This window comes from Pseudomonas sp. LBUM1676 (assembly GCF_059695605.1).
Genome location: NZ_CP166777.1, coordinates 3,734,703 through 4,650,091, shown reverse-complemented (window position 1 = coordinate 4,650,091; position 915,389 = coordinate 3,734,703). Strand labels below are relative to the sequence as shown.

Genomic DNA, 915,389 nt, shown 5'->3' with positions numbered 1-915,389 from the left:
ATCGACAAGGGTTACGCCTACGCTCCGGGCAATGGCGATGTGTATTACCGCGTCGCCAAGTTCATGGGCTACGGCAAGCTCTCGCGCAAGAAGATCGAAGACCTGCGCATCGGCGCGCGGATCGAAGTCGACGAGTCGAAACAGGACCCGCTGGACTTCGTGCTGTGGAAAGGTGCCAAGCCGGGCGAACCGAGCTGGCCTTCGCCGTGGGGCGACGGTCGTCCGGGCTGGCACATCGAGTGCTCGGTGATGTCCACCTGCTGCCTGGGCGAGACCTTCGACATTCATGGCGGCGGCAGCGACCTCGAGTTCCCGCACCACGAAAACGAAATCGCCCAGAGCGAAGCGGCCACCGGCAAGACCTACGCCAACGCGTGGATGCATTGCGGCATGATTCGCATCAATGGCGAGAAGATGTCCAAGTCCTTGAACAACTTCTTCACCATTCGCGACGTGCTGGAAAAGTACCACCCGGAAGTCGTACGTTACTTGCTGGTGTCGAGCCACTACCGCAGCGCGATCAACTATTCGGAAGACAACCTCAAGGACGCCAAGGGTGCGCTCGAGCGTTTCTACCACGCGTTGAAAGGCCTGCCGAGCGTGGCGCCGGCTGGCGGCGAAGCCTTTGTCGAGCGTTTCACCCAGGTGATGAACGACGACTTCGGCACGCCGGAAGCCTGCGCGGTGCTGTTCGAGATGGTGCGCGAGATCAACCGTCTGCGCGAGAGCGATCTCGATGCGGCGGCGGGTCTGGCGGCGCGCTTGAAGGAACTGGCCAGTGTGCTGGGTGTGTTGCAGCTGGAGGCGGGTGACTTCCTGCAGGCGGGCGCTGAAGGGCGGGTTGATGCGGCTGAAGTTGATGCCTTGATCGCTGCACGTCTGGCGGCTCGTGCCGGGAAAGACTGGGCTGAGTCCGACCGTATCCGCGACCAGTTGACCGCGATGGGCGTGGTGCTGGAAGACGGCAAGGGTGGGACGACCTGGCGTCTGGCTGACTGATTGCCTGGTTCGTTACAAACAAAACCCGCCTTGTGCGGGTTTTTGTTTATGGGGTAGACGCAACATTTGCGGTGTCAATACTGGCGTCATCGCGAGCAGGCTCGCTCCCACATTGGATCTTCGCTGTTTTTGAGTTCTGTGTTCGTCACAAATCCCCTGTGGGAGCGAGCCTGCTCGTGATGGTCTCAAGCCGGGCAGAGCCAGTGCGGTTTACTTGTCATTCCGACTGGCGCAACCGTTTGTACAAGGTATTGCGACTAACCCCGAGCCGCCGGGACAGGTGCGAAATATTCCCCCCCACCAACTGCAACTGCCGATTCAATTCCTCCACATCATTCAAATCAACCGCCAAGGGTTCATCCACCTCGACCGGCTCCATCTCCAGATCCACAAAAAAATCATCCGGCAAATGCTCCGGCCGCACCGGCTGCTCCTCGGCCATGGCCAACGCCACCTGCATTACGCTGCTGACCTGCCTTAAATTCCCCGGCCACGGATGGCGGCCGAACAACTCCAGCACCTCACGGCTCAACCCGGCCCACTGGCTCGGCTCACGATGCTGCTCCCACAGGCGCTTGAACAATGCCTGCTTGTCACTGCGTTCGCGCAGGGGCGGCAGTTCGAGGGTCAAACCGCCGATCCGGTAATACAGATCTTCCCGAAACCGCCCCAACTGCACCTGCTCGCGCAAGGAGCGGTTGGTCGCGGAAATGATGCGGATATCCACCGGGAACAGCTCGCTGCTGCCCACCGGTTGCACGCAGCGCTCCTGCAGGACCCGAAGCAACCGGGCCTGGGTCGGCAGCGGCATGTCGCCGATTTCATCAAGGAACAGCGTGCCTTTGTCGGCCTTGCGGATCAGCCCGATGCTGCCTTTCTGGTTGGCCCCGGTGAACGCGCCTTTCTCGTAGCCGAACAGCTCGGATTCCACCAGTTCGGCGGGGATCGCCGCGCAGTTGACGGCAATGAACGGTTGTTTGCTGCGGGAGCTGGCCTGATGCAGGGCTTTGACGAACACTTCCTTGCCGACCCCGGTTTCGCCGTGGATCAGCAGCGGAATGTCTTTTTCCAGCAAGCGTTCGGCCTGGCGCACGGCTTTTTCCACGCGGCTGTCGCCAAAATGCAGGGTGCCGAGGCTGATCGCAGCCGCAGCGGCCACCGAGGGTTCGTTGCCCTTGGGTTCAGAGAACAGCCGCGCCTTGATCGGCACCTGTATCGGCCGCTTCAACAGGCATTGGAAGCGGTTGCGTCCGGAGGCTTGCAGGGCAAACGGCACCGCTTCGGGCTGGTTCAGCAGTTCCAGCAGCGACACCTTGAACAGGCTTTCAACACTGACCCGCGACAGGCTGAGGCCCAGCAGGTTGTCGGCCCGGCGGTTGGCCGACAGCACCTGACCGCTCTCATCGAAAATCAACAGCCCGGCCCATTGGCTGTCGAGGTTGTTCAACCCCGTGTTGAACGTAAGCTGGAAATGCTGACCCTGAAACAGGTTGAGGATCAGCCGGTTTTCAACGGTCTGGCTCATCATCTTGACCATGCCCAGGGTGTGGGACGGCGGCAGGTAGCTGTCGCTGGAGACATCGAGCACCGCGATCACTTTGCGTTCGGCATCGAAAATCGGTGCGGCGGAACCGGTCATGAAGCGGTTGGCCTTGAGGAAATGTTCATCGTGTTCGATATGCACCGCCTGCTCGCAGGCCAGGGCGGTGCCGATCGCATTGGTGCCGCTGCAGCGTTCCATCCAGCTGGCGCCGGCGCTGAAACCGCGGGTCAAGCTCGGTTCGATAAACCGCTGGGTACCCCAGGACGTCAACACCTGGCCCTGATTGTCGGCGAGCATGATCAGGCAGTTGGAGTTGCTCAGGATGTTCTCGTAATACGGCAGCACTTCCTGGTGGGTGGTCTGCACCAGTGAATGCTGGCTCTCCAGCAACCGGGCGATGCCTTCGGCCGGCAACTGATCGAACGCCGGCGCGCTCTGATGATCGAGACCGAACGCGCGGCAACGGGACCAGGAGTCCTGGATGATGGCGTCGTGGGAGAGCGGCAGGGCGGGTGCGGCCATGGCAGTCGATCTCTGAATGACACTTTTATTATTGTTATAGGTCGTCCCTGTGGGAGCGAGCCTGCTCGCGAAGGCGGTGGTTCAGTCGACATCAATGCTGAATGAAAGATCGCTTTCGCGAGCAGGCTCGCTCCCACAGGTTCCGAAATTCTGGCCTTGCCTTCAGGGAAGGCGAAAAAGCATCCATAGAGTGTTGTTCACTATTGTTCATTGTCAACCGCCCGACTGTTCAATCGTTCAGTTCCGGTTGTTCATTTCTGTTCAGCAACGAACGCGCGTTCGCTGCTGTTTCAAGAATTTTGAAGCGGGATCAACGGCTTGCGATTTCTGGCATGGAACTCGCTCTACAGCCTGGGTCGCTTGACTCCAATAATAAAAAGGCCGAGCCATGTCATTAACCCTGGAGCACGTCAGCCGCACCGTCGAGGGCCAGACCTGGATCGATGATGCGTGCCTTAGTTTCAAACCCGGATCCTTCAACGTCTTGCTCGGCCGTACGCTGTCCGGCAAAACCAGTCTCATGCGCCTGATGGCCGGTCTGGACAAGCCGGACAGCGGCCGCATCCTGATGAACGGGGTCGACGTCACCCAGCGTCCGGTACGTTTGCGCAACGTGTCGATGGTCTATCAGCAGTTCATTAATTACCCGACCATGACGGTGTTCGAGAACATTGCTTCGCCGTTGCGCCAGGGCGGCGCTTCCAACGAACTGATCCAGAGCAAGGTGCTGGAAACCGCGAAGATGCTGCGCATCGAGAAATTCCTCCAACGCTATCCGCTGGAACTCTCCGGCGGCCAGCAACAGCGCACGGCCATGGCCCGGGCGCTGGTCAAGGATGCCGAGCTGATCCTGTTCGACGAGCCATTGGTCAACCTCGACTACAAACTGCGCGAAGAGCTGCGCCAGGAGATGCGCGAGCTGTTCAAGGCGCATCACACCATCGCCATCTACGCCACCACCGAGCCCAATGAAGCCCTGGCCCTGGGCGGCACCACCACCATCCTGCATCAAGGCCGGGTGATCCAGAGCGGCAAATCCTCCGAGGTCTACCACCAGCCGCAAAGCGTTCTGGCCGCCGAACTGTTCAGCGAGCCGCCGATCAACCTGATGCCCGGCCGTATTGCCGGTAATGAAGTGAGTTTCGCCAATTTCGTGCACTTTCCATTGAACGTGGACCTGCGGCCGGTGGGCGAGGGCGAGTTCCGCTTCGGAGTGCGGCCCAGCCACATTTCGCTGGTACCCAGCAACGATGACGACCTGGAACTGGCGGTGACCGTCGAAGTGGCCGAGATCAGCGGTTCGGAAACCTTCCTGCACGTGCGCAACGAACATTTCCTGCTGGTGCTGCACTTGCCCGGCGTCCATGAATACGACGTCGATGCACCGATTCGGGTCTATATCCCGACCCATAAACTGTTTGTGTTCGATCCCCAGGGGCGGCTGGTCCAGGCCCCCGGTCGCCGTATCGCGAGGGTCGCCTGATGGCCGAAATCCGCTTGCAGAACCTCGCCCACAGTTACGTTCGCGCGCCGACCGGCCCCGACGACTACGCGATCCGCGCGATGGACCACGTCTGGGAACAGGGCGGTGCCTACGCCTTGCTCGGGCCTTCGGGTTGCGGCAAGTCGACCTTGCTCAACATCATTTCCGGCTTGCTCAGTCCGTCCCAGGGCCAGGTGCTGTTCGACAGCAAAGTGGTCAACGAGCTGACCCCGGAGAAACGCAATATCGCCCAGGTTTTCCAGTTTCCGGTGGTCTACGACACCATGACGGTGTTCGACAACCTGGCCTTCCCGCTACGCAATCAGGGCATGGCCGAGGCGAAAATTCACAGCAAGGTGCAGGAGATTGCCGAAGTCCTCGACCTTCAGCCGCTGTTGAGCAAGAAGGCGCGTAACCTTACCGCCGATGAAAAACAGAAAGTCTCCATGGGCCGCGGGCTGGTGCGCGATGACGTCTCGGCGATCCTGTTCGACGAACCGCTGACGGTGATCGACCCGCACCTGAAGTGGAAGCTGCGGCGCAAGCTCAAGCAGATCCATGAGCAATTCAACATCACCATGGTCTACGTGACCCACGATCAACTGGAGGCTTCGACCTTCGCCGACAAGATCGCGGTGATGTACGGCGGGCAGATCGTGCAGTTCGGTACGCCTCGGGAATTGTTCGAGCGGCCGAGCCACACCTTTGTCGGCTATTTCATCGGCAGCCCGGGGATGAACCTGATCGAGGTGCAGCCGCAGCCGGGGGGCGTCGGTTTCGCCTCGACTCACTTGCCGCTGTCCGAGGCGCAGCAGCAACGCATCGCCGAGTCCGAGTGGCACACCCTGAAGGTCGGCATCCGTCCGGAGTTCATCCATGTGTGGGACGAACCCTTTGATGACGCGATGCAGGCACAGGTCGTACACGTCGAAGACCTGGGCACCTACAAGATCATGACCCTGAACCTCGACGGCGCGCCGTTGAAGGTGCGCCTGGCCGAAGACAAACCGGTGCCGGAAGGTACGGCCTATATCAGTTTTCCGGCGCAATGGTTGATGGTGTATGCGGACGACTATCTGCTGGAGGCACAGCCATGAACAAGGTCTACAACAACAAGGCCTGGTGGCTGGTATTGCCGGTGTTTTTGCTGGTGGCGTTCAGTGCGGTGATCCCGATGATGACCGTGGTCAACTACTCGGTACAGGACATCTTCGACCAGTCCAGCCGCTACTTCGTTGGTGCCGACTGGTACCGCCAGGTGTTGCTCGATCCGCGCTTGCACGACTCGCTGCTGCGCCAGTTCATCTATTCCGGGTGCGTGCTGCTGATCGAAATTCCGCTGGGCATCGCCATCGCCCTGACCATGCCGACCAAGGGCCGGTGGTCGTCGCTGGTACTGATCATTCTGGCAATACCGCTGCTGATCCCGTGGAACGTGGTCGGCACCATCTGGCAGATTTTCGGTCGGGCGGATATCGGCCTGCTCGGTTCGAGCCTCAATGCCATGGGCATCAGCTACAACTATGCGGCCAATACCATGGACGCCTGGGTCACGGTGCTGGTGATGGACGTCTGGCACTGGACGTCGTTGGTGGCGCTGTTGTGTTTCTCCGGCCTGCGGGCGATTCCGGACGTGTACTACCAGGCGGCGCGGATCGATCGGGCATCGGCCTGGGCGGTGTTCCGGCACATCCAGCTGCCTAAGCTCAAGAGTGTGCTGCTGATCGCGGTGATGCTGCGGTTCATGGACAGCTTCATGATCTACACCGAGCCGTTCGTGTTGACCGGTGGCGGTCCGGGTAATGCCACGACGTTCCTGAGTCAGACGTTGACTCAAATGGCCGTAGGGCAATTCGACCTGGGGCCCGCTGCTGCTTTCTCCCTGGTGTATTTCCTGATCATTTTGTTGGTGTCCTGGCTGTTCTACACCGCCATGACGCACTCTGACGCCAACCGCTGAGGTCCGCCATGAGTAAGAGAAAGCTCATTCCGCTGCTGATCTACATCCTGTTCCTGCTCGTGCCGATCTACTGGCTGCTGAACATGTCCTTCAAGAGCAATGGCGAAATCCTCGGTGGCCTGACGCTGTTTCCCCAGGATTTCACCTTCGCCAACTACAAGGTGATCTTCACCGACCCGAGTTGGTACACCGGCTACCTCAACTCGCTGTACTACGTGAGCCTGAACACGGTGATCTCCCTGAGCGTGGCGTTGCCGGCGGCCTATGCGTTTTCGCGCTATCGTTTCCTTGGCGACAAGCACCTGTTCTTCTGGCTGCTGACCAACCGCATGGCGCCGCCGGCGGTGTTTCTGCTGCCGTTCTTCCAGCTGTATTCCTCGATCGGTCTGTTCGATACCCACATCGCCGTGGCGCTGGCTCACTGCCTGTTCAACGTGCCGTTGGCGGTGTGGATCCTCGAAGGCTTCATGTCTGGTGTTCCGAAGGAGATCGACGAAACCGCCTACATCGACGGCTACAGTTTCCCCAAGTTCTTCGTCAAGATTTTCGTCCCGCTGATCGGCTCCGGGATCGGTGTCACGGCGTTTTTCTGCTTCATGTTTTCCTGGGTCGAATTGCTGCTGGCGCGAACCCTGACCTCGGTGAACGCCAAGCCCATCGCGGCGGTGATGACCCGCACGGTCTCGGCGTCGGGCATCGATTGGGGCGTGCTGGCAGCGGCGGGGGTGTTGACCATCCTGCCGGGCATGCTGGTGATCTGGTTTGTTCGCAACCACGTGGCCAAGGGCTTTGCCCTGGGCCGGGTATGAGGAACCAATGATGGAATGGATGAGTTGGACCTTCCCCACCGCGGCGTTTTTCTGCGCCATTGCCTTGATCCTGGTGGGCATGACGACTTGGGAATTACGTTCGCCGAGTGTCCCTCGGCGGGGCTTCTTGCCGATTGCCACCACCCGTGGCGATCGGTTGTTTATCGGTCTTCTCGGCAGTGCCTACCTGCATTTGCTGGTAATCGGCGCTACTGAATGGAGCATCTGGGTCGCGTTCGCGGTGTCCCTGGTGTGGCTGTTGGCTGTGATGCGTTGGGGCTAGTCGAAATCGATCGGCAACCTTGCTCCGAAACCTAAACAGGAGGTCTCTATGTTCGACAAAAACAATAAGCTGCGACATAGCGTTTCATTGGCAGTCATGCTGGCGTTCAGCGGTTTGAGCGCTGCGGCCTGGGCCGATGCCTATGAAGACGCCGCCAAGAAATGGATAGGCAGCGAGTTCAAACCGTCCACCCTGACCGAAGCTCAGCAGCTGGAAGAGCTGAAGTGGTTCATCAAGGCGTCCGAGCCGTTTCGGGGGATGAACATCAAGGTGGTCTCCGAAACCATCGCCACCCACGAATATGAATCCAAGGTGCTGGCCAAGGCCTTTACCGAAATCACCGGGATCAAGCTGACCCACGACCTGCTGCAGGAAGGCGACGTTGTGGAAAAACTGCAGACCCAGATGCAATCGGACAAGAACATCTATGACGGCTGGGTCAACGACTCGGACTTGATCGGTACGCACTTTCGCTACGGCAAGACCGAATCCATCACCGACCTGATGGCCAATGAAGGCAAGAACTTCACTTCGCCGACCCTGGACATCAAGGACTTCATCGGCATTTCCTTCACCACCGCGCCGGACGGCAAGATCTATCAGCTGCCCGACCAGCAGTTCGCCAACTTGTACTGGTTCCGCGCCGACTGGTTCGAGCGGGCGGACCTCAAGGCCAAGTTCAAGGAAAAGTACGGTTATGAGTTGGGCGTGCCGGTGAACTGGTCGGCCTATGAAGACATCGCCAAATTCTTCAGCGAAGACGTCAAGGAAATCGACGGCAAACGCATCTACGGGCACATGGACTACGGCAAGAAAGACCCGTCCCTGGGCTGGCGCTTCACCGATGCCTGGTTCTCCATGGCCGGCGCTGGCGACAAAGGCATCCCCAACGGCCTGCCGGTGGATGAGTGGGGCATCCGTGTCGAGGACTGCCATCCGGTCGGTTCCAGCGTAACCCGCGGCGGCGACACCAACGGCCCGGCGGCGGTCTATGCCACCACCAAATACGTCGACTGGCTGAAGAAATATGCACCACCGGAAGCGGCGGGCATGACCTTCTCCGAGTCCGGCCCGGTACCTTCCCAGGGCAACATCGCCCAGCAGATCTTCTGGTACACCGCGTTTACCGCCGACATGACCAAACCGGGCCTGGCGGTGATGAACTCCGACGGCACACCGAAATGGCGCATGGCACCCTCGCCGAAAGGTCCGTATTGGGAGGAGGGCATGAAGCTCGGTTACCAGGACGCCGGTTCCTGGACCTTCCTCAAGTCCACGCCCGAGAAGCAACGACTGGCGGCCTGGCTCTACGCACAGTTCGTGACCTCGAAAACCGTCTCCCTGAAAAAAACCATCGTCGGCCTGACCCCGATCCGCGAATCGGACATCAACTCCCAGGCCATGACCGACCTGGCACCGAAACTCGGTGGTCTGGTGGAGTTCTACCGCAGCCCGGCCCGCGTGCAATGGACCCCGACCGGGACCAACGTGCCCGACTATCCGCGCCTGGCGCAACTGTGGTGGAGCCACATCGCCGAAGCCGCCAGTGGCGAGAAGACCCCGCAGCAGGCGCTGGACGGCCTGGCCAAGGATCAGGACGCGATCCTGACCCGACTGGAGCGTTCGAAGGCGCAAGCGACTTGCGCACCGAAAATGAATCCTGAGCGGGATGCGCAGTACTGGTTCGATCAGCCGGGCGCACCGAAGCCGAAACTGGCGAACGAGAAGCCTAAAGGTGAAACCGTGAGTTATGCCGAACTGCTGAAATCGTGGGAGGCGGCGCGTAAGTAAACAGCTGGACCGTATGAAGCAAACGGCACCGAGAGGTGCCGTTTTTGTTTGTGCCAGATGCATTGCTTTCGCGAGCAGGTCGAATCGTCGCCCCCACAGTAGTCTGTGGTGTTCACAAATGTGATGACCGACGCGAGACCGGTGGGAGCGAGCCTGCTCGCGAATGCGGCAGAACTCCAACATTGAGATCTACCGATCGACGCCATTGCGGGCAAGTCCGCCCTACATTGCAATGTCGGCTTTTGGAAACTCCAGCCGAAACACCGTCATCGTCCCTGGCATACTTTTAACCTCGGCCACCCCCTGATGCAGGCTCATGATCGATCGCACGATAGCCAGGCCCAAGCCGGTGCTGCCCTGCGTGCGCGAGCGGCTGCTGTCGACCCGATAAAAGCGGTCGAACAAATACGGCAGATGCTGTGCTTCGATACCCGCTCCCGGATTACTGACCAGCAATGAAACCTGTGCCGCCCCCTGTTCAATGAGCAGAGAAATCGTGTGTCCGGTCGGGCAGTGGCGTAGTGCATTGGACAACAGGTTGGAGATCGCCCGTTGAATCATCAACCGATCGCCCTGCACACGTGCGCTGCCGACCACGTCTAGTTTGATCTGCTTGTCTTGCGCCGACAGGGAAAACAGATCGGCGACTTTCAGCACTTCTTCTTCCAGTGCAATCGACTCGAACGGCGCAAGCGCCTCCTGATGGCTGACCTGTGCCAGAAATAGCATGTCCGAGACAATTCGTGCGACACGTTCCAGTTCTTCGGTGCAGGAAACCAACACGTTTTTGTACTCTTCAGTCGTTCGCTCCCGGGACAGCGTCACTTGAGCCTTTCCCATCAGGTTGTTGATCGGCGAGCGAAGTTCGTGGGCCAGGTCGTCGGAGAACTGCGACAACTGCTGAACACCACTGTCAAGGCGGTGCAGCATGAAGTTGATGCCCTGCGCCAGTTCGCTCAGTTCCTGGGGCATCCGGACTACCGAGAGCCGATGGCTGAGGTCTTGCGCCGAGACCATCGCCGCCACTTTGCGAAACTCCCGCAACGGCGCCAGCCCCCGCTGCACAACGGCCCAGGCACTGAGGCCGATGAGGATCAGCAACAGCGGCAGAGCAATGAGCGTCGAGTGCAGATAGGCGCTGAGCAACGCCTGATCGTTGGCATTGTCCATCGACAGCAGCACCGGAACGCTGGTGCCGTCCTTTATGCGGATCAGCCGGGAGACGGTCAGAAACTGCCCACCCTTCTCGTCGGTGTTACGGGAGAATTCCAACTGATCCGTGGTCCCTCGCACCACCTTCAGTTCAAGACGCGGGTCGGACATGCCGGTGCCGGATTTCAGCAGCGACGTGCGCAGATTAGCCCGGTCGTAAATGGTCAGGGTGAGGTTGTCATGCCCCATGACTTGATCAAGCAAGATGTGTGGCTTCGAACGGATTTCGTCGACATTGGTGTACAGCGACAGGCTGTGATCAACCTGCTCCATCTTCTTGGCCAGGCTGTCCCGCGATAGCGCGTTCAATTCGTGGGTCAGGGCAAAGTAGGCCAGCACCGCGAGGAACACCACCAGCAGGGCGCCGAGGATGCTGACGGTCAGACCAAGCCGCAACGACAGGCTCGCCGGCTTCATTCCCGCGCCTCCAGAACGTAGCCGACACCGCGTAGGGTATGGATCAGTTTGTTGTCGAACGGGTCGTCGATTTTCGCCCGCAGTCGGCGGATCGACACTTCCACCACGTTGGTGTCGCAGTCGAAGTTCATGTCCCACACCAGCGAGATGATCTGAGTGCGGGTGAGCACTTCGCCTGACTGGCGCATCAGCAGATGCAAAAGGGCGAATTCCTTGGTCGTCAGGTCGATGCGCTGCTCGCCGCGAAACGCGCGATGACGGCCCGGATCGAGTTCTAGATCCGCGACCTTGAGTACTTGGGGCACCGGGATCTGTTCGCTGCGGCGCAGCAGGGAGCGCACGCGTGCCAGCAATTCCGGAAACTCGAACGGTTTGACCAGATAGTCATCGGCCCCCAGGTCCAGGCCACGGATCTTGTCGGCCAGGCGGCCGCGCGCGGTCAGCATCATCACGCGGGTGGCGCGTGTGCGACGCAGTTGTTCCAGTACGCCCCAACCATCCAGTTCCGGCAGATTGACATCAAGTATCACCAGGTCATAGACCTGTTGTTGCGCCAGATGAAGTCCGTCGGCGCCGGTGGCTGCACGATCAACGATATAGCCACTTTCTGTCAGCCCTTGATGCAAGTATTCGGCAGTTTTAAGCTCGTCCTCAACGACAAGGATTCGCATGATCAATCACCACTTTTATTTAATGGATAAGTAATTAGGGTGGTCGGGAAAGTTGTTGTTTTTGTAGGGCCTTCCGAACGGATTTTAATAACAGTCAAATGATCTGGTTGTGCTTTCCTACAGAGATTTCTTCGGGTGAAGGCGTGCAGGGTAAAGTCTGTAGTAGCTACAGAGTCAAGCGCAGGCCTCGGGCTTGAGCCATAAAAACGCTGTACTGCGACAGCTTGTTGCAAAAATGGGCACTGGTAATCCTTCTACCTCATGGGAAATTAGTTTGGACAAGTACTGTTCGGCGGATAAATAGGTGGCATTTGTTTCTTTGTATTGCTGTATCGGCTTTTGCACGTTGCATGCTAGAGCAAAATAACTCGCGAGTACCGTTGATAACGTATTTGTAATGTTCTAGTCACCTTGTCGATAAGTTCAAAACCCTACCGTGGCGGCATCGAAGATTCTTGATTTAAAAAGGAAGTATTCAATTGCCCGGGCTTAGAGAACTGACGGCGCGATCACGCCTGAAAACCACTGTGCAGGTGGTGAGTTGCACCTGCTTTTTATTGCTGGCTGGCCCTGGTGTTGCGGCGGTTTCGTCGGCATCGACCCTGACCCTGGATCAAGCCCTGCAAACCGCGTTCACCAGCAATCCAGAATTGGCGGCGGCACAGTGGGACATCGGTATTGCAGAAGGCGACCGTCGCCAGGCCAGCTTGATCCCCAACCCCGAGGTGTCCTGGGAGGCCGAGGATACTCGACGCAATTCGCGAACCACCACGGTGATGATCAACCAGCCGATTGAGCTGGGCGGCAAGCGCGGCGCGCGGATCGATGTCGCCAGCCGCGCGCAGGATGCCGCCGGAATCGAGCTGGAGCGTAAGCGCAATGCGCTGCGGGCGGACGTGATTCAAGCGTATTCCAGTTCACAGACCGCGCAGCAGCGGTTGTTGTTGTCCCGTCAGTCGATGCAATTGGCCGAGCACGGTGTGCGCGTGGCGCAAGGGCGTATCGAGGCAGGCAAATCGTCCCCGGTCGAAGGCACGCGGGCGCAGGTGCAATTGTCGCAAGTGCGTTTGGAAGTGAGTCGTGCCGAGCGCGATCAAGCCAACGCGTATCAGCAATTGGCGCAGGTCATGGGCGAGCCGTTGTCGACGTTGGTCAGCGTGCAGGTTGCCGCTCAAGGCATGCCCGTCGCGCCGCCTCCGATCCAATTGCTCGAGCGTCTGGATGAGACCGCCGAGTTGCGTCTGGCCAGATTGCAGATTGATCAGCGCGAAGCATCATTGGGGCTGGAGAAGGCGCAACGGATTCCTGATCTCACGGTAAGTGTCGGCAGTCAGTACAGCGAACTGGAACGCGAGCGGGTGAATGTCGTCGGGCTATCGATGCCGATTCCACTGTTCAATCGCAATCAGGGCAATGTGCTGGCGGCTGCCCGGCGTACCGATCAGGCCCGGGATCTGCGAAATGCCACAGAACTGCGTTTGCGCACGCAAATCCAGACCACGCTAGCGCAGTGGCAGACCGCCAACGGCGAAGTCAAAGCGTTCAATCAAACCATCCTGCCTGCCGCACAGAGTGCGGTCGACAGTGCCACTCGCGGTTTCGAAATGGGCAAGTTCGGTTTTCTGGATGTGCTCGACGCCCAGCGAACCCTGATCAGTGCCCGCACCCAATACATCCAGGCTGTCGCCGAGGCAACGGACGCGCGGGTACGCATCGAGCGCATTTTCGGTGATGTCGGCGCGTTCGGCGTCAGCCCCTGAATTTCATCTTTTAGAGTACTGCGCGGCCGAGTCGATGGCGTGATGCAGAGGAGTTTTCATGGATAAAAAACTGATGGTTGTCGCTGTGGCGACGTTGACCCTGGGCATCGGTATTGGCTCGTTGTGGACGGCCAACTCGTCCATTGACGCCCACGCCGATGAAGCGACGGAGCATGCTGATCATGCCGAAAAAGGCACCTCAGCCGGTGGCGAACATGTCGAAGGTGAAAGCGAGGAAGGGCACCTGACCCTCAGCGCCGAGCAAATCGCGGCGGCGGGCATTCAACTGGCCGAAGCTCGCGCGCAGAACATCAGCCTCGAGTTGACCTTCCCGGGTGAGGTTCGATTTGACGAAGACCGCACGGCACACGTGGTGCCGCGAGTGCCAGGCGTGGTCGAGTCGGTGTCGGTCAACCTGGGACAGTCGGTGAAGAAAGGCCAGTTGCTGGCGGTGATCGCCAGTCAGCAAATTTCCGATCAGCGCAGCGAGCAGGTTGCTGCGCAACGGCGTTTGGCGCTGGCGCGCACCACTTACGAGCGTGAGCGCAAGTTGTGGCAGGACAAAATCTCCGCCGAACAGGATTTCCTCCAGGCCCGGCAAGCGCTGGAAGAAGCCGAAATCGCCCTGAACAATGCCCGGCAAAAAATCAGCGCACTCAGTGGCAGCGTGGTCGCCAGCGGTGGCAATCGCTATGAGTTGCGCGCGCCATTCGACGGCGTCGTCGTGGAAAAACACTTGACGCCGGGGGAGGTGGTCGACGAAACCAGTAATGCCTTCACGCTCTCGGACCTGTCACAGGTGTGGGTGACCTTCGGCGTTTCGCCCAAGGATCTAAATAAGGTGCAAGTGGGCAAACCGGTCACGGTCAGTGCCCCGGAACTGAACGCTGAAGTTGCCGGCACCGTGTCCTACGTCGGCAGTTTGCTGGGAGAACAGACGCGCACCGCGACGGTTCGGGTGACCCTGGCCAACCCGCAAGGCGCGTGGCGTCCCGGGTTGTTCGTGACCGCACTGGTCGCGACCGACAGCCGACAAGCGCGGGTCGCTGTGCCCGAAACCGCGATCCAGACCGTGGAGGACAAGCCCACGGTATTCGTGCGCACTGCCGACGGCTTCAAGGCGCAGCCGGTGGAGTTGGGCAGTCGCGCGGCCGGTCACGTGGAAATCACCCAAGGGTTGGAATCCGGTATGCAAGTCGCCGGCGCCGGCAGCTTCATCCTCAAATCGGAACTGGGTAAAGCCTCGGCTGAACATTCCCACTGATCCGCAATCTCGACGAGAAGGTTCTCATGTTCGAACGCCTGATCCAGTTTGCCATCGAGCAGCGCATCATCGTGCTGCTCGCCGTTTTGCTAATGGCCGGTCTCGGCATCGCCAGCTATCAAAAGTTGCCGATCGACGCCGTGCCGGACATCACCAACGTCCAGGTGCAAATCAACACCGGCGCGGCCGGATTCTCACCGCTGGAAACCGAGCAGCGCATCACGTTCCCGATTGAAACCGCGATGGCCGGTTTGCCGGCGCTGGAGCAGACCCGTTCGCTGTCACGTTCGGGGTTGTCGCAGGTCACGGTGATTTTCAAGGACGGTACCGATCTGTTTTTTGCCCGGCAGTTGGTCAACGAACGATTGCAGATCGCCAAAGAGCAATTGCCCGAAGGCGTGGAAGCGCTGATGGGGCCGATCTCCACGGGCTTGGGCGAGATTTTCCTGTGGACAGTCGAAGCACAGGGGGGCGCGCTGAAGGACAACGGCAGTGCCTACACTCCCACCGATCTGCGGGTGATTCAGGACTGGATCATCAAGCCGCAGTTGCGCAATGTGCCAGGGGTGGCCGAGATCAACACCATTGGCGGTTTTGCCAAGGAGTACCAGATTGCGCCCGATCCAAAACGGCTGGCCGCCTACAAGCTGACGCTTACCGACCTGGTGACGGCGCTGGAGCGCAATAATGCCAACGTCGGTGCCGGTTACATCGAACGCAGCGGTGAACAACTGCTGATTCGCGCGCCCGGTCAGGTGACAAGCACCGAGGACATCGCCAATATCGTCATGGCCAACGTCGATGGCACGCCGATCCGCATCAAGAACGTGGCGACCGTGGACATCGGCCGCGAACTGCGCAGCGGTGCCGCGACCGAGAACGGTCGGGAAGTGGTGCTCGGTACGGTGTTCATGCTGATTGGCGAAAACAGTCGCACGGTCTCCCGGGCGGTGGCTGCCAAACTCGAGCAAATCAACCGCTCCCTGCCCAAAGGCGTGATCGCGGTTCCTGTGTATGACCGCACGCACCTGGTGGACAAGGCGATCGCCACGGTGAAGAAGAACCTGGTGGAAGGCGCGATTCTGGTCATTGCGATTCTGTTCCTGTTTCTGGGCAATATTCGCGCGGCGCTGATCACGGCGATGGTGATCCCGTTGTCGATGCTGTTCACCTTTACCGGCATGTTCAGCAACAAGGTCAGCGCCAACCTGATGAGCCTCGGCGCGCTCGACTTCGGCATCATTGTCGACGGCGCAGTGGTGATCGTCGAAAACACTCTTCGGCGTCTGGCCCATGCGCAGCAACATCACGGGCGCTTGTTGACCCGCTCTGAACGCTTTCACGAAGTGTTCGCCGCGGCCAAAGAAGCGCGACGGCCGCTGATTTTCGGCCAGTTGATCATCATGGTCGTGTACCTGCCGATCTTCGCCCTGAGCGGTGTCGAAGGGAAAATGTTTCACCCGATGGCCTTCACGGTGGTGATCGCGCTGTTGGGCGCCATGCTGTTGTCGGTGACATTTGTCCCGGCCGCCATTGCCATGTTTGTCACCGGCAAGGTTCAGGAGCAGGAAGGCCTGGTGATGCGCGGTGCGCGGCGGGTGTATGCGCCGGCGCTGGCCTGGGTGATGAGTCACCGGTCGCTGGCCGTGGCCATGGCGCTGGGGGTGATTGCGCTCAGTGGCGTAGTAACCAGCCGCATGGGCAGCGAGTTTGTGCCGAGTCTCAGCGAGGGCGATTTTGCCTTGCAGGCGTTGCGAGTGCCCGGGACCAGCCTGACGCAATCGGTCGATATGCAGCAGCGTCTGGAAATCCTGATTCTCGACAAAGTGCCGGAGGTGGAGCGCGTGTTTGCCCGCACCGGGACCGCCGAGATCGCTTCCGACCCGATGCCACCGAACATTTCCGACAGCTACGTGATGCTCAAGCCCAAAGAGCAATGGCCGGACCCGGGAAAATCCCGCGAAACGCTGATGGCTGAACTGCAACAAGCCGCCGCAACGTTGCCTGGCAGCAACTATGAACTATCCCAGCCGATTCAGTTGCGCTTCAATGAATTGATTTCCGGCGTGCGCAGTGACGTGGCGGTCAAAGTGTTCGGTGATGACATGGCTGTACTCAACGCCACGGCAGCAAAGATCGCCGCTGCCATGCAGAAAGTGAATGGCGCGTCCGAGGTCAAGGTCGAGCAAACCACAGGTCTACCGGTGCTGACCATCAACATCGACCGCGACAAGGCTGCGCGCTATGGGCTCAACGTCGGCGACGTGCAAGACACCCTTGCGGTGGCGGTCGGTGGGCGGCAGGCGGGCACGCTGTATGAAGGTGACCGGCGTTTCGACATGGTGGTGCGTCTGTCCGATGCCATGCGCAAGGACATCGAGGGGTTGTCGACACTGCTGATTCCGGTGCCGGCGCTGCTCAATGGCAATGCCGACCAGATCGGCTTCATCGACCTCAAGGAAGTTGCCAGCCTGGATCTGGTACTGGGGCCAAATCAGGTCAGCCGCGAGAACGGCAAGCGTCTGGTGATTGTCAGTGCCAATGTGCGTGGGCGGGACATTGGTTCCTTTGTCAACGAGGCCGGCGACGCGATCGAGCGAGAGGTCGAGATTCCGGCCGGTTATTGGACCAGTTGGGGCGGGCAGTTTGAGCAATTGCAGTCGGCGGCCAAACGGTTGCAGATTGTGGTGCCGGTGGCCCTGTTATTGGTGTTCGGCCTGCTGTTCATGATGTTTAACAACCTCAAGGACGGCCTGTTGGTGTTCACCGGGATTCCTTTCGCCTTGACCGGCGGCGTCATGGCGTTGTGGTTGCGTGACATTCCGCTGTCGATTTCGGCGGGCGTCGGATTCATTGCGCTGTCGGGCGTGGCGGTGCTCAACGGTTTGGTGATGATCGCGTTCATTCGCAATCTGCGCGAGGAGGGGCGCTCACTCACCGACGCAATCAACGAAGGTGCACTCACACGCCTGCGGCCGGTATTGATGACCGCACTGGTGGCGTCATTGGGCTTCATTCCAATGGCCTTGGCGACGGGTACAGGGGCGGAGGTGCAGCGTCCGCTGGCGACCGTGGTGATTGGTGGAATTCTTTCTTCGACCATCCTGACGCTGCTGATATTGCCCGCGCTGTATCAGTTGGCTCATCGCCGTGAGGAGGACGTAACACCCGCTACATAGTTCTCCCACAGGTTTACTGCTTCCACATAACGGATATGTAATTTCCCCGCCACCGTGACGATAGGTTCGGATTGTTACCCTGATTCCGTTAGTTAATTAAACGGGGAATCAATATGAAATTTGCACAATTGAGTACGTTTGCAGCGGCGTTGCTGATGTCTTCTCTGGCCATGGCTGAAGGCGGCGGCGACAGAACCTTCGAAAAAATGATGGCGTCCAATCACCGCTCGATGGAGCTGTTTGTCGCCAAGGAGCAGGCGCGTGATCCCGTCGTCGTGAATGAAAAAAAGGACGACAAGAACCAAGACTTGTAAGCGTGCCGCACTTGAACAAGCCCGTCATCGAGTGCCGATGGTGGGCTTTTTTATGAGTTATGTTTTGAAGGTAAAGGCTATGAAATTGATTAAGTCGATTGCGTTCTCCGGGGTGATGGCGATGTCCCTGAACGTGTTTGCTGAAGGGGGCGGTGACAAGACGTTCGAGAAGATGCTGAGCGCCAACACCACAGCCATGGAGCAATACGCCGCCGACCGGGGCAAGCGCGCTCCGGAGGTTAAAGACTATGAATACGGGATGAAACTTGATGTGGTCAAGGTGGTGAGCGTTGTGCGGCCGGCGGTGGCGTGTGCTGTGGTACCTACCGCCATGACTTATGAGGACTCACAGGGGGAACTGAATACGATCAAGTACAGCGTGGCGGGGGATTGCCGTCAGCGCGGTGGTTGAGAAATGTGATAGTCGAGTAGCCCGGCTCATGTTGAATGAGTCGGGTTTTTTATTGGGTTGTTTTGCGGGGTCATAAAAAAGGCGCCCCGAAGGACGCCAAAGGATTCACCTCTTACCAAAGGAGCAAGGAGCTTCTAAAGGTGAATTTGCATCAACAGCGCAGTTAGAGAATGGCGAACGGGTATTCGACAATCACTCGCACTTCATCCAGGTCCGACTCGAACGCTGTGGCGCGGGTATTGGCCTGACGCAGGCGCAATGACAGATCTTTCAGTGGGCCGGTCTGGACCACGTATTTGACTTCGATGTCGCGTTCCCAGCGTTTCTGGTCTGTTAACGGGTTGCCCTCGGCATCGCGGCGCATGTAAACGGCATTGGCGTTGGAATAGTCGGCATCGGTGCCACGGGCGTAACGGGTCATGAACGACAACCCCGGCACGCCATAGCTGCTCATGTCGAGGTCATACCGCACCATCCAGGAACGTTCCTTGGGTGAGTTGAAGTCGCTGTACTGGATGGAGTTGTCGAGGAAGATCGAATCGGATTGGCGCAGATAATCAAAGTCGTCATTGCCGTTGTTGCGCTGATGCGAAAGAGCAACGGAGTGCGCGCCGAATTTCACCCCGACCCGGCCGCTCCAGATGTTGTTGTCGAACTCGCCGAGCAGCTGTTTGCCTTCGTCGACCGCCTTGTAATAGTTCAGGCCACCAAACAGCGACAGGTCATCCGACAGCGGGTAAGTCCACGCGCTGCCTGCGTAATATTGATTCCAGGCATCCTTGAGACGGCTGGAGTACAGGCTGAAGCTGAGGTTGTTGTTGAGTGCGTAGTCGCCACCGAAGTAGCCAATCCACGGCGAATTGACCGGGCCCGCGTAGAACGTCGCGAAGTTTTCGCGCATGTCGCTGGAAACCGGTTGGCTCATCGCATGCAGGCGACCGCCCTGGACTGACAGGCCTTCGATACTGGTATTGGTGGCCGTGACACCCCGGAAGCTTTCCGGCAAAAGCCTGGAGTCACCCGCCGCGACGACCGGATTGGAGGGAAATACATCGCCAACTTTAACCACCGTATCAAAGGCCCGCACTTTCGCGGCGCCCCCGACCTTGGTGTATTCGTCCCGCGCCTGGCCTTCACTGTTGACCGGCAGTACGTCGAACGAACTGCGGCCTCCGTTGCGGCCATCACCGGTATCAAGCTTTAACCCGATCATCGCAAACGCATCGACACCCACCCCGAAGGTGCCCTGGGTAAACCCGGATTCAAACTTGCTGATGATCGCGTGCGCCCAGGCCTCGGAATAACCATTGCCGGTCGGACTGGACTGGCCGTTACGGTGATCGCGATTGAAGTAGTAGTTACGGTTGAGCACGGTCAGGCTACTGCCCTCGATAAACCCCTCGGCTTTATCTTCCGCAAACACCATGGTCGGCCCCGAACCGACCACAACGGCTAAAGCCGCCATCGACATTTTTGTATTGTTAACCATCAAGCACTCCTTGGGATCGGCAGAACTGGAACGTTCTTCGGCGTGGGTTTTATTGTTCGGCGGGAGGGCAGGGCCCACCCGCGTGGTCGCCGGGTGACATCGTTGCAATCTGCGGATAACGCCAAGGTGATGGGGTTATTACAATTTCGTCATGTGCGTGGGTACGTCACGTGGTGTGAACAAGTCTGGTACGCGCGAGCCCGAAGGCCAGGCCGGCCCACAGTCCGCTTTCGCGAGCAGGCTCGCTCCCACAGGGATCAGTGTGCATCTGCGAGAGACAGGTCTGCTGCAAGGTCGCCTTGCTTTTGCTTTGCTTTGCTTTGCTTTGCTTTGCTTTGCTTTGCTTTGCTTTGCTTTGCTTTGCTTTGCTTTGCTTTGCTTTGCTTTGCTTTGCTTTGCTTTGCTTTGCTTTGCTTTGCTTTGCTTTGCTTTGCTTTGCTTTGCTTTGCTTTGCTTTGCTTTGGCTTTTGATCTTCTTGCCCCCTCACGCCCTGAGCCTGTCCGTCAACCTGTGAGTGCCTCCATCGGCGCCTCTACCAACGTTGATCCGCGCCGCGTTAAAGCCTGCAAGTAAGCCTTTTCGTCATAGACGGTGCTGGTTTTCCAGCACCGATAGACGATTCTGATCCACTTAAAAGCGAGTGCTCTCAGGGCCGCCTGGTAGATGCGATCGCCCTTGCTGGTCTGCTTAAGTGTCAGCCATTTGCCGGCAGGACATTGATATCGATCCTGCGCTGCATCGTAGGTAAACACGGTTCGGTCGAAGAACGCCTGTTCCTTGCCGCTGGAGTTACTTGACCGATTCGGCGGTACATAAACCGTGATGTTCTCATCCTCACAAGCCTGGAACTGCTTGCCATTCGAGTAGCCCGCATCGGCAGTGACCGTCAACTCATCTTGCGACAGTTGTTCCTTGGCGGCCTTGACCGTAGGCTCAAGTTGCTTGCGATCATCGCTGTCCTGAGTAATTTCATGATGCAGGATCAGGCAATGCTCAGCGTCTACGGCGGTTTGCACGTTGTACGCGACCCGTGGCCCTTTATGCGTTCGCATCATTCGGGCATCGCTTTCGTGGGTATTGAATTGTTCAAGCTCCATTGATTTCATCAGTGCCTGGCACGTCAGGTTATTGGAGTGCCTGACTTCAAGTTGCGCCAAAGCCGTCTTGACCGCACTGCGGTCAACCACCTCATTGGATTCGGATCTATCTGCCTCATCCAGCTCAGCCAGGTATTGGGCAATGCGTTTATCCAGTTTCTGCTCCTGGTGCTTGAGCCGCTTCAAATTCATATGGCGCCGCGAGGAAGCAACCGCCTGAAACTTGCTGCCATCGATGGCCACAAGCTCGCCTGCGATGAGACCCACCGTGCGGCAAAACTGGACGAAGGCACGACAGGTAGCGATAAACGCAGCTTTGTTGTTTTTGCGAAAGTCGGCGATGGTCTTGAAGTCGGGTTTGAGCCGGTTGATCAACCACATCACTTCGATGTTGCTGGCACTCGGCTTCGAGCCGCCGGGATGAGCGAATCCGTTGGAAATAGCCGTAGAGAAACAGCTTGAGCTGGTCGGCAGGATCGTAAGAGGGGCGCCCGGTACCTTTTGGTAAGGCTTTATCGAAACCCGAACGCACAAGATCGAGCTTGGCGACGTAGGTGTCGATAACACGAACGAGGTGATCCTCGGGGATCAACTCTTCCAGCTAGACCGGGAACAGGCTGGTCTGGCTGCGGGACTCTCCTTGGATGTAGGCCATAACGAAAAATGCTCCGTATCTTTCGATACGGAGCATTTTCTTTGATCACCAGGCAGATTGCTAGGTTTTCACACAGTCTGGAAAGGTGCCGTTTTTGTAGGGGGTTGTGCCACCGCTATCGCCAGCAAGCCGGCTCCTACAGGTTTTGCGTTGCGCCACAATTCGTTCATCCAGCAATAATCCCTGCGCCGCGCCACAATGCATTCGTCCAGCCACAATCCCCTGTAGGAGCTGGCTTGCCAGCGAAGAGGCCATCCCAGACAACAAAGCTCTCCAGCCTGAACGCAATCATCAGCACAACAGGTCACCTGTGCCTGTGCCAGGGTACTTGAGGAAAGGATGCTCTTCAGGGTTGAGGCTTATTAAGCCGACCATCCAGGCCAAAAGGCTCTTGCAGCACCAGCTCGTATAAGCCATTAGCCTTTTGCGGGTTCATCAGCAAATTCCAGCTATGCGGCGACACGCTGGAAGGCACCAATACAAAGGGATGCTGGTTCAGCAGGTCAGCACCGAACTGTTGCTGGCTGCGGCTAGGCGTGCCGGGTACCAACCAATTAGGGTTTGCAATGCCGTCGGGCTGCACCACATAAATCCTCGACGGGTCCAGCACACGGGCCTGCGTCAGGCGATGGGGCTTGCAGTCCAACGCATCGAAATCCTTGTGTACGGCCACCTCAAGAATCGCCGTAGAGGCATCCAGGCTGGCATATACCGTGGCCATGCCTTTAGGGTTCCAGCGTCCACCCACCTTTTCTGCTCCCACACCCAAATGCCAGGTGGGGGCATACTCAGCAGCGTCAAGGCGCCAGAAGTGAATCTCACTGCTCAAAGGGTCTTTAGCCATCAATAGACCCCGTACTCGATGCGCGTCAGAAAGTCAGTCACCAGCTCATAACCCACCGAGTTGGAAATCAACTCAATGGGCATCTCACCATCCAGGCCGCGAGCAGGTTTGACCATCCATTGCTCGGCCAGCTCACGCGAGCCCAACACATCGGTGGCCTTCTCCAACACCTCGGCATAATAGAGTGCGCGCGTGCTTTGCTCGGAGGTCAAGACTTCTTCCGGGGATTTCAACCGTCGGGCCAGCGTGCGATCAGATGCGCCCACGATCCTCGACAGCACGCCATGACGTTTGTAAACGTCACTGTGTTCAATCATGTCAATCACCGACTGAAGCGGGAAGCCGTTTCTTACGGCCCGATAAATCTCCATACGATCATCACTCACGTCGCCGTGGAGCAATATCGCAACCATGTGTGTGGAGCGAGGTGTATCAGTCAATGCCACCGCAGGCTGGTTGTTTTTCAAACGCGCCAAGGCCGCTTCAGCGTTGCGCGATTTAGCTGTACCGACTCGATCGACTCTTACGCGGGCCCCATCGGTTGGTTCGATTTTCTTCTTGGCACTCATGGTAGCCTCCGGCGTACAGACATCTGGCATTTACTATAATGCCAAATGGCAGAAAACACCTAGATCTTCATTGACCAGCATTGAGAACCCCAATGCTTACCAATGAAGTACTACGACAAATACTGAACACAGTTTTGCCTCGTCACCATGGGTGCAAACACCACAGATCCCTGTGGGAGCTGGCTTGCCAGCGAAGAGGCCATCCCGGACCACAAAGCTCTCCAGCCCTTTGCACCGCTGAATTACTGGTATAGGGATCGCAAAGAGCCTTCAAAAGCATCAAGCATTTCGTTGGATAATGGCGCGTCGAAGTCTGCGGGAATCACCCGTTTTACTTTCATTGCTCCAATGCGTTGGTAACTGGGTTCAGCATCACTCAGACGCTCAACAGCCAACCCATCAAAGCCTTCTGCCGGTTCAAAAAAGCTGTCACGTTTCATTTTCGTTCTCGCGTTGATTTTGTGACAGTTAGCCGAAGCCACTGCGGCCGGGACTATTCAATCGGGTCAAGCCGATCCAGCGCCCGGTTCACCGCCAGCTCACCCAGCATGATGACTTGCGCGATGCCTAATAGGGTATTGCGCCTGGGCCCATCCGTGTGGTCCGCCAAATCCATCGTCATGACATTGGCCGAGGCCAGCGACTCGCAGGCATGGGCCAGCAGGGTTCCGGTATCGAGTTCCGGGTTGACGATGAACATGGTGCCGGGAGTGCGCGGGTTGTCCATGATGGGGACGTCCGGCTTTGGGTGATAGTCGAGGGCGTGCTCGGCGGCGTCGAGGGTTTCGTACGGAGATGCCGGATCGGTGTCCGGCGGGTTGGGTGTGACTTTGAACATGGCAAATCCTCGTTTACTGGTGAGGCTGCCACATTCGTTTCCAAGCGAAGGGGTGGCAGCTGTACGCAGGTTGGAAAACCAGGGTAAACGAGCCCGGCAGACCCAGAAGGTCTCCCACGCACAGCCGCCATAACGAAATGCACATAGTGCGAAAGAGTACGTTATGAAGAGTGCCTTAGTGTCGTTTACCCGTCGGGTTTCCAAGCCCGGCCGCTAAATGTTCAGCGGCGCGGAAACGATAGAACCAAGGCTCACGGCGCACAAGCCGGCGGATTCTGTCTTACCTGTAGGTAACGCCGCAAGATGTTGTGGCTTTTCACGAAGTAATTTTCGAAACGATTAAACAGGCGTGTTTAAATTTCTTTGAACGCCGCACAGGTCAGTAGGGTATTCACACAGTCTGGGAAGGTGTCGTTGTTTAGTCTATCAATCGGGCTGCGCTCTCTCGTGAAAGAAACACCACAGACACCGCGCTTACATTTCACGGAAAGTTACATTTTGAAACTTCCGCTGTAGGAAATTGGTTGTCTGTTATTACGAAAATTCCTATTCGTTCATTTGGCTGTGCCATTGGATTGCTTTCAGCACGCGTTTCACCGTCTTATTCGTCGTCGTCCAATATTCTCTCTGTTCAGCGCTTCTGACGAGATGAGAAGGGAAGGCAATTCAAATCGATGACGATAAGGACGTTTGCAAATGAATGCCCCTCTGCACCCCTTGTATACCAACGAAGTTTCTCCTGAATTTCTCCGCAGTCTGAACGACTCGCCGTTCACGGAACAGCAAGTTGCGCAATTCGGCGAACAGGCCCAGGCAATCATCCGTCAGCAGCAGGATTACGCTATCGCTCATCCTCCCGTCGCTGTTTACCGGTGGGCAACCGAGGGCAGTCAAACCCGTAACGGCGGAGTGGTCCAACAAGCGACAGCGCCGATGGAGTTCAGGTTGGATAACGGTCAACAAGTGCGCGTAGCGCAGAAAGGCGATTACGTCATGTATGCCGATGGCAGTGCGGCGCAGATCGTAACAGCCTCAGGAGAAGGATTTGGCCATTTAGCGCTGGTTGGCAGCCGTCTCAGCAACGGCGACGAGATCATCAATACGCCGCAAGGCAGTGGCTTGGTCATTTCGCGTGACGGGGTGCCGATGGCAGAGGACTTTCTGCCATCTATCGAGGGCTGATTTATGAGGCATGACGCTGCTCTTTTAATGTGTCGCGCTCTCACAAATATTCTCAACGCTGACGGTCGCAATCTACGGTCGAAAACATCCTGAACTCAGTCGCATGAAATGGAGAAGTACATCAATGAATGAAGGTTATTTTATTGGCTTGGATGACAAGACCACCTGCGGTGGCAAAGTCCTGGATGGCGATACCAGAGTCATGATGTATGGCCTCGCTCATGCTCGCGAAGGCGATCGGGTCACTTGTGGAGAGGACGGGAAGACTTATCGAATCGTCGGTGGCATTTCGCACATGATCAGTCATGGCAAGCACGTGGCTGGCACGCTGGACAGCTACAGCAATTGTCCCTGTAAAGCGCAACTGATCCCTTCGGTATTCACGGCCACCTATCAGAATGAAGCACGTCCTGCGCGGAATGCCACACATAGCGCCGCTCAACCGAACTCTCCTATGGCGGCACGGCATTCGGTAGCGCCGCGTCAATCCGGTTTCGTCCCTTCAAGCCCTCCAGCACCAGCGGTATTCAACAGCGCAGAGCCTCAGGAACCTGGCTTCTATGTCGTGCCCAAAAGCATGACCCGCGAAGCATTGGAAGCGACGCTGTTCCCCACGCGCAACCCGGCCGTGATGAGCAAGTTTCAGGCGCTCAACCCCCGGTCAGGCGACATCAAAGCAGGTTCGATGATCGTGCTGAGCGATCCGGATAACACCTCCTGCACCTATCAGGAAGCGCTGCTGATGCAGACTGCTCAACAGGTCAAGGCTGACCTTGATCCACTGACACCGGAGGAAGCCGATTTCATGTTCCGTCACGCTGCTGAAATCGCCAGTTTTACCGGTCGGACCTCGACCTGGCTTGGCGTCAGCGCGATGGTGATGGAAAAACACCTGACCAGCCTGCGCGATACCCTTCAAGCCATGGAGCGCCTGCATCAGGACACCTATCGCCAACACGGCCACCTCAGATCGCCGCAGTTCTTCGCCGAGCGGCAGCGTCTGCTCGCCCAGCTGGATGCACATCTGCTGAATTCCACTCGCCTGCGTGGGCAGACGACCTTGGGTGATCATCCCAAATTGAAGACGGCTCTCGGTATTTCCAGTCGCAGCTTGGTGCATCACTGGGACAAGGCCGGGGGGCCGGGCCAGATACCAGGTTATGCCACCCATGTGAATGCAACCAGCCGTGCAGCCAAATACATGCAGAGTGGTGGTTACATCGGCATTGGCATCGGTGGGGTGTCTTCTCTGTTGAGTATTCAGGAGGTTTGTAATACCGGCTCTGCAGAGGCTTGTGAAAAGGTAAAGTTTACTGAAGGGGGTAAATTTTTTGGGTCTACCGGTGGTGGCATTGCGGGTGGCGAGATAGCTCGACATGCCAGTGGTCCGATCTGCTTGGCGCTTGGAGTCTCTACAGGAGTTGGAGGAGTTATCTGCGTAGCGGCTGTGATAGGTGTTGGCGCATGGGTGGGTACGACTTATGTTGGTACGGGAGGTGAGAGAGCTGGTGAAATTTTGTATGAGAAAACACATCAGTGATAGGGGAGGGATTTTGGACAACTTGGTTAGCTTTCTGGCTTCTAGCAGGCCCAATTCTGCTGATTTATGTACATATTGTATTCAGTCTATACCTGAGTCGGCGTCATCTAGACGCCATGATGCAAGCCTTAAAGAACAGTCGTTACATTTATATTTGGGGCCCCGGCCTGCGGAATCAGGGTTGGTTTGGAGGGTACGTACTAATCAATAAGATTGCCGGGATGGTGGTGTGGCCTAGGGCGTATATCCGCATCGGCGATGTGGACCCCGTCGATATCGAAAATTTCCCTCCTCATCTCAAACGACTTCTACAAACAGACGTAGCGATGCTTGTTGCTAGTGCAATTTGGGTATTGGTTGGCTATGTGCTGATGAAGTTTGAGTAATTTTATGGGTGATCACCCCAAGTTAAAGACGGCCCTCGGCATTTTCAGCCGTAGTCTGGTGCACCATTGGGACAAGGCAGGACTACCGGGGTATTCCACTCATGTGAATGCGATCAGTCGGGCTGCCAAGTACATGAGCACCGGTGGTTACATCGGCATTGGTATTGGTGGAGTTTCTTTGCTGTTGGCCATTCAGGAGGTTTGTAATAGTGGCTCTGGGGCCGCGTGCGAGAAGGTCAGGTATACGGAAGGAGGGAAGTTTGTCGGATCCACCTTTGGTGGTGTTGCGGGTGCAGAGATAGGTAAATATGTCAGTGGACCTATCTGTCTGGCGCTTGGAGTCTCTACAGAAATTGGGGGAGTTGTCTGCGCCGCGACCTTGATAGGTACTGGAGCATGGGTGGGTACGACTTATATGGGTGATGGCGGTGAGTTAATGGGTGAAATTTTATACGAGAAAACCCAGCCATGATGGGAAAGGATTTTTGGATGTCCTGGCTAGCTTTTTGGCTTCTAGCCGGTCCGATTTTGCTGGCCATTGCGAGCACTGCATACAGTCTGTACCTCAGATGGCGTTACCTGGACGCCATGCTGGAGGCCTTGAAAAATAGTCGTTATGTCCAAACCTGGGGTCCAGGTTTGCGGCAGCAGGGGTGGTTTGGGGGCCTCTTGCTGATAGCAAAAATCGCCGGGATGGTGACTATGCCAAGGGTTTCAATGCGTATTGGCGAGCTGGACCCCGAGGATAATAAAAACTTTCCCCCACATTTAAAGCGTCTTTTGAAAATCAAAGCGGTGATGCTGGTTGGCATTGCTGTTTGGGGATTCATTGCGTATGGGCTGATGAAGTTGGAGTGATTTTTGGTGCTTCACCTCAAGCTTAAAACGGCACCCGGCATTTCCAGTCGAAGCCTGGCGCACCACTGGAAGTTAGGTGCGTCAGCGCAGGTGCCAGGCTATGTCACCTATGTAATGTGCCGCCAAGTACAGGCAGGCTGTAACATCGGTATCGGCTTAGCACTTATTCAACTGGTGGGGTCAGTGGCGAGACAAATATGGATGAAGTGCTTGCAGGTAATCCTTCTGGTTGGGAGGAAGGTATAAATGTCCACCAATGCAAATAAAGGGCGTCGCTTTTATGTTAGGCGCGGACTGCTAACACTATTGCTACTGACATATCTTGTCTGGTATGTCGCTGTCCCGAGGGTCAAAGTCTATTTCTCAGATGAAGGAAGTGGTAAATTGGAATTTGTTCTAAATACTCAGAACGATATCTTTAGAGGGGAGATCTTTCCCGGCGAATCTACAGGAGGGCCTGGTCACCTTTTTCCCGATGATAATTTCTTTATGCGGCTTGACTGGACTGTATCGAATAAAAGTCATTGTATAATGATAAATCCTAACTGGCCGACGACCAATATCTACATTGCAGCGGATGGAACTCTCGACAAAAGTTCCAGCAGCGGAACAGACTTAGAGCAATTAGATAAATGCCCGTAGTCAGCGGGATGCGCAGTATTGGTTTGACCAGTCGGGTGCGCCGAAGCCGAAACTGGCGAATGAGAAGCCTTAGGGGGAGACCGTGAGCTATGCCGCAGTGCTGAAATCGTGGGAGGCGGCGCGTAAGTAAACGGCTGGACCTTGAAATACGAACAGGACCGTAAGGCGCCGTTTTGTAGGGGCCTGTCTCATCGCCATCGCGGGCAAGCCCGCTCCCACAGGGATCTGTGGTGTACGCACCTGGTGTGACGGACGCAAAACGTGTGGGAGCGTGCTTGGTCCGGGCGGCGTTCCGACGAAGAGGCCATCCCTCACGACAGAGATCCCCCGCCTGAAACCTCAGTGCATCGCACCCTCAATCGCAGGAAACCCCAGCCGAAACTCCGTCATCGTCCCCGGGGGACATTGTTGCAATCTGCGGATAACGCCAAGGTGATGGGGTCATTACAATTTCGTAATGTGCGTGTGGTGCAGCCTCTACCGATCAGGTCAGGGCGGCGAGCTGCTCGATGGTTTGTGGAAAGCGTTCAACCAGGCGGATCAGTGTCGTGGCTTGGGCATTTGGCGTTGCCCGTCCCTGTTCCCAGTTTTCGAGGGTTCGGGTGTTGGTGCGCAGATACATGGCGAACACCGACCGGGAAAGGTTGAGTTGTAGGCGGATGGCTACCACTTCCTCGGCAGTGATGGGTACCAGTTTTGGCAGCTGAACCTTGTGGGTCCGCAGCGTGATCTTGCCTTGGCGCTCGTCGGCCAAGGCTTCGAGGCCTTCCATCAGTTCGGAAAAAATGTCACGTTTCATTGTGGGTTCTCGTGTTGATTTCTCTATCCAGCGTTTGGTCTCCAAGGTAGTACCAAGTGCTTGATTCTGGCTGTAGGACGAAACGGACAATTCGGCGAGAGCTTTCGGGGATTGCAGAAGGAGGGCAGGGCAGCGGTAAAAAATCCCACAAACGCAAAAACGGCACCCGAAGGTGCCGTTTCTATTTACTACCGAGTACCGCCTAAACGATCAACCCGCCAACCCCGCCTGCTGAACCAGGTTCAGCAATGGCTGCGGATACAGCCCAAGGAAGAACGCCAGTGCGGCAATCGCCAGCAGCATCACGCCGCCCGCACGTTGTTCCCAATGCAGTTGCGCATCGTGGCGACGCAGGTTCGGTTCCATCAGGTACAGGGTGACCATCACGCGCAGGTAGTAGAAGACGCCGATGGCGCTGCCCAGTACCAGGGAGCCGACCAGCCACCATTGGTGCGACTCGACACCGGTGGCGATGATGTAGAACTTGCCGATGAAGCCCGCGGTCAGCGGGATGCCGGCCAGGGACAGCATCATCACGGTCAGGACGGCGGTCAGGTACGGACGGCGCCAGAACAGGCCGCGGTATTCGTACAGGGCATCCGCGTCACGGCCGTTGTACGGCGAGGACATCAGGGTGATCACGCCGAAAGCGCCGAGGCTGGTGATCACGTAGGTGACCAGGTACACGCCGATGGCTTCCACGGCCAGACCCTTGCTCGCCACCAGGGCGATCAGCAGGTAACCGAAGTGGGCGATGGACGAGTAACCCAGCAGACGCTTGAGGTTGCTCTGGGTCAGTGCCAGCAGGTTACCGAACAGGATCGACGCGATGGCGATGATGGTCAGCACGTCGCTCAGCACACCGCTGCTTGCAGCCGGCGAGATCTGGAACAGACGCACCATCACCGCGAACACGGCGACTTTCGACGCGGTGGCCAGGAACGCCGCCACCGGTGCCGGAGCACCTTCGTAAACGTCCGGGGTCCAGAGGTGGAAGGGCACCAGCGACAGCTTGAACGCCAGGCCGATCAGCATCATGCCCAGGCCCAGTTGCGCCAGCGAACTTGGCAGGCCGGTGGCCGCCAGGGCCTGGCCGATGCCGTTGAAGCTCAGGCTGCCGGAGTCGGCATACAGCAGGGCCATACCGAACAACAGGAACGCGGAACCGGCGGCCGACAGCACCATGTACTTGATGCCGGCTTCCAGCGAACGCTTGTTGAAGAAGGCGTAAGCCACCAGACCGTAGACCGGCACCGACAACAGTTCCAGACCGATGAACAACCCGGCCAGGTGCTGCGCGCTGACCAGCACCAGGCCACCGGCGGCGGCCATCAGGATCAGCAGGTACAGTTCTTCACGGTTGCCCGGGTAACCCGAACCGCCATCGCCGAGGTAGGCGTGGGCGAGGGTCACACAGGCGAGGGTGGCGACCAGGATCAGCGCCATGTACAAGCAGGCGAAGCTATCGATCTGCAGCAGTGGAGTCACAGCCAACGGTGCGACTTTCAGGGCTGGCAGGATCGACAGCAGCGCCAGGTTCAGACCTGCCACGGAAATCAGGAAGGTCTGCGAGTGGTTGCGGCGCCAGGCAATCGCCAGCATCACCACGATGATCGTGGCGCTGGTGATCAACAACGGCGCTAGCGCGATAAAGTGTTGAGTCGTGAATTCCATAGCGCTCTTACCGGGCCGAAGCGAGTTGAGTGAAGGCGGTGCCGAGCCATTGCTGCACGCCATGCATCGTAGCGGCAGAGGTATCGAGGAACGGTTGCGGGTACACGCCGATGTAGATCAGCAGCGCCGCCAGACCGACCACCATGATCATTTCGCGACCGTCCATGCCATGAAGCACCGCGTCCGATTTGGCCGGGCCGAAGTACGCACGGTGGATCATGATCAGCGAGTAGACCGAACCGAACACCAGACCGGACGTCGCGATGATGGTGATCCATGGGGCGCTCGGGAACGTGCCGATCAGGATCAGGAACTCACCGACGAAGTTACCGGTACCCGGCAGACCCAGGGACGCGGCGGCGAAGAACAGGCTAAGGGCCGGCAGGTAAGCGATCTTCGACCACAGGCCACCCATTTCACGCATGTCGCGGGTGTGGGTGCGCTCGTACAGCTGACCACTCAGGATAAAGAGTGCCGCGGCCGACAGACCGTGCGCCAGCATCTGCATCACTGCACCCTGCAGCGCCAGTTGGCTGCCGGAGTAGATGCCGATCAGCACGAAGCCCATGTGGGAAACGGACGAGAAGGCAATCAGACGCTTGATGTCGGTTTGCGCGAAGGCCAGGAACGCACCGTAGAAGATCCCGATCAGACCCAGGGTCATGGCGATCGGCGCAAACTCGGCCGAAGCATTCGGGAACAGCGGCAGGGCGAAACGCAGCAGACCATACGCAGCGGTCTTCAACAAGATACCGGCCAGGTCGACCGAACCCGCGGTCGGCGCCTGGGCGTGAGCGTCAGGCAGCCAGGAGTGGAACGGCACCACGGGCAGCTTCACCGCGAAGGCGATGAAGAAGCCGAGCATCAGGATGTACTCGGTGGTCAGCGACATCTTGGTCTTCAACAGGTCGGCGTAGTTGAAGGTAATCACGCCGGTGTCGTTGAAGTTGACCAGTACCAGGCCCAGGATCGCCACCAGCATGATCAGGCCGGAAGCCTGAGTGAAGATGAAGAACTTGGTTGCTGCGTAGATCCGGGTTTTCTTGCCGTCCGAAGAACTGTGACCCCAGAGCGCGATGAGGAAGTACATCGGCACCAGCATCATTTCCCAGAAGAAGAAGAACATGAACAGGTCGAGGGCGAGGAACACGCCGACCACGCCGCCCAGGATCCACATCAGGTTCAGGTGGAAGAAGCCAACGTGACGCTGGATCTCTTTCCACGAGCAGAGTACCGAGAGGACACCCAGCAGACCGGTCAGCATGATCATCAGCAGCGACAGGCCGTCGAGGGCCAGGTGCACGCTGATGCCGAAGCGCTCGATCCAGATGTGCTTGAACTCCCGCACCCAGGTCGGGTCGGCGCCAGGCGCCGGGGCGAATGAATAATCACCGTTGGCCCACAGCCAGAGGCCGAGAGCGAGCAACAGGGACATGGTGATCAGCGCAATCCAGCGGGGGAGGGTAGCGCCGAAGCGCTCACCCATCCAGCACAGCAGGCCGCCGATGAAGGGGATCAGGATTAGCCAAGGCAGAATCATGACGGGCTCAATTCCTTTCGCAAGTTCGCAAGGTTCATATTCAGACCGCTACCAGCACGATGGCGCCGATGACCAGCACGGAGCCGGCTGCCATCGATGCCGCGTACCAACGCAGTTGACCGGTTTCGGTACGGCTCAGGGCGGAGTGACCGCCTTTGGCCATACGCGGGATCAGACCGATGGTCTGGTCCAGCGGGTCTTTGCGCAGTACGTGGCTGATCGCAAGGTATGGCTTGACGAACAGTTTGTCGTAGATCCAGTCGAAGCCCCAGGCAGCGAACCACCAGGCCGAAAGGAAGCGGCCGATGCCGCTGTTGGCAATGGCCGTGACGAAACGCCGCTTGCCGAGGAACAGCAGCGCGGCCAGCAGGATACCGGCTAGGGCGATGGCGCCCGAGGCGATTTCCAGACTGTGCTTGGCGTCGCCGCCAGCATGACCGACGCTTTGTGGCAGCACACCGTGCAGGGGCGGAACGATCATCGCGCCGATGGCGGTGGACAATACGATCAGCACCGACAGTGGCAGCCAGTGAGCGATGCCGTGACCGGCGTGCGCTTCGGTCTTCGCTTCACCGTGGAACGCGATGAAGATCAGGCGGAAGGTGTACAGCGAGGTCATGAACGCACCGACCAGACCTGCATACAGCAGACCCTGGTTGCCGCTGGCGAACGCTTCCCAGAGGATTTCGTCCTTGGAGTAGAAGCCCGCGGTCACCAGTGGCAGGGCCGCCAGGGCCGCACCGCCGACGATGAAGCTGGCGTAGGCCAGTGGCAGTTTTTTCCACAGGCCGCCCATCTTGAAGATGTTCTGCTCGTGATGGCAGGCCACGATCACCGCACCGGACGCAAGGAACAGCAGCGCCTTGAAGAAGGCGTGGGTCATCAGGTGGAAGATCGCGCCATCCCAGGCACCGACGCCCAGGGCCAGGAACATGTAGCCGATCTGGCTCATGGTCGAGTAGGCGAGGATACGTTTGATGTCGGTCTGCACCAGCGCGGCGAAACCGGCCAGCACCAAGGTCACACCGCCGACGATTCCCACCAGATGCAGGATCTCCGGCGCCAGGGTGAACAGACCGTGGGTACGGGCGATCAGGTAGACACCGGCGGTCACCATGGTCGCGGCGTGGATCAGTGCCGAAACCGGAGTAGGACCGGCCATCGCATCCGCCAGCCAGGTTTGCAGCGGCAGTTGTGCGGATTTACCGACAGCACCGCCCAGCAGCATCAGGGTGGCCATGACCATCCAGAAGTCACCGGCCTGGAATTTCTGCGGCGCCAGCACCAGCAGTTCCTGAATGTTCAGCGTGCCCAGTTGCGCGAACAGAATGAACAGGCCGATGGCCATGAACACGTCGCCGATCCGGGTGACGATGAAGGCTTTCAGTGCCGCGTTACCGTTGTTGCGGTTGCTGTAGTAGAAACCGATCAACAGGTACGAGCACAGGCCCACGCCTTCCCAGCCGAAGTACAGGAACAACAGGTTATCGCCCAGCACCAGGAACAGCATGCTGGCGATAAACAGGTTGGTGTAGGCGAAGAAGCGCGAGTAACCGGCTTCACCGCGCATGTACCAGGACGCGAACAGGTGGATCAGGAAGCCGACGCCGACCACCACACCGAGCATGGTCAGGGACAGACCATCCAGGTACAGCGCGAAGTTCGGCGTAAAGCCTTCCACCGCCATCCACTGCCACAGCACTTGCGTGTAGTGGCCGCCTTCGGGTGGGGCGACGTTGAACTGCCAGATCACATAGGCCGTGACGATGGCAGACAGGCCAATGGAACCGACGCCGATCAGCGCGGCAAGGTTTTCCGAGATGCGTCCTCGGGAGAACGACAGCAGCAGGAAACCTATGAGAGGGAATACGAAAGTCAGATAGAGAAGATTCATCCGCGCATCTCGCTGGCAGCGTCGATATCGAGAGTGTGGAAGCGGCGATACAGCTGCAACAGAATCGCCAGGCCGATACTGGCCTCGGCGGCTGCCAGGCTGATCACCAGGATGAACATGATCTGTCCATCCGGCTGACCCCAGCGGCTACCGGCAACGATGAACGCCAAAGCGGAGGCATTCATCATGACCTCCAGGCTCATCAGCACGAAGAGAATGTTGCGCCGGACCATCAGGCCGACCAGACCGAGGCAGAACAGGATGCCGGCAACCGCCAGACCATGCTCCAAAGGGATAGCAGGCATCGTCATTGCTCCTTGGCTTCGTTGCGGCCCAAGTGGAACGCCGTGACGGCTGCGGCTAGCAGTAGCATCGAGGCGAGTTCGACCACCAGCAGATAAGGACCGAACAGGCTGATGCCCACGGCCTTGGCGTCTACGGTGGTGTGGCCGATGGCCTGGCCGCTGGCGTCGCTGAACAGCACGTACAGCAGTTCAACCAGCAGCAAGGTGCCGAGGGCGACCGGGCCGAGCCAGATGCCGGGCTTGAGCCAGACGCGCTCTTGCTGAACCGAGGCCGGGCCCAGGTTCAGCATCATCACCACGAACACGAACAGCACCATGATGGCGCCAGCGTAGGCGATCACTTCCAGCACACCGGCAAACGGTGCGCCAAGGGCGAAGAACGTCATCGCCACGGCAATCAGCGAAATGATCAGGTAGAGCAGGGCGTGCACGGGGTTGGTGTTGGTGATCACGCGAAGCGTGGACACCACAGCGATACCCGATGCGAAATAGAAAGCGAATTCCATCTTTCTTCCTTAAGGCAGCAAGCTCTTCACGTTGATCGGTTCGGCTTCATTCTGCGCGGAGCCTTTTGGCTTACCGGCAATCGCCATACCTGCAACACGATAGAAGTTGTAATCAGGGTTTTTGCCGGGGCCGGAGATCAGCAGATCTTCTTTCTCGTACACCAGGTCCTGACGTTTGAACTCGGCCATCTCGAAATCCGGTGTCAGCTGGATCGCGGTGGTCGGGCAGGCTTCCTCGCAGAGGCCGCAGAAAATGCAGCGCGAGAAGTTGATACGGAAAAACTCCGGGTACCAGCGACCGTCATCGGTTTCAGCTTTCTGCAGCGAGATGCAACCGACCGGGCACGCCACGGCGCACAGGTTGCAGGCTACACAACGCTCTTCGCCATCAGGGTCGCGGGTCAGCACGATACGCCCACGAAAGCGCGGCGGCAGGTACACGGCTTCTTCCGGGTATTGCAGCGTGTCGCGCTTGCGGAAGGCATGGCCGAAGATCATCACCAGGCTGCGAAGCTGGGTGAAGAAGCCATGCACGATGTCAAAAATGTACTTCATGATTCTCTATCCTCACTGAGCCGCGACGGCGGGCGTGTTGAGCAACACGATCGCAGCGGTCACCAGCATGTTGACGAGGGTCAGCGGCAGGCAGAACTTCCAGCTGAAATCCATCACTTGGTCATACCGTGGGCGCGGAATCGAGGCGCGCAGCAGGATGAAGAACATGATGAAGAACGCAGTTTTCAGCGCGAACCAGATGAACGGGATCTGCGGCAGAATGCCGAACGGGCCGTGCCAGCCACCGAAGAACAAGGTCACCAGCAGCGCCGAAATCAACACGATGCCGATGTACTCGCCGACAAAGAACATGCCCCATTTCATGCCGGCGTATTCAATGTGGTAACCGTCGGCCAGTTCCTGCTCCGCTTCCGGCTGGTCGAACGGGTGACGGTGAGTCACGGCGACGCCAGCGATGAAGAAGGTCAGGAAACCGAAGATCTGCGGAATCACGAACCACAGGTTCTGCGCTTGATATTCAACGATGTCGCGCATGTTGAACGAGCCGACCTGGATCACGATGCCCATCAGCGACAGGCCCATGAACACTTCGTACGACACGGTTTGCGCCGAGGCCCGCAAGCTGCCCAGCAGGGCGAACTTGTTGTTGCTCGACCAGCCGGCGAACAGCACCGCGTAGACCGACAGACCGGCCATGGCGAAGAAGAACAGGATGCCGATGTTGATGTCCGCCACACCCCAGGTCGGGGTGATCGGGATGATCGCGAAGGCAATCAGCAAGGCGCTCATGGCCACGACCGGCGCCAAGGTGAAGATCACCTTGTCGGCGAACGGCGGCGTCCAGTCTTCCTTGAAGAACATCTTGATCATGTCGGCCGCGATCTGGAACGCGCCGAACGGACCTACGCGGTTCGGGCCGTAGCGGTCCTGCCAGAGGGCGAGCAGACGACGCTCGACCCAGCTCAGCAGGGCGCCGCACACCACAACGGCGAGCAGAATCACCACGGCCTTGAGGACCGCGATGATCACATCGATCACTTCAGGAGTGAACCAGGTCATTGAGCTGCCTCCTGCAGACCGTCAACGGATTTGCCAAAGATCGCTGGCGGAATACCGGCGATACCGGCCGGCAAGGCGACCAGGCCGGCACCCAGCTCTTCGTTGATGCGCAGCGGCAGACGCAGGGTCTGGCCAGCAACGCTCAAGCTGAGCATGGCACCGTCATTGACACCCAGGCGGTCGGCTTCGGATTTAGCCAAGGCGACGTAAGCGGCCGGAATGCGTTCCTGAACCGGTGCGGCTTTGGAAGAGTTCTCTTCGCTGCCGAACAGGTGGAAGAACGGCACAACCTGCCAGGTGCCTGGAGCCGGGTTGAACGCACGCGGAACACTGGCGAACCAGTTCAGCGAATCACCGGTGCTTTCGATCAGGCGGGTGCCCGGGTCGCCAGCACGAATGTGACCACCGACTTCGTCCTGGAACTTGTTCCAGGCTTGCGGCGAGTTCCAGCCCGGAGACCAGGCGAATGGCACTTGCTGACGCGGTTCGACCGAGCCCGAGTAACCTTCCATCGAGAACGAAAACGCGGTGTCTTTGTCCTGGGAGGTACGCGGTTCGTGCACGCTGATGTCGGCGCGCATGGCGGTCCGGCCACTGTAACGCAACGGTTCGCGGGCCAGTTTCAGACCCTTGATGCGGAACGCGGCGGACGGTGCGGCGTCGACGATGCGTGCCAGTTGCGGCGTGCTTGCGGCAACGGCAGCGGTGACGTGGTCCAGTTGGGTCCAGTCGATCGGCCGGTTCAGCAAGGTCGCGCGCAGGGCGTGTAGCCAGCGCCAGCCTTCGTGGACCAGGATGCTCGCGTCGAGGTAAGTCGGGTCGAAGACCTGGAAGAAGCGCTGGGCGCGGCCTTCCTGGCTGACCAGCGTACCGTCGCCTTCAGCGAAGCTGGCGGCTGGCAGGACCAGGTGCGCGCGATCGCTGGTAGCGGTTTTCTGATGGTCGGCCACGATCACCACTTTCGCGGCGGTCAGGGCGGCGTCGACACGGGCTTTGTCAGTGCGGGTGTACAGATCGTTTTCGAGCACGACGATGGCGTCGGCACGGCCAGAGATTACCGCTTGCAGCGCTTCGTCGACCGAGTTGCCACCGAGCATGGCCAGGCCGAGGCTGTTGGCCTCTGGCACGATCAGGCTGATGGAACCGTTCTTCTCGCGCAGCTTCAAGGCTTTGGCGATGTTCGCCGCGGCCTCGATCAGCGCTTTGGAACCCAGCGAGGTACCGGCAATGATCAGCGGACGCTTGGCCGCGAGCAGGGCGTCGGCAATGCGCTTGGCCAGTTCGAGGGCTTCAGTGTCCAGGCCTTCAACGGCAGGGGCGCTGGCGTCGAGGGCGTGAGCCACGGCGAAACCGATGCGGGCCAGGTCGTCTGGCGCGGCGTGAACACATTCTTCAGCGATGTCGTCGAGCTTGGTTTCTGCCAGGCTGGCGATGAACAGCGGGTTCAGAGCGTTCTGGCCGATGTTCTTCACCGCAGCGTCGAGCCAGGGCTGAACGCGCATGGCGTCGGCCATGTCTTCGGCCTTGCCCTTGACCGATTGACGCAGGGACAGCGCCACACGGGCGGCGGTCTGGGTCAGGTCTTCGCCGAGGACGAAGATGGCGTCGTGGTCTTCGATGTCGCGCATGTTCGGGATCGGCAGCGGGCTGTCTTTCAACACCTGCATCACCAGACGAATGCGTTCCAGCTCGGAGGCTTCGATACCCGAGTAGAAGTGTTCGGCTCCCACCAGCTCGCGCAACGCATAGTTGCTTTCGAGGCTGGCGCGGGGCGAACCGATACCGACGATGTTGCGCCCGCGCAGCAGGTCGGCGGCTTTATCCAGCGCTTCGTCGAGGGTCAGCTTGGCGCCGTTGGCCAGCAGTGGCTGACGCGGGCGATCCTTGCGGTTGACGTAGCCGTAGCCGAAACGGCCACGGTCGCACAGGAAGTACTGGTTCACCGAACCGTTGAAACGGTTTTCGATGCGACGCAGTTCGCCGTAGCGCTCGCCCGGGGAGATGTTGCAACCGCTGGAGCAGCCATGGCAGATGCTCGGCGAGAACTGCATGTCCCACTTGCGGTTGTAGCGCTCGGAGTGAGTCTTGTCGGTGAACACACCGGTCGGGCAGACCTCGGTGAGGTTGCCGGAGAACTCGCTTTCCAGGGTGCCGTCTTCAACGCGACCGAAGTACACGTTGTCGTGGGCGCCGAACACACCGAGGTCGGTGCCGCCGGCGTAGTCCTTGTAGAAGCGCACGCAACGGTAGCAAGCGATGCAGCGGTTCATCTCGTGGGAAATGAACGGGCCCAGTTGCTGATTCTGGTGAGTGCGCTTGGTGAAGCGATAACGGCGCTCGTTGTGGCCGGTCATCACCGTCATGTCTTGCAGGTGGCAGTGACCGCCTTCTTCACAGACCGGGCAGTCGTGAGGGTGGTTGGTCATCAGCCATTCGACGACGCTGGCGCGAAACACTTTCGCTTCTTCGTCGTCGATGGAGATCCAGCTGCCGTCGGTGGCGGGGGTCATGCAGGACATGACGATCCGACCACGCTTGTCGTTCTCGTCGGTGTACTGCTTGACCGCGCACTGGCGGCAAGCGCCAACGCTGCCAAGGGCGGGGTGCCAGCAGAAATAAGGGATATCGAGGCCTAGCGACAGACATGCCTGTAACAGGTTGTCTGCCCCATCGACTTCGAGCTCTTTGCCGTCTACGTGGATAGTGGCCATGGTTCAAAGGTCTTCGTTGGCCCGGTGTCAGCGGGCGTGGCTAATGGAATCTTGTTATCCGCGCGAATCTACACAGCCGCTTACGGCGTCATCGCACGAAAAGCGAAGGGCACGGACCCTTCGCCTTTTTTAAAGCGTTAAGCGCCGACTACGATCGGCCTTGCCAGAGGCGGGACGACGGCGCTGGTAGGCGCGATGCCGGCTTCGAACTCATGGCGGAAGTATTTGATTGCGCTGCCCAACGGCTCCACGGCACCCGGTGCGTGCGCACAGAAGGTCTTGCCCGGGCCGAGGAAGCCGACCAGACCCAGCAGGGTCTCGATGTCGCCGGCTTGCCCTTCACCGTTCTCGATGGCGCGCAGCAGCTTGACGCTCCACGGCAGACCGTCACGGCACGGCGTGCAGAAACCGCACGACTCGCGGGAGAAGAACTCTTCCATGTTGCGCAGCAGGGACACCATGTTGACGCTGTCGTCCACCGCCATGGCCAGGCCGGTACCCATACGGGTGCCCACCTTGGCGATGCCGCCGGCGTACATTTGAGCGTCCAGGTGTTCCGGCAACAGGAAACCGGTACCGGCGCCCCCTGGCTGCCAGCACTTGAGCGTGTAACCGTCGCGCATGCCGCCGGCGTAGTCTTCGAACAACTCGCGACCGGTGACGCCGAACGGCAACTCCCACAGGCCCGGGTTCTTGACCTTGCCGGAGAAGCCCATGAGCTTGGTGCCCATGTCTTCGCTGCCTTCGCGGGCCAACGATTTGTACCAGTCCACGCCGTCGGCAATGATCGCCGGCACGTTGCACAGGGTCTCGACGTTGTTCACGCAGGTCGGCTTGCCCCACACGCCCACGGCGGCCGGGAAGGGCGGCTTGGAGCGCGGGTTGGCACGGCGGCCTTCGAGGGAGTTGATCAGTGCGGTTTCTTCACCGCAGATGTAACGCCCGGCGCCGGTGTGGACGAACAGCTCGAAATCGAAGCCGCTGCCCAGGATGTTCTTGCCCAGCAGGCCTGCAGCCTTGGCTTCTTCCACGGCACGGTTCAGGTGCTTGGCAGCGGTGGTGTATTCGCCACGCAGGAAGATGTAGCCACGGTAGGTTTTCAGCGCGCGAGCACTGATCAGCATGCCTTCGATCAGCAGATGGGGCAGTTGCTCCATCAGCATGCGGTCTTTCCAGGTGTTCGGTTCCATCTCGTCCGCGTTGCACAGCAGGTAGCGGATGTTGATGGATTCGTCTTTGGGCATCAGGCCCCACTTCACACCCGTGGGGAAGCCGGCACCGCCGCGACCTTTCAAGCCCGAGTCTTTCACAGTCTGGACGATGTCGTCCTGGGCCATGTCGGCGAAGGCTTTGCGCGCAGCGGCGTAACCGTTCTTGGCCTGGTACTCGTCGAGCCAGACAGCTTCGCCGTCGTCACGCAGACGCCAGGTGAGCGGGTGAGTCTCTGCGTCACGCTTGATGCGGTTGGCAGGACCGAAGGAAGTCAGGGTCATACGTAGCCCTCGAGCAATTTGGCAACGCCGGCAGGCTGCACATCACCGAATGTGTCGTCGTCGATCATCAACGCCGGCGCCTTGTCGCAGTTGCCGAGGCAGCAGACCGGCAGCAGGGTGAAACGACCGTCGGCGGTGGTCTGGCCCAGGCCGATGCCCAGATTGCTCTGGAGTTCGCTGACCACGGACTCATGGCCGCCGATGTAGCAGACCATGCTGTCGCAGACGCGAATGATGTGGCGACCGACCGGTTGACGGAAGATCTGACTATAGAAGGTCGCAACGCCTTCGACGTCGCTCGCCGGAATGCCGAGGATCTCGCCGATGGCGTACAGAGCGCCGTCAGGCACCCAGCCACGTTCCTTCTGGACGATCTTCAGGGCTTCGATCGACGCCGCGCGCGGGTCTTCGTAGTGATGCAGCTCGTGCTCGATGGCCGAGCGCTCGGTTTCGCTCAGGGCGAAACGGTCTGTCTGGATAAGCGTGCTATTCATGCTTAGCGGTCCACGTCGGCCATAACGAAATCGATACTACCCAAGTACGCAATCAAGTCCGCGACCATGCTGCCTTTGATCACCGAAGGGATCTGCTGCAGGTGCGGGAAGCTTGGAGTGCGAATCCGGGTGCGGTAGCTCATGGTGCCGCCATCGCTCGTCAGGTAATAACTGTTGATGCCCTTGGTCGCTTCGATCATCTGGAAGGATTCGTTGGCCGGCATCACCGGGCCCCACGAAACTTGCAGGAAGTGCGTGATCAGGGTCTCGATGTGCTGCAGGGTGCGCTCTTTCGGTGGCGGCGTGGTCAGCGGGTGATCCGCCTTGTACGGGCCTTCCGGCATGTTGCGCATGCACTGCTCGATGATCTTGATGCTCTGGCGCATTTCTTCGACGCGCACGATGCAACGATCGTAGGCATCGCCATTGACGGCCAGCGGTACTTCGAACTCGAAATTCTCGTAGCCGGAGTACGGGCGCGCCTTACGCAGGTCGAAGTCGCAACCGGTCGAACGCAAGCCTGCACCGGTGACGCCCCATTCGAAGGCTTCTTTGGTGTTGTAGGCGGCGACACCGATGGTCCGGCCTTTGAGGATGCTGTTGTCCAGCGCGGCTTTCTGGTATTCGTCCAGACGCTTTGGCATCCACTCGACGAAGTCTTTCACCAGTTTTTCCCAGCCGCGCGGCAGGTCGTGAGCGACGCCACCGATGCGGTACCAGGCCGGGTGCAGACGGAAACCGGTAATGGCTTCGATCACCGTGTACGCCTTCTGACGGTCGGTGAACGTGAAGAACACCGGGGTCATGGCGCCGACGTCCTGGATGTAAGTCCCCAGGAACAGCAGGTGGCTGGTGATCCGGAAGAACTCGGCCATCATGATGCGGATGACGTCGACTTTCTCGGGCACCTTGATGCCGGCCAGCTTCTCGACCGAGAGCACGTACGGCAGGTTGTTCATCACGCCGCCGAGGTAGTCGATACGGTCGGTGTACGGAATGAAGCTGTGCCAGGACTGACGCTCGGCCATCTTCTCGGCACCACGGTGGTGGTAACCGACGTCCGGCACGCAGTCGACGATCTCTTCACCGTCCAGCTGCAGAATGATGCGGAAAGCACCGTGCGCGGAAGGGTGGTTAGGACCGAGGTTGAGGAACATGTAGTCCTCATTCGCACCGGAACGCTTCATGCCCCAGTCTTCAGGCTTGAAGCGCGCGGCTTCTTCCTCAAGCTGTTGCTTGGCCAGGGTCAGGGTGAACGGATCGAACTCGGTGGCACGGGCCGGGAAGTCCTTGCGCAGCGGGTGACCTTCCCAGGTGGGCGGCATCATGATGCGGGTCAGGTGCGGGTGACCTTTGAAGTCGATGCCGTACATGTCCCACACTTCACGCTCGTACCAGTTGGCGTTCGGCCAGATGCCGGTCACGGTCGGCACGCTGAGGTCGCTCTCGGACAAGGCGACCTTGATCATTACGTCACTATTACGTTCGATCGACATCAAGTGATAGAACACGGTGAAGTCGGCGCCGCTTGGCAGCCCTTGACGCTTGGTGCGCAGGCGCTCGTCCACGCCGTGCAGGTCATAGAGCATGACGTACGGCTTGGGCAGGTTGCGCAGGAAGGTCAGGACTTCGACGAGTTTGGCACGGGCAACCCAAAGCACCGGCATGCCGGTGCGGGTAGGCTGGGCGGTGAACGCCTCGGGGCCAAAACGGTTGTTCAGTTCGACGACCACATCCTGGTCGTCTGCCTTATAAGGCGGGATGTACAGAGCACTGCCTGTAGTCATGGTTATTTATCGCTTTCGGTCAACGTAAAGAATGAAGCCAGTGTCTCGTTCTATAAAAGAAGCAGATCTGGATCAGACTTCGTCGGGGCTGCGCAGGTTGGTTACCTGAATACGCTGTTCGCGGCGCTTTTCCTTCTCCGAAGGCATCTCGGCGCGATACACGCCTTGATCGCCGACGACCCAGGAAAGTGGGCGACGCTCCTGGCCAATCGACTCCTGCAACAGCATCAAGCCTTGCAGGAAAGCCTCGGGGCGGGGCGGGCAGCCAGGCACGTAGACGTCCACGGGCAGGAACTTGTCCACCCCTTGAACGACGGAGTAGATGTCGTACATGCCACCGGAGTTGGCGCACGAACCCATGGAGATGACCCATTTAGGTTCGAGCATTTGCTCGTAGAGACGCTGAATGATCGGCGCCATCTTGATGAAGCAGGTACCGGCGATAACCATGAAATCCGCCTGACGCGGCGATGCCCGGATAACCTCGGCGCCAAAGCGCGCGATGTCGTGGGGCGCCGTGAAGGCGGTGGTCATTTCCACGTAGCAGCACGAAAGACCGAAGTTGTACGGCCACAGGGAGTTCTTGCGCCCCCAGTTGATCGTGCCGTTAAGCACGTCTTCGAGCTTGCCCATGAAGATGTTTTTGTGGACTTGATCTTCTAACGGATCGGAAACGGTTTCCCGCTCGCCAATCGGATACTGCTCGTTAGGAGCATCGGGGTCGATCCTGGTGAGATTGTATTGCATTGCCAAAGCCTCATTGTTTCAGCTTCGCTTGCCGCTTGCGACGAGCTTCCGGAGCCCAGTCAAGGGCGCCCACTCGGAACAGGTAGACAAGACCTGCCAACAGAATTGCTATGAAAACGAGAGCTTCGACGAATCCGGTCCAGCCGCTTTCGCGGACGGACACAGACCAGGCAAAGAGAAAAAGGGCTTCGATATCGAAGATCACGAAGAGCATCGCGACCAGATAGAATTTGGCTGAGAGCCGCAAGCGGGCGCCACCTGTAGGTAGCATGCCGGACTCGAACGGTTCGTTTTTGCTGCGGCCCCAGGCTTTTGACCCGAGGAGGCTGGAGACGCCGAGCATGAAGGCGCACAGGCCGACAACGCCCAGAAGGAAAATGGCAAAGCCCCAGTTGTGGGCCATGAGTCCTGTCGCTTCGGGCATGCTGGAAATCCTTAACAGAGAGCAAAGGTCTCTGAGCTTGAAATAGAAACAACGCAGTGACGATATGTCGCAGCAATCGATCCCGCTGATTTTATGGCTAAACAGACAGCAAGTAAAATTCAGATAGCGAAATTATTGGGCGGAATAAGGACATGGCGAGCCCCGAAAAGCCTGCGGCCCATGCGTTGCGGGCATTAGCCGGCATTTGGCGAATTATGTTTTGTAGGAAATGTAACGAACATAGTTTTGGCTAAATGATAATCAATATTGTTTGGGTGGCTTTTATAACTTTGAAACGGGGTAGTGAGTGGGAAGTTGTCTTATATGCGCGTTACTGTATGTAGTGGGCGGGGGGGGTTTACCTTGTTCTTCTGAGCGAGAAACTGCTGTGGATCAATGATTTTTCCTGAATCACCACCGACCCCTGTGGGAGCGAGCCTGCTCGCGAAAGCGTCGGATCAGCCACCATCGCCGGTGAATGATAAATCGCTTTCGCGAGCAGCTCGCTCCCACAGGTTTTTTCAGCGCACGGTAAATCCCGGGCAAAAAAACGCCCCGAACCAGTCGGGGCGTCAGATGTGCGACGTTGCGGTTAGCTTTCTACTCGGTCCGCAACGGCCGTTTGCTCAGATCAGTGGAACTGTTCTTCTTCAGTCGAACCGGTCAGCGCGGTGACCGAAGACGAGCCGCCCTGGATCACGGTGGTCATGTCGTCGAAGTAGCCGGTGCCCACTTCCTGCTGGTGAGCCACAAAGGTGTAACCCTTGGCGGCGTCGGCGAATTCCTGCTCCTGCAGCTTCACGTAGGCAGTCATGTCGTTGCGGGCGTAGTCGTGCGCCAGGTTGAACATGCTGTGCCACATGTTGTGAATGCCGGCCAGGGTGATGAACTGGTGCTTGTAACCCATGGCGGACAGTTCGCGCTGGAACTTGGCGATGGTCGCGTCGTCCAGGTTTTTCTTCCAGTTGAAGGAAGGCGAGCAGTTGTACGACAGCAGTTGGTCCGGGTATTCCTTTTTGATCGCTTCAGCGAAGCGACGAGCCTCGTCCAGATCCGGCTTGGCGGTTTCGCACCAGATCAGGTCGGCGTACGGCGCGTAGGCCAGGCCGCGAGCGATGGCCTGGTCGAGACCGGCGCGCACTTTGTAGAAGCCTTCCTGGGTACGTTCGCCAGTCACGAACGGCTGGTCGTACGGGTCGCAGTCGGAAGTCAGCAGGTCAGCCGCGTTGGCGTCGGTACGAGCCAGGATGATGGTCGGCGTACCGGCCACGTCAGCTGCCAGACGAGCAGCGGTCAGCTTCTGTACGGCTTCCTGGGTAGGAACCAGTACCTTGCCGCCCATGTGCCCGCATTTTTTCACGGAAGCCAGTTGGTCTTCGAAGTGAACGCCGGCGGCGCCTGCTTCGATCATGCTTTTCATCAGCTCGTAGGCGTTCAGTACGCCGCCGAAACCGGCTTCGGCGTCAGCCACGATCGGAGCGAAGTAGTCGATGTAACCTTCGTCGCCCGGGCCTTTGCCGGCTTTCCACTGGATCTGGTCGGCACGACGGAACGAGTTGTTGATGCGCTTGACCACGGTTGGAACCGAGTCCACCGGGTACAGCGACTGGTCCGGGTACATCGATTCGGCGGAGTTGTTGTCCGCGGCGACTTGCCAGCCCGACAGGTAGATGGCCTGGATGCCGGCTTTGACTTGTTGTACCGCCTGGCCGCCAGTCAGGGCGCCCATGCAGTTGACGAAATCTTTCTCAGGACGGAAGGACGGCTTGGCGCCCTGGGTCACCAGGTTCCACAGCTTCTCGGCGCCCAGTTTTGCAAAGGTGTGCTCAGGTTGAACCGAGCCACGCAGGCGGACGACGTCAGCAGCGGAGTAAGCGCGTGTCACGCCTTTCCAGCGTGGGTTTTCAGCCCAATCTTTTTCGAGGGCTGCAATTTGCTGTTCGCGTGTCAGTGCCATGGAGATAAACCTCGTCGCGTCTTTTACGGAAAGTTGTTCTGCGGTGAAAAACTCATGCTCGCTGACCAGAAGCTTAGGTGGTCAAGTCGGATTCGGCGGGGATGGCGACGGGATGAACGATGGGCTCGAGGGGGAAGTGAGCAGGTAAGGGCAAACTGGCGAGCGCATTCGGGCGTCGTGGGCCTTTATACAAACTTCAGTGTGGAGCCGGGTTACCTAATTACGCTTCCGTCCCTCGGGACAACTTCGTTCCAGTCGGCAACCTCGTCAAACACACCTTGTGGGCGGTACAGACACGAAGCGGCTCGCGGGGTAATAGCGAGCTACGCTTCGAAGGCCCTTGCCAGGGCCCCTGATTAGCGGGAGCGAGGCCATCATGCCTTTGCTTTTTTGTATCGTCAAACGTTTTGTAGTGCTTTTTTTATGGCACTACATCTTTGGTCTAATACGACTAATCAGTCAGTTTTCGGTGATTCAGTCCAAAGTATCGACTTTCACCCGCAGGGTCATGTCATCCCGGCCCTGAGTCGAGTAGCCGCGGGTCAGGCCCTGTTTATCGGCCTGGGTCTGGCGATTCACGCCGGCCAGGGTGATCCACTCGCCCAGGCGGCCCGTGACAGTTGTGTCGGTACTTTGCACGTTCACTACATCGGGACGTTCCTGGCTGATGCGGTCACGATTGGTGCTGATCGCCAGGTGAACGGTTTCGCCGGTGACGCTGGCGGTGACGTAGAAGCCTTGGGTGACGTTGCGGTACTCGGTCTGGCTGCGCAGGTCGCCGTAAGCGTCGGTCTGGGTGCTGGTCAGCGGCACGCTCTGACCAACCTGGATCAACGCCGGTGCGCCTTCGCTGGCCTGGATTTGCTGGATACCACCGTCCCGGCTGTCGGTGCTGCGATTGATGATGCGGGTCTGGCCCGGCTGGGCGCCGTTTACCGAGTAACCCTGGTGATCCTGGAAGTTGTTTTCGCTGGTGTCGACGGTGATCAGCAGGCGCTTGGGTGCGGTGTCGAGTTGGGCGATTAGGGCTTTAAGTTCGTCGATCTTGCGCTGATCGGCGTTGACGATCAATTGGTTGCCGTAGGCGCTGACCTGGCCGTCCTTGCCGATGAAATCCTGGGCCATCGGCAGCATGTCGGCGCTGGTGTGGTAGTTCAGGGGCACGATCTCGGTGGCGGCCATGACCGAAACACTGCAGGTCAGTAGCAGCGTGGTGAGCAGGGTGCGTAGGGACATCTCCGTTATCTCCGACATCATGATGGGTTGATATTGCCAGTTTGTCGGCCTGGGGTGGGGCAAGTTGAATCGTAGACAGCAAAACGCCCCGGCATCCGAGGATGGCGGGGCGTTTTGGGGTGTTCTTTCGGGCTTTTGTGGCGAGGGAGCAAGCTCCCTCGCCACAGGGTCTCAAGCCGAATGCCGCACCATGTCCACATGCGGAATCCCTGCTTCCAGGAATTCCTCACTGACCAGGCTGAAACCCAGGCGCTCATAGAACGCCGTGGCCTGCACCTGGGCGCTCAACTTCTGCTGCTTCAGCCCGCGCTTCTCGGCTTCGCCGATCACCGCTTGCATCAGCGCATCGCCGACTTTCAAGCCGCGCCAGTCCTTGAGCACCGACACCCGGCCGACGTGACCGTCAGGCAGCAGGCGGGCGGTGCCAATTGGAAAGTCGCCTTCGAAGGCCAGAAAATGCACCGCTGTTGCGTCATCGGCATCCCATTCCAGCTCAGGCGGAACGGATTGCTCGGCGATGAACACCGTCTCACGAATGCGCCGGATCTCGGCGTTGTCCTTTTGCCAGTCTGCGACACGTACGTGAATCTTATTCATCGGCAAACCCCAGGCTTCCTTGCTTGATCAGCTCGCACAGCAGGCCGCGACCGTCTTCGTCGCTCAGCCACTCGCCCAAGTTGTCGACGTGCAACGCGTCGGCGGCGCAAATCAGCTTCAGCAGCTCGCGCAGTTTGCCCGGCAGGTAACGGCTCTGGCCGCTGGCGAACAGCAGCAGGTCGTCATCGACTTCGGACCAGGCCAGGCGCGCGCTCGGGTTGCGGATCAGCACCGCGCCTTGCTCGAGGCTGGCAAGCAGATCGTCTTCTTCGATTTCTTCCGGGCCGACCACCAGTTCCGGGTAGCGCGGCTCGGTCATGAACTGGCCGAACCAGGTCAGCAGCAGACGCTCATCGCTCATGTGCTCGGCCAGCAGGCCTTTCAAGCGATCGAGGGCGTCATGCTGGATCTGATGTGGATCGACCGCAGGCAGGGCGTCGGCGTCGGTGTAGCGCTCTTCGTCCGGCAGGAACTGGCTGAGGAAGTCGGTGAAGTGGGTCAGCACTTCTGCGGCACTCGGCGCGCGGAAACCTACGGAGTAGGTCAGGCAGTCGTCGACGGCCACACCGCAGTGAGCCAGGCGCGGTGGCAGGTAGAGCATGTCGCCCGGTTCCAGCACCCACTCATCGGTGGCTTCGAAATCCGCGAGGATGCGCAGGTCGGCGTGTTGCAGCAGCTTGCTCTCGGAATCGCACATCTGGCCGATTTTCCAGTTGCGCTTGCCGTGGCCTTGCAGCAGGAACACGTCGTAGTTGTCGAAGTGCGGACCGACGCTGCCACCCGGGGCGGCGAAACTGATCATCACGTCGTCGATGCGCCAGCTCGGCAGGAAGCGGAAGTTCTCCAGCAGCTCGGCGACTTCCGGTACGAACTGGTCCACGGCCTGAACCAGCAGGGTCCAGTCACGTTCCGGCAGCTTGCTGAACTCGTCTTCGGCGAACGGGCCGCGACGCAATTCCCAGGGGCGCTCGCCGTTCTCGATGATCAGGCGCGACTCAACTTCTTCTTCCAGCGCCAGGCCGGCCAGTTCGTCGGCGTCGATCGGACTTTCGAATTCAGGAATCGCCTGGCGGATCAGCAGGGGTTTTTTCTGCCAGTAGTCGCGCAGGAACTCGCGCGCCGTGATGCCACCCAGAAGTTGAAGAGGAATGTCAGGATTCATGTGTAACCTATTGAAAAAAAGCACTTTTCAGACGGGAATAAAAACGCCCGGCGCTGCCGGGCGTCTCAAACGGGTACAACGGTCGATCAGATGCGTTTGGCTTGCTCTACAGCGTTGCCGATGTAGTTCGCCGGGGTGAGCAGTTTCAGCTCGGCCTTGGCCGCGGCTGGCATGTCCAGGCCGTCGATGAAAGTTTGCAGTGCTTCAGGGCTGATGCCCTTGCCACGGGTCAACTCTTTGAGCTTTTCGTACGGGTTTTCGATGTTGTAGCGACGCATGACGGTCTGGATCGGCTCGGCCAATACTTCCCAGCACGCGTCCAGGTCGGCAGCGATTTTCTGGGCGTTGAGCTCCAGCTTGCTGATGCCTTTGAGGCTGGCTTCGTAGGCGATCACGCTGTGGGCGAAGCCGACACCGAGGTTGCGCAGTACGGTGGAGTCGGTCAGGTCGCGCTGCCAGCGGGAGATCGGCAGCTTGCTCGCCAGGTGCTGGAACAATGCGTTGGCGATACCCAGGTTGCCTTCGGAGTTTTCGAAGTCGATCGGGTTGACCTTGTGCGGCATGGTCGAGGAACCGATTTCGCCAGCGATAGTGCGCTGTTTGAAATAACCCAGGGAGATGTAGCCCCAGATGTCGCGATCGAAGTCGATCAGAATGGTGTTGAAGCGCGCGATCGCGTCGAACAGCTCGGCGATGTAGTCGTGGGGTTCGATCTGCGTGGTGTACGGGTTGAAGCCCAGGCCCAGCTCGTCTTCGATGAAGGCGCGGGCGTTTTCTTCCCAGTCGATCTCAGGGTAGGCCGACAGGTGAGCGTTGTAGTTGCCGACGGCGCCGTTGATCTTGCCCAGCAGCGGAACGGCAGCGACCTGGGCGATTTGACGCTCCAGACGGTAAACCACGTTCGCCAGTTCTTTGCCCAGGGTGGTCGGCGAAGCCGGTTGGCCGTGGGTGCGCGACAGCATCGGCACGTCGGCGAAACGGATCGCCAGTTCGCGGATGGCTTGGGCAGTCTGGCGCATCAGCGGCAGCATTACGTCATCACGGCCTTCGCGCAGCATCAGGGCGTGGGACAGGTTGTTGATGTCCTCGCTGGTGCAGGCAAAGTGGATGAATTCGCTGACCTTGGCCAATTCCGGCAGCTTGGCCGCTTGCTCTTTGAGCAGGTATTCGATGGCCTTGACGTCGTGGTTGGTGGTGCGCTCGATCTCTTTCACACGCTCGGCGTGTTCCAGGGCGAAGTTGTCCGCCAGGGTATTCAACACCGCGTTGGCTTCGGCGGAGAACGCCGGCACTTCGCTGATGCCAGGGTGAGCGGCCAGGCGCTGGAGCCAGCGCACTTCAACCAGGACGCGAGCACGGATCAGGCCGTATTCGCTGAAAATCGGGCGCAGGGCCTGGGTTTTGCCGGCGTAGCGGCCGTCAACAGGGGAAACCGCAGTGAGCGAAGAAAGCTGCATGGGGTGTTCTCGGACAGTCGGGCAACGAAATGGGGCGCGTATCATACATGAAAAAATCCGCCGGTCCGTTGCCAACTGACCGGCGTATTACGCGTTACAAATTACCAATAGGTGTTGCGGGCGCGGTTCAGCTGCTGCGCATCAGCGGGTAAAGCTCTTTGAGCAACTTGCGACGGCTGATCACCAACTGCCAGCGATGGCCGCCCAATTGGCGCCACAGGCGTGCCGAGCGAATCCCGGCCAGCAGCAGGGCGCGGATTTTCGAGGCATTGCTCGGTTGCTGCAGGTTGCGCATATCACCGTGGACCTGGATCCGCTGGCGCAGGGTGCTCAAGGTGTCCTGATACAGCGCGCCGCAGGCGGCAATCACGTTTTCGTGGGCTGCACCAAAGTGTTCGACCTGGGACTGGATCTGCGGCAGCCGCTTGCCGATCTCGTCCAGCATGTCGCCGCGTTTGGCCAACTGACGCTCCAGACCCAGCATCGCCAGTGCATAACGCAGCGGTTCGCGCTGAAGGGTGCTGGGATCACGCTCCAGGGCACCGATCAGCGCCCGGTAGCCTTCACGCAGATTGAGGTCGTCGCCGCCGTAGACTTCAAGGGTGTCCTTGGGATCGCGAATCAGCAGGCTGCCGAGCATGCAGGTCAGGCCGGCTTCGGTGGTCTGGCCGGTCTTGGCGATCTTGTCGACCAGCACCGCGGCGAGAAACACGCCGCCCAGTGCCGTCAATTGTTCCTGGGTCGGGTTCATTGGGCTTGGCCCTTGCTGGTGCTCTTGCTCGTCCAGGGTTCGGCGACTTCGATCACACCGCCGCCGAGGCAGATTTCACCGTCGTAGAACACCACCGATTGTCCCGGGGTGACCGCGCGTTGCGGGTCATCGAAGGTCGCGCGGTAGCCGGTGGCGGTCTTTTCCAGCGTGCAGGGCTGATCGCTCTGGCGGTAACGGACCTTGGCGGTCAGCTTGCGCGGCTCGGTCAGGTCGATCGGGTTGACCCAATAGATATCCGAGGCCAGCAGGGCGCGGGAAAACAGATAAGGGTGGTCATTGCCCTGGCCAACGATCAGCTCGTTGTGCTCCAGGTCTTTGATCAGCACGTACCAGGGTTCGTCGCTGGCGTCTTTCAAGCCGCCGATACCAAGGCCCTGACGCTGGCCGATGGTGTGGTACATCAAGCCGTGGTGACGGCCGATGACTTCGCCTTCGGTGGTCTTGATCTCGCCCGGCTGGGCCGGCAGGTACTGCTTGAGGAAGTCGCTGAAGCGGCGTTCGCCGATAAAGCAGATCCCGGTGGAATCCTTTTTCTTCGCCGTGGCAAGCTGGTGTTTCTCGGCGATCGCGCGCACTTCGGGTTTTTCCAGCTCGCCGACCGGGAACAGGGTCTTGGCGATCTGTTCACCGCCGACGGCGTGCAGGAAGTAGCTCTGGTCCTTGTTCGGGTCCAGGCCCTTGAGCAGCTCGGTGCGGCCATCGATGTCGCGGCGGCGCACGTAGTGGCCGGTGGCGATCAGGTCGGCGCCGAGCATCATGGCGTAGTCGAGGAACGCCTTGAACTTGATCTCGCGGTTGCACAGGATGTCCGGGTTCGGCGTGCGACCGGCCTTGTATTCGGCCAGGAAGTGCTCGAACACGTTGTCCCAGTACTCGGCGGCGAAGTTGGCGGTGTGCAGCTTGATGCCAATCCTGTCGCACACGGCCTGGGCGTCCGCCAGGTCGTCCATGGCGGTGCAGTATTCGGTTCCATCGTCTTCTTCCCAGTTCTTCATGAACAGGCCTTCCACCTCATAACCCTGCTCGATCAGCAGGAGAGCGGAAACGGAAGAGTCCACGCCGCCGGACATGCCGACAATGACGCGCTTCTTTTGTGTGTCAGAAGGGGCTGGATCACGCATAGGGATTCAATGAGTGTCTTGAAAAAGGACGCGATTCTAGCAGGCCGCAGCCCACAAGGCTAAAGAGAAGGGCGGATCAATTCGAGTCCGAAGTGTTGGCCGTCCAGATAATCATCGATACAGCGGATGATCAGCTCACTGCGCCAGTTTGCGCGCTGTGCCAGCAATTCGTCACGCGTCAGCCACTTGGCGCCGACGATGCCGTCGTCCAGCTGATAGTCCGGGTGATGTTTGAGCGCTTTGGCGCTGAAGCAGACCCGCTGGTAAGTCACGCCGTTGCTGGGGGCGGTGTAGAGGTAAATGCCCACCACACCGGTCGGCTCGACGTCCCAACCGGTTTCTTCGAGGGTTTCGCGCACGGCGGCGTCGATCAGGGTTTCGTCCGGGTCGAGGTGACCGGCGGGCTGGTTGAGTACCGTTCGTCCGTGCTTGAGTTCTTCGACCATCAGGAAGCGGCCGTTGTCTTCGACGATGGTCGCGACGGTGATGTGGGGTAGCCAATCCATAAAGCTTCCTCGAGTTCCAAAGGTTGAAACACTATCCCTGTGGGAGCTGGCCTGCCAGCGATTGCGATTAGTCAGTCACCATCAATGTTGAATTGAATGATAAGCCGCTATCGCTGCGATGCGGCGTTCCGACAGGCCAGCTCCCACAGGGTTTTGCGTTGTCTTCAAAAACACAAACCCCGGCACAGGGCCGGGGCTTGTGATGTTCCCTTACAACCTTAAACCAACGCGGCAATCGCGGTGTTGAAAGTGTTGCTCGGGCGCATGGCCTTGCTGATCAGCTCGGCATTGGCGTGGTAGTAACCGCCGATGTCCACTGGCTTGCCCTGAACGGCGTTGAGCTCGGCGACGATGGTCGCTTCGTTCTCGGTCAGGGTCTTGGCCAGCTGGCCGAACTGCGCCTGCAGTGCAGTGTCTTCGGTCTGGGCGGCCAGGGCTTGAGCCCAGTACAGCGCCAGGTAGAAGTGGCTGCCGCGGTTGTCGATGTTGCCGACTTTGCGCGATGGCGACTTGTTGTTGTCCAGGAACTGGCCGGTAGCCTGATCCAGGGTCTTGGCCAGCACCAGCGCCTTAGGGTTGTCGTAAGTCACGCCCAGGTGCTCGAGGGAAGCGGCCAGGGCCAGGAACTCGCCCAGGGAATCCCAGCGCAGGAAGTTTTCTTCCACCAGCTGCTGAACGTGCTTCGGTGCCGAACCGCCAGCGCCGGTTTCGAACAGACCGCCGCCATTCATCAGCGGCACGATCGACAGCATCTTGGCGCTGGTGCCCAGTTCCATGATCGGGAACAGGTCGGTCAGGTAGTCGCGCAATACGTTGCCGGTCACCGAAATGGTGTCCTTGCCTGCGCGAGTGCGGTCCAGGGTGAACTTCATCGCGTCGACTGGCGCCATGATGCGGATGTCCAGGCCTGCGGTGTCGTGATCCTTCAGGTAAGCCTGAACTTTCTCGATCACTACGCCGTCGTGGGCGCGCATCGGGTCCAGCCAGAAAATCGCTGGCGTGGCGCTTGCGCGAGCACGGTTGACGGCCAGTTTGACCCAGTCCTGGATCGGCGCGTCTTTGGTCTGGCACATGCGGAAGATGTCGCCGGCTTCAACCGGTTGCTCCAGCAGCAGGCCGCCTTTGCTGTCGGTAACGCGGACAACGCCGTTGGCCTTGATCTGGAACGTCTTGTCGTGGGAGCCGTACTCTTCGGCTTTTTTCGCCATCAGGCCAACGTTTGGCACGCTGCCCATGGTGGTCGGGTCGAAGGCGCCGTGCAGCTTGCAGTCTTCGATCACCGCCTGGTAGATGGTGGCGTAGCAGCGATCCGGGATCACCGCCTTGGTGTCGTGCAGCTGACCGTCGGTGCCCCACATCTTGCCGGAGTCACGGATCATCGCTGGCATCGAGGCGTCGACGATGACGTCGCTCGGCACGTGCAGGTTGGTGATGCCTTTGTCGGAGTTGACCATGGCCAACGACGGACGAACGGCATAGACCGCCTGGATGTCGGCTTCGATCTGCGCTTGTTGCTCGGCCGGCAAGGCCTTGATGCGAGCGTACAGGTCGCCGATGCCGTTGTTCAGGTTGAAGCCGATCTGTGCCAGCACGTCAGCGTGCTTGGCCAGTGCTTCTTTGTAGAACTCGGCAACGATCTGGCCGAACATGATCGGGTCGGAGACCTTCATCATGGTGGCTTTGAGGTGAACCGACAGCAGCACGCCCTTGGCTTTGGCGTCTTCGATCTCGGCAGCGATGAAGCTGCGCAGAGCGTTTTTGCTCATGACCGCGCAATCGAGGATCTCACCGGCTTGCACGGTGGTCTTTTCTTTCAGGACGGTGGTGGTGCCGTCCTGGGCGATCAGTTCGATTTTGACGGCATCAGCGGCGTCGATCAGGGCCGCTTTTTCGCTGCCGTAGAAATCGCCGGTGCTCATGTGCGCGATGTGGGACTTGGAGTCTTTGGCCCAGGCGCCCATTTTGTGCGGGTGCTTGCGCGCGTAATTCTTGACCGACAGCGGAGCACGACGATCGGAGTTGCCTTCGCGCAGGACCGGGTTGACGGCGCTGCCCTTGATCTTGTCGTAGCGCGACCTGGCGAGTTTGTCGGCGTCGCTGGTCACGGTTTCCGGGTAGTCCGGCACTGCGAAGCCCTGGGCTTGCAGTTCCTTGATCGCGGCTTGCAGTTGCGGAACCGAGGCGCTGATGTTCGGCAGCTTGATGATGTTGGCTTCAGGCGTAACGGCCAGGTCGCCCAGTTCGGCGAGGTGGTCGGCTACGGCCTTGTCACCCAGTTGCTCGGGGAAGCTGGCCAGGATGCGCCCTGCAAGAGAGATATCGCGGGTTTCCACGGCGATATCAGCGGAGGCGGTGAAGGCCTCTACGATAGGCAACAGTGAATAGGTGGCGAGGGCGGGGGCTTCGTCGGTGAAGGTATAGATGATCTTCGAGCGGGTGGGCATATTCGGATTAACTCTCTCTTCTTTGCTAAAGCGTGCGCAGAAAAACTCGAGGGGCGCCGGGTAAGCGCGTTCGTTCAAAGTCATCCATGAGCCGAATGTCGAGATTTGTGCGCGGTGATGTTGGGTGCATCAGTCGAGCGTCAAGCGGGTGGATTGCGGTAACAATCCTGCTTTTTCGGGCCCCAAGCCTTGTAGTTGAAAGGTCGGCCGTCGTGACTCTATGGTCAGCGGGCGGCATTATACATAGGTAGCTGGCAATCTGCCGATGGTTCATACACAACGAATGTCGTCCATTGGTCTAAAGGTCGCAGGGGAGTACGGGGCGTAGAGTCTCGCACCGTGCTTGAGTTTGGCGCTTTTCCCTTTTCTTTCAGGCTTGTAGATCCCGCGCCGCGCAGCTTTGCGGCAGATGGATGGAACATAGGGTTTGCGCGCCGAATTAACTGGGGTACGCTCGAACCAAGCCAGATGTTCAATCCAAACAATGGAGTTCAGCATGGGATACAAGAAGATTCAGGTTCCAGCCGTCGGCGAAAAAATCACCGTCAATGCGGACCATTCTCTCAATGTTCCTAACAACCCGATCATCCCCTTCATCGAAGGCGATGGTATTGGCGTTGATATCAGCCCGGTCATGATCAAGGTTGTCGATGCTGCTGTGAAAAAGGCTTACGGCGGCGAGCGCAAAATTTCCTGGATGGAAGTCTACGCCGGGGAAAAAGCGACTCAGGTTTACGATCAGGACACCTGGCTACCCCAGGAAACCCTGGACGCGGTCAAGGATTACGTGGTTTCCATCAAGGGCCCTCTGACCACCCCGGTCGGCGGCGGCATCCGTTCCCTGAACGTGGCCCTGCGTCAGCAACTCGACCTTTACGTTTGCCTGCGCCCGGTGCGCTGGTTCGAAGGCGTGCCTAGCCCGGTCAAGAAGCCAGGCGACGTCGACATGACCATCTTCCGCGAAAACTCGGAAGACATTTATGCCGGTATCGAATGGAAGGCCGGTTCGCCGGAAGCCACCAAGGTCATCAAGTTCCTCAAAGAAGAAATGGGCGTCACCAAGATCCGTTTCGACGAAAACTGCGGCATCGGCGTCAAGCCGGTTTCGCTGCAAGGCACCAAGCGTCTGGCGCGCAAGGCCCTGCAGTATGTGGTCGATAACGACCGCGACTCGCTGACCATCGTGCACAAAGGCAACATCATGAAGTTCACCGAAGGTGCCTTCAAGGAATGGGCCTACGAAGTGGCGGCTGAAGAATTCGGCGCGACCCTGCTCGACGGCGGTCCGTGGATGCAGTTCAAGAACCCGAAAACCGGCAAGAACGTCATCGTCAAGGATGCCATCGCCGACGCCATGCTCCAGCAGATCCTGCTGCGCCCGGCCGAGTACGATGTGATCGCGACCCTGAACCTCAATGGCGACTACCTCTCCGACGCCCTGGCGGCCGAAGTGGGCGGTATCGGTATCGCGCCGGGTGCCAACCTGTCCGACACCATTGCAATGTTCGAAGCGACCCACGGTACTGCGCCTAAATACGCCGGCAAGGACCAGGTCAACCCGGGTTCGCTGATCCTGTCCGCAGAGATGATGCTGCGTCACATGGGCTGGACCGAAGCGGCCGATCTGATCATCAAGGGCACCAATGGCGCGATTTCCGCCAAGACCGTGACCTATGACTTCCACCGTTTGATGGAAGGCGCGAAACTGCTGTCTTCTTCGGCGTTTGGCGATGCGCTGATTTCGCATATGTAAGCGAAGATGTAACAAAAAACCGCCCGACTCAAGCGATTGAGTCGGGCGGTTTTTTATGACTGAATGATTGGTCGCGTCAGTTCATGCGGTTTCTTGAGAGGTGGCGGTGGGGGTGGGCGTCGTGACGACGTTGGCATCGTGGATTTCGATCGCATGCAGGCCCTTGGGGCCCTGGATGATCTCGAATGTCACGGCTTGTCCCGCTTTCAGGGTTCTGTAACCGTCCATCTTGATGGCCGAGTAGTGGGCAAAGAGGTCTTCGCTCTTGCCTTCCTCATTGATGAAGCCGTAACCCTTGGCGTTGTTGAACCATTTGACCTTGCCGCTGACCTTGACACCTGCCATACCCATATCCCTCTGCTACAGACTCCATCACTGGAGTATCATCCAGTACATCCGCAGTCATTTCCTGGAAATAAGGTTGACTCCACGGACCTTTTTTACCCACTGTGGGCTCTATTGGTTGTAACACCGTTTTGCCGATAGTCAAGGTGACCAGGCAGTCGGAGTTGAAATCGACGATGGCCGCCCCCACCACTGTATTCGCACAACTGACGAACCTTTCTTTCCATGCATGCAATCAGCCAGATTCGACTAACATTCAATCAGGATCGCCCGACTCTCCAAAAGGATCGCCCGGAGGAACACGACGACGATTCAGCAGGCATTGCTGTTCAGGAGGCAAAGCCTGCTTTACAGGCGCCGCCGATGTACAAGGTGGTTTTGTTCAACGATGACTACACACCGATGGATTTCGTCGTCGAAGTGCTCGAGGTGTTTTTTAACCTGAATCGCGAGCTGGCGACCAAGGTCATGCTGGCCGTCCACACAGAAGGACGGGCAGTATGTGGAGTGTTTACCCGCGACATCGCCGAGACTAAGGCCATGCAGGTCAACCAGTACGCCAGGGAAAGCCAGCATCCGCTACTCTGTGAAATCGAGAAGGACGGTTAATCGCCGACCACTTGGGTATGAGGTGAAGCTATGTTAAACCGCGAGCTCGAAGTCACCCTCAATCTTGCCTTCAAGGAGGCTCGTTCGAAGCGTCATGAATTCATGACCGTCGAGCACCTCCTGCTGGCCCTATTGGACAATGAGGCTGCCGCCACCGTTTTGCGTGCCTGCGGCGCAAACCTCGACAAACTCAAGCATGATCTGCAGGAGTTCATCGACTCGACCACGCCATTGATCCCCGTCCATGACGAGGATCGTGAAACCCAGCCAACCCTGGGCTTCCAGCGTGTTCTGCAGCGTGCTGTCTTTCACGTACAGAGCTCGGGCAAACGCGAAGTGACTGGCGCCAACGTACTGGTCGCGATCTTCAGTGAGCAAGAGAGTCAGGCAGTGTTCCTGCTGAAACAGCAGAGCGTTGCGCGCATCGATGTCGTCAACTACATCGCCCATGGCATTTCCAAAGTGCCAGGGCACGGCGATCACTCTGAAGGTGAGCAAGATATGCAGGACGACGAGGGCGGTGAGTCTTCTTCTTCAGGCAATCCTCTGGATGCTTATGCCAGCAACCTCAACGAACTCGCGCGCCAGGGTCGTATCGATCCGTTGGTAGGCCGTGAGCTGGAAGTCGAGCGTGTCGCGCAGATCCTGGCGCGTCGGCGCAAGAACAATCCGCTGCTGGTGGGCGAGGCGGGCGTGGGTAAAACCGCGATTGCCGAAGGCCTGGCCAAGCGTATTGTCGACAACCAGGTGCCGGATCTGCTGGCCAACAGCGTGGTGTATTCCCTCGACCTGGGTGCACTGCTGGCCGGAACCAAATACCGCGGCGATTTCGAGAAGCGCTTCAAGGCGCTGCTCAATGAGCTGAAAAAACGTCCGCAGGCGATCTTGTTCATCGACGAAATCCATACCATCATCGGTGCGGGTGCCGCGTCCGGTGGCGTCATGGATGCCTCGAACCTGCTCAAGCCGCTGCTGTCCTCCGGTGATATCCGTTGCATCGGCTCGACCACGTTCCAGGAATTCCGCGGGATCTTCGAGAAGGACCGTGCCTTGGCCCGGCGCTTCCAGAAGGTCGATGTGTCGGAGCCTTCGGTAGAAGACACCATCGGCATCCTGCGCGGCCTGAAAGGTCGGTTCGAAGCGCACCACAACATCGAATACAGCGATGAAGCGTTGCGTGCGGCGGCTGAACTGGCTTCCCGTTATATCAATGACCGGCACATGCCGGACAAGGCCATCGACGTGATCGACGAAGCGGGCGCCTACCAGCGTCTGCAGCCGATCGAGAAACGCGTGAAACGCATCGAAGTGCCTCAGGTCGAGGACATCGTCGCGAAAATCGCGCGGATTCCGCCTAAACACGTCACCAGCTCCGACAAAGAGCTGCTGCGTAACCTTGAGCGTGACCTGAAGCTGACGGTATTTGGCCAGGATGCCGCGATCGACTCGCTGTCGACCGCGATCAAACTGTCCCGTGCCGGCCTCAAGTCGCCTGACAAGCCTGTCGGTTCGTTCCTGTTCGCAGGGCCTACCGGTGTCGGTAAGACCGAAGCGGCGCGTCAGCTGGCCAAGGCGTTGGGCATCGAGCTGGTTCGTTTCGACATGTCCGAGTACATGGAGCGCCACACCGTATCGCGTCTGATCGGTGCGCCTCCAGGCTATGTCGGGTTCGACCAGGGCGGCCTGCTGACCGAAGCCATCACCAAGCAGCCTCACTGCGTGCTGTTGCTCGATGAGATCGAGAAGGCGCATCCGGAAGTCTTCAACCTGCTGTTGCAGGTCATGGACCACGGTACGCTGACCGATAACAACGGGCGCAAGGCGGATTTCCGTAACGTGATCGTCATCATGACGACCAACGCCGGTGCCGAGACTGCAGCTCGCGCTTCGATCGGTTTCACCCATCAGGACCACTCGTCCGATGCGATGGAAGTGATCAAGAAGAGCTTCACGCCAGAGTTCCGCAACCGCCTGGACACCATTATCCAGTTTGGTCGCCTCAGCCATGAGGTTATCAAAAGCGTGGTGGACAAGTTCCTTACCGAGCTTCAGGCGCAGCTGGAAGACAAGCGCGTGCAGCTGGAAGTGACGGATGCGGCACGCAGCTGGCTGGCAGCAGGCGGCTACGACTCGGCAATGGGCGCTCGACCAATGGCGCGTTTGATCCAGGACAAGATCAAGCGTCCGCTGGCCGAAGAGATCCTCTTTGGCGAACTGGCCGACCACGGTGGAGTGGTGCACATCGACCTCAAGGATGGCGAGCTGACCTTCGAGTTCGAAACCACGGCTGAAATGGCCTGACGTTTATCGCAACAAAGCAAAAGGCGCCGAAAGGCGCCTTTTTGCTGTCTGCCAGATATACCCCCCGCTCCCTGTGGGAGCGGGCTTGCTCGCGAAGAGGTCGGCACATCCAACATCCATGCAGGCTGACCCACCGCATTCGCGAGCAAGCCCGCTCCCACATGGGTCTGTTGTGCACCCGCGAATCCCGCGCACACAAAAACGCCCGGCATAAACCGGGCGTCTTGTATTGACTTGATTAACGAGCGCGGTAAGTGATGCGCCCTTTGCTCAAGTCATAGGGCGTCAGCTCGACGCGCACTTTGTCACCGGTAAGAATACGAATGTAGTTCTTGCGCATCTTGCCGGAGATATGCGCGGTTACGACGTGCCCATTTTCCAACTCCACGCGAAACATGGTGTTGGGCAGGGTGTCGACGACAGTGCCTTCCATTTCGAAGCTGTCTTCTTTCGACATGCAGTAAAGCCCTCGGTGTCCAATGAATGGCCCGGTGCAACTGCGCCAGGCAAAAGCGGCGTGCATTGTGCCCGAAAAATGGGGTTTAAGCCAAGGGGTTTAGGGCTTGCTCTAGTTCAGGATGACCCAGCGCTGATTAATCAGCAGTTCGATGGGGCGATATTGAGTCTTGTAGCTCATTTTTTTGCAGTTCTTGATCCAGTAGCCGAGGTAGACCGCTTCCAGTCCCAGTCGCCGGGCCTCGGTGATCTGCCAGAGGATCGCGTAACGCCCCAGGCTGCGACGCTCTTCGTCAGGTTCGTAGAAGGTGTAGACCGCCGACAGGCCATTGGGCAGCAAGTCGGTGACCGCCACTGCCAGCAACCGGCCTTCGAGACGGAATTCATAGAACCGGGAAAACGGCAGGTCCCGGATCAGGAACGTCGAAAACTGATCGCGGCTCGGCGGGTACATGTCGCCATCGGCATGACGCTGCTCGATATAGCGCTGATAGAGGTCGAAATACTCTTCGCTGAACTGGGGCTTGGCCGGACGCACTTGCAGATCGGCATTGCGCTTGAAAATGCGTTTCTGCTGACGATTCGGTGAAAACTGCGCCACAGGAATCCGCGCCGGTACGCACGCATTGCAATTCTGGCAATGGGGCCGGTACAGATGATCGCCGCTGCGACGAAAACCCATTTCCGACAGGTCTGCGTAGACATGCACATCCATGGGCTGGCTAGGGTCGAGGAACAGGGTGGTGGCCTGCTCCTCGGGCAGATAGCTGCAAGAGTGGGGCTGAGTGGCATAGAACTTCAAGCGCGCCAACTCGGTCATGATCAACCCTCGAATAAGCTTTTGATAAGTGTAAGCCACGCGCGCGAAAGTCGCTCAGCAAACCCAGGTGGCGCGGCCGGGTTGGTCCAGGTGCCGCGCCAGGTAGCGGGCGAACTCGCTACGGGGAATCGCCCGCGCGCCAAGGCTGTGCAGATGGTCGGTCGGCATCTGGCAGTCGATCAGCACGAAACCTGAGTCTTCCAGATGTCGCACCAGTGTGGCAAAGCCATATTTGGAGGCATTGTCGGCGCGGCTGAACATCGACTCGCCGAAAAACAATTGCCCCATGGCCAGGCCATACAGCCCGCCGACCAGTTCGCCCTGGTCCCACACTTCCACCGAATGCGCGTAACCACGCCTGTGCAGCTCGAGGTAGGCATCCTGCATCGCTTCGGTGATCCAGGTGCCGTCGGCGTACTCCCGTGGCGCGGCGCAGGCGCGGATGACCGCGGCAAAATCCCGATCGAAGGTCACTTGATAGCGCTGTTGGCGCAGCAGCTTGTTCAGGCTGCGCGAGACATGCAGCTCGTCGGGAAATAACACCGTGCGCGGGTCTGGCGACCACCAGAGTATCGGCTGGCCCTCCGAGAACCATGGAAAACAGCCATGGCGATAAGCCTTGATCAGGCGATCGGCGGACAGGTCGCCGCCCGCCGCCAACAACCCGTTGGGGTCACGCATGGCCTTATCCAGCGGCGGGAAGGTCAGGGTATTGCGTTGTAACCAAGTCAGCATGGCATCCGGGCTTGCAGAAGGGGAGGGCAGTGGTGGGTTGTCAGGCCCACCGTGAAGTGTGCCGTCAAACGGTCGGAATGTCGTCGAGGTATTTCTCTGCGTCCAGTGCGGCCATGCAGCCGGCCCCGGCGGAAGTGACGGCCTGGCGATAAACGTGGTCGGCCACGTCGCCGGCGGCAAACACGCCGGGGATCGCGGTGGCGGTGGCATCGCCTTCGCTGCCGCCCTTGACCAGCAGATAACCGTCACGCATTTCCAGTTGCCCCTGGAACAGGTCGGTATTGGGCTTGTGCCCGATGGCAATGAACACCCCGGCCAGTGGCAATTCGCTGGTTTCGCCGCTATGGCTGTCCCGCAGGCGGGCGCCGGTCACGCCGCTGGCATCGCCCAGCACTTCATCCAGTTGCTGATTCCAGTGCAGGCGGATATTGCCGCTGGCGGCTTTTTCGAAGAGCTTGTCCTGAAGAATCTTCTCGGCGCGCAACTTGTCGCGTCGGTGGATCAGATGGACTTCACTGGCGATGTTCGACAGGTACAGGGCCTCCTCGACCGCCGTATTGCCGCCCCCGACCACCGCGACCACCTGTTTGCGGTAGAAAAAACCGTCGCAGGTCGCGCAGGCCGACACCCCTTTGCCGGCAAAGGCTTCTTCCGAGGGCAGCCCCAGGTATTGGGCCGAGGCGCCGGTGGCGATAATCAGTGCATCGCAAGTGTAAGTACCGCTGTCGCCGGTGAGTTCGAACGGGCGCTGTTGCAACTTGGCCGTGTGGATGTGGTCGTAAACAATCTCTGTGGCAAAGCGTTCGGCGTGTTTTTGCATGCGTTCCATCAGCACCGGGCCGGTGAGTCCTTCGACATCGCCGGGCCAGTTATCGACTTCGACGGTGGTGGTGAGCTGGCCACCTGCCTGTATGCCGGTAATGACAACGGGTTTGAGGTTGGCGCGGGCGGCATAAACGGCCGCGCTGTAACCGGCAGGACCGGAACCCAGAATGATCAGGCGGGAATGCTTAGCTTCGCTCATAAAAACACCTCATAAGCCTTTGTCACAAAAGAGAATGCATGCTCAAATTGAACCGCATGCAAGTCCCGTTGACTATGCTATACCCGGGATTGCAAGCATGGCATCGGACGAACAAACCCGTACAATGCCTGCTGTCGGCGTGCTTGTAACAAAATAAGCATTGCGAGCCGTGTTTAAAAAAACCGGCGTGCAGTGTTAAAAGTAGTCCCAGTTACGCCTGTTAACTTTTTTACCTGCCTGGATCGGGCAGTTTTTATAGTCACTCCACAGATGGACGCGCCATGGGCGCAGGAAAAGAAGCGTTTTGAAGAAATCCACCGCAGCACCTAAACCAGCCGTCGTTCCGCTCTGGCGCCAGCAATTGCACTACCGACTCAAGGAAGGTGCGTTGATCGCCGTCGGTGCCTTGTGCCTGTTCCTGATGATGGCCTTGCTGACCTATGGCAAGGACGATCCGGGCTGGAGCCACAACAGCAAGATCGACGACGTGCAGAACTTCGGCGGTCCGGCCGGCTCCTACAGCGCCGATATCCTGTTCATGGTGCTGGGTTACTTCGCCTACATCTTCCCGCTGCTGCTGGCGGTCAAGGCCTGGCAGATCTTCCGTCAGCGCCACCAGCCATGGGAATGGAGCGGCTGGCTGTTCTCCTGGCGCCTGATCGGCCTGGTGTTCCTGGTGTTGTCCGGCGCGGCCCTGGCCCATATCCATTTTCACGCGGCGACCGGTCTGCCAGCCGGCGCTGGCGGCGCGTTGGGCGAAAGCCTCGGCGACGTGGCCAGGAATGCGTTGAACATCCAGGGCAGCACCTTGCTGCTCATCGCCCTGTTCCTGTTCGGCCTGACGGTGTTCACCGACCTGTCGTGGTTCAAGGTGATGGACGTCACCGGCAAGATCACCCTTGACCTGTTCGAACTGTTCCAGGGCGCGGCCAACCGCTGGTGGGCCGCCCGTGTCGAGCGCAAGCAGCTGGTCGCGCAATTGCGTGAAGTCGACGAGCGCGTGCATGACGTGGTCGCGCCGAGCGTCACCGACAAGCGCGAGCAGGCCAAGGTCAAGGAACGCCTGATCGAGCGCGAACAAGCCCTCAGCAAGCATATGTCGGACCGCGAGAAGCAGGTGCCGCCGGTCATCGCGCCAGCGCCGCCCAAGCCTGCAGCGCCCAGCAAACGCGTGGAAAAAGAGAAGCAGGCGCCGCTGTTCGTCGACAGCGCGGTCGAGGGCACCTTGCCGCCGATTTCGATTCTCGACCCTGCGGAAAAGAAACAACTCAATTATTCGCCTGAGTCCCTGGCCGCGGTGGGCCATTTGCTGGAAATCAAGCTCAAGGAATTCGGCGTCGAAGTCTCGGTGGATTCGATCCACCCGGGCCCGGTCATTACCCGTTACGAAATCCAGCCAGCGGCCGGCGTCAAGGTCAGCCGCATCTCCAACCTGGCCAAAGACCTGGCCCGTTCCCTGGCCGTGACCAGCGTGCGGGTGGTGGAAGTGATTCCGGGCAAGACCACCGTCGGTATCGAAATTCCCAATGAAGACCGGCAGATCGTGCGCTTCTCCGAAGTGCTGTCGACCCCTGAGTACGATAATTTCAAGTCGCCGGTCACCCTGGCCCTGGGCCACGATATCGGCGGCAAGCCGGTGATCACCGACCTGGCGAAAATGCCGCACTTGCTGGTGGCCGGTACCACCGGTTCCGGTAAGTCCGTGGGTGTGAACGCGATGATCCTGTCGATCCTGTTCAAATCCGGCCCGGAAGACGCCAAGCTGATCATGATCGACCCGAAAATGCTCGAACTGTCGATCTACGAAGGCATTCCGCACCTGCTGTGCCCGGTCGTGACCGACATGAAGGATGCGGCCAACGCCCTGCGCTGGAGCGTGGCGGAGATGGAGCGTCGCTACAAACTGATGGCGAAGATGGGCGTGCGCAACTTGTCGGGCTTCAATGCCAAGGTCAAGGAAGCCCAAGACGCCGGCGAGCCGCTGACCGATCCGTTGTACAAGCGCGAAAGCATTCACGACGAAGCGCCGCTGCTGACCAAGCTGCCGACCATTGTCGTGGTGGTCGACGAATTCGCCGACATGATGATGATCGTCGGCAAGAAGGTTGAAGAACTGATCGCCCGTATCGCCCAGAAGGCCCGTGCCGCCGGTATCCACTTGATCCTCGCAACCCAGCGTCCGTCGGTCGACGTGATCACCGGTCTGATCAAGGCGAACATCCCGACGCGCATGGCGTTCCAGGTATCGAGCAAGATCGACTCGCGAACCATCATCGACCAGGGCGGCGCCGAACAGCTGCTGGGTCACGGTGACATGCTCTACATGCCACCGGGCACCAGCCTGCCGATCCGTGTCCACGGTGCCTTCGTCTCCGATGAAGAGGTTCATCGGGTGGTTGAAGCCTGGAAACTGCGCGGTGCGCCGGAATACAACGACGAGATCCTCGCCGGTGTCGAAGAGCCGGGTAGCGGTTTCGAAGGCGGCAGCGGTGGTGGTGACGATGATGCCGAAACCGATGCGCTTTACGACGAAGCGGTGCAATTCGTCCTGGAAAGCCGTCGTGCGTCCATTTCCGCGGTCCAGCGCAAGCTGAAAATCGGCTACAACCGCGCCGCGCGCATGATCGAAGCCATGGAAATGGCCGGGGTCGTGACGTCGATGAACACCAACGGTTCCCGTGAAGTCCTGGCACCTGGCCCGGTGCGCGAGTGATTTGAATATGCCCCTGAATTAAAAAGCGCTGGGCGCAGGAATGCGCCTCGCACTCCCCACGAATATCAAGAGGACTCCCATGCGTCTTATCCGCATGCTGTTGCTGCCGGTTCTGGCTTTGACCACGCTCTCGGCCCACGCCGATGACAAGGACGTGGCACGCCTGACCCAATTGCTGGAAAAATCCCAGACCCTGACCGCACGTTTCTCCCAGCTGACCCTCGATGGTGGCGGCACCCAGTTGCAGGAAACGGCCGGTGAAATGTCGTTGCAGCGCCCGGGCCTGTTCTACTGGCACACCGACGCGCCGGCCGAGCAAACCATGGTCTCTGACGGCAAGAAGGTGACCCTGTGGGACCCGGACCTGGAACAGGTCACCATCAAGACCCTCGACCTGCGCCTGACCCAGACCCCGGCACTGCTGCTGTCCGGTGACGTGTCCAAGATCAGCCAGAGCTTCGACATCAGTGCCAAGGAAGCCGGTGGCGTGATCGACTTCACCCTGAAGCCGAAAACCAAGGACACCCTGTTCGACAGCCTGCGCCTGTCGTTCCGCAACGGCCTGGTCAATGATATGCAACTGATCGACAGCGTCGGTCAGCGTACCAACATCCTGTTCACCGGCGTGAAAGCCAACGAGCCGATCGCGGCGTCCAAGTTCAAGTTTGTGATCCCTAAAGGGGCGGACGTCATTCAGGAGTAAGACGCAGAACCTGTGGGAGCGGGCTTGTGTGGCGAGGGAGCTTGCTCCCGCTGGACTGCGCAGCAGTCCCCTTCTTTTTAGGGATAAGCGGGGGCGCTTCGCGCCCCAGCGGGAGCAAGCTCCCTCGCCACGGGATTTCGCCAGACTTGAGAACTACGTAATAAAGCGAGGTTTCAACCGCACGTGATGGACCTGTTTCGCAGTGCCCCGATTGCTCAGCCCCTGGCCGCCCGTTTGCGTGCGGTCAATCTGGACGAGTACGTCGGTCAGGAACACTTGCTCGCCCGCGGCAAGCCATTGCGCGAAGCCCTGGAGCAGGGTGCCCTGCACTCGATGATTTTCTGGGGGCCGCCGGGTGTGGGCAAGACCACCCTGGCGCGGCTGCTGGCGGAAGTCTCGGATGCACACTTCGAAACGGTCTCGGCGGTACTGGCCGGTGTGAAGGAAATCCGCCAGGCGGTGGAAATCGCCAAACAGCAGGCCGGGCAGTACGGCAAACGCACCATCCTGTTCGTCGACGAAGTGCATCGCTTCAACAAGTCCCAGCAGGATGCGTTCCTGCCGTATGTCGAAGACGGCACGCTGATCTTCATCGGCGCGACCACCGAAAACCCCTCGTTCGAACTCAACAACGCCTTGCTGTCCCGGGCCCGCGTCTACGTGCTCAAAAGCCTCGACGAAGCGGCCCTGCGCAAGCTGGTGCAGCGCGCGCTCGGCGAAGAGCGTGGCCTGGGCAAGCGCCAGCTGACCCTCAGCGATGAAGGCTTCCAGATGCTGCTGTCGGCCGCCGATGGCGATGGCCGCCGGTTGCTCAACCTGCTGGAAAACGCCTCGGACCTGGCCGAAGACAACAGCGAGATCGGCGTCGATCTGCTGCAAAGCCTGTTGGGCGATACCCGTCGCCGTTTCGACAAGGGCGGCGAAGCGTTCTACGACCAGATTTCCGCGCTGCATAAATCGGTGCGCGGCTCGAATCCCGACGGTGCCTTGTACTGGTTCGCGCGGATGATCGACGGCGGTTGCGATCCGTTGTACCTGGCCCGGCGCGTGGTGCGCATGGCCAGCGAGGACATCGGCAACGCCGACCCGCGCGCCCTGAGCCTGTGCCTGGCCGCGTGGGAAGTGCAGGAGCGCCTCGGCAGCCCCGAAGGCGAGTTGGCGGTGGCCCAGGCCATCACCTATCTGGCATGCGCGCCAAAAAGCAACGCGGTGTACATGGGCTTCAAGGCCGCGATGCGCAGCGCCACCGAACACGGTTCGCTGGAAGTGCCGCTGCACCTGCGTAATGCGCCGACCAAGCTGATGAAACAGCTGGGTTATGGCGACGAATACCGTTACGCCCACGATGAACCGGACGCTTACGCCGCCGGCGAAGACTACTTCCCGCAAGAACTCGAGCCGCAACCCTTCTATCAGCCGGTGCCCCGGGGCCTGGAGCTGAAGATCGGCGAGAAACTCAATCACCTCGCGCAACTGGACCGACTCAGCCCCCGGCAGCGGAGAAAATAGTGCTCCCATTGATCGTCGCGGTTTCCCTGGGTGGTGTCGCCGGCACGCTGTTGCGCTTCGCCACCGGTAACTGGATCAACGCTAATTGGCCGCGGCACTTCTATACCGCGACGCTGGCCGTTAATATCGTGGGCTGTCTGCTGATCGGCGTTCTATACGGTCTGTTTTTGATACGCCCGGAGGTGCCCATCGAGGTGCGCGCCGGGTTGATGGTCGGCTTCCTCGGGGGGCTGACGACTTTTTCATCCTTTTCACTGGATACGGTGCGCCTGCTGGAAACCGGGCAAATGCCGCTGGCCATAGGCTATGCGGCGATCAGCGTATTCGGCGGGCTGCTTGCCACCTGGGCCGGCCTGTCCTTGACCAAACTTTGATAAACGAGAAACCGACATGCTCGATTCCAAACTGTTACGTAGCAACCTTCAGGACGTAGCGGACCGCCTGGCATCCCGTGGCTACACCCTGGATGTCGCGCGCATCGAAGCGCTGGAAGAACAGCGCAAGACCGTCCAGACCCGCACCGAAGCACTGCAGGCTGAACGTAATGCGCGCTCCAAGTCCATCGGTCAGGCCAAGCAGCGCGGTGAAGACATCGCGCCGCTGATGGCCGACGTCGAGCGCATGGCGAACGAATTGAGTGCCGGTAAAGTCGAGCTGGACGCGATCCAGACCGATCTGGACTCGATCCTGCTCGGCATTCCCAACCTGCCCCACGAATCGGTGCCGATCGGCGACGACGAAGAAGGCAACGTTGAAGTGCGCCGCTGGGGCACGCCGAAGGCTTTCGATTTCCCGGTTCAGGACCACGTCGCCCTGGGCGAGAAATTCGGCTGGCTGGACTTCGAAACCGCCGCCAAGCTGTCCGGCGCGCGTTTCGCCCTGCTGCGCGGCCCGATCGCCCGTCTGCACCGCGCCCTGGCGCAGTTCATGATCAACCTGCACACCAGCGAACACGGCTACGAAGAGGCCTACACGCCTTATCTGGTCCAGGCACCGGCCCTGCAAGGCACCGGTCAGCTGCCGAAGTTCGAAGAAGACTTGTTCAAGATCGCTCGCGAAGGCGAAGCCGATCTGTACCTGATCCCGACTGCCGAAGTGTCGCTGACCAACATCGTCGCTGGCGAAATCGTCGACTCGAAACTGCTGCCGATCAAGTTCGTCGCCCACACGCCATGCTTTCGCAGTGAAGCCGGTGCGTCGGGTCGTGACACCCGCGGCATGATCCGCCAGCACCAGTTCGACAAGGTCGAGATGGTGCAGATCGTTGAGCCGTCGACTTCGATGGACGCGCTGGAAGGCCTGACCGCCAACGCCGAGAAAGTCTTGCAACTGCTGGAACTGCCTTACCGCACCCTGGCGCTGTGCACCGGCGACATGGGCTTCAGCGCGGTCAAGACCTACGACCTGGAAGTGTGGATCCCGAGCCAGGACAAGTACCGCGAGATTTCCTCGTGCTCCAACTGCGGCGATTTCCAGGCCCGTCGGATGCAAGCGCGTTTCCGTAACCCGGAAACCGGCAAGCCTGAGCTGGTTCACACCTTGAACGGTTCCGGCCTGGCAGTCGGTCGTACCCTGGTGGCGGTGCTGGAAAACTACCAGCAGGCCGACGGTTCGATCCGTGTGCCTGAGGTGCTGAAACCGTACATGGGTGGCATCGAGGTCATCGGCTAAATGGACTATCTGCCGCTGTTTCATAACCTTCGCGGCAGTCGTGTGTTGGTCGTCGGCGGCGGGGAAATTGCCTTGCGCAAATCCCGCCTGCTGGCCGAAGCCGGTGCGCTGCTGCGGGTGGTCGCGCCCGATATCGAACCGCAACTGCGCGAACTGGTGGCCGGCAGCGGTGGCGAATGCCTGTTGCGCGGTTACCTCGACAGCGATCTGGACGGTTGCGGGCTGATCATCGCCGCCACCGATGACGAACCGCTCAACGCACAAGTGTCCGCCGATGCCCATCGGCGTTGCGTGCCGGTCAACGTGGTGGATGCGCCAGCCCTGTGCAGCGTGATCTTCCCGGCGATCGTCGACCGTTCGCCGTTGATCATCGCGGTGTCCAGCGGCGGCGATGCGCCGGTGCTCGCGCGGTTGATCCGGGCCAAGCTGGAAACCTGGATTCCTTCCACTTACGGGCAACTGGCCGGTCTGGCGGCGCGTTTTCGCAGCCAGGTCAAAGGCCTGTTCCCGGATGTGCAGCAGCGTCGGGCGTTCTGGGAAGACGTGTTCCAGGGCCCGATTGCCGACCGCCAACTGGCCGGGCAGGGCGCCGAAGCCGAGCGCTTGATGCTGGCGAAGATCAGCGGTGAAGCACCTGTAGCCACTGGCGAAGTGTATCTGGTGGGCGCCGGGCCGGGTGATCCCGACCTGCTGACCTTCCGCGCCTTGCGCCTGATGCAGCAAGCCGATGTGGTGCTGTATGACCGTTTGGTGGCGCCGGCGATCCTCGATTTGTGCCGTCGCGATGCCGAGCGTATCTACGTCGGCAAGCGTCGCGCCGATCACGCGGTACCCCAGGATCAGATCAACCAGCGCTTGGTGGATTTGGCCAGGCAGGGCAAGCGAGTGGTGCGTCTGAAGGGCGGCGATCCGTTCATCTTCGGCCGCGGTGGTGAAGAAATCGAAGAACTGGCGGCCCATGGCATCCCGTTCCAGGTCGTACCGGGAATCACGGCGGCCAGTGGTTGTGCGGCGTATGCCGGGATTCCGCTGACCCATCGCGATTACGCACAGTCGGTACGGTTCGTCACCGGGCACCTCAAGGACGGTTCCACGGATTTGCCCTGGGCCGACCTGGTCGCGCCGGCACAGACCCTGGTGTTCTACATGGGGTTGGTGGGCTTGCCGATCATCTGCGAGCAGTTGATCAAGCATGGCCGCGCGGCGGATACCCCGGCGGCTCTGATTCAGCAGGGCACGACGGTGAATCAGCGGGTGTTTACCGGTACGTTGGCGGATTTGCCACAGCTGGTGGCGGAGCATGAAGTGCATGCGCCGACGCTGGTGATTGTCGGGGAAGTGGTGCAACTGCGCGAGAAACTGGCGTGGTTTGAAGGGGCTCAGGGGCAGGTTTAGAAACCGCGTCGGTCCCATCGCTAGCAGGCTAGCTCCCACAGGGGATTTGTGAACGACACAAATCCAGTGTGGGAGCTAGCCTGCTAGCGATTGGGGCCCTCAAAAACGGCACAAACCTCAGGCCTTGCGCCAAACCCCTTTCCCACTCAACCGCTCCCGATCATGGGCCAAGGTGAAATCCTGCGCCGGCCCTTTCGGCACAATCCCTGTCGGATTAATGGTCTTGTGACTGCCATAGTAGTGATGCTTGATGTGCTGAAAATCCACCGTCCCGGCAATCCCCGGCCACTGGTAAATCTCCCGCAGCCAGTTCGACAGATTCGGATAATCGGCAATCCGCCGCAGATTGCACTTGAAGTGCCCGTAATACACCGCGTCAAAGCGAATCATCGTCGTGAACAGCCGGATGTCCGCTTCCGTCAGGTATTCACCCGTCAGGTAACGATTGGCGCCCAGCAACTGCTCCAGTCGATCCAGTTCGGCAAATAATTCATCGAACGCCTGTTCATACGCCTGCTGCGACGTGGCAAACCCGGCACGGTACACGCCGTTGTTCACCGCTGGATAAACCCGCTCGTTCAACGCATCGATCTCGCTGCGCAACGGTGCCGGGTAGAGATCCAGGTCATTGCCGGTCAAATCATCAAACGCGCTGTTGAACATGCGGATGATCTCCGCCGATTCATTGTTGACGATGCGATTCTGCTGTTTGTCCCAGAGCACCGGCACCGTGACGCGGCCGGTGTAGTCAGCAGTGTCGGCGGTATAGCGCTGGTGCATGAAGTCGAAGTGATCGAGTTTGTCGCCGCTGGAGCCCAGGTCCTGGTCGAAGGTCCAGCCGTTTTCCAGCATCAGCCAACTGACCACGGACACGTCGATCAGGCTTTCCAGGCCTTTGAGTTTGCGTAGGATCAGCGTGCGATGCGCCCAGGGACAGGCGAGGGACACGTAGAGGTGATAGCGCCCGGCTTCGGCCGCAAAACCACCGACACCCGTAGGGCCTGGCTTGCCATCGGCCGTTAGCCAATGGCGGCGTTGCGCCTGTTCACGCTGGAACGCGCCGTCCTTGCTGCTTTCATACCACTGGTCGTGCCAGCGGCCTTCGACTAACAAACCCATTTCCAGACTCCTCGAGCAATAAGCGTTGGAGAGGAGTCTATTCGGATAGGTTCGAACAAATAGCGCAAAGGTTGGGCAGATATGATCGATTAAATCGATCTGTCCCGCGCATCCCAATACTGCTGGGCGGTCTCGAAGGCTTGTTCACGGCTCTGGCCAAGGCCGCGCAAGGCCAGGGCCATGGTCGAAACCAGGGCCATTTGCGGGTAACTGTCGACCACGTCGCCGCGCCAGACGGCTTTCAAATGTTCGGGGTCCAGGCTGGCCGGTTTGACGTGGCGCTGGGCCGACCGTTGCGGCCATTCCTCGTCCCAGCTGGCGCCACCGGTGGTGCCGTACAAGTGGCTGTCGGCGTCGGGGTTGATCTCGATTTCCCCGCCATCGCCCTTGACCACGATCGCGGTGTCGCCGAGCAGGCCGCTGGCATCGCGATGCACCGCCTGGTAGCCCGGGTGGAAAATGCTTTGCAGGCCACAGCGAGCGCCCAGCGGGTTGAGGATCCGCGCCAGGGAGTGGATCGGCGAACGCAGGCCCAGGGTATTGCGCAGATCGATCATGCGTTGCAGCTGCGGTGCCCAATCCATCAGCGGCATGAACGCCAGGCCGCCGTTATCGAGTGCCGAGCCGACCTGCTGCCAGTTGCGGCACAACGGGATCTGCAAAGTTGCGAGCAACTGTTCGCTGTACAGCCGACCCGCCGTGTGCGCGCCGCCACCGTGCATGAAGATCCGCACACCATTTTGCGCCAGGCACTTGGCGGCCAGCAGATACCACGGCAGATGACGTTTCTTGCCGGCGTAGGTCGGCCAGTCCAGATCGACATTCAACGCCGGTGCCTGCAAGCGTGCACGCAAGGCTTCGGTAAAGCCGGCCATCTCCTCCGCGCTTTCTTCCTTGTGCCGTAGCAGCATAAGGAATGCGCCGAGCTGGGTGTCCTCGACCTTGTCGTCGAGCACCATGCCCATGGCCTCGCGGGCCTCTACCCGGGTCAGGTCGCGGGCGCCACGCTTGCCTTTGCCGAGGATGCGCACGAACTGGGCGAACGGGTGTTCGGCGGGCGTTTCGAGGGTCAGCGCTGGGTAGTCGGTCATAAGCAATTCGTCGGTTTGGGCAGGCCCGCCAGTTTCGCGGCGAGTTTGGCAGGGGTGCCTTTGAACAGTCGGTTAAGGTGCAGGCTGTTGCCTTTTTCCGGGCCGAGCTTCAATGCGGTGTATTTGATCAGCGGCCGGGTGGCCGGGGACAGCTGGAATTCGCTGTAGAAACTGCGCAGCAATTCGAGAATCTCCCAGTGTTCCGGGCTCAACTCGATGTCTTCCGCGGCGGCGAGGGCGCTGGCGACCTCAAGGGACCAGTCGCTCAGTTCGACCAGGAACCCGTCCTTGTCCAGCTCGATGGCGCGGGCGCCGACCGTCAGGGCATTCATAGCCAACTGTTGACCTTGTCGTAGTGAATCGATAGTTCGACGAAGGCCGGGTAATCGATGGCCTTGGCCCAGTCCGGGATTTGCAGGGATCGAGCCTGGGCATCCTCGGCCAGCACGAACAATTTCAGGCTGCGGGCATTCAGCGCGGTGAACGGCGCAGTGCCGGGCTGCAAGCCATAGACCGCGTCGCCGCTCAGCAGCAGCGCATCCTCAGCGCCGATCACGCGCAGGCAACTGCCCAGGCGATCGTCGCCGAACGGGGAATGAGACAACACATGCAAAGTCGACATCAGAGAGTGATCACCTGGTGGTAACGGTCAATAAGGGCGGTGATTTCGCTGGCGGTCAGCACCCGGGCTTCTTCGAGCGATAACGCCTTGGGGTCCAGGCCGCGTTCGGCCGCGCTGTCGCCACAGACGAACAGGTCTTCGACACCGAACATCGGCAGGGCCTGCAGGTTGGCACTCAGGTCTTTTTGTTGCAGGGCTTTGGCGTCCTGTTTCGCGGCGAGCTGGAACACGCCGTCGTCGAGAAACAGCAGGCCGATCGGCAGATCGAACGCACCGCCGGCCAGGACGATGTCCAGCGCTTCGCGCGCACTCGGCCCGGACCAGGGGGACTGACGGCTGATAATCAGCAAGGATCTGGGCATTTCACGCGCCTCCGAAACAGATCAGGCGGTCGGCATCCTGCACGGCGTCGTGCAACTGGCCCAGACCGGACAATTCCCATGGCGCTGCGACGGCAACCGCTTCGCGCTGATAACGCCCGGCTTCTTCGGCGTTCAATACGCCACGGCGCAGGGCGGCGGCAATGCACACTACGCCATCGAGCTGATGTTCAGAGACGAAGTTGCGCCATTGTTTGGGCAGGTCCTGCTCATCCTGCGGCGTGACTACGCTACCGGAGGCGTTATAGACGCCGTCCTGGTAGAAAAACAGCCGGACAATCTCATGCCCGCCGGCCAACGCGGCCTGGGCGAACAGCAAGGCGCGGCGCGAGGAGGGCGCGTGGGCGGCGGAAAACAGCGCGATGGCGAACTTCATGACGGACTCGATCAGCGAAACTGCGGCCATGATAAAGCTTTATCGGCGGGGCGGCGAAGGGGGTTTTCGGGGAGACCGAGTCACCCCCTTCGCGAGCAGGCTCGCTCCCACAAGGAATTTGTGTCCTGCATGACTTGAAATCCACCACAGAACCCTGTGGGAGCGAGCCTGCTCGCGAAAGCGGCCTGAAAGGCGACATCTATGTTAAATGTGATGACCCGATCAGCGCGGCATGTACCCCAACTGCCACCGCCGCGGAATCTTCAGCGACAGCAACCCGATCGCCCCCGCCAGCAACCCGCTGACAAACAACGCCCTGAGCCCCAGATGATGCTCCAGCACCGCACCCAGCACCGCGCCGGCAAACATCCCGGTCCAGGGGATCAACTGCACCCGCCAGCCATTGCGTCGTTCGCCCAGCATCCAGCGCCCCAGGCCGCGACCGAAACGCGACAGGGCGCCGGTGACATAGGTCAGGCCGACCGGCAGGCCGTTCACTTCTTCCACCGCGGCATTGAGCATGCCCATGGCGATGATCGCCGCCAGCAGTGCCGGTAATTGCTGGTCATAAGGCCAGGCGGCGGAACCGCAGAGCAGGGTGGCGATGCACAACAGCAAGGGCAGCGCCCGCCGCCCGCCAAGGCGGCTGACGACGATGCCCAGGGCGTTGCCGAGTATGAAGGTGGTGACCAGTATCAGCAGGCGCAGGGTCAGGCCCATGTCGCCGTCGCTGATGGCCACGGCGAGACGGGTGGTGTTGCCGCTCATGAACGAGACGAAGTCGCCGCTGGCCATGAAGCCGATGGCGTCGGTCATGCCGGCAAGGACCGAGAGTGCGGCCACCAGGGACATGCCGATACGTCCGCGCCATTTCTGGATATGCAGATGCCCCGGGCTGGCTCGGGAAGTCGAGAGGGATGGCAGCATCGGCGAAGGTCTTCCTCAGGCAGCGACCGTCAGGGTCACTTGGTCAATCCATATAACTCGCAATATTCCAGCCAGTCCATCCCGGCCATCTCGGCCACTTCCTTGTGCACTTCCATGCGTTGCGCCCGGTAGTCCTCAGGCGTGGCGGCGGTCAGCTGCAGGGTCAGTTCCCAGGCAAACAACCCGAGACGCTCGGCTTCGGCCTCGAAGGCTTCATGCAGGCGCTCGTCGCGGTACTGTGCCTGGGTCTCGCCCTTGGCCTGGGCCAGCAGCGGGTTGAGGTTGTCGAGTTCGGCGCGCAGTTCGGGGCGCTCATCGAGAAACGTGTTCAGCGCCTGTTCGTGTTGCTGTTCGGTTGCCGCCATGGTCGCTCCTTGGGAATGGATTACGAGGTCTGCTTCTTGCTCGCCTTGGCTGCTGCCGCCAGGCATTCGAGGGCAAACTGCTCGGGATACGTCATCTGGATCGGCGTGGTTTCGCCCTTGACGGTTCTTTCGCCGTCGAGGATGTAGCGAATCCGCTTGTCGGTGACGCCGATTCGCTTGGCGATCCAGGAAGGCGTCTGGCCGATCTGGCTGATCAGCTTGTCGGCATATTCAGCGGTCGGTTTGTAGTATTCGGCGTTGGGTGTCATTTGGCTTTCCGGAAAAATGTGCGTTGCAGCGTTAATGGCGCGACAGGGTGCGCGAATCATCACGCGGTGTCGCGGTATAAATGAAGTAAAGCAGAACGATACGCCGTGCCACGGTGATACAGTCCGCTTTTTCTTGATGAGCGAACGCAATGCGAATTCTGATGGTGGCGCTGGCCGTATCCTTGCTGGCCGGATGCGCGGGCTCGGTGATGAACGATGCCCGCACTGGAACCCCGTACAAGACCCTGACCTCGAACAAGCCGGAAAAAGTCGTCGCCCAGTGCGTCCAGTTTTCCTGGCAGGACGAGGCGGTGTTCGGGGTCGATGCCGGTGCGTATCTGCAGCCGGGCAAGAAGGGCGGGTCCACTGTCTACACGCGCTCGGTGGAGTCCTTTGTGGACGTGACGACCGATGCATCCGGCACGCAGTTGAGTTACTACGCGCAGAAAGATGACTTTGTCGCCAAGCGCCGTCTGGCGGCGTTGGCGACCTGTCTCTGACCTTACAGGCAACGCACATCCCCTGTGGGAGCGAGCCTGCTCGCGAAAGCGGTTTTTCATTCAACATTGATGTTGACTGACCCGCCGCATTCGCGAGCAGGCTCGCTCCCACAGTTGTCCGGTGCCGATCACATGATCGGGGCTGTCTCTACAGGGGCTATGCGAGACGCTTCTGGAAAAAGAAGCGCTTATGCCCCGGCGGGTAGTCAGCGATCTGCCCCAATTCGCTGTAGCCCAGCTTCCTGTAGAACTCCGGCGCCTGGAAGTCGAAGGTGTCGAGCCAGACCCCGATGCATGCCTTCTCCCGCGCCAGGTCTTCGGCCATCAGCATCAGCTTCGTGCCCATGCCTGACCCTCGGGCCTGTTCCGGCACCGACAGCAACTCGACGTACAACCATTTGAAAAAAACCCGGCCATACAGACCGCCAAGAATCTCGCCGTTTTCGTCGCGGACCAGCAAGGCGATCGGCTCCGGGACAGTGGCACCGGCCTTGGCCGCGTTGTAGGCGCGCAACGGCAGGAGGAGCGCCTGACGCTCTTCATCCGTGGGGTTTTGCGACTGTTCGATCCGCAGGTTCATCAGCTATTTCCTTATGGCCAGGGTGAAAAACAATCCCAAGCCTATCGCGCTACCCGGTCGTTGTTCCAGTCCTCCGGTGGAACCGTCGCACGCGGGCAGGTGTCTAGCCTAGACAGCGTCATTCCAGAGCGCAGCCTATGAGGACAACCCGTGAATATTTTTGAAGCCTTGCGTGAAAGCCACGAACGCCAACGCACCTACGCCGATGCGCTGATCCAGACCAGCGGCGACACCCCGGAGCGGGTCGAGGCCTACAAGCAGCTCAAGTCTGAACTTCAGGCCCACGAAACCGCTGAAGAGCGGCATTTCTACATCCCGCTGATGGAATTCGACAACGGCGTCGACCTCAGCCGCCATGCGATTTCCGAACATCACGAGATGGACGAGATGATGGAAGAACTCGACGAGACCGAGATGTCCAGCCCGGCCTGGCTGGCGACCGCGAAGAAGCTCTCGGAGAAGGTTCATCACCATCTGAAGGAAGAAGAACAGAAGTTCTTCCAGCAAGCCGGCAAGCTGCTCGACGACAAGCAGAAAGAGACGCTGGCAGAGCAGTACCTGAAGGAGTACAAGGCCCAGCTTGTCTGAGGGCGTTTTCGTCTACCATGGGCGCCTTTTGACGAACAAGGGATAGGTTGCATGTCGAACACAGCCGAGCGGGTCAACATCATCGAGTCTCAGGTGTTGTCCCACGACTGGTACCTGCTGAAGAAAATGACCTTCGATTACCGGCGCAACAACGGCGAATGGCAACGCCAGACCCGCGAGGTCTACGACCGTGGCAACGGCGCGGCGATTCTGCTGTTCAATCGTGAACGCAAAACCGTGGTGCTGACCCGGCAGTTCCGCCTGCCGGTGTTCGTCAATGGTCATGATGGGCTGCTGATCGAAGTGGCGGCCGGATTACTTGAAGGGGCCGCGCCTGAAGAACGCATCCGCGATGAAGCGGAAGAGGAAACCGGCTATCGCGTGCACCATGTGCAGAAGGTGTTCGAGGCCTACATGAGCCCGGGCTCGGTAACTGAAAAGCTGCACTTCTTCATCGCCGAGTACGACGCTTCATCGAAAGTCAGCGAGGGTGGCGGGCTGGAGGAGGAGACCGAGGAGCTGGAAGTGCTGGAGTGGTCGTTCGAAGAGGCACTTGCGGCGTTCGATCGCGGGGAGATCTGCGATGCGAAGACCATCATGCTGTTGCAGTATGCGGCGATGAAAAACATTCTCTCAGCGTGAGTCATCCCTGTGGCGAGCGAGCTTGCTCGCGCTGGGCTGCGAAGCGGCCCCAAAATCTCCAGCCTTACTCGGGATTTTGCCAGTGCTGCGCACTGGAGCGGGAGCAAGCTCCCTCGCCACAAAGGGTTGGTTAACTTGAAAACAAGTCGTCCATCCTATTGATCCCCGACCACTCGCATCCTTCCAGCGTCAATAACCACTCCTTGGCCTCAAGCCCCCCGGCAAACCCCGTCAGCTTCCCCGACGCACCAATCACCCGATGACAGGGCGCCACAATCGAAATCGGATTCTTGCCATTCGCCGCACCCACCGCCCGCACTGCACTGGGATTACCGATCTGCACGGCAATCTGGCTATAACTGCGGGTCTCGCCGAACGGAATGGTCAGCAGCGCCGCCCACACCTTCTTCTGAAATTCGGTCCCGACAAAATCCAGCTCCAGCTCGAAACAGTTGCGCGTGCCGGCGAAGTACTCCTTCAGCTGTTGAGCGGTGCGCACGAGGACCGGGTTGTGCGGGTCTTCGCTCATCGGCCCCAGCAGCACCCGGTTCGGCTTGTCGTTTTCCCAGAGAATGGCCGCCAGTCGTGAGCCATTCGCCACCAGCTTCAGCTCGCCGACCGGGGACGCCATGGTCATGCAGGTGTAAGTCATGCAGGCAGACTCCGCAAAAGTGCCGATCAGGGGCCAAGCATACTGCCTCGACGGGGAGGCGCAATACGCAATCCCAGCCATACTGGACTACTGCCATTGAAGCGTTTTCCTACTTAAGAAAAAGAAGAGACCGACTCATGAAGTTCGAACCTTTTGCCAAATCGCTCATTGCGACCTCGTTGGCGCTGAGCTGCCTGATGGCCCACGCCGCCTCCGTGGCCCCGGTTGCCGCCGAAAACGGCATGGTGGTCACCGCCCAGCATCTGGCCAGCCATGTCGGCGTCGATGTGCTCAAGAATGGCGGCAACGCCGTCGATGCCGCGGTCGCGGTGGGGTATGCGCTGGCGGTGGTGTATCCCGCCGCGGGTAACCTCGGCGGCGGTGGCTTCATGACCATTCAACTGGCCGACGGGCGCAAGACCTTCCTCGACTTCCGTGAAAAAGCGCCGCTGGCGGCCACCGCCGACATGTACCTCGACAAGGAAGGCAATGTCATCCCGGACCTCAGTACCCGTGGCCACCTGGCCGTCGGCGTGCCGGGCACCGTGTCCGGCATGGAGCTGGCCCTGCAAAAGTACGGCACCAAACCGCGCAAGGAAGTGATCGCCCCGGCGATCAAGCTCGCTGAAGACGGTTTTGTGCTGGAACAAGGCGATGTCGAATTGCTGGAATACGCAACCGACGTGTTCAAGAAGGACATTAAGGATTCCGGCTCGATCTTCCTGAGTAATGGCGAGCCGATGCAGGTCGGGCAGAGGCTGGTGCAGAAGGACCTGGGCAAAACCCTGCGGGAAATCTCCGAGAAGGGCGCCGACGGTTTCTATAAAGGCTGGGTCGCGGACGCCATCGTCACCTCCAGCCAGGCCAACAAGGGCATCATCGCCCAGGCTGATCTCGACAAGTACAAGACCCGCGAACTGGCGCCGATCGAATGCGATTACCGCGGCTACCACGTGGTTTCGGCGCCACCGCCAAGCTCCGGCGGGGTGGTGATCTGCGAGATCCTGAACATTCTCGAAGGCTACCCGATGAAAGACCTGGGCTACCACTCGGCCCAGGGCATGCACTACCAGATCGAAGCGATGCGTCACGCCTACGTGGACCGCAACAGCTACCTCGGCGACCCGGACTTCGTGAAAAACCCGATCGCCCATCTGCTGGATAAAAACTACGCGACCAAGATCCGCGCCGCCATCGCCCCGCAAAAGGCCGGTGTATCCCGCGAACTCAAACCCGGCGTAGCGCCCCACGAAGGCAGCAACACCACCCACTACTCCATTGTCGACAAGTGGGGCAACGCGGTCTCGGTGACCTACACCTTGAACGACTGGTTCGGCGCCGGCGTCATGGCCAGCAAGACCGGGGTCATTCTCAACGACGAAATGGACGACTTCACCTCGAAAATCGGCGTGCCGAACATGTACGGCCTGGTGCAAGGGGAGGCCAACGCCATCGCCCCCGGCAAGGCACCGCTGTCGTCCATGAGCCCGACCATCGTCACCAAGGATGGCAAAGTGGTGATGGTCGTCGGCACCCCCGGCGGCAGCCGCATCATCACCGCGACCCTGCTGACCATGCTCAACGTGATCGACTACGGCATGAACATCCAGGAAGCGGTCGACGCCCCGCGTTTCCACCAGCAATGGTTGCCGGAAGAGACCAACCTGGAAACCTTCACCACCAGCCCGGACACGGTGAAGATGCTAGAAAGCTGGGGCCACAAGTTTGCCGGTCCCCAGGACGCCAACCACCTGGCGGCGATCCTGGTCGGCGCGCCTTCGCTGGAGGGCAAGCCGGTAGGCAAGAACCGTTTCTACGGGGCGAACGATCCGCGGCGCAATACCGGGTTGTCGCTCGGTTACTGAGGATCGTTTTCAAAAGGGGACGGATCTGTTTTTCCGTTCCCTGAACCCACTGACATCTCAAGGAAGTCACCCATGACCACTGCACTGCTGATCATCGACGTCCAACGTTTGCTGTGCGTCGGCGAGTACGAATGCTTCGAGATCAGTCGTGTCATCGGTCTCATCAACGGCCTGAGCGCCAGGGCACGCGTAGCAGGCATCCCGGTCATCCTGATTCAGCATGAAGAAAAGGGCAGCCTGCTGCAGCAGGGTGGCGAAGGCTGGCAGCTGGCCGAGGCCCTGGAAACGTCACCCCAGGACCTGCGTGTACGAAAAACCACCCGGGATTCTTTTTACCAGACCCCGCTGCTGCAGATGCTGCAACAGTGGGACGTCCAGCGCTTGATCATCTGCGGCCTGCAAACCGACTATTGCGTCAATGCCACCGTGCGCCAGGCACTGAAACTGGGCTATGACGTGGTGCTCGCCGCCGACGCCCATTCCACAGTCGACACCGACAATATGGCCGCCGATGACATCATTGCCGAGCACAATACCCGCCTCGCACGCCTGAGCAGTCCGGTGTCCCGGATCGATGTCATCCCGACCCGGGAAATACGCATCAGGAACCGAAAATCTCGATCAACTCGGTCAGGAATGCACTGACCAGGTCGCGCTGACGCGCCGAATGCCGAACCGCCGCATGAAAGCCAACCTCATAGCGCAGCAGCTCGGGATTCAGCGGATGCAGCTGCCCGAGCTGTTCATGTTTATCCGCATAGTGCTGCGGCAGAAAACCGAGGTGCTGGCCGGAGAGGATGAGCAGGGCGGCGCCGTCCATGCTGTCGGTTAACACCGTCAGACGTTCGATCGCGGCGGGAGCCGGCATTTCCGGCAAGGGGTGGCTGGGCCATACCCAGTCGTAGCGGCTGACATCATCCCGGGTCAGCGCACCCACTTGCTCGAACAGCGGGTGAGACGGAGCGCAATAGGCGATCTGGGTCTCCTGGAACAAAGGGAAGTAATCGATATTGGGCAAGCGGTGCCAGAAATAACCGATCGCCAGATCGATATGGCTGTTGATGATCTTTTCTTCCAGCAGAGATGATGACAGCTCGGTGAAGTGGAAATACAACCCCTCATGTCGGGCCCTTAAACGCGCAATGGCCAAAGCGATTTTCTTGTTGGCCAGCGGATCGATCTGACCGAGCAGGCCGATGTTGATGTTGCCCGAGACTTTGCGATTGATGTGCTGCACTTCCACCCGGAAACCTTCGGCAGCCGCCAGCAATCGGCGGGCCGCTTCGACAAACTGGCCGCCCTTTGGCGTCACTGCAAAGCCTGCGCGCCCGCGTTCGCAAAGGCGAAATCCCACGCGCGCCTCCAGCGTGGCCAATTGTGCGCTGATGGTCGGCTGCGTGGTGTTGAGCGCGGTTTGCGCGGCGGAGATTCCCCCGGCTTCCACCACGGTCAGAAATACCCGGATCAAGCGTAGATCCAGCTCCGATACAGTTCCCAGCATGCGTGCTCCGATGCTCACTCACATAGACATGGATCTATGTGAACAGTGTGTCTGCGATATTTAACAGCCCTGATCAACGCCCTACATTGCAATGAAACCGGCGCTTTGCCCATAAAAACAACAATTCACTGCATAGGAACAATCATATGTCAGGGTCCCCACAGTCTGCGCACGCGATCGAAGCGAACAACGGGTTGGCCATCGAAGGCCGCTCGATCGATTACATTCCGGAAAATGAACGACACGCCAAACTCGCCAGCCAGGGGCCTTTCTGGTTTCTGGGCAACTTCCACTTCTTCACCATCTCCATCGGATTTGTCGGGCCGAGCCTCGGACTGTCGGCCCTATGGACCATGCTCGCCGGTGCGTTGGGCATCATGTTCGGCACCATTTTCATGGCCTTCCACGGCTCGCAGGGGCCGGAAATGGGCCTGCCGCAGATGATCCAGTCCCGTGCCCAGTTCGGTTATCGCGGGGTGATCCTGGCCCTGATGGCGACGATGTTTGTATTCGTCGGTTTCAACGTGGTGAACATTTCGCTGATCATGAACGGCCTCGAGCATGTGTTTGGCATCGACCCGACCCTTGTCGCCATTGCAGTGGTGCTGATCGGCGCGCTGCTTTCGATCTACGGCCACGACCTGATGCACAAAGCCTTCAAGTGGGCGTTGCTGGCGACCTTGCCGCTTTATGCTTTGGTTACCATCGCCTTGATGTTCGGTGCCGGGCAGGAGGGTGTCACCCCGGCGACCGACCTGGGGTTCAGCTGGATTGCCTTCGCCACCCTGTTTGCCATCGGTGCCAGCTACAACATTTCCTATGCGCCCTACGTCTCGGACTATTCCCGTTACCTGCCGAAAAACACCAGCCGGCCGAAACTGATTGCCGCGGTATTCATCGGTGCGTCGTTGTCGGGCAGCTGGATGATCGGCCTCGGCGCCTGGCTTGCGCAGCAATTACAAGCAACGGACGCGCTGGTGGCGCTGAACCAGGTTGGCTCTTCTGTGATGCCAGGCCTGGGCAATGTGCTGGTGATCGTCTCGGTGGCGGGCTTTCTGCCCATCATCGCGCTCAACACCTACAGCGCCATGCTCACGTTATTGACGGGCGTCGACTCGATCAAAAAAATCACACCGACACCCCGCGCCCGGGTGATGTCGATCTCCGTTATCAGCGTCATTCTGTTGACCTGTGTACTGTCGATCAAAGGCGACGGTATCGCGCTGCTGAACACCTTCCTGGTACTGCTTCTGTATTTCCTCGTACCCTGGACCGCGGTCAACCTGGTGGACTATTTCCTTGTGCGCAAAGGTCGCTACGCCATCCCGCACTTCTTCACGCCCAAGGGTATCTATGGTGCCTGGCAATTTCGCGGGATCGTCTCGTACCTGATTGGCTTCGCCGCAATGGTGCCGTTTTTCTACATCTTCGATGCGGCCGCTGGCAAAGAGGTTTTCGTCGGGCCGATGGCGCGCATGCTTGAAGGCGTGGACATTGCCTGGTTGGTGGGGTTGGTCGTTTCGGGCCTGACTTATTACCTCCTCAGCCGTTCGATCGACCTGGCGTATGAACGCCGGATCATTGATTCGATGACCGAGCGCGACATTGTTGCCATGACCCATCTGTCCGTGGAGGAAGTGCGTTGAACACTGCCAGAAATATCGTGGTCGCCTGCTGCCAGTTGGCACCGAAAATAGGCGACCTGGCTTACAACCGGAAACTGACCGAGCGAGCGATCCGCTCGGCTGCCCACCAGGGCGCCCAGGTGGTGGTGTTGCCTGAACTGGCTCAGAGCGGCTACCTGTTCGCCGACCGCAACGAAGCCCTGTTCCTGTCGGAAACCGCAGAGGGGCCGACGTTGCGCCTGTGGTCGCAACTCGCCCGCGAACTGAACATTGTCGTGGTCGGCGGGTTCTGCGAGCGCCTGGAAGGCGATGAACTGGGTAACAGCGCGGCGCTGATCGATGCCCAGGGTCTGCGCGCCGTGTATCGCAAGGCGCACCTGTGGGATGGCGAAACTGAAATCTTCAGCGCCGGCCATGCCGCGCCGCCGGTGATCGATACGGTGTATGGACGCATCGGCATGCTGATCTGCTACGACCTGGAATTCCCTGAATGGGTGCGACTTCCGGCACTGGCCGGCGCCGACCTGCTCTGTGCGCCGGTCAATTGGCCCGACGGCCCGCGGCCGCAAACCGAGCGCCCGGCTGAAGTCGTGCGGGTCCAGGCCAATGCGTCGGTGAACCGGATGTTCATCGCCGCCTGTGACCGCCATGGTCACGAGCGCGGGGTCGGCTGGGTGCAAGGTTCGGTGATCGTCGACGCCGACGGCTATCCGCTAGCAGGGCCGGCAGAGCAGAGGGGCGAGCAGATTCTGCTGGCGACGCTGAACCTGGTCGAGGCGCGTAACAAACGCATCAGTGCGCGTAATGATCTGCATCGGGATCGGCGGCCGCAGTTGTACGGTTGAGACCGTCAATCCATGTCATCACCTCTGCAGCGCCGCGGCCGGTCACCGTGACTGGACGCGATTATTGCGCCGTGGCAAGGTCGCATCTCAGGTCATTTTGCAGACGGGATCAGAACGATGGAGGAGGGTGATGAGGTCGGCGCCAAGGCGTCGATGGCGACACTGCAGGCGTTTAATCTTTGCGTGCTCCAGCTGGGGCGCCTGGCTCGGGATCGCGGTGCGTCGCAATTTATCGCCGAGGGGCTGCAGGCCTTCCGTCAACTGGTGCCCTTCGCTTCGGCCTGGTGGGGCGAGATGTCGGCGTCAGGCGCCAGTGCGCCGCCCAAAAGCTGGATGCACGGGCGAATCGATCTGCCCGAATCCTTTGCCGCCGAATGGCACAAGAGTGCCGGCAACGACAAATTCTCCCATGACACCTTGAGTCGACCCGGTGAGGTGGTGCGCGACAGCGGGTTCACCGACCCTGATGAAGAAGTGGACGCGTTCGCCCGGCGCCACGAGCTCTACCATCTGATGTGCATCACCTTCGAGTTGCCCGAAAGCGGCTTGATGTTCTTCGTCTGCCTCTACCGTGGCAGCGGTGCTCCTGCATTCAATGACAGCGAAGCCGGGTTGTTCTCGGCGTTCTGCGACCATCTGTTGCAGTTGTGGCGCTTCCAGGTGCAGGACATGATTCGCTTCGACACGGGCAACGGGGCGACTGACTTTGGGGTCGCTCGCATGGACGGCAGTCTGCTGTATGTGGGCGCCAGTCTGTGCGCCGCCATTCAGCGCGAGTTGCCCGGGTGGAGTGGTTCGATGCTTCCCGCGCAGGTCATCGCGCAACTGCAAAAGGCGCCGTGTGTGATGCGCCTGGGTCGTTGTGCGCTGACCCTGAGTCCCAACGCCGAACATGTCATCCTGTCGCTCCAAACACAGTCGCGCGCGGCGGTGCTGGCACCTCGCGAGCGCACGGCGGCGATGCTGTTCGCCGCCGGTCATTCCTATAAGGAAATTGCCAAAATCCTGGCATTGAGTCCTGCCACCGTGCGCACCTATCTGCGCAACTGCTACTTGCAGCTCGGCGTCAAAAGCAAGGTGGAGCTCGGTTCTGCCTTGCGCTCGCCAACCCCGCTTGCAGAGGGCGCCCGTCGGGATTAGTCGCGGCGCCGCTGATTTTTCACATAAAACCGCCTTACCCCTCCTCATTTGTGGAGGTCCGGATTTCTGCTGCCCTCTATAAGGTGTGCCTTGCATTCAGGGGTTGCACGGCAGCGTGTTCGGGCCACTTCGACAACTATAAAAAAAGAGGTGAGGCAGTTGAAATTTTCCAGGCTATTTATCGCCGTTGCCGCGACCACGGCCATTTCCGGCATGGCGCTGGTGGGGTGTCAGACCCAGGGTTCCACAGGCGCCGACATGGTGTTGCGCAACGGCTATGTCTACACCGTCGACGGCAAGAATTCGGTGCAGCAGGCGGTCGCCGTCACGGCGGGCAAGATCGTTTATGTCGGCAGTGATGCAGGGGTTTCCTCCTACATCGGCAAGCAGACACAGCTGATCGATCTGGCCGGCCGCATGCTGATGCCGGGCTTCATCGATGCGCACATGCATCCGGGGGACGGCGGACGCGCCATGACCTTGTGCGACCTGAAATACCAGACGATGACCCGCAAGGTGTTCCAGGAAACCATTCAGGCGTGCCTGGATGCCGACAAGGGCAAAGGCCCCGATGTCTGGCTGGAAGTGGGCAGCTGGGATCGCATGGGCATGGACGGACTTGACGGTGACCCGGACAAATCGACGCTGGATGCGCTCAAGACCGATCGCCCGATCCAGGTCCGGTCCACGGATTTCCATACCGTGCTGACCAACTCTCGCGGCCTGGAAGTAGCGGGCATCAACAAGCACACGGCCAACCCGGGTGATGGCAAGTACGTGCGCGACAGCGCCGGCAACCCGACCGGTATCTGCGAAGACGGAGCCGCCGATGCCATGGCCGCCGTGGTGCCGCCCGCCACCGACGCAGAGAAACTCAATCAGATCCGTGCGGCGCTCGATGCCATGCGCCAGCAAGGCATCACCAGTTTCTTCGATGCCTTGTCGGGGGCCGAAAATGGCAAGGCGTTGACGACCCTGCAGCAGTCGGGTGAGCTGACGGCGCGGGCGTTGCTGGCGATCAAACTGGACCCTGCGGCCGCCATGGCAGACCCGGCGAAAACTATTGCCGAGGCCAAGGCATTGGCCACTGCCTATGACCAGGGCGAAGCGAAAGTCGCGCCGGGCGTGAGCATGCGCCACGTCAAATTGTTCATGGACGGCATCATCAACGCGCCGGCCGACACCGGTGCAATGTTGGCGCCATACCTGCGCAATGCCGGCACCGATACGGCGCCGAAGTGGACAACCGGCAAGAACACCGGTGAGCTTTACTTCCCGCCGCAGGTGCTCAAGCCGCTGCTGCTCGAGGCCGTCCAGGCCGGTCTCGACCCGCACCTGCACGCCACCGGAGATCGGGCGGTGCGTGATTCGCTGAACGGCATTGAATACGTGCGCCAGCAACTGCCGGGTAACGGCTTTCGTCCAGCCATTACGCACAACGAGTCGGTGGACCCTGCCGACTATGCACGCTTCAAGGCGCTCGACGTGACCGCCAACATGTCCTTCCAGTGGGCGCAGCAGGCACCCTCTACGGTCGACGGTACCAACGAGCATCTGGGGCCGACGCGTTTTGCCCGCATGGAACCCTCCGGCAGCATCGCGCGTGCCGGCGGCCGTGTGGCCTATGGCAGCGACTGGCCCGTCGACCCGCTCGATGAGTTCCTGGCGCTGAAGATCGGTGTCACCCGCTCGGGCGATCCGCTGAACCCGCACAGCTACGGCCCCAAGTATGCGGGCAGGCTCAATGCCGACCCGGCCCTGTCGCGCACTGAAGTGCTGCGCACCATCACCATCAACGCCGCCGAGCAACTGAAGCTGGACGCTGTCGTCGGTTCGGTCGAGGTCGGCAAGTTCGCCGACCTGATCGTTCTGGACAAGAACTTCATGCAGGTGCCCGAGGAGGCGTTGGCCCGCAACGAAGTGCTGCTGACCGTGGCAGGCGGCAAGGTGGTGTGGGCCAAGGCGCCGTTCGCGAGCCTTGAGCCGAAGGCGTTGTCCCAGGCATCCATTTCCCGATCCGCCCAATAAAAACAAGAGAGCGTTCCGATGCAACGATTTATTCCCAACCTGCTGGCCGCCGCCCTGGCTTTTTCCTCGGTGCAGGCCATGGCCGCCGCTGACCTGGTGTTGTTCAACGGCAAGGTATTCACCGCTGAGCCCGGTCTGGGACTGGTCCAGGCGGTGGCGGTGCAAGACGGCAAGATTCTAAAAGCGGGCAGTAATGCCCAGATCAACGCCCTGGCCGATGCCCGCACGCAACGTATCGATCTGGCGGGCAAGGTGCTGATGCCGGGAATGATTGATACCCATAGTCACCCGGTGGTTGCGGCCTTCAACAGCATGGGCGCCAACCTGCTGGATGAAGTCAAACCCTTGCCGGAACTTGAGCAGTGGATTATCGAACAGGATCAGGCCGGCATTGCGCGTGCCGGTGACGTGATCAGCGTTGCCGGGGTGAGTTCGGCCTATTGGGACAAAAGCCGTGAGCTCGGCCAGCGCTTCAATCAAGGGCGCTGGGCCGATCAACCGCTGGTTCTCAGCGGGATTGACGGGCATACCGGATGGGCCAACAACGCCATGCTCAAGCGCCTGAAGATCGACGCGGCACTGGTCAAAGGCCTGTCGGAACAGGATCGCAGCTTTGTGGGGCACGACGCCGATTTCACCCCCAATGGCTATTTTGCCGAGTCTCGCTGGGACCAGGTTCGCAGCCAGATCCCCGCGCCCAGCGACGAGGTCATGCTCAAAGCCGCCCGTGAGGCGGTGAAGGTCAACAATCAATATGGCGTCACCGCCTGGATGGACGCGGCGGCGAATGCCGGTAGTGGCGATTCGCTGTTTGATTTCCAGGCCACCGAGCAGAGCTACGGTGTGCTGCCGCTGTACCGCGAACTGGCACAGAAGGGTGAACTCAGCGCCCACGTGGCCGCGCTGCTGCTGGCCAATCCAAAAAGCCGACCGGCCGACCTGGAAGTGCTGGCCAAGGTGATGAAGAAATTCGAGGGCGTACCCAACCTGAGCTTTCCTGGGATCAAGGTCTTCGCTGATGGCGTTCTCGAGTTTCCAGGGCAGACGGCAGCAGTCATCGAACCCTTCACCAACAGCCACAAAAACGGCCAACTGCTGATCGACCCCAAGCACTTCGGCGAATTGGTGGTGGCGGCGGAAAAGCGCGACTGGATCGTGCACATGCATGCGGTCGGCGACCGCGGCGTCCGTGAAGCACTCAATGGTGTTGCCTATGCGCGCACACTCAACCCGACACCGGTGGCCCATAGCATCAGCCACCTGCAACTGGTCAACCCCAAGGAGTTTGCACGCTTCAAGCAGCTTGGCGTGATCGCCTCGATGCAGCTGCTGTGGGCCACCGGCGAGAGTTACACCGTCGAACTGGTCAAACCCTATATCAGCGCGTTTGCCTACGGTTACCAGTACCCCGCCAGGTCCCTGCATAACGCCGGCGCCGTCGTCGCCGGCGGCAGTGACTGGCCGGTGTCCAGCCCCAACCCGTGGAATGCCATTGCCCAGGCCAGCACTCGCAAAGGGCCGCTGGGTGTGCTGAACGCCAAGGAAAGTATCGATCGCCAGAGCATGTTCTACGCCTACACCTTGAATGCCGCCAAAGCCCTGCGCCTGGACCGGCAGATCGGCTCGCTGGCACCCGGCAAGCAGGCGGATCTGATCATTCTCGATCGCGACGTGTTCAAGGTCAGCGATGACGAACTGTTCGACACCAAAGTCCTGAAGACCTTCTTCGCCGGTAAAGAGGTTTACGCGCCCGCGTCCTGACCGATACCCCAGCCGCAGCACCCGAAAAAATGCCCGGCTCCTCGTCCTGCGAGGGGTTCGGCATCGCCATGCCCGACATTTTCCGCACCTTCATAAAAATAAGAGATTTGTATGAACGCACGCTCAGTCTTCACCCTGGCCAGTCTGGTATTGGCACCGTTGACCACCCAGGCACTGCCCCTCAATGACGACTTCAGCCTGGACATGACCCTGGGTGTATTCAGCGACTACCGCACCCGTGGCATTTCGCAAACCCTGGGTGATCCGGCGGCCCAGGCCAGCGCCACGCTGGTGCACAGTAGCGGCCTGTACATCGGCGCCTGGACCTCGAATGTCGATTTCGGCGGCGAGTTCAAGACCCGGCAGGAACTCGAGTACTACGCCGGCTACTACTGGCAGGCGACCGAGGCCATCAGTCTCGACCTGGGGTACATCAAGTACGACTATCCCAAGGAGGGCCAATTCAACCTGAGCGAGGTCTACGCCATCCTTGACGTGCATGGCGTGAAGCTCGGCGCCCACTATTCGAACGATACGCCGAACGTCTTTGGCGAAGACCAGGACACTCTGTACACCTACCTCAGCTACCAGATCGCCTTGCCGGCCGAGCTGGGCCTGAACTTGCGCGTGGGGCGCGGCGATGTCAAAGACCCGGCGTACTGGTCCACCAACGGCGATAGTCGCGATGCCTACTACGAGTGGGAAGCCAAGCTGACTCGTGATTTCGTGGGCGTGACCTGGGGTCTGAGCTACATCGATACCGACCTGTCGAAAAGTGAATGTGCGGGTTGGTATGGATATGGAGACCTGTGCACGGCGACGGTGGTTGCCAGTGCAAGCAAGACGTTCTAAGCCTGCAAGCCCACCCAATAACAACAAGCGCCTCCAAGGAATACACCGCAATGACCAAGGTCAGCGATAAACAGCAGCGCAGTACCCTGATCGAGACACGTTCGATCGATTTCATTCCCGAGGCCGAGCGTCATGGCAGCCTCTACAGCCAGTTCACTTTGTGGCTCGGCGCCAACCTGCAGATCACCGCGATTGTCACCGGCGCGCTGGCGGTGGTGCTGGGCGGCGATGTGTTCTGGTCGCTCATCGGCTTGCTGATCGGCCAGGTGCTGGGCGGCGCGGTGGTGGCCTTGCACGCCGCCCAGGGGCCGAAACTCGGGCTGCCGCAGATGATCTCCAGTCGCGTGCAGTTCGGGGTCTATGGTGCGGCGATCCCGATCGTGCTGGTGTGCCTGATGTACCTCGGGTTCAGCGCCACCGGCGCGGTGCTGTCGGGGCAGGCCATTGCCCAGTTGATCGATGTCAGCGACAGCGCCGGCATCCTGATTTTTGCCTCCTGTATCGCTTTTCTGACGATGTTCGGCTATCGGGTCATCCACTTGGTCGGCAAGGTGGCAAGCGTGTTGGGGATCATCGCCTTTGTGTATCTGTTCACCCGGCTCTTGACCCTCAACGATGTCGGCCTGTTGCTGGAAAACCGTCACTTTGGCTGGAGTACTTTCCTGTTGGCGGTGTCCCTGTCCGCGTCCTGGCAGATCGCTTTTGGGCCCTACGTCGCCGACTACTCGCGCTACCTGCCGAGCAGGACATCGTCCTGGAAGACCTTCACCGCCGTTGGCCTGGGCACGGTGCTTGGCGCCCAGGCGTCCATGGTGCTGGGGGTGTTTGCCGCGGCCCTGGCCGGCGCGAATTTTCGCGGGCATGAAGTCGCGACCATCGTCGGTCTGGGCAGTACCGGCGTCATGGCCTCGCTGCTGTATTTGAGCGTGGTGTTCGGCAAGGTCACCGTGTCCACCCTCAACGCCTATGGCAGCTTCATGTGCGTGGCGACCATCATCAGTGGCTTTCGCAGTCGCCTGGATATCAGCGCCAGGCAGCGCATGCTGTTCGTGCTGCTGATTGTCGCGGCATCCACCACGCTCGCGTTGCTGGGGCAGCATTCGTTCCTCAATACCTTCAAGTACTTCATTCTGTTTTTGCTGACGTTCTTTACGCCATGGAGTGCGATCAACCTGGTGGATTATTACTTCATCAACAAGGAACGTTACGACATTGCGGCGCTGTCCGATCCGGCTGGGCGCTACGGGCGCTGGAATTTGTTGGGTATTGGCGTGTATGCCGTCGGGGTGTTGGTCCAGTTGCCTTTTGTCGACACCAAGTTCTACTCGGGGCCGATGGTTGCGCAGTTGGGCGGGGTCGATATTTCCTGGATCGTGGGGTTGGTGGTGCCGGGGATTCTTTATTACGCGCTGGCCCGGGGGACGGCGCTGGCGGTGGTTCCTGAGCGGAGTTAAGGCCTGGGGATGTGGGTGAGCCCGAAAGATCGCAGCCCATCTGCCGCAGGCTGCGATCTTTTGATCTACATTTGCCGTTTATCAAATCATCCGCACGGAGACGATCAACATGGCACTCCAGGCCCTGCGCGCCGATCCATCCCACCTCGACAAGATCGCCAGCCTCTTCGATGCCTATCGCGGCTTCTACGGCCAGCCGTCGAACCTGACGCAGTCTCGCGACTTCATCGCCGAGCGCATCGCCCGGGACGAATCCGTGATTTTCTTCGTCGAGGACGACACGGGTGAAGCGCTGGGGTTCGTCCAGTTGTACCCGACGTTTTCCTCCATCGACGCCCACCGCACCTGGCTGCTCAGCGATCTCTTCACCACCCCGGCAGCCCGTGGTCGCGGAGTCGGGACCTTGCTGATGAACACCGCCCGAGCCTTTGCGCTGCTGACCGGGGCCAAAGGCTTGGTGCTGGAGACGGCCACGGACAACTTCGGGGCGCAACGCTTGTATGAGTCGTTGGGTTATATGCGCGACACGGGTTACTACACCTATTGCCTGGATTTGAAACAGGGCTGAGTCAGGCGCCGCTTTTTGGCGACGCAGTGCTATTGCGCAGGGTCAGCTCGAACGGCAGCACCACATGCCGCTGCGGGATAGGGGTTTTCTCGATGAGGGCAATCAGCATTTCGACGGCCTTCTGGCCAAAGACTTCAGCCGGTTGCGCGATGGTGGTCAACGGTGGGTCGCAATAGGCGGCGAAGGGAATGTCGTCGAAGCCCACCAGGGAAATATCCTCGGGCACCCGCAAACCCTGTTGCTTGATGCGCTTCAACGCACCGATGGCCATTTCATCGTTTTCGCAGAACAGGGCAGTGGGGGGCTCGGCCAGTTGCAGCAGCGCTCCCGCCCCATCGAAACCGGCGGTCAGCGTGAAATCGCCGTGGCAGACCAGCGCCGGGTCGCAGGCAATCCCGGCCTGGCGCAGCGCGTGCTGATAGCCGGCCACACGCTCCCGTGTCAGCGGGCTGCTTTTCGGACCTTTGACCAGCCCGATCCGGCGGTGACCCAGCCCGATCAGATGCTCGGTCATGGCCCGGGCGGCTGCGCGGTTATCCAGGCTGATGGTGGGATGACGTCCGCCCTGGATCACTTCGCAGGCATTGACCATGGGCGGGGATTCGCCATGGGCAAAGGGCGATTCAAAAGGGTCGTAGGCGCGCAACTGAATCACGCCGTCGGCCTGATGCGCGTGCACCAGTGCGGCGAATTCCCGTTCGACTTCCTCGCGACCCTGGGTGTCGCACAGCAGCAGTCGGTAGCCGGCTGTTTGTGCCGCCTGCTGGGCGCCGCTGATGACCCGGGCGAAAAACGTGTTGGCAATGGCCGGGACCAGAATCACCAGGTTACCGGTCCTGCGCGAACGAAACTGCACGGCCATCAGGTTCGGCCGGTAACCGGCCTGTTCCACCGCCGCATTGACCTTGTCCCGGGTTTCGGGGAGTACGCGTTCGGGCGATTTCAGCGTCCTGGACACGGTAGCCACCGAGACGCCGGCCAGCCGGGCAACTTCACGGATATTGGACAAGACAACCTCGTTATGAAACGGCAAATGTCAGCGCGGCCGGCGAGCTTACCGCAGCAGGGCCGTGCGGTGAAATCACCGTCATGACCGATCCGGGTTTGACACCTCGGGCAACTGAGCCTAAATTCCGACATGATGTAACCGGTTACATCATAGTCTATCCTGAGGGTGAACCCGCCCCGAACAAGAGAAATTCGCGATGAATGCTGTGACGGCAAAAATAAGAATGGGCTTTGTCGGGGGCGGCGAGGGCGCCTTCATCGGCAAAGCCCACCGCCAGGCCGCCGGGCTCGATGGTGGTTTTGAACTGGTGTGTGGCGCGTTCAGTCGAGACGCGCGCAACAATCAGGACAGCGGTGCAGCGCTGGGTTTGCCCCCGTCGCGCTGCTACAACGACTGGCAGCAGATGTTGGATGCCGAACGCGCGCTGCCCGCCGACCAGCGCATGGAACTGCTGGTGATCGTCACCCCCAATCACTTGCACGCCCCGATCGCCAGCCAGGCGCTGAGCGCGGGTTTCCATGTGTTCAGCGAGAAACCCGCGGCACTCAGTCTGTCCGAACTGCTGGCGCTCAAAGCCGTGCTCAAAAGCAGCGACCGCCTCTATGGCCTGGCCCATACCTACCTCGGTTATCCGTTGGTCTGGCAGGCGCGCAAGATGGTGCGTACCGGGGTGATCGGCGCGGTGCGCAAGGTCATGGTCGAATATCCCCAGGGCTGGTTGAGCCGGGACGTGGCGGGGCAGGGCAACAAGCAGGCCGGCTGGCGCGATCAGCCCGAGCAGTCAGGGCTCGGCGGCTGCATTGGCGATATCGGCACCCATGCTTTTTCCCTGGCCGAATTCGTTGCGGATCAGCCCATCGAGCAGATCTGCGCGACCCTGGGTGTGCACATCGCCGGGCGGCAACTGGACGATGACGCGGCGATGCTGTTCAAGATGGCAGCCGGCGCCACCGGCGTGTTGATCGCCAGCCAGGTCTGCGCCGGCGAAGAGAACCCGTTGAAGATCCGGGTCTACGGCGACAAAGGTGGGCTGGAATGGCGCCAAGAAGAACCGTCGAGCCTGATCCACCGTTCCCTCGATCAACCGATGCGCATCCTGCGTTCCGGTGTCGGTCAACCCTGGTTGTGTGAGGCCGCGACCAAGCGCATGCGGCTGCCCGCCGGGCACCCCGAAGGTTATCTGGAAGCCATGGCCAACCTCTACGGCGACTTCGCCAGCGCGATCCGCAACAAGGTCGAGGGCCACGACGCCCCCGGCGTGCCGGGCATCGACGTCGGGCTGCGCGGCATGGCCTTCATCGAAGCCGCGATTGCCAACCATCGCGGCGACGCGAAGTGGACCGCCCTGGTCTGCCATCCATGAACCCGGAGAACCCACCCGTGAACCCTACTTCCCAAGCACCGACCGGCCTGCGCGGCCCGGGGATTTTCCTCGCGCAGTTCATGGCCGCCGAAGCGCCCTTCGATACTCTGGCCAATATTGCCCGCTGGGCGGCGTCCCAGGGCTACAAGGCCATTCAATTACCCACCCTGGGCACGCAATACATCGACCTGGCGCGTGCCGCCGAAAGTCAGAGTTACTGCGACGAATTGAAAGCCGTCTGCGCTGAGGCAGGCGTCGAAATCAGCGAGTTGTCGACCCACCTGCAAGGCCAGTTGGTGGCGGTGCATCCGGCGTTCGATGCCTTGTTCGATGACTTCGCCCCCGCGCATTTACGTGGCCAGCCCCAGGCACGCACCGAATGGGCCATCGACCAGTTGAAACTGGCCGCCCGCGCCAGCCAGCGCCTGGGATTGACCGCCCACGCGACGTTTTCCGGCGCGTTGTTGTGGCCCTACATCTACCCGTGGCCACAACGTCCGAGCGGCCTGGTCGAGCAGGGCTTTGAAGAACTGGCCAGGCGCTGGCGGCCGATCCTCGATTGCTTCGAAGAGGCCGGCGTCGATCTCTGCTATGAAATCCATCCCGGCGAAGACCTGCACGACGGCGCCTCGTTCGAGCGCTTCCTCGAGGCCGTCGATCACCACCCACGCGCCACGATCCTCTACGACCCGAGCCATCTGCTGCTGCAACAAATGGACTACCTGGGCTTCATCGACCGCTATCACGAGCGCATCCGCATGTTTCACGTCAAGGACGCCGAATTCCGTCCCGACGCCCGTTCCGGCGTCTATGGCGGTTACCAGGGTTGGGTGGATCGGCCGGGCCGGTTCCGTTCGCTGGGTGATGGCCAGATCGATTTCAAATCGATTTTCAGCAAGCTGACCCAGTACGACTTTGCCGGCTGGGCGGTGCTGGAGTGGGAGTGTTGCCTGAAAGACTCAGAGCAGGGCGCGGCAGAAGGGGCGGCGTTCATCCGCCAGCACATGATCAGCAAGACCCGAAAGGCCTTTGACGACTTCGCCAGCGTGACATCCGACGAGGGTTTCAATCGGCGGCTGCTGGGGTTGCCCGAGGCCTGAGCAATCTGTTTACGGCTTCTTTGCAGACAATAAAAACAACAAGGTAACTGTCCATGACCACGATGAGTGCGCGATTGAGCGCAATGATGTTCCTGCAGTTTTTTATCTGGGGTGGCTGGTTCGTCACCCTCGGCACCTTCCTCTCCAGTAACCTGGGGGCCAGTGGCGGGCAGATCGGCATGGCGTTCTCTACCCAATCCTGGGGCGCAATTATCGCGCCTTTCGTCATCGGGTTGATTGCCGACCGCTTCTTCAATGCCGAGCGTATCCTGGCGGTGCTGCATCTGATCGGCGCCGTGCTGCTGTTCCAGCTCTATCGAGCGGCTGACTTCAGCGCGTTTTATCCATTCGTGCTGGCCTACATGATGATCTACATGCCGACGCTGGCGCTGGTCAACTCGGTGGCCTTCCGGCAGATGCGCGACCCGGCGCTGGAATTCTCGCGAATCCGGGTGTGGGGCACGATCGGCTGGATTGTCGCGGGTGTGGTCATCAGCTTTGTGTTTGCCTGGGATTCGCAACAGGCGATCTCCTCCGGCGGCTTGCGCAACACCTTCCTGATGTCCGCCATCGCCTCCCTCGCGCTGGGAATCTACAGCTTCACCTTGCCCCGTACCGCACCGCTGCCGCGCGAACCGGGCAACGGCGGTCTCAAGCAAATGCTCGGGCTGGACGCCTTGGGCTTGCTCAAGGACCGCAGCTACCTGGTGTTTTTCATCGCCTCGATCCTGATCTGCATTCCATTGGCTTTCTATTATCAGAATGCCAACCCGTTCCTGGCTGAAATCGGTGTCACCAATCCCACGGCGAAGATGGCCATCGGGCAGGTGTCCGAAGTGCTGTTCATGCTGCTCCTGCCACTGTTCATCCAGCGTTTCGGGATCAAGCTTGCGTTGCTGGTGGGGATGCTGGCGTGGGCCTTGCGCTACCTGTTGTTCGCCTACGGCAACAACGGCGACCTGGCCTTCATGCTGTTCACCGGCATCGCGCTGCACGGCATCTGTTATGACTTCTTCTTTGTGTCGGGGCAGATCTACACCGATGCAAAAGCCTCGGAGCGCTTTAGAAGCTCAGCGCAAGGATTGATCACGCTGGCGACCTATGGCCTGGGCATGCTCATTGGATTCTGGGTGGCGGGGCAGGTGACCGATCACTATGCGACGGCGGACAGCCACGATTGGAAAAGCATCTGGTTGTTCCCGGCGGGTTTTGCGCTGGCGATCTTTTTCTGCTTCTCGTTGGCCTTCAACGGCCGGCAAACCCAAGGCATGAAATCGAGTGCCTGAAGCCAGAACGGGCGCCCGAAAGGCGCCCGTTGCCATGCCGCTGACCGCTACGACTGATTGCCAAACACCGGCCGGAAAAAAGACCGCTCGTAGCTGAGGATGCATTTAGTGTCCTCTGCATACTTGAACGCCGCGATGCAGTCCGGATCGTTCATGGAGTCTTGCCGATACTGCTCGTACGCCGAAAGGCTCGGGAAGCTGAACATCGCCAAGGCAATGTTATTGGCGCCCTCGGACGGCAGGAAGTAGCCGTGATGCTGACCACCGAATTTTTCAACCAGTGGAATCCACAGCGTCGCGTAGTGTTCGAATGCTTTGATCTGGTAGGGATCCAGCACATATCTCAGATAACAAGTGACCACTTTTTTTCTCTCTCTTGGGTGGGTGGTGTTGATTTCGGGCCGCTGCGACAGCCGTGCTGTCCTATCTGAATGACCCGCGTAGCAGATCAATGACTTGATCGGTTGAAGGCCCTTGAATGGACGGTGGCTCAGGGCTTTCCCCGAATTCGCGCCAGATGAACAGCGTCAATTCCGCGCCGTCAGTAAGCGACGTTGCGTTTTCGTTTGTCGCGAAGGTCTCCAGCAGCCTGTATCTCTTATCTTTCCAGAATAGATCTTCGACCCAGTGGTACACCGGGATGAAGTGGAAATGGATAGGGTGGCCGGGGTCATGGCCGAATCGACTGATGTAGAGCCATTTCGGTTTCAACTGCGACTCAATGGTTTTCTGAACATTGGCGAGCAGGCCACCCAGTTCCGCCAGCGCACCGTCGGGCAGTTCTGCCAGCGAGTTGACGTGAGTCCTTGAGCCAAGCATCAGATAGCCGGGAAGCGCAGACGACATGTGATGATTGAGTATCCAATGGGCGGTTTCATGAATGATGAACCGGGGGGCTACTTCCATGTGCGGGTGTCCAGGGTGGATCGGCTGCACAGAATATCAAGGCATCACAACCCTGTCCGGGTCTGGCCGATTTCTGCAGCACGTGATCGCTTATTTTTTGATTTTATGCGGGGCAGGCCGGAGCGTGGGGAGGTGGCTGTAGGAATTGTCTGAGTTGTAGGCAGGAGGCTACATCGTCTTGCGCCGATGCCTACGCCTAAGACAGAATCCGCCGGCTTGTGCGCCTTGAGCCTGCCTTCTATCGTCTGCGGGTCGCTGAAAATCAGCGATCGGGTTTCGCAGCCCGGGTCAATCAAGGCGCTCAGCGCCACCGTTTCCATTCAGTGGCGCTTTTTTCGTCTACTGCAATGCGTTATGGCGGCTGTGCGCGGGAGATCTTCGGGTCTGCCGGGTTCCTTGATTCCCGGTCTGCGAACCTGCGTACAGCTGCCACCTTTCGTTTCGCAGCGAACCGTGGCCGCTCCATCAATCAAGGAGCTTCACTGTGATCAGATCAACTCCCAGCCCTCCCGAATCAGCAGACGCAAGCGAATCTGCCGACTTTGCCAGCGACCCTCAGTACACTCGCCGAATCCTTAAAAACGCCATCCCACCGCACAAACCCAGCACGATGTTCGTCATCGCCCCCGATATCGACACCGAATCCCTGTTGGCCCACGCCTGTGAATCCCTGGCCTCGGCAAGTGTCATGGCCAGTGACTTCGCGGCGTTTCTGGAGGGCTCGCAGCGCAACACGATGCTGGGCATCCAGCAGGTCATCATGCTGGCCGAACTGGCGGTGAATCGAGCACTGGATAATGTTGATCCGCAGGATTGACCCAGCTGATCGGTCCCATGCTGCGCGTGGGAGTGCAGCCCGAGATGCTCTGCGTTCCATGCGGATGCAGAGCGTCCGGTGACGCATTCGCGACGCAAATGAAATGATGGGGTCAGCGTATCCCGTGACCTCTCATGCGTTTACGATTGGACGACCATAGCTCGCGAGGAACTCAAAATGGATTGTCAGGTTCGTCTCGCAACCAGCGAGGATGCAGAAGCGATCAGTCACGTGGTGATCAACGCGCTACGTGAGTCCAATGCGCAGGACTATCCGCCCGATGTCATCGCGCGGGTAGAGCAGGGCTTCTCTGCGCAGGGGATTACTCAGCTGATGACACAGCGTCGGGTTTATGTGGCAACGGTCGATCAGCGTGTTGTTGCAACCGCCGGCCTGGATGGGGGCGTTGTTAGAAGCGTCTTTGTCGACCCGCAGCATCAGGGCGGCGGAATCGGCCGACAACTTATGACGATCATTCATTCGACGGCTCTTGAACTGGGACTTGATGTTCTGCACGTGCCGTCTTCAATCACCGCAGAGGGCTTTTATGCTGCGCTTGGGTTTCAAAAAGTACGAGATGAGTTCCACGGTGCCGAGCGCACCATCATCATGCAGAAGCTGTTAGGCCATAGCGGATCCTGATCCGAATCCGCCTGGGCTATGTGCTTGCGCCGATCGTGCATCATCAGCGTCGACCAGTAGCTTGGCGCAACCAGAAACGGATACGTACACGGTCAACAACCCCATCACCCATCAGGCCGCCATCGCAGGCAAGCCAGCTCCCACAGGGAATCGGGGCGTACACAAATCCCGAGTCCGGCAAAGATCCATTGTGGGAGCGAGCCTGCTCGCGAATGCGGACTGACATCCAGCATCGATGTCGACTGACACGGCCTCTTCGCGAGCAGGCTCGCTCCCACAGGTAATCGGGGTCGTACACAAATCCTGTGACCGGCGAAGATTCACTGTGGGAGCGAGCTTGCTCGCGAATGCGGACTGACATTCGGCATCGAAGTCGACTGACACGCCGCCTTCAGGCAAGCCTGCAGTCAAACCAAAGACAGCCCGGTCCCGCTACTTCGAAAACCGCCTCGCCCCCGCCACACAAAGAATCACCGCCACCGTCACCCCCAACATGCCAATGCTCACCTGCTCATGCAGCAACGTCGCCGCCAGCGCCAACCCAAAAAACGGTTGCAGCAACTGCAACTGGCCGACTGCGGCAATCCCGCCCTGGGCCAGCCCGCGATACCAGAAGACGAAACCGACCAGCATGCTGAACACCGATACATAAGCCAGGCACACCCACGCAGACACCGTAATGCCCGAGAACGAAGGCGGGGCCAGGTACCAGGTCAACGGGACCATGACCGGCAGCGACAGCACCAAAGCCCAGGAGATCACCTGCCAGCCGCCCAAGGTCCTGGACAGCTTCGCACCTTCGGCATAACCCAGGCCGCAGGCGAGAATCGCCAGCAGCATCAGAATGTCCCCCGTCGGCGACGCGGTCAGGCCCTGGGAGAGCGCAAACCCCACCACCAGCGCACTGCCCAGCACCGAGAAGAACCAGAACACCGGCCGTGGCCGCTCGCCACCGCGCAGTACGCCGAACGCTGCGGTGGCGAGCGGCAGCAGGCCAACGAAAACGATCGAATGCGCCGATGTCATGTACTGCAGCGCCAGCGCCGTCAGCAGCGGGAACCCCACCACAACCCCCAGTGCCACGATCGCCAGGGGCAGCAGATCACCTCGGGCCGGACGCTTTTCCTTGAACAGCACCAGCATGCACAGCGCCAAAAGCCCCGCGATGGTGGCGCGGGCAACCGTCAGAAACACCGGGTCGAATTCCAGCACGGCCAGCCGCGTGGCGGGCAACGAACCGCTGAAAATCAGCACGCCAATGAACCCGTTGAGCCAGCCGCTGGCGGTCTTTTCCAGCGCTGAATTTTGCAGCTTCGATGCCCGTTCCATTTCGTTCGCACTCAAAAAGTTTGCACAGATCCATCCTATGATCGAAGATCAATACAATCAAAATATTGTCATGGATACATCCGCCCATGCCTCGCTCTCGATACAAGTCACTGGTCGATACCTTCGCCGCGGACATCCGTTCCGGACGCTTGCAGCCGGGCACTCGCCTGCCGACCCACCGCCAACTGGCAACGACCGAAGGCCTGGCGCTGGTGACGGCCAGCCGGGTCTATGCAGAACTCGAGGCCATGGGCCTGGTCAGCGGCGAAACCGGGCGCGGCACCTTCGTCAGGGAAACTGCGCTGGCGCCGGGTTCGGGCATCGACCAGAAAGACGTGGCCGTCGGCATGATCGATCTCAACTTCAATTATCCGTCGCTGCCCGGGCAGGCAGAACTGTTGCGCAGTGCGCTGCGTCAGCTGGCATCAGGTGGCGACCTGGAGGCGTTACTGCGCTATCAGCCACATGCCGGGCGACTGCATGAGCGGGCGTCCGTGGCACGGCATCTGCGCGCTCGCGGATTGACGGTGGAGGCCGGGCAAGTGTTGATCGTCAATGGCGCTCAGCAGGGGCTGGCCGTGACCATGATGGCGCTGCTCAAGCCCGGCGATGTGATTGCCGCCGATGCGCTGACCTACTCGGGTTTCAAGGTGCTCGCCGAAGCCCTGCACCTCGAAATCGTGCCCATTCCCGTGACCGAGCAGGGGCCGGATCTCGCTGCCCTGGAAAAGCTCTGCCGGAGCCGACGCGTGCGGGCGGTGTACAGCATGCCGACGCTGCACAATCCGCTGGGCTGGGTGATGAGTGCCGGGCAGCGCGCGCACCTGGTGACGATTGCACGCCGTCATGAGTTGCTCATCATCGAAGACGCCGCATACGCCTTCCTGGCTGAAAACCCGCCGCCACCGATCGCCGATCTCGCTCCTGAGTGCACGGTTTATGTGTCCGGTTTATCCAAGAGTGTCGCCACCGGCTTGCGTGTAGGTTTCATCGCTGCGCCCCTGGATAAGGTGCCCGCCCTGGAGCGAACGATCAGGGCCACCACCTGGAATACCCCGGGCGTGCTGACAGCGATTGCGAGCACGTGGCTCGACGATGGCACCGTCATGCAGCTGGAAGCGGAAAAACGCAAGGACGCGCAGGCCAGGCAAGCCATCGCCGCGCAAGTACTGACGGGCCTGCGCTACATCAGCCATCCCTCATCGTATTTTCTGTGGCTGCCGCTGCCGGAAGACGCACGGGCCGACCAGATCGCCATGGAGCTGATGCGCGAACAGGTGGCGGTCTCGATCGCCGAGCCTTTCGCGATCTCCGTGCATGTACCCCATGCGATCCGTTTGGCGTTGGGGTCGGTGGATCTGGACACGCTGCGCCAGGCGTTGGTGAGCGTGAAGAGGGTGGTAGGGGCTTATGTGTAGCGGCGGATCCCCGACGTGATGTCACTCACGCCGGGGGTGGTGTCGGATTAACAGGCCTTCCAGTCAACACTCTGCTCGAAGGCATAGGCCGCGCAGTAGATATCGCTTTCGGCAAAGTGTTTGCCCACCAGTTGCAAGCCGATCGGCAAACCATCGCTTGAGGCACAGGGCAGTGACAGGGCCGGGTGCCCGGTGACGTCGAAGCCGCAGGTGTTGGCCAGCATCTCGAAACAGCGGCCCAGATAGTCTGCCAACGGCGCATCGGCCGGCGGTAGCGGGGTGGCTTTGAGAGGAAGTGTCGGCATGAGCAGCAGGTCGTGACGGGTCAGGACTTCGTCATAGGCTAGGCGCAATTTACGCCCGAGGTTCTGCGCCTTGCCGTAATAACGGCCATGGTATTTGCGACTCAAATACTCGCCAAGGATCATCGTGGTCTTGACCGTATCGGGCAGCTCGTCCGCACGCTCTCGCCAGCGCGCATGGTGCTCCATCATGTCGGTCAGGTAGAGCCCGCGCCAGTTGAAACCGTGGCTGTTGCCTTGCATCATTTGCCAGGTGGCGCCTTCGGCCGCGATCGCCAGCCAGATGGCCGGGCCCAGCAGGTGCATGGGGATCGACACTTGCTCGACAATCGCGCCTTGGGCCTGAAGTACTTCGCACGCCTGACGCACTGCCTGGTCGACATCCCGCTCGGAGTTGGCGTGACCAAAGCCCTCCTTGAGCACCGCTATCTTCAGCCCGGCAACGCCCCGCGACAATCCCTCGGTATAGCGCGCCGTCCTGGTCCCGGCCAATTGACGCGGATCCAGCCCATCGACCCCGGCCAGTACTTCGAGCATCAGGGCGTTGTCGCGCACAGTGCGGGTGATCGGCCCCAGATGGTCAAGGGTGCTTTCTATGGGCATGGCGCCGGTATAAGGCACCAGGCCGTGGGTCGGTTTCATGCCATACACGCCACAGAACGAGGCGGGAATCCGAACCGATCCGCCCTGATCGCTGCCCACCGCCAGGTCGACCTCGCCCGCTGCAACCAACGCCGCGCAACCGGAGGACGAGCCGCCGGCGGAGTAGCCCTGGCGCAGCGGGTTGTGCACCGGGCCGCTGGCCGAAGTGTGCGAGCCCCCGGAGAAACACAGGGCTTCACAGACAGCCTTGCCCATGACGCTCGCACCGGCATCCAGCAGGCGAGTGACGACGGTCGCATCCACCGCGGGCCGATAGCCGTCCAGGGTGAAGGAGCCATTGAGCATCGGCAGGCCGGCGACGGCGATGTTGTCCTTGATGACCACGGTTTTTCCGGACAGCGGACCCGTGTCATTACCCTTTATGTTCGACTGGCACTGCCAGGCGCCGAGCGGGTTTTGCGCCGCACTCGGGGCATGGCCGGCTGATCGTGGATAAGTCACTTCAGGGAGGAAATCCGCCTGCTGATCCAGCACGTCATAGGCATCGAAGTTGGCCTGCAATACGGCCTGGTAATCATCAAGTTGTTTGGGCGTCAGGCTAATGCCAAGGCTGTTGGCGATTGCCCCGAGTTCGTCGGTGTTGGGTCGAATGACAGACATTTTGCATTCTCACTGTAAAAAGGGTCTTGATGGCTGAGTCTTCAGGCCTTGAGCAGGTAGCTGCCAAACAGGTCGACCACCACAGTGCCCGCGTCCGCGGCATCGCCCCACAGTTCCTGGGTGGTGAACAGCACGTGGTAGGTGGGTTCGCTGCCACTCGGCAGGCCATGCCCGACCGTGTCGGGGAACGGCCACTCATGGGTGGTGCGGTGCACGACGACCCCGCATTTACCACGGACATAGCCGGGCATGCGGACATGACCGTCGACGTGCTCGTCACGCACGCGCACCCGATCGCCGTTCTGGAACGGGATGCGTGGCGGATTGGCCGCGCGTCCAACCCCGAGCGGCAGCGCCAGCGGGTAGGCCCCGGCGACCAGTTCCGCAAGACGCTCATGAGTGACTGCGCCTTTTTCGACGAACAGTGAAGCGACCCCCACGACGATTCGATCGTAATAGCTGGAGGTGAGGTATTGCCTCGGCTCCATCCGCTCGATCGCATGCCGCAGTTCGTCCACATTGAACATGCCCAGCTCCCCCGCACCGAGGAACAGCAGGCTGTACCCAAGGTGTTCCCAGTCTTCATGGAACACCGGTGTGTAGTTCAGTGAGTTGGCGCTGTGCTGCATGCGGCCGAAACCCTGGACACCACCCAAATCATGTATGCCATCCATCATTGATTCACTCGCTGCGCAAGGGTGTGAGATTCGGGACGTGCGATGCCGATCAGCACATCCTTGGTCACGAGCGAGGCCAGCTGTTCCTCAGCCCAGTCTTCGGTACCGGACGGACGGAATGGCAGGACCATGTAGCGGGTTTCCGCGCTCGTATCCCATACCCGGATGTCGACTTCTTGCGGCAGGTCCAGGCCCATCTCGCGCAGAACCGTTCGCGATTCGCGCACGACGCGGGAGCGGTATTCGAAACTTTTGTACCAGTCCGGCGGCAGGCCGAGGACCGGCCAGGCGGTGCAGGAGCACAGCGTGCAAACGATGACGTTCTGAAGGGTCGGCGTGTTTTCCAGGGCGACGATATATTCGCCCTGCACGCCGGTGTAACCGAACTGCGCGCAGGCGACAGTGCCATCGGTCAGCAGCAGTTGGCGGAAGGTCGGATCGACCCAGGCCCTGGCGACAACGCGTGCGCCATTGGCCGGGTCGAAATCGTTTTCCATGATCTCGGTGAATTTCTCGATATACCCTTCGGGAACCAATGCTTGTTCCTCCAGGGCCTTTTTAAGGGCGAAAGCGCGGTCCGATGCGGACACCACGGTGTTCATGGAATGGTCGTTCATGATCGCTATCCTCTGGACGATAGGGGGGTGTCAGCTGCGCTGCATCAGGCCGGTCCCGGCATGGCAATTGATGTATTCGTAGTGCTGGTCTTCGGCGCGCAGCACGCTGACCTCGTGATAGCCCTTCCACTTGAGCTCACCCCCCAGTTGCTGGACGATCTTCATGAAAGTGCCGAATATCTCGATGTGAGTCGGATGGGATTCCGACCAGCGCTCCAGGTGCGCGAGGGAGCGCCAGTGACTCACGGAAAACGTCTTTTCCAAGCGTTGCCCGTTGGCGTTCAGATGCTGCATATAGCGGTTGCTGTAGCAGCCCACGGGCAGGCCGTCGTCGCGCAGGAACTCCATGCCGGCCCGCAGCGCCGGTTCCATCTGGTTCAGGTACAGGTCACGTTCCGTACCCTCGGTTTCGCTCCAGTCCTGGCCGGAGCGGATGACCACCAGGTTTTCATGGCCCTTGATCACTTTGCGTCGCGCATCCGAGGTGGCTTCAAGTTGCCCGCGAGGGGACATGGGGTCGGTCTGGGACAGAGGGATCCGGTCGCGCATCGAGCCCCAGTACCCGTGTTCCTGGATTTCGTCACTGCGCGAACCCATCACCACGCCGATGCCTTCCAGGTCGTTGGGCATGGCGTAGAAGGTTTCAAAGCGTTCGACGCCCGGGGTCAGGATTTCCCGGAAATAACCCAGTCCGTCGTTGCCCAGCTCCCGGCAGTTCCACCCTTGAGCCACCGGTTCACTGGATTGCCAGCGCAGGAAGGACTGGGGAGTGTCCCAGTAGGCGATGGCGATCATGTTGTCGTAGCCGGCGGCGTCGACGTAGTGGGTGATATCGTGGTGCCCCGGGCCGTCGACGAGGTCGAAACCCTGCATGATCTTGCGCAGTGCCGCACAGGCAGCGCCCAGGTAATGCTCGCCCTTGGACTGAACGCCGAAATAACCCATCACCACTTGCTCGACCGAGCCATCGGCGCGACCCACCCAGCCCGGGTAAGGCGGGGTGTAGTCATCTTCAATTCTGCGGTCGCGGGAGCGCGGGCACATCAGGTGTTTATCGATCGCGGATTCCATAGGTTCTTCTCTTTTTTATCCAGGCCAATGGCATCCCTGCCGCACGCAACGGGTGCAGGAGGGCGGGTTCTTGTAAGGAAAGTGCTGGGCTTCAAAACACCCGCGCATAACGCAGGTTCATGCGAAAGTCCTCTTTGGGACCGTTCTCGACCGAAAGATCACGGCCCAACTGAAGCTGGAACTGATCCTGGGGCGTGACGAACCTGGTGGCGGTCAATCGGATGTTGGTGGTGCGCATGGCGTCATCGCGATCGACTTGATCGACCTCGGTTTCCCCGCCCCGGATATGGCCAAATCCCACCGCAAAAGAGGTGGCGGGGTCAGGCATGTAGCGGGTCATGACCTGCGCGCTGTAGGAGGTTTTCTGCTTGAGTACGGCGGAGCCGGGGCCGAATGCATCGTTATCGCCATACCAGATCACATCACCGACCAAGTCCACCGCCCACTTGTCGAGAAAGTGCTTGATGTAGGCACCCTGGAAGTCGACTTTCCAGCGGTTTTCGCCCAGGTTGAGCGGGTCGTTCTTGTCGTAGCTGCCGCTGGGGACATAGAGGTAGGCGTTGGCGCTGAGGGTGTCGCGGGCGCTGTTGAGGAGTACCTTGATCGGTGCAGTCAGGATCAGGTCGCCGGTGCCGGTGGTGTCACCCAGCGCCGAGGCGCTGCCATGGCCGGAAAGCTTGCCGAACGGCAGCAGGAACTGCGGATCGATGGTGACCGATTCGCTCAGCTGAAACACGTGCAGCAGCCGGAGTATCCCGATGTCGGAGGTCAGGTTGAAATCCGAACTCGCCTGCCGGCCATTGGCTCGCCAGGCGTCGGTGGTTGCATGTTGGTAATAGACGGCCCCGATCGTTGCCCCTATCGGGTATTGCTCATAGTCACCGGGTGCCACTTCCACCGCCATGGTGGAGAACGATGTACCGATCAGGATCAGTCCAAGCAAAACGGACTTTTTCTGTTGCACCAGCCACGCCTTGAGTTTGCTCATTATCTGTCGCCTTATGGGATTGTCCCTTCGTAGGGGGACATTTCAGGAACTTGACCTGCGTGAAGTTCGCCAGCCCGGGCTGGCGAGTAGCGACGACTGATGGCAGGGCTTGCAGCCACTGCCGTTCGGCGCTGGCTCAAGGATGCGGCGCGGCTCAATTGGCTTCTTGGCTGTGGCGGAACAAAAAGTTTTCTCAGACGGCCCTTTGATCGCTAACAGTGGCAAAGCCAATGGGGAGTGAGGTAAGAAGGGTTCCTGGATTGAAAAAAACCGGGGCTTCGCATATGAGCAGTCAATCGCAGAGAGGCTTCGAGGGAGCAGAGGCAGGCACAGCCGGGCTTTCTGTCGGCAGTCGGGCGCCGGTGACCAACTGGTCCGGCGAGAACATCGACGTTGCCACCGAAAGCGGTTCAGCTTCCGAGCGGGTCGATTACTGGCGGGAAATGATTCTGCGGTTGTTTGCCGACGTCGAAATCGGCGCTGTTCCAAACCCCGGCTTTTTTGGAAAAGTCAGGTCGCAGAAGTGCGAGTTGCTGCGCATCAGTGACGTCAGTGCGGCGGCCCAGGCGGTCAACCGTCGACACCTGCAACCCAGGTCCCGGGACGAAGACAAGTATTTCGCGGTGTTGATGCTGGAGGGCACCGAGCATCTGGAGCAGGACGGCAACAGGGCGATCATCATGCCGGGGGATTTCGCCATCTATGATGCGACACGCCCGCATTCGCTGAGCTTTACCAACGATTGGCGACAGATCATCGTGAGCCTGCCAAGGTCCAGCCTGAACCAGTTGGTCGTGGGCATGGAAAGCCGGATGGCCACGCGCGTCTCCATGGACAATCCGGTCGGCCGCGTCATGCGCATGTTCCTGGAGAGCGTGACCTCGCAAATCAGCCAGTTTTCGGCGGCCGAGATGGTCAGGTTGTCCGAGTCGGCGACCAATCTTATCGCCCTGACCCTTGGCAACCTGCAACCGCTGGACCCTGAACACTCACGCTGTCAGGCCCTGACTTTGATGAGGGTGAAGGTTTTTGTGAACGACAACCTTCGCGATCCGACACTCAACGCACAGCATGTAGCCTTGGGGACAGGTCTTTCTGCGCGGTACATCAACAAGCTGTTCGAACCTGAGGGTTCTTCGCTGATGCGCTATATCTTGCGTCGGCGTCTGGAGCGCTGCAGCAGCGATCTGTTGAACCCGGCCAACGCCCCGTTGCGGGTATCGGATATCGCTTTCCGTTGGGGTTTCAACGACCTCTCGCATTTCAGCCGGGTATTTCGCAGCTGCTACGGTTGCGCCCCCAGGGACTGGCGCGAAGCCCAGCTTCGGCAGTAGCTATGTGAAACGGCCATACCTGCTGCCCTCACCGTGGAGGCGCAGCCCCAAGGCGATCAACTGGCGTTCGCCGCCAAGGCCGGGGAGGGCGTTTTTGCATTTAAGTTTTGGTGTCGCAGCCGTCCATGATGAAATAGCCGCCCGCTTTTGCTGTGAACGACACCTGGAACCGACATGAAGAACACTGCCGTACTGACCTTCGCCCTGCTGCTCAACGCAGGGCTCTGCAGCGCCCAGGCCGAAGCGTCCGGGGATGTTGAGGCAGGCGGCAAACTGTTCAAGCGGATCTGCGGTGGCTGCCATCAGGTCGGGGAGTCGGCGCGCGGCTCTTTTGGCCCGCAGCTCAACGGGATTTTCGGTCGCCCTTCAGCCAGCACGACGGACTACCTGTACTCCGACGCGATGAAAGCGGCCGGCATCGTCTGGACTCGCGAAACACTGACCGCGTACCTCGAAAACCCGAAGGGAGTGGTCCCCGGAACCCGGATGATTTTCTGGGGGCTCAGCGATCCGGAAAAGGTCGAAGACGTGCTGGTTTATCTTCAGACCTTTCAGTCGCAGTAATCAGGTTTTACTGGCCGCCAGGTAGGCACCAAGGCGTTGTCCCATTTGCTCGCCCAAGGCTTGCAAGGCACTGAAGGGGCGGACCATCACCTCGAACTCGACAATTTTCCCCTGTTCATTGAAGCGGATCATGTCGATGCCCTTTAACGCCTTTCCGTCGACGTTGGCGCTGAATTCCAGCACGACGCTCAAGCCGTCTGCGGTCGCCAGTTCCCGGTGATAGACAAAGTCCTCGAACACCTCGATGACCGTGTTGAGAATCTTCGAGACCACGACCGCTCCCGGGTAAGGCTTGTGCGCCATCGGCGAGCGGAATATCGCCTGTGGGTCCAACAGTTCGGGCAAGGCGCTCAAGTCACCCTTGCGGATCATGTCGTGCCACTGCTTCAGGGAGGCTGCGGCTTCGGGATGCAGTTTCAGTCCAGACATCTTCAACTCCTGTATTTTTATTGTTGGCCTTGCGGCGGCGTTGGCATTGCCCGTCGAGTATAAGAGGCCCTGCGTGGGCGGCATGCATCCAGGGTCTACCGATCAGCGCTACACAGCTCGCCAGTGGCGCGTATCAATGCCTGGCCATGCAAACCGTCCTTGATCAGGCCGGATCGCGCCGTGGCCAGCCAGTCCTGGCAGTTCGGGTCGGTGCGATAGGGCGCGAAGGCGGCGTATTGCTGCAACAGACGATTCTGCAGCTCATCCAGCCGAGGCCTGATTTGCTTGGCGAGGTCCGGCCGTGGCGTGTCAGGCGCCTTGCCCGCCGCATGCCATTGAGCGATCAGGCCGTACTGCACCAGTTTGTTGGCTTCTATTTGAGCGGCGACCATTTCGGCGACCTCGTCCGGGTCCAATTTGCGCGCAACGGCCATTTTCCTCGCGTCAACGATGACCTGCGCTTCCCGGACACTGTCCTGGATCGGCTTGCCACTGTCCCATTTGGTCAGCGCCACCAGATCGGCAATGTTCAGGCGCTCGCTCATCGTCGCCAGCAGCGGTTGCAGGCTATCGGGCGCCAGTACGGGCGCGGCGGCCTGTGCGCCGCCAGCGAACAAGCCGAGCAGGGCGCAGGTCAGCAGCTGCGGTAAGCGTGGGGAGTGGGGCATTGGCAAACCTCATTGGACGCGGGATTCACAGGCAGGTGATGTGTAACACAGGTGTGGGAGGCGCGTTAAGGGTGGCGGATCCATTTGCGCAGGCAGCAACGAAAGTCGGGTCGCATAATGGCGCTAGGGCTTTTTGCGCTTGTGCAGGTAGCATGAACGCTTTACCGGCGCGCCAAGCGACAGGCTGTTTAACGTAAACGAGTGGGTCGAACCTTGATCGAACGACGTCAATTCAGCGGAGGCATGAAGGGTAAAAACCTCCGCTATCTGAATGAAAACCCTGGCCAGCCTGCTCAGATGACTCGAGCGGGCTTTTTGCTGCTCGAACACTTCTCCTTGCCGGCGTTCACCCAGGCACTGGATACCATTGTCACCGCCAATCTGCTGCGTCCCGGGTTGTTCTCCTCGCGAACCTTTGGCCTTACTGATGACGAGGTCGTCAGCGATCTGGGGCTGGTCATCCGCCCGGATGCCCGCTTCGATACTGCCGCTGTCCACGACCTCGATCTGCTGGTCATCTGCGGCGGCTACCGGACAGAACTGAAGGCCAACGAAGAGTTCATCAACCTGTTGCGAGCGGCGACAGACCAGGGCATCACGCTGGCCGGATTGTGGAACGGTGCATGGTTCATCGGCAGGGCAGGCCTGCTCGACGGCTATCGCTGTGCAATCCACCCCGAACATCGCCCCGCACTCGCCGAAATCGCCAAGGCGACCCAGGTCAGCAGCGAGCCCTACGTCATCGATCGCGACCGGCTCACGGCGTCCAGCCCCTCCGGGGCATTCCATATGGCGCTGGACTGGATCAAGGGCCTGCACGACAAAGCCCTGGTCGAGGGCATCGAAGACATCCTGGCGTTCGAGGAGTCGCGCTACCGGCGCATCAAGCCTACGGAAAATATCTGCGTCAGCGCGCCCTTGCGCGAAGTGGTGAAGCTGATGGACGCCAACCTCGAAGAGCCGCTGGAGCTGGAGCAACTGGCCGTCTACGCCGGCCGCTCACGTCGCCAACTCGAGCGCCTGTTCAAGGAACAACTGGGCACCACGCCGCAGCGCTATTACATGGAACTGCGGATCACCGAAGCCCGTCGACTGCTGCAGCACACGGAACTGTCCCAGGTCGACGTGCTGGTGGCCTGCGGGTTCGTTTCGCCCAGCCATTTCAGCAAATGCTACAGCTCGTATTTTGGCTACAGGCCTTCAAAGGAAAAGCGGCTGGTGAAGTAAAGCCGCGCTCCGAAAATAGCCAGTGCACTGTCTTCATCGTTGCGACAAAATGGGTCAGGCTCATCGAAGGGCCGCAATGGAATATCTCGACTAAAGGACGCGACATTTATGGAAATCCCTTTTTCGCAAATCAGCGAGCGCTTGAACAATCGCCGATTTACCGTAGCGAACAACACCCACGGGCTATCCGGTGCAGGCACCGTGTTTCATTACCATGTCGAGGGAAATGCCATTTCCGGCACTTACCAAGGCGGCCGGATCCGCATGGGGCATCAAGTCGGACGCGCGACAGGCCCCGATACCATTGAGCTTCTTTACCACTGCTTGACCATGGAGGGTGAGATGCTCGCCGGCTGGTCCCGTGGCACGGTAGGCGTTGATCACGCAGGACGTACCACGCTGACCTTCGTATGGGGTTGGTTGTCGGGTGCGACTGGAGGTGGGGAGTCGAGCTACGTCGAGCTGGCTAAGTAGCGGTCAAGGAGTTTTTGATCCCGACTGGATCAAACTCATGATCGCAGCCACACGTTGCCACTGCGTCACGCGCCTGTGAACAGTCATTCACCAATGATCGCCTTGATCAATTCGATATGGGCCTTGCGGGTGTCGCGGGGGGAGATCAAGTGAATATAGGCTGCCGTCCTTCCAGAGGCCGCCAATAGCGTGGTGTTGAGGAGCTGATCGTTGCCCAGTGTTCCGTAGGCATCAATCTCGAGAACGCCAAGACCGTTCTTCTTGACCACCTCTTTTTCACGCAGAATCCTGAAGTCCTTGTAACCGCTTTCATGCTTGCTGATGGTGCCGTTTGCCAATCCGAGCAGAAACTCCTCATCGTTATCCCCCTCAATCGATCCTTCCGGCACCGGGGTCTCAGTCACCACCACCATGCGTTTTTGCGCGGCGTTGACATACAACGTGCCCGTCATGCCTCCAGCTCTGGCCTTCGCATCAAGCTCTGGCAACTCGCGTTCGACATAACCTTGCGGCAATGTGTAAGTCAGTTTGCCCGCGAGCACGGAAATCCTTTGGGGAGTACTGGCCTCATTCGCTGGCTGTTCCGTCGCAGCCTGAACCCCTGCAACGCCTTGAATCGAGAACGCCAAACACATCATGACTAGCTTGCAGCTGGACAATCGCATCGTAATTCCTTTTAGTGAATCCCTGAATGATCCTGCAAGTGTGCCTGAAACCGAGGATCATGCATGAGATCCGATTGGCTTGAGCCTGCTTTGGAGCCCTGAATGAAAGTTGGCGTGATCTCCGATACCCATGGCTTGCTCCGCGCCGAAGCCGTCGCTGCCCTGGAAGGTTGTGAACGAATCATCCACGCCGGCGACATCGGTAAACTCGAGATCCTCGAGCAACTGGCGGCAATTGCCCCGCTGCACGTAGTACGCGGGAACAATGACCTGGGCGCGCCTTGGGCCGACACTCTCGCCGACCAGCTGTGTTTTGATCTGAATGGATGGCAGACCTTGCTGGTGCATGACATTGCCGATGTTCCGGCGGAGCTGGATGCCTGGATAAAGCTGGTGGTTACCGGCCATTCGCATAAGCCACGCATTGAATGGCGCGGCGAACGGCTATACCTCAATCCAGGCAGCGCGGGGCGGCGCAGATTCAAACTACCGGTGACGCTGGCGCTGCTTGAAGTGCTTGATGGTTCGATTGAGCCGCGGCTGGTTTCGTTATTGGAATGACCATCTGCTGAAAAGCGGTCCCCAAAAAAGAGACCGCTGCACAGCCAGCGTCGCCGGCTCGTTCGCCTACGCGTGACCGAAAAGGGACCGAAAAGGGGGCGGATCTATTTTCCAGATCTATTTTCCAAAAAGGGACGGAAAAATAGATCCATCGGGCTTGAACATGCCGTTGGCTGTCATCGGTGCGGGCTCTTCATCGCCGTGCTACTGGCTGAGGAATTCGCGTATCACTTCGGCGGTTCGCCTGGCGCTGGTCACCACGAAAAAATGCCCCTCGCCCTGCAGGACGTGCAGTTCGGCACGGCGAATGGTGCGGTGCAGGATGTGCGCGTTGTACAGCCGCACCAGGGTGTCGCGTTCGCCGGTGAGGATCAGCGTGCGCTGGCGCAGACGGAACAGCCGCAGCAGGCTGGTCCAGCCGACCAAGGCGGTGAGCTGGTGGTAATAGGTTCGCGGGTTGACCGTGAGCATGCCGTTCACCACACCGAAGCGCAGCAGCGTCTGTATCGAATTGCGCGAGCCTTCTTGCTTGCGCGGTTTGGCGCTTTTGCTCCTGCCAAAAAAATCCAGGATGTCGGCGGGCTTCACCAGCATCGCCGGGCCGGCCGAGGTCGCCGCGAGGATCAGCCGGCGCACCATGCTCGGGTAACGCAGGGCGAATTCTTGCGCCAACGCACCGCCCCAACTGACGCCGAACACATCGACCTGGTCGATTCCCAATTGCTTGAGCATCTCGGCGATCAGGTCGGCATGGCGCGGCAGACGCATCGGCCAGCGGGGCATTTGCGATTTGCCGACCCCGGGCACGTCCAACGTAATGGTCCTGTAGTCCATAAGTTCATCGCGCAGGGGATCGAAGGTACGGATCAAACCACCCAGGCCGTTGAGCAAGAGCAGCGGTGAGCCTTGGCCGCGGATAGAAACGTTCAACTGCAAGTCTTTAATGGTTAATTTGTGCGTTGTCATGGTTTCCCCCCTTGGCCTACCCGCTGTTAAGACAGCGTCTGGCGCCAAACGACTGCTTTTGGCTGTGGATTCAACCGGTCGACGCAACAGATTGGCTAAATCGCCCCCCGGCAGCACGTTCTGAACGATTGCCACCAACCACACTCAAACCCAATTCCCACCCCACGGGATGACTGGACCCCCAGTCGGCAATAACCTCAACCGGCGCCGTGTTCATCGGCGAGGCCAGCCTGGATTCGGCGCGCCTTCTGTCACTCTTACAAGGAAGCAAGAACCTCATGCAACATTCCCCATCTCCGTCTACGCCGGCCGCCGGCGAATTGATTGCAACCTACCGTCACGGCAAGGGCTTTCTGGTATTCACCCTGATTTTCGGTTTCATCATGTTGGGTCTGGCAGGTTTCGTGTTGTATCTGGGCACGATTCTGCCCGCGGGCAATTCCGGGTCTTCCAGCCTGACGACGAGCCGTGGCCTGACGCTGGATTTCTCCAGTCCGCAGGTGCTGATCTATGCCGTCAGTGCGTTCCTGGCCGTGATCGCCGTGGTCCTGTTTGGCATTCATCTGTGGCACAAGCGACAGCGCCAGGCCAGTTATGAAGTCTATGAACAGGGCATCACTCACATTAACGGGGCGACGAAGGATTACGTTCCTTTTGCCGATATCGAGGACCTTTACCTGTTCAGTTCCGGGCAGACGGCGATCTCTGGCCTGATCACCAACCTGGCTTACCGGCGGAATGCCAATGAGCCTTTTCATCGGGTCATTGAATCGCTCAAGGGCTTTCAGGACTTTCAGCAGAAGGTGCGTGAGTTGCATGTGCGTGCGCGTCTGCCGGAGGTGTTGGATACGCTTGCCGCGGGCGGTTCGGTGACCTTCAAGTACTTGGGCAGCGGTGCGGTCTGGGGTAAGCGGATGAGTGGCAAGTTCCTTGATGTGACGACTCAGCCGATTCTGGTGACGCGCGGTTTTCTGGCGGTGGATGGGCGGAAGGTGCCGATGTCGGCTTTGCGCTCGGTGGATTTGAGTGCGTGGTCTGAGAAGGTGGTGATCAAGGATGAGACCGGGAACGTAGTGCTGTCGACTGTCGGTACCGGGATTTTGAGTCATGATCTGTTTCTCAATACGCTGGACTCGATTCTTGAGGTTGAAGAGGCGGCGCGCGGGGAGGGTGCCCAGGTTCTGATCTGAGGATTGTCGGGTACTGGCCGATGCAGGCGTCGGCCAGTTTCCTATTGTCTAAAAACCACCGCCTTTAGCCAGTAAGCGCGCGTTATCGTTGACGTCCATCGCGAGCAAGCTCGCTCCTACGGTTTTGTTCATTCTCTCGACAACAAAATTACGCCATCTCCCCAACGGGCGGCACACCTGTTGATCGAAGCCCGGCTGTTTTCTCTCGATGATGCAGCTCTGGAAGCCGCGTAGCAGAGGCGCTACGGCAAATCTCAGTCATGCAATTGCTGGCGGTCGTTCCCCAATCCAGGCTGCCCATACCTTCGCACATGGCGAAATTTTGATACTACACGTCGAGTTGGCGGGAGCGACGGAGCACTGACGACGATTATTGTTTTCGCACAAAAGCAGGAAACAATAATCATGCTGCCGCTGACCAAAAGAACAGACAGTCACGTTCATTTCTACACGTCGCAAGACCTGCGCCGAGTGGCTGATTCGTTGCCTTACGCATTACCCAAGCCACACCCGCTGACGGCCTATCTGGATACATTGATCGATGCCGGAATTGCCCCGACGCTGATCAATAACGTCCATTTGAGTATCCTGCCGGACTCGGAAAACGTATTCGCTTCCTTCGAGGAGCTGCGCAATCTGCAGGCCGCGAATCCTCTGCGTTATGGCGACGTCAGACTGGTAGGGACGATCAAGGCCGACCCTGCTTACGCCACCCGGGAACGTCTCGCGCATCCCCAGGTGATTGGCGCCCGAATCGTTCTGCACGACGCACCACCGCACACGATCTCCGATACGCGCTTCAGCGATGGCCAATGGTCGGCGTTTTATGCGCGCCTGCTCGCGCATCAGCATCTGCATATTTACGCCAGGGAAGCCGAGACGAATCTGCGCGTGCTGCGCCAGATCCCGGGCGATGTGCGGGTCATCATCGACCACTTGGGCACCTGCCACAGCGAACGAGACATTACCGAGCCGGCTTACATCAAGCTGCTCACTGCCGCGCGCGAGCGAGGCAATGTGTGGTTCAAGGGCCCTGGTTATCGCACTTCCATGCATCCCGAGGAAACGGCTCGCTTCGTGATGCAGATTGTTTGCGCCGTCGGTGCCGACAAGATCCTTCTGGAGGCCACCGATGCCCCCCATGTCGGAACGGACAACCAGGGTGTGGCGTATGCCCGCCTGTTTGATTTGAACAAGGCGTTCAACTTCGTTGATGCCGTTGCACAGCATGTTTCCAAAGAAACCCGAATTCCGGTTGACCAACTGCTCCGAGGAGCCATTGGTCAATTGGAACCTTGATCTACGCCCACGCTTCCACTGCGAGATAACCTGCGATGACGAACATTACAACAAAAGAAATCAACTTCAGCGTCAAGTACGCCGACGAGACCCTGAGCCTCAAAGGCACGGTATTTCAGCCGGAACAACTGGACGCTGCGGCGCAACAACTGCCGCCGGTCATTTTCAACTCCGGGTTCACTGGCGGGGTAACGATGTACGGCCAGCTGTTCGGTCGCGCGCTGGCGGCTCGCGGTTATCGCGTCATGACCTACGACGTGGCGGGCTTTTTCTCCAACAAGCAGATTCGCAATACCCTTGAGTCGGGCGACAAGGTCCTCACCCATGTCATTCTTGAGGACCAGAAGGACGAAGTGCTGGGTGCCGTTGCCTGGGCGCGCGAGCATTTCGGTGAAATGCCGGTAGTCGCATCGTGGGCGATGGGCTCGGTCGCGAGCCTTGGCGCAGTGGCTGAGCTGGCCGCCGCAGGTGGTGAACAGATCCGCTTCTGGGTGCCGATGAGCTACACCAACATCCGCAAGCTGCAAGGCTTGCGCGCCGACAGGAATGCCGCCGACGCTGCCATCCTGCAACTCGCCGATGACGCGCCGATCCCGCCGTTCGACACCGGCACCGACGCGACCCGCCTCGGCTACTACCCGCTGGACCCCGAGACCCAGGCCTATGTCGATCAGCAACTGGGCGGCTACACTGAAGCGGGTGGCGCGGACCGTTGGCCTGGTTGCACCTATGTGACGGCGAAGTCGTACAAGTCCTATGTGGCGTATGACCCGGAGCAATCCATCGAAGGGGCCAAGGGCTTCCCGCCGGCATTGATCATCCACGGTGCCGACAACACGTTGCACATGCCGTCCGAGTCGGTGCGTCTGCACCAGAACTACCCGGGCGATGCAGGCCCGAGCGCGCTGATCATCGCGCACATGCAGCATGGCCAGCAGAATCAGGTCGACAGCCCGGTGTTCCAGTCGATGATCCAGAGCATCGATGAGGCCATCCGCACCCGCGGCTGATTCCCGCCATCCCCTTGCAAGACCTCGGTTACCGGGGTCTCGCAGCGATCTCCCGCGTCGGGCGTTTGCCCCGAGCGGCGTTTTCCCTGTCGTTCCGATCCGTCGCACTGCGCCGGGTTGGCCGTACGCGGTGCCGAATATCCATTTGGCCGAATGCGTGCCCAGGCCCTAACATAGCGTGTCCAAAGCCATTCCTTCGAGCTGACCTGAGCCGGTTGCTTCAACGGCTGGAACCACCCATGACAAGGATCTGGCGATGACCGCCCCCAGTGAATCAGCGACGTCTGTGAATACCTGCACAACCAAGCGTATCGGGCTGCTCATTCTCCCTGAGTTTTCCATGATGGCCCTGGCGGGAGCCAGCGAGCCTTTGCGCGCGGCCAATCGGTTGTCTGGCAAGACGCTGTATGAGTGGACCCTGCTCACGGAATCGGGCGGGCCGGTCAGCTCCAGCAGCGGCATCGAGATCCAGACGCTGCCGGTGGATCAGGCGCCGGAACTGGATCGCGTTTTTGTCCTGGCGAGCCTGGACATCGAACATCAGAACCCCCCAAAAATGCTGCGTTTTCTACAGCGCGCAGCCGCCCGGGGAAAAACCGTCGGCGCCCTGAGTACCGGCACGTTCATCCTGGCGCGCGCCGGATTGCTCGAAGGCAAGCGCTGCACCTTGCACTGGGAGTGCATCGGGCAATTTTCGGAAGAATTTCCAACGATCGAAGTCACCAAAGACCTGTACGTCAACCACGACAACCGCTGGACCTGTGGCGGCGGGACGGCGGCCATCGATCTGATGCTGGCGCAAATCGCCTTGGATTTCGGCAACCAGCTCGCCGCCAGTGTTGCCGAGCAATTCCTGCACGCCCGGATCAGAGCCCCGGAAGAACACCAGCGGATGTCGATTCAGTGGCGGTTCGGGATTCATGACCGGCGGCTGACGGCGGCCATCGCCTTCATGGAGAACAACCTGGAAAACATCGTCGGCATCGAAGAGATTGCCGACCGCTGCAACCTGTCCCACCGTCAGCTGGAACGGTTGTGGCATCAGCACTTCGGCATGACGCCGAAGAAGTTTTATCTGGAACTGCGGCTCAACGAGGCGCGGCGCCTGTTGCGTGAAAGCACCCAGCCCATTGCTTCCATCGCGTACACCTGCGGGTTCGTCTCGGCGTCGCATCTGGGCGCCGCTTATCGGCGGATCTGGGGATGCACTCCTGGGCAAGAGCGGCGGAAATTTGATGATGCCCATTCCTGATCGCGGCCCCTGGAAGGCCCGGCCACCGGGTATCGACCCGGCAAAAAAAGCCTGAATCGACTCCCCCGGGCAAAGCGCATAGCAAGCTAATGACCTAGCCCGACAAGCGGTGTACGCCGGCGAGCCTTGGTTGTTGAGCCATCCCGCATACTCTTTCTTTAAATAGATGGTTCACCTTGCACTGCGTGCGAGCGTGTCGCGTGACGTCGGTTTTTTGATAGAAATCGTCGGACTGAAAGCTAAGGCTCTGGCCGGTAGCGCGGTAATGTTTCCCCCAGATGCGGCGTTCACTTCCAGATGAACCGCCGAAAAAAACAACAATGACGCACAGAAGGCACAACCACCATGGAAACCTTGAGTTTCATTCTGGAAAACGGCGGGCTGATCAGCCTGCTCCTCGGGCAGCACCTTCTCATCGTGGCGGTGGCGGTGGGTCTGGCGATTCTGACCGGCGTGCCCGTCGGCATCGCGATCTCCCAGCACCCCAGAACCCGCCGCTGGGTATTGGCCTTCGCCGCCGTCCTGATGACCATTCCCTCGGCCGCGCTGTTCGGGTTGATGATTCCGGCCCTGTCGCTGATTGGCTATGGCATCGGCGTCGTGCCGGCGGTGATCGCGCTGTTCCTGTATTCCCAATTGCCCATCATTCGAAACACCACCACCGCGATCTCCAACATCGATCCTGCCCTGCGCGAAGCGGCGATCGGTATGGGCATGTCCACCTGGCAGCGGCTGCGCAAGGTCGAGCTGCCAATCGCGGTGCCGCTGATCATGGCGGGCGTGAGGATGGCGACCGTCATCAACATCGGCATCGCCGCCATCGCGGCTTACATCGGCGCCGGCGGCCTGGGCAGTCTCATCATTCGCGGCATCGCCCAGTCCGATACCCGGCAGCTGTTGGCCGGCGCGATCGTCATCAGTGTCATTGCCATTGCGGCCGATTATGCGTTGTACGGTTTGCAGCGCGTCCTGACGCCAAAAGGCTTGAACAAGAACAAAGTGGCCACTGGCCGAATGAAGGAAGCTACGACGTGATCCAGATCGAAAATTTAAACAAGAAATTCGGCTCAATCACTGCAGTAGAAGATGTCTCATTCAATGTTGAAGAGGGGCAGATCTGCGTACTGCTTGGGCCGTCGGGCTGTGGCAAAACCACGACGCTGAAAATGATCAACAGACTGATCACGCCCACTTCAGGCACGATCCGCATTGGCGGGCGCGACACGTCCGAACTGGACAGCGTCACCCTCAAACGCTCGATCGGCTACGTGATCCAGCAAGTCGGCCTGTTCCCGAACATGACCGTCGAGGAAAACATTTGCGTCGTGCCCAATCTTCTCGGCTGGGACAAAACCAGGAGCCGCAAGCGCGCCGCCGAACTGCTGGAAGTGGTCGCGCTGGATCCGTCGAAATTTCTCAAACGCTATCCTTGCGAACTTTCCGGTGGCCAGCAGCAGCGGGTCGGCGTGGCCCGGGCGTTGGCGGCGGATCCGCCGGTGATGCTGATGGATGAGCCCTTTGGCGCCATCGACCCGATCAACCGCGAGGTGATCCAGGACGAGTTCATGCGCATTCAGCGCCTCGTCAACAAGACCGTATTGTTCGTCAGTCACGACATCGATGAAGCGGTGAAAATGGCGGACTGCGTGGCGCTGTTCCACAACCGCAAAATCCAGCAATTCGGCAGTTCGGACGATCTGCTGGCCCGGCCCAACAGCGAGTTCGTGGCGAACTTCATGGGCGGCGATCGCATCATGAAACGCTTGCGTCTGCTGCGCGCGGCTGACGTCGCCAGCATGGTTGCGCCACGGGAACACATGCAGATCGTGGGCGGTAACAGCGGGGTGACTTCGCACACGCACCTGATCGTCAAGCCCGGGGATGACCTGCGCCAGGTACTCTCGCAACTGCTGGGTCGCGGCCAGGACTGGGCGGTGTGCAACGACAGCGACGGACGCTTTATCGGCTATGTCCACCAGTCCGACATCCTCGCGCGACTGGTTGAAAACATCACTCCGGCGGTGCACTGACGATGTCTGACTTACTCGGCAGATTGTGGCAAGGGCTCCAGTTTTACTGGGGCGACATCAGTTACCTGACGGTCCAGCACTTGCAGATCGTCGCGGTCAGCGGGGCGCTGGCGCTGATCATCGCGCTGCCCCTGGGCGTGTGGATGAGCCGGCCGGCGAACCAGCGTTACGCCATGGCCAGCATGCAGGTGCTCAATGTCGGGCAGGCGATCCCCAAGCTCGCGTTACTGGCCCTGGCCATGAGTTTGATTGGCGTCGGCAGCGGCGCGGCGATCATCGGCTTGTTTGTCGCCACGTTGTTGCCGGTGGCGGTCAACACCTATGAAGGTTTGCGCGCAGTACCCCAGCACTTGATCGAAGCGGCGGAGGCCATGGGCATGACGCCGCGGGAAACCCTGTGGAAAGTCGAAATCCCCAATGCGATGAACGTGATTTTCGCCGGTATTCGCACGGCGCTCGCCATCAACGTCGGCACCGCGCCGCTGGCCTTCCTGGTCGGTGGTGGCGGGCTGGGGGAGTTGATCTTTACCGGAATCGACCTGAATGACTTCGGCATGATGCTCGCCGGTGCCGCATCGACCGCTCTGTTGGCCATTGCCGTCGATCTGGGCTGCGGATTGATCCAGACCGTTGCAGTGTCCCGGGGCTTGAGGCTCGCCGGGCGTGAATGAATGTGCAGACCCTGGACATAAACTAATAATACGAGGTGCATGATGATTCATCGAATGCTATCCAGCCTGATCGTTACGCTTGGTCTTGTTCTGAGTTTCGTGGGTAACGCTGCTGCCGAGGGCACAATCGTGGTCGGCGGCAAAAAGTTCACCGAGCAGCAACTGGTGGCGGAGATGACCGCTCAATTGCTGCGCGCCAATGGCTACAGTGTCGACAAGCGCCCGGACCTTGGCTCGTCGGTATTGCGCGCCGCGCAAGAGAACGGTCAGGTCGACGTGTATTGGGAATACACCGGCACTTCGCTGATCACTTACAACAAAGTCACGGACAAACTCGACGCCGACGCAACGTACAAGAAGATCAGCGAACTTGACGGGCAGAAGGGCATCACCTGGTTGAACCCTTCCAAAGCCAATAACACTTACGCATTCGCCATGCGCAAGGCAGAGGCCGAGAAGGAGGGCATCGTCTCGCTCAGCGATCTGGCGAAGAACATCGAAGCGGGAAAGTCCTATAAGTTCGCCTCGAATGCCGAGTTCTTTTCGCGACCCGATGGCCTGCGTCCCCTGCAGGAAACCTACAAGTTTGAATTCGAGCGCAAGAACATCGTGCGTATGGACGGCGGGCTGACTTACCAGGCGCTCAGGGACGGTCAGGTCGACCTGGCCCTGGTCCTGTCGACTGACGGGCGCATACCGGCCTTCGGTTTTGTGGTGCTCAAAGACGATAAAGGTTTTTTCCCCAGCTACGCGCTGACGCCAGTGATCCGTACCGAAGTCTTCAAGGCGAATCCGAAGGTGGGTGAATTGCTCAACGCATTGTCGTCCAAACTCGATGACGACACCATCGCCGGTCTCAATTCCCGGGTCGACGTCGGGCGTGAGTCCATCGAAAGCGTGTCCAAGGAATTTTTGCAGAAGAATCAGTTGCTCTAGTTAATCCGCGCTGGCGTCGACGCCACTGAGTTGCACCATGACTGTCGAGGCCAGCGGAATGTCGCTGGCCTCTTTTTATCCGGCTTGTTTGCAACGCTCACTCCAATCGCTTGGGGTGTGAGCTCATTTCGTTTGCCTGTCATTCCCTAGGAGACTTATCGATGCAGTTGCATAAAAAAATCGTGGCATGCTCGTTACTGGTAGTGGCAGCAAGTGCTCAGGCGGACAACGGTATCGAGCGCATGACCCTCACCGATATGCGTCATGGATTGGATAGCGGGCGCATCAGTTCCGAGCAACTGGTGAGGCACTATCTGGATAATATTCTCGCGAACAATCACCAGGGCAAACACATCAACGCGTTGGTCAGCGTCAATGAACAGGCCATCGATCAGGCTCGCCAGTGGGATGCCGAACGGGCGAAAAACCCCAAGGCCAATTACCCGGCGCTGGCCGGTATTCCGTTCGTGGTGAAAGACAACTTCGACACCGCAGGTATGGTCACCTCCGGTGGCGCCTACGTGCTGCGCGCGTCGGTGCCGAGCCAGGATGCCTTCACCGTCAAGAAGCTGCTCGACGGGCAGGCGATACTACTTGGCAAAGCCAACCTGTCGGAGCTGGCGGCGTCCTTCGGCTGGTTTGGCTACAGTTCGTTGGGCGGCCAGACGCTCAATCCAAGAAACACCAAGCGCGATGCTTCCGGCTCCAGCAGCGGTTCTGCGGCTGCGGTGGCGGCTGCGTTCGCGCCGTTTGCATTGGGGTCGGATACCAGCGGGTCAATCCGCGCGCCGGCCAGCGTCACCGGCACGGTGGGGTTCCGACCGTCGTTAGGGCTGATCAGTCGCAGCGGCATTATTCCGCTGTCGCTCACCTTCGATACCGGTGGTGTCATTACTAACAGCGTGCTGGATCAGGCCATCGTGCTTGATGCGATCAAGGGCCGGGACAACACTGATCCGGCCACCCTGGATCTGGCCACCGACACCATACAATTCGAGCAGGCTCTGAGCCGTTCCACTCTGCAAGGCAAAACCATCGGGGTGATCACCAATTTCAACGGCGCCAACCCGGAAGTGGACGCGGTGTTCAAGTCGGCGCAGGAAACCCTGGGCAAGCGCGGGGCACGGGTGGTCTCCATCGAGCTACCGAAGGACTTTGAAACCCTGTGGGGCGATGTGCTCGGCCCGGTGGGAGAAAGCGAATTCAAGCCGCAATTCGAACGTTATCTGGCAACCCTCAACCCGAGCCAACCACGAACCCTCGCGCAGTTTCTCGACCTGGCCAGGAAAAACCAGGCTGAAAACGGACCGCACGCCATGAACCCGGCGCGCCTGGCTGGACTGGAAGCGGTTTCGAATGTCCGTAGCACCGATTCGCCGCTGTATATCTCCATCCTGTCCAGGAAGATCCCGCAGTTGCGCGTGCAGTTGGTGGACATCATGAAGAACAACCAGGTGGACAGTCTGTTCTTCGCCACCATCAATTGCCCGGCGTCGGTGGTTCACGGTGTGACCGATGACAGTTACGTGTGCCAATCCGCCGATACCTACGCGTCGTCGTACATTGCTTCCGCCACAGGATTTCCCGAGATCACGGTTCCGGCGGGCAGTATCAAGGGCAATCTGCCGGTCGGCGTGTCATTCCTGGGCGGTTATGGCGAGGACGCCAAGATCGTCGGTTTTGGCTACGCGTTTCTCGGGCGCTGATCAGTTGGGCGGGGTAGGCCAGGTAGTCACTGCGCTGACTGGCGAAGGGCTGGTCGAGGCTGATCAGCTCGGCGTTGGCCAATTCGTCGGCCGCCAGAAGGGGACGGAAAAATAAATCGGGCGGAAAAATAGATCCGTCCCCTTTTTGCCTCTTTTTGCCTTATCGAAAGGGCGCGTTAATTGATCTGCACAATGACCGGACCTTCCGTTACGATCGGCGGGTCCGCGTGGATATTTGATGCATTTTTCTGAATCCACTCACGTGCGACTTTCAAGCTCGCATCGCTGCCGGCCTTGTCCGTGCAAACAGTTACCGACGTACCACCATCACCGGTATTCAGCAGTGTGTAGCTCACGAGGCCAGGCACTGTCCGCAGGGTAGCTTCGACGTCGGTTTTGCGCTCTTCCAAAAGCCCGAAAAGCTGCTTTGCTCCAGTACCCAAGTAGGTTCTTATAACCGCATACATAGTCGTCTCCTTTGGCAGCAGCGTCTTGATGCCTATCCAGATCCGCTGATAGCCGCTATCACCCAAGATTCAATTCAGCCCGATTTATTAAGCTTAGCCACACGCCGGCGACAAGTGAAATGCAACGACCACCGGCCGCTTTTGGCCGAAGCAGCTATTCGCGACCGACCGCTTCCCGCCAACGAGCAAAAAGGAGCAAAAAAAGGACGGGTTTATTTTCCCCTTTTGTCTCGAAAAATTAAAAATTTGCGCCTGCCGCCACAGGCGGGCGAGTCGGTGTTGCAGCGCGAGGGGGCCAAGGATTAGCACAGGACGGCTGGAGTGCGTGGCGCTCAACTTGGCAGCGCGTTTGCGGGGCATCCCGTGGTTGGCGCACTGAGTTGAAGCATGGGATCGCGCATTCCAGAGCCCTGCGCAGCCCCAGGGGCAATGGTTAGGGTGCTTACGAACTGGCCTGGTATTTGCTACTGACTTCCCATCTGAATGCCGTGTCGGGGAAGTGGAATGTCGCTATCAAGTAATGCCATGCAGCTATCCCCTGGCGAGAAAAGCTGGTTACCCTGGTTCGGCAAAACCGGAAAAATGGCCATGGGCTGGTCCTGCCGGCTCAATCGCTCGGCGTACCCGGTGATCGAACAGACCTTCGAAGCCATTGCTGAAACCCGCGTGCAGTTGCTGCACAACTGGACCCGCGAGCAGTGGGAACACCTGGCTGAACTGGCCGACAATCTCGGCCGTGATTTCGCCCATCTGGACCGTACGACCTTGATCGACAAGCTGCGCCAGGCGGAAGATTTTTCCGAGTTGTTCGTGGTTGATGTCGCCGGCAGCGTCCTCGTCTCGACCTGGAATCAGCGGGACACAACCCGACTCGAGCAAAGCCGTGCCTTGGCAGAAGGATTGAAGGCGCCGTTTCTGCATGGCCCTTACCGCGATCCACTGACCTTGCCCATCGGCCCATCGTCTTCACGCTTCCACGATGAAGTGACCTTGATGTTCTATCAACCGCTGAAGATCGATGGAAAAGTCCTTGGCTGCCTCTGTGGTCGCGTGCCCAACGATGTGCTGGGCGATCTTATCCAGCGCGAGGCCGGGCACATTTTTGCCGAGTCCGGCGACAACTACCTGTTCATGGCGCAATCGCGTTTCGATCCCGCTATCGAGCCGGGAACCGCCTTGTCGCGCTCACGTTTCGAGGACGGTACGTTCACCCACGGCGAAAACCTGAAAAGCGGCGTCCACACGCCGTGGAAGACCGTGCAGATCCAAAGGCACACCGAACTGGAACTGCGCTTTACCGACCCGGCGACCCAGCAACTGCACCCCGGCGTACGCGAGACCATCCGCACCGGTTTCAACCTGTTCGTGACCTATCCCGGTTACTCGGACTACCGGCACATTCCGGTGGTGGGCAAGGGCGTGACCTTCCAGTTGCCAGGTTCGCCTGACCGCTGGGGCATGATGTGCGAAGCCGACCTGGAGGAGGTCTACCGTCGGCGCTCGCTCAGCCATGGCTTGATGAAACCTTATCTGGCGACCATGACCGGACTGTTCGCCTGCAACTTCCTGGTCCAGCATTACAGCGGCCTGAGCCAGGGGCTGATCGATACCGTCGAAGTCGCGAGCATGGTCGGCGCCACGGTCCTGTTCAGCCTGCTGGGGCCCAAGCGTCTGGCGAACCGATTGAACGACATGACGAATGTGATCAGGACCATCGCCGAGGGCGAGGGCAACCTTCGTCAGCGCCTGGACACCACGACCATGGCCAACGATGAGACCGGTGACATGGGGCGCTGGATCAACAGCTTCATCGACCATCTGGACTCGGTGGTCGGGCAAGTGGTGAAGGCCAGCCGCAACGTCGGCGCCACCAATCAGATGATGCTCGGCCGCAGTCAGGAAGCCGGCATCACCTCCACCGAGGTCGCCGACGCGGTGCATCGCATGATGATCATTGTCGAAGATCAACTGGGCGAGATCCAGCAAGCCTCCGCCAGCGCCGAACAGATGAAGCAGGCGATGGACGAAGTCGTCACTCGCGCCCGCGAGCAATTTCTCGCGGTGCAGGCCGGCACCCAGTCGATTCGGGATGTGGTCGAGCGCTCGTCTTCGAGCGTGCAGTTGCTCGACAGCCGGATGACGCAAATCGGCAACATCACCGGCCTGATCAGCGCCATCACCAACCAGACCAATCTGCTGGCGCTCAACGCCGCCATCGAGGCCGCGCGCGCCGGGGAGCATGGGCGAGGTTTTGCGGTGGTGGCCGATGAGGTACGTAGTCTCGCCTTGCGCACGTCACGGGCCGCCGACGATATTCGGCAGATGGTCGAAGGCCTGCAGAACGAAACGCAGAACGCCGTCAGCTTCATGGAGGAGGGGGTCAAGGACGTCGATAACAGCCTGCGTCTGGCCGAAGATGCCTCCTCGGAAAACGTGCAATTGCATCAAGCCGTGGAAAGCATGTTTGCGATCATCCAGCAGCTCAACAAACGCAGCCTCGATTATGGCAAGACGATCAGGCAGGTCGACCAGTCTTCCACCGAAATGCGCCAGACGGTGGTGGTGCTGCAAAGCAGTGCCGAAACCGTGAGGCTCAATGCCAACAAGCTGCAGAAACTGGTGGGGCAGTTCGAAGTGAGCAGCAACGGCGAACGGGTTGCGGCGGCTTGAAGGTGGGCGAGGTGGACAGGGGATCGAGTAGGGGCGAAATGGGTGGGGCGGCTGTCAGGACGTCTTCGCGGGCAAGCCTCGCTCCTACAGGTAATTGGGGTGTACACAAATACCGTGTCCGGCACAGATCCAGTGTGGGAGCGAGCCTGCTCGCGAAGGCGTCCTGACATCCGGCATCGATGTCGACTGACACGGCCTCTTCGCGAGCAGGCTCGCTCCCACAATTTGGAGTGCATGCGGATCAGAGAATCAGGTCGGCTGTCAGGCCGACTCGCTTTGGCTGCCTCGCTGCCGCTTCTAACCCGCCAATGGCGGCGTCCGCGGCGGAATCAAGCGCTTGGCCCCCGTCGCTTCAAACGCCGCAGCCAGACGCAGCAACGTCGAATCGTCATAAGCACGACCCGCAAACGTCAGCCCGACCGGCATCCCGATATCGGGCATGACACCCATCGGCACCGTGACCGTAGGCACCCCCAGATGGCGGATGGCAAGGTTGCCGTTAGCCACCCAGATCCCGTTACTCCAGGCGATATCCGCCGACTGCGGATCGACGTCGGCGTTCGCCGGCGCGACGTCCGCCACCGTCGGGAAAATCACCGCATCGAGCCCCAGCCGGTCCATCCAGTGCTCCAGGTCGATCCGCCGCGTCTGTTCCAGCCCGCGCAAACCATCCGGCACCGTGGTGATCTGGTCCCAGGGCGTAATACCGCGCTCGGCCATCCGCACATACTCGTCCATGCCCGCCACCAGGTCGCCCTCGCGGTTAGGCAGGGTCCCCGGGTCGTGGGGGAAAATCAGCGGGCCGTCGACATCGACCAGACGATTCAGCTTCGGATCGCCGTTGGCTTGCAGGAAATCATCGAACGCCCAGGCCGTCAGATCCCACAACTCATGGTGCAGGAACTCCTTGGACACCAGGCCCCGGGTAAACACCGTCGGTGCACCCGGACGATCACCCTCGCAATTGGTGACCATCGGGAAATCGACCTCGAGCACTTCGGCCCCGGCGGCTTCGAGGGCCTGGCGAGCTTGTTCCCAGAGCCCGATCACCGAGGCGCGGGTGTTGATGCGCTGCCCGGTCGGGCCGCCGATGCCCGGCGCAGCCGCGGTGCCCGCCTCGGGGTCGGCATTGATGTACATGCGCGGAACGCCAAAGCGCTTGCCGGCGAGCGCCTCGCTGTTCGCCGCAAGCGATCCATAGGCGTCAGGACGCACCGAGGCGACACTCGGAATCGGCACCCAGGGTTGCATCCGCCACAGATCGCCGCGGGTGTCGGGATCCTCCGCGACCACCACGTCGAGTACTTCGAGCAGGTCCGCCATGGTGCGGGCAAACGGCACCACCACGTCCATGGTCGGGGTCAACGGCCAGTTGCCGCGCACCGAGATCACCCCGCGCGACGGCGTATAAGCGCACAGGCCATTGTTCGACGCCGGCCCGCGCCCGCTCGACCAGGTTTCTTCAGCCAGGCCGAACGCGGCGAAACTGGCCGCGGTGGCTGTCCCCGCACCGTTCGACGAGCCCGAGGCGAAGGGCGCAGTGAGGTAGTCGGCGTTGTATGGACTCTCCGCGCGGCCATAGACCCCGCGCTGCATGCCGCCGTTGGCCATGGGCGGCATATTGGTCTTGCCCAGGCAGATCGCACCCGCGGCGCGCAGCCGCTCGATGGTGAACGCATCGCGATAAGCGACCAGGTTGGCGAATGCCGGACTGCCCGAGGCTGCCGTCAGCCCCTTGACCAGATAACTGTCCTTGGCCGTATAGGGGATGCCATCGAGCGGACCCAGGCACTCGCCTTTGGCCCGACGGGCATCCGACGCCCGGGCCTCTTCGAGTGCCTGGGGATTGCGCACCACGACAGCATTGAGGGCGGTGGGCGTGTCGGGGCCGTCATAGGCATCGATCCTGGCGAGATAGGCCTGGACCAGCTCGACCGCCGTGGTCCGGCCTGATTCGAGCGCCGCACGCAGATCGGCAATGGAGACTTCAGTGACCTCGATCATGCTGTTACCACCGGCTTCTGAAGGGAGAGGCGATCACGCCGGATCCTGGAGGCACGGACATTACTGTTGTCAAAATGGCTGCTCATAACGGTTCTCGTTGCATTGCATTACGCGACAGGGGCTGGGCTTACGACCTGAGCGTTCTATTTAACACCAAGCCCGGGAATCGGTGTAACGCTTCGGTGCCGGTGTGCACCGCTGGCTGAAAAAAATACGCGGCGGGCAAGTAACTGCTGATGGCGAGTGGATATCTGCGCGAAGCCGATTATGCTTCAGGAAACCTTGCAGCAATGCGAGGCCGTCAACCTGTGTGCATGCTTTGCGCAATCCGTAATCCGATGGAATCAGCCCTAGGGCCTGGGTGCGGCAAAATGGTAGTGGGGTACTCCGGCCTGATAAATAACAAAAAAGACGGAGAAGACTTATGGCCGCAATCGACAATACAACCACGGGCAGCGCGTCCCGTCACGGGCTCACCAAGGAGGAGCGCAAGGTCATTTTTGCCTCGTCCTTGGGCACCGTGTTCGAGTGGTACGACTTTTACCTTTACGGCTCGCTTGCAGCGATCATCGCCAAGCATTTCTTCGCCGGGGTCAACGAGACAACCTCGTTTATCTTTGCGCTGCTGGCATTCGCCGCGGGCTTCGCCGTACGCCCCTTCGGTGCCATCGTGTTCGGTCGCCTGGGGGACATGATCGGACGCAAGCACACCTTCCTCATCACCATCGTGATCATGGGTATCTCCACGGCCATCGTCGGCTTCCTGCCCGGGTACGCGACGATCGGCGTGGCAGCGCCGATCATCCTGATCACCCTGCGCCTGTTGCAAGGCCTGGCCCTGGGCGGTGAGTACGGCGGGGCGGCGACCTACGTGGCCGAACATGCACCCAAGGGCAAGCGCGGCTATTTCACTTCGTGGATCCAGACCACCGCGACCCTTGGCCTGTTCCTGTCGCTGCTGGTGATCCTCGCCTGCCGCACCATCCTCGGCACCGAAGCCTTCGAGGCCTGGGGCTGGCGGATTCCGTTCCTGCTGTCGATCCTGTTGCTGATCATCTCGGTCTACATCCGCCTGCAACTCAGCGAGTCGCCGGTGTTCCTGAAAATGAAGGCCGAAGGCAAGTCCTCCAAGGCGCCGCTGACCGAATCCTTCGCTCGCTGGGACAACCTCAAGATCGTCATCATGGCGCTGCTCGGCGGTACGGCCGGCCAGGCCGTGGTCTGGTACACCGGGCAGTTCTACGCGCTGTTCTTCCTGCTGCAGACACTCAAGATCGAAGCGCAGACCGCCAACCTGCTGATCGCCGGCTCGCTGCTGATCGGTACGCCGTTCTTCGTCATATTCGGTAGCCTGTCCGACCGCATCGGGCGCAAGGGCATCATCATGGCCGGCTGCATCCTCGCGGCGCTGACCTACTTCCCGATCTTCCATGGGTTGACCCAGTACGGTAACCCCGACGTGTTCCTCGCGCAGGAGAAGAATCCGGTCCGGGTGATCGCCGATCCCGACCAGTGCTCGTTCCAGTTCGACCCGGTGGGCAAGGCCAAATTCACCAGCTCCTGCGACCTGGCCAAGACCGTGTTGGCCAAGCGGGCCATACCCTATGAGAACGTGAAGGCCGAGCCGGGCACCGTTGCCCAGGTGCGCATCGGCGATAAAGTCATCCAGAGCTTCGAGGGCACCGGCATGCCGGCCGCCGACTTCAAGGCCAAGAACGACGCCTTCGTCGCCACCCTCGGTTCTTCGCTCAAGGAAGCCGGCTACCCCGAGAAGGCCGACCCGGCCAAGACCAACTACCCGATGGTGCTGTTGCTCCTGACCATCCTGGTGATCTACGTGACCATGGTCTATGGCCCGATCGCCGCCTGGCTGGTGGAACTGTTCCCGGCGCGCATCCGCTACACCTCGATGTCGCTGCCGTACCACATCGGCAACGGCTGGTTCGGCGGCTTCCTGCCCACGGTGGCATTCGCCATGGTCGCGGCCACGGGTGATATCTACTACGGGCTGTGGTACCCGATCGTCATTGCGGTGATGACGGCCATCCTGGGGATTTTCTTCATGCCGGAAACCAAGGATCGGGACATTCGTCACACCTGAGATTGGCGGTTGCCCTCTCCCGCGGGGGAGAGGGCATCACGCTTCAGAAGTAGTAGCCGATGTTGATGTTGGTCCGGTAGTACCACTCGTTGCTGCCGATCGAACTGGTATTGGTAAAGCCGGTGCCGTTTTCCGCGCCGCCGTAGGGGTTGGCGTTTTTCGCCCAGGTCAGATCGACCCACGCCATGATCGGCATCGCCAGGAACTGCGCGCCGACGGTGTACATCTGCGAGTCATCCCAACCGCTCTGGTCTTTCATCATGCGACTGTAGTCGTTGTACAGTTTGATCTTCTTCAATTGCCCCAGCTTGGGCGTTGGAATGTCATAGCCCACGTTCAGCGAGGCAACGGTGGCCTTGGACGCAATCAGGTACGCCGGTGTCAGGCCGTTGCCGCCCATCAGCACCGAATCGTTTCTGACGCCGGCCGGATTTTTCGGGTCGTACTCGTAGCGGATTGCCTGGGTGCTGACGGTCCATTGGCCGGCATTGATGACGGCATGAATGCCACCGGCCCAATAGTCACCATCATCCCGGGTCGTGGCGTTGTACAGCTGGGCAGCGGCCACCGATGCCCCGACCTCGGCTTTCCAGCCGTCGTTGACAAAAGTCCGCGCGACGCGGGCGTTGATCTGGTTGTGCTTCTCGTTGTCCTGGCGCGACTGGGTGAAGGGGATCGCGTTGTCCTTGAGGTCGGCGTAGCGGCCGACTTCCGGCGAGTAGCGGATGTCCGAGGGCATCATGCGTGGGAAGTAGCCGATTTGCAGATCCCAGTCCTTGTCCTTGTAGCTGTACTTCAAGCCCGCACCGGCGCTGACGCCATAACCCATGAAGAACGGCAGGTGATAACTCCAGCCGAATTGCGGGTAGGGTTCCAGGCCAAACGGCTTGAACGGCGCGCCCAGTTGCAGGTTTGAATTGCTGTTAAAGCGGTAGCCAACGAAGCCGCGATCGATGGAGCGTTTGCCGTCGTCCTGGAACCAGTAACCGACATCGCTGAACAGGTTCTTGTAGGTCGCCTGGACATCGATGCGGAAAGTGTCGAAGAGAAAGCGGCCATTGTTTTCGGTCGTGTCCCAATGCTCGTCACGGTAGTTGGTGCGCAAGGCGCCGCCGATATCCAGACTGCTTTGGCCATCGTCGCTGCGCCAGGCGATGTGCGGGAAGGGCTTTTTACCGGGAGTCGATGTCACGGGCGCAGCAGGGCCGGGTTCGCCGGCGAAACTGACGCAGCTGCTCATCATCAGCCCCAGGCATATCACGTAATTCTTCATGCTCACTTCCCCTGCAAATGTTGAGCGCTACAAAGTGACCGGCAACACTTTTCCGCTTGCCTTGAAAGTGGCAATGGGCGAGTGACTGCGAGTGTTGCGGTATTGGAGTGCGTTTTTGTTTTAACTGTTTCGTAGGTAATACGGCGTCTGACCCATGAACTTGTTGTAGATAGAGCAGAAACTATGCCAACTCCGGGATGGTGCTTGGAGGTCGAATAAAATCCAGTGAAAACAATTGTTTATATGGGAAACGCATTTCCGTGTATTGCCCGTGAAACGTAGGCGTCAGGGAGTAACGAAACTGCACGTTATATGTGCGTCCTTACTCCACGCGCATAAAAAAAGGCCGACAAAACTGTCGGCCCGTTTAATAGATGAAATAGCACGGCGGTTATAAGTCGAGAACCAACCGCCGACTCTTGCAACCCGATACACAGACCATCATCGATTTATTCGCCGCACGCTCGGCCTTGGTCAGCACCCCGTCACGATGATCGACATCACCTCCCAGAACCCGTGTTTCGCACGAACCACACACGCCCTCGCGACAGCTGTATTCAATGTCACAACCCGCCTCGAGCAACACGTCAAGCAAACTCAAACCCGGCTCGATCGACAGGGTCTTGCCGGTTTTTTTCAGCTCGACGCTGTAACTGCTCTGCGCATCTTCGGACGGCGGCAACTCCGCCGCCGCGAAGCGCTCGATATGCGCATGAGGATAACCGAGGCCTTCGCAGGTGCTTTCGAAGGCATCGAGCATCGGAGTCGGCCCGCAGCAATAAAAGTGCGTATCACCCGGTTGACCCGCCAGGTAGGCACTCAAGTCCGGCGGCATGCCTTTTTCATCGTTGAAGTGGTAAAGCACTTTCGCGCTCAGGCCGCTGAGCTCTTCGACCAACGCCGCTTCCTGCCGCGAACGGGCGCAATAGATCAGCTCGGCGGATTTTCCCAGCGCCAGCAGTTGGCGGAACATGCAGTAGATCGGCGTGATGCCGATGCCACCGGCCACCAACACGCTGTGCTTGGCGCCCAGGTCGAGCTGGAAGTTATTGCGCGGGGACGAAATCGGCAGCTGCATGCCGACCCGCAATTGCCCATGAACGAATTCCGAGCCGCCACGGCTGTTGCGATCGCGCAGGATGCCGACCACGTAACGGCCGCGATCGCTCGGCGAATTGAGCAACGAGTAGCTGCGCACCAGGCCGTTGGGCAGGTGCAGGTCAATGTGCGAGCCGGCTTCGAAGGGGGGAAACACGGTGTCGCCATACGGCCGCAATTCGACGCTGATGATGCCTTCGGCTTCGTAGCGCAGGGTATGCACGAGCGCGGTGAGGGGGGAGGAATTGGACATCGGTCACCTCTTTTCGACAGTTCGCAAATCGAGATCGAGACGCGCGCCGGCCTCGATCTCCACCCGCAGTTCGGGAAACACCAGCGCGCTCACTTCCACCAGCGTGGAGGTCGGGAACAGCGCCTGGCCGGCGAAGAAGTCACGCCGGGCGCGACCCACTTCATCCTTGTCGGCGATGGCCGTGACATACACCGTCAGCCGGTAAATGTTGCCGACATGCCCACCCGCGGCTTCGACCAGCGCCCGAATCTTGTTCAACACCAGCAGCGTCTGCGCATAGGCATCAAGCGGCGCGCCAGCCTCCACGGCCTGGCGCGTGGCGGGATGACCGGTCATGCCGGACATCACTACCTCGTTGCCGACCAGCAAGGCATTGGACCAGGTGCTGGCGGCCGACTCGCTCAACGAATCGGCCTGAACACGTTGCACGGCTGCGTTCATGGCAACTGCTTCGCATCAATAAACTCAAGCTGGGCCTTGGCCGCATTTTTCAGGTAGCGGCGCAGACGCACCACCCCGAGGTCATGCTGGTACAGGTTTTCCCGCTGGTTGGCGTCCGGTTCCATGAATTCGAGCAGCACCCGATCCTGTTCCAGCACGGCCCAGTGCCGGGCTTCCAGACGGTTCTTGTAGAGGAAGCGCCAGGTGTCGCGCTGCCAGCCGGTCAATGGACGGCAACGCCAGTGGAACACCGCCGACAAGGCACGGCTGCTCGGCGTGTAGCTGCCGATGATGGTGAAGTTGCCGCCCGGGCCGCCGGTTTTCGGGTAGGGGATTTCCAGGCGCAGCCAGTGGCAGCTGTTGTCCATGAATTCGGTCCAGTCGAAATTCACCCCGCGCTGGCCTTCCTTCTCGAAGAAGAAACCGTGGTCGGTGTCGCGGGTGACGAACTTGGCCGTGGCTTCGCCCTCGCTCATGGAGTGCGACATCTTGTGCAGGTAGGTGCCGTGCATCGGGTCCATGACGTTGTCGATGACGTAGCGGTAATCGCCTTTCCACTCGGCGTAGCACAGGAAGCTGCTCCATTCGGGAGAGGTCAGTTGCTCCGGCAATACCAGCTCCGGCGGGGTGTCCACGTGCGGGTCGACGGCGTTGTAGAGAAAGATCGCGCCGGCCGCTTCACGGGTGTGGAACATCCGCGTCGGGCGGCTGCCTTCGAGTTTGCACCCCGGGCTGCCGGGGACTTTGGTGACGGTGCCATCGCAGCGCACTTCGACGCCGTGATAAGGGCACTGCAAGCGGTCACCCAGCACCGGGCCCTGGGACAACGGCGCGCCGCGATGCGGGCAGTGATCTTCCAGGGCATGCACGCTGCCGTCATTGTCGCGCCACAGCGCAATCTTGTAGCCCAGGCGGCGGATCGAGACGGGTTTTTCGCCCAGCTGATCGGAAGGCAGCACCGGGAACCACAGGTTCTTCAAGCCGTTGGCCAAGAGGTTTTCAACAGGATCGACGGTTGTATTCATGTTCATTTCTTATTTACCTCCGGCGGGTCATTCGCCCAGCCGAGCCATCAGGGTTTTATAGGCGTCCGTGGTCCACTCGCCGCTGGTCAGCGGGCAGGGCGGCCCGGCCAGGTTCAAGTGCGCAAGCAGGTCGGGCAGCTCGGTCACGCCATTGCCGAAAGCGCGTTCGATGGAGTCGCCGAGCAACTCTTCGAACTGGGTGTTGGGGCGTTTGCGGGCCTGATGGGGCTCCAGGTAGGGTTCGGTATTGCTCATCTCATTGACCTCCATTGCGTACCCGTTCGCGGATCATTTCGCGCACGGGAATAAAGTCATACGTGGGGAAAACCTCGGTGCTGAACACACCCCAGGCCGAGCGTTCGAGCTCGACGTTGAGGGCCGGCAGCAGGCTCGGCGGCAAACGCAGGGTGACGATCTGGCCCAGGCCCATGGCCACGGTCCAGGACACCACCTCGACGCCTTGCGGGGGAAACCGCTCCCACCAGTCCTGCTGTTTCATGTGCCGCTGAATGTCTTCCAGGTTCTTCGATTGGTCGTGCTTGAGCAGCACGGTCACCAGCAGGGATTCGCTCATGGTCGTGTCCTGGTTCAGGCCGCGGCTGATGTCGGCACGGTCCAGGCGTCGTAGCCGTAGACCCAGTCGGCGTTGCCGCCGTCCTTGAGCCATTGGTTGCCGCGCGAGCCGATCTGGATCTGGCTGGTGCGTTGCAGCCGTGCCTGCTGGTAAGCGAGCAGTGCATCAGCGACCTGCGAAGGGCTGGTCAGGTCTTGCAAATGGCGAGCGAGCACCACCGCATCCTCGATCGCCTGGCCGGCACCTTGCGCCATGAACGGCATCATCGGATGGCAGGCATCGCCCAGCAGGGTCATCGCGCCCTTGGACCAGAACGGCAGCGGATCGCGTTCATACAGCGCGGTCTTGAGCACCTCGTTGCACGCCTCCAGCAGGGCGCGAGCATCCGGGTGGAAGTCCTGATAATGGCTGCGCAACTCATCGGCATCGCCGGCGCTGGTCCAGGACTCTTCATGCCAGCTGTCCTGAGCGGTGGTGGCGAAGATGAAGATGTCCCGGCCCTGGTTCAGCGGAAAGGTCACGATCTGGCTTTCGGGGGTAGGGCCCCACCATTTGGTGAACGCCTGGATGTTCGGCACATGGGCCACGCTTTCGGCGGGTACCACGGCACGGTAAGCGACCACACCGGTAAAGCGCGGTTGCTCGTCGCCGAACAGCGCCTTGCGCACCACCGAATGAATGCCATCGGCGCCGATCAACAGGTCGGTGACGTGGCGGCTGCCATCCTTGAAGCGCAACTCGATGCCGTCGGCGGTTTGCACGACTTGCTCGGCGCGTTTAGCAAACTGCACCTGTGCGGCAGGGAAGACATCCGCCAGCGCGGCAAGCAGGTCGGCACGATGGATGGTCAGTTGCGGTGCGCCGTATTTCTGCTCGGCGGCATCGGACATCTCCAGGCGCGATGTTTCCTCGCCGCTGTCCCACATACGGCTGATCCGATGCGTCGGACGCGCCGCCGGGATTCGCACCGCGGCGCCAACGCCCAGACCGTCCAGGGCGCGTACGGCATTGGGTGTCAGGTTGATATCGGCACCGACCCGCAAGAAGGCTTTCGACTGTTCGAATACGGTGACGTGATGGCCCGCACGCAGCAGGGCAATGGCGGCGGTCAGGCCACCGATACCGGCACCGGCAATCGCGATATTGAGTGAAGACATGGGTAACTCCTGCTCAGGATTTCGGCTTGTCGGTAAGGAATTTGCCCTGGGGCGCTTCGACATGTTGCTGGCGGCGGGTATTGCCATCGATGCCGCCGGCGATCGCCCACTCGGCGAAGACCGTCGGGCCGGGTTCGAAGGTGCGTGGCTGCCATTCGCCGGTCAGTTGGTCTTCGTCGGCGTAGTACTCGACCAGCGCGCCGGCCGGGTTCTTGAAGTACCAAAAGAACGCCGACGACACCGGGTGCCGACCGGGGCCGATTTCCGTGGCCCAGCCGCTGCGGGAAATGTGCATGCCGCCGCCGAACACTTCGTGCACATCGCGCACGGTGAAGGCGACGTGGTTCAGGCCGGCGCGAGGGGCGGGCAGCTGCAGCATGAACAGGTCATGGTGGCCGCCTTCCTCGGCGGTGCGCAGGAACGCGCCGCGGTCCGGATAGCGGTCCGAGGCCTGGAAGCCGAAACGCTCGTGGTAGAAGGCTTCGCAGGCATTGACGTCCTTGACGAAGAACACCACGTGCCCGACTTCGATCGGCGTGGCGCGGTCGTAGATCGGCGCGGCCTTGTTGATCCGGCCTTTGGTTTGCCAGGTGTTGTGGCCGCTGCACTCGATGTCCAGCTCACGCTTGCGGGTCACTTGCAGACGGATCGCCAGGCCATTGGGATCGGTGCAACCGATACGCCCGTTGGCCTCTATGAAGCCCGGATCGTTGGCGATTCGCTCGCTGTACAGCTTCAGATCGGCATCGCTTTCGACGCCCCAGACCACTTCGCGCACGGTCGAGCCGGCTTCGATGGCTGGCGGCAGGCCGGCCTTGTTGATGTCGGCCAGCACCACGCGGCAGCCGTTGAGGGTTTCGAAGATCACCTCGTCAGGCTGCTCGCTGACCTTGCTCAGGCCCCAGTCGCTGAAGAACCGCACGCTGGTCTCGAGGTCCTCGACGCCGTAGGTGACTTCATCAATACCCAAGACGCTCATAATCCAACCTCCCGTTGCACACCGGCCCAGGCCAGTGGCTGTTCATTCATGCCCCAATAGAGGCTCTTCTGTTCCATGTACTGCAGGATGCCGAGGCGGCCTTTTTCCCGGCCCAGGCCGCTGTCGCGCCAGCCGCCGAACGGGGTGGAAATCGAGAACTGCTTGTAGGTGTTGATCCACACCGTACCGGCCTGGATTTTCCGACCCAGGGCCCAGGCGCGTTTGTAGTCGCCGGTCCAGATCCCGGCAGCGAGGGCGTACAGGCTGTCGTTGGCTTGCTCAAGCAATTGCGCTTCGTCATCGAACGGCATGGCCACCAGCACCGGGCCGAAGATCTCTTCCTGGCACACCTGTTGGCTGTTGTTCAGGCCTTCGAGGATGGTCGGCGGGTAGTAGTAACCCTGGTCGTAAATACCGCCGCTCGGGCGTTGACCTCCGAGCAGCAGACGTCCGCCTTCGGCCAGTCCCAGCGCGACATAACGCTCTACCGACTCACGGTGACCGGCGCTGATCAGCGGACCCATTTGCGTGCGCTCGTCCGCCGGATCACCGACCCGCAACTCGGCCGCCGCCGCCACCAGACGCGCCATGAACGGTTCGTACAGCGCACGGGCGACAAACAACCGCGAGCCGGCAATGCAGGCTTCGCCCGAAGAGCTGAAGATGCCGTACAGCACACCGGCCACGGCGTGGTCGAGGTCGGCGTCGTCGAGGACGATGGTCGGCGATTTGCCGCCCAGTTCCAGCGACACCGGCATCATCTTGTCGGCGGCGATGTGGGCAATGTGTTTGCCGGTTTTGGTGCCGCCGGTGAACGACACGCGCTTGACCAGCGGGTGGCGGGTCAATGCATCACCGAGCAGCGAACCCTTGCCCGGCAGCACACTGAGCAGCCCTTTGGGCAACCCGGCCTCTTCGCAGATGCGCGCCAGTTGCAGCGCCATCAATGGGGTGATTTCCGCCGGTTTGATCACCACTGCGTTGCCCGCCGCCAGGGCCGGAGCGACCTTCTGCGCTTCGCTGGCAATCGGCGAGTTCCACGGGGTGATCGCGGCGATCACGCCCATAGGCTCGTAGACGCTCATGCTGACGAAGTCACCGCGGGAGGGCGTGATGGTTTCCTCAAGGGTTTCACAGGCCGCGGCGAAGAACTGGAAGGTGCCGGCCGCGCTGGCCACCAGGGCACGGGTTTCGTTGATCGGTTTGCCGTTGTCCTGGCGTTGCAACTGCGCCAGTTCTTCACTGCGTGCGCGGATCAGTTCGGCGATGCGGTACAGCACACTGGCTCGCTCGTGGGGTTTGCGCTGCGCCCAGCCGCTGTGTAGAAACGCCTGATGCGCCCCTTGCACGGCGTCTTCCACGTCTCCGACGCTGGCGGCATTGAGCCAGGCAATGGCTTCGCCGGTGGCGGGGTAGCAGCTGGCGTAGCGCTCGCCGCGCCCCAGGCGCCACTCGCCGGCAATGCAGATTGGTAAAGTCTGTTCGAGAGTCATCGACTGTCCCCTAAATCGAAATCGCGTGGGCATGGTTGCCCAAGGCGCGGACGACGCTGTAAACGGTCAGCGCCGAGGTCTTCGGGTTGGCCAGCAGCGGCTTGCCACGCAAGCTCAGTTCGAAACCGCCAAAGGCACCGCGGGCTTCGAAGTGATGAACGTTTTCCTCGCTCAGCGGGTCGGCGATCAGGGTCACGTGGGTGCGATCCAGGCCGAGTCCGGCCAGCGACAGGGTCGCGGCGACGTTGGCGTTTTTCGGGTAGAGGCGGGCCGCTTCCCGGGCGCTGCCCTGAAAGATCACCGTGGCTTCGGTAATACCGTCCAGATCACAGGCCTGTTCGGCCGGGGTGTTCTTCCAGGCGCGTGCCGGCTTGCGTCCGGTGTAGTTGACCGAGTCCAGTCCGCCGACCTTGGCCGCCGACAAGGCATCGATGCCGCCGATGGCGCCGGGCAGCAATTCGATGCGGGTCTGGCCGCGTTCGGCCGCCGCTTCCAGGCGTTCGACCAGGCCGACTTCGGACAGCGCACCGACCGAGACGATCAGGCAGGCGATGCCACGTTCCAGGGCCGGCAACACATGTTCCTCGATGGCGCGATGGCCGGCGCACTCGACCAACAGGTCCGGGCGCGCATCCGCCGGCAACGCCGTCAGCACTTGCGGAGGTTGCTTGAAACTGGCCAGCCTTTGACGAACAAGCTCTTCCGAGCCGGCCGAGGCGATGACGTAATCGACGCACAGCTGCGGGTCTTTCTCCAGCAGTTCGAGCACGCCGACGCCAATGGCGCCGCAGCCGATCATGGTGATGTGCAACATGACGAAGTCCTCAAGCCGTGGCTTTCTGCGCTTTGGTTTCGCTGTTGGGCGGACCGGCGAACTGGGTGGCGAAGCTGCCGACACTGAGCATGTCGACTTCCAGCAGGAACGGACCGGGTTGCGCCAATGCGCCGTCGACCACGCGCCCGAATTCCTTCAGGTCGGTGACCAGGCCGTGGCGCAGGTTCAGCGATTCGGCCAGCTTGGAATAATCCGGGGTGTGCAGGTCGACGTAGCAGTGACGGCTGCCGTAGACCGCGTCCTGAATATTGCGGATCACGCCGTAGCGTTGATCGTTCATCAGCAGGATCACCACGTTGGCGTTCTCTTGCACCAGGGTCGCCAGCTCACCGAGGTTGAGAATGAAACCGCCGTCACCGGCCAGGGCGAAGACCTTGCGCTCAGGCGCGGTTTCCGCTGCGGCCACCGCCGCGCCGATGCCCATCGACAGGCCCTGGCCAATGCCGCCGCCGAGGGCATGCACGCCGGCGCGTGGGTGGTACAACGTCAGCAGGCGGTTGCCCCAGATGCTGTTGGACAGCGTGACATCGCGCACCCAGCTGAAATTGCGCCCGGTGATGGCTTGCAGCTGTTCGACCATCGCCGAGTACGGGCCGAGGTCGGCGATCAGTTGCGTGCGGGATTTTTCGCGAACGGCCTTGAGCTCGGCGAGGAATGTCGGGTCGATCTGCAAACGACCTTCGAGACGATCAGCCAGGCCTTCGAGGGCCAGCGCCGAATCACCGCAGATGAACAGCTCGCTGTTGTAGCTGCGGCCTTCGATGGCCGGGTTGGCGTCGATGCGCAAGGTGTTGCGCGGCAACTTCAGCGCGTACTTGAAGGTCTCGTTGCTGCGCAGGCGGGAACCGGCGATCAGCAGCGCATCGCAGCTTTGCAGGAACTGCTCGACCAGCTTGTTTTGCGAAAACGCGCCAAGGCAGTGCTCATCATCTTCGTTGACCACGCCGCGACCCTGGGTCGAAGTGATCACGCCGACACCCATGTCCAGCAGGCGTTTGACTTGCGGGCCGGCATGCCGCGCGCCGCCGCCCAGCCACAGCAGGGGCCGGGTGGCACTGGCCAGGCGCTCGGCGACCAGGTCCAGCGCTTCAGGCGCGGGCACGGCTACCGGGATCGGCAGCGGCGAGAGGTCGGTCGGCATCGGAATGAAGGTCGACTGGATGTCGATCGGGATCTCCACGCTGACCGGTCCGGTGGGCGCAGTCAGTGCGGTTTGCACCGCCAGCTTCAGGGTGCTGAGGGCGGTTTCGACGCTGCGCACGCGGAACGCGGCCTTCGACACGGCCTTGAGCATGGTCAGTTGATCGCGGGCTTCGTGGATGTAGGCGAATTCCTGATCCAGGTACGGCGTTTCGATCTGCCCGGTGATGTGCAGCAGCGGCGTGCCGGCGGTCAGTGCTTCGACCATGGCGCCTGCGGCGTTACCGGCGGCGGTGCCGGTGGACGTCAGGCACACGCCCAGGCCACCGGTGGTGCGGGCATAGGCATCGGCCATGTTGGTGGCGCCGGCTTCGCCCCGGGCCATGACGAAACGGATGTTGCCGCGCACGGCGAACGCATCGAGGATCGGCATGTTGTGGATCGAGATCACACCGAACGCGGCCTTGACGTCGCACTGCTCGAGAAACGCGGTGATGGCGGCGCCAACGGTGACAGTATTTTCATTACGCATGGCGGGACAGGCCTCCAGAAACATCGATATGGCTGCCTGTGGTGTAAGCCGACAGAGGCGAGGCCAGAAACAGGATCGCGCGGGCCGCTTCAATCGGCAGGCCCAGACGCCCCAAGGGAATGTGTTTGTGTTGCGCGAGTCGGGCGGTCCATTGGCTCCAGTCCAGATCCCGTTCTTCGCGGGCTTCGAAACGGCGGCGCCACTGCCCGGACTCGACCAGGCCGATGAGGATGCCGTTGACCCGGATGCCATCGGCGGCAAATTCGGTGGCCATCGAACGCACCAGGTTCATCACCCCGGCACGCGCGGCCGAGGTGGCGACCATGTGCGGCTCTGGCTGGCTGGCCAGCAGCGAATTGACGCAGACGATGGCCGCGTTCGGTTCACCTTGCAGCTGCGCCTTGAAGGCGCGAACCGGGTTGATCACCGAGAAAAATTTCAGGTTCAGCTCTTCGGTCCAGGCGCTGTCGGTGGTGTCGGCGAAGGTCGACACGCGGCCTTGTCCGGCGTTGTTGATCAACACGCTGGCCGGTCCCAGCGCTGCCAGGCTGGCGGCAGCAAAGACGTTGACCGACGCTGCATCGAGCACGTTGCACACCTGGGCCAGCAACTTCGCCGCGGGGAAGCGTTGGCGCAACTCGGCTTCGGCGCTGCGCAGGCGGTCTTCGTCGCGACCGCAGAAGGCCACGGCGGCGCCGGCTTCGAGCAGCAATTCGACACAGGCCAGGCCAATCCCCGAGGAGCCGCCGGTCACGATGGCGGTGCTGTCTTGCAGTTGATAGAGACTCATCTCAATCCCTCATCAAGGCGGTCACGCGGTGCTGGCCGTCGTGGCCGGCAGCGCTGTTGTAATCGAGCAACCGCGACAGCTCGTCGGCGCTGCGACGCACTTGCAGGAGCAATTCGTTGAAGTTGACGTGGGCGATCTGCGTGGTCGGAATGGTCACGCCCAGGGCGGCGACGATCTGCCCGGATTGATCGCGCACCGGTGCGGCGACGGTCGAAATGGCTGATTCGAAGAAACCCTCGCCGCTGACAAAACCGCGCTGACGGTCGGCCTGGACCATGTCGAACAGCTCCATCACGGTTTTCGGCGTGCAGGGCGAGAACTGCTCCAGGTGATCTTCCGGGTACAGCTCGCGCAACTCGGCCAGCGACAGGTCTTCGAGCAGAATGCGCCCCAGGACCGTGGCGTGGGCGGGTAGGCGGGTGCCGACATTCACCGCGCTGGAGAACACCGACGGCGGCGAGACCTTGGCCACGTAGACAATCGAGCGCCCGTCGCGCACCACCAGGTTGCTCGGGTAGTTGAGGCGGTCGCACAGGCGGGCCAGCAGCGGCTGGCCGAGTTCGGTCAGTTCCAGGGAGGCCAGGTATTCGAAGCCCAGGCGCAGCACCGACATGCCCAGGCGATATTCATTGCCGCTGCGGGTGACGAAACCCATGGTTTCCAGGGTCGTCAGCAAGCGGAAGATCGTCGAGCGCGGCAGCGCCAGGCGCCGGGCCAGTTCCGGCGCGGTCAGCGTGCGATTGCGCCGGCTGAACTCGCAGAGCAGCAGCAGGCCGCGCTCCAGGCCCGGCACGATGTATTTGTCCTGAGCGTCCTTCAGCAGATCAGAATCGTTCATAGCGATGCACCTGTCAGGGATTCTTTGATGGCACAGGCCAAACGGCCCGCCACCACACAAGGTTGTTCGATGGGGCTGGCGTGCCCGGCATCGGCAATAAGGTTGAACGTGCCGCCCAGGGCCTTGGCCAGGGTCAGGCAGCTTTCCGGCGCGGTGATGCCGTCGGCTTCGCCGCAATGCACTTCGCAGGGCATCGACAGCGGGGCGTGCCGCAGCAGGTCATCGCCGCACAGCAATTCGATGGCCTGGCGATAGCCGTCGGGGTTGAGCCGGGCCATGTTCCATTGCACCCAGGCCTGTGCCTTCGGGCTGGCGCCTGGCGCCAGCATGTAGGCGCTGCGTTGCTCGGCCATGCGCGGGATGCCCAGTTGCTCCAGGGCGCGCAGGCGCTTGCTGCGCACTTCCTGGCGCTGCACGGCGCGCGATGGATGGCCGTAGCCCTGGGCGGGGCTGATCAACACCAGTCGACTGACCCGCTGCTGATGCACGCCGCTGGCGAACGCCGTGGCAGTCATCGCGCCCAGAGAATGCCCCACCAGCACACAACGCTGGATGTCGAGCGCGTCGAGCATCTGCAGCAACCGCTCGGCGTAGTCCGAAGCGTCCGGGGCCAACGCTCTCAGCGGTGTGGAATCACCGTAGCCGGGAGCGTCCCAGGCAATTACCCGGGCACTGCGGCCCAGTTCGCGCGCCACCTCCAGCCACGATGCCGAACCCGAGCCGATCCCGTGCAGCAACACGATGGCCGGCCCGGTCCCGCATTCGCGCACGGCCTGGCGGGCGCCGGCGAGCTCCAGGAGGCGCTGGGGAAAGTCCAGCGCCAGTTGGGCCTGGAGATCAGCCGTGAGCGATGGGACGAAATGGTCGATGGCGTGCAACATGGGCTTATCCGCGCTTGATCGAGGCCAGGGGGTGTTCTGGCGGGTAGGTTGGGGTAACCGGTTTTTTCGCGCCGAGCATCACGCACATCAACGCGTCTTCATCGCCGATGTTGATCTCTTCGCGGTATACGCCAGGCGGCACGGAAATCACGTCGCGGTCGGTGAGAATGGTTTCGAAACGCTCGCCGTCCTTTTCGATCACCACTTTGAGTTTGCCGCGCAGCACGAAGAACACTTCTTCAACGTCGGTGTGCAGGTGCGGCGGGCCTTCGTGACCGGCCGGAATCACCATGGTGGAGAAGGTGAAGTTCTCCGAAGGAATGGTGTTCATGTCGTTGCTCACGCCGGTGCCGCCAGTGCCGATGTAGCGCATTTGCGCGCGGCGGAATTTGGGGTCGTAGTCGGCCTGGAATTTCAGCGCGTTCCAGTCGTACTTGCGCGTTTCATAGCGGGCGATGCGGGTCTGCATCCAGCTTTCAAGGTCGCTGCCGGCGGGTTGTTCCCAGCTTTTCGGGGTATTTTGCTCTGAAGAAAAGTGTGCGGATAGATCGGTCATGGCTATCTCCTGATCAAGGCATGACGAACCCGCCGTTGACCGGCAGGGTTTGTCCAGTGATGAAACGGGCGAGGTCGGACAGCGCGAACAGCACGGCGCCGCTGACGTCTTCGGGAAGTTGTGGGCGCTGAATCGCCCGCTGGTCGTTGTACAAACGGTGGCGCGCTTCGGGCACGTAGGCAGTGGCTTCGACCAGCACCAGGCCGGGGGCGATGGCATTGACCGTGATGTTGTCGGCACCCAGTTCGCGGGCCAGGCTGCGGGTCATGGCGATGATTGCGCCTTTGCTCGCGACATAGGCCAGCAGGTTCGGCGCGCCCCACAGCGGGGTGTCGGACGCCAGGTTGACGATGGCGCCATGGCCACTGGCGCGCAGGGCCGGCAGACAGGCCTTGGTCATCAGCCAGGTGCCGCGCACGTTGACCTGCATCACCTGATCCCAGGTGTCGAGGCTCAGCTCTTCGCAGGTCTTGCCGCCGGAATTGGTGATCGACGCGTTGTTGACCAAGCCGTCGATCCCGCCGAGTAAACGGGTGGTCTCAGCGACGCAGGTGTCGATCGAATCCGGTTGTGCCAGATCAATGCTCACGCCATAAACGGTCAGGCCTTCAGCGACCAGTTCGGCGGCCGATTGCTGGACGCGCTCGGCGAGTATGTCAGCGATCACCACCTGGGCACCGGCGCGGCCGATGGCCTGGGCGAAGGCGTAACCCAGGCCGCGGGCGCCACCGGTGACCAGCACGCGACGGCCTTCGAGCAAACGAGTGAGGGCCGTCATCATTGAGTACTCAGCATGGCTTTGGGCATGTAGTGCAGAACGCGTTTCTCGGCCCAAACCACCGCGCCGTAAGCGAGTACACCAATCAGCGTCAGCATGACGATCGCGACGAACACACCGGCGGTGTTGCCCTGGCCTTCGGCATCCACCAGCAGGAAGCCCAGGCCCTGGTTGCCGCCGACCAGCTCACCGACGGTGACGCCGATCACGGCCAGGGTCGAGGCGATGCGCAAGCCGGAAAACAACGCGGCCATGGCCGACGGAAATTCCACCAGGCGAAAGATCTGCCAGCGGCTGGCGTTCATCGTCCGTACCAGGTTGATCATGTCCGGGTCCACGGTGCGGATCGCCGACAGCACGTTGATCATCACCGGGAAGAACACGATCAGGATCGCGATCAGGATCTTCGGGTAGATGGTGTAGCCCAGCCACATGACGAACAGTGGGGCGAAGGCAACTTTCGGCGCAATCTGCAGCGCCAGAATGTACGGCGACAGCATGGCTTCCGCTGCGGGCGAGAGGCCCAGCGAGACACCGATCGCCACGCCGAGCAGGGCACCCAGGCCGAAGCCGACGATGATCTCGAACGCGGTGATCAAGGTGTGCTGCAACAGGCCGCCGGTCTGCCACATCACCACGCTTTCCTGGGCCACCCGGCTCAGTTGCGGCATGACGAATTCGGGCATGCCGAGCAGTCCCGGGCCCCATTGCCAGAGCACCAGGAACAGGACCAGCAGGGCGGCGCTGCCGAGCATGGAATTATTGAGGTTTTTCATCGTGTCGTTACCTTGTTGTCACTGGCCGTCATTGCGCGGCTGTTTGGGTGTCGATGAACTGGTTGGTGTACAGGTCGTCGAGCTTCGGCTCCTGGGTGACGATGCCTTCGCTGACATAGAACTGGCGGACCGTCTCCAGCCGCGCCGGATCGATGCGCCCCGGTACGACCTGGTTGGCGTAGACGTGCTCGACGTACAGCTTGAAGACCTTCTCCAGCGACGCTTCCTTGCCGGCATAGGCGGGAACGGCCTTGGCGAAAGTGGCCGCGGCGGCTTTCGGGTCTTCAATGATGTCGCGCATGCCTTGCAGGGTGGCCTGGACCACGCTGCGCACGATCTCGGGATGGTTCTTGATGGCGTCGTCGGAGGCGAGGATCGCCTGGGCCATGCTGTCGAAAATCTGCGCTTGCGGGATCAGCTTGATCTTCACCCCGGCTTCTTCGGCGTTGACCACCCAGTCCGGCACGCCGGCCATCGCCTGGGCTTTATCGGCCGAGAACAACTGCCAGACGCCCGACGGCCCGGCGGCCTGAATGTTCACGTCGGTTTTGCTCAGGCCGGCTTTGCGCAGCGAGGCGAGCAGGGCGTAGTAGGTGGTGTCGGAGTAGGACATCACCGTCATCGTCTTGCCTTTGAGGTCGGTGATCGAGTTGATGTTTTCCGCCGCGTTGGTGGCAATCATGGTCACGCCACCGGCGCCCAGCACCGCGACCGCACGCACTGGAATGCCGTTGGCCCGCACCACGATCGGGGTATCGCCGATGGCGCCGCCGAGCATGGCGTTACCGGCACCGATCTGTTTGGCCACATCCACACCGCCCTTGGCGGCGATGAAGGTCATGTTCAGGTTGTTCGCGGTGTAGTAGCCCTTTTGCTGGGCGATGATCCACGGGGCGAACGCCGGCGAGTTCGGCGGCGCCGGCAACAGGTACGTCACGTCGGTCGACTGCGCATGGACCGCGAATGCCATGCCCAGGCCGAGCGCGAGGGCGCCGGCCTGGCTGAAGCGTTGAAACAGAGACTTGAGCATGGATACTCCTGAATCGGTTGATGGCCACAAGGGCGATGGATCAATGCAGTTCGGTGTTTTCGCTGACTTGCAGCAACTCCATCAGGCGACCGACCAGCGGGCCGATTTCCGGCAGCTTGCGGCGCTCCAGCGGGTTGTCGCGAAACGGCAGATCAATCTCGATTTCTTCGATGATGGTGCCGGGGCGGGCGCTCATGACCAGCAAGCGATCGGACATGGCGATGCCTTCGATCAGGTCATGGGTGATGAACAGGGCGGTTTTCTTTTCATCGAACAGCATCCGCGCCATGTCCTGTTGCAGGATCATCTTGGTCTGCGCATCCAGGGCCGAAAACGGTTCGTCGAGGAACAACACCTGCGGATCGATCGCCAGGGTGCGAGCCAGGGCCGCACGCTGGCGCATGCCACCCGACAGCTGGAAGGGGTAGTGGTCGGCAAAACCTTGCAGGTGGCAGCGATCGAGCAGATCTTTGGCCACGGCCTGGCGCGTGGCCGCCGGCACACCCTGGATTTCCAGGCCCAGCTCGACGTTGCGGCGAATGCTGCGCCACGGCATCAGCAGGTCTTTTTGCAGCATGAACGCGACCTGACGGACCGGACCGGTAACGGCTTCACCGCCGACGAAGACTTCGCCTTCGCTAGGGCGATACAGCCCGGAACCCATATTGAGGATGGTGCTCTTGCCACACCCGGAAGGGCCGATGATCGACACCACTTCACCGCGGCGAATCTTGAAGTTCACCTCGCGAATGGCAAACGGCGCTTCGGACTTTCCCTTGGCCGGGAAGCATTTGCCGACATTACGGAATTCAATTTCGGTGGGCTCCGGATTGTCCTTGGGAGCGGGCTTATTCCATTGAGGGGCGACGGCGTACATCTCTTTCACAGCCATTGGGAAGGGTCTCTGGTCTGTTTTATAGGTGATACGCCGTTTAGTGCATGAACAATGCCAGAGCGGTAATGGATTTAAATTTTGTTAAAAAATCCTTATTTTTTAATTGTTTACGGAGATTTCAGGGTTTTTTGCTCGTTTCATATATGAAACATGGTTTCTTATCTGGCACGAAATTGCACATCAAATGTGCGACGCTCGGAAAATTGCGAGCGCGCAGTGCCTTTTTAGGTAACGTCGTATGTCGGGAAACAGCAGATTTGTTTCGAGGATGAAACGTCGGTGGGAATGTTCATCCACCGACCCGGATCTGCGGGGTGACGGACATGCCGACCCGCAGCTTCGCCGCCCCGGGCTGATCGGGATCGATGCGAATGCGCACCGGCAAACGCTGGACGATCTTGGTGAAGTTACCCGTGGCATTGTGCGGCGCTACCGCGGAGTAGCTGACGCCGCTGGCCGGTCCCAGGCTTTCCACCGTTCCTTTGAGCGTCTCGCCTGGCAAGGCATCCACTTCGATGTCCACCGCTTGACCGGTCTGTACCCGCGCCAGTTGCGTCTCCCGGAAGTTGGCGGTGATGTAGACCTCGTCCAGCGGAACGATCGCCAGCAAGGGTTTGCCGACATTGACGAAAGCCCCGACCCGTACAGATTTCTGCCCGATCGTGCCGCTGATCGGTGCCGTGATACGGGGATAGGACAGCTTCAGCTCGGACGCGGATACCGCGTTGTCCTGGGCGGAGAAAGCAGTACGGGACTTGCCGGATTTCATGTTGGCCATCTCCGTCCTCGCGGCGAGCCATGCGTTGGCCGGACGGCTGACCGAGGCGCAACGTGCGGCACAGCATTTGCGCCAGCTCGATCTGGCGTTGCATTTGTCCAACCTCACCGATTGGCTACCGATCCACCGCCCGGAGAATCTCGCCACCCTTGTGGATGGTCTGCGCAGGGCGGGGTTGCCGGAGTAAAGGAGTTTACAGGCCGGGTGTGGATGTTGAAGGTTGGATTGAATGTCGTTTCTGGCCGAATGCGGGCTTTCATCGAGGGCAGTTATCGACCCAAAGCGGAAGTTGACCATTTCCTCAAGCGCACTGGTTCTCCGCGTACACGGTGCGGCCGGAAATCTCTCTGGCCAGAATCATCCGAGTTTGCTGGCCATGCGTGGCTGGGGCTGCTGATCATTCCGTCAGTCGTTAGCTGGCTTTAAAACATTTTTTACCGCTCGACGGGGCAGTCACCAGATGTCCTGCCCGAAGCCTCACTGATTACCGCAGCCAGGCGTTTTACATTGTCTTGGTGAGCTATCACCAAGTCATCGATGGTAGGGCCGGATGGCGAGCGAAGGGTCGTTCGGCAAGTCATCAGCGAGTTATTGACTTCACCTGTTGTGCGCAGGCGCCATTTCACGTCGAGCAAGGCGAACTGATCGGGAATCGAGTCAAAGCGCTGCACGTCCAGCCGCACCGACAGTTTGCGCTGGGGCGTGCTGTTGGTCAGTTGATCGACCAGCGCACTGCGCAATTCATCTACCAGACTCGCGGCCCACCATTGGGTTTCCAGAATGGCCATGCCACTGTTGCCTTGGCGGATGACAATCTGCGGACGATCGACCTGGGGCGGCACGCTGATGCCTTCGATCCGGATATCCGCGGCGCCGGACTTTGAACTGCCGCTCAGTTGGGCCGGCATCAGGGTGTGAAATTGAATCGGATCACTGCGGCAAGCGGCGAGCAGCAACAATGCAGTGACCAAGCTGATCTTCAGCGGAAAAACCATGAGTGTTGCTCCTGTAGTCAGTTGCGCGGTGGGGCCTTCAGATCCATCGGCGCGGCATTTTCGGGACGACCGCGGAGTAGCGACTCCGGATTGCGGCCGAGGTAGTCCGAGAGTTCTCGCAAGGAGCGCGACATGCGTCCGAGTTCGTCGAGGGTCTGGGTCAACTGCTCCCGTTGCGGCGAATCTTCGGCGAGTGTCGAATTGGCCGATTGCAAGGTTTTGCTGACGTCCGCCAAGGTGGTCTGCACGCTTGGCAGGGTCTTGGCGTTGAATTGAACGAGACCTTTACGCAGTTCGACAAGGTTGCTGTCGAGATTGCCGGCAATGCGTTCGATCGGCAGATCGTTGATTTTGGTAACCATGTTTTCGAGTTTTTCCTGCAACTGCTCAAGGCTGCCAGGAATGGTCGGGATTGTGACGGGCCGAGCGGTCGGGTTGAACACGACCTTCTCGGCTTTCGGGTAGAAGTCGAGCGAGATGTACAGCTGACCGGTCAACAGGTTGCCGCTGCGGGCCTGAGCGCGCAGACCATTCTCAATGAACGTTCCCATCAGACGAACGCCAGCGGCTTCGTCATTGGGGTCATGCTTCAAGACCTCAAGCATTTTGACGTGGGCCTGACCCAGACGTTGCGGGTAGGCCACGATGCCGACGTTGACCGGGAAGCTGCGTTTCTTGGCGTCGAAATCCAGATTGACCGAGACCACCCTGCCAACCTCGATGCCGAGGAGTTCCACCGGCGCACCGACCTTGAGCCCGCGCAAGGCCTGATCGAAACGCAAACTCAGGTATTGCGCCTTGCCGTTGGGCGGGGCGAGGGCGGTTTGTTGATCATCGAACAGGTCGAAAGTTTTTTCTTCGGGGGCGGGTACATCGTTGGGGCTGTACTCCGGGGCGCGGAAGGCGATGCCGCCGACCAATATGGAGGACAGCGACTCGGTCTTCACTGAAAAACCATTGGCGCCGACATTCACATCAATTCCGCTGGCGTTCCAGAATCGGGTGTTTTCGGTGACGTAGGTATCGTTGGGTGAATGAATGAAGACTTCGATGTTCACCCCTTTGCCGTCGGCATCCAGGGCATAGGCGACCACCTGGCCGACCGGAATCTTGCGGTAGTAAACGGGGGAGCCAATGTCCAGCGAGCCCAGGTTCTGGGTGCGCAGGGTGAAGCGTTTGCCCGGCTCGCCATAGGTGATGGGCGGCGGGTTTTCCAGACCGATGAAATTCTTGGCGCGGGCATTGGACTGGCCGATATCGGCGCCAATGTAGTCACCGGAGAGCAGGGTATCGATGCCCGACACGCCGCCGGCACCGATACGTGGTCGGACCACCCAGAATTGCGAATCCTTACGGGTGAAGCTTTCCGCCTGCTTGTCCAGTTTGATGGTTGCGTTGACGCTCTTCTGATCGTCACTCAATTCCACGTCGGACACTGTTCCGATCACCACGTTGCGGTACTTGACCACGGTTTTGTGGGCAGTCAGACCGCTGCCGGTCTTGAAGTTCAGAGTGATGGTCGGTCCTTCCTGCATCAGGCTGTGTACCACCAGCGATATCCCCACCAGCACCGCAACGATCGGCACGATCCACACCAGCGAAACGCTGAAGCGACGGGTTTTGATGGGGGCTTTGCCCGGGATTTTTGGCCCGTCAGTGGCTTGCAGTGTCATCCATTTGCTCCTTGGTTTGTGGGTTATCCCAGATCAGGCGTGGATCGAAACTCATCGCCGACAGCATGGTGAATATCACCACCAGGCCAAAAAATAGAATGCCCATGCGCGGCTCGATATCGCCCAGCGCCTGGAACTTCACCAACGCTGCCACCAGCGCGACGACAATCACGTCGAGCATGGACCAATAGCCGATCAGCTCGACGAAACGATACAGTTTTGATCGTTCCTTGCGCGCCCATTGGCTGTTGCGTTGCACGGTCACCAGCAGCAACGTCAGGGCGACGAATTTGATACCCGGTACGGCGATGCTGGCGATGAAAATAATCAGGGCAATATCCCAGGCACCGTGCTGCCAGAAATCCAGCACACCGCTCATGATGGTGCTGTCGGCTCCGGAGCCGAGCATGGTTGTGTTCATCACCGGCAGCAGATTGGCCGGGATATAAAACACCAGCGACGCCAGCAAGTAAGCCCAGGTTCGGGATAGAGAATTGATTTTTCGCTCGTGCAGCGGAGCGTCACATCGCTCGCATTGATGCGCACGATTGCTCAAGTCGCAGGCCCGGCCGCAGGTATGACACAAGCAAAGGTTGAGTTCGCTGGAGGTCGGTGGCGCATTCATAGGATGTCCCACAATTCTCGAATATCACGCCCGGCAAGGCGGATCATCATCAGGCTGAGCACGGCCAGGGCAAACAGGCCGATACCGGGCATTACCTCGAGCAAGCCTGCGAGTTTGAACACCGCCACCATCGCCCCCAGCAGGCAAACTTCCAGCATGCTCCAGGGCCGGAGGGTTTCCAGACAGCGCATACACAGCTTGAACGCCGGCGAACGTCTGTTCGCCACTGCGAAACTCAAGACCCACATTAATAAAAGCAGCTGAAAAATTGGCGCGATGATGATGGCAATCGCCGCCACCATGGCAATAAACGTGATCGGTCCTATGCTGAGGGCCAGTACCGAATCCCATAACGTGGCGCTACTTTTCAGACCTTGCAGGTTGATGCTCATGACCGGATAGAAATTGGCGAAAACCCACAGCACTGCCGCAGTAAAGGTCAACGCTAAACGCTGCTCTATCGACAGGCCGTTAAAGCGCTGAAGCACGCCATCGCAACGCGAACAATAGGAAGTTTGATAGTTGACGAGGGTAACTTTTTCATACACGCAGTCACAATGCTCGCAGATGACCAAGTGGTCACAATTTGCCATAGATCTTACTCGTCAAAAAACCGATGAATACTGAAGGTGAGCCAATACAAAGAGGTTAGAAAAATGCACAAATTTTATTAAATAAAATGGCTTAATTCTGTGAGTCGACCCAAGATCTGCTCAGCATTTTTGCTTTACATCTGTACCGTTTAGGTACTGAGTCGTCAAAAATCAAACTCATGATCTTTTTATTTAACTGCATTGGTAATTCTTTGGTCTGGTGGAAATAGTCGATAAAGCGTCCGTCGCTGACGTTACACGACGCTCAATCCAGGCCGCGACCCGTATTTTCGGGGCGCGATCATGAAACGATTCATTGAAGGTGACGGTACCTGCAAATCGCACGGTATATTCTCGAATGGGTTGTCGCCGACAACTCACGAACAACCGCGAAAGTGTTCGCAGCAGTTGGTGCAAAGGGAGGCTTGCAAAAGTGGACTCCATTAAAAAAGAAGTCCTGTTCAATAGTACCGATAGGTGGCCTGCACTGAAACTCCATTCGCACGGTTGTCGTAATGGGCACTGTTCCGGTTGCAGGCCGGAGTTGTTTTATCCAGTCTAATCAATTACGCGCTCAGTCGAGAGGCGGAAGTGCCGGCAGTTCTATTGTCGCCAATGCACGCGCCTCCTCGGGCGGTGCACCGAATGCCCGCAGCATCAGTTCAGCGGTGTCGGAGACCGATTCGCGCCACGTTCTGTGACCTTCCAGTACGAGGGTAATCGAGTCGAGGACACTGCTCGATATCAGCGTCAGCACTGAGAGCAATTGCTCCTGATGAAACGTAGACCGCCCGCCCGAAAGCCCGCTCAGAAGATCCGTGGTCTCCTGGCTGCTAAACATTTCGCGCAGCGAAGGCAAGGTCGAGGATGTTCACCTGCGAGGTGCCTCTTTCAGCGAACAGGCGAAAGGCAGCTAGATGAATGCGGCATTGTGTCGGGTTTAGGGAATTCCACAGGTTCTTCTCCAGGGTTATCTCGATAATCAATTGAACACGCATGTTCATTTTTAGTCAACCAGATTTTTTGCTTCATAAACCGTCGTACCGGAAAAATCAACATAAGTCCTTGAAAAAAAAGAATTTATTGAATGATACAGTAATGCATGTGGAGGGCCTCAGGTTTCTACTTTGACTTTAACTGAACGCAGGTGTTCAGGTGCATAACGTTTCCGGCTTGCCCATTCGGTAGGGCCTGATCAGTCATCAGGTAAGCCACATCGTCATTTAACGCATTTGCACGACATTCATTGAAGCTCAGGCGCTCTACAGATAAGGCGACTGGCGATGCTCCCCAGCAGGCAGCGCGGTCAGGTTGACCGGCAACGCCTGGTCATCGAGCCCCTTCAACGCAAGTGCGATGCGCACCCGATAGGACCCGCATTACATTGGGACTCGTTCATGAAGGAGGGGCCGCGGGGCGTTAGATGATGCCTATAACTGCCGTGGTCGCATGATGGCGAACCAGCTTATGCAGCAAGCGAGAACTGATGTGTATTCTTGGTCCGTTTTCAACGGCGCTTGTGCATTCTTTTCGCGTCACACCTTGGACGGCAACGAATGAACCTAACACTCCATAAGACAGCTAATGGTCATCTGGCACTTGATTTTAACGAGTCGTCAGACGCATGTTGGCTATTGATCGCTGAAGAGTTGATCAAACACCAGGTGTCAGTCATCCGTTTCGCGGATTGGGAGTGCGTGCTGAGAATTTGCGAATGGCTGCAATGGGTTGTGGATTCAACCGGTCGCCATCGTCAGCTTGGGTCGATCCAAGTCATACAGCCGCCAATCATCCGCCCCGTGAAAGGCTTCGTTGGAAACCTTTTCTGATAGCGCTGAAGGGTGCACGTGTCAGTAGGCTTAGTTAACCATCACCTCGTCCAGTGCCTGCTCGAGGGTGCTGACCGTGCGCTCGATATTGTGCAGCTTTTCGAGTCCGAACAGACCGATGCGGAAGGTCTGGAAGTCGGCCGGCTCGTCGCATTGCAACGGCACTCCGGCGGCGATCTGTAGGCCGTGGTCGGCAAATTTCTTGCCGCTCTTGATGTCGGCATCATCGGTGTAGCTCACCACTACGCCAGGGGCCTGAAAGCCGGCTGCGGCCACGCTTTTGATGCCTTTGCCGGTCAACATTGCGCGCACCCGATCGCCCAGAGCCTGTTGTTCGCCGCGGACCTTGTCGAAACCGTAGGCTTGCGTCTCTTTCATCACTTCGTTAAACCGCGCGAGGGAATCGCTGGGCATGGTCGCATGGTAGGCATGTCCGCCCTGTTCGTAGGCCTGCATGATCTGAAGCCACTTTTTCAGGTCGCAGGCGAAGCTGCTGCTATGCGTCTGTTCGATGCGCTCGAGGGCCAAAGAACTGAGCATCACCAAGGCGCAGCAAGGGGAGGCGCTCCAGCCTTTCTGCGGTGCGCTGATCAGCAGGTCGACTGCGCATTTGTGCATATCAACCCAAAGCGTGCCTGAGGCGATGCAGTCCAGCACGAACAGGCCACCCACCGCATGCACGGCGTCGCCGACGGCCCGCAGGTACTCGTCGGGCAGGATAATCCCTGATGAGGTTTCAACGTGGGGGGCGAAGACAATCTGCGGCTTCTGCGCCTGAATGGCTGCCAGCACTTCGTCCAGAGGGGGTGGGGCGTAGGCAGCCTGGCGACCAGTGTCGACCGGTCGGGCTTTCAGCACCGTGGTGGCCGCCGGGATGTTGCCCATCTCAAGGATCTGGCTCCAGCGATAACTGAACCAGCCGTTGCGTATCACCAGGCATTGCTGGTCGGTGGCAAACTGTCGCGCCACCGCTTCCATGCCGAATGTGCCGCTGCCCGGGACCACCGCAACAGCCTGGGCGTTGTAGACCTGTTTCAGGGTCCTGGAAATGTTCTTCATCACGCCTTGAAATGACTGCGACATATGGTTGAGCGAGCGGTCGGTGTAGACCACTGAGTACTCGACCAGCCCCTCGGGATCGATACTGGGATATAGCTTTGACATGGGTGACTCCTTTGGCAGAGATCTCAGTGGTATCGACCCTGCCCTAAGCCTTGGCAAATGACAAGATTGCTCGGGATTGAATTGCGACTTCTGTCGAGCGGCTGGCATCATCAGATCGATTACTGGACGTAGCAATGCTCGCAGGTGGCTGCTGAGTTGTGGGAGGGTGGGCCTTAAAGGTTCCTACCTCCTTACGTTCGGTCGATAACGACTAGTTACGAAGGGCAGCAGCCGACCCATAGCTGCCGGTCAGCATTGGCTAAAATTGGCCGATTTCTGCCATCTATTGGATGCTTACACTAAAAAATCCCTCAAAGTACCTTATTGTATTTGAACAAAATCTATTGTCGCCAAGGTGGTTGCGGCCGGAACTGATCCTGGAGGTAACGCAAAAAATTGAGCGTTCGCGCGGGCAACCCCTCGCGTTGATGCGTCAGCGCAACAATATTGACATCTGGCGGTTTCCAACCAGGCAGTAGTCGTATCAACGTCCCCTCCGCCAGAGCATCGGCAACATCCCATTCAGAACGCATGATGATGCCGTGCCCTTCGCACGCCCATTGCCGAATAACACTTCCATCGTTGCAGCTCAACGCTGGGCGGATGCGCACACTCAGTGTTTTACGTGCGCGCGTGAAATGCCAGAGGGTGACGTCTTCGTTGTTTTCCCGCAATGCAATGCAGGGCAGGGTAGCCAACTGGTCGGGATGTTCCGGCAGACCGTGCTGTTCAACAAAGGCGGGTGAGGCGCATACGTAGCGACGGTTGGGGGCAATGGAATGGCCCACCAGGTTGGAGGCGCGCAGTTCCCCAATATGGATAACGACATCAAATCGATCAGTCGCTTCGACCATCGGCTGTTCGGACAAACTCAATGCTATTTCTACGTCTGGATGCAGACGCTGGAAAGTCGCCACCGCGGGCGCCACGTGCAGGCGCCCAAATCCGAACGGTGCGTTGACTTTCAACTTGCCAACGAAGCCACTGCGTCGCTCATGCAGGTCCGCCAGCAGAGTATCGAACTGCTCGACCAGCTCGGCCCCACGCAGACACAAGAATTCGCCCTCATCGGTAAAGCGCAGCTGCCGTGCTGACCGATCCAGCAATCGAATCGACAGTTTTTTCTCCATTTGCTGAAGTCGCTGGGTCACGGCCGAGGGCGTCAGACCCAGCTTGCGTGACGCGGCCAACAAACTCTCGCTTTCCCGGACGACCAGGAGAAAGCGGATATCAAATGTCTCGTTCATTAAGAATCACTGAATATTAGAATTAATATTATTAAATTTTAATCTGAAATCGGAAGCTTAGAATAGCGCTATTCCAGGAGACCAGACATGTCCGCACTCACTCATATCGAAACCCCCGCCTTACTGCTCGATCGCGATCGACTCGATGCCAACATCCAACGGATGCGCAATAAGCTGGCAGCATTCAATGTGGTATTGCGTCCACACGTGAAGACCAACAAGTCGCTGGAAGTCACCGAGCGCCTGTTTGCAGGTGGGCGCGGGCCCATCACTGTTTCAACCCTGCGTGAGGCCGATTTCTTTTTCGAGGCCGGGTTTACCGACATCTTGTATGGCGTTGGCATTGCGCCTAACAAATTCGCTCACGCCGCCACGTTGATCAGCAAAGGTGCGCAGCTCAAACTGGTACTCGACAATCTGGACACTGCCAGATTATTGGCCGACTTTGCCCAAACGTCGGGTCATGTTTTTGATGTCCTGCTGGAAATCGATTGCGACGGCCACCGCTCCGGTCTCGGCCCGCAATCGCCGCTGTTGGTGGAAATCGCGCAATTGTTGAGCACCAATGGCGTCAGGCTCAGCGGCTTGATGACACACGCCGGCAAGTCCTACGACAGTCAGTCGATCGCTGAAATCGAGGCCTGCGCCCGGCAGGAACGCGCGGCGATTATCGATGCCAGCCAAATGCTCGCCGCTGCGGGTTTCAACATGACGATCATCAGTATCGGTTCGACACCCACGGCACTTTTTACTAAGGATTTAACCGGAGTAACTGAAGTTCGTGCGGGGGTGTTCGCCTTCTTCGATCTGGTCATGGCGGGCTTGGGTGTCTGCGAGGTGCAGGATATTGCGGTCTCGGTTCTGACGACCGTCATTGGTCATCAGGCTGAGAAAGGCTGGATCATTACGGATGCGGGATGGATGGCACTTTCCCGCGATCGTGGTACCGCCAGGCAAGCGGTTGATCAGGGATATGGCGTCGTGTGTGACGCCGCCGGCCAACCTATTGGTGACCTGATTGTCAGCTCCACGAATCAGGAACACGGGATCATTTCATCGCGGGCCGGAACGCTTGAGCCCGCGAGCTTGCTGCCGTTGGGTACGCTTCTGCGGATCTTGCCGAATCACGTCTGCGCCACGTCGGCGCAGCACGGTGGTTATCACGTTCTCAGTGAGGGACGCAGTCTTGGTTTCTGGCCGCGCATCACGGGTTGGTAATTAATCCATTCACCAGAACTTACAACTTTGATCGGTCGAGGTGGGCACATGAAGTTGATTACAGCAGAGAAGCTGCCTGTACCGGGTGGGCATTACTCACACGGTGCAATGGCAGGGAAACTTCTATTCATTTCCGGGCAGTTGCCGTTTCCACCGGATGCTCAGGAATTTCCTGATGGAATAGAAGCCCAGACTCTTCAGGCAATGGCCAATATAGAAGCTGTGCTTCAGGCCGCTGGTGCGTCGTTGAGTCATTTGGTCAGCGTGCTTATCTACATCGTTGATGTTGCCTATTGGCCGATCGTCAATTTGGCTTATTCAACGCTGATGGGGGCGCACCGTCCCGCAAGAGTGATTATCCCGTGTGGTCCGCTCCATCATGGGGCTTTGGTGGAAATTTCAGCAGTTGCTGAACTTGCATGACTTTAAAGAAGGGCAGTCGTTATGAATTCAATTGAAAACAATGATCAGCAGGTTCCAGTCAAACTCGTCCTGTTCGATTTGCTCACAGCTTTGCTGGACTCGTGGACGCTTTGGAATTCAGTTGCAGGCTCCGCTGAAATGGGGCGCACCTGGCGCATGGCTTATTTGAAGGCGACTTACGGCTGTGGCGCTTACCGGCCTTATGAAACGCTGGTCGAAGAAGCTGCGATCAGTGTAGGACTGGGTAAAGAGGCCGCGCAAAATCTGGAGGCACGCTGGACCGAGTTGCAACCTTGGCCAGAGGCTAAACGCGTGCTGACCGAGTTGGCGCCCCATTACAAACTGGGTGTGGTTACCAACTGTTCAGAGAAGTTGGGACGCATCGCGGCGGACCTTCTCGGAGTGCCGTTCGACGTGATTGTCACTTCTGAACAGGCTGGTTTTTATAAACCCGATCCGCAACCTTACAGGCTCGCCCTGCAAGTAGCCGGTGTAGAGCCTGCTAACGCCTTATTCGTAGCGGGTTCGGCCTACGATCTGTTTGGGACGGAGAAAGTCGGCTTGCCAACCTTTTGGCACAACAGAATAGGGCTCGACGCGCCCGACGGTGCGCCTGATCCATTAATCATGCGTCCGACCCTCGATAGCCTGCTTGAGGATATTAAAAACCTGAGCAAGAAATAACCGGGGTGCTGCTGATCACCGTCCTGCGGCGAGTCACTCTGTAAATCTATACCCGCAGGGGGGGCTTACAAAGGCGACTCCGCCGGGCTCTTGCAATAGGCCGCCAACGCACGCGATTGTTCCTGGTTTGAGGCGGAGTTAATGCACTTCGTCCAACTCAGCGGACTTTAACTTCAAAACAAATTCTTCCATCAAAGGAAGGTGTCTGTAACGGGTGCTGTGGTCCGAGGACTACGCACGCGTCCCAAGCGAGGTTCCGCCATGTCTGCTGAAACCCATATCCGCAAACCGTTCTACAAGATTCTGTATCTCCAGGTCTTGTTCGCGATCGCAATCGGCATCCTGATTGGCCATTTCTATCCGGAAACCGGCACCACGTTAAAACCGCTTGGTGATGGCTTTATCAAGCTGATCAAAATGGTAATCGCCCCTATCATTTTCTGTACGGTGGTCACGGGTATCGCCGGTATGCAAAGCATGAAAGCGGTCGGAAAGACCGGTGGCTTTGCGCTTCTTTACTTCGAGCTCGTTTCAACAATTGCGCTGTTGATCGGGCTGGCCGTGGTCAACGTCGTTCAGCCGGGCGCGGGTATGCATATCGATCCGTCCACGCTCGATGCGTCGGGGATTGCTGCGTACGCCGCCGCAGGAGAAAAACAGAGTACGATCCAGTTCCTGCTGAACATCATTCCCAATACGATTGTTGGCGCGTTTGCTGAGGGTGAGATCCTGCAGGTGTTGTTCTTCTCCGTACTGTTTGGTTACGCGCTGCATCGCATCGGTAACTATGGCCGTCGGGTGTTCGAGCTCATCGAGAGCATCTCCCAGGTGTTGTTCAGCATCATGGGCGTGGTGATGAAAGTCGCGCCAATCGGTGCGCTGGGTGCGATGGCGTTCACAATCGGTAAGTACGGAGTAGGTTCTTTAGTCCAGTTGGGCTACCTGATGCTGTGCTTTTACTTCACCTGCGTGGTATTCGTACTGGGAATATTGGGCACGATCGCACGTGTCCACGGGTTCAGCATCTTCAAGTTCATCAAGTACATCCGTGAAGAACTACTGATCGTCCTGGGTACTTCGTCTTCCGAAACAGCGCTGCCACTGATGATCGTAAAGATGCAAAAACTCGGTGCGCATAAGTCCGTCGTCGGCCTAGTCATCCCGACCGGTTATTCCTTCAACCTCGATGGCACTTCCATTTACCTGACCATGGCGGCGGTTTTCCTTGCCCAAGCCACTGATACGCCCATGGACATCACGCATCAAATCACTTTGTTGCTGGTCTTGCTCATTACATCAAAAGGCGCGGCAGGTGTGACGGGCAGTGGCTTCATCGTATTGGCGGCTACGCTGTCGTCCGTAGGGCATGTACCGGTTGCGGCGCTGGCCTTGATTTTGGGTATCGACCGCTTTATGTCCGAAGCGCGGGCGTTGACCAATCTGATCGGCAACGGCGTAGCGACAATCGTGGTCGCCAAGTGGTGTGGGCAGTTGGACGAAAAGGTGCTTCAAAAAGGTCTAGAAGAAGGCCCAGGAGTAGCGGCTATCGCTTCGCCGGCAACACGAGTTCCCGAAAAACCTGTGCGTACTTGATCTAGCCATGTGAAGAAGGCATATCCTTGCGACGGGTTTTTGCATATTTCGTAAAGCCGTTACGGGAACCTGGCTGTCAAATGCCAATCAAGCCGGGCGTTATGCACCGCCAGGCGGCCATCCCGTATGCTCAACATTATCAAGGTCCGCTTCTGGCCGATTCTGTTGAAAAAGTCGGATTTTCAAATGGCCTGAACTCAGGCACGACCACCACCGGAGAACCTACTCACCACATTGAGTGGTTTTTCGGCCCTTCGGTGACCTTTGCTGCTCTGTTAGTGGGTTAATTTGAGGTTTTTTGCTTGGTGCAGGCGCACCTATCCCGTGACTGGTGGCCCTTGAGATGAAAATTTGGCCAGCCGTCGCAGGTTCTGCACCGCAGCGGCCAGCGTGAATTCATCGGTCGCGCCACTCATGCCACGTAGCCGCAGGCGATCCAATTTCAGGATGCGCTTGAGGTGGGCAAACAACATTTCGACCTTTTTACGTTCGTGGCGAGAGCGCTGATATGCCGGCGTTGCTGCAATGCGCCGAGCCACATCGCGAGCGGCTTCATGGACGCTGCGAGCGATCTTGCGGAACGCTGTGTTCGGGCAGCACTTGGCTTTCATCGGACACGTAGCGCAGTCGGTCTGCCGGGATCGGAAGATGATGGTGTTGGCTTTGGTGACGTGTGAACGCTCGTTCTTGAAGGCTCGCCATTCACTGCGTAATACGTTGCCGGCTGGGCAGCGGTATTCCTCAGCCTCTTCATTCCAGTGGAAATCGTTACTCGAAAAGCTGTCGTTCTTGCGCTCGGTTTTGTCCCACACCGGCACATGCGGTTCGATGTCTTTTTCCTCCACCATCCAGGCCAGCATCGGCGCTGTGCCGTAAGCGGTGTCGCCAATGAGGCGCTCTGGCTTGATGTCGAACTGCGCTTCGACCCGATTGATCATCATCTTGGTGCTCTCGACTTCTGCGGTTCGATGAGCCGGTGTGGGTTCCACATCCATGATCACGCCGTGCTCGGTATCGATCAGATAATTCGTGGAGTAAGCGTAGAAAGCTGGGCCGCCTGGAGCAGCGGTCCAGCGGGCTTGAGGATCCGTCAGCGACAGGCGCTTGGGTAGTGTTTCGGCCAAAGCCTCTTCATCGAGGCCTTCAAGGTACTCACGCACGGCGCGGGTGCTCAGGGCCGGATCGCTCCAGTTGACCGGTTCATCACCCGGTACGCCGCGCTGCCGACTCGCATCCGCTTTGATGATGCTGGCGTCCACGGCAAAGCCTTCGCCCTTGACCAGACCGGCGTCCATGCAGCGACGCAGCACTTCATTGAACAACCAGCGAAACAGATCACTGTCTCGAAAACGGCCGTGTCGATTTTTCGAAAAGGTCGAGTGGTTGGGGACTTCATCTTCAAGGCTCAACCGGCAGAACCAGCGATACGCCAGGTTCAAATGGGCCTCTTCGCACAACCGCCGTTCGGAGCGGATGCCATAGCAGTAGCCGACGATCAGCATGCGGATCATCAGTTCAGGATCAATCGACGGACGCCCAATCGGGCTATAGAAATCGGCGAGGTAATGGCGCAGGTCGCTCAGATCGAGACACCGATCAATGCTGCTCAGAAGGTGCTTGGCTGGAATGTGATCTTCAAGGTTGAACGAGTAAAACAGCCGCTCCTGCCCACTCGATAACTGTCCCATCATGCTGCGTGCTTCCCTGCTGGCCAATGCAGAGATTTTGCCGCAGGCCAGACAGGGGAGCTACTTTTTCAACAGAATCGGCCGATTGCAGCCCCTGAGAGCAACTGAGATCACCGCATGAGTAGTCGAAGCCCGCAGCCATCAACGGCTGTTGCTGGAAAGACCATCATCCAGCATGGCACCCACCATCCGGCCTTCGCGGGCTTCGATCACTCTCGATTCAACTTCACTTCGCTATTTGAATTCCTGCGCCGTCACAAGCGGCGATGACAATGAGCACGAGAAAACACACCAACTGCATGCAATAGAAGGTAAACCGAACCGCCACGAACGCATCGGTTTGCACATGGCAGACGTGAAACAGCGACTGGCACACGCGAGCGACCAGGACGGCGATGCACAAGTAGCTGACTGCAGGGCCGTCGACACCAAGGGCTGAAATCACGAACACAATGGCGCCAAAGACAGGCAGGTTTTTCACACAGTTCGCGTGTGCTCTTGCCCCGCGCCGATACCAGTCTTCGCCTTCGAGCTGATCGCTTCGGAAAGAGCCAATCGGAACATTCGAGAACAGGATTCTGACCCAGCGATACACTCCGACGGTTGCCATCAGCAGCAGTAGAGTCCAGGCCGCAAATCCAAGCAGCATCCACATCGGTGTTGTCACGGCCGCCATCCTCAATCAATGAGCTTTCCCCTCCAGTTCATCGAGCACGACGTGCCGGCTTTCATCCATCCAGTGGAATTTGAAAACATCCTTGAACAGTGGGCACAACTCCTCGCGCGGGGCGATGCTTTGCTTGTAGTGCGTTTGCACAAACAGTTCGATATGACAGGTCAGCGCCAGCACCGACCAGCTGCTGGCCGCAAGCACCGCGCGCGCCACATCGTTTGGATCGGCCACTTGGCGATATCCCGCGGGCAATTGCGAACCCATCATCGCTTCTATGCGCCGGAACAGTTCCTGGTGCTTGATTTCGTCATTGGAAAAGCGCACCAGCGCTTCGAGCGCGAGTTGGTCGTCATAGACATGGGCCCGACCCTGGTCGAGCATTTTGGCACTGATAAAACGCTCGACGAGGCCAAAAATATACGCGTAGGTTCGGCCCTGAATCTGACTGAGCAGGCGCGCCTCGTCCGCGGTGAGAAAGGTCAGGCCGTCGATCCGCGAGAGGCCGTCGGGCAGGAATTTGCGCGAGAAGTCGAAACGCCGGTCCTGGAGCAAATCGCGATCGATATGCCATTCCGTTTTCTGGCGCAGACAATCAGCATGAGAAAGCCCGCTGGACGGTAAACAGGGTGCTGGGAGTGCGCGCAGTAGCTTTGATGTCGACAGTCGAGGGGAGTGGAAGTCGAGGGCGCGTTCGGCGGCTTCGTTGAGTTTGTTTGAATCAGATTCGTATGGGGATACCGGATCGGTGTCCGGCGTGCTGCGTTGCTGAGCCTGCCAGGATCGCCGTGGCGATCGGCTAAGCTGGGGAAAGGGCTTGCGGCACGAGATCTAAGCGGCTGGATATCTTATCTTGGGTGGGTCAAAAGGAGGTGGGTGTGTCCAAGGTTATTAAGGTGCTGTCAGTCCTGCTTATGTGGTGTATCGCCAATACGTCACCTACGTACCCACCCCAGGAGACTCCCATGAATTTAGCCGGGGTTGCTGGTGAGTCAATGCTCGATTTCACGATCAGAGAAGAGGACGATTATGCAGTGGAGCTCAGCTATTTTTTTGATGCTAAAGATTCATCGAATCGTGAACAGGTATGGAAAGCAGCGGGTGGGAGCTTGCGTCTAGGGCCTGGAAATTGGGCAGCGGAAGGCGCACCGTTTGATCTTGAAACGATAATCACCGACGCAAAATCCGGAATGGAAGTGCATCGATCATCAATATCGCATCCCAAGCTCACTTCTATTGGAGGAGGCGCTTTGTATGCTGAAACTTGCAGAGTTGTTTTGAAGGAAGGTAGGTACAAGCTACTGGTACGTCGCAGTGGTAGCGCCGGTGATCTGGAAAAAACGGGTATAAATATAAGCGTCATTGAGGCCTATCATGGGAAATAGGAGGGGTTCACGCCCTCACTGCATTAAATAATTAAATTGCAATTCGTGAGCTGTTATTAAAAATATCGGCAAACACTTTTTAGGCCATAGACAGCTTAATCAGGCGGAGCTCGTTCTGAGTGCTGACGGCACCAGTAGCTGCGGCTTAGGTCCAATAGAATCCACGGCATACGTATGAGAGGGTGCGCGAAAAGGTTGAAAAATATATTTTGGATTTTCGTCGTTTACGGCCCTGATTATCCTCAATTAGTTGTTGTTGAATGCGAATAATGCTGCGCAGCATTTATCGAATATCCAAGTTTTATTTCGTTTCTCAACTAAGCTTGAGGTTTGGTGGATATTGCCAAATAAGAATGGAAGCAGCCACGTCTACACGAGGTAGCGCATGAGCAATTTACCGCCAGCAAGTCCGGAACACCCTGAAGTCTTCGCACCTCAGATCGTTGTGCCCAAGCTTATGCGCTGGAGCAGCATAATACCCAGCCGGTGGGCTCGCCATGGTCTGGTCGCCGTGCTGCTGGCAATCAGCGGCTTTGCGGTATGGTCTGCAGTTGCCACCGGACGCCTGGGGCAAGAGGCGATCGCCTCAAGCGTTCTGTCTGACCACTACACAGCGGCGGCGACTGCCGTGCTGGCCGCCGAGTCTTTGGAGCATAAGTATCGGCTGGATCCCGCGCCGAACATATTGCGTAATTTCAACGATGTCTTGGCGCAACTTGACGCTGCCCTGGAGCACGTTCACCGCTCCGGAACGCGTGCCGATCATCTGCTTGTCGAGGATGTTCGCACTTCAGTGGTTCCCTATCTGGAAAGCATCTACAAGATGTTCGACGCCGTAGATCATGGAGATCCCTTGAAGGCGCGCCGGATTGACAACGAGGAGGCCGACCCGCTGTTCGAAAAGATTGAAAACGTCGTCCTGCGAGCAGCGGCCGCTCACCACCAGAAGTCGATAGTGGCGCTGGAAAAGCTGCGTACACGGGAGTCGTTCAACGCCAATACCACGCCCATCGTTTTTATCGCAGGACTGCTGCTCGCTGGCTTGTTCGCCGAAGTGCTGCGGCGCACACGTGTCGAGCTCGACAGTCAACGCAAGGACGCCTTGCACGCTTCGCTGCATGACAAGCTCACAGGGCTGGCCAACCGGACACTGCTGGCGGACCGTTTCGAGCAAGCGCTGCGCCTTAGCCGTCGCCAGGGGGGAACTACGGGCCTGTTGCTGATTGACCTTGATCGGTTCAAGGATGTCAACGACACCTTGGGGCATCACTATGGGGACCGCCTGCTCGACCAGATCGGCAAGCGGCTGACCAACGAAGCGCGGGAAATCGACACGGTCGCCCGGTTGGGTGGTGATGAGTTTGCAATTCTGCTTCCCGCCGTCGAAGGCCTGGAGGGAGCCTTGATAGCGGCGAGACGGCTGCACACGGCGATTACCGCAGCGTTCGAAATCGATGGGGTCGAACTGGATGTCGAGGCCAGCTTTGGGGTCGTGGTTTCCGGGTTGCACGGTGACGATCCAGTAACGCTAATGCAGCGCGCCGACATCGCGATGTATGCCGCCAAAAAACAGGGCAATGGCGTACTCGCCTACGACCAGGGAGCGGATCGGCGTTCTCCGGAACGCCTGGCAATGCTTGGCGAACTACGGCGAGGTCTGGAGCGCGGCGAATTGTTCCTGGAGTACCAGCCCAAGATCAGCCTGAGCACAGGGAAAGTTACCGGTGTCGAAGCCTTGGTGCGCTGGCAGCATCCAGTCCGAGGCCTGGTGAGTCCGGATGAGTTCATTCCGTTTGCCGAATTGACCGGGATCATCGGCACCCTGACTCGATATGTGCTGAACCTCGCATTGTCTCAGGCGCGGGCCTGGACTGACGCGGGGCTATGCATACCGATTGCCGTGAACATTTCTGCACGCAACCTGCTGGACGACAAGTTGGTGGCCCAGATCTTCGATCTGCTTGAACACTACAATTTGACACCGAACATCCTCATGCTCGAAGTGACCGAGTCCGCGATCATGCTCGATTCCTATGCGGCGCGTACCATCCTCAGGCAGTTACATGCGATGGGCATCCATATCGCCATCGATGATTTCGGCGTCGGTTACACGAGCCTGGCTCAATTAAAGGATTTGCCCATCAGCGAACTCAAGATCGACAAATCCTTCGTACTGGCCATGCAGAGTAATCATGCAAACGAACTTATCGTACGAAGCGTCGTCGATCTGGGGCATAACCTTGGTATGGCGGTCATTGCCGAAGGCGTGGAAACAGCCGACGTGCTCGATGCGCTGGGCGACTACCACTGCGATATGGCCCAGGGGTTTCACGTCTGCCGACCGGTAAGTGCCGAAGCGTTCATACAGTGGTATGAAGAGCGCGAGCAGCTGAATAATAGATAAAGGCCGGTGCCTGACCACTGGCGCGATCGAGCACGCCGTGCAGGCTCGGTCCCATCAGATTCTCGACCAGGTTCTCCGGCAAGGTCGCGCAGTTGAGTGCCATCAGCGGCATGTGCAGCCGGGAACTGGCCTGGTACAGCGTACGGGCGAATAACCCTGCACCGTCTGCTACCGAGGATGGTTACGCAGCCAGCGCAGCACGCATGATGATGGCGCCGAGCACGCCATAGAGCAGGACACGGCGCTGCAACTCTGGCGGCACGGCGAAGTAGCCGAAGCGTATAGTGATAGTGTCGATCCAGGTAGTTGAGGCGATAAGGGATCGCCAATGGTGGGACAAGCGAGAGTGCTGGGGGCGCTAGCGGATAACCCAGAACGTTTGGAGGTGCCACATGAAGCAGTATCAACGACTCTTTCTGATAGCAGGTCCAACCATGCGTCACTCGCCGGCGATGGAGCGGGCAATCGCACTTGCCGATGCCACAGGCGCAGCGCTGCATATCGCGGTGTTCATCGAAGACTTCGACCTTATGCGGTTAATGAGCCAGAGTGAACAACTTCGTGAGAGTTGCCGGCAGGAGAACCAGCAGTGGTTAACGGATGAGGCCGAACTCATGCGCAGGAAGGGTATCAATGTGACCACCGAAGTTGCTTTGACCCGCGACCCGCTGCAAGAGATCCTTAAGCATGTGGCTGAAATGCAGCCGGACCTGATTATTAAGGACGTACATCATGAATCAGCGCTCAAACGCGTATTCGTCACGCCTTTGGATTGGCAGTTGTTGCGCGAATGTCCGACCCCTATACATCTGGTAAGCGAAGTCAGGTGTCCGCTTCCTCGGGTGATAGTGGCGGCGGTTGATCCATCGCATCCAGAGGGTCAGATCAGCGGAATCAACGACAGCATCATTCAGGCGGCGAACGAATTGGCGGCGCAATGTGATGCTGAGTTGCACATGTTGTATGCCTATGAACTGACACACACACATTTCTCTGATGCAGGTGCTGGCGCCGTGACGATGCCAGGCTTCAGTAACGATGTGCGCCGGTCACTTGAAAAGTGCTTCGTTGCCTTGGCTGGACGCTACCACGTGCCACCTGAGCGACAACACTTCATTGCAGGGCCGCCAACCAAAGCGATGGCCGACTTTGCGACTCATACTCGAGCGGATGTCTTCGTAATGGGAAATACCCATCACAAAGGGGTGGACAAGCTGGTTGGCAGTACCACGGAGCATGTTCTGTATCAGGTCCCCTGTAGCGTTTTGGCCATCAAGGGAGAAGCGGATCAATGAATGAAAAACCCGCCCACGATTTCAGCCGGCTGTTGGTGCTGATGCGGTTTTGACCCAAGCTGCCGACTTAAGCTGACCCTTAGGCGGTCTGTGAAGTCACGCCTAAGACCGCTCGGCGAGGTGTTTGTCGCCTCGGCTTTACCAAACTGCCAATGTGTAACTAAGGATCAGCCGTGTTTCATCCAGGTCATTGCCGAAGTTCGATCGGACCGTGGCATTTCGGACTTTGACCCCAAAATTCTTCAGCGAACCGCTTTGGACCACGTAACCGATATCGGTATTGCGCTCCCACTCTTTCCCCGAATGACTGCCCGCTACCTGCACATTGTCGCCGTTGACGTAACGAGTCATGAAGGTCAGCCCGGGAATACCCAGCGCGGCGAAGTTGTAGTCATAGCGCACTTGCCATGAGCGCTCCTCAGTGTTGGCAAAGTCGTTGATCTGCACAAAGTTGACCAGGTAGGGGTCGCTATTGGCGATGTACGGGAACGGGTCATCACCGCTCATTCTGGACTTGCCCCTACAAAACCGGACACCAACTCCCCATTAAATGGATGCCGCTGCCAAGCGCCTGAACTCTCTCGGTGAGCGATAGTTCAAAGCGCTGTGCGGATGCTGCTCGTTGTAATGCTCAAAGGCAATTGCCAGGTTACGCAGCGCCGTTTCTCGATCCGGCTTGGGCATGTGCGCCACATAATCCCGCTTGATCGTCTTCACGAAGCTCTCGGCCATGCCGTTGCTCTGCGGGCTGCGCACTGGGGTGGTCACCGGCTGCAAACCGATCTGCCGAGCAAATAGGCGCGTCTGTTCGGCGGTGTACGCCGAGCCGTTGTCGCTTAGCCACTGCACCGGCATGGCGGGCAGTTGATCACCGAAACGCTTCTCCACACTTTCCAGCATCAAGTCGCGGATATCATCGCCGCTGTACCCGGTCGGGCTCGCGACCCAGCCGATGGCTTCGCGATCACAGCAGTCCAGGGCGAAGGTCACGCTCAGTTTGGCGCCGTCCTCGCAACGGAACTCAAAGCCGTCCGAGCACCAACGTGTATCGCTGGTTTCCACCGCAATTCGGCCTTCGTGCCGACGCGGCACGCCGGGCTGTTTGATTCGGCGCTCAAGCAGCAAGTTGTGATCACGCATGACCCGGTAAACCCGCTTCACGTTGATCGCGGGCAGCAACTGGGTTTCACGGGCGCGACGCAGCAATCCCCAGACACGACGGTAGCCATAGCTGGGCAATTCGCTGACCTGTTGCTGGATTTCGGCCACCAACTCCGCGTCGTTCACAGGCCTGCTTCGCCGTACTTTGGGCGATACCGATTGCTTGATTCGAACCGTTAATTGCGAGCGCGCCACACCGAGACATTCGCTGACCAGCTTCACTGGTCGTCCCCCGGCAACAAGGGTGAGTGCGCAATCCATTTTCGCGACCGGGCGATCTCCACGGCCTCTTTGAGGATTTCTGCTTCCATCGTCTTCTTGCCCAGCATCCGTTGCAGTTCACGGATCTGCTTGAGTGCATCGCTCAGCTCAGAGGCCGGCACCACGGCTTCACCCGCGCTGACCGCCGACAGGCTGCCGTCCTGATAGAGCTTGCGCCACAGGAACAACTGGTTGGCATTGATGCCGTTGCGCCGAGCGACCACCGACACACTTTGTCCTGGCTCAAGGCTCTCGCGAACCATGGCCAGCTTTTGCTCCGGGCTCCAGCGGCGCCGCCGCTCCTGACCCAAAAGCTCCCCACTCTTATCGTTGCTGTTAGTCATAAACATAACCGTTTGCCTATCCCTTATCGTAAGGGGGAAACGGTGTCCTGTCTTTCATGGGGCTCGTACACATTCGCTGATAGGCGCCTGTAAATACGCTGGAGCCCAGGGTATAGGACACTTGCCCGTTCGCTGCCCGGTTATCGAGAGGGCGGAAATTACCGTCATCGGTACTTTTCGAATAGCGCAGGTCGAACTTCAGTGACTGTTGCGCGGCGAGGGGAATTTCATAAATTACACCGCCAAAGTACTGGCGATAGACATTTTCCAGATTGCCGTAAAACAGGCTTGTGCTCAGGGCTTTATTAAAACTGTAGGTGCCACCGGCAAAACGGAAGTCATCACTGACGCCGCCGATGCGGTGACCGGTGAAATCCTGATAGTTTGAAGAATTGTTAAACTTGATTTGCTGCAGTTTGCCCCCTTGCAGGGCCAATTTGTCGATATCTTTTGAGGTCAGGAGTGCACCTTCGAAGGTGGAGGGCAACAGGCGCGTGTCATTGCTCGACACCACTGGCGTACGGAAAGCCAATGAGCCGACCTTCAGTTCCGTTGCAGAGACCTTCGCCTTGGCCGTCAGGCCCAGCTTGGAGTACTCGCTTTGGGAGCCGCGGCCGTTCTTCGAGCTGAGGTCAGCGGGCAACAGGCCAGTGCCACCGGACCCATCACCGCCGTCGAGCTTGATGCCGAACATGCCGATGGCGTCGAGGCCGAAGCCAATGGTGCCCGCGGTATAACCCGACTCGACGCGCAATATCGCACCCTGCGCCCACTCTGCTGCAGCGTCACGTTGTGCCGTGGGCGGGCCGTTACGAAAGTCACGATTGAAGTAGAAGTTGCGCAGTTCCACACTTGCCTTGCTGTCGGCAATAAAGTCGGCAGAGGCTATTGGTGGAAAAACCAGCGCGCAGGTTCCCGCAATAGCGAAAGCCTTGTTGATTGGCATGCTCTTTATTCTCCGGATAAACGGCAGATTTAATGATCAGGTTTTATTGTTGTTTTTCATGAAAAATCATATCTACATTTTCTGCGGGCAACACGCGGCAACTGGGTTGTTAACCCGTTGCGCGTCAGACCTGCAAAAAGAAAAGCGTTTAACTCAATTGAGGGTCTTGATGCGGCCAATCACAGAGCCGGCTTCAAAATAGTCGCCTGCCTGTTTGGCGATCTGCACCTGACCTTCACAAGGTGCAAGGACGGAAGTTTCCATTTTCATGGCTTCTACAACCGCGATCACTTGCCCGGCACTCACCGACTCGCCGTCTTCGACGACCCAGGTATGCAGATTCCCCGCCACGGGCGTCAGTACCGCCTGCGGATCAGTGACCTCGGAGGGTGCCGTGCTTTCGCTGGCGGTGCCCGCTGCATTCAGGCTGACGCCTCGCAGCAGCGCAGCCGGAAGGCCCAGTTCGTGGCGTTTGCCGTCGATCTCGACAAATGTGCGCAGGATGCCAGGGTCGGCCGATACAGCAGCACGTGGGGCGAGCGTGATCTGTTCGGCGAAATCGGTCTCGATCCAGCGCGTGTGTACGGCGAATTTATCGGCACCGGTGAAGTCGTCATGGTCCATCACGGCTCGGTGGAAAGGCAGTACCGAGGCGATGCCCTCAATGTTGAATTCAGCCAAGGCGCGCCGGGCGCGGACGATAGCCTGTTCGCGGGTGGCGCCGGTGACGATCAGTTTGGCCATCATCGAATCGAAGGTGCTGGGAACTCGCGAGCCGCTGATCACGCCGCTGTCCAGACGCACACCCGGGCCAGACGGTGGCAGGAAATCAGTGATCTGACCGGGGGTGGGCAGAAAGCCCTTGCCCGGGTCTTCCGCGTTGATGCGAAATTCGAAGCTGTGGCCACGCGGGGTCGGCGTCTCATTGAAGGACAACGGTAAACCGTCGGCGATCCGCAGTTGTTCGATCACCAGATCAACCCCCGTGGTCTCTTCGGTCACCGGGTGCTCGACCTGCAAGCGGGTATTGACCTCGAGGAACGACAGGGTGCCATCCTGGCTGAGCAGGAACTCCACAGTGCCGGCACCGACGTAGCCGGCTTTGGCGCAAATATCCTGAGCAGACTGATGAATACGCTGGCGCTGTTCGTCGCTGATAAAGGGCGCAGGCGCTTCCTCCACCAGTTTCTGATTGCGCCGCTGCAAGGAGCAGTCACGCGTGCCGACGACGACGACCTTGCCGTGTTTGTCGGCGAGAATTTGCGCTTCGATGTGCCGGGGACGGTCGAGGAACTGTTCGACGTAGCATTCGCCACGACCAAAGGCCGCTTGCGCTTCGCGTACGGCGGAGGCGAACAATTCAGCCACTTCATCCATGCGCCAGGCGACTTTCATGCCGCGTCCGCCGCCGCCAAAGGCAGCTTTGATGGCAATTGGCAGGCCGTGCTGTTCGGCAAAGGCCAGTACTTCGTTGGCGCTTTCGACCGGGCCAGGCGTACCGGCCACCAGAGGCGCACCGACCAGGTGGGCAATTTTTCGCGCCTCGACCTTGTCGCCGAGCACATCGATGGTCTCTGGGTTGGGACCGACCCAGATCAGCCCGGCCTCGATCACCGCCCGGGCGAAGTCGGCCCTTTCAGACAGAAAACCATAGCCGGGGTGCACGGCATCGGCACCGCTGCGTTTGGCGACGGCGATAAGTTTGCCGATATCCAGGTAGGTTTCGGCCGGGCGCTGGCCATTCAGTGAGTAGGCTTCGTCGGCTTGGCGCACGTGCAGGGCGTCGATGTCCGCGTCGGCATAGACCGCGACAGACTGCACGCCATAGTCGCGGCAGGCGCGGGCGATGCGAACGGCAATTTCACCACGGTTGGCAATCAGTAATTTTTTCATGGAAGTTTTTTCACATCGGCAGTTGAAGAAGAGGCTTCCGTAATGGGTTGAATCTCTTTGAAGCCGCCCAAAGGGTTGAAGCGAATCTGCGCATTGACAGGTATCTGGCCAGCCAGATCGAGGTGGTAGCTGGCGACTGCGGCGATCACCGGATAGCCGCCGGTCAACGGGTGATCGGCGAGAAACAGCACCGGTTGGCCGCTGGCCGGAACCTGAATGGCGCCGACGGAAGTGCCTTCGCTGGGCAACTCTTGGTGGTTGCTGCGCTCCAGCGGCGTTTCACCGGCCAGACGAATACCGACACGGTTGGATTGTGAGGTGACGCGCCAGAGCTGGCTGCTCAGACGCTGGATGGCGTCTTCGGTAAACCAGTCAGTGCGCGGCCCCATGACTACGTCGAGGGTCACGACGTTGGCCGTAGTGGGCAGATCAAAGGCGGGTGCTTCGTTCAGCGATACGCTGGTGCCTGTCGTAAGCGCCGTAAAACCCAGTCGGTCACCGGCCGCGAGAGCAGGGGGGCCGACCTGGGCGAGGGTATCTGTCGACAGACTGCCGAGCACCGGAGCGACCTCAAAGCCGCCGCGAATCGACAAGTAGCTGCGCAACCCTGCCGAAGGTGAACCCAGGCTGACCTTGTCACCGGGCTCCAGTTCTATGGGCTGGTAGTTGCCGGCAGGCCATTGCAGGCCACTGGCATTGGTGATGATGATCGGGGTTTGCGCGCCGGTGATTGCTATCACCGCACGGCCATGACAGACGAAGCTCAAGCCGCCGAGTACCGCTTCTACACAGGCCATGTCCGAGGGATTGCCGACCGCGCGGTTGGCCGCCCGCAGGGCGCCGAGGTCCAGCGCGCCGGAACGGGATACGCCTTGGCCGGTCTGGCCGGGACGGCCCATATCCTGCAAGACACTGTGCAAACCGGGCGTGATGATTTCCAGATGGGCACCGCTGGGCGCGGCGGCACTTGCAGGCACCGTGGGGGCGGGCAGACCGCCTGCCGGGAGCGGGCCGGCATCGGTAAAACGCACTTTATAGCCGGGACGCAGCAGGGCCGATTCAGCGCGGTTCAGGTCCCACATCTGCAAAGGCGTGACGCCGATGATCTGCCACCCACCGGGGCTGGCTTGCGGATAAACACCGCTGAATTCCCCCGCCAAGGCAACCGCACCTGCGGGTATGCGGGTGCGGGGATTTTGCCTTCGAGGCACCTGGAAACCCGCACCGCCGGTCAGGTAGGCGAAGCCCGGTGCGAATCCGCAGAAGGCCACGCTGTAGTCATGGGCGGTGTGGCGCTGGACCACCTCGGCGCGGCTGATTCCCAGCAGCGTGGCGACCTCGTCGAGGTCTTCACCATTGTAGTGAACGGGAATTTCCACCCGGCGATGCTCGATCGCGCGGCGCTGGCTCAGGTCCTGGCCAGCGATACGATTGACGAGCGCCTGCTGCGCAATGGCGCTGGGGCGGAATTGGATCAGCAGGGTTCGTGCGGCAGGAATGATTTCTTCCACGCCCGCAATAGGCTCCGCCGTCAGGGCGTCGAACAATGCCAGAGTCTCGTCCAGGTCGTTCAATTCGACGAGCAGGGCGTCCAGGTTGACCGGTAAAAAACGCACAGCAGACTCCTAGACGTGGTACGTGCTGTCAGGCACATCGGTGATGAACATATGGCCGGGCGAATGGGTGATTGCGAAGGGCACGCCCGAGGCCATGACCGCCGCCTGAGGCGTTACTCCGCAAGCCCAAAACACCGGGATCTCTCCCGGCTCGATGCGTACGGCGTCGCCGAAGTCGGGTCGAGCCAAGTCCTGGATGCCAAGCAACGCAGGCTCGCCGATGTGCACCGGGGCGCCATGGACTGAGGGGTAGCGCCCGGAGATACCGCAGGCTTCGGCCACGCGATCGGCGGGGATCGGTCGCATGGAAACCACCATGTCACCTTTCAGACGTCCGGCCGGACGGCAGGCACGGTTGGTCAGGTACATCGGTACGTTGCAGCCATCGGCGATATGCCGCACTTCAATGCCGGCCTCTTGCAGGGCCGTTTCAAAGGTAAAACTGCAGCCGATCAGAAAGGTCACCATGTCGTCGTGTTCGGCCCAGGCTTTCGTGGCGTCGCTGACTTCCTCCACCAGTTTCCCGTCACGCCAGATGCGGTACAGGGGCAGATCAGTTCGCAGATCAGCGCCTTCAGCCAGCAGGGTGCTTGGGCTTCCGGCATCGGTGACGTCAAGGATCGGACACGCTTTCGGGTTGCGTTGGGCATACAGCAGGAAGTCATAGGCCCAGTCACGCGGCAAGGCAATCAGGTTCGCTTGAGTCATGCCCGGTGCGATACCGGCGGTGGGGGTGACCAGACCGCCACGGTAGGTGGAGCGTGCTTCACGACCAGCGGCGATGGCCAGCTGACGAGCGCGATCAAGAGCGTTCATCGACGACCTCCGGCAAAGGGTTGCAAGGACATGTTGGCCTGTTCCAGCACGCGGCGCAGCTCGCGAGCCATTTCCACCGCTGCCGGGCTGTCGCCATGGACGCAGATCGAGTCGGCCTGGATTCTGGTCAGGCTGCCATCGATCGCTTCGATGGTGCCGTCTTCAACGAGGCGCAGCATACGTTGGGCGACGAGCTTGGGATCGTGCAGTACGGCGCCTGGTTCGCGGCGAGAGACGAGGGTGCCCTGCGGCGTATAGGCACGGTCAGCGAACGCTTCGGCGATACACTGCAAACCCTCGTTACGGGCCAGTTCAATCAGGCTTGAGCCTGCCAAGGCAACCAATATGAGGTTGGAGTCGATCGCGCGGATGGCTTCGATCACGGCCAGCGCCTGACGGCGATCGTGAGCAATGGTGTTGTACAAGGCGCCATGGGGCTTCACATAGCGCACGCAGGTGCCGGCGGCCTTGGCCAGGCCCTGCAGCGCGCCGATCTGGTAGATCACGTCGGCAGTCAGCTCATCGCTGGCCACGTCCATGTTTCGTCGGCCAAAGCCCACTTTGTCCGGGTAAGCGACATGGGCACCAATGGTGACGTTTTTTGCCGCTGCAGCTTTCAGTGTCAGCAGGATGCCGGCCGGGTCGCCGGCGTGAAAACCGCAGGCGACATTGGCGCTGGTCACGACATCGAGCATCGCGGCATCGTCGCCCATGCTCCAAGCGCCAAAGCTTTCACCCAGGTCGCTGTTGATATCTATCGTTGGCATTAACGTGACTCCTTGTTCGTTATCGGGCTCAGGCGACGTTGAGGAAGGCAAAGATCGGTACGACGGAGTTGATTGCCATGTACCAGGTCAGCAGGCAGGTCAGGGCGCCCAGCACCAGCAGCCAGCGTGGGTAATGGTAACCGCCCATGAGGTCGGGCCGGCGCCAGCCGACGTAGATAAAGATGCTCAGGCCGATTGGCAGTATCAGGCCGTTGAAACCGCCCGCGAACAGCAGCAGTGCAGCAGGAGCAGTACCCATCAGGACAAAGATCAGCAGCGATAGGGCGATGAACACTGTGGTGGCGCGGTTGCGACCCTGCTCAGTGATGTTTGGCTTGAACACGGTGATGAAGGAAATGGAGGTGTAAGCGGCGCCGATCACGCTGGTGATACTGGCGGCCCAGAGGATGAGACCGAAGACGCGCAGGCCGATCTGCCCGGCCGCTGCCTGGAAGGCTTGTGCGGCCGGATTGGCGCCCTGACCCGAGGTGTCGATGACTACGCCGCTGGCAACAACGCCGAGGATGGCGAGAAACAGGATGTAGCGCATGAGACCGGTGACCATGATGCCGCTCAGGGCTGCTTTGGTCACTGCCTCGAGATTTTCTACCCCGGTAGTACCGCGATCCAGCAGTTTGTGAGCCCCCGCATAGGTGATGTAACCGCCGACCGTGCCTCCGACAATGGTGGTAATGGTGGCGAAGTTGATCTGGTCCGGAAGTACGGTCTGGTAGAGGGCTTCACCCAGTGGCGGGTTAGAGGCAAAGGCCACGAACAGCGTCATGCCAATCATCACCAGACCCAGCACGACGATCAGCCGGTCGACGGCCAATCCGGCGCGGTGGGAGAGGAAGATGCCGATGGCCAGCAGGGCGCTTAGACTGCCGCCCCATTTTGCATCAAGCCCCATCAGCGCGTTCAGACCCAGCCCGGCACCGGCGATGTTGCCGACGTTGAACACCAGCCCGCCGAAGATCACCAGCACCGCGAGCAGATAACCACTGCCTGGAATCGCTTTGTTGGCCAGATCTGCGGCACGCATTCGGGTCAGGGAGACGATACGCCAGACGTTAAGTTGAACCACGAAGTCGATCAGAATCGACGCCAGGATACCGAACGCAAATGCCGCACCCATCTTGGCCGTGAACGTGGCGGTCTGGGTGATGAATCCAGGGCCGATGGCAGAAGTCGCCATCATGAAAATTGCGGCGATCAGGGAAGAGCGTCGCGCCTTTGTAAAATCTTGCGCTGTCTGTGTCACGGCTGTCTGTGTCACGGCATCATTCCTACGGTTGGAGATAATTTGATTGAGCAATGAGCGTGCCAAGATTCAAGCATTGGGCTGAAAGTGTTGATACATAGCTGTTTGATTGTTGAACAATGATCAGGTCATGGGTCGACAATGTGCACCAGTTTGTAACCTTATCACTCCTGCATGTTACTTAATGATGCACACGGCACCCTTGCTTCTTGCCATGCGCTGAGCTCTGATGGAACATCAAAATGACTTTCTCTGACTCTGGATCGCATATGAACGACGTTTCACCTTCCCTTCCTCGCTCGCTGGGAGAGTCCATTACCCAGAAGGTCCGCAGAATGCTGGTCGAAGGTGAATTGGTTCCAGGCCAGCGTCTGTCCGAAGCGGCCCTGGCCGAAAGCCTGCAGATTTCACGCAACACCTTGAGAGAAGCGTTCAGGGTCCTGACACGTGAGGGATTGCTCAAGCATGAGCCCAATCGAGGGGTGACCGTGGCGGAACCTGATATGGCGTCGATCATTGACATCTATCGTGTACGCCGTTTTATCGAATGCAAGGCCATTGCCCAGGGTTACCCGCTGCACCCGGGAACACTGCATATGCGTGAAGCAGTGGAGGTAGGCAGGCGAGCGCGTGAAGCCAAGGATTGGATGGCAGTCGGCACCGCTAACATGATGTTCCACAAGGCTATTGTCGAGTTGGCCGACAGCCCGAGATTGGTGGTCTTCTATGGGCAGATATCTGCCGAACTGCGGTTGGCCTTCGGACTGCTCGATGATCCCGAATTCCTGCATATGCCTTACGTCGACATGAACGCTTCAATCCTGCGCTGTATAGAAGAGGGGCGACCAGAGGAGGCAACCCAGATGCTCGAAGCCTATCTGGTGCAATCGGAGCGCACCGTTCTGGCAGCCTACGAACGCAGCAGGAATCGATAGCTTCCGAGGAGCGCTACGAACTCTTCAGAAACTAAAGTCAAACCGGTGCATCGCCGGGGCCAGCACGCGGGCGCCGGTTTTTGTTAAGAGAATTCTGCTGGCCGCGGAAAGTTCGAGTGGCTCAACATCACCCCTCACCCCTCACCCCTCACGCTGAATGCGGAACTGCTTCGGTGACAGCCCCGTGCCGCGCTTGAAAAAGCGCGAGAAGTAAGCCGGCTCGGAAAAGCCCAGGCTGTCGGACACCTGATTGATGGTCATGGTGGTGTAGACCAGGTCGCGCTTGGCCTCCAGCAACAGGCGCTGGTTGATCATTTGCAAGGCCGATTGCCCCGAAAGGCGCCGGCACAGCGCATTGAGGTGCGCGCCGCTGATCCCCAGCGTTGCCGCATAGTGCTCGATGGGCAGATGCTCGCGAAAGCGCAGTTCCAGCGTCCGGCTGAAGTCCTTCAAATACTCGCGACCCCGGTCAAGCTGCACGGCGTCCGGTAACGACTGTTCCAGATTGCGGCGACTGAGCCAGATCGACAGCACCGTGATCAACGATTGCAGCATCGGATCACGAGCGGGCTGGGGCTGGCTGTATTCCTGGGTGATGGCGGAAAACAGCGTGTCCAGATACAGGTGCGCGGAACCGATCGGGTAACAGGCAGCGGTAGTCAGCACGGGACTGTTGAGCGAGGCGCCGAGCTGCTCGGCCAGGGGCTGCGCCAGGCTCAGCACGTGACCTTGAATATCCTCGGAGAACTTGAAGGTGTGCACGCTCAGCGCGGGCACGACCTGCAGCGAAGGTGAATCGATGTGGTTGATCACGTCTTCGACTTTCAGCGTCGCCTGCCCCGACTGCACATATAAAAGCTGCACCAGATCACTGTGCCGATGGGGTTTTATTTCCCAGCCGTGCAGTTTGCTGCGCTCGGGAATCGACTCGCAATGAATCAGATCCGGTGTCGGCCAGGCGCCGGTCTCACCGTACAGTTTGAACACCGGAACCGGCGTAGCGAGTGATTTCGACATTTTCCCTCCCTTGCGACGATCCACGAAAAGTCCATGGAATGCATCAGATAGTGCCTTCTTATCCCTGCTTCATCCACTAAAAATACAGGAACAAAAACAAACAGACTGCGAGGCGTCACGCCTTCAGTCGCACAAGACAGGATTGCCAACATGAAAACCCAGGTCGCCATTATCGGTTCCGGCCCGTCCGGCCTCTTGCTCGGTCAACTGCTGCATCGCGCCGGCATCGACAACGTCATCGTCGAACGCCAGACGCCGGACTACATCCTCAGCCGTATTCGTGCCGGTGTGCTCGAGCAAGGCACAATCGACCTGCTGCGCGAAGCCGGCGTCCACGAACGCATGGATGCCGAAGGCCTGGTCCACGAGGGTGTCGAGTTGCAGGTGGCGGGCAAGCGCATCCATGTCGACCTGAAGACGCTCACCGGCGGCAAGACAGTCATGGTGTATGGCCAGACCGAACTCACCCGTGACTTGATGGAGGCCCGAACCGCTAACGGCGCCCCGGCCATCTACTCGGCCGAGAACGTGCAGCCGCACGACATGAAGGGTGAAAGCCCTTACGTCACCTACGAAAAAAATGGCGAAACCCATCGGATCGATTGCGACTACATCGCCGGTTGCGACGGCTTCCACGGTGTCGCACGACAGAGCATCCCGGCAGACGTGCTCACGCACTACGAGCGAGTCTATCCGTTCGGCTGGCTGGGCCTGTTGTCAGATACCCCACCGGTCAACCATGAACTGATTTATGCCCACCACGACCGCGGTTTCGTCCTGTGCAGCCAGCGCTCGCTGACCCGTAGCCGCTACTACCTGCAAGTGCCGCTGACCGACAAGGTCGAACAGTGGTCCGATGAGCGCTTCTGGGATGAGCTCAAGGCCCGCCTGCCGCAAGACGTGGCCGACAGACTGGTGACCGGTCCTTCGCTGGAAAAGAGCATCGCGCCGCTGCGCAGCTTGGTGGTCGAGCCGATGCAGTACGGCAAGCTGTTCCTGGTCGGCGACGCCGCGCACATCGTGCCACCGACCGGCGCCAAAGGCTTAAACCTGGCCGCCTCCGACGTGCACTACCTGTATCGCATCCTGGTCAAGGTCTACAAGGAAGGCCGCACCGACTTGCTGGAGAAATACTCCGGACTGGCACTGCGCCGTGTCTGGAAAGGCGAGCGTTTCAGCTGGTTCATGACCAACCTGCTGCACGACTTCGGCGACCATAAAGACGCGTGGGACCAGAAGATGCAACAGGCCGATCGTGAGTACTTTTTCAACTCGCACGCTGGGTTGGTCAACATTGCGGAGAACTATGTGGGGTTGCCTTACGAGGATGTCGAGTAAGCAGCCGATAGGGTGGGGGTGCTTGATAGTTCGATGAACCGCGGCTGGTTTGGTTAGTGGAATGGCCCTCCGGTGAAATGCGGTCCCCGATAAAAAAGGGACCGCTGCACAGCCCGCATCGCGGACGCGTTTGCCTCAAGCGGGTGGATCGATCTGATCCAGCATCCGGTTCGCCGTGATTTCCATCTAGCTTTAGCCCTTCATCTGGAAAAAGCCTCGCTGATCGACACGGCGAGACGTGTGAACTGCGGCAAGCGGCGTTCCAACAGGCCATCCGTCTCACCAGGGTCTGTTGACGTTTAGCTCCGAACCGCCGCGTTCAGGGAAACGCGACCGCCGCCGCGAGATACAGCAGCAACGCCAGTAGCAACACCACGGTGAAGCCCAGGTGGATCGCCAGCAGGGTCGCCAGCACGGCCGCCACCACCGATACGCTGGCGTTGACGGCCCAGGCGATCGGCACCAGTGCCTCGGCGCGCGCGGAAACGCGCCCGAGTCCGAGCGGAAACGGCATGCCCATGGCGAACGCCAGCGGCGCTACCAGCGCGGCGCAGATGCCGAACCTGGCGAGGGTCTGCACTGGCGCCAGCAGCTGGAACAACGGGGGCAGGGCGATCAGGTAGAGCAGGGCGATCGCGCAGATCGCCAGGACTGGCCGCGCGAGCGGATGACGGGGCCCCACGCCAGTTCCAATGTCTCCCCGCCGCCGGCCGGAGTAACGGCTGCCGAGGCCAGCGAAGATCAGGAACGCGCTGAGCGTTACCGCCACCGCATACAACGGATGGCTGAGGAAAAGGGTGAACTTCTGGATGAAGGCGATTTCCACGAACATGAAGGCGAAGCCGATGGCGGCGAAGTAGGACACGACCCGAAGTTCGAACCTGGCCAAAGCCGCATTCCGAGAGCGCCGCTGGCGCCTGCGCGCCACCCATAGCGGCGCCAGGATCAGCAGCACGGCGGCCACGCTGGACTGCAGCAGCGTGGCGATCAGCACCGGATAGCCCCACTCCAGCATTGACAGGCCGCCCTGCGCCTTCAGCGCCAGCAGTTCCGGCAGCGAGCGCCACTTGAAGAAGTGGAAGAAATACGGCCGGTCATCCATGGTCGGACGCACGTCGAACTTGTAGCGTGCCAGGAACTCCGCGCGCTCGCCGGACAGCAGGGCCTGCGCCGCTTCGAAGAACCAGGGCCGGTCGAGCAGGTTGTAGCGGTTCGCCTCGGCCACGGTCATCCCGGGGTAGTAGGCCAGGTCGAAGGAGCGCGCCCGGCAGAACTCCCGCAGCACGGCGATGCCGGCGTCGTCAAAATCCCTGTTGCTGACCAGCAGCGTCGCGGTCTTCCAGCCGCGGATCATGACGATGCGGCGCGCCGCGCTGGCCTGCCCGTCGCGCTCGATGGCCGCGGCCGCGGTGGCCAGCAGCCTGGGAACATCGCGCGGCGGCAGGGTGACCCAGCGGGTGATGGCCAACAGGCCGCCGGGTGCGAGATGGCGCAGGTACTCGGCGAAGGCATCCACCGTGTACAGGTAGTTCTCGGACAGCGCATGCAGGCCGCCCGAGGCGGTGCCGAAGGAGTCCAGCAGGGCGATCTGGATCAGGTCGTAAGGCTCGCTGCGCGAAGCCACCAGGCCGCGCGCCTCGCCGATCAGCACACGGACGTTGGGCGCGCTGTACGGCTTGCCGGAGAAGTCGGCGAAGCGGCGCTGGACCAGATCGATCACCTGCGGATTCAGTTCGATGGCATCCACGGCGCTGGCGCCGTGGTACATCGCCTGCAGCACATCGGCGCCGGCGCCGCTGCCCAGCACCAGCACGCGGGGTTGCCGCAGCAGGTGATAGGGCAGAGCCGAGGTCAGGTAGTCCAGGTAGGCGATCGGCTCGCGGCGCCCGTCATAGCGGTTCAGCACGGAAAGGCCGTCGCCGTCGGTGAAGATGGCCAGTTGTGCGGGCGGTTCCTGCGTCGCGTTGAGGCTCAGGCCCGGCGCGTGGCGCAGGGGAATGGTCGGGCTGTCGACGACCGTGAGCAGGCCTAGCGGACTCCAGGTCTGGGCGATTGCGCGCGCATCCTTGATACGCAGCGTCTGGCTCAGTTCCTTGTACTCGGAGGGCGACAGGGCGATCCAGCGCTCGGGCACGCCGGCCGGCACCGCGACCGCCGCCGCCAACAGCAACGGCACGAGCCAGTGCCTATGCCCCGTGCACGCCATGCCGGCCAGCGCCGCGGCAGCGATGCCGGTGCCGCCCAGCAGTCGTAGCGCATCGACGGGCGTCAGCGCGAACAGCGCGGCGACGATCGCCAGGCTGCCCACGCCGGCGCCGAGAATGTCGAAGGCGTAGATTCGGTGAATCTGTTCCTGAAAGCAGGTGAAGGTCAGGCAGATGCACACCGCCGCGCAGAAGAACGGCACGAACAGCAGCAGGTAGATCATCAGCAGGCGCGCCGACTGCCGCGCGTCCCAGAGGATCTCGAGGGGATTGAACGGAACCTGCTGGGCCAGGCTGAAGCAGGCGATCGCGCTCAGCCCGAACAGCACCGCGCCGCCGATGAACACGCTGTGGAAGCGCGGCGCCAGCACAGGCCGCGCCAGCGCCACGGCGGTGCCGGCAGCGCCGTAGCCGAGCAGCGCGACGCTGATCATCATGTAGGCGAAATGGTGCCACTGGATGATCGAAAGCAGTCGCAGCAGCAGCACCTCATAGCCGAGCGCGGAGGCAGACAGCAGCGCCAGGGCGAGCAACGGCGGCGAATGCATGCTTAACCGCCTGCGACCAGCGGCACGAAGCGCACAGGCAGCACCTGCCGGGTGGACACACTGCCATCGCCGGCCTTCTCGATCAGCAGCAGGTACTGGATCATGAATGGCGCGCCGACCGGGATTACCATCCGTCCGCCTGCCTTGAGCTGGGCGATCAGTGGCGGCGGCACATGGCTGGCGGCGGCGGTGACGAGGATAGCGTCGTAAGGCCCGTGCTCGGGCCAGCCGTGGTAGCCATCGCCCAGCCGGGCCTGCACCTTCGCATATCCCAGCCGGCCCAGGCGCTCCCCGGCCTGCACTACCAGCGGCTCGATGATCTCCATCGTGTAGACCGCCTGCGCCAGCTCGGCGAGGATCGCAGCCTGGTAGCCCGAGCCAGTGCCGATCTCGAGTACCACGTCGCCGGGCCCGACCTGCGTCAGGTCGGTCATCAAGGCGACGATGTAGGGCTGGGAGATGGTCTGGCCGTAGCCGATCGGCAGCGGGCGGTTCTCGTAGGCGTAGGGCACCTCGTCGGGCGGGACGAACTTATGGCGTGGCACCCTTGCCATCGCGGCCATCACCGGCGCGGCAAACTCGGCCCTGCGGGTTTCGTCGCGGGTGACGGACGACATGGCGGCGATCTCCCGCACCATGGCGTCGCGCAACGGCGCGAACGGGTCGTCGGCATGCAGGCCGGCGGATGCCAGCGCCAGAGCGATGGCAGGCGCCAGGATGCGCGTCAGAAACATCACCGGCTTCACAATGACTCCTCCGCCTGAGGAATAGTCGAATCGTATGGCCGGCGGGCTGGCTAGGCAAGCCGGGGGTGCCGGCGACCAAACCAGGCTGCGGCGACTTCACCCTAATCTTATGCGCGGTTAGCGGGAGCAATATCCGCTCGCTGACAGGTTTAAGGCACAGCCGGTATTGCCGCTGGCAATCCATTCGAAAGCATCACTCGTCCTGACGACGGGTGTAATGCAACAGCCGATCGGTTTCGGTCTTGACCACCAGGTAGCACTCGCAGCTGAGCCGTTCAAGGCGCGCTCTATCCAGAACCGTGATCTGGCCCCGGCTGTACTCGATGACGCCTTGACGCTGCAGTTTGCCCGCCGCTTCCGTGACGCCTTCGCGGCGCACTCCCAGCATGTTGGCGATCAGCTCCTGGGTCATGTTCAGGCGATTGCCGTGCAGGCGATCCAGCGACAACAGCAGCCATCGACACAGTTGCTGATCGATCGAATGGTGGCGATTGCACAAGGCGGTCTGTGACATCTGCGTGATCAGCGCCTGGGTGTAACGCAGCATCAGCAGGAGCAGATCGCCATGACGGTTGAACTCTTTCTTGAGTTTTTGCCCAGGCAGGCGAAATGCACCACCGGCACTTTGCACCACCGCCCGACTGGAGGTGCTTTCGCCGCCCATGAACAGCGCAATGCCGATCAAACCCTCGTTTCCGACCACGGCGATTTCTGCTGACGAGCCGTTTTCCGTGACATGCAGCAGGGAGACGATGGCGTCGGTCGGGAAGTAAACGTGCCGCAAGGTGTCCCCCGGTTCATGCAGCACATCCCCCAGCGCCAGACTGACCTGCTCCAGGTGCGGAACAAGACGCTGGAGGTCAACGGCCGGGAGCGCCGCCAGTAAATGATTGTGGCTTGGATCGGGGGAGGCATGCATGGCAGAGCATCCGTGGCAAAACAGGGGCGTGCCCGCTAGGGTACTCCCATGCATGCCATGGCTGGTGATCAATGTCTATCCATCGGAGGCATGCTCGAATTCCAGCGCCTGAGGCCTGGGTGACCGGGCGCGACAATCTACCCGGACCCAATGCTCCAGACCGCCGTCATCCAGTGGCAGCGCAGCGTCACTCAATGGCTGGCCGTCGAGGGTCATGGAGGTGAATGTCGAACTGCCCTGACGCACATCAAAGTGGTAGAGGGTTTTGCCGAAACGGTAGTGCAAGATGAAGCCCGGCCAGTCGACGGGTATCAGCGGTTCGATTCTGAGCGTGCGGCCGCTGCGTTGTACGCCCAGCAACGACTCGACAATCAGCCGGTACATCCAGCCCGCAGAACCGGTGTACCAGGTCCAGCCACCTCGGCCGGCATGGGGCGCAGCGCCGTAGACATCCGCGGCCATGACATAGGGCTCGACCTTATAGGTGTCGATTTGAGCGTTGTTGGCAGGGGCGGCGGGGTTGATCAGATTCAGCAGTTCCCAGGCTTTGCCGGCTTCACCCAACTGCGCAAACGCCATGCCCGCCCATACGGCAGCATGGGTGTACTGACCTCCGTTCTCGCGCACGCCTGGCACGTAGCCCTTGATGTAGCCGGGGTCCAGGGCGCCCTTGTCAAACGGGGGATCCAGCAGCAACACGGCGCGGATGTCACGTTTGATCAGATGCTCATCCAATGACTGCATGGCCTTGATCTGGCGGACGGTAGAGCCGGCCTTCGACAGCACTGACCAGCTTTGAGCAATGGAATCGATACGGCATTCTTCATTGCTCGCCGAGCCGAGCATTTGTCCGTCATCGAACCAGGCGCGGCGATACCAGGCGCCGTCCCAGGCCGTTTGATCGAGGTTGCGTTGCAGTGTCACCGCGCTGTCGCTGCAGCGTTTGGCAAATGCGTGATCACCGTGCAGGCGAGCGGTCACCGCAAATTGCTCCAGCACCTGATAGCTGAAGAAGCCCAGCCAGACACTTTCACCTGCACCCAGGTGGCCGACGCGATTCATGCCGTCGTTCCAATCCCCGGAGCCCATCAGCGGCAACCCGTGATGACCGCGGCGCAGGCTGTGTTCGATGGCACGCACGCAGTGTTGATACAGGGACTCTCGCAGGGGCGATTCACCGGGGAGGTCATAGTAGGACTCTTCGCCGGCCACCAGTTGGCGTCCTTCCAGGTATCCGGCGACTTCTTCCAGCACACCCACGTCTGCGGTCATTTCGACATAGCGGTTGGTGGCGGCCACCAGCCACCAAAAGTCGTCGGAGCAAGCGGTGCGAACCCCTCGATTCATCGGCGGGTGCCACCAGTGTTGCACATCGCCTTCCACATACTGATGGCCGGCGCACAGCAACAGGTGCGCGCGCACGGCTGCAGGATCGGCATGGATCATCGCCATGCTGTCCTGTAGCTGATCGCGAAAACCGATGGCGCCACCTGACTGGTAGTAGCCGCTTCGGGCCTGGAAACGGCACGCGATGACCTGATACATCAACCAGCCGTTGACCATGACGTCGACCGCAGGCGCGCCCGTTTCAATACGAATCGCCCCGAGCAATGAGCGCCAGTGTTCGCGTACTTTATGCAATTCCTCGGCGGCCACCAGGCTACCCCGATAACGCTGCACCAGCTGGGTGGCGGCGTTACTGGAAGACGCTGCCCCCAGACGCAGAATGACTTCCCGAGTATCGCCATCGCCGAGTTCGATCGACACTTGCAGGGCGGCACAAGGGTCCATACCGCCGCCCATGCGCCCGGACAGACCGGCGTGCTTCATCGCTGCCGGTGAGGCGAGGGTGCCAATGCGGCCAATGAATTCAGTACGGTCACCGCTGACACCGTGATCGATCGTGTCGGTGTCAAAGAACGCCACCCGCTCGGAAAACTCCACCGAGTAGGCGTTGCGGGCGAAGAAGGCCCCGCTGGCGGGATCCGATTGGGTGACCACATGCATCGCCGATTTGCTGCGCAGATCGCCCAGCACCCATTCCACATACCCTGTGACCGACAATGACCGGTGGCGTCCCGAGCGGTTGCTCAACACTAGCCGCGAGAATTTGATCGGCGCATCCAGCGCCACGTAGATCCACAGCTCGCTGTAAATACCGTCTTCTTCATGTTCGAACACGCTGTAACCGAAACCGTGACGGGTCTGGTACGGGCCTTGCCCGGGGCAGGGTTGAGGCGCTGCAGACCAGAAGTGCCCGGTCTCTTCATCACGCAGGTAAATGGCTTCGCCGCTGCGATCGGTGACCGGGTCGTTGTGCCAGGGCGTCAGGCGAAATTCATGGGCGTTTTCGGCCCAGGTATAGGCACTGCCGGCTTCCGAGACCACCGTGCCGAGATGTGCATTGGCGATCACGTTGACCCAGGGCGCGGGTGTCGGATCGGGCGCGAGCCCGGTGATGATGTACTCACCGCCATCGGCGCTGAAGCCGCCATATTCGTTGCTCAGCAGCAGGAAGGGACGGTTCGGTCGTACCGATGCCGGCCGAGCCTGAAAATGCCGGGTCGCCACAAACGGTGCGTGCATCGGTGATACTTTGCGGCGATGAATCTGTTCGGCCAGGCTGCCCAGATCTTCGCTCAGCACCAGCCTGGCAACCGAGAGGAACAGCACGCGATCTTCATTCGACATCTGCTGCGCGGGGCGCACAAAAATCCCGCCCGGACGATCCAGTAGAGTGGCTTCACTGCCTGAGGTGATAAGGCCCAGGATCGTGTCCTGCAGTTGCTGGCGATAACCCGCCTGATCTTCGTTCCAGATCAACAAATCGACCACCAACCCTTTTTGCCGCCAGTAGGCGTGGGCCTGAATCAATTGCTGCACCAGGGCGATGTTGTCCAGGCTCTGGATTTGCAGCAACACGATGGGCAGGTCGCCGGAGATGGCCTGGCCCCAGAGCCCCGGCTGATTGCGGCGATTGGCAATCAGCACCGCATGGTTGGCGCGCATCGAGGCGTTCGCGTAGAGCAACGACGAGGCCATCTGCTCGAACAGACGGGCATCGGACAACGAGGCGTTGAGCTGACGCAGAAGCACCTGGCTATGGGTCCAGGACAGGTCGAACACGCGGTCGGCGAGGTGGCGGTCACGGTATTTGTTGATGAGGTAAAGGCAGTCATCACGGCTGTCGGCGACACCGGTTACCAGGTCGATGGTGGCCTGTTGGCCAGGTTGCAGGGTAATCCTGCAGCGAATCGCGATCACCGGATCGAGCACCGGGCCTGCACTGCCTGACAAGCGCTGGCAATCGGCATCAAGGGCGGCAGGTGACACAAGGCTGCGTCCTCGGCCAATGAACCGGGCGCGATCGGTTTCGTACGAGATCGCATCGATGTCCACCCCGTGTGCCGCCAGCAAATGACACATCCACGGCGTCGGTTCATCGCTGGCCCGGGGGCGGCGGCTACAGATAATGGCCTGCAGCGCAGGCAGTAATTCAGTCTGCACGAACAGCTTGCTGAACGCCGGGTGCATCGCGTCGTTGACCGGGGTTGTCAGCACGACTTCGGCGTAGGTGGTGATCTCCAGTGTCTTGGCCGAGGACGCACGGTTGGTGACATGCAGGCGGCGCAGTTCGATGTCGTCTTCAGGCGAGACAACAATCTCCAGGTGTGTGTCGAAATCCTGGTTGCGCGCACGGAACTCTGCACGGGAATCGCAGAAGATCGCCTCGTGGCTCTCTGGTTGATACATAGTCGGTTGATGCGCAGCCGACCAGACCGTGTTGCTCTGGACATCGCGCAGGTAGCAGAACATCCCCCAATTGTCCTGTGAGGTGTCCTCCTGCCAACGGGTGATCGCCATTTCATTACGGCGGCTGTAACCACCGCCGCCGCTGGTCAGCATGACGTGGTAGCGACCGTTGGAGAGCAACTGCACGGCCGGACGCTTGCGTCCCGGATCAGAGAACACCCGAAGCCCCGTATCCTGGCCTTGGCCGACATCGCCGAGTACCGGCGACTGTGCGGTTTGCAGGTACGGCGCGGCGGATTTCGGCACCCGCTCCTGTAGCAGCAGCAGGGCTGATCGCAGCGCCGGGTCGGCCTCGAATCGCTGTTGCATGGGTTGATCGAGCAGTCGGCTGGTCAAGGCCAGCAAGCTCATGCCCTGGTGATGAGCCATGAACGACCGGACCACGACGAAGTGTTGGCCGCGCGGTAAGCGGGCCTCGGTGTAATCCACGGCTTCATACAGACCGAAACGTCCGGCAGAGCCCTGCAGGGCGAGGCGTTGCAGGTTCTTGCAGGCCGCATCGGCATCGACCATCAACGCCAGGGCGCTGGCGTAGGGCGCTATCACGACGTCATTGCTCAGCCCGCGCTGGAGCCCCAGGGCCTGAACGCCGAAGGCGCGGTATTGATAATTGAAGTGCGCGTCGACGGTGGAGTAACCCGACTCCGAAACGCCCCACGGAATGCCCAGCCTGTTGCCCTGTTCGATCTGCACCGTCACGGCGGCGCGGCAAGTCTGGTCCAGCAGACTGCCCTCGAAGTTGGGCATCACCAGCATCGGCATCAGGTATTCGAACATCGAACCCGACCAGGACAGCAACGTCGGTACGCCCGCGTTTTCACTCAGCAGCCTTCCCAGGGTGAACCAGGCGCGTTGGGGGATTTGTCCTTGAGCGATGGCCACGTAATTGGTCAGCCGCACCTCGGACGCCAGCAGGTCGTAGTAACCGGTGTCGAGCCTGCGCTCATCGGCGTTGTAACCGATGACAAACAGGTCACGCTGGTTGTCGTAAAGCAACGAGAAATCCATCTGCGCCAGCGACGTGGCCAATAACGTCAGACGCTTCAGGGTTTCCAGACGCTGCGCGGCGTCACTGCGGACCCGCTCGATTTCAGGATGATGCTCGGTGGCCCAGTCGGTGGGGTTCAGGTCGGCCAGTTGACGCAAGGTGCGAGGCGATTCAATCGTAACCAAGGGGGCAGGGAGGTGATAACGCTGCAGTTCTTCTGCCCAGTCGATGCATTGACGGGTAAACGCTTCTCGCCAGTAGAGGCTTTCCTCGTCGGTGTCCGCTGGCTGGCTGGTGACCATGATGCGAGCCGTGTGCAGCAGGTCTGCCAGCGCCTCAGGGGTCGCAATTTGCGAGACTGGTTCAAGGCCTTTTCTCAGTGACAGGGCGTATTCATTCGCCCCCGAGGCGCGTTGGGAATCTGCAAGGATGTCCAGGGTATCGCGCAGGCCCTTGATCACGGCAGGGCCGAACATCGGGGCGTCTGCCAGCTGCGCAATGCCGGTGCTCAAGGTCAACAGCAGGCCCGCCAGGTTGCCGCTGTCGACGGTGGAGACGTAATGCGGACGCAGCGGCTCGAGGGTCTGCGTGTCGTACCAGTTATAGAAATGCTGTTGATAACGCTCCAGACCGTCCATGCTGTCCAGCGACGCCGCAAGCCGGGCCAGCAGCCGTTCAGTGCTCAAGTAAGCGAAATCGTGAGCGGCCAGGTGGGCGAGCAGCGACATGCCCATATTGGTCGGCGAGGTGCGATGGGCAATGGCAGGCCTGGGGTGTTCCTGCACGTTGTCCGGTGGCAGCCAGTGATCAGCGGGCCCGACGTATTGATCGAAGAACGCCCAGGTCTTGCGCGCCAGCAACCGCAGGAAGCGCAAATCATCCGGCGACGGTGCGAACACCGACTGCTTGGGTACCGAACTGAGCCACCAAGCGATCGAGGGGCCCACTAACCACGACAGCAGCAGCGGACTGGCGATGGCCAGCGTCTGCGGATCCTTCACCAGCAGGGCCAGTGAGATCAGGGCCGATACCGGCTCGATCCACATCTGGCGATAGAGGCCGGACAGCCGGTTTTCGGTGGTGCGCTCCACCTCGCGCGAGGGCTGCCATTGCAACAGCCGGCGTCTGCTGAAGCCGATTCGCCAGAGCGAGCGCAGGATGGCGTCGGCGCTGTAGAACATCTCGAAGGGCAGCCAGGCGAGCGTCAGACCAGCCCGGGCGAGGTCTTGTGCCAGATCATCCAGCAGTGCCCTGAGGTATTGTCCATAGGGCACATTTGCGGGGGGCTGCATCAGATCGGTCACCGCTCGCAGCAACGGTTGAATCACCATCAACCCGATGACTGTGAGTGTCCAGTTCATTGGCTGACTGCTGGCAAACCAGCCCCATGCGAACATCAGCAACAGCGCCAGCGGTTCCAGGCTGCGTCGCAGATTGTCCAGAATCTTCCAGCGTGCCATGACGCTCAGCCTGTTGCGCACCCACTTGCCGTCGGCGTTGCGCGCCCAGGGCAATGTCCACGGCAGCAGTTGCCAGTCGCCGCGAACCCAGCGATGCCGTCGTTTGACATCGGCACCGTAGCGCGAGGGGTATTGCTCGTAGACTTGCACGTCGCTGAGCAGGCCGGATCGTGCATAACACCCTTCGATCAGGTCGTGACTGAGAATCTGGTTATCCGGCAAGCAACCTTGCAGGGCGCAGGTGAACGCGTCCACGTCGTAGATGCCCTTGCCAATGAAGGAACCTTGCTGGAACAGATCCTGGTAAACGTCCGATACCGTCCGGGTGTAGGGATCGACGCCGGCATCACTGCCAAACAGCCGGGCGTAGATCGATCGCGTGGCGCTGGTCAGGCTGATGCCCACTCGCGGTTGCAACACCGCGTAGCCGGAAATGATCTGCTCGCCGTCACTGTCGAACAACGGACGATTCAACGGGTGCATCATGGCCGCCACGCATTGGCGAGCGACATCGCGCGGTAGCAGGGTGTCGGTGTCCAGCGTGATCACGTAACGCACCCCGCGCAATGGCGTGATGTCGCCGACGATGGCGTTGAAGCGTTCCTCTCCATGGCCACGCAACAGGGCGTTGAGTTCAATCAGCTTGCCGCGTTTTCGCTCGTGGCCCATCCACACACGTTCGCTCGCATTCCAGCGACGCGGCCGATGCAGCAGAAAGAATCGGTCGCTGAGTCCGTCCGCGTATTTTCGGTTGAGCAGGGTGATTGCACGGGAGGCTTGTGTGAGCAGCTCGGCATCTTGCGGCTGAGACTCTTCAGGCGCATCCAGAAAATCACTGAGCAACGCGAAATACAGGTTGCTGTCGCGGTTGGCGAGAAACCGCACTTCAAGACCTTCCACCAGTTCGTCCACGTCTGCCAGGCTGGCGATCAGCGTCGGGATCACCACCAGGCTTCGCGCGCCATCGGGAATACCGCTGGCAAAATCCATTTTCGGCAGCGTCGTCGGCAACAGACTGAACGTCACCAACCAGTTGATCAGGCTGATTGCCAGTCGGCTGGTCATGATCAGGCAGGGAATTGCCATCATCAGAAGCGCTGCATCGGGCATCCCGTCGCGCTGCGCGGAGGCCAGTAAAGGCCAGGCGAAGATGAGCGTCAGAACAGCCACCGGCGCCAGATAAAACATCAGCGGCGACTGCTGCAACAACCGTTTCCAGCGCTCATGAAGCGGCACCCTGGCATTGAGTCGTCGCTCCAGCGTCGGCAGCCCTGCGCTGATCAGGTAATACCCGACATGGCGCGCCAGTAGTTCGCAGGGGACTGAGGCGGTTCCGGCCGCGGCGAGATTGATCGCGGTGCGGGCGACCTGGATTTCCGAGTGCTGGGGGCTTCTTCGGGCAAGGCGTTCTATGACATGCCGGTAGCTGTCGCGGGTACTGAAATCCATCGCCCGGTAAATTTCTGCCGGGTCTTCATTGAGAATCTGCTCGACATGACTCATCGACTCGACAAACTCGCGCCAGTCCGTGGCGGACAGGAGGCGCAAACTGCCGATGCTGTTGCCAATCGACACCTGATCCGCTGCCTGTTGTTGCGCATCGAGCTGCACCTGGCGTTCGATGCTGGAGCCTGTCTCACTCAGCGTCTGCTCCATCCAGTTCAGCGCCAGGGCCAGTGCCGCGCTCTGGCCCTGCAGGCGGCGGGTGAATTCGGCGACAAAGGCGGCAGTCATCGGCGGTGCGGAGCGGGCCATGTCGGCAACGGTCAGCACCACGCTTTTGATGTCTCGTTCCGAGGTTTCGATCAGGTGTTCGGCCCAGTCATCCGCCAGATTGCGCTCGTCGGCGTTGGCCATGACCCTGGAGGCCACTCGCCGCAGGTTTTCGATCAACGCCAGACGCAGCATGATCGGTATCGCCCACAGTTCGCCGAGCGCAAGCGGCATCACTGTCTGATAGGAAAAAATGAAGCGGCTCAGGCTTTCCTCATCGACTCGACCGTCGCCATGGGAGATGGTCTCCAGCGCGATGTCATAGACGCGAGGCAGCCCCGCCGACGGGCCGTTGATCAGGCGTGGCAACTCACGGCTATAGCCTTTGGGCAGGTGCGTTCTGGCGGTGCGAATGTTTTCCTCGATCAGATAGTAATTGTCCAGCAGCCATTCCGCTGCCGGCGTCACTGGTCGGCTGGACACTTGTGCGTTGGCCAGCGCCGTGCTGCTGCGTTTGAGCAACTCCTCGTTGTCATCGAGCCTGTGCAGCATCGAGTCCCGTGCGGACAGCGTGGTCAGGCGATGCTGCCCGGCCAGGGCGATGCCGTGACTGGCCATCTGATCGGCGCTGAAAAGCTCCGAGCGCAATATGGGCTCGTATTTGAATCGGGGTGAAGGAAACAGACGGTTTCGCCAAAAACCGGACGAGCGAGAAAATACCTTCTGTAGGCGTGTCCATATGCTGTTCATAAGGTCCTGAGCCTGAAACGCATCAATAAAATTGCGTGCATTTTTATAGGTGCGCCAACGCATTGCGCCAGCACCGAGCAGCGCTTGGTGGACGTAGCTTTTCAACTTGAGTGTGGAGACTTGGAGGGCTGTTCGTCTGTTCGCTGGCGAACATAGCCAGCGCTCCTTGGATGCGGTGCACATTGCAGGCGGCATTGCTCGGACGCGGGGAGGGATTTATCCAGTCTCTGCGCGTCTTGTCGACCCCGCATTGGTGGCTAGTGAACCGCAGGGCTCATTTTGGGCTTTGCCGGCCTGATACGGCTATCAGCGCAGGCGGAGTAATTCATCGCCTATGAACGTTGAGACGCCTTTATAAATTTCCCAACAGTGGCCGGTCTTGATAATGCCGTCTGATGACTGAGCAATGTGATTGGCTGCTTTTGGCCGATAGGGTCAAACCAAGTTTAACTCTGCCTCCGGGCAGATTTGTATCCCCAATGGCTGTCGCCTTTGAAGCTTCCCGTATCGCTATCTTACCTAGTGGCCAAAAATAAGAAGAATTAAGAGTATTTTGCTCTGACGCATGCGTAGAATCTAGTAATTGAGACATTTGTGTCTGATGCAATTAAGTGTCAAGGCCTTAGTTTTTTTATCATGTCTTGTATCGTTTTAAATGCTTCAGTCTCTCGGCCTTCATTGAGTTCAACAAAAAAGTTGCTGTAAGCTTCTGAAAATTCTCGATGATCACGAAGGTTTGAGTCTTCCATGATTCGATGACCTGGGATTTCCCTTGCTTCCATTTTTTGTAGGATGTCACCGCGCTCAGCTGCTGTAATTAAATCTTCAAGCTGATTGTATAAGGCCATTGCCGCAGGATCTGTGGGCTTGTAAAAATTCAGCTGTTTGGAAGCTCTATCGCAGCGTCTTTTAGGGCTAAAATATTCATTTGTTTTCCTAATTATTTATTTCGCCAATAAGTTTTGCCGCTGACCACTCCTTCCGGTTGGGAAACAAGTATTGCGCAGCTCCTCCCGTTCTCGTGAGCTTACCTCCAAGCGATGGAGATGTTGACCGCTTTTGACCAGAGTGTGTAAAAACGCCAGATTGGGTTTTCTATATTGACGCTAGGAGACCGTGCTCACGTTTCGCAAACTGATCAAGACCATAACGTTTCCAGGAACAGTTAAACGGCTCAGCAGCCTTTTAAAGCCATTTGGACGGGGTAAAAAAGGCCGGCTTTTACGTCGTTAACGCTTTCATCAAGCCAGTGGTGCCGATGATTTTCATGACCCGTTTCAGGTTGTAAGCGAGCACATTCAGGCTCATCTATGCACTTTCCTTAAGCTTTCGGGTCAGGAAGTGTGTCGTGCCCAACCATTGCTTGAGCGTCCCGAAGGGATGCTCAACCGTCCGTTTTCGGATCCTCATCATCTCCGGGGCGTTGCTCAACCGGTTCTGCATTTCCTCAAGTATTGCTTCATGCTCCCAGCGTCGAACCTGCCGTTGCGTGCTCGGGGTGCACTGCGGTTTCATTGCGCAGCCCCGGCATTTCGAACGCCAGTAACGGTGGGCGCTGCAACTGAGTAATTGCACACACTTGCCCACCAATTTGCATTCACCCTGAACAACTAGGTGTTTCAGATTTTACACCCGCTTCGTGGCTATGACCCGGCAGAGAACGGCCAACAGGGGACGGTCGCCGCCACCTACTCAGGCATCGGTGTAAGAACCTCAGGAGCTGCAATCTAATTTACCAAAGCCGCTCCTGCACTCGCCTTTCAATTCCATTCGCTAAGACGTGGTCAGGGATGAGTCCGCTTTTCCCATATCAATCAATTTCCCGACACTGAGATAGCTGAGGGCGGCAAGCGTCTGCTCTTCACTTTCTGGCTCGAGAATATCATAAGTATGCCAATGCATTGGGATCTCGCCTTCTGCAATGCGATGAATGTTCTGGATTTCCTTAAGCGACGCAGCGTGCACCTCAACAATCGTTGGAGACATTGCATAACTCATGAATGCTTGCTCTGCTTCTTCTAGACTTTCGTACAAAACAATTGCATATCGGTAGTCCGAGGAACTTGTAGCAAGAAACTTCGCTCTACCATCCTTGAGGAAGTGTTTGAGCAGATGTTCGTCCAGCACTGGGGTATTGTCAAAAGGGAAGCCAGCATGGAACTGGTCATTGATGACCACAAGGGGATGCACCACCACATCATCCAGACAGTCACTCAAGTTAGGGTAGTGCTCTGCACAGAATCTCAACAAGTGATTCTGAACATACTGCGCCTTTCTTTTGGCTTGGTCTGCCTTTTTGTGGATTCCACTCTCCTTTTCATGCAGGGCATTGTGATAGTCCAGTGGAGTAATCGGGATTCTGCGACTACGTAGTTCTACCACGACGATGGTTTTACCGAAGCTGAACGTAAGATCGACTTCCTCTTCCTTCCCACCATATTTGAGATCGATCGCGTCGGTCCACTTCAAGTGTTCACAGATAGGGCCGCTTCCAGCTTTGCACTCCTCCATCACCCTCACCATGTGCTTCTCAAAATGGCGGCCACGGAGATGCGCTTTGGGGTCTACCAGCGGGAGCCACATGTCCACATTCCTGCGAAGGCTGGCGGAGAGCAGCGCACCGATGGATAACGCTACCTCTCCCTCAATGGCGAGCAGGGGCTTCAGCCAAAGATCATCTTGGAGGCATGCGGCTTCGTAAGTGAGGAAGCTCAGTATCGAAGCTATCAAAGATTCATCAAATGCAGTGACCTCAGCCAGTACCATGGTCAACTCTGCGCGATTGAGCCAAATGCAATATTCTAGAAGCTCCATCAGGCCGCTGGGCGAGGAATCGCCTTTTTGATCAGATATTTGATGAGCAATTAATGTTAGATGGAACCATACAAGCAAGATATCTCGCACTGAGTAGCTTTGCCCTTGGGTGTCTTCAGGGCATTTCACTTCCATAATACTAAACAGATGCTCCTCAATCCCTAAGAACTGCTCAACCCATCGACCCCTTACATAACGCCTAAACATCTCATCAAACTGATCAGCCTCATGAATTGTTAACGACCCACCCTCACCAAACCTAATAAATTTTTTCGGTGCAGCGGAACCCATTACAAAGTTTGGATTATGAACTAAGTGATTAGCTTGAAGTGACGTAGTGCCGTTATGATGATCCCTGCGATAGTCGCAGATGGCTTTCATCCTACCCAAATCATTCTGCTTAGATACAAAAATAATTTTTTTGTCCGGAATAAACGCAAAATATGCATCCCCAAAGAGTATTTCCTGCCAAATAACCGACCCATTATGGTACAACTGAGAACAGTTCAGCTCACTCAACATAAAAGTCGATTTATCAAGCCCTGATGGATTTTCTCCGAAAGTCTTGTACGTCTCCGCCAAGTTATCTTTATTTTTTAAAGCATCATAAATTGCCGGACAGATGCTATCGAGCCTCATCATTACGAGTTGGTTAGCATGTACTCTTGTACCGTCTTGAGTGAGATCCGTCTTGTAGCCAATCATTTTCTCAAGAGATAGATCGTCTTCAGGATTGAGTTCACGCATTTGCTGCGCTGAGACTTGCGCATATCCAAGGTTAGCTGCTGCTAGATGAACATGAAGAATATCCTTCAGAACTAGACTCTCATCCTTCCTCAACTTATGATGCTCACGAGTAAAGGATATCCGTTGGAAATGAACGCCCAACCAGCTAGCGGCTTCTGCTATTGAACGATCAATTGGGTTGTTGTCCGTCAGACCTTCAAAGACATTCCGCCACTGCTGGACATCCAAACCAGTTTCGGATGTCGGATGGGAAAGCTGGCGCTTTCGCGCCATATTCAACATCGTACTTTGATGCAATCTCATACTTACTCCATGTAAAAAAACGTCGATACTGGCATAGAATCTAAAGGTACCGGCCGAAAATGCGAGCCCTTAAGTCGAGACGCCTCCACGCCAACCACTAATCGTCGCTCCCCCGCTGAGCATATCCAGTCGGTACGACTGGCCGTCCACCTAGCGTTTTACCATGCGCAATTGCGCCCGTGAGCGTTTGCATAGAACTTATGATAGGCAGACTCTTTGGGTCGATTACGTTGAAAAAATCGACATCGCTTGGCCAGCCAAAGATTTCGCCCGCAGCTTGACTGAGTCTGCCGCTCACGAATGACCGCTTTCGGCCAAATTTAGCCTATTGCCGACAGGCAGCTAAGGGTCGGATAGCGACGGATTTAGCATCGACCGTCGCTAGAGATGGTCAGACTTCCGTCTGTTCCGTCTGTTCCGCCATTTCCAAGGCATCATCGCTCGATTCCCAGGTATCTGACGATGCTTTCAAGCTTCGTATGACCAAGCAGGAGTTCAAAAAAATAAATCCGTCCCCTTTGTTTCCGTCCCCTTTGTTTCCTTTGTTTTCCAGCGTTCCATTGGGGCGATGAAACCGAAGATGAGACGAGCCTTCCCCGCTGGATACCCGCGTATAGCCCGATGCTATGTGCGGTCGGGGGGCCGAGAGCCTGTCCCAATCGGATTCATGCCGCGGCTCCCACTTCTTCATGCGCACGCGATCGACCCAGCAAGGCGAACACTAGTAACGCAGTCAGTGCCGAAGATGCAGCCAGGATGTACAAGACCCAGCGGAATGCCTGTTCGTAGGTCGCCAGCAGCAAGGCGCGCTCGCCGCTGACCAGGGCACTGGCATGCGCCAGATCGCCGAGCGCGGCGCGATTGGCGGCCTCGATCAAAACGGCTGGATCGGCCGCGGCTAAAGTGCCGAGCAATCCGCCCTGAATTAAGAACGCCAGCAGCGCGCCCGCCACCGCGATGGCAATCCCGTCGGCCGAAACACGCACGCAGTTGAAGATGCCGGTCGCCATGCCTGCACGTTCTGTCTCCACCACGCTCACGGCCATGCCATCCATCAGCCCCCAAGGCAGGCCGATGCCTGCGCCGATCAGCGCCAGCGGCGCTACCAGCGCAGGGCCGGCCCCGCCGGACAACAGCTGGCCCACCCAGACCAGTCCGGCCGCCACCAGCAGTAGCCCGACGCCAGACAGCATGCCGGAGGTGAACCAGCGCGACAACAATGCGGCAAGGAACGGCACGACCAGCAACGGCGCCGCCAGGGCGATCATCATTTGGCCCGCTTCCAATGCGCTCAGTCCGTCGATGCCGATGAAGCGGCCCGGCAGCATCACGATCAGTGTGACAAAGAAGAAGGCCGGCGATGCGGCCAACACCTGCACGCCGACGAAGCGGCCACTGCCGAATAACGACAGGTCGAGCATCGGGCGCGCGACGCGGCGTTCGATGCGTACGAATGCGATGAATAGCACGACTGAGGTCAACAGCGTGCCGAGTACCGAAGCGCTGCGCCAGCCCTCTTCCGGCGCCAGCAGGATTCCGTAGGTGAACAAGCTCAGCGCGGCTGTGAAGCTGAGGGCGCCGGGCCAGTCCAGGCTGGTAGAGTCTGGGTCTCGGGACTCCGTGGCGCTGACCCACACCAGCAGGAAACCGGCCACGCCGATCAGTGCTGTCGCCAGGAACACCCAGCGCCAACCCGCCACCTCCACCAGCCAGCCTGCCGCCAGCGGCCCGAAGGCCAAGCCGATGCCAAACGTGGTGCCGAGCAGGCTGAACACACGTGTACGGATCGGGCCGTGGAAGGTCTGTGCCAGCGAGGACATGGCGCCCGCGAAGGCCGCTGCGCCGCCCAGCCCTTGCGCCAGGCGCAGTCCGTCGATCCAGCCGACCGTCGGCGCCAGCGGGATTAAGAACGTCATCAGCACGAATAGCGCCAGGCCGACCAGCCACACGCGCTTGCGGCCATAGGTGTCGGTCAGGCTGCCGGCTGCCATCATGGCGCTACCGTAGGTCAGGATGTAGCCGTTGACCACCCAGTTCAGTTGCACCGCCGTCCCGCCCAGTTCCTGACTGATGGACGGCAGCACGACGGCTGGCCCGGTGAAGCACAGCGGGATCAGGATACCGGTAAGGCAGGCGGCAAGCAGTTGCAGCCAGTCGCGTCCGGTGGTACCGCTTTTGGCGGTCAGGGCTTGTGTCATGGGAAACATCCGCAAAGAGTCATTAGAGGGTCAGGCAGCCGTCCCATATCTCGAAAGCCAAGCAGACAGCCGGATCCAACCTGTGCAGCCGTCAGCGTAAGTGCGGGGCCGATTAAGAAAAATAGGCTAAGGTTCCGAACATATCGGACAAATTTTCTTATAACGGTGAAGAATGGACTCCCTCAACGGCATCGCGTTCTTCGTGCAGGCGGCGCAAGACCGTAGCTTTTCGCAAGCCGGGCGCGTGCTCGGCGTCTCGTCTTCCGCCGTGGGCAAGAGCGTGGCCCGGCTGGAGGAGCGGCTGGGCGTGCGCCTGCTCCACCGCAGCACGCGCAGCATCACGCTGACCGCCGAGGGAACGCTGTTCCTGGAGCGTTGCCGGCGCATCCTCTGCGAGGTCGAGGCGGCGGAATTGGAACTGTCGCAAACCCGGCAGGCGCCCCAAGGCAAGCTGCGCGTGAGCATTCCGCTGGTCAGCAGCTTGGTCATGCCGGCGCTGACGGCCTTCATGCACCGCTACCCCGCCATCGAACTGGACGTGGATTTCTCGGATCGGCTGGTCGATGTAATCGAGGACGGATTCGATGCCGTCATTCGCACCGGAGAACCGACTGATTCCCGGTTGATGTCCCGTGCACTGGGCACCTTCAAGCTGCTGCTAGTTGCCTCGCCCCGATATTTCGCCGCGCGCGGCACTCCGCGCGTGCCCGCCGACCTGACGGGCCACGCCGGCCTGCAACATAAGTTCCCGAGTACCGGCAAGTTAGAGTCGTGGCCCTTGTGCAGACCGGAGGGCGAGGCAGAACCCGTCCTCTTGGCCTCGATGGTATGCAACACCACCGAGGCCCTGCTTCACGTCGCCCGCGATGGCCTTGGAATCGCCTGCCTGCCGGACTTCATGGTGCGTGATGCCATTGCGGCCGGCGAACTGGTGACGGTGCTGGACGACTTCAACCAGCATCAGGGCACTTTCCGCATGCTTTGGCCATCGAGCAAGCACCGGGCGCCGAAGCTGCGCGCGTTCATCGACTTCATGGGCGCGGAGCTTTTCAAAACCTGATCCGGACTGGGCCACGTAGGCGCCGATGCCCATCACCTCTTCAAAAAGGGGACCAAAAAGGGACCCCAAAAAGGCAAAAAGGGGACGGATTTATTTTCCATTTTTGTCTCTGTCCCGTCCTGAATAAGGTTTACACCTTCTGATCTGTTTTTCAGGAGGACGTAATGGAATCAACAACAAGGGCCTCGCAGGGCCCTTTTGCTGTACGGGGAGGGAGATTGTGTCTAATCGTCTTTTAACTTATCTGAAGCAAAAACTGAATTGTTACGAGCTCACGCTGAGAGGTAATCGTCCACAGATTTAACGGTGCCGTAGCCGAACTCAAAAGCTGCCATCATCGCCGCATGCGCTTGAGCGGCAGGCACGTTCACACCGCGAAATGTGAGATCCAGGGCGGCGCAGGCGTCATGCAGCACAGTAACCGGATAACCCATGTCCGCCGCAGCACGTACTACAGCGTCGATGCACATGTGGCTCATCGCACCTATGACCACAATTTCCTGGACATCAGCGGCTTCCAACTGCTGCTTCAGATCAGTTTCCCTGAAGGCGTTAATGTGTTTTTTTACGATTACAGGTTCATTACCTTGTGGAGCTACATCTGGTTGAATTTCCGCACCAGTGGATCCCTTTGCAAAGATTGGAGCGCCTTCAGCGGACTCATGCCGTATGTGGAAAACAGGAAATCCCGTATCACGGGCGTGGCTGATCACCCGGATAGCATTCTCGACAGCGGTGTCGATGCCGGTCAAAGGCAGCTTGCCAGTGGGTAGGTATTCGTTTTGCAGGTCAACTACAACGAGACCTCGCTTCATGAATAATCTCCAGTCAAATTATCAACGTGACGTTGTAGAGGGCCGAGCTTTCGCGGGTAGATAAGCCAGCGTCATCTAAGGCCCAATTAATCAGAATTCCAGCGAAGTGCCGTCTTCCGGAATATCGACTTGGCTTTCGATACCGTGCTTCTTGACGTAGGTGCGCAGCTCTTCACGGGTCAGGGACATGTGGTTGATTGCGTCCATGTGCACGGCAACAATTTTCGCGTCTTTCGCAGACTTTGAGGCGCGTAGTACGTCTTCCTCGCCCATGATGATCGACCCCTTATACCCGGTCATCATTGCTTTCCCGGCGTTGAGTACAATGACTTCTGGATGATATTTCTCGATGGTCCGATCGACCTCTTTACGCCAGACAGTATCGCCAGCAAGGTAAAGGGTCTTGTAGCCTGGCGCTTGGAAGACCACGCCCATGGCTTCACCTAGCGGTTTAGCGAGTGCTGGCACGGCATACATTTCGTCTGTGCCATGTTGACCACCAGTCTTGGTGATTTTGACACCGCCGAATTCAGCTTCATCAGTCAGTACGCGCACATTCTTGAAACCTTGGGAGCGAATCAGCTGCGCATCTTCTTCATGCTGAGCGAACAGAGGGATGTCTTTAGGCAGTGCTTTCTGTGCGGCATCGTCCCAGTGGTCAAGATGCGTATGAGTGACGATGACAGCGTCGACACCAGAGATCACTTTTTCGGGCGACTCGGTCAGGTCAACCATTGGATTGCGAAGGTTGCTACGGTAGGTATTTTCAAATCCTGGGTATGCACCCTTTTTTGCCAGCATCGGGTCGATCAGAAAGGTCGTACCGCCATAGGTGATTTTTGCCGTTGCGTTACGCACTTGCTGCAAATCCACTTTATGAGATGCGTCAGGCGCTACGGCGGCGCTTGTAGCCGCGAACGCCGGTGTAGTGGCTGCAATGCTAATGGCAAGAGTCAGAGTTCTGAGTTTCATCGGATTAATCCTGTTGATTCATCAAGGACACCATTCTTGCCGAACGCTTACGTGCCTGAAAGTGGCCTGAATGACATATTTCGATATAATTGGGCCAATCGATGAGCATTCTCTGTGGACGCTGATGGTGGTCGACGTGTCCCTTTCATCCGTGAAAATGCGTCCGCTTTAGCGGTCGTCCATAATTCCTGTGTGCGATAGGCTTGAGCCATACAGGGTGAATCTGAGGCTGACAGATGCAATCCATACGTGTTGCTGTTCTAGCGTTCAACGGCGTAAGCCTGTTCCATCTCTCTGTGCCGGGAGTCGTGCTAGGTGCAGCTCAATCCGCGCCTGATGAACCTCGTTACGAGATCAATTACTGTGCTGAGGTGCCGGGACTGGTGAGCAGTGACCAAGGCATCGGACTGGCGGTAACCCACGGCCTAGAACTGATGGAGGGATCTGATGTAATTGTCATACCAGCGTGGGGCGATCAATCGGTCGCTGCATCTGCACAGCTTGTGAAGGCGCTACAGGTCGCCAATTCCAAAGGCAAGCTGATAGTAGGGTTATGCCTAGGTGCATTTGTGCTCGGCGATGCCGGGCTACTTGATGGGAAAGAGGCTACGACTCACTGGGTGGCCCGTGACGAGTTTGCGCGACGTTTCCCTGAGGTTCGTTTTCGGCCTGAGGTGCTCTATGTAAGTGCTGGCAATATAATGACCTCTGCGGGAACCGTGGCGGCAATCGATTGTTGCCTGCATCTGGTACGCCAGCGGCTCGGTGCTGATGTGGCGAATCGCACCGCGAAGATGCTGGTGACACCGCCGCATAGGCAGGGAGGCCAAGCTCAATACGTAGAGCATCCTGTGCCGCAGCTATCTAGCGAGACTCATTTGTCTGATGTACTAGCGTGGGCCCGCATAAACCTGGCCGGTAATTTGTCGCTCGACGTCCTGGCAGACATGGCGAAAATGAGTAGGCGCACCTTTACTCGTCGGTTTAAGGAGGCCACCGGCACTACCGTGTCCAAATGGTTAAACGCTGAACGAGTTGTCAGAGCGCAGGAGCTACTAGAAACGACTGAATTACCGATTGAATGCATCGCGGGTGAAGTAGGTTTTGGAACGCCCCTATCTTTAAGACAACAATTTGGCGCTCATCTAGGTACATCGCCATCTGACTATCGGAAGATGTTTTGTCTCGGAATGAATCCAAAAACTGAGCGAAAGAGTGACAGCGTTTTGTCAAATCGCATATTAGATCTCATTCCATAGGCGCCGAGATGAAAGGATGCCGAACCTGACACGTTGACCTTCCGTAAGCGTCCGGCGAAGTCACCTACCCGATCCCAACGATAAGGGCGATGTTGTCCACTTAAAAATACGTGGACACTATCGCCCCTATCATCAGGATTGCCATGCGCCAAAGAACCTCTTATCCCAAACCCTTTAAAGCCCAGATCGTCCAAGAATGCCTGCAACCGCGTGTCGATGGCCAGCGTGGCCCTGCGTCACGGCATTAACGCCAACCTGGTTCGAAAGTGGATACCTGCTTATCAAAAAGGGGACGGATTTATTTTCCATTTTTGTCTCGAAAAATTAAATCCGTCCCCTTTTTCCGCTAGTCCCTTTTTCCGCTCCTTTTTCCGCTTTTTCCGCCATAAACCCCACCTGCACATGAAGCGCCGATTCAAGGATGCTGAGCTCCCATTTCTCGCTCGGATCGACCGATCCCTCGGACGGTCTGTTAGTCGTTACGTGTCTGTTCAAGCCGCTTATCAAGCTCGCTTGGCGGCAAGTTCGGCGTCGAGTGAAGCGTCAGCCAGACGGCCCGCAGAATGTTGATCGCGGCCATGTTCAGGTGTTGTTCGGCGGCGTGCAGGGCCAGTTCGGCTGCCAGGCGCTTGTCGGCAGCACTGAGGTGCGCCGTTTTGTGGGTCATGTCCGCATCGACGTTGGCCAACAGCCCCTGGAGTTCCTGCACCGCCTGATCCGATGCCTGACGCATGTCCGCCAGCAGGCGGCTGGCTTCGGCAGGCGTCATGGCCAAGGCGCGGACGCTTCGAAAAGTCAGGCGGGCGGGCAAGGTGGCCAAACTGAAACCCGTCGAAATTAACTTGCCAATCATGCGAACAACTCCTGTAAACGAGTGTTTCAGCAGCGTATCAGAGTAAATCGCAAAAAAAATGTCTGTTCATCGCTTGCCAGAATCAACTCTCCGCCTTTTTGCTGATTCCATTACGTCCTCCTGAAAAACAGATCAGAAGGTGTAAACCTTATTCAGGACGGGACACCCCTTTTTCTCTTTTATGGTCTTGATCAGTTTGCGAAACGTGAGCACGGTCTCCTAGGCGTCGATATAGAAAACCCAATCTGGCGTTTTTACACACTCTGGGCCAAAAGCGGACATTGAAATGCTCAGATTTCGCGCTACGCAACATCAGTTGCTCAGGCTACTGCATGAGGCTCGACGGCTCTGAACCCCAAGCTTTCAGTGAACCTCAACAGATAGCCATCTGGATCAAGCACCAAGAAATTAAGCTCGCCGTGCAGGCGCTCGTTATCTCGGTACCAGCACTCTTCAATGGGTCTGCGCAGTTCAATACCAGCGTCTTCGATGGCTTTAGCCAATGCCTTGCTATCCGAGCACTGAATCGAAAGATTCATCCCTCGGCCATAGGGTGACAATAGAGGGCCAACGCGCCATGGAGACTCTCGCAAATCATCCTGTTCCAGCATCAATTGACTGCCTTGAAAAGACAGGAAAGTGAATCTGTCTTCAGGCCTTTCGTATTCGACCTGGAACCCCAGAACCCGGCAATAAAACTCCAGGCTTCGTTGCAAGTCAGAGACAATCATCTCTGGAACCAACGTGTTCATCTTCATGAACGGACTCCTTGTCGTTGATTTAACATCCTCAAGGATCGAGACGGCTGTCCGTCTCGGCCTGGTACTGTTTGTACCACGATTGGGCTTCTGGCCTCTTTCTCCTTTTTCAACTGACCGGTTTGGATCGGTTGCAGCCCGTCGCCACGCGCAGCCATCGGCCAGAAACGGACGTGCAGCAATGAAAATAAGAGGCTGCCCAATACGCCTTTACATCACTTTCTCGTCGACGCACGTTCTCTGCATCAGCCTCTCGAATCCCTGTCGGCAAAGGGCTGATTATTTTCTGGGGAGCGATGCGATCATTTGATCAAAGACCGCTACCGAACATCTTTCCTCAAGCTTTTCTACGTTGGGCGTTTTGGAAGGAAGCCCGAATCGCACACATCGACAGACACAGACAATCGACTATTACGGCATACAGCGCTCAACCCCTGACGGGTAATCGAATGGCTATACTCGGGATGAAAGGATCTCCGCCTTCCCAAACCGCCAGGACAGCCAGCGGCCTATACTCAGCCCCCAAACTAATAACGCAATTAAACCAGTGCTTAGCAGCATGCCGCTTATCCCGGTGGAGCTGATCAGCTTGCCAGCGATGAACGGGAAGCCGAATACACCGATGAAGTACGACAGGCTGAAGAGCAAAAGCGCCTGGGCTGTCAGCTCCGTGGGCGCCTCATTGGCCGCCAGACCATTGATCACCGAGTAATTCAGCCCGTACCCGACGCCGAGGAGTGCAGCGGTGAGTAAGTAGCTGGTGCTATCGTGAACCCATTCGCCAAAGCCCACCACGGCAATCAGCATGAGCGTCGTCAACAGGCAGGAGGCCGACAACTGATTGCGCTTGACCACCCATCCGGCTATCAACAAACGACAAGCGATGGCCGCTCCCATAAAGCCGATGAAAAACAAAGAGTAATCGAGCCCGAGGCTGGCTGCGTAGCTGGTCTGAAAACTACCCATCCCGCCAAATATTGCGCCCCCAAGGCCAACCATAACAATCGAGAACGCTGACCGTGACCGCAATACACACGACGCAGCTCTCAGGCTGATCTGCGGCTGGCCGACGGGTTGTAGCCGAGTGGCGCGCGCGCCTGCTCCTATTCGCAAGAAGTACAGCCCACCCAGTGCAGCCGCTACTGCTGCACAGAAAAATGCTGCCTGCACAGGCATGCCTAGATAGCCTGATAGTTTGCCCATCAGTGGGCCGCTGCCTATGCCTGTCAACATGCTGCCTGATAAAAGCGCGAAACAATGAGTGCGTCGGGCTGGCTCGACCATCGCCGCAACCATGATGGGGCCGATTGTGTAAAAGAGTCCCCAGCCTAATCCCAAGATGAAGCCGCACGCCATCAAAGCAATGCCCAGACCTGGCACGAGCGCGAAACCTAATGATGCAGCGACCAGGCATACAGCTCCAAGGACAATGCAGTGACACGCCCCGACGCGTTGCATAACATGCCCCGAGCCAACGACAGCCACTAGAGTGCTGATCATGGCTACTGCAAATACCTGGCCTGCATCACGCTCATTGCCTCCAAAAGACTCCACCAGCAGCGATAAAAGGAAGGTTGCCCCATAGGAAATGGAGATGAAGAAACAGGCAACACAAAACGTTCCGAATCGAGTGATACGAGAATCACCAAGTGATGAATTCATGGAGCCCACCATGTTGTATTCAAACGACTTTGTACTACGGCTACGCTTTGCAATAGTTATGAGCATATTGGAGTCAAGATATAAAAATCTGAACGTATCCAAGAGTGCTGCCTGACAACGGGCAGTCGCGTAAGAAAAAGTAAGATGCCTTGGGCAGGTGGCTACTCCGTAGATTTGTTTGAAGGACGTCCTCAAGCGCCCGCGGACGCAGCGGGCGAGTGATAGGGTGCCTACTGCTGCTACAAAGGTGGCGACCGGCTTAGCTATTCAACGGAATGTTCCATTTAAAAGATTTCTGCCTCGGGCGCACGGAAGGCCTTACTGTAGTAGCCGGACTGGTCGAAGCAGCAAACGTGTTTCTTGCCGGATGCAAGCATATCGCAGGCATCACCAATTCGTTTTGCACGCGTCTTGAGTTGCTTGGCTGAAGTAATCCAGTGTATCCAGTCAACTCGTGCGATGGTCGTCGTATTGTTCCAGACTTTACGAGCCTCAGGAGCGGCTGCGAGTGCCTCCTGAAAATCTGCTGGGATGTCAGGCTCAGGTTCCTTCTTCACAGGGGTTAGCTCCAGCGTAACGATATCCCCAGCGACCGAGCCTGCGACTTCGAGTAACGCTCTGCTTACCTGCAGCCAATGGCTCAGCTGACCATCCGGCTCAAGGGTTGCCTGGAACGGGTGCCCATTGATTGTGCCTTCAACTGTCGTCCTTCCTCGCCTCGGGAGCTGTTCACTCACGTCTCTTGGCAGTACTGCGAACGCCCAACATGCATCATTACCAGGCTTTGCCGGGCGAAGAAGCTTTGCTTCGAATCGGGATTTCACATCGATTGTTGTCATTGCAACTCCTCCAACTCATACGCCTGACTACTCTATCAGCCACTAGTCTGTCCAGCGGCTGCATATGGCCGAATTCTGCCTGTTCGCGAAGGCTCGCTACTGAAAAAAGGGGTGTCTAGTCCTGAAATAGGTTTACACCTGTTTTCACCCCAACGCCCGATGCATCGCATCGGACGTTTTGTATTTCAAAGACAGGTGCGGACGCTCGCTGACCCGTAGCCATTACTACCTGCAAGTGTCGCTGACCGACAAGGTCGACAGTGGTCCGATGAGCGCTTCTGGGATGAGCTCAAGGTACGCCTGCCGCAAGACGTGGCCGACAGGCTGGTGACCGGCCCTTCGCTGGAAAAGAGCATCGCGCCGCTGCGCAGCTCTGTGGTCGAGCCGATGCAGTACGGCAAACTGTTCCTGGTCGGCGACGCCGCGCACATCGTGCCGCCAACCGGCGCCAAAGGCTTGAACCTGGCCGCCTCGGACCTGCATTACCTGTATCGCATCCTGGTCAAGGTCTACAAGGAAGGCCGCACCGATTTGCTGGAGAAATACTCCGAACTGGCGCTGGTTCATGACCAACCTGCTGCAGGACTTCGGCGACCACAAAGATGCGTGGGACCAGAAGATGCAACAGGCCGATCGTGAGTACTTCTTCAATTCCCATGCTGGGTTGGTCAACATTGCGGAGAACTATGTGGGGTTGCCTTACGAGGATGTCGAGTAAGCAGCCGATAGGGTAGGGGTGCTTGATAGTTCGATAGAACCGCGGCTGGTTTCGTTAGTGGAATGAGCCTGCTGAAATGCGGTCCCCCAATAAAAAGGGACCGCTGCATAGCCCGCATCGCGGACGCGTTTACCTCAAGCAGGTGGATCGATCTGATCCAGCATTCTGTTCGCCGTGATCTCCGCCAGCATGATGCTGTTGGAAATACCCAGCAGGGCACTGCGCGACCCGCCGTCCAGATGATCCACCAGGTGATGAACCATCACGTCGACCGAGGCCAGCGTCTCGACCAGATAAACAGCGAGGGTTTCGGTCGTGGCCTGCGGGTCGACGGTGAACAAGGTGCTGGGTGTGCGCGGGGTGGCTTTGATGTCGGCAGTCGAGGGGAAGTGGAGGTCGAGGGCGCGTTCGGTGGCTTCGTTGAGTTTGTTTGAGTCGGGTTCGTAGGGGGATGCCGGATCGGTGTCTGGCGGATTGGGTGAAGGTTTGATCATTATTTTGGTACTCCAAGCAGTTGGAGCCGTCACCTATCGCTGCTAAACGATGGGTGGCAGCTGTGCGCAGGTTAGCAGACCGGGGAGTACCAAACCGGCGCGCCCGAAGGCGCCCTACGCACAGCTACCATGAAGTGCAGGCCTGAAATAACCTGACTGTCTGGATGCAAATGCGCTTCAGTACTCGACGGGCTGCTAAACCCGATCACTGATGGGCAGTGACGGGAATCAAGTTACCGAGCGGGCCAGAGGCGCACAAGCCGGCGGATTCTGGCGTAACCGTAGGCAACGGCGCAAGGTCTTGTAGCTTTCAGGAAGTAATCAGTAGGACGCTTAAACACGCGCCTTTCGCGGATGTTTAATTTGCTTGATCGAACATTGCTGCACGCCTGATTTCTGCACTCGGGCTAGCGCCATGTGACGAGTTTCCGGTGGGACACCGGAGATGGTAACGGGCGATACAATTACGAATCTGTCGGGTAGAACCCGGCAGGATAGCCTCCGCAGGTCCACGCTTTGGCTGAGCGTTCGCGCAAGTGGCTAATGCCGATCAAATGGACTCAGTTCCACCGGGGAATTTTACGCAAACTTTACGGGTAGCCATGTTGAGTCAATTGATACTGTGCGGTGCTCATCAGCCAGGCGTTTTTTATGTCCATTGCAGTACTGCGGCTTATCGGATTTATCCTGGGTATTTTTTTGATCACGTTGGCCGTGAGCATGGTGATTCCCATGTTTACACTGGTGGTTTATGACCGCAGGGATGATCTGTCGGCGTTTCTCTGGTCGAGCCTGATCACGTTCGTCTGTGGGCTGGCGCTGATTATTCGCGGGCGTCCAGAGGTTGCCCAACTTCGTCCACGAGATATGTACCTGTTGACCACGGCCAGTTGGGTTGTCGTCTGCGCCTTTGCGGCTTTGCCGATGGTGCTCATCCATCACATCAGCTATACCGATGCATTTTTTGAAACGATGTCCGGCATCACCACCACCGGCTCGACGATTTTGACGGGGCTGGATACCGCGTCACCAGGATTACTGATTTGGCGCTCGATGCTGCACTGGCTCGGGGGAATTGGTTTTATCGGCATGGCTGTGGCGATTTTGCCTTTGTTGCGAGTCGGCGGCATGCGTTTGTTTCAGACAGAATCTTCAGACTGGTCAGAGAAAGTGACACCACGCTCTCACGTCGCGGCGAAATATATTCTGGTGCTCTACCTCGGGCTGACCGGGGTGTCCGCTCTGGCGCTATGGGTAGCGGGCATGACGCCTTTCGAAGCGATCAATCATGCGATGTCATTTATTTCAACGGGCGGCTTTTCAACCTCGGATGCATCCCTGGCGCACTGGCCTCAACCGGCAATTCATTGGGTATCCGTGGTCGTCATGATACTCGGCAGCCTGCCTTTCACCTTGTATGTCGCCACACTACGGGGCAACAGAAGTGCATTATTAAAAGACCATCAGGTGCGAGGGTTCATTGGGTTTCTGGTGAGTACCTGGCTGCTATTTGGTACGTGGTTGTGCTTTAACAGTGATTACAGCTGGTGGGAAGCGTTTCGTATAGTGGCCGTCAATGTAACCTCGGTGGTCACGACCACGGGTTTAGCCCTCGGGGATTACACCTTATGGGGCAGCTTTTCTGTTTTGCTGTTTTTCTATTTGACCTTCGTCGGCGGCTGCTCTGGGTCTACGGCGGGAGGGCTTAAAATATTCCGCTTTCAGGTCGCCTCCTCATTGCTGACGGGCAGCCTGAATCAACTGATTCATCCTCGCGCGGTGATTCGGAAAAAATACAACGGCCATTTCATCGACGAAGACATCGCACGTTCACTGCTGACCTTTTCATTCTTTTTCACCATCACCATCGGTGGCATTGCCCTAGGGTTGGCGCTGATCGGTCTTGATTGGACGACAGCCTTGAGCGGTGCTGCCACCGCAGTATGCAACGTGGGTCCCGGACTGGGCACGATCATTGGTCCAGCAGGCAACTTCTCGACCTTGCCGGATGCGGCAAAATGGCTGCTAACGGTCGGCATGCTCTTGGGAAGGCTGGAAATTTTGACCGTGCTGGTGCTGCTCACACCAGTCTTTTGGAGGTACTAATTGGGTTGGTATCGACCCAACCGCAGTTCCCCCTAAAACCACGTTGCCCTATTCGTCGTAGGTGGCTAGAAATCTACAATCAAAATTATGCGATTAGCCGCACGCTTATTCCATGCCCGTAGAATGTAGGGGTGGCTCGGAATCCATCTCGGTTGTAATTCCATACGAATAATTCCACCAGTCAGTGGCGTATTGACGGGCATTCATGCAATAAGTTTGTGAGGACGAGTATTAACTGGCAACCTAATTTTGAAGTAAGGTAGTGGGAGTTCCGATTAATGCCACTGACGCTTTATTTCCCCCCACTGGATGTCTGATAACCACTTATCTGCCACCGGAAAGAAAATGTTCTCCTCGGCATCCATATGATCGTAGTATTTCTTTATAAAGTCATCGATAGCGTCAGCGACTACTCTAGTCTCCTGAGTTGAGTTCTCCAACATTTTGAGCTGTCCAGCAATACGCTCAAATGCTTGATGATCTCGCTCGATGTCCTTGACCCGTTGGTGGATCGGTGCCTCAGTCGCTAGCAAGGCCCGCCGAATAAGCTCTTCATTTTCATGATGGTGTCGCTCTGTATCACCATGCAAGGCTTCCAGCAGCTCAAACAACCGCTTGCAGTCATCGGCACCAGCGGACTCATGCCTGACCCTCCCCAGCAATCCTTTGATCTGAGTAATTTTGATAGCCACCTCATGATGATAGGCGTGCAGTTCTTTCAACAGGATATTCATATAAAACCTCACCACCACACCAAGCCAATACGGATTAAATGTTATTAATCACCAGTATCCAAGGATGGTCACACATAGTAATTCCTATAGTTTCTAATGCCTTCTAAAAAAACACGCCAGTGCATATTTAATCTTTTCATTATAGTCTTGCGCAAAACTTTCGCCCCAGGATATTTGCCACCCTTGGATGAATTTGAAATATAAAGTGAATGTTTATATGCGCTATCTACTTAAAGAGACGTTAAAAAATAACCAACCGCTGCTTTGGGTCGCCGAGCACCGTCAACCAGCCACCTTGGTTCGCTACGGCAGTCGAGGGGACATTCCATTTGTGTAGGCAATAACTCTTTGTGGGAACGGCGCGATCTCGAAACGCCGCCCCACAGCTCTGACGGGGTGCCGAGTGATAGACAGGCGGATTGCCTCTTATCGGTATCGATTGGGCCAAGTAGTGACCGTCCGATTGTGGCCGATTACTGCCGTCGCCACAGGCAGTAATCGGCCGATTCTGTTGAAAAAGTCGGATTTTCAAATGGCCTGAACTCAGGCACGACCACCACCGGAGAACCTACTCACCACATTGAGTGGTTTTTCGGCCCTTCGGTGACCTTTGCTGCTCTGTTAGTGGGTTAATTTGAGGTTTTTTGCTTGGTGCAGGCGCACCTATCCCGTGACTGGTGGCCCTTGAGATGAAAATTTGGCCAGCCGTCGCAGGTTCTGCACCGCAGCGGCCAGCGTGAATTCATCGGTCGCGCCACTCATGCCACGTAGCCGCAGGCGATCCAATTTCAGGATGCGCTTGAGGTGGGCAAACAACATTTCGACCTTTTTACGTTCGTGGCGAGAGCGCTGATATGCCGGCGTTGCTGCAATGCGCCGAGCCACATCGCGAGCGGCTTCATGGACGCTGCGAGCGATCTTGCGGAACGCTGTGTTCGGGCAGCACTTGGCTTTCATCGGACACGTAGCGCAGTCGGTCTGCCGGGATCGGAAGATGATGGTGTTGGCTTTGGTGACGTGTGAACGCTCGTTCTTGAAGGCTCGCCATTCACTGCGTAATACGTTGCCGGCTGGGCAGCGGTATTCCTCAGCCTCTTCATTCCAGTGGAAATCGTTACTCGAAAAGCTGTCGTTCTTGCGCTCGGTTTTGTCCCACACCGGCACATGCGGTTCGATGTCTTTTTCCTCCACCATCCAGGCCAGCATCGGCGCTGTGCCGTAAGCGGTGTCGCCAATGAGGCGCTCTGGCTTGATGTCGAACTGCGCTTCGACCCGATTGATCATCATCTTGGTGCTCTCGACTTCTGCGGTTCGATGAGCCGGTGTGGGTTCCACATCCATGATCACGCCGTGCTCGGTATCGATCAGATAATTCGTGGAGTAAGCGTAGAAAGCTGGGCCGCCTGGAGCAGCGGTCCAGCGGGCTTGAGGATCCGTCAGCGACAGGCGCTTGGGTAGTGTTTCGGCCAAAGCCTCTTCATCGAGGCCTTCAAGGTACTCACGCACGGCGCGGGTGCTCAGGGCCGGATCGCTCCAGTTGACCGGTTCATCACCCGGTACGCCGCGCTGCCGACTCGCATCCGCTTTGATGATGCTGGCGTCCACGGCAAAGCCTTCGCCCTTGACCAGACCGGCGTCCATGCAGCGACGCAGCACTTCATTGAACAACCAGCGAAACAGATCACTGTCTCGAAAACGGCCGTGTCGATTTTTCGAAAAGGTCGAGTGGTTGGGGACTTCATCTTCAAGGCTCAACCGGCAGAACCAGCGATACGCCAGGTTCAAATGGGCCTCTTCGCACAACCGCCGTTCGGAGCGGATGCCATAGCAGTAGCCGACGATCAGCATGCGGATCATCAGTTCAGGATCAATCGACGGACGCCCAATCGGGCTATAGAAATCGGCGAGGTAATGGCGCAGGTCGCTCAGATCGAGACACCGATCAATGCTGCGCAGAAGGTGCTTGGCTGGAATGTGATCTTCAAGGTTGAACGAGTAAAACAGCCGCTCCTGCCCACTCGATAACTGTCCCATCATGCTGCGTGCTTCCCTGCTGGCCAATGCAGAGATTTTGCCGCAGGCCAGACAGGGGAGCTACTTTTTCAACAGAATCGGCCAGAAGCAGTCATTGGGATGTGTCTACGAAAACCAACAAGGAGACACGAGGATCAAATGGATTTTATCTTGGATGTGGTAGCTCATCGCATTGGCGTTTACGTGCTGGGCTTGCTGAGTGGCGGCCGTTTCAAAGGAGAAAGTGGTTTGCCTGGGGTTGGGCAGTCGCTGTCGGCGGCTTGATACCGCTCTCTCTATTCGCGGCTTTCGTAGCCTGGCTCATCTACACTAGTTGTAACGGCCTGCATTTGAAAACGCCCAAGCCTGCAATCAAGACGCTTTTCGACCAGGATTAACTGCGATTGTCAGGTCCTGCAAACCAGCATTAACTGCGAATGAACCTGCATTGATCCGTGCCGACCTGCATTCCATTGTTGCAAACCAGCATTAGTTGCAACGGTAATCCCTGGAGCACTTGTGCGCCATATTGGGATCATGCCTGCGGATTCCATGACCATCTAGACATCTATCTACTCAATGACAGCACAAGCCCGGCCACACTGCCGCTAGACTCCTGCCCCCAGTTTTTTTCTACGCCCGCCTTCGTCAGGCGCCAAACCTTTAGATATGGATGGTTTCTACGAGCTCTCGGTCTCTGAAAAGTCACGCATTGAGGACGGCTTTTGTGCCAAATATGGTCTCGTGCGGAAGCATGAGGCGGCAGGAAATCACCTCCTAGTTGAGGCAAGAACCGGCCGAGCTATGCCAACTACAACTTTTACCAACGCTAGGGTTATATTAGCGCCGGGCATCAGCCCACCACCGCCAAACCACGCCAGTGGCAAGGCAAAACCCACAAGCTTTGGATTATATGCCATGAGCCTGCAAATGATTGACCGGAGGATTTTCTATGATCACAGCGGTAAAGAAGCACGAAAACGATGTACCTAAGTAAAAATTTCGGTAATGACAGAAATTCACCCTTCCGTCTTGGCGCAACCATCATCGGCACAGGTCGGATCGATCGGGTTGCACCGCATTGCGCAAATCAAAATCGGTTTCCTCGACCCCATTCTTTGTCAGCGATATCCAATGAATTGAAGAGGGATTTCGCATCAATCCGAGGCTCCCGATATAGGACCAAGTCAGCGGCGAGCGCTGCACAGCTTTCAGCTTGATTGAAGAGGGTGTGAGCTCCAGGTGCAGAAGGCGGTTGTCTTGCGAAGGCGTATAGGCGATATTCTCGCTGGCGACAACATCGGCTCCCCTCACAGTTGCCGGCATGCATTCCAATGTCGCGCTGACTTTGCCGTCGTTGTCGATCAAGTACGCAAAACCTTTACCGTTCACCGTTGTACCGGTCACGAGAAAACGATCGATCAATGGAATATATTTGGCTTTGTAGGTGTAGTAATTCAAGCCGGATCTCAGGATCTTATGGGCGGAGAGTTTCCCGGTCTCAGGATCGAGTACCGTTATCTTCAAATTTGCAGAGGTTTGATCAGGTACGAATTGTTGCCAGACCAGTAGCGCGCGATTGCTGGAACCAGCAATCATCGGCCACCATTCACGCCGCTGGGGTGCGACATCGGACGTACTGAGCAGGTGGCCGTGACTATCGAAGACCTTTGCATATACACCATTGCCGGTACCGAGATCATCGACACCGCCACCGTTGACCCAGTCCTCGGAATACAACACGACGAAATGCTTTCCTGCCGCGGCAACATGGCCGGAATGTCCGCCGGTCGCAACGACGCGCGGATACGGCGCGATCGGTCGCAGCTTCGCATCGTAAACGCCATAACGTTGATTGACTTCGTTCGTGGTATTCCAGCCGTCTTCAAACGAAAGCATGACATTGCCGTCAGTTGTTTGGGCGACCGACACCGGTTCTTGCGCTTCCCGCTTTTGGATGAATAGTGTGGGCGGACTGATCCGCGTATCATTGATTCCCCATTTCGAAAGGTAGATGTCGTGCGGCCAGTTGCCGTTTTCGTCCTCGCCTTTTGGTGGAATTCCGGAACTGCTAATGAAAATCAAAAAACGGCCGTCGGCCCCTTTGACCGCTTCGATGCCATGCATATAGGAGCGCAAATCTTCCTGGTCGTGCGGCCGTGCTTGCGCATTTGCCGCGCTTAAGCAGAGCGCACCAGCGCATAACGCGGCGCGTGCCAAAGAGTGAGCGAACCGCTGATGTGGGTTACTGTTCATGTGTGTGTTTTCCCATCCCACAATATCCCTCACCAGCGCTACACCGTGGACCTTGTCGAGTGTCGCAATGCTGTGCGGTATCGACTTCTCGCCAGTTAATAAAATCCTCATTTGTTGTTCGCGCCGATCGTATATTTTCCATACATGCCGATCCAAGGTTTTCCGGGGACTGAAGCCAAAAATCCAGGTTTTTGAGCAGCCGATAATTTTCAGATTTCGCATAGGCGCGCAAAAATTCAATTTGACGAAGTTTTTACACACTCTAAGTCCAAAGCGGCCAATACGCGTCGTCGACAAGCGACCAACGGCTAGACCTGCTGGCCTAGAGTGCTTCAGGTGCTATGGAAGGACTGATAATGGGGCTGATTAAAATCGCGGCGGGCGAGTTGAGCCGGCGCCATGAGGCTCTGAGTCACGCTGCATTGCCCGCGCCGGATCGGGTATGTCCGAGTTTATGCTTGAATAGTCGGCCTTTGCCTCCAGTCTGGAAGCCTTTTTTCTAACCTCGTTGATGTCGACGGGACTCAACGTGGTTAGGCGCTGCCGACGCGGAAGGTTGCGGGGATGCCTTCCTTATTAAACTCAAGACGTTTTACGCTGCCTACGGCGAACCATCCATCAGCGCGCAGTGCTTTTTCCAGAGCCTCGCGCTCTTTTGGTTGAAATTCCAGGCGAATGGATCGATAGGTCAGTTTCTCCAGTGCCACACCCGCGATCTTGGGGCTTCCCATAGGATCCGCCACGCTGGCAAAGTTGTCGGTGACATCCAGTGTTATTTCAGCGCTATTGGCCGTTGCGCCAAAAATGACCATCGGCTTGCTGCGTGTGCACGATAGGTAGTTTTGGAAATCAATACACTCTGTAAATTCTTGCGCTTTCCCCAGCGCCTGGGTACCGGGAACGGAGAGTCCCGACACCTGAACGGTTTTCAGTCGTTCAGCAGAATGGGCGCTACCTGCCACGAGTAGAAGAAAAATCACGCCCAGCTTGTTCATATCACGGCTCCCGTCGATTATTGAGTTTGGAATGAGTCATGGATCGCCTGCCGATCTCTAGTGCTCTACTCGCTATACCGTGCTGGCAATTTACTCACGTGGGGATGTTAGCCATTAAAGTTACTTGAGGTTGTTACGTGACACATTTGTTCAGAATCTGCACTGTTTCTGAAGCAGCAGGGGTGCGGAATGGGTATGAGGGGTGAGACAAATTGTGAGATTGAGCGAATGTTGAGTTGTTCGCCTTGCTCGTCATAGCGCTCAATCAGATCGTCCTTGAAGTGACTGGTAAGGCGAACCTGTTCTGAGTCCCTATCGCCACCTTCGAGAGGTGTACGTCATCCCTTCGACGTAGTGCAAGCAGGAAAACGACAATTCAACGTCTGCTTTTGGCCGGAAGCTGCCTGTCGCTAAGGGTTGCTACAGACCCATAGCGGTCACTCGAGCAATCATCAGGCAGCTCCTAAAAGGAGCTAGCGCCTTCAGCACCCTGTTTTAAGGCTTGCATCAATCTTCGAACGACGAGGGCTTCGACGGCGCCTTCACTGGCGTCCCTCTCAAAAGCAGCGCAACAAGCCGATGCGTTGCCATCGCAGATACGGTAAACGGCAATGACACTGCCAGGTCCGCAACCTGTGTGTCCGCTTAGAGTAAAACCACCTTCAATCGAACCCTGCATCACACCAAGGCCATATCCCGGGGTTATCCATGGACGTCCGGGAATCGGGCCGCCCAATGTTTTTGCTGTCTGCATTTCCTGGAGCAAGCCCGGGGGGAGAAGGTGTCCCGCGAGAAGTTGATCCAGAAATAGTGCTGCTTGCGAAATGGGGCCGATTAACAAGCCGTGATATACCCAGGCAGGGTCATAATTTGATGTATTTCCAAGGTGGGAATCTTGTAAGTCTGCTCGTGTTTTAGCGAAGCGAACGCTCGACAGGCCCAAAGGCGTCAGTGCGCGTCGACTTACTGCCTCTTCAAGCGCGAGATCAGTCACCCGTTCAATAAGCCTTCCTATGAGAAAGTAACCAACATTCGAGTAACGCCAGCCGGTTCCGGGGCCATATCGAAGTCGAGCTCCATCAAGGCGTTGCATCATTTCATCTGCCGACCAAGCTGCCTCATTGTTAGCGACGGCGGCGTGATAATCCGCAAGTTCGCCATAATCGGCAAGCCCTGCCTCGTGCCGCAGTAGCTGGCGCAACGTGAAGAGTTGATCACGGATCGGGTCGTCCAATCCGACCAGCCCATCACGCACCAATGATAGGGCGGTCGCGGCTAAGGCTGTTTTTGTAAAGCTCCACCATGGGGCCATCAGTTCTGATCGGTCAGGTGTTAGTGACTGGCCATTCGATATAAGTGAGCTCAGCATTGACTTCCCTGGAATTTTGAACGGATCCACAGTTCAACAAGATATCCCACTCAGTCATATCCTGAGACTGCTGGGCCTTTTGTACTGTTTTTAAGAAATGCAGCAATCTGCCGGGCACCGCACAAATTCACCGTAGGAATCTGCGGCCCTACAGCCAACCGCACCGCCTCAATACCCGGACGATAACCACGATCGAAATTCCACACAAATTTCAGAAAGGTCAAAAACGCCCGGTCAATCTTCTCCGTACAACCCGCTGCAAGATCAGAGCGAGGCCGGTTCATTACGCTGCGCAGAATCACCCGGGTGAAACAAGTAAGCCGCGGCGTATCGAGCCAGATAATCAAGTCGGCACAGGGCAGGCGAAGATCGAATGTACGCCGGGCATAGTTGCCTTCACAAATCCAGGCATCCGGAGCGATCGCTTCCCTGACCCGTGCGCGGAACTGCTCAGCCTCGGGTTCGACCCAGTCGGGCTCCCAGAACAGCGTGTCCAGGTGCACCACGGGCAGGCCAAGGCGCCTGCCGAGGGCGCGGGCGAGGGTGGATTTGCCGCTACCGGCGTTGCCCAGAATGACAATCCTTTGCATGGTCGGACTTCCTGTCGAGAAAAAGCCGGCAATTGTGCAGGTTTCGTGGCCTCAGTTAAAGATTGATGGGGGACGAGCGCACCACGGGAATGGGTTTTTGATTGTCTGCTGCGCTATGTGCAGATGAGAGCAAGATGTCAGCAATCCCGGCGTGTCGACACCCTCACGTTCCGAGGGCCTTTTAACTTTAAAGCCCTCCACCGAACCGATATTGCCAGACGATGCCAACGGCATCGTATTTGCTGCCCGTGCGGGTATGCCCGCCATTACTCGCACTCAGCTTTAACGAGTGGTTCCGGTTCAACGGGAGCGTGAGGGTGAATCCATAGCGTGTTTTTTCCTGAAAGTCATGGTTACCGACCCCATCGACCGAGGTACTCCCGCCAGTCAACCAGGTGGTATCCAGCGACGCCCAAACACCGTTGCTGAAGGCATAGATCAGATGCCCCTGGACCTGGTAAATCGGGTCCTGGGACAGTACGTGGTCGCCGAGCAGCTCGTCATTATCGGTGTAGAAGGTTACCGCGCCGGATAATTCCAGGGTCACTTGCCCCAGGCGCTTGGAAATTCCAAGTTCAGGCTTGAATGACCAGCGATTGTTGCCCAGGTTTATCAGCCTGCCAGTGTCGTATTGGCCGAGCGGCGCCGTGATCGCCAGGCTGGCGCCGATAATCACATCCTGTCGATAGCTGGGGAACTCAGCCAGGGACATCGCCGGGGCACCGTACAAGTTGACCGAGAAGCGCAATCTTGGATCGATCAACCCGGTCACCTCACGCTCCCTAGGTTCTCCGGCGAGCAGGGCAGAGCCCGTCAATTTTGCCCGCGGCACGACGATATCGAACTTCCCGGAGCGGCCCCAGACGTCCAAGGATCTGGCATAGGCAAACACCACAGTCTTTATGTTGAGCTTGGCATCCTCGAGCGGGACTGACGGGTTGGCCGTCACGTTGCCGTCGAGATCGCTATAGCCCATGAGCAGGAAGTTGATGCCGACTGGCGTATTGGCGTAGGACCTGGGTTCGAGATCCTCTGCGACTGCACCGGGGGCTACTACGATGAGCGAAGCGGATGCGAACCGAATTAACCTGACGACGCAGAGGTTGTGTTTCATCCACATTCGCTCGCTTCCTGTGACGACCCCGGAGTTCTATGTATTGTTGTAGCGCATCTGCATTCTCGCTACTGAAGAAGTTCGTCATGCTGATAGAATCGTACTCGCTACTCATAACATCCCTCCGAGAATCGGCATGAACCCAGAATTAACTGAAGAAGAAATGCGCCGGGCGCTGTTCGGTGCTGACGAGCCGGTTGCGCAGGACACTGCGCCTGCAGTGCAAGAGCCTGTCGCGGAAATCGTGATCGCGCCATCGCCGAAGGTGCCAGAGAAAAAGAAGGTCGCGAAAGCATTTACACCCAGGCTGAGAGTCACGCTTCGGGTGGGCAATGAGTTTGAAGGCAAGATGCACGAGATAGTGCATGAGGCCGATACGTTGAGCACCCTCCTGGCTGAGCAGGAAGCGACCAAGTTGGCCAGGAAAAAATTCCGGTTTGTGGAAGTGGTTTCGATCAAATCGATGTAGGTGGATTTTCACCAGGCTGGCGGGCCAGGTGTTGAAGGGATTTCATTTGTTGGCTAACCCGAACGACCTCATGCAGCCCTGCCATACTGTTCTGCATGACCAGTGCAACCTTTCGTTTCTACGAGGAGCTCAACGATTTCCTGCCGGCGGAACGGCGGCGGCAGTCCTTTACCTGCGAGTGCGCTCGAGGGGCGACGGTCAAGCACATGATCGAGGCGCTCGGGATACCGCACACTGAGGTCGAGCTGGTGCTGCTCAACGGCGAGTCGGTGGGCTTCGAGCGGGTGATCTTCGACGGTGACCGGCTGGCGGTGTATCCCAAGTTCGAAGCGCTGGACATCAGCCCGCTGCTCAAGGTTCGTACGCAACCTTTACGCGTGCTGCGCTTCGTCGCCGATGCGCACCTTGGCGGGCTGGCCAGCCTGCTGCGCATGAGCGGCTTCGACACTCTCTACGACAATGGTTTCGAGGATGGCGAGATCGCCGAGATCGCTGCGCATCAAGGGCGCATCGTGCTCACCCGCGACCGCGAACTGCTCAAGCGGCGGATCATCAGCCACGGTTGTTACGTGCATGCCCTCAAACCGTCGCTGCAGCTGCGCGAAATATACGAGCGCCTCGACCTGGCGCGTAGCGCGCGGCCATTCAGCCTGTGCCTTCATTGCAACCTGCCGCTGCACGAGATCAGCCCGGAACTGGCTCGGCAGCAGGTGCCTCCACGCATTGGCGCCCTCTATTCGCACTTCCTGCGCTGCGACGCCTGCCAACGGATTTACTGGGAGGGTTCGCACTGGCGCGGGATGTGCGCATTGCTGGCACCTTTGCTGAACCGATAATCGCGCGCGTCGGGTCGGCTGCGTTGCCTCGACCGCGCATGGGGAGCAGCGACCGTATTGTTCTCCCGGCCTACCAAGTGCGAATATCCCGTTTCGTGTACTAAAACAACATGGGGGCTTCGCACGTGAGCGCTACTTCTTCGATCTGGTTTTTTGTCGTGCCATTCGCGATTGCTGCAGCAATCCCCGGCCCCGCTCAGGGAGCCCTTTTAGGGCAAGTGGTGTCGCGCGGCGCAAGGTCTACGATACCCTTCATCGCAGGCATGGTTCTGGGCAATGCTGTCTGGCTGTTGGTCGCCACCCTCGGTCTGGCAGCACTGGCATTGCAGTTCGAGCATGTGTTCATTGCGGTGAAATGGCTTGGTGTTGCCTTCATCCTGTTCATCGCATGGAACTTGTGGTCCAAGAACACCGAACAACTTCAAGAACCTCCAAAACGCTCGGCAGGCCGTGGCCTTCTTGCAGGAGCCGTGCTGACTCTGAGTAATCCCAAGGCAGTCGTTTTTTTCGGCGCGGTGTTGCCTCATGCGTTTGATTTGACGGCTTTGTCCTGGCCAGAAGTCATCTTGATTACTGCGCTCGGCATTGGGATCGATCTCACCATCCAATCGGCTTACCTGGTTACCGCATCGCGAATCAAGCGCGCCATCCAGTCACCAAAGGCCATGAAGCGTCTAAACAGAACGTCAGCCGGCGTAATGACTGGTTGTGCGGGTTGGATGGCCGTTTCGCACTGATCTCCTCCTCGGGCTGGTCCCGATCTTCTGCTGCGCTCTTTAGTTGTTTGCGAGAAGCATCGTGGAGCGGGTGAAGTAACCCATCGAATCGCTTCTGGGCCATCGCTAGCGTGGATAGTCAGCGCTAGCGATGGCTGAGTTTAATTTATATGATTGAGCGCTTCCGACATTGGGTTATTGGCTGGCAAGGGCATGGAGCGCGACCCGCGAAGCGGCCAGGTCCCAAGCCGCGGTTCCAACGCTTTTAAATACAATGGGTCGTGACGAATCGATTGGGCCGCGAATGGCTGCGGCCAGCGATCTGACTTGAGACCAATCCACACCTGCCCGCAACAGGTCGCCTGCTTCGTGCTGCGCACCGGCAGTATCGTCAGCATAAAGAACGCTACCGTCCAGAGTGACTTTGCCAAGCTCCGCCATCTCTGGCTTGAAAGCACCTACACCAATAATCAATCGACCAGGTTTGGCTAGCTCGTTGTAGACCGGCTCTGTGCTGGTGGTTACGGTGATTACCACATCCACGTCGGGAATGCTGTCACCGCAAGATTGCAAATACTCGTGCAGGTCTCGATTGTTGTTGCAGAAGTCTGCCGTCGCTTGCGCGTCAATTCCTCGAACCCACAGCTTGCATTGTGGGTAAAGGGCATTGATAGCTTGTACGTGATGACGTGCTTGTGCGCCCGTCCCGAACAGTAAGATCTGTTTCGGTTCACGCTTCAACAGCGTCCGAATCGCCAGGAGGGTTACTGCCGCAGTACGACGCCCTGTGACCTCCGGGCCGTCGAGCAAGCACTTTATTTGTCCGGTTACGGCATCACATACGGTTACCGTGCCGTTGATCGTGGGCAGCTGACGCTGCACATTCCCCGGCTGGACGTTAACCAGTTTGTGGATGCCGATGTCCTGGGCGGTGGCGGGCATGCTCAGCAAAACACCGCCGTCACCCAAGGGTACAACCAAGCGCTCAGGGCTCAGAATTGAACCTGCTTCCAGTTCGGTTGCGGCTTGGGCAATAGCGTCAACGAGTTTTTTGAAATCTAGCAGTGCCGCTGTCTGCGCTTGATCACAGACGGTAACCGAAAGGTTTTTCGGGGCGGCATTATTCGCCAGCATATTAGTCATTGAATATTCCTTTTGCTGAGATCAGTAGTGGCGGATGTCGGAAAGAAACTGCTGTGCGCGCAAGTGCGTTGATAAACGGCCTACGCCTGGCGTATGGACGGCACAGCCATCGCAGGCAAGCCGTGCTCGTATGTGGCCTCAGTGTAAAATTTGCGCAAGAAAGGCCTTGGCCCGCGCGCTGTTCGGGGCGCTGAAGAAGTCCTGAGGCGGTGCGTCCTCAATGATCTTGCCGCCGTCGAGAAACAGCACGCGCTCGGCCACTTGCCGGGCAAAGCCCATTTCGTGGGTCACGCAGAGCATGGTCATACCGCTGCCGGCCAAGTTGACCATCACATCCAACACTTCACTTACCATCTCCGGGTCGAGCGCCGAGGTGGGTTCGTCGAACAGCATGATTTTAGGTTCCATGCATAACGCCCGCGCGATGGCTACGCGCTGTTGCTGGCCCCCCGAGAGCTGGCTGGGGTACTTGCCGGCCTGGCTGGCGATACCGACTTTTTGCAGGAAGTGCTGGGCCAGTTCCTCGGCCTTCTTGCGGCTCAGGCCACGCACCGAAATCGGGGCCAGGGTGCAGTTATCGAGCACGCTCATGTGCGGGAACAGATTGAAATGCTGGAACACCATGCCTATTTCACTGCGGACCTTGGCGGCCTCGCGGTTGGTCTGGGCCAAGTCGGTGTCGTTGACCAGAATGCGGCCTTTTTCGGCGATTTCCAGGCGGTTGATGCAGCGGATCAGCGTCGATTTTCCGGAGCCGGAAGGCCCACAGAGCACGATGCGCTCGCCTTCGCGCACTTTCAGATCGATGTTGTGCAGCACATGGAAGGCGCCGTAGAACTTGTTCAGGCCGGCGATATCAACCACCACCTTACGGGTGTCCGGGCTTGCGGCGAGCGGAGTGTCTACACGGGCAGAGAGGGCATGCATGGTCTTGTCTCCGGCAATCAGTGAAAGCGCTCGGCGCTGTACGGGGCAGGATTGGTAAAGGGGGTGGCACCGGTCATCAACTCGGCCAGCAGACGGCCGCAGACCGGGCCAAGGGTCAGGCCATGGTGGGCATGCCCGAAGTTGAACCACAAACCTTTGTGTCGTGGTGCTGGGCCGATCACCGGGCACATGTCCGGCAAGCATGGACGGCGTCCCAGCCAAGGCTCGGCATCCAAGCGTTCGCCCAGCGGGTAGAAGGCGCGCGCTAGCTCTTCGCAGCGACGTAGCTGGATTTCGTTGACCGGGTCCTGGCTGTCGGCGAACTCGATCCCGGTGGTCAGGCGAATGCCGCCGACCATCGGTGCCAGGACATAACCGCCCAGCGGGTCAAGCAGCGGTTGTTGCAAGCGCGTGCCCGGCAGGGCGGCATAGTGCATGTGATAACCGCGCTTGATCGCCAGTGGAATGTCATACCCTAGTGGCTCGAAAATGCCCCGGGCTTGCGGGCCGAGGGCGACCACGGCTTCGTCTGCAATCACAAGGCCCTGTTCGCTCTGCACTTCCCATTTACCCACGCGCTGGCGCAAGGATAGGGCGTCACCAAGGACGAACACGCCGCCGCGTTTAACGAACAGTTCGGCATAACCGCGTGTCAGGCCGCCGGGGTCGCTAACGGTCTTGGGGTCCAGCCAGTGAATGCCGCCGACCACGCTGCTGTGCAAGCCCGGTTGACGGGCATGCATCTGGTCGCGGTCGAGCACTTCGTAATTCAGGCCATAGTCCATGAGCGCAGCAGCGTCGCGTTGGGCCTTGGCAAACGCCGGTGGAGAATTGTAGGCCTCGACCCAGCCACTGGCCTGGATCAAGTGATCCATGCCAGCCGGAGCAGAGAGCAGGTCGTGTTCGCTAACGCAGTGCTCCACCAACGGCAGCATGGCCCGGGTTGCGACGGCTAAGCCCTTGGTCCCGGAGTGCCGCCAGTACTGCAGCAGCCATGGACTGGCCTTGGGCAGGTACTTCAGGCTGTAGCGCACGTCCGACTGCTGGTTGCACGCGTAGCGCAACAGGCTCGATAGCTGGCGCGGAAACGCGTACGGAATTACGCTGGCGCGCTCGATCAGCCCGGCATTGCCGTGGCTGGTGCCGTTACCCGGCTGCTGGCGATCGATGAGCACGACCTTGCGGCCACGGGCCTGTAACTGGAGTGCGGTACTGACGCCGACAATCCCTGCGCCCAGAACGATGGTTTCGCAATGCATGGTATATCCCTGATGCAGGGGCGCGCACGGCAGCCCGAGTAAATTTGGTTTACTGCAGGTGACGGCCGAGGCGGCCCTCGAGCGCTTTCAGGCTGCGCCGCACGACTTCCACAATCAGCAGATAGAGCACGGCGGCCCAGAGGTAGATCTGGAAGTCGAAACTGCGCGAGAAGGCCAGCTTGGTCACTCCCATCAAGTCGTAGATGGTCACCAGCGAGGCAATGGCGCTGGCCTTGATCATCAGGATCAGTTCATTGCCCAGCGGGCCAATGGCGACCAGCAGGGATTGCGGCAGGATGACTTTGCGAAAGGTGGTCCAGCGCGACAGGCTGAGGGCCTTCGAGGCCTCGCGCTGGCCTTGGGTCACGGCCAGGATGCTCCCGCGCAAAATCTCGGCCTGATAGGCCGCGGTGTTCAGGGTGAAGGCCAGCAGCGTGCAGAACCAGGCGTCACGGAAGAACCACCACATACCCACGTCCTGCCAGAAACCTTTGAACGAACCCAGGCCGTAATAGAGCATGAACAGCTGTGCCAGCAGTGGCGAACCGCGGAAGAAATACACGTAGACGCCGGTAAACCGGCTGATAAAGCGGTTACTCGACAACCGGCCCAGGGCGATCAGCAGACCGAGCAGGGCGCCAAGGGTGAAGGAAATGGCCACCAGCTTGGCAGTCACCAACAGACCTTCGATAAAGCGGGGACCGTAACGCTCCAACAAGTCAGGGCTGAGGAACAGATTTTGCAATTCATCGAAGCTCATGGGCGAGCGCTCCGTTGATGGCGGCTGAAATACTGCTCGAGGAACTGGAACAGGCGGCCGGAAATGGCCGAGAAAAACAGGTAGCCAAGGCAGGCCACGGTGTAGAACAGCATCGGTTCCTTGGTGACGCTGACCGCCAGGTTGGTCTGACGCATCAAATCGACCAGGGAGATAGTCGACACCAGCGAGGTGTCCTTGAGCAGCGACAGCCAGTTATTCGACAGGCCCGGTAAAGCAATGCGTACCAATTGCGGCAGTACCACCTTGGTAAAGGTTGTGCGTCGGGACAGGCCCAGGGCGGCTGCAGCTTCGAACTGGCCCTTGGGCACGGTTTTGAAGGCGCCCAACCAGATCTGGCTGGAAAACGCGGCGAACACCAGACTGAAGGCGATCATCGCGGCGACGAAGGGGTTGATCGCGACTTCGGCCTCGTAGCCCATCGCTGCCAACAGTTTCTGCACACCGATCTGGCAGCCGTAATAGATTATCAGCAGGGTCAGCAGCTCGGGCAGCCCGCGGAACACGGTGGCAAACACCGTGCTCATGGAGCGCAACCAGCGACGTCGGGAACGGGCGGCCAAGGCCAGGCCCAGGCCTAGTGGCAGGCCAATCGGCAGGCAGCTCAGGGCCAGGACAATGGTCACCAGAGCGCCGGCCAGCAAGGCTGAACCCCAGCCGCCGCTGGCGAAGGATAGCAATGACAGGTTTTCGAACATGCTCGAACCCTCTCGGTAAATTAAACTCGCACGCCCTCACCGCACCCGTGTATGGGTGCGGTGCAACATGTCGGCAAATAACGCCCCTCAGGCGCGCCTGAGGGCTCGGGGGATCAATAGATATCGAAGGCGAAGTAGCGACTGGAGATCTTCTTGTAGGTGCCGTCGGCCACGATTTCATCCAGCGCCTTGTTGAAGCGCTCGCGCAGGACATCGTCACCTTTGCGCACTGCGATCGAGGCATCGGCGGTGGTGCCGTTGACGTCGCCGATGATCTTGCAGCAGTCCTTGCCAGCGCTGTCGACCCAGGCCAGCAGCGGGAATTTGTCGGCAATCACCCCGTCGATCCGACCAGTCGCCAAGTCGCTGTTGGCTTCATCGAGGGTAGGGTAGAGCTTCACGTCGGCGCCGGCTGGGCCGTAATGATCTTCGGCAAAGATGGCTTGGGTCGAGGATGCCTGGGCACCGACCGTGCGGCCCTTGAAGTTCGTCTGGGCGTCAGTGATGTCCGAGTCCTTGGATACCGCCACGGACAGGGGGGTACGGTAGTAGTGCCTGGTGAAATCGATTTTCTGCTTGCGCTCATCGGTGGCGATCATCGACGCCACGACCGCATCGTATTTCTTCGCCATTAGCGCCGGGATAATCCCTTCCCAGTCCTGGGCGACGATGCTGCACTGCACGTTCATGCGTTCGCACAGCGCGTTGGCGATATCCACATCGAAACCGTGCAGCTTGTTGTCCGAGTCAACGTAGTTGAACGGCGGGTAAGCGCCTTCGGTAGCAATCTTCAGTACTTCAGCCTGCGCGCTGGTGGCCCCGGCCAAGACCATTGCGCATACACCGGCAAAGCGAATGACGTGTTTCATCCAGCACCTCGTTTTATTATTTTGAGTTTGGTGACGATGTGTATCCAACGAACTCGTTGTGTAAGGCCGCGATGGCTTCAAGACGCTTTTCGACCTCGGGACCCAGCTGTTTGCAGACGTCGTTGACCAGCAGGTGGACCAGCGACAGCATCGCCGCTGTCGATTCCCAGAACAGGTTGAACTCGGTGGGCACGCGGAACACTTCATCAGCGTTCTGTTCGGCCCAGTCGCAAAAGGTGTCGGTGATCAGCGTCACAGGGATTCCGGCTTCGCGGGCCTTGCGGCACAGGGTCAGGGCGTGGCGGGAATAGCGGCGGGCTTCGAACACCACCAGCGCACTGTCTTCGGGGGCACTGAGCAACACGTCGGCGTAATGCCCGGCGGCACCGTCGACCCAGTGTGTGTCATCGCGCAGGTACTGCAACAGATGCACCATGGATGCCGCGATGCCACGCTCTGTCTGGAACCCGGCGACGAACACCTTGCGTCGGGTGGCCAGGCGCTGGCTGACGCTGTGCCAGGTCGGGGTGAGGCTATATTCGTAAACCTTAACCAGGGCCGCGACTTCCAACTCGAAACTGCGCGGCAGGCCTTGCGGGCCCTGGCTGGCTTGATGGCGAAACTCCTGCAAGCGATCGCCCACCAGCCATGGGCCATCGCCCAGGTCGACCTTGAGGTCGTTTTTCAGGTCTTTGAAGTGGCTATATCCGAGGGAGCGACAGAAGCGCCCCACACTGGATTCACTGACGTTCAATTTCGCGGCAATATCCGCGGCAGTCTGGAACGGCAGTTCATAGAGGTTGGCCAGCATATAGTTAGCAATCACCCGGCCAGAGGCGGCGGCGGTTGAAAGACTGCTTTCAAGGCGTTGTTTGATGGGCTGGCTCAAGGCTGCTTCCTGTTGTTTTTCAGCGCTTATGAAAGAGAATGCGTATTTTCTGTCATTAAGTCAATACATGACAGATAGCTGTCACAATCGATGGTCGTCACGCTGGTACGCGAGTGCGAACCAGCTGCGCGCCTGCCGTGCAAATCTCAGTTGATGTGTTTGCCCACTACTTCGACAATTCGCTGGGCAATATGCTCGACGTGGGTCTCCAGCGCGAAGTGGCCGGTATCCAGCAACTCGACCACCGCATTCGGGTTGTCACGCTTATAGGCCTCGGCGCCTGGCGGAATGAAGAATGGATCGCCTTTGCCCCAGATCGCCAGCGTTGGCACTTGGGTATCGCGAAAGAACTGTTGGAACGCCGGATACAGCTTCAGGTTGTTCTGATAGTCAAAGAACAGATCAAGCTGGATGTCCTTGAGCTGATCCTCGGAGTCTTTTACCGCATCGCCCGGCAGCACCCCGATGCCCAGGCGACGGGGAAGGTAAGGGTATCGAGCGAGACCCGATAAGTCATCCGCCTGGCGTTTATGTCCGGCGCAATCCGGTCGCTGGATACCACTGGACAGGCCGATGATCACGGCACTGACCAACCTTCGGCCCGCTCCGGCGGGCTGGGCAGACCCGCTTGGCGCGACGTACGGACACTCACTATTTAGCGACGACAGCCGATACCTTGATAGGCAAATGACTTGCCTCATCGACTAGCGGGAATGTATGCCTAACGATCTCCCCACTATCTTCTTTTCTCCAGCCGATCGCTCAAGCGTGGCCCTGACCCGCGCTTCACTGTTCAAGTTTGTTGGTCTTTTGGCGGGGGTGTTCTTACTCGCCTGCTGTTCACTTGTTTATGTTGCGCAAAATTTAGATCGAGCGGAGGAGGTCGACAGTGCGTTCTACACGAAGAAAGCCGTGGAATCGTTGGAAAAATCGCTGCGCTCGACCGTCAAGGATTACGCATTTTGGGGTGATGCTTACAAGCACTTGCATATTGAAGTAGACGCGGATTGGGCGTACGTACGACAAAATGTCGGGACGACACTTTTCACAGACTTTGGATTTCGGGGAGTGTTTGTCGTCAACGATGTCAATCGCACCGTTTATTCCCTGGTCAAGGGTGAGATGGCGTCAGTTGAAGTCGAACAATGGCTCGAGCAGTCCATCGACGCGATTCTCGAAAAGGCCCGGGAGGGCGCGGAAACCGAAACACCGACGACTACGTTCATCAATGTTGGAGGGATACCAGCCCTCGTCGCTGCAGCTGCGATTACGCCGGGAACCGATCCGACGGTCATGGCGGATGACAGGTCGGCGTCGGTGTTGATTTTCGTCGACATTTTGGACAGCGCCAAGCTCGCTGCGATAGGCCGGGATTTCGGGGTAAATGACCTGCACATGGCCACTCCCGACGAAATCCCCTTGGTGTCTGTTTACCCCTTGGGCGAGACCGGTGCAGCAGGCAGTCTGCGCTGGAGAGCAAACAAACCAGGTCTGCAATTATTGGCGCTGGGGTTGCCCTTGGTGGGAATCGCTGCGCTGTTGGTGTGCCTGATGACGTGGGTCATCTTGCGTCGTACGACCGCCGCTGCGCAGGCGCTGGACGCCAGCTATTCATCGCTGCGAAGCAGTCAGGCCGACCTCGCCACCAGTGAGGCGCGCTTTCGCGATGTGGTTGAGGCCAGCTCGGATTGGGTATGGGAAATGGACGGTGACTGGTGTTTCACTTATCTGTCCGAGCGGTTTGAAGATGTCACGGGCCTTTCCAGGGAGGCATGGATCGGTGCGGCGATGGATGATCTGCTGCGCACTGAGTTAGGCACATTATCTCAGTGGCTCAGTATTCCAAACCGTCGTCCGGATATCAGTGTTCAGTGTCGCTACGTCGATACCAATGGCCAGGAGCGAATCACCCGTCTTTCGGCGCGAGCAATGGCGAGTGGAGGATTCCGGGGGACAGCCACCGACGTCACGGAGGAAGTTGAAGCCCGTCGGCGAATCGAATTCCTTTCACAACATGATGCCCTGACCGGACTTCCCAACAGGACACGACTACAGGAGTTTCTTGATGGCAAACTCAAAGCGTTGCCGACAGTGGAACAACCCTTGGTCATGCTCAGTCTGGACCTTGATCGATTCAAGCCGGTGAATGACCTGCTAGGGCATGCTGCAGGTGATCTGGTGCTCAACCAGGTGTCGAGCCGCCTGGCAGAATGTGTTCGCCACGGAGATCTTGTCGCTCGGATTGGCGGGGACGAGTTTGTCCTGATACTCACCGATGTCAGTTCCCAGGAGGAAGTCGAGGCGCTTTGTCGCCGTCTGATCGAGTCCATCGAGCAGCCGATACAGATCAATGAACAAGAAGTGTTTGTCAGCGCCAGTATTGGCATCGCCATGGCGCCAAATGACGCTTGCGAGGCGGCCGAGCTGCTACGTTACGCAGATATCGCGTTGTACGAAGCAAAGGCTGGAGGCCGTAATACCTGGCGTTTCTATGCGGGTGATATGAACGCCAGGATTATTGAGCGGCGTCGTCTGGAAAGTGATCTTCGCTTCGCAATCAAGCATGGAGAACTTCGACTGCATTTCCAACCGCGTTATCGTATCTCAGACGGGCAGATGGTCGGCGCCGAAGCGTTGGTGCGGTGGCAACATCCTGAGCGCGGTTTAATACCTCCCGATACCTTCATCCCCATTGCTGAAGAATCCGGGCTGATTCTTTCCTTGAGTGACTGGGTAATCGATACCGCCTGCCGTTGCGCCGCACGGTGGCCGGAACATTTGTTTGTATCGGTCAATCTTTCACCTAGCGAATTCAAACGAGGCAATTTGGTAGAGCGCGTGCAGAAAGCACTTCACGACTCGGGAATTGCTCCTGCACGGGTAGAGTTGGAGATTACTGAAAACGTCATGCTCGAAGATGCCCCCGGCGCGCTGGAGCTCATGCGTACATTGAAGCGCCTTGGGGTGCGCATCTCCATGGATGACTTCGGCACGGGGTATTCTTCACTGAGTTATTTGCGTACTTTTCCCTTCGATGGCCTGAAGATAGACCGGAGCTTTCTAAACAAACTGGTTGAAAGTGATGATGAGTCCATCATCCAGGCGATCGTGGGCTTGGGCCGCGCGTTATCACTCACTGTTACGGCAGAAGGGATTGAAACTGCCGAACACTTGAAGTTGCTCAAAGCGGTGTCGTGCGATGAAGGCCAAGGCTTTTTTCTAAGTCAGCCACTTGATATTGACGCCTTTAACTTGTTGGTGAAAGCCAGAAAAAATACCGACACCAAGAGCATGGTTTGAAGGGAATCCATCCTTGTCTCTCGACTGCCACACTTCTCAGGATATCCACGACCGGCCTGTTCACTGTCATACGGCCAGAGGAAGCTAGGGCGTAAAGCCCTAGCAGACAGCAGATGTCACTTTTTCTTTTTCGCCGGCTTTTCTGCCTTCTCTGATTTCTTAGCCTTTGCTGGCTTGCTATCAGCTTTTTTTGCAGATTTCTTTGGTTCGGCATCTTTTTTCTTGTCTTTCTTATCGGAAGATTTCGACAGAGCCGAGGCCGCAGCTGATTTCTTTGCCGGTGATGACTTCTTGTCTTTCAATTCCTTGCTGGCTTTCGAAGCTTCACCTTTGCTTTTCTTCTCGTCTTTAGCCACGTTGATCACCTCTCGGAGTATGCCGGTATTGGCACATTGCCTGTGCGATTATCCACAAGCTGATCATTAGGCGAGCGCGTCCAGAAGCGGTTCAAATTTTTTTTTGATTCGTGGAGATAGGCTTGGGTGAATGACTGCCATTGGCCAGTAGCGTCGTTATTGTTCCAGCCAGTCAGGATGAATCTGCGCAAAGCGCGCTTGCAGCCATTCGATAAAAACCTGCACCTGCGGTGCCAGGTGCGTCCGGCTTGGGTACAGCAGCGACACAGGGCGAGGGGCTGGCCGATAGGACCTTTGAATCTCCACCAAAACGCCGCTATCCAGATACTCGGCCACGGTGATGCCAGGCGCCTGGATTATTCCAAAGCCCGACACGCCGCACTGGACGTACGCATTCGACTCGGTGACTGTGATGCCGGCGTTACTCACAAACGCCGTGGCGCCACGCTCATCGTTCGACCGGATGAATGCATTCCTCAACGAACACAAGATTCGTCCTGTGATCGATCAGGTGTATCCGTTCGAGAAAGCACGAGAAGCTTACGAGCATCTTGCAAAGGGAGCATGCGGAAAGGTTGTAATCAAAATCGCTTGATACCAATAAGGCGCCAATCTGGCGCCTTTTTGCATCTCTTTAAACCCGATGGATTGCCGCGAAGGGTTCGTGGTCAATAATTTGAGAGGACAGGCACGTAACGGCTCAGGGAGGAACTACAATGATCGAAGATTTGAAAGTCCGGGAACGAGCTTACGAGTTGTGGGAAAAGGATGGTCGTCCGCAAGGATCTGAAGCGCTCTATTGGCGTCTCGCGCAAGAACAGCTTGAGGCAGAAGCCGCGCCGGTCCCTACCGAATGGGAAACCGGCTTGGATCAAGCATCTGCACCTGAAGATATCGAACGGGATACTGATAGTGAGTGGCCCGCGAAAGGTGAAGCCAGCCGCGTTGATCGCTGAGAAGAGTAGTGCGGCGTGCAGTCGTAGCGTTCGCGGCTTATCGCCAGGCAGGAACCGACGTCCCTGACCGATGCAGCGAGCAGGTGCTCGCTTGCTTGTCAGATTTGAAAATTCTGACGGACACGTTTAAGCGAATCTGCGCTGTACACCTATAGGCCACAGCTCTATGAACGATTCGGATTCTTCGCCTCCCGTCCCGGAACCCGGCCGGATTGCACGCCGGGATACCAGCGACAAAACCGGCTGGGGCCGCTGGCTTCCTGGACTTCGCACGCTGCGCGGGTACCAGGTTGCCTGGTTGCGTCACGACATCATGGCCGGGCTGGTGCTCACCACGATGTTGGTGCCCGTCGGCATCGCCTACGCCGTGGCATCGGGCGTACCCGGCATCTATGGCCTCTACGCGACCATTATTCCGCTACTCGCTTACGCATTATTCGGGCCTAGCCGGATTCTGGTGCTGGGCCCGGATTCCTCACTGGCCGCCGTTATCCTGGCTGTCGTCCTGCCCCTGTCGGGCGGCGACCCGCATCGCGCCGTCGCCCTTGCGGGCATGATGGCGATCGTTTCAGGAACCGTCTGCATCCTGGCGGGCGTCATGCGTTTGGGCTTCATTACGGAGTTGCTTTCCAAACCGATCCGCTACGGGTACATGAACGGCATTGCGCTGACCGTATTGATCAGCCAACTGCCCAAGTTTTTCGGCTTTTCGATCGAGTCCGACGGCCCGCTGAGAAACATATGGGCTATCGTCACCGCGGTGATGGATGGAAAGACCAACTGGACCGCGTTCATGATCGGCGCAACCACCCTGGTCGTGATCCTGCTGCTCAAGGACTTCAAGCGCGTGCCAGGCATCTTGATCGCCGTGGCAGGCGCGACCGTCGCCGTCGGTGTGCTGGACCTTGGCACGCGCGCAGGGGTATCGGTTCTCGGTGCTCTTCCACAAGGTTTACCTGCGTTTGCCATCCCCTGGATCACCCGCGCCGATATTGTCCCCGTGCTCATCGGCGGTTGCGCCGTCGCGCTGGTGTCGTTCGCCGACACCAGCGTGCTCTCGCGTGTCTATGCGGCACGGACCCGCACCTACGTGGACCCGAACCAGGAGATGGCGGGGCTCGGTTTTGCCAATCTGGCGGCGGGTTTTTTCCAGGGCTTTCCAATCAGTAGCAGTTCTTCGCGTACCCCCGTGGCCGAAGCCGCAGGCGCCAAAACCCAGTTGACCGGCGTTGTCGGCGCGTTGGCCGTTGCCCTGTTGCTGGTGGTGGCGCCGAACCTGTTGCAGAGTTTGCCCAGCAGCGCACTGGCAGCGGTCGTGATTGCCTCGGCCATCGGCCTGATTGAAGTCGCCGACCTGCGACGCATTTATCGCATCCAGCGCTGGGAGTTCTGGTTGTCGATCGTCTGCACCGTCGGTGTGGCCGTGTTCGGTGCGATCGAGGGCATCGGCCTGGCCATCGTGATCGCTGTCATCGAATTTCTGTGGGATGGCTGGCGGCCGTATTCCGCGGTGCTGGGGCAAGCCAAGGGGGTCAAGGGTTACCACGACATCCAGCGTTATCCCGACGCGAGCCTTATCCCCGGCCTGGTCCTGTTTCGCTGGGATGCGCCGTTGTTTTTCGCCAACGCCGAACTGTTCAATGACCGAGTGCTTGCCGCAGTGGCGGCGTCGCCTACGCCCGTGCGCTGGTTGGTCGTTGCGGCAGAACCGGTCACCAGTGTGGACGTGACCTCTGCCGACGTGTTGGCTGAACTGGACGACACCTTGCACGCGGCAGGCATCAAGTTGTGTGTCGCCGAGATGAAGGACCCGGTCAAGGACAAGCTGAAGCGATTCGGGCTGTTCGCGCGACTTGGCGAATCGGCGTTTTTTCCAACTATAGACGATGCAGTCAGCAGTTATCTCGTGATTCATCCCGTGGATTGGCCGGGTCGCCAGGACGAGCCGCGCTGAGTGGCATTGGCGTCACTCGTTGGAAGTTAAGGGGACTGGAAGTTAAGGGGACGTTAGCGTCCATTTTGCCGGTCAAATAGCCTTCGCCCAGCGGCGCCCATGGGACGAAACCGATCCCCAACGCTTCACATGCCGCGAGTACCCCGTTGTGCTCCGGGTCTCGATGGAAGAATGAGTATTCCGTCGGGATCGCAGACACAGGCTGCACTGCGTGCGCGCGGCGAATGGTTTTGGCACTGGCTTCAGACAAACCAAAATGCAGGATTTTGCCTTCTGCGATCAGATCCTTGATAGCGCCTGCTACGTCTTCAATGGGCACGTTGGGGTCGACACGATGCTGGTAGTAGAGATCAATACGGTCGGTCTGCAAGCGAAGCCGGGGAGCGCTTGATAGGCTCTATAGGTCCCCACTTTGAAGGCATCGAAGCTGGGCTGGCGGATCTGTCCGAGTTGAGCGCAAAGCCAGCAGGCACCTTACGGATAACCTCGGTGGAACACGCCTCGGCAACGATCCTGACTCCCGCAGTCAGCAGGCTCATGCTGGATTACCCAGAGGTACGGGTCGAAATCAACAATGACTATGGCTTGGTCGATATCGTCGAGCAACGGTACGACGCCGGGATTCGTTTGGGCGAGCAGGTGGCCAAGGACATGATCGGGGTTCGTATAGGTCCGGACTTTCGGCAGGCCGTGGTCGGTTCTCCTTCATACTTCGAGCGCAGGGCCAAACCTGTTACGCCTCATGATCTGACAGCCCATATCGGAATCAACCTGCGCCTGCCGACGTCAGGTGGACTCTGGTCCTGGCCGTTTGCAAAGGAGGGGCGGGAGGTAAAAGTCCGGGCGGAGGGCCAAATGGTGTGCAACACGGTGCCTCTGATGCTGGAATTTGCGCTTGCTGGCGTCGGACTTGCTCATCTCCCGGAGGACGTCGTTGAGCCTCACATAGTGGAAGGCCGTCTGTTGCGCGTACTAGACGACTGGTGCCCCTTGGTGATGGGGTATCACCTGTATTACCCGAGCCGAAGACAACCCAAGCCAGCGTTCAGGCTTTTGCTGGATTTGTTGCGCTCAAGCATCTGAGTGCAAGGCTTAAAGCTTTTGTAAATCCGCTTCTTATAAATAGACCTGCCAATTTAAACGGTGAGCTGGCGCAGTGTCGAATGACGGCTTCTGGCCGATTCTGTTGAAAAAGTAGCTCCCCTGTCTGGCCTGCGGCAAAATCTCTGCATTGGCCAGCAGGGAAGCACGCAGCATGATGGGACAGTTATCGAGTGGGCAGGAGCGGCTGTTTTACTCGTTCAACCTTGAAGATCACATTCCAGCCAAGCACCTTCTGCGCAGCATTGATCGGTGTCTCGATCTGAGCGACCTGCGCCATTACCTCGCCGATTTCTATAGCCCGATTGGGCGTCCGTCGATTGATCCTGAACTGATGATCCGCATGCTGATCGTCGGCTACTGCTATGGCATCCGCTCCGAACGGCGGTTGTGCGAAGAGGCCCATTTGAACCTGGCGTATCGCTGGTTCTGCCGGTTGAGCCTTGAAGATGAAGTCCCCAACCACTCGACCTTTTCGAAAAATCGACACGGCCGTTTTCGAGACAGTGATCTGTTTCGCTGGTTGTTCAATGAAGTGCTGCGTCGCTGCATGGACGCCGGTCTGGTCAAGGGCGAAGGCTTTGCCGTGGACGCCAGCATCATCAAAGCGGATGCGAGTCGGCAGCGCGGCGTACCGGGTGATGAACCGGTCAACTGGAGCGATCCGGCCCTGAGCACCCGCGCCGTGCGTGAGTACCTTGAAGGCCTCGATGAAGAGGCTTTGGCCGAAACACTACCCAAGCGCCTGTCGCTGACGGATCCTCAAGCCCGCTGGACCGCTGCTCCAGGCGGCCCAGCTTTCTACGCTTACTCCACGAATTATCTGATCGATACCGAGCACGGCGTGATCATGGATGTGGAACCCACACCGGCTCATCGAACCGCAGAAGTCGAGAGCACCAAGATGATGATCAATCGGGTCGAAGCGCAGTTCGACATCAAGCCAGAGCGCCTCATTGGCGACACCGCTTACGGCACAGCGCCGATGCTGGCCTGGATGGTGGAGGAAAAAGACATCGAACCGCATGTGCCGGTGTGGGACAAAACCGAGCGCAAGAACGACAGCTTTTCGAGTAACGATTTCCACTGGAATGAAGAGGCTGAGGAATACCGCTGCCCAGCCGGCAACGTATTACGCAGTGAATGGCGAGCCTTCAAGAACGAGCGTTCACACGTCACCAAAGCCAACACCATCATCTTCCGATCCCGGCAGACCGACTGCGCTACGTGTCCGATGAAAGCCAAGTGCTGCCCGAACACAGCGTTCCGCAAGATCGCTCGCAGCGTCCATGAAGCCGCTCGCGATGTGGCTCGGCGCATTGCAGCAACGCCGGCATATCAGCGCTCTCGCCACGAACGTAAAAAGGTCGAAATGTTGTTTGCCCACCTCAAGCGCATCCTGAAATTGGATCGCCTGCGGCTACGTGGCATGAGTGGCGCGACCGATGAATTCACGCTGGCCGCTGCGGTGCAGAACCTGCGACGGCTGGCCAAATTTTCATCTCAAGGGCCACCAGTCACGGGATAGGTGCGCCTGCACCAAGCAAAAAACCTCAAATTAACCCACTAACAGAGCAGCAAAGGTCACCGAAGGGCCGAAAAACCACTCAATGTGGTGAGTAGGTTCTCCGGTGGTGGTCGTGCCTGAGTTCAGGCCATTTGAAAATCCGACTTTTTCAACAGAATCGGCCGTTTTCTGCCTGTCGCCACCGTCGGCTTTGGGTCGATTCTGTTGAAAAAATCGGCCGTGTTTTCTAAAGCAGAAAAGTACGCGTCGGAGATTGAAATCCTGAATGTCCGCAGAGCCTTTCAGGCTGGGATTTCACGTAGAGGCGTGCTGAAGAGGCGCTTTCACCTATCCAATCCCACCGCATTCTGAAAAACCGACTTTTTCAACAGAATCGGTCGACAGCGGCCCGTCGCGAAGGCCGCGTTCGACTCGATACTCAGGAGGAAAAAGCTTCAAAGCGTTTTTGCGCCGCAACCTTGTGTCTGAGCGGTTGCTGCCAGGCTAGCTGTGCCTGGACTTCAGCTGCTGCGTCCAGGACTCTCTGCGCCCAGTTCTCATCATCCGGGCGTACTACGACGACGCGGAAACCGTGATCATGGCCTTCAATCTGCACTCCCTCGGAATCATCGACATGCAGGTCGATATCGAATGCTGGCGGAAATTTCGAGGGGGAGTTCGAAAGCCCATGTACCGTCAGGGCACGGTTATGCCGGACACTGTTGACCACTCCGTCAACGTGGATACCGTACAGCAAGAGCCAGCGCCTGATGTAGGAGGGGGTCCGACCGGACGAGGTGTAGACCCAGATGCTGCAACCCTGGCGACGTAATTCTCGGGTCAGGGAGCGTGTGCCAATGCGCAACGGCTCGCCCAGCCAGCGATGAACAAATACCGGCAGCCTGCTGTGCTCGGTTGCACAGTGGTGGCGCTGGCAGGCCAACGTGTCATCAATATCAAACGAGATACGTATTTGCGGACGCCCGGACAAGCGCATTGGGACAAGACGCTTGATGGCTTGCCATGCCTGACTGCTGGAAGCCCGGTATTTGTCGAGCGTCGGATACTTTCTCATCAAGCGCTCCCCTGATAGACGGGCACTGGTTTGTCGCTCAGAAAAAACTCCTTTGGATCAGGGGCCTGTTCTTCCAGGTAGGCTGCGTATTTTTTCTTGATCTTGGGCAGTTCGTACAACGCCTTGACACCATGTTTGGCGGAGTTGCGAATGACCGATGACGGGTTGAAATAGCCCTCGGCGTTCTCCAGCGTCAGCACGAACGGCGGATGCCCGGCGCGCATCAGCAGATAGGAGACGATGAGCGATCCACTGCGGTTATTGCCTTCAATGAACAATTGCGGCTTGCTGAGGATTCGAACATAAACACCGGCTGCACGCTTCCAGACTGACTCACTGCGATACGCGCAGTACCAATTGAACAAGTCCTTGATTCCACCCTCCACGTTGTTGAAGAAGTGTTCCTCGGTGGCAGCAAGGTGTTGAGCGAATTCCAGCCGGCGCGCCGGGTCTCGGCCGCAGAGGACAGTGGCATTGATTTCCAGCATCAGATTCAACTGCTGAAGATCAAACAGGTCGACACCGCGTGCGACGTAGTCGTCGATCAGGGCATAGCCATCCAGCACATTCTGCAGCACTTCGTCCGTCAAGGAATCACGCGGTTCGGTGAAGTGCCTGCTGAGCTCGGCGAATCGACTTTGCACCTCGCGCAGTGCACGTTCGATCGCTGGCAAATCAAGACGATGCTTTGCAGGCATTGGCAATCCTGATGAAAGAGGTGTGAGAAGGTAAACGACCGAATGCACGCCAATGTCATTTAGCGCTTGGCTGCATTCGGTCTTGATCGGACGGTTGTTGGTTAGCTGAATTTGCCGCTGATGTAATCGCTCGTCATTTGCTCGCGCGGATTGTCGAATATCTGGGCAGTTGGGCCCATCTCAACCAGATAGCCGGTGCGCGTGCCCTGCGAAATATCCACCGAGAAAAATGCCGTCGTGTCAGCGACACGGATCGCCTGCTGCATATTGTGGGTGACCAGAGCGATGGTGTAATCCTTCTTCAACTCGACCATCAATTCCTCGACACGGCGGGTGGCAATCGGGTCGAGTGCCGAGCACGGCTCATCCAGCAACAGAACTTCCGGTTCGGTGGCGATGGCGCGGGCGATACAGAGTCGTTGCTGCTGGCCCCCTGAGAGGGACAGACCGCTGACCTTGAGCTTGTCCTTGACTTCATCCCACAACGCCGCGCCCTGCAGGGCGTGCTTGACGCGGTCACCCAGGTCGCCCTGGTAGCGATTAAGGCGCAGGCCAAACGCGACGTTATCGAAAATGCTCATCGAGAACGGGTTCGGCTGTTGGAACACCATCCCGATATAGCGACGCACGACCACTGGATCGACGCCCTTGCCATAGACGTCTTGCCCGAGGAAATGCACATGGCCCTCGAAACGAAAGCCCTTTACCAGGTCATTCATCCGATTGAGGCTGCGCAGTACGGTGCTCTTGCCGCAGCCGGAAGGACCGATGAATCCGGTGATCTTGTTTTTTTCGATGGGCACATGGCTGTCACGTACCGCCATGAAGTTGCCGTAGAAAATCTTGTCCAGCTTGCAGTCCATGACCACAGGTACCTGGGCCTCGAGGGGGGCAACTTTTTGCGCAGATAATACGTTCACACTATTTGCTCCCATTCTCAAAACTTTGGCTTGCCGAAAATACGGCTGACGATATTCACGATTAGCACGATCATCACCAACACCAGCGAGGCCGCCCATGCGAGCTCGAGTTGGTTGTCGAACGGCATGCCGGAGAAGTTGTAGATCAGTACGGCCAGCGACGCCGTCGGATTCATGACCGCCAGGCTGCCGTCGTGGTAGATCCAGTAGTTGCTGAACAGGGCGGTAAACAGCAACGGCGCGGTTTCGCCGGCTGCGCGCGCCACCGCCAGCATCACGCCGGTCAGGATCGCCGGCATACCGGTAGGCAATACGATTTTCCAGATCACCTGCGATCGGGTGCAGCCCATGCCGTAGGCGGCATCCTTCATTATCTTGGGCACCATCCGCATCGACTCTTCAGCGGTAAGCACGACGATAGGCAGCATCAGTACCGCCAGTGCCACGCCGCCCGCCGGTGCCGAGTAGGTACCGGTGGTCATCACCACCAGGGCGTAGGCGAAAACCCCGGCCAGAATCGATGGCAGACCCGTGAGCATCTTGGCGGCGAAGCGCGCGGCGTTCGCCAGCTTGCTGTCCGGTCCCAGTTCCGCCAGGAAGATGGCCGCCATGATGCCGACCGGAACCGCGATCGCGGCCGCGATACCGACCATGACAAAGGTGCCCGCCATCGCGTTGCCGAAGCCGCCGCCCGTCTCGAATCCGGTCGGCGGTAGCTCGGTGAACACCTCCAGGCTGAGGCGAGCACCACCACGGGTGATCAGCATGTAGAGCACGGAAATCAGGGGTACGCTGGCCAGCAGGGCGCCGCCCCAGACCAGCGTAGTCAGTACCAGGCTGCGCAGGGCGCGGCCTTCGAATTTGCGCTGCAGACTTGGCAGCGCGGTTGCGGAAGACGTGAGGTCAGTCATCATTTAGTACCACGCTGGGCATAGACCATGATCATGGAGCCGATGATGTTCACTATCAGGGTGATCAACATCAGGACCAGTGCGGCATACATCAGAACTTCAATCTCGGTCGGCCCCGCTTCGGGGAAATTCAGCGCTAACAAAGCCGCCAGCGTATTGGCCGGTGCAAACAGAGAAAGGGAGATGTTGTTCGAGTTGCCTACCAGCATGGCCAGGGCCATGGTTTCACCCAAGGCCCGACCAAGGCCCAGCACCAGTGAGCCGAAAATGCCGGTGGCAGCCGATGGCACCATCACCTTGAGAATCGCTTCCCAGTGGGTGGTCCCCATGCCATACGCGGCCTGCTTGGTTTTCATTGGTACGCCGGTGAGGGCGTCCTGCGAAACGGCGGCAATCGTCGGCAGGATCATGATGGCAAGCACCAAGGCTGCAGGTAACAGTCCCGGTCCGCTCAAGGTCGTACCGAAAAAGGGTATCCAGCCAAGTTCGCTGTTTAACCAGTCCGTGAGGGGTCGAATTGCCGGAATCACCACGTAGATTCCCCACAGGCCGTAAACGACGCTGGGAATGGCCGCGAGCAATTCGACAATGGTGCGGAAAATGGCGGCAAGCTGGGCAGGCAGGAAATCCTGGGTCAGGAAAATCGCCATGCTGACGCCGAAAAAGCCTGCGATCACCAACGCGATCAGGGCGCTGTAGAGCGTGCCCCAAATGGCCGGTAGAATGCCGTACTTGCCTTGGTTCACATCCCAGACGGTACCCAAAAGGACGTCCAGACCGTGTTTCTCCATGCCTGGAAGTGCCTTGCGTCCCACCTCGAATACTAAGGCAAATACCAGCGCCAGAACGAGAACCACACCTATGCGCGCAAGGGCGCGAAAGGTGCGATCAACCAGGAAATCTTTCGCAGAAGGAGGCTGGCAAGCAGAGCCCGGATTAACCGGTACGACAAATGGCTTGTTCATGGGCTAATTCCGGAGCGTGGGAGAAATCTCTTCGGCGAGGCTGATAGCACACGCCGAAAGAGGCCTCGCGAGTGTCACTGGATGTTGGCGGAAGCCTTGCGAACCTGATCGACGACCGATTGCGGTAGGGGGATGTAACCCATCGAATCGGCAATTTTCTGACCTTCAGTCAGACTGTATTCGACCATTTCGCGCATGGCTTTGGCCTTGGCTGGGTTCTCGTTCTGCTTGCGGAAAATCATCCAGGTGTAGGAAGTGATCGGGTAGGACTTGGCACCGTCCGGATCAGGCAACCAGGCCACCAGGCTTTCCGGCATCTTCACCGCAGCCAGGGCCTCTGCACCGCTTTCCGCGTTCGGCACAACGTAAGCGCCGGCCTTGTTCTGCAGTTGGGCAAAATCGACCTTGGCCAGCTTGGCGAAGCCGTATTCGATGTAACCGATGGCGCCCGGTGTCTGGCGTACGGTGGCTGTCACACCATCGTTCTTGGGCGACTTGATGAATTTGTCGCTGGCCGGCCAGTTGACCGTGTTGCCTTCACCTAACGCCTTATTGAACTCAGGATTAATTGCCGCCATGTGCTTGGTGAATACCGCGGTAGTACCGCTGGAGTCTGCACGTACGACAACCGTGATCGGCATATCGGGCAGTTTCAGCTCTGGGTTGGCGGCGACGATCTGTGGATCGTTCCATCGAGTGATCTTGCCCAGGAAAACATTGGAGTAAACGTCGCGTGGCAATTTAAGCCCTTTGGGACTGCCCGGCAGGTTATAAGCCAGCACGATTTCACCCGCAGTCATCGGTAGCAACTGCGCGCCCTCGGCAACCTTTGCAATGTCTTCGTCTTTCATTGCCGAGTCACTGGCCGCGAAATCAACGGTTTTGTTCAGAAAGTCCTGCACTCCCGCACCGCTGCCCTTGGATTGGTAATCCACTGTGATACCAGCGGTTTTTTTGCTGAAATCCTTGAACCAGGTTAGGTAGATCGGTGCCGGAAAACTGGCGCCGGAACCTGTCAGACGGATGCTTTCCTCAGCAAAGGACACCGAAGTGGCACAAAGAGAAACCGTAATGGCGAGCGCAGCAGATTTCATCAAACTTTTCATCGTAGGAACTCTTTGTGATAACGGGCTTCAGCACTTTGCAGCAGTTTTGTTACGTTTTTATGAGAGTGCGATGGCGTGGGAACTCGATGACTTGACTAGTCTGTCCAGGCAGCTATCGCCTGGCGCTGGTGGCCCCGCACCTATGAGGCCGGCCTCAAATCACCCATTGATGTAATTACTTCGTAACAAGTTACGACTAACACTTTGCGACGCCATCCACGACGCGAGTTTCTCCCATGCCCTCAACCGAAGACACCTTGATACAACGCATTCACCGTGAGCTGCTTGATCACAGTGACGAAGAGCTGGAGCTGGAATTATCCGAAGATGGCACTGACCTAAATGCGCTGTTTGATGGGCACGTTGAGGAAGGAAGTGAAAAGGCCGCTCGAAGAGTTTATTTCAGCGAACTATTCCGCCTGCAAGGCGAACTGGTGAAGCTACAAAGCTGGGTGGTCAAGACGGGCCACAAAGTAGTGATCCTGTTCGAAGGACGTGATGCAGCCGGCAAAGGTGGAGTTATCAAGCGCATTACCCAACGACTCAATCCTCGAGTCTGTCGGGTCGCCGCGCTGCCTGCACCCAATGACCGCGAACGTACTCAATGGTACTTCCAGCGCTACGTCTCGCACCTGCCTGCAGCGGGTGAGATCGTGCTCTTCGACCGTAGTTGGTACAACCGTGCAGGGGTCGAACAAGTCATGGGCTTTTGCAACGCCGATCAGTACGAAGAGTTCTTCCGTACCGTGCCGGAGTTCGAACGTATGCTTGCACGCTCCGGCATTCAGCTCATTAAATACTGGTTCTCCATTTCCGACCAGGAACAGCATCTGCGCTTTCTCAGTCGCATTCACGACCCGCTCAAGCAGTGGAAACTCAGCCCCATGGACCTGGAGTCCCGTCGGCGCTGGGAAGCCTATACAAAGGCCAAGGAAATCATGCTTGAGCGAACCCACATCGACGAAGCGCCATGGTGGGTGGTGCAAGCCGATGACAAGAAGAAAGCCAGACTCAACTGCATCCACCACCTTCTCGGGCAGATGCCCTATGAAGAAGTGGAGCTGCCAGTGATCGAACTGCCGCAGCGCGTCAGGCAGGAGGATTACTCCCGTAGTCCGACGCCACCGGAACTCATCGTGCCTCAAGTCTACTAAGACAGGCCGAATTGGGGCGTCCTGCACCTGGCACCCCAATTTCACATATTCCATGAACCATAACGATCCAGACCTTGCCACGCGTTCATCGAATTCATCCTCCCACGGTGAGCGGTTGCCCGAATTCGCCATCGTTATGAATAAATCGTCCCTCGATTGGAAAGCAGCATTTGAGCCTGGATAGCCTGCACGTCCGCCCAAAAAGTTGGGCCGTCTGTTTTTGGCGGACGACGCTATCCGGCCGGTTATGCAAGAGCATGGCATTCCTGGCATGGCGGTGGCCGTAACACTCCATGGGAAGCAGTATTACTTTAACTACGGTGTCATCTCCATGGAGGAGGGGAGTCCGAAGGTCACCGAGGAGACGATTTTCGAGATCGGCTCGATCAGTAAAATCTTCACGGCGACCCTCGCATCCTACGCGCAGGAAATCGGAAAGCTCTCCCTGTCTGATCCCGCAAGCCAATACCTGCCTTCGCTGCGTGGCAGCAGTCTCGACAACATCAGCCTGCTCGATCTTGGAACCTACACGGCCGGCGGTCTGCCACTGCGGTTTCCGGGCTATGTGGACAGTCACGAAATGATGATCGGTTATTACAAAGACTGGCAGCCAAACTATGCCGCCGGAACAATCAGGCTCTACTCGAACCCGAGCATCGGTCTGCTCGGCTTTCTGACCGCCGAGAGCATGGGGGAGCCTTTCGAAGATCTACTGGAAAAGAGGCTGTTTCCGATGCTCGGCCTAAAGCACAGTTACGTCAGGGTCCCTCAAGCGCAGATGAGTCATTACGCGTACGGCTATACCAAAGAGGGCGCACCGGCCAGGATGGTCCCAGGTGTTCTGTATGCCGAGGGTTATGGCGTGACATCCACCTCGGCGGACATGATTCATTTCGTCGAGGCAAACATGCAGGAGGTGGATCTGGAGGAGCCTCTGCAACGTGCGATCACTGCAACGCATACAGGCTACTACAAGGTCGCCGATATGACGCAGGGCTTGGGATGGGAGTTTTACCCTTATCCAATAGAGCTCGACCGCTTGCTCGCGGGCAACTCGTACCCAATGATCCTTGAGGCCCATGAAATTACCCGGCTCAACCCTCCGCTGCCACCGCAGGGTAACGTGCTCATTAACAAGCCAGGCATGACGGACGGTTTCGGCGCTTACGTGGCCTTTGTTCCAGCCAAGGGCATGGGCATCGTGTCGCTGGCGAACAAGAACTATCCCCTCCCTGCGAAGGTGAAAGCCGCCCATGAAGTATTGACGGCCCTGGATATTCGGATTGGATCGAGTACACGTCATTGAGCGCTTGAAACTTTACGCACCTTAGCGAGGTAGCGTGGACGAGGATTGGTGGGCAATGCTTTTTTGTCCAATCGACCCATAGCAGCCTGTCGCGACTCCTAAGCGTCAGGCGCCAGCCCCGAGAATGTCGTCAAAATACAAGTGTCAGTGGTGGATCATAAAGAAGAATACGTCGGCTATATCCAGTCCGAGATAAAAAAACTGTTTGGGGTGTATCTCCCTGCCAGCACATCAATCCCTATCCCTGGATTGGCCAGCAGCCGTTCAAGCCTGCCTGGAAAAGGCGACTCAATTCATCGCGCCCGGCACCGGCCGCTCTTGCTCCAGCCAGTCGAGGAACTCGGAAAACCCGCTTGAACGCTTCACGCGCTTTGGATAGACCAGCGTGTAGCGTCCGCCGGTAATGATGCTGCCAGAATGCACTCGCACCAGTTGCTGAGCGAGCAACTCATCGCGTGTGAGAACGGCGTCGACGAGCGCTATGCCCTGACCGCATTTCACGGCGACGATGGCGGACTCCAGCGTATCAAACGTCAGATGTGCGTTATCGGGGCCGGTTGAACCTGGGTAGTATTCTTCCCATCGGCGCCAGTCCAGGCGATCCATGCTTGCGTCCACAAGCCGAGCGGTCTTGAGTACTTCTTCCGGGGTTGTCCCGGCGAGCAATGCCGGCGAGCACACCGGAATCAGTTGCTCTTCCCACAGTTCCAGCGCTTCGAAGTCGGGCCATGTGGCTGTGCCGTACGCGATCATGGCGTCGATCGATTCAAACGCAAAGTCTGGAAAACGGTGATACACCGTGTCGACACTGACGGTCACCTCCGGATGCAGGCGATAGAAGCCCGTAAGCCGAGGAATCAGCCACCGCGCCGCCATGGTCGGATGCGCGCGCAGGCTGACACTTCTTCCCACTGTTGCGAGCATATGCGATGCATCCGACAGCAGGCCGATGACCTGTTCGGCAACCGGCACCAGTGATTTGCCTTCGTCAGTGAGCACGATCTTGCGCGTGTGGCGCTCGAACAGGCGGGTTTCCAGACGCGCCTCCAGTTGCGCGACCTGCCGACTGACCGCGCTCTGGCTCAGGTTGAGCTGCTCACCGGCCTTGCCAAAGTTGCCCGTCTTCGCAACCGTCAGAAATGCCTGCAAAAGCTCGATGGATGGCAGTTGACGACTCATGTTTCTATGCGCTCCTCGCATGGGATTAATGCAGATACATCACTGTTCTTTCACCGGGTCGGGGCACATTCTTAGCTGAAATAAAGACGCTGCGCTACGCGTCATTCTCAACCTGACGGTTTTCCTCATGAACATTCCAGAAGCGGCATTGGCCAACGTGTTGGCGTCCCGGGACAACCCTCTGCCTCGTGAAGTCGACGTGGCGATCATAGGTGGCGGCCTGATGGGTTGTGCGTGCGCGTATTACCTTGGCAAAGCGGGCGCAAAGGTTCTTCTACTCGACAAAAGCGTGATCGCCGGTCAGCAATCGTCTCGCGCGTGGGGCTTTGTTCGCCAGCAATCGCGTGACGAAGCCGAAGTGCCGCTGATGCAAGCCAGCATCGAGATCTGGCGCTCGCTTGAGCACGAACTCCAGACCGACCTTGGATGGCGCAACGACGGCTGTCTTTTCGTCGCGGGCAATGAGGCCGAGCGTGACGGATACGAATCGTGGCTGAGCGTCGCGCACAGCTTTTCGGTGGATACCGTGATGCTTTCGCCGCGCGAGGTGGTTAAAAAATTGCCGGGTTACGCCGTTCCGCAAATGGGTGGCTTGTTTACCGCCAGCGACGGTCAAGCGGAGCCCACACTCGTGGCTCGCGCCTTCGCGATGCGTGCCCGCGAGCTTGGCGCGCACATCGTCGAAAATTGTGGTGCCAGGGGCATCGACGTCGCCGCCGGCCAGGTCGTGGGCGTTGACACCGAGCGGGGCTACGTGAAGGCGAAAACGGTGGTGTGCGCCGCTGGCGTCACGACGTTCCGCCTGCTGAAGATGCTCGGCATTTCACTGCCGCAGCAGCTGGTGCGGGGAACGGTGGCGCGGACCACATCCGGGCCAACGCTGAGCGGCATTTCCACGATCGCAAACGGCGTGGGCTTCCGGCAAAGGCTGGATGGCAGCTTCAACATCGCCGACGACGCCCATGTCGACGTCGACATGACGCTCGGCCATCTGCGCGCACTGCATTGGTATGCACCTTCGCTTTGGGCGCATCGCAAATCGTTTCGCTTCAATCTGAACGGTGCGTGCCTGACGGATCTGCACCAGCGCATGCCGTGGTCGGAATCGTCGCGGCTGGGCGCGGGGATTCACCAGCGCAATCCCCTTATCCCACCGAATAACAGAGGTCTGGGAACGGCCATGGCCGCACTCAAGGACGCGTTCCCCGGGCAGGTGGATACTCAGATCGTCGACCGCTGGGCTGGCACCATCGATGTCTTGCCGGATGGCATTCCCGTCATCGACGCACACACGTCGCCGCGCGGCTTGGCCGTAGCCACCGGATTCTGCGGCCACGGCTTTGCCATGGGCCCGATCGTGGGCAAGACCCTGGCGGACTGGATTGACTCTGGCGATCCGGGACTGGATATGCACCAGCTCCGTCTGTCGCGATTCGCCGAGGGCGACGTCAAGCCGCCTTCTTCGCTGTTCTAGTCGATACCCACATGTCAACGCTCATGCGCCAGCGCTCACGCGCATACCTCACGGGGGAAACACGGTGACCACACAAGACATCTACTACGATCCCGCCTCAGTGGCAGGCAAAGCCCCGCCGATCAGCGACGAAACCGATATTCTCATCGTGGGTGCGGGCCCGGCCGGGCTCGCTGCTGCATTGACCGCCGCCGGGCATGGCCTGCGCGTCACCCTGGTTGACGAAAACCCGGTCCCCATTGAAACCATGGGCGAAGAGGTGCCGCTGCATTTCGGAGGAAGGATGGGCGCTGCGGTTTCCAACCGCAACAGCGTGCTGCAGACCCTTCTTGATGCCCGCCCGGAAGTTTCCGAGGCGCTTGAAGCCGGTGTCGACGTGCGACTCGGCACGGCGGTATGGGGTCTGTTCCCACAACGACCCACCGCGGCGTGGATCGACGGCGCCGTTGCTGGCCTCGCCGATGACCAAAATGCCTGGCTGCTGCGCTTCAAGCAGGTGATCGTCGCCGCCGGAAGGCGCGACATGGGCCTCGCGTTTGACGGGTGGGATCGCCTTGGCGTCATGGGCGTCAGCGCCGCTCATCGCCTTGCGATTGTTTACGAGGCGCTGGAATGCAAACACGCCGTGCTGGTTGGCAGTGATACGCAAGCACTGGCGTCCGCCCATGCGCTGATCGGCAAGGGCGTGCATATTGCAGCGATCATTGAACAGGCCGGCCAGGTGATCGGCGATCCAGCGCTGCTCGACCTGCTTGTCGAGCAAGGCGCTCAGGTTTTGACGGGGCATGTCATTTGCGAGACGGCCGGGGATGCATTCGGCGTCAAACGCATTACCGCTGTCGCTGTCGACACGGCGGGCAGCCATGTTCACGGATCTTCGAAGGAGATCGAATGCGACACCGTGCTGCTTGGCGTGGCAGCCATTCCCGCGATCGAACTGGTCGAGGCAACAGGCTGTAGCACGTCATTCCAGGCCGAACGCGGTGGCCACGTCCCCGACACGGATTCTTTGCTGCGCACGTCGTTGCCATTCGTTTTGGTGGCCGGCGACTGCGCCGGCGTCTGGGCGTCGAAAAGCCTCGACGACAACATTTCCCGGCGCGAAGGCCGGATCGCCGCGCACACCGCGCTTGTCGCGCTGGGTGTCGGCATCGCTCAGAGCGACAACGTTCAGAATGGCAAGGCGCCGATACCCGACGAACCTCTCTGCGATGTTGCCGCCAGTCGCACGGCATGGGTGCGCGCGTCCACCGTTCATGCACAGAACGAACCTTTCGTTTGTCTGTGCGAAGAGGTGACGGCCAGCGAAATTCTGGCGCTCCAGCCGCCGCGTTATCTCGACTGGACACCCGCCGATGAAGCGTTGGAAAACGCGATGACGGCGCAGCAAAACGGCTCGCCCAACCCGGATGTGACAAAGCGTCTCACTCGGGCTTGCATGGGCCCGTGCCAGGGACGTCGTTGCCGCGAACAGGTGGCGACCTTGCTCGGCATCGGCGCGGGCGTGAGTGTCGACGACATTGCGCTGGCCTCGTTTCGTCCGCCTGTGCGCCCGTTGTCACTGCAACAGGCTGGTCAGATCGAGGAAACGGCGCAGATGCGCAGCCGCTGGGATGCATGGTTTGACATGCCGTCGCAGTGGACGCCGTTCTGGCTGTGCACCGGGCAGCAGACCGTCGCCAAGCGCCCGCAAGACACCGCGCGTCCAACCAACCCACCGCGAAATGAGGGCTGACACCATGCAGGGACTTAAGAAATCGTCCACCCGTGCGTCCGTTGTCATCATTGGTGGCGGCGTGACCGGATTGAGCGCCGCCTGGTGGCTGGCACGCGATGGCATCGATGTGCTTGTTCTCGAAGCAGGCTTGATTGGCTGGGGCGCCTCGGGCCGTAACGGAGGCGGATGCTCGCATCACCACAGTCCGCTCTTTCTCGAAGAACAGCGGCTCTGGCCGATGATGGACGAACTGCTCGGTTATCCGACCGAGTATCGCCCGGATCGCATCAGTATCGATCTCGATGAACACCAGGTTTCGCTCGATAAAAAAGTCGTGAATGAAGCCGCTTACTACGGATTGCGCGTCGACGAGCTGGACCCTCAGCAGGTACGGGAACTCGTGCCCTTTGCCGGCGATAACGTGCTGGCTGGCTACTACTACCATTTCGGCGGCCACGCCAACCCGCACCGCACCCTGCAGGCCTATGCGTGGGCACTGCAGAACCTCGGCGGGCGCGTTCTCGAGAACACCCCCGTCGTCGAAATCGTCCAGGACGGCGACCGGGTGACTGGCGTGCGCACCGCACAAGACCTGATCACCTGCGACCACCTGGTGATTGCCGCAGGCCCGCATACCGGTGAATTGGCGGCTAAAATCGGCGTAGATATTCCGCTGGTCACCGCGCGCGCCGAAATGATCGTGACCGAACCGCTGCCGTTGATCGAGGTCGGCGGTGTGGATGGCAATGGTTTGTACGGGCGGCAAACCCTGCGCGGCAACCTGGCGTATGGTGGCGGTCCGCACGAATGGGTCGACCTCGCCGATCTGCGCGACACTCGTGCGCAGTCGACACCCCTGCAATGCAATATCGCCAAACGGCTCGCCGAGCTGTTCCCCAAGATCGCTCACAAACGCGTGATTCGCAGTTGGGCAGGGTTCATCGAAAACACGCCGGACGGTCGCCCCGTCATCGATCGTCCCGCCGGGCTGGATAACGTCACCGTCGCGACCATGTCCGGTGTCGGTTTCGGACTTTCGCCGGCGAGTGGTCATGCCATTCGCGATCTCGTCGTCGACGGGACATGCAGTTTCGCCGACCTGTCCAGTTGCTCGCTCTCACGTTTTGCGTCCCTCGAGTCTGACTGGCAAGCCATCCAGGGATGGTTGCCGTTACCAGCATCCGGGGCGTAGAAAGGTTTATTTAATCCGCACGCAATCGGACCGAACTGGTTCCACCTTTCCTCCCTAATAAAAAGGATCGACCATGAAACGAATGCTCCGCAATCTCACTTTTCTGGCCTCTCTCGGTCTGACGTTGTGTTCCTTTACGGCCCCCGCCAGTGCAGCGCAGGAGAAGCTGCGTTTTGGTGTTGCCGCGGAGCCTTATCCGCCGTTTCTGGTCAAGACACCCAGCGGGCAATTCACCGGCTTCGAGCCCGACCTCATCCGTGCGCTCTGCGAGCAGATGAAAGCCGAGTGCGAAATCAAGGAGGTGGCATGGGACGGCATTATTCCGGCGCTGATCGCCAACAAGTTCGACGTGCTCTTCAACTCGATGGGGATCAGCCCGGAACGTCAGAAGGTCATTGCCTTCTCGCGCCCTTATTATGAGACGTCGGGAATCTTCGTCGCCGCGAAAGACGTCAATCCGACGCTCACACCTGAAGGTCTGAAAGGTAAAGCAATCGGCGTGCAGGGCTCGACGACTAACGCCGAGTTCATCCGGACCGCTTACGGCAAAACCTCGGAAATCCGCATTTACAATACGCAGGATGACTGCAATGCCGATTTGGTGGCTGGCCGTATCGACGTCATGTTCCTCGACAAACTCGGCGACATAGCATTTCTGGAGTCCAAGGACGGGGCGGCGTTCGAAGAAAAAGGGACGGGCAGCGTCAAGATGGACCCGTTGCAATATGGTCTTGGAGTAGGGGCGGGTATGCGCAAGAGTGACACCGCACTCAAGGCGCGAATCGACCAGGCGCTCACGCAATTGCATGAATCGGGCAAGTACACGCAAATATCGCAAAAGTACTTCCCGATCGATCTGTGGCCACAATGAAGTCTGAATAAAGAAGTTAGAAGGTCGGCGGGGTAATTACCCAGATCACCACCGCATCCACATCGCCGGGGTTGCCGTAGCGGTGCTGTTTCTGGCTGGAGAAACTGAAGCTATCGCCTTCGTTGAGTTGAAAATAGCGCTCGTCCACCCACAACTCGAAACTGCCCGACAACAGATAACCGGCTTCTTCGCCTTCGTGGCTGTAGCTTTGCTGGCTGTACGTGCCCGGCGGGAAGCGCGAGTGGAGCATTTCCAGGTGACGGTTGGGCGGCGGGGTCAGCAACTGGTCGACGATACCGTCCTCGTAATGCACGCTCAGGCGACTGTTCTTGCGCACCACCACACCGTCGTCTTCGGGATTGGTGTTGGCTTCGCTGGCGAAGAACCACTGGATGGTCACCCCGAGGCTGCGGGCGATATTGAACAGCGCCGGGATCGACGGATAGGCGAGGTTGCGTTCCAGTTGGCTGATGTAGCCGGCGGTCAGCTCGCTCAAGTTAGCCAGTTCCGTCAGGGTCATGCCCCGACGTTTGCGCAGGCTGCGAATGCGTGAGCCGAGAAAGTGTTGTTCGGCGGTGCCGGTTGCGGGCTGCGTCGTGCTGTTGTTGCTCATGGTGATTTCCGAACCGGGAAGGGGCTTGAGCTAATTTGCACAATCCCTGTGGGAGCGAGCCTGCTCGCTCCCACAGGTTTGGTGTTAACCGTCAAAGTCCCGGAGTATAAACAGCCTTAAAGCTCCCACGCGACTTTCAATCCTTCGTATATCGCTTCTTCAGCGGTGCGCGGTGCCAGGCAATCGCCGATGCGCCGAAACTCCACCAGTCCTTGCAACTCGGCGCCCAACGTGTCCACCGGTTGATGCCCTTGGCACAACACCAGCGTATCAATGTTTTCCAGCAGCATCGGCTCGCCACTGGCGCAGTGTTGCAGGTAGACGGTGTTGTCGTCGCAGCCGTACAAGCGCGCATAAGGGGTGATGGGAATACCGAGTTTGTGCAATTCGCCGGCCAGTTGATCGCGCACGTACAGCGGCAGGTTTTCCCCGCAATGGGTGCCGTTGACCGCCAGTTGCACCTGATGCCCGGCGCGGGTCAGGCGCTCGGCTATGCCGGGGCCGATCCAGTCGCAACGCCAGTCCACTACCACCACGGAGCGGCCGATTTGCACCTCGTCGCGCAGCACTTGCCAGGCATCCACCACCTGCAGTTCGCCGCCGCGTTCGAAGTGCGGCCAGTACGGCTCAGCACCGGTGGCGACAATCACCAGGTCCGGTTTTTCCTGTTCCACCAAAGCGCGGTCGACCCGGGTGTTGCGCACCACGCGCACCCCGGCCAACTCCATTTCCCGTTGCAGGTTGGTGCTGGCACCGCCGAACTCGCTGCGCCGTGGCAGCAATTGCGCGAGCAATACCTGACCGCCGAGTTGCGAACTGGCTTCGTACAGCGTTACGTCATGGCCGCGTTGCGCCGCCACAGCAGCCGCTTTCATCCCGGCGGGACCACCGCCGGCAATCATGATGCGTTTGCGGTTTGTCGCCGGTTGCCGCTGGCCAAAGATCAGCTCACGACCGGTTTCCGGGTGCTGGATGCAGGAAATCGGCAAGCCCTTGTGGAAGTGCCCGATGCACGCCTGATTGCACGCAATGCACGCGCGCACATCTTCGACGTGGCCGGTATCGGTCTTGTTGGGCATTTGCGGATCGCAGATCAGCGCCCGGGTCATGCCACACACGTCGGCTTGCCCACGGGCGATGATCAGCTCGGCTTCCTGGGGCTGGTTGATGCGGCCGGTGACGAACAATGGAATGTTCAGGCTGGCCTTGAACGTCCCGGCCTCCTTGGCCAGGTAAGCCGCTTCAATCGCCATCGGCGGCACGATGTGCACCGCGCCACCCAGCGACGCCGAGGTGCCGGCGACGATGTGCACGTAATCCAGTTGCGCTTGCAGCGACTGCACGGCGGCGAGTGATTCGTCTTCGGTCAGGCCTTCAGGGTCACGTTCGTCTGCCGAGATGCGCAGGCCGATGATGAACTGCTCATCGGTCGCGGCACGGATGGCGGCGATGATTTCACGCAAAAAGCGCAGGCGCTGTTCCAGTTCACCGTTGTAGCCATCGGTACGGCGATTAACCCGCGGGTTGATGAATTGCGCCGGCAGATAGCCGTGGCTGGCAACTACCTCGACGCCATCGATCCCGGCCTGATGCAGGCGCCGGGCGGCAGCGGCATAGCCGGCGACAATCTCATCGATCATCGTCTGATCCAGCGCTCGTGGCATCACCCTGAAACGCTCATTGGGCACCGCCGAGGCGGAGTAGGCCACGGCCAGCAGACCATCGCTGGACTCCATGATTTCCCGCCCCGGATGGAACACTTGCGACAGCACCAGGGTGCCGTGGGCATGGCAGGTTTGCGCCAGTTTGCGATAGCCGTCGATGCAGGCGTCGTCGGTGGCCATCAGTACATGAGAGGTGTACCGCGCGCTGTCATGCACGCCTGCCACTTGCAACACGATCAGCCCGGCACCGCCTTCGGCACGCGCACGGTGATAGGCGATCAACTGCTCGTTGACCAGATTATCAGTGGGCATCGAGGTGTCGTGACCGCTGGACATAATGCGGTTTTTCAGGCGCTTGCCTCGTATCTGCAAGGGTTCGAACAGGTGGGCAAAGGCAGGTGTCGGGTTCGACATGGTGCAGGTACTCCAGTCAGTCTGACGCCGAAAGCTCGGGTCGTTGTTATTATTGCCCTATAGAAATTTACCTTCAGTAAAAAATCAACTGGTTTTTTTACTATGGCGTGCACTAGTTAGGTTTTTACCATGGCGAACATCTGGAGAAACGCTGACTGGAGACTGATCACACACTTGCTGTACAGTCGTTCAGCTCGCAAGTACAACGCGGGCCCCATGATTGAATCCAGGAGCGTGTCGTCATGAATCAGGAAGCCCGTTTTTCTCGCATGGAACCGGAGTTGCGCAAGGCCAATCTGATCGAGGCGACGTTGGTGTGTCTCAAGCGCCATGGCTTCCAGGGCGCTTCAATCCGCAAGATTTCCGCTGAGGCAGGTGTGTCGGTCGGCTTGATCAGCCATCACTATTCCGGCAAGGACGAACTGGTGGCCGAGGCCTACAGGGCGATCACCGGGCGCGTCATGACCCTGCTGCGCGAGTCCATGGAACAGGCGGCGCCCAATGCCCGCGAACGGTTGTCGGCGTTCTTCCGAGGTTCGTTTTCCGCCGAATTGCTCGACCCGCAGCTGATCGATGCCTGGCTGGCATTCTGGGGCGCAGTGAAAACTGCCGAGGTGATCAACCAGGCTCACGATCAGTCCTATGGCGAGTACCGCGGTATCTTGCGCAAAGTGCTGATGGAACTGGCGCTGGAAGAGGGATGGGAGAATTTCGACGCCGATCTCGCCGCGATCGGCCTCAGTGCCTTGCTCGATGGTTTGTGGCTGGAGTCCGGACTCAACGCCGGCACCTTTACCCCGGAGCAGGGTGTCCAGATCTGCGAGGCCTGGGTCGACGGTTTGCAGGCCGGCGGACGGCAGCGTTTTTGTGTGCAGACGAGCAGTTGTTGATCACTTGTTCAACAGTGGATACTCTGGCGCAGATGCAACAAAACATTCTAATAAGAAACACGCCTTCGGGCCTGTGCAGGACACCAAGCAATGACTCCTCGGGTACTGATCGTCGATGACGATCCGCTGATTCGCGAACTCTTGCAGGCCTATCTTTCCCAGGAAGGCTACGAGGTACATTGTGCCGCCACGGCAGAACTGGCCGAAACCTTCCTCGCCAGTCAGACCGTGGACCTGGTCATGCTCGATATCCGTTTGCCCGGCAAGGATGGCTTGACCCTGACCCGGGAGCTGCGGGTGCGTTCGGAGGTGGGGATCATCCTGATCACCGGGCGCAATGACGAAATCGACCGCATCGTCGGCCTCGAATGCGGCGCCGATGACTACGTGATCAAACCCCTCAATCCACGGGAACTGGTGTCCCGGGCGAAAAACCTGATTCGCCGGGTTCGGCATGCGCAATCACCGCAGCCCGTGGCGGCTGTGTCCAAACCGGTCAAACAGTTCGCCGATTGGGCGCTGGATACCGATCGCCGGCGCCTGATCGATCCGACCGGCAGTGAAACCCTGCTGACCCACGGCGAATACCAGTTGCTCAGCGTGTTCCTGCGCAACAGTGGCCACACCCTGAGCCGCGACCAGTTGATGGACCAGATCCGCAACCGCGAATGGGTGCCCAACGACCGCTCCATCGATGTGCTGGTTGGCCGCTTGCGCCGCAAGTTGCACGACGATCCCGCCGAACCGCAGCTGATCATCACCATCCACGGCGCCGGTTACCTGTTCACTGCCAGCCTGGCCGCGTGACGGTTGTGAGGCGACTGCTTTGGCTGATGCTGGCGCTGGTGGCCGACAGTACCCTGGCGGCCGAAAAGGTCCGTTATTGCGATTACCCGGTATACCCGCCGATTTCCTGGAGCGACGGCAAACAGGTTCGGGGCCTGGCGCCAAGCGTGGTGAAAAAGCTGTTCAGTCAATTGGGCTACGAGGTCGAGATCGTGGTGCTGGGCAACTGGAAGCGCTGCCTGCTGGATGCCGCTGAAGGCAGGGTCGACGTGGTGCTGGCCTACAGCAACGCGCAACGAGAACAGAGCATGCTGTTTTCCACAGTGCCGGTGCTGCGCGAAGAAGTGGCCTTGTTCATCAATCGTCAGCACCCGGTGAAATTCGAACGACTGCAAGATCTGGCTAAATACCGTGGCGGCTTGCTGTTCGGTGAAAGCTACGGCGTGGAGTTCGATAGCATGGTCGCGCAAAACAACAACATCGAATGGGTCTCCGACAATCGCCAGAACTTCGGCAAGCTGATTCGCGGGCGCATCGATTTCATTACTCAAGAGCGTCGCACCGGTCAGTTGTACGTCGCCAACCTGCCCGGCGCGCAAGACATCGTTGCCTTGCCCGATGTATTGAGCGTGGACTACCTGCGGGTGGCCGTTTCGCGTCTTTCGCCGCTGGCAACGCATATGCCGCAAATCAATGCGCAACTGCAGCGCATGGTCGATGCCGGTGATATCGATCGTCTGCTCAATGAAAGCGAAGTCACCTACCGCGACATGATTAACCTGCCGGCCAACTCACAATGATCCGCGCCCGCCCCGGTGGACTATTGCGGCGTCTGCTGCTGTTCATTCTGTTGTTCAGCCTGTGCTTCACCGTGCTGGCTAGCAGCGTGCAGCTGTACATCGAATACCGTCGGGAAATGCGCGAGATCGACACGCGCATGGAGTTGATCCGCACCGGTTATCTGGCGAGCCTGGAGCGCAGTCTGTGGGATCTGAACCAGGAGCAGTTGAACGTGCAATTGCGCGGCCTGGTGGGCTTTTCCGACGTGGCGCGGGTGCACCTGACCAGTCCGGACTACGACTTGCTACAAAGCAACCCCAACCCGGTGGGGCCGTTGCGCATCGAGCGTTTTGCCCTGGACTATCAACCGCCATCCGGCCCGTTGCGCCAGCTCGGCGAACTGCAAGTCAGCACTGATCTTGGCGCGGTGTATGAGCGCCTGTACGCCACCGGGTTGACCAGTTTGTTGTGGATGGGCGTATTTCTCTGCGGTTTGGCGGTGGCGCTGTCCGGCTTGTTCTATCGATTGGTCACCCGCCACCTGCGCGTCATGGCCGAATTTGCCCGGCGCATCGCCGCCGGTAAATGGCACGAGCCGTTACGCCTGGACAAGCGGCGCAACGCTCAAGAAGATGAAATCGACACCGTGGCCAACGCCCTGGATGACATGCGCCGGGCGATCCTCATTGATATCGACCGCCGGGAAACCGACCGCCTGGCCTTGCAGGACAATCGCGATGAATTGCTGCGCAGGGTCGAGCGGCGCACCGCCAGTTTGATGCGCGCCAAGGACGAAGCCGAAGCGGCCAACCAGGCCAAGTCGCGGTTTCTGGCGACCATGAGTCACGAGCTGCGCACGCCGCTCAACGGCATTCTCGGCATGGCCGAGTTGTTGCGCGGCGCCAGCTTGAACCAGCAGGACAGCAAGCGCCTGGATGCCTTGCACAAGGCCGGTGAGGGCTTGCTGGCCATCCTTAATGAAGTGCTGTATTTCGCCAAGCTGGAGGAGGGCGCGAGCCTGCCAGAGCCGGTGGATTTCTCGATTCGCCAATTGCTCGACGAAGTGCTGACCCTGGTGGAACCCAAGGCGCTGAACAACGACACGATTCTCACTTGTCGGGTCGATCAGCGGGTGGCCGAACAACACCACGGCGCGGAACAATTTTTGCGGCAGGTCTTGAGCAACCTGTTGGCCAATGCGATCAAGTTCACCGAAGGCGGCGAGGTCAGCGTTGAAGTGGGGTTGCTCGCTCAGGTTGAAGGGCAGAGCGGGCAGCACTTGCGGGTGAGTGTCACCGATGACGGCATCGGCATTGCCCCGGCGATGCAGGCGAAGATTTTCGAGCGCTTCACCCAGGCCAGCGAGGAAGTGGCGCAGCGCTTTGGCGGCACCGGGTTGGGGTTGGCGATCTGTAAACATCTGGTGGAGCACATGGGCGGTTGTATCGGTGTCAGCAGCGAAGTCGGGCACGGCAGTTGTTTCTGGTTCGAACTTCCCCTGCAGCCGGCCAACGATGTCATCAACGTAGCGCCGCTTCCCGAGGTGGGCCCGGCACTGGACATTCTGGTGGTCGAGGATGTGGCGCTTAATCGTGAAGTGGCCGAGGGACTGCTGCTACGGGATGGGCATCAGGTGTGGCTGGCCATCGATGCTCAACAGGCGTTGTTGCAGTGTACGACGCGGACTTTCGATCTGATTCTGTTGGATGTGCATTTGCCGGGGATGAGCGGCGTCGAGCTGTGCTCACAAATCCGTAGCACCGACGGGCCTAATTGCCAGACCCGCATTTTCGCCCTGACCGCCAGCGTACAACCGGCGTTGGTACGCGGTTACCTGGACGCCGGCATGGACGGCATTCTGGCCAAACCGCTGAAGCTGGACAGCCTGCGCCAGGTGCTGGCGGGGCAGACGATCGTCAAAAAACCCTTGGTGGCTGGCGGGACGATGGACTGGGCGTTGCTGCAAACCCATCGCACCTTGCTCGGTGAGCAAAAGGTGCAGGGCCTGCTGGCGTTGCTGCACGACTCGATCCTTCAGCACCGAGAAGCGCTGGACGAGGCTATTGAAGCCGACGATTGCACCGAGGTCGCGCAACTGGCGCACCGCCTGGCCGGCAGCTGCGATTCATTGGGTTTTCGTGGATTGGCCGAGGTATTGCGAAGGCTGGAAACAGCGGCGCTGGGCAACGACGAACCGGCGATCCGTGAGCTGGCGCCGACCGTTCAAGCGCAGATACAACGGGCGCAGCAAACCCTGGAAGATCTGTTGCAGCACAGATGAACAAGCCGCTCTTACAATATCGTTACGATTTGCTACAACTTAGATCGCTGCGTACAACGCGACCTTACATGGCGTTCCAATAATCGACGCAGCCGCTGCAGCGCGGCCTTCGAAGCTTATTGGAGATAATAATAATGAATTGCCGTAAAGCTGGTCCTTCCCCGCGCCATGATCTCCTGTCATGCGCCGCACACCTCACTGACTGCTGAGGTGCCGACATGAACGAAAGCACAGATCGCAAAGGCATCCAATTGACCCGGGCCCTAAAAAGCCGGCACATTTTCATGCTGTCTCTGGGCGGCGTGATCGGCACCGGGCTGTTCATGGGCTCCGGGGTGATCATTAACCAGGGCGGTCCGGTGGGGGCGATTCTGGCGTACCTCGTCGCCGGTTTCCTGATGTACCTGGTGATGGTCTGCCTGGGCGAACTGTCGGTGCACATGCCGGTATCCGGTTCGTTCCAGACCCACGCCACCCAATACATCGGCCCGGCCACCGGGTTCATGATCGGCTGGGTGTACTGGATGAGCTGGGCCACAACGGTCGGCCTGGAATTCACCGCAGCCGGGATGCTGATGACCCGCTGGTTTCCGCAGGTGCCGATCTGGTATTGGTCGGCGCTGTTCGTGGTGGTCCTGTTCGGCCTCAACGCCCTGGCGACCCGCGCCTTCGGTGAGGCGGAATACTGGTTTTCCGGGATCAAGGTCGCGGCGATTCTCGGGTTCATCGTGGTCGGCGTGCTGGTGATCTTTGGCGCGATCCCGCTGAGCAGTGGCGCACCCGCGCCGATGATGAGCAACCTGATCGGCGACTCGTTGTTCCCTCACGGCCTGTCGGCGGTGTTCGCGGTGATGATGACCGTGGTCTACGCCTTCCAGGGCTGCGAGATCATGGGCGTGGCCGCTGGTGAAACCGACCAGCCGGAAAAAAGCATCCCGCGCGCCGTGCGCAACGTGGTGTTCCGGGTGCTGATTTTCTATGTGCTGGCGATTATCGTGCTGTCGGCCATCGTGCCGTGGCAGCAGGCGGGGTTGATGGAAAGTCCATTCGTGCAGGTGTTCGACATGGTCGGCATCCCGTACGCCGCTGACGTGATGAACTTTGTGATCCTCACGGCGATTTTGTCGGTGGGCAACTCCGGCCTTTACGCGTCGACCCGCATCCTCTGGGCCATGTCGAAAACCGGCATGGCGCCCAAAGGCCTGTCGGTGCTGAGCAAACGCGGCGTGCCGTTGCGCGCCCTGAGCATCACCTTGTGTTTTGCCCTGGTGTCGCTGATGACCAGTTTCGTAGCGGCGGACACGCTGTTCATGGTGCTGATGGCGGTGAGTGGCATGTCTGGCACCGTGACCTGGATTGTCATCGCCCTGGCGCAATACAAGTTCCGCAAAGCCTACCTGCGCGATGGCGGCAAACTCAGCGACCTGAAGTACCGCGCCCCGTGGTTCCCGGTGCTGCCATTGATGTGCATCACGCTGTGCTGCTCGTTGTTCGTGTTCCTGGCACTGGACGAAACCCAGCGCCCGTCGCTGTATTGGGGCTTTGGTTTTATTGCGCTGTGTTATGGCGCGTATTTCGTGTTCCACCGCAAGCGCGAGGCGGTGTTGGCGCCGAGTTTGCCGTAAGCCCAAGGCAAAAAACCAAACCCTGTGGGAGCGAGCTTGCTCGCGATGGCGGTGGATCAGTCAGCAGAGATGTTGAATGTGATACCGCTATCGCGAGCAAGCTCGCTCCCACAGTTGTTTTGCGGTGGACCAATGATCAGTGGCGTTCGCAAATGTTGTAGGAGAACACAGCGGTGTAGACAGTTGTTCGAAGTTGTAACAGCCGCACCCACCCCAACTCGCTCTTCAACAAACAAATCAATAAAAACAATACGTTATAGGTTCTTTACACCTGTTACAGCGCATTTCATTTCCGATTGCCGCCTTACTGAACACTCGTTTAGTATGGCCTCAAGTCGCATCACCTCACGCCAAACACAATAATTCGAGGACTCGCATGACTACTCACGATTCGCTGCTCAGTCAGGTGGAAGCAGGCGTCGCCCGGATCACCCTTAATCGCACCGCTCAGCGCAACGCGCTGGACATCCCGACGCTGAAAAGCCTGCACGCCTTGCTCGACACGTACAACGCCGACCCTGCGGTGCGCGTTGTGGTGCTGACCGGCAGCGGACGCAGTTTCTGTTCCGGTGCCGATCTGGACGAATGGGCCGCCGCCGAAGCCCGTGGCGCGCTGGAAAGCTACGGCTGGACCGAAACCGCCCACGCCCTGATGACCCGTCTGTACAGCCTGGAAAAGCCTACCGTGGCCGCAATCAACGGCACCGCCGTCGGCGGGGGCATGGACCTGACCCTGTGCTGCGACTTGCGTATCGCCGCACAGTCGGCACGGTTCAAGGCCGGCTACACCAGCATGGCCTACTCGCCGGACGCCGGCGCCAGTTGGCACCTGCCACGGCTGATCGGCGCCGAGCAGGCCAAGCGTCTGTTGTTCCTCGACGAATTGTGGGGCGCCGACCGTGCCCTGGCCGCCGGCCTGGTCAGCGAAGTCTGCCCTGACGATCAACTGCAAACCGTCACCAGCGAACTCGCCACACGCTTGGCCGCAGGGCCGACCTTTGCCTTTGCCCAGACCAAAAAACTCATGCGCGAAGGCGCCGACCGTAGCTTGCCCGAGCAACTGCAAGCGGAACTGGCCGCCGGCCTGTTGTGCGGTCGCAGCGAAGACGGCAACGAAGCCCTGCGCGCGGCCCTGGAAAAACGCCCGGCACGCTTTATCGGCCGTTGAGCCTCGGCACACCTCTATCAGCACACGAACAACAGGTAGCACCATGAATTTCCAACTTACCCAAGAACAAGAAATGTTGGTGGACGCAGTACGCAGTTTCGTCGCCAAGGAACTGCTGCCCTATGAAGATGAAGTCGATCGCGCCGACGAAGTCTCACCGGAGCTGGCGGCGCAGATTCGCGGCAAGGCGATCGCCGCCGGTTTCTACGCCTTCAACATGCCGGAAGAAGTCGGCGGTGGTGGTCTGGATTACCTGTCCCAGGCGCTGATCGAGCGTGAGCTTTCCAAGGTGTCCTGGGCGCTGCATGTCTTCGTTGCGCGGCCATCGAAAATTCTCATGGCCTGCACCGGCGATCAGATCGACGACTACCTGTTGCCGTGCATCCAGGGCGAGAAGATCGACTGCTTCGCATTGACCGAACCGGGCGCCGGTTCCGATGCCAATGCAATCCAGACCCGTGCCGTGCGTGACGGTGACGACTTTGTTCTCAACGGCAGCAAACACTTCATCAGCCACGCCGGCCACGCCGACTTCGCTATTGTCTTCGCTGTCACCGACACCTACGAACACAACGGCCGCAAGCGCAACGCCGTGACCTCGTTCCTGGTCGACCGCGACACTCCGGGCATGACCATTCGCCGTGGCCCCAAGTGCGTGAGCAACCGTGGTTATCACACCTTCGAAATGTTCTTCGACGACTGCCGTGTCCCGGCCTCCAAAGTGTTGGGCGAAGTCGGCAAAGGCTGGGAAGTGGCCAACGCCTGGCTGACTGCCGGCCGGGTAATGGTCGCCGCCAACTGCGTCGGTCAGGCGCAACGAGCGCTGGACGTGTCGCTGCAATGGGCGGCGGATCGCAAGCAATTCGGCCAGCCGATCGGCACCTATCAAGGGGTGTCGTTCAAACTGGCGGATATGGCCACGCAGATCCGCGCAGCGGAACTGCTGACCCTGCATACCGCCTGGAAAATGGACCAGGACACCATGACCGATGGCGACGCCGGCATGGCCAAGCTGTTTGCCAGCGAAGTGCTGGGGCGCGCGGCCGATGAGGCGGTGCAGATTTTTGGCGGCATGGGCCTGATGGACGAAGGTCCGGTGGAACGTATCTGGCGTAATGCGCGGATCGAACGGATCTGGGAAGGCACCTCGGAAATCCAGCGCCACATCATTTCCCGCGAGCTGCTGCGGCCACTGCTGCGCTGATCGCCCCGGAGAACTCCCATGTCGCCAACGATTCGTGACAACCTCAAACGCATGCTCGCCCCGCGCCACGTGGCGTTTGTCGGTGGCCGCAGCATGGCCCGCGCGCTCAAGAGCTGTGCCGACGGCGGTTACCCAGGGCAAATGTGGCTGGTCAATCCGCAGCACGACAGCCTTGAAGGCGTACCCTGCTTGCGCAGCATTGCCGACTTGCCGTGCGGCCCGGACGCGGTGTTTATCGCGACCAACCGTGAACTGACCCTGACCTGCGTCGCCGAACTCGCCGCCGTCGGTACGGGTGGCGCGATCTGCTACGCCTCGGGTTTTGCCGAGACCGGCGCCGAAGGCCAGGCCCTGCAACAACAACTGCTCGAAGCCGCTGGCGACATGGCGTTGCTCGGCCCCAACTGCTACGGCCTGCTCGACTACCTGCACAGCTCCGCGTTGTGGCCGGTGGCCCACGGCGGCAAAGCGGTGGAGAAGGGCGTGGCCGTCCTGACCCAGAGCGGCAACTTCGCCTACAACCTGTCCATGAGTGACCGCTCGCTGCCGGTGGCCTACATGGCCTCGGTCGGCAATCAGGCGCAACTGGGCGTGGCCGAATTGATGGACGTGTTGCTCGATGAGCCACGGGTCACCGCCATCGGCCTGCATATGGAAGGCTTGAAAAACGTACCGGGTTTCGCCCGCGCCGCGCACAAGGCACTGGAGAAGGGCATTCCGATCATTGCTCTGAAAACCGGCGTGTCGCAGATCGGCGCCGAACTGGCCCTGAGTCACACCAGTTCGTTGTCCGGTTCCGATGCGCTGTACGACGCTTTGTTCGCAAGGCTCGGAGTGATTCGCGTCAGTGGTCCGGTGAGTTTTGTCGAAACCCTGAAAGCCGCGGCCTGCGGCAACCTGCCAGCGGGCAACAGCCTGATCGCGCTGGCCTGTTCCGGTGGCGACGCCGGGTTGATTGCCGACTACTCCGAACGCAATGAATTGAGCCTGCCAAAACTCGACGAAGAACAAGTCGGCGAGCTGGCCCAGGTACTGCCGAGCTACGCCAACCTGGTCAACCCGCTGGACTTCACCACGGCGATCTGGGGCGACGGCGAAGCCTTGAACCGCATGCTCGACAGCGCTCTGCGCACTGAAGCGGATGCGGCGATGCTGGTGCTCGATTACCCGGCGCAATTTACCGGCGAGCGCAAGGAATGTGACCTGCTGCTGGATCTGTACTGCGAGGCGCTGGTGCGTCACGGCAAGACCGGTTTTGTCACCTCGGCCTTCCCCGAGTTGCTGCCGGCTCATGCCCGCGAGCGTTTGCACGTGCAAGGTGTGGCGGCGTTGCAGGGTGTCGAAGACGGTTTGGCGGCCTGGGGCCGTATCGCCGGTTATCAGCGCAATCGTCAGGCGTTGCTGGCATTGGGCGAATCGGCTCTGGTGCCACTCTGTCCGCAGGCGCTGGAAGGTGAAGGGCAGTTGCTCAATGAATGGGATTCCAAGCAGGCCCTGCGCGAGTTTGGCCTGCCGACGCCCAACGGTGTACTGAGCACGCCAGACAAAGCACTGAAGGCCGCCGAAGCGTTGGGCTATCCATTGGTGCTCAAAGCGGTCAGCGCGCAGTTGCCGCACAAGACCGAAGCCGGTGCCGTGGCACTGAACCTCAAGGATGGTGCCGCGTTAAGCGCTGCCCTGGAAAAAATGCGCGCCAGCGTCGCCGCTTACGCGCCTGGCGTGCCTTTCGATCAGTTGCTGCTGGAACCGATGGCCAAGCCGCCGCTGGCGGAGCTGATTGTCGGCATCAAGCGCGAAAACGATTTCGGCCTGGCTTTGGTGATTGGCGCCGGCGGCATTCTGGTGGAGTTGCTCAAGGACAGTCGCAGCCTGTTGCTGCCGACCACCGACGGGGCGATTCGCCAGGCCTTGCTGAGCCTGCGTAGCGCCGCATTGCTGCAAGGTTTTCGGGGTCGCGAAGCGGCGGATCTGGACGCCTTGGTGGCGGCGATCGGTGCGGTAGCCGAATACGCCTGCGAGAACGCCGGACAATTGCTGGAACTTGATGTGAACCCATTGTTGGTCGGCGCCGATGGCACGACTGCGGTCGATGCGTTGATTCGCATCGCACATGCGTGAGGACCTGAACATGCAAAGCAAAACCTTGACAGGTGGCCAGGCGCTGGTGCGTCTGCTGGCCAACTACGGTGTCGACACTGTGTTCGGCATTCCCGGTGTACACACCCTGGAGCTGTATCGCGGCTTGCCCGGCAGCGGCATTCGCCACGTATTGACCCGCCATGAGCAGGGCGCCAGTTTCATGGCCGACGGCTATGCGCGAGTGAGCGGCAAACCCGGCGTGTGCTTCATCATTACCGGCCCCGGCGTGACCAACGCCGCCACCGGCATCGGCCAGGCCTACGCCGATTCGATTCCGATGCTGGTGATTTCCAGCGTCAACCACAGCGCCAGCCTCGGCAAGGGCTGGGGTTGCCTGCACGAAACCCAGGATCAGCGTGCGATGACCGCGCCAATCACCGCGTTCTCGGCGGTGGCGTTGACCACCGAAGACTTGCCGGAACTGATCGCCCGCGCTTATGCGGTGTTCGACAGTGAGCGTCCGCGCCCGGTGCACATTTCGGTGCCGCTGGATGTGCTGTCGGCACCGATTGCCCGCGACTGGAGCAACGACGTCGTGCGTCGTCCGGGTCGCGGCACGCCAGCTGCCACTGTGCTGGACGAAGCGGTAGCCAAGCTGCATGGCGCGAAACGGCCGATGATCATCGCGGGCGGCGGCGCATTGAATGCCGCATCGCAGTTGCAAGAACTCAGCACCCGCCTGGCCGCGCCGCTGTTCACCAGTGTCGCCGGTAAAGGCCTGCTGCCACCGGACGCACCGCTCAATGCCGGTTCGTCGCTGTGCGTGGAACCGGGCTGGAACCTGATCGCCGAGGCCGATGTGGTGCTGGCGGTCGGCACCGAAATGGCCGACACCGATTTCTGGCGCGAACGCCTGCCGCTCAATGCCCAATTGCTGCGGGTGGACATCGATCCGCGCAAGTTCAACGATTTCTATCCGAGCGCCGTGGCGTTGCACGGTGATTCGCAACAGACTCTGGCGGCGCTGCTGGAACGCCTGTCGCCTGACGAGCGTGATGCCAGCGCGGCGATTGCCTCGGTAGCGGCGCTGCGTGAGGCAGTGAAAAACGGTCACGGTCCGTTGCAGTCGATCCATCAGGCGATTCTGCAGCGCATTGCTGCCGAACTGCCGGCCAACGCTTTCATCAGCACCGACATGACCCAGCTGGCCTACACCGGCAACTACGCCTTCGATTCACTGGCGCCACGCAGTTGGTTGCACCCGACCGGTTACGGCACCTTGGGTTACGGCTTGCCCGCCGGCATCGGCGCCAAGTTTGGTGCGCCGCAACGTCCGGGGCTGGTGCTGGTGGGTGACGGCGGTTTCCTCTACACCGCGCAGGAACTGGCGACGGCGGTCGAGGAACTGGACAGCCCGCTGGTGGTGTTGCTGTGGAATAACGACGCCTTGGGGCAGATCCGCGACGACATGCTCGGCCTGGACATCGAACCGATCGGCGTGCTGCCGCGCAACCCGGACTTCGCCGCCCTCGGTCGCGCTTTCGGTTGCACCGTGAACCAACCGCAAAGCCTGGCCGAGTTGCAAACTGATCTGCGCCACGGTTTCAAACGAAACGGTGTGACCCTGATCGAACTCAAGCATGCCTGTGCGAACTGATTTTCACCTTTGTTGGGCGGGGCTTTTTTAAAGGGGCTTCTTTTGAGGGACTTCTTTTGAGGAAACAGGACCATGCGCTTTTCCGATCTGACTCAACGTATCGCCGGTGACGGCGCTGCCGCCTGGGATATTCATTACCGCGCACTGGCAATGCGCGAGCAGGGCAAAGACATCTTGCTGCTGTCGGTGGGCGACCCGGACTTCGATACGCCGCCGCCCATCGTGCAGGGTGCCATCGACAGTTTGTTGTCCGGCAATACTCACTACGCCGAGGTGCGTGGCAAGCGCGCCTTGCGTGAAGCCATCGCCAAACGCCACGGGCAACGCAGTGGGCAACGGGTGACGGCGGACGAGGTCACGGTGCTGGCCGGCGCGCAGTGCGCACTGTTCAGTGTGGCCCAGTGCGTGCTCAATCCGGGTGATGAAGTGATCGTCGCCGAACCGATGTACGTCACCTACGAAGCGGTGTTCGGTGCCTGCGGCGCCGTAGTGGTGCCCGTGCCGGTGCGTTCGGAAAACGGTTTTCGCGTGCTGCCCGAAGACGTCGCCAGCCGTATCACCCCGCGTACCCGCGCCCTGGTGCTGAACAGCCCGCACAACCCATCGGGGGCGAGCCTGCCGCGCAGCACCTGGCAGGCCCTGGCCGAATTGTGCATTGCCCACGACCTGTGGCTGATTTCCGATGAGGTTTACAGCGAGCTGCTGTTTGAAGGCGAACACGTCAGCCCGGCGAGTTTGCCGGGCATGGCCGAACGCACCGCGACGCTCAACAGCCTGTCGAAATCCCACGCCATGACCGGCTGGCGCGTCGGCTGGGTGGTGGCGCCATCCTCGTTGTCCGCGCATCTGGACAACCTGGCGCTGTGCATGCTCTACGGTTCGCCCGATTTCATCCAGGACGCCGCCGTGGTGGCGCTGGAAAGCCAGCTGCCGGAACTGGACGCCATGCGCGAAGCCTATCGCCAACGTCGCGATCTGGTCTGCGAAAGCCTGGGCGACTGCCCCGGCGTGCGCGCCTTGAAACCCGATGGCGGGATGTTCGTGATGGTCGATATCCGCGAAACCGGGCTCAGCGCCCAAGCGTTCGCTGATCGTTTGCTCGATCGCCATGGCGTCTCGGTCCTGGCCGGCGAAGCCTTCGGTCCGAGCGCGGCCGGTCACATCCGAATCGGGTTGGTGGTGGGGGCCGCGCCATTGCGTGATGCCTGCCAGCGCATCGCCCGTTGTGCTCACGAATTGATGGAGGTTCAGGTCCATGCTTAATCACCAATCACTGTTCATTGACGGACGCTGGCAAACCCCGTCCGGGCAAGGCGTCGCCGAGGTGATCAACCCGGCCACCGAGGAAGTCGCCGGCAGCGTGCCGCTGGGCGATGAACGCGATGTCGACCTCGCTGTGGCGGCGGCGCGCAAGGCCTTCGGACCCTGGTCACGCACGCCATCGAGCGTGCGCGCCGGGTACATCCGTGCACTATCCGAACAACTGCAAACTCGTGCCGACGAAATGGCGGCGGTGATCACCACCGAACTGGGCATGCCGGTGCAATGGAGCCGTTCGGTACAAGTGGACGGGCCGATCATCGGCCTGGAGCAGTACGTCGAACTCGCCGGTTTGATGGACGAAGTGCGCGAGGTCGGCAACTCGCTGGTGATCCGCGAAGCGGTAGGCGTCTGCGCGTTCATCAACCCGTGGAACTATCCGCTGCACCAACTGATCGGCAAGCTCGGCCCGGCACTGGCCGCCGGTTGCACGGTGGTGGTAAAGCCAAGTCAGGAAACCCCGCTGCATGCGTTTTTGCTGGCGCAGATGATCGAGGATATCGGCTTGCCCGCCGGTGTATTCAACCTGGTCAGCGGGCCGGGCGCGAAGGTCGGCGAAGCGCTGGCCAAACACCCGGACGTGGACATGGTGTCGTTCACCGGTTCCACCGGCGCGGGTGTGCGCGTTGCGCAAGCGGCGGCGCCTTCGGTGAAACGGGTATGCCTGGAACTCGGTGGCAAGTCGGCGCTGCTGATCGCCGAGGATGCGGATCTGGACGCCGCCGTGCGCTACGGCGTGCAGGACGTGATGATCAACTCAGGGCAAACCTGCACCGCGTTGACCCGCATGCTGCTGCCCGCCAGCCGTTATGCCGAAGCGGTTGAAATTGCGTTGGAGGAAACCCTGAGTCTGCGCATGGGCGATCCGCTCGATCCGCAGAGCTTCCTTGGCCCGATGTGTTCGGCGGGGCAACGGCGCACCGTGCTCGATTACATCAAGGTCGGTCAGGAGGAAGGCGCGCGTCTGTTGTGCGGGGGCGATTCGACGCAGGCGTTCGAGCGTGGCTATTACGTCAGCCCGACACTGTTCGCGGACGTCGACAACAGCATGCGCATCGCTCAGGAAGAGATCTTCGGCCCGGTGCTGTGCCTGATCCCCTATGCCGATGAGGCGCAGGCGATCCAGATCGCCAACGACTCGCCATTCGGCCTGTCCAGCGGCGTCTGGGCCGGCAGCACCGAGCGTGCCTTGCAACTGGGGCGACAATTGCGGGCGGGCCAGTGTTTTCTCAATGGTGCGGCGTTCAACTATCAGGCGCCGTTCGGGGGCTACAAACAATCCGGCAACGGACGTGAATGGGGGGAAGAAGGGCTAAACGAATTCGTCGAAATGAAGGCGATCCAGGTGTGACGGGTGGCGATTTGAACGATTTACGCACCGGGCCATGGCCCGGTGCCTTGCGTGGTTTTAAAGGGCTATTTCATTAGCTTTCGATCAGGGGTAATGCAATGAGCGATAACAAAAACAAGATTACTCAAGCGAACCAGGAATCAAGTTTCCCGCGCCGGGATTTTCTTATAGGGAGCTTGAAGTACAGCGCAACCGCCGCTGCGGTGGCCGGGGCGTTCTCCATGGGCCTGCCGTTGGGTGCCTTCGCCGAGGATGCAACACCAAAACCCGGTGGTGTGTTGCGGCTTGGCTTGGCCGGTGGCAGCACAACCGACTCGAAAGACCCCGGCTCCTGGGTCGATACCTTCACCTTTGTCGGTTTCTCGGCGATCTATAACACCCTGACCGAAATTGCTGTCGACGGCACGGCGATTCCCGAACTGGCCGAAAGCTGGATGTCGACCCCGGACGCACGCGTCTGGACCTTCAAATTGCGCCAGGGTGTGACCTTCCACAACGGCAAGACCCTGACCGCCGACGACGTGGTCGCCTCGATCCAGCATCACCTCGGGGATAAATCCAGCTCGGCGGCCAAAACCGTGTTGGGCGATGTGGCCAAGGTCAGCGCCAACGGCAGCGACAGCGTGGTGTTCGAACTGCATTCGGGCAACGCTGACTTCACCTACGTGGTCGCCGATTACCATCTGGTGATCATGCCGAGCAAGGACGGGGTGCCAGTCTGGCAGGCCGGTGTCGGCACCGGCGGTTATCGCCTCAAGGACTTCGAACCGGGCGTGCGCATGACTCTGGAACGCAGTCCGGACTACTGGAAACCGGGCCGCGCGCACTTCGCCAGCGCCGAACTGATCGGGATCGCCGATGGCGCCGCGCGAATCAATGCGTTGGTCACCGGGCAAGTGGACGTGATCAACAAGGTCGACCTGAAAACCGTGGCGCTGCTCAAGCGCAATCCGAACCTGGTCATCGAAGAAACCAAGGGCGCCCAGCACTACACCTTCCCGATGCTCACTGACAGCCAGGTGTTCCAGAACAACGACGTGCGCATGGCGATGAAGCACGCGATCAACCGCGAAACCCTGCTCGCTTCGGTGCTGTACGGTTACGGTCTGGTGGGCAACGATCACCCGATCCAGCCGGGCAGCCGCTTCATCAACACTGCGCTGGAGCAACGCAGCTACGATCCGGACAAGTCGCGTTTCTACCTGAAAAAGGCCGGCCTGGATTCGCTCAAGGTGCGCCTGCAAGCCTCCGATGCGGCGTACACCGGCGCTGTCGATGCCTCGGTGCTGTTCAAGGAGCAGGCACGTGCGGCGGGGATCGACATCGATGTGGTGCGCGAGCCCGCCGACGGTTATTTCTCCAATGTCTGGATGAAGCAGCCCTTCACCACCTCGTTCTGGTACAGCAGCCTGACCGCCGACCGCATGTTCAGCATTGGCTACGCCAAGGGCGCGGCCTGGAACGAAACCCATTGGGACAACCCGCGTTTCAACCAATTGCTCAACGCCGCACGGGGCGAGATGAACGACCCGCTACGCCGCGAGATGTACAACGAAATGCAGGCGCTTTGCCGCGATGACGGCGGGGCGATCGTGCCACTGTTTGCCAGCTCCGTGGCGGCCCGTTCCAACCGCGTCAGTCACGGCGGGCAGACTGCGCCGTATGGCGAGCTGGATGGTTTGCGCGTGATCGAACGGTGGTGGCAGGCGTAATCGGGATAGTCAAAACACTGAAGATCAATTGTGGGAGCGAGCCTGCTCGCGAATGCGGTGTGTCAAACAACATCAATGTTGACTGAGATGACGCATTCGCGAGCAGGCTCGCTCCCACAGTAGTTGTGATGGTCTTCACCAGCGTGCCCATTTCAAGGAACTGCACGATGAAGAGTATTTTCAAGCTGCTGTTGCAGCGTTTGGCATTGGGGCTGTTGTCGCTGTTTGCGGTGTCAGTGATCATTTTTCTCGCGGTCGGCATGCTGCCGGGCGACATCGCCCAAGCCATGCTCGGCCAGTCCGCCACTGCGCAAACCGTGTCGGCGTTCCGTGCGCAACTGGGTCTGGACCTGCCGCCGCTGACCCGTTTCGGGCACTGGATCTGGAACCTGCTGCAAGGTGACCTCGGCGCGTCGCTGGCCAACCAGCGGCCGATCGCCGAACTGGTCGGCACACGCCTGGGCAACACTTTCAGCCTGGCGTTGCTGGCGGCGCTGGTGTCGGTGCCGCTGGCCTTGATGTTGGGGATGCTCGCGGCGTTGTATCGCAACAGCTGGTTCGACCGTTTGCTCAATACCTCGGCCCTGAGCGCGGTGTCGTTCCCCGAGTTCTTCGTCGCCTACCTCCTGATCCTGGTGTTCGCGGTGAAGCTCAACTGGTTTCCGAGCATTTCCAACCTGTCGCCGGATGCCTCCCTCGGCACGGTACTGGAACGTTCAGTACTGCCGGTCGCCACCCTGAGCCTGGTGGTGATCGCGCAGATGATGCGCATGACTCGCGCCTCGCTGATCAACCTGCTGGCCAGCCCGTACATCGAAATGGCCCGGCTCAAGGGCATCAGCCAGTCGCGGATCATCTTCCGTCATGCCTTGCCCAATGCCCTGGCACCGATCGTCAATGTGGTGGCACTGAACCTGGCGTACCTGGTGGTCGGTGTGGTGGTGGTCGAAGTGGTGTTTGTTTATCCCGGACTCGGCCAGTTGCTGGTGGACTCGGTGGCCAAGCGCGATATCCCGGTGGTGCAGGCCTGCAGCCTGATCTTCGCCGCGACGTACATCCTGCTCAATACCAGCGCCGATGTACTGTCCATCGCCAGCAACCCACGCCTGATGCATCCGAAGGGGTAAGCCATGAGCCTGTTCAAACAATTAGTGCAAGCGCCGCTGAGCGCGAAATTCGGCCTATTGGTGATCGTGGTCTACATCCTGGTGGCTTTGCTTGCGCCGGTATTGGCGCCGTTCGGCGAAACCCAAGTGGTGGGCGAGGGCTTCGCGCCGTGGGGTGGGCAGTTCCTGTTGGGCACCGATAATCTGGGGCGAGACATGTTCAGCCGCCTGGTCTACGGCGCACGCAACACCTTGGGCATTGCCTTCCTGACCACGGTGCTGGCGTTTTTGCTCGGTGGCCTCGGCGGGTTGATCGCGGCAATCAAGGGCGGCGCGATTGATCAGGGTTTGTCGCGGGTGGTGGATATCCTGATGGCCATTCCGCAACTGATTTTTGCCTTGCTGATCCTCAGCGTGGTCGGCACCACGGCGACTTCGCTGGTGTTGGTGATTGCGCTGCTGGATGCGACCCGGGTGTTTCGTCTCTCGAGGGCGGTGGCGATGAACGTGGTGGTGCAGGATTTCGTCGAAGCCGCGCGCCTGCGGGGTGAAGGCCTGTGGTGGCTGGTCACCCGCGAAGTGCTGCCAAACGCAGCGGCGCCGTTGATTGCCGAATTCGGCCTGCGGTTCTGCTTCGTGTTCCTGTTCATCAGTGCGCTGTCGTTCCTCGGCCTGGGCATTCAACCGCCCACCGCCGACTGGGGCAGCATGGTGCGCGACAACGCCGTGCTGATCACCTTTGGCGACATCAGCCCGTTGCTGCCCGCCCTGGCCGTGGCGTTGATCACGGTCAGCGTCAATTTCGTCGTCGACTGGATGCTGCACAAATCCAGCGGCCTCAAGGAATGCTGAGCATGACGACATCCAAACCTTTGCTGGAAATCCGCGACCTGCACATCGAAGGTCACTACGAAGACGCCTGGCATCCGCTGATCAAGGGCATTGACCTGACCCTGCTACGGGGCGAAGTGCTGGGACTGATCGGTGAGTCTGGCGCGGGCAAGTCGACTCTCGGCCTGTCGGCCATGGGCTACACCCGCGATGGCTGCCGGATCACTGGCGGTTCGGTGCATTTCGACGGTTTCGACCTGCTCAAGGCCAAACCCGAAGCCCTGCGCAAATTACGCGGCTTGCGCATTGCCTACGTTGCGCAGAGCGCGGCGGCCTCGTTCAACCCGGCCCATCGGCTGATTGATCAGCACGTGGAAACCGCGGTGAAAAACGGCGGCATGAGCCGGGCCCAGGCCATGAGTGAAGCGGTGGAACTGTATCGAGTGCTGCGCCTGCCCAATCCCGAGCAGATTGGCCAGCGTTACCCGCATCAGGTGTCGGGTGGCCAGTTGCAGCGGGTCATGACCGCGATGGCCATGGCCTGTCATCCGGACCTGATTATCTTCGACGAGCCGACCACCGCGCTGGACGTCACCACCCAGATCGAAGTGCTGGCGGCGATTCGCGATGCCGTGAAAACCTACGGCAGCGCGGCGATCTACATCAGCCACGACCTGGCGGTGGTGGCGCAGATGGCCGACCGCATCATGGTGCTGCGCCACGGCAAACTGGTGGAAGAGGCCGAAACCCGCAAGATGCTCCGCGACCCGCAGGAGGACTACACAAAGTCATTGTGGGCGGTGCGCAGTTTTCGCACGGAACCCAAGGCATGCCCGCAGCAGGAAAAACCACTGCTGGAATTGCGCGACAGCTGCGCCAGCTACGGTCATCAACCGGTGCTGCACGATGTTTCGTTGAAGCTCTACCGTGGCCAGACATTGGCGGTGATCGGCGAGTCCGGCAGCGGTAAAAGTTCGACGGCGCGTCTGATCACCGGTTTGCTGCCGCCGACGGCCGGCCAGGTGCTGTATGACGGCGAGCCACAGCCAGCGGACTTTCGTCAGCGCAGCAAGGAGCAACTGCGGCGCATCCAGATGATCTACCAGATCCCCGATACGGCGCTCAATCCACGCCAGCGCATCGTCGACATTATCGGCCGTCCGCTGACGTTCTATCTGGGGCTCAAGGGCAAGGCCATGCGGGCGCGTGTCGCCGAGCTGCTGGAAATGATCGAACTGGACCCGGCGACGTTCATGGAGCGTCAACCCCGTGAACTGTCCGGAGGCCAGAAACAGCGGGTCTGCATCGCCCGGGCGCTGGCGGCCGATCCACAGCTGATCATTTGCGACGAAGTCACCTCGGCACTGGATCAGCTGGTGGCCGAAGGCGTGCTCAAGTTGCTCAACCGTATTCAACAGCAACTGGGCGTCGCCTACCTGTTCATCACCCACGATGTCGCCACCGTGCGCGCGATTGCCGATGAGGTGCTGGTGATGCAACGGGGCAGGGTGGTGGACCACGGTTCGCGCAGCGCGATCTTCACCCCGCCGCACCAGAACTACACCGGGCTGCTGTTCTCATCGGAACCGCAAATGGACCCCGACTGGCTCGACCGCTTGCTGGCCAGTCGCGCCGCCACGAATTCAAACCCTACGCTGGAAAAAGTCTAAGGAATCGCCATGAAAGTACTGATCGTCCACGCTCATCCCGAGCCAAAATCCTTCACCGCGGCCCTGCGTGATCAGGCTGTCGCCACCCTTGAAGCCCAGGGCCATGAGGTGCAGGTCAGTGACCTGTACAAGATGAACTGGAACCCGGTGGCCAGCGCCGACGACTTCTCGTCGCGGGAAAATCCCGAGTACCTGGTGTATGCGCTTGAGCAACGTTTGGGCGTGAAAAGCCAATCGTTGGCGGCGGATATCCACGCTGAACTGGACAAACTGTTGTGGGCCGACCTGTTGATCCTCAACTTCCCGATTTTCTGGTTCTCCGCCCCGGCCATGCTCAAGGGCTGGATCGACCGGGTGCTGGTGTCCGGCATCTGCTACGGCGGCAAGCGCTTCTACGATCAGGGTGGCATGAGCGGCAAGACGGCGCTGGTCACCGTCACCTTGGGCGGTCGCGACCACATGTTCGGCGACGACGCTATTCACGGTCCGCTGGAGGACATGCTGCGGCCGATCCTGCGCGGCACCCTGGCGTACGTCGGTTTTGATGTGCTGGAACCTTTTGTCGCCTGGCATGTGCCGTACATCAGCGACGAGGCGCGCAAAGACTTCCTTTTGGACTATGCCAAGCGCCTGGAACACCTGAATGACGAGCAACCCTTGGTGTTTCCGAAGCTGTCACAGTTCGATGAAAAGCTCTATCCACTACAAAAACTGGCCACTGGCGATGCCTGATTAACACCACAAACCCCTTGTGGGAGCGGGCTTGCCCGCGAAAGCGTCGGCACTATCAGTATTGATGTTGGCTGACCCACCGCAATCGCGGGCAAGCCTTGCTGGCGGGAGCGAGCCTGCTCGCGAAAACGTCGGCACTATTAATCAACCCGCTACGCAAAAACGCCACGACTGTCGTAAAAACGACCTGTTTACGCTGAACGCGAAGCCTGAGAATTTTTCTGTTGAACGAGTGTTCAGCTTGGTCTATGTTCGTTTCACATCTCTCTCCCGGTTGGTTGCGGGCTTGCGTTTCTTCACTTTGAACGAGGCACTGGCATGCGGTTTTCACCCTTTGTTGAGCGAATCTCAGGGCAAGGCGTTGCTGCCTGGGATATTCATTACGCCGCGTTTGAAGCACGACGCCGTGGCGAGGATGTCATCATTCTTAGCGTCGGTGATCCGGATTTCCCCACGCCCGACTTCATCACCGATGCCGCCATCCAGGCCCTGCGTGAAGGTGACACTCACTACACCGAAATCGCCGGTCGCATGGCCTTGCGCGAAGCCATCGCCGCGCGTTATGGCAAGCTGTTCGATCGTGCGTTGCAAGCGTCAAACGTCATCGTCGCGGCCGGGGCGCAAAACGCACTGTTTGCAGCTTCGATGTGCCTGCTCACTGCCGGCGATGAGGTCATCGCCCTCGATCCGATGTACGTGACCTACGAAGCAACGCTCAAGGCCTCCGGCGCCACGCTGGTGCGGGTGGCCTGCTCGGCGGATGATGATTTTCGCGTCGATGCCGCCATGCTGGCCAAGGCAATCACCCCGAAGACCCGGGCCATGTTCTTCTCCAACCCGAACAATCCCACGGGCGTGGTGATGAACCGCGAAGAGCTGCAAGCTATCGCCGACCTTGCCATAGCCAATGACCTGTGGGTCGTGGTCGACGAAGTCTATGAAAGCCTGACGTTCGAGCGCGACCATCTGAGCCTGGCGGCGTTGCCCGGCATGGCCGAGCGTTGCGTGGTGATTGGCAGTCTGTCGAAATCCCACGCCATGACCGGCTGGCGCATTGGCTGGATCGTCGCCAATCAGGCATTGGTCGCGCATGCCGAAACCCTGGTGTTGAGCATGTTGTACGGTTTGCCGGGGTTTGCCATGGAGGCCGCGCTCAAGGCCGTGCAGGCCCATGAAGAAGTGACTCACGGCATGCGCGATATCTATCGTCGTCGACGTGATCTGGTGATGGCAGGTCTATCGGATTGCCCGGGGATTTCAGTGCTCAAACCCGATGCCGGCATGTTTGTGCTGATTGATGTGCGCGGCACCGGTCTGACCTCGCTGGAGTTCGCCTGGCGGCTGTTGCGCGAGGCGCGCGTCTCGGTGCTGGACGCTGCCGCCTTCGGCGAACCCGCACAAGGTTTTGTGCGCCTTTCGTTCACCCTCGGTGAAGAGCGGCTGGCCGAGGCCTGTCAGCGTATCCGTGATTTCATCCTGGTGCTCAACGGCGAAGCGCCACGGCCCGTCATTGCACGCGTGACCCGTGAAGCCGTGGCGGCGCCCGTTGCGGCCCGGACCATGATCGAGGTCGAGCAACTGCACAAACGCTTTGGCAATATCGAGGTGCTCAAGGGCGTGTCCCTGACCGCCCGCGAAGGTGAGGTGATCTCGCTGATCGGCGCCAGCGGTTCGGGTAAAAGTACCTTGCTGCGCTGCATCAACATGCTCGAAGTGCCGGACCAGGGGCGCATTCTGGTGGACGGCGAAAGCATCCACCTCAACCAAACCCGCCCCGGCCTGCCGCTGGTGTCCGACGCCAAGCAGCTTGTGCGCATAAGGTCGAGCCTGGGCATGGTGTTCCAGAACTTTAACCTCTGGCCCCATCGCACGGTGCTGGAGAACCTTATCGAAGCGCCGACCCAAGTCCTGCGTGAAAGCCGTGCCGAAGCCACTGAACGGGCCGAAGCCTTGCTCGAACGTGTCGGGCTTGCAGCCAAGCGTAACGAGTACCCGGCGTTCCTTTCCGGGGGACAGCAACAACGGGTGGCCATCGCCCGTGCCTTGGCCATGCGGCCCAAGGTCATGCTGTTCGATGAACCCACCTCGGCACTCGACCCGGAACTGGTCGGCGAAGTGCTGCGGGTGATCCGCTCTCTCGCCGAAGAAGGCCGGACCATGATCCTGGTGACCCATGAAATGGCCTTCGCACGTGATGTCTCTTCCAAAGTTGCCTTTTTGCATCAAGGGCTGATCGAGGAAACCGGTTCGCCGGATGAAGTGTTCGTACACCCACGCAGCGAACGTTGCCGACAGTTCGTCAACGCTCATCAGACTCGCTAATCCATCATAAAAAGACGGGAAAAAAATCATGGGGAATCGACGATTTGCAAACTGGTTTACCGGCGTGGCCTGCGTATTGCTGGCCAGCATGAGCGCGGCACAGGCTCAGCCGATCAGGTTCGCGGTGGCGGCCGAACCCTATCCGCCGTACACCGAGAAACAGGCCAACGGTGAGTGGAAGGGCTTTGAGGTCGACCTGATCCACAAGCTGTGCAGTGAAATGAAAGCCGAGTGCGAGATCAAGGAAGTGGCATGGGATGGGATCATTCCATCGCTGCTGGCGAAGAAGATCGACGTGATTTTCTCCTCAATGTCGGTGACCGAAGAGCGGGAAAAACAGATCGCTTTCAGCAAGGCCTACTACGATTCGGTGATCGCTATTGTCGGGCCGAAGGATGCTTCGGTTAAAAAATACCCCGACGACCTCAAGGGCAAGACCATCGGCGTGCAGAACTCGACGGTGAGCGCCAGCTACCTGAAGACTTACTACGAAAAAATTGCCGACGTTAAGTATTACGACACTCAGGACTCGGCCAACGCCGACATGATTGCCGGTCGCATCGACCTGATGATGGCCGACGGCACGGCCATGGCGTCATTCGTCAAGACTGCGGACGCGAAAGACCTGGCCTACCTCGGCGCCGTCCCGTACGACCCGATCTTCGGCAAGGGCGTGGGCGCCGGTCTGCGCAAGGGTGACACCGAACTCAAGGCCAAACTCGACAAGGCGATCAAGACCTTGCTGGCGAGCAAGGACTATGACGACTTGTCCCAGAGCTACTTCGGTACCAGTGTGAAGCCGACGTTCTGACAGCAGAAGCGCACAACATCCCTTGTGGGAGCGAGCCTGCTCGCGAAAGCGGTGGGTCAGCTTGCATCGACGTTAGATATTCGGACGTCTTCGCGAGCAGGCTCGCTCCCACAGGATCGCGTCAAGTTGATGTGAGCTAAGCGGAGACTGAAATGCCAACGATGTTCGAGATGATCGGTTTCAGCGAACAAGGATGGGGCGGGGCGCTGCTGAAGGGGCTCCTGATGACCCTGCAGATATCGGCCGGGGCCTTTGTGGTCGGGCTGATCGTCGGATTGATCGTAGCCTGCCTCAAATTGGGTGCGCCCAAGCCGATTGCGGTACTGGCGCGTGGTTACACCACGTTGTTCCGCGCCGTACCAGAGTTGTTGATGATCCTGTTGCTGTTCTATGTCGGTTCCATGCTCCTCAATTCGTTGATGGAGTGGTTGGGTTACGGCGCAGTGAATGTCAGCGGGCCACTGGCGGCGATTGTGGTGCTGGGATTGGTACAGGGCGCGTACGCGTCGGAAATTTTCCGGGCGGCGATACAGGCGATTCCTTATGGCCAGATCGAAGCCGGGAAGGCGTTTGGCCTGCACGGCTTAGGGCTGTTTCGGCGTGTGACGCTGCCGATCATGGCGCCTTATGCAATGGCGGGGATGTCGAACCTGTGGATCAACCTGATCAAGGACAGTGCGTTGATCAGCGTGGTCGGCACCAACGAGTTGTTGTACACCGCCAAGCAAGCGGCGGGGTCGACACGCCAATATCTGTTGTTCTACCTCACGGCTGCGGCGCTGTACTACGCAGTGACTCTGGTGTCCAACTATCTGTCGGGACGGCTAGAGCGACGTATTCGTCGCTGGATGCCTCTTGTTGACTAAACCGGCTGAGTGAATGAAATGATTCCAGCGTGGACAGTTGAATACGCATCGTTGTTGATTCGAGGGTTGCAAACAACCATCGAAATTCTGTTGATTTCCTCTGTGTTCGGTTTCGTGCTGGCGGTTCTTGTGGCGCTGGCGCGGATTTCGAAAAACAAAGTGATTGCCAAGGTCAGTCAGTTCTATACCAGCGTGACGCGCGGTACACCGTTGCTGATCCAGATCTACATTTTCTACTACGGTCTGGGCAGCCTGTTTGCGCAGTTTCCGCTGATACGGGGCAGTTTTTTCTGGCCTTATCTGCGCGACGGTTACTGGTACATCGTGTTCGCCCTGGTGATTTCGGTGGGTGCGTACGTTGGCGAAGTGATTCGCGGTGGCCTGCTGGCGGTGCCCAAAGGCGAAATGGAAGCCGCTTCGGCGTTTGGCATGACTGCGAGTCAGGCTCTGTTGCGGGTGCGTTTGCCTCGGGCGCTGCGCTTGCTGTTGCCGACCCTGGCCGGGGAAACCGTGATGCTGCTCAAATCCACGGCTCTGGCATCGACCATTGCAGTGATCGACTTGCTGGGCGCGGCCAACGTGGTGCGGGCCCAGACGCTGCAAGTGTATGAACCGTTGCTGCTGGTGGCCGGCGTGTACGTCTGCCTGACGTTCCTGATCGAGGCGTTGTTTGCGTTTGCCGAACGGCGGGGAACGCCGGTACGCAGGTCCGCATGATGAATAAGCCACGGGTTGACCGCTCGCTACAAGGCATTGGCCTGTGCACTTTGGGCTACGCGTTTCTGTCCTTGCAGGACGCGGGCATCAAGTGGCTGGTGGACGATTATTCGGTGTTCACGATCCTGTTCTGGCGCGCGGTTGTGGTGGCGGTCGCTTGTTTGCTGGTGGGCCGCCTGCCATTGGTCCAGCGAGCATGGCGTTCGTCCAGTCGGCGTTTGCTGGTGGTGCGCGGCTTGCTGTCGATCGCCGCCTGGCTGATGTATTACACAGCGGCCAGGGACCTGACGCTGGCGGAAATGACCACCCTGTACTTCTCGGCACCGATCATGGTGACGGTGCTGGCGACGGTGATTCTCAAGGAGCGCGTCACCGGTTGGCAGTGGTTCGCCCTGATTATCGGGTTTGTCGGCGTGGTGATTGCCTGTCGCCCCAATAACATGGCCGATCCGTTGCCGATTGTTCTGACGCTATTGGCGGCGATGTGCTGGGCGTTTACCTACATCCAGTTACGCCAGGTGGACGACCAGACCTCGGTGCTGGAACAGATGCTGATCACCAATGTGGTGTTTGTCATCTGCATGACGGTGGCCTTGCCCTGGACCTTCACCCCGACACCGACTCCCGCCTGGTCAGGCATGATCGGCGCAGGGCTGATGGGCGGTATCGGGCAGTTCCTGTTGTTCGCCAGTTTCCAGCGCGCCACCGCGACCGTGCTGGCGCCGTTCGAGTACACCGGGCTGATCTGGGCGTTCCTGTTGTCGAGCCTGATCTGGGGCACGCTGATGGATGTGTCGCTGATGATCGGCGCCGGTCTGATCGCGGTCAGCGGCACCCTGGCGATGATCTTCGGTCGGCACCCGTCACAGGACGTCGTCGGCTCCGAATGCTCCGTGTCGCAGCCCCTTTATCCAGCAGCGGCAGATGTGGAGGCCGTTGGCGGGGCTGAAGGTCTCGGGGTTGAGGCACCACTCGATCCAGAGACCGTCGAGCATCGCCGATAAACCGATGGCGGCGGCGATCAGCGCATCGATGCTGCCGAAATGGTGATTGAGCAGGCCAACGGACACTCCAGCCTCGGTAGCGATGCGCCGTACGGAAATCCCGGCGTGGCCATCGCGAACCAGACAACGCAAGGTCGCGGCAACCAGCAGTTCGCGGCGTTCGTCGGGATCGGCGCGGCGGTTTTTCGGGGCGATGGTAGTCACAAAAAATTCCTTGAAGTAGCTGCTCGTTGGCGAGCTTAGTTGAACAGACGTTCAATCTCCAGTATCGGCAGCGACGATGTTTAACAGTCATGACGGGAGGGCAAACGCATGGTCCAGGATGTTTCGTTCGACGTACTCAACAATAACGGCGACGCGGTTCAGGTCGGTGCCTGGCGTTTCGTGGGCGATGGCCATGGGCCGACGGTGCATTTGCAGGCCGGGGTGCATGCCGACGAAATCGCCGGAATGCTGGTCTTGCATGTGTTGATGCAACGTCTTTACGTGGCTCAGGCACAGGGCCGGTTCAAGGGCAGTGTGACCGTGGTGCCACAGGCCAATCCCCTGGGCGCCGGGCAGTTTTCCCAGGGGCGGATCCTCGGGCGACATCACGATGCGACCGGACAGAACTTCAATCGCGGATTCGACCGGTCGGCGGCGATGGAACGACCTTCAACCAACGTTCAGCAGTGGCAAAAAAAACTGGTGCAGCTGGCGGCGTCGGCGGACCTGATGCTCGACCTGCACACCGATGACGAAGCGCTGCCATACCTCTATGTACACCGCAGTTTCTGGCCCCGTGGCCGCGAACTGGCGGCGGCGATGAAGATGGACGTGGCGATCATCTGGGACGACGGTGGCGATGGCTCCTTCGAGGAGACCATCATTGCGCCGTGGCTGCGCGACGGCACCACCGATCAGCACATGGCCGCGACCCTGGAGCTGCGGGGACAGGGCGACGTCAGCGATCGATTCGCCGAGCAGGATGCCGAGGGCCTGTATGCCTGGCTGTGCGCAAATGGGGTCATCGACGATGCGGTGTCAACGACTGACTGGCCCGTTGAAGCCGTGGACATGGGACACATGGAGACCATTCTTGCACCGCAACCGGGGGTGCTGATCTTTGAAAAGGAACTGGGCGATGTCGTCGAAGAAGGACAGCGTTTTGCGCGAATCTTGCGTCGACCGGGTGATCCGAGCTCCGAAGTGGTGCTGTTCGCCGAGCAAACCGGGCGCCTGGTCACATGCTCTCGGGATCGTTTCATTTCCCAGGGCATGGGGGTGGCGAAGTTCACTGGCACTCGCTTGTCGCGGAACTGGAGCGGAGGGTTGCTGGACCCGAACTAGTTGGCCGGCTGTCACATTCCGGCTGACATATTGTTGAGCGAAACATGGGGCGACGTTCACTACGGTGAATCATGCACCCCGGTTTTTGCTCCTTTTACTGTCCGATCGAGAGGTCAGGAGGCACAATCGCACCACCCTTCATCACCACGGGGAGGGTCTCAAGAATCGAAATATCAGCAATCGGATCGCCGTCGACCGCGATCATGTCGGCGTAGCGACCCGCGCTGACGGCGCCGACATCCTCCTGCCAATTGAGCAAGTCGGCAGCGACCACAGTGGCGGACTGGATCGCCTGCATCGGTGTCATTCCGAACTTCACCATGTAGGTGAATTGTTTGGCATTCGTGCCAATTGGATAAACACCCGCGTCGGTGCCATAGGCAATCTTCACCCCAGCCTTGACCGCTTTGCGAAATGCCTGACGCTGTACGTCAGTGGTCTCGGTGTTCTTGCGCAAGTAATCCTCCGGCCAGTTTTCCTTGCGACCGACCTCATCGATGTAGTCACCGTTATAGATATCCATCACCAGGTAGGTGCCTTTTTCTTTCGCCATTTTGATGCCTTCGTCATCCAGCAGCGAGGCATGTTCAACAGATTTTACGCCGGCACGGATAGCCGCCTTGATGCCTTCGGCACCATGGGCATGCACGGTGGCGTAGCTTTTGTGAATCTTGGCTTCCTCCACCACCGCGCGCATTTCTTCTTCGGTCATTTCCATTTGACCCGGTTCGGTCCCTTCGGCCAGTACCGAGCCGGTGGCCATCATCTTGATAGTGTCCACGCCGTGCTGGAACAGGTAACGGGTTTTCGCTTTCGCATCATTGGCATCACGATAAACCCCGACTCGCATATCCGCCGGAATCTCCACACCTGGCGCAAATCCTGTTACCTCCCCACCACCGCCCGCAACGGTGATGTACGCGCCGACCACGTTCATTCTTGGCCCCAGCACCCGGTTAGCGTTGATCGCATCACGCAGCGCGACATCGGTAAAAGCGCGGTAGGTGCCAAGGTCATGCACGGTTGTGAAACCCGCGCGCAACGTTTGATAGGCGTGTTTCGCGCCAATCAGCGCGACATCCTGAGGCGAATGCAGGAGCGGCTCGGCGACATTGTTGGTCATGTCCCAATCGGAGATATGCGTGTGCATATCGATCAGACCTGGCAACACGGTTTTGCTCGACCAATCGATGACTTTGCTATTGGCCGGTGGTGCACTCCAGGGCTCCACGGCAACGATGCGCTCGCCTTCCACCTTGATGCGTTGATCGGTCAACATCTTACTCCGCTCGACATCCACCAGACGGCCGGCGTGGATGTAGACCGTGTCGGCTTGAGCTGTTAATGCCATCGACGACAGTGTTACGGCTAACGCAATGCACTTTACTGAAAAGTTTTTCATGCAAGACCTCTTATTTTAAACGCAGGGACGTTTCTTCAAAACAGATCCAAAGGGAATTCTGTAATTATTCTCAGTTGCTTCACACTATCGCCGGTAAATGCATGTTCGGCATAGCGCACTCGCACGGACAGATCCTTGAGCGCACCCGTTTCAACAACGGTTTTCAGGTCGATATCGCGTTCTATCTGTTTATCGGCATGAGCGAAGTAGGCGTATAGGCCGTCCGGGTCGACTTTCTCATTATCGATATCGAACCCATAGACATAACGCAGCCCAAGTGTTGTGCGCAATCCGCCATGACTTCCGAAGTCATAGGCATAACCGAGACCGACTGACTTTTCTCCGGGGCCATTGAAATCCCCATATTGCGAAGAGTTCGCCAGGTAGATGGAGTCCATGTAAGTGCCATCTGAGCCCATCAAATAGTCGAACGGTTGCCTGCCGTGTATTTTTTGCAAGGACAACGTGTAAGTGTGCGGGCCGTTTCCATAAGCGGTCGCTAACGACCAGGCCGTGACGTTTATTGCACCGGCATTGGCCTTCCCTTCATCGAGTGAGCGATAGAGGTTGAAATCAAAGCTCAGTGTTTGTTCTGCTTCCAGAGGGAAGGTGTAATTGGCATTAACGTAGAACTGACGCCACAGATCTTCTGCACGAGATGCATAAAAGGCGACGCTACCCTCATCGACGGGCTGGTACGTCAACCCGGCGTAGTCCACGTCGCCGGCGTCCACCCCAGCGTACCCGGCCATGAACCCCTCGTTGTGATTTGTGGTTGTATAACCTCGGGAGGAATAAAAATGCCCGATATCGATACTGATCTTGTCGATATCATCACTTAATAATTGAAAGCCCCTTGTGGTCATCGGCATCAATCTCAAGTCGGGCGTTGCGAACACAGGATTATAAGGACGCAGATCGCCATACTTTATAACGGTGTTCGACCATTTCATCTTTATCGACGCATTTAGCGTAGAGGACTCTGTTCTTTCTCCCTCACCATCGGCGGGGAACATTCCCGTGCCCACCGTGCCACGCCCACCGTCCAGCTTGTAAGCGGTGTAGGCACTTGCATCAACACCGAATCCGATATCGCCTTGGGTGAAACCGGATTGATAGTCCAACTGGAAACCCTGTCCCCACCCTCGGGAATCGGGATAATCAGACAATGAGTTTCGATTGAAATACATATTGCGCGCAATCAACTTGGCGGCTCCACCTTCGACAAAACCTTCTTGGGTTTCATCAGCCTGCGCTTGCAAAGAACTTGCGGACATCGAAAATATAAACAGACCCAACAGTGGACGCTTCTTCATTGGAGGCCTCTGGGTTTTGATTCTTATTGTTTTATAGACCCGCCTGTACAACTCAGTGGTAATCAGTCTCCTGAAATCAAGCCATACCGAAATGTCTGGAATTAGTGATCATTTCTACGGTGAGCGATAGCGTGAAGTTTTGAATTCGTGCCGCTTGCAGAAGCGAAAAAAGAAGGGTGAGGCCGGCCCGACAAAGGCTGGCCTCGTACCGGGCTTAAACGGGTTTGAAGCAATAGGCAGCCAGTTTGTTGCCGTCCGGATCACGGGCATACGCAGCGTAGGCGTTCGGCGCCCAGCCACGTGGCCCAGGGAGGCCTTCACACGTACCGCCAGCGGCCAATGCTGCGGCATGAAACGCGTCGATTGCGACACGCGTCGGTGCCTCGAAACTGACGGTCACACCATTCCCGACGCTGGCGGGTGCGCCGTCAGCCGGTTTTAGAACGAAAAAAGCAGGTGCATCTTCGCCCCAGATAGAACCGTTGTCTGCGAGGTCTGCGATACGTTTATGGCCAAGTTTGCCCAGCACGTTGTCGTAGAAGCTGCGGGCTTTATTCAAATCATTGGTGCCAACTGTAACGTGAGTAAAGACACTCATTTTTTAGCTCTCTTTGGTAGAAACGAGGTGGGTCGATGTTGGCGCTAAGAATGTGCCCCGTTCCTCTGAAATTACAGTGATGTATCTGCATTAATCCCATGTGAAGAGCGCATAGAAAACATGAGCTGCCGACGGCTAACCATCGAGCTAAGGTTGGCACTGTCAGAGGAGCCAGGTGCAGCGACTGGCTACGCGCGCCGCGGCAGATTTGAAGGACTGTTTTTGGCCGATTCTGTTGAAAAAGTAGCTCCCCTGTCTGGCCTGCGGCAAAATCTCTGCATTGGCCAGCAGGGAAGCACGCAGCATGATGGGACAGTTATCGAGTGGGCAGGAGCGGCTGTTTTACTCGTTCAACCTTGAAGATCACATTCCAGCCAAGCACCTTCTGAGCAGCATTGATCGGTGTCTCGATCTGAGCGACCTGCGCCATTACCTCGCCGATTTCTATAGCCCGATTGGGCGTCCGTCGATTGATCCTGAACTGATGATCCGCATGCTGATCGTCGGCTACTGCTATGGCATCCGCTCCGAACGGCGGTTGTGCGAAGAGGCCCATTTGAACCTGGCGTATCGCTGGTTCTGCCGGTTGAGCCTTGAAGATGAAGTCCCCAACCACTCGACCTTTTCGAAAAATCGACACGGCCGTTTTCGAGACAGTGATCTGTTTCGCTGGTTGTTCAATGAAGTGCTGCGTCGCTGCATGGACGCCGGTCTGGTCAAGGGCGAAGGCTTTGCCGTGGACGCCAGCATCATCAAAGCGGATGCGAGTCGGCAGCGCGGCGTACCGGGTGATGAACCGGTCAACTGGAGCGATCCGGCCCTGAGCACCCGCGCCGTGCGTGAGTACCTTGAAGGCCTCGATGAAGAGGCTTTGGCCGAAACACTACCCAAGCGCCTGTCGCTGACGGATCCTCAAGCCCGCTGGACCGCTGCTCCAGGCGGCCCAGCTTTCTACGCTTACTCCACGAATTATCTGATCGATACCGAGCACGGCGTGATCATGGATGTGGAACCCACACCGGCTCATCGAACCGCAGAAGTCGAGAGCACCAAGATGATGATCAATCGGGTCGAAGCGCAGTTCGACATCAAGCCAGAGCGCCTCATTGGCGACACCGCTTACGGCACAGCGCCGATGCTGGCCTGGATGGTGGAGGAAAAAGACATCGAACCGCATGTGCCGGTGTGGGACAAAACCGAGCGCAAGAACGACAGCTTTTCGAGTAACGATTTCCACTGGAATGAAGAGGCTGAGGAATACCGCTGCCCAGCCGGCAACGTATTACGCAGTGAATGGCGAGCCTTCAAGAACGAGCGTTCACACGTCACCAAAGCCAACACCATCATCTTCCGATCCCGGCAGACCGACTGCGCTACGTGTCCGATGAAAGCCAAGTGCTGCCCGAACACAGCGTTCCGCAAGATCGCTCGCAGCGTCCATGAAGCCGCTCGCGATGTGGCTCGGCGCATTGCAGCAACGCCGGCATATCAGCGCTCTCGCCACGAACGTAAAAAGGTCGAAATGTTGTTTGCCCACCTCAAGCGCATCCTGAAATTGGATCGCCTGCGGCTACGTGGCATGAGTGGCGCGACCGATGAATTCACGCTGGCCGCTGCGGTGCAGAACCTGCGACGGCTGGCCAAATTTTCATCTCAAGGGCCACCAGTCACGGGATAGGTGCGCCTGCACCAAGCAAAAAACCTCAAATTAACCCACTAACAGAGCAGCAAAGGTCACCGAAGGGCCGAAAAACCACTCAATGTGGTGAGTAGGTTCTCCGGTGGTGGTCGTGCCTGAGTTCAGGCCATTTGAAAATCCGACTTTTTCAACAGAATCGGCCAAAATCAGTCAGTCATGCGATTTGTATAGCTAAGGGGAGGGTGGCGGCTACGGAAAGCTACCAGTGCGATCACCGTTAGCTCTGCTGAGGATGAGAAGGGAATATACACAGGCCGAGCATGAGCAACTCCGGAAGGCGGGCAGAAGAGGGGCAGCCGCACGCAGGGAGCGTCCGGCCAAGGGCTCAGAGCGCGTAGTGGGCCAGCTCGCGGGCGATCAGCAGGCGCTGGACCTCGCTGGTGCCTTCGTAGATCTGGGTAATGCGCGCATCGCGGTAGTAGCGCTCCACCGGGTAATCCTCCAGGTAGCCATAACCACCATGGATCTGCATGGCGCTGGAGCACACGCGCTCAGCCATTTCCGAGGCGAACAGCTTGGCCTGCGAAGCTTCTGACAGGCACGGTAGCCCGGCGCTTTTCAGGCGCGCGGCATGCAGCACCAGCAGGCGGGTCGCATTGAGCCGGGTGTGCATATCAGCGAGCAGGTTGGACACGCTTTGGTGTTCGATGATCGGCTTGCCGAACTGGATGCGTTCACGGGCATACCCAAGCGCAGCCTCGAAGGCGGCACGGGCAATGCCCAAGGCCTGGGCGGCGATGCCGATCCGACCGCCTTCCAGGTTGGACAGGGCAATAGCCAGGCCCTTGCCGCGCTCACCCAGCAAATGGTCGTGGGGGATCGTGCAGTTGTCCAGGGTGACCGCGCAGGTATCGGAGGCCTTGATGCCCATCTTGTGTTCGCTGCGGTCGACCACGAATCCGGGATTGTCGGTCGGCACCAGGAAGGCCGACAGACCCTTCTTGCCCAGTTCCGGATCGGTGACGGCAAAGACAATGGCCAGCCTGGCGCGCTTGCCGTTGCTGACGAACTGCTTGGCGCCATTAAGTACCCACTGGCCGTCGCGCAGTTCGGCGCGAGTGCGCAAGTTGTGTGCTTCGGTGCCGGCCTGTGGCTCGGTCAAGCAGAAACAGCCAATGGCCTGGCCGCTGGCCAGAAGCGGCAGCCAGCTGTCTTGCTGGGATGGGCTGCCATATTTCAGCAGAGGCCCGCAGCCCACTGAATTGTGGATGCTCATCAATGCCCCGAGGGCACCATCGCCGGCCGAGATTTCCTCCACGGCCAGGGCGTAGGCCACATAGTCGGTGTAGCTGCCACCCCAAGTGTCCGGCACGACCATGCCCAGCAGGCCCAGTTCACCCATCTGCGCCACCACGGCGTCATCGATCCAGCTGGCTTTTTCCCAGGCCTGGGCATGCGGGACGACTTCGCTGCGGGCAAAGTCGCGCGCCATGTCGCGGATCATGCGTTGTTCTTCGGTCAATTCGATATCGTGCATTGCGAGTCTCCTGGCGATCAGGCGGTGCGAAGGGGGTTGGCGGAGGCCGGACGGAAGCCGCTGAAAAAGGATTGCACCCGCGGTGGTGCCAGTTCCGCCAGGGTTGGCGGGTTCCAGCGTGGGGTCTTGTCCTTGTCGATGATCAGTGCGCGCACGCCCTCCATCAGGTCGCCTTTGTCGAACCACTGATAGTCCAAGTGCAACTCCAGGGCAAAACAGTCGGCCAGGCTCAGGTATCGACCGCGACGCAACAGCTCCAGTGTCGCGGCCATTGCCAGCGGCGAGCGGCTGTCGAGCAGCTCGACCGTCTGTTCGGCCCAGTCGCGCAGCTCGGGACGCTGCTCGCGCTGCAGCGCGTTGCGAATCGCCGATACATCAGGCAGGGCGAAATATTCATCGATCACCTGACGATAAGCCTTGAGTTCCGACCCGGCGATACGCTCGGTGGCCAGGCCGGCAAGCAGGTCTTGCAAGTCTTCGTCGGGCGCACCGGTCCAGTTCAAGTGATCAAGCGCGGCATCCAGTTCGGCCAGCCGCTCGCTGGGCAGATAGTAGTCGGCCAGCTTGGCATAGAGCGCATCGGCAGCTCGTACCTGGCAGCCTGTGACCCCCAGATAGATACCCAACTCACCCGGGAGGCGCGGCAGGAAATAGCTGCCACCGACATCGGGGAAAAAGCCGATGCCGACTTCCGGCATACCCATCCGCGTGCGCTCGGTGATCACCCGCAGCGAGGCAGCCTGTGCCAGCCCCATGCCGCCGCCCAGGACGAAACCATCCAGCAGCGCCAGCACCGGTTTGGAGTAGCCATGCAGGTACTCGTCAAGGGCGTACTCTTGCTCGAGAAACAGCTCGTGCAGGTTGTCGCCCGCCTTATGACTGTCGTACAGCATGCGGATGTCGCCACCGGCACAGAAGGCTTTTCCCCCGGCGCCACGGATGGTCACGGCGACGATCTCCGGGTCCTGTTCCCAGACCCACAGGTGCCGGCACAACAGTTTCACCATGGGCAGGTCCAGGGTGTTCAATGCGCCAGGCCGATTCAGCGTCAGGTGGCCGATGCGGTTGCGCACACTGGCCAGCACCGGGGCTTGCTGCTCGCTCATGCTTGGGCTTCCCCACGGAACAGTTTGATGATGGCGGAGAAGTCCAGGCCGCCGTTACCTTGCAGGCTGAAGGTCTGGTACAGCTGCTGAGCGGCAGCACCGAGCACCACTGGCTGACGCGCATGTTTGGCTGCTTCGGTGGCCAGGCCGAGATCCTTGAGCATCAGGTCGGTGCCAAAGCCGCCACTGTAACCACGCGAGGCCGGAGCATTTTCCAGCACGCCCGGGAACGGATTGTTGATCTCCGAGCTCCAGCAGCGACCGGTGGAGGTGCCGATGACACCGGCCAGCACCTTGGCGTCCATGCCCAAGGCCACACCCAGGGCCATGGCCTCGGCGACGCCGACCATGGAGATGCCGAGCAGCATGTTGTTGGCGATCTTGGCCACCTGGCCGTTACCTGCTGCGCCGCAGTGCACGATGTTCCTGCCCATGGCTGAGAGGATCGGCAAGGCCTGGTCGTACACGCTGACCGGGCCGCCGACCATAAACGTCAGGGTGCCTGCCGTCGCGCCGCCGGTGCCGCCGGATACCGGCGCGTCGAGCATCGGGTTGCCCTGGGCAAGGGCGAATTTGGCCACCTCGCGGGCACTTAGCGGGTCGATGGTCGAACTGTCGATCAACAGCACGCCCTGGCCAATATTGGCCAACAGGCCGTCCTTGCCGCGATAGACCTGCTTCACGTGGTCTGCGGTTGGCAGCATGGTGATGACCACTTCAACCCCGGTTTTGGCCACGCCGGCGGGCGAATCAGCGGCGTTGGCACCGGCCTCGACCAGGGCGGCGACCGCCTGCGGGAAGGGATCGAAGACGGTCAGGCTGTGGCCAGCCTTGAGCAGGTTGCGGGCCATTGGGCCGCCCATGTTGCCGAGGCCGAGAAATCCGATATGCATGATGACTACCTTTTGCGAATTGGGGACGCGCTGTCGCACATCGACCACTAATGTCTTGTATTGCCCGTTCGGTCGTGATCGGCCGACGCTGGGCGCCGGCCGGCCGAGATCATTTCAGGGTGATGGTGGTGTTCACCGAACCACCGGTGTCATCCTCGTCGAACCAGCGCTGGGTGACCGTCTTGGTCTGGGTGTAGAAGGTCACCACTTGCTTGCCGTAAGGACCCAGGTCGCCGAGCTTGGAGGCGCGCGAACCGGAGAAGGAGAACAGCGGCACCGGTACCGGGATTGGCACGTTGATGCCCACCTGGCCGACATCGATTTCTTCCTGGAAGTGACGGGCAGCCGCGCCGGAGCGGGTGAACAGGGCGGTGCCGTTGCCATTCGGGTTGGCGTTGATGATCTCGATCGCATCGCTCAGGCTCGCGGCATGCATGACACACAGCACCGGGCCGAAGATTTCCTCGCGGTACACGGACATTTGCGCAGTGACATTGGAGAAGATGGTCGGGCCAACGAAGTTGCCGTCTTGATAGCCAGGCACGCTTGGGTTGCGTCCATCCAGTTCAAGCCGGGCACCTTCTTCGATGCCACTGGCGATCAGGCTGTTGACGCGATCCAGGGCCGCGCAGGAGATCACCGGGCCGATGTCGGTACCAGGTTCGGTGCCGCCATTGATCTTGAGAGTTTTGGTCCGCTCGATCAGGTCCGGCAGCCAGGTCTGCGCTTCACCCACCAGGATCACCACCGGCAGGGCCATGCAGCGCTGACCAGCTGCGCCGAACGAGGCGCCCAGCAGGTTGTTCAACGTCTGCTGCTTGTTGGCATCGGGCAGGACGATGGCGTGGTTCTTCGCGCCCATCATGCACTGTGCGCGTTTGCCGTTCTGGGTGGCGCGGTTGTAGACATGGGTACCGACCTTGGTCGAACCCACAAAGGACACGGCCTTGATGTCCGGGTGGTCACAGATCAGGTTCACCGCATCGACGCCGCCGTGGATGACGTTGAGCACCCCCTTGGGCACACCGGCCTCCAAAGCCAGTTCCACCAGGCGCATGGTCACCAGCGGGTCTTGCTCGGACGGCTTGAGAATGAAGGTGTTGCCGGTGGCGATGGCCATCGGGAACATCCACAGCGGAATCATCGCCGGGAAGTTGAACGGGGTGATGCCGGCGCACACGCCCAGCGGCTGCATCAGGGTGTAGGTGTCAACGCCGTTGGCGACGTTGTTGGCCAACTCGCCCATCTGCAGGTTGCCGATGGACGTAGCGTGCTCGACCACTTCCAAGCCGCGGAACACATCACCTTCGGCATCGGGAAGGGTTTTACCCTGTTCGGCGGTGAGCAGGGCCGCCAGTTCCTTGATGTTCTCGCGGATCAGTTGTTGGTATTTGAAGAAGATCCGGGAGCGGGCGCCAATCGGCGTCTTGCGCCAGGTCTTGAAGGCTTCCTTGGCGCTGGCCACGGCGGTGTCCATTTCTTCGGCGGTGGCGAAGGGCACGCGAGCCAGGACTTCCTGGGTGGCCGGGTTGACCACGTCGCGCCACTCGGTGGTGCGCGATTCGACGAATTCGCCGTTGATGAGGAGCTTGACGCTTGGAATGCTGGAAGAGGTCATTTTCAGTTCTGCCTACTTTCTTTGGGTCGAGTTAAGCCACTCGGCCTGGGTGGCCGAGCGGTCGGATTTGAATTCAGGAAGGCCGGCGTACCGGCCCGGGTTCAGCCCTTGAGCTGCGGGAAGTCTTCTTCGAAGTACTCTTGCGAGCCGCGTGCATCACTCTGCCGGCGCTGCACTTCCATCTGTCGCAGTTCCACCCGGCGGATCTTTCCGGAGATGGTCTTGGGCAGTTCGCTGACGAATTCGATGCGTCGCACCCGCTTGTAAGGCGCCAGGTGCTCGCGGGCGAAGGCGAGGATATTGCCGGCCAGTTCGGCGCTCCCGGGTTCGTCATGGGCCAGGATCAGAAACGCCTTGGGCACGGCCAGGCGCAGCGGGTCAGGGCTGGGGACCACGGCCACTTCCATCACCGCCGGGTGCTCGATCAGCGCGCTTTCCAGCTCGAAGGGACTGATGCGGTAGTCGGAAGCTTTGAACACGTCGTCGGCGCGGCCGACAAAGGTGATGTAGCCCTCCGTGTCGATCTGCGCGGTGTCGCCGGTGCGGTAGTATCCATCGCGCATTACTTCGGCGGTTTTTTCCGGACTGTCCTCATAGCACAGCATCAGGCCCAGTGGACGCACGTCCAGCGGCAGGGCTACTTCACCCTCATCGCCGGGTACGCCGTCGGGATCAAGCATCGTCACCCGATAACCCGGCAGCGGACGGCCCATGGAACCGGGCTTGAGCAGTTGGCCGGGCGTGTTGCCGACCAGGGCGGTGGTTTCCGACTGGCCGAAGCCGTCGCGCAGCGGGAGGTTCCAGGCATGCAGGATCTGCTCGATGATTTCCGGGTTGAGCGGCTCACCGGCACCCACCAGTTCGCGAAGGCACAGGCGCTCCTTGTAACTGGCCAAGTCCTCCTGGATCAGCATGCGCCACACGGTGGGCGGAGCGCACAGGCTGGTGACGCCGTAGCGCTCCAGGGCGCCGAGCAGGGCCGGGGCGCTGAAGCGCGCGACGTTGTGGATGAAGATGCAGGCGCCGGCGTTCCACGGTGCGAAGAGGCAGCTCCAGGCATGCTTGGCCCAACCCGGTGACGAGATGTTCAAGTGCAGGTCACCCGGCTGCAGGCCGATCCAGTACATGGTCGACAAGTGGCCGACCGGGTAGCTCTGGTGGCTGTGCAGCACCATCTTCGGTTTGGAGGTCGTACCGGAGGTGAAGTACAGAAGCATCGGATCGGTGGCCAGGGTGCGCCCCTCGATGTCGAACTGCTCGGAATACTCGCTGGCGGCGCTGTGCGGTGTCCAGCCGGCGGGCGCCGGGCCGACGCAGATGCGGCTGCAGCCTTCACCCAGGCCGTCGAACTTGTCGACATGGGCGGCACCGACCACCAGGTGACGAACCTGGCCGCGCTCGATACGGTCGCCCAGGTCATCGGGGGTCAGCAGGGCGGTGGCGGGGATGACCACGGCGCCGAGCTTGAAGGCGGCGAGCATGGTTTCCCACAGGGCGACGTCGTTACCGAGCATCAGCAGGATGCGCTCGCCACGGCGTACGCCAAGGGCTCGCAGGTGGTTGGCCACCTGGTTGGAGCGCGAGGCCAGTTGCTGGAAGCTGTAGCGCTGTTCGCTGCCGTCTTCTTCAACAATCCACAGGGCGTTGGCCTGGTTGCCTTCGGCCATCGGATCGAAGTAGTCCAGTGCCCAGTTGAACTCGTCCAGCTGCGGCCAGCGGAAGTCACGCACGGCGGTCGCGTAGTCGGTACGGTGGGCCAGCAGGAAGTCGCGAGCGGCAAGGAAGGGTTGGCAGTTGCTGTTCATTGAAGTCTCCATCGATCGCGAGGGCGATCGGCGCGGTAGCGGGTACGGGATGGTCAAGCGGCGAGTGGGGCTTCGCTGCGGGCAGCAATGCGTACGGGACGCGTGCAGGTACCTGAAAGCGGGGAGACGATGGCAAGCATGGATGTCTTCACGGTGTATGCCCTTGTTTGTTTTTGTTGGGTCTGGCCCGGTTCAAGACCAGGCGCTTGAGCCCAGTATATGCATGCAAAAATCAATTAAAAATGCTCATAAAAACCGGTACGTTGTGCAAAAAAATCATAGCTGTGGCGCGTTGGATGGAAGGCCGCTCGCACCGTCAGGCGACGCGAGCGGCCCCCGTCTGAGGGGGATTTACCAGAGCGCCAAGGAATAGCTGAGGATCAGGCGGTTTTCATCCAGATCACTGCCGAAATGGGTCGAGCGCACCGTCGCGTTGCGCCACTTCACCCCGACATTTTTCAGCGGTCCGCTCTGTACGACATAGCCAATGTCGGTATCACGTTCCCATTCCTTGCCTTCCGGGCGGTTGCGGCCCAGATCGATATTGTCGCCGGTGAGGTAGCGGGTCATGAAGGTCAGGCCCGGAACGCCGATGGCCGCAAAGTTGTAGTCGTAGCGAGCCTGCCAGGACTGTTCGTCCTTGCTGGCGAAGTCGCCGATCTGCACGAAGTTCACCAGGAAGGCGTCGGTGCCGTTGACGTAGGCGTAGCCGGTGTCGCCGCTCATGCCTTGATAACCCAGGCCCAACGCATGCCCGCCGAGGCTGTAGGTAAACATGGCGCCGATGGCATTGTTATCGACATTGCTGCCGCCATCGTCCGTTGAACGGGCGAAGCGCAGATCCGTCTTCAACGACTGGCCGGTTGTGACTGGCAGCACGTAGGTCAGGTTGACCAGGTGCTGGCTGTAGAAGTTGTCGAGGTGACCGTAGCTGTAGCCGGTGGCGAGGTTGCCGGTCCATTTGTAGTTCAGGCTGGCGAAATCGAAGCTGTCGCTATCGGCATGACGTGTGGTGATGCCCTTGGCGCCGGTGCGGGTGATGCCCATGTCCTCGTAGTCCGAGGAGTCACGCTGGTTGACCTGCGTCAGACGCCCGGCATCCACGGTCAAGCCTTCGATTTCCAGCGACGTCAACTGGCCGCCCTTGAACGTTTGTGGCAACAGCCGTGAATCGTTGGCCAGTATCGTCGGCAGTTTCGGCAGCAGGGTGCCGAGTTTCAGCGTGCTTTTGGAGGCGCGCACTTTGGCGGTCAGGCCCAGTTCGCCGTACTCGTCCTGCGCACCTTTGCTCGTATCGCGATGGCGTTTAAGCAGGCCGGAGCCTGCGCGATCAGGGCTGGAGTCGAGCTTGACGCCGACCAGTCCGATGGCATCGAAACCGACACCGATCAAACCTTGGGTGAATCCCGATTCATAGCGCAGCAGGAAGCCCTGGGCCCATTCCTCCTGTTTGGATTGGGGGGCGTTGTCCTGACGATAATCTCGGTTGAAGTAAAAGTTGCGCAGTTCCAGGCTGGCCTTGCTGTCTGCGAGGAAGTCCGCATGGACCTGGGTGGCAAGGCTGCTGCCTGCCAGGAACAGGGTGAACAGGGTGGGTTTCATTGCTTGTCTCTTGTTTTTATGAGCAGTGTTGTTATGAGCAAGCCGATCCCGCACTGGCCGGGGCCAGTGGAGGGAAGGCTCGTTGAAGGTGCCCAGCGCGGGGCGGCGCAGGGCGGGAGTAAAAAGCGCGACGCTAAGGGGCGAATCGCGCTCGGGGCATAAACCCCGTAAAACTGCAGCGTTAGTGACTGCTGGCCATGGCAGCGCCCAGGCCGGTCTGTGCGCGGACGAACTGATCGGCATAGGCAGCGCGCTCGCGGTCGGCGCGCTCGCTACGGTCCAGTTTGGACGCCACCACGATGACCAGAAAGGCCAAAGGCATGGAGAACAGCGCCGGCTGGTCGTAGGGGAAAAGCGCCTGGGCATGGCCCAACACTCCGACCCACACCGACGGCGAACCGATGACCAGCGCCAGGGCGCTGACCAGGCCGGTCAGGCCGCCGTAGAGGGCGCCACGGGTGGTCAGGCCACCCCAGTACATGGCCATGATCAGCACAGGGAAATTTGCAGAGGCGGCTATGCCGAACGTCAGGCCGACCAGGAAGGCGATGTTCTGGCCCTCGAACACAATGCCCAGAGAAATCGCGACGATGCCCAGACAGACAGTGGCGATGCGCGACACGCGCATTTCCTGCTTCTCGTCGGCCTTGCCCTTCTTCAATACCGAGGCATAAAGATCGTGAGAGATGGCCGAGGCGCCGGCCAGGGCCAGGCCGGCCACCACTGCAAGGATGGTGGCGAAGGCTACGGCGGAGAGGAATCCGAGAAAAAGGTTTCCGCCCACCGCTTTAGCCAGGTGCATGGCCACCATGTTGCCGCCGAGCTTACCGTCGACGTAGTACTGCGGATCTGTGCCGACGATGACGATGGCGGTGTAGCCCAGGATGCAGACCACGAGGAAGAAGAAACCGATGAACACTGTGGCGAATAGCACCGATTTACGGGCTTCCTTGGCATTGGGCACGGTGAAGAAACGCATCAGGATGTGCGGCAAACCGGCGATGCCAAAGACGAGGCCGAGGGACAGGGACACCGCGTTGATCGGGTCTGCCAGCAACGTGCCCGGGCCCATGATCTGCACGCCGCTGGCGTGCACCGCCACGGCTTGGGCAGCCAGCGTCTCGAAGCTGAAGCCGAAGCGGCTCAGGGACATCAGCATCAGGGTCGTGCCGCCAGCCAGCAGCAGGACTGCCTTGGTGATCTGCACCCAGGTGGTGGCGAGCATGCCGCCGAAGATCACGTAGACCAGCATCAGCAGGCCGACCACCACCACCGCCGTGCGATAGTCGAGGCCGAACAGCAGCTTGATCAACTGGCCGGCGCCGACCATCTGCACCACGAGGTAGCAGCACACCACCGTCAACGAGCCGAGGGCGGCGAAGCTGCGCACGCGAGTCTGATCCAGGCGGAATGAGACGATGTCGGCGAAGGTGTAGCGGCCCAGGTTGCGCAGGCGCTCGGCCATCAGAAAGGTGACGATGGGCCAGCCGACGAAGAAGCCAATGATATAGATGAAGCCGTCATAGCCCCTGGTGAACACCAGGCTCGAGAGGCCCAGCAAAGTGGCCGCCGACATATAGTCACCGGCGATCGCCAGGCCATTCTGAAAACCCGTGATACCGCCACCGGCGCTGTAGAAATCGGCGGCAGAGCGCGTGCGACGGGACGCCCACCAAGTGATCAGCAGGGTGGCAAGAACGAAGACGAAGAACATGCCGATGGCATGCACATTGAGCGGTTGTTTCTCTGCGGTGATGGGGGCGGCGTTGGCTAGCAGGGGGAATAGGGCGAGAAGGGCGGGTAGGCGTTTCATGCGCGGGTCTCCTGGAGGATCTGCGCGCCGAGCACGTCGAAGCGGGTGTTGGCGGTGTGCACGTACCAGGCGGTGAGCAACCAGGACAGCAGGATAATTGCCACGCCAATCGGCATGCCGAGACTCAGGTGACTGCCGTCGTACAGTGGCAGGTGCAGCCAGGCAGGTGCAAAGGCCACCACCATGATGAAGCTGTAGTAGACAGCCAGGACCGCACCGCTCAGTGACCAGGCCAGCAGTGCGCGCTGGCGGGTGAGGCGCTGGAACTTGGGATTGGCCCTGACCTGGTCGCAGGTCTGGGCGTGGTTCGGATGGTCGGTCGTCATAGTGAGGCTCCGCTTTTAGTTGTTGTTGTTTGCCGGCCTTTTGAGGGGCGTACGGGTACCCGGGCGACGTCCCGAAGCGGGCCATCACCTGAATGCTGCTGGAGTCTTTGTTGCCCTGGCGATCTTCCGGAGGCGAGGGGAGGTTGAAATGCCATAGGTGTGGCGCCGAAAGGGAACCCGCCGTATGAGCCCTCGGCGGGCGCGAATGTGGCAGTGATTGCGCTGCCGCGCAGATGCCTTTTTTTCGGCTTGAAAGCAGTGTTTTTACCCTGCATTCATACCGTTGGCCCTGTTTGAAATCGGGGCTTTTCCGGTTGAGAAACGATGCTGGTCAAGCCAGGCTGAATGCGAGTATATGTTGGCTAATTTCCAATAAGAATCGGCGGAAAAGCCTGATGAATATGCAAAAACGCACAACGCAAACGCACGTGAATTGGGACGATATGCGTTTCTTCCTCGAGGTCGCCCGTGCTCGCACCGCCAGTGGCGCAGCACGCCGTTTGGGGGTGGACTACACCACGGTGTCGCGGCGCATCCGCGCCCTTGAGCAAAGCCTTGGCGCGCTGCTTTTCGAGAAGTCCCGAGCCTCGGGTTTCGTCATGACGGTCGAGGGGCAGCGTCTGATCGGTCATGCTGAAACACTGGAAAGTACGCTGCTGGCAGCTTGCGGGGAGGTTTCCGGAACCACCGGGGGGCTGGCCGGGCACCTGCGCATCGGCTGTACCGAAGCCTTCGGATCCTGCTTCATCACCACGCAGATGAGTCACTTCATCATTCACTATCCGCACATCTCAGTGGACATTTTGCCGGTCCCGCACTTCGTCAACCTGTCACGGCGCGAGGCGGACATTGCCATCACCCTGGAGCGGCCTGAGCGCGGTCCATACGTGTGTTCGCGGCTGTGCGACTATCGCTTGCGCCTGTATGCGACACCGGAGTACCTGGCCAATCATCCGCCGATCACCAGTAGCGAGGATTTGGCGAGTCACCCGTTCGTGACCTATGTCGAGGATCTGGCCTTCAGTTTCAAGCTGCTCTACCTGAACGACCTGCTGCCCGGCGCGCAAAGCCGCCTGCGCAGCACCAGCGTAGTCTCCCAGTATCATGCGGCGCTGGAAGGGCGCGCGCTGGCCATCCTTCCCTGCTTTCTCGCAGGTCCCGACCCGCGCCTGTGTGAAGTCCTGCCGGATCAGGTGGAGGTCACTCGACAGTTCTGGATGTACTACAGCGAGGATCTGCGCAAGCTCAAGCGGATCACCTTGGTAGCCGACTACCTGCGTGCCTGCGCGGAGCTCAATCATCCGCTGTTGATGGGCGAGTCCCGCGCGATGGCCTATCTGCCGTCACCCTGAGGTTGCAATCAGCCGTAGTTCGGTCAGCGAGCTGCTGGCAGCCTCCTGCCAACTGGCCCGGCGGGCGAAGCTGACGTAGGCGTCGACGGCGAAACGCACGCCGGGCAGCACCAGTTCCTGGGAGCGCAATTGGTCCGGGTCGAGGCCGACGGCCTGGCCCAGGCGCAGCCAGGCTTCAATGCCGCCGTCTTCGCCGGGGGCGCCGTCATGGTCGAGCAGGCGTTGGTGGATTTTGTGGTGTCTGGACCGGCCTCATCGCCAGCAGGCTGGCTCCCACAGTTGATCGCATTCCCCTGTGGGAGCCAGCCTGCTGGCGATAGACCGCATAGCGGTCTCGATGCCCTACAACACAATACTCATGCCGTCATACGCCACCTCGACATCGCGCCGATCCAGCTCGGCATCCGTGCGCTCCACGCTAACCACGCCAAAGGGTTAGCGGTTGGCGAAGTACATGGTGACTTCGAAGCCAATGCGCAGGTCGGTGTAGGCAGGTTTGGTCCACATAATCGAGTTCCTCATTATTTCTGGGTGGTTGGATTCAAAAGCTGATTGGGCATCCTTGCCACCTTTGCGCTACCTCTGCGTAATCATGGCGTGGCCTTGGCCGCAACCGGTTGCTGGGCCTTGAGGTATTCGGCGTACTCCTGGCTCATTACGTAGTGCTTAATCTTCTCGACATCGGCGGGCTCGAGGCTGTCCTTGAAGGAGGGCATGCCCAGAGGCCGGAGTATCCCGTCCAGAACGATCTGCTGGAACAGGTTGCGGCGGGATTCGTCGGACTTGCGCAGATCGGGGATCAAGCCACCACTGAGCGCGCCCACACCGTGGCAGACGGAGCAGTAGGCGCCGTACAGCTGTTGGCCTGCGGCAATATCCGCGGCGGGAGCGTCGACCGGTTTTGGCGTGCGGTTTACCGCCACCACTGTTTTTTCTGGTAGCGGCGGCAGAGAGGCCTTGCCGTCGAGTTTGAACACCAGCAGGCGACTGACGTTACCGGCCCCCGGCGCCAAGGCGGCATCGCCTCCGATCAGCGGGGCGACACCACCCCAGCCGGCCATCACGGCGATGTACTGCTCACCCTCCAGGCTGTAGGTCATGGGGGCGGCGACGATGCCGGTCTGTGCGCCGAACGACCAGAGCTTTTTGCCCTTGTCTGCCGAGTAAGCGATGAAGTTGCCGTCGGCCGTGCCCTGGAACACCAGGTTGCCGGCGGTGCTCAGGGTGCCGCCGTTCCAGTAGTGAGCGTAGGGCACGCGCCAGGCTTCCTTCTGCTTGACCGGGTCCCAGGCCAGCAGGGCACCGGAAACGGCCTCGCGGGGAATCTCGGTGGCGTCGGAGAAGCCCGCGCCGGTGTTGAAGCCCTTGCGCGTGACGAAGTCCTTGCCTTCGTTGCGATAGACCCCTGGAATCTCCTGATAGGGGATATAAACCAGGCCGGTTTGCGGGTTGAACGACATCGAATGCCAGCCGTGCGCGCCGAAGGGGCTCGGCCACATGACGATAGGCTCTTTCTCGTAGCGCACACCGGGCGCCTCCACCGGCTTGCCGGTAGCCAGATCGATCTTCTCGGCCCAGGTTACCTTGCCGAACTTTTCGGCAGAGAGCAGCTCGCCGGTCTGGCGGTCGATGACATAGAAGAAGCCGTTCTTCGGCGCTTGCATCAGCACCTTGCGCGGCTTACCGCCGATCTCCAGGGTAGCCAGGGTAATCTGCTGGGTGGCGGTGAAGTCCCAGGAGTCGCCCGGGGTCACCTGATAGTGCCAGGCCAGCCGGCCGCTGTCCGGGTTGAGCGCGAGGATCGAGGACAAGTAAAGGTTGCCGCCGCCACCGGGGCTGCGCAGCTCGCGGTTCCACGGCGAACCGTTGCCGGTGCCGACGTACAGCAGGTTCAGTTCAGGGTCATAGGCCATGCCGTCCCACACCGTGCCGCCGCCGCCGAGCTTCCAGTACTCGTCACCCTTCCAGGTCTTGGCCGCTTCGGCCAGCTCTGGGTGTTCGTAGGGCTTGTTCGGGTCGCCGGGCACCGTGTAGAAACGCCAGGCCATCTCGCCGCTCTCGGCATCGTAGGCGGAGAAGTAGCCACGCACGCCGTACTCGGCGCCGCCGTTGCCGATGATGACCTTGCCCTTCACCACACGCGGCGCACCGGTGATGGTGTAGGGCTTGCTGTTGTCGGTGGTCTGCTGACTCCACACCTGCTTGCCGGTTTTTGCGTCGAGGGCAATCAGTCGGCCGTCCAGGGTGCCAATGAAGACTTTGCCGTTCCACAGCGCGACACCGCGGTTGACCGCGTCACAGCATGCGTCACGGGCCTTGTCGCGAGCGATCTGCGGATCGAAGGTCCAGAGCGTCTTGCCGGTGCGCGCATCCACCGCGATCGCGCGGCTCCAGGACAGCGATGCATAGAGCACGCCGTCGGCGAATAGCGGCGTGGCTTCCAGGCCGCGGTGGTTATCCAGGTCGAGGGACCAGGCCAGGCCCAGCTTGCCGGCGTTCTTCGCGGTGATCTGGTCCAGTGGGCTGAAGCGCTGTTCGTCATAGGTGCGGCCATGGCTGAGCCATTGGCTACCGTCTTGCTTGCTGGCAATGATGGCGGCCTGGTCGACCTGTGTGGCGACGGCCAGCGGCGCCAGCAAGGCGAAGGCCAGGCCAGCGAGAATTCGGGATGCAGACTGCGTGTTCATAGACGCAGGACTCCTGTTATTTAATTGGAATGAGACCCTGGCGAGCGGCAGTGGCTAGAACAGCTGAAGGATGCGCAAGTTGATGCGGCTGTCCTCCTCGAAGCCGTTGTCCACCGCGATGTCTTGACCGTAATTGACCATCAACTGGGTGCCAGGGGTGACGAAGTACGACGTGCCGACCGTGAATTTGCTGGTGCCGGGCTTGTCATCCATGTCCAGGTCACTGATGTTGCTTTCGCCGCCCCAGAGCTTCGAAATGCCAGCGCGCACATCGAAACGCTCGGTGAAGTTGTAGCGCAGGAAAGCCTGGCCTTGATAGAGCGGGTCCTGCTTCTGGGTGACGCTGGCGCTACCGAAGTCATCGTTGTCGCCGAAGAAGGTCACGTCGCCGACCAGATCGAGGGTCAGCTTTTCGGTCAGGCCGGTTATGTAGCCGGCTTGCAGGGCGAACTTCCAGCGGTTCTCGCCAAGGTTGATCGCGTGGTCCTTGTCGTAGCTGCCGGTGGGCACGTAGAGGAACGGGGTGATGCCGAAGTAACGGCGCTTATCCGGTTCATTCAGCAGCCAGACGGTGGCGGCGAGGATCAGGTCGCCAGTGCCGCTGTCGTTGCCCAGGTCTTGCAGATCATCCCTGGCTCGCACGTTGCCGAACGGCAAAAGGAACTGAGGGTCGACGATGTAATCGCCGATCCTGGTGAAGTGCACGCCGCGCAGGATACCGATATCGGAATCCAGACCGGCATTGATTGGTACCTTGTGGCCGTCGGCGTAAAGGGCATTGCGCTCGGCATGCTGGTAATAGACCAGGCCCAGGTTGGTGCCTTCGGGCAAGGCGGTGTAATCGCCGGCATCGACGTCCACGGCCGTGGCGCTGCAAGAGAAACCGGCCAGCAGGCCGAATAGCGAAGCGTGCATCAGATTGACTGGCCGGCGCTCGTGTGGCGGCCAGCCCGGGCTGCGACGAGCCGGCTCCGTGCTCATTTTCATGACATTACCTTTATTGTTTTTGTTTATGATCAACTTAGTGCCGGAACGCTAATCCGGACTAACGTGAAGTCATTGAGCAGAGCTTGTGCCAGCTTTTTCTTGTTTTGAACAAATGATTTAAAATCAATGGCTTGACTGATAATAAGAGTTGTCGAAGCAAGCACGGGAATTGTCCCGCTGTATCGCTGGCTCAAATTGAGACAGTGGCTTGGGGTCGAGCTGGCCCACTTCGAGACATTCGGCCGCGAGACGCATGCCATGCCCAAATTCAACAGCCCCGCGACACCCCCTTCGCGCAAGCGTTTCGTCGATTCCCAAGTGGTCGAGAGATCCTGGCAGCGCTCGCAGAATTACGGCCTGTGCCAGCGCGACAGTTTGCTGTTTGACGCTCCGGTGGTCGCCAGTGGCGCGCAGATCGCCGAAAGCAATCGCCTGTTGCTTGCCTGCGCCACCCCGGAAATGGAGCAGCTGCACGCCGCCCTGTCACCGAAGGACTGGGTGCTGGCCTGCATCGATCTGGAAGGCGTGGTGCTCAGCAGCCTTGGCCGACTCAGCTCAGACAACCGCGAGTTGAATCAGGTGTTCCGTGTCGGTGCGCAGATTTCCGAAGAAAACGTGGGCACCACCGCGCCGAGTTGCGTGCTGACAGAGCGCGACTCGGTGTTTTTTGTCGGTGAGGAGCATTACCTGGAGGAGGCACGCCAGTTCTCCTGTCTGGCCACGCCGATCTTCGGCCTGGACGGCGGCATAGTCGGGGTACTGGACGCCAGCAGCAAACATGGCATGCCCTCGGTCTACACTCTGGATTGCCTGGTGTTCGCCGCTCGTGCCATCGAAAACCGCATGTTCGCCCAGCTCGGCGACGTGCTGCTGGTGCACCTGCACCATCGCCTGGACATCCTCGGCACGCCACTGGAAGGGCTGCTGGCCTTCGACCCGGCCGGCAAACTGCGCTACGCAAATCGCATTGCCGGTCAGTTGTTAAAACTCGGCGAGATCCAGGCCGGACTGGACTTCGCCGAGTTGTTCGACATGCCCTTCGTCCATGCCACCTGTTACTGCCGCCACGACCTCAGCGCGCCGTTGCGCCTGCGCAGTCACCACCGCGGCGAACTGTATGCTTGCATCACCCTCGGCCCCGACCAGAAACCGGCGCGGGGGCAGCGTCCGCTACCCTTGCCTGCGAGTACCGCCGAGCCGCTGCCACCGCCGCCATCCGGCCCCTGCCTGCAGGATCCGGCCCTGCAGGACGCTCTGGCCCGCGCACGCAAAGCCTTCGCCCGCGACATCCCGGTGTTGATCAACGGTGAAACCGGCACGGGCAAGGAGGTCTTCGCCCGTCTGTTGCACGAAGGCAGCAGTCGCGCCGGCGAAGCCTTCGTTGCGATCAACTGCTCGTCCATCCCGGCCAGCCTGATCGAGTCGGAATTGTTCGGTCACGCCGAAGGTGCCTTTACCGGCAGCCGCAAGGGCGGCGCCAGCGGCAAGATCGAACAGGCGCACAAGGGCACCCTGTTCCTCGACGAGATCGGCGACATGCCCCTGGAGCTGCAGGGTCGCCTGCTGCGTGTGCTGCAGGAGCGTAGCCTGACCCGTCTTGGCAGCAGCCAGGTGATCAAGGTGGACTGCGCGCTGATCTGCGCCACCCACCGCGACCTCAAGCAGCTCAGCGCCAACCATGGTTTTCGCGAGGATCTCTACTACCGCATCAACGGCCTGCGCGTGACCCTGCCAGCGTTGCGCGAACGCCACGACCTCGCCGCGCTGATCCAGCACCTGTTGTGCGCCGAAGCCACCGCGCACCCATCGCCCAGGCTGAGCAAATTGGCGCTGCAGGCGCTGTTGGCGTACCGCTGGCCGGGCAATGTCCGTCAGCTTTACCAGACTCTGCGCCTGGCCGCCGCCCTGGCCGAGAATGAAGAGGAAATCGGCCTGCAGCACCTGCCGGACGATGTGTTGGAGGATGGGGATACGCCGGTCGAGTCAGCGGCAGGCACGCCGCAGCCGAAGTCGCAGGCGGGGGATACCCTGCAGGCCTCGAAGCAGCGCGCGATCAGGGCGGCGGTGGAAGCGAGCGGCGGCAACCTTTCGGCTGCCGCTCGCAGCCTGGGGATCGGGCGAGCGACCCTGTATCGCAAGCTCAAGGGAATGAAGGAGGGTTAATGCTGGAGGGCGATGACGCATCACCCAAGATAAAAAGGCAGAGGCCGCGCGGGTCGGCCCCAGCCTGAAAGGGGTTACAGCTTGATCATCACCGTCTTCAGTTCGGTGTAGTGGTCGATGGCCGCCGCACCCAATTCGCGGCCGACGCCGGAGAGCTTGTAGCCGCCGAAGGGCAGTACCGGGTCGAGGGCGCTGTGGCAGTTGACCCAGACCGAGCCGGACTTGATGCGCGGGATCATGCGGTGCACCGCGCTCATGTCGTTGGACCAGATGCTGGCGCCTAGGCCGTAGCTATTGTCGTTGGCCAGGTGCACGGCTTCGTCAAGGTCGTCGAAGGGCATGGCCACCAGCACCGGGCCGAAGATCTCCTCCTGCACCAGGCGATGCTTCTGGTCGACGTCGACGATCACCGTGGGTTGGACGAAGTAGCCGGGACCGAACTTCCCGCCGCCGCAGGCGATGGTGGCGCCCAGTTCGCGGCCCATCTCGATGTAGTTGTGCACCCGATCCTGTTGCTTGGCGGAGATCAGCGGACCCATGGCCACGCTGGGGTCGAGGCCGTTACCGAGCTTCATGCCATTGGCGATATCGACGATGTCGCCCACCACCCGGTCTAAGTGCTTGCGGTGCACGTACAGACGCGAGCCGGCGCAGCACACCTGGCCCTGGTTGAAGAAGATGGCGCTGGCGGCACCCGCGGCGGCCACCTGCAGGTCGGCGTCGGCCAGGACGATTGTTGGCGACTTGCCGCCCAACTCCAGGGTGACGCGGGTCATGTTGTCCATGGCCGCTTTGCCGATCTGCTTGCCCACTTCGGTGGAGCCGGTGAAGGTCAGCTTGTCCACGCCTGGGTGGCTGGTCAGCGCCGCGCCAGCGTTGAGGCCGGTGCCGGTGACCACGTTGAACACGCCGGTGGGGTAGCCGGCCTCCAGCACCAGTTCGGCCAGCTTGAGGGCACTCAGCGGTGTTTCGTCCGCCGGCTTGAGTACCAGGCTGCAACCGGTGGCCAAGGCCGGGCCGAGTTTCCAGCATGCCAGCATGAACGGAAAGTTCCAGGCAACGATGGCGCCGACCACACCCACTGCCTCGCGGCGGATGAAGGCGTGGAATTCGCTGTCCGGCATCAGCGGCAGGGACGGATCCACTGTGCTGCCCGAGAGCTTGGTGGCCCAGCCGGCCATGTAGCGCAGGGAGTCGATGGAAAGTTGTACGTCCACCAGGCGGGCCATCTGCACGCTCTTGCCGTTGTTCAGGCATTCCAGCTCGGCGATCACCTGGGTATCGCGCTCGATCAGGTCGGCCAGCCGCCACAGCAGGTTCTGCCGCTCGCGTGGGCGCATGCGGCTCCAGGCGGAGTCATCGAAGGCGCGCCGCGCGGCCTGCACGGCGCGGTCTACATCGACATGGTTGGCGGACGGCACTTCCAGCAGGAGGTTGCCGGTGGCCGGGTTGCGCACGGCCAGGGTCGCGCCGCTGGCGGCGTGCGTCCATTCGGCGCCGATCAGCATACGCGGTTGTCTGGAGAGGAATTCGACGGTCTTGGGATGCAGCGGCAGGTTTTCCATGGGCGAGGCCTCGTTGTTGTGGGTCTTGTACCTGACCCTGGAGCAACGCCTGTGCCAGCCCCGACTAAAGCACCGCGGGCGCTGGGCGCCCGGCCTTACCGGTGGGCAATCCGGACAGGAGCGACGAAGGGAGGGCTGTATCGAACCCGTACAACTGTCTCAGAACGGGACAGTAGCGCCCCCGCTGAGGCGACCAGGCCAGCACAAAGGCCCGGTTCATGGCGCACGTCAGCCGGGGAAATGACTGGTCGTGCGGGCTGGATGGCAGGTTATTCCCCAGCACTCTATCGACTGTGAGAAAACGTACTAGCTCATGGTCTTGATTATCGTCGGATAGCCCCACTAGCCTAGGTTTTTAAGGACCGGCGCGCAGCGCCACAAAGACAGGAGACCGCTAATGAACGACCGAAGCAATGCTGCGATGTTGAGCTTTGATCCAGCGTTTGCGTCGTTGCGCGATGGCCTTTCGGTCGCTCAGCAGATTGGCGACACACTTTGGGTGGCCAACGACGAAACCACGAGCCTGGAATGCCTGAAAATCCAGGATGCTGCGCCCGGCGAGGTCGTAACGTGCGATGGGCACCAATCGTTTCAGCTCCTGGAATATCTGGATCTGCCCCTACCTAAACAAGACGCCGAGATCGATATCGAGGGCTTGGCCTACGTCCCTGACAGTGGTTACCTCTGGGTGGTGGGCTCCCATAGCCTGAAGCGAAAGAAGGCCGAGGCTGGCACTCCGGCACGCAAGAATATCAAGCGCCTGTCGACAGTCGAGGCGAAGGGCAATCGCTTTCTGCTGGCGCGCATCCCTGTGGTACGGCAGAACGACGGCTATGCACTCGCCAGGAAGGTGGATGCCGACGGACGTACCGCGGCGCAGCTACATGGCAACGAGGTCAGCAACGACCTGACCACGGCAATTGCTGAAGATCCTCAGCTACGCGACTTCCTGAGTATCCCGGGTAAAGACAACGGCTTCGATATCGAAGGATTGGTGGTGATCGGCTCGCGTCTTCTGCTAGGGCTGCGCGGACCGGTCCTTCGCGGCTGGGCTGTGTTGCTGGAGATAGAACCTGAGCTGAGCGACGCCTCGACTGACACGCTGGTGCTTAAGAAGATCGGTCCGGATGGATGCCGCTACCGCAAGCACTTCTTCGCGCTAAATGGCCTGGGCTTGCGAGACCTGTGCACTAGCGGTGACGATCTGCTGATCCTGGCGGGTCCCACTATGGATCAGGACGGTCCGGTAACGGTCTTTCGCTGGCGCGGCGGTTTCGCGTCAGACGAGGAAAGCGTGATCTTTACCGATCAATTGGAGAAGGTGCTGGACGTGCCGTTCGGGCAAGGCAACGATCACGCTGAGGGCATGTGTCTGTTCGAATCGGGCGAGCAGCTTGGGGAGGTTTTGCTGATCCTCTACGACTCCGCGGCGCAGAGTCGTAAACACGGCGATACGGATGTGGAAGGGGACCTGTTCATCCTGAACTGAGCCACGCACCCTGACTTCTGCGCCGGCGTCCCGATGTGCTCGCCGCCGAGCGCAGACTGGCTTGCGCTACGCAAGATACTGGTGTGGCCACCGCCGACCCGTTGCCCCGAGTGAGCTTGAGCGGATTCCTCGGTTTCACCGCCGGCGGTGGTTCGCAGATTGGCTCCAGTGCTGCCGGGAGCATAGTGCCCCCGGCACTCATCACTCAGGCGCGAACGCGGCGTCACTCCTCACCTGTTGGGTGTCAGCAGCCGTCTGGCGATCCACCTTGAACCATGCGGCGTACAACGCCGGGACGAAGAAAATCGTCAGCAGCGTCGCCATGGTAAGGCCGCCCATGATCGCAATTGCCATCGGACCCCAGAACACACTGCGCGTTAGCGGGATCATTGCAAGCACGGTGGCCAGTGCCGTCAGCATCACCGGACGGGCTCGGTGAATGGCGGCATCCAGTACAGCGTTCCACGGGTCGCGCCCTTCGGCGATCTCGATTTGCACTTGATCGATCAGGATCACCGCGTTCCGCATGATCATGCCACCCAGTGCGATGATGCCCAGGATGGCGACGAAGCCCAGCGGCGACTGGAACACCAGCAGCGCCGGCACCACACCGATCAGGCCCAGCGGAGCGGTCAGCACTACCATCCACATGCGGGAGAAGTTCTGCAATTGCAGCATCAGCAACAGCAAAATGGTGATCAGCATCAGTGGGGCCACCGCGAGCAGCGCCTTGTTGGCCTTGTCGCTTTCCTCAACGGCTCCCCCCACATCGATGCGGTAACCGGTCGGCAGCTTGGCTTCGATGTCCTTAAGCAACGGCTGGATTTCCTGCGTCACCGATACTCCCTGCTCACCATCCTTCACATCGGCACGCACCGTGATCGCCATGTCGCGGTTGCGGCGCCACAGTACCGGCTCTTCCAGTTCCGAGCGCACCTGTGCGACTTGCGACAGCGGCACCACTGTGCCCTGGCGTGTGTAAAGGTTGATGTTTTTCAGAGTGTCGACGTTCAGGCGTTCCTCTGGCACGGCACGGGCCACGATGTCGATCAGGTCCTCGCGCTCACGCAGCTGCGACAGGGTTGCGCCGTTCATCACGGTCTGTGTCGCCAATGACACGTCGGCTGGCGTGAGGCCAAGCGCGCTCGCCTTGTCCTGATCAAGCTCCACTTTCAGCGCACGCACCGGGTCGTTCCAGTCGAGCTGGAGGTCGCGTACCTTTTGGTTGGACGCCACCACCTTCTCCACATCGCGGGCGATCTTGCGCACCACCTGGGTATCGGGGCCTACGACGCGGAACTGCACCGGGTAGCCGACAGGTGGCCCCAACTCGAGCCGGGTCACGCGTACCCATGCCTGTGGGAATTGTTGGTCAACCGAGGCCACCAGCCGCGCACGTACTCGCTCGCGTGCATCCAGATCTTTGGTCATCACAACGAACTGGGCAAAACCCGGATTGGGCAGCTCGGGGTTGAGCGAGAGATAGAAGCGCGGTGCGCCAGCGCCGGTGTAGGCGGTATAGAAACGTACGTCCTCGTCCTTCGCCAGTATCTCCTCCATGTGCTTGACCTGTTCGGTCGTCGCGGTGAACGAGGAGCCTTCCTTTACACGCAGGTCAATGACCAGTTCAGGACGGGAACTGTTGGGGAAGAATTGCTGCGGCACCAGCTTGATACAGGCCAGAGCGAGCACCAGAGCGCCAACCGTTGCACCGATGACCACCCAGCGGCGCTCGATGGCGGCGTCGATCAGGCGGCGCAGGCTGCGGTAGAATCTGGTGTCGTGCGGATCGGCGTGCTGGTGCGTGCCCAAGTCGTTGGGCAGCATCTTGACCGCCAGGTACGGTGTGAAGATACCGGAACAGATCCACGAGAACAGCACCGCGGCGCCAACGATCCAGAAAATGCCACCCGCGTACTCGCCGGTGGTGGACTTCGAGAGGCCGATCGGCAGGAAGCCTACGACGGTGATCAGCGCGCCGGTCAGGCGCGGCATGGCGGTGGACTGATAGGAAAAAGCGGCCGCCTTCACGCGGTCCATGCCGGTTTCCATCTTCGCCACCATCATCTCGATGGCGATGATGGCGTCATCCACCAGCAGTCCCAACGCGATAATCAGTGAGCCGAGCGAGATGCGTTCGAGGTTCCAGCCCATCGCCAGCATCACCAGCGCCACGCCGCCCAGCACCAGCGGCACCGTGGCCGCGACCACGAGGCCGGCGCGCCAGCCCAGGCTGGCCAGGCTCACCGCGATCACGATGATCAACGCCTCGGCCAGCGCGCGCCCGAAGTCCAGGATTGCATCCTTCACCGTGGTCGGCTGGTCGGCCACCAGCTCCAGCTCCACGCCGTGCGGCAGCTCGGACTGGATCTTGGCGACGGCCGTGTCCATCGCCTTGCCAAGGTCCACGATGTTGCCGTCGCTGGTCATTGTGATGCCGAGCATCAGCACTGGCTGCCCGTTGTGGCGTACCGTGTAGGTCGGCGGATCCTCGAAGCCACGGGCAACGGTCGCGATGTCGCCGAGCTTGATCAGCCGGCCGCCCGCAGAGATGGGCACGTTGCGAATAGCCTCTTCGCTGGCGAATTGGCCACTCACACGCACCATGACGCGGTCGCCGCGGGTGTCGATCTGGCCTGCGGGCAGCATTGCGTTCTGGCTCTTGAGGCTTTCGGCGATGGCCAGCGGGGTAATGCCCAGCGCTGCCAGGCGTTCGTGCGAGAACTCGACGTAGACACGCTTGGCCTGCTTGCCAACGACGTCGATTTTCTTGACCATCGGCACCTTCAGCATGCGGCGCTTGATGTCCTCGGCTGCGTCCGACAGGTCGGCGTGGCCGACGCCGTCACCCTTGACCGCGTACATCAAGCCATACACATCGCCGTACTCGTCGTTCAGGATCGGGCCGATCACGCCGTCAGGCATCTCCAGGCTCAGGTCATTGAGCTTCTTGCGCGCCTGATACCAGGCCTCGCGCTGGTCAGCCTTGGAGATGCCGCCGCGCACGGTGAGTGTCATGCCCGCGTAGCCTTGCCGCGCGTAGGTGACCACCGTTTCGAAGTTGTCGATCTGCTCGAATTTCTTCTCCATGCGATTGAGGACCTGGTCCTGCAACTGCTGGGCGGTGGCGCCCGGCCAGATGACCATGGCGGTCATGGAGGGCACGGAAAAGTTCGGATCCTCGAGCTGACCGAGCCTGGTGAAGCTGAAGGCGCCGGCCACCGCGACAATGAGGAGCATGAACAGGACGACGGCGCGATGGCGCAGCGCCCAGTCGGTGAGGTTGAGGTTGTTCATCGGGCGGCCTGCTGCATGGTATTCGCGTCAACGATCGCCGCATCGGGGAGCGCGACCTTCAGTCCGGACGTCATCTTCTGGACGCCGGCGGTAACGACCAATACGCCAGCCTGCGGCCCGGAGACGAGCACCTCGTCATTGCGGTAGCCCAAAACTGTCACAGGCTCCAGATCGACGATGCCTGCCGGATCATTGCCCGTGGGCGTGACCACCCACAGCGCCGGCTGACCGTCACGCTGCGTCAATGCCGTGGCTGGCACTGCCGCCACAGAGACACTTGTCATGACTCGCTCGGCTACCACCGTGGCGGTGGCGCCCAGCGGCAGCGCCTGTAACGGCTTAAGCCGCGCGCGATAGGTGCGCGTCTGCGCCGCGGCCTGCGGCGACAGCTCGCGCAGCGTGACATCGAAGGTTTCGTTCGGCGCACTGGCCAGCGAGGCCTTGAAACGCGCGTCCTTGAAGACGGCTAGCTGATCCTCGGGCACGTCGATGACGATCTCGGATTCATCCGGGTTCGCGATCGAGACAACCGGTTGACCCTCCGGCACGACCTGCCCGGACTCAAAGCGCACAGCCGTGACGACGCCGCTGCGCGAGGCGCGCAGCACGGTGTACTTGAGGCGGTTGCGCGCGAGTTCGAGCTTTCGAGCCTCGGCCTCGGCGGTCGCATGCGCGGTTTGGGCATTGGTCTGCGCGCGCTCGGCGTCGGCCGCACTGACCGAGCCGTCAGCCTTCAACGCGGTCAGGCGCTGGCGGTCCGAATCCGCTTGGCGTGACTGCTCGACAGCAACTGACCACTGTTGTCGCGACGATTCTTCAGCGAGGCGGTAGTCGCTGTCGTCCAGCACAGCCAGGATGTCGCCTTCACGCACAAACTGGCCTACCTCGACCTTGCGCTGAGCTACCTTGCCACCCACGCGGAAGGCCTGGTCGACTTCATGTCGCGACTGTACGGTGCCCACATAGCGACTGCTGTCGCGGGCATTGTCGTAGCTGATTGCAACGGTGCGCACCGGTCGTGGTGCCTGCACGGTGGGCTGGTCGGGGCTACACGCGCAAAGCATGACGGCTACAGCCAGGGCGCCGGCCGCAGTAAGGGAGGTTTTCAAGGCAGTTCCTCTTTGTAAAACGAAAATTCTCAGGAAAGTGGTGGCCGGTCGGCTGCGGTGGCTGCTGTGGGCGTGGCGGGTTGTTCGAACACTTGCCAGCCTCCGCCCAGGGCCTTGTAGAGCTGTACGCTATCGAGCAGTAGACGGGTGTTGCTGTCGTTGGCACTCAGGCGCACCGCCAGGCGCGCCCGTTGCGCGTCCAGCAGCGGCAACAAGTCGATCTGTCCCCTGTCATAGAGGGACTGCGCGTGGCTCAACGCAGCCTCCGCGGACTCGGCGGCCGACTGCAGCGACGCAGCGCGCTGGCGTTCTTGCGCTTGTGTGACGAGCGCGTTTTCCACGTCCTCGAGCGCACGCACAATGCCGTCCTCGGCACGCAGCAGCGCCTCACGCTGGCCGCTCTCGGCGACCTCGTTGATCGCGCGTGTGCGCCCGGCGTTGAAGATCGGCATGGTGAGCAGAGCGGCCACGTTGGTGAAGCGTGCGGCGCCCATATCCAGCCCGTTCAGCTCAAGGCCCTGGCGGCCGTAGGATGCACCGAGGAACAGCCGCGGAAACCACTCGGCCGCGGCTTCTTTACGGCGCGCATTGGCGGCATCGAGTTGCGCCATCAGCGCCAGTACATCAGGCCGACGTTGCAGCAGGGTGGCGGGCTGCCCCTGCCGGGCCTCGGGCGCCACCACGTTGCCGGGGGAGGGCTGGATGCTCGCAGCGTTAAAGGCCTGGTCACCGATCAATACCGCGATGCGGTGCCGCGCCACAGCAGTCAGGGTTTCCAGCGGAGGGATCTGCGCGCGCGCCGAAGCGGCATCGGTCTGTGCGCGCTCGACGTCGAAGGCGGTTGCCAGTCCTACACGGTGGCGCGCGTTAACCAGGCGCAGTGTCTCGTCCTGCGCCTTAGAGATCGCGCGTAATGTTTCGGCCTGGCGCAGCGCACCGACCAGCGTGAAATAGTTGCTGGCCACATCGCTCATTACCAGCAGACGCACGCCGCGTACGCCGTCCTCTGCGGCCAGTGCTTCGGCTTCGGCGGCATCCGCGCCAGCGCGCAGGCGTCCGCTCAGGTCGAGTTCCCACGAAACGTCCAGGCCTGCACTCGCGGTCCTGGTATCTGGATAACCCTGCTTCTTGGCCGTGCTGTAGCCGCTGCTACGGTCGGAGCCGGAGGCGGACATTCCGACACTCGGGAAGAGCCAGGAGCTACTGATCGTCTCACCGGCGCGAGCGGCGCGCACGCGCTCGGCGGCTATCTTGATGTCACGATTCTCGTCCATCGCGCGGCGCACCAGATCCGTCAACACCGGGTCGTTGAAAGTCTTCCACCACACGGTTTCGGGTTCCATCTCGGAGGCCGTGCTTGCGGCGAACCTGGCCGGCACGTCTACCGATGGCTTAAGGACCACCGTGGAGCAACCGGTCAGGATCAGGGCGATGGACGCGGCGAGCGCCGCACCCTTTACGACACCGATTACGCGTTCGGCATGTTGCAGGGGCGTCTGCCCGGTGTTGCGGGTCAACAGGTGGAAAGTTGGAAATCGCGGCATCGGATTGGGCTCGTGAAGATTCGAGGTGGCATCAGCGTAGGGCTCGGTGTGCGCGAAGTCGTCAGCGAAGGGTCGCCGTTCGGTCGCCATATCGAGCACTCGTTCGTGATGGAGGCGTCACTCGTCGCCGGCATCGGCCGTGTGCTCGCCGGTTGCCAACGCGAGGTCCGAGGCAATCGACTCCAGCAGCTCTTCGGCGCAGGAAAACTCGCGCTGTCGCCCGGTGACCAGGTTTTCGAGGCGGCCCACCAGGGCCCCCGGCGCGGCGTCGCTACGCAGCTTCACGACGTAAGAGCGGCGGCTCGGGTATTTGGATTCAGGGTTCAGGATCATCGCAGACCAGGGGGGCAAGAAAGTTCGACGACAGCGTAAGCGGCCCCCTGGGGCGAGTCGTAAGCGAAAGGTCAGACTTCGGTCGGGACAGGTTAAGGCCTTGAACACCGCAGCCCCTGTGGGAGCGAGCTTGCTCGCGATAGCGGCGGGTCAGACAATAATGATGCTGAATGTACCGCCGTCATCGCGAGCAGGCTCGCTCCCACAAGTTTTCGCCCTTAACTCTTCAAATCGACGGTGCAGCGTGAATCAGCGAGCGCGCACGGTGCGCCAGATCGGTTACGTCCGTTTCGGGTGACTGGTCAACCAACGTGGCCAATGCCTGTTGGTCCTCGGCCGTAGCGTCAGGGAGCTCGCACAGTTCGACCAGCGCTTGGAGCTCCAGCCACGGTGCTTCCTGGGCGCGAGCTTCTTCAACCGCGCGCCGCACCGCAGCGATGCCGGCGTCGGGCTGACCCTGTGCTCGCGAGATCGCTGCTTCCAGCAGCAATAGCTGCGGCAGGTATACGCGCTCGCCCAGTTCCTCGCCCACCCGAAGTGCTTCCTGTAGCTCGACTTGCGCTGCGTTGCATTCGCCTGCCAGCAGCAGCGCCTCAGCGGCGTAGCCAAGTACCTCGCTGGCTCCGGAGCGCATGCCGAGTCCGGTGTGTTCTTCGTAGGCTTCGCGGATGCGACGGTAGCCGTCGCTCGGGGAGCCGCTGCGCGCGTCGGCCCAACCGTGCCACCAGCGGCAAGCCGTACGCCCCAGTGCGAGCGAATATTCATCGACTAACTTTTGCATGTCGTCAGCCAGCGCTGCTACACGCACAGGGTTTCCCATCCTCACCTCGATCAATACCTCGTGCCAGGCGGCGACCAGCCAGGTCATGGGCTGGCGCAACGCCTGCGCGCGAACCCGGGCCTGCTGCCTGTGGACTCGGGCTTGCTCAACCAGACCAGAACGCAAGAGTTCTATAGCCAGCATGCCGTGCAGCATGACCTGAGGATCAGCCGCAAAAATCTCGTTCGTCCCGATGTCCAGCGGCTCGGCGATCGCGAGGGCGCGTTCCAGCCAACGGCGAGTCGTTTTTGTGCGTCCCTGGAGGTGATGCACCTCGCCCTGGACGATGCATGCCGCCAGCATGAGCTCTTGATCATTTGCTTCGCAGGAGAGGGCTTCAGCACGCTCCGCCACCTCGAGCGCCAGCGCATAGTCGCCGCGCAGACCAAGCAGATAGCCGAATCCGTGTAGCAGACGACCACGCATGGGGTGTTCGGGGACATCCGCCAACAGCCTGTATGCACGTTCGAAGGCGCTTTTTGCTTCGCTGCCGACACCGAACATGTGGAAAGCCGAAACCCCCTGCAGCGTAGCCAGGGTAATTTCGAGCGCATTGCGCTCCGTCCCTTCGGGTGCCTGCATCAACAGGACCAAGGCGCGCCCAGTGAGGCCGTAGCTCAAGTCCGGGCTGAAGTGCAGCAGCGCAGCTTCTGCGGCCTCGGCGTAGTAACGCAGCGCAATCATCGGCTGTCGGGCGCGGTCGAAGTGCATCGCCAGCTCCGAGGCCGCAACCGGTACGCCGACTGCGCGCTCGCGTTCGAGGGCAGCGCCGACCTGACGATGGAGTTGAGTGCGCAATGAGCGCGGCGTGCGGTCGTACAACACTTGGCGGAAGAGAGCATGTCGGAAAAAGTGGGGTGGCTCTACCGTCTCTTCAACTTCTGTGGCCCGCGATCGTATGAGCCATACCTGTTCGCGTATCAGCTCTTCACAGGCGTGGGCCACCGAAGCGAGGTCGCGCTCGAGGGCCAGCGAAACCGTCTCGATTCGAAATTCAACCCCGCATACCGCTGCGGCCGAGAGGAGGGTACGTTGCTCCGGACCCAGCCTGGCGATGTAGTGATCAATGATGGCTGCGAGGTTTTCGGGAACCGCCAGATCCGCAAGCCGAGCCTCGATGGTGGTTTTGTCGTCCTTTGGGTCCATCACTTCACTGGTGATTGACGAAACGAACAACGGCACACCGTCGGTCCGATCATGCAGGGCGCGCACGAAGGCTTCATCGCGAGCCAGCGAGGTCGAGCGCAGCGCAACATAGTCAGCGACCTCGGTTTCCGAGAACGGGTCCAGCACCACCTCCTCGCACAGACGTTGCAGGCGCAGTTCGTGGCGCAACGAGCTAAGGGGATGATCGAGCGCAACCACCTCGGCGAGGCGGAAGCTCGACAGCCACATCAGCCGCGTGCGGCCACGTCGCCGTGCCACATAGTTGATGAGCTGGACCGTCGCCCGATCGCTCCAATGCAGGTCTTCGGTCACCAGCAACAGCGGTCGCTGCTCCGTGCAGCGGTCCAGCAATTCGCCCATTTCCCGGAGCATGCGGTCCGGGCCGATGCCGGCAAGCTCGCGCCGCAACGCGTCTCGCTCTTGCGCGGTACTCAGCCACGGGAGTTGCAGCAGCCACGCCGGTGCCACGGCGCGCATCAGCGCCGGCAGGGTGGGGTCGCTGCGGCACAGATCGGCTAACGCCTCCAGCACCGGCAGATACGGCTCGCCGGCGCCATAGTGCTCCACGCAATGGCCGCGTGCGCAGGCGATGTCGCCAAGGCCAGTGAGGAAATGTTCGATCAGCGTGGTCTTGCCAATTCCCGGCTCGCCGGCGAGCCAGACCACTGCGCGCTGGCCGTCATTCGCCCGCTCCCAGGCCTTTTGCAGCCTCGCGACCTCGTCAGTGCGACCGATGAATGACGGTGACGAAGGTGTGCCGGTCGCTGTAATCGTCGCGGATGCAGGCGGCATCGAAAGTGCGGAGGAGGGTGGGGCGATGAAGCGATAGCCGCGCCGCGACACCGTTTCGATGAAGCGAGGATCCCTGGGGTCGTCGCCCAGTACCTTGCGCAGATCGCTGATGGCCGTTTTCAGGACCGAATCGCTGACGAACCGATGCCCCCACACAGCATCAAGCAAGGCATCCTTGGTTACCAGCGACCCTGGCTGGCGTGCCAGCACGCATAACAACGTGAAAGGCGTCGGTGCCACTGCAACGGTTTCCCCATTACGCAACAAGCAGGCGTTGGACTCGTCGAGCTCGAATTCGAAGAAGCAGAGCAAGACTGGATCTGGATGGGGCTGCGGACGTGCCACGGTTGATTCCTAAAGACTAAAAACAGGGTTGTGCGCCGCGAAGCTTCACAGGGGGTTGGATACTGAAAACCGATGTGCCCGACTTCCCTGTCGACCAGCCTTTTCAATCAACGGCTCTCCAGCCTTGGCAGTCTTAGCCATTGCTCCAATGACAACGCTGATCGGCGCTGAAGCCAAGCGTCGCCGGTCGGAAAATGCCATATGCGCAAAATCGGTTCACGCCGCGCAATTCAGCTCGCCCCTTGTCCCATCGCGGGTTGAGCATGATCCCAAAAAATTAATGACAAAAACATCAATATTGAAATATCTCTCAATATTGAATACCTTGACCTTGCCTGACGATGAGACCTCGCGTCTCACGACTTCAATCACAACAAGGGCCCGAGATGAACAACAACAAGAAAGTTTGCGAATTGCCTCCCGCCGCCGTCGACGTGCTGGTTATCGGTTATGGTCCGGTAGGTGCGACCATCGCTGCGCTGCTCGGCCGCTATGGGGTCACGACCCTGGTACTGGACAAGGTCCATGACGTCGTACTGATGCCGCGTGCCATTGCTCTGGACAACGAGGCGCTGCGCATCCTGCAACAAGCCGGTTTGTCGGAAGACGCTTTCGAGAAGATCGTTATCCCTGAAGTGAGGATGCACTCCCCGGTACTCGGGCAGTTCGGTCGAGCCAATACCGAGGGGTGCGTCGACGGCCATTCGAAACTCGTGACGTTCTATCAACCCGACCTCGAGCACGCGATGCGCGGCGAGGTTTCCCGGCTAAAAACCGTGACCAGCCTGGGTGGCTTCGAGCTGGAGAGCCTGGATGAGGTGTCAGACTGCGTCTTCGCTTCCGTACGGGATGAGAATGGGCAGTCGCATTCCGTTCGCGCCCAGTACCTGATCGGAGCGGATGGCGCTAGCTCCAGGGTCAGAGGGCTGATTGGCCAGGAGTTCGAAGGGCAGACCTATGCGGAGGATTGGCTGATTGTCGATGTCAAGAACCGGCATAAGTCAGCGATTGATCACGTTGAGTTTATCTGTAATCCGCGCCGCCCGACGCCGCACATGCCTGCACCCGGCGGCAGGGAGCGTTGGGAGTTCATGCTGCAACCCGGCGAGTCCCGGGAAGAGCTGGAAAGCCCGGAAAGCATAGCCCGGCTGATCGCGCCCTGGATCAACCCGCAGGAGCTGGAAATCGAACGAAAGGCGGTGTATCGATTCCACGCGCGCTGCTGCAACAGATTCAGCAAGGGGCGCGTCTTTCTCGCCGGCGACGCAGCGCACATCACCCCTCCTTTTGTCGGGCAAGGCCTTGTAGCGGGACTTCGAGATGGCGCCAACCTTGCCTGGAAACTGGCCTGGGTCCTTCGTGGCCATGCCGCGCCTTCAATACTCGATTCCTATGACGTAGAGCGTCGCCCCCATGCCCAGGCGATGATCAATCTGGCGAAACTCATGGGCCGCCTGGTGATGCCCAAGAACAAGATCGCAGCGTTCTTTATCCACGGCCTGATGCGCATGCTGGCATTGACTCCCGCTACCAGGAGGTACTTCGAACAGTTGGACATCAAGCCGAAGAACACCTTCAAACACGGCTTGTTCGTGCAGCATCGCCGGGGCGACAAGCTGGTACGTGGCAGCCTGTTTCCCCAGGCCTGGACCCGCAACCTGCAAAAGCAGATCAAACTGAGCGACGATGCTCTGGGGGATAGCCTGACCCTGGTTGGATTCGGTGTTGACCCGTTGTCACTGCTCACCCCTGATCAGGTCGTTTCCTGGGAAAAAATGGGCGGCCACTTTTTAGAGATCAGAGCACGCGGCCAACGCTCCGGCGGCAGCTGTGACTTCATCGAAGACATGAACCATGAGATCCTGCCGCTGGCTGCCAAGGGAACGCTCGTCGCGGTTCGCCCCGACCGTATCATCATGCACCACGCCCCTGGCTCAGAGGCCGGCAGCCTTCTTCGAGACTGCAGGAACCTGCTGGCTAGCGAAGGCGCCACTGCGGACAGCGTTTCCATTACCATCAACGAGCCCATTAGATTACGAGCTTGATCATGCATTCCCCCACACTTCCTTTAGAAGCTGATGCGCCAGAACCTCTCACGAGAGGTCACAAGAAGCGTGAGCGCACCCGTCGCGGCCTGGTGGACGCGGCGTTGCGCCTTATCGCGCGTAAGGAAGTGGGGGAGATCGCACTGCTCGAGGTAGCTGCGGAAGCCGCAGTATCCAACGGCACCATCTACAACTATTTTCGAACTCGCGACGAAGTGCTGGAGGCGGTTGGCATCGCCATGGCCGCCGAGTTCTCCGATGCCATTTCCGCCATGAGCAGGGACGTGCACTGCGGCGCACAGCGACTTTCGATCGGCGTGCGCATGTTTGTGTGCCGGGCTGCGGCCGACCACCAATGGGCGAATGCGCTGCTGCGCATCATCCATTTCGACCAGGCCATGCGCTCGCGTCTGGCTGACCATGTACTGGGCGACCTGCGTGAGGGACTGCGTGCGGGCATGTTTGCTTACGCGGACGAAGGGGTTGCCCTGGATATCGTACTGTCATGCACAACCGGAGCAATGCGCTCGGTTGTCGAGGGGCGTGCGGTGGCGGAGCACGACCTGCGGGTTGCCGAAATGATTCTCCAGGCTCTGGGCGTCACGCCTGCCAGAGCCAGGAAAATCGCCGGCAAGCAGCTACCGGCCTGATCCTCTATCTGGTTTGATCAATCCATTGCCGATAGTTCTTGGCCTGGCGACGAGCCTTCAGTTGATTGCCGATCAATGCCATGAGTGGCGACGTCCCGGGTTTTGTCCGTTTCCCCTGACTCAGCAAGCCGAGCTGCTTCTTGATCACCGACGCCACTGCCAGCGATGCCAGCGTCTTGTTCTTCCAGCGCACGACGATGGGCTCCACCCTGATGTCCCGACCTGCCATCCACTGCCTCGGCAGGGCTGGCTCGATCGCTAATGCTGTGGCAAGTCCGACCATCGACACCGAGCCGCTCACCACTCGCTCCGCGACCTCCTTTCTACGCACGCCGCCGGTGACCATCAGCGGCATGCGAGCAATTTCTCCTATTTTCTCCGCGAATTCGAGAAAGTAGGCCTCTCGAGCCAGGCTGCTGCCATCGCGGGTCTGCCCCTGCATGGCCGGGCTTTCGTAGCTGCCACCCGACAACTCGACCAGATCGACCGCCTTGGCGTTAAGCATTTCCACTACGCGAGCCGCATCCGCGGCATCGAACCCGCCGCGCTGAAAGTCCGCGGAGTTGAGCTTCACGGCGACGCAAAAGATCGGTGCCACTCGCTGGCGAATGGCGTCGATGGTTTTCAATAGAATTTGCGCACGATTTTCCAGGCTACCGCCCCAGCGGTCATCACGCCGATTGGTCAAGGGCGAAAGGAATTGGCTGAACAGGTAGCCATGCGCGGCATGAATTTCCACGCCGGTGAATCCGGCACGCTCGGCCAGCACCGCCGCTTGGGTATAGCGCTCAATCAGCTCTTCGATCTCCTGCTCCTCCAAAGCTCTGGGCGGCACAAAAGCTTTTGAAAGGCCGGGGATATCGACCGCCACTGCGGAGGGGCCTCTTGCCGATTGCCCCATTGAAGCCAGCAACTGCCGTCCGGGATGATTGATTTGCATCCAGGCCTGGGCTCCGCGGCTGCGGCAAGCATCGGCCCATAGCTTGAATTTGCCCAGGTTCCGATCGTCCTCAAGCACTACGCCAGCGGGTCCGGTCAAGGCGTGACGGTCAACCATGACGTTGCCAGTGATGATCAGACCGGCACCACCCTCCGCCCAACTCCGATAGAGCTTGACCAACGCTTCCCCTGGAGCGTGATCCTCATTGGCAAGGTTCTCCTCCATGGCAGCCTTGGCGATCCGGTTTGGAATCACCGTGCCGTTGGGCAATCGAAGCGGTTTGAAGAGATTTGAGCCGGTCATGTTCTGTCCTCCAGCTGATAAAAGTCGGCCAGCATAATTGAACACGTGTGTTCAATTATGTCAATGTGCAGTGCTTTTATTGATTTGGCGACCTCGGTCAGAGTTTCCAGATTATTAGGTTTCAGGCCGGTTTTCAGACAGAAGAACCAACAGACCAAAAAAATATGGTTGACGCGAAATGAACACAAGTGTTCAATCGGTCCATAAGGTAATCCTGGAGAGAGAACCGTGGAATCCCTGAATCCAACACAGCGCCGCATCCATCAAGCTGCCTTTCGCCTGTTTGCCGAGAGAGGCACCTCACAAGTGAATATCCTCGACCTCGCGCAAGAGGCAGGAGTGGCGCGCGGAACGGTCTATAGCAACATCGACAGCATGGAAAGCCTGTTCGAGGCGGTCGCCAGCCATCTCGCGAGGGAGATGCATGAGCGCGTCAACAAGAGCTTCGATTCCCTCTCGGACCCGGCTCATCGGCTTGCCAATGGCATTCGATTCTTCATTCGTCGAGCGCACGAAGACTCCCAGTGGGGCGCGTTCATCCATAAATTCGCCATGAGCAATTCGGCGTTGCGCGAAATGTTCAGCAGCCAGGCGACGAAGGATCTTCTGGGCGGGCTTACCACTGGGCGCTATACGTTTCAGCAGGAGCAATTGCTCTCAGTACTGACGCTGATATCGAGCAGCGTGCTCGGCTCGATTTTCCTGGTGCTGGAAGGTCACAAAACGTGGCGCGAATCGGGCTCTGATACCGCCGAACTGGTGCTGCGGGCATTGGGTGTGCCGCCAGAGGAGGCGCGTGCGTTGGCGACCGTAGAGTTGCCGGCACTTCCGTCTCTCGAATGAGCACCTGACTGACTCCAACTAGACAACACCCCTGGTTTTCAGGGGTGCGGGACAGCTTTGCCCTAAAAACCCGGAAAACAAGAACAATGAACAACAGAAATGAATTGTACCGGTTGGCCACACCACAACCCGCCCGGCATCCGCAGCCGACAGTGAAGGCCCAGGCACTGACTCACCTGATCTTCCAACGGCCGGACTTGAATGAGGCGGCGCGTTTCCTGACTGATTTCGGCCTGACGGTAAGTCGGCAGGACGCCGAGACGTTGTATCTGCGCGGCACTGAGCCAACTGCCTATTGTTATCGCGTGCACCGTTCAGAAAAGGCAGGCTTTGTAGGTTTCGGCCTGGAAGTCCAATCGCTCAAGGATCTGGAAAAGCTGACGCGAATCCCGGGTGCGTCATCGGTAGAGAAGTCGGAACATCCTGGCAAAGGGTTTTACGTCAGACTGACCGATCCATCCGGATTTATCGTCGAAGCCGTTTACGACCAGGCGCGCGATAAAACTCTGGCACACAGGGCTCCTCTTCCTTGGAATCTGGCGCAAGAGCAGCCGCGAATCAATGCCACACAGCGTCCGCCAATTGCTCCGCCTGAAGTCATCAGACTGGGCCACATCGTCATCGAAGTGGCCGACTATCAGGCGACCTGTGGCTGGTATACGCAGCATTTCGGGCTTATTCCCAGTGATGTGCAAGTACTTCCCGATGGCACACCCATCGTCTCCTTCATGCGCCTTGACCTCGGTGAGATGCCCACGGCTCACCATACGCTGGCGATTGCGCAAGGGTTCATGGCGACTTATAGCCATAGCGCCTATGAGGTCGTCGATGCAGACGCCGTGGGAATGGGACAGCGCGTCCTGCGCGAGCGCGGTTGGGAGCACTCATGGGGCATCGGTCGACACATTCTGGGCAGTCAGATCTTCGATTACTGGCAAGACCCTTGGGGCGATAAGCACGAGCATTACTGCGACGGGGATGTTTTCACGGCCACCCGGCCTACGGGCATTCATCCGGTGAGCCCCGAGGCAATGGCGCAGTGGGGGCAGCGCATGCCCAAGAGCTTTACGAAACCCAAGATGAGCGTGGCCAATCTGATTCTGCTGATCCGCAACCTGCGACGCAGCCCGGACCTGACCCTGCGCAAGTTGGTAACACTCATGCGGATGTTCGGGTAGAGCTGCCGCCATGTCGGACAACTCAACCCGGTTTGGCCGGCGGGACGTGCTTAAAGCCGGCGCTTTGATTGCTGGCAGTGCGTGGGTCTACACCGTTGCCAGCCCCCCCTCAGAACAACACCACAGTTCCCACGCCACCGAGCGCGGGACAAACGCCGCTCCAGGAGTACCTTCAATGTCTGCTGTACACGTAGTCCGCTTTGAATTTCAGAACGGTATCCACTGGGGCGTGCTTCGCCAGGGCCGTATCACGGTTGTCCCAGGTGTTTTTGAAACCACTGGTGACTTCATTCGCCAGAACAGTATCGACGACCTCGCTCAACTCAAAGGCACGGAGCTTGCGCAGGGCGAAGTAAAACTGCTGTCGCCGGTGACCCGTAACCAGCAGTTCGTCTGCCAGGGTGCCAATTACCGTCAGCACATGATCGAGTCGGGCATGGACCCGGATGCGAAGAAATTCAACATGATCTTCACCAAGGCGACGAGTTGCCTGGTGGCGGCTGACAGCGACCTGATCAAGCCGCGCCACGTGCGCTTCCTTGACTACGAGATCGAACTGGGCCTGGTGATGAAGCGCTCGATCACCGGCGCTGTTGCGGTCACCGACGCCAATCTGCATGAGTTCATTGCCGGCGTCGTCATCGTCAATGATTACTCGGCGCGTGACATTCAGATTCCCCAGATGCAGTTCTACAAGGGTAAGAGCTACCGCACTTTCGGCCCGGTCGGGCCGTACCTCTGCCTGCTGGATGCCACGAACATTCATTACCTGAAAGAACTGCAGCTGCGCCTGACGGTCAACGATCAGGTGCGACAGAACGACAGCACGGCCAACCTGGTTTACGGCCCCGCGGAAACCCTGACCGAACTCAGCGCCTTGCAAGATCTCGACGTTGGAGACCTGATCGCCACCGGTACGCCTGCCGGCTGCGCTCTAACGATCCCTTCGCCTGGCAAAATGCGCATTGCAGCCCTTTTGCCAGAAGCCACCAAGTGGAAGCTTTTCCTCAAGGCGCAAGAAGGCCGGACCCAGTATCTCAAGGCCGGTGACGTGGTCGAGGCGCGTATTCGCAGCGCCGACGGTGTAATCGATCTCGGCGTGCAACGCAACCGGGTCGTGGGAGAAGCCTGATGGTTGTGCAGAGCCTGAATGACATCGAAAGTTTTGAACGAGTCCCCTTGTCGGAGCGTGGGCTGGCTTGCAGCACTTATGAAGCGCTGCGTCTGGCGGCCGAGCGCACCCCCCAGGCTCCGGCGCTAAGCTTCTTCGCCGATGCCGCCGATTTCAAGCGCACCCACGAGTGGAACTACTCCCAGCTCTTGGCGGATATCACCCGCGCGGCAAATGCCTTCGATGACCTGGGCATAAAACCGGGCGAGGTGATTGCCTTTGTTTTGCCCAATCTGCCGCAAACCCATTTCACGATATGGGGCGGGGAGGCGGCGGGGATCGTCATGGCGATCAATCCTCTGCTTGAGGCCAAGCAGATGGCGGGCTTGCTCAATGCGGCGAAGGCATCCGTGGTGGTGACACTCGCGCCGACTCCAGGCAGTGATCTGTGGCCCAAACTGGCTTCACAACTGGATGACTTACTCGGGATCAAGTCTGTCGTTTGGGTCAGCATGGAGCCCTATGTCGCCGAACCTGTGCGTGGGGCGCTGAAAGCCGCGGCACTGAAGGAGCGAGACTTACACAGCGGTATCGCGATCCACGATTGGCAATCGCTGATGAATGCTCAACCGTCAACGCACCTGAAAAGCGGTCGGCACATCCGCCCGGATGAATGCTCCTCCTACATCTGTACGGGCGGCACCACCGGACTGCCCAAGATCGCCGCGCGTACGCATGGCTCGGAAATCTTCAACGCATGGGCCATCGCCGCTCACATGCAGCCACGCAGTGGTGTCCAGGTTATGTTTTGTGGCCTGCCGCTGTTTCATGTCAATGGACAACTGGTGACCGGCCTGATGCCTTGGACTCAAGGCGATCATGTGATCCTCGGGACGCCTCAAGGGTATCGTGGCGAGGGAGTGATCCCACGATTCTGGGAAATGGTCGAGCACTTCGGTATCAACCTCTTTTCCGGCGTGCCCACTGTCTATGCCGCACTTCTGCAAAATGAATGGCAGGGCCGCGACCTCTCCAGTCTTCGCTATGCAATCTGTGGCGCCGCACCCATGCCGGCTGAGCTGTTCCGCGAGTTCGAGCGCCGTACCGGAGTGAAAATCCTTGAAGGTTACGGCCTCACCGAGGGCGCCTGCGTTTCCTCAATCAATCCGCCCCATGGTGAGCGCCATATCGGCTCCATCGGGATACGGATCGCCTACCAGAATATGCGCGCGGTCTTGCTCGATGATTCGGGAGAGTACTTGCGCGACGCCAACGCGGATGAGATCGGCCTCATCACGATCAGCGGTCCGAACCTCTTCGAAGGCTATCTGGATGAGCGCCATAACCAGGGCCTCTGGATCGATATCGACGGTCAGCGCTGGTTGAATACAGGCGACTTGGGTCGCCAGGATGCGCAGGGTTATTTCTGGCTGACCGGACGCAAGAAGGAATTGATCATCCGCGGCGGCCACAACATCGATCCCAAGCAAATCGAGGAGGCGCTTCAGGCGCATCCCGCTGTCGCCTTGGCCGCTGCAATCGGCAGTCCCGATGCCTACTCGGGCGAGGTGCCGGTTGCCTACGTTCAACTACGCCCCGGGCAAGCCTGCAGCGCCGAAGAACTTGAGGCATTCGCTCAGCGCAACATCAGCGAGCGGGCAGCTGTTCCCAAGCGCATTGAAATTCTTGAAGCGTTGCCACTGACGGCCGTGGGCAAGATATTCAAGCCCGCCTTGCAGCAGCGCGAAATTGCCAAAGTAATCCAGCAGGAAGTGGAACGTCTGGGGCTTTCGGATATAGCTGTTGAAGTAGTGCAGGACAATCGCCGAGGGTTTGTCGCCTGCATTAGAGCCGGAACTGGCCAGGAAGTCCTGGCTCCGCTCCTGGGGCGTTATAGCTTTCAAACCGAGTGGCTTAATTGAGTTCCTGAATTCACATCTGTAAGTCCAGCAATCATGCCCTGGTGCTGTTCAGCCAGGGCTTTTTACACAACATCGATCAACTCCAACCGGCACTGAGAAGTGCACAGGACGGCGAAGCCTTGCCTGCGTGCAATCAACAAAAACAATAAACAAGAGGTGGAAAATGAAACTGAATAGCCGCGTGATTCCGTGTCTCTCTGTTCAGCAAAAGTGTGCTATCTGGATTAAGTTCAGCAGTGCCATCGCACTCCTCAGCGCCTCTACAATGGCAGGCGCCAATGGCATCGGTCTGAATGAACAAAGTGCAAGCAGTGCAGGGACTGCTTACGCGGGAAGGTCGTCTTCGGCGCTGGACGCCAGCACCATTTATGGAAACCCCGCCGGCTTGACCAAGTTGAAGCGCAGTGAGATTTCCGGCGGTGCCTCGGTCGTCTCGGCCAACATCGACATCAGTGATGCGCAGAGCAGTGTCGCAGGGACGAATGAGGGGGACTCGGTACCTTTGGGGGTGGTGCCCTTCGCTTATATGTCGACGCCGCTTGACGATCGATTTTCGATTGGTGTGGGCCTCTATGCGCCGAGTGGTCTGATCAATGATTACGAGAGCAGTTTTCAGGGCCGCTACCATGGCTCCTATAGCACGACCAAGGAAATAACCCTGCAGCCCACCATTGCCTATCGGATCAATGATCACGTGTCCATTGGTGGCGGACCGACCATAAACCGTTTCAATGCCAAGCTTCAGAATTATATGGCCACCGGCGCCCTGAACAATGGCGAGGATACACTGGTCACCATCAAAGGCGATGACACGGCCATTGGCTACAACCTTGGCCTGCTGGTTGACTTTAATGAGGCAACCCGTTGGGGAATTACTTACCACTCGAAGGTGAGCTATCACCTCAAAGGGCATACGGAAGTTTCCGGCTCCCCGAGCGCTGTCATGGACGGAAATTATGACAACAAAGTAGACATTACTATGCCCGAATCAGTGGATACGTCCATCACCCATCGATTCAATAGTCGCTGGACCGGATACCTGGGAGCCACCTGGACACGTTGGAGCCGGATCCAGGAGGTCAAGGCAATCAACAGCGGTGTTTCCCCCGTGGGCCAGGCGGTTGGCATGGAGACCATGACCGAACTAATGAACTGGCACGACACGTGGAGCACCGCGGTGGGCGCATCCTATCAATTGAACCCCCAATGGCTGCTCCGCGCAGGCTACGCCTATGATCCCTCGCCAGTGGGAAATGAGGATCGCAGCGTACGCGTTCCGGTTGGCAACCGCCAGGCCGTGACCTTGGGTGGCGCTTATTCGCCGAGTTCCGATCTGACGATAGACCTTGCTTATGGTTATCTCTGGGATTCCAAAGTTTCCGTCAATCAGGAGAACAAATCCGGTCTTCAACCTGCCTACAGTGCCAACTACGACAACAGTGCGCATGGCGTTTCAGTACAGGCAACCTATCGGTACTAATCGACAGGACTTCTTTTTTTAATGGAGTCCATGTTCAATCCAGAGGACGACGGGGTCCTCTTTGCAACGTAGCTATCTACACTGAGTGGACCGGCATTCGACGATGCCTGGTAGGGCTTGTCTCTCCCAGGCTTTTTCATTTTGTAGAGACATCCGGATTTCAATTGAACACAATTGAATGGATCAAGATTTCGACTTTGCAATCGTGTTGAGGTCCGGCACAGGCAATCTGGCCAGCGCAGCTGCTTCATCGGCAGAAATTCCGTACATTCTCAAAAGTAATTCCGACGTTTCGCGAGCCGCCTCCTTGCTTGCGCGTCCTTCGAGGATTTCTCGCGTCACACCAACCATCGAGCTAAGAGTGATACTAACTGCACTCTCAAGACAGCTTTCGCAATTAAAACGGTTGGCTTGTATCCCAAGCAGGATATCGCTTCTTGCGCGCTCTCTGAAGGTTTCTTCATTTTGACGAAGGCTGAACTCGGCATGAATGACGAACCACCCCCAAACTGGATCTGCCAATGCGCGTTCGATGTATGTCCGCTGGATAAAGGCAATTGCGCATGCCGGGTCCTGGACAACTTCCCCTATCAAATCGAAGGCCTTGCCTAGCTCCTCAGCCCGGCGGGCGAACACCGCTTTGGCGAGTTCCTCCTTGGTTCTGAAATGGTTGTAAAAGGTGCCGGCGGCAAGCTCCGCCTCCTAAAGAAGCGGATCGTCGAGATTTCGCTTTCCGAAATGGCCTGGTTCCGCCGCCTCCGCCTTTTCCAATCCTTCGCAGCGGTCTTATTGACCTGGGCCCGCAAGCTCATCCTGTATCCGGTCAGCTCGGGCCGCAGGGGAATGTCGAGGTTAATGGGGAGCGAGGACGCTGCGACGATATTCTAGGTGTCGGTTGGCAGTTGATCAGCGATTTTGATGTGCTTCTATCGCAGGAGTCTTTGGCCCTGCTTGCACACTTGTCAGTCAAGAAAGTCCAAGCGATACCAATCGCTTTAGGGGGCAAATGTTGGAGCCGGTAAGGTTGTTGACCTTGACGGAACCTATCGTGATTACTTCGAGAATAATGGCGTACGCGCCGTGCTGGTTCGTCCTGACTTCTATGTATACGGTGGAGCAAATGGACCGGAGGATCTAGATGCGATGATTGCTCGGTTGGGTGTCGCGCTCCATAAATATCAAGACTGATACCACCCGTTGTCTAACATCCGGTACTGGTCTCTGGCTGGTACCGGCACTCTCCAATCCAACAATCTGGTCTCTAGCGGAAGATGCCGCTGGCGGCGCTAGATACCCGAAGAAACAGAGGTTTGTGCAGACTCCCTTAAAGCGCGCTCATCGAACGCTACTCGCGCCGCCTGGATCTCATCGAGATGGGCAAAGGCCCAGCGCCCTAGCGCTTCTACCGGTTTGCTGAGCGAATGCCCTAAAGGGGTCAGTTCGTACTCAACGCGAGGTGGCGTCGTTGGGTACACGGTTCGCTTGACCAGGCCGTCTCGCTCCAATCCTCGCAGCGTCATTGTCAGCATGCGCTGGGAAACCCCATTGATCATGCGCTTGAGTTCGTTGAACCGGCGCGGGCCATCCTGTAACAGGATCACCACCAGCACGCTCCACTTGTCACCGACACGCGACAGCACCTCGCTCACCCGCTGGCAGCTGTCAGAGAGCAGAGCCACTTCACCACCAATGGTTTCCAAAATGTGCCCAGGTATCATTCATGTGCCTTCTTGCGTGGGGTAATTTAGTTTCTTAGTATCAAATCTATACCACAGGAGGTCCCATGTCCAAAAACCTGCTCCATCTCGATTCCAGCATTCTTGGCTCCCACTCTGTAAGCCGCTCCCTGTCTGCAAAAGTTGCGGACCGCTTGGTGCAGGCCGACCCGCAGCTACGGGTAACGTATCGGGACTTGGCTGCGAATCCCATACCCCACCTCACGGGCGCTTACGTTGCGGTCTCACGCAATCTACTGGAGGCACCACAAAATCCGGAGCTGCTTGAGGACTTGGCGCTGGGAGAGCAACTCATGCAGGAGTTCCTTGCAGCTGACATCGTGGTCATTGGCGTCGGTTTCTACAACTTCACCATCCCCAGCCAGCTCAAAACGTGGATTGACCGCATTGCCATTGCCGGCAAGACATTCCAATACATCGAAGGTAGGCCAGTAGGCTTGGCGGGTAACAAGCGGGTTTACTTGACCATCTCGCGAGGCGGTTTCTACGGCGCAGGTTCGCCCGCGCAGGTGATGGAGCATGCTGAAACCTACCTGCGGGGCGCCTTTGCCTTCTTGGGCATCAAAGAGCTCGAAGTAGTAGTCGCAGAGGGTGTCAACGCTGGGCCGGAGCAACGCCAGGTAGCAATCGCCCAGGCAGAGCAGCACATCGCCGCGATCATCGAAGCGTAAGTTAGTCATTGGAGAATGATGCAGTGACCCTCTCAATCCAAAAGGTACAGCGCGCGGGTGGGCCTCAGGTTCGAGCCACTAACCACCGGGCCCGCCTGGTGATCTCGCCCGACGACGCGGTCGAAAACAGCCCATTCCTTTTGCTGGTCGAGGACTGGTTCGCACCGCCCGCCGGGTTTCCCACCCACCCGCACCGCGGCATGGAGACGGTAACTTTCGTGATTGATGGGCAGTTGCTGCATGAGGACCATACCGGCACCAGCGGAATGCTCGGTCCCGGTGCCGCGCAGTTTATGACTGCTGGCGGTGGAGTAATGCATAGCGAGATGCCTGGACCGCAGGGAGTGCACCTTTTTCAATTGTGGCTGAACCTCCCTGCACGGCTCAAATCAACAACTGCTCGCTATACCGACCTCCAGATGAAAGACGTACATGTTCATCGCGAGCCAGGTGTTGAGGCGCGTATCTACGCAGGCCAGTTGGGTCAGGTCTGTGTGCCGCACGGATCGACCTGGCCGCTTACATTGATAGAGTTGAAACTGGATACAGGAACGAGCTTCGAGCTCCCAATTCCTGCGGGACAGCGTGCATTTACATATCTGCTGGGTGGCGATGCCTTGCTTGGCATCGGCGATCGATCCGTGACAGCGGGTGACTTAGCCTGGCCGGAGATTGCGCCAGCGGATCAAACGTCCACACTGAAAATAACCTCGCTGACCTCTTTGCGGTTACTCGTCTACGCCAGTCCCATTTTCGATGAGCCAATCGCGGTGGGCGGGCCGTTTGTGATGAACACCGAGGAGGAAATCGCCCAGGCATTCATGGATTTACAAACCGGTAAATTCATTCCGACTTGAGTTCCGATTCAGAAGTGCTCACCTACCAAGCCCTCTTAGAAACGCTCTAGGGGGCCCAAGCCAAAATACCTGGGGTCACAACCTCCAAAGGATCATTGCCATGACTCAATACACCGCCTTCAGCGTTGAGCTGGCCAACAACATCGCCCATGTGCAAATCAACCGCCCGGAAAAGATCAATTCGATGAACGCCGCGTTCTGGAACGAGATCATCGAGATCTTCCAGTGGGTCGAGGACACCGACGAAGTCCGGGTGGTGGTGCTCAGTGGTGCCGGCAAGCATTTCTCGTCCGGCATCGACCTGATGATGCTGGCCGGGGTGGCCAATGAACTGGGCAAGGATGTCGGCCGTAATGCGCGTCTGCTGCGACGCAAGATCCTCGCCCTGCAAGCGTCCTCAATGCCGTCGACCACTGCCGCAAGCCGGTGCTGGCGGCAATCCAGGGCTATTGCCTGGGGGGCGCCATCGACCTGATTGCCGCCTGCGACATGCGTTACGCCGCCGCCGATGCGCAATTCTCGATCAAGGAAATCGACATCGGCATGGCTGCCGACGTTGGCACCTTGCAACGCTTGCCGCGGATCATCGGTGACGGCATGCTGCGTGAACTGGCTTACACTGGTCGCGGCTTTGGCGCCGAAGAAGCGCGTGGCATGGGCCTGGTCAATCGCGTCTACAGCGACGCTGCCAGCCTGCTCGATGGAGTAATGGGCATTGCCCGCGAGATCGCCGGCAAGTCGCCGATCGCCATCACCGGCACCAAGGAGATGATCAGCTACATGCGCGACCATCGCATTGACGACGGCCTCGAATACGTCGCCACCTGGAACGCCGCCATGTTGCAATCCACTGATCTGCGCGTGGCCATGGCCGCCCATATGAGCAAACAGAAACCCGAATTTCTGGATTGATTGACCAGGTGCTTAAAATCGAGGCGCGCGCGTAGAGCCGGCTCCTCGAGGCTCTGAGTCAAGCAGCATTGACCGCGCCGGATCGGGTGCATTTGAGGTATTGCTCGAATGGATGGACTTTGCCTCCAGTCTGGAAGCCATTTTTCTAACCTCGTTGATATCGACAGGACTCAACGTGGTATAGGCGCTGGTGACACGGAAGGTTGCAGGTACGCCCGTCTTATAAAACTCGAGGCGTTTTTCGCTGCCTACTGCGAACCATCCGTCAGCGCGCAATGCTTTTTCCAGAGCCTCGCGCTCTTGCGGCTGAAATTCCAGGCGAATGGAGCGGTAGGTCAGTTTCTCCAGTGCCACTCCCATGATCTTGCTGCCTCCCATGGGATCTGTCTCACTGGAAAAGTTGTCTGTGACATCAAGCGTTATTTCAGCGCTGCTGGCCGTTGCGCCAAAAATGGCCATTGGCTGGCTACGCGTACACGACAGGTAGTTAGAGTAATCAACGCACTCCGTGAATCCTTGCGCTTTCCCCAGCGCTTGGGTGCCGGGGACAGAGAGCCCCGAAACCTGGACGGTTGACAGGCGTTCAGCAGACTGGGCCGTACCTGCAACCAGCAGAAGAACGATCGCTCCCAGCTTGTTCATATCACGGCTCCTACAAATCGATTGAGTTTGAAATGAATCATGGCTCGCCTGCCGATCTCTACCGCTATACCGGAACCGTGCTGGCAACTCCTCACGAGGGGATGGTAGCCGTTTTATGGGCTTGCGATGGTTGCGTGAACATTAGTTCAGAATTTGCGCGGTCCTGCCATGCTAGTGAAGCTGCCCGTGGGTCGAAGGGCTCCTTCGGGCCACCTGCACCGGCGCCGGTGGCGAACGGCCCACTCCTTCGATTCGACTCGGTCTAAGAGACGATCCTTGAGCCGGCAAGATGGAACTGAACGGTCATCATATCGACATCTTCGTCGCGCACTCTGGTCGCAGAGTTACTGATGGTGCTTGACCTACCTATTCAATAATAAAACGGAAGGTTTCACTCATGGGTGCAACGGTAGCCGTGACCGAGCAGCACAAGGATCTGAAAAGACGTGCGACAGTAATTTATCGCCGGGATAAAGAGATTCTTTTTGTGCGAAAACGCAACGCGAAGTGGAACCTGCCCGGCGGTCGCGTCGAGCGAGGCGAGACGCCCCTGCAAGCTGCCGTGCGTGAAATGGCGGAAGAGACCGGCTTAATCTTTGACCAGCTCTCTTACGTCTCCGAGTACGAGCAGGACAGAGTTATCCATTTTCTCTTCGAAGCGCAGAGGGCAGGGCAGCGCAAACCCCGCCCTTGTAACGAGATCGATGACTGCCGCTGGTTTTCAGCGAACGACTTGGACAAGCGTAACGTTCGAGGTTCGATCAGGACATTGCTCAAGCGCTGCTCATCCGACTCGGCGACCAGATCAGCGGTAAACATCGCAGTTTAGGCACGCGGTGATGGCCATGCCTATGCTGATGATGCGGCGCAGGGTATAGCATTTTCCGATGCGTCAAATGTATTGGACGCTTTACGACAAGGCTTTCAATGGGTCTTCAATCGTTAATCCTTTGACTTTTCCAGGTCTTTCTCAAGGTGATCAAGCAGCGAGGCCAATTTCAGCTCAGCATCAGCCAACGCTTTTTCTGACGCGATTTCCCATAGCGGCGCGACGTTGAGCAGGTCAGCTTCTGTCTCGGCCCGCAGACACCACTGATGATGATCGTGCCATGACCCGAGTGACGACTGCACTGACTTCAGTTGAGCTTTGGATTTTGCCCTGAGAGGCGACAGTGTTGGAAAGGCATCGGTGAGATATCTAGCATTTTTCACGATGATCCTCAGCTCGTGCCGGTCAAAATCTTTGTTCCGCAGCCCAGCGACCAACTGATTGATTCTTTTCTTCAGGGCCTTCTGTATCTGTCTTTTGATATCGGCAAGATCGCCGGCTCTCTCGGCAGCTCTAAACGAATCAGTCCATCGATCCAGTTCCTCAAACAGCTTGTCGAGTGCCGAGCTGTTGGCGATCTTGCGATGATTCTTTTTCAGAGTGCCGATTCGGCTTGCTGCCTGGCGCGCATACCCCATCGTCTGCAGTTCATGAATGATGACCTCCAGATCCCTAGTTGGGGTCGTCGTTCTACCGACTTCAGTTGCAGCCTGGTTCAACGCCACAATTTCAGGCAGGTTGCGCAGCGGACGCAAAAGGCTGCGTATTTTCCGAACCGCGATCCGCAGGTCATGGAGGGCCTCGCTGTCACTGCTGGCAGCCAGGCGAGCGCGCGAGTGATAGAGGGACACTTCCAGAGAAATGATCTGGGCCACATAATCATCAATAAAAGACATCGTCGTCCTCGCGTGGGGTGCATGTGACGTCAGCGTAGCAGACCTGTTGATCGTTACATCCATGGCACGGGCTTTCGTCCGACGCCTGCCGGTGGCGTTCCGTGCGCTGTATTCCATCGACTTGACAGGAGGCCGCTCACAAACGCTGCTTTAATGACCTGTGTCGTATTTTAAAACACTATCCCGGAAGGCTGAGAATTGAGGGAAAGGTATGGCTGACAAACTCCGCGTGCTGTTCGTCTGCGCCAAAAATGACGTTCGCTCAGTGATGGCAGAAGCTCTTCTTCGCCACACGGATTCCTCACACTTCGAAGCCTACAGTGCTGGTATTGAGGCCGGTGAGATCGACTCACGCACACTGGAATCTCTTGATCATATAGGTGTCGATACCACCGGCTTGCATAGCAAGACCTTTGATGAGTTTGATGGACAGCCGTTCCACTATGTCATCACCCTCTGTGACAAGTCCTCCGAAGAAGCTGCATGGATGCCTTCCTCCGGCGAGATAATGGTGTGGAGCTTTGAAGATCCTGTATCCAGTGAGAGGCATGAGCCATTTCGTCATACTCTCCAGGAGATTCATGACCGTATTAAAATGTTCGTCACTGTAAAAACCAGGTAGTGAATATCATAAGCCTTAGGATTTATACAGCCAGCGTTAACGATTTCGGCCGATTGTTTCTGGCCGTTTTCTGCCAGTTTCGAAGGGCCTCAAACGACCGATTCTGTTGAAAAAATCGGCCGTGTTTTCTAAAGCAGAAAAGTACGCGTCGGAGATTGAAATCCTGAATGTCCGCAGAGCCTTTCAGGCTGGGATTTCACGTAGAGGCGTGCTGAAGAGGCGCTTTCACCTATCCAATCCCACCGCATTCTCAAAAACCGACTTTTTCAACAGAATCGACCCATTGCAGTCATTGAGCCTGTGGCCACTGATCATGAATTTCACAGCCGAAAGCGGTTCGTCCGCTCTTGGCCAACAGCCCCCGATAACGGCCGTTTTAGCTCTGCCGACTGTGTCTCTGGCAACGTAGGATTGCCCCACGTCCGGCAACCCTGCACACAGAGCAAGCTGCCAACAGCGACATGCCTCAACCCCGCAAAACCCTCAAAGCAACCGTTCAATGGCAGAATCTACTGAACTTGATTGTTTTGGAGACCACCATGCTTGGAGCATTTGAACGAAGGCTCGACCCCTTTCCTCCTGACGAGGTACCACCGCCACCCGAGGGCCTGGCTCGGTTCCTGTGGGCGTGCACACGGGGCGCCCGCGGCTATATTCTTGCGTTTGCGCTGCTGAGTGCCGCTGTGTCGATATACGAAGCCTGGCTGTTTGCTTTCCTCGGTCAGGTCGTGGATCTACTCTCGATCTGGCAGGCAGGCGGGGATGCGGCTGCGCAGGAAAGTCGCGTGTTGTGGGGCATGGGCATAGTCATGGCGTCCAGTGTCGCACTGGTGGCGTTGCGCACCATGGTGCAGCACCAGATTTTGGCGATCAACCTGCCGTTGCGGCTGCGTTGGGACTTCCACCGTTTGATGCTACGGCAAAGCCTTTCGTTCTTTTCCGATGAGTTTTCCGGCCGGGTCACCACCAAGGTGATGCAGACTGCGCTGGCCGTGCGCGACGTGCTGTTCACCCTTATTGAGATCGCACCCGGAATCGGGGTGTATTTCATCGCGATCATTGCGCTGGCCGGCGGCTTCGCACTGAAACTGATGCTGCCTTTCATTGCCTGGATCCTGTTGTTCGGGCTAGCCATGCGCTACTTCGTACCCCGCTTGGGGAAAGTGGGGCAGGAACAGGCGCATGCGCGCTCCTCGATGACCGGACGTATCTCGGACGCCTATACCAACATCACGACAGTGAAGCTGTTCTCCCATTCCAATCGTGAAGCGCACTTCGCGCGTGCGGCCATGGAGGATTTCAAGCAGACCGGCTTTCGCCAGATGCGCCTCGTCAGCCAGTTCGAGATCGTCAACCAGGCATTGGTGGTGGCCTTGATCATGGCAGCCGGTGGTTATGCCCTGTGGCTATGGCACCAAGGTGAGGTCGGCGCAGGTGCCGTGGCGGCAATCACCGCCATGGCGTTGCGTATCAATGGCATGTCGCACTGGATCATGTGGCAAATGACCTCGCTGTTCGAGAGCATCGGCACCGTGCAGGATGGCATGGCAACACTGACCCGCGGCCCCAAGGTGCAGGATGCGCCGGACGCGGGTGTGCTGGTGACCTCCGGCGGGGCGGTAACCTTCGACAATGTCAGCTTCAACTACAACGGCGAACGCCAGGTGCTCGATGGCCTGAGCCTGGACATTCGCCCGGGCGAAAAAATCGGTCTGGTTGGCCGCTCTGGCGCCGGCAAATCCACGCTGATCAACCTGCTGCTGCGCTTTTACGACGTCGACAGCGGGGAGATTCGCATTGACGGGCAAAACATCGCGCACGTCACGCAAGACAGCTTGCGCAGCGCCATCGGCATGGTCACCCAGGATACTTCCCTGTTGCACCGATCCATTCGCGACAATATCGCCTACGGCCGCCCCGATGCGAGCGACGCGCAAATCCGCAGTGCGGCGGCCAATGCTCAGGCCGATGAGTTCATCAGCCAACTGAGTGACCGACAAGGCCACAGCGGCTACGACACCTTGGTAGGCGAGCGCGGCATCAAGCTTTCGGGCGGCCAGCGCCAGCGCGTCGCGATTGCCCGAGTGATGCTCAAGAACGCCCCGATCCTGCTGCTTGACGAGGCTACCAGCGCGCTGGATTCGGAAGTCGAAGTGGCCATTCAGGAAAGCCTCGATGAAATGATGCAGGGCAAGACCGTGATCGCTATCGCCCATCGGTTGTCCACGATTGCGGCAATGGATCGACTTATTGTCATGGATGACGGACGCATCATCGAACAGGGCACCCACAGCGAATTGCTCGCAAAGAACGGCATCTATGCGCGGCTGTGGCACCACCAGAGTGGCGGGTTTCTGGGTGAGGATCGGGGGGTGGCCGAGGTTATGGATCAGGTATGAGCGTGAACGGCTCTGGGGGCTGCGGGCGGCTGCTTTGGGTCGGATAGCGACGGTCTGGCGTAGACCGTCGCAGTGGATGGTCAGACTTCTGTCTGCTCTGCCATTTCCAGGGCATCATCGACCTCGATGCCCAAGTACCTGACGGTGCTTTCGGCAGCCTGACCAGTCAATTAAAAGACCCGGATTCGTTTGCCTCGCAGCTGAAGAAAATCCTTGCTGCTCGGCGTTCCTACGATATTGCGGCCAGTCGCCAGATTCTGATTCCGGACGTCGAGCATCCGGGGCTGCTGATCATGGTCCACGAGTTGCCAGCCGGCAAAGGCACACAAATCACCGCGTTGAACTTCGGCTCGACACCGATCACCGAAACCCTGCACCTGCCAAATATTGCACCAGGGCCGGTGGTCGACATCATTAATGAGGGGGTCGAAGGCGATCTCACGCCTGAGGGTGAGTTCACCATCACGCTGGATACCTATGAAGGATTGGCACTGCGTGTGGTCAGTAGCTCGCCGATGATCTAGGCACTGCGCCGGAGAGTTTGACGGCCCTGTCAGGCTCTCTTCGCGGACTGTTTTACGGTTGCGACAGGTTTAGGCGTACGCATCAGCAGCGGGCCAAATGTCGCGAGCAAGCCGAGCATGATCAACGGGAAAAACATCAGCGTACTCAATCCGAAATTGCTGACGATCACGGTGATGACGGCAGGGCCCACGAGCATCCCGGAAAACCCGATGCAGTTAACGATGCCGATGTTACGACCTGCATGTTTAGGGTCTCTGCGCCCTGCGGCGGAGATCATCAGGGGAGCGATACACGACAGCCCGAGGCCAAACAGCGCGAAGCCGATAATGCCGGTTACCGCAGTGCCGCCGACGATGGTGATGATCATGCCAAGGACACACACCGTTCCGCATCCGAACACCACTTGCGAATTACCAAACGCCGCAGCCAGCCGGTCACCGAATAGACGTCCGACGAAGGCCGCGCCAACGAAGATGGAAACCGCCATGCCGGCCGTCGAGGTCGTCGTCGAGAACTCGCGACGAATATATTCCTGGCCCCAGTCTGCAATCGCATTTTCCCCCATCATGCTGCCCAGCAGCAGGACGCCGAGTGCGATCATGACCAGCAGCGTTTTTGCCGATGGACCCTTGCCCACTTCATCATGCGACTGGGCGCCTGTTTGCCAATCGCTGGATGACGGCTCGGGAACATCATGTTTGCCCAGCAGCCATCGGCTGAAAAAACAACCCACGATAAACAGCGCCCCGCCAAGCACGGTGTAGGGCACTTGCACGCTGTCGGTGTAGAAGCCGCTCAGCCAACTGCACACCATCCCCAACAGAAAGCCGCCCAATGAATAAAACGCGTGAAAGCCAGACATGATCGAGCGCTGGTAGAAGCGTTCGACTTGCACTCCATGCGCATTCAAAGCGGTGTCCAGCGCGCCTCGCAGTAACCCGAGCACGACGCCGAAGCACAAGGCGAACCAGAAACCGCTGACGAAACCCAGCGGGATAATGGAAAGGGGATACGCGAGTGCGCACATCGTGATAACCGGCTTCGCACCAAAAGTGTCGAGCAAGCGACCCACCCATAGCGCACCTGTTGCGGAACCCACGCCGACCCCGAGTGCGATCAAACCGAAGTTCGCATCTCCCAGTTCGCCGGTAAAACCCAGTTGCGCTCTGAAGACGCTCACACCCGTCGACCAGATGTACATCATGGCGCCGATCATCATGAAACCCAGGAAAGTCGCGATACGCGCCTTGCGAATGCGGGAGGGGATCTGTGTTCGTTGAAGATTGTTCATCACGGTGCATCGTCCCTTTTGTTGTTTTTGGGTGTTCATGCAATTGGAAGGCGAAATCATTTGAGTTATACGTATAACTTAATAAAAGTAACATTGGTAGCAGACTGGCTGTCAACTTATTTCAGGTTCATGGCCTTTAAAGGAGGTCATTTATTCAATTCTTTGCGCGGTGCAGCCATCCTGATTTGCGAAGACTCATTGGCCTAACGAATTATTTTAGGTTATACGTATAACTTTCGTGGCCCAAACACAGAGGTTTCCGTGTCGTCTCAAGTATTGGTACTGCCGTGCGCCACACCTGATATGGCGGCCTACAGGCTGACGTTTCTGATGTCAGGACTGTGCATGGGCGCCTGGGCACCGCTGGTTCCTTATGCGCGTAGTCGAGCAGGGGTTGACGACGGTGCGTTAGGCATTCTTTTGCTCTGTCTTGGCTTGGGCTCACTGGTGATGATGCCGCTCGCAGGCGTACTGAATGCCAGGAAAGGTTGCCGCTTTACCATGCACATCGGTATCGCACTGGTATTGCTGACATTACCGCTGCTAGCGACGACGCATTCGTTCGCAGGCTTGATGCTGGCCCTGACGGTATTCGGTGCCGGCTGCGGATCAGTCGACGTGACGATGAATGTGCAAGGGGTGATGGTAGAACGCGCCACCGGCCGATCACTCATGTCCGGCTTTCATGGACTGTTCAGCCTGGGAACAATTGTCAGTGCTGCGGGTATGACCGGATTACTATGGCTCGGCACTACACCCCTTTTGGCAAGCAGTGCCGTGATGGCGGCACTGGTCGCCTTTGTCCTGACCTACGGGCGTCAGATGCTGGGGCGAAGCGGCGATGAAGGGAGCCCGATATTTGTCAGGCCTACTCGAAAAGTCTTGCTGCTGGGCTTGCTCTGCCTGTTCGCCTTTCTTGCTGAAGGCGCCATTCTCGACTGGAGTGCAGTGTTTCTTGCTGAGGTACGCGGTGTTCAACACTCGATTGCGGGCCTTGGCTACGCGGCGTTCGCCGTAATGATGGCCTTGGGACGATTGAGTGGCGACCGGATTCTGCTGAAGCTCGGTTCGCGCGCGGTGCTCATCGGTGGCGGCCTTATTGTCATACTGGGATTCATCATGGTCGTGCTGGCGACGAACTGGCTGCTGAACCTGGTGGGGTTCGCTGTCATCGGCATTGGTTTGGCGAACATTGCGCCGGTGTACTTATCGCTGGCAGGTGCTCAAAAGACGATGCCAGGTGAGTTGGCCATTGCCGCTGCAACCAGTCTCGGTTACCTCGGCATTTTGATGGGGCCGGCAGTCATTGGACTCTTCGCCCACGCCACCAGTCTGTCTGCGGCACTGCTCGCGGTCGCCTCATTAATGATTGCGATCATGGTCAGCGCAACTCGACTGGTTCCGAAGGTTTGCCGTCAACAGTTACACTGAGTGCATGTTTTTTCACGGACCTCGTATGAGGTTTTCAAAAGATTGGGAAGCAAGCGATGGCATCCGTTTCAATGAAAGATGTAGCTCTGGCGGCGGGAGTGTCTCAGCCTGCGGTGTCTTACGCTTACAATCGCCCCTCTAAACTGTCGCAAGCCCAGCGTGAGCATATCCTTGAGGTAGCCGCCTCGCTGGGCTATCCAGGCCCCAACGTTTTGGGGCGAAGCCTTCGCTCGGGCAAGATCGGGGCGATAGGGTTGATGATGATGGACAAATTGTCCCTGGCGTTCGCCGATCCCTGCACCATCGCCCTGTTACGCGGGATCAGTGAAGTGGGCGAGCTGGAGAACGTCGCTCTGACGTTGTTCCCGCTCAATAACAACCGGCTTGTCGGCCGCGGCCAAGCAGTCAATCACGGCAGCCTAGCACTGCGGGGGCTGGTGGATGGCTTGATCATCTCGACCCTGCCCGATGATCACCCGGCCGTATTGGCCGTGGTGAAACAGAACATTCCGTTTGTGGTGATCGATTCGCCTCTGGTGGAAGGCTCTTTCTTTGTCGGGATCGATGATCGAGGCGCCGCCCGCACCCAGATGCAACATATGCTGGATCTGGGGCACCGCAAGATAGGCGTCATCATTGACCGGCTCAATCCCGACGGTTATCGCGGTCCGATTGATCAGTCGCGTTTCAAAAGTGCCAGTGAGCGCATTGTCAGGGAGCGGCTGAGCGGATACTTAGAAGCGGCGTGCGCGGCCGGCCTGGCATTCGAGGACCTGAGTATTATCGAAGCCGGCGGGCTGGATTCGACGTCGGGGCAAGCAGCGGCATTCACGCTGTTGACGTCCAACGACGTCACAGCGGTGGTTGCCTGTTCGGACGTCATGGCGATCGCTTGCATGAAAACCGCTCACGCGCTCAATCGCAACGTTCCGCAAGCCCTTTCGGTGATTGGCTTTGACGATATTCCCGAGGCTGTCCAGCTCGGCTTGACCACCATAGGCCAGCCGATGGTGGAGAAGGGTGTATACGCCGCACGGCTTCTGACAGAGCAACTGAATGCACCGTCCGGCACCCGACTCGAACCCCAGCAGAAGATTTTCGCCACGAAACTGATTGTGCGGACGTCGACACTCAACGTGCAGCCAACCGGCGCCTGAGAAATTGTCACAAGGCTGCGGTGTAACACTACACCGCGGCCTTTTTCAGGTTGGTTTTTCGCCGCTCAACTCGCTAAGTGCTTGAAATTCTCCGCAACCCGCAGGGCATTGGCAGCGATGGTGAGCGCCGGATTGACTGCAGCCGATGACGGAAAGAAAGAGCTGTCTACCACCCAGACGTTATCCAGGTCATGCAGCTTGCAATTTACATCCAGTACGCTGGAAGTGGGGTCTTTGCCCATGACGGCGGTGCCACACTGATGCGAGTTGGTGGCGATTCCCATGCGCGCTTTCAGGATCACTGGATAGCCAGCCTCACGCATGACTTTGCTGGTCTTGCTCACCAAGCCTTCATGAGCCTTGAGATTGTTTGGCGTCCAGTGGACTTTGATCGCGCCACGCGACTTGTCGTACGTGACCCGGTTTTCCTGCGTCGGTAGATCCTCCGAAGTCAGATACAAGTCGATGCTGTGGTCGGTGATGTATCGCGACGCAAACTTTGGCAGCCATGGGCGCATCGAGGTGATCATGGGCTCGCGGATTTTTCCAAGCATCTGCACGTTGCCCAGAGGAAACGAATTGTGCGGGCTGGCGCTGTACCAATCATTGATTGCGAGGGTTTTCTGGAAGATCACTTTGTTCTTGCGCCGTGGGTCCACCGCCAGCATGAACGTACTGTTGTGCACCATGTAGTTGCGACCCAATTGCCCTGAACTGTTGCCAAGGCCTTCAGGGTGCTGACTGTTCGCTGACTTGAACAACAGTGCTGCGCTGTTCACCGCGCCGCATGCCAGGACAAATCGTTTGGCTCGAAGCGTCACGTTCCGGCCATTGATGAGACCGTGAGCTTCGGTCACTGTTCGGCCGTCAGCGCTGGTGATCAATTGTATGATCGTGGTGCGGGTCATCAGCCTGATCATTGCGCTACGCAGCGCCGGTCTCAAAGCCGACACTTCAGCGTCAGCCTTGGCATCAACCAGACAAGGATAGCCATCGCAGGTTGAACACAACACACAGTCACCGCCGTCGCCATAATCCACCGCAGCAGGCATTACGAAGGGTTTGAGCCCGGATCGGCGCATACTTTGTTCAAGAGGAATCAGTGCTGGGTCATGTTTCAGCGCAGGTTGCGGAAAAGGGCTAGAGCGCCACGGCTCGCTGGGATCGGAACCCGCCAGGCCATGAACCCGGTAGAGCTTTTCCGCTTCGGCGTACCAGGGTTCCAGTTCCGCATAGCTGATTGGCCAGGCGGGAGATACGCCTTCGGCGTGCTGAATTTCACTAAAGTCCTCTTCGCGAAACCGCGGGAGCATAGCGCCGTAGAATTTGGTGTTGCCTCCGACATAATAAAACACGCCCGGGGAAAACGGTTGATTACCTTCATCCAGCCACTGCTCGGCATTTCGATAGCGGCCTTCGGCGAACACCGATTCGGCGCTCCAGTTCTGTATTTCACGGGGCAGAAAATCCCCCCGTTCGACGATAACGATGTCCAGCCCGCTATCGCGCAGCGCATGGGCAAAAGTCGAACCACCCATGCCCGAGCCGATAATCACTACATCACAGTTGATATTGCCATCTGCATCAGGTGTCACCACGTCGAGGGCGCGCTGCTCGCGCGGCGCCCCCGGTTGTGGATTCAGCTCTGCATGATGCGAAATCAATGCATCACTCATTTGAGCCGCTCCAGTTCTTATAGGTGCTGTTCGGAGTTACGCAGTTCCTGGTATTCGTCCTGACGTTCATCCGTGATGTAGGCAGGAATCGGGAAGTCCCACCAGCCCGGCACCCAAGGGCCCGCGGCGTCGCGATCGGTCGGGATTTCGATCAGTACCGGGACGTTCAGGTCCAGGGCTTCCTGCAGGATCGGCTCGAGATCTTCCGGGCGCTCCACACGGTAGGATTTCAGGCCGAAGGCTTCGCCGACCGCTTTGAAGTCCGGGCTGTAGGGCGTGCCATCCGGATGGTTGAACTCGGTGCCGATATGGCGACTGGTTTGCTTGCGTTGGCCACCGCGAATCGACATGTACCCGGCGTTGTTCTGGATCATGAACACAACAGGAATGTTGTTGGTCACGCAGATCGCAATTTCCTGGGAGGTCATCAGGAAATCGCCATCGCCGAGGATGCACACCACCGGTTGGTTCGGTGCCGCCAGTTTGGCACCGATAGCGGCCGGGACTGCCCAACCCATGGACGAGAACCCGCCAGATGTCAGGTGCGTACGCGGCGTATACACCGGGAAGGTTTGTTTGACCGCACCTTGGGTGTTGCCGGACCCGACCACCACGATGGTGTCACGCGGGAAAATCTTGCGCAGCGCGCCCAGCGGACGTTGCGAGGTAAACGGAAAGCGATCGGAGTCACGACGGCCAGCCAGTTTGGTTTCCCATTCGTCCTGATAGCCGCGCAGGTCGCTCAGGTACTCTTCGCGATCAACCGTCTGGCCTTTCAAGCCTTCGACGATATGCGCCAGTGCGTACTTCGCGTCGGCACAAATGCCCACGGTCACCGGGTAGTTCTTGCCGATTTCGTGCGGGTCGATGTCGATGTGGATCAACTTCGATGGCGGAATGGCAAAGGTCACACCTTTGGCATAACTGGACGACGACCAGTCGGTGAAGCGACAGCCCACGGCGATAATCACATCGGCGGTGGAGGCCACTTTGTTACCGCACATCGTGCCGGTTTGACCGACACTGCCGGCGAACAACGGGTGATCTTCCGGGAAGCCGCTTTTGCCGTTCCAGGTAGTGACTACAGGGATTTTCCAGGCTTCGGCTAGGGCGAGCACTTCGGCGCTTGCCTCACCGGTGATGACGCCGCCGCCGATCACCAGCACCGGGCGTTTGCAGCCTTTCAGCTCTTCAACCGCACGCGACGTCGCCGCCGGGTCCGGGAAGCACTTGCCGATCGGGGTGCGTTCTTCCAGGGCGTGAAGGGTCACTTCAGCCGCTTCAGCTTGAACGTCCATCGGGATTTCAAGGTGAACCGGGCCTGGGCGGCCAGTGACCATCGCGCTCCACGCCCGATGCATCATGAACGGCAGTTCTTCAACGCGAGTCGCAACCCAGTGGCGCTTGGTGACGGCTTCGGCGATTTTAGGGAAATCGTTGTCGGTGTAGCGTTCCAGCTCCTGCAACAAGCCGTGACCGCGCATGTGCGTGGGTGGCCCGCCGGTGATCAGCATCAGGCTGGTGGAGTCGGTGAAGGCCGTGGCCATGCCGATCACCGTGTTGGCTGCACCGGCACCGATAGAGGTGACAGCGGCCATCGGCTTGCCGGACACCCGGTAGTAACCATCCGCCAAGTGAACCGCGCTCTGCTCGTGGAAGACCTGGATGAATTTGAGTTTCGAGTCTTCTTCGAGGAAGGCGTCGGTGAGTGTCCAGATCCCGTGGCCGGGGATGCCGGCGACATATTCGACGCCGTAGTTTTTCAGGGTTTGAGCCACGATCTGGCTGCCGGTCAATTTAGTCATGACAGGACTCCTTGGGTTGATGAAAGTGCGGTGGATACGGCGGATTTACCGGTGCTTGCTGCGCGCCCGCGGGTCGCCCAGTTCAGGCCCTGTTTGGTCAGGCGACGGATATTCGGGTCGGCCAGGTTACTGGTGTCGTGTCCGATCGAGTGGTAGAACACTCGTCCCTCGCCCCACTGACGAACCCAGGCGACCGGGCTTCGATGGCCCTTTATCCAGGGGAGTGGATTGCCATCGAACGTGGTTTCGGCCAGTACGTGGATGTTCGGGTCAACCTGCATGTAGTACTGCTCGGACCGCACCTCGAAATCCTCGACGCCTTGGGTGACTTCGTGGCTGTGGTCGATGATGTTGACCTGGTACGGATGGGGAAAACCTTCGCCCATCGGGTGCTCGAGAAACGAGCCGCCCAGCACCCAGTGATACTTGAGGCTGGCGCGAAATGCGGCGCCCGCGCCATGCCAACCCACCAGCCCGGTGCCGCTTTCGATGGCTTCGAGCAGGCGGTTTTCCTGGGAGACGGTCAGCGTTTCCGTGGTGACGGCGTTGTTCCAGCCGATCACGATCAGGTCGTAACCGGTCAAGTCCCTGTCCAGTGTGAAGATGTCGGTGGACTCTTCGACGTCGAAATCCAGTTCCTGGAAAACGGTCCGAGCCCATGCAGCAATTTCGTAGGGGTAATGGCCGGGCCAGCCACCGTATAGATACAAGACTCGACTCACGGTTTGTCACCTCTTCAAGTTGGGTGTGATTATTAAGTTATACGTATAACCGCTTATTTAAGCTATCACTCCGAATTGCTAAGTCAATGCCTTCGTTGTTTTTTTATGGCTGATGGCTTGTAGCCCTTGTTTTATGGGCTTTAAAGCCGTGCGGGCCGCAGTTTGTAAATAACCCGTAGTTCTGAGAACGATCAGGTTGGAGGAGTTTGTTAATAAGCGGTTATACGAATAACAGTAGTTGCCGCTGTCAGTGCTTCAGCATTGCGTCTGTGCTGCGTCAGATCGCGTCATCAATCAGGAGCCTGCGAAATTGCCCGGGGCAGGGGGGTGAGAAAAGATGGTCGCCAATGCTGAGTGCATGTGGCGTGCCCTCAAGAACCACCTGGAGCAAGTTGATGATTCGTTATCTGAAGAAAAGTAAGCCTGTCGAAGCTCAGGCCGAGATTGCGTCCCAAGTCCGCGAGACGGTTGAGCAGATCATCGCCAACATCGCCAGGAACGGTGACGCCGCCGTGCGTGAATACTCGAAGCAATTTGATAAATGGGAACCCGTGTCCTTCCGCCTGACCGACGCAGAAATCGCGGCGTGTGTCGCCAGTCTGTCGGAGCAGGAAATCGGCGATATAAAATTCGCCCAAGCGCAAGTCCGCCGGTTTGCCGAAGTGCAAAAAGCCTCCATGCACGACGTCGAAGTCGAAACCCTGCCGGGGGTGATCCTCGGGCACCGCAACATTCCGGTGAACTCGGTGGCCTGCTACATCCCCGGCGGCAAATACCCGTTGCTGGCCTCGGCGCACATGAGCGTGCTGACCGCCAAGGTGGCGGGCGTGAAACGCGTGGTCGCCGCAGCGCCACCCTTTGACGGCAACCCCCATCCGGCGATCGTCACCGCGATGTACCTGGCCGGTGCCGATGAGATCTATTGCGTCGGCGGCGTACAGGCGATTGCCGCGTTTGCCCTGGGCACCGACACCTTCAAAGCGGTGGACATGATCGTCGGGCCAGGTAACGCTTATGTCGCGGAAGCCAAGCGGCAACTGTTCGGCAAAATCGGTATCGACCTGATCGCCGGCCCGACCGAAACCCTGGTGATTGCCGATGACAGTTCCGATGTTGAAATTATCGCCGCCGACTTGCTAGGCCAGGCTGAGCATGGCGTCAACTCGCCTGCGGTGTTCCTGACCAACAGCACGGCACTGGCAGAAACCCTGCCGGCCGAAATCGAGCGCCAGTTGGCCATTCTCTCGACCGCGCCCGTCGCCTCGGTTGCCTGGCGTGATTATGGCGAAATCATCCTGTGCGACACCGTCGACGAGCTGGTGCAGGAAGCCGACCGGATTGCCTCCGAGCACGTCCAGGTGATGACTCGCGAGCCGCTGTATTTCCTGGAGCACATGACCAACTACGGCGCGCTGTTCCTCGGTGAACGGACCAACGTCTCCTACGGCGACAAGGTGATCGGCACCAACCACACCCTGCCTACCACCGGCACCGCGCGTTACACCGGCGGGCTGTGGGTCGGCAAGTTCATCAAGACCTGCACTTATCAACGCGTGCTGACGGACGAAGCGTCGGTGCTGGTCGGCGAATACTGCTCGCGCTTGTGCGGCATGGAAGGCTTCGCCGGGCACAAGGAGCAGGCGGATATTCGCATTCGTCGCTACAAGAAACACGCGTGAGGGTTGTTGCTCAGTTGCAGCACTTGGCAAGCGGGTAGCGAGAAAAAGGGTCGTTTCTCTCTGCTGTTGGTCACTCTCACCGTCTTTCCAAGTGTTTTCAGGCTCTCCGTATGGGGAGCTTTTTTTTTGAAGCGCTCGAAAGAACTCGTTGTTCCAGGCTGGATTTTAGTGAGGCGATGCGATGGGAACCTTGTCGATTAAAACAAGAATTACACTGGCTGCCGGGAGTTGCCTGTTTGTCATGGTGCTCTGCCTGGTGGGGTTTTCGATTCAACAGATGCGCGACACCTCGGCGGTGGTCAGCGAGTCCAGTACCCAGGCGCTGTCCCAAGCGTCCATGCAATACCTGGAGGCGACGGGATTCTTGCAGGCCAACGGGGTTGAGAAGCGCTTTCTCAGCAGCCTGATGTTCACCCGTTCCCTGGCCACCCAAGTCGTGATGATGCGTCGCCAGGCCAAGCAAAATGGCTTGGCCCCGGCGCAGCTGCGTGGCGATCTTTATCGCTTGATTCGCGCGCAAGTGGCAACCACACCGGAGATCCTCGGCGTCGGCATTTCCTTTGAACCGAATGCCCTGGACGGTGCCGACGGGAGCGCCATCAATGGCGCCGATTTCACCGGCAACGCCAAGGGCCGGTTTGCGGTATACGTCTCGTCGATGCAGAACTTCGTCCTCGACGAAAAGGAAATGCTGGACGACGGTGACCCTGGGAAAGCCTGGTGGAATTGCCCGAAGAAAGCCCGCAAGGCCTGTCTGATCGAGCCCTATACCTTCCAGCTCAACGGTGTGGCGACCCTGACCTCGAGCATCGCGATACCGTTGCTGGACGGCGGCAAATTCATTGGCGTGGTCAGCATCGACCTGCCGTTGAGCAGCTTGCAAAACATTGCGCAGAAAGCCAGTACCTCGCTGTTCGACGGCCAGGGCCAACTGACGTTTGTCAGCGCCGCCGGTGCCGTCATGGGTAAAAGCGGCGACCCTGCGGCGTTGGGCAAATCCATCAAGGACCTCTACCCACGACAGGTTGCTGACATGTTCGAGGGCGCGAAGTCGGGGAAAACTTTGGTCCTCGATGAGCCAAACAGCGCCAACGTGATGCTCGTCGTGCCGTTCTCCCCGATCCCGAACGCCAGCCAGTGGATGACCGTCATCGAAGTGCCGCGCGCGGAGCTGATGGCCTCGGTCGCGGCGATGCAGCAGATCATGGAGCAATCCAATCGGCGGTCGATCATGGTGCAAGTGGCCACCGGAATCGGAGTCACCGTGGCCGGTACGTTGTTGATGGGGTTGTTGGCGGTCAGCGTGACGCGGCCTATTCGTCGGGTGTCCGCCATGCTGGAAGCCATCGCCAATGGCGAGGGCGACCTGACTCGCAGGTTGAGCGCCGAGCGTCGGGACGAAATGGGCGCGCTGGTGGGCTGGTTCAATCGCTTCCTCGATAAGCTGCAGCCCATCATTGCCGAGGTCAGTCTGAGCGTTCTGAAGACCCGATCCACCGCTGACCAGGCGTCGTCGATTGCCACCCGGACCAGCAGTGGCATGCAGCAACAACTGCGCGAGGTCGAGCAAGTCGCCACCGCCGCCCATGAGATGAGCGCCACCTCTCAAGACGTCGCGCGCAATGCGTCCATGGCCGCGACTGCCGCGCGCAATGGCGATGTCGCTGCGCAGTCCTGCAAAGGTACGATCGAGACGGCGGCGCACTCCATTCAGTCCCTGGCCGATCACATGAGCGGCGCCATGACCGGGGTCCGCCAGCTCGCCGACAGCAGTGAGAAAATCGGCAGCGTTCTCGACGTGATTCGCACCATCGCACAGCAGACCAATCTGTTGGCGCTCAACGCTGCGATCGAAGCGGCGAGGGCAGGGGAGACGGGCCGGGGATTTGCGGTGGTGGCGGATGAGGTTCGTCATCTGGCCCAGCGCACCCAGGATTCCGTGAGTGAGATCCAGGGCGTGATCGAAAGCCTGCAATGCGGTACGCGCGAGGTGGTGAATGCCATGCAGAGCCAGCACCGCCAGGCAGACGCCAGCGCCGCCCAGGCACTGGAGGCGGTCGGCGCGCTGGCCCATGTCAGCCAGAACATCGAGATCATGACGGACATGAACCTGCAAATCGCCAGTGCGGCGGAAGAGCAGAGTGCGGTGACCGAAGAAGTGAACCGCAATGTCTCGGCGATCAGGGACGTGACGGGCGCGCTGGTGGAACAGGCCGATCAATCGGCCCGGATCAGCCAATCCCTGAACGACCTGGCGAACCAGCAACAGGTGCTGATGAACAACTTCAGGGTCTGACCCTTCCACTCTGGACAGGTGTCGTTCACAAGTCCTGGGCCCGGCAAAGATCACCTGTGGGAGCGAGCTTGCTCGTGATGACGGCGGCACATTCAACATCAATGTCGCCTGTTACACCGCTATCGCGAGCAAGCTTGCTCCCACAGGGGGGCTGTGTAGTGCTTGCTAATGAGCGTGCTGGATATGATCCGCCGCTTTCTCGCCGATCATGATCGCCAGTGCGTTGGTATTGCTGGAGCACAAACTCGGTGCAATGGAGTTGTCGGCGACTCGCAGGCCTTCGATCCCGTGTACGCGCAACCTGTTGTCCACCACCGCCATCTCGTCCACACCCATTTTGCAGGTGCCGACCGGGTGCAGCGCGGCGTGGGCCTGTTGGCGCACGAACTTTCGGTAATCGTCGTGGGTGCGCAAGGGTTCGGCGGGGACGTGCTCGCGCAGAATGTGCCCGGCCATGGCGCTCTGGGACATGATGTGGCGGCCGAACTCGGTCGCTTGCACCATGCACTCCAGATCGAAAGGATCGGTCAGGTAGTTGGGTTCAATCGACGGCAAGTCCATCGGGTTGGCGCTGCGCAATTGCACGGAACCAGTCGAGCGCGGGCGGGTCTGGCACACGTTCAAGGTGCAGCCATTGCCGCCAGGGACGGAACCGACGCCCGCCTCGACGCCGGCGCCGGCCATGAAGCAGTACTGCGCATCCGCACGGTTCTGCGCCACCGACGTGCGCCAGAACGCGCCGCCTTCGACCACGTTGGACGTCACCGGGCCTTCCCGAAACAACGCGTACTGCAAGCCTGCGGCGAGTTTCCAGTGCGGCTTTTTGTACTTGTCGTAGCTCAAAGGGCGCCGCAGTTCATTGATCAAGGACACTTCGATGTGGTCCTGCAAGTTCTGCCCGACTCCAGGCAGGTCATGCATCACCTTGATCCCTTTTTCGTGCAGGTGACTGGCCGGGCCAATGCCCGACAGCATCAACAGTTTCGGCGAGTTGATCGCACCGGCGCTGACGATGATCTCGCCATCAGTCCTGAGTACTCGGTGCTGATTTTTCTCCATGTATTCAACGCCCGTCGCGCGCCCCTTTTCGATGAGGATGCGCAAGACCCGGCAGTTGGCTTTAACCGTCAGGTTCGGTCGCTTGCGCGCAGGCTTCAGGTACGCACTGGAGGTGCTCGATCTCAGGCCGTTTTTTGTGTTGATTTGATACAACCCGCAGCCATCCTGTACCCCGGAATTGAAATCGGCGTTATACGCCAGCCCGGCTTGTTGGCAGGCTTGCAGCCAGAGCTTGGTCAAGGGGTGGGTATAACGCTGATCGCTGACGCCGAGCGGGCCATCGGTGCCGTGTGCGTCGTTGCTGAAGCGGTCGTTGATCTCGCACTTCTTGAAGAAGGGTAGGACGTCCTGGTAGGCCCAGCCCTGGGCACCTCCGACGGCCCAACTGTCGTAATCGGCGGGTTGCCCGCGCAGATACACCATGGCGTTGACCGAACTGCCGCCGCCAAGCACGCGCGCCTGCACCATGGTGGGATTCGCAGCGCCGATATAGTCCGCTGTCGGCTCCCAGGGGTAATGCTCGACCAGGTTGCCCTGGCTGGTCTTGTAGAAACCGACCGGCAGATGAATAAACGGGTGGCTGTCTCTCGGACCTTCTTCGAGGAGGATCACTGAAGCCTGCGGATTTTCGCTCAAACGTGCTGCAATCACGCACCCGGCTGACCCGCCCCCGACCACGATATAGTCGACCATTGTTGTGTGCCCGTGAGTGACGTCGATCAATTGAGGAAAAGATGCGGCAAACACAAAGCGTTGTGGCGAGGGGGCTCGCCACAGGTACTGTGTAATGCCTTGCTGAGTGACGTTTACGCCGGTATCACCACAAAACTGTCCGGCTTGCAGGTAAGCGCCACATCGGACCCGGGCGCCAGCGTGTGACTACCCGGTGTAGGCAGTTGCTGGCATTTGAGGTCGATGGTGCCGCCGGCCACCGCCACCCGGTAAATAACCCGGTTGCCGATGAACGATGTGTCCTTCACCTTTCCGGCAAAGGCGCCGTCAGCCAGTGTTGCGCCTAAAGCGGGCTCAAGCCCGATAGTTTCAGGACGGATCGACACATTGACCGGCCCGGCACCGAGACTGTTCTTGGCCGTGTGTGCATAGCGACCGAACGGCAGATCGACAAAGCCATTGCTGGTATCGCCCAGCCAGTACGTGCCGTTGACGATGTTGGTGTCGCCGAAAAACTTCGCGGCGAACAGTGTGCGCGGCGACCAATACATCTCTTGCGGGCCACCGATCTGTTCGATGCCGCCCTTGTTCAGCAACACGACGCGGTCAGACAGGATCATCGCTTCGTCCTGGTCATGGGTGACATACACGAAGGTGGTCGAAGTCTCTTCGTGGATCCGTTTGATCTCGTTGAGCATATGGTGGCGAATCTTCAGGTCCAGCGCCGCCAACGGTTCGTCGAGCAACAACACGGCAGGGCGATTCACTAGCGCCCGGGCCAGGGCGACCCGTTGCGCCTGGCCGCCGCTGAGCTCGGAGATCCAGCGATTCTTGAAGCCTTCCAACTGCACCAGCTCCAGCGCCTTGGTCACTTCACGCTTGATCTCATCCTTCGGTTTCTTCTTCAGGCGCAGGCCGAACGCGACGTTATCGAAGACATCGAGGTGCGGGAACAGCGCGTATTTCTGGAACACCATGTTCACCGGACGCTGCTCGGGCGGCAGGGACGTGGAGTCCTTGCCGTCGATCACGACCTTGCCGGTGGTGGGTTCTTCGAAGCCCGCGATGATGCGCATCAGGGTGGTCTTGCCGCAGCCGCTGGGGCCGAGCAAGGTCAGGATTTCGTTGCGTTTTACGGTCAGGTCGACTTTGCCCAGGGCGGTCAGGCCACCGTAGCTTTTGGAGATTCCGGTCAGTTCAATACTGTTGGTCATGGTGATTACTCTGCAGTTTCAGCACGTTCAAGTTCGAGACGACGACGGCGCAAGGTCATGACCAGGCCGGCGATGACGATGATTGCGATGGTCACGACCAGCATGAATACCGAGGCGGCATTGATGGTTGGGCTGACGGCGCGGCGCATCATCGAAAGAATCATGAGGGGCAGCGTGGTGTCGCTGCCGGTGACGAACACGGTGATGAGGAATTCGTCCATGGACAGCGCCACTGCGAGGATCGCGGCGCCGGCAATCGTCGGGCCGATGATCGGCAGCGTCACCAGCCAGAACGCCTTGAGCGGTGTGGCGCCCAGGTCCCGCGCCGCTTCTTCGAACGACAGATCGAAGTACTCCAGGCGTGAACGCACGGACTCGACGAAAAACGGAAAGGTGAACAACGTATGGCCGATGACCACGGTCAGCAGCGAGCGCGGCAGGCCGATCAACGAGAAGAAAATCACCAGCGCGATACCGAGGAACAGGCCGGGCAGGGCGATGGGGGCGAAGTTCATGAAGGCGAAGACCGATTTGACCCGGCCTTTCATACGCATCAGCGCCAGTGCCGAAAACGTGCCCAGCAGGGTGGTGAGCACGGTCGAGCCCGCGGCGACGATGGCGCTGTTGGTCAGGGCCGTCATGAAGTCCGAACTGCTGAACAGCGCCTCATACCATTGAGTGGAAAAGCCCTCGAACGGGAACGACAACGAGGCCGACGAGTGAAAGCTGAACAGCGTGATAATCGCGATCGGCGCGTAGAGAAACAGCATGTAAACGTAAGTGAAGAGTCTGATCATGGCGGTCACCTTGCATTGTTATGGGCGGCATTCAGTCGTGGTAACGCTTGCCGGGCGCCAGGTTGGCCGCCCGCAACACACCCAGCAGCAGCGCATAGACCAGCATGAAGACAATCAACAGCAGGTAGGCCATCGCCGCACCCAGTGGCCAGTTACCCACCGAGCGGAACTGGTTGGCGATCACCAGGCCCGTGGTCATGGCGTCTCGACCGCCCAACAACTGCGGTGTGACGTAGTCACTGGCGGCGAGGACGAAGGTAAACATGAACGAGCTGACGATGCTCTTGTGCGCCATCGGAATGATCACCCGCCACAAAATAGTGGCGCCGCTGGCGCCCAGGTCGGCGGCCGCTTCGAGGTAATCCTTCTTGATGTCGCGCAGGCCCGACACCAACAGCAAAAGGGTGAACGGCAACATGATGTGGACCAGGGTCAACACCACGGAAAACTTGCTGAACACCAGCCAGTCCAGTGGTTGATCGATCAGCCCCAGGTGCAGCAAGGTGGAGTTGATCACGCCGTTGGTGCCCAGGATCGAGCGCCAGGCGTAGACCCGCACCAGGTAGCTGGAAAACCACGAGATCAACGCCAGGTACAGCACGGCGTTGGAGCGCGTTCGATAAACGATGTAATAGGCCACCGGGGCGCTGATCACCGTTGACAGCACGGCGGTCCAGAAACCGTTTTGCAGCGCGATCCAGAGCGAGTTGTAAAACCCGCTGGCGCCAAGGGCCTTGGCATAGTTGGCCAGCGTGGCGGCCGGTTCCATGCTGAAGGTCTTGGCGGTCCAAAAACTGGCGACCAGCAGCAGCACCGACGGGATGAGAAAGAACACAACCAGGAAAAACAGGGGAGGCGACGCCAGCAAATAACCGCTCAGGGTTTTTTTGTCGATTTTCACGTGTTTACCGGCCTGCGAATCCCGTTCATCAAGAAGGATGGGCTCGCTGTTGTTGACTACGTTCATGATTAGGGTGCCTTTACTTTTTTTATCGATAACGAGGGCGCTTTGGCGAGCGCATGCACGGCGTAACGTGTGCTGTTTCCGGGCGCTGCGAATGGCGTCGACAGGCCATTGCATCGCCCTCATCAAACGGAGCAGCGCGTGCCCGTAGACACGCGATCTCCGGTTACCGTCCGTTCAAACCAACCTTCCACTACACCGGGTTGCCGGCCGCTCTAGAACGAGCCTTTGAAGTTCGCCCACTGATCGATCCATTCAGCATAGGTCACATACTTGTCGGAGCTCAGGGGTGGCTGGCCGTAGAGTTTCGACTTCTCGAAAAAGCTGTCGAGGTTCGCGTAGTCGAAGGTGTTTCGCAGGTCTTCGGGCAGCAGCGGCACGGCTTTCTGGTTGACCACGCCCGAGAACATGGTGGTAGCCATCTTGGCCTGGGTTTCCGCCTCGAGCGTCTTGTTGATGAACTCCAGCGCCAGGGGCACGTCTTTGGCGGTTTTCGGGATAAACAGGGCATCGCACCAGAGCGCCGCGCCTTCCTTGGGAACGGACAGCGCGGTGGTCACGCCGCGCTTGACGGTTTCGCTCGGGGTGTTGGCGGACGCCGAGAACACCGCGTCGACTTCGCCCGACACCAGCAGGGACACCGCGTCACCCGAAGAGGCGGCAAAGACGCGGCATTGATCGCGATACGGTTTGAGTTTTTCGAAGGCGTCGTCGAACTCGGCACGGGTCAGGTTGGGGAACTTGTCGCCGTAGCCGGCAATGATCGCGATGAGTGACCAGTTCGAGGTGCCGTCATCGACGAAGGTCAGCTTGCCTTTCAGTTTCGGGTCCAGCAGGTTCTTATACTCGGTAGGCTTTTTCACGTTTTTCGGGTTGTAGACAATGGTGTTCATGCCCCACAGCAGCGGCACGCCCCACTGTTTGCCATCCCAGAACCAGCGTTTGCCCTTGTAGAACAGCGGGACGGTATTTTCCTGCGAGTAGTTGGGGATCTTCGAGGTGTCGATGGCCTTAAGCAGGCCCATTTCCTGGTAGATGGTCTCGTAACCCAACGCGTACATGGTCAGGTCAAGTTGCACGGGATCGGAACCGGCCAACCGCGCGGTAATGTCGTCTTGATTACTGGCATAGCTGGAGCGCACGGTGATGCCACGCTGTTTGCGCCATTCGGCCAGTTCCGCGTCACCGGTTTCACCTTCCCAGCCTAGAATCTCCAAATGCCCGCCCGACGCGGCGAACGCACTGGGCACAAAAGAACCCACGTACAACCCCACGGCAGAGGCGGCGGCCCCGAGCAAAAACGTGCGCCGTTTCAAGCTGATCGAATCCAGGTCAACGCCGGTCAAGCCATAACCCGTCTCTGTTTCTTTTTTCATTTCGAGTTCCTGCCTAGGGTGGTTGTTAGCAAACGCTTTGCGACTAGCAATGTCTGTAGATCGGCAGTGTTATGGCCAGCATGGGTCCTTTGCAGCTGGGGAGGCGGGCGGCGCGAAAATGCCTGGTGCAACGGGCATTGCGCGGTAGACCTCCACTGATCCGATTGACTCTTACTTGGCTGGGCTGCGCCGCTTTCCTCGGGTTGCAAGGTCAAGACTTGAAGCGGCGCACCCAGCACTTGATAGGCTCGGCTTGTTGTTTTCATGGATCGAGTATTGGCCTGGCAGGCAGAGCACTCAATTTCGCAGCATCTTTAAAAGCGACGCACTCTGACGCATCAAAGTGACCTAATCGGCGCAGCAGACCCTCCCTAACCATAGTTCTCCCTGAACGGGTGAGGGGGATCGATGAGCTGCGTCAACCTGCGTCTCTTTTGCCGGGTGTGCGAAATTGAGCCGGGACGGCGGTGGGCGAATACTCCAATCGTGATCCTGAGGTTTTGATTGGAGTGTCCTGTGAAACTCACTGGCGGCCAGATTGTGGCGAAAGCGCTGAAAGCGAACGGTGTCGACTATGTGGCCGGCATGCCCGGTGACGGCTCGTGGGCATTGGTGGAAGCGTTGCTGACGGCCGGTACCGATATCCCGTTCATTCAAGTGATGCAGGAGCAAAGCTCGGTGCATCTGGCCGATGGCTATTTCCGCGCCTGCGGTCGTCCCATGGCGGTCCTGCTGCCCGTCCCGCCGGCTATTTCGAAAGCCTTGGGTGCGATGGCGGCCGCGTTGGCGGATTCATCGGCGATGCTGGTCATCAGTGGTGACAGCGCTGTTCAGCGTCCGGCCACTTTGGCCCCCGGCATTACCAAAGAGCATGTGCAGGTCTCGGCGATTGAACAGCTGCCGCGCGCCCTGCGTCAGGCGTTCGATACGATGTTGAGTGGCCGCGTCGGCCCGGTCAGCCTGGAGATTGCGCACTCGGTGCAGACCGCCTCGCTGGACGTCAGCCTGGCGCCCGCCACGTTACGAGCGAGCAGCGAAGTGCAACGGCCAGATCCCCGATTGAAAACAGTCGGGCCAGATGAACATCCAGCGGCGCGCTGGGTTGAAGACAGCGCCAGTGACGCCCCGGCCTTGACCGTTCACAAACCCTTGGCTGAATTGCGCGAGGTGCTGGAAAGCGATGCGATGCTGGTCATCGGCGCGGGGGGTATCCGGGCCATCGCACGGGAGATGTTCCCCCTCGACAATCCCGGCAACCATCTGTGCACCGGTCGTGTCAGCACGCTGGGTTGGGCGGTGCCGGCGGCGATCGGCGCGAAGCTCGCCATGCCGGCGCGTCAGGTGGTGTGCGCCGTAGGCGATGGGGATTTCCTGCAGTCGATGCAGGAGATGGCGGTGTGCGTGATGCACAGCATTCCCGTGGTGTTCCTGGTGTTTAACAACAGTGGTTACGTGTCATTGAGCGATGTGCAGGTCCCGGTGGTCGAGCAGCACCGCGCCGGCGAATTCAATTTGCCGGACGGCAAACCGTACTCGCCGGATTTTGCCGGCATTGCCAGGAATTTCGGGCTTGAAGCGTGGCGGGTCGAGCACGCTTCACAACTCAATCCAACCTTTATCAAGGCCCTGAACAGCAAGGGGCCGTCGTTGGTCGAGGTGATCACGACGCGCGGTTCGCGGGTGAATTAATCAACGGGTCTGCAGAGGAATCATGCAATGGGCATTTTGGACTGGAAGCACTGGATCGTCATTCTGGTGGTGGTTGTGCTGGTTTTCGGCACCAAGAAGTTGAAGAACCTTGGCACGGATGTCGGTGAATCCATCAAGGGCTTTCGCAAAGCCATGAATGACGATGAGCAGGGCAGCGCACACCCGCCAACGCCGGTGCCCCACGCCAGCACGGCGGTGGATGCGCCGTCGATCATCGACGGGCAGCATCACAAGGTCTGAACATCAACGAGGTGGTTTATCAGCCGCCTCAGTCCTGGCCGCCCCACACGATTGTCGCGTTGTCGCCAGTCATGTATTCGCGCACTTCCAACGGTAAGGACTGGTCGCTGGGCAGGACGGCGGTGGCGTTGCGCAGGTGATGTTTGCGGATCTTGCCTTTGTCCACCAGCCCCAGCGCCATTCGGGTAGAGAAGGGCTGGCGGAAAGACGAAGACGCAACGCCGGTCACCAAGCCATACAGGAAGCGGATAGGTCGGCGATGCTGTGGGGTCAGGATCGAAAATGTCATCTCGTTGCGTTGCTTGCCTTCAAAGTCCACCAGGAACAAACGGTCTCCGAGCAACAAACAAAAGCCGTGATAGGTGAACGAGTAGCCGATCTTGCCGCTGCCATCGAGCAACGGGAAACGTTCTACCGTGACGTGCTGCACCATCGAATCGGCTCGATACAGGCAGGTGACCGAGCGCAGTATCCGGCCCTTGTAGATCGAGGAGTTGTGGTAGCGGTAATAGACGCCCAGATAGTCCTCGAGCAAATCGGCCGACTGCTTGGCCAGCGGCAGGAAATGATTGAATTGCGCCGAGGCGCGCAAGTCCGTGGGCAGTTCGTTTTCATACCCTTCATAAAACTTCTTGAACTCGGCGGGCGGGCGAAACAGGTCCTCGGCTTCCATCATGAAATAGCGGCCGATCTTCTGCAGGATCTTCTGCGAAGGAACATGCTGGCCCACCAAGTACTTGTTGAACTGCTGGCGATTGACGTCGACCTTGCGGCACATATCGGCCACCGACCGGCAGGACTCCACCAGCGTACTCAGGTTCTTTTGCACATTGGCCTGCAAGTCACTGCGAACCTGCTGTCGCTCGGGATGCGAGGTGGCTGCAGTCAACGACATGGGGGGCTGATCTCCTCGGCTGGGCATTGTTATCTCGATGGGGTCTGGTTAATTAAGTGGCAGGTTATAAAAGTTATAGCGCAGTTATCGAAATAACCCATTTGCTTAACCACAAGTGCTTGAATTTGTTGTTATTAATCCAAGCATGTTTTGTGCCGGTTTATTCAATTCACAGGGTTCTTTTGTCAGCAAGCGAATGCAGGGTGTTTGCGCCTTGAGTGGCGCGGATAACCCCTTGGAAAATGTTGGACCAACGTGGGCAGACGGGCCTGTCCAAAGCCTTCGGGTTACTCCCGACCACAGTCAGTAACACATTGATTTTCGGTGGGTAACACCCGATGTTGCTTCGCCTGAAAGATACTGTTTGGCGGCCCGGGTGCTTCAGTGCGCGTCATGTATCGAAGTGGTGCGAAATGGAGAATAAAACTATCGCCATTGATACTCATGGGATGCACCTAAGCGTCCTCTAGTGGAGTCTTTAAGCGATGGCAAGATTAACCGGTGATATTCCAGGGCAAAGGCGTTTCAAGGTCGGCATGGTCGGCGGTGGACAGGGCGCTTATTTCGCCAGCTATCATAGAGCGGCCATGCGTTTGTGCAATCGCTTCGAGATTGTCGCCGGCGCCTTCTCTTCGGACGCGGATAAATGCCGTGAGGCCGGGGCGGCGTTCAATCTTGAGCAAGACAGGATTTACCTGTCATTCGCGGAAATGGCCGCCGCCGAATCCCGTCGGCCTGACCCCATCGATGCGGTGGTCATTGTCACGCCCAATCACCTGCATTTCGAACCGTGCCGACTGTTTCTCCAGGTGGGGATCCCGGTCATTTGCGACAAGCCATTGGTCAATGACCCGCAAGAAGCCTACGGGTTGGCCAGCATTGCCGAGCGGCACAATACGTTTTTCGCGGTGACTTACACCTATCAGGGCTATCCCATGGTCCGGGATGCCCGCAGTCGCATCCAGTCCGGGGAATTGGGTGAGATCCGCTTCATGTATGTCGAGTATTTGCTGGAATGGCTGGCGCCGGGCGTGGAAGGACTGAGCAAAAGCCTCGCGTGGCGCGGCGACCCTGCGAAGGCCGGCCCGACCGGCGCGTTGGGCGATGTCGGGACCCACGCGTTCAATATGCTCGAGTTTCTTTCCGGGCAACGCTGCGTGAGTTTGAACGCCAAGTTGACCACGGTCGTGCCCGGTTGGGGGCTGGACGACACCTGTGTGGTCCAGCTTGAATTTGCAGGCGGCGCGGACGGCTTGCTGTGGGCCAGTTTCGCCGCGCCGGGGCATCGCAACGGGTTGCGGTTCAAAATCATTGGCAGCAAGGCGTCGCTTGAGTGGTGCCAGGAATCACCGGAAACCCTGTTGTTTACGCCAATCGATGGCGCCGACCGCATCTACCGTCGCGGCCAGAGCGACAACGCGGCCCAGACGTTGACCTTCACCAGCCTGCCCGCAGGCAATACCGAGGGTTACCTGGAAGCGCTGGCGGTTTTGTATGCCGATTTCGCCGAAGCCCTCGATGCCGGGGCAGGGTGGCGAACGGCGACGACCGTGCCATTGCCGGATATTCACGAGGGCGTGCGCGGCGTTGTGTTGTCCCAGGCCTGTGTCGAATCCAGTCAACGGCGGGCCTGGGTGGCTTTCCCAGATCAGTAAATCCGTTGGCTCAAGACGCGACCACGATGTTTGAAACCTTGGCCTGAATCGGGCCAAGGCGTTCGGCCGGGGCGTCTTTTTCCACCACCAGCACACCCAGTTCCTCGCAGGACGCGACCTGGTAATGCGCGATGCTCGACAGTTTTTCATTGGTCGCAGCCACCACAATCTGGCCGCTGCGAGACACCACCGTGCGCTTGAATTCCGCATCGTCCATGTCGAACGCCGTCACGCCCTTGACCGCATCAATCGCGCAGGCGCCCAAGAAGCACAGGTCGAAATTGAAGTTCGACAACTGCTGAATCGCCGTCAGCCCCACGGTGCTGCCGGTCGCCTTGTGCAGGCGCCCACCGAGCAAGATCACATCGGCCAGCGGCAGCTTTTCCATTTCCAGGGCAATGGCTGGCGAGTTTGTGGTGATTGAAACTGCGATGTTGTGATCGATTGCGCTCGCAATCGAAGCGTTGGTGGTGCCGCCGTCGATGAAAATATGTTGGCCGGACCTGATCAGTGCCGCAGCGGCCAGCCCCAGTGAGCTTTTGCGGTCAGCCTGTGCATGGTCGCCGCCGCGTACCGGTGCTACGGAAATAGCCCCGCCGTAGACGCGTTTGCAGATGCCTGCTTCCGCCAGTGCCGCCAGATCGCGGCGGATCGAGTGCTCGGAAACATTGAATTCCTGGGCCAGATCGCCCGCCAGCACCCGACCATGGGTCGCCAGCCGTTCCGCGATCAGGTTCTGCCGTTCCCCGGGGAAAGCTTCATGAGTGAGCATTGACTAAATCGATTCCCTGTGTAGATTGAGCGCAATCGAGCATTTGGTGTGCGTTTTGTGCTCGAAGTTGATCGATATCATGCGTGGCACTTCGTCATGCGTCAATAAAGTGGAGCGTTCTGCTCAAAAACGGTGTTGAGGAAAAGCGATGTCAAGCGAACTGCATCAAGCTGCGTATTCGGTCCTGCTGCCCGCGTTCGGGGATTTGCACCTGGACGACAACGTCCGTCGTTACTTGAGCCATGGCGGCGTTTCCATTTTGCTCGGTGAAACCCGGGATGAGTACGTCAGCCGTGACATGAGCCCGGCGCGCAAGGGCGCTGAGACCCAGGCCGACTTTATCGCGATCGCCGCAGAGGCGGCAGCATTGGCCGGGGCGCCCGTGCTGATTGCGGTGGACCAGGAACTCGGAGGCATCGAGCGCCTGCACCAACTGGTGCCGCCCATTGCGTCTAGAGAACAGCTCAAGGACCTCAGTGCTCAAGACATCGAGCAACGCTGCTTTGAGATGGCCACCGTGGCACGGGGCTTGGGTGTTAACCTGTTCCTGGCGCCGATCGTCGATGTGGTCACGGGCGCCAACCCGTGGTTGCACCACCGGCATTTGGGGGCCGACCCCGTCGAAGTCAGTCGGGTTTCCTGTGCCTTTATCCGCGGAGTTCAGCGCGCCGGGGTCATCGCCACTGCCAAACATTTTCCCGGTCATTACGTCACCGAGCAGGATCCGGCAATCGCTGAGGCCACGGTTCCCGGGCCGCTGGAATTGCTCAATGACAACCTCGACGTGTTCAAGCACGTCATTGCCACTGGTGTGCAAGCGGTGATGCCGGGGCCTGCGGTTTTCTCTGCCATCGACCCTGATCACTCCGCCTCGACCTCGGCCAAAGTCATCGGGGTTTTGCGTGACCCCCTCGGCTTCGATGGCTTGATCATTTCCGATGATCTGGATGCGGTTTCCATCCTCAGGGGCAACGCCATCACCGACACCGCTGTCGCTTCGCTGGCGGCCGGCGCGCACCTGTTGCTGGTGTCCAGCGAGTCGGGCCTGGATGCCATCGCCGAGGCAATTGTCGCGGCTGTCCACGAAGGCGTTCTGGATTGTCAGATTCTGTTGGACGCGGCCACCAAGGTTCGCGAACTGGCAGCGGCCAATCACAACCAGCACATCTCCCGTCGGGGTTGATCATGAGCACCCTTGAAAGCAAGGCATTCAGCGTGCTGTTTCCGGTGTTGCTCGATCTGGACATGAATGACGGCGTGCGTCGTTTTCTCGGCAGTGGCGGGCGCAGCCTACTCTTCGGCGAGACCGCGCAGGAGTATGTCAGCGGCAAAATGAGCGAGAGCCGCCTGCAAGCGGAAACCCTGGAAAAGTGGCAACGATTCACCGGCACGGCCAAGGAACTGGGCGGTCCGTTGCTGCTCGCGGCCGATGCGGACATCTCCGCCGTGCACCGTTTGCAAGGGATAGCGCCGGCGCTGCCCGAGCCCGAGCGGGCCAGGGCGATGGGCATCGTTGAACTTGAAGAGGCGTGCTTTCAAGTCGCGACAGCCGTGCGCAACGCCGGAGTGAATCTGCTGCTGTCGCCGACCGCCGACGTGGTGGGCGGCACCAACGTCTGGTTACAGGGGCGCACACTTAGCGATGATGTCGACCGCGCCGCAGCTATGGTTGGGGCTTATGTGCGCGGTGTACGTCGGGCCGGGCTGGCCAGCACGCTGAAGCATTTCCCCGGGCATCCGGTGCTGTTGCAGCTACCGGCCACGGAAGTGGCGGTGGTCAACGAGTCGCTGGATCAACTGCGTGCCTACTGGCCTGCGTTTCAAGCCGGGGTGAATGCCGGGGTCGACGCGGTCATGATGGGTCCGGCGATTTTTTCGGCGTGCGAGCCGCCGGTTGCCGCCTCGGTGTCACCCGAGCTGATCGGTTTGCTGCGCCAAGAACTGGGGTTCAAGGGCCTGGTCATGACCATTGACCTCGACCACCGCTCAACCATCGGAGACTTATCGCTCGGCGAAGTGGCGGTTTCGGCGCTGAACGCGGGGGCGGATCTGTTGCTGGTTTCCGCCAAGGCGATGCCTGAGATTCCACAGATTGTTCGCGACATCACCGCGGCTATCACTCAGGGAAGGTTGTCGCAGGAGCGACTTGAGGCGGCTGCAATGGCCGTCACCACCTTGGCCAACCGTCTCGCGGGTTGAATGACCCGTTGCCACAACCTGACGCAGAAACTGCGTCAGGTTGCGCCGCATTTGCCGTGAGTGCGAAATAACCGCCGAAACCCTATCGCTCTACACTGGATGTCAACGGTAGGAGCCTTATATGCACACTCAAAACAACATCCTGGCCTTGCATTCCACAGTCGCCAAACATTCGACGCTGGCGATAGACATCGACATCGCAAAGACCGTCGGTTTCGATGCGCTGGAAATCTACAGCGGCAAACTGGAAGCCTATTTGCAGGCCGGTCATTCCGAGTCGGAACTCAAAGCCCTGCTGAGCAAAACCCACGTCACGGGAATCGGCTACCTGAGAGATATCGAACGCCAGGGCGCCGAACGCGATGATCTGTTGAAGGAAGCGGAACGGCTTTTTCAACTGGCCAACCTGGCCGGCGCCAAAGGTGTGCAAGTGCTCACTGGGCCGATCAATGTTCAAGCGGTGATCGATTTCCAAATGCACGGCACGAGTGCTCATTACAGCGGTTTGCTGGGGCACGATGAAGCGGAACAATTGGCGTTAACTGCCAGCAATCTCGCGCTGCTGGCGGACCTGGCCAAGCAATACGACGTCCTGCTTTATCTGGAAGCGTTGTCCTGGACGCCGTTGAACACCCTGGCGCACCAACTGCAGCTCATCGATCGCACCGAACGCAGCAACGTCAAAATGGTGATCGATTACTGGCATTGCTTTACCTCCGGCGTTAAACCCGAAGACATCGCGCGCATGGATAGAGACGTGATCTACGGCGTGCATGTGTGTGACTCGCTGCCGTTTGCCGGTGGCATTCCCAATGAAGAAATCCTCCGGGATATACCGACCGGGAGCGGGATCTTGAACCTCGCCGAGTGGACGGACGCGGTGAAGGCCACCGGTTACGACGGTTGGTGGAGTTGCGAGTTGTTTTGCAAGAAACAGCAGCAGCAAAACAGCTATGAGGTCGCGAAAGAGCTGAAGGCGCTGTTAGTCAGCCTCGTTGCTCGATAAAGCGCCGTTCACCCGGTTTCACAACTTCCGTTCTTACACGCGTTACCTCATAAAAGGTCTTAAGTCGTCATGGTGGATTTCATCGTAATCGGAGGCGGCTCGACGGGCTGCACGGTGGCATCGAGACTCAGCGAAGATACGTCTGCGTCCGTGGTGTTGTTTGAAGAGGGGCCTCGCGACCGCAACCCCTACATCCATATTCCCGGCGCCTACTACAAGACGGCGCAAGGTCCGCTGCTCAAGCGCTATGCCTGGGAGCCCACCGAAGACCAACGCCGGACCGAAACGCCGACCATGGTCCAGGCCAGCGTGTTGGGTGGCGGGAGTTCGGTCAATGCGATGATTTACATACGCGGCGTACCCGCCGACTACGACGGCTGGGTCGAGCAGGGGGCAACGGGCTGGTCTTATAAAGACGTATTGCCGTACTTCAAAAAAGCCGAGGATAACGAACGTTTCTGTAACGACGTTCATGGCGTCGGCGGACCATTGGGTGTTTCTGATCCCATCAACATCCACCCACTGACCAAAGTGTGGCTGCGCGCTTGCCAGCAGTACGGCCTGCCGTACAACGAGGATTTCAACTCGGGCAAGCCTGAAGGCTGCGGGCTTTATCAAATCACTGCTAAAAATGGTTTTCGAAGCAGTGCGGCGGTGGCCTATCTGGCGCCCGCCAAGTCACGCGAAAACCTGAAGGTGAAGACTGGTTGTCGCGTCATCCGGATTTTGACCCAAGGCAACAAAGCCATTGGCGTTGAATACATCGAGAATGGCGTGCGCCACATCATGCACGCCGAAAAAGAGATTGTTTTATCGGCCGGCGCCATCAACTCACCCCGATTATTGATGTTGTCGGGTATTGGTCCTGCCGCGCAGCTTGAGAAACATGGCATCAAGGTCATCAAGGATTTGCCCGGAGTAGGTCAGAACCTTCAGGACCATATCGAAGTGTCGCTCGTCTATGAACTGACGGGACCCCACAGCTACGACAAGTACAAAAAGTGGCATTGGAAAATGATGGCGGGCTTGCAGTACGCCCTGTTCAGACAAGGCCCGGCGGCGTCCAACCTGATTGAAGGCGGTGCTTTCTGGTGGGGAGACAAGACTGCAACCAATCCCGATATCCAGTATTTCATGGTCGTCGGCGCGGGCATCGAAGAGGGCGTGGATTCTGTTCCAGGGGGCAATGGTTGCACCTTGAACCTGGGCCAGATCCGTCCCAGGTCCAGGGGATATGTCGAACTGTACTCAGCAGACCCGCTGTCGCCTCCGCGCATCGTGCCCAATTACTTCTCTGACCCTTATGACATTGAGAGCCTGGTTGATGGTTGCCTGGTGGGTGAGGAGATCATGTCCCAAGCCGCTTTCAAACCCTACCTTGCAAGGCGTCATGTGCCGGATGCGGCTGTGAAGTCTCGAGAAGCCATGAAAAAGTTCTGCCACGAAGAAGCCCATGCGGCGCTGCATCCGTCCGGTACCTGCCGCATGGGTGTGGATGAGCAATCGGTTGTTGCTCCAGATCTCAAGGTGCATGGCATAGATGGGCTGCGCGTTGCCGACGCATCGATAATGCCGACACTGATTTCAGGGAACCCCAACTCGGTATGCATCATGATTGGCGAAAGGGCCGCCGACATGATCAGAAGTGGCCAATAGGTCGACATCCTGCCAAGCATTCAATAGCGCTCGATCAAGGCGTGGCACTAACAGATGCATAACCTGTTACTGCCGCGCTTTTTTGGTTCAGGCATAGCTGCCGATCCACCACAGCGCACAGGAAGTACTCAGTGCCAACAGCAAAAGCCCGCTGCAAATTTTCGCTTGATGTTCAAGTGTGGAAGACCTCGACTCAATGGGTTTATCCATTGAATCAACAGGCCGTACGCGGACTCTGGTCAGATGACTTGTCGCATAAAGCATGCTGTGCATGGCATGTACCTCTTTGGGTCGTTTCTGCTCAAGTAAAGGCTGATCAGCGCCTCTTTCCTGGTCATAGGCAATCTTCATGCCACGACTTTCCTCGGAGTTCGTCAGCGTGAGGTTTTGATTTCCAGTACTTCGGTGTAGGTGGCGTCGACCGTCTGACCGACCTTGAGGTTCTTCATGCGGGCCTGGAGCTCGGGGTCCTCGACCTTGACAACTTTCACTTTTCCTTCTGGAGGAAGCAAGGTCACTTCATGCTTTTTCAAGTCAATCTGGGTGATCTTCGACGTGACCTTGACCTGACGAAACGCCTCACCGCCCGGATTAGGGTTGTCCTTGTTGGCGCGGGTAATCGCTGATTTGGTGCTGACACCTCTATCGCTATTAACATCAGTGTCGAGCGTGTAGGCAACCGAGCGGATAACATATATATCGACCTTATCGCCGACCTTCAGGTTGTGCAGGGCCTTGGCCTGGTCGGTGAGCTGGATGGGTACCTGGCTTTTGTCGGGACCTTCCACAGTGACCCGATAGTTCGCCGCATCGACAGCCAGTACGTGCGTAATGATATGACTCTCCAGAGCAGTACTGCCCAGCGGCACATCGGCTGCATGGGCCGCAAAGCTGGCGGTGGACATGAGTGAGGCGAGGGCAACAGCGGGAGCAAAAGAGCGGATCGGTTTCATAGACCTGCTTTCCATGTGATGGCCGAAGGAGCAACGCAGTGAGCGCGTTGCTGCCGCGAAAGCATAGTCGGCTCCGAGGGCATCTGCCGCCCGCGCGGTTGAGTTCACTGACCGCTAGTCACTTGGTAGCAAAAGTCTTCACCCTTCGGATCGGCGTGCCAACGGTAGTGACCTAAAGCGACTTAATGTTGTGTTGGATCTCCAGCATCCTGAACGTCACTTTTCCACCCTCGGTGGGATAGCCGGTGTTGTCCTGCACATACGCACCCGCTTTGAAATACAGTGGTTTGGTCTTCCAGCTCGGGTCGATGGTGGTTCTCCAGTTGTATCCTGCTGCGCTGATGCCCAGCGCGCCCTTCGGGCTGAGGTGGAGCTGGTAGGAAAAGTTGCGGTCGAGCGGCACACCCGTCGCAATTGTAATGACCTGGCCCTCTTCATCGTCGGGGCGCATGCGCACCTTGGCGACAATGTTTCCCGTCGAAGCCGACTTTTTGTATTGGTATTCCAGCTTCACCATGGGGCTGTTGCTGTCCTTGTTGTGAATCTGACCAATCACGATCTTGCCGGTGCTGGGCACCTGATTGACGGTCAGACTCGCCCGCAGAATGTTATCCGCCGCTGAATACTGCCAGTTGCGCAGCCTTCCATCGCTATAGGTTTCCCGCAACTCGCTGCGCGGGTAAATAGCGTTGGCCGTCCTGGAACCGGTTACAGGTGCCCAGAAGGAAAGGGTAGCGGCTTCAGAACTGAAATACTGGCCCTTGAAGCCTTGCGCCAGTCGAGGCGTTTCTATGGTAGCCGGTGGGCTGCCTTCAGGGATGCTTAAATTCCAGGTGGCGAGGTCGATCATGTCAATAATCCTGTATGCGGGGAATGTTGCGGCCACAGTTGCGCTCGAACCGACGCTATTGAGCTGTGTCAATTGGGTCTGCTGATCAGGAAATCGGTATGGCGGTAGATTGACGTCAAATGATCGTCGAGGTGGTTATTGCAGGCTTTGTGCCTGCGGGGGTTACCGTTGGTCGGCTATTTGGAAGTTGATGGAACTAATTCGAGTTGCTTGGCAGCTGCAGCGAAGGGACCTAAGCCATCAGCGGTGGACGGGGCGGCCTGGGTGGTGGGCTCCCATAGCCTGAAGCGAAAGAAGGCCGAGGCTGGCACTCTTGCACGGAAGAATATCAAGCGCCTGTCGACAGTCGAGGCGAAGGGCAATCGCTTTCTGCTGGCGCGCATCCCTGTGGTACGGCAGAACGACGGCTATGCACTCGCTGAAATGCGGTCCCAACTGAAGGGACCGCTGTACAGCCTGCATTGTCGACGCGTTCGCTTTAAGCGGGTGGATCGATCTGATCCAGCATCCGGTTCGCCGCGATTTCCGCCAGCATGATGCTGTTGGAAATACCCAGCAGGGCACTGCGCGATCCGCCGTCCAGATGATCCACCAGGTGATGAACCATCACATCGACCGAGGCCAGCGTCTCGACCAGATAAACTGCCAGGGTTTCGGTCGTAGCCCCTGGGTCGACGGTAAACAGGGTGCTGGGTGTGCGCGGTGTGGCCTTGATGTCGGCAGTCGAGGGGAAGTGAGAGGCGAGGGTGCGTTCGGCGTCTTCGTTGAGTTTGTTTGAATCGGGTTCATATGGGGATACCGGATCGGTGTCCGGCGGGTTTGGTGAAGGCTTTATCATTCACTAGGTCCTTACATGGAGCGCCACCACTCTTGCTGCTAAACGAAAGTGGAGGCAGCTGTACGCAGGTTAGCAGACCGGGAACCTAGCAAACCGGCGCGCCCGAAGGCGCCCTGCGCACAGCTACCATCAAGTGCAGGCATGGTGATGCCTGGCTGAAAGAGCTTGTGCACTTCACTAGGAAACTACGGGCTGCTAAACCCGATCACTGATGGGCAGTGACGCGAATCAAGTTACCGAGCGGCCCCAAGGCGCACAAGCCGGCGGATTCTGGCGTAACCGTAGGCAACGGCGCAAGGTCTTGTAGCTTTCAGGAAGTAATCGGTAGGGCGCTTAAACACGCGCCTTTCGCGGATGTTTAATTTGAATGAACGGAACATTTCCGCACGCCTGATTTCTGCATTCAACCGGCGTCATTTGGCAGGTGTCCGACGTGCTGCCGGACCGTCTCAAATTCCTGGACACGTCTGACTGACAGCTGTTGGGCCGATAGTTGGCCTTCGTGAGAGGCCGCTTGCGACCGATTCTGTTGAAAAAATCGGCCGTGTTTTCTAAAGCAGAAAAGTACGCGTCGGAGATTGAAATTCTGAATGTCCGCAGAGCCTTTCAGGCTGGGATTTCACGTAGAGGCGTGCTGAAGAGGCGCTTTCACCTATCCAATCCCACCGCATTCTGAAAAACCGACTTTTTCAACAGAATCGACCCATTGCAGTCATTGGACCTGTGGCCACCGATCCTGAATTTCATACCAGGACGCCGTGGAGGCCACTTCGATATGTCGCTGTTTGTCGGATGTAAAGAACGTGTCCACGGTGCCCAACGCTATGGATATCCAGTCAGCGTATTCACCTCGGCTTTTCGACCAGAACAACGACGAACCGCATTGGCTGCAAAACTGCCGAAGTACTGATTCAGAAGAGCGGTAAGCAGTGATGAACTCTGCACCTTGGATGAGGTGCAAATCAGTGCGCGGTACGCTTGCATAGCTGGCAAACGCCGCCCCATGGCCTTTGCGACATTGACTGCAATGGCAATGTGAAAGAGCTTTGGGGCGTGATTTGATTTCGTATCTGACTGTGCAGCAGAGACAGCTGCCTTGGAACGTTCCGGTCATTGGTTATGCCGCCTGATAACTAGACCTGCCAATTTAACGGTGAGCAGGCGTCGTGTCGAATTGCTGTCTGTCACGAAGAGTGCAAACGACCCGGCAACCTGTTTCTATCGACTTAGCCATTAGAAAGCGTGTGATAGAGCATCCGTGTAAATTCCCATAAAAGTCCTCTCTACCGGTCCAGTGAGATAGACAGTTCCCACGCCATCCCATTGAACTGTAACTGTTCCGCCATCGCATTCAACCTCAACACAATCGTCTAACAAGCCACGGCGAATGCCGTTAACAACAGCGCCACAAGAGCAGGAGCCCGAACCCAGCGGTATCCCTCCCCAGCGCTCCCAAATTCGCAACCGAATGTGCTTTCGGTCAATGATCTGGACGAAATGCACGTTTGTCCTGAGGGGGAAAAGGGGGTTTGTTTCAATGGCCGGTCCAGTTGTCGCTATATCAATAGCTGTTAGATCTTCCACAAAAAAGGTGCAGTGCGGATTCCCCATGCTGCAAGCTGCTGGGGCACCCGCCAGTGGTAAAACAGCAGTATCCATTGCCTGAGCCAGAGGGACAGTCGACCAGTCGAAAAGCGGCTCTCCCATGTCGACGGAAATTGCGCCGGTTGAGGTTCGTTCGCAAGTGAGCAAGCCACGGTTAGTTCGAAGCGTTGTCGACGTACTGTTTGATTCGCGCATCAATATATCCGCGACACCCCGCGTTGCGCTGCCACAAACGTCCAGCGTGGAGCCATCTGCATTCCAAAACATCAAGCGCGCATCTGCATCATCGTCATCGAGCACAACCGCGAGTTGATTGAACCCTACGCCTCGGTTCCTGTCACCCATTCGCCGAGCCATGTTGTCTGTCATTGAGTTGGACGAGTTACGCGAGTCGACGACAACGAAGTCGTCGCCGTTAGCGTGCATCTTTTGAAACCTCAGCGGCATATATTGACCCTGACAATGAAAAATGGGGTGAGTTGAGTTTAAAGTTGATCTATCCTCAATTGCCTGATCTTTGCAAGCTGTGTGAGAACTCGAAAGCGAGACGTATCTGACAGGCAATGACGTTGCAGAGTCCGCTTTTGGCCGAATGCTGCCCTTCGTGACAGGCAGCGATCGGCCATTTAAAGACAGTCATTGCATCGCGGATGACAACCTACAAACGTTGTCGCCAAGTCACCGCAGTTTGCCGCAGGCCTGCAAAACCTAACTCAGCACTTCAGGCTCTGGGTCACCTCAGCGGCGGTTTGTTGCCATACTGCTGCCAGTTCACTGCAGCAAATCACGGCGGGCCCGACGATTATGGTCAGGGTCGGGTGGTGGGAAAGCAATAGCCAGCCAAGCAGACTGGCGTACACCTTCTGGTAATAGCTGATCGACACCGGAAAGCGGGGCGCTAATGGTAATTGGGGGCCCATGTTCATAGTAAAAAGCTTCGCGGGACCTAAGTCAGCCGCGCGAGCAATTGAAGGGTTTTACTCAATGCCATCTCCGCCCGGTCCAGCCCACTCACGCCCTGCTCCAGCAGTTTCGCGGTGGGAATCTCCAGACTCAAAGGAATGTTAGCCGGCAGACACCGCAACAGCCCTGGCAGATCACAATCGCCATCGCCTGGAAAACGCCGTTCATTACGCGCCTGCCGTAAGATCTCGGCCATGTCTGCAGGCCTGGGACCCGCTACGTCACACAACTGCGCGTACCGCAACCGCGAGGGGGCAACCCTGGCCAGATCTTCCAGCCGTGACCCAGAGCGATCGAAGTGAAACGCGTCGACCAGCACTGCTGCGTTTTCACGTTCGGCCTTTTCAACGATGCGCACGGCTTGCTGCAGATCACGCGCGTCGGTCCAGGGCATGAACTCCAAGTGCGGATGCAGTCCGTAGGGCGCTGACAGATCACATAGCCGGGCAAAGTTTTCTGTCAGCCGCTCCTCGTCAGGATCGTTACCAGCCACCAGCAACTCACTGGCACCGAATTCGGCTCCCACTGCCAGCACCCGCTCGAAATCATCAACAACGGTGTCCGGTTTAAGCCGAAGGATTTCAATGTCCAAGACACGAATGCCGGTATCGCGCAGACGTGCCAGGGTTTGGCGCCGCAGATCGGCATCGGCCACCAACGCAAAATGGTGTTCCTCTGGCGTCGCCGGCACCAGGCGCAAGCCGACATGACTGTAACCGGCCCGCGCCGCAACTTCGACCATGTCCGGCGGTGACAACTCCAGCACAGTCAGACTGGCCAGGGAAAAAATTCGTACACTCATGGTCAACCCTCGATCAATGCGGGTGCGCAGGCGCGCCCGGTTTCAGCGGCTTGGCGAATCGCTTCGACCAGCGCCAGGGTACGGGCTGCATCGGCGGCACTGACCAGCGGTTCGACCTCTCCACGCGCAACGCGCACGAAGTGCTGCAACTGCAAGCGCAGCGCTTGATCGACACTGCAAGGCTCGTCAGTCGGCACCAAGGGTTGATGCCATCCACCGTCCGCTTGCGTGTAGTGCCAGCGTTTGAGCTGCGGGATGCTCAGCGCTCCCGCAGTGCCCGCAAGCAAATAGCACGGTTGGTCGGCTTGGCGTGGATATACCGGGTTCTCCCCGGTACCCAGCTCCCAGCTCCAGGGTGCCGCCACCGCATCGGACCCGGTCAGACTGCCCAGCGCACCGTTTTCGAATTGCAGCAGCACGGCCGCGCAATCCTCGTTGGCAAACCCACGCACGGCGTTACTGGTGATGGCCTGCACCTGGCGAACTTCGCCGCACAGATGCCTGAGCACATCGAGATCATGGATCAGGTTAGTCAACAACATGCCCGCACCGGGCTCGCGGCGCCAGGCTGTCTCGAAATAACTATCGGGTTTGCGCAATTGCCAGAGCGCGGTCACGGTGCTCAACCGCCCCAACGCGCCGCTGTGGACAAGTTCATGGGCGCGCACGATCAAGGGATTGTGGCGTCGATGATGGCCGACCAACACCGCAACGCCGCTCGACTTCGAGGCAGTCACCAGCTCACGGGCCTCATCCAGGTGCACGCCCACCGGCTTTTCCAGCAACACCGGGACGCCGGCAGCCAGGCAATCGAGCGCGGTGCTGACGTGCAGCGCATTCGGGTTGGCGACAATGACGGCAGCAGGCTTTGCCTGCACCAGCATCTGACGATGATCGGCGAAATATTCCACACCCCACTCCTTCGCGAGACCCGGTGCTTGGGGGCCGGGGTCGGCCACTGCACACAAGGTCGCTTCAGTCAGGTTTTTCAGATGCTGGTAATGCTGCTGGCCCATGGTGCCAGCACCGATAAGGGCTATTCGAAGGGGCAAACTCATGCAGCGGTCCTCTTGTGGTTGTTGTTGGAAGTTGAATTTCAACAATTTAGAACCTGATTCCAGTTTCTTACACAAGCGTGCTTTGAAAGTGTTCGAACAGCGCACAACTTTGAGAGGGCCAACGCCTATCAAATGTGTGTGGGACTTGCTCGCGAATGCGGTGGGTCATTCAACTTAAATGTCGACTGACACGCCCTCTTCGCGAGCAAGCCCGGTTCCACGAGGGATTTTCGTAGGCCTTAGGGAAACAACTCCGACGCCAGACTCGCGGCCGACAACTCATCGGTAAACGCCAACAGCAACGGCGCCAATTCATGCAGCCGCGCCCCTTGTATCCGTGCACTCGGTCCGGCGATGCTGAGCACGCCGATTACCCGGCCATCACCTGGATGACGCACCACCGCGGCAATCGCCGAAGTGCCTACAGCCGAACTTTCCTCGACACAGGCGTAGCCCTGATCCCGTGCCAAGCGCAAGCGCTCTAGGAATTCAATGTTGGATCTTGGGGCATTCGGGCCTAGCTCCAGCGGCCGGTCCGCCGCTTGGCGTTCCACCAACGACAAGGCGTCGGCATCGCTCATGCACGCCAGCCAGGCGTGACCGGAGGCGGTGTAGAACAGCGGTGCATCTCGACCCATGTCCGGGTCATAGCGCAGCCCCGAACGAGCCCCCTGGGACTTGGCTATCCAGGTCTGGCGCTCGCCTTCGATGACCCCCAGGCGTACCAGTTCGCCGGTTTCCTGAGCCAGCCGATCGAGCACCGGTTGGGCGATATCGGCGCCGCTGTTCGACAGATACCGGTAACCCATCGCCACCAGCCTGGTCGACAACTGATAACGCAAATTGTCCGGGTTTTGCCGCACATAGCCGAGCCTGATCAGCTCGGCGAGTAACCGGTGTGTGGCACTTTTTGGGATGCCCAGTTGCTCCGCCAGCACCTGCATCGGCAGGCCCCGAGGGTCGCTGGAGAGACTTTCAAGCGCACTGAAAACACGTTCGATCTGACTGCCCGCCATGAAGATATCCACGCAAAATTTTCTCGATTCTAGAGACATCATAAAAAATGCGAAATCTGGAACTGTCTGTCCGATAACCGCCCATTTTGCGCATCAGCGACTTGCCGCCCCGTTCCGGCTTAATATATTTTTCGGAATCCAATTCCAATAAATAAGCGTCGGAGCTCAAACCATGCGTGTCCAACCGTACTGCCTCCCCGACATCGACTGCGATGTGCTGATCGTCGGTTCCGGTGCAGCCGGCCTGGCAACGGCCGTGACGGCGGCATGGCATGGCCTGAAAGTGATAGTGGTGGAAAAAGACCCGGTTTTCGGCGGCGCCACAGCTTGGTCCGGTGGCTGGGCGTGGGTACCGTGCAATCCCTTGGCCCGACGGGCCGGCATCGTTGAAGACGTTGAACAACCGCGCACTTACTTAGAACATGAACTGGGCGATCGGTATGACCCGGCGATGATCGATGCCTTCCTTGAGGCCGCACCGCGCATGGTGGCGTTCTTCGAACAACACACCTCGCTGCAATTCGCCGACGGCAACGCGATTGCCGACATTCATGGGGACACGCCGGGGGCCGGTACCGGCGGGCGTTCGGTGATCGCCGCGCCCTATGACGCGCGCAACGTCGGCAAGCTGCTCAAGCGCCTGCGCAAAACCATGCGCGAAACAGCCTTCATGGGCATGCCGATCATGGCGGGCGCAGACCTTACCGCGTTTCTCAACCTGACCCGCTCTTGGTCGGCGGCCTGGCACGTTACACGGCGTTTCACTCGCCATTTGCTAGACCTCGCCGTGCATGGTCGGGCGATGCAACTGGTCAACGGCGTGGCGCTGGTAGCGCGCCTGGCGAAATCCGCCGACGATCTTGGCGTGCTGCTGTGGGAATCGGCACCGGTTACCGAGTTGTTGCGCGAGAACAATCAGGTTCAGGGCGCTGTGGTTCGCACCGCCAAAGGTTCGATTCGCATCAAGGCTCGCAGGGCGGTGGTGCTCGCGGCCGGCGGTTTCGCCAATGACATCGAACGGCGCAAGGCCCTGTTCCCCCGCACACCGACCGGACACGAACACTTGGCACTGCCGCCCCTCGGCGTGTCTGGCGATGGCCTGCGGCTGGGCGAGAGCGCTGGCGCCCGAGTCGACACCCAGCAGGTGTCGCCTGTGGCCTGGGCACCGGTTTCACGAGTGCCACACCGCGATGGCAGCAGCGGCCATTTTCCGCACATCATCGAGCGCGGCAAGCCGGGGATCATCGGTGTGCTTAGCAACGGTCAGCGCTTCGTCAACGAAGCCAATGGCTACTACGACTATGTGACGGCCATGGTCGCCTGCTCCCCGCCCGGCGAAGCAGTGGCCTCTTGGCTAATCTGCAGTCATGGCTTTCAGCGACGTTATGGCTTGGGTATTTCTCGGCCGTTTCCGGTACCGCTGTCATCCTTCATCCGCAGCGGTTATCTGAAAAGCGGCAAGACCCTGGAGGAATTGGCACTGGCCTGCGGCATCGACCCAGTTGGCTTGCGCACCACCATGTCGGACTACAACCGCCACGCGCGCAATGGCCAGGACCCGCAGTTCGGCCGAGGCTCGACGCCCTACAACCGCAAACAGGGTGATGCGCTGCAGCACCCCAACCCCTGCGTCGCGCCTATTGAACAAGGGCCGTTCTATGCCGTGAAAGTCGAACCGGGTTGTTTCGGCACCTTCGCCGGGCTCAAGGTCAATCAACACGCCCAGGTCCTCGACGACTCGGGCCGGGCCATCACCGGCCTGTATGCGGCGGGAGGTGACATGGCCAGCATCATGGGCGGCCACTACCCCGCTGGCGGTATCAACCTGGGGCCGGCGCTGACTTTCGGCTACATCGCCGCGCGCCATATCGCCGGCATCACTACTTATGAATAGGAGATCGACCATGACGCACATCGTTAATGCCCAGGGTTTGAACATGCCCAAGCTCGGCCTCGGCACCTGGCCGATGCTCGGTGAAGAGTGCACACGAGCCGTGGAACAGGCCTTGGCGCGGGGATATCGACACATCGATACCGCTGCGGCCTACAACAATGAGGACGCTGTCGGTCAGGCGCTGGTGAATAGCCCGACACCCCGCGAAGATGTCCATGTCACCAGCAAAGTCTGGTGGGACCAACTGCAACCCGACGCCATGCGCCATTCCATGGACCGCAGCCTCAAGTCTTTGCGCAGCGATTACGTCGACCTCTTCATGATCCATTGGCCCAGCAACGATTGGGACTTGCCGAGTACGATCGAAACCCTGGTGTCATTCAAGGAACAGGGGCTGGCGCGCAATATCGGCGTGGCGAATTTCCCGCTGCGTCTGCTGCGAACGGTAGTCGAGGAATTGGGCGCGCCACTGTCAGCCATTCAGGTCGAGTACCACGTGCTGCTTGGCCAAAACGCGCTGCTGGACTACGCCCGTCAACGCGATCTGGCACTGACGGCCTATTCGCCGCTAGCACGCAACAAGGTGTCGGATGTTCCGGTTATCCAGCACATCGCCGCCAAACATGGGGTACTGCCGACCCAAGTCGCACTCAAATGGCTGTTGGATCAATCGAATGTGGCTGCTATACCCAAGGCCAGCAGCGAGGCCAACCAATTGGCCAATCTGGCAGCGTTCACTGTCAACCTGGATGATCAGGATCGCGCGCTGATCGCCGGCCTGTCCAAGCGAGAGCGTCTAGTCAGTCCGGACTTTGCGCCGGTGTGGGACGCGTTCAATCGATAACCGCGAAAGAGCCACTCTTGATGGGGACAGCCATAAAACTGACTGTGGTCTTACCAGACCTGACACGTTTCACCCATCCGACAGCGAATACTCGTTCGACACTGCTTCGACTCCTTCGAGAAAGCCCTAGAATAGTAAACGTCATCGACGGCGTCACAAGCTGACTGGAAGCTCACCCACCAACGGTGGTTCTCAAGATCATTGCATAGCCGTTTATTTGCTAGAAAAAATCAGCAACCACGAGCGTTTTTTCCGTCGCAAAAGTTGACTCGTATATTGCTTCATGTGGGGCTCCACGAGCCAACCAAGCGCTAGCGTTATAGACACGTGCCTTGCTGAAAAACGATAGGTGCATCTCGTCTCCGCGCTCAAACAGTTTGAATTGCTGCTCCTCCATTTCGGCGAAAAGGTCGTCGAATAGCTCTGGGTCTCTTTTTGAGAGTGCGACAACTATATCGGCCCTGTTTAGGCCAGCTTCATTTGCTGCCCACAAGACGATACGAGTTGCCACATCCATTTTTTTGCTTGGGATGCTCGCGTCCAATGCATGTTGGACATCTGGGTAGCTGGACGCCAAGCGTGAAGGCATTGCCTTGCTAGGTGTATTTTTCATTGCAGACTCCCGATAATTTTTCTTGATCACTTCGCATACGCTCATCTACCCCGGCGATTTTTTCTGCCTTGGAAAAGCTCATGTCGACCGGCTGATTTCCGTCGTCTGCCTGACCGGCAAGAACTCTTGCGGCGATGTAACCGAAGGTCATTCCAGGACCGAGCGTGATGCCGCCGCTTGGGTAATGGCCGTTCATGATGCTGTTCATGTCATTGCCTACGGCAAATAGCCCCGGGATCGGCGCGCCGTGTTCGTCTAATGCGCGGGCACAGGCATCGGTGTTCAGACCGGCGAAGGTGCCGAGGCTGCCGGGCACCAGCTTCACCGCGTAGAACGGCCCTCTGCGCAGACTGCCGAGGGACGGGTTTGGCCCATGTAAAACTTCCCCCTGTGCTCTGTTGTACAACGATTCACCACGCTGGAATAGTGGGTCGTGACCGAGTTCCGCGCCAAGGTTGAAAGCGCTAACGGTCTCTTCGAGCTGCTGCGCATCGATGCCACATTGGCGTGCCAGTTCGACCAACGTCGGGGCCTTGAACAGATAGCTCTCGCGTACATACCTGGCAGTCGGAAACGGAAAGGGTTTGGACCAGCCCAGGCCATAGCGACGTTGGGTGCGGTGATATCGCAGATCAGCCAGGACACTGGGGATTCTCCAGGTTCCGTGGCCTCAAACAGCGCGCACATGAAGTCGTGGTAGGAGTCGGCCTCGTTGACAAAGCGTTGACCATTTTGGCGCACGGCGATGAATCCGGGTTTGGCTCGTTCCATCAGGTGCGGAAAACCGCTGAAACCGCCATCTTCACGCGGCACTCGGGACACCGGTGCCCACGCGGCGGCATGGGTCAAGTCGGATGCCACGCATGCCCCGACGCTTTCGCCAAGGCGCAAGCCATCGCCGGTATTGCCTTTGGGCGCTGCGCTCAAATGTTCGGTGCCATTGGGGGCATGCCGGAACAGGCGGGCGATGCGCTGCTGGTCGTGGGGGAAACCACCGCAAGCGAGCACCACGCCTCGTCGAGCGCGGATCTCGATCAGGCGCCCGGCAGATTCGACACGAGCTCCGAGCACGCGCTCACCGTCACGCAGCAGTTCGCGTACGGGCGTGTCGGTCAGCAGGCGAACTTTACGATCCAGCGCGCTTTTCAGCAGGCGGGCAACCAGTGCGTTGCCGTTCACCAGGTGCAGGCCCCGGCCATGAAACAGCAGGTCGCGGGCGTGGCGCAACAGGCGCTTGCCGGCGTAGAGCAATGAGGACGGCGACTGGCGGGCGTTGAGAAAATGATTGAGGTCGGCACCGCCGGCGATGCCCATTCCCGCGAGGCTGATCACGTCGAGCGGGCGTCGGAGTTTGTTGATCCAAGGGCCCAGGCGACGACCGTCAAATGGTTGCGCACAGACCGAGCGGCCACCTTTTACATGGCCTTCGCTGGCGTGAAAATCAGGCATTTTGCTGCCGGAGAAAAACTGCACCTCGGTATGGCGTTGAAAAAAGTCGATCATCGTCGGTCCTTGTTCGAGGAACGTTTCTACGCGCGGGTCGAGCACTTCGCCGCGTAGTTCATGACGCAGGTAAATCCTCGACTGTTCCAGGTCTTCAACGATACCGTCGGCGATGGCCAATGGGTTGCGCGGAATCCACAGCCAACCGCCCGACCAGGCGCTGGTGCCGCCTAGCTGCGGCTCCTTCTCCACAACGATGACGTCGAGGTTCAGTTGTGCAGCAGTCACCGCCGCTGCCAGGCCAGAGGCACCAGAGCCGACGACCAGAACATCACAAAGCAGGGGATCGCTGATGTACATAAGAATTACCACGAGAGGGAATGAGGTTGGCCGCTCCCGATCAGAAGCAGCGCAACGCGGCGAAAAGGTTATTTGAGCGGGAAAAAGTCGGTCGGACGCAGCAGTCGTGAATCCAGCGTCACCACGGCGTCCAGTTCCTTGTTCTGCCGCGCGAAGTCCTGCCAGCGTGGATCGGCCGCCATGGCATTGCGGCGTGTCATGCGGTCGTCAAGGCTGGCGTAGCCCCAGATGTGCACCACTTGATTGACTTCACCCATTTCGGTGGTGAAGAAGCCGACCAGGTTGCCCAAGTATTCTTGCTGCACGGCCAATGCGGCGCTTTTGTACAGGGCCAGCCAGTCGCCGAGCTTGGTTGGTTTAATCGTGTAGGTGCGCAGTTCGTAGTACATGGTCTTCTCCAGTGCTGGATGGTTGTGCAGTGCTGTGGTCGAGCCGGCGAGCGATATCGCTGGCGGCGAGGTAACCGAAAGTGATGCCTGGGCCAAGGGTGATTCCGGGACCAGGGTAAGTACCGTCCATGATTGAATTCATTTCATTGCCAGCAGCGTAGAGGCCGGGGATCGGCGCTCCGCTGCGATTCAGCACGTTGGCCTGGCCATTGGTGACCAGGCCACGGGCTGAACCGAGATCGCCGGTAAATAAACGCACCGCGTAGAACGGCGCCTTGCTCAGGGGTTTCAGGCATGGATTGGGTTGACGCAGTGGATCACCCATGTAGCGGTTGTAGGCCGTACTTCCCTTGCCGAACTGTTGGTCGACGCCTCGTTCGGCATCGTCGTTGTATTGCGCCAGGGTTTGCTCCAGAGAATGCGCATCCAGGACGGCCATGCGCGCCAGTTCGGCGAGGCTGTCGGCACGCAACAGATAACCGGCGTCGATCAGTGCGCTGTTGTCGACGGGTCGCGGACGCGCCAAACCCATGCCGTAGTTGTTCAGTGCTTCGCTGTCACAGATCAGCCAGCAGGGAGCATTGGCGCCGCCTTCGGCGAACATGGCTTCGACGAAACAGTGATAGGAATTGGATTCATTTACGAAACGCCGCCCGGCACGGTTGACCGCGATGACACCGGGTTTAGCGCGGTCGGTGACCAGATGCGGAAAGCGTTCCACGCTGCCGTCGGTCTTGTGCAGCACCGAAACCGGGGCCCAGAAGAAATTCGCCGACAGGTTGTCGCCAATTGCCGCGTCGACCGAGCCGGCCAAGCGTTGCCCATCACCGACGTTGGCAGGCGGTGACATGCTCCAATGCTCCGAATCAGTGGAAGGCCGCTGTTCTGCGGCTTGTGCCCCGGCGGCAAAACCACCCATGGCCAGCACCACACCGCCACGAGCGAACACGGAACGGGGCACTCCGCCCATGGAAATCTGCACACCTTTGACCGAGCCCTGCTCGACGATCAGCACCTCGGCCGTCGCTTGCAGCCATAGATCGACGCCGTTGGCCATAGCGCTGGTGGCCAGGCGCGCGATCAAGGCATTGCCCACGGTCAGGCGGGTGCCGCGTGGGTGGCTGAGGCGGTCGACGGCGTAGCGTCCGATCAGTTTAAGGCAGTGCCAGAGGGATTTCGGCGAACGCTTGAAGCTGAGGAAGTGCTGGATGTCGACACGATTGACCATCATGCCGCCGAAAAGCAGCATGCCATCCGGGGGGCGCTTGAGGTCTTTGAAATGCTCGCCGAGGCGACGACCGTCGTACTCGTCGATTTCTAGCGCTCGACCTGTTTGCGTGCCACCCGGCAAGTCCGGGTAGTAGTCGGGCGACAACGGTCGCAGGCTGTACTTGAGTTCGCTGTGGGTTTCCAGGTACCGCAGGGCTTCGCGACCTTGCTCGATGAAGGCATCAATCAATTGCGGGTTGTAGCCGTTACCGATCACCTCTTTCAGGTAAATGCGCATCTGTTCGGCGGGCAGGTGATGCCCGGCAGCACGGGCCTGGTCGGTATCGTGCAGCCACACCGCACCACCGGAAATCGCCGACGTACCGCCGAAGGCCTCGGTCTTTTCCACCAATAGAACTTTAAGGCCGCGGCAACTGGCAGTCACCGCTGCAGCGAAACCGGCTGCGCCGCTGCCCAGGACGATCACATCATAAGTCAGCTCGGCATTGGCAGAATGCAGGAAAGTCGTAGTGTTCATTGTTATCGCCTGTCAAGGACGCGCCGGAGGGTCAGATCTCCAGCGGCGTCACACCCATGAAGTGACCGAGGTTACCCAACTGCGCCAACGCCATTTCCGGCCCGGTCTGAATCGGGCAGCCCAGTCTTCGGGCCAAGGCGAGAAAAGGTGTCACCGCGGGTGATGTCACGACATCGGCCACCAGGGTTTTAGCGTTAAGGGTTTGCATCAGCGCGGTCGGCAACGGCATCGGGCCGTCATCACTGGTTGCACTCATGCCGACTGGCGAGGCGTTGACGACAAGGTCGAAGTGATTAAGTGAGTCCGGTGCTGCGCTGATCGCAATTTCCGGGAAAGCTTTGCGCAGAAGGTCGCCGAGCACCTCGACGCGCTCGTGGCTGATGTCGCTGATGGCCAAGTGGCTGACCCCGGCCTGGCACAACGAATACGCAATCGCGCTGCCGACGCCGCCGGTGCCGATCACCAGAACCTGTTTGTCCTCGGGGCTGAAACCGTGTTTGCGCGTAGCGTTGAGAAACCCCTCGCCGTCAACGATATCGCCCACCAGTCGACCGTCGGCTTCGCGGCGTATCACATTGACCGAGCGTAGCGCCGCCGAGCGTTCACTGACGCTATCCAGGCAGGTGGCCAACAGTTGTTTGTAAGGGACGGTGACCACACATCCGCGCAAGTTTTGCCAGCCGCGCAGGGTCTGAACGAAGTCATCCAGGGCGGTCTGTGCAAGGTCAATGGCGAGCATGGAGACGTCCTGCTGGTGGTCGGCGAACCAGCGATTGAAATTCTCCGGCGATTTCACCTGGGTTACAGGCGAGCCGACGATGGCGACTAGTTCAGTGGAACCCTGAATCATGGGAGGTACCCGCTTATTGGCTTTGTTGTAAGGCCGATACTGCAAGCGGTGAACGCGGCGAACAATCGAGCTTGTGCATGATTCGGTTGATAATCGCATCGCCAGTGCGATAATCGCAGTCTATGTGCGATAAAGAGTCCAAGTGATGAAGCAACCTACGATCCACCCGCGGGATTTGATCGTCGGCCTGCAAAAAGGCTTGGCGCTGTTGCAGTTGTTTTCCCAGGAGCATCCGCGCCTGAGCGTACCGGAAGTGGCGCGAATGGCCGATATGACCCAGAGCGCCGCCCGGCGTTTTCTGCTGACCCTGGTGCATGACGACTTTGCGCAGACCGACGGCCGCCATTACTGGCTGACCGCCAAGACCTTGCGTATCGGCCAGGCTTATGTCGATTCCGCGGTGCTGCCGCGCATGCTGAGGCCCATCGTCGAACAGGTGGCACGAACCACCCAGGAGCATGTATCGGTAGGTGTTCGCGACGGTGATGACATTGTGCATGTGGTGCGTAGTCGCTATAGCCACATCACCTCGATGTCGATCCGCCCTGGTTCACGAGTGCCGATGTATTGCACCGGCAGCGGACGGTTGTGGTTGGCGAGTTTTTCGCAGGAGGCGCTTTCCGCATACTTCAAACGCAACCCGCCCCGGGCCATTACGCCTTATACGCTCACCGACGAAGCACTGATCTGCCGCGAAATCGTCTTGGCGGGCGAGCGTGGTTACGTGATGGTGGATCAGGAATATGAAGTAGGCATGCGGGTGTTGAGCGTGCCTCTGATTGATTGGAAAGGGCAATTACAGGCAACGCTGACGCTGACTACTCACGCATCGCGCATGACTGTTGAGGACATGCGCGAGCGGTATCTGTCGGCGCTGTACGAAGGGCAGGCGCTGCTGCGGCCGATCATGACGCGTTGAATCTCAAGGGCTGGTGGTCAGGCTTGCGTGGGAGACTCACTGAGGCGGTTCAGCGGCGCTTTTAGATGTGGCAGCCATTTACTATTGGCGGAAATCACTCCGAGCAATTAAATGGTGAAAGTCCGCTTTTGGCCGATTCTGTTGAAAAAATCGGCCGTGTTTTCTAAAGCAGAAAAGTACGCGTCGGAGATTGAAATCCTGAATGTCCGCAGAGCCTTTCAGGCTGGGATTTCACGTAGAGGCGTGCTGAAGAGGCGCTTTCACCTATCCAATCCCACCGCATTCTGAAAAACCGACTTTTCAACAGAATCGGCCGATTTCTGCCTTTCACAAAGGGCTGAAAACGACCCGGAGTGGACGGATCGGCCCTGACGTGGACCGGTCCGTCGATGGCGGTTAGAAACACCAGTCCTCAGCGTTTACGACACGACAGAATGGACCCGCGAGGGTCGCATTGTGATGAGCGACAATTTCTTCGGCCTTCAGCGCAGAGGTGTCCGTGCAGGTATGACCATCGGCGATCAGCACCGCATCGAAACCATGGTCTCGTGCGGCGCGGCAGGTGCTGTCGACACAGTATTGGGTCTTCATTCCGGCAATGACCACACCCTGAGCACCACAAGCCCGCAGCTGATCGGCCAGAACTGTCTTGGTGAAGGCGTTGGGTCGACTTTTTTCGAAAATCACTTCGTCGCCCTGCAGCACCAGGTCCTGCACCAGCTGCGTCAACGGGCTTCCAGGCTCGATTGGCGAACCAGGTGGACCAATATGGCGGGCGAGAAAAATGGGGGCGCCCGCACTTCGGGCTTTATTCAACAGATTGTTCAACGTGTCTACCAGAGCTTCGCCAGCCCATGGCGTATCCGCGCCATGAAACAATCCAACCTGCATATCGAGAATCAACAGTGCATACATAGTGCTTTTCCTTGCGTTTTTAGCCAGCGACACAAGGGCAAAAGAAAAGGCCCTGTCCATCACTGGCGGGCCTTTGAAGTTCGTGCGTTATCGGCTCACGACACCTCTCACGACCCGCCTTTGGCGGTCGTGGTAGTCGTGGTCAAGGTAATTGGTAGTTGATTCATAGGGCTGACAGTAGCTGCGCGGTACTGGGTTGGCAAGTCAGCGCTACGAGCGTGAAGACTGATCGTAGTATCGATCGTTGTTCGCTTTTGGCCGATTGCTACCTCTCGCGATGCGCCGCACCCCGAAGCTGATATTCAACAAATTCTCAGCAGTGTGCAGAAGCAGGGCTCCACTTATTGTGGCCACTGTTCAAGGAGTATCGAAACAAACTTTTCCGCTGCCGGGGAAAGAGAAGCGCCTCGTCGATAGACCAGCCCTCCGGATGACTGCTACCACATCGAGTCCAGGTCCCGTGCGGCGCGGCAGGTAATTTGCTCAGGAGCTTTCGCGGGAAGGCTCGGCATCCTCGATAATCCCGGTCTGCTCGGGCATGCCGCGCGGGTTCGGCGCAGGGAAGGGGCACGTTGGGTGCCCCTTTATTGCTGAAGGATGAATCAACGCACCAGACAAGGTTGCTTGTTGTTGAAGCTCCAGCCTGGAATCAAAAACTGCATCGCGACACTGTCGTCCCGAGCGCCGAGCCCCATGCCTTTGTACACTTCGTGCGCCATGGCCACGGCGTCCATGTCGATCTCTACGCCCAGGCCATGTCTGGTCGGAACCTTGATGTAGCCGCCTTCAATTTTCAGCGGTTCCTTGGTCAGGCGCTGGCCGTCCTGCCAGATCCAATGCGTGTCTATTGCAGTGATCTCTCCCGGTGCGGCGGCTGCTACCTGGGTGAACATGGCCAGGGAAATATCGAAGTGGTTGTTGGAGTGCGAACCCCAGGTCAGGCCCCATTCGTGACACATCTGGGCAACACGGACCGAGCCCTGCATCGTCCAGAAGTGCGGGTCGGCGAGCGGGATGTCGACCGATTGCAGCTGGATGGCGTGGCCCATTTCGCGCCAGTCGGTCGCGATCATGTTGGTCGCGGTTTTCAGCCCGGTGGCGCGGCGGAATTCAGCCATGACTTCGCGGCCGGAGTATCCGTTTTCCGCACCGCACGGGTCTTCGGCGTAGGCGAGGACGTGATGCTGATCGCGGCACAAGCGGATGGCTTCTTTAAGCGACCAGGCACCATTCGGGTCGAGGGTGATTCGCGCATCAGGGAAGCGTTCAGCCAACGCGGTGACCGCTTCGATTTCCTCATCGCCGCTCAACACACCGCCCTTGAGCTTGAAGTCGTTGAAGCCATACTTTGCCTTGGCTGCCTCAGCCAGACGCACGACCGCTTCGGCCGTCATGGCTTTCTCATGACGTACCCGGAACCAGTCGTCTTCAGCGTCGGGCTCGTTACGGTAAGCCAGATCAGTGACATTGCGGTCGCCGATGTAGAACAGGTAGCCGAGCATTTTCACCGCATCGCGTTGCTGCCCTTCACCCAGCAATGCAGCCACCGGAACCTCGAGGAATTGACCCAGCAGATCGAGCAGCGCGGCTTCCATCGCGGTCACCGCATGAATCGTGATCCGCAGGTCAAAGGTTTGCAGGCCGCGACCAGCCGCATCACGGGAGGCAAAGGTGGTGCGCATCTGATTGAGGATGCGTTGGTATTGGCCGATGGGCTGGCCGATCACCAGGCCGCGAGCGTCTTCGAGCGTCTCCCGGATGCGTTCACCGCCCGGTACTTCGCCCACGCCGGTGTTGCCGGCACTGTCCTTGAGAATGACGATGTTGCGGGTGAAGAACGGCCCGTGAGCGCCGCTCAGGTTCAGCAACATGCTGTCGTGGCCCGCTACGGGCACCACTTGAAAACTGGTAACGACAGGCGACTTGGTGGTGTTGGCACTATGTTCAGCGTTCATGGCAAGTTCCTACAAATAAGGTCGTTCAGCGAGCGATGGGGTCAGTGGGATTTGCTGACTGTCGCACCTGTTGGAGCGGCGTTCGGCGGCGTCAGCAGGGGCGAGGCTTTTGGCGAAGTCTTGGCAAAGAACACCAGTATCGCGGCGAGCACCGAGGTGCCGGCCAGGCCATAGAGGCCACCCTGGATCGACCCGGTTGTCTGTTCCAGGAATCCGAAAGTCGTCGGCGCCACGAAACCACCCAGGTTGCCGATCGAGTTGATCAGTGCAATGACGGCGGCAGCGATTCGGGCATCCAGGTAGCCCTGAGGAATTGGCCAGAACAGCGAAGAGGCGGACTTGAAGCCGATCGCCGCGAAGCAGATGGCGACAAAGGCAAAGATCGGCCCACCGGTGGTGGACAGGAACATGCCGGCCGCTGCAATCAACAGAGCCGTTGCGACCCAGGCTTGCTGGAATTTGAACTTGCCGGACAGCGCAGCGAAGGTGTACATGGCGATGATCGAGATCAGCCAGGGAATCGAATTGAAAAACCCTACCTGCACATCGCTCAGGTCACCCATCTTCTTGATGATGCTGGGCAGCCAGAAGGTGGCTGCATAAATCGTCAACTGGATGCAGAAGTACAGCGCGCAAAACAGCAGGATTTGACGATCTCTGAGGAGCTTGCCAATGGTCGGTTTGACGGTGGTCAGGGCTTCACGCTCACGTTGTTCCTGATCGATAGCGCCGACAAGTGCATCTTGCTCTTCGCGAGTCATCCACTTTGCGTCGTGGGGTTTGGAGTCAAGCCAGAACCAGACAAAACCGCCAATAACGACAGAGGCCAGGCCTTCGATGGCAAACATCCATTGCCAGCCGTGAAAGCCAAATCCTTCGATCTGCAAAAGGACACCCGACAGCGGGCCTGAAATCAGCGATGCAACGGCGGAACCACTGAGGAAAATGGCAATGGCCTTACCGCGCTCCACCCCAGGCAACCAACGGGTGAAGTAGTAGATCACGCCAGGGAAGAAGCCGGCTTCGGCAACACCCAACAGAAAGCGCAAGATGTAGAAATGGGTTTCGTTCTGGATGAACGCCATCATCGTGGCGACGATGCCCCAGGTGAACATGATGCGGGTCAGCCAGATACGGGCACCGACTTTTTGCAGCAGCATGTTGGAAGGCACTTCGAAGAGCGCGTAGCCGATGAAGAAGAGGCCTGCACCCAGTCCATAGGCGGCAGCGCCGATACCGAGGTCATGTTCCATGTGCGTGCGCACGAAACCGATGTTGACCCGGTCGATGTAGTTGAGGATGAACATGATCACGAAAAGCGGGAGTACATGTCTCTTCACTTTGCTCACGGCGCGCGCGAGAACCGAATCATCTTCTGGCACGACAGATGCGTTGCTTGAATTGTTCACAATTCAAATCTCCCACTGATTATTTTTATGCGGGTTTGAGCGTGACGCCGGCGGCCAGGCCGCCGGTTGCAGCTGTCGGATTACTGGGCGCCGAGCTTCTTGATCAGGGCGTCCAGTTCTTCCATTTCATTGGGCAGCAGGTCGGTCAGTGGTGCGCGCACCGGGCCGGCATCGTGGCCAACTAGCTCGGTCAACGGAAAAGACAGGAGGCCTTCAGAAAGGATGGCCTTGAGTTCTTGAGGATTCATGTGGTTCGCCTGCATCGCTGGTTTTTGTTGAGATGGCTTGTGTGCGTCATGTTGATAGACATCATACAAGTGCGGTTTCTGGTTCGCAATGCAGTGGTCTGCGTTTTGTTTTCATAATAAGAGTGATCAGATGAAGGTGTTGGTTATTTGGCCTCGTGTTTATTGGGTTTTAAGGCAGTGTGGAGAGTGGGTTTTTTACGGTTTGATGGGTCGATCGAGGAGAGGGGTATCGTTTCATTTGAGGCTTATAGATGTGTTGTCATACAAGATGGGGCCGAATTACGATTCGGCACAGCGGAGTGCATCGGCATTTCGCCAGGGAGTCTCTGGCGGGTGTTAAGCTCTCTGAAGCAAAATTCTGTGGACTCAAACCTATGCAAATTGAAAGCGGAACCCCTGTCCGTAGACGATCCAACAATCTGGCTCAGGGCGTGGTTGAAGCACTGACCCAACGCATTTTGCTCGGACAATTGAAGCCAGGCGAAAAACTGCCTTCGGAATCCACCATCGTTCTCGAACATGGCGTGAGCCGTACCGTTGTCCGGGAGGCTATCTCCAAGCTGCAAGCTTCGGGTCTGGTGGAAACACGACACGGAATCGGGACCTTTGTGTTGGAGCAGCAATCGCAGCCAGGGCTGCGCCTCCACGTGGATACGGTGGCCAGTGTCAGAAGCATGCTGGAACTGAGATTGGGGCTGGAGGTGCAGGCTGTTGCGCTGGCCGCTGTTCGCCGAACTGACGATCAGCTCGCTCGCATGCGCCAGGCCTTGAGTGATTACCAGGCTTCGCTGGCCAACAACGACAGTTGCGTCGAGGAGGACAAGCGCTTTCACCAGTTGATTGCCGAGGCTACCGGCAATACATTTTTCACGGAAATCATGCAGCACTTGGGCAATGCCATGATTCCTCGTACCCAGTTGAAGATCGACGAACGTGGAGGCGCCGACTTTTCGCAATTGGGGCATCTGGCGAACCTGGAGCATGAAGCGATTTTCAACGCTATCAAGCGCCAAGACCCCGACGCAGCACGGGCTGCGATGGTGCTGCACCTGACAAATAGCCGGGATCGGTTTTCGGGAAGTTGAATGGTTGCCGTGGCAGCCATTACAGATGTCGTCACTGACCGCTTGCAAGTGATCGGCGTAACGTGCACAGGGGTGATGTCAGCCGCACCCTCGCACCGTCCGGTCAGGCGGAGCGAGTTGCGCGATGTGGCTATTGCAAATCACCCTTAGTACGTCTGACAATGCGAGTCATTATCACTCGCGAATTATTCCATCGTCATGTCCGCCAACGATTTATCCCTGCGTAGCGCCGTCAATGATCTGTATTGCGACCATCACGGTTGGCTCAATGGCTGGCTACGCAAGCGTCTGGGCAATGCTTTCGATGCGGCAGACCTGGCGCAGGACACCTTCGTGCGGGTCATCAAGGCGCGAAACGCGCTAGAGATTCGCGAGCCGCGACCTTACCTGTCGATGATCGCCAAGGGCTTGCTGATCGATCTGTTTCGCCGACGCTCGTTGGAACAGTCTTATCTGGAAGCCTTGGCCGCCATGCCCGAATGGCAACAGCCTTCGTTGGAAGAACAGGCGATCCTGTTGCAAGCCCTGATGGAAATCGACCGCCTGCTGCAAGGATTGGGGGCGAAGGTCAAGCAGACGTTCATCCTGTCCCAGTTCGACGGTCTGACCTACCCGCAGATTGCCGAACGCTTGAATATCAGTACCCGCACGGTCAACAACTACATGGCCAAGGCCATGGAGCATTGCTGTCTGATGCAGATTCAGTTGCAACTGGCATGAGCCTTTCGCCCGCTGAGTCAAAGGCGATTGGCGTCGCCGCCCGGTGGTACGCCCGGCTTCGGTCGGGTGTTGCCACCGATTCGGATCGGGCAGCCTGGAACGACTGGCTGGCTGCCGATCCGGCCCATCGCCAAGCCTGGCAACGTATGGTCGACGTCGGCGAGCAGATGGCAAGTGTGCCGGGCGCCCTGGCGTCGCCAGCGTTGCGCGGCGCTGATCGATCCCGGCGTCAGGTGTTGCGCAGTGTGTTGCTACTCGCCTCAGCCGGTTCGCTGGGCTGGTTGGGCTGGCGCAGTGAAACCTCCCAGAACCTGTTTGCCGATTTTCGCACCGCAGTGGGTGAGCGCCGTGAGTTTCGGTTGGCGGATGGCAGCTCGTTGCTGCTGAACACCGATACGTCGGTCAACCTTCGTTTCGACGGTCGTCAACGAGTACTCGAACTGTTGCGGGGCGAGATACGGGTGACGACCGCTGTCGATCCCTTGCAGCGGCCGTTCAAGGTGCTCACCCGTCGTGCAGAGGTGCTGGCGCTCGGGACGCGTTTTATCGTCCGGTCCCATGAGCAGGGCGGTGGGGTGGCGGTGCTCGAGAAGGCGGTAGAGGTCCGTTCGGCTGGCGGTGGCTCGACGGTGCGCGTGGAGGCCGGCCAGTCCCTGGACTTCGATGGCCGCTCATTGGGGGGTATACGGCGCAATGATGCTTCGGTCGGTGCCTGGCAGCAGGGCAGCATCATTGCCATCAATCGGCCCTTGGCCGAGTTGCTGGCCGACCTTTCGCGTTATCGCACAGGCGTGCTGCGCTGTGATCCGCGGATTGCCCAACTGAAGGTGTCCGGCGCTTTTCCCATTGATGACACTGACCTGGCGCTGGCTGCGCTGGAGAGTGGGTTCTCGCTGCGGATCACCCGGTACAGCCGATATTGGGTCGACGTGTCGAGCGCTGGTTTGAACTGAATGTGGGGCTTGCTCGCGAGAGCGCAAGAACAGCCTGCATCGACATCGGCGACCACTGCGTCATCGCCATCAGGCGCGCTCCCACGGTGAACGGAAAATAATCTTCCTGCCTTTGCACTTTTCATGCGCATCGTTCGGCTCATCCCTCAATGAGCTTTTATTGAGCGTTTTTGGGGGAGGGTAAGCATGTCTCGAGTGTACAAGCCTGGTCGTCTGGCGACCGCAGTGAAGGTCGGGGTATTGGCGGCAACGACGGCCGGCGTCTGGCCGACGGCAACGGTTGCGGCATCGGTGCCGGGGCAACAGCAGAGTTCGGTGCGATCCTTCGACATCGCCGGGGGCAGCCTGACCGAAGTCCTCAGCCACTTCGCCAGCGCGGCGGGTGCGGCCATTTCGTTTGATGCGCGACAAACCGATGGGCTGAAATCCCCCGGACTCAAAGGTGCGTTCGGCGTCAGCGAAGGGTTTGCGCGGATTCTGGGTGGCAGCGGCCTGCAGGCGGAACCCCAGGCCAATGGTACTTATGTGCTGCGGCCAGTACCGGCGGCCGGCTCGGCGCTGGAACTGGGTGCTACCAACATCAATGGGCAAATGCTGGGCGCGACCACCGAGAACAGCGGCTCCTACACCACGGGTGCGGTCACCATCGGCAAGGGTGAGCATTCGCTCAAGGAGACGCCGCAATCGGTCACGGTGATGACGCGCAAAATGCTTGATGACCAGAATCTGAACACCATCGACCAGGTCATGGAAAAGACCCCGGGCATCACCGTCTACGACTCGACCATGGGCGGCAAGTACTTCTATTCGCGTGGTTTCCGCATGTCGGGCCAGTATCAGTACGACGGTGTGCCTCTGGACATGGGCAACCTCTATGTTCAGGCCGACAGTTTCAGCGGTGACATGGCGTATTACGACCGGGTCGAAATTCTTCGCGGCGCAGCGGGAATGATGAAGGGCGCCGGTGGCACCGCCGGCGGGGTCAATTTCGTGCGCAAACGCGGCCAGACTGCCGCGCACACAGACATCACGCTGTCCGGTGGCAGCTGGGACAACTATCGCGCACAGGTCGACACCGGTGGCCCGCTGAACGAATCCGGCACCCTGCGGGGACGGGCCGTGGTCGCCGAGCAGAGCCGGCATTATTTCGTCGACGACGCCAGTCGCAAGGATCAGGTGTATTACGGCGCGCTCGACGTCGACCTGAGCCCCGACACCACGCTGGGGTTGGGCATTGCCTATGAAGACGTGGATGCCAGCCCTTGCTGGGGTGGCCTGCCGCGCTACCGGGACCACAGCGACTTGAAGCTCAGCCGCTCGACCTGTCTTGATCCTTCGTGGAACACCTGGCGCAGCCAGCGCACCACGGTTTTCAGTGACCTGAATCACCGGATCAACGACGACTGGACCTTGAAGGTCGCCAGTGTCTATACAAAAAACACCCAGGACATCAAGTACGCATTCGCTTCCGGCGCGGTGACGCCCGGCACCAATACCACCGGCATGCTGGGCAGCATGTATGACTACGATCAGGTCGATTACGGTCTGGACGCCTACGTGGATGGCAAGTTCGACGCGTTCGGCCAGCAACATGAATTAGTCGTGGGCTTCAACGCCAGCCGTTCGAAAAAGGACGACTTCTACTCGGTGGCGTTTCTGCCGCAACGGCAGAACGTGTTCAACCCCGACAAGCATATTCCGCAGCCGGATGACAGCTACTTCATCGATAACTCGTCTCGCGGCGGGCCGGTCAATTCAGTGACTAAACAGAAGGGCGTTTACTCGACACTGCGTTTGAAACTGGCGGATCCGCTGACTTTTGTCGTCGGCAGTCGGGTGAGCTGGTACAACTCCGATACCGACTCCGACTTCATCAACACGGGCACCTCGGAACACTCCAGCACCACAGAGACCGGGCAGGTCACGCCGTTTGCCGGTGTGCTGCTGGACCTGAACGAGAACCTGACGGCCTACGCCAGCTACTCGGATATCTTTACCCCGCAAGGCAACTTCCGCTCGGAAGACGGTTCGGCGCTCAAGCCGCTGGTGGGCCAGAGCTACGAGCTGGGGATCAAGGGCGCCTGGTTCGACGGTCGCCTGAACAGCGCCTTCAACCTGTTCCGTACGATCCAGAAAGATCAGGCGCAGACTGACTTCAACTCGTCCTGCCCGTCATCCGATGGTTATTGCTACGCCAACGCCGGCAAGGTTCGCGCCCAGGGTTTCGAGGCCGAGATCAGCGGTGAGGTCATTGAACGCCTGCAAGTGCTGGCGGGTTACACCTACACCCAGACCAAAACCCTCGACGACATCGACACCAGCCTGAACGGCGCAGCGTTCAACAGTTATGTGCCTCGGCATATGGTGCGTGTGTGGGGCGATTACGCCTTGAGCGGGTCGCTCGAGCGATTCACGATCGGTGCTGGCGTCAACGCGCAAAGCGATAACTTCCGGGTTTCACCCGCCAGTGGCGAGAAAATCAGCCAGTCGGGTTACGCGATCTGGAACGGCCGCATCGGCTACCGCATCGATGACACCTGGTCGGTTGCGCTCAACGGCAACAACCTGTTCGACAAGCGCTACTACGCCACGATCGGTACTGAGAACTTCGGTAATTACTACGGTGATCCACGCAACTTCATGGTGTCGGTCAAGGCGAGCTTCTAACGCCGACGGCCTTGAAAACGCCGCGCAGTCGGTGAATGAAATGCCCGGATCGCAGGATACGGGCATTTTTTTTTAACGCAGGGACCCCTGTTCGTCGGATAGCCGAAAAAGGATCAGGCTGCCGCCGCGACTATCCGCTACTACTTCAATCAGCATTCAAGTTATCGATGGAGTGCCCAATGCTCCCAAGATTCGTGGTGGTCCCTGCGATACCCAAGGACGCGGCGGCCAAGCGTCGCGGCATACACCCTTACCGCCAAATCGAACCGAGATGTTTCGACATCTATGACAATCAGCAAAAAAGAAGACTTGAAGTCGGCTATGCGAGCTGTGAGGAAGCCGAAAAGGAATGTCAGCGTCTGAACACCTTCAGTGATGCCCGCTATCGATTGAAGCCTACCCGTTGAGGTAATCCGGCCACTGCGCGCAGACGAGGATCAGCTCAACGTGCTGACCTTTCTTTCCACAACCCTGAAACTCAAGTGCACTGACGTTCCCTGTTGTTCATGGCTGGTCAGGCTGACTTCTCCGCCAAAACTCTCCATGATCTGCTTCACCATGATCAGGCCGATACCCAGCCTGCCTTGCCTGGTGGTGTAGAAGGATTTGTAGGCCATCATTTCCTGCTGCCGTGACGTTCCTTCCCCACTGTCATTGATGGTCAGGTGCAGCCATTGGTGCGCTTCATCCGCACGGGCCTGGATGGTCAATTTCCCGCCTTCCGGCATCGCCTCTATGGCATTGGCAATGACGCTATTGAGAATCTGAGACAGCAAAAGCGGATTACTGATTATCCTGGGGGTGGGCTCATCTTTGAATTCGACCTGGATTCTGGATTGAGTCAGTTGTGCGTTGAAACTGGTCAGTGTGGCCAGTACCACCGCCATCGGCTCCACCAGCTCTGCCTCTCCTCGGATCGGGCGCAGGCAGAGCAGCAATTCATGCACCCACTGCGACATCCGATCCACCTGACTGACAATATCGTCGATGTTCTTCTTCGCGGGCTGACCGTCCATGTCGTTCGCCAGTTCTGCGCTCGTGCGAATGCAGGCCAGAGGGTTACGAAGACTGTGAGCGACCGCCGTGGACATCTCGACCAGACCCACGTAGGTCTTGTTGGCGACGAGTTGCGCTTCCTGCGACGTCAGCTGGATCGATGCTCGTCGGACAATCCAATACAGTGCGACGTACAAGAGCAGGCCGCCCGCGGCCGTGGATAGCCAGATAATCCAGTGGCCACGATCAAGCCGTTCGATCAGATCCACTGGCTCTTTGTAAATCTCCACCACCGCCAAAGTATTTCCCAGGTCATCCACCAGGGGGATGTAGCTCTCGATGAAGAACATTTTGGGAGGATGCAGGAATTGCTGTTCGGGACGGATTTCATCAGCGTTGCTGTATTTGGTGGAAACCCTGTCTTTAGAGCTGAATGCCGCCTCCAGCGCCTCGTCGTTCAGAAACTTTTGTCCGATAAGCTGCGCATTGGTCGACCACATTACTGTCCGAAGCGGAGAGTAGATGCTGATCAGGAGTGAGTCGGGGAGGTGCGAAAGGTGGTCGAGGAACTCAGAGCGTGCGCGTTGCCTGTTCTGCGTCATTTCTTCCGACAGCATTCCATACTGGGTGGCGGCCAGCACATCGCCCATCCGCATACCGGCCAGCCCGTGATGGCGTATCTCCCCCTTGGCGATGGTCTGGATAAACTGCGCTGACAACAGGGCGTCGCGCTCCAGACTTTCGGTGACCAGAAAACGGGTCGACACTGAGCCCAGCCCGACAGCTATCGCGCTGATAAGGAGGAAACTGATGATCGAGAACCATCGCAGGAGGTTAAACGGCTTGGTAGGGGTAATCGAGTCAGCCGCACCCCGATGCAAACGCCTGAACACAGCTGATAGTGCCTGCATGGGGAGAGTCCTTTATCTGTTGCTTATCCCGTAGTAGCCGCTTGAATCACTCAATACAGCCTAGATGAATTCCCGGCATTCTCTATGCCAGACGGCTTGGCAAATTTCCGAAGCCAACATAATCCGGTCGTCCAGGACGGCGCATTCGTTCCGTTCGACGCATCAGCGACCGGCGGACCTCAGATTGAACGCTGGTTTACCCGAGCCATGAGTTGCTCGGCGGTCTCCTTGCGTTCCGAGTAGCGATCCACCAGAAACTCTTGGCGATCGCGCAGGAGTTGGGTGAACTTCACCAGTTCTTCCATCACATCGACGACCCGGTCGTAGTACGCCGAGGGCTTCATCCGACCGGCCTCGTCGAATTCCATATAGGCCTTTGGCACCGACGATTGATTGGGAATGGTGAACATGCGCATCCAACGACCCAACACGCGCAGCTGATTGACCACGTTGAAGGACTGCGAACCCCCGCAGACTTGCATCACCGCCAACGTCTTGCCCTGGGTCGGGCGAACGGCACCGAGTGCGAGCGGAATCCAGTCGATCTGTGCCTTGAACACCGCCGACATCGCGCCATGCCGTTCCGGCGAACACCAGACCTGACCTTCCGACCACAGCACCAGGTTGCGCAGCTCCTGTACCTGAGGATGCTCGATGGGGGCATCATCCGGCAGTGGCAGTCCGGATGGATTGAAAATGCGGGTCTCTGCGCCGAAGTGTTGCAAAAGGCGAGCGGCTTCTTCTACCAGCAGGCGGCTGAACGAACGCTCTCGGGTCGATCCGTAGAGCAGCAGGATGCGCGGTTTGTGATCGCTTGGGCGGGGCGCAATCTGCGTGTCATCGAACAGCGAGAGGTCAAGGTTGGGAAGATGCTCTGACATATGTTCTCCTGCTCAGAGAGCGCCGATTCGATCCAGCTCGCGTTTGAGTTCATCGCGGCTGAGACGGTTGAAGGAAAGGTCGAGAAACGCTTTGCAGCGCTGCTCGATGCGCATCAGTGTGGCGCGAAAGGCGGCATCAACAGTCGCTTCGTCACTCGCTAACTCGGAGGGATCTTCCAGGCCCCAATGGGCTTTCAGCGCCGGCCCGAAATACACCGGGCAGCTTTCACCCGCAGCCTTGTCGCACACGGTAATGACGATATCCGGCGGGTTGTCCTCGAAATCGTCATTGCCTTTGCTGCTCAAGCCTTCGATGGAGATGCCGGCCTGCTCCAGGGTGGTCAGGCTGCGCGGCAGCACTTGCCCCTTGGGAAAGCTCCCGGAACTCACCGCTTCGAATCCTTGCGGCGCCAGGTGATTGAACATGGCTTCTGAAAGAATGCTGCGGCAGCTATTGGCCGTGCACATGAACAGGACTCGCATGGATGACTCCTTTGCGCGTGGGGGACTTAAAAGGCTCAGGCGCAGGGCCGAGCGGGTGATCGACGGAACCGCAAGGGTCAGCAGCACGCCGCGTCACGAACAGGACGTCCGTCCATGTTCTGCAGGCGGTAGGCGTTGTTTTGCAGCCAGTCGGCATTAGCCAGCGATGTCACCTGCAGAATCTCATGCACCCAGGCGGGGAGATCCGGATTCAGGCGGTAATAGACCCACTGCCCCTGACGGCGATCGAGCAGCAGTCCGCTGCTACGCAGTTGGGCGAGATGGCGACTGATCTTCGGCTGACTGTCGTCGAGGGCGCACATCAGCTCGCAGACACACAGCTCACCCTGGTCAGCGATCAGCAGGGTGGCACGGACGCGGGTCTCGTCGGCCAGGCTCTTGAATACCTCGGGAGGCGTGATCATGGGAAATGCCTTTACATATGGATAATCGAATATACGGATATCAATATGTAAATGGCAAGCCCCAAGTTGGGCGTGGTAACCATTGAGCTGGTTGCTGCAGTGGCCTTTGCAATCCACGAACCCATGTCCCATTCAAAAGTATTTAAGCCAGCCGATATCGCGACGGCGCGCCTTCAATGCGGCGAACCAACGCACAGGCAGATACAAGCTTGCAGCCAGAAGCACCGCCGTCAGCCACACCGCCCAGATGCTGTCGAAACCGAAGTGGCTGCCTTGATTCATGCCGAACACTGCCACGCTGACCAGATACATCACTTTCAGGACGTACAGGTGGAGCAAGTAGAAGAACATCGGCGCCGCGCCAAATACCGCCAGGGTGCTGATCCATTTGCGTTGCTGGGCCCGCTCAAAGCCAAGCAGCAGCAACAGGCCCACCCCTAGCGTCAGCGAAAGGAAGAGCAGGGAAGGGGGGTATTTGGTGATGTTGAAGAAACTCATCACGGTTTGCAGGGTGCTTTCATAGGTCACCCAATGAGCCTCGCCATAACCATTGACCAGGCGCAGAGCAACGAAGCCGGTCAGCGCGCCGGCCCCGGCCATTAACAGACAGCGCTGACGCACGGTGGTGGAGGCGGAGCGAGTGAACCAGGGGCCGATGCAGTAACCCAGGGCGATCACACCGATCCACGGCAGGACAGGGTAAGAACTGCGCAGGCGCAAACTGTCGGAGAATTCGAGCCAGCCGCGATCATGCAGGATTGCCCAAGGGATGTGCATCGCCGATCCGACCGGGAAGTGCAGGGGATCGAGCAGGTTGTGCCCGGCGATGATGACCAAGCCCAAGACACAGAGAACTGGCCGAGGTAGCCAGACCAGTGCGGCGAGGGCAATCATGCTGACGCCAATCGCCCAGATCACTTGCAGGTAGATCACCGTGGGCGGGAACTGGAATGTCCAGGCGAAATTCACCAGGGTGAACTCCAGCAGCACGAGGAACAGGCCTCGCTTGAACAGGAAGGTTGATACGTCGTGCTTGCCCTGGTGCTTTTCGCCGTACAGGTAAGCGGACAGTCCAGTGAGCAAGACGAACACCGGCGCACATAAATGGGCGAGCGTCCGGCTGAAAAATAACGTCGGTTCAGTGGTGTCGATGGCCATCGGGTCGGTCACTTGGCGGTGCAGGAGGAACGTCTCGCGCACGTGATCCAGCAGCATGAATAGGATCACCAGGCCCCTGAGGGCATCGATGGACATCAGGCGTTGACTGACGCTCGTGGTGGGCGGGATTTGAATTAAGTGGGTCATGGAAAGTCGCAGGCAGGGAGTGAATAGCGCTGCCGGTAGACAACCGACAGCTCATATGTTGTTATCATATAACATACCGTATGACCCTGTCTTTGTCGGCGCGGATTCCTGCTTGAGCAAGCTGTCGTCGTGCTGCAAAAGCAGAAAGCACAACACCGGCGCCAGGCCGGTGTTGTGGTTTTTCTTCGTCACGTTTACCTCGGCTAGCCGAGCGCAACGCCACCCAATCGGGTGACTTAGAAGCGGTACTTCGCCGAAGCCGTAATACTGCGCGGTGCACCGTAGGTCAGGGCGCCGTAGGCGTCGAAGATATCGAAGTACTTCTGGTCGGTGATGTTGTCGGCATTCACCTGGGCCGAGAGGTTTTCGGTGATTTCGTAGCGGGCCATCAGGTTGACCAGCGCGTAGGCGTCCTGCTGGATCTTCTCGGAGTTGCCTGCCGGGTTGATGGCGTAGGTGTAGATCGAGTCCTGCCAGTTGACGCCGCCGCCGATGGTGAGCTTGTTGAAAGCTCCGGGCAGGCGGTAGGTGGTGAAGGTGCGCAGCAACTTGGTCGGGTACAACGTGTTGACGTTGTCGCCGTTGGCATCTTCGGCGGTGAACTGGGTGTAACCCACCGATGCATTCCAGTTGGTCGCGAGCTCGCCGGACACTTCCAGCTCGAAGCCCTTGCTGGTTGCGCCTTCACTGGCCTCGTAGGCGAAGCCGCCGACCGGGTTCGAAGGATCGATCAGCTGGCCGGTGTTCTGGCCCAGGTTATCTTGTTTGATCTGGAAGATGGCTGCGGAGGCGTTCAAGCGGCCGTCGAAGTATTCACCCTTCAAGCCGATTTCCGTGCTCTCGCCAACGATCGGCTCCAATGTCTGGCCACTGCTGTCGCGTACCGACTGCGGCAGGAAGATTTCCGTGTAGCTGGCATAGGCCGAGAGGTTGTCGGTGAGGTCGTAGACGATGCCTGCATAGGGGGTCAGCTCGTGATCGACATCGACCTTGCTCACTTCCGAGAAGACGTCATCACTGGTCTTCTCGTACCAGCTTTCACGGGCGCCAAGAATCACTTTCAAATCGTCGGTCACGTTCAGGCGAGTGGCTGCATAGAGCCCCTTCTGCCGGGTCTCGCTGTAGCCGTAGTCGGTCCGCGGGCCCCATACCGGCTCTGCAAAATTGCCGCTGTAGGCATCGAAATCGGTAATCCCGTCAAAGCCGGTTTGCGCGTCGAGTGAATCGGCGTCGAATTTCTGCTTGCTGTCCACATAACCGAAGGCCAGATCGTGGTCACGGCCCAACAGCTTGAACGGGCCATTGAAGCGGATGGCGTAGTCGTCCTGGGTGGTCTCGGTCTTGTAGGTCGCCGGGAACGAAAACATGCCGGAGCTGCCGTTCCTGCCTGGATTGCCGGACAGGTACAGCAGGGAAGAGTCGCCGGTGCGCTCGCCACGGTTGTAGCTGAGGTTGACTTGCCAGTCGTTGGCAAAGGTGTGATCGAGATTGACGAAGTAGGTCTCGTAGGTGGTGTCCCACTTGCTCCATTTGGCGGAGGTCGACTTCGAGCGGCTCCAGTTGGTGCGGCCGCCGTCGGCGTACCAGACGGGCAGGCCGCCCCACATCGGCGAGTCGGCGTTGCTTTCTTGCCGGCTCAAGCCGAACCAGAGCGTGGTGTCGGGCGTCAGGTCGATGTCCATGGTGCCGTAGACGGTCTGACGCTTGTTCGAGTTCATGTCGATCCAGGTGTCACCCTCGTTGCTCTCCGCGACCAATCGCCCGCGAATGGTGCCTTCCTCGTTCAGCTTGCTGGCGACGTCAGCCTCGACGCCATAGGTGTCCCATGAGCCGGCGCTCAGTTCCAGCGAACCCTTCAGGTCAGTACTGCTGGCGCGTTTGCGCACCATGTTGATGGACGCGGAAGGGTCGCCGGCACCGGTCATCAAACCGTTGGCGCCACGCACCACTTCAACGCGGTCATACATGGCCAGGCTGCTGAAAATCTCCCCCGAACTCCAGGGTTGTTCGTAGATGGTGGGTACGCCATCGATCATCAGCGAGTTGAGCTCAAAGCCACGGGCGTTGAACTGCGCCCGGCTGGTCTCGTAGCGGTTGACCGAAACACCGGTGGCATTGTTGACCACATCGAGGATCGTATGCAGATCCTGATCCTGGATGCGTTGCTGGGTGATGACGCTGACCGACTGCGGCGTCTCCCGCAGGGACATGCTCAACGGCGTGGCCGTGCGTGCAGCCTCAGTCGTGTACGAGTGGGTGTCTTCAGTGACCGCACTGCGCTCGCGAACGGCCGTCTCCGTGACAGCGATAGGGGCCAAGGTCAGAGAACTCCCTGTCTCTGTTTGTTCGGTTTGTTCCGCCGCCTGCGCGGATGGCGCAGCAAAGGCGATACCGGCTGCAAGCATGTGCACTGCCAGGGCCAGGGGGCGCACAGCCAGCTGCGCGCGGGGCGGAACGGTGTTTTGTGAACACAGGGAGATGGTGTACATGCGCACTCACATTTGGTTTTGTGTTATTGAGAATCGATATCATACGCAAATGTGATGATTTGTTAAATACTACTTGTAATGTCATTGCATATCTTTCGCATGCAGGGCGCCTGCGATCTTGCTCGCGCAAAAAAAAGCCCCCACCGATTTGCGTCGATGGAGGCGAAGGCAACACGTTCACAGTCTGGAGGCAATCGGGAAGAAGATCGGCGCGAGGATCAAGATGATTGTAGCCGATCGGCGTCAGGCCCTCGGAGAGCACCCAGTTGGTGATTTGCTGAGGGATCTGCTCGGTGGTCAATACATGGGCGAACAGCATCGCGTTGGCGATGTTGCGCCGAAGCACAGGGCGTTACGTCATCGACTTGGGCGGCACGGTAGAGGCTGCCATGTCCCACGTCAGCAGTAGCTGAGTGATGGCCGCATCAATGACCTCGTGCCGCGTGTTATCTCGAGCGAGGATGGAAATACCCTGCAGGAAACTGTCGAACACCGTTGCCATCGCGGGCGCATGAACAGTGCCCGGTAACTCACCGCTACGGATCCCCCGCTCGACACACGCCAGAATCCCCGCGCGAGTGCGGGCGCGCGAGTGGGTCAGGGCATCGACTACCCGCGCATTCTCCGGGCTGGGCGCGCTCATCACGCCGAGGGCCACCATGCAGCCCTTGGGATGACCGTCTTCACACTGCATGCGCGCCGACTGGCGCAACGCGGTCTCGATCGCCTGGCGTGGCGGCAGGCTCTCGTCCCACAGGCATTCGGTGACCTGGGCGAAGGTCGTCAGGTAACGCTGCACGCACTCATCGAACAAGGCTTCCTTGGAACCGAACGCGGCGTAAAAACTCGGCGCGGAAATCCCGCCCCCCAGTCCGGCTTTCAACTGAGCGAGGGAGGTCGCGTCGTAGCCATGTTGCCAGAACAGGTGCAAGGCCTGTTCCACGGCTTGGTCGCGGTCGAAGGTGCGGGGTCGGCCCATTTGCGCCATTGCAAGATTCCTCTGGATGACGAGATAAATACTAATCGATACATAAGTCGTTGACAACGAGTGATGACAGCCCTCAACATTTGTATCGATCAGTATTTAAATCTGAAATCTCACTCAAGGAGTCTTTCCGTGACACCCTCAATCACCTTATCGGCAGCGCCCGAACGTTTGCCCATCGGCGCCTTGCTCGCCCTGGCCATGACCGGCTTTATCTGCATCGTCACCGAAACCCTGCCCGCCGGCCTGTTGCCGCTGATCAGCGAAGGCCTGGCAATTTCTCCCTCCATGGCTGGCCAGATGGTCACCGCCTACGCCCTGGGCTCGGTGCTGGCGGTCATCCCCATGACTATCGCTACCCGCGGCTGGCGTCGTCGTAACGTGCTGTTGCTGACCATCGTCGGCTTCTTGCTGTTCAACTCCATCACCGCGCTGTCATCCCACTACGGCGTGACCTTGGTGGCGCGCTTCTTCGCCGGCGTCGCGGCGGGGCTGGCCTGGAGCCTGCTGGCCGGCTACGCCCGCCGCATGGTCGCGCCCCATCAACAGGGCAAGGCACTGGCGCTGGCCATGGTCGGCACGCCGATTGCGCTGTCCCTGGGCGTGCCCCTCGGTACCTGGCTGGGCGGCCTCGTGGGTTGGCGCACCACCTTCGGCGTCATGTCGGCCCTTACCCTGGTGTTGATCACCTGGGTACTGGTGAAAGTTCCTGACTACCCACCCCAGGCTGCGCACCAGCGCTTGTCGCTGCGCACAGTGCTGACCACGCCGGGGGTGCGGCCGGTGCTGGCGGTGGTGATCAGCTGGATGCTGGCACATAACATTCTCTATACCTACATCGCACCGTTCGTGGCGTCGGCGGGGTTGGGGGGGCGGGTGGATCTGGTGTTATTGGTGTTCGGCATTGCGGCGTTGGCGGGGATCTGGCTGACTGCCAAACTGGTTGAGCCGTTGTTGCGCAAGACCGTGTTGCTGAGCCTGGCGACGTTTGCCGCGGTTTGCGTGTTGTTTGGCTTTTTGGGTAGCGTGCCTGAGGTGATCTACATCGGCGTGATGGTCTGGGGCCTGAGCTTCGGCGGGGCGGCGACCTTGCTGCAAACGGCGCTGGCGGATGCGGCGGGAGACGGGGCGGACGTGGCGATGTCGTTGAATGTGGTGGCCTGGAATAGTGCGATTGCCGGGAGCGGGGTAGTGGGAGGGGTGTTGCTGGACAGATGGGGCGTCGCCTCTTTTCCGTGGGCGATGCTGGTATTGGCGGGCGCGGGGTTTGCGATTGCCTGGGGAGCTCGGGCCTACGGCTTCAAACCGGGGCCGCGCGCGGCTGGCAGGCTTGCGGCGGCGGGGCATTGAACCCCAGGAAAAGCCGCTGGCGGTTGCTGCCTGGCTCGGAAACCACGCCCATGGGGCCCGTTATTGCGCAGTCTCATCAGCGTAGCACCAACGGTTTCGGCCGCTGTGCTTGGCTCGATACAGCTGCGCATCAGCCGACTTCAGCAAGGTGGCCGGCCTCACGTCTTCGACGCCCGGCTGGCGCGTAGTGATGCCTGCACTGGCAGTGACCAGACCCAAGGGGTGCTCGGAATGCTCGATGTTCAGTGATCGAATGGCCTGCAAAATGTCTTGGGCGATCTTGATTGCGCCGGCGCTGTCCGTGTTGGGTAGCAGCACTGTGAATTCTTCTCCGCCGTACCTGGCGGCCAGATCCCCTGGTCTTTTAACCACTTGCTGGATCGCGCCGCCCACCGCGCTCAGGCAGTCGTCGCCTGCGGCGTGCCCGTACCGGTCGTTGTAGCGTTTGAAGTAATCGACATCGAGCATGATCAATGACAGCGAAGAACGCTGACGCTTCGCCAGGCGAATCTGATACAGCAGCGCACTGTCCAGGCGTCGGCGATTGCCCAGTCCGGTCAGGCTGTCGGTCAATGCCATGTCGCGCATGGCCTGGTGCGCGTGACGCAGCTCCCGTTCCATCACCATTCGTTGACGCAGCTGACTCAGGACGATGAGTCCGAACACCCCAAGTACCGCGATCAGGAACACCAACACCAATCCGGTTTTCAGTAGATCCCGGCGCCAGGGCGCCGTGATGGATTCGCGGGAGAGGCCGGCTTCCACGACCAGGGGATAGGTAGTCAATGCTCTGTAACCGTACAGGCGCTCGGTGTCGTCGATGACGGCTTTGACTTCTGCGACGCCTTCGTTGGAGTTCGGCAAATAGTTATTGAATATCTCGCTGTTCGCCAGGCTTTTCCCGACCACCGAAGCGATGAAGGGACGCCGCACCAGGATGGTTCCGCTGCGCATGGCCAGGACCAGGGCGCCCTTGTCGTCAATCTTGAAATCGCCGTAGTAGTCGACGAAGTAGCTGACCTTGACCGTCCCCAGCAGGACGCCGGCGAAGGAGCCATCCGGGTTGTTCAGCCGGCGGGAGACGGGGATGATCAGATCGTCGGTGGATCTGCTTTTGACCACCTCACCGATACGCACGTTGCGATCTTCGTGGCTGCGGTGGTACTGGAAGTAATCGCGGTCGGCGTTGTTCGCGGTCTCTGGCGTCACTTCCTTGTCCGTCACGATCCACTGGCCGTCAGGGCCGTAGATGAACAGCCCATGCAGTTGCGGCATGATTTTCGATTGCTGGACCAACAGCTTGTGGATGCGAGGGACGTCGAGGCTCTGCAAGCCGTCGCCTTCGACCCTTTCACCGAGCGCTGCGGTCAGCACATCGACTTGCCGGATGGCATCTTCAGCATGCTGGGCCGTTGCACGCACCAGATTGGTCACAGAGTCGCGGGCAGAGGCAAAGGCGGAACGATAGTCACGCCATGTACGCCAACCTTCAACGGCCAGGAAGGCCACGATCACCACAAGCATGAAGCTCACGGTGAGGCGGAAGGTCGCTGCGGCTCGCACGGTTTTTACAGAGGAAATTTCAGTGGCGCTGTCTGCCTTGGGTTCCGGCTGTTTGCGTCCCAGCATTTACATGTCCTTCTACGACTGATTTGTACGCGCCATATGCGATGTCCGATCTTACCCCTGAGAGTAAGACATGTATCCCCTGTGCTTAGTGCTTCAACGAGTGGTACCAGTCAAACTTGCGTTTTTGGTGTAACGTTAGGGGACTAACCACATAGAGATACCCATGTCTAAACTCGCAGAATTTCGTCAGCTGGAAAAACACCTGGCCGAGCAACTCCAAGCCCTCGAAGCGTTGAAGGGTGATGCTGGCTTGAAGCAGGAAATTGAATTCGAAAAGAAGTTGCGTGATTTGCTTGCCAAGTACGGTTACAGCTTGAAAGACATCGTCAACTTGCTGGATCCCAACGCTGGTCGCCGCGCACCGGCTGCCGAGCAGAAAACAGGCACGCGCAAGCCTCGCCAGTTGAAGGTCTACACCAATCCCGAGTCGGGCGAAGTTGTGGAAACCAAGGGTGGCAACCACCGCACGCTGAAAGAATGGAAAGCCAAATACGGTTCGGACACGGTAGAGTCCTGGCTGGCCAAATAAATTCCCCCTGTAGGAGCGAGCTTGCTCGCGAAGGTCTCAAGGACGACGCGTTTATTCAGAAATAACGCGTTATCGTTAACGTCCTTCGCGAGCAAGCTCGCTCCTACAAGGGCGCGAAGCTACTGAGCGGGTGTCAGCCCGGCCTCAAAGCTGATCCGCATCAATCACAGCCTTGGCAAACGCTTTCGGGTCTTCCTGCGGCAGGTTGTGGCCGATGCCGCCGCTGATCAGCCGGAACTCGTATTTGCCGGTGAAACGCTTTGCGTAATCTTCGGGGGCAGGGTGCGGTGCGCCGTTGGCATCGCCTTCCAGGGTGATGGTCGGCACGCTGATGGAAGGCGCTGTGGCCAGTTTCTGCTCGAGCGCCTCGTACTGAGGCTCACCCTGGACCAGGCCCAGGCGCCAGCGGTAGTTGAAGACGGTGATCTCGACATGGTCGGGATTGTCCAGCGCCTTGGCGCTGCGGTCGAAGGTGGCGTCATCGAATGCCCATTTCGGCGAAGCCAGTTGCCATATCAACTTGGCAAAGTCGTGGGTGTTCTTCTCGTACCCGGCACGACCGCGGTCGGTGGCAAAGTAAAACTGATACCACCACTGCAATTCAGCCTTGGGTGGCAGCGGATTCTTGCCGGCCGCCTGATTGCCGATCAGATAACCGCTGACCGAGACCAGCGCCTTGACCCGTTCTGGCCACAACGCCGAGACGATGCCGGCCGAGCGCGCGCCCCAGTCATAGCCACCGAGCACGGCCTGTTTGATCTTCAGCGCATCCATGAAGTCAATGACGTCACTGGCCAGTGCAGCCGGTTGGCCATTGCGCAGGGTTTTGTCGGACAGGAAGTGCGTATCGCCGTAGCCTCGCGCATAGGGCATCAGCACTCGATAGCCCTTCGCCGCCAGCAAGGGGGCGACCTCGTCATAGCTGTGAATGTCGTACGGCCAGCCGTGCAGAAGAATCACCACCGGCCCGTCGGCCGGGCCTGTTTCGGCGTACGCCACGCTCAGCAGTCCGGCCTTGACATGCTTCAACGGGCCGAACGGCGAGGGGGCCGCATGCGCGGTGCCGCCATTGATCGCGGCGGGCTGCGCGGCGGCGGGCGTCTGCGCGTGGGCCGCACCCAGTGCGCCAAACAGGGCGAACGCCAGCAGCGACGAGCCGAGCAGACGGTGGCGGGTTTTAGCGGTTTTATTCTGCAGTGCCATGTTCATGGTCATGTCTCCGTTGCAAGCCGTTGGCCAGGGGGTCTGACTGATCCCTTTGAAACCTGGCTTGCATTTGAACCCGGCGACGTGTCAGGCCTGTGTCGAAACGCAGGCCGGGTGAAAACCTGTGTATCAAGGTGTCAGTTAGACATACGTTGATACACAGTGCAGCAGCAGAATCGCTACGCAGATCAGAAGCGAGGCGGGCGCGTCGAGCCGGCGCCACGGGGCTCCGATTCCCTGAGCATTGCCCGCGCTGGATCGGGTAAATCAGAGGAGGCGCTTGAATGGTTGGTGGCCTCCAGTCTGGAAGCGCGTTTGCTAACCTCATTGATATTGACCGGACTCAACGTGATATAGGCGCTGTTGACGCGGAAGGTCGCAGGCACACCCTCCTTGTAAAACTCGAGGCGTTTTGCATTGCCAACGGCGAACCATCCATCGGCGCGTAATGCTTTTTCCAGAGCCTCGCGCTCTTTGGGCTGAAATTCAAGACGTATGGAGCGGTAGGTCAGTTTGTCCAGGGCCACACCGGTGATTTTGGCGCCTCCCATGGGATCCGCCTCACTGGAAAAGTTGTCTGTGACATCAAGTGTTATTTCAGCGCTGCTGGCCGTTGCGCCAAAAACGACCATTGGCTGGCTGCGCGAGCAGGACAGGTAGTTAAAGTAATCAACGCACTCCGTGAATCCTTGCGCTTTCCCCAGCGCTTGGGTGCCGGGGACAGAGAGCCCCGAAACCTGAACGGTTGACAGGCGTTCAGCAGCGTGTGCAGTACCTGCTACCAGCAGAAGAAAGATCGCTCCCAGCTTGTTCATATCACAGCTCCTACAGATCTATTGAGTTCGGAATGAATCATGGATCGCCTGCCGATCTCTGGCGCGCTACTGCTATACCGGAACCGTGCTGGCAATTTGCTCTCGAGAGGATGTTAGTCGTTAAACTGGCTTGCGGTGGCGGCGTGAACATTAGTTCAGAATCTGCGACCGGTGGTCGTCTTGCGCGCCGCAGCGCTCGATCACTCCGTCAGGCCCATTACGAGGACCCCACCATGCTTCAGTACTCCGTGGAATACCTGTTCAACGGCGAGCCCCGCGCCCACAGGTTCGAGTTCAAGCAGCCTCAGCTGCCCGTCCATGAGGCGGCGATGCACCTGCTACAGCTGCATTTCGGGGATGGAGAGAACAGCCTGATCATGCCCACTGCGGACGCAACGCCGCAGGAGGTTTTAAAACAGGCTGAGCTGGTAGGGCTGACGCAGATCAGGGTTGTCGATCAACCCGGTTGATGCCAGGGCAGAGGTCAATCTCTTCAGAACATCACGCACTTCGCACCGATGTGCTCGGGCGCTTTAAGGTTCCCTGTGCCGTGGCCAAGAGTATGCCCTGCGCGGAGTGCAGCTCAGGACCGTACCCAAGTTGGAAAATGAGACGGCCTCCAAACCAGCGAACGCCCTCCCAAAAAAAAGACCGCTGCAAACGCGGCGGCCAGAATCAGCCAATACAGCCAAGACTCAAACTTTTGCCGGGTTCTGCTTCTCCGGGTCAATCCCATAAAGCGCAATTGCCTCGGCGACTGTTTCCCTTGGCACTCCTGCGTCATCGGCCAGCGCTTTCAAGGCCGCCAACACAATGAAGTGGCGATCCACTTCGAAAAACCTGCGCAGCGATTCTCGGGTATCCGACTGGCCGAAACCGTCGGTGCCTAATGCCACGAAGCGTCGCTTGGGCACGAACGGGCGGATCTGGTCGGCGAATATTTTCATGTAATCAGTCGCTACCACCACCGGGCCCTGTTTATCGTGCAGGCAACGTTCAACGTGACCGATGCGTGGCGCCTGATGTGGGTGCAGCAGGTTCCAGCGTTCGGCCTCCTGGCCGTCGCGACGCAGTTCGGTCAGGCTGGTGACGCTCCAGACTTCGCTGCTGACGCCGAAGTCCTGCTCCAGCAACTGCGCGGCGGCAATCACTTCTTGCAGGATTGAGCCACAGCCCATCAGTTGTACGTGCCTGCCTTCGATTGGCTGCGCCGGAGCCGAGAGCCGATACATGCCTTTGAGAATGTCCTGCTCGGCACCTTCGGGCATGGGTGGGTGGGCATAGTTTTCGTTGAGCAGGGTGATGTAGTAATAGATGTCTTCGTTTTCGACATACATACGCCGCATGCCATCCTGGATGATCACCGCCAGTTCATAGGCGAAAGTCGGGTCGTAGGACACGCAGCACGGCACGGTGGAGGACAGCACATGGCTGTGACCATCGTCATGTTGCAGGCCTTCGCCCATCAGCGTGGTCCTGCCGGACGTGGCGCCCAGCAGGAAACCCCGTGCGCGCGCATCGCCTGCCGCCCAAGCCAGGTCGCCGACGCGCTGGAAGCCGAACATCGAATAAAAGATGTAGAAGGGTACCGTCGTCACGCCGTGGGTACTGTACGAAGTACTCGCCGCGATCCACGACGAAATCCCGCCGGATTCGTTCAGCCCCTCCTGCATGATCTGGCCATCGCGCGCCTCCTTGTAATAACTCAGCTGGCCGGCGTCCTGAGGCGTATACAACTGGCCAACGTGGGAATGGATGCCGATCTGGCGGAACAGGCTTTCCATGCCGAAGGTGCGTGATTCGTCCGGGACAATGGGCACGATCAGCTTGCCGATGTTGGGGTCTTTGAGCAAAGTGCCGAGGATGCGCACAAACGCCATGGTCGTGGAAATTGCGCGCTCGCCAGTGCCTTTGAGTTGGGTGTCCAGGGCCGACAATGGCGGGATCCGCAACGGCTCGACCGCACTGAAGCGTGCCGGCACGTAACCGCCCAGTTGGGTGCGCCTGGCTTGCAGATAGAGGGCCTCGATACTGTCCGCCGCCGGTTTGAGGTAGGGCATGTCGCCCAGTTGATCGTCACTGAGGTCCAGCGCGAAACGATCACGGAACGCTTTGACCGCGTCCTCTCCCATCTTCTTTAGCTGATGGTTGATGTTCTGGCCTTCGCCTGCTTCGCCCATGCCGAAGCCTTTAACGGTTTTCGCCAGGATGACCGTCGGCCCGCCGGTGTGGCGCATGGCGGCGGCGTAGGCGTTGTAGACTTTTTCCGGGTCATGGCCGCCGCGAGAGAGCTTCCAGATTTCTTCATCGCTCAGGTCGCTGACCAGTTCCAGCAACTCGGGGTATTTGCCAAAGAAATGCTCACGTACGTAAGCGCCGTTCTGGGATTTGTAGTTTTGATAGTCGCCGTCCACGCATTCCATCATCCGCTGGCGCAACAGGCCGCTTTCGTCCTTTTCCAGCAAGGCGTCCCAACCGCTGCCCCAGATCACTTTGATCACGTTCCAGCCGGCCGCCCGGTACAGGCTTTCAAATTCCTGAATGACCTTGCTGTTGCCGCGCACCGGTCCGTCCAGGCGCTGGAGGTTGCAGTTGACGACAAAAATAATATTGTCGAGCTTCTCCCGACCCGCCAGGGAAATCGCCGCCAGGGATTCCGGCTGGTCCATTTCACCGTCACCGAGAAACGCCCAGACTTTGCGTCCTTGATGCTCTTTCAGGCCCCGGTCTTCTAGGTAGCGCATGAACCTGGCCTGATACGCGGCGGTGATCGGCCCCAGTCCCATGGACACCGTCGGAAATTGCCAGAAGTCCGGCATCAACCTGGGGTGCGGATAGGACGAGATTCCCTCGCAGTCAGTCTCGCGGCGGAAATTGTCCAGCTGTTCTTCGCTCAGGCGACCTTCCAGATAGGCGCGTCCGTAGATGCCCGGTGAAGAGTGGCCCTGGATATACACCATGTCGCCAGCAAACTGCTCGGTGCGCCCACGGAAGAAGTGCTCGAAGCCGACGTCGTACAGGATGGCCGCCGAGGCATAGGACGCGATGTGCCCGCCCACATTCGAATGCTTGCCCGCGCGCAGCACCATGGCCAAGGCGTTCCAGCGGATATAGGCATTGATCCGGCGCTCTATCGCCAGGTCGCCGGGGTAGGGCTGCTGACGATCGACCGCAATGGTGTTGACGTAGGGCGTAGTGACCCGCCCGTAGAAATCACCATGGCGGTTGGCATCGAAATCCAGCATCTGATCGATCAGATAGTGGGCGCGGGAGCGTCCTTCGACGCTCGCCACCGATTCGATGGATTCGAGCCATTCGCGAGTTTCTTGTGGATCCTCGTCGAGAAACAGGGGTTGTCGTGCCATCGTCGTCTCCTGGGCAGTGCAGCAGCACCGAGTCGTTGGGTGCCTGGCTAAGGGGCTGGTCGACGCCAGCCTTGAATCATGCATGTAGTTGCAATTGCAACTACATGCGAGAACTTAGCCTGCTGCACGCTACAATTGCAACTAAATAGATTTCATGAAAAAGGTGATGCATGTCTTCAAGCGATCCGGATACCTGGTTCAGATTCGTCAGGGCTCACCGCTGTGTGATCCGGGAAATCGAGCGTCGACTCGCGGCCGCGGGGCTGCCGGCTTACGCTTGGTACGACGCGTTATGGGGCTTGGAAAGCGGCCCTGACGGCACCCGGCGGATGAGCGAATTGGCTGACGTGATGGCGATCGAACGCTACAACCTCACCCGGTTGGTGGACCGTCTGGAGGCCGAAGGCCTGGTGACTCGCAGCCGTGCCAGCGATGACGGCCGTGGTGCGTATGCCGCCATTACCGAGAGCGGGAAAGCGTTGCGTAAAAAAATGTGGCAAATCTATGAAGGGGCGGTGGACGAGCTGTTCCTGTCGCAATTCGATGACGAGCAACAGCGGTTCTTCAGTAACGCGCTTGAGCGGGCCGCGAGCGCGGCGCGCAACAGTGGGCGAGCGGGTTGATGTTATCGGGTCAATGCAGCCGATAACGGTCCATTGCCTGCTCGAGGCGTCCCTGAGCGATAACCCCCTCCTGGGCCAGGGCTCGCAGAGCGAGCGCGACGATCGCTACTCAGACATGGAAAGTTGCGCAAGTGGCCGAGCGCGCACGGGTGTCGCGCGCCACGGCGTATCGCTAATGGATCGAGGCATTGATCAGCTGCGGGCGATATCGAGCCACACCTGGCCGTCGGGATACTGGTAACGCTCCAGGGTTTCAGCGGTCATTTCGATGCTGTAGCCCGCACGCTTGGGTGGCATGTAGCGGCCGCGGCGGATCACCACCGGGTCGAGGAAGTGCTCGTGCAAGTGGTCGACGTATTCCAGGACCCGGTTGTGCAGCGAAGCCGAAACGGCGATGTAGTCGAACAGGGCGATGTTCTGCACGTACTCGCACAAACCGACTCCACCGCCATGGGGGCAGACCGGCACGTCGAACTTGGCGGCCATCAGCAGCACGATCAGCACCTCGTTGAGGCCACCCAGGCGCGCCGCGTCCAGCTGGCAGAAGTCCAGTGCGCCGGCCTGGAACATCTGCTTGAACATCACCCGGTTGTGGCAATGCTCACCGCTGGCGACACCGATCGGGGCGATGCGCCGACGGATGCTGGCATGGCCGAGGATGTCGTCGGGGCTGGTCGGTTCTTCGATCCACAGCGGTTCGAATGCGGCCAGGCGGCGCATGTTGGCGACCGACTGATCGACGTCCCAGACCTGATTGGCGTCCATCATCAGGCTGCGTTCCCAGCCGATTTCTTCGCGCAGGATCGTGGCGCGGCGGATGTCGTCTTCCAGGTTGGCGCCGATTTTCTGCTTGATGTGGGTCCAGCCATCCTCGACCGCTTGGCGGGCCAGCTGACGCATTTTTTCTTCGCTGTAGCCGAGCCAGCCCGGCGCGGTGGTGTAGCCGGGGTAGCCTTCGCGCAGCATTTGCGCCTCACGTTGCGCCTTGCCCGGCACCTGGCGGCGCAGCAGGGCGATGGCTTCCTCGGGGGTGAGTACGTCGGTGACGTAACTGAAGTCCAGGCAGCGCACCAGTTGCTCCGGTGTCATGTCGGCCAACAACTTCCAGACGGGCTTGTCTTCGTGTTTGGCCCACAGGTCCCAGATGGCGTTGACGATGGCCGCGGTGGCCAGGTGGATCACGCCTTTTTCCGGGCCCAGCCAGCGCAGTTGGCTGTCGCCCACGGTGATGCTGTGCCAGAAGGCGCCCATGTCGGCAACGATCTCTTCCAGGGTCAGGCCGACCACCATCGGAGCCAGGGATTGCACGGCCGCGACACAGATCTCGTTGCCGCGGCCGATGGTGAACGTCAGGCCGTGGCCTTCAAGGCCGGCCGGGGCGTCGGTGTGCAGCACGACGTAGGACGCGGAATAGTCCGGTGCGCTGTTCATCGCATCGGAGCCGTCCAGCGACAGGGAAGTGGGGAAGCGGATATCGCGAACGCTCAGCTGGGTGATTCGAATGCTCATGGTGGGCTCTTGTGCTCGATGACCAGTTGGAGACTCGACTGTAGGTCGGCGAGCGATACATGCATAATCACCGTTTCCTAAGTAGCGATACCGAATTCGATATGTCGCCAAACCCTGAAGCCATCCCGACTCCGCCGCCTAACCTGGGCGCCTTGAAAATTTCCAGCCGGCAGATCACCTTGCTCAACGCCCTGGGTGAGTTCGGCAACCTGCGCCGGGCGGCCACGGCGATGCACACCACGCAACCGGCGGCCAGCCTGCTGTTGCAGCAACTGGAAGAGCGCCTCGGCGTGCGCCTGTTCGAACGCTTGCCCCGTGGCATGCAGCCGACCCTGTATGGCGAGGTGATGATTCGCTACGCCCAGGGCGCGTTGCACGAGTTCGAGCAAGCCCAGGCGCAGATCGCTGAGTTGCAGCGCGGCGCTCTGGGACGGGTGCGCGTCGGCAGCGTGATGGGGCCGGTGCCCCGGCTGCTGACCAAGGCGGTGCTGGCGTACAAGCGTGATCACCCCAGGGTGCGGATTTCCATTGAGGTGGGGACCAGCGATACCTTGCTGCCGGCCTTGCTGCGCGGCGATTTCGATGTGGTGCTGGGGCGCTTGCCGGACCAGAGCGACAGTCAGGACCTGGACATCGAGCTGTTCGACAACGGCGAGCAGATGCGCGTGATCGCCCGGGCAGGGCACCCGTTGGCGGGGGCCTCGCCCTTGCAGCTGGCCGACCTGATCACACTGACCTGGATCCTGCACCCCATCGGCAGCCCCATGCGCCGCCGGGTGGAAGCGGCCCTGCAGGCCGGCGGCATGGTGCAGTCGCTGGACATCGTCGAAACCGCTTCGATCCTGGCGACCACCGCGATGCTCGAGGCGTCGGACATGATCGCGGTGGTGCCCAATGACGTGGCCGAGCATTATGCGTGTTATGGCATGGTCGCGATCCTGCCGGTCGAGCTGCCGATCTCCATGGTCAACATCGGCCTGCTGACCCTGCGTTCCCGGCCAAGATCGGTGGCATTGAATACGCTGCTCGAATATTTCAGGGAGCCATAACAGACAAACCCTGTAGGAGCGAGGCTTGCCCGCGAACCAGACGACGCGACCCCCTTGACTCAACGCATTCCATCTTCAAAGAGGCGCTGCCCCCGATGCCATCGGACATTACCCATTCCAGCTTCTGCAACTGGGTGCGCTTCAAGCACCTGGTGCTGATCGACACCCTGGCGCGCACGCGCAACATGCACGCCACCGCCATCCGGATGAACCTCAGCCAGCCCGCCTTGAGCAAGATGTTGCGTGACCTGGAGGAGCAGTTCGGCTTTGCCCTGTTCCAGCGCCTGCCCCGCAGCATGCCGCCCACGGAACTGGGCGAGCACGTGGTGCGCTATGCCCAGGGTGCGCTGGCCGATTCACACAAGTTCGTCGACCAGGTCAACCGGCTGCGCAAAGGCGGTCACGGATTTCTCAAGGTCGGCGGGATTTTTGCGGCAACCTCGGTGGTGCTGCCCCAAGCCATCGCCGCGATCAAGGCGCGCAGCCCGTTGCTGTCGATCGAAGTGGTGGAGCAGTCCAGCGATCACCTGCTGGCCATGCTCGAGCAAAACAAACTCGACCTGATGATCGGCCGCTTCACCGAAGAGCGCTACAGCCAGGTCTTCGACTTCCAGCCCTTGGAGCCTGAGCCCTTCAGCCTGGTGGTTAACAGCAGTCATCCGCTCAATCAGCTGGACTGCACACCGCTTGAAGCGCTCGGCCAGTGGCCATGGGTGCTGTACCCGGTCGGGACGCCCATTCGCGATCGCCTGGAGCTGGCGTTCAAGGCTGCGGGCATCGCATCGCCGGCAGACAGCGTCAATACCATCTCCATGCCGATGTTCCTGCAGCTGCTGCAATCGGGTCCCATGATCGCCATGTTGCCCCGGTCCATGGTGGCGGCGCAGCTGGACAGCGGCCAGCTCAGAGAGCTGCAGACCCCGCTGCGCCTGGCGCCGCTGGAGTACGGCATCATCACCCGTAAGGACGAGCCACTCACCGGTTCGGCCGGGGAGTTCGTCGACATCCTGCTGGATTTCGCTCGCCGGCGACGGGAGGAGGGGGCCGCGACCGATTGATTACAGTCGTGCAATAAAGCGATTTGATAACGTCAGGTTATCGATTGATCGGATCATCTCATTGGGAATGTCGAGGCTGGCTCCCTACAGTTATCGCAGATTCGCCCGGCACAGATCGGGCGAGCGCATAACAAGAAGTCAGCCGTACTGCCCTGAGAGGTCCCATGCAACTGATTGCCAGAACCCGGACCGGCGACCCAGCCGTGATCCGCCTCAATCCCCTGGACAACGTACTGATTGCACGGCAGGCGCTGCCTGAAGGCCTGAGCCTGGAAGCCGAAGCGATCACCGTGCGCCAGCCGATTCCTTCAGGGCACAAAGTCGCCAGCCAGCGCGTGGAGCAGGGTCAGCCCCTGCGCCGTTACGGGCAAATCATCGGTTTTGCTTCGCAACCCATTGAAGCCGGCGACCACGTGCATGTACACAATGTGGAGATGGGCGACTTTGCCCGTGACTACGCCTTCGGCGTCGATGCCCATACCATGCCCGGCACTGAAGCCGTGTTCCAGGGCATCGTGCGTGCCGATGGCCGCGTCGCGACCCGCAACTATGTCGGCATTCTCACTTCGGTGAACTGCTCGGCGACCGTGGCCCGGGCCGTGGCCGATCACTTTCGCCGGGACATCCACCCCGAAGCGCTCGCCGCCTTCCCGAACATCGACGGCGTCGTCGCGTTGACCCACGGCGCCGGCTGCGCGGTGGACCCCAATGGCGAGGCGCTGGGGCTGTTGCGCCGCACGCTCGGTGGCTACGCCGTACACCCTAACTTTGCCGCGGTGCTGATCATCGGCCTGGGCTGCGAAACCAACCAGATCGAAAGCCTGCTCGAGACTCAGGGGCTCAAGGCCAGCGACCAGTTGCGCGCCTTCACCATCCAAGGGATCGGCGGCACCTCGAAAACCATCGCCAGTGGCATCGAGCAGGTCAAGGCCTTGCTGCCCCAGGCCAACCAGGTGCAGCGCGAGCCGGTCAGCGCTCGCCACCTGATCGTCGGCCTGCAATGCGGCGGCTCGGACGGTTACTCGGGCATCACCGCCAACCCGGCGCTCGGCAATGCCGTTGACCGTCTGGTGGCGGCCGGTGGCACCGCGATCCTCTCGGAAACCCCGGAGATCTATGGCGCCGAGCATTTGCTGACGCGTCGTGCCGTGAGCCGCGAGGTGGGGGAAAAACTCATCGCGCGCATCCACTGGTGGGAAGACTACTGCCGGCGCATGAGCGCCGAACTGAACAACAATCCCTCGGCCGGCAACAAGGCCGGTGGCCTGACCACCATCCTCGAGAAATCCCTGGGTGCGGTGGCCAAGGCCGGCTCCAGCAACCTGGTGGATGTGTACCAGTACGCCGAAGCGGTCCGGGCCAAGGGCCTGGTGTTCATGGACACCCCGGGCTACGACCCGGTCTCGGCCACCGGGCAAGTCGCCGGCGGCGCCAACCTGATTGCCTTCACCACCGGCCGGGGCTCGGCGTACGGCTGCGCGCCCGCACCCTCGATCAAGCTGGCGACCAACAACCGGGTGTTCGAGCACCAGGAAGAAGACATGGACGTGAACTGCGGCGGCATCGCCGACGGTTCCACCAGCATTGAAGAGCGCGGCGCCTACATCTTCGAACAGATGCTGCGCATCGCTTCCGGCGAGCGCAGCAAGAGCGAACAACACGGTTATGGGCAGAACGAGTTCGTGCCCTGGCAGATCGGTGCCGTGACCTGATTGACAGCCCTGCAACCTTCACAAGGCGAAAAAGCACATGCAAGTTTCCGGATTCAATTTTATCGCGGGCCAGCGCAGCGCCCTGGGCGACACCCTGGTCTACAGCGTCGACGCCCACACCGGCGAACGCCTGCCAGGCGCATTCCATCAGGCCACCCTGGCGGAAGTCGATACGGCGGTGGCGGCGGCCAGCGCGGCATTCCCGCTGTTTCGTAACCTGTCGGCAGTACGCCGGGCGGAATTTCTCGAAGCCATCGCCGACGAGCTCGACGGCCTGGGCGAGGACTTCATCGCCTTGACCTGCCGTGAAACGGCGCTGCCGAGCGCGCGCATCCAGGGTGAACGCGGTCGTACCAGCGGCCAGATGCGCCTGTTTGCCCAGGTACTGCGCCGTGGCGATTTCTACGGTGCACGCATCGACCAGGCGCTACCGGCACGGACCCCGATGCCGCGCCCTGACATGCGCCAGTACCGTATCGGTGTCGGCCCGGTGGCGGTGTTCGGTGCCAGCAATTTTCCCCTGGCGTTTTCCACGGCCGGTGGTGATACCGCCGCCGCCCTGGCGGCCGGTTGTCCGGTGGTGTTCAAGGCCCACAGCGGCCACATGGCCACGGCCGAGCGGGTGGCCGAAGCGTTGATCCGCGCCGCCGAGCGCACCGGCATGCCGGTCGGGGTGTTCAACATGATCTTCGGTGCCGGCGTCGGCGAGGCGCTGGTCAAGCACCCGGGCATCCAGGCGGTGGGCTTTACCGGCTCGCTCAAGGGCGGTCGTGCCTTGTGCGACATGGCGGCCGCACGGCCGCAACCGATCCCGGTGTTTGCCGAGATGTCGAGCATCAATCCAGTGGTGGTCTTGCCCCAGGCCCTGGCCAACCGTGGCGCGCAGATGGCCAAGGAACTGACCGCCTCGGTGGTGCAGGGCTGTGGTCAGTTCTGCACCAATCCTGGCCTGGTGCTGGGCATTCGCTCGCCGGCGTTCAGTGCCTTCATCGAGCACCTGACCGGGCACATGGCCGAGCAGGCACCGCAGACCATGCTCAATGCCGGCACCTTGAACAGCTACGGCAACGGCCTGCAGGCGTTGCTGGCCCACCCGGGAATCAAACACTTGAGCGGCCTGGCGCAAGCGGGCAACCAGGCACAGCCACAGCTGTTCGAGGCCGATGTCAGCCTGCTGCTGAACCATGATGAGCTGCTGCAGGAAGAGGTCTTCGGCCCTTGCACCGTGATCGTCCAGGTGGCGGACGCGGCTGAATTGCTGCGCGCCGTCGGCGCCTTGCATGGCCAGCTCACGGCTACATTGCTGGCCGACGACGATGACCTGAGCGCCTCGGGTCATCTGTTCAGCGCGCTGGAAGTGAAGGTCGGTCGAGTGCTGCTCAACGGCTACCCGACCGGTGTCGAGGTCTGCGATGCGATGGTCCACGGCGGCCCGTACCCGGCGACTTCCGATGCTCGCGGCACCTCGGTCGGCACCCTGGCGATCGATCGTTTCCTGCGCCCGGTGTGCTACCAGAACGTACCCGATGCGTTGCTGCCCGATGCCTTGAAGAACGCCAACCCACTGGGCCTGCAGCGCCTGGTCGATGGCAAATACAGCACAGCGGCCTTGAATTGAATACGGAGCAGCAAGCATGACTGAAGGCAAACGCTACGACGCACAAACGCTCACCACGTTCGTCGAGCAACTGTTCGAAAAAGCCGGGGCCGATGCCGAGGTCGCCCAGGTGGTGACCCGGGTGCTGCTCGAAGGTGAACTACTGGGCCATCGCACCCACGGCCTCAACCTGGTCAGCCGCTATATCGGCGGCATGCTCTCGGGGCAGGTCAAGGCCAGTGCCGGGTTGCTGGAGCAGGTCTCGGACAGCGGTATTTCCGCGCTGTTCGATGGCCACTATGTGCTCGGCCCTTATTGTGTCAGCCGCGCCCTGGACTGCGCCGCCAAGGGCGCCATGGAGCAGGGCATAGGCATCGCCGTAGTGCGCCGTGCCTCGCACATCGGTTGCCTGGCCGCCTACCTGAAGCCTTTCACTGACCGTGGCCTGGTGGCCATGGTGTATTCCTCGGACCCGTCGGCAGGCCTGGTGTGCGCCCATGGCGGGATCGACCCGATCTACACGCCCAACCCGATTGCCGCCGGCATCCCGACCCGCGGCGAGCCGATCCTGCTGGATGTGAGCATGTCCACCGTGACCCTGGGCCTGGTCGGCCAGTGCCGCGATGCCGGCAGCCCGCTGCCGCACCCGGTGCTGATGAGCAACCAGGGCCAGCTGAGCGACGATCCGGCCGACTTCTTCACCACGCCGCCGGGCAGCATCCTGCCCCTGGGCGGTCAGGCCTTCGGCCACAAGGGTTTTGCCCTGGCGATTCTGGTCGAGGCCCTGACCTCGGGCTTGGCCGGCCATGGGCGCAAGGACGCTCCGGACCAGTGGGGCGCCTCGGCCACGGCCGTGGTGATTGATCCGCGTTTCTTCGGCGGGCTGGAAGCCTTCACCGACGAAACGTCGTTCCTGAGCAAGCTGATCCTGGCCAGCCGTCCGGTAGAGCCCGAGCGCCCGGTGCGCTTGCCGGGCCAGGCCGGCCTGAAGCTGCGTGAGCAAGCTCTGCGCGAAGGTGTGAGCCTGGCGCAGAAGGTGATCGATGACCTCAACCAGAGCGCCACGCAGTTGCAGCTTCCAGCTCTTTCCTGACGCCCCTACACAACGACAACAAGAGTGCAGACATGACCAACGAATCGACAACACAGGCACCGCTGCCGTTGAGCCACAACGCCGCTGTCTTCAATACCGGCAGCTGGGTCGGACGCGTCTGGTTGCCTGGCCAGGGGCCGGCCGTGGTGCTGGTCAAGGCCGGCGCCGTACACGATATCAGCGTCCATGTGGCGACCGTCTCGGCCTTGCTTGAAGTGGCTGACCCGGTGGCGTATCTACGAGCATTACCCTTGAGCCAGGCCTTGATCGAGTTGCCCGCGTTGCTCGACAACAGCGACCCGGGCCGGCGCGACGAAAACCTGCCGTGGCTGCTGGCGCCGATCGACCTGCAAGCGGTCAAGGCCGCTGGCGTGACCTTCGCCGCCAGCCTGTTGGAGCGTGTGGTCGAAGAGCAGGCCAAGGGCGACCCGGCCAAGGCCGACGCAATCCGCGACACCCTGGCCAGCCGCATCGGCGCCGACCTGTCGCAAATCGTTCCGGGCTCGGCCCAGGCCGAAGCCTTGCGCAAGGTGCTGGTGGAGCAGGGCCTGTGGTCGCAGTATCTGGAAGTGGGCATCGGCCCGGACGCCGAGATCTTCACCAAGGCCCAGCCGCTGTCGGCGGTCGGCCACGGTGCCGATATCGGCATTCACCCCAAGTCGAGCTGGAACAACCCGGAACCGGAAGTGGTGCTGGCGGTGTCGAGCAACGGTAGCATTCAGGGCGCGATGCTTGGCAACGACGTCAACCTGCGCGACTTCGAAGGGCGCAGCGCCTTGCTGCTGAGCAAGGCCAAGGACAACAACGCCTCCACTTCGGTGGGACCATTGCTGCGCCTGTTCGACGAGACCTTCAGCCTGGATGACGTGCGTAACGCCGAAGTGGATTTGCGCGTCAAAGGCCAGGACGGGTTTATCATGGAAGGCCGCAGTTCCATGCGCCAGATCAGCCGCGACCCGCTCGACCTGGTCCAGCAGACCCTCAATGAAAACCATCAATATCCCGACGGCCTGGTGCTGTTTCTCGGTACCCTGTTCGCCCCCAAGCAGGACCGCGACCAGCCGGGCAACGGTTTCACCCACAAACCGGGTGACCTGGTGGCGATCAGCAATGCGCAACTGGGTACCTTGTGCAACCGCGTGACCACCAGCGACCAGGCGCCGCGATGGGACTTCGGCCTGCGCTCGCTGATCGGCAGCCTGAGCCGGCGCGGCCTGCTCGAAGCCGCCGTGACAGCGCGCCAACCCTGATGCCAGAAACTGTAGGAGCGAGCTCGCTCGCGAAAAACCCGAGGGCGCCGCGGGGCATGTGATTGTACGCGTTATCGTTCACGACCTTCGCGAGCAAGCTCGCTGCTACAAGGAGCTGTGTAGGAGCGAGCTCGCTCGCGAAAAACCCGAGGGCGCCGCTGGGCATCTGGTTTGACGCGTTATCGTTCACGACCTTCGTGAGCAAGCTCGCTCCTACAGGGAGCTACCCATGGATGAGAATCGCACCGGATGACGGATCGGCCCGGTATTGAAACCGTTGCAAAAAACAATAATAAAGGCCATCAGATGAAACCACTGAAGAAGTATCAAAGCATCACCGTCGTCTTCCTGCTGTTGATCGGCATCGTCAACTACCTGGACCGTAGTGCGCTGTCGATCGCCAATACCTCGATCCAGAAGGACATGATGATCAGCCCCTCGCAGATGGGCATTCTGTTGTCGGCCTTCTCCATCGCCTACGCCTTTGCGCAGTTGCCGATGGGCATGATCATCGACCGGCTGGGCAGCAAGATCGCCCTGGGCGCTTCGTTGCTGGCCTGGTCGGTGGCTCAGGCGACGTTCGGCATGGTCAACAGCTTCGCCGGCTTCATGGGCCTGCGCGTGCTGCTGGGGATTGGCGAGGCACCGATGTTCCCTTCGGCGGCCAAGGCCCTGTCCGAATGGTTCGATGCCAACGAGCGCGGTACACCGACCGGGATCGTCTGGTCCTCGACCTGCCTGGGCCCATGCCTGGCGCCACCCTTGCTGACGCTGTTCATGGTCAACTTCGGCTGGCGCGGGATGTTCATCATCACCGGCGCGATCGGCATCGTCCTGGCCGTGTGCTGGCTGGCCTTCTACAAGAGCAAGGCGCAATACCTGGCCGAGCTCGCGGCTGAGGGCAAACCGCTGCCGACCGAGAACAAGCCACAAGTGCAGGCGGCCGACCCGCAGGCACCGAAGGTCTCCTACTTTGCCGGCTGGCTCGACCTGTTCAAGCATCGCAGCACCTGGGGCGCGGTCCTGGGCTTCATGGGCGTGATCTACATGCTGTGGCTGCACCTGACCTGGCTGCCGGGCTACTTCGAGCGCGAACACGGCATGAACCTGTACAAGACCGCGTGGCTGGTGTCGCTGGCCTATGGCTTCGGCGCAGTGGGCACCATCGTCGCCGGGCGCTTCTGCGACAGGCTGGTGCGCCGTGGCATGAGCATCCTGGCCAGCCGCAAGTTCGGCGTGATCACCGGCCTGGTGCTGGCCGCACTGTTCACCGTACCGTTGTCGTTTGTCACCGGCCTGACCGGTTGCATCATCCTGCTGTGCCTGGCGCTGTTCAGCATCAACATGGCCAGTGCCACGGCCTGGATGATCGTCAACACCATCGTCGACAGCCGCCGGGTGGCCTCGTTCGGTTCGATCCAGAACTTCGGCGGCTACATCGCCGGTTCCGTCGCACCGATCGTCACCGGCTTCAGCATCCAGTACTCGGGTTCGTTCAATACCGCGTTCATGATCAGCGCGGTGGTGGCCCTGTGTTCGGCCCTGGCGTATTACCTGCTGCTCAACGCGCCGATCAGCGAGGCCGAGCCTGCACCTGAACACATCGTTGGTGTGACCGAGTAAGGGCCTGCGTCATCGGCGGCAGTCGGCACTTGCCCAGGCGGTGCCGACGGTCGCGGTGTTGCAACGGACTTTTGGATATCGACGCCTTCGGGATTGCGCACACCTGCATAGACCTTGCTGACTTCGGTGTATCAGGCCCGAACTATGCGTCAGACTTTTTGTTTGCCTGCTCGATGGCGGTAGTCATATGCGGTATGGCGTAGGCCTTGTACCAATGATTCATTCCCGCAATAGCTTTGCGAGCGGGTGCCGTCTCGGCTGCCCCGATCAACTCCGCGCAAGCCTGCGCCATCGAGACAAGAATGCGGGCTGCTTCAGGAACATAGGGCAGGTCATTCCCGGCTGCATGACGCTCACGAATGATCTGGTAGCGAATGTTCTCCGGGAGTGTCCAGGCGCTGATTAAAAACTCATGAACGGAACAATCGACGCCGTTGATGTCCACGGTCGCGGAGCGATACGCCTCAGTGAAGCCGGCCGTTTCGATCTGCTCGCAGCTGTCGATGACAGTGTTCATCATTTCTCGGATTTGTTGCCAATCAGTTTTCATGCGAACTCCTTTTCAATGGTTTTTTGAATCAAGGGCGGACTGCACCGCATCCGGTATTCAAGCCTGACTCTCAGAGGCACTCTAGGCTTGAAGCGGACAGTTACTGCCGCCTCTCTCAGGCAAGCGCGGCCTCGACAAATGCCTCCAGCGCCTTGTGCTCCAGGATCTCGATTGAGAAGTGCCCGAAGCGCTTGGGCAACCAGATGATGCGTGTCCCGGATGGGGATTGCAGGTTTCTCGCAAATACCTGGCCCAAACATACTGCAAATTCCGGGGGCGATCAGGATTCGCAGATCAGCTCTCAGGGGAAATGATCGGGTCTTGACCGGGTTCAGCAGCCAGTTTCAGTCGGTCGGCTTTACTGATGTATTTGGACTTGCTGGGCGGCGCCAGTTTGGCACTGGCCTTTTTGGCGTGAGCCTTTAACAACTGCTTTATTTTTTTACGACGATTCATGGTGTTCTACTCAGCTTGTTAATCCATGAATGATATCAGCTTGAATATTGAGCCAGACGGTCGCTGATGAAACTCTTGCGCGGAGTCGAGTGCAACCTTCGCGCGGATGATCAACCTGCTTCCATCAGAGACGGTACGCGTTGGTGCATGTCGAAATCAGACTCGCAGGTGGCGCGCTCAGGCTATTTGCGTTGAAGACAGGACGCGTAAGGTGGCGTGTCATTTCCGGTCAGTGCGCAGTCGCGATGACTGATGGGGAATGCTCAGAAGCGCTGAGGACCGCCGCTTTCGATAAGGGGCAACAGGAAGAAATGATGATCGCCTGACCCTCAGTCAGCACGCTCTAACGTCGATCACCAGAGAACAAAAAAAACAATGAATAGCCTGAACTCCAAAGATTCGAACGGTCAGTTGGCACAGGGTTTCAAGCCGCGGCACGTCACAATGCTGTCTATCGCGGGGATAATTGGCGCGGGTTTGTTCGTCGGTTCGGGACATGCCATCGCTGCCGCCGGTCCGGCGGTACTGCTGGCTTATCTGTTCTCCGGTCTGTTGGTCGTTTTGGTCATGCGCATGCTGGGGGAAATGGCGGTTGCCAACCCGGATACCGGATCCTTTTCCACCTACGCCGACCAGGCTATCGGGCGTTGGGCCGGCTTCACCATCGGCTGGCTCTATTGGTGGTTCTGGGTGCTGGTGATACCGATCGAGGCACTCGCGGCCGGGCATGTATTGAACCAATGGTTCCCACAGATCGATACCTGGTTGTTTGCCTTGCTGTCGATCATTCTGTTGGTCGTGACCAACCTGTTCAGCGTGTCCAAATACGGCGAGTTCGAATTCTGGTTTGCGATGGCCAAGGTCGTGGCGATCATCGGCTTTATCGGCCTTGGTTTTGCGGTGTTGATGGGTTGGATACCCGAGCGCGAAGCCAGCGGGTTGAGTCGCCTCATGGAGGAACATGGCGGGTTTGCGCCTAACGGCTTGTCAGCGGTCGTAGGCGCATTCATCACCATCATGTTCAGCTTCATCGGCACAGAAGCGGTGACCATTGCCGCCGCCGAATCCAGCAACCCTGCGCAGAACATCGCCAAAGCCACACGCTCGGTCATCTGGCGCATCGGCGTGTTCTACTTGCTGTCCATTTTCGTGGTCATTTCCGTGGTGCCCTGGAATGATCCGTTGCTGGCGACCGTGGGTTCTTACCAGCGGGCACTGGAGCTGATGAACATTCCCCATGCCAAGTTACTGGTTGATGTGGTGGTGTTGATTGCCGTGGCCAGTTGCATGAACTCCTCGATCTATATTTCCTCGCGCATGCTGTTCTCGCTGGGCAAGCGCGGTGATGCACCGAAGCCGCTGAAGGTGACGTCGTCGGCGGGCGTGCCGCGGGCGGCGGTCATCGCCAGCACCGTACTGGGTGCCGGTGTGACCTTGTTCAGCTATTTCATGCCCGCCGGACTGTTCCAGTTTCTGCTCGCCAGCTCCGGTGCCATCGCCTTGCTGGTGTACCTGGTTATCGCAGTGTCGCAATTGCGCATGCGCAGGATCCTGCTTCGACAGAATGTCACGCTGACCTTCAAGATGTGGTTATTTCCCTGGCTCACCTGGCTGGTCATCGCGTTCATCTGCGCAGCATTGTCGGTGATGATGGTGACGCCCGAGCACCGTATGGAAGTTTCTTCGACCATCGGCCTGGCGCTAATGATTTCCTTTATCGGCCTTGTGACCACGCGTCACCATGGGCAGCCGCAGGGGGCGGTGTCGGCGGAAAGTGCATAGCAGGCCTATTCAGCGTAAACCTGCTTGCGACCCTGTCAGTGCGCAAGCAGTGGCGCGGCGGTAAAAACCGCCGGCGCCACGGGCCATTACCGCTCACTGCGAGAGTAATCTTCGATGGCATACGACACCCCCAGGGCCGTTCCTCCCCAAACCATTGGCTTTTTGCTGCTGGACCAATTCACTTTGATCTCTCTGGCGTCTGCTGTAGAGCCTCTACGAATGGCCAATCAGTTGACCGGTCAAGAACTGTACCGTTGGCACACTTTCAGCTTGGGGGGCGAGCAGGTGTGGGCAAGCGACGGCATGCCGATCACTCCGGACTCGTCGACCAATAGCGCACCGATGCTTGATACCGTGATCGTCTGCGGCGGCATTGGCATTCAAAGCGCTGTGACCCGGGAGCACGTCACCTGGTTGCGAGCCCAGGCGCGACGTTCGAAGCGGATCGGGGGCGTGTGCACAGGCAGTTGGGCCTTGGCTCAGGCAGGTTTGCTCGATGGCTTCGATTGCAGCGTGCACTGGGAATTTCTGGCGGCCATGCAGGAAGCCTTTCCGCGAGTGAACCTCAGCTCCAGTTTATTTACGCTCGACCGGGACCGCTTCACCAGCTCCGGTGGAACCGCGCCAATGGACATGATGCTGCACCTGATCAGTCGCGATCATGGTCATGAACTGTCAGCGGCCATCTCCGAGATGTTTGTCTACGAGCGAATCCGCAACGAGCAGGATCACCAACGAGTGCCCCTCAAGCACATGCTCGGCACCCATCAACCGAAGTTGCAGGAAATCGTCGCCTTGATGGAGGCCAATCTGGAAGAACCGATCGACCTCGACGAACTGGCGAATTATGTCGACTTGTCCCGTCGACAGCTTGAGCGGTTGTTTCAGAAATATCTCCAATCCTCGCCTTCGCGGTACTACCTCAAACTGCGCCTGATCCGCGCGCGTCAGCTGCTCAAGCAAACGCCGATCTCCATCGTAGAGTTGTCGGTGGTCTGTGGATTTGTGTCCACACCCCATTTCTCGAAGTGCTATCGCGAGTGTTTCGGCATTCCACCCAGCGACGAGCGCTTTGCGGCGCAACCGCAACCGCAAGTGACCGCAAGACCGATTGGGCACGCATTGTCGTCGGCAAGGCCTGCGAGTTTGCTGGATCAGGCACGTGATGAGTCGACATTTGCCAGTATCAAGATTGTGAAACCCTGATCAAGGTTGTGAATCCTTGGTCGCAGGTTGCGCAGATAGGCCATGGGTGTGGTGTCGCCAAAATCGCGCAAGCCTGCCAAGCCTGACAGCGCCGATAACTATCCTGCTATCTGATAACCCAGCCCTGTACGGACACCGAATTTTTTCGTAATTGCGCCGGGCTGATGCCAAGGCGTTGCTTGAACGCTGTCGTCATATGCGCCTGGGAGTTGAATCCGCAGGCGAGGGCGATGCCGGACAGGCTGGCTGTCGAATCACGCAGCAGGGCGCGGGCCTTGGCGAGTCGTCGCTCGATCAGGTAACTATGTGGGCTTTTGCCCGTTGCCTGCTTGAATGCCCGCATGAAAAATCCCTCGGACAATTCAAGCAGTCCGGCCATCGCCTGCACGCTCAGCGAACCTTCAAGACCCGCGTCGATGAATTCATCCAGCAGGCGCATGCGGCGGGCGGTGATGGAGCCCTGGGTCGGCGCCGGCAACGCTTCCTGCACCATGGCCCGTTGAGCCAAGGCGAGCCCCCAGGCCTCCCAATCGTCATCCATCGAGGCGTGCAACAGCGCGTTGCGCATGCGCAGCGCAAGGCTTATAGCCTGCGGATCGATGCGATTGTTGTATGCCCGATCCCCCCTCAGCGCCAGACCGTCAGCGCGCATGACCCGCAGATATTCACCGCCTTCGGCCGACTCGGACAACACGTCACACCCGACAGGGACAAACGCCAGGCCGTTCGGCGTGGCAACGAAAGGCCGCACTCGGTCGCTGCCGATGGCGTGCAGGCCTTGCTGGCTGTCGAAGGCAAAGCCGATTGCCGCATGGGTCGCTACGTATCGGGCAGCGTAGGCGGAGCCGGGCAATAATTCGATCGTCCAGGGCCCGGCCTCGACACGGCGGACCGGTTCGGTCAGGAGCGATGATGGCAGGCGGTTTCGAGGGTTCATGCACACCATAGTAGTGAAGACGGGCCACAAAAGTCAGGTCGGTTTTTTGAAAGCCGGGGCGTGGGCACTGCGTCCAGACTAGGCAAAACCTCAGGGAGAGTGCTCATGCACAGACTGACTCGCGACGACATCGAACAAGCCGCCCACCAGGTGTACCAGGTCATGCCTGCCACCGCCCAGTACCCTTGGCCATTGTTGGCGGAACGGTTGGGTTGCACAGTGTGGGTCAAGCATGAAAACCATACGCCTACGGGGGCTTTCAAGGTGCGTGGTGGCATTACCTTCATGCACTGGCTCAAACGCGCGCACCCCAGCGCCAGGGGCATCGTTACCGCCACCCGCGGCAACCATGGTCAGAGCCTGGCGCTGGCGGCACGCGCCTTGGGTTTGCGCGCATTGATCGTAGTGCCGGAGGGCAACTCGGTGGAAAAAAACCATGCCATGCGCGGCTTCGGCGGCGAGGTCGTCGAATGGGGTCGCGATTTCGATGATGCCCGGGAAGAGGCCGCACGCCTGGCGCAATTGCATGGCCTCTATCTGGTGCCGCCGTTCCATACCGAGTTGGTCAAGGGCGTGGCCACGTATGCGCTGGAACTGTTCAAGGCTGCGCCGGACCTGCATACCGTCTACGTGCCGATCGGCTGTGGTTCCGGGATTTGCGGGGTGATTGCCGCGCGCGACGCGCTGGGACTGAAAACCCACGTAGTGGGCGTGGTTTCCACCGAGGCTGCTGCCGCAAAACTTTCGTTTGAAACGCAAGCAATGTGCGAAACCGCGACGGCGAATACCTTTGCCGACGGCCTCGCCGTCCGCAAGCCGATTCCTGAAGCCTTTGCCATCTACGGTACGGCGGCGGCGCGGATCGTATCCGTCGGCGAGGGCGAGATTGCCGAGGCCATGCGTGTGTATTACACCGATACCCACAACCTGGCGGAAGGGGCCGGCGCGGCGGCCCTGGCGGCGCTCATTCAGGAGCGTGAAGCCATGGCGGGAAAACGGGTGGGGGTCATTCTGTCCGGCGGGAATGTCGACCGGGCGGTGTATGCGAGCGTGATCGGGTGACCGACGGCGGCGTCAGTACTCGGGTTCCGGCTCGAGCGCCGCAAGCGTTTGCGCGTCAATCCGCGCCAACGCGCTTGCAGTTTTTCTTGTGGCAGCGGCTACAAGCCCAGCTTGTGCTTGAGTTCTGCCTCGCTCAAAACGCCGCTGGCCGGGCCGCCCGGTAATCCTTCATCCGCCCGCGCCAGCGGCAGCAGTACCGGGACAAATCCGGCGTCGCGCACCAGCCGGGCGCCCATGTCACGGGCCTGGGCGTCGTCTGCGAAGGTTGCAATCGCCTTACCTTTGCCAGACTGGCTCTTCATTGATGCATAACCGATGGCGTTGAATGCCCGCACCAGGTGCACACCGGGCAAGTACTGCTGGTCTGCCAGGGCGACTCCCTGTTCCAGCGCCTTGCGCCCGACATCTGCGTCACGGCTGCTGAACGGGTTGCTGGTGCTGAACACCACTTTACCCTCCAGCTTGCCCTTCAACTGTTCGGACAGCGCCGGCATTGCCCCGTAGGGAACACTCAGCACGATCACATCGCCCCATAACGCGGCATCGCTGACCGAGCCCGCCTGGGCATTCGGGCCGGCGGCCTTGACCAAATCCGCCAGTTGATCGGGGTGGCGTGAGGAAAACATCACCGAGTGCCCGGCCTTCACCCATAACGTGCCAAGCGTCCCGCCAACCTGACCGGCGCCGATCACGCTGATCTTCAAGGTGTCCGCCAGCGCCTGGCTGCACAGGAGCAGAGCGGCGAACGTTAGAAAGAGGATCCTGGCCATGCGCTCCGCTCCCGGGTTGGACAAGGGGGTGTGCAATTACGGTAGTAGAGACTGGGTATAAACGAAAGGCGCTTGCGGGGCTCGCGGGTCTCGACTTGGCATTGTTCTGTGTGACCAGATTCGCACCGTTGACCTTGAGGCCTGTGGCGCCAAGCGCATTGAGTCGGTTCCGGAGGTGGTGATTGACCTGTCAGGTATGATTGGCGAGCATGCAAGATGTCCCCTGCAGGGGACATTCACCTCAGCGCTTGGATTTAGAGTGGCCTCAGACAAGACCTGTCCCCGACAACAATAAACCGGGAGCCACCGGACCATGCATCAGCCCCAAGTCGTACCCCATCAATCCCTGTATTTCCCCTATCAGGTTTATCCTGCTTTCGTGCCGTCTCCAGGCGTCGTCAATCGCTCGCCCGTAGTGATCGTGGGTGCCGGCCCCATTGGCCTGACGCTCGCGCTCGAACTGGCGCGCTACGGGGTCAGAAGTACCGTTCTGGCGGCTCAGCAGCAAGTCTGTGAAGGCAGTCGCGCGATTGTTTTCACTCGCCGTTCCATGGAGATTTTCCAGCAGGTGGGGGTGTCCGAGGCGGTGACCGAACAAGGCCTGCCCTGGCGTTTCGGCAATTCGTACTACCGCGGTCAGCGGGTGTTTCGCATGGAAGCACCGGTCGACGAGCACGATCGTTTTGCGCCGATGACCAACCTGCAACAGCAGTACCTCGAGCAACATCTGGTGGAGGCCGCCCAGGCGCAGCCGTTGATCGAATTGCGCTGGGGCAACAAAGTCATCGGTATCGAGCAGAGCGTCGACCGTGCCGTGTTGCAAGTCGATACCCCGGACGATGTCTATTCACTGGAGGCCGATTGGGTGGTGGCCGCTGATGGCGCCCGCTCCGGACTGCGCTCGTTGCTGGGGCTCAAGCTTGAAGGTGCGTCCTATGAAGGGCGGTTCGTCATTGCCGACATCCGCATCAAGCTCGATCTGCCGACCGAGCGCCTGGCGTTTTTCGACCCCTCGTGGAACCCTGGCAACACCGTGCTGATGCACCGCGAGCCCGGCGATATCTGGCGCATCGATTACCAGTTGCCCGCGGACGAAACCCCCGAGCAGGCGCTGCACCCCGACTCCTTGCATGAGCGGATCAATGCGCAACTGGCGATGCTCGGCGTCGAGAACCCGGTCTGGGAGCTGGATTGGAGTTCGGTGTATTCGGCCCGGGCGTTGACCCTGGCGCAGTACATTAATGACCGGGTGATTTTTGCCGGGGACGCGGCGCATCTGTTGCCGATCTTCGGCGTGCGCGGCGCCAATACCGGGTTCCAGGATTGCCACGACCTGGGCTGGAAACTGGCACTGCACATCAAAGGTGTGGCCGGTGCCGGACTACTGGCTTCCTACAGCGACGAACGGGTCAAGGCTGCTCGGGAAATCATTGAAGAGGCAGGCAAGAGCACGCGGTTCATGGCGCCACCCAGTCGCGGCTATCGACTGTTGCGCGATGCGGTGCTGTCGCTGTCATTGACCCGGGAGTTCGTGCGCCCGCTGTATCACTGGCGAACCTCAAGGGCTCACGACTACGCCGATTCGCAACTTAACGCGGTGCACGACGATAACCTGCTGTTCACCGGCGGGCCGCGCAACGGTGCGCCGTTGCTCAATGTTCGCCTGGCCGAGCAGCACTATTTGTTCGACGCGCTGGCGCCCGCTTATCACTTGATTTGCTTCACTGACGCGGCGGTGCTCGATGCCGGCGTCGTTGCCCAGGTCGAGGCCTTGCGCCGTCAGGGACTGCCGATACAGGTGATCGCGATCGCCATGAACGGCGTCGGTCAGGTGCAACACGCCGACCTGACCCTGGCCGATCCCGACGATCTGTTCAGCGCGCGGTATGGCGTGCAGCACCCAGGCGCCGCCTATCTGGCGCGCCCGGACCAGCACGTCTGCGCCCGCTGGCTGCATCTGGATGCCGAGCGTTTGCGCCATGGATTAATCCAGGCCCTTGGCCACAACGGGAGTACCCAACCATGAGTCAGTTGATGAACGTGGCAGACCTTGAGCGCGTCTATGATCGGCTCGCCGAGGCGATCGACCGTACCGGTAACGACAGCGAATTGTTTCTGGTCAAACTGGCGCTGCTGGCTGCCGAGGCCCTGAACGATGTCGAGCGCTTCGACACACTGATCGAATGCGCCGTGCAGGACCTGTAAAACCTCGCGCCAGCCAATAATTACAAAAACAGGATCACCCTATGCCATCCCGTCCTGCTGTGACCCCTGGCGAGGAGGCCGGCGCTCATCCGCCGGTCATCGCCAAAGTCTCGAAACGCCTGTTGTGGTTTCTCTTCATCTGCTTCGTTTTTTCGTTTCTGGACCGTATCAACATCGGCTTTGCCGGGCTTACGATGATGGACGACCTGGGCTTGAGCAGTACCCAGTTCGGCATGGCAACCACGATTTTCTACCTGGCCTACATCGCGTGCGGCATCCCCAGCAACATGGTCCTGGCGAAACTCGGCGCCCGTCGCTGGATCGGCAGCCTGATGATTGCCTGGGGCCTGGCGTCGACCGCCACCCTGTTTGCGCATGACGCGGCGAGCCTGTATTGGTTGCGTGCGTTGGTCGGTATCACCGAAGCGGGATTCCTGCCCGGTGTCCTGCTTTATATGACGTTCTGGTTTCCGGCGGCGTACCGGGCGCGAGCCAATGCGCTGTTCATGATCGCCATGCCGTTTACCGCGGGCTGGGGTTCGGTCTTGTCCGGTGCCATTTTGGGGATGGATGGCCACTGGGGCCTGGCAGGCTGGCAATGGCTGTTTCTGCTCGAAGGCTTGCCCAGCGTCGTACTCGGTCTGGCGGTGTACGGTTACCTGGACGATAAGCCGCGCCAGGCACGCTGGCTGAGCGACGATGAGAAGCTGCAGCTGGCAGAGTTGCTGGAGCGGGACCGCCAGGCGCCGTCACCCCACGCTCACTGGGGACGTGAGTTGCTGTCGCCCGCGGTGCTGCTGTTCTGTCTGGTGTACTTTTGCCTGGTCAACACCCTGGCGATGATCGCGGTCTGGACGCCGTTGATCGTCAAGAGCTTCAGCGCTGGTCAGAGCAATACGCTGATCGGATTGTTGTCGGCCATTCCGCAAATATGCACCATCGTGGGCATGATCCTCTGGGGCCGACACTCGGACCTGACCCAGGAGCGGCGTTGGCACCTGGCGCTGCCGATGTTGCTGGCTGCAGCGGGCTGGCTCTGCACGGCCTTGTCGAACGAGCCGATCGTGCAACTGGCCGGGGTCTGCATGGCGGCGACGGGGTCCTACACGGCCATGTCGATTTTCTGGACCCTGCCGGATCGCTCGTTGAGTTTTCAAGCCCGGGCAGTGGGCATCGCGGTGATCAACGCGGTGGGTAACCTGGGGTCGGCCCTCAACCCCTTGGTGGTCGGCTGGCTCAAAGACCTGACCCATACCTATACCGCCGGTTGTCTGTACGCGGCGCTGCTGTTGCTGGTGGCTGCCATACTGGTGCGCACGCTGCCCCACGAACGTCAACCTTCATCGCGCGAATTGATCCCTGAATGAACCACTGGCCGCTCACCACCGTTTACAACCAGGTCCCACTGACGACGGGGCAAATCGCCCATCTCCTGGCTCGGGTGGGCGATGACTGTCGGACCTGGCTGGCGGCAGAGTTGTTGACGTTGGTGCGGGGTGTGATGCCGCTGGCCCAATGCACCATTTTCGCTTATCCCGAGGGCCAGGAGCCGCAGGTGTTGTCGTGTTCCGATCAGGCCAGGCTGGTGGAGATATCGCGTATTTCCCGCGATTACGTCGAGCGTTTCCACAGCCTGGATGGCAACCGCCAGGCGATGCTGGGTCATCGGGCGAAATACGGTGGTGCGCGAATCCTGGCCCAGCTTCAGTCAGTCGAAGACATCACCCATCGTGACTATCGACGCGTCTGTTATGAACAGCCGCAGATCTCCCAGCGCATGGCCTTGCTCAATCATCAGGAGGAGGGTGGCGGCTGGCTGTCGATCAACTTCTATCGAGGTCGTGAGCACGGCAACTTCAACCAGCGCGAAATCGAATTTATCGAGTCGGTGGCGCCGTTGCTGATTCAAGTCACGCGGTTGCACTATCGCGCCTATATCGAAGCCAATCAGATGCCCTCCTTGCTGAGTCAGCGCGTCGAGCGTCTCTATCCTGAACTGACTCGTCGGGACCGCGAACTGCTCAGGCATCTGCTCAGTGGCCTGGGTGCGGAAGATATTGCGCCCCTGATGGGTATCCAGCGCTCGAGCGCCGCTACCTACATCAAGCGGCTTTATCGAAAGACAGGTGTCAGCGGACATCGGGAATTGCTGGGGCTGGTGGTGAGAGGTCGTTGGTCCTGAGCGCGCATTGATCCAGACGGTACTGCGCCTGCATTTCTTGTGCATGCAAAAACCTCACTATTGGCACTGTGTCACGACCCGGGCGCCGCGTATTGTTTTCAATTTCAAAGGGCCCATCTGTTGCGATTCGAGATCGAGTCCCAGGTGCAGCTGTTTCAAATTGGAAGGCGATAGAAGGACAAGACCGTGGCAGCGAGTGACATATCCAGGGTGAAAATCCCCGACAGTAAAATGGCACGCGAGGTGACGCAGCTGATTCGCGATACCGAAAGCCCATTGCTGTTTTCCCACTCCACCCGCGTCTACTTCTGGGGCGCTCTGCTCGGGGAACGCAAGGGCCTGATCTACGATCCGGAATTGCTTTACGTCGCAGCCATGTTCCACGATCTGGGCCTGACCTCGATCTATCGGGAGAGCCAGCTTCGCTTCGAGGTGGACAGTGCGAACGCCGCGCGCGACTTCCTGGTAAGCCATGGCATTGGCGAAGGGGACATCGAGAAAGTCTGGGCCGCCGTTGCCCTCCATACCACTCCGGGGATTCCAGAACATATGCATGCAGAAATCGCCCTGGTGCAGGCGGGAGCGGGCATGGATGTGGCTGGACGTGGCTTTGAGCATTACACCGATGAACAGCGCGAAGCGGTGATCGCCGCGTATCCTCGCGACAGCGACTTTGCGCACAAGATGATCGACGAGTTTTATCATGGGATGAAGCATCGGCCTGGCAGTACGTTCGGTACCTTCAACGATGATTTCCTTGCGTTCAAGGATCCGGGCTTCAAGCGAACGGATCTGTGCAGCATCATCCTGTGCTCGCCATGGCAGCATTGATCGACCCCTGCCTGCCACCCCCCTGCAGGAGCGAGCTTGCTCGCCAAAAAACGTCAACGATAACGCGTTTTACCTGAATGAACGCGGTGCCCTCGAGTCCTTCGCGAGCAAGTCCGCTCCCACAGGGGGCGCGGTTGAACGGGTCACGTAATTCTGGAAACCGTTACGGTGTCCACGCTCAATCCTGGACCTGTCCGTCCTGCAAAGTCTTGGGCTTCCCCAATATGTAACAGGGGTGAAGCTGACCATTGGGATGGGTCGTCACCACGATGCTGATGAGCTTCCAGCCTTCGTGAATCTTCAAGTTCGCGTCGTTGGTGGAGAGAGCTTCCATGACCTGGTGCGCCTCGGACATATGCATGTGATTACTCGCTGATCGGATAGAGTCAACGATTAGGCATACGCCGGGCAGGGGGGTTCCATTTGGCTTCCTGTCAGCCGCCATGTGCTGACCCGTGCTCAACCGCCCGCAGGATGCGGACGATGCCGGCAGCGTCGTGTGCGGACGTCGAAGCTATGCAAACCCGAGGAACGACAGGATAACCACGACAATCACAACTAATCCGACGATGTAGACGATGTTGTTCATGAAACCCACCTCTCAACCTGGATTGCGATACGAGGGTGTTGCAACTACAAGGTACTGCACCTTTGCGCACAATTCCATTTGGCATTGCCTGGGGCCCATTGCTCATTCGCAATTTACCCGGGCGTCAGGCGAGCCGTTGTAGGAGCAAGCTTGCTCGCGATGGACGTCAACGATAACGCGTTAATTCTGAATGAACGCGTCGCCCTGGAGACCATTGTCGGAACGCCGCCCGGAGCATGAACGCCAGGCTCGCCCGGGCGATCCAATGGGTGCGTATCAGGGCGCTCACCTTGGCGCTTTCAAAAATCGGAGCTCATGGTCGGGCGTGGGCAACAGGCACGTGTCGTATTTGCCAAAGAGCCGGTATCGATTCAGCGCAATGCGATCGTATGCCCAGTCTCGCAGCTGGCGCGGGCAGCCACGCAACAGTCCCACTGGACGCCAAACGCCGGGCAGCAGGGCGATGACCTCGAAGATTGCATCGGAACGCACCCAGTAGTGCCGGTCGCGGATCACGGCCATGGTATCGAATTGATCCAGGGGCAAGTCTGCCCAAGCCAGCAGCGCCTGCCCTTCGGGCGATTGTACTGATGCCAGCCGGACGCGCCGGTCGCGGTCGTGGCGGATCAGGAACCTTGCCCAGCCATTGCATAGCTTGCACACGCCGTCGAACAAGACCACGGTCTCGCCTTGCTTGAGTAATGGCGCGGGTGAGGGCCGGAATCGGGGCACTGGCATAGACGTGGGTCCATTCGGGGCTGGGTTGTCCCGGATCATACCTGCCTGCCAGCGTTAAAGTCTGTTCTTGGCCGAGTGCGGCCTGTCGCGACGGGCGAACGACCCGCTCCCGATGTTGGCCTCGTGACCGCCTGTAACCCTGAACAAGGGCGGGCTCACGCTTGGCTATTCTTGAAGACACGAACCGCAAGGGCCGTTGAAGGAATGGCTACAGGGTGCACGTTGAACAGAGGATTGCATGATGAAGATGTTACTGATGGTCGAATGCCCCAATGAACCCTTCAACTCCCTGGTCAAGGCCGGGGAGGTGGGCAAGGTTATCGAAGGCATTCTGCAAAGCATCAAGCCGGAGGCGGTGTACTTTACCGAGCAGGATGGCCTGCGCGGCGGGATTTTCCTGGTCGATGTGCAAGACCCGTCTGACATCCCCGCTTTTGCGGAACCCTTTTTCCTCAAGTTCAACGCCAGCTGCAAGTTCCGTATTGTGTTGAGTCCGCAGGACCTGCAAAAAGCCGGTCTGGAGAAGCTCGGACAAGCGTGGGGGTGAAGCGGGTTCCAGTGAGCGAATCAACGTGCCCGCTGCGGCTCACCACTGGCAAGGGTCCGATCGACCAGGCGGATACTTTCGCGTGCGCCACGCTTGGAGGCGTCGAGCGCGGTGTCGCCTTGCTCGATCAGTGCGCCAGGCTTAAGTGGTCATCACGTTCACTGGATAATTTCGAAGGACTTTACCGCTGTAGCCGTTTACATGACATGCTCGAAGCCGGCCCGAGTGATATGGACATTAATGTTTTTGCAGGTCGTCGGGCTCTCCGAACGATCGTCATGGAAGAGGGAAGTATTGTGCATTCAAGAAGTTTGCTGGCAGGGCTGTTGGTCTCGATGGGGATTTTTCTGAGTGGGTGTGACAAGGCCGACAACAGCCAAGGCGTTGCGTCGCCAGCTCATGAAGTGCAGGAAAAGAGTTCCCGACAGGCCGAGATCGAAAAATACAACATCTATGTCGAAGCGGCGAACAGGGGCGGGGATTTTGGCGACACGCTGCAAAAGCGCCAGGGGGAGTATGCGAAACCGCTCGCGTCAGGCAAGAAACTGACGAGTTATTACATGTTCAGTGGCTACGACATCACCATTTTGCAAGGGCACCTGAACAAGGCATTGGCGCTCTCGTACCCAATGCCGGAGCTGGATGAACCCGCCAAAGGCATGCTGATCGCCCTGGAAAAACTGGCGCCTGTTCACGCGGAACTCGCCAATTACGCCAGCGCCAAGGGTTACCTCGCCGATGACGGAAAAAAGGCCCGTGATATGGAGCCCGCACTTGAGGCGGCCTTGGAGGATGTGGCCGTAGTCCAGGCGAAATTCTATGACGGCATTCGCCAGCGCGACGAGATCAATACCCAAACCGCCTTTGAGGATGCCGAGAAAGACAGCTTGGGCTATTACACCGCAGGCATTGTTCTATACGCCAAGCAATCGGTGCGATTGTCCGATGATTTTTTCCGCTCTGCCGGGACTGAGGAAACAGCCAGGCCTTTTGAGGAAAGTCTGAACAAGACTGCCAAAATGATCGAGGGCTGGGACAAAACGGGTCGGGCTCAGACGCCTGCTCTTAAGTGCAATGTCCTGCTCAGTGATCTGAACGGTTTTGTTGGCAAAGGCCGGCAAGCAATCAGCACGGCAAGAAGCGGGGGCTACAAATTTGATGAACAACGACAGATGATGTGGGAGCTCAATAATCCCATCAAGCGAGATGCGAAAACGTTTGGGCAGTCCTTTGCCTCACTGATTAATGGCCTTAACCAGGATCGTTGCATCTGAACTGAGAGCAGGGTCGGCCGGCAGCAAAAGAAAACCGCAACACCATGGAAATACGGAAGAAGCACTCCATTCAGGGACTACAAGGACTTATCGAATGAACACGACGGATCAAGTGCAAGACCGCAGCAAGTACAGCGAAAAATGGCAGGAGCGTTTTGCGTTTTTCGATGCTCACGGTGCGCCCAATGCACCAGGGTACAAACCGGCACTCAAGCCGCTTCCCCTCAAACAGAAGATAACCATCAACGCCAACATCATTGCGTTCTTCTTTGGACCGATTTACCTGTTTGTGCTGGGGCTGTGGAAGAAGAACCTGACGCTGATTGCGATCCTTGTTGCGCTGACTGTCGTGCTGGAGTTTGTCTATGCACTGGTCGATTTCAGCTTTGCCAAGCAGGTCAACTTTGCCTTGGGCTTTGCTTTCAACCTGTTGTATGCACTCACCACCAACTACGCGTACTACCTCAAGGAACAAAAGGGCGAACAGGGATGGAACCCGTTCAAAGGCATGCGCTGGTAATCAATAGTACAGGGTGATCATCGAAGCCAGCCCTTGAGTGAAGCGTGACTCTACGCGCCTTTTTGGAAGACGCTGTGAGTCACCGTTCTCGTGGGTGGCAACTTCCCACAGTGTTAAATCTGAATGTTCGCAAAGTGGACATTGAACGTCGTACCACTCTGCGCGCTTGAACTGACCGACACTTCCCCGCCATGCGCCCTGGCGATTTCCCTCACGATAAATAACCCAAGCCCCACGCTGCGCCCATCGCTGTCAGTCTGCGTGCCCCGGGTCATGGGTTCGAACAGGGCGGCCATCAACGACTCTGGAATCACCGGCCCGTGGTTATTCACCGATATCACGGCCTGATCCTTTTCAAGTCGTGAGGTGATGGTGATCGGGTGTTTCAAGTCACCATAAGCCACGCCGTTAGCCACCAGATTTCCAATGATTTGCTGCACCCGATCCGCATCCAGACAGACGCTACCCGTCCCGATGGATTCATGCAGCAAGGTGGCTTCCGGAAACGCCACACGCAGTTCTTCGACGCTTTGGCCAACGAATGCGTGCAAGTCTACTGCCGAAGGCGTGATCGCAATTCCGCGCCCGGCTCTGGCCAATGCAAAGTCCAGCAGGTCGGCAATCATGCGTTCGGCACGGTCCGTCGACTGGCTGATGTGGCCGAGCATTTTGAGTTCCCTGGCTGTGTGTTCGCCTCGGGCGAGAAAATCAGAGGCCATTCTGATCGCGGTCAATGGCGTTTTCAGGTCGTGGCTGACGATGGCGACCATTTGTTCGGCGAACGAAGCCCGGCGCTGTGACTCTTCGTAGGCTTTGCTCAGTTCGGCCTGGGTTTGCTGGAGGGCGGATTCGGCGGCGGTTTTTTCCCGCAACAGGTTTTCGGCGATTTTTCGGGCATTGAGCAATTCGCGCTCGTACTTGTCGCGATCAGTCGTGACAAAGAGCGCCAGTTCATAAAACGCACCATCGGCGTGCTCGCGTCTTACACCGTTAAGCAACATGGTCACGGTGTGTTTGTCCTGGTGAACCAGATCGAGCTTTACCTCGGCGACCGAGCCTTGCATCTGCATCAGCGGCGCCCAGTGCGTTTGATGAAAGATTCGCCCGCCCATCGTCAGCAGGTCCTGAAAGCGCCGGCCGATCAATGCTTGGGCGCCGAAGCCGATCCAGCGGCTGAACGTCTGGTTACTGTGCAGGATCGTGCCGTCCTCTTTTGTCACCACCAATGCGCAGGGTGCTTCTTCGAACAGCATCCGCGGATCGGGCAGCGACGGCAGATCAATCGACATTTTCGCCCATCCACGGCGACAGGAAGCTGTCCATGGCTTCGGAGCAGGCATTTGGCGCGCTCATGTGCGGACAATGGCCGACGTTAGCCACCAGGCTGAGCGTGCTGTTGGGAAGCACGGCGTGCAAGTACTCGCCGACGGCGATGGGGGCGATGAGGTCGTCGGTGGATTGCAGGATCAGGGTAGGCGTGGTCAGCCCCGCGATGTCCTGGCGGTTGTCGGACAGGAACGTCACTCGCGCAAATTGCCTGGCGATTTCGGGTTCGGTGCGGCAGAAGCTGTTGGTCAGCTCTTCGCCCAGTGCCGGTTGCCCTGGGGCGCCCATGATGACGGGAGCCATGTTGCTGGACCAGCCAAGGTAGTTACTGTCGAGGGTGTCGAGCAACGAGTGGATGTCCTCGAGTTTGAAGCCGCCCACGTAGTCGTCGCAATCGATGTAGCACGGAGAAGGGCCAACCATGACATGGGCTGCGATTTTCCCCGGGGACTGGCGGTCAGCCAGAGCACCGATCATGCTGCTGACAGAGTGGCCGACTATGATCACCGGCCCGCTGCCGTACTGATCGATGATCTCACCCAGATCCTCGGCGTACCCGGCCAGTGAGTTGTATTTTTCCGGGTCATAGGCGTTGAGGTCCGACTGGCCCGCACCGACCAGGTCATACAGGACAACCTTGAAGCGATTGGTGAAATGGTCGACGAGATAACGCCACATGGTCTGGTCGCAGCCAAAGCCGTGGGAAAAGATCAGTGTTGAAGGGCCATCACCCATCACCGTTACGTTATTGCGATGTTGAAGATCCATGGGTGTAATCCGGGCGGGGCAAAGGTATTTTTGGTGTCTTTGGCAGTGTAGGTAGTCAGAGGTATCCGGTCACGCATTAATACAGGGAACGGCCCTGGCGACCGCTGGGCAGGGGCGCTCGGGTCTCCAAACCGGAGCGAACTCACCTGTTTTCGAAGCCGTCCAGGTCAAAAATTATATCAGCGCAGGCTCCACGACACGCCGACATACGCCGCCAGACCCTCGCCCGGCGTGGACCGTGCCGCGTCCAGTCCATTGTCGTCATAGCCCGGCGTGACGGTGGCGGCGTAGTGCTTGTCAGTCAGGTTGCGCACATCCAGCCAGGTCTGCCAGTCGCCCTTGGGCGCGTTGTAGCCCAGGGTTGCGCCGAACAGCGCGTATGGATCGGTGTAATAGCTGTTGGCGTAATCAACCGCCACCTTGGACACCCATTGTGTATTGAGCGCGGCGAAGAAGCCCTGGGGACAGTCATAGCGCAGTTCGCCCTGGTAATAGTGCATCGGCAGGCCGGGCAGGCGGTTGTCGCCGAAGCGGTCGTCGTCGCGGTAGTGGAAGTCGCTGAAGGTATAGCTCTGGCGCAGGCTCAGCTGGCCGCCGTCGTCCCGCGACCAAAGGTTGCTCTGCAGGCTGGCTTCCACGCCCTGGTGCACGGTGGGGCTGGCGTTGAGTTCGTAGGGCGTGGTGGCGTTGGCATCTGGCAACACCGAGAGCAGTTCGTGGCGCACCTGGGCGTAGTACCAGGCCAGGCTCCATTGCCCCATCGTGCTGTCGCCGCGGCCGCCGATTTCCAGGGTGGTCGCGGTCTGGTTTTGCAACTTTATCGGATCGCGCTGGGCGCCCGTGGCGGCGCCGCTGCCTGCCGGGAAGCGGATGCTGGAGCTGTAGATCAGCGACCAGGGGTGTGGCGCCTCGACCGAGCGGCTGAGATTGCCGAACAACTGCAGGTCGGGTGTCAGTTGGTAGCGCAGGCCCAGGCGGGGGGCGTAGTCCCAGTCGTTCAGGCTGGTCTTGCCGCCGCCTTGGGGGTAGGTCACGGCGCTTTCGCGGCGGGTGTAGATGGCGGCGAGGCCGGTGGTCAACCATAGGTCGTCGGCGATCTCCAGGTCATTGCCCACATGCAAGACGGTGTCCGAACCCTGATAAGTAAAGTTGCGCATGTGCGTGCCCGGCGCGTAGCCGGCGGTGTTGCCGGTGGGGATGCGCACCCGTTCGCTGGCGCCGGCATTGGGAAGGTGCTTGGTCACTCGCAGACCCACAGTGCTATGGCTTTGCAGGCCCCAGAGGGTGTCGCGACGCTTATAGTCGAAGGTGCCGCTGACATCCGTGTAGGCGACCTTTAAACGGTTGGGCCCCTCGCGCAAGTCCATGGGATAGTCGTGGTAGACCAGGCCGGCCTGGAGGCTCGAATCGTCGTCGATGTAGTAGGTGGTCTTGTTGCCGATGAAAGTGCTGCCCGGCTGCTCACGGCTGTCGTCGCGCGATACGTAGGCGGGGTTGGCGGCCCGTGGGTCATGCTCGATGGAATGCTTGGTGACGCGCCCGGCGAGGTCGTTGTCGGTCTGGCGATAGCGCAGGTAGAAGCGCGTTTCCAGGTTCGGGTTGAAGCGATAACCGAAGTTGGCGATGACCCCCTGGCTCTCGCTGGCCGTGTGGTCCTGGTAGCCGTCTGCCCGCGCGTCGGTCGTGGACACGTAGTAGTCGAAGTCGCCCAGCACCTGCCCCGAACTGACTTGGCGCTGCTGATAACCGCGGCTGCCCATGGCGTAGCGCACCTGCAACAGTGGTGCGTCGTAGCCGGTATGGCTGATGTAGTCGATGGCCCCGCCCAGGGCCAGGGCGCCTCTGTCGAAACCGTTGGCGCCGCGCAGCACTTCCACGTGGTCGAGCCACAACGGCTCGAGCAACTCATAGGGCGTGCCACCCGGGCCGGTCAGCGGCAGGCCGTCGAGCATGGCGTACAAACCCGAGGCATGGGCACCCGGCGCGCGGTTGATCCCCGAGCCGCGGATCGAGATCTTGACCCCTTCGTTGCCCGCGGACTGGGCATAGACCCCCGGTTGATAAGCCAGTACATCCTGATTGCTCGCTACGCGGCCCTGCAGGGGGCGGCGCAGATCGACCACATTGGTGCCGCCGGGCACTTCGGCCAGCCGGGCCCTGGCGTCCTCGATCGACGCGTCTTCACCGCTCTGGCCCTCAGCCTGAATCAGCACTTGTCCCAGTTCCAGGCCTTGGGTCTCGGCCATGGCCGGACAGGCAAGGGCCAGCCCCAGCAGCGCAGCGGGCAAGGTTTTGGGCGAGGGCATTGAGGGAACTCCAGACGGACAGGAACGGGCAGTGAAGAACTGCGACGTAGAGAAGAACGAAGGAAACACATGGCAATTTTGTTTTCTGAGTCGGTAACGCCATCGCCAGGTGGCTTTTTTCGCTAGCCAGTCGTGCGTCGTTAGTCGAATGCGACCCCAATAAAGGGGCCGCTGCCGGTCAGTCGACATTGATGCCGGCTGTCAGTCCGCATTCGCGAGCAGGCTCGCTCCCACATTGCATCTCTGCCGAACGCAGGCGTTGCGCAGGGGGGGCGCGGCAAGGATGCAGTGGTACCTACCCTACAGCCATGTAGTCACCACCCGCCGATCCAGTTCCTCCCAATCCGCCATGCCCAATACCCGCATGGTGTTCAACCCGCGCAAATAACCGCGCAACTGATTGGCGGTGGCCCGCGCAAGCTCCGGCTCGGGCGCTTCTTCGCACATCAGGACCGTTTCGTATTCGATCAGGTACTCGGCAACCCGGTCACGGAAGTCGGGTAACACGGCGTCGCGGATCAGGTCAAAAGTTCTCAAGGAAAGATCCTCTTCAAGCTTGTCCAGTCATTATGAGTGTGCATCCGTCTGCGCGACGCACAACTATTGCTAGAAGTAATAGTGATCATCAAGAAACGCAAGTTCTGCTTTGTCGGCAATAGTTGGAAAATCGCCTTCATCGAACACGCAGCTCAAGAATTCGCGTGATGAAGACATTACTTTCAGGATGAGATCGATGCGCCCTTTATTTGTGCCTGCCATGGCCTTTGTCTTGTTGATCGCCGGTTGTGCCTCTGTGCCGAACGATCCGACCCTGACCTTGCAGACCAGCAAGACCCCAGCCCAATACGCCGACTGCGTCGTGCCGAAATTGCAGGGCAGCGCGTTGAACCCGACGGTTTTGCAGACACAGCGTAGTTACCGGATCGTGGTGCCCAGCAAAGTTTCGGCGGACAACGTGCTGGAAGCCTACAAGGCGGGGAAGGGCGGCAAGGTGTTCATCTACGAACGGCATTTCCTGGCCGCGAACTTCCTGCCTTCGAGTTTTCAACGCGCCGCGCAGGAATGCATCTGAACCCCGGCCCGTAAAGGTTTTTCACAGAGCTCCTTTGGTTGGCCGCAACCAACCAATTTTTCGCCCCGCAGCCCATTTGGATGCGGGGCTTTTTTTTGATTCTTCACTGGATGGGAGGTCACTTTATTTTCAGCTTGGGCCGCAGCCCACTGATTCTGAATTAATCTGCAATTCGACCACCACTCCCTACCGAAGAGGCTAGCTTCTACTGCATCATGGGGGACACTCTAATGGCGCGAATTGGATGGGTGATGCTGGTTGTGCTGGCTGCACTACTATCGCTGGAGTGTGGCCAGGCCTTTGCGGACGGGCAGAGTTTGCTCATGGCGTGCAAAATGGTCAGGCAGAAGAACCCCACTGACTATAACGCCTTGGAGAGCGGGCTGTGCATTGGACTGATCCAGGGAGTTCGCCAGACTCTGGTGGCATACGCAGACCTTCTACCGAAAGAACATCGCGTCTGTGTTCCACGGTCAGTAAACAATGAACAGAGCGTCGGAGTCGTTGTTAATTATCTGGAGGCCCACCCCAACCAGTTATACCTGCCAGAGACGGCACTGGCGATTCAGGCACACCGAGAGGCTTACGCCTGCAAATGATCCTGCAGTCGCGACTTTATCGTCGCGTCAGTCGACCGCTATACCCCTGTCCTTATTTGAGCTCAACGGAAGCGACACGACGAATGTCGTTCCTGCGTTACGTTCTGAAGACACCTCGATGCGGCCACCGTGAGCGCCAACTATCTGATCGGCAATGAACAGGCCCAGACCCAAGCTGGAGTAGGGCCCATGTTCAATCGATGCTTGAGGTGAATAGCGTCCCATCGGGTTGAAAATAAACGGCAGTACCTCTTCAGGTATGGGGCTGCCGCTATTGTGCACACTGAACAAAAGTGTGTCGGCAGAGACTTCCAGTGTAACGGTCACGGGTTCATTGCCATCACCGTGCTGGACGGCGTTATTGATCAAATTGGAAAAGACCTGCTCCAGGCGATCGCCATCGAAATGACCTGTGGCGTGCCCGACCGAATTCAAGTGGATGTCGGTCTCGGGGTAGACAGTGCGGGATTCGTCGACAATTCTTTCGCACAGGGGGCCGACGTCTGTTTCAACCTGTTTTACCGGTATGCCGGGGCCGACCTGAGATCGGGTGAAATCCAGCAGGTCGCCGACTATCTGGCTGGCCCTCTTCACGCTTGAATAGATTCGTGACGCGATTTTTGTGGGCCGCGGACCTAAATCGTCCGTGCGCAGTAATACGTCCGCGCCCAGGAGTATTGCGCTCAATGGCGTGCGCAAGTCATGCCCCAAAATGCCGAGGAAAACATTGCGTGAGGCCTGCACAGCCTTCGAGTAGCTGTTGATCGATTCGGCGAGCGCCTGATCGATGGCCTCATTGAATCGGATCATGTCTTCGACGTGGAGCGGTGTCCCGGCCTTCATCTGGTTCATCCAGTGATTGATCACGCTTGCGCGTAGTGCCTGGAACTCTGCAACCAATTGGTCGATGGTGAATCCCGACATCAGGCGGGTAATCGCATGGGATTTGGCGGCGGTCAGTTCCTCCGAAGCGTCATGACCTTGCGATTTTTCTATCTGTTGTTGGGCCGATTGCTCAGTCCGTAAATCAGCGGCGATGGTTCGAAGCATCAATTCGGCATGGTCACGAAGCGCCTCCGTGTCGAGAGGCTTGCCAGGCGTGTCCATCGTTCGAGCAAAATTCTCCCATTGCTGGACAATGGGTTCGATATTTTCGAGGATGAATCCCGATAAACGCATAGCGGTCCGGACCTGAACGTTGAACCGTGCAGGGCGCCGGTTCGGTGACTCAGTAAAGCATCAATCACCCATGGACGGGCAAACTCCTTGGATGTGTGGCAGGCGCCGGTTGGGGTGGTCTGATTTGCACAGAGGGGATTGCAGCGCTCACGCCCGCGCGCCGGACGGAACGTCAGCACGTCATCAATGACTTCCCCGCCATTCAAACGTAATCTTGCCAACTCGCTTACCCCGATAAGAAAAACAACAGGAGTCATTGATGCAACCGATCCGTCTCGGTCTGGTGGGCTACGGCAAGATTGCCCAGGATCAACACGTCCCCGCGATCAACGCCAACCCCGCGTTTGAGCTGGTGTCTGTCGCAACGCAAGGGCAGCCCTGCGCCGGGGTAGAGAACTTCGGGTCCCTGAGCGAGCTGCTCGAAAAGGGTCCGCCCGTCGATGCGATTGCGTTTTGCACGCCGCCCCAAGGACGATTTGCCCTGGTGCAACAAGCGCTGGCCGCTGGCAAACACGTGCTGGTAGAAAAGCCGCCGTGCGCCACCTTGGGTGAAGCGATGGCATTGGTCGATCAGGCCGGGGCACGAGGTGTCAGCGCTTTGTTCGCCTGGCATTCACGCTACGCGCCCGGCATCGAAGCCGCCCGTGACTGGCTGGCCAGCCGCACCCCGCAAAGCGTACGGATCGACTGGAAGGAAGATGTGCGCAAGTGGCACCCTGGCCAGGCATGGATCTGGCAACCCGCAGGCCTGGGCGTTTTCGATCCCGGCATCAATGCCTTGTCGATTGCTACCCATCTGCTGGCGCTGCCGCTGTTTGTCGAGTCTGCCGAACTGCGGGTCCCCAGTAACTGCCAGTCACCTATTGCCGCTTCCATCAAGATGTCTGACGCGCGCCATCTCGATGTGTGCGTGGAGTTTGATTTCGACCACGGTCATGATGAATTGTGGAGCATCGAGATTCGCTGCGCCGAAGGCACCCTGCGCCTGGACAACGGTGGCGCGCTGTTGAGTATTGACGGCGTGCGCCAGGCCGTATCGGAGGAGGGCGAATACGCGGCGGTGTATCGGCATTTTCAACAGCTGATCGGCGACAACGCCAGTGACCTGGACCTGCAGCCGTTGCGACTGGTCGCCGACAGCTTCTTTGTCGGCAGTCGGACGTCGGTTGCGCCGTTTTATGATTAGGTTTGTGGTGAAAAGGAACCGCAGTTGAACGAACAGACATTGTCCATGCGCCTGGAGCGCGTGGCGGCGCATGTGCCAGCCGGCTCGCGCCTGGCCGATATAGGCTCGGATCACGGCTACCTGCCGGTGGCCTTGATGCGCCGCGGCGCCATCGTGGCGGCGGTGGCCGGCGAGGTGGCCTTGACGCCGTTCCGCTCGGCCGAACGCACCGTGCGCGAGAATGGCCTGGACCAGCGGATCAGCGTGCGCCTGGCCAGCGGCCTGGCGGCGATCGAACCGGGAGACGGGATCACGGCGATCAGCATCTGTGGCATGGGCGGCGAGACGATCCGTGACATCCTGGACGGCGGCAAGGCGCGGCTGAGCGGCGAGGAACGTCTGATCCTGCAGCCCAACGGCGGCGAGCAGCCCCTGCGCCAATGGCTGATGGACAATGGCTACCGCATCCTCTGCGAAGAATTGTTGCGGGAAAACCGCTTCTACTACGAAATCATCGTCGCCGAGCGCGCCGGGCCGGTGATGTACACCGCCGAGGAGTTGTACTTCGGCCCGCTGCAGATGCAGGCACGCACCCCGGCGTTCCTGCTCAAGTGGCAGCGCATACTGCGCCACAAGCAGCAGACCCTGACCCACTTCGCCCGGGCGCGGCAGGCCGTGCCCGAAGAGAAGGTGCAGGAGATCGCCCGGCAGGCCCGGTGGATCACCGAGTTGCTGGCTTGAGCCCGGCCTGGGGTTGATCCGAAAGGTCGCCGAAAACCAACTTAAGCTGCTCGCTCCAGTGCATCCAGCAAATCGACAAACTGCACCGATAGCTTATGGCGCGGTGCCAAATGGATGAGGGGTACGGATTTTTCGTGGGACTCACGCATTTTGATTGAGCTACTCAGATAAACCGGTAGCACGGGAAGACCCTCTGCGAGCATTTCGTCTACGAGTGTCTGGTGCAAGCCGGTGCGTGCGACAAATTGATTAACCACCACTCCCTCGACCTGCAGCGATTCATTGTGATCCATGCGCAGGTCTTCTATTTGAGCGATGACGCTATTCAAGGCCTGCCGGGAAAAGCTGTCGCAATCATAGGGGATCAGCAAACGATCAGCGGCGACCAGGGCGCTGAAGGTAAAGAAATTCAGCGAGGGAGGGGTGTCGATATAGATGCGCTCGTAATCTTCGGAAAGCTCCACCAGCAACCTGCGCAGCTTGTTGATCTTGAACTTGCTCTCAAGTTTTGACTGCAGATCCAGAAGATCAGGACTGGCGGTCACCAGATGGAGGTTCTCGTAAGCAGTCGCGGTTATGGCCACTCGACACTTCCTGTTGGCAAAGCCTCCAGACAGTGTCTGTCTGAAGAAGTCGGCAATGCCCGTGGGAATGTCGTCTTTGAGCAGGCCCGTGAGGTAGTGAGTCGAATTCGCTTGAGGGTCGAGATCAACCAGTAATGTTCGGTAGCCTTGCGCTGCACTCACAGCGGCAAGATTGCAGGCGATGCTGGATTTTCCAACACCACCTTTTTGATTGAAGACGACACGACGCATGAGGGCTGTTCAATCCGTGAAGGAGGCCTGAAGCCAAGGTTATGAAACCGATTGATTTCAATATATGACTAACAGATTTCAGTTTTAAGACAGCCCCTCTCATCAGCGTTTGTGCAGCGCCCCCCGCTGCCTATACAAGACCGACGAACGACAGGATAACCAGCACGATCACCACTGCCCCAACGATGTAGATAATATTGTTCATAAAACGTACCTCTCTATTTCGACAGGATGTAGAACACCAAGGTGTCTAAACAAATGACACCTTGGCGCTGCGTTCCGTTCCGCAAACCGATTTCCGGGCGAAGTCGTTGAAACCCAAGGCGCTGAAGGAATGGAAAGCAAAATACGGTTCCGAAAAAATGGAGTCCTGGCTGGCCAGGTGAATTTGATCTGAGTACAAAGGGCCCCTCAAGGGCCCTTTTTACTGCGTGGATTATTCAACGCTGGTGTTTACCTGATCACTGATAAGTTGAGCCAGTATGCGTACCGGTTCGGTAAAGCTTTGCCGAGCCCTATGCACGAGCCCGATGTCACGATGGAAGGTGTGCTGTCCAAGGTCGAGCGCTCGTACACCTGTGGGCCATTCCTGATGCGTTGCTGTCTGCGGCACCAGCGCTACACCAACGCCATTTTCCACCAGCTTGATGATGGCCTCCAGTTCATCCAGCTCGCACACCTCACGCAAGGTGAAATGCATCTGGCGCAGGAAGCGGTCGACTTGCCTGCCCCCGAAGGATGATCGGTCGTACCGAATGAAAGGTTGGCTGGAAAGCAGCTTTGACCAATCGTCTCCCGGCACTTCTCGCGGAACGATCAGACGGTAAGGCTCAAGCGCCAAGGTTGTCCAACGCAGATCGCTTTGAAGCGAGAAGGGCGGGCGAATAATTGCCGCCATGTCTATTTCGCCGGCATCCACGAGGTTGACCAACTCCATCGATAGCCCTGGGATTACTCGTGTGCGGCACTGCGGGCATTGTTGGTGAAACTTGGCCAGGGCGTCCGGTAAAAAGGAGCGTTGGACGGAAGCGATTGCACCAATGTTCACCAGAATGCTCGCGGGAAGTCCGACCGTGGTAGAGCCCAGATTGTCGTAGAGGCGAAGCAGCTCTTGAGCCTGTAGAAGTATCTGATGGCCCATCCTGTTGAGGTGGGCCGAGCGTCCTTTCCTGTCGAATATTTCGAAGCCAAGCTCGGCCTCCAGGCGCTGAATCTGTGCGCTCACGGCGGCCTGGGTGAGACCGATCCTGTTCCCGGCAGCAGCGAAAGTGCCTTCACGGGCTACAGCAATGAGTGTCTTGAGTTCTTTGATCATTCACAAATATTAATTGTATTTCTAAGAAATTTATATTGATTTTATTGTTTGGTTTGCCGCTCTACGATGTGGCTATCCCCCGACGACAGCCCCAACCTCTGAGCCGACGTCGGTGGGGCGGCGGATCTTGAAGCGTCGCGAAAACCAACGGGCAGCATTCATACGGCCCGTTCTTCACCAATAAAAATACTGTCATTGGAGTTCTGATGAGCCTCTCGCCTTTCCACCTCGCAATCCCGGTTTACGACCTCGCTGGCGCACGCACCTTTTACAGTGAAGTGCTTGGCCTGGAAGAAGGTCGTTCCAGCACCCAGTGGGTCGACTTCAACTTTTATGGCCACCAGCTGGTTATTCATGAACATCCAAAAACCGCTGCCCAGGAAAGCGTCCATAGCAATCCGGTTGACGGCCACGACGTACCTGTTCCTCACTTCGGCATCATCCTGGGCTGGGAGCAGTGGGAAGCACTGGCCGAGCGCCTGAAGTCCTTTGGCACTGAGTTTGTGATTGAACCCTACATCCGATTCAAAGGGCAGGTTGGCGAACAAGCCACCATGTTTTTGTTTGATCCTTGCGCAAATGCCCTGGAATTCAAGGCCTTCAAGGATATGAGCCAGCTCTTCGCAAAATAAGAAACGGGTTGGCACAACAGCGTTGTGCCATTTGAACTCAAGTGAGCTGGAAGCTCATGACTCTAGCAACTGCCAATTAACGCAGTCCTTTCATTCCAACAAGAAGGCTAGACATGAAACGTATTCCCTTGGTGTGGCAAATCATTGCCGGGCTGTTGCTTGGCGTGCTTGTCGGTTGGTATTTCAATACTCATCCGCAGTATCAATCGTGGGTCAGTGCGCAAGTCCTGAAACCGCTCGGCGACATCTTTATCAAGATGATGAAGATGGTGGTTGTTCCGATCGTGTTCTGTTGCATGATCCTGGGCATCGCAGGAGGCGGAGATAACAAGTCATTTGGTCGTATGGGCATAAAGTCGTTGGGATATTTTTTTGCGATCACCGGCCTGGCGATTGTGATGGGTCTTTGTTTCGCGAATATCTTCGAGCCTGGCACAGGCACTGATATTTCCGGCATTACGCATAGCGCTGCGTCCATCACGATGGAACCTTCGAAGGGCGCTCTCGTGATTGTGCAGAACATCGTCCCGGACAACGTCTTTGTGGCAATGTCCGAAGCCAAGCTGCTGTCGGTGCTGTTCTTCGCCGTGTTGTTCGGCATGGCATTGAACTCGCTTCCCAAGGAGAAGAGCGCGCCAGTGGTCGCTATGGTTCAGGGTGTTTCTGATGCGATGTTCAAAGTGGTTTCTATTGTCATGGCTTATGCTCCGATAGGTGTATTTGGCATGATTGGCGCCACCGTTGCGACCTTTGGATTTGCCTCGCTATTGCCCCTGCTCAAGTTGATTGGTGTGGTTTATCTGGCCCTGATTGTCTTCGCATTGGTGGTGCTCGGGGGGATCTGCTATCTGATCGGCGAAAACATTTTCAAGCTGATCAAGTATTTCCGGAATGAGTTGATTCTTGCATTTTCGAGTGCAGCATCCGCAGCGGTCATGCCGCAGTTGATGAGCAAGTTGGAGAGCTACGGTGTCCCGCGGCGGATCGTCAGTTTTGTGGTGCCGGTGGGTTATGCATTCAATCTGGATGGTGCATCGATTTTTCTGGGCGTGGCGACGATCTTTGTCGCTCAGCTTTATGGAATCGATCTTTCGCTGTCTCAGCAGATTTTGCTGGTAGTGACGATGGTGCTGACTTCCAAAGGTGCTGCCGGGGTACCTGGATTTGCCATCATTATCTTGTCAGCTACGTTGGCCTCTGCCGGTCTTCCATTGGAGGGGGTTGCACTGATCGCGGGCATCTTCAGGATTATCGATAGCGGTACCACCACATTGAACGTGTTGGGGAATGCCATCGCACCGTTGGTTATCGCCAAATGGGAGAGGGCGGCCCTTGAGCCTTCACGAGTCCATCCGGTAGCGCAAAAAGCATAGCAATCCACGAGAAGGCGTCCGACAGGAAACGCTAACGGCTCAGTCAGTTCATCAGGTGTGGGTGAGAGCAGGAGAAATGCCTGGTGGTGAAACTGGGCGCTGAGGTCTGCGACTTGTCGGAAGATATGCGCACGGTGCTGGAAGAGGGCACCGCGCTGATCATCCAGCGGATCACGCGTTGTGTTGAGCAGGGCATGGCCGATGGTTCTATCTCTAAGGCCCAGGACGCGCTGACATTATCCGAATCGTTGTACCAGCTATGGCTTGGCGCCTCGCTGTTGGTCAAGGTCAAGAAGACCACGGCTCCCTTTGAAACTGCACTGGTCACAAGTAAACGCCTGCTGGCCTAGAGGCGTTTTTTTTAACCGACTTACTAGACGACTGGTCTAATAGTAGAGGTATTCAGCATGATTGATAACAGTCATAACACCGATCTTTTCTCGCCCGCGCAGATGGGCGCCTTGCAACTGGCTAATCGTATCGTCATGGCTCCGGTGGCGCGCAGCCGGATGGCAGAAGATGGGGTGCCTAATGAACTGCACGCTGACCATCGCGCCCCGGTGGTTCCCCTTGCCCGACAGTGATCATCGCCCCTGCAATGCCGCTAGACCCAATGGTCATTGGTACATCATTTCAATCAGGAGTACATCATGAGCAATCCAACTTACGTCCAGGAATACAACGCGATCGTCGACGTGCTTAGCCAGTACAACGAAGGTGGTGCCAAAGCTGACAGCGCGTTGATGAAGCCCGCGTTCAGCCAGCAGGCCACCATGTTTGGCGTCGATGGCGACAAACTCGTCGGCGGCGCGATTCAGAACCTGTACGACGTCATCGACAACTCCTTCCGTCCGTCCCCCGAAGCCCAAGCCGCGATCGTTCGCATCGACATCGTGGGTACTGCCGCCAGTGCTCGGGTCGATACCGACAACGTTTCGGGATTTCGTTTCACCGACTTCTTCAACCTCCTGAAGGTAGAAGGCAAGTGGACGATCGTCAGCAAGATTTACCACACCCACCCGAGCGCTTAATCCCTTAAATGCATTTGGCGAGGTGCGTTGTACCTCGTCCTCACTGAAAGGAGAGACCCATGTCAAAGAACATCAAGGCAGTACAGTTCGAAGGTTGAGTGTCCAACGATCCCGGTTGAGTCCAAGGCCGAAAAGCATCCCTCAAGTTTGGGTAAAGTTGCCTTCGTGTGTCTTGTGTTCACTTCACGCGATGTTCACTGATGCAAGCGGCTCCCGTGATGCCGCGTGTGCAGCAAGGAAAGCAAGTACAGCTGCCACGCCCAGCAAAGTGGCGCTCAACTCGAAGGTCGCTCGATAGCCAATCGAGTCAAACACCAACCCGCCAACGGTTGCGCCCGATGCAATGGCCAGTTGGATGATCGCCACCATCAAGCCGCCTCCCGCTTCAGCGGCGTCTGGCAACGTTCGGGCCAGCCATGTCCACCATCCCACGGGCGCAGCGGTGGCAACCAGTCCCCAGAGGCCAAGCAGGACAGTGGTGGTAACTGCCGAGCTACCGAATGAAACAAGCGCCAGTGCAATCGCCGCCATCAAGATCGGGATGACGATGAGGGTTCGATGCAGGCCATTTTTCAGGAACGCTTCAATCAGGAATGTTCCAGCGAGACCCGCCAAGCCGAGGACGAGCAACATCAGCGACAGCGTGGAAACACTGACGTGGGTCACCGTTTCAAGGAAAGGGCGCAGATAGGTAAACAGCATGAACTGACCCATGAAGAAGACACTGACCGCCACCATGCCTAACGCGACGGGCAGGCTTTTCATCAACCTGAAGACATTCCCGGTGCTTGGAGCGCTGTGCGACTTGATCGCTGGAAGGCTGAAAAAAAGCCAGACACAGGCGATAACCGCGACCGGAATGACGCACAGGAACGCCCCGCGCCAGCCGATCAAGGCGCCGAGAAAACTGCCTAATGGCGCAGCAATCACGGTTGCCAAAGCGTTGCCGCCGTTGACGATTGCCATTGCGCGAGTGATCTGGTCATCAGGCACCAGGCGCATGGCGGTTGCCGCCGACAATGACCAGAAGCCACCAATCGCAATACCAATCAGCGCGCGGCCGATCATGAACACCCAGTAGTTCGGTGCGAATGCGACCACTGTTCCGGAAAGGATCATCAACAGTGTCAGTGAAAGGAGCAGCGGTTTGCGCTCAACCCGCCTGGCCACCGTTGCGATCAGAAGACTGGTGAACAAGGCAAACAGCCCCGAAATGGAGATTCCCTGGCCGGCTTGCCCCTCGGTGATATGCAGGTCTGCGGCAATCGGTGTCAGCAGGCTGACGGGCATAAACTCCGATGCCACCAGCACGAAGGCGGCGAGCGACATGGCAAATACGGCGCCCCATGATTTGTGAGGCGTCGGGAGGAGGTGATCAGTCATTGTTTCAATCCTGTATTGCGCGAAGCGTCGCAGCCCCGGAACGAGGCCACGAGTGAAACGGTGCCTGGCCTGGGCGCCGTTCAGGCTACTTCAGGTTGCTTTTGAAGAACGTCGCCAACTTGGCGAATGGGATGAGGTTGACCCGGTCATAAAGATCCACGTGCCCGGCATCTGGAATGATGAGCAGCTCTTTAGGCTCGGCGGCTCGCTCGTAGGCATCCTCACTGAACTCGCGTGAGTGTGCCTGGTCGCCGGCAATGAACAGCAGTGGGCGCGGGGAGATGGTCTCGATGTCATTGAACGGATAGAAGTTCATGAACTTCACGTTGCTGGTCTGCGTCGGCATGGTGGTTGTCTGCGCCGATGCGCCAGCCGGAGTGACTTCGCCGCGCGGCGTGCGATAGAAATCGTAGAACTCGTTACCCACGGCGTTGCCGGTCAGTTTGAGCGGCGTGCCACCGGTGTAGCGGATTTCCCCGCCCTGGAACTCTGCATGGCGCTGCTGGCTCGCTTCGCGAATGATCTGCTGGCGTTGTTCGGCCGTTACGCCCTGCTTGAGGCCGTTACGATTGGCCGCGCCCATGTCGTACATGCTGACGGTGGCGATGGCTTTCATGCGCGGATCAATCTTCGCCGCACTGATCGCGAAGCTGCCACTGCCGCAGATGCCAAGGACGCCGATTCGCTCACGGTCGACAATCGGCAGAGTGCCGAGAAAGTCCACAGCGGCACTGAAGTCTTCCGCGTAGATATCTGGCGAGACTGCATGGCGAGGGGTGCCCTCGCTTTCGCCCCAGAAGGACAGATCCAGGGACAGTGTGACAAATCCCTGTTCGGCCATTTTGGTGGCGTACAAGTTTGCGCTCTGCTCCTTCACCGCCCCCATGGGATGGCCAACGATGATGGCGGCGCTCCTGGATTCAGGATCGAGGTCTTTTTGTTTGAACAGGTTGCCCGCCACCTTCATACCGTATTGGTTCTTGAAAGTGACCTTTTCTACGGTCACCTTGTCGCTTTTGTAGAAGTTGTCCGCACCGTTCGACATATCGGCTCCCATTGAAGAAAAAGAGGTAACGAGAAGCCCCATGGCAAGCAAAATTCCTTTCACTGGATTTTCCTTTCGATTGAATAGTTGTGGGCTGGAGTTTTTGTACAAGCGTTCTGTCAGCCAGGGTGGGGGGGGCGATCACACAGCGATACTTGACGTCATGGAGTTGCCTCAATGGGTTTGTCGAATAACATTCTCCGGTTCTTCCCAGACTCCCTGTAGTGCATTGCACTGGATTATTTGCCTGATCCTATGAGTCTCGTTTTTTTTGCAGGACGGTCGTGTGCTGCCGGGTTAGAGTTCAGCGAAGAGGTGCAAGACGAACATGACGATCAAACACGACTCTGCTTCTCAACGGGCATCGCCACAGGAAACGCTAGCGCGGATCATCGGCGCGCAGGTCTCCAAACCAGGTGATTACGCAACGCCCATTACGGGCCTCGGTTTTTTCAGACGCGAACATCCATCACCGCCCGTGGTCTGCATGGTCGAGCCAAGTATCATTCTCGTCGCCCGGGGGGAGAAACAGCTCTGGGTAGGTGGCGTAGGCTACCCGTATGACACTTCGCGATTTCTGATCACCTCCCTGGACTTGCCTGCCAATTCAGAAGTGCTGGCGGCCAGCCCGGAACAGCCATGCCTGGGGCTGACGTTGAAGCTCGACCTGCGCATGCTGGCTGAGCTGATAGCGCAGAGTGACCTGCCGCCAACCCGTGATCGTGCAGTTGCGAAGGGGGTAGGAATTGGTGTGGTGACCCCTGCAATGCTGGCGTCATTCGAGCGCTTACTGGCTCTGCTCGATGAGCCGGAGTCCATCCCTGTGCTTGCCCCACTGATACAGCGCGAGATTCACTACCGTCTCTTGCAGAGTGATCAGGCGGGCCGGCTTCGACAAATAACCTCTGTCGATGGCCAAGGTTATCGGATCGCCAAAGCCATCGATTGGTTGAAGTTGAATTACACCTCGGCACTTCGCGTCGATGAACTTGCGGCCCGGGTGCAGATGAGTACTCCGACCTTTCACCATCACTTCAGGCAACTCACCGCAATGAGCCCCTTGCAATACCAGAAATGGCTGCGCCTGAACGAGGCGAGGCGGTTGATGCTCAACGAACACCAGGGCGTATCCAGTGCGGCTTTCAACGTTGGATATGAAAGCCCGTCCCAGTTCAGTCGTGAATACAGCCGTCTGTTTGGGGTTGCTCCCAAACGGGATATTGCCGTGTTGCGTGGCCACGCCAAATAGTGGATGTTGGTAAGTCAACCAAATGTACCCAGGTGTACATTTAAGGGTCATCAGAGTACATTCGGCTTACGCATTTTGAACAAAGGTAAGTCGAGATGTCCCAGTTAGGGAAGGTACGTGGCAAGGCCCCGGATACAGGTTGGCGCGGGTCGCCCGAGGGGTGGCTGGAGGCCGCCTATGATGCTTTGAAGGAGTCGGGTATCGATGCCGTTCGGGTCATGCCGCTGGCCAAGCGCCTTGGCTTGTCACGAACCAGCTTCTACTGGTTCTTTGAAGATCGCGAACAGTTGCTTGCCGCCTTGCTGACCCGCTGGCGAGACACCAATACCGGTGGACTGATCCGGCAGTGCGAAAGCTATGCGGAAAGCATTTCCGAGGCGATCCTGAATGTCTTCGAATGTTGGCTCAATCCACAACTTTTCGACTCGCAATTCGAGTTCGCAGTCCGCAGCTGGGCACTTCAGTCAAATGAGGTGGCGGCAGAAGTCGCTGTTGTCGACGAGCAACGGATGAGCGCTTTGGCCAGCATGTTCAAGCGCTTCGGCTATGACAGCCATGGCGCTGATGCACGGGCCCGAACGATTTATCTGACCCAGATTGGCTACATCACCATGAACACCAGTGAGGAAATCACCGTGCGTTTCGAACGTATCCCTCATTACGTGAGTATTTTTACCGGGAAGGTTCCTAAACAGCGCGAGCTGGATCGGTTTTACGGGAAGTTCGGTTACGCCGAGACAGAACCCGGGTTGTTCGTCCCTTTGACGGACACCTTTGAGGAGTCGGCGAAATGACCCATCAGACCCTGGGTGTCATCGGAGGAACGGGCTGGTTAGGTGGATCGATCGCAACAGCAGTGCTGGCCAAAGCATTGTTCCCAGCGGATCATCTGCTCATATCGAACCGGTCCGGCAGCCACCCGCTGGCGCAGCAGGGCGCTCACCTGGTCACGGATAACCAGGCATTGGTGGATCGCAGCGACCTGGTCATTCTTGCAGTACGACCTGAGCATTTCGCCAGCCTGGACATCGATGCCACCGGCAAGACCCTCATATCTCTGATGGCCGGCATTTCGGCGCAGGCTATTGCTGCGCAGACGTCGGCATCGGCAGTGGTGCGGGCGATGCCCAATGCGGCCGTGGAAATAGAGCAGTCCTTTACGCCCTGGTATTGTTTTGGAGAGATCGATGCCGCGACGAAGAGCCTCGTGCAGCGTTTATTCGAATGCGTCGGCACTGCAGCCGAGGTTCAGGAAGAAGGCAGCATCGATTATCTGTCTGCTCTCTCGGGCACCGGCCCTGCCTTTCCTGCCTTGTTAATGACGGCGCTGGCCAATCAGGCGATTGTTGCCGGGATCCCTGCCGATATAGCGCAACTCGCCGCGAAGAATGTCGTGGTCAATAGCAGTCAGTTACTGGCCAGCCGCGATGCTCAGGAGATGATCGATACCTTGCTTGCCTACCGTGGTGTGACGACCGCCGCTTTGCAAGCGATGACCCATGGGCATTTTGAAGAGCAGATCGGCCAGGCGTTGGAAGCGGGGGCCGCCGTTGCCCGTAAAGGGCTTCAATCCTGACAAACCGCAACCCCCTCCCGTGAGGGGGCTGTGCAGCCGAGGTACTCCAGCGTCTCAGATGTCTTTCAGAAGCCGCAGCGCATCGTAGATGGCGGCATGGGTATTGCGCGCCGAGACGGCATCCCCGATTCGGAACAATTGAAAACGGCCTTCCGGGTGGGTGACGAGGTTCTGGGTTTTTCCAGCGATCAGATTGTGCTGCTCGACCGCGCCGCCATTGCTCGAATGGGGACGCAGATCGAAGTACAAATCGTCCAGGGGCAGGGTGCCATGGTTGATCACGACCTGATCGACCACTCTCTGCTTGTTCACCCGGCCATAATCGCTGCCGAAGCTGACCATCAGCCGACCGTCGCGCTTCTCTACGGACTCGACCCGATACGTCACGGTGAAGGTCACGTCCAGGTCTTGCAGGCTGCGCATATAAGGCACCAGGTTCATCGCCATCACCTCCGGCGAAAAGGCCCGATCAGGTGTAACGATCTCCAGCGTTGCGCCACTGTTGGCGATGACTTCCGCAGCCTGCAACGCCGCATGGTCGCCGGCGTCGTCGAAGATCAGCACGTTCTTGCCGGGCTTGACGTCGCCAGAAATAATGTCCCAGGTTGATACCACCAGCTCATTGCCCTGTTTGAGCACCTCGGTGTGGGGCAAGCCGCCGGTGGCAACGATCACCACATCCGGATTTTCAGCCAGCACCGTGTCGGCCTCGGCCCAGGTGTTGAAGTGGAATTTCACCCCGAGGCGTTCGCATTGCACCATGCGCCAGTCGATGATGCTGATCATCTCGCGGCGGCGCTCGCTCAGAGACGTCAATCGAATCTGCCCGCCGGGCTGGTCAGCGGCTTCGAACACCGTTACCTCATGGCCACGTTCACCGGCGACGCGTGCGGCTTCCAGGCCTGCCGGACCGGTTCCGATCACAACCACTTTGCGCCTGGCAGGCGCCTTGGGGATTTCGTGGGGCATGGTGGTTTCGCGCCCGGTCGCGGCATTGTGGATGCAATACGCCGCGCCGCCCTGATAGATGCGGTCCAGGCAGTAGTTTGCCCCCACACACGGGCGGATCTCTTCTTCACGCTTTTCGATGATCTTGCGCACGATGTGCGGGTCGGTCATGTGCGCGCGAGTCATGCCGACCATGTCGATCTTGCCGGAGGCGATGGCATGCCGCGCGGTGGCGACGTCGGGAATCTTGGCGGCGTGGAAGGTCGGGAAGCCGGTCGCCGCGCGGATTTCACCGGCGAAATCCAGGTGAGGAGAGTTGCGCATGCCCTGGATTGGAATCACATCGGTCAGGCCTGCATCGGTGTCGATGTGCCCGCGCACCACGTTAAGGAAATCAACCAGGCCGCTGTCCTTGAGCCTGTGCGAAATCGCGATACCTTCCTCTGCCCCGAATCCACCTGGCAGATCCTCATCCCCGGTGTAGCGCACACCCAGCAGAAAGTTCTCACCGCATTGTTTGCGGATGCCTCGCAAAATATCGAAGGTAAAACGCAACCGATTGTCCAGGGAGCCGCCGTAGGGGCCCTCTAGATCGTTGGTCAGCGGTGACCAGAATTGATCCATCAAATGGCCGTAGGCCTGGAGCTCCAGACCGTCGAGGCCCGCAGCTTTCATGCGCTCGGCGGCATCGACGTAGTCTTTGATGATCCGGTCGATATCCCACTCTTCCATCTTCTTGGGGAAGGATCGGTGCGACGCCTCGCGACGATGAGACGGCGATACCACAGGCAGCCAGTCGGCTTTGTCCCAGCGGGTGCGGCGACCCAGATGGGTCAGCTGAATCATCACGGCAGCGCCATGTTCATGGCACTCATCAGTCAGATCCTTCATCCATCCGACCACTTCGTCCTTGTAAGCCAGGATGTTGTTGAACACTGGCGGGCTGTCGCGTGACACCGCGGCGGAGCCTGCGGTCATGGTCAATGCCACGCCTGCCTTGGCACGCTCGACGTGATAGGCCCGATAAAGCTCCTTCGGCATGCCGTCGACCGGGTAAGCCGGTTCGTGCGAGGTGGTCATGATGCGATTTCGTAGCGTCAGGTTCTTGATTTTATAGGGTTGCAGCAAGGGATCGCTGGACATGTGTTGCGCTCCTCGAACAGAACGGCAGGCTTGGTTTTGACATGACAGTATGTCGAATGTTCATGTGTGTCAACGACTGCGACACAGGTGTACATTTTGCTTGCGTCAGCAAAAAACCAGGATTAACATCCGTCAAAACATGCGCCCGTGCAGCGCAACCGGAACATGACATGAGTTGCGCCAGAAGGCGGAGGAGGGCCGAACTATCCGACTATGCGAAGGAATTTTTTCGCATGGCTGAACGTCGTCTGGAAATAAGGTAAATCCCTTGTGATAGCGCTCTCATTGGCTGCCACATCGAGCAAGTTTGATTCTTCTGCTGCCCTGCCAATAACCACTAAAACAGTACGCGGAGATGCACCATGATCAGTCACACGTTATCCGGTAAAAATTTTGTCGGCTGGCTCGCGGCGGCGGCGATGGCCACCTGCAGTCTGGTTGCGCACGCCGAAGACCCTGCGCCTATCCGTATCGGCTGGGTGAATTGGTCGGACACTGAAATCGCTGGAAAGCTGGCAAATACCGCACTGCAAGATCATCTGAAGCAACCGGTCAAATTGGTTCTGGCGGACATTGGTATCCAGTTTCAAGCGCTGGCCAACGGCAACATCGATCTGATCCCGATGGTGTGGCTGCCGAGTACCCACAAGGCGTTCTACGACAAGTACCGCGACAAGCTGGAAGATCTCGGCGTACTTTATGAAGGGCGGATCGGCATGGCTGTGCCTACTTCCATACCTGTCAGCGAGATCGCCAGTGTCGAAGATCTCAACAAGCCAGAGGTGAGGGAAAAACTCGGCGGCAAGATCCTGACGTCCGAAGTCGGTAACGGCCAATACAAGCTGACGGAAAAGGCAATCAAGGAATACAAGCTCGAAGGCTACAAGATGGTCGCCTCCTCTGAATCTGGAATGTTGAGCGAGCTGGATCGTAATCTGAAGCGCGACAAATGGTCTTTGGTGAACGCCTGGAGCCCGCACTGGATGTTCTCGAAGTGGCCACTGCGCTATCTGGATGATCCGAAGAAAATCTTCGGTGGCGCCGAGCAAATCCATGCGGTTGCCCGCAAAGGTTTTAGCGCCGAGCATGCGGACGTTGCCCGATTCTTCGCCAACTTCAAAATTCCTCAAGCTGACCTTGAAAAACTGATGTTCGCTGCGCGTGAAAGCTCGGCGGACAAGGTGGTCGCTGAATATTACGCAGCCAACAAGCCACGCTTCGAAGCCATGTTTGGCAGTCAAACCGCATCCGCTACCGCGGGTCAGTAATGGCCATGGCTGTTCGTAGCCATTTGCAGCCTGGCGCCCTGTAGGAGCCGGCTTGCTGGCGATGGACTCAACCGTGCCCTGCAGCAGCGCTGTTTTACAGGTACCGCAAACCCTTCGGCTGCGTCAGCATTGATGACGTGAGTAATCAAGTGCAGGCGCAGGGAGGGCCGCGACAGGCGCAGTGCGGCTAATCTGGGAAAGATGCGTAATTGTGAAAACGCCGCCGCGAAAATCCAAGGGTTGACCAGACATTCGGCAAGTCAGAACCGCAGCTTTAAAAGCGGGTAAATGCTTCCCTTGCGCAGAAGTGAGCAGGATGCAAACGTCCTGCTTCGCCAATCCAAAGGCATCTATCAGTGACGCATGTTCAGCGTGATGTTCAGTGCTCAATACCGGCTTCGGGGCCCAGAAGAACCCAACGTTGGGGGTGGCTGGCGCCTATAGCGCAGCCATGATCATCACCAGGTTCACGTGCTGCATCAGCTCCGTGATCGCCGCCAGGCTGCCTGTATGCATAAGCGCCAGCAGCATCACATGAAGTGATGCCGATGCCACGTAATCCAGAAGATCCATGTCCTGGGTAAGGCTCTGCGCAATGCCCATCGCTGTAATCGTTGTCGATGTGGCAACTGCGCTGGCCGCTAACGCCGTCATCACCATCGCGGGCGCTGCCAATACAGCCATGGAAAGCGTCACTGCCGGGTCCAGCGCCATGGATCACCTCGTTTCTCGATTCCACCCATTTACCTTCAAATGCAAGGCCTGAGCCAATGGCTGCGCCGCAGAGTCTATTCGTGGTGCGGCTCACCAAGGAAAGTCAGCGAGCCGAACAAGCTCTGCTTGTCCACCGGCGCACCTTTGGGCATCGGCAGCGTGGCTTGGGCGGCGATGATATTCAGGCCTTCGTTGCGTACCTTGATCCGGGCGCGGCCGTCCTTGTCGGTCTTGGCGCTGATTTCATGGGGGGCACTGCGGTAGTCGCCATAGAGCTCAATCTCGGCCGCAGGCCTGCCGTCAACCAGCACCTGCACTTGCAGTTCCTTGCCAGCGCCGATCTTCAGCGGGTCGCTCTGAGGGATGATCGCCAGGCGCAACATGTCCAGCTTTGGCAGGCGCGCGCCTTGCTGATAGATCGCCAGGCTGTACTTGAAACTGTGGGTCGAGGCGATGGCGTTCGGCACCTGGGTATGGTCTTGATTGACCCAGCGCTTGTCCGGGGTCTGCGACCAGGGGCCGTTGTCCAGTAACACCGCCATGACCGCCGGTGGACGCAGCGGTTGCAGGCGGGCGTGGTCGGCCAGGCGCTGGACACCCACGGGGATCATTTTGCCGGTCACATCAAAGGCCCACCCGCCTTTGATCTTCTCGGCCTTGAAGGGGCCGTCTTCGGCGCCATGGCCGTACACCACCTCGATGTTGCCACGGCGTTCTTCGGTCCACAGGCCGTGGGCGCCGGCCTGGGTGGTCATGACGAGCGCCAGTGCGGCGGCGATGTTCAGTGACGATTGCATGGTGAGTCCTTTCGATCAGAGGTTGAGGGTCAGGCTGACGCTGAGGTTGCGCGGATCGCCCGGCGTGACCCAGGCGCTGTTGTAGGAGCGTTCGTAGTACTTGCGATTGAACAGGTTGTTGAGGTTCAGCCCGACCGTGATTTCCTCGCTGGCTTTGTAATGGCCGAGCAGGTCGACGGTGCTGTACGCGGGGAGGGTGAAATCGCTGCCGGTCTGGCCCGAGCGCTCGCCCACGTAGCTCACGGCGCCGCCGATATCCGAGCCCCGCAGCGCGCCGTTCTGGAACTCGTGCACGGCCATCAGGCTGCCGCTGTTCCGGGCGATGCCGAGCAGGTCGCTGCCTTTGGCGATGGTCGCGTCGCCCTTGGTCACTTCGGCATCGATATAGGCGTAGGCGCCGATGACACGCAGGGCATCGCTGACCTGGCCGCTGAACTGCAAGTCCAGTCCCTGGCTGCGGGCTTTGCCTGCGGCCACGCTGTCGCCCAGGGCGTCGGTGGTGATGACGTTTTCCTTGTCGATGTGGAACAGGGCGATGGTCGCCCCGATGCGGCTGTCAAAGAGGTCGAGTTTCAGGCCGCTCTCATAACCCAGGCCCTTTTCAGGCTTGTACACCTGGCCCTGGGTGCCGACGGTGTTGGGCTTGAACGAGGTGGAGGCGTTGGCGAACACGCCGACCTGCGGCGTCAGTTGATAGAGCAGGCCGATGCGTGGCGTGGCGACGTCCTTTTCCTGGCTGTTGACGAGGCCGGTGGTGCGGTTCAGCGAGGTCTGCTCGACGCGCTCCAGACGCACGCCGATCAGCCCACGCAGGCGTTCGGTAAACGTGATCTGGTCCTGGAGGTTGAGGGCGTAGCTCTCAGTGTGCTCGTGGAAATCGTTGGCACGGGTCAGGGCCGGCTTGGGCTGACCGTACACCGGGTTATAAATGTCCAGGCCATAGCTCAGCAGCGTGGCACTCTGGGGATACTTCTGGCTGTTGCGGTAGTTCTCGTATTCCAGCCCCGTTAGCGTCTGATGTTGCCAACCGCCGAGCTCGAAGTTTGCGTGCAGCTCGGCCTGGGTGATGCTGTCGTTCCACTCGAAATCACGCTCGCGGTAGAAACGGCTGATGGTCGTGCCGACCAGGGCTTGGGGCTCCGAGCTCGCGCCCTTGAGCGTGCCTTGGGTGTAGTGGTTGGCCAGGCGCAGCTTCCAGTCTTCGCTCAGGTAGTGCTCCAGCGCCAGGTCGATGGTCTGGTTGTCGTTGCGGATCTGGCCATCGTTGGGCTCGCCGACGAAGGTCGAGCGCTTGACCGACCCCAGTTCACCATTGACCGCAGGAATGCCCCGGTCGAACACCGATTCGGTGCGGGAAACCTCGGTGTCCAGCATCAGCCGGGTATCCGGCGAAATCTGCCAGCTGAGCAACGGGCTGACGATGCGTCGTTCGCTGTCGACGTGGTCGCGGAAGCTGCCGTTATCCTCGACCGCCAGGTTGACCCGCGCCAACACATTGCCCTCGCTGTCGAGCGGGGCGTTGACGTCCAGATTGCTGCGATAGCGATCCCAGGTGCCAGCGCTCAAATTCAGGGTGCTGAAGGCTTCGGGCTGTGGGCGTTTGGTGACGATGTTGACCAGGCCACCGGGGTCGCCGCGACCGTAGAGACTGGCGGCCGGTCCCTTGAGTACTTCGATGCGCTCGATGCTGGAAGTGTCCGGCGAGCTGTAGCTGCCACGGTTGATGGCGAAGCCGTTCTTGTACAACTCGCCCGTGGTGAAGCCACGCACGCTGTAGTTGAGGAAGGTCAGGCCGCCGAAGTTGTTCTGGCGCGCTACGCCACCGGCGAAATCCAGGGCGCGGTCGATGCGGGAGGTATTGAGGTCCTGGATCACCTGGGCGGGCACGACGTCGATGCTCTGCGGGGTGTCACGGATATCCTTATCGGTGCGGGTGGCCGTGGCCGAGCGGGTGGCGCGATAGCCGTGCACGGGGCCATCGGCGCGTTCCTCGGCAAATGAATCGGTGATCGAGAGCTCGTCCAGTACCAGGGTTTCTGCCGCTGATAGCGGTGGTTCGAATAGCGCGAGTGTGAGTCCTGCCAGCAGCGGCGCGTAGTGCTTCAAAATGGGGTCTCCGTTGATTATGTAATAACATAACATTATTCAATCGGGAGACACTACTGTTGTCGCAGGATTGCGTCGGCCGCCTGATCCGCTTCGCCCCGTCCTACGGAGGCTTGCCAAGCGGGCGGCCAAGACTTGAGAATGGTGGCCGCCGCTGGCCTGTAGCGGCAGACTCGCCACTTTCAAGATCGATAAAGGAATAAATCGAATGAGCGACGATCACGCGCCGGACTTCACCAAGCCCCCTCAAGGCATGGTGCCGTTCCCCAGCGTCGAAGACGTTTTCGTGGCTGATCAAATGGAGTTGGCCAAACATCTGCACCCATTGTTCAGCATCGATATCAGCACGTTGAACCCGCAATGGTCGGGCGTGCTGCACATGCTCAGCCCGCTGGAGCCGTATGAGTCTCTCGTAGGCGAATTGACTGAATGGGACGGGTATCACGGCGACCTGTTGAAAACGAACTGGATCGGATTCAGTGTCGAACAAGGACGCTATCGACTTTGCGGTGACCCGCGATACTTCTTTCTTCATGAAGGCAACGCGGATCTGGCCGATCCTCATCCAGGCGCCAGAGCCGATCTGGAGCGACATTACGCCGAACAGGATATCGCCTTCGCCGCCGCGTCTGACTGGTTCCAAAGCAGCGGGATTCTGGCCCGCCTGGATTGGGATGCCCATCATCCCGTGGAGTTTGTGCAGCAGTTGGGCGGTGATGTCGACGGCGGGGCGAACTGGGTGGAAACGGTTGAGTTCCCCATGCACATCGTTGAACTTGACGCCGACCGGGGTGACTCGAACGTCTATCCCTTGAGCCCGGCCGGTAACCGTTTCTTCCACGTGGCGAGCGTACCGGGCTGGCATTACCGAACCGCTGGCGCAGACCTTATCGTAATGTTTTATGAACCTGTCGAGGGGTTGGTATTGTTCACATTCGATTACAGCTGAAGATCGTAAATCAGACGCAAGTGTCTTTTTGTAATCCAGCGGGAGATGAAGGTGCAGAACGAGAGTTTGTCGGGTTTGTACCAGCAAATCGAAAAAGCTATCGCTGCTATGCGAGACAAACTCGTGGCCTCTGACGAGGACGTAGTGGCTGATTTCATGAGGCGCTACGAATTGGTCTTGGCATTATTCGGTACTGGTTCAGAGCAGAAGCTGGAGGCGAACTTGAAGGGACTGTTAAATTGCTCGAGAGGCTATCTGGAAACCTCCAGTCATTATGATCAGAAGTTTCTTGGTGAAATGTGTGCGACGGAAAGACTGATCGAAGACTTGCTGAAGAACAGATAAATGCGAATTCGCGCGTACGGTCCGACCTATAAGCACGGGGCACGCGTGCGGCTGCCACATCGACGGCAGTCATCCTCATCGCAAAACGGGTAGCGAATTTTTCAAAATATCGGTATCGCGTGTCGGTATTTCAAGATTTGGAGCGCCAATGCCGCCCATCACCACGCGCCTGCTGGCGCTGTCTGTTCTTTGCCTGACGCTCGAAGTGCCAGCGCAGAACAACGCTTGCCCGGCTGGCGAGAAACAACTGTGCCTGGACGGCTGCATCTGCCTGCCAGACCTGGGGCCGCTGCTCGGCCCGCTGCCTGATGGCCTCTACCAGATCGCGGCACCTGCCCTGGCGCTGTGGCTGACCCAAGCCCGCGCTGAAGCCGCCAACGCCGGCACCCAACCCATTCCACCGCACATTCGTGAGCAACTGCTGCGCTGGTACGACCCCGGCGTCCTCGATGCTGCGCGCTACAAAGTCAGCGACAACGGCCAATTCAGCGCCGCCACTGCCATGCTGCAAAACCCCGATGTCGGTGCCGTGACGCTGATCGATATCATCCTGTTCCGGGATGCTCAAACCGCAGAACAGGACATCACACTCTGGGCTCACGAACTCAAGCATGTGCAGCAGTATCAGGAATGGGGGGTGGAAGGATTTGCCCGGCGCTATACACAGGATTTCAATGCTGTGGAGGCGCCGGCTTATGCCATCCAGGTCGAGGTCAGGCGGTGGGTGCGGGAAGGGAGTGACTGATTGCCGCAGCGCGGTAATTCATCAAGCTGGGAAACGAGTAGCCGCAGCGGGCGCATGACCTCCCAGTACTAAAGGAGGTGCCAATGAAAGCTAAAGGACCATTCCAGTCTGGCGTCATAGGTTTAGGGTAAATCCCATGATCGAAAGATACTGGCTGCGATGGCCCATCCACCTCTGCATCTTAAAACACTGTTCGCCTGAACACTTGATGCAGCAACGTCCCCCGCTGAACTTCGTCAACGATGACAACCAGACGAGCCTCACAGCCTGCGATATGAGTAGAAGACCTCACCTGATTTCCGGGTTTGCAGAATAAGAGAGAATTTATCATGAGCAGCACCTTCTTCATTCCATCCGTGAACATGATGGGCATTGGCAGTCTCGACGAAGCGATGCTCGCCATCCGCAAATATGGTTTCCGTAAAGCCTTGATCGTCACTGATGCCGGCCTGGCCAAAGCCGGCGTGGCCGCCAAGGTAGCCAGCCTCCTGGCCCAGCAGGACATCAACTCCACCCTGTTTGATGGCGCCAAACCGAATCCGACGGTCAGTAATGTCGAAAAAGGCCTTGAGCTGCTTGGTCGCAGTGACTGTGATTTCATTATTTCCCTGGGCGGCGGTTCACCCCATGACTGTGCCAAGGGCATTGCCCTGTGCGCCGCCAACGGCGGGCACATCAGTGATTACGAAGGCGTGGATCAGTCCGCCAAACCACAGATGCCGTTGATCGCGATCAATACCACCGCTGGCACGGCGAGTGAAATGACCCGTTTTTGCATCATTACCGACGAAGTCCGGCACGTGAAAATGGCCATCGTCGACCGTAACGTCACCCCACTGTTGTCGGTCAACGATCCTTCGCTGATGGCAGGCATGCCCAAAGGCCTGACCGCCGCCACCGGCATGGACGCGTTGACCCACGCCATCGAAGCCTACGTGTCGACTGCGGCAACGCCGATCACCGATGCCTGTGCACTCAAGGCCGTGGAATTGATCTCGGCCAACCTGCGCACTGCCGTTGCCCAGGGTGACGACATGAGCGCCCGGGAAAACATGGCCTACGCGCAATTTCTTGCGGGCATGGCGTTCAACAATGCTTCGCTGGGCTACGTCCACGCCATGGCGCACCAACTGGGTGGCTTCTACGACCTACCCCACGGTGTCTGTAATGCGATCCTGCTGCCGCATGTCGCCAGCTTCAACGCCAGCGTATGCCCGGCCCGGTTTAAAGACATCGCCAACGCAATGGGAGTCGACACTCAGCAGCTGGATGCGGAACAGGGCGCCGCCGCGGCCATCACCGCCATCCGTAAACTGTCTTCGGATGTCGGTATTCCCAGCGGCCTCGCGGAACTGGGCGCCAAGGCCGACGATATCCCGATCCTGGCAACCAATGCCATGAAGGATGCCTGCGGTTTTACCAATCCGCGTCCTGCCAATCAGGACGAGATCGAGCAGATTTTCCATACCGCGATGTAACCGATGTGAAGTAACGCCAGCCAGATCAAAAGCCCCGCCTTCGGTTGAAGTGCGGGGCTTTTTTTTGGTTCTTCACGGAATCCCGGGAAACACAGAAACAAAAACGCCGATTTGATTGATGATGTTCGTGCGAGCAAACACATCTAACAAACCGGCGTTCTTATGCGCGATATTAATACTTTCCTTCCTTGTTGGGAGGGCTTTTCTGTCGTCACGATCAAGCCCGATGGTGACGCGCTACAGATCGACATGATTCCCCACAGCATCAGATTCCCTTCCTGTGGTGGCCGTCAATAACAATGTCCTGGGCCAGCTCAATACTCCCGATGGGCAACTGCGCTACAAGGACGCCGACTGGGGCGTCGGCTTCAATATCGGACTGCTCTATAAACCTCAATGAGCGGACCAAGCTTGGCCTGGCCTATACGAGCAAGACCAAACTCGAATTTGAAGATCAGGCTGAACTCAAGAATATCTCCAATCCAGTGCTGAGGCTGGGACTGAACCAGCTCGATGCGCAAGGCTTGAGCCTAGACATGACGGTGCCGCAAACGGTGTTGGCCAGCGTGTCTTACCAACTCGATCCGCAATGGACATTACTGAGCAGCGTAGGCTGGCAGGACTGGAGCGAGTTCGGCAAGATCGGGGTGGAGGTAGACACCGATGCACTGGGCAACCAGCATACGAGGATGTTCGATAACACGAATTTCCCATGGATCGAAAGCATGTCGACCGAGATTCCAACCATCGGGGACATGTTGCGTGGGGCGGGTTACTACACCGCGTACAAAGGCAAATGGCATCTGACCAAGGAGTTCGAGACCGCCAACCAGCTCGACACTCCGACCAAAATTTTCACCAAGGAAATGGAGGCCTACGGCTTCTCCGACTACTTCGGTATCGGCGACATCATCGCCCATACCCAGGGCGGCTACCTCCATGACGGCATCATTACCGCCATGGGCAGCAGCTGGCTGCGCGGTAAGGGGCGCGAACTGGCGGCGCAAGGCAAGCCGTGGTTCCTCGCGGTCAACCTGGTGAACCCGCACGATGTGATGTACTACGACACCGATGGGCCGGGCACCGTGATCCAGGCAAAGCGCGGCATCATGCAGGTGGCGCGCGATCCGCTCGATCCGCTGTATGACCAACAGTGGGACTTCAAACTTGCACCCAATCATTCGCAGCCGCTTGACGCTCCGGGCCGCCCACCTGCCCACCGTGATTTCCTGCGCTCGCATGACGCTCTGGTGGGTTCCATACCGAGCGAAGAAGCGCGTTGGCGTCGGCGGCACAACTACTACTTGAATTGCCTGCGCGACGTCGACCGCAATATCGCTGCGCTACTTGCTGAACTTGACGCTTCGGGGCTGAGCGAGCGCACGATCATTGTTCTCACCGCGGACCACGGCGATATGGACGGCGCACATCAGCTTCACGCCAAAGGCGCGGTGGCGTACCGAGAGCAGAATAACGTTCCACTGCTCATCGTCCACCCGGCCTTCACGGGCGGCAAGGAGTGCCGGGCCGTCACCTCGCACGTCGACATCGCAACGACGCTGGTCGGCCTGACCGGCACGCCGTCTGACAAGCGGGCGGCTATCGTCAAAGGACTCCCCGGCAAGGATCTGTCCGGCTTGCTGGCAGCTCCGGAAAAGGCCGAGTTCAACGCCGTCAGGGAGGGTGCGCTGTTCAACTACAACATGTTTGCCTACATGGATGGAGACTTCCTCAACAAGGCCATGGAGTACATGCAACAGGGAGGCAAACAGGACCAGCTCAAGAGTGCCGGCATCGTCCCGGACATGAAAAAGCGCGGGGCAGTGCGCTCGGTCTACGATGGACGCTACGTGTTCGCCCGCTATTTCTCGCCCAAGGAGCACAATCAGCCGACATCCCTGGAAGATATTTACCGGTTCAACGACGTCGAGTTGTACGACCTGCAAGACGACCCGCTCGAGATGAACAACTTGGCAACAAGTGGCAAGCAGAATCGCGAACTCGTGATGGCCATGAACGAGAAGCTCAATCGGCTCATTGAAACAGAGGTCGGCGAGGACCGTGGACAGATGCTCCCCGGCGGCATCGACGCGGGATGGGAAGTGACGGCGCAGACGATGGCGCCTTGAGGTCCTTGATTGTCGCGTAGCCCGCCACTTCGCTGTGAGCGGAGGATCTGGCGCCGACGGGGGGCGAAGATCTGGCTGCAAACCCTGCGTCAGAAGTTGCACCCCTCATGCAGAAGCGATTCTTCTGCATGAGGGGTAGGCACGCCAACGAGTCTCGGTGTGATGTTGTTTTATCTGATGAAAGCTTGCAGATCACTGATCAGCTTGTCGATCGCCTGTTTGAAATCCTTGGTGGTGATCTTCTGGCTGGCATTTTCCAGGGTGCTGCCAAAGACTTTGCGCACGACTTTGGCCACGGTCTGGTTGGTGCTGGCGTCGATAAACTCGGCCTCGATGAACAGAGTGGTGTCCTGATCGCGATGGCCACTGACAGCGGAAACACTCCCCACGACGGCGGCAACCGGCACCACTTCGTACCACTTCATGCCTTCGTTTTCGGCATTCACGCCGGTAATCGCTGCGCGCATGATCAAGGTTTTCGAACCGGCGGGTGATGATTTTGCGTTGGTCACAACCTTGTACTTCTGCCCCAGCACACCTTTGACTTTGCTGGTCATGTAGCTCTGCAACTCGTCCAGGGTTTGCCGGTTGACCCGCTCGTTCGGCTGTGGCGCCGGGTAGAGTTCCAACCGGTTGAATACCACGGTGTCGTAGGCGTCGGGTTTCCAGGACGGGCTCACCCAACGCATGGCGGTCTCGCCACTGGTGGTGGTGACTTGCTGCAAGTTGTTGTAGCTGGACAGGAAGCCGGAATACTGCTCACGCTCGGTGACCTTCGAGGTGCAACCGCCCAGTAGCAGGCTGGTTAGCGCAGCGCCAATAAACAGTTTTCGGGACAGGTTCATAGGGGGTGTGCTCCATGGATCAAGTCGTTTTTCTGGAGGCAGGGCATTGGAAGCGCCCGGGCATATTTTCGGTCACGGCTTGAATCCAGGCATTGCCGAACTGACCGGAAGTTCGCATGCCCGACGTGGATTTGGTCTGGTCCACCGCCATGTTGCGGAGCCAGACCATCGCCCGGCTGAGATTGATGTCGGTGCCTTGTTTAGAGCATAGGTGGCAGGGGCGGGAATGCGCCAGAATTCGCTCATGGGCACGGTAAAAGTCAGGTTGTCTTGCTGAACGGCGCTGCTGTCATACGCTACACCGATGAAGATATGCCCTATGGATCAAGAGAGTTTGGGCTGCGCGATTGCAATGGCTACTACCTCGCGTTCACACAGATCTCGACAGGTAGCAAAAACGTCGGTTGAACTTTTCTGCTTTACTCATTATGGCCCGGCACGCTGAATTGTCGGGCAGGGCAGGGTGCCAAACCCTCGATCGCTTTCCACAGCATGCATAACGACTCTGTAATGAATTGCCATTAGGCTGAATTTCCAGCAAATTCAATGGCTCACAAAAGGATGTGGTTTAACAGGGGATTGAGGTCGCATGTATAGAGTGGGGACAGGCTATACCAATGTGTTGGTGAATACGCTCTCGGCTGAAGGCCTGGACGTGGTGAATTTATCCCGGGAAGCCGGGCTGGATATGATGCTGCTGGGGCAGCAGCACGCCTTCTACAAACGAGGTGTCATTTACCGTCTTTGGGAATTGGCAGCGCAGGCATCTGGCGATTCGAATATTGGTCTGAAAGCCTACGGGCATGTACATCCGGCTTACTTCCAGATCGTGGGATACACGATGATGTCCAGCTTGAATCTGAAGCGGGCGCTCGAACGCCTTGTGCGTTTCAGCCCATTGATCAGTTCTGGACTCAGCCTGTTTCTGGGGCGAGAAGGGCCCAATTATCGACTGGCCGGGCTGGATCACCAATGCGACTCGGTCAAACCACGGCAGTACACCGATGCCGGACTCGCGTCGCTGCTGGGATTCTGCAGTTGGCTGACCGGTGGCAAATTACCGCAACCGTTAAGCGTGGAGTTCACCTATTCCGAACCTGAAGACACCTCTGAGCATCAGCGCCTGTTCGGCAGCGAGCTGCGGTTCGGGGCGGCCTATGACAGCATCCTGTTCGATGGCGAGGAGCTTCTGCGTCCGTTGAGCATGGCCAACGAGGCGTTGGCGGTACTCCATGACAGTTTTGCCGAGGCGCAGTTGGACCTGTTGTACGGCTTCACCACGGTGTGCAGGATTCGTGCACTGATCACCGAGCGCCTGAGTCAGGGGCAAGGGCAGTGTGATATGGAGTCGATAGCCACCGCACTGAACATCAGCAAGCGAACCTTGCAACGGGCGCTCGAGAAGGATGGTGCCCAGTTCAAGGACGTGCTGAACGATGTGCGTCGCCAGTTGGCCGACTTCTACCTGCGTCATTCCCATTTCAATATGAAGCACGTGACTCACCGGCTCGGGTTTCACGACCACAGCAGTTTCCATAAAGCGTGCATCCGCTGGTTTGGCATGACGCCCGGTCAGTATCGAGTCCACGAATCCCTGCTGAAGGTCAGGCAAGCCCAGTCCCGTCCAGCAGGCCAGTCGTCAGTGACAGAGGTCGGTCCACTCACCGCCTTTGCTCGGCCACCATTAGCAACGATTGCGGCACGGAGCTTTGCGGGTGCTGCGGCTCCTGCAGGCCGGCCAGTCGAAAGCCGGCCATGTCCAGTGCATTGAGCCAACTGGACAAGGTGCGCAAGTACCAGGGCATGGGTTGCCACTGGCCGTTGAACCCGGCGAAGGTTTCTTCGCGCCAACCGTCCTGATAATCGCCCGCGGCGGCGGTCCATGGGTGCAGCGTCTGGATTACCAGCGCGCCGCCGGGGGCGAGCAGGGCGTTCATGGCGGTGAGCAGGGGGATGATGTCCTGGTGCAGCAGGGCGAAGTTGGCGCAGATCAGGTCGTAGTCGCTGCCGATGTCCACCTGCGCCTCCATCAAGGCTTCATAGCTCGCCAGATGCACCTGCGAAGAGCCCGCCGCCCGTGCGGCCTCGACCAGCGTCGCATCGCCATCCACACCGACCGCTTCGATGGCCCGTTCCGCCAGCGCCCGCAGCAGCCAGCCCTCACCGCAGCCCAGGTCGAGTACCCGCTCGGGCTGGCGGCCCAGCACCGCCAGCAGGATGGCCTGGTCGGTGACCTTGAGGCGGCTGGCGATGGCGCCGGTGCGCACGGCTTCGATCCAGAGTGGGGCGTTGTGGTGCCAGCTTTGGAGAAGGGTGGATTCGGGGGCGGGCATTTTTGCTGTCCGGGGTAGTTCGGTGGCTGGATGAAAGGATAGGACAAATGCCCGGAGTATGGACCTGTCCTCGGTCATAACGGCGCTGGCGTGTCGACTGTGCATCTCATGGCCCGCTTCGCTGTCGCTCTACTAGTTTTTACACTCCGCCAACACCACTCGGCAGGTATTCGGCGTGCCGCCGGATCGGCCGGCGTAGCGTATGCAATTGTTCAGGGATTTTGTACGAGCGATGTTCAAGGTGGATCCCCAGGCCAGGCCGCCTTCGCCGGCAGTGGGCAGCGCTTTGGCATAGCAGGCTGAGCCTACGCTTGAGGCCGCATAGCGAGCCGTGGATTTGCCTGCACATCCCGCTGTCAGCGCCAGGTTGAGAGCGAGCAGGGAGGGCAGGACCCAGGACGAGCATTGGCGCGCTGTTTTTCCGGTCATGCCGTTTCCCCTGTATCAGGAGGCTAGAGGCGGTTTGTGATCGTGCCCTAATCAGATTAGTCGGTTGCGCCTGCCCGTGGGTCTGTTTTGCACGCTTGGGTTGCGCAGCCAGCCGAAGCAGTTCCACGCCGCTGCTAGAATGCATGTCTGAATCCCGAATCTGGAGAACCAAGATGATCAGCAAGAATACCGACATCGCTGCGATCGAGGCGGCTGTGAAGGGTTGATCAGAGCCGATGGGAGCGTTGACCGGTTGATTTCAGAGGAGACGCAGCATGGACCGATTCACCGGCGGTTGCCTGTGCGGCAACGTGCGATTCGAGGCATCAGGCCGCCCCTATCGGGTCGGCCTTTGTCACTGTCTCGACTGCCGCAAGCATCATGGCGCGCTGTTTCATGCTTCGGCGATATTCCCTGAGGAAGCGGTGACGATCGCTGGCGAAACGCGCGACTATGCCGGACGGTTCTTCTGCCCACGCTGCGGCTCATCGGTCTTCTCCCGTACCGCCGACGAAATCGAAGTGAACCTGGGGTCCCTCGATGCCCCGGACCAACTGACGCCCACCTACGAAAGCTGGATCGTGCGTCGCGAGTCGTGGTTGCCGGTGTTTGCGCTCACCAGGCGCTACGAGCGCGATCGTGATGGCACGGGGCGCTTTGAGGAGTAGGGCGTACGAACGGTGCGCAGCCGATAGCTGGAACTGCAACATCGCCGAAACATTCGGGCCGTATGATCTGCATCAACTGAAACCAGGGAGGCAACAGATGAATCGACCATCAAGGAGCATGCGCAAACTGCTTGACTCCGTCGCTACCAACAATGAGATCGCGGCGCTGGATGTCATGCGTGCCGCTGAGCAACTCAAGGATGAGCTGTTGCGCCAGCGGTTGCTCAATCTGATTCATCAGCTCAATCAGGACGCCTGCGACTTGCGATCGGCACGCGACGACATCCAGGGCGGTGCCATCAAGCTCGCGTGAGCTTTTCTGTAGGAGCGAGCTTGCTCCGGGCGGCGTTCCGACGAAGGCCTCGAGGGCGACGCGTTTATTCAGGATAGGCGCGTTATCGTTGACGTTCTTCGCGAGCAAGCTTGCTCCTACAGGGGATGTGGGTGCAGGACATTACCGAGCATGACGCCGCCTTGCGCCACCAGGCGCCCCAGCGCGAGCACTTCATGCTTGCCGATCGCCTCGTCCGGATTCGCCGAGTCATCCGCGCAATAAAAATCAACGGTGGCTGTCGGGTCGAGACATTCGAAGATATAGCGGCAACGCGCCAGGTGAGAGCTTGAGGTGACAATTCCATAGCGCGAACAGCCTCGTGCCTTGGCAAAGGCGATGATCATCGTCACGTCTTCGACCGTGTTTGAGCTGAGCAGGTCGGCGGCTGTAGCTTTATCGATCGATGCTCCCTGCTCGAGCAGGCATTGGTGCACCAACTCCCGATGTGGCGTGTCGGATTTGTTGAAATGTTCGCCAAATCCGCCAGTCGCCAGGAGGACGACATGGGGGTGCGTTTTCTGCAGTTGGACCGCTCTCTCGATCCTGCCAATGGCAATGGGTGAAAGCTCGCCATCGGCGCTATTGGGGGATGCAAGAATGAATACGAGTTTTTTCATTTCAGCCCATCAATCATTGCTAGCCAAAAATCTTGCACAGGATGTGCTCAACGCAATGCTTCGATTCGGCGCACGTTTAAGCGGCGTCTACCGCGTCCCGGTAATACGCCTTCAGCGTATCGATGAATTCCTCAGCCAGTCGAGTGCGCGTTTGTGCGCTGGGCCAGATCACATAGGTCGGAAAGAGAATATCCGGCCTGAACGGTCTGATCACGATGTCCCGATGCCGATAATCCTTGGCGACCAACGGATGGGCGAGGGTGATGCCCATGCCGAGCGCGACCATCTCGCAGTTGATCGCGCTGTACTGCGCCTCGACAGCCATCACCCGCTCGACGCCTGCCTGCTCGAACAACCCATCCACCAGCGAGCGTGTGCCATCGCCATGACAGAGCGAAATGAACGCTTGCCCTTCGAGGTCGGTGAAGGTGATCTGCGAGCGCTCCGCCAGCGGGTGTGAGCGAGGCAGCACGCACACGGCCGCTATTTCGGCGAGCAACTCGACCTGTTGGCTGTTGACGTCGCCGGGATGCACCACGATGCCGATGTCGCAGAACTGCGATTTGACCCATTGCTCCACGGTGGGCGAGGAGTTCACGTGCAACGACACCGTGAGTTCCGGGCGGGTATCGGTGAAGTGCTTGATCACCCCCGGCAGCACGCTCATGCCGGTCGAGGGCACGGCGGCCACGCGCAAGCGTCCGGTGCCCAGGTTGCGGATGTTCTTCGCCGAATGCTTGAGGCTGTCTAGGCCGACATAGGCGCGTTCCACTTCATGGAAAAACGCCTGGCCCTCCTGGGTCGGGATCAGCCGCACGCCCGCGCGCTTGAACAGGGTCAGCCCGGTGCTCAGTTCCAGCTGTGCGATCAGCCGGCTGACATTGGGCTGGGAGGTGTACAGCACTTCGGCCGCCGCAGTCATGGAGCCCAAGCGCATGACGCTGCGGAATGCTTCTATCTGCCTGAGGTTCATGCCGACCTTCCATATCAAATATGAATAGCTAACCCGGATATTGTGATTTGACCATATGGATAGTGCCTCGCAATACTCCAGACCAGCAACCCATAGCGCACATGAAGATGCGCCATCCCGTGATGTATTCGCCGGGAACATGCAGCGCGCTGCATGGCTTCGATTGACGCCGAAGCAACTGACGCATTGTTCGATCTGCCCCACGCACTTCGGAGATAGTCTGTGAATAACCATAACCCGACCTTGATTACGCCGCCGTTTCGCCCCCTGACCCGCATTGCCACTGCTGTCGCTGTCGCCCTTGTCGGGCTGGGCAGTGGCGCTGCCTTCGCCGAGCCGACGCTGTATGTCGCCGGTGTCGGCGGATCCACCGAACAGATGTATAAGACCAAAGTCATCCCCGCGTTCGAGAAGCAGCACAACGTCAAGGTGGTGTACGTCGCCGGCAACTCCACCGAAACCCTGGCCAAGCTGCAGGCGCAGAAAGGGCGTCAGCAAATCAATGTGGCGATGATGGACGACGGGCCGATGTACCAGGCGCTGCAACTGGGGCTGTGTGAAAAACTCAGCGACGCGCCGGTCTACAAAGACCTCTATCCGCTGGCGCGACTCAGCCCTGAAGCCACCGGGGTCGGGGTGGTCGCCACGGGCATCGGTTACAACGAAGAAGCGTTCAAGAAGCGTGGCTGGGCAGCGCCGGACTCCTGGGAAAACCTCACGGATCCGCGCTACAAGCAACTGCTGGGCATGCCGCCGGTGACCAACACCTACGGCTTGCACACCCTGGTGGAAATGGCCCGCTTGCGCGGCGGTGGCGAAAAGAATATCGACCCCGGCTTCAAGGCGCTCAAAGACGAAATCGGCCCCAACGTCCTGGCCTGGGTGTCGGCACCGGGTGAGATGGACGGCATGATGCAGAACGGCGACGTGGTCATGGCGGTGTATGGCAGCGGTCGTGCGGTGGCGTTGCAGGGCACCGGTTTTCCACTCAAGTTCATCTACCCGAAAGAGGGCGGCATCGCCCTGCAGATCGCCGCCTGCGGCATCACCCCCAACGCGCAGCCCGAGCTGTCGCAGCAATTCATCCAGTACGTGTTGTCGCCTGAAGTGCAGACCATCCAGGCCCGGGAAAACGGCTTCGCCCCGGTCAACCAGACCGTCAAGCTCACGCCGGATATCGCCGCGCGCATGCCCTATGGCCCGGAGAAGGTCAACGCGTTGATCAAGGTCGATTGGGACACGATCAACCAGCAGCGCAGCGAGTGGACGACGCGCTGGAACCGCACGGTCGAACGCTAGCCGCGCACTGGCTCCGATCCTTCCCGACCTCATTCTGGAGACGCAGGCCCGTGCCTGCGTGGCAAGCCCATGGCATTTCTCACCCTTGAAGGCATCGTCAAGACCTATGGCAGTTTCAGGGCCATCGACGGCTTGAACCTGGAAGTCCGGCACGGCGAATTCATCGCCTTGCTCGGGCCTTCCGGCTGCGGCAAGACCACCACCCTGCAATCCATCGCCGGTTTCGTCCAGCCCACCGAAGGGCGCATCGTCCTTGATGGCCGCGACATCACCCACGTGCGTCCCGAGCAGCGCGGCCTGGGCATCGTCTTTCAAAGCTACGCGCTGTTCCCGCACATGACCGTGGCGCAAAACATCAGTTTTGGCCTGGAGATGCGCGGCGTGCCCAAGGCCGAACGCAGCAAGCGCATCGATGAAGCGCTGGGCCTGGTGCGCCTCGACGGCCTGGGCGAGCGGTATCCGAAAGCGCTGTCCGGCGGACAACGGCAGCGGGTCGCGATTGCCCGGGCCCTGGCGATCCGGCCGAACCTGTTGCTGCTCGACGAACCCATGTCCAACCTCGACGCCAAGTTGCGCGAAGAAATGCACATCGAGTTGCGGGCGATTCAGCGCGACCTGGGCATCACAACGATTCTGGTGACCCACGATCAGGTCGAGGCGATGACCATGAGCGACCGCATCGCGGTGATGCAAAAAGGTCGCATCGTGCAGATCGACACCCCTTACGAAGCGTACGAACGCCCGCACTCACCGTTCGCCTCGGCGTTCCTGGGCAAGACCAACGCCTTCGCCGGCGCGGTGCAGACCCGCAACGATCGGTGCTGTCATGTGCAGGTCAAGGACACGATGTTGCACGTGCCCCATGAAGATCGCTCTCTGGGCAACGACGTCAACGTCTACATCCGCCCGGAAAAAATCCGCCTGACCCAGGCAGGCGCGGGCCGTTTGAACGGACGCATCCGCTTGCGGGTGTTTCTTGGAAATCTGTGGTTGATCGCGGTGGAAACCAGCTTCGGCCTGGTACACATGACCCAGCCCAACCTGGGCACGCCACCACCCGATGAAGACAGCGAAATCGGCCTGGACTGGTCCGACGATGACCTGCGCCTGTTGGATCGGGAGGTCGCCCATGGCCAGGTATGATGCCGAACACGTCGGTGCCGCACCCTGGTTGCTGAGCGGCCCGGCGTTGCTGGTGTTCGTCGCGCTGCTGCTGGTGCCGCTGCTGTTGACCGCAGTGCTGTCGCTCAACCTGTTCAGCGACACCGAAGGCGTGTTGCCGGTCTACAGCCTCGGCAATTACCTGGAGGTGTTCAAGGACGACTATTTCCACGAAATCTTCCTGCGCACCGGCGCCATGGCGCTGGCTGTCACGGTGCTCTGTGTGCTGCTCGGGGTCCCGGAGACCATCATCATTGCGCGCATGGCGCCGCGCTGGCGTTCGTTGTTCCTGCTGGTGGTGCTGGGGCCGCTGCTGATCTCGGTGGTGGTGCGCACCCTCGGCTGGGCGATCCTGCTGGGCAACAACGGCCTGATCAACGATGCCTTGCAGGCGTTGGGGATTACCGATCAGCCGGTGAAGATGCTGTTCACCCAGGTCGGGGTGGTCATCGCCCTGACCCATGTGCTGGTGCCGTTCATGGTGATTGCCGTGTGGGCCACCTTGCAGCGCCTGGACCTGCAAGTGGAATGGGCCGGGCTGTCCCTCGGCGCATCGCGCCTGACGGTGTTCCGCCGCATCATCCTGCCGCAGATCATGCCCGGCATTCTCTCCGGCTCGATCATCGTCTTCGCCCTGGCGGCATCAGCCTTCGCGACCCCGGCGATCATCGGTGGCCGACGACTGAAAGTGGTGGCGACGGCGGCCTACGACGAATTCCTCGGCACCCTCAACTGGCCCCTCGGTGCCGCCATCGCGATGCTCCTGCTGGTTGCCAACCTGATCATCATCCTGGGTTGCAGCAAGCTGGCCGAGCGCCGATTCAAGCAAGTCTTCGAGTAAACCGCCATGCACAAGAACGGATTTTTCTCGCTGCTGTTTCATTTGCTGTTCGTCACGTTCATCGTCGCGCCGCTGCTGGTGGTGATGGCGATGGCGTTCACCGACAAGGGTTACCTGTCGCTGCCCACCGACGGCTTGTCGTTGCGCTGGTTCCGGGCACTGCTGGAGAACCAGGAGATGCTCGACGCGTTTTTCCTGTCGCTCAAACTGGGCCTGGTCTCGGCCACCGTCGCCACGTTGCTGGCCGTCCCGGCGGCACTGGCGATCAGCCGTTACGAGTTTCCGGGGCGTGGCGCCCTGACCGGTTTCCTGCTGTCGCCGCTGATGATTCCCTCCGTGGTGCTGGGCATTGCGTTCCTGCGGTTTTTCTCCATGGCGCAGATTGGCGGGTCATTCTGGGCGCTGAGCATTACTCATGTGATCGTGGTGTTGCCCTATGCCTTGCGCCTGACGCTGGCCTCGACCATCGGCCTGGAGCGCGACATCGAACAGGCTGCCCTGTCGCTCGGCGCACGGCGTTGGACCGCCTTTCACCGGGTGGTCCTGCCACGGATCCGCACCGGCGTTATCGGCGGCTGGATGCTGGCCTTCATCCAGAGCTTCGACGAACTGACCATGACCGTGTTCGTCGCCACCCCCGGTACTACGACCTTGCCGGTGGCCATGTACAACCAGATTTCCCAGACCATCGATCCGTTGATCACCGCGGTCTCCACGGTGCTGATCGTCGGCACCCTGCTGTTGATGCTGGTGCTGGATCGCATGGTCGGGCTGGATCGGGTACTGATCGGAGAAGGCAAATGAGCCAGGACAGACTCAAGGTCGTGCAATCGGACGTGATTGTAATCGGCGGCGGACTGGTGGGGACGGCGGTGGCCTATGGCTTGGCCCGCAGCGGAGTCGACACGGTGGTGCTCGATCAGGGCGACGATGCGTTTCGTGCCTCGCGGGGCAATTTCGGCCTGGTCTGGGTCCAGGGCAAAGGCCATGACGTGCCGGATTATGCGCGCTGGACACGCTCCTCGGCGAGTCGCTGGCCGGCGTTCGCGCAAGCACTGATGGCCGACAGCGGGGTCGACGTGCAGCTCAAGCAACCGGGTGGTTTTCACCCGTGCTTCAGCGACGAAGAACTGCTGGAGCGCCAGTCGCGACTGCAGACCTTGCAGGACGCCCTGGGCGATTACCCGTACGAGATGCTGGACGCCGCCGAAGTCAAAGCGCGCCTGCCGCTGATCGGCCCTAAAGTGATCGGCGCCAGCTATACGCCCCAGGACGGCCACGTCAATCCATTGAAGCTGCTGCGGGCTTTGCACACCTCGGCGCAGGCCAAGGGCGCGCAACTGCATGGCAACGTGCAGGTCGATCGCATCGACTGTGCCCCCGGCGAGTTTCGGGTCAAGGCCGGGCAGCGTTGCTTTGTCGCGCCACGGATCGTCCTGGCCGCCGGGCTGGGCAATGCGGCGCTGGCGCGGCAGGTCGGGCTGTATGCCCCGGTGGCGCCCAATCGCGGACAGGTGTTGATCAGCGAGCGGGTCCGACCCTTTCTCGATTACCCGACCCTCAACGTCCGCCAGACCGACGAAGGCACCGTGCAGCTTGGCGATTCGATGGAGGAGGTGGGCTTCGACGACGGCACCTCCACCGAGGTGTTGGCCGCCATCGCCAGGCGCGGTGTGGCGACCTTTCCCTTGCTGCGCGATGTGCGGCTGGTGCGGGCCTGGGGTGCATTGCGGGTGCTGAGCCCGGACGGTTTGCCCATCTACCAGCAATCCGGCGCGCACCCTGGGGCCTTCGTGGTCACCTGCCACAGCGGCGTGACCCTGGCGGCCGCCCATGCCCTGCGCATCGCGCCGTGGATCATGGGCGGGGCGCGACCTGATGAGCTGGAGGTGTTTTCCGGTGATCGTTTTCTAACTGACAAGGTGTTTTCACATGCGCACTGATCCGCTGTTTCAACCGGTCTCCAGTGAAGCCAGGGCGACGCGGACGGTGAGCCTGACCTTCAACGAACAACCATTGAACGTGCCCGCCGGCATCAGTGTCGCCGCTGCCTTGCTGATGTCCGGCATCAACCGCTTTCGCGCCACACCGGTCAGCGAATCGCCCCGTGCCCCCTACTGCATGATGGGCGTGTGCTTCGAGTGCCTGGTGGACATCGACGGCGTCCCCAACCGCCAAAGCTGCCTGATCGAAGTGGCTGACGGCATGCGCATCCGCTCCCAGGAAGGGGCCCGGGATTTGATCTATCAACCGATGAATGTCCAGGCCGTGGAGGTGCAGTCATGAACCATGAAAGCGTCGATGTGGTGGTGATTGGTGCGGGCGCGGCCGGCATGGCGGCGGCGACGCAGATGGCCGGGCTCGGCTTGCAGGTGGTGTTGCTGGATGAGCAGGGCAGTCCGGGTGGGCAGATCTATCGCGGCATCACCTTGGCGCCGCTGTCCCGCCGGGATCTGCTGGGACCGGATTATGCCCACGGCAATCAACTGGCCCAGGCCCTGGCCTCCTCGAAGGTGCGCTATGAAAAAGGCGCATCGGTGTGGCAGGTGACCCGGGAGCATCAGGTCAGCTACCTGCGCGAGGGTGGTCTGTACACGCTGGACGCCAGGGCCGTGTTGCTGGCGACCGGTGCCATGGAGCGTCCGTTTCCGATTGCCGGCTGGACCTTGCCCGGAGTGATGAGCGCCGGCGCGGCGCAGATCCTGCTGAAAAGCTCAGGCCTGGCGCCGAGCGAACCGGTGGTCCTGGCCGGTTGTGGTCCGCTCCTGTATTTGCTCGGCTGGCAGTACCTGCGCGCGGGTGTGACGATCAAGGCCCTGGTCGACACCACGCGGCCCGAAGATTACTGGCGTGCCCGCCGTCACCTGTTTGCCGCTTTGCGCGCCTGGCCCTATTTGCGCAAGGGGCTGGAATTGATGCGCAGCCTGCGCAGCGCCGGAATCGCTCATTACACGGGGGCCGAGCACCTGGCGGTCGAGGGCGAAGAGGCGGCCCGGGCCCTGACCTTCAGCGCGTCCGGCAAGGCGCAGCGCATCGACACCCGCTGCGTGCTGCTGCACCAGGGCGTGGTGCCGAATATCCAGTTCAGCCAGGCGTTGCGCGCACGTCACGAATGGGACCTGGATCAGCTGTGTTTCCGGCCGGTCACCGATCCCTGGGGCGAACTCGATGTGCCGGGTGTCTACGTTGCCGGCGACGGTGCCGGCATCGGTGGCGCCCAGGCAGCGGCAGTACAGGGGCAACTGGCGGCGCTGGGGATTGCCGCCCGGCTCAAGAGCATCGGCACCGCTGAGCGTGATGACCAGGCGCGACCGTTGCGCGTGCACCTGGAGGCCAACCTGCGAATTCGGCCGTTTCTTGACACGCTGTATCAGCCGAAAGAACAAAACCGCATTCCGGCCGACGAGGTGATGGTCTGCCGCTGCGAAGAAGTGACGGCGGGTGATCTGCGCAGCTTCGTCGCCCTGGGTTGCGCAGGGCCGAATCAGGCCAAGTCGTTCGGGCGTTGCGGCATGGGGCCGTGCCAGGGGCGCATGTGCGGCCTGACCGTGACCGAAGTCATCGCCAAGGCCCGCGGCGTGTCGGCGGCGGAGGTGGGCTATTACCGCATTCGTCCGCCAATCAAGCCCATCACCCTGGGAGAACTGGCCGGTGAGTGAGTCGAGCAAGCGCCAGGCTGACGTGCTGGTGATCGGCGGCGGCATCCATGGCCTGAGCACCGCGTTGCACCTGGCGCAAGCCGGGGTCCAGGTGATCGTCCTGGAAGCGGAGTATTGCGGGCGCCATGCCTCCGGTGTCAATGCCGGTGGCGTGCGCACCCTGGGCCGCCACCTGGCGGAAATTCCCTTGGCGCTGGCGTCGCGGGATCTGTGGCATGACCTGCGCAATACCCTGGGCGACGACGGCGGTTTTGTCCCCAGCGGCCAGCTCAAACTGGCGGAGAGCCTGGCCGATCTGGAGGAATGCCGGCAACGGGTCGAGCAGCTTCAGGCCCTGGGTTTCAACCACGAAGTGTTGGTCGATCAACAACAGGTGTTCGACACAGTGCCGACCGTGTCACGGCATGTGACGGGCGGCATCTGGGTCAAGGACGATGGTTACGCAGTGCCTTTCAAGACCGTCACCGCGTTTCGCCTGGCCGCGCAAAAACGCGGCGTGCAGATTCACGAAAACACCCCGGCGCAACGGATCGAACAGACAGGTACCCAGTGGCGGGTGAGCACACCCACAGGCAGCTTCAGCGCTGAGCACCTGGTGGTGACGGCGGGCGCCTGGGCCGGAGGACTGGCGGCGCAGATCGGCGAGCCGGTGCCCGTGCATCCCGAGGGCCTGATGCTGATGGTCACCCATCGTGTCGCGCCTTTCTGCGCCCCGGTGCTGGGCGCCACGAGCAGAGCACTGTCGTTCAAACAGTTCGCCAATGGTACGGTGGTGATCGGCGGCAAGCTGGTCGGCTCGCTGGATTTTCTGGCGCGCCATGGCGAAGTCGAGATGGAACGACTGGGCAGCAGCGCACGCACGGTCACCGACTTGTTCCCGCACTTGCGACACTTGGGCGTCAATCGAGTCTGGGCCGGCGTGGAAGCCTTCACCGCCGATGACCTGCCGGTGATTGGCGCCAGTCGCAAAGCCAGTAACCTGAGTTACTCATTCGGTTTTTGTGGCAGCGGCTTTCAGATGGGCCCCGGCACCGGTAAACGGCTGGCCCAACACATTCTTGGCGAACATTCGGACATTTCCCTGGAACCGTTCGCCATCGACCGATTCAAACGGGCGGCCAGCGCGTCGCCTGGATCTTTTCAATCCGCTACAACCATCGCGCACCCCTAAGGAGTTCACATGCTGGAAATCAAACGCATCGAAACCAATCAACGCATGAGCCGCGTCGTTCAATGCAACGGCTTCACCTTTCTCGGCGGCCAGACGGCCACCGACCGCACCCAGGACATCAAGGGCCAGACCGCCCAGGTGTTGGCCAAGATCGACAATTTCCTGGCCCAGGCCGGCCTGGACAAAACCCGTATCCTCACCGCGCAAGTCTGGCTGGCGGACATCCAGGCCGACTTCGCCGGCATGAACGAAGTGTGGGACGCCTGGGCGCCTGAAGGCCAGGCGCCTGCCCGGGCCACTGTGGAGTCGCGCCTGGCCGCGCCGGACCTGCTGGTGGAAATCACCGTGGTTGCGGCGGGCTGATCGCTAATCGTCGATGGAGTGGACCGGGTGTACCGGTCGACTCCAGGTTGGAAAATGATGATTTATCGCCATTCTTGAAGCGAGAAGCTCAAGCGACTCACAGCGAACCAAGCGCCCGATGCAGCCCCGGGCGTTTGGTTCATACAGAATTGTTCACTGCACCCGGTCAGTTGATGACGAAACCCGCCCCCACCGGATCATTCCGCTCGATGACCCAACGCGATGTGCCCAGGATGCTGGCGGTGCCCTTGACGGTCGGGCGCACCGCGCGGGTGCCGTTGAGGTCGACTTCGCCGAGCAGGCAGCCTTCAAAGGTGCCGCTGCCCAGCAGCCCTTCGGACAGGATGGGTTGGTTCAGGCCCAGTTTGCCCCGGGCCTCGAACATGGCCATCATCGCGCTGGTGCCCGTGCCGCCGGGAGAGCGGTCGAGCTGGCCGGCGCTGAAGACGTGGACGTTCTTGTAGAACGCGCCTTCGATGGTCGCCGGGTGCCAGAAGGTGATGAAGTTGAGGTCGTTGATATGCGCCTCGGTGGGATGCTGGATCTTCAGCTGCCGGTTGATCTGGTCACGCGCCAGCAGGCCCAGGCGCGACAGTTCGCTGCCGTTGTCCGGGCTGATGCGCAAGGCGCAATCGGTCAGGTCGATGATGCCGAAGTAGTTGCCGCCCCAGACCAGGTCGGCCTTGAGGTCGCCATAGCCGGGAAGGCTGATCGGGATGTCCTGGGCGGCGACGTAGGCCGGTACGTTTTCGAAACGGGTCCAGAGCACGTTGTCACCTTCCGACGCCACTTCGGCCACCACCAGGCCGGCGGTGGTTTCAAAACGGATTTTGGTGATGCCATCGGCGCCGCGCGGCACCAGGCCCTGGGCGACCATCGCCATGCTCACGGCAATGGTGCCGTGGCCGCACATGTGCGAATACACGCTGCCGTCCATGTAGATCAGCCCGGCGTCGAACTCGCTGCTCGAAGGCGGGGTGAGGAACACTCCGAACATGTCTTTATGGCCGCGCGGTTCCTGCATCAATGCCTTGCGCAGCCAGTCATAGTTCTGCTCGAGAAAGGCCCGCTTGGCCAGGATGCTGGAGCCGGCGGGGTAGGGAATGCCGCTGTGGACGATGCACAGTGGTTCGCCTTCGGTATGGGTATAGATGACATCGAACGTGTCTTGCATGCGCATGACTGAACTCCTGGCTTACGGGATGTGTGAGGGGCGGTTATTTGCGTTCTGACAACAGGTCCAGACCAATGCAAAGATCCAGAATGATCACCGCTAGCACCACGACGATGATGGTGGCGCCGGAGGCCGCGGCGATGGTCGGGTCGACGGTGTACTGCACGTAGTTGAAGAGCTTCACCGGGATGGTGTTCAGGTCCGGCGTGGTGTTGAAGATCGACAGCTCGACGTTGATCCATGACGAGATGAAGGCAAAGATCGACCCGGTCACGATCCCCGGCCGGATCTGCGGCAGCACTACCAGAAAGAAGGTGGCCCAAGGGGTGCCGCCCAGATCGCTCGAGGCTTCTTCCAGGGCGCGCTGCTCCGGGGTCAGCATCGACAGCACCGAACGCAGCACGAACGGCGAGATGATGATGGTGTGACCAATGAGCAACGCCATGAAGCTGCGGGTCAAGCCGAAGTAGCCGCCAAACTGCAAGAGCGCCGCCCCCAGCACGATGTGCGGAAACACCAGCGGTGAAGTCAGGGCGGCGAGGATCGTGCCTTTGCCGGGAAAGTCGTAGCGTGCCATCGCCAGGGCCGCCGGTACGCTCAGCAGCACGGCGACAAAAGTGGCGACCAGGGCGAGCACGGTGCTGGTGGCGAAGGACGCCACATAGCTGGGGTCACTGAGCATCTTGGCGTACCAGTCCAGCGTCCAGCCCTGTGGCGGGAAGGCCAGGAATGACGTGGCGGTCACGGAGACGCCGAGGATGACCACCAGTGGCAGCAGCATGTAGCCCAGCACGGCCCAGGCCACCAGCCTGATCAGTAATTTAGTGATCATTGGTTGCTCCCCCGAATGCTGCCGGCCCGTCCGGCCAGCCCGACCATGACCAGGGTAAAGATCAGCAGCACGACGCTCAGCGCACCGCCGTAGTTGAAGTCGAAGACCGAACTGTACTGCTGGAAAATCAGCATCGAGAGCACGGAGATCCGTCCCCCGGACAGCAGGGCCGGCGTCACGTAGGCGCTCGCCGCCAGGGTGAAAACCATGATCGAGCCGGAGATGATGCCGGGCATGGTCAGCGGCAGCACCACATGGAAAAAGGTCGCGCGGGGGCTGGCGCCGAGATCCTCCGAGGCCTGTTCGAAAGCCGGGTCGACCTGGGCCAAGGCGTTGCCGGCCGCGAGTACGATGAACGGCAGGAGGATGTACACCATGCCGATCAGGATCCCGAGTTCGGTGCCCAGGAAACGCACGGGCGTATCGATCAGGCCGGTTTCCAGCAGACTCTGGTTGACCAGGCCCTTGCGCCCCAGCAGCACCATCCAGCCGAACGAGCGCACGATATTGCTGGTGAACATCGGCACCACCAGCAGAATCACGCAGGCACGGCGCCACGCCCGCCATTTCACGACCCGCACCAGGTACCAGGCCAGCGGATAACCGAGCAGCAACGAGATCAAGGTAGTCAGCGCGGCGATGCGGAAGGTCACCAGAATCACATCCCAGTGGTATTGGTCGCCCAGCACCCTGACGTAGTGCTCCAGGGTGAACGCCTGATCAGCACCCTTGGTCAGGCTGGCGAAAATCACCACGGCAAAAGGCGCGAGAAAGAACGCCGTGAAAAAGGCCAGGGCGCCGAAGAGCATCAGCGACGGGGCGAGGACCGGGCGTTTCATACCGGCTCTCCGATCAGGTGCAAATGCGCGGGATTGAAGCCCAGGCGCACGCTGCTGCCGGTAATCAGCCCGGCTTGGGGGAACCCCATGGTACGCGCCACGATCGGTTGCCCGTCGATCAGCGAGTGCACCAGGGTATGACTGCCCACCGTGACGATGTCGGTCACTGTGCCGTTGATTTCACAGCAGCTGGCGCTCGGCGGGCTCGAGGCATCCAGCACCTGCAAATGTTCGGGACGCAGCACCGCAACCCCGTGAGGCAGGAGATCTTTTGCGGCACTCGAAATGGGGGTATGAGCGATCCCCAGGCGAATCTCACCGCTGTCGCTGGCCTGATAGCCGATCAGGTTGGCCTCGCCGATGAAGTCGGCGACGAAACGCGAAGCGGGGGCGCTGTAGATTTCACTGCTGGCGCCGACCTGTTCGATACGTCCGGCATTCATCACCACGATTCGGTCGGCGATGGTCATCGCTTCTTCCTGGTCGTGGGTGACGAAAATGAAGGCGATTCCGAGCTTGGCCTGAAGGTGCTTGAGCTCCAGTTGCATGCGCTTGCGCAGTTTCATGTCCAGGGCCGAGAGCGGCTCGTCGAGCAACAGCAGTTTCGGTTGATTGACGATGGCGCGAGCCAGGGCCACCCGCTGTTGTTGCCCGCCGGACAAGCCGCGGGGGAAACGCTCTTCCAGGGCTTGCAGGCCGACCATGGTCAGTGCCTCGCGGGCCTTGAGCCGGGCTTCCGTGCGATTGACACCCTGGCGCCGCGGTCCGTAGGCGACGTTTTCCAGCACGGTCATGTGCGGGAACAGGGCGTAGTTCTGGAACACGGTATTGAGAGGCCGGCGGTAGGGAGGCAAGCGACTCACATCCTGGCCATCGATGGCGATGCTGCCCGAATCAGGCTGCATGAAACCGGCGATCGAGCGCAGCAGGGTGGTCTTGCCACAGCCGCTGGGGCCGAGCAGCACGATGAATTCGCCCTGCTCGATGTCCAGGTGGATGTTGTCCAGCGCCTGGAACGGGCCGAAGCTTTTGCAGACGCTGTCGATGCTCAACAAAACTGACATTGCAGACCTCGTGAGCTAGTTTTTGGCGGTGACTTTGCGGTTCCAGTCGTTGGTGACGCTGGCACGCTGCGCGTTGATCTGGCCCCAGTCGAACAGACGCAGGTTGTCGATCGAACCGCCCACGCCCCATGGCAGCTTGCGGGCCACGTCATCCGCGACCTCGACACCTTTGACCGCCGGCCCCAGGTAGAGCTTGCCGGCCAGGCAGGACGCCGCTTCTTTGGTCAACGCGGTATTGATGAACTGCTCGCCGGCCTTGCTGTTTTTGGCCCCCTTGATCAGGTGCAGGCGCGCATCGGTGGCCCAGGCACCTTCCTTGGGAATGGTGAAACCAATGGGCGCACCCTTGTCGATCAAGTCCCAGGCGCCGACGTTGAAGTGCGCGCCGATGATCGCCTCGCCACTCTGAAAGGCATTGGTGGCCGCACCCGAGCTGTCGAAGAACAGCGCGGTGTCCAGCGCGCCCAGCTTGGTGTAGAGCGGTTCCAGGTTGGCCCGGTCGATGCCCCAGACATCAGCCATGAAGAACACGAAGGGCACCCCGGAAGAGTTGGCGGGCGAGGGCAGGGCAATGGCACCGGCAAACTCCGGCTTCCAGAGGTCTTTCCAGCTGGTGGGCGCTTCCTTGATTTCCTTGGTGTTGTACGTCAGGCCAAGGGAATAGAAACCGCTGCTGACGGCGAAGGTATGGCCGGCATCGGTGTAGATCGCTTTTTCCTGCACGTTCTTGAGGTTGGGGATGGCTGCCGGATCGAGATCGGCGACGACCCCGGCGGCATAGGCCAATTCACTGATGCCACCGTCCATCCAGGCGACATCGATCGTCGGGCTGGATTTCTGTTGCTGGAGTTTGGCCAGGGTGGTGGTCGAAGTGCCGACCTCGGCTGCCACCGCAATCCCGGTCGCTTGCGTGAAAGGTTCTGCAACACATTTGAGGAACGCCTCGCCCCAGTTACCGCCATACAACGCAACGGTCAGCTTTTGCTGTTCAGCCATGACGGCCGATGAGGAGATGCAGCCGGTAACTAAAAGAGCAACGGTGATTTGCTTACCTGTCTTCAGTTTCATCGTGAGTCCTCTTGGGGCGTTGTTGGACTGTTCCCCTTGTCTGAATCTTGCTCGTATCGTCGATGCGAGCGCTTGCACTTCGGGGTCTTAAAGTTGAATAGTTAGGTCATGCCAAAAATGACGCCGCTGCATCGAGATTGCCTTCCACCTGACTCCCCCGGTACCGGGGCAGGCAGTCGTCCGCTGCTGTCAGTGGGATTGGTCCTTCTGGATCAATTCACCCTGGCGGCGTTTTCCGGTCTGGTGGATGTATTGCGTCTGTCCGCCGACCTCGGCGGGGGCAGCCGGCAGATCCATACGGCCTGGCGTGTGATGAGTGTGGACGGATTACCGCGAACCTCCAGTGCCGGGATCACGCTGGAGGTGTCCGGGGGGCTAGCGCAGGATCTTGAAGAGTTCGATTACGTGGCCATCTGCGGCGGCAACGACTACCTCAATACCCACCTGCCCAACAATTTGCGTGACTGGCTGCAGCGCGCTGCCATGAGTCGCACGCGCTTGCTGGGCATCTGCACGGGAACCTTCACCCTGGCGCAGGCGGGCGTGGTCGGCAGTCGTTCGGTGTGCGTGCACTGGAACGTGCTGGATGCGTTCCGGGCGCGTTTCCCCAAGACCCCGGCGGCGGTGGATCATCTGTTCATCGACGAGGGCGACCTGATCACCTGTGCCGGTTCGACCGCGGCGATCGACCTCGGGTTGTACCTGGTGGCCCGGCATTGCGGCCGGGAAAAGGCCCAGCAAGCGGTGCGGCACATGATGCTGCAGGGTATTCGCCCGGGGCGCCAGCCGCAGGCGCACTTCTATGCCAACCTGGCGGACATCAAGGATGAGCGCGTGCGTCAGGCCGCGCACTATATCGAGCAGCGCATGGACAGCCTGCCGACCCTGGATGCCATCGCGCGCTATGTAGGGCTGGGGCGGCGCCAGCTGACACGGGCCTTCCAGCAGGCGCTGGGGCTGTCACCCATGGAGTTCCAGCGCTCGCTGCGGGTCGAGTACGGCGGCTGGCTGCTGTTGAACAGCCACAGCAGCATCACCCAGATTGCCATGGACTGCGGCTTCTCCGACGGCGCACATTTCTCTCGCGAGTTTCGCGCCCGGTTTGGCGTGTGCCCGCGGCAGTATCAGCGTCAGGAGCGGTCGGATGGATGAACGTTCACCTGCCGCACTGACCCATCACCCGGATTCCCCTGGAGACCTGCTTCTTGTGCGCATGGTCGCCGTCGTGATCGTCAGGTGCCGTTGCTAGATGCCATCGTCCAATACTGGCGTACCGCACCCTCCACACCTTGCACCGGGTCGCGGGCGGGAAACGGCAGCTCGGCGATGCTCGCCAGTTGTGCGGCGCTCGGCGCTTCGCGGCAGATATCGGCGTGCTGCCCCGGCGGGTAGGCGCCGACCACCAGAAAGTCGTCGCTGGAGTCCAGGTTGCAGTGGCCGGTGCCCGCTGGCAACAGCAACACATCGCCCGGGCCGACTTCCAGCACATGTCCCTGCGGGCCGCCAAGCATCAGACGGGCGTGACCGCTGGCGATGCCAAGCACTTCATGGCCTTCGGTGTGGTAGTGGTGGTAGTTGTAGACGCCGTAGCGCCATTGGGGTGGCCAGCCATTGGCGTTGAAGGTTTTCTCGAACAGCGCCGCCGGGTCGCTGCCCTGGATGGCAATGGCCTTGGGGTAAATCAGCACGGGCAGGCGCGGGTTGTTGGGTACCCAGCCGTTGCGTTCGAGCAACAGCGGTTGTGCGGGAGTTGCTACAGCCTGGGAGTTGGTCATGGGAAAACCTCCAGAACCTGGTAGTGCCAGTGTGTGAAATCGTGATGAATGAGGCATGTCTACTATGACTCCCGGTACTCGCGAAGGTGCGTCACGGGATGACAACCTGCCGGGTATAAAAAAACCCGGCAGGCGAGGCCGGGTTTTTCGTTGGGTGCCGCGGTAAAACCATTCATTTACGCCGCACGGCTTTCGATCAGACGATCAGAACCACCTTCGGCAACACGATTCTCGATCAGACGATCCGAACCATCAGCAGCCACGCGGTTTTCGATCAGCCGATCCGAGCCATCCGCCGCAACGCGATTTTCAATCAAACGATCCGAACCACCCTCAGCCACACGGCTTTCAATCAGACGATCCGAGCCGCCTTCAGCGACAACCGGGTGAGCAGAGGTAGCGGCGAAAGCGTTAACTGCAAAAACCGAGAAAGCGATGCTGAGGAAGATTTGGCGTTTCATGATGGTGTGCTCCGGGGTGTAGTTGTTTGGTATGGATGCGATGTTACGCCGCGGATTTTTTAAGAGAACTTCATTGGGTTGATGGTGACTATCGACGCCGGCAATGGGTGGCGTGATTTGCGTGGGTGAGGGCGGGGATCGTGATCAAGCCTCGCTGATCTTGCTGACACTGGTGACCTGCCCATTCCAGACCATCTCGTAATGCGCTGCCTGAACAATCGATAAAACCGGCCTTGGCGTCATCAGCGCCCAGCAATAGCTGCCCTGCATCCGCACAGAGTGGTAGCGAAGACCCGGACATCCCGCCTCTTTGACGGACTTCCCCAGGCGCCGGGAATGGGTGTAATCGTCGGGATCATAAACAGGATCAGTCATTGGGATGGCGGCAGCGTCCTTCATCGCCACGTCGACAAAGGAACAGGACAGCCCACGGAACACGAACCGCTCATAGTTGAGGCTCGGCACATTCGACCAGTACAGGCTCTGGTGATGGCGAACCTCGGCCAGCGCCGTTTCCATCGTGTCGGCCAGGTACAGCACCCCAAAACTGCCATCGCTGAACCGCGAACCCGCCGGGTTGACGTGGGTAAAAGGCGCGGTTGCGTAAGAGCAGCCAGGTATGCCGAAGGGGATTTCGGCTCGTGGAATCAATTCAAGGTGGCCCACTTCATTTTTCAGCCTGGGATTGGTGAGCGCCTGTATCTGATACAGCACCTCAAACTCATCCTCGTCGGCAACGTCATCAAACAGCGCAATCGGCGGAAATTTCGAATTGACCAGTCGATAGGATTGCAACTGCTCGCCGACAAGCTCTGCCAGGTCGCCGACCCTCACCATTGCGCCCCCCGCAGCACGTCGATGCGCCGAAAGGTTTCATACAGCGAAATCATATCGCCCTGGGACATGATCTCGAGCGGGCTGCGCCCATTGAAAAACTCGTTGTCGTTGGTCATCGACGGGAAGCCATAGACGTTTTCCGGATTATCGAAGACCAGGCGCAGCGCGGCGTGGATGTTGAGCACAAAACTGATGCGCTGCATCTGGTCCGAGTCCAGTGCCACCGCCCAGGCGGGATCGCGCTGCCGGGCGCGGGTGTAGGTGCTGCGGGAAATACGCAGGATGCGACAAGCCTGATCGCTGGACGCCGCCCATTTTTCGAGAATGCCGACAGCAGCCCGCAGACCCGCAACGCACTGGCTCTTGGTGAATGCCTGTTCCTGGAGGGCGACTGCCATGTTAATACCTCACAATGAATCTATAGACTCAAATATAGGTATATTGGCTCTATGGAGCAAATTGTCTCGACCAGTGGACACCATGGAATCCAGCGCGCACGAGCAAAACAGCAGCGAAAAGCGTCGGTGATATGATACTGAGCGTCCCTGTCCCGCCACGAGATTGCCCATGGATCGCCTGTCTACGTTGTTCTCGCAGTTCGGCGTGCGCGCAAACCTGTTTTACAACGGCAAGCTTTGCGGCATGGCGTCATACGATGGCGCGGACCAGCGCGGCCATATCCATCTGCTGCAGGCAGGCAGCGTCACGTTGCTTTTGCCGGATCGCAAGGACCAGCTGCTGAGTCAGCCCAGCCTGATTTTCCTGCCACGCTCAAGCCGACATCAATTGTTCGCCAGGGAGCCCGAAGGGGCGCAACTCTTATGTGCGGCCATGCAGTTCGAGGGGGGCGTCGACAACCCGCTGTCGGCTTCGTTACCCGATTTACTGGTGTTGTCCCTGAACGAGTTGCCGCTGCTGGCCGATACACTGAAATGGATGTTCGGTGAGGCGGCAGGCGGCCATTGTGGTCGGGAGGCTGCGCTGGATCGCTTGTTCGAGCTGCTGATCATCTTGTTGTTCCGGCATCTGCTCGACCACCGGCAACTGCGTACCGGCATGATGGCAGGATTGGCCGATGCGCGGCTCGCGCGCTCTCTGGTGCAGATGCACAACGCCCCCCAGCGTGCCTGGTCGGTGGCGGAACTTGCGGGCGAATCGAACATGTCGCGTGCCGCCTATGCCGTGCATTTCCGATCCGTCATAGGGCAGACACCTGCCGATTACCTGTTGAGTTGGCGGATCAGCCTGGCGCAGAAACGCCTGCGGGAAGGGCGACCGATTGCACTCATTGCGACCGAGGTCGGTTATGAAAGTCCCTCGGCACTGGCACGCGCATTTCGGCGCAAGACGGGTTGCAGCCCGCGGGGCTGGATGAAGGATCTGGCAGGAGAAGAGGATGGGGCAATGGCCTGAAAGCATCGAACTGCCGCAGGCCATCCCGGGAGTCAATATCATTGGTTCAACGGTTTTCCAGCTCGGTTAGCGAATGACCGGCTACGAAGATGGAGGCGGCGAGCAACCCGATGTCTTTCAGGAGAAACTGACCCGGCGCCACCGTGATGGCTGGAAAACCGAGGCCGGGTTCAATCACGCCGGGTGTCGAGAACATAAAGCTCAAGGTGGTGAAGAACAGTCCCGCAGACAACGCGCCACCGATCAATGAGAGCTTCGGTGACAGCAACCGACCGGCAATCAGAACGCCGATCGAGACCTCCAGGACACCGAGCAGACTGGAAAAGGTATCGACACTGAAAATGTCATAAACCCAACCCAGGAACGGACTGTTGCTGACCAGCGGAACCAGTCCCTGCGCTTCATAGTGCGTGAACTTCATGCCGCCGAACCAGAAGTAGATGACGGCGAGGGCGAAGAACACACCGTAGGTTCCAAGCGCCGTTGTTCAGGCTCCCAGCGATAATTTTTTCGAAGTGTCGATGAAGCTGCAGTGTTCGACATTCAAGGTAGTCATGATCAAGGCTTCCAATAGTTTGAGACTCGAAACCCAGCGCGGATTACGTTGGGCGTGGCGACATTGTTGTCTGTGTTGCCACGCGCTTGGGTTCTGAACGTATTGCAAACTGTGCAGATCGTCTTGACCCACTACCGGTCTTGAAAGAGCAGGGCGGTTTTCCGGCCTCGGTGGACGAGGCTGGGGCGCTAAGGCGCTCGTGAGGATTTCGGTAGAAACCCCGTGCGCCTCGAGATAAAAAGGCGACGCGGCTAACGACTATGCGCGACGTCGGCCAGTTGCCCGGCATCCACGCGCACAAAAGTGGAGTCTCCGATGGCCGTGAGCACGTCCCCCGCATAGACCTCACAGATGACGCGAGTCTTGCGCCCGACATCACCTTCCACTTTCGCACGCAGCGTCAGCGGTATACCCATCGGCGTCGGCTTGATGAACTTGATGCCCAGGTTGCCCGTGACGCAATTGATGCGCGGCAGGCTGGCGACTTCCCGTTGTTCCATGCGGTAGTGATAAGCCATCGCCGTCCAGTTGGAATGACAATCCACCAGCATTGCAATCATTCCGCCGTAAACCAGATCCGGCCAGCCGCAATACTGAGCTTCAGGCAAGTATTCGGCCATGACATGCTCGCCGTCCTCGTGCCAGAAGCTCTTGATGTGCAGCCCGTGTGGATTACTGCTGCCGCAGCCGAAACAAACGCCTTCAGGTGCGGCGCTGTCTTGCAGGGAGATATCAAGCCTGGACATACCTGGTCATCCTCAAAAATGTGAACCGAACCTGGCGGATTTTAACGCTGAACCGTGAAGTGGTGCCCGGCACTTTTGCATCTGGCGCATCCCTGCGCCAAACGACCGGCTTCAGCGTTTGATCAGCGAAATTTTGGTGCCTTCGATGCTGACCCCGGCCATCAGCCCCTGCTGGTCGAAAATGAACGCGTAAGCATCGTCCTTCAACGTCGAGCTGGACAAATTCTTCGCCACCCCTTCATCCACCACCACCACAGTCGGTCCTACGCCGATTTCCCAGCCCTTGGTTTCGCGGACATAGTTAACGGCCTTATCGGTCATCAGGAACAACGCATAGCCATACGACTGAGCGCCCGCCTGCAGCCCCCATGACCCGGTGACGGAGTTGTAATAAGCCTCTACCTTCTTGCCCTTCATCAATGTGCCTTCACCATAACTGCCGCCAAACACGAGGCCGGCCTTGATGATTTTCGGAAAGATGAGTATCGCCTTGGCGTTTTTCGAAATGGTTTCGGCAAAGGGCGTGGCCTTGTACAGCGTTTGCAATGCTTGCCGGGAGTCGGCATCCAAATCCTCGGCAGTTGCCGCACCTGCAGTGTTCAGCAAGCTCGCCGAGGCCAGCGAGGCTGTCGCGAGGACGATCGATAGGAAGAAGCGCATTGACTGAGTCATTTTCGTACTCCGATACGGGAGCAAGGGATGTGAGCAGCGGTCAGCGCCTGCCCTCGGCAGAGTCCGAGCCTACTGAAGTTATCCGGCGCACCCAAAAGTGTGAGAACTCCTGGCTTCGCCCTTGAATGAAGCAGGCCCGAGGCCTTTGATCATTGGCGAGGTCATCACTGGCTTTGACCTCTGCGTATCGGCGGGGTTCGTCGTCAATGCATGCGATGGCCGAATCTGGATATTCTCTGTGGATTCTCGAGTGTCGATGAGCGCCTCCCATGCAAAATCGTACCGCTCACTGTTCCCCTCACTTGAACTGAGTAATCAACCAGTCCTTCAAACGCCCACACGCAGGATCATCTGCCTTCTTCTCGTTGATCATCAAATACTGAACCGCCCCCCTCAGCGGGAGCTCTTCCTTGACCGGCCGAACCAGGCGCCCCTGCTGCACCAGATGCCCGACATCCCTCAGGGACGGATCTATTTAGTCGTTGTGCGCAAAAAAGTAGATTTGAGAATCATCTGGCCGGCCTTCTACGTTGACAGCAGCCGGCTTCGAGGGCGTGTGTCTCAGTGCGGATTATTGAAACTGTCGATGTAAATCCGGAAAAATATCTTGCGCAAATCGGGCGGGCAGGTTGGATGTAACGATCCGGGTTTTAGGCGTTCGACTTCCCACCAAACTCACGTTGATCGTGAAAATTCTGCACATTTTATTTCACATTTTTTTTGGTGCGGTGGCTTCGGTCAATGGGGTCACGAAAGGATCCGTAACACGCTTTTACGCACAGATCGAAATTGCAGAAACGGGCGCCCATTCAGGCGCCCGTTTGTACTTACTCCTTCGCCTGCGCTCGCAAGCGTCGACCGATCACGTCCATCAAGTCGCAACCGTCGCGTAACGGAATGGCTAACAGCTGAGAAAAATCCTTCAGCACTACCGTGTCGCAACCGAGTTCGGCGCGGTAGGCGATGTTTTCCAGCACTTGAGTGACCGTGCGGATGCGGTGGTCAGCCATGGCTTGCAGGACGTCGAGCGGGGCTTGGGTGTCGATGAGCAGGGAGGCCGGGATCAGGTCGATTCCGGTGAGGGGCATGTATCTTTCCATAGGTGAGATCTCGTTCAGTTAGATGAGAACGCCAACAGATCGTCGCCAAACGAATAAGGTGGCAGTTGCGCGCAGGTTGGCGAACCGGGAACGAAAACCGGCAGACCCGAGGGTCTCCCGCGCGCAACCGCCATAGTACAGCGGTTTTGCAGTTGCGACGACGCCTGCAAATGAGCAGGCGGCCCTCGCATTCGTATCTCGGGTCGCCAAACCCGAATCGCCATTTTGGGCGACGGGGCCGACTATAAGCTTCATCAGAACGACAGGGAAGGTGAGGGATTCCGAGGTTTGTGTAGGAATTTTTATGCCGTCCTAGGACCAATAATCAACGTTGCTGAATTGATCGAAACAGCGCCGAAACATTCATCCAACTTGTCATCCCAGCTAACGCTATCCTCTAGAATCCCAACTCAGCAGTCGAGACGGACTTCCACCCAATGCAAACCCCCACCACCCAACACCCCCTCTGGAAAACCTACCTCCTGTTCCTGGCCCCCATGGTCCTCTCCAATTTTCTCCAATCCATGTCGGGCACCATCAACAGCATCTACATCGGCCAGATGCTCGGCACCCAAGCCCTGGCTGCCGTGTCCGGGATGTTCCCGATCGTTTTCTTCTTCATCGCCCTGGTCATCGGCCTCGGCGCGGGTGCGGGTGTGCTTATCGGCCAGGCCTGGGGCGCGCGGGAACCGCATCTGGTGAAGACCATCGCCGCGACCACCTTGCTGCTGGGCGCGATCATCGGGCTGGTGGCCGCCGTGCTGGGCAGTGTGTTCGCAAGACCGGCCTTGCAGGGCCTGGGTACGCCCGCCGACGTGCTGGACGACGCCGTCGCCTACGCCCACGTCATGATGTGGATCATGCCGTCGCTGCTGGTCTACGTGCTGTTCACCCAGTTGCTGCGCGGGGTGAGCGATACGGTGTCGCCGCTGATAGCGTTGGTGGTGTCGACCTGTATCGGTCTGGCGCTGACGCCGGCGTTGATTCGGGGGTGGCTGGGGTTGCCGATGATGGGGATTCAGAGTGCGGCGTATGCGGGGTTGGTGGGTAACTTGTCGGCGATGGGGTGGCTGGCGTGGCGGTTGATCAGCAAGGGGCATCCGTTGGCGCCGGATCGGGAGATGTTTGCGGCGATGCGCCTGGATCGGGTGATTCTCGGCAAGGTGTTGCGTATCGGGCTCCCGACCGGGTTGCAGATGGTGGTGCTGTCGGTGTCGGAGCTGGTGATTCTGGCGCTGGTGAACCAGCACGGTTCACAGGCGACGGCGGCGTATGGGGCGGTGACGCAGATCGTCAATTACGTGCAGTTTCCGGCGTTGTCGATTGCGATCACGGCGTCGATTCTGGGTGCCCAGGCGATCGGGGCAGGGCGCATCGAGCGCATCGGGCCGATTCTGCGCACGGGGTTGTTGATCAATGTGTGCCTGACCGGTGGCCTGGTAGTGTTGGGGTATCTGCTGTCGCACTGGTTGCTGGGGTTGTTCCTCACGGATGATTCCACCCGGGCGAAGGCGGAGCACCTGTTGCACATCATGCTCTGGAGCCTGTTGGTGTTCGGCTTCCAAGCGATCATCGGCGGCATCATGCGCGCCAGCGGCACGGTGCTGGTGCCGATGGCGATTTCGATTGTGTGCGTGGTGGGCGTGCAGTTGCCGGTGGCGTATGTGCTGGACGGGCACTATGGATTGCAGGGCGTATGGATGGCGTTTCCAGTGGCGTACCTGGGGATGCTGGTGTTGCAGACGGCGTATTACAAGATGGTCTGGCAGCATCAGAAGATTGAGCGGTTGGTGTAGGAGGGCGGGCTTGATGTCGGCCACTGTCAGACCGACAATCCATAAGACGACCCCGTGATGTGAACCACCAGGCGTGATCGCCTGAGGAGGCGTTCAAATGAGTTCCTCATCGCCACTCATCTTGCAGGACCGCGCAGCGGCCGGCCGTCGTCTGGTGGAGCCGTTGCTCAAATACGCGCACAGGCCCGATGTCATCGTCCTCGCCTTGCCTCGGGGCGGGGTGCCAGTGGCCTATGAAGTGGCCACAGCCCTGGAGGTTCGCCTGGACCTGATGCTGGTGCGCAAGCTGGGGGCTCCGTCGAATCCGGAGTTCGCCATGGGCGCCATTGCCAGCGGCGGGATACAGATTCTCAATGACTATGCACTGCGGGCGCATCCGATTGATCAGGCCACGTTCGATGGCGTGGTCGCACGGGAAACCCGGGAGCTGTTGCGGCGTGAGCAGGCTTATCGGGGAGCGCGCGCGCCGGTTCAGCTCAAGGATCAGGTGGTGATCCTGATCGACGACGGCCTGGCGACAGGCGCCTCGATGATGGCGGCGATTCATGCGGTGCGTTTGCAGGCGCCGTCGCGCATTGTCGCCGCCGTGCCAGTGGCGCCGATCGAGACGGCGGAGGCCTTGCGCAGTGAAGTGGATGAGCTGATCTGCCCGGTGGTGCCGGAGTGGTTCATGTCGATCGGCCATTGGTATATGGATTTTTCCCAGACTCCGGATGCAGAGGTGATCAAGCTGTTGCAGCGGGCCTGGCAGAGAGAGGATAGCGTCGGACAACCACGAAAATAAATTGGCACTTGATTATGGTCATCGTACAACATTGCTCAGATTTTACCTGCGCCGCAGTTAGAAAACGCGGGGTTGGTAGCCTGCGCAGCCCATGCCCTGTGCATGGAAGTGAGGTATCCACGAGAGCGCTTTGAGACGAGCGGCGATTTTTCAGATTGACAGTCAGGTACTGATCTCGATATAAAAAGCACAGTTGTACGACGACAGACGAATCATCGGCTGTTCATCTTCTAAAAATAAAAGTGTCGACCCCTCATGAATTCAGCCCGCTCGCTCAGCTCCCTGAATGCCGCCCCTGATGGCTTCAACCCAGGCTGCTTCCCTCTGCACACAGCCGGCCTGTTGCATGCGACTTCCCCGCCAAACGCCTGATGCCACTCGTCACAGGTCCAACGCCTGCCGCTGAGCATGGATCACGCCTTTCAAGCCCCTGCAGTGTTCGAGCCTCCACGCTGATGAGCTGAACGGGCAGTGCTCGCGCATTGATCGCAAGACCCGGCGATATCTGGCCTGCCTTTACGCGCACTGACCGCGTTCTGGCGACGCTCCACGACCCAATTGATCTCGCTCAAAATCGAGAGATCATCACCATAATCCAACAATAAAGTGATGCCATGAATCTGAACGAGCCCATCATCGCGCAACGAGTCGGCCAGGCCGTCGGCAAATACCGCTGGACCATTTGCGCGCTGTTGTTTTTTGCCACCACCGTCAATTACCTGGACCGTCAGGTACTGAGTCTGTTGGCGCCGGATCTTTCGACGCAATTTGGCTGGAGCAATACCGATTACGCCAACATCGCTTCCGTCTTTCAGTTTGTGTACGCGATTTCCATGCTGTTCGCCGGCCGTGTGGTCGACAAGATCGGCACCAAGACCGCCTATATAGTAGCGATCGGCATCTGGTCGACCGGCGCGATCATGCACGCCTTTGCGGTACCGATGGGTGAGGGGATCGGCGCCCTGAGCAGCGCGTTGGGCCTCGCCGTCATCCCGGTCTCGATTGCCGGCTTCATGCTGTCTCGCGCGGTGCTGGCGATAGGCGAGGCGGGCAACTTCCCGATCGCGATCAAGGCCACCGCCGAATACTTCCCGAAGAAGGAGCGCTCCTTCGCCACCGGTATCTTCAATTCCGGGGCCAATGTGGGTGCGATCCTGGCGCCGATCTGCGTGCCGCTGATTGCCGCCCTGTGGGGCTGGGAAGCGGCTTTTATCGTGATCGGTGCGTTGGGCTTCGTCTGGGTGGCGGTGTGGATTGCGCTGTACGAAAAACCGGATGAGCAAAAACGCCTGTCGGCAGAGGAATTGGCCTACATCCGCAGCGACCAGGGCGCGCAGGCCGTGGAGAGCACGGACTCGGCTGCCGCCGCAAAAAAAGTATCCTGGTTCAAGCTGCTGACCTACCGCCAGACCTGGGCCTTTGCTTTCGGCAAGTTCATGACCGACGGCGTGTGGTGGTTCTTCCTGTTCTGGCTGCCAACCTACCTGGCCGCGCAATACGGCATGAAGGGCCAGGCCATCGTGCTGCCGCTGGCCGTGTTGTACACCATGACCATGGTGGGCAGCATCGGTGGTGGCTGGTTCCCGAGCTATTTCATGGCACGCGGCGACGCGCCGTATGACGGTCGCATGAAAGCCATGCTGGTGATCGCGCTCTTCCCACTGCTGGTATTGCTGGCTCAGCCATTGGGTTACATCAGTTTCTGGGTGCCGGTGCTGCTGATCGGTGTGGGCGCCTCGGCGCACCAGGCATGGTCGTGCAATATCTTCACGACCGTGTCCGATATGTTCCCGCAAAAAACCATCGCTTCCGTGGTCGGCATTGGTGGTATGGCGGGCGGCTTGGGCGGTGTCGCGATGACCAAATTAGGCGGTTGGGTGTTCGACTATTACAAAACGATCAACGATATCCATACCGGCTACATGATCATGTTCGCCATCTGTGCGCTGGCCTATCTGGTGGCGTGGAGCGTGATGAAAGTGCTGGTGCCGCGCCATAAGGAAATCACCGATCTGTAGATCCTGTCCCGGCACTGGCGCACGTTCTACTCAAACCGCAGGTAAACGCATGACCGCTCGATGGGGCTCGCCACCGAGCCCGGATGAATAACCAAAAAAGCCCTTTACGAGCCAGCACAGGCACCGGATGATCTTGAACCAGCGGACGCATCAGCCCGACAAAAAACAAGATCAGGTGCCTCTATGCTTCTCGAGCAGGCGTTGTTAACCGATGTCAGCGGCAAGCCGATACAGCAGCATCACAAGGATTTTTCCACCGAATGGGATGAAATCAGCGACTGGTCGGATCGCGTGTATATGCCCTATCGGGTATGTCCGGTAGGGCAGGCCATCAAGCCGCACGCCAGCATGCACTCATCGAGGATCGGCGAGCTGACGCTGACGCGGTTTGCCTATGGCGTGGCGGTGAGCATCGATGATTTTTCCCCCGAGGCCGGGAACGCGCTGCTGCTCACGACCGTTCGCGGCAATGCCCGGCACTGGGCGCAGCGTTCGGTCACTGAAGATACCGCTGTGGGCGAATCCTTCATTGCCAATTGCAGCCGGGTCGATTACCGGATCGACCTGGACCCGGATCACCTGCAGCTGAATCTGACCATTCCCCATGCCCTGCTGGAGCGGATGGCGCATCAGTGGTTCGGGTTCGTGCCCGATGATCGATTCTGGCGACACAAGTGTGTCATCGGCGGGGTCGGTTCGAGCTGGTTGAGTCTGCTCGAGTACACCGTTCGCTGTGTGGCCGAGGCTCCCGGGCACATGGCCGAAGGACGCATGGGGGCACACCTGGAGCACAATCTTTGCGTCCACTTGCTGCAGGAATGGGCCAGCCGCGCCGGGCGAGCGGGCCTTGATCTGAGCAGTCCGATGAACCGGATCGCCCCGCGTTATGTCAGGGCTGCCGAAGAGTTCATGAGTGCCAATGCCGCGAACCTGCCGACGCTGGCAGAGGTGGCCGGCGCGGTCGGGACCAGTGTGCGGTCATTGAGTGCTGCCTTTTCGCGTTTCCGCGGCATGACCCCCGGTGCATTCTTGCGCGAGCAGCGGTTGCAGGGGGCTCGCCGGGATTTGTTGGCGACCGATCCGCATTCGAGCACGACGGTAGCGGTCATCGCCTCTCGATGGGGCTATCTGAACCTGGGTGAATTTGCCGGGATCTATCGCAGGCGTTTCAGTGAACTGCCCTCGCACACCTTGCAGCGCCGTTTGCGCTAGCGCGACGCAAAAAAAAGGGCACCGGCGGTGGCGTCCATCCCACCCTTCCGGTGCCCCAAAAAAAAGCCGGTTGTTCGTCTCGGGTCAGAACAACCACAACAATCGCAGGTTGACCCGCTGCTGTTCCTTGAAACCGTTGTCGACCGATACGTCCTGGCCGTAATTGAGCAGGGCCTGGGCTTTGGCGTTACCGCGTATCTGAGGTAGGTCTGGGCTTGCCAAAGTGGCTTCTGGCGCAACGTAAGGCCCTGGCCCGTGAGGTCGTCATTCTTGTCGAACAGCGTCACGTCGGCGGTGAGGTCCAGGGACAACCTTTCAGTGAGGCCGGTGACATAGCCCGTCTGCAACGTCAGTTTCCAGCGGTTCTCACCCAGGTTGAGCGCATCGTTTCGATCATAGTGACCGGTCGGCACGTACAGGTAGGGCGCAATGCCCCAGTAACGGTTTTTCACCGGATCATTCACCAGCCACAGGGTGCTCGCCAGGATCAGATCGCCGACGCCATCGCCTGGAGCCCGAGGGCTCACATGGGAACTGAACGGCGTCAGTGAATGGCTCAGCGGGTCAGATAGCGGTAGGCCGCCGTTTCGAAACCCAGATAACCAGAGACCGAGATGGGGTCGGCGAAAGGCAGTATCTGGGTGGCCCAAAAACCACCGATGCCGTTCTTGCGATCGATCCAATAGAACAGATTGGCCAACCCAGCCCAGGCCAGAGAGCCCGCCGGGCGACCGGTGTGCGCATCCTCGTCATTGATCATGAAACTCAGCCCCCAGGACTTGGGCATGCCCGGGAAGAATTCCGCGGTGTTGGTAAGGCTCGGGATAACGCCGGGCAGGGCTTTGATCTTCAGGTTGTCGAGGCCGTTTTTTTCCGCCAGGCGAATCGTCTCCGGCCGCAGGATCCGCCCGTGATCGCCTTGTCCATCGTTCAGCCAGGCACGGATAAACCGGCAATAATCCTGCACGGTCGAATACAGGCCATGGCCTCCCATATGCACCTCGGGATCCTGGGGCAGGATGAAATCCTCAAGTACGCTCAGCGATCCATCCAATTCACGCTGGTGCAGGCAAGCTCGCCGCTGGAGCATCGACGGGGTCATGGTAAAGGCGGTATCGGTCATGCCCAGCGGCTCGAAGATACGCTGCTGCATGACTTCGCCCAGGCGCTGTCCGGTAATAGCCTCCACCACCAGGCCGGCCCAATCCAGGTTGGAGCCGTATTCCCACTGTTCTCCGGGCTCGAACAGCAAGGGCGTTTGCAGCGCCGCCAAAGACCCGCTGATGATGCCGGGAAGTCCCTGTTCCCGGGCCATTCGGTTGTAGTGTTCGTTGAAGAACTCATAACCAAAGCCTGCGGTATGAAGCAGCAGCATGCGGGTGGTGATGGGGTTTTGCGGCGAGCGCAGGCGAGGGCTGCCGTCGCTGTCAAAACCCTCTAGCACCTGCCGTTCGCCGATCATCGGCAGGTAGTCCGTGGCGGGCGCATCGAGATCCAGTCGGCCTTCCTCGACCAACTGCAGCACCGCCGTGGCGGTGATCGCTTTCGTCGCGGAAAACAGGGCGAAGACGCTGTCGGTGGTCATTTCCCCGACTTGACCGAGTGTGCGTTGCCCCGAAGCGCCTTCATAGACCAAGCAGTCACGCCCGGTGATGGCGGCGACCACGCCAGGCACGCGCAGCGGTCCAGCGGTGACGGTATCGAGCAACTGGTTGAGTGACGAAGTAAGACCTGTATTCATTATTCTTATTCTCCCTACACCCCTCCATGGACCGGCTGGCGCTCATGGCGAGGTGTGCAGTGGTAGGACTGGCTGGCCCGACGTGAAGCGCTGAACGTCGGGGCCAGTGGAGAGTAAGAACATGCAATCAGGGCGTCTGTCGGTTGCCGGCAGAGGATGTCGGGATCAGGCAGTTAATTTAAATGCCGGGGAGATGAGGCGATGCGAAAAAAACGGCTCAGGCAAAGATCCCGAGCAATATCGTCGTCAGTATCACCGTCGAGGCACCGCCGATACGCGTGGAGATCTGCGCGAACGGCATCAGCGACATGCGGTTGGACGCCGACAGGATCGCCACATCCCCGGTGCCGCCCAGGCCGCTGTGGCAGCAGGTGACGATGGCCGATTCGATCGGGTACATTTTCTTCAGGTTGCCGATAAAGAAGCCGGCAATGGTCATCGAAACCAGCCCGCTCCCACAGGGTATGCACCCAATCAGCCATGCGCGGTGTTCTTGAGCCAGCTTTCAAACCGCGTCGCCCCCAGGATCGGGTTATCCCCCGGCGTCAACGACTGGTCGTTGACCGGCGCACCGAAGTACGGAACCGTGTCGTCCGAAACCGCCTGGCGTGGGTCCTTGATGTGCTGCAGGTAGTCCCGCACGAACTCCACCAGCGGCCGGCGCTCGGGACCGGCCACTTCCACGGTCTGGTTGCTCGGCATTTTCAAGGCGATGTCGGTCAATGCGGCGGCCACATCGATCGAGGCCACCGGTTGCAACGCGGCGCAAGTCAGGTGGATGGTGTCGCCGTCCTCGCGCCCCGAGAAGGCAATGGCACTGATGAACTCGAAGAACTGCGTGGCCCGCAGAATGGTGTAGGGAACACCCGATGCCTTGATGAGTTTTTCCTGGGCCATCTTCGCCCGGAAGTAACCGCTGTCGAGCATGCGTTCGGTGCCGACGACGCCCAACGCAACATGGTGTTTGACGCCGTTGACTTTCTCCGCCGCCAACAGGTTCTTCCCGGCCGTTTCGAAAAAGTGCAGCGCCGCGTGGTCTTCGAACGAGGGCGAGTTGGCCACGTCGACCACCACGTCGGCTTCGTTCAGTGCATCGAGCAGGCCTTCGCCACTGATGATGTTGACACCGGTACTGGGGGACGCCGCCAAAGTTTTATGCCCCAGCGCCTGCAGGTTTTTGCACAGTTGGCTGCCGATCAGGCCGGTGCCGCCGATGACGACGATTTTCATGGTCAGTTGTCCGTTGCGGTGGGTGCTGAACTCATTAAACACCCGCTCGACGGGAACGTCGGGCGCACCCATGCGTGGACCGACAGGTGGTCGGAAGTCCGCGCGCCAGGTGGAATAAACCGCGGTTCTTTGCTTTAGTCCACCTGTGGCTGGCCCGTGTGCGCAGCGCCCCAACGCAGCAGGGAGCCCTGACGGGAGAATCCCATGAGCCCTCGATTTGCACCTTCCGCGGCCTTGGCTGCCACACTCGCCTTCGCTGCCTTGCCCTGCGCCGAGGCCGCGCAATACACCCAGGTGAATGCGACGGCCAGCACCATTTCCTTCACCTATAAGCAGTTCACCTCGCGGGCCTATGGCACCTTTGGCAGGTTCCAGGCCACCCTCGATTTCGACACGCAAAACCCCGCTGCGGCCCACGCTGCACTGAGCATCGATCTCGACAGCATCGACGCCGGCAACAGCGATGCCAACGAAGAACTGCAGAAACCCGCATGGTTCGACACGGCGAGTTATCCCGTTGCGACGTTTGAATCCAGCGGCGTGCAAGCCCTGGGTGACGACCGCTACCTGATCACCGGCCAACTCACGCTCAGGGGGCTGACGCGAGTGGTGCAGGTTCCGGTGCAGCTCAAGGCCGACAACGCCATCGGCATTTTCGATGGCCAGCTGACGGTCAAGCGTAGCGACTTCAACATCGGTGAAGGCGAATGGGCCGATGGCGTGGTGTCCAACGATATCAACATCAGGTTTCGCATGGTGGCGCCACAGCAGTAGCATGCGATCCCTCAGTGGTGAGCGGGAGAGGGCAGCAGGGTATCAGTCTCTGGGATAGTGGATTTCGTTCGCACTAGACAAACACTTCCTGACGGTCCGTTCTGCGTTTTCTGAGCGCAGCCAGCATATCCCTCTCGGTCATCCCGTTGGCCCAGGAAGGACGCAGTTGATAGTGGGGCTCATCCTTAAAGCTTTTCCAGTTTCCGCCCCACTCCAGACCCAGGTCCATCGCCAATACCCCGACGGCTTTGTACTTGGGCGAATTACCAAGGTATTTGCCCCCTTCGAAGATACCGATATCGAACGCAATGCCGAAGTTATGGTTGGACTGGCCACCTTTGGCATTGGTGACCGTCGGGCCATTGTCAGGGCGACCTCTGGCGTAAAGCGCGTCCTGCTCTTCGTAAGTTCTCAGGCCACTGATGATTTTGATGTTGATGCCATTAAGTTTGGCTTTCTGTATGAGTGCAATGGCATAGGGGCGCACTTGCGGCAGCAAGGTGTCGATGTTCTTTTTACTTTTGGGATCCAGGTCAGCGGTGGAATCATCTGCCAGCGCGACGGCTTGATCGGGAACCAGACGTTTGGCAATGGCGATCCAGGTTTGTGGGCCGGGTTTGCCGTCGACTTCTACGCCGACAGCGGCTTGAACGGTACAGATCAACTGTTGGATGTCCATTGCTCTGTTCCTGTACTGACACTGTTAACTAAGCGTTACAGTTGTTGTAAGTGCCGAGTTACAGTGTTGTATTTAACGTCGTGAAGTAATTAATTAAACTCTAGATGCTGCGAAGCAATTGATCAACTTGGCATTAGTTTGAGTGGGTTGTTTCATCGCTATTACAAAACTGTAACGTCGGAGTATCAGTTTTCAGTCGGTGATGGTTGTATGTTGCTGATGTACCGTTACTCATCTAAGTTGTCTGGGGAGCCGTCTATAAGTGCATCGGCATTGATAGACGGCACGTTCACTTTCTGTGACCGGCAGCTGTCGGAAAGGAAGGTCGCGATGGCTAAACCCACGCGCAGGCCGCAACCCATGATACTGATCCGCGGGTTCGGCGGTCTCAACGTCGAAGACGAGAAAAAGGCCACCTATCAAGGCTTCAATGACGGCACGGTGTACCCGCAGAAGCGTGGCGAAAACTATATATATGAAGGGTTCATCCTCAGGTTCCTTAAGTCTTCCTGGCAATACCAGGACGCGACCAATGTCGTCGGCTATTACGGCGAGAGTGTCGGTACGACCCCACCCATTCCCGCTGAACTGAAGGCGCTGGATTCGGATTTCTTCAGCAAAGGCAAGTTGATCATCGATCCGGCCATGGCGCTGCACCTGGTCCGCACGGCAAACGATCCGAACCGGACGTTGTGGGTCTTTCGCTACTACGATCTCAATGACCGCAACATGGCCGCCTACGGCACTGCACTGCTGCGCCTGATCGATTTCATCCGGGCGCTGGCCAAGCTGAAGAACCCCGCTCAGCCTGAGCCGATGGTCAATATCATCGCTCACTCCATGGGCGGGCTGTTGGTCCGGCAGGCGATCCAACAGACGATTCCGGACGCTAAACGCAAGTCTGCCGATCTGATCAACAAAGTGGTGACCCTCGGCACTCCCCATCAGGGTATTGCCTTTCAGGTCCTGAAAAAATGGGTCGGGATGGACGCGCAACAGGAGATCGAACATTTCAATCCCGCCACTCAAAAAGACCCGAATAACCCCACTTCATTTACCCAATTCGGCAAGCACTTCCCGTTGGATCGCCTGCTGACTGTGGTGGGTACCAACTACAAATCCTACGACGTCGGCTCGGCCTCCCTGGGCAACCGGTTGTTCTCGCTGGGCGACGAATTCGGCATGAACTACAACCGCAGCGACGGCCTGGTCAAACAGAGCTACGCGCAGATTCCAGGTGCGCCGAGAACTTTCGTGCATAAGTGCCATGGCGGGTTCGACTCGCTGGTGACGGCCAGGGAGTCGTTCGAGATCGCCACGCGATTCTTTTTCGGCAACGTCAAGGTGCGGTTGCGGCTGGTCGAAGGTGAAGTGCTGCGTGGCATGGATATGTTCGGCAAAAGCGAGTTCTTTTTTGGCGTCTCGATCAAACCGCGCGGGGTCGATTTCGAACTGTTCCATCAGGGCGCCGATTCGGAAAACTGCTATGGCCCCTTCACCAAGACCAGCCTGACCGACCCCGCCGTCGAGTTCGGTTGGGCCGGCCCCGACCGGCTGATCTGGGAGGGTTATCTCAACACCATGCCGATACTGGAAGATGCCAGCATCGGCAAAAAGGACATGGTGATGCGCGTGGACTTTTATGTCGGCGAGCGCGATCTGTTTGGCGTGGGTTTTTCGGACAACGTGATTTTCAGAAAACAGTACTACATTCGCGGCTTGCTGCTGCCGCCTTACACCATGTTCATCCATGACGGCGAGCAGTTCGCGGCGCCCGGTTACGTCGACGACCCCAAGACGCTGATGACAAAAGTGGCCAAGGGATGGGAGTTCGATGTGACGGGGACGGGCTTCAAGGGGCGGTTCAGGATCGAGGTTGAGCAGGTGCCTGAGTGATACTCCCGAATTCGCCAACGTAGGCGTTGCTTCGGGAGGAGGGGTTCAAGGCTTCGGTTTAGCGGTGCTGCATATGGCCCCTTCGCGAGCAGGCTCGCTCCCACATTTGATCTCTGGCGAACACGGTTGAAGTGTTCACCGAGAATCCACTGTGGGAGCGAGCCTGCTCGCGAAGGGGCCAGCAGATCCAGTACATCGATCGCTTAATAACCACATGGACTCAGCCCCGATACCGCAACGCCTCCAGCAACAAGGCAAACGCCGGCGACGCCTGGCGCCGGCTCGGGTAATACAGATGAAACCCGGCAAACGGCGCGCACCAATCCTCAAGCACCTGCACCAACCGGCCGGCCGCGATGTGCGGCGCCACCAGGTCTTCGGGAAGGTAGCTCAAGCCCAATCCATCCAGCGCCGCAGTGAGCAACTGGTACACACCATTGAACGTCACCTGCCCCGACACCCGGGCCTTCAAGCTGTCGTCGCCCTTTTTAAACTCCCAGGCGTACAAGCCGCCGTTGGTGGGCAGGCGCAGGTTGTTGCATTGGTGATCGGTCAGGTCCCGCGGGGTGATTGGCAGGGGACGCTCGGCAAAGTACGCCGGTGTACCCACCACCGCCATGCGCATATCCGGTCCGATGCGGGTGGCGATCATGCCTTGGGCCACGTCTTCTCCCAGGCGCACGCCGGCGTCGAAACCCTGGGCGGCGATGTCGACAAAACCGTAGTCGCAACAGACCTCGACCGAGATATCCGGGTACTTCGCGAGGAAGGGTTTCAGCACCGGCCACAGAATGTATTCCAGCGCGTGATCCATCGTGTTGATGCGGATATTGCCGGCGGGCGTATCGCGCAGATTGCTCAGGGCCACCAGCTCGATCTCGATTTCTTCGAAGTGCGGGCCAACGGTGTCCAGCAGATGTTGTCCGGCTTCGGTCGGTGACACGCTGCGAGTCGTACGCGTCAGCAGGCGCAACCCCAGGCGTGCTTCCAGTGCCCGTATCGTGTGACTCAGGGCCGACTGGGAAACACCGAGTTTGGCCGCCGCCTTGGTGAAACTTCTTTCGCGCGCCACCGCCAGGAAGGCGAGCAGGTCATTGGCGTTTTCCCGAAGCATTAATGAGCCTCTCTCATAGGTATTTTCCGATTCTAGCGGCTTACTTTAGTAATGCGTAACGGGTAGATTGAATAGCGATTGGGGATTGTGATTGCCCACAGGCATCGTGGATCAAATCATCTGTGGCAACTTGTCCAGCATCTTGTCGAGGGTGATCGGGTATTCCCGAACACGGATGCCCGTCGCGTTGTAGACCGCATTTGCAATCGCCGCACTGACCCCGCACAACCCCAGTTCACCAACGCCTTTGGCTTTCATCGGCGAGGACACCGCGTCGGTTTCATCGAGGAAGATCACTTCTTGATGCGGGATGTCGGCATGCACCGGGACTTCGTAGCTGGCCAGGTCGTGATTGACGAAAAAGCCCCGGCGCTTGTCCACCGCCAGTTCCTCCATCAACGCCGCACCGACGCCCATGGTCATCGCGCCGATCACCTGGCTGCGCGCCGAGGTCGGGTTGAGAATCCGCCCGGCCGCGCAGACCGCGAGCATCCGGCGCACGCGGGTTTCGCCGGTGGCGCTGTCGACCGCGACTTCGACAAAGTGCGCGCCGAACGTCGACTGCTGGAACTGCTTGCTCAGCTCCGCGAATTCGATCGAATCCTCGGCGACGATTTCACCGGCCTGCGCCGCATCACGCAACGGCACGCTTTTGCCACCGGCGCGCACTTCACCGTCGGCAAACACCGCATCCTGCGCGCTCACGCCGAGGCGTTGCGCGACCGCCTCACGCAGTTTGACGCACGCTGCATACACCCCAGCGGTCGAACAGTTGGCGCCGAATTGCCCGCCCGAGCCTGCCGATACCGGAAAGCTCGAATCCCCCAGGCGCACAACCACCTGATCGAGCGAGACGCCCATCATTTCCGCTGCCGTCTGGCCGATGATGGTGTAACTGCCGGTGCCGATATCGGTCATGTCGGTTTCCACCGTCACCACGCCCTGATCATTGAGTCGCACCCGCGCGCCCGACTTCACCAGGGCGTTGTTGCGAAAGGCAACCCCGACGCCCATGCCGATCAGCCAGCGGCCGTCCCGTTGCGTGCCGGGTTGCGCATGGCGCTGGCTCCAGCCGAAACGCTCGGCGCCGGTGCGCAGGCATTCGATCAACTGCCGCTTTGAAAACGGTCGTTTCGGATTGGTCGGATCGACCTGGGTGTCATTGAGGATGCGGAACTCGACGGGATCGAGTTGCAGTTTCTCCGCCATCTCGTCCATGGCAATTTCCAGAGCCATCAAGCCTGGTGTTTCACCCGGTGCGCGCATGGCATTGCCTTCCGGCAGATCGAGTGTGGTCAGGCGCATCGTCACCAATCGATTTTCACCGGCATACAGCAGTTTGCTAGGCTGCGCGGCGCGCTCGACCTTGCCGCAGGGCAAGTCGCCGGACCAGCCTTCGTGGGCCATGGCGGTGATCTTGCCATCGCGGGTAGCGCCGATACGAATGCGTTGAATGGTCGCTGGCCGATGGGTGGAATTATTGATCATCAACGGTCGGGCGAGGGCGACTTTCACCGGTCTGCCGGCCAGGCGTGCGCCGAGGGCGGCGAGCACCGCGTCCGAACGGATGAACAATTTGCCGCCAAAGCCTCCGCCGATATAGGGCGAAATCAGCCGCACCTTCGCCTTCGGCATGCCGAGGGTGGTCGCCAGATCGGTGACGGACCAGTCGATCATCTGATTCGACGTCCATAACGTCAGCTGGTCGCCTTGCCAGGACGCCATCGAGGCGAAGGGTTCCATCATCACGTGGGCCTGATCGGGGGTGGTGTAGGTCTCATCCAGTTGCACCGGCGCGGCCGCGAACGCCCCGGCAAAATCGCCATGCACGGTGTCGGCCATCTGATCCTTGGCTTCCACGCCTGAGCTGCGCGTGCTGGCGAGATCGAACGCGCCTTCGGTGCTGACATAGGACACCTTCACCAGTTCTGCGGCGGCCCGGGCCTGCTCGAAGGTTTGCGCCACCACCAACGCCACGGCCTGGTGATAGTGCTGAATGTCGGGGCCGCCGAGCAGGGTCGCGGTGTTGTATTTGCCTTTGCCGAGCTTGCCGGCATTCTCTGCGGTGACGATGGCGATTACGCCGGGCGCCGACTTGGCCAGCTCCAGGTCCATCGCCGCGATGCGACCCTTGGCGATGGCCGAGCCGACGACCACGCCATAGGCCTGGTTCGGCACGACGGTGTGGTGTTCGTAGGCATAAGGGGCAAGACCGGTGGTCTTCAACGGCCCTTCGATGCGGGTCGTGGCCTTGCCGACGACCTTCATCTGGTCGATCGGGTTGGCGGTGGCGGGCGTATCGAATTTCATGCCTGGGTCCTCGCTTGTGCCATCACCGAAGCGAGCGTGCGCTCGACCAAGGTCAGTTTGAATGCGTTCTGATCGGTGGGGGTGGCACCGGCGAGCAACTGTTCGCTCACCGCTTTGGCGCCCTGGGCCATCGCGGCTTCGGCTGCCTCCACACGCCAGGGTTTGTGCGCGACACCGCCCAGCGCGATGCGACCGGAACCGTCTTGCTGAATCACTGCCGCCACCGAAATCAGGGCGAATGCGTAAGAGGCGCGGTCACGGACTTTCTGGTAGATGTGCACGCCACCGAGCGGAGCGGGCAGCGTGACCGCGGTGATCAGTTCGTGCGCGGCCAGGGTGGTTTCAATGTTGGGGGTGTTGCCGGGCAGTCGATGCAAGTCGGCGAGCGCCAGGCGGCGTGTCGTGCCGTCGGGGCGCACGGTCTCGACCTGCGCATCCAGGGCGCGCATCGCCACGGCCATGTCGCTCGGATGGGTGGCGATGCAGGCATCACTGACACCGAGGATGCCCAGCGGCCGACTGAAACCGCCGATCGCCGCGCAGCCGCTGCCGGGTTGGCGCTTGTTGCACGGCTGGTTGGTGTCATAAAAGTAAGGGCAACGGGTGCGTTGCAGCAGATTGCCCGCCGTGGTTGCCCGGTTGCGCAACTGGCCGGAGGCACCGGCGAGCAGGGCACGGGACAGCAGGCCGTAGTCCTTGCGGATGCGAGCATCGGCAGCCAGGTCGGTGTTTCTGACCAGTGCGCCGATTCTCAGGCCGCCGTCGGGTGTCGCTTCGATCCGGTCCAGGGCGAGGCCATTGACGTCGATCAGGTGCGTTGGCGTCTCGATGTCCAGCTTCATCAGGTCCAGCAGGTTGGTGCCGCCGGCGATGAACCGTGAGCCATCGACCTGCGCCGCCAGCGCCGCGGCCTCGGCTGGCGATTTGGCACGCAAATAGGTAAAGGGCCTCATACCGTGGCCTCCGCGACTTCGGTGATCGCCTCGATGATGTTGGAGTACGCACCGCAGCGGCAGATGTTGCCGCTCATGCGTTCCTGGATTTCACTGGCGATCAGTTGTGGCTGATCGGTGAGACTGGGACTGGCATGACTGGGAATGCCGTCGCGGATTTCCCCCAGCACCGCGACTGCGGAACAGATCTGCCCGGGTGTGCAATAGCCGCACTGATAGCCGTCGTGCTTGATGAACGCCGCCTGCATCGGGTGCAGTTTGTCCGGTGTGCCCAGCCCTTCGATGGTGGTGACCTTCGAGCCTTCGTGCATCACCGCCAGGGTCAGGCAGGAGTTCAGGCGCCGACCGTCGACAATCACCGTGCAGGCACCGCACTGTCCATGATCGCAACCCTTTTTGGTGCCAGTGAGCTGCAGGTTCTCCCGTAATGCATCAAGCAGCGTGGTGCGGGTGTCGAGGTCCAGCGCTTGCGGTTGACCGTTCACCTGGAACGACACCTTGGCCTTGACCGGGCGTGCCGCGTTGGCGGCCGAAGCTCGCGCCGAAATGAATGGAGGCAGCGCCACGGCCGCCGCCGTCACCGCGCCCACGATCAGAAATTTGCGCCGGGATATCGACATCAGGTCACGGTCGTCCATTGGTTCGATTCCTATAGTGGTTGGCGTTGCCAGTCCTCATCCAAAGAGTGACCCGCGTGCTGGCGGAATGTTTTTGCGTATTTTGGCTATAGAGTTATGCGTGCTGTTCATGAATCCACACGTGCCTTGGGCGTTGTGCGACTCGAACACGTTATGATAGGCAGCCGCGCGATCAACGCTTCACATCCGCCCCCGGAGTCAGCCCCTGCAATGCCCCAGATCAGCCATTACCAATCCCCCTGTCCAGAGCCGGTCAACAGTCAGATCCTGCAAATGGTCGTCGACTACCTGACTGATATCAGCATGGTCGCGATCCCGCCGAGCAACCTGTTGTACAACATCTATCAATACGCGATCGGCTATGAGGTGCACCTCTATCTGGAGGCCTTGAACGGGGCGAAAGGGATTGCCGTGGAGTTGCTGGTCGCGACCGACGATGACGACCCGCAGAAGGTTGTCGGCTTTTTGCTGTACCTGCCGGTCAAGGACGATCCCGAAGCGTGTGGCGTGGCGTATATGGCGGTGCATGCCAGTCATCGGCGCCAGGGTATCGCCCGGCGCATGGTGCGCGAGATGGTCGGCCGTTATCCCCATGCGGAGCTGACCTGCGCGGTGGCCAAGGTGCCGTATTTCGAGTCGATGGGCTTTGAGGTGGTCGGCGTGCGCGGGACTCAGGTGCTGATGAACACCCGTGATCATGTGAGTGACGGGTTGATGGGGCTGCTGGATGTGGCGTCGATCTACAGCTCGCTGGAGGTGCGGCAGATTCATACCTACCTGCTGCACAAACACGGCAAGCGGGCGATGCTCGATGCGGAAAAACAGCGGGATCGGCATCTGGACCAGATGACCCGCAAGGCGCATGAGTTTGTGCGCGGGCGACTGGAGAAATCCGATTAACTACTGTGGGAGCGAGCCTGCTCGCTCCCACTGGGGATACGGGTTGGTTTTATAGAAAGTGCAAAGCCCGGTCAAAAATGCCGGGCTTTTTGTTGTTCTGGAATTCGTACAGATAAAAAAGAGCCTCAACGCTCTTTGATGGGGAGGTAGAAGAGCCCTTGAGGCTCAAGATGCGCATGAAGCAAGTGGTGAGCTTGTTGGGGTTCAGTGCACTCACCACTTACGCAACGGCTTGCACCAACAAGCGGCTGCGCACAATCATCGTAGGAAGATGGGGTTTGGCACTCAAGTACCGCTAGTCGAATGCGGGTTCAGGCATCGCCGCCGGGGGCCTTTGCCGCACTTCTTTGAACCATGCCGACGATGGTTTCGAACAGTTCTTCCTGCGCCTGCCCGGAAGTGATTTCTCCATTCGCCGCAGCATGGGACAGGGCCTCGGCGGCACCGAGCATTGCCCGCAATCCCGCGGCCCTGATCTCACCCGTGCCAGCGAAGGGGGAGAGCGCGACTCGGCACTTGTCGAGGAAGATCGCTTCGTACTCGCGCTTGATCTTCTCCAGTTCCGGCGAGCTGGCCAATGCCGCGATCACGCCGGGGATCTCGTTGCCCTGATGCAGCACACAGTCGACGTATGACGATGCGATCACCCTGGCGGTGCCGGACAATGTTTGTTCGCTGCTCTGAAGTGCGGCATCCATCAGTGCGGTCTGGCGCGCGTCGAAGTCCTGATAGAGCGCTGCCAGCAACCCCGGACGCGTGGCGAAGTGGTCGTAGACCACCGGCTTGGTAATCCCGGCCTGTTCGGCGAGCCGTCCCAGGGTCAAGGCGTCCGTACCTTCTTCCCGAACGAGTTGCCAGGCGACGTCGAGCAGCTGACGTTGACGATCTTCGCGAGACATGCGGCGTCTTGGTGTCGGGTTCATATAGGTGGTTGACTTTGCTATGTACCAAAAGTAACTTAATGATCGTAACTTACCAAAAGTATATAGAGTTCGCCTTGTGCGCTCAATCAGGAGTTTCCACCATGCATGCGCTTATCGTTGTCGCTCATCACGATCCTCGTTCGCTCACCCATGGCGTGGCTGCACAGATCGCCGCGGGTCTGGCGCAGGCCGACCCCGACAATACAGTGGAAATTGCCGATCTGAGCGCCGAAGGCTTCGAGCCCAGGTTCGGCGCCGCTGACCTGGCGGTCCATCACCGGGAAGCGCCGCCCCCGGCCGATGTACTGGCCGAACAAGCGCGGATCGATCGCGCCGATGCGCTGGTGCTGGTGTATCCCGTCTATTGGTGGTCGATGCCGGCGCTGCTCAAGGGCTGGATCGACCGGGTGTTCGCCAACGGCTGGGCGTTCGATTTCAGTGCCGACAAACTGGAAAAGAAGCTTGGCCATATGCGTGTTCACCTGATCGGAGTGGGCGGTGCCGACGCCGGAACCTATGCCCGTCACGGTTATGGCAGGGCCATGCACACGCAGATCGATCACGGGATTTTTGATTATTGTGGCGCGCGCGTGCTGACCTCCGAACTGCTGCTCGAATCGGAAACCCGGGACCCGGCCATTCATCTGGATGCCGCGCGCGTCTTGGGGCGCGAGCTCTTCGCGGCATCCAGGGACCTCGATCCGGTTACCGCTGTGCGCCCGGCCAGCCCGCCCGCCGCAAGGCTTTGAGCAGCGTTTCGGCATCCAGCCCCGGTACTGCATGGCCATTGCCTTCGGCCGTGTCGCTGGCGAGCAAGGCATTGATGATCGCTTCCTCCACGGCTTCGGTGGCGGCCAGGAACAGCTCGCTGATGTGGTCGTTGTTGACCATGCTCAGGTTGTCGCAGGTCGGCGCGCGCTTGCTTTCATAAGCGGCCGGCGGCATGTGATTGCCGGTGGCGAAGGCGATGAAGATGTCACCGCTGTGGTCTTCATTGCCGCCGCCGGTGCGGGCCAGGCCGAGGCTGGCGCGTTGTGCCAGGCGCGTGCATTGATGCGGCAGCAACGGCGCATCGGTGGCCAGGCAGACGACGATCGAACCCATGCCCGGATGCGGCAGGGACGCCTTGAGGAACGGCGAGTCGGCCTGTTCCATGTAGCGCCCGACCGGGTAGCCGTCGACGCGCAATTCGTGGCGGATGCCGTGGTTGGCCTGGACAATGGCGCCGACGGTCCAGCCGCCCTGGGCACTGTTCAAACGTCGCGAAGCGGTGCCGATCCCGCCCTTGAATTCGTGACAGATCATGCCGCTGCCACCGCCGACCGCGCCCTCGTTGACGGGACCGCCCTGCGCAGATCCCAGGGCTTGGGCCACGTGTTCAGGTTTCACATGGAAGCCGTTGATGTCGTTGAGCAGGCCGTCGAAGGTTTCCAGCACCACGGGCATGTTCCAGTAAAGCCGTCCGTCATCCGGCTGCTGCTCGCGGTCCAGCACAATCAGCGCATCACGCACCACGCCCAGGCTGTGGGTGTTGGTGAAGGCGATCGGGCTGGTCAGCAGGCCGGCCTCGCGAATCCATTCCAGCCCCGTGGCGTCGCCGTTGCCGTTGAGCACATGGACCCCGGCGAAACACGGTTGCAGGCTGGTCGAGCCGGGGCGCGGCTCGATCAGTGTGACGCCGGTCAGGATGTCACGGCCGGTGGCGGTGCGTCCTCGCACATTGCTATGGCCGACCCGCACGCCGGGCACGTCGGTGATGGCGTTGAGCGGGCCGGGTTGCAGTTGGCCGAACTGGATGTTCAGGTCGCGGGCACGTGGTTTCATTGATTTTCTCGTCTTCAATGTGTGGCAGATAAAAGTGGGCTTGCTAATCAATTCCCGTCAGCGCGGAACCTGTGGGAGCGAGCTTGCTCGCGATGGGGCCGTGACATTCAACATTGATGGCGACTGATCCACCGCTATCGCGAGCAAGCTCGCTCCCACATCGGCTACGGTGGACTCACTGACCGTTTTTGACCTTGCTCCAGATCCGCGTCCGCACGCGCTCGGTAGCGGGCGGCAAGGGCTGGAGGGTGAACAGCGTGGCCATGGCCTCGGCGGATGGATACACCGCCGGGTTGTTGCGGGTCGCTTCGGCCACCAGCGGTGTCGCGCGGCGGTTGCCGTTGGGGTAGGACAGGTGATCGCTGACCGGGGCAATGACTTCGGGGCGCATCAGGTAGTCGATGAAGGCCAGGCCCTGTTGCGGATGCGGCGCGTCCTTGAGCAGCACCAGTGTGTCAAACCACACCGACGCGCCTTCCTTGGGCAGGCTGTAGGCGATCTTCACGCCGTTTTTGGCTTGTTCGGCGTTGGTTTTGGCTTCCAGCATCGCCCCGGACCAGCCCACCGCGACGCAGATGTTGCCGTTGGCCAGGTCGCTGATGAACTTCGACGAGTTGAAGTAGGCGATGTGCGGACGCAACTTGAGCAACAACGCTTCGGCCTTCTTGTAATCTTCGGGGTTGGTGCTGTTGGGCGGCAGGCCGAGGTAATGCAGGGCGACCGGCAGCATTTCCGCAGGCGAGTCGAGCATGGCCACGCCACACTCGCCGAGCTTGGCCAGGTTCGCTTCGTTGAACACCAGCTCCCAGGAATCCACCGGCGCTTTGTCGCCCAGTGCAGTGCGGACTTTATCGACGTTGTAGCCGATCCCGTTGGTCCCCCACAGGTAAGGCACGGCGTACTGGTTGCCCGGATCGTTGGTGGCCAGTTTCGCCAACAGCTCGGTGTCCATGTCCTTGAAATCCGGCATCTGGTTGCGGGGCAGCGGTGCCAGGGCACCGGCCTTGATCAGGGTCGGCAGGCTGAAGTTGCTGGCCACCACCACGTCATAGCCGCTGCGGCTGGTGAGCAATTTTCCTTCGAGCACTTCGGCACTGTCGAAGGTGTCGTAGACCGGTTGGATTCCGGTGTCACGCTTGAAATCCTGCAGGGTCGTGGGACCGATGTAGTCATACCAGTTGTACACGTGAACCGTGGGCCCGTCGGCCGCAATGGCCGTCAGCGAGACGCCCAGGCAGGCGCTCAGTCCAAGATTGATATACGAGCGGTGACGACTCATGATGCGGCACTCCTGGCCTGCTGCAGGCCGGTGATGAACAGGTGCTTGCAGCGTATCGGCAGGCAAGTTGCTCACCCATTCCCATCATGGGTTACTCGAAAGGGGTAGTGCGTGGACGCGTTGTTGAAAGAGTTACCGGTGCACCAGGGGCTGGCGCGGGTCTTTGCCGTGTTGGGCCAGGACGGTTTCTGGCGTGCGCTGGTCGATACCCTGCGCCTGCTGGTGCCGCTGGACAACGCGCTGGTCGCGGTGATGCGGGCGGGGCGGGTGCCGCGCCTGCTGATTGATTTCGACTCCAAGGGTAGCGGCGACGAGCATGAGGAACTGGCGGACTACAGCGCCGGCATGTACCTGCTCGATCCGTTTTACCAGGCCGCCTGCGCGGGTATCGCCGACGGCTTGCACAGCCTCGAATCGCTGGCACCGGATCAGTTCCAGCACAGCGAGTACTACCTGAGCTACTTCCGCTCGGTGGTGGGCGGTGACGAGTTGCAGTTCATGGTCAACATCGACGGCGCCGTGCTCGGTTTATCCCTGGGACGCTCGACGCGCTTCAGCCATGAAGAGCAGGGGCGTTTGCTCTGCGTGCGCGATTGGGTGCTGGCGGCGATGCGCCGGCACCTGCAACTGCTGCCGCCGGAAGGGCCGGTGACGGAGGCGGTGGCCGGGGATCTGGCAACCTTGCTGGACCGCTTCGATGCACGGTTGACGGTGCGCGAAGTCGAAACGGCACGGCTGATTCTCCAGGGCTTTTCCAGCAAGGCGATTGCCCAGCAACTGAGCATCTCCCCGGAAACGGTGAAGGTGCATCGGCGCAATCTCTATCACAAGCTCAATGTGAACGGGCATGGGGAGTTATTTGCGCTGGTGTTGCGGCCGCGTTGAGCCGATGCGGCCCGCAACTCACCGGTTCAGCGCCGATCCATTGTGGGAGCAGTACTCAATCCTCCAACCTGAACACCAACGCCTTCAACCCACACTCAACATCCGCATCCGGAAACTCCGGCGGGTTCTCCAGCCGCTGCTCGAAGCGCAGGCTCGGCGCTTCGCGCATCACCCCGTCGATCAGGAAATTCGCCCCGAACGCCGGGTCGTTCATGCAAGCCAGCACCGTCCCCTGAGGGCTGAGCAATTCCGGCAGACGGCGCAACACGCGCTGGTAGTCCTTGGTCAGCAGAAAACTGCCTTTCTGAAAGGACGGCGGATCGATGATCACCAGGTCGTACGGGCCCTTGCCGATCACCTTGCCCCAGGACTTGAACAGGTCATGGCCGAGAAACGTCACTTTGCCCAGGTCGTGCCCGTTCAGTCGGTGGTTGTCGCGCCCACGGCTCAGGGCCGGGCTGGACATGTCCAGATTGACGACGTGGTCGGCGCCACCCTCGATGGCCGCCACTGAAAAGCCGCAGGTGTAGGCGAACAGATTCAACACCCGCTTGCCCCGGGCATTGGCCCGCACCCAATCACGGCCGTAGCGCATGTCGAGGAACAGGCCGGTGTTCTGTTTGCGCCCAAGGTCGACGCGATAGCGCAGGCCGCCCTCGGTGATGGTCATGTCCTCGATCGCATCGCCGAGCAGCCATTCAGTGGTGCTTTGCAGCAGATAGCGATGCTGCAACGCCAGGGTATGTGCGCCGGATGTCGCCCATTCAGGCGACTGAGTGACTTCCAGCAGCCGCTGTTTCAACGCCTCCAGTTGCGCCGTTTCGGGTTCCTTGAACAGCGACACCAGCACCACACCTTGCAACCAGTCGACCGTCAATTGCTCCAGCCCCGGCCAGCAACGACCGCGGCCATGGAACAGCCGGCGGGTTTCTACCGGGGCGGCTGCCAGGGCCTTCAGCAAATGATCCTGGAGGGTAAAGAGGGCGTCTGAGTTCATCGGGCTGGGTCGGCAAGAAGTTGGGGCGGCATTCTAAACACAAATGCCCCCGCTCGATGCAGTGACAGGAGAAAACCGGCGGCACCTGTTCTGGGAGTTATCACGTTTAATTTAACTTTACGTGAGGATTTGGCGATCTGTCGGCTCACATACTCGGCGCCAATCATCAACCGCCGGGAACGCATCATGTCACCGCCACCTGTTTCATCCCATCCTCGCTGGCTACGCCTGACCCATTGGCTCAATGCCCTGGCGGTGCTGGTCATGGTCACCAGCGGTTGGCGGATCTATAACGCATCGCCGCTTTACGATTTCAGTTTTCCCGCCTCGATCACCCTGGGTGGCTGGCTCGGCGGTGCATTGCAATGGCACTTCGCGGCGATGTGGTTGCTCGCCATCAACGGTCTCGTCTACCTGATCATCAACCTCTTCAGCGGGCGGCTGAAACGGCGCTTTTTTCCCGTCTCACCCAAAGGTGTCCTGCATGACCTGTGGGCCGCGTTGCGGGGGCGGTTGGGGCATGCCGACCTGAGTCGTTACAACCAGGTGCAACGGGTGGCGTACCTGTTCGTGATGGTCGATATCGCGATGCTGGTGATCTCCGGGCTGGTGTTGTGGAAGTCCGTGCAGTTCCCGCTGTTGCGTGAGTTGCTGGGCGGCTACGAAAGTGCGCGGCATGTGCACTTCATCGCGATGGCGTTGTTGGTGGCTTTCGTCGCGGTTCATCTGCTGATGGTCGCACTGGTTCCAAAAACGTTGTGGGCCATGATTGTCGGCCGCAAGGAGCCGGTATGAAAAAGCCCATCGAAGGCTCGGGGCTGGACGAGGCGTCCATCCTGACCGACGCCCGAAAAATCATTGCGCCGCAGATCGAGGATCGCTCCCGTCGCTCCTTCCTGCTGCGCGGCGTGACCCTCGGCGGCGTGGCCATGCTGTCCGGCTGCAACCTGACCGACAACGACAGCGTCGAGACCGCCCTGTCCTCCATGTCCCGGTTCAACGATCGGGTGCAGGGCTGGCTGTTCAACCCCAACGCGTTAGCGCCGACCTATCCCGCGTCGATGATCACCCGGCCGTTTCCCTTCAATGCCTTCTACGGCATCGATGAGGCACCGACGGTGGAGGAGGAGAGTTATCGACTGGAAGTGACCGGACTGGTTGCCGACAAGCGCAGCTGGCGCCTCGAAGAGCTGCGGGCCATGGCGCAGAACGAACAGATCACCCGGCACATTTGTGTCGAAGGCTGGAGCGCTATCGGGCGCTGGGGAGGCGTGCGCTTCAGCGACTTCCTGAAACGGGTCGGTGCCGACACCGATGCCAAATATGTCGGCTTCAAATGTGCCGACGACTATTACACCAGCATCGACATGGCCACTGCGCTGCACGCGCAGACCCTGTTGGCGCTGACCTACGACGGCGCGGTACTGCCTCGCGAGTACGGCTTCCCGATGAAGCTGCGCATGCCCACCAAGCTGGGCTACAAGAACCCCAAACACATTCAGGCGATTTTCGTCAGCAACACCTACAGCGGCGGCTACTGGGAAGACCAGGGCTACAACTGGTTCGGTGGCAGCTGACGGCGCCCGGCAATTTTACTGTGCAGTTCACGCTGCGCTCATCCGCAACCTGTGATTCAAAGGAGTTTCATCATGAAAATGTTAACCACCGCTGTACTGTCGATGTGCCTGGCAACGGGTGCCGCCAGCGTGTTTGCTGCCGATGCCATGAGTAACGACAGTATGAGCAAGGACTCGATGTCCAAGGACGCAATGAAAAAGGACGCCATGTCCAAGGATTCAATGAGTAAGGACGCGATGAAGAAGGACGCCATGTCCAAGGATTCCATGAGCAAGGACGCCATGAAAAAAGACGCCATGTCCAAGGACGCCATGAGCAAGGACCGCATGGCACAGTAATTCGAACATTGTTATTCACGGGCTATCGCTTGTAGCCCACGCGAAATTTGTCGCTTGCCTGTATCAAAAATGAATTTCCGCCGAGTCCGCTGCTCATACCTGTAAGCAGCGGATTTGAGGCCGCAAAATCATTTACGCAATCAGGGAGTGGTACAGTCATGAGTCCAGTATCGACAGCGGGCGAGTCGCTTCCTGGCGGGTTGATTCTTGTAGTTGAGGACGACCCGTTGATTCTGGAGTTTCTCTGCGAAATTCTTCAGGAAGAAGGGTTTGTGGTTCAGCCGCAGGCCAGTGCAGACGCCGCATCAGCCTATCTGGAAGGACATTCCAGTGAAGTGCGGCTATTGCTGACGGACATCACCATGCCAGGCAAGCTCAATGGAGCGGATCTGGCCAACGATTTCGGTGACCGCTGGCCGGACAAGCCGATCATGATCATGTCCGGTTTCGAAACCCCGGAATCTTCCGGGGTGCGGCATCAGGTGTCGTTCATCAAGAAACCTTGGGCGCTCGGGCAATTGCTCGATTGTGTGCAAAGTGCATTGTCGAGTCGGTCTCTGTAGGGGCTGGCGCGGGTGGTGTACATTGGCCTGAAATCCCGTCTGCCCCTTGCGAAAGGAAGTCGCTCTTGTCCGCTCACGACTCCGTCTTCAACACCCCTTACCGCGCTTTTCTCTTCGACATGGATGGCACCGTCCTCAACTCCATCGCCGCCGCCGAGCGGATCTGGACCGCCTGGGCCTTGCGCCATGGGGTTGATGTCAAGTCCTTCCTGCCGACCATCCATGGCGCCCGCGCCATCGACACCATCCGTCGTCTGGCGTTGTCCGGGGTGGATGCCGAGGCTGAAGCGGCGTTTATTACTGCGGCAGAAATCGAGGATGTCGACGGCATTGTCGAGGTGGCCAGCGCGGCGAACTTCCTGAAGTCCTTGCCGGCCAACCAATGGGCCATCGTTACCTCTGCACCCCAGGCGTTGGCGCTGCGGCGTATGGCGGCGGCGGGGATACCGCAACCTGAGGTGATGGTTACGGCCGAAGATGTCAATGCTGGTAAACCTGATCCTGCGGGGTATCGACTGGCTGCACAGCGGCTGGGCGTGGAAGTGACTGATTGCCTGATATTCGAAGATGCCACGGTGGGGATTCTAGCGGCCGAAGCGGCGGGGGCGGATCTGGTGGTGATGACGTCGACCCATGTTCATCCGATCGATACTGCCCATGCGACGCTGATCAGCTATGAAACGGTGACCGCAGTAGTGGAACCCGACGGCCAGCTCCGCCTCCACACAATCTAATGGTGGGAGCGGCGGTGCGGCGATCCGACTTGCTCGCGAAGGCGGTGTGTCAGGCAGCATCAATGCCGGCTGATACACCGCCTTCGCGAGCAGGCTCGCTCCCACAGGGGGATCTGTGAGTGGTTAGTAAACCCCGGGAATCAACCGCCAGCTACGGGCGCAATAAGCCTCGTATTCACTGCCGAACTGCGCCCGCAACAGCGCCTCTTCGGCGTGAATGCGCGCAATCAACGGGATCATTGTCAGCGCCGCCAGCAACAGGCCGACGCCCGAGCGAAATGCCAGCGCCCAACCCACGGCAGTGATCAACATCCCGAGATAGCTGGGGTTTCGCAGGTTACGATAGATCCCGTCCGTGACCAGACGATGCCCCGGTTGGATCGCGACCAGCCCGCTGAAGCGTTTTCCCAGCACGAACACCGGCCACAGCCGCAGCGTCCCGCCGATGATGAACAGCAGGGCGCCGAGCCAGCGAACGCCTTCGCCACCGAAGGTCCAGAAGTCGATCCGGTCGGTGTAGGCCGGTAGGAAACCGCTCAATACGCCGATCAACCCGAAGGCCGCAAGCACCCAGCGATTGGCCCGGTCTTCACGTTCGCCGGAGCTCAGGTTGACCTCGGTAAACAGGGAGGCGATCGCCATTACCAGGGTTGCCAGGACAATGACCAGCAGCGGCGCATGGGAGAAAAATGCGCTAAAGCCGCCAAGCCCCCAAACGGCGAGCCCGAGGTAGGCGAGGGTAGTGACGATGGCGAAAAACGCGAGGCTGGCGGAAATTTTCATGAGCACCCCACACAGGGAACTGACCCATCATTGAGTGTAGAAGCTGCGGTGCGGCGATTCGGCTTGCCAGCGAAGGCGCTTTTACAATCAATGCATGCCTCAGGCCCGATCGCCAGCAAGCCGGCTCCTACAGGGGCGCGGTGTCGGTTCTGGCATTGCGCCGAATCACCTGCGGCGGTTGCCCGAACGCACGAAGGAACGCTTCGCGCGCGCCGACGGTCGCTGAAGCCGGTCTCGACGGCGATCTGATCGAGGTTCAGGCGTCCGCGCTCCAGCAACTGCCGAGCGGCTTCCAGGCGCAGGTTCTCGATCGCCTTGGCCGGCGACTGACCGGTTTCGGCGCGAAAGGCCCGGCTGAATTGCCGCGGGCTGAGGCGCGCCACGTCCGCCAGTTGCTCCACCGACAAAGCCTCGGCGAGGTGTTCCCGGGCATAGCCGAGCACGCTCTGGATGCGGTCGGATTTCGGTTCCAGCTCCAGCAGGGCCGAATGCTGCGACTGGCCACCCGCGCGGCGGTGGTACATCACCAGCTTCTGTGCCACGGAGCGGGCCAGTTCGGCTCCGTGGTCCTTTTCGACCATGGCCAGCGCCAGGTCGATGCCGGCGGTCATGCCGGCGGACGTCCAGATCGAGCCGTCGATGACGTAGATGCGGTCTTCTTCGACCTTGATCGACGGGAACCGCGCTTGCAATTCCCGGGCGTACGCCCAGTGCGTGGTGGCCCGGCGACCGTCCAGCAGGCCGGCCTGGGCCAGGACGAAGGCACCGGAGCAGATCGACGCCGTGCGGCGTGCGGTCTTGACGCTGGCGCGCAGGTAGTTCAACACCCCCTGCGGTGCCTGCTGCAGGATGGCATCACCGCCGACCACGATCACCGTATCGAACACCCGCTCGCCGAATGCTTCGGTGCCGACACTCAGGCCGCCGGAGGCGCGCAACGTGCGGCCATCCTCGGACAGCACGCTGACCTCGTAAAGCGCTTCGCCAGCACTGAAGTTGGCGTACTCGAACACCGGCATGGCCGCCAGCGCCATCGACTGGAAACCTTCAAAAACGACAAATGCCACGGTAGTCATTGCCAGGTCCTCAAAGGTCATGTCCTGAAAACGTAGTTTAAACGTCATTTGCGACGAGCGTGAGTCAATCTATAACGGTTCACACCTGGCGAATCTATCGTCTCACTGTGAAGGAAAATCGACATGGCTCTCTCATCCAAAGGCACCGCATTGATCACGGGCGCATCTTCGGGCATCGGCGCGGTCTATGCCGAACGTCTCGCCCGGCAAGGTTACGACCTGATTCTGGTCGCCCGCAGCCGTAGCAAGTTGAACGCCCTGGCCAACCGTCTGAGCAACGAAGCCGGGTGCGCCGTGGAAGTGGTCACGGCCGATTTGAAAGACAGGGCCGACCTGCTGCGGGTCGAAGAGATTCTGCGCCACGACGCGAGCATAACCCTGCTGGTCAACAACGCCGGGGTCGGCGGCGTCATGCCGTTGCTGGGAAGTCCCGTGGACGACATGGAAGAGATGATTACCCTCAACGTCACCGCGTTGACGCGTCTGGCGTATGCGGTGGTGCCAGGCTTCGTCGCCCGCGGCACCGGGACTGTGATCAACATCGCCTCGATCGTCGCCATTGCCCCGGAAATTCTCAACGGCGTGTACGGCGGGACCAAGGCCTTCGTCTTGGGCCTCAGTCAATCGATGCATCACGAACTGGCCGATAAGGGCGTCCGCATCCAGGCGGTATTGCCCGGCGCCACGGCCACCGACTTCTGGAGCGAGGCCGGCAACCCGGTGGAGAACCTGCCGCAAGAGATCGTGATGTCCGCCGAGGACATGGTCGACGCCGCGCTGGTTGGCCTGGCGCAAGGCGAGGTGGTGACCATTCCCGGCCTGCATGACGGCGAGCAGTGGGATCGTTACGAAACCCAGCGCAAAACCCTGTCCGGATTGTTTGGCAATTCCACGGCGGCGCCGCGTTATCGCTGAGACGCGGGGGCAGGGTGAACTAAGCTTGGGTAAGGTTCGTTCACCAGCGGCTCGTTGAACACCTCGACGAGCCGAGGGCCTGCCAAAGGGAGCCACCATGCTTCACATCAGAACGCCCTTGATTCTGCACCCGGGCCTGTCGACACCGACCCGGCGCATCTGGCTCAAGCTGGAAAACCTGCAACCCAGCGGTTCGTTCAAACTGCGCGGCATGGGCCTGCTGTGCAGCCAGGCCAAGGCCCAGGGCAAACGCAAAGTGGTGTGCCCTTCCGGTGGCAACGCCGGTTTCGCCACCGCCGTCGCCGCCGCCAGCCTGGGCCTGAAAGCCTGCATCGTGGTGCCGCATACCACCCCGGAGGCCACCCGCGCCAGAATCCGCAAGACCGGTGCCGAAGTGATCGTGCATGGCAAGGTCTGGGACGATGCCAATCAAAAGGCCCTGGAGCTGTCACAGAGCGCCCATACCGAATACGTGCCGGCCTTTGATCATCCGGTGTTGTGGCAAGGGCACAGCAGCATGATCGATGAAATCCTCGAGGACTGTCCTCAGGTCGATGCGCTGGTGACCTCGGTGGGCGGTGGTGGTTTGCTGGCGGGTATTCTCACCGGCTTGATCCGCCATGGCCGCATGGACTGCCGGATCGTCGCCTGCGAGACCCAGGGGGCGGCGTCCTTTTCAGCGGCGCTGGCGGCCGGGCATCCGGTCAGATTGCCGCGAATCGACACCGTCGCCACCTCGCTCGGCGCGGCTCAGGTCGCTGCCTGGCCGGTGCAGCACATCCTCGATTTTGCTCACGAATGCGTGGTGCTCAGCGATGACGAAGCAATCATGGGCGTGGTGCGTTATGCCAACGACCTGCGGCAGTTGGTCGAACCGGCGTGCGGGGTTTCGTTGGCGATCGGCTACCTGGATCATCCGGCCATTGCCGGCGCCCGGGACGTGGTGATCGTGGTGTGCGGCGGGGTGAGTATCAGTGCGCAGACGGTTGCCGGTTGGGCGCGCCTGTCCACGGCGAGCGAAAAGTAGTGTGAAGCGAAGGCAGGGCCGGAAATGCCATTGAGGTTTCACCAGCCCCACCGCGACGTTTTCAGCTGTTATTGACCGGCAGGCGTGCCTTCCTGAACCAGGATGGCTCGGGCCAGCTCTTCATCGCTTGCCTTCAGGCCAGGGTTGTTCTGACGAACCTGCTGCAATACCGACTCCAGGTAGACCCCGCGAATCGTGCCGCCACTGGCCACGAAGCTGGAGGCATCATCCCGGGCGGGAATCATCATTTTGTCGTCCTTGAAGGTCGAATACAGGGACGCGGAAAGACCGGCCGAGGTGGCGACATCGCCTGCATCCACATCGGCCAGGGCCGAACCGACGGGCAAGCAAAGCACTAGCGAGGAGATGAGAAACAGACGGCGCATGACGGAGTCCTCCGAAAGCATGAAGCGTAAAGGAAGTACTACGTAGTTTAGGATGCCTGACGGTACGCAGGAGTTCCTTGCCGCACAAATAATCACTTCGACCAATAAACGCGGATCTGCCAGTTTCGCCTCGCAGCAGGCGCGGGCCGGAGCATGGCCGGTGGGCACCCAGGCATCCCACACGGCGTTCATCGCCGCGAAATCTGCCATGTCGGCGAGCCAGATGGTGGTGTGCAGCGGCTTCCTTGAGCAAGGCATCGACCCGCGCCAGCGCGTCGCGGGTCTGGTCGGCGACGTTGTGCTGCGGCTCGCCGACTTGTCCGGCCAGATACAAGGTATTGCCATGGATGACGATCTGGCTCATCCGTTGATTGGTGTGTTTGCGCTCGATGGTGTACATCAATTGCTCTCCTGTTAAAGGGCGCCGTTCAGAAGCGTTGCACGGAAAAACTGTCCAGCCATTGCGGGGCCTTGCCGGCGATGCAGTCGGCGACCAATTGGCCGGTGGCGCCGGCCAGGGTCAGGCCCAGGTGCTGGTGGCCGAAGGCGTAGATCAGCCGTGGCTCGTTGGGTGACGGGCCGATAACCGGCAGCGAGTCGGGCAGGGAAGGGCGGAACCCGAGCCATTGGCGCGCGACCGGTTCTGTCAGGCCCATGACCCGGCGCACGTGACGTTCCAGGTAAGCGAAACGCGCGGGATTGGCCGGGTCCCTGATCGAACCGAGTTCCACCGTGCCCGCCACCCGCAACCGTCCGGCCATGGGTGTCATGTAGAACGCACTTTCCACCGGACAGCATGGGCGGTTGAGCAAGGTGTCCTGCAGGTCGAATTCGATGTGATAGCCACGCTCGGTATCCAGCGGGATGTGGTCCCCGACCTGACGTGCCAGTGCCGCGGACCAGGCGCCGCCGCACAGCACGACGCGATCCGCGCGATAGGCCTGGCCTTCGGCGCTCGACAAGTGCAGGCCGTCGGTCTGGCGTTGCACGCCGGTGATCGTCGCCTGATGCAAGGCGCCTTCGGCCACCAGGGGAGCCGCCAACGCTTCAATGAAGGCGCGCGGGTCATCCATGTGCGACGACTCGGGAAACAGAATGCCGGCCACCGCTTTGCCCGCCAGCGCCGGTTCCAGTTGTTCGACATCCGCCGCGTTCAGGACTTGCTGGGCGATCCCCAGGGAGCGGCGCAATTCGATGGCCGCCTGGGCGCCGGCGAATCCTTGCGCGGTGCCGTAGGCGTAGAGGCAACCGTTATGACGCAAATGCCGATCGGCCTGCGGGCAGTCGGCCAGCAATGGGGCATAACCGCTGTAGGTGTGTTCGAGAATTTTTGTCAGCGCCAGGGTATTGGTTTCGCACCGGGAGGCACGGCATTCATTGAGAAACCGCAACAGCCAGGGCATCAGCCGCGGCAGGCGCGCCCAGTTGATGACGAAGGGCGACTCCTTCGAAAACAGCAGCGATGGAATGGCCTTCAACAGGGCGGGCTGGGCAATCGGCATTACGCCGTAGGGCGCGAGGGTGCCGGCATTGCCGTAGGACGCGCCGCTGGCAATGGCGTCGCGCTCAAGCAGCAACACCCGATAACCCTGGCGGCGCAGCCAGAGTGCGGTGGCGACCCCGACCACCCCGGCGCCGATAACGGCGATTTCGCAATGAACTGGCTGTGTCATGTTCCTCAGATCCGGTTGTGCATATAGAGATGACCCTGGCGCGCCAATTGACTGATGACGTTCAAGGCTTTGATCAGATGGTCCCGTGACAGGGCCGCCGAGATATTGATGCGCACCGCCTGCGGCGAGAGTTCCGGACGCAGGGTAAAGGCGCCACCGGCGAGCAGCACCACGCCACGGTCCTGGCACAGACGGGCAAAGCGCGATCCGGTCCAGGGCTCCGGCAGCATCAACCAGGCGTGGGTGCCGGTGGCGCTATGGCGGAACTCCAAGCCTTCAAGGTGAGTGGCCAGCAGCGCCTGGCGGATGCGCAATTCTTCGCGCTGTTCCGAAACCAGCTGGTCAGCATGACCATCCTCGATCAGCCGGGTGGCGATCAGCGCGGTCAGCGGCGAGGTGCTCCAGCAGTCGATGCGCTGCATGGCGGCGATGTCTTGCACCAGCGGCTGCGGCGCCATGACAAAGCCCATGCGCAACCCCGGGGCGATGCACTTGGACAGGGCCGAGATATAAATCGTCCGTTCCGGCATCAGCGCGGCCAGTGGTGGCGGCGATTGATCGAGCAGCGGCCGATACACGTCGTCTTCGATGACCAGCAGGTTGGTCTGGCGAATCACCGCGGCCAGCGCTTCCCGGCGCTCGGCGTCCAGGGTGATGGCGGTCGGGTTATGGATCGACGGCACCAGAAACAGCAGCCGCGGCTGGTGCTCGGCGCAGGCCACGCGCAAGGCTTCGGGCGACATGCCGCGCGCGTCGGCGTCGACGCCCACCAGGATCAGTCCCAGGGAACGGCACAAGGCATTGATACCTTGATAGGTCACGCTGTCGGCCAGCACGGTATCGCCGCTGTTGGTCAGGCTGCGCAAGGTGCTGGCGATGCCGTGCTGGGCGCCTTCGACGATCAGCATCTGCGCGGCGTCGGCCTGGACGCCGGTGTGGCGCAACCATTGCGCGGCGGCTTCACGGGCCCACAGCGGACCTTCGGAGGGGTGATAGTCCTTCATGTCGCCAAAGCGCGGGTCAGTGGAAAGACGCGGCAGCAATTGCCCCAGCACCCGATTGAAACCGTCGGTGGCCGGGCGATTGACGCTCAGGTCGACGGCGCCCGGATGGTTGCTCGGCGCCGACTGAAACTGCGCCGCCGGATGCCGTGGTTGCGCGACTTGCGTGCCACGCCCGGGGCGGCTTTCGACCAGGCCTTTTTGCTGCAACACCGCCATGGCCTTGGTCACCGTGGTGATATTGACCCCCAACGCACTGGCGAACTCGCGATGGGGCGGCAGGCGCTCGCCCGGCTTGAGCTTGCCGTTGCCGATCGCTTCGGCCAGTGAATCCGCCAATTGGGCGTACAGGGTTCCCGCCTTGTCGCGTTGCAAGGCGGCACTGGCCTTGAGTTCGTCCAGCAGTTGTTCGAATTGACTCATGGTGCTTTTATCCCTGCTTGTCATGCTCGTAGCAAGACAATAAGCAAATTTGTATTGCTTTTTAGCCGATACAAAGTCCATTGACAAGCTAAAAAACCGTGATTAGTGTGTGAGTTGTAATGCTTGTCATGCAACACAATAAGAAAATGGCTGCCATGCTCAGCCCAATGGGTACGCACATGACTATCGACACGTTCCAGCCGGGTTTGCCCTCGGCGCCCTGGCACCACCGACTTTCCAGCCTGCCAGCGGGCGGCACAGAGTATCCGGTGTGTTGTCCCCCCCGCGCAAAATCTTCGATGAAATTATCCGGTCGTTCGACCCCATCCCACACCGCGGAGGTCATTCAATGAACCACGCCGATACCCAACCCACTCAACAACGCCTCAGCGGGGCTCTGCGCCAGCGCCATATCACCATGATTTCCCTTGGCGGGATCATCGGCGCAGGTCTGTTTGTCGGCAGTAGCGCAACGATTCAGGCCATCGGCCCGGCCGCGTTCCTCAGTTATCTCGCTGCCGGCATCGTGGTGATGCTGGTGATGCGCATGCTCGGCGAAATGGCCGTGGCCTTGCCCGGTGTCGGTTCCTTCACCGAATACGCCCGAATCGGCCTGGGCAATTGGGTCGGGTTCACCAGTGGCTGGTTGTACTGGTACTTCTGGGTGATCGTGGTCGCCGTGGAAGCGGTGGTCGGGGCCAATATCCTCGAGCAATGGATACCGCTGCCGGCGTGGATGATCGGCCTGAGCCTGTTGGCGATCATGACCGCGATCAACTGCCTGTCGGTGAAGTCCTACGGCGAATTCGAATACTGGTTCGCTTCATTGAAGGTGTTCGCGATCATCGTGTTCATCTTCGTGGTCGGCGCCTACCTGTTCGGTTTCGCCCCGAGCACCAGCGACCTGTTGGGCAACCTGGTGAATGACCGCGGCTTCATGCCTTATGGGGTGAGTGCGGTACTGGCTGGGGTGCCGACGGTGATCTTCGCCGTGGGCGGCGCGGAGATCGCGACCATTGCGGCGGCGGAATCCGACGATCCCTCGAAGAACGTGGCGAACATGACCCGCTCGGTGATCTTCCGGGTCATCACCTTCTATGTCGGCTCGATTTTCCTGATCGTCTGCGTGGTGCCCTGGGGCCAGATCGTGGCCGGCCATTCGCCGTTCGTGGCGGCGCTGGAGGTCATGCACATTCCCGGCGCGGCGATGATCATGCAGGCGGTGGTGCTGGTGGCCGTGCTCTCGGCGTTGAACTCGGGGTTGTACGTGTCGTCGCGGATTCTGTTCGGCCTCAGCCAGCGCGGTGATGCTCCGGCGAAACTGTCGACCCTTACCGGCCGCAAAGTGCCAAGAGCCGCCGTGCTGCTGAGCAGCGTGATCGGCTACATCGCCATCATGGCGGCGATCATTTCTCCAGAAGGCGTGTTCCTGTTTCTGGTCAACGCCTCCGGTGCGGTGATGCTGTTCGTGTACCTGGCGGTTGCGCTGGCGCAGATCAAGGTGCGGCGTCAGGTCGAGGCCACGGCACCGGCCCGCCTGACCCTGAAAATGTGGCTGTTCCCGTGGCTGTCCTATGCTGTGGTGGCAGTGATTGCGGGTGTTTTACTGGCCATGGCATTCCAGGAATCCTTGCGCACACAGTTCCTGGCCAGCCTCGTCAGCCTGCTGGTGGTGTCCGCCGCTTATCTGATCCTCAAGCGTCGACGCCTGCAGGCGAACACGCCCCATGTCAACGCCATCGACATCCTCGCGGGTCTGCCGACGCGGTCGTAGAACTCAGGGACATCCAGCCAGGGACGGCGCTCGAATGGTAAGGCTTGTACCGGTCAAAACAATAATTTGCCAATAGGTGATCTATGTCCGACTTCAAGTTTGATACCCGGGGTTTTTCCCGACGCGGGCTGCTCAAAGCCACCGGTTACGGCTCACTGGCGGCCATGGTGGGCAGCGCCATGGGCCCGATGTCCTTCGCCTTCGCCGCGGGCAAACCGATCAAGACGGTGCGCGAGGGCTACCTGACCGCGGCCTGCCTGGGCGACATGCCCCTGGGGGCGTTGCGGGAAGGCGTGCCCGTCGGCACCGATCTGGAATTGCTCAAGATTATTGCCGATCGCCTCGAGCTCAAGCTCGAGGTGCTGACCATGGGCTTCCCGGCGGTGGTCGAAGCGGTGAGATCGGGTCGCGCCGACTGGTTCGGTGGCAACTTCGCCTGGAACCCGATGCGCTCGAAGATCCTGCTGCTGACCGACCCGGTGTTCTACACCGGCGCCTACGTGATCATGCGCGACAACGAGCCGTTCGACACCGCCATCACCGTCAACGACGTGAAGGGCCGCACCATCGGCGCCATCACCGGCTATTTCACTATCCCCGACATGAAGAAAATCGACGGCGTGAAGGAGGTCAAACTCTACGACAACACCGACTCCTGCCTGCGTGACGTGCGGGCCGGGCGTCTGGATTTCGCCGTACTGGATGCGCCGACCATCGACTACATGATCCTCCAGGACCCGAGCCTCAAGCTCAAACAGATCCCGATGTCCTACGACGAAAAATTCCCCAGCCTGACCGCCAAGTTCGAGGCGATCTGGGGCGTGCACCCGCAGCACCAGGACTTGTTCGATGGCATCAATCAGGGCCTGCGCTGGCTCAAGGCCACGAATCAGATCCAGCCGATCCTCGCCAAATACGGGATCAAGAACCCCGATTATCTGGTGCCTCCGACCAAGGACCCGCGCATCGGTGTCGACCGCGATGAGCAGGGCAACCTTATCGGGCCGTTCAAGCACCCACCGCGTGATTTCAGTCAGGCCTTTGCCTGAGTAGAGGACCTGGATCATGGCTGAATCAACCCCACTGGTGCGGATCGAGGGGCTCTACAAGTCCTTCGGCAGCCTGGACGTACTCAAAGGCATCGACCTCAACGTGCAGCAGGGCCAGAAGATCTCGCTCATCGGCCCCAGCGGCTCGGGCAAGACCACGTTGCTGCGCTGCGTCAATTACCTGGAAGAGCCGACCAAAGGCGACATTTACATCGATAACGAACTGATCGGCCAGCGCCTGGTGGACACTCGCAAAGTGCCCATGAGCGACAAGGAGCTGGCGCGGATGCGCGCCGAAATCGGCATGGTGTTCCAGCGCTTCAACCTGTTCCCGCACCTCTCGGTGCTGGACAACATCATCCTCGGCCCGCTCAAGGTGCAACAGCGCAGCCGCGCCGAAGCGGTGGAACAGGCCGAGGACCTGCTGAACAAGGTCGGCATGTTCGCCAAGCGTGATGCGTTCCCGGAACAGCTGTCGGGCGGGCAACAGCAACGGATCGCCATTGCCCGGGCGCTGGCGATGCAACCCAAGCTGATGCTGTTCGACGAGGCCACCTCGGCACTGGACCCGGAACTGGTCGGCGAAGTGCTGGGCGTGATGCGCAAGCTGGCGGAGGAGGGCATGACCATGATCATCGTGACCCACGAAATGAGCTTTGCCGAAAGCGTCTCCGATCAGGTGATCTTCATGGCCGACGGCAACATCGTCGAACAGGGGCCGCCGCGACAGATTTTCCGTGAGAGCCAGATCGACCGCACCCGCTCCTTCATCCGCGCCGTGCAGGAGCATTGATCGATGTTCGATTCGATTGCACTGAACAAAGCCATCGACATGCTCCCGTACTTTTTGAATGTGCTGGGCATCGGTGCGCTGACGACGGTCGGCCTGACGGCCGCCGCGTTTGTGGTGGCGACCCTGCTGGGGTTCTGCCTGGCGCTGATGCGCCTGTCCCGTAGTCGTGTGCTGAGCTTGATGGCCAGTGTGTACCTGGAGATCTTTCGCAACGTACCGATCCTGACCCAGCTGTTCATCCTGTACTTCGGCCTGACCTATATCGGCATCACCTTGCCGGCCATCGGTGCGGCAATTATCGGCTTCGGTCTGAACGGTGCGGCGATTCTCTCGGAAGTGTTCCGGTCGAGCATTCGCACCATCGATCGCGGGCAAAGTGAAGCGGCCTATTCCATCGGCATGACTCGCTCCCTGGCCATGCGCATGATCGTGTTGCCCCAGGCCTTCAAGGTGGCGATTCCGGGGATGGCCAACTTCGCCATCGGCCTGCTCAAGGACACCTCCCTGGCCTCGGCAGCCGCGGTACCGGAGCTGACCTTCAAGGCGCGGATGCTGGTCAGCGAAACCTACCAGACCAACCTGATCTACTTCCTGCTCGCGATGATCTACCTAGTGCTGAGCCTGGTGCTTTCCCACTGGGCGGCGCGCACCGAACGTCGTCTCAAAGTCGTCAAGGAGCATTGATATGGGCTATGGCGAGTTGTGGGAAGCAACCCATGTCGAACTGCTGGCGGCGGCCTGGGCCACATTGCAGCTGGCGTTCGGCGCATTGGTGATCGGCTTGGTCGTCGGTCTGCTGGTGGCGCTGGCGCGACTGTCGAAAAACCGGCCCCTGCGCCGCGCCGCTCTGATCTACATCGAAGTCTTTCGCGGCACCCCGGCGCTGGTGCAGTTGTTCATCGTCTACTTCAGCCTGACCGAAATTGGCGTGCAGTTCAGCTCGTTCCAGGCAGCGATGATCGGCCTGGGACTCAATGCGGCCGCCTACCTGTCGGAGATCTACCGCGCCGGTCTCGAGGCTGTGCCCAAGGGGCAGGTGGAAGCGGCGAAGGCGATCGGCATGCCGCACCTCAAAGTGTTGCGCTGGGTGGTGTTGCCCCAGGCCATCCGCATCGTATTGGCGCCCATCGGCAACGTGGCGATCTCGCTGTTGAAAGACACATCCGTGGCATCGCTGATCGCGGCGCCGGACCTGATGTTGCGGGCGCAGGACTTGAGTTCGGTGTACTTCATGCCGCTGGAAATCTACATCCTGGTTGGCGCGATCTACTTTGCGTTGTGTTATCCGCTGTCGCTTGGGGTGAGGTTGCTGGAGCGCAGGACGCGGCATTGACGACCACCGTGAGATCGCCTTCGCCGGCAAGCCTGGCTCCTACAGCGAAAACCGCTTGCGATAATCCCGTGGCGAGATGCTCAGGTTGCGCTGAAAGGTGAAGCGCATGCGTTCCTCATCACCAAACCCGCACTGCCGGGCGATCTGATCGATGTTGCGTTCGGAATCTTCCAGCAAGCGCCGGGCAGCCTCCAGGCGCAACACTTCGACAGCTTTGGCCGGGGTGCGGCCGGTCTTGAGTTTGTAGACCCGGGAAAAGTTGCGAGGGCTCATCTGCACCTGTTGGGCCAATGTCTCGACCGTGAGATTTGCCTGGCTGAGGTTCTGCGCGATCCACAGGTGCAGGTCGTCGAAGGCGGCCCCGTCCCCGGTTTGCGCTTGCAGCAATTGACTGTATTGGGCCTGGCCGCCGGGGCGCTTGAGAAACACCACCAGTTCCCGGGCCACTTCCAACGCCACTTCACGGCCGCAGTCGGCTTCCACCAGGGCCAGCGCCAGATCGATGCCGGCGCTGACACCCGCCGACGTCCACACCGGACCTTGCTGGATGAAGATGGCATCGCTGTCGACTTCAATCGACGGGAAACCTTGCTTGAGCATGTCGCACAGCAGCCAATGAGTGGCGGCGCGTCGACCGTCGAGCAGGCCGGCCTGAGCCAGCAGAAAGGCGCCGCTGCACACCGAGGCGGTGCGTCTGGCGTTGGCCGCTGCGGCTTGCAGCCAGGCGACCAGTTCCAGGGATTCATTCATGGCCTGACGAATGTTCGGCGCGCCGGGCACGATCAGCGTGTCGATCGAATGATCGGCCAAGTCGCTCAATCTCGACGTCTCGACCGCAAGGCCCTCGGCCGTCTGGATCAAACCACCGGTGAGGCTCGCCGTATGTCGCTGGTAGCCCGGCAAACCGCGTTCGGCCATGGCTTTGGAGGCGGCCCAGAACACGGTTTGAGCCCCGGTCAAGTCGAGCAGGCCCATCTCGGGGTAAGCGAGGAAGACGATTGAACGCGGTTGATTGGGGCCAGGCGTTCGGGCGATTTTGTTCATGGGCTTCTATTCGACAATGCCGGATCAAGCCGGCCGGATTTCCGGGATTTATGTCATTGCGGCCAACAGAGTTCAACCTTCATACGACGAAATGGCTGCCCGCAGTCAATTACAAGGGCGACTCGTGACAATCCAGAACAATTGTATTGCCCGCACCTGTCTGTTTCCCCACCACCGGGCTGCGTACCTTGGGTTCATTGCAACTAGACTAGGACCTTCCCATGCTGAACCGATTGGTACTGCCGTTCGCCCTGTTGTTCACCCTCAATGCCGCCCACGCCGCCGACGCGGAAAAATGGTATCCGTCGAAATACGGCGCCAAGGATGAAATCGGCGCACTGAATCTATTGAACGCCGAGTCAGTGCTCAACGCCTCGAAACTGATCAAGACCGGCAAAACCTACCCCTTGGCCGTGCCCATCGATAAAAACCTTCCGGCCTTCCGCCACCGCAGCTTTCACTTGACCAACATTCAGCCAGGCGAAGCCGGCGGCACCACCATGGGGCCGAATAAATTCACCTTCAACGATGAACTGGTGGTGGGCTGGACCGGGGTCGGCACCCAACTCAACGGCATCGGCCACATCGGCATCGATAACGTCTACTACAACGGCAACCGCGCCGCGGACTTCGTGACCGTGGAAGGGGTGGAGAAACTCGGCATCGAAAAAGTGCCGCCGATCGTCACCCGTGGCGTGGTGCTGGACATGACGGCGGTGTATGGCAGCGCCATCGTGCCGGAGAAAACCGAGTTCAGCGTCGCCGACATCCAGAAAGCCCTGGACCTGCAAGGCATCACCATCCAGAAGGGCGATGTGGTGCTGTTCAACACCGGTTGGCTGGAGCTGTTGGGTAAAGACAACGAGAAGTTCCTCGCCGTGGAACCGGGCATCGGCATGGCCGCCGCCAGGTGGCTGGCCGACAAGCAGATCGTCGCGTTCGGCGGCGATACCTGGGCCTCGGAAATCTACCCTGGCAAAGACGGCCAGGAGTTCCCGGTCAACCAATTCATGCTGGCCAAGAACGGCATCTACAACCTCGAGCTGATCGACAGCCGCGCGCTGGTCCGGGACAAGGCCTGGGAGTTCATGTTCGTGCTGGGGCAGCCGCTGTACAAGGGCTCGACCCAGGTCAACATCAACCCGGTGGCGATTCGCTAAAGACCCGCCTGTCACCCGCAACGGGCCCGGGGATGAGCATTCATCGCCTGACCCGTTTTTGTCGTTGGTTTGTCCTATGAAACGAGAACACACGGATATGGTTCCTTCCCTTTGCAGCATCGCTGCACGCCTGCGTCTCAAACAACTGCGCCTGCTGATCGCGCTGGATGATCGCGGCTCCCTGCACAAGGCGGCCGAGCACATCTCGATTTCCCAGTCCGGCGCCACCAAGGCCTTGCATGAGGTCGAATCGATGATCGGCATGCCGCTGTTCGAACGTCAGCCTAAAGGCCTGGTCGCCAATGAAATGGGCCGCTGCATGATTCGTTATGCACGGCTGATCTACAGCGACGTCGCACACCTGCGTGAAGAAATGCTCAGCATCATGCAGGGCCAGGGCGGACGGCTGTCGGTGGGGGTGATCATGGGCGCGGTGCCGTTACTGACCCGGGCCTTGACCGAGTTGCGGCTCAAGCAGCCGCAACTGTCGGTCGAACTGGTGGAAAACACCAGCGCCACCTTGCTCGGCTTGCTGGACCAGGGACGGCTGGACCTGGCCATTTGCCGCGCCAGCGTCGGCCAGCGCTCGGCCGCGTACGACTGCGTCGAATTGACCGAAGAACCCCTGGCGGTAGTCGCCAGCAAGCACCATCCGCTGGCCGCTGCACAGGCGTTGCAGCTGTCGCAGTTGAGCGATTACCGCTGGGTGGTCTACCCCAAGGACATGCCGATGCGCCAGGCCCTGGAGCGTGAACTCACCGAGGCGGGACTGCAGGTGCCGCGTTATCTGCTGGAAACCTCGTCGACCTTCGCCACCATCCTGCTGGTGCAACAGGACCCGACCCTGTTGGCGGTGATCCCGGTGGAAGTCGCCGAATTCTGCGAGCAGTTCGACCTGCTGGTGAAACTGCCGGTGTCGATGCGGGCCTTGATCGAGCCTTATGGCGTGATCAGCCGGGCCGGCGCCGACCTGTCGCCGGCGGCGGTCCTGCTGATCAACGAATTGCAGCAGGACCTGACTACTTGTGTCAGTCACCCTTGATGAGTCTGACACACCGCTTTCGCGAGCAGGCTCGCTCCCACAGGGTGTTTATGTACTGTCGGTCTGGTTCAGGGGTTATTTGATTGGGGAGAAATCGGCGGGGATCAGCAATTTCGATTCCATCTTCTCCAGCATCGGGAATGCGATCGGCACGAAGCCCTCCAGCCAGTCCGGGTCCTGATACAGCGCGGCGCGTTTTTTGATCCGCTCATCCAGGCTCTCGTAGGCCCAGATGTGGATGACCTGGTTCAGCTCGCCGATTTCCGTGTACCACCAGCCCACCAGGGTGGCATAGCGGGAGATCACCGGCAGGCCGTTTGCCTCGAAGTGCTTGAGGTAGGTCTGCATTTTTCCGATCTGCAGGGTGTAGGTGCGCATTTCGTAAAACATGGGATTTTTTCTCTCAGGAATGAATGCCGTGGAAGGCGTTGCCGATGATCCGTTCGATGTCGGCGGCAGTGGTCAGGCGCGGGTTGACCAGCACGTTGCCGCTGCGCATCGAGTCGCTGACCATCTGCGCCATGTAGTCGAGGTCCACGCCCAGGTCCCTGATGTTGTCGGGGATGCCGATGGCCTTGTTCAGCGTCACCACGTGGTCGAACACTTTGTGCCCGGCGCGGGTCGGGCTCAGGCCGTCGACGTCTTCGCCCATGGCGATGGCGATCTCGCGAAACAGCTCCGGGCAGGCCGCCAGGTTGTATTCGATGACGTAGGGCAACAGCGTGGCATTGGCGATGCCATGGGGAATGTTGAACACGCCGCCGAAGGTGTGGGAGATCGCATGCACGTTGCCCAGTTTCGATTGGGCGAACGCCACCCCGGCGAGGAAGGATCCGAGCAGCATCTGTTCCCGTGCGTGCAAATCGCTGCCACTGAAAAACGCTTTCGGCAGGTGCGTACAGATCATCTTGATCGCTTGCAAAGCCAGGGCCTGGCTGACCGGGTTGGCCTGCTTGGATACGTAGGATTCGATGGCATGGGTCAAGGCGTCCATGCCCGTGGCGGCGGTGATCGACGGCGGCAACTTCAGGGTCAGTTCGGCATCGAGAATCGCCAGTTTGGGAAACAGCGCCGGGCTGATGATCACCGTCTTGAACAACGTCCTGGTGTTGGTGAATACCGTGGACGCGGTGCACTCGCTACCGGTGCCGGAGGTGGTGGGAATGGCGAAAATCGGCAGCGGCGCCTGCAGCAATTTGTCGTAGCCTTCGTAGTCGAGGATGTTGCCAGGGTTGGTGGCCATGGCGGCCACACCCTTGGCAGTGTCGATGCTGCTGCCGCCCCCGACGCCAATCACCGAATCGCAATCATGGTTTTTCAGGAACGCCACGGCGCGCTCCAGCACGTCGGTGGTGGGGTTGGGCTCGACGCCGGAAAACACTTCGTAGCTGATCTCGCTCTCGGCCAGCGAGGCGAAAAAACCTTCCAGCACACCCGATGCGATCAAGCCTTCATCGGTGACCACCAGCAGTTTTCTGCGCACATGGGGCTTGAGCAATGCACCGGCCTGACGCACCAGGCCATTGCCGCTCTTCAAGGTCGTGGGGAAGTAAAACTGAAACGGGTTCATCGGATTCTCCGGTTCTTATTGGTGCACAAACACTAATAAGCGCCGCAGACGGCCGATAATGAAAAGGTCTGATCCGGTGATCACCCTTTGTCATCCCCCGCCGAGCCGGGTTGCAGTGGTAACTTAAGGTTTTACAACGGTCAGGAGCATGGTCATGGAATTGGGAATAACGGGGCGCTGGGCGATCGTCTGTGCCGCCAGTAAAGGCCTGGGGCTGGCCTGTGCGCGAGCCTTGGCGAAGGAGGGGGTCAACCTGGTGATCAACGCCCGTGGCAATGACACCTTGCAGGCCGCCGCCGAACAATTGCGTCTACTGGCACCGGGCATCGAAGTACGCACGGTGGCCGGGGACATCAGCGAGCCGGCGGTGCGTGAGCAGGTATTGGCCGCCTGTGCCCAGGTCGACATCCTGGTCAATAACGCAGGCGGGCCGCCGCCGGGCGACTTCCGCGACTGGCAGCGCGAGGACTGGCTGAAGGCGCTGGATGCCAACATGCTGACGCCGATCGAGCTGATCAAGGGCTGCGTCGATGGCATGGCCGAGCGTGGTTTCGGGCGTATCGTCAATATCACTTCCGGTGCGGTGAAGGCGCCGATCGATGTGCTCGGCCTGTCCAATGGCGCGCGCAGCGGGCTGACCGGATTCATCGCCGGGCTCGCGCGGCAGTCGCGGCTGGCGGGCAACAACGTGACCATCAACAACTTGCTGCCCGGGCCGTTCGACACCGAGCGCCTGCACAAAACCCTGAGCGCCGCCGCCGACGCCAGTGGCACCAGCGTCGACAGCATCAGCGAACAGCGGCGCAAACATGTTCCCGCCCAGCGCTTCGGCCAGCCCGATGAGTTCGGGGCCTATTGCGCGTTCATCTGCAGCGCCCACGCCGGCTTCCTCACCGGGCAAAACCTGTTGCTGGACGGCGGCAGTTACCCCGGTACGTTCTGATCGCCTGGGGGATGACATTCGGTGATCCCCCAATCAGATCCCCTCATTATTCAGCTGTCGGGCGCGTGATTAGAGTGGAGCCGCTTACCCAATACCTCTCCATTACGACACAAAACCCGTAGGAGCGAGGCTTGCCCGCGAAGGGAACACTGCGGTCTACCAGGTACACCGCGTTATCGTTCTTCGCGGGCAAGCCTCGCTCCTACAGGCCTGTGTTGCGATGGAGAAGTGTTGGGTCGCTGCATCCACAACAACAAGAGCGCCCCCTCATGAACAATCCGAGTGCCGAAACACTGCGGCTGACAGCCGCGTCCGCAACCGAGCGTCCCACCAGCGTGCGCTGGCGAATCTTCCTCATCATGTTGCTGCTGACCGCCATCAACTACATCGACCGCGCCTCGCTGTCGGTGGCCTTGCCGCTGATTTCCGCCGAGTTCCAGATCCCGCCGGCGCTGGAAGGCCTGATGCTCAGCGCGTTTTTCTGGTCCTACGCCTTGATGCAGATCCCTGGCGGCATGCTGCTCGATCGCTTCCAGACGCGGCGGGTGATTGTCATCGCGACCGTGGCCTGGGGCGCCTTCCAGGCCCTGGCCGCCGGTGCGCACAACTGGATCACGTTGCTGATCACGCGCATGGGCCTGGGCATCGCCGAATCGCCGATCATGCCCGCCGGGGCCAAGCTCAATGGCGCCTGGCTGACCCCCAACGAACGCGGGCGCGGCGCAGTATTGGTGGACGGCGGCGCGCCATTGGGCAGTGCCTTCGGCGCGATCATCATCGCCGGCCTGATCGGCTGGTTCGATTCCTGGCGCATCGCCTTTGTGATCGCCGGTGTCGGTACCATGCTCGCCGGCGTGCTGGCCTGGAAATACATCCGTAACCATCCCAGCGAGCACCCTGGGGTCAACGCGGCGGAACTGGCGCATATCACCGAAGGCAACAGCACCGTTAGCCAACCCGGCGCGGTGACCAGCATCCCGCTCAAGGAACTGCTGAAAGATCGCTCGGTGCTGGCAATGTTCGCCGGTTACTGCTGCATCCTCAGCGTGTTCTACGGTCTGCTGACCTGGATGCCAAGCTACCTGCACCAGACCCACGGCCTGAACATTTCGAGCATGGGCGGTGCGACCTTCCTGATCTTCATGTGCGGCTTCGTCGGCGAACTGGTGGGCGGTTATCTGGGCGACAAATGGAAGTCCAGCGGCGCCTCGCCCAATCTGGTGATGCGCAGCATGTTCAGCGGCTCGGCACTGGTGGCGGCGCTGTGCATGCTGGCGGTGGCCTATGCCAGCGAGGCAGGCAAGGCGATCGGCCTGCTGTGCGTGGCGATGTTTTTCATCCGGTGGTGCGGCATGTACTGGTGCATTCCGTCGATCCTCGGCGGTACTTCGAAAACCGGTGTGCTGGCCGGTACCATGAACTTCTGCGGCAACATGGCCGGGGTCATCGTGCCGATCATGATCGGGTTGATCGTGCAGTTCACCGGCTCGTATTTCCTGGTATTGATCTTCTTCGTGGTCATGGCCCTGTTGCTGGCGATATTCTCCAGCCTTATCGATTATCGGGAGCGGGGGCTGGCGTGATATGAGCACGGTTTTGACATGGATAAAGCGCAGGTGAACGTCGATATCGAATGCGTGGTGGTCGGCGCCGGAGTGGTCGGCCTGGCGGTGGCCAGGGCCCTGGCCGGCAGCGGGCGGGAAGTGATCCTGGTCGAGGCGGGCGAGGGCATTGGCGTGGGCATCAGCTCGCGCAATTCCGAGGTGATCCACGCCGGGATTTATTACCCCGGCGGCAGCCTCAAGGCGCAATTGTGTGTGGAGGGCAAGCAACGCCTCTACGCCTTCTGCGATGAGCGCGGGGTTGATTATCAGCGCCTCGGCAAGCTGATCGTGGCCACCGATGAAAGCCAGTGCGCGGCCTTGCACAAGTTGCTGGAGCAGGGGCGGCGCAATGGCGTCGATGACTTGCAATGGCTGGACGCCGGGCAGGCTCGGGAGCTGGAGCCGGCATTGTCCTGTGTCGCCGCGCTCTGGTCGCCTTCCACCGGCATCGTCGATTCCCATGCGCTGATGCTGGCGCTGCAGGCAGACGCCGAAGCCAGTGGTGCCTCGATTGCGCTGCACACGCCATTGGTCGCTGCCCGTTGCATCGAGCAAGGCTTCGAGCTGCAGATGGGGGGCGCCCAGCCCATGACCTTGAGCTGCGCAGAACTGATCAACTGCGCCGGGTTATCCGCGCCTGAGCTGGCGAGCCGGATCGAAGGCTTGCCATCACAGCACGTTCCCACCGCGCGCTTGTGCAAGGGCAGCTATTTCAGTTTCAGCGGCCGGGCACCCTTCCGGCATCTGGTGTATCCGGCACCGGAAAGTGCCGGGTTGGGCGTGCACATGACGCTGGACCTGGGAGGGCAGGCACGCTTCGGGCCGGACGTCGAATGGGTCGATCAGGTCGATTACCGCGTCGACCCGCACCGCGCCGATGGCTTCTACCAGGCGATCCGGCGTTACTGGCCAGCCTTGCCCGATGCCAGCCTGCAACCGGCCTACAGCGGCATCCGGCCGAAAATCAGCGGCCCGTCGGAGCCGGCGACCGACTTCGTCATCAGTGGTCCGGCCACCCATGGCGTGCCGGGGCTGGTGAGCCTGTTCGGTATCGAATCGCCGGGCTTGACCAGTTGCCTGGCACTGGCCGAGCGGGTGCTGGCGACACTCGCCCGGTAACAGGTGTACCGATGATCAGCGTTTGCGATGCCGTTCGTCGATGCGGGCTATGCTTGGCAGTGCGCCCATTGCAATGGGAGACCTCTGATGATCAACGTACGCACTGCCCGCATGCTTGCCGATTACAAACGCTGGGCCGATCAACGCCTCTTTGACAGCCTGGTGGCCTTGCCCCCGGGTGAGGTGAAAAAAGAGCGGATTTCGGTATTCAAGAACATGATCGGCACCCTGAACCACATCTACGTCGTGGACTGCATCTGGCAGGCCCACCTCGAAGGCCGAGGGCACGGCTTCAAGACCTCACACGATCTGCTGCATCCCGATTTGGCCGAGCTGCGCGTGGCGCAGAAGGCCATCGATCACTGGTACTGCGACTGGTGCGAAAGGCAGACCGATGAATCGCTGGACCTACCCGTCGAATTCAGTTTCGTCTCGGGCGAAAGCGGCACCATGAGCGCCGGCGCGATGCTGCTGCACGTGGTCAATCACGCCAGCTATCACCGCGGCTGGGTGGTGCAGATGTATTTCGAGATTCCGGCCATGCCACCGGTCACGGACATGCCGGTGTACCTGCGCGAGTCCGATCAGGCTACTTTTTTCCGCCCGCTCAATGCGCCGCCAGTGGCGCGGACATGTGCTGTACAATTTTCGAGCGCAACCAGCGTTCTGCCGGATCGTTATCGTTGACCCCGTTCCAGACCATCGACAGTTCGGACAGGTTGATGTCAAACGGCGGGTCGTCGGCCCGCAACTGGCTGCTGCCTTCGATCAACGCGCACGCGGCGTAGTCCGGCACTGTGGCGAGCATATCGGTCCCTGCGAGCAGCGCGCGCAGGCCGGCGAACTGCGGCACCGCCAGCACCACCCGGCGCGAACGACCGATACGCGCCAGGTCGTTGTCGATGGCACCGGTCAGATCCCCGGAAAACGACACCAGCGCATGGGGTCGTTCACAATAGTCATCCAGGGTCAGGGTGCCGGGACGGCTGTCGCCGCGCAGGATCTTCACGCTCAGGTCCCGCAGCTTCTTGCGCTTGGCATTGGCCGGCAGCTCCGTGGTGTAACTGATCCCGACGGAAATCTCCCCGGTGGCGAGCATCGACGACATCAGCAGGAAATTCACCCGGCGCACCACCACCACCACGTTCTGCGCCTCCTCGCGGATCTGCTTGAGCAGCGGCGGAAACAGCCCGAACTCGGCGTCGTCGGACAGACCGATGCGAAACACATCACGGCTGGTGGACGGGTCGAAATCCTTGGCCCGGCTGACCGCACCGGAAATGGTGTCCATCGCCGGCTGCAACTCCTTGAGAATCTGCAACGCACGCTGGGTCGGCTCCAGCGCACGACCGTTGCGCACCAGCAACGGGTCGTCGAAAAGATCGCGCAGCTTGGCCAGCGAGGCACTGACGGCGGGCTGGCCGAGGAACAGCTTTTCCCCGGCGCGGGTGAGGTTTTTCTCGAACATCAGGGTTTCGAAAATCACCAGCAGGTTCATGTCCACTCGGCGCAGGTCGTTGCGGTTCATGGTGGGGGGCTCGCTGGGTTTTGGATATCTTCAGTAAAGCAGCAAAGCGCGTTTATGTTGTGGGTGAGTCCGGGCCGCTGTGAAATGGGCACTTGCTCCGCTCCATCTGCGCTCCGGCGCACCAAACATTAGCCGGTTCGCTTTCGTTATCCTGTAGATGAGAAGTTAGCGATTTCGATGAGCTTAACTAGTTATCACTATCGTTTTTCGCGAATGTAGGCTTGCCTGGCTTTTTGAAGGAGCGAATCTATTTTAGATATATTTGCATTGTGATCAGGGTTTTGATTTTTTTAAACTTTTCTCGGTACTCCTTGACGTCGTCGATACTTACTCCTTTAGGTAGTGGGCTTTTTCCAAGGCGGCCGAACAGGCGCACTGGACCGGGCAGGTCGACATAGGCCAGGACGAAGGGTGGCAGGCCGCTTTTCGGGCTCGGGTGCATGATGGTGAAGCTATAGACCTGACCCTCGACGGCGAGGTCGGTGTCATCGAATTGACTGCTCAGCGGCGATTCGGCAGGTACGGCCGGGAAGAGATGTGGCTCGCTCGCGAAGAGCGGTGTGTCAGTCGACAAAGATGCTGAATGTGCCGGCCTCTTCGCCAGCAAGCCGGCTCCTACAGGTTTGCGTTTTAGCCGGGAGAATCGAGTTGATCCAGCGCCCGGTTCACCGCCAGCTCGCCGAGCATGATGACTTGCGCAATGCCCAGCAGGGAGTTGCGGCTCGGTCCCTCCATATGGTCCGCCAGGTCCATGGCCATGACATTGGCCGAGGCTAGCGATTCGCAAGCATGGGCCAGCAGGGGTTCGGTATCGAGCGCTGGATTGACGATGAACATCGTGCCGGGTGTGCGTGGGGTGGCTTTGATGTCGGCGGTCGTGTTGAGGTGGAAATCGAGAGCGCGCTCGGCAGCTTCGTGGAGTTTTTTTGAATCGAGGTTTTCGTAGGGGGATGCCGGATCGGTGTCCGGGGGGTTGGGTGTGACCTTGAACATGGTCGAACTCCTAGAGAAATGGAGCTGCCACCATTCGCTGCGAAACGAAAAATAGGTGGCAACTGTACGCGGGTTCGCAGACCAGGACTCTAGGAACCCGGCAGACCCGAAGGTCTCCCGCGCACAGTCGCCATGACATCAATGACAGACCTGATAAAGCATCTGCTCATGGACGGTAGACGTTGTGCGTCTAGAGTTTACCCAGGCTGCGAAACCCGATCACTGATGGGCAGTGACGGGAATCAAGTTACCGAGTGGCCCCAAGACGCACAAGCCGGCGGATTCTGGCGTAACCGTAGGCAACGGCGCAAGACGCTGTAGCTTTCGTGAAGTAACCTGCAGGGTGTTTAAACAACGACTACCTGGCGATGTTTAATGCGTGGATTTCTCGACAAAAAAGACATCTGCCGGATAAACACCGACCTGTGGGAGCGGGCTTGCTCGCGAAGGCGCAGTGGCAGTCGACATCAATCTTGAATGTACCGGCCTCTTCGCGAGCGCTGGCGCCCAGCGCCGAACCCAGCGCACCCCCCGTGAAATAGGTCACCATGAACACCGTGTTCAGACGGCTGACCGCCTCCGGCGCCAGGGCCAGGATGCGTGCCTGGTTGGCCAGCTGGTTGGCGCGGTTGCCGATGTCCAGCGCGGTGGCGCAGATCAGGATCAACCACCAGAACCCCGCAGCACCGCCCGCGTACAAGGCAATGAAGGCCACCAGCACCGCGCCGGTCCCCAGGTAACTGAGCTTGATGCCGTAGTGCTGGGTGAGTCGACCCAGGTAGGACGCAGCGACAATCCCGACGATCGCCGACAGCCCGAACAGTCCGGCCTGACCGCTGGAATAGTGGTAGGGCTCCAGCGCCAGCAACGACGCCATCGATCCCCAGAACACGTTCAACGCGCCGAAGATCAGGCCGCCGGTCAATGACGAACGACGCAGGGTCGGGTGGTCGCGCACCAGTTGCCACATCGATTTCATCAGTTGCAGATAGGGCAGGGTGCTGGACGGCGCGGTCACCGGCATGCGCATCAGGATCGCCACGAACAGCAGCACATTTATTGCCGCGGCGGCGCAGAACATCCCGCGCCAGCCGACCCAGGTGCTGACAGAGCCAATCAAGGCCCGCGCCAGCAAACCGCCTGCGGACAGGCCACTGACCATCTTCGCGAGCAGGCTCGCTCCCACAGTGGTTTGGTGTCGATCATGGATGGTGGGAACAACCCATATCCCTTGTGGGAGCGAGACCGGCTTGCCGGCGAAGAGGCCGGCCGCCCCAGCGCACATTTCAGCCGCTATTAACCGCCCCCGGCTCCGTCAGCACTTTCCTGAACGTCTCCACCAGCGGCCGCAGATTGATCCGGTGCCACGCCGCCCACAGTGGCGTGGTGAAGGCGATCCACGGCACGTCCCGTAGTACCACGCCCGGTGGAGCGTTACGACTCAGTCCCTTTTGGATCATCGCAATCCCCAGCCCCGACGCCACCAGCCCCAGCGCGGTAAAAGGTTCGGTAGCCTCCATGCGAATGTCCGGAGTAAAACCGGCGCGGATGCAGGCGCTGACGAAGTCTTCGCGGCTGGCGCAGTTCTGGCGGTGTTGCACGCCGATCCATTCCTGGTCCGCGAGGTCTGCGGGGGTCAGGTTCTTCTGCTGCGCCAGTGGATGATGCTCGGGCAAGGCAAGCAGCATCGGGTCGTCCAGCACCTGGAAGCCCAGCAGATCCGGGTCGTCGGCGACGGGCGGTTCACTGACCAGGGCGATATCGAGACTACGCTGTCGCAGGCCTTCGAGTTGTTCGGCTGAGCTCAGGTTGTACAGCGCGACGTGCACGTTCGGCCGCTCGACCCGCAGCACCCGCAAGGCATTCGGCAGCACCCCGGCATGCATGGCATTTTCGATATAGCCGATGCACAAGCCGCCTTCTTCGCCGCGACCCAGGCGCTTGCCGAGGGATTCCAGGCGGTTGGCGTGGGTCAGCAGGGCGCGGGTTTCGGCGAGAAAAGTCTGGCCGTCGCGGGTCAGGCGAATGCGCTGCTGGCTGCGCTCGAACAGGGTCAGCCCCAGGCGCTCTTCTAGCTGGGCGATCTGCCGGCTCAGGGGCGACTGGGAAATGTGCAGGCGCTCGGCGGCGCGACCGACGTGTTCTTCCTCGGCGACGGCGACGAAGTAGCGCAGCTGGCGGATGTCGATCATGTCAGACTTCTGGGGACTCAAGTGCTGCACATTATGTCTTGGACGGTCCGATCATCGCAATCTAGGATTTGCTCAACGGTCACCCATGAGCTGACCCTGACACTCGAGAGGATTCACCCATGAGCTTGAAAGACAAACTGCCCGGCGCGCTGGGTTTCGGCACCGCCCCGCTGGGCAACATGTTCCGCGCCATCCCCGAAGTAGAGGCGATGGCCACCGTGCACGCCGCCTGGGAGGCCGGGGTGCGTTACTTCGACACCGCACCGTTTTACGGCTCCGGCCTGTCGGAAATTCGTCTGGGCGCCGCGCTGGCCCGCTACAACCGTGATGACTATGTGCTGAGCAGCAAGGTCGGCCGGGTGATTCTCGATGAAGTCGAAGACGCCGCGGCCCGGGATCTGGGCGAAAAAAGCGGGGTGTTCGAACACGGTCGGCCGAACAAAATCGTCAACGACTACAGCGCCGACGCCACCCTGCGTTCGATTGAAGACAGCCTCAAGCGCCTGCAAACAGATCGCCTGGACATCGTCTGGGTGCACGACATCGCCCAGGACTTCTACGGTGATCAATGGCTGGAGTACTTCAACCAGGCCCGCACCGGCGCGTTCAAGGTGCTGACCCGTTTGCGCGAAGAAGGCGTGATCAAGGGCTGGGGCCTGGGCGTGAACAAGGTCGAGCCATGCGAACTGACGCTTGACCTGACTGAAGCGCAGCCGGACGGTTTTCTGTTGGCGGGGCGCTATACGCTGCTCGACCACGACCGTGCCTTGCAGCGACTGATGGACGCCGCCCTGGCGCAGAACGTCGAGATCGTGGTCGGTGGTCCGTACAGCTCGGGCATCCTCGCGGGCGGTACGCATTTCGAATACCAGAAGGCCAGCCCGGCGATTGTCGATAAAGTCGAGCAGATCAAACGAATTGCCACCGCCCACGGGGTCGACATCAAGGCGGCGGCCTTGCAGTTCTCCCTGGCGAACCCGGCGGTGGCGGCGGTGATTCCAGGTTCCAGCCGTCCGGGGCGGATTGCCGAAGATGTGGCGGCATTGTCGGCGGTGATTCCCGCGGCGTTTTGGCAGGCGATGCGCGAAGCGAAGCTGGTGTCCGAGCGCGCACCATTGCCTATCACAGGAGCTTGAGCATGAACATCGATCTGACTGGAAAACTTGCGATTGTCAGTGGCAGCACCGCCGGCATCGGCCTGGGCATCAGCAAGGCACTGGCCGAGTCCGGCGCCACGGTGGTGTTGATCGGCCGCGACACGGCCAAGGTCGAGCAGGCGCTGGCGAGCATTCGCCAGAGCGTGCCGGGGGCGCAGTTGCGTGGCCTTACCGCGGACCTGGGCACTGCCGAAGGCGCCGGGCAATTGTTCGCCGCCGAACCTCGGGCCGACATCCTGGTGAACAACCTCGGGATCTTCAACGAGGTGGATTTCTTCGACGCCCCGGACAGCGAGTGGACACGCTTCTACGAGGTCAACGTGATCTCCGGCGTGCGTCTGGCCCGGCATTACGTGCCGGACATGGTCAAGCAGGGCTGGGGCCGGGTGATTTTCCTGTCCTCGGAATCCGGGGTGGCGATCCCGGCCGACATGATCAACTACGGCGTGACCAAAAGCGCTAACCTCGCGGTGTCCCATGGCCTGGCCAAACGGCTGGCGGGCACGGGCGTGACGGTTAACGCGATCCTGCCAGGCCCGACCTTTACCGACGGCCTGGAACAGATGCTCAAGGACGCCACCACCGCGTCTGGTCGCAGTGCCCGGGAAGAAGCCGACGCCTTCGTGCGCAAGGCCCGGCCGAGCTCGATCATCCAGCGTGTGGCGGATGTCGAGGAAGTCGCCAATCTGGTGGCTTATATTGCTTCGCCGTTGTCCTCGGCGACCACTGGCGCAGCCCTGCGGGTCGACGGCGGTGTCGTCGACAGCATGGCGATCTGAACCTTTTTGATTGAGAGAGAACCGTACATGGCAACTGCATCAGCGTTTATCGATATTCCGGCTTCGGCCGACCAGGTCTGGCAATTGATCGGCGGCTTCAATTCGCTGCCGGACTGGCTGCCGTTCATTCCCGAAAGCGAACTGAGCGAAGGCGGGCGGGTGCGCAGCCTGCGAACGGCGGATGGGGCGGTGGTGGTCGAGCGTCTTCAGGCGTTTGATGACGCGGCGAAGACCTACAGCTATTCGATTGTGCAGGCGCCGTTTCCGGCGACCGACTACCTGGCGACGCTCAGTGTCCAAGCGCAAGGCGAGGGCGCGCGGGTGACCTGGTCGGGGCGGTTTGCGCCGGTGGGTGTGAGTGATGAGGAAGTGGTGGCGCTGTTCAGCGGGATTTACCAGGGTGGGCTCGAGGCCCTGCGGGCCAACTACCCGGCCTGACAACAGCACAAATCCCTTTGTGGGAGCGAGCCTGCTCGCGAAAGCGCCGTGTCAGACAACATCAATGTTGACTGGCAGGCAGCCTTCGCGAGCAGGCTCGCTCCCACAGTGGTTCTTCATTGTGAGGGAGAGTGTGTCAGCCCTGTGAGATCAGGTTCTGCCGGCAATCGAGCACCAATTTCGCCCCACCCAATTCACTGCTACCCACCTCCAGCGCAAACCCGTGCAGGCTGACAATCGCCGCAACGATCGACAACCCCAGCCCGAACCCGCTTTGCGGATTGCCGCCTTCGGCGCGATAGAAGCGCTGGAACACGGCTTCGCGTTCACCTTCAGCAATTCCGGGCCCCGAGTCGAGCACTTCGATCCGCGTGTGCCCACCTTCATCGACCCCGCGCAAAATCACCTGGCCACCGGGCGGGGTGAATTTGATCGAGTTGCTCAGCAGGTTGGCTACCGCCTCGAACAACAACGCCCTATCGCCATTCAGTGGTGGCAGTGAGTCAGGCAATTGCAGCTGGAAACCCAGCTCACCTTCTTCGGCCAATGGCAGATAAAACTCGTGCAGTTCCTGCAACAACGGCAGCGGATCCAGCTGCACGAAACCGGAGCGGCGCTGGCGATCTTCCAGTTCGGAAATCCGCAGCAGCCCACGAAAGCGCGCCATCAAGGTGTCCGCTTCGGCGAGCACTGAGTCGAGTTGCGCCGCTTCGGCCGAGCCTTCGCCCGCCTGTTGCTGCATGCGGTACAACTGCGCGCGCAAGCGGGTCAGCGGCGTGCGCAGGTCATGGGCGATGTTGTCGCATACGCCCTTGACCTCGTTCATCAAGCGCTCGATGCGTTCGAGCATGGCGTTGACGATGGCCGCCAGCATGTCCAGTTCATCGCGGCGACTGGACAGCGGCAAGCGCCGGGTCAGGTCGCCGGCGACGATGGCCTCGGCGCTGGCCTGGATCCCGCGGATGCGCCGCAGGGGCCGGCGGCGCAACAGGTGCCAACCGACGATGCCCGGAACGATGGTCATGGTCACGCCCCAGAACAGCGCGTGCAGAATGATCCGGGTCACGGCAAACAGTGAGCCGTTGTCCCGCAGCAGCACCAGCCAGCGACCGTCCCTGGCCTGGGTCGCCACCGCGTCGCAACTGTCGTTGGGCAGGGTCGGGTCGTCGGAGTCGGCACAGTCGCCGAGCATGTGAATCTTGCCGTCCAGCGGCAGGCCTTTGGGGATGTGGCGCAGGGCGCCGCTGAGGTAACGATGCTGTTCATCGAACAGGCCATAGGCGTCGAGGCCGGGAATGTCGAAGGTCATGCTGACGGCGAGGGCGTCCACCAGTTGTTCCCCGGAAAAACGCGAAAACAAGTGCTGGCGTTGCATCAGCGAGTGTTTGGCCAGGTTGTCCAGGTAAGCCGAGACCTCGTAGTACATGACCCCCATGAGAATCCCGCTCCAGAGCACGAACAGCGAACTGTAGAGCGCCAGCAACCGGCTGCTGGAAGAGCGCCAGCCTTTAGACGGGTTCGGCAATGACATAACCCGAGCCTCGCACGGTCCGAATCAGTGGGACATTGCCGGGCGGGTCGATCTTCTTGCGCAGACGGCCGATGTGCACGTCGATCAAATTGGTGCCGGGGTCGAAGTGGTAACCCCAGACCTCTTCGAAAATCATCATCCGCGACAGAATCTGCCCGGTGTTGCGCATCAGGAATTCCAGCAGCTTGTACTCGGTGGGCAGCAAGGTCAGGAGCTGGCCGTCGCGGATGGCTTCGTGGCTGATCAGGTTCAGTTCCAGGTCCGCCACCCGCAGCGTGGTGGCCTGGGCCGTGACGGTGTTCTGCCGACGCAGCAGGACCTCGACCCGGGCGGCCATTTCATCGGTGGCGAAGGGTTTGGTCAGGTAATCGTCACCCCCGGCACGCAACCCCCGCACGCGCTCATCGACATCGGAGAGCGCGCTGATCATCAGGATCGGCGTAGCCACGCCCATGGTCCGCAGGGTGGTGACAATCGCCAGGCCATCGAGCTCGGGCAGCATGCGGTCGAGGGTGATCAGGTCGTAGTCGCCACTGACCGCGCGGGCCAGGCCTTCACGGCCGTTGTCGACCCAATCCACGTCGAGGCCGTGGCTGCTCAATTCGGCAACGATTTCCCGGGCGGTCACGGCGTCGTCTTCGATGGTCAAGATGCGGGTCATAGGGCGGGCCTGTCAGGAGTTCACAACGTTGCGTGGCATTTTGCCAAGAAATGATCGCGGGCTTACTAAATAAAACTTCATGTCAGGCGGCAAGATTAAAAGATCGCAGCCTGCTGGGGATAGGACTCGTAACGTGGTCGGTGAGCGGCCGCCGGCTGCGATTCCTGGATTTTGCAATGCATAAAACCCGCTGATATTTGCACGTTGTTGCAATTTGCATGGATATTGGAAGTTCAATATTTATAACCTGTTGAAATCAAACTATTTATTAAAAACTCGCGACTGGCACGCTGACTGCATTTCTTCATTCGAAGAGTTGTAACACCATCTTTCTGCCTGGAGCGATAAAACAATGAATAGATCCCCTGATGGTTTCTATCCTGCCGAATACGAATCGAGCTCGCGCTCTGGTGTGTCCTGGGGTGCCATATTCGCCGGTGCTGCGGCGGCGGCCGCGTTGTCGCTGATTCTGGTGCTGCTCGGCTTCGGCCTGGGTTTTTCCGCGGTGTCGCCCTGGGCCAATGAAGGCATGAGTGCCAAGGGCCTGGGCATTTCCACGATCGTCTGGCTCGCCGTCACACAAATCATCGCCTCAGGGCTTGGTGGTTACATCGCCGGTCGCCTGCGGGTGAAGTGGGCGAATATGCACGGTGACGAGGTTTACTTCCGTGACACGGCCCATGGCTTTCTGGCCTGGTGCGTGGCGACCCTGGTGACTGCGACGCTGCTGGTCGGCTCGGTCAGCGGTATCGTCAGTGGTGGTGTGCAGGCCGGGGCGAGTATGGCCGGTGGTGCCGCCAGTGCCGTGACTCAAGCCGCTGGCACGGCTGCCGCCAATACCGACAGTGATCAGTACGGTTACTTCATCGACAGTCTGTTCCGCGATGATCGCCCGGCCGCCGTCAGCGATGATGCCGCCCGTAGCACCGTGACCCGCATCTTCGTGCGCAGCCTGAGCGAAGGCCAGCTGTCCGCCGAAGACCGCACCTACCTGGCACAGCTGGTTGCCCAGCGGACCAACCTCACTCAAGCGGATGCCGAACGCCGTGTCGATGAGGTCTATGCCCGCACTCAGAAAGCTGTAGCCGACGCCAAACTGGCTGCCCAGCAAGCCGCTGACACCGCTGCGAAGGTGGCTGCAATGACCTCGCTGTGGATGTTCATTGCACTGCTGATCGGCGCGTTCTTCGCCAGCTTCGCTGCAACTTTCGGTGGTCGTCGTCGGGATGCGGTCGAGTATCTTGAAACCGACGCTTATGTTTCCACCACTACAGTACCTGTTCGTTAACCCAGGAGAACTTCCATGCGCTCATTATTGCTGTTCTTTCTCGGCATACCGATCCCGATCATTATCCTGATCGCTCTGTTTACCTGATAGTACTGAGGCTTGTGCCTCTGCCGCTTCCGCCTCTGGTGGAGGCGGCTTTTTTATATGTGCGATCCGAGAGTTATGACGATGGTGACTGTCAGTCCGTCTTCGCGAGCAGGCTCGCTCCCACATTGATCTGTGCCGTTCACAATCCACTGTGGGAGCGAGCCTGCTCGCGAAGGCGCCAGAACAGACACTACAAATCTGCCTATTCGATCGGCGTATCGACAAACACCCCAAGCCCCTCGGCATACGAGGTAAACGCACTGATCTGCGCAAACCGCGCTGTCCCTACCTGATCCGGCACCACAAGGTTGGTAAAGCTCCAGGCTACCGCCAGGGTAATCCCGTCCTGGTCAATCGAGCCGTCAGTCTTCAGCGGCTGCTTTTCCAGCTCCCGTTCCAGCGCCGAGTACGCCGCCGCCAGTTGTTCTTCGACCCGTTCAACCCAGGGTTCGAACTGAATCTCCGCTGGCCGCAGGTTGCGTTCGTAGTACAGCTGCACGGATTTCTCGCAGGCCACCAACCCCAAACCAATCAGGCGCAACGCGCGCAGTCGTTGATCGAGGTCGCCCGGCATCAGACTCTTTCCAGGACCGGCCAACGCCTCCAGGTAGTCGATGATCAGGGTCGAGTCCATCAGCACCTCACCGTCATCCAGGACCAACGTCGGCGCCTTGACCACCGGGTTGATCTGCTGGAATTGGTCGAAGTGCCGAAACACCGAAACCGCCTGATGTTCCAGCTCAATCCCCAGGCACTTGGCGGAAATGGCGACGCGTCGCACGTAGGGCGAATCCAGCATGCCGATCAATTTCATTGCATCTCTCCTTCGATGGCCGTTTCGGGATGGACAACCTGGGCCGAGGCTCAGCGCGCTGCAACCTGGGTCGCGCCAGTCCTCGAAACCCACCTGTTGGTGAATCTTGTCGACCTTCTCCAAACGATAGGCCACGTTGATAAACAGCGCCTGGCACTCCATGATGGCGGCGAGTACCGCGGGGGCCTGGGTCTAACGGCCACGCCCGACTCGCATCCCGCAGCCGTTTGTCTTCTATATACAGCCGCTCGATTGAATTTCTTGCTATAAACGCACTCCGATAACCACCGCATCGCTTGCCATAGAGCACTTTCGGGGCTTTGTCGGACGAATTCGCTGTCTTTTCAGTTGCTGAGGCCTCAAGTCGGCCTTAGACTGCCGCCCCTCGTAAATTGAGTGCCGGGTGGCGCTTGGAATAACTGGCGCCTTTCCGATGACCGACCGGGTCCACCGGAACGCTCCCTAATTCGCCTTAATGCACGTTTTTTTATAGAGATATCAATGACAAAGGACAAGTTGCTGGCCATGCCGGCGGATGACTACATGAATGCCGAGCAACATGCTTTTTTCTCCGAGCTGTTGCAGAACATGAAAGTCGAAACCCATGAGCGCATCGAACAGAACCGCATCGCCATCGAGAGCCTGGACACCCCGGCCGACCCGGCTGACGCTGCTTCTGTCGAAGAAGAGCGCACCTGGCTGGTGAACGCGATCGATCGCGACCAGCGCATGCTGCCCCAGTTGGAACAAGCCCTGGAGCGCATCAAGGAAGACAGCTTCGGCTGGTGCGACGACAGCGGCGAGGCCATTGGTCTCAAGCGCCTGCTGATCAGCCCGACCACCAAATACTGCATCGAAGCCCAAGAGCGTCACGAACAGATCGACAAGCACCAGCGTCAGGCCTGATTCCGTAGCGCCAGCCTCGCGGGCAAGCCTCACTCCTACGCAACCTGTAGGCGCGAGGCTTGCCCGCGATGCTTTTTGCCGTCTGCGAAAAACTCCCGGGCACTTCTATTGATTATTGATCTGCTGCAATGCCCACTACTAACGGACCATAGATAATGGCTTTGTAGTGGCGTTTAATGCGCATACAACAATTAGAAACTGCATGGGGTGACGACGATGACGCGAGACGGGTCTCTGGCCGGGGCAGTGCCCGCAGCCGTAGTTTTGCCGAAAAACCTGTGGCTCACGCCGACCCTGCAAAGCATCGCCCTGATGCTCCTGTTGTGTGGCATGGCGCTGGCTGGCTGGTCACTCTACCTTGGCCTGCCACTGGCGGTGCTGATCATCTGGCTGCCGCGCCTGCGCTCGCGCCCCATCGCTCAAACCCCTGCCGACAACGCCGACGCCCTCGGCGAGTTGACCCGCGATCTTTCCTACACCACCAGTCATAACGCCTTGTCGGCCGCTGGCGTGGCCTATTCGGTCAAGCAACTGGCCGACAAACTGCAATCGCAACTCAGTGCCGCCGCGCGCATCGTCAGCAATGCCGAAGTGATGATCGCCACCGAACAAGCCACTTCGACCCTCAGCCAGCAAGCCCTGAATGCGGCCAGCGAGGCGCACCGCAGCAGCGCGGCAGGGCGCTCGGAGCTGATCGAGTCCATTGCCCGCATGCATCAGCTCAGCCAGCGCGCCAGCAACAGCCGGGAGCTGATCGAAGCCCTGAGCCTGCGCAGCGACGAGATCCAGCGGGTGACCCTGGTGATCCAGTCGATCGCCAGTCAGACCAATCTGTTGGCACTCAACGCAGCAATCGAAGCGGCGCGGGCCGGGGAGCACGGGCGCGGCTTTGCGGTGGTGGCCGATGAGGTTCGCGGCCTGGCTGCGCGCACGGCGATCGCCACCGGTGAGGTCGGGGAGATGGTCGCCGATATTCAGCAGCGCACCGCGCAAGTGGTGGAGCAGATTCGCCAGTTGTCCAGTGACCTCGACACCGGCGTCGAACAGGTCGAGCTCACCGGCAAACATCTGGACAACATCGCGCGTCTGGCGGCGGGTGTCGAAAGCCAGGTGGGGGACATCGCCAAGGGCGCAGAGACCAACCGCGAGCAACTCGACAGCCTGTTCCACGCTATCGAGCAGATGCGCAGCGATCTGGCGGTCAGTGACCAACAGACCCGACGCCTGGCCGAAGCGGCCGTGCAAATGGAGGGTCAGGCCGAAACTATCAGCGAGCGTCTGGCCGAAGTCGGACTGGATGACTATCACCAGCGCATCTACGACCTGGCCCGTGAAGGCATGAGCCAGATCGCGGCGCGTTTCGAAGCGGATATCGACGAGGGCCGAGTCAGCCTCGACGACTTGTTCGATCGCCATTACCAGGCGATCCCCAATACCAGCCCGGCCAAGTACCAGACCCGTTTCGATCGCTACACCGACCAGGTCTTGCCGGCGATCCAGGAATCGTTGCTGCCGCGCCATGAGGGCCTGGTGTTCGCCATAGCCTGCACCCAGCAAGGCTATGTGCCGACCCATAACAAGGCCTTCAGCCAGCCATTGACCGGTGACGCGCAGGTCGACACCCTGAACAACCGCACCAAACGCAAGTTCGCCGACCGCACCGGGATCCGCTGTGGCAGCCATCAACAAGCCGTGTTGCTGCAAACCTATACCCGCGACACCGGTGAGCTGATGCACGATCTCTCGGTGCCGATCATGCTCAAGGGCCGGCATTGGGGTGGACTGCGCCTGGGCTACAAGCCGCAGAGCCCTCGCTGAGCACCTAAGCCTTTGTAGGAGCGAGCTTGCTCGCGATGGTCGTCAATGATAACGCGTGTTTGCTGGATAATACGCGGTGCTCTGGAATCCATCGCGAGCAAGCTCGCTCCTACAACGAGCACGACATTGTTACAGTTTTAGTAACGAAGCTGTACAACAGCGTTGCTGTTTCCTCGGAATTGGACTCGTTACCATGCCTATATAGTTAGGCAGCTAATGAAATTCGAGAGGTCAGCATGCAAGGCAGAGTCGATGTAGCGGTGATGATTGGCAGCGGTGTGCCCGCCAGTTTGCGTGCGGTGGGGCAGAACGTCTGCTGGGTGGTGCTGCTGGATGGCGAACGTCGGGGGACGGCCTTCTCCAGTCGCGAAGAGGCCCAGGAGTGCAGAGCTGCCTGGCTCGCGCAATTGAGCGCCGCAACACCCGACAGCCTGCATTGAATCAAAGGCTACTGGACTTGGTGCATACGCAGGTTGAGGTCGTCGACCACCCGCGCCCAATCCGCATCTTCGCGCAATTGTTCCTTTAGGAAGCCGGCTTGCTGCGGCGTCCAGAACTCGGCTTCGATGAGTTTTTTATCATCGGCCAGCGGCGAATGGCTGGCGATGAAATCGTCGATGGCTTTCTCGCTGGAGTCCAGGCCGAGCTGGTCGAACAAGCCTTTCAAGTCATGTGTAGGTGAATCCATCTTCATCTCCTTGCTGGTCACGCGGGTGCGAGATCTGAGGTGCGGCTGCATTGCATCTGAGGGAGCCGCGCTTCAGGAGTTCGATAGCGATGTTCGAAAGCAGGAATGAGCATAGACTGCAAGCCGACGATCAGGCTTTCAATGCACCTTCATCGACGGCCAGCTTCAGGGCCTTGGCGGCCTCCTGGGCGGCGATGGCGGCGACGTCGCAGGTCTTGAACCAGCGATCCTTCTCGACCTGGTGATAGGTCACGGTGGTCAGGGGTGGTTTGGCGCGCATGACAATGACGGCCTGGAATTCGCCTTCGACTTCTCTGGCTTCGCCCCGGATAAAAAATTCACCGATATCAAATTCCGTCACGTAGCAGACTTCCCTTGGAAATATTCTGTTGTTTGAATGCCGCGCGCCCTGAGGGGCGGGTTTCATTGGTCATCCAGTATGGCAGTAGTTGGCTGCCGGCGGCTGAGTTAACTCGCCGGCATGACGAAACGTCTATCGGGATGGGCGCCGTGCAGCGGTCAAAGGCGTGATTCGAGGGAGCGGGCGAGGGCGCAGGCTTCGTTATGGTCGCCGCGGAAACCTCTTACATGGCCCGTGGAGATTTCCTTGATATGGAAGAAGGCGTTACCCGCCAGTACCACCTGGAACCGCGGTGTGGCAAGGGTTCGCAGGGGTATGTCATGGGCCCGAAACAATGGCGTTTGCCGGGCTGCCATGGCGCCTGCAGAGGATGGCTGAGGTTGAGCGAAGTGGGTCAGTGTGCACATGGGAAGTCCTTTTCGTTGTTTGGCCGACGTGTGTACTTCGTTTTGAGTAGTCTTGGTGAGCATCGCTGCTCTAGAATCACCACTGCTGGTTGGCGATTGATGGGTATCTAAAGCAATTTTTTGCCGGCGATATGTCAGAAAAGTGCTTTTTTTTTAGCGATTTTTCCCTAAAGTTAGTAATCCGGTTTTTCTGGCCGTCAGCAGGGCGTTTTCCTTCAACCTCTGGCGAACACCAGCAGAGGCGGCGCGAGTGACATTCCAGTAATCTTCTCTCGCCTCGCGGTGGAACGAGCACACGGCTCGTCCTCAGGAACAACCCGGGTCATTTGGTCAAACCCTCGGCATTGCCGCTTTTTTCTGCTGTGCGCTTTTCCTGCGCGCGGCATCATTTTCAGATGTGGGGATGTTTCCTTGGCAGTAAGTAATCTCGATATGCATGCGTTGTTCGTGCTGGGTGATTTGCGCGCAAAGCTGGTTAAACAGTTTCAGTCACGTTTCGTTTACATCACCGAACAGAACGCCGAAGGCATTTACATTGCCGAAATCGATACCGAGTCAGCACTGGTGGTAGACGACAAACCGGGACTCAAGCTCAAGGTCGGCGATCATTTCAGCGCCTCCGTACTGCCCAGTCGCGAAGGCGGCAAGCTGGACATCAAGTTCCGCGAAATCAAACTGACGGTGTACGGACTGGGTGATTACGCCTACGTGACCAGCGCCGATGGCCATGGGATCCTGTTCAAGGAAGGGCATAGCGTGGTGATGGTGTTCGCCGCCCACCAGCAGCTGCAGGAAGGCCTGACCAAAACCCTCAAGGCCGTTACCGCCAAGGCTGCCAAGTGGCGCAAGGGTGAACTGGTGAACTTCAAGGCCAGCGATTAAAGCACCTGAAAAAGCAGGAACCTCTACTACAGTCAGTTGACTGAGTATTCAGAGGCTTTGCGGTCTTGCGCCAGGCCATCCTGCCATTGCCGTGTACAGCACGAGGTGCAAAAGCATGAACGGATTTCGACGGTTGCTGGCCGCTACCCTGGCCACGTTCGGTTTGTTGGCTTCACCCGTTCCAGTGTTCGCTGCCCAGGCGCCGATCCACTTTGCCGACCTGAACTGGGAAAGCGGCAGCCTGATCACCGACATCCTGCGCATCATCGTCGAGAAGGGCTACGGGTTGCCGACCGATACCTTGCCGGGGACGACCATCACCCTGGAAACCGCGCTGGCCAACAATGACATTCAGGTCATCGGCGAAGAATGGGCCGGGCGCAGTCCGGTGTGGGTCAAGGCCGAGGCTGAAGGCAAAGTCGCCAGCCTGGGCGATACGGTCAAGGGCGCGACCGAGGGCTGGTGGGTGCCGGAGTATGTGATCAAGGGTGACCCGGCCAGGGGCATCAAAGCGCTGGCGCCGGACCTGCGCAGTGTCAGTGACCTGCCCAAATACAAAGGCGTGTTCAGCGACCCCGAGACGCCGGGCAAGGGGCGCTTCCTCAACAGCCCGATCGGCTGGACGTCCGAAGTGGTCAACAAGCAGAAGCTCAAGGCCTATGGCCTGGACGACAGTTATGTGAATTTTCGCAGCGGCTCCGGAGCGGCGCTGGACGCGGAGATCAGTTCGTCGATCCGTCGCGGCAAGCCGGTGCTGTTCTATTACTGGTCGCCGACGCCGCTGCTTGGTCGCTTCAAGCTGATTCAGCTGGAAGAGCCGCCGTTCGATGCGCAAGCCTGGAAAACCCTGACCGACGCTGATAACCCGAATCCGAAACCGACGCGCTCGCTGGCCTCGAAGCTGTCCATCGGCGTGTCCACACCCTTCCAGAAACAGTACCCGCAGATTGCCGAGTTCTTCAGCAAGGTCGATTTTCCGATCGACCCATTGAACAAGGCCCTGGCCGAGATGAGCGAAAAACACACTCCGCCACGGCAGGCGGCGCAGGCGTTCATGAAGGCGCACCCGGATGTGTGGCGGGCTTGGGTGCCCAAGGATGTGGCGGATAGGGTGGCTGCCGATCTGAAGTAGGCGGATGGCTTAACCTGTCAACCCTTACAAAATCGGTCAAGGAAGTTCATCCTGCTGCGACATTTCACGCTGGACGTCTGAACATGAGCCTGATAATTGCGCAATGGATCGCTGTCATCTTCCTGTCGATCAGCCTGATCCATTTGTACTGGGCGGCGGGTGGCAAGATCGGTAGCGAGGCCGCGGTGCCGCGCGTGCCCGGCGAGAGCGGCGCAGCGTCCAGGCCGGCATTCAAGCCTTCGGGCTTTGCCACGCTGCTGGTGGCGGTGGGGTTGCTGCTGATCGCAATGCTGGTCTGCCTGCGGGTCGGCCTGTATCTGCCCACGGTGCATCACTGGTCGCTGCAATGGGTGATCAGCGCCATCGCGATGCTGATGTTCGCCCGGGCGATCGGTGATTCGAATCTGGTGGGGTTTTTCAAGCAGGTCAAGGATTCGCGGTTTGCCCGGCTTGATACCTGGGCTTATTCGCCGTTGTGTGTGGTGTTGGGGGTGGGGTTGTTGGCAGTGGCCTGGATCTGAGGTCAACCGGACTGGCCTCTTCGCGAGCAGGCTCGCTCCTACAGTTGATCTGAGTCAGACACAAAATCCGTGTTCACTGAAAATTCAGTGTGGGAGCGAGCCTGCTCGCCAAGAGGTCCTGTCAACCAATACACCTCTATGAACCTAACTCTCGCTCTTCGTACGCCGACTACTCACCTCAGCCGGCACATCATCCCCCGCCATCCGCTTGCGGAACAACGCCGCCCGCGCCAGCAGCAAGGTGGTCACCGGCACCGTGATCGCCAACAGGATCGGAATCAGCCAGGCATGCAGCACCGGCCCGGACTTGAGCGCGGAAAAGTAAATGATCGAGGCGAGTGCCGCGCACCAGGCACCGAGTGTCGAGGCCAGGGCCGGCGGGTGCATGCGCTGGAAGTAATCCTTCATCCGCAGCAGGCCGACGGCGCCCACCAGCGCAAACAGACTGCCGAGCACCAGCAGGATCGCCACCGGAATCTCGATCCACAGCGACAGTTGCATGTTCATTCGATCACCTCGCCACGCAGCAGGAATTTGGCCAGGGCAAACGAGCCGACGAAGCCGAACAGGGCAACCAGCAACGCTGCCTCGAAATAGGTGTCACTGGCATACCTGATGCCCAGGGTCAGCATCATCAGCATCGCGACGATGTACAGGTAATCCAGGGCCAGCACCCGGTCCTGGGCCGACGGCCCCCTGAACAGCCGGATCAGGGTCAGCACCATCGCCAGGGAAAAGATGAACAGGCTCAGCAGGATCGCGTTCGACAGCAGCGGGCTCATTCGAAGATCTCCATCAATGGGCGCTCGTAGGCAGCCTTGAAGTGCTGGATGAACAGCGCTTCGTCATCCAGATCGAACACGTGCAGCAACAGGATGCTGCGATCCAGCGCCAGTTCCGACCAGACGGTGCCGGGCACCACGGTGCAGATCATCGACAGCGCCGCCAGGCCATTGGCATCGCGCAGGTCCAACGGCACCTTGATGAAGCGCGAACGCGGTGGGCGGCGCCCGGCGTTGAGCACGCCCCAGGCGACGACCAGGTTGGACACCAGGACATCGCGCCCCACCAACAGGAACAGACGCAGGATCACCCCGGGACGCCGAATGCGGATCGGCAGCGGACGCAGCTTGCGCATCATCAACGGCGCACAGATCCCCAGTGCCGCGCCCAGCAACAGATTGCCCGGACTCAGCGACAGGTTCAGCACCAGCCACAACACCCACAGTGCCAGGGACAGCCACGGCGCGGGAAACAGACGCCTCATGGTTGCACCTCGGCCAGCGCAGTCTTGGCTTCCGGGCTTGGAATGGCGCGGGTGCCGAGCACTGCCATCACGTATTGCTGCGGGTTGTTCAAGGCTGCGGCGGCAGCCTGGGTGTAGCGCATCAGCGGCTCGGCCTTGAACGTGAGGGCGATGCTCAAGCCCAGCAGCGCGATGATCGGTACGCATTCGAAACGACGCAGCAAGGGCGATGGTCGTTCTTCAGGGGTCCAGAAACGCTGGATCCCCAGGCGTGAGAAGGCGATCAACGATGCCACTCCGGAGATGATCAGCAATGCCAGCAAACCCCACGCTGCGTTTGATACCGGCACGTCGCCCGAAGAGCTCAGACCCAACGGGTTGAGCAGGGCGCTGAGCAGGCCGAGCTTGCCGATGAAGCCGGAGAGCGGCGGCATGCCGATGATCAACAGCGAGCAGGCGATGAAACTCAAGCCCAGGAACGCCATGGTCCAGGGAATCACCTGGCCGACCACGGCTTTCTGTTCGTCGTCGAGGTTGATGCCTTTGGGCGGCTGCAGGGACTCCATCGGCCTAGGTAGCAGGTCGCCGTCATCGAACAGCGGCATTTCATTGGCTGAACGCGAACGTTCGATCAACTCGGCCAACAGGAACAGCGCGCTCAAGGCCAGGGTCGAGCTGACCAGATAGAACAGCGCCGCGCCGATCAGGTTGGGCTGGGCGAAACCGATGGCCGCCAGCAGAATCCCCGCCGACACCAGGATGCTCAGGCTGGCCAGGCGCTCCAGGCGTTGCGCGGCAAGAATCGCTACCGAGGCACAGACGATGGTCGCCATGCCGCCATAGATCAGCCAGTCGCCGCCAAAGTACGCCGACGCGCCGGCCTGGCCGGAGAACAGCAGGGTCCACAGGCGCAGCAGGGTGTACACGCCCACCTTGGTCATGATCGCGAACATCGCCGCCACTGGCGCGCTGGCCGCACAATAGGCCGGGACCAGCCAGAAGTTCAGTGGCCACATCCCGGCCTTGGCCAGGAACGCCACGGCGAGAATCGCCGCGCCGGCATGCAGCAGGCCGCGATCGGCTTCGGGCACCAGGGGTATTTTCAGTGCCAGGTCGGCCATGTTCAGGGTGCCGGTGACGCCGTAGATCAGCGCCGCGCCGATCAGGAACAGCGACGAGGCGAGCAGGTTGATCGAGATGTAATGCAACCCCGCCGACACCCGCGACCTGCCCGAACCATGGAGCATCAAGCCGTAGGAGGCGGCCAGCAGCACCTCGAAGAAGACGAACAGGTTGAACAGATCCGCCGTCAGGAACGCGCCATACAGGCCCATCATCTGGATCTGGAACAGCGCGTGGAAGCTTGAGCCGGCACCGTCCCAGCGGGCCATGGCGAACAGCAGGGCGCTGACGCCGATGATCCCGGTCAGCACCAGCATCAGCGCCGACAGGCGATCGACCACCAGCACGATGCCGAACGGCGCTTGCCAATTGCCGGGCAGGTACACGCCGATGGAGCCGGGCACGCCGGTGTCCTGGGTCCATTGCAGCAACAGCACGGCGATGCCCAGGCCCACCAGGCTGGAGAGCAGGTTGATCTTGGCCTTCAATGGCCGGTGCTTCTCGCCCAGCATCAGCATCAGGGCGGCGGTCAGCAGCGGCAGCAGGATCGGTGCGGCGATCAGGTGTGGCATCAAATTCATTCTTTAGGCTCCCGGCCATCCACATGGTCGGTGCCGGTCAGGCCCCGGGAGGCCAGCAGCACCACCAGGAACAGCGCGGTCATGGCGAAGCTGATCACGATCGCGGTCAGCACCAGCGCCTGCGGCAGCGGATCGGTGTAATGCAGCAGGTCCTGGGGCACGCCGTCCTTGATGATCGGTTCCTTGCCGATGAACAGGCTGCCCATGCTGAAAATGAACAGGTTGACGCCGTAGGACAGCAGGCACAGGCCCATGACCACCTGGAACGTGCGCGGCCGCAGGATCAGCCAGACCCCGGACGCGGCCAGTACGCCGATGGCGATTGCGATGACTTCTTCCATCAGACGGCTCCTTGGGAGGCAACGGCTCTGGGCAGGGCCGCAGTCTTGTGACCCCGTACCGATTGGTGGGCGAGAGCGGTGAGGATCAACAGGGTGGAACCGACCACCACCGAGTACACGCCGATGTCGAAGAACAGCGCGCTGGCGATGTGGATATCGCCCAGCACCGGCAGTTCGAAATGCCAGGTGTGGGTGGTCAGGAACGGATAACCGACCGCCATCGCACCCAGGCCGGTGACCGTGGCGAACAGCAGGCCGGTGCCCATCCAGCGCAGCGGACGCAGGCTCATCTGCGCCTCGACCCACTGGGTGCCGGCGACCATGTACTGCAGGATGAACGCCACCGACATCACCAATCCAGCGACAAACCCGCCGCCCGGCTGATTGTGGCCGCGTATGAACAGGTAGACCGACACCACAAAGGCAATCGGCAACAGCAGGCGCACCAGCACCGCCGGCACCATCATGAAGCCGAGCGCGGTATCGCTGGCGTGTCGCGGGTTGACCAGGTCGGTGACCACATCAGGCGCCAGCAGACGCTGCTGGGCCGGCAACTGCAGGCTTTCTTTGGGCGGGCGGAAGCGACGCAGCAGGGCGAACACGGCCAGCGCCACGGCCGCCAGCACGGTGATCTCGCCGAGGGTGTCGAAGCCACGGAAATCCACCAGCATCACGTTGACCACGTTGCTGCCGCCACCTTCGGGCAGGGCGCGACTGAGGTAGAACGAAGAAATGTCGTTCGGCGTCTGGCGCGTCAGCATGGCGTAGGACAACAGCGCCATGCCGCCTCCGACCGCGATCGACAGCAACAGGTCCCGCAGGCGCCGGATGCGTGCCTTGCGCAGCGTGCTCGGCAGCGGCGAGACCTCTTCGATCCGTCGCGGCAACCAGCGCAGGCCCAGCAGGATCAGCACCGTGGTCACCACTTCGACCGCCAGTTGCGTCAGCGCCAGATCCGGTGCCGAGAACCAGACAAAGGTCACGCAGGTCATCAGGCCACAGACGCTGACCATGGTCAGGGCCGCGAGCCGGTGATACTTGGCCTGCCACGCCGCGCCGAGGGCACAGGCAATTGCCAGCAGCCACAGGGTCACGAACACGATCGAACCGGGGATCTTCGGTCGGTCGCCCCAGCTCAGGCTGCTGTGCAGCATCGGGATCAGCCCGGCCAGCACCGCGACGAGTACCACCAGGAACAATTGGGTTTGCAGGCGCTTGGTACTGATCCGCCGCTCCAGGCGTCGGGCCAGGCGCATCATGATCACCAGGCTGCGCTCGAACAGGCGCTTGCCGTTGAACCGGCCAATAAGCGGCGGGTACTTGAAGCGTCCGCGCTTGAGCTGATTGCGCAGCAGCAGGTAGAGCAGGATGCCACCGGACATCGCGACCAGGCTCATGATCATCGGTGCGTTCCAGCCGTGCCAGATTGCCAGGCTGTATTCCGGCAGGGGTCCACCCACCACCGGCAGCGCCGCGGCCGCCAGCAGGGAGCCGACCACCTGCGCCGGGAAAATCCCCACCACCAGGCAGGCAAACACCAGCAATTCCACGGGTGCGCGCATCCAGCGCGGCGGTTCGTGGGGGGTGTGCGGCAAGTCGGTGGCGGTCGGGCCGAAGAACACGTCGACCGTGAAGCGCAGGGAGTAGGCGACGCTGAAGGTGCCGGCGATGGTCGCGACGATCGGCAGGGTCAACTCGATCCAGGCGGTCGCGTTGATGAACACGGTTTCGGCGAAGAACATTTCTTTGGAGAGGAAACCGTTGAGCAACGGCACACCGGCCATGGAGGCGCTGGCGACCATGGCCAGGGTGGCGGTGAACGGAATCAGCTTGACCAGACCGCTGAGCCTGCGGATGTCCCGCGTGCCGCTTTCGTGGTCGATGATCCCGGCGGCCATGAACAGCGAGGCCTTGAAGGTGGCGTGGTTAAGAATATGGAACACCGCGGCCACGGCGGCCAGCGGACTGTTCAGGCCCAACAGCAGGGTGATCAGCCCCAGGTGGCTGATGGTCGAGTAGGCCAGCAGGCCCTTGAGGTCGTTCTGGAACATCGCGCAGTACGCGCCGAGCAACAGGGTGCAGGCGCCGGCCCCGCTGACGATGTAGAACCATTCTTCACTGCCGGACAGCGACGGCCACAGCCGCGCCAGGAGAAACACCCCGGCCTTGACCATGGTCGCCGAGTGCAGATAGGCCGAGACCGGTGTCGGCGCCGCCATTGCATGGGGCAGCCAGAAGTGGAAGGGGAATTGCGCGCTTTTGCTCAAGGCGCCGATCAGGATCAGGGGCAGCAGGACAGGGTAGAGGGCATGTGCGCGAATCAGCTCGCCGGCGGCCAGAACCTTGTCCAGGTCATAGCTGCCGACCACATGGCCAAGCAGCATGACCCCCGCCAGCAGGCACAAACCGCCGGCACCGGTGACCATCAGGGCCATGTACGCGCCGCGCCGTGCATCGGCGCGGTGGTGCCAGTAGCCGATCAACAGGAATGAGAAGAGGCTGGTCAGCTCCCAGAAAAACACGATCTGGATCAGGTTGCCGGAGAGCACCAGGCCGAGCATGGCGCCCATGAACGCCAGGAAGAACGCGAAGAACCGCGGCACCGGATCGTCCGGCGACATGTAATAGCGGGCGTACAAAGAGACCAGGGTGCCGATGCCCAGCACCAGCATCGAGAACAGCCAGGCGAAACCGTCCATGCGCAGCACGAAGTTCAGGCCCAGGCTCGGCAGCCAGGAGAATTCTTCGCGGATCACGCCGCCATCGGCAATTTGCGGGAACAGCAGGGCGACCTGAATGGTGCCGATAAGGGCGACCAGGCCAGCCAGTAAGGATTCGGTGTTACGCGCGTTGTGCGGCAGCACGGCTGCCAGACAGCTGCCGACGAAGGGCAGAAGCAGTAGAACTATCAGGGACATAGGCTTCTAATCTGCGGAAGTTTGTGAAGCATCATACGTGCCAGCTCCCGGATCGCCAAACGCCAAGCTGTCGCAGAATCCTACAAGGTAGATGGAAAAAGCGTGATTCACATTGTTTCGAAGGGCTGTGTTCAGCAGGTCTGGCCCCTTCGCGAGCAGGCTCGCTCCCACAGGGGTTATGTCAACGCAGCAGATCCAATGTGGGAGCGACGGTGCGACGATTCGACCTGCTCGCGAAGGCGACCTTCCCGGCGCTGCAAATAGAGAAGCTTAACCTTGTGTCTCCTGCTCCAACTCTTCCTCGACCGCAGCCACCTTCCCCTTGGTCTTCAACTCACTGACAATCACCGCCGCCACAATCAACCCCGCGCCCACCAACGCAATCGCCGGCAACCGCTCCCCGGCGATCCGCCCGACAATCCCGGCCCACACCGGCTCACCGGCATAGATCAAGGTCGCACGGGTCGGCGAAACGCTTTTCTGCGCCCAGTTCATCGCCACCTGGATCGCCGCACTGGCCGCGCCCAACCCGAGCGCACTGCACAACAGCAACCAGGAAAAGTCCGGAATCGCTTCCCGGGTCGGCACCACCAGCAGGAACGACAGCACCGACGTCACCGCCAGTTGCACCACTGTCACCCGGCGCACATCGACCTGGCCGGCATAGGTACTGATCAGGATAATCTCCGCCGCAATTGCCACGGCGCTGATCAGCGTGGCGATTTCACCCGGGCTGAAATTGAAAGACGCCCCGGCAGGCCCGGACAGCAGCATCAACCCGGTGAACGCCAGCATGATCCCGATGCTTGGCATCAACCCCGGACGCCGCCCCAGCACCAGCCATTGCAGCAACGGCACGAAGGGCACGTACAGCGCGGTAATAAACGCCGACTGACTGCTGGGAATGCTCTGCAAACCGACCGTCTGCAAGCCATAACCAAGCATGATCGCCACACCGATAAAGGCTCCGGCCTTGAGTTCGAACAAGGTCAGCTCGCGCAGGTGACGCCAGGAGAACAGGGCGACGATGATCGCCGCCGCGGCAAAGCGCAGGCCGACGAAAAACATCGGGCCGCTGACGGTCATGGCGTGTTGCACCAGCAAGAAGGTGCCGCCCCAGACCATGGTGATCAGCACCAGCACGCACTCGGCCTTGCTGAACCGTGAGAAACGGGAAGAAGCCTGGGAGGAGTTCACCGACGTCATGACCTTGCGCGCTACCTGAGGGCGACGCACAATGCGTCGAATGTTGCGCAGTATACTGCCCAACCCCACCAAGTGAGCAATATAGTGCACAAAGATTCCACGCAGCGGGCTTCGGTCCTGCAGCACGTCAGCCAGAACGTTCGCCGCCTGCGCCATGCCGCCGACATGAGCCAGACCGCGCTGGCCGAAAAATCCGGGGTCAGCCGGCGGATGCTGGTGGCCATCGAGGCCGGTGAGAAGAACGTCAGCCTGACCACCCTCGATCGGGTGGCTGAAGCCCTGGAGGTTGCCTTCAGCGACCTGATCCAGGCCCCGGACGCCCGCGACCCCAGCCGCATCAACGAAGTGGCCTGGGCCGGGACAATCCCCGGCAGCAAAGCCGTTCTGTTGTCCAAAGCCACCGCCAGCCGCGAGGTGGAACAATGGGAATGGTGCCTGCAGCCGGGCGAAATTTACCCCTCGCAACCGGATGCCGATGGCTGGAGCGAGCAGATCTACGTGTTCGAAGGCTGCCTTACCCTGATGCTCGGCGACACGCCGCACGCGATTGCCGCCGGCGAGTTCTATATGTTTGCCAGCAACCAGCCCCATGCCTATCGCAACGATGGCCCGGTGGCCGCGCGGTTCGTCAGGAATGTGGTGATCTAACTGTTTGCCGATCAACACCGGATAGACATTTTGCTGTTTTAAAGCTGCGGGTATTTCTTGGAAAATCGCTCAAGTCATTGAAATAACGGATATTTGATTTCAGGCACGACTCCTGCAAAAGCTCTGGTGCATTCACCTGAATCCCGGAGTCGGCCCAATGACAGCCCCTGCTCAACCCACTCACATTGCCCACGTGATCCGCTCGGATGCGGAGGCGATTGCCGTCGCCCACAAGCTCGCCGCACGCTTTGCCATCGAAGCCGGCGTGCGGGACCGCGAGCGCCGTCTGCCGGTCGCCGAGCTCGACGAGTTCTCCGCCAGCGGCCTCTGGGGCATCACCATTCCCAAGGTCTACGGTGGCGCAGGGGTGTCCTACGTGACCGTGGCCGAGGTGATCAAGATCATCTCCGCCGCCGATTCCTCACTCGGCCAGATCCCGCAAAACCATCTCGGCGTGCTCGACATCCTGCTGCAAACCGCCACCGAAGAGCAGAAGCGCTACTACTTCGACAAAGTCCTGCAAGGCTACCGATTCGGCAACGCCTTCTCCGAGGCCAACAGTAAAAACGCCGGCGCCTTCGAAACCCGCATTCGCTTCGACGAGGACAGCGCGCAAATCGATGGCGAGAAGTTCTACTGCACCGGCGCGTTGTTTGCGCACATCGTGCCGGCGGTGGCGGTCAACGAGCAGAACCAGGCCTTCATCGCCTTTATCGAGCGTGACACTCCCGGTTTGACCGTGATCGACAGCTGGGACGGTTTCGGCCAGCGCACCACGGCCAGCGGTGCCGTCACCCTCAACGCCGTCAAGGTGCCGCTCAGCGCGGTGATCCCGGCACACAAAGCCTTCGACGAACCCACCGCCGACGGCCCGATCTCGCAAATCATCCAGGCCGCGGTGGACACCGGCATAGCGGTCGGCGCCCTGGAAGAAAGCAAACGCTTCGCCCGCGAAGCCCGTCCCTGGATCGACAGCGGGCACGATCACGGCTGGCAGGACCCCTTCAGCATCGCGGCGATTGGCGACCTCGAATGGCGGGTCCACGGCACCGAAGCGATCCTGAAAAAGGCTGGCCTGGCCATCGACGGGGCGTTGCTCAACCCCAATGAAGACACTGTGGCTCGTGCGTCTGTGGTAGTGGCGCAAGCCAAGGTGCTGTCCGCGGAAATCGCCTTGCTCGCCAGCAGCAAACTCTTCGAACTGGCCGGCACCCGCTCGGTGCTCGGCAAGTACAACCTCGACCGCCACTGGCGTAACGCCCGGACCCACACCCTGCATGACCCGGCGCGCTGGAAATACCACCTGATCGGCAACTACCTGCTCAACGGCGTGAAGCCCGCGCGCCACGCCTGGAACTGAGGAGTTCACCATGAATGCGTTGACCCAACCGATTGCCGCCGGGCAACCCCTGGCCAAGCCTCAGCATGACCTGCACAACGCCCGCAGCCTACTGGATGCGACCCTGCGATTTGTCCGCCAGCAGGGCAAGACCACGGAGGATCCCTATGTCATCAGCCGCTTCGGCGATGTGCAGATCCGTATCGAAGTCGTCGCCGCGCTGCTCGAGCGCGCCGAAGATTTTCTCAATGGCCATGCAGACGCTACCGAAATCAGCATCGCCATCGCCGAATCGCACCTGGCCAGCGCTGACGCGCTGAATGCCGTCAGCAATGCCGAATTCGAACTCACCGGGCAACGCACCGGGTTGCCCGGATCACTGCACGATCCGCTGCGCTGGAAACTCCACCTGATCGGCAACTTCCGCCTGAACGGTATCCATCCCCCCAGTGTCCGGAGTGCCGTTTGATGGCCCGTGAAATTCGTCTCAACGCTTTTGACATGAACTGCGTCGGCCATCAGTCGCCAGGACTGTGGGCCCATCCGCGGGATCGCTCGTGGCAGTACAAGGACCTGGAGTACTGGACCGATCTGGCGAAAATCCTTGAGCGCGGCAAGTTCGACGGTTTGTTCATTGCCGACGTGCTGGGCATCTACGACGTCTATAACGGCAACGGCGACGCGGCGATTCGCCAGGCCGCGCAAGTGCCGGTCAACGATCCGCTGCAACTGATCCCGCCGATGGCGCTGGTCACCGAGCACCTGGGTTTCGGCCTGACCGCGTCGCTGTCCTTCGAACATCCGTATCCGTTCGCCCGGCGCCTGTCGACCCTCGATCACCTGACCAAGGGCCGCGCCGGCTGGAACATTGTCACGTCCTACCTGGAAAGCGGCGCGAAAAACCTCGGGCAGAAAAACCAGACTGAACACGATGCCCGTTACGATTTTGCCGAAGAGTACCTGGAGGTTTGCTACAAGCTCTGGGAGGGCAGTTGGGAAGAGGGCGCCATCCTGCGCGATCGCGAGCGGCGGATTTTCAGCGACCCGAGCAAAATCCACGAGATCCGGCACGCAGGCAAGCACTTCCAGGTGCCGGGCATCCACCTCTGCGAGCCGTCGCCGCAACGCACGCCGGTGCTGTACCAGGCCGGCGCATCGAGTCGCGGCAAGCAGTTCGCCGCCGAACATGCCGAATGCGTATTCGTCGCCGCACCGTCGAAAGTGCTGCTGAAGAAAACCGTGGCCGACATCCGCCGACGTGCCGCCGAGGCCGGGCGCGATCCGTCGAAGATCCTGATCTTCAACCTGCAGACGGTGATCCTTGGCGAGACCGATGCCAAGGCCAGGGCCAAGTTCGAGGAATACAAGACCTGGGTCAGCTACGAAGGCGCCATGGCGTTGATCTCTGGCTGGACCGGGATCGATTTCAGCCAGTTCAAGCCGGATGAACCGCTCAGGCATGTGCACACCAACGCGATTCAGTCCGCGGTGGAAGCCTTCTCCACGGCGGACCCGAACAAGGTCTGGACGCCCAATGAGCTGGCGGACTGGGTGGGCATTGGCGGGTTCGGGCCGTTGTTTGTCGGCAGCCCCGAAACCGTTGCCGATCTGTTGCAGGAGTGGGTCGAGGAGACCGACGTGGACGGCTTCAACCTGGCCTACGCGCTGACCCATGAAACCTTTATCGATGCTGTGGAGTTGCTGGTGCCCGAGTTGCAGAAGCGCGGGGTGTACAAGACCGAATACGCGCCGGGGACCTTGCGCGAGAAGCTGTTCAGCGAAGGGCCGCGGTTGCCGGTTATCCATCCGGGCGCGGGATATCGGGACTTGGGGGCGTTGCGCCAGCAGGAGAAGAAAGTGGTATCGGCCTAGAGGCCATCGCGGGCAAGTCGAATCGTCTCTCCGCCGCTCCCACAGGTCTCTGAGGTGTCTGAGAGAAATGCGATCAACTGTGGGAGCGAGCCTGCTCGCGAAGAGGCCAGCCCATCCAACATCGATGTCGACTGATAGACCGCTTTCGCGAGCAGGCTCGCTCCCACATTTGATGGATGTCGCTCCACAAATCCTAGCCCAGCGGACCACCGCACGCTTTTGCCCATGACATAGAGGTCAACCCATGAGCGTGCACGAACTCAAACGTCCGCCCGTCGCGGACATCGCCCCGTGGCGGGTCGCCGTGCCCGGGGTGCTGGAGCAGTTGCGTCACTGGGCGCAGGTCAGCCCGTTGCAGCCGGCGCTGCGGCACAAGCGCCATGGCCAGTGGTTTGTCTGGCGCTGGATCGATGCCTTGCGCGATGTCGAGCGCCTGGCCGACGGCCTGCGTCAGCGCGGCTTCGACGAGGATTCGCGCCTGGCACTCAGCGGTGCATTCGAGCCGAACCTGTTGCTGCTGGCCCTGGCCGCACAGCATATCGGCGGCGAATTACTGACGCTACCGGACAATCTCGATGCGCAATCACTGCACAAGGCCCTGTGGCGCAGCCGTCCGACCCATGCCTTCGTGCAAGGACGACAGACGCAACAACTCTGGCTGAATCAAGACCAGGCGCTGCTGGATTTTGCTGAGTTGCTCGGCCCGACAGATGCCGCCCAACAGCGCATCCGCCGGGCCCAAGGCGCACAACTGTGGAGCGAAGAGGGCACCCACTGGCAGGACGGCCTGAGCGTACTGCTTGGGCAATGGCTGACCAGCGGCCAATCCCTGGCCTTTCCGGAAAGCCCAGGCAGCGCCAGCCGCGACCGTCGCGAAGTTGCGCCCTCAGGGCTGCTGCTGTCGGCCGAGCGCCTGCAACTGCTCGCCACCGAAATCGACAGCCGCCTCGCACCCGAAGGCACCTGGCGCCGGCGCCTGTGCAACTGGGCCATCGCCCATCCGGAACAAGGCCTGCAACGTCTGATCAAGAACCGCGTGCGCCGGCTGCTCGGCTTTCAAAACCTGCAGTTCATCTGGCAACCCACCCGCACCTCCGGCGCGCAACCGGCGCCGAACTGGTTATCCGAATTCAAACGGGACATCGCATGAGCTCGACCGATTCCATCCTGCAAGTCAGCGGCATTTCCCTGTCGTTCAAAGGCGTGAAGGCTATCAACCAACTGTCCTTCGACGTGCGCCGGGGCGAGATCTGCGCGCTGATCGGCCCCAACGGCGCGGGCAAGAGTTCGTTGCTCAACGTGCTGAACGGCGTGTATCGCTTCGATGCCGGCTCGATCGTCTTCGAGCAGCAGCCATTCAAGCGCATCGACCCCTTGACCGCCGCACGCCGAGGCATTGGTCGCACTTTCCAGAACAACGCGTTGTTCAAGAAGATGAGCGTGATCGACAACCTCCTCACCGGCCTGTCACGCCACTCGCGCAGCAGCTTCATCGAGCAGGCGCTGAACCTGCCACGCGCCCGGCGCGAAGCTGCCGACTTGCGCCGACAGGCCCAGGGCATTCTCCAATTCCTCGAACTGCAAGCCCACCGCGACGTCCCCGTGGGCAATCTGTCCTACGGCCTGCAAAAACGCGTGGAACTGGGCCGTGCCTTGATTGCCGGGCCGCGCCTGTTGCTGCTCGACGAACCCATGGCCGGGATGAACGCCGAAGAGAAGCAGGAAATGGCCCGCTTCATCGCCGACATCAACCGCGACCTCGGCACCACGGTGGTGTTGATCGAGCACGACATGAGCGTGGTCATGGGCCTGTCCGACCACGTGGTGGTGCTGGATTACGGGCGCAAGGTCGGCGACGGCACACCGGCCCAAGTCCAGGCCGATCCCGAGGTGATCGCGGCCTATCTGGGAGTGGTGCACTGATGACGTTCTTCTTCGAAACCCTGCTCGGTGGCTTGCTCGCCGGTACCATGTACTCCCTGGTCGCGATCGGCTTCGTGTTGATCTACAAAGCCAGCGGCGTGTTCAATTTCGCCCAGGGCGCGATGCTGCTGTTCGCCGCGTTGACCTTCGTCAGCCTGCACGATCAGGGCGTGCCGTTCGCGCTCGCTTTGTTGCTGACCGTGGTGGTGATGATCATTGGCGCGCTGCTGATCGAGCGGCTGGTGCTGCGGCCGCTGGTCAATCGCTCGCAGATCACCCTGTTCATGGCCACCCTCGGCCTGTCGTTCATCATCGAAGGCCTGGCCCAGGGCTTGATGGGCTCGCAGGTGCGGGCGCTGGACCTGGGCATCGACGACGTGCCGATTTTCATCGGCGCGATGATGGTCAGCCAGTTCGACCTGATCGCCGCCGCTGCCGCCATCGTGCTGGTGACGGTGCTGGCGTTGCTGTTCAACAAGACCCGCATCGGTGTGTCGCTGCGCGCGGTGGCGGATGACACCACCGCCGCGTTGTCGATCGGCATCAACCTCAACCGCATCTGGCAGATCGTCTGGGCGGTGGCGGGGATCGTCGGCCTGGTGGCGGGATTGCTCTGGGGCGCCCGCCAGGGAGTGCAGTTTTCGTTGTCGCTGGTGGTGCTCAAGGCCTTGCCGGTGTTGATCATCGGTGGCTTCACCTCGATCGGCGGGGCGATTGTCGGCGGGCTGATCGTCGGCGCGGCGGAGAACCTCGCCGAGGTGTATATCGGCCCGCTGATCGGCGGCGGCATCACCCCCTGGTTCGCTTACGTCCTGGCCCTGGCCTTCCTTTACATCCGTCCCGCCGGCCTGTTCGGCGAGCGCGCCATCGAGCGAGTCTGAATTCATGTCGATTTCCCTTACCCGCGAAACCGCGCCGGCGGTGTTGATCCAGCGTCGCGTGCCGGTCGGCCTGATCGCGCTGCTGCTGATCGCCTTCGTGGTCGTGCCGCTGACCGGCAACGACTATTGGCTGAATGCGATTCTGATCCCGTTCCTGGTGCTGTCCCTGGCCGGGCTCGGCCTCAACCTGCTCACCGGCTACACCGGCCAGACCTCGGTCGGCGCGGCCGGGTTCATGGCGGTCGGAGCCTTTGCTACCTACGGGTTTTTGCTGCGCTTGCCCGAACTAGGCTTGCCGGTGGCACTGCTCGGCGGCGGGCTGATCAGCGCCCTGGTGGGCTATCTGTTCGGCTTGCCGAGCTCGCGCATCAAAGGTTTCTACCTGATGGTCACCACCCTGGCGGCGCAGTTCTTTCTGGAGTGGCTGTTCGTCAAATTCCCCTGGTTCTACAACTACGGCTCTTCCGGGACCATTTCCGCGCCGAAACTGGCGCTGTTCGGCCATGACCTCAACACGCCGCTGGGCCGCTACCTGCTGACCCTGAGCACTGTATTGCTGTTGACCTGGGTCGCGATAAACCTGGTGAAAAGCCAGATCGGCCGTAACTGGATGGCGATCCGCGACATGGACACCGCCGCTGCGGTGATCGGCATCCCGGTGGTGCGCTACAAGCACCTGGCGTTCGCCGTCAGCTCGTTTTACCTGGGCATCGCCGGCGCGCTGTGGGCCTTCGCCTACCTAGGCACCGCCAGCGCAAGCAGCTTCGATATCAATCGATCGTTCCAGATCCTGTTCATCATCATTATCGGCGGCATGGGCAGCATCGCCGGCAACTTCGTCGGCGCGGCGTTCATCAGCCTGCTGCCGATCCTGCTCAGCCATGCCGGGCAGGCCTTGTTCGGCGGCTCGGTCGATGCCGGGCAACTGCAGAACCTGCAGAAAATCATCTTCGGCGTGCTGATCATTCTGTTCCTGATCAAGGAACCGGAAGGCCTGATCCGCCTGCTGGGCAAACTTCGTGAACGGCTGGGCCACTGGCCGCTGCGCTTCTGAATTCTTCAACTCATTAGAGAGACAACATGCGTGCATCCTTGAAACGTTCCCTGCTCGGCGCCGCGTTGACCCTGGCGATTTTCGGCAGCGTGGTGCCGGTGGTCCAGGCGTCGCCGGACCAGCAATTCTTCCCGTTGGCCACCTACCGGGTCGGCGCCTACGCCTCCAGCGGCGTGCAGGTCTGGGCCGGCATGCTCGATTACCTGAACTACATCAACGACGTGGAAGGCGGCATCAACGGGGTCAAACTGGTTTGGCAGGAGTGCGAGACCGAGTGGACGGCGGAGAAGGGCATCGAGTGCTACGAGCGCTTCAAGAAAGGCCTGGACGGCGCTCCGGTAGCGATCTATTCACCCAATGGCGCCCCGGCGGCGTATGCACTGAGCGAGCGCGCCGAAGTCGACAAGATCCCGCTGATCACCCTCGGTTACGGCCGCACCGAAGCCACCGACGGCACGGTGTTCCCCTACAACTTCCCGGTGATGCTGACCTTCTACAGCGAGGCCTCGAGCCTGATCAACTACATCGCCCAGCGCGAAGGCGGTTTCGACAAACTCAAGGGCAAGAAGATCGCCACGGTCTACCACGACTCGGCGTATGGCCGGGAAACCCTCGGCCCGTTGAAACTGTTGGCGGAAAAATACGGCTTCGAGAACATCCAGATTCCGGTGGCCGATCCGGGCAACGAGCAATCGGCGCAATGGCGGCAGATTCGCCAGCTCAATCCGGACTGGGTGTTCCTGCGCACCTGGGGCGTTTCGACGCCGGTGGCGGTCAAGACCGCGGCGCGGTTCGGCTTCCCGGTAGACCACATCGTCGGCGATATCTGGGCCAGTTCCAGCGAGGACGTATTGCCCGCAGGTATAGCCGCCAAGGGTTATCTGGCGCTGACGCCATACCCGGCCGGCGCCGATTTCGAGATCCACAAACGTCTCAAGCAGCACATCCTCGACAAGGGCAAAAGCGACCTCAAGGACCTGAAGAACTTCGGCAGCGTCTACTACAACTCCGGCCTGGTGAACGCCGCCGTGATGGTGGAAGCGATCCGCACCGCCCAGGGCAAGTTTGGCAAGCGGCCGCTCAATGGCGAGGAAGGGCGGTGGGGGCTGGAACACCTGAACATCGACGACGCGCGGCTCAAGGACATGGGCTACTTCGGCCTGATGCAAAACTTAAAGCTGTCGTGCAAGGATCATGAGGGCGGCGGTTCGGCACGGGTCCAACAGTGGGACGGTGCCAACTGGACGCTGATCAGCGACTGGATCGCGGCTGACCGTGCCTTGCTGCGGCCGTTGATCGATGAAAAATCCGCGGCCTTCGCCAGGGAAAAAGGCCTGACGCCACGCACCTGCACCGGGGACGACTAAGCCATGAACCAAACTGCCACGGAAAATACCGCCAACCACCTGTTGCAAGTCAAGGACATCGAGGTGATCTACGACCGCGCGATCCTCGCCGTGGCCGGGGTGTCGCTGACGGTGCCCAAGGGCGGCATCGTTGCCTTGCTGGGGGCCAACGGTGCGGGCAAAAGCACCACACTCAAGGCGATCTCCGGGCTGGTGCGGGCCGAGCGGGCAGAGGTCAGTCGCGGTTCGATCGAGTTCCTCGGGCGCGACACGGCGGGCATCGATCCGAGCGTTCGGGTACGCCAGGGCATGGTGCATGTGCTGGAGGGACGGCATGTGTTCGCGCAACTGACGGTGGAGGACAACCTGCGCAGCGGCGGCTTTGTCCGGGGCCTGAGCCGGCAGGACCTGGCCCGGGACCTGGAGCGCATCTACACCTGGTTTCCGCGCTTGAAAACCAGGCGCAAGACCCAGGCCGGGCTGACGTCCGGCGGCGAGCAGCAGATGGTCGCCATCGGTCGGGCGTTGATGACCCGTCCTACTTTGGTACTGCTCGATGAACCTTCCATGGGTTTGGCGCCTATTATCGTCCAGGAGATTTTCGAGATCGTGGCCCAGCTCAATCGCGACGAGCAGGTGAGCTTCCTGATTGCCGAGCAAAACATTAATGTGGCGCTCAAGTACGCCTCCCAGGCTTATGTGCTCGACACCGGGCGGGTGGTGTTGTCCGGCAGCAGCGAAGCGTTGTTGGCTCGGGGCGACCTGCACGATTTCTATTTAGGCAAACACTGACCAGTGAGAATGGCATGAGCGAAATCCAAGGCGGACAGGCGACCGACGCCATCCGCGATGCAGACATCCTGATCGTTGGCGGCGGCCTCAGCGGCGCGATGCTGGCGGCGCAGTTGTTGCGCCTGCCCGGCAAGCGTCGGCTGCTGGTGATCGAGCCCCGCGCCGAACTCGGCCGGGGCGAGGCCTACAGCGCGGTCGAATTGGGCCATACCCTTAACGGCAACGCGGCACGCATGAGCGTCGACCCGGACAACGCCGACGACCTGACTCAGTGGCTGACCGAGTACATCGCGGCCGGTGGCTGGCCGGAGTCCGATGAACAGCATGTGCCGGTCAGCGAACTGTTCCCGCCGCGAGGGCTGTTCGGCGTGTACGTGCAGCAGCGCCTGGCGCAAGCGCAAGCGCAGGGTGCCTTGAACGGTTCGACGGTCGAGCATGTACGGGCCGAGGTGGTCGACCTGCAAACCCTGGACGATTCGGTGCGGCTGGCCTTGAGTGACGGGCAACGCTTGCAGGGTGCGTATGCGGTGTTGGCGACCGGCATGTTCCCCGCCGCGCGCACGCCGCAGACCGACTCCAGCGGCTTGAACGCTGCCGCACTCGATCCGTGGGACGTCGCCGCCATGCGCCAGCTCGATCCGCAGTCGACGGTGCTGATCATCGGCTCGGGCCTGACCATGGTCGATGCCGTGGTGTCGCTGGAACAGGCCGGGCATCGCGGGCCGATCGAAGTTTTTTCCCGGCATGGCTTGCTGCCGCATGTACGCCGGCAGCCGCCGGCCTGGGCTGATTTTCTCGCCGAGGACCACAGCATTCGCACGCCGCGCCAGCTGGTGCGCGAATTGCGTCGGCATTGTCGGGACGCCATCGCCCAGGGCATCGACTGGCAGGCGCCACTGGATACGGTGCGGGTGCATATCGGCCGCTTGTGGAATCAGGCGACGGACCTGCAACGTCGGCAGTTTGTGCGCCATGTCCGGCCCTGGTGGGAAAGTCATCACCATCGTTCGCCACCCTTGAGTGCCGAACTGGTGGCGCGGCTGCATGGGGAAGGGCGGTTGCGGATTCAGGCGGCGTCGTTCAAAGGGCTGGAGCCTTCCTCGGGCGGTAAGGTTAGCATCCGCATCCGGCGTCGCGGCGAAGCTGACACGGTTGTCGTCCGGGGGGCGGCGTTGATCAACTCCAGCGGTATTGAATACGACTGGCGGCGGGTGGCGCGGCCATTGCCACAGCAACTGCTGGCTCGCGGACTGGTGCGGCCGGGGCCCTTGGCATTGGGGATTGCAGCGGCAGTCGATGGCGCGGTGCTGGATGTCGATGGGCAGGTTGCCAGTCGACTGTTGTTTGCCATGGGGCCGCCGTTGCGTGGCATGTGGTGGGAGAGTACGGCGGTGACTGACGTGGCGAGTCAGGCCAAGGCTCTTGCGGTTCGACTGGTTACTGGCGGATAGCGGGCCCGGTTTTTGGGCATGACACCGATCAACACTGTAGGAGCTGGCTTGCCAGCGAAGGCGTCCGTTCAGGCGATAAATGTGTCGACTGACCCGGCGCCTTCGCTGGCAAGCCAGCTCCTACAGGGTGGCGGCACAATGCGTTTGATCAATAACGCTGATACTTCGAACCAAACTCGGGACGGTTTTCCGCGACGTAGAGTTTGCCCTGTTGATTGTCTTTGTGATCAATGCCCACGGTATTCACTTTCAATAGCGCCGGCTGGCTGACTTTAGCCGCCGCAACCACTGTCGAAGTAGCGTGCGGTGCCGCAATGGCGGATGTACCGCCAAGGGCCGCCAGGGCGAAACCAAGACCGATGATGCTTTTCATGAGGATGCTCCAGAAGTGTGGGAAGAAGATGTGGCCACTGTATTGCTGGAGCACTGCGATGAAAAAACACCCTGACGCATAGTCGTTATCAAGAGCGTTGATCCAGCGTCAGCGGGGGTGATTGATGGTGTTCGACACCTGACTCCTGCATTGAATGTGTGTCGGACACAGGACTCGTGTGCGACCTCGCTCCCACAGTGGAGGTGTGTTGTGGTGGAGATCGTTATCAATACCGCTGATATTTCGAGCCGAACTCGGCGCGGTTTTCCGCCACCAGCACGCCGCCGCGTACTGCATTGCTCGGGGTGCTCAGGGCCACACGCTCGCGCAGTTCCTGCAGGCGATCGGCGCCGCCCTCGGCAACGCGGTTCTCGATCAGGCGATCCGAGCCGCCTTCAGCCACGCGTTCACGCAGCTCTTGCAGACGATCGGCACCACCTTCGGCGACGCGGTTCTGTTGCAGTCGATCCGAACCACCTTCCACCAGCAGTTGCTGGATCTGACCGTGTGGCGCAGCACTCAGAGTGTTGGCCGAGGCCAGATTCGACAGGCCGACACCGCCAACCAGTGCCAGGCCGAGTGCCAGGGACGAAACTTTCGAGAAGTTGAACATGGTGATTCTCCGAGCGCTTGAGTTTAAGTGGGTCGGTAGCGGCTGCTATCCGGTGTTCACAGTTAAACGCTCGGGTGTATCGGTGATGTGTGCTCGATCGCGCCGAAATCGGTGTCTGCGTATCTGCCGTGGGTTTTAATACAGAGGGATACAAAACCCGGAGCAGGTCAGCAGGCTCACGATTGTGCGCCGAGCAATTCCACCGGGTAGGAAAACACATAGCCTTCGCTGCGCACGGTCTTGATGTAGGTCGATTCCCGGGAGTCGTCCATCAGCCGCTGGCGCAGGCGGCTCACCAGCAAATCGATGGAACGGTCGAACAGGTCGGCTTCGCGGCCCTGGGTCAGGTTGAGCAATTGATCGCGGCTGAGCACCCGTTGCGGATGGTCGAGGAACACCCGCAGCAGGCGATACTCGGCACCGCTGAGGGCGACCATGGTGCCGTCTTCGTCCAGCAGGTGACGGGCGGTGGTGTCCAGGCGCCAGCGGCCGAAACCCAGGAGCCGGCCGCTTTCGGTGATCAGCAGGTTGGGCGGCAGCATCCGCGTGCGGCGCAGCACGGCGTTGATCCGCGCCAGCAGTTCGCGGGCGGCGAAGGGTTTGGTCAGGTAGTCGTCGGCGCCCATTTCCAGGCCGAGGATGCGATCGGTTTCATCATTTCGGGCGGTGAGCATGAGGATCGGCGTGGCCTTGTGCTTGCCCGAGCGTAGCTCGCGGCACAGCAGCAGGCCGTCATCGCCGGGCATCATGATGTCGAGCACGATCAGGTCCACGGTGTTCGCTTCGAGGAAGCTGCGCATCTGCCGGCCATCGGCGACCACTGTGGTGCGCAGGCCGTTTTTCTTCAGGTAATTGCCGACCAGTTCGCGGATTTCTCGATCGTCGTCGACGATCAGGATGTGGTTCACATGATCCATTGCTCAACCCTCTTTTTATTCGCACGTTGCGCATTCTAGGGAGCCACGTCGACGCTGCATGCTGGCCTTTGTATCCCAGTGTATCTGGTGGTGCACTTGATACAGGGGGATACACGACGGCTTTTTTCAGGTGCGGGTGTATCGAACTGTACCGGGTGCCCTGTGTGACACCTTATGCCTGGCAGCCGACCTGATTCAGCGGATGTACCGGGACTCTTGTGGGAGCTGGCTTGCCTGCGAAGGCGGCCTTGAGTCCTACGGCACCCATGAAGACGCCTTCGCCAGCAAGCCGGCTCCTACAGGGAGGCTTGGCGTTGCGTCAGCCAGGGTGTTGCGCTTTTTCCAGCATTTCGATCAAGCGTTCTGGCCAGACCGTTTCGCGGGTTTGCTGCAGATCTGCCACTGACCACCATTTATGCTCGGTCATGACCCGCGCCTCATCGGCGGTCCAGCCATCACGCGTCAGCTGTTCGCCGTCGGTTCGAACGATGAAGTAGCGTTCCACGGACAAGACCTTTTCACCACTGGGCAGCATCATCGAAAAGTCGCGTTCAGCCACGCAGGCGCCTACCGCGTCGACGCGCAGGCCGGTCTCTTCCAGCAGTTCTCGAACCGCGGCCGTTTCGAAGCTTTCACCTGCCTCGAGTCCGCCACCGGGGGTCGCCCAATAGTCGCGTCCGTCCAGGGCATCGCCCTTGTGCTGGAAGCGAAAGAGCAAAACCTGATTCAAGGGGTTGATGACGAGGAGTCTTGCGGCATTGCGTTGGCGCATCGTTTTTTCTATCCATAGGCTAACTTCCGGCAACAACCCGGTAGTTATGTGTGGTGAGGGGCGAGCCCCTCACCGCAAATCGCTTCTATCCCGAAAAACCGGGTTTCGATGATAGAAACAACTTCAAAATTACTACGCAACTACCTGATAACACGGCACATAAGCCGCACCACCCGGAAGTTTCATCCGGTGCTGAGCAACAAACGCCTTGAGCAATTGATCCAGCGGCTGCATCACCGCCGCATCACCCCGAATCTGATACGGCCCGTGTTCTTCGATCAGGCGGATGCCCTTGTCCTTGACGTTGCCGGCGACGATGCCGGAGAACGCCCGGCGCAGGTTGGCGGCCAGTTCGTGGGCCGGCAGGTTGCGGCTCAGGTTCAGGTTGGCCATGTTTTCGTGGGTCGGATCGAAGGGGCGCTGCAGGCCTTCGTCGATCTTCAGCAGCCAGTTGAAATGGAAGGCGTCGTTGCGTTCGCGGCGGAACTGTTTCACCGCCTTGAGGCTCTGGGTCATCTGCCGCGCCACTTCGGCGGGGTCGTCGATGATGATCTCGTAATGCTGCTTGGCGCCTTCACCCAGCGTGGCGCCGACGAACGCGTCCAGCTGCTCCAGGTACGGCGCCGCGTGTTTCGGCCCGGTGAGGATGACGGGGAAGGGCAGGCCGGCGTTGTCCGGGTGCATCAGGATACCGAGCAGGTACAGGAACTCTTCGGCGGTGCCGGCGCCGCCGGGGAAGATGATGATGCCGTGGCCGACGCGGACGAAAGCTTCCAGGCGTTTTTCGATGTCCGGCAGGATCACAAGTTCGTTGACGATCGGGTTCGGCGCTTCCGCGGCGATGATGCCGGGTTCGGTCAGGCCCAGGTAGCGTCCGCCATGGATGCGCTGCTTGGCGTGGGCGATGGTCGCGCCTTTCATCGGGCCTTTCATCACGCCAGGGCCGCAACCGGTGCAGATGTCCAGGCTGCGCAGGCCCAGTTCATGACCGACTTCCTTGGTGTATTTGTATTCTTCGGTATTGATCGAATGCCCGCCCCAGCACACCACGATCTTCGGTTCGATACCCGGGCGCAGGGTGCGGGCGTTGCGCAGCAGGTGGAACACGTAGTCGCTGATGCCCTGGGAAGTGCTCAGGTCGATGCGCTGGGCGTCGAGTTCGTTTTCGGTGTAGACGATATCGCGCAGGGCGCTGAACAGCATTTCCCGGGTGCTGGCGATCATTTCGCCGTCGACGAAGGCGTTGGCTGGAGCGTTCAGCAGTTCGAGGCGAACGCCACGGTCCTGCTGGTGAATGCGGATTTCGAAGTCCTTGTAGGCTTCGAGGATGGTCTTGGCATTATCAACATGGGCGCCGGTATTGAGGATGGCCAGGGCGCACTGGCGGAAAAGGGTATAGGTGCTGCCGGATCCGGCTTCGCTCAGTTGCTGTACTTCACGTTGAGAGAGGGTTTCCAGGCTGCCTTTAGGGCTGACCGAAGCGTTGATTACATGTCGTTGGGTCATTCAATGATCCTTAAAACGATGTCATCCGTCCAAGGGAGGACAAAATGGCATCCGAATAGTATGTATCCATAAAAGAAGATGGCACGAACTGCGCTGGATCGCCATTTTCCCGTTTGACGATAAAAAGATGAATAGAAGCCCCAGCATAGCTAAATCCCTCGCAGAGGCGATAATGCCCCGCATACTTTTTGCCAATGTCCGAAGGAAACCGTACGCAATGTTCGAAATCCAGCCGAAGAATGCTGAAACCTATCGACGGCAGACACGCCGCAGCACAGTGATCATCGCCCTGATTTTCCTGGCGCTGGCAATGGCGCTGTCCACCGCGGCGGTGACGCTGTTCGGCGAGCCCGATGGGGACAACCTGCGCTTCAATGTCGGGGGGGTATTCGTGGCGGTGCTGCTGATGGTCGCGTTGATGCGCAGCACATTCTGGACCCAGGAGTGGATGGCACCGGCCGTCTATGGCTGGCAGCTCAAGCGCAGCCTGATGAGCATCACCAACGTCATGCATCAGGTCACGGCAGCGGTGGAGAAGGACGATCCGCAGGCGATGAAGCTCTTGCGCTTCTATCATTTGGGGTTGAGCCAGATGCACGAGCTGGACGGTAACTCCAGTGATCACAGCCAGTTGACGCGTGAGATGGATCAACACAAGGCGCGGATGCAAGCGCTGGGCATCGACACCGAACAGACGCGGTTGAATCCGGCCTGGATCGAGGCGCTGAAGCAGGCATCGAAGTAAGCCTGTGCCGGGCAAAATCGGTACCATAGTGAACAGAGCCATCGGATAAAAACAACGGCGACCGGGATGGGTCGCCGCTCAAAAGGATTCAGGGAGCGTCATGGGGCATCCGTCCGTCAAAGATAGAATTGAGCAGGCGCGCCACGGCGTGCCTTTGGTTCCCGAGCAGGCCGTGGCCCGACTCAAGGTTCGTTCCGCGGTGTTTCTGCTGATCGCAGTGTGCCTGGCGATGACCGCCATCGTGATCTGGGAAGCCTGGAACTCGCGCCAGTACCATCTGCGGGACAAGGAAGTGGCGATGTCCAACCTTGCGCAGACCCTGGCTTCGCAGGCACAGGCGTCGATCAAGCAAGCCGACACGCTGCTGTTCACCGTGGTCGATCGCCTCGAAAACGACGGTATCGACCAGGCCCGGCTGCCCGGGCTGGAGCGCTTGCTGCGGGGCCAGCGCAGTGAGCTGCGTCAGCTCCATGGCTTGTTCATTTATGACGAAAAAGGTCGGTGGATCGCCAATTCCAATGGCGCCGCCGTGCCCAATGGGAACAACGCCGACCGCGAATATTTCGTCTTCCACCGTGATCATCCCGATCGTGGGCCGCACATCGGGCCGTCCATCAAGAGCCGGTCCAGCGGCGAATGGATCATGACGGTGTCCCGCCGCATCAATCATCCGGATGGCAGCTTCGCCGGCGTGGCGCTGGCATCGATCTATCTCAGCCACTTCCTTGCGCTCTACAACAGCATCGATATGGGCGGTAATGGCGTAATCAACCTGATCGCCGACGACGCCAGCATCGTCGTCCGCCGGCCGTTCAAGGAAGCCGAAATCGGCACCAGCGTCGCCAAGGGGCCGCTGTTCATGCAACTGTTGCCCAAGGGCGACTCCGGCACCGCAACGGTCCGCTCCTATGTCGATGGTATCGAGCGGGTCGTGGGGTATCGCCGGGTCGATGGCTATCCGCTGATCATCTTTGCCGCGCTGAACAAGGAAGAAGTGTTGGCCGGCTGGCGTGAACAGGTGTTGCTCAGTGCCGGCATCGTTTCGTTGTTCCTCGGGTTTCTGGGGGTGTTCGGTTACCGCCTGATTCGTCTCATGAGGCAGCAGAACCATGTCCAGAGCGTGTTGCTCGACGCCCAGGAAAAGCTGATCGAGGTCAATCGCAGCCTGGAGTTGCTGGCGCTGGAGGATGCGCTGACGGGGCTGTCCAACCGGCGTCAGTTCGATCTGTTCATCCTTGCGGAAATGGGCCGGGCCAGGCGCAACCAGACCCACCTCGCACTGCTGATCATCGATGTCGATCACTTCAAGCGCTTCAATGACCTCTACGGCCATGTCGCCGGCGATGAGTGTCTGCGCAACATCAGCACGATCATCCGTGACAACATCAAGCGTCCCGGCGACCTCGCGGCGCGTTATGGCGGTGAAGAGTTTACGGTGGTGTTGCCCGGCACCGACTACGTGGGGGCGTTCCTGGTGGCGGAAAAAATCCGTCGCGCCGTACAGCAGGCCGGTATCACCCATAGCGGGGGTCTAGAGGGCACGGTCACCGTCAGCGTGGGGGTCTGCGCCTACAACACCGCCTCGCTGGATCAGCCTAACGATCTGGTCAGCGCCGCGGACAAGGCGCTTTATGTCGCCAAGGCCAGCGGACGGAACATGAGCGTGATTGCCAACTGAGTGTCCCTCACACCAGGCGGGGCGTCAGGACGCCCGACGCCATTTCCGACGTCTGATCAGCTGGACATAAATCAGCACGTTGATCACCAGCACCACGGCGCCCAGCCCCAGCTGGATCGCCGGCGTCAGGCTCGCCGGGTAAATGACCGGCCACACGTAATGTTCGATGAAGCCGCCACCATAGCCGGTTTGCCCGGCCCCGTGGCGCATGAGGTTTTCCCAGTCGGTCAGCGGGCAGGGCAGGTGCAGGACTTCCACCGAAAAGCCCCACGCAGCGGCGGGCAGGTGCCACCAGATCAGGTGGCGCCACTTGAGCACCAGCAGTCCACCCAACAGCACGAACAGAATGAACAGCAGGTGAAACAGCACCAGCCCGTCGGCGGCGATTCGGTACAGCATGTCGACCCCCTGACCTGTCATGCCAATGGCTCCATGGTACTCGGGCTGGTTGCGCATGCGAAAAATCAACGCCTGACGAGCAAATGCGCAAGATTGTTCAAGCCATCGAGCGCCAGTGCTGGCACAGTCTGGGGTCTTTCCCCGGTCGAGAGCGTTATGTCCAATTCACTCATGCCGCGCAGCGCCTTTTTGCGCGGTGCCGCGGCGATCATGCCGTTATCCCTGGCAACCGCGCCCTGGGGGCTGCTGGCCGGTTCCATGGCGATCGAGGCCAATCTCACGCCCCTGCAGGGCCAAGGCCTGTCGAGCATCGTATTTGCCGGTGCGGCGCAACTGGTGGCCATCGGCATGCTCAAGGGGGGGGCCGGGATCTTCTCGATTCTGCTGACCACCTTGCTGTTGACCTCCCAGCATTTGCTCTACGGCATGAGCATGCGTTCGGTGATTTCGCCGTTGCCGGGTCGCTGGCGAGTGGGGCTGGGCTTTTTGCTCACCGACGAGCTGTTCGCCCTGACCAGCCAGCATGACAAACAACAGTTCAACCGCTGGTACGCCCTGGGCGTCGGCCTGACGTTTTACATCGCCTGGAACCTCTTCACCCTGGCCGGCATCGTGCTCGGCAGCAGCATTCCCGGCCAGGAGCATCTGGGGCTGGACTTCTCCATCGCGGCGACCTTTATCGCCCTGATCACGCCGGTGGTGCGCAACGTGCCGACCGTGGTGTGCGTGGCGGTTTCGTTGTTCTGTTCGGTGCTGTTCAGCTATTGGCAATGGGGGTCGGCGCTGGTGCTGTCAGGGTTGGCGGGCATGATGGCGGGCTTTGTCTGCAATAAATTCCAGGGGGAACGCACATGATGGTCTGGGCGGTGATTGTCGGCATGGGGGTCCTGGTGTTCCTCAATCGCTACGTGTTTCTCGAACCCCGGCTGCCGCTGCGCCTGAGCAGCAATGCCCGGCAATTCCTCGGTTTTGCGGTGCCAGGCATGCTGACCGCGATCTGCGGACCGATCGTGTTCATGCCGGACAAACAGCTGAACCTGCAGTGGGACAATCCCTATCTGATCAGCTCGCTGGTGGCGGTGGGGCTGGTGCTTTACACCCGCAACACGCTGCTCAGCATGCTGTTGAGCATGGGTTTTTTCTTTTTGCTGCGCTGGTGGCTCTGAGTCGGGTGCCCGAATCTGTTCTACGCTGGTACCCTGATCCAACCTGCGCCCGCTCAGACGTGCGGGCGCAACGGTCTGGCCCAGGGCGAAACATGAAACAGTTGTTCAAGGTTCTATCGGCGTTTGCCATCGCAGTCGGTCTGCTGGGGTGCATCGCCGCGCCCATCGAAATGACGCCGCAGACCGAGCAACGCCTGCGCGCACAAGCGCCGATCCGTTTTCTGCTGACCTTTGACGACGGCCCCAGCGCTTCCAGCTGGTGGAATCCAACCGTTACCGTGCTCGACAGCCTGGCGCGCAATCCGCTGCAACCAGACATCAAGGCCGTGTTCTTTGTCCAGACCCGCGCCGCACGGGCCGGCGGCAGCGAGTTGGGGCGTGCAATCATGCAGCGCGAACACGCCGAAGGTCACATTCTGGGCTTTCACACCGCCACGCCCGGGCACAGCAATCATCGCTCGCTGGACGCAGCAGCACTGGAGCAATCGCTGGGCAACGGCAGCGCCGACATTGCCGCGATCACCGGGGCGCCAGCGACGCTGCTGCGTCCGCCATTCTGGAGCTACGACCCACGCACCTTTGCCGCTTATCAGCGACAGGGTCTGCATCTGCTGCTCACCGACCTGAGCGCCAATGACGGCAAGATCTGGGGTTTCAACGCCAGCCCCCGTCGACGGGCCCACATGCTGCGGCAACTGTCGGAAATCCGCGAACGCATCGCCCGAGGCGAGCTGCCGACGGTGGAGGGCGTGATTCCGGTGGTGGTGACCTTTCACGATCTCAATCGCTACACCGCGCGCCATACCCGGGAGTACCTGCAGATCCTTCTCGACAGCGCCCGTGCGAACGGTATGAAGATGGCAGAGAAGCCGTTCTATGACGATACCGCAGCGCTGCAACGCGCGGCCATGGCGCGTACCGTTCGCGACAGTTCAGCGGCGGTCGAACTGCCGGGGATCTGGAACTGGCTCTGGAAAAGGCCAGCGCCTGCGCCGACCGCGTGCCCTTCGATGTGCTGAAGCCTGAGGCATCGCGGCTTCAGGCCAGTGGCAACAGCTCCTCAATCATCCGCAAACAATGATTCAACCCCGGCGATACATCACCCACGCGCCGGCTGAGGATAATCGGCGAGGTGGCGTTGTCTTCCAGCAGCGGGGTGAAGCCGATGTCGTCGCGGTGCAGCAGTTGCACCGAGGCCGGCACCAGCGTGACGCCGATGCCTGCGCCCACCAGCCCGATGGCGGTTTGCAGTTCGTTGGTCCATTGCGCCACGTGGATGCTCACGCCATAGGATTCGAACAAGGCAATCACGTGGTCGGCGTAGCTCGGCCGCGGGTTGCCGGGGTATAGCACGAAGGGCTCTTTGGCCAGTTCACGCAGGCTGATGGGCCCGGCCAGCAACGGGTGACCGGCGGGCAGGGCGGCCACCAGGCGGTCTTCGGTAAGCACGGTCTGGATGATGGCCGGGTCGTCGATTCGGATTCGCCCGAAACCGATGTCGATACGCCCGGCCTTGAGCGCCTGCACCTGTTGCAGGGTGGTCATTTCCGAGAGCCCCAGCTCAAGCTCCAGTGGGTCGCCGCTGCGCAAGCGGCGGATCAGTTCCGGCAGCACGCCATAAAGGGTCGATGGTGCAAAGCCGATGCCCAGCCAGGTCTTTTCACCCAGGCCGATCCGTCGCGTGTTGTCGCACACCTTGGCCAACTGTTCGAGCAGGGCGCTGGAGTGCTCATGGAAAAAGCGCCCGGCGTCGGTCAGCTTCAGCGGTCGCCCGCGTTCCAGCAACATGACCCCCAGTTCGTCTTCCAGTTGCTGGATCTGTCGACTCAGCGGCGGTTGGGCGATGTGCAGCAGCTCGGCGGCACGGGTGAAGTTGAGGGTTTTGGCCAACACCTGAAAGTAACGCAGGTGACGCAGTTCCATGGAGCCTCCCGGTTTGAGGGGTTGAATACCTTTAAGGTATCAAGCCAGACCAATTCTATATTGGCCGCCCGGAAAAAGCCGTACGAGAATCGACATCAGAACTTCAAGAACCTGACGGGTATCGACATGCTTGCAACAGCCATTGAATCGATCGAGACGATCATCGTCGATCTGCCGACCATCCGCCCGCACAAGCTGGCGATGCATACCATGCAGAACCAGACCCTGGTGATCATTCGTGTGCGCTGCGCCGACGGCATCGAAGGCATCGGCGAATCCACCACCATCGGTGGCCTGGCATACGGCAACGAAAGCCCTGAAAGTATCAAGACCAACATCGACTGCCATTTTGCGCCGCTGTTGCTGGGCCAGGATGGCAGCAACGTGAACGCCGCGATGCTGCGTCTGGAACGCAGCATCCGCGGCAACACCTTCGCCAAGTCCGGCATCGAAACCGCGTTGCTCGACGCGCAAGGCAAGCGTCTTGGCCTGCCGGTCAGCGAATTGCTCGGCGGCCGCGTGCGTGATGCCTTGCCAGTGGCCTGGACCCTGGCCAGTGGCGACACCGCCAAGGACATCGCCGAAGCGGAGCAAATGCTCGACCTGCGCCGCCACCGGATCTTCAAGCTGAAAATCGGTGCCGGCGAGGTCAATCGCGACCTGGGCCACGTCATCGCCATCAAGAAAGCCCTGGGCGATCGTGCCAGCGTGCGGGTCGATGTCAATCAGGCCTGGGACGAAGCCGTCGCGCTGCGTGCCTGCAGGATTCTGGGCACCAATGGCATCGATCTGATCGAACAGCCGATCTCGCGCAACAACCGCGCCGGCATGGCGCGCCTGAACGCCATGAGCCCGGCGCCGATCATGGCCGACGAATCCATCGAATGCGTTGAAGATGCCTTCAACCTGGCGCGCGAAGGCGCGGCGTCGGTGTTCGCCCTGAAGATTGCCAAGAATGGTGGCCCCCGCGCCGTGTTGCGCACCGCGGCCATCGCCGAAGCGGCTGGCATCGGCCTGTACGGCGGCACCATGCTTGAAGGTGGCGTCGGCACCCTGGCCTCGGCCCATGCCTTTATCACCTTGAACAAACTGGCCTGGGACACCGAGCTGTTCGGCCCATTGCTGCTGACCGAGGATATTCTCAGCGAGCCGCTGGTCTATCGCGATTTCGAGCTGCACGTGCCGAAAACACCGGGGCTGGGCCTTAGTCTGGATGAAGAACGCCTGGCGTTTTTCCGTCGCGACAAATCATCCACTGTCCTTCATCACGCCTGAGGAGAGCATCATGCTGTTCCACGTAAAAATGACCGTGAACCTGCCGGTCGACATGAATCCCGAATCCGCCGCCAGGCTCAAGGCTGACGAAAAAGCCCTGGCCCAGCGCCTGCAAGAGCAGGGCAAGTGGCGGCACCTGTGGCGCATCGCCGGGCTGTATGCCAATTACAGCGTGTTCGATGTCGACAGCGTGCAGGAGCTGCACGACCTGCTGATGCAATTGCCGCTGTATCCCTACATGGCGATCGAAGTCACCGCGATGTGCCGGCATCCTTCTTCGATCCGCGAGGATGACCGCTGAACCCAGCCTGTTCAGTTCGCCACGCTTATAATTACAAGATGAGGAACCACCATGAACGTCAAGATTTCCCACACTGCCAGCGCCCAGAAGTTTCTCGAAGAGGCCAGCGGCCTGTTCAACGAAGCCGGTAACCCACGGGTCAAGGCCCTGGTTTACCGCATCCTGCGTGATTCGGTGAATATCATCGAAGACCTGGCGGTGACGCCGGAAGAGTTCTGGAAAGCCGTCAACTACCTCAACGTGCTGGGTGCGCGCCAGGAAGCAGGCTTGCTGGTGGCCGGGATCGGCCTGGAACACTATCTCGACCTGTTGATGGACGCCGAAGACGAGCAGGCCGGCAAGTCCGGTGGCACCCCGCGGACCATCGAAGGCCCGCTGTACGTGGCCGGTGCGCCGCTGTCGAACTTCGAAGCGCGCCTGGATGACGGTGTCGACCCGGGCGTGGTGCTGTTCATGCAGGGCCAGGTCAAGAACACCGCCGGCCAACCCCTGGCCGGTGCGGTTGTGGATGTCTGGCACGCCAACACTGGCGGCACCTATTCCTACTTCGATACCACTCAGTCGGAATTCAACCTGCGTCGGCGCATCGTCACCGATGCCGAGGGGCGTTATCGTTTCCGCAGCATCGTGCCGTCGGGCTACGGCTGCCCGCCGGATGGTCCGACCCAACAGCTGCTCGATCAACTGGGCCGTCATGGTCAACGGCCGGCGCATATCCACTTCTTCATTTCCGCGCCGGATCATCGCCACCTGACCACCCAGATCAACCTCGACGGCGATCAATACCTGCACGATGACTTTGCCTACGCCACCCGTGACGAGCTGATCGCCAAAATCACCTTCAGCGACGATCAAGCGCGTGCAGCTGCCCATGGTGTGCGTGGTCGTTTTGCCGAAATCGACTTCGATTTCACCTTGCAGTCGTCCGCACAACCCGATGAACAGCAGCGTCACGAGCGGGTTCGCGCGCTCGAGGACTGATATCCTCTGACAGAGGAACCGGGCCACGAGATAACCTGTGGGCTCGACCTGTGGGAGCTAGCCTGCTCGCAAAAGCGGCATGTCAGTCAACGTTGATGTTGAAGCTGACGGGCCTTTCGCGAGCAGGCTCGCTCCCACAAGTCACTCCCACAGGTCGCTCCACTGACACACCCTTGCAAGCACTGCCCCGCAAGACCCGAAGCACCCTATAACAACAACGAGAGTGACCCGATGATGCAATCGCAATTGTTGAGTCAGCGCAGCACCATATTCGACCACGCCGATCCTTACGCGGTGTCGGGCTACGTCAATCAGCATGTCGGTAACCATTGCATCCTGATGCCTCGGGCCGGGCGACCGCTGGCCAGCCTCAATCACCGAAAATTTGCCAGTCTCGACCTCTGCCGCATCAGCTACGGCGGCAGCGTACGGGTCACCTCCGGCGCGCTGGAAAGCATCTATCACCTGCAGGTATTGCTGCGTGGCAACTGCCTGTGGCGCGGCCACGGTCAGGAACACTACTTTGCCCCCGGCGAATTGCTACTGATCAATCCCGATGATCCGGTGGACCTGACGTATTCCGACGATTGCGAAAAATTCATCCTCAAGGTCCCTACAACGTTGCTCGAATCCGTGTGCGATGAGCAGCGCTGGCGGTACCCGGGGCAGGGCGTGCGGTTCCTGGAGAACCGTTATCAGCTCGATGAGCTGGAAGGGTTTGTCGGGCTGCTGGCGATGATTTGCCAGGAAGCCGAGGCCACCGAGCAGATTCCCAAGGTGCAAGAGCACTACGCGCAGATCATCGTCAGCAAAATGCTCAGCCTGATGAAGACCAATGTCAGCCGGATCAGTCTCGGCTCACAGACAGCCACGTTCGAGGTGATTGCCGACTACATCGATCGTAACCTCAAGCAGGACATCGACAGCGAAGAGCTGGCCCGCCAGGCGCGGATGAGCCTGCGCTCGCTGTACGGCTTGTTCGAACGCAACGCCGGCACCACGCCGAAGAATTACATCCGGCACAAACGCCTCGAGCGCATCAATGCCTGCCTGAGCGACCCGACCTGCAACGTGCGCAACGTCACGGAAGTGGCCATGGATTACGGCTTCCTGCACCTGGGCCGGTTCTCCGACAACTACCGCAAGCAGTTTGGCGAGTTGCCCTCCGATACCCTGAAACGCCGGCACTGACCTGTAGGAGCCGGCTTGCTGGCGATTCGGGACGACGCGGTGTATCTGATGCACCGCGTCGCCCCCATTCGCCAGCAAGCCGGCTCCTACAGGGGAGGTGGTGTGTCTGATAGGCCGCGTGGCTCCCTTTCGCCAGCAGCCGGCTCCTACGATGTCCGCATTGACCTCTGCACTAAACGGATACAGGTCTGCACCCAGCGGATAGTCCGCCACCCCCTCCCGTCCTAGCATGGCCCTGCCTGACAATAACAATGGAGGCGGCGGCCATGACCCTGCGACCCGAATACCTGCAATCCCTGCTTGAAGACGATCCAGAGCAGGGTATCTATCGCTGCAAGCGCGAGATGTTCACCGACCCGCGCCTTTACGACCTCGAAATGAAACACATCTTCGAAGGCAACTGGCTGTACCTCGCCCACGAGAGCCAGATCCCCAACAAAAACGACTTCTACACCACCACCATGGGGCGCCAGTCGATCTTCATCGCGCGCAACAAGGATGGTGTGCTCAATGCGTTTCTCAACGCCTGCAGCCATCGCGGCGCGACGCTGTGCCGGCACAAGTCCGGCAACAAGAGCTCCTACACCTGCCCGTTCCACGGCTGGACCTTCAACAACTCCGGCAAGCTGCTCAAGGTCAAGGATCCGGCCGAAGCCGGCTACCCGGCCAGCTTCAACTGCGAAGGCTCCCACGACCTGACCAAGGTTGCGCGTTTCGAATCCTATCGCGGCTTCCTGTTCGGCAGCCTGAAGGCCGATGTGGTGCCGCTGGTCGAGCACCTGGGCGAGTCGGCCAAGATCATTGACATGATCGTCGACCAGTCCGCCGACGGCCTGGAAGTGTTGCGCGGTTCCTCCAGCTACATCTACGAAGGCAACTGGAAACTCACCGCCGAAAACGGCGCCGACGGTTACCACGTCAGCTCCGTGCACTGGAACTATGCCGCGACCCAGAACCAGCGCAAGCAGCGCGAGGCCGGCGATGACAATCCGACCATGAGCGCCGGCAGCTGGGCCAAGCAGGGCGGCGGGTTCTACTCCTTCGACAAGGGCCACATGCTGCTCTGGACCCGCTGGGCCAACCCTGAGGACCGCCCGCTGTACGAGCGCCGTGACGAGCTGGCCCAGGATTTCGGCAAGGCCCGTGCCGACTGGATGATCGAGAACTCGCGCAACTTGTGCCTGTACCCGAACGTGTACCTGATGGACCAGTTCAGCTCGCAGATCCGCATCGCCCGGCCGATCTCGGTCAACCGCACGGAAATCACCATCTACTGCATCGCCCCCAAAGGCGAGAGCGACACCGCGCGTTCGAGCCGGATTCGTCAGTACGAGGATTTCTTCAACGTCAGCGGCATGGCCACTCCGGACGACCTGGAAGAATTCCGTTCCTGCCAGACCAGTTATGAGGGCAGCGTGACCACCTGGAACGACATGTCCCGTGGTGCCGAGCACTGGGTCGAAGGCGCCGATGAGGCGGCGAAGGAAATCGATCTGCATCCGCTGCTCAGCGGCGTACGTACCGAAGACGAAGGCCTGTTCGTGCTGCAGCACAAGTACTGGCAGCAAACCATGCTCAAGGCCTTGACCGCAGAGCAGTCCGAGCTGATTGCAGTGGAGGCCGTGCAATGACGATCACCTATGAAGCCGTGCGCGACTTCCTCTACCGCGAAGCCCGCTACCTCGATGACCGGGAATGGGATCAATGGCTGGAGTTGTACGCCCAGGACGCAACCTTCTGGATGCCGTCCTGGGATGACAACGATGAGCTGACCGAAGATCCGCAGCGGGAAATCTCGCTGATCTGGTACGGCAACCGCACCGGCCTGGAAGACCGCGTCTTCCGCATCAAGACCGAGCGCTCCAGCGCCACCATGCCGGACACTCGCACCTCCCACAACATCAGCAACATCGAGCTGCTGGAACAAGCCGACGGACTGTGCAAGGTGCGCTTCAACTGGCACACCCTGAGCTTTCGCTACAAGACCGTCGACAGCTATTTCGGCAGCAGTTTCTACACCCTGGATGTGCGCGGCGAGAATCCGCTGATCAAGGCCAAGAAAGTGATCCTGAAGAACGACTACGTTCGCCAGGTCATCGATGTTTACCATTTGTGAGGCTGCCGGCATGACTCATTCCATCGCGTTCAATTTCGAAGACGGCGTCACCCGCTTTATCGACGCCAATGCCGGCGAAACCGTGGCCGACGCCGCGTATCGCCAGGGCATCAACATTCCACTGGACTGCCGTGACGGCGCCTGCGGCACTTGCAAATGTTTCGCCGAAGCCGGTCGCTACGACCTGGGTGAGGAATACATCGAAGACGCCCTCAGCAGTGACGAGGCCGAGCAAGGTTTTGTCCTGACCTGCCAGATGCGCGCCCTGAGCGATTGCGTGGTCCGCGTACCGACCTCCTCGCAAGTCTGCCGCACCCGTCAGGCCAGCTACGACGCCACCATCAGCGCCGTGCGCCAGTTGTCCGACAGCACCATCGCGCTGTCGATCAAGGGCGAGGCCTTGAGCAAACTGGCGTTCCTGCCGGGGCAGTATGTGAACCTGGGGATACCCGGCAGCGAGCAGACCCGCGCCTATTCGTTCAGCTCGTTGCAGCGCGATGGCGAAGTCAGCTTCCTGATTCGCAACGTCCCTGGCGGCCTGATGAGCAGCTTCCTCACCGGCATGGCCAAGGCCGGCGACAGCATGAGTCTGGCCGGGCCGTTGGGCAGCTTCTATCTGCGCGACATCCGCCGTCCGTTGTTGCTGCTGGCCGGCGGCACCGGCCTGGCGCCGTTCACCGCGATGCTGGATAAAATCGCCGAGCAGGGCAGTGAGCATCCGCTGCATCTGATCTACGGTGTGACCAACGATTTCGACCTGGTGGAAATGGATCGGCTGGAAGCCTTCGCCGCACGCATTCCGAACTTCAGCTTCAGCGCCTGCGTCGCCAGCCCCGACAGCCAGCACCCGCTCAAGGGCTACGTGACCCAGCACATCGAGCCCAGACATTTGAACGATGGCGACGTCGACGTCTACCTGTGCGGCCCACCGCCGATGGTCGAAGCGGTCAGCCAGTTCATTCGCGAACAAGGCATCGCGCCGGCGAACTTCTACTACGAGAAATTTGCCGCCAGCGCGGCATGAGGTACACATGAACAGATTTCACGAAAAAGTCGCGCTGATTACCGGTGCCGCCCAGGGCATCGGGCGCCGGGTTGCCGAGCGCATGGCGGCCGAAGGGGCGCAGTTGATCCTGGTGGATCGCTCCGACCTGGTGTTCGAAGTGCAGGAGGCGTTGGGGCAACACAGCCAGGTGCTGGCGCTGACCGCCGATCTCGAGCAATACGCCGAATGCAGTCGGGTGATGCAAGCCGCCGTCGAGCGCTTTGGCCGCCTGGATGTGTTGGTGAACAACGTCGGCGGCACGATCTGGGCCAAGCCTTTCGAACACTACGAAGCCGACCAGATCGAAGCCGAAGTGCGTCGTTCGCTGTTCCCGACGCTGTGGTGCTGCCATGCCGCGCTGCCGTTCATGCTTGAACAGGGCAGTGGCGCTATCGTCAACGTGTCGTCCATCGCCACCCGCAGTGTCAATCGCGTGCCATACGGTGCGGCAAAGGGCGCGGTGAATGCACTGACTGCTTGCCTGGCGTTCGAAACCGCCGGTCGCGGGATTCGGGTCAATGCCACCGCCCCCGGTGGTACCGATGCGCCGCCGCGGGCGATCCCGCGCAACGCCGCCGAACAAAGTGCCGAAGAGAAGGTGTGGTATCAGCAGATCGTCGACCAGACCCTCGACAGCAGTTTGATGAAACGCTACGGCACGCTCGATGAACAGGCCGGCGCCATCCTGTTTCTGGCCAGCGACGAAGCGTCCTACATCACCGGCTTGACCCTGCCGGTCGGCGGTGGCGACCAGGGCTGACAGGTCCCGACCGCTAAAGGCGACGCTGGAACGCTCTGACGATTGCACGCGTGGCGTCGCTGGTGTCCAGGTTGGGTATGGCTTCCAGCGGATACCAGATGCAGTCGAAGATTTCGTTTTGTGGCCGAGCCTCAGCGGGATTCACCACCCAGGCCTCGTAGACGTGGTGCCGGGTGTTGCCTGTTTGCAGTTCCATCAGATACAGCAGACCCTTGACCCCCAGCCCGGTTTCTTCCTGAAGTTCGCGCATGGCCGCGCTAGCGACGGTTTCACCGGGCTCGACCTTGCCACCAGGCAGCGTCCAGCGACTCCTTGGCTTGCGCACCAGGAGAATATGCCGGTCCTGTTCACAGATGACTGTTGCGCGTACTTTCATAAGTCACTTTACCGCCGGTTGTCATAAAACAGTCTTAAAAATGCAATATGCGCGCCGAAGTGCGCTCAGGCCGGTGCTTGAGAGGTTGGAGTCGTGGGGCCCATCGAAAGTGCAATGCGTGTGCATACGCTGGCGCGACGTCTGGTCTGCACTTGGCCGAGGGGCGGGTGTAAGGTAATCAGGTCAATGGTGGCTGATCACTGCCGAAAAGGAGGTAACCATGAGTGTTCCGATGCTCAACAAGATGCACATGAACGGTTATGACGTACTCAGCGTAAACAATGGCCCATGGCGGGTCTGCACCCAGGGTGACCGGCTCGGCGCATTTGCCAGCAGGGAAGAGGCACTGGCCTTCGCAGCCTCGCTTCCCGGTTACAAGCCCCGGGCGAAAAAGCCCGCCACCAGTCAGAAGACGGATAAATAGTGTGCGTCAAGCCCCGGTTCGCCGGGGCTTGTCATTTCTGTGGCGGATTGTGCTCTTTTCGACTGATGGCCTTGGCCTTCACCTCTTCGGCATAGCCTGCCAATCGTTGTTCATCGCCCTGAAACAGGTCGCACAGCCGCAGCGCTGCCTGTGCATCGACGTCATTGCCCGCCTGGCGCAACTGCTCCGCTATACGCAAAAGCTCCACCGCCGACCATCTCAGGTCCGAGGCAACGCTTTGCAGGTCGCGCCGAAGTTCGTTTTCGGATTCGTTAAGCCACATAATGACCTCCTGATTATCTCCGCTACGAAATTTTAGTCCCATTTCGGCCGGGGAGCGTTTTGTTCGTCTGATCCCGAGTGGACACCATCATGCAAGCCTCTACCTATCAGCTGCTGGAAGTGCGCGACGGCAAGCCGATCAAGCTCTGGACCGAGGGCGTCCCGGTCGAAAGCGAAGCCCGGCAGCAATTGATCAATACCGCGAAGATGCCGTTCATCTTCAAACACCTGGCGGTCATGCCCGACGTGCACCTGGGCAAAGGCTCCACCATCGGCAGCGTGATCCCCACCGTGGGCGCGATCATTCCGGCCGCCGTCGGGGTCGACATCGGTTGCGGCATGATTGCCGCCTGCACCACGCTGACCGCCAGCGACTTGCCGGACAATCTGCATGCGCTGCGCAGCGCCATCGAAAAGGCCGTACCCCACGGCCGTACGGTAAGCCGCGGTCGGCGCGACGAAGGCTCGTGGCAAAGCGTCCCCAAGCAGGCCGATCAGGCCTGGGCGGCGCTGGACCCGCGGTTCAGGGCGATTACTGCCAAGTACCCGAAACTGGCCAGCACCAACAACCGGCAGCATCTGGGCACGCTGGGCAGCGGTAATCATTTCATCGAGGTCTGCCTGGACGAGGCCGACAAGGTCTGGTTCATGTTGCACAGTGGTTCGCGCGGCGTCGGTAACGCCATTGGTAATCTGTTCATTCAGTTGGCGCAGGCGGACATGCGTCAGCACCTGGCCAACCTGCCGGACCGCGACCTGGCTTATTTCAAGGAAGGCAGCCGGCATTTCGCGGACTACGTCGAAGCGGTGGGCTGGGCTCAGGATTTCGCCCGGCAAAACCGCGCATTGATGATGCAGGCGGTGATCGGGGCCGCTTGGCAAGTGATTCGCAAACCGTTCGAGGTCGCGCTGGAGGCCGTCAACTGCCACCACAACTATGTGCAAAAAGAGCGGCACTTCGGGGAAAACGTGTGGGTAACCCGCAAGGGCGCGGTGTCGGCGAACAAAGGCGAGTTGGGGATCATTCCCGGGTCCATGGGGGCGAAAAGCTTCATCGTTCGCGGTCTGGGCAACGAGCAATCGTTCTGCTCCTGCAGCCACGGAGCCGGGCGCACCATGAGCCGCACCAAAGCGAAAAACACCTACAGCGTCGACGATCAGATCCGCGCCACTGCCCATGTGGAATGCCGCAAGGACGCTTCAGTGATCGATGAAATTCCGATGGCCTACAAGGATATCGACAAGGTCATGCAGGCACAGCGCGAGTTGGTGGAAGTGGTGCACACCCTGCGCCAGGTGGTCTGCGTAAAAGGCTGAGGATGAAAGGTGCTTCCATCTGTCGGGAAAATAACGCGAATTTGCCAGGTTGGTGTCGTACTGAAGTAGCCACTTTTTCGCCGCGACGAGGCCACTTCAAAATGACGACTACGGATGATTTCAGATTTCACGCCCATGAGCTGATCGTCGATCTGGACGCGGCCACCACGGAAATGATGAAGCTTATTTCCGCTCATCAGCTCAGCGGCCCGGAATGGGAACGGGTCACTCAATGGCAGCACGAAGCCTACGAACGGTGGATGACCTATCTGAACGCCAGATCATATCCGGAGTCCGGCGATACAAATGCTCCTCAGTGAGTCCGCTTCAATGGATGGATGTCTGGCCGGCGACGCGCTACATTGCGTCTTTTTTCAGGAAAGGGACGCGTCATGCGGATGTTGATCGGGGGGTTGGGGGTGGCATTGCTGGCGGGCTGTTCGTTGCCCGCGTCAGTGGTGCCAGGTGAACCGAATGTCAGCAAGTACAGTGAAAAAGTGCCAAAAGACTACGCCGCATGCATCCTGCCGGCGTGGCAGCGAGAGGTCCCAAACTCGACTCAAGCGGGGATTTCCAATGGCTACCGGATCACGGCGCCGAGCATCATCACGGCCGACGAGATCGTCGATATCGTGAAATCCAAAGACGGCAGTCGCGTATCGCTGTATCAGGGACCGCCCTGGGCCAAGTCGGGGGCGTTGCGCCAGGCGGTGCGCGACTGTTTGTAGGATTCAGCCGGAGATTTCCGTTACCTGGATGAGTTTGTCGTCGCTTGCCTGAGGGTTTGCGCCACTTTTCTTTTCCCTGCGATCACTCATCCAGTTTTCCACCTGCACGCCAAATTCCGGCGGGGCTTTGCGTCCGACCTTGCGCGCCAGATCCAGGATGGTCTGCTGGGCAAGGGCTTCCTCCATACGTTTCTGTGCAGTCATCATCACCGCATGGACCGCGCACGGACCTGCCACCGCCCAGTCGGGCGTCGCGCCTTCGAACAACGCGCAACGCCCGCGAATCTCGCGGCAATCAAAGATGAGCTTCTGGCCGTCGATGGCATTGACGATATCGAGCACGCTGATTTCGTCAGAAGGCCGGGCCAGCTTGAACCCGCCGCGCACCCCCTCGGTGGCCACCACCAGTTTTGCCTTGGCCAGTTTGGTGAAGATTTTTGCCAGATAGTCCAGAGGCACGCCTTGCAGCTCGGCAAGGTCGCGCACGCTCGCCTCCCGGGTGTCCCCGTGGTTGCCCACCAGAAAAATCAGGCAATGAATGCCGTACTCGACGCCTGCGCTGTAAAGAGACATTGGAATCTCCGACTAGTATTGTCGTAAATGTTATCAGCTGGACGAAGGTCAGGCAATGAGCCTCATTCGACCTCGCTATCAGAGCGAGCCATGGTTTCGTGGGTTTCGAGAAATCAAGGCAATCGATAGCAACCATCAATAAAAACAGATTGCGCGAAATAACTAGGATCAATAGAGTCGTAGTTGTTCGGTCGGCACTGACAAGCGTGCGACCACTTGCGAATTCATCATTTGGTCTTCCCCCGGAGTTGAAAATGAAACAGCACGTTCTGGTAATCGGCGCAGGTTTCGGTGGTATGTGGACGGCTTTGAGCGCGACCCGCCTGTTCGATATTCATGCTCACAACGACGTTGAGGTCACCGTATTGGCGCCCCAGGCCGAGCTGCGCGTTCGCCCGCGCTTCTATGAACCGAACGCGCATCGACTGGCGGCGCCGATCGGCGAGCTGTTCGATGCGGTTGGCGTCAAGTTCATCCAGGGCGCCGCGCAAACCATCGACGTGCGGGAAAAGCGTGTGGGTTACGTCGATGCTTCGGGCACCCAACAAGTGTGCAGCTACGACAAACTCGTTCTGGCCACCGGCAGCCGCCTGGCACAGTCCAACACCCCGGGTGTGAACGAACATGCATTTGACGTCGACCAGATCGAACAGGCCGTACGCCTGGAAAACCACCTCAAGTCGCTGGTCAACCTGCCGCAAGACAAAGGCCGCAACACGGTGGTGGTAGCCGGCGGTGGCTTCACCGGGATCGAAACCGCAACTGAAATGCCGGCACGCCTGCGGGAAATCCTGGGTGACGAGGCCGATATCGAAGTGATCATCGTCGATCGCGGCGACAAGATCGGTGGCTCCATGGGCGCCGAAATCGCCAAGTCGATCGAAGAGGCCAGTCTCGAGACCGGGGTCAAATGGCATTTGAAGGCCTCGGTAGTCTCCATCGACGCCAACGGGGTCAACCTGAGTGACGGCCAGCGTATCGATGCCAGGACCGTGATCTGGACCACCGGTGTGCGCGCCAGCTCACTGACCGAGCAGATCCCCGGCGAACGCGATCATCTGGGCCGCCTGCACGTGGACAGCCATCTGAAAGTCATCGGCCAGGACGATATCTTTGCCACCGGCGATGTCGCTTATGCTGCCACTGACGACATCGGCAACTACGCCTTGATGACCTGCCAGCACGCCATCATGTTGGGGCGCCATGCCGGTAACAACGTCGCCGCGCAGATTCTGGGCGTGGACCCGACGCCGTACCGTCAGCCCAAATACGTGACCTGTCTGGACCTGGGGGCCTGGGGCGCGGTGTACACCGAAGGTTGGGATCGTCAGGTGAAGCTGGTCAAGCAGGAAGGCAAGTCGCTCAAGACGCAGATCAACATCCAATGGATCTACCCCCCGGCGGCCAATCGCGAAGCGGCATGGGCTGCAGCGGATCCGCTGATCCCGATCGCTTGAGAGGTTATTGGCGTTGTCTTGAAGGCGCTGCCTGCTGTTAAAAATCCCGCCCGGTTTTCCGGGGCGGGATTTTTTTTGCAGCGTTCACTGGATTGGAGGTCGCTTTATTTTCGACTCGAACGCGGCTCTTGCAGGAGCTGCCTGCCTACGAAGGCGGCCTGACAGCCGGCCTGACTGTAGGAGCGAGGCTTGCCCGCGATGAACGTTAACGATAACGCGTGCGCTCTGGTTAAACGCGGCGCACTGGAGTCCTTCGCCAGCAAGCTGGCTCCTACAGGTAGGGCGTCATCGGTTTTTTTCCAGGATTGCATGAATACCCTTTTTTCCGGTTGAAAGGTTGCAGTTGTGAAATTTAATCTGTATTTTTTCATGAAATTATAAGTATAAAATTTCACGAGGCTTGCATGTTTCAACACTCTACCCGGCATGTCGACAGTTACTACGCCCACAGCTGCGCGGATCGGTTAGTGGATCGAGCGGTCTTCGAAGGGGAGCAGGACACCGATGTGTTGGTCATCGGCGCCGGCTTCAGTGGCCTGCATACCGCTTTGCGCCTGGCCCTGGCCGGCAAGCGCGTGACCGTGCTGGAAGCCAGCCGGGTGGCGTGGGCGGCGTCGGGGAGAAATGGCGGTCAGGCCATTCTCGGTTGGTCGTGCGACATGCCGCCGCTGGAGGCGGCGCTGGGCCATGAGCGGGCGCTGCGCCTGTGGGAGGGCATGCGCTGGGCGGCGCGGGAGTTGCGCGCGTTACCGGCACGGCATGATTTCGATTGTGACTATCGGGCTGGCCATCTCTGGACCTCGGTGATGCCGCGACGGGTAAAACTGCTCAGCGAGTGGCAGCATGAAGCCAGCCACAAGTGGGGCCACGATGGGTTGCAGTTCATACCGCGGGCGCAGTTGCCGCAATGGGTCGCCAGTGAACGCTACCAGGCGGGCCTGTTTGATCCTGAAGGCGGGCACCTGAACCCACTGAAACTGGCACTCGGCCTGGCTGCCGCGATCGAACGGGCCGGTGGAAGGATTCATGAGCAAAGTAAAGCCCTGAGTTATCGCGAAGAGGGCAATCGGTACGTGGTCACCACTGAGCATGGCCGGGTTCGGGCCGATGTGTCGGTGCTGGCGTGCAATGCTTATCTGGATCGGCTTGATCCGAAGCTGTCGAGTTGCGTACTGCCGGTCGGTACCTACCAGGTGGCCACGGCGCCGCTTACGGAACAGCAGGCGAGCGCGCTGTTACCGGGCAATGTGTGCGTCACCGACAATCAGTTTGTGCTCGATTATTTCCGTCGCACCCCGGACCACCGCCTGCTGTTCGGCGGTGGCTGCACTTATCTGGGGGGAATGCCCCGGGACATCGCCGCGGCGACCCGGCCTTGTCTTGAGCGTGTGTTCCCCCAACTCAAGGGCGTCGAGCTGGAGTTTGCCTGGGGCGGGCACATCGACCTCACCCTCAAGCGTACGCCGGACATCGGTCGACGGGGGGATCTTTACTGGCTGCAGGGCTATTCCGGGCACGGCGTACTGCCGACGTTGGCCGCGGCCCGTGCAGTGTCCGACGCCATCCTGGGGCAGCCGGACGAGCTGGCGTTGTATCAGGGTTTGATCAACGGCAGTTTCCCCGGCGGAAAGTATATGGCAGCGCCCCTGGAAGCCATTGGCAAGGCCTGGTACCGGCTGCGCGACAGCGTTTGAATTGCACCCTTTGCGGAAGTTTTTAGATGGATATGCAAGAAGAAATCTCGGCGCTGGCGATCCTGATCCAGGACCTGCGCAAGCACAAGAAGTACACGCTCAAGGAGTTGGCGGACAAGATCGGTCGCTCCGTGGGCTTTCTCTCGCAAGTCGAGCGCGGACTGTCGCGGCCGACGGTGGCGGACTTGACGGCCATCAGCGAAACCCTCGGCGTGCCGACCACTTATTTCTACAGTTTGCCCAAACCCATGGCCTTGCCGTGGGTGACCCGTCCAGACGAGCGGCGCACCCTGTATTACGCCGACGGCATCACCGACATCCTGGTCTCGCCGAAAATGCGCGCCTCGTTCTCGATGCTGGAAAGCCAGCTGGAGCCCGGCGCCAGCAGCGGCGACCGGCACATCAATGACAGTTCGGAGCAGGGCGGTTATGTGCTGGAGGGCGAGCTGACGTTGTGGCTGGCCGACGACAAGCCGGTCACCTTGCATACCGGCGACAGTTTTCAGCTGGCCAGTCATGCCCACTGCCGCTACGGCAACCTCTCGGACCGACTTACCCGAGTGCTATGGGTCTACACCTGATGACAAAACAAGGAATCACAACGATGGATGCTGTCTGCTCTGAACTGCTCGCCGAGGTTCGCAACTTCCGTCAGCGCTACCCGGATGTGCGTTATGTGGACCTGATCTCCCTGGACATTCCCGGGCATTTCTACGGCAAGCGCTACCCGGTCGAGATGCTGGAAAAGGTCGCTGCCGGCAGCCCGCTCAAACTGCCGCAGAACTGTGTGTTGCTCGGCACCCAGGGCGGGCTGTTCAAGATCGGGGATTACTGTTTCAACGACGGCGACCCGGATGCGCCCCGGCGCCTGGTGCCCGGCACGTTGAAACTCGTGGGCTGGGAAAAGCAGCCGCTGGGGCAGATGCTCATCACCTCCAGCGGCACGGAAAAACCGATCGTCTTCGAACCCCGGGAAGTCTTGGCGCAGGTGCTGGAACGGCTCGGCCGCAAAGGGATTTTCCCGGTGGTGGCGTTTGAGCTGGAGTTCTATCTGTTCGATCGGCAATTACACGATGGCTTGCCCCGGTTCCCGCGCGATCCGCTGACCGATGATGCGGACGACCAGCCGAACATGCACATCGAGCGGCTGTCGCGATTTTCAGCGGTGCTCGATGAGATGGTCGAGACTGCGCGGGCGCAAGGCATCGATGCCACGGTGATCACTGCCGAGCTGGGCCCGGGCCAGTTCGAAATCAACTTCGGTCACCTGGATGACGGTCTGCGTGCCGCCGACTGGGCTGCCCTGTTTTGCCGCAGCACCCGCGGTGTGGCGCTCAAGCACAACTATCGCGCCAGTTTCATGGCCAAGCCTTACTTGCAGCACCCCGGCAGCGGAATGCATGTGCATGTGAGCCTCTACGACGAGGCGGGGCACAACCTGTTGGCCGCCAACGGGCAGCAGCCGCTGCGCCATGCCGTGGCCGGCTGTCTGGAAGTACTGCCGCATTGCATGCCGATCTTTGCCCCGAATCACAATGCCATGCGCCGCCTGAGCGGCACGGTGAACGTCGCGACCCGTGCCAGTTGGGGTTTCGAAGACCGCGACGCGTGCCTGCGGGTGCCTGAATCGGATGAGCGCAATCTGCGTATCGAACATCGCCTGGCCGGCGCCGATGCCAACCCGTATCTGGTGCTGGCGGCCATTCTGGTGGGGTTGGAACAAGGACTCGCCGCCGGTCGCGAACCTATTGCCCCGCTCAACGAAGATCGCGACAGTGGCATCGATTTCCCGTTGGAAATGTTGGAAGCGGTGCAGTCGATGCAAGGCCATACGCCGTTGCGCGAAGGCTTGGGCGCGGAGTTCGTGGAGGTCTACTGCGAGAACAAGCGTCAGGATCACCTGACATTCATGCAGGAAATCAGTGCACGGGAATACCGCTGGTTTTTGTAGGTCACCTTAAAAATAGTGTGGATATATAAGGACTTGGAAACATTAGTAACTGGATGGTGAGTCAAAATATCTTGTTACAGGACGAAATATTCCGTAATATTCGCCCCGCGTTCACCACCACGGTTTATGCATTTTTAAGTCCCGGGCGTCCATCAGCTGCCCGGGATTTTTTTTGCCTGCCATTTAACGGGCACCCAAGCTCGCTGAAAAGCTATGGCAGTTCCACCCACCTGACGTCGGTCAAACCTGATTTTTCCGCGTGCTCGCGTAGCGCCGGGTGATTTTTTTGCGCGTGATTTTCCCCATACAAAAGCTCGATACCCGCATGCAGGCAAGCGTAGTACCAGGCGTCTTCATCAGTCATGTGCGAGTCCGGCTGGATAAAATCCAGGCGATTTTGTTTGAAGCAGTATGTGATTTCAAAATGCCGGGGGCGCATCCGAGTCTCCAGGGTGATGCCACTACGACATGAATGGCGTAGTGCCAGTTCCCTTTTTTTTCGGACTTCAACGCGCCTTGAATTCCTCCATCGCGTCCAGCATGGCCTCCTGGAAATACGCCTGGGACGCCCGGTCGCAAAGGATGTGCAGGCTCGCTTGCCGGGCGCTGCCGGGGTTGATCACGATCACGTTGATGCGTGCCGCCGACGTCTGCGCCACAGCCCCCGGGCCGAACGCCTGCGGACTCAGGTCAACGCCGCAGAGCTTGGCCATCACTTCACTCGGGTTTTCCCCCGACAGCTGAAACCAGGCATGGCTGTCCTGGCGCGGCAGCAGGTAATTGGCCTGATGATCCAGTTCCCAACGGGCCTCTTCATCCGCCATGCGCTGGCCTTGATCCTCGGGGCTGCCCAGCAGCAGGTATTCGGTCTGCGATAGCCGCGCCACCTGGCTGCCATCGGCTTGAGTCACAGCGCGGTTAGGCGCATCGGGCAGGGCGAAACCACGGCTGCGCAGGTACTCGGCGCTGTGGGCGCCGCGGAAACCGACCCGGGACAGGTCAGTCAGGTCCGTCAGGCTGCAGCCTGGCAACGGCGTCAGGGTTTGCCGGCCAACACGGGGTTGTTCTCTCAGGCTGGTCATCATTCAAAGCTCCTGGCGTTGGTTGTCTGGATCGAAGAAGGGCAGCTTGACCACCTCGGCCTGGACCACGATACCGCCTTCGACGCGGATCGGAATTCGTTGCCCTGGCGTGCTCTGGTCGATGCCGGCATAGGCCAGGCCGATGATCTTGCCCAGGCTGGCGGAATACTCGCAGGAGGTTACATTACCGCTGATGTCCGGCCCCTTGAGCACCAGGTGGCCCTCGAGGGGTTGCAGACTGCCCTTGGGCAACGCGAAGCCCACCAGTTTGCGTTTCAGTGGCTGGGCTTCGAGGATGTCCACGGAGCGCCGGCCGACGAAGAACGGCTTGCTGCGGCTGACCGCCCAGCCCATGTCGATTTCTGCCGGGTGGGTCATGCCGTCGGTGTCCTGGCTGATGATCACGTGGCCTTTCTCCAGGCGCAGCAGACGCTGGGTCTCGACGCCGAAGGGGCGAATGTCGAACGCCTTGCCAGCGTCCATCAATGCGTCCCACAGCTTGAGCCCGTGGCGTGCCGGGACGTGGATTTCATAGCCCAGTTCGCCGACAAAGCCGACCCGCAGCAAGCGCGCCTTGATCCCGGCGACCGTGCCCTGCCGCACGCCCAGGTAAGGGAAGCCTGCGGCGCTCAGGTCGAGGTCGGTGCAGACTTGTTCCAGCACCTTGCGCGCATCGGGCCCGGCGACGTTGACCGCGCAGATCGCCGCAGTGACGTTGGCGACGTCCACATCCAGGCGCCATTGCGCGTTCCACTTGAGCATCTGCTGGTAGATCCGGTCGACGCCGCTGGTGGTGGCGGTGACGTAGAAATGGTTCTCGGCAAACCGCGCGCAGACGCCGTCGTCGATCACCACCCCGTGCTCGTTGGTCATCAGCGCATAACGCGAGCGACCGATCGGCTGCTTGAGAAAGGCGAAGGTGTACATCCGGTTAAGCAACTCGGCAGCGTCCGGGCCGCGCACGTCCAGGCCGCCCAGGGTCGAGACGTCGATCAGGCCGACCTTGTTGCGCACGTGCAGGGCTTCGGCCTGCATGCACGCCTCGCGATCCCTGGCGTTGCCGTAGTACGCCGGACGTTGCCAGATGCCGGCGGGCATCATCTTCGCCCCGGCTTGCAGGTGGCGGGCATGCATCGGCGTTTGCCGGTACGGGTCGAACGCGCGGCCGGCGACATGCGCCAGCTTCTCGGCCACAAAGGGCGGACGCGCCGTGGTGACGCCGGTTTCGCTGATGTTGCGCCGGGTCGCCCAGGCCACCAGCCGCGCGGTCGGCAGCGCCGAGTGACGGCCCTGGGACGGACCCATGCCGACCGTGGAGTAGCGCTTGACCAGTTGCACGTCGCGATAGCCGATGCGGGTGGCGTTGACGATATCGGCCACTTGCAAGTCCTCGTCGAAGTCGACGAAATCCTTGCCCTTGGGGTGGGGGAAGATCGGCCAGTTGAAGTTGACCCGGGCTTCACCGATGAGTGGCGCGCGCTGTGCACCCACCACCAGACCCAGGGCGAGCGCGGCCTCGGTACCGGCATTCACGCCGTCGGCGATCACGTTATCCAGGTGGTGACGAGCATTGACCGAGCCTGCGACCTTCAGGTTCTGCGGCAGGCCGCTGATCGTGAACTCCGCACGTTGGTCGTCGTAGGCCAGTTTGCCGCCGGCCTGGCACAGCAGTTGGTAGACCGGCATGTAACCGGCGGACATGCACAACAAATCGCAATCCAGGCGCTGTCCGCTTTCGGCGACCTGGCCCTGTGCGGTGATCTTGCGCACGTCGACGCCACTGATATGGCGCATGCCTTTCTCGTGCAGGGCTTCATAGACGGTGCTGCTGCCCTGGCGGTAGATCTTGCGTTGCGCCAGGGCGCGCAGCAGGGATTCGTCCGAAGGCCCCGGGCGCAGGTCCACCACGGCGACCACTTCCACCCCTTGATCATGCAAGTCCAGCGCAGCGAGGTAACCGTCATCGTTGCCCGTCAGCACCACGGCGCGTTTGCCCGGCTTGACCGCATACAGCCTCATCAGCCGTTGCGCGGCACTGGTCAGCATCACCCCCGGCAGGTCGTTATTGCGAAAGATCACCGGCTGATCGAAGGCGCCGCTGCACACCAGGCACTGGCGGGCACGCACCTTGTACATACGCTTGCCCTGGATCACCGGCAGGTAGTTGTCGGTGAACCAGGCGTTGCAGGTGGCTTCGGTGAGGATGCGGATATTGGCGTGCTGCTGCACCGCGGCCAGCAGTTCGCGGCGCAGGGGCTCGGCTCGTTGGCCTTCGATATCGAAGCGGGCATAGGTCAGCGAGCCGCCGAGTACCGGTTGTTGTTCGATGAGCAGCACCTTGGCCCCGGCATTGGCCGCCGCCAGCGCTGCATGCAGGCCGGCAGGCCCGGCGCCGATCACCGCGATATCAGTGAACAGGTAGGCTTTGTCGTAGTACTCGGGCCGGAACTTGAGGTCGAGCACACCGAGCCCGGCTTTTTTGCGAATGATCGGTTCCCAGATTTTCCACATGCCCTTGGGCTTGTAGAACGAGCGGTAGTAGAAGCCCACCGGCATGAACTTCGAGAACTTGCCGAGGTAGGCGTCCTTGTCGTTGTCCAGCGAGCCATTGACGTTCTGCGCCGTGACCTGCAAACCGGCGGTCAAGGCGTGGGCATCGGCCAGCACGTTTGGCTCCTGGGGCAGCTGCACCAGGCTGTGGGCGTCCTGGCCGGCCATGGTCAGCGGGCCGCGGGGGCGATGGTATTTGAACGAACGGGAGATCAGGAAGCGCCCGTTGGCCAGCAGTGCGCTGGCGATGCTGTCGCCTTGCAAACCCTGGTAGCGGTGGCCGTCGAAACTGAAATCCAGCGGCTGATCACGGTCGATCAGCAAGCCCATGGGGGCGGGTAGGCGATTCATCCGGCGATCTCCTTGGCGGCGCTGAAGTCGACGCGGGTGGTGAACAGTTCTTTAGGGTCGAAGGTGCGCAGGATTTCATCGCTGACGGTGTGACGTTCCGCCAGGAACCAGTAGCTCGACGGGGTGTGCATCCACCACTCGCGCACCACGCCGGCGAGGTTGTCGGTGTTGAACACGTAGTCGGCCCATTCGGCGTCGCTGCAGGTCAGCGGATCGGGCATGGGTTTGAATTCACCGCCATAGCTGAACTCGCTGATATTGCGTGGCCCGTTGAGCGGGCAGGTCATGATTTTCATAGTCCGCTCTCCGTCAGTGACTGGCCGCCGTGGCGCCCATTTCGTTGACTTGCTGGAAGGTCGAGAAACGTTCCAGGCCGAAAGGTTTGATCAGCTCCGGCACCTTGCCGCCGCTGGCCACCAGCTCGGCCATGGTCTTGCCGCAGATCGGCGTGGCCTTGAAGCCCCAGGTGCCCCAGCCGGCGTCGAGGTAGTAATTCTTCACCGGCGACAGGCCCATGATCGGGCTGTAGTCCGGGGTCATGTCGGTGATCCCGGCCCATTGGCGCATCAGCTTGGCGTTGGCCAGGAACGGGAACATCTCGATCGCATGGGCCAGCAGGCTTTCCTTCAAGTCGAGGGTGGAACGGGTATTGAACAGCGGATACGGGTCGGAACCACCGCCGAACACCACCTCGCCACGGCTGGTCTGTTGCACGTAGCAGTGCAGGGCGGAGGAGCTCACCAGCGGATCGAGAAACGGCTTGAATGGCTGAGTGACCATCGCTTGCAGGGGGAAGGTCTGGATCGGCGAACGAATCCCGGCCTTGGCCATCAGCAACGAGCTGTGACCGGCAATCGCCTGCACCGCGCAACCGCACTTGATGGTGCCGCGATTGGTTTTCACCGCAGTGATGGCGCCGTTCTCGATGATCAGGTCCTGGACTTCAGTGAGCTGATGGATTTCCACCCCGCGCTTGGCCGCCTGCTTGGCGTAACCCCAGGCCACCGCGTCGTGGCGCGCGGTGGCGCCGTCGAGGTGCCAGAGTCCGGCGATCACCGGCAAGTGGCCGGGATCGAGGTTGAGACTGGGCACCAGTTCGCGAATCTGCTGACGATCGATCATCTCGGTGCGCCCGCCGAAGTGCTTGTTGACCTCGGCGCGCTGACGGAACGAACGCACCGTGGCGTCGGTGTGGGCCAGGGTCAACTGGCCGCGCTCGGAGTACATGATGTTGAAATCGAATTCGTTGGACAGCGACTGGAACATCCGCACCGACTCGGCATAAAAACGCACGCCTTCGCTGGTCAGGTAATTGGAGCGGATCACCGCGGTGTTGCGCGCGGTATTGCCGCCGCCCAGATAGCCTTTCTCCAGCACCGCGATGTTGCTGATGCCGTGATACCTGGCCAGGTAGTAAGCGGTGGCCAGGCCATGGCCGCCAGCGCCGATGATCACTACGTCATAGCTGGCCTTGAGGTCCTTCGGTGGCGGCAAATCCACTTCCACCGGGTACTGCGAACTCAGCCCGTATTTCAATAGATTGAATGGCATAGGGCCTCCGATTGGCTGCGTTGAGCCTGGTGTTGCGCAAGGGCTGCGGTCACGGTGTTTTTCATCAGGAAGGCGATGGTCATCGGGCCGACACCACCGGGTACCGGGGTGATCGCCGCGACGTGGGGCAGGGCGCTGTCGAAGTCGACGTCCCCTACCAGACGGCTGCGGCCAGCGTCGTCGATGCGGTTGATACCGACGTCGATCACCACCGCACCGGGCTTGAGCCAACTGGCGTCGATCAGCCTCGGCCGACCCACGGCGGCAATCACGATGTCAGCCTGGCGACACAGGGCCTGCGCATCGCGACTGCGCGAATGCAGCACGGTCACCGAGCAGTCGGCCTTGAGCAGCAGGGCGGCCATGGGTTTGCCGACGATGTTAGAGCGGCCGATCACAACCGCGTGTTTACCCCGCAGATCACCGCAGGTTTGCTCCAGCAAATACAGGCAGCCGCTGGGGGTACAAGGCGCAAGCACCGTGCGACCCTGGCTGAGCCCGCCGACGTTCTGACTGTGGAAACCGTCGACATCCTTGTCCGGGGCGATGGCCTCCAGGGCGCGTAATTCGTCCATGTGCGCCGGCAACGGCAATTGCAGGAGGATGCCGTTGATCGAGCGGTCGGCATTCAATGTCGTGATCAGGTTCAGCAGTTGTTCGGTGCTGGTGTCGGTGGACAGCCGGTGCTCCACGGAGCGGATGCCCACCTCTTCGGCACGCAGGATCTTGTTGCGCACGTAGACCTGGCTGGCCGGGTCGCTGCCCACCAGAATCACCGCCAGCGCCGGTTGAATGTCTTGCTCGCGCAGGCTGTCCACGTCCTTGCGAACTTGTATCAGGACGCGGGCGGCCGCGGCTTTGCCGTCAATCAATGTATGTGTGCTCACCGGAAGATCACCGTTCTGTCCTGGTTGAGGAACACCCGGTGTTCGAGGTGGTACTTGACCGCCTTCGACAGGGCCACGGTTTCGGTGTCACGGCCGGTGGCGACCAGGTCGTCGGGCAGGTAGACATGATCGACGCGCTGCACTTCCTGCTCGATGATCGGTCCCTCGTCGAGGTCGCTGGTGACGTAATGGGCGGTGGCGCCGATCAGTTTCACACCGCGCTGGTAGGCCTGGTGATAGGGCTTGGCGCCCTTGAAGCCGGGCAGGAACGAGTGATGAATGTTGATCGCCCGGCCTGAAAGTTGTTTGCACAAGTCGTCGGAGAGGATCTGCATGTAGCGCGCCAGCACCACCAGTTCGGTGCCGGTGTCATCGACGATCTTCATCAGCTCGGCTTCCTGCCGGGCCTTGGTGTCCTTGGTCACGGGCAGGTAGATGAAGCGAATGCCCTCGCGCTCGGCCATGGGCCGCAGGTCGAGGTGGTTGGAGACGATGGCGGTGATGGTCATGTCCATCTCGCCCTTGTGGTAGCGGTAGAGCAGGTCGGTGAGGCAGTGGTCGAACTTGCTGACCATCAGCAGCACGCGCATCGGTTCGCGGGTGTCGTGCAATTCCCAGGTCATGTCGAAGGCCTGGGCAACGTCGGCGAAACCGTCCTTGATCTGTTGAATGTCGCCCTGATGGCCGTCGTTGAAGCGGAACACCGCACGCATGAAAAAACGGCCGCTGAAATCGTCGTCGAATTGCGCCATCTCCCCGATGTAGCAACCGTTGTCCGCCAGGTAGGTGGTGACGGCAGCGACGATGCCGGACACCGCGGGACAGGTGATCTTGATGATGAAGTGGTTTTTTTCGTGTTGCATGACACGTCCTCGGGATGATGGCGGCAGCTCATCGCATAGCGAAAAAAATGTCAGCGGACAGCGGGGCTCTTCCTTGAGCGCGTTTTCTTGTGGGGAATAATATATTCCTATTGGTGGCTTTATAGGGGAATGGTCGCGCCGCGTCCAGAGCTTTTAAGAAAGTTTTTTAACTGACAGGAAAATGCGTGAGGCCGACGTGGGTCGGCCTCAAGGCGGGGCAAAGCGGGGGAAGAGGGGGCGTTACTCTTTGTCGCTGCCGTAATTCATGATCGACAGCAGGCGGATCGGCACGTGCACCAACTGCTCCGGACCGTGAGGAATTTCACCTTCGAACGTCAGGCTGTCCCCCGCCTCCATGCGGTACAGCTGATTGCCGTGGCGATAGATCAGTTCACCTTCCAGCAGGTGGAGGAATTCGGTGCCGGGGTGGGAGAAGGTCGGAAACTCCTCACTCGCGTCATCCATGCTGACCATGTAGGCCTCGAAGCTCTTCTTCGGCCCACGGGTGTGGTTGAGCAAATGGTACGTATGGCCTTTCTCGGTGCCGCGGCGCACCACTTCCATGCCCTGATCGGCCTTGACCAACAGCGCGCTGCCGTCCTGCTGGTCATATTCGCTGAACAACTTGGACAGTGGCAGGCCGAGCACGTCGCACAGACGGCTCAGGGTATCAAGGCTGGTGGACACCTGGGCGTTTTCGATCTTGCTCAACATGCCCTGACTGATATCGGCAATCTTGGCCACGTCTGACAATTTCAGATCCTGAGCCTGGCGCTGGCGCTTGATCTGCAATCCCAGATATTGCTCAAGCTTGAGGCGCGGGGCGGTTTCGGTCGACATAGTCATCAGATCCTGCACACTTTCCGTTCAGTAATATTAGTTTCGCACTGAGAAAGTGCAAATGGTGACGCTTGGCGCCTGTCCTGCAGGCAGTATTCCCACAGGGAAAAGAATATTCCCATATATACAGCACAAAAGCGCCTGTCACGGCGTTTCGACGTTTCACTCGCGGATCTGGCAAGGGCTTTGCATTCCTATTGGGAAAATAACTTTCTTTTTAGGAATAAAAAGACGGTCTAGGCCCATCCAGAATGTTTTGCCTTTCGCGAGGAGTGACGAGCAATGTTGCCAGCAGAAACCCAGCGCATCATCGACAAGCACGGGATCAAGTACGTGCTTGCGCAATTTGTGGATATTCACGGTGCGGCCAAGACCAAGTCGGTGCCGATCTGTGGGCTAAAGACCGTCGCCGAAGACGGGGCGGGTTTTGCCGGGTTTGCGATCAGCGGCATGGGCATGGAGCCCCATGGTCCGGACTTCATGGCCCGCGGCGACTTGTCCACCCTGACCCCGGTGCCCTGGCAGCCGGGTTACGGGCGGGTAGTGTGCGTCGGCCACGTCGACGGCAAACCCCATCCGTACGACAGCCGTTATGTGTTGCAGCAACAAGTGCAACGCCTGGAGGAAAAGGGCTGGACCCTCAACACCGGCCTGGAGCCCGAATTCAACCTGATGCGCCGCGACGAGCAGGGCAAGCTGCAACTGGTCGATCCCAGCGATAACCTGGACAAGCCTTGCTACGACTACAAAGGCCTGTCGCGCTCCCGGGTTTTCCTTGAGCGGCTGACCGAAGCCTTGCAGGCGGTGGATTTCGAGGTCTATCAAATCGACCACGAGGACGCCAACGGCCAGTTCGAGATCAACTACACCTACAGCGATGCCATGACTTCGGCGGATCGCTTCACGTTCTTTCGCATGGCCGCCGGCGAGATCGCCAACGACCTGGGCATGATCTGCTCGTTCATGCCCAAGCCCGACCCGAAACGCGCCGGCAACGGCATGCACTTTCACCTGTCGATAGGCAGCGCCGAGAACAAGAACCTGTTCCATGACGCCAGCGATCCGAGTGGCATGGGCCTGTCGAAACTGGCTTATCACTTCGCCGCCGGTTTGCTCGCCCACGGCCCGGCGCTCTGTGCCTTTGCCGCGCCGACGGTCAACTCCTACAAGCGTCTGGTGGTCGGCAACTCGTTGTCCGGCGCGACCTGGGCCCCGGCCTTCATTGCCTTCGGCGCCAACAACCGTTCGGCGATGGTGCGGGTGCCTTATGGCCGCCTGGAATTCCGCCTGCCGGACGCCGGTTGCAACCCCTATCTGGTCAGCGCCGCGATCATCGCCGCCGGCCTGGATGGCATCGACCGCCAGCTGGAAATCGACCACGTCTGCAATGAAAACCTCTACAGCCTGAGCCTGGAGCAGATCGCCGCGCGCGGCATCAAGACCCTGCCGCAATCGCTCAAGGAAGCCTGCGACGCGCTGGAAGCCGACCCTCTGTTCGCCGAGGTCCTGGGCCCGCAGATCGTCGGCGAGTTCATCAAGCTCAAGCGCATGGAGTGGGTGGAATACAGCCGCCACGTCTCCGATTGGGAGATCCAGCGCTACACCGAATTTTTCTGACTCTGTGTTTTGACAACCATTCGGGCACCCGGCATAGCGTCGGGCGTTCACTGCCTCCGAAGGAGCGTTGATATGTGTGGAATCGTAGGTCTGTACCTGAAAAATCCGCAGCTGGAATCCCGGCTGGGCAAGCTGTTCGAACCCATGTTGCAGGCCATGACCGATCGTGGCCCGGACAGTGCCGGCTTCGCCATCTACGGCGATGAAGTGGCCGATGGCTGGGTCAAATTGACCCTGCAGGCGACCACTGAAGGCTTTGACTGGAAAACCTTGATGGGCGATCTGGAAGGGCGCCTGGGCTGTTCCCTGGACTGGTTTCAGAACGCCAGCGCCGCCGTGCTCAAGATCCACGCCGAAGAGGCGCCGGTGCGCCTGGCCCTCGCCGAACTGGCGCCGAGCGTGCGCATCATGAGCGCCGGGCAGAGCATCGAAATTCTCAAGGGCATGGGCTTGCCCCAGGAGATTTCCCAGCGCTTCGGCCTGGCCGGCATGCAGGGCAGTCACATCATCGGCCACACCCGCATGGCCACCGAAAGCGCGGTGACCATGGAAGGCAGCCACCCGTTTTCCACCGGAGCCGACCTGTGCCTGGTGCACAACGGTTCGCTGTCCAACCACTTCCGCCTGCGCCAGGAACTCAAGCGCGAAGGCATTCAATTCGAGACCGACAACGACACCGAAGTGGCCGCCGGCTACCTGACCTGGCGCCTGCAGCAGGGCGATTCGCTGAAAGAGGCGCTGGATCATGCCCTGGAGGACCTGGACGGTTTCTTCACCTTCGCCATTGGCACCCGCAACGGTTTTGCGGTGATCCGCGATCCGATCGCCTGCAAGCCGGCGATCCTCGCCGAGACCGACGACTACGTCGCCATGGCCTCGGAATACCAGGCGCTGTCGAGCCTGCCGGGCATCGAACACGCCAGGATCTGGGAGCCGGCACCGGCCACCCTGTACATCTGGGAACGCGAGTCAGCTTAAGGAGCGCACACATGAAAACCATCGATCTTTCCACTGCCACCGTGCGTGAACTCAACCAGTCGCTGCACGACCAGGCGAACACCGTTGAAGACCGCGAGTGGGTAGTGACTCATTCCAACGGCAAGCACAACCTTGCGGTCGGGGTGAACCAGGCCGTGTCCATCGATATCCAGGGCCACGCCGGTTACTACTGCGCGGGCATGAACCAGAAGGCCTCGATCACCGTTCACGGCAATGTCGGCGTCGGTTGCGCCGAGAACATGATGTCCGGCTACGTCCGGGTCAAAGGCAGCGCCTCCCAGGCGGCCGGGGCCACGGCCCATGGCGGACTGCTGGTGATCGAAGGCGATGCCGGGGCCCGTTGCGGGATTTCCATGAAGGGCATCGACATCGTGGTAGGCGGCAGCATCGGCCACATGAGCTGCTTCATGGGCCAGGCCGGGCGCCTGGTGGTCTGTGGCGATGCCGGCGATGCCCTGGGCGATTCGTTGTACGAGACCCACATCTATGTGAAAGGTACGGTCGAGTCCCTGGGTTCCGATTGCGTCGAGAAAGAGATGCGCGCCGAGCACCTGGAAGAACTGCAAGTGCTGCTCAACCGTGCCGGTTTCGAGCACAAGGCGGCTGATTTCAAGCGCTATGGCTCGGCCCGTCAGTTGTACAACTTCAAAGTCGATAACGCGTCCGCGTACTGATCCGCGCGAGGAGAACAGATATGAGCGACCCTATCAATCAAAAAGCAGTGCCTCCAGTGCTGCGCGAGTCAGCCACCTTCGACCGCCTGACCATCCAGGAAATCCAGCGTGCCGCCGAGACCGGCATCTATGACATTCGCGGCGGCGGCACCAAGCGCAAGCTGCCGCACTTCGATGACTTGCTGCTGCTGGGCGCCAGCGTTTCGCGCTACCCGCTGGAAGGCTATCGGGAGAAGTGCGGCACCGATGTGATCCTTGGCAACCGCTTTGCCAAGAAACCGATCCACCTGAAGATTCCGGTGACCATCGCCGGCATGAGCTTCGGTGCCTTGTCGGCCAATGCCAAGGAAGCCCTGGGCCGTGGCGCGACCATTGCCGGCACCAGCACCACCACCGGTGACGGCGGCATGACCCCGGAAGAGCGCGGTCAGTCCCAGCATTTGGTCTATCAGTATTTGCCGTCGCGTTATGGCATGAACCCGGACGACCTGCGCAAGGCGGACGCCATCGAGATCGTCCTGGGCCAGGGCGCCAAGCCCGGTGGCGGCGGCATGCTGCTGGGGATGAAAGTGACCGAGCGTGTCGCGGGCATGCGTACGCTGCCAATCGGTGTCGATCAGCGCAGCGCTTGCCGTCATCCGGACTGGACGGGGCCTGACGACCTGGCGATCAAGATTGCCGAGTTGCGCGAAATCACTGATTGGGAAAAACCCATCTACGTAAAGATCGGCGCAAGCCGGCCTTACTACGACGTCAAGCTGGCAGTGAAGGCCGGGGCCGATGTGATTGTGCTCGACGGCATGCAAGGCGGGACGGCGGCGACCCAGGAAGTGTTCATCGAACACGTCGGCATCCCAATTTTGTCGGCCATCCCGCAAGCGGTACAGGCTTTGCAAGAGATGGGCATGCATCGCAAGGTTCAGTTGATCGTGTCCGGTGGCATTCGCAACGGCGCCGACGTGGCCAAGGCCATGGCACTGGGGGCGGATGCGGTGGCCATCGGCACGGCGGCGCTGATTGCCTTGGGCGACAACCACCCGCGACTGGACGAGGAATTGAAGAAGATCGGCTCGGCGGCCGGCTTTTATGACGACTGGCAGAACGGCCGCGATCCGGCCGGGATCACCACCCAGGACCCGGAGCTGTCCAGGCGCCTGGACCCGGTGGAAGGTGGCCGGCGCCTGGCCAACTACCTGCGCGTGATGGTACTGGAGGCCCAGACCATGGCCCGGGCGTGTGGCAAGTCGCACTTGCATAACCTGGATCCGGAGGATCTGGTGGCATTGACGGTGGAATCGGCGGCCATGGCCCGGGTACCACTGGCGGGGACCAGCTGGATTCCGGGTTCCAGTGGTTATTGAAGCCGGTTAAATACCTGTGGCGAGGGAGCTTGCTCCCGCTCGAGTGCGCAGCACTCGCAAAGATTTTTGGGGCCGCTTCGCAGCCCAGCGTCGGAACGCCGCCCGGAGCAAGCTCGCTCGCCACAGATTGAGGGGCCCGCCAAGAGGCCCATGAAATAACAACTGCTCTCTGCCAAACACCTACCATTCCTTTGCAGGAGCTTTGAACATGGTCAATCGTCCTCTGGGCAAATCCCTACTCGGCTTGTTGATGACCGGTGCCCTCGTGCCGCTCGCGCAGGCGGCCGATGCACCAACATTGAACACCGGCAGCACCGCCTGGATGGTCACCGCCACCGTGCTGGTGCTGTTCATGTGCCTGCCGGGCCTGGCGTTGTTCTACGGCGGCCTGGTGCGGGCAAAAAACATGCTCTCGCTGTTTACCCAGTGCTTCGGCATCGCCGGCCTTGTGGGTGTGCTGTGGGTGATTTATGGCTACAGCATGGTGGTCGACAGCTCCGGCATGGTCGAGGGGCAGGTGACCTTCAACAGTTTTGTCGGTGGCTTGAGTCGAGCCTTCCTGGCCGGCATGACCCCGGATAGCCTGGTTGGCGAAATACCGGAAGGGGTGTTCGTGACCTTCCAGATGACCTTCGCCATCATCACGCCGGCACTGATTGCCGGGGCGTTCGCCGAGCGCATGAAGTTCTCGGCGGCGCTGTTGTTCATGGCCCTCTGGTTCACCCTGGTCTACGCCCCGGTGGCGCACATGGTCTGGGGTGGTTCAGGAGCCTTGATGCATAACTGGGGCGTGCTCGATTTTGCCGGGGGCACCGCGGTGCATATCAACGCCGGCGTCGCCGCGCTGGCCGCGTGCCTGATGCTTGGCAAGCGCAAGGGCTACCAGAACACGCCGATGCCGGCCCACAACCTGAGCCTGACCATGGCCGGCGCGGCGATGCTCTGGGTCGGTTGGTTCGGCTTCAATATCGGCTCCGGTGGCGGCCTCAGCGGTACCTCCGGCGTCGTCATGCTCAATACACAGCTGGGGGCTTGCGCCGGGATTCTCGGCTGGATGTTCACCGAGTGGTTCAAGGTCGGCAAGCCGAGTGCGCTCGGTCTGGCCAGCGGTGCCCTGGCCGGTCTGGTAGGGATTACCCCGGCATGCGCCTATGTAGGCGTCGGTGGTGCACTGGCCATCGGGCTGTTGTGCGGGGTGTTCTGCTACCTGAGCGTCACGGTGCTCAAGCGCCGCTTCGGTTATGACGACAGCCTGGATGTATTCGGCTTGCATGGCATCGGCGGGATGATCGGCGCGGTGCTGACGGGGGTGTTCTGCGTGCCGTCCCTGGGCGGCCTGGTGGAAGGCGTGACCATGGGCGCCCAGGTCGTGGCGCAAATCAAGGGTGTGCTGATGACGACGGTGTATTGCTTCGTCATCAGCTGGATCATCCTCAAGGTGGTCAACGCCCTGGTCGGATTGCGGGCCCATGAGTCGGTGGAGGACATGGGGCTGGATCTGGCCGAGCATAACGAGCGCGCTTACAACCACTGATCCTGGCGGTTGATCGACAGCTCGCTGGCGCTTGCACAAAACCCTGTTGATGCTGACAGGGTTTTTTTTCGGATGGACTCCCAGGCAAAAACCACTGCTTCAGCGCAACTCAGCCCAACACCGGCACAGTGACCACCCGCGGTCCGCCAAGCTTCACGGCACGTTGCAACTGACTGGCAATCAAGGTGTTCTTCAGCAGATACGCAATGGTCATCGGCCCAACTCCACCAGGCACCGGCGTGATTGCACTGGCGACGGTGCGCGCACTGGCGTAATCGACATCGCCGACCAGGCGAGGGCCGGATTCGCCGGCAATCCGATTGATTCCGACATCGATCACCACCGCCCCGGGCTTGAGCCAGCTGGCATCGATCAACTGAGGCCGACCGACCGCTACCACCACGATGTCCGCCATCCGACACAGCGCCGGCGCATCGACACTGCGCGAGTGCACCACGCTGACCGAGCAGTTGGCCTGCAGCAACAAGGTCGCCATGGGCTTGCCGACAATGTTCGAACGGCCGATGACCACCGCGTGCAAGCCGCTCAACTCACCGCAGGTTTCATGCAGCAGACGCATGCAGCCGCTGGGCGTGCAAGGCGTCAGGACTTCGATGCCTTGCACCAGGCCGCCGACGTTTTCGCGATGGAAACCGTCCACGTCCTTGAGCGGGTGAATGGCATGGATCACCGCCTGCTCGTCGATATGCGCCGGCAAGGGCAACTGCACCAGGATGCCGTTCACCGAAACGTCGGCGTTCAACTGTGCAATCAGTTCCAGCACATCGTTCTGGCTGGCATTTTCCGCCAGGCGATGCTCCAGGGAACGGATGCCCACCTCTTTGGCCCGTAGCAGTTTGTTGCGCACATAGACTTCGCTGGCCGGGTCTTCACCGACGAGCAGTACGGCCAGGGCCGGATAAATCTGTTGCCCGGCCAGGGCCAGGACTTCCTCCCGAACCTCGTCGAGAACCCGGGCGGAGATGGCCTTGCCGTCGATATCGCGGGCAAGTGCAGGGGAAGTGCTGATCAAAAGAGTCACCGTTGTCTTGATTGATAGGGGGACGAAATGATCATCGAGGCGTCGTTGCGCCCCGATGATCCATCAGAGACCTGCAGGCAAGTGCGTTCAGGCTACCAGTTGATGGCAGCCGTACACCACAAGAACACCCGCGATCAGCGTGGCATACGGCAACCAGCCGGCGCGTTTGTGACCGGCATCGGCCTGAATATGCAGGTCGCTGAGCATCGCCTCGGGGAAGCGTCCGTGGTCCTGCACATAGTGGCGGTAGCAGAACACCGGCAGGATCAACAGCGCCAGCAGCAGGCCGGTGATCAGGGTTCCGGCGCCCCAGATATCGGCGCCCAGGCCCATGCAGGCCAGGTTGACGAAACTCAGCACCCCGCCGGCTGCCAGCAGCACGGTGGGGGCCTTGTACGGGCGTACCCAGTCGGGACGATCCAGGCGATGGATCCAGCCGGCGTTGAGGTTGAGGAAGTTGAAGATGATGTAGCTGACATTCGACGCCGCGAGCACGAACACATAGTCGGACATCAGCAACAGCAGCAGGTTGAACGACAGGTCGGTCCACATGGCGGCAGTGGGCGCGCCGTGTTCGTTGGTGCGGCCCAGGTACTTCGGCAACCAGCCGTCCACCGAAGCCTGGTACAGGGTGCGCGAGGAACCGGACATCGAGGTCATGATCGCCAGCAAGGTCGCCAGGACCAGCATGATCAGCACGATGTTGGCCACCACCTTGCCGCCGCCGATGCTGTCCGCCATGACCTGGCCGACACCCATGCCGCTGTAGATCGCCGGTGACAACAGGCCGCTGTAGACCGCCGGTGTGACCACCGCGCCGCTGGCATCGAGCACCGCCGGGGTCACCAGTTGGCCAAGACCGAGACTGCCCTGAAAGGCCAGGGGCACCAGGGTGAACACCAGAATGCACAACAGGCCGGCATAGAAAATCGCCTTGAAGGTGTCACGCTTGGGGTCCTTGAATTCCCGGGTGTAGCACACCGCCGTTTCGAAACCGTAGGTCGACCACGCCGCCATGAACAGCCCGCCGGCCATCAGCGACCAGCCGGAAATGTCCCAGGTGCCGTCGATCACTTGCCCAGCCGCGTCATGAGCCAGGGGGTACAGCGGCAGGAAGTTGGCCTGGGCCGCATCCCCGGTGAACAACGGCACCACGCCCACCAACAGCAAGGGAATCAGCGAGGTCACGCCGAGCACCAGGGTCAGGCGTGCCGAGCGCAGGATGCCGCCATGCTGCACGGCGAATACGGTCAGCAGGATCAGCAGGCCGATGGCGAAGGTCGCGTTGATCCGCAGCGACAGACCGCTCTTGATCCAGCCCAGGTCGAGCAAAGTCAGTTGCCAGGTGTTGATCATTGCATCAGCGGGAAACAGCGCGGTAAGGATGTAACCGGCCGCCAACCCTGAACCGATCGACAGCACGGGCGACCAGGCCAGCCAGTTGCACCACACCGACACCGGTGCGATCAACTTGCTGTAGCGCACCCAGGCGACCGCGCCATAGACCGAGGCACCGCCGGACTTGTGCGGGAACAGCCCGGCGATTTCGGCGTAGGTGAAGGCCTGGATAAAGCCGAACAGGATCGACACGATCCAGACGATCCAGGCCGGCTTGCCGACCGTGGCGGCAATCGCGCCGATAGAGAACAGCACCAGGGCGGGCACGCCACTGGCGACCCAGAACGCCCCGCGCCAATCGATCTTGCGCTGCAGGTTGCCCACTGAACCGGCGGCCTGCGGTATGGCCTCGAACGTAGTCGCTTCCATCTTCGTATTCCCCTGTTTGAGTCGAACGAGACCTGTAGGAGCGAGCTTGCTCGCGATGAACATAAAAACACCGCGATTAGCCAGAAAAAACGGCGTAATCGTTAACGTTTTTCGCGAGCAAGCTCGCTCCTACAGGTGTGGGTATGGGCAGTCAAAAGTGAATGAGAGCTCGATCAACTGCGTACCCGGCTCTTGTCCGGGTCGTAGAAAATCGCGGCGGTGACCGTGGCGCTGATGCGCTTCTGCAGGCCGTCGACTTTGCCGATCTCCAACACTGTGCCGGCGTCGGCGCAGGCCACGTCGACCCGGCACAACGCGATGTTGCTGGCCAGCAGTGGCGAGCGGCAGGCACTGGTGATGACCCCGACCCGGGCCCGACCGCGGTACACCGGGTCACCGTGGTGGGCGCCCTCATTGCCACTCAATTGCAGGCCCACCAGCTTGTGAGCCGGATGAGCGCTGCGCCGCAGCAGGGCCTCGCGACCGATGAAATCATCGGTCTTGCTCTTCAGCGGTACGCTGAAACCGATACCGGCCTCGAACGGATCGGTCTGGTCGCTGAACTCGTAGCCGGCAAAGATCAGCCCGGCTTCGATGCGCAGCATGTCCAGCGCTTCCAGACCCAGCGGCACCAGGCCCAACGGTTGGCCCAGGGCCCAGATCCGGTCCCAGACTTGCCCGGCATCCTCGGGCTGGCACCAGACTTCGTAACCCAACTCGCCGGTGTAGCCGGTGCGCGAGATCATCAGCGGGCAACCGTCATAACTGTCCAGGCGACCCACCAGAAAACGGAACCAGCCCAGGCTTTCCAGGCTCGGCTGATCAGGCGCGGTCCAGACCATTTGCTTGAGCAGCTCACGACTCATCGGGCCTTGCACCGCGAGGTTGTGGATCTGCTCGCTGGCGGACTTGACCCAGACTTTCATGCCGAGTTTCTGCGCCTGCTCACGCAGCCAGACCCCGGCGTAGTCTTCGCCGCAGATCCAGCGGAAATTGTCCGGGCCCAGGCGTAGCAGGGTGCCGTCGTCGAGTATGCCGCCGTGCTCGTGGCACATCGCCGAGTACACCACTTGTCCCACCGCCAGGCGCCGCACGTCGCGGGTCAGGCAGTACTGCAACAAGGCTTCGGCATCGGGGCCGATGATTTCGAATTTGCGCAGGGCGGTCAGGTCCATCACCGCCACCCGTTCGCGGCAACCCAGGTATTCCTCGATTGCGCCATAGCCGTCATAGCGTAGCGGCAGCCACCAGTTGCGGTAGTCGACGAAGCTGCCGGTCAAGGCGCTGGTGCGTGAGTGAAACGCGGACTCACGGGTGAGTATCGGGTCGGCATCGGCCGTGGTTCGAGTGCTCATGGCGATGGAAAAACGCTCCTTTTCGCTGTAGATGCGGATATGGATATCGGTCGGGTTCCAGCCATTGGCCGGGTCGATGTCATCCGGGCACGAGGTACTGCCGCACAGCAGGTCGGTCATGGCCCGCAGCAGCACGTAGTCGCCGGGGCGCGACCAGGGTTCATCCAGGGTCATCTGCTGGTGCGCGTCGATTCCGGTATTGAAAAAGAAATTGATCGCCGGCCAGCCATTGCGGGCCTTGACCCCATGGGACGCGAGCACTCGACTGAGGTTGTCGCTGCAGTTGTCGTGCCCGAAATACCCATGGCTTTCGTAGTAGCGCGCGGCGCAGGCCAGGGCGAAGGAGTCGTGGCGGCCAACGGTGTCACGCACCACCTCCAGCATCGGTTGCATCTGCCGGTCAAAAAACTTTGAGAACAGTCCTGGTGCCGGGTAGGCGCTGCCGTTCAGGGTGCGGGTGACGGCCTGGTCCAGGTCCAGTTCCAGACCGCGATCCAGTGCCCGCCGATCCAGCGCGACGAAGTCCGAGCACTGGCGACCGGCGACATCCAGCACCTGCACGTACTGACCTTTGCCGACGGTGTAACTGTGGGCGGTGCCGGCGCCGATGGTGAACTCGTCCAGCAGTTCACCCAGCGGCTCCGGCAGGTGTGGCAGCAGCAGGGGCGAGGGATTGGCCCGTGTCACCAGCAGTCGCAGCTCGCTGGGCCGATACTGGCGGTCGACAGCCGTTGGCCCGGCGGGTGCTGCGACGATCACCAGTAGCTCATCGCTGGCGACGAAGTGGCGGCTGAAGTCGGCAGGGCTGTCCTCGTCCCAGAGTGAGGCGGCGCTGGGCAGGTGGTGTGGATCAATCGCACGTCGGCTCAGCGCCTGGCCAATGCGACGCGATTGCAAGGTCGGTTCGGCGAGCCGTGCGCCGATGAACCCGCAAGCCGTCGAGCTGCTCAGCGCCCAGGCCGCCAGGGCGCTGCGCCCCAGCGTATCGATGGCCAGTAATTCGCAGGGTTGCCGGCCTTCAAGGTCGATCACTTGCAGGCTGTCGCCGGGCTGCATCGCGACGAGGGTCAGGCCGCCGGCGGCCACCCGATAGCGCTCCAGGGCCGGGGCCCGGGCAAAGAGTCCGGGCTCCTGCGGGCGTGAAACACGAGGTGCATTCATGGTGGGGCTCCCGGGTCAACCGATCGACTTGATGGACGTCGGCGGTTCAGCGAGGTACGCCGCCATGGAATCGTCAAGGGCATGCAGCCAAGGCGTGTGGTGGGGTGGCGACTGGGTGCCGGTCATCAGCGATCGGTAGGATTTGTCGCGGTAACCCATGATGTTGTGGGCCTTGTCGTGCTTCCAGTGCAGAAAGGTGTCGTTGACCCCGGCGATATCGAAGTTCGGGTAGTCGGTGGCGTCCACCAGTTGTTGGATATAGGCGCCCTGGTATTCGAACATCTGCTGGTTGGTTTCAAGCTGCTGTTCGCGGGCATGCCATTGCTGGATATCGGCGGCCCTTTGTGTCTGGTCGGGTAGAGCGATGCGTTGCAGGATCACGTCGCGGGCGTACCAGGCCTGGGCGTCGAACATGTTGAACGAGTACCACTGGTCCTGCATGCCGAGGTAGATCAGTTGCGGGTTGGGCTGCCAGAAAATGCCTTTGTACAGGTTCATCGGCCACAGTCGGTTGTCGGTCTTGAGGCACAGCTCGTCCGGCAGGAAGGGGAAGTGATGTTTGTAGCCGGTGCAGAGGATCACCGCATCGATGTGCTTGTGGGTGCCGTCGATAAAGTACGCGCGGTTTTTTTCCAGGCGTTGCAACAGCGGCTTTTCTTCCCAGTTGGCAGGCCAGTCATAGCCCATGGGCGCGGTGCGGTAGCAGCTGGTGATGCTGCGGGCGCCGTATTTGTAGCACTGGGAACCGATGTCTTCGGCCGAATAGCTACTGCCGACAATCAGCAGATCCTTGCCCTTGAACTCCAGCGCCTCGCGGAAATCATGGGCGTGCAGGATGCGCCCGCCGAACTGCTCGAATCCGGGGAAGTACGGCATCTTCGGCGTCGAAAAGTGCCCGCAGGCGTTGATCACATAATCGAATTCTTCCGAGGTCCGGGTATCGCTGTCGTGGTTGTGGGCGACCACCGTGAAGCGGCGAGTCTCTTCGTTAAAGGTGACCTGGCGCACCACATTGTTGAAACGGATGTAGTCGCGAACCCCGGCTTTTTCGACGCGGCCCTTGATGTAATCCCAGAGCACTTCCCGTGGCGGATACGAGCCGATAGGGCGACCGAAATGTTCCTCGAAACTGTAGTCGGCGAACTCGAGGCACTCTTTCGGTCCGTTGGACCACAAATAGCGGTACATGCTGCCGTGGACCGGTTCGCCGTTCTCGTCCAGACCCGTGCGCCATGTGTAATTCCACATACCGCCCCAGTCTTGCTGTTTTTCGTAGCAGACCAGTTCCGGGATGGGCGTTCCCTGGTCTCTGGCCGATTGAAATGCCCGCAGTTGAGCCATGCCGCAAGGGCCGGCGCCGATGATTGCTACGCGTGTGGTCATGGTCGTCTCTCGTGGCTGTGTCTCGTGGCTATGGATCGGAAAAAGGGGCGCTCAGCGAAAGATCACTGTCTTGTCCTGATTGATGAACACCCGGTGTTCCAGGTGATATTTCAGGGCCTTGGAGAGGGCGACGGTTTCGGTGTCGCGGCCGATGGCAACCAGGGAGTCGGGTAGGTGGGTATGGTCGACGCGCTGGATCTCCTGCTCGATGATCGGGCCCTCGTCGAGGTCGCTGGTGACGTAGTGAGCGGTGGCGCCGATCAGTTTCACGCCACGGTCGTAGGCCTGGTGATAGGGTTTGGCGCCCTTGAAGCCGGGCAGGAACGAGTGATGGATGTTGATCGCCCGCCCGGACAGCTGTTGGCACAGACCGTCGGAGAGAATCTGCATGTAGCGGGCGAGCACTACCAGGTCGGTCCGGGTGTCTTCGACGATGCGCATCAATTCGGCTTCCTGGCCGGCCTTGCTGTCCTTGGTGATCGGCAGGTAAATGAAGCGGATGCCTTCACGTTCGGCCATGGCCCGCAGGTCCAGGTGGTTGGAGACCACGGCGGTGATGTGCATGTCCATCTCGCCCTTGCGGTGGCGATAGAGCAGGTCGGCCAGGCAGTGGTCGAACTTGCTGACCATCAACAGCACCCGGGTCGGCTGGCTGCTGCAGAACAGTTGCCACTGCATGTCGAAGCCGCCGGCCAGGTCGCCCAGGTCCTCGCGCAAGGCGCCGACGTCGCCGGTGATGCCGGTGTTGAAGCGGAACACCGCGCGCATGAAAAACTGCCCGGTGAACTCGTCGTCGAATTGCGCCAGCTCGCTGATGTAGCACTGCTGCCGGGCCAGGCACGCGGTGATCGCGGCGACGATGCCGGACGCTGCCGGGCAGTTGATCTTGAGGATGTAATGTTCGTGGCAGGTGTCCATCGAAAGTTCCCTTATTGCAAGTGAGGGGGAGGCTCAGCCCTTGGCCGTGCGCTTGGTTTTTTCCGGGTCGTCGAAGGGCAGGGCGTGGGTCACCGCGGCGCTTTCCTGGCTGCCGCGCACCTGCAGGGCAATGCCTGGAACCGAGCAGGTGACGCTCATGCGGGCGATGGCCATCGAGCGTTTGCTCAAGCGCGAATACATGCCGCAGGTGATCACCCCGACTTGCTGGTTGCCTTGCCACAGGGTATCGCCGGCCTCGGCGGCGCGGACGCCCTCGAGCAGCACGCCGGTGATCTTGAAGCGCTCCTGGCCGCGCAGGCGAAAGTGCTCTTCGGCGCCACGGAATTCGCGCTTGTCCGGGGACACGGTGAAATCCAGGCCCATTTCCCACAGGGTGTCGCCGGCCTTCTGATCGGCGAAGGGGTACATCTGCGAGTTGTCGTAGGGGAAAAACATCAGCGAGCTTTCCACCCGCAACCAGTCCAGGGCGGTGAAGGCGCACGGGATGATGCCCAGGCCCGCGCCATGTTCGAGGATCGTGTCCCACAGTGCCGGGGCATCGGCGGCCTTGCAGAAAATCTCGTAGCCGCGCTCGCCGGTGTAGCCGGTGCGGGAGATCATCACAGGGCGGTCGAACAGGCGGGTTTGCAGGTGATGGAAGTAAGGCAACTGACGGATCCCGGGCACGTGCTCGGCGAGAAAGTCCACCGCCAGTGGCCCTTGCAGCGACAGGTCGTGCAGGTCGTCATCGAACAGCACCGCCACTTGCCGGCCCTGGGATGAGCGCACCAGCATTTCGTGGCCGCTGCCGGCACCGTGCACCACCATGAACGCGTTGGGGCCGGTGCGGTAGACGATGCAGTCATCGACGAATTTGCCTTCCTCGTCGAGCATCGAGGCGTACACCGACTTGCCGGGGTAGAGCTTGGCGATGTCGCGGGTGGTCGCCCATTGCAGCAGGCTCTCGGCGTGGGGGCCGACGTAGTGGACTTTTTTCAGCCCGGACACGTCCATCAGCCCGGCCCGGGTGCGGATCGCCTGATGGTGATCGGCCAGGTCGCTGTCGTAGGTCCAGGCAGTGCCCATGCCGTTCCAGTCTTCGAGGTTCGAGCCGAGTGCGCGGTGCCGTTCGGCCAGTGCAGAAATACGCCATGAATGCGCCATGTGAAGATCCTTGTCGGTGAAAGTGGGTCAGGGGTCAGGCTTGTGGGTCGAAGTGGCTCAGCCACTCAACCAGGGTCTGTCGGTAGCGGCTCATGCCCTTGTAATCGGCGATCGGCTCGGGCAGGTCGCGCAGCACACGGTGCAGGCGGCAGCCCCAGCCGGGCTGAGTGACCAGCTCCTGCATGCTGATCAGGTAGGTGCGGATGCTGAACATCACCGCGTTGCTGCGGGGCAGACGAACCATCACTTGCAACTCGACCCGCAGGTGAACCTGTTGCCCGACGTTCTCGGCGGTAATGCGGCCGCGGTCGGCGCCCCATTCATGGAAAGTCTCGGGGGAAGAGTCCAGGCGTGGATTGATAGTCAGCGTCCAATTCAGACGCCGCACCGGCTGCCCCACCTGCAGGTTGAGCAGGTACTTCAGCGCGCGGTCGAACACGCCCATCTGGTGCGCCATGGGCACCGGCGAATGCCACTGCTTGAAACTCATGCCGGCGTCGAAGGCCAGGGACCAGTCGGCCGGGCTGGTGACCAGGCCGGCGTCCATGTACAGATCACCGTCGCGTTGATCGAGCAGGGCGAAATCCCCCTGCACCTGTCGGCCGATGAACTCCAACGGCTCACAGGGCAGGCTGGTGGCATCACCGAACACAAAGCGCTGATCGATATCCAGCAAGGTGTTTCGCCAATGCCAGTGTTCAGTGTCACGCTCGAGGGTGAACCACTGCGGATAGTCGGCGGCCAGGTGCTCCATGAGCATCTGCAACGCATCCCAGGCCGCCACTTGCATGTGCGGTAGCACGAGGTAGCGGCGCGGATCCTTGTCCAGCACCAGGGCGCGTTCGGCCATTTCCGAGCGGTAGTGTTCGTCAATGTCGAACCCGTGCTGGTAAATCGAGCCGGGATCCCGGGAGGTCGCCGGTTCGATGTTCACCGAATACAGGTAGCTGTCCTCGGTGAAGGGGAAGGGAAAACGAAGGATGGCGGCGGGGCTGTTGCGAAAACTGAAATAGTCTCGATAGCTCTGCACGGGGCTTGGTTGAATGGTCATGGTCGACTCCTAAAGATCCAGCGAAACGCATTGGCCGCGGCCGCGAGAGACACAGGGCATGAGAAAGCCGTCCTGTTCGGCGGGGCTCAGGAAGCTGTCGCGGTGTTCGATGTCGCCGCCCCGGTGGCGGGTCATGCATTGGCCGCAGACGCCGCCTCGGCACAGGTTGGGGATCTGCAGGCCGGCCGATTCCAGGGCTTCGAGCAGGCTTTGTTCGGCCCCGACCCGCAGGCGGCGGTCGCTGCGCAGCAGGTCGACGTCGAAGGCCTGACCCGGTTGCGCGGCATTGAAGGCTTCCCGGTGCACCCTTGCGAGCGGCCAGCCGAGGGCCGCGGCCTGTTGCCGTACCGCGTCGAGCAACGGTGGCGGGCCGCAGGTGTACACATGGCTGCCCAGCGGCCGGTCGCGCAGGATCCGGCTCAGGTCCGGGCGACTGGCGTAGGTGTGCAATCGCGATCCCAGTCGCTGTTGCAACTCATCGACGTAGGCATCGCTCAGCCCCGGGCGATACAGATAGTGCAACTCGAAGTGGGCCTGGCGTTGTTCCAGGGCCGCGATGTAGGCCATGAACGGTGTGATGCCAATGCCCCCGGCAATCAGGATGTGCAGGCTGGCGGTCGAGTGCAGGGCAAACAGATTGGCCGGCGGCGAGATCCGCAGGGTGTCGCCGACCCGGACCTGGCGATGCAGGTAGTGCGAGCCGCCGCGGGAGGAGTCCTGCAGGCGTACGGCAATGCGGTAGTGCTGGTTGTGCGCCGGGTCGCCGGTCAGTGAATAGGCATTGCGAACCTTGCCCGCCGCCAGCGGCAGGTGAACCTGCACATGACTGCCGGGGGAAAAACCTGGCAAGGGCCCGGCGCATGACTGCAGGGTGAATTCGCGCACCACCGGGGTGAGCATTCTCGCCGCGCTGACCCGCACTTCGAGTACGGCGCTCATGACCGGGCTCCTGGGTAAGGCTGGTCGGGGTTGGTGCAGACGCCGAGGTACGCTCCCAGGCGTTTGGAAAAGTGTTCGCGGACTTCCAGCCCGACCGCGCAGCCGATGCAGGCCAGCAGCGGCTCCGGCCCGGCACCCTGGGTCAGGCCACAGTGCACGCAATACACCAGGCGCGGGCCGGCAAGCGTGCGGGCGATGTCGATCTCGTCATCTTCCAGCCCGGCGCTGCGGGCCTCGCCGTGGATACGCCAGATAAAGGCCTCGTCACCCATGATGTAGAGATGGCTGCCGACGGTGGCACTGCCCAGCACCTGATGCAGGCGCCGGGCAAAGTCGGCGCTCTCGCCGTTGAGCACCAGGGGCTGTTCAAGTTCGCCGACAAAGGGGGCGCAGGCCGCCGCCGATTGCATGACCACAATGTGCCGGCTGGCGGTCTCGTGAGGTAGCGGCTGGCGATAGCGCGGGAGACTGTGAAGTCGGTCCGGGGCGGCACTGTGTCTATCCGTCATGTGAGCTTTCCTGGCTGATCCGCGAGAAGGGGGCGTTGGACAGGGGCTTTGTTTCCTGTTGGGGAAGATACTTTCCTATGGGGAATATCTTCTCAATCCGGAAAAAGGGCTATGTCTTTGGAGATAAGCCTTGGACGACGCCGGTTCGGGGCATGGAAGTTGCTGGTCTTTGCTCAGGGCTGAGCAACCGGACGGGGAGTTATCGATAGTGCGAACACGACCGCAGTGGTGGCCGCTCTGGTTTGGGCGTATCCGCCCCGACCAGGCACGCAGCGTGCGCAAACTGCTGGCGGAGTTGCCTTGGTGCCAGGTGCACGATGACGGTGCCTTGTCGGGTTTTCTGGACCGTTTCGAAGCACTGCTGCCGACCTGCAAACTGAATCTGATCCTGGGTGGCGAAGACTTGGGGCCGGCGCGGCGTGCATGGCTCCAGGGCTGCAGGGACGTGGAACACTGTCCCTGGCGTGGCTCGACGCTGGCGGAGACGGCTCAAGTCTGTAGCCCTTGCCGGCAACGGGGGGTGCATCGCCTGCTGTGTGCTTTGACGCAAAGTGACGATTCGAGCAAAGGGCTGCTGTTGCTCGATACCCCACAACCGATCCACGCCAGCTGGCGCCCATTGTTGGAGGAGGCGGCGCAGGCGGTCGGCGTCACCGTACGCTTGCGCACCCACAGCCGTGAGCAACAGCGCAAACAGGCCACGTTCCAGCACGGAGCCCTGGCCCGTGAACTGCACGATTCGGTGGCGCAGCAGTTGGGTTATCTGTCGTTCCAGGCGCATTTACTGCAGTCGCAACCGGGTTCGCCTGCACAGGCCACTGTCGCGTTGCAGGAACTGTGCGGCGGCCTGAGCCAGCTGCAACGTCAGGTCCGCGAGCTGATCACCAGCGCGCGCCTGACCATGGACGGGCGCTCGCTGCGCCAGGCCCTGGCCGACTCGGTCGCGGAGTTCTCGCGGCGCTGCATCATCGTCTTCGAATTGGACAATCGCCTCGCCGATGATGCCTTGAGCCCGGAAACCGAATTGCAGATTCTGCAGATCATTCGTGAGGCATTGGCCAACGCGGTACGCCATTCCCATGCACGGCACGTGCGCATCGAGTTGCGGCAAAACCAGGACGGCGATGCCTCGGTATCGGTGGAGGACGACGGCATTGGCCTGAGTCCGGCGTCTGGAGAGGAAAACCATTTCGGCCTGGCGATTATCCGCGAGCGCGCCGCGAGCATTGGTGCCCGCCTGACCATTGAAGCGATTCGCCCGCACGGGGTACGCGTACACCTGGGCCTGTGCCGCCACCAGGATCTGCCAGAGGGGAGTTTTGATGGACTGCACGACCTTATTACTGATCGATGATCACCCGCTGTTTCGCAAGGGCCTGGCGCAGCTGTTCGGCGCCAATGACGACTTCGAAGTGGTGGGGCAGGCCGCCAGCGGCCGTGAAGGCATCAACCTGGCCGTGAGCCTGGCGCCGCAGCAAGTCCTGCTGGATCTGCACATGCCTGGCTTGAACGGTTTGCAGGTGCTCGATGAACTGCGCCAGTTGCGCCTCGACTGCCAGGTGGTGGTGCTCACCGCATCGATGGATCGCGCCGAGCTGTTGACGGCCCTGCGTCTGGGGGCCAGCGGTTATGTGCTCAAGGAAACCGAGCCCGAAGCGTTGTTGGCCTACATGCGCAATTGCCACAAGGGCTCGATCGTTCTGGATTCGACCCTGATTGCCCTGCTGGCCGATCAGGGCGATTTGGCGCACCGGCCGGCGCATGATCCGGACCCGCTGGATACCGGCAACCTGACCGAACGCGAAGGGCAGACCCTGGCCCTGATCGCTGCCGGCATGAGTAACAAACAGATCGGCCGGGAACTGGGAATCAGCGATGGCACGGTCAAGATCTATGTGCGCAATCTGCTGCAGAAGCTCGGCCTGCACTCGCGCCTGGAGCTGGCGGCCTGGGTGCACAACGGTGCGTCGGTGCGACACGAGGGGCGGCATTAGATGATGAATCGGCCAGAGGTATTCGCACAGACACCACCCTTGCGCCTGATGGATCGCTTTCCAGCAGCGCTGCTCGAACTGCGGGATAACGGGCAGATTGCCCACTTCAACCTGGCCTGGGTCGAGCTGATGGATCGGCCGGGTCCGGAGCGCGATCTCATCGATTATGTGCACCACGAAGACCGTTCGTTGTGGCGCCAGGCCCTGCATGAACTGCGGCGGCGCCCTGAGACTTGCTTCAATCAGCGGCTGCGCTTCGTCCACCCTTCGGGCGAATTGCGCTGGTTCGACGTCAGCCTCAAGCGCGGAGCTGAGGGGTTCTATCTGGTGGCCGGGGACATAACCGCGCACAAACGACGCGAGATCGCCTTGCAGGCCAGCCAGCGCAGCAGCATTAGCCTGCTCGACAGCATGCCGGGGCTGATCTATCGTGGCCGCAACAACCGCGACTGGACCATGGAATTCGTCAGTGCCGGTTGCCTGCAACTGACCGGGTATCCCCCGGAACGACTGGTGGACAACCATGAGTTCACCTACAACAGCCTGATCCTGGCGCAGGATGCCGATTACGTCTGGCGCGAGGTGCAATATGCCTTGTCACGACAGGAACCGTTCGAACTCAATTACCGGATTCGCTGCGCCGATCAGTCGATCAAGCATGTCTGGGAAAAGGGCGTGGGGATCTATGCTGACACCCGGGAAGTGCTGGGTATCGAAGGCGCGATTTTCGAGCGGCGCACCCACCTGTGAGTGTTGGGAGGCGATCATTGAGCATCGGAATCGACCCTGCACGTCAATCAGCCCCCGGGCTTCGCGTCCAGGGGGCCGGCGGGTGGTCTTAGCGGAACGCCGGGACCACGTGTTTGATAAACAGCTCCAGGGATTTTTTCTTCTCCGCGTGGGGCAGGCTGTTATCGCACCAGAAGCTGAACTCGTCGACACCCAGTTCCTGGTAATACTTGATGCGCGGGATGATTTCTTCCGGGGTGCCGATCATCGCGGTCCTGTGCAGGCTTTCCAGCTGGAACTCCGGACGCTCGGCGAATTTTTCTTCCGGACTCGGTTCCAGAAAGCCGTTGACCGGCGTTGTCTTGTTACCGAACCAGGCATCGAACGTGCGGTAGAAACGCGAGATCGCCTTGGCCCCGACTTTCCAGCCCTCGGGGTCGTCGACTGCGTGGACGTGGGTGTGACGCAGCACCATCAGTTGCGGGCGCGGTACGTCCGGGTTGTTGTCCAGAGCGGTCTGGAACTTGTTCTTCAGGTCGAGGACTTCTTCGTCGCCCTTCATCAGCGGCGTGACCATGACGTTGCAGCCGTTGGCCACGGCGAAGTTGTGCGAGTCCGGGTCGCGGGCGGCGATCCACATCGGCGGGTTGGGTTTCTGGATCGGCTTGGGCACGCTGGTGGAGGTCGGGAATTTCCAGATATCGCCGTCGTGGGCGTAATCGCCTTGCCACAGCGCGCGCACCACCGGAACCATTTCCCGCAGGGCTTGACCACCGGAGGACGCAGGCATGCCACCGGCCATGCGGTCGAATTCCACCTGGTAGGCGCCGCGGGCCAGGCCGACTTCCATGCGGCCGTTACTGATCACGTCGAGCAGTGCGCACTCGCCAGCGACCCGCAACGGGTGCCAGAACGGGGCGATGATGGTGCCGGCGCCGAGGTGAATGGTGGTGGTCTTGGCCGCCAGGTAAGCCAGCAGCGGCATCGGGCTCGGCGAGATGGTGTATTCCATGGCGTGGTGTTCGCCGATCCAGACGGTGCTGAAACCGCCGGCCTCGGCCATCAGGGTCAGTTCGGTCAAGTCTTCGAACAACTGACGGTGGCTGACGCTTTCGTCCCAACGTTCCATGTGCACGAACAGGGAAAACTTCATGACGCTTACCTCGGATCTTTTGTTGTCGGCCTGTCGACTGCGGGCCTGTTGATTATTGGTATACCATAATACGAAGTGCCCGCAAAATAATTCTATTCGCTTGTTTCACGGACAGCGCAGATCAGGCGAGAACAGGCAGGGCGCCCATCTTGCCGTGGCAGTACACCAGCGGCCCGGTGTTGTGCCGGGGCACGATCAGGTTCTTCACCGCGCCGACCATGATCGCGTGGTCGCCGCCTTCATATTCGCGCCACAGCTCGCATTCGATCACCGCCGTGGCGTTGGCCAGAATCGGGTTGCCCAGCTCGCTCAAGGTCCATTCGATGCCCTGCGCCTTGTCCTTGCCCTTGCGCGCGAAGGCATAGGCTTCGCTCTGCTGGCCGCCGGACAGGACGTGGATGGCAAAACGTTTGTTCTTGATCAGCACGGGGTAGGAATCGGAACTGTAGTTGGGGCAGAACAGCACCAGGGCGGGGTCCATGGACAGCGAACTGAAAGCGCTGGCGGTCAGGCCGACGATCTGGCCGTCGTCATCGAGCGTGGTGATCACGGTCACACCGGACGGAAACGAACCCATCACTTGTTTGTAGATGGCGGCATCGATCATGGGGTGGTCCTCTGGCGGTGTGGTGCGGTTTTTATGTGTTTGTAGGTCTGATGGTATACCGTAATACATGCTTTGCAAGAGCTTTTTTCACTAGCCGATAAACGTGAGTATCAGGGTCTTAAGCCAGTGATTACGGGCCTTTGCGCCATCTGGCGCTTGCGGTCATCCGTCAGAATTGCGTATCAGTTGCCCGCTAAAAGCGCGGATCAGCCTTGTGCAAAGTTTGGAATACCATAATATGGTCGGCATCTGAGGGGTGGCCAGAGAGCTCCCCCGGTTTGGCTTCGTACAACTATAAGATCAGACAAACTCGAGTTCATGCATATGTCCCAGATGTCCCGGCAAGACCCCCTGATCGAGAATCACACGGTCGATTACGTCCCACTCGCGGAACGCCATGGGAAGGCCCGCGATCTGTTCACCCTATGGTTCAGCACCAACATCGCACCGCTGCCCATTGTCACCGGCGCCATGGTGGTCCAGGTGTTCCACCTTGATCTGTTCTGGGGGCTGTTGGCGATTGCGCTCGGGCACATGATCGGTGGCCTGGTGATCGCCCTCGCGTCGGCCCAGGGCCCGCGCATGGGGATTCCGCAGATGGTGCAGAGCCGCGGCCAGTTCGGCCGTTATGGCGCGCTGCTGATCGTGTTCTTTGCGGCACTGATCTATATCGGTTTTTTCATCTCCAACATCGTCCTGGCCGGCAAGTCGATCGTCGGCATCGCGCCGTCGGTTCCGGTGCCGGCGAGCATCCTCATCGGTGCCTTGAGCGCCACGGCGATCGGGGTGATCGGCTACCGCTTCATCCACACCCTCAACCGCATCGGCACCTGGGTCATGGGCAGCGCCTTGCTCGCCGGGTTTCTCTACATCTTCGCCCATGACCTGCCGGCGGACTTCTTCACTCGCGGCGGTTTCAACTTGACCGGCTGGCTGGCGACGGTGTCCCTGGGGATCATCTGGCAGATCAGCTTCTCGCCTTATGTGTCGGACTATTCGCGTTACCTGCCGGCGGATATCGGCATCGCCAAGCCGTTCTGGGCCACCTACCTGGGCGCGACCCTGGGCACCATTCTGTCGTTTACCTTCGGTGCGGTGGCGGTGCTGGCAACTCCGGAAGGCACCGAGGCGATGGCCGCGGTCAAGCAGTCCACCGGCTGGCTGGGGCCGATCCTGATGGTGCTTTTTTTGCTCAACATCATCAGCCATAACGCCTTGAATCTGTATGGCGCGGTGCTGTCGATCATCACTTCGATCCAGACCTTTGCCAGCCAGTGGACGCCGAGCATTAAGGTGCGGGTGGTGTTGTCGAGTGGGGTGCTGGCGGGCTGCTGCGTGGTGGCGCTGGGCGCTTCGGCGGACTTCATTTCGCAGTTCATCGGTTTGATTCTGGCGTTGCTGTTGGTGCTGGTGCCCTGGGCTTCGATCAACCTGATTGACTTCTACCTGATCAAGCGCGGCACCTACGATATCGCTTCGATTTTTCGTGCCGATGGCGGGATTTATGGGCGGTTCAATCTGCATGCGATCGTTGCGTATTTCATCGGGATTATCGTGCAGTTGCCGTTTGCCAATACGTCGTTGTATGTCGGGCCCTATGCCAACTTGATCGAAGGGGCTGACTTGTCCTGGTTGGTGGGGTTGGTGGTGACGTGTCCGCTTTACTACTGCCTGGCGACTCGGGGGCAGGCTCAGCAGAGCAGGGCGGCGCGACTGGGGTATACCGACTGATCAATGGGTGTCTGAAGTGCCCGCCACACCCCGCGACCTGTAGGAGCTGGCAAGCCAGCTCCTACAGGGTTTGCGCCGGATATCAACCCCGGACACGTCCGCCATTGGTTGGTTGATCCATCCTGTAACCCGCCCCCGGCGCCCCTTCATGCAACGCCGACTGAATGTTTGCATACAAGGCATTCGCCTCGGCAGTCGTGATTGATCTCGAACAATCACGCAGTACAACGCGCAGAATCACATTTTCCTGGTCCGGCAGCAGTCCGAGGCGTTCAATAGCCTGCTCGGGTACCTCCGAGAATTCCCAGCGTCCCTTGACCTGCATCTCCTCGATCCAGTCGGCGCAGTCGCCAGCCGCGTGTAACATCCTTTCGGTCAACGCTTCCTCGCTCAGTCCGGGCGTGACCGCTAATGAAATGTCACGCGTAATCGAAGGCAAGCGAGATACGGCGTTCCATGGTTCCAGATCATGCATCTGTGCTTGTACCCGTACGTTCTGATCGCGCAGCAAGCGAATATCCGGGATGCCTTTGCGCAGCATGGTCAGGCGATCCAGCCCCATCCCGAGCGCCAGCCCTCCATGTTGCAACGGATCTATGTTCAGGCGCTGCAGCAAAGACGGCGCGATACGACCGCACTCCAGGACTTCGACCGGTTTGCCGTCATTCAGCACATTCACTTCGATTCCGCCCTCGGTGTAGTGATGCGGACTCTTGCCGTGGACCCAGGATTTGTCAGGTAAGGCGCAACTGAGGACATCGCTGACCAGGCGCAGCAAGTGTTCATGGGTCGACAGCTCAGGATCACCGAGCACCCAGATATCCATTTGGTGTGGCTCTGCACAATGCCAACGATCCCGGCTATCCCGGCGAAAAGTGATCCCTGGCGCGGCCAGTAATATCATCTCGCCCGGTTGCCGTACTTCGGCCGCACGCTGCAGCGCCGCCGGGATTTGACTGGTTGTTTGCGTTCGCAACAGGGAGTGTTCGTCGATCCAGCGGGTGTGTTCACTGCCGAGGGTGATTTCTGTCGGGTGGTAACCGAGCAAACCGTAGTTTTCTTCAGCGCGGACGATGCGCGGTCCTGTCTGGATTTTTGCCTGGGGCCAGCCTTTTTCGGCAAGCCCCAGCAGGATCAAATTCAGCAGTAGCCGGATGGCGTGATCGTGAGTGCTTTGCTCGGTAAGGTCTTGCAGTGACAGGGCTTGATGGACGGATGTGTCTGTCAGGTATTTCTTTGTTGTTTGCACCCGCTAATCCTCTAGTGGCCGTTGGCTGTTGTTTTAAAAGGCAGCAACGAACGTAGCGACAACGGGTCAATGGTCACAACTCATATTTAAGAGGTTTGTGGATTTTCGGAAGGGTATTACAGACGTTACTTACATGGATAATTCGTAGGGTGTGATTTCGACCTACCGCCTGTAGGAGCCGGCTTGCTGGCGATGGACTCAAGTGCGCCACGTTTAACCAGACGGCACGCGTTATCGTTAACGATCATCGCCAGCAAACTGGCTCCTACAAGGGTCAGTGTCCAAGCTGGAAAATGCAGTGGCCTTTAAACCAGTGAACGCACCCGAAAAAAAAGGCCGCCACAACCCGACGTTGCGGCGACCCGAGGGTGACAGAAAACCAGTGGCCCACTGGCATGGGCCAACACTAAATCAATGAGCCCCGGCAGCCTTGTTCAGATCACTCTCGGCCCACTCGGTATAGACACAAGCATCGGCAGTAGCCCAACGCACCCGCACCGGATCGCCAGCCTTCAGCGGCATGCCAGCGGCCGACAGCGCCTTGACCGTCATCGAGGTGCCGCCCGAAGTCACCACGCTGCAGGTCTGGCTTTCACCCAGGAACAACACCTCCACGACCTTGGCCGACACTTCATTCCAGCCGGCCGCCAAGGGTTCCACGGCAGCTTGTTCGACACTCAAGGCCAAGGCTTTTTCCGGGCGCACCATCAGCAGCACATCCTGATCGGTTTGCAGCCCGGCCGTCAGGCGAATCGACAGCGACTGGCCTTCAAACGTCGCCACCGCATTGCCCTGGGCCTTGAGCTTGAGGAAGTTCGAGTTCCCCAGGAACGACGCCACAAAGGCATTCGGCGGATTCTGGTACAGGTCGAAGCCGCTGCCCAGACCGACGATCTTGCCATGGCTGAAAATCGCAATGCGCTGGGACAGGCGCATGGCTTCTTCCTGATCATGGGTCACGTAGACAATGGTGATGCCCAGGCGCCGATGCAGCTGACGCAGTTCATCCTGCAAGTCTTCACGCAGTTTTTTGTCCAGCGCGCCGAGGGGTTCGTCCATCAGCAGAATGCGTGGTTCATAAACCAGCGCCCGGGCAATGGCGACCCGTTGCTGCTGGCCACCGGAAAGCTGCGAAGGGCGGCGATGGGCAAATTGCTCGAGCTGCACCAGCTTGAGCATGGCATCCACCCGGCGTTCGCGCTCGGCCGTGGCCAGTTTGCGAATCGCCAACGGGAACGCGATGTTGTCGCGTACCGACAGGTGCGGGAACAGCGAGTAACGCTGGAACACCATGCCGATGTCACGCTTGTGCGGCGGCACGTTGACCAGCGACTGGCCGTTGACCAGGATCTCGCCGCTGCTCGGCGTTTCGAAGCCGGCGAGCATCGACAGGGTGGTGCTTTTGCCGGAGCCACTGGAGCCGAGGAAGGTGAGGAATTCGCCGTCCTTGATGTCCAGCGAGATGTCGTCCACGGCGGCAAAGTCGCCGTAGTACTTGTTCAGGTTGCGCAGGCTCACCAGCGGCTTGTCACTCTGCTGGGCGGAATCTTTGATCACTGCACTCATGTCGTACTCCTGGCGCTCAGGCGCTGATTGGGTTGCGCCGGCGAACGGCGGCGGCGATGACCATGACCAATACCGAGAGGCCGATCAGCAGCGTCGAAGCGACGGCGATCACAGGCGTCAGGTCCTGGCGCAGGGTGGTCCACATTTTCACGGGAAGGGTTTGCAGGGTCGGGCTGGCCATCATCACGCTCAGCACCACTTCATCCCAGGACACGAGGAAGGCGAACAGGGCGCCGGCGACCATGCCCGGACGAATCGCCGGAAAGGTCACCTTGAACACCGCTTGCAGGCGCGAGGCACCGCAGATCACCGCGGCATCCTCGATCGACTGGTCGAACAGCTTCAGCGAATTGATAATCGAGATGATGGTGAACGGCAGCGCGACGATCACGTGGCTGACCACGAAGGCGAACAGGGTCCCGGTGTAGCCGAGCTTGAGAAACAGCGCGTACACCGCCACGGCGATGATCACCAGCGGCACGATCATCGGCAGGGTGAACAGGCCGTAGAGCATTTCCCGTCCGGGGAAACGCCCGCGCACCAGGGCAAAAGCAGTGGGCAGGCCCAGGGCCACGGCGAAGAAGGTGGTCAGCACCGCGACCTTGAGGCTGGCCACCGCCGCGTTCATCCAGTCGGGGTTGGAGAAGAACTGGCCGTACCATTTCAGGGTCCAGCCCGGTGGCGGAAACACCAGCCACTGGGAGGAGCCGAAGGACAGCAGCACAATGAACACGATCGGCAACAGCAGGAACAGCGCGATCAGCCCGGTGGTGAAGTACAGGCCGAAGCGCATGCGTCGGCTCATGGCATTGGGGGTCAGGAGCATGACGGCTTACCTCGCGTTGCTGGCGCCAACCGGGGATTCCGGCTGGAGCTTCAGGTAGAAGTAGAACAACACCAGCGTAATGACGATCAGCAACGCGGCGCCGGCGCTGGCCAGGCCCCAGTTGAGGAACGACTGCACCTGCTGAATGATGAATTCGGGCAGCATCATGTTCTGCGCACCGCCCAGCAACGCCGGGGTGACGTAGTAACCGAGCGACATCACGAACACCATCAGGCCACCGGAGAACAACCCCGGCCGGCACAGCGGCAGGAACACCCGGAAGAAGTTGGTCCAGGGGCTCGCGCCGCAGATCGAACCGGCCTGCAGGATCATCGGGTCGATGGCCTGCATGGTCGCCTGCAACGGCAGCACGATGAACGGGATCATGATGTAGCTCATGCCGATCACCACGCCGGTGAGGTTATGCACCATCTCCAGTGGCTCATCGATGATGCCCATCGCCATCAGTGCCTTGTTGATCACCCCGGACGCCTGCAACAGCACCAGCCAGGAGTAGGTCCGGGCGAGGAGGCTGGTCCACATCGACAGCAGCACGATGTTGAGGATCCAGCGCCCCCAGCCTTTTGGCACCAGGGTAATCGCCCAGGCCAGCGGGAACCCCAGCAGCAGGCTGAACAGCGTCACCAGGCCGGCTACCGAGAAGGTGTTGAGCAAGACCCGGGCATAGGCCGAGTTGGCGAACAGCTGCTCGTAGTTGCCCAGCCCCGGTACCGGTTCCAGCACGCCCCGCAGCAGCAGACCAATCAACGGCGCGAGAAAGAACAGGCCGAGGAACAGCAGGGCGGGGATCAGGTTGCTCGAACCGCGCCAGCGCTGTGCCAGGGAAGGGGATTGGTTCATCACAGCCGCCTTGCCGGAAGCCGGGCCGGCAGCGCCCATGGCGCCCCCGGACTGGGCGGGTTGACGGGACGTGGTTGCCGTCATTTTCATTTGACCAGCCATTCGTTCCACCGTGTCGCGATGGCCGGACCGTTTTTGGCCCAGTACGCGAAGTCGAGAGTGATCTGATCCTTGGCGTAGGCAGTCGGCAGGTTAGGCGCCAGCTCCGAATCCAGACGCGCCACGCTGTCGACGTTGACTGGCGCATAGGCGGTCAGGTTGGAGAAGTCGGCCTGTCCCTTGGCGCTGCTGGCGTTGGCCAGGAACTTCATCGCCGCGTCCTTGTTCTTCGTGCCCTTGGGGATGACCAGAATGTCGGCCATGACCAGGTTCTGCTTCCAGCTCACGCCGACCGGGGCGCCGTCTTCTTGCAGGGCATGGATCCGGCCGTTCCAGAACTGGCCCATGCTCGCTTCACCCGAGGCCAGCAACTGTTGCGACTGCGCGCCGCCGCCCCACCAGACGATGTCTTTCTTGATGGTGTCGAGTTTCTTGAAGGCGCGATCCAGGTCCAGCGGGTAGAGCTTGTCGGCGGCTACGCCATCGGCCAGCAGCGCAAGTTCAAGCACGCCAGGGCTTGGCCATTTGTAGAGGGCGCGTTTGCCTGGATAGGTTTTGGTGTCGAACAGCGCGGACCAGTCCTGGGGCTTTTTGGCGCCGAGCTTGCCTTCGTTGTAGCCGAGGACGAAGGAGAAGAAGAACGAACCGACGCCGTGATCGGTGACAAACCGCGGGTCGATCTTGTCGCGCTGGATCACCGAGAAATCGAGGGGTTCGAGCAGGCCTTCGGCAGCGGCGCGCAAGGCGAAGTCGGCTTCGACATCGACCACGTCCCACTGCACATTGCCGCTTTCGACCATAGCCTTGAGTTTGCCGTAGTCGGTGGGGCCATCCTGGACCACGGTGATGCCGCTGGCCTTGCTGAACGGGTCGGCCCAGGCCTGCTTCTGCGCATCCTGGGTGCTACCGCCCCAGCTGACGAAGTTGACGCTTTGAGCCGCCATTGCCACGTGGCTGACCGTGGCCAGCAATCCCGCGAACAGAACAGCGGTTGCACCTTTGTTCAACACCATTTTCACGCCCTCATTTGTTGTGTTTTTGAGCGGGCTTGGTAATGCCCGCCTATCGGGAGCAGTAGGTCCATCTGGCCTCTAACGGTGACCGTGCCAAGGGCTGTTATTGGTGCTTTCCCTGTCGGGGGCACTTGGCTGAAGTGTCCGGTCTATGGAATATCATATTATGGTATTCCAAACTTTGTGCAAGCACTTTGCCTTACCGGCTATCAGCCAAATGCGGTTTTTTGCCCTCGGGCCGAACGCATGCCTGATGGCTTGAGATCCTGTGGCGAGGGAGCTCGCCACAGATAGTCCTCTCATCACCTCCTTCACCACAGATAAGGCCCCTACTTCACGGGAAAGCCTCAGGGTCACTGGGTGAAAGGAATGGTCTCCACTACTTCCAGGTCGTAGCCGGTCAATCCCGCATATTTCAATGGCGGGCCGAGGTGACGCAGCTTGCCGACGCCAAGGTCTTGCAGAATCTGTGCCCCGGTGCCTACTTCAGAATAGATGCGCGATTGCGATCGGCTGAACTGCCGTGGCGGCTGGGTCAGTTGGGGCACCCGTTCGAGCAGCGCCTGGGACGATTCATGGTTGGCCAGCACCACCACCACGCCGCGACCTTCCGCCGCCACTCGCTGCAAGGCCGCCCACAAGGTCCAGTTGGAAGGACCGCTGTATTGGGCACCCACCAGATCGCGCAACGGGTCGATCACGTGCACGCGCACCAGCGTCGGTTCGTCCCGGCGCAACTCGCCCATCACCATTGCCATGTGGACACCGCCTTCGATGCGATCCTCAAAGGTGATCAGACGAAAGGTGCCATGCACGGTGGGCAATTCACGCTCACCGATACGCGCGACGGTGTGTTCGGTGCTGAGGCGGTAGTGGATGAGGTCGGCGATGGTGCCGATCTTGATCCCGTGCTTGCGCGCGAACACTTCCAGGTCCGGGCGCCGGGCCATGGTGCCGTCATCGTTCATCACTTCGACGATCACCGAGGCTGGCGTGAAGCCGGCCAGGCGGGCCAGGTCGCAACCGGCTTCGGTATGACCGGCACGGGTCAGCACGCCGCCTTCCTTGGCGCGCAAGGGAAAGATGTGGCCGGGTTGCACGATATCGGCGGGACCCGCCCCGGGAGCGACGGCGGCGGCGACGGTACGTGTCCGGTCGGCGGCGGAGATGCCGGTGGTCACGCCGACGGCGGCCTCGATGGACACAGTGAACGCGGTGCTGAACACACTGGCGTTGCTCGGCACCATCTGCTCGAGGCCGAGGCGCTGGCAGTGCTCGTCGGTCAGGGTCAGGCAGATCAGCCCGCGGGCTTCCCGGGCCATGAAGCTGATGGCCTCGGCGGTGCAGCAGTCGGCGGCCAGCAGCAGGTCGCCTTCGTTTTCCCGGTCTTCGTCGTCGACCAGCAGCACCATCTTGCCTTGGCGGTAGTCTTCGATGATTTCTTCGATGCTGTTGAAGGCCATGTCAGGATTCTCAGTGTTTGATGGAAATACTTTGTGGTATACCATAATACAAAAATACCCGAGAGGTCACTATGAAGGCGTACTGGATTGCTCATGTAGATGTCACCGACCCCGATCAATACAGCCAATACACCCAGCGCGCGCCGGCGGCTTTTGCGTTGTATGGCGGTCGGCTGTTGGCCCGGGGCGGGCGTTGTGAAGGGCTGGAAGGTGGGCCTGCGGCGCAGCGTAATGTGGTGATCGAGTTCGACTCGTATGAGCAGGCGCTGGCTTGCTACCGATCAGACGAATATCAGGAGGCGAAACGGCACCGCGAGGGCGTGGCCCGGGCGCAGATCGTGATTGTTGAGGGTGTGGCGCCGGCGTGATTCATGGCGCCGAATACCTGTAGGAGCCAGGCTTGCCGGCGAAGGCGTCCATGAAATCGCCATCGCCGACAAGCCTGGCTCCTACAGGGGGGGCGGTGTGCAACGGGAAGCCGCTAGCGAATGAAGTGAATCTTGCCCGTATCGTCGTTGCCGATGTAGATGCCATATACCCCGGCCTGGCGTTCCTCGATATAACGTTCAAGGATCTGCCGGATCGCCGGATAGTAGATGCTCTCCCAGGGAATATCCTCGGGCGCGAAGAATTTGTAGTCGAGGGTTTCCGGCCCGTACTGGCCGGTGATCTCCAGGGCGATGGCGCGGAAGATGATGTACACCTCGCTGATCTTCGGCACGCTGAAGATCGAGTAGGGCGACAGGATTTCCGCGCGCACACCGCTTTCTTCCCAGACCTCGCGCAACGCGGCCTGCTCGGTGGTCTCGCCGCCTTCCATGAAGCCCGCCGGCAGCGTCCAGGTGCCGGGACGCGGCGGGATCGCGCGCTGGCACAGCAAATACTTGCCGTCCTGCTCGATGATGCAGCCGGCGATGATTTTCGGATTGATGTAATGGATGTAGCCGCAACCGCGGCACATCAGGCGCTCGTGCGTATCGCCCGGCGGCAGCTGGGACTTGAGGTCATTGCCGCCGCACTTTGGACAAAAGCTCGGGCTGAACATGATCAGCGACCTATGCGTGGTTCTTTGAGCGCGATCGGCAGGGTGATCTCGGGGATCGCCCCGGTCTCTTCCTGCTTGCGCTTGAGGTATTCCAGGGCCACGGCGGCGGCGGCGCGGACGTGGTCGACGCAAGCCTGGTGGGCGGCCAGCGGGTCGCCGCTCTTGATCGCCTCGACCATGCGCTCCATCTCCTGATTACTCGACCCGCGACGGTTCTCCTGGGACACCGAGGTCGCGCGCAAGTAGCTGATGCGCGCCTGCAACTGGCGCAGCTGCAGCGCCGCGACATGGTTGCCCGAGCCTTCGAGCAGCACGTCATAAAAGCCTTGCACCGAATCGATGACCTGCTGCAGTTCACCTTCCTTGAGGGCCTGGCGGTTTTCCTCGAGGGCTTTTTCCAGGGCCTTGATGTCCTTGGCCTTGGCGCGCAGGGTGAACAGCTGGACGATCAGGCCTTCGAGCACGCAACGCAGCTCATAGATATCGACCGCGTCGGCCAGGGTGATGATCGCGACCCGCGGCCCCTTGGCGTCGGCGAATTCCACCAGGCCTTCGGATTCCAGGTGACGCAAGGCTTCGCGTACGGACGTGCGGCTGACGCCCAGGCGATCGCACAGATCGCGCTCGACCAGACGGTCTCCCGGCAGAAGCTGGAAGTTCATGATGGCGCTTCGCAGTTTATCCAGCACGATTTCGCGCAGGGTAACGGGGTTGCGATTGACCTTGAAGCTGTCGTCGAGTGGCAGGCGTTTCATGGGGTCCGCTCTGAATGTGGCTGTCCATGCAAAAAGAGCACATCGATCCATGGATCAGCCGTGCTCGATTACAACAGCCAAGGGTTAACTGGAGGCCTCGGCATCGGCTTCGGCGAAGGCTTCACGGGCGAGCCGGAAACTGTCCACGGCTGCGGGGACACCGCAATAAATACCGACCTGAAGCAGAATTTCGCGTATTTGTTCACGACTCAGCCCGTTACGCAAGGCGCCACGTACATGCAGCTTGAGTTCGTGCGGCCGGTTGAGGGCCGAAATCATCGCCAAGTTTATCATGCTGCGTTCTTTAAGCGACAAACCCTCACGGCCCCAGACGTGGCCCCAGCAGTACTCGGTGACCATTTCCTGGAGCGGGCGGGTGAAGTCGTCGGCGTTCTCGATGGAGCGTTTCACGTAGGCTTCGCCCAGCACCTGGGTGCGGATTTTCAGGCCTTTTTCGTACTTGTCGTTGCTCATGTTCGTCCTCTCACCGCAGATCCCTTGTGGGAGCGAGCCTGCTCGCGATGGCGGCATCACATTCAACATCAATGTTGACTGACCCGCCGCTATCGCGAGCAAGCTCGCTCCCACAGGTTTTGAGTCATCCTGTCAGGCCAGTGTGGGCAGGGGGCCCAGCTTGCCTTTGTGATAGATCATCGGCGTTACCGGCTGCTCGGGCAGGATCAGGTTCTTCACCGCGCCGACGATGATCGCGTGATCACCGCCGTCGTATTCGCGCCACAGCTCGCACTCGATGATTGCCGTCGCCTTGCCCAGCAGCGGGTTGCCCAGGGCGCTGAGGTGCCACTCGATATCCCTGGCCTTGTCCTTGCCTTTACTGGCAAAGGCATAGGCTTCGGCGGTCTGGTCGGCGGACAGCAGGTGAATCGCGAATTGCTTGCTGTCGCGCAGGATCGGGTAGGTGTCAGAGGCGTAGTTGGGGCAGAACAGCACCAGTGCCGGATCGATCGACAGCGCACTGAAGGCGCTGGCGGTGATGCCGACGATGCCGCCGTCCGGGTCCAGGGTGGTGACCACCGTGACCCCGGAAGGAAACGAGCTCATGACGTCTTTGTAAATGCCGGGTTCGATCATTTCGCAAAGCTCCTAGCGCATCACAAACGGATCAGGCATTGGCGCCTGGGAAAGGTTGATCCACACCGTCTTGAGCTCGGTGTAGGCCAGCACCGAATCGATGCCGCTTTCGCGTCCATAGCCGCTGTTCTTGAAACCGCCGATCGGCGCCATGGCCGATACGGCGCGGTAGGTGTTGACCCAGATGATCCCGGAGCGCACGTCCCGGGCCAGGCGGTGGGCACGGCCCAGGTCGCGGGTCCAGATGCCGGCGGCGAGGCCGAACTGCGAGTCGTTGGCAATCGCCAGGGCTTCGGCTTCGTCCTTGAACCGGATGACCGAGGCCACCGGACCGAAGACTTCTTCCTGCATGATTTTCATCGAGTTGCGGTCGCACTCGAACAGGGTCGGCTCGTAGAACCAGCCTTCGCCCAGATTCTGCGGACGCTTGCCGCCCAGGCGCAGGCGCGCGCCTTCGGCGATGGCATCGGCCACCAGGCCTTCGACCACGGCCAGTTGCTGCGCGGTGGCCATCGGGCCCATTTCGCTACTGTCTTCCTGGGGGTTGCCGATGCGGATGCGCTTGGCGCGTTCGACCAGGCGCTCGACGAATTCATCGTAGATCTCGTCCTGCACCAGCAGCCGCGAGCCGGACACGCAGCTCTGGCCGGAGGCCGCATAGATCCCGGCGATCGCGCCGTTGATCGCGCTGTCGAGGTCGGCGTCGGCGAAGATGATGTTCGGCGATTTACCGCCCAGTTCCAGGGACAACTTGGCAAAGTTCTCGGCACTGCTGCGCACCACATGCCGGGCCGTGGCCGCGCCGCCGGTGAAGGCGATCTTGCGGATCAGCGGATGGCGGGTGAGGGCCGCGCCGGTGCTTGGGCCATAGCCGGTGACCACGTTGACCACGCCCGGTGGAATGCCGGCTTCCAGCGCCAGGCGCGCCAGCTCGAGGATGGTCGCCGAGGCGTGCTCCGAGGGTTTGATCACGATGGTGTTGCCTGCGGCCAGGGCCGGGGCGAGTTTGATCGCGGTCAGGTACAGCGGGCTGTTCCAGGGAATGATCGCGGCGACCACGCCCATGGCTTCGTGCACGGTGTAGGCAAACAGGTCCGGCTTGTCCAGGGGCAGGGTGCCGCCTTCGAGCTTGTCCGCCAGGCCCGCGGTGTAGTGGAAGAATTCCGGCAGGTAGCCGACCTGGCCGCGGGTTTCGCGAATCAGCTTGCCGTTGTCGCGGCTTTCCAGCTGCGCCAGTTGTTCCTTGTTTTCGGCGATCAGGTCGCCCAGGCGCCGCAGCAGTTTGCCCCGGGCGGTGGCGGTCAGGCCGCGCCAGGCCGGGCTGTCGAAAGCGCTCTGCGCCGCTTGCACGGCGCGCTCGACATCGGCTTCATCGGCATCGGGCAGTTGCGCCCAGGGTTCGGCCAGGGCCGGGTTCAGGCTTTCAAAGGTCTTGCCGGACAGGGCATCGACCCATTCACCGCCGATGCACATCTGGAAGGAGGCGAGTGTCATGCAACGATCCCCTTTATCTGGTTTTGTCGGGCGTGCGCAGTGTCGAGAAACTCCAGCAGCAGCTGGTTGACCAGGCGCGGCGATTCTACTGGCATCATATGCCGCTGCTCGGCGAGCACGGCAACCGTGGCGCCAGGAATTCGCTCGGCCAGTTGCTGGGCCATTTGCGGTGTCGAGCCAGGATCCAGTTCACCGGTGGCGACCAGGGTCGGCACCTGAATGCTCGCCAGGTCCTCGGCGCGGTACATGTCCTGGGTCGCGAACAGTTCGTAGGTGGTCAGGTAGCCCTGCGGGTCATTGCCGGCCAGGGTCTGGCGCAGCGCGGCAATCTGCGCAGGGTTGGCCGCCTGGTATTCGCGGCTGAACCAGCGTGACAGCGCGGCTTCGGCGTTGGCGTCCGGTCCATGCTCGGCCGCCTGGGCGGTGCGGGCGATGACGCCGGCACGCTGTTCGGGGCTGCGATTGAACACGCTGTTGAGCACCACCAGACCCTGCAGGCGTTGCGGGTAGTGCAGGGCAAACGCCCGCGCCACCAGCCCGCCCATGGAAAAGCCGATCACCGTCGCCTGGGGCAACTGCAGGTGGTCGAGCAATTCCAGCAACTGGTCAGCGTAGCCGAGCAGGGGCGTGCCGCTTGCCGGACGCGGGCTGGCGCCATGGCCGAGCATGTCGTAGGCGATCACGCGGTATTTCGTGGCCAGGCCAACGACCTGGCCGCCCCACATTTCTTTATTCAGGCCCACGCCGTGGATCAAGACCACGGGCTGGCCTTGGCCGGTCGCCAGGTAACTGGTGCCAGCCGGGGTGCGTTCAGCGGTGAGCCGAATCATGGAGCGCTCCTGCATGCCTTTTTGTTGTAGTTAGGCTGACCGGGATTACTGGGCCTTCTCGGCCGCCAGTTCTTCCAGGTCGATGTAACGGTTGCCGATGCGTGGGTGCAGGCGGCCGCCGTCGGCGCAACCCAGGACCACGACGATTTCGTCGGCGCGCGGTGCATCTTCGATCTGCATTTCCAGGGTGATGTAGTGCGAGCGCAGGCCTTCGTCGTCCTTGTGCATCATCGGAATCTGGATCGAGGTGCCCGGGCCGCCGCGCTTGTTGGTGAAGCTCAGGTAGCTCTTGGCTTTCACCGCCTCGCGGTAGTGGTTGCCGAAGCGCAGGGTGTGGATGACGGCGGAGGCGTGCTCGATCTCACCGTCGGCGCCCACGACTGCCGCCTTGCCGTAAGCCTCGATCTTCTCCGCGCCACCGATGATGCCAACCAGACGCTCGACCATCAGGGCGCCGAGGTCGGAGCAGTTCTCGCGGATCTGTGGTTTCAGGTCTTCGATAAAACCGTTGCCTACCCAAGGGTTCTTCATGACGACGGCCAGGCCGACCATGGTCACTGGTTTGTCGGTGGCTTTGCCGCCCTCGATGAAGGTTTCTTCGACGTAGCTGACGATCTTGCGGATTTCGAAACTCATGAGCTGCTCCGTAGGAGGTTTAGGTGTCTGTGCGTCTGATGGTATACCATAATACCGGAAGCACAAGTCCCTCGAATGAGTTTCTGGTCGGACGGTTTAAAAAACGGGGATCTTCACTGAATTCCAGATCAGCGAGCGCCACCGATCCCGTGTAGGAGCCGGCTTGCTGGCGAAGAGGGCGGCACATTCGGTAGAGGTGTTGGCTGGCAGACCGCTATCGCGAGCAAGCTCGCTCCCACAGGGGATCTTCAGCGAACATGAAATCTGTGAGCGACACCGATCAACTGTGGGAGCGAGCTTGCTCGCGATAGCGGTGTATCAGGCCTGCGCTTCCTTGGTCCCCAGCACATCGCGGATGCTGTCCACCACGTTGCTGTCCTTGATCACATCGTTCAGCCAGCCCTCGAGCGGCATGTTGCCCCATTTGATCGCACGTTCGATCAGGTAGGGGACGGGGCTCTGGGGCTCGGTCTGTTTGAAGAATTGGGCGATGCCCGCCAGTTGGGTGAAGGCTTCGTCGCGGGTCAGTGGCGTGGTGCGCAGCGGCGTGGCGGCAAGGTCGTGTCGGTTCTGGGTCATGGCAGGACCTGCGGGTTGGTCGGCAGCGTTTTCCGAGGCAGCCAGAGGGGCTGCGACAGGGGCCGGGTGCAGTTCGATACCCCGATCCTTGAGCAGTTTCTCGGCCAGTTGCCCGGCGCGGAACAAGATGTCATTGAGCCCGGCAAAGCTCGGGGCTTCGGCGCCGAAGTGGCGGTCGGCGGTGCTCTGCAGTTGCTGGCAGGCTTTCAGGCTGGCGGCGATTTCGCCGGCCTTGAGGCGCAGGTAATCCGAGTCGGTCAACACCACCGAGCGCTGGAAGATCTCCGCATTGATCTTGCCTTCATCGAGGGCGACACGCATGGCCTGGGGGTTCTGCAGCGCCAGGTTTTCGACATGCCTGGATTCGTCATAACGCAACAGGCCGTATTGCTGACCCTGGGTGATCGGCAGTGCACCGACGATGTCCGCCAGCGAAGTTTTCATCCACGCCAGCCGTGCGGCGCGCTCGTCGACGCCGTCTTCGAGGGACGGGAACAAGTCCGCCCAGAATGCATCCAGAATGCGTTCGGCCAGGGTCAGGCCGAAGGTGATACCGACGAAGTGGTAGCGGTGCGCCAGGCCCTCGCTGAGCCAGGCGACCAGCATCAGGTCCTTGCTCTGTCGAGCCAGTCCTTGTGCAGCCAGGGTGATGGTCAGGTCCCAATCGGAGGATTTCAGATCGGTCTGCCAGTCACCCTGGGTCAGGTAATCGGGGTCTGCTCGACGCGCTTCCTTCACCTGATCGAACAAGGTGGAAAAGCTCAAGTCTTCGCCGCTTCCCTCATTGATGGGCGCTGTCAGTTCGGCCAGCGAAAGGTCGTTGAGAAATTCAGACATAGGCAACTCTGGTCAAGATAAAAGAACACCGCGCCCGATTGCCAGGCACGGTGCCGAACACGGACCGCTTGCGCGGCCCGCCGTCGCTACAGACTTAAGCGAAAACCTTGTTGGCCGTGCGATCCCAACCACCGGTGACGTTGCCGCCGCCCTGGCCATCGGCACGGCTCTGCTGGGTGTAGGTGGTTTTGATGCGGGCGAAGTTGAAGCTGATGACTTCAATTGGCAGATCGCTTTCCGATTCGTCCTTACCGTTCTGGCTACCGCCAGCAACGGTATTGACGGAAGCCACCACAACTTCTTCGAGGTTGTAAGTCAGGTAGGTCACCTTGTCACCACCGGCGCGGTTCACGTTCAGCTGGATCTTGGCGATGTGAGTGCCTTTGCAGCAGGCTTCGAACAGCTTGGCAGTCGCCTTGTCCGCAGCTTTGCGGATGGTGAAATTGCTCAACACTACACGCTCCGAAGAAGCACCGCCCGAAGAGCTCGCCGTTGCGGAGGTTGCCTGGGTTGCGCCGAACTCGTAGCCCAGCACTTCGATCCAATCCTTGTGCTTGTCGTCCAGCACTTCACCTGGAATGCCTTCGATCTGGATGTATGCGTCAAATGCCATTTTTAATTTCTCCTTACTTTCATTTAAGGGCCGTTTCCACCTGCGGACAGGTCACGAACCCTTCGTTTTAACCTCTTTGAAACGATCAAGAGAGGTGTGTTACCGGCCCGGGTCTATACGTCGAGACGACCCGGGCGCCGGTGTTTCTGCCAGTGCGGGACGCGCTCAGTTGAGCGCCCGCACTTCGATTTCTACCCGCCGGTTCGGCTCCAGGCACTGAATGAGTCGGGCCCGGGGCTGCTGCATGTCGCACTTGACCAGGGGCCGGGTGCTGCCTTCGCCGATGGCCTCGACCAGCTCGCCAGGCACGCCTTTGCCCACCAGGTAGGTCTTGATGGTCTGTGCGCGCTGTTTGGACACCTGCATATTGCCCTGCGGGTCGCCCAGTTGATCGGCGTGCCCGGCGATGATGATCTTGCCGATGTCGGGGGTGCTCAGGAGCTTGCCGGCAATGGCGCTGAGCTGGCCCTGGCCTTCGGTTTTCAGGCTCTGGAAATCGGCGCGGCCAAAGGCGAACAAGGTGTCCGACTCCAGGGTGATGGTCTCGATCGAGCGCAACGACTGGGTCAGCAGGCTGTTGATGTAGTTGCGCGAGCTGGACGTGAGGAACGCGTTGTCGAGAATCCGCGGCACGTCTTCCTCGTGGATCTGGTCGCTGTAGAAATTGATCTGCCGGCTGGCGAACTCGTAATCCTGGTTCGAGCCTGCACCACCATTGGAAGCACCGATGGTCTTGCCAGTCTGGCGGGCGATCGCCGGGTACCAGTAGTCGGGGATCCTGGCTTTGAGGAAGGCGGGGTCAGCCTTTTCCCGCTGGGCACGGGAAAGCATGACGTAGGTGTCCAGCGTCGTCTTGCCGAAGGCCGCGATCGACTGGGCCCGGTTGTCGCTCGGCAAGGCCTTGGGTTCGACGCTGTCGATGCCAGTCACGGGCAACAGTTCCTTGCTGTTGCGCTGATACACCTTGAGTGTGGTCAGCAGGTACAGCGAGCGGGTCAGGTTGTCGGCGGTCGGCTTGAGCATCACGCTTTCCAGCCGGTCGAAATACCGGCCGCGCAGCAGCGGTTCGACCTTGTAGCCCTGATATAGCCCCAGGCGCAGGCGCAACGGGACTCCCTGGTCGTGATGCTGCGCGTAGTAATGGGCGGTCCAGAAGCGTATGCGGTCCAGGGTTTGCCAATCGGTGTACTGACCTGTCGCCGACGCGTCAGTGGCGGCCGCCTGGGCCAGTTCCGTCGAGATCGCCTGCACGGTATTTTTGTTGTTCACATAGGACCAGCCCAGCAGCCCGCACAGCAGCAGCGCCACCAGCCCGGCGCCGCCAACCCAGGCCGCCTTGCGCCGACGTTCGCGATGGTTGGTGGTGTACAGCGCCACCAGGTGCTGGTCAGGGATGATGACTTTCCTGAACAGGCTGTTGATGAACAGCGGGCGCGCTTGCGCGGTGCCGCTGGCGAGCGCTTGATCACTGTCCAGCGAGAAGCGCTCGGTGACCTGGCGGGTGTGCCCACCCAGTTCCGGCTGGTCGGCATCCAGGGCGCTGGTGAAATAGAAGCCGCGCAGCAGTTCGGCCTTTTGATACGGGTTGGCGCGCAGCAGGGCATCGACGAACAGCTGGAGCCGGGGTTTGAGCGCTGCCAGTTCCAGCGGGAAGCGATACACCGCCGAATCCTGACGGGTGATCTGAATGTCCTGCAGGACCAGTTGCTGGCCCGCCACCTGTTGCCAATAGCTGATCAACTCATCCATCGCCACGCCGAATTGCCGGCCCCAATCGGCCTGCTCAAAGCCTTTGTGGGCAAAGGTCTTGCCCATGACTTCGCCACGGGCCACGTCATCCAACTGGCGATAGAAAGGCGCGAATCCCGGCACCAGGTCGCACTTGGTGAACACCAGGTACACCGGCAGTCGCACTTCCAGCAGCGCATGGGTTTCCTGGATGCGCTCGCGCAGGCGCTTGGCAATGCGCTCCTGGTCCTCGAGCGAGGCCTGCAGAATGTCGTGAATACTGACGGTGACGATCAAGCCATTGAGCGGCCGGCGCTGGCGATGCTGGCGCAACAGCTGGAGGAAAGCCCGCCATTTGCCCGCTTCCTCCTGGTTGTTCATGTAGCGCCCGGCGGTATCGAGCAGGACCGCCTCGGAGCTGAAAAACCAGTCGCAGTTGCGGGTGCCGCCCAGGCCGGCGACACGTGCACCTTCGCGCTCGGCATAGGGGAAGTTGAGCCCCGACTGATAGAGCATCGTGCTCTTGCCGGCGGCAGGCTGGCCGATCACCAGGTACCAGGGCAGGGCATACAAGGCATCCTTGGGATTGCCGCCCCGGGACTTGTTGCTGTGCAGGCGCTCGATGCTCTGCAACAGACGCTCGCGCAACAGGCTGACTTCTTCGCGGTCCGCCGGGCTGGCGTTCAGTACCGCCTGATCGGCGTCGTCGCGCAGCAGCCCTTCGAGATTGTGGTGCCGGGACACCCCGCGATACAGCAGCAGGACGTAGCCGCAGGACAGCAGCAGGAACACGCCAATGCCCGTCAGCAGGCTGTTCAGTGAACTGAAGTCAAACGCACGTCCGATGCCCCACACCAGGAAGATCGAGAGAAAGAACACTACCCCCAGAATGTAGGGTTGGTAGCGCAAGAAGTAATACTTGATCTTGTTCATACGGACTTCAAATCCAGGGCAGCGACAAAACGGTCGATGACGTCATCAAGAGGGCGATCGATTTCGGGAAAAATGCAGGCAGGGTGGTGCTCATCAAATGCATCGAATGACGCCAGCACGTCGTAGCTGTGCGACCGCTCGGCGGTGCCGGTCAGCACGCGATAGGCGTCGCTGGTGGTGCGCGAGGCGAAGCAGATCAGTCGCGGGCGCATGAAGTCGTCGGCCAGCAGGCTGATCTGCGGCACGGCGCTGCCGGGTGTCATGCGCGTCAACCAGGTGACCCACAGATCCGCCGTCGGGTTTTTCAAACCCCGTTCCGCCGGCAAGGGCAGGGCGATGCCGATCGGCGTGCCGTGCTGCAGATGCCTGTTCAGGGCCTGCAAACGGGTGAGCACGGCATTGGTGACGAACTCCGGGTACGAGTCTTCGAGCGCGGTGGCGATGTCACGCAGGCTGAAGTTCACCAGGAATTTGTCGTGCACGCGCCGGAACAACTCGAAGTCCTGACCTTGCAAGGGGCGCAGGGCCTTGATGCGATCGAACAGCACCGAAGTGCTTTCGCCCTGGGCGGCGCTATGCAGCAAGGGCCTGATCTGCCCGCTGAACAGCTCGCCCAGGGTGAAAGGATTGACCAAGGGCCCGGCTTCGCTGGCCTTTACCGTTTGAAAAATGAAAAACGGATAGCGTCGCTGGCTTGCATCCTTCGAACTGATCAGCCCGCCGAGCACCCAGTTGCCGCTGCGGGCGCGATAGCAGAAGAAGCACACCGGCAGGGCATCGAACAATTCCCGCCAGTGCTCCTGCGGCTGCAGGGCGGCCAATGCGCCTTGCAGCCAGGCATCGAACTCGCAGACGTCGTCGGCTGCACCGTGCAGGCTGACGAAGTCCGGGCTCGAGGGGACTTTGCCGAAACAACCAATCATTGGCCCGGCCCCTGATTGCAAAGGTGCGTGCTCACTGGGCCCGTCCGCCTGTTGCGTTGAGTGCGCTCAGGGCCTTGACGTTGGCCAGGTCGGTCAGCTTGACGCCGCCGTAGTTGCGCACGGCGAGGCTGACCTGGCCATTGGCGGTGTTCCAGCTGAAACGTTGCTGTATGCCGTCCAGGTCGCTGACCCGGGCGCTGTCATTCATGCGCAGCAGGCCCCAGCGGCCCGGGTAATCGAACACCGTGATGCGCTCGCCGGTCAGTGTCACCACGTCCATGCGCGCGCCGGGCGCGGTGGTGGTGCCCGGCCAGGAGAAGCGGCTCCAGCTGGTCTTGCCGTTGCGGTAATGCTGCACCTGACCATCGAGGGTGAAGATGATGTCGGTGAAGTAAGCCGAAGGCTCGAGCATGATCTCGAAACCGTTTTCCCGATCGGACAGACTGGCAATCACCTGGCCCAGGGAGCTGGCCTTGTCGATGCTGTTGACCATGTTCGGGTTGACCAGTGGCGTAGCCTTGCTCGCGCTGCTCATGCCCAGGCCTTCACCGCCGGACAGGTTGCCGATTTCATTGCGCTTGAAGTTCGGCAGCAGGCCGGACTCCGGGTCGACGAAACGCTGCAGGTCCTTGACCGAAGCTTCGTTGCGACTGCCCGCCGCGATTGGATAACGGTGCGCCATGACCTGCTCCCAGGGCTTGGCGATCTGTTGCGCCCAGGCCTTGGCGATCTGCTCGCCGGCCGGGTCGCGCAGGGTTTCCCAGGCGAACTGGATCGGCAGACTGAACAGGTCTTGCAGCGAGGTGGACAGGCCGCCCTGGCTGGTGTCGACCGTGGTCTCGACGTAGTTGCGCACGCTGGTGACTTCGCTCGGCTGGCCTTCCAGGGTCTCGCTGATGAGCTGCTTGCTGCTTTTGCCGACGTCTTGCGAGCGCTGGATGTTGTTCATCCGCACCTTGAGTTTGCGCAAGGCCGCCAGGTAGCGATCCATGATGGTGCTGTCGGCGCCTTCGGCGTTCTGCACGGCGAACACCCGCGACACCGGCTCGAAACGCTTGGCCAGGCTGCCGTCATCCACCGCGGGCAACGGCGACATCAGCGCGTTCGGCGAGGTGTCCTGGCCATCGAAGATGCCGGTGACCTTGCCCCAGAAACCGTCATCGCGCTTGATCCCCGGTTGCTGTGTTTCACGGGGCGCCGGCACATCCCATTGGGTGTTGTCGTTGACCGCCGCCAGCAGGTTTTTCACCGGCGAATTCTGCACGTCGCTGAGCAGCGACAGTTGTTGGGTCGAGTTGGCCATGTCGGTGAAATGGCGCACGCCGACGCTGTCGATGAAACCGTACCAGGCCTGACTGTAGTCGCGCTTGTAGCGCGTCATGAACTCACGGATGAAGTTGGCTTTCTGCACCAGGCTGTCGCCGCCTTCGCCATCGAGCACCCAGTCCGATTCGTTGCGCAGGTTGCCGGACACCAGCTTGATCAACTCCGGTTTGACGAACTGTTCCCAGCCCTGACGGGTGAAAATCGCCGGCACCGCTTCCGTGCCGTACAACAGCTGGCGTCCAGGCAGCGGCACCAGGTCGCTCAGGCCCAGGGCCGGGAACTGACGGCTGGATTCCAGTTGCAGGCGCAGGTATTCGCGGTCCACCAAGGAGCTGGAAATCATGAACGACTTCAAGCTGTTGCGGGTTTCGCTGATCAATTGCTCGTTGCGCGGCAAGGACGGCGCCTGGCCATTCTTGAGCAGTTGCACGTAGACCGGCGCGTTGTCCTGGATCACCGTAGCGCTGACCGGGTTGTCCGCACTGGCAGTCGCAGCCCAGGCCACCGGCAACGCCGCCCCGACGAACTCGGGCTCGGGATGCGCATCGGGTTGCGTCAGCATCAGGTACAGCTTCAACGCGTTATAGGACTCGATGATGGACGCCACCTGGCGCTCATCCAGTCGACCCAGCATTTCTTCGGACAACGAGAGCCCACCGGTAGTCGCCGACAGATCCGCGGCGTCGCTCGCCGTGGCCGGATTGCGCAAGGCGGTCATGGCCTCCCCGCGGACCTTGCTCGCCGCACCTTTGGCTGCACCGCTCAAGTGCTGGCTGACATCGCCGGCGCTGCGCGGAACGCTGCTCAAGCGGGTTGGCAGTTTCAGGCCTTGGGCACGGGCTTTGGCGGATGGGCTACCAGCCTTGGCGGACGCTGGCGCAAAGCTGTTCTGCGGGTCCATGGTCTTGGCGAACTCATTGAACGCGCGCATCTGCAATTGCAGTTGCAGGGTGACCGGTTCCAGCGCCTGGGTGCGCAGTTGCTGCAAATAGGCGTTCTGGGCGACGAGGTAGATGTCGTCACCGCGATAAAGGCCGGCGCTCAGTTGCAGCGGCACGCCGTTGGCACGGTACTTCTCGATGGCCGCGAGTTGGTCGCGCAACAATTCCAGGCCCTGGCCCGAGGCGAGCAACTGGGTGCGGTCCGGTGATTGCTGCAGCGCGGTCAGTTGCTCGCGCAACGAGGCCAGCCACTGACGGTTGTTCTGGAATGACAGGGTTTCCCAGCCAATGAACACCAGCGCGGCCAGTACGGCCACGCTCAGCACGGCAGGGCTGAAGGACGTGTTCTGGCCGAAACGCGACTGGTAGAGCGTCAGGTCGCGGTCCGGGAAAATCACCCGGCGGAAGGTATCGGTGATGAAATAGCTGCGATCGCTGATTTTCTGGCCGCTGCCCGGCGTGTGCTGGTGCTCGGGTTGTGGCTGCAGCGCGAACGACTCGGCCAGATCGTCTTCATAGACCTGGCTCAGCTGCTGATCGGTCTGCAGGGCGCTGGTGAAGTACAGGCCGCGCAGCAACAGTGGCGTGCCCGCCTGTCCGCTGTGGGTGAAGTGCTGGAGAAACTGCTCCAGCACCACCGACAGTTCGGAAAAATAGTTCGGGAAATTCAGCAGCGCGCTGTTGGCATCCGCCCCCAACGCAATCATCTGCGCGTCGACATGACGGCGAATGTGACTGTGCAGGTTGGCCAGCTTGGCATCCAGCACCGGGCGCAAACCCTGGTTGCGGATTTCCGACAGCCCGAAGGTCATGCCCAGCGGTTGCTGCCGTTCGTTCAGGTCCAGACCTTCAAAGGCCTGGCTGAAACCCGGCAGCTGATCGGTCTTGCTCAACATCAGGTAGATCGGCGGGTTGGCGTCCAGGCAGTCGGTGTATTCCTCGATGCGCGACACCAGTTGCGCGGCGAGCTCGTTGCGCTCGGCAGCACTGGCCGCCAGCAGCTCGGGCAGGCTGACCACCAATACCAGGCCGTTGACGGCCGCCTTGTTGCGTTGCTTTTTCAGCATCCGCAGGAACGCGGCGAATTCGCTGGCCGACTGGTCGTCGCGCAGGTAACGGCCGGCCGTATCGATCATCACGGCTTCAGGGCTGAAGTACCAGTCGCAATGCTGGGTGCCGCTGTGGGTGTCATTGGCGCTGTTGGCGATGCTCGCGGACAGGCCGGAACGGGTCAGCAAGGAGGTCTTGCCGGCGCCGGACAGGCCGATGACCAGGTACCACGGCAGGTCATACAGCGCCGACGAGCCGCCGCCACCGGCCGAGCGATCGGTGCGCAGCATCGCGATGGCGTGCTTGAGGCGTTCGCGCAGCACTTGCTGGTCACGGAACTCACCGGTGGATTTGAGCGATCGATCGACCTCGATCTGCACCAGATTCTCAAGGTTGTGTTCCGCGCGGATACGCTTGTACTGACGCAGCACAATAACCAGCAAGTAAAAGGCGCTGATGATCGCCATCGCTTCCAGCGCATAGCCCCGCAGCCAGCTCACCTGCGGCGCCAAGAACCAGCACAGCACCAGGCTCGCCAGCCACAACACGGGGATGACCAACCAAAAACTTTTCAACAAACGCAATAATGTCTTCATGTCTTCCTGACTCGATTACCTGACCTGTGCTCAGGCACTGAACAGCTGGCTGATTTGTTCGGACAATGCGGCGACGTCCTTGGCCAAGAGCCAGTCCAGCGTCAGGTAAACCCCCACGCAGACCAGCGCAATCAGCGCCAGGTAGAGCCAGACGGGCACTTCATGGCGCAGCATCTGCGACACCTGGTCGGGCAAGGCCCAATCGGGCGAGAGCGCCTTGGGCGTCTTGCGGTACCGCGCGATGTCCTGGCCCAAGGTGTTGGCCAGGTAGCGCAACTGGTCTTTCTGGCCGAGGCTGAATTTGCCTTCGAAACCCAGCGCCAGGCACAGGTGGTAAACCTCGAGCACATCCAGGTTCTGCTTGACGTCGCTGCGCAACGAATCGATTTTCTCGAAGAAGCCTTCGCCGGCCAGGTGCACGCCGAAATAGCGGAACTGCAACGGCTGCAGTTCGAAGTGGCGACGCAGATCGTTTTCCCCGGAGCGCAACACGCTTTCGTCGAGGAACGCGCACAGGGCGTATTGCGTGTCCTTCACTTGTTCGACGCTGTAGTTGGCGCTGCGGGCTTCGCGTTCCAGGGTCGAGAAGAAGGCATCGATGCTGGCCTCGAAGGCGGTGACCGAAGTCACTTGCCGGCCCTTGCGCACGATCAGCGCCATGCTGATGAAGTCTTGCACCAGGTCTTTCAACAGCGGTTTTTCGCTGGCGGTCGCCACGGCGCCTTGCATTACGGCTTCAGTCATTTGAGTACCGCCATCAGTTCAAGCTTGAGGTTGGTGAAGGCGCTGGGCGCATAGAAAGAGATGGCCTGGGCCTCCATCATGCGTTTATAGACCCGGCCATGGGGCTCGATGGAGAAGTAGTGATTGTCCAGGCGCACCGGAATCGCATTGGGCAGGCGGGTCGAGTGGTTGAGCGTGACCCCGGGCATGGCGCTGTTGACCACCACTTCGATGTCTTCCGGGGAGCCGACCTTGAATGCCCGCGGCACCAGTTCCAGCAGGCTGGAGCCCGGCATGTCGGCGTGCACCGAAATATAGAAATCCGCCTCGACCAGTCGCGGATCGAGCAACTGCCCCTGCCAGTACGAAGGCTTGGTCTGGGTCAGGTTGATCACCACGCACTGGTTGGGCACGACGTTGTCGAGCAGCACCCGAATCATCTCGTCGAGCTTGACCAGGGAGGCCGCCGGGTCGTGGTGGTCGTACTCGGGAATATCGTTGAGCCGGGTATCCAGGGAGAACGTCAACAGGCCACCGGCGAGTTCCGCCAGGAACAGGTACAGGCGCTCGGGGTGCAGGCGCGGGTGGGCGAGCAGGTGCGCCAGGCCCGGGTGCGCACGGTTTACTGTATTCAGCAGCCAGAACAGGGTCACGTCGCTGGAGCCGAACTCGGCAATCTGATCGGCGCGTTCGCGACGGCGACCCGACAGCGCCTTGCTCTTGGATTGCAAGGCACCGAGCAACCGCTTGCCAAGACCGATCAGGGTTTCGTGGGTGCCGACATGCAGGGTCGGGTGCACGAAATGCGCGTCGAGGTTGAAACCGCCGATGTTATTGCGCGACAGCCGGGCGATCGGGCACCAGGTATAGCCATCCAGCGAGTCGCCGTCGATCAGCATCACCACGTTCAGGCGCAGGCTGGTGATTTCGTTTTCCAGGTCGCCTTCGTTCAGGTCCGGCAAGGTATCGAACTGCTTGCGAAAACGCCGTGCGCTTTTTTGTTCCTGGCCGTCTTCGACGTAATTCATGCCGAAGGGCTCGGGCAGTTTCAGCGCGGCGTAGACTTTCAAGTCGTTGCCCTTGAGCAGGTCCTTCAAATCACGGGCCGCCGGCAGCGGATCATGCTGCGGTGCGTCGTACAGGCTGCCGTCGGGAAACACCAGCTTCAGCCTTTTGAGCTGCAAGGAGCCATTGGCGAGGGCTTCTTCATCGACCTGCAGCATCTGCACGCCCCAATGGAAGGGCGTGGTGCGCAGCGTCGATTCCGCCAGCTGATGCTGGTGGAACTCATCCTGGTATTGGAAATGCTGTGGCAAAAGGAACATGCCTTCCGACCACATCACCCGGCTTTGCTTACTCATGAACGCCTTCCAATAAAGAGTTTAATTTCGACTCCGTGGCTTTTTGCGCGGAGTTTGTTGCCGTGTCTTCGGCCTGCTGCAGGGCAGCGTCCTGGACGCGCTGGGTCATTGTTTTGTCCTTCGGCGGGTCGGGCAGGGCAGAGGCCTGGGCGAGCTGCGCTTCAGTCTTGGGTTTGTTCAGCACATCGACGCCACCCATGGCGGCGACCGTGTTGTTGTCCACCAGCACCCGCAAGCCATTGGAGGAAAACCAGATGCCATCCTTGCGCAGCGAGTTGGCGTCAAACGCAACTTTCCAGCGGCTGTTTTCGTCCGAGCGGAAAAAAGCGGCGACGCCGACATAGCCCGTGGCCTTGTTCAAAGGCCAGGTGTCGACCTGGCCCATGCCCGGCAGCAAGGTGATTTCACGGTTTTCCAGCAGCGTGTTGCCCAGGGCTTTTTGCGGGTCGTCCCACAGGGTGTCGGCGTCGATCGAGGAAAAGCGCTCCAGCGACGTCAGCTGGTACACGCGAATCACCACGGACAACGGTTTGCCGGACTCGTCGGGATTGAGCTGGTTGCCGCCGTCGGAGGTCAGGATCACTTTCTCGTTATCGTCGAACAGCATGTCGCCGGCCCAGGTATCGTCGACCCGCTTGCCGATCCGGTCGGTGACGCCACAGGCGCTCAGCGCCATCATCATTGCCACCGCGATCAGGCACTTTGCCAATGCTGGCTGCGCTGCACGCTTCCCTGTCTGTCTGTTATCCATGACGGTTACCTGTAAATGCACGATCAGCTCAAGCGACAGGCGAAATCGCCGTCGCTGTCCATCTCGATGTTCAAACTCTGGATCGGTTTGTCCTGCGCCATGCGCTCCAGGACCTGCTGGGCAAGTTCCGGCATCAGGGTCTTGGACAGAATGTTGTCGATGTTGCGCGCACCGCTGTCGACCTCGGTGCAGCGCGCGGCTATGGCCTTGACCAGCGCATCGTCGTAGGTGAGGACGGCTTGATGATTGCGCTCGAAGCGCTGGCGGATGCGTTCGAGTTTGAGCCCGACGATGCGCTCCAGGATGGCGTCCTTGACCGGGTAGTAGGGGACGATGGTCAGGCGGCCGAGGAAGGCCGGCTTGAACACCAGGTTCAACTCGTCGCGCAAGCCTTCGACGATTTCGTCGGGAGTCGGCTGCTGCCCGGCGTTCAGGCACCACTGCATGATGCGTTCGGTACCGGTGTTGGACGTAAGTATGATCACGGTGTTGCGGAAGTTGATCTCCCGGCCTTCACCGTCATCCAGCACACCTTTATCAAAGACCTGGAAGAACAGTTCGAGCACGTCCGGGTGGGCTTTTTCCACTTCATCCAGCAACACCACGCTGTAGGGTTTGCGCCGCACGGCTTCGGTCAGCACGCCGCCTTCGCCATAGCCGACGTAGCCCGGTGGCGAACCCTTGAGGCTCGATACCGTGTGGGCTTCCTGGTACTCCGACATATTGATGGTGATGAGATTACGCTCGCCGCCGTACAGGGTGTCGGCCAGGGCCAGGGCGGTTTCGGTCTTGCCGACGCCGCTCGGACCGAGCAACAGGAACACGCCGATCGGTTTGTTCGGGTCTTCCATGCGCGCGCGGGACACCTTGATGCGCTTGCCGATTTCCTGCAGCGCGTGGTCCTGTCCCAGCACCCGTTCGCCCAACAGCGCGGGCAGGCGCTGGACGGTGTCGATCTCGTCGCGCAGCATCTTGCCCAGCGGGATGCCGGTCCAGCCGGAGATCACTTCGCCAATGGTACCGCCGTCCACCAGGGCGTGCACCAGCGGTTGTTCACCCTGGACGCTGGCGAGCTCGGCGCGTACGGCGGCAAGCTCCCGGGCATCGGGGGCGTGGTTGTCCGGATGGTTGAGCGCGCCGAGTTTTGCCACCAGTTCCAATTCGCGCTGCCACTGCTGCTGCAGAGCGTCGCGACTTTGCTGCCCTGCCTGCAACTCGGTGTCCAGGGTCGCCAGGCGGCGGCTATGGTCGCTGCCCTTGGCGGCTTCCTGCTGCAGTACCGCGATTTCGGCCTCAAGGTTATCGATCTGCCGCTTGCAGTCTTCCAGCGGCCCCGGCTGCGCCGATTGGCCCAGGGCGACCCGCGCGCAGGCGGTGTCGAGGACGCTGACGGCCTTGTCCGGCAACTGGCGCCCGGTGATGTAGCGATTGGACAAGCGCACGGCCTGCACCAGCGCTTCGTCCATCACCGTGACCTTGTGGTGATCCTGCATCTTGCCCAGCAGCCCACGCAGCATGTGGATCGCCTTGTCTTCGTCCGGCTCCTCGACCTTTACCACCTGGAAGCGTCGCGCCAGTGCAGCGTCTTTTTCGAAGTACTTCTTGTACTCGGCCCAGGTCGTCGCCGCGATGGTGCGCAGTTCGCCCCGGGCCAGGGCTGGCTTGAGCAGGTTGGCGGCATCGTTCTGCCCGGCCTGGCCACCCGAACCGATCAGGGTGTGTGCTTCGTCGATGAACAGGATGATCGGATGCAGGCTGCGCTTGGTTTCTTCGATGACCGACTTAAGACGGTTTTCGAACTCGCCCTTGACCCCGGCACCGGCCTGGAGCAAGCCCAGGTCCAGGGTATGGATGGCCACGTCTTTAAGGACCGATGGCACGTCACCCTGAACGATGCGCAGGGCCAGGCCTTCGACCACGGCGGTTTTACCGACGCCGGCTTCACCGGTCAGGATCGGGTTGTTCTGGCGGCGGCGGGTCAGGATGTCGACCATCTGCCGAACCTCGAACTCGCGGCCGAGCACCGGATCGATCCGGCCTTCGCGGGCACTTTGCGTCAGGTTGATGGTGTATTGATCGAGGGCCGGGGTCTTGCCGTTGCCTTTTACCGTGCTGCGCACGGCGCCATCGGCCCCTGCCAGGGGCTTGGCCTGTTGTGACTCGGCGCTGCCTTCGACCAGCGCGCCGAGGTTGACCCGCAGGTCGTCGGCGTTGATTTTTTCCAGCTCCGGGGCGGAGGCGATCACCACCCGGCGCAGCTCGTTGTCATCCAGCAACGCCTGCAACAGGTAACCGGTGCGAATCTGCCCCTGCCCGAACTCGATAGAAGCCAGCACCCAGGCCTGTTCGATCATGCGCGTGATGTGCGGCGACAGCGCCGGGGTTCGGGTATTGCCTTTCTTGAACGTGCCCAGCGCCGTCACCAGCTGCGCCTGTAGGCGCTCGGGCACCACGTCGTAGTGACGCAGGATGGCCGGCAGGTCGTTGTCGTTGCTGTCGAGCAACTGCAGCAACAGGTGCTCGATTTCGACGTCGTAGTGCTGCTCCGACAGGCACAGCGCCGCGGCGCTTTCGGTGGCGGTGCGGCTGGTGTCGTTCAACTTGGCAAACAGGGACTTCAGGTTCACAGGGAGACCCCATCGAATGGAATATGGAAGAGGGCGCAACGGGAGGGTTCCACGTCGACGCCAGGGCGTTTGAGCCAGCCCTGCCAGCCCAGCGACACGTTGCCCTGGCGCCCGAGGCGGGCAACAGGGACGGCGGCGGGCTTGAGCCTGGGCGCCAGCTGGAAGTCCAGTTCGGCGCCGACATAGAAGCGCACCAGTTCCACCAGTTTCTGGTAGTCCGCGGTGCCGGGCTGGAAACGTTGGTAATCGGCCAGCTCCAGCGGGCCGATCTCGATGCGCACGCAGGATTGATAGTCCCAGACCCGGTTGCCGGCGACGGCGCTTTGCCCCAGCACGGCGTTCTTGCGACCCAGCTGTGTGCATTGACTGGCGTCGAGTTTCAGCCAGCGGCCGGCAAACGGCTTGACCTTGAACGGCAGCGAAAAATAGAAGCCGAGCATCACTTGGAAGTTCAGCGCGTTGCGCGGCTTTTGGGCGAACAGGCCGGAAAAATAGCTGAACAGTTCGCGCCGCAGCGGCGAGCCTTGCTTGTCGAATTTCTGCTTCTGCGCCTCGGGCCCGAAGCCCACCAGATTGAGCAGGTAACGATCGAAATCCGAGGTGCCGTTGCGTTCGTATTCGATGTAGAACTTGTATTTTTGCCAGGCCTCGTAAAACAGCGTGGTCATGCGGTGCGAGAAAATATCGAGGAACGCATGGGCGGCGTCATCCCGGTACTGGATATGTCGCTCGATCAACAGCTCGGTGTACGGGCGCGGCAATACGCCGGACGGCCCGACCAGGCCCATGAAGGTGACCTGCACTTCGGACAGCGGCAGGCCGGCCGCGGACACCTTGCCTTCGCGCTCGAACTGCAAGTCGCTGACTTCACTGGCAGGGAAGTTGAGCGACAGCTGCGAGCGAAAACGCAAAGGGTCTTCGTGCGGGCGAGTGTCCAGGTCCATGCGCCCGGTTCTGCTGTAATGCAGGCGGAGCAAGCGCACCAATTGGAAAAACTCGAATCGGTGCGGCTCAGCCCGTGCCTGGTCGATCAGACCAGGGGTTGATCGCCGGTTCGCGGTGGCCATTGGACGACTCTCTTTTCGCGCTGCAAGGTGCGAAGGGTTAATTGGGTAAAACTGTTCATGCTGCAGTACTGGCCAAAGAAGTGGTCCAGCACCATGCCGAACAAAAACACACCGCTGCCGGTGTATTGGCTTTCATCGAAATTCAGGGTAATGCCGACCCCACGCACGAAGTTCGGACGCGGGTGGCCGATACGCGCCACCACCGGCTCGCTGCTGACCGAGACAATGCCGTTGATCTGCTTGCGGATCGCCGAGACGTTGCGGTAGTTGTAGAGCGACAGCAGCTCCAGCAGCACTTCGCGGCCCTGGGACACCAGCGACATATGGTTGAGCGAGAGGTGCGAGATCAGGCGCCAGATCACGCCGTTGCCCAAGGGCACACGAACCGTGGCGGTGGGTTTGCGCAAGCAGCGGATGTCCTGGATCACCGAGTTGCCCGGGATATTGAAGTCCCCGCGCTCGCCGCCGAACGGCAGCATCAAGGGCAAGTCGCGGTTGCTGCAGGTCAGGCGCAGGCTCAAGGTGTCGTTGCTGGAATTCATCAATTCCAGCTCGCGGTCCACTACGCGGATGAACACGTCCGAGCCGTCTCGCTGACGGGACTGCACCGGACGGCGCCGGGCGATCCAGAAACTGTTGCCGGGACCCTGGTCGCCACGGGGTTCGAAGAACGGGTGGCAGGTCCCGACCTGATCGATGCCGCCGACCTTGCGCACCCGGCGCACACGATCGATGGACACCACTTCCGCCGAGCCTTGCAGGCGCACATCCGGCGTCACCGCATACTCGTGCTGGGCGTGGGTCAGGGTGATCGGTTCGGCCTGCTGGCGGAACAGGTTGATGATCGGGGTGCAGTTGAGCTTGAAGTTGTTGCGCCCGATGTTTTGCGTCAGGCGGGCCAGGCGATCGCTGAGGTCGTAATCGCAAAAGTAGACATTGACCTCGACCTTGTCGATCTCCACGCCCGCCAGGACCCGGGCAAAACCCGACAGGTCGAAGAACATGAACTTGTCCGGGAAGGTGAAGTACTCGTGGAGCAAGCGATAGCCCAGGAACGAGCGCTCCGAGTAGTCCACCAGCCCTTCGTCGAGGCCATAACCCACGGCCTTCAACGCACCCGCCGGCAAGCTGACCTCGCGGCTGCGTCCCTGGTCTTCGAAGCTCAACGTGACCTTGGCCAGGTTGTTGAACAGCAACTCGTAGAGTTGCAGCATCAAAGTGCTTTCGCCATCCAGGAAGAAGCGCAGGCTGTCCAGCTGCATCTTGCCGAACATCACGTCGGAGGTCGCCGCCAGGCCGATGCGCAGGCGCGCGACCAGGTCGGCGCTATGACCGTTGAACGCCGAGCGTTCCATTTCGATAAACGAGGCCTGTTGCACCGCCACCGGCCACAGTTCCACCGGGTAGCAAGTGCGGAATTTGCACACCACGCCATCGATCGGGTTGGCATGCAGTTCGGTATGGCGTTCCACGCGAAAGGCTTCGGTGACTTTCACCTGCTTGCCCAGGTTGAACTCGACGATCGACATCGACGGTGTAGGGCGCAGGTAATGCGGGTAGAGCACTTCGAGAAACGACTCGACGATTTCCGGCAGCTCATCGTCGAGTTTCTTGTGCACCCGTGCCGACAGGAACGAGAAAGCCTCGATCAGGCGCTCGGTATGCGGGTCTTCGCAGTTATCGCCCTCGATGAGCAACCGCGAAGCAATCTTCGGGTACTGGCTCGCAAACTCCTGGCCGAGAAAGCGCAGGTGCGACAGTTCCTTTTCGTAATAGGGCAGCAGATCGTCGAGCATCAGTTGAGGTTCTGCACTTTGTATTCCTGGGTATTGACCTGCAGCACCGCGTCGAAGGAAACCTGACGGGTGATGTCCTGCAGGCGCAGGACCGCGTCCACGCGAAAGGTCAGCATGCGTTGGCCGGTCTGTTGGGCGAGCAGTTGCACCTTGACGCTGCGAAACCGCCGATCTCCGACGGAGATCGCCTTCTCCAGTTGGCGTTGAATCAACAGGCGATCCTGGGGGTCCAGCACACTGCGGCTGGTGAAGTCCGGCATGCCGTAGTCGAGGATGGTCCCGCCCAGATTGACGAAACCTTCCAGCTCGTTGGCGACCAGGGACTGGCGCGTGTTCACCAGTACTTCCAGGTCGCGAACGATGCTGGCCTTGTAATCGGCCAGCGAACACAGGCGTTGCGATGACGCTTCCATGGACTGATGGGGTAGATCGTCCAGCAATCGATCCAGCAGTGACGGCAAGAGCCTGTGTTGACTACTCATATTGCATTCCTTGCAATGGGGTCGATCAGCCGCGAGTCGATTGCGGCAATTCGGCAACCAGACGCAGCGAAGCGGTCAGTTCGTCCAGCTGGTAGTGCGGACGCAGGTAGGTCACGGCCTTGTACACGCCTGGCTTGCCCGGAACCTCGAACACTTCGGCACGCGCCTCGCGCAGCGGGAACTTGGCCTTGGCTTCCTGGCTCGCGGTGTCATCCAGCAGCACATAGCTCGACAGCCACTTGTTGAGGAACATCTCGACGTCCTTGCGCGAGGCAAAGCTGCCGATCTTGTCGCGCATGATCGCCTTCATGTAATGCGCGATGCGCGAGGTGGCGAAGATGTACTGCAACTGCGCGGACAACCGGGCGTTGGCATTGGCGATGTCGGTGTTGTAGTGCTTCTGCTTCTGCGTCGACTGGGTGCCGAAGAAGGCGGCGTAGTCGGTGCCCTTGCAGTGCACCAGCGGAATGAAGCCCAGGTCCGACAGCTCTTTTTCACGGCGATCGGTGATGGCGATCTCGGTCGGGCACTTGAGGGCTATTTCGCCGTCATCGGTCTTGAAGGTGTGGGTCGGCAGGCCTTCGACCAGACCGCCACCCTCGACGCCGCGAATCGCCACGCACCAGCCGTAACGGGAGAACGCGTCGGTGACCCGGGTGCCCAGGGCATAGGCGGCGTTCATCCACAGGTATTTGTTGTGATCGCGGCCATCGACGCTTTCAACGAAGTTGAATTCCTCGACCGGCGTGGTATCCGGGCCGTAAGGTAGGCGACCCAGCACGTGGGGCAGGGTCAGGCCGACATAACGCGAATCTTCGGAGGCACGGAACGACTTCCACTTGGCGTATTCGACGGTGTCGAAAATCTTCGCCAGGTCCCGCGGGCCGGACATGTCGGTAAACGAATCCCAGCCGAACAGCTCAGGCGAGGCCGCCGAGATGAACGGCGCGTGGGCCGCGGCGGCGACATGGGAAATCTCTTCGAGCAGGTACATGTCTTCCGGGCTGCGGTTGAACTCGTAGTCACCGAGCAACATGCCGAACGGCGCACCACCGAAGGTGCCGTATTCTTCTTCGTAGATCTTCTTGAACAGCGCGCTCTGGTCGAATTCGGAGGCCGACTTGAGGTCGCGCACCAGGTCTTTCTTCGAGGCGTTGAGCAGCTGGATCTTCAGCGTGGTGCTGGTCTCGGTCTGGTCGACCTGATACTTCAGGCCACGCCAGGACGCTTCCAGCTGCTGGAACTCGCGAGCGTGCATGATTTCGTTCATCTGCTCGGAGAGCATCGCGTCGATTTCGGCGATGCGCGCATCGAGCACGGCAATCAGGTCCTTGCTCGGCGTCATCTCGCCTTCCAGCACCTGGCTGACCAGTTCGCCGATCAAGTCGCGGGTCCGGGTGCGCTCGGTCTCGGAGCGGGCCACGCGGCTTTGCGAGATGATGCTGTCGAGGAGCGAGGATTGCGGGGCGAAGTTTTCCACTTCAACCAGATCGCTGTCCTGTTGAGTCACGGTTTGCTTGTCGTTCATCTTCAGGCTCCTACTCTTTGCCATCGGTGGCGGGAACAGCGGCTTCGCGGCCGAATTCCTTGCCCAGCGTTTTCAGTTTCTCGGTGTTCTGCAGCACGTCCATGAGCAGCTCTTCGAGCTTGTCGTTGCCACCCATCTTGTTGCGCAGGTCCGCCAGCTTGTTGCGCACTTCCAGCAGCTTGCGCAGTGGTTCGACCTGCTTCACCACGTTCTGCGGTTCGAAGTCTTCGAGGGCGTTGAAGTTAAGCTCCACCCCCAGTTGCGTGCCGTTCCTGGCCAAGGTGTTGTCGACCCGATAACTCAGGCGCGGCTTGATGCCCTTGAGCACGCCGTTGAAATTGTCGCGGTCGATGAAGATGAACTTGCGGTCCTTGAGCTTTGGCAGCGGCTCCAGCGGGTTGCCGGAGAAATCGCCCAGCACACCGACGACAAAGGGCAGCTCTTTCTTTTCCTGAGCGTCACCGATATCCACGTCGTAGGTGATATGGACCCGAGGCGCGCGGACGCGGTCGAGTTTGTGCTGGGTACTTTCCTTCTTCGCCATCGTGATCTCCTGGTGCGAACAAATTCGCTGCAAGTCGTTTGCGTGTCGGCTCAACTGTTGGCCTGGCGCGTTACATTCCTTCGATCGTCAGCAGAAGGCGCTGACGGATTTCATCGTTCATTTCGATAATGTTCTGGTGTCCCACCAACTCTTCGAAGCTGGTGTTGCCGGCGATCTGGGTGCTGCTGCGGATAACGGATTCGTCAGGCAGTTCGGCGCGTACCGGTGAGCCAATGACGCAAAAGGGCAGGTCGCCAAAGTCCTTGAGCCGCTCGAAACTCAGGGGGAAACGCAGGCCTTCGAGCACCCGGCCCACGCCCGGCGATTGGCTCAGGCAGTAGAACAACACCAGGTAGTGCACGACAAAGCGGTGCAGTTCGGCGCTGCTGCGATTGGGGTCGTTGATGACGGTGCGAAAGCGCGCCAGGTCAAACGAACTGAAGCCCACCACCCAGCGCACGGGGCTGGTGATGCGAATGGTCTGGCCGCTTTGCGCGAGTACTTTGTCGTACTCCAGCGCGAACAGTTGCGGGGTGGTGCTGAGCAGGTTGAGGGGCACTTCCAGTTCATTGACCAACCGGAAGGGGGTCGCCGCACCGATGCGGTCGTAGAGCTCCTTGAAGTGGTGCTGGGTCTCCCGGCCGCTGCTGCGCTGCGCGCCTTGCAGGTACTCACCGAAGAACGTCTGCGGACGGATCAGCAATGCCAGGGTCGCCAGATAATCCGCAGCCTGCGCCTTGAGCGCATCGGAAATGGCCCGGGTCTGGCTGCGCAATCTGATCAGTGCTTCAACATCAAACGTTTGAGTCATCGGTACATCGTCCTTGAATCTTCACGCCGGCTTCCCGAACAAATACGGGAAGACGTGAAGAACTACGAATTTCTCGGTACAACACCTGTGCTTAGTGCATTTGCCGATGTTTCGACATCACAAATTTGCACTTCCAGGATCAATTGGGAGCAGGGTGGTGGCACATAGGCATTGAATAGCCACTAGCGACGTATATGGCAACGTTTCGCATGGAAAAGTTCACACGGGTGCGGATTTTTTCTCGTTTTTGATACAGGTCGCAATGATGTCTGCGGGCCACCATCCGCATGGAAATGCTGTAGGAATGGTCCGAAAGCCAGTGAATACAATGGTTTCAGCCGGGAAATGGATCCAATTTTTAATCTGAAATAAAATCGAAAAAGGTGAACCGGTTCACCAAAGAAGGCAATTTTGGCGAAAGAAAAAATAAAACAGCGGGCGAGATCGATTTATATGTCAGGAGTAATGGCAAAGCAGACCTTTTACGAAACGCATGGTGTGTTCCGACGCCGTGGTCTTTTGAGGTTACATATTACCGCCATCGCGGTATAACGCGCTTGTTCAACTGCGCACCCAAGGTCTTTTTCCCGGTGGGTTGTGCAAGCGCGCAAGGGCCTTCGGGCGTTTGTTAAATGGAATTTGTGCTCGCCAGGGATAGTAAGAGCGACGCAGCTATCGAGCCCATTCGATGAAAAATATCAGACTCATTGCCGTACTCATTGTCCTGCCGCTGTGCCTTAACCTGATTGGCGTCTGGGAGCTGCAACGCAGCACCGAGCGCCATAGCCAATTCGCCGAAGCCAGGGCTGAGCTCGGCGTCATACGTCCCCAGCTCGAAGCGATGGCCGCGCGGTCGGGCTCGCGTTCGATCCAGGTCGATATCGATGGTCAAAGGGTGGGCGTCGAACTGGCCTTGTCCCGCCTCACTGAAGCCGAAAAAGAGTTGAGCAGCCTGCAACCCTTGAATGCGCTGATGAACAACCTGGCCATCGGTGTCATCGTCCTCGGCCTGCTGGCCGCGCTGGTCGGTGCGCTGGGCCTGTTCGGGCTGGGGTGGGCTGGTGTGCGTGCCAGTCGTTCCCGGGAACAGCTGTTGCGCACGTTCACCCGGGTCAGCCGGGTGCTGCCTTACCTGCTGGTGGGACACATCGTGACCATGGGCGCGGCGGTCGCGGCCATCCTTGGCTTCGAAGCGCTGGGGCTGTGGCACGCGGGGAGAATGTCCTCCGGCGAATTCAAGCTGATGGGCATCGCGCTGGTGGTGATGCTGGGCTGCCTGTATTCGATCTGGCAGATGGGCAAGCAGCTGCGCGTGATGCTGCACATGTTTGAATCGACGCCAATGCCGGTTCTCGGCCAGGTCGTCACCCCCGAACAAGCGCCGGCGCTGTGGGCCTATGTCCGCGATCTGGCCGATCAGCTCGGCGCCCTGGCGCCTGAACACATCGTGCTGGGCATGACCGAGGGCTTTTACGTCACCTCCAGCGACGTCAATCTGCTGCCCTCGGACACCGCGCTCAAAGGCCGAACCCTGCACGTGCCGATGCTGTACCTGGGGTTGCTCGACCGTGCGGAAACCAGCGCGGTGATCGGTCACGAGCTGGCGCACTTCGCGGGCGCCGATACCGAGTACAGCCAGCGCTTCCTGCCGATCTACGATGGCATCGGCCGCAGCCTGGGCGTGATCGGCGAAACCATGCAGCAAAGCGACCTGCTGCAACGCTCGATCTTGCGCCCGGCCTTCATGCTCGGCATCTACTTCATGGAGCGTTTCGATCATGCGGTGAACCACTGGAGCCGCGTGCGGGAACTGGCCGCGGACGCCGCGGGCGCCCGGTTGGCGGGAAATATCGCCGCGGCGTCGGCCTTGCTGCGCATCTCCGCCATCGACCCGCTGCTGCAAGAGTGCGTGGGCACCCATGTCGGTCATGCTACCAACCCCACGGAACACGCCCTGACCCGCGACCTGCCGACCAGCGTGTTGCATGAGCTGGCGGCCCAGCCGCTGACCTTGCCCGAGGAAGAGCTGGCAACTCGCTTGCCGCACCCGACGGACACTCACCCGTCCAACGGTGAGCGCGTGGCATCATTGCAGGTGTCACTCGATGAAGCCGTGAGCCGCGGCACCCGCCCCATAGTCGCAGCACAGGCCTGCGCCGCGATGGATCAGTATTTTGCCGACCCCCAGGCCTTGCGCCGCCGCGTCACCGAGGACTTCCTCAATCACTACGTGACGCAGGATGTGGCACTGGTCGAGGAGTTGCGTACCCATGCCAGCCAGGCTACCGAGGAGGTGCGGCTGCACGAAGGTGCGCGCGTTCGCGGCTGGATCAGCCTGGTGTTTTTCGGCGCGCTGATGGTGGTGGGCCTTGGCTTGCTGGTGTGGTCGCTTCTGTTCCCCGAAGCGGCAGGCAGCAAGAAGGGCGTGTTGCTGGCAGCGGGCGGCGTGCTCACCGTCATGATGGCCTGCATGCTGCCGATGTCTTTGCGCCTGCTCATGCGGGCGGACAAGACCGCACTGCTGCTCACCCCCGAGCACTTCGTGTTCGCCAACCTCAAGGCGCCACTGCCCATTCAACACGTCGCGGATTTCGGCCTGCGGGTGGGGCAGGGTGTGCATTTGAATCTGCTGCTCGAAGACGACGCGCCCATGCCTGAGCAGAGTTCACGCTCGTTCTTTGCCCCTGATGTGAAGCTCGACAAGAAAAAACGCTGGGTACAGTTGCAACTGATGCAGTTCTGCCGCGACGACAGGAAACTCAAGGAGAAGGAGCTGGCGGAGCTGATTGGTACGTACCTGAACGCGGGGACTGCGCGGCATTTGTTGCAGCAGCGATTTGAGCAGGCGTAGGGGAGGGGGATTGCGCTGGCAGTGCATTGAGCAAGTGGCGTCCTATTTTTCAACAGCTGCAACGCTGACGGCGCCACTGTGTAAATCGACCGAGTGGCCGAGGCTGCTGGCAGCACTACGTGCGAGGTAGGCTCTCCGGCGGGAGCCCGTTTGGCGGCTGGATTTTCAGGCCTTGTGCTATCTGCTCTGCGATCCATGAGGCAATCGCCAGTGCTTTAGCCAGCTCAGGATCTTCGCCGTCGAATTCCTTTTCCGCCCAGGCGCCAATAGTCAACTGGTGCAATCTTGCTTTGTCTGTTTCGACACCGAGCAACACGTTTTTTGATGAACTCGAGTTGAATTAGACAGCTTGAGTAAGTCTGGAAAGCCGGGCAGCCGTTGTGTCTCTGGGTGGTGATCTCTATCGCGTTGTCGATGTAGTCGATGTAGTCGATGGCGGTTATCGGCATTTTCAAAATAGGATTCCTTTCGACTTGATTGGTTTAGCGTTTGTATTGACGCCTGTCAGCACTGAGCGGTCTTGGGATATTGGAGGGCGCCAAGTTGTTTGAGTCGTCCAGAAAATTCCGCTCTAAAGATCGGCTGACTCATTCAGGTAGCTGGATTTTCAGGCCTCGTGCTGACTGAATCGCCAGGTAATACACATCCGAAAGCACTCGAGCGAGCTCAGGATCATTTTCTTGAAACTCCTTTGAGGCAATCGCTCCTATGCTAAGTCGATGAAGCTTGGATTTGTCTGTTTCGGAACCGTCAAACACAGCTTTCACATACCTTAATTGTGCAAGCACTAACTCATAGATTGTAAATTGTGGGCACCTATTGCGCCTGGACGTTGTGACAGCTATCGCCCGCTCGACGAACCCCAAAGGCGTTGTCGGCCTCATAGCTTCGTTGGATTCTGTGCTCATTCAGGCCTCGATCCGCTGTTCTTGTTTGTTTCCATCTGTGCCTTGAGCCGACGCAGTGTTGGCGATTCTCCGCCTGTCAGTTCGATTTTAAACTCCGCAAACGCATGCTCGAGCTCGGGGTACTGCTGAAGCCCGTTTTCGGTGAACAAATGGCGCCCTGGAATATCTCGCCACTCCATTGGGGTCAGGATCTGGCCACGTTCTGCCAGGGTCAATAGCGGCTCCAACTCCTCAGGCAATTGCGCCGCTGCAGGATTTGTTGATTTCAGCGCGTCAATGGCTGCACGTAACTGCAACGCTTTTTCTTTAAGTGCTTCGGTGTTCATACGGCGCCTAATAAGGCTTCTCCGATTGTTGTATTATTGTTTTCTGCGTGGGGTTTGTCCTTCCGTCCACCTGTATGCACACTTCCTGGTTGCCGATCATTTTACAAGGCCAGTTGTCATTGATGTAGCGAGTAGGCTTAAAACACGCATTCTTGTCGTTCACCCAGAATAGTTGCCATGCCGATCCTGAAATCAGGAGTTTTGGGCATGGGGTATAGTCCCTGTAGAGAAGGATTGCAGTCGTCAGGATTGCAACTGTGGGGACAATGTAAATTAAGGTCTTGATGGATAGGTAGATCATCAGCTCTTGGAGTCGATATAGAAAAGATTTTCTGGGAGGGTCGAATTTTTTTCCAGTCCAAGCAGCAATGCACGCAGCTACAAACGTTACCACTGTTATTGGTGGTGCCATCAGAAGGCAGAACGCTAAATAGGGTGTTTCTATAATAGGTGCGTTTCGGTGAAGACGTCCATATAAGGGGAGTATGTATTCCCAAAGCACGTATGCGGTAAAAATTCCTAGGGCCACAGCAGATAAAATAACTAGTAGCGCGATAAGTCTGAGTTTTAAGAGTGGAATGGTGGATTCTGGCGTAGGTTCTTTATTATTCATTGACGGCCTGGTTTAATTTGGCTCATCACGTGCTATGGTAACTGTTTTCACCTTCCGTCAACCTGTATGCACACTTCCTGATTGCCGATCATTTTGCAAGGCCAGTGATCATTGATATACCGAGTAGGCTTGAAGCACGCGTTTTTGTCATTGACCCAAAATAATTGCCATGCAGAGCCTGATATCAGTAGTTTTGGGCAGGGGGTGTAGTCTCGGTACAGCAACGTGATCGTGGTCAGGATCATAATCGTTGGTACAACATAAATTATTGTCTTGACGGAGAGGTACATCATCAGCGTTTGGAATCTATGAAGAATGGAATTATTTGGTGGGTCAAATTTTTTTCCAGTCCACGTGGCAATGGAGGCTCCTATAATGCCGAGCAGAACGGCAGGCGGCGCCATAAGCAGGCAAAACGCTAAATATGGAGTTTCTACAACGGGGGCGCTCCGGTAAATGCGCCCGTAGAGTGGTAACACATGTTCCCAAAGCCAATACAGCGAAAAGGCCCCAGTCAGGATCATGAAAAAAACAAATGCCAGAGCGCTGAGTCTAAAGGCTAAAGGAGACATTGCAACTACAGGCACGCCTGAATCGTTATTCATGGGTAACCTAAAATTTAGGAAGCTTGAAGCTTGAAAGATTGGGTAGTTCTGGAAGTTTTGGCCAGCTGGGTAACGGAAGATCCCCGGGATGAACTTTTCGGAGGATCCAGGACTTTGTCTCATCGTATACCTCGTCAATGAGCTCTTGCATGATGCTGGCGGCGACTTTCTCAGTGTAAATCTGTAAATCTTTAGCGCTAATTCTCGTTGCTTGCTCATGAAGCAGGCTTATATTTTCCACAGCATAGCGCATTCCGGATTTTACACTGTTTTTAATTCCATAGCTATTGTCCAGTGCATTCAGGCCAATGCCTATGCCGAATACAACAACTGCACCAATTATGGCCGGAAATGCGGCGGCAGTAATAATAGTTCCTGCCACCAATGCAATTGCATATCCAATCGCAGACGCAATGCCAGCTTTGATTAACTCAACACCGACACCCGCGAACAGATCTGAGAGCACCGCCTCATCGTTGAATACCCATTCCAACGCCTCTATACCAACCCCTACGAGACAAGAGATTTTAAAGCCTGTTACTGAGGATCCACGAATACCATATTTGCCAATGCCGACTTCAACTAATTGAGCATTTCGAATCGCATAACGAGTTCCCTTCAATCGCTGCCGCAACCCCGGGTAACCGGTCAGAATTACATATTGCTTCCCGTTTTTAATCGAGATTCGAATTTTGGTTCCTAGCCCCCCAATATCACTGAGCAAGCGGCTGATGTTATACGCATCATAGGCGCCTAACGCAGATGGCACTCCCCAGTTAGTGTTGACGAACGGATGTACGGTGGCATTGTAAATGGATTGAGCGCTGCCGCTGAGACCATCCAGCATGCCCGGCTGCGTTCTGGAGCAGATTTGTGGTGGCTGTGTACCAAGACCGGAAGAGGCATTGCGTTCGGCCACTATGGCGTTCGCATCGTCCATGCTCAAGACGACCATTTCGCGTTGGTTAGCGTCCATGTCCCGGTCCAACTGATTGAGTTGAGTATCACTCAAGCTCATGGCGAACTCCCTGTATGCATGTCTGCTCGCCTTGCGTGGCAAGCGCCCGTGCAGCAGGGTGCACTGAGTACAAAATAAAATCAAACAGGCGAAGTGCCATCACGCCAGGGTGTATCGTTACCTTGACAAAGAACTTTCAAGAGGTTTCCATCGCGGGCTTCAGGCTAAATTTTGCAGGATGCAACGAATGATATCGGACCTCATCGGACAGATTACTGCCCAGAACAAGCGGCTCATCACATTCGACTCCCCGTTGCCGCCCGAGCAGGAGCTCATCCTGGAAAGCTTTGGCGGTGAGGAGGGGCTTTCGATTCTGTTCGAATACGAATTACAGCTCTTGTCCACCGACGCAACAATAGAACTTAAAAAGTTAATCGGCAAGAAAGTTTCCATGGAAATTACCTTGGCCGATGGTGGTACCAAAATAATTAGCGGACATTGTTCGCATTTTAATCATGTCGGGGCTAATGGTGGCGTGGCCAACTACGTGGCCAAAGTTGTGCCTTGGTTGTGGATATTGAGCAGGCGTCGCGATTCACGTGTTTTTCAAGACAAAACGGTTGAGGAAATCATCACGGAGGTATTTGCCTATTATCTCAGTCTGGCGAATCATGAGTTTAGGCTGAATCGCACATTAAAGCCTATCAGTTACTGTACTCAGTATCAGGAATCAGACCTGAATTTTGTGCTTAGGCTAATGCAGCAGGAAGGCTTGTTTTTCAATTTTGAGCACAGTAAAGATGGCCATCGATTGGTCATTTTTGACGATAGTCTCAATTTCGGCCCTCTGCCGGACCAACCGTCCATCCGCTTTCACACGGCCTCCGTTACTGAAGAATTTGACTCCATTACCGAATGGTCATCTCAGCGTACTTTTCATTCTACGCGGCTGTCATTGAAATCGTTTGATTACAAACAGCCCAGATTCTCTAATCAGGTCCAACTCGAAACCATTGCCAAGCAAGGTGACGTGGGTCAGTACGAAGTTTTTGAGTACGAAGGCCTGTACGGTTATTCGGATCCACAGCATGGTGAGCAAATTGCACGCAATCGCCTCGAGGCGATGGAAGTACAAGGGAAAACGTTCCAAGGTAAAAGTAACTGTCGTGCGATGCAGCCGGGATACTACTTTGAGTTGACCCAGCATTACGATCATGACACCGGAACCGTGGATGATCGACAGTTTCTACTGTTGAACGTCAAGCACTTCGGGCGTAACAACTATTCTGGCGGTGGAGAAGCGTTCTACCAAAACCAGTTCATTTGTATACGCCGCAAAATCCCATTCAAGCCGCCACTGAGCACGCCGAGAGCTTTGATCAGTGGCCCCCAAACCGCCATCATCGTTGGTCCTCCGGGCGAGGAGATCTACACCGACGAACTCGGCCGCGTAAAAGTGCAATTCCACTGGGACCGCTACGGCGAGTTCAACGACAAAAGCTCCTGTTGGGTCCGCGTCGCCCAGTCCGGTGCCAGCGGTGGCTTTGGCAGCATCCTCATTCCGCGCGTTGGCGATGAAGTGGTGGTGGTGTTCCTCGACGGCAACCCCGACCGCCCGCTGATCATGGGCAGCCTCTACAACAGCCAGAACATGCCGCCGTGGTCGTTGCCGGCGAACAAGACGCAGAGCGGGTTTTTGACGCGGTCGATGAAGGGCGATGGCGGCACGGCGAACTTTTTCCGCTTTGAAGACAAGGCCGGCGCCGAGCAGGTTATCGTGCATGCCGAACGCAACATGGACACCGAGATCGAGGTCGACGAGATCCATAGCGTTGGCAGCAATCGCACGATCACAGTGGGTGGCACGCACACTGAAACGATCAAGAAAGACACGGTGATGAATGTCCAGGAAGGCTCGCTGACGATTCAGGTCGACAACCAGTTCATTCAGGTCAATGCCAAGCAGCACATCATTCTTCAAGTGGGGGATAGCAGCATCACGCTCACCCCGGACGGCATCGAGATCAAAGGCAAGGCGATCACCACGACCAGCACGGGTACCACTCAAATCACGGGCTCCGAGGTTCGGGTCAATGACTAGGGAAACATGTCCATGACCAGAACCAGTATCTACGACCGTATTTCCGCGAAGCGCATAGCGCAGGAGGAAGCTGCGCGTCTTGCGCAGCAGGATGCGCCGATCATTGAGCGAGAGCCCGAACCGGAACCTGTGCCTGTCGTTGCCTTGCAAGACACGCCCAGCAGCTTCAGCTTCGGTGGTTTCAATCTGGCTTTTCCTGCGGGTTTTAATTTCCGCGATATCCAGACCACCCTGGAGCATGAAGGCGAGTCCGTCATCTTGGCGATCAAGCGCCGAGATGTGCAGCAGGGTCAGGTTTTGCAGGATCTTTTCGAGACCTCGATACAAACCTTTCGCACGCTTTATCCGGATTTGCGCATCATCCGTCAGCGCGATTGCAGCGTGGCCGGTAGTGCGGCGAAGTGTGTGGATTTCCATTTCAAGATCGGCCACGCCGATCGCCACGCACGCCTGGTGGGCGCCATTGTGCCTGTTGCCGGACATGACGAAGTGCAATGGCTGAGCATTTCCTGCGAGATTGATCCGAGCAAACCTGTACTCAGCCTCTGGCTGGTGGATTTCGACAGCATGCTCGACCGCCTTGCACTTCGCTGAACGCTAATTTTTTTAATGATTTCAGGAATTTACATCAAATGGATTATGAGTTGCAGGAAGGCAGCATCGCGTTGCCGCAGGGTTTCCAGGACCGCACGGTCAATATGTTTGTGCTGGGGGCGAGCATTCCTGCGCCGTTGAGCATCACCATCTCCAGAGACATGCTACTACCGGCCGAGGCGCTCAAAGCCTACGTAGACCGGCAGGTAAAAATGCTTGCCTCCAAGTTGCGTGGCTATACCTTGCTAGGCAAAAAGGCGGTCGAGCTTTCGAGTTCGGCACCGATCGAAGGCATCCAGATCGATGCGTATTACATGACTGATGGTCGCCCGTTCTATCAACGCCAGGCGGCGTTTCTGATCGAGCCAGGACGCGCCATTATTTTCTCCACCACGGCCCAGGCGGACTTCAGTAGCGAGCAGAACCAGAACTGGGCTGACCTGCTGGCTAGCTTCCAGCCGCGCCAGCCCGGCGTAACCAAGACCGACTCCAGCGAACAGGAGTAACGGTCATGTTTGAAGCCGCAAGGTTTGGCGATGAAATCGACCACACCAGTGCCCTGGGCGGGTTTCTGATTGGTGCCGCGCTCGGGATTGCTCTGATTGCCACGGTCGCTATCGCGACGTTCACCTGTGGGTTTGGGGTGGCTTTGTTGGCGGGTCTTGCGGCAGGCGTAGGAGGTAGCCTGCTCACCGCCGCAGGGGAGGCGATAGGGAGTAGTTTTTCCTCGCCCTCCGGGACCATCGTCATCGCTTCGGCGAATGTATTCATCAATAGCCGCAAGGCTGCCCATGTCGAAAAAAGCATTGGCGCCTGCGACAAGCATCCCGGTCCGGTACAAGTCGCAGAAGGCTCGACCAACGTCTTCATCAATGGCACTGCGGCAGCGCGCAAGGGCGACAAGATCACCTGCGGTGCAAAGATATCCAGCGGTTCGGACAACGTGTTCATCGGCGGAGGCACCCATCGTTACCTGCCAGTAGACGACGAGATTCCCGGCTGGCTACGAACTACGGTGGATATCCTGATGGCGGTCGCTGGCGCAGCCGGCGGTATCGCCCAACTGATCAAGGCGGGCACCCAGGCCGGCATGAAAGCCGTTATGCCCTGCGTGTTGAAATTCACCGCCGGGTTCGTGGCCGGTGAAGTGGCCAGCCGCTACGTCGTCGGGCCAGCCATCGAGCGCGCGGTCGGTGGCCTGGTGGGCAACCCCGTCGATGCCACCACCGGGCGCAAGGTCATCCCCGACGAAACCGACTTCAGCCTCCCGGGCCTGATGCCCATCGACTGGTCACGCTTCTATGCCAGCGACTTGAGCGTCGACAGCGTGCTCGGCAAGGGCTGGGTCTTGCCGTGGGAACAAAGCCTGCGTCGCAGTGGCCGCTTCGTCTACCTGACCGACAATCAGGGCCGCATCGTGCCGTTCGTGGACCTGCAGCCGGGCCAACGCATCTACAACCCGCACGAACAGGTCTATCTGGTTTGCACCGAAGGCGGACATTACCTGCTGCAAACCCTCGACAACATCTTCTTCTATTTCGGCGAAGTGCCGGACGACAACGCCCCTGTGCCGCTGCAGCGCATCGAAAACGGCCTGGGCCATTTCCTGCATTTCACCCGCACGGTCGAAGGCACCCTGACCGACATCAGCGCCACCGGCGGTATTCGGGTTCACCTGCATTACGACAATCCACTGGGTCGCCTGACCGATGTCAAACGCGTCGTCGACAACCAGGCCGTCGAAACCCTGGTGCAGTATCGCTACGACGATAACGGCCAGCTCATCGAAGTGATCAATCGCAACAGCGATTCGGTCCGCCGCTTCAGCTACACCGATGGCGTCATGGCCAGTCACAGCAACGCTCTGGGGCTGACTTGCCATTACCGCTGGGAAATCCTCGGTGACCAGCCCCGCGTAGTGGAACACCGGGCCAGCGATGGCGAACATTTCCATTTCCGCTACGACATAAAAGCGCGCACCACCTGGATCACCGATGTGCTCGGGCGCGAAGCCGAGATTTACTACAACGGCGATCATCGTGTCATTGCCAGTCGCGACTTCGGTGGCGAGCGCTACGTCATCGACATCGACGACACTGGCAACATGACCGGCCTTACGCTGCCCGACGGCAATGCCGTCAAGCTCAAGTACGACGAATACGCCCGACTGGTCGAAGAAACCGACCCGCTGGGCCGCAAGATCAACTACCAGTATCACCACCTGACGACCCTGGTCACCCAGGTCGATTACCCCGACGGCAGCACCTGGAAAGCCCGCTACGACGCCAAGGGCAACCTCATCGCCGAAGTCGACGCGCTGGGCAACAAGACCGAATACCTCAACAGCGACGACGGTCTGCCGCACACCATCATCGACGCCACGCACAAATCCAAATACCTGTGGTGGAACACCCTGGCCCAGGTCGAGCGCTTTCAGGACTGCTCGGGTAAAAACACCCATTACCGCTTCGACGATCGCCACCACCTGATCGCCGTCACCGATGCCCTGAACCAGACCACCACCCTGGAACGCAAACCCGACGGCGAAGTGCTGCACATCCAGCACCCGGACGGCAGCGCCGAATCCTTCACCTACAACGCCCTCGGCCAGGTCCTGACGCACACCGACGGGAAAGGCCAGACCACGCGCCTGCTGCGCACCGCCCGCGGCCTGCCAAGCAGTCGCCAGGACGCCGAGGGCCAGCGCATCCGCTACGAATACGACCAGGCCATTCGCCTGACCGCGCTGGTCAATGAAAACAATGCGGCTTACCAGTTTGCCTACGACGCTTCCGACCGCCTGGTTGAAGAAAAACGCATCGACAACCTGACCCGACAGTTCAGCTACAACCTCGGCGGGCACCTGACGCGAGTTGATGAAATCGGCTACGGCGAACGCGGCGAACGTCCACAGCGCCATACCGAATTCGAACGCGACCCAATCGGCCGACTGCTGGCCAAACTCAACGCCGATGCGCGGCAGGATTACACCTACGACGACGGCGATCGCTTGCTGTCCATCGAGCGCCTGCCCACCGCCAACGGTAAAAAGCTTGGCGTCAGCGAAGAGCGACTCGATTTCGCCTACGACCTGCTGGGCCGCCTGATCAATGAGACCACGCCGCAAGGCGCTCTGTCCTACGACTACGACCCGCTGAGCAACCTGACCACGCTGACCCTTCCCAGCGGCCAACAGCTGAACCACCTGTACTATGGCAGTGGCCACCTGCACCAGCTCAACCTCGACGGCCAGCTGATCAGCGACATGGAACGCGACGACCTACACCGCGAAGTCCTGCGCACCCAGGGCACTCTCACCAGCTGCTTCGGCTACGACGCCATGGGCCGCAAGGCCTGGCAGTTCGCCTCGACCCTGCCGGCGGAAAAACTCTCGCAGATCCACAACCCCGGCATACAGCCCGGCCTGCTGGTCGAGCACGCCTACAACCCGATCCACCGCCGTCACCAGTACGACCCGGCCGGCGAACTGACCCGCACCCTCGACAAGCTGCGCGGCGAGATCAAGTACGACTATGAAGCCAATGGTCAACTGCACAGCCGCGACACCGGCAAGCTGGTGGACAGCGAAGAATTCCGCTACGACGCGGCGGCGAACCGGCTGAACTTCAACACCAGCCAGTTTGATCATGTGAAGGACAACCGGATCAAGCAGTGGCGGGATCAGGAATATGCCTACGATGCGTGGGGCAACCTGATTGAAAAGCGCAGTGGTTTGAGCCGGCTGCAGACGTTCAGTTATGACGGTGAGAATCGGCTGGTCAAGGCCGAGACCTTGGTGAATGGCAAGCTGGAAAGCAGCGGTGCCTATCGTTATGACAGCCTGGGACGGCGGGTGGCCAAGGTGTCAGCGGTCAACGGGGTTGTCGAACAGAAGCATTTCCTGTGGCAAGGCTTGCGCCTGTTGCGCGAGGAAACGCCGGGGCAGAGCAGCCTCTACCTCTACGAGCCGGGCAGTTATGCACCGTTGGCACGGGTGGACCAGACTGAAGGTGGGGAGCAGAAGCTCTACTACTTTCATACCGACCAGATTGGTACGCCGCTGGAGATGACGGATCGGGAGGGGCGGATTGTTTGGCAGGCGACGTACAAGGCGTGGGGCTCGGTGGAAAAGCTTCAGATCGATGAAGTCGAACAGAACCTGCGGTTTCAGGGGCAGTATTTCGACGACGAGACGGGGCTGCACTACAATACGTTTCGGTATTACGATCCGGAGGTGGGGCGGTTTATTACGCAGGATCCGGTAGGATTGAGAGGGAGTTTTAATCTTTACTCGTATGCTACGAATTCTCTTGCCTATATCGATCCCCTGGGTTTAAGTGCTTGTTCTGCTGTCGGTCCGCCTCGGGCCCATCAATATGCAGGTGTTAAAGATGCCTCTGCCTACTTGAAAAGCAAAGGTGTTCCACGAACGTTTAGAAAGCAAGTTTTAGAGTCTTTTGAGAGGGAGACTATTAAAGTTAGACCTGCATCGGCCAATGAATATGGGCTGAGATATTTCGACGGCGTTAACGCTAAGGCAGAAGGACGCTATTTGTTTGAGGCTTTTCCTGCGACTAGACAAAGCTTGGCTGTAAAGACGGAGTGGAACCAAATGACTAAAATCGCTCAGTTCAAAGTTTCCCCAGGAGCGACAATCATAGAGGGAAGGGCATCTGCTCAAGGTGTAGGATTACCAGGTGGGCAAGTGCAGAAATACATCACTGACTTATCGGATTTGTTGGCGCCATGAAAAATCGAAATAAAGCAATTGAGAAAATCGAGCGAGCTGTTAAAGGTATCGAAGACGCGATACACCAGAGAAGGCAAGACGTCTTAGCTGTAACAACTATAGAGCAGCTTACTAAATTTAAAGAATGCTTCCTGCATATTTTGAAATCGATTTCATTGGGAGATATTCCAGAAAAAAATAATCGCGACTTGGGTATTTCGAGAGTGGTTGTGGATCAGTGGCCATTTGATCTTGATCTAGGGTTGTTTATTGTTGAGGCGGAGCAGGCTTACAAAAGCCTATAAGAATTTTACTAAATAAAATTTATAAGAAAAATGTCCGTAGCGCAGAGGCGAGAGGTATTAGTGGAAAAATCGCCGTCACCAGTACGACCCGGCCGGCGAACTGACCCGCACCCTCGACAAGCTGCGCGGCGAGATCAAGTACGACTATGAAGCCAATGGTCAGACGCCATTAGCCCAGAAGTGCCAGCCTGGCTTGAGCGGGCGGTATTGGTGGTGGGTTTAGCTAGTGCGTTTGTGCTGGCCAGTCCGGTCATTGTAGTTGCCGGGCTTGTAGGCGGTGTTGCAGGTGGTCTCGGAGGTAATTGGGCTGGCGGCAAGCTGTATGGTGAAGGCTCTGATGAGCAGAAGTTGATGGCGTTTGGTGGTGCGTTGCTTGGGGGCGGACTGGGGGCGAAGGGCGGTAAATGGTTTGATGCGCGGTATGAGATTAAGGTTCAGGGGGTGGGGTCGAATCTTGGAAATGTGAAGATTGTTCCGAAAGGTGCGACTAGAGTTGCTAATATTGCCGAATCAGAGGGTGCATTAGGCCGTGCGTCTCAAGCCAAAGCAGAACTACCGCAGGGTAAAAAATATAAGGTAAAGACTGTATCCTCTAATGATAAAAAAACTCTAAGCGGCTGGGGTAACAAGAAGCCGCAAGGGTATGAAAAGGTTTCTGCAGAACAAGTAAAAGCTAAATCCGTAGAAATTGGCCATGAGGTTAAATCTCATCCATGTGATAGAGACTATGAAGGCCAGTATTTTTCGTCTCATGCAGAAAAGCAAATGTCTCTAGCGAGCCCGGATCATCCGGTAGGAGATACGAGTACGAAGCCAACGGCCAACTGCACAGCCGCGATACCGGCAAGTTGGTGGGCAGTGAGGAGTTCAGGTACGACGCGGCGGCGAACCGGTTGAACTTCAACACCAGTCAGTTCGATCACGTCAAAGACAACCGGATTAACCAGTGGCGCGATCAGGAGTACAGTTACGACCCATGGGGCAACTTGATCGAGAAACGCGTTGGTCTGACTACCCTGCACACCTTTAGCTACGACTGTGAAAACCGCCTCGTCAAAGCGGAGACACTGGTTAACAGCAAGCTCGAAAGTATTGGCACGTATCGCTATGACAGCCTCGGTCGACGGGTAGGCAAGACCTCAATCGTTAGCGGCAATACCCAGCACAAAATCTTCCTCTGGCAAGGCCTGCGCATGCTGCGCGAGGAAGCGCCTGGGCAGAGCAGCCTGTACATCTACGAGCCCGGCAGCTATGCGCCGTTGGCCCGCGTTGATCAAAGCGAAGGCGAGGAGCACAAGCTCTACTACTTCCACACCGACGACCAGATCGGCACACCGCTGGAAATGACCGACGTCGAGGGCCAGATCGTTTGGCAGGCGACGTAAAAGGCGTGGGGTTCCATCGAAACGCTGGCGGTGAACGAGGTTGAGCAGAACCTGAGGTTTCAGGGGCAGTATTTCGACGACGAAACGGGGCTGCACTACAATACTTTTCGGTATTACGATCCGCAGGTTGGGCGGTTTATTACGCAGGATCCGATTGGGTTGGCGGGTGGGGATAATCTTTATAGGTACGCACCAAGCTCCATTGGGTGGATTGATCCATTAGGACTCTCTTGTGGCTCTGACGCTAAGGTGCTAAAGGGAATCTGGGCCAAAGCCCTGTCGGAGGTGGGCAGTACGATGCTCATCACATTATTATGTCTAACTCGAAAGATCCTAGAATGATAGCTCTTCGCGACAAGATGAAAGAGCTTGATATCGATATTAATGACAAGCGTAACGGAATCTGGTTGCCTAATACTGAGGCGGCGAGAGTCCCTGGCACGACTGCAACACCCCATAAGGGAGCTGGCGTGCATAGTAATGTGTATAAGCAACATGTGTTTGATACGTTGTCGGAGCAAAACACAAGAAGTGATTTCTGGAGTAGTTTGGGGGATATCAAGAAATCTTTGGCTGAAGGCACTAATTTTAAGGTGTTGTGATTATGGAATATTCCGATCTGAAAGATATAAAAAATGAACTGCTACAAAAAATCCAAGATGAAGACTTTCTAAACAGTTTTATGAATGAGCTTCAGTCTGACCAAATATTATGGGTTAGCGGGCCTTCATTTACTATTGTGCCGCTTGAGCTTGAAATGTCAGGAGTTAAGCCGGCCAAGATTTCAAGTAAAGAGCCGAAAAATAAAAAAAATGTAACTAAGAACTATTTGTTAGATGGCAGAATAATAAAGATTGAAAGCTATAATTCGAATGCTACTTTGCATGAGGTCGAACTGTTTAGGTTTTCTGCGGAGAGAATTTATTCTCTCCGCAGAAACAAACATGATGAAATAGTTTGGCTAAAAGCTATTGAATTGGTCGGGAATGAGGTGTTACGGGCCTGTCGTGTTGATGCTGATATGGAGTATTGGGCGTATAGATACAGGTGGAGTGCCAGCAAAGTACGTGACATTATTACATTGGCAAGTAATAGCGTGGCAGGTGTGGTGATAAAAGTTGAGTATGATTTCGATGGTTCAGTAGATAGGCTTTTTTTTACGGTGGAAGGGAAGGACGTCGATATATACCCTTAAGGATGCGCTAAAGTCACTGACGATCAGGATCGCACCATCCCGTTTACGAACGTGTGAACGTATTTTTATCTGGTGAATAACGAGAGCTTAACTATAACTCAGGATGATAAATACAAAGTCTTATGGTAAGCGCCGAGAGTGATATTGTAAGAGAAATAGTAACATCTGAGGCGTATCAACAAGTTGTTGCCGATCTTATATCGGAAATTAAGATTTCCGTTGAAGCTGATTATGAAGATGTTTTAGTTAGACTAGATGCTGCCAAAACTCAAAGGGCCGGCCTTGATGAGGCGCCCGACATTCATGGCCAGCACTGTCGTTCGATCGCTAAGGGCCGTTCATTTCACTGATATTGCCAGGAGTTCATCATGAGTTTTTCATTGGCTGTCCAGGAGTTCCGCAACGCCTTGCCCGGCACTGACGCGTTCAAACGCGGTGGCATATGCCGGGAGTCGGGGGCTGGTTTGAACTGAGCAGGACGGCTAGCCTGTCAGGCGGTTCAGCAACCCCTGTGGGAGCGGGCTTGCTCGCGAAGGCGTCGTGTCAGTCGACATCGATGTTGAATGATTGACCGCATTCGCGAGCAAGCCCGCTCCCACAGGGATGTGATTGAGGCCGGGTTTTGCGTCGAGACTTTCTAGCGCGAAATGATCCCGTGATCGATCGCGTACTTGACCAGCGCCGCCGGTTTATCAATGTTGAGTTTGCGCCGGATGCTCAGGCGATGGGTTTCCACGGTGCGCACACTGATATCCAGTTCCCGGGCCATTTCCTTGTTGTTCAGGCCTTGGGCCATTTTGTACAGCACCTGGCTCTCACGAGGCGTCAGTTCGTTGTCGGTGCTTTTGTCTGCAATCAGCCGCTGGGCGATTTCGGCGCTGTAGAAGGTGCCGCCACTGGCGATGGCTTCGATTGCCGCGATGATTTCCCGGGACGGCGAGTTCTTCAGCACATAACCGCTGGCCCCGGCGCGCACGGACTCGCTCACGTATTCATTATTGTCGTACATGCTCAGCACCAGCACCTTGAGCGCCGGGTACTGGCTGCGCAGCACCCGGGTCAGTTCCAGCCCGTTCATGTCCTTGAGGCTGATGTCGACCAGCAACAGGTCCGGCTGGCAGCGGCCGACCATTTCAATTGCGTCCGCGCCGTTCTCGGCTTCGCCCACCACTTCCAGAGGTGCCATGACCGCCAGCAGCGCTTTGATCCCGTCGCGGACCAGGGAGTGATCGTCGACCAGGGCGACGCGGATCGGGTAGGGCAGGTTCATTGCAGGCATTCACTCTTGTAGTGGGGGACGACTCAGCTTTGTGTGCCGGGCATTTTCATCGGCAGCAGGACGTCCAGTTCACTTCTTCCCGGCATCGAGGTCAGGGCGAATTGGCCACCGAAATGTTCGACACGTTCGCGGATATTACGCAGGCCGATGCCGGCGTGGCGACGTTCGACCTCGGCGACGTTGAAGCCGATACCGTCATCGACCACTGTCAGGCGTACGCAGCCTTCAGCGCCGTGCAGAGTAATGGAAACGTTGCTCGCGCGGGCGTGACGTTCGATATTGGTCAGGCCTTCCTGGACGATGCGAAACAGCGAGACCGCGGCGCCGTCGACCAGGTCGCAGGCGAATTCATTGTCGTCGTAGGTCACCACCAGGCCGCTGCGTTGCTCGAATTCGGCGGCCAGTTGGCCGATTGCTGCCGGCAGGCCCAGGGTGTCGAGCAAGGATGAGCGCAGGTCGTGGGACAGGCTGCGAACTTCGCCGATCGCATCCCCCAGGCGTTGCGTGGCTTCTCTTAGAATGCCCAGGCCCTTGTCTTGTCCCTGGCCATTCTCCAACACATGGCTGGCCAGTTCGAACTGGAACTTGATGGAGACCAGGACCTGGCTGATGCCGTCGTGCAGTTCACGGGACACCCGGGATCGCTCTTCTTCCTGCAGGCTGACGATGCGCTGGGTCAGGCGCTGCAGCTTTTTGTCGGCCAGCCGGTGTTCGCTGACGTTCAGCGTCATACCGCTGGCGAACACCAACAGCACCGCCACCAGGGCCACGGCGGCAATCGCCAGCATGGTCTTGCGGATGCCCATGGCCACTTCGTCGCGGGCCTGCTGGGTGGCGCGTTCGACGTCCTCCAGGTAGATGCCGGTGCCAAGCATCCAGCCCCAGCGATCCAGCATCACCACGTAGGCGAGCTTGTCGGTGACCTGGCCGGAGGAGGGTTTGTTCCAGGCGTAGCGCTGGAAGCCTTCGCCGGATTGCGCAGTGGTGAGCAAGGCCTGGATCACCGGCAGGCCGTGGGGGTCTTTCATGTCCCACAAGTCTTTGCCGACCAGATCCGACTGGCGCGCGTGCATCAGGCTGCGACCCTCGCGGTCGTAGACGAAGAAATAGCCGTTGACGCCGAAGCTGAGCTTGCGCAGTTCTTCCAGCACTTGTTGTTGGGCGCGTGCGTCACCGTGGCCGTCGTCGTACAGCGGGTCGATCAGGCTCTGCGCCATTTCGACGTAGTTTTTCAGTTCGGCGCGCTTGCTGGCCAGAATGCTGTCTTCGATCAGTTGCGCCTGTTGATCGCCCAGTTGACGGTTCAGGGAGATGACCAGGGCGCAGATGACGGCGATCGCCAGTACCAGCGGCAGGATGCCGAGCGCGACGATTTTGTGTTTGAGCTGCATCTGGGCTCCTGACCGGGCCGAAGGCGATGGCCCGGCATCATATGCCAAAGATGTGCGCGGCCAGTAGCGGTGGTGGACGGAATGACCTGGTGCGGTGTCCGTCAATTGAAATGCAAAACCCCCTGTGGGAGCGAGCCTGCTCGCGAAAGCGCCCTATCAGGCAACATCGATGTTGAATGTGAGGCCGCATTCGCGAGCAGGCTCGCTCCCACAGGGGTTTTGCGTTTTAACAGACAGACCGGGGTGGTCTACGTAGAACTACGTAGAGGGCGCGTACGTAGTAACGCGGATTTATTTGTGGACGGCATGCGCGGATATTGGGCCAGCTCCGCTCAGCGGACACAATTATAAAAATTACCGCCGCAGTCCACTGGCTGTCGGCAGGAGACCCACTATGCCCCGTCTGGCTAAACACCTCGCCTGGTTTGCCGTGGCTGTCCTGGGAGCGTTCGCGCTGAGTGTCGTGGCCCTGCGCCGCGGCGAAGCCATCAACGCCCTGTGGATCGTCGTCGCAGCAGTTGCCATCTACCTCGTCGCCTACCGCTACTACAGTCTGTTCATCGCCAATAAAGTGATGCAGCTGGACCCCAATCGCGCTACGCCCGCCGTGCTCAACAATGACGGCCTGGACTTCGTGCCGACCAACAAACACGTGCTCTTCGGTCACCACTTTGCGGCCATTGCCGGCGCAGGGCCGCTGGTCGGTCCGGTGCTGGCGGCGCAGATGGGCTATCTGCCCGGCACGCTGTGGCTGATTGCCGGGGTGGTGCTGGCAGGTGCGGTGCAGGACTTCATGGTCCTGTTCCTGTCCACCCGGCGCAATGGCCGTTCCCTGGGTGATATGGTGCGTGAGGAAATGGGCCGCATCCCCGGCACCATCGCCTTGTTCGGCTGCTTCCTGATCATGATCATCATCCTCGCGGTGCTGGCGCTGATCGTGGTCAAGGCCCTGGCCGAAAGCCCATGGGGCATGTTCACGGTGATGGCAACCATCCCGATCGCGATGTTCATGGGCATCTACATGCGCTACATCCGCCCGGGTCGCATCGGTGAAATCTCGGTGATCGGTGTCGCGCTGTTGCTGGGTTCGATCTGGCTGGGCGGGCAGATTGCCGCCGATCCGGTCTGGGCCAAAGCGTTCAGCTTCACCGGCGTGCAGATCACCTGGATGCTGATCGGCTACGGTTTCGTCGCGGCGGTGTTGCCGGTGTGGCTGATCCTGGCCCCCCGTGACTACCTGTCGACCTTCCTCAAGATCGGCACCATCGTCGCCCTGGCGATTGGCATCCTGGTCACCATGCCCGAGCTGAAAATGCCGGCACTGACCCAGTTCATCGACGGCACCGGGCCGGTGTGGAAGGGCGGTCTGTTCCCGTTCCTGTTCATCACCATCGCCTGTGGCGCGGTCTCGGGTTTCCATGCGCTGATCGCTTCGGGCACCACGCCGAAGTTGCTGGCCAGCGAAGGCCATGCCCGTTATATCGGTTACGGCGGCATGCTGATGGAGTCCTTCGTGGCCATCATGGCCATGGTTGCCGCTTCGGTGATCGAGCCGGGCGTGTACTTCGCCATGAACAGCCCGGCAGCGATTGTCGGCTCCGATGCTGTAACGGTGGCGCAGACCGTCAGCAGTTGGGGTTTTGCCATTACCCCGGAAGCCCTGCAAGCCGTGGCCAAGGACATCGGTGAAACCACCATCCTGGCCCGTGCCGGCGGTGCGCCGACCCTGGCGGTCGGTATCGCGCAGATCCTGCACAGTGTCCTGCCGGGTGAAAATACCATGGCGTTCTGGTACCACTTTGCGATCCTGTTCGAAGCGCTGTTCATCCTGACCGCGGTCGACGCCGGTACCCGTGCCGGACGCTTCATGCTGCAGGACTTGCTCGGCTCCTTCGTCCCGGCGCTGAAACGCACCGAATCCTGGACCGCCAACCTGATCGCCACTGCCGGTTGCGTGGCGATGTGGGGTTACCTGCTGTACCAGGGGGTGATCGATCCGCTGGGCGGCATCAATACCTTGTGGCCGCTGTTCGGCATCTCCAACCAGATGCTGGCCGGGATCGCGCTGATGCTGGCGACCGTGGTGCTGATCAAAATGAAGCGCCAGCGCTACGTCTGGGTCACCATGCTGCCAGCGGTGTGGCTGCTGATCTGCACCACCACCGCCGGCTTCATCAAGCTGTTCGACGCGAACCCGGCGATCGGCTTCCTCGCGCTGGCGAAGAAATACAGCGATGCATTGGCCAACGGCCAGGTGCTGGCGCCGGCCAAGAACATCGAGCAGATGCAACATGTGGTCTACAACGCCTACACCAACGCCACGCTGACGGCGCTGTTCCTGTTCGTGGTCTTCAGCATCCTGTTCTTTGCCCTCAAGGTCGGCATCGCCGCCTGGGGTACCAAGGAACGTACGGATAAAGAAGCACCGTTCCAGGCTCTGCCAGATGCTTGATCGAGGATTGCAGCATGTTCAATGACCTGAGTCGCCTCGGTAAATACCTCGGTCAGGCCGCGCGCCTGATGGTCGGCATGCCCGACTACGACAACTACGTCGAGCATATGCAGAACAAACACCCGGACAAGCCGGTGATGAGCTACGAGATATTCTTTCGGGAGCGTCAGGAAGCCCGTTACGGCAGCAAGGGCGGGCCGAAGTGTTGTTGAGTGTTGACAGGGTTCTTTATTGAACTTGTTATAAATATAAAAACCGCAAACGCCGCTCATCCGAGCGGCGTTTTCGTTTGCGCGGCGATAAATCAAGTTCGATTCCAAACATATAGCCGCTCTATATCTCTGCTCATTATCGACATCTTGTTGACGCCAGTTATTTGTGCTGCCGGTTGATTCTAAAAGCGATTGACCCTAGCGCAAAACAGTTGTGCGCGTTATTGAAGTGTCAGCCATAAATAACAGCGAGTTCAGTTAAATCAATCGCTAAGCACATCTGTGCCGCATTGGATAAGGAAGCGACGGAAAACTGACAGTAATAAAAGACAGTCATACCCTCCCTTTAAGTCGGTGATACATCATGATCAAGATCATGGCCTGCTTTTTGATAGGAGCGATAACTGCAGGATGCAACGGCATCGTTAAGCCCGACCTTTCGGGCGCTACTAGCGATTCATACTTTCTGGTTTTCTCGGGCTTCCCTTTGCCCTATGTCTATATGGCCTCGGCAGTGCAGTGGAATGAGGACTACGCCGTCACCACCCGCCATACTCCGATGATCCCCAACGTGAAATACACCTGCAGCACAGGCTGCGACCTGGTGTTCTTCCAGCACAAGGCCAATGGCCGGTACCCGTCCTGGCGCGCACCGCGTGTGGGCGAGAGCATTACGGCCGTGGGGGGAAGCCCTTATCTGATGACCACCACCGGCAAGGGCAAGGTGTATCAGACGCCTTTCATCAATACCAATGAACACAGCGGCGAGCTCTATGCCATCCATGATGCCCCGTTGATCAAGGGCATGTCGGGTGGCCCGGTCGTCGCCAGTGACGGCAGTGTGGTGGGCATCAATGTCGGTTTCTATTCCACTATGTTGAACGATGTGAGTGCACACCCCGGAGTGAATTCAGCCGAGAGGATGAGCATCTTTGTTCCTTACTCGGTCATCTTGCGCGAATGGGGATTGTTGCAGGCGAAGCTGGATGATCCGCACGGCACCAAATATGTCGCGAAGTAGGTCATCTTTGCAGCGTGCTACAGGGTGGTGCCGGGAATGGTTTCCAGCGTTTGCAGATTCAGCAGGGTGAAGTGACCGCGCTCTGGCAGCCAGCCGCCGGTGTCGATGTGGAAGACATTGCCCAGGATGACCGGTTGAGGCAGGGGGGTGTGACCCACGACCACCGCGCGCACACCAGAAATGCCGTCGGGGTTCCTGTCTGTGATGCGCCGGCGTGACCACTGCAGCGTCGTGGCGATCTGCTCGACCTCCACCGCCGGGTCGGACAGCGCTTGAGTCATGTCTTGCCAGCTGCCCCGCGGGACATCGGCGTGCACAATGCCGACCAGGCCTTTCGGCGTCTCGACCTCGATCACCAGAGGCAGGTCACCGAGAATCTGCGCATAGTAGGCCTGCTCGACGCCCGATAGGGCGTAGAACCAGGCGCCGCCATTGATGAAGTGCATGCCGCGTTCAGCGCTGGTGCGGCCGGCGGCGTGCGAGTCGACGGCCATCTGCTCATGGTTGCCGCGAACTGCATGGAACCAGGGCTTGCGCAGCAGCCATTGATCAACGTCCAGCGATTGCGGCCCGCGGTCGACCAGATCGCCCACGCTGAACAGGCGGTCCACGGACGGGTTGAATCCCGCAGCCTCCAGCGCAGCCTGCAAGCGGCTGAAATGGCCGTGAATGTCACCCACGGCCAGGTCGCGGCCGGCGGTATTGGCGGCGAAACGCTGCACACGCGACATTGCTCTGGTTTCGAACATTGGGAATGCCTTGCCCACCACGAACCGGCGAGCGGGGAGTCCGTTGAGTCCAGGCCTGGAAGTGGTGGTTGACAGGTACCGCGTCGGTGCCGGTTTCGCTGGCGAACATCAAGCCATCGGATTACCCGACACCGATAAAACGAAGTCAGAAGGCGGTGGCTTGTCCGAGCTTGTTGTCCTGCGCGCCAGCGATGAGGTGCAGGGGAATGTGTTGCTGCTCATCAATGGACGAGACTTCAAAACCTCCCACCACCTGGGGCTGTCGCTCGCACACTTCGGTCGACTCTCCTGCCAGTATTTTAGCCATTCTTGCGTGATTCGCGGCGATTTCATTGAGAGTTGACATGTTACATCCCCCGGGTGACTGACCAAGCGTATCGCTGGAGTCCTTGAACATTGATTTAAGTGCTGCCGCGTCAGAATTACGTCGATCTGGGGCCGCTACGACCGGCCTTTGCAATCCTTGAGCCAGAGAGGGTTGGGTAATTGACGCTACCCTGAGCATAGGCGACGAATGGTGAGTTTGCGTTAAAAAGCGTTCTAGAAACGGTACTGCGCCGGTACCTGCCTGGCGATGAATTGCTGCATGTGTTCAAAAAAGCTGATGTGCAGCTTCGACGTCGGTCCCTGCAGCGGCAGCAGCATGCTGAAGTCCATTTCAATCGCCGGTTCGAATGCCCTGAACACCACGCCACTGCCGCGGTACTCGACGGCGCTGATGGCATCGACCAGGGCGACGCCAAGGCCTTGCTCGACAAAGGTGCACATGGGCAGCGACAGTTGGGTTTCCAGGCGCAGTTCGCGCTCGACGCCATAGGCGGCAAAGATCGAGTCGATGTGTTGACGCGAGCCGATGGATTGCGGATAGGAAATGAACGCCTCGCCTTGCAGATCCTCCGGGCGGATCGTGGTCTTTTCCTGCAGGCGATGGTTGGCCGGCAGCGCGCACAGCATGCGCGTGGCCAGGAGTTTTTCCGCGCGCGGGCTGGGGTAGGTGTTGGGCAGCACGATGATGCCCAGGTCGCAGCGCTGGCCGACCACCAGATCGACGATCTCGCGGGATGAATGCACCACCAGCGAAATCTGCACCTGATCATGCTCGGCCATGAACGCGGCGATGGCTCGCGGCAGGAATGACAGCCCCATGGCCGGGGCGCAGGCGATGTGCAGCGAACCGCGTTTCAGGCTGCGAATCTCCTGCGCCGTCCGGGCAATCCGTTCGACCCCGAGCAGCGAGCGTTGTACTTCCTGATACAGCGTCATGGCTTCGGCGGTGGGTTGCAGCCGGCCTTTGATCCGGTCGAACAAACTGAAACCGATGTCCTCCTCGAGGCTGGCAATCAGTCGCGTGGCTGCCGGCTGCGAGATGTGCAGCATCTCTGCGGCGCGGGTGACGGTCTGGCCGAGAATGACCGCGCGAAAGGCCTCCAGCTGACGAAGATTCATGGCAGGTACCCTTATAAAAATCCATAACAAAAAGACATGACCTTGCCAAAATAAAGCATTTTTCAAGCCGCTGTCAGCTCTCTAGGATCTTAAATCTCAAGATCATCCAGGCGTAATGCCTGCGCTGCAGGTAATTCCTGGGGCGTATAAAGAGCGACAGCGCAACTCATGCAAAAAACTGATGTGGTTATCGTAGGAGGCGGGTTGGTGGGGCTGTCCATTGCCTATGGTCTGGCCTTGCTCGGTCGCCAGGTCAGCATCCTCGATGAAGGGGACAACGCCTTTCGGGCGGCGCGGGGCAACTTCGGCCTGCTCTGGGTTCAGGGCAAGGGCTACGGGATGAGTCCCTATGCGCAATGGACCCGGGATTCGGTGGCGCTGTGGCCACGCTTCGCCGCCGCCTTGCAGGCCGACAGCGACATTGACCTGCATCTGCGTCAGCCGGGCGGCTTCCAGCTGTGTTTGAGTGAGCAGGAGATGGCCGAGGAGAGCCGTCGATTGCTCTGGTTGCGCGACGCCATGCACGGTGATTATCCATTCGAGTTGCTGGACGCGGCCCAACTGCGCGCTCGCTTGCCGGGCGTGGGGCCGTCGGTCGTGGGCGGCTGTTATTCGCCCATGGACGGCCAGGTCAATCCGTTGAAATTGTTGCGTGCGCTATACGCCGCCTGCCAGGCGCGCGGGGTCAGGATCATAAATGGCCAGCGGGTCAGCGCCATTGGCCAGCGCGCCTCGGGCTTTGAACTGGACGCCGGTGGACAGCGCTGGCACGCCGGGCAACTGGTACTGGCCGCCGGACTCGGCAATCGCGCATTGGGCGCGCAGCTGGGGATGGACGTGCCCGTGAGCCCCAATCGCGGGCAGATCCTGGTCACCGAGCGACTCCAGCCCTTTCTGCATTACCCCACCACCTACGTGCGCCAGACCGACGAAGGCACGGTGCAGCTGGGCGACTCCCATGAATCGGTGGGTTTCGACGACGGCACCAGCAGCGAAGTGATGGGCACCATCGCCCGGCGCGCCGTGCAGTGCTTTCCGCGGTTGGGGCAGGTCCGGATGGTGCGGGCCTGGGGAGCGCTACGGGTGATGAGCGCCGACGGTTTTCCCATCTACGAAGCTTCGCAGGCCTGCCCTGGGGCGGTAGTGGTCAGTTGCCACAGCGGCGTAACCCTGGCGGCGATCCATGCCTTGCGCCTGGCGCCGTGGATTGCCGGCGACTATGACGAGCCGGCCGTGGCGCCTTTCAGCTTGCAGCGCTTCAATCACCAACCCGAGGTGCGCCATGCCAGCTGACAGTTTGTTTCGGGCGTTTGAACCCGCGGAAAAAACCGTACAGATCGAATTCGAAGGCGCTTTGTTGTCGGTGCCCGCCGGCATTTCCCTGGCCGCGGCATTGTTGCTCAGCGGTGTCACTCACACCCGCGAAAGTGCGGTCAGCGGCAGGCTCGGCGCGCCGTTTTGCATGATGGGCGTGTGCTTCGAATGCCTGGTCGAGGTGGACGGGCAAGCCAACTGTCAGGCGTGCCTGCTGCCGGTTCGAGCGGGCATGCGTGTTCTGCGCCAGCGCGGAGCCCGGGATTTTTTGGGCGCAGATCACGACGAGGAGGGCGCTGATGAATAAGCCAACAGTCGACCTGATCGTGATCGGTGCCGGCCCGGCGGGGATGAGCGCGGCCATCGAGGCCAAGCGCCACGGATTATCGGTAGTGGTGCTGGACGAGCAGGGCAGCCCCGGCGGGCAAATCTATCGCAACATCCGCCAGGCCGATGCGCGCAGCCGCAGGGTCTTGGGTGATGACTATGAGGCAGGCGCGGGGCTGGTCGAACAGTTCCTCCGGTGCGGGGCCCGGCACCTGGCCAACGCGTCGATCTGGCAGGTGACGCCCCAGCGTCAGGTGCATTACCTGATCGATGGCCGCGCGCAAATCCTGCACGGGCGTCATGTGTTGATCGCCACCGGTGCGTTCGAACGACCGATGCCCATTCCGGGCTGGACCTTGCCGGGCGTGATGACTGCAGGCGCCGGACAGATCCTGCTTAAAAGCGCCGCGCTGGTACCGCAAGGCCCCGTGGTCCTGGCTGGCTGCGGCCCCTTGTTGTACCTGCTGGCGGTGCAATACCTGCGAGCCGGCATCGCCATCGAAGCGCTGGTGGACACCAGTGGCCGGGGTGATCTGCCACGGGCCTGGCGCAACATCCCGGGCGCCCTGCGCGGCTGGCGTGACCTGCTCAAGGGCCTGCAATTGCTGGTCGAATTGAAACGCGCCGGGGTCAGGCATTTCCGTGATGCCAGGGATTTCCAGATCGAAGGCCCGACGCAGGCCAGCGCCCTGAGTTTCAACAGTGGCGGTCGACGCCGGACCCTTCCAGCCTCGCTGGTTCTGCTGCACCAGGGCGTGGTCCCCAACACTCAGATCAGCTGGTCGTTGCGCCTCGAACATGACTGGAGCGAACAGCAACTGTGCTGGATCGCGCGCCGCGACAGCCAGGGTCAAACCCGCCTGCCGGGCATTTTTATCGCCGGTGACGGTGGCGCGATCGGCGGTGCGCAAGTGGCGCTGCTCGAAGGCCGCCTGGCCGGGCTGGCGATTGCCGCCAGCTCGGGAAAGATTGATGCGCAACAGCTGCAGCAACTTGCCGCGCCTTATCGAAAGGCCTTGATCCGCCTGCGTGCTGCACGGCCACTGATTGATGCGCTATACCGCCCGCAACCGCAAAACCGCATTCCCGCCGACGAGGTGATTGTCTGTCGCTGCGAAGACGTCAGCGCCGGCGCGATCCGCCAGCATGTCGCCCTCGGCTGCCTGGGGCCCAATCAGGCCAAGGCATTCGGCCGCTGCGGGATGGGGCCCTGCCAGGGTCGGCTGTGCGGCTTGAGCGTCACCGAAATCATTGCCGAACAGCGCCAGGTCCCCGCCGCCGAGGTCGGGTATTACCGCATTCGATCGCCACTCAAACCCATCACCCTTGCCCAATTATCCACTGAGACACCTCTCACCCAGGAGCCTGTATGAGCCTTATTCAACGCATCGAAAGCAATCCACGCCTGAGCCGCAGCGTCGTGCATAACGGCGTGGCCTGGCTCAGCGGCATTGTCGCCGCCGACTGCAACCAGGACATCCGTGGCCAGACGCGCCAAGTGCTGCAACGCCTCGACGAACTGCTGGAAATCTCCGGCAGCGACAAGCGCCGGCTGCTCAGCGTGCAGATCTGGATGAAAGACATGGACGCCGATTTCGCCGGCATGAATGAAACCTGGAGCGCCTGGGTCGACGCCGCACAAACCCCGGCACGGGCCACCGCTCAAGTGATGTTCGATGATCCGCAGATCCTGTTGGAGTTGATCGTCACCGCCGCCGTCTGAGTACCCGTAGCGCCGGGTGGATGCCTGGCGCTACGACGGAGCAGGCGGCCGACAGAGCCGTCATCTCCTTGTTCACATTGCCGCTGCCATAACGGACGCCTTCTTTTTGGAGCGCCCGACATAAACAACATCGCATCTGGAGCCATGAATGAACGTAAAAAACACGGTATTGAAAATGGGCCTGATCTCGCTGCTGGCGTTCGGCGCCAACCTGCAGGCGGCGGAGCAACCCCTGCGCCTGGGCATCGAAGCGGCTTACCCGCCATTCGCGTCGAAGACGCCGGATAACACCATCGTCGGCTTCGACTACGACATCGGCCAGGCACTGTGCGCCGAGATGAAGGTGCAGTGCGTATGGCAGGAACAGGAGTTCGACGGGCTGATTCCCGCGCTCAAGGTGAAAAAAGTCGACGCGGTGATTTCTTCGATGTCCATGACCCCGGAGCGAATGAAATCGGTCGACTTCAGCAATCGCTATTACCGCATTCCGGCGCGCCTGGTGTTCAAGAAGGGCAGCGGCATCAGCGAGATTCCGGCGCAGCTCAAAGGCAAGCGGATCGGGGTGCAGCGCGCGACCAACTTCGATCGCTACGTCACCGAAAAATTTGCCCCGGCCGGTGCCGAAGTGGTGCGCTACGGCTCGCAGAATGAAATCTTTCTCGACCTGCTGGGCGGGCGCCTCGATGCAACCATGGCCAGTTCGGTGGTGATCGATGAAAGCCTGTTGAAGCGGCCGCAAGGGCAGGACTTCGAATTCGTCGGCCCGAGTTTTACCGAAGAGCAGTTCTTCGGTACCGGCATCGGCATTGCCGTGCGCAAGAACGATCCGCTGGCGGGTCGCTTCAATCAGGCACTGGCGACGATTCGGGCCAACGGCACCTACGACACTATTCGCCAGAAGTATTTCGACTTCGATATCTACGGCGAGTAAGCAACGAGGTCGTTACGGTACGCATGCCTGGGCGTGCGGCCGTTGTTTTAGTCGCGCAGAGTCGAGCTGCAAACCAGGGCGCGTCATGTGCAGCCATCACCCTCGATCTCGTCCATAGGGTCGATCACCTGGGCGCTCTGGTTGCGAACGTTGCCAATCGCGCGGTCCACCTTGAACCACTCGAAAGCCTCGGTCGGCTCGCCTTGAAACAGCGCCATGTGCTCGGCGCGCTCCATGGGCGTCGTGGGCTCCAGCCATTCCCGGGCCAGTTCCGGCGATAAGGTCACGGGCCGCCGGTCGTGGATGTCCACCATGCCGCCGGCGCTGTCGGCGGTGATGATGACGAAGCCGTCGTGTTCGCCCGGCTCGTGCTCGGCGTTGGGGTACTGGCCGATTGCGGCGCAGAGGATCGGCGTTCGGTCACAGTGACGGATCAGGTAAGGCTGCTTCTTTGGTCCCCCTTCATCGACCCATTCAAACCAGTTGTCGATGGCGATGATCGCCCGGCGCGGCCAGATCGCTTTGAAGAATGGACCATGGGCGACTTTCTCGACCCGGGCGTTGATCGGCGCGGCGCGGTCCTTGGCCCAGTGCGGACGCCAGCCCCAGCGCACCAGGTCGGCGCGCAAAAACTGGCCTTCCTGGTGAAAGAGGGCGAGTTGAGTGGTCGGCGCGGCGTTATAACGCGCCAACGGTTGGTCGCCGGCATAGTTGATCAGGGCGTTGGGAATGCTGAGCGCCGCGACGAAGTCGTGAATGCCCCGATACTGGGAAAGGCGTCCGCACATGATTGGATTCTCCGGCTTTGTCTTCAGCGTAGACCAGCGGCCAGAGGTTTCGTGATGAATCCTCGACCACGGCACGAACCACGAACAATTAGCGGCGCAGGTCAAGGCACGGGAGTGAATGGTCGGCCTAACTCTGCTTCACGAATTTTTTCAACGCGCGAACAATATCGAGATTGGACTGGGCCGTGATGCGTCCTGGCTGCTGGTCGAACATGTGGGGCGCTCCAGGGTAGACGTGAAGTTCTACGGCAACGCCTGCGCGGGATAGTCGCAGTGCATAGTCGATGTCTTCTTCAAGAAATAGATCCAGCGACCCTACGGACAGGAAGCTCGGAGGCAGGCCGTGCAGGTTCAGTTGCATGGACGGTGAAAATAAACCGATACGTTCATCGTCGAGGCTGTAGCTTGCGCGAAGGCAATCCCAACAGAATTGGTTTGGCGTCGGCAGCCAGCTGAAGGTACCTGTGCTTTCGTTGGTGTGGGGGGAATCTGCGGCGCCCGTACGGTAATCAAGCATGGGATAGACAAGCATCTGCGCGGCGAGCGGATATTCCCCTCGGTCACGCGCCAGGATGGCCAATGCGGCCGCCAGCCCTCCACCTGCGCTGTGCCCCATGACCACCACGTTCCGCGGATTTATGCGGTACTTGCGCTGATTGGCAAATATCCAGCCGAGTGCCGCATAGCAGTCTTCAAGAGGTATTGGAAAAGGGTGTTCAGGAGCCAATCGATAATCAACTGCGACAATCAGCGTGTTCAGTTCTTCGGCTAGATCGGCCAGGTAGTCATCTGCCATTTCAGGCTGGCCAAGGACGAAGCCTCCGCCGTGAACATAAAGGATCGCCGGCAGGGCTATAGCGCTTGTTGTTCCTTGAGGCCTGTAAAGACACAGGCGTAGAGCTTCTCCATCCGCCTCTGCTGTCGTCCATGATTCTTCACAACGGGCATCCTGCCTGGATGCGTAAGTCGCGCTGACACGCGCCCGGATAGTTGGCAGCGTGGCGAGCGACCAGTCTTCTGCGCCTGGTGTCAGAAAACCGTGAAACTCGGGATCAAGCAATTCATGTGGTTTCAATATTGCGCCCCTTTCGCGCCGAACAGCATGGCACCCATTTCCGGGTGCCATGAACTTTGCCGTTACAGCCAGGCTTTGATTTGTGTGCAAACGGCTTGGGTTGAAATGCCATAACGATCATGGAGTGTCGGCAGCGCTCCGGCATCGAGGAAGGCATCTGGCAAGGCAATTTGCCTGAAGGTCGGTGTTACGCCGTTGCGCAGCAGGACCGTCGCAACAGCCTCGCCCAGGCCACCGATGATGGAGCTGTTTTCTGCTGTCACTACCAGTCGACCGGGCTTTCTGGCTTCAGCAAGGATGGTCTGTTCATCCAGCGGTTTGATCGTCGGTACGTGCAGCACGGCGACTTCAACGCCATCTGCTTGCAACTGCTTGGCCGCTTCCAGGGCGCGCATGGTCATCAAGCCCGTAGAAATGATTAGCACGTCGTTGCCGGTACGCAGGGTCTTGGCCTTGCCGATCTCGAACTTGTAGCCGTATTCGTCCAGCACCAGCGGCACGTTGCCGCGCAGCAAGCGCATGTAGACCGGCCCTTGGTGCGCAGCGATGGCGGGCACGGCCTGTTCGATTTCCAGTGCATCGCAGGGATCGACGATCATCAGGTTGGGCATGGCACGGAAGATCGCCAGGTCGTCCGTGGCCTGGTGGCTCGGGCCGTAGCCGGTGGTCAGGCCGGGCAGGCCGCAGACGATTTTGACGTTGAGGTTTTCCTCGGCAATCGCCATGCAGATGAAGTCATAGGCGCGGCGGGAGGCGAATACGGCATAGGTCGTGGCGAAGGGCACGAAGCCTTCACGGGCCATCCCCGCCGCGGCACTCATCAGCAGCTGTTCGGCCATGCCCATTTGATAGAAACGATCCGGGTGAGCCTTGGCGAAGATGTGCAGATCGGTGTACTTGGATAAATCGGCGGACATGCCAACGATGTCTGGACGCTGATCGGCCAGGGCGGCCAGCGCATGGCCAAAGGGCGCGGATCGGGTGGCCTGGCCTTCAGAAGCAATCGAGGCGATCATCGCTGAGGTGGTCAGGCGCTTTTTGGCTGGCTCACCAGTCGAAGCCGGAGTGTTGGTTGCATTGCTCATTGGTTTTTACCTTCTTCCAGGGTGCTCAGTGCCAGATCCCATTCGTGCTCTTCCACGCGAATGAAGTGCGTCTTCTCCCGGGTTTCAAGGAAGGGCACACCTTTACCCATTTTGGTATCGCAGATGATGACCCGTGGTTGAGTCCCTGGATGACTGCGCGCGGCGTCGAAAGCAGTAACCAATGCATCCAGATCATTGCCATCGACCCGTTGGGTGAACCAGCCAAATGCCTGCCAGCGATCTACGATCGGTTCGAACGAGAGGATTTCGCTGGAATAGCCATCGGCTTGCTGGTTGTTGACGTCGACAATGGCGATCAGGTTGTCGAGCTTCCAATGCGACGCCGACATCACGGCCTCCCAGGTCGAGCCTTCATTCAATTCGCCGTCCGACAGCAGGTTGTAGACGAAGGAGGGCGAGCCTTTGCGCTTGAGGCCCAGGCAGCCACCGACCGCGATGCCCAGGCCCTGGCCGAGCGAACCACCGGTGATTTCCATGCCCGGGGTGTAGGTCGCCATGCCCGACATGGGCAGGCGGCTGTCATCCGAGCCGTAGGTTTCCAGCTCATCGAGCGGGATGATTTCTGCTTCGATCAAGGCCGCATACAGTGCAATCGCGTAGTGACCGATGGAGAGGTAGAAACGATCACGTTGCTCCCATTCCGGGTCTTCAGGCCGATAGTTCAAGGCATGGAAGTACGAGACTGCGAGCAGGTCAGCGGCGCCGAGGGCTTGACCAACATAGCCCTGGCCCTGGACTTGACCCATTCGCAGTGCGTGCCGACGAATGTTGTGTGCTCGCTCCGCCAGAGTCTTGGATGAAGCGTATGAAGGATTAGTAGTCATGCTAAAAACTCCGTTAAATCAACGATTGACCAGGGCGGCGGGAATGCGCAGTACCAACAGGGCTCCGCCCACCAGTACGCCGGTGATGAGGTACATGCCGATGGCGCTGGATCCGGTCAGCGTGGTAATCCAGCCAATCAGGTAAGGCGAGCAGAAGCCGGCGAGGTTGGCGAAGCTGTTGACCGCCGCAATGCCTGCGGCGGCAGACACGCCACCGAGCAACGTGGTGGGTAACATCCAGAACATCGACGTCGCCGACAGAATTCCGGAAGCGGCCAGGCAAAGACTCAGAATGGAGAGCGTCACATTTCCCCCCATCATTGCCGCCAGGGTTAGTCCGATAGCACCCGCGATCATCGGTATGATGAGGTGCCAGCGGCGTTCGCGATGTTTGTCACCACTGCGTCCGGCATACAGCATGGCCACAATTGCACAGAGGTAGGGCAGGCTGGTCAGCACGCCGATTTTCATCGGGTCGGACACCCCTGCGTTACGCACCAGGGTCGGCAACCAGAAGGTGATTGCGTACTGTCCCATCACGACACAGAAGTAGATGGCGGCCAATAACCAGAGACGACGGTCACGGATGAATTCGCCTACCGAGGCGTGTGTAACTTTTTTCTGGTCATCCTCGGCCAGCTCGCGGCTGATCAGCGCTTTTTCGTCGTCGTTGAGCCAGCTGGCTTGATGCACGCCATCCTTGAGATAGCTCAATACCAGCAGTCCAACCACGACGGTGGGCACGGCCTCCAGCACGAACATCCATTGCCATCCCGCCCAACCGTGTACGCCGGCAAACTGGGTCATGATCCAGCCGGAGAGGGGGCCACCCACCATGCCTGACAGCGGAATGGCGATAAACCACAACACAGTCATGCGGGCACGGCGATAAGATGGAAACCAGTAGGTCAGGTACAGCAACAGACCTGGTGCCAGGCCGGCCTCGGCGATGCCGAGCAGAAAGCGCAAGGCATAGAATTGCCACGCCGTTTCGACGAAGGCGAACAGCGCCGAGACGATGCCCCAAGTGATCATGATGCGCGCGATCCAGACCCGCGCACCGACCTTGTGCAGGATTATGTTGCTAGGGACTTCGCAGAGGAAGTAGCCGATGAAGAACATGCCCGCGCCCAGCCCATAGACCGTTTCGCTGAGCGCCAGATCGTTCATCATTTGCAGCTTGGCAAAGCCGACATTGACCCGATCGAGATAGGCACACAGGTAGCACAGCATCAGGAACGGCATCAGGCGCCACGCGGTTTTCCGGTAGGCGTTGGAGCGCACGGTCGAAACCGCTTCGAGCGACAGGGTTGTCATGATGGTCTGATCTCTTGTTTTTATTGACCGCCAGGCCATAAGGCCTGGCTGCGTCGTCGATCCAGAACCGCACGGGCCGCAAGGCCCGCCAGGTGTCCTCAGTGAATCAGCATGCCGCCGTTCACATCCAGGGTGATGCCGGTCAGGTAGGAGGATAGGTCGCTGGCCAGGAACAGGGCCGCATTCGCCACATCCTGGGCTTCACCCAGACGCCCCAACGGGATACCGTCGATGATCGCGTGTCTGCGCTCGTCCTGCATCAGGCCACCGGTGATGTCGGTGTGAATCAAACCGGGTGCGATGGAGTTGACGCGTACCTTGTCCGGTCCCAATTCCCGGGCCATGGCTTTGGCCAGGCCCAGCACACCGGCTTTGGCAGCGCTGTAATGGGGGCCACCGAAAATGCCGCCGCCGCGTTGCGCGGAAACCGAGGACATGCAGACGATGCTGCCGCAAGACTGTTGGCGCATGATCGGGATCACCGCCTGCGACATGAGCAAGGTGCCACGTAGGCTGACGTCCAACACCTTGTCGTAATCGCCAGGGCGGATGTCCAGCGTCTTGAGTGGCTGGGTGATGCCGGCGTTGTTGACGAGAATGTCGATGCGGCCGAAATGTTCGATGATTTTGGCGACGGCTGACTGAACCTGCGATTCGTCAGCGACGTTGGCTGCAAGACCTAGATGTCCTTCGCCCAGCGAAGCAGCGGCATCACGAGCGGCGGATTCGTCCAGATCGAGGATCACGACGCGAGCGCCCTGTTGCGCGAAGGTGGTCGCCGTAGCGCGGCCAATGCCACGTGCGGAGGCGGCACCAGTGATGATCGCGACTTTGCCTTGAAGAAGCATGGAGGAGTTCCTCTGATTGTTTTTATTGGGTCGACCCACAACGAATCGATGACTCAGCTTGGTCCCCGGGCTTGCCTTGAGCAATAACGCGAATGTCACTTGATGCTGAAAAAAATTCAGCACTCGCCAACACAATGATCGGGTGGTTGAATAGCTGAACGTCCGGCTTACGCCGTCTGCAGCGGGAAAATAATAATCATGGCCTCACCCGGCGATGCACCTCCGATACTGCCACCCCTGAAAGCCATTCAGGCCTTTGAACAGACGGCTCGCTTCGGCAATGTCGCTCGCGCGGCGGAATTGCTCGATCTGACCCCCTCGGCAGTCAGCCATCAGTTGGCCAAACTGGAGGCGATGATCGGTCGACAGTTGTTTTTCCGGACGGCCAGAGGCGTGACGCTGACGCCGGTTGGCGAGCAATACCTGACTGAGGTTTCCGGCATCTTGCACAGCCTGGCGGTAGCCACTGAACGTGCCACCAGTGATGTCAGCCTGGATTGCCTGCGGTTGCACTCCTCGCCCAGTTTCGGCCTGCTGTGGCTGATGCCGCGCCTGGAACAGTTTCGCCAGAGCCATCCCGATATCCAGCTCAACCTCTCGTGCTCCTACGAATCACTGCACTTCAGTCGAGACAAGATCGATGTGGATATTCGCCATGGCATGCCGAATTGGCCGAGTTTTGAAGTGCGCACGGTGCGCAATGAAAAGATTGCGGTGATGGCTTCCCCGAAGCTGCTGGCAAAGCGTCCCATCCGGGTGGTTGCGGATCTGCTGGACAGCAATCTGATTCTGTCGGAAGCCACGCTGATCAAATGGCCACAGTTGTTTGCGCAACTTGGCCTGTCACGTCCCGAAAAACCCTATTCGCTGAGTTTTGATCGCTCATACATGACGCTGGAAGCCGCCAGCCACGGACTTGGCTTTGCTTTGGAAAGCACGTTGCTGGCGCAAGATTATCTCGCACGCGGTGCCTTGGTTGAAGTGGCCCCTGAGCTGAGCGCTTCGATCACTGCTCACCATCTGGTTTTCCCCAGGGCCCACTCCAACTTTCCTCGGGTCAGGCGATTCCTTGAGTGGATGCAGAAGGAATTGGGGCATGATTTTTCCTACTGATCCCGCTTGCCACAGGCGCTCATTCGCCATTGCGACAAGCGCCACTCTTCAGCGGGAACCCTCAGGCCGCAGCCCTACGCCACTCTCCCTGGTCGGCACATCATGCAGGGAAACCCTCGACGTCTCCGGCAACGCCAAACCACCGGCCAGCGCGAGCAACGCAACCGCCATCAGATAGAACGCGGGCGACAGGTTGCTGCCGGTGGTGCTGATCAGCCACGTCGCCACCAGCGGCGCGGTGCCACCGAACAGGGTGTAGGCCATGTTGTAGGTAATCGCCGACGCGGTATAGCGAGTACGGGTGGGGAAGGTTTCCGAGAGCAGGGCCGCGGTGACCACACCACACAACACCGCGCCGATCGCCAGCAGCATGACGCCGACGATGGAGGCGGCGAACGACCCGGAACTGGCCATCAGGAACGAGGGATACACCGCCACGATCAACAGGGCGCAAGCGGTCATTACCGTCGCCCGACGCCCGACCCGGTCCGAATACAGCCCGGCCAGGGGGCAGATCGCCGCGGCGAAGATCAAGGCAATCAGCGACACCAGCAACGCCGTCGCGCGACTCAGACCGCCCGCGACTTGCAGGTAGGTCGCGAAGTAGGTGGTGAACATATAGAACGACAGCGCCGTCAGCGACACGAAGGCACCCAGGCAGCAGATCGCCGCGCCATGGTTGCGCAAGGTTTCCTTGAGCGGGGAGTGTGCCACCGCATGTTCCTCGGTCACTGCCTGGAACGCCGGGGTTTCATCCAGCTTCCAGCGCAGGTAAAGACCCACCAGGCCCAGCGGCGCGGCAATCAGGAACGGCAGGCGCCAGCCCCAGCTGCCCATGGCTTCGGCCGATAGTGATGCCTCGAGCGCATAGGCCACCACGGCGGCCGCGGCGAAGGCGGAAAAAGTCGAGACCGGAATGAAGCTGCCATACCAGGCCCGTTTATCGTTGGGTGCATGCTCCATCAGATAGGCACAGGCACCTGCGTATTCGCCCCCGGCGGAAAAGCCCTGGGCGCAACGGATGACGGTCAGAAGGATCGGCGCCATGACCCCGATGGCGGCATAGGTGGGCAACAACCCGATCAAGGTTGTCGCACCCGCCATCAGCAGGATGGTCATGGCCAGGGTTCGCTTGCGGCCAATCCGGTCACCGAGCATGCCGAAGAAAATCCCGCCCAGAGGCCGGAAGGCAAAGGCCACGGCGAACACCGCGAAGGTTTTCAGCAAGGCGACGCTGGCATCGCCGCTGGGGAAAAACTGCTGGGCGATGGTGGTCGCCAGAAAACCGTAGACGGCGAAGTCGAACCACTCGACGAAATTGCCGATGGCGGCAGCGACAATTACTTTTCTCAGCGTTTGCGGGCTGACCTGAGCTGCGCTTGTCATGCTGGACCCCTCGACATTCCATTAGTAGGCTTTTGATTATCGGGGCAGCGACTGGAACGGCTTACTTCAAAAGTGTCATCCGCATAGTCATGACCGACCCGTTGCGTTTGGGGTAGGCATGATTCGTGCCGTAGGGAGCCCCGATTGCGCTTAACTCGTTGCGTAAAACGCAACATGTTTATCAGGCCCTGTGATTGTTGCCCAATCGGCTGATCGCTAATTTCCTGTCATCGCTATCGTTGACAGGTGCTCTCCCATGAATTCACCCCTTCCGGATATTGCTGCACTGGCAGAGCGCATCAGTGGACTCGAAGCTGAATCGGCGGTGCGTCGGGTGCTGCATCGCTACATGGCCTTGTGTGATGTTCCCGGCCCGGCAGATCGTCTGCCGGCACTGGCGCAATTGTTTTGCCGCGATGCGGTATGGCAGGGCGTCGGCTCGCGCTATGCGCTCCAGTTTGGCTGTATCAAGGGCCGCGAGGCGATCGTTTCGATGCTCGGTTATCTGCCTCCTGACCCACACTTTCAGTTCAAGGCACATTTTCTGGCCGGTGAGCAAATCACCATTGACGGCTTCAAGGCCAGTGGCCGCTGGTTGATGCAGCAACTCTGGCGTTACGACTCGGGGCAGGGTGAGGCCATTGTGGCTGCACTCGGTCTGGTGTTTCTGTGGGAGGACGGCGCCTGGCGCATTGCGTCTTTTACCACCGAGCGACTGGACGCCTGCTAGGCGTGATTGCACTAGGGCTGGGTGTCTCAGTCCGGCCCAAGTCAATTGAACTGCTGCGACTCCTTCCTTGTCATCCGTACAGAACCTAGGAAACTCGACAATCTCGTGTTGTTCCCAGAGAGTGTTATTCCAATGACTCCTACAGAAATGCTGATGGATTGGCATGCAAACTGGACGATTTCAGAGAGAACTGTCAGGTGCAAGACTTGCCGTGCGGAGCAGGTTGAATGCGACAGGGACGGAACATTTGTGCATGCACCCGGCTGCGTTAAAGACTCCCTGGGCGGCCTTCCCTGGAAAGACCTAGAGGATATCCAGAAGGCGTTTCCAAGCGGTCCAGAGCAATCACCCGGCCTATATCGCTAGTCGTGCAAGGCTTGGCTGACAGCGCTGCACCAGATTCTTCAATATTTTCACCGTTTCTTTCAAGAGCTGAGCCCATCCTCATTGTTATGGTTTATCCGTGCCTTCAAGTTGCTCGTCATTTGCAGAAAATAAAGGCAAAAAAATCAATATAACCATAACAATATGAGGCTTCAAAATGAGTGTTCAATTGGTACCCGGCTCTGTGTCTTCCGGGAACGGTAAAGTGACTCATCTGGATGCAGTGGTGATTGGTGCCGGCGTAGCCGGCATCAATCAGTTGTATCGACTTCGTGATATTGGCTTCGTCCGGCCAACACACCTTCCTGACACCGTCGCTTAAGGCGATGGTGCGTTAGAACTGGTGAAACGCCGTGTGAAGTGGTGAAACAACCCGGTTTTTTCGCTATCGCTCTACTAGTCATTACCTCGCGCCTCTATCTGCCAGAGTCGTTTTGTATAAACAGGAGATTTTTATGAAAGCGCTCGTTTATCACGGTGATCACAATATCGCTCTAGAAGAAAAACCGAAGCCAGCTATCCTCAAACCTACCGATGCCATCGTTCGTGTACTAAAAACTACAATTTGCGGCACTGATCTCGGAATCTATAAAGGCAAAAATCCGGAGGTTGCCGACGGTCGTATTCTAGGGCACGAGGGCGTCGGAATTATCGAAGAGGTGGGTGGAAGCGTCACACATTTCAGAAAGGGTGACAAAGTACTAATATCCTGCGTGACCTCATGCGGATCATGTACCTATTGCAAGAAACAGCTTTACTCACATTGTAAAGATGGTGGCTGGATTCTTGGTTACATGATCGACGGCGTGCAGGCTGAATATGTACGCATTCCCCATGCGGACAATAGTCTCTACAAAATTCCACAAACTATTGACGATGAGGTCGCAGTATTGCTCAGCGACATCCTTCCAACCGGCCACGAGATCGGCGTTCAATACGGTAATGTTCGACCGGGTGATGCGATTGCAATCGTTGGTGCAGGCCCCGTCGGTATGTCAGTGCTGTTGACCGCACAGTTTTACTCACCATCGATAATTATTGTGATCGACATGGATGAGAATCGTTTGGAACTTGCCAAGGAGCTCGGTGCCACCCACACGATCAACTCCGGCACTGAAAATGTCGTAGAAGCTATTTTTAAAATCGTAGAGGAAGGTGTCGATGTGGCGATTGAGGCTGTGGGTATACCGGCGACGTGGGACATTTGCCAACATATCGTCAAGCCAGGTGCACACATAGCCAATGTCGGTGTTCATGGCGTAAAAGTTGACTTTGAGATCCAAAAGCTTTGGATAAAAAACTTGACCATTACCACCGGCCTAGTGAATACAAACACAACTCCCTTGTTAATTAAAGTAGCGTCTTCAAATAAACTTCCGTTGAAAAAAATGATCACTCACCGCTTCAGACTTGATGAGATAGAGCACGCCTATCAAGTTTTCCTCAATGGAGCAAAAGAAAAAGCCATGAAAATCATTCTTTCTGCGTAAATCGACTATTACGATTGGTGCAGGGGGTGCATCAAAGCCCCTTGTATTTTTAGTTGAGTTGACGATAGTCTTTCTACTACTCTCAGACGCAGTAGTTCTCATCGCTCCCTGTACCACCGGCAAAATTTAATTCTTGAAAATTGCATACTGGATGAAGGGCCGTGCACAATGTCTAAACAACGGTTGCGGTAGAAATGGCAGTCACCTGCCCCCCACCGCACAGATCCGTACCAGCGGTAAGCTGATCGTATTGACAACGTCCTGGTTAGGACGTTCTGAGCACCACCCGCTTTTCAAGATGTCACCACGCATGATGTTTTGAAGGGCGGTTCTTCATTTGTCGGATGGGTCGGATTGCGCACATACGCGTAGCGATAACCATCGCCGCCCCGAGGGAGAGCAACATGCAAGAAGTTGTAGTTGTCTCCGCTACCCGGACTGCTATCGGTAGCTTTCAGGGGGCTCTGGCCAATGTATCTGCCGTAGACTTGGGCGCCGCGGTGATCAGGCGCCTAGTTGAGCAGACCGGGCTCGACGGTGCTGATGTGGATGAAGTGATACTTGGCTAAGTTCTGACTGCTGGGTCTGGCCAGGATCCGGCACGCCAGCGATAAATGCCGGTCTGCCACACGCGGTGCCCGAACTAACTCTGAATAAGTTCCGTGGCTCGGGGCTCAAGGCCTTGCATTTGGGTATCCAAACGATCCGCTGCGGTGACGCTGAAGTGATTATCACTGGCGGCATGGAGAGTATGAGCCTCGCCCCTTACATCATGCCGGGCGCCCGCACAGGCCTAAGCATGGGGAGCGCAAACCTGATTGACACCTTGATCCAGGGCGGTTTGTTGGACGCCTTTATCCACTTAGCAACCGCGCGCCGGAACCACAGTCGATTCCCTCGCCAAGCTCAAACCAGCGTTTTGGCAATAGAGCGCTAAAACGATGAGCACTCAGCTTAGCGTTGACTCAAAAGTTCAATCTTGACTCGATATGAGTTCAGAGGCCTGCGGTCTAGTGATCGGGAAAGGGTTGGCATGCTTCGTGATCGTTATCAAAATCTTCTGCGTCGTATCTTGCTAGGTGGGGTGGCCTATAAAATATTTGATATCGAGGATATAGCAGTTACTGCACATGCTTTAACTGCACTGTTGGATGGAGTATCTGGCAGCACTAATGTCGGAGGCGTTGAAAGTGTTGGCTGGTTGGGCAGCTTAGTCCAGGGTATATTGTGGCTAGAACTGTGGACATTAGTAGTTTCTAATATAGTCTGCTTTTAAGAAGATTCCAGAGGAGGTAGGTATGGCCGAGCTAGCCCTGTATCATTGCGTAAGTGCCCGTTCTTTTAGGGTTTTATGGGCATTGGAAGAACTAGGGTTGACTTGTCGGCTGGTAATGATGGATTTTCCACCAAGATTGCATGCCAAGGAATTCTTCGAGATCAATCCCCTAGGCACCGTGCCCGCGCTCGTTGACCCGGACGGAGTGCTGACCGAGTCGTCGAGCATTTGCGAGTACTTAAGCCAGCGTTACGGTGATGGCGCCCTATCAATCAATAAAAGCGAAGCCGACTATGGTCGGTATCTGAACTGGTTAAGCGCGGGTGAGGCCACCCTGACTTTCCCTCAAACACTTGTCTTGCGTTACAACCACTTCGAGCCCCCTGAGCGACGGCAGGTGCAGGTGGTCGAGGATTACACTCGTTGGTTCCTCGGCCGTTTGCGGGGCGTGGAACGCGCCTTGCTGCATCGCGACTTTCTCTGTCAGAACCGTTTCAGCAATGCGGATATCAGTGTTGGCTATGCGTTGATGCTCGCCGATTTTCTCGGCCTGCGGCCCGAGTTCAATCAACTGACCGAAGCATACTGGCAGCGATTGCAGGAGCGGGAGGGGTTCGCTAAAGCACTCCAGGCCGAAAATGAGGCTGCACGGCAGCAGGGTATAAACCCAACACCATCCCCATTGCTGCGTAACTGATTGTTGCAGGTCTATTGACTGGATGCAGATTCACAATCTTAGGGGTTGAAAAAACATCTGCCTACCTTGCGTAAATGAAAGGAAGTAGGGCACGTCACTACATCGGCATCACCCATTACCGCTTGAACTGCCTGAGGATGATCCCTGCGCTGGGGAAACCCAGCATCCCCAACTCCAACCCCTGATCAACCGCCAGGGTCAGCACTATCATGCGTGGGCAATCCTATCAAGCCTTCGAAGGAATCATCTTGCAGAGCAAAGCTGTGGCCTACCCGAACCTGATGGCTCCCAGAATTAGCCAACAGCTTGAATACCGAAGGCAAAAACAAACAAAGCCGACGACTGCCCAAGGCAGCCTCAGCTTTGAAAAAGTTATGCCGGACACTCGTGACGCTCTGCGTGGGAAAATAGCCCGTGTTGCTCCGCATCCCAAAAGGACGCAGAGCGTCCTTTGTTGCTCTCTCGCCGTCGGCTGTTTAAAGCTTGTGAATGTTTTGTACCCAACCATGGCTATCCGGAGCCTGACAACGCTGGATGGAAACCAGGCGCTTTCTCAGTAATCTGGTGATTGGTCCTAGTTCACCGTCACCGATCTTGAGCTCTCCGCCGCGATACATGATCTTCCCGATCCCAGCAACCACGGTGGTGCCGACTCCGTTCCATCCGGACGTGCTTTTTGAGTTGGAGGCCGCAAGTTGGCGCTGAAGTTGCGAGTAACTGATGGGGCTATTGGTACCATTAAATTACTTAAAAATGGATCTAGTGATAAGCCCACTGTCGATCTACGCTGCTCGCCAGTTCCCACCATCAGATCACTCTTATGACGTTAGTGAGGGGCTTTACCGAAGAGTTGCAGTCAAGCGGAAAGCTCCTAAAAAATTATTTTGATGCATCCCTCGCAGGCAGATGTCAGCGTTCCCTAAAAAAAAGGGTCAGCTTATGAAATTCGAACCCTTTTCCAGATCACTGGTTGCTGCAGTTCTAGTTACTGCTTTTGCCACTGCACACGCCGCTTCCCAAGCCCCAATTGGGGGTGAGAATGGCATGGTGGTCACGGCGCAACATTTGGCCACTCATGTTGGTATCGACGTACTCAAGGCCGGTGGCAACGCGGTCGATGGGGCTGTTGCTGTCGGTTATGCGTTGGCAGTGGTTTATCCCGCAGCGGGCAATCTCGGCGGTGGTGGTTTTATGACAGTTCAGTTGGGCGATGGCCGAAAGACCTTTCTTGATTTCCGCGAAAAAGCGCCTATCGCTGCGACGGCCAACATGTACTTGGACAAGGCGGGCAACGTCGTCCCTAACCTGAGCCTGAAGGGGCAGCTGGCGGTCGCCGTTCCCGGAACCATCTCCGGGATGGAGCTTGCACTGGAGAAATACGGCACGAAAAAACGTGCAGAGATCATTGCACCCGCCATCAAGCTGGCTGAAGAAGGCTTCGTCCTAGAGCAAGGGGATGTCGACCTGCTCGATACGGCCACCGCTGACTTCAAGAAAGACATCCGCGACTAGGGATCGATTTTCCTGAACAAAGGCGAGCCGATGCAGGTCGGCGAGAAACTGGTGCAGAAAGACCTGGCCAAGACCCTCAGAGAAATTTCCGCCAAAGGCACCGACGGCTTCTACAAAGGCTGGGTCGCCAAAGCCATTGTAGATTCAAGCCAGGCAGGCAAGGGCATCATCGCCCAGGTCGACCTCGACAAATACAAGACCCGCGAACTGGCACCGATCGAATGCGATTACCGCGGCTATCACGTAGTCTCGGCACCACCTCCTAGTTCGGGTGGTGTGGTGATCTGCGAAATATTGAACATCCTCGAAGGCTACCCGATGGACAAACTGGGCTACCGCTCGGCTCAGGGGTTGCACTATCAGATCGAGGCAATGCGTCATGCCTATGTCGATCGTAACAGCTACTTGGGCGATCCTGATTTCGTAAAAAACCCGGTGGCTCATTTGCTGGACAAAGCGTACGCCGAGAAGCTGCGTTCCGCCATCGATCCCCAGAAAGCCGGTATTTCCCGGGAAATCAATCCAGGGGTAGCCCCCCATGAAGGTAACAACACCACCCATTACTCGATCGTCGACAAGTGGGGCAATGCGGTGTCGGTGACCTATACCCTGAACGATTGGTTCGGTGCGGGGGTCATGGCGAGCAAGATCGGGATCATCCTCAACAACGAGATGGATGACTTCACCTCCAAGGTCGGCGTGCCGAACATGTACGGTCTGGTACAGGGCGAGGCCAATGCCATTGCGCCCGGTAAAACGCCGCTGTCGTCAATGAGTCCGACCATCGTCACCAAGGATGGCAAGACAGTAATGGTCGTGGGTACGCCGGGCGGTAGCCGCATCATCACAGCCACCTTGCTGACTATCCTCAATGTCATCGATTACAAGATGAACATTCAGGAAGCGGTTGATGCGCCGCGTTTCCACCAGCAGTGGTTGCCGGAGGAGACAAATATTGAAGCGTTCGCGGTGAGCCCGGACACGCAGAAGATCCTCGAAAGCTGGGGTCACAAGTTCGCCGGTCCCCAACCGTTGAATCACCTAGCGGCGATTCTGGTCGGCGCGCCTTCACTCGATGGCAAGCCAGTGGGTAAGAATCGATTCTATGGGGCAAACGATCCACGTCGCAATACGGGGCTGTCGCTTGGGTATTGAGTACGGTAACGTCCTTTAATTCGGATTAGTCCGGTTGTGCAGGTTCTCTTAACGTGAGCCTGCACAATGACTGACACCCGATGTTTTTTTTTCTTGGATCTTGAGCAGCGCCTGCTTTTCAGGCGCAACGGATCAAAATACACTCAAGATAAAGCGCCAGCCACGCCTGACGTGTGAGTAGTCTAATCGTGGCGGCGATACGCTTGACCTCACCATTCCTTCACGCTCGTACGCTACGACATCTCCCAGAGAGTAATCTCTACGCCTACTATCACAAACAACCGCATCGCCAGTCATCAGTGTCGGCGCGCATGTATATGGGCTCGGTGGCGAGCCAGATGGAATCGACGCGGATCATCGCAACAGGTCTCGTAGAAAAGCAGAACATGCCGCTGCATTGTCTGCCGGCCAACTCACCCCAATTACGCCTTTTGAATGAGGCACTTCGATTCGGATCGTGGACGGAAGAACTTGAGGTGCCACTGCCGCTGCCGCTGCTGGCGCCAATGCCTTGACCGGAATAAAGGCAGTTTGCAGTGCCAAGTTTTTCTACGCATGCAGCCGAATCCATTTATGGACAAGGTTTGCATTGAGGTTGTGGCTCTAGGCGACATTGGCAATTGAAGTGTCAGTCTGCGCGCACTCGGCAATGGCCTGGGCCTTGAAGGATTTGGAATAGGAACGACGTTCTTGTGGCATGGGCGTTGGGGTGAATCAGGTGTAAACCTATTTCAGGACTAGACAGGACACCATCGCCTCCAGCGACGGTGTCAGGAAGGTGTGTTGGCCGGACGGTTACCCAAGTCGAAGTCGATCTCGAGTTGCACATAGGGGTCGGCGATTTTGATCACGGCTGGAAGGTTTTCCAGAGGGACAAAGTCAAACCGAAACCGAAGCCGAAGCATCGAGGTCCTACAGCCATCAGAGTAGCCGGACTACCTGGGGCGCCGATAGCGATCACGCTCAAACGCTGATCGAAACGGATTCGTTCGGCGGTCACTGGCTGGCAGGTAAGATTTCAGATGTTCTGCGTAAAATCATCGGAGTAGGCGAACAACCCGGCTTGCCCGCCGGTGTGCAGGAATACGACGTTCTCCAAGGGTGAGAAACAGCCGCGCCCAATAAGGTCGATTAGACCGGCCATGGCTTTACCGGTATACACCGGGTCGAGCAGGATCGCCTCGAGACGGGCGAGCCTCAGAATGGCGTTAAGGCCATTTGCAGTAGGTATCCCGTAGCCCTCGCCAAGATAGCCGCCCTCCACCCGTACCGCTGAGGCGTCACATGCAACCGAGGCGCCCAAGGTTTCGAGTGTGGCCTGCACCTGTTGGCAGACCAAAGTGCTTTGGGCGGCAGCGTCGCCCATGATGCTAATGCCGATTACTTGCGTCGACTGGTGCTGGGCCAGCATGCCGGCGAGTAAACCGGCTTGGGTGCCGCCACTGCCTGTGGCCAGTACTATGTGGTCGAGAGTGATTTCCATTTGCCGCGCCTGCTGCAACAACTCTTCGACGCATGCCACATAACCCAGATTGCCCACGGCGCTGGACCCTCCCAGCGGCACTGCGTAGGGAGTCTGGCCTTGATGCCGCAGAACCGCGACAGCTTCTCGCAGTTGCGCCGCCATGTCGGTTCCGCGTGGATAAATACGGACCTCGGCACCGAACAGCCGATCAAGTAGCAGATTGCCGTTCTGCTGATACGCCGCGGATTGGTTGTCCACCTTGTTCTCCAGCAGGGCGAGGCACTTCAAGCCAACCTTTACCGCTGCTGCCGCAGTTTGCCGGACGTGGTTGGATTGCAATGCACCTACGGTGACCACATGGCTGGCACCTTGCGCCAAGGCCTCGCCAAGCAGGAACTCCAGCTTGCGGGCTTTATTGCCGCCGGTCGCAAGCCCCGAACAGTCATCGCGCTTGATAAACAGGTGTGGACCACCCAATTCGGCGCTTAGCCTGGGCAATGGCTCCAGCGGCGTGGGTGAGTTGCAGAGGCGTATCCGTGCTTTGCTGTCCAACATGGTGAAGCTCCTTAAGGGGGTGAAAAAGACCAAACCTCGGTATGTTTTCTACATCCAGGTTTTGAGCAAGAGGTAGCCGGCAACCACAATGCACACTGCGGAAAAACCGAGATGTATCGCATTGGCGGGAATACTCGGGGAGAGAATTCTGCCCAACAACATCCCACTGACACTGGCGGCGATAAACACGCCCCCGGTAGCCGTTATGTGGGCGCCTGCGTGAATAGAGCCCGCCACTGCAGTGGCGGAGATCAGGGCAATGGCCATCAGCGAGGTGGCTACGATGCCATGCATCCGGATGTCTGAAAGCTGTTGAAACGCCGGCACCATCAAGAATCCTCCACCCACACCGAGCATCCCCGTGAGTAGCCCTGAGATTGAGCCGACGACGGCCAGGGTGGTTGAGCATTTCAGGGTCCAGCGCAGTCGGCCGGTCTCAGGATTGAGCATGCAATTTTTGTGTTGCCAGCACTGCTCATCGTCTGTGGTTTTAGCCTTGCTGCCGCACGCCTGTCGAATCATGCGTATCGCCACAATGACCATCACCAAGCTGAACAGGGAGATCAGTACGGCATTGGGTAGCGAATGGGAAAGGTACACGCCCAGAGGCGAGAAGACGGCCCCCAATAGCGCCATCAGCAGGGCTGCACGATAACGGACCAGGCCTTTTCTAAGGCCATCCATTGCCCCGACAGCGGCTGCGGCGCAGACGGCAAACAACGCAACGGGAGTCGCTTGCATCATGGTCCAGCCCAGACCGATCACCAGCGCCGGAATAGCCAGAATGCCGCCCCCAGCGCCGGTAAGGCCGAGAATGACGCCGATGATTATTCCGAACATTCCACTCATAAGCATGCTCGGACCTCACTCAGATGTGGATGCGCTGGTGAGCCACTCGCGGCCTTTGAGCATGCCATTCCAGTAAAACCAGGGCAAAAATCTGGCTTTCAGGAACCAGGCGGACCGCCGGGCTACCGTCGGATCCAGGGGGAAGGAGGGCAGCAGTTTCCCGCCGTAGCCGAACTCTGCCAGCACCACTTTGCCTTTCTCCACCGTGAGCGGGCATGACCCGTAGCCATCGTAGCGCAGCGGCATTGGCTGAAGGCGACGCAACGCCAGGAGATTCTCGGCGACGACGACAATTTGCTTGCGGACGGCGGCAGCGGTTTTGGCGTTGCTGGTGGAGCAGATATCACCCAGCGCGAATACGTCCGGATAACGACTGTGTTGCAACGTTCCCGGATCCACCTCGCACCAGCCGGCGGAATCCGCCAGGGGGCTGCAACGAATGAACTCGGGGGCTACCTGTGGCGGCACCACATGGAGCATGTCGAAATGCTTGGCGTGCCGAGAGAGTGTTCCGTGCTCGTCCCGGCTTTCGAACCAGGCGGTTTTTCCCGGGCCATCGACTTTGACCAGGTTCGAGCCAAAGACCAACTGGGCCTGATACTTCTCGATGTACTTCATCAGTGGGGGGACGAAAGCCGCTACCCCGAACAGGGTGGCGCCGGCGAGATTGAACTCGACATCCACGTCCTGCAGGACACCTGACTTTTGCCAGTGATCGCAGGACAGATACAAAGCCTTTTGGGGGGCGCCGGCACATTTGATCGGCATGGCGGGCTGGGAAAAAAGTGCTTTGCCGCAGCGTAACCCCTGCACCAGCTGCCAAGTATAGGTGCAAAGATCATAGCGATAGTTGGACGTCACCCCATTCTTGCCCAGGGTTTCTTCCAGCCCTTCGATGTTCTCCCAGGCCAGCCTCAGCCCCGGGCAGACAATGAGGTTTTGATAGGCGACGCTTTGACCATTGCTCAGCGTCAGGTGCTTGCTGTCCGGCAGGACCTCGACCACCGCGGCCTTGATCCAGGTGGCGCCGCGCGGAATGACTTGCGACATGGGCCTGACGGTCTTGCGCACGTCATACGCTCCACCGCCGACCAGCGTCCAGGCCGGTTGGTAGTAGTGCTGGTCATTGGGTTCAATCAGCGTGATCCGCAGGTTGGGAGCCCTCTTGAGCAGGCTGGCCGCGACCCCGATGCCCGCCGACCCAGCCCCGATGATCAGGATGTCGGCGGTGATGTCGGGGGTTATTTGACCGGCTGTTGAAAAATCTTTGCTGTGAGCGGTGACTTGCATGCCAATTAGACTCTTCAAGAGGTTATCCATGTCGCTCTGCCTGAACTCAATAAAGCTATTCAGAACACATTGAGCGGAATCTTCAGGTAGCTGATGCCATTGGCCTTTGCGGCGGGTGTCTCGCCGGCCCGCATGTTGATCTGTACTGAAGGCAGCAGCAGCCTGGGCTGGCCCAGGATCTTGTCGCGCGCTGTGCGCAGGGTAACGAAATCAGCCTCGCCGATACCTTGGCCGGCATGGATGTTGAATACCCGTTCTTCGTCCACTGTGGTTTGGTAACAGTAGTGGTCGCGACCGAGGGATTTGTAGTCGTGGCACATGAACAGGCGGGTATTGCCCGGCAGCTCGAACAGCCTGCCAATCGATCGGTACAATTGATGCGCGTTGCCACCGGGAAAGTCGCAGCGGGCGGTGCCGCAGTCGGGCATGAACAGGGTGTCGCCAACGAACGCCGCATCTTCGATCAGGTAGCTCACGCAAGCCGGCGTATGACCTGGGGTGTGCAGTACATGGACGGCCAGCGCGCCTATGTGGAATGTCTCGCCGTCGGCGAACAGACGATCGAACTGACTACCGTCCACCCTGAACCCGTCTTCGGCGTCGAACAGCCTGGCAAAGGTCTCCTGCACCAAGGGAATGCGATCGCCAATGCCGATCTGTCCGCCTAGTTGCTCCTGCAGATAGCGGGCGGCCGAGAGGTGGTCGGCATGCATATGGGTTTCCAGAATCCATTCGAGCGCAAACCCGTTAGAGCGCACATGCTCGATCAGGCGGTCGGCACTCGCGTACGAGATGCGCGCGGCGGCGGCGTCGTAGTCGAGCACCGGATCGATGATCGCGCAGCGGCGAGTCATCGGGTCGCTGACTAGATAGCTGTAGGTGCAGCTCTCGGGGTCGAAGACAGACTCAAGGTTAAACGGCATAGTCATTTTTCCAGGTTCAAATCGTCAGGGGAGTGCCTGCTACAGGCGCCTCGGCCCATGGCGAACGAATATCGGACAGGAATCGCTGCGCGCGCGGATGCTCTGGATGCTGGAAGAAAGACTCGGGCGTCGCTCGTTCGAGCACCTTGCCCTGATCCATGAAGATCACTCGATCGGCCACCTCGCGCGCGAAACCCATCTCGTGAGTGACGCACACCATGGTCATGCCTTCCTTGGCCAAACCTTTCATCGCTTGCAAAACCTCGCCGACCATCTCTGGGTCGAGCGCGGAGGTGGGCTCATCGAACAGCATCACGGGTGGGTTCATCGCCAGCGCCCTGGCAATGGCCACGCGCTGTTGTTGCCCGCCCGACAGCTCACCGGGGTAGGCGCAGGCCTTGTGGGCCAGGCCCACTCGATCCAGCAGACTCAGGGCCAGATCGTCCGCCTCTTTGGCGGACAGCTTTCGGATGCGACGGGGGGCGAGGGTGCAGTTCTGCAATACGGTGAGGTGCGGAAACAGATTGAACTGCTGAAAGACGAAGCCGATCCGGCTGCGCAGTGCGTTCACACTGGTACCCCGGCCGTAGATATCCACTCCGTCGATGAAGATGTGGCCGCCCTGGATGGCTTCCAGCCGGTTGAGGGTACGAATCATCGTCGATTTGCCGGAACCCGACGGGCCGCAGACCACGACCACCTCACCCTTGGTGACGGTTTCGTTGATGTCGGCCAGAGCATGGTAGCTGCCGTACCACTTGTTGACGTTTTCTAGTTTGATCACGGGATTAAACCTTTGCAGAACGGACGGCGAGATGCTTTTCCAGCCAGTAGGCGAAGCGCGACAGGCTGAAGCACATGACGAAGTAAGTGAGGCCGAGCAGCGCATAGATCTCGACCGGTTTGGTCGGCAGTTGAGCACTGATCTGCGACGCGACGAACGACACTTCGGACAGGCTGATGATGTAACCCAGTGAGGTCTCCTTGATGGTGGAGACGAACTGATTCACCAGTGAGGGCAGCATGTTGCGAAAGGCCTGGGGCAGGATCACCAACAGCATCGAGGCCAGGTAAGAGAAGCCGAGCGAGCGAGCGCTTTCCATTTGTCCGCGCGGCAAACCCAAAATCCCGGCGCGGATGATTTCGGCGAGGTAGACCGCATCGAAAATCACCAGGGCGGCAAGCATGGTGCCGAATTGATCGGTGCGTTGACCGGTCAGGGTCGGCAGGAGGAAATAGGCCCAGAAGATCACCATTAACAACGGGGTACCACGCAGGACATGCACCAACCCTGTAACCGGCACGCGTAAAAACGCGTAGGGACTGATGCGGCACAGTGCGAGTAGCACCCCGACCGGAAAGGCCAGTACCAGGGCCGAGGCTGCCAGGATCAGGGTCATCAACAGACCACCCAGCGGACCGTTCGGGTACTGGCCGATCAGGTAGTACAGCCCATAGGTTTGGATGATATCGAACATCGTCAGGCACTCCGTACGGGATAGCGTTGCTGGTACCAGCTGGACAGCAGCGTGATGGCAATCGAGACGCTGACATAACTTGCCGTGGCAACAGCGAACGACTCGAAACCCCGGAAGGTGGCGCTTTCCACTTGCTGGGCCTGGTACATCATTTCAGCGACGCCGATCACCATGGCGATGCTGGTGTTCTTCCACAGGTTCAGCGTCTGGCTGATCAGCGGTGGCACCGTTACCCGCAGCGACTGCGGGAGGATCACCAGCCGCATGGTGCTGATGAAACCGAAACCGAGGGTGCGACCGGCTTCCATTTGCTCCTTGGGAATGGAGCGCAAGCCGCTGCGGATGTCCTCGGCCATATACGCGGCGGTGTACAGCACCAGGGCGATGACCGCACTGATCGCCTCGATGTTGTGCTGGTAAATCCAGGACTTGATGGATTCCGGCAGTAGCTCCGGCGCGGCGAAATACCAGAACAACATGTGTGCCAGCAGCGGCACATTGCGTATCGCTTCCACGTAGGTGATCGCAATGCCGCGTAGTGGGGCGTAGGGGGCGAGCCGCAAGACGGCGATAACGATCGCCAGCGGCACGGCGATGACCAGGGAGATCAGGGCGAGCTGGATAGACAGCAGCAAGCCACTGACCAGCCAGTCGTGATACTGCCCGGAGAGCACAATCGACAAATCAAACATATTCATAAGTAGGCCCGTGGCCCGACCGAAGGTCGGGCCTTCAACGAAGTCAGTTGATGTTGTCGGTTTCGAATTTGAACGAGCGGCTGGCGAACTTCATTTTGGTGTCCGGGCCGAACCACTTTAAGAACAGCCTGCCGGCCGCGCCGGTAGTCTCCAGGTCGAGCAGTGCCTTGTTCACCTGCTCCTGCAAGGCCGGCTCGCCTTTCCTCAGGCCCAGCGCCAAGTGTTCGGTTGACAGGCTCTGCGGGAGGATCCGGTAGTTGTTTGCTGCATCACCGAGCTTCGCGAAATTGCCGGCCAATGAAGTCTCGTCGTTGACGTAAGCCACACCTTTGCCTTGTTGCAGGGCGAGCAAGGCCTGAGGGTTGCTGTCGAACGAGACGACCTGGACGCCGGGGATCTTCGATCTGACGACCTGCTCCATCGTAGTGCCTTTGATCGTCAGCACCTTCTTGCCTACCAGTTGGTCAAGTTGGTCAATACCGCTGTCTGCCTTGACCATGACCTTCTGACCGGTGATGAAAGTTGAGAGTGAGAAGTTGATCAGCGCCTCGCGCTCCTTGCTATGTGTCAAGGAGGCTGCGAGGAGATCGACACGGCCCTGCTGCAGTTCGGGGATACGTGCGGCGACCGCCAATTGTTTCAGCACCGGCTTGACTCCGATGCTCGCGGCGATGGCGTTGCACAGATCCACGTCGTACCCATCGATTGCGCGAGACGCAGGATTCATCATGAAGCTGAACGGCTCGTCGGTGCCGAGCACGCCACAGACTAATTCACCTTTTTCTTTGATGTCGCCAAGTTGGTCGGCGGAAGCCGAGACGCTCGTAGTCAGCGCGAGTGCCAGCACCGCAGCCTTCCAGTGACTTTTGGATACACTGATCGTTTGCATTTTTCTTGACCTTATTATTGTGAAAAGGCACACCCGCATTAGCGAGCATTGGCTGGATAAACTTTGAGGCGCCTGTAGTTGATGTTGGTATTGGTTACTGGGCCGAAGTGGCACGCAGTTGCTCGAAACCCCCACTCAAGTCGGCGATCAGGTCATCGACGTGCTCCAGACCGATGGAGAGCCGGACCAGGTTCTCGCTGATGCCAATATTGATTTTCTGTTCATGGCTCAACGAGTTGTGCGACATGCTGTAGGAATGGTTGATCATGCTTTCAACCCCTCCCAGGGAGTCGGCTAGTACAAAGATCGACAGCTGCTCGATGAAAGGGGTTATAGCCTCGCGGTCTCCCTTCAACTTTAGCGAGACCACCGCACCGCCGGAGCGCATCTGGCGGTTGCACAGAGCGTGCTGCGGATGGCTTTCCAGCCCCGGGTAGAAAACCTCCTCAACCTGTGGGTGCGTGCTGAGGAAACGAGCGATCTGCGCCGCATTGCTGCACTGGCGCTCCATGCGCACATCAAGGGTTTTCAGCCCGCGCAAGGCGAGGTAGCAGTCGAACGGCCCCTGGACCGCACCGATGGCATTGCTGATGGAGCGCAGGCGGGTGAGCAGTTGATTATCGGCCGCGACGACGACGCCACCGATCAGGTCGGAATGCCCTCCGATGTATTTACTTGCCGAGTGCATCACCAGATCGACGCCGTACTCAATGGGCCGTTGATTCCAGGGAGAGCAGAAGGTGTTGTCGACGCAGGTCAGTATTCCGTGAGCGCGGGCGAATTCGGTCACGCACTGGATGTCTACTAGCTGCAGCAAAGGGTTGGTTGGCGTTTCTATCCAGATCATTCGGGTGTTATCGCGACAGCTGGCGGCCAGTGACTCGAGGTCGTTGAGGTCGATGTAGCTGGCGCTCAGCCCGGATGTCTTGCTTCGATAGTCCTCCATCAGGCGGAAGGTGCCACCGTAGACGCCAGCCATAACGATCACATGGGAGTCCTTTGGCAGAAGCTCGAGCACGGTGGCGGTGGCGGCCATGCCCGAAGCGCAGGCCACAGCACCACAGCCAGATTCCAATTGTGCAATGCAGCTCTCGTAGGCATGGCGGGTTGGGTTGCCGCCGCGCCCATAGGTGTAGTCTGGACTGTCGTCAAGACTGCGCTTGATAAACGAACTGGAGGTGACTATCGCCGGGAAGATCGCATTTTCCGCGTAGGTCGACTGTTCGCCGGCGTGGATTACTTGAGTCGAGAAGTTGTTCTTGTTGTGGCTCATAGTCAGTGATGCCTCGCGGGGGCTAAAGAAAGCGATCGAGTTGTTTCGCATAGGGTGTAATGTCGCCGATATTGCGAGTGACCCAGTCAACGTCGTAGTAGGTATCCAGATAGCGTTCACCGCTATCGCACATCAGGGTCACGATAGAGCCCTGCAGGCCTTGCTCCTGCATCTGTAACGCCACATTCAGCGCACCCCACATATTGGTCCCGGTGGAGCCTCCGGGTTTCTTGCCGAGCAACTTTTCCAACCAGTAGAGGGTGGCGATGCTGGCCGGGTCGGGCACCTTGAGCATGTCGTCGATCACGTCCGGCAGGAAGGACGGCTCCACCTGAGGGCGGCCGATGCCTTCGATGCGGCTGCCATGAGGGCTGGTGAGGTTGGGGTTGCCTGTACGGTAGCTTTCATAGAACACCGAGTTTTCGGGATCGACCACGATCAGCCGGGTGTCGTGGCCCTTGTAGCGAATGTAGCGGCCGAGGGTCGAGGATGTGCCGCCAGTGCCGGCGCTCATGACAATCGCGTGGGGAACGGGGTGTGGCTCGCCGGTCATCTGCTGGAAGATGCTGTCGGCGATATTGTTGTTGCCGCGCCAGTCCGTCGCCCGCTCGGCGTAGGTGAACTGGTCCATGTAGTGGCCGTCGCTCTCGTGCGCCAGGCGCTTTGCCTCGGCATAGACATGGGACGAGTGATCAACGAAGTAGCAGTGTCCGCCGAGCTGCTCGACCTGTTCGACTTTCTTGCTTGCGGTGTTGCGCGGCATGACTGCGGTGAAGCGCAAGCCCAGCAGTTTGGCGAAATAGGCTTCGGACACGGCTGTGCTGCCTGAGGAGGCTTCGACCACATGGGTGCCCTCGCGGATCTTGCCGCTGCAGATGGCATGCAGGAACAGCGAGCGTGCCAGCCGGTGCTTGAGGCTGCCGGTGGGATGGGTACTCTCGTCCTTGAGGTAGATGTCGACGCCCTTCAAACCCGGAATTTCCAGCTTGTGAATATGGGTGTCCGCGGAACGTAGCAGGTCGCAGGAAATACTCCTGATGGCTGTGCGGATCCAGTCATTCATCATGATCTGACCCCGGCTCAGCATGCGGCCACGGCGATCGCGTCCACTTCCACCAACGCTGCTCGCGGCAAGCTGCTGACGCCGATCGCCGCGCGCGCCGGATAGGGCTTGGCGAACAGCTCCTCCATCACCCCATTGATCAGGGCGAAGTGGCTCAAGTCAGTCAGGTAGATGTTCAGTTTGACCACATTGGCGAAGCTCATCGCGGCCTCTTCCAGAATCGCACCCAGGTTGGCGAAGGTTTGCCGAGTCTGTGCTTCGATGCCTTCGACCATCTGCATGCTATGTGGGTCCAGGGCGATCTGACCGGAAACGTAAAGGGTGTCTGCACATTTTACGGCTTGCGAATAAGGGCCAATCGCTTTAGGCGCGGCAAGGGTGGCGATGATCTTCTTCATATTCGGGTGTCTCCGGGCACGTATTTATGGAGTAAATCTTACGGTCGCCGACCAGAAATAGAGTTTTCATTTTTCTACGCTTTACGCTATTTTTTAGAAAAATTTTCTACAAAATACGGCAAAAAGAAGAATGGATAGTTTCGATCGCCACATACTCTCTCTCCTGCAACGCGATGCCAGCATCCCCCTCAAGGATTTAGCCGAGGCCGTCAACCTTTCAACGACCCCCTGCTGGAAGCGGGTAAAGAAGCTCGAGGAAGGGGGCTATATCAGAGCCAAGGTGATCCTGCTGGACCCGGTCCGATTGGGCTTGGGGCTAACAGTGTTCGTGCAACTCAAGACACAGCGTCACGACAAACTCTGGCTGGAAGCATTTGCCAAGAGCGTGGTTCAGTTCGAAGAGGTGGTGGAGTTCTACAGAATGTCTGGGGAGTGGGACTACATGCTTCGGGTGGTGGTCAACGACATAGCCGCCTATGACAGCTTCTACAAGAAACTGATCAATAGCACCGAGGGGCTTTCCAACATCACCTCAAGCTTTTCGATGGAGCAGATCAAATACACCACGGCACTGCCTTTACCTCGATGATCTGCACTGCGCGCAGGAGTACCTGCCGCTACGCGATGGCTTCCTTCAAGGCCTGCATGTGAAAAGGGTCGCCTTCCAACAGGGCCATCAAATCGTTGATGGCCCTTTCAATGTCACAGATCAAGTCACTGACTCGTGCGCGGGCTACCTGCGCGGAGGTAAGTCTGTGCAGGTACCTTGGAACGCTTCGCCGGCGAGCCCGACCGACTCAGCAAACGTCGGGTGGGGGTGGATGGCCGCGCATCATCATGGAGCGGGCGTTTTGATCGGTCAGTGAGACCTGTTTATCCGGTGATTCGTTGAGCTGGATTTCAATCGCTTGAAGATCCTTCATTTGCGTCTTCAGTTTGGCGATTTTCTCTTCCAGTTGCACGGTTTTGGGCTCAGAGGATGTGGGCTCTTGCCGATTGACGGCATCAAGTAGCAAAGTGCTTTGGCCCCGGTGCGCAACTCGGATGAAGCGCTTCATGGGCGATCCTTGCGATGAAATCCTCAGAAATCGTAGCAAGGGTTCGCGGAGGCGTTTTTACACTCTCTGGACCGATTCCTGCCGGTCGCGACTGACCGAAATCGACCTAGGCTCTCAGTAAGTACCGGCAGCAGTCCACCAAACAGCGGCCAAAGCCCCCCCAGCGCAGTGCCAGGCGTCAACACCAAGCCAACGATGTGACGCCTCCAGCAGTAGCGGAAAAACTGAACCCAATGCTCGGGATGATTTGATCACACCATGAAGCCGCAAGCCTCACTCTGCCTATATCGCTAGTCGTGCAAGGCGTGGCTGAAAGAGCCGCACCAGATTCTTCAATATATTCACCGTTTCTTTCAAGAGCTGAGCCCATCCTCATTGTTATGGTTTGTCCGTGCCTTCAAGTTGCTTGTCAGTTGCAGAAAATAAAGGCAAAAAAAAATAATACAAACATAACAATATGAGGCTTCAAAATGAGTGTTCAATTGGTACCCGGCTCTGTGTCTTCCGGAAACGGTAAAGTGACTCATCTGGATGCAGTGGTGATTGGTGCCGGCGTAGCCGGCATTTATCAGTTGTATCGACTTCGTGAGATGGGCTTGAAGGTCCGCTCCTACGATACAGCTTCCGGTGTCGGCGGCACATGGTATTGGAACCGCTACCCCGGCGCTCGCTTTGACTCCCAGGCTGAGATTTATCAGTACTGGTTCTCCGAAGAACTCTATAAATCCTGGCAACCTACCGAGCGGTTCCCTGCCCAGCCAGAAACGGAGGAGTGGCTGAACTTCGTTGCTGACCGCCTAGACCTCAAGAAAGATATACAGTTCAACACCCGTATCGCTTCCGCTCACTACTGCGAGGAGAGCGCTCGCTGGAATGTGACAACCGAAGCAGGCGAAACGATCAATACGCAATACCTGATCTCCTGCAGCGGCATGCTATCCGCCCCACTGTCTGATCGTTTCCCTGGCCAAGCTAACTTCAAGGGGCAGATCTACCACACCGGCCTGTGGCCGAAAAATCCAGTGGACTTCAAGGGTAAACGTGTGGCCGTTGTGGGCACCGGCGCCACCGGTATCCAGGTGATCCAGACCATCGCGCCTCAGGTGGAATCGATGAAGATTTTCGTGCGCACTCCGCAGTACGTGATTCCGATGAAGAACCCCAAATACAGTAAGGAAGACTGGGAAAAGTGGGGGGCACAGTTCCACCAGCTCAAGAAGCGCGTGCGAGAGACCTTTGCTGGCTTCGACTACGACTTCGACGCCGGCCCCTGGGCCGAGAAGACCCCGAGCGAGCGCCGATCCGTGCTGGAAAGCCTGTGGGAAGAAGGCTCGCTGGCCGTGTGGCTGTCCTCCTTTTCCGAGATGTTCTACGACGAACAAGTCAGTGAGGTTGTGTCGGAATTCGTGCGCGAAAAGATGCGGGAGCGCCTCCAGACCAACCCAGATCTGTGCAACCTATTGATCCCGACGGAGTATGGATTCGGCACCCATCGCGTGCCGCTGGAAAACAAGTACCTTGAAGTCTATTTGCAATCCAACGTCGAGGCGGTGGACTGCAAGCAGTCCCCGATCGAGCGCATTGTGCCCGAGGGTATCCAAACCTCCGACGGCAAGATACACGAGGTGGACATTATCGTACTGGCCGTGGGCTTTGACGCCGGCTCCGGCGCACTCAGCCGCATCGACATTCGAGGCCGCGACAGCCGTTCGCTGAAGGAGCAGTGGAAGCAGGAAATCCGCACGTCTATGGGGCTGCAGATCCACGGTTATCCCAACCTGTTTACTACAGGTGCACCGCTGGCACCGTCGGCCGCGCTTTGCAACATGACCACCTGCCTCCAGCAGCAGGTGGACTGGATTACCGGGTGCATCGAATACGCCAGCCAGCACGGCAAACAAGTGGTGGAAGCCTCCAAAGAGTTCGAGGACGATTGGGTACAGCACCACGATGAAACGGCAGCCAAGACGCTGGTGGCCAAGACCGACTCTTGGTACATGGGCTCGAATGTGGAAGGAAAGCCGCGCAGGCTCCTGTCGTATATCGGCGGCGTAGGCAACTACCATCGCCGGTGCGATGAGATCGCCGCACAGGGTTACCCGGGTTTCGAAATGGCCTGACGTGGATTTACTGCCCACCAGTTGAAGCTGTCACGTATTCCTTTCGCCGTGGCAGCCCACTATCGAGGTAATTTGACATGACCAACTACTATTCCCAAGAAAATCACGGCCCTTTCGAAACTATCAATATCGGCTCTTTCCAGCTTGAAGAGGGCACCAGCATCCCTGAATGCCGGTTAGCAGTGGCAGTACATGGAGCCCTTAACTCCGAAAAAAGTAACGTTATTCTGGTACCGACCTGGTATTCCGGTACAAGCAAGGCGATGGAGCAGATATATATTGGCGAAGGACGAGCTTTGGATCCTTCTAAATACTGCATTATCGTAGTCAACCAGATCGGCAACGGCCTCTCCAGTTCGCCAAGTAATAGTACTGGATCACTGGCCGGCCCTGGATTTCCGAATGTGACGATTGGCGATGACGTTCGTGCCCAACACAAGTTGTTAACCGAGCACTTTGGGCTTGAGAGTCTGGCGCTTGTGGTTGGTGGATCGATGGGGGCTCAGCAAACCTACGAGTGGGCCGTGCGCTATCCAGACTTTGTCAAACGTGCCGCAGCGATAGCGGGAACAGCCAGGAACAGTGAGCATGACTTCCTGTTTGCCGAAACGCTCATTGAAGCCATAGCGACCGATCCTGCCTATCGGGCGGGCCTATATTGCTCATCGTATCCACTAGAGGCCGGACTTAAACGTCATGCGAAACTTTGGACAGTGATGGGGTGGAGTACCGCATTCTTCCGCGCCAATCGCCACAAAGACTTGGGCTTCGGATCGATGCAGGAATTCGTCGACAGATTCATGGCCGTCTATTTCGCGGAAATGGATCCTAACAATCTGCTGACGATGGCCTGGAAATGGCAGCGGGGCGACGTCAGTCGGAACGTTGGTGGCGATCTCGCTGCAGCCCTAGGTCGCATCAAGGCGAAGACTTATGTGATGCCCATCTCCCATGACATGTTTTTTACATGCGACGATTGTCTGGTGGAGCAAAAACTGATCCCGAATAGCGAGTTCAGACCTTTGAGGTCAATCGACGGTCATCTTGGGCTTTTTGGCACCGACGCCGAAATGCTCAATCAACTGGATGCCCAACTGATTGAGCTGCTGTCAGTTCCAGTATCCTGAAATAAACCAGCACGATCAGCTTAGAAAATCAGCGCAGAATTCCCGTACTTAGCCCAGAACAATTTTATAATAATCAGGGTGAAAAATGAAAAAGCCAAGAAGCGTACGTTTTTTGAATGCACGAAATAAATACAAAGATCCCTTAAGCTCCGCCTTAGAGTGCGTCCAAAAAAATAATATCGGTCACCGAGTTCAATCGGTTTTACGGTCAGTTCTTATCACCCTTTGTCTTCAGATTTCGACTCTGAGTTATGCCTTGGATGTCGATCCTGGCGACTATACGCCAATGCCAGATGGCACAAAGCTAGGGCTTCTCTATTTGCAGCATGCAGAGAGAGATAATTTTTACCTGAATGGCGATCGGTTAAGCGATAAATATAAACTTGATTCCGATGTCGCAATTCTCAGGGGGGTCAGCTATCAAAATGTTGCAGGCATCTTGACGAATATCCAATTTCTCCTGCCTTTTGGTCATCTGTCAGCAGGGGCCGACATAGGTGCACTGGGCAGCGAAAGCGGCATGGGTGACCCCATTCTAGCCAATACATTCTGGATCATTCAGGATCCATCAGCAAACCGATCATTAGCCATTGCGCAGTACCTGTTTTTGCCTTTGGGAGATTACAGCAAAAATAAGGACTTAAACCTTGGGGAAAACAGATGGAAATATGTCTTGCAGGGCGGTTACATGCAGGGCTTAAGCAATAACATTATTCTCGATCTAGTCGCTGACGTTAATTTTTTCGGTGACAACGAAAACTATACCCCTGGTGACCTGACTCTCAAACAAAAGCCCCAGTATCAGGTGCAAGGTTTTATTCGGTATAAATTCGGCGAGAAAGCCGCTATCCACGTTGGTTATTCCCGTCTATGGGGAGGAGAAAGGGAAGTGGATGGCATTAGACAGGGAGACCAAAGCAATCAAGAAAAAATAATGGCTGGAGGATCTTATTTTATCAACCCAAAAACACAAGTGCTTGCGACACTTGGGCGGGATATTTCAGTTGAAAATGGCTTCAAAGAAGAGTCGCGTCTAAATCTCCGGCTACTTTATGTGTTCTAAAAAATCATTTGATTTCTATTTGAAGCCGATCTGAAAATGGATTTCATAACCTGGTGAAATTGGCTTTTCACCTGCCCTTTTGAAACCCCTATCCTTCGTCGATGAGAAGTACGCCGGGAAGCGCAAGCAAATATTTCGCAAGCGCTTTCTGATCGAAGAGAATAGATAAGCGTCGGGCAAAGCCTGACTAGGGCTATTCCAGAATTCCATTGGAATTGGATTACAACTTTCTTACTGCTTTTAATTCAAGATATTGTTGGCCGTCCGAGTTATGAACAATGCTATGGCGCGCCATGCCAGGCTGACTTAGGAAGTGCGGCGCGCACCGGCAACAACGATACTGACCAGAGAGATTAGCCCGTGCAGATTGGTATACCTCGCGAAACACATGCTGGCGAGACCCGCGTGGCCGCCACGCCGGAAACGGTGAAGAAACTCGTCGGCCAGGGTCATAAGGTCACTGTGCAGAGCGGCGCCGGCATTAATGCCAGCGTTGTCGACAGTGCCTATGAAGCGGCAGGCGCAATTATTGGCAGCGCCAACGATGCGTTTGGTGCCGAGCTGATTCTCAAGGTGGTCGCCCCCAGCGACAGCGAGCTGACGCTGATAAAGAGCGGCACCGTTGTGGTGGGCATGCTCAACCCGTTCAGCAATGAAACCATTGCCAAACTGGCCGAGTGCGGCATTACCGCGTTTGCGCTGGAAGCCGCGCCACGCACCTCCCGCGCGCAGAGCCTGGATGTGCTGTCGTCCCAGGCCAACATCGCCGGCTATAAAGCCGTGCTGCTGGCTGCTCACCATTATCCGCGTTTCATGCCGATGCTGATGACTGCCGCTGGCACCGTTAAAGCGGCGCGCGTGCTGATTCTGGGCGCTGGCGTCGCCGGTTTGCAGGCGATCGCCACGGCGAAACGTCTGGGTGCGGTGATCGAAGCGTCTGACGTGCGTCCTGCGGTAAAAGAGCAGATCGAATCCCTCGGTGCAAAATTCGTCGACGTGCCTTACGAGACGGATGAAGAGCGCGAATGCGCCGTCGGTGTCGGCGGTTACGCGCGACCCATGCCCGCCAGCTGGATGCAGCGTCAGGCGCTGGCCGTGCACGAGCGCGCCAAGCAGGCCGATATCGTCATTACCACCGCACTGATCCCGGGCCGCAAGGCGCCGACCCTGTTGAGCGCGGAAACCGTGGCACAGATGAAGCCAGGCTCGGTGGTCATCGACCTCGCGGCAGCCCAGGGCGGCAACTGCCCGCTGACCGTGGCCGATCAGGTCGTGGTCGAAAATGGCGTGACCATTTGCGGCCCGACCAACCTGGCCGGCGCCGTCGCGGCAGACGCTTCGGCACTGTACGCGCGCAACCTGCTGGACTTCCTGAAGCTGGTCTTCAACAAGGAAGGCCAGTTCGAGATCAACCTCGAAGACGACATCGTCGCCGCGTGCCTGATGTGCCGCGACGGCCAAGTCATCCGCAAAAACGCCTAAGCAGGGATTCAGACGATGGAAGAGCTTATCTCCCCCGGTATCTACAACCTGATCATCTTCGTGCTGGCGATTTATGTCGGTTATCACGTGGTCTGGAACGTTACACCTGCACTGCACACGCCATTGATGGCGGTGACCAACGCCATTTCGGCGATCGTGATCGTCGGCGCCATGCTGGCGGCGGCGTTGACCGTGACGCCACTGGGCAAGACCATGGGCACCCTGGCGGTGGCACTGGCGGCGGTGAACGTGTTTGGTGGCTTCCTGGTGACCCGCAGGATGCTTGAGATGTTCAAGAAAAAAGCCCCGAAAGCAGTGAAAGAAGAGGCGTCCAAGTAATGAGCATGAATCTCGTCACGACGCTCTACTTGATCGCGTCGATCTGCTTCATCCAGGCCCTCAAGGGCCTGTCGCACCCGACCACGTCGCGGCGCGGCAATGTGTACGGCATGCTCGGCATGGCGCTGGCGATCCTCACCACCGTGGGCCTCATCTATAAGCTGGGGGCTGAGCTCGCCACCGCTGGCATCGGTTACGTCATCGTCGGCCTGTTGGTCGGCGGCACCGCCGGCTCGATCATGGCCAAACGCGTCGAGATGACCAAGATGCCGGAGCTGGTCGCCTTCATGCACAGCATGATCGGTATGGCCGCCGTGTTCATCGCCATTGCGGCGGTGGTCGAGCCGCAGTCCCTGGGCATTGTTAAACAGCTGGGTGATGCGATTCCGGCGGGCAACCGTCTGGAGCTGTTCCTCGGCGCGGCCATCGGTGCCATCACCTTCTCCGGTTCGGTGATCGCCTTCGGCAAGCTCTCGGGCAAATACAAGTTCCGCCTGTTCCAGGGCGCACCCGTACAGTTCGGCGGCCAGCACAAGCTCAACCTGCTGCTGGGCCTGGCCACACTGGCGCTGGGCATCACCTTCATGCTGACCGGCAATCTCGGCGCGTTCGCCCTGATGCTGGCCCTGGCGTTCGTGCTGGGCGTGTTGATCATCATCCCGATCGGCGGCGCGGACATGCCGGTGGTGGTGTCGATGCTCAACAGCTACTCCGGCTGGGCGGCGGCGGGGATCGGTTTCTCGCTGAACAACTCGATGCTGATCATCGCCGGCTCGCTGGTGGGTTCGTCCGGTGCGATCCTTTCGTACATCATGTGCAAGGCGATGAACCGTTCATTCTTCAACGTACTGCTCGGCGGTTTCGGCAACACGGCGGATGCGGCCGGTCCGGCCGGTTCGAAAGAAGCCCGCCCGGTGAAATCCGGTTCGGCTGACGACGCGACCTTCCTGCTGACCAACGCCGATACCGTGATCATCGTTCCGGGTTATGGCCTGGCGGTGGCACGCGCCCAACACTCACTGATGGAGCTGGCGGAGAAGCTGACTCACCGGGGAGTCACCGTGAAGTTTGCGATCCACCCGGTCGCCGGTCGGATGCCAGGGCACATGAACGTCCTGCTGGCCGAAGCCGAAGTACCTTACGAGCAAGTGTTCGAGATGGATGACATCAACTCCGAGTTCGGCCAGGCCGACGTGGTGCTGGTGCTCGGCGCCAACGACGTGGTCAACCCGGCGGCGAAGAACGATCCGAAATCGCCGATTGCCGGCATGCCGATCCTCGAGGCTTATAAAGCCAAGACCGTGATCGTCAACAAGCGCTCGATGGCCAGCGGCTATGCCGGTCTGGACAACGAACTGTTCTACCTGGACAAAACCATGATGGTCTTCGGCGACGCCAAGAAAGTCATTGAGGACATGGTCAAGGCGGTAGTCTGATGTGAGTTGCTCTGCTGCGGAGAATCATCTTTGAGCCATTTACGGTCGCCCACGGGCGGCCGTTTTTTTGGCTACCCTGGAGCGTTCATTCTCGAAATCCATGCAGAAAACAGAACCTGGTTGTGAAATAACCAGCGACTAATGTATAAATTTTTCATATTTCCCCGTTCCTGACAGGTCAGACGTGAAAATTGGGACTGTTTCAGTCTGTTTTCCCAATTGGATATTTCCATTGCTCATTAGTACTTGGTTTTTTATAAATAATTAAGAGTTCTTGATGGTTGATATTACTTCCCGACAAAACAACGGAATGCTACAATCTTAATAGATGTAAATACTAATAAAAAAGCCCGTTCATGCCTCGAATTACATTTGCATTCTACTTGGGATCGCAATCAGAGCAAGGACGAAGGCCCTCCAGTGAGAGTTTAAGTATGCCGAAGGCCATTACTCCAAAAGAACTTCTCAACTGGGTGCCAGGAGTGCTTCTCAGTTCAAGCGAAGAACTCGGATGGAAAGATATAGAGCAACGATCGTATCGATACAAGGGGCAGGATGTTCTGATTCCGCCTCTTGATCACTTTATGATCGTTTGTTATTTTTCGGGTCGTACGCCGATGGATAGGTGCATAGATGAGGGCTGGACGCGTACGGCCTGCGCACCGGGAGACATTTCCCTGCTTACAATGTCGCAGAACTCCCATTGGCACTGGACCGAAGATATCGACGTTTCTCACATCTATCTTTCCAATGCACTGATGTCACGGGTGGCCATGGACGTTTTGGAGCGTCCAATCGAAGAGGTCCGCCTACATGATCTGCTTCGCGCGCAAGACTCGGTCCTGACATCTATTGTCGGCGCAATTACAAGCGAAGTGAGAGGTCGTGGATTTGGCGGATCCTTATATGTTGAAGCCTTGAGTATACAACTGGTCATTTATCTTCTACGCCATTACGCAAACGTAACGTTTAAAGAGATGGGTGCATCGGGTCGTCTATCTCAACATCAGAAAAAGTGTTTGCTTGAGTTTGTTGATGCGCATTTGGATGAGTCCATACGCTTGGATGAAATGGCCGATGCCGTAGGGTTGGGAGTCTGGACGTTCTCTAGAAAATTCAATGAATCATTTGACTGTTCTCCACACACATTCGTTACTGAGCAGCGCGTCGAGAGGGCAAAGCGAATGCTGTACAAGGGCACTCTTGCGATCAAAGAAGTTGCCTATCAGTGCGGATTTTCAGATCAGGCGCATTTGACACGTGTACTGCGCGCTAAGCTCGGCATGACTCCCGCGCAGTTAAGGCGGGCTATATACTACGAATAGTATCGGTATAAGCGTCGTATGACTGTCTACTGGCTCGCGGCGCACACTTGGTTATAGTGGCAGTGAGAAACTGCTTCAGGTCGGTACGAAATTTGGTATTTAACGGCGCCGCAAAGGCAGCTACCCTAGAATGTGTCAGTCATTTAGGGGCGTTACGAACAATCCGTTAGACGTCGAAGGTCCTAAATGAATCAGTTAAATAAAAATATCAGCGATTCTTTTATGCAAACATTACATCAAAATGATGATTTACTCAGATTGCTGAAATCAATTGTTGGTAAAAAACACGTTTTATCTGGAGGTGAGGGTAGTCGACAGTATCCGACAGGGTTTCGTCTCGGTACGGGTAAAGCTCTCGCCGTGGTACGCCCCGGCACCTTAATTGAGCAATGGCGAGTGCTGAAGGTAGCGATCGCAGCAAACAAAATAATTATCATGCAAACCGCAAATACCGGCTTGACTGGTGGTCCCATCCCATGTGGTGAGTACGATAGAGATGTTATAATAATAAATTCAATGCGAATAAATAAAATTCAAATTGTGAATGACGGGGCTCAAGTTATTTGTTTGCCAGGAGCAACCCTAGATCAGCTTGAAAAGATATTGAAGCCGCTGGGCAGGGAGCCTCACTCGGTGATAGGTTCCTCTTGCATTGGTGCGTCGGTAGTAGGTGGTGTTTGCAATAATTCGGGCGGAGCGTTAGTAAAGCGAGGGCCGGTTTATACTGAGCTGGCGATTTTCGCTCAGTTAGACGGTGACGGCCGATTAACGCTGGTGAACCACTTAGGGATCAGTTTGGGTGATGAGCCAGAAGCAATATTAGGTAAACTAGAGCGCGGAGAGTATCGCACTGCCGACGTCTACAATAATGTAGGTAGGGCTTCTGATGAATCCTACTCGTCCCATGTAAGGGATACTCAGGCAGATACACCATCTCGCTTTAGTGCAGATGCAACCAGACTCCATGAGGTCTCAGGAAGCGCAGGAAAGTTATCCGTATTTGCCGTACGATTAGATACGTTTCCTGCCGAGCCAGGGGTAAAGGTCTTTTATGTAGGGGCGAACACAGTAAGCGTTATGGCTGAAATTCGGAAGCGAATTCTAGAAGGGTTTTCTGACTTGCCTATAGCCGGGGAGTATTTGCATCGAGACGCCTATGACATGGCCGAGAAATATGGCAAGGATATCTTCTTGATAAATAGATATTTAGGAGAGCAAAAACTACCTTGCCTTTTCGCTTTGAAAAACAATATCGATAATTTCTGTCGTCGAATACCGATGCTGCGCGATAACTTCACTGACCGAGCTATTCAAAAAATAAGTGTTCTGTTTCCAAAACATCTACCAAAACGCATGAGTCAATTTCGAAATTCTTATGAACACCATCTACTGCTTAAGGTTTCAGGCTCGTCGGTAGAGGAAACGAGAGCATTTTTCGATGCTTTTTTTTCCGAAAGTGGAGATGGAAGTTATTTTGAATGTACCCCAGATGAGGGCAAAAAAGCTTTCCTGCACCGCTTCGCAGCAGCAGGTGCCGCCGTGCGGTATCGTACTGTCCACCAAAAGGAGGTAGAGAATATCATCGCTCTAGACATCGCTCTGAGACGGAATGACCAAGAGTGGTTCGAAAAGCTTCCAAGCGAGATCGACACTGTTGTGATTAAGAAACTATATTATGGACACTTCTTGTGCCACGTATTTCATCAAGATTACATAATTCGCAAAGGTATTGACTGCGTAGCATTGGAGCATAAAATGCTCGAACTGCTTGACCAGCGCGGGGCTCAACACCCGGCAGAGCGCAACGTAGGCCACCTTTATAACGCCCCCCCAAATCTTGCGCAGTTCTATAAAAAACTAGACCCTTGCAACCAGTTCAATCCTGGTATTGGCAAAACTACCAAATACGCTCATTGGAATGACGTCATATAAAAATCATATGTGTAGAAGTTTTTATCGAGTAGGAGGCGGCTGGGCACTCTGAGTGCCACCGGTCCGCTCTTAGGCTCTAGTTCCGCCCAATACGGCCGATAACCAATTCCATGGAATACTAATTCGAGGACAAGAATGTCTTCAATCTGACCCATTTTCGGATGGTGTTCCTCGACAGCCCTGTGTTCTCCTGCTCAAAAATTGAGCAGAAGCAGTTGAACACCCGGGTCAGTTTTCAGTCGGCAGAACAGCCTTTACTGGGTCAGTTTTCGGTCAGCGGCAACAGCTGTGACTTCCGTGTGGTGTAATCGCGCAAAGTCATCGGTATCGTCTACCTGTTGGCCGGTATGTACATCAACGGCGCACAAACGTTGGTTCCGGTGGCGTTGGCGACCATTGCGTTAATGATCAAAGGGCTGGTCAGGATGCGGACACTACCTAAGGTCACATCCTTTGCCACTGTCACGCAGGAAGTCCATGCCCGCCTGCAATGTCGGCAGAATTTCGTTGAGATAGAGCGATCGTTCTTCTTCGCCGGCATCCGCCCAGTCCTGGCCGGAGCGGATCAGCGCGACATTGTCGTGCCCTTGCACGACAACGCGCCCACCTTTGGCCGGGTCGCCAGCGATGACCGTCAGTTCGCCGGAAGGAGCAGCTGCGCGTCGCTTTGATTACTGGAAAGAAGTGGTGTGTCGTCACTGCCTGGCAGCGGACAGCAAACCATTGGCGCAGAGCGATTTCGACGGGGAACTGGAGGTGCACGGCATGGGTCCGTTGGACATCTGTACGCTGTCCTCGCCACTGCATTTTTGGGAGCGTTCGCCCCAGCATTTACGCAGCGGTCCTGATGAGGATCTGTGGCTGGGTTTCACCCGGCGAGGCTTTGGTGAACTGGAGCAGGCAGGGCGCAGGGCAACGCTGGCGGCGGACAATTTGTTTCTTTATGACGCATCCCAAACGTTCCGATTCAGCCTGGGTGGTACCGAGAACCACCTGGTCCGCATTCCGCGGCAGTTGCTCAGCCAGCGGTTGCCAGGCGTAGCAGGTTGCACCGCCGTGGTTTTGGACGATCGCCGTCCAGGGGTGATTCCGTTGCGCGAGATGTTGCATCAAGCGGCGAGCATCCCTGCGAGCTTCCAGGATGAGGGGCTATCCAGTCGCTTCTCCAACACCTTGCTGGACCTTCTGGCGATCAGCCTGGAACTCCAGGACCTCAAGAAGGCCCATGAGGAATTGGATCTTTATGGCCGGATCATGAACTACATCCACCAGAATCTGACCGATCCAGACCTGTCGATCGAGCGCATTGCCCAAGTGCATTATGTGTCCACGCGAACCGTCACGCGCGCTTTCGCCCGTTATCAGAAAACGCCGGTCGCGGAGATCTGGAAAGAACGCCTGCTTGCGAGGCGCGAGGCAATAGAACGCGGCCAGGTACGCAGCATTTCTCAAGCGGCACTGGATTTCGGTTTCTCCGATTTCTCCCATTACAGCCATGCGTTTCGCAAGGCCTTTGGCGTGGCGCCTCATACGCTCCTGCGCCGGAATTGAGAACGGCCACTCTCAATCCTCTCGAATCCAAACCTTAGATCGTTGCCCACGCGGTCCCGCCCGGAATGACCAGTAGCTGCCGAAGAACGCTGAAGTCGAGCATGGAGATAAAGCTGTCCATTAGCGGTGATTCGTTGTGGGTATTCCAGCTCATGTACAGTCCGATGGCGGGGTTGGGCGACTCGGTTACCGGGAAGATTCTGCGAAACAGGACCTTGTCGCGCATGATCGAGTTGGCGATGGATTCGGGCACCAGGGCCACGCCGAAGCCGCAGGCCACCAAGCCGATCAAGGTGTGGATCTGCGCGGCTTCCTGTACCACCTTCGGGTAAAAACCGGCGGCTTCGCATAAGGCAATCAGCTGGCTGTGATAACCGGTGCCCAGGGCTTCGGGTGTGAATACGAAGTCTTCGCCGGCGAAATCCCGCAGGTCGATTTTCCCGGCCTGTGCTTTTGGATGATGGGTGGGGAGTGCCATGACGATTTCTTCGTCGAGCAACAAGCGCGATTCGATGTTGTCCGCCGAAATGGGCAGTTTGCGCATGAAGGCGATATCTGCGTCTCCGGACAGAATCGCCTTGGCCTGGCTGGAAGATGGCATTTCCTTGATGATCAGCTGGACCTTGGGAAAGGTTTCGCGAAACTGCCTGAGGGTGTTGAGCAGCGACTCGTAGTAAGCAATGGACACCGCGGTGATCGTGAGTTTGCCGGCGATGCCTTCGGACACCTGGCGGGCGTGTTCTACCCCCAGTTCCAGTTCCTTGAGTGTGCTGTAGGCGGCGTCCAGAAAGGCACTGCCGGCGGGTGTCAGTTTTACCCCGCGCTTATTACGCGTGAACAGGCTGAAACCCAATTTGTCTTCCAGGCGATTGATGGCCTGACTCAGGGGCGGCTGGGCCATGTGCAGGCGAATCGCGGCTTTGTGAAAATGTAATTCTTCAGCCACGGCGATGAACTGCCTGAGCAGTCGGGTTTCGATCATTCTTCCGTTCCTTCATTTGAATTGATCAGTGTTGCGAGTCGGGCCTGGCGTCATCCCTCCGGGATCATCGGTGAGCACAAGATGCTGTCATTGGCGTCCCGGGTAGAAACCGTGCCGGCCCGCATACGAGACACGATCTCCAGGGTCAAGTTCACGAACGGGGCTTTCTGGGCTTGCTCCAGACATTGGTTTGATATGAGCCAGGTATCAACTTCGCCGCTCATTAGTATTAAACAACCCTCCTTTTCATTGTTAAGGTGAAGTGGCAATCAAGAGGGGAAAACGATGAACTTTTCAGGAAAGACGGCGATTGTAACGGGCGCTGGTCGAGGCCTCGGTTTCGTCTATGCAAGGGAATTGGCCAGGCTGGGCGCCAATGTCGTTATCAGTGATATCGGTGCGAACAATATCGGCGATGGTGCAGATACATCCATTGCCCTCGATGCCGCCCGGATGCTTCAGTCGGAAGGTTACAGCGTTATCGGCCACCATGGTGACCTGGCTGCCGAGCAAGGTTGTCGGCAACTGATCGAGACGGCCATCGAGGCATTCGGGCAACTCGATATCGTGATCCACAACGCCGGTTGGGTCGGTTATCAATCGATTGAAGAGGCCGAGTTGTCATTTATCGAGCGCGCGGTGGATATCAATATCCATACGCCCATCTGGCTGTGCAAGCATGCCTGGAAACACCTCAGGCGATCTGCTGTTGCGCGTGTGGTCCTGACCTCTTCGGATAGGGCGATGTACCAGCAATATGCTCAGCCGGGCCTGGTGGCTTATGCGGCGGGTAAAATGGCACAACTGGGCATCATGAACGCGCTGAGCATGGAAGGTGCGACCGATGGCATCCTGGTCAATGCGGTTTCGCCCGTCGCCAAAACCAGAATGTGGGGCGTGACCGGGGAACCGGACAATCTGAAGCCTCAGTGGGTGGCTCCCGGTGTGATTTTCCTGGCTTCGGAGCTGTGTCAGGACACCGGCTACATTCTGCGAGCCAGTAATGGCCAATTCACCGCTACACGGTTTTCCGAGAATGAGGGCGTCGACTATCCCGTCGACCTGGCCCGGGTCAAGGCATCCAGCGCCGAGCAAATTGCTCAATTGTGGGACCACATTAAGGAGTGTTGATCGCTGGCCTCCCAAGGACTTGTCGAAGCGCGGCATGGGCAGGGCTTCTTCGTCAAACAAGGAGCGCCGAGCAGCAACGAACCGGAAGAGCCGCTACCTTTCACCCGGGCGATGGACACCATCTGGCTCATGCGACAGCAGTTTGTCCGTGAACCCGGTCACTCGCCACTCGGTGAAGGTTTTCCGCCAGTGGAGTGGCTGATGGATTTGCGCCTGGACAAATTCACACGGCAGATCATGCGTATTGGTGTAACGACGCTTTTTCGATACGGCAACCGGCTGGGAAATGCCGCTCTTCGTAAACACCTGGTGCAAAAACTGGCTACCTACTCAATTACTGCAAGCCCTCGCCAGATCGTCACCACCCATGGGGCCAATCACGCACTGGACCTGATAATCCGCCGCATTATTGCTCCGGGGGATTACGTTTTTGTCGAGGATCCAGGCTATTACCCGCTGTTCGGCAAGCTGCAATTACAAGGAGCCCGGATGCTATCCGTACCCAGATTGCCGGGTGGGCCGGACATTGAGGTGCTGGAGCAGCATCTGCTTGTGAATAAGCCAAAATTATTTTTCATGCAGTCTGTCGGGCACAACCCGACGGGCTCCGATATTTCACCCGGCAAAGCCCATCGGTTGGTTCAGTTAGGGCAAGAGCACAACTTCATCCTGGTGGACGACGATGCTTTGGCAGATTTCAAACCGGCATCGGCAATCAAGGTGTCTGCGCTGGATCAGTTGAAACGCTCACTGTACGTGGGCAGCTTCTCCAAATCGGTTTCTGCGGCATTGAGGGTTGGGTTTATCGCAGGCAGTAAAGACGTCATAGATGAACTGGGTGATCTGAAAATGCTGCTGCATACCAGCACCTCGGAGCTTTGTGAGCGAACCGTTGATGTCATTCTGATGGAGGGGCATTTCCTCCGGCATCTAATCCGCTTACAAGAACGGTTAAAAAGTGCCACCGCGGCAGGTTTGCAGATGCTGGATGAAATTGGGGCCGACGTATTCGTTCGTGCAGAGCAAAGCCTCTATTTATTGGCCAGGTTTCCTCACATTGACGATGCCAGGGAGCTGACGCGACAACTGCTTCCGAAGGGTTTCATGATCGCCCCCGGACACATTTTTTCACCGGAACAGTCGCGTATAAATCCATGGACGAGATTGAATGTCGCGTATCTGAATGATCCGTTACTCAAAGCAGTATTAAGCGGCTGAGTCGAACGCCATTTCTGCACTGGCGGTGCAGGCCTATAACTTGAAAAGAGCGATCAAGGTAATGGGAGCGCGTCAATTGATGGCATTGATGGGCTGAAAGGTCCTTTTTTCCTGAGCTCCCGGGAAGTCAGTGCAGGTAACAGGCCATTCGAAAAACTAGCCGCCTGTCGAAAGGCAAGACTTCACCCACGGTGTGTGCTGGGGTGTGGGCTGCGAGATTTTTCCAAAAGCCAGAAACGACAAAGCCCTGAAAAATCAGGGCTTTGTCGTATAAAGATGGCGGAGGCGATGGGATTCGAACTCATGGACCTGTTACAGTCGACGGTTTTCAAGACCGTTGCCTTAAACCACTCGGCCACACCTCCGTTTGCGTTGCGGGCGCCATAATACCTGAATGAAACACACTGTCAAACTCTCTACGTAGCTTGTTACAGCACGTCTGTTATGATCTTTGCGACTGAACGTTTCAAACCAACAGGAGTGTCGCCATGCGCGAACAGGATTACGCAGTTAATAACAGCGTGCAGGCTGAGCAGCTAGAGGTTAGCCGCGTCCTGCGCAACACTTACGGCCTACTCGCTCTCACCCTCGCATTCAGCGGCGTGATGGCGTATGTCGCCCAGCAGATGCGTGTCGGCTACCCGAATATTTTCGTGGTGCTGATCGGTTTCTACGGCCTTTTCTTCCTGACCAACAAACTCCGTGATTCGGCGTGGGGCCTGGTGTCGGCATTTGCCCTGACCGGTTTCATGGGTTTCCTGCTCGGCCCGATCCTCAACCGTTACCTGGGCATGCAGGGCGGTGCGGAAGTCGTGAGTTCGGCCTTCGCGATGACCGCGCTGGTGTTCGGTGGCCTGTCGGCCTATGTGCTGATCTCCCGCAAGGACATGAGTTTCCTCAGTGGCTTCATCACTGCGGGTTTCTTCGTGTTGCTGGGTGCGGTGGTTGCCAGCTTCTTCTTCCAGATCAGCGGCCTGCAACTGGCGATCAGCGCAGGTTTCGTGCTGTTCTCCTCGGTCTGCATTCTGTTCCAGACCAGCGCCATCATTCACGGCGGCGAGCGTAACTACATCATGGCGACCATCAGCCTGTATGTATCGATCTACAACCTGTTCGTCAGCTTGTTGCAGATCTTTGGCATCATGAGCCGCGATGACTGATTGTTGGCTTTGAGTGAAAAACCCGCTTCGGCGGGTTTTTTCTTGCCTGGGATTCGAGCAAGGGCTCACGCCATCGGCGGCAACCGTCGCTTGACCGGCGTCTTCTTGACGATCGCAGTGTTGGTTTCAGCGTGGGTATTAAGCCGGTCGAGCAAAGTGTCCAGTTGCTCCATCGAACGCACATGCAGACGAGCGATAAAGCAGTCATCGCCAGTAACCTTGTCGCACTCGGTGAACTCGGGGATCGCCTGGATCTGCCGCTCCACTTCCTGCAACTGACCCGGCAGCGGGCGGATGCGGACGATGGCCTGCAGTTGATAGCCGAAACACCTGGGGTCGATCTCGACGGTGTAGCCCTTGAGCACGCCCCGTTCCTCGAGGCGGCGCAGGCGTTCGGCAACACTGGGCGAGGACAGCCCGCTGATGTTCGCCAGGGCCTTGAGCGAGCGCCGTGAGTCCTCCATCAAGGCCGTGATCAGCACTTGGTCGATGTCGTCGGTCATGACGCAACCTCGATTAGGCAATTAATCGGAACCGCCTTGATAAAAAAGGCAGAACTGAAGTTTAGCCTGATTTTTGCGCTGGAGAAGTGCCTTGGCGGATTGGCATACTTTGGGCTCAAACACAGGAGTCTGATGATGGACAAGACAATTCGTCACGGGTCATTCGAGATGACCGCCGCCATGCTGATTTCCGGGACCATCGGCTGGTTCGTGCTGGTGTCCGGGCAACCGGTGCTGGACGTGGTGTTCTGGCGCTGCGTGTTCGGCGCCGGCACCTTGTTGCTGATCTGCGCGGCATTCGGTTTCCTGCGCCCCGGTATCCTGACCAAGACTACCTTCCTGTTGGCGGTGCTCAGCGGCGTGGCGATTGTCGGCAACTGGGTGCTGCTGTTCGCGTCTTATTCCCGCGCCTCGATTGCCATCGGCACCGCGGTGTACAACATTCAGCCGTTCATGCTGGTGGGGCTGGCCGCGTTGTTCCTCAACGAGAAAATCACCCTGCAGAAACTGTTCTGGCTGGGTATCTCGTTTCTGGGGATGCTGGCGATTGTCAGCGCCCATGGCAGTCAGGGTGGCAGCGGCAACGATTACCTGATGGGCATCGCCCTGGCATTGGGCGCTGCGTTCCTTTACGCGATTGCGGCTCTGATCATCAAGCGCCTGACCGGTACGCCGCCACATCTGATCGCGCTGATCCAGGTCAGCACCGGCGTGCTGTTGCTCGCGCCAATGGCGAATTTTTCCGCGCTGCCGCAGGCGCCCGGCGCCTGGGCCAGCCTGGTGACCCTGGGCATCGTCCACACCGGCGTGATGTATGTGCTGCTGTACGGCGCGATTCAAAAACTGCCGACGGCACTCACCGGTGCGTTGTCGTTCATCTACCCGATTGCGGCGATCTTCGTCGACTGGTTTGCCTTCGGCCATCGCCTGGAGCCCCTGCAATGGCTGGGTGTTGCCGCGATTCTGCTGGCGGCTGCCGGCATGCAGCAGGGCTGGACCCTGAAATTCCGGCGCACGGTCACCCCATGAACCGGCATCAGATGTTCCAGCGCGGCGCGGTCTTGGCCAGTCGCTGGCGCATCTGGCCGATGTTGGCGGCCAACTGGCGGTTCAGCAGCCGGTAGCCGTCCAGGGTGTTATAGACCGGCGTCTCCAGGCTGGGCTCCACCGGCAACTCGACCGGCCGGCTCAGACGCTGGGAAGCGCCGGACTTCAGGGCCCGGGCCATGCCGATCAGTTGCACCCGGACCAGCCGGTGTTCGGCTTTGAGCGTCGAACGCAGATTGGCCATGGCCTCGGCGTCATTGGCGTCCGGCCGGCTGTTGCCGAGGATCTCCAGGGTGCTGATGCACAGGCGCAGATGGCGCTGGATGGCATCGAGTTCGGTCATGGAAATCTTCACTTCCTTGGACACCGACGGCATCAGCGAGCGCAGCTGCACCATCACCGTGTTCAGGCGGCCCATGACTTTGTGGTATTCGTCATCGCTGACCGACTGGCCATTGATGATGCGGCCGTGGATTGCCGCGCAGTCGCGCAAGGCATCGGCCAGGTTGTAGCGCCAGGAGTAAACCGCGTAGAGCGGCAGGGCGAAGGAAAATGCCAGAGCCAGGGCGATGCCGATCAGGATGTCGACCCCGCGCCACAACCCGTCGGTGACCGGATTGTCGCCATGGCCGGCGACAATGAACACGGTAATCGCCGACAGCAGCGCGGTGTAACCGCCCTTGCCGATGGCGTGGTACGAAAAGAACCCGCACACCACCGCCATCGCGAAATAAGTCAGCCATGGCATTCCCAGCCAGGCCTCTTGCGCCACCAGTGCCAGACCGACACCGGCCCCGATCAAGGTGCCGATGGCGCGTTCGGCGGCTTTCTTGCCGATGTTGCCGTGGTGCTGCAAGCCGCCGATCACCACCAGCATCGTCACCGACGCCCACTCACCGTGGGGCAGATTGATGCCGGTGGTGAGCAGGATCGTGGCCAGCAACCCAAGCGATACGCGCACCGCGTGGATCAGTCTGGCGTGGCGATAGCGCCGATACGGGTCCAGCAACGGACGCAGCAGTCGGCGCAGCAGTGGTGGCAGTCGGTGGGCTCTGAATGTGCTCAGGCTTGATCTCCTCAGAAGATGTAATCGGTGGTCAGGAAACTCGAACTGCGCCCGCTGATGATTTCGCTGATCAGTTCCTTGTTGGTTTCCTGGAACTTGGTCGCCACCAGCGTGCGGATCGAAAACACCCGCAGCGCATCATGTACCGACAGCGTGCCTTCGGCGGAGTTCTTGCGGCCGTTGAACGGATAGGTGTCCGGGCCGCGCTGGCACTGGGCATTGAGGTTGATCCGGCCGACCTGATTGGCGAAGGTGTCCACCAGCCGACCGACTGCTACCGGGTTGGTGCCGAAGATGCTCAGCTGCTGGCCGAAATCCGATTCCAGGACGTAATCGATCACGGTGTCCAGGTGTCGGTAAGGCACGATCGGCACCACCGGGCCGAACTGTTCTTCCTGATAGACGCGCATCTGCGGCGTCACCGGGTACAGCACGGCGGGGTAGAAGAACGAAGCGCGGGCCTCACCCCCGTTGGGGTTGACCACAGAGGCGCCTTTGCTGACCGCATCGGCCACCAGCGAGTGCAGGTAATCGACCTTGCTCGCCTCCGGCAACGGTGTCAGCGCCACACCGCTGTCCCACGGCATGCCGGGTTTGAGCGTGGCAAGTCTGGCGTTGAATTTTTCAATAAACGCTTCGACCACGTCTTCATGGACGAAGAGGATTTTCAGCGCGGTGCAGCGCTGGCCATTGAAGGACAGGGAACCGGTCAGCGCTTCACTGACTGCGTTGTCCAGGTCCACCTCGGGCAGGACGATGCCGGGGTTCTTCGCATCCAGACCCAGTGCCGCGCGCAGACGGTGCGGTCTTGGGTGCAGTTTTTTCAGGTCACTGGCAGCCTTGTTGGTGCCGATGAACGCGAAGATGTCGATCTTGCCGCTGGCCATCAGCGCGCTCACGGTTTCGCGACCGCTGCCGTAGATCACGTTGATCACCCCGGCCGGGAAGCTGTCGCGGAAGGCTTCGAGCAATGGACGAATCAGCAGCACACCGAGCTTGGCCGGCTTGAATACCACGGTGTTGCCCATGATCAGCGCCGGAATCAGCGTGGTGAAGGTTTCGTTCAACGGATAGTTGTAAGGGCCCATGCACAACGCCACGCCCATGGGCACGCGGCGGATCTGGCCGAGGGTGTCCTGTTCCAGTTCGAAGCGGCTGGAGCGGCGGTCGAGTTCCTTGAGGGCATTGATGGTGTCGACAATGTAATCGCAGGTACGGTCGAACTCTTTTTCCGAGTCCTTGAGGTTTTTGCCGATCTCCCACATCAGCAACTTGACCACCGCTTCACGCTGTTCGCGCATGCGCCCGAGGAAGGTTTCGACGTGCTGGATCCGCTCGGCCACGCGCATGGTCGGCCACAGGCCCTGACCCCGGTCGTAGGCGCGAACGGCGGCGTCGAGGGCGGTCAATGCGGTGTCGGCGTCGAGCAATGGCGTGCTGCCGAGGATGACTTGTTCGTCGCCGTTTTCACCGCGCAGGTACACCGGGCTGCGGACCTGGGCGAGGGCGCCTGGCCAGGTTTTCAGCTCGCCATCGACCAGGTATTCACGCTGCTCGGTCTGGCCGTCGAGGCGGTATTTTTCCGGGATGTCGCCGGCAGAGGGAAAGAGATTGCCAAGGATCTGTTCTGTGGTCATGTCGCTACCCCGTCTGGATTGGGTGATGCGGAAGGTCTGTTATCGCTATGCACTGCTATCAGGTCAAGGCCTGATCAGCGGCTGTCGAAAATGGAGGCCTGAGCCTATAAACCCGTCGTTGGAGCCTAGGCCAGGTTGCGCGTTCGATCAGCATAGCTGAATCGTTTTACCAGATGGCAATACGGATTGTCATGACCCACGGCACGCTTGTTGTCGAGATTGCGCGACGAGCTGCGATCTTTTGACCTCGCAACACACAACGGCCAACGCTGCGGGTAAACTTCGCGCTCTTTCCAAAGGAGTTCATATGAGTTACTACCAGCCGGGCATTCTCGCCACCCCCGTTCCACCTCAAGCCCGTCATATGTTCTTCGCACTGGAATCCGTCGCCGCACTGCCGGCGGCGCTCGACAACTTGATGCAGCTGGTGGACGGAAAGTCGGCGGTGGTCGGTTTCGGCGAATCCCTGGTCAAGGCTCTTCAGGGTCAGATCGAGGGCCTGCGTCCCTTTCCGGCGCTGACCGGGGTCGGCGTCGACAACCCGTCGACCCAACACGCGCTGTGGTGCTGGTTGCACGGAGTCGACCGTGGCGAGTTGCTCAATCGCAGCAACGCCATCGAGGCCGCCCTGGCGCCGGCCTTGCGCCTGGTGCAGATGAACGAAACCTTCCGCCACCTAACCGGGCATGACCTGACCGGTTACGAAGACGGCACCGAAAACCCCCACGACGAAGCCGCCGTGGCCGCCGCGCTGGTGGGTGAGGGTGCTGAAGGTGTGGTCGGTGGCAGCTTCGCCGCGATCCAGCAGTGGCAGCACGACCTGAAGGGTTTCCATGCAATGCCGTCCCATGAGAAGGACAACATCATGGGCCGTCGCTTGATTGACAACGAAGAAATCGATGACGCGCCGATCTCCGCCCACGTCAAACGCACCGCCCAGGAAAGCTTCGCTCCCGAAGCCTTCGTGGTCCGTCGTTCGATGCCGTGGATCGAAGGCGACCGCGCCGGCCTGATGTTCCTCGCCTTCGGTTTCTCCCTCGATGCCTTCGAAGCCCAGCTGCGGCGCATGAGTGGTCTGGAAGATGGCATCACCGATGGTTTGTACCGCATGAGTCGGCCAATTACGGGCGGTTATTACTGGTGCCCGCCGCTCAAGGACGGTCATCTGGACCTGCGCGCATTGCGCGTCGGCTAATTATCAAGGAGTGAATATGAACGTGGTGCGCTGGGGCATGATTGGTTGTGGCAGCGTCGCTGAGCGCAAGAGCGGACCGGCCTTCTACAAGGCTCCCGGCTCGGCGCTGGTGGCGGTGATGGGACGACGTCTGGACGCGGTGACCGATTATGCCGCGCGCCACGGTATCGCCAGGATCTACACTGACGTGGAAGCGTTGATCAATGACCCCGAGGTCGACGCGGTGTACATCGCCACGCCGCCTGAGAGTCATCATGCGTACAGCCTGCGGGTCGCCGCCGCCGGCAAGCATTGCTGCGTCGAAAAACCGATGTCGCTGAATGCCGGGAAAAGCCTGGAGATGCAACAGGTCTTTGCCGACGCGGGGCTGCACCTGTTCGTGTCCTATTACCGACGTTCATTGCCGCGCTTCCAGCAAGTGCGGCAATGGCTGGAAGAGGGGCGGATCGGCGAGGTCCGGCACCTGACCTGGACCCTGACCAAAGCGCCGTCGGCAGAGGATCGCAGGGGTGCCGGCAATTGGCGCACCGATCCGGCGATTGCCGGCGGCGGTTATTTCGTTGACCTGGCCAGTCATGGCTTCGACTTGTTCCAGTATTTGCTTGGCGACATCGTCGAAGTCGCCGGGTTTACGGCCCGCCAGGCCGGGCTGTATGCCGCCGAAGATGCCGTGAGTGCCAGTTGGCGCTTTGCGTCCGGGGCGATGGGCATGGGTTGCTGGAACTTTGTCGCGGATCGGCGCGAGGATCGGGTCGAGGTGATTGGCAGTAAAGGGCGGATCAGCTTTTCCGTATTCGATGAACATCCGGTTCAGCTAGACGCCGATGAACACCTCAGCCTTCACATCAACCATCACGAACACATCCAGTGGCATCACGTATTGGGCATGAACGCGCACATTCGTGCAGAGGCGCAGCATCCGGCGGTGGCCGAGCAGGCGCTGAAGAGCGATTGGGTGATGGACCAAATACTCAAGCGCACCTGAACCTGTGGGAGTAGCGCTGCGCATCTAATCTTATATCCAAACAATATTTCTCAGCCTGCCATTAGAACTTTAGGATCACGTCATAACTCGTTATGACAAGTGATCCTACATGACTGATAACGTTCTATCTCTCAGCAGTGTTCCGCTACACACCCAACTGCGGGATGTACTTCGCGCCCGCATTCTCGACGGCGAATACCCGCAAGACAGCCAGATGCCCTCAGAAAGCGAGCTCGGCGCGCTGTTCAAGGTCAGCCGCATCACCGTGCGCCAGGCGCTGGGGGATCTGCAGAAGGAAGGGCTGATCTTCAAGATCCATGGCAAGGGCACCTTCGTCGCCAAGCCCAAGACCTTTCAGAACGTCAGCACCTTGCAAGGCCTGGCCGAGTCCATGACCGGTCGTGGCTATGAGGTGATCAACCGCCTGCGCAGTTTCAAATTCATACCGGCCGACAAGCTCGTTGCCGAGCGTCTGCAGGTGGCCGAAGGCGAGACTGTGGCGCAGATCAAACGGGTGCGGCTGATCAACCGCGAGCCGATCTCGCTGGAAATCACCTACCTGCCCAAAGCCATCGGCGAGCGGTTGGAGAAGGCCGATCTGGTCACCCGCGACATCTTCCTGATTCTCGAAAACGACTGCGGCCTGGCCCTCGGTCACGCCGACCTGGCCATAGACGCGGTACTCGCCGACAGCGACCTGACCCAGGCGCTGAACGTCGAAGCCGGCTCGCCGATCATGCGCATCGAGCGTCTGACCCATGACGCCAGCGGCCAGCCCCTGGACTTCGAACACCTTTACTACCGTGGCGATGCCTTCCAGTACCGCCTGCGGATCGACCGGCAAAAAGGGGATCAGGCATGAGCCACAGCATGACCAGAAGTACCGTCGAACAGGAATACGACATCGTCGTGATCGGCGGCGGCACCGCCGGCCCCATGGCGGCGATCAAGGCCAAGGAACGCAACCGCGACCTGCGGGTGCTGCTCATCGACAAGGCCAACGTCAAGCGCAGCGGCGCCATCAGCATGGGCATGGATGGCCTGAACAACGCGATCATTCCCGGCCACTCGACGCCGGAGCAGTACACCAAGGAAATCACCATTGCCAACGATGGCATCGTCAACCAGGCGGCGGTGTATGCCTATGCGACCCACAGCTTCGAGACCATCGAGCAACTGGACCGCTGGGGCGTGAAGTTCGAGAAGGACGAGACCGGCGACTACGCGGTGAAAAAGGTTCACCACATGGGCGCCTACGTGCTGCCGATGCCGGAAGGGCATGACATCAAGAAAGTCCTGTACCGCCAGTTGAAGCGGGCGCGGGTGAGCATCACCAATCGGCTGGTCTGCACCCGCTTGCTGACGGACGAAGAGGGCGCGGTCAACGGCGTGATGGGCTTCGATTGCCGCACCGCCGACTTCCACGTGATCAAGGCCAAGGCAGTGATACTGTGCTGCGGCGCGGCCGGACGCCTGGGTTTGCCGTCCTCGGGTTACCTGATGGGCACCTATGAAAACCCGACCAACGCCGGCGACGGCTACGCCATGGCCTATCACGCAGGAGCGGAACTGGCGAACCTGGAATGCTTCCAGATCAACCCGCTGATCAAGGATTACAACGGCCCGGCCTGTGCCTACGTCACCGGTCCATTGGGCGGTTATACCGCCAACAACAAGGGCGAACGCTTCATCGAGTGCGACTACTGGAGCGGGCAGATGATGTGGGAGTTCCACCAGGAGCTCGAAAGCGGCAATGGCCCGGTGTTCCTCAAGCTCGATCACCTGGCCGAGGAAACCATCCAGAACATCGAGGAAATCCTGCACAGCAACGAACGCCCGAGTCGTGGCCAGTTCCACGCCAACCGCGGCACCGATTACCGCACGCAGATGGTCGAAATGCACATCTCGGAGATCGGCTTTTGCAGTGGTCACTCGGCGTCCGGCGTGTGGGTCAACGAGAAGGCCGAGACTTCGGTCAAGGGTTTGTATTCGGCGGGTGACATGGCCGCTGTACCGCACAACTACATGCTCGGCGCGTTCACCTACGGCTGGTTTGCCGGCACTAACGCGGCGGATTTTGTCGCCGGGCGCGATTTTTCAGCGGTCGATGCCCAGCAAGTCGACACCGAAAAAGCCCGGGTCTACGCGCCACTGGATCGCGAACACGGTCTGCCGCCGGCTCAGGTCGAGTACAAATTGCGCCGCTTTGTGAACGATTACCTGCAACCGCCGAAGGTCACCAAGAAGATGCAGATCGGCCTGCAACGCTTCAGCGACATCCAGCGCGATCTCGATCAGATCAAGGCCCACAACGCCCACGAACTGATGCGCGCCATGGAAGTCAGCATGATTCGCGACTGCGCGGAAATGGCCGCCCGCGCTTCGCTGTTCCGCGCTGAAAGTCGTTGGGGGCTGTACCACTATCGAGTCGATCATCCACAGCGCAACGACAGCGACTGGTTCTGCCATTGCCACCTGAAGAAGGATGAAAACGGTGTGATGAGCAGTTTCAAGAAAGCCGTCGAGCCTTACATCATCCCGTTGGATGCCGAAGAAATGCAGGCCTACGACCGGCTGCGAGTCGGTGCCTTTGCTGCCTGAGCCCAAAAAGAGAGACCGAGAAATGGCCTATCAACCCCAGGAAATTTTCTTTCGCTCCAACGCGCCGGTCACGGTCGACGAGGACCTGTGCATCGCCCACAAAGGCTGCACCGTGTGTGTGGATGTTTGCCCAATGGACCTGCTGGCGATCAACCCGGCGACCCAGAAAGCCTATATGGCTTTTGATGAATGCTGGTACTGCATGCCCTGTGAAAAGGACTGCCCGACCGGGGCGGTGAAAGTCGAAATCCCCTATTTATTGCGCTGAAACGCAATCCAAATGTGGGAGCGGGCTTGCAAGCGATGAGGCCGCCACAGACAACACAACAGCTACCCGGCAACACCGGACGCTTGCTTCAAGACACCCCTCGTTTCCCACCACGCCCTGATCGTGGCGGAGACGAACATCCTATAAATGATTCGAGGGGAAACACCTATGTTATTGCGTGCAGCATTTGCCGGTCTGGTACTGGCTTCGTTCACCTTCTCGGCCTCCGCCGAAACCATCCGCATCGCCATCGGCACCCAGGACACCACGATCAACTGCGCCGCCGGCGGCCTGTTGATTCGCGAGCTCGGTCTGCTGGACAAATACCTGCCCCACGACGGCCAATACAAAGACGCCAAGTATGAGGTCGAGTGGAAGAATTTCACCAGTGGCGCGCCCCTGACCAACGAGATGGTCGCGGGCAAACTCGACTTCGGTGCCATGGCCGATTTCCCCGGTTCGTTCAACGGCGTGGCGTTCGAAACCGCGGGCAAGCACAGCCTGTTCATCAGCGTCCTGTCGGGCAGCATCAAGGGAAGCGGCAACGGCATCGTGGTGCCGAGCGCATCCAACGTGCAGTCATTGGCCGAGCTCAAGGGCAAGACCATTTCCGTGCCGTTCGCTTCCACCGCCCATGGCATGTTGCTGCGAGCCGTGGCCGCGCAGGGCTGGGATCCGCTCAAGGACGTGACCATCATCGCCCAGCCGCCGGAAGTCGCAGGTTCCGCGTTGCAGGCCGGGAAGATCGACGCCCATGCCGACTTCGTGCCGTTCGCCGAACTGTTCCCCAGCCGTGGTTTTGCCCGCAAGATCTATGACGGTTCCCAGGCGAATGCCCCGACTTTCCATGGTGCCCTGGTCGATCAGGCGTATGCGAAAAAGTACCCGGAAATCGTCGTCGCTTATCTGCGCGCCAGTATCGAAGCCAACCAGCTGCTGACGGCAGAGCCCGAGAAGTACAGCGAGTTGATCGCCAAGGTCACCGGGGTCGATGCCGAGGTCAATTACCTGTTCTACGGTCCGCTCGGGGTGCAGACCCGCGACCTGAGCTGGAAGCCGGAATACCGCCAGGCAGTGGGTACCGCGATCGATACCCTCAAGTTGCTGAAGAAGGCTGATCGCGGTCTCGATCTGAACACCTTCATTGACGACCAGTACATCCGCGCCGCGTTCAAGGCCTCGAACCTGGATTACACCGCGCAGCTTGCGAATTACGAGCCGACCCCGCTGAACGCGGTGGATGCGCTGAGTGGCAAGCCGATTACCGATTTCAGCCATGTGGCCGAGGTCTGGGTGCGTGGCGAGCCCAAGGTTCGTCAATACGCCACGACGGAGTCGGCGTTCACCGCGCTGGCCAGCCTGAAGCAGGAAGGCAAGAACATCCGCGCGGTGTATGCCCAGGCGAGCGACAGCGGGATCAAGTTGCTGGCGGACCAGGCGTGGTTTGCCAGCGATGCGAAAGGGCGCCTCAGCGCGTTTCTGCTCAAGGGCCAGGCCCAGCAATTCGCCACGGCCCAGGGCGGCAAGGTCTTGGACTTCAACGACGCCACCACCCAGGCCGTTGCCAGCCGCTAACCCCAAAACACCGCAACCCCTGTGGGAGCAAGCTCGCTCCCACAGGGTCCAGGGTTGAGAGGAAGAATTGTGTACCGATCATATGCACGCTGGATCCCCCGAGCCGCCTCGTTGCTGCTCTGCCTTCTGTTCTGGCAACTCGCCGCCAGCGGCCACTGGAACCTCGGCCTGGTCACCTTTGCCAACGTTCCGGCACCGCTTGCCGTCATCGAAGCCGCCCTCGGCCTCGGCGACTCCGGCAAGCTTGTTCAACACCTGAGCAGCAGCCTCGGCCGGGTGTTCGCCGGTTACCTCGCGGCGCTGATCATCGGCGTCGCCCTGGGCTTGGCGATCGGGCGCTCGAAATGGGCCGAGGATCTGTTGCTGCCGCCGCTGGAAGTCCTGCGCCCGATCCCGGCGGTGGCCTGGATTCCGCTGGCGATCCTGATGTTTCCCTCGTCAGAACTGTCAATGGTGTTCATCACCTTCACCGGCGCGCTGTTCCCGATCCTGCTCAACACCGTGCACGGCGTCGAAGGCGTCGACCGGCGCCTGATCGCCTCGGCGAAAAGCCTCGGGGCAGGGCGCCGGGCGATTCTGCTGGAAGTGATCCTGCCGGGTGCCGCACCGAGCATCATCACCGGCCTGGCCATCGGCATGGGCACCTCGTGGTTCTGCCTGGTGACCGCTGAAATGATCTCCGGACAGTACGGCATCGGTTATTACACCTGGGAGTCCTACACCATCCAGAACTACGCCGACATCGTAGTCGGCATGTTGCTGATCGGCGTACTCGGGATGGGCAGCAGTCTGCTGATCAAGCGCCTCGGCAGGTTGTTCACGCCCTGGCATCGACCACGAGGAAAAGCCTGATGAGCGCGATGCAAACCCCTGAAGGGCGGATCGACATCCGACAATTGTCCATTGTCCTCGGCGAAGGCCAGCACGCCTTCGAAGCCGTGCAAGGTCTGGACTGCCAGATCGAACCGGGGCAATTCGTGTGCCTCCTCGGGCCGTCCGGTTGCGGCAAATCCACCTTGCTCGGTGCGCTGGCCGGGCATCTGCAAACGTATACCGGCACCCTGAAAGTCGACGGCGCGCCAGTCTCGGGTCCATCACCCCAGCGCGGCATGGTGTTTCAGCACCACACGCTGTTCCCCTGGCGCACGGTGCGCGACAACGTCGCCTTCGGCCTGAAAATGCGTGGCATCGGCAAAGCCGAACGGCACCGGGCCGCTGACGAAATCCTGGCGTTGGTCGGCCTCGAAGGTTTTGCCGAGCGCTGGCCGGACCAGCTATCGGGCGGCATGCAGCAGCGGGTGGAAATCGCCCGGGTGCTGATCAACCGTCCGCGGCTGTTGCTGATGGACGAACCTTTCGGTGCCCTTGATGCCCTGACCCGGTTGAACATGCAGGAATTGCTGCTGGATATCTGGACGCGGATTCGCACCACCGTGGTGTTCGTCACCCATGACATCGACGAAGCGCTGTTCCTCGCCGATCGGCTGCTGGTGATGAGTTCGCGTCCGGGCCGGATCATCGAAGAGCTGCACCTGGATTTTCCTCGGCCACGCACCACCGAACTGGTGACAAGCCATGAGTTCTCCCGCTTGAAGCGTCATTGCCTCGAGTTGCTGCGTCACGAAGACGGTCGGCAGTTACCGCGCCTGAACCCTCTCGGACTTCCCCCTGAAAACAAACTGCCGCGATTTGCCCTATGACCTTTCTATTCGATGTAACCGATAACGACGACATTCTCGCCCTGCAACCGCGCCTGACGGATGAAGATCCGGGCGTACGCCGCATTGCCCTGATCGAGCTGGCCGACCTGGAAGAGCCGGATGGCTTGCTGTGGCTGGTCGATCGGCTGGCTGAAGACCCGACCGAAGAGGTCCGTGCCGAAGCCGCACGGCTGCTGGAAGCCTGGGAGGACACACCTGTGGTTGCGGCGCTGTGCCAGGCCCTGACCGATCCCTCTCAGGCCGTGCAGGCCGCTGCCGCGCAAAGCCTCAGCCTGCTCAAGAGCGAGGCGGCGGGCCGGGTGATCCTGCCATGGACCGGGCATGCCGACATCAGCGTGCGAATCGCCGCGTTCAGGGCGCTGCGCGAGTTGCGTTTTCCTGGCGCAGCCGAACCGGCCACCCTTGCATTGAACGATGAAGACGCCAGTGTTCGCCGCGAAGCCGTCGGTGTACTCGGCTGGCTCAAGCAGCTCGATGCGCTGCCGGCGCTTGCCCGATTGGCCAGTAACGATCCCGACACCGAAGTCCGTCGCGCCGCCACCGGGGCCTTGGGCCTGGCGTCCGACGCCCAAGTCTTGCCGGCCCTGCGCCAGGCGTTACAGGACCGGGCCTGGCAAGTGCGCGAAGAGGCTGCCACCACCCTGGGCAAGGTCGGGCACGCCGACGCCGGGCCGGCCCTGGTCGAAGCCCTGGGCGACGATTACTGGCAAGTGCGCCTGCGCGCCACCCGCAGCCTCGGTCGCTTGCAGTACGCCCCGGCGCTCGACCCGCTGATCGACACTCTCGGCCACCGTATCAGCAACCTGCGCAAGGAAGCCGCGTTGGCGCTGGGGGAGTTGAAGGATAAAGGCGCCATCGCACCCTTGCAGGCGGCACAGGACGACGGTGATCCGGAAGTGCGCAAGGCTGTGCGCATTGCGTTGAGTCAGTTGCAATGAATCCGCTGGCGATTGGTAATTCCCAGGGTAAACAGCAACTGCGGTTGAAGTGGTCCGATGGCCGCGAACAGTTGCTGGACCATGCCGAGTTGCGTCGTCAGTGCCCGTGTTCGCAGTGCCGGGCGTTTCGGCTGCAAGGGCTGACAGTGAAAGTTGATGAGCGCATACGTGTAGTCGAGCTCAATTCCCAGGGCTACGGCCTGCAACTGATCTTCAACGACGGCCATGATCGCGGAATCTACCCTTGGTCCTACCTGGCAAAACTCATCCCCGAAACCACCTGAAATCCCCTGTGGGAGCGAGCCTGCTCGCGATGGCGTCATAACAGTCAACATCAATGTTGAATGTCAGTCCGCTATCGCGAGCAAGCTCGCTCCCACATTTGACCGGTGTTTTGCGTGAGTTTTGTGGTCAACCCTGCCGCCGGCGGATTGGCGGCTCTTGTCAGGAAAGCGCCAAAAGAGTACAAATGTACTCCATGACGACTCTCACTCCCCGCCGTACCGCCATCCTGACCTTTATCCGCGATCGAATCGCCGAGCACGGTCAGTCCCCGAGCCTCGCTGAAATCAGCGAGGCGTTCGGTTTCGCCTCCCGCAGCGTGGCGCGCAAGCATGTGCTGGCGCTGACCGAAGCCGGTTTCATCGAGGTCAATGCGCATCAGGCCCGGGGCATTCGTTTGCTCGGTCAGCCGGCGCGGCCCGAGCTGCTGGACATTCCGGTCCTCGGTCGGGTGGCGGCGGGGGCGCCGATCGGAGCCGATGCCGAGGTGCACAGCCGCTTGCTGCTCGACCCGTCGATTTTCTCCCGGGTGCCGGATTATATGCTGCGGGTCCAGGGCGACTCGATGATCGAGGACGGCATTCTCGACGGTGACCTGGTGGGTGTGCATCGCAATCCGGAGGCAATCAACGGCCAGATCGTGGTGGCGCGGCTCGATGGAGAAGTCACCATCAAGCGTTTCGAGCGGGTCGGCGAGGCTGTGCGCCTGTTGCCGCGCAACCCGGCCTATCAGCCGATCATCGTTCGCGCCGGTCAGGACCTGGCCATCGAAGGGGTGTTCTGCGGCCTGGTGAGGCAAGGATGATGGGCGCCGTCGTTGCGTTGGATACGCTGTTCAATGGCGGCCAGGTCTGGCGGGGACGGCCTGCGCCCCCGGCCGCCAGCCCGCAACCCACCGGGCATGCCGCGCTGGATGCGGCGTTGCCCACGGGCGGCTGGCCGGAATCGGCATTGACCGAAATCCTGCTGGCCGGGCAGGGCGTTGGCGAGTTGCAACTGGTGTGGCCGGCGCTGGCGCGGTTGTCGGCAGCCGGTGAGCGCATCGTGCTGGTGGCGCCGCCTTTCGTGCCCTATCCCCAGGCCTGGCAGAACGCCGGGGTCGACCTGCGCCAGTTGTCGATCATCCAGGCCAGTGAACGTGATGCCCTGTGGGCGGCGGAACAATGCTTGCGTTCGGGCAGTTGCGGTGCGGTGTTGTGCTGGCCGCACAAGGCCGATGACCGCGCCTTGCGCCGCTTGCAGGTGGCAGCGGAAACCGGCTCGACCCTGGCATTCGCCTACCGCTCGATCCATGAAGCCATCAACCCTTCGCCCGCCGCCCTGCGTATCGCCATCGATGCCAGGCCTGCACAGTTGCGGGTGCTCAAGTGTCGGGGCGGGCTGGCCCGTGCGGCGCCGATTGCCTTCCCTGTGGGGCATTGAGGTTGCCATGCGCTGGGTGTGCATTCTCTTCCCGCAATTGGCGCTGGACGCGGTCCTGCGCCAGCGCTCCGATCCCGATGAGCCGCTGGCACTGCTGACCGGCCCGGCGCAGCGTCGGGTGTTGCAGGCGGTCAACGCTTCGGCGCGGGCGCTGGGCTTGCGCCCAGGCCAGTCGATGACCGCTGCGCAGGCCCTGAGCAAGGGTTTTGTCACGGCTGAATACGACGCTGCCGAGATCGAACACTGGCAGCAGTTTCTGGCCGCGTGGGCCTACCGCTTCAGCTCTCAAGTCAGCGTGCATTACCCGCGTGCGGTGGTGTTTGAAATCGAGTCCAGCCTGGGATTGTTCGGCGCCTGGCCACAATTCGAGGCGCGGTTGCGCACCGAACTCGGCGAACTGGGCTTTCGCCATCGGATTGTTGCCGCGCCCAACCCGGTGGCGGCACGGGTGCTGGCCAACGCGTATGACGGTCTGGTGGTGCCCGATGATCAAGCCTTGCAACATCATCTTGGGCAGTTGCCCATCGACCGGATCGGGCTGGAGGCCAGTGTCGCCACGGCGTTGTCGCGCATGGGCTTGCGTACCCTGAGTCAGGTGCAGGCGTTGCCCCGGCAGAGTCTGGCCCGGCGTTTCGAGGCCCAGGTGCTCAAGCACCTGGATGCCTTGCTGGGCACCCGTCGGCTGGCGCTGGCGTTCTACCTGCCGCCGGACCGCTTCGATGTACGCATCGAACTCAATTTCGATGTGCAGTCCCATCAGGCGCTGCTGTTTCCGTTACGCCGCCTCACCGGCGATCTTTCTGCCTTCCTGTGCGGCCGGGACAGCGGCGTGCAGCGCTTTGACCTGCACCTGGAACACGCCGGGTTGCCGGACAGTGTGATCAAGGTCGGCCTGCTCAGCGCCGAGCGCGACCCGGCGATGCTCTTCGAACTGGCCAGGGGGCGGCTGGAACAGGTCCAGGTCGAGGCCCCGGTGCGCGGTTTTCGTCTGCGCGCCGAAGACTTGCCGGCCTTCGTTCCCCAATACCAGGAGCTGTTCGACGACCGCCCGCAGCAGTCCTTGCCCTGGGAGCAACTGCGCGAACGCCTGCGCGCGCGGCTGGGGGATGACGCGGTGCAGGGCTTGCGGTTCCAGGCCGATCACCGGCCGGAGTGCGCGTGGCAAGCCAGTGTCGACAGTCAGCCCTGTGCAGGGCTCCCGGCCGTGCAGCGTCCGGGCTGGCTGCTGACCGAGCCCTTGGCGGTCCACGAAAGCTCGACGCGCATCCTGATGGGGCCGGAACGGATCGAGTCCGGCTGGTGGGACGGTGCCGACGTACGCCGCGATTACTACCTGATCGAAACCCGCTCCGGCCAGCAGGGCTGGGCCTGGCGTGCGGTGGGTGAGGGCGGCCCGTTGTGGCTGCAGGGCTGGTTCGCATGACGGTCGATTATGCCGAGCTGCACTGCCTGTCGAACTTCAGTTTCCAGCGGGGTGCTTCCAGTGCCCTCGAACTCTTCCAGCGGGCGAAAAAGCAGGGCTATCAAGCGCTGGCAATCACCGACGAATGCACCCTGTCGGGCATCGTCCGCGCCTGGCAAGCGGCGAAATCCGTGGAGCTGCCGCTGATTATCGGCAGCGAAGTGCGCATCGAGAACGGTCCGAAACTGGTGCTGCTGGTCGAAACCCTTGAGGGTTACCAGGGCCTGTGCCGACTGATTACCCAGGCCCGACGCCGCACGCAGAAAGGTCAGTACCAGGTGCTGCGCGAGGATTTCGACGAGCCATTGCCGGGGCTGTTGGCGTTATGGGTACCGGACGCGGTCGATGATGTTGCAAACGGTCGCTGGCTGCAGCAGACCTTCGCCGATCGCCTGTGGCTGACGGTGCAGTTACACCGCGGCCAGGACGATAGCCGACGGCTGGACGAGTTATTGATGTTGGCAAAGGAACTGCGCATCCCGGCGGTGGCCAGCGGCGATGTGCACATGCACGCGCGCGGGCGGCGCGCCCTGCAGGACACCATGACCGCGATTCGGCATCATCTGCCGGTGGCCGAGGCCGGGTTGCGCCTGCACCCCAATGGCGAGCGCCATCTGCGCAGCCTCGACGCCTTGGGCGACCTGTATCCGCAAGCGTTGCTCGACGAAACGCTGAACATCGCCCGGCGCTGCACGTTCGACCTCGGCCAGTTGCGTTATCAGTATCCTCGTGAGCTGGTGCCCGAGGGGCACACGGCCACCTCCTGGCTGCGGGTGTTGACCGGGCAGGGCATTGCCTGGCGCTGGCCAAAAGGCCCGCAAGCCAAGGTGTTGCTGCAGATCGACAAGGAACTGGAGCTGATCGCCGAGCTGGGCTACGAAAGCTATTTCCTCACGGTCCACGACATTGTGCGGTTCGCCCGCGAGCAACGGATTCTTTGTCAGGGGCGTGGGTCGGCCGCCAACTCGGCGGTGTGCTTTGCCCTGGGGATCACGGAAATCGATCCGGATCGCACCACGCTGTTGTTCGAACGCTTTCTCTCCAGGGAGCGCAACGAACCGCCGGACATCGACGTCGATTTCGAACACGAACGGCGTGAAGAAGTCCTGCAGTACGTGTTCCGCCGTTATGGCCGAACCCGCGCGGCGCTGACCGCGGTGGTCAGCACCTATCACTCGGCCGGCGCGGTGCGCGACGTGGCCAAGGCCTTGGGCTTGCCGCCGGATCAGGTCAATGCCCTGGCCGATTGCTGCGGCCATTGGAGCGATGACACACCGCCCGTGGAGCGCCTGCGTGAAGGCGGCTTCGATCCCGACAGCCCGGTGTTGCGCCGGGTACTGAGTTTGACCGGGCAGCTGATCGGTTTTCCCCGACACCTGTCCCAGCATCCCGGCGGTTTCGTGATTTCCGAGCAGCCTCTGGACAGCCTGGTGCCGGTGGAAAACGCCGCCATGGCCGATCGCACCATCATCCAGTGGGACAAGGACGATCTGGACGCGGTCGGGCTGCTCAAGGTCGATATTCTGGCCCTGGGCATGCTCAGCGCGATTCGCCGCTGTTTCGACCTGCTGCGTCGGCATCGCAACCTGGATCTGAGCCTGGCCACGGTGCCGGCCGAAGACCCGCAAACCTACGACATGATCGGCCATGCCGACACCGTCGGCGTGTTCCAGATCGAGTCCCGGGCCCAGATGTCGATGCTGCCGCGGCTCAAGCCCCGGACCTTCTATGACCTGGTGATCGAGGTGGCGATCGTGCGTCCGGGGCCGATTCAGGGCGGCATGGTTCACCCGTATCTGCGGCGGCGAAATAAGGAAGAGCCCGAGACCTATCCCTCCCCGGAACTGGAGGCGGTGCTCAAACGCACCCTGGGCGTGCCATTGTTCCAGGAACAAGTCATGCAGATCGCCATCGTCGCCGCCGACTACAGCCCTGGCGAAGCCGATCAATTGCGCCGTTCCATGGCCGCCTGGAAACGCCATGGCGGGTTGGAGCCACACAAGGATCGCCTGGCCGCCGGGATGAAGAAAAATGGCTATACGCCCGAGTTCGCCGCGCTGATCTTCGAACAGATCAAAGGCTTTGGCAGCTACGGTTTTCCCGAGTCCCATGCCGCCAGTTTTGCCTTGCTGACCTACGCCAGTTGCTGGTTGAAATGCCACGAACCGGCGGCCTTCGCCTGCGCGCTGATCAACAGCTGGCCCATGGGTTTCTACAGCCCGGACCAGATTCTGCAGGACGCGCGCCGGCATCACTTGCAGATTCGCCCGGTGGACGTGCGGGCCAGCGACTGGGATTGCAGCCTGGAACCGATCAGCGGTGCACAGCCGGCGATTCGCATGGGTCTGCGCATGATCAAGGGGTTTCGCGAGGACGATGCCCGGCGTATCGAAGCGGCCCGTGCGAAGGGGGTGTTCATCGACATTGCCGACCTCGGCGAACGGGCGCGTCTCGATGCCCGCGCCCAGGAGCAATTGGCCGATGCCGGCGCGTTGCGCGGCCTGGCGGGTGACCGTCATCGGGCGCGCTGGGAAGTGGCGGGTGTGCAGAAACAGCTCGGCTTGTTTGCCGGGCTACCGAGTCAGGAGGAAGGCCCGGTGGCATTGCCCAAACCCACCGTGGGCGAGGACCTGCTGGCCGATTACAACAGTGTCGGCACCACCCTCGGCCCGCATCCGCTGGCCCTGCTGCGGGGTGAATTGAAAGCCCGGCGTTGCCGCAGTTCGAAAGAACTCATGGATGTCGAGCATGGGCGCCCGGTCAGCGTTGCCGGACTGGTGACCGGCCGGCAACGCCCGGGCACCGCCAGTGGCGTGACCTTCGTCACCCTGGAAGACGAGTTCGGCAACGTCAACGTGGTGGTCTGGCGCGACCTGGCCGACCGGCAGCGACAGGTATTGGTCGGCTCGCAGTTGCTCAAGGTCGACGGGCGCTGGGAAAAGGAAGGTGAGGTACGCCACCTGATTGCCGGACGCCTGAGCGACCTGAGCCCGTTGCTGGACGGCATCAGTGTGCGCAGCCGGGATTTCCGCTGATCCCGCACATCATTCGACTGACGCACCGCTATCACTGTAGGAGCGAACTTGCTCGCGAAGGACTCAAGAACGCCGCGTTTATCCTACAACCCCGCGTTATCGTTAACGACCATCGTCGGAACGCCGCCCGGACCAAGCTCGCTCCTACAATTTGCCCTCAGGCCAAAACCGCTGTCCACCCCCCGGCGCATCCGTCCATGCCTGCAGCGACCGGGTCGGCAGGTCGAAATAATCCCGGGTGCGCGCATACCCATGCCCACCCATGCGGCCAATCGCGTCGAGCCCCAGTTGATCGATGTACAGGGTTTTCGGGTCGATCAATTCATCCCGCACATGGGCCATCAATACTTCGCCCAAAATGATCTCCCGCGACTGCCCGATGGACAGCGCCATCATCCTGCGGCATTCCAGCGCCACCGGGGCTTCGCCGATTCTCGGGCATTTGACGGTGGTGCCGGGGATAGCGGTGAGGCCCGCGGCCGTCAGTTCGTCGAAGCCCGGGGCGAAGGGCACGGCGCAGACGTTCATGGCTTCCACCAGGGCATCGCTGACGATGTTCACGGTGAATTCCTGGTTGAGCTGGATGTTGCGGGTGGTGTCCTTGGGGCTCTGGTCGCCGTAGTTTTCCACGCCCAGTGCGAGGATCGGCGGGTCGGCCGAGAGGGCATTGAAGAAGCTGAACGGCGCGGCGTTGATCCGGCCTTCGCCGTCGATGGTGGTGACCAGGGCAATCGGCCGCGGCACCACGCTGCCGATCAGAATCTTGTATTTGTCCCGCGCACTCAATGTGCTGAAGTCAAAGCTTTGCATGGGCAGAAATCTCTAAAGAAGTGGATCGAGGGTGCTCAATGGCACCTGCGCGCTGTAGTCGTCGGCGAACGGGATGGCCGGTTTAAACAGGCTTTTCCAGTCCGGTTGGCCAAAGGCCCGGTCGCTGTGACTGCGCATCAGTTTTTCGAATTGTGTTTGTGCCTGACGTTGTAGAGCGGGGTAGTCGACGCCTTGAACCTGGCCGTCCCGCATGACGCAGCGGCCGTCGATGTAGCTGGCGATGCAGTCGTCGCCGCGACCGGCCAGCACCAGGTTTTTCAATGGATCGAACAGCGGCCCCAGGTGCAGGCCGCGCAGGCTGAACACCGTGATATCGGCCTTGGCGCCCGGTGCCAGACGACCGAGATCGTCACGGCCCAGGGCCCTGGCGCCGCCAAGGGTGGCGGCGTTGTACAGGTCCAGGGTGCTGGTCAACGAGTTGCCGACCTCCAGCAAACGGGCGATGTTCAGGCCCTGGCGCATGTTCTCCAGCAAGTCCGCGGGCCAGGTGTCGGTGCCCAGGGCGAAGTTGATGCCCTTGGCCCGATAGCGCCCGAAGGAATTCAGCGCCTCGCCATCCCGGGCAAACACCACCGGGCAATGCACCAGGCTGGCGCCGCCATCCACCACCCGCCGCAGGTCGTCATCGCCGTGGGTGTAGATGCCGTGGGGCAGCAGGCTGCGCGGGGTCAGCAGGTCCAGTTGCTGCAGCCACGCCAGGGGCGAGACGCCGCGGAGTTGCTCGACCATTGCGACTTCGCCGAGCCCTTGGCAGCAATGCAGACGCATCGGCGCATTGAGTTCGCGGCTCAGCGCGGCGGTGCGTTGCAGCAGCGCCGGGGTGCAGGTCTGGATGCGATCCGGCAGCAGCGCGCCACGAATCAGATCGCCGTGGGCACCGTCGAAATCATGGAAAAACCGTTCGGCGGCGTCGATCCCGGCCATGCCCCGCGCCTCGTCCCAGTGATGCCCGAGACTTGCATCGGCGCGCCAGTAACTCATGCCGCTCATGTAGCAGGGGCCGAGGTAAGTGCGCAGCCCAAGCTCACCGGCGATACCGGCCACCGCAGCAAACTCGTCGTAAGTCTCGGCCCACTCGCGGTAGTACATCGAGGTGATCGGCATGGCCGTGGTGATGCCGTTGCGGATCAGCTGAGTGAAGGCGTAGCGGTACTTGAAGACTTCTTCATCCGGGCTGTAACTGTCGCGCGGGCCGGCCGCCAGATAGTCCTCGGACCACATCCGGCCCATGGCGCGCTCATCGCCGTTATCGAGTGTCAGCACCGTGGAATCGAGATCGCCAAGGGCATCCAGGTCAATGAAGCCGGGACCGATCAGCGCGTTGCCATGATCGATCCACTGATCCACCGGCTCCGGATAGTCACGCCCGACAAACAGGATACGCGAACCCTCGAACACCACTTCGCCGTTACGCCACAGCACATGCTGCGTGCCGTCGAAACCGACCACGCAACTGGCCCTCAAGCCAATACGCTTCACAAGCGACTTTCCAGCAGGCGTCCACCGGAGGCTATCAACCGGCCGCCGCGATAAACCTGTCGCGCCGGACGCGAAACCACCGCCTCACCCAAGGTCTGCACCGGCATCAGCAGGAAGTCCGCCGGCCGGCCGATCTCCAGCCCATACCCGTCACAACCCAATGCCCGAGCGCCATTGACTGTCGCCGCCTCGAACGCCGCCAGCAGTTCCTCGTCCTTGTTCAAGTCAAAACGAAACGCCAGCAACATCGCCCGTTCCAGCATGTCGCCGTTGCCCAGGGGCGACCAGGCATCGCGAATCCCGTCCGAACCCAGGCAGACATTGACCCCGGCCTCGCGCAGGGCGAGGAACGGTGGTACCGCGCAGTCGGCGGGTGCCGAACTCATCAATGAAATATTCAGCGCCGCCAGACGCTCGGCCACGGGTTTGACCTGACTCCACGGCAACATCCCAAGGCAGTAAGCATGACTGATCATCACCCGGCCCTGACGCGCGAAACGCTCGGTGTAGTCGGCGATCAGCGCGATCTGCCACAGGCCCAGTTCACCTTTGTCATGCAGGTGAATGTCGACGCCGCGATCGAATTCGCTGGCCAGCTTGAACACGAAATCGAGTTGGGCGATGGGGTCGTTGTCGATGCCGCAGGGGTCGAGGCCGCCGACGTTTTCCACGCCCAGGACCATGGCTTCGCGCATCAGCTCGGCGGTGCCGGGACGGCTGATCAGGCCGGTTTGCGGAAAGACCACCAGTTGCAGATCGATCAGGTCGCGGTAGTTTTCCTGCAGCTGCTGCAGGGCAGCGACATGGCGCAGGCCGAAGTCCGGATCGATGTCGACGTGACAGCGCATGGTCAGCGAACCCCGGGCGATGCAGTTTTCCAGCAGGGCGCCGGCCCGTTGGGCAATGGGGCTTTCGACTTCGCGCAGGACGCGGCGTTCGTTGGCGATGTAGTCCTTGAGGGTGGGACCTGCGCTGTTTGGGCGCCAGGGTTGGCCCCAGAGGGTTTTGTCGAGGTGGACGTGGCTTTCTACCAGGGCTGGGGTGAGGAGCTGGTTTCGGCCGTCGATGTCGGTGGCGGTCAGTGGCGCGCTGGTGGCCGGGCGCCGAGCCTGGAACAGGCCGTTTTCCAGAAGCAGGTCTTCGCCGGTTGAACCGTAGGGCCGCACATTGCGCAGCCAGCGGGGTTGGGTCATGGCAAACCTCGAATTGTGTGGTGTTTGTGCGGGCCTCATCGCGAGCAAGCTCGCTCCCACAGTGGTTTCTGTCAGGCACAGAATTTTGGGTCATCCCGAACCCTGTGGGAGCGAGCTTGCTCGCGATGGCCGCGACTCGGTCTTAAGTCAGGCAATCAGCCCTTGAGCTTCGCCCAAATGCGGTCCTGCAGCTCCCGCGCCTTGTTGCTGCACTCTTTCTCCGGGCGCAGGCGCGAGGCGAATTCGTCGGGCATGTTGATGGCGTCCATGACACTCCATTTGGCGTCGATCAGCTTGTCGCTCTGGATGCCATTGGCGTAGGCGATGGCGTTGGACACGGCGGCGGCGTTTTCCGGTTTCATCATCCAGTCGATGAAGATCTTCGCGTTGCCAGGGTGCGGCGCGCTTTTGGGCACGGCGAAGTTGTCCTGGAACATCGCCAGGCCTTCACGGGGATAAACGTACTTGATCGTGCTCTTCTGCAACGTGGCCCGGGCGGTGGAGCCGTTCCAGTTCTGCATCATGATCACTTCACCGGAGGCCATGCGGTCGACGGTGTTGTCCGAGCTGTACATCTTCAGAAAAGGTTTCTGTTTTTGCAGCAGCTCCAGGATGCGCTTGGCGTCCTGCGGGTTCTCGCTGCATTCATCGACGTTCAGGTAATGACTGGCGGCGTTGATCACGCTGCTGGAGGTGTCGAGGGCGGCGAGTTGGCCTTGCAGTTCCTTGCGCGGTTCGAAGAACTCCTTCCACGAGTCGTCCAGCTTGCCGCCGGGTACCCGCGCGCTGTCATAGGAGAACCCGGTGGTGCCCCACAGGTACGGCGCCGAGAACTTGCGGCCGGGGTCGAATCCCGGGTCGCGGAACGCCGGCTTGACGTACTGGAAGTTGGGCAGGCTCGGCGCGTCGATGGCCAGCAGCAGGTCCTGGTTGATCAGGGTGCGCATGATCGACTGCGACGGCACGATCACGTCATAAGCCGCGCCACCGGCCTGCAACTTGGCGAGCAGGGTTTCGTTGCTGTCGTAGCCGTCCATGGTGACCTTGATCCCGGTCTCTTTCTCGAACTTGGCCAGCAGTTCCACCGGGTAGTAGTCGGTCCAGTTGTAGAAGAACAGTTGCTTGGGCTCGGCGGCGTGGGCGCTTAACGCCGTGAAGCAACTGAGGGCCAGACCGGTGACAGCTACACACATGCTTTTTATTTTCATGCTCTTGTTCATAAGAGAAGACGCTCCAGGCTCATTGGTTTTTGCCGCGCTGTCCCAGCCAGAAGGCCAGCACCACCAGCACGATGGAAATCAGCAGCATCAGGGTCGAGATCGCATTGATCTCCGGGGTCACGCCGGACTTGATCGCCGAGAAGATGTACACCGGCAAGGTCGTGGAACCGGGGCCGGCGACGAAGAAGGTCATGATGAAATCGTCGAGGCTGACCACGAACGCCAGCACCGAACCGGACAACACCGCCGGCCACAACAGCGGCAAGGTCACCCGGCGAAACACCTGCCAGGGGTTGGCGTACAGATCGTTTGCCGCCTCCAGCAGGCTCTTGTCCAGGTCATTGAGGCGTGCGCGAATCGGCAGGTAGGCGAAGGGAATGCAGAAGCCGATGTGCGCGACGATCACCGTCAGCAAACCCAGCTTGATACCCAGGGCCATGAACAGCAGCAGGGTGGCGACGGCGGTGACGATTTCCGGCAGGATCAGCGGCAGGTTGATCCCGCCCTCGACCATTTTCTGTCCGTAGAACGGCCGGTAAGTGGCCAACGCCGCCAGCAAGGCGATGGCCGTGGCGCAGACCGTGGCGATGCTGGCCACGATGATCGAGTTCAGCGCCGCGGTCTGGATCGACGGGTTCGCCAGAATCCGTCCGTACCAGGCGAACGAGAACTCGGTCCAGACCGTCGCCGAGCGATTGGCGTTGAAGCTATAGGCAATCAACACCAGGATCGGCAGGTACAGATAGGCCAGGATCAGCAGGCTGACTTCCCGGGTCAGGGGCAGTTTTTTCAGGTGCAGGGCAATCATGCGGTGGCTCCCCGGCGGAGTGTTTTGGCGGCGCTGCGGCTATAGAGGGCGTACAGCACCAGGGACAGCAGCAGAATGCCCAGCAGCAGGAACGACAGCGAACTGCCCAGCGGCCAGTTGCGCGCGGTGCCAAACTGCTGCTGGATCAGGTTGCCGATCATCAGCGTCTTGCCGCCGCCAAGAATCGCCGGGGTGATGAACGCACCAAGACTCGGCACGAACACCAGCAGCGCGCCGGCAATCACCCCTGGCATCGACAGTGGCAGGATGATCCGCTTCAGCGCGTGCCAGCGATTGGCACCCAGGTCGTAGGCGGCTTCCACCAGACGCCAGTCGAGTTTTTCCAGGGTCGAGTAGATCGGCAGAATCATGAACGGCAGGAAGCTGTAGACCAGCCCGACGCTGACCGCAAAGTCGTTGTAGAGCAGGGTGATGCCACCGGCTTGAGGGAACAGCGCATTGAGGCTCTGGGCCACCCAGCCATGCTCGCGCAGGATGATCAGCCAGGCGTAGTTGCGGATCAGCAGGTTGGTCCAGAACGGGATGGTGATCAGCAACACCATGAGGTTGCGTCGACGGGGTGTCAGGCTCGACATCCACAGCGCCACCGGGAAACCGAACAGGAAACACAGCAACGTGGTGCCACCGGCCTGGAACACCGAGCGCAACAACGCCTGGGCATAGACCCAGTTCAGCTCCAGTTCGCCGTCGAAACCTTCCTGGAAAAACAGTTGCACGTAGCTTTGCAATTGCCAGTCGGCCTGCCAGTCGACACCGCCATAGACGTTGCGCGGCAGCAGGCTGATGTAGCCCATGATGCCCAGCGGAATGGCAATCAGGGCCAGCAGGGTCAGGACCACCGGGCTGAGTAACAGCGCGCGGTTGAGTGCGGGGGAAGTGCTGCTGACGCTCATTTCAGGCCTCCATCAACAGGCAGGCGTGGGGCGGCAGGTTGACCGCGACGCGATCACCGACCACCCGGCCGCGGTTCAGGCCTTCGTTGTTCTCGCGCAGCATGACCTTGATGTCGTTGTTCAAGCGGCACTGATAAAGCGTCGCGGTGCCGACATACAACACCGCTTCAATCACACCCCGCAGGTGATGCGGTTGCGCCGGGTCGACCAGTTGCGAACGCTCCGGGCGGAACGCCAGTTGCACTTTTGCGCCATCGAAGCCTTGGGCCGGGCAGGGGATTTCCACCGGCATGCCGCTGGGCACGAAGATTTTTTCGTTCTGCTGGCCGCGCTTGAGATGGCCGGGGAGGAAATTGATGTCGCCGATGAACTGGGCGACGAACTGATGCTGCGGGCGCTCGTAGATATCGTTCGGCGTGCCGATCTGCAGGATCTTGCCGGCGGACATCACGGCAATGCGGTCGGACAGGGTCAGGGCTTCTTCCTGATCGTGGGTGACGAAAATGAAGGTGATCCCGGCTTCCTTCTGCACGCGCTTGAGTTCGACCTGCATTTCCTTGCGCAGCTTGAGGTCGAGGGCCGACAGCGGTTCGTCGAGCAGCAACACCCTGGGTTTTGGTGCCAGGGCCCGGGCCAGGGCCACGCGTTGCTGTTGACCGCCAGACAGCTCGGCCGGTTTGCGCTTGGCCAGGTGTTGCATTTGTACCAGCGCCAGCATTTCATCGACCCGTTGCGCGATCTGCTCGCGATCAAGACCCTGCATCTCGAGGCCGAAGGCGATATTCTGCGCGACACTCATGTGCGGAAACAGCGCGTAGCTCTGGAACACCGTGTTGACCCGACGCTTGAACGGCGGCAGGTCATTGACCGGTTCGCCGGCGAGGCGGATCTCACCTTCGCTGACGTGCTCGAAGCCGGCGATGGTGCGCAGCAAGGTGGTCTTGCCGCAGCCGGATGGGCCGAGCAGAGTGAAGAATTCGTTGTCGGCGATGTCCACCGAAACGTTATCCAGAGCCGGGGCCAATCCCGGATCTTCGGAATACCGCTTGGAAACGTTACGCACTTCAATCGCTACTGGATGACCCATAATGGTGCATTCCTCTAATTATTGTATGCAATATCTGGATGCAATCTACAAATAACCGGATTAATCTGCTCGTGCAACCCCCTTTTTCAATGGCTGCTCATCGCCAGGGGCCGGTTGTTTAGCGCAAAAGGAGTGTTCCGATGACCGAGAAAAAACTGGAGACCACGGTCGACCGCGTCTACCAAGGGGTTTACGAGGCGATCAGCAAACGCTCGTTGCGTCCCGGGATGAAGCTGGGCGAGGCGTCGCTGGCCGAGCTTTTCAATGTCAGCCGAACGTCGGTTCGTGCCGCGCTCAAGCAATTGGAGGCCGATGGACTGGTCACCACCGAGCCCAACAAGGGGGCCTCGGTGTCATTGCCAAGTGACGAGGAGATCCGTTCGCTGTTCGAAACCCGGCGCCTGATCGAGATCGGTATCGTCAGCGAGCTGTGCCGTCGGCGCGACACCGCGGTGACCCGGGACCTGCGCGATCATTTGTTGCTCGAGGACGAAGCCCATCAAAGCGGCGATCACGAGCGGCTGATCCATCTGCTCGGCGAGTTCCACATCAAGCTTGCGCAAAGCCTGAATAACCCGGTGTTGCTGGACTGGTTCCGCAAACTGATTTCCCGCGCCTCGCTCTACGCCGCAGCGCTGGATGACGACAGCCACCGGGCCTGCCGCGATGACGAACACCTGCGCCTGATCGAGTACATCGAAGCCGGCAACCAGAGTGCGGCCATTGAGCTGACCTGCATGCATTTGAACGGCATCGAGAAGGCCATTCTCGACGTTGCGGCAACGTTGAAAACCGGTTATCACCCGCTCAAGCACCTGATCGAGGTACTGTAGGAGCGAGCTCGCTCGCGATGGAGGTCAACGATAACGCGTGCTGTCTGGATGAGCGCGTCGCTCTCGGGTTTTTCGCGAGCAAGCTCGCTCCTACACGGGGTGAACCATGGGCGTTCCAAGCAGGGTGTGAATCAGTGATACGCCAATGAACCATTGGCGCCCCCTGTGCTCGAAGCAGACAGGTGCCATTTCAGGGAAAAGAGCCAGTCGATGCGGTTTCTAGACGATAGCCACGGATGTGCCGGCTGGAACGGTGAAATGGCCGGGCGTATTCGTGCGTTCGACTGGAGCTCGACCGAGCTGGGGAATATGGATGCCTGGTCCGCAAGCCTGTGCAGCACGGTGCAGTTGATGCTTGCTTCGCCGCTGCCGATGGTGATGCTCTGGGGTCGTCCTGGTTACATGATCTATAACGACGCGTACTCAAAATTCGCCGGAGGTCGCCATCCTTACCTGCTGGGCTCACCGGTCGAACTGGGCTGGCCGGAAGTGGCCGAATTCAATCGACATGTAGTCGACACTTGCCTGGCGGGCGGCACGTTGTCCTATCGAAATAAAAAGCTGGTGCTACTGCGCGACGGGATCCCCGAAGACGTCTGGCTGGACCTGTATTACAGCCCGGTGGCCGATGATGAAGGCAAACCGGCCGGGGTCATGGCGATGGTGGTCGACACCACCGAGCACGTGATTTCCGAACGTCGCCGCCGCGCCGCCGAAGACGCCTACCGCGCCGACAATGAACGGGTACGCCTGGCGCTCAATGCCGGCGCCTTGCTTGGCTCGTTCGTCTGGGACATCAAGGGCAATGTGCTGTCCGGCGATGAACGCTTCGCCCGGACCTTTTCCTACCCGGCCGAGCAAAACCTGGCCGACCTGGCAACGGACATTGCCGAAGCACAGATCCACGCCGATGATCGCAGTTGGGTTCAGGAGCAGGTCAGTCAATCGGTGCACACCGGCGAACCCTTCAACGCCGAGTACCGGGTGATGCGCCCGGATGGCAGTTATGTGTGGGTCCAGGCCAGTGGCTGCTGTGAATTCAATGAGCAGGGCGAACCGTTCCGCTTTCCCGGGGTGTTGATCGACATCCACGAACGCAAGACCGCCGAAGAATCCTTGCTCAGGTTCACCCGCAACCTGGAGCAGCGCGTGGCCGATGAAGTCGAAGCGCGGCTGGCGGCTGAAGAGCAATTGCGTCAATCACAGAAACTCGAAGCCATCGGCGGCCTGACCGGCGGCGTGGCCCATGACTTCAACAACCTGTTGCAGGTGATCGCCGGCAACCTGCATCTGCTGGCGCGGCATGAGCCGGACAATGCCAACGTGCAGCGCCGGGTCAGTGCCTCGATTGCCGCAGTCGAGCGCGGCGCCAAGCTGTCCTCGCAACTGCTGGCGTTTGCCCGTCGCCAGCCGCTGTCCCCTGCGGTCTGCGATCCACGACAAATCTTCGATGGTCTGGCGGAGCTATTGCAGCGGGCCCTGGGGGAAACCATCCAGATCAGCGTGACTGCGCCCGAAGACGCCTGGTACCTGCACGTGGATCGCAATCAGTTGGAAAACGCCATCCTCAACCTGGCGATCAATGCCCGTGACGCCATGCAGGGCGAAGGAACGATCGAGCTGAGTGCCGGCAATATTGCACTCGATGCTCAGTTCTGTGCGGGCAAGGGCATCGTGGCCGGCGATTACGTGTGCATCGGGGTGGCCGACAGCGGCGTCGGCATGTCGCCCGACGTGCTCGGGCACGCATTCGAACCGTTTTTCACCACCAAGGCCGATGGCCAGGGCACGGGGTTGGGCCTGAGCATGGTGTTCGGTTTCGTCAAGCAAAGCGGCGGGCATATCGAAATGTCCAGTGTCCCGGGGCGGGGCACTCGGGTGCAGCTGTATTTCCCGCGCAGCCTGCGTGCGTTACGCAGTGAAACGACATTGCAGGAGCCACAACGCCAGGGCGGCAACGAAACCGTGCTGGTGGTCGAGGACAACGAGGCGGTGCGCAGCGCGGCGGTCGAGTTGCTACGCGAGGAGGGCTATCAAGTCCTGACCGCCGGCAATGGCGACAGCGCCATGCAGATGTTGCTCGAAGGCGTGGCGGTGGACCTGATCTTCACCGATGTGGTCATGCCCGGCCTGATCAAGAGTTCGGACCTGGCGGCCTGGGCCAAGGTGCAGACGCCGCCGGTGCCGATCCTGTTCACCTCGGGCCACACCCGTGACATCATCTCGCGCAATCACCAGCTCAGCCCCGACACCCATCTGCTGAGCAAACCCTATGGTCCCGAGGCGCTTACGCAAATGGTCCGCACCGTGCTTAACGGCTGACGCAATCACACAGTTGGAGTGCAGACCCTCATTCCTTTGAACCTTCCAATCAAGGCTGCCCATGACTGACAAGCGCACCTCCAACCCTCCCTCCGGCATGGTCAGGGTGCGCGGCGCCCGGGAACACAACCTCAAGAACGTCGACGTCGATATCCCCCGGGACGCCCTGGTGGTGTTCACCGGCGTGTCCGGTTCGGGAAAATCCTCGCTGGCGTTCTCGACCCTCTACGCCGAAGCGCAACGCCGGTATTTCGAATCCGTGGCGCCTTATGCGCGACGCCTGATCGATCAGGTCGGGGTGCCGGACGTCGACTCGATCGAAGGCCTGCCGCCCGCCGTGGCCTTGCAGCAACAGCGGGGCACGCCGAGCACGCGGTCTTCGGTGGGCAGCGTGACCACCTTGTCGAGCTTGATCCGCATGCTGTATTCCCGGGCCGGCAGTTATCCGCCGGGACAGCCGATGCTGTATGCCGAAGACTTCTCGCCCAACACGCCACAGGGCGCGTGCCCGCAATGTCATGGCCTGGGTCGGGTCTACGAGGTCACTGAAGCCTTGATGGTCCCCGACCCGAGCCTGACCATCCGCCAGCGCGCCGTCGCCTCCTGGCCCATGGCCTGGCAGGGACAGAACCTGCGGGACATCCTGGTGACCCTGGGCTATGACGTCGACAAACCCTGGCGCGATCTGCCGAAAAAACAGCGAGACTGGATTCTGTTCACCGAAGAAACGCCGACGGTTCCGGTGTACGCCGGGCTCACTCCGCAAGAGACCCGAGTCGCGCTCAAGCGCAAAATGGAACCCAGTTACCAAGGCACGTTTACCGGTGCCCGCCGCTACATCCTCCACACCTTCACCCATTCGCAAAGTGCGCTGATGAAGAAGCGCGTTTCGCGCTACATGCTCGGCAGCCCCTGCCCGGTGTGTGACGGCAAACGGCTCAAGCAAGAAGCGTTGTCGGTGACCTTTGCCGGTTACGACATCGGCGAGCTGTCGCAAATGCCGTTGCTGCAAGTGGCGCAAGTCCTGAAGCCGGTGGCGGCCCACAGTTACCTCGAGCTGGCTGACGAGGCGGGTGAGGTGTTGACCCACAGCCAGACCCGCGAGGCCCGTGAGCAGCGAGTGGCCCACGGTGCCAGCGCTCACGCCAACGCCCCGGACGTGCGCCACACGCCCAACCTGTCGGTGGAAAAACGCCTGGCCGCGCAGCGGATCGCCCAGGACTTGCTCGAGCGGGTCAGCACCCTGACCGATCTGGGCCTCGGTTACCTGGCCCTGGAACGCAGCACGCCGACCTTGTCGTCCGGCGAGTTGCAGCGTCTGCGCCTGGCGACGCAATTGGGTTCGCAGTTGTTCGGCGTGATCTACGTGCTGGATGAGCCGTCGGCCGGTCTGCACCCGGCGGATGGCGAGGCCCTGTTCGAAGCCCTGCAACGCCTCAAGGCCGCCGGCAACACCTTGTTCGTGGTCGAGCATGATCTGGAAACCATGCGCCGCGCCGACTGGCTGATCGATGTAGGACCTGCGGCGGGCGAGCATGGCGGCCGGATCCTCTACAGCGGACCGCCGCCGGGCCTGGCCGGGATAACGGACTCCCAGACCCGCGCCTACCTGTTCGCCAAACAGGTCACCCAGCCCCGGGTCAGTCGCAAGGCGACCGACTGGCTGCGGCTGGAAGGCATCACCCGCAATAACCTGAGCAACCTCGGCGCCGAGTTTCCGCTGGGCTGTTTCACGGCGGTGACCGGCGTTTCCGGTTCAGGCAAATCGAGCCTGGTCAGCCAGGCGCTGCTGGAACTGGTGGGCGCGCACCTCGGTCGCGCGGCCAGCGACAGCGAGCCTGAAGAATTGAGCCTGGAGGACGATGCGCCGCAAGTCAGCGGCGGCCAGGTCACCGCTGGGCTGGCGTCGATCAAGCGTCTGGTACAGGTCGACCAGAAACCCATCGGCCGCACCCCCCGTTCGAACCTGGCGACCTACACCGGGCTGTTCGACAACGTGCGCAAGCTCTACGCCGCCACCCCCCAGGCCCAGGCCGAAGGCTATGACGCCGGCCAATTCTCTTTCAACGTCGCCAAGGGCCGGTGCGCGACCTGCGAAGGCGAAGGTTTTGTCAGCGTCGAGTTGCTGTTCATGCCCAGTGTCTATGCGCCGTGCCCGACCTGCCACGGTGCGCGCTACAACCCCGAGACCCTGGCGATCGTCTGGCAAGGTTTGAACATCGCCCAGGTGTTGCAGCTGACGGTGGACCAGGCGGTGGAGGTGTTCGCCGGGCAACCGGGGATCCGCCGCTCGCTGGAGGTGCTGCGCGATATCGGCCTGGGCTACCTGCGCCTCGGGCAGCCGGCGACCGAGTTGTCGGGTGGCGAGGCGCAACGGATCAAACTGGCCACCGAGCTGCAACGCAACCAGCGTGGGGCGACCTTGTATGTGCTCGATGAGCCCACCACCGGTTTGCATCCGCGGGATGTCGATCGCTTGCTGGAACAGTTGAATACGCTGGTGACGGCGGGGCATACGGTGATCGTGGTCGAACATGAAATGCGCGTGGTGGCGCAGAGTGACTGGGTGATCGATATCGGGCCGGGGGCAGGGGATCAGGGCGGGAAGATCGTGGTGGCGGGTACGCCGCAGAAAGTCGCCAAAAGCAAGAAGAGCAAAACAGCAGCGTTTCTGGCCAGAACCCTCGGCATGGCTTGAGTCGGTGGCGTTTCTGCTGACGCCATCGCGAGCAGGCTCGCTCCCACAGGGGATTTGTGACCGACATAGATCCCCTGTGGGAGCGAGCCTGCTCGCGATGGCGATCTATCAGGCGCCGTCTAAAGTGCGCCGAACCCTGTCCAACAGCCAATTGATCTCCCAATGGCATTTGTGAGCGCCACAGATCCAGTGTGGGAGCGAGCCTGCTCGCGAAGGCGATCTATCAGGCGCCGTCTATAGTGCGCCGAACCTTGTCCAGCAACTCATTGATCTGGAACGGCTTGACCAGCATCTCCATGCCATCGCCCAGAAACACCTGTCGGTTGATCGCGGTTTCGGCATAACCGGTCATGAACAGGATCGGCAACTTGTCCCGCCAGCCCCGCGCCACATCCGCCAGTTCGCGGCCGCTCATGCGCGGCAGGCCGACGTCGGTCAGCAACAAATCGATGGACTCGTCATTCTGCAACCGCTCCATAGCGCTCTCAATGTCGCCTGCCTGAGTGCAGCGGTAACCGGCGTCCACCAGCACTTCGCAAACGAACATGCGCACCGACGGCGTGTCCTCGACGATCAGCACATGCTCGCCGGCCCCCTGAGGATCGACGGTGGGCGGCTGGGTGTCGCTGGCCATGAGCTCGGCACTGGCGGGCAACATGATGGTGACTTCGGTGCCACGCCGGGCGACGCTGCGAATGTGCGCATCGCCACCCGATTGCCGGGCGAAACCATAGATGGTCGACAACCCCAACCCGGTGCCCTGGCCCAGTGGCTTGGTGGTGAAGAACGGATCGAACACCTTGTCGATCACACTGTGGTCGATACCGGTGCCGTCATCGCGTACCGACAGGGCCACATACGCCCCATCGGCCAGATTGGGATCGCCGTGGGAATAGGCGGCATAGGTGCTGACCCATACATTGCCGCCGTGGGGCAATGCATCGCGGGCATTGATCACCAGATTGAGCACCGCACTTTCGAGCTGGATCGGGTCGACCAGGGCGATCGCGGGTTTGGAGGTCAGTTCCAGTCTCAGGGCGATGCGCTCGCCGATGGTGCGCCCCAACAGTTCCTCCAGAGATCGTATGTGCTCGTTGATGTCCACGGGCCGGGTGTCGAGGGGTTGCTGGCGGGCGAAGGCGAGCAGGCGATGCGTCAGGGAGGCGGCACTCATGGCCGAATTCAAGGCCGCTTCGGCATAGAACTGAACCTTGTCGGTGCGCGAGGCGGCTACCCGCTTCTGGATCAGCTGCAGGCTGGTGATGATGCCGGTGAGCAAGTTGTTGAAGTCATGGGCGATGCCCCCCGTCAGCTTGCCCAACGCATCCATCTTCTGTACTTGCAGCAGCTGGGCTTCGGTGCGCGCGCGTTCGGCGACTTCCTTGGCCAGTTGGGTCGTGGCGTCGTCCAGCCGGGCCAGGTGCGAGCGTTCGCGGTGACGATGCTCGGTGACATCTTCGACGAACACCAGGCTCAATTCCGGTGTGCGGTAGGGCGAAATCTGCCATTCGGTTTCGCGGACCGCGCCCTGGACCCGCATGCTCAGGGTGCCTTTCCAGCGCTCGCCATAGGCCAGGCGCAAGCGCAGTTCCTCGATGATCGCGTCTTGATCCTCGGCAAAGCATTCGCGCAAGGCATCCGGATTGCGGTTGTCCTGGATCATCTGCGCGAAGGCATGGTTGCATTCGTGGATTTTCAGATCGGCATCCAGCACGGCGATGGGGGCCGAAACGTTGACGAAGATTTCCCGAAACCGCGCCTCGCTGTCACGCAGGGCATTTTCGGTTTCCCGCACGCGCAGCAAGGTGCGCAGCGTGGCCAGCAACACGTCCGGGTCCACCGGGTGGATCAGGTAGGCATCGGCACCGGCCTCCAGACCGGTGATGATGTCCCCGGTCTGGATCGAGGCCGCCGACACGTGAATCACCGGCAGCAGGGCGGTGGCGGCTTCGGAGCGCAGTTTGCGCACGATGTCGAAACCGCTCATGTCCGGCAGATTGACGTCGAGGATCAGCGCGTCGATGGTGACGCTGTCGATCAGCTCGAGGCCTTCGCCGCCGGTGCCGGCTTCCAGCACCTCATAGCCGTGGCGTTCCAGGCGCCGGCGCAGGGCATAGCGGGTCGCGACGTTGTCGTCGACGATCAGCAAGCGGATGTCACGTTTCATCGGCGGGCTCCATGGCGATGGCCAGCGGGATGATCACGAAGAAGGTCGAGCCCTTGCCCGGCGTACTCTGGACCCCGACTTCGCCACCGAGCAACGCCGCGAACCGTTTGCACAGGGACAGGCCGAGCCCGGTGCCGCGCAGGCGTTTTTGCAAGGGTGAGTCGACCTGGGAAAAGTCCTCGAACAATGCGCCATGCAGCGCCGGGGCGATACCTATTCCAGTATCGCTGACGGCAAAGCGCACGCGGTCGCTGCCCTCCAGCCGGGCCGAGACGCGGACCTCGCCGCGAGTGGTGAACTTCAGTGAGTTGGAAATGAAGTTGCGCAGGATCTGCGCGAGCTTCTTGTCATCGGTGTAGAGCCTGGGCAAACCCACCGGCTCTTCGAAAATCAGGTCCACGGCGCTGGCGTCGACTATCGGGCGGAACATGCCGCGCAGGGCGGCGAACAGGTCGAACATGTCGAACCAGGCCGGGGAAATGGTGATGCGCCCGGCTTCGATCTTTGCCAGGTCGAGCAGATCGTCGACCATGTCGCTCAGTTCGCGGGCGGCGACGCTGACGAAGACCACTTGCTTGTGCTGCTCGGGACTCAGGGGGCCGTCGAGTTCATCGCTCAGCAGCCCGGTGATGCTGAGGATCGAGCCCAGCGGCGTGCGGAACTCGTGGCTCATGTAAGACAGGAAACGGCTTTTGAGGTCCGAAGCCTGGCGCAATTGTTCGGCCTGGGTGTCGAGTTCGGCGTACAACGCCAGCACGCCCTGGTTGGTTTCATCCAGTTCTTCACGCAAGGCGCTGGCTTCACCCTGCAATTGCGCGATCAGCGCGGCTTGTTCGTCAACCTGACTCATGGGTATCTCAGCCATGGGTTGCCTCCAGAGCAATGACCAACACCGTCACATCGTCCCGTCCACGGCAAAAATCGCGGTGCAGAATGGCGGCAATCACGGCGGGATGGCGGTGCACCAGGCCGGGGTAATCTTGCAGGTTCCAACGGGACTGCAGGCCGTCGCTGTACATGATCAAAAGCTGTCCGTTCACCTGAGCATAGTCAAAGGGTTGTGCCTTTCGATACTGGCCACCGACGATGCCGGGGTGGGAGGCCAGGCCGCGGGATTTGTCCGGGGCGATCAGGCTGCCACCGATGTTGCCGATACCGACGAAGCGCAGTGTATTGCCGTTGCCGTCGAACTGGGCGATGGCCAAGGCGCCGCCGCGGGTGCCGATCATGGCGCGGTGGATGTCTTCGAGCAACAACAGCGGCGAGGTGAACGGTGAGTGGGCAAACACGCTCTCGCCGGCGCGGGCGGCGCGCTCGGCTTCTTCGCCGTGACCGAGGCCGTCGATCACCAGGGCGCTGATGCGCGGCCCGTCAAAGGCCAGATGCCAGACATCGCCACAGGCGGGGTCGTCGTGCAACGCATGCTGGCTGATCCCGACTCGTCGGTCCGGTGCCTTGTCACTTCGCGGATAGAGCCGCGTCAGCAGCACGGAGCCTCGGGCGTCGGCATAGACATCGAACACTTGCGTCTGGCGCGACACCGCCCCAAGCCCGATGCCCTGGGTGCCGCCGGTGGAAAAGCCGTCGGTCAGGCACCTTTGCACATCGAAGCCCTGGCCGCGGTCGACGGCGAGTATTTCGATCCCGGCGCCTGTAGCCCGTGGCAGGACCCTCAAGTGCAGTTCGCCGCTAGTGGCATGCTTGAGAATGTTGCTGGCCAACTCGGTGGCCACCAGTGCCACACGTCCGGCATCGGTGGCGTCGAAACCGTGTTTTTGCGCAAGTTGCTGCGCGGTGCGTCGCGCATGGCCGATCTGGCTGCTGTCTTCGATCGGCAGCACCTGCGTCATTGTCCCCCCCATGTTCACGTCCATCGCGTGATCGTTATGCGAGTGCCTTTGCCCGGCGCGGTGTCCAGTTCGAACTCTTCGACCAGGCGCTTGGCGCCGGTCAGCCCCAGCCCCAGGCCGCTGCCGGAGGTCCAGCCATCGGTCATCGCCAGCTTGATATCGGCGATGCCCGGGCCTTCGTCGCGAAAGGTCAGGCGCAGGCCGGTGCGGGCATTCTCGTCGAGAATCTGCCAGTCCATGTCGCCACCACCGCCATAGACCATGGTGTTGCGCGCCAGTTCGCTGACGGCCGTCACCAGCTTGGTCAGGTCGATCAGGCGCATGCCGCACTCCTGGGCGAGCTTGCGCGCCAGTTGCCGGGCCAGCACCACGTCTTGCTCGATAAGAATCGGATGAGTGCCGCTGCTGCGCACGGTCATTGCTCGCGTACTCGTGCCTGGAGCAGTTTCATCCCGCGCTCGACATTCAGCGCCGTACTGACGCCGGGCAGGGTCAGGCCGAGCTCCACCAGGGTGATGGCCACCGCCGGTTGCATGCCGACCAGCACGGTCTGGGCATCCATGATTTTCGACAGCCCGGAGATGGTGCCGATCATTCGGCCGATAAACGAGTCCACCATGTCCAGCGCCGAGATATCGATCAGCACGCCGCGGGCCGAGGTCCGGCTGATGCGCTCGGACAGGTCGTCCTGAAGGGTCATGGCCAACTGATCATGCATGTCGACCTGAATGGTCACCAGCAGGAAGTCGCCCATTTGCAAGATCGGAATGCGCTCCATCGGCTCAGACCGCCTTGCTGACAGTGATTCCCAGGCGGGTCAGGGCCAGTTTCAGGGCGTCGGCCAGGTTGGCCTTGGTGACCACGCCTTGCAGGTCCAGCCCCAGGTGCACGATGGTCTGGGCGATCTGCGGTCGCACGCCGCTGATGATGCAATCGGCGCCCATCAGGCGAATCGCGGTGACGGTCTTGAGCAGGTGTTGCGCCACCAGGGTGTCGACGGTCGGCACGCCGGTGATGTCGATGATGGCGATTTCCGAGCCGGTATCGACGATTCGCTGCAACAGCGATTCCATCACCACCTGGGTACGTTGTGAGTCCAGGGTGCCGATCATCGGCAGCGCCAGTACGCCGTCCCAGAGCTTGACCACCGGCGTCGACAGTTCCAGCAACTCTTCCTGCTGGCGCTTGATCACCGCTTCGCGGGACTTCTGAAAGGTGCGGATGGTGTGCATGCCCAGGGCGTCGAGCAGTTCGGACACTTCCCAGAGTTGCTCGGCCAGCAGCGCCGGACTGTCCTGGTAATGATTTTGCAGCAGCGCAAACATCGGGCCCTTGAGGCCGAAGATGAAACTGGCGGTCTGGTGCGAGTCCTGGCCGAGCAGGGCGCGGGTATGGGAGAGCTTTTCGAGGAATTGGCGAATATCGTCCCAGCCGGAGGAGGCGACGTTCTGGTCGTTGCCGCGCTCGAGACCTGCGATGACCAGTTGCAGGAAGTCCGAAGTCTCCTGATTCACGTCATGCTCTTTGAGATTGCGTGTGGCGCCGCTGGCCCCGAGGCCTTTTGTCCATTCGCCAAGCAGTTGCGTCCGGTTGGTTTTCATCGCATCGAGTGTGGTGGTTTGCAGTGCCGCCATGGGACTTTGACTCCTTGGAAAGTGTGGCCGATTCTCCAAATATTGATCGGCACAAATCAGTGACATTTGCCGCAGGCAATAGTTTTCAAATCTGACAGGTTTTTGCGATTGGCTGCACTTGAACGCAGGCGTCTATCCAACGGAACGATGCTGGCTGGAAAGCCTCGAAACCTCAGGGCCGATTGTTTAAGCCGCACTGGCAGTGACGAACGAGGTACTTATGAAAGACGAAGCGATGACACAGGAGCAGGATCAGACGGGGGCACCGGTCAAACGCAATGACCCGGCAATCGACCCGCAGACGCCGGCCGAATCCGGTGGGCAGGATCAGGATCAGGGGCAAACCGCGAAACCGGAAAGTGCCGACCAGGCGGTGGACCAGAAGAACCGCCATACCGATAACGACAATGAATTCAGCCCCGGTTTCAAACCGAGTCCGGACCGGCCCAAGCCCAGCGACGACACCGATGCCGACATCGATACCGATGGCGGTTAGAGCGAACCGGACACAATAAAAAAGGCCTCATCCACTGGATGGGGCCTTTTTTTGTTCAGTGTTATTTACTCGGATGAGCAGCCTGCAGTTTTTTCGCCATATCCAGGTGTTTTTCCAGCGCCGGCAGCATTTTTTGCGCAAACCCTTTGAGCTCGGTTGCGCCTTTGACTTTATCGTCCGTCACGGTGTTGGCTTGTTTCTTGAACAGCTCGATGGTTTCTTCGTGCGCCTTGACCTGATTGTTGGCATAGGCCGCGTCGAAGGATTCATCGCGTACTTCGAGAATTTTTTCCTTGGCCTGCTTCACCAAGGTCGTGGTGTCTGGCACCTCGATGTCATTCTTTTTCGCCAACGCCGCCAATTCATCGTTCGCCTTGGAATGATCGGTAATCATCATGTTGGCGAATTCCTTGATGTCGGCCGATGAGCTTTTTTCCAATGCCAGCCGGCTGGTTTCGATTTCCGCGATGCCGCCCGCGGCCGCGTTGTCGACGAAGTCATTGGAGGTGGCAGCGCAGGCCATGCCCATGCTGGTGCTCAAGGCAACGGCCAAAGTCAGGTGGCGCAGGGTAAATCCGTCCATTGGTTCTTCTCCACACAGGTTTTTCATGGGCGATCAAATGATCGTTAAGCAATGGAGGGCGACGGGCGGACAAAGGTTTTATCGCTTTTTCGACAGGACGACGAACGGCAACCGCTGGTCTGATAGGCGGTCGACAGAACCGGCCAACCAAGGCCATTCTGATAGTTGGTGAACGCAATCGATCGCGTTTGCCACCGATCAACAAACGGAGGTGTTCCATGCCGGTGACCCATGACCTTTATCAGGACCTGAAACTCACAAAGGAAGAGATCCAGCAAAAACGCACCAAGGATCCATTACTGGATTCACTGATCAACAAGTATTCCCAGGCGGACGCCGAGGTAGTGAAGGCCGAGTCCGCCCAATCCGACGCACCCAGCGATGACGCACTGAAGAAGCTCAAGGAGAGGCGCGTGCTGGTCAAGAACCAGATCGTCGACCGACTTCAGACGCCTTCCTGACATGCCGAACCCTACCACCGACGACCGGTGAGTGAAAAATTGGAACGGCGATAAAAACCGGCACCTCGAATGATCAGAGTCCGAATCGACGGCTCCATGCGAGGTGCCCCAATGACTGATCCCACTGTCTCCAGTAACGAAAAGTACCCCAGCGAAGAGCAGGGCGGCTACGACCCCATCCCGACCCATCCTGAACCCTTGAGCCCCGGTCGCACGACCATCAACCCCGAAGACGAACCGGGCATCGATGAACTGCCGAACAATGAAGGTGCAATCCCCATGGACCAGGACGATGGCACTGACCTTGATCCGGAGCGGGTACGCGAAGAAACCGACAATGCGGTGCGTGATGGCGAGATGGATCCCCGATAGTTTGGCCCACCGTAATACCCCTGTGGGAGCGAGGCTGCTCGCGAAAGTGGTGTGTCAGACAACCTCTTTATTGATGGAAGACCGCTTTCGCGAGCAGGCTCGCTCCCACATTGATCAGTGACGTTTATTGGAGGGCCTTGCTTAACGGCAACCGCGCCATGTGCTTCGCCTTCAGCGACCCGAAATACAACCACTCCCCATACTCGCGCACCGTGGTGATCGGCGAGTAATTGCCGCTGCTTCCATCCTGCAGATTGGCAATCACCTTGCCCTCCACATCAAGGCCCAATACAAAGGCGCGTTTCTCCACCGGTTTAGGCAGGATGGTCATCGCCCGCACAATCATCTTGCGCACGAAAGGATGCGCCGCCATGGCATCCAGCAAGGCGTTGCGCGGTGCATACAGCGCTACCCAGAATCGATCCCGGCCATTGAACGTCAGGTTGTCCGGCAACCCCGGCAAGTTGTCGATGAACAGGTCACGGGTACCGGCTTTGGCCCCGCTCAGCCAATAACGACTGATGCGATAAGCGCCGGTTTCGTTGACCAGCACATAGCTTTCGTCCGGTCCCAGGGCCACGCCGTTGGCAAACTCCAGCTTGTCCATCAGCACCGTGGTCGTGCCGGTCTGGAAGTCATACCGCAGCAATCGGCCATCGCCGCCGTGCTCGATGATCGCCTCGCCGTCCCGGCCATAGCCGAAGCGGCTCGAAGCATCGCTGAAGTAGGCGTAGTGGCCGGACTTGTCGATGGTCACGTCGTCGGTGAAGCCGAAGGGCACGCCATTGGCGGCGGTGGTCAAGGCAATCAGGCGTCCCTGGGCGTCCAGGGACAGCAAACCCTTGACGCCGTCGGCGATCACCAGCAAGCCGTTGGGATGGCGCGCCAGACCCAATGGCCGCCCGCCGGTATCGGCCAGGACTTTGCTGACCTTGCCGTCGAGGCTGGTGCGAATCAAGCGCCCGTCATGCAGGCCGGTGATCAGCACGTCATCCTCCAGCAGCAAGGCTTCCGGCCCGTCGATGTCAGTGACACCCACCGGCTCCATGCCCTTGAGGCGTTGATTGTCGGCGTACGGCCCGCTGGTCAGTGAAGGCGCCGGCGGCGGTGTCCAGGCCACCGGTTCAACCTTGGTCGGCATCAGCAGCAGGAAGGCGCCGATGACAATGATCACCAGCAATACAACATGGCGAAACTTGAAGGTTCCACTCACGCGGCGGCTCCTGTCGTGGACAGGTGCTTCAACGCCATGTCGCGCAAGGCCTGCAACGACGCTGCCGATTCACGATCGATGCGGCGCTTGAGCAGCAGGCGATTGGCAATGCGCATCGTCAGACCGCTGAACTGATAGTCGAGGGTGCGCACGAATCGCGTACCGTCACCCTCGGGCTCGCACTCGTACGTCACGACCAGCGACAATCCGTTATCGCCCCGCGCCCGAGCGCTCCAGCGGCGCCCCGGCAGATACTCGTCCACCACCCACTGCAAATGCCCCTCGCGTCCGCCCGCCCGGATGTCTTCCTCGAAGCGCGACCCGGCATGCAGCGGTCCGTCCTGGCCATCGATCTTGAGCGAGGACGGGTGCCATTGCGGCCAACGGGTCACGGTGCTGGCGTAGGCGAGCACGGCAACCGGATTGGCGGCAATGTCGATCTGATGCTGCATGCGGGTCATGGGCGTTCTCGTCGAGTGCAGGGAAGTCGGCTCCGGTTCCCAATAGAGGGTGCCGAACAGGTAATCCATCAGCGGAAAAACGATATTGAAATTGCGTTCCTGCATCAGCTCGCGGCGGTGATGCAGCTCATGCAGGCGGCGCATCTGGCGGATCCATGGCAGACGGGTGAGCGGGTTGGCGGGGGGCAGATGTTCACAGGCATGGAACACTTCGTAGGCCAGGTAACCGAGGACCAGGCAACCGGCGGACAACCCGCCGACATTGGCATTGAACTGCACCAGCAGCCACCACAGGGGCAAGGTGATGACCACTGTGTGCAGCACGATCAGCCAGGCCGGAAACAGAATCACCCGCGAGTCGCGGGCGCTGTCGCAGGTCATGTGGCCAGGGGCGAAAAAGCTGTGATGATCGCCGGCGTGGCGCGCATAGAACATCCGCGCGAAGCTTTTTTTGTGGTGCCCAAGGTGGCGATGCACCACGTACACACCGAAGCTGAAGAACAACAGGGTCAGCGGCACTGCCAGCCACTCCAGCGGCTGTACCTGATGCACGGTGCTCCAGAACGCAGCGATGGCCAGTAATCCGAACAGCAGCACAAAGGCGCCATGCAGCCAGGGGTTGTAGAGCGGATGAATGTCGGCGCGGTAACGGCTGCGAAATGCTTCGGTGGTCTGCCTCACTGCCTTTACCTGTGGTTATTGTTATCACCAGCAGATTAGCCGATCCCGCGGTTTCAGCCGGGTAAACCTTGAGGCCACAAACGCCATGCTCCGGTGCAAACCGGACTCAGGTCAGAGGGTTCCAGCGTTGCGACCAGTCATCATCGGACTGGATGACCTCACGCAGCAGGTCGAAGGCCCGCTGCAGGGTCGCCGAGTCGCGGTCGCGGGAGTAGACCAGATAGGTCGGGTAACTGAATTCCGGAGCCCTGGGCACCAGCTCCAGCACGCCGCTTTCCAGGTAACTCTGGACGACCCGGGTGCGAAAGTAGCCACTGCCGCCGTTTTCCAGAATGTACTGCAAGCCCAGTGGGCCGAGGTTGAAGCTCAAGGCGGCCTTGGCTTTTTCCGGCAGCGCGGCATCGTGCTGGCGCCGGAAGTTCGGGCCCCAGTCGATGTACACATAGGGATCGGGTCTTGCGGCGAGGCGGGTGAGCACCAGTTTTTCTTCCAGCACCTGCTCGACTTGCAGGCGTGGCCAATACTCGGGCTGGTAGACCAGCGCCGCGTCGAGAACCCCAAGTTCCAGTTGGCGCAGCAGGTTTTCGCCATCACGGATTTCCATGCGCAGGGCATGGCCGGGAATCTTCTCCCGCAGTGCGCCGGCCCAGCTGAGCATCAGCGGGTTGCACAGGCTGACTTCGCCACCGATGTGCAGCACGTCGTGGTAACCCTCGGGCAACGGCAGGTCCCGGCGTGCGGCTTCCCAGGTTTCTACCAGCTGATTGGCATAGACCACAAAAGCCTCGCCGTTCGCGGTCAGGCGAGCGCCGGCGCGGTTGCGTACGAACAGCGTGCTACCCAACTGGCTCTCGAGCTTCTGCACCCGCGCGGTGATCGCGGTCTGGGTGACGTGGAGTTTTTCGGCCGCCGCGGCGAGGCTGCCGTGGCGGACGATTTCCAGAAAGGTGCGGGCGAGATCGATGTCCATGGGCAGGCCGGAGGGGGAAGTGCGCCATTGTAAGAGCACCGCTCACCTTGTGGCGAGGCCCACACCACAGGGTTCATCGCTGCATCCGCAATCGGTGCCTGCCTTCAAAACGCAAAACACGAACAACCAAAGGCCCCCCAGAACCCGGCGAAATCGCTGACCGGCGCCGACGACAACCGCGCCCGTTCATGGCTATGGGCATGCACCGCACAAGCCCCAGCGCATTGATGTACCTGCGCCGTCATCGGCGCCAGGGGTTTCCAGTGGCCCGGCACTTTGGTGACGGGCGACCACTCAGGCACCACCGGGATGGGTGGCGGCCCGAGTTTCTCGAACTCGACGCTGCCGTAGACAATCTTGCCGTCGACAATGGTCAGCACCGACTCGATCCATTTCACGGCTTCATCTTCAATGTGGAAATAGTCCGCCGACAGCGCAATCAGGTCCGCCAGTTGCCCGATCTTGATCTGGCCTTTCTTGCCTTGTTCGGAGGAGAACCAGGCGCTGCCGTGGGTGAAGAGTTCCAGCGCCGTGTCGCGGCTCAAGCCTTGCGGATACAGCTCCAGCCCGCCGACGGTACGGCCGCTGACCAGCCAGTAAAGCGAAGTCCAGGGGTTATAGCTGGACACCCGCGTGGCATCGGTGCCGGCGCCCACCGGTACACCTTCGGCCAGCATACGAGCGATGGGCGGTGTGGTTTCGGCAGCCTTGGCGCCGTAACGGTCGACGAAGTATTCACCCTGGAATGCCATGCGGTCCTGGATCGCGATGCCGCCACCCAGGGCTTTGACCCGTTCGATGTTCTGCGCGGTGATGGTTTCGGCGTGGTCGAAGAACCACGGCAAACCATCGAACGGAATATCGCGATTGACCTTCTCGAACACGTCGAGCATGCGACTGATGGATTCGTTGTACGTCGCGTGCAGGCGAAACGGCCAGCGTTGTTCCACCAGATGCCGAATCACGGGTTCCAGTTCCTGCTCCATGGTTTGCGGCAGGTCCGGGCGCGGTTCGAGGAAGTCTTCGAAGTCCGCCGCCGAGAACACCAGCATTTCCCCGGCACCGTTGTGGCGCAGGAAATCGTCGCCCTGGCCGTAGTGGGAGCTGCTGGTCCAGTTTTTGAAGTCGGTCAGCTCTTCCTTGGGTTTCTGGGTGAACAGGTTGTAGGCAATGCGCACCGTGAGCTGTTGGTCCTTGGCCAGTTGCTGGATGACTTGATAGTCGTCCGGGTAGTTCTGATAACCGCCGCCGGCATCGATGGCACTGGTGACGCCGAGGCGATTGAGCTCGCGCATGAACTGGCGGGTCGAGTTGACCTGGTATTCCAGCGGCAGCTTCGGACCCTTGGCCAGGGTCGAGTAGAGAATCATCGCGTTGGGCCGGGCGATCAGCATGCCGGTCGGATCGCCATTGGCGTCGCGCTGGATTTCACCGCCCGGCGGATTCGGCGTGTCACGGGTGTAGCCCACCACTTTCAAAGCGGCGCGATTGAGCAGGGCGCGGTCGTACAGGTGCAGCACGAACACTGGGGTGTCCGGCGCCGCCTTGTTCAGTTCGTCGAGGGTCGGCAGGCGTTTTTCGGCAAACTGGAACTCGTTCCAGCCACCGACCACCCGCACCCATTGCGGCGTGGGCGTGCGGTCCGCCTGATCCTTGAGCAGGCGTAGCGCGTCGACCAATGAAGGGACGCCTTCCCAGCGCAGTTCGAGGTTGTAATTCAAGCCGCCACGGATCAGGTGCAGGTGCGAGTCGTTGAGACCGGGAATCACCGTGCGTCCGTGCAGATCGATAATCTGCGTGCCGGGGCCTTGCAGGGCCATGGCCTGGGCATCGCTGCCGACCACCACGAAGCGACCGTCCTTGATCGCGACGGCGCTGGCCTGGGGTTTCTTGCGATCGACGGTGTGCAGGCGTCCGTTGTACAGAATGAGGTCGGCCGGTGAATCGGGCATGGTTTTACTCCCTGCTGACAGCGGGCTGATCCAGGCACCGAGGGCGCCTGCCGTAAGGCCTTGCAGTACACGTCGGCGGTTGAAGCCGTCGTTGTCGTCAGGTGGGCTCATGGCAATGCTCCGCGCAAAGGCTCTTCGTAAAAAGCGAGGGCAAACAGCCGATGTCTGACGCATGCGGCCAGAAGGAATATAGACCGCAAATGCGCAGCAAGCCGTTTTCCCATGGCGCAAAACGACAAATCCCGCCTCGAGGGGCGGGATTCGTTTGCAGCCAGGCGTGCCCCCGAAGGTCGGGGGCGACGCGCTTAAGCCGGGAACAGCTCGGACAGTTTCATGGCCAGCATCATGTCGCCTTCGGCGCGCAGTTTGCCGCCCATGAAGGCTTGCATGCCGTCGGTTTCGCCGCTGACGATGCCTTCCAGGGTTTCGCCGTCCATCACCAGGGTCACCTGGGCGTCCGGGTTCTCGCCTTCCTTGAGCTCGCAGGTGCTGTCCTTGACGATCAGCGAGAAGTTCTTGGTGTCGTCGATGCGGAAACCGAATACCAGGTCCAGACCCGCGGCAGCGGCTGGGTTGAACTTGGCTTTCATTGCTTGTACGGCATCAGCTACGGAGGTCATGGTTTGATCCTTTCTTGGGTAATTAGAGCTGGGTGATTACAGCCAGGGTCACAATAGTCCGGACTCAGCGAAACGTGATGAGTTCCGGGGCCTTCAACAGTTGCAGGTGCGCATGACTGTTGAAGGAAGACAGTGCCACCTCGCGACCACGAAACTTCAGCAGGTTGAGCGAGGTGTTGACGATTTGCCAGTTCAGTTCGAATGCCTGCCTGGCCGGCATTTGCGTAATGAGGTGGAGCAGGGCGGTAATGGTGCCGCCGGAGGTGAACACGGCGATTTTCTGGGTGTTGTCGGCCTGTTCGAGGATGCGCTGCAGACCGGCTTGCACCCGCTCGACAAACCCCAGCCAGCTTTCCAGGCCCGGGGTGTCATAGGTCCCGACCAGCCAGCGCTCAATGATGAGTGCAAAGATACGCTGGAACTCGGCGCGGTTCTGCGCGGCGTTGCGCAGGATGTCCAACGCTTCGGGTTCATCGTCCAGCATGGCCGGCAGCAGCGCGCGGATCACCGCGTCGGCGTCGAATTCGTTGAAGGCGCTGTCCGTTTCCAGGATCGGCACCGGCAGGCCCATGGCAGCGAACTGTTCCAGCGCGCTGCTGGCCGTGTGTTGCTGACGGCGCAGGTCGCCCGCGAGGCAGCGATCCAAGCTGATGCCCAACCCGGCCAGGTGCTGGCCGAGGACTTCTGCCTGGCGAATACCGGTCGGCGACAGGACGTCATAGTCGTCTGCACCAAAGGAGGCCTGGCCATGTCGAATCAAATAGATACTGCCCACGTCCGCGTCATCCCGGTACGTTGAAGGTTCGGCGAGGTTATGAGGATGGCGATGAGCTGTCAATGAAAAAACATACGCTTGTTTGAAATGCTCGTGGCAGGCTGTTGCCAAAGGTTTCACGACTGGTCGCCGGGCTGGCGCATGGGTATGCTGAGCGTATCGCGCGCGCGTTTATGCAGCGCATCGTATTGAAGGAGTCATTGTGGAGTTTTTTGCCGAGTTCGCCGTTTTCCTGGCCAAAACCGTCACACTGGTGATCGCCATTCTGGTGGTCATGGCCAGTTTTGCGGCATTGCGCAGCAAAGGTCGACGCAAAACCGCCGGCCAGTTGCAGGTCAGCAAACTCAATGATTTTTACAAGGGGTTGCGCGAGCGCCTGGAGCAAACCCTGCTCGACAAGGACCAGCTCAAGGCTCTGCGCAAGGTCGAAGCCAAATCGGAGAAAAAGCAGAAGAAAAAGCCCGAGGCCAACAAGCCCCGGGTGTTCGTGCTGGATTTCGACGGTGACATCAAGGCGTCGGCTACCGAAAGCCTGCGCCACGAAATCACCGCGCTGCTGACCCTGGCCACACCCAAGGATGAAGTGGTGCTGCGCCTGGAAAGCGGCGGTGGCATGGTGCACAGCTATGGTCTGGCGTCCTCGCAACTGGCGCGCATCCGCGACGCGGGCGTGCCATTGACCGTGTGTATCGACAAGGTGGCTGCCAGCGGCGGTTACATGATGGCGTGCATCGGCGACAAGATCATCAGTGCCCCGTTCGCCATCCTCGGCTCGATCGGCGTGGTGGCGCAGTTGCCAAACGTCAACCGCCTGCTGAAAAAGCACGACATCGACTTCGAAGTCCTGACCGCCGGCGAATACAAACGCACCCTGACCGTGTTTGGCGAAAACACCGAGAAGGGCCGGGAGAAGTTCCAGGAAGACCTGGACATTACCCATCAGCTGTTCAAGAACTTCGTCTCGCGTTACCGCCCGCAACTGGACATCGATGAGGTCGCCACCGGTGAAATCTGGCTGGGCATTGCAGCGATGGACAAGCAACTGGTCGACGAGCTCAAGACGAGCGATGAATACCTCGCCGAACGGGCGAAAAAATCCGAGCTTTATCACCTGCATTACGCCGAGCGTAAAAGCCTGCAGGAGCGCATCGGCATCGCGGCCAGCGGCTCGGTGGACCGCGTGCTGTTGAGCTGGTGGAGCCGTTTGACTCAGCAACGCTTCTGGTAAAAATCCTCAAGAGCGCCCTGTTGCTGATATTCGGCAACAGGGCGTTTTGCACTTTTAAATCGAATCCAGTGCGGTATATATATAGTTTCCAGCGTTGTAATGTTGTTGGTTAAGCCTGCCCGGTGATCGGTTATTTGAAATTTTATGAAAAGGCGTTCAGCGTTAATCTGATTATTCCAATCAGTTTTAAGGTTGCACGACATGACGGTAGAATCCGATAACACCCCAGTGGTGGCCATGACACCCGAACAACAGGGCATATTCTTCCCCCTTATCAAACAACAGGCACCCTCCTGGTTGCTTGAGTCTTCCACGCAAGTCCGTGGTGCCCTGCGTAATAGTCTGATAGCCAGTTACCAGTCCAGAGAGGCAGTCGCGGCCGCTTTAAGCGAGTTGAAATCACCTGAAAGATTTTGCGGACCTTTGCTGGCCAAGGCCATGTCAGACACGTTGCGCAGATCGTTTAAAATAGACGGGGTGATTTTTCAACATATACGCTCGACGTCAAGCTTGCTTGGGTTGAGGAGAAAGCTCGTCAAGCCGATCGATCGGGAACTGTTGATGGCAGCGTGCGAGAACTTCGAATCCAGCGAAACGGCCCCAGGTAACTATGACGACAATTCATTTATATATGTTCCAAAGAAAATCAGTGGCCGGCCCGATGAAATCCTGTCACTCAAGCCTCATGAGTTTGCACAACTTTGTCGAAAGCTGGACATGGGTAAGCAGTATCAGGACCACCTCAAGGCCCTGCTGGGCGATCAACCGTTGCGTGATAAATATATAGCTTACGCAAAAGACCGATTTGAAGTCGATATGCATATCGCTTTCATGAAAAAGCACATCGGCGCTGATGTTTATTCAATGCTGAAATCGGTTAAAGACTCTGCGCCATTGAACAAGCTGGGTAATAACACGCTGGGTTATCAAGGGCTGGAGTTGCTGGAGGTAAAACTGCATGGTGCACTTTTTATCGGCCCAGTCAGTGTACATGCAGACAATGATTACCGATGCGTGGTGTATCTGCCGGGTGATCCGTCGCACCCTCTGAAGGAATACGCATCGTTTAAAAAGTTTGAATCAGAACTGAGTAAACGTCTGCGAACAGCCGATTTTCGCAGGTTTTTCATGCGTTTCATCTTGCTCAGCGACCGACCCGGTTTTCACACGGCGCTGGATACACGTCTATTGTCTCGAAAAACGCCGCCACTTCCTCAAGACAGTATCTACGTACCGGTTGAAGGGTTCGATCTGGAGGATGATGTGTTCCTGACCCTGTTTCAGCAGTGTTCAGCACACGTCATCGCTGATGCGCGATTGCTGGTGGTGCCCACGGATGACGAGGACGAAAAAACGCGCCTGGACAGGCAGGAGACCTATAAAACCATCGGCTTCAATGCGCTGCTGTTTTTCTCCTCATTCGTTCCGGTCGTGGGTGAAGTGATGTTTGCCGTTGCCGGGCTTCAGTTGCTGACAGAAGTTTACGAAGGCATCGACAGCTGGACCCAGGGGGAGCAGGAGCAAGCCACGGACTATCTGTTCGACGTCATCGAAAACCTGATTCTGATGGCGGCATTTGCCGGCGCCGGCGCGGGGGTGCGCAAAGGGTTCAGGACGATCAAATCTTCTAATTTTATCGGTCGATTGCGATCAGTCCCGGTAGGGTCTGGTTCCGTACGGTTATGGAAACCTGATCTGAAAGCCTATCGGCAGGTTGCAACAGTGCCGCGCGAACTCCCTGTAGATGATCAAGGGCTCGTGAAGTGGCGCGAGCGTCAATACCTGCGAACAGGGACGGATACCTATGCCATGCGCCCAATGCAGGGCACCGGTTTGTGGGAGATCGAGCATCCTGTCACGCCTGAACGTTATTCACCGGTGCTGGAAACCAACGGCGCAGGTGCCTGGCGGCACGATTGCGAACTGCCGCAGAAATGGGATCTGCTGACGTTGTTTCGACGCCTTGGCTATCGCGAGGAAGAATTTTCGGACATTGAAGGATCACAGATTCTCGCCGGTAGCGGCATCGACGAACAGCAATTGCGGCAGCTCTACCTGGACCGTAGCAAGCCCATGGCTACGCTGGTGGACACCGTTCGGCGCTTTCGCGCGGACAAGGCCGTCAGCCGCTTCATAGATCAAATGCGCGTGCCGTCAACTGCGCCGCAGGCTGACGCCGACCTGCAGTTGCATCTGCTGACAGCTGTGGACCAATGGCCCAAGGACGCGAGCGTAAGCGTTACCGATATTGTCGGGGGTGAAGTCAGGCGTTACGGAGCCGCTTCGGCTTCCCGGCAAATAAAAATCCCAGAGGACCTGTTAGGCAAAGGACAGTTTTATCCAGTCCTGCTCAAAGCACTTGCCACGCAAGAGCGCACCAGCTTGCTTGGATTGACGGCGACGGACGAAACGCTTCAGGCACGGGCCCTGGGCAAAATGATTGCCGATCAATCGGCACTCAAGAAGTTGGCGCTTTTTGCTCGGGTCTATCAGCGCTCTAACGTTATCACGCAGACAAAGGCCGCACCTGTGCTGGAGCAGTTTGCGGAACTGCCGGCCAGCGTCGCCGACGAGTTGGTGCAGCATGCCGATATCAGCGAAGGAGCGGAGCTTGAAGACGCAACAGTGCCACTGCGACTGGCCGAAGAAGCGCGCAGGTATGCGCAAGTGGTGCGCCTGAACCGGGCCTATGAAGGGCTTTACCTGGATGCCGCCAGCGGATTGGACACCGACCGTTTGGTGCTCAATACCCTCAAGCATTTGCCGGGCTGGCCAAACGATGTGTTTGTCGAGATCACGGAATGGGCCGTGCATCCGGAGGAAAAGGCCAGCCTTGGTACAAACAACTCGGAGCACAAGCTTTTTATCGAAGCTTACCCTGACCGTTTTAAAGCGTCTGATGCCAATGGCAAGGTGTTGTCCACGCACCGGAAGCGCACCCGCGAACATTTTTTTCAGACACTCTGGGAGGGCTTGCCAGTCAGTGCCCGCAAAGCGCTGGGGGTCGAAGCGAACGATGCCGGCGCGGCGTTGAGGAAAAAAATCACCACGCTGGCACTGCAGCGCCGAAGAGCCATCGCCCAAGCCATCGGTATCGAGGCGGTGCGCGTCGGTTATCGCTCGCCCATGGGCCTGGCCGATCGGTTGGCCGAAAGTACTCCCTTGCTGGGGCTACCGCCTTCGAGCGGAACTTCAGCCCGCTCGCCGGAGGTGATGCAGCGTGCCCAGGAACACTATCCGTCTCATTCAAAGGAGCAGATCGAGCGGTTTCTCACAACATTGCCGACCGACGAAGTCCTGGCCATCAGGGCACTTGAAAGTCTGCGACTGGAAATTCAGACCATCCGTTATGCGCTGGAGCGCTGGGTCAATCGCGAGACCCACTATCAGGAGGGCGATGGACCCAGGCTCAAGGTGCCCAAAATCAGCAAGGAACGGGCCGCTCATGCCATTTTGCGTGCCTGGCACAAGGAGGCCGGATTCATGCCTGATACACCGCAAATGCTTTACAGCCTGAGTGTCGAGGCACAACCGCTGGGGGAACTGCCAGTGATGGTCGGCAATTTCGGCCATATCGGTACGCTTGAGATGGACAAAGTGGGGACCAGTGCGGGGTTGAGCGCGTTTCTGCACAATTTCACCAACCTTCGTACATTGAGCCTGACTGGCAATCAGCTGACCCGAATTCCCCAGGCGATCGCAGCCATGCCAAGCCTGAAACACCTGGACTTGAGCGATAACCGTATTTATCTGACGCCGGAATCGGTCAAGTTGCTGAGCGAAAGGGATCATCTGCACAGCCTTAACTTGAGCTTTAATCCGGCTCTTGGGCGGACGCCAACCGTTATGGGCCTGCAGAAATTACAACATCTGGCATTGCGCGGTGCCGGGCTTGTCGATTGGCCGATCGGGGTAAACGATCTTTCCGAGCTGCAGAGGCTGGATTTGCGCGACAACCTCATCGCACAAGTCCCGGAGACGGTTTTCAAGGCTCGGGCGGCGTTAAACCGCGGCACCAACGTTGATGGCAACCCACTGTCAGCGTCGAGCTTGCGGGAGATTGCCGCCTATCAACAATCCAGTGGCATCAATCTGGGCGTGCACGCCGCTGATTACCGTCAGGCTGCGGTAGTGCAACCGGATTTGGCGAGACACGGCTCAATCTGGATGAGCGGCCTGACCGATGCTGAGTTGGCCAGCAAACAAACGCTGTGGAACTCATTGTCGGTTTACCCCAGATCCAGGGATTTCTTCCATCTGCTTGCCCAACTGCACGACACCGCGGATTTCAACCTGCTTCAAGTCGACTTGAGTCGGCGTGTATGGGGCGTGCTGGAAGCTGCCGGCGAAGATGACGCGTTGCGCCGTGTGCTGTTTCGAATGGCTAGAGTCGGGCGAGTCAGTGCCGAGGACGCTCCGGGGCTATTTAGCGATATAGAGGTGAGGGTCTTGTATTTTCGAGCCGTGCTTGCGGCACGCACTGGAAATCGTACGCTCGAAGGAGAGCTGGTCCGATTGATGAGAGGCCTGTTTCGACTGCAGGAGGTGGAGCGGCTCGCCATGATCGAGATCGGTCGTCGCACTGTTTCCGGATCGTTCAGTCATGCACAGGCGCAGGAACTGAGCCTGATCTACCGTGTGCGGCTCGCGCAGCGCCTGGAGCTGCCTGCCCAACCCAGAGAAATGAATTTCGTACGCGATGTTGACGTTACCCCCGAACAGCTTGAGGACGAGTATCGCCAGGTAGTCAACGCTGAAGCTACCGAGTCGTTACTGGCCTCGATCCATAATCGGGGGTTTTGGTACGAGTACCTGGTGGCGACCTACCAGGGCGAGTTCAGCGCTATTTCCCAACGCAGTGCTCAAGCCCTTGCACAACTGGAGTCGCAGGTGAACCTGTCGCCTGCAACCGCTGCCCAACGTACGAAGGCGATCATCGAAAATTTCAAGAACGAGAACGTACAACTGGTCGAGCGCCTGACCTCTGAAGCCTTGACGAGACATCCAGGACCGACGCTGCCCGCCGATGAGGTCCCTGAATCCTGAGTCGTTGTACGCATCATCAATCTTGACTGAAGGCAACGAAACCGGGTCAAGCCCGGTTTCGTCATTCCTGGCGGCGTCTTTCTTTTTGCATTGAAGATTTTTCCGATCGGGTTCCAGACTTTTTCCTGCTTTTCAATCGTCCGTGGAGGGTTAGTGTAAAGGCCTCGATCAACGGCAATGGAATGCACCATGAATGAGTTCCCTCATGATGAAATCGCTGGCCCTCAACCGACGACGTCGAAGACATGGACTTACCTTTTCTCGCCGCCGGTGACATTGCAGCGCAGGGTCTCGATGATGTGCAAATCGAGGCGCGTAACCTGGCATTGCTGCATGACACGATTCAAGTCGAACGCGATACCAGGGCTGAATTGGCCGATGAAATGATTGCCATCTGGCAAAAACGTGCCCCGCAGGAAGACAGTCATTATTCAGGCAGTCACTTGAACGGCTTCACTATGAACATGAATTTCGAGGATTTCCACCGGTTACCCGCGCTGAATGTTCGTCTCGACGACGTGATCGAGTTGTCGATGCGACATTTTCATTTGTTCGAGCGAGAAACCCTGAACGATTTTCTCGAATCGTTTCCCAACCTGCGAACCTTGAATCTGGAAGGTACCGACCTTCGACTTTCCGATAACGACGGGAACCTGGTAAGCGCTGTGCCCCCGCAGATTTCCCGAATGCGCCATCTCGCCTGGTTGAATCTCAGTGCCACCGAAACGACATTCACGGAGGCGACAGCCTCGCGACTCAGGGAGCTGACCCGGCTGCAACATCTGGATTTGAGCGAAAACCCGCTGGTCGTCCCTCCATTGGTGCTGGGAATGAACGAGTTGCGCTGGCTCGACCTGAGGAACACCCGCATCACTTCATGCCCCATCGGGATCATGGATCAGCCGTACCTGGACCGGCTGGATTTGAGCAATAACCAGATCATCCGGGTGCCGCCGGCCGTGGTGAACCAGGCCATCAGCCGTGACCGCGTGCTGCTGCAGGGCAATCCGTTGAGTGACGAGGACACGCTGCTGCGTCTGGTGGAACATCGCAATCGAACGGGGATCAACCTGTGGTTGAGTTCGCCTGGCCCAGACTACGGCGAGGTTATCGAGTGGTTACGTGAAGGCAACGATGAGCAACGGCAAGCCAGGCAATTGATCTGGCAGCGGTTGGCAGCCAGACCCCTTGGCCCGCGCTTTTTGAGAATCATGGACGGTCTGAGTTTGACCGCGGATTTTCGGGTGGATTACTTGACGCTTCAGGCGAGGGTCTGGCGACTGCTGGGTGAAGCGGATGCTTCAGAGCAATTGTGGACGCAATTGGTCCAGGATGTCGAAGTGGCCGAGGTCGATGCTGATAATCCGTTTGCCATTTTCACGGTGCTGGAGAATCGAGCGAGGCTTTACAGCGATTGGGTGACCATGGGCCGACCGTTTCCGATCGAAGCGGGCCAACCGTAACAATCGCTTGTTGCAGGGCTGGTTACCGTGAGGGGCGGGACGTTCCGGGGCCGGCATCTAAACATTTTGTACTTATAAAGCAGATTTATTTGCCGAAAGTATTGTTTAGACTTTGGCTTACCTAAACAGCAGCAAGGATGTTGCACCATGGAAGACAGTAGCAAGTATTTTGGCAATCCCCACGATCATGCTCTCTTTGTAAAAATGTTGCCCGAGAAGAGTATGTTCCTTATTGATGAAAGAACAGGCACAGATCTTAAGGTTGTTTATCGCTCCAGGGATAACGAGATAGAGCGGGCATTTATCGGCCGCCATCAAGCGAGTCAGTGGAAGCCGGAGTTCAAGGTTTTTATCGAGGGTGACTACTGGGGAAATTTGAATGGTAAGTTATTTGATGATATTCCCGCTTTGGCCCACGCTCTAAAAAAAAGAGGTCTGACGCAAGTTGAGTTTTGACAGGGCGTTACAAACGATAAAGCCTTGACCCCGTGTGGGGTCAAGGCTTCTTTATGTTGTCAGCGGCGACGGAACAGCGGCAGCGGTTCGTCGGTGGCGGCCTGATAGGTCACCGAAAAATCCTTGAGACTATCCAGCGCTTCGTACGGGTCTTTGTCGGCGCGCAAGGCAAACGCATCGAAACCGCAGCGACGCAGATAAAACAGCTGATCGCGCAGCACATCGCCAATCGCCCGCAGTTCACCCTTGAAGCCATAACGGTCACGCAGCAGGCGCGCATTGGAGTAGTTGCGACCGTCGGTAAAGGCCGGAAAGTTCAGGGCGATGACCTGGAACTGATCCACGTCGTCACCGATTTCTTCAGCTTCTTCGTCGGCATCCAGCCACACACCCAGGCCGCCATCGCGGGCCTTGAGCATACGGCTGTGTTCGCGCCACAGCTGCAGCGGGACGATGTAGTCGTCGCAGTTGGTAATCTCGTCGATGTTGAAGTCCTTGGGCAGCAAGTGCCAGGTTTCGTCGACGACTTCGTTGTTCTTAATTATTCGCTGCATAGACGCGCTCCTTGAAGAGGTCGATGCCGATACGCTGATAGGTGTCGATGAAACGCTCGTCTTCGGTACGTTGTTCGATGTACACGTCGATCAGCTTTTCGATCACGTCAGGCATGGCTTCCTGGGCGAAGGACGGGCCGAGGATTTTACCCAGGCTGGCATCGCGGGTGCCGCTGCCACCCAGGGAAACCTGGTAGAACTCTTCGCCTTTCTTGTCCACCCCGAGGATGCCGATGTGGCCAACGTGGTGGTGACCACAGGCATTCATGCAACCGGAGATATTCAGGTCCAGCTCGCCGATGTCGAACAGGTAGTCCAGGTCGTCGAAACGACGCTGGATCGATTCGGCGATCGGGATCGACTTGGCGTTGGCCAGGGAGCAGAAATCGCCGCCCGGGCAGCAGATGATGTCGGTCAGCAAACCGATGTTAGGCGTGGCAAAACCTTGCTCGCGCAATTCGCCCCACATCTCGAACAACCGGCTTTGTTCCACGTCGGCCAGAATGATGTTCTGTTCGTGGGAAGTGCGCAGTTGACCGAAGCTGTAGCGATCGGCCAGATCGGCCACGGCGTCGAGCTGTTTGTCGGTGATGTCGCCCGGTGCAACGCCGGTCGGCTTCAGGGACAGGGTCACGGCGACATAACCCGGCTTCTTGTGCGCCAGGGTATTGCGGGTGCGCCAGCGGGCGAAACCCGGGTGTTCTTTGTCGAGGTCGGCCAGCGCCTGGGTCTGGTTATCCAGGGCCTTGTAGTCCGGATCAACGAAGTGTCTGGCGACGCGATGCACTTCGGCCTCGGTCAGCGTGGTCTGGCCACCGCGCAGGTGTTCCATTTCCGCTTCGACTTTTTGCGCAAAGACTTCAGGCGTCAGGGCCTTGACCAGGATCTTGATCCGCGCCTTGTATTTGTTGTCACGACGGCCGTAGCGGTTGTAGACCCGCAGGATGGCGTCGAGATAGCTCAACAGGTCCTGCCACGGCAGGAATTCGTTGATGAACGCACCCACTACCGGGGTACGGCCCAGACCGCCACCGACCAGCACGCGGAAGCCGATTTCGCCCGCGGCGTTATGCACCGCCTCAAGACCGATGTCATGGACTTCGATGGCGGCACGGTCGGACGTCGAACCATTGATCGCAATTTTGAACTTGCGCGGCAGGTAAGCGAATTCCGGGTGGAACGTCGTCCACTGGCGGACGATCTCGCACCATGGGCGCGGATCGATCAGCTCGTCGGCGGCGACACCGGCAAACTGGTCGGTGGTGACGTTGCGCAGGCAGTTGCCGCTGGTCTGGATCGCGTGCATCTGCACGGTCGCCAGCTCAGCGAGGATGTCCGGGATGTCTTCCAGCGCCGGCCAGTTGAACTGCACATTTTGCCGGGTGCTGATGTGGGCATAGCCCTTGTCATAGTCGCGGGCAATCCTGGCCATCATTCGCGTCTGGCGCGAAGTCAGCTGGCCGTAAGGCACCGCCACCCGCAACATCGGCGCAAAGCGCTGGATATAAAGCCCGTTCTGCAGGCGCAGAGGGCGGAATTCTTCTTCGCTCAGTTCGCCTGCCAGATAGCGTCGGGTCTGATCACGGAACTGCTTGACGCGGTCCTCGATGATCCGCTGATCGTACTCGTCGTATACGTACATATAAGTCCTGTTCTCAGGCTTGGGCCGGTCGGGTCCAGCTGCGTTTTTCGCTGACTGGAGAGTCCGATACTGCCTCGGCAATTCTGCGCGCACGGCCGCGCACTCCCAACGGAGCCGGGGCAAGATACCAGTTTGTAGTTATGCGCAAAAGTGATGTTTGAGTATATGCAAAGAACCAAACGGACTAATGAGAATCGTTGTTGCAAAGCCCCTGGTTGTGGTGAGGGCAATCATCGTCTTAACTGTGGTCGAGTCTTTATGCAATCACCGATAAAACCGACAAGAGGCGATGCAATGAGCAACCCTACCAAAGCCACAAAACCCGATAGCACGGTGGATGCCTGGGCGATTCTGTTCCTGATCATTCTGGTCGTGGGCACCGCGATCTACTGGGTCAGTCATCAATAACAGACCTCGTCCGGCTCCGTTCCGACGATTGTCGGACAATCAGCGGGATGAACGCCGCTGTGCCGAAATTCGCTGGCTATAATGCGTGGCGAATTTTCGGGGCTCGGGCGATCCATGTTGAAGTTTCTCTGTGGCGTAGTACTGGCGCTGGGCACGGTCATGGGACCTTGCGCCCAGGCAGCGTCCGTGTTGTTCCTGAATCCGGGAACTACCCAGGAAGCTTTCTGGGTCAGCTATTCGCAATTCATGCAGGCTGCGGCCAGGGACCTGGCCATGGATTTGCGCATCCAGTACGCCGACAGGGTAGTTGAAACCACCCTCGCGCAGGCTCGCGAAGCCCTGCTAGGGCCAGATCGGCCAGATTATCTGGTGTTCGTCAACGAACAGTACGTCGCGCCCGAAATCCTGCGCCTGGCGCAAGGCAGTGGCGTCAAGCTGTTCATGGTCAATAACGCGCTGACCCCGGACCAGATGAGCCTGCTCGACTCGCAGCCTGAAAAATACCCACAGTGGCTAGGCAGCCTGGTGCCCAACGACGAGGAGGGTGGCTACCTGATGCTCAAGGAGCTGATTCGCCTGCATCGCCCGGCCGCCCCCGGTCAGGTCATCGAACTGCTGGCTTTTTCCGGCTCGAAGGTCACGCCGGCGGCGCAGTTGCGGGAGAAGGGCATGATGCGTGCCTTGGCCGAACACCCTGAAGTGCGTTTGCGCCAGACGGCGCAGGGCGGCTGGACCCGGGATCGAGCCTATGAACAGGCCGGATTATTGTTCAAGCGCTATCCAGACGTGTCTCTGGTGTGGTCGGCCAATGATGAAATGGCCTTCGGGGTCATGCAAGCCTATACCGAAGCCGGCGGCAAACCTGGAAAGGACGCCCTGTTCGGCACCATCAACAACTCGCCTGCCGCATTGCAAGCGCTGCTGGACGGCCGCCTGAGCGTGCTCCTGGGCGGGCATTTCAGTCTGGGTGGCTGGGCGCTCGTGCAGTTGCATGACTACGAGCAGGGCGTGGATTTCGGACGGTACGGCGGACGTAACCGGCAGATTCCGTTGCTGCAGCTGATTGATCGGGCACAAGCCAGGCGCCTGCTGGCGCTGGGTGTCAGGCAGGATTACGGCGTGGATTTTCACAAGCTTTCGGCCAAGGGGCAACCGGCGTCGTATCGCTACCCGTTCAACCTGCAAACCCTGATGCACTGAGCCGTTCGCATAAAACCAGGCATCAAATCCCGGCCAGCAGCAGCACCAGCTTGACGATGCCGAACAGGGTCAGGGCGAATACCGCCGTGAACAGAATCCCCAGGATCACGAAGTGACTGGGCTTGCCGTGAGTGAAGTCACGGGCCCGGTTCTTTCCGCTCTGCACCCCGAATGCCGCGGCCATGACACTGTGCAGCATCTGCCAGAAGGTGGGCGGCTTGTTGTTGTCGACTGGATCGTCCATAAACCCCTCGTCACTTATGTGTGAAAAGTAAGCATAGACAATGTTGCAACGATCGTTCCCACGCAAATTCCGTAGGAGCGAGGCTTGCCCGCGAAGAACGATAACGCGATTTCCTGTAGGACCGAGGTGCCTTCTTCGCGGGCAAGCCTCGCTCCTACAGGGGGGCGCGTGTTAGTTATCGTAACCCAGGTTCGGCGCCAGCCAGCGTTCGGTCACGCTCAACTCTTGGCCCTTGCGCGACGTATAACTCTGCACCTGATCCTTGTCGATCTTGCCCACGGCGAAGTATTGCGCTTGCGGGTGAGCGAAGTACCAGCCGCTGACCGCTGCCGCCGGGAACATGGCGTAGTGCTCGGTGAGGAACACGCCGCTGCGGCCGGCTTTCATTTCCGAAGCTTGAGGGTCCAGCAACTTGAACAGCGTGGATTTCTCGGTGTGATCCGGGCACGCCGGGTAGCCCGGAGCAGGGCGGATGCCGGTGTATTGCTCTTTGATCAATGCCTCGTTGTCCAGCGTCTCGTCCTTGGCATAACCCCAGTGCTCTTTACGCACCTGCTGGTGCAACCATTCGGCACACGCCTCGGCCAGGCGGTCGGCGAGGGCCTTGACCATGATCGAGTTGTAGTCGTCGCCGGCCTCCTGATAGGCCTTGGCCACTTCTTCGGCACCGATCCCGGCCGTGGTGATGAAGCCGCCCACATAGTCGGTGACTTCGCTGTCCTTCGGCGCCACGAAGTCGGCCAGGGAGAAGTTCGGCTTGCCATCGGTCTTGATGATCTGCTGACGCAGGTGATGCAGCTTGGCCAACGGCTTGCCGTCATCGCCATAGAGTTCGATGTCGTCATCGCGCACCTGGTTGGCCGGCCAGAACCCGAACACCGCACGGGCACTGATGAGCTTTTCGTCAATCAGTTTGGCGAGCATTTCCTGGGCATCGGCGAACAGCGCAGTGGCGGCTTCACCGACCACTTCGTCCTGCAGAATGCGCGGGTACTTGCCGGCCAGATCCCAGGAGATAAAGAAAGGCGTCCAGTCGATGTATTCGGCCAGGACTTTCAGGTCGATGTTGTCCAACACCTTGGCACCGGTAAACGTCGGTTTGACCGGCTCGTAAGTGCTCCAGTCGAACTGCGGCTTCTTGGCGATCGCCGCCGGATAGCTCAGGCGTTCGGTGCGGGCACTGCGGTTGGCGGTGCGCTCGCGGACTTCGATGTATTCCAGGCGAGTCTTCTCGATGAACGCCGGCTTCAATTCCCTGGACAGCAACTGCGTCGCCACGCCCACGGCGCGGGAGGCATCCGTGACGTAGATCACCGCGTCGTTGCTGTACTTGGGCTCGATCTTCACCGCCGTATGCGCCTTGGAGGTGGTCGCGCCACCGATCATCAGCGGCAGGTGGAAGTCCTGGCGCTGCATCTCGCGCGCCACGTGGACCATTTCATCCAGCGACGGCGTGATCAGGCCCGACAAGCCAATGATGTCGCACTTCTGCTCCTTGGCCACTTGCAGGATTTTCTCCGCCGGCACCATCACGCCGAGGTCGACGATGTCATAGCCGTTACAGCCCAGCACCACGCCAACGATGTTCTTGCCGATGTCGTGCACGTCTCCTTTGACCGTGGCCATCAGGATCTTGCCCTTGGCTTCCGGCTTGTCGCCTTTTTCCAGTTCGATGAACGGGATCAAGTGAGCCACTGCCTGCTTCATCACGCGGGCGGACTTCACCACCTGCGGCAGGAACATTTTGCCGGCGCCGAACAGGTCGCCGACGATGTTCATGCCGGACATCAACGGGCCTTCGATCACTTCGATCGGGCGAGCGAACGACTGACGGGATTCTTCAGTGTCTTCAACAATGTGCGTGGTGATGCCCTTGACCAGTGCATGCTCCAGTCGCTTGTTGACGGGCCAGCCGCGCCACTCTTCGGTTTCGGCTTCCTTGACGCTTCCGTCACCCTTGTACTTGTCGGCAATGGCGAGGAGGGCGTCAGTGCCTTCCGGGGTGCGGTTGAGTACTACGTCTTCCACGGCGTCACGCAGTTCGACCGGGATCTGGTCGTAGATCTCCAGCTGACCGGCGTTGACGATACCCATGGTCAAGCCATTGCGGATCGCATACAGCAGGAACACCGAGTGAATCGCCTCGCGCACCGGGTTGTTGCCGCGGAACGAGAACGACACGTTGGACACGCCACCGGAGGTCAGCGCATACGGCAGTTCGTCGCGGATGTAGGCACAGGCGTTGATGAAGTCCACAGCGTAGTTGTTGTGTTCTTCGATGCCGGTGGCGATGGCGAAGATGTTCGGGTCGAAGATGATGTCTTCCGGCGGGAAGCCGACTTCGTTGACCAGAATGTCGTAGGAGCGTTTGCAGATTTCTTTCTTGCGCGCTTCGGTGTCGGCCTGGCCGGCTTCGTCGAAGGCCATCACCACCACGGCGGCGCCGTAGCGCTTGCACAGTTTGGCGTGATGAATGAACTGCTCGACGCCTTCTTTCATGCTGATGGAGTTGACGATGCCCTTGCCCTGGATGCACTTGAGGCCGGCTTCGATCACTTCCCATTTGGAGGAGTCGATCATGATCGGTACGCGGGAGATGTCCGGCTCACCGGCAATCAGATTGAGGAAGGTCACCATGGCCTTCTTCGAATCGAGCATCCCTTCGTCCATGTTGATGTCGATCACCTGGGCGCCGGCTTCGACCTGCTGCAGGGCGACTTCCAGGGCTTCGGTGTAGTTGTCTTCACGGATCAGGCGGGCGAACTTGGCTGAACCGGTGATGTTGGTCCGCTCGCCGACGTTGATGAACAACGAGTTGCGATCGATGGTGAACGGTTCCAGACCCGAAAGGCGGCAGGCCTTCGCAATGTCCGGGATTTCACGCGGCGCATAACCGGCCACGGCCTTGGCGATGGCTTCGATGTGCCCCGGCGTGGTGCCGCAGCAACCGCCGACGATGTTGAGGAAGCCGCTTTGGGCGAATTCCTCGATGACCCTGGCGGTTTCCACCGGCAGTTCGTCGTACTCGCCGAATTCGTTCGGCAGGCCGGCGTTCGGGTGCGCCGAGACGTAGGTGCCGGCCTTGTTCGACAGCTCTTCCAGGTACGGGCGCAGTTCGCTGGCGCCGAGGGCGCAGTTCAGGCCGACCGAGATCGGCTTGGCGTGGGCCACGGAGTTCCAGAACGCTTCGGTGGTCTGGCCGGAGAGCGTACGGCCGGAGGCATCGGTAATGGTGCCGGAGATCATGATCGGCAATTCGACCCCGAGCTCTTCGTAGACACCTTGCACGGCGAAGATCGCAGCCTTGGCGTTCAGGGTGTCGAAGATGGTTTCGATCAGGATCAGGTCGGCGCCGCCTTCGATCAGGCCCTTGGTGGCCTCGGTGTAGTTTTCCACAAGCTCATCGAAGGTTACGTTGCGATAGCCGGGGTTGTTCACGTCAGGCGACAGCGAGCAGGTACGGCTTGTAGGCCCGAGCACGCCGGCGACGAAGCGCGGCTTGTCCGGCGTCTCCAGGGTCTTGGCGTCGGCGACCTTGCGCGCCAGGCGGGCGCCTTCTACGTTTATCTCGTAGGCCAGGCCCTGCATGCCGTAATCGGCCTGGGACACCTGGGTGGCGTTGAAGGTGTTGGTTTCCAGAATGTCGGCGCCGGCATCCAGGTAGGCTTTTTCGATCGAGCCGATCACGTCCGGGCGTGTCAGCACCAACAGGTCGTTGTTGCCCTTGACGTCGCTGGGCCAGTCGACGAAGCGTTTACCGCGGTAATCCTGCTCCTCGAGCTTGTAGCTCTGGATCATCGTGCCCATACCGCCATCGAGAATCAGGATGCGCTCTTTGAGGGCGTGCTTGAGAGCTTGAAGGCGAACACTGCGATCGGACATTGGGACTACTCGGAAAGACCATGACGAAGGGGCGGAATGATAGCAAACCTGTGCGGTTTTGGAGCATGTTGCGGTTTTGCATGAATCTGGTTCATGTTGACGCGCCTGTAGGAGCGAGCTTGCTCGCGAAGGACATCAACGATAATGCGTATTGTCTGGCTACACGCGGTGCCTGACCATCCTTCGCGAGCAAGCTCGCTCCTACAGGGGGGGCGGGGTGTACAGAAGACCGTTGCCACTTCCGGAGTTTCCCGACAAAAATACTAGGACTTTGTCCGGCGCGATGATTGGCGTAAACTGCGCCCAAGCCTGCGAGGAGTTTCCATGACCGCTATTACCATTACCGACGCCGCCCACGATTACCTGGCTGATCTGCTCTCCAAGCAGAACACCCCGGGCATTGGCATCCGCGTTTTTATCACCCAGCCTGGCACCCAATACGCCGAAACCTGCATTGCCTACTGCAAGCCGGGCGAAGAAAAGCCTGAAGACACGGCAGTGGGGCTCAAAAGCTTCACCGCTTACATCGATTCGTTCAGCGAAGCCTTCCTGGATGATGCGGTAGTCGACTACGCCACCGACCGCATGGGCGGCCAGCTGACCATCAAGGCGCCAAACGCCAAAGTACCGATGGTCAACGCCGACAGTCCGATCAACGAGCGTATCAACTACTACCTGCAGACGGAGATCAACCCGGGGCTCGCGAGCCACGGCGGTCAGGTCAGCCTGATCGATGTGGTCGAGGACGGCATCGCCGTGCTGAAGTTCGGCGGCGGCTGCCAAGGTTGCGGCCAGGCGGACGTCACCCTGCGCGAAGGGATCGAGCGGACGTTGCTTGAGCGTATTCCTGAGTTGAAGGGTGTTCGCGACGTGACTGACCATACGCAGAAAGAAAACGCCTACTACTAAGGTGTTCGCTGCGAAATGAAAAAACGGCGCTGTGGTGAGGGAGCTTGCTCCCGCTCGATTGCGAAGCAATCGCAAAGCAGCTGATGCATTTTACCGTGATGAATGCGTTGGCTGATGTTGGGACCGCTCCGCGGTCCAGCGGGAGCAAGTGCTTCAGGGTCTGTAGAGATGCGCATGCCCGGCGCGATACAGCGACGACTCGCTGAAGTGATCGCTACCCAACACCCGACCCACCAGAATCAACGCCGTGCGCCGAAACCCCTTGGCTTCAACCTTCGCGGCAATATCCTCAAGCGTCCCCACCACCCAATCCTGATCCGGCCAGGTCGCCCGGTGAATCACCGCGATCGGACAGTCCGCGCCATAATGCGGCAGCAATTCGACCAGAATCTTCTGCAGATGATTGACCCCCAGATGGATCGCCATGGTCGCCCCGTGCTGCGCCAGGCTGCCGAGTTCTTCACCGGCGGGCATGACGGTCTTGTCGGCGTAGCGGGTCAGAATCACGCTCTGTGACACATCCGGCAAGGTCAATTCCGCACCCAACAGTGCCGCACAGGCCGCTGTCGCGGTCACACCGGGAATGATTTCAAAGGCAATGCCGAGTTCGCGCAGGTAGCGAATCTGCTCGCCGATGGCGCCATACAGGCTCGGGTCGCCGGAATGCACCCGGGCGACATCCTGGCCCTTGGCATGGGCGCTCCTGATCAGTTCGATGATCTGTTCCAGGTGCAGTTCGGCGCTGTTGATCACGTGTTCGGCCTGGTGGCCTTCGAGCACGGCAGCGGGCACCAGGGAGCCGGCATAGATGATCACCGGGCAGCTGCGGATCAGCCGCTGGCCTTTGACGGTGATCAGTTCCGGGTCGCCGGGACCCGCGCCAATGAAATAGACAGTCATCGTCGGTTCCTGTGAAAAAAGGCTTGGCAAGGCTTCAGATGAAGATTGCTCATGATCGAGCAGGGGGTTATCGGGGATGTCAGGCAGCGCCAGCCAATGCCAGGGTCGCCTGGGCATATTTCTGTCGCGAGATCAGCAGTTTGACCGGGGCCTGGACCAGGTGTTCAGCCAGGGCCAGGGCAGCACTTTCCGCCACACCGTAGCAGCCGGTGCGTTCGAACGCGATGTCCGAATGATGGCTGAGTTGCGTGTGATAGCCGGCCAGTTGTGCGCTGCTGAAATACATAACCTCCAGCCCAAGCTGTTCGGCGAGTTCGATCAGGCCAGGTTCTTCGCGCTTGAGGTCGATACTGGCCAGGGCCTTGATCTGGTGCAGGCCGATCCTGTGCGCCTGTAGCGCCTGGTCGAGCAGCGCCCGCAGCGTGCTGACGGGGCAGCCGCGCTGGCAGCCCAGGCCGACCACCAGGGTCGGCGCTGTGCAGTCATCGGTCATGCGTGGTATTGGCCAGCGCTTTTGCGGCGGAACAACCAGGCGCTGATCAGGCCCAGGGCCAGCCAGAACGCCACGTTGGTCAGCTGCGAAGCGATTTTGAACTGCGCCTCGAGCGCTTCCGGTGCAAGCATCGAATGCACTTGCGGTTGCGGTGCGCCAATCACGTGGGGAACCGCGAGGATGGCGACGCCGAGGATCTTCATCAGCCAGTGACGGCTGAACACGATCAGGGCGATACCGACTGCGGTGGAAGCGGCAGTGCCGATCCACCAGATCTGCCGTTGCGTCAGGTCGGCCGCGGCGGTCCCCGGCAGTTCAGGCGGAAGGCCGAGGGTCGGCGCGAGCACGAAGGTCGCGTAACCGGCCAGACCCCACAGCAGGCCCTGTGAAGTCCTGGTCGGCGCGCGCAAGGTATAGAGACCGGCAAGCATCAGGGCGAAACCTACGGCCACCACCAGGTTGCCGCCGGTGGTCGACAGCACGCGCTGCCAGCCGTCTTCCGGCTCCCAGGCTTCGGCGTCGTGGGAGTGAGCGACGACAGCACCGGCGGCGTGCTCGTGAATTTCAACAGCGGCCGGCTCGGATTTTTCGTAGGTTTCCGCCTGCAGAATCAGTGGCGACACCCAGAAGCTTTGCAGCAGCGTCAGCAGCAGGGCAGCCAGCAGCCCGGTGAAACCTGCGGTTTGCGCGATACGCTTGATCATGTCGGCAGGTCTCAATGGCACGGGAACGCGGAGCTGTGACGGGTATCGTGGGCGGCATTGTGCACCGCTTCGATGTGCGAGAAACCGGCAAAATAGACCAGGCACGCGCCAAGGATCGACGCACAGGCGGCGGCGGTCAGGCGTTGGGTCAGGGTCGTGGTGGAGCTGGCGGTGCTCTTATCGGTGTTGCTGCCGGTGCTGCTGATGATCGACATGGCGCTTCCCTCTGGTCTGTCAGCGGGTGAATAGAGCGCATGGAAGATCCCTGCGGGCACGGGCACGCAGAGGTTCAAACAGCGCCCGCCCACCGCGGGTTTGTTATTCAGTGAGCGTGACGCTCACCTGATGTTGCGGGCCGGTCTCCGGGCTCGCGAGGGGCGCTGGCTTTCGCCTGGACCTGCAAGAATCACCTTCCCATGCCGTACGGCTGGCACAGTGGATCTGATTCTTCGCTCGCTTACCGTTGCGGGGGCAGCACCGGACTGACATGGCTTGGAGTAAAGCACATGATTCACCGGTTTCCCGTTTCACCCTGTGAAGGGCACCCGTAACAAGGCGTGTAGGAGAGCATGGGCGGGGGTTGGGCGTCAATTGGCATGGGTTCTCAACTTGACACCGGGGTGACTGCTTCGCGGGCAAGCCTCGCTCCTACAGAACATAGTCGCCCACAATGTATGTGATCGGCGCTATTGCTGTAGGAGCGAGGCTTGCCCGCGAAGGCGTCCTGTCTGTCTCCACAGATCTCTGCGCGGACATTGACCCGCCCCAAGACCATGCGTAGCCTTGCGCATTCGAGGTTCTTCGGCGTCTGCCGAAGCTAAGAAGGGAACGCGGTCGATGCCGCGGCTGCCCCCGCAACTGTGAACGGTGATGTTTCGCTGCCACGCCACTGCAAACCCTGTGCAACGGGTTCGCGGGAAGGCGCAGCGAACGCCAGTCGAACGACTGGCACACCGTCAGCCAGGAGACCTGCCTCGATACAGATTCTCACTACAACCGGGCGGGGTGATCCGGTGGCGGAACTCTTGCGCGCGCACCTGTCGCAGCGATTGTCGTCCCGTATGCCCGCCACCTTGCCAAAGGGCATCCGATGAAAACACTGGCCAAACTCCCCGTCACCATCGTTACCGGCTTCCTCGGCTCGGGCAAGACCACCTTGCTGCGGCACATGCTCGACAACGCTCAGGGTCGTCGCATCGCGGTGATCGTCAATGAGTTCGGCGAGCTGGGCATCGACGGCGAAATCCTTAAGCAGTGCTCCATCGGCTGCACCGAGGAAGAAGCCAACGGCCGCGTCTACGAACTGGCCAACGGCTGCCTGTGCTGCACCGTGCAGGAAGAATTCTTCCCGGTGATGCGCGAACTGGTGGCCCGCCGCGGTGACCTCGATCACATTCTCATCGAAACCTCGGGCCTGGCCCTGCCAAAACCGCTGGTGCAAGCCTTCCAGTGGCCGGAAATCCGCAGCGCCTGCACCGTCGACGCCGTCATCACCGTGGTTGACAGCCCGGCCGTTGCCGCCGGCACCTTCGCCGCGTTCCCGGATCAGGTCGATGCCCAGCGCAAACTCGACCCGAACCTGGACCACGAATCGCCGCTGCACGAACTGTTCGCCGATCAACTGGCCAGCGCCGACCTGGTGATCCTCAACAAGGCCGACCTGATCAGCCCTGAAGACCTGGCCCGTGTGCGCCTGGAAGTCGCCGAAGAACTGCCGCCGGCGGTGAAAGTCATCGAAGCCAGCAGCGGTCGTTTGCCCCTGGAGGTGCTGATCGGTCTCGGCGCCGGCTCCGAAGAGCATATCGACCGCCGTCACAGCCATCACGATCACCACCATGAAGGCGAGGACGACCACGACCACGACCACGACGCCTTCGACTCGATCTCCATCGAACTGCCGCAAGCCGACGAAAGCCTGCTGCTGGATGCCCTGACCCAACTGGTAGTCCAGCATGGCATCCTGCGCGTCAAAGGCTTCGCAGCGATCCCGAACAAGCCGATGCGCCTGCTGATCCAGGGCGTGGGGACTCGATTCGACAAACATTTCGACCGTCAGTGGGGTGTCGATGAAGCGCGCACCACGCGTCTGGTGTTGATCGGCCAGGAACTGGATGCCGCCTTGCTCGAAGCGCAATTGCGCGCCGCGCTCAGCGTTTAAGCCATGCACCTGCTCAGGACCCAGCCCGGCGGTTTCGTGTCGGATGACAACATTGCCGACCTTGGACAAACCCCCGCCGAGCTGGTGATCCTGTGCAGCGGCGACTCCAGCCTGGCGCTGCTCGCCGAAGCGGCGCAGCAGTTACCCGACGATTACCCGAGCGTGCGCCTGGCCAACCCGATGCAGGTGCAGAATCACGCCTCGGTCGACCTGTATGTCGACCAGGTGCTGCGTCATGCCAAGGTCATCCTGATTTCATTGCATGGCGGCATCGCCTATTGGCGTTACGGCGTCGAGCAGTTGGTGGCACTGTCCGAGCGCGGTGTGCAACTGATCCTGGTGCCGGGCGACGATCGTCCGGATCCGGAACTCAGCGACTTGAGCACCGTGGTTGCCGAGGACCGCGACCGGCTTTGGCATTACCTTCGCCAGGGCGGCATGGCCAATGCCCTCGACCTGTTCCGCTGCCTGGCCAATCGTTGGCTGGATCGCGATTACGCCTGGGCCGAGCCGCAAATCCTGCCGCGCACCGCGATTTACCACCCGCAACATAGCCCCGCAGCCCTGAAAGACTGGCAAGCCGACTGGCAGATCGACCAGCCGGTGGCGGCGGTGCTGTTTTACCGCTCGCATCTGCAGGCGGCGAATACCGCTTTCATCGATGTTTTCTGCCAGCGTCTGCAGGCGGCGGGCCTTAACCCGTTGCCGATAGCCGTGGCCAGCCTGAAAGAGCCCGGCTGCCTGACCGTGGTCGAATACCTGCTGGATGAAGTCGCGGCCTGCGTGATTCTCAACACCACCGGTTTCGCTCAGTCCAGCCCCGAAGCACCGCATTTGCGACCGTTTCGCCGCAACATTCCCGTGATCCAGGCGATCTGCGCGCAAGACAACGAACCCGGTTGGCGCGCCAGCGAACAGGGCCTGGGGCCGCGGGATCTGGCGATGCACATCGCGCTGCCGGAACTGGACGGGCGAATCATCAGCCGACCGATCAGCTTCAAGGACCTGGCCTGGCGCAGTGAGCGCAGTCAGTCGGACGTGGTGTGTTATCGCGCGCAACCTGAACGCATGGATTTCGTCGCTGAACTGGCCCGGCGCTGGATTGATCTGGCGCGGGTGCCCAACGCTGAAAAACGCATCGCCCTGATCCTGGCCAACTACCCGACCCGCGATGGTCGCATCGGCAACGGTGTCGGCCTCGACACACCCGCCGCGGCGCTGAACATCCTGCGTGCGCTGCAGGGCGAAGGGTACCCGCTGCCTGCCGGGTTGCCCGACAGTGGCACCGCGTTGATCCAGCAATTGCTCGGCGGCGTCAGCAATGACCTCGACACCCTTGACCAGCGTCCTTGCCAGCAAAGTCTGGCGCTCGACGACTATCAACTGATGTTCGATGCGCTCCCCGAAGCCAACCGCCAGGCGGTGCTGGAACGCTGGGGCAGCCCCGAAAGCGATCCGATGTTCCGCGGCGGGCGGATGATGATTGCCGGGCTGCGTTTGGGCCTGACCTTCGTCGGCATCCAACCGGCCCGGGGTTATCAGGTCGACCCGAGTGCGGTCTATCACGACCCGGATCTGGTGCCGCCTCACGCCTATCTCGCGTTCTATTTCTGGCTGCGCAACACCTACGGCGCCCACGGCGTGATTCACGTCGGCAAGCACGGCAACCTCGAATGGCTGCCGGGCAAGGGTGTCGGCCTGTCGGAACATTGCTGGCCGGATGCACTGCTCGGGCCGTTGCCGAATATTTACCCGTTTATCGTCAATGACCCGGGCGAGGGCGCCCAGGCCAAGCGCCGCACCCAAGCGGTGATTATCGACCACCTGATGCCGCCGCTGACCCGTGCCGAGACCTACGGGCCGTTGCGCAACCTGGAGCTGCTGGCCGACGAATATTACGAAGCGCAGTTGCTCGATCCGCGCCGCGCCCGGGCGTTGCAGCAGGACATTCTGCAACTGGTGCGCGACACGCACATCGATCGCGAATTGCAGCTGGACGATAAGCTCGACAGCGATGCCGATGCGGCGATCTGGCTGCCGCGCCTCGACACTTACCTGTGCGATTTGAAAGAGTCGCAGATCCGCGACGGCCTGCACGTGTTTGGCGAGTCGCCGACCGGGCGATTGCGCATCGACACCTTGCTGGCCCTGCTGCGGATTCCCCGTGGCGACGGGCGAGGGGCGCAATCGAGTGTGTTGCGGGCGTTGGCCAAGGCGTTCGAGCTGGGTTTTGATCCGCTGGATTGTGCGCTGGCCGAGCCTTGGACCGGACCGCGCCCCATGGAACTGCAAACCCTCAACAATGAAGTCTGGCGCACGGCCGGTGATACCCGCGAACGCCTGGAACTGTTCGCCGCTCAACTGATCTCGCAGACTGTGAGTCCTCAATCCAACCCCGAACCCTGTGGGAGCGAGCCTGCTCGCGAAGCGGTTGATCCTTCAACATCGATGTCGCTTGACCCACCGCTTTCGCGAGCAGGCTCGCTCCCACAGGAGGCCGGCTGGTCCGAGGTGCAAGCCATCATCACCAGCCTGCGCGAAGTGGTCGCACCACGACTGGATGCCTGCGGGCCCGCGGAAATGCGCGGTCTGCTCGATGCCTTGAGCGGGCGATTCGTCCCGGCCGGCCCCAGTGGCGCGCCGAGCCGCGGTCGGCTGGACGTGTTGCCCACCGGGCGCAACTTCTATTCGGTGGACGTGCGCAACCTGCCGACCACCACCGCGTGGCGCATCGGCTTCCAGTCGGCGAACCTGATTCTGGAGCGTCACCTGCAGGATCACGGCGATCATCTGCGTCAGCTCGGCCTGTCGGTCTGGGGCACCGCGACCATGCGCACCGGCGGCGACGACATTGCCCAGGCCATGGCGCTGATGGGCGTGCGGCCGGTGTGGGCCACGGGCAGTCAGCGGGTCGACGATTTCGAGATCCTGCCGCTGAGCTTGCTCGACCGACCGCGGGTGGACGTGACCCTGCGCGTGTCCGGCTTCTTCCGCGATGCCTTTGCCAATCTGATCCGGCTGTTCGATGCGGCGGTGCAAGCGGTCGCCGCCCTCGACGAACCGGACGACCTCAATCCGCTGGCGGCCAAGGTTCGCGCCGAGCGTGAAGCGCTGCTGCAATCGGGCCTTGATGAAGAGGCGGCTCGGCGCCAGGCCGGTTGGCGCATCTTCGGCGCCAAACCCGGTGCGTATGGCGCGGGGGTGCAGGGCGCGATCGAGGGTCGTCTGTGGCAGAGCCGCGAAGACTTGGCCGAGGTTTATCTGAATTGGGGCGGTTACGCCTACGGCGGTTCTGACGAGGGCACCGCCGCCCGCGAACAGTTCGCCCAGCGCCTGAGCCAGGTGCAAGCGGTGCTGCAAAACCAGGACAATCGCGAGCACGACTTGCTCGACTCCAACGACTACTACCAGTTCCACGGCGGTATGCTCGCCGCCGTTGAAAGCCTCAGCGGCGAAACGGCGGCCAGTTACCATGGCGATCACAGCCAGCCGGACCTGCCGAAGATCCGCACCTTGAAGGAAGAGCTGAACCGGGTGATTCGTTCCCGGGCGGCCAACCCCAAGTGGATCGACGGCGTGAAGCGCCACGGCTACAAAGGCGCGTTCGAACTGGCGGCCACGGTCGACAACCTGTTCGCCTTCGACGCGACGACGCAGTTGATCGACGATCACCAGTACGCGCTGCTGGCGGACGCCTACCTGCTGGATCCGGCGACCCGGGATTTTGTTCGTGAGCACAATCCCCATGCACTGCGCGACATGACCGAGCGCATGCTGGAAGCGCAGCAGCGGGGGATGTGGCAGGAGCCGGGCGAGTACCGCGAGGCGCTGGAGAATCTGTTGCTGGATATAGAAGAAGACAGCTGATGCAATTCCCCTGTGGGAGCGAGCCTGCTCGCGAAGAGGTCATCACAATCAACATTTTCGTTGACTGCCAGTTCGCTTTCGCGAGCAGGCTCGCTCCCACAGGTGACCGTGTAGTTACCCCGACCATGATTGAGTATTAAAAATGACCGACACCCCGCATTTCCCCCTCTCCGCCGTGGTCGGCGCCGACGACTTGAAACTCGCCCTCTGCCTCACCGCCATCGACCCGAAAATCGGTGGCGTGCTGATCGAAGGTCCGCGCGGCATGGCCAAATCAACCCTGGCCCGTGGGCTCGCGGATCTGCTGGCCAGCGGTCAATTCGTCACCTTGCCCCTCGGCGCTACCGAAGAACGCCTGGTAGGCACCCTCGACCTCGACGCCGCGCTGAGCGCAGGTCGCGCGCAATTCTCCCCGGGCGTGTTGGCCAAGGCTGACGGTGGCGTGCTGTACGTCGATGAGGTCAACCTGCTGCCCGATCACCTCGTGGACCTGCTGCTCGACGTCGCCGCCAGCGGCACCAATCTGATCGAGCGCGATGGCATCTCCCATCGGCATTCGGCGAAGTTCGTACTGATCGGCACCATGAATCCGGAAGAGGGTGAGCTGCGTCCGCAATTGCTCGACCGCTTTGGTCTGAATGTCTCCCTCACTGGTCATACCGCACCCGCCGAGCGTGGCCAGATCATTCGCCGGCGACTGGATTTCGACAGCGACCCCCATGCCTTCTGCACCGAATGGGAAAGCCGGCAACAATCCCTGCGCGAGCGTTGCCAAAAGGCGCGCAGCGCGCTGGCGAGCATCCCCCTTGACGATGCAGCGCTGGCGCACATTACCGAGCGCTGCTTTGCTGCCCGAGTCGACGGTTTGCGCGCCGACCTGGTCTGGTTGCGCGCGGCCCGTGCCCACGCTGCCTGGCGAGGTGCAAGCGCCATCGCCGAGGAAGATATCGATGCGGTCGCAGAGTTTGCCTTGCGCCATCGGCGTCGCGAACAGTCGCCTCCGGCGCCACAACACAGTCAAGCGCAGGCCAGACAGCATTCAAGCCCGGAGGAAGGCCAGGGCCAGTGGGGCGAAATGCCCGCCCAGGCCTTGCCGGTCGGTGCCCGGCGTGAGGTACCGAGCTGGCCAAAAAAGCCCTAGGCATTCGCCCTCGATCTGACGCGGGGGCGAATGCCAGACGCCGGGCCGGACGGTTGGACCACGGCAAGCAAGGCAAGCGCCACGCCGCGCGCAACGGCTCGATCAATTGGCCCGCAACCTTGCTTAATGGCCGCCCGCGCCAGCGCGATGATGTGCTGTTCCACCTGCGTACCCGTTCACCCCACGAACTGTGGCTGGTGATCGTCGACGCCTCGGCCTCGACTCGCCGCCATCAGGCGTTGAGCGATGCCAAGGGCCTGTTGGCGCAACTGTTCGACGACGCCTACCGCCAGCGCGCCCGCCTGGCCTTGCTGACCGCCAGCGGTCATGCGCCGAGATGGCAGGTGCAAGGATTGAAGGCGTCCACCGGATTACGCCATTGGCTCGATGGGCTGGGAGCGGGCGGTGGCACACCGTTGCTGGCGGCGCTGGGTGAGGCGGGGCGATGGCTGGCAACCCGGCAGAAGCGTTTTCCGGCGGAGCGGCAGCGACTGTTGCTGGTAACCGATGGCCGATTGAAAGATTGCCCGGTGTTGCCGACGCTTGATTGTCCGGGGCTGTTGATTGACATTGAGCGCGGACCGATTCGGCTTGGGCGGGCGAAGGTATTGGCGAGCGGGCTGGGTGCAGATTATCGACATATCGACGAGTTGATTTCAGGCTGAAGAAAACCAAATCACAGGAGTGAGCCGTGCGCGTTCTAGCCACCAACCATCAGGACGATTTCCGCGTCAAAGCCTACGTCGGCACCAACGGCGTCTTGCTGGCCATGGACCTGGCCGAACCCAGGCGCAAGGGCCTGCTGGGTTTCGCCATCGAAAAACAGCAAGGCAGCAAACCCTGGCTGTTCCTGTTCAACAGCCTGACCTTTCCCGGCAAGGCCCATACCTTCCCCCAGTTTCGCGCCACTCCCAGCAATATCGCGCCGTTACAGAAGTTTCGCTGGGCCGATTACGCGGTCAACCCCGGAATGACCCTCCATTATCGCATCCACCTGGCCTACGGCAGCGCCGATGCGCCGCAACTGGGTGAATGTCTGGAAGTGACGGTCACCTCCGACAATGGCCTGCCGCACAACCAGAGTGTGATTTTCAACCGTGCAGTGGCCGCCAGCCAGGCGTTCCAGCGCAAATTTCCAGACCTCGACGCACTGATCAGCGCCAACAAGAACCTGCCTATCGAAGCCTGGCCCGATGCCCCGCGGCAATGGCTGGAAAACGGTCTGCTGGGGCGCTTGCTGGGTTTTATCGAGCGTGCCGTGGATGATCGGTGGGCGCTGGACATCGCCATTTACGAATACGAGTTGCGGGTGATAGTCGACGCCATCAACGCGGCCTTCGAACGTGGCGTGAAGGTTCGTGTGTTGTATCACGCAAAATCCGGGGATAAAGGCACCGCGAGGAACGAAGAAAGTCTGGAAAAGATCCCGCCAGAGAGCAAGCGCGGGCGCGTCACCCACAAGATCTTCCACAACAAATTCATGGTGCTGAGCCGGCTCGACGCCACAGGGCAGCATCAGCCTGAAGCGGTACTGTGCGGCAGCACCAACTTCACCGCCAATGGCGTTTACCGCCAGGCCAACGTGGTGCACGTTTTGGATGAGGCGCGAGTCAGCGCCAGCTACCTGCAGACCTTCGAGCAGGTCTGGGCGCACCCGGAGAATGTCGGCACCACCCGCAAATGGCTGACGCAACATAATCCGATGGACCCGCTGCAACCCTTGTTTACCGGGTTCTCACCGCGCTCGGGCAGGGGCGATCTGCAAGCCTTCGCCGAGATCATCAACGCCGCGGAAAAGGATGTGCTGTTCGTCACTGCGTTCGCCTTGCCTGACGACATCCTCAATGCGTTGCTGGGCCAGCCCGAGGACGACATCCTGCGTTACGGTCTGCAAAACACCACCAGCCGCATCACCGGTTTCCACGCCGACCGCACCGCCGAGTTCGCCGCCACCGCGCTGCTCAATACCGGACTGGAAGGCTGGCTCAGGGAGAACATGAAAGGCCAGAAGGGCAACTTGCTGGTGCACACCAAAGCCGTGGTCACCGACTTCACCAGCGACACGCCGACGATCATCAGTGGCAGCCACAACCTCAGCGCGGCGGCCAGCAACGGCAATGATGAAAACTACCTGATCATTCGCGGCGATACCGACCTGGCCGACCGTTACGGTCTGGAACTGCTGCGGTTCTACGAACATTACCGCTTTCGCTACTTCGCGAAGAAACTCGCGCTCAAGCAGGTCCAGCCGTTGGCGGCGGATGACAGCTGGACCGATGATTACTACCTCGCGGGAGATTTGCGCAAATTGTCGCGGTTGCGCTTTTCCGGAAGATAGATTGTTGCTATTCCAGACTCAGGGAAAAAGCCTTAGGTGCCGGGATCGGATTGCGCATCAGCGTGCCTACCACCAACGCCCCGAGCAATGCCAGCAAACCGGCGACCCAGAGCAGCAGACTGAAGCCGCCGACGAAGGCCTGACGGGCCAGGGGTTCGATTAGCGGCCGTGCCGTTTCCGGCAGCAGGCTCATCGCGGCCGTCATGTCACCGGCCACCACCCGCGAGGCGATGCTCTGGGTCTGGTCGAGCCATTGCGCGCCCTGTGTCGCCAGGCTGGTGCGCAATAACAGCTCGGTATGGCTGGACAACAACGCGCCGAACACACCGATGGCCAGAACGATCGCGCTGAAACGCATGGTGGTACTCATGCCCGAGGCCATGCCGGTGCGTTCCCGGGGCACGCAGGCCATGATGTTCTTTTGCGTGTCGCCATTGAGCAACCCGGCTCCGGCACCGGTCACGGCAATCGCCAGGGCGAAGGGCAGGTAGCCGCCGCTGCTGACGGCCCAGGCGCTGAGCAGATTACCGCTGCCGACCAGGGTCAAGCCGGCGGCCATGATCGTGGCTGGGGCAAAGCGGCTGGCCAGGCGCACGCCGATCCGCGGGCAAATCAGCATGGTCAGGGCGAACGGCAACATCCCGAGGCCCGACGCAATGGCCGAGAAACCCAGGCCGTTTTGCAGGTAGAACGGCAGCAGGGTCATCATGACCTGGGCGCAGCCGGCATAAGCAAACATGCCCAACAGTGCGCCGATAAAGCGCGGGTGTTTGAACAATTGCAGATCGACCATCGGACGCTGCTGCAGCCGTTCAATCACAACGAACAGCCCCAGCAACAGCGCGCCGCCGATCAGTCGGGCGTAGGTGATCGGGTTGCTCCAGCCGATCCGGTTGGCTTCGATCAGGCCCCAGATAAGGCACAGCAAACTCGCACTGAAGGCCAGGCTGCCCCAAGGGTCCAGACGTGCGGCCTGGGTGTCGCGAGATTCCGGCACGGCGCGCCAGACCATCGCCATCAGGAACAAGCCCACCGGCAAATTGAGGTAGAAGATCCAGCGCCAGCCCATGTATTCGGTGATCAGCCCGCCGACCGTCGGCGCCGCAGTCATCGCCACGCCCATGCACGCGCCCCAGAAGGCCCAGGCCTTGGCCCGTTCCACTTCATCGTGGAAGGTATGGCCGATGGAGGCCAGGGCCGAGGTCAGCAGCAACGCCGCACCGACGCCCTTGATCGCCCGGGCGATGTCGAGGAACAACGCGTTGGGCGCCGCGCCGCAGCCAATGGACGCGAGAATGAAGATGCCTAGGCCGCAGAGCAGGGTTTTCTGCCGGCCAAAGCGGTCGGCGATGCTTCCGGCCGGCAACAGCAGGGCGGCAAAGACTAGCATGTACGCACTCACCACCCATTCGATGTCGGCGAAGTTCGCCCCCAGGTCCCGGGCGATGGTCGGCAATGTCACGGCGACGATGTTGGTGTCGAGGACGATTAGCGAACAGACGCCAGAGGCCGTCAGCAGCGTCAGGCGAGGGCTAACCCGGCTCATGGTGTGATTGCCTTTTGGGCAAGGCAAATGCCCGCGAGCGCTATAATGGGTTTGACGTGCATGGCGAGGGCTCCTTCTGTGGTTACCAAGGAGCTTATCGCGGGCGATTGCAGGCTTCGTTAGCCGGATAACGGAATTTCATTACCTTTGAGCTAATACTGCGATGGACATACGGCATTTTCGCTATTTCCTGGCTGTTGCCCGACAAGGCAACTTCACTCGCGCCGCCGAACAACTCGGCATCGCACCGCCGACCTTGACGCGCCAGATCCAGGACATGGAAAACGAACTGGGCACGCGACTGTTCGTGCGCCAGACTCGTGAAGTCAGCCTGACCGAGGCCGGCGCTGCACTGGTGATCGAAGCCGAGGCCACGGTGCGGCAATTCGAATACGCCCAGCACAATGCCCAGCGTGCCGGCCGCGGGGATATTGGCCATATCGAACTGGGTTACGTGGCGTCGGCGGTGTATTCGGGCTTGCTGCAAAAACAAGTGCAGGCCTTCAGCCGCGCGTGTCCGGACGTCAGCCTGAACGTACGGGAAAGCCCCATGGCGTCATTGCCGGCGATGGTGGTCGAAGGCCGATTCGACATCGGCTACGTCCGCTCGCCCATGACCTTCCCCGAAGGCATCGAGGCCATTCGCCTGGACGCCGAAGGCTTTGTGCTGGCGCTGTCGACCGACTCCTGGTTGTGTCGTTTGCCGGATATCACTCCGGAGCATTTGCAAGGCGAGACGTTCATCCTGCCGGAACAGATCAGCGGCACCTTGCAAGTGGCTGCCGAGGGTGGCTTTGCGCCGAAACTGGGGGCGCAGCCAGGCGGGTTGGTGGCGGTGATCGCCCTGGTATCCTTGGGGCAGGGCGTGGCCGTGGTGCCCGAATCGGTGGTCGGGCATGTCGGTTTGCCCGGCGTGTTGTATCGGCCGATCAAGGGTTGCGAGGCGAGTTCGTGGTTGTCATTGATTCATCGGCGGTTCGAGAAATCGGCAGCGGTGGCCAGGTATATCGAACAGGTCAGAAACCGCTAAGGGCAAAAGCGAAGGCGGTTGCAGGAACAACGAAAATCCAAAGGCTCTACAAATTTTGTAATGATTTCCAGCTGTAGGAAATATCGCTCTCACCTGTACTCTCAAAGGCCTTTTTCCTTTCAGGACTTGCATGAACACCCTTTTGGAGCCCCCCAGTTATCCTTCCCCCTCGCGCCACCGTGCGGCCTTGATGCCCGCAAAACATCCGGTCTTCCGACTTCCGAACAGCTTCGACATTGCAGTTCCACGGCCTCTGCGCCGCGCCTTGCCATGCCCGGCATTCTGAACATCACTGAAGAGATCGAGACGTTTTCATGGAATGGATAGCTGACCCCACCGCCTGGCTGGGCTTGTTGACCCTGATCGTGCTGGAGCTGGTGCTGGGCATCGATAACCTGGTGTTTATCGCGATTCTTGCCGACAAACTGCCGCCCGAGCAGCGCGACCGTGCGCGAATCATCGGTTTGTCCCTGGCCCTGTTGATGCGCCTGGGCCTGCTGGCGAGTATTTCCTGGCTGGTCACCCTGACTCAGCCGCTGTTCGAAGTCTTCGACAAGAGCTTCTCCGGCCGCGACCTGATCATGCTGTTCGGCGGCGTGTTCCTGTTGTTCAAGGCCACCATGGAATTGCACGAACGACTCGAAGGCCATGTCGGCGAGCGCTCGTCCAACGCGGCGTACGCCCTGTTCTGGCCGATCGTGGCGCAAATCGTGGTCCTCGATGCAGTGTTCTCCCTCGACGCGGTAATTACCGCCGTGGGCATGGTCGATGAGTTGGCGGTGATGATGATCGCGGTGATCATTTCCATCGGCCTGATGATCGTTGCCAGCAAACCGTTGACCCGATTCGTCAACGCGCACCCGACGGTGATCATGCTCTGTCTGGGCTTCCTGATGATGATCGGTTTCGCCCTGACCGCCGAAGGCCTGGGTTTCCACATTCCGAAGGGCTACCTGTATGCGGCCATTGGTTTCTCGATCCTGATCGAAATCTTCAACCAGATCGCCCGGGCTCGTCGCAAGCAATCCATGCAGGGCCTGCGGCCACTGCGTGAACGCACGGCCCATGCGGTGATGCGTTTGCTCGGTGGTCGCAAGCTGGCGGTGGAGGACGTCGGCGAGGAAATCGCCGACATGCTGGACAACGGTGAGGTGCCAAGCGGGGAGCTGTTCGACCGTCGCGAACGGGTGATGATCAGCGGCGTGTTGCAACTGGCCGAGCGGCCGATCCGTACCGTGATGACCGTGCGCGCCGACGTCGATCACATTGACCTGGCCGACGATGCCGAGACCATTCGCACGCGGCTGATGCATTCGTCCTACTCGCGCCTGCCGCTGATTCGCGACGGTGCGGTGGATGAGCCGTTGGGCTTCGTGCACAAGAAGGAACTGCTCAAGGAATACCTGGCCGGCAACCAACCCGGTCTTGAGGAACTGGCGCGAAAAACCATCAACTTGCTGGACAGCTACTCGATCCTCAATGCCCTGGAACAGATGCGCAAGGCCTCGACCCACATCGCCTTCGTAGTCAACGAATTCGGCGACTTCGTCGGTGTGCTGACCATGACCGACATTCTTGAATCGATTGCCGGCGAACTGCCCGATGCCAGCGAAATCGAAGGCCCGGATGTGGTGCAAGAGCAGGGCGGTTTCATGGTCAGCGGCGCGCTGAACCTGGCCCGGGTGCGCCAGCGCACCGGCTTTGCGGCAGAACCCACCGACGACTACCAGACCCTTGCGGGCCTGGTGGTGAGCTTGCTGGATCGACTGCCGATGATTGGTGACAGCCATGAGTGGGAAGGCTGGCGGTTGACGGTGGTGGCGGTTGAAGAGCGACGGGTGACGCGGGTGTTGCTGGCACCTGTCGGCGGGTAACTTTGCGCCGCCTGTGAAGGCCTCTTCGCGAGCAGGCTCGCTCCCACATTAGACTGAGTTGGCCAATTCGACTCGGTCAAGTGTGGGGGGCTCACTCCCACATTATTAGACCGTGATCGTCAACACGACTCGGTCAACTGTGGGAGCGAGCCTGCTCGCGAATGCGATCTTTCAAACGACGCATGCCTCAGGTCCGAGCACCAAATGTGAACCTGATACCCGCCCTACGTAGCCAATGGTAGCGTTTTCATCTTGTGGTTTTGCGTAACATCTTTCCCGCACTCCGACACATCCCTCTGATTCAAATCGCTTTTCAATCTCCCCAACATCCCCTCCACAACCTGTGGCACACTTTCTGCTGTCTATTCCGTTGTTACATACCATGTTCCGGTATAGCGGAATACACATCACCTGGAGTGCTTGCCATGCATCGCCGACTTTCCTTGTTCAAAGCGTGTATTTTTCTCTTCGCGGCTTCGGCTGGTGCCATGGGGGTTGCCCAGGCAGCGGACAGCAAGCTCGACAGCGTGCTGGCCCGCGGGAAGTTGATCGTGGGTACGGGCAGTACCAATGCGCCGTGGCACTTCCAGGGCGCGGACGGCAAGTTGCAGGGTTTCGATATCGATATCGCGCGGATGGTGGCCAAGGGTTTGTTCAACGACCCGAGCAAGGTCGAGTTCGTGGTGCAGTCGTCCGATGCGCGAATTCCCAACCTGCTGACCGACAAGGTCGACATGAGTTGCCAGTTCATCACCGTCACCGCCAGCCGTGCCCAGCAGGTGGCGTTCACCCTGCCGTATTACCGTGAAGGCGTCGGCCTGTTGCTGCCGGCGAACAGCAAGTACAAGGAAATCGAAGACCTGAAAGCTGCCGGCGACAGCGTGACTGTGGCAGTGCTGCAGAACGTGTACGCCGAAGAACTGGTGCACCAGGCCTTGCCCAAGGCCAAGGTCGATCAATACGACAGCGTGGACTTGATGTATCAGGCGGTGAACTCGGGCCGTGCCGACGCCGCGGCTACCGACCAGTCGTCGGTCAAGTACCTGATGGTGCAGAACCAGGGTCGCTATCGCACTCCGGCTTACGCCTGGAGCCCGCAAACCTACGCCTGTGCGGTCAAGCGCGGCGATCAGGACTGGCTGAACTTCGTCAACACCGCCTTGCATGAAGCCATGACCGGCGTTGAGTTTCCGACCTACGCGGCCTCGTTCAAGCAGTGGTTCGGTGTCGACCTGCCTAGCCCGGCCATTGGTTTCCCCGTCGAATATAAATGATCCCGTGGGAGTGGGGCGCCCATGATGCGCCCCGCTCAAGGTACTGCTGACCATGAACTATCAGTTGAACTTTGCCGCCGTGTGGCGCGATTTCGACACCTTGCTGGTGGGGCTCGGTCTGGGCCTGCAGCTGGCGCTGGTGTCGATCGCGATCGGCTGCGTGATCGGCCTGCTGATGGCGTTTGCCTTGCTGTCCAGGCATCGCGCGTTGCGGGTGCTGGCGTCGGTGTATGTGACGGTGATCCGCAATACGCCGATCCTGGTGTTGATCCTGTTGATCTACTTCGCCTTGCCGAGCCTGGGGATTCGTCTGGACAAGATCCCGTCGTTCATCATCACCCTGTCGCTGTATGCCGGGGCGTACCTGACCGAGGTGTTTCGCGGCGGCCTGTTGAGCATTCCCAAGGGACAGCGCGAAGCGGGCCTCGCCATCGGGCTCGGCGAGTGGCAGGTCAAGGCCTACGTCACTGTGCCGGTGATGTTGCGCAATGTGTTGCCGGCGCTGTCGAACAACTTCATTTCGCTGTTCAAGGACACCTCCCTGGCGGCGGCGATTGCCGTGCCGGAGCTGACTTATTACGCGCGCAAGATCAATGTCGAGAGCTACCGGGTGATTGAAACCTGGATGGTCACTACAGCGCTCTATGTTGCGGCCTGTTACCTCATTGCCATGCTGCTGCGTTATCTCGAGCAGCGCCTGGCGATCCGCCGATAGGAGGCCCCATGTACGAATCCCCCAGTTGGTTGCATGAGTTATGGGTGGCGCGGGAGGTGCTGTGGCAGGGCTTTTTGACCAGCGTTCAGGTCTCGGCGCTGGCGATTCTGCTAGGCACGATGGTCGGCATCGTTGCGGGGCTGGTGCTGACCTATGGCAAGTTCTGGATGCGCGCGCCGTTTCGGTTCTACGTCGACATCATTCGCGGCACGCCGGTGTTCGTTCTGGTGCTGGCCTGCTTCTATATGGCGCCGGCACTGGGCTGGCAGATCAGCGCATTTCAGGCGGGCGCGTTGGGGCTGACGCTGTTTTGCGGCTCCCACGTCGCCGAGATCGTGCGCGGTGCGTTACAGGCGCTGCCCAGCGGCCAGATGGAAGCGAGCAAGGCCATTGGCCTGACGTTCTTCCAGTCGCTCGGCTACGTGTTGTTGCCCCAGGCGTTGCGGCAGATCCTGCCGACCTGGGTCAACTCGTCCACCGAGATCGTCAAGGCTTCGACGCTGTTGTCGGTGATCGGCGTGGCCGAGTTGCTGCTCAGCACTCAACAGGTCATTGCCCGGACCTTCATGACCCTGGAATTTTACCTGTTCGCCGGATTGCTGTTTTTTGTCATCAACTACGCCATCGAATTACTCGGCCGGCACATTGAAAAGCGGGTGGCCCTGCCATGACTCAACCTGATAGCGCTCAAAACGCTCAACCCCTGCTGGACATTCGCGGGTTGCACAAAAAGTACGGCCAGCTCGAAGTGCTCAAGGGCGTCGACCTGACCATGCAGCGTGGCAACGTCGTGACGCTGATCGGCTCCAGCGGTTCGGGCAAGACCACGCTGCTGCGTTGCGTGAACATGCTCGAAGAATTTCAGGGCGGGCAGATCCTGCTCGATGGCGAATCCATCGGCTATGACGAGGCCAACGGCAAGCGCGTGCGGCACCCGGAAAAAGTGATCGCCCGTCATCGTGCGATGACCGGCATGGCGTTCCAGCAATTCAACCTGTTTCCGCACCTGACGGCCTTGCAGAACGTGACCCTCGGTCTGCTCAAGGTTAAAAAGCTGCACAAGGATGAAGCGGTGGCGCTGGCGGAAAAATGGCTGGATCGGGTCGGCCTGCTGGAGCGGCGCGATCATTACCCCGGTCAGTTGTCCGGCGGTCAGCAACAGCGCGTGGCGATTGCCCGGGCGATTGCGATGAACCCGAGCCTGATGCTGTTCGACGAAGTGACCTCGGCCCTCGACCCGGAACTGGTGGGCGAAGTGTTGAACGTGATCAAGGGCCTGGCCGAAGACGGCATGACCATGCTGCTGGTGACTCACGAAATGCGCTTCGCCTTCGAGGTCTCGGACAAGATCGTGTTCATGAATCAGGGGCGGATCGAAGAGCAGGGGCCGCCCAAGGAATTGTTCGAGCGCCCGCAATCGCCGCGACTGGCGGAATTTCTCAAGAACACGCGCTTTTAAATTTTTCATATTTCAATCAGGAGAAACACTCATGAACATTACCCGTTACGGCACCGGCAGCACCGCCGGTGGCGGCCAGCCCCGTCCTTTTGCCCGCGCCGTCGAAGCTGATGGCTGGCTGCACGTGTCCGGCCAGGTGCCGGCGGTGGATGGCGAGATCATTGCGGGCGGCATCGTCGAGCAGACCCACCAGACCATGAAAAACCTGATCGCGATTCTCCAAGAGGCCGGTTATGGCCTGGAAGATGTGGTGCGCACCGGCGTGTGGCTGGAAGATCCGCGGGATTTCTGGAGTTTCAACAAGGTGTTTTCCGAGTATTTCAAAAGCGAGCACGCTCCGGCCCGGGCTTGTGTGCAGGCGAGCATGATGGTCGATTGCAAGGTTGAAATTGATTGTATCGCGTACAAGAAAAAGGCCTGAGATTGGCGGTGAATGCTTCGCGAGCAGGCTCGCTCCCACAGGGGAATGCACTCCAATGTGGGAGCGAGCCGGCTCCGGGCGGCGTTCCGACGAAGGCGGCCTAACGGTCGCCACCACACTCTGGTTAAACTCCCGGCATTTTAAATGGGACCTGAAGCAATGACCGAAGACACCATCAAGCGCCGGGCGCGCGGTCTTGACCGGGCGTTCGATATCCTCGATTTCCTCAAGGAAATCGGCCAACCCTTGCGCCCGAATGAAATCGCCAGCGGCATCGGCAGCCCGAAATCCACGGTCTACGAACTGGTCGCCTCGTTGCTGGAGCGGCGCATTCTGGAGCCCGTGGGCAAGGACGGCCACGTCTACCTCGGCCGTCAACTGTACTTCCTCGGGCAGGCGCATCTGCGTCATTTCGACCTCACCCGCGAGGCCGATCACGCGTTGCAGGAGATCGTCAGCCAGACCCATGAAACCGCGCAGATGTGCCTGCTCAACGGGCGCAAATACACCGTGGCACTGATGAAGGAGGGCGAGCGGCATTTCCGCATTTCCTCGGACATCGGTGAAAACGCGCCGATCCCCTGGACCGCTTCCGGACGCTTGCTGCTGGCGCACCTGAGCGACCAGGCAATCATCGACCTGATCGACCAGGATGACTTCATTCTGCCCAGTGGCGAGCGTTTGCCGCTGGAACAGTTTCTCAAGGAAATCCGTCAGGCGGGTATCGACGGGTTCTTCTCCTTCGACAGCGTCGCCGACACCTTCACCCATTGCTTCGCCGCGCCGGTCAAAGACCCCGACGGCGTGGCTATTGCTACGCTGTGCATTGTCGCCCCGCGGGCCGATGCCAGGAACAATTACAACGACTATCGCCGGGTGCTGATCGACAGCGCCAATAGCCTGGCCCGTCGCATCAACGAATAAAAGCGGCTGCTGGCGGCCGCGAATGTGAGGAGCTCGACCATGTATTCTGCCAAAACTACTGCCGCCGTGGAGAAGGGCTTCGCCCACACGGGCGCCAACCTGGTGCGCGACGTCAGCCTGCCCGCGCTGGTGCTGCATCGCGACGCGCTGGAACACAACATTCGCTGGATGCAGGCCTTTGTCAGCAACAGCGGCGCGCAACTGGCGCCCCACGGAAAAACCAGCATGACGCCGGCGCTGTTCCGCCGCCAACTCGACGCCGGAGCCTGGGGCATCACCCTGGCCAGCGCTACCCAGACCCGTGCGGCTTACGCCCATGGTGTGCACCGGGTATTGATGGCCAATCAGCTGGTCGGTACGCCGAACATGATGCTGATCGCCGATCTGCTGGCGGACCCGGCGTTCGACTTTTATTGCATGGTCGATCACCCGGACAACGTCGCCGATCTCGGGGCGTACTTCGCCTCGCGCGGCGTGCGGCTGAATGTGATGATCGAGTACGGCGTGGTCGGTGGTCGTTGTGGGTGCCGCACGGAACAGGAAGTGCTGGCACTGGCCAAGGCCATCGCCGCGCAACCGGCCCTGGCACTGACCGGAATCGAAGGCTACGAAGGGGTGATACACGGTGATCACGCCGAGAGCGGCATTCGCGCATTCGCCGCCTCGCTGGTACGTCTTGCCGTGCAACTGCAGGACAGCGGTGCGTTTGCCATCGCCAAACCGATCATTACCGCCTCGGGGTCGGCCTGGTACGACCTGATCGCCGAATCCTTCGAAGCCCAGAATGCCGGCGGACGCTTCCTCAGCGTGTTGCGTCCCGGCAGCTATGTGGCCCACGACCACGGCATCTATAAAGAAGCGCAGTGCTGCGTACTCGACCGTCGCAGTGACCTGCACGAAGGCCTGCGCCCGGCGCTGGAAGTCTGGGCTCACGTGCAGTCGTTGCCGGAGCCGGGGTTCGCGGTGATCGCCCTGGGCAAGCGCGACGTGGCCTACGACGCCGGGTTACCGGTGCCGCTGCGGCGTTACAAGGCTGGCGTGGTGCCGGCGACGGGCGATGACGTCGGTGCCTGCAAGGTCACGGCGGTGATGGACCAGCATGCCTTCATGACCGTGGCGCCGGGGGTCGAGTTGCGGGTAGGGGACATCATTTCCTTTGGTACTTCCCATCCGTGCCTGACGTTCGACAAGTGGCGTGTGGGGTGTCTGGTGGATGAGCAGCTGAATGTGATCGAGACCATGGAAACCTGTTTCTAAGGCTTGATACCGTGGCGCGGCTATCGCGAGCAAGCTCGCTCCCACAGGGATTGGTGGTGAACATTAAATTTATGTTCAACACACGCACCTGTGGGAGCGAGCTTGCTCGCGAAGGCGGCCGGCCAGACAATCCAGGAATCACTGAGTACACACCAACATGAACACCATCAACACCCTCGGCCCCCACACCCCGCGCATCGCCCTGATCGGCGAATGCATGATCGAGTTGCAGCAACACGCCGACGGCAGTCTGCAACAGAGCTTCGGTGGTGACACCTTGAACACGGCGGTCTACCTGTCCCGGGAGCTGGGCGAGGGCGGCTCGGTGGACTACGTCACGGCCCTGGGCGACGACAGTTTCAGCGATGCCATGTGCCAGCGCTGGGCTGCGGAAAACATCGGCCTGGGCATGGTCCAGCGCTTGCCGGGGCGTTTGCCCGGTCTGTATTGCATCCAGACGGATGCGGCCGGCGAGCGCCGGTTTCTCTACTGGCGCAACGAGGCGGCCGTTCGCGATTGCTTCACCACCCCGGCCGCCGCACCGATCCTGGCAGCGCTGCCGGATTACGACGTGCTGTATTTCAGCGGCATCACCCTGGCGGTACTCGGTGCGCAGGGGCGGGAGAAGTTGCTGGAAACCCTGATCGAGGCCCGGCAGCGGGACGCGCGGATCGTGTTCGACAACAACTTCCGGCCACGGTTGTGGGCCTCGATCGAAGACGCGCGGATGGCGTATCGCAGTGTTCTGCCGTATGTCGACCTGGCGTTGCTGACCGTGGACGACGAGCAGGCGCTGTTTCATTTTGCTGATTGCGAAGCGGTGTTTGCCGCTTACGAGCAGATCGGCACACCGGAAGTGGTGCTCAAGCGCGGTGCCGAGGCGTGTCTGATTCGCTGTGCTGGCGAGTCGTTCGAAGTGCCGGCGCAGGTGGTCGAGCGGGTGGTGGACACCACGGCGGCGGGGGATTCGTTCAGTGCGGCGTATTTGGCCAGTCGCTTGAGGGGTGGCAGTCCGGTTGATGCCGCGCAGGCCGGGCATCGGTTGGCGAGCCGGGTGATTCAAGTGCCGGGGGCGTTGATTCCAAAGTAGAAGGTGAATGGCCGCTGGCTGCGCCATCGGTTCGCGAGCAGGCTCGCTCCCACATTGGATCTCCAGTGGACACATCAATTGTGCATACCACCGGCCAAATGTGGGAGCGAGCCTGCTCGCGAAGAGGCCCTTGAACCAACCGCTCAATCCCGATAAAACACCTGCACCAGGTGATACCCGAACTTGCTCTTGACCGGCCCATGCACCACCCGCAGCGGTTTTTTGAAGATCACGGCATCGATCACGCCAACCATCTGCCCGGGCCGCACTTCACCCAGGTCGCCGCCGCGCTTGCCGGACGGGCAGGTCGAGTATTTCCTGGCCAGGACATCGAAGGCTTCACCCTTGGCGATGCGTTGTTTGAGCTGCTCGGCTTCTTCCGAGGTCTTCACCAGAATATGGCGGGCTTGAGCTTTCATTGGGGCAGGTACCTTGCAACGGTGGTGGCTATGTTGGTGGCAGCGGGGGCGCGCGATTATGCCTCAACTCACTGCGGTTGACCGATCATTGCGCGAATCTTGTTGGCCAGCAGGTCGATGGAAAAGGGCTTGGCCACCATGTCCATGCCTTCTTCGAGGAAGCCCTGGCGTTCGGCGGCTTTCTCCGCGTAACCGGTCATGAACAGCACCTTGAGATCCGGCCGATGCTGGCGCGCGATTTCCGCCAGTTGCCGCCCGTTCATCCCCGGCAGCCCGACATCGGTCACCAACAGATCGACCCGCAGGTCGGATTCGAGCAAGGGCAGGGCGGTCTTCGCGTCTTCGGCTTCATGGGCGTGATAACCCAGCTCGTTGAGCAGGTCGAACACCAGCATGCGCACCGCCGGATCATCTTCCACCAGCACCACGGTTTCACCGGCAATCGCCGGTGGCGCCTCGCTGGTGACCGGCGACAAGGCCGGGTCCGGCACGGCGACGTACAGCCGCGGCAGGTACAGACGCACACTGGTGCCCTGGCCCGGCAGGCTGAACAGGCTGACATGGCCACCCGACTGCTGGGCGAAACCGTAGATCATCGACAACCCCAGGCCGGTGCCCTGGCCAATGGGCTTGGTGGTGAAGAACGGATCGAAGGCCTTGGCCAGTACCGAGGGCGTCATGCCGGTGCCGTTGTCGCTGACGGCGATCATCAGGTAATCCCCGGCCTTGACCGGCTCCACGGTGGTGATGTCACTGCCGTCAAGATAAACGTTGGCGGTTTCGATCAGCAATTGGCCGCCATCGGGCATCGCATCCCGGGCGTTGATCACCAGGTTGAGCAGGGCGTTTTCCAACTGACTGACGTCGGTGCTGACCCGCCAGATTTCCTCGGCCAGTTGCAGTTTGAGCTCGATGTGGTCGCCCTTGGTGCGGCTGAGCAGGTCTTCCAGGGAATGGATCAACTCATTGGCATTGAGCGGTTTGCGATCCAGTGACTGGCGCCGGGAGAACGCCAGCAGGCGATGGGTCAGGGCCGCAGCGCGTTTGGCCGAGGACACCGCTGCTTCAGTGAAGCGGCCGATTTCCTCAGTCCGCCCTTCGGCGATATAACGCTGCATCAGGTCGAGGCTGCCGATGATCCCGGTGAGCATATTGTTGAAGTCATGGGCGATGCCGCCGGTGAGCTGGCCCACCGCTTCCATTTTCTGCGCATGGCGCAACGCTTCTTCGGCGCGTTCGCGTTCGAACATCTCGTTGAGCAGTTTCTCGTTGGCTTCGGCCAGTTGGCGGGTGCGGGCGCTGACACGTTCTTCGAGGGTTTCGTTGAGATTGCGCAGGGCTTCTTCGGTCTGTTTGCGCTCGGTTTCGTCGATCACGAAGATGTAGAAGCCATTCACCGCACCATCCGGGCCGTGACGCGGCAGGTAATTCATCAAGGCCTGACGCAGGCTGCCATCACGATGGGCGGCGCTGATACTGAAGCAGCAAGCCTTGCCCGCCAGTGCTTCGGCAATGTATCCGGCGCGCAACGCGTAGGCCTCTTCGCCCAGTACGTCGCGAACCGTCCGGCCGTAGAGTTCCTGGGGCGTCAGACCGTACCAATCGAGGTAAGCGGCGTTGTTCAGGCGAAAACGCTCCTCGCTGTCGACGTAACTGATCAGGATCGGCATGGCGTTGATGATCAGTTGCAGCTCGGTCTGGCTCTGGCGCAGGGCCTGCTCGGTCAGTTTGCGTTCGGTCAGGTCCAGGGCGGCCCCCAGGAAACGGATTGGCCGGCCATGGTGGTCCTTGTAGCAACGACCCCGGGCAAACACCCAGCGCAAGCGACCGTCGGGTTGCAGCAAGCGATACTCTTCGGCGTATTCGGTGCCCTGGGTGATGGAGTGCTTGATGCTGCGGGTGACCATGGCGCGATCTTCCGGGTGCACGGCATGCAGATAGTCACTGATGGGCAACTGGCTGGCGCGCAGAGGGTCGACGCCGTGCAACTGGGCGAAGTGGGTGTCGGCAATGAAACGGTCTTCACTGATGTCCCAGTCCCAGGTGCCGACGGCATCGGTGGCCGCCAGGGCCAATTGCAGACGCTCCTCGGTTTCGTGCTGGGCCTTGAGGCTGGCTGCCGAGCGCTGTTCCAGCTCGAGGGCGATGCGCCGGCGCTCGTTGGTTTCGATGGCGGTGACCAGAATCCCGGCGACCTGGGCGCTTTCGTCGCGAATGGGGCTGTAGGTCAGGTCCAGCCAGAAGTCGAAATCCTGGCCTTCGCGCTGCAAAGTGAAGCGCTGCTCACTGTAGGTTCGCACTTGCCCTTGCAGGACGGCGCTGTAAATCGGATCGGTAAAGTCTTTGAGTTCTGGCCAGATCTGGTGGGTGGGTTGTCCGAAAGCGTGTGGATGCTTGCTGCCGGCCAGCAGGGCAAAGCCATCATTATAGATCTGCGTCAGTTGCGGGCCCCACAGCAACAGCATGGGCATCGGCGAATGAATTACGATGTCCACGGCGGTGCGCAAGCTCTGCGGCCAGTTGATGGCAGTGCCCAGCGCTGTGCCTGTCCAGTCGAGTCTGGCGATCAAGGCCTGGGCATCGCTGCCGGTCGGTGATGCGTTCATCAAATTGTCCTGCACTAAGTCGGTATGGCGGCGTCTACTATCCTTGCATGACGGTAGGCGCTGGATGACCTGTTTTGGGTCATTTTCACTCATTGAATGCTTCGCGGATGCTTTTTGCCATGGAAATCGATGCGCTGTTGAAAGTTCTGGCCCACCAGAATGGCTCCGATCTATACCTGTCCACGGGTGCACCACCTGGCGCACGCTTCGATGGCGTGCTCAAACCCTTGGCCGAGCGGCCGTTCAAACCCGGGGAAATCGCAGCCATTGCAGCATCCCTCATGGACGCCGAACAACGTCTGGAGTTCGATCGGGAACTGGAGATGAACCTGGCGATCTCGCTGGCGGGTGTCGGGCGCTTTCGGGTCAACATTTTCAAGCAGCGCAACGAAGTGTCGATCGTGGCGCGCAACGTCAAACTCGACATTCCGCGCTTCGAAGACCTCAATTTACCCCCGGTGTTGCTCGAAACGGTGATGCTCAAGCAAGGGCTGATGCTCTTCGTCGGCGCCACCGGCTCCGGCAAGTCGACCTCGCTGGCGGCACTGATCGATTATCGCAACCGCCACAGCAGTGGCCATATCATTACCATCGAAGATCCGGTCGAGTACATCCATCGGCACAAGAAGTCGATCATCAACCAGCGCGAGGTCGGCGTCGATACCCGCAGTTTTCATGCGGCGTTGAAAAATACCCTGCGCCAGGCACCGGACGTGGTGTTGATCGGCGAAATCCGCGACCGCGAGACCATGGAGCACGCCCTCGCGTTTGCCGATACCGGCCATCTGGTGATCTCCACCTTGCATGCGCACAACGCCAATCAGGCGCTGGACCGGATCATCAACTTCTTCCCCGAAGAGCGTCGCGCGCAGCTGCTCAATGATCTGGGTAATAACCTCAAGGCCTTCGTTTCCCAGCGCCTGGTGCCCACTCGGGAAGGTCACCGTCGGGCTGCGGTGGAGGTGATGCTGGGCTCGCCGACGATCGGCGATCTGATCCGGCGCAACGAGTTTGCCGAACTCAAGGGCATCATGGAAAAGTCGCAGGAGTTGGGGATGCAGACGTTCGACGGGGCGCTTTACGCGTTGGTCGTGGAGGGGGCGATCGATGAGGAAGAGGCGTTGAAGCATGCGGATTCGGTGAACAACTTGCGATTGCGCTTGAAGTTGCATGCCGAAACGTCCCCGGGACCCCATGCCGCGCCCGGTGAATGGGGGTTAATGGACTGATGCAAGCAGCGACAATCAACTGTGGGAGCGAGCTTGCTCGCGATGACGGTGTGTCAGTCGACATCAACATTGGCTGACACGGCGCCATCGCGAGCAAGCTCGCTCCCACAGTAGATCTACGGCGTCAGTCGTTGAGTTCGGGGCGATTGCGAAATTGCTCCAGCGCCTCGGGATTGGCCAGGGCATCGGTGTTCTTCACCGGTTGCCCATGCACCACATTGCGCACGGCCAGTTCGACCACCTTGCCACTGATGGTCCGTGGAATGTCCGTCACCGCCACGATCTTCGCCGGCACATGCCGCGGGGTGGTGTTGGCGCGGATCACCTGGCGGATCTGCTGTTGCAGTGCTTCGTCCAGCTCGACCCCGTCGTTCAGGCGTACGAACAGGACCACCCGCACATCATCCTGCCACTGTTGGCCGATGGCCACGCTGTCGAGCACTTGCGCAACCTTCTCCACCTGACGGTAGATTTCCGCCGTGCCAATGCGCACGCCGCCCGGGTTGAGCACCGCGTCCGAGCGCCCGTGGATCGTCATCGCGCCATGCGCCAACTGTTCGGCGTAATCACCCTGGGCCCAGACCCCGGGGAACAGACTGAAGTACGACGCGCGCAGCTTTTCCCCGCTGGCGTCGTTCCACAAGCCAACGGGCATCGCCGGGAAGTGCCGGGTGCAGACCAGTTCGCCTTTTTGCCCAATGACCGGCTTGCCCGCATCGTTCCAGACCTCGACGGCCATGCCCAGGCTCTTGCCCTGTATTTCGCCGCGACGAACCGGCAACAGCGGATTGCCGTTCACAAAGCACGACACGACATCGGTGCCACCGGACATCGAGGCCAGGCACAGGTCGGGCTTGAAGTCGCGGTACACGTAGTCGTAGCACTGGGGCGACAGCGCGGAACCGGTGCACAGCAGGATTTTCAGACTGCCCAGGTCATGGCTCTGCCGGGGCTTGACGCCATTGCTTTCCAGGGTCGCAAGGTACTTGGGGCTGGTGCCGAACACGCTGATGCGTTCATCGTCGATCAGATCGACCAGGCGCTCGGGACCGGGATGAAAGGGTGAGCCGTCATACAGCACCACGGCGCTGCCCACCGCCAGGGCCGAGACCAGCCAGTTCCACATCATCCAGCCGCAGGTGGTGTAGTAGAACAATCGATCGCCAGGACCGAGGTCGCAATGCAGGCCATGCTCCTTGACGTGTTGCAGCAGCACGCCGCCGGTGCTGTGGATGATGCATTTGGGGACGCCGGTGGTGCCGCTCGAATACAGGATGTACAGCGGATGAGCGAAGGGCACGGGGACGAAATCCGGCTCGCCGCCAGGCGCGTAGAAATCCTCCCAGAGCGTGACGTTGGCCGGGGTCTGGAACGCTTCGATGCGCGCCTTTGGCCGTGCGTAAGGGACGACGACCAGCTGCTGCAAGGACGGCAGTTGCGCGAGTATTTCGTTGATCTTGGCGCTCTGGTCGATCTCTTTGCCAGCGTAGCGATAGCCGGCGCAGGTGATCAGTACTTTCGGCTCGATCTGGCCGAAGCGATCGACCACGCCCTGGGTGCCGAAGTCTGGCGAGGAGCAGGACCAGATCGCGCCGAGACTGGTGGTGGCGAGCATGGCCACCAGGGTTTGCCAGGTGTTCGGCATGCACGCGGCCACGCGGTCGCCAAGGCCGACACCGGCGGCGATCAGACTGTTCTGGAAGCCGGCGACATGCTCCGCCAGTTCGGCCCAGGTCAGCTGTTCACGCTGACCGTTTTCTCCAATGGCCACCACCGCCACCGCATCGTCGCGACGGCGCAGCAGGTGTTCGGCGAAGTTCAGGGTGGCCCCGGGGAACCACTGGGCGCTGGGCATTTGCGCGCCTTCGACCAGCACGGCGTCGGGCTGGTCGTGAAAGCGGATATCGAAGAAATCGACGATGGCCTGCCAGAAGTCTACCCGCTGATCGATGGACCATTGGTGCAGGGCGGGGTAGTCGGCGACATCGAGGTGGTGTCGCTGATTGATGAAGCGCCGGAAGGCGTCCATGCGGGTCTTGCCGATGCGCTCGGCGCCGGGTTGCCAAAGGATGTCGGACATGGCTTGCCTCTTTATTTTTATGCTTACACTCAGGCTATTGTGGAGCTGATTTTGTGGCGAGGGAGCTTGCTCCCTCGCCACAGGGGTCGAATGGCTGGTTACTGCGCCAACCACCCACCATCGATATTCCACGCCGCGCCCCGCACCTGGCTGCCGGCCTCGCTGCATAGAAACAGTACCAGCTCGCCCAGTTGCGGCGGTGTCACGAACTCCACGGACGGTTGCTTTTCGGCCAGCAAGTCATGCTGCGCCTTTTGCGGCTCGACACCGGTGGCGATGCGATCATCGATCTGCTTCTGCACCAGCGGCGTCAGTACCCAACCCGGGCAGATGGCGTTGCAGGTGATGTTCGTTTTGGCTGTTTCCAGCCCGACCACTTTGGTCAAGCCGATCACCCCATGCTTGGCCGCCACGTAGGCCGACTTGCCCACCGACCCGACCAGCCCGTGCACCGAGGCGATATTGATCACCCGTCCCCAGCCTTTGGCGCGCATGCCTGGCAGGCTCAGGCGCGTACTGTGGAACACCGACGACAAATTGATCGCAATGATCGAATCCCAACGCTCTTCGGGAAAGTCTTCCACTGCCGCCACGTGCTGGATACCGGCGTTGTTGACCAGGATGTCCACGCCGCCGAACTCGCGCTCGGCGTAGGCGATCATCTCGGCAATCTGTGCCGGGTCGCTGACATCGGCTGGATGATGGCCGACCTTGCCGCCGAACTGTTCGACTTCGGCTATCACTTTGGATGCATCGCCGAAACCGTTGAGGATCAGATTGGCGCCGGCCTTGGCCAGGCTCAGGGCGATGCCCAGGCCGATGCCGCTGGTGGAACCGGTGACCAGTGCTGTCTTGCCTGAAAGAGTTGTCATGAATACCTCACACAATGCCAGTGGCGTAGAAAGTACCGATCACCACAAAGACCGCCAGGGTCTTGATCAGCGTAATACAGAAAATATCTTTGTAAGCTTCGCGGTGGGTCAGGCCGGTGACCGCGAGCAAGGTAATCACCGCGCCGTTGTGCGGCAGGGTGTCCATGCCGCCGCTCGCCATCGAGGCGACCCGGTGCATCACTTCCAGCGGAATGTTGGCGGCATGGGCTGCGGCGATGAAGTCATTGGCCATGGCCGCCAGGGCAATGCTCATGCCGCCCGACGCCGAACCGGTGATACCGGCCAGCAAGGTCACGGTAATCGCTTCGTTGACCAGCGGGTTGGGAATGCTCTTGAGCCAGTCGGCCAGTACCAAAAAGCCCGGCAAGGAGGCGATTACCGCACCGAAGCCGTACTCCGAGGCGGTGTTCATCGCCGCCAGCAACGAACCGCCGACCGCACTCCGACTGCCTTCGGCCAATTTGCCGCGAATTGCCTGGAAGCCAAACACCAGCACCATGACGATGCCGACCAGCAAGGCCGCCTGAACCGCCCAGATCGCCGTGAGCTTGGCGATTTCGGTGGTCACCGGCGCAGCCATGCCCGGCAGCGCGAGGCTGTGGGTCTTGCCGTACCACTGCGGAATCCACTGGGTAAACAACAGGTTCATGATGCCGACGGCCAGCAGCGGCGACAGCGCGATCCACGGATTGGGCAGCTTGATGTCGGCCGCGGTTTCCGGTTCGTTGCGCAGGTCGGTGCCATAGCCTTCACCGGAACGCTGGGCCTTGTTGCGCTGGCGCTGCAGAAACAGCATGCCGGCGCAGACCACGAAGATCGAGCCGATCAAACCCAGCCACGGCGCCGCCCAGGCGGTGGTGTTGAAGAAGGTGCTGGGGATGATGTTCTGGATCTGCGGCGTGCCGGGCAGGGCGTCCATGGTGAACGAAAACGCGCCGAGGGCGATGGTCGCCGGGATCAGGCGTTTGGGAATATTGCTCTGGCGGAACATTTCGGCGGCGAACGGATAGACCGCGAACACCACCACAAACAGCGACACGCCGCCGTAAGTGAGCAGGGCGCAGACCAGTACGATCACCAGCATCGCCTGGCGGGTGCCGAGCAGGCGAATGGCCGCCGCAACGATGGAACGGGAGAAGCCTGACAACTCGATCAGCTTGCCGAACACCGCACCGAGCAGGAACACCGGGAAATACAGCTTGATGAAGCCGACCATTTTTTCCATGAACACCCCGGTGAAGGCAGGGGCAACGGCGGAAGGGTCGGTGAGCAGTACAGCGCCGAGGGCGGCGATCGGGGCAAAGAGGATAACGCTATAGCCACGGTAGGCCGCGAGCATCAGCAGCGTGAGAGCTGCCAAGGCAATGATCACACTCATGGTGTGTCTCCTGGATTGTTATTTTTTTAGAGTGAAGCGTAGTGGGGAAGCGCTATAGCGAGTTTCGTGCCATGAATGCAACATGTTGAAATATAAGGATATTTGTAATTCTTGTGATGTGAGCAGTGCTTTATGGTCTCTAATGTGAGACATGCGTTGACCATGCTGGCCTCTTCGCGAGCAGGCTCGGTCCCACAGGTTAGGAGGTTTTATCAACAGAATGCGGTCAACTGTGGGAGCGAGCCTGCTCGCGAAGGTCCATCTACCAATGGAGATTGATGTCTCATTACGGAGACTCAGCAATCCCCAACGCCACCATCTTCTTGTACAACGTCGACCGCCCCAACCCCAACCGCGCCGCCGCTTCAATCACCTTCCCCCCGCATTGCGCAAGGGTGCTTTCTATCAACTGCCGGTCAAACCTTTCCCGGGCCTGGCTGAACGTCTCATGGGCAACGGCTTCAATGTTCAAAAACGCCGCCCGCTCCACCGGCATCAACGCTCCAATCGCCGCGCGGATGTCGGTGACACTCAACACCAGGTCATCACTGAGCAAGGCCGCCCGTTCGAGTACATTGCGCAGTTCGCGGATGTTCCCCGGCCAGGCGTGTTGCCCCAAAAGCTCCAGCGCTTCCCGATTCAGTTCGTGCTGGCTGCGCAATTCTTCCAGGATCGCTTCACTAAGCGCCGGCAGATCGTCGAGGCGATCACGCAACGGCGGGACCTGGATCGGCAGCACATTGAGGCGGTAATACAAATCGGCGCGAAACTCGCCGCGTTTGATTGCCGCCTGCAGGTCTGTGGACGTGGCGGCGATCACCCGCACATCGCTCTGGATCACTTCGTTGGAGCCCACCGGTTCGAATTCCTTTTCCTGCAACACCCGCAGCAGCTTGCTTTGCAGGGGCAGCGGCATGTCGCCGATCTCATCGAGGAACAAGGTGCCGCCCTGGGCGATCTGCAGCTTGCCGGCGCGGCCTTTGCGATCGGCGCCGGTAAACGCCCCGGGGGCGGTGCCGAAGAATTCGGCTTCCAGCAGCGACTCGGGGATCGCCGCACTATTGATGCTGACGAAGGCTTTATGCGCGCGGGGCGAAGCGCCGTGAATCGCCTGGGCCAGCAACTCCTTGCCGGTGCCGGTTTCGCCGAGCAGCAGCACTGGCGAGTCGGCGCTGGCGCTGCGCCGGGCGCGACGTTTGACTTCCAGGCTGGCGGCGCTGGTGCCGATGAAGTGGGCGAAGTTGTATTTGGTCTGCCGCGCCCGCAACAGTGAACGGGTGGAGGCCAGTTCTTCCTGCATGCTCATGTAGCGCTTGAGCATCGGCGACAGGCTGCGCAATTCATCGAACAGGGCAAAACCGATGGCGCCGATCACCACGCCAGCGTCGTCGTGGATCGGCAGGCGCATCACCACCAGCGGTTCCTTGGGGGTGTCCTGCATGTCGAGCAGAATCGGCCGGCCGGTGCGTACCACTTCACGCAGCAGGCTGCCGGGGATCACGCTTTCGCAGGCCTTGCCGATCGCCACTTCGGCCGACTCCAGGCCAAAACGCCGGGCGTAACGCTCGTTCATCCAGACGATGTTGGCGTCGCGATCGACAATCACCGTGCCTTCGCTCGACTGCTCGATGATTTCGAACAATGAACGGATCGCCAGCAGGCGAACGCGCTGGTAGTCCTTGAGGCTTTCGGTGGTGTTCATGGGTGTCATATCCAGAATGTGTGGTGTCAGTGCAGGCCTTTTCGCGAGCAGGCTCGCTCCCACATTGGATCGCGATCAACTGTGGGAGCGAGCCTGCTCGCGAAGGCCGCGATACGGTCCAAAGGCATGCAGCGAATTATGCCTACCCCGGATGCGCTGCCGCCAACAACTCTTTGGTGTACGGATGCTGCGGCGATTCGAACACGTCGTGGCTGGCACCGCTTTCCACCACTTTGCCGTCCTTGATCACGATCATGTCGTGAGCCAGGGCGCGCACCACCGCCAGATCGTGACTGATGAACAGGTACGTCAGGCCGTGTTTTTCCTGAAGCTGACGGAGCAGGGCGACCACCTGTTTTTGCACCGTGCGATCCAGTGCCGAGGTCGGTTCGTCCAGCAGGATCAGCGCCGGTTTCAACACCAGCGCCCGGGCGATGGCGATGCGCTGGCGTTGGCCACCGGAAAATTCATGTGGATAACGATGGCGGCTCTGCGGGTCGAGGCCGACTTCTTCCAGCGCCCGAATCACTTCCGCCTTGCATTCATCGGCGGTCAACTGGCTGTGCACTTCAAGGCCTTCGCTGATGATCTGCGCCACCGACATCCGCGGGCTGAGGCTGCCGAAGGGGTCCTGAAATACCACCTGCATTTTCTTGCGCCACGGCCGCAGTTGCTTTTGCGACAAGCCATCCAGCGCTTCGCCCTGGAAGCGAATGCCGCCTTCGGAATCGAGCAGGCGCAGGATCGCCTGACCCAGGGTCGACTTGCCGGAGCCGGATTCGCCGACGATGCCCAGGGTCTTGCCGCGCTGGACATTCAGGCTGATGCCGTTCACCGCGTGCAAATACGTCTTGCGCTGAAACAGTCCGCCGCCGCCGAGGGCGAACCGCACGCACAGATTATCCACTTCCAGCACGTTCTCGCGCTCGTCCCGGGGCAGGGCCTCACCTTCCGGCTCGGCGTTCAGCAGCACGCAGCTGTAGGGATGTTTCGGCTCGGTGAACAGCGTTTCGCAGGGCGCCTGCTCGACGATTTCCCCGGCCTTCATCACGCACACGCGCTGGGCGATACTGCGCACCAGATTGAGGTCGTGACTGATCAGCAGCAGCGACATGCCGAGCCGCTGTTGCAGGGATTTGAGCAGCAGCAGGATTTTGCGCTGCACCGTCACGTCCAGCGCGGTGGTGGGTTCGTCGGCGATCAGCAACTCCGGCTCGCAGGCCAGGGCCATGGCGATCATCACCCGTTGGCGCTGGCCGCCGGACAACTGATGCGGATAAGCCTTGAGCCGCTCCCTGGGTTTCTGGATGCCCACCAGCTGCAGCAACTCGAGAATCCGAGCCTGCGCCGCTTTGCCGGTCAACCCCTTGTGCAACAGCAGGGTTTCACCGATCTGTTTTTCGACGCTGTGCAGCGGATTGAGCGACGACATCGGTTCCTGGAAGATCATCGCGATGCGGTTGCCGCGCAACTCCCGCAGCACCCCGGAGGAGGCGCCGAGCAGTTGCTGGCCGCGATAGCGAATGCTGCCGGTGGTTTCGGTGCCGTTCTCGGGCAGCAGTTGCAGAATCGAGTGCGCGGTCACCGACTTGCCGGAACCCGACTCGCCCACCAAAGCCAGGCATTCGCCGGGGCGAATATCCAGGCACAGGTTGCGCACCACGGTCTGGCCGCTGAAGGCTACACAGAGGTCACGGATTTCGATCAGGTTACTCATATCTACGCCTGCTTCATCATCGTGAATCAATCGGGGGGTCAAGACCGCGGATCAAGATCGCGGATCAAGATCGCGGATCAAACGCATCACGCAACGCCTCGCCAATGAACACCAGTAAAGAGAGAATCAACGCCAGGGTGAAAAACGCCGTCAGCCCCAACCAGGGTGCCTGCAGGTTCTGTTTGCCCTGGCCGATCAGCTCGCCCAGGGATGCACTGCCGGCGGGCATGCCGAAACCGAGAAAATCCAGGGCGGTGAGCGTCGAGATCGCCCCGGTCAGAATGAACGGCAGATAGCTCAGGGTCGCGTTCATCGCATTGGGCAGGATGTGCCGCACGATCACCTTGCGGTCGCTCAAGCCCAGGGCACGGGCGGCCTTGACGTATTCCAGGTTGCGTCCGCGCAGGAACTCGGCGCGCACCACGTCGACCAGGGCCAGCCAGGAAAACAGCGCCATGATCCCCAGCAACCACCAGAAATTCGGTTCGACGAACCCGGACAGAATGATCAGCAGATACAGCACCGGCAACCCGGACCAGACCTCCAGCAGGCGCTGACCCAACAGGTCGACCCAACCGCCGTAATAGCCTTGCAGGGCGCCGGCGGTAATGCCGATCAAGGCGCTGACCAGCGTCAGCATCAAGGCGAACAGGATCGATACCCGGGCGCCGAATATCACCCGGGCCATCACGTCCCGGGCCTGGTCGTCGGTGCCCAGCCAGTTGACTTTCGACGGCGGGCTCGGTGCCGGTTTGTTCAGGTCATAGTTGGGCGTGTCGTCACTGAACGGAATGGGCGGGAACAGCAACCAGCCCCCGTCCTTCTTGATCAGGTTCTGCACATAGTCGCTGCGGTAATCCGCCTGGAACGGCAGTTGTCCGCCGAACTCCTGTTCGGTGTAGCGTTTGAAGGCAGGGAAGTACAAGGAGTCCTGGTAACTGACCACCAGCGGTTTGTCGTTGGCGATCAACTCACCACCGAGGGTCAGCAGGAACAGGCCGATAAACAACCACAGCGACCACCAGCCGCGGCGGTTTTTCTTGAAGCGTTCGAAACGGCGACGGCCCAACGGCGAGAGCTTGAACATCAGGCGTTCCTCGCGGCGAAGTCGATGCGTGGGTCGACCAGGGTGTAGCACAGATCGCCGACCAGTTTTATCAGCAGGCCGAACAGCGTGAAGATGAAAAGCGAGCCGAACACCACCGGATAGTCCCGTGACACTGCGGCTTCGTAACTCATGCGGCCCAGGCCATCGAGGGAGAAGATCACTTCGATCAGCAAGGAGCCGGCGAAAAACACGCTGATGAAGGCCTGGGGAATTCCCGACACCACCAGCAGCATGGCGTTGCGAAACACGTGGCCGTACAGCACCCGGCGTTCGCTCATGCCCTTGGCGCGGGCGGTGACCACGTATTGGCGGGTGATTTCATTGAGGAAGGAATTCTTGGTCAGGATGGTCAGTGTGGCGAAGCCGCCGATCACCAGTGACGTGACCGGCAACACCAGGTGCCAGAAATAGTCGGCGATTTTTCCCAGGGTCGACAGCGACTCGAAGTTGTCCGAGACCAGGCCTCGCACCGGGAACCAGTTCAATGAAGTGCCCCCGGCGAAGACCACGATCAGGAACATCGCGAACAGGAATGCCGGCATGGCGTAGCCGATGACGATGGCGGTGCTGCTCCAGATATCGAAATGGCTGCCGTGATGCACGGCCTTGCGAATCCCCAGGGGAATCGACACCAGGTAGGTGATCAGCGTAGCCCAGAGCCCGAGGGAAATGGTCACCGGCATTTTTTCCAGGATCAGGTCGGTGACGGTGGCGCCGCGGAAAAAGCTTTTGCCGAAGTCCAGTTGTGCATAGCTTTTGAGCATCAGCCACAGACGTTCCGGGGCCGGCTTGTCGAAGCCGTACTGTTTTTCGATTTCCTTGATCAACTGCGGGTCGAGGCCACGGCTCGCCCGGGAACTGCCATGGCTGACGGCGTCGCCGGACCCACCGCCGACACTTGCGCCACCGATTCCTTGCAATTGCGCGATCGCCTGTTCAACCGGACCGCCCGGCGCAGCCTGGACGATGACGAAGTTGACCAGGAGGATGATCAACAGCGTCGGAATGATCAGCAGCAGGCGCCGCAGAATATAAGCCCACATCAGCGCGGCCCTCCGGGTGCGCCGCGCTTGATGAGTTCGGCGGTCATCTGCTGGTTGGTCAGGGGCGTGGAGCTCACTTCCCACCAACTCTCGATGGCTTCGTCATTGCTGGCTTGCACACTGGGAATGCCGAAGCGGTTCCACCACACGGTCGAACTGCCTGGCGGGTAATAGTTGGGAATCCAGTAATAGTTCCATTGCAGCACCCGGTCCAGGGCATGGGCGTGGCGTAACATGTCGGCCTGGGTGTTGGCGCGGACCAGGCCGTTGAGCAGCGTATCGACCGCCGGATTCTTCAGTACCATATAGTTGTTGGAACCCGGATCGTTCGCCGCCACCGAGCCAAAGTAGTTGTACAGCTCATTGCCCGGCGAGGTGGTGACCGGGTAACCGGTCACAATCATGTCGTAGTCCCGGGACATCAGGCGATTGACGTACTGCGAGGAGTCGATGCGGCGGATGTTGAGGGCGATGCCGATCTGCTTCAGCGTGCGCTTGTACGGCAGCAGCAGGCGGTCCATGCCGTTCTGGCTGACCAAAAAGGTAAAACTCAGCGGCTTGCCTTCGGCATTCACCAGTTGATCGCCCTCCGGCTTCCAGCCGGCCTGCTCAAGCAAATCCAGAGCCTGCAATTGCTTGTCGCGGATCACGCCGCTGCCGTCGGTCTTCGGCGCTTCGAAGACCTGGGTGAACACCTCGTCCGGGATCTGCCCGCGCAGGGGCTCGAGAATTGCCAGCTCGGCGGCATCGGGCAGCTTGCGAGCGGCGAGGTCGGTGTTGGAGAAGAAACTCTGCTGGCGAATATAGAGGTCGCGCATCATCTGCCGGTTGCTCCACTCGAAATCCCAGAGCATGGCCAGGGCCTGGCGTACACGGCGGTCCTGGAACATCGGGTTCTGCAGATTGAACACGAAGCCTTGCGCCGATTGCGGGGCGTTTTGCGCCAGGTGCGCCTTTTGCAGACGCCCGTCACTCAGCGCCGGACTATCGTAGCCGATGGAGTAAGCGGTGGCGGAGAATTCGCGGTTGTAGTCGAAGGCACCGCCGCGCAGCACCTGACGCGCCACGTCGGTATCGCCGAAGTACTCGATGCTGAAGTGGTCGAAATTGTACAGGCCGCGGCTGACCGGCAGATCCTTGCCCCACCAATCGGGGTTGCGCTCGAAGGTGATGCTGCGCCCGGAGTCGATCTTGGCGACCTTGTACGGTCCACTGCCCAATGGCGGCTCGTAACCGCCGCCACCGGCAAAGTCGCGGGTCTTCCACCAATGCTCGGGGAATACCGGCAAAGTCGCAATGTCCAGGGGCAGGGTGCGGTTCTGGTTGTTCTTGAAGTCGAAACGGACGGTCCGTGGCGACTCCACTTCGACGCCTTTGACGTCGGCAAATTGCGTGCGATAACGCAGGCTGCCCTGGGTCATCAGCAAGTTGAAGGTGTAGCGCACGTCTTCGGCGGTAATCGGCTTGCCATCGGCGAAGCGCGCATCGGGATTGAGGAAGATGCGCAGCGACAGACCGTCATCGGCGCGCTCCATCTGCTGCGCCACCAGGCCGTACACGGTGTAAGGCTCATCCAGCGAGCGCTGGGCCAGGGGCGAGTAGATCAAGCCGTCGATCTGCGTGACGCCGATGCCCTTGTCGATGTACGGCAGGATATGGTCGAAATGGCCGATTTCGATCGCCGAACGACGCATCGTGCCGCCCTTGGGGGCTTGCGAGTTGGTGTAGGCAAAATGACTGAAATCGGCGGGGTATTTGGCCGGTTCGCCGTACACGGTCAACGCATGTTGCGGTGTTGCATTCACGTCAGCAGCAGCCAGCAACAGGGCCACGGCAGTGAACAACAAAGTAGGGAACGCCAGTCGCATTGTCAGCCTTTGAGCCGGGTGGTCGATAACCGCAATTTGTACGCTAGCGGCGCGTCCCTCGCCAGCCGTATCACGCAACCAAAACACAACGGCCCACCAAAAGGCGGGCCGTTATGCAGGAAACTGCGGATCGATCAGTCCTGACGACTGGTCACTTCCAGCAAGTGGTAACCGAACTGGGTCTTGACCGGGCCTTGCACCACGTTGATTGGTGCGCTGAAGACCACGGTGTCGAACTCTTTGACCATCTGGCCCGGCCCGAACGAACCCAGGTCACCGCCCTGACGGCTGGAAGGGCAAGTGGAGTTGGCTTTGGCGACTTCGGCGAAATCGGCGCCAGCTTCGATTTGGGCCTTGAGTTCGTTGCACTTGGCTTCGCTGGCGACCAGGATGTGGCGGGCAGTGGCTTTAGCCATGGGAAAATACTCCTTTCAATAATCATAAAAGTGGTGAGCCTACCGGATTCAGTAGCCTATTTCTCCTCAAAGTTCCTTCGGTAAGCCACGCGGCGGCGGGCATTGCTCACAGACCAGCCTTTTTCAAGCGTTCGGCATGCTCTACATAGAGATCCACCGGGTCGATGCCTTTGCGGGGCTGACCGGCCATCTGACTGATGCTGTCGAAGTGATCCAGCGGATAGTCGGAGCGGATGACATTGCCCAGATGAGAACTGTAGCGGCCGACCATGCCGTCGTTCTGGTTGGCTTCGGTGGTGAAATAGCGGGAGAAGGCCCTGCAAAACCCGTGCAGCGGATCGAGGGCATTGAGCCCTTGCTCGATCAGGCTCCCTTGCAGCGTGCCGCTCCAGGAGTAGTAGCGAACGCCGTTGACCAGTTCACGGCCCTTGCCACCCCAAGTTTGCGGCAGCCCTTGAGGGTACTTGTCATTGAACGCGCCCACGCCCTCGGTGGTCAGCGCATTCAGCGCCGCGATGGCGTTTTTCGGCAGCTGGGGGTTGCCACTGAGTAGCGACAGGAAGTCTGTAAACAAGGTGGCAATGGTCTCGGCGACCTGCTCTGGCAGACGTCCGGGTATCAGAGCCTTGCGCAGGAAATCGGCCAGCTCCGAACCGTGATTCGGACCGCTGACCGAGGTCACCGACGCGATGGTCTGTGGCGCGATCGCCGCCGCATAACGTGCGGCGAGCGCGCCCTGGCTGTGACCGATCAGGTTGACTTTGTCCGCACCGGTGCCTTCGCGCACCCGTTCGATCTGTGCCAGGAGCTGGTCACCGCGTACTTCGTTGCTATGGGTCGCCGACAGGTGAGGGACGAACACCCTGACGCCGACGTTTCTGAGGGCTTGCTTGATGTCATGGAAGAGCTCGAATGGGCCGATGCGATCGAAACCGAAGAGCCCATGGATCAGCAGGATCGGGTAGAGAGTCGTTGCATTCCGTTGCATTGTTCGTACCTTTTTCACAGGGGGTTGTGGGGAGCCTGCGCCTCACTCTAAAGCACTCCATCGCGGGTGCGATGTATGAAAAAGCCGCTGTAGCCTGATGAAAACGGAATAGGGGAAGTACGAAAGCTCAAAGGGATATGACGTCTTTGTCGGAAAGTCTGGACAGCATTGCGCCGCAGGCAGGGACAGGTCTGCAATGGCCTGCCTGCGGCGTGTCTTGGGTCTGTCAGTCGCGCTGTGCCCGTAGCCGGTTCGCTGCCTGGCGCAACACGTCTTCCGTCCCGGACCATCCCAGGCAGCCGTCGGTCACCGACACTCCGTACCGCAGCGACGGGCTCAATGCCTGGCAGCCTTCGAACAAATGACTTTCGAGCATCATGCCGATCAGCGATCGATCCCCTTGCAGGCGCTGTTCAAGCACGTCGTTGAACACTGCGGGCTGGCGCAACGGATCTTTACCGCTGTTGGCATGGCTGCAGTCGACCATGATCCGCGCCGGAATCTTCAGCCTGGTCAAATCGCTGCGCACCTGGGCGACGCTCGCGCGATCGTAGTTTGGTCCGCGATGGCCGCCGCGCAGAACCAGGTGAGTGTCCTGGTTGCCAGGGGTCTGGATAATTGCAGGATGTCCCTGGCTGTCGACGCCGAAATGCCGATGGGGATGGGCCGCCGAACGCATGGCGTCGCTGGCAACGGCCACACCACCATCGGTGCCGTTCTTGAAGCCGACCGGCATGCCCAGGCCGCTGGCCATTTCCCGGTGGATCTGCGACTCGGTGGTGCGGGCGCCGATCGCTACCCAGCTCAGCAGGTCGTCGAAATAGCCGGCGGCCATCGGTTGCAGCAGTTCAGTGGCAATCGGCAAGCCCAGCTGGAGCATGTCGCGCATCAGCTCGCGGGACAGGGTCAGGCCGCCCGCCATGTCGTCGCTGCCATCCAGGTGCGGATCGTAGGCCAGGCCTTTCCAGCCCACGGTGGTGCGGGGTTTTTCGACGTAGGCGCGCATCACCAGGAGCATTTCATCGCTGACGTCGGCGGCGAGGCGAGAAAGGTTGGCGGCGTATTCGAGCGCTGACCGGGGATCGTGAATCGAGCAGGGGCCGACGATGACCAACAGACGGGAGTCTTCACCGTTGAGGATCGCGCGAACCGCCTGGCGGTGGGCAGTCACTTGCTGGGTCAGGGCGTTGCTGAGGGGTAATTGCTGCTTGAGTTGCAATGAGCTGGGCAGGCGCAGGGTCAGCGCTTCATTGGCAGGGCTCAGGGTTGACAGCGGCAGAGCGGAGACGGACGAATTCATATTCAGGCTTCCTGGGCTGGCGGCGGGTTCGGCCCCGCGCACTCGGCCCTACTGGGGTGTTCGACAATTGGCCGGATTGGCTGCGTGTGTGTACTTGCCACCTGTGGGTGACCGATCGGAGGCGGCAGGCTGTCCCGAGCGGAGGCTGCTAAATCGCCAGGCGGTAAAACTGTCGTGACGGTAATAAGTGGCGTAGTTCATTTTCTGGATCCTCGAGTTGTCTGGTGTGTCGCTGAAAAGGTGCAGGGCTGAAAAAACAAAACCCCCGGTCGGGAGGCCGACCGGGGGTTGAGAATTCTCTGGTGGCGACCCGTTTAAAGTGGGCGCCGTGTGGGTATCAGGCGCGCCAGTGGCTAAACCAATACCCAAAATAAAAGCTGACCGAAGCACAGACGTCATTCACCCGGACAGCCGCGACCGAGCGCAGGGCGCTGGAAGTCTGAAGCGGCGAGGGGGCGTTGAACATGGTCTGTCTCCGATGAATGCACCGAGCTTACTAGAGGCCGGCAGGCAGATTCAATCAGAAAATGCTATCGATCGCCCATGGCGTTTGCTATCGCTTGAGTACGTCGAGGGTTGTGACACACTTGAGGTGTGGGCAAACAGTGGCTGTCGCGGAGGCTGGATGGCATTGGAATTACGCCCGGCGACGCTCCGGGACCTCGAGTTCGCTCGAAAGCTGACCTGTGACAACATGCTGCGCTACTACGTCCAGCATAATCTGCTATGGCTGGACGAAGGTTTCGATGTGGGCTGGGCCGGGCGCGAGAACTGGTTGATTGTGCGGGACGAGACCTTGCTCGGTTACGTCAGCCTGAGTCGGGACGCCTGGGACCTGTACATCCGCGAATTGCATGTCATGCAAGCGTTTCGGGGGCAGGGCGTCGGCTCTTGGGTGATCGACCGGGTATTGGCCATGGCGTGCAGGGAGCATCGCCGGGCGTTGCGCTTGACGGTTTTCCAGAACAACCCCGCACGAACGTTGTATGAGCGAAAGGGACTGACAGTGGTCGGCACGGATCAGTGTTTCCTGAGGATGCAGCGCGATATCGATGGCTCGCATCGCTAAGACACGCATACGGCAAGCCTTACAAGAACTATTGATACTTTTTATATAGCGCTTGCCGCTAGGTCTGCCAGTTGCTTTTTGCTAAGGTGTCGGCAACCCAATAAGACCATATCGCGAGGTGTCTGCTTGATTAGGGTGCTAGTAGTCGATGACCATGATCTCGTTCGTACAGGCATTACACGAATGCTGGCTGACATCGATGGCCTGCAAGTGGTCGGTCAGGCTGAATCAGGTGAAGAATCCCTGCTCAAGGCGCGTGAATTGAAACCCGATGTGGTACTGATGGACGTCAAGATGCCGGGAATCGGGGGTCTTGAAGCCACGCGCAAGTTATTGCGCAGTCATCCGGATATCAAGGTCGTCGCGGTCACCGTGTGCGAGGACGATCCGTTTCCGACCAGGTTGTTGCAGGCAGGTGCCGCGGGCTATCTGACCAAGGGTGCCGGGTTGCCGGAAATGGTCCAGGCGATCCGCCTGGTATTTGCCGGGCAACGCTACATCAGCCCGCAGATTGCCCAGCAACTGGCGATCAAATCTTTTCAGCCGACCAACGATTCGCCGTTCGATGCGTTGTCGGAACGGGAAATCCAGATCGCGTTGATGATTGTCGGCTGTCAAAAGGTCCAGATCATCTCCGACAAGCTTTGCCTGTCGCCAAAAACCGTGAATACCTACCGTTACCGCATATTCGAAAAGCTTTCGATCAGCAGTGATGTCGAGTTGACGCTGTTGGCGGTCCGTCACGGCATGGTCGATGCCAGCCTCTGAAAATGACTGAAGCCTTTGATCCAGGTGCCTTTCTGTCCACCGTCAGTGGGCGCCCCGGTGTGTATCGCATGTTCGACAGCGATGCGCGCCTGCTCTACGTCGGCAAGGCCAAGAACCTCAAGAGTCGTCTGTCGAGCTACTTCCGCAAGTCCGGGCTCGCCCCCAAGACCGCGGCGTTGGTCGCACGTATCGCCCAGGTCGAAACGACCATCACGGCCAATGAAACCGAAGCCCTGTTGCTTGAACAGACGCTGATCAAGGAATGGCGTCCGCCCTACAACATTCTGCTGCGCGACGATAAATCCTACCCCTATGTCTTCCTCTCGGACGGTCACTTCCCGCGCCTGAGCATTCATCGCGGTGCGAAGAAGGCCAAGGGTAAATATTTCGGCCCTTATCCCAGCGCCGGAGCGATTCGCGAAAGCCTGAGCTTGCTACAGAAGACCTTTTTCGTGCGCCAGTGCGAGGACAGTTACTACAAAAACCGTACGCGGCCGTGCCTGCAATACCAGATCAAACGCTGCAAGGCACCCTGTGTCGGCCTGGTGGAACCCGAGGTCTACGCCGAAGACGTGCGTCACTCGGTGATGTTCCTCGAGGGGCGCAGCAATGCGCTGACGGACGAGTTGTCCGCGGCCATGGAAGAGGCGGCGATCAACCTCGAGTTCGAGCGTGCCGCCGAGTTGCGCGACCAGATCTCGTTGCTGCGCCGGGTTCAGGATCAGCAGAGCATGGAAGGCGGCACCGGCGATGTCGACGTGATCGCGGCGTTCGTCAATCCGGGCGGCGCCTGCGTGCACTTGATCAGCGTGCGCGGCGGACGAGTGCTGGGCAGCAAGAACTTCTTCCCGCAGGTGGGTATTGAAGAAGACGTTTCTGAAGTCATGGCGGCGTTTCTCGGCCAATACTACGTCAGCAGTCCCGAACGGGACTTGCCGAGCGAGCTGATCGTCAACGTGGTGCACGAGGATTTCCCGACCCTGATCGCGGCCATCGACAAGCTGCGCGGTCGCGAACTGACCATCAGTCACAGGGTCCGTGGTACGCGAGCACGCTGGCAGCAATTGGCGGTCACCAATGCCGAGCAGGCACTGGGTGCGCGGTTGGCCAACCGGCAACATGTTGCAGCACGTTTCGACGCGTTAGCAGAAGTGCTGAACCTGGACGAGCCACCGCAGCGTCTGGAGTGTTACGACATCAGTCACTCCAGCGGCGAGGCGACCGTGGCGTCTTGCGTGGTGTTCGGCCCGGAAGGCCCGATCAAGTCCGATTACCGACGCTACAACATTGAAGGCGTCACCCCCGGCGATGACTACGCGGCGATGCACCAGGCCCTGACCCGACGCTTCAGCAAACTGAAGGACGGGGGGGGCAAGCTGCCGGACATTCTGTTGGTGGACGGCGGCAAGGGCCAACTGTCCATGGCCCGGGATGTGCTCAATGAACTGGCGGTGCCCGACCTGATCCTGCTGGGCGTGGCCAAGGGGGCGACGCGCAAGGCCGGTTTCGAAACTTTGTACCTGAATGATGCCGCCCACGAATTCACCTTGCGCGGCGATTCCCCCGCGCTGCACTTGATCCAGCAGATCCGCGACGAAGCCCACCGTTTTGCGATTACCGGGCACCGCGCCCGTCGTGGCAAAACCCGCCGTACGTCTACGCTTGAGGGTGTCGCCGGCGTTGGCCCGACACGTCGGCGCGATTTGTTGAAACATTTTGGTGGATTGCAGGAGCTGTCTCGTGCCAGCATCGAAGAGATCGCCAAAGCACCCGGGATCAGTAAAAAGCTCGCAGAGTTGATTTATGCAAATCTGCACAGCGAGTAGAATGCCACCTCACCTCGTAGCCAGTTGTGCCGATGAATATCCCTAATCTGATTACCGTTCTACGCGTCCTGCTCATTCCGATCTTTATTTTGCTGTTTTACCTGCCTTACCACTGGAGCTACCTGGCATCCGCCTCGGTGTTCGCCTTTGCTGCCGCCACAGACTGGCTGGACGGGTACCTGGCCCGCCGTCTGGAGCAAAGCACGCCATTCGGGGCCTTCCTCGATCCGGTGGCCGACAAGCTGATGGTCGCCGTGGCGCTGGTGTTGCTGGTACAGGAACACGGCAACCTGTGGCTCACGCTGCCGGCCGCCGTCATCATCGGTCGCGAGATCGTGGTCTCGGCGTTGCGCGAATGGATGGCCGAACTCGGCGCCCGCGCTCACGTCGCGGTGTCGAACCTGGGCAAATGGAAAACCGCCGCGCAGATGCTGGCGCTGGTGATCCTGCTGGCCAACCCGTCGGACTTCACCTTCTGGGTCCTGGTGGGCTACGCCTTGCTGCTGGTATCCGCCGGCCTGACGTTGTGGTCCATGATCCAGTATTTGCGGGCTGCCTGGCCGCATCTGAAGACCGATGCAGAAAAGAAATAAAACTTTTTTGAATCAAAGGCTTGACGGCGCTTCTGAATTCTATAGAATGCGCCACACCAAGACGCGGGAATAGCTCAGTTGGTAGAGCACGACCTTGCCAAGGTCGGGGTCGCGAGTTCGAGTCTCGTTTCCCGCTCCAAATATTGCTCTACAGGCTTCTATCGAGATCTGTAGAGACTGAAAAAAAGAGGCTTCGGCCTCTTTTTTTCGTTCCGGAAAATTGCACCGCGTTCGCTGCGCAATCCTGCGCCTTATCAATGCCCTTTGGCTTTCTTGATACGCAGAATGATCAGCGTGAGGATGGCGACCGCGAGAGGCGTCATGGCCAGCATGGCCTCCCGCGGAGTCACCTCGGCTCCGAGCAGGTGCAGCCCCCAGTAGCCAAGCTTGAGCAGGTTCACCAGGTAGTAAGTGATGGCGATTATCGACAGACCTTCTACGGCGCGCTGGATCTTGATCTGGGCATCGGCGCGGCTGTTCAGGCTTTTGAGAATTTCCGAGTTCTGTTCTTCCATTTCCACCTGAACCCGGGCCTGCAACAGGTCGCCGAGGTTGGCCACGCTTTTCGCCAGATGCTCCAACCGCTGTTCAGTGGCGGTGCAGTACCTGACGGTGGGTTTGAAGCGGCGTTCGATGAACACCCCCAGGCGCTGGCAATCGCCTACGTGACTTTCCCGTAACTCACCCAGGCGCTCGTACACCAGTTGGGCATAGGCCTGGGTGGCGCTGAAGCGATGGCGGGTTTTCGCGCTGCTGCTGACCACTTGGGCTGAAAGGTTGGAGATATCCGCCAGCAGGGCTTTCGCGTTACCGCTGTCGGCGTCGGTGCTGGCGTTACGCTCGGACAGGGTGACCAGGGTCTTGTCAAAGACATCGAGTTGCGTGCTCAAGGTCTTGGCCGTGGTCAACGACAGCGAGGCCATCATGCGGTAAGTCTCGATTTCCAGCAGGCGACGGATCATCCGCCCCTGGCGGTAAGCGTTGAGGCGCCGGTTGACGAACAGAAGGTGGTTGCTGCCGTCTTCGTGCAGACGAAAATCGCTCCAGACCACCGCATCGCCACCGCCCACGCAGGAACCGCACGGGTCCTTGAAGCCGTAGCGGGCGAGGTCCAGTCCGGCCTCGCCACGCACTACGATCTGCACCGAGTTGATCAGTTGCGGCAAATGCGCTTCGACCTTTTGCTTCAGCACCTCGGGCAACAGTGTCCAGGACAGTTCATCACTGGTTGATGTGACCACCAGGGTCAGGGTGAAGAACTCGGCATGGCGCTCCCATTTGAGTGGGTGGCCGTCGAGTTGGGTGATGCCTTGGGCGGCATGAGGATCGATCGGGCCAGGGCAGCAGTGCTCCAGCAGCGCATTACACTCCCGCTCTGCGCCGAGGAATGCCAGATGAAACACATGGGCCGGCTCGTCGAAATACAATGACGGTCGCGCGTGCAGTTCGTTGTGCAGGGTTTTTCTTTGCGGATGCATGTTGTCCGGACTTGGTCGACTGCTTTGGTTAATGGGACAGGTCAGCGAACTCAAGAGTCACCGTCATAGCGGGATAATTTTCCGTTTAGCTGAAGATGGCGCGCAGATGAAACCGCTGGGCGACACGTTCATCAAGCTCATCAAGATGCTCATCGCTCCAATCATCTTCTGCACGGTCGTCAGCGGCATCGCGGGCATGCAGAACCTGAATTTGCGAGGGTGGTGCATTGATCAGCGTGATTGGCAATGGCGTCGCGACACTGTTCGTTGCTCGTTGAGAGGGTGTTCTCGATCGGGAACAACTCAAACGCGAGCAGGGCCAGGTTTACGTTCTGGATTTGCGAGTGATGCGAACCATTCCCAAGCCTTGCGCTGGTCATCGGAAATTGATGAAGATCACTTGCTGAAGTGGCCTATAGCCGCTATTGCTGTAGGGATCAAAACTCAAATCCGCTCCTGCAGGCCCGACCACCCGCTGGATTCAGAGGCTGGCCCAGGGACTACGCACGCACTGCGCATGGAAAATCAGGATGATGTTGACGAAACGGCGCAGCTCCTTGGTGGGTTTCATCATTCTGGCGGTCGGCCTGGTCGGGTTTTCGGCGTTGTTACTGCTCAAGTCCGAGACTCAACGCAGGGAAACGCGCTTCTCGGAATACGTGCAGAATATTTCCGGCACGGTACGCAATCAGCTTGATACCAATGAAGCCGTGCTCGCGGGTTTCTCTGCGTTTCTCCAGGCCGTCGATCAGAGCGATACCGAAGCTGCGGCCCGTTATGCGGCAGCCGTTCTATCAGCTTACCCCCATATTTACATGCTCGAGGCGGCGAGGGCGGTGCCTATCGCCGATGAGGCTGCCTTTGAGGCTCTGCTGCGCCGCACCTGGCGGCCCGACTTTGAACTCAAGGATTTTCCGAGCCTCACTCAACAACCTGCCCAGCATCAGGCCTATCTCAGTGAGACCTGGCCTGTGTTGTTCATGTACCCGTTATTGCCCGAATCCAGTTCGATCTATGGCGTCAGGCTGGAAACCGTTGCCTATCTCTCCTATGCGCTGGCTCGGACACACAATAATCAGAAGCCGGTCGTATCACCTGTGTTCTCGATGTACGAGGGTGGCAGCGCTTACATTCTGATGCAGTCAGTCAGTCGGACAGAACGGGTACGAGAGAACACGCTGCCCAATTTTTTTGGTAGCACGATGGTGTCTTTGCTGTTGATCAAGACGGGCTCGCTGTTGGAAGCGGTGAACAATGCCAACGTAGATCCACTGGTTCACATCAGTGCTGTCCTGAAAACCCCTGCAGGATCTGAAAGCAATGTGTTTTCAACGCAGACCGAACAAGCCGGCTTCCTGGATCGCCTGTTCCTGCCGCGTCTGGATGACCGGGTCGAGATCAGGAGTGTTTCGCAACCGATGACCTTGCTGTTTGAGCGTCAGTTGCGTCTGGGCGATGTGCTGACTGCGGAAACATTGATCATCCTTGCGGCTCTGGCAGGGGCGCTTGTGCTGATGCCGGTGGTATTGATCCGCCATTTCAAGGCGATAGAAAGGGCAGAGCTCGAACACGAACGCTCGGCCTATCTCGCCACCCATGATGTGCTCACCCAATTGCCTAATCGCTACCTTTTCGCGGATCGCTTTGATCAGGCCTATGCCGATTGGAAATTCAACGGGATTGCGTTTGCCGTGATGTTGATCGACCTGGATCACTTCAAGGACATCAACGACCAGTATGGCCATGAGGTCGGCGATCAGGTTCTCTGGGCGGTCGCCAATCGCATGCTTCAGGCCACTCGTTCATGTGACACCGTCGCACGCTACGGCGGAGATGAATTTGTGGTGCTGATCACTAATATCACCACCACAGAAAGTGCTGAAGTCAGAGCTGAGAGGATGCTGGAAGCCATCGCGCAGCCGGTCGAAACCACCGTGGGGGAGCTGAAACTCTCGTGCAGCATTGGCGTGTCGCTGTGTCCTGTCCATGGCAAGAAGCTCGATACATTGCTCAACGCCGCGGATCGGGCCATGTATGCCGTCAAGGAACTGGGGCGAAAAGGAATAGCAATGACGGACACTCGTGCGGTCTGATAGTTGATGGATTCAATGCATCTTGCTGTGATCAGGCATATTCAGTGCCCGTGCCTGGGCTTGCACCGTGATCGATTCGGTTTCACCTGCGGCATTCTCGACGGTGAGCACCAGCGGCACTTTGTCGCCTTCTTTGACTTGAGCGACCAGGTCGATAAGCATCACGTGATAGCCATGAGGATCCAGCGCCACCGCTTTTCCGGCAGGCAAGGCCACGAACTCGACGGGTTGCATGCTCATCACGTCGTTTTTCATGCTGGACTGGTGAATCTGCACGATCCTGGCCGCAGATGACTGTACGCCAATCAGCTTGCTGTCGCCGCTCGCCGTGACTGTCATGAACGCCCCGGTTGCTTGTTGTCCTGCAACGGTGGCGCGTATCCAGGCATCTTCTACCTGAACCTGGGCTGAAACCTGAAAAGCCAATCCCAGCAAGGAAAGCCCAAGCACGAACTGTTTCAGGTGCGCATTGATAGCGGGAATAACGGCATTCATGTTCACTAGCAGACCTCCATGACGGTCAGCAGATCTTCCGTGCACTCTTGTGCAGAAAGCGAATGGGATAATCCAAGGCGCAACGTGCCCCTGGAGTCATAAACGAAGCTGGTGGCTGTGTGTGAAAGCGTATAGGTGGACCCGCTCGGAATCTTTTCATAGAACACACCGAACTCTTTAGCCGTTGCAGCCGTTTCCTCCAGGGTCCCATAGAGCGCGACAAACGAAGGGTCAAAGGTCTTGACGTAGGCGTCCAGTACCGCCGGTGTATCCCGTTCAGGATCAAGGGTGATAAAAATGACCTGGAGACGATCACCGTCCTTACCCATCAGCTTCTTGATCTGCACTGCCCGGGCCAGGGCCGTAGGGCATACCGCCGGGCATTGGGTGAAGCCGAAAAACACCATCGGCATCATGCCTCGATAGCTCGAGAGGGTCGTCAGGTTGCCTTCAGTGTCCTTCAACTTGAAGGTCCGCCCAAGGATCTGATCGCTCAGGTCCTTGCCGTATCTGTACGACAGCTTGACGCTGTTGTCGCAACCACTGAGAAGGCCAAGACTGAGCAAGCCAATACCTGCAACCACCTTGCGGCGAGTCAAACAAACACTCATGTCCTGCAAACCTTTAGCTGAGCCCTGCAGTCCAGCGGACCGTACGGCTGATTAATCTCGATAGGGAAACTGATGATCCATGTCAGCCAAACCGGGCGGGAGTCTAACAATTCCAGCGAGTCTTGATAACTTGCGACATTCTGCCGCAGTCAGTGGCTCTGGATCATTCTGCCCTTCAAGATCTTCCAGCCAGCCGCCTGGAACTCATCCGTTAACAGAATGAACGTTGGCCAGATCAATGGCTCATGTGTCGAGTCACAGCGAATCGATTGAGAAATCCATGAATCAGGAAAACAAGCGTCAGGGTCAGGACGACCGAGATCGATACCGAGGTAAACCGATAAAAGATATCGAACATGATGTCATGGGAGGGCGTCAGGTATTGGCCGAACAAAATGGCCAGAGTGGTGATGGCACCAAAGCCTATTCCCGGCAGCCCTTTTTCCATGGAATGCCAACGGGCGCAGACCATCAAGGCCACCCAGAACATCACGAGAACCAGGGGCAAAATGTCATGATGGTTGTAGAGCAGCAGCTGCATGATGAAGCCCACTGCGCAGCCCATGAGCGTGCCTATTGCACGAATCCGTCCGGCGAAATGCGCGCCTTTCCAGTGCATGGGAAACAGGATGAGGATGCTTGCCACTTGCGCCGACAATGAGTCTTGCAGATCCAGGCATTGAAAGGTGACAAACGACGCGGTAGCGACCGCTGCACCCAGCAGGGCTTCATGGCGCTGGCTGGGCAGGTCTTTTTCTGTCGGTTGCCTGGGGCTGTGAGGTGTTGCATCTGGAAACAGGTAGAACATCAGGCCGGCGATCGCCGCCGAAAGCCAGATCGCCGCGCCATTGCACCACAGCAGATCGATGACATCGGTTTGCGGATAGCTGGAAAAGTGCAGCAGGATCGAGAGGAACACCGCGCTCAGAGCGCTGAAGAAAAACAACGGCCCTTTCGCCATTAGCGCAAAGCGATAGAGAAACAGCAGGAACACGATGGGCACCGCCAACACCGGTCGATCACCGAACAGCCCATATAGCACCCCGACCTCCACGCTGACCACCACGCCCTGTGCCAAAAACTGGCGAACCAGATGGGCATTCAAGGTCGGGACCAGGCCAAGGAGCAACATCGGATAGACGCAAAAAAAAGCGCCATATTCCAGATTGAAAACCTTGCAGATAAACAACCCCAACGTGCCACCGCCAGCAATGCGCAGGCATTGGCGCAGGTCGTTTTCGCTCAGGCGATGGGGGCCCGACTCAGTAGACATAATGGATAATGCTGACAAGGCGGATTTGCAGCGCACCCATCAGGCGTGCCAGCACATTGTCACTGGAAAAGAGCTGCACGGTGGCCTTCGCGCCAGAGGGCAACGAGGGCGGAAGATCGGTATCGAACACCAGGTGAATGCGTTGGCGTTGCGCATCCCTGACCCATCGATCCGATTGCAGGGGCGCGGCCAGATCGCCGTTTGCGTCGATCTGTCCTTCTTTCACCCCCGACTCCAGGTGGCTGACTTTGGCCGCGAAGATTTCCCCTGGCCGGGCATCGAACACCACTGAAGCCGTTGTGCCTGGCAGCGCGTAGCGCAACGCCTTTTCCCTGAAGTCCGCCGTGACATCGGCATTGTCTTCCACCAGCGCCATGACGGATGCACCGGCCTGGAGGTACGCCCCGGGACTGAGCTGCAAATTGCCCACCACGCCGGCACGTTCAGCCCGGACTTCGCTGTAGTCCAGTTGCAGTCGGGCCTGCTCCAGCGTGTTATGCGCCTGACGGACGTGAACATTGTCGTCGCCGGGGCCACCTCGGCGTGCCTTGGTTTCATCAATGGTGCTGGACGCGGCCCTGACTTGCGCCTGGGCAATAACCAGGCTGGCGTTGATCTGGTCCCGCAGCTGTGTAGAAACGAAGTTTTTGTCATGCAAGGTTCGGATGCGACCCGCCTGAGCCGTCAACTCCTGAACCTTGGCCTTTGCGGCGGACAAGTCGGCCTGTGCTGCACCGAGGTTTGCATCGCGCTCCGAGTAATCCTGACGGGCGCGCTCGACCATCAACTGCGCTTCCTTGACCTTCAAAACAAAAGGGCGGGGATCCAGCCGAAACAGTAACTGTCCAGCCTCGACATGCTGATTATTGGCCACGTTCACTTCTATCACCTGGCCCGACACGCGAGGCGCGATACGCACAACGGAACGCGTCAATTGCGCCTGGGGAGTGAGCGGCATAAAGAGGTCTGCCGCCAGGAAATAGATGAACAGGGCGGTCAATATCAAAATGGCAAAACGGACGTGTCGGGCAAATCGTTGGTCAGGGGTCATGGCAACTTGCATAAAGCGTTCATGGGCAATCCGTTGATTGATTGTCGAGCGAGTCTTGTTTGATCGTCGTCTTGATTTAAGTGCACCCACCGGCCACGAGACCAACAAAGGCATGCAACGAGCAGGAGGAGGGCATGGCGACAGATGTTACCCAGTGCAGGCAAAACAGGAGTATGTAAAATCCTGATAGTCCCAATCCATGCAAGCAATAGTCTGGGTGGGCGGATGCATGGCGAACGCCGGGTTGGAAGGGTGACTGGAGTGCGGCTCTGTGTTCGGGATGGACGATTCAGAAAGCGGGTCTACGTCCAGGACCCGCTCCTTCTGCGCAAGGTTTCAGCCTTTCAGCATAGGCTGCCGCGGATGGGGACTTGGAAATGCCTGTTCGTAGGCACGGCATACGCGTAGCACCTGATCATCGGCAAAGCGCGCACCGACCACGTGCAAGCCGACAGGCAACCCGTCCTGCGCGAAGCCGCACGGCACTGACGCGGCCGGCTGCTGGGTCAGGTTGAAGGGGTAGCTGAAGGGCGTCCACTCCATCCATTCGCCCAGGCCAGAGTCCGGCGCAACGTTGTGTCCGGCAGCGAAGGCGGTGATCGGCAGCGTCGGTGACACCAGCAGGTCGTAGCGGCTATGGAACTCAGCCATATGCGCCACCAGCGCCGCGCGGGCCTCCAAAGCCAGGGTGTAGTCGTGGAGGCTGATGCGTTCACCTTGTTCGGCAATGCGCAGCAGGCCGGGGTCGAGTTGTGCGCGTTGTGCCTGGCTCAGTTGTCCGGCCAGTCGCGCGGCGCCGGCGAACCACAGGGTGTTGAACAACTCCAGCGGATTGCTGAAACCCGGGTCGACCTGCTCGACGTGCGCGCCCAATTGCGCCAGGCGTTCCACCGCCTGGGCCACCACCCGGGCCACCTGCGGATCGACCTTCACGTAACCGAAGTCCGGGCTGTAGGCAATGCGCAAGCCTTTGAGGTCATGGCTCTCGGACAGCCAGGGCGTGCTGCGTGGTGCTCCGGACAGGCCGTCCCGGCTATCCGGCCGAGCGACGGTTTGCAGCATCAGCACCGCATCGTCGACGGTGCGGGTCATCGGCCCCAGGTGCGAGAGCAAGGTCATGGCGCTGGCCGGCCACTGGGGGACGTAACCGAAGGTCGGCTTGAGCCCGAAGGTGCCGGTGAAGGCGCAGGGAATGCGGATCGAACCGCCGGCATCGCTGCCCTGGTGCAGCACCCCGAGGTTCAACGAAGCGGCAGCCGCCGCACCGCCGGAGGACCCGCCGGCCGTCATGCGCGTGTCCCAGGGGTTGCGGGTGATGCCGTACAGCGGGTTGTCGGTCACACCTTTCCAGCCGAATTCCGGGGTGGTGGTCTTTCCCAGCAGCACCGCGCCGGCGTTGCGCATAAATGCCGGGAAGGGCGCATCCACTTCCCAGGGGCCGGTGGCAGAAGTGGTTTTCGAACCCTTGCGCGTGGGCATGCCACGGGTCAGGGTCAGGTCCTTGATCGATGCCGGCACACCGTCCAGTGCGCCGCACGGCTGGCCCTTGAGCCAGCGCTGTTCAGAGGCCCGCGCCGCTTCCAGCGCGCCTTCCTGATCGACATGGCAATAGGCGTTGACGTGCGGATTGAAGCGCTCGATGCGCCCCAGGACATCCTCGGTCACCTCCACCGGCGACAGGCGCTTGTCGCGGTAATGGGCCAGTAGCTCGACGCCACTCATCTCGGCGATTTCGGTGGATTGCTTCATGCCGCCTGTCCTCCTTGGGCCGCGTTGACCATGGCCCGTAACAATACGGCGCAACCGTCGGCCAGGTCCTGGGGCGCGGCGTTTTCGATTTCGTTGTGGCTGATGCCACCCTCACAGGGCACGAAGATCATCCCGGCCGGGCCCAGCTCGGCGACGAAGATCGCGTCGTGTCCGGCGCCGCTGACAATGTCCATGTGGCTCAGGCCCAACTGTTCGGCACCCTGGCGCACGGCGGCGACACAGGCAGGGTCAAAGTCCAGCGGCGGGAAGTCGGCAGTAGGGGTCAGTTCGAAGCTCAAACCGTGCTGCAGGCAGGTGGCATCGATCACCTGGCACACCTCATCGACCATGGCTTGCAGCTTGTCGGCATGCAAGTGGCGCAGATCGATGGTCATGTGCACCTGACCGGGAATCACATTACGCGAGCCAGGGTGCAAGGTCAGGCAACCGACGGTGCCGCAGGCGTGAGGCTGTTGCGCATGGGCGATGCGGTTCACCGCGCCGACCACCTGCGCGGCGCCGACGAGGGCGTCCTTGCGCAGGTGCATCGGAGTCGGCCCGGCATGGGCTTCCACCCCGGTCAGGGTCAGGTCGAACCATTTCTGCCCGAGGCAGCCCATGACCACGCCGATGGTGGTCTCACGGTCTTCCAGTACCGGACCCTGTTCGATGTGTGCCTCGAAATAGGCACCCACCGGATGGCCGAGCACCGCCCGCGAACCGGCATAGCCGATGCGCTGCAACTCGCTGCCCACCGACAGTCCCTGTTCATCCTGCTTGCACAGGGTGTCCTCGAGATCGAACTTACCGGCGAATACCCCCGAGCCCATCATGCACGGCGGGAATCGTGAGCCTTCTTCGTTGGTCCAGACCACCACCTCGATCGGCGCCTCGGTCTGCACGCCGAGGTCGTTGAGGGTACGGATCACCTCCAGTCCGGCCATCACCCCGTAGCAACCGTCAAACTTGCCGCCGGTGGGCTGGGTGTCGATATGGCTACCGGTCATCACGGGGGCTCGCTCGGGATTGCGTCCGGCGCGGCGGGCGAAAATATTGCCGATGCCATCGATACTGACGGTGCAACCGGCCTCTTCGCACCAGCGCACGAACAGGTCACGGGCCTGCCGGTCTAGGTCAGTCAGGGCCAGGCGACAGACGCCGCCCTTGGCGGTGGCGCCCAGCTGCGCAAGGTCCATCAGCGATTGCCAGAGACGTTCGCGGTTGATCAGCGGGGCGCTGTTTTGCAACTCGGACGCATAAACTATCGGATTGTTCATTGCATCTCTCCGTCAGGCGCTCAGGGCCAGGTAGCGGTTCTTGATGGTCGGGTCGGCGCGGAAGTCAGCGGCGCTGCCTTCGTAAACCACACGGCCCTGTTCGAGGACGTAATGGCGGTCGGCGAGCTTGTCGCAGACCATCAGGTTCTGTTCCACCAGCAGCACCGGCAGGCCATCGTCCTTGATCTTGCGCAGGATTTTCACCAGCTCATCGACGATCACTGGCGCCAGGCCTTCGGTGGGTTCGTCGAGGATCAGCAGCTTCGGGTCATTGAGCAGGGCGCGGGCGATGGCCAGCATCTGCTGCTCGCCGCCGGACAGCGCGTGGCCGGCGTTTTTGCGCCGTTCCTTGAGGCGCGGGAACATGGCGTAGACATCCTCCAGCTGCCAGCGGCTGGTTTTGCGCTGGGCGATACGCAGATTTTCCTCGACGCTGAGTAAGCGGAAGATGCCTCGATGTTCCGGTACCAATGCCAGACCCTGGCGGGCGATCTCGAAGATCTTCTGGCCGACCAGCTCCTGACCATTGAAACGGATCTGCCCCTGACGCGGGCAGATGATCCCGAGGATGCTGCGCAGGGTCGTGGTCTTGCCGGCGCCGTTGCGTCCCAGCAGGGTCACCAGTTCACCGGCGTTGACCTGCAGCGAGACGCCTTCGAGGACGTGGCTCTTGTCGTAGTAGGAATGGATGTTCTCGACGGTCAGCATCAGGCGGCTTCTCCCAGATAGGCGATGCGTACGCGCTCGTCGGCACGGACGAATTCCGGTGTGCCTTCGACCAGGATCTGGCCGTGGCTCATGACGGTGATGCGTTGGCTGATCGACATGACAATGCTCATGTTGTGTTCGATCAGCAGCACGGTGTGATCGCGGCCCAGGTCGCTGATCAGTTGGGTCATGATCGGGATGTCGTCGATGCCCATGCCAGAGGTTGGCTCATCGAGCATCAGCAGCTTTGGCTTGGAACAGATCGACATCCCGACCTCCAGCACACGCTGCTGGCCGTGGGACAGTTCACCAGCGAGGGTGTCGGCGCGTGTCGTCAGCTGCAGGCGTTCGAGCACCTGATCGGCCATCTCCAGGTGTTCGCGGCGGCTGTCGACGTGACGCCAGAAGTTCAGCGCCGCCAGGCCATCGCGGCCCTGGGCGGCCAGGCGCAGGTTTTCCCGCACGCTGAGGTTCTGGAACAAACTGGTCAACTGGAACGAACGCGCCATGCCCAGACCGACGCGGCCGTGAGCCGGTTTCTTGATGATGTTTTTGCCGTTGAACAGGATGGTCCCGGCGGTGGCCTGGCGTTCACCGGTCAGGCAGTGGAACAGGCTGGTCTTGCCGGCACCGTTGGGGCCGATGATGGTGTGGATGGTGCCGGCCTCGACCTTCAGGTTGACGCCGTTGACCGCATGAAAGGCGCCGTAGGCCAGTTCAAGGTCGCGGGTTTCCAACAGGTACTGTGCAGGGGTGTTCATAAGAGTTTCTCCTCGGCCGGCACGGCCGTCTTGCGCTGACCCTTGAGGCGTTCGAACAGACTCGACAGCCCGCCCCACAACCCGCCGCGCATGAACACCACCACCAGGATCAGGATGATGCCCAGGAGCATCAGCCAGCGTGGCCAGAGATCGGAGAGGAATTCACCCAGCAGCACGATGGAGCCGGCGCCCAGCAACGAGCCGAACAGCGAACCGGTGCCGCCGACGATAGTCATGATCAGAATGTGTTCCGACATCGCCAGATCGATATTCGACAGCGGTACAAAATGCAGGAGCATGGCGTACAGCGCCCCGGCGATCCCGGTCACGGCGCCGGACAGCATGAACACCAGGATCTTGAAATGCCGGGTGTCGTAGCCGATGGCGGCGGCACGGGTTTCGTTCTCGCGGATCGCCATCAGCGTGCTGCCGAATGGCGAAGCAATCACCCGCCGGGCGCCGATGAAGATCAGCAGAAACAGCACCGCGACGAACCCGTAGAAGTAACGGGCGTCGCTCAGCGACAGCAGCACCGTGTCGCCGATGCGGATTTCCGGGCGCGGCACGCTGAGCAGGCCGTTGTCGCCGCCGGTCCAGTCGCTCAGGGTGTAGGCGATGAAGTAGGCCATCTGACTGAACGCCAGGGTCAGCATCACGAAATAGATGCCGGTGCGACGAATCGCCAGGGCACCTACCAGTAACGCCAGCACCGCGCCGGCCAGTGCGGCACCGAGCAGGGCGCTGATCAACCCCAGTTGCAGGTGAATCATCAACAACGCGGCGCAGTAGGCACCCGCACCGAAGAAGATGCCTTGGCCAAATGAAAGCAGCCCGGTGTATCCCAGCAGCAGGTTACAGGCCAGCGCCGCCAGGGCGAAGATCAGGATTTCCGTGGCCAGGGTCGCCGATGGCAGCACCAGCGGCAGACCGATCAGCACCGCAATCACCAACAGCAGCATGGAGCGCGACTGAGTCTTGGCAAAGGGCAGGGGATTTTTCTCGCTCATGCTCATGCTCTCCCGAAGAGGCCGTAGGGACGGACTAGAATCACCGCCGCCATGGCGCCGTAAATCATCAGGCTGGCGCCCTGGGGCCAGATAGTGGTCATCAGGCTTTGCACCACGCCGACCAACAAACCGCCGACCAGCGCACCGCTGAACGAGCCCATGCCGCCGATCACCACCACCACGAACGCGACCCCGAGGATCTCCGGGCCGACAAAGGGTTGGGCGCCGCGCAAGGGCGCAAACAGCACCCCGGCGACACCCGCCAGGGCGACGCCGAGGGCGAAGGTCATGGAGAACAGCCGGAAGATGTTGGTGCCCAGCAGCGATACCGTTTCAGTGCTTTCACTGCCGGCCCGCACCAACGCGCCGAAACGTGTGCACTCCAACAGCAGCCACAATGTCAGTCCGATCAATCCGGAAAAGACAATCAGGAACAAGCGGTAGTAGGGGTACACGAAGTCGCCGATGATCAACACGCCGCGCAGCAGTTCCGGCACCGCCACGCTTTTGCCCACCGGGCCCCAGATCAGCACGCTGGCTTCCTGGATAATCAGCGCGATGCCAAGGGTCACCAGAATCTGGAAAGTATGGGGTAGGTGGTAGATCCTCTGGATCAATAATCGCTCGATGGCCCAGGCCAGGACGGCCACCACCAGCGGCGCAAGCAGCAGTGCCAGCCAGAAGCTTCCACTCAGGCTGACGACGGTGTAGCAGATGTAAGCGCCGAGCACGAAAAACGCGCCGTGGGCGAAGTTGACGAAGTTCAACAGGCCGAAAATGATCGTCAAGCCGACGGCGATCAGGAAGTAGATCATCCCCAGGCCAAGGCCATTGAGGATCTGGAACAGGTAAAGATTGAGCATGCAGGTACCCTCTGCAGGAGGCCGGCCGACTAAGGCGTCACCCGGCCCGCTGCCTGTGGCAAGCGGTAGAAAGTTTCTCGAGTCAGCCCAGGACGCAGCCGGTCGCATCTGCCGGCGGGAACGAGCGGCCGGAGCTGACGATTTGCGCCAGGTCATCCTTGTCGCGCATCTCGGCAGCGGCCTTGCCCACTAACAGGTAGTAATCCTTGATCACCTGGTGATCGCCGGCGCGGATCGACTCCTGGCCAGTCGGGCCTTCATAGCTCAAGCCCTGCATGGCCTTGGCCACGGTAGGGCCGTCGAAGCTGCCGGTGGCGATGATGCTTTCAAGCATGATCCTGGTGCCGATGTAATCGGCCGCCAGAGGGTAGGTGGGATTGATGCCGTATCTGGCCTGGGTGATCTTTACCAGCTCGCGGTTGAGCGGGGTATCGACCTGGTGCCAGTACTGGGCGCCGAGGTAGACGCCTTCGAGTACGTCGCTGCCCAGCTCCTGGAACTGGTCGAGTCCGGCGGACCACACCAGCAGCACTTTCATGCGTTCCTTGATGCCGAAGTTCACTGCCTGGCGCAAGGCATTGGAGGACTGGCTGCCGAAGTTGAGCAGCACCAGCACGTCAGGCCGGGCGGCGATGGCGTTGGTCAGGTAACCGGAAAATTCCTGCTCCTGCAAAGAGTGATAGCTATTGCCGATGTGCTCGATGCCATGCTCGGCGCACACCTGTTTCGCACCGGCAAGCAGCGCTTCGCCGAATACGTATTGTGGGGTGATGGTGTACCAGCGCTTGGCGTTGGGCAGCAGCTTGATCAGCGGCACCATGGTTTCGCGAATGGCACCATAGGTCGGCACCGACCAGCGAAAGGTCGAGGCGTTGCAGTCCTTGCCGGTGACCTCATCAGCCCCCACCGGCGTCATGAACACACCGCCAACCTTGCCCACTTCCTTGGCCACCGCCAGTGCCGAAGACGATAGGGTACAACCCTGGAAAAAACGCGCGCCATCCTGGGCAATCGCCTCCTGGACTTTGCGCACTGCCTTGCCGGCGTTGCCTTCAGTGTCGATTACCTTGTAGTTCAGCGGCCGGCCGAGCAACGTCGGGTGTTGCTCCACCGCCAGGCGCGAGCCCATGTCGGCGAACTTGCCGTAACTGGCGAAAGCGCCGGACATCGATTTAAGCCCATAAAACGTAAAGGGCTCGGCGGCAAACGCATGACGTACACCCAGCGGAAGGCTGAGGGCTCCGGCAACGGTCAGACTGGCTTTCAACAACGTACGACGCTGCATGGGGTAACTCCCTGGATTAATTATTGGCAGGAGTGGCAATGGCAAAACGGCGCATCACGGCCTGTGGGCAGGCCTTTTATTGGAGGTCGCAGCGGACTTCAGTGGGTGTGATCGAACTCCAGTAAAAAGTGGCGGGTGACTTCACCTTCGAGGGCACTCATGTGGTGCTCGGCATCGCACATGTGTTCATGCATCAGTTTGCGCACGCTGTTTTCGTCCTCGGCTTGCAAGGCGTTCAGCAGGCGCTTGTGGTAGTCGAGGTTGGCGGCGTCGAACTGCTTGCGTTTGGGTTTGTAGGCTTTCTTCAACACCACCAGATCGCGCAGCAGGTCATTGAGAAATTGCGCCATGAACGCCAGCAGCGGGTTGGGACAGGCACGGGCCAGCAGGTTGTGGAACTCCAATTCCGCCAGGCGCTGTTCGCGCTGGCCGGCTTCGCTGTCTTCCGGCGCACTGCAGAAATCGACGTTGTCCTGCAGGGCTTTGAAGTCAGCCGCGCTGAGGCGGCCAATCACCGACACCGCCAGTTCCACTTCGATGACCTTGCGCAGCTGGTACACCTGCTCGCCGTCCAGGTGTTGGAAATGCAGGTAGTTGCGCAAGGCGCGGCTGGCCGGTTCGGTGCCGGCTTCATTCAGGTACGCGCCACCGCTGGGACCGGTGCGGGTGTTGACCAGACCTTCGACCTCAAGGGCCTTGAGCGCTTCACGCGCCGAGCCCTTGGAGCACTGGAAACTTTCCATCAGCTCGCGCTCGGTGGGCAAACGGTCGCCAGGGCGCAGCGCGTCAGTGACGATGGAGCGCTTGACCGACTCGACAATCACATCGGACAGCTTCTGGCGTTTGCGGCGGATCGGGCGACTGAGCATGTTTTTTGATTTATCCTATTAATGCGGATAAATAGCACTTAATAGGACGTGGAGGAGGGCGTCAATCGTCTGTGGGATGAGGTGTCGCTTTCGGTGTGTAAGGGTCGTAATTGGATAAAAGAGGTTCTGGACGTCAACGATAATGCGTGTTCCCTGAATTAACGCGTCGCCCTTGAGGCCTTCGCGAGCAAGCTTGCTCCTACAAAAGCACGGCGCTGCTCGGTATCACGACGGGACCAAGCCGATCAACGAGTTGGACCCGCCAGAACAGCGGGTCCGACAGGCCATCAGAGCTTCGGCAACTGCCCGATCCGCCCCAGCATCTCGGTCACGATCTGCAGGTCCAGCAGGAACTGGTCGACGGTCTTGAACTCGTTGTCGGTGTGGCCGGTGTACTTGAGCTCGGGCCTGGCCAGGCCGAACTGCACGCCATTGGGCAGTTCATGGACCGAGGTGGCGCCGGCCGAGGTGCCGTACTTGTGTTCCATGCCAAGGTTTTCACTGGCCACGGCCAGCAGCGCCTTGACCCATTCACCCTCGGGGTTGCGGTACATAGGCTCGGCGATCGAGTAGTCGAAGGTCGGCGCAATGTGGGTGTTCTTGCTCCAGGCGCCAAGCTTGCCGGCGATTTCGCTCTTGAGCGTTTCCGGCGACTTGCCCTTCGGCACTCGCAGGTTGACCGCGAGCTTGAAGGCTTTTTCGTCCATCCCGACATAGGTCAGGGAGGCGGTCAGCGGCCCCATGAAGGCATCGGAAAAGCCCACGCCCAGTTTGCCACCCAGATAGTCCAGACCCCAGTTGTCGGCGGCGTAACGGGCTGCGTCGGTGATGTGGTTGTGCTTGAGCGCGACTTTGCCCTCGAGGCTGTTGATGAAGTCCAGCATCCTGGCCACCGGGTTGACGCCGGATTCGGGCTCGGAGGAGTGGGCGGAAACGCCGGTGACCGTCAGCTGGACGTCCTTGCCAACGACCTTGGCGGTCACCTCGAAGTTGCCGCCATTGCGCTTGGCATAATCGGCACCGGCCTTCTGCAGGCTGGCGGCCAGTTCGGCGGGTTGGTCGGTCACCAGGGTGGCAACCGAGGTCGACGGAATCTGGTTGGTGGCCAGCCCGCCGGTCATTGAGGTGATTTCGGCACCTTTGCCTTCTGCGGCACGCCGGGTGAAGCTGGCCATGACGGTGCCATAACCTTTCTCGGCGATCACCACCGGATAACTGCCATCGAGTGCCAGGTTGTAGTTGGGCGTCGGGTTACGTTCGAAGTAGTAGGGGATGGCGTCGCCGGTGGTTTCCTCGGTGGTGTCCACCAGCAGCTTGAAATTCCTCGCCAGAGGCAGCTTCTCTTCCTTGATCACCTTCATGGCGTAGAGCGCCACCACGATGCCGTTCTTGTCATCCTCGGTGCCCCGACCGTACAGGCGGTCGCCGATCAGGGTGACCTTGAACGGATCGAGGCGGGTGCCGTCTTTCAGGACCCAGTTTTCCGGGGTCACGGGCACCACATCGGCATGCGCGTGGATGCCCACGACTTCGTCGCCACTGCCTTCCAGGGAGATTTCATAGACGCGGTTGTCGATGTTGCGAAAGTTCAGGTTGAACGCCTGGGCCAGGCCCTTGAGCTTGTCGGCGATCTTGATGAACTCGGGGTTGTCGTGCTGGGCAACGCCGTCCACGCGAAAGGTCGGGATGGCCACCAGCTCGCGCAGGGTCTCGTTGGCCGCGTTACCGTATTTCACCCGTGCATAAAGGCCCAGCAGGCGATGAATATCGTTCTGCTGTTCAGGGGTAAGGGTCTTGTTGTCGAGGAAGGTACTGATGGCTGCGCCGAGGTCGTCGGTTTTGGCAAGATCGCTCTTGGCCAGGCCTCCCAGGAACTGCCTGAAATCCGTGACCGAAGCGTCACTGAAGGTCTTGAGGATGGTCGCGCTCTGTTGCGGGGTGATATTGGCGTACGCTGGCGTGGTGAACGACGCAAGGCTGGCCAGTATCAGGGTGGTGGCGGCCAGGTGCTTGAGTGATAAATCCATGGCTGGGCATTCCTTTGCAGGCTGTTGGTGGGAAATGTTGGATCGATGTAACAGAACATTTCCAAAAATAACACCATTCGTCAGCTTGAGGGGCACCAGGCGCTGCATTTTCGATTCCACCGACCGGGTAGACGCCACTCGACAATCAGCAAACCAAGCATTCTGCTCTTTCGATATGTAATAAGTGAAGGCACAATGCGCATCCTTTTTTGGCTGGCCTTGCCGGAGGCGCCTCGAAATGATCAAAACGCCGTATTACCTCATCGATAAACAGAAACTGCTGGCAAACATGCAGAAGATCGCCTATGTGCGCGAACAGTCCGGGGCCAAGGCCCTGCTGGCACTCAAGTGCTTCGCCACCTGGTCGGTGTTCGACCTGATGCAGCAGTACATGGACGGCACCACCTCGTCGTCGCTCTACGAACTCAAGCTCGGTCGCCAGAAGTTCGCTGGCGAGACCCACGCCTACAGCGTGGCCTGGGCCGATGACGAGATCGAGGAGATGCTCGCCAACTGCGACAAGATCATCTTCAACTCCATCGGCCAGCTGCAGCGCTACACCGAAGCGTCGGCGGGCAAGGTTCGCGGTCTGCGGGTCAATCCGCAGGTGAGCAGTTCGGATTACCTGCTGGCCGATCCGGCGCGTCCGTTCAGTCGCCTGGGCGAGTGGGACCCGGTGAAGATCGAGCAGGTCATCGAGCAGATCTCCGGCTTCATGTTCCACAACAACTGCGAGAACGGCGACTTCGGCCTGTTCGACCAGATGCTGTGCACCATCGAAGAGCGATTCGGGCATCTGTTGCACAAGGTCGAGTGGGTCAGCCTCGGTGGCGGCATTCACTTCACCGGTGAAGGCTATGCGCTGGACGAGTTCTGCGCGCGCCTCAAGGCCTTCTCGCAGAAATACGGCGTGCAGGTCTACCTGGAGCCGGGCGAAGCCGCCATCACCCAGAGCGCGTCGCTGGAAGTCACCGTGCTCGACACCCTCTACAACGGCAAGCACCTGGCGGTCGTGGACAGCTCCATCGAAGCGCACATGCTCGACCTGCTGATCTATCGCCTCAATGCCAAGCTGGCCCCGAGCGCAGGCGACCACACCTACATGGTGTGCGGCAAATCCTGCCTGGCCGGCGACATTTTCGGCGAGTACCAATTTGATCGTCCGCTGGCAATCGGCGATCGGCTGTCGTTCATCGACGCCGCGGGTTACACCATGGTCAAGAAGAACTGGTTCAACGGCCTGAAAATGCCGTCCATCGTAGTGAAACAACTTGATGGTAGTGTCGAGGTGGTTCGCGAATTTGGTTACAACGACTACATGTCCAGCCTTTCGTAAGCTGGCGCAGAGGAGAGTTAGATAAATTGAAGAAGAACGTACTTATCATTGGTGCAGGAGGTGTCGCCAAGGTGGTGGCCCACAAGTGCGCGCAGCACAACGATGAACTCGGTCGTATTGCTATCGCGTCGCGCAACATCTCCAAATGCCAGGCCATCATCGACAGCGTCAAGGCCAAGGGCAGCCTCAAAGAGCCCGCTGAAATCACGGCCTTTGCGCTGGACGCCATGGATGTCGAAGCGACCAAGGCGCTGATCCGCGAAACCGGTTCGCAGATCGTCATCAACGTCGGCTCCAGCTTCCTCAACATGTCGGTGCTGCGTGCGTGCATCGATACCGGCGTGGCTTACCTGGACACCGCGATCCACGAAGAGCCGGGCAAGATCTGCGAGACACCGCCCTGGTACGGCAACTACGAGTGGAACCATCTGGCGGAGTGCAAAGAGAAGAACATCACCGCCATCCTCGGCGTGGGCTTCGACCCGGGTGTGGTCAACGCCTATGCGGCGCTGGCGCAACAACAGTATTTCGACCGCATTGATTCGATCGACATTCTCGACGTCAATGCCGGTTCCCATGGCAAATATTTCGCCACCAATTTCGACCCGGAAATCAACTTCCGCGAGTTCACCGGACAGGTGTGGAGCTGGCAGGACAGCCAGTGGACCAGCAACACCATGTTCGAAGTCAAGCGTACCGACGACCTGCCGGTGGTAGGGGCGCAGAACCTGTACCTGACCGGCCACGATGAAGTGCACTCGCTGTCGAAGAACCTCGACGTGCCCAACGTGCGATTCTGGATGAGCTTCGGCGAGCACTACATCAACGTGTTCACCGTGCTCAGGAACCTCGGCCTGCTCTCCGAGCAACCGGTCAAGACTGCCGAAGGCCTGGAAGTGGTGCCGCTGAAAGTGGTCAAGGCCGTGCTGCCCGATCCGAGCTCGCTGGCACCCGGCTACACCGGCAAGACCTGCATCGGCGATTTGGTCAAGGGCACCAAGGATGGCCAGCCGCGCGAGGTGTTCATCTACAACGTGGCCGACCATGAAGACGCCTTCGCGGAAACCGACAGCCAGGGCATTTCCTATACCGCTGGCGTGCCGCCGGTGGCAGCCGCCCTGCTGGTCGCCCGTGGCGAGTGGGACGTACAGCGTATGGTCAACGTCGAAGAGCTGCCGGCCGAGCCGTTCCTCAAGGCGCTGGATGTGATGGGCCTGCCGACCCGCATCAAGGACGAGCATGGCGATCGTCCGCTGGAGCTGTAACGCCTGACACTCCCTCCCGATACAAGGTGCGCCAGGGCAGGCGCATCTTGCTATTCACTTTGGCATCCCTTGCGAGAATCTCTGATCTGCTGACACCGTTCCGGGGCTGTTGGCGGCACGCGTTTGCGCTGTGCGATATAGAAAGTGAAGGGCTCCCGGAAGTTTGTAATCGCAGGGCATACCGCCGACGACTGGCGGCAATTTTTCGTATTGATCGCTGTTCAATACCGCCTGTCGCGACTCAAAAATCTTTTTCAAATTTTCAATCGGGCAATCGCTTCAGATAACTGTGGGCGGCGCATTCGGTCGACACCGGATGAGTAGCGACGCCTTTAGACCTGAGGAGATTCGTCATGTTTCTACATAACAAACGACTTCAATACACCGTGCGCGTGGCCCAACCCAATCCTGGGTTGGCCAACCTGTTACTCGAGCAATTCGGCGGGGCACAAGGCGAGTTGGCAGCGGCGTCCAGATACTTCACCCAGGCACTGGCCGAAGATGATCCGGGAAGAAAGGATCTGCTGATGGACATCGCCACCGAAGAACTCAGTCACCTGGAGATCGTCGGCTCGATTATCGTCATGCTCAACAAAGGCGCCAAAGGCCGGATGGCCGAAGGCGTGGAGGAGGAGGGCGAGCTGTATCGTGCGATCAACGGTGCCGGCAACGACTCGCACATCACCAGCCTGTTGTACGGGGCCGGTGCGCCCCTCACCAACTCCGCCGGCGTGCCATGGTCGGCCGCCTATGTCGACACCATCGGCGAGCCCACCGCGGATATGCGCTCCAACATCGCGGCCGAAGCGCGGGCGAAAATCGTCTACGAACGCTTGATGAATATCACCGATGATCCCGGCGTCAAGGAAGCCCTGGGGTTTCTCATGACGCGCGAGATCGCCCACCAGCTGTCCTTTGAAAAGGCCTTGCACTCGATCCAGCCGAACTTCCCGCAAGGCAAGCTGCCCGGCATGCCCGAGTTCACGAACGTCTACTTCAATCTGTCCCAGGGCGAAGAAAGCACCCGCGGGCCGTGGAACCAGGGCGACGATTGGGAATACGTGGAAGAACCGATGCCAGCCGTCGACGGTGGCGATGGCACCGCCAGTGTCGAGCTGAGCGCCGAGGACGACGCGCTGCTGATGGACATGAAAGCCCGCACCATGTCCGACCCCGACAGCGATCCGCTGACGGGTGCGGACCTGGGCGCGGGTGTCCAGTTGAAGCAGCAAGCATGACGCTGTTCACCGCACGCTGTTGAGGCGTGCGGTGACTTTCTGTTACTAAGTGACTATGGGGTGAATGACATGGCTTCGAATTTCAATAGGGCATCCGGGGACAGCTCCCTGGACCTGTCCGGTTTGTTCAGCGCCACGGCGAAGGCATTCGAACGCGACGCACAGCGCATATCAAGGCAGTTGCTACCGATGACTTCAGGGGCAGGCCGCAAGCGGTCGAACAGTCGATAGGAGGTTGTATGGCAGATCCAGCGTCGTCCGGTGCCAATGCATCGCGCACATGGTTTGAGCAGATTCGCAGTGGAAATTGGCAGAGCGCCTGTTTCTGGTTGATCCTGGCCATCGTCACAGGCCTGTTGCTGTTCAGCGGCTATAGCGCGCTGACCGGCGCAAACACCGAGGTCCTGCGCTTTGCGATGCTGGGCGGCACTGCCGGTTTCGCGGCGACCGCCCTGGGCGCCGCGCTGGCGCTGGTGTTGCGTGAAGTGGCTGTGCGTACCCAGGACATGATGCTCGGCTTTGCCGCCGGGATGATGCTGGCGGCCAGTTCCTTCTCGCTGATTCTCCCCGGCATTGCCGCTGCACAGTCCATCACTGACAACCAGATGGTCGCTGCCGCTGTCGTCGTGTTCGGGATGGCACTGGGCGTGGCGCTGATGGTCGGCCTGGATCGCTTTGTGCCCCATGAACACCAGAAGAGCGGAAGGCGAGGGCCCGAGGTTGAACGGATCAACCGGGTCTGGCTGTTTGTCCTGGCCATTACCCTGCACAACCTGCCCGAGGGCATGGCCATCGGCGTCAGCTTCGCCGATGGCGACATGACCGTGGGCCTGCCCCTGACGACGGCAATCGCAATACAGGACATCCCCGAAGGCCTTGCCATCGCGCTTGCGCTGCGGGTGACCGGGATATCGGCGCTGCGGGCCGCCCTGGTGGCCGTCGGTTCCGGCCTGATGGAACCCTTGGGCGCGGTGATCGGACTTGGGGTTTCTTCCGGGTTTGCCTTGGGCTATCCGATTGCCCTGGGGCTGGCGGCTGGCGCGATGATCTTCGTGGTCTCCCATGAAGTGATTCCCGAGACGCATCGCAACGGGCATGAAACGCCTGCCACGCTGGGGTTGATGATGGGGTTTGGGGTCATGATGTTTTTGGATACTGCCTTGGGTTAGTCGATCCGCCATTGCATGCACGGGGGACCATCCCCAGCAGTGGCAATCCGAAAAGGGTCAACGCGACTCCCACCATGGCACTGCTGCCCAACGGATCGCCGAACTGCAGCCATGCCCAGATCATGGTCACCGGCGGTGTCAGGAACAGGGCGCCACTGATGCGCTGAATGCTGAAACGCTGCAGGCACAGCCAGTAAAATCCGTAGCCACCCAGCGTTGCAAAGACCACCAGCCATACCACGCCCCCGGCAAAGCCGGCACTGGCGGGTGGCCTTATTTCACCTTCCAGCGCCGCCAGCCCGGCAAACACCGGGACCACGGCACAGACCTGGATGAACAGCGCCGTCAGGCCGGACATCGAGGCCCCGGGCCGTGCTTTCTGGAACAACGTAGCCGCCGCCAGGGACAGGACTGCCAGCAGTGGCAAGCCATAAACCCGCAGATCAGTGGCACCCCATTCGACGCTGGCCGCGCTGGCCACCAGCATGCCGGTCAGACACAGCGCCAGCCCCAACCACTGCCAGCCGCGCGTGCGCTGCCCGGGCACGCTGCCGGCCAACACCACGATCGACAGTGGCAACAGATTGGCGATAAGCGAGGCAGTGCCTGGCGCCACTCCCAGCTGAATGGAGGCGGCGATCGGTCCGATATAGCCGCCAATTGCGAACAGCCCCAACAGCCCCTGATGCAACAGATCGCGGCCGCGCAAGGCGCGCAATCCCTTCCAGGCGAAGGGCAGCAACACGACTGCCGCCAGGATGAAGCGCCATAGGGTAGCCAGGTAAACGCTGCCCTGATCGGCCACATACCGGTAGCCGATAAAACCGGAACTCCAGCTGACGACCATGGCCAACAACAGCAAGCCGCTGGTCAACAGCGATAAGCGGGGGTGTTTGACGTTCATCGAATCGCACCTGACAGTGGGCTCAGTTCGATGGTATGAATGAAGCGCTGATGCAATCAAACGATACGATCAGCACCACTGGTGCAGGATTTCTGAATCATGTCCGAGACGATTGATATTGAGCTGCTGCGCACCTTTCATGCGATCGTGCGCTTTGGGCAATTCCTGGCGGCCTCGAGCTTTTTGAACAAAAGCCCGTCGGCGGTCAGTCTGCATGTGCGGCGCCTGGAGGCCCTGGCCGGGGGACGTTTGCTGGAGCGGGATAACCAGACCGTCAACCTGACGCCGCTGGGCCGTCGCTTCGCCCTGCAAAGCGCCGAGCTGCTGTTGCTTCACGACCGAATGCTCGCCAGCTTTGCCGCACCGGTCGCCAGTGGCCGCGTCAGGCTGGGCATTTCCGAGGAGTACGCCGGGGCGGTACTGGGGTGTACGCTGCCTCATCTCACGGCGGATTTTCCCTACATTGAACTGGAGGTCGAAACCGGCTCCAGTGGGCGCTTGAACGCTCGCCTGCAGCGGGGGCAACTGGACATGGCGCTGCTGGTGGAGCCGGTTGAGGTGATTGCGCCCGATGCGCGCTGCATCAAGACCTTGGGCGTCACCCAACCCGTTTGGGTGGCCGCCCACGACTACCGGCTGGATCTCGCCAAACCGGTGCCTTTGGCTTTGCATGGCAAGGGCTGCCCCTACCGAAGTGTGGCGGTCGACGCGCTGACCCGACTGGGCCGGCGCTGGCGGGTGGTTATTATGAGCGCCGGGGTAACCGCACTGGAAACCGCCATCGAGGCTGGATTGGCCGTCGGCATCGTCGACCGCGCCCAAGTACGACCAGGCATGCGCGTGTTGACCACGGCAGACGGGTTGCCTGAACTGCCGGTGCATGAACTGCGCCTGATGCTGGCCCCGGGGGAGCTGAGTGAAGCGGGTGGGGTGTTGGTGGGGTTGATCGGGCACGGTTTCCAGCTCTGATGCGCTGTAAGCGCATCCCAAACATCCGATTTCGCCATGGAATCCCTGCGGGAGCGAGCCTGCTCGCGAAAGCGGTGTGACGGGCGAAAAAATTGCATTGCAAGCGTGCGACGTCTCCTCGTCCATGTCATGACTATTCTTTTACTGGATCAACTATCCAAACAGGATCCGTCGTTGTCGCGGTAGAGCAAGTCTGAAGCGTCGTCCGAGTGAGCCCATCGCGCCACCTTTGAAGCGTTACCCGACATTCGCAGGAGATGCCCATGAATCCGTCCGATCTTCACGCCCAATTGCCGGGCCAGACAACCGAAGACGCTCAAGAAATCGCTGAATGGCGTGACGCTTTGCAATCTGTCATCGCCCATGGCGGCAAGGCACAGGCAAAGCAAATCCTGGACATGCTGGTGACCGTGGCAAGCGGTTCGGACCTCGGCTGGCGGCCCCGCCATGGCACTGCTTACATCAACACCATCAGCGTTGAGCAGCAACCAGTGTTCCCCGGAGACCTGGCGATCGAAGAGCGTCTGGCATCGATCATGCGCTGGAACGCCCTGGCGATGGTAGCCAGGGCCAATCACGCCTATGGCGAATTGGGCGGACACATCGCCAGTTACGCGAGCGCCGCGGACCTGTTTGAAGTGGGCTTCAATCACTTCTTCAAGGCGCGCACCGACACCTCTGGCGGTGATCTGGTGTTCTACCAGCCGCACTCGGCGCCAGGCGTCTATGCCCGGGCCTTTCTCGAAGGACGCCTGGAAGAAAAGGATCTGCAGCACTATCGGCAAGAGATTGGTGCGCGCGCCAATGGCGCCCGGGAGTTGTCGAGTTATCCGCACCCCTGGTTGATGCCGGACTTCTGGCAGTTCCCGACCGGCTCCATGGGGATTGGTCCGATCAGTTCGATTTACCAGGCTCGCTTTATGCGCTATCTGGAGCACCGCGGCCTGCAAGACACCTCCGGGCGCACCGTCTGGGGCGTGTTTGGCGACGGTGAAATGGATGAGCCGGAAAGCATGTCGGCACTGACCCTGGCGGCGCGTGAAGGGTTGGATAATCTGGTCTGGGTGATCAACTGCAACCTTCAGCGCCTGGACGGTCCGGTCCGGGGCAACGGGCGCATCATCGATGAGCTGGAGGCGCTGTTCGGCGGTGCGGGCTGGAATGTTATCAAACTGGTCTGGGGCTCCGACTGGGACGGACTGTTTGCCCGGGATAAAGACGGCGCGTTGGTCCAGGCCTTGTCCAGCACTGTCGATGGCCAGTTTCAAACATTCGCGGCCAAGGATGGGCGCTTTAATCGCGATTATTTCTTCGGCCAGAACGAGGCGTTGGCGCAGTTGGCCCAAGGCCTGACCGACGAGCAGATCGACCACCTCAAGCGCGGTGGGCACGACATGGTCAAGATCTTTGCCGCGTATCAAAGCGCAATGCTTGAGGGCAAGAAGCCCACGGTGATCCTGGCGCAGACCAAGAAAGGCTTCGGCATGGGGGAGGCCGGGCAGGGCAGGATGACCGTCCACCAGCAGAAGAAACTCGATAACGAGGCATTGCTCGCGTTCCGCAACCGTTTCAACCTACCGTTGACCGATGAGCAGGCGATCTCGCTGAGTTTTTTCAAGCCCGAGCAAGACAGTTCCGAAATGCGCTACCTGCATGAACGCCGCCGTGCACTGGGCGGGTACATGCCTTCGCGGCCTGCCACCTCAGCGTCATTGACTGTGCCCGATGTACACAGCTACGCCGGGTTTGCCATCGCCGCCGAAGGTAAGGAAATGTCCACCACCATGGCCTTCGTGCGGATGCTCAGCGGTTTGCTGCGGGACAAGCGACTGGGGCCGCGAATCGTGCCAATTGTGGCGGATGAGGCGCGCACTTTCGGCATGGCCAGCCTGTTCAAGCAGATCGGTATCTATTCCAGCGTGGGGCAGGGCTATGAACCGGAGGACATCGGTTCGATCCTCAGTTATCGGGAAGCCCTGGACGGGCAGATTCTCGAAGAAGGCATCAGCGAGGCCGGTGCCATCAGTTCCTGGGTGGCCGCCGCGACCAGCTATTCGGTGCATGGCCTGCCGATGCTGCCGCTTTACATCTACTACTCGATGTTCGGTTTCCAGCGCATTGGCGATCTGATCTGGGCGGCGGCGGACCAAAGAGCCCGCGGGTTTCTGCTTGGCGCCACTGCGGGACGCACGACGCTGGGTGGCGAAGGGCTGCAGCACCAGGACGGCAACAGCCACCTGTTGGCGTCGATGGTGCCCAACTGCCGCGCCTACGATCCGGCGTTCGCCGGTGAGTTCGCGGTGATCCTGGATCACGGCATGCGTCAGATGCTGCAACGTCAGGTGGACGAGTTTTATTACGTCACCCTGATGAACGAAAACTACCCGCAGCCCAACCTGCCCGAAGGCGTCGAACAGGCGATCATAAAGGGCATGTATCTGTTCGTCCGGCATGAAGTCGAGGATGCCTGTGGCACAGTCCAACTGTTGGGTTCCGGCGCCATCCTGCGCGAAGTGATTGCCGCCGCGCAGTTGTTGGCCAGCGATTGGGGCGTTGCCAGCCAGGTCTGGAGCGTTACCAGCTTCACCGAGTTGGCCCGTGATGCCCGTGAAGTGGAACGTTGGAATCGCCTGCATCCCGGACAACCTGCGCGATGCAGTCATGTTCAGGAATGCCTCGACGACTCGGCGCCGGTCATCGCCTGTACCGATTACGTGCGCGCCTTGCCCCAGCTGGTCTCAAGCTATCTCGAGGCTCGTTACACCGTTCTCGGCACCGACGGATTTGGCCGCAGCGATACCCGCAGTCAGCTGCGCAAGTTCTTCGAAGTGGACCGCTACCAGATCGTCTTGAGTGCACTGACTTCACTGGTATACGAGGGGCGTCTCGACGCCAGCGTCTGTGCCGAAGCCATTGAACGCTATGCCATTGACGTTGACGCAGTGGCCCCTTGGGACGCTTGACACCGGGCTGCTGACAAAGTCTACATGTCAGGAAACGGTTATGAAGAATGGTCTTGTGCAAGGTACTTAGGCGGTAGTTGGCCAAGTGGCCGACCGTCACATCTGGAGGCAGTTTGACAGGTATTTAGCGGCGGCGATTTTGGGCTTAATAAGTCCCTCAAGTGGGGGATGCCCCGAAATCAAGCAAGGAAGAAATATGAACGTTAACCAAGAACACATCTGCCGCAGGGATTCCCTGTTCGGGACGCAAGGCCAGGTCGAGATCCAGTTTCCCGGAATCGAGGCGAGTGGTGCCTATGCATTGGTCTCACCCTGCGAAGACCAACTGATTGTCGCTGCGCGTATCGGCGTGGCAGGGCGTCATCAGGTGGCGTTGGCCGGGCTTTCAGCTGATGGTGTGCTTGACCGCGACTATGGCGACGGTGGTTTCGTCATGGCGCCACTGGGTGCGGGCCATGCGGCGGTGCCGGTTGCCCTGATCGCCCTTCGCGGGTCCGGAGCCTGCGTGCTGTTGGCCGAGGATCGCAGCGCAGACGTCAGCTGTCCGGTGCTTACCCGTATCGGTCGGGACGGTCACATCGATCATGACTTCGGTGAGGGGGGCAAGGCCGTCATTCGCTTACCGGGCGCCTCGGGAAATGATGAGCCTTACGGCGTGATCGAATTACCGGACGGCAAGCTGATGATCGCGGCGACCCGATTCGACGAAAACGGCGACCCCAGCGGGCTGTTGATCCGTTTGCATGCCGACGGCGAGCTGGACACCAGTTTCCAGGGGTGCGGCTATCGTCTGTTGACCCTGGCGGGCGAGCCGCAGATCTGGATCGAAGGTTTGATGCTGCAGGCCGACGGCAAGCTGGTGGTGTGGGGCGCGACCGATGATGATGGTCTGTTCGCACGTCTGCATGAGGATGGCTGTCTGGACGACCGATTCGGTACCGGCGGTTTTGTCCTTGTCGGCGGGGAGGATGCCGGCAGCCAGTGGCGTGGCCTGGAGTTGTACCACGTCATCGAAACCGCCACGGGCAGCCTGCTCGGTTTCGGCGCTACCAATGACCGGCCTTATCAAAGCGTGGTGATCGGCCTGACCGGGCGCGGCTGCCCGGACCCGTCATTCAATGAAGGGCGCGCCTTGTTCGTTCCTGCGAGCAGTCATGGCAGCCGCTGGATCTGGGGTGACGTGCAGGACGACGGTACTATCGCCGCCAGTGGCCTGACCGGGGTGCCTTATGCCGGGGATGAAACCCGTTTTCTGGTGGGGCGCTTCCTGCCCGAAGGCAAGCTCGATCCTGCGTTCGGTTGCGGTACCGGCCTCAAGATGACCAATGTAGATGAAGGGCCGGACATTACCCGCTGTTCGGTCCTGCAATCAGGCCGCCGGCTGGTACTGGGCGGGACTTCGGACAACCCGGGTCCAGTGGAAAAAACCTACCTGGTACGCTACTTCATTTGATCCTTTCGGCGCGGCTGTCTGATTGAGCCGCGCCACCCTTCCTGTCTTGCGTCCGCTTGGCCTAGGGTGCCCGGTGTTTTGCGGCATCATCGCAGTGTCTGACCCGGATTCACCCGGTCGATGCAACGAATCCCACACCTGGGCCTCATATGAAGACGAGCGGAGCCATTGATACCGATGCAATGGCCGATTGCGGTTCCACCCCGACAATAGGTAATTGTGTATATGACGGCTGCTGAAAAGAACCAAGTGACCTGGTTGGTCGAGCAATCCATGCTGCATGTCGCCAGGCAGCGGGCCAAGCTGTATTCCGGGCAAGGCCGGATGTGGCAACAGCCTTTTGCCCATACCCGGCCCCGTGATGCTTCTGCCCTGGCGTCGGTGTGGTTCACCGCGTACCCGGCGTCGATCATCACCCGGGAAAACGGCACGGTGCTCGAAGCGCTGGGCGATGAAACCCTGTGGCACACACTGTCGAAAATCGGTATCCAGGGGATTCACAATGGCCCGCTTAAGCGCTCCGGCGGCCTCAAGGGCGGCGAATTCACCCCGACCATCGACGGCAATTTTGACCGGATTAGCTTCGATATCGACCCGCAACTGGGTACCGACGCCCAGCTCCACGCGCTGACCCGCATGGCGGCCGCCCACAATGCGGTCATCATCGATGACGTTATCCCTTCGCACACCGGCAAAGGCGCGGATTTCCGCCTGGCCGAAATGGCGTATGAGGACTATCCGGGGCTCTACCACATGGTGGAGATCCGCGAAGAGGACTGGCCGCTGCTGCCGGAGATTGCCGAGGGGCGCGATGCGCAGAACCTCAGCCCGCCACAGGTCGACATTCTGCGGGACAAACATTACATCGTCGGCCAGTTGCAGCGGGTGATCTTTTTCGAGCCGGGGGTCAAGGAAACCGACTGGAGCGCGACTCCGGTGGTGATCGGTGTCGATGGCAAACCGCGGCGCTGGGTCTACCTGCATTACTTCAAGGAGGGGCAGCCGTCGTTGAACTGGCTGGACCCGACGTTCGCCGCGCAACAGATGATCATCGGCGATGCACTGCATGCAATCGATGTCATGGGCGCGAAGATTCTGCGCCTGGATGCCAACGGCTTCCTCGGCGTCGAACGCAAGCTCGATGGCACCGCCTGGTCCGAAAGCCATCCGTTGTCGATCACTGGCAACCAGTTGCTCGGTGGCGCGATTCGCAAGGCCGGCGGCTTCAGTTTTCAGGAATTGAACCTGACGGTCGACGACATTGCCTCCATGTCCCACGGTGGGGCCGACCTGTCGTATGACTTCATTACCCGACCGGCCTACCAGCATGCCTTGCTGATGGGCGATACCGAATTCCTGCGCCTGATGCTGCGGCAGATGCACAACCTGGGCATCGATCCGGGCTCGCTGATCCATGCCTTGCAGAATCATGACGAACTGACCCTGGAACTGGTGCATTTCTGGACCTTGCACGCCCACGATACCTTTCTCTACCAGGGCCAGACCTTTCCCGGCAACATCTTGCGCGAACACATCCGCGAGCAGATGTACGAACGCCTGGCCGGGGAACACGCGCCCTATAACCTGAAATTCGTCACCAATGGCGTGTCCTGCACCACCGCCAGCATCATCACCGCGGCGCTGGGCATTCGCGACCTCGAGGCAATAACCCCGGCGGACATCCGGCAGATTCGCCAGGTCCATCTGCTGTTGGTGATGTACAACGCCATGCAACCCGGTGTGTTTGCACTGTCAGGCTGGGACCTGGTCGGTGCCTTGCCGTTGCCGGCGGAGCAGGTCGCGGATTTGATGCTCGATGGCGATACCCGCTGGATTCATCGCGGTGCTTACGATCTGGTCGATCTGAATCCGGATGCGCCGCTGTCGGCGGGCCAGATGCCGCGTCCGAAAACCTTGTATGGCAGCCTGATCAGTCAGTTGGAAGACCCCGATTCGTTCGCCTCGCAGCTGCAGAAAATTCTCGCGGCGCGCCGCGCCTACGATATCGCCGCCAGTCGCCAGATCCTGGTGCCGGATGTCGAGCACCCGGGGCTGCTGATCATGGTTCACGAATTGCCGGCCGGCAAAGGCACGCAAATCACCGCGCTGAACTTCGGCTCGACGCCGATCACCGAAACCCTGCACCTGCCCAACATTGCTCCGGGGCCGGTGGTCGACATTATCAACGAGCGGGTTGAAGGCGATCTCACGCCTGAGGGTGAGTTCACCATCACCCTGGACGCCTACGAAGGGCTGGCACTGCGGGTGGTCAGCAGTTCGCCGATGATCTAGCGCCTGCACTACCCGGATAAAAAAAACGCCACTCGATTCTGAGTGGCGTTTTTTTTGCGCGATGCCAGCGCTCAGACCGAAGTTCAAAATGTGGGAGCGAGCCTGCTCGCGAAGAGGCCAGTACATCCAACATTGACGTCGTCTGTCATACCGCATTCGCGAGCAGGCTCGCTCCCACAGGTGATCGTGCGCCCACGTGGTCAGAGCAACGGCACGCTGTAGCTGACAAACAACCGGTTCTGGTCTTGGTCCCGGGACGCTTCGCTGTTTGTCTCGCCGTTACGCCAGCCGAAGCCGGTGCCCTTGAGCGCGCCGGACTGGATCACGTAGTCCAGGCTGATATCCCGCTCCCATTCCTTCTGGTCGTCACCCGAGGCAGTCTTGATATGGTCGCCGCTGAGGTAAATGACCGAAGCCTTGAGGCCCGGCACGCCGAGGGCGGCAAAGTCGTAGGCGTACTGGCCGAAAGCTGTGCGCTCACCCGCGCGGGTGAAGGTCTGGATCAGGCGATCGGTGTACAGGTAGAGACTGGCACCGCCCGCACCCTTGTCCGGCAGGTTGCCCTGGCTGAGCTGAGTGAAGTTGCTGCCACTGGAAACGCTTTGGTAGCCCGCCGTGAGGCCATGGCCACCCAGGGTGTACACCAGCGCGGCACTCCAGGTGCGGTTGTCGATCTCGCCGTCATTGCCGTCGGTGTAGCCACTGATTCGGTAACCTGAAGTTCCTGAGCTGTTGGCGCCGGACGAATCGGTCTTGAAATAGCGCAGGTCGGTTTTCAGGGATTGGCCTTCTGCGATCGCCAGGGTATGGATCAGGCCGAAAAACTGCTGGGTGTAGTAGTTGTCGAGGTTGGCGTAGTAATACTGGGCGGTCAGGTCCCGGGTGACTTTCCAGTCGCCCCCGGCAAAATCGAATGCGTTGCTTTCACGGGTGCCGCCCGTGGCGGCCAACCCGGTCCGGTCGCTTGAACCCCGGCCCGTGGCCTGCTCGATCCGGCCGCCGATGAGGGTCAGGTCCTGGAACTCGTTCGAGGTGACCTGGCCCCCTTCAAAGGTCTGGGGCAGCAGGCGGCCGTCGTTGGAGACGAGGATCGGCAACTTCGGTATCAGCGTGCCCAGGCGCAGTTCGCTTTTCGAGAGCTTGACCTTGCCGGTCAGCCCCAGCCGGCTCCACTGGTCGACCGCGCTGCTGTCACTGTCGGAAGGAATCATCGAGCTGCCGACGTGGCGCCCCATGCCGCTGTCCAGCGTAATGCCCATCAACCCCAGTGCGTCGACGCCAACGCCGATCGTGCCATCGGTATAACCCGACTTGTAGTCCAGCATGAAACCCTGGGCCCACTCTTCGGTTTTTGAAGGCGCGGCGGTGCCGTCGCGGTTGTCATTGTTGAAGTAGAAATTGCGCATCCCCAGGGTGGCTTTGCTGTCACTCAGGAAGTCCGCCTGTGCCTGGTTGCCGAGTGCCAGGGCACCCAGCGCAACAGTGACCGCCATTTTCTTGCTGCTCATGTGAATCGCCCCTTTTTTTTGTAGTTTGAGGTTGGGAGCGGACGTGTCCGCGATGCTATCGGTCAGGCTGCGCAGTGGCTCCCGCGATATCCGGGGGAGCCTGAAACTCCGCGAGTCAGATACCCAGCACATTGGCGCCGATGCACGGGTCGATCCCGCGTTCCAGGCGCCGCGGATGGACGATCAGGGTGATTTCCATCGAGCCGGTAGTCACTTCGAAGTCGAGGATGTGGCCGCCATAGGCCTGGAAGGTCGCATCACCGGCGACGCCGTGCATATGGATCGAAGGCTGCTCGTTCTTCCACGCCACGGAGCCGGTGATGCTGGCCATCTCGACGCTGTTCAGCGTCCTGGCGTCGAAGTCCTTTTTGTCCTTGTTCCAGAACCCGAACTTGACGTTGCCAAAGCCGATGCCGCTGATGGAGGCACTCGGGATTTTTTCGGCAATGGTCAGCTTGGTCAGTTCCTTGAAGGCGTTATCACCCATGCGCAGGACCATGAGGTAACCGGTGGGGGTCTTGGTGTAGCGCGGTGTCGCTTCGGTTGCACATTGCATCGGTGTTGTCGTCGCCGTGGGCTGGGTTTCGGCAACGGCCGATTGAGTGGCCGCAGTGGTGATCATCACGGCGGCGCTCATGGCCAATAGCAGTTTGCAAAGGCAGTGTCTGGTCTGAAGTTGAACGTGCATGGGGCTTCCTCTGTTTTTGTTGTTGTGGGGGTGCAGCGGTTTTGGATGCGAGTGTGCCCGGCGCCTGTTTTTCAACAGGCGCGGGTCGTTGTGGTCATGGGTGGGCGTTAGTTGGAACCGAGCCCGGGTGGCTTACAGCGAATCGCGGCTGCCGACCCCGTCGATCAATCGTGTAATGCCCAGCGGGTTGCTGTTCTTCAGGGCGTCCGGCAACAAGCTGTCGGGGCAATTCTGGTAGCACACCGGACGCAGGAAACGATCGATCGCCAGCGTCCCGACCGAGGTGCCGCGCGCATCCGAAGTGGCCGGGTACGGCCCGCCGTGGACCATGGCATCGCAGACTTCGACCCCGGTGGGGTAGCCGTTGAACAGCACGCGTCCGACTTTCTGTTCCAGCAAGGCCAGCACTTCACCCACGGTGTCCAGTTCTGAGTCCTCGACAATCAGGGTGGCGGTCAACTGACCCCGCAAACCCTGCAGTGCCTGGAGCAACTCGGCGTGATCAGCGACTTCGACGACGATCGTGGTCGGACCGAAGACTTCTTCCTGCAGCAACTCCTCACCCTTGATCAGCAGGTCGACGTCGGCCTTGAACAATTGCGGGCGCGCCTGATTGCCCTGTTGCACGGCGCCGGCCAGGTGGGTCATGCCGGGGTGGGCGCGCAGGTTGTCCAGGCCGTGGCAGTAGCTTTTCAACGCGCCGGCGTTGAGCATCGTTTGCGCAGGTTGCTCTGCCATCAGCCCGGTAAACCGTTCAAGGAAAGCCGAGAACTCCGGCGAACGGATACCCAGCACCAGACCGGGGTTGGTACAGAACTGGCCCGCGCCCAACACCACGGAAGCGGTCAGGTCGGTGGCGATCTTTTCACCCCGGGCCTTCAGCGCTTCGGGCATCAGCAACACCGGATTGATGCTGCTCATCTCGGCGAACACCGGGATCGGCTGGGGACGGGCCGCTGCCATGTCACACAAGGCTCGCCCGCCGCGCAAGGAGCCGGTGAAGCCCACTGCCTGGATCGACGGGTGCTTGACCAGGGCTTCACCGACGCTGCCGTAGAGCAGGTTGAACACGCCCTCGGGCATCCCGGTTTTGCGCGCCGCGCGCGTGATCGCATCGGCGACGTAGTCGGCGGTGGCCATGTGGCCGCTGTGGGCCTTGAACACCACCGGACAACCGGCGGCCAAGGCCGAGGCGGTGTCGCCACCGGCGGTGGAGAAGGCCAGCGGGAAGTTGCTGGCGCCGAACACGGCGACCGGTCCGAGCCCGGTGCGGTACTGGCGCAGGTCGGGTCGGGGCAAGGGTTGGCGGTCCGGCAATGCACGGTCGATGCGTGCGCCATGGAAGTCGCCGCGGCGCAGCATCGTCGCGAACAGGCGCATCTGGCCGCTGGTGCGGGCCCGCTCACCCTGAATGCGGCCGGCGGGCAGGGCGGTTTCCCGGCACACCAGGGCAATGAACGAATCGTCCAACTCATCGAGCTCAGCGGCGATGGCGTCGAGGAACCCGGCGCGGCGGGCAGCCGAGAGGTTGCGAAAGATCGGGAACGCAGTAGCCGCCGCTTCAGCGGCCGCATTCACTTCATCCGCCGTCGCCTGGTGGAAACGATAGGGCAGCGCTTCACCGCTGCTGGCGTCGTTGCTGTGCAAGGTGTTGGAGCCTTGTGCCGAACGAGTGCCGGCGATGTAGTTGTGGCCTGTAACTTCAAACATGGGAACTCCTCAAGGGCTGTTCAATCAGGGATCAAGTGAGCCGGTAGATGCGGCGGGCGTTGTCATGAAACAGGGCAAGCCGGTCGGCGAGGGGACGGTTGCGCACGATGGTCTTGAAGCCATCGAACACTTCGCTGAGGCTGTTGACCACGCCATCGACCGGATAATTGCTGGCAAAGGCGCAGCGACTGACCTCGAAAATCGAAATCGCATCGTTCACCACCCCGCGGTTCGATTCGACAGGCCAGGCCTGGCCCGGGATGCAGATGCCGGAAATCTTCAGCGCGACGTTCGGCTCCCGTGCCAGCAGCGCGAGGTTGTCACGCCAGCCGGCCAGGCCTTGCTCCGAGCGATCCGCCGGCAGCGCCGTGTGATTGACCACGATGGTCACGTCGGGAAAATCCCTCGCCAGCTCGGCCGCTTCCGGCAGGTGCCACCAGGGCGCCTGCAATTCGAAGTGCAGGCCGTTTTTCGCCAGTCGGGCATACCCGTCGCGCCAGCGGGGATCACGCATGGAGCCAGGTGCCGCGAAATCCTCACGCCATGCCTGGAGGCTGGTCACCGTGGGCTTGTGCCGCACGCCGCGCACCAGCGGGTGAGCGCCGTACTGACGCAAGAGCTGCGGGGCGTCAGCACGATCGAGCCAGGCCTGGCCGACCATGGCGGCCAGGGTGGGTTCGCGGTGCGCCAGCGACTCGATGAAACTCACCTCGTCGGCGGGCGTCGCCGGGTCCCATTCACCTTCGATGACCACCGTTTGCACGATGCGATGGTTGCCCGTCAGCCGCCGATAATCCTCGGGCAGGAAATTGCGGCAGATCGACGAGTAATCGCCATAACGAAACGGTCGCAACGGACGGTCGTTCAACCACGGGTAGTAATGGGTTTCAATGTCGAAATAGTGTTGGTGTGCGTCGACGATGGGCAAGTCCGCGTCGTCGCCACTGACGAGAAAACCCGCGCGCCAGTCGATGCCCGATGAATTATCCATGCGGCGTCTCCAGACGATAAAAACGTCGTGCGTTGCCGGCGAACACGGCTTCCTGCACGTCCCGACCCATGGGTGCGAGCATCGCGGCCATGCCATCGGCAATCGTGTCGTAGGAGGCGCGCAACCCGGCGACCGGAAAGTTGCTGGCGAACATGCAGCGCTCGGGACCGAAGATCTCCAGCGCCGTCAGTACCACCACCCGGTTGTCGTCGTAGTTCCAGGGCGAGTCTTTCAAGCCGAATTCCGAGAGCTTGATCTGCACGTTGGGCTGCAGGGCCAGCGCTTCCAGGCCCTTGCGCCAGCGCTCCATGCCAGGTGCGCTACGATCCCAGGCGAAACCGGTGTGATTCAGGGCAATCTGGATCCGCGGAAACATCGCCGCCACTTCGGCCGCTTCGACCAGGTGCCATGGCGGTACGCGCAGGTCCCACGACAGACCGTGTTCAGCCAGCCGCGAAAATCCTTCCAGCCACTTGGGGTCCTGCATGGTGCCTTTGGCTCCGGCCACCGAGACATCGGGCGAGGCCGAGGTGACCGGTTTCGAACGAATGCCCCGCACCAGCGGGCGGGCGGCCTGGGCGGCGAGAATCTCGGCGCTGTCTTCGCGGTCGAACCAGGCGTGGGCGACGATCGCATTGGGCAAGCCATAACGTGCGTTCATCTGTTCCAGCCAGCGGGTCTCGTCGACCTGCTCATCGCGCGCGCGCTCGGCCTCGACGTGCACCGTGCCCACCAGGCGTTGCCGTTGGGTCAGGGCCAGGAAGTGTTCCGGCAGGAAATCGCGGCACAGGCTGTGATAGTCACCGAGGAAAAAGTCCTCGTGATACTCGTCCTGCAGCCAGGGATAACGACCGTTGCCAAGGTCCCACAGGTGATGATGGGCATCGACAATCGGTAGCGCATTCTCGGGCGCAAGGTTCGGCAGGCCGTTGCGTTCATGCAGCGTGATCATGACCTCGCCCCTTGCTCAGCGCGACGCGGCGAATTGGGAAGGGCTGAGCACGCCGTCTTCGACTTCTCCGGCGGCTGCCGCCTCGGCCTTGGCCTGGACACGGCTGCGCAGCTTGGCGACGTTCACCACCACCCGGGTATGCGCCGCCGTCGCCACCAGCTCGACGTCATCGCGCACCTCGACGTTGAAGGTGACGTTGCGGCCTTCGACCCGAGTGACCGTGGCGACGATGTTGACCGACATGCCGAGCAAGGTGGCGCCGACGTGGCGAATATCGACTGCGCAACCCACTGTGTTCTCACCCTCGTCGAGGAAGGCGAGCAGGTAGTCCAGGCAGGTCTGTTCGATGTCGTCCACCAGGCGCGGGGTGGCGTAGATGCGCAAGTCCTCACCCAGAAACGAAATGGTGCGTGGCGGGTCGACGAGCAGTTGGCGTTCGGTGGTGGCGCCTGCGTCCAGCGTGGAGAAATTCATAAGCAACCTCGTGTTTGAGTGTGCCGACAGTCGGGCTGCGACCGTCGGCGGGAAGGTCAAAGGATCGTTACCGGGTGGGCAGGAAACCGATGGAAATCCATGGCACGGCGATCAGTACCCCGAGGGCAACCACCAGCGCGCCGAGGTACGGCCAGACCCGGCGCATGGCACCGCTGGGGTCGACCTTGGCGATGGCGCAGGCGGCATAGAAACCGACACCGAAGGGCGGGGCGAACAGACCCAGGCCCATGGCGAAGATCGCGACCATCGCGTAATGCACATCGTGGATGCCCATGGCCTTGGCAATCGGAAACAGCAGCGGCCCGAACAGCACGATGGCCGGGATGCCTTCCAGAAAACTGCCCAGCAGGATGAAGGCCACGGCGGAGATGATCAGGAAGCCCAGCGCGCCCCCCGGTACCGTCGACATCACTTGCGCCAGCTGATGGGAGAACCCCGACTGGGTCAGCGCCCAGGCCATGGCGGTCGCACTGCCGATGATGATCAGGATCGCGCCGGACAGCGACGCGGTGCTGACCAGGATCGGATACAGACGGCGCCAGTCGAAGCAGCGGTAGCACAACAGGCCGACGATAAAGGTGTAGGCGACGCCAATGGCCGCGACTTCGGTGGCGGTGGCGACGCCTTCGACCACGGCAGTGCGGATCACGAAGGGCAACGCCAGAGCAGGCACGGCGACCAGCAGCGTGCGTACAATTTCCTTGCCCGAAGCGCGTTTGCCGGTGGACGCCTCGCCTTTGCGGTTCTTCCACCAGATCACCGCGGCCATGGCAATCGCGCCCACCACTGCCGGCATGAAGCCGCCGGTGAACAGGGCCGAGATCGACACCCCGGTCACCGAGCCGATGGTGATCAGCACCAGGCTGGGTGGAATGGTTTCCGACATCGCCCCGGACGCATTGAGCATCGCCACCAGTTCATTTTCATCTTCACCGCGTTTCTTCATTTCCGGAAACAGCGCCGGGGCGATGGCGGCCATATCGGCAGCCTTCGAACCGGAAATACCGGAGATCAGGTAAATGGCACCGATCAGCACGTAAGACAGGCCGCCACGCACATGGCCGATCAACGAACAGAGGAAACTGATCATCGCCCGGGCCATGCCCATGGCTTCGATCAATGCGCCCAAAAACACAAACAGCGGGATCGCCAGCAGGATCAGGCTGGCCATGCCTTCGTCCATGCGGCCGACCACCAGGCTCAGCGGCGTGCCGGTCATGGTCGACAGGTACGCCACGGTGGCCAGGCCGAACGCGACCATGATCGGCACGCCGATGATGATCATGGCCATCACGCCGATCATGAAGAACACGATCAGGTTCCAGTTACCCATCAGCAGCAGGGGGCCTTCCGCCACCCAGAGCAACGCGGCCAGGGAGGCGAGCATCGCCACCGACACCGAGAAGTCGATCAGCCGGGCACTGGTCAGCAGGCGGGCGACACAGGTCATCAGCATCAGGCTCAGGCCGACCGCAATGGCCGATACGCGAAAGGCGTTGGGGATTTCCAGGGCGGCGGTGGTGATGATCCATTCGTCGCTGACGTACTCCCACGCCGGGGTGAACAGCAACCCGATGAAGGTGATGACAATCACTGCGCCCAGGGTGTCGACGAAGGCGCGTTTTTCCACGGAAAGTCGTGCAATGAACGAGGTCAGGCGCATGTGCTCGCCACGACGCATCGCCACCACCGAGCCGAGCATCGCCAGCCACAGGAACAGCAGCGAGGCCAGCTCGTCGCCCCAGACGATCGGCTGATTGAGCACGTAGCGCGAGAACACGTTGCAGAACAGCAACACGACCTCGACCACCACCAGCAATGCCGCGCCGCCTTCGGTCAGCCAGCGCAGGCCGGTGTCGAGCGCGCGACCGAGACGAAAGGTGGCGGCGCGCGGGCTGAGTCCTTCAGCGGGAGAAACATCCGTCATTGGCAGTTCGTTTTTCATGACCTTGTCTCCGGCTTAGGACAGTTGACCCGCGTACTGCTCGAGCAAGCTCCAGGCTTCGTCGCCGTACTTGTCTTTCCATTGGGTGTAGAAGCCTTTCGCTTGCAGATCGGCCCTGAACAATGCACGGTCGACCTTGTTGAAGGTGATGCCGTGGGCGGTCAGGGACGGTTCCAGGCTGGCGTTCAGATCGATCACCTGCTGGCGCTGGACCAGCGCCGCAGCGTTGATCTGGCGCGAGACGATCTCCTGCACATCGGCGGGCAGTTTGGGAAAGGTCTTGCCTGAGGCGACGATCCAGAATCCGCCCCAGATGTGGTCGGTCATCGAGCAGTATTTCTGCACTTCATAGAAGCGCGCGGATTCCACCACCACCAGCGGGTTTTCCTGGCCGTCGACCACTTTGGTCTGCAACGCCGAGTAGGTTTCGTTGATGCTGATGCCGGTCGGGGAGGCGCCCAGGGCGCTGAACATGGAGGTCCACAGCGGGCTGACCAGCACCCGCAGTTTGAAGCCGGCCAGGTCCTGCGGAGTGAAAATCGGCCGCGTCGAGCTGGTGATCTGGCGAAAGCCGTTGTTCCAGACTTTTTCCATCGGGATCAGACCGACCTTGGTGGTCTTGGCGCGCACGTACTCGCCCAGCTTGCCGTCCAGCGCGGCCCAGACGCTGTCGTAGTCCTTGAACGCAAACGGCATGCTTTCAATGGACATGGCCGGTACCAGGGTGGAAAGAATGGCGCCAGGCAATGGAATGAAATCGACCGCCCCGGCGCGTACCTGGGACAACATGTCGGTGTCGCCACCCATGGCGCCGTTGGCATAGACCTGCAGGTCCACCGCGCCGTTGGTCTCGGCCTTGATCGCGAGCGATGCGGCCTTCATCTGGATGTTCAGCGGATGGGTGTCGGGCAGGCTGCTGGTGTAGCGCAGCACGATCGGTTTGGTCGCGGCGAAGACGCTGGAGGGCAGCAGGTTGGCGGCGAATGCACCGCCCACGGTGATGCCGGCAGACATTAGAAAAGATCGGCGGCTGACGGCCTCGGTCAAGATACGGCTCATGATGTTCACCTTGTTATTGTTGTTGTTCTAAAAAAACTGCGGATCAACTGATCGAACGCTGCTCCCTGCTCCCTGCTCCCTGTAGGAGCGAGCTTGCTCGCGAAGGGGCGTTAACGATGACGCGGGCTTCCTGAGTAAACGCGGCGCCCTAAGGTCCTTCGCGAGCAAGCTCGCTCCTACAGGGGGTCGGGATCGGGATCGGGATCTGGATCTGGATCGGGTTCAGGTGTCGTCGGCGGTTCAGGACGCCAGCGCCACCACTGCCTGGGTTCGGATCAGCTCGTCGATTTCGTTTTCCGCATAGCCACTTTCCTTCAGCACTTCCCGCGTGTGTTCGCCGAGCAGCGGAGCATGGCGGCTGGTCGGTGGTGCGGCGTTGTCCATGTCGGAGAAGTGAATCGGCAGGCCCATGCCGCGTACCCGGCCTTCGGTCGGATGTTCGGTCTCGACGACCATGCCGCGCGCCTTGGTTTGCGGATGGGCCAGCGCTGCGGCGATGTCCAGTACCGGCCCGGCAGGCAGGCCGAGGCTGTCGAACAACACCATCCATTCATCGGTGGTGCGCGCGACCAGCACTTCGTTGAGGATTTCCACCAGCGCCAGGCGGTGCTCCATGCGCAACGCGTTGCTGGCGAAGCGCGGATCGGCCTTGAGCTGCGGCACGGCCAGGGCCTCGACCAGGCGTTCGTAGTTGGCCTGGTTGGCGGCGCCGATGTTGATCCAGCCGTCGGCGGTACGGAACACCTGGTACGGCGCGCTGGTGGAGTTGGCCGAGCCCATCTTCGGCAGGATGGTGCCGTCGGCAAAATAGGCAGCTGCCGGCCAATACATCTGTTGCAGGCCGGCTTCGAACAGCGAGGTGTCGACCATCTGCCCGAGGCCGGTTTTTTGTTTAGCGGCATAGGCGGCGCAGATGCCGAGGGCGGCGAGGATGCCGGAGTTGATGTCGGCCACCGGCGAACCGGCCTTGACCGGCTCGCGCCCGGCTTCACCGGTCATGCTCATCATGCCGCTCATGCCCTGGGCGATCAGGTCGAAGCCGCCTTTCTCGCCGAACGGCCCGCTGCGCCCGTAGCCGGAAATCGCGCAGTAGATCAGCCCGGGGTTGATGACTTTCAGTGCCTCATAGCCCAGGCCGAATTTCTCCATGGTGCCGGCCCGGTAGTTTTCCGTGACCACATCGGCATCCAGCAACAGGCGGCGCAACACGTCACGGCCGCCGTCGGTTTTCAGGTTCAGGCCGATCCCGCGCTTGTTGCGGTTGACCACCATGAACGAGGCCGATTCGCCGCTGGCCATGATCGGCGAGAAACGGCGCGAATCATCACCGTCCGGGACTTTCTCGACCTTCACCACGTCGGCGCCCATGTCGGCCAGCATCATGCCGCACACAGGGCCGGACATGATGTGAGCCAGTTCTACAACGCGCATGCCTGTCAGCGGTCCCATGTCATTTCCCCTTGAACTGTGGTTTGGCTTTCGCGATGAAAGCGTTCAGGCCGATCTGAAAATCTTCGGTGTCGTAGCAGCTGTAACTCGCGTCAATCTGCTCGACTGTGGGTGCAACGCCGGCTTCCAGCTGACGCGCGGCCTGGCGATGCCAGCGGGCGACGAGGGGCGCACCGTTGCTGATGCGCCTGGCGCTGGCGAGGGTTTCGGCTTCGACCTCGGCATCGGGCACCACGCGGGTCACGAGGTTTTTCACATAGGCCTCGTTGGCATCGAGAATGCGACCCTCCAGCAGGATTTCGAGGGTGGTCGAGCGACCGGCCAGCGCCACCAGGCCAGCCATTTCGTCATAGGACATGACCAGGCCCAGCTTGCCGACCGGCGCACCGAAGCGGCTGGTAGTGCCGCAGATGCGCAGGTCGCACAGGGCGGCGATTTCCAGGCCGCCGCCGACGCACACGCCGTGGATCATGGCGATGACCGGGTGCGGACAGTCGGCCACTGCGCGCATTGCCGCCGAGGTGACTTCGGCATAGACCCGGGCCTGAGCCTGGTTGGCGCGGACGGTCGGGAACTCGCCGACATCGGCGCCGGCGGCAAAGGCATGTTCACCGGCGCCGCGCAACACCACGCAGTGTACGGTGGCGTCAGCGGACAGCTCGGTCATGACGTCACCCAGGTCCTGCCACATGGACAGGGTCAGGGCGTTCATTTTTCCCGGGTGGCTGAGGGTGACGATGGCAATGGTGTCTTGCCGTTCGATAAGGACAGTGGGGTTCATGATGGTTGCGCGGGCGTCGAACCAGGTTCGACGAGGCGGCTGCCTCCTGTTTTATTGTTGTGGGATAGCGGCTGGTTACAGCGACTGCTGGAGCATCGACAGGTAGTCCGCGGACGATGCTTCGCGGGGGTTGGTCTTGTGGCTGTGATCGTGCAGCGCGCCTTCGACGATCCCGGCAAACAGGCTCTCGTCGACACCGATCTCGCTCAGGCGGGTCGGCAGGCCCAGGCGGCGGGTCATGTCTTCGATGGCTGTGCCTATGTTCGCGCCGGCCTCAAGGCCCATGGCGTGGCGCAGGCGTTCGAGCTTGCGTTCGTCGCGAACCGTGGGCGCGTTGGTGTTGAAGTCCACCACCGCGGGCAGAAAGATCGCGTTCAAGGTGCCGTGGTGCAGCTTCGGATTGATCCCGCCCAAGGCGTGGGACAGGCTGTGCACGCAGCCCAGGCCCTTCTGGAACGCGAGAGCGCCCTGCATCGAGGCACTCATCATGTTCATCCGCGCTTCGCGGTCACCCGGTTCGGCGGTGGCGCGTTCGATGTGTTCCCAGGCGCGCCACAGGCCATCGAGGGCGATGCCATCCGCCGCGGGGTTGAAGGCCGGCGCCATGAAGGTTTCGATGCAATGCGCGATCGCGTCCATGCCGGTGGCCGCGGTGAGCATGGGCGGCAGGCCGAGGGTCAGTTCGGGATCGCAGATGGCCACGCGAGGCACGACATGAGGTGAGATTACGCCCACTTTTCGACCATCGTCGAGGATCAGGATGGCGCCGCGCCCGACTTCGCTGCCGGTGCCGGCAGTGGTCGGAATCGCGATCAGCGGCGCAGTGGCCGAGGTGATGCGATCCAGACCGCCTTCGATCACCGCGAAGCTGTGCAGCGGGCCATCGTGGGTGGCGCAGACGGCGACGCCCTTGGCCAGGTCGATGGAAGAACCGCCGCCGACGGCGATGATGCCGTCGCACTCGCCGAGGTGGTATTGCGCCACGGCTTGGCGCACGACCTGTTCGTTCGGGTTGGGCGGGGTGGCATCGAAAATCGAGGGGATCAGGCTGCCACCGAGGGCGGCGATGACCTTATCGACGATGCCGGCGCGGCGCACGCCGATGTCAGTGACAATCAGCGGCCGGGTGATGCCGGCGCGCTCGGCTTCCGCGGCCAGTTGCTGCAGGCTGTCGTAGCCGAACTGGATCTTGGTGACGTAATTGATGAGGGACATGATTCACCACAAGTTATACAGGATTGTTGTTGTCGCAATCGGTCGGGTGGCAGGAGGGCTCTCGCGCTCTGGTCAAACCCATTGCATTGCCTGGTTGTGGAGTGGACTATAGGGCCGTCGCGGCGAGCCCCGATACTGACAACTTTCGATACCTCTATAACTTTTAGTTAACCCTGATGACGCCCTCACTGAACTCGATCATGTCCCGGCTGCACATCAAGCAGCTGCGTTTGTTGATAGCCCTGGATGAGCACGGCTCCTTGCTGGGCGCGGCCAAGCAGGTCGCGCTGACCCAGCCCGGTGCCAGCAAGGCCCTGCAGGAAATCGAAACCACGTTCGGTACCTCGCTGTTCACCCGCACTAACCGCGGGTTGGAGCCAAACGATGCCGGGCGCTCGGTGATCCGTTACGCACGCTTGATCCAGACCGACCTCGCGCACCTGCGCGAAGAGATCATCGGCATCATGAGCGGCGAGGGCGGGCGGGTGTCGGTCGGCACCATCATGGGCGCGGTACCGCTGCTGACCACCGCGATCAGCCGGGTGATTGCCGACCACCCCAAGTTGTCCATCGAGATCGTCGAAGACACCAGCGCCGCGCTGCTCAGCCAGCTGGATGCAGGGCGCCTGGACCTGGCGATCTGCCGCACGACCGTCAGCACCACGCCCTATCTGTATGAGAGCTCGACCTTCGTCGAGGAGACCCTGGCGGTAATCGCCAGCACCCAGCATCCGTTCGCCTATGCCCGGCGTTTGACCCTCAAGGACCTGGTGGATTACCGATGGGTGGTCTATCGCGCCAACATGCCCATGCGTCTGCTGCTGGAACGGGAATTCCACGAAGCCGACCTGCGCTTTCCGGTGCACCTGCTGGAGACGACCTCGGCGTTCGCTACCCTGTCGCTGCTCCAGGAAAACCCGACCCTGGTCGCGCTGGTGTCGACTGACGTAGCGAAATTCTGCACCGGCTACGGTTTCACCACTACGCTGCCGTTGCCCATCACCTCGCGCAGCGAACCCTATGAGCTGGTGTCGCGCAAAGGCGTGCCGGACTCGCCGGCGGCCAGGCTGTTGCGCGAAGCCTTGCTCAATCCGCCCCGTTGAACGCTCCGGTGCGCCTGCGTGCACTTTTATAAAGCCCCGCTGCATCCCGCTGCACTATGCGAAGGCAAAACCCTGGAAGTTGATCCCTGTGCCATTTCAGCGCCAAGCGCCTGATACGCGGGCTCGAAGCGGTGTCTGACATATCTGGCACAAACGCTGCATAAACATTGGACAGGCCCCCCGCGAACACAGTCGAGTGGGCAGCCCCCTCGGTCAACGACGATCGATGGGTGGGCAACATCGGTGGATCAGGCATAGACGTCTGGATTCAACACCGCAAAAGAACAGGCAAAGACGCCTGGAACCGCAAGGTTTCAGGCGTTTTTTTTTGCTTTTTGAACCGTGATGGGCTTAGCCGGGTGCTACTTATGAATTCCAATGTTGCCGCGTTGAACAAGCTGCAAACGCTGATCGTGATCGGCAATGGCATGGTCGGACATCATTGTGTCGAACAGCTGATCGAGCGCGGTGCCCTCGATCACTATCAGCTGCACGTCTTCAGCGAGGAGCCGGTGCGCGCCTACGACCGCGTGCATCTTTCCGAGTATTTCACCGGCCGTGATGCCGAATCGCTGGCGCTGTCGGATGCGTCGCTGTACCAGACCCCGGGCGTCACGTTGCATCTGGGGGTGGCGGTGCTGGAAATCGACCGCGCCCGGCGCCAGGTGATTACAGCGCAGGGTTGCGTGGCCTACGACAAGCTGGTGCTGGCGACCGGGTCCTATCCCTTCGTGCCGCCGATCGAAGGCGCCGAGGGCGACTCGCGCCTGGTCTATCGCACCCTTGAAGACCTCGACGCGATCCGTGCCGCGGCAGCCAACGCCCGGCGCGGCGTGGTGGTCGGTGGTGGCCTGCTCGGCCTTGAAGCCGCCAACGCCCTGAAAAGCCTGGGCCTGGAAGCCCATGTGGTGGAGTTCGCGCCACGGCTGATGCCGGTGCAGCTGGACGAGATGGGTGGCCTGGCGCTCAAGTCGCAAATCGAACGGTTGGACGTCGGCGTGCACCTGTCTCGCGCCACCCAATCGATCAGTGCGGGTCAGGACTATCGCTACCGCATGAACTTTGCCAACGACGAATTCCTTGAAACCGACCTGGTGGTGTTCTCCGCCGGGATCCGCGCCCAAGATGCGCTGGCCCGTCAATGCGCACTGGAGATCGGTCCGCGCGGTGGCGTGGTGATCGACGATGAGTGCCTGAGCATCGACCCCGACATCTACGCCATCGGCGAGTGCGCCTCCTGGAACGGCAGCCTGTTCGGCCTGGTCGCACCGGGTTACCAGATGGCGCGCAGCGTCGCGGCGCGGTTGTGCCATCAGGTCGCGGAGCCGTTCATGGGCGCCGACATGTCGACCAAGCTCAAATTGCTTGGGGTCGATGTCGGCTCCATCGGCGATGCCCACGGCCACACCCCGGGCGCGCGCAGCTATCAGTTCATCGACGAAACCAGCGCCAGCTACCGGCGCCTGGTGGTGGATGCCACGGGCAAGCACGTGCTGGGTGCGGTGCTGGTCGGTGACAACAGCTATTACGACACCCTGCTGCAATACATGCAGAACGCCATTGCCTTGCCGGCCGAACCCGCCAGCCTGATTCTGCCATCGTCCGAAGGCGCGCCGACCCTGGGCCCGGGCGCGTTGCCCGAGTCGGCCACCGTGTGCTCGTGCCATAACGTCACCAAGGGTTCGATTTGCTCGGCCATCGACGGTGGCTGCACCGACCTCGGCCTGCTCAAGGCGCAGACCAAGGCCTGCACCGGCTGCGGCGGCTGCGCCGGGCTGCTCAAGCAGGTGTTCGAGCATGAATTGATTGCCCGTGGCGTCAGTGTCGACAAAAGCCTGTGCGAACACTTCGCCTATACCCGCCAGGAGCTCTATGCCCTGGTGCGGGTAGAAGGGGTGATCACGTTCGAAGAACTGCTGGCCAAGCATGGCCGTGGCCACACCGGTTGCGATGTGTGCAAGCCGGCCGTGGGTTCGATCCTCGCTTCGTGCTGGAACCAGCCGATCATGGACGCCTCGCTGGTGCCGCTGCAGGACACCAACGACACCTTTATGGCCAACATGCAGAAGAACGGCACCTATTCCGTGGTACCGCGCATCCCCGGTGGCGAAATCACCGCCGACAAACTGATCGCGATCGGCGTCGTGGCGAAGAAATACGACCTCTACACCAAAATCACCGGCGGCCAGCGGATCGACTTGTTCGGTGCGCAGTTGCACGAACTGCCGGACATCTGGGCCGAGCTGATTGAAGCGGGCTTCGAAACCGGCCACGCCTATGGCAAATCGACCCGGACGGTGAAGTCCTGCGTCGGCAGCACCTGGTGCCGTTATGGCGTGCAGGACAGCGTGCAGATGGCCCTGACCATCGAGGACCGCTACAAAGGCCTGCGCTCGCCGCACAAGCTCAAGTTCGCCGTCTCCGGCTGCACCCGCGAATGCGCCGAAGCCCAGAGCAAAGACGTGGGCGTGATCGCCACCGAGAAGGGCTGGAACCTCTACATTGCCGGTAACGGCGGCATGCGTCCGCGCCACGCCGAGCTGTTCGCCACCGATCTCGACGACGCGACCCTGATCCGCTACATCGACCGCTTCCTGATGTTCTACATCCGCACCGCCGACAAACTGCAGCGCACCTCGGTCTGGCGTGAAAGCCTGGAAGGCGGCCTGGACTACCTCAAGGACGTGATCATCCACGACAGCCTGGGCCTTGGCGTCGAACTCGAGTCGCAGATGCAACTGGTGGTCAACCGCTATGAATGTGAATGGGCCAATGCCCTCAAGGACCCGGAAAAACTCAAGCGCTTTCGCACCTTCGTCAACGATAAACGCCCGGACCCGGACATCCACTTTGTCCAGGAACGCGGTCAACGGCGCCCGATCATGGCCGCCGAACTCAACCTTATCCCGGTCACCGAGGAGATTGTCTGATGAGCCAGTCCACTACCCAACGCGTCGAGTCCCTGGCCAACACCGATGTCTGGCAAACGGTGTGCGAGCAACAGGATCTGGTCTGCAACTCCGGCGTGGTCGTCTGGCTTGACGGCGCCCAAGTGGCGCTGTTCTACCTGCCAAGCGTGCACGGCAAGACCCTGTACGCCATCGACAACCATGACCCGCAATCCGGGGCGAATGTCATCGGCCGCGGCCTGGTCGGCAGCATCAAGGGCGACCTGGTCGTGGCCTCGCCGATCTACAAGCAGCACTTCCGTCTGGAGGACGGCAGTTGCCTGGAGTACCCGCAGCAGCGTTTGCGGGTCTGGCCGGTGCGCTTGAATGGCGGTGTGGTGGAAGTCGGAGTGGCCTGAGAGTAATCAAGGCCAGCGCACAACAAAATCGGAGGCACTGATGAAAACAGCCGCACAACTGCTCAAACTCAAGGTCGTGCATAACCAGCACGTGCATAGCATCGCACCGGACCAGATGGTGCTTGAAGCGCTGAAGTTGATGGCCGAGAAGAATGTGGGCGCACTGCCGGTCATCGAAGCAGGGCAGGTGGTCGGCGTGATCAGCGAGCGCGACTACGCGCGCAAGGTGGTGCTGCAGGGGCGCTCCTCGGTCGGTACGCCGGTGCGCGACATCATGAGCGCGCCCGTGGTGACCGCGCAGAGCCAGCAAAGCATCGAGCGTTGCATGGAAGTCATGACCGACAGCCACCTGCGCCACCTTCCGGTGGTGGAGGGCGGCGAACTGATCGGGCTGTTGTCGATCGGGGATCTGGTCAAGGAGGCCATCGTCGAGCAGGCCGATCTGATCCGGCAACTGGAGCACTACATTCGCGGGCACTGATCGGCCCGGAGCCTGATGCCGTGGGTGCTGCTGGTGTTGGGAGGCCATGCGCGAGTTGTTTCCGGCCTTCGTGTTACGTGGGTAACGGGAATGCGCATCAATTTGCCGTGGTCGCCGACAGCGCAGGCTCAGGGCGCGTAGCGCTTGCGGAATCGCTCGGCACGATCGACGCTGTCGTTCATCTGCGCCGCCGCGTGAACTGTCAGTGGATGCTGGGTGAAGCCGGGGCGGGGTGAAATGTAGGCCGCCATTTCCCGGGCGATAGCCAGTTGCTGAGGCGAACCTTGTGTCAGCAAGGCAATGACCAGATTTTCCAGGGCAATCACCCGGACACGCAAGTGCACCAGTTCGGCATGGGTCAACTCCGGTGGCGTGGTGAAGGCCTGCGCTTCGAGTGATTCTTGCGCGCCTTGATCTTCCCAGGTCGACAATGGGAGTGGGGCGTGTTCATCAGGGGGGAGGTTTTTATCAGGCATAAGAGGCAGCTCCAGGTCATTTCACGTGGCTGCCAAAAGTCTAGCTTCAAGACTGCCAGTGAGTGAGCCCGCGTGCTGTCGATCCCACACCGCAGGCCTGAACGGTCGCCCTGAAAACCCGCAATCCACGCGGTAGAAATTTTTTTGAAATCAAGGGGTTGCCAGCCTCGGGAAATCAGTACATAATTCACGCCATCGAAAGCACTGACCGCTGAAAAAGCTCAATGTTTTCAAGGAGTTAGATCGAGATCTTGCTCCAAGTTTGTACGCATTTGATGTTGTGCTACATGACATCGGATGTTTGAGGCCGAGTAGCAAAATGGTTATGCAGTGGATTGCAAATCCACCTACGCCGGTTCGATTCCGACCTCGGCCTCCACTTTAAACAAGCTCCGTAGATCTATGATTTACGGAGCTTTTTTATTTGCATCGTCCAGCAAGATTTAGTCTTGAAATGGGCCTTTGCGAACTTGCTTCACCGGGGCGGGATGTATATATTTCCACCTCTGTTGCATTAGCGTCAGAACTGCTGATTGGTTATTTGCAGTATTCAGACCGCTTCACCGCGCTACCGCCCGAATGGCGAAACTGGTAGACGCATGGGACTTAAAATCCCCCGCTCGTAAGGGCGTGCCGGTTCGATTCCGGCTTCGGGCACCATGAATATCAAGGGCTTACCGTTTTCGCGGTAAGCCTTTTTTGTTGGGTGCGGGTTTTCGTGTCTATACGGTGTCTGTTAGACGGGCACGCGGAGAAACAGGCATCAGCGGTCCCACTTTGGGACACGGCGAGGTGCGGAACCAACCCAATCGCAAATCGGCCATGACTGCTAATGGCCGATTTCTGCCCGTCGCGAAGGGCAGAAATCGACCCAAAGCTGCCCCTCCCGGAGGGAAGCAGCCGGCCAAAAGCGGACATGCCCTTTGCGCATTTGCCCTTGTAAAACGTCATTGCATTGCCTCCATTGCAGCGTCAAAACCTCAGCTCGAACCCCAGCGCTTCAGAGCCCTGCCCATTGCCCTTAAAGCTTTACTGATATCTCAGATAATCATCGTGCCGTCAGCATCTTAAGTGGGTGAACCATTGGCCGAGTTCGGCAAGAATGGCGATCTGCATGTGCCCTTGCAAACGCTAGGCGTTACTCCGGTGCTCGCCCGAACCGTCGTGGTCACGCATCCGTGCCAGTCAGGCTGTCATCTGGTGGCAAGCGATCCACCCGTAATGCATCAACGACCAGCGAAAATGCCTGGGAAGGTTGCCGGCGGCTGGGGTAGTAAAGGTGAAATCCGCCAAAAGGCTCACACCAGTCTTCCAGCACTCGAACCAGACGGCCTTGAGCCAGTTGTAAGGCAAACTCGTCCTCGGGCAGGTAAGCGATGCCCAGCCCGCTGGCCGCTGCATCGGCAATATGGGTCGTGGAGTTGAATACCAATTGGCCGGCTACCCGCACTTTCAGCTTCTTGCCCTGACGCTCGAATTCCCAGGCGTCCATGCCGTCATAAGTAGGGAAACGTATGTCGATGCAGCGATGCGCTGCCAGGTCGCGAGGGTGTTCAGGGGCGGGGTTTTGGGCGAAATAGCTTGGCGCTGCCACGACCGCCATTCGTATAGCCGGGCCGATGGGCACGGCAATCATGTCTTGGGCCACCGTGTCGCTGAAGCGCACGCCGGCATCGAAGCGGTCGGCAACGATATCGCGAAAGCCATAGTTGATATCGAACTCCAGCTTGATATCCGGGTACATCTGCAGCAGTGGCGTGAGCTTGGGTAGCAGTGTGGTCTTGATGATGTTGTCACCGCAGGTGATCCGCACCGTGCCGGCCGGCTTGTCGCGCAACTCGGTCAAGGCCTCCACTTCGGCTTCGATTTCATCAAAGCGATGGCCCACCGCATCCAGCAGCCGCTCACCCGCCGTAGTCAGAGAAACGCTTCGCGTGGTGCGGGTAAGCAAGCGAATTTTCAGACGTGCTTCCAGGGCTGAAACCACCTGGCTCACTGCCGATTGGGTCACCCCAAGTTGCACCGCAGCGCGGGTAAAGCTGCCCACGCGCGCCACGGTCACAAAGGCCAGCAGGTCGTTGAAGTTTTGTTTAGCCATAGCGATCCCACTCGGACGATTGATTAGGTCTGCTTATATCCGCATTAAGCACTCATTAGCTAATCAAAATCTCATTACTCAGCAACAATAGCTGGCATCCCAGCCCCTCTTGCGTGAAGAGGGCCGAGCCCGCGCTAACTGCCTGTGTCGCCGTTAGCTTTCCTCTGAAAAGGACGCCCCAATGAAAAGACTTCTCGTGATGCTCGGGTTTCTGTTCAGTTCATTCACCGCGTTAGGAGCCGATATGCCCCACGGTGCAGATAATTTCTTCAAAAGTGACAAGGTGACCGCGCAGAAGGTCAGCTTCAAAAATCAATACCAGCTCAATGTGGTGGGCAATCTGTTCATCCCTAAGGGTCTGGACAACGCTGCCCGTAGCCCGGCCATTATCGTTGGCCACCCCATGGGCGCGGTAAAGGAGCAAAGCTCCAACCTGTATGCGCAAAAACTCGCGGAACAGGGTTTCGTTACCCTGGCGCTGGATTTGTCGTTCTGGGGCGAAAGCGAAGGCAGCCCACGCAATGCAGTGCTGCCGGACATGTACGCCGAGGACTTCAGCGCCGCCGTGGATTATCTCGGAACTCGGCCCTTTATCGACCGTCAGCGCATCGGTGTTCTGGGTATCTGTGGCAGCGGTAGCTTTGTGATCAGCGCGGCCAAGATCGACCCGCGCATGAAAGCCATCGCCACTGTCAGCATGTACGACATGGGCGCCGCCAACCGCAACGGTCTCAAGCATTCGCAAACCCTTGAGCAGCGCAAGCAGGTCATCGCAGCGGCGGCCGAGCAGCGTTATGTGGAGTTCACGGGCGGCAAGATCGAATACACCGGCGGCACTGTGCAGGAGCTCAATACCGATACCCACCCCATTCAGCGCGAGTTCTTTGACTTCTACCGCACCCCGCGTGGCGAATTCACCCCAACAAGCTCCTCGCCGCAACAGACCACCCGCCCGACGCTGAGCAGCAACACCAAGTTCATGAATTTCTACCCATTCGTAGATATCGAGAGTATTTCGCCCCGCCCGATGCTGTTTGTCGCAGGTGAAAACGCCCACTCCCGCGAGTTCAGCGAAGAGGCGTTCCGCCTGGCGGGTGAACCTAAAGAGTTGGTCATTGTGCCTAACGCCGGCCATGTCGATCTGTATGACCGGGTGAACCTGATCCCTTTCGCCAAGCTGACCCAGTTCTTCCAAAACCACCTGAAGTAACCGGCAACTACCACAGAGGCTATTCGATCTACGATG

General features: G+C 59.8%; 812 protein-coding genes, 4 tRNA genes, 43 pseudogenes and 2 riboswitches (1 of these 861 only partly in view). Of the genes and pseudogenes, 395 read left to right on the top strand and 464 right to left on the bottom strand.

Features of this window, described 5'->3' with window-relative positions; genetic code table 11:
• Positions 1–999: the 3' portion of a cysteine--tRNA ligase gene (cysS, locus tag ACA041_RS21575; RefSeq protein WP_497437319.1), read on the top strand. 384 nt of this gene lie to the left of the window's left edge; 999 of the gene's 1,383 nt are visible here — the last part of the coding sequence; its start codon lies off the left edge, out of view; it ends in the stop codon at positions 997–999.
• Positions 1,000–1,216: 217 nt separating this feature from the next.
• Here the strand turns inward: cysS and ACA041_RS21570 are convergent, their stop codons facing one another.
• Positions 1,217–3,064, bottom strand: a complete 1,848-nt coding sequence (locus ACA041_RS21570) for a sigma-54-dependent Fis family transcriptional regulator (RefSeq protein ID WP_497437316.1) — start codon at positions 3,062–3,064, stop codon at positions 1,217–1,219.
• 388 nt (positions 3,065–3,452) lie between these two features.
• Between ACA041_RS21570 and ACA041_RS21565 the strand changes: the two genes are divergently transcribed.
• From ACA041_RS21565 to ACA041_RS21540, 6 genes are read left to right on the top strand one after another with little or no spacing between them, the layout of a single operon-like run.
• Positions 3,453–4,547 (top strand): ABC transporter ATP-binding protein, encoded by a 1,095-nt coding sequence (locus tag ACA041_RS21565; protein ID WP_497437312.1) that lies wholly within the window; start codon positions 3,453–3,455, stop codon positions 4,545–4,547.
• On the top strand, positions 4,547–5,644 hold the full coding sequence (locus tag ACA041_RS21560; RefSeq protein ID WP_497437309.1) for an ABC transporter ATP-binding protein: 1,098 nt from the start codon (positions 4,547–4,549) through the stop codon (positions 5,642–5,644). The genes ACA041_RS21565 and ACA041_RS21560 overlap by 1 nt, the downstream gene beginning before the upstream one ends.
• Positions 5,641–6,507 (top strand): carbohydrate ABC transporter permease, encoded by an 867-nt coding sequence (locus ACA041_RS21555; RefSeq protein ID WP_138968210.1) that lies wholly within the window; start codon positions 5,641–5,643, stop codon positions 6,505–6,507. The genes ACA041_RS21560 and ACA041_RS21555 overlap by 4 nt, the downstream gene beginning before the upstream one ends.
• A gap of 8 nt (positions 6,508–6,515) precedes the next feature.
• On the top strand, positions 6,516–7,316 hold the full coding sequence (locus ACA041_RS21550; RefSeq protein ID WP_150800939.1) for a carbohydrate ABC transporter permease: 801 nt from the start codon (positions 6,516–6,518) through the stop codon (positions 7,314–7,316).
• 10 nt (positions 7,317–7,326) lie between these two features.
• Positions 7,327–7,599: a DUF2160 domain-containing protein gene (locus tag ACA041_RS21545; RefSeq protein WP_497442141.1), complete on the top strand. Its 273-nt coding sequence runs from the start codon at positions 7,327–7,329 to the stop codon at positions 7,597–7,599.
• A gap of 48 nt (positions 7,600–7,647) precedes the next feature.
• Entirely contained in the window at positions 7,648–9,390 is a 1,743-nt protein-coding gene (locus tag ACA041_RS21540) for an ABC transporter substrate-binding protein (RefSeq protein ID WP_497437304.1), read from the top strand.
• A 222-nt stretch (positions 9,391–9,612) separates the two neighbouring features.
• Here ACA041_RS21540 and ACA041_RS21535 read toward each other — a convergent pair whose 3' ends face one another.
• Both ACA041_RS21535 and ACA041_RS21530 read right to left on the bottom strand, forming a co-directional pair.
• On the bottom strand, positions 9,613–11,019 hold the full coding sequence (locus ACA041_RS21535) for a heavy metal sensor histidine kinase (protein ID WP_497437302.1): 1,407 nt from the start codon (positions 11,017–11,019) through the stop codon (positions 9,613–9,615).
• A complete protein-coding gene (locus ACA041_RS21530; protein WP_497437299.1) occupies positions 11,016–11,690 on the bottom strand; it encodes a heavy metal response regulator transcription factor in 675 nt (224 codons plus the stop codon). Before ACA041_RS21530 ends, ACA041_RS21535 begins: the two co-directional genes overlap by 4 nt.
• Before the next feature lie 479 nt (positions 11,691–12,169).
• On the opposite strand from ACA041_RS21530, the gene ACA041_RS21525 reads away from it, so the two are divergent.
• From ACA041_RS21525 to ACA041_RS21505, 5 genes are all read left to right on the top strand, one after another.
• Positions 12,170–13,450 (top strand): TolC family protein, encoded by a 1,281-nt coding sequence (locus ACA041_RS21525; protein ID WP_497437298.1) that lies wholly within the window; start codon positions 12,170–12,172, stop codon positions 13,448–13,450.
• Between the two features lie 58 nt (positions 13,451–13,508).
• Positions 13,509–14,714, top strand: coding sequence for an efflux RND transporter periplasmic adaptor subunit (locus ACA041_RS21520; RefSeq protein ID WP_497437295.1), 1,206 nt, complete (start codon positions 13,509–13,511; stop codon positions 14,712–14,714).
• Positions 14,715–14,740: 26 nt separating this feature from the next.
• On the top strand, positions 14,741–17,893 hold the full coding sequence (locus tag ACA041_RS21515) for a CusA/CzcA family heavy metal efflux RND transporter (RefSeq protein WP_497437290.1): 3,153 nt from the start codon (positions 14,741–14,743) through the stop codon (positions 17,891–17,893).
• 113 nt (positions 17,894–18,006) lie between these two features.
• Positions 18,007–18,207: a co-regulatory protein PtrA N-terminal domain-containing protein gene (locus tag ACA041_RS21510; RefSeq protein ID WP_497437287.1), complete on the top strand. Its 201-nt coding sequence runs from the start codon at positions 18,007–18,009 to the stop codon at positions 18,205–18,207.
• 79 nt (positions 18,208–18,286) lie between these two features.
• On the top strand, positions 18,287–18,619 hold the full coding sequence (locus tag ACA041_RS21505; RefSeq protein WP_497437284.1) for a DUF2790 domain-containing protein: 333 nt from the start codon (positions 18,287–18,289) through the stop codon (positions 18,617–18,619).
• Positions 18,620–18,782: 163 nt separating this feature from the next.
• Here the strand turns inward: ACA041_RS21505 and ACA041_RS21500 are convergent, their stop codons facing one another.
• The 7 genes and pseudogenes from ACA041_RS21500 to ACA041_RS21470 form a co-directional block, all read right to left on the bottom strand.
• On the bottom strand, positions 18,783–20,108 hold the full coding sequence (locus ACA041_RS21500) for an OprD family porin (RefSeq protein ID WP_497437282.1): 1,326 nt from the start codon (positions 20,106–20,108) through the stop codon (positions 18,783–18,785).
• 257 nt (positions 20,109–20,365) lie between these two features.
• Positions 20,366–20,596: a hypothetical protein gene (locus ACA041_RS21495; RefSeq protein ID WP_497437280.1), complete on the bottom strand. Its 231-nt coding sequence runs from the start codon at positions 20,594–20,596 to the stop codon at positions 20,366–20,368.
• Positions 20,597–20,612: 16 nt separating this feature from the next.
• A pseudogene (locus ACA041_RS21490) lies at positions 20,613–21,807 on the bottom strand (IS1182 family transposase).
• A 400-nt stretch (positions 21,808–22,207) separates the two neighbouring features.
• Entirely contained in the window at positions 22,208–22,705 is a 498-nt protein-coding gene (locus tag ACA041_RS21485) for an RES family NAD+ phosphorylase (protein WP_497437276.1), read from the bottom strand.
• Positions 22,705–23,274, bottom strand: coding sequence for an Xre family toxin-antitoxin system antitoxin (locus tag ACA041_RS21480; protein ID WP_497437273.1), 570 nt, complete (start codon positions 23,272–23,274; stop codon positions 22,705–22,707). The genes ACA041_RS21485 and ACA041_RS21480 overlap by 1 nt, the downstream gene beginning before the upstream one ends.
• 242 nt (positions 23,275–23,516) lie before the next feature.
• Entirely contained in the window at positions 23,517–23,714 is a 198-nt protein-coding gene (locus ACA041_RS21475) for a hypothetical protein (protein WP_497437268.1), read from the bottom strand.
• Positions 23,715–23,767: 53 nt separating this feature from the next.
• On the bottom strand, positions 23,768–24,112 hold the full coding sequence (locus tag ACA041_RS21470; RefSeq protein WP_497437263.1) for a DUF6124 family protein: 345 nt from the start codon (positions 24,110–24,112) through the stop codon (positions 23,768–23,770).
• Between the two features lie 696 nt (positions 24,113–24,808).
• Here ACA041_RS21470 and ACA041_RS21465 point away from each other — a divergent pair.
• The 5 genes from ACA041_RS21465 (at position 24,809) to ACA041_RS21445 (ending at position 28,720) form a co-directional block, all read left to right on the top strand.
• Positions 24,809–25,294 carry a hypothetical protein gene (locus ACA041_RS21465; RefSeq protein ID WP_497437260.1) on the top strand — a complete coding sequence of 162 codons (486 nt, stop codon included), beginning with the start codon at positions 24,809–24,811 and terminating at the stop codon, positions 25,292–25,294.
• Between the two features lie 124 nt (positions 25,295–25,418).
• Positions 25,419–26,834, top strand: coding sequence for a PAAR domain-containing protein (locus ACA041_RS21460; protein ID WP_497437258.1), 1,416 nt, complete (start codon positions 25,419–25,421; stop codon positions 26,832–26,834).
• A gap of 390 nt (positions 26,835–27,224) precedes the next feature.
• Positions 27,225–27,692 carry a hypothetical protein gene (locus ACA041_RS21455; protein WP_497437253.1) on the top strand — a complete coding sequence of 156 codons (468 nt, stop codon included), beginning with the start codon at positions 27,225–27,227 and terminating at the stop codon, positions 27,690–27,692.
• A gap of 17 nt (positions 27,693–27,709) precedes the next feature.
• A complete protein-coding gene (locus ACA041_RS21450) occupies positions 27,710–28,078 on the top strand; it encodes a hypothetical protein (RefSeq protein ID WP_497437250.1) in 369 nt (122 codons plus the stop codon).
• Between the two features lie 246 nt (positions 28,079–28,324).
• Entirely contained in the window at positions 28,325–28,720 is a 396-nt protein-coding gene (locus tag ACA041_RS21445) for a hypothetical protein (protein ID WP_497437246.1), read from the top strand.
• 484 nt (positions 28,721–29,204) lie between these two features.
• On the opposite strand, the gene ACA041_RS21440 is transcribed toward ACA041_RS21445, so the two are convergent.
• The 23 genes from ACA041_RS21440 to ACA041_RS21330 all read right to left on the bottom strand — a co-directional run bounded on the left by ACA041_RS21440 (position 29,205) and on the right by ACA041_RS21330 (position 55,921).
• Positions 29,205–29,519, bottom strand: a complete 315-nt coding sequence (locus tag ACA041_RS21440; protein ID WP_128871317.1) for a helix-turn-helix domain-containing protein — start codon at positions 29,517–29,519, stop codon at positions 29,205–29,207.
• Positions 29,520–29,729: 210 nt separating this feature from the next.
• Positions 29,730–31,193 (bottom strand): NADH-quinone oxidoreductase subunit NuoN, encoded by a 1,464-nt coding sequence (nuoN, locus tag ACA041_RS21435; RefSeq protein ID WP_154854439.1) that lies wholly within the window; start codon positions 31,191–31,193, stop codon positions 29,730–29,732.
• Positions 31,194–31,200: 7 nt separating this feature from the next.
• Positions 31,201–32,733: an NADH-quinone oxidoreductase subunit M gene (gene nuoM, locus ACA041_RS21430; RefSeq protein ID WP_497437242.1), complete on the bottom strand. Its 1,533-nt coding sequence runs from the start codon at positions 32,731–32,733 to the stop codon at positions 31,201–31,203.
• Positions 32,734–32,773: 40 nt separating this feature from the next.
• Positions 32,774–34,627, bottom strand: a complete 1,854-nt coding sequence (gene nuoL / locus ACA041_RS21425; RefSeq protein WP_497437238.1) for an NADH-quinone oxidoreductase subunit L — start codon at positions 34,625–34,627, stop codon at positions 32,774–32,776.
• Positions 34,624–34,932, bottom strand: coding sequence for an NADH-quinone oxidoreductase subunit NuoK (nuoK, locus tag ACA041_RS21420; protein ID WP_007905077.1), 309 nt, complete (start codon positions 34,930–34,932; stop codon positions 34,624–34,626). Before nuoK ends, nuoL begins: the two co-directional genes overlap by 4 nt.
• Before the next feature lie 2 nt (positions 34,933–34,934).
• A complete protein-coding gene (nuoJ, locus tag ACA041_RS21415; RefSeq protein ID WP_007905076.1) occupies positions 34,935–35,438 on the bottom strand; it encodes an NADH-quinone oxidoreductase subunit J in 504 nt (167 codons plus the stop codon).
• Positions 35,439–35,447: 9 nt separating this feature from the next.
• Positions 35,448–35,993, bottom strand: a complete 546-nt coding sequence (gene nuoI, locus ACA041_RS21410; protein ID WP_200889382.1) for an NADH-quinone oxidoreductase subunit NuoI — start codon at positions 35,991–35,993, stop codon at positions 35,448–35,450.
• Between the two features lie 12 nt (positions 35,994–36,005).
• Positions 36,006–37,013: an NADH-quinone oxidoreductase subunit NuoH gene (gene nuoH / locus ACA041_RS21405; RefSeq protein ID WP_497437232.1), complete on the bottom strand. Its 1,008-nt coding sequence runs from the start codon at positions 37,011–37,013 to the stop codon at positions 36,006–36,008.
• Positions 37,010–39,724, bottom strand: a complete 2,715-nt coding sequence (gene nuoG, locus ACA041_RS21400) for an NADH-quinone oxidoreductase subunit NuoG (RefSeq protein ID WP_497437229.1) — start codon at positions 39,722–39,724, stop codon at positions 37,010–37,012. Before nuoG ends, nuoH begins: the two co-directional genes overlap by 4 nt.
• A 137-nt stretch (positions 39,725–39,861) precedes the next feature.
• Complete coding sequence (gene nuoF / locus ACA041_RS21395; RefSeq protein WP_497437225.1) at positions 39,862–41,217, bottom strand: NADH-quinone oxidoreductase subunit NuoF; 1,356 nt, start codon at positions 41,215–41,217, stop codon at positions 39,862–39,864.
• Positions 41,214–41,711 (bottom strand): NADH-quinone oxidoreductase subunit NuoE, encoded by a 498-nt coding sequence (nuoE, locus tag ACA041_RS21390; RefSeq protein ID WP_497437222.1) that lies wholly within the window; start codon positions 41,709–41,711, stop codon positions 41,214–41,216. Before nuoE ends, nuoF begins: the two co-directional genes overlap by 4 nt.
• Positions 41,712–41,713: 2 nt before the next feature.
• Positions 41,714–43,498: an NADH-quinone oxidoreductase subunit C/D gene (gene nuoC / locus ACA041_RS21385; RefSeq protein WP_497437218.1), complete on the bottom strand. Its 1,785-nt coding sequence runs from the start codon at positions 43,496–43,498 to the stop codon at positions 41,714–41,716.
• Positions 43,499–43,570: 72 nt separating this feature from the next.
• Positions 43,571–44,245 carry a NuoB/complex I 20 kDa subunit family protein gene (locus ACA041_RS21380; RefSeq protein WP_047527662.1) on the bottom strand — a complete coding sequence of 225 codons (675 nt, stop codon included), beginning with the start codon at positions 44,243–44,245 and terminating at the stop codon, positions 43,571–43,573.
• A 10-nt stretch (positions 44,246–44,255) separates the two neighbouring features.
• Positions 44,256–44,669 carry an NADH-quinone oxidoreductase subunit A gene (locus ACA041_RS21375; RefSeq protein WP_003223812.1) on the bottom strand — a complete coding sequence of 138 codons (414 nt, stop codon included), beginning with the start codon at positions 44,667–44,669 and terminating at the stop codon, positions 44,256–44,258.
• Between the two features lie 631 nt (positions 44,670–45,300).
• A complete protein-coding gene (gene aceA / locus ACA041_RS21370; protein WP_008032724.1) occupies positions 45,301–46,626 on the bottom strand; it encodes an isocitrate lyase in 1,326 nt (441 codons plus the stop codon).
• A gap of 474 nt (positions 46,627–47,100) precedes the next feature.
• The gene (locus tag ACA041_RS21365) at positions 47,101–47,862 is read right to left on the bottom strand and encodes a secretin N-terminal domain-containing protein (RefSeq protein WP_497437214.1); all 762 of its coding nucleotides are present in this window, start codon (positions 47,860–47,862) and stop codon (positions 47,101–47,103) included.
• Between the two features lie 171 nt (positions 47,863–48,033).
• Positions 48,034–48,459 (bottom strand): GNAT family N-acetyltransferase, encoded by a 426-nt coding sequence (locus ACA041_RS21360; protein ID WP_497437211.1) that lies wholly within the window; start codon positions 48,457–48,459, stop codon positions 48,034–48,036.
• The gene (locus ACA041_RS21355) at positions 48,452–49,621 is read right to left on the bottom strand and encodes a ribosomal protein uL16 3-hydroxylase (protein ID WP_497437207.1); all 1,170 of its coding nucleotides are present in this window, start codon (positions 49,619–49,621) and stop codon (positions 48,452–48,454) included. The genes ACA041_RS21360 and ACA041_RS21355 overlap by 8 nt, the downstream gene beginning before the upstream one ends.
• Positions 49,622–49,707: 86 nt before the next feature.
• The gene (gene purB / locus ACA041_RS21350; protein WP_497437203.1) at positions 49,708–51,078 is read right to left on the bottom strand and encodes an adenylosuccinate lyase; all 1,371 of its coding nucleotides are present in this window, start codon (positions 51,076–51,078) and stop codon (positions 49,708–49,710) included.
• 127 nt (positions 51,079–51,205) lie between these two features.
• The gene (gene hflD / locus ACA041_RS21345; protein ID WP_064678738.1) at positions 51,206–51,829 is read right to left on the bottom strand and encodes a high frequency lysogenization protein HflD; all 624 of its coding nucleotides are present in this window, start codon (positions 51,827–51,829) and stop codon (positions 51,206–51,208) included.
• A complete protein-coding gene (mnmA, locus tag ACA041_RS21340; protein WP_497437199.1) occupies positions 51,826–52,971 on the bottom strand; it encodes a tRNA 2-thiouridine(34) synthase MnmA in 1,146 nt (381 codons plus the stop codon). Before mnmA ends, hflD begins: the two co-directional genes overlap by 4 nt.
• Before the next feature lie 59 nt (positions 52,972–53,030).
• On the bottom strand, positions 53,031–53,477 hold the full coding sequence (locus ACA041_RS21335; protein ID WP_497437195.1) for an NUDIX hydrolase: 447 nt from the start codon (positions 53,475–53,477) through the stop codon (positions 53,031–53,033).
• A 218-nt stretch (positions 53,478–53,695) separates the two neighbouring features.
• Positions 53,696–55,921, bottom strand: coding sequence for an NADP-dependent isocitrate dehydrogenase (locus ACA041_RS21330; RefSeq protein WP_497437190.1), 2,226 nt, complete (start codon positions 55,919–55,921; stop codon positions 53,696–53,698).
• Positions 55,922–56,417: 496 nt separating this feature from the next.
• On the opposite strand from ACA041_RS21330, the gene icd reads away from it, so the two are divergent.
• A complete protein-coding gene (gene icd / locus ACA041_RS21325) occupies positions 56,418–57,674 on the top strand; it encodes an NADP-dependent isocitrate dehydrogenase (protein ID WP_497437184.1) in 1,257 nt (418 codons plus the stop codon).
• 81 nt (positions 57,675–57,755) lie between these two features.
• Here the strand turns inward: icd and cspD are convergent, their stop codons facing one another.
• Positions 57,756–58,019 carry a cold shock domain-containing protein CspD gene (cspD, locus tag ACA041_RS21320; RefSeq protein WP_497437177.1) on the bottom strand — a complete coding sequence of 88 codons (264 nt, stop codon included), beginning with the start codon at positions 58,017–58,019 and terminating at the stop codon, positions 57,756–57,758.
• 225 nt (positions 58,020–58,244) lie between these two features.
• On the opposite strand from cspD, the gene clpS reads away from it, so the two are divergent.
• Together clpS and clpA are read left to right on the top strand one after the other, a co-directional pair.
• Positions 58,245–58,628: an ATP-dependent Clp protease adapter ClpS gene (clpS, locus tag ACA041_RS21315; protein WP_020799529.1), complete on the top strand. Its 384-nt coding sequence runs from the start codon at positions 58,245–58,247 to the stop codon at positions 58,626–58,628.
• Positions 58,629–58,658: 30 nt separating this feature from the next.
• The gene (gene clpA, locus ACA041_RS21310; protein WP_007946437.1) at positions 58,659–60,929 is read left to right on the top strand and encodes an ATP-dependent Clp protease ATP-binding subunit ClpA; all 2,271 of its coding nucleotides are present in this window, start codon (positions 58,659–58,661) and stop codon (positions 60,927–60,929) included.
• A 238-nt stretch (positions 60,930–61,167) separates the two neighbouring features.
• On the opposite strand, the gene infA is transcribed toward clpA, so the two are convergent.
• The 4 genes from infA to trxB all read right to left on the bottom strand — a co-directional run bounded on the left by infA (position 61,168) and on the right by trxB (position 63,964).
• The gene (gene infA / locus ACA041_RS21305) at positions 61,168–61,386 is read right to left on the bottom strand and encodes a translation initiation factor IF-1 (RefSeq protein WP_002553999.1); all 219 of its coding nucleotides are present in this window, start codon (positions 61,384–61,386) and stop codon (positions 61,168–61,170) included.
• A 111-nt stretch (positions 61,387–61,497) separates the two neighbouring features.
• Positions 61,498–62,205, bottom strand: coding sequence for an arginyltransferase (locus ACA041_RS21300; RefSeq protein ID WP_497437172.1), 708 nt, complete (start codon positions 62,203–62,205; stop codon positions 61,498–61,500).
• Between the two features lie 54 nt (positions 62,206–62,259).
• Positions 62,260–62,940 carry a leucyl/phenylalanyl-tRNA--protein transferase gene (gene aat / locus ACA041_RS21295; protein WP_497437170.1) on the bottom strand — a complete coding sequence of 227 codons (681 nt, stop codon included), beginning with the start codon at positions 62,938–62,940 and terminating at the stop codon, positions 62,260–62,262.
• Positions 62,941–63,004: 64 nt separating this feature from the next.
• A complete protein-coding gene (gene trxB / locus ACA041_RS21290; protein ID WP_497437167.1) occupies positions 63,005–63,964 on the bottom strand; it encodes a thioredoxin-disulfide reductase in 960 nt (319 codons plus the stop codon).
• 304 nt (positions 63,965–64,268) lie between these two features.
• On the opposite strand from trxB, the gene ACA041_RS21285 reads away from it, so the two are divergent.
• The 6 genes from ACA041_RS21285 (at position 64,269) to cysG (ending at position 71,955) form a co-directional block, all read left to right on the top strand.
• Positions 64,269–66,677 (top strand): DNA translocase FtsK, encoded by a 2,409-nt coding sequence (locus ACA041_RS21285; protein WP_497437163.1) that lies wholly within the window; start codon positions 64,269–64,271, stop codon positions 66,675–66,677.
• A gap of 79 nt (positions 66,678–66,756) precedes the next feature.
• Positions 66,757–67,380, top strand: coding sequence for an outer membrane lipoprotein periplasmic chaperone LolA (gene lolA, locus ACA041_RS21280; protein ID WP_128871298.1), 624 nt, complete (start codon positions 66,757–66,759; stop codon positions 67,378–67,380).
• Positions 67,381–67,566: 186 nt separating this feature from the next.
• Positions 67,567–68,889: a replication-associated recombination protein A gene (locus tag ACA041_RS21275; RefSeq protein ID WP_497442140.1), complete on the top strand. Its 1,323-nt coding sequence runs from the start codon at positions 67,567–67,569 to the stop codon at positions 68,887–68,889.
• On the top strand, positions 68,889–69,263 hold the full coding sequence (crcB, locus tag ACA041_RS21270; RefSeq protein WP_497437159.1) for a fluoride efflux transporter CrcB: 375 nt from the start codon (positions 68,889–68,891) through the stop codon (positions 69,261–69,263). The genes ACA041_RS21275 and crcB overlap by 1 nt, the downstream gene beginning before the upstream one ends.
• 16 nt (positions 69,264–69,279) lie before the next feature.
• A complete protein-coding gene (serS, locus tag ACA041_RS21265; RefSeq protein WP_497437153.1) occupies positions 69,280–70,560 on the top strand; it encodes a serine--tRNA ligase in 1,281 nt (426 codons plus the stop codon).
• On the top strand, positions 70,561–71,955 hold the full coding sequence (gene cysG, locus ACA041_RS21260) for a siroheme synthase CysG (protein WP_497437148.1): 1,395 nt from the start codon (positions 70,561–70,563) through the stop codon (positions 71,953–71,955).
• Between the two features lie 117 nt (positions 71,956–72,072).
• Here the strand turns inward: cysG and ACA041_RS21255 are convergent, their stop codons facing one another.
• From ACA041_RS21255 to ACA041_RS21215, 9 genes are all read right to left on the bottom strand, one after another.
• Positions 72,073–73,074: a glutathione S-transferase family protein gene (locus ACA041_RS21255; RefSeq protein ID WP_497437144.1), complete on the bottom strand. Its 1,002-nt coding sequence runs from the start codon at positions 73,072–73,074 to the stop codon at positions 72,073–72,075.
• Positions 73,075–73,163: 89 nt separating this feature from the next.
• The gene (locus tag ACA041_RS21250; RefSeq protein ID WP_497437141.1) at positions 73,164–74,165 is read right to left on the bottom strand and encodes a glycosyl transferase family protein; all 1,002 of its coding nucleotides are present in this window, start codon (positions 74,163–74,165) and stop codon (positions 73,164–73,166) included.
• Positions 74,162–74,497: a TusE/DsrC/DsvC family sulfur relay protein gene (locus tag ACA041_RS21245; RefSeq protein ID WP_497437138.1), complete on the bottom strand. Its 336-nt coding sequence runs from the start codon at positions 74,495–74,497 to the stop codon at positions 74,162–74,164. The genes ACA041_RS21250 and ACA041_RS21245 overlap by 4 nt, the downstream gene beginning before the upstream one ends.
• Positions 74,494–74,787 carry a sulfurtransferase complex subunit TusB gene (tusB, locus tag ACA041_RS21240; RefSeq protein ID WP_497437133.1) on the bottom strand — a complete coding sequence of 98 codons (294 nt, stop codon included), beginning with the start codon at positions 74,785–74,787 and terminating at the stop codon, positions 74,494–74,496. The genes ACA041_RS21245 and tusB overlap by 4 nt, the downstream gene beginning before the upstream one ends.
• Positions 74,787–75,149 carry a sulfurtransferase complex subunit TusC gene (tusC, locus tag ACA041_RS21235; protein ID WP_497437130.1) on the bottom strand — a complete coding sequence of 121 codons (363 nt, stop codon included), beginning with the start codon at positions 75,147–75,149 and terminating at the stop codon, positions 74,787–74,789. Before tusC ends, tusB begins: the two co-directional genes overlap by 1 nt.
• 1 nt (position 75,150) lies before the next feature.
• Entirely contained in the window at positions 75,151–75,543 is a 393-nt protein-coding gene (gene tusD / locus ACA041_RS21230) for a sulfurtransferase complex subunit TusD (protein WP_497437126.1), read from the bottom strand.
• Between the two features lie 222 nt (positions 75,544–75,765).
• Positions 75,766–76,470, bottom strand: coding sequence for a YoaK family protein (locus ACA041_RS21225; RefSeq protein WP_497437121.1), 705 nt, complete (start codon positions 76,468–76,470; stop codon positions 75,766–75,768).
• A 35-nt stretch (positions 76,471–76,505) separates the two neighbouring features.
• On the bottom strand, positions 76,506–76,835 hold the full coding sequence (locus ACA041_RS21220) for a DUF6388 family protein (RefSeq protein ID WP_497437116.1): 330 nt from the start codon (positions 76,833–76,835) through the stop codon (positions 76,506–76,508).
• A gap of 20 nt (positions 76,836–76,855) precedes the next feature.
• Positions 76,856–77,104: a hypothetical protein gene (locus ACA041_RS21215; RefSeq protein ID WP_283188463.1), complete on the bottom strand. Its 249-nt coding sequence runs from the start codon at positions 77,102–77,104 to the stop codon at positions 76,856–76,858.
• Between the two features lie 149 nt (positions 77,105–77,253).
• Between ACA041_RS21215 and ACA041_RS21210 the strand changes: the two genes are divergently transcribed.
• On the top strand, positions 77,254–77,604 hold the full coding sequence (locus ACA041_RS21210; protein ID WP_497437111.1) for a hypothetical protein: 351 nt from the start codon (positions 77,254–77,256) through the stop codon (positions 77,602–77,604).
• 157 nt (positions 77,605–77,761) lie between these two features.
• On the opposite strand, the gene ACA041_RS21205 is transcribed toward ACA041_RS21210, so the two are convergent.
• The gene (locus ACA041_RS21205; protein ID WP_497437106.1) at positions 77,762–78,184 is read right to left on the bottom strand and encodes a GNAT family N-acetyltransferase; all 423 of its coding nucleotides are present in this window, start codon (positions 78,182–78,184) and stop codon (positions 77,762–77,764) included.
• 150 nt (positions 78,185–78,334) lie between these two features.
• Between ACA041_RS21205 and ACA041_RS21200 the strand changes: the two genes are divergently transcribed.
• Positions 78,335–78,772, top strand: coding sequence for a hemerythrin domain-containing protein (locus tag ACA041_RS21200; RefSeq protein ID WP_497437102.1), 438 nt, complete (start codon positions 78,335–78,337; stop codon positions 78,770–78,772).
• 51 nt (positions 78,773–78,823) lie between these two features.
• A complete protein-coding gene (locus ACA041_RS21195) occupies positions 78,824–79,414 on the top strand; it encodes an NUDIX domain-containing protein (protein WP_497437098.1) in 591 nt (196 codons plus the stop codon).
• Positions 79,415–79,544: 130 nt separating this feature from the next.
• Here the strand turns inward: ACA041_RS21195 and ACA041_RS21190 are convergent, their stop codons facing one another.
• Positions 79,545–80,066, bottom strand: coding sequence for a methylated-DNA--[protein]-cysteine S-methyltransferase (locus ACA041_RS21190; protein ID WP_497437094.1), 522 nt, complete (start codon positions 80,064–80,066; stop codon positions 79,545–79,547).
• 137 nt (positions 80,067–80,203) lie between these two features.
• Here ACA041_RS21190 and ggt (ACA041_RS21185) point away from each other — a divergent pair, with 137 nt between their 5' ends.
• On the top strand, positions 80,204–81,931 hold the full coding sequence (ggt, locus tag ACA041_RS21185) for a gamma-glutamyltransferase (protein WP_497437090.1): 1,728 nt from the start codon (positions 80,204–80,206) through the stop codon (positions 81,929–81,931).
• Between the two features lie 72 nt (positions 81,932–82,003).
• Positions 82,004–82,576: a cysteine hydrolase family protein gene (locus ACA041_RS21180; protein WP_497437085.1), complete on the top strand. Its 573-nt coding sequence runs from the start codon at positions 82,004–82,006 to the stop codon at positions 82,574–82,576.
• Here ACA041_RS21180 and ACA041_RS21175 read toward each other — a convergent pair.
• Positions 82,533–83,432 (bottom strand): LysR family transcriptional regulator, encoded by a 900-nt coding sequence (locus ACA041_RS21175; protein WP_497437080.1) that lies wholly within the window; start codon positions 83,430–83,432, stop codon positions 82,533–82,535. The genes ACA041_RS21180 and ACA041_RS21175 overlap by 44 nt on opposite strands.
• 146 nt (positions 83,433–83,578) lie before the next feature.
• Between ACA041_RS21175 and ACA041_RS21170 the strand changes: the two genes are divergently transcribed.
• From ACA041_RS21170 to ACA041_RS21135, 8 genes are all read left to right on the top strand, one after another.
• Positions 83,579–85,078 (top strand): purine-cytosine permease family protein, encoded by a 1,500-nt coding sequence (locus tag ACA041_RS21170; protein WP_497437075.1) that lies wholly within the window; start codon positions 83,579–83,581, stop codon positions 85,076–85,078.
• Positions 85,075–85,902, top strand: a complete 828-nt coding sequence (locus ACA041_RS21165; RefSeq protein ID WP_497437072.1) for a nitrilase family protein — start codon at positions 85,075–85,077, stop codon at positions 85,900–85,902. Before ACA041_RS21170 ends, ACA041_RS21165 begins: the two co-directional genes overlap by 4 nt.
• A gap of 117 nt (positions 85,903–86,019) precedes the next feature.
• A complete protein-coding gene (locus ACA041_RS21160; protein ID WP_497437066.1) occupies positions 86,020–87,042 on the top strand; it encodes a helix-turn-helix transcriptional regulator in 1,023 nt (340 codons plus the stop codon).
• Positions 87,043–87,201: 159 nt separating this feature from the next.
• Complete coding sequence (locus tag ACA041_RS21155) at positions 87,202–89,070, top strand: amidohydrolase (protein WP_497437061.1); 1,869 nt, start codon at positions 87,202–87,204, stop codon at positions 89,068–89,070.
• An 18-nt stretch (positions 89,071–89,088) separates the two neighbouring features.
• Positions 89,089–90,831: an amidohydrolase gene (locus ACA041_RS21150; protein WP_497437057.1), complete on the top strand. Its 1,743-nt coding sequence runs from the start codon at positions 89,089–89,091 to the stop codon at positions 90,829–90,831.
• A 111-nt stretch (positions 90,832–90,942) separates the two neighbouring features.
• Complete coding sequence (locus tag ACA041_RS21145) at positions 90,943–91,683, top strand: TorF family putative porin (protein ID WP_497437052.1); 741 nt, start codon at positions 90,943–90,945, stop codon at positions 91,681–91,683.
• A 50-nt stretch (positions 91,684–91,733) separates the two neighbouring features.
• Complete coding sequence (locus ACA041_RS21140; protein WP_497437049.1) at positions 91,734–93,137, top strand: purine-cytosine permease family protein; 1,404 nt, start codon at positions 91,734–91,736, stop codon at positions 93,135–93,137.
• A gap of 109 nt (positions 93,138–93,246) precedes the next feature.
• Positions 93,247–93,705 carry a GNAT family N-acetyltransferase gene (locus tag ACA041_RS21135; RefSeq protein ID WP_497437044.1) on the top strand — a complete coding sequence of 153 codons (459 nt, stop codon included), beginning with the start codon at positions 93,247–93,249 and terminating at the stop codon, positions 93,703–93,705.
• A gap of 1 nt (position 93,706) precedes the next feature.
• On the opposite strand, the gene ACA041_RS21130 is transcribed toward ACA041_RS21135, so the two are convergent.
• A complete protein-coding gene (locus ACA041_RS21130) occupies positions 93,707–94,714 on the bottom strand; it encodes a LacI family DNA-binding transcriptional regulator (protein WP_497437039.1) in 1,008 nt (335 codons plus the stop codon).
• A gap of 196 nt (positions 94,715–94,910) precedes the next feature.
• Between ACA041_RS21130 and ACA041_RS21125 the strand changes: the two genes are divergently transcribed.
• Genes ACA041_RS21125 through ACA041_RS21115 form a run of 3 tightly spaced genes read left to right on the top strand, consistent with a single transcriptional unit; the run spans position 94,911 to position 98,463 of the window.
• Complete coding sequence (locus ACA041_RS21125) at positions 94,911–96,077, top strand: Gfo/Idh/MocA family protein (RefSeq protein WP_497437036.1); 1,167 nt, start codon at positions 94,911–94,913, stop codon at positions 96,075–96,077.
• A complete protein-coding gene (locus ACA041_RS21120; RefSeq protein ID WP_497437033.1) occupies positions 96,074–97,177 on the top strand; it encodes a sugar phosphate isomerase/epimerase family protein in 1,104 nt (367 codons plus the stop codon). The genes ACA041_RS21125 and ACA041_RS21120 overlap by 4 nt, the downstream gene beginning before the upstream one ends.
• A 53-nt stretch (positions 97,178–97,230) precedes the next feature.
• Positions 97,231–98,463 carry a nucleoside permease gene (locus ACA041_RS21115; protein ID WP_497437029.1) on the top strand — a complete coding sequence of 411 codons (1,233 nt, stop codon included), beginning with the start codon at positions 97,231–97,233 and terminating at the stop codon, positions 98,461–98,463.
• A 47-nt stretch (positions 98,464–98,510) separates the two neighbouring features.
• Here ACA041_RS21115 and ACA041_RS21110 read toward each other — a convergent pair whose 3' ends face one another.
• Together ACA041_RS21110 and ACA041_RS21105 are read right to left on the bottom strand one after the other, a co-directional pair.
• Positions 98,511–98,825: an NIPSNAP family protein gene (locus ACA041_RS21110; protein ID WP_497437024.1), complete on the bottom strand. Its 315-nt coding sequence runs from the start codon at positions 98,823–98,825 to the stop codon at positions 98,511–98,513.
• A gap of 61 nt (positions 98,826–98,886) precedes the next feature.
• Positions 98,887–99,369 carry an HIT family protein gene (locus tag ACA041_RS21105; protein ID WP_497437021.1) on the bottom strand — a complete coding sequence of 161 codons (483 nt, stop codon included), beginning with the start codon at positions 99,367–99,369 and terminating at the stop codon, positions 98,887–98,889.
• Positions 99,370–99,853: 484 nt separating this feature from the next.
• On the opposite strand from ACA041_RS21105, the gene ACA041_RS21100 reads away from it, so the two are divergent.
• Complete coding sequence (locus tag ACA041_RS21100; RefSeq protein ID WP_497437019.1) at positions 99,854–100,186, top strand: DUF6124 family protein; 333 nt, start codon at positions 99,854–99,856, stop codon at positions 100,184–100,186.
• Between the two features lie 177 nt (positions 100,187–100,363).
• Positions 100,364–100,828, top strand: a complete 465-nt coding sequence (locus ACA041_RS21095) for a GNAT family N-acetyltransferase (protein ID WP_497437016.1) — start codon at positions 100,364–100,366, stop codon at positions 100,826–100,828.
• Positions 100,829–101,260: 432 nt separating this feature from the next.
• On the opposite strand, the gene ACA041_RS21090 is transcribed toward ACA041_RS21095, so the two are convergent.
• Positions 101,261–102,157 (bottom strand): DMT family transporter, encoded by an 897-nt coding sequence (locus ACA041_RS21090; protein WP_497437014.1) that lies wholly within the window; start codon positions 102,155–102,157, stop codon positions 101,261–101,263.
• Positions 102,158–102,243: 86 nt separating this feature from the next.
• Between ACA041_RS21090 and ACA041_RS21085 the strand changes: the two genes are divergently transcribed.
• Positions 102,244–103,575, top strand: coding sequence for an aminotransferase-like domain-containing protein (locus tag ACA041_RS21085; protein WP_497437012.1), 1,332 nt, complete (start codon positions 102,244–102,246; stop codon positions 103,573–103,575).
• A 47-nt stretch (positions 103,576–103,622) separates the two neighbouring features.
• Here the strand turns inward: ACA041_RS21085 and ACA041_RS21080 are convergent, their stop codons facing one another.
• From ACA041_RS21080 to ACA041_RS21060, 5 genes are all read right to left on the bottom strand, one after another.
• Positions 103,623–105,140 carry an amidase gene (locus ACA041_RS21080; protein WP_497437007.1) on the bottom strand — a complete coding sequence of 506 codons (1,518 nt, stop codon included), beginning with the start codon at positions 105,138–105,140 and terminating at the stop codon, positions 103,623–103,625.
• 41 nt (positions 105,141–105,181) lie between these two features.
• Entirely contained in the window at positions 105,182–105,814 is a 633-nt protein-coding gene (nthB, locus tag ACA041_RS21075) for a nitrile hydratase subunit beta (RefSeq protein ID WP_497442139.1), read from the bottom strand.
• A complete protein-coding gene (nthA, locus tag ACA041_RS21070) occupies positions 105,814–106,434 on the bottom strand; it encodes a nitrile hydratase subunit alpha (RefSeq protein ID WP_497437005.1) in 621 nt (206 codons plus the stop codon). The genes nthB and nthA overlap by 1 nt, the downstream gene beginning before the upstream one ends.
• A 30-nt stretch (positions 106,435–106,464) precedes the next feature.
• The gene (locus tag ACA041_RS21065) at positions 106,465–107,505 is read right to left on the bottom strand and encodes a phenylacetaldoxime dehydratase family protein (protein WP_497437004.1); all 1,041 of its coding nucleotides are present in this window, start codon (positions 107,503–107,505) and stop codon (positions 106,465–106,467) included.
• 91 nt (positions 107,506–107,596) lie between these two features.
• Positions 107,597–108,409, bottom strand: a complete 813-nt coding sequence (locus ACA041_RS21060; RefSeq protein ID WP_497442138.1) for a transporter — start codon at positions 108,407–108,409, stop codon at positions 107,597–107,599.
• Positions 108,410–108,777: 368 nt separating this feature from the next.
• Between ACA041_RS21060 and ACA041_RS21055 the strand changes: the two genes are divergently transcribed.
• Positions 108,778–109,827 carry an AraC-like ligand-binding domain-containing protein gene (locus ACA041_RS21055; RefSeq protein WP_497437002.1) on the top strand — a complete coding sequence of 350 codons (1,050 nt, stop codon included), beginning with the start codon at positions 108,778–108,780 and terminating at the stop codon, positions 109,825–109,827.
• 174 nt (positions 109,828–110,001) lie between these two features.
• Positions 110,002–110,391, top strand: coding sequence for a c-type cytochrome (locus tag ACA041_RS21050; protein ID WP_497437000.1), 390 nt, complete (start codon positions 110,002–110,004; stop codon positions 110,389–110,391).
• On the opposite strand, the gene ACA041_RS21045 is transcribed toward ACA041_RS21050, so the two are convergent.
• Entirely contained in the window at positions 110,392–110,820 is a 429-nt protein-coding gene (locus ACA041_RS21045) for a nuclear transport factor 2 family protein (protein ID WP_497436998.1), read from the bottom strand.
• 95 nt (positions 110,821–110,915) lie between these two features.
• Positions 110,916–111,488 carry a chorismate mutase gene (locus ACA041_RS21040; RefSeq protein WP_497436996.1) on the bottom strand — a complete coding sequence of 191 codons (573 nt, stop codon included), beginning with the start codon at positions 111,486–111,488 and terminating at the stop codon, positions 110,916–110,918.
• 213 nt (positions 111,489–111,701) lie between these two features.
• Here ACA041_RS21040 and ACA041_RS21035 point away from each other — a divergent pair, with 213 nt between their 5' ends.
• Complete coding sequence (locus tag ACA041_RS21035; RefSeq protein ID WP_497436993.1) at positions 111,702–112,715, top strand: GlxA family transcriptional regulator; 1,014 nt, start codon at positions 111,702–111,704, stop codon at positions 112,713–112,715.
• 108 nt (positions 112,716–112,823) lie between these two features.
• Positions 112,824–113,189, top strand: a complete 366-nt coding sequence (locus ACA041_RS21030; protein WP_497436990.1) for an avidin-fold protein — start codon at positions 112,824–112,826, stop codon at positions 113,187–113,189.
• Positions 113,190–113,272: 83 nt separating this feature from the next.
• On the opposite strand, the gene ACA041_RS21025 is transcribed toward ACA041_RS21030, so the two are convergent.
• Entirely contained in the window at positions 113,273–113,854 is a 582-nt protein-coding gene (locus tag ACA041_RS21025) for a DcrB/PsbP domain-containing protein (protein WP_497436984.1), read from the bottom strand.
• Positions 113,855–113,956: 102 nt separating this feature from the next.
• On the opposite strand from ACA041_RS21025, the gene ACA041_RS21020 reads away from it, so the two are divergent.
• Positions 113,957–114,415 (top strand): metallophosphoesterase family protein, encoded by a 459-nt coding sequence (locus ACA041_RS21020; protein ID WP_497436982.1) that lies wholly within the window; start codon positions 113,957–113,959, stop codon positions 114,413–114,415.
• A gap of 204 nt (positions 114,416–114,619) precedes the next feature.
• Here ACA041_RS21020 and ACA041_RS21015 read toward each other — a convergent pair whose 3' ends face one another.
• The gene (locus ACA041_RS21015) at positions 114,620–115,381 is read right to left on the bottom strand and encodes an alpha/beta fold hydrolase (protein WP_497436980.1); all 762 of its coding nucleotides are present in this window, start codon (positions 115,379–115,381) and stop codon (positions 114,620–114,622) included.
• 209 nt (positions 115,382–115,590) lie between these two features.
• On the opposite strand from ACA041_RS21015, the gene ACA041_RS21010 reads away from it, so the two are divergent.
• The 9 genes from ACA041_RS21010 to ACA041_RS20970 all read left to right on the top strand — a co-directional run bounded on the left by ACA041_RS21010 (position 115,591) and on the right by ACA041_RS20970 (position 125,475).
• A complete protein-coding gene (locus ACA041_RS21010; RefSeq protein ID WP_497436976.1) occupies positions 115,591–116,571 on the top strand; it encodes a hypothetical protein in 981 nt (326 codons plus the stop codon).
• A 405-nt stretch (positions 116,572–116,976) separates the two neighbouring features.
• Positions 116,977–117,870 (top strand): amidohydrolase family protein, encoded by an 894-nt coding sequence (locus ACA041_RS21005; protein WP_497436971.1) that lies wholly within the window; start codon positions 116,977–116,979, stop codon positions 117,868–117,870.
• Between the two features lie 35 nt (positions 117,871–117,905).
• Complete coding sequence (locus tag ACA041_RS21000; protein WP_497436969.1) at positions 117,906–118,880, top strand: alpha/beta hydrolase; 975 nt, start codon at positions 117,906–117,908, stop codon at positions 118,878–118,880.
• A gap of 256 nt (positions 118,881–119,136) precedes the next feature.
• Positions 119,137–120,132, top strand: a complete 996-nt coding sequence (locus ACA041_RS20995) for a GlxA family transcriptional regulator (RefSeq protein WP_497436964.1) — start codon at positions 119,137–119,139, stop codon at positions 120,130–120,132.
• A 345-nt stretch (positions 120,133–120,477) separates the two neighbouring features.
• The gene (locus ACA041_RS20990; RefSeq protein WP_225570808.1) at positions 120,478–121,167 is read left to right on the top strand and encodes an ABC transporter permease; all 690 of its coding nucleotides are present in this window, start codon (positions 120,478–120,480) and stop codon (positions 121,165–121,167) included.
• On the top strand, positions 121,164–122,162 hold the full coding sequence (locus ACA041_RS20985; RefSeq protein ID WP_497436958.1) for an ABC transporter ATP-binding protein: 999 nt from the start codon (positions 121,164–121,166) through the stop codon (positions 122,160–122,162). The genes ACA041_RS20990 and ACA041_RS20985 overlap by 4 nt, the downstream gene beginning before the upstream one ends.
• 2 nt (positions 122,163–122,164) lie before the next feature.
• On the top strand, positions 122,165–122,833 hold the full coding sequence (locus ACA041_RS20980; protein ID WP_497436954.1) for an ABC transporter permease: 669 nt from the start codon (positions 122,165–122,167) through the stop codon (positions 122,831–122,833).
• 54 nt (positions 122,834–122,887) lie between these two features.
• Positions 122,888–123,769: a glycine betaine ABC transporter substrate-binding protein gene (locus ACA041_RS20975; protein WP_497436951.1), complete on the top strand. Its 882-nt coding sequence runs from the start codon at positions 122,888–122,890 to the stop codon at positions 123,767–123,769.
• A 161-nt stretch (positions 123,770–123,930) separates the two neighbouring features.
• The gene (locus ACA041_RS20970; RefSeq protein ID WP_497436950.1) at positions 123,931–125,475 is read left to right on the top strand and encodes an amidase family protein; all 1,545 of its coding nucleotides are present in this window, start codon (positions 123,931–123,933) and stop codon (positions 125,473–125,475) included.
• On the opposite strand, the pseudogene ACA041_RS20965 reads toward ACA041_RS20970, so the two are convergent.
• Both ACA041_RS20965 and ACA041_RS20960 read right to left on the bottom strand, forming a co-directional pair.
• Positions 125,381–125,575, bottom strand: a pseudogene (locus ACA041_RS20965) (hypothetical protein); the annotation flags it as partial. The gene ACA041_RS20970 and the pseudogene ACA041_RS20965 overlap by 95 nt on opposite strands.
• A 76-nt stretch (positions 125,576–125,651) precedes the next feature.
• A complete protein-coding gene (locus ACA041_RS20960; protein ID WP_497442137.1) occupies positions 125,652–125,942 on the bottom strand; it encodes a hypothetical protein in 291 nt (96 codons plus the stop codon).
• Positions 125,943–126,056: 114 nt separating this feature from the next.
• On the opposite strand from ACA041_RS20960, the gene ACA041_RS20955 reads away from it, so the two are divergent.
• Entirely contained in the window at positions 126,057–126,248 is a 192-nt protein-coding gene (locus ACA041_RS20955; protein WP_497436947.1) for a hypothetical protein, read from the top strand.
• 177 nt (positions 126,249–126,425) lie between these two features.
• Positions 126,426–128,612 carry a methyl-accepting chemotaxis protein gene (locus ACA041_RS20950; RefSeq protein WP_497436943.1) on the top strand — a complete coding sequence of 729 codons (2,187 nt, stop codon included), beginning with the start codon at positions 126,426–126,428 and terminating at the stop codon, positions 128,610–128,612.
• A 297-nt stretch (positions 128,613–128,909) separates the two neighbouring features.
• On the opposite strand, the gene ACA041_RS20945 is transcribed toward ACA041_RS20950, so the two are convergent.
• Positions 128,910–130,616, bottom strand: coding sequence for an amidase (locus ACA041_RS20945; protein WP_497436939.1), 1,707 nt, complete (start codon positions 130,614–130,616; stop codon positions 128,910–128,912).
• A gap of 424 nt (positions 130,617–131,040) precedes the next feature.
• Between ACA041_RS20945 and ACA041_RS20940 the strand changes: the two genes are divergently transcribed.
• Positions 131,041–132,717 carry an MFS transporter gene (locus ACA041_RS20940; protein ID WP_497436937.1) on the top strand — a complete coding sequence of 559 codons (1,677 nt, stop codon included), beginning with the start codon at positions 131,041–131,043 and terminating at the stop codon, positions 132,715–132,717.
• Positions 132,718–132,760: 43 nt separating this feature from the next.
• On the opposite strand, the gene ACA041_RS20935 is transcribed toward ACA041_RS20940, so the two are convergent.
• From ACA041_RS20935 to ACA041_RS20840, 20 genes are all read right to left on the bottom strand, one after another.
• Positions 132,761–133,990 carry a putative porin gene (locus ACA041_RS20935; RefSeq protein WP_497436935.1) on the bottom strand — a complete coding sequence of 410 codons (1,230 nt, stop codon included), beginning with the start codon at positions 133,988–133,990 and terminating at the stop codon, positions 132,761–132,763.
• Between the two features lie 391 nt (positions 133,991–134,381).
• Positions 134,382–135,341 (bottom strand): PDR/VanB family oxidoreductase, encoded by a 960-nt coding sequence (locus ACA041_RS20930; RefSeq protein ID WP_497436932.1) that lies wholly within the window; start codon positions 135,339–135,341, stop codon positions 134,382–134,384.
• A 3-nt stretch (positions 135,342–135,344) separates the two neighbouring features.
• Positions 135,345–135,782 carry a RidA family protein gene (locus ACA041_RS20925; protein ID WP_497436930.1) on the bottom strand — a complete coding sequence of 146 codons (438 nt, stop codon included), beginning with the start codon at positions 135,780–135,782 and terminating at the stop codon, positions 135,345–135,347.
• Positions 135,779–136,813, bottom strand: a complete 1,035-nt coding sequence (locus tag ACA041_RS20920; protein ID WP_497436928.1) for a Rieske 2Fe-2S domain-containing protein — start codon at positions 136,811–136,813, stop codon at positions 135,779–135,781. Before ACA041_RS20920 ends, ACA041_RS20925 begins: the two co-directional genes overlap by 4 nt.
• 21 nt (positions 136,814–136,834) lie before the next feature.
• Entirely contained in the window at positions 136,835–137,062 is a 228-nt protein-coding gene (locus ACA041_RS20915; protein WP_497436924.1) for a recombinase-like helix-turn-helix domain-containing protein, read from the bottom strand.
• 1 nt (position 137,063) lies between these two features.
• Positions 137,064–137,381, bottom strand: coding sequence for a hypothetical protein (locus ACA041_RS20910; RefSeq protein WP_497436920.1), 318 nt, complete (start codon positions 137,379–137,381; stop codon positions 137,064–137,066).
• Between the two features lie 14 nt (positions 137,382–137,395).
• Positions 137,396–138,538, bottom strand: coding sequence for an FAD-dependent monooxygenase (locus ACA041_RS20905; protein ID WP_497436917.1), 1,143 nt, complete (start codon positions 138,536–138,538; stop codon positions 137,396–137,398).
• Positions 138,539–138,551: 13 nt separating this feature from the next.
• Positions 138,552–139,517, bottom strand: coding sequence for a VOC family protein (locus ACA041_RS20900; RefSeq protein ID WP_497436913.1), 966 nt, complete (start codon positions 139,515–139,517; stop codon positions 138,552–138,554).
• Positions 139,514–141,010: an aldehyde dehydrogenase gene (locus ACA041_RS20895; RefSeq protein ID WP_497436910.1), complete on the bottom strand. Its 1,497-nt coding sequence runs from the start codon at positions 141,008–141,010 to the stop codon at positions 139,514–139,516. Before ACA041_RS20895 ends, ACA041_RS20900 begins: the two co-directional genes overlap by 4 nt.
• A gap of 10 nt (positions 141,011–141,020) precedes the next feature.
• A complete protein-coding gene (locus ACA041_RS20890) occupies positions 141,021–141,824 on the bottom strand; it encodes an aspartate dehydrogenase (protein WP_497436905.1) in 804 nt (267 codons plus the stop codon).
• Positions 141,825–141,834: 10 nt separating this feature from the next.
• A complete protein-coding gene (locus ACA041_RS20885; RefSeq protein ID WP_497436902.1) occupies positions 141,835–143,517 on the bottom strand; it encodes a thiamine pyrophosphate-binding protein in 1,683 nt (560 codons plus the stop codon).
• Entirely contained in the window at positions 143,510–144,307 is a 798-nt protein-coding gene (locus ACA041_RS20880) for an SDR family oxidoreductase (RefSeq protein WP_497436898.1), read from the bottom strand. The genes ACA041_RS20885 and ACA041_RS20880 overlap by 8 nt, the downstream gene beginning before the upstream one ends.
• 1 nt (position 144,308) lies before the next feature.
• Positions 144,309–145,145: an IclR family transcriptional regulator gene (locus tag ACA041_RS20875; RefSeq protein ID WP_082930373.1), complete on the bottom strand. Its 837-nt coding sequence runs from the start codon at positions 145,143–145,145 to the stop codon at positions 144,309–144,311.
• Positions 145,142–146,026 (bottom strand): alpha/beta fold hydrolase, encoded by an 885-nt coding sequence (locus ACA041_RS20870; RefSeq protein WP_497436893.1) that lies wholly within the window; start codon positions 146,024–146,026, stop codon positions 145,142–145,144. The genes ACA041_RS20875 and ACA041_RS20870 overlap by 4 nt, the downstream gene beginning before the upstream one ends.
• A 4-nt stretch (positions 146,027–146,030) precedes the next feature.
• Positions 146,031–146,582: a cupin domain-containing protein gene (locus tag ACA041_RS20865; RefSeq protein ID WP_497436887.1), complete on the bottom strand. Its 552-nt coding sequence runs from the start codon at positions 146,580–146,582 to the stop codon at positions 146,031–146,033.
• A 13-nt stretch (positions 146,583–146,595) separates the two neighbouring features.
• Positions 146,596–147,363 (bottom strand): SDR family oxidoreductase, encoded by a 768-nt coding sequence (locus ACA041_RS20860; RefSeq protein WP_497436884.1) that lies wholly within the window; start codon positions 147,361–147,363, stop codon positions 146,596–146,598.
• On the bottom strand, positions 147,360–148,136 hold the full coding sequence (locus ACA041_RS20855; RefSeq protein WP_497436881.1) for an ABC transporter permease: 777 nt from the start codon (positions 148,134–148,136) through the stop codon (positions 147,360–147,362). The genes ACA041_RS20860 and ACA041_RS20855 overlap by 4 nt, the downstream gene beginning before the upstream one ends.
• A gap of 28 nt (positions 148,137–148,164) precedes the next feature.
• The gene (locus tag ACA041_RS20850; protein ID WP_497436877.1) at positions 148,165–149,166 is read right to left on the bottom strand and encodes an ABC transporter substrate-binding protein; all 1,002 of its coding nucleotides are present in this window, start codon (positions 149,164–149,166) and stop codon (positions 148,165–148,167) included.
• Positions 149,167–149,206: 40 nt separating this feature from the next.
• Positions 149,207–150,058, bottom strand: a complete 852-nt coding sequence (locus ACA041_RS20845; RefSeq protein WP_497436874.1) for an ABC transporter ATP-binding protein — start codon at positions 150,056–150,058, stop codon at positions 149,207–149,209.
• A 292-nt stretch (positions 150,059–150,350) separates the two neighbouring features.
• Positions 150,351–150,830, bottom strand: a complete 480-nt coding sequence (locus tag ACA041_RS20840; RefSeq protein ID WP_497436872.1) for an HlyD family secretion protein — start codon at positions 150,828–150,830, stop codon at positions 150,351–150,353.
• Between ACA041_RS20840 and ACA041_RS20835 the strand changes: the two genes are divergently transcribed.
• Positions 150,829–151,026, top strand: a complete 198-nt coding sequence (locus tag ACA041_RS20835; protein WP_497436870.1) for a hypothetical protein — start codon at positions 150,829–150,831, stop codon at positions 151,024–151,026. The two genes, ACA041_RS20840 and ACA041_RS20835, sit on opposite strands and share 2 nt — an antisense overlap.
• 247 nt (positions 151,027–151,273) lie before the next feature.
• On the opposite strand, the gene ACA041_RS20830 is transcribed toward ACA041_RS20835, so the two are convergent.
• The 8 genes and pseudogenes from ACA041_RS20830 to ACA041_RS20795 all read right to left on the bottom strand — a co-directional run bounded on the left by ACA041_RS20830 (position 151,274) and on the right by ACA041_RS20795 (position 158,965).
• Complete coding sequence (locus ACA041_RS20830) at positions 151,274–151,834, bottom strand: PqiC family protein (RefSeq protein ID WP_497436867.1); 561 nt, start codon at positions 151,832–151,834, stop codon at positions 151,274–151,276.
• A gap of 17 nt (positions 151,835–151,851) precedes the next feature.
• Positions 151,852–153,507, bottom strand: coding sequence for a PqiB family protein (locus ACA041_RS20825; RefSeq protein ID WP_497436863.1), 1,656 nt, complete (start codon positions 153,505–153,507; stop codon positions 151,852–151,854).
• Positions 153,488–154,132, bottom strand: a complete 645-nt coding sequence (locus tag ACA041_RS20820; protein WP_497436860.1) for a paraquat-inducible protein A — start codon at positions 154,130–154,132, stop codon at positions 153,488–153,490. Before ACA041_RS20820 ends, ACA041_RS20825 begins: the two co-directional genes overlap by 20 nt.
• Positions 154,129–154,725, bottom strand: coding sequence for a paraquat-inducible protein A (locus tag ACA041_RS20815; protein WP_497436856.1), 597 nt, complete (start codon positions 154,723–154,725; stop codon positions 154,129–154,131). The genes ACA041_RS20820 and ACA041_RS20815 overlap by 4 nt, the downstream gene beginning before the upstream one ends.
• Before the next feature lie 574 nt (positions 154,726–155,299).
• Positions 155,300–155,723: pseudogene (locus ACA041_RS20810) on the bottom strand (hypothetical protein).
• Between the two features lie 267 nt (positions 155,724–155,990).
• Positions 155,991–156,089 (bottom strand): annotated as a pseudogene (locus tag ACA041_RS20805) (thioredoxin domain-containing protein); the annotation flags it as partial.
• Between the two features lie 495 nt (positions 156,090–156,584).
• Positions 156,585–157,718, bottom strand: coding sequence for a pyridoxal-phosphate-dependent aminotransferase family protein (locus ACA041_RS20800; RefSeq protein ID WP_497436852.1), 1,134 nt, complete (start codon positions 157,716–157,718; stop codon positions 156,585–156,587).
• A gap of 341 nt (positions 157,719–158,059) precedes the next feature.
• Positions 158,060–158,965 carry a LysR family transcriptional regulator gene (locus ACA041_RS20795; RefSeq protein WP_497436847.1) on the bottom strand — a complete coding sequence of 302 codons (906 nt, stop codon included), beginning with the start codon at positions 158,963–158,965 and terminating at the stop codon, positions 158,060–158,062.
• Positions 158,966–159,052: 87 nt separating this feature from the next.
• Between ACA041_RS20795 and ACA041_RS20790 the strand changes: the two genes are divergently transcribed.
• The 5 genes from ACA041_RS20790 to ACA041_RS20770 all read left to right on the top strand — a co-directional run bounded on the left by ACA041_RS20790 (position 159,053) and on the right by ACA041_RS20770 (position 163,170).
• The gene (locus ACA041_RS20790; RefSeq protein ID WP_497436844.1) at positions 159,053–160,183 is read left to right on the top strand and encodes an alanine racemase; all 1,131 of its coding nucleotides are present in this window, start codon (positions 159,053–159,055) and stop codon (positions 160,181–160,183) included.
• A 48-nt stretch (positions 160,184–160,231) separates the two neighbouring features.
• Positions 160,232–160,606, top strand: coding sequence for a RidA family protein (locus ACA041_RS20785; protein ID WP_497436841.1), 375 nt, complete (start codon positions 160,232–160,234; stop codon positions 160,604–160,606).
• 21 nt (positions 160,607–160,627) lie between these two features.
• Positions 160,628–161,290 (top strand): HAD family hydrolase, encoded by a 663-nt coding sequence (locus ACA041_RS20780; protein ID WP_497436839.1) that lies wholly within the window; start codon positions 160,628–160,630, stop codon positions 161,288–161,290.
• Between the two features lie 261 nt (positions 161,291–161,551).
• A complete protein-coding gene (locus ACA041_RS20775; protein WP_497436835.1) occupies positions 161,552–162,883 on the top strand; it encodes a dicarboxylate/amino acid:cation symporter in 1,332 nt (443 codons plus the stop codon).
• Between the two features lie 80 nt (positions 162,884–162,963).
• Positions 162,964–163,170, top strand: a complete 207-nt coding sequence (locus ACA041_RS20770) for a hypothetical protein (protein ID WP_497436829.1) — start codon at positions 162,964–162,966, stop codon at positions 163,168–163,170.
• Between the two features lie 30 nt (positions 163,171–163,200).
• Here ACA041_RS20770 and ACA041_RS20765 read toward each other — a convergent pair whose 3' ends face one another.
• The 4 genes and pseudogenes from ACA041_RS20765 to ACA041_RS20750 form a co-directional block, all read right to left on the bottom strand.
• Entirely contained in the window at positions 163,201–164,574 is a 1,374-nt protein-coding gene (locus ACA041_RS20765) for an IS1182 family transposase (RefSeq protein ID WP_497436490.1), read from the bottom strand.
• Positions 164,575–164,797: 223 nt separating this feature from the next.
• Complete coding sequence (locus ACA041_RS20760) at positions 164,798–165,238, bottom strand: MAPEG family protein (RefSeq protein ID WP_497436825.1); 441 nt, start codon at positions 165,236–165,238, stop codon at positions 164,798–164,800.
• Between the two features lie 21 nt (positions 165,239–165,259).
• Positions 165,260–165,823: pseudogene (locus tag ACA041_RS20755) on the bottom strand (hypothetical protein); the annotation flags it as partial.
• 34 nt (positions 165,824–165,857) lie between these two features.
• Positions 165,858–165,997 (bottom strand): annotated as a pseudogene (locus ACA041_RS20750) (DUF6124 family protein); the annotation flags it as partial.
• Between the two features lie 209 nt (positions 165,998–166,206).
• Between ACA041_RS20750 and ACA041_RS20745 the strand changes: the two are divergent.
• Positions 166,207–166,626, top strand: coding sequence for a DUF5625 family protein (locus ACA041_RS20745; protein ID WP_497436821.1), 420 nt, complete (start codon positions 166,207–166,209; stop codon positions 166,624–166,626).
• A gap of 385 nt (positions 166,627–167,011) precedes the next feature.
• Positions 167,012–169,030 (top strand): putative bifunctional diguanylate cyclase/phosphodiesterase, encoded by a 2,019-nt coding sequence (locus ACA041_RS20740; protein WP_497436817.1) that lies wholly within the window; start codon positions 167,012–167,014, stop codon positions 169,028–169,030.
• Here ACA041_RS20740 and ACA041_RS20735 read toward each other — a convergent pair.
• Positions 168,987–169,142 (bottom strand): hypothetical protein, encoded by a 156-nt coding sequence (locus tag ACA041_RS20735; protein ID WP_497436813.1) that lies wholly within the window; start codon positions 169,140–169,142, stop codon positions 168,987–168,989. The two genes, ACA041_RS20740 and ACA041_RS20735, sit on opposite strands and share 44 nt — an antisense overlap.
• Here ACA041_RS20735 and ACA041_RS20730 point away from each other — a divergent pair.
• Positions 169,123–169,260 carry a hypothetical protein gene (locus ACA041_RS20730; protein ID WP_497442211.1) on the top strand — a complete coding sequence of 46 codons (138 nt, stop codon included), beginning with the start codon at positions 169,123–169,125 and terminating at the stop codon, positions 169,258–169,260. The genes ACA041_RS20735 and ACA041_RS20730 overlap by 20 nt on opposite strands.
• Positions 169,261–169,422: 162 nt before the next feature.
• Entirely contained in the window at positions 169,423–170,325 is a 903-nt protein-coding gene (locus ACA041_RS20725) for a universal stress protein (protein WP_497436807.1), read from the top strand.
• Between the two features lie 138 nt (positions 170,326–170,463).
• On the opposite strand, the pseudogene ACA041_RS20720 reads toward ACA041_RS20725, so the two are convergent.
• From ACA041_RS20720 to ACA041_RS20685, 8 genes and pseudogenes are all read right to left on the bottom strand, one after another.
• Positions 170,464–170,838 (bottom strand): annotated as a pseudogene (locus ACA041_RS20720) (OprD family outer membrane porin); the annotation flags it as partial.
• A 33-nt stretch (positions 170,839–170,871) separates the two neighbouring features.
• Positions 170,872–172,091 (bottom strand): IS3 family transposase gene (locus ACA041_RS20715; protein WP_497434342.1). Its coding sequence is split into 2 segments (ribosomal slippage): positions 170,872–171,746 and positions 171,746–172,091, totalling 1,221 coding nucleotides; the frame shifts between segments, so codons are not numbered across the junction.
• Between the two features lie 70 nt (positions 172,092–172,161).
• Positions 172,162–173,037 (bottom strand): annotated as a pseudogene (locus ACA041_RS20710) (OprD family outer membrane porin); the annotation flags it as partial.
• A 153-nt stretch (positions 173,038–173,190) separates the two neighbouring features.
• Positions 173,191–174,930 carry an acetyl/propionyl/methylcrotonyl-CoA carboxylase subunit alpha gene (locus ACA041_RS20705; protein ID WP_497436801.1) on the bottom strand — a complete coding sequence of 580 codons (1,740 nt, stop codon included), beginning with the start codon at positions 174,928–174,930 and terminating at the stop codon, positions 173,191–173,193.
• On the bottom strand, positions 174,927–176,546 hold the full coding sequence (locus ACA041_RS20700; protein WP_497436797.1) for a 5-oxoprolinase subunit B/C family protein: 1,620 nt from the start codon (positions 176,544–176,546) through the stop codon (positions 174,927–174,929). Before ACA041_RS20700 ends, ACA041_RS20705 begins: the two co-directional genes overlap by 4 nt.
• 9 nt (positions 176,547–176,555) lie before the next feature.
• Positions 176,556–177,362, bottom strand: a complete 807-nt coding sequence (locus tag ACA041_RS20695; RefSeq protein WP_497436794.1) for a putative hydro-lyase — start codon at positions 177,360–177,362, stop codon at positions 176,556–176,558.
• Positions 177,359–178,129, bottom strand: coding sequence for a LamB/YcsF family protein (locus ACA041_RS20690; RefSeq protein WP_497436789.1), 771 nt, complete (start codon positions 178,127–178,129; stop codon positions 177,359–177,361). The genes ACA041_RS20695 and ACA041_RS20690 overlap by 4 nt, the downstream gene beginning before the upstream one ends.
• 28 nt (positions 178,130–178,157) lie before the next feature.
• Positions 178,158–179,390 (bottom strand): NRAMP family divalent metal transporter, encoded by a 1,233-nt coding sequence (locus ACA041_RS20685; protein WP_497442136.1) that lies wholly within the window; start codon positions 179,388–179,390, stop codon positions 178,158–178,160.
• A 269-nt stretch (positions 179,391–179,659) separates the two neighbouring features.
• Between ACA041_RS20685 and ACA041_RS20680 the strand changes: the two genes are divergently transcribed.
• Complete coding sequence (locus tag ACA041_RS20680; RefSeq protein WP_497436785.1) at positions 179,660–180,325, top strand: GntR family transcriptional regulator; 666 nt, start codon at positions 179,660–179,662, stop codon at positions 180,323–180,325.
• Positions 180,326–180,466: 141 nt separating this feature from the next.
• Here the strand turns inward: ACA041_RS20680 and ACA041_RS20675 are convergent, their stop codons facing one another.
• Positions 180,467–181,342 (bottom strand): helix-turn-helix domain-containing protein, encoded by an 876-nt coding sequence (locus ACA041_RS20675; RefSeq protein WP_497436780.1) that lies wholly within the window; start codon positions 181,340–181,342, stop codon positions 180,467–180,469.
• Between the two features lie 150 nt (positions 181,343–181,492).
• Here ACA041_RS20675 and pobA point away from each other — a divergent pair, with 150 nt between their 5' ends.
• Positions 181,493–182,680 carry a 4-hydroxybenzoate 3-monooxygenase gene (gene pobA / locus ACA041_RS20670; protein WP_497436775.1) on the top strand — a complete coding sequence of 396 codons (1,188 nt, stop codon included), beginning with the start codon at positions 181,493–181,495 and terminating at the stop codon, positions 182,678–182,680.
• Between the two features lie 319 nt (positions 182,681–182,999).
• On the opposite strand, the gene ACA041_RS20665 is transcribed toward pobA, so the two are convergent.
• The 8 genes and pseudogenes from ACA041_RS20665 to ACA041_RS20630 all read right to left on the bottom strand — a co-directional run bounded on the left by ACA041_RS20665 (position 183,000) and on the right by ACA041_RS20630 (position 201,883).
• A complete protein-coding gene (locus ACA041_RS20665; RefSeq protein ID WP_497436773.1) occupies positions 183,000–185,432 on the bottom strand; it encodes a spermine/spermidine synthase domain-containing protein in 2,433 nt (810 codons plus the stop codon).
• A 2-nt stretch (positions 185,433–185,434) separates the two neighbouring features.
• Positions 185,435–186,178, bottom strand: coding sequence for a protein-L-isoaspartate(D-aspartate) O-methyltransferase (locus tag ACA041_RS20660; protein ID WP_497436768.1), 744 nt, complete (start codon positions 186,176–186,178; stop codon positions 185,435–185,437).
• Positions 186,179–186,371: 193 nt separating this feature from the next.
• A complete protein-coding gene (locus ACA041_RS20655) occupies positions 186,372–187,097 on the bottom strand; it encodes a Crp/Fnr family transcriptional regulator (protein ID WP_497280397.1) in 726 nt (241 codons plus the stop codon).
• 75 nt (positions 187,098–187,172) lie between these two features.
• Positions 187,173–195,821 (bottom strand): GH36-type glycosyl hydrolase domain-containing protein, encoded by an 8,649-nt coding sequence (locus tag ACA041_RS20650; RefSeq protein WP_497436764.1) that lies wholly within the window; start codon positions 195,819–195,821, stop codon positions 187,173–187,175.
• 614 nt (positions 195,822–196,435) lie between these two features.
• Positions 196,436–196,669 carry a hypothetical protein gene (locus tag ACA041_RS20645; protein ID WP_497436759.1) on the bottom strand — a complete coding sequence of 78 codons (234 nt, stop codon included), beginning with the start codon at positions 196,667–196,669 and terminating at the stop codon, positions 196,436–196,438.
• Between the two features lie 373 nt (positions 196,670–197,042).
• Positions 197,043–197,372: pseudogene (locus ACA041_RS20640) on the bottom strand (transposase); the annotation flags it as partial.
• 222 nt (positions 197,373–197,594) lie between these two features.
• Positions 197,595–199,685 carry a hypothetical protein gene (locus ACA041_RS20635; RefSeq protein ID WP_497436754.1) on the bottom strand — a complete coding sequence of 697 codons (2,091 nt, stop codon included), beginning with the start codon at positions 199,683–199,685 and terminating at the stop codon, positions 197,595–197,597.
• Between the two features lie 665 nt (positions 199,686–200,350).
• Positions 200,351–201,883 carry an MFS transporter gene (locus ACA041_RS20630; protein ID WP_497436749.1) on the bottom strand — a complete coding sequence of 511 codons (1,533 nt, stop codon included), beginning with the start codon at positions 201,881–201,883 and terminating at the stop codon, positions 200,351–200,353.
• A 172-nt stretch (positions 201,884–202,055) separates the two neighbouring features.
• On the opposite strand from ACA041_RS20630, the gene ACA041_RS20625 reads away from it, so the two are divergent.
• The gene (locus ACA041_RS20625) at positions 202,056–202,943 is read left to right on the top strand and encodes a LysR family transcriptional regulator (RefSeq protein WP_497436744.1); all 888 of its coding nucleotides are present in this window, start codon (positions 202,056–202,058) and stop codon (positions 202,941–202,943) included.
• A gap of 272 nt (positions 202,944–203,215) precedes the next feature.
• On the opposite strand, the gene ACA041_RS20620 is transcribed toward ACA041_RS20625, so the two are convergent.
• Both ACA041_RS20620 and ACA041_RS20615 read right to left on the bottom strand, forming a co-directional pair.
• Positions 203,216–203,758: a cysteine hydrolase family protein gene (locus ACA041_RS20620; protein WP_497436739.1), complete on the bottom strand. Its 543-nt coding sequence runs from the start codon at positions 203,756–203,758 to the stop codon at positions 203,216–203,218.
• 90 nt (positions 203,759–203,848) lie between these two features.
• Positions 203,849–204,730: an MBL fold metallo-hydrolase gene (locus ACA041_RS20615; RefSeq protein WP_497436736.1), complete on the bottom strand. Its 882-nt coding sequence runs from the start codon at positions 204,728–204,730 to the stop codon at positions 203,849–203,851.
• Positions 204,731–204,966: 236 nt separating this feature from the next.
• Between ACA041_RS20615 and ACA041_RS20610 the strand changes: the two genes are divergently transcribed.
• On the top strand, positions 204,967–205,989 hold the full coding sequence (locus tag ACA041_RS20610) for a GlxA family transcriptional regulator (RefSeq protein ID WP_497436730.1): 1,023 nt from the start codon (positions 204,967–204,969) through the stop codon (positions 205,987–205,989).
• Between the two features lie 472 nt (positions 205,990–206,461).
• Here ACA041_RS20610 and ACA041_RS20605 read toward each other — a convergent pair whose 3' ends face one another.
• From ACA041_RS20605 to ACA041_RS20590, 4 genes are all read right to left on the bottom strand, one after another.
• On the bottom strand, positions 206,462–206,842 hold the full coding sequence (locus ACA041_RS20605; protein ID WP_009043509.1) for a hypothetical protein: 381 nt from the start codon (positions 206,840–206,842) through the stop codon (positions 206,462–206,464).
• Positions 206,843–207,162: 320 nt separating this feature from the next.
• Entirely contained in the window at positions 207,163–207,600 is a 438-nt protein-coding gene (locus ACA041_RS20600; RefSeq protein ID WP_497436724.1) for a bleomycin resistance protein, read from the bottom strand.
• Positions 207,601–208,053: 453 nt separating this feature from the next.
• Positions 208,054–209,262 carry an MFS transporter gene (locus ACA041_RS20595; RefSeq protein ID WP_497442135.1) on the bottom strand — a complete coding sequence of 403 codons (1,209 nt, stop codon included), beginning with the start codon at positions 209,260–209,262 and terminating at the stop codon, positions 208,054–208,056.
• 284 nt (positions 209,263–209,546) lie between these two features.
• Positions 209,547–210,101, bottom strand: coding sequence for a YdeI/OmpD-associated family protein (locus tag ACA041_RS20590; RefSeq protein ID WP_497436720.1), 555 nt, complete (start codon positions 210,099–210,101; stop codon positions 209,547–209,549).
• 202 nt (positions 210,102–210,303) lie between these two features.
• Here ACA041_RS20590 and ACA041_RS20585 point away from each other — a divergent pair.
• A pseudogene (locus ACA041_RS20585) lies at positions 210,304–210,819 on the top strand (FAD-dependent monooxygenase); the annotation flags it as partial.
• 134 nt (positions 210,820–210,953) lie between these two features.
• Here ACA041_RS20585 and ACA041_RS20580 read toward each other — a convergent pair.
• On the bottom strand, positions 210,954–211,313 hold the full coding sequence (locus tag ACA041_RS20580; RefSeq protein ID WP_497436719.1) for a DUF6124 family protein: 360 nt from the start codon (positions 211,311–211,313) through the stop codon (positions 210,954–210,956).
• 651 nt (positions 211,314–211,964) lie between these two features.
• Here ACA041_RS20580 and ACA041_RS20575 point away from each other — a divergent pair.
• On the top strand, positions 211,965–213,419 hold the full coding sequence (locus ACA041_RS20575) for a TrkH family potassium uptake protein (protein ID WP_497436716.1): 1,455 nt from the start codon (positions 211,965–211,967) through the stop codon (positions 213,417–213,419).
• A 275-nt stretch (positions 213,420–213,694) separates the two neighbouring features.
• On the opposite strand, the gene ACA041_RS20570 is transcribed toward ACA041_RS20575, so the two are convergent.
• Complete coding sequence (locus tag ACA041_RS20570; protein ID WP_497436712.1) at positions 213,695–214,153, bottom strand: hemerythrin domain-containing protein; 459 nt, start codon at positions 214,151–214,153, stop codon at positions 213,695–213,697.
• 663 nt (positions 214,154–214,816) lie between these two features.
• Positions 214,817–216,190 carry an IS1182 family transposase gene (locus ACA041_RS20565; protein ID WP_497436624.1) on the bottom strand — a complete coding sequence of 458 codons (1,374 nt, stop codon included), beginning with the start codon at positions 216,188–216,190 and terminating at the stop codon, positions 214,817–214,819.
• Positions 216,191–216,325: 135 nt separating this feature from the next.
• On the opposite strand from ACA041_RS20565, the gene ACA041_RS20560 reads away from it, so the two are divergent.
• Complete coding sequence (locus ACA041_RS20560; RefSeq protein ID WP_497436707.1) at positions 216,326–216,451, top strand: hypothetical protein; 126 nt, start codon at positions 216,326–216,328, stop codon at positions 216,449–216,451.
• Between the two features lie 759 nt (positions 216,452–217,210).
• Here ACA041_RS20560 and ACA041_RS20555 read toward each other — a convergent pair.
• The 5 genes from ACA041_RS20555 to ACA041_RS20535 all read right to left on the bottom strand — a co-directional run bounded on the left by ACA041_RS20555 (position 217,211) and on the right by ACA041_RS20535 (position 222,496).
• Positions 217,211–218,644, bottom strand: coding sequence for a hypothetical protein (locus ACA041_RS20555; RefSeq protein ID WP_497436703.1), 1,434 nt, complete (start codon positions 218,642–218,644; stop codon positions 217,211–217,213).
• 311 nt (positions 218,645–218,955) lie between these two features.
• Positions 218,956–219,417 (bottom strand): hypothetical protein, encoded by a 462-nt coding sequence (locus tag ACA041_RS20550; protein ID WP_497436697.1) that lies wholly within the window; start codon positions 219,415–219,417, stop codon positions 218,956–218,958.
• Positions 219,418–219,880: 463 nt separating this feature from the next.
• Positions 219,881–220,786, bottom strand: coding sequence for a serine hydrolase domain-containing protein (locus ACA041_RS20545; protein WP_497436694.1), 906 nt, complete (start codon positions 220,784–220,786; stop codon positions 219,881–219,883).
• Positions 220,787–220,836: 50 nt separating this feature from the next.
• Positions 220,837–221,376 (bottom strand): P-loop NTPase family protein, encoded by a 540-nt coding sequence (locus ACA041_RS20540; RefSeq protein ID WP_497436689.1) that lies wholly within the window; start codon positions 221,374–221,376, stop codon positions 220,837–220,839.
• 187 nt (positions 221,377–221,563) lie between these two features.
• The gene (locus ACA041_RS20535; protein WP_497436684.1) at positions 221,564–222,496 is read right to left on the bottom strand and encodes a transporter; all 933 of its coding nucleotides are present in this window, start codon (positions 222,494–222,496) and stop codon (positions 221,564–221,566) included.
• Positions 222,497–222,626: 130 nt separating this feature from the next.
• Between ACA041_RS20535 and ACA041_RS20530 the strand changes: the two genes are divergently transcribed.
• From ACA041_RS20530 to ACA041_RS20520, 3 genes are all read left to right on the top strand, one after another.
• Positions 222,627–222,959, top strand: coding sequence for a hypothetical protein (locus ACA041_RS20530; protein WP_497436678.1), 333 nt, complete (start codon positions 222,627–222,629; stop codon positions 222,957–222,959).
• A gap of 95 nt (positions 222,960–223,054) precedes the next feature.
• On the top strand, positions 223,055–223,795 hold the full coding sequence (locus ACA041_RS20525; RefSeq protein ID WP_497436675.1) for a Mut7-C RNAse domain-containing protein: 741 nt from the start codon (positions 223,055–223,057) through the stop codon (positions 223,793–223,795).
• Between the two features lie 125 nt (positions 223,796–223,920).
• Complete coding sequence (locus ACA041_RS20520; RefSeq protein WP_497436673.1) at positions 223,921–224,532, top strand: LysE family translocator; 612 nt, start codon at positions 223,921–223,923, stop codon at positions 224,530–224,532.
• Between the two features lie 174 nt (positions 224,533–224,706).
• Here the strand turns inward: ACA041_RS20520 and lhpI are convergent, their stop codons facing one another.
• From lhpI to ACA041_RS20480, 8 genes and pseudogenes are all read right to left on the bottom strand, one after another.
• Positions 224,707–225,654, bottom strand: a complete 948-nt coding sequence (lhpI, locus tag ACA041_RS20515; RefSeq protein WP_497436671.1) for a bifunctional Delta(1)-pyrroline-2-carboxylate/Delta(1)-piperideine-2-carboxylate reductase — start codon at positions 225,652–225,654, stop codon at positions 224,707–224,709.
• A 138-nt stretch (positions 225,655–225,792) separates the two neighbouring features.
• Entirely contained in the window at positions 225,793–226,581 is a 789-nt protein-coding gene (locus ACA041_RS20510) for an amino acid ABC transporter ATP-binding protein (protein ID WP_497436668.1), read from the bottom strand.
• 17 nt (positions 226,582–226,598) lie between these two features.
• Complete coding sequence (locus ACA041_RS20505) at positions 226,599–227,840, bottom strand: NAD(P)/FAD-dependent oxidoreductase (RefSeq protein ID WP_497436662.1); 1,242 nt, start codon at positions 227,838–227,840, stop codon at positions 226,599–226,601.
• A 49-nt stretch (positions 227,841–227,889) separates the two neighbouring features.
• A complete protein-coding gene (locus tag ACA041_RS20500) occupies positions 227,890–228,600 on the bottom strand; it encodes an ABC transporter permease (protein ID WP_030131264.1) in 711 nt (236 codons plus the stop codon).
• Positions 228,597–229,316, bottom strand: a complete 720-nt coding sequence (locus ACA041_RS20495) for an ABC transporter permease (protein WP_497436658.1) — start codon at positions 229,314–229,316, stop codon at positions 228,597–228,599. Before ACA041_RS20495 ends, ACA041_RS20500 begins: the two co-directional genes overlap by 4 nt.
• Positions 229,317–229,429: 113 nt before the next feature.
• On the bottom strand, positions 229,430–230,185 hold the full coding sequence (locus ACA041_RS20490) for a transporter substrate-binding domain-containing protein (protein WP_497436652.1): 756 nt from the start codon (positions 230,183–230,185) through the stop codon (positions 229,430–229,432).
• A 16-nt stretch (positions 230,186–230,201) separates the two neighbouring features.
• Positions 230,202–231,074 (bottom strand): MurR/RpiR family transcriptional regulator, encoded by an 873-nt coding sequence (locus ACA041_RS20485; RefSeq protein ID WP_497436647.1) that lies wholly within the window; start codon positions 231,072–231,074, stop codon positions 230,202–230,204.
• Positions 231,075–231,220: 146 nt separating this feature from the next.
• Positions 231,221–231,493: pseudogene (locus ACA041_RS20480) on the bottom strand (alpha/beta fold hydrolase); the annotation flags it as partial.
• Between the two features lie 298 nt (positions 231,494–231,791).
• Here ACA041_RS20480 and ACA041_RS20475 point away from each other — a divergent pair.
• Positions 231,792–234,374 carry a bifunctional diguanylate cyclase/phosphodiesterase gene (locus ACA041_RS20475; protein WP_497436642.1) on the top strand — a complete coding sequence of 861 codons (2,583 nt, stop codon included), beginning with the start codon at positions 231,792–231,794 and terminating at the stop codon, positions 234,372–234,374.
• A gap of 116 nt (positions 234,375–234,490) precedes the next feature.
• Here ACA041_RS20475 and ACA041_RS20470 read toward each other — a convergent pair whose 3' ends face one another.
• Positions 234,491–234,739 carry a hypothetical protein gene (locus ACA041_RS20470; protein ID WP_497436640.1) on the bottom strand — a complete coding sequence of 83 codons (249 nt, stop codon included), beginning with the start codon at positions 234,737–234,739 and terminating at the stop codon, positions 234,491–234,493.
• 147 nt (positions 234,740–234,886) lie between these two features.
• Positions 234,887–235,156: pseudogene (locus tag ACA041_RS20465) on the bottom strand (LysR substrate-binding domain-containing protein); the annotation flags it as partial.
• A gap of 7 nt (positions 235,157–235,163) precedes the next feature.
• On the opposite strand from ACA041_RS20465, the pseudogene ACA041_RS20460 reads away from it, so the two are divergent.
• From ACA041_RS20460 to ACA041_RS20450, 3 genes and pseudogenes are all read left to right on the top strand, one after another.
• A pseudogene (locus tag ACA041_RS20460) lies at positions 235,164–235,325 on the top strand (zinc-binding dehydrogenase); the annotation flags it as partial.
• Between the two features lie 121 nt (positions 235,326–235,446).
• Complete coding sequence (locus ACA041_RS20455) at positions 235,447–235,686, top strand: DUF2934 domain-containing protein (RefSeq protein ID WP_497436638.1); 240 nt, start codon at positions 235,447–235,449, stop codon at positions 235,684–235,686.
• Between the two features lie 166 nt (positions 235,687–235,852).
• The gene (locus tag ACA041_RS20450) at positions 235,853–237,640 is read left to right on the top strand and encodes a SulP family inorganic anion transporter (RefSeq protein ID WP_497436633.1); all 1,788 of its coding nucleotides are present in this window, start codon (positions 235,853–235,855) and stop codon (positions 237,638–237,640) included.
• 57 nt (positions 237,641–237,697) lie between these two features.
• Here ACA041_RS20450 and ACA041_RS20445 read toward each other — a convergent pair.
• Positions 237,698–238,013: pseudogene (locus ACA041_RS20445) on the bottom strand (aldo/keto reductase); the annotation flags it as partial.
• A gap of 14 nt (positions 238,014–238,027) precedes the next feature.
• Between ACA041_RS20445 and ACA041_RS20440 the strand changes: the two are divergent.
• Positions 238,028–238,723 (top strand): LysR substrate-binding domain-containing protein, encoded by a 696-nt coding sequence (locus ACA041_RS20440; RefSeq protein ID WP_497436627.1) that lies wholly within the window; start codon positions 238,028–238,030, stop codon positions 238,721–238,723.
• Between the two features lie 172 nt (positions 238,724–238,895).
• Positions 238,896–240,269 (top strand): IS1182 family transposase, encoded by a 1,374-nt coding sequence (locus ACA041_RS20435; RefSeq protein WP_497436624.1) that lies wholly within the window; start codon positions 238,896–238,898, stop codon positions 240,267–240,269.
• A gap of 418 nt (positions 240,270–240,687) precedes the next feature.
• Here ACA041_RS20435 and ACA041_RS20430 read toward each other — a convergent pair whose 3' ends face one another.
• The 6 genes from ACA041_RS20430 to pstS all read right to left on the bottom strand — a co-directional run bounded on the left by ACA041_RS20430 (position 240,688) and on the right by pstS (position 245,923).
• Positions 240,688–241,323, bottom strand: a complete 636-nt coding sequence (locus tag ACA041_RS20430; RefSeq protein WP_497436622.1) for a hypothetical protein — start codon at positions 241,321–241,323, stop codon at positions 240,688–240,690.
• Positions 241,323–242,021 (bottom strand): hypothetical protein, encoded by a 699-nt coding sequence (locus ACA041_RS20425; protein ID WP_497442134.1) that lies wholly within the window; start codon positions 242,019–242,021, stop codon positions 241,323–241,325. The genes ACA041_RS20430 and ACA041_RS20425 overlap by 1 nt, the downstream gene beginning before the upstream one ends.
• Positions 242,022–242,122: 101 nt before the next feature.
• Positions 242,123–242,884: a phosphate ABC transporter ATP-binding protein PstB gene (gene pstB, locus ACA041_RS20420; protein ID WP_218232072.1), complete on the bottom strand. Its 762-nt coding sequence runs from the start codon at positions 242,882–242,884 to the stop codon at positions 242,123–242,125.
• A gap of 74 nt (positions 242,885–242,958) precedes the next feature.
• Positions 242,959–243,852 (bottom strand): phosphate ABC transporter permease PstA, encoded by an 894-nt coding sequence (pstA, locus tag ACA041_RS20415; RefSeq protein WP_497442133.1) that lies wholly within the window; start codon positions 243,850–243,852, stop codon positions 242,959–242,961.
• On the bottom strand, positions 243,852–244,817 hold the full coding sequence (gene pstC / locus ACA041_RS20410) for a phosphate ABC transporter permease subunit PstC (protein WP_497436618.1): 966 nt from the start codon (positions 244,815–244,817) through the stop codon (positions 243,852–243,854). The genes pstA and pstC overlap by 1 nt, the downstream gene beginning before the upstream one ends.
• A 74-nt stretch (positions 244,818–244,891) precedes the next feature.
• Positions 244,892–245,923 (bottom strand): phosphate ABC transporter substrate-binding protein PstS, encoded by a 1,032-nt coding sequence (pstS, locus tag ACA041_RS20405; RefSeq protein ID WP_497436612.1) that lies wholly within the window; start codon positions 245,921–245,923, stop codon positions 244,892–244,894.
• Between the two features lie 236 nt (positions 245,924–246,159).
• Here pstS and ppk2 point away from each other — a divergent pair, with 236 nt between their 5' ends.
• A complete protein-coding gene (gene ppk2, locus ACA041_RS20400) occupies positions 246,160–247,077 on the top strand; it encodes a polyphosphate kinase 2 (RefSeq protein WP_497436606.1) in 918 nt (305 codons plus the stop codon).
• Positions 247,078–247,282: 205 nt separating this feature from the next.
• On the top strand, positions 247,283–248,383 hold the full coding sequence (gene ampC / locus ACA041_RS20395) for a class C beta-lactamase (protein ID WP_497436603.1): 1,101 nt from the start codon (positions 247,283–247,285) through the stop codon (positions 248,381–248,383).
• 288 nt (positions 248,384–248,671) lie between these two features.
• On the opposite strand, the gene ACA041_RS20390 is transcribed toward ampC, so the two are convergent.
• Positions 248,672–249,562 carry a LysR substrate-binding domain-containing protein gene (locus tag ACA041_RS20390; protein WP_497436599.1) on the bottom strand — a complete coding sequence of 297 codons (891 nt, stop codon included), beginning with the start codon at positions 249,560–249,562 and terminating at the stop codon, positions 248,672–248,674.
• A 127-nt stretch (positions 249,563–249,689) separates the two neighbouring features.
• Between ACA041_RS20390 and ACA041_RS20385 the strand changes: the two genes are divergently transcribed.
• The 4 genes from ACA041_RS20385 (at position 249,690) to ACA041_RS20370 (ending at position 254,816) form a co-directional block, all read left to right on the top strand.
• Positions 249,690–251,036 carry an NAD(P)/FAD-dependent oxidoreductase gene (locus ACA041_RS20385; RefSeq protein ID WP_497436594.1) on the top strand — a complete coding sequence of 449 codons (1,347 nt, stop codon included), beginning with the start codon at positions 249,690–249,692 and terminating at the stop codon, positions 251,034–251,036.
• A gap of 64 nt (positions 251,037–251,100) precedes the next feature.
• Positions 251,101–252,771 carry an FAD-dependent oxidoreductase gene (locus ACA041_RS20380; RefSeq protein ID WP_497436591.1) on the top strand — a complete coding sequence of 557 codons (1,671 nt, stop codon included), beginning with the start codon at positions 251,101–251,103 and terminating at the stop codon, positions 252,769–252,771.
• A gap of 4 nt (positions 252,772–252,775) precedes the next feature.
• Positions 252,776–253,945, top strand: coding sequence for an NAD(P)/FAD-dependent oxidoreductase (locus tag ACA041_RS20375; RefSeq protein WP_497436589.1), 1,170 nt, complete (start codon positions 252,776–252,778; stop codon positions 253,943–253,945).
• A gap of 73 nt (positions 253,946–254,018) precedes the next feature.
• A complete protein-coding gene (locus ACA041_RS20370) occupies positions 254,019–254,816 on the top strand; it encodes a transporter substrate-binding domain-containing protein (RefSeq protein WP_497436586.1) in 798 nt (265 codons plus the stop codon).
• 16 nt (positions 254,817–254,832) lie between these two features.
• Here the strand turns inward: ACA041_RS20370 and ACA041_RS20365 are convergent, their stop codons facing one another.
• Positions 254,833–255,429 carry a helix-turn-helix domain-containing protein gene (locus tag ACA041_RS20365; RefSeq protein ID WP_497436582.1) on the bottom strand — a complete coding sequence of 199 codons (597 nt, stop codon included), beginning with the start codon at positions 255,427–255,429 and terminating at the stop codon, positions 254,833–254,835.
• 116 nt (positions 255,430–255,545) lie between these two features.
• A complete protein-coding gene (locus ACA041_RS20360; RefSeq protein WP_497436576.1) occupies positions 255,546–257,507 on the bottom strand; it encodes an oxidoreductase in 1,962 nt (653 codons plus the stop codon).
• Positions 257,508–257,749: 242 nt separating this feature from the next.
• Here ACA041_RS20360 and ACA041_RS20355 point away from each other — a divergent pair, with 242 nt between their 5' ends.
• The 21 genes from ACA041_RS20355 (at position 257,750) to ACA041_RS20255 (ending at position 284,419) form a co-directional block, all read left to right on the top strand.
• Positions 257,750–258,397, top strand: coding sequence for a TetR family transcriptional regulator C-terminal domain-containing protein (locus tag ACA041_RS20355; protein ID WP_497436571.1), 648 nt, complete (start codon positions 257,750–257,752; stop codon positions 258,395–258,397).
• Positions 258,398–258,487: 90 nt separating this feature from the next.
• Positions 258,488–259,204 carry a response regulator gene (locus tag ACA041_RS20350; RefSeq protein WP_497436567.1) on the top strand — a complete coding sequence of 239 codons (717 nt, stop codon included), beginning with the start codon at positions 258,488–258,490 and terminating at the stop codon, positions 259,202–259,204.
• 26 nt (positions 259,205–259,230) lie between these two features.
• Positions 259,231–259,983: a substrate-binding periplasmic protein gene (locus ACA041_RS20345; protein ID WP_497442132.1), complete on the top strand. Its 753-nt coding sequence runs from the start codon at positions 259,231–259,233 to the stop codon at positions 259,981–259,983.
• Positions 259,980–262,244, top strand: a complete 2,265-nt coding sequence (locus tag ACA041_RS20340) for an ATP-binding protein (protein WP_497436564.1) — start codon at positions 259,980–259,982, stop codon at positions 262,242–262,244. Before ACA041_RS20345 ends, ACA041_RS20340 begins: the two co-directional genes overlap by 4 nt.
• 218 nt (positions 262,245–262,462) lie before the next feature.
• Positions 262,463–263,869, top strand: a complete 1,407-nt coding sequence (locus tag ACA041_RS20335; protein ID WP_497436562.1) for an amino acid permease — start codon at positions 262,463–262,465, stop codon at positions 263,867–263,869.
• A gap of 376 nt (positions 263,870–264,245) precedes the next feature.
• A complete protein-coding gene (locus ACA041_RS20330; RefSeq protein WP_497436558.1) occupies positions 264,246–265,037 on the top strand; it encodes an enoyl-CoA hydratase/isomerase family protein in 792 nt (263 codons plus the stop codon).
• Between the two features lie 43 nt (positions 265,038–265,080).
• Positions 265,081–266,241 (top strand): acyl-CoA dehydrogenase family protein, encoded by a 1,161-nt coding sequence (locus ACA041_RS20325; RefSeq protein ID WP_461959844.1) that lies wholly within the window; start codon positions 265,081–265,083, stop codon positions 266,239–266,241.
• An 18-nt stretch (positions 266,242–266,259) separates the two neighbouring features.
• A complete protein-coding gene (locus ACA041_RS20320) occupies positions 266,260–268,359 on the top strand; it encodes an acetate--CoA ligase family protein (RefSeq protein ID WP_497436553.1) in 2,100 nt (699 codons plus the stop codon).
• Between the two features lie 10 nt (positions 268,360–268,369).
• A complete protein-coding gene (locus ACA041_RS20315) occupies positions 268,370–269,977 on the top strand; it encodes a 5-guanidino-2-oxopentanoate decarboxylase (RefSeq protein ID WP_497436549.1) in 1,608 nt (535 codons plus the stop codon).
• A 72-nt stretch (positions 269,978–270,049) separates the two neighbouring features.
• A complete protein-coding gene (locus tag ACA041_RS20310) occupies positions 270,050–271,240 on the top strand; it encodes a pyridoxal phosphate-dependent aminotransferase (protein ID WP_497436545.1) in 1,191 nt (396 codons plus the stop codon).
• Complete coding sequence (locus ACA041_RS20305; protein ID WP_497436540.1) at positions 271,233–272,648, top strand: aldehyde dehydrogenase family protein; 1,416 nt, start codon at positions 271,233–271,235, stop codon at positions 272,646–272,648. Before ACA041_RS20310 ends, ACA041_RS20305 begins: the two co-directional genes overlap by 8 nt.
• A gap of 98 nt (positions 272,649–272,746) precedes the next feature.
• A complete protein-coding gene (locus tag ACA041_RS20300; RefSeq protein WP_497436535.1) occupies positions 272,747–274,360 on the top strand; it encodes an ABC transporter substrate-binding protein in 1,614 nt (537 codons plus the stop codon).
• A gap of 167 nt (positions 274,361–274,527) precedes the next feature.
• Entirely contained in the window at positions 274,528–275,487 is a 960-nt protein-coding gene (locus ACA041_RS20295; protein ID WP_497436531.1) for an ABC transporter permease, read from the top strand.
• A gap of 3 nt (positions 275,488–275,490) precedes the next feature.
• Positions 275,491–276,318: an ABC transporter permease gene (locus ACA041_RS20290; RefSeq protein ID WP_497436528.1), complete on the top strand. Its 828-nt coding sequence runs from the start codon at positions 275,491–275,493 to the stop codon at positions 276,316–276,318.
• Positions 276,319–276,320: 2 nt separating this feature from the next.
• Positions 276,321–277,967 (top strand): ABC transporter ATP-binding protein, encoded by a 1,647-nt coding sequence (locus ACA041_RS20285; protein WP_497436525.1) that lies wholly within the window; start codon positions 276,321–276,323, stop codon positions 277,965–277,967.
• A 9-nt stretch (positions 277,968–277,976) separates the two neighbouring features.
• Positions 277,977–278,699, top strand: a complete 723-nt coding sequence (locus tag ACA041_RS20280) for an NAD(P)H-dependent oxidoreductase (RefSeq protein WP_497436523.1) — start codon at positions 277,977–277,979, stop codon at positions 278,697–278,699.
• Positions 278,700–279,017: 318 nt separating this feature from the next.
• The gene (locus tag ACA041_RS20275; RefSeq protein ID WP_497436520.1) at positions 279,018–281,021 is read left to right on the top strand and encodes an aminotransferase class I/II-fold pyridoxal phosphate-dependent enzyme; all 2,004 of its coding nucleotides are present in this window, start codon (positions 279,018–279,020) and stop codon (positions 281,019–281,021) included.
• 28 nt (positions 281,022–281,049) lie between these two features.
• Positions 281,050–281,832 carry a transporter substrate-binding domain-containing protein gene (locus tag ACA041_RS20270; RefSeq protein WP_497436518.1) on the top strand — a complete coding sequence of 261 codons (783 nt, stop codon included), beginning with the start codon at positions 281,050–281,052 and terminating at the stop codon, positions 281,830–281,832.
• A 152-nt stretch (positions 281,833–281,984) separates the two neighbouring features.
• A complete protein-coding gene (locus tag ACA041_RS20265) occupies positions 281,985–282,698 on the top strand; it encodes an ABC transporter permease (RefSeq protein ID WP_497436516.1) in 714 nt (237 codons plus the stop codon).
• 18 nt (positions 282,699–282,716) lie between these two features.
• Positions 282,717–283,415, top strand: a complete 699-nt coding sequence (locus tag ACA041_RS20260) for an ABC transporter permease (RefSeq protein WP_497436512.1) — start codon at positions 282,717–282,719, stop codon at positions 283,413–283,415.
• A complete protein-coding gene (locus ACA041_RS20255) occupies positions 283,415–284,419 on the top strand; it encodes a DMT family transporter (protein WP_497442131.1) in 1,005 nt (334 codons plus the stop codon). Before ACA041_RS20260 ends, ACA041_RS20255 begins: the two co-directional genes overlap by 1 nt.
• Here the strand turns inward: ACA041_RS20255 and ACA041_RS20250 are convergent.
• Positions 284,372–284,518, bottom strand: a pseudogene (locus tag ACA041_RS20250) (TetR family transcriptional regulator); the annotation flags it as partial. The gene ACA041_RS20255 and the pseudogene ACA041_RS20250 overlap by 48 nt on opposite strands.
• Between ACA041_RS20250 and ACA041_RS20245 the strand changes: the two are divergent.
• Together ACA041_RS20245 and ACA041_RS20240 are read left to right on the top strand one after the other, a co-directional pair.
• Positions 284,459–284,662 carry a hypothetical protein gene (locus tag ACA041_RS20245; protein WP_497442210.1) on the top strand — a complete coding sequence of 68 codons (204 nt, stop codon included), beginning with the start codon at positions 284,459–284,461 and terminating at the stop codon, positions 284,660–284,662. The pseudogene ACA041_RS20250 and the gene ACA041_RS20245 overlap by 60 nt on opposite strands.
• A 69-nt stretch (positions 284,663–284,731) precedes the next feature.
• Positions 284,732–285,748 carry a M14 family metallopeptidase gene (locus tag ACA041_RS20240; protein ID WP_497436507.1) on the top strand — a complete coding sequence of 339 codons (1,017 nt, stop codon included), beginning with the start codon at positions 284,732–284,734 and terminating at the stop codon, positions 285,746–285,748.
• 94 nt (positions 285,749–285,842) lie between these two features.
• Here ACA041_RS20240 and ACA041_RS20235 read toward each other — a convergent pair whose 3' ends face one another.
• The 3 genes from ACA041_RS20235 to ACA041_RS20225 form a co-directional block, all read right to left on the bottom strand.
• A complete protein-coding gene (locus ACA041_RS20235; protein WP_497436503.1) occupies positions 285,843–287,150 on the bottom strand; it encodes a Xaa-Pro dipeptidase in 1,308 nt (435 codons plus the stop codon).
• Between the two features lie 35 nt (positions 287,151–287,185).
• Positions 287,186–288,466 (bottom strand): OprD family outer membrane porin, encoded by a 1,281-nt coding sequence (locus tag ACA041_RS20230; protein ID WP_497436499.1) that lies wholly within the window; start codon positions 288,464–288,466, stop codon positions 287,186–287,188.
• A 214-nt stretch (positions 288,467–288,680) separates the two neighbouring features.
• Positions 288,681–289,064 (bottom strand): VOC family protein, encoded by a 384-nt coding sequence (locus ACA041_RS20225; protein ID WP_497436494.1) that lies wholly within the window; start codon positions 289,062–289,064, stop codon positions 288,681–288,683.
• 304 nt (positions 289,065–289,368) lie between these two features.
• Here ACA041_RS20225 and ACA041_RS20220 point away from each other — a divergent pair, with 304 nt between their 5' ends.
• Positions 289,369–290,742: an IS1182 family transposase gene (locus ACA041_RS20220; protein ID WP_497436490.1), complete on the top strand. Its 1,374-nt coding sequence runs from the start codon at positions 289,369–289,371 to the stop codon at positions 290,740–290,742.
• A 346-nt stretch (positions 290,743–291,088) separates the two neighbouring features.
• Here ACA041_RS20220 and ACA041_RS20215 read toward each other — a convergent pair whose 3' ends face one another.
• The 8 genes from ACA041_RS20215 to ACA041_RS20180 form a co-directional block, all read right to left on the bottom strand.
• The gene (locus ACA041_RS20215) at positions 291,089–292,240 is read right to left on the bottom strand and encodes an acyl-CoA dehydrogenase family protein (protein WP_497436486.1); all 1,152 of its coding nucleotides are present in this window, start codon (positions 292,238–292,240) and stop codon (positions 291,089–291,091) included.
• A gap of 17 nt (positions 292,241–292,257) precedes the next feature.
• Positions 292,258–293,346: an enoyl-CoA hydratase/isomerase family protein gene (locus ACA041_RS20210; RefSeq protein ID WP_497436481.1), complete on the bottom strand. Its 1,089-nt coding sequence runs from the start codon at positions 293,344–293,346 to the stop codon at positions 292,258–292,260.
• The gene (gene mmsB, locus ACA041_RS20205; RefSeq protein WP_497436478.1) at positions 293,343–294,239 is read right to left on the bottom strand and encodes a 3-hydroxyisobutyrate dehydrogenase; all 897 of its coding nucleotides are present in this window, start codon (positions 294,237–294,239) and stop codon (positions 293,343–293,345) included. The genes ACA041_RS20210 and mmsB overlap by 4 nt, the downstream gene beginning before the upstream one ends.
• 109 nt (positions 294,240–294,348) lie before the next feature.
• Positions 294,349–295,857 (bottom strand): CoA-acylating methylmalonate-semialdehyde dehydrogenase, encoded by a 1,509-nt coding sequence (locus ACA041_RS20200; protein ID WP_497436474.1) that lies wholly within the window; start codon positions 295,855–295,857, stop codon positions 294,349–294,351.
• Between the two features lie 101 nt (positions 295,858–295,958).
• Positions 295,959–297,662, bottom strand: coding sequence for an AMP-binding protein (locus ACA041_RS20195; RefSeq protein ID WP_497436471.1), 1,704 nt, complete (start codon positions 297,660–297,662; stop codon positions 295,959–295,961).
• A 351-nt stretch (positions 297,663–298,013) separates the two neighbouring features.
• Entirely contained in the window at positions 298,014–299,264 is a 1,251-nt protein-coding gene (locus ACA041_RS20190; RefSeq protein ID WP_497436468.1) for an OprD family porin, read from the bottom strand.
• A gap of 181 nt (positions 299,265–299,445) precedes the next feature.
• Positions 299,446–301,077 (bottom strand): cation acetate symporter, encoded by a 1,632-nt coding sequence (locus ACA041_RS20185; RefSeq protein ID WP_497436466.1) that lies wholly within the window; start codon positions 301,075–301,077, stop codon positions 299,446–299,448.
• Complete coding sequence (locus ACA041_RS20180) at positions 301,074–301,403, bottom strand: DUF485 domain-containing protein (RefSeq protein ID WP_497436461.1); 330 nt, start codon at positions 301,401–301,403, stop codon at positions 301,074–301,076. The genes ACA041_RS20185 and ACA041_RS20180 overlap by 4 nt, the downstream gene beginning before the upstream one ends.
• Positions 301,404–301,804: 401 nt before the next feature.
• Between ACA041_RS20180 and ACA041_RS20175 the strand changes: the two genes are divergently transcribed.
• Positions 301,805–302,755: a LysR family transcriptional regulator gene (locus ACA041_RS20175; RefSeq protein WP_497442130.1), complete on the top strand. Its 951-nt coding sequence runs from the start codon at positions 301,805–301,807 to the stop codon at positions 302,753–302,755.
• Positions 302,756–302,770: 15 nt separating this feature from the next.
• On the opposite strand, the pseudogene ACA041_RS20170 reads toward ACA041_RS20175, so the two are convergent.
• The 4 genes and pseudogenes from ACA041_RS20170 to ACA041_RS20155 all read right to left on the bottom strand — a co-directional run.
• Positions 302,771–302,980 (bottom strand): annotated as a pseudogene (locus ACA041_RS20170) (thiaminase II/PqqC family protein); the annotation flags it as partial.
• Positions 302,981–303,190: 210 nt separating this feature from the next.
• Positions 303,191–303,262, bottom strand: a complete 72-nt coding sequence (gene pqqA / locus ACA041_RS20165) for a pyrroloquinoline quinone precursor peptide PqqA (RefSeq protein ID WP_003243383.1) — start codon at positions 303,260–303,262, stop codon at positions 303,191–303,193.
• Between the two features lie 83 nt (positions 303,263–303,345).
• Complete coding sequence (locus tag ACA041_RS20160; RefSeq protein ID WP_497436457.1) at positions 303,346–305,442, bottom strand: PQQ-dependent dehydrogenase, methanol/ethanol family; 2,097 nt, start codon at positions 305,440–305,442, stop codon at positions 303,346–303,348.
• A 54-nt stretch (positions 305,443–305,496) separates the two neighbouring features.
• Positions 305,497–306,429: a transporter gene (locus tag ACA041_RS20155; RefSeq protein ID WP_497436454.1), complete on the bottom strand. Its 933-nt coding sequence runs from the start codon at positions 306,427–306,429 to the stop codon at positions 305,497–305,499.
• A 258-nt stretch (positions 306,430–306,687) separates the two neighbouring features.
• Here ACA041_RS20155 and ACA041_RS20150 point away from each other — a divergent pair, with 258 nt between their 5' ends.
• Positions 306,688–308,592, top strand: coding sequence for a sigma-54-dependent Fis family transcriptional regulator (locus ACA041_RS20150; RefSeq protein ID WP_497436452.1), 1,905 nt, complete (start codon positions 306,688–306,690; stop codon positions 308,590–308,592).
• A gap of 74 nt (positions 308,593–308,666) precedes the next feature.
• Here the strand turns inward: ACA041_RS20150 and ACA041_RS20145 are convergent, their stop codons facing one another.
• The gene (locus ACA041_RS20145; RefSeq protein ID WP_497436449.1) at positions 308,667–310,157 is read right to left on the bottom strand and encodes an aldehyde dehydrogenase family protein; all 1,491 of its coding nucleotides are present in this window, start codon (positions 310,155–310,157) and stop codon (positions 308,667–308,669) included.
• 397 nt (positions 310,158–310,554) lie between these two features.
• On the opposite strand from ACA041_RS20145, the gene ACA041_RS20140 reads away from it, so the two are divergent.
• Both ACA041_RS20140 and ACA041_RS20135 read left to right on the top strand, forming a co-directional pair.
• Complete coding sequence (locus ACA041_RS20140; protein ID WP_497436445.1) at positions 310,555–311,646, top strand: DUF3616 domain-containing protein; 1,092 nt, start codon at positions 310,555–310,557, stop codon at positions 311,644–311,646.
• A 14-nt stretch (positions 311,647–311,660) separates the two neighbouring features.
• Positions 311,661–311,822, top strand: a pseudogene (locus ACA041_RS20135) (TolC family protein); the annotation flags it as partial.
• Between the two features lie 25 nt (positions 311,823–311,847).
• Here the strand turns inward: ACA041_RS20135 and ACA041_RS20130 are convergent.
• From ACA041_RS20130 to ACA041_RS20110, 5 genes are all read right to left on the bottom strand, one after another.
• Positions 311,848–314,943 (bottom strand): efflux RND transporter permease subunit, encoded by a 3,096-nt coding sequence (locus ACA041_RS20130; RefSeq protein WP_497436442.1) that lies wholly within the window; start codon positions 314,941–314,943, stop codon positions 311,848–311,850.
• On the bottom strand, positions 314,940–316,052 hold the full coding sequence (locus ACA041_RS20125) for an efflux RND transporter periplasmic adaptor subunit (RefSeq protein ID WP_497436440.1): 1,113 nt from the start codon (positions 316,050–316,052) through the stop codon (positions 314,940–314,942). The genes ACA041_RS20130 and ACA041_RS20125 overlap by 4 nt, the downstream gene beginning before the upstream one ends.
• Positions 316,053–316,081: 29 nt before the next feature.
• The gene (locus ACA041_RS20120; RefSeq protein WP_497442129.1) at positions 316,082–317,596 is read right to left on the bottom strand and encodes a TolC family protein; all 1,515 of its coding nucleotides are present in this window, start codon (positions 317,594–317,596) and stop codon (positions 316,082–316,084) included.
• Between the two features lie 117 nt (positions 317,597–317,713).
• Positions 317,714–317,929, bottom strand: coding sequence for a hypothetical protein (locus tag ACA041_RS20115; protein ID WP_497442128.1), 216 nt, complete (start codon positions 317,927–317,929; stop codon positions 317,714–317,716).
• Between the two features lie 226 nt (positions 317,930–318,155).
• Positions 318,156–321,053 (bottom strand): AAA family ATPase, encoded by a 2,898-nt coding sequence (locus tag ACA041_RS20110; RefSeq protein WP_497436437.1) that lies wholly within the window; start codon positions 321,051–321,053, stop codon positions 318,156–318,158.
• Between the two features lie 386 nt (positions 321,054–321,439).
• Between ACA041_RS20110 and mhpA the strand changes: the two genes are divergently transcribed.
• Positions 321,440–323,098, top strand: coding sequence for a bifunctional 3-(3-hydroxy-phenyl)propionate/3-hydroxycinnamic acid hydroxylase MhpA (gene mhpA, locus ACA041_RS20105; RefSeq protein ID WP_497436436.1), 1,659 nt, complete (start codon positions 321,440–321,442; stop codon positions 323,096–323,098).
• Between the two features lie 2 nt (positions 323,099–323,100).
• Entirely contained in the window at positions 323,101–323,748 is a 648-nt protein-coding gene (locus tag ACA041_RS20100; protein ID WP_497436434.1) for a TetR/AcrR family transcriptional regulator, read from the top strand.
• Positions 323,749–323,752: 4 nt separating this feature from the next.
• On the opposite strand, the gene ACA041_RS20095 is transcribed toward ACA041_RS20100, so the two are convergent.
• On the bottom strand, positions 323,753–324,991 hold the full coding sequence (locus ACA041_RS20095; protein ID WP_497436430.1) for an NADH:flavin oxidoreductase/NADH oxidase family protein: 1,239 nt from the start codon (positions 324,989–324,991) through the stop codon (positions 323,753–323,755).
• 228 nt (positions 324,992–325,219) lie between these two features.
• Between ACA041_RS20095 and ACA041_RS20090 the strand changes: the two genes are divergently transcribed.
• The 5 genes from ACA041_RS20090 (at position 325,220) to ACA041_RS20070 (ending at position 331,525) form a co-directional block, all read left to right on the top strand.
• On the top strand, positions 325,220–325,834 hold the full coding sequence (locus ACA041_RS20090) for a TetR/AcrR family transcriptional regulator (protein ID WP_497436425.1): 615 nt from the start codon (positions 325,220–325,222) through the stop codon (positions 325,832–325,834).
• Between the two features lie 86 nt (positions 325,835–325,920).
• Entirely contained in the window at positions 325,921–327,012 is a 1,092-nt protein-coding gene (locus ACA041_RS20085; protein WP_497436421.1) for a VOC family protein, read from the top strand.
• A 175-nt stretch (positions 327,013–327,187) separates the two neighbouring features.
• Positions 327,188–328,144, top strand: a complete 957-nt coding sequence (locus tag ACA041_RS20080) for a fumarylacetoacetate hydrolase family protein (RefSeq protein WP_497436419.1) — start codon at positions 327,188–327,190, stop codon at positions 328,142–328,144.
• Positions 328,144–330,045, top strand: coding sequence for an acyl-CoA synthetase (locus ACA041_RS20075; RefSeq protein ID WP_497436413.1), 1,902 nt, complete (start codon positions 328,144–328,146; stop codon positions 330,043–330,045). Before ACA041_RS20080 ends, ACA041_RS20075 begins: the two co-directional genes overlap by 1 nt.
• A gap of 163 nt (positions 330,046–330,208) precedes the next feature.
• Entirely contained in the window at positions 330,209–331,525 is a 1,317-nt protein-coding gene (locus tag ACA041_RS20070; RefSeq protein WP_497436407.1) for an outer membrane protein transport protein, read from the top strand.
• Positions 331,526–331,708: 183 nt separating this feature from the next.
• Here ACA041_RS20070 and ACA041_RS20065 read toward each other — a convergent pair whose 3' ends face one another.
• Positions 331,709–332,161 (bottom strand): hypothetical protein, encoded by a 453-nt coding sequence (locus tag ACA041_RS20065; protein ID WP_497436402.1) that lies wholly within the window; start codon positions 332,159–332,161, stop codon positions 331,709–331,711.
• Between the two features lie 393 nt (positions 332,162–332,554).
• Here ACA041_RS20065 and ACA041_RS20060 point away from each other — a divergent pair.
• Positions 332,555–332,713, top strand: a pseudogene (locus ACA041_RS20060) (hypothetical protein); the annotation flags it as partial.
• A gap of 98 nt (positions 332,714–332,811) precedes the next feature.
• Here the strand turns inward: ACA041_RS20060 and ACA041_RS20055 are convergent.
• Entirely contained in the window at positions 332,812–333,204 is a 393-nt protein-coding gene (locus ACA041_RS20055) for a winged helix-turn-helix transcriptional regulator (RefSeq protein WP_497436396.1), read from the bottom strand.
• Between the two features lie 104 nt (positions 333,205–333,308).
• Between ACA041_RS20055 and ACA041_RS20050 the strand changes: the two genes are divergently transcribed.
• From ACA041_RS20050 to ACA041_RS20040, 3 genes and pseudogenes are all read left to right on the top strand, one after another.
• Positions 333,309–333,932: an FMN-dependent NADH-azoreductase gene (locus ACA041_RS20050; RefSeq protein WP_497436391.1), complete on the top strand. Its 624-nt coding sequence runs from the start codon at positions 333,309–333,311 to the stop codon at positions 333,930–333,932.
• 23 nt (positions 333,933–333,955) lie between these two features.
• Positions 333,956–334,789, top strand: coding sequence for a pirin family protein (locus ACA041_RS20045; protein ID WP_497436386.1), 834 nt, complete (start codon positions 333,956–333,958; stop codon positions 334,787–334,789).
• A 100-nt stretch (positions 334,790–334,889) separates the two neighbouring features.
• Positions 334,890–335,701: pseudogene (locus ACA041_RS20040) on the top strand (crotonase/enoyl-CoA hydratase family protein).
• 12 nt (positions 335,702–335,713) lie between these two features.
• Here ACA041_RS20040 and ACA041_RS20035 read toward each other — a convergent pair.
• Complete coding sequence (locus tag ACA041_RS20035) at positions 335,714–336,343, bottom strand: hypothetical protein (RefSeq protein ID WP_497436382.1); 630 nt, start codon at positions 336,341–336,343, stop codon at positions 335,714–335,716.
• A gap of 397 nt (positions 336,344–336,740) precedes the next feature.
• On the opposite strand from ACA041_RS20035, the gene ACA041_RS20030 reads away from it, so the two are divergent.
• On the top strand, positions 336,741–337,172 hold the full coding sequence (locus ACA041_RS20030) for an NUDIX hydrolase (RefSeq protein WP_497436376.1): 432 nt from the start codon (positions 336,741–336,743) through the stop codon (positions 337,170–337,172).
• A gap of 113 nt (positions 337,173–337,285) precedes the next feature.
• On the opposite strand, the gene ACA041_RS20025 is transcribed toward ACA041_RS20030, so the two are convergent.
• Positions 337,286–338,068: a CHAD domain-containing protein gene (locus ACA041_RS20025; protein ID WP_497436373.1), complete on the bottom strand. Its 783-nt coding sequence runs from the start codon at positions 338,066–338,068 to the stop codon at positions 337,286–337,288.
• Positions 338,069–338,279: 211 nt separating this feature from the next.
• Here ACA041_RS20025 and ACA041_RS20020 point away from each other — a divergent pair, with 211 nt between their 5' ends.
• From ACA041_RS20020 to ACA041_RS20010, 3 genes and pseudogenes are all read left to right on the top strand, one after another.
• Entirely contained in the window at positions 338,280–338,690 is a 411-nt protein-coding gene (locus ACA041_RS20020; protein ID WP_497436369.1) for an arsenate reductase ArsC, read from the top strand.
• Positions 338,691–339,229: 539 nt separating this feature from the next.
• Positions 339,230–341,089 carry an ABC transporter ATP-binding protein gene (locus tag ACA041_RS20015; protein ID WP_497436367.1) on the top strand — a complete coding sequence of 620 codons (1,860 nt, stop codon included), beginning with the start codon at positions 339,230–339,232 and terminating at the stop codon, positions 341,087–341,089.
• A 146-nt stretch (positions 341,090–341,235) separates the two neighbouring features.
• A pseudogene (locus ACA041_RS20010) lies at positions 341,236–341,613 on the top strand (maltose alpha-D-glucosyltransferase); the annotation flags it as partial.
• 29 nt (positions 341,614–341,642) lie between these two features.
• Here ACA041_RS20010 and ACA041_RS20005 read toward each other — a convergent pair.
• Positions 341,643–342,905, bottom strand: a complete 1,263-nt coding sequence (locus ACA041_RS20005) for an MFS transporter (RefSeq protein ID WP_497436365.1) — start codon at positions 342,903–342,905, stop codon at positions 341,643–341,645.
• Positions 342,906–343,208: 303 nt separating this feature from the next.
• On the opposite strand from ACA041_RS20005, the gene ACA041_RS20000 reads away from it, so the two are divergent.
• Together ACA041_RS20000 and ACA041_RS19995 are read left to right on the top strand one after the other, a co-directional pair.
• Complete coding sequence (locus ACA041_RS20000; protein ID WP_497442127.1) at positions 343,209–344,336, top strand: MFS transporter; 1,128 nt, start codon at positions 343,209–343,211, stop codon at positions 344,334–344,336.
• Positions 344,337–344,392: 56 nt separating this feature from the next.
• Positions 344,393–345,493, top strand: coding sequence for a LacI family DNA-binding transcriptional regulator (locus tag ACA041_RS19995; RefSeq protein ID WP_497436361.1), 1,101 nt, complete (start codon positions 344,393–344,395; stop codon positions 345,491–345,493).
• Positions 345,494–345,558: 65 nt separating this feature from the next.
• Here the strand turns inward: ACA041_RS19995 and ACA041_RS19990 are convergent, their stop codons facing one another.
• The 3 genes from ACA041_RS19990 to ACA041_RS19980 are packed head-to-tail and all read right to left on the bottom strand — an operon-like array spanning position 345,559 to position 349,696.
• Entirely contained in the window at positions 345,559–347,169 is a 1,611-nt protein-coding gene (locus tag ACA041_RS19990) for a GMC oxidoreductase (protein WP_497436357.1), read from the bottom strand.
• A 17-nt stretch (positions 347,170–347,186) separates the two neighbouring features.
• Complete coding sequence (locus ACA041_RS19985) at positions 347,187–348,974, bottom strand: thiamine pyrophosphate-binding protein (RefSeq protein ID WP_497436353.1); 1,788 nt, start codon at positions 348,972–348,974, stop codon at positions 347,187–347,189.
• Positions 348,971–349,696 (bottom strand): ThuA domain-containing protein, encoded by a 726-nt coding sequence (locus ACA041_RS19980; protein ID WP_497436350.1) that lies wholly within the window; start codon positions 349,694–349,696, stop codon positions 348,971–348,973. The genes ACA041_RS19985 and ACA041_RS19980 overlap by 4 nt, the downstream gene beginning before the upstream one ends.
• Before the next feature lie 395 nt (positions 349,697–350,091).
• Here ACA041_RS19980 and hisD point away from each other — a divergent pair, with 395 nt between their 5' ends.
• The 3 genes and pseudogenes from hisD (at position 350,092) to ACA041_RS19965 (ending at position 353,671) form a co-directional block, all read left to right on the top strand.
• Positions 350,092–351,375 (top strand): histidinol dehydrogenase, encoded by a 1,284-nt coding sequence (hisD, locus tag ACA041_RS19975; RefSeq protein ID WP_497436345.1) that lies wholly within the window; start codon positions 350,092–350,094, stop codon positions 351,373–351,375.
• Between the two features lie 181 nt (positions 351,376–351,556).
• Positions 351,557–352,813: pseudogene (locus ACA041_RS19970) on the top strand (methyl-accepting chemotaxis protein); the annotation flags it as partial.
• Between the two features lie 102 nt (positions 352,814–352,915).
• Positions 352,916–353,671 carry a methyl-accepting chemotaxis protein gene (locus ACA041_RS19965; protein WP_497442126.1) on the top strand — a complete coding sequence of 252 codons (756 nt, stop codon included), beginning with the start codon at positions 352,916–352,918 and terminating at the stop codon, positions 353,669–353,671.
• Between the two features lie 165 nt (positions 353,672–353,836).
• Here ACA041_RS19965 and ACA041_RS19960 read toward each other — a convergent pair whose 3' ends face one another.
• From ACA041_RS19960 to ACA041_RS19940, 5 genes are all read right to left on the bottom strand, one after another.
• A complete protein-coding gene (locus ACA041_RS19960; RefSeq protein ID WP_497436340.1) occupies positions 353,837–355,423 on the bottom strand; it encodes a GMC family oxidoreductase in 1,587 nt (528 codons plus the stop codon).
• 113 nt (positions 355,424–355,536) lie between these two features.
• A complete protein-coding gene (locus tag ACA041_RS19955) occupies positions 355,537–356,616 on the bottom strand; it encodes an ABC transporter ATP-binding protein (RefSeq protein WP_497436335.1) in 1,080 nt (359 codons plus the stop codon).
• A gap of 5 nt (positions 356,617–356,621) precedes the next feature.
• Positions 356,622–357,413 carry an ABC transporter permease gene (locus tag ACA041_RS19950; RefSeq protein WP_046053026.1) on the bottom strand — a complete coding sequence of 264 codons (792 nt, stop codon included), beginning with the start codon at positions 357,411–357,413 and terminating at the stop codon, positions 356,622–356,624.
• A gap of 31 nt (positions 357,414–357,444) precedes the next feature.
• The gene (locus tag ACA041_RS19945; protein WP_497436331.1) at positions 357,445–358,380 is read right to left on the bottom strand and encodes an ABC transporter permease; all 936 of its coding nucleotides are present in this window, start codon (positions 358,378–358,380) and stop codon (positions 357,445–357,447) included.
• Between the two features lie 212 nt (positions 358,381–358,592).
• On the bottom strand, positions 358,593–359,753 hold the full coding sequence (locus ACA041_RS19940) for an ABC transporter substrate-binding protein (protein WP_497436325.1): 1,161 nt from the start codon (positions 359,751–359,753) through the stop codon (positions 358,593–358,595).
• A gap of 516 nt (positions 359,754–360,269) precedes the next feature.
• Here ACA041_RS19940 and ACA041_RS19935 point away from each other — a divergent pair.
• Both ACA041_RS19935 and ACA041_RS19930 read left to right on the top strand, forming a co-directional pair.
• Entirely contained in the window at positions 360,270–361,442 is a 1,173-nt protein-coding gene (locus ACA041_RS19935) for a thiamine pyrophosphate-dependent enzyme (protein WP_497436321.1), read from the top strand.
• Positions 361,443–361,469: 27 nt separating this feature from the next.
• The gene (locus tag ACA041_RS19930) at positions 361,470–361,703 is read left to right on the top strand and encodes a twin-arginine translocase TatA/TatE family subunit (protein WP_497436318.1); all 234 of its coding nucleotides are present in this window, start codon (positions 361,470–361,472) and stop codon (positions 361,701–361,703) included.
• A gap of 28 nt (positions 361,704–361,731) precedes the next feature.
• Here the strand turns inward: ACA041_RS19930 and ACA041_RS19925 are convergent, their stop codons facing one another.
• Entirely contained in the window at positions 361,732–362,598 is an 867-nt protein-coding gene (locus tag ACA041_RS19925) for an XRE family transcriptional regulator (protein WP_497436315.1), read from the bottom strand.
• 485 nt (positions 362,599–363,083) lie between these two features.
• Between ACA041_RS19925 and ACA041_RS19920 the strand changes: the two genes are divergently transcribed.
• The gene (locus tag ACA041_RS19920; protein ID WP_497436310.1) at positions 363,084–364,253 is read left to right on the top strand and encodes a Gfo/Idh/MocA family protein; all 1,170 of its coding nucleotides are present in this window, start codon (positions 363,084–363,086) and stop codon (positions 364,251–364,253) included.
• Positions 364,254–364,263: 10 nt separating this feature from the next.
• On the opposite strand, the gene ACA041_RS19915 is transcribed toward ACA041_RS19920, so the two are convergent.
• Positions 364,264–365,025, bottom strand: coding sequence for a DeoR/GlpR family DNA-binding transcription regulator (locus ACA041_RS19915; protein ID WP_497436304.1), 762 nt, complete (start codon positions 365,023–365,025; stop codon positions 364,264–364,266).
• Positions 365,026–365,173: 148 nt separating this feature from the next.
• Between ACA041_RS19915 and ACA041_RS19910 the strand changes: the two genes are divergently transcribed.
• The 4 genes from ACA041_RS19910 to ACA041_RS19895 all read left to right on the top strand — a co-directional run bounded on the left by ACA041_RS19910 (position 365,174) and on the right by ACA041_RS19895 (position 369,886).
• On the top strand, positions 365,174–366,208 hold the full coding sequence (locus ACA041_RS19910) for a glycoside hydrolase family 3 N-terminal domain-containing protein (protein ID WP_497436302.1): 1,035 nt from the start codon (positions 365,174–365,176) through the stop codon (positions 366,206–366,208).
• Between the two features lie 2 nt (positions 366,209–366,210).
• Entirely contained in the window at positions 366,211–367,224 is a 1,014-nt protein-coding gene (locus ACA041_RS19905) for a glycoside hydrolase family 3 N-terminal domain-containing protein (protein WP_497436299.1), read from the top strand.
• A gap of 121 nt (positions 367,225–367,345) precedes the next feature.
• Positions 367,346–368,230: a sugar phosphate isomerase/epimerase family protein gene (locus ACA041_RS19900; RefSeq protein WP_497436294.1), complete on the top strand. Its 885-nt coding sequence runs from the start codon at positions 367,346–367,348 to the stop codon at positions 368,228–368,230.
• 69 nt (positions 368,231–368,299) lie between these two features.
• Positions 368,300–369,886 (top strand): GMC family oxidoreductase, encoded by a 1,587-nt coding sequence (locus ACA041_RS19895; RefSeq protein WP_497436290.1) that lies wholly within the window; start codon positions 368,300–368,302, stop codon positions 369,884–369,886.
• Positions 369,887–369,973: 87 nt separating this feature from the next.
• Here the strand turns inward: ACA041_RS19895 and ACA041_RS19890 are convergent, their stop codons facing one another.
• From ACA041_RS19890 to ACA041_RS19880, 3 genes are all read right to left on the bottom strand, one after another.
• Entirely contained in the window at positions 369,974–370,237 is a 264-nt protein-coding gene (locus ACA041_RS19890) for a hypothetical protein (RefSeq protein WP_497436286.1), read from the bottom strand.
• 23 nt (positions 370,238–370,260) lie between these two features.
• Positions 370,261–370,839: a hypothetical protein gene (locus ACA041_RS19885; protein ID WP_497436280.1), complete on the bottom strand. Its 579-nt coding sequence runs from the start codon at positions 370,837–370,839 to the stop codon at positions 370,261–370,263.
• Positions 370,840–371,011: 172 nt separating this feature from the next.
• Complete coding sequence (locus ACA041_RS19880) at positions 371,012–371,689, bottom strand: polysaccharide lyase family 7 protein (protein ID WP_497436275.1); 678 nt, start codon at positions 371,687–371,689, stop codon at positions 371,012–371,014.
• A gap of 246 nt (positions 371,690–371,935) precedes the next feature.
• On the opposite strand from ACA041_RS19880, the gene ACA041_RS19875 reads away from it, so the two are divergent.
• Entirely contained in the window at positions 371,936–372,226 is a 291-nt protein-coding gene (locus ACA041_RS19875; RefSeq protein WP_497442125.1) for a DUF3616 domain-containing protein, read from the top strand.
• Here the strand turns inward: ACA041_RS19875 and ACA041_RS19870 are convergent.
• The 6 genes from ACA041_RS19870 to ACA041_RS19845 form a co-directional block, all read right to left on the bottom strand.
• Positions 372,168–372,527 carry a DUF6124 family protein gene (locus ACA041_RS19870; RefSeq protein ID WP_497436270.1) on the bottom strand — a complete coding sequence of 120 codons (360 nt, stop codon included), beginning with the start codon at positions 372,525–372,527 and terminating at the stop codon, positions 372,168–372,170. The genes ACA041_RS19875 and ACA041_RS19870 overlap by 59 nt on opposite strands.
• A gap of 712 nt (positions 372,528–373,239) precedes the next feature.
• Complete coding sequence (locus tag ACA041_RS19865; protein ID WP_497436266.1) at positions 373,240–373,641, bottom strand: GFA family protein; 402 nt, start codon at positions 373,639–373,641, stop codon at positions 373,240–373,242.
• 119 nt (positions 373,642–373,760) lie between these two features.
• On the bottom strand, positions 373,761–374,579 hold the full coding sequence (gene dapF / locus ACA041_RS19860; protein WP_497436261.1) for a diaminopimelate epimerase: 819 nt from the start codon (positions 374,577–374,579) through the stop codon (positions 373,761–373,763).
• A 499-nt stretch (positions 374,580–375,078) separates the two neighbouring features.
• Entirely contained in the window at positions 375,079–375,897 is an 819-nt protein-coding gene (locus ACA041_RS19855; protein WP_497436260.1) for a sugar phosphate isomerase/epimerase family protein, read from the bottom strand.
• A gap of 2 nt (positions 375,898–375,899) precedes the next feature.
• A complete protein-coding gene (locus ACA041_RS19850; RefSeq protein ID WP_497436258.1) occupies positions 375,900–376,955 on the bottom strand; it encodes a Gfo/Idh/MocA family protein in 1,056 nt (351 codons plus the stop codon).
• Between the two features lie 239 nt (positions 376,956–377,194).
• Positions 377,195–377,971 carry an IclR family transcriptional regulator gene (locus ACA041_RS19845; RefSeq protein ID WP_497436254.1) on the bottom strand — a complete coding sequence of 259 codons (777 nt, stop codon included), beginning with the start codon at positions 377,969–377,971 and terminating at the stop codon, positions 377,195–377,197.
• A 172-nt stretch (positions 377,972–378,143) separates the two neighbouring features.
• Between ACA041_RS19845 and ACA041_RS19840 the strand changes: the two genes are divergently transcribed.
• Positions 378,144–379,865 carry an FAD-dependent oxidoreductase gene (locus ACA041_RS19840; protein WP_497436247.1) on the top strand — a complete coding sequence of 574 codons (1,722 nt, stop codon included), beginning with the start codon at positions 378,144–378,146 and terminating at the stop codon, positions 379,863–379,865.
• A gap of 10 nt (positions 379,866–379,875) precedes the next feature.
• Positions 379,876–380,709 carry an aldo/keto reductase gene (locus tag ACA041_RS19835; protein ID WP_497436242.1) on the top strand — a complete coding sequence of 278 codons (834 nt, stop codon included), beginning with the start codon at positions 379,876–379,878 and terminating at the stop codon, positions 380,707–380,709.
• 220 nt (positions 380,710–380,929) lie between these two features.
• On the opposite strand, the gene ACA041_RS19830 is transcribed toward ACA041_RS19835, so the two are convergent.
• The 5 genes and pseudogenes from ACA041_RS19830 to ACA041_RS19810 form a co-directional block, all read right to left on the bottom strand.
• Positions 380,930–381,322, bottom strand: coding sequence for a hypothetical protein (locus ACA041_RS19830; protein WP_497436238.1), 393 nt, complete (start codon positions 381,320–381,322; stop codon positions 380,930–380,932).
• A pseudogene (locus tag ACA041_RS19825) lies at positions 381,306–383,125 on the bottom strand (FAD-dependent oxidoreductase). Before ACA041_RS19825 ends, ACA041_RS19830 begins: the two are co-directional and overlap by 17 nt.
• 68 nt (positions 383,126–383,193) lie before the next feature.
• A complete protein-coding gene (locus ACA041_RS19820; protein WP_497436234.1) occupies positions 383,194–383,514 on the bottom strand; it encodes an NIPSNAP family protein in 321 nt (106 codons plus the stop codon).
• Positions 383,483–385,261, bottom strand: coding sequence for an FAD-dependent oxidoreductase (locus ACA041_RS19815; RefSeq protein ID WP_497436228.1), 1,779 nt, complete (start codon positions 385,259–385,261; stop codon positions 383,483–383,485). Before ACA041_RS19815 ends, ACA041_RS19820 begins: the two co-directional genes overlap by 32 nt.
• Before the next feature lie 31 nt (positions 385,262–385,292).
• Positions 385,293–386,111 carry a shikimate dehydrogenase family protein gene (locus tag ACA041_RS19810; RefSeq protein WP_497436223.1) on the bottom strand — a complete coding sequence of 273 codons (819 nt, stop codon included), beginning with the start codon at positions 386,109–386,111 and terminating at the stop codon, positions 385,293–385,295.
• 145 nt (positions 386,112–386,256) lie between these two features.
• Here ACA041_RS19810 and ACA041_RS19805 point away from each other — a divergent pair, with 145 nt between their 5' ends.
• Positions 386,257–387,030, top strand: coding sequence for an IclR family transcriptional regulator domain-containing protein (locus ACA041_RS19805; RefSeq protein WP_497436219.1), 774 nt, complete (start codon positions 386,257–386,259; stop codon positions 387,028–387,030).
• Positions 387,031–387,426: 396 nt separating this feature from the next.
• Here ACA041_RS19805 and ACA041_RS19800 read toward each other — a convergent pair whose 3' ends face one another.
• From ACA041_RS19800 to ACA041_RS19785, 4 genes and pseudogenes are all read right to left on the bottom strand, one after another.
• The gene (locus ACA041_RS19800) at positions 387,427–387,945 is read right to left on the bottom strand and encodes a cysteine hydrolase family protein (RefSeq protein WP_497436214.1); all 519 of its coding nucleotides are present in this window, start codon (positions 387,943–387,945) and stop codon (positions 387,427–387,429) included.
• Positions 387,946–388,547: 602 nt separating this feature from the next.
• Positions 388,548–389,900, bottom strand: coding sequence for a glucarate dehydratase (gene gudD / locus ACA041_RS19795; protein ID WP_497436208.1), 1,353 nt, complete (start codon positions 389,898–389,900; stop codon positions 388,548–388,550).
• A gap of 41 nt (positions 389,901–389,941) precedes the next feature.
• Complete coding sequence (locus ACA041_RS19790) at positions 389,942–391,309, bottom strand: MFS transporter (protein WP_497436203.1); 1,368 nt, start codon at positions 391,307–391,309, stop codon at positions 389,942–389,944.
• 80 nt (positions 391,310–391,389) lie between these two features.
• Positions 391,390–391,494 (bottom strand): annotated as a pseudogene (locus ACA041_RS19785) (5-dehydro-4-deoxyglucarate dehydratase); the annotation flags it as partial.
• 437 nt (positions 391,495–391,931) lie between these two features.
• Here ACA041_RS19785 and ACA041_RS19780 point away from each other — a divergent pair.
• The 4 genes from ACA041_RS19780 (at position 391,932) to ACA041_RS19765 (ending at position 396,982) form a co-directional block, all read left to right on the top strand.
• On the top strand, positions 391,932–392,642 hold the full coding sequence (locus ACA041_RS19780; protein WP_497436200.1) for a FadR/GntR family transcriptional regulator: 711 nt from the start codon (positions 391,932–391,934) through the stop codon (positions 392,640–392,642).
• Positions 392,643–392,840: 198 nt separating this feature from the next.
• The gene (locus ACA041_RS19775) at positions 392,841–393,362 is read left to right on the top strand and encodes a sigma-70 family RNA polymerase sigma factor (RefSeq protein ID WP_497436196.1); all 522 of its coding nucleotides are present in this window, start codon (positions 392,841–392,843) and stop codon (positions 393,360–393,362) included.
• A complete protein-coding gene (locus tag ACA041_RS19770) occupies positions 393,359–394,315 on the top strand; it encodes a FecR domain-containing protein (protein ID WP_497436192.1) in 957 nt (318 codons plus the stop codon). The genes ACA041_RS19775 and ACA041_RS19770 overlap by 4 nt, the downstream gene beginning before the upstream one ends.
• Before the next feature lie 186 nt (positions 394,316–394,501).
• Entirely contained in the window at positions 394,502–396,982 is a 2,481-nt protein-coding gene (locus ACA041_RS19765) for a TonB-dependent siderophore receptor (protein ID WP_497436189.1), read from the top strand.
• A gap of 437 nt (positions 396,983–397,419) precedes the next feature.
• On the opposite strand, the gene ACA041_RS19760 is transcribed toward ACA041_RS19765, so the two are convergent.
• The 8 genes and pseudogenes from ACA041_RS19760 to ACA041_RS19725 form a co-directional block, all read right to left on the bottom strand.
• Positions 397,420–398,889 (bottom strand): sensor histidine kinase, encoded by a 1,470-nt coding sequence (locus ACA041_RS19760; RefSeq protein WP_497436187.1) that lies wholly within the window; start codon positions 398,887–398,889, stop codon positions 397,420–397,422.
• A 179-nt stretch (positions 398,890–399,068) separates the two neighbouring features.
• Complete coding sequence (gene arsH / locus ACA041_RS19755) at positions 399,069–399,770, bottom strand: arsenical resistance protein ArsH (RefSeq protein WP_497436185.1); 702 nt, start codon at positions 399,768–399,770, stop codon at positions 399,069–399,071.
• A 12-nt stretch (positions 399,771–399,782) separates the two neighbouring features.
• Positions 399,783–400,253: an arsenate reductase ArsC gene (locus ACA041_RS19750; protein ID WP_497436183.1), complete on the bottom strand. Its 471-nt coding sequence runs from the start codon at positions 400,251–400,253 to the stop codon at positions 399,783–399,785.
• Positions 400,254–400,330: 77 nt separating this feature from the next.
• Positions 400,331–400,678 (bottom strand): metalloregulator ArsR/SmtB family transcription factor, encoded by a 348-nt coding sequence (locus tag ACA041_RS19745; RefSeq protein WP_497436179.1) that lies wholly within the window; start codon positions 400,676–400,678, stop codon positions 400,331–400,333.
• 132 nt (positions 400,679–400,810) lie between these two features.
• The gene (locus ACA041_RS19740; protein WP_497436176.1) at positions 400,811–401,983 is read right to left on the bottom strand and encodes an acetyltransferase domain-containing protein; all 1,173 of its coding nucleotides are present in this window, start codon (positions 401,981–401,983) and stop codon (positions 400,811–400,813) included.
• Positions 401,984–402,219: 236 nt separating this feature from the next.
• Positions 402,220–404,472, bottom strand: coding sequence for a TonB-dependent siderophore receptor (locus tag ACA041_RS19735; RefSeq protein WP_497436173.1), 2,253 nt, complete (start codon positions 404,470–404,472; stop codon positions 402,220–402,222).
• Between the two features lie 180 nt (positions 404,473–404,652).
• Positions 404,653–404,803: pseudogene (locus tag ACA041_RS19730) on the bottom strand (C4-dicarboxylate ABC transporter permease); the annotation flags it as partial.
• 21 nt (positions 404,804–404,824) lie between these two features.
• Positions 404,825–405,460, bottom strand: coding sequence for a TetR/AcrR family transcriptional regulator (locus tag ACA041_RS19725; protein WP_497436171.1), 636 nt, complete (start codon positions 405,458–405,460; stop codon positions 404,825–404,827).
• Between the two features lie 129 nt (positions 405,461–405,589).
• On the opposite strand from ACA041_RS19725, the gene ACA041_RS19720 reads away from it, so the two are divergent.
• Entirely contained in the window at positions 405,590–406,807 is a 1,218-nt protein-coding gene (locus ACA041_RS19720; protein WP_497436168.1) for an MFS transporter, read from the top strand.
• Between the two features lie 60 nt (positions 406,808–406,867).
• On the opposite strand, the gene ACA041_RS19715 is transcribed toward ACA041_RS19720, so the two are convergent.
• Positions 406,868–408,436, bottom strand: coding sequence for a sensor domain-containing diguanylate cyclase (locus ACA041_RS19715; RefSeq protein ID WP_497436166.1), 1,569 nt, complete (start codon positions 408,434–408,436; stop codon positions 406,868–406,870).
• A gap of 163 nt (positions 408,437–408,599) precedes the next feature.
• On the opposite strand from ACA041_RS19715, the gene ACA041_RS19710 reads away from it, so the two are divergent.
• The gene (locus tag ACA041_RS19710) at positions 408,600–408,965 is read left to right on the top strand and encodes a histone-like nucleoid-structuring protein, MvaT/MvaU family (RefSeq protein ID WP_497436163.1); all 366 of its coding nucleotides are present in this window, start codon (positions 408,600–408,602) and stop codon (positions 408,963–408,965) included.
• A gap of 144 nt (positions 408,966–409,109) precedes the next feature.
• On the opposite strand, the gene ACA041_RS19705 is transcribed toward ACA041_RS19710, so the two are convergent.
• Positions 409,110–410,174 carry an alpha/beta fold hydrolase gene (locus tag ACA041_RS19705; RefSeq protein ID WP_497436158.1) on the bottom strand — a complete coding sequence of 355 codons (1,065 nt, stop codon included), beginning with the start codon at positions 410,172–410,174 and terminating at the stop codon, positions 409,110–409,112.
• A gap of 185 nt (positions 410,175–410,359) precedes the next feature.
• Entirely contained in the window at positions 410,360–410,986 is a 627-nt protein-coding gene (locus ACA041_RS19700; RefSeq protein WP_497436155.1) for a hypothetical protein, read from the bottom strand.
• A 233-nt stretch (positions 410,987–411,219) separates the two neighbouring features.
• Here ACA041_RS19700 and ACA041_RS19695 point away from each other — a divergent pair, with 233 nt between their 5' ends.
• Positions 411,220–411,456, top strand: coding sequence for a hypothetical protein (locus tag ACA041_RS19695; protein WP_497436153.1), 237 nt, complete (start codon positions 411,220–411,222; stop codon positions 411,454–411,456).
• Positions 411,457–411,681: 225 nt separating this feature from the next.
• Here ACA041_RS19695 and aceE read toward each other — a convergent pair whose 3' ends face one another.
• Positions 411,682–414,351, bottom strand: a complete 2,670-nt coding sequence (gene aceE / locus ACA041_RS19690; RefSeq protein ID WP_497436150.1) for a pyruvate dehydrogenase (acetyl-transferring), homodimeric type — start codon at positions 414,349–414,351, stop codon at positions 411,682–411,684.
• 170 nt (positions 414,352–414,521) lie between these two features.
• Here aceE and ACA041_RS19685 point away from each other — a divergent pair, with 170 nt between their 5' ends.
• Complete coding sequence (locus tag ACA041_RS19685) at positions 414,522–414,974, top strand: MarR family winged helix-turn-helix transcriptional regulator (RefSeq protein WP_497436146.1); 453 nt, start codon at positions 414,522–414,524, stop codon at positions 414,972–414,974.
• Positions 414,975–415,166: 192 nt separating this feature from the next.
• Here ACA041_RS19685 and ACA041_RS19680 read toward each other — a convergent pair whose 3' ends face one another.
• Complete coding sequence (locus ACA041_RS19680; RefSeq protein ID WP_497436141.1) at positions 415,167–416,483, bottom strand: L-fuconate dehydratase; 1,317 nt, start codon at positions 416,481–416,483, stop codon at positions 415,167–415,169.
• Positions 416,484–416,542: 59 nt separating this feature from the next.
• Between ACA041_RS19680 and ACA041_RS19675 the strand changes: the two genes are divergently transcribed.
• The 7 genes from ACA041_RS19675 to ACA041_RS19645 all read left to right on the top strand — a co-directional run bounded on the left by ACA041_RS19675 (position 416,543) and on the right by ACA041_RS19645 (position 425,865).
• Positions 416,543–417,532, top strand: coding sequence for a LysR family transcriptional regulator (locus tag ACA041_RS19675; RefSeq protein ID WP_497436136.1), 990 nt, complete (start codon positions 416,543–416,545; stop codon positions 417,530–417,532).
• A gap of 95 nt (positions 417,533–417,627) precedes the next feature.
• Positions 417,628–418,590 (top strand): LysR family transcriptional regulator, encoded by a 963-nt coding sequence (locus ACA041_RS19670; RefSeq protein ID WP_497436131.1) that lies wholly within the window; start codon positions 417,628–417,630, stop codon positions 418,588–418,590.
• A gap of 164 nt (positions 418,591–418,754) precedes the next feature.
• Positions 418,755–420,302 (top strand): UxaA family hydrolase, encoded by a 1,548-nt coding sequence (locus ACA041_RS19665; protein ID WP_497436126.1) that lies wholly within the window; start codon positions 418,755–418,757, stop codon positions 420,300–420,302.
• Between the two features lie 37 nt (positions 420,303–420,339).
• A complete protein-coding gene (locus ACA041_RS19660; RefSeq protein ID WP_497436121.1) occupies positions 420,340–421,920 on the top strand; it encodes an aldehyde dehydrogenase (NADP(+)) in 1,581 nt (526 codons plus the stop codon).
• Between the two features lie 16 nt (positions 421,921–421,936).
• Complete coding sequence (locus tag ACA041_RS19655; protein ID WP_497436117.1) at positions 421,937–422,992, top strand: Ldh family oxidoreductase; 1,056 nt, start codon at positions 421,937–421,939, stop codon at positions 422,990–422,992.
• A gap of 32 nt (positions 422,993–423,024) precedes the next feature.
• On the top strand, positions 423,025–424,242 hold the full coding sequence (locus ACA041_RS19650) for a fumarylacetoacetate hydrolase family protein (protein WP_497436113.1): 1,218 nt from the start codon (positions 423,025–423,027) through the stop codon (positions 424,240–424,242).
• A 306-nt stretch (positions 424,243–424,548) separates the two neighbouring features.
• Positions 424,549–425,865 carry an MFS transporter gene (locus ACA041_RS19645; protein WP_497436108.1) on the top strand — a complete coding sequence of 439 codons (1,317 nt, stop codon included), beginning with the start codon at positions 424,549–424,551 and terminating at the stop codon, positions 425,863–425,865.
• A 142-nt stretch (positions 425,866–426,007) separates the two neighbouring features.
• Here the strand turns inward: ACA041_RS19645 and ACA041_RS19640 are convergent, their stop codons facing one another.
• The 3 genes and pseudogenes from ACA041_RS19640 to ACA041_RS19630 form a co-directional block, all read right to left on the bottom strand.
• Entirely contained in the window at positions 426,008–426,415 is a 408-nt protein-coding gene (locus ACA041_RS19640) for a hypothetical protein (protein WP_497436105.1), read from the bottom strand.
• Between the two features lie 115 nt (positions 426,416–426,530).
• A pseudogene (locus ACA041_RS19635) lies at positions 426,531–426,668 on the bottom strand (VOC family protein); the annotation flags it as partial.
• Positions 426,669–426,709: 41 nt separating this feature from the next.
• Complete coding sequence (locus ACA041_RS19630; RefSeq protein ID WP_497436103.1) at positions 426,710–426,871, bottom strand: DUF2986 domain-containing protein; 162 nt, start codon at positions 426,869–426,871, stop codon at positions 426,710–426,712.
• 375 nt (positions 426,872–427,246) lie between these two features.
• On the opposite strand from ACA041_RS19630, the gene gabP reads away from it, so the two are divergent.
• Together gabP and gbdR are read left to right on the top strand one after the other, a co-directional pair.
• Entirely contained in the window at positions 427,247–428,653 is a 1,407-nt protein-coding gene (gabP, locus tag ACA041_RS19625; RefSeq protein WP_497436100.1) for a GABA permease, read from the top strand.
• Positions 428,654–428,767: 114 nt separating this feature from the next.
• Positions 428,768–429,859: a choline metabolism transcriptional regulator GbdR gene (gene gbdR, locus ACA041_RS19620; protein ID WP_497436097.1), complete on the top strand. Its 1,092-nt coding sequence runs from the start codon at positions 428,768–428,770 to the stop codon at positions 429,857–429,859.
• A 106-nt stretch (positions 429,860–429,965) separates the two neighbouring features.
• Here the strand turns inward: gbdR and ACA041_RS19615 are convergent, their stop codons facing one another.
• Complete coding sequence (locus ACA041_RS19615) at positions 429,966–430,796, bottom strand: helix-turn-helix transcriptional regulator (RefSeq protein WP_497436094.1); 831 nt, start codon at positions 430,794–430,796, stop codon at positions 429,966–429,968.
• Positions 430,797–430,901: 105 nt separating this feature from the next.
• Here ACA041_RS19615 and ACA041_RS19610 point away from each other — a divergent pair, with 105 nt between their 5' ends.
• Positions 430,902–431,858 (top strand): threonine dehydratase, encoded by a 957-nt coding sequence (locus tag ACA041_RS19610; protein ID WP_497436091.1) that lies wholly within the window; start codon positions 430,902–430,904, stop codon positions 431,856–431,858.
• A gap of 98 nt (positions 431,859–431,956) precedes the next feature.
• Here the strand turns inward: ACA041_RS19610 and ACA041_RS19605 are convergent, their stop codons facing one another.
• Positions 431,957–432,628, bottom strand: coding sequence for an NADPH-dependent F420 reductase (locus ACA041_RS19605; RefSeq protein WP_497436089.1), 672 nt, complete (start codon positions 432,626–432,628; stop codon positions 431,957–431,959).
• Between the two features lie 313 nt (positions 432,629–432,941).
• On the opposite strand from ACA041_RS19605, the gene ACA041_RS19600 reads away from it, so the two are divergent.
• The 5 genes from ACA041_RS19600 (at position 432,942) to ACA041_RS19580 (ending at position 437,846) form a co-directional block, all read left to right on the top strand.
• Entirely contained in the window at positions 432,942–434,654 is a 1,713-nt protein-coding gene (locus ACA041_RS19600) for an FAD-dependent monooxygenase (protein WP_497436087.1), read from the top strand.
• Positions 434,651–434,833, top strand: coding sequence for a DUF2783 domain-containing protein (locus tag ACA041_RS19595; RefSeq protein WP_497436084.1), 183 nt, complete (start codon positions 434,651–434,653; stop codon positions 434,831–434,833). The genes ACA041_RS19600 and ACA041_RS19595 overlap by 4 nt, the downstream gene beginning before the upstream one ends.
• Positions 434,834–434,874: 41 nt before the next feature.
• Positions 434,875–436,200 carry an MFS transporter gene (locus ACA041_RS19590; protein ID WP_497436082.1) on the top strand — a complete coding sequence of 442 codons (1,326 nt, stop codon included), beginning with the start codon at positions 434,875–434,877 and terminating at the stop codon, positions 436,198–436,200.
• Entirely contained in the window at positions 436,197–437,015 is an 819-nt protein-coding gene (locus tag ACA041_RS19585; protein WP_497436078.1) for a helix-turn-helix transcriptional regulator, read from the top strand. Before ACA041_RS19590 ends, ACA041_RS19585 begins: the two co-directional genes overlap by 4 nt.
• A 231-nt stretch (positions 437,016–437,246) precedes the next feature.
• Positions 437,247–437,846, top strand: a complete 600-nt coding sequence (locus tag ACA041_RS19580) for an HD domain-containing protein (RefSeq protein WP_497442124.1) — start codon at positions 437,247–437,249, stop codon at positions 437,844–437,846.
• 178 nt (positions 437,847–438,024) lie between these two features.
• On the opposite strand, the gene ACA041_RS19575 is transcribed toward ACA041_RS19580, so the two are convergent.
• Together ACA041_RS19575 and ACA041_RS19570 are read right to left on the bottom strand one after the other, a co-directional pair.
• A complete protein-coding gene (locus ACA041_RS19575) occupies positions 438,025–438,207 on the bottom strand; it encodes a hypothetical protein (protein WP_497436073.1) in 183 nt (60 codons plus the stop codon).
• Between the two features lie 513 nt (positions 438,208–438,720).
• Entirely contained in the window at positions 438,721–439,173 is a 453-nt protein-coding gene (locus ACA041_RS19570) for a thiol-disulfide oxidoreductase DCC family protein (protein ID WP_497436069.1), read from the bottom strand.
• A gap of 241 nt (positions 439,174–439,414) precedes the next feature.
• On the opposite strand from ACA041_RS19570, the gene ACA041_RS19565 reads away from it, so the two are divergent.
• From ACA041_RS19565 to ACA041_RS19555, 3 genes are all read left to right on the top strand, one after another.
• Positions 439,415–439,720, top strand: coding sequence for a panthothenate synthetase (locus ACA041_RS19565; RefSeq protein WP_497442123.1), 306 nt, complete (start codon positions 439,415–439,417; stop codon positions 439,718–439,720).
• Between the two features lie 11 nt (positions 439,721–439,731).
• Positions 439,732–440,994, top strand: a complete 1,263-nt coding sequence (locus tag ACA041_RS19560; RefSeq protein ID WP_497436065.1) for a YiiG family protein — start codon at positions 439,732–439,734, stop codon at positions 440,992–440,994.
• A gap of 94 nt (positions 440,995–441,088) precedes the next feature.
• Complete coding sequence (locus ACA041_RS19555; protein WP_497436059.1) at positions 441,089–441,514, top strand: DUF2628 domain-containing protein; 426 nt, start codon at positions 441,089–441,091, stop codon at positions 441,512–441,514.
• A gap of 113 nt (positions 441,515–441,627) precedes the next feature.
• On the opposite strand, the gene ACA041_RS19550 is transcribed toward ACA041_RS19555, so the two are convergent.
• The 4 genes from ACA041_RS19550 to ACA041_RS19535 form a co-directional block, all read right to left on the bottom strand.
• Complete coding sequence (locus ACA041_RS19550) at positions 441,628–442,803, bottom strand: PAS domain-containing sensor histidine kinase (protein ID WP_497436055.1); 1,176 nt, start codon at positions 442,801–442,803, stop codon at positions 441,628–441,630.
• Positions 442,793–443,608 carry an alpha/beta fold hydrolase gene (locus ACA041_RS19545; protein WP_497436050.1) on the bottom strand — a complete coding sequence of 272 codons (816 nt, stop codon included), beginning with the start codon at positions 443,606–443,608 and terminating at the stop codon, positions 442,793–442,795. Before ACA041_RS19545 ends, ACA041_RS19550 begins: the two co-directional genes overlap by 11 nt.
• Positions 443,609–443,787: 179 nt before the next feature.
• Positions 443,788–445,914: a TonB-dependent receptor family protein gene (locus ACA041_RS19540; RefSeq protein WP_497436047.1), complete on the bottom strand. Its 2,127-nt coding sequence runs from the start codon at positions 445,912–445,914 to the stop codon at positions 443,788–443,790.
• A 300-nt stretch (positions 445,915–446,214) separates the two neighbouring features.
• Positions 446,215–446,451, bottom strand: a complete 237-nt coding sequence (locus ACA041_RS19535) for a hypothetical protein (protein ID WP_497436044.1) — start codon at positions 446,449–446,451, stop codon at positions 446,215–446,217.
• A 196-nt stretch (positions 446,452–446,647) separates the two neighbouring features.
• Here ACA041_RS19535 and ACA041_RS19530 point away from each other — a divergent pair, with 196 nt between their 5' ends.
• Positions 446,648–446,986 (top strand): hypothetical protein, encoded by a 339-nt coding sequence (locus ACA041_RS19530; protein ID WP_497436041.1) that lies wholly within the window; start codon positions 446,648–446,650, stop codon positions 446,984–446,986.
• A 215-nt stretch (positions 446,987–447,201) separates the two neighbouring features.
• Complete coding sequence (locus tag ACA041_RS19525; protein ID WP_497436035.1) at positions 447,202–447,585, top strand: Rap1a/Tai family immunity protein; 384 nt, start codon at positions 447,202–447,204, stop codon at positions 447,583–447,585.
• Between the two features lie 27 nt (positions 447,586–447,612).
• On the opposite strand, the gene ACA041_RS19520 is transcribed toward ACA041_RS19525, so the two are convergent.
• Positions 447,613–448,764 (bottom strand): ATP-binding protein, encoded by a 1,152-nt coding sequence (locus ACA041_RS19520; RefSeq protein ID WP_497436029.1) that lies wholly within the window; start codon positions 448,762–448,764, stop codon positions 447,613–447,615.
• A gap of 259 nt (positions 448,765–449,023) precedes the next feature.
• Between ACA041_RS19520 and ACA041_RS19515 the strand changes: the two genes are divergently transcribed.
• The gene (locus tag ACA041_RS19515) at positions 449,024–449,950 is read left to right on the top strand and encodes a Gfo/Idh/MocA family protein (protein ID WP_497436026.1); all 927 of its coding nucleotides are present in this window, start codon (positions 449,024–449,026) and stop codon (positions 449,948–449,950) included.
• A 24-nt stretch (positions 449,951–449,974) separates the two neighbouring features.
• Positions 449,975–450,670 (top strand): tRNA (adenine(22)-N(1))-methyltransferase, encoded by a 696-nt coding sequence (locus ACA041_RS19510; RefSeq protein WP_497436023.1) that lies wholly within the window; start codon positions 449,975–449,977, stop codon positions 450,668–450,670.
• A 41-nt stretch (positions 450,671–450,711) separates the two neighbouring features.
• Here the strand turns inward: ACA041_RS19510 and ACA041_RS19505 are convergent, their stop codons facing one another.
• Positions 450,712–451,485 (bottom strand): ParA family protein, encoded by a 774-nt coding sequence (locus ACA041_RS19505; protein ID WP_497436021.1) that lies wholly within the window; start codon positions 451,483–451,485, stop codon positions 450,712–450,714.
• A 436-nt stretch (positions 451,486–451,921) separates the two neighbouring features.
• The gene (locus ACA041_RS19500) at positions 451,922–452,800 is read right to left on the bottom strand and encodes a LysR family transcriptional regulator (protein WP_497436016.1); all 879 of its coding nucleotides are present in this window, start codon (positions 452,798–452,800) and stop codon (positions 451,922–451,924) included.
• A 206-nt stretch (positions 452,801–453,006) separates the two neighbouring features.
• Between ACA041_RS19500 and ACA041_RS19495 the strand changes: the two genes are divergently transcribed.
• The 5 genes and pseudogenes from ACA041_RS19495 (at position 453,007) to ACA041_RS19475 (ending at position 455,836) form a co-directional block, all read left to right on the top strand.
• Positions 453,007–453,432 (top strand): VOC family protein, encoded by a 426-nt coding sequence (locus ACA041_RS19495; protein ID WP_497436011.1) that lies wholly within the window; start codon positions 453,007–453,009, stop codon positions 453,430–453,432.
• A gap of 113 nt (positions 453,433–453,545) precedes the next feature.
• Positions 453,546–454,805, top strand: coding sequence for a cation:dicarboxylate symporter family transporter (locus ACA041_RS19490; protein ID WP_497436008.1), 1,260 nt, complete (start codon positions 453,546–453,548; stop codon positions 454,803–454,805).
• 74 nt (positions 454,806–454,879) lie between these two features.
• A pseudogene (locus ACA041_RS19485) lies at positions 454,880–455,155 on the top strand (TetR family transcriptional regulator C-terminal domain-containing protein); the annotation flags it as partial.
• Positions 455,156–455,212: 57 nt separating this feature from the next.
• Positions 455,213–455,362, top strand: a pseudogene (locus tag ACA041_RS19480) (oxidoreductase); the annotation flags it as partial.
• A 93-nt stretch (positions 455,363–455,455) separates the two neighbouring features.
• Positions 455,456–455,836 carry a nuclear transport factor 2 family protein gene (locus tag ACA041_RS19475; RefSeq protein ID WP_134102361.1) on the top strand — a complete coding sequence of 127 codons (381 nt, stop codon included), beginning with the start codon at positions 455,456–455,458 and terminating at the stop codon, positions 455,834–455,836.
• A gap of 183 nt (positions 455,837–456,019) precedes the next feature.
• Here the strand turns inward: ACA041_RS19475 and ACA041_RS19470 are convergent, their stop codons facing one another.
• Positions 456,020–457,219, bottom strand: a complete 1,200-nt coding sequence (locus ACA041_RS19470) for an MFS transporter (RefSeq protein WP_497436005.1) — start codon at positions 457,217–457,219, stop codon at positions 456,020–456,022.
• 85 nt (positions 457,220–457,304) lie between these two features.
• Positions 457,305–458,327: an alpha/beta hydrolase gene (locus ACA041_RS19465; RefSeq protein ID WP_497436000.1), complete on the bottom strand. Its 1,023-nt coding sequence runs from the start codon at positions 458,325–458,327 to the stop codon at positions 457,305–457,307.
• Positions 458,328–458,592: 265 nt separating this feature from the next.
• On the opposite strand from ACA041_RS19465, the gene ACA041_RS19460 reads away from it, so the two are divergent.
• The 3 genes from ACA041_RS19460 (at position 458,593) to ACA041_RS19450 (ending at position 461,089) form a co-directional block, all read left to right on the top strand.
• A complete protein-coding gene (locus ACA041_RS19460; RefSeq protein WP_497435996.1) occupies positions 458,593–459,513 on the top strand; it encodes an AraC family transcriptional regulator in 921 nt (306 codons plus the stop codon).
• 95 nt (positions 459,514–459,608) lie between these two features.
• Positions 459,609–460,307 (top strand): TetR/AcrR family transcriptional regulator, encoded by a 699-nt coding sequence (locus ACA041_RS19455; RefSeq protein WP_497435993.1) that lies wholly within the window; start codon positions 459,609–459,611, stop codon positions 460,305–460,307.
• Entirely contained in the window at positions 460,304–461,089 is a 786-nt protein-coding gene (locus ACA041_RS19450) for a pyrroline-5-carboxylate reductase family protein (RefSeq protein WP_497435990.1), read from the top strand. Before ACA041_RS19455 ends, ACA041_RS19450 begins: the two co-directional genes overlap by 4 nt.
• Positions 461,090–461,143: 54 nt before the next feature.
• Here the strand turns inward: ACA041_RS19450 and ACA041_RS19445 are convergent, their stop codons facing one another.
• Positions 461,144–463,180: an oxidoreductase gene (locus ACA041_RS19445; protein WP_497435987.1), complete on the bottom strand. Its 2,037-nt coding sequence runs from the start codon at positions 463,178–463,180 to the stop codon at positions 461,144–461,146.
• Between the two features lie 419 nt (positions 463,181–463,599).
• Here ACA041_RS19445 and ACA041_RS19440 point away from each other — a divergent pair, with 419 nt between their 5' ends.
• Positions 463,600–464,448 carry a glycine betaine ABC transporter substrate-binding protein gene (locus ACA041_RS19440; protein ID WP_497442122.1) on the top strand — a complete coding sequence of 283 codons (849 nt, stop codon included), beginning with the start codon at positions 463,600–463,602 and terminating at the stop codon, positions 464,446–464,448.
• A gap of 438 nt (positions 464,449–464,886) precedes the next feature.
• Here the strand turns inward: ACA041_RS19440 and ACA041_RS19435 are convergent, their stop codons facing one another.
• The 3 genes from ACA041_RS19435 to ACA041_RS19425 form a co-directional block, all read right to left on the bottom strand.
• Positions 464,887–465,162 carry a hypothetical protein gene (locus ACA041_RS19435; protein ID WP_497435983.1) on the bottom strand — a complete coding sequence of 92 codons (276 nt, stop codon included), beginning with the start codon at positions 465,160–465,162 and terminating at the stop codon, positions 464,887–464,889.
• 74 nt (positions 465,163–465,236) lie between these two features.
• Positions 465,237–465,959: a DUF4198 domain-containing protein gene (locus tag ACA041_RS19430; RefSeq protein ID WP_497435977.1), complete on the bottom strand. Its 723-nt coding sequence runs from the start codon at positions 465,957–465,959 to the stop codon at positions 465,237–465,239.
• A gap of 15 nt (positions 465,960–465,974) precedes the next feature.
• The gene (locus tag ACA041_RS19425) at positions 465,975–468,065 is read right to left on the bottom strand and encodes a TonB-dependent siderophore receptor (protein WP_497435973.1); all 2,091 of its coding nucleotides are present in this window, start codon (positions 468,063–468,065) and stop codon (positions 465,975–465,977) included.
• Between the two features lie 208 nt (positions 468,066–468,273).
• On the opposite strand from ACA041_RS19425, the gene ACA041_RS19420 reads away from it, so the two are divergent.
• The 7 genes and pseudogenes from ACA041_RS19420 (at position 468,274) to ACA041_RS19390 (ending at position 473,711) form a co-directional block, all read left to right on the top strand.
• Positions 468,274–469,014: a hypothetical protein gene (locus ACA041_RS19420; RefSeq protein WP_497435970.1), complete on the top strand. Its 741-nt coding sequence runs from the start codon at positions 468,274–468,276 to the stop codon at positions 469,012–469,014.
• Positions 469,015–469,065: 51 nt separating this feature from the next.
• Entirely contained in the window at positions 469,066–469,359 is a 294-nt protein-coding gene (locus ACA041_RS19415) for a hypothetical protein (protein ID WP_497435966.1), read from the top strand.
• Between the two features lie 148 nt (positions 469,360–469,507).
• Positions 469,508–470,104 (top strand): eCIS core domain-containing protein, encoded by a 597-nt coding sequence (locus ACA041_RS19410; protein ID WP_497435962.1) that lies wholly within the window; start codon positions 469,508–469,510, stop codon positions 470,102–470,104.
• Positions 470,105–470,433: 329 nt separating this feature from the next.
• Positions 470,434–471,582: an L-threonine dehydrogenase gene (gene yiaY / locus ACA041_RS19405; RefSeq protein WP_497435959.1), complete on the top strand. Its 1,149-nt coding sequence runs from the start codon at positions 470,434–470,436 to the stop codon at positions 471,580–471,582.
• A 162-nt stretch (positions 471,583–471,744) separates the two neighbouring features.
• Positions 471,745–471,876 (top strand): annotated as a pseudogene (locus ACA041_RS19400) (ISL3 family transposase); the annotation flags it as partial.
• Positions 471,866–472,251 (top strand): annotated as a pseudogene (locus ACA041_RS19395) (OmpP1/FadL family transporter); the annotation flags it as partial. The pseudogenes ACA041_RS19400 and ACA041_RS19395, both read left to right, overlap by 11 nt.
• A 20-nt stretch (positions 472,252–472,271) precedes the next feature.
• Positions 472,272–473,711 carry a sulfatase-like hydrolase/transferase gene (locus tag ACA041_RS19390; protein ID WP_497442121.1) on the top strand — a complete coding sequence of 480 codons (1,440 nt, stop codon included), beginning with the start codon at positions 472,272–472,274 and terminating at the stop codon, positions 473,709–473,711.
• Positions 473,712–473,881: 170 nt separating this feature from the next.
• On the opposite strand, the gene ACA041_RS19385 is transcribed toward ACA041_RS19390, so the two are convergent.
• A complete protein-coding gene (locus tag ACA041_RS19385) occupies positions 473,882–474,556 on the bottom strand; it encodes a DUF3313 domain-containing protein (protein WP_497435951.1) in 675 nt (224 codons plus the stop codon).
• A 655-nt stretch (positions 474,557–475,211) separates the two neighbouring features.
• Between ACA041_RS19385 and ACA041_RS19380 the strand changes: the two genes are divergently transcribed.
• Complete coding sequence (locus ACA041_RS19380) at positions 475,212–476,327, top strand: AraC family transcriptional regulator (protein ID WP_497435948.1); 1,116 nt, start codon at positions 475,212–475,214, stop codon at positions 476,325–476,327.
• Here ACA041_RS19380 and ACA041_RS19375 read toward each other — a convergent pair.
• A complete protein-coding gene (locus tag ACA041_RS19375) occupies positions 476,218–476,889 on the bottom strand; it encodes a class I SAM-dependent methyltransferase (protein WP_497435942.1) in 672 nt (223 codons plus the stop codon). The genes ACA041_RS19380 and ACA041_RS19375 overlap by 110 nt on opposite strands.
• Positions 476,890–477,021: 132 nt before the next feature.
• Positions 477,022–477,318, bottom strand: coding sequence for a hypothetical protein (locus ACA041_RS19370; RefSeq protein ID WP_497435937.1), 297 nt, complete (start codon positions 477,316–477,318; stop codon positions 477,022–477,024).
• A gap of 275 nt (positions 477,319–477,593) precedes the next feature.
• On the opposite strand from ACA041_RS19370, the gene ACA041_RS19365 reads away from it, so the two are divergent.
• Positions 477,594–477,986 carry a GFA family protein gene (locus ACA041_RS19365; protein WP_497435930.1) on the top strand — a complete coding sequence of 131 codons (393 nt, stop codon included), beginning with the start codon at positions 477,594–477,596 and terminating at the stop codon, positions 477,984–477,986.
• 97 nt (positions 477,987–478,083) lie between these two features.
• Positions 478,084–478,299 carry a hypothetical protein gene (locus tag ACA041_RS19360; RefSeq protein ID WP_497435925.1) on the top strand — a complete coding sequence of 72 codons (216 nt, stop codon included), beginning with the start codon at positions 478,084–478,086 and terminating at the stop codon, positions 478,297–478,299.
• A gap of 116 nt (positions 478,300–478,415) precedes the next feature.
• Here the strand turns inward: ACA041_RS19360 and ACA041_RS19355 are convergent, their stop codons facing one another.
• Both ACA041_RS19355 and ACA041_RS19350 read right to left on the bottom strand, forming a co-directional pair.
• Positions 478,416–478,937: a YdcF family protein gene (locus ACA041_RS19355; protein ID WP_497435920.1), complete on the bottom strand. Its 522-nt coding sequence runs from the start codon at positions 478,935–478,937 to the stop codon at positions 478,416–478,418.
• A 76-nt stretch (positions 478,938–479,013) separates the two neighbouring features.
• Complete coding sequence (locus tag ACA041_RS19350; protein ID WP_497435914.1) at positions 479,014–479,910, bottom strand: LysR substrate-binding domain-containing protein; 897 nt, start codon at positions 479,908–479,910, stop codon at positions 479,014–479,016.
• A gap of 222 nt (positions 479,911–480,132) precedes the next feature.
• Here ACA041_RS19350 and ACA041_RS19345 point away from each other — a divergent pair, with 222 nt between their 5' ends.
• The 9 genes from ACA041_RS19345 (at position 480,133) to ACA041_RS19305 (ending at position 488,404) form a co-directional block, all read left to right on the top strand.
• Complete coding sequence (locus ACA041_RS19345) at positions 480,133–481,209, top strand: ABC transporter substrate-binding protein (protein WP_497435910.1); 1,077 nt, start codon at positions 480,133–480,135, stop codon at positions 481,207–481,209.
• A 69-nt stretch (positions 481,210–481,278) separates the two neighbouring features.
• On the top strand, positions 481,279–482,352 hold the full coding sequence (locus tag ACA041_RS19340; protein ID WP_497435905.1) for an ABC transporter ATP-binding protein: 1,074 nt from the start codon (positions 481,279–481,281) through the stop codon (positions 482,350–482,352).
• Entirely contained in the window at positions 482,339–483,211 is an 873-nt protein-coding gene (locus tag ACA041_RS19335; protein WP_497435901.1) for an ABC transporter permease, read from the top strand. The genes ACA041_RS19340 and ACA041_RS19335 overlap by 14 nt, the downstream gene beginning before the upstream one ends.
• Positions 483,212–483,217: 6 nt before the next feature.
• The gene (locus tag ACA041_RS19330; protein WP_497435897.1) at positions 483,218–484,015 is read left to right on the top strand and encodes an ABC transporter permease; all 798 of its coding nucleotides are present in this window, start codon (positions 483,218–483,220) and stop codon (positions 484,013–484,015) included.
• A complete protein-coding gene (locus ACA041_RS19325; protein WP_497435893.1) occupies positions 484,012–485,154 on the top strand; it encodes an NAD(P)/FAD-dependent oxidoreductase in 1,143 nt (380 codons plus the stop codon). The genes ACA041_RS19330 and ACA041_RS19325 overlap by 4 nt, the downstream gene beginning before the upstream one ends.
• Positions 485,144–485,497 carry a (2Fe-2S)-binding protein gene (locus tag ACA041_RS19320; protein ID WP_497435888.1) on the top strand — a complete coding sequence of 118 codons (354 nt, stop codon included), beginning with the start codon at positions 485,144–485,146 and terminating at the stop codon, positions 485,495–485,497. The genes ACA041_RS19325 and ACA041_RS19320 overlap by 11 nt, the downstream gene beginning before the upstream one ends.
• Positions 485,494–486,870, top strand: coding sequence for an FAD/NAD(P)-dependent oxidoreductase (locus ACA041_RS19315; RefSeq protein ID WP_497435886.1), 1,377 nt, complete (start codon positions 485,494–485,496; stop codon positions 486,868–486,870). Before ACA041_RS19320 ends, ACA041_RS19315 begins: the two co-directional genes overlap by 4 nt.
• Positions 486,863–488,041 carry an NAD(P)/FAD-dependent oxidoreductase gene (locus tag ACA041_RS19310; protein WP_497435880.1) on the top strand — a complete coding sequence of 393 codons (1,179 nt, stop codon included), beginning with the start codon at positions 486,863–486,865 and terminating at the stop codon, positions 488,039–488,041. The genes ACA041_RS19315 and ACA041_RS19310 overlap by 8 nt, the downstream gene beginning before the upstream one ends.
• Positions 488,042–488,053: 12 nt before the next feature.
• Positions 488,054–488,404 (top strand): RidA family protein, encoded by a 351-nt coding sequence (locus ACA041_RS19305; RefSeq protein ID WP_497442120.1) that lies wholly within the window; start codon positions 488,054–488,056, stop codon positions 488,402–488,404.
• A 166-nt stretch (positions 488,405–488,570) separates the two neighbouring features.
• Here ACA041_RS19305 and ACA041_RS19300 read toward each other — a convergent pair whose 3' ends face one another.
• From ACA041_RS19300 to ACA041_RS19280, 5 genes are read right to left on the bottom strand one after another with little or no spacing between them, the layout of a single operon-like run.
• Positions 488,571–489,584, bottom strand: a complete 1,014-nt coding sequence (locus tag ACA041_RS19300; protein ID WP_497435877.1) for a proline racemase family protein — start codon at positions 489,582–489,584, stop codon at positions 488,571–488,573.
• A gap of 37 nt (positions 489,585–489,621) precedes the next feature.
• Positions 489,622–490,410, bottom strand: coding sequence for an ABC transporter permease (locus ACA041_RS19295; RefSeq protein ID WP_497435874.1), 789 nt, complete (start codon positions 490,408–490,410; stop codon positions 489,622–489,624).
• Complete coding sequence (locus tag ACA041_RS19290; RefSeq protein ID WP_497435871.1) at positions 490,407–491,249, bottom strand: ABC transporter permease; 843 nt, start codon at positions 491,247–491,249, stop codon at positions 490,407–490,409. The genes ACA041_RS19295 and ACA041_RS19290 overlap by 4 nt, the downstream gene beginning before the upstream one ends.
• A complete protein-coding gene (locus tag ACA041_RS19285) occupies positions 491,246–492,313 on the bottom strand; it encodes an ABC transporter ATP-binding protein (RefSeq protein ID WP_497435868.1) in 1,068 nt (355 codons plus the stop codon). The genes ACA041_RS19290 and ACA041_RS19285 overlap by 4 nt, the downstream gene beginning before the upstream one ends.
• Before the next feature lie 15 nt (positions 492,314–492,328).
• The gene (locus ACA041_RS19280; RefSeq protein WP_497435866.1) at positions 492,329–493,381 is read right to left on the bottom strand and encodes an ABC transporter substrate-binding protein; all 1,053 of its coding nucleotides are present in this window, start codon (positions 493,379–493,381) and stop codon (positions 492,329–492,331) included.
• Between the two features lie 192 nt (positions 493,382–493,573).
• On the opposite strand from ACA041_RS19280, the gene ACA041_RS19275 reads away from it, so the two are divergent.
• Positions 493,574–494,533, top strand: coding sequence for a GlxA family transcriptional regulator (locus ACA041_RS19275; RefSeq protein WP_497435862.1), 960 nt, complete (start codon positions 493,574–493,576; stop codon positions 494,531–494,533).
• A gap of 80 nt (positions 494,534–494,613) precedes the next feature.
• Here the strand turns inward: ACA041_RS19275 and ACA041_RS19270 are convergent, their stop codons facing one another.
• The 4 genes and pseudogenes from ACA041_RS19270 to ACA041_RS19255 all read right to left on the bottom strand — a co-directional run bounded on the left by ACA041_RS19270 (position 494,614) and on the right by ACA041_RS19255 (position 496,852).
• A complete protein-coding gene (locus ACA041_RS19270) occupies positions 494,614–495,156 on the bottom strand; it encodes a cupin (protein WP_497435857.1) in 543 nt (180 codons plus the stop codon).
• A 179-nt stretch (positions 495,157–495,335) separates the two neighbouring features.
• Positions 495,336–495,617, bottom strand: a pseudogene (locus ACA041_RS19265) (hypothetical protein); the annotation flags it as partial.
• 144 nt (positions 495,618–495,761) lie between these two features.
• The gene (locus ACA041_RS19260; RefSeq protein ID WP_497435852.1) at positions 495,762–496,454 is read right to left on the bottom strand and encodes an RES family NAD+ phosphorylase; all 693 of its coding nucleotides are present in this window, start codon (positions 496,452–496,454) and stop codon (positions 495,762–495,764) included.
• Positions 496,448–496,852, bottom strand: a complete 405-nt coding sequence (locus ACA041_RS19255; protein ID WP_497435848.1) for a hypothetical protein — start codon at positions 496,850–496,852, stop codon at positions 496,448–496,450. The genes ACA041_RS19260 and ACA041_RS19255 overlap by 7 nt, the downstream gene beginning before the upstream one ends.
• Positions 496,853–497,021: 169 nt before the next feature.
• Here ACA041_RS19255 and ACA041_RS19250 point away from each other — a divergent pair, with 169 nt between their 5' ends.
• Positions 497,022–497,867 carry a helix-turn-helix transcriptional regulator gene (locus ACA041_RS19250; protein ID WP_497435842.1) on the top strand — a complete coding sequence of 282 codons (846 nt, stop codon included), beginning with the start codon at positions 497,022–497,024 and terminating at the stop codon, positions 497,865–497,867.
• 46 nt (positions 497,868–497,913) lie between these two features.
• Here the strand turns inward: ACA041_RS19250 and ACA041_RS19245 are convergent.
• From ACA041_RS19245 to ACA041_RS19230, 4 genes and pseudogenes are all read right to left on the bottom strand, one after another.
• Positions 497,914–498,423, bottom strand: a pseudogene (locus tag ACA041_RS19245) (YkgB family protein).
• A gap of 251 nt (positions 498,424–498,674) precedes the next feature.
• Positions 498,675–499,169, bottom strand: a complete 495-nt coding sequence (locus tag ACA041_RS19240) for a PaaI family thioesterase (protein ID WP_497435837.1) — start codon at positions 499,167–499,169, stop codon at positions 498,675–498,677.
• A 111-nt stretch (positions 499,170–499,280) separates the two neighbouring features.
• On the bottom strand, positions 499,281–499,841 hold the full coding sequence (locus tag ACA041_RS19235) for a lipid-binding SYLF domain-containing protein (RefSeq protein WP_497435834.1): 561 nt from the start codon (positions 499,839–499,841) through the stop codon (positions 499,281–499,283).
• Positions 499,842–500,668: 827 nt separating this feature from the next.
• Positions 500,669–500,941, bottom strand: coding sequence for a hypothetical protein (locus tag ACA041_RS19230; protein WP_154993582.1), 273 nt, complete (start codon positions 500,939–500,941; stop codon positions 500,669–500,671).
• Between the two features lie 437 nt (positions 500,942–501,378).
• Here ACA041_RS19230 and ACA041_RS19225 point away from each other — a divergent pair, with 437 nt between their 5' ends.
• The 4 genes from ACA041_RS19225 to ACA041_RS19210 all read left to right on the top strand — a co-directional run bounded on the left by ACA041_RS19225 (position 501,379) and on the right by ACA041_RS19210 (position 506,751).
• Positions 501,379–502,737: an MATE family efflux transporter gene (locus tag ACA041_RS19225; RefSeq protein ID WP_497435830.1), complete on the top strand. Its 1,359-nt coding sequence runs from the start codon at positions 501,379–501,381 to the stop codon at positions 502,735–502,737.
• Positions 502,738–502,834: 97 nt separating this feature from the next.
• Positions 502,835–503,521 (top strand): phosphoribosyltransferase, encoded by a 687-nt coding sequence (locus ACA041_RS19220; protein WP_497435825.1) that lies wholly within the window; start codon positions 502,835–502,837, stop codon positions 503,519–503,521.
• Positions 503,522–504,135: 614 nt separating this feature from the next.
• Complete coding sequence (locus tag ACA041_RS19215) at positions 504,136–505,539, top strand: MFS transporter (RefSeq protein ID WP_497435822.1); 1,404 nt, start codon at positions 504,136–504,138, stop codon at positions 505,537–505,539.
• Between the two features lie 183 nt (positions 505,540–505,722).
• Complete coding sequence (locus ACA041_RS19210) at positions 505,723–506,751, top strand: AraC family transcriptional regulator (protein WP_497435820.1); 1,029 nt, start codon at positions 505,723–505,725, stop codon at positions 506,749–506,751.
• Positions 506,752–506,835: 84 nt separating this feature from the next.
• Here the strand turns inward: ACA041_RS19210 and ACA041_RS19205 are convergent, their stop codons facing one another.
• The 5 genes and pseudogenes from ACA041_RS19205 to ACA041_RS19185 all read right to left on the bottom strand — a co-directional run bounded on the left by ACA041_RS19205 (position 506,836) and on the right by ACA041_RS19185 (position 509,722).
• Positions 506,836–506,973, bottom strand: a complete 138-nt coding sequence (locus ACA041_RS19205; protein WP_497442209.1) for a hypothetical protein — start codon at positions 506,971–506,973, stop codon at positions 506,836–506,838.
• A 17-nt stretch (positions 506,974–506,990) separates the two neighbouring features.
• Positions 506,991–507,203 (bottom strand): annotated as a pseudogene (locus tag ACA041_RS19200) (transporter); the annotation flags it as partial.
• A 104-nt stretch (positions 507,204–507,307) separates the two neighbouring features.
• Positions 507,308–508,492, bottom strand: coding sequence for a methyl acetate hydrolase AcmB (gene acmB / locus ACA041_RS19195; RefSeq protein WP_497435818.1), 1,185 nt, complete (start codon positions 508,490–508,492; stop codon positions 507,308–507,310).
• A gap of 217 nt (positions 508,493–508,709) precedes the next feature.
• Positions 508,710–508,952, bottom strand: a pseudogene (locus ACA041_RS19190) (2-hydroxycarboxylate transporter family protein); the annotation flags it as partial.
• A 14-nt stretch (positions 508,953–508,966) separates the two neighbouring features.
• Positions 508,967–509,722, bottom strand: a complete 756-nt coding sequence (locus ACA041_RS19185; RefSeq protein WP_497442119.1) for an SDR family oxidoreductase — start codon at positions 509,720–509,722, stop codon at positions 508,967–508,969.
• A gap of 204 nt (positions 509,723–509,926) precedes the next feature.
• Here ACA041_RS19185 and ACA041_RS19180 point away from each other — a divergent pair, with 204 nt between their 5' ends.
• Positions 509,927–510,496, top strand: coding sequence for a YceI family protein (locus ACA041_RS19180; protein ID WP_497435815.1), 570 nt, complete (start codon positions 509,927–509,929; stop codon positions 510,494–510,496).
• Between the two features lie 73 nt (positions 510,497–510,569).
• Here the strand turns inward: ACA041_RS19180 and ACA041_RS19175 are convergent, their stop codons facing one another.
• Positions 510,570–511,175, bottom strand: coding sequence for a M15 family metallopeptidase (locus tag ACA041_RS19175; protein WP_497435810.1), 606 nt, complete (start codon positions 511,173–511,175; stop codon positions 510,570–510,572).
• Positions 511,176–511,505: 330 nt separating this feature from the next.
• On the opposite strand from ACA041_RS19175, the gene ACA041_RS19170 reads away from it, so the two are divergent.
• Positions 511,506–513,071: an esterase/lipase family protein gene (locus ACA041_RS19170; RefSeq protein WP_497435808.1), complete on the top strand. Its 1,566-nt coding sequence runs from the start codon at positions 511,506–511,508 to the stop codon at positions 513,069–513,071.
• A gap of 220 nt (positions 513,072–513,291) precedes the next feature.
• Here ACA041_RS19170 and ACA041_RS19165 read toward each other — a convergent pair whose 3' ends face one another.
• The 4 genes from ACA041_RS19165 to paoA all read right to left on the bottom strand — a co-directional run bounded on the left by ACA041_RS19165 (position 513,292) and on the right by paoA (position 518,068).
• Positions 513,292–514,185, bottom strand: coding sequence for a LysR family transcriptional regulator (locus ACA041_RS19165; protein ID WP_497435806.1), 894 nt, complete (start codon positions 514,183–514,185; stop codon positions 513,292–513,294).
• 111 nt (positions 514,186–514,296) lie between these two features.
• A complete protein-coding gene (gene paoC / locus ACA041_RS19160; protein ID WP_497435805.1) occupies positions 514,297–516,495 on the bottom strand; it encodes an aldehyde oxidoreductase molybdenum-binding subunit PaoC in 2,199 nt (732 codons plus the stop codon).
• The gene (locus ACA041_RS19155; RefSeq protein ID WP_497435803.1) at positions 516,492–517,448 is read right to left on the bottom strand and encodes an FAD binding domain-containing protein; all 957 of its coding nucleotides are present in this window, start codon (positions 517,446–517,448) and stop codon (positions 516,492–516,494) included. Before ACA041_RS19155 ends, paoC begins: the two co-directional genes overlap by 4 nt.
• The gene (gene paoA / locus ACA041_RS19150; protein WP_497442118.1) at positions 517,445–518,068 is read right to left on the bottom strand and encodes an aldehyde dehydrogenase iron-sulfur subunit PaoA; all 624 of its coding nucleotides are present in this window, start codon (positions 518,066–518,068) and stop codon (positions 517,445–517,447) included. Before paoA ends, ACA041_RS19155 begins: the two co-directional genes overlap by 4 nt.
• 228 nt (positions 518,069–518,296) lie before the next feature.
• Between paoA and ACA041_RS19145 the strand changes: the two genes are divergently transcribed.
• Positions 518,297–518,986: a GNAT family N-acetyltransferase gene (locus tag ACA041_RS19145; protein ID WP_497435801.1), complete on the top strand. Its 690-nt coding sequence runs from the start codon at positions 518,297–518,299 to the stop codon at positions 518,984–518,986.
• 311 nt (positions 518,987–519,297) lie between these two features.
• Here the strand turns inward: ACA041_RS19145 and ACA041_RS19140 are convergent, their stop codons facing one another.
• Positions 519,298–519,885 carry a TetR/AcrR family transcriptional regulator gene (locus ACA041_RS19140; protein ID WP_497435799.1) on the bottom strand — a complete coding sequence of 196 codons (588 nt, stop codon included), beginning with the start codon at positions 519,883–519,885 and terminating at the stop codon, positions 519,298–519,300.
• 125 nt (positions 519,886–520,010) lie between these two features.
• Between ACA041_RS19140 and ACA041_RS19135 the strand changes: the two genes are divergently transcribed.
• The gene (locus tag ACA041_RS19135) at positions 520,011–520,658 is read left to right on the top strand and encodes an NAD(P)H-dependent oxidoreductase (RefSeq protein WP_497435798.1); all 648 of its coding nucleotides are present in this window, start codon (positions 520,011–520,013) and stop codon (positions 520,656–520,658) included.
• Here ACA041_RS19135 and ACA041_RS19130 read toward each other — a convergent pair.
• Positions 520,615–521,733 (bottom strand): DmpA family aminopeptidase, encoded by a 1,119-nt coding sequence (locus ACA041_RS19130; protein WP_497435796.1) that lies wholly within the window; start codon positions 521,731–521,733, stop codon positions 520,615–520,617. The two genes, ACA041_RS19135 and ACA041_RS19130, sit on opposite strands and share 44 nt — an antisense overlap.
• A gap of 175 nt (positions 521,734–521,908) precedes the next feature.
• Positions 521,909–523,012 carry an extracellular solute-binding protein gene (locus tag ACA041_RS19125; protein ID WP_497435794.1) on the bottom strand — a complete coding sequence of 368 codons (1,104 nt, stop codon included), beginning with the start codon at positions 523,010–523,012 and terminating at the stop codon, positions 521,909–521,911.
• 111 nt (positions 523,013–523,123) lie between these two features.
• Between ACA041_RS19125 and ACA041_RS19120 the strand changes: the two genes are divergently transcribed.
• Positions 523,124–523,897 (top strand): helix-turn-helix transcriptional regulator, encoded by a 774-nt coding sequence (locus ACA041_RS19120; protein ID WP_497435791.1) that lies wholly within the window; start codon positions 523,124–523,126, stop codon positions 523,895–523,897.
• A 55-nt stretch (positions 523,898–523,952) separates the two neighbouring features.
• Here the strand turns inward: ACA041_RS19120 and ACA041_RS19115 are convergent, their stop codons facing one another.
• Positions 523,953–524,894 (bottom strand): class I SAM-dependent methyltransferase, encoded by a 942-nt coding sequence (locus ACA041_RS19115; protein WP_497435788.1) that lies wholly within the window; start codon positions 524,892–524,894, stop codon positions 523,953–523,955.
• Positions 524,895–525,080: 186 nt separating this feature from the next.
• On the opposite strand from ACA041_RS19115, the gene ACA041_RS19110 reads away from it, so the two are divergent.
• From ACA041_RS19110 to ACA041_RS19090, 5 genes are all read left to right on the top strand, one after another.
• Complete coding sequence (locus ACA041_RS19110) at positions 525,081–525,689, top strand: cytochrome b/b6 domain-containing protein (RefSeq protein WP_497435782.1); 609 nt, start codon at positions 525,081–525,083, stop codon at positions 525,687–525,689.
• On the top strand, positions 525,686–526,471 hold the full coding sequence (locus ACA041_RS19105) for a molybdopterin-dependent oxidoreductase (RefSeq protein ID WP_497435777.1): 786 nt from the start codon (positions 525,686–525,688) through the stop codon (positions 526,469–526,471). The genes ACA041_RS19110 and ACA041_RS19105 overlap by 4 nt, the downstream gene beginning before the upstream one ends.
• 72 nt (positions 526,472–526,543) lie before the next feature.
• Positions 526,544–526,810 (top strand): pentapeptide MXKDX repeat protein, encoded by a 267-nt coding sequence (locus ACA041_RS19100; protein ID WP_497435774.1) that lies wholly within the window; start codon positions 526,544–526,546, stop codon positions 526,808–526,810.
• Between the two features lie 158 nt (positions 526,811–526,968).
• Positions 526,969–527,373, top strand: coding sequence for a response regulator (locus tag ACA041_RS19095; RefSeq protein WP_497435769.1), 405 nt, complete (start codon positions 526,969–526,971; stop codon positions 527,371–527,373).
• Between the two features lie 65 nt (positions 527,374–527,438).
• A complete protein-coding gene (locus ACA041_RS19090) occupies positions 527,439–528,107 on the top strand; it encodes an HAD-IA family hydrolase (RefSeq protein ID WP_497435765.1) in 669 nt (222 codons plus the stop codon).
• 123 nt (positions 528,108–528,230) lie between these two features.
• Here the strand turns inward: ACA041_RS19090 and ACA041_RS19085 are convergent, their stop codons facing one another.
• Entirely contained in the window at positions 528,231–528,890 is a 660-nt protein-coding gene (locus tag ACA041_RS19085) for a methyltransferase family protein (RefSeq protein WP_497435761.1), read from the bottom strand.
• A gap of 127 nt (positions 528,891–529,017) precedes the next feature.
• Positions 529,018–529,966 (bottom strand): annotated as a pseudogene (locus tag ACA041_RS19080) (GlxA family transcriptional regulator).
• A gap of 123 nt (positions 529,967–530,089) precedes the next feature.
• Between ACA041_RS19080 and ACA041_RS19075 the strand changes: the two are divergent.
• Positions 530,090–530,881 carry an SDR family NAD(P)-dependent oxidoreductase gene (locus ACA041_RS19075; protein ID WP_497435755.1) on the top strand — a complete coding sequence of 264 codons (792 nt, stop codon included), beginning with the start codon at positions 530,090–530,092 and terminating at the stop codon, positions 530,879–530,881.
• Positions 530,882–530,978: 97 nt separating this feature from the next.
• Positions 530,979–531,908, top strand: a complete 930-nt coding sequence (locus tag ACA041_RS19070) for a pyridoxal-phosphate dependent enzyme (RefSeq protein ID WP_497435752.1) — start codon at positions 530,979–530,981, stop codon at positions 531,906–531,908.
• 68 nt (positions 531,909–531,976) lie between these two features.
• Here ACA041_RS19070 and ACA041_RS19065 read toward each other — a convergent pair whose 3' ends face one another.
• The 4 genes and pseudogenes from ACA041_RS19065 to ACA041_RS19050 form a co-directional block, all read right to left on the bottom strand.
• Positions 531,977–532,294 (bottom strand): DUF2388 domain-containing protein, encoded by a 318-nt coding sequence (locus ACA041_RS19065; protein WP_338922876.1) that lies wholly within the window; start codon positions 532,292–532,294, stop codon positions 531,977–531,979.
• Positions 532,295–532,372: 78 nt separating this feature from the next.
• A pseudogene (locus tag ACA041_RS19060) lies at positions 532,373–532,694 on the bottom strand (RidA family protein); the annotation flags it as partial.
• A gap of 28 nt (positions 532,695–532,722) precedes the next feature.
• Positions 532,723–533,967 (bottom strand): NAD(P)/FAD-dependent oxidoreductase, encoded by a 1,245-nt coding sequence (locus ACA041_RS19055; RefSeq protein ID WP_497435750.1) that lies wholly within the window; start codon positions 533,965–533,967, stop codon positions 532,723–532,725.
• Between the two features lie 5 nt (positions 533,968–533,972).
• Entirely contained in the window at positions 533,973–535,391 is a 1,419-nt protein-coding gene (locus tag ACA041_RS19050; protein WP_497435746.1) for an aminotransferase-like domain-containing protein, read from the bottom strand.
• A 349-nt stretch (positions 535,392–535,740) separates the two neighbouring features.
• Between ACA041_RS19050 and ACA041_RS19045 the strand changes: the two genes are divergently transcribed.
• The 5 genes from ACA041_RS19045 to ACA041_RS19025 all read left to right on the top strand — a co-directional run bounded on the left by ACA041_RS19045 (position 535,741) and on the right by ACA041_RS19025 (position 540,340).
• Positions 535,741–537,165 carry an amino acid permease gene (locus tag ACA041_RS19045; protein ID WP_497435742.1) on the top strand — a complete coding sequence of 475 codons (1,425 nt, stop codon included), beginning with the start codon at positions 535,741–535,743 and terminating at the stop codon, positions 537,163–537,165.
• 83 nt (positions 537,166–537,248) lie between these two features.
• The gene (locus ACA041_RS19040; protein WP_497435739.1) at positions 537,249–538,214 is read left to right on the top strand and encodes an ABC transporter substrate-binding protein; all 966 of its coding nucleotides are present in this window, start codon (positions 537,249–537,251) and stop codon (positions 538,212–538,214) included.
• A gap of 16 nt (positions 538,215–538,230) precedes the next feature.
• A complete protein-coding gene (locus ACA041_RS19035) occupies positions 538,231–539,007 on the top strand; it encodes an amino acid ABC transporter ATP-binding protein (RefSeq protein ID WP_497435736.1) in 777 nt (258 codons plus the stop codon).
• A 3-nt stretch (positions 539,008–539,010) separates the two neighbouring features.
• Positions 539,011–539,691, top strand: a complete 681-nt coding sequence (locus tag ACA041_RS19030; protein WP_497435731.1) for an amino acid ABC transporter permease — start codon at positions 539,011–539,013, stop codon at positions 539,689–539,691.
• 1 nt (position 539,692) lies between these two features.
• A complete protein-coding gene (locus ACA041_RS19025) occupies positions 539,693–540,340 on the top strand; it encodes an amino acid ABC transporter permease (protein WP_497435725.1) in 648 nt (215 codons plus the stop codon).
• A gap of 39 nt (positions 540,341–540,379) precedes the next feature.
• On the opposite strand, the gene ACA041_RS19020 is transcribed toward ACA041_RS19025, so the two are convergent.
• Positions 540,380–541,384: a GlxA family transcriptional regulator gene (locus ACA041_RS19020; protein ID WP_497435720.1), complete on the bottom strand. Its 1,005-nt coding sequence runs from the start codon at positions 541,382–541,384 to the stop codon at positions 540,380–540,382.
• A 221-nt stretch (positions 541,385–541,605) separates the two neighbouring features.
• Here ACA041_RS19020 and ACA041_RS19015 point away from each other — a divergent pair, with 221 nt between their 5' ends.
• Both ACA041_RS19015 and ACA041_RS19010 read left to right on the top strand, forming a co-directional pair.
• Positions 541,606–542,544, top strand: a complete 939-nt coding sequence (locus tag ACA041_RS19015; protein ID WP_497435717.1) for a cyclase family protein — start codon at positions 541,606–541,608, stop codon at positions 542,542–542,544.
• Between the two features lie 97 nt (positions 542,545–542,641).
• Entirely contained in the window at positions 542,642–543,586 is a 945-nt protein-coding gene (locus ACA041_RS19010; protein ID WP_497435713.1) for a LysR family transcriptional regulator, read from the top strand.
• A gap of 75 nt (positions 543,587–543,661) precedes the next feature.
• Here ACA041_RS19010 and ACA041_RS19005 read toward each other — a convergent pair whose 3' ends face one another.
• Entirely contained in the window at positions 543,662–543,976 is a 315-nt protein-coding gene (locus ACA041_RS19005; protein ID WP_497435709.1) for an NIPSNAP family protein, read from the bottom strand.
• Between the two features lie 13 nt (positions 543,977–543,989).
• On the bottom strand, positions 543,990–545,156 hold the full coding sequence (locus ACA041_RS19000; RefSeq protein WP_497435704.1) for an iron-containing alcohol dehydrogenase: 1,167 nt from the start codon (positions 545,154–545,156) through the stop codon (positions 543,990–543,992).
• Positions 545,157–545,310: 154 nt separating this feature from the next.
• Here ACA041_RS19000 and ACA041_RS18995 point away from each other — a divergent pair, with 154 nt between their 5' ends.
• The 4 genes from ACA041_RS18995 (at position 545,311) to ACA041_RS18980 (ending at position 549,509) form a co-directional block, all read left to right on the top strand.
• A complete protein-coding gene (locus tag ACA041_RS18995) occupies positions 545,311–546,099 on the top strand; it encodes an SDR family oxidoreductase (RefSeq protein WP_497435699.1) in 789 nt (262 codons plus the stop codon).
• Positions 546,100–546,368: 269 nt separating this feature from the next.
• Positions 546,369–547,682, top strand: a complete 1,314-nt coding sequence (locus ACA041_RS18990) for an MFS transporter (RefSeq protein ID WP_497435694.1) — start codon at positions 546,369–546,371, stop codon at positions 547,680–547,682.
• A 33-nt stretch (positions 547,683–547,715) separates the two neighbouring features.
• The gene (locus ACA041_RS18985; RefSeq protein WP_497442117.1) at positions 547,716–548,822 is read left to right on the top strand and encodes an NAD(P)/FAD-dependent oxidoreductase; all 1,107 of its coding nucleotides are present in this window, start codon (positions 547,716–547,718) and stop codon (positions 548,820–548,822) included.
• A gap of 87 nt (positions 548,823–548,909) precedes the next feature.
• Positions 548,910–549,509, top strand: coding sequence for a DinB family protein (locus tag ACA041_RS18980; protein WP_497435689.1), 600 nt, complete (start codon positions 548,910–548,912; stop codon positions 549,507–549,509).
• Here ACA041_RS18980 and ACA041_RS18975 read toward each other — a convergent pair.
• The 5 genes from ACA041_RS18975 to ACA041_RS18955 form a co-directional block, all read right to left on the bottom strand.
• On the bottom strand, positions 549,430–550,350 hold the full coding sequence (locus ACA041_RS18975) for a LysR substrate-binding domain-containing protein (RefSeq protein ID WP_497435686.1): 921 nt from the start codon (positions 550,348–550,350) through the stop codon (positions 549,430–549,432). The genes ACA041_RS18980 and ACA041_RS18975 overlap by 80 nt on opposite strands.
• Positions 550,351–550,597: 247 nt before the next feature.
• On the bottom strand, positions 550,598–550,924 hold the full coding sequence (locus ACA041_RS18970) for an OB-fold domain-containing protein (protein ID WP_497442116.1): 327 nt from the start codon (positions 550,922–550,924) through the stop codon (positions 550,598–550,600).
• A 56-nt stretch (positions 550,925–550,980) separates the two neighbouring features.
• The gene (locus ACA041_RS18965) at positions 550,981–551,343 is read right to left on the bottom strand and encodes a DUF6124 family protein (RefSeq protein ID WP_497435681.1); all 363 of its coding nucleotides are present in this window, start codon (positions 551,341–551,343) and stop codon (positions 550,981–550,983) included.
• Between the two features lie 358 nt (positions 551,344–551,701).
• Entirely contained in the window at positions 551,702–552,505 is an 804-nt protein-coding gene (locus ACA041_RS18960; protein WP_497435677.1) for an MFS transporter, read from the bottom strand.
• Between the two features lie 124 nt (positions 552,506–552,629).
• Complete coding sequence (locus ACA041_RS18955) at positions 552,630–553,535, bottom strand: LysR substrate-binding domain-containing protein (RefSeq protein WP_497435672.1); 906 nt, start codon at positions 553,533–553,535, stop codon at positions 552,630–552,632.
• Positions 553,536–553,654: 119 nt separating this feature from the next.
• On the opposite strand from ACA041_RS18955, the gene ACA041_RS18950 reads away from it, so the two are divergent.
• The 3 genes from ACA041_RS18950 to ACA041_RS18940 are packed head-to-tail and all read left to right on the top strand — an operon-like array spanning position 553,655 to position 555,909.
• Positions 553,655–554,671, top strand: coding sequence for an aldo/keto reductase (locus ACA041_RS18950; protein WP_497435667.1), 1,017 nt, complete (start codon positions 553,655–553,657; stop codon positions 554,669–554,671).
• 2 nt (positions 554,672–554,673) lie between these two features.
• Positions 554,674–555,471 (top strand): SDR family NAD(P)-dependent oxidoreductase, encoded by a 798-nt coding sequence (locus tag ACA041_RS18945; protein WP_497435662.1) that lies wholly within the window; start codon positions 554,674–554,676, stop codon positions 555,469–555,471.
• Positions 555,472–555,498: 27 nt separating this feature from the next.
• Entirely contained in the window at positions 555,499–555,909 is a 411-nt protein-coding gene (locus ACA041_RS18940; protein ID WP_497435659.1) for an SRPBCC family protein, read from the top strand.
• A gap of 136 nt (positions 555,910–556,045) precedes the next feature.
• Here the strand turns inward: ACA041_RS18940 and ACA041_RS18935 are convergent, their stop codons facing one another.
• Both ACA041_RS18935 and ACA041_RS18930 read right to left on the bottom strand, forming a co-directional pair.
• Positions 556,046–557,440: a sensor histidine kinase gene (locus tag ACA041_RS18935; RefSeq protein ID WP_497435655.1), complete on the bottom strand. Its 1,395-nt coding sequence runs from the start codon at positions 557,438–557,440 to the stop codon at positions 556,046–556,048.
• Positions 557,418–558,101, bottom strand: a complete 684-nt coding sequence (locus ACA041_RS18930; RefSeq protein ID WP_497435650.1) for a response regulator transcription factor — start codon at positions 558,099–558,101, stop codon at positions 557,418–557,420. The genes ACA041_RS18935 and ACA041_RS18930 overlap by 23 nt, the downstream gene beginning before the upstream one ends.
• 352 nt (positions 558,102–558,453) lie before the next feature.
• Between ACA041_RS18930 and ACA041_RS18925 the strand changes: the two genes are divergently transcribed.
• Complete coding sequence (locus ACA041_RS18925; RefSeq protein ID WP_497435648.1) at positions 558,454–559,389, top strand: hypothetical protein; 936 nt, start codon at positions 558,454–558,456, stop codon at positions 559,387–559,389.
• Between the two features lie 289 nt (positions 559,390–559,678).
• On the opposite strand, the gene ACA041_RS18920 is transcribed toward ACA041_RS18925, so the two are convergent.
• A complete protein-coding gene (locus tag ACA041_RS18920) occupies positions 559,679–560,290 on the bottom strand; it encodes a glutathione S-transferase family protein (RefSeq protein ID WP_497435645.1) in 612 nt (203 codons plus the stop codon).
• A gap of 501 nt (positions 560,291–560,791) precedes the next feature.
• Between ACA041_RS18920 and ACA041_RS18915 the strand changes: the two genes are divergently transcribed.
• The 3 genes from ACA041_RS18915 to ACA041_RS18905 all read left to right on the top strand — a co-directional run bounded on the left by ACA041_RS18915 (position 560,792) and on the right by ACA041_RS18905 (position 563,454).
• Entirely contained in the window at positions 560,792–561,196 is a 405-nt protein-coding gene (locus tag ACA041_RS18915; protein ID WP_007907888.1) for a TraR/DksA family transcriptional regulator, read from the top strand.
• A gap of 216 nt (positions 561,197–561,412) precedes the next feature.
• A complete protein-coding gene (locus ACA041_RS18910) occupies positions 561,413–563,014 on the top strand; it encodes a methyl-accepting chemotaxis protein (protein WP_497435643.1) in 1,602 nt (533 codons plus the stop codon).
• Between the two features lie 236 nt (positions 563,015–563,250).
• Positions 563,251–563,454, top strand: a complete 204-nt coding sequence (locus tag ACA041_RS18905; RefSeq protein WP_497435641.1) for a hypothetical protein — start codon at positions 563,251–563,253, stop codon at positions 563,452–563,454.
• A gap of 8 nt (positions 563,455–563,462) precedes the next feature.
• Here ACA041_RS18905 and ACA041_RS18900 read toward each other — a convergent pair whose 3' ends face one another.
• The 3 genes from ACA041_RS18900 to ACA041_RS18890 all read right to left on the bottom strand — a co-directional run bounded on the left by ACA041_RS18900 (position 563,463) and on the right by ACA041_RS18890 (position 564,419).
• Complete coding sequence (locus ACA041_RS18900) at positions 563,463–563,702, bottom strand: DUF2789 domain-containing protein (protein ID WP_497435637.1); 240 nt, start codon at positions 563,700–563,702, stop codon at positions 563,463–563,465.
• Positions 563,703–563,832: 130 nt separating this feature from the next.
• Positions 563,833–564,063, bottom strand: a complete 231-nt coding sequence (locus tag ACA041_RS18895) for a hypothetical protein (RefSeq protein WP_497435632.1) — start codon at positions 564,061–564,063, stop codon at positions 563,833–563,835.
• 158 nt (positions 564,064–564,221) lie between these two features.
• On the bottom strand, positions 564,222–564,419 hold the full coding sequence (locus ACA041_RS18890; RefSeq protein ID WP_497442115.1) for a hypothetical protein: 198 nt from the start codon (positions 564,417–564,419) through the stop codon (positions 564,222–564,224).
• A 483-nt stretch (positions 564,420–564,902) separates the two neighbouring features.
• Between ACA041_RS18890 and ACA041_RS18885 the strand changes: the two genes are divergently transcribed.
• The 3 genes from ACA041_RS18885 to ACA041_RS18875 all read left to right on the top strand — a co-directional run bounded on the left by ACA041_RS18885 (position 564,903) and on the right by ACA041_RS18875 (position 567,005).
• The gene (locus tag ACA041_RS18885) at positions 564,903–565,352 is read left to right on the top strand and encodes a hypothetical protein (protein WP_497442114.1); all 450 of its coding nucleotides are present in this window, start codon (positions 564,903–564,905) and stop codon (positions 565,350–565,352) included.
• A 115-nt stretch (positions 565,353–565,467) separates the two neighbouring features.
• Complete coding sequence (locus tag ACA041_RS18880; RefSeq protein WP_497435627.1) at positions 565,468–566,484, top strand: ABC transporter substrate-binding protein; 1,017 nt, start codon at positions 565,468–565,470, stop codon at positions 566,482–566,484.
• 83 nt (positions 566,485–566,567) lie between these two features.
• Complete coding sequence (locus ACA041_RS18875) at positions 566,568–567,005, top strand: DUF3995 domain-containing protein (RefSeq protein WP_497435622.1); 438 nt, start codon at positions 566,568–566,570, stop codon at positions 567,003–567,005.
• A gap of 144 nt (positions 567,006–567,149) precedes the next feature.
• On the opposite strand, the gene ACA041_RS18870 is transcribed toward ACA041_RS18875, so the two are convergent.
• The 7 genes from ACA041_RS18870 to ACA041_RS18840 form a co-directional block, all read right to left on the bottom strand.
• Positions 567,150–567,512: a Na+/H+ antiporter subunit G gene (locus ACA041_RS18870; RefSeq protein WP_497435617.1), complete on the bottom strand. Its 363-nt coding sequence runs from the start codon at positions 567,510–567,512 to the stop codon at positions 567,150–567,152.
• On the bottom strand, positions 567,509–567,787 hold the full coding sequence (locus tag ACA041_RS18865; protein WP_497435612.1) for a K+/H+ antiporter subunit F: 279 nt from the start codon (positions 567,785–567,787) through the stop codon (positions 567,509–567,511). Before ACA041_RS18865 ends, ACA041_RS18870 begins: the two co-directional genes overlap by 4 nt.
• Positions 567,784–568,272: a Na+/H+ antiporter subunit E gene (locus ACA041_RS18860; RefSeq protein WP_497435608.1), complete on the bottom strand. Its 489-nt coding sequence runs from the start codon at positions 568,270–568,272 to the stop codon at positions 567,784–567,786. Before ACA041_RS18860 ends, ACA041_RS18865 begins: the two co-directional genes overlap by 4 nt.
• The gene (locus ACA041_RS18855; protein WP_497435603.1) at positions 568,269–569,954 is read right to left on the bottom strand and encodes a monovalent cation/H+ antiporter subunit D; all 1,686 of its coding nucleotides are present in this window, start codon (positions 569,952–569,954) and stop codon (positions 568,269–568,271) included. Before ACA041_RS18855 ends, ACA041_RS18860 begins: the two co-directional genes overlap by 4 nt.
• Positions 569,951–570,295, bottom strand: a complete 345-nt coding sequence (locus ACA041_RS18850) for a Na+/H+ antiporter subunit C (protein ID WP_007986256.1) — start codon at positions 570,293–570,295, stop codon at positions 569,951–569,953. Before ACA041_RS18850 ends, ACA041_RS18855 begins: the two co-directional genes overlap by 4 nt.
• Entirely contained in the window at positions 570,295–573,213 is a 2,919-nt protein-coding gene (locus ACA041_RS18845) for a monovalent cation/H+ antiporter subunit A (protein ID WP_497435599.1), read from the bottom strand. Before ACA041_RS18845 ends, ACA041_RS18850 begins: the two co-directional genes overlap by 1 nt.
• 270 nt (positions 573,214–573,483) lie before the next feature.
• Positions 573,484–574,509, bottom strand: coding sequence for a DMT family transporter (locus ACA041_RS18840; protein ID WP_497435596.1), 1,026 nt, complete (start codon positions 574,507–574,509; stop codon positions 573,484–573,486).
• Between ACA041_RS18840 and ACA041_RS18835 the strand changes: the two genes are divergently transcribed.
• The 11 genes from ACA041_RS18835 to ACA041_RS18785 all read left to right on the top strand — a co-directional run bounded on the left by ACA041_RS18835 (position 574,504) and on the right by ACA041_RS18785 (position 585,725).
• Positions 574,504–575,067 carry a helix-turn-helix domain-containing protein gene (locus ACA041_RS18835; RefSeq protein WP_497435591.1) on the top strand — a complete coding sequence of 188 codons (564 nt, stop codon included), beginning with the start codon at positions 574,504–574,506 and terminating at the stop codon, positions 575,065–575,067. The two genes, ACA041_RS18840 and ACA041_RS18835, sit on opposite strands and share 6 nt — an antisense overlap.
• A 157-nt stretch (positions 575,068–575,224) precedes the next feature.
• The gene (locus ACA041_RS18830) at positions 575,225–576,427 is read left to right on the top strand and encodes an SfnB family sulfur acquisition oxidoreductase (protein ID WP_497435587.1); all 1,203 of its coding nucleotides are present in this window, start codon (positions 575,225–575,227) and stop codon (positions 576,425–576,427) included.
• Between the two features lie 10 nt (positions 576,428–576,437).
• Positions 576,438–576,875, top strand: a complete 438-nt coding sequence (locus tag ACA041_RS18825) for an acyl-CoA dehydrogenase (protein ID WP_497435582.1) — start codon at positions 576,438–576,440, stop codon at positions 576,873–576,875.
• Positions 576,875–578,278, top strand: a complete 1,404-nt coding sequence (locus tag ACA041_RS18820; RefSeq protein ID WP_497435577.1) for an LLM class flavin-dependent oxidoreductase — start codon at positions 576,875–576,877, stop codon at positions 578,276–578,278. The genes ACA041_RS18825 and ACA041_RS18820 overlap by 1 nt, the downstream gene beginning before the upstream one ends.
• Positions 578,279–578,522: 244 nt before the next feature.
• Positions 578,523–579,428, top strand: a complete 906-nt coding sequence (locus ACA041_RS18815; protein WP_497435572.1) for an AMP-binding protein — start codon at positions 578,523–578,525, stop codon at positions 579,426–579,428.
• Complete coding sequence (locus ACA041_RS18810) at positions 579,425–580,201, top strand: ABC transporter ATP-binding protein (RefSeq protein ID WP_497435568.1); 777 nt, start codon at positions 579,425–579,427, stop codon at positions 580,199–580,201. The genes ACA041_RS18815 and ACA041_RS18810 overlap by 4 nt, the downstream gene beginning before the upstream one ends.
• Positions 580,201–581,082 (top strand): branched-chain amino acid ABC transporter permease, encoded by an 882-nt coding sequence (locus ACA041_RS18805; protein ID WP_497435564.1) that lies wholly within the window; start codon positions 580,201–580,203, stop codon positions 581,080–581,082. The genes ACA041_RS18810 and ACA041_RS18805 overlap by 1 nt, the downstream gene beginning before the upstream one ends.
• A 4-nt stretch (positions 581,083–581,086) precedes the next feature.
• Positions 581,087–582,136: a branched-chain amino acid ABC transporter permease gene (locus ACA041_RS18800; RefSeq protein WP_497435559.1), complete on the top strand. Its 1,050-nt coding sequence runs from the start codon at positions 581,087–581,089 to the stop codon at positions 582,134–582,136.
• Between the two features lie 26 nt (positions 582,137–582,162).
• Positions 582,163–583,503: an ABC transporter substrate-binding protein gene (locus ACA041_RS18795; RefSeq protein WP_497435554.1), complete on the top strand. Its 1,341-nt coding sequence runs from the start codon at positions 582,163–582,165 to the stop codon at positions 583,501–583,503.
• Positions 583,504–583,506: 3 nt separating this feature from the next.
• Entirely contained in the window at positions 583,507–584,274 is a 768-nt protein-coding gene (locus ACA041_RS18790) for an ABC transporter ATP-binding protein (protein WP_497435551.1), read from the top strand.
• Positions 584,275–584,288: 14 nt separating this feature from the next.
• On the top strand, positions 584,289–585,725 hold the full coding sequence (locus ACA041_RS18785; RefSeq protein WP_497435548.1) for an FAD/NAD(P)-binding protein: 1,437 nt from the start codon (positions 584,289–584,291) through the stop codon (positions 585,723–585,725).
• Positions 585,726–585,873: 148 nt separating this feature from the next.
• Here the strand turns inward: ACA041_RS18785 and ACA041_RS18780 are convergent, their stop codons facing one another.
• The 5 genes from ACA041_RS18780 to ppnN all read right to left on the bottom strand — a co-directional run bounded on the left by ACA041_RS18780 (position 585,874) and on the right by ppnN (position 589,906).
• The gene (locus tag ACA041_RS18780; protein ID WP_497435545.1) at positions 585,874–586,098 is read right to left on the bottom strand and encodes a hypothetical protein; all 225 of its coding nucleotides are present in this window, start codon (positions 586,096–586,098) and stop codon (positions 585,874–585,876) included.
• Between the two features lie 226 nt (positions 586,099–586,324).
• A complete protein-coding gene (locus ACA041_RS18775; protein ID WP_497435540.1) occupies positions 586,325–586,711 on the bottom strand; it encodes a hypothetical protein in 387 nt (128 codons plus the stop codon).
• A 176-nt stretch (positions 586,712–586,887) separates the two neighbouring features.
• On the bottom strand, positions 586,888–587,628 hold the full coding sequence (locus tag ACA041_RS18770; protein ID WP_497435535.1) for a response regulator: 741 nt from the start codon (positions 587,626–587,628) through the stop codon (positions 586,888–586,890).
• A gap of 319 nt (positions 587,629–587,947) precedes the next feature.
• Positions 587,948–588,400, bottom strand: coding sequence for an NUDIX hydrolase (locus ACA041_RS18765; RefSeq protein ID WP_497435530.1), 453 nt, complete (start codon positions 588,398–588,400; stop codon positions 587,948–587,950).
• Positions 588,401–588,532: 132 nt separating this feature from the next.
• The gene (gene ppnN / locus ACA041_RS18760; RefSeq protein WP_497435526.1) at positions 588,533–589,906 is read right to left on the bottom strand and encodes a nucleotide 5'-monophosphate nucleosidase PpnN; all 1,374 of its coding nucleotides are present in this window, start codon (positions 589,904–589,906) and stop codon (positions 588,533–588,535) included.
• A gap of 217 nt (positions 589,907–590,123) precedes the next feature.
• On the opposite strand from ppnN, the gene ACA041_RS18755 reads away from it, so the two are divergent.
• Positions 590,124–590,651, top strand: coding sequence for a DUF3087 domain-containing protein (locus ACA041_RS18755; RefSeq protein ID WP_497435522.1), 528 nt, complete (start codon positions 590,124–590,126; stop codon positions 590,649–590,651).
• Between the two features lie 100 nt (positions 590,652–590,751).
• Positions 590,752–592,329, top strand: a complete 1,578-nt coding sequence (locus ACA041_RS18750; protein WP_497435519.1) for a sensor domain-containing diguanylate cyclase — start codon at positions 590,752–590,754, stop codon at positions 592,327–592,329.
• A 24-nt stretch (positions 592,330–592,353) separates the two neighbouring features.
• On the opposite strand, the gene ACA041_RS18745 is transcribed toward ACA041_RS18750, so the two are convergent.
• Positions 592,354–592,728, bottom strand: coding sequence for a DUF2784 domain-containing protein (locus ACA041_RS18745; protein WP_497442113.1), 375 nt, complete (start codon positions 592,726–592,728; stop codon positions 592,354–592,356).
• 156 nt (positions 592,729–592,884) lie between these two features.
• On the opposite strand from ACA041_RS18745, the gene ACA041_RS18740 reads away from it, so the two are divergent.
• From ACA041_RS18740 to ACA041_RS18730, 3 genes are all read left to right on the top strand, one after another.
• Positions 592,885–593,583, top strand: a complete 699-nt coding sequence (locus ACA041_RS18740; RefSeq protein WP_497435515.1) for an AzlC family ABC transporter permease — start codon at positions 592,885–592,887, stop codon at positions 593,581–593,583.
• A complete protein-coding gene (locus tag ACA041_RS18735; protein WP_462010208.1) occupies positions 593,583–593,894 on the top strand; it encodes an AzlD domain-containing protein in 312 nt (103 codons plus the stop codon). The genes ACA041_RS18740 and ACA041_RS18735 overlap by 1 nt, the downstream gene beginning before the upstream one ends.
• A 92-nt stretch (positions 593,895–593,986) precedes the next feature.
• On the top strand, positions 593,987–594,913 hold the full coding sequence (locus ACA041_RS18730; protein WP_497435510.1) for a polysaccharide deacetylase family protein: 927 nt from the start codon (positions 593,987–593,989) through the stop codon (positions 594,911–594,913).
• Between the two features lie 19 nt (positions 594,914–594,932).
• Here ACA041_RS18730 and ACA041_RS18725 read toward each other — a convergent pair whose 3' ends face one another.
• Positions 594,933–595,817, bottom strand: coding sequence for a LysR family transcriptional regulator (locus tag ACA041_RS18725; protein ID WP_497435505.1), 885 nt, complete (start codon positions 595,815–595,817; stop codon positions 594,933–594,935).
• A gap of 126 nt (positions 595,818–595,943) precedes the next feature.
• Between ACA041_RS18725 and ACA041_RS18720 the strand changes: the two genes are divergently transcribed.
• The 8 genes from ACA041_RS18720 to ACA041_RS18685 all read left to right on the top strand — a co-directional run bounded on the left by ACA041_RS18720 (position 595,944) and on the right by ACA041_RS18685 (position 603,486).
• A complete protein-coding gene (locus ACA041_RS18720; RefSeq protein ID WP_497435501.1) occupies positions 595,944–597,092 on the top strand; it encodes a muconate cycloisomerase family protein in 1,149 nt (382 codons plus the stop codon).
• A 10-nt stretch (positions 597,093–597,102) separates the two neighbouring features.
• Positions 597,103–597,393, top strand: coding sequence for a muconolactone Delta-isomerase (catC, locus tag ACA041_RS18715; RefSeq protein WP_497435497.1), 291 nt, complete (start codon positions 597,103–597,105; stop codon positions 597,391–597,393).
• Positions 597,394–597,444: 51 nt separating this feature from the next.
• Positions 597,445–598,374, top strand: a complete 930-nt coding sequence (gene catA, locus ACA041_RS18710) for a catechol 1,2-dioxygenase (protein WP_497435493.1) — start codon at positions 597,445–597,447, stop codon at positions 598,372–598,374.
• Between the two features lie 231 nt (positions 598,375–598,605).
• Complete coding sequence (locus tag ACA041_RS18705) at positions 598,606–599,565, top strand: AraC family transcriptional regulator (protein ID WP_497435489.1); 960 nt, start codon at positions 598,606–598,608, stop codon at positions 599,563–599,565.
• A gap of 266 nt (positions 599,566–599,831) precedes the next feature.
• Positions 599,832–601,196 (top strand): benzoate 1,2-dioxygenase large subunit, encoded by a 1,365-nt coding sequence (gene benA / locus ACA041_RS18700; protein WP_497435485.1) that lies wholly within the window; start codon positions 599,832–599,834, stop codon positions 601,194–601,196.
• Positions 601,193–601,681, top strand: coding sequence for a benzoate 1,2-dioxygenase small subunit (gene benB / locus ACA041_RS18695; protein ID WP_497435480.1), 489 nt, complete (start codon positions 601,193–601,195; stop codon positions 601,679–601,681). Before benA ends, benB begins: the two co-directional genes overlap by 4 nt.
• 10 nt (positions 601,682–601,691) lie before the next feature.
• Positions 601,692–602,705, top strand: coding sequence for a benzoate 1,2-dioxygenase electron transfer component BenC (gene benC / locus ACA041_RS18690; RefSeq protein ID WP_497435476.1), 1,014 nt, complete (start codon positions 601,692–601,694; stop codon positions 602,703–602,705).
• Positions 602,706–602,712: 7 nt separating this feature from the next.
• Positions 602,713–603,486 (top strand): 1,6-dihydroxycyclohexa-2,4-diene-1-carboxylate dehydrogenase, encoded by a 774-nt coding sequence (locus tag ACA041_RS18685; protein WP_497435472.1) that lies wholly within the window; start codon positions 602,713–602,715, stop codon positions 603,484–603,486.
• A 13-nt stretch (positions 603,487–603,499) separates the two neighbouring features.
• On the opposite strand, the gene ACA041_RS18680 is transcribed toward ACA041_RS18685, so the two are convergent.
• Entirely contained in the window at positions 603,500–603,862 is a 363-nt protein-coding gene (locus ACA041_RS18680) for an NUDIX hydrolase (RefSeq protein ID WP_497435469.1), read from the bottom strand.
• 220 nt (positions 603,863–604,082) lie between these two features.
• On the opposite strand from ACA041_RS18680, the gene ACA041_RS18675 reads away from it, so the two are divergent.
• Positions 604,083–604,286, top strand: coding sequence for an SPOR domain-containing protein (locus ACA041_RS18675; RefSeq protein WP_497435466.1), 204 nt, complete (start codon positions 604,083–604,085; stop codon positions 604,284–604,286).
• Positions 604,287–604,317: 31 nt separating this feature from the next.
• Here ACA041_RS18675 and ACA041_RS18670 read toward each other — a convergent pair whose 3' ends face one another.
• A complete protein-coding gene (locus ACA041_RS18670) occupies positions 604,318–604,569 on the bottom strand; it encodes a hypothetical protein (RefSeq protein ID WP_497435464.1) in 252 nt (83 codons plus the stop codon).
• Between the two features lie 89 nt (positions 604,570–604,658).
• Between ACA041_RS18670 and ACA041_RS18665 the strand changes: the two genes are divergently transcribed.
• The 3 genes from ACA041_RS18665 (at position 604,659) to ACA041_RS18655 (ending at position 606,613) form a co-directional block, all read left to right on the top strand.
• Positions 604,659–605,885 (top strand): RtcB family protein, encoded by a 1,227-nt coding sequence (locus ACA041_RS18665; RefSeq protein WP_497435463.1) that lies wholly within the window; start codon positions 604,659–604,661, stop codon positions 605,883–605,885.
• Positions 605,886–605,986: 101 nt separating this feature from the next.
• Positions 605,987–606,205: a hypothetical protein gene (locus ACA041_RS18660; RefSeq protein ID WP_497435461.1), complete on the top strand. Its 219-nt coding sequence runs from the start codon at positions 605,987–605,989 to the stop codon at positions 606,203–606,205.
• 72 nt (positions 606,206–606,277) lie between these two features.
• Complete coding sequence (locus ACA041_RS18655; protein WP_497435458.1) at positions 606,278–606,613, top strand: hypothetical protein; 336 nt, start codon at positions 606,278–606,280, stop codon at positions 606,611–606,613.
• A gap of 3 nt (positions 606,614–606,616) precedes the next feature.
• Here ACA041_RS18655 and ACA041_RS18650 read toward each other — a convergent pair whose 3' ends face one another.
• Complete coding sequence (locus ACA041_RS18650) at positions 606,617–607,186, bottom strand: RrF2 family transcriptional regulator (RefSeq protein ID WP_497435455.1); 570 nt, start codon at positions 607,184–607,186, stop codon at positions 606,617–606,619.
• A 254-nt stretch (positions 607,187–607,440) separates the two neighbouring features.
• Between ACA041_RS18650 and ACA041_RS18645 the strand changes: the two genes are divergently transcribed.
• The 4 genes from ACA041_RS18645 (at position 607,441) to ACA041_RS18630 (ending at position 612,288) form a co-directional block, all read left to right on the top strand.
• Positions 607,441–608,643: an NAD(P)/FAD-dependent oxidoreductase gene (locus ACA041_RS18645; RefSeq protein WP_497435453.1), complete on the top strand. Its 1,203-nt coding sequence runs from the start codon at positions 607,441–607,443 to the stop codon at positions 608,641–608,643.
• A 404-nt stretch (positions 608,644–609,047) separates the two neighbouring features.
• The gene (locus ACA041_RS18640) at positions 609,048–610,337 is read left to right on the top strand and encodes an NAD(P)/FAD-dependent oxidoreductase (protein ID WP_497435449.1); all 1,290 of its coding nucleotides are present in this window, start codon (positions 609,048–609,050) and stop codon (positions 610,335–610,337) included.
• Positions 610,338–610,363: 26 nt separating this feature from the next.
• The gene (locus tag ACA041_RS18635; protein WP_497435445.1) at positions 610,364–610,918 is read left to right on the top strand and encodes a helix-turn-helix domain-containing protein; all 555 of its coding nucleotides are present in this window, start codon (positions 610,364–610,366) and stop codon (positions 610,916–610,918) included.
• Positions 610,919–610,941: 23 nt separating this feature from the next.
• The gene (locus ACA041_RS18630) at positions 610,942–612,288 is read left to right on the top strand and encodes a glutamine synthetase family protein (RefSeq protein ID WP_497435441.1); all 1,347 of its coding nucleotides are present in this window, start codon (positions 610,942–610,944) and stop codon (positions 612,286–612,288) included.
• Positions 612,289–612,499: 211 nt separating this feature from the next.
• Here the strand turns inward: ACA041_RS18630 and ACA041_RS18625 are convergent, their stop codons facing one another.
• The 8 genes from ACA041_RS18625 to ACA041_RS18590 form a co-directional block, all read right to left on the bottom strand.
• Complete coding sequence (locus ACA041_RS18625) at positions 612,500–612,727, bottom strand: DUF6555 family protein (protein ID WP_497435438.1); 228 nt, start codon at positions 612,725–612,727, stop codon at positions 612,500–612,502.
• 67 nt (positions 612,728–612,794) lie between these two features.
• Complete coding sequence (locus tag ACA041_RS18620) at positions 612,795–613,370, bottom strand: sarcosine oxidase subunit gamma (RefSeq protein WP_497442112.1); 576 nt, start codon at positions 613,368–613,370, stop codon at positions 612,795–612,797.
• A gap of 3 nt (positions 613,371–613,373) precedes the next feature.
• Positions 613,374–616,271, bottom strand: coding sequence for an FAD-dependent oxidoreductase (locus ACA041_RS18615; protein WP_497435433.1), 2,898 nt, complete (start codon positions 616,269–616,271; stop codon positions 613,374–613,376).
• Complete coding sequence (locus ACA041_RS18610; RefSeq protein ID WP_497435428.1) at positions 616,268–616,567, bottom strand: sarcosine oxidase subunit delta; 300 nt, start codon at positions 616,565–616,567, stop codon at positions 616,268–616,270. Before ACA041_RS18610 ends, ACA041_RS18615 begins: the two co-directional genes overlap by 4 nt.
• Before the next feature lie 13 nt (positions 616,568–616,580).
• A complete protein-coding gene (locus ACA041_RS18605) occupies positions 616,581–617,822 on the bottom strand; it encodes an FAD-dependent oxidoreductase (protein ID WP_497435424.1) in 1,242 nt (413 codons plus the stop codon).
• The gene (gene folD / locus ACA041_RS18600) at positions 617,804–618,709 is read right to left on the bottom strand and encodes a bifunctional methylenetetrahydrofolate dehydrogenase/methenyltetrahydrofolate cyclohydrolase FolD (RefSeq protein ID WP_497435420.1); all 906 of its coding nucleotides are present in this window, start codon (positions 618,707–618,709) and stop codon (positions 617,804–617,806) included. The genes ACA041_RS18605 and folD overlap by 19 nt, the downstream gene beginning before the upstream one ends.
• Positions 618,706–619,572 (bottom strand): formyltetrahydrofolate deformylase, encoded by an 867-nt coding sequence (gene purU / locus ACA041_RS18595; protein WP_497435415.1) that lies wholly within the window; start codon positions 619,570–619,572, stop codon positions 618,706–618,708. Before purU (ACA041_RS18595) ends, folD begins: the two co-directional genes overlap by 4 nt.
• Before the next feature lie 240 nt (positions 619,573–619,812).
• Entirely contained in the window at positions 619,813–620,412 is a 600-nt protein-coding gene (locus tag ACA041_RS18590) for a helix-turn-helix domain-containing protein (RefSeq protein WP_046052997.1), read from the bottom strand.
• Positions 620,413–620,694: 282 nt separating this feature from the next.
• Here ACA041_RS18590 and glnT point away from each other — a divergent pair, with 282 nt between their 5' ends.
• The 5 genes from glnT to ACA041_RS18565 all read left to right on the top strand — a co-directional run bounded on the left by glnT (position 620,695) and on the right by ACA041_RS18565 (position 626,597).
• Positions 620,695–622,029: a type III glutamate--ammonia ligase gene (gene glnT / locus ACA041_RS18585; RefSeq protein WP_497435410.1), complete on the top strand. Its 1,335-nt coding sequence runs from the start codon at positions 620,695–620,697 to the stop codon at positions 622,027–622,029.
• 72 nt (positions 622,030–622,101) lie between these two features.
• Complete coding sequence (locus tag ACA041_RS18580) at positions 622,102–623,007, top strand: class II glutamine amidotransferase (RefSeq protein ID WP_497435405.1); 906 nt, start codon at positions 622,102–622,104, stop codon at positions 623,005–623,007.
• Between the two features lie 11 nt (positions 623,008–623,018).
• Complete coding sequence (locus ACA041_RS18575; RefSeq protein WP_497435401.1) at positions 623,019–623,702, top strand: protein glxC; 684 nt, start codon at positions 623,019–623,021, stop codon at positions 623,700–623,702.
• Positions 623,703–623,722: 20 nt separating this feature from the next.
• On the top strand, positions 623,723–625,063 hold the full coding sequence (locus ACA041_RS18570; RefSeq protein WP_497435397.1) for an FMN-binding glutamate synthase family protein: 1,341 nt from the start codon (positions 623,723–623,725) through the stop codon (positions 625,061–625,063).
• A 208-nt stretch (positions 625,064–625,271) separates the two neighbouring features.
• On the top strand, positions 625,272–626,597 hold the full coding sequence (locus ACA041_RS18565; protein ID WP_497435393.1) for an ammonium transporter: 1,326 nt from the start codon (positions 625,272–625,274) through the stop codon (positions 626,595–626,597).
• Between the two features lie 109 nt (positions 626,598–626,706).
• Here the strand turns inward: ACA041_RS18565 and ACA041_RS18560 are convergent, their stop codons facing one another.
• The 9 genes from ACA041_RS18560 to ACA041_RS18520 all read right to left on the bottom strand — a co-directional run bounded on the left by ACA041_RS18560 (position 626,707) and on the right by ACA041_RS18520 (position 637,886).
• Positions 626,707–627,639, bottom strand: coding sequence for a bifunctional 5,10-methylenetetrahydrofolate dehydrogenase/5,10-methenyltetrahydrofolate cyclohydrolase (locus ACA041_RS18560; RefSeq protein WP_497435387.1), 933 nt, complete (start codon positions 627,637–627,639; stop codon positions 626,707–626,709).
• A gap of 87 nt (positions 627,640–627,726) precedes the next feature.
• On the bottom strand, positions 627,727–629,406 hold the full coding sequence (locus ACA041_RS18555) for an APC family permease (RefSeq protein ID WP_497435382.1): 1,680 nt from the start codon (positions 629,404–629,406) through the stop codon (positions 627,727–627,729).
• A gap of 173 nt (positions 629,407–629,579) precedes the next feature.
• Positions 629,580–631,922, bottom strand: coding sequence for a trimethylamine N-oxide demethylase (locus ACA041_RS18550; RefSeq protein ID WP_497435377.1), 2,343 nt, complete (start codon positions 631,920–631,922; stop codon positions 629,580–629,582).
• 15 nt (positions 631,923–631,937) lie between these two features.
• Positions 631,938–633,305, bottom strand: a complete 1,368-nt coding sequence (locus tag ACA041_RS18545; protein WP_497435372.1) for a trimethylamine monooxygenase — start codon at positions 633,303–633,305, stop codon at positions 631,938–631,940.
• 51 nt (positions 633,306–633,356) lie between these two features.
• The gene (purU, locus tag ACA041_RS18540) at positions 633,357–634,223 is read right to left on the bottom strand and encodes a formyltetrahydrofolate deformylase (RefSeq protein ID WP_497435368.1); all 867 of its coding nucleotides are present in this window, start codon (positions 634,221–634,223) and stop codon (positions 633,357–633,359) included.
• Between the two features lie 33 nt (positions 634,224–634,256).
• Positions 634,257–635,387 carry an aminomethyl transferase family protein gene (locus tag ACA041_RS18535; RefSeq protein WP_497435363.1) on the bottom strand — a complete coding sequence of 377 codons (1,131 nt, stop codon included), beginning with the start codon at positions 635,385–635,387 and terminating at the stop codon, positions 634,257–634,259.
• A 34-nt stretch (positions 635,388–635,421) separates the two neighbouring features.
• A complete protein-coding gene (locus ACA041_RS18530) occupies positions 635,422–636,438 on the bottom strand; it encodes a heme-dependent oxidative N-demethylase family protein (RefSeq protein WP_497435359.1) in 1,017 nt (338 codons plus the stop codon).
• A 9-nt stretch (positions 636,439–636,447) separates the two neighbouring features.
• Positions 636,448–637,377, bottom strand: a complete 930-nt coding sequence (locus tag ACA041_RS18525) for a PDR/VanB family oxidoreductase (protein WP_497435355.1) — start codon at positions 637,375–637,377, stop codon at positions 636,448–636,450.
• Complete coding sequence (locus ACA041_RS18520) at positions 637,374–637,886, bottom strand: dimethylamine monooxygenase subunit DmmA family protein (protein WP_497435350.1); 513 nt, start codon at positions 637,884–637,886, stop codon at positions 637,374–637,376. The genes ACA041_RS18525 and ACA041_RS18520 overlap by 4 nt, the downstream gene beginning before the upstream one ends.
• A 208-nt stretch (positions 637,887–638,094) precedes the next feature.
• Here ACA041_RS18520 and ACA041_RS18515 point away from each other — a divergent pair, with 208 nt between their 5' ends.
• Genes ACA041_RS18515 through ACA041_RS18505 form a run of 3 tightly spaced genes read left to right on the top strand, consistent with a single transcriptional unit; the run spans position 638,095 to position 640,630 of the window.
• On the top strand, positions 638,095–639,240 hold the full coding sequence (locus tag ACA041_RS18515) for a sensor histidine kinase (RefSeq protein ID WP_497435345.1): 1,146 nt from the start codon (positions 638,095–638,097) through the stop codon (positions 639,238–639,240).
• A complete protein-coding gene (locus ACA041_RS18510) occupies positions 639,209–639,880 on the top strand; it encodes a response regulator (RefSeq protein WP_497435339.1) in 672 nt (223 codons plus the stop codon). The genes ACA041_RS18515 and ACA041_RS18510 overlap by 32 nt, the downstream gene beginning before the upstream one ends.
• A complete protein-coding gene (locus tag ACA041_RS18505; RefSeq protein ID WP_497435335.1) occupies positions 639,881–640,630 on the top strand; it encodes a PAS domain-containing protein in 750 nt (249 codons plus the stop codon).
• A gap of 88 nt (positions 640,631–640,718) precedes the next feature.
• On the opposite strand, the gene ACA041_RS18500 is transcribed toward ACA041_RS18505, so the two are convergent.
• Positions 640,719–641,762, bottom strand: coding sequence for an LLM class flavin-dependent oxidoreductase (locus tag ACA041_RS18500; RefSeq protein WP_497285113.1), 1,044 nt, complete (start codon positions 641,760–641,762; stop codon positions 640,719–640,721).
• A gap of 121 nt (positions 641,763–641,883) precedes the next feature.
• The gene (locus ACA041_RS18495; RefSeq protein WP_497435330.1) at positions 641,884–642,369 is read right to left on the bottom strand and encodes a flavin reductase family protein; all 486 of its coding nucleotides are present in this window, start codon (positions 642,367–642,369) and stop codon (positions 641,884–641,886) included.
• A gap of 324 nt (positions 642,370–642,693) precedes the next feature.
• Here ACA041_RS18495 and ACA041_RS18490 point away from each other — a divergent pair, with 324 nt between their 5' ends.
• Positions 642,694–644,100, top strand: coding sequence for a purine-cytosine permease family protein (locus tag ACA041_RS18490; RefSeq protein ID WP_497435325.1), 1,407 nt, complete (start codon positions 642,694–642,696; stop codon positions 644,098–644,100).
• Positions 644,101–644,182: 82 nt separating this feature from the next.
• Here the strand turns inward: ACA041_RS18490 and srmL are convergent, their stop codons facing one another.
• The 6 genes from srmL to ribBA form a co-directional block, all read right to left on the bottom strand.
• The gene (gene srmL / locus ACA041_RS18485; RefSeq protein WP_497435320.1) at positions 644,183–645,349 is read right to left on the bottom strand and encodes a PheS-related mystery ligase SrmL; all 1,167 of its coding nucleotides are present in this window, start codon (positions 645,347–645,349) and stop codon (positions 644,183–644,185) included.
• A gap of 411 nt (positions 645,350–645,760) precedes the next feature.
• The gene (locus ACA041_RS18480) at positions 645,761–646,915 is read right to left on the bottom strand and encodes an ABC transporter ATP-binding protein (RefSeq protein WP_368992995.1); all 1,155 of its coding nucleotides are present in this window, start codon (positions 646,913–646,915) and stop codon (positions 645,761–645,763) included.
• 16 nt (positions 646,916–646,931) lie between these two features.
• Complete coding sequence (locus ACA041_RS18475; protein WP_497435315.1) at positions 646,932–647,741, bottom strand: ABC transporter permease; 810 nt, start codon at positions 647,739–647,741, stop codon at positions 646,932–646,934.
• 6 nt (positions 647,742–647,747) lie between these two features.
• Complete coding sequence (locus ACA041_RS18470) at positions 647,748–648,692, bottom strand: ABC transporter permease (protein WP_497435310.1); 945 nt, start codon at positions 648,690–648,692, stop codon at positions 647,748–647,750.
• Positions 648,689–649,714, bottom strand: coding sequence for an ABC transporter substrate-binding protein (locus ACA041_RS18465; RefSeq protein ID WP_497435306.1), 1,026 nt, complete (start codon positions 649,712–649,714; stop codon positions 648,689–648,691). Before ACA041_RS18465 ends, ACA041_RS18470 begins: the two co-directional genes overlap by 4 nt.
• Positions 649,715–650,067: 353 nt before the next feature.
• Positions 650,068–651,177 (bottom strand): bifunctional 3,4-dihydroxy-2-butanone-4-phosphate synthase/GTP cyclohydrolase II, encoded by a 1,110-nt coding sequence (gene ribBA / locus ACA041_RS18460; protein WP_497435303.1) that lies wholly within the window; start codon positions 651,175–651,177, stop codon positions 650,068–650,070.
• 71 nt (positions 651,178–651,248) lie between these two features.
• On the opposite strand from ribBA, the gene ACA041_RS18455 reads away from it, so the two are divergent.
• On the top strand, positions 651,249–651,545 hold the full coding sequence (locus tag ACA041_RS18455; RefSeq protein WP_497435300.1) for a DUF1330 domain-containing protein: 297 nt from the start codon (positions 651,249–651,251) through the stop codon (positions 651,543–651,545).
• A gap of 113 nt (positions 651,546–651,658) precedes the next feature.
• Here ACA041_RS18455 and ACA041_RS18450 read toward each other — a convergent pair whose 3' ends face one another.
• From ACA041_RS18450 to ACA041_RS18345, 22 genes are all read right to left on the bottom strand, one after another.
• Complete coding sequence (locus ACA041_RS18450) at positions 651,659–652,222, bottom strand: NUDIX hydrolase (RefSeq protein WP_497435295.1); 564 nt, start codon at positions 652,220–652,222, stop codon at positions 651,659–651,661.
• A gap of 2 nt (positions 652,223–652,224) precedes the next feature.
• Positions 652,225–652,977, bottom strand: a complete 753-nt coding sequence (locus ACA041_RS18445) for a GntR family transcriptional regulator (protein WP_150796292.1) — start codon at positions 652,975–652,977, stop codon at positions 652,225–652,227.
• A gap of 84 nt (positions 652,978–653,061) precedes the next feature.
• Positions 653,062–653,451: a carboxymuconolactone decarboxylase family protein gene (locus ACA041_RS18440; protein WP_128869384.1), complete on the bottom strand. Its 390-nt coding sequence runs from the start codon at positions 653,449–653,451 to the stop codon at positions 653,062–653,064.
• A gap of 132 nt (positions 653,452–653,583) precedes the next feature.
• Positions 653,584–654,069, bottom strand: coding sequence for a flavin reductase family protein (locus tag ACA041_RS18435; protein ID WP_150744356.1), 486 nt, complete (start codon positions 654,067–654,069; stop codon positions 653,584–653,586).
• A gap of 12 nt (positions 654,070–654,081) precedes the next feature.
• Positions 654,082–655,563 carry an aldehyde dehydrogenase gene (locus ACA041_RS18430; RefSeq protein ID WP_497435291.1) on the bottom strand — a complete coding sequence of 494 codons (1,482 nt, stop codon included), beginning with the start codon at positions 655,561–655,563 and terminating at the stop codon, positions 654,082–654,084.
• On the bottom strand, positions 655,560–656,393 hold the full coding sequence (locus ACA041_RS18425) for an alpha/beta fold hydrolase (protein ID WP_497435286.1): 834 nt from the start codon (positions 656,391–656,393) through the stop codon (positions 655,560–655,562). Before ACA041_RS18425 ends, ACA041_RS18430 begins: the two co-directional genes overlap by 4 nt.
• Positions 656,394–656,438: 45 nt before the next feature.
• On the bottom strand, positions 656,439–657,029 hold the full coding sequence (locus tag ACA041_RS18420; protein ID WP_497435283.1) for an amino acid synthesis family protein: 591 nt from the start codon (positions 657,027–657,029) through the stop codon (positions 656,439–656,441).
• Between the two features lie 318 nt (positions 657,030–657,347).
• A complete protein-coding gene (tssA, locus tag ACA041_RS18415; RefSeq protein WP_497435280.1) occupies positions 657,348–658,445 on the bottom strand; it encodes a type VI secretion system protein TssA in 1,098 nt (365 codons plus the stop codon).
• Positions 658,446–658,539: 94 nt separating this feature from the next.
• Positions 658,540–659,058, bottom strand: a complete 519-nt coding sequence (locus ACA041_RS18410) for an Hcp family type VI secretion system effector (protein ID WP_497435275.1) — start codon at positions 659,056–659,058, stop codon at positions 658,540–658,542.
• Positions 659,059–659,223: 165 nt separating this feature from the next.
• On the bottom strand, positions 659,224–661,719 hold the full coding sequence (gene tssM / locus ACA041_RS18405; RefSeq protein ID WP_497435271.1) for a type VI secretion system membrane subunit TssM: 2,496 nt from the start codon (positions 661,717–661,719) through the stop codon (positions 659,224–659,226).
• A complete protein-coding gene (gene tagF / locus ACA041_RS18400; RefSeq protein WP_497435268.1) occupies positions 661,716–662,642 on the bottom strand; it encodes a type VI secretion system-associated protein TagF in 927 nt (308 codons plus the stop codon). The genes tssM and tagF overlap by 4 nt, the downstream gene beginning before the upstream one ends.
• A gap of 31 nt (positions 662,643–662,673) precedes the next feature.
• Complete coding sequence (locus tag ACA041_RS18395) at positions 662,674–666,555, bottom strand: type VI secretion protein IcmF/TssM N-terminal domain-containing protein (protein ID WP_497435264.1); 3,882 nt, start codon at positions 666,553–666,555, stop codon at positions 662,674–662,676.
• 30 nt (positions 666,556–666,585) lie between these two features.
• The gene (icmH, locus tag ACA041_RS18390) at positions 666,586–667,299 is read right to left on the bottom strand and encodes a type IVB secretion system protein IcmH/DotU (RefSeq protein WP_497435260.1); all 714 of its coding nucleotides are present in this window, start codon (positions 667,297–667,299) and stop codon (positions 666,586–666,588) included.
• A complete protein-coding gene (gene tssK / locus ACA041_RS18385) occupies positions 667,296–668,639 on the bottom strand; it encodes a type VI secretion system baseplate subunit TssK (protein ID WP_497435256.1) in 1,344 nt (447 codons plus the stop codon). Before tssK ends, icmH begins: the two co-directional genes overlap by 4 nt.
• Positions 668,632–669,390: a type VI secretion system lipoprotein TssJ gene (tssJ, locus tag ACA041_RS18380; protein WP_497435252.1), complete on the bottom strand. Its 759-nt coding sequence runs from the start codon at positions 669,388–669,390 to the stop codon at positions 668,632–668,634. Before tssJ ends, tssK begins: the two co-directional genes overlap by 8 nt.
• 23 nt (positions 669,391–669,413) lie before the next feature.
• Positions 669,414–672,017 (bottom strand): type VI secretion system ATPase TssH, encoded by a 2,604-nt coding sequence (gene tssH / locus ACA041_RS18375; protein WP_497435248.1) that lies wholly within the window; start codon positions 672,015–672,017, stop codon positions 669,414–669,416.
• Positions 672,014–673,084 (bottom strand): type VI secretion system baseplate subunit TssG, encoded by a 1,071-nt coding sequence (gene tssG / locus ACA041_RS18370; protein ID WP_497435245.1) that lies wholly within the window; start codon positions 673,082–673,084, stop codon positions 672,014–672,016. Before tssG ends, tssH begins: the two co-directional genes overlap by 4 nt.
• Positions 673,048–674,880 (bottom strand): type VI secretion system baseplate subunit TssF, encoded by a 1,833-nt coding sequence (gene tssF / locus ACA041_RS18365; RefSeq protein WP_497435242.1) that lies wholly within the window; start codon positions 674,878–674,880, stop codon positions 673,048–673,050. Before tssF ends, tssG begins: the two co-directional genes overlap by 37 nt.
• Positions 674,880–675,362 (bottom strand): type VI secretion system baseplate subunit TssE, encoded by a 483-nt coding sequence (tssE, locus tag ACA041_RS18360; protein WP_497435239.1) that lies wholly within the window; start codon positions 675,360–675,362, stop codon positions 674,880–674,882. Before tssE ends, tssF begins: the two co-directional genes overlap by 1 nt.
• A 25-nt stretch (positions 675,363–675,387) precedes the next feature.
• Complete coding sequence (gene tssC, locus ACA041_RS18355) at positions 675,388–676,890, bottom strand: type VI secretion system contractile sheath large subunit (protein WP_497435236.1); 1,503 nt, start codon at positions 676,888–676,890, stop codon at positions 675,388–675,390.
• 10 nt (positions 676,891–676,900) lie between these two features.
• Complete coding sequence (tssB, locus tag ACA041_RS18350) at positions 676,901–677,434, bottom strand: type VI secretion system contractile sheath small subunit (protein ID WP_150816351.1); 534 nt, start codon at positions 677,432–677,434, stop codon at positions 676,901–676,903.
• Between the two features lie 70 nt (positions 677,435–677,504).
• Positions 677,505–678,245 (bottom strand): hypothetical protein, encoded by a 741-nt coding sequence (locus tag ACA041_RS18345; protein ID WP_497435232.1) that lies wholly within the window; start codon positions 678,243–678,245, stop codon positions 677,505–677,507.
• Positions 678,246–678,933: 688 nt separating this feature from the next.
• Here ACA041_RS18345 and ACA041_RS18340 point away from each other — a divergent pair.
• Positions 678,934–681,096: a M48 family metallopeptidase gene (locus ACA041_RS18340; protein ID WP_497435229.1), complete on the top strand. Its 2,163-nt coding sequence runs from the start codon at positions 678,934–678,936 to the stop codon at positions 681,094–681,096.
• Between the two features lie 115 nt (positions 681,097–681,211).
• Here the strand turns inward: ACA041_RS18340 and ACA041_RS18335 are convergent, their stop codons facing one another.
• From ACA041_RS18335 to ACA041_RS18305, 7 genes are all read right to left on the bottom strand, one after another.
• The gene (locus ACA041_RS18335) at positions 681,212–681,412 is read right to left on the bottom strand and encodes an immunity protein Tsi6 family protein (protein ID WP_497435227.1); all 201 of its coding nucleotides are present in this window, start codon (positions 681,410–681,412) and stop codon (positions 681,212–681,214) included.
• Positions 681,321–681,545, bottom strand: coding sequence for an immunity protein Tsi6 family protein (locus ACA041_RS18330; protein WP_497442111.1), 225 nt, complete (start codon positions 681,543–681,545; stop codon positions 681,321–681,323). The genes ACA041_RS18335 and ACA041_RS18330 overlap by 92 nt, the downstream gene beginning before the upstream one ends.
• A 138-nt stretch (positions 681,546–681,683) precedes the next feature.
• On the bottom strand, positions 681,684–681,980 hold the full coding sequence (locus ACA041_RS18325; protein WP_497442110.1) for an immunity protein Tsi6 family protein: 297 nt from the start codon (positions 681,978–681,980) through the stop codon (positions 681,684–681,686).
• A 20-nt stretch (positions 681,981–682,000) separates the two neighbouring features.
• Positions 682,001–682,330, bottom strand: a complete 330-nt coding sequence (locus tag ACA041_RS18320) for a hypothetical protein (protein WP_497435225.1) — start codon at positions 682,328–682,330, stop codon at positions 682,001–682,003.
• Between the two features lie 7 nt (positions 682,331–682,337).
• The gene (locus tag ACA041_RS18315) at positions 682,338–682,943 is read right to left on the bottom strand and encodes a hypothetical protein (RefSeq protein WP_497435220.1); all 606 of its coding nucleotides are present in this window, start codon (positions 682,941–682,943) and stop codon (positions 682,338–682,340) included.
• 47 nt (positions 682,944–682,990) lie between these two features.
• Positions 682,991–683,548: a hypothetical protein gene (locus ACA041_RS18310; RefSeq protein ID WP_497435216.1), complete on the bottom strand. Its 558-nt coding sequence runs from the start codon at positions 683,546–683,548 to the stop codon at positions 682,991–682,993.
• Between the two features lie 7 nt (positions 683,549–683,555).
• Positions 683,556–684,566: a hypothetical protein gene (locus tag ACA041_RS18305; RefSeq protein ID WP_497435212.1), complete on the bottom strand. Its 1,011-nt coding sequence runs from the start codon at positions 684,564–684,566 to the stop codon at positions 683,556–683,558.
• A 187-nt stretch (positions 684,567–684,753) separates the two neighbouring features.
• Between ACA041_RS18305 and ACA041_RS18300 the strand changes: the two genes are divergently transcribed.
• From ACA041_RS18300 to ACA041_RS18265, 8 genes and pseudogenes are all read left to right on the top strand, one after another.
• The gene (locus ACA041_RS18300; protein ID WP_497435208.1) at positions 684,754–686,607 is read left to right on the top strand and encodes a type VI secretion system Vgr family protein; all 1,854 of its coding nucleotides are present in this window, start codon (positions 684,754–684,756) and stop codon (positions 686,605–686,607) included.
• Positions 686,608–686,619: 12 nt separating this feature from the next.
• A complete protein-coding gene (locus tag ACA041_RS18295; RefSeq protein WP_497435204.1) occupies positions 686,620–687,201 on the top strand; it encodes a hypothetical protein in 582 nt (193 codons plus the stop codon).
• A gap of 38 nt (positions 687,202–687,239) precedes the next feature.
• Complete coding sequence (locus tag ACA041_RS18290; protein ID WP_497435200.1) at positions 687,240–687,707, top strand: DcrB-related protein; 468 nt, start codon at positions 687,240–687,242, stop codon at positions 687,705–687,707.
• Between the two features lie 5 nt (positions 687,708–687,712).
• Complete coding sequence (locus tag ACA041_RS18285) at positions 687,713–691,951, top strand: RHS repeat-associated core domain-containing protein (RefSeq protein WP_497435195.1); 4,239 nt, start codon at positions 687,713–687,715, stop codon at positions 691,949–691,951.
• Entirely contained in the window at positions 691,948–692,235 is a 288-nt protein-coding gene (locus tag ACA041_RS18280) for a hypothetical protein (protein ID WP_497435190.1), read from the top strand. Before ACA041_RS18285 ends, ACA041_RS18280 begins: the two co-directional genes overlap by 4 nt.
• A gap of 351 nt (positions 692,236–692,586) precedes the next feature.
• The gene (locus ACA041_RS18275; protein ID WP_497442109.1) at positions 692,587–693,132 is read left to right on the top strand and encodes a hypothetical protein; all 546 of its coding nucleotides are present in this window, start codon (positions 692,587–692,589) and stop codon (positions 693,130–693,132) included.
• Positions 693,033–694,222, top strand: a pseudogene (locus ACA041_RS18270) (RHS repeat-associated core domain-containing protein); the annotation flags it as partial. The gene ACA041_RS18275 and the pseudogene ACA041_RS18270, both read left to right, overlap by 100 nt.
• 2 nt (positions 694,223–694,224) lie before the next feature.
• On the top strand, positions 694,225–694,815 hold the full coding sequence (locus tag ACA041_RS18265; RefSeq protein WP_497435185.1) for a hypothetical protein: 591 nt from the start codon (positions 694,225–694,227) through the stop codon (positions 694,813–694,815).
• A gap of 637 nt (positions 694,816–695,452) precedes the next feature.
• On the opposite strand, the gene ACA041_RS18260 is transcribed toward ACA041_RS18265, so the two are convergent.
• Together ACA041_RS18260 and ACA041_RS18255 are read right to left on the bottom strand one after the other, a co-directional pair.
• The gene (locus tag ACA041_RS18260; RefSeq protein WP_497435180.1) at positions 695,453–696,085 is read right to left on the bottom strand and encodes a response regulator; all 633 of its coding nucleotides are present in this window, start codon (positions 696,083–696,085) and stop codon (positions 695,453–695,455) included.
• Positions 696,086–696,117: 32 nt separating this feature from the next.
• Positions 696,118–697,485 (bottom strand): cache domain-containing protein, encoded by a 1,368-nt coding sequence (locus ACA041_RS18255; RefSeq protein ID WP_497435177.1) that lies wholly within the window; start codon positions 697,483–697,485, stop codon positions 696,118–696,120.
• A gap of 394 nt (positions 697,486–697,879) precedes the next feature.
• Between ACA041_RS18255 and ACA041_RS18250 the strand changes: the two genes are divergently transcribed.
• From ACA041_RS18250 to ACA041_RS18240, 3 genes are all read left to right on the top strand, one after another.
• Complete coding sequence (locus ACA041_RS18250) at positions 697,880–699,937, top strand: carbon starvation CstA family protein (protein ID WP_497435173.1); 2,058 nt, start codon at positions 697,880–697,882, stop codon at positions 699,935–699,937.
• Between the two features lie 14 nt (positions 699,938–699,951).
• The gene (locus ACA041_RS18245; RefSeq protein ID WP_497435167.1) at positions 699,952–700,149 is read left to right on the top strand and encodes a YbdD/YjiX family protein; all 198 of its coding nucleotides are present in this window, start codon (positions 699,952–699,954) and stop codon (positions 700,147–700,149) included.
• 364 nt (positions 700,150–700,513) lie between these two features.
• The gene (locus tag ACA041_RS18240; RefSeq protein ID WP_497435163.1) at positions 700,514–701,170 is read left to right on the top strand and encodes a S1 family peptidase; all 657 of its coding nucleotides are present in this window, start codon (positions 700,514–700,516) and stop codon (positions 701,168–701,170) included.
• Positions 701,171–701,187: 17 nt separating this feature from the next.
• Here ACA041_RS18240 and ACA041_RS18235 read toward each other — a convergent pair whose 3' ends face one another.
• From ACA041_RS18235 to ACA041_RS18225, 3 genes are all read right to left on the bottom strand, one after another.
• Positions 701,188–701,919, bottom strand: a complete 732-nt coding sequence (locus tag ACA041_RS18235) for a metallophosphoesterase (RefSeq protein ID WP_497435157.1) — start codon at positions 701,917–701,919, stop codon at positions 701,188–701,190.
• A 145-nt stretch (positions 701,920–702,064) separates the two neighbouring features.
• A complete protein-coding gene (locus ACA041_RS18230; RefSeq protein ID WP_497435151.1) occupies positions 702,065–702,265 on the bottom strand; it encodes a hypothetical protein in 201 nt (66 codons plus the stop codon).
• 194 nt (positions 702,266–702,459) lie between these two features.
• On the bottom strand, positions 702,460–703,365 hold the full coding sequence (locus tag ACA041_RS18225) for a LysR substrate-binding domain-containing protein (RefSeq protein WP_497435146.1): 906 nt from the start codon (positions 703,363–703,365) through the stop codon (positions 702,460–702,462).
• 168 nt (positions 703,366–703,533) lie between these two features.
• Here ACA041_RS18225 and ACA041_RS18220 point away from each other — a divergent pair, with 168 nt between their 5' ends.
• The 5 genes from ACA041_RS18220 (at position 703,534) to ACA041_RS18200 (ending at position 707,660) form a co-directional block, all read left to right on the top strand.
• Positions 703,534–704,658, top strand: a complete 1,125-nt coding sequence (locus ACA041_RS18220) for an NAD(P)/FAD-dependent oxidoreductase (RefSeq protein ID WP_497435141.1) — start codon at positions 703,534–703,536, stop codon at positions 704,656–704,658.
• On the top strand, positions 704,648–704,986 hold the full coding sequence (locus ACA041_RS18215; RefSeq protein ID WP_497435137.1) for a (2Fe-2S)-binding protein: 339 nt from the start codon (positions 704,648–704,650) through the stop codon (positions 704,984–704,986). The genes ACA041_RS18220 and ACA041_RS18215 overlap by 11 nt, the downstream gene beginning before the upstream one ends.
• The gene (locus ACA041_RS18210; protein WP_497435132.1) at positions 704,979–706,379 is read left to right on the top strand and encodes an FAD-dependent oxidoreductase; all 1,401 of its coding nucleotides are present in this window, start codon (positions 704,979–704,981) and stop codon (positions 706,377–706,379) included. Before ACA041_RS18215 ends, ACA041_RS18210 begins: the two co-directional genes overlap by 8 nt.
• On the top strand, positions 706,376–706,729 hold the full coding sequence (locus ACA041_RS18205) for a RidA family protein (protein WP_497435127.1): 354 nt from the start codon (positions 706,376–706,378) through the stop codon (positions 706,727–706,729). The genes ACA041_RS18210 and ACA041_RS18205 overlap by 4 nt, the downstream gene beginning before the upstream one ends.
• 148 nt (positions 706,730–706,877) lie before the next feature.
• The gene (locus ACA041_RS18200; RefSeq protein WP_497435125.1) at positions 706,878–707,660 is read left to right on the top strand and encodes an ABC transporter substrate-binding protein; all 783 of its coding nucleotides are present in this window, start codon (positions 706,878–706,880) and stop codon (positions 707,658–707,660) included.
• 83 nt (positions 707,661–707,743) lie between these two features.
• Here ACA041_RS18200 and ACA041_RS18195 read toward each other — a convergent pair whose 3' ends face one another.
• From ACA041_RS18195 to ACA041_RS18170, 6 genes are all read right to left on the bottom strand, one after another.
• Complete coding sequence (locus tag ACA041_RS18195; protein WP_497435122.1) at positions 707,744–708,448, bottom strand: SOS response-associated peptidase family protein; 705 nt, start codon at positions 708,446–708,448, stop codon at positions 707,744–707,746.
• Between the two features lie 127 nt (positions 708,449–708,575).
• The gene (locus ACA041_RS18190) at positions 708,576–709,523 is read right to left on the bottom strand and encodes an alpha/beta hydrolase (RefSeq protein WP_497435116.1); all 948 of its coding nucleotides are present in this window, start codon (positions 709,521–709,523) and stop codon (positions 708,576–708,578) included.
• Between the two features lie 62 nt (positions 709,524–709,585).
• Positions 709,586–710,608, bottom strand: a complete 1,023-nt coding sequence (locus tag ACA041_RS18185) for a transketolase family protein (protein ID WP_497435111.1) — start codon at positions 710,606–710,608, stop codon at positions 709,586–709,588.
• A complete protein-coding gene (locus ACA041_RS18180; protein WP_497435105.1) occupies positions 710,605–711,453 on the bottom strand; it encodes a transketolase in 849 nt (282 codons plus the stop codon). Before ACA041_RS18180 ends, ACA041_RS18185 begins: the two co-directional genes overlap by 4 nt.
• An 18-nt stretch (positions 711,454–711,471) precedes the next feature.
• Entirely contained in the window at positions 711,472–712,770 is a 1,299-nt protein-coding gene (locus ACA041_RS18175) for an MFS transporter (protein WP_497435099.1), read from the bottom strand.
• Positions 712,771–712,868: 98 nt separating this feature from the next.
• Positions 712,869–713,618 carry an SDR family NAD(P)-dependent oxidoreductase gene (locus ACA041_RS18170; RefSeq protein ID WP_497435094.1) on the bottom strand — a complete coding sequence of 250 codons (750 nt, stop codon included), beginning with the start codon at positions 713,616–713,618 and terminating at the stop codon, positions 712,869–712,871.
• Positions 713,619–713,816: 198 nt separating this feature from the next.
• On the opposite strand from ACA041_RS18170, the gene ACA041_RS18165 reads away from it, so the two are divergent.
• Entirely contained in the window at positions 713,817–714,731 is a 915-nt protein-coding gene (locus ACA041_RS18165; RefSeq protein WP_497435090.1) for a LysR substrate-binding domain-containing protein, read from the top strand.
• A 48-nt stretch (positions 714,732–714,779) separates the two neighbouring features.
• On the opposite strand, the gene ACA041_RS18160 is transcribed toward ACA041_RS18165, so the two are convergent.
• Entirely contained in the window at positions 714,780–716,117 is a 1,338-nt protein-coding gene (locus tag ACA041_RS18160) for an MFS transporter (RefSeq protein ID WP_497435088.1), read from the bottom strand.
• Positions 716,118–716,373: 256 nt separating this feature from the next.
• On the opposite strand from ACA041_RS18160, the gene ACA041_RS18155 reads away from it, so the two are divergent.
• The 7 genes and pseudogenes from ACA041_RS18155 to ACA041_RS18125 all read left to right on the top strand — a co-directional run bounded on the left by ACA041_RS18155 (position 716,374) and on the right by ACA041_RS18125 (position 723,876).
• Positions 716,374–716,847, top strand: coding sequence for a nuclear transport factor 2 family protein (locus ACA041_RS18155; RefSeq protein ID WP_497435086.1), 474 nt, complete (start codon positions 716,374–716,376; stop codon positions 716,845–716,847).
• Between the two features lie 839 nt (positions 716,848–717,686).
• Positions 717,687–718,721 carry a zinc-dependent alcohol dehydrogenase family protein gene (locus tag ACA041_RS18150; protein WP_497435084.1) on the top strand — a complete coding sequence of 345 codons (1,035 nt, stop codon included), beginning with the start codon at positions 717,687–717,689 and terminating at the stop codon, positions 718,719–718,721.
• A gap of 404 nt (positions 718,722–719,125) precedes the next feature.
• A pseudogene (locus ACA041_RS18145) lies at positions 719,126–719,577 on the top strand (thiolase family protein); the annotation flags it as partial.
• 123 nt (positions 719,578–719,700) lie between these two features.
• The gene (locus ACA041_RS18140) at positions 719,701–719,997 is read left to right on the top strand and encodes a hypothetical protein (RefSeq protein ID WP_497435079.1); all 297 of its coding nucleotides are present in this window, start codon (positions 719,701–719,703) and stop codon (positions 719,995–719,997) included.
• Between the two features lie 22 nt (positions 719,998–720,019).
• Positions 720,020–720,694 (top strand): glutathione S-transferase family protein, encoded by a 675-nt coding sequence (locus tag ACA041_RS18135; protein WP_497435073.1) that lies wholly within the window; start codon positions 720,020–720,022, stop codon positions 720,692–720,694.
• A gap of 939 nt (positions 720,695–721,633) precedes the next feature.
• Positions 721,634–723,361, top strand: a pseudogene (gene ggt / locus ACA041_RS18130) (gamma-glutamyltransferase).
• Between the two features lie 203 nt (positions 723,362–723,564).
• Positions 723,565–723,876 (top strand): hypothetical protein, encoded by a 312-nt coding sequence (locus ACA041_RS18125; protein WP_497435069.1) that lies wholly within the window; start codon positions 723,565–723,567, stop codon positions 723,874–723,876.
• Between the two features lie 503 nt (positions 723,877–724,379).
• Here ACA041_RS18125 and ACA041_RS18120 read toward each other — a convergent pair.
• The 11 genes from ACA041_RS18120 to ACA041_RS18070 all read right to left on the bottom strand — a co-directional run bounded on the left by ACA041_RS18120 (position 724,380) and on the right by ACA041_RS18070 (position 734,242).
• Positions 724,380–725,381 (bottom strand): D-cysteine desulfhydrase family protein, encoded by a 1,002-nt coding sequence (locus tag ACA041_RS18120; RefSeq protein ID WP_497435063.1) that lies wholly within the window; start codon positions 725,379–725,381, stop codon positions 724,380–724,382.
• A gap of 48 nt (positions 725,382–725,429) precedes the next feature.
• Complete coding sequence (locus ACA041_RS18115) at positions 725,430–726,236, bottom strand: sulfite exporter TauE/SafE family protein (protein ID WP_497435058.1); 807 nt, start codon at positions 726,234–726,236, stop codon at positions 725,430–725,432.
• A 9-nt stretch (positions 726,237–726,245) separates the two neighbouring features.
• Entirely contained in the window at positions 726,246–727,520 is a 1,275-nt protein-coding gene (locus tag ACA041_RS18110) for an NAD(P)/FAD-dependent oxidoreductase (protein WP_497442108.1), read from the bottom strand.
• Positions 727,521–727,579: 59 nt separating this feature from the next.
• On the bottom strand, positions 727,580–728,443 hold the full coding sequence (locus ACA041_RS18105) for an MBL fold metallo-hydrolase (protein ID WP_497435055.1): 864 nt from the start codon (positions 728,441–728,443) through the stop codon (positions 727,580–727,582).
• A gap of 16 nt (positions 728,444–728,459) precedes the next feature.
• Positions 728,460–729,227, bottom strand: coding sequence for an amino acid ABC transporter ATP-binding protein (locus ACA041_RS18100; RefSeq protein ID WP_497435051.1), 768 nt, complete (start codon positions 729,225–729,227; stop codon positions 728,460–728,462).
• A 4-nt stretch (positions 729,228–729,231) separates the two neighbouring features.
• Positions 729,232–729,921, bottom strand: coding sequence for an amino acid ABC transporter permease (locus ACA041_RS18095; protein WP_497435046.1), 690 nt, complete (start codon positions 729,919–729,921; stop codon positions 729,232–729,234).
• A gap of 2 nt (positions 729,922–729,923) precedes the next feature.
• Positions 729,924–730,619 (bottom strand): amino acid ABC transporter permease, encoded by a 696-nt coding sequence (locus tag ACA041_RS18090; protein WP_497435040.1) that lies wholly within the window; start codon positions 730,617–730,619, stop codon positions 729,924–729,926.
• A 43-nt stretch (positions 730,620–730,662) separates the two neighbouring features.
• Entirely contained in the window at positions 730,663–731,508 is an 846-nt protein-coding gene (locus tag ACA041_RS18085) for an ABC transporter substrate-binding protein (protein ID WP_497435034.1), read from the bottom strand.
• A 94-nt stretch (positions 731,509–731,602) separates the two neighbouring features.
• Positions 731,603–732,781, bottom strand: a complete 1,179-nt coding sequence (locus tag ACA041_RS18080) for a trans-sulfuration enzyme family protein (protein WP_497435031.1) — start codon at positions 732,779–732,781, stop codon at positions 731,603–731,605.
• A 22-nt stretch (positions 732,782–732,803) separates the two neighbouring features.
• On the bottom strand, positions 732,804–733,844 hold the full coding sequence (locus ACA041_RS18075; protein WP_497442107.1) for a PLP-dependent cysteine synthase family protein: 1,041 nt from the start codon (positions 733,842–733,844) through the stop codon (positions 732,804–732,806).
• 17 nt (positions 733,845–733,861) lie between these two features.
• Entirely contained in the window at positions 733,862–734,242 is a 381-nt protein-coding gene (locus ACA041_RS18070; RefSeq protein ID WP_497435027.1) for a Rid family detoxifying hydrolase, read from the bottom strand.
• A 130-nt stretch (positions 734,243–734,372) separates the two neighbouring features.
• Between ACA041_RS18070 and ACA041_RS18065 the strand changes: the two genes are divergently transcribed.
• Positions 734,373–734,831, top strand: coding sequence for an Lrp/AsnC family transcriptional regulator (locus tag ACA041_RS18065; protein ID WP_497435022.1), 459 nt, complete (start codon positions 734,373–734,375; stop codon positions 734,829–734,831).
• Between the two features lie 235 nt (positions 734,832–735,066).
• Here ACA041_RS18065 and ACA041_RS18060 read toward each other — a convergent pair.
• Positions 735,067–735,252 (bottom strand): annotated as a pseudogene (locus ACA041_RS18060) (IS5/IS1182 family transposase); the annotation flags it as partial.
• Positions 735,253–735,770: 518 nt separating this feature from the next.
• On the opposite strand from ACA041_RS18060, the gene ACA041_RS18055 reads away from it, so the two are divergent.
• The 7 genes from ACA041_RS18055 (at position 735,771) to ACA041_RS18025 (ending at position 744,192) form a co-directional block, all read left to right on the top strand.
• Complete coding sequence (locus tag ACA041_RS18055) at positions 735,771–737,420, top strand: flavin-containing monooxygenase (RefSeq protein ID WP_497435017.1); 1,650 nt, start codon at positions 735,771–735,773, stop codon at positions 737,418–737,420.
• A gap of 77 nt (positions 737,421–737,497) precedes the next feature.
• Complete coding sequence (locus tag ACA041_RS18050) at positions 737,498–738,547, top strand: alpha/beta fold hydrolase (RefSeq protein WP_497435013.1); 1,050 nt, start codon at positions 737,498–737,500, stop codon at positions 738,545–738,547.
• 256 nt (positions 738,548–738,803) lie between these two features.
• Positions 738,804–739,610 (top strand): transporter, encoded by an 807-nt coding sequence (locus tag ACA041_RS18045; RefSeq protein ID WP_497435008.1) that lies wholly within the window; start codon positions 738,804–738,806, stop codon positions 739,608–739,610.
• Between the two features lie 360 nt (positions 739,611–739,970).
• Positions 739,971–741,092 carry a Re/Si-specific NAD(P)(+) transhydrogenase subunit alpha gene (locus ACA041_RS18040; protein WP_497435002.1) on the top strand — a complete coding sequence of 374 codons (1,122 nt, stop codon included), beginning with the start codon at positions 739,971–739,973 and terminating at the stop codon, positions 741,090–741,092.
• A gap of 15 nt (positions 741,093–741,107) precedes the next feature.
• Positions 741,108–741,431 (top strand): NAD(P) transhydrogenase subunit alpha part 2, encoded by a 324-nt coding sequence (locus ACA041_RS18035; protein WP_017335806.1) that lies wholly within the window; start codon positions 741,108–741,110, stop codon positions 741,429–741,431.
• Positions 741,431–742,867, top strand: a complete 1,437-nt coding sequence (locus ACA041_RS18030) for an NAD(P)(+) transhydrogenase (Re/Si-specific) subunit beta (RefSeq protein ID WP_497434997.1) — start codon at positions 741,431–741,433, stop codon at positions 742,865–742,867. Before ACA041_RS18035 ends, ACA041_RS18030 begins: the two co-directional genes overlap by 1 nt.
• A gap of 434 nt (positions 742,868–743,301) precedes the next feature.
• Entirely contained in the window at positions 743,302–744,192 is an 891-nt protein-coding gene (locus ACA041_RS18025; protein ID WP_497434992.1) for a helix-turn-helix domain-containing protein, read from the top strand.
• A gap of 26 nt (positions 744,193–744,218) precedes the next feature.
• Here ACA041_RS18025 and ACA041_RS18020 read toward each other — a convergent pair.
• Positions 744,219–744,308: pseudogene (locus ACA041_RS18020) on the bottom strand (hypothetical protein); the annotation flags it as partial.
• A gap of 70 nt (positions 744,309–744,378) precedes the next feature.
• Between ACA041_RS18020 and dld the strand changes: the two are divergent.
• Positions 744,379–746,124 (top strand): D-lactate dehydrogenase, encoded by a 1,746-nt coding sequence (dld, locus tag ACA041_RS18015; protein ID WP_497434990.1) that lies wholly within the window; start codon positions 744,379–744,381, stop codon positions 746,122–746,124.
• Between the two features lie 446 nt (positions 746,125–746,570).
• On the opposite strand, the pseudogene ACA041_RS18010 reads toward dld, so the two are convergent.
• A pseudogene (locus tag ACA041_RS18010) lies at positions 746,571–746,774 on the bottom strand (phenylacetaldoxime dehydratase family protein); the annotation flags it as partial.
• Here ACA041_RS18010 and ACA041_RS18005 point away from each other — a divergent pair.
• Positions 746,752–747,675, top strand: a complete 924-nt coding sequence (locus ACA041_RS18005) for an AraC-like ligand-binding domain-containing protein (protein WP_497434985.1) — start codon at positions 746,752–746,754, stop codon at positions 747,673–747,675. The pseudogene ACA041_RS18010 and the gene ACA041_RS18005 overlap by 23 nt on opposite strands.
• A 34-nt stretch (positions 747,676–747,709) precedes the next feature.
• On the opposite strand, the gene ACA041_RS18000 is transcribed toward ACA041_RS18005, so the two are convergent.
• Positions 747,710–748,657: a LysR family transcriptional regulator gene (locus tag ACA041_RS18000; protein ID WP_497434982.1), complete on the bottom strand. Its 948-nt coding sequence runs from the start codon at positions 748,655–748,657 to the stop codon at positions 747,710–747,712.
• Positions 748,658–748,942: 285 nt separating this feature from the next.
• On the opposite strand from ACA041_RS18000, the gene ACA041_RS17995 reads away from it, so the two are divergent.
• Both ACA041_RS17995 and ACA041_RS17990 read left to right on the top strand, forming a co-directional pair.
• Positions 748,943–749,788 (top strand): SDR family NAD(P)-dependent oxidoreductase, encoded by an 846-nt coding sequence (locus ACA041_RS17995; protein ID WP_497434979.1) that lies wholly within the window; start codon positions 748,943–748,945, stop codon positions 749,786–749,788.
• A gap of 3 nt (positions 749,789–749,791) precedes the next feature.
• Positions 749,792–751,006 (top strand): annotated as a pseudogene (locus tag ACA041_RS17990) (aminotransferase-like domain-containing protein); the annotation flags it as partial.
• 277 nt (positions 751,007–751,283) lie between these two features.
• Here ACA041_RS17990 and ACA041_RS17985 read toward each other — a convergent pair.
• A tRNA-Ser gene (locus ACA041_RS17985) sits at positions 751,284–751,371 on the bottom strand.
• A gap of 123 nt (positions 751,372–751,494) precedes the next feature.
• Here ACA041_RS17985 and ACA041_RS17980 point away from each other — a divergent pair.
• A complete protein-coding gene (locus ACA041_RS17980) occupies positions 751,495–752,166 on the top strand; it encodes a Bax inhibitor-1/YccA family protein (RefSeq protein WP_150748592.1) in 672 nt (223 codons plus the stop codon).
• A 65-nt stretch (positions 752,167–752,231) separates the two neighbouring features.
• On the opposite strand, the gene ACA041_RS17975 is transcribed toward ACA041_RS17980, so the two are convergent.
• Positions 752,232–752,669, bottom strand: coding sequence for an Lrp/AsnC family transcriptional regulator (locus ACA041_RS17975; RefSeq protein WP_150785673.1), 438 nt, complete (start codon positions 752,667–752,669; stop codon positions 752,232–752,234).
• Between the two features lie 135 nt (positions 752,670–752,804).
• Here ACA041_RS17975 and ACA041_RS17970 point away from each other — a divergent pair, with 135 nt between their 5' ends.
• Positions 752,805–753,698 carry a DMT family transporter gene (locus ACA041_RS17970; RefSeq protein WP_497442106.1) on the top strand — a complete coding sequence of 298 codons (894 nt, stop codon included), beginning with the start codon at positions 752,805–752,807 and terminating at the stop codon, positions 753,696–753,698.
• Positions 753,699–753,705: 7 nt separating this feature from the next.
• On the opposite strand, the gene ACA041_RS17965 is transcribed toward ACA041_RS17970, so the two are convergent.
• Complete coding sequence (locus ACA041_RS17965) at positions 753,706–754,725, bottom strand: FUSC family protein (RefSeq protein WP_497434974.1); 1,020 nt, start codon at positions 754,723–754,725, stop codon at positions 753,706–753,708.
• 68 nt (positions 754,726–754,793) lie between these two features.
• Positions 754,794–756,419: an NADP-dependent glyceraldehyde-3-phosphate dehydrogenase gene (locus ACA041_RS17960; protein WP_497434970.1), complete on the bottom strand. Its 1,626-nt coding sequence runs from the start codon at positions 756,417–756,419 to the stop codon at positions 754,794–754,796.
• Positions 756,420–756,726: 307 nt separating this feature from the next.
• On the opposite strand from ACA041_RS17960, the gene ACA041_RS17955 reads away from it, so the two are divergent.
• The 14 genes from ACA041_RS17955 to ACA041_RS17890 all read left to right on the top strand — a co-directional run bounded on the left by ACA041_RS17955 (position 756,727) and on the right by ACA041_RS17890 (position 771,903).
• A complete protein-coding gene (locus ACA041_RS17955; protein ID WP_497434965.1) occupies positions 756,727–757,614 on the top strand; it encodes a Dyp-type peroxidase in 888 nt (295 codons plus the stop codon).
• Between the two features lie 16 nt (positions 757,615–757,630).
• Positions 757,631–758,599 carry a Gfo/Idh/MocA family protein gene (locus ACA041_RS17950; protein WP_497434960.1) on the top strand — a complete coding sequence of 323 codons (969 nt, stop codon included), beginning with the start codon at positions 757,631–757,633 and terminating at the stop codon, positions 758,597–758,599.
• A gap of 109 nt (positions 758,600–758,708) precedes the next feature.
• A complete protein-coding gene (locus ACA041_RS17945; protein WP_064677357.1) occupies positions 758,709–759,461 on the top strand; it encodes a GntR family transcriptional regulator in 753 nt (250 codons plus the stop codon).
• A gap of 8 nt (positions 759,462–759,469) precedes the next feature.
• Complete coding sequence (locus tag ACA041_RS17940) at positions 759,470–761,200, top strand: fumarate reductase/succinate dehydrogenase flavoprotein subunit (protein ID WP_497434955.1); 1,731 nt, start codon at positions 759,470–759,472, stop codon at positions 761,198–761,200.
• Positions 761,201–761,222: 22 nt separating this feature from the next.
• On the top strand, positions 761,223–761,468 hold the full coding sequence (locus ACA041_RS17935; protein ID WP_007946457.1) for a 4Fe-4S dicluster domain-containing protein: 246 nt from the start codon (positions 761,223–761,225) through the stop codon (positions 761,466–761,468).
• 168 nt (positions 761,469–761,636) lie between these two features.
• Entirely contained in the window at positions 761,637–763,043 is a 1,407-nt protein-coding gene (locus ACA041_RS17930; protein ID WP_497434950.1) for an ABC transporter substrate-binding protein, read from the top strand.
• 69 nt (positions 763,044–763,112) lie between these two features.
• The gene (locus ACA041_RS17925; protein ID WP_497434945.1) at positions 763,113–763,895 is read left to right on the top strand and encodes an ABC transporter permease; all 783 of its coding nucleotides are present in this window, start codon (positions 763,113–763,115) and stop codon (positions 763,893–763,895) included.
• Positions 763,895–764,743 carry an ABC transporter ATP-binding protein gene (locus ACA041_RS17920; protein ID WP_497434939.1) on the top strand — a complete coding sequence of 283 codons (849 nt, stop codon included), beginning with the start codon at positions 763,895–763,897 and terminating at the stop codon, positions 764,741–764,743. Before ACA041_RS17925 ends, ACA041_RS17920 begins: the two co-directional genes overlap by 1 nt.
• Positions 764,740–765,702 carry a HEAT repeat domain-containing protein gene (locus ACA041_RS17915; protein WP_497434933.1) on the top strand — a complete coding sequence of 321 codons (963 nt, stop codon included), beginning with the start codon at positions 764,740–764,742 and terminating at the stop codon, positions 765,700–765,702. Before ACA041_RS17920 ends, ACA041_RS17915 begins: the two co-directional genes overlap by 4 nt.
• Positions 765,699–765,986 carry a DUF971 domain-containing protein gene (locus ACA041_RS17910; protein ID WP_497434926.1) on the top strand — a complete coding sequence of 96 codons (288 nt, stop codon included), beginning with the start codon at positions 765,699–765,701 and terminating at the stop codon, positions 765,984–765,986. Before ACA041_RS17915 ends, ACA041_RS17910 begins: the two co-directional genes overlap by 4 nt.
• 185 nt (positions 765,987–766,171) lie before the next feature.
• Positions 766,172–766,789, top strand: coding sequence for a transcriptional repressor LexA (gene lexA, locus ACA041_RS17905; protein WP_497434921.1), 618 nt, complete (start codon positions 766,172–766,174; stop codon positions 766,787–766,789).
• Positions 766,789–767,406, top strand: a complete 618-nt coding sequence (gene imuA, locus ACA041_RS17900) for a translesion DNA synthesis-associated protein ImuA (RefSeq protein ID WP_497442105.1) — start codon at positions 766,789–766,791, stop codon at positions 767,404–767,406. Before lexA ends, imuA begins: the two co-directional genes overlap by 1 nt.
• Positions 767,407–767,413: 7 nt before the next feature.
• A complete protein-coding gene (locus ACA041_RS17895) occupies positions 767,414–768,829 on the top strand; it encodes a Y-family DNA polymerase (protein WP_497434918.1) in 1,416 nt (471 codons plus the stop codon).
• Complete coding sequence (locus tag ACA041_RS17890) at positions 768,805–771,903, top strand: error-prone DNA polymerase (protein WP_497434914.1); 3,099 nt, start codon at positions 768,805–768,807, stop codon at positions 771,901–771,903. Before ACA041_RS17895 ends, ACA041_RS17890 begins: the two co-directional genes overlap by 25 nt.
• Positions 771,904–772,047: 144 nt before the next feature.
• Here ACA041_RS17890 and ACA041_RS17885 read toward each other — a convergent pair whose 3' ends face one another.
• The 7 genes from ACA041_RS17885 to ACA041_RS17855 form a co-directional block, all read right to left on the bottom strand.
• Positions 772,048–772,713, bottom strand: coding sequence for a flavin reductase family protein (locus ACA041_RS17885; protein ID WP_497434909.1), 666 nt, complete (start codon positions 772,711–772,713; stop codon positions 772,048–772,050).
• Between the two features lie 12 nt (positions 772,714–772,725).
• Positions 772,726–774,213 (bottom strand): amidohydrolase family protein, encoded by a 1,488-nt coding sequence (locus ACA041_RS17880; RefSeq protein ID WP_497434904.1) that lies wholly within the window; start codon positions 774,211–774,213, stop codon positions 772,726–772,728.
• Positions 774,210–775,406: an amidohydrolase family protein gene (locus tag ACA041_RS17875; protein ID WP_497434900.1), complete on the bottom strand. Its 1,197-nt coding sequence runs from the start codon at positions 775,404–775,406 to the stop codon at positions 774,210–774,212. The genes ACA041_RS17880 and ACA041_RS17875 overlap by 4 nt, the downstream gene beginning before the upstream one ends.
• 155 nt (positions 775,407–775,561) lie before the next feature.
• Positions 775,562–776,614: an extracellular solute-binding protein gene (locus ACA041_RS17870; protein WP_497434895.1), complete on the bottom strand. Its 1,053-nt coding sequence runs from the start codon at positions 776,612–776,614 to the stop codon at positions 775,562–775,564.
• A gap of 31 nt (positions 776,615–776,645) precedes the next feature.
• Positions 776,646–777,434: an ABC transporter permease gene (locus tag ACA041_RS17865; RefSeq protein WP_497434891.1), complete on the bottom strand. Its 789-nt coding sequence runs from the start codon at positions 777,432–777,434 to the stop codon at positions 776,646–776,648.
• Positions 777,431–778,348 carry an ABC transporter permease gene (locus tag ACA041_RS17860; protein ID WP_253428679.1) on the bottom strand — a complete coding sequence of 306 codons (918 nt, stop codon included), beginning with the start codon at positions 778,346–778,348 and terminating at the stop codon, positions 777,431–777,433. Before ACA041_RS17860 ends, ACA041_RS17865 begins: the two co-directional genes overlap by 4 nt.
• A 1-nt stretch (position 778,349) precedes the next feature.
• Complete coding sequence (locus ACA041_RS17855) at positions 778,350–779,435, bottom strand: ABC transporter ATP-binding protein (RefSeq protein WP_497434885.1); 1,086 nt, start codon at positions 779,433–779,435, stop codon at positions 778,350–778,352.
• 140 nt (positions 779,436–779,575) lie between these two features.
• Between ACA041_RS17855 and ACA041_RS17850 the strand changes: the two genes are divergently transcribed.
• The 3 genes from ACA041_RS17850 (at position 779,576) to ACA041_RS17840 (ending at position 785,288) form a co-directional block, all read left to right on the top strand.
• Positions 779,576–780,268 carry a GntR family transcriptional regulator gene (locus ACA041_RS17850; RefSeq protein ID WP_497434882.1) on the top strand — a complete coding sequence of 231 codons (693 nt, stop codon included), beginning with the start codon at positions 779,576–779,578 and terminating at the stop codon, positions 780,266–780,268.
• Between the two features lie 210 nt (positions 780,269–780,478).
• Positions 780,479–782,590 (top strand): hybrid sensor histidine kinase/response regulator, encoded by a 2,112-nt coding sequence (locus ACA041_RS17845; RefSeq protein ID WP_497434880.1) that lies wholly within the window; start codon positions 780,479–780,481, stop codon positions 782,588–782,590.
• A gap of 61 nt (positions 782,591–782,651) precedes the next feature.
• On the top strand, positions 782,652–785,288 hold the full coding sequence (locus ACA041_RS17840) for an excinuclease ABC subunit UvrA (protein ID WP_497434878.1): 2,637 nt from the start codon (positions 782,652–782,654) through the stop codon (positions 785,286–785,288).
• Between the two features lie 223 nt (positions 785,289–785,511).
• On the opposite strand, the gene ACA041_RS17835 is transcribed toward ACA041_RS17840, so the two are convergent.
• Genes ACA041_RS17835 through ACA041_RS17810 form a run of 6 tightly spaced genes read right to left on the bottom strand, consistent with a single transcriptional unit; the run spans position 785,512 to position 790,939 of the window.
• On the bottom strand, positions 785,512–787,455 hold the full coding sequence (locus tag ACA041_RS17835) for a PAS domain-containing hybrid sensor histidine kinase/response regulator (RefSeq protein WP_497434874.1): 1,944 nt from the start codon (positions 787,453–787,455) through the stop codon (positions 785,512–785,514).
• Positions 787,445–788,320 (bottom strand): sensor histidine kinase, encoded by an 876-nt coding sequence (locus ACA041_RS17830; RefSeq protein WP_497434868.1) that lies wholly within the window; start codon positions 788,318–788,320, stop codon positions 787,445–787,447. The genes ACA041_RS17835 and ACA041_RS17830 overlap by 11 nt, the downstream gene beginning before the upstream one ends.
• Complete coding sequence (locus ACA041_RS17825) at positions 788,313–789,329, bottom strand: ATP-binding protein (protein ID WP_497434865.1); 1,017 nt, start codon at positions 789,327–789,329, stop codon at positions 788,313–788,315. The genes ACA041_RS17830 and ACA041_RS17825 overlap by 8 nt, the downstream gene beginning before the upstream one ends.
• The gene (locus tag ACA041_RS17820; RefSeq protein ID WP_497434860.1) at positions 789,320–789,724 is read right to left on the bottom strand and encodes an anti-sigma regulatory factor; all 405 of its coding nucleotides are present in this window, start codon (positions 789,722–789,724) and stop codon (positions 789,320–789,322) included. Before ACA041_RS17820 ends, ACA041_RS17825 begins: the two co-directional genes overlap by 10 nt.
• Positions 789,721–790,083, bottom strand: coding sequence for an STAS domain-containing protein (locus ACA041_RS17815; RefSeq protein ID WP_497434856.1), 363 nt, complete (start codon positions 790,081–790,083; stop codon positions 789,721–789,723). The genes ACA041_RS17820 and ACA041_RS17815 overlap by 4 nt, the downstream gene beginning before the upstream one ends.
• Before the next feature lie 4 nt (positions 790,084–790,087).
• Complete coding sequence (locus ACA041_RS17810) at positions 790,088–790,939, bottom strand: STAS domain-containing protein (protein WP_497434853.1); 852 nt, start codon at positions 790,937–790,939, stop codon at positions 790,088–790,090.
• A gap of 220 nt (positions 790,940–791,159) precedes the next feature.
• Here ACA041_RS17810 and ACA041_RS17805 point away from each other — a divergent pair, with 220 nt between their 5' ends.
• Positions 791,160–791,435, top strand: a complete 276-nt coding sequence (locus tag ACA041_RS17805) for a hypothetical protein (protein WP_497434848.1) — start codon at positions 791,160–791,162, stop codon at positions 791,433–791,435.
• A gap of 61 nt (positions 791,436–791,496) precedes the next feature.
• On the opposite strand, the gene ACA041_RS17800 is transcribed toward ACA041_RS17805, so the two are convergent.
• Complete coding sequence (locus tag ACA041_RS17800) at positions 791,497–792,018, bottom strand: DUF4142 domain-containing protein (RefSeq protein ID WP_497434844.1); 522 nt, start codon at positions 792,016–792,018, stop codon at positions 791,497–791,499.
• Between the two features lie 218 nt (positions 792,019–792,236).
• On the opposite strand from ACA041_RS17800, the gene ACA041_RS17795 reads away from it, so the two are divergent.
• Together ACA041_RS17795 and ACA041_RS17790 are read left to right on the top strand one after the other, a co-directional pair.
• Positions 792,237–792,479: a hypothetical protein gene (locus ACA041_RS17795; RefSeq protein WP_497434841.1), complete on the top strand. Its 243-nt coding sequence runs from the start codon at positions 792,237–792,239 to the stop codon at positions 792,477–792,479.
• A 111-nt stretch (positions 792,480–792,590) separates the two neighbouring features.
• A complete protein-coding gene (locus ACA041_RS17790; protein ID WP_497434836.1) occupies positions 792,591–792,851 on the top strand; it encodes a hypothetical protein in 261 nt (86 codons plus the stop codon).
• 124 nt (positions 792,852–792,975) lie between these two features.
• Here ACA041_RS17790 and ACA041_RS17785 read toward each other — a convergent pair whose 3' ends face one another.
• The 6 genes from ACA041_RS17785 to ACA041_RS17760 form a co-directional block, all read right to left on the bottom strand.
• A complete protein-coding gene (locus tag ACA041_RS17785) occupies positions 792,976–794,064 on the bottom strand; it encodes an SMP-30/gluconolactonase/LRE family protein (protein ID WP_497434830.1) in 1,089 nt (362 codons plus the stop codon).
• Positions 794,061–795,206, bottom strand: a complete 1,146-nt coding sequence (locus ACA041_RS17780; protein WP_497434825.1) for a sterol desaturase/SRPBCC family protein — start codon at positions 795,204–795,206, stop codon at positions 794,061–794,063. Before ACA041_RS17780 ends, ACA041_RS17785 begins: the two co-directional genes overlap by 4 nt.
• 106 nt (positions 795,207–795,312) lie before the next feature.
• Positions 795,313–796,176 carry a LysR family transcriptional regulator gene (locus ACA041_RS17775; RefSeq protein ID WP_497434821.1) on the bottom strand — a complete coding sequence of 288 codons (864 nt, stop codon included), beginning with the start codon at positions 796,174–796,176 and terminating at the stop codon, positions 795,313–795,315.
• Positions 796,177–796,280: 104 nt separating this feature from the next.
• On the bottom strand, positions 796,281–798,128 hold the full coding sequence (locus tag ACA041_RS17770; RefSeq protein WP_497442104.1) for an amidohydrolase: 1,848 nt from the start codon (positions 798,126–798,128) through the stop codon (positions 796,281–796,283).
• 305 nt (positions 798,129–798,433) lie between these two features.
• Positions 798,434–798,748 carry an SCP2 sterol-binding domain-containing protein gene (locus ACA041_RS17765; protein ID WP_462023807.1) on the bottom strand — a complete coding sequence of 105 codons (315 nt, stop codon included), beginning with the start codon at positions 798,746–798,748 and terminating at the stop codon, positions 798,434–798,436.
• A gap of 64 nt (positions 798,749–798,812) precedes the next feature.
• Positions 798,813–799,523, bottom strand: coding sequence for a histidine phosphatase family protein (locus tag ACA041_RS17760; protein ID WP_497434819.1), 711 nt, complete (start codon positions 799,521–799,523; stop codon positions 798,813–798,815).
• A gap of 202 nt (positions 799,524–799,725) precedes the next feature.
• Here ACA041_RS17760 and sohB point away from each other — a divergent pair, with 202 nt between their 5' ends.
• The 4 genes from sohB to ACA041_RS17740 all read left to right on the top strand — a co-directional run bounded on the left by sohB (position 799,726) and on the right by ACA041_RS17740 (position 807,716).
• Positions 799,726–800,751, top strand: a complete 1,026-nt coding sequence (sohB, locus tag ACA041_RS17755) for a protease SohB (RefSeq protein ID WP_497434813.1) — start codon at positions 799,726–799,728, stop codon at positions 800,749–800,751.
• 201 nt (positions 800,752–800,952) lie between these two features.
• A complete protein-coding gene (locus tag ACA041_RS17750) occupies positions 800,953–805,797 on the top strand; it encodes a dermonecrotic toxin domain-containing protein (protein WP_497434809.1) in 4,845 nt (1,614 codons plus the stop codon).
• A gap of 245 nt (positions 805,798–806,042) precedes the next feature.
• Complete coding sequence (locus tag ACA041_RS17745; RefSeq protein WP_497434806.1) at positions 806,043–807,260, top strand: leucine-rich repeat domain-containing protein; 1,218 nt, start codon at positions 806,043–806,045, stop codon at positions 807,258–807,260.
• Positions 807,261–807,407: 147 nt separating this feature from the next.
• Entirely contained in the window at positions 807,408–807,716 is a 309-nt protein-coding gene (locus ACA041_RS17740) for a hypothetical protein (RefSeq protein ID WP_497434804.1), read from the top strand.
• A gap of 59 nt (positions 807,717–807,775) precedes the next feature.
• On the opposite strand, the gene ACA041_RS17735 is transcribed toward ACA041_RS17740, so the two are convergent.
• Positions 807,776–808,270 (bottom strand): DUF934 domain-containing protein, encoded by a 495-nt coding sequence (locus ACA041_RS17735; RefSeq protein WP_497434802.1) that lies wholly within the window; start codon positions 808,268–808,270, stop codon positions 807,776–807,778.
• A complete protein-coding gene (locus ACA041_RS17730) occupies positions 808,254–809,912 on the bottom strand; it encodes a nitrite/sulfite reductase (RefSeq protein WP_497434799.1) in 1,659 nt (552 codons plus the stop codon). Before ACA041_RS17730 ends, ACA041_RS17735 begins: the two co-directional genes overlap by 17 nt.
• A 522-nt stretch (positions 809,913–810,434) precedes the next feature.
• Between ACA041_RS17730 and ACA041_RS17725 the strand changes: the two genes are divergently transcribed.
• A complete protein-coding gene (locus ACA041_RS17725) occupies positions 810,435–811,520 on the top strand; it encodes an ABC transporter substrate-binding protein (protein WP_497434797.1) in 1,086 nt (361 codons plus the stop codon).
• 22 nt (positions 811,521–811,542) lie between these two features.
• On the opposite strand, the gene ACA041_RS17720 is transcribed toward ACA041_RS17725, so the two are convergent.
• A complete protein-coding gene (locus ACA041_RS17720) occupies positions 811,543–811,764 on the bottom strand; it encodes a DUF2970 domain-containing protein (protein WP_497434793.1) in 222 nt (73 codons plus the stop codon).
• A 171-nt stretch (positions 811,765–811,935) separates the two neighbouring features.
• Positions 811,936–815,646: a methionine synthase gene (metH, locus tag ACA041_RS17715; protein ID WP_497434786.1), complete on the bottom strand. Its 3,711-nt coding sequence runs from the start codon at positions 815,644–815,646 to the stop codon at positions 811,936–811,938.
• 324 nt (positions 815,647–815,970) lie between these two features.
• Here metH and nfuA point away from each other — a divergent pair, with 324 nt between their 5' ends.
• Positions 815,971–816,555 (top strand): Fe-S biogenesis protein NfuA, encoded by a 585-nt coding sequence (gene nfuA, locus ACA041_RS17710; protein ID WP_497434781.1) that lies wholly within the window; start codon positions 815,971–815,973, stop codon positions 816,553–816,555.
• A gap of 153 nt (positions 816,556–816,708) precedes the next feature.
• On the opposite strand, the gene cobM is transcribed toward nfuA, so the two are convergent.
• From cobM to ACA041_RS17690, 4 genes are all read right to left on the bottom strand, one after another.
• The gene (gene cobM / locus ACA041_RS17705; protein WP_497434775.1) at positions 816,709–817,455 is read right to left on the bottom strand and encodes a precorrin-4 C(11)-methyltransferase; all 747 of its coding nucleotides are present in this window, start codon (positions 817,453–817,455) and stop codon (positions 816,709–816,711) included.
• 79 nt (positions 817,456–817,534) lie between these two features.
• A complete protein-coding gene (locus ACA041_RS17700) occupies positions 817,535–817,948 on the bottom strand; it encodes a cobalamin biosynthesis protein (RefSeq protein WP_497434769.1) in 414 nt (137 codons plus the stop codon).
• Positions 817,945–818,652, bottom strand: a complete 708-nt coding sequence (locus ACA041_RS17695; protein ID WP_497434765.1) for a CbtA family protein — start codon at positions 818,650–818,652, stop codon at positions 817,945–817,947. The genes ACA041_RS17700 and ACA041_RS17695 overlap by 4 nt, the downstream gene beginning before the upstream one ends.
• Positions 818,653–818,663: 11 nt before the next feature.
• Positions 818,664–818,867: a CbtB domain-containing protein gene (locus ACA041_RS17690; protein WP_497434762.1), complete on the bottom strand. Its 204-nt coding sequence runs from the start codon at positions 818,865–818,867 to the stop codon at positions 818,664–818,666.
• Positions 818,868–818,988: 121 nt separating this feature from the next.
• Positions 818,989–819,216: riboswitch (cobalamin riboswitch) on the bottom strand.
• Positions 819,217–819,429: 213 nt separating this feature from the next.
• A riboswitch (cobalamin riboswitch) is annotated at positions 819,430–819,643 on the top strand.
• Between the two features lie 99 nt (positions 819,644–819,742).
• On the opposite strand from ACA041_RS17690, the gene cobW reads away from it, so the two are divergent.
• The 5 genes from cobW to ACA041_RS17665 all read left to right on the top strand — a co-directional run bounded on the left by cobW (position 819,743) and on the right by ACA041_RS17665 (position 828,156).
• A complete protein-coding gene (gene cobW / locus ACA041_RS17685) occupies positions 819,743–820,810 on the top strand; it encodes a cobalamin biosynthesis protein CobW (protein WP_497434757.1) in 1,068 nt (355 codons plus the stop codon).
• 3 nt (positions 820,811–820,813) lie between these two features.
• A complete protein-coding gene (gene cobN, locus ACA041_RS17680; RefSeq protein ID WP_497434751.1) occupies positions 820,814–824,677 on the top strand; it encodes a cobaltochelatase subunit CobN in 3,864 nt (1,287 codons plus the stop codon).
• A gap of 142 nt (positions 824,678–824,819) precedes the next feature.
• The gene (locus tag ACA041_RS17675; protein WP_497434744.1) at positions 824,820–825,818 is read left to right on the top strand and encodes a magnesium chelatase ATPase subunit I; all 999 of its coding nucleotides are present in this window, start codon (positions 824,820–824,822) and stop codon (positions 825,816–825,818) included.
• Between the two features lie 119 nt (positions 825,819–825,937).
• A complete protein-coding gene (locus tag ACA041_RS17670) occupies positions 825,938–826,483 on the top strand; it encodes a vWA domain-containing protein (protein WP_497442103.1) in 546 nt (181 codons plus the stop codon).
• Positions 826,484–826,509: 26 nt separating this feature from the next.
• The gene (locus ACA041_RS17665; protein ID WP_497434739.1) at positions 826,510–828,156 is read left to right on the top strand and encodes a phospholipase D-like domain-containing protein; all 1,647 of its coding nucleotides are present in this window, start codon (positions 826,510–826,512) and stop codon (positions 828,154–828,156) included.
• Positions 828,157–828,163: 7 nt separating this feature from the next.
• Here ACA041_RS17665 and ACA041_RS17660 read toward each other — a convergent pair whose 3' ends face one another.
• Positions 828,164–829,702 (bottom strand): MFS transporter, encoded by a 1,539-nt coding sequence (locus tag ACA041_RS17660; protein ID WP_497434734.1) that lies wholly within the window; start codon positions 829,700–829,702, stop codon positions 828,164–828,166.
• 163 nt (positions 829,703–829,865) lie between these two features.
• Between ACA041_RS17660 and ACA041_RS17655 the strand changes: the two genes are divergently transcribed.
• The 10 genes from ACA041_RS17655 (at position 829,866) to ACA041_RS17610 (ending at position 839,746) form a co-directional block, all read left to right on the top strand.
• The gene (locus tag ACA041_RS17655; protein WP_497434729.1) at positions 829,866–830,732 is read left to right on the top strand and encodes a LysR family transcriptional regulator; all 867 of its coding nucleotides are present in this window, start codon (positions 829,866–829,868) and stop codon (positions 830,730–830,732) included.
• A gap of 314 nt (positions 830,733–831,046) precedes the next feature.
• Positions 831,047–832,606 (top strand): TerC family protein, encoded by a 1,560-nt coding sequence (locus ACA041_RS17650; protein WP_497434726.1) that lies wholly within the window; start codon positions 831,047–831,049, stop codon positions 832,604–832,606.
• Positions 832,607–833,031: 425 nt separating this feature from the next.
• Positions 833,032–833,880, top strand: a complete 849-nt coding sequence (locus tag ACA041_RS17645; RefSeq protein WP_497434722.1) for a transporter substrate-binding protein — start codon at positions 833,032–833,034, stop codon at positions 833,878–833,880.
• A gap of 52 nt (positions 833,881–833,932) precedes the next feature.
• Complete coding sequence (locus ACA041_RS17640) at positions 833,933–834,595, top strand: amino acid ABC transporter permease (RefSeq protein WP_497434716.1); 663 nt, start codon at positions 833,933–833,935, stop codon at positions 834,593–834,595.
• Between the two features lie 8 nt (positions 834,596–834,603).
• Positions 834,604–835,266, top strand: coding sequence for an amino acid ABC transporter permease (locus ACA041_RS17635; RefSeq protein ID WP_497434710.1), 663 nt, complete (start codon positions 834,604–834,606; stop codon positions 835,264–835,266).
• The gene (locus ACA041_RS17630; RefSeq protein WP_497434705.1) at positions 835,263–836,054 is read left to right on the top strand and encodes an amino acid ABC transporter ATP-binding protein; all 792 of its coding nucleotides are present in this window, start codon (positions 835,263–835,265) and stop codon (positions 836,052–836,054) included. The genes ACA041_RS17635 and ACA041_RS17630 overlap by 4 nt, the downstream gene beginning before the upstream one ends.
• Before the next feature lie 31 nt (positions 836,055–836,085).
• Entirely contained in the window at positions 836,086–836,475 is a 390-nt protein-coding gene (locus ACA041_RS17625; protein WP_497434700.1) for a RidA family protein, read from the top strand.
• Between the two features lie 159 nt (positions 836,476–836,634).
• A complete protein-coding gene (locus ACA041_RS17620) occupies positions 836,635–837,399 on the top strand; it encodes an IclR family transcriptional regulator (protein ID WP_497434696.1) in 765 nt (254 codons plus the stop codon).
• A gap of 39 nt (positions 837,400–837,438) precedes the next feature.
• Complete coding sequence (locus tag ACA041_RS17615; RefSeq protein WP_497434691.1) at positions 837,439–838,656, top strand: amino acid deaminase; 1,218 nt, start codon at positions 837,439–837,441, stop codon at positions 838,654–838,656.
• Between the two features lie 157 nt (positions 838,657–838,813).
• Positions 838,814–839,746 carry a sugar kinase gene (locus ACA041_RS17610; protein WP_497434685.1) on the top strand — a complete coding sequence of 311 codons (933 nt, stop codon included), beginning with the start codon at positions 838,814–838,816 and terminating at the stop codon, positions 839,744–839,746.
• 143 nt (positions 839,747–839,889) lie between these two features.
• On the opposite strand, the gene ACA041_RS17605 is transcribed toward ACA041_RS17610, so the two are convergent.
• The gene (locus tag ACA041_RS17605; protein WP_150581960.1) at positions 839,890–840,165 is read right to left on the bottom strand and encodes a peptidylprolyl isomerase; all 276 of its coding nucleotides are present in this window, start codon (positions 840,163–840,165) and stop codon (positions 839,890–839,892) included.
• Positions 840,166–840,233: 68 nt separating this feature from the next.
• Complete coding sequence (locus ACA041_RS17600; protein WP_497434682.1) at positions 840,234–842,771, bottom strand: PAS domain-containing hybrid sensor histidine kinase/response regulator; 2,538 nt, start codon at positions 842,769–842,771, stop codon at positions 840,234–840,236.
• A gap of 119 nt (positions 842,772–842,890) precedes the next feature.
• Here ACA041_RS17600 and ACA041_RS17595 point away from each other — a divergent pair, with 119 nt between their 5' ends.
• Positions 842,891–844,000, top strand: coding sequence for a PilT/PilU family type 4a pilus ATPase (locus tag ACA041_RS17595; RefSeq protein WP_497434677.1), 1,110 nt, complete (start codon positions 842,891–842,893; stop codon positions 843,998–844,000).
• A 124-nt stretch (positions 844,001–844,124) separates the two neighbouring features.
• On the opposite strand, the gene ACA041_RS17590 is transcribed toward ACA041_RS17595, so the two are convergent.
• The 12 genes from ACA041_RS17590 to ACA041_RS17535 form a co-directional block, all read right to left on the bottom strand.
• The gene (locus tag ACA041_RS17590) at positions 844,125–846,080 is read right to left on the bottom strand and encodes an acetoacetate--CoA ligase (RefSeq protein ID WP_497434671.1); all 1,956 of its coding nucleotides are present in this window, start codon (positions 846,078–846,080) and stop codon (positions 844,125–844,127) included.
• A gap of 98 nt (positions 846,081–846,178) precedes the next feature.
• On the bottom strand, positions 846,179–846,952 hold the full coding sequence (locus ACA041_RS17585; RefSeq protein ID WP_497434667.1) for a 3-hydroxybutyrate dehydrogenase: 774 nt from the start codon (positions 846,950–846,952) through the stop codon (positions 846,179–846,181).
• Positions 846,953–846,959: 7 nt separating this feature from the next.
• Positions 846,960–848,351 carry a GntP family permease gene (locus ACA041_RS17580; RefSeq protein ID WP_497434662.1) on the bottom strand — a complete coding sequence of 464 codons (1,392 nt, stop codon included), beginning with the start codon at positions 848,349–848,351 and terminating at the stop codon, positions 846,960–846,962.
• Positions 848,352–848,637: 286 nt separating this feature from the next.
• Positions 848,638–850,053 carry a sigma-54 interaction domain-containing protein gene (locus ACA041_RS17575; RefSeq protein WP_497434657.1) on the bottom strand — a complete coding sequence of 472 codons (1,416 nt, stop codon included), beginning with the start codon at positions 850,051–850,053 and terminating at the stop codon, positions 848,638–848,640.
• A gap of 142 nt (positions 850,054–850,195) precedes the next feature.
• Entirely contained in the window at positions 850,196–851,770 is a 1,575-nt protein-coding gene (locus ACA041_RS17570) for an ABC transporter ATP-binding protein (RefSeq protein WP_497434650.1), read from the bottom strand.
• A 64-nt stretch (positions 851,771–851,834) separates the two neighbouring features.
• Complete coding sequence (locus ACA041_RS17565; protein ID WP_497434643.1) at positions 851,835–852,857, bottom strand: ABC transporter permease; 1,023 nt, start codon at positions 852,855–852,857, stop codon at positions 851,835–851,837.
• Positions 852,857–853,921, bottom strand: coding sequence for a microcin C ABC transporter permease YejB (locus ACA041_RS17560; protein WP_497434638.1), 1,065 nt, complete (start codon positions 853,919–853,921; stop codon positions 852,857–852,859). Before ACA041_RS17560 ends, ACA041_RS17565 begins: the two co-directional genes overlap by 1 nt.
• Positions 853,921–855,789: an extracellular solute-binding protein gene (locus tag ACA041_RS17555; RefSeq protein WP_497434633.1), complete on the bottom strand. Its 1,869-nt coding sequence runs from the start codon at positions 855,787–855,789 to the stop codon at positions 853,921–853,923. Before ACA041_RS17555 ends, ACA041_RS17560 begins: the two co-directional genes overlap by 1 nt.
• A gap of 134 nt (positions 855,790–855,923) precedes the next feature.
• Positions 855,924–856,205, bottom strand: coding sequence for a peptidylprolyl isomerase (locus ACA041_RS17550; protein WP_007984657.1), 282 nt, complete (start codon positions 856,203–856,205; stop codon positions 855,924–855,926).
• A gap of 106 nt (positions 856,206–856,311) precedes the next feature.
• Positions 856,312–857,193 carry a lipase family alpha/beta hydrolase gene (locus ACA041_RS17545; RefSeq protein WP_497434629.1) on the bottom strand — a complete coding sequence of 294 codons (882 nt, stop codon included), beginning with the start codon at positions 857,191–857,193 and terminating at the stop codon, positions 856,312–856,314.
• A 226-nt stretch (positions 857,194–857,419) separates the two neighbouring features.
• Positions 857,420–858,493: a 3-deoxy-7-phosphoheptulonate synthase gene (locus ACA041_RS17540; RefSeq protein ID WP_497434623.1), complete on the bottom strand. Its 1,074-nt coding sequence runs from the start codon at positions 858,491–858,493 to the stop codon at positions 857,420–857,422.
• A gap of 337 nt (positions 858,494–858,830) precedes the next feature.
• The gene (locus ACA041_RS17535; protein WP_497434617.1) at positions 858,831–858,959 is read right to left on the bottom strand and encodes a hypothetical protein; all 129 of its coding nucleotides are present in this window, start codon (positions 858,957–858,959) and stop codon (positions 858,831–858,833) included.
• 159 nt (positions 858,960–859,118) lie between these two features.
• Here ACA041_RS17535 and ACA041_RS17530 point away from each other — a divergent pair, with 159 nt between their 5' ends.
• The 5 genes from ACA041_RS17530 (at position 859,119) to ACA041_RS17510 (ending at position 862,888) form a co-directional block, all read left to right on the top strand.
• On the top strand, positions 859,119–859,562 hold the full coding sequence (locus ACA041_RS17530; protein ID WP_497434611.1) for a GNAT family N-acetyltransferase: 444 nt from the start codon (positions 859,119–859,121) through the stop codon (positions 859,560–859,562).
• A 126-nt stretch (positions 859,563–859,688) separates the two neighbouring features.
• Entirely contained in the window at positions 859,689–860,330 is a 642-nt protein-coding gene (gene gacA, locus ACA041_RS17525; RefSeq protein ID WP_047529704.1) for a response regulator transcription factor GacA, read from the top strand.
• Positions 860,331–860,332: 2 nt separating this feature from the next.
• Positions 860,333–862,156 carry an excinuclease ABC subunit UvrC gene (gene uvrC / locus ACA041_RS17520; protein ID WP_497434606.1) on the top strand — a complete coding sequence of 608 codons (1,824 nt, stop codon included), beginning with the start codon at positions 860,333–860,335 and terminating at the stop codon, positions 862,154–862,156.
• Positions 862,157–862,188: 32 nt separating this feature from the next.
• Entirely contained in the window at positions 862,189–862,749 is a 561-nt protein-coding gene (pgsA, locus tag ACA041_RS17515; protein ID WP_497434601.1) for a CDP-diacylglycerol--glycerol-3-phosphate 3-phosphatidyltransferase, read from the top strand.
• A 63-nt stretch (positions 862,750–862,812) separates the two neighbouring features.
• A tRNA-Gly gene (locus ACA041_RS17510) sits at positions 862,813–862,888 on the top strand.
• Positions 862,889–863,003: 115 nt separating this feature from the next.
• On the opposite strand, the gene ACA041_RS17505 is transcribed toward ACA041_RS17510, so the two are convergent.
• Positions 863,004–864,227 (bottom strand): DUF3422 domain-containing protein, encoded by a 1,224-nt coding sequence (locus ACA041_RS17505; protein ID WP_497434596.1) that lies wholly within the window; start codon positions 864,225–864,227, stop codon positions 863,004–863,006.
• Positions 864,228–864,330: 103 nt separating this feature from the next.
• Between ACA041_RS17505 and ACA041_RS17500 the strand changes: the two are divergent.
• Together ACA041_RS17500 and ACA041_RS17495 are read left to right on the top strand one after the other, a co-directional pair.
• Positions 864,331–864,447, top strand: a pseudogene (locus ACA041_RS17500) (cation:dicarboxylate symporter family transporter); the annotation flags it as partial.
• Between the two features lie 313 nt (positions 864,448–864,760).
• Positions 864,761–866,320 carry a diguanylate cyclase domain-containing protein gene (locus ACA041_RS17495; protein ID WP_497442102.1) on the top strand — a complete coding sequence of 520 codons (1,560 nt, stop codon included), beginning with the start codon at positions 864,761–864,763 and terminating at the stop codon, positions 866,318–866,320.
• A gap of 12 nt (positions 866,321–866,332) precedes the next feature.
• Here the strand turns inward: ACA041_RS17495 and ACA041_RS17490 are convergent, their stop codons facing one another.
• The 13 genes from ACA041_RS17490 to ACA041_RS17430 all read right to left on the bottom strand — a co-directional run bounded on the left by ACA041_RS17490 (position 866,333) and on the right by ACA041_RS17430 (position 880,296).
• Positions 866,333–866,815, bottom strand: coding sequence for a copper chaperone PCu(A)C (locus ACA041_RS17490; protein WP_497442101.1), 483 nt, complete (start codon positions 866,813–866,815; stop codon positions 866,333–866,335).
• Positions 866,816–866,820: 5 nt separating this feature from the next.
• Positions 866,821–867,426 carry an SCO family protein gene (locus ACA041_RS17485; protein WP_497434591.1) on the bottom strand — a complete coding sequence of 202 codons (606 nt, stop codon included), beginning with the start codon at positions 867,424–867,426 and terminating at the stop codon, positions 866,821–866,823.
• 235 nt (positions 867,427–867,661) lie between these two features.
• A complete protein-coding gene (locus tag ACA041_RS17480; RefSeq protein WP_497434587.1) occupies positions 867,662–868,699 on the bottom strand; it encodes a DUF2955 domain-containing protein in 1,038 nt (345 codons plus the stop codon).
• A complete protein-coding gene (locus tag ACA041_RS17475) occupies positions 868,689–869,750 on the bottom strand; it encodes an HlyD family secretion protein (RefSeq protein WP_497442100.1) in 1,062 nt (353 codons plus the stop codon). Before ACA041_RS17475 ends, ACA041_RS17480 begins: the two co-directional genes overlap by 11 nt.
• 336 nt (positions 869,751–870,086) lie before the next feature.
• A complete protein-coding gene (locus ACA041_RS17470) occupies positions 870,087–871,499 on the bottom strand; it encodes an amidase (RefSeq protein WP_497434582.1) in 1,413 nt (470 codons plus the stop codon).
• The gene (locus tag ACA041_RS17465; RefSeq protein ID WP_497434577.1) at positions 871,496–872,776 is read right to left on the bottom strand and encodes a Zn-dependent hydrolase; all 1,281 of its coding nucleotides are present in this window, start codon (positions 872,774–872,776) and stop codon (positions 871,496–871,498) included. Before ACA041_RS17465 ends, ACA041_RS17470 begins: the two co-directional genes overlap by 4 nt.
• 12 nt (positions 872,777–872,788) lie before the next feature.
• Positions 872,789–873,484 (bottom strand): ABC transporter ATP-binding protein, encoded by a 696-nt coding sequence (locus ACA041_RS17460; protein ID WP_128871044.1) that lies wholly within the window; start codon positions 873,482–873,484, stop codon positions 872,789–872,791.
• Positions 873,484–874,245 carry an ABC transporter ATP-binding protein gene (locus tag ACA041_RS17455; RefSeq protein ID WP_497434572.1) on the bottom strand — a complete coding sequence of 254 codons (762 nt, stop codon included), beginning with the start codon at positions 874,243–874,245 and terminating at the stop codon, positions 873,484–873,486. The genes ACA041_RS17460 and ACA041_RS17455 overlap by 1 nt, the downstream gene beginning before the upstream one ends.
• A complete protein-coding gene (locus ACA041_RS17450) occupies positions 874,242–875,252 on the bottom strand; it encodes a branched-chain amino acid ABC transporter permease (protein ID WP_497434568.1) in 1,011 nt (336 codons plus the stop codon). Before ACA041_RS17450 ends, ACA041_RS17455 begins: the two co-directional genes overlap by 4 nt.
• 2 nt (positions 875,253–875,254) lie before the next feature.
• Positions 875,255–876,115, bottom strand: a complete 861-nt coding sequence (locus ACA041_RS17445; protein ID WP_497434564.1) for a branched-chain amino acid ABC transporter permease — start codon at positions 876,113–876,115, stop codon at positions 875,255–875,257.
• Between the two features lie 82 nt (positions 876,116–876,197).
• A complete protein-coding gene (locus ACA041_RS17440; RefSeq protein ID WP_497434559.1) occupies positions 876,198–877,400 on the bottom strand; it encodes an ABC transporter substrate-binding protein in 1,203 nt (400 codons plus the stop codon).
• A 98-nt stretch (positions 877,401–877,498) separates the two neighbouring features.
• Positions 877,499–878,269, bottom strand: a complete 771-nt coding sequence (locus ACA041_RS17435) for a FadR/GntR family transcriptional regulator (protein ID WP_497434555.1) — start codon at positions 878,267–878,269, stop codon at positions 877,499–877,501.
• Between the two features lie 287 nt (positions 878,270–878,556).
• On the bottom strand, positions 878,557–880,296 hold the full coding sequence (locus ACA041_RS17430) for a dipeptidase (RefSeq protein ID WP_497434550.1): 1,740 nt from the start codon (positions 880,294–880,296) through the stop codon (positions 878,557–878,559).
• Between the two features lie 238 nt (positions 880,297–880,534).
• Here ACA041_RS17430 and ACA041_RS17425 point away from each other — a divergent pair, with 238 nt between their 5' ends.
• The 4 genes from ACA041_RS17425 (at position 880,535) to ACA041_RS17410 (ending at position 885,304) form a co-directional block, all read left to right on the top strand.
• Positions 880,535–881,632 carry a carboxynorspermidine decarboxylase gene (locus ACA041_RS17425; protein WP_497434545.1) on the top strand — a complete coding sequence of 366 codons (1,098 nt, stop codon included), beginning with the start codon at positions 880,535–880,537 and terminating at the stop codon, positions 881,630–881,632.
• Between the two features lie 26 nt (positions 881,633–881,658).
• Positions 881,659–882,897, top strand: a complete 1,239-nt coding sequence (locus ACA041_RS17420) for a saccharopine dehydrogenase family protein (RefSeq protein WP_497434541.1) — start codon at positions 881,659–881,661, stop codon at positions 882,895–882,897.
• 353 nt (positions 882,898–883,250) lie between these two features.
• Positions 883,251–884,135, top strand: a complete 885-nt coding sequence (locus tag ACA041_RS17415; RefSeq protein ID WP_497434536.1) for a manganese catalase family protein — start codon at positions 883,251–883,253, stop codon at positions 884,133–884,135.
• Positions 884,136–884,374: 239 nt separating this feature from the next.
• Entirely contained in the window at positions 884,375–885,304 is a 930-nt protein-coding gene (locus tag ACA041_RS17410) for a ZIP family metal transporter (RefSeq protein WP_497434531.1), read from the top strand.
• Here ACA041_RS17410 and ACA041_RS17405 read toward each other — a convergent pair.
• Complete coding sequence (locus ACA041_RS17405) at positions 885,273–886,208, bottom strand: DMT family transporter (RefSeq protein ID WP_497434527.1); 936 nt, start codon at positions 886,206–886,208, stop codon at positions 885,273–885,275. The genes ACA041_RS17410 and ACA041_RS17405 overlap by 32 nt on opposite strands.
• 99 nt (positions 886,209–886,307) lie before the next feature.
• Between ACA041_RS17405 and ACA041_RS17400 the strand changes: the two genes are divergently transcribed.
• The 4 genes from ACA041_RS17400 (at position 886,308) to treS (ending at position 893,885) form a co-directional block, all read left to right on the top strand.
• Positions 886,308–887,177, top strand: a complete 870-nt coding sequence (locus tag ACA041_RS17400) for a LysR family transcriptional regulator (RefSeq protein WP_497434523.1) — start codon at positions 886,308–886,310, stop codon at positions 887,175–887,177.
• 263 nt (positions 887,178–887,440) lie between these two features.
• Positions 887,441–890,140: an alpha-ketoglutarate dehydrogenase gene (gene mdeB / locus ACA041_RS17395; RefSeq protein ID WP_497434521.1), complete on the top strand. Its 2,700-nt coding sequence runs from the start codon at positions 887,441–887,443 to the stop codon at positions 890,138–890,140.
• A gap of 196 nt (positions 890,141–890,336) precedes the next feature.
• On the top strand, positions 890,337–891,593 hold the full coding sequence (locus ACA041_RS17390; protein ID WP_497434519.1) for a hypothetical protein: 1,257 nt from the start codon (positions 890,337–890,339) through the stop codon (positions 891,591–891,593).
• A 225-nt stretch (positions 891,594–891,818) separates the two neighbouring features.
• Positions 891,819–893,885, top strand: a complete 2,067-nt coding sequence (gene treS, locus ACA041_RS17385; protein ID WP_497434514.1) for a maltose alpha-D-glucosyltransferase — start codon at positions 891,819–891,821, stop codon at positions 893,883–893,885.
• Positions 893,886–894,085: 200 nt separating this feature from the next.
• On the opposite strand, the gene ACA041_RS17380 is transcribed toward treS, so the two are convergent.
• From ACA041_RS17380 to gbd, 11 genes are all read right to left on the bottom strand, one after another.
• Entirely contained in the window at positions 894,086–895,393 is a 1,308-nt protein-coding gene (locus ACA041_RS17380; RefSeq protein WP_497434511.1) for an OprD family porin, read from the bottom strand.
• 115 nt (positions 895,394–895,508) lie between these two features.
• Positions 895,509–896,081, bottom strand: coding sequence for a PPC domain-containing DNA-binding protein (locus tag ACA041_RS17375; protein WP_497434509.1), 573 nt, complete (start codon positions 896,079–896,081; stop codon positions 895,509–895,511).
• 132 nt (positions 896,082–896,213) lie between these two features.
• A complete protein-coding gene (locus ACA041_RS17370; RefSeq protein WP_497434506.1) occupies positions 896,214–897,791 on the bottom strand; it encodes an aldehyde dehydrogenase (NADP(+)) in 1,578 nt (525 codons plus the stop codon).
• Between the two features lie 31 nt (positions 897,792–897,822).
• Positions 897,823–898,782: an amidohydrolase family protein gene (locus tag ACA041_RS17365; RefSeq protein WP_497434504.1), complete on the bottom strand. Its 960-nt coding sequence runs from the start codon at positions 898,780–898,782 to the stop codon at positions 897,823–897,825.
• On the bottom strand, positions 898,775–899,734 hold the full coding sequence (locus ACA041_RS17360) for an amidohydrolase family protein (RefSeq protein ID WP_497434501.1): 960 nt from the start codon (positions 899,732–899,734) through the stop codon (positions 898,775–898,777). Before ACA041_RS17360 ends, ACA041_RS17365 begins: the two co-directional genes overlap by 8 nt.
• A 15-nt stretch (positions 899,735–899,749) precedes the next feature.
• Complete coding sequence (locus ACA041_RS17355) at positions 899,750–900,208, bottom strand: thioesterase family protein (RefSeq protein ID WP_497434497.1); 459 nt, start codon at positions 900,206–900,208, stop codon at positions 899,750–899,752.
• A 67-nt stretch (positions 900,209–900,275) separates the two neighbouring features.
• A complete protein-coding gene (locus tag ACA041_RS17350) occupies positions 900,276–902,174 on the bottom strand; it encodes a TRAP transporter large permease (protein ID WP_497434493.1) in 1,899 nt (632 codons plus the stop codon).
• Between the two features lie 15 nt (positions 902,175–902,189).
• Positions 902,190–903,233: a TRAP transporter substrate-binding protein gene (locus tag ACA041_RS17345; RefSeq protein WP_497434489.1), complete on the bottom strand. Its 1,044-nt coding sequence runs from the start codon at positions 903,231–903,233 to the stop codon at positions 902,190–902,192.
• Positions 903,234–903,473: 240 nt separating this feature from the next.
• Positions 903,474–904,682 carry a CaiB/BaiF CoA transferase family protein gene (locus ACA041_RS17340; protein ID WP_497434483.1) on the bottom strand — a complete coding sequence of 403 codons (1,209 nt, stop codon included), beginning with the start codon at positions 904,680–904,682 and terminating at the stop codon, positions 903,474–903,476.
• 1 nt (position 904,683) lies between these two features.
• Complete coding sequence (locus tag ACA041_RS17335) at positions 904,684–905,463, bottom strand: enoyl-CoA hydratase-related protein (protein ID WP_497434478.1); 780 nt, start codon at positions 905,461–905,463, stop codon at positions 904,684–904,686.
• A 75-nt stretch (positions 905,464–905,538) separates the two neighbouring features.
• Complete coding sequence (gbd, locus tag ACA041_RS17330) at positions 905,539–906,678, bottom strand: 4-hydroxybutyrate dehydrogenase (RefSeq protein WP_497434473.1); 1,140 nt, start codon at positions 906,676–906,678, stop codon at positions 905,539–905,541.
• A 176-nt stretch (positions 906,679–906,854) separates the two neighbouring features.
• Here gbd and ACA041_RS17325 point away from each other — a divergent pair, with 176 nt between their 5' ends.
• The 4 genes from ACA041_RS17325 to ACA041_RS17310 all read left to right on the top strand — a co-directional run bounded on the left by ACA041_RS17325 (position 906,855) and on the right by ACA041_RS17310 (position 911,569).
• Positions 906,855–907,781 (top strand): LysR family transcriptional regulator, encoded by a 927-nt coding sequence (locus tag ACA041_RS17325; protein WP_497434468.1) that lies wholly within the window; start codon positions 906,855–906,857, stop codon positions 907,779–907,781.
• A 368-nt stretch (positions 907,782–908,149) separates the two neighbouring features.
• Positions 908,150–910,711, top strand: a complete 2,562-nt coding sequence (nirB, locus tag ACA041_RS17320; protein WP_497434464.1) for a nitrite reductase large subunit NirB — start codon at positions 908,150–908,152, stop codon at positions 910,709–910,711.
• A complete protein-coding gene (gene nirD / locus ACA041_RS17315; protein WP_497434459.1) occupies positions 910,711–911,088 on the top strand; it encodes a nitrite reductase small subunit NirD in 378 nt (125 codons plus the stop codon). The genes nirB and nirD overlap by 1 nt, the downstream gene beginning before the upstream one ends.
• 40 nt (positions 911,089–911,128) lie before the next feature.
• Entirely contained in the window at positions 911,129–911,569 is a 441-nt protein-coding gene (locus tag ACA041_RS17310; RefSeq protein WP_497434455.1) for a CBS domain-containing protein, read from the top strand.
• 128 nt (positions 911,570–911,697) lie between these two features.
• Here the strand turns inward: ACA041_RS17310 and ACA041_RS17305 are convergent, their stop codons facing one another.
• Positions 911,698–912,045, bottom strand: a complete 348-nt coding sequence (locus ACA041_RS17305) for a hypothetical protein (RefSeq protein ID WP_497434451.1) — start codon at positions 912,043–912,045, stop codon at positions 911,698–911,700.
• Between the two features lie 305 nt (positions 912,046–912,350).
• Here ACA041_RS17305 and ACA041_RS17300 point away from each other — a divergent pair.
• Together ACA041_RS17300 and ACA041_RS17295 are read left to right on the top strand one after the other, a co-directional pair.
• Positions 912,351–912,424, top strand: a tRNA-Cys gene (locus ACA041_RS17300).
• A 194-nt stretch (positions 912,425–912,618) separates the two neighbouring features.
• Positions 912,619–912,705: transfer RNA gene (locus tag ACA041_RS17295), tRNA-Leu, on the top strand.
• 508 nt (positions 912,706–913,213) lie between these two features.
• On the opposite strand, the gene ACA041_RS17290 is transcribed toward ACA041_RS17295, so the two are convergent.
• Complete coding sequence (locus tag ACA041_RS17290; RefSeq protein ID WP_497434449.1) at positions 913,214–914,143, bottom strand: LysR family transcriptional regulator; 930 nt, start codon at positions 914,141–914,143, stop codon at positions 913,214–913,216.
• Between the two features lie 181 nt (positions 914,144–914,324).
• Here ACA041_RS17290 and ACA041_RS17285 point away from each other — a divergent pair, with 181 nt between their 5' ends.
• The gene (locus tag ACA041_RS17285; RefSeq protein ID WP_497434446.1) at positions 914,325–915,353 is read left to right on the top strand and encodes an alpha/beta hydrolase; all 1,029 of its coding nucleotides are present in this window, start codon (positions 914,325–914,327) and stop codon (positions 915,351–915,353) included.
• Positions 915,354–915,389: the final 36 nt, after the last annotated feature.

Bases quoted from the DNA above. Each gene is read 5' to 3' on its own strand.
- ACA041_RS21375 (WP_003223812.1), bottom strand. From the start codon at position 44,669: ATGCCCGAAGCGACAGGACTCATGGCCCACAACTGGGGCTTTGCCATT.
- ACA041_RS19130 (WP_497435796.1), bottom strand. From the start codon at position 521,733: ATGAAACCACGTGCCCGCGACCTGAACATCCAGTTCGGCCAACTGCAA.
- ACA041_RS20015 (WP_497436367.1), top strand. From the start codon at position 339,230: ATGCTTGGAGCATTTGAACGAAGGCTCGACCCCTTTCCTCCTGACGAG.
- ACA041_RS18265 (WP_497435185.1), top strand. From the start codon at position 694,225: ATGGAATATTCCGATCTGAAAGATATAAAAAATGAACTGCTACAAAAA.
- ACA041_RS18995 (WP_497435699.1), top strand. From the start codon at position 545,311: ATGGAATTGGGAATAACGGGGCGCTGGGCGATCGTCTGTGCCGCCAGT.
- tssM (WP_497435271.1), bottom strand. From the start codon at position 661,719: ATGAACAAGATCAAGTATTACTTCTTGCGCTACCAACCCTACATTCTG.
- ACA041_RS20725 (WP_497436807.1), top strand. From the start codon at position 169,423: ATGAAGCAGTATCAACGACTCTTTCTGATAGCAGGTCCAACCATGCGT.
- ACA041_RS17335 (WP_497434478.1), bottom strand. From the start codon at position 905,463: ATGAACCCCACTGTCCTTATCGAACGGCAAGACACCATTGCCATCGTC.
- ACA041_RS20925 (WP_497436930.1), bottom strand. From the start codon at position 135,782: ATGAACGCAGCCGTGCAACGTGTTCAGGCCGATTCGTTGAGCGAGTCG.
- ACA041_RS18235 (WP_497435157.1), bottom strand. From the start codon at position 701,919: ATGTTCGAAACCAGAGCAATGTCGCGTGTGCAGCGTTTCGCCGCCAAT.
- nuoG (WP_497437229.1), bottom strand. From the start codon at position 39,724: ATGGCCACTATCCACGTAGACGGCAAAGAGCTCGAAGTCGATGGGGCA.
- ACA041_RS19660 (WP_497436121.1), top strand. From the start codon at position 420,340: ATGCAAGTTTCCGGATTCAATTTTATCGCGGGCCAGCGCAGCGCCCTG.
- ACA041_RS18720 (WP_497435501.1), top strand. From the start codon at position 595,944: ATGCTTGCAACAGCCATTGAATCGATCGAGACGATCATCGTCGATCTG.
- ACA041_RS21215 (WP_283188463.1), bottom strand. From the start codon at position 77,104: ATGACACCCAACGCCGAATACTACAAACCGACCGCTGAATATGCCGAC.
- ACA041_RS21450 (WP_497437250.1), top strand. From the start codon at position 27,710: ATGTCCTGGCTAGCTTTTTGGCTTCTAGCCGGTCCGATTTTGCTGGCC.
- ACA041_RS20855 (WP_497436881.1), bottom strand. From the start codon at position 148,136: ATGAAAAACCTCAATAATTCCATGCTCGGCAGCGCCGCCCTGCTGGTC.
- ACA041_RS18705 (WP_497435489.1), top strand. From the start codon at position 598,606: ATGATGCAATCGCAATTGTTGAGTCAGCGCAGCACCATATTCGACCAC.
- ACA041_RS17570 (WP_497434650.1), bottom strand. From the start codon at position 851,770: ATGAGTAACCTGATCGAAATCCGTGACCTCTGTGTAGCCTTCAGCGGC.
- ACA041_RS18930 (WP_497435650.1), bottom strand. From the start codon at position 558,101: ATGACCCGCATCTTGACCATCGAAGACGACGCCGTGACCGCCCGGGAA.
- ACA041_RS20150 (WP_497436452.1), top strand. From the start codon at position 306,688: ATGCCCAAATTCAACAGCCCCGCGACACCCCCTTCGCGCAAGCGTTTC.
- ACA041_RS21160 (WP_497437066.1), top strand. From the start codon at position 86,020: ATGGAGGAGGGTGATGAGGTCGGCGCCAAGGCGTCGATGGCGACACTG.
- ACA041_RS20005 (WP_497436365.1), bottom strand. From the start codon at position 342,905: ATGAACAATCTTCAACGAACACAGATCCCCTCCCGCATTCGCAAGGCG.
- ACA041_RS18580 (WP_497435405.1), top strand. From the start codon at position 622,102: ATGTGTGGAATCGTAGGTCTGTACCTGAAAAATCCGCAGCTGGAATCC.
- ACA041_RS20430 (WP_497436622.1), bottom strand. From the start codon at position 241,323: ATGAGAAAGTATCCGACGCTCGACAAATACCGGGCTTCCAGCAGTCAG.
- ACA041_RS19420 (WP_497435970.1), top strand. From the start codon at position 468,274: ATGAGCGACGATCACGCGCCGGACTTCACCAAGCCCCCTCAAGGCATG.
- serS (WP_497437153.1), top strand. From the start codon at position 69,280: ATGCTCGATTCCAAACTGTTACGTAGCAACCTTCAGGACGTAGCGGAC.
- ACA041_RS19985 (WP_497436353.1), bottom strand. From the start codon at position 348,974: ATGACTAAATTGACCGGCAGCCAGATCGTGGCTCAAACCCTGAAAAAC.
- ACA041_RS21245 (WP_497437138.1), bottom strand. From the start codon at position 74,497: ATGAATGCCCTGACGGTCGGCGCCCGCGCCATCGAGCTGGACAAGGAC.
- ACA041_RS17595 (WP_497434677.1), top strand. From the start codon at position 842,891: ATGGAAATCGATGCGCTGTTGAAAGTTCTGGCCCACCAGAATGGCTCC.
- ACA041_RS18620 (WP_497442112.1), bottom strand. From the start codon at position 613,370: ATGACCAGCCTGAGAGAACAACCCCGTGTTGGCCGGCAAACCCTGACG.
- ACA041_RS21095 (WP_497437016.1), top strand. From the start codon at position 100,364: ATGGATTGTCAGGTTCGTCTCGCAACCAGCGAGGATGCAGAAGCGATC.
- metH (WP_497434786.1), bottom strand. From the start codon at position 815,646: ATGTCCGATCGCAGTGTTCGCCTTCAAGCTCTCAAGCACGCCCTCAAA.
- ACA041_RS19605 (WP_497436089.1), bottom strand. From the start codon at position 432,628: ATGGCCAGGATCCTCTTTCTAACGTTCGCCGCTCTGCTCCTGTGCAGC.
- ACA041_RS18195 (WP_497435122.1), bottom strand. From the start codon at position 708,448: ATGTGCGGACGCCTTTCCCAGTATCGGGGCATTCACGACTTCGTCGCG.
- ACA041_RS18395 (WP_497435264.1), bottom strand. From the start codon at position 666,555: ATGAAGACATTATTGCGTTTGTTGAAAAGTTTTTGGTTGGTCATCCCC.
- ACA041_RS19410 (WP_497435962.1), top strand. From the start codon at position 469,508: ATGCCGCCCATCACCACGCGCCTGCTGGCGCTGTCTGTTCTTTGCCTG.
- tssA (WP_497435280.1), bottom strand. From the start codon at position 658,445: ATGTCTGAATTTCTCAACGACCTTTCGCTGGCCGAACTGACAGCGCCC.
- ACA041_RS20990 (WP_225570808.1), top strand. From the start codon at position 120,478: ATGGAAACCTTGAGTTTCATTCTGGAAAACGGCGGGCTGATCAGCCTG.
- ACA041_RS20845 (WP_497436874.1), bottom strand. From the start codon at position 150,058: ATGGCTGTGAAAGAGATGTACGCCGTCGCCCCTCAATGGAATAAGCCC.
- ACA041_RS18865 (WP_497435612.1), bottom strand. From the start codon at position 567,787: ATGAGCCCGCTGCTGTCGAACGCGATCCTGCTGAGCCTGTTCATCTTT.
- ACA041_RS18640 (WP_497435449.1), top strand. From the start codon at position 609,048: ATGTTTCAACACTCTACCCGGCATGTCGACAGTTACTACGCCCACAGC.
- ACA041_RS20375 (WP_497436589.1), top strand. From the start codon at position 252,776: ATGCAGGGACTTAAGAAATCGTCCACCCGTGCGTCCGTTGTCATCATT.
- ACA041_RS20695 (WP_497436794.1), bottom strand. From the start codon at position 177,362: ATGAACGCTCTTGATCGCGCTCGTCAGCTGGCCATCGCCGCTGGTCGT.
- ACA041_RS18795 (WP_497435554.1), top strand. From the start codon at position 582,163: ATGCGTGCATCCTTGAAACGTTCCCTGCTCGGCGCCGCGTTGACCCTG.
- nuoN (WP_154854439.1), bottom strand. From the start codon at position 31,193: ATGGAATTCACGACTCAACACTTTATCGCGCTAGCGCCGTTGTTGATC.
- tssG (WP_497435245.1), bottom strand. From the start codon at position 673,084: ATGGCCACCGCGAACCGGCGATCAACCCCTGGTCTGATCGACCAGGCA.
- ACA041_RS18965 (WP_497435681.1), bottom strand. From the start codon at position 551,343: ATGTTCAAGGTCACACCCAACCCCCCGGACACCGATCCGGCATCCCCC.
- ACA041_RS20140 (WP_497436445.1), top strand. From the start codon at position 310,555: ATGAACGACCGAAGCAATGCTGCGATGTTGAGCTTTGATCCAGCGTTT.
- ACA041_RS19615 (WP_497436094.1), bottom strand. From the start codon at position 430,796: ATGAACCCTCGAAACCGCCTGCCATCATCGCTCCTGACCGAACCGGTC.
- lhpI (WP_497436671.1), bottom strand. From the start codon at position 225,654: ATGACTAATATGCTGGCGAATAATGCCGCCCCGAAAAACCTTTCGGTT.
- ACA041_RS17995 (WP_497434979.1), top strand. From the start codon at position 748,943: ATGAACTTTTCAGGAAAGACGGCGATTGTAACGGGCGCTGGTCGAGGC.
- ACA041_RS17655 (WP_497434729.1), top strand. From the start codon at position 829,866: ATGGACATACGGCATTTTCGCTATTTCCTGGCTGTTGCCCGACAAGGC.
- ACA041_RS17640 (WP_497434716.1), top strand. From the start codon at position 833,933: ATGAACTATCAGTTGAACTTTGCCGCCGTGTGGCGCGATTTCGACACC.
- ACA041_RS18825 (WP_497435582.1), top strand. From the start codon at position 576,438: ATGAATGCGTTGACCCAACCGATTGCCGCCGGGCAACCCCTGGCCAAG.
- ACA041_RS21465 (WP_497437260.1), top strand. From the start codon at position 24,809: ATGAATGCCCCTCTGCACCCCTTGTATACCAACGAAGTTTCTCCTGAA.
- ACA041_RS20545 (WP_497436694.1), bottom strand. From the start codon at position 220,786: ATGCTGAGCTCACTTATATCGAATGGCCAGTCACTAACACCTGACCGA.
- ACA041_RS20525 (WP_497436675.1), top strand. From the start codon at position 223,055: ATGACCAGTGCAACCTTTCGTTTCTACGAGGAGCTCAACGATTTCCTG.
- ACA041_RS19225 (WP_497435830.1), top strand. From the start codon at position 501,379: ATGCAAACCCCCACCACCCAACACCCCCTCTGGAAAACCTACCTCCTG.
- ACA041_RS19585 (WP_497436078.1), top strand. From the start codon at position 436,197: ATGAACCACTGGCCGCTCACCACCGTTTACAACCAGGTCCCACTGACG.
- ACA041_RS17885 (WP_497434909.1), bottom strand. From the start codon at position 772,713: ATGCAAAGCTTTGACTTCAGCACATTGAGTGCGCGGGACAAATACAAG.
- dapF (WP_497436261.1), bottom strand. From the start codon at position 374,579: ATGCCGCTGAGGTTTCAAAAGATGCACGCTAACGGCGACGACTTCGTT.
- ACA041_RS18520 (WP_497435350.1), bottom strand. From the start codon at position 637,886: ATGACGGATAGACACAGTGCCGCCCCGGACCGACTTCACAGTCTCCCG.
- ACA041_RS19065 (WP_338922876.1), bottom strand. From the start codon at position 532,294: ATGCGCCGTCTGTTTCTCATCTCCTCGCTAGTGCTTTGCTTGCCCGTC.
- ACA041_RS21275 (WP_497442140.1), top strand. From the start codon at position 67,567: ATGGACCTGTTTCGCAGTGCCCCGATTGCTCAGCCCCTGGCCGCCCGT.
- ACA041_RS19210 (WP_497435820.1), top strand. From the start codon at position 505,723: ATGCTTCTCGAGCAGGCGTTGTTAACCGATGTCAGCGGCAAGCCGATA.
- ACA041_RS19155 (WP_497435803.1), bottom strand. From the start codon at position 517,448: ATGAGGCCCTTTACCTATTTGCGTGCCAAATCGCCAGCCGAGGCCGCG.
- ACA041_RS19770 (WP_497436192.1), top strand. From the start codon at position 393,359: ATGAGCCTTTCGCCCGCTGAGTCAAAGGCGATTGGCGTCGCCGCCCGG.
- ACA041_RS17970 (WP_497442106.1), top strand. From the start codon at position 752,805: ATGGACAAGACAATTCGTCACGGGTCATTCGAGATGACCGCCGCCATG.
- hisD (WP_497436345.1), top strand. From the start codon at position 350,092: ATGATTCGTTATCTGAAGAAAAGTAAGCCTGTCGAAGCTCAGGCCGAG.
- ACA041_RS17825 (WP_497434865.1), bottom strand. From the start codon at position 789,329: ATGGACGTGAACATGGGGGGGACAATGACGCAGGTGCTGCCGATCGAA.
- ACA041_RS18120 (WP_497435063.1), bottom strand. From the start codon at position 725,381: ATGTTGGACAGCAAAGCACGGATACGCCTCTGCAACTCACCCACGCCG.
- ACA041_RS17430 (WP_497434550.1), bottom strand. From the start codon at position 880,296: ATGGATTTATCACTCAAGCACCTGGCCGCCACCACCCTGATACTGGCC.
- ACA041_RS17830 (WP_497434868.1), bottom strand. From the start codon at position 788,320: ATGGCTGAGATACCCATGAGTCAGGTTGACGAACAAGCCGCGCTGATC.
- ACA041_RS17615 (WP_497434691.1), top strand. From the start codon at position 837,439: ATGTATTCTGCCAAAACTACTGCCGCCGTGGAGAAGGGCTTCGCCCAC.
- ACA041_RS21535 (WP_497437302.1), bottom strand. From the start codon at position 11,019: ATGAAGCCGGCGAGCCTGTCGTTGCGGCTTGGTCTGACCGTCAGCATC.
- ACA041_RS20385 (WP_497436594.1), top strand. From the start codon at position 249,690: ATGAACATTCCAGAAGCGGCATTGGCCAACGTGTTGGCGTCCCGGGAC.
- ACA041_RS17650 (WP_497434726.1), top strand. From the start codon at position 831,047: ATGGAATGGATAGCTGACCCCACCGCCTGGCTGGGCTTGTTGACCCTG.
- ACA041_RS18455 (WP_497435300.1), top strand. From the start codon at position 651,249: ATGAAGGCGTACTGGATTGCTCATGTAGATGTCACCGACCCCGATCAA.
- ACA041_RS20830 (WP_497436867.1), bottom strand. From the start codon at position 151,834: ATGGTTTTTCCGCTGAAGATCAGCTTGGTCACTGCATTGTTGCTGCTC.
- ACA041_RS20295 (WP_497436531.1), top strand. From the start codon at position 274,528: ATGAAGAGTATTTTCAAGCTGCTGTTGCAGCGTTTGGCATTGGGGCTG.
- ACA041_RS21445 (WP_497437246.1), top strand. From the start codon at position 28,325: ATGTCCACCAATGCAAATAAAGGGCGTCGCTTTTATGTTAGGCGCGGA.
- ACA041_RS17840 (WP_497434878.1), top strand. From the start codon at position 782,652: ATGACTGACAAGCGCACCTCCAACCCTCCCTCCGGCATGGTCAGGGTG.
- ACA041_RS19665 (WP_497436126.1), top strand. From the start codon at position 418,755: ATGCAACTGATTGCCAGAACCCGGACCGGCGACCCAGCCGTGATCCGC.
- ACA041_RS17980 (WP_150748592.1), top strand. From the start codon at position 751,495: ATGCGCGAACAGGATTACGCAGTTAATAACAGCGTGCAGGCTGAGCAG.
- ACA041_RS20330 (WP_497436558.1), top strand. From the start codon at position 264,246: ATGACTACTCACGATTCGCTGCTCAGTCAGGTGGAAGCAGGCGTCGCC.
- ACA041_RS20960 (WP_497442137.1), bottom strand. From the start codon at position 125,942: ATGTATGCGGTTATAAGAACCTACTTGGGTACTGGAGCAAAGCAGCTT.
- ACA041_RS19055 (WP_497435750.1), bottom strand. From the start codon at position 533,967: ATGACACAGCCAGTTCATTGCGAAATCGCCGTTATCGGCGCCGGGGTG.
- ACA041_RS19250 (WP_497435842.1), top strand. From the start codon at position 497,022: ATGGATCGCCTGTCTACGTTGTTCTCGCAGTTCGGCGTGCGCGCAAAC.
- ACA041_RS21055 (WP_497437002.1), top strand. From the start codon at position 108,778: ATGAGCAGTCAATCGCAGAGAGGCTTCGAGGGAGCAGAGGCAGGCACA.
- ACA041_RS20780 (WP_497436839.1), top strand. From the start codon at position 160,628: ATGAATTCAATTGAAAACAATGATCAGCAGGTTCCAGTCAAACTCGTC.
- ACA041_RS17935 (WP_007946457.1), top strand. From the start codon at position 761,223: ATGGCCTATCAACCCCAGGAAATTTTCTTTCGCTCCAACGCGCCGGTC.
- ACA041_RS18550 (WP_497435377.1), bottom strand. From the start codon at position 631,922: ATGAATGCACCTCGTGTTTCACGCCCGCAGGAGCCCGGACTCTTTGCC.
- ACA041_RS20550 (WP_497436697.1), bottom strand. From the start codon at position 219,417: ATGAACAAGCTGGGCGTGATTTTTCTTCTACTCGTGGCAGGTAGCGCC.
- ACA041_RS19700 (WP_497436155.1), bottom strand. From the start codon at position 410,986: ATGAACAAGCTGGGAGCGATCTTTCTTCTGCTGGTAGCAGGTACTGCA.
- ACA041_RS20880 (WP_497436898.1), bottom strand. From the start codon at position 144,307: ATGAGTCTCTATCAACTGCAAGACAGCACCGCCATCGTGACCGGCGGC.
- ACA041_RS18065 (WP_497435022.1), top strand. From the start codon at position 734,373: ATGGATAGTTTCGATCGCCACATACTCTCTCTCCTGCAACGCGATGCC.
- treS (WP_497434514.1), top strand. From the start codon at position 891,819: ATGACGGCTGCTGAAAAGAACCAAGTGACCTGGTTGGTCGAGCAATCC.
- ACA041_RS21440 (WP_128871317.1), bottom strand. From the start codon at position 29,519: ATGAAACGTGACATTTTTTCCGAACTGATGGAAGGCCTCGAAGCCTTG.
- ACA041_RS19995 (WP_497436361.1), top strand. From the start codon at position 344,393: ATGGCATCCGTTTCAATGAAAGATGTAGCTCTGGCGGCGGGAGTGTCT.
- ACA041_RS21250 (WP_497437141.1), bottom strand. From the start codon at position 74,165: ATGACCGACTACCCAGCGCTGACCCTCGAAACGCCCGCCGAACACCCG.
- ACA041_RS19235 (WP_497435834.1), bottom strand. From the start codon at position 499,841: ATGACTCAGTCAATGCGCTTCTTCCTATCGATCGTCCTCGCGACAGCC.
- ACA041_RS18260 (WP_497435180.1), bottom strand. From the start codon at position 696,085: ATGAACCTGCCCTACCCGATCCGCGTCGCCCTGGTCGACGATCACTCC.
- ACA041_RS20825 (WP_497436863.1), bottom strand. From the start codon at position 153,507: ATGACACTGCAAGCCACTGACGGGCCAAAAATCCCGGGCAAAGCCCCC.
- mmsB (WP_497436478.1), bottom strand. From the start codon at position 294,239: ATGCATATCGGATTTCTCGGCCTCGGCAACATGGGCGGCCCAATGGCC.
- ACA041_RS20940 (WP_497436937.1), top strand. From the start codon at position 131,041: ATGGCCGCAATCGACAATACAACCACGGGCAGCGCGTCCCGTCACGGG.
- ACA041_RS18240 (WP_497435163.1), top strand. From the start codon at position 700,514: ATGATCAAGATCATGGCCTGCTTTTTGATAGGAGCGATAACTGCAGGA.
- ACA041_RS20275 (WP_497436520.1), top strand. From the start codon at position 279,018: ATGCGGTTTTCACCCTTTGTTGAGCGAATCTCAGGGCAAGGCGTTGCT.
- ACA041_RS19640 (WP_497436105.1), bottom strand. From the start codon at position 426,415: ATGAAAACTGATTGGCAACAAATCCGAGAAATGATGAACACTGTCATC.
- ACA041_RS20340 (WP_497436564.1), top strand. From the start codon at position 259,980: ATGATCCGCGCCCGCCCCGGTGGACTATTGCGGCGTCTGCTGCTGTTC.
- ACA041_RS19810 (WP_497436223.1), bottom strand. From the start codon at position 386,111: ATGATTCAGGGTTCCACTGAACTAGTCGCCATCGTCGGCTCGCCTGTA.
- ACA041_RS20665 (WP_497436773.1), bottom strand. From the start codon at position 185,432: ATGCATTCGCCGCCGTTGCTCGCCCTGGCGCTGCTGTCTGCCTCCGCG.
- ACA041_RS18900 (WP_497435637.1), bottom strand. From the start codon at position 563,702: ATGGATTCACCTACACATGACTTGAAAGGCTTGTTCGACCAGCTCGGC.
- ACA041_RS19855 (WP_497436260.1), bottom strand. From the start codon at position 375,897: ATGAGTGTACGAATTTTTTCCCTGGCCAGTCTGACTGTGCTGGAGTTG.
- ACA041_RS19670 (WP_497436131.1), top strand. From the start codon at position 417,628: ATGCCATCGGACATTACCCATTCCAGCTTCTGCAACTGGGTGCGCTTC.
- ACA041_RS17955 (WP_497434965.1), top strand. From the start codon at position 756,727: ATGAGTTACTACCAGCCGGGCATTCTCGCCACCCCCGTTCCACCTCAA.
- ACA041_RS18425 (WP_497435286.1), bottom strand. From the start codon at position 656,393: ATGATTCGGCTCACCGCTGAACGCACCCCGGCTGGCACCAGTTACCTG.
- ACA041_RS20265 (WP_497436516.1), top strand. From the start codon at position 281,985: ATGCCAACGATGTTCGAGATGATCGGTTTCAGCGAACAAGGATGGGGC.
- ACA041_RS20775 (WP_497436835.1), top strand. From the start codon at position 161,552: ATGTCTGCTGAAACCCATATCCGCAAACCGTTCTACAAGATTCTGTAT.
- ACA041_RS19140 (WP_497435799.1), bottom strand. From the start codon at position 519,885: ATGTCTCGCGAAGATCGTCAACGTCAGCTGCTCGACGTCGCCTGGCAA.
- ACA041_RS20120 (WP_497442129.1), bottom strand. From the start codon at position 317,596: ATGCCGCGATTTCCAACTTTCCACCTGTTGACCCGCAACACCGGGCAG.
- ACA041_RS21335 (WP_497437195.1), bottom strand. From the start codon at position 53,477: ATGGATTGGCTACCCCACATCACCGTCGCGACCATCGTCGAAGACAAC.
- ACA041_RS17545 (WP_497434629.1), bottom strand. From the start codon at position 857,193: ATGCAACGGAATGCAACGACTCTCTACCCGATCCTGCTGATCCATGGG.
- ACA041_RS19170 (WP_497435808.1), top strand. From the start codon at position 511,506: ATGGCTAAACCCACGCGCAGGCCGCAACCCATGATACTGATCCGCGGG.
- ACA041_RS20450 (WP_497436633.1), top strand. From the start codon at position 235,853: ATGAACGATTCGGATTCTTCGCCTCCCGTCCCGGAACCCGGCCGGATT.
- ACA041_RS20000 (WP_497442127.1), top strand. From the start codon at position 343,209: ATGGCGGCCTACAGGCTGACGTTTCTGATGTCAGGACTGTGCATGGGC.
- ACA041_RS19335 (WP_497435901.1), top strand. From the start codon at position 482,339: ATGGCCAGGTATGATGCCGAACACGTCGGTGCCGCACCCTGGTTGCTG.
- ACA041_RS17585 (WP_497434667.1), bottom strand. From the start codon at position 846,952: ATGACAACTCTTTCAGGCAAGACAGCACTGGTCACCGGTTCCACCAGC.
- ACA041_RS20490 (WP_497436652.1), bottom strand. From the start codon at position 230,185: ATGAAACACGTCATTCGCTTTGCCGGTGTATGCGCAATGGTCTTGGCC.
- ACA041_RS21140 (WP_497437049.1), top strand. From the start codon at position 91,734: ATGACCAAGGTCAGCGATAAACAGCAGCGCAGTACCCTGATCGAGACA.
- ACA041_RS21115 (WP_497437029.1), top strand. From the start codon at position 97,231: ATGACCACGATGAGTGCGCGATTGAGCGCAATGATGTTCCTGCAGTTT.
- ACA041_RS17575 (WP_497434657.1), bottom strand. From the start codon at position 850,053: ATGAACACCACCGAAAGCCTCAAGGACTACCAGCGCGTTCGCCTGCTG.
- ACA041_RS20505 (WP_497436662.1), bottom strand. From the start codon at position 227,840: ATGCATTGCGAAACCATCGTTCTGGGCGCAGGGATTGTCGGCGTCAGT.
- ACA041_RS18745 (WP_497442113.1), bottom strand. From the start codon at position 592,728: ATGCTGTACCGAATCGCCGCCGACGGGCTGGTGCTGTTTCACCTGCTG.
- ACA041_RS19915 (WP_497436304.1), bottom strand. From the start codon at position 365,025: ATGCTCACTCATGAAGCTTTCCCCGGGGAACGGCAGAACCTGATCGCG.
- ACA041_RS19285 (WP_497435868.1), bottom strand. From the start codon at position 492,313: ATGTCAGTTTTGTTGAGCATCGACAGCGTCTGCAAAAGCTTCGGCCCG.
- ACA041_RS19600 (WP_497436087.1), top strand. From the start codon at position 432,942: ATGCATCAGCCCCAAGTCGTACCCCATCAATCCCTGTATTTCCCCTAT.
- trxB (WP_497437167.1), bottom strand. From the start codon at position 63,964: ATGAGCGAAGCTAAGCATTCCCGCCTGATCATTCTGGGTTCCGGTCCT.
- ACA041_RS20320 (WP_497436553.1), top strand. From the start codon at position 266,260: ATGTCGCCAACGATTCGTGACAACCTCAAACGCATGCTCGCCCCGCGC.
- ACA041_RS18755 (WP_497435522.1), top strand. From the start codon at position 590,124: ATGTTCGAAATCCAGCCGAAGAATGCTGAAACCTATCGACGGCAGACA.
- ACA041_RS21150 (WP_497437057.1), top strand. From the start codon at position 89,089: ATGCAACGATTTATTCCCAACCTGCTGGCCGCCGCCCTGGCTTTTTCC.
- ACA041_RS20050 (WP_497436391.1), top strand. From the start codon at position 333,309: ATGTCCAAAAACCTGCTCCATCTCGATTCCAGCATTCTTGGCTCCCAC.
- ACA041_RS18775 (WP_497435540.1), bottom strand. From the start codon at position 586,711: ATGTTCAACTTCTCGAAAGTTTCGTCCCTGGCACTCGGCCTGGCACTG.
- ACA041_RS18480 (WP_368992995.1), bottom strand. From the start codon at position 646,915: ATGAGTGCAGTGATCAAAGATTCCGCCCAGCAGAGTGACAAGCCGCTG.
- ACA041_RS19260 (WP_497435852.1), bottom strand. From the start codon at position 496,454: ATGGTGAGGGTCGGCGACCTGGCAGAGCTTGTCGGCGAGCAGTTGCAA.
- ACA041_RS18910 (WP_497435643.1), top strand. From the start codon at position 561,413: ATGACGCGAGACGGGTCTCTGGCCGGGGCAGTGCCCGCAGCCGTAGTT.
- ACA041_RS20980 (WP_497436954.1), top strand. From the start codon at position 122,165: ATGTCTGACTTACTCGGCAGATTGTGGCAAGGGCTCCAGTTTTACTGG.
- ACA041_RS17555 (WP_497434633.1), bottom strand. From the start codon at position 855,789: ATGCGACTGGCGTTCCCTACTTTGTTGTTCACTGCCGTGGCCCTGTTG.
- ACA041_RS20790 (WP_497436844.1), top strand. From the start codon at position 159,053: ATGTCCGCACTCACTCATATCGAAACCCCCGCCTTACTGCTCGATCGC.
- ACA041_RS19525 (WP_497436035.1), top strand. From the start codon at position 447,202: ATGGGGGACACTCTAATGGCGCGAATTGGATGGGTGATGCTGGTTGTG.
- ACA041_RS18880 (WP_497435627.1), top strand. From the start codon at position 565,468: ATGAACGGATTTCGACGGTTGCTGGCCGCTACCCTGGCCACGTTCGGT.
- ACA041_RS18490 (WP_497435325.1), top strand. From the start codon at position 642,694: ATGTCCCAGATGTCCCGGCAAGACCCCCTGATCGAGAATCACACGGTC.
- ACA041_RS20210 (WP_497436481.1), bottom strand. From the start codon at position 293,346: ATGAGCGAGCAGCAAGCCCCGGTGCTGGCCAGTGTGCGCAACCGCATC.
- ACA041_RS18225 (WP_497435146.1), bottom strand. From the start codon at position 703,365: ATGAATCTTCGTCAGCTGGAGGCCTTTCGCGCGGTCATTCTCGGCCAG.
- benB (WP_497435480.1), top strand. From the start codon at position 601,193: ATGACGATCACCTATGAAGCCGTGCGCGACTTCCTCTACCGCGAAGCC.
- ACA041_RS20270 (WP_497436518.1), top strand. From the start codon at position 281,050: ATGGGGAATCGACGATTTGCAAACTGGTTTACCGGCGTGGCCTGCGTA.
- ACA041_RS19290 (WP_497435871.1), bottom strand. From the start codon at position 491,249: ATGAAACGCCCGGTCCTCGCCCCGTCGCTGATGCTCTTCGGCGCCCTG.
- ACA041_RS19675 (WP_497436136.1), top strand. From the start codon at position 416,543: ATGCATAATCACCGTTTCCTAAGTAGCGATACCGAATTCGATATGTCG.
- ACA041_RS20245 (WP_497442210.1), top strand. From the start codon at position 284,459: ATGGTGATTGAGCAGGCCAACGGACACTCCAGCCTCGGTAGCGATGCG.
- ACA041_RS20735 (WP_497436813.1), bottom strand. From the start codon at position 169,142: ATGCCGCTGATGGCACTCAACTGCGCGACCTTGCCGGAGAACCTGGTC.
- paoC (WP_497435805.1), bottom strand. From the start codon at position 516,495: ATGAAATTCGATACGCCCGCCACCGCCAACCCGATCGACCAGATGAAG.
- ACA041_RS17895 (WP_497434918.1), top strand. From the start codon at position 767,414: ATGCGCTGGGTGTGCATTCTCTTCCCGCAATTGGCGCTGGACGCGGTC.
- mdeB (WP_497434521.1), top strand. From the start codon at position 887,441: ATGAATCCGTCCGATCTTCACGCCCAATTGCCGGGCCAGACAACCGAA.
- yiaY (WP_497435959.1), top strand. From the start codon at position 470,434: ATGAGCAGCACCTTCTTCATTCCATCCGTGAACATGATGGGCATTGGC.
- ACA041_RS19010 (WP_497435713.1), top strand. From the start codon at position 542,642: ATGGTTCCTTCCCTTTGCAGCATCGCTGCACGCCTGCGTCTCAAACAA.
- ACA041_RS17850 (WP_497434882.1), top strand. From the start codon at position 779,576: ATGACCGAGAAAAAACTGGAGACCACGGTCGACCGCGTCTACCAAGGG.
- ACA041_RS17765 (WP_462023807.1), bottom strand. From the start codon at position 798,748: ATGACCTCCGTAGCTGATGCCGTACAAGCAATGAAAGCCAAGTTCAAC.
- ACA041_RS19385 (WP_497435951.1), bottom strand. From the start codon at position 474,556: ATGAACCTGTCCCGAAAACTGTTTATTGGCGCTGCGCTAACCAGCCTG.
- ACA041_RS19735 (WP_497436173.1), bottom strand. From the start codon at position 404,472: ATGTACACCATCTCCCTGTGTTCACAAAACACCGTTCCGCCCCGCGCG.
- ACA041_RS20555 (WP_497436703.1), bottom strand. From the start codon at position 218,644: ATGCGAAATCTGAAAATTATCGGCTGCTCAAAAACCTGGATTTTTGGC.
- ACA041_RS21460 (WP_497437258.1), top strand. From the start codon at position 25,419: ATGAATGAAGGTTATTTTATTGGCTTGGATGACAAGACCACCTGCGGT.
- ACA041_RS20930 (WP_497436932.1), bottom strand. From the start codon at position 135,341: ATGTCCAATTCCTCCCCCCTCACCGCGCTCGTGCATACCCTGCGCTAC.
- ACA041_RS17750 (WP_497434809.1), top strand. From the start codon at position 800,953: ATGACGGTAGAATCCGATAACACCCCAGTGGTGGCCATGACACCCGAA.
- ACA041_RS18275 (WP_497442109.1), top strand. From the start codon at position 692,587: ATGGCGTTTGGTGGTGCGTTGCTTGGGGGCGGACTGGGGGCGAAGGGC.
- ACA041_RS20255 (WP_497442131.1), top strand. From the start codon at position 283,415: ATGAATAAGCCACGGGTTGACCGCTCGCTACAAGGCATTGGCCTGTGC.
- ACA041_RS20675 (WP_497436780.1), bottom strand. From the start codon at position 181,342: ATGTCGAAATCACTCGCTACGCCGGTTCCGGTGTTCAAACTGTACGGT.
- ACA041_RS19910 (WP_497436302.1), top strand. From the start codon at position 365,174: ATGTCAAGCGAACTGCATCAAGCTGCGTATTCGGTCCTGCTGCCCGCG.
- ACA041_RS17535 (WP_497434617.1), bottom strand. From the start codon at position 858,959: ATGTTCAACGCCCCCTCGCCGCTTCAGACTTCCAGCGCCCTGCGCTCG.
- ACA041_RS19165 (WP_497435806.1), bottom strand. From the start codon at position 514,185: ATGCTTCGGGAAAACGCCAATGACCTGCTCGCCTTCCTGGCGGTGGCG.
- ACA041_RS17305 (WP_497434451.1), bottom strand. From the start codon at position 912,045: ATGCCTGATAAAAACCTCCCCCCTGATGAACACGCCCCACTCCCATTG.
- ACA041_RS20680 (WP_497436785.1), top strand. From the start codon at position 179,660: ATGAACGACGTTTCACCTTCCCTTCCTCGCTCGCTGGGAGAGTCCATT.
- ACA041_RS20070 (WP_497436407.1), top strand. From the start codon at position 330,209: ATGAAACTGAATAGCCGCGTGATTCCGTGTCTCTCTGTTCAGCAAAAG.
- ACA041_RS17875 (WP_497434900.1), bottom strand. From the start codon at position 775,406: ATGACCCAACCCCGCTGGCTGCGCAATGTGCGGCCCTACGGTTCAACC.
- ACA041_RS17460 (WP_128871044.1), bottom strand. From the start codon at position 873,484: ATGCTGACCGTCGAGAACATCCATTCCTACTACGACAAGAGCCACGTC.
- ACA041_RS17365 (WP_497434504.1), bottom strand. From the start codon at position 898,782: ATGGATAATTCATCGGGCATCGACTGGCGCGCGGGTTTTCTCGTCAGT.
- ACA041_RS19590 (WP_497436082.1), top strand. From the start codon at position 434,875: ATGCCATCCCGTCCTGCTGTGACCCCTGGCGAGGAGGCCGGCGCTCAT.
- tssK (WP_497435256.1), bottom strand. From the start codon at position 668,639: ATGAGTAAGCAAAGCCGGGTGATGTGGTCGGAAGGCATGTTCCTTTTG.
- ACA041_RS18790 (WP_497435551.1), top strand. From the start codon at position 583,507: ATGAACCAAACTGCCACGGAAAATACCGCCAACCACCTGTTGCAAGTC.
- ACA041_RS17675 (WP_497434744.1), top strand. From the start codon at position 824,820: ATGACCGACACCCCGCATTTCCCCCTCTCCGCCGTGGTCGGCGCCGAC.
- ACA041_RS17470 (WP_497434582.1), bottom strand. From the start codon at position 871,499: ATGAAGCAATCCACCGAAATCGCCGAGATGAGTGGCGTCGAGCTACTG.
- ACA041_RS20635 (WP_497436754.1), bottom strand. From the start codon at position 199,685: ATGAGATTGCATCAAAGTACGATGTTGAATATGGCGCGAAAGCGCCAG.
- ACA041_RS18245 (WP_497435167.1), top strand. From the start codon at position 699,952: ATGTTCAATGACCTGAGTCGCCTCGGTAAATACCTCGGTCAGGCCGCG.
- ACA041_RS19180 (WP_497435815.1), top strand. From the start codon at position 509,927: ATGAGCCCTCGATTTGCACCTTCCGCGGCCTTGGCTGCCACACTCGCC.
- ACA041_RS18570 (WP_497435397.1), top strand. From the start codon at position 623,723: ATGAGCGACCCTATCAATCAAAAAGCAGTGCCTCCAGTGCTGCGCGAG.
- ACA041_RS18230 (WP_497435151.1), bottom strand. From the start codon at position 702,265: ATGTCAACTCTCAATGAAATCGCCGCGAATCACGCAAGAATGGCTAAA.
- ACA041_RS21550 (WP_150800939.1), top strand. From the start codon at position 6,516: ATGAGTAAGAGAAAGCTCATTCCGCTGCTGATCTACATCCTGTTCCTG.
- ACA041_RS20820 (WP_497436860.1), bottom strand. From the start codon at position 154,132: ATGAATGCGCCACCGACCTCCAGCGAACTCAACCTTTGCTTGTGTCAT.
- ACA041_RS21500 (WP_497437282.1), bottom strand. From the start codon at position 20,108: ATGGTTAACAATACAAAAATGTCGATGGCGGCTTTAGCCGTTGTGGTC.
- ACA041_RS17910 (WP_497434926.1), top strand. From the start codon at position 765,699: ATGAATCCGCTGGCGATTGGTAATTCCCAGGGTAAACAGCAACTGCGG.
- ACA041_RS18635 (WP_497435445.1), top strand. From the start codon at position 610,364: ATGGATATGCAAGAAGAAATCTCGGCGCTGGCGATCCTGATCCAGGAC.
- ACA041_RS18725 (WP_497435505.1), bottom strand. From the start codon at position 595,817: ATGGAACTGCGTCACCTGCGTTACTTTCAGGTGTTGGCCAAAACCCTC.
- ACA041_RS18555 (WP_497435382.1), bottom strand. From the start codon at position 629,406: ATGGAAGCGACTACGTTCGAGGCCATACCGCAGGCCGCCGGTTCAGTG.
- ACA041_RS19095 (WP_497435769.1), top strand. From the start codon at position 526,969: ATGAGTCCAGTATCGACAGCGGGCGAGTCGCTTCCTGGCGGGTTGATT.
- ACA041_RS20645 (WP_497436759.1), bottom strand. From the start codon at position 196,669: ATGGCCTTATACAATCAGCTTGAAGATTTAATTACAGCAGCTGAGCGC.
- ACA041_RS18510 (WP_497435339.1), top strand. From the start codon at position 639,209: ATGGACTGCACGACCTTATTACTGATCGATGATCACCCGCTGTTTCGC.
- ACA041_RS20870 (WP_497436893.1), bottom strand. From the start codon at position 146,026: ATGTTGCACGCCATCGACCATTTCGTCCCATCGCTCACGGCTGATCTC.
- ACA041_RS21080 (WP_497437007.1), bottom strand. From the start codon at position 105,140: ATGTCTGTCATTCGACCCAACACCGACGAACTCGGGGCAATCGCCAAC.
- ACA041_RS20610 (WP_497436730.1), top strand. From the start codon at position 204,967: ATGCAATCCATACGTGTTGCTGTTCTAGCGTTCAACGGCGTAAGCCTG.
- icd (WP_497437184.1), top strand. From the start codon at position 56,418: ATGGGATACAAGAAGATTCAGGTTCCAGCCGTCGGCGAAAAAATCACC.
- ACA041_RS19595 (WP_497436084.1), top strand. From the start codon at position 434,651: ATGAGTCAGTTGATGAACGTGGCAGACCTTGAGCGCGTCTATGATCGG.
- nuoH (WP_497437232.1), bottom strand. From the start codon at position 37,013: ATGACCTGGTTCACTCCTGAAGTGATCGATGTGATCATCGCGGTCCTC.
- tssC (WP_497435236.1), bottom strand. From the start codon at position 676,890: ATGAACGACAAGCAAACCGTGACTCAACAGGACAGCGATCTGGTTGAA.
- ACA041_RS19890 (WP_497436286.1), bottom strand. From the start codon at position 370,237: ATGAAGATTGCCTATGACCAGGAAAGAGGCGCTGATCAGCCTTTACTT.
- ACA041_RS17695 (WP_497434765.1), bottom strand. From the start codon at position 818,652: ATGATCAAGCGTATCGCGCAAACCGCAGGTTTCACCGGGCTGCTGGCT.
- ACA041_RS17475 (WP_497442100.1), bottom strand. From the start codon at position 869,750: ATGACCCCTGACCAACGATTTGCCCGACACGTCCGTTTTGCCATTTTG.
- ACA041_RS18110 (WP_497442108.1), bottom strand. From the start codon at position 727,520: ATGCAAGTCACCGCTCACAGCAAAGATTTTTCAACAGCCGGTCAAATA.
- ACA041_RS20840 (WP_497436872.1), bottom strand. From the start codon at position 150,830: ATGAAATCCGGCAAGTCCCGTACTGCTTTCTCCGCCCAGGACAACGCG.
- ACA041_RS19870 (WP_497436270.1), bottom strand. From the start codon at position 372,527: ATGATAAAGCCTTCACCAAACCCGCCGGACACCGATCCGGTATCCCCA.
- ACA041_RS17625 (WP_497434700.1), top strand. From the start codon at position 836,086: ATGAACATTACCCGTTACGGCACCGGCAGCACCGCCGGTGGCGGCCAG.
- ACA041_RS18215 (WP_497435137.1), top strand. From the start codon at position 704,648: ATGCCAGCTGACAGTTTGTTTCGGGCGTTTGAACCCGCGGAAAAAACC.
- ACA041_RS20220 (WP_497436490.1), top strand. From the start codon at position 289,369: ATGATGGGACAGTTATCGAGTGGGCAGGAGCGGCTGTTTTACTCGTTC.
- ACA041_RS18940 (WP_497435659.1), top strand. From the start codon at position 555,499: ATGGCAACTGCATCAGCGTTTATCGATATTCCGGCTTCGGCCGACCAG.
- ACA041_RS18770 (WP_497435535.1), bottom strand. From the start codon at position 587,628: ATGGATCATGTGAACCACATCCTGATCGTCGACGACGATCGAGAAATC.
- cobM (WP_497434775.1), bottom strand. From the start codon at position 817,455: ATGACTGTCTATTTCATTGGCGCGGGTCCCGGCGACCCGGAACTGATC.
- ACA041_RS18845 (WP_497435599.1), bottom strand. From the start codon at position 573,213: ATGTCCCTGATAGTTCTACTGCTTCTGCCCTTCGTCGGCAGCTGTCTG.
- ACA041_RS21300 (WP_497437172.1), bottom strand. From the start codon at position 62,205: ATGACCGAGTTGGCGCGCTTGAAGTTCTATGCCACTCAGCCCCACTCT.
- ACA041_RS19775 (WP_497436196.1), top strand. From the start codon at position 392,841: ATGTCCGCCAACGATTTATCCCTGCGTAGCGCCGTCAATGATCTGTAT.
- ACA041_RS20975 (WP_497436951.1), top strand. From the start codon at position 122,888: ATGCTATCCAGCCTGATCGTTACGCTTGGTCTTGTTCTGAGTTTCGTG.
- nuoJ (WP_007905076.1), bottom strand. From the start codon at position 35,438: ATGGAATTCGCTTTCTATTTCGCATCGGGTATCGCTGTGGTGTCCACG.
- cobW (WP_497434757.1), top strand. From the start codon at position 819,743: ATGAAAACACTGGCCAAACTCCCCGTCACCATCGTTACCGGCTTCCTC.
- clpS (WP_020799529.1), top strand. From the start codon at position 58,245: ATGCATGCAATCAGCCAGATTCGACTAACATTCAATCAGGATCGCCCG.
- ACA041_RS18925 (WP_497435648.1), top strand. From the start codon at position 558,454: ATGAATAGATCCCCTGATGGTTTCTATCCTGCCGAATACGAATCGAGC.
- catC (WP_497435497.1), top strand. From the start codon at position 597,103: ATGCTGTTCCACGTAAAAATGACCGTGAACCTGCCGGTCGACATGAAT.
- ACA041_RS20230 (WP_497436499.1), bottom strand. From the start codon at position 288,466: ATGAAGAAGCGTCCACTGTTGGGTCTGTTTATATTTTCGATGTCCGCA.
- ACA041_RS20600 (WP_497436724.1), bottom strand. From the start codon at position 207,600: ATGAAGATGAACACGTTGGTTCCAGAGATGATTGTCTCTGACTTGCAA.
- ACA041_RS20535 (WP_497436684.1), bottom strand. From the start codon at position 222,496: ATGTGGATGAAACACAACCTCTGCGTCGTCAGGTTAATTCGGTTCGCA.
- ACA041_RS19450 (WP_497435990.1), top strand. From the start codon at position 460,304: ATGACCCATCAGACCCTGGGTGTCATCGGAGGAACGGGCTGGTTAGGT.
- ACA041_RS20390 (WP_497436599.1), bottom strand. From the start codon at position 249,562: ATGAGTCGTCAACTGCCATCCATCGAGCTTTTGCAGGCATTTCTGACG.
- ACA041_RS19900 (WP_497436294.1), top strand. From the start codon at position 367,346: ATGCACACTCAAAACAACATCCTGGCCTTGCATTCCACAGTCGCCAAA.
- ACA041_RS19960 (WP_497436340.1), bottom strand. From the start codon at position 355,423: ATGGTCGACTATATCGTGGTCGGGGGCGGGTCAGCCGGGTGCGTGATT.
- ACA041_RS19005 (WP_497435709.1), bottom strand. From the start codon at position 543,976: ATGTTTTACGAAATGCGCACCTACACCCTGCAGATCGGAAAAATGCAG.
- ACA041_RS18535 (WP_497435363.1), bottom strand. From the start codon at position 635,387: ATGGCGCATTCATGGCGTATTTCTGCACTGGCCGAACGGCACCGCGCA.
- mhpA (WP_497436436.1), top strand. From the start codon at position 321,440: ATGAACAACAACAAGAAAGTTTGCGAATTGCCTCCCGCCGCCGTCGAC.
- ACA041_RS21090 (WP_497437014.1), bottom strand. From the start codon at position 102,157: ATGGAACGGGCATCGAAGCTGCAAAATTCAGCGCTGGAAAAGACCGCC.
- mnmA (WP_497437199.1), bottom strand. From the start codon at position 52,971: ATGCGTGATCCAGCCCCTTCTGACACACAAAAGAAGCGCGTCATTGTC.
- ACA041_RS18565 (WP_497435393.1), top strand. From the start codon at position 625,272: ATGGTCAATCGTCCTCTGGGCAAATCCCTACTCGGCTTGTTGATGACC.
- ACA041_RS18220 (WP_497435141.1), top strand. From the start codon at position 703,534: ATGCAAAAAACTGATGTGGTTATCGTAGGAGGCGGGTTGGTGGGGCTG.
- ACA041_RS18960 (WP_497435677.1), bottom strand. From the start codon at position 552,505: ATGGTCAGTGGCCTGTCCGCAGGCGGTTTGCTGGCGCGGGCCTTGATT.
- ACA041_RS17690 (WP_497434762.1), bottom strand. From the start codon at position 818,867: ATGTCGATCATCAGCAGCACCGGCAGCAACACCGATAAGAGCACCGCC.
- ACA041_RS21170 (WP_497437075.1), top strand. From the start codon at position 83,579: ATGTCAGGGTCCCCACAGTCTGCGCACGCGATCGAAGCGAACAACGGG.
- uvrC (WP_497434606.1), top strand. From the start codon at position 860,333: ATGACTGAAGCCTTTGATCCAGGTGCCTTTCTGTCCACCGTCAGTGGG.
- ACA041_RS18630 (WP_497435441.1), top strand. From the start codon at position 610,942: ATGGATGCTGTCTGCTCTGAACTGCTCGCCGAGGTTCGCAACTTCCGT.
- ACA041_RS19185 (WP_497442119.1), bottom strand. From the start codon at position 509,722: ATGAAAATCGTCGTCATCGGCGGCACCGGCCTGATCGGCAGCCAACTG.
- nuoK (WP_007905077.1), bottom strand. From the start codon at position 34,932: ATGCCTGCTATCCCTTTGGAGCATGGTCTGGCGGTTGCCGGCATCCTG.
- ACA041_RS17455 (WP_497434572.1), bottom strand. From the start codon at position 874,245: ATGAACACCCCTGCACAGTACCTGTTGGAAACCCGCGACCTTGAACTG.
- ACA041_RS21050 (WP_497437000.1), top strand. From the start codon at position 110,002: ATGAAGAACACTGCCGTACTGACCTTCGCCCTGCTGCTCAACGCAGGG.
- ACA041_RS17480 (WP_497434587.1), bottom strand. From the start codon at position 868,699: ATGTCTACTGAGTCGGGCCCCCATCGCCTGAGCGAAAACGACCTGCGC.
- ACA041_RS19930 (WP_497436318.1), top strand. From the start codon at position 361,470: ATGGGCATTTTGGACTGGAAGCACTGGATCGTCATTCTGGTGGTGGTT.
- ACA041_RS19865 (WP_497436266.1), bottom strand. From the start codon at position 373,641: ATGACCGGAACGTTCCAAGGCAGCTGTCTCTGCTGCACAGTCAGATAC.
- ACA041_RS20785 (WP_497436841.1), top strand. From the start codon at position 160,232: ATGAAGTTGATTACAGCAGAGAAGCTGCCTGTACCGGGTGGGCATTAC.
- ACA041_RS19950 (WP_046053026.1), bottom strand. From the start codon at position 357,413: ATGATCAGACTCTTCACTTACGTTTACATGCTGTTTCTCTACGCGCCG.
- ACA041_RS18285 (WP_497435195.1), top strand. From the start codon at position 687,713: ATGTTTGAAGCCGCAAGGTTTGGCGATGAAATCGACCACACCAGTGCC.
- ACA041_RS19330 (WP_497435897.1), top strand. From the start codon at position 483,218: ATGCACAAGAACGGATTTTTCTCGCTGCTGTTTCATTTGCTGTTCGTC.
- ACA041_RS19030 (WP_497435731.1), top strand. From the start codon at position 539,011: ATGTTCGATTCGATTGCACTGAACAAAGCCATCGACATGCTCCCGTAC.
- ACA041_RS18785 (WP_497435548.1), top strand. From the start codon at position 584,289: ATGAGCGAAATCCAAGGCGGACAGGCGACCGACGCCATCCGCGATGCA.
- ACA041_RS21000 (WP_497436969.1), top strand. From the start codon at position 117,906: ATGACGAACATTACAACAAAAGAAATCAACTTCAGCGTCAAGTACGCC.
- ACA041_RS18330 (WP_497442111.1), bottom strand. From the start codon at position 681,545: ATGCCGATAACCGCCATCGACTACATCGACTACATCGACAACGCGATA.
- ACA041_RS19685 (WP_497436146.1), top strand. From the start codon at position 414,522: ATGTCTTCAAGCGATCCGGATACCTGGTTCAGATTCGTCAGGGCTCAC.
- ACA041_RS21020 (WP_497436982.1), top strand. From the start codon at position 113,957: ATGAAAGTTGGCGTGATCTCCGATACCCATGGCTTGCTCCGCGCCGAA.
- ACA041_RS21220 (WP_497437116.1), bottom strand. From the start codon at position 76,835: ATGGCGGCAACCGAACAGCAACACGAACAGGCGCTGAACACGTTTCTC.
- ACA041_RS21060 (WP_497442138.1), bottom strand. From the start codon at position 108,409: ATGGCGGTGGAAGTGGCACCCGGTGACTATGAGCAATACCCGATAGGG.
- ACA041_RS21190 (WP_497437094.1), bottom strand. From the start codon at position 80,066: ATGACTTACACCTGCATGACCATGGCGTCCCCGGTCGGCGAGCTGAAG.
- ACA041_RS17660 (WP_497434734.1), bottom strand. From the start codon at position 829,702: ATGAGCCGGGTTAGCCCTCGCCTGACGCTGCTGACGGCCTCTGGCGTC.
- ACA041_RS19565 (WP_497442123.1), top strand. From the start codon at position 439,415: ATGAAGATGTTACTGATGGTCGAATGCCCCAATGAACCCTTCAACTCC.
- ACA041_RS20180 (WP_497436461.1), bottom strand. From the start codon at position 301,403: ATGACGACCGACCATCCGAACCACGCCCAGACCTGCGACCAGGTCAGG.
- ACA041_RS19575 (WP_497436073.1), bottom strand. From the start codon at position 438,207: ATGCATATGTCCGAGGCGCACCAGGTCATGGAAGCTCTCTCCACCAAC.
- ACA041_RS21485 (WP_497437276.1), bottom strand. From the start codon at position 22,705: ATGGCTAAAGACCCTTTGAGCAGTGAGATTCACTTCTGGCGCCTTGAC.
- ACA041_RS17930 (WP_497434950.1), top strand. From the start codon at position 761,637: ATGTTATTGCGTGCAGCATTTGCCGGTCTGGTACTGGCTTCGTTCACC.
- ACA041_RS18080 (WP_497435031.1), bottom strand. From the start codon at position 732,781: ATGAGCCACAACAAGAACAACTTCTCGACTCAAGTAATCCACGCCGGC.
- ACA041_RS20020 (WP_497436369.1), top strand. From the start codon at position 338,280: ATGGCTGACAAACTCCGCGTGCTGTTCGTCTGCGCCAAAAATGACGTT.
- ACA041_RS19840 (WP_497436247.1), top strand. From the start codon at position 378,144: ATGCGTGTCCAACCGTACTGCCTCCCCGACATCGACTGCGATGTGCTG.
- ACA041_RS18175 (WP_497435099.1), bottom strand. From the start codon at position 712,770: ATGACAACCCTGTCGCTCGAAGCGGTTTCGACCGTGCGCTCCAACGCC.
- ACA041_RS19515 (WP_497436026.1), top strand. From the start codon at position 449,024: ATGCAACCGATCCGTCTCGGTCTGGTGGGCTACGGCAAGATTGCCCAG.
- ACA041_RS20705 (WP_497436801.1), bottom strand. From the start codon at position 174,930: ATGAAAAAATTACTGATTGCCAACCGTGGTGAAATTGCCGTTCGCATC.
- ACA041_RS20500 (WP_030131264.1), bottom strand. From the start codon at position 228,600: ATGAGCTTCGATGAATTGCAAAATCTGTTCCTCAGCCCTGACTTGTTG.
- ACA041_RS17815 (WP_497434856.1), bottom strand. From the start codon at position 790,083: ATGGAGCGCATTCCGATCTTGCAAATGGGCGACTTCCTGCTGGTGACC.
- ACA041_RS19230 (WP_154993582.1), bottom strand. From the start codon at position 500,941: ATGGAAAGATACATGCCCCTCACCGGAATCGACCTGATCCCGGCCTCC.
- gbdR (WP_497436097.1), top strand. From the start codon at position 428,768: ATGGCATACGACACCCCCAGGGCCGTTCCTCCCCAAACCATTGGCTTT.
- ACA041_RS19105 (WP_497435777.1), top strand. From the start codon at position 525,686: ATGAAAAAGCCCATCGAAGGCTCGGGGCTGGACGAGGCGTCCATCCTG.
- ACA041_RS20945 (WP_497436939.1), bottom strand. From the start codon at position 130,616: ATGATCGAGGTCACTGAAGTCTCCATTGCCGATCTGCGTGCGGCGCTC.
- cysG (WP_497437148.1), top strand. From the start codon at position 70,561: ATGGACTATCTGCCGCTGTTTCATAACCTTCGCGGCAGTCGTGTGTTG.
- ACA041_RS20530 (WP_497436678.1), top strand. From the start codon at position 222,627: ATGAACCCAGAATTAACTGAAGAAGAAATGCGCCGGGCGCTGTTCGGT.
- ACA041_RS18000 (WP_497434982.1), bottom strand. From the start codon at position 748,657: ATGATCGAAACCCGACTGCTCAGGCAGTTCATCGCCGTGGCTGAAGAA.
- ACA041_RS17735 (WP_497434802.1), bottom strand. From the start codon at position 808,270: ATGCAGCGAATAATTAAGAACAACGAAGTCGTCGACGAAACCTGGCAC.
- ACA041_RS19705 (WP_497436158.1), bottom strand. From the start codon at position 410,174: ATGAACATGGCACTGCAGAATAAAACCGCTAAAACCCGCCACCGTCTG.
- ACA041_RS19745 (WP_497436179.1), bottom strand. From the start codon at position 400,678: ATGATCACGCCTCCCGAGGTATTCAAGAGCCTGGCCGACGAGACCCGC.
- ACA041_RS19445 (WP_497435987.1), bottom strand. From the start codon at position 463,180: ATGTCCAGCGATCCCTTGCTGCAACCCTATAAAATCAAGAACCTGACG.
- ACA041_RS18430 (WP_497435291.1), bottom strand. From the start codon at position 655,563: ATGACACTCGCCTCCTTCCAGATGTGCATCGGCGGTGAATGGGTCGAT.
- ACA041_RS17540 (WP_497434623.1), bottom strand. From the start codon at position 858,493: ATGAATTCGTCCGTCTCCGCTCTGCCGCTGTCAACCCTGAGCCCTGCC.
- ACA041_RS18255 (WP_497435177.1), bottom strand. From the start codon at position 697,485: ATGCAGCTCAAACACAAAATCGTCGCGCTCGGCATCCTGCCGCTGGTA.
- ACA041_RS18950 (WP_497435667.1), top strand. From the start codon at position 553,655: ATGAGCTTGAAAGACAAACTGCCCGGCGCGCTGGGTTTCGGCACCGCC.
- ACA041_RS21045 (WP_497436998.1), bottom strand. From the start codon at position 110,820: ATGTCTGGACTGAAACTGCATCCCGAAGCCGCAGCCTCCCTGAAGCAG.
- ACA041_RS17865 (WP_497434891.1), bottom strand. From the start codon at position 777,434: ATGATTGCCCTGCACCTGAAAAAACTGCCCCTGACCCGGGAAGTCAGC.
- nuoM (WP_497437242.1), bottom strand. From the start codon at position 32,733: ATGATTCTGCCTTGGCTAATCCTGATCCCCTTCATCGGCGGCCTGCTG.
- ACA041_RS20570 (WP_497436712.1), bottom strand. From the start codon at position 214,153: ATGAATATCCTGTTGAAAGAACTGCACGCCTATCATCATGAGGTGGCT.
- ACA041_RS21565 (WP_497437312.1), top strand. From the start codon at position 3,453: ATGTCATTAACCCTGGAGCACGTCAGCCGCACCGTCGAGGGCCAGACC.
- ACA041_RS20160 (WP_497436457.1), bottom strand. From the start codon at position 305,442: ATGAACACGCAGTCTGCATCCCGAATTCTCGCTGGCCTGGCCTTCGCC.
- ACA041_RS20740 (WP_497436817.1), top strand. From the start codon at position 167,012: ATGAGCAATTTACCGCCAGCAAGTCCGGAACACCCTGAAGTCTTCGCA.
- ACA041_RS19025 (WP_497435725.1), top strand. From the start codon at position 539,693: ATGGGCTATGGCGAGTTGTGGGAAGCAACCCATGTCGAACTGCTGGCG.
- ACA041_RS20630 (WP_497436749.1), bottom strand. From the start codon at position 201,883: ATGACACAAGCCCTGACCGCCAAAAGCGGTACCACCGGACGCGACTGG.
- ACA041_RS19040 (WP_497435739.1), top strand. From the start codon at position 537,249: ATGTCCGACTTCAAGTTTGATACCCGGGGTTTTTCCCGACGCGGGCTG.
- nfuA (WP_497434781.1), top strand. From the start codon at position 815,971: ATGACCGCTATTACCATTACCGACGCCGCCCACGATTACCTGGCTGAT.
- ribBA (WP_497435303.1), bottom strand. From the start codon at position 651,177: ATGGCCTTCAACAGCATCGAAGAAATCATCGAAGACTACCGCCAAGGC.
- ACA041_RS20815 (WP_497436856.1), bottom strand. From the start codon at position 154,725: ATGGCAAATTGTGACCACTTGGTCATCTGCGAGCATTGTGACTGCGTG.
- ACA041_RS20765 (WP_497436490.1), bottom strand. From the start codon at position 164,574: ATGATGGGACAGTTATCGAGTGGGCAGGAGCGGCTGTTTTACTCGTTC.
- ACA041_RS21175 (WP_497437080.1), bottom strand. From the start codon at position 83,432: ATGCTGGGAACTGTATCGGAGCTGGATCTACGCTTGATCCGGGTATTT.
- pstS (WP_497436612.1), bottom strand. From the start codon at position 245,923: ATGAAAAGTTTGATGAAATCTGCTGCGCTCGCCATTACGGTTTCTCTT.
- ACA041_RS19750 (WP_497436183.1), bottom strand. From the start codon at position 400,253: ATGCGAGTCCTGTTCATGTGCACGGCCAATAGCTGCCGCAGCATTCTT.
- ACA041_RS19375 (WP_497435942.1), bottom strand. From the start codon at position 476,889: ATGCCCGCCCCCGAATCCACCCTTCTCCAAAGCTGGCACCACAACGCC.
- ACA041_RS20130 (WP_497436442.1), bottom strand. From the start codon at position 314,943: ATGAACAACCTCAACCTCACCGACTGGGCGCTGCGCCATCGCGCCGTC.
- pgsA (WP_497434601.1), top strand. From the start codon at position 862,189: ATGAATATCCCTAATCTGATTACCGTTCTACGCGTCCTGCTCATTCCG.
- glnT (WP_497435410.1), top strand. From the start codon at position 620,695: ATGTTGCCAGCAGAAACCCAGCGCATCATCGACAAGCACGGGATCAAG.
- ACA041_RS19325 (WP_497435893.1), top strand. From the start codon at position 484,012: ATGAGCCAGGACAGACTCAAGGTCGTGCAATCGGACGTGATTGTAATC.
- ACA041_RS21135 (WP_497437044.1), top strand. From the start codon at position 93,247: ATGGCACTCCAGGCCCTGCGCGCCGATCCATCCCACCTCGACAAGATC.
- ACA041_RS19610 (WP_497436091.1), top strand. From the start codon at position 430,902: ATGCACAGACTGACTCGCGACGACATCGAACAAGCCGCCCACCAGGTG.
- ACA041_RS18005 (WP_497434985.1), top strand. From the start codon at position 746,752: ATGACCGTCAGTTCGCCGGAAGGAGCAGCTGCGCGTCGCTTTGATTAC.
- ACA041_RS19990 (WP_497436357.1), bottom strand. From the start codon at position 347,169: ATGAGTGATGCATTGATTTCGCATCATGCAGAGCTGAATCCACAACCG.
- ACA041_RS20365 (WP_497436582.1), bottom strand. From the start codon at position 255,429: ATGAGCAACAACAGCACGACGCAGCCCGCAACCGGCACCGCCGAACAA.
- ACA041_RS19115 (WP_497435788.1), bottom strand. From the start codon at position 524,894: ATGAACTCAGACGCCCTCTTTACCCTCCAGGATCATTTGCTGAAGGCC.
- ACA041_RS17435 (WP_497434555.1), bottom strand. From the start codon at position 878,269: ATGCTCAGTCGCCCGATCCGCCGCAAACGCCAGAAGCTGTCCGATGTG.
- ACA041_RS18935 (WP_497435655.1), bottom strand. From the start codon at position 557,440: ATGTCATTGCCGAACCCGTCTAAAGGCTGGCGCTCTTCCAGCAGCCGG.
- ACA041_RS18625 (WP_497435438.1), bottom strand. From the start codon at position 612,727: ATGCGCCCCCGGCATTTTGAAATCACATACTGCTTCAAACAAAATCGC.
- nthA (WP_497437005.1), bottom strand. From the start codon at position 106,434: ATGAACGACCATTCCATGAACACCGTGGTGTCCGCATCGGACCGCGCT.
- ACA041_RS17400 (WP_497434523.1), top strand. From the start codon at position 886,308: ATGTCCGAGACGATTGATATTGAGCTGCTGCGCACCTTTCATGCGATC.
- ACA041_RS21225 (WP_497437121.1), bottom strand. From the start codon at position 76,470: ATGCTGCCATCCCTCTCGACTTCCCGAGCCAGCCCGGGGCATCTGCAT.
- cspD (WP_497437177.1), bottom strand. From the start codon at position 58,019: ATGGCAGGTGTCAAGGTCAGCGGCAAGGTCAAATGGTTCAACAACGCC.
- imuA (WP_497442105.1), top strand. From the start codon at position 766,789: ATGGGCGCCGTCGTTGCGTTGGATACGCTGTTCAATGGCGGCCAGGTC.
- ACA041_RS20625 (WP_497436744.1), top strand. From the start codon at position 202,056: ATGGACTCCCTCAACGGCATCGCGTTCTTCGTGCAGGCGGCGCAAGAC.
- ACA041_RS18160 (WP_497435088.1), bottom strand. From the start codon at position 716,117: ATGACAAGCGCAGCTCAGGTCAGCCCGCAAACGCTGAGAAAAGTAATT.
- ACA041_RS20935 (WP_497436935.1), bottom strand. From the start codon at position 133,990: ATGAAGAATTACGTGATATGCCTGGGGCTGATGATGAGCAGCTGCGTC.
- ACA041_RS19315 (WP_497435886.1), top strand. From the start codon at position 485,494: ATGAACCATGAAAGCGTCGATGTGGTGGTGATTGGTGCGGGCGCGGCC.
- ACA041_RS19940 (WP_497436325.1), bottom strand. From the start codon at position 359,753: ATGAAAAAAGAAACAGAGACGGGTTATGGCTTGACCGGCGTTGACCTG.
- ACA041_RS19320 (WP_497435888.1), top strand. From the start codon at position 485,144: ATGCGCACTGATCCGCTGTTTCAACCGGTCTCCAGTGAAGCCAGGGCG.
- ACA041_RS19925 (WP_497436315.1), bottom strand. From the start codon at position 362,598: ATGTCGTTGACTGCAGCCACCTCGCATCCCGAGCGACAGCAGGTTCGC.
- purB (WP_497437203.1), bottom strand. From the start codon at position 51,078: ATGCAGCTTTCTTCGCTCACTGCGGTTTCCCCTGTTGACGGCCGCTAC.
- ACA041_RS21555 (WP_138968210.1), top strand. From the start codon at position 5,641: ATGAACAAGGTCTACAACAACAAGGCCTGGTGGCTGGTATTGCCGGTG.
- ACA041_RS20285 (WP_497436525.1), top strand. From the start codon at position 276,321: ATGACGACATCCAAACCTTTGCTGGAAATCCGCGACCTGCACATCGAA.
- arsH (WP_497436185.1), bottom strand. From the start codon at position 399,770: ATGTCAGAGCATCTTCCCAACCTTGACCTCTCGCTGTTCGATGACACG.
- ACA041_RS17915 (WP_497434933.1), top strand. From the start codon at position 764,740: ATGACCTTTCTATTCGATGTAACCGATAACGACGACATTCTCGCCCTG.
- ACA041_RS21105 (WP_497437021.1), bottom strand. From the start codon at position 99,369: ATGGAAGTAGCCCCCCGGTTCATCATTCATGAAACCGCCCATTGGATA.
- ACA041_RS20475 (WP_497436642.1), top strand. From the start codon at position 231,792: ATGCCTAACGATCTCCCCACTATCTTCTTTTCTCCAGCCGATCGCTCA.
- ACA041_RS18875 (WP_497435622.1), top strand. From the start codon at position 566,568: ATGAGCCTGATAATTGCGCAATGGATCGCTGTCATCTTCCTGTCGATC.
- ACA041_RS17290 (WP_497434449.1), bottom strand. From the start codon at position 914,143: ATGGCTAAACAAAACTTCAACGACCTGCTGGCCTTTGTGACCGTGGCG.
- ACA041_RS18155 (WP_497435086.1), top strand. From the start codon at position 716,374: ATGAATTCACCCCTTCCGGATATTGCTGCACTGGCAGAGCGCATCAGT.
- ACA041_RS20425 (WP_497442134.1), bottom strand. From the start codon at position 242,021: ATGCCTGCAAAGCATCGTCTTGATTTGCCAGCGATCGAACGTGCACTG.
- ACA041_RS19430 (WP_497435977.1), bottom strand. From the start codon at position 465,959: ATGCAATCGTCACTGAACATCGCCGCCGCACTGGCGCTCGTCATGACC.
- ACA041_RS17340 (WP_497434483.1), bottom strand. From the start codon at position 904,682: ATGGGACCGCTGACAGGCATGCGCGTTGTAGAACTGGCTCACATCATG.
- ACA041_RS19835 (WP_497436242.1), top strand. From the start codon at position 379,876: ATGACGCACATCGTTAATGCCCAGGGTTTGAACATGCCCAAGCTCGGC.
- ACA041_RS20360 (WP_497436576.1), bottom strand. From the start codon at position 257,507: ATGTCGAACCCGACACCTGCCTTTGCCCACCTGTTCGAACCCTTGCAG.
- ACA041_RS20075 (WP_497436413.1), top strand. From the start codon at position 328,144: ATGGTTGTGCAGAGCCTGAATGACATCGAAAGTTTTGAACGAGTCCCC.
- ACA041_RS20455 (WP_497436638.1), top strand. From the start codon at position 235,447: ATGATCGAAGATTTGAAAGTCCGGGAACGAGCTTACGAGTTGTGGGAA.
- lolA (WP_128871298.1), top strand. From the start codon at position 66,757: ATGCGTCTTATCCGCATGCTGTTGCTGCCGGTTCTGGCTTTGACCACG.
- ACA041_RS18530 (WP_497435359.1), bottom strand. From the start codon at position 636,438: ATGACCATTCAACCAAGCCCCGTGCAGAGCTATCGAGACTATTTCAGT.
- ppk2 (WP_497436606.1), top strand. From the start codon at position 246,160: ATGCCCTCAACCGAAGACACCTTGATACAACGCATTCACCGTGAGCTG.
- nuoI (WP_200889382.1), bottom strand. From the start codon at position 35,993: ATGAAGTACATTTTTGACATCGTGCATGGCTTCTTCACCCAGCTTCGC.
- ACA041_RS20770 (WP_497436829.1), top strand. From the start codon at position 162,964: ATGCCAATCAAGCCGGGCGTTATGCACCGCCAGGCGGCCATCCCGTAT.
- ACA041_RS21520 (WP_497437295.1), top strand. From the start codon at position 13,509: ATGGATAAAAAACTGATGGTTGTCGCTGTGGCGACGTTGACCCTGGGC.
- ACA041_RS19680 (WP_497436141.1), bottom strand. From the start codon at position 416,483: ATGAGCATTCGAATCACCCAGCTGAGCGTTCGCGATATCCGCTTCCCC.
- ACA041_RS20865 (WP_497436887.1), bottom strand. From the start codon at position 146,582: ATGACCGATCTATCCGCACACTTTTCTTCAGAGCAAAATACCCCGAAA.
- ACA041_RS18435 (WP_150744356.1), bottom strand. From the start codon at position 654,069: ATGATCGAACCCGGCATTTACAAAGACGTCATGAGCTCGTTTCCTTCC.
- ACA041_RS17580 (WP_497434662.1), bottom strand. From the start codon at position 848,351: ATGAGTGTGATCATTGCCTTGGCAGCTCTCACGCTGCTGATGCTCGCG.
- ACA041_RS18115 (WP_497435058.1), bottom strand. From the start codon at position 726,236: ATGCTTATGAGTGGAATGTTCGGAATAATCATCGGCGTCATTCTCGGC.
- ACA041_RS17375 (WP_497434509.1), bottom strand. From the start codon at position 896,081: ATGCACGTTCAACTTCAGACCAGACACTGCCTTTGCAAACTGCTATTG.
- ACA041_RS17505 (WP_497434596.1), bottom strand. From the start codon at position 864,227: ATGCATCCGCAAAGAAAAACCCTGCACAACGAACTGCACGCGCGACCG.
- paoA (WP_497442118.1), bottom strand. From the start codon at position 518,068: ATGTCGATATCCCGGCGCAAATTTCTGATCGTGGGCGCGGTGACGGCG.
- ACA041_RS18410 (WP_497435275.1), bottom strand. From the start codon at position 659,058: ATGGCATTTGACGCATACATCCAGATCGAAGGCATTCCAGGTGAAGTG.
- ACA041_RS19965 (WP_497442126.1), top strand. From the start codon at position 352,916: ATGCAGCAACAACTGCGCGAGGTCGAGCAAGTCGCCACCGCCGCCCAT.
- ACA041_RS18180 (WP_497435105.1), bottom strand. From the start codon at position 711,453: ATGACTACTAATCCTTCATACGCTTCATCCAAGACTCTGGCGGAGCGA.
- ACA041_RS20895 (WP_497436910.1), bottom strand. From the start codon at position 141,010: ATGACTCTCGAACAGACTTTACCAATCTGCATTGCCGGCGAGTGGCGC.
- ACA041_RS18750 (WP_497435519.1), top strand. From the start codon at position 590,752: ATGGGGCATCCGTCCGTCAAAGATAGAATTGAGCAGGCGCGCCACGGC.
- ACA041_RS18680 (WP_497435469.1), bottom strand. From the start codon at position 603,862: ATGAAAGTACGCGCAACAGTCATCTGTGAACAGGACCGGCATATTCTC.
- ACA041_RS18465 (WP_497435306.1), bottom strand. From the start codon at position 649,714: ATGGTGTTGAACAAAGGTGCAACCGCTGTTCTGTTCGCGGGATTGCTG.
- ACA041_RS20795 (WP_497436847.1), bottom strand. From the start codon at position 158,965: ATGAACGAGACATTTGATATCCGCTTTCTCCTGGTCGTCCGGGAAAGC.
- ACA041_RS19455 (WP_497435993.1), top strand. From the start codon at position 459,609: ATGTCCCAGTTAGGGAAGGTACGTGGCAAGGCCCCGGATACAGGTTGG.
- ACA041_RS20300 (WP_497436535.1), top strand. From the start codon at position 272,747: ATGAGCGATAACAAAAACAAGATTACTCAAGCGAACCAGGAATCAAGT.
- ACA041_RS19650 (WP_497436113.1), top strand. From the start codon at position 423,025: ATGACCAACGAATCGACAACACAGGCACCGCTGCCGTTGAGCCACAAC.
- ACA041_RS20565 (WP_497436624.1), bottom strand. From the start codon at position 216,190: ATGATGGGACAGTTATCGAGTGGGCAGGAGCGGCTGTTTTACTCGTTC.
- ACA041_RS20315 (WP_497436549.1), top strand. From the start codon at position 268,370: ATGCAAAGCAAAACCTTGACAGGTGGCCAGGCGCTGGTGCGTCTGCTG.
- ACA041_RS17415 (WP_497434536.1), top strand. From the start codon at position 883,251: ATGTTTCTACATAACAAACGACTTCAATACACCGTGCGCGTGGCCCAA.
- gbd (WP_497434473.1), bottom strand. From the start codon at position 906,678: ATGTCCCTCATCAATTACGTCACCAAGATCCAGTTCGGCTACGACAGC.
- ACA041_RS17560 (WP_497434638.1), bottom strand. From the start codon at position 853,921: ATGTGGGCTTATATTCTGCGGCGCCTGCTGCTGATCATTCCGACGCTG.
- ACA041_RS19035 (WP_497435736.1), top strand. From the start codon at position 538,231: ATGGCTGAATCAACCCCACTGGTGCGGATCGAGGGGCTCTACAAGTCC.
- ACA041_RS18780 (WP_497435545.1), bottom strand. From the start codon at position 586,098: ATGAAAAGCATCATCGGTCTTGGTTTCGCCCTGGCGGCCCTTGGCGGT.
- ACA041_RS20325 (WP_461959844.1), top strand. From the start codon at position 265,081: ATGAATTTCCAACTTACCCAAGAACAAGAAATGTTGGTGGACGCAGTA.
- tusB (WP_497437133.1), bottom strand. From the start codon at position 74,787: ATGTCGACTTTGCATGTGTTGTCTCATTCCCCGTTCGGCGACGATCGC.
- ACA041_RS18500 (WP_497285113.1), bottom strand. From the start codon at position 641,762: ATGAAGTTTTCCCTGTTCGTGCACATGGAACGTTGGGACGAAAGCGTC.
- ACA041_RS20100 (WP_497436434.1), top strand. From the start codon at position 323,101: ATGCATTCCCCCACACTTCCTTTAGAAGCTGATGCGCCAGAACCTCTC.
- ACA041_RS18815 (WP_497435572.1), top strand. From the start codon at position 578,523: ATGAGCGTGCACGAACTCAAACGTCCGCCCGTCGCGGACATCGCCCCG.
- tssE (WP_497435239.1), bottom strand. From the start codon at position 675,362: ATGAGTAGTCAACACAGGCTCTTGCCGTCACTGCTGGATCGATTGCTG.
- ACA041_RS19360 (WP_497435925.1), top strand. From the start codon at position 478,084: ATGAATCGACCATCAAGGAGCATGCGCAAACTGCTTGACTCCGTCGCT.
- ACA041_RS18440 (WP_128869384.1), bottom strand. From the start codon at position 653,451: ATGAGCAACGACAAGTACGAAAAAGGCCTGAAAATCCGCACCCAGGTG.
- ACA041_RS17795 (WP_497434841.1), top strand. From the start codon at position 792,237: ATGCCGGTGACCCATGACCTTTATCAGGACCTGAAACTCACAAAGGAA.
- ACA041_RS18055 (WP_497435017.1), top strand. From the start codon at position 735,771: ATGAGTGTTCAATTGGTACCCGGCTCTGTGTCTTCCGGAAACGGTAAA.
- ACA041_RS18030 (WP_497434997.1), top strand. From the start codon at position 741,431: ATGAGCATGAATCTCGTCACGACGCTCTACTTGATCGCGTCGATCTGC.
- nirD (WP_497434459.1), top strand. From the start codon at position 910,711: ATGAGCCAGTCCACTACCCAACGCGTCGAGTCCCTGGCCAACACCGAT.
- ACA041_RS18800 (WP_497435559.1), top strand. From the start codon at position 581,087: ATGTCGATTTCCCTTACCCGCGAAACCGCGCCGGCGGTGTTGATCCAG.
- ACA041_RS19655 (WP_497436117.1), top strand. From the start codon at position 421,937: ATGACTGAAGGCAAACGCTACGACGCACAAACGCTCACCACGTTCGTC.
- ACA041_RS20030 (WP_497436376.1), top strand. From the start codon at position 336,741: ATGGGTGCAACGGTAGCCGTGACCGAGCAGCACAAGGATCTGAAAAGA.
- ACA041_RS21145 (WP_497437052.1), top strand. From the start codon at position 90,943: ATGAACGCACGCTCAGTCTTCACCCTGGCCAGTCTGGTATTGGCACCG.
- ACA041_RS17790 (WP_497434836.1), top strand. From the start codon at position 792,591: ATGACTGATCCCACTGTCTCCAGTAACGAAAAGTACCCCAGCGAAGAG.
- ACA041_RS17600 (WP_497434682.1), bottom strand. From the start codon at position 842,771: ATGAACGCATCACCGACCGGCAGCGATGCCCAGGCCTTGATCGCCAGA.
- ACA041_RS19805 (WP_497436219.1), top strand. From the start codon at position 386,257: ATGAAGCAACCTACGATCCACCCGCGGGATTTGATCGTCGGCCTGCAA.
- ACA041_RS17370 (WP_497434506.1), bottom strand. From the start codon at position 897,791: ATGTTTGAAGTTACAGGCCACAACTACATCGCCGGCACTCGTTCGGCA.
- ACA041_RS18850 (WP_007986256.1), bottom strand. From the start codon at position 570,295: ATGGAAGAAGTCATCGCAATCGCCATCGGCGTACTGGCCGCGTCCGGG.
- ACA041_RS20950 (WP_497436943.1), top strand. From the start codon at position 126,426: ATGCCGTGTCGGGGAAGTGGAATGTCGCTATCAAGTAATGCCATGCAG.
- ACA041_RS18615 (WP_497435433.1), bottom strand. From the start codon at position 616,271: ATGAATCGCCTACCCGCCCCCATGGGCTTGCTGATCGACCGTGATCAG.
- ACA041_RS17325 (WP_497434468.1), top strand. From the start codon at position 906,855: ATGACGCCCTCACTGAACTCGATCATGTCCCGGCTGCACATCAAGCAG.
- ACA041_RS17960 (WP_497434970.1), bottom strand. From the start codon at position 756,419: ATGACCACAGAACAGATCCTTGGCAATCTCTTTCCCTCTGCCGGCGAC.
- ACA041_RS18645 (WP_497435453.1), top strand. From the start codon at position 607,441: ATGAAACAGCACGTTCTGGTAATCGGCGCAGGTTTCGGTGGTATGTGG.
- ACA041_RS18295 (WP_497435204.1), top strand. From the start codon at position 686,620: ATGACCAGAACCAGTATCTACGACCGTATTTCCGCGAAGCGCATAGCG.
- ACA041_RS21255 (WP_497437144.1), bottom strand. From the start codon at position 73,074: ATGGGTTTGTTAGTCGAAGGCCGCTGGCACGACCAGTGGTATGAAAGC.
- ACA041_RS17565 (WP_497434643.1), bottom strand. From the start codon at position 852,857: ATGTTCAAGCTCTCGCCGTTGGGCCGTCGCCGTTTCGAACGCTTCAAG.
- ACA041_RS21560 (WP_497437309.1), top strand. From the start codon at position 4,547: ATGGCCGAAATCCGCTTGCAGAACCTCGCCCACAGTTACGTTCGCGCG.
- ACA041_RS19550 (WP_497436055.1), bottom strand. From the start codon at position 442,803: ATGTCGATTGATCTGCCGTCGCTGCCCGATCCGCGGATGCTGTTCGAA.
- pobA (WP_497436775.1), top strand. From the start codon at position 181,493: ATGAAAACCCAGGTCGCCATTATCGGTTCCGGCCCGTCCGGCCTCTTG.
- ACA041_RS21030 (WP_497436990.1), top strand. From the start codon at position 112,824: ATGGAAATCCCTTTTTCGCAAATCAGCGAGCGCTTGAACAATCGCCGA.
- ACA041_RS17450 (WP_497434568.1), bottom strand. From the start codon at position 875,252: ATGAGCGAGAAAAATCCCCTGCCCTTTGCCAAGACTCAGTCGCGCTCC.
- ACA041_RS17775 (WP_497434821.1), bottom strand. From the start codon at position 796,176: ATGGACATCGATCTCGCCCGCACCTTTCTGGAAATCGTCCGCCACGGC.
- ACA041_RS19880 (WP_497436275.1), bottom strand. From the start codon at position 371,689: ATGATCGACCTCGCCACCTGGAATTTAAGCATCCCTGAAGGCAGCCCA.
- ACA041_RS19715 (WP_497436166.1), bottom strand. From the start codon at position 408,436: ATGCTGGGACGCAAACAGCCGGAACCCAAGGCAGACAGCGCCACTGAA.
- purU (WP_497435368.1), bottom strand. From the start codon at position 634,223: ATGGACACCTGCCACGAACATTACATCCTCAAGATCAACTGCCCGGCA.
- ACA041_RS18945 (WP_497435662.1), top strand. From the start codon at position 554,674: ATGAACATCGATCTGACTGGAAAACTTGCGATTGTCAGTGGCAGCACC.
- ACA041_RS17730 (WP_497434799.1), bottom strand. From the start codon at position 809,912: ATGTACGTATACGACGAGTACGATCAGCGGATCATCGAGGACCGCGTC.
- ACA041_RS18290 (WP_497435200.1), top strand. From the start codon at position 687,240: ATGGATTATGAGTTGCAGGAAGGCAGCATCGCGTTGCCGCAGGGTTTC.
- ACA041_RS20185 (WP_497436466.1), bottom strand. From the start codon at position 301,077: ATGAAACGCCTACCCGCCCTTCTCGCCCTATTCCCCCTGCTAGCCAAC.
- ACA041_RS19085 (WP_497435761.1), bottom strand. From the start codon at position 528,890: ATGAAAATTTCCGCCAGCCTCGCGTTTTTCGCCATCGTCACTACCCTC.
- ACA041_RS20905 (WP_497436917.1), bottom strand. From the start codon at position 138,538: ATGTCTTCACTCAATATCGCGATTGCCGGTGCCGGTATCGGTGGCCTG.
- ACA041_RS18280 (WP_497435190.1), top strand. From the start codon at position 691,948: ATGAAAAATCGAAATAAAGCAATTGAGAAAATCGAGCGAGCTGTTAAA.
- ACA041_RS19645 (WP_497436108.1), top strand. From the start codon at position 424,549: ATGAAACCACTGAAGAAGTATCAAAGCATCACCGTCGTCTTCCTGCTG.
- ACA041_RS18135 (WP_497435073.1), top strand. From the start codon at position 720,020: ATGGCCGAGCTAGCCCTGTATCATTGCGTAAGTGCCCGTTCTTTTAGG.
- ACA041_RS20495 (WP_497436658.1), bottom strand. From the start codon at position 229,316: ATGTTCGAAAACCTGTCATTGCTATCCTTCGCCAGCGGCGGCTGGGGT.
- nthB (WP_497442139.1), bottom strand. From the start codon at position 105,814: ATGGATGGCATACATGATTTGGGTGGTGTCCAGGGTTTCGGCCGCATG.
- ACA041_RS17310 (WP_497434455.1), top strand. From the start codon at position 911,129: ATGAAAACAGCCGCACAACTGCTCAAACTCAAGGTCGTGCATAACCAG.
- ACA041_RS19070 (WP_497435752.1), top strand. From the start codon at position 530,979: ATGCTTCACATCAGAACGCCCTTGATTCTGCACCCGGGCCTGTCGACA.
- ACA041_RS20850 (WP_497436877.1), bottom strand. From the start codon at position 149,166: ATGCTCAAGTCTCTGTTTCAACGCTTCAGCCAGGCCGGCGCCCTCGCG.
- ACA041_RS17845 (WP_497434880.1), top strand. From the start codon at position 780,479: ATGCGGTTTCTAGACGATAGCCACGGATGTGCCGGCTGGAACGGTGAA.
- ACA041_RS17945 (WP_064677357.1), top strand. From the start codon at position 758,709: ATGACTGATAACGTTCTATCTCTCAGCAGTGTTCCGCTACACACCCAA.
- ACA041_RS19725 (WP_497436171.1), bottom strand. From the start codon at position 405,460: ATGGCGCAAATGGGCCGACCCCGCACCTTCGACCGCGACCAAGCCGTG.
- ACA041_RS18315 (WP_497435220.1), bottom strand. From the start codon at position 682,943: ATGAATAATAAAGAACCTACGCCAGAATCCACCATTCCACTCTTAAAA.
- ACA041_RS18685 (WP_497435472.1), top strand. From the start codon at position 602,713: ATGAACAGATTTCACGAAAAAGTCGCGCTGATTACCGGTGCCGCCCAG.
- ACA041_RS18210 (WP_497435132.1), top strand. From the start codon at position 704,979: ATGAATAAGCCAACAGTCGACCTGATCGTGATCGGTGCCGGCCCGGCG.
- ACA041_RS18525 (WP_497435355.1), bottom strand. From the start codon at position 637,377: ATGAGCGCCGTACTCGAAGTGCGGGTCAGCGCGGCGAGAATGCTCACC.
- ACA041_RS17870 (WP_497434895.1), bottom strand. From the start codon at position 776,614: ATGAAAATAAAAAGCATGTGTGTAGCTGTCACCGGTCTGGCCCTCAGT.
- ACA041_RS20235 (WP_497436503.1), bottom strand. From the start codon at position 287,150: ATGAAAAACTTTTCAGTAAAGTGCATTGCGTTAGCCGTAACACTGTCG.
- ggt (WP_497437090.1), top strand. From the start codon at position 80,204: ATGAAGTTCGAACCTTTTGCCAAATCGCTCATTGCGACCTCGTTGGCG.
- ACA041_RS19540 (WP_497436047.1), bottom strand. From the start codon at position 445,914: ATGCCCTCGCCCAAAACCTTGCCCGCTGCGCTGCTGGGGCTGGCCCTT.
- ACA041_RS21005 (WP_497436971.1), top strand. From the start codon at position 116,977: ATGCTGCCGCTGACCAAAAGAACAGACAGTCACGTTCATTTCTACACG.
- ACA041_RS20835 (WP_497436870.1), top strand. From the start codon at position 150,829: ATGTTGGCCATCTCCGTCCTCGCGGCGAGCCATGCGTTGGCCGGACGG.
- ACA041_RS19895 (WP_497436290.1), top strand. From the start codon at position 368,300: ATGGTGGATTTCATCGTAATCGGAGGCGGCTCGACGGGCTGCACGGTG.
- icmH (WP_497435260.1), bottom strand. From the start codon at position 667,299: ATGACTGAAGCCGTAATGCAAGGCGCCGTGGCGACCGCCAGCGAAAAA.
- ACA041_RS17620 (WP_497434696.1), top strand. From the start codon at position 836,635: ATGACCGAAGACACCATCAAGCGCCGGGCGCGCGGTCTTGACCGGGCG.
- ACA041_RS20580 (WP_497436719.1), bottom strand. From the start codon at position 211,313: ATGATCAAACCTTCACCCAATCCGCCAGACACCGATCCGGCATCCCCC.
- ACA041_RS18735 (WP_462010208.1), top strand. From the start codon at position 593,583: ATGGTCTGGGCGGTGATTGTCGGCATGGGGGTCCTGGTGTTCCTCAAT.
- ACA041_RS21195 (WP_497437098.1), top strand. From the start codon at position 78,824: ATGTCGAACACAGCCGAGCGGGTCAACATCATCGAGTCTCAGGTGTTG.
- ACA041_RS21570 (WP_497437316.1), bottom strand. From the start codon at position 3,064: ATGGCCGCACCCGCCCTGCCGCTCTCCCACGACGCCATCATCCAGGAC.
- ACA041_RS21355 (WP_497437207.1), bottom strand. From the start codon at position 49,621: ATGAATCCTGACATTCCTCTTCAACTTCTGGGTGGCATCACGGCGCGC.
- ACA041_RS18050 (WP_497435013.1), top strand. From the start codon at position 737,498: ATGACCAACTACTATTCCCAAGAAAATCACGGCCCTTTCGAAACTATC.
- ACA041_RS19505 (WP_497436021.1), bottom strand. From the start codon at position 451,485: ATGCGTCGTGTCGTCTTCAATCAAAAAGGTGGTGTTGGAAAATCCAGC.
- pstC (WP_497436618.1), bottom strand. From the start codon at position 244,817: ATGAACAAGCCATTTGTCGTACCGGTTAATCCGGGCTCTGCTTGCCAG.
- ACA041_RS21480 (WP_497437273.1), bottom strand. From the start codon at position 23,274: ATGAGTGCCAAGAAGAAAATCGAACCAACCGATGGGGCCCGCGTAAGA.
- ACA041_RS18470 (WP_497435310.1), bottom strand. From the start codon at position 648,692: ATGAAAATGACGGCAACCACGTCCCGTCAACCCGCCCAGTCCGGGGGC.
- ACA041_RS18320 (WP_497435225.1), bottom strand. From the start codon at position 682,330: ATGAACACCGAAGCACTTAAAGAAAAAGCGTTGCAGTTACGTGCAGCC.
- ACA041_RS20305 (WP_497436540.1), top strand. From the start codon at position 271,233: ATGCTTAATCACCAATCACTGTTCATTGACGGACGCTGGCAAACCCCG.
- ACA041_RS20970 (WP_497436950.1), top strand. From the start codon at position 123,931: ATGCAGTTGCATAAAAAAATCGTGGCATGCTCGTTACTGGTAGTGGCA.
- ACA041_RS18605 (WP_497435424.1), bottom strand. From the start codon at position 617,822: ATGCCATTCAATCTATTGAAATACGGGCTGAGTTCGCAGTACCCGGTG.
- ACA041_RS20655 (WP_497280397.1), bottom strand. From the start codon at position 187,097: ATGCATGCCTCCCCCGATCCAAGCCACAATCATTTACTGGCGGCGCTC.
- ACA041_RS20215 (WP_497436486.1), bottom strand. From the start codon at position 292,240: ATGCACGATATCGAATTGACCGAAGAACAACGCATGATCCGCGACATG.
- ACA041_RS19800 (WP_497436214.1), bottom strand. From the start codon at position 387,945: ATGTATGCACTGTTGATTCTCGATATGCAGGTTGGATTGTTTCATGGC.
- ACA041_RS17390 (WP_497434519.1), top strand. From the start codon at position 890,337: ATGAACGTTAACCAAGAACACATCTGCCGCAGGGATTCCCTGTTCGGG.
- nuoC (WP_497437218.1), bottom strand. From the start codon at position 43,498: ATGACTACAGGCAGTGCTCTGTACATCCCGCCTTATAAGGCAGACGAC.
- ACA041_RS19075 (WP_497435755.1), top strand. From the start codon at position 530,090: ATGGCTCTCTCATCCAAAGGCACCGCATTGATCACGGGCGCATCTTCG.
- tusC (WP_497437130.1), bottom strand. From the start codon at position 75,149: ATGCCCAGATCCTTGCTGATTATCAGCCGTCAGTCCCCCTGGTCCGGG.
- ACA041_RS21455 (WP_497437253.1), top strand. From the start codon at position 27,225: ATGGGTGATCACCCCAAGTTAAAGACGGCCCTCGGCATTTTCAGCCGT.
- ACA041_RS18730 (WP_497435510.1), top strand. From the start codon at position 593,987: ATGAAACAGTTGTTCAAGGTTCTATCGGCGTTTGCCATCGCAGTCGGT.
- ACA041_RS20195 (WP_497436471.1), bottom strand. From the start codon at position 297,662: ATGAACAGCAACTGCCAACCCTTCCTTGCCGCTCGCGACTTCCTGCTG.
- ACA041_RS19500 (WP_497436016.1), bottom strand. From the start codon at position 452,800: ATGATCAAAGAACTCAAGACACTCATTGCTGTAGCCCGTGAAGGCACT.
- ACA041_RS21380 (WP_047527662.1), bottom strand. From the start codon at position 44,245: ATGCAATACAATCTCACCAGGATCGACCCCGATGCTCCTAACGAGCAG.
- ACA041_RS21515 (WP_497437290.1), top strand. From the start codon at position 14,741: ATGTTCGAACGCCTGATCCAGTTTGCCATCGAGCAGCGCATCATCGTG.
- ACA041_RS18820 (WP_497435577.1), top strand. From the start codon at position 576,875: ATGGCCCGTGAAATTCGTCTCAACGCTTTTGACATGAACTGCGTCGGC.
- ACA041_RS19125 (WP_497435794.1), bottom strand. From the start codon at position 523,012: ATGAGTCGTCACCGCTCGTATATCAATCTTGGACTGAGCGCCTGCCTG.
- pstA (WP_497442133.1), bottom strand. From the start codon at position 243,852: ATGACTGACCTCACGTCTTCCGCAACCGCGCTGCCAAGTCTGCAGCGC.
- ACA041_RS19530 (WP_497436041.1), top strand. From the start codon at position 446,648: ATGCGCCCTTTATTTGTGCCTGCCATGGCCTTTGTCTTGTTGATCGCC.
- ACA041_RS18830 (WP_497435587.1), top strand. From the start codon at position 575,225: ATGACAGCCCCTGCTCAACCCACTCACATTGCCCACGTGATCCGCTCG.
- ACA041_RS18035 (WP_017335806.1), top strand. From the start codon at position 741,108: ATGGAAGAGCTTATCTCCCCCGGTATCTACAACCTGATCATCTTCGTG.
- ACA041_RS21210 (WP_497437111.1), top strand. From the start codon at position 77,254: ATGCGAATTCTGATGGTGGCGCTGGCCGTATCCTTGCTGGCCGGATGC.
- ACA041_RS18905 (WP_497435641.1), top strand. From the start codon at position 563,251: ATGCAAGGCAGAGTCGATGTAGCGGTGATGATTGGCAGCGGTGTGCCC.
- ACA041_RS17550 (WP_007984657.1), bottom strand. From the start codon at position 856,205: ATGGCTAAAGCCACTGCCCGCCACATCCTGGTCGCCAGCGAAGCCAAG.
- ACA041_RS21040 (WP_497436996.1), bottom strand. From the start codon at position 111,488: ATGCCCCACTCCCCACGCTTACCGCAGCTGCTGACCTGCGCCCTGCTC.
- ACA041_RS18805 (WP_497435564.1), top strand. From the start codon at position 580,201: ATGACGTTCTTCTTCGAAACCCTGCTCGGTGGCTTGCTCGCCGGTACC.
- ACA041_RS18325 (WP_497442110.1), bottom strand. From the start codon at position 681,980: ATGAGGCCGACAACGCCTTTGGGGTTCGTCGAGCGGGCGATAGCTGTC.
- ACA041_RS20620 (WP_497436739.1), bottom strand. From the start codon at position 203,758: ATGAAGCGAGGTCTCGTTGTAGTTGACCTGCAAAACGAATACCTACCC.
- ACA041_RS20650 (WP_497436764.1), bottom strand. From the start codon at position 195,821: ATGAACAGCATATGGACACGCCTACAGAAGGTATTTTCTCGCTCGTCC.
- ACA041_RS19175 (WP_497435810.1), bottom strand. From the start codon at position 511,175: ATGGACATCCAACAGTTGATCTGTACCGTTCAAGCCGCTGTCGGCGTA.
- ACA041_RS19955 (WP_497436335.1), bottom strand. From the start codon at position 356,616: ATGACCAACAGTATTGAACTGACCGGAATCTCCAAAAGCTACGGTGGC.
- ACA041_RS19740 (WP_497436176.1), bottom strand. From the start codon at position 401,983: ATGACCCACTTAATTCAAATCCCGCCCACCACGAGCGTCAGTCAACGC.
- ACA041_RS18765 (WP_497435530.1), bottom strand. From the start codon at position 588,400: ATGCGCCAACGCAATGCCGCAAGACTCCTCGTCATCAACCCCTTGAAT.
- ACA041_RS21360 (WP_497437211.1), bottom strand. From the start codon at position 48,459: ATGAATAAGATTCACGTACGTGTCGCAGACTGGCAAAAGGACAACGCC.
- ACA041_RS20910 (WP_497436920.1), bottom strand. From the start codon at position 137,381: ATGAGCGAATCCCTGCTGGTGACCGTGCTGCTCAAGCACGACCAATCG.
- ACA041_RS19580 (WP_497442124.1), top strand. From the start codon at position 437,247: ATGGCACGCGAGGTGACGCAGCTGATTCGCGATACCGAAAGCCCATTG.
- ACA041_RS21205 (WP_497437106.1), bottom strand. From the start codon at position 78,184: ATGAACCTGCGGATCGAACAGTCGCAAAACCCCACGGATGAAGAGCGT.
- ACA041_RS19295 (WP_497435874.1), bottom strand. From the start codon at position 490,410: ATGATCACTAAATTACTGATCAGGCTGGTGGCCTGGGCCGTGCTGGGC.
- ACA041_RS18590 (WP_046052997.1), bottom strand. From the start codon at position 620,412: ATGTCGACCGAAACCGCCCCGCGCCTCAAGCTTGAGCAATATCTGGGA.
- ACA041_RS20345 (WP_497442132.1), top strand. From the start codon at position 259,231: ATGCTGGCGCTGGTGGCCGACAGTACCCTGGCGGCCGAAAAGGTCCGT.
- aceE (WP_497436150.1), bottom strand. From the start codon at position 414,351: ATGGCACGACAACCCCTGTTTCTCGACGAGGATCCACAAGAAACTCGC.
- ACA041_RS18740 (WP_497435515.1), top strand. From the start codon at position 592,885: ATGTCCAATTCACTCATGCCGCGCAGCGCCTTTTTGCGCGGTGCCGCG.
- ACA041_RS19340 (WP_497435905.1), top strand. From the start codon at position 481,279: ATGGCATTTCTCACCCTTGAAGGCATCGTCAAGACCTATGGCAGTTTC.
- ACA041_RS20915 (WP_497436924.1), bottom strand. From the start codon at position 137,062: ATGAGCAATACCGAACCCTACCTGGAGCCCCATCAGGCCCGCAAACGC.
- ACA041_RS17490 (WP_497442101.1), bottom strand. From the start codon at position 866,815: ATGAATGCCGTTATTCCCGCTATCAATGCGCACCTGAAACAGTTCGTG.
- ACA041_RS17410 (WP_497434531.1), top strand. From the start codon at position 884,375: ATGGCAGATCCAGCGTCGTCCGGTGCCAATGCATCGCGCACATGGTTT.
- aat (WP_497437170.1), bottom strand. From the start codon at position 62,940: ATGCTGACTTGGTTACAACGCAATACCCTGACCTTCCCGCCGCTGGAT.
- ACA041_RS21330 (WP_497437190.1), bottom strand. From the start codon at position 55,921: ATGCCCACCCGCTCGAAGATCATCTATACCTTCACCGACGAAGCCCCC.
- ACA041_RS19470 (WP_497436005.1), bottom strand. From the start codon at position 457,219: ATGACTGATCACCTCCTCCCGACGCCTCACAAATCATGGGGCGCCGTA.
- ACA041_RS19270 (WP_497435857.1), bottom strand. From the start codon at position 495,156: ATGACCAACTCCCAGGCTGTAGCAACTCCCGCACAACCGCTGTTGCTC.
- ACA041_RS17855 (WP_497434885.1), bottom strand. From the start codon at position 779,435: ATGGGTCATCCAGTAGCGATTGAAGTGCGTAACGTTTCCAAGCGGTAT.
- ACA041_RS17485 (WP_497434591.1), bottom strand. From the start codon at position 867,426: ATGAGTGTTTGTTTGACTCGCCGCAAGGTGGTTGCAGGTATTGGCTTG.
- acmB (WP_497435818.1), bottom strand. From the start codon at position 508,492: ATGAATACAGGTCTTACTTCGTCACTCAACCAGTTGCTCGATACCGTC.
- ACA041_RS19145 (WP_497435801.1), top strand. From the start codon at position 518,297: ATGCCCCAGATCAGCCATTACCAATCCCCCTGTCCAGAGCCGGTCAAC.
- ACA041_RS18305 (WP_497435212.1), bottom strand. From the start codon at position 684,566: ATGAGCTTGAGTGATACTCAACTCAATCAGTTGGACCGGGACATGGAC.
- ACA041_RS21365 (WP_497437214.1), bottom strand. From the start codon at position 47,862: ATGTCCCTACGCACCCTGCTCACCACGCTGCTACTGACCTGCAGTGTT.
- ACA041_RS18445 (WP_150796292.1), bottom strand. From the start codon at position 652,977: ATGAAACGCCTGCCACTCGACGACAGCTTCAAGGTCAATCGCAACCCC.
- ACA041_RS19045 (WP_497435742.1), top strand. From the start codon at position 535,741: ATGAACCACGCCGATACCCAACCCACTCAACAACGCCTCAGCGGGGCT.
- ACA041_RS21125 (WP_497437036.1), top strand. From the start codon at position 94,911: ATGAATGCTGTGACGGCAAAAATAAGAATGGGCTTTGTCGGGGGCGGC.
- ACA041_RS20875 (WP_082930373.1), bottom strand. From the start codon at position 145,145: ATGAACGATTCTGATCTGCTGAAGGACGCTCAGGACAAATACATCGTG.
- gabP (WP_497436100.1), top strand. From the start codon at position 427,247: ATGAATAGCCTGAACTCCAAAGATTCGAACGGTCAGTTGGCACAGGGT.
- ACA041_RS17700 (WP_497434769.1), bottom strand. From the start codon at position 817,948: ATGACCGATGACTGCACAGCGCCGACCCTGGTGGTCGGCCTGGGCTGC.
- ACA041_RS20280 (WP_497436523.1), top strand. From the start codon at position 277,977: ATGAAAGTACTGATCGTCCACGCTCATCCCGAGCCAAAATCCTTCACC.
- ACA041_RS20115 (WP_497442128.1), bottom strand. From the start codon at position 317,929: ATGATCCTGAACCCTGAATCCAAATACCCGAGCCGCCGCTCTTACGTC.
- ACA041_RS21180 (WP_497437085.1), top strand. From the start codon at position 82,004: ATGACCACTGCACTGCTGATCATCGACGTCCAACGTTTGCTGTGCGTC.
- ACA041_RS21015 (WP_497436980.1), bottom strand. From the start codon at position 115,381: ATGACAACGCACAAATTAACCATTAAAGACTTGCAGTTGAACGTTTCT.
- ACA041_RS20225 (WP_497436494.1), bottom strand. From the start codon at position 289,064: ATGAGTGTCTTTACTCACGTTACAGTTGGCACCAATGATTTGAATAAA.
- tssJ (WP_497435252.1), bottom strand. From the start codon at position 669,390: ATGGATAACAGACAGACAGGGAAGCGTGCAGCGCAGCCAGCATTGGCA.
- ACA041_RS21065 (WP_497437004.1), bottom strand. From the start codon at position 107,505: ATGGAATCCGCGATCGATAAACACCTGATGTGCCCGCGCTCCCGCGAC.
- ACA041_RS17820 (WP_497434860.1), bottom strand. From the start codon at position 789,724: ATGACCGTGCGCAGCAGCGGCACTCATCCGATTCTTATCGAGCAAGAC.
- ACA041_RS18670 (WP_497435464.1), bottom strand. From the start codon at position 604,569: ATGTGGCTTAACGAATCCGAAAACGAACTTCGGCGCGACCTGCAAAGC.
- ACA041_RS21025 (WP_497436984.1), bottom strand. From the start codon at position 113,854: ATGCGATTGTCCAGCTGCAAGCTAGTCATGATGTGTTTGGCGTTCTCG.
- ACA041_RS19945 (WP_497436331.1), bottom strand. From the start codon at position 358,380: ATGAACGTAGTCAACAACAGCGAGCCCATCCTTCTTGATGAACGGGAT.
- ACA041_RS19695 (WP_497436153.1), top strand. From the start codon at position 411,220: ATGCTTCAGTACTCCGTGGAATACCTGTTCAACGGCGAGCCCCGCGCC.
- dld (WP_497434990.1), top strand. From the start codon at position 744,379: ATGAATCAGTTAAATAAAAATATCAGCGATTCTTTTATGCAAACATTA.
- ACA041_RS21470 (WP_497437263.1), bottom strand. From the start codon at position 24,112: ATGTTCAAAGTCACACCCAACCCGCCGGACACCGATCCGGCATCTCCG.
- clpA (WP_007946437.1), top strand. From the start codon at position 58,659: ATGTTAAACCGCGAGCTCGAAGTCACCCTCAATCTTGCCTTCAAGGAG.
- ACA041_RS18165 (WP_497435090.1), top strand. From the start codon at position 713,817: ATGGCCTCACCCGGCGATGCACCTCCGATACTGCCACCCCTGAAAGCC.
- ACA041_RS18955 (WP_497435672.1), bottom strand. From the start codon at position 553,535: ATGATCGACATCCGCCAGCTGCGCTACTTCGTCGCCGTCGCCGAGGAA.
- ACA041_RS18300 (WP_497435208.1), top strand. From the start codon at position 684,754: ATGATATCGGACCTCATCGGACAGATTACTGCCCAGAACAAGCGGCTC.
- ACA041_RS18085 (WP_497435034.1), bottom strand. From the start codon at position 731,508: ATGCAAACGATCAGTGTATCCAAAAGTCACTGGAAGGCTGCGGTGCTG.
- ACA041_RS20200 (WP_497436474.1), bottom strand. From the start codon at position 295,857: ATGACCTCTTCCAGCATTCCAAGCGTCAAGCTCCTCATCAACGGCGAA.
- ACA041_RS18650 (WP_497435455.1), bottom strand. From the start codon at position 607,186: ATGTCTCTTTACAGCGCAGGCGTCGAGTACGGCATTCATTGCCTGATT.
- ACA041_RS20995 (WP_497436964.1), top strand. From the start codon at position 119,137: ATGACCGCCCCCAGTGAATCAGCGACGTCTGTGAATACCTGCACAACC.
- ACA041_RS19630 (WP_497436103.1), bottom strand. From the start codon at position 426,871: ATGAATCGTCGTAAAAAAATAAAGCAGTTGTTAAAGGCTCACGCCAAA.
- ACA041_RS18150 (WP_497435084.1), top strand. From the start codon at position 717,687: ATGAAAGCGCTCGTTTATCACGGTGATCACAATATCGCTCTAGAAGAA.
- ACA041_RS17465 (WP_497434577.1), bottom strand. From the start codon at position 872,776: ATGAACAATCCGATAGTTTATGCGTCCGAGTTGCAAAACAGCGCCCCG.
- ACA041_RS20085 (WP_497436421.1), top strand. From the start codon at position 325,921: ATGAACAACAGAAATGAATTGTACCGGTTGGCCACACCACAACCCGCC.
- ACA041_RS18495 (WP_497435330.1), bottom strand. From the start codon at position 642,369: ATGATCGATGCCGCCATCTACAAACAAGTGATGGGTTCGTTTCCGTCC.
- ACA041_RS19570 (WP_497436069.1), bottom strand. From the start codon at position 439,173: ATGCCAGTGCCCCGATTCCGGCCCTCACCCGCGCCATTACTCAAGCAA.
- ACA041_RS19490 (WP_497436008.1), top strand. From the start codon at position 453,546: ATGAAACGTATTCCCTTGGTGTGGCAAATCATTGCCGGGCTGTTGCTT.
- ACA041_RS20240 (WP_497436507.1), top strand. From the start codon at position 284,732: ATGGTCCAGGATGTTTCGTTCGACGTACTCAACAATAACGGCGACGCG.
- infA (WP_002553999.1), bottom strand. From the start codon at position 61,386: ATGTCGAAAGAAGACAGCTTCGAAATGGAAGGCACTGTCGTCGACACC.
- ACA041_RS20155 (WP_497436454.1), bottom strand. From the start codon at position 306,429: ATGAAAATGAGCACGGAGCCGGCTCGTCGCAGCCCGGGCTGGCCGCCA.
- ACA041_RS17350 (WP_497434493.1), bottom strand. From the start codon at position 902,174: ATGAAAAACGAACTGCCAATGACGGATGTTTCTCCCGCTGAAGGACTC.
- ACA041_RS19710 (WP_497436163.1), top strand. From the start codon at position 408,600: ATGTCTAAACTCGCAGAATTTCGTCAGCTGGAAAAACACCTGGCCGAG.
- ACA041_RS18205 (WP_497435127.1), top strand. From the start codon at position 706,376: ATGAGCCTTATTCAACGCATCGAAAGCAATCCACGCCTGAGCCGCAGC.
- ACA041_RS18345 (WP_497435232.1), bottom strand. From the start codon at position 678,245: ATGACTCAAACGTTTGATGTTGAAGCACTGATCAGATTGCGCAGCCAG.
- ACA041_RS19355 (WP_497435920.1), bottom strand. From the start codon at position 478,937: ATGAAAAAACTCGTATTCATTCTTGCATCCCCCAATAGCGCCGATGGC.
- ACA041_RS18170 (WP_497435094.1), bottom strand. From the start codon at position 713,618: ATGCTTCTTCAAGGCAAAGTCGCGATCATCACTGGTGCCGCCTCCGCA.
- ACA041_RS19350 (WP_497435914.1), bottom strand. From the start codon at position 479,910: ATGAACCTCAGGCAGATAGAAGCATTCCGCAGCGTCATGCGCTTGGGC.
- ACA041_RS18920 (WP_497435645.1), bottom strand. From the start codon at position 560,290: ATGAAATTGATCGGCATGCTGGATTCGCCCTACGTGCGACGCGTCGCC.
- ACA041_RS17975 (WP_150785673.1), bottom strand. From the start codon at position 752,669: ATGACCGACGACATCGACCAAGTGCTGATCACGGCCTTGATGGAGGAC.
- ACA041_RS18980 (WP_497435689.1), top strand. From the start codon at position 548,910: ATGATCAACGTACGCACTGCCCGCATGCTTGCCGATTACAAACGCTGG.
- ACA041_RS19830 (WP_497436238.1), bottom strand. From the start codon at position 381,322: ATGAAAAATACACCTAGCAAGGCAATGCCTTCACGCTTGGCGTCCAGC.
- ACA041_RS19545 (WP_497436050.1), bottom strand. From the start codon at position 443,608: ATGGATCTTCAACATCGCAATAACGTAACGGTGATGGGTGATGGCCCT.
- ACA041_RS20595 (WP_497442135.1), bottom strand. From the start codon at position 209,262: ATGAATTCATCACTTGGTGATTCTCGTATCACTCGATTCGGAACGTTT.
- ACA041_RS17950 (WP_497434960.1), top strand. From the start codon at position 757,631: ATGAACGTGGTGCGCTGGGGCATGATTGGTTGTGGCAGCGTCGCTGAG.
- ACA041_RS17635 (WP_497434710.1), top strand. From the start codon at position 834,604: ATGTACGAATCCCCCAGTTGGTTGCATGAGTTATGGGTGGCGCGGGAG.
- ACA041_RS19000 (WP_497435704.1), bottom strand. From the start codon at position 545,156: ATGAACCCGTTTCAGTTTTACTTCCCCACGACCTTGAAGAGCGGCAAT.
- ACA041_RS20605 (WP_009043509.1), bottom strand. From the start codon at position 206,842: ATGATTGGCAAGTTAATTTCGACGGGTTTCAGTTTGGCCACCTTGCCC.
- ACA041_RS18675 (WP_497435466.1), top strand. From the start codon at position 604,083: ATGAGTGTTCCGATGCTCAACAAGATGCACATGAACGGTTATGACGTA.
- ACA041_RS17440 (WP_497434559.1), bottom strand. From the start codon at position 877,400: ATGCAGCGTCGTACGTTGTTGAAAGCCAGTCTGACCGTTGCCGGAGCC.
- ACA041_RS17445 (WP_497434564.1), bottom strand. From the start codon at position 876,115: ATGCTCAATCTTTACCTGTTCCAGATCCTCAATGGCCTTGGCCTGGGG.
- ACA041_RS17810 (WP_497434853.1), bottom strand. From the start codon at position 790,939: ATGGCGGCACTGCAAACCACCACACTCGATGCGATGAAAACCAACCGG.
- ACA041_RS19220 (WP_497435825.1), top strand. From the start codon at position 502,835: ATGAGTTCCTCATCGCCACTCATCTTGCAGGACCGCGCAGCGGCCGGC.
- purU (WP_497435415.1), bottom strand. From the start codon at position 619,572: ATGCAACACGAAAAAAACCACTTCATCATCAAGATCACCTGTCCCGCG.
- ACA041_RS21545 (WP_497442141.1), top strand. From the start codon at position 7,327: ATGGAATGGATGAGTTGGACCTTCCCCACCGCGGCGTTTTTCTGCGCC.
- ACA041_RS17745 (WP_497434806.1), top strand. From the start codon at position 806,043: ATGGACTTACCTTTTCTCGCCGCCGGTGACATTGCAGCGCAGGGTCTC.
- ACA041_RS18890 (WP_497442115.1), bottom strand. From the start codon at position 564,419: ATGGCAGCCCGGCAAACGCCATTGTTTCGGGCCCATGACATACCCCTG.
- ACA041_RS17360 (WP_497434501.1), bottom strand. From the start codon at position 899,734: ATGATCACGCTGCATGAACGCAACGGCCTGCCGAACCTTGCGCCCGAG.
- ACA041_RS19215 (WP_497435822.1), top strand. From the start codon at position 504,136: ATGAATCTGAACGAGCCCATCATCGCGCAACGAGTCGGCCAGGCCGTC.
- tssB (WP_150816351.1), bottom strand. From the start codon at position 677,434: ATGGCGAAGAAGGAAAGTACCCAGCACAAACTCGACCGCGTCCGCGCG.
- cobN (WP_497434751.1), top strand. From the start codon at position 820,814: ATGCACCTGCTCAGGACCCAGCCCGGCGGTTTCGTGTCGGATGACAAC.
- ACA041_RS20260 (WP_497436512.1), top strand. From the start codon at position 282,717: ATGATTCCAGCGTGGACAGTTGAATACGCATCGTTGTTGATTCGAGGG.
- ACA041_RS20035 (WP_497436382.1), bottom strand. From the start codon at position 336,343: ATGAACAAGCTGGGAGCGATCGTTCTTCTGCTGGTTGCAGGTACGGCC.
- ACA041_RS19780 (WP_497436200.1), top strand. From the start codon at position 391,932: ATGCAAATTGAAAGCGGAACCCCTGTCCGTAGACGATCCAACAATCTG.
- ACA041_RS19920 (WP_497436310.1), top strand. From the start codon at position 363,084: ATGGCAAGATTAACCGGTGATATTCCAGGGCAAAGGCGTTTCAAGGTC.
- ACA041_RS19905 (WP_497436299.1), top strand. From the start codon at position 366,211: ATGAGCACCCTTGAAAGCAAGGCATTCAGCGTGCTGTTTCCGGTGTTG.
- lexA (WP_497434921.1), top strand. From the start codon at position 766,172: ATGTACTCCATGACGACTCTCACTCCCCGCCGTACCGCCATCCTGACC.
- ACA041_RS20290 (WP_497436528.1), top strand. From the start codon at position 275,491: ATGAGCCTGTTCAAACAATTAGTGCAAGCGCCGCTGAGCGCGAAATTC.
- ACA041_RS17285 (WP_497434446.1), top strand. From the start codon at position 914,325: ATGAAAAGACTTCTCGTGATGCTCGGGTTTCTGTTCAGTTCATTCACC.
- ACA041_RS18545 (WP_497435372.1), bottom strand. From the start codon at position 633,305: ATGACCACACGCGTAGCAATCATCGGCGCCGGCCCTTGCGGCATGGCT.
- ACA041_RS21120 (WP_497437033.1), top strand. From the start codon at position 96,074: ATGAACCCGGAGAACCCACCCGTGAACCCTACTTCCCAAGCACCGACC.
- benA (WP_497435485.1), top strand. From the start codon at position 599,832: ATGACCCTGCGACCCGAATACCTGCAATCCCTGCTTGAAGACGATCCA.
- ACA041_RS18810 (WP_497435568.1), top strand. From the start codon at position 579,425: ATGAGCTCGACCGATTCCATCCTGCAAGTCAGCGGCATTTCCCTGTCG.
- ACA041_RS17740 (WP_497434804.1), top strand. From the start codon at position 807,408: ATGGAAGACAGTAGCAAGTATTTTGGCAATCCCCACGATCATGCTCTC.
- ACA041_RS20175 (WP_497442130.1), top strand. From the start codon at position 301,805: ATGCAAAAACGCACAACGCAAACGCACGTGAATTGGGACGATATGCGT.
- ACA041_RS18665 (WP_497435463.1), top strand. From the start codon at position 604,659: ATGCAAGCCTCTACCTATCAGCTGCTGGAAGTGCGCGACGGCAAGCCG.
- ACA041_RS17860 (WP_253428679.1), bottom strand. From the start codon at position 778,348: ATGAGCGTCAGCAGCACTTCCCCCGCACTCAACCGCGCGCTGTTACTC.
- ACA041_RS21505 (WP_497437284.1), top strand. From the start codon at position 18,287: ATGAAATTGATTAAGTCGATTGCGTTCTCCGGGGTGATGGCGATGTCC.
- ACA041_RS19135 (WP_497435798.1), top strand. From the start codon at position 520,011: ATGCATGCGCTTATCGTTGTCGCTCATCACGATCCTCGTTCGCTCACC.
- ACA041_RS21540 (WP_497437304.1), top strand. From the start codon at position 7,648: ATGTTCGACAAAAACAATAAGCTGCGACATAGCGTTTCATTGGCAGTC.
- ACA041_RS19520 (WP_497436029.1), bottom strand. From the start codon at position 448,764: ATGCGTTTATCGGGATTCATCCTCGAAAATATCGAACCCATTGTCCAG.
- ACA041_RS20900 (WP_497436913.1), bottom strand. From the start codon at position 139,517: ATGAGCGTCTTGGGTATTGATGAAGTCACCTACGGCGTCGAGGACCTC.
- tssF (WP_497435242.1), bottom strand. From the start codon at position 674,880: ATGCTCGACGATCTGCTGCCCTATTACGAAAAGGAACTGTCGCACCTG.
- ACA041_RS18575 (WP_497435401.1), top strand. From the start codon at position 623,019: ATGAAAACCATCGATCTTTCCACTGCCACCGTGCGTGAACTCAACCAG.
- ACA041_RS18475 (WP_497435315.1), bottom strand. From the start codon at position 647,741: ATGCTCCTGACCCCCAATGCCATGAGCCGACGCATGCGCTTCGGCCTG.
- ACA041_RS19240 (WP_497435837.1), bottom strand. From the start codon at position 499,169: ATGTCCAGGCTTGATATCTCCCTGCAAGACAGCGCCGCACCTGAAGGC.
- ACA041_RS18340 (WP_497435229.1), top strand. From the start codon at position 678,934: ATGAAAAATATCAGACTCATTGCCGTACTCATTGTCCTGCCGCTGTGC.
- ACA041_RS19475 (WP_134102361.1), top strand. From the start codon at position 455,456: ATGAGCAATCCAACTTACGTCCAGGAATACAACGCGATCGTCGACGTG.
- ACA041_RS17770 (WP_497442104.1), bottom strand. From the start codon at position 798,128: ATGCCCGATTCACCGGCCGACCTCATTCTGTACAACGGACGCCTGCAC.
- ACA041_RS20510 (WP_497436668.1), bottom strand. From the start codon at position 226,581: ATGCATGCCCTCTCTGCCCGTGTAGACACTCCGCTCGCCGCAAGCCCG.
- ACA041_RS17920 (WP_497434939.1), top strand. From the start codon at position 763,895: ATGAGCGCGATGCAAACCCCTGAAGGGCGGATCGACATCCGACAATTG.
- ACA041_RS17380 (WP_497434511.1), bottom strand. From the start codon at position 895,393: ATGAGCAGCAAGAAAATGGCGGTCACTGTTGCGCTGGGTGCCCTGGCA.
- ACA041_RS20190 (WP_497436468.1), bottom strand. From the start codon at position 299,264: ATGAAACCCACCCTGTTCACCCTGTTCCTGGCAGGCAGCAGCCTTGCC.
- ACA041_RS20860 (WP_497436884.1), bottom strand. From the start codon at position 147,363: ATGATGACGGCCCTCACTCGTTTGCTCGAAGGCCGTCGCGTGCTGGTC.
- ACA041_RS18855 (WP_497435603.1), bottom strand. From the start codon at position 569,954: ATGAATTTGATGCCACACCTGATCGCCGCACCGATCCTGCTGCCGCTG.
- ACA041_RS19495 (WP_497436011.1), top strand. From the start codon at position 453,007: ATGAGCCTCTCGCCTTTCCACCTCGCAATCCCGGTTTACGACCTCGCT.
- ACA041_RS19760 (WP_497436187.1), bottom strand. From the start codon at position 398,889: ATGCAGGCACTATCAGCTGTGTTCAGGCGTTTGCATCGGGGTGCGGCT.
- ACA041_RS18310 (WP_497435216.1), bottom strand. From the start codon at position 683,548: ATGAATAACGATTCAGGCGTGCCTGTAGTTGCAATGTCTCCTTTAGCC.
- ACA041_RS20615 (WP_497436736.1), bottom strand. From the start codon at position 204,730: ATGAAACTCAGAACTCTGACTCTTGCCATTAGCATTGCAGCCACTACA.
- ACA041_RS21085 (WP_497437012.1), top strand. From the start codon at position 102,244: ATGCCTCGCTCTCGATACAAGTCACTGGTCGATACCTTCGCCGCGGAC.
- ACA041_RS19280 (WP_497435866.1), bottom strand. From the start codon at position 493,381: ATGAAACTGAAGACAGGTAAGCAAATCACCGTTGCTCTTTTAGTTACC.
- ACA041_RS19850 (WP_497436258.1), bottom strand. From the start codon at position 376,955: ATGAGTTTGCCCCTTCGAATAGCCCTTATCGGTGCTGGCACCATGGGC.
- ACA041_RS18870 (WP_497435617.1), bottom strand. From the start codon at position 567,512: ATGAACATGCAACTGTCGCTGTGGATCGAGATTCCGGTGGCGATCCTG.
- tusD (WP_497437126.1), bottom strand. From the start codon at position 75,543: ATGAAGTTCGCCATCGCGCTGTTTTCCGCCGCCCACGCGCCCTCCTCG.
- pstB (WP_218232072.1), bottom strand. From the start codon at position 242,884: ATGGACTGCAAGCTGGACAAGATTTTCTACGGCAACTTCATGGCGGTA.
- ACA041_RS20025 (WP_497436373.1), bottom strand. From the start codon at position 338,068: ATGTCTTTTATTGATGATTATGTGGCCCAGATCATTTCTCTGGAAGTG.
- ACA041_RS18420 (WP_497435283.1), bottom strand. From the start codon at position 657,029: ATGAGTTTCGAAATCCGCAAGATCGTCAGCTACGTCGAAGAAACCTTC.
- ACA041_RS19100 (WP_497435774.1), top strand. From the start codon at position 526,544: ATGAAAATGTTAACCACCGCTGTACTGTCGATGTGCCTGGCAACGGGT.
- ACA041_RS18025 (WP_497434992.1), top strand. From the start codon at position 743,302: ATGCCGAAGGCCATTACTCCAAAAGAACTTCTCAACTGGGTGCCAGGA.
- aceA (WP_008032724.1), bottom strand. From the start codon at position 46,626: ATGGCACTGACACGCGAACAGCAAATTGCAGCCCTCGAAAAAGATTGG.
- ACA041_RS19050 (WP_497435746.1), bottom strand. From the start codon at position 535,391: ATGAGTCAATTCGAACAACTGCTGGACGAACTCAAGGCCAGTGCCGCC.
- ACA041_RS20335 (WP_497436562.1), top strand. From the start codon at position 262,463: ATGAACGAAAGCACAGATCGCAAAGGCATCCAATTGACCCGGGCCCTA.
- ACA041_RS20145 (WP_497436449.1), bottom strand. From the start codon at position 310,157: ATGGAAAACCTGCCGCTGCATCCCAAGACCGTCGAATTCCTCTCCAGA.
- ACA041_RS19020 (WP_497435720.1), bottom strand. From the start codon at position 541,384: ATGAACAAAATCGCCCGAACGCCTGGCCCCAATCAACCGCGTTCAATC.
- ACA041_RS18660 (WP_497435461.1), top strand. From the start codon at position 605,987: ATGACGACTACGGATGATTTCAGATTTCACGCCCATGAGCTGATCGTC.
- ACA041_RS18885 (WP_497442114.1), top strand. From the start codon at position 564,903: ATGCATGCGTTGTTCGTGCTGGGTGATTTGCGCGCAAAGCTGGTTAAA.
- ACA041_RS19015 (WP_497435717.1), top strand. From the start codon at position 541,606: ATGCTGAACCGATTGGTACTGCCGTTCGCCCTGTTGTTCACCCTCAAT.
- ACA041_RS20080 (WP_497436419.1), top strand. From the start codon at position 327,188: ATGTCTGCTGTACACGTAGTCCGCTTTGAATTTCAGAACGGTATCCAC.
- ACA041_RS18095 (WP_497435046.1), bottom strand. From the start codon at position 729,921: ATGTTCGATATCATCCAAACCTATGGGCTGTACTACCTGATCGGCCAG.
- ACA041_RS17530 (WP_497434611.1), top strand. From the start codon at position 859,119: ATGGCATTGGAATTACGCCCGGCGACGCTCCGGGACCTCGAGTTCGCT.
- ACA041_RS20745 (WP_497436821.1), top strand. From the start codon at position 166,207: ATGAATTTAGCCGGGGTTGCTGGTGAGTCAATGCTCGATTTCACGATC.
- ACA041_RS20890 (WP_497436905.1), bottom strand. From the start codon at position 141,824: ATGTTGCACATCACCATGATCGGCTGCGGCGCCATTGGCGTCGGCGTG.
- ACA041_RS19390 (WP_497442121.1), top strand. From the start codon at position 472,272: ATGTTCGATAACACGAATTTCCCATGGATCGAAAGCATGTCGACCGAG.
- ACA041_RS17405 (WP_497434527.1), bottom strand. From the start codon at position 886,208: ATGAACGTCAAACACCCCCGCTTATCGCTGTTGACCAGCGGCTTGCTG.
- ACA041_RS17645 (WP_497434722.1), top strand. From the start codon at position 833,032: ATGCATCGCCGACTTTCCTTGTTCAAAGCGTGTATTTTTCTCTTCGCG.
- ACA041_RS17610 (WP_497434685.1), top strand. From the start codon at position 838,814: ATGAACACCATCAACACCCTCGGCCCCCACACCCCGCGCATCGCCCTG.
- catA (WP_497435493.1), top strand. From the start codon at position 597,445: ATGAACGTCAAGATTTCCCACACTGCCAGCGCCCAGAAGTTTCTCGAA.
- ACA041_RS19815 (WP_497436228.1), bottom strand. From the start codon at position 385,261: ATGAACACTACGACTTTCCTGCATTCTGCCAATGCCGAGCTGACTTAT.
- ACA041_RS20575 (WP_497436716.1), top strand. From the start codon at position 211,965: ATGTCCATTGCAGTACTGCGGCTTATCGGATTTATCCTGGGTATTTTT.
- ACA041_RS19365 (WP_497435930.1), top strand. From the start codon at position 477,594: ATGGACCGATTCACCGGCGGTTGCCTGTGCGGCAACGTGCGATTCGAG.
- ACA041_RS19765 (WP_497436189.1), top strand. From the start codon at position 394,502: ATGTCTCGAGTGTACAAGCCTGGTCGTCTGGCGACCGCAGTGAAGGTC.
- ACA041_RS19300 (WP_497435877.1), bottom strand. From the start codon at position 489,584: ATGCGCATGCAAGACACGTTCGATGTCATCTATACCCATACCGAAGGC.
- ACA041_RS19255 (WP_497435848.1), bottom strand. From the start codon at position 496,852: ATGGCAGTCGCCCTCCAGGAACAGGCATTCACCAAGAGCCAGTGCGTT.
- ACA041_RS19885 (WP_497436280.1), bottom strand. From the start codon at position 370,839: ATGAAACCGATCCGCTCTTTTGCTCCCGCTGTTGCCCTCGCCTCACTC.
- gudD (WP_497436208.1), bottom strand. From the start codon at position 389,900: ATGAACGCTGAACATAGTGCCAACACCACCAAGTCGCCTGTCGTTACC.
- ACA041_RS20370 (WP_497436586.1), top strand. From the start codon at position 254,019: ATGAAACGAATGCTCCGCAATCTCACTTTTCTGGCCTCTCTCGGTCTG.
- ppnN (WP_497435526.1), bottom strand. From the start codon at position 589,906: ATGACCCAACGACATGTAATCAACGCTTCGGTCAGCCCTAAAGGCAGC.
- ACA041_RS17630 (WP_497434705.1), top strand. From the start codon at position 835,263: ATGACTCAACCTGATAGCGCTCAAAACGCTCAACCCCTGCTGGACATT.
- ACA041_RS18505 (WP_497435335.1), top strand. From the start codon at position 639,881: ATGATGAATCGGCCAGAGGTATTCGCACAGACACCACCCTTGCGCCTG.
- ACA041_RS20885 (WP_497436902.1), bottom strand. From the start codon at position 143,517: ATGCGTAATGAAAATACTGTCACCGTTGGCGCCGCCATCACCGCGTTT.
- nuoE (WP_497437222.1), bottom strand. From the start codon at position 41,711: ATGAATAGCACGCTTATCCAGACAGACCGTTTCGCCCTGAGCGAAACC.
- ACA041_RS20800 (WP_497436852.1), bottom strand. From the start codon at position 157,718: ATGTCAAAGCTATATCCCAGTATCGATCCCGAGGGGCTGGTCGAGTAC.
- hflD (WP_064678738.1), bottom strand. From the start codon at position 51,829: ATGAACCCGACCCAGGAACAATTGACGGCACTGGGCGGCGTGTTTCTC.
- ACA041_RS19110 (WP_497435782.1), top strand. From the start codon at position 525,081: ATGTCACCGCCACCTGTTTCATCCCATCCTCGCTGGCTACGCCTGACC.
- tagF (WP_497435268.1), bottom strand. From the start codon at position 662,642: ATGATTGGTTGTTTCGGCAAAGTCCCCTCGAGCCCGGACTTCGTCAGC.
- benC (WP_497435476.1), top strand. From the start codon at position 601,692: ATGACTCATTCCATCGCGTTCAATTTCGAAGACGGCGTCACCCGCTTT.
- ACA041_RS17590 (WP_497434671.1), bottom strand. From the start codon at position 846,080: ATGTCCGACATCCTTTGGCAACCCGGCGCCGAGCGCATCGGCAAGACC.
- ACA041_RS20590 (WP_497436720.1), bottom strand. From the start codon at position 210,101: ATGACAACAATCGATGTGAAATCCCGATTCGAAGCAAAGCTTCTTCGC.
- ACA041_RS18075 (WP_497442107.1), bottom strand. From the start codon at position 733,844: ATGAATGACTGGATCCGCACAGCCATCAGGAGTATTTCCTGCGACCTG.
- nirB (WP_497434464.1), top strand. From the start codon at position 908,150: ATGAATTCCAATGTTGCCGCGTTGAACAAGCTGCAAACGCTGATCGTG.
- ACA041_RS18185 (WP_497435111.1), bottom strand. From the start codon at position 710,608: ATGAGCAATGCAACCAACACTCCGGCTTCGACTGGTGAGCCAGCCAAA.
- ACA041_RS17425 (WP_497434545.1), top strand. From the start codon at position 880,535: ATGATCAAAACGCCGTATTACCTCATCGATAAACAGAAACTGCTGGCA.
- ACA041_RS19370 (WP_497435937.1), bottom strand. From the start codon at position 477,318: ATGACCGGAAAAACAGCGCGCCAATGCTCGTCCTGGGTCCTGCCCTCC.
- ACA041_RS17720 (WP_497434793.1), bottom strand. From the start codon at position 811,764: ATGGACGATCCAGTCGACAACAACAAGCCGCCCACCTTCTGGCAGATG.
- nuoL (WP_497437238.1), bottom strand. From the start codon at position 34,627: ATGAATCTTCTCTATCTGACTTTCGTATTCCCTCTCATAGGTTTCCTG.
- ACA041_RS19435 (WP_497435983.1), bottom strand. From the start codon at position 465,162: ATGGCGCTGGACCCGGCAGTGACGCTTTCCATGGCTGTATTGGCAGCG.
- ACA041_RS20920 (WP_497436928.1), bottom strand. From the start codon at position 136,813: ATGAACATGAATACAACCGTCGATCCTGTTGAAAACCTCTTGGCCAAC.
- ACA041_RS17355 (WP_497434497.1), bottom strand. From the start codon at position 900,208: ATGAATTTCTCCACGCTGGACGCAGGCGCCACCACCGAACGCCAACTG.
- ACA041_RS17495 (WP_497442102.1), top strand. From the start codon at position 864,761: ATGTTGACGAAACGGCGCAGCTCCTTGGTGGGTTTCATCATTCTGGCG.
- ACA041_RS20355 (WP_497436571.1), top strand. From the start codon at position 257,750: ATGAATCAGGAAGCCCGTTTTTCTCGCATGGAACCGGAGTTGCGCAAG.
- ACA041_RS19440 (WP_497442122.1), top strand. From the start codon at position 463,600: ATGGCCACCTGCAGTCTGGTTGCGCACGCCGAAGACCCTGCGCCTATC.
- nuoF (WP_497437225.1), bottom strand. From the start codon at position 41,217: ATGACCCTGACTTCCTTCGGTCCTGCCAACCGCATCAAGCGTGACGCA.
- ACA041_RS18860 (WP_497435608.1), bottom strand. From the start codon at position 568,272: ATGAGGCGTCTGTTTCCCGCGCCGTGGCTGTCCCTGGCACTGTGGGTG.
- ACA041_RS18990 (WP_497435694.1), top strand. From the start codon at position 546,369: ATGAACAATCCGAGTGCCGAAACACTGCGGCTGACAGCCGCGTCCGCA.
- ACA041_RS19460 (WP_497435996.1), top strand. From the start codon at position 458,593: ATGACGATCAAACACGACTCTGCTTCTCAACGGGCATCGCCACAGGAA.
- ACA041_RS20690 (WP_497436789.1), bottom strand. From the start codon at position 178,129: ATGCCAACGATAGATATCAACAGCGACCTGGGTGAAAGCTTTGGCGCT.
- ACA041_RS20350 (WP_497436567.1), top strand. From the start codon at position 258,488: ATGACTCCTCGGGTACTGATCGTCGATGACGATCCGCTGATTCGCGAA.
- ACA041_RS19820 (WP_497436234.1), bottom strand. From the start codon at position 383,514: ATGTACTACGAACTGCGCACCTACACGATTAAACCAACCAAGCTCGGC.
- ACA041_RS21475 (WP_497437268.1), bottom strand. From the start codon at position 23,714: ATGAAACGTGACAGCTTTTTTGAACCGGCAGAAGGCTTTGATGGGTTG.
- ACA041_RS20560 (WP_497436707.1), top strand. From the start codon at position 216,326: ATGGATTTTATCTTGGATGTGGTAGCTCATCGCATTGGCGTTTACGTG.
- ACA041_RS18090 (WP_497435040.1), bottom strand. From the start codon at position 730,619: ATGAATATGTTTGATTTGTCGATTGTGCTCTCCGGGCAGTATCACGAC.
- ACA041_RS21510 (WP_497437287.1), top strand. From the start codon at position 18,007: ATGAAATTTGCACAATTGAGTACGTTTGCAGCGGCGTTGCTGATGTCT.
- ACA041_RS19555 (WP_497436059.1), top strand. From the start codon at position 441,089: ATGAACACGACGGATCAAGTGCAAGACCGCAGCAAGTACAGCGAAAAA.
- ACA041_RS17725 (WP_497434797.1), top strand. From the start codon at position 810,435: ATGTTGAAGTTTCTCTGTGGCGTAGTACTGGCGCTGGGCACGGTCATG.
- ACA041_RS19845 (WP_497436254.1), bottom strand. From the start codon at position 377,971: ATGGCGGGCAGTCAGATCGAACGTGTTTTCAGTGCGCTTGAAAGTCTC.
- ACA041_RS18610 (WP_497435428.1), bottom strand. From the start codon at position 616,567: ATGAAAATCATGACCTGCCCGCTCAACGGGCCACGCAATATCAGCGAG.
- ACA041_RS20310 (WP_497436545.1), top strand. From the start codon at position 270,050: ATGCGCTTTTCCGATCTGACTCAACGTATCGCCGGTGACGGCGCTGCC.
- ACA041_RS17800 (WP_497434844.1), bottom strand. From the start codon at position 792,018: ATGGACGGATTTACCCTGCGCCACCTGACTTTGGCCGTTGCCTTGAGC.
- ACA041_RS20095 (WP_497436430.1), bottom strand. From the start codon at position 324,991: ATGACCGGCTCAAATCTCTTCAAACCGCTTCGATTGCCCAACGGCACG.
- ACA041_RS17835 (WP_497434874.1), bottom strand. From the start codon at position 787,455: ATGAAACGTGACATCCGCTTGCTGATCGTCGACGACAACGTCGCGACC.
- ACA041_RS21530 (WP_497437299.1), bottom strand. From the start codon at position 11,690: ATGCGAATCCTTGTCGTTGAGGACGAGCTTAAAACTGCCGAATACTTG.
- ACA041_RS18450 (WP_497435295.1), bottom strand. From the start codon at position 652,222: ATGTTCAGCCCGAGCTTTTGTCCAAAGTGCGGCGGCAATGACCTCAAG.
- ACA041_RS18070 (WP_497435027.1), bottom strand. From the start codon at position 734,242: ATGAAGAAGATCATCGCCACCCTTGCCGCGCCTAAAGCGATTGGCCCT.
- ACA041_RS17345 (WP_497434489.1), bottom strand. From the start codon at position 903,233: ATGAGCCGTATCTTGACCGAGGCCGTCAGCCGCCGATCTTTTCTAATG.
- ACA041_RS18975 (WP_497435686.1), bottom strand. From the start codon at position 550,350: ATGAACCGCAACGACCTGCGCCGAGTGGACATGAACCTGCTGGTGATT.
- ACA041_RS18105 (WP_497435055.1), bottom strand. From the start codon at position 728,443: ATGCCGTTTAACCTTGAGTCTGTCTTCGACCCCGAGAGCTGCACCTAC.
- ACA041_RS20540 (WP_497436689.1), bottom strand. From the start codon at position 221,376: ATGCAAAGGATTGTCATTCTGGGCAACGCCGGTAGCGGCAAATCCACC.
- ACA041_RS18655 (WP_497435458.1), top strand. From the start codon at position 606,278: ATGCGGATGTTGATCGGGGGGTTGGGGGTGGCATTGCTGGCGGGCTGT.
- ACA041_RS18200 (WP_497435125.1), top strand. From the start codon at position 706,878: ATGAACGTAAAAAACACGGTATTGAAAATGGGCCTGATCTCGCTGCTG.
- ACA041_RS18250 (WP_497435173.1), top strand. From the start codon at position 697,880: ATGCCCCGTCTGGCTAAACACCTCGCCTGGTTTGCCGTGGCTGTCCTG.
- ACA041_RS20435 (WP_497436624.1), top strand. From the start codon at position 238,896: ATGATGGGACAGTTATCGAGTGGGCAGGAGCGGCTGTTTTACTCGTTC.
- ACA041_RS17605 (WP_150581960.1), bottom strand. From the start codon at position 840,165: ATGAAAGCTCAAGCCCGCCATATTCTGGTGAAGACCTCGGAAGAAGCC.
- ACA041_RS18915 (WP_007907888.1), top strand. From the start codon at position 560,792: ATGACAAAGGACAAGTTGCTGGCCATGCCGGCGGATGACTACATGAAT.
- ACA041_RS17805 (WP_497434848.1), top strand. From the start codon at position 791,160: ATGAAAGACGAAGCGATGACACAGGAGCAGGATCAGACGGGGGCACCG.
- ACA041_RS17940 (WP_497434955.1), top strand. From the start codon at position 759,470: ATGACCAGAAGTACCGTCGAACAGGAATACGACATCGTCGTGATCGGC.